General features: G+C 59.1%; 797 protein-coding genes, 5 tRNA genes, 1 other RNA gene, 12 pseudogenes, 4 riboswitches and 1 other annotated feature. Of the genes and pseudogenes, 424 read left to right on the top strand and 391 right to left on the bottom strand.

Features of this window, described 5'->3' with window-relative positions; all coding sequences use genetic code 11:
• Positions 1–814: 814 nt before the first annotated feature.
• Together ACJ8IL_RS04075 and ACJ8IL_RS04070 are read right to left on the bottom strand one after the other, a co-directional pair.
• Positions 815–3,058 carry an MBL fold metallo-hydrolase gene (locus ACJ8IL_RS04075; RefSeq protein WP_435967701.1) on the bottom strand — a complete coding sequence of 748 codons (2,244 nt, stop codon included), beginning with the start codon at positions 3,056–3,058 and terminating at the stop codon, positions 815–817.
• 419 nt (positions 3,059–3,477) lie between these two features.
• Positions 3,478–6,102, bottom strand: coding sequence for an AAA family ATPase (locus ACJ8IL_RS04070; RefSeq protein ID WP_435967700.1), 2,625 nt, complete (start codon positions 6,100–6,102; stop codon positions 3,478–3,480).
• A 776-nt stretch (positions 6,103–6,878) separates the two neighbouring features.
• On the opposite strand from ACJ8IL_RS04070, the pseudogene ACJ8IL_RS04065 reads away from it, so the two are divergent.
• A pseudogene (locus ACJ8IL_RS04065) lies at positions 6,879–7,119 on the top strand (ArdC-like ssDNA-binding domain-containing protein); the annotation flags it as partial.
• Positions 7,120–7,341: 222 nt separating this feature from the next.
• Here the strand turns inward: ACJ8IL_RS04065 and ACJ8IL_RS04060 are convergent.
• Positions 7,342–7,417 (bottom strand) — tRNA-Asn (locus ACJ8IL_RS04060).
• A 62-nt stretch (positions 7,418–7,479) separates the two neighbouring features.
• On the opposite strand from ACJ8IL_RS04060, the gene ACJ8IL_RS04055 reads away from it, so the two are divergent.
• Both ACJ8IL_RS04055 and nac read left to right on the top strand, forming a co-directional pair.
• Positions 7,480–7,704, top strand: coding sequence for a hypothetical protein (locus tag ACJ8IL_RS04055; RefSeq protein ID WP_311271741.1), 225 nt, complete (start codon positions 7,480–7,482; stop codon positions 7,702–7,704).
• A 51-nt stretch (positions 7,705–7,755) separates the two neighbouring features.
• Positions 7,756–8,679, top strand: coding sequence for a nitrogen assimilation transcriptional regulator NAC (gene nac / locus ACJ8IL_RS04050; protein ID WP_043139985.1), 924 nt, complete (start codon positions 7,756–7,758; stop codon positions 8,677–8,679).
• A gap of 36 nt (positions 8,680–8,715) precedes the next feature.
• Here the strand turns inward: nac and ACJ8IL_RS04045 are convergent, their stop codons facing one another.
• Together ACJ8IL_RS04045 and opgB are read right to left on the bottom strand one after the other, a co-directional pair.
• The gene (locus ACJ8IL_RS04045) at positions 8,716–10,179 is read right to left on the bottom strand and encodes an AMP nucleosidase (RefSeq protein ID WP_060433496.1); all 1,464 of its coding nucleotides are present in this window, start codon (positions 10,177–10,179) and stop codon (positions 8,716–8,718) included.
• A gap of 139 nt (positions 10,180–10,318) precedes the next feature.
• Complete coding sequence (gene opgB, locus ACJ8IL_RS04040) at positions 10,319–12,622, bottom strand: phosphatidylglycerol--membrane-oligosaccharide glycerophosphotransferase (protein ID WP_049205537.1); 2,304 nt, start codon at positions 12,620–12,622, stop codon at positions 10,319–10,321.
• A 285-nt stretch (positions 12,623–12,907) separates the two neighbouring features.
• Here opgB and ACJ8IL_RS04035 point away from each other — a divergent pair, with 285 nt between their 5' ends.
• Entirely contained in the window at positions 12,908–13,648 is a 741-nt protein-coding gene (locus ACJ8IL_RS04035) for a transporter substrate-binding domain-containing protein (protein ID WP_435967691.1), read from the top strand.
• Here the strand turns inward: ACJ8IL_RS04035 and ACJ8IL_RS04030 are convergent, their stop codons facing one another.
• From ACJ8IL_RS04030 to ACJ8IL_RS04015, 4 genes are read right to left on the bottom strand one after another with little or no spacing between them, the layout of a single operon-like run.
• A complete protein-coding gene (locus ACJ8IL_RS04030) occupies positions 13,649–14,584 on the bottom strand; it encodes an ABC transporter substrate-binding protein (RefSeq protein WP_060433493.1) in 936 nt (311 codons plus the stop codon). It abuts the gene before it with no gap.
• Positions 14,585–14,619: 35 nt separating this feature from the next.
• The gene (locus tag ACJ8IL_RS04025) at positions 14,620–15,387 is read right to left on the bottom strand and encodes an ABC transporter permease (protein WP_043140003.1); all 768 of its coding nucleotides are present in this window, start codon (positions 15,385–15,387) and stop codon (positions 14,620–14,622) included.
• The gene (locus ACJ8IL_RS04020; RefSeq protein WP_025303401.1) at positions 15,384–16,124 is read right to left on the bottom strand and encodes an ABC transporter ATP-binding protein; all 741 of its coding nucleotides are present in this window, start codon (positions 16,122–16,124) and stop codon (positions 15,384–15,386) included. Before ACJ8IL_RS04020 ends, ACJ8IL_RS04025 begins: the two co-directional genes overlap by 4 nt.
• On the bottom strand, positions 16,121–16,804 hold the full coding sequence (locus tag ACJ8IL_RS04015; protein WP_043140011.1) for a TenA family protein: 684 nt from the start codon (positions 16,802–16,804) through the stop codon (positions 16,121–16,123). The genes ACJ8IL_RS04020 and ACJ8IL_RS04015 overlap by 4 nt, the downstream gene beginning before the upstream one ends.
• Before the next feature lie 62 nt (positions 16,805–16,866).
• Positions 16,867–16,969: riboswitch (TPP riboswitch) on the bottom strand.
• Positions 16,970–17,118: 149 nt separating this feature from the next.
• Between ACJ8IL_RS04015 and ACJ8IL_RS04010 the strand changes: the two genes are divergently transcribed.
• The 4 genes from ACJ8IL_RS04010 to gap all read left to right on the top strand — a co-directional run bounded on the left by ACJ8IL_RS04010 (position 17,119) and on the right by gap (position 21,078).
• A complete protein-coding gene (locus tag ACJ8IL_RS04010; protein WP_025303399.1) occupies positions 17,119–18,141 on the top strand; it encodes an LLM class flavin-dependent oxidoreductase in 1,023 nt (340 codons plus the stop codon).
• A 13-nt stretch (positions 18,142–18,154) separates the two neighbouring features.
• Complete coding sequence (locus tag ACJ8IL_RS04005) at positions 18,155–18,889, top strand: SDR family NAD(P)-dependent oxidoreductase (RefSeq protein ID WP_043140014.1); 735 nt, start codon at positions 18,155–18,157, stop codon at positions 18,887–18,889.
• Positions 18,890–19,015: 126 nt separating this feature from the next.
• Positions 19,016–19,990, top strand: a complete 975-nt coding sequence (locus tag ACJ8IL_RS04000) for a GlxA family transcriptional regulator (protein ID WP_060433489.1) — start codon at positions 19,016–19,018, stop codon at positions 19,988–19,990.
• 77 nt (positions 19,991–20,067) lie between these two features.
• On the top strand, positions 20,068–21,078 hold the full coding sequence (gap, locus tag ACJ8IL_RS03995) for a type I glyceraldehyde-3-phosphate dehydrogenase (protein WP_025303396.1): 1,011 nt from the start codon (positions 20,068–20,070) through the stop codon (positions 21,076–21,078).
• Positions 21,079–21,132: 54 nt separating this feature from the next.
• Here the strand turns inward: gap and ACJ8IL_RS03990 are convergent.
• A tRNA-Asn gene (locus tag ACJ8IL_RS03990) sits at positions 21,133–21,208 on the bottom strand.
• A 99-nt stretch (positions 21,209–21,307) separates the two neighbouring features.
• A complete protein-coding gene (gene mtfA / locus ACJ8IL_RS03985) occupies positions 21,308–22,108 on the bottom strand; it encodes a DgsA anti-repressor MtfA (protein WP_025303395.1) in 801 nt (266 codons plus the stop codon).
• Positions 22,109–22,200: 92 nt separating this feature from the next.
• Here mtfA and ACJ8IL_RS03980 point away from each other — a divergent pair.
• Positions 22,201–22,290: transfer RNA gene (locus ACJ8IL_RS03980), tRNA-Ser, on the top strand.
• Between the two features lie 128 nt (positions 22,291–22,418).
• Here ACJ8IL_RS03980 and ACJ8IL_RS03975 read toward each other — a convergent pair.
• From ACJ8IL_RS03975 to ACJ8IL_RS03960, 4 genes and pseudogenes are all read right to left on the bottom strand, one after another.
• A pseudogene (locus ACJ8IL_RS03975) lies at positions 22,419–22,658 on the bottom strand (DUF4942 domain-containing protein); the annotation flags it as partial.
• Between the two features lie 697 nt (positions 22,659–23,355).
• Positions 23,356–24,615 (bottom strand): annotated as a pseudogene (locus ACJ8IL_RS03970) (salicylate synthase); the annotation flags it as partial.
• 75 nt (positions 24,616–24,690) lie between these two features.
• A pseudogene (locus ACJ8IL_RS03965) lies at positions 24,691–26,211 on the bottom strand ((2,3-dihydroxybenzoyl)adenylate synthase); the annotation flags it as partial.
• Positions 26,212–26,348: 137 nt separating this feature from the next.
• Entirely contained in the window at positions 26,349–28,559 is a 2,211-nt protein-coding gene (locus ACJ8IL_RS03960) for a TonB-dependent siderophore receptor (protein WP_197781617.1), read from the bottom strand.
• A gap of 156 nt (positions 28,560–28,715) precedes the next feature.
• Between ACJ8IL_RS03960 and ACJ8IL_RS03955 the strand changes: the two genes are divergently transcribed.
• Genes ACJ8IL_RS03955 through ACJ8IL_RS03940 form a run of 4 tightly spaced genes read left to right on the top strand, consistent with a single transcriptional unit; the run spans position 28,716 to position 34,363 of the window.
• The gene (locus ACJ8IL_RS03955; RefSeq protein ID WP_173890021.1) at positions 28,716–30,260 is read left to right on the top strand and encodes an ABC transporter substrate-binding protein; all 1,545 of its coding nucleotides are present in this window, start codon (positions 28,716–28,718) and stop codon (positions 30,258–30,260) included.
• Entirely contained in the window at positions 30,257–31,228 is a 972-nt protein-coding gene (locus tag ACJ8IL_RS03950; RefSeq protein WP_173890019.1) for an ABC transporter permease, read from the top strand. The genes ACJ8IL_RS03955 and ACJ8IL_RS03950 overlap by 4 nt, the downstream gene beginning before the upstream one ends.
• Positions 31,221–33,617: an ABC transporter ATP-binding protein/permease gene (locus ACJ8IL_RS03945; protein ID WP_173890016.1), complete on the top strand. Its 2,397-nt coding sequence runs from the start codon at positions 31,221–31,223 to the stop codon at positions 33,615–33,617. The genes ACJ8IL_RS03950 and ACJ8IL_RS03945 overlap by 8 nt, the downstream gene beginning before the upstream one ends.
• Entirely contained in the window at positions 33,614–34,363 is a 750-nt protein-coding gene (locus ACJ8IL_RS03940) for a thioesterase II family protein (protein WP_173890014.1), read from the top strand. The genes ACJ8IL_RS03945 and ACJ8IL_RS03940 overlap by 4 nt, the downstream gene beginning before the upstream one ends.
• Here ACJ8IL_RS03940 and ACJ8IL_RS03935 read toward each other — a convergent pair.
• Complete coding sequence (locus ACJ8IL_RS03935; RefSeq protein WP_173890012.1) at positions 34,348–35,880, bottom strand: MFS transporter; 1,533 nt, start codon at positions 35,878–35,880, stop codon at positions 34,348–34,350. The genes ACJ8IL_RS03940 and ACJ8IL_RS03935 overlap by 16 nt on opposite strands.
• Positions 35,881–36,069: 189 nt before the next feature.
• On the opposite strand from ACJ8IL_RS03935, the gene ACJ8IL_RS03930 reads away from it, so the two are divergent.
• From ACJ8IL_RS03930 to ACJ8IL_RS03890, 9 genes are all read left to right on the top strand, one after another.
• Positions 36,070–43,518 carry an amino acid adenylation domain-containing protein gene (locus ACJ8IL_RS03930; RefSeq protein ID WP_442516350.1) on the top strand — a complete coding sequence of 2,483 codons (7,449 nt, stop codon included), beginning with the start codon at positions 36,070–36,072 and terminating at the stop codon, positions 43,516–43,518.
• Positions 43,515–44,555, top strand: coding sequence for a saccharopine dehydrogenase (locus tag ACJ8IL_RS03925; protein ID WP_173890008.1), 1,041 nt, complete (start codon positions 43,515–43,517; stop codon positions 44,553–44,555). Before ACJ8IL_RS03930 ends, ACJ8IL_RS03925 begins: the two co-directional genes overlap by 4 nt.
• Positions 44,552–46,771, top strand: a complete 2,220-nt coding sequence (locus tag ACJ8IL_RS03920; RefSeq protein ID WP_197835047.1) for a Gfo/Idh/MocA family oxidoreductase — start codon at positions 44,552–44,554, stop codon at positions 46,769–46,771. Before ACJ8IL_RS03925 ends, ACJ8IL_RS03920 begins: the two co-directional genes overlap by 4 nt.
• Entirely contained in the window at positions 46,764–47,474 is a 711-nt protein-coding gene (locus ACJ8IL_RS03915) for a VOC family protein (RefSeq protein WP_173890003.1), read from the top strand. The genes ACJ8IL_RS03920 and ACJ8IL_RS03915 overlap by 8 nt, the downstream gene beginning before the upstream one ends.
• Positions 47,474–48,874 (top strand): FAD-binding oxidoreductase, encoded by a 1,401-nt coding sequence (locus ACJ8IL_RS03910; protein ID WP_173890001.1) that lies wholly within the window; start codon positions 47,474–47,476, stop codon positions 48,872–48,874. The genes ACJ8IL_RS03915 and ACJ8IL_RS03910 overlap by 1 nt, the downstream gene beginning before the upstream one ends.
• Positions 48,871–54,282 (top strand): non-ribosomal peptide synthetase, encoded by a 5,412-nt coding sequence (locus tag ACJ8IL_RS03905; protein WP_197835046.1) that lies wholly within the window; start codon positions 48,871–48,873, stop codon positions 54,280–54,282. Before ACJ8IL_RS03910 ends, ACJ8IL_RS03905 begins: the two co-directional genes overlap by 4 nt.
• Positions 54,279–56,045 (top strand): ABC transporter ATP-binding protein, encoded by a 1,767-nt coding sequence (locus ACJ8IL_RS03900; protein ID WP_173889997.1) that lies wholly within the window; start codon positions 54,279–54,281, stop codon positions 56,043–56,045. Before ACJ8IL_RS03905 ends, ACJ8IL_RS03900 begins: the two co-directional genes overlap by 4 nt.
• Positions 56,042–57,775, top strand: coding sequence for an ABC transporter ATP-binding protein (locus ACJ8IL_RS03895; protein ID WP_173889995.1), 1,734 nt, complete (start codon positions 56,042–56,044; stop codon positions 57,773–57,775). Before ACJ8IL_RS03900 ends, ACJ8IL_RS03895 begins: the two co-directional genes overlap by 4 nt.
• A 156-nt stretch (positions 57,776–57,931) precedes the next feature.
• Positions 57,932–60,088, top strand: a complete 2,157-nt coding sequence (locus tag ACJ8IL_RS03890; protein WP_173889993.1) for a TonB-dependent siderophore receptor — start codon at positions 57,932–57,934, stop codon at positions 60,086–60,088.
• A 335-nt stretch (positions 60,089–60,423) separates the two neighbouring features.
• On the opposite strand, the gene ACJ8IL_RS03885 is transcribed toward ACJ8IL_RS03890, so the two are convergent.
• Entirely contained in the window at positions 60,424–61,173 is a 750-nt protein-coding gene (locus ACJ8IL_RS03885; protein ID WP_173889991.1) for an AraC family transcriptional regulator, read from the bottom strand.
• 219 nt (positions 61,174–61,392) lie between these two features.
• On the opposite strand from ACJ8IL_RS03885, the gene ACJ8IL_RS03880 reads away from it, so the two are divergent.
• The 5 genes from ACJ8IL_RS03880 (at position 61,393) to ACJ8IL_RS03860 (ending at position 68,765) form a co-directional block, all read left to right on the top strand.
• The gene (locus ACJ8IL_RS03880) at positions 61,393–63,483 is read left to right on the top strand and encodes a TonB-dependent siderophore receptor (protein ID WP_442516352.1); all 2,091 of its coding nucleotides are present in this window, start codon (positions 61,393–61,395) and stop codon (positions 63,481–63,483) included.
• 3 nt (positions 63,484–63,486) lie between these two features.
• Positions 63,487–64,344 carry an iron-siderophore ABC transporter substrate-binding protein gene (locus tag ACJ8IL_RS03875; RefSeq protein ID WP_173889987.1) on the top strand — a complete coding sequence of 286 codons (858 nt, stop codon included), beginning with the start codon at positions 63,487–63,489 and terminating at the stop codon, positions 64,342–64,344.
• The gene (gene fhuB / locus ACJ8IL_RS03870) at positions 64,337–66,322 is read left to right on the top strand and encodes a Fe(3+)-hydroxamate ABC transporter permease FhuB (RefSeq protein ID WP_197781614.1); all 1,986 of its coding nucleotides are present in this window, start codon (positions 64,337–64,339) and stop codon (positions 66,320–66,322) included. Before ACJ8IL_RS03875 ends, fhuB begins: the two co-directional genes overlap by 8 nt.
• Positions 66,323–66,333: 11 nt before the next feature.
• Positions 66,334–67,968, top strand: coding sequence for a cyclic peptide export ABC transporter (locus tag ACJ8IL_RS03865; protein WP_254599104.1), 1,635 nt, complete (start codon positions 66,334–66,336; stop codon positions 67,966–67,968).
• 164 nt (positions 67,969–68,132) lie between these two features.
• A complete protein-coding gene (locus tag ACJ8IL_RS03860; RefSeq protein ID WP_025303392.1) occupies positions 68,133–68,765 on the top strand; it encodes a helix-turn-helix domain-containing protein in 633 nt (210 codons plus the stop codon).
• 57 nt (positions 68,766–68,822) lie between these two features.
• On the opposite strand, the gene ACJ8IL_RS03855 is transcribed toward ACJ8IL_RS03860, so the two are convergent.
• Positions 68,823–69,257, bottom strand: a complete 435-nt coding sequence (locus tag ACJ8IL_RS03855; protein WP_025303391.1) for a DoxX family protein — start codon at positions 69,255–69,257, stop codon at positions 68,823–68,825.
• A gap of 217 nt (positions 69,258–69,474) precedes the next feature.
• On the opposite strand from ACJ8IL_RS03855, the gene ACJ8IL_RS03850 reads away from it, so the two are divergent.
• The 3 genes from ACJ8IL_RS03850 (at position 69,475) to ACJ8IL_RS03840 (ending at position 71,697) form a co-directional block, all read left to right on the top strand.
• Positions 69,475–69,675 (top strand): hypothetical protein, encoded by a 201-nt coding sequence (locus ACJ8IL_RS03850; protein ID WP_016927170.1) that lies wholly within the window; start codon positions 69,475–69,477, stop codon positions 69,673–69,675.
• 76 nt (positions 69,676–69,751) lie between these two features.
• Positions 69,752–70,150, top strand: coding sequence for a type II secretion system pilot lipoprotein GspS (gspS, locus tag ACJ8IL_RS03845; protein WP_049209458.1), 399 nt, complete (start codon positions 69,752–69,754; stop codon positions 70,148–70,150).
• Positions 70,151–70,263: 113 nt separating this feature from the next.
• Positions 70,264–71,697, top strand: a complete 1,434-nt coding sequence (locus ACJ8IL_RS03840) for an EmmdR/YeeO family multidrug/toxin efflux MATE transporter (RefSeq protein ID WP_025303388.1) — start codon at positions 70,264–70,266, stop codon at positions 71,695–71,697.
• Positions 71,698–71,727: 30 nt separating this feature from the next.
• Here ACJ8IL_RS03840 and ACJ8IL_RS03835 read toward each other — a convergent pair whose 3' ends face one another.
• The 3 genes from ACJ8IL_RS03835 to pqqU all read right to left on the bottom strand — a co-directional run bounded on the left by ACJ8IL_RS03835 (position 71,728) and on the right by pqqU (position 76,975).
• Positions 71,728–71,907: a hypothetical protein gene (locus ACJ8IL_RS03835; protein ID WP_019453466.1), complete on the bottom strand. Its 180-nt coding sequence runs from the start codon at positions 71,905–71,907 to the stop codon at positions 71,728–71,730.
• Between the two features lie 409 nt (positions 71,908–72,316).
• Complete coding sequence (locus tag ACJ8IL_RS03830) at positions 72,317–74,689, bottom strand: glucose/quinate/shikimate family membrane-bound PQQ-dependent dehydrogenase (protein WP_025303386.1); 2,373 nt, start codon at positions 74,687–74,689, stop codon at positions 72,317–72,319.
• Positions 74,690–74,836: 147 nt separating this feature from the next.
• On the bottom strand, positions 74,837–76,975 hold the full coding sequence (gene pqqU, locus ACJ8IL_RS03825; RefSeq protein ID WP_025303385.1) for a TonB-dependent receptor PqqU: 2,139 nt from the start codon (positions 76,973–76,975) through the stop codon (positions 74,837–74,839).
• Between the two features lie 305 nt (positions 76,976–77,280).
• Between pqqU and ACJ8IL_RS03820 the strand changes: the two genes are divergently transcribed.
• Positions 77,281–78,270: an aldo/keto reductase gene (locus ACJ8IL_RS03820; protein ID WP_169540988.1), complete on the top strand. Its 990-nt coding sequence runs from the start codon at positions 77,281–77,283 to the stop codon at positions 78,268–78,270.
• Here ACJ8IL_RS03820 and ACJ8IL_RS03815 read toward each other — a convergent pair.
• On the bottom strand, positions 78,267–79,160 hold the full coding sequence (locus ACJ8IL_RS03815; protein ID WP_043140030.1) for a LysR family transcriptional regulator: 894 nt from the start codon (positions 79,158–79,160) through the stop codon (positions 78,267–78,269). The genes ACJ8IL_RS03820 and ACJ8IL_RS03815 overlap by 4 nt on opposite strands.
• 173 nt (positions 79,161–79,333) lie before the next feature.
• Between ACJ8IL_RS03815 and ACJ8IL_RS03810 the strand changes: the two genes are divergently transcribed.
• Positions 79,334–79,729 (top strand): (R)-mandelonitrile lyase, encoded by a 396-nt coding sequence (locus ACJ8IL_RS03810; protein ID WP_033643630.1) that lies wholly within the window; start codon positions 79,334–79,336, stop codon positions 79,727–79,729.
• Positions 79,730–79,735: 6 nt separating this feature from the next.
• Here the strand turns inward: ACJ8IL_RS03810 and ACJ8IL_RS03805 are convergent, their stop codons facing one another.
• The 3 genes from ACJ8IL_RS03805 to gabD all read right to left on the bottom strand — a co-directional run bounded on the left by ACJ8IL_RS03805 (position 79,736) and on the right by gabD (position 82,115).
• Complete coding sequence (locus ACJ8IL_RS03805; RefSeq protein WP_164063126.1) at positions 79,736–80,104, bottom strand: glyoxalase superfamily protein; 369 nt, start codon at positions 80,102–80,104, stop codon at positions 79,736–79,738.
• A 22-nt stretch (positions 80,105–80,126) separates the two neighbouring features.
• Positions 80,127–80,540 carry a GyrI-like domain-containing protein gene (locus ACJ8IL_RS03800; RefSeq protein WP_025303380.1) on the bottom strand — a complete coding sequence of 138 codons (414 nt, stop codon included), beginning with the start codon at positions 80,538–80,540 and terminating at the stop codon, positions 80,127–80,129.
• Between the two features lie 99 nt (positions 80,541–80,639).
• Entirely contained in the window at positions 80,640–82,115 is a 1,476-nt protein-coding gene (gene gabD, locus ACJ8IL_RS03795) for an NADP-dependent succinate-semialdehyde dehydrogenase (RefSeq protein WP_025303379.1), read from the bottom strand.
• Between the two features lie 214 nt (positions 82,116–82,329).
• On the opposite strand from gabD, the gene ACJ8IL_RS03790 reads away from it, so the two are divergent.
• Positions 82,330–82,545, top strand: coding sequence for a glycogen synthase (locus ACJ8IL_RS03790; protein ID WP_004935234.1), 216 nt, complete (start codon positions 82,330–82,332; stop codon positions 82,543–82,545).
• 37 nt (positions 82,546–82,582) lie between these two features.
• On the opposite strand, the gene ACJ8IL_RS03785 is transcribed toward ACJ8IL_RS03790, so the two are convergent.
• The gene (locus ACJ8IL_RS03785) at positions 82,583–83,497 is read right to left on the bottom strand and encodes a pyridoxamine 5'-phosphate oxidase family protein (RefSeq protein ID WP_197769093.1); all 915 of its coding nucleotides are present in this window, start codon (positions 83,495–83,497) and stop codon (positions 82,583–82,585) included.
• Between the two features lie 4 nt (positions 83,498–83,501).
• Complete coding sequence (locus ACJ8IL_RS03780; RefSeq protein ID WP_197781611.1) at positions 83,502–84,119, bottom strand: glutathione S-transferase family protein; 618 nt, start codon at positions 84,117–84,119, stop codon at positions 83,502–83,504.
• A 98-nt stretch (positions 84,120–84,217) separates the two neighbouring features.
• On the opposite strand from ACJ8IL_RS03780, the gene ACJ8IL_RS03775 reads away from it, so the two are divergent.
• The 5 genes from ACJ8IL_RS03775 (at position 84,218) to ACJ8IL_RS03755 (ending at position 89,111) form a co-directional block, all read left to right on the top strand.
• Positions 84,218–85,129, top strand: coding sequence for a LysR family transcriptional regulator (locus ACJ8IL_RS03775; protein WP_197781610.1), 912 nt, complete (start codon positions 84,218–84,220; stop codon positions 85,127–85,129).
• 147 nt (positions 85,130–85,276) lie between these two features.
• Positions 85,277–86,074, top strand: coding sequence for an alpha/beta hydrolase fold domain-containing protein (locus ACJ8IL_RS03770; protein ID WP_197810557.1), 798 nt, complete (start codon positions 85,277–85,279; stop codon positions 86,072–86,074).
• Position 86,075: 1 nt separating this feature from the next.
• Positions 86,076–86,447 (top strand): RidA family protein, encoded by a 372-nt coding sequence (locus ACJ8IL_RS03765; protein WP_049203975.1) that lies wholly within the window; start codon positions 86,076–86,078, stop codon positions 86,445–86,447.
• A gap of 58 nt (positions 86,448–86,505) precedes the next feature.
• Positions 86,506–87,693, top strand: coding sequence for an amino acid aminotransferase (locus ACJ8IL_RS03760; RefSeq protein WP_060433470.1), 1,188 nt, complete (start codon positions 86,506–86,508; stop codon positions 87,691–87,693).
• Positions 87,694–87,713: 20 nt separating this feature from the next.
• A complete protein-coding gene (locus ACJ8IL_RS03755) occupies positions 87,714–89,111 on the top strand; it encodes an amino acid permease (RefSeq protein ID WP_049203973.1) in 1,398 nt (465 codons plus the stop codon).
• A 37-nt stretch (positions 89,112–89,148) separates the two neighbouring features.
• Here ACJ8IL_RS03755 and paaY read toward each other — a convergent pair whose 3' ends face one another.
• From paaY to paaA, 13 genes are all read right to left on the bottom strand, one after another.
• Positions 89,149–89,745, bottom strand: a complete 597-nt coding sequence (gene paaY, locus ACJ8IL_RS03750; protein ID WP_021505794.1) for a phenylacetic acid degradation protein PaaY — start codon at positions 89,743–89,745, stop codon at positions 89,149–89,151.
• A 12-nt stretch (positions 89,746–89,757) separates the two neighbouring features.
• The gene (paaX, locus tag ACJ8IL_RS03745) at positions 89,758–90,696 is read right to left on the bottom strand and encodes a phenylacetic acid degradation operon negative regulatory protein PaaX (protein WP_043140497.1); all 939 of its coding nucleotides are present in this window, start codon (positions 90,694–90,696) and stop codon (positions 89,758–89,760) included.
• 79 nt (positions 90,697–90,775) lie between these two features.
• Entirely contained in the window at positions 90,776–92,083 is a 1,308-nt protein-coding gene (gene paaK, locus ACJ8IL_RS03740) for a phenylacetate--CoA ligase PaaK (protein ID WP_016927188.1), read from the bottom strand.
• A 15-nt stretch (positions 92,084–92,098) separates the two neighbouring features.
• Complete coding sequence (gene pcaF / locus ACJ8IL_RS03735; RefSeq protein ID WP_173889973.1) at positions 92,099–93,304, bottom strand: 3-oxoadipyl-CoA thiolase; 1,206 nt, start codon at positions 93,302–93,304, stop codon at positions 92,099–92,101.
• Positions 93,301–93,741, bottom strand: a complete 441-nt coding sequence (gene paaI / locus ACJ8IL_RS03730; RefSeq protein WP_016927190.1) for a hydroxyphenylacetyl-CoA thioesterase PaaI — start codon at positions 93,739–93,741, stop codon at positions 93,301–93,303. The genes pcaF and paaI overlap by 4 nt, the downstream gene beginning before the upstream one ends.
• Positions 93,738–95,270, bottom strand: coding sequence for a 3-hydroxyacyl-CoA dehydrogenase (locus tag ACJ8IL_RS03725; protein ID WP_060433468.1), 1,533 nt, complete (start codon positions 95,268–95,270; stop codon positions 93,738–93,740). Before ACJ8IL_RS03725 ends, paaI begins: the two co-directional genes overlap by 4 nt.
• A gap of 2 nt (positions 95,271–95,272) precedes the next feature.
• A complete protein-coding gene (gene paaG, locus ACJ8IL_RS03720; RefSeq protein WP_060433466.1) occupies positions 95,273–96,064 on the bottom strand; it encodes a 2-(1,2-epoxy-1,2-dihydrophenyl)acetyl-CoA isomerase PaaG in 792 nt (263 codons plus the stop codon).
• Between the two features lie 3 nt (positions 96,065–96,067).
• Positions 96,068–96,841: a 2,3-dehydroadipyl-CoA hydratase PaaF gene (paaF, locus tag ACJ8IL_RS03715; RefSeq protein WP_060433464.1), complete on the bottom strand. Its 774-nt coding sequence runs from the start codon at positions 96,839–96,841 to the stop codon at positions 96,068–96,070.
• An 8-nt stretch (positions 96,842–96,849) separates the two neighbouring features.
• Positions 96,850–97,908, bottom strand: coding sequence for a 1,2-phenylacetyl-CoA epoxidase subunit PaaE (gene paaE / locus ACJ8IL_RS03710; RefSeq protein ID WP_442516349.1), 1,059 nt, complete (start codon positions 97,906–97,908; stop codon positions 96,850–96,852).
• Positions 97,909–97,921: 13 nt separating this feature from the next.
• The gene (gene paaD, locus ACJ8IL_RS03705) at positions 97,922–98,419 is read right to left on the bottom strand and encodes a 1,2-phenylacetyl-CoA epoxidase subunit PaaD (RefSeq protein ID WP_025303365.1); all 498 of its coding nucleotides are present in this window, start codon (positions 98,417–98,419) and stop codon (positions 97,922–97,924) included.
• Between the two features lie 9 nt (positions 98,420–98,428).
• Complete coding sequence (paaC, locus tag ACJ8IL_RS03700; RefSeq protein WP_025303364.1) at positions 98,429–99,187, bottom strand: 1,2-phenylacetyl-CoA epoxidase subunit PaaC; 759 nt, start codon at positions 99,185–99,187, stop codon at positions 98,429–98,431.
• An 8-nt stretch (positions 99,188–99,195) separates the two neighbouring features.
• Complete coding sequence (paaB, locus tag ACJ8IL_RS03695) at positions 99,196–99,483, bottom strand: 1,2-phenylacetyl-CoA epoxidase subunit PaaB (protein ID WP_004935173.1); 288 nt, start codon at positions 99,481–99,483, stop codon at positions 99,196–99,198.
• 21 nt (positions 99,484–99,504) lie between these two features.
• Positions 99,505–100,443 carry a 1,2-phenylacetyl-CoA epoxidase subunit PaaA gene (gene paaA, locus ACJ8IL_RS03690; protein ID WP_439089995.1) on the bottom strand — a complete coding sequence of 313 codons (939 nt, stop codon included), beginning with the start codon at positions 100,441–100,443 and terminating at the stop codon, positions 99,505–99,507.
• Between the two features lie 317 nt (positions 100,444–100,760).
• Here paaA and paaZ point away from each other — a divergent pair, with 317 nt between their 5' ends.
• Positions 100,761–102,827 (top strand): phenylacetic acid degradation bifunctional protein PaaZ, encoded by a 2,067-nt coding sequence (paaZ, locus tag ACJ8IL_RS03685; protein WP_308370045.1) that lies wholly within the window; start codon positions 100,761–100,763, stop codon positions 102,825–102,827.
• Positions 102,828–102,870: 43 nt separating this feature from the next.
• Here the strand turns inward: paaZ and ACJ8IL_RS03680 are convergent, their stop codons facing one another.
• On the bottom strand, positions 102,871–103,764 hold the full coding sequence (locus ACJ8IL_RS03680) for a Kdo hydroxylase family protein (protein ID WP_025303361.1): 894 nt from the start codon (positions 103,762–103,764) through the stop codon (positions 102,871–102,873).
• A gap of 479 nt (positions 103,765–104,243) precedes the next feature.
• Complete coding sequence (locus ACJ8IL_RS03675) at positions 104,244–105,797, bottom strand: sensor domain-containing diguanylate cyclase (protein ID WP_025303360.1); 1,554 nt, start codon at positions 105,795–105,797, stop codon at positions 104,244–104,246.
• A 160-nt stretch (positions 105,798–105,957) separates the two neighbouring features.
• Here ACJ8IL_RS03675 and ACJ8IL_RS03670 point away from each other — a divergent pair, with 160 nt between their 5' ends.
• Positions 105,958–106,152: a hypothetical protein gene (locus tag ACJ8IL_RS03670; RefSeq protein ID WP_043140533.1), complete on the top strand. Its 195-nt coding sequence runs from the start codon at positions 105,958–105,960 to the stop codon at positions 106,150–106,152.
• 15 nt (positions 106,153–106,167) lie between these two features.
• Here ACJ8IL_RS03670 and yjdN read toward each other — a convergent pair whose 3' ends face one another.
• Positions 106,168–106,587 carry a VOC family metalloprotein YjdN gene (gene yjdN / locus ACJ8IL_RS03665; protein ID WP_060433454.1) on the bottom strand — a complete coding sequence of 140 codons (420 nt, stop codon included), beginning with the start codon at positions 106,585–106,587 and terminating at the stop codon, positions 106,168–106,170.
• Positions 106,588–106,763: 176 nt separating this feature from the next.
• Positions 106,764–107,684 carry a Kdo(2)-lipid IV(A) acyltransferase gene (locus ACJ8IL_RS03660; protein ID WP_442516348.1) on the bottom strand — a complete coding sequence of 307 codons (921 nt, stop codon included), beginning with the start codon at positions 107,682–107,684 and terminating at the stop codon, positions 106,764–106,766.
• A 628-nt stretch (positions 107,685–108,312) separates the two neighbouring features.
• Here ACJ8IL_RS03660 and ACJ8IL_RS03655 point away from each other — a divergent pair.
• From ACJ8IL_RS03655 to ACJ8IL_RS03645, 3 genes are all read left to right on the top strand, one after another.
• Positions 108,313–108,510 carry a glycine zipper domain-containing protein gene (locus ACJ8IL_RS03655; RefSeq protein ID WP_025303357.1) on the top strand — a complete coding sequence of 66 codons (198 nt, stop codon included), beginning with the start codon at positions 108,313–108,315 and terminating at the stop codon, positions 108,508–108,510.
• Between the two features lie 14 nt (positions 108,511–108,524).
• Entirely contained in the window at positions 108,525–108,773 is a 249-nt protein-coding gene (locus ACJ8IL_RS03650; RefSeq protein ID WP_004935146.1) for a GlsB/YeaQ/YmgE family stress response membrane protein, read from the top strand.
• Positions 108,774–108,868: 95 nt separating this feature from the next.
• A complete protein-coding gene (locus tag ACJ8IL_RS03645) occupies positions 108,869–109,258 on the top strand; it encodes a YidB family protein (protein ID WP_025303356.1) in 390 nt (129 codons plus the stop codon).
• 3 nt (positions 109,259–109,261) lie between these two features.
• Here the strand turns inward: ACJ8IL_RS03645 and ACJ8IL_RS03640 are convergent, their stop codons facing one another.
• Positions 109,262–110,194 carry a LysR family transcriptional regulator gene (locus ACJ8IL_RS03640; RefSeq protein WP_043140541.1) on the bottom strand — a complete coding sequence of 311 codons (933 nt, stop codon included), beginning with the start codon at positions 110,192–110,194 and terminating at the stop codon, positions 109,262–109,264.
• A 110-nt stretch (positions 110,195–110,304) separates the two neighbouring features.
• On the opposite strand from ACJ8IL_RS03640, the gene ACJ8IL_RS03635 reads away from it, so the two are divergent.
• Positions 110,305–111,357 carry an SDR family oxidoreductase gene (locus ACJ8IL_RS03635; RefSeq protein WP_060433450.1) on the top strand — a complete coding sequence of 351 codons (1,053 nt, stop codon included), beginning with the start codon at positions 110,305–110,307 and terminating at the stop codon, positions 111,355–111,357.
• Between the two features lie 44 nt (positions 111,358–111,401).
• Here ACJ8IL_RS03635 and ACJ8IL_RS03630 read toward each other — a convergent pair whose 3' ends face one another.
• The 3 genes from ACJ8IL_RS03630 to ACJ8IL_RS03620 form a co-directional block, all read right to left on the bottom strand.
• Complete coding sequence (locus ACJ8IL_RS03630) at positions 111,402–112,409, bottom strand: NAD(P)H-quinone oxidoreductase (protein WP_043140545.1); 1,008 nt, start codon at positions 112,407–112,409, stop codon at positions 111,402–111,404.
• 153 nt (positions 112,410–112,562) lie between these two features.
• A complete protein-coding gene (locus tag ACJ8IL_RS03625; RefSeq protein ID WP_004935132.1) occupies positions 112,563–112,772 on the bottom strand; it encodes a hypothetical protein in 210 nt (69 codons plus the stop codon).
• Positions 112,773–113,282: 510 nt separating this feature from the next.
• Entirely contained in the window at positions 113,283–113,660 is a 378-nt protein-coding gene (locus ACJ8IL_RS03620; RefSeq protein ID WP_442516347.1) for a hypothetical protein, read from the bottom strand.
• A 375-nt stretch (positions 113,661–114,035) separates the two neighbouring features.
• Here ACJ8IL_RS03620 and cspE (ACJ8IL_RS03615) point away from each other — a divergent pair, with 375 nt between their 5' ends.
• Complete coding sequence (cspE, locus tag ACJ8IL_RS03615; protein ID WP_004935122.1) at positions 114,036–114,248, top strand: transcription antiterminator/RNA stability regulator CspE; 213 nt, start codon at positions 114,036–114,038, stop codon at positions 114,246–114,248.
• A 316-nt stretch (positions 114,249–114,564) separates the two neighbouring features.
• Positions 114,565–114,765 carry a protein DsrB gene (dsrB, locus tag ACJ8IL_RS03610; protein ID WP_004935117.1) on the top strand — a complete coding sequence of 67 codons (201 nt, stop codon included), beginning with the start codon at positions 114,565–114,567 and terminating at the stop codon, positions 114,763–114,765.
• A gap of 217 nt (positions 114,766–114,982) precedes the next feature.
• Here dsrB and rcsA read toward each other — a convergent pair whose 3' ends face one another.
• Positions 114,983–115,612 carry a transcriptional regulator RcsA gene (rcsA, locus tag ACJ8IL_RS03605; RefSeq protein WP_033635078.1) on the bottom strand — a complete coding sequence of 210 codons (630 nt, stop codon included), beginning with the start codon at positions 115,610–115,612 and terminating at the stop codon, positions 114,983–114,985.
• 795 nt (positions 115,613–116,407) lie between these two features.
• On the opposite strand from rcsA, the gene ACJ8IL_RS03600 reads away from it, so the two are divergent.
• Positions 116,408–117,049 carry a GNAT family N-acetyltransferase gene (locus tag ACJ8IL_RS03600; RefSeq protein ID WP_080352506.1) on the top strand — a complete coding sequence of 214 codons (642 nt, stop codon included), beginning with the start codon at positions 116,408–116,410 and terminating at the stop codon, positions 117,047–117,049.
• 12 nt (positions 117,050–117,061) lie between these two features.
• Here ACJ8IL_RS03600 and ACJ8IL_RS03595 read toward each other — a convergent pair whose 3' ends face one another.
• Complete coding sequence (locus ACJ8IL_RS03595) at positions 117,062–118,477, bottom strand: pyridoxal phosphate-dependent decarboxylase family protein (protein ID WP_049296076.1); 1,416 nt, start codon at positions 118,475–118,477, stop codon at positions 117,062–117,064.
• 101 nt (positions 118,478–118,578) lie between these two features.
• Here ACJ8IL_RS03595 and ACJ8IL_RS03590 point away from each other — a divergent pair, with 101 nt between their 5' ends.
• The gene (locus ACJ8IL_RS03590) at positions 118,579–119,454 is read left to right on the top strand and encodes a LysR substrate-binding domain-containing protein (protein ID WP_164099744.1); all 876 of its coding nucleotides are present in this window, start codon (positions 118,579–118,581) and stop codon (positions 119,452–119,454) included.
• Here ACJ8IL_RS03590 and ACJ8IL_RS03585 read toward each other — a convergent pair.
• Both ACJ8IL_RS03585 and ACJ8IL_RS03580 read right to left on the bottom strand, forming a co-directional pair.
• Positions 119,451–120,836 carry a CoA transferase gene (locus ACJ8IL_RS03585; protein ID WP_442516346.1) on the bottom strand — a complete coding sequence of 462 codons (1,386 nt, stop codon included), beginning with the start codon at positions 120,834–120,836 and terminating at the stop codon, positions 119,451–119,453. The two genes, ACJ8IL_RS03590 and ACJ8IL_RS03585, sit on opposite strands and share 4 nt — an antisense overlap.
• Before the next feature lie 33 nt (positions 120,837–120,869).
• Positions 120,870–121,127: a glycoside hydrolase gene (locus ACJ8IL_RS03580; RefSeq protein ID WP_261427173.1), complete on the bottom strand. Its 258-nt coding sequence runs from the start codon at positions 121,125–121,127 to the stop codon at positions 120,870–120,872.
• 433 nt (positions 121,128–121,560) lie between these two features.
• Here ACJ8IL_RS03580 and ACJ8IL_RS03575 point away from each other — a divergent pair, with 433 nt between their 5' ends.
• Positions 121,561–122,259 carry an MgtC family protein gene (locus ACJ8IL_RS03575; protein ID WP_025303346.1) on the top strand — a complete coding sequence of 233 codons (699 nt, stop codon included), beginning with the start codon at positions 121,561–121,563 and terminating at the stop codon, positions 122,257–122,259.
• Positions 122,260–122,500: 241 nt separating this feature from the next.
• Complete coding sequence (gene mgtA / locus ACJ8IL_RS03570; RefSeq protein WP_197769103.1) at positions 122,501–125,200, top strand: magnesium-translocating P-type ATPase; 2,700 nt, start codon at positions 122,501–122,503, stop codon at positions 125,198–125,200.
• Between the two features lie 48 nt (positions 125,201–125,248).
• Here mgtA and ACJ8IL_RS03565 read toward each other — a convergent pair whose 3' ends face one another.
• The 7 genes from ACJ8IL_RS03565 to fdhD form a co-directional block, all read right to left on the bottom strand.
• Positions 125,249–126,022 carry a DUF3307 domain-containing protein gene (locus ACJ8IL_RS03565; protein ID WP_025303344.1) on the bottom strand — a complete coding sequence of 258 codons (774 nt, stop codon included), beginning with the start codon at positions 126,020–126,022 and terminating at the stop codon, positions 125,249–125,251.
• Positions 126,023–126,024: 2 nt separating this feature from the next.
• Complete coding sequence (locus ACJ8IL_RS03560; RefSeq protein WP_025303343.1) at positions 126,025–126,621, bottom strand: hypothetical protein; 597 nt, start codon at positions 126,619–126,621, stop codon at positions 126,025–126,027.
• 212 nt (positions 126,622–126,833) lie between these two features.
• Entirely contained in the window at positions 126,834–127,013 is a 180-nt protein-coding gene (locus tag ACJ8IL_RS03555) for a hypothetical protein (RefSeq protein WP_019453520.1), read from the bottom strand.
• A gap of 95 nt (positions 127,014–127,108) precedes the next feature.
• Positions 127,109–128,218 carry a YbdK family carboxylate-amine ligase gene (locus ACJ8IL_RS03550; RefSeq protein ID WP_193402914.1) on the bottom strand — a complete coding sequence of 370 codons (1,110 nt, stop codon included), beginning with the start codon at positions 128,216–128,218 and terminating at the stop codon, positions 127,109–127,111.
• 72 nt (positions 128,219–128,290) lie between these two features.
• Entirely contained in the window at positions 128,291–129,253 is a 963-nt protein-coding gene (locus ACJ8IL_RS03545; protein ID WP_025303338.1) for a Dyp-type peroxidase, read from the bottom strand.
• A gap of 34 nt (positions 129,254–129,287) precedes the next feature.
• The gene (locus ACJ8IL_RS03540) at positions 129,288–130,205 is read right to left on the bottom strand and encodes a bestrophin family protein (RefSeq protein WP_025303337.1); all 918 of its coding nucleotides are present in this window, start codon (positions 130,203–130,205) and stop codon (positions 129,288–129,290) included.
• Between the two features lie 58 nt (positions 130,206–130,263).
• Positions 130,264–131,106, bottom strand: coding sequence for a formate dehydrogenase accessory sulfurtransferase FdhD (fdhD, locus tag ACJ8IL_RS03535; protein WP_197835026.1), 843 nt, complete (start codon positions 131,104–131,106; stop codon positions 130,264–130,266).
• A 294-nt stretch (positions 131,107–131,400) separates the two neighbouring features.
• Between fdhD and ACJ8IL_RS03530 the strand changes: the two are divergent.
• The 11 genes and pseudogenes from ACJ8IL_RS03530 to umuC all read left to right on the top strand — a co-directional run.
• A pseudogene (locus tag ACJ8IL_RS03530) lies at positions 131,401–131,592 on the top strand (DNA polymerase V); the annotation flags it as partial.
• Positions 131,593–131,606: 14 nt separating this feature from the next.
• Entirely contained in the window at positions 131,607–131,852 is a 246-nt protein-coding gene (locus ACJ8IL_RS03525) for a hypothetical protein (RefSeq protein WP_025303333.1), read from the top strand.
• A gap of 84 nt (positions 131,853–131,936) precedes the next feature.
• Positions 131,937–132,392: pseudogene (locus ACJ8IL_RS03520) on the top strand (recombinase family protein); the annotation flags it as partial.
• Positions 132,393–132,467: 75 nt separating this feature from the next.
• Positions 132,468–132,839 carry a hypothetical protein gene (locus tag ACJ8IL_RS03515; protein WP_126502249.1) on the top strand — a complete coding sequence of 124 codons (372 nt, stop codon included), beginning with the start codon at positions 132,468–132,470 and terminating at the stop codon, positions 132,837–132,839.
• Between the two features lie 313 nt (positions 132,840–133,152).
• Positions 133,153–133,332: pseudogene (locus tag ACJ8IL_RS03510) on the top strand (SOS response-associated peptidase family protein); the annotation flags it as partial.
• A 194-nt stretch (positions 133,333–133,526) separates the two neighbouring features.
• On the top strand, positions 133,527–133,955 hold the full coding sequence (gene umuD / locus ACJ8IL_RS03505; RefSeq protein ID WP_049209475.1) for a translesion error-prone DNA polymerase V autoproteolytic subunit: 429 nt from the start codon (positions 133,527–133,529) through the stop codon (positions 133,953–133,955).
• Between the two features lie 96 nt (positions 133,956–134,051).
• On the top strand, positions 134,052–136,589 hold the full coding sequence (locus ACJ8IL_RS03500; RefSeq protein ID WP_060433437.1) for a TonB-dependent receptor: 2,538 nt from the start codon (positions 134,052–134,054) through the stop codon (positions 136,587–136,589).
• 168 nt (positions 136,590–136,757) lie between these two features.
• On the top strand, positions 136,758–137,270 hold the full coding sequence (locus tag ACJ8IL_RS03495) for a sigma-70 family RNA polymerase sigma factor (RefSeq protein WP_025303329.1): 513 nt from the start codon (positions 136,758–136,760) through the stop codon (positions 137,268–137,270).
• Positions 137,271–137,287: 17 nt separating this feature from the next.
• On the top strand, positions 137,288–138,205 hold the full coding sequence (locus ACJ8IL_RS03490) for a FecR domain-containing protein (RefSeq protein ID WP_038629539.1): 918 nt from the start codon (positions 137,288–137,290) through the stop codon (positions 138,203–138,205).
• Between the two features lie 163 nt (positions 138,206–138,368).
• Positions 138,369–139,187, top strand: coding sequence for an energy transducer TonB (locus tag ACJ8IL_RS03485; protein WP_065424053.1), 819 nt, complete (start codon positions 138,369–138,371; stop codon positions 139,185–139,187).
• Positions 139,188–139,392: 205 nt separating this feature from the next.
• Positions 139,393–140,709, top strand: coding sequence for a translesion error-prone DNA polymerase V subunit UmuC (umuC, locus tag ACJ8IL_RS03480; RefSeq protein WP_049204968.1), 1,317 nt, complete (start codon positions 139,393–139,395; stop codon positions 140,707–140,709).
• A gap of 27 nt (positions 140,710–140,736) precedes the next feature.
• Here the strand turns inward: umuC and aceE are convergent, their stop codons facing one another.
• On the bottom strand, positions 140,737–143,412 hold the full coding sequence (gene aceE, locus ACJ8IL_RS03475; RefSeq protein WP_442516345.1) for a pyruvate dehydrogenase (acetyl-transferring), homodimeric type: 2,676 nt from the start codon (positions 143,410–143,412) through the stop codon (positions 140,737–140,739).
• A 154-nt stretch (positions 143,413–143,566) separates the two neighbouring features.
• Here aceE and ACJ8IL_RS03470 point away from each other — a divergent pair, with 154 nt between their 5' ends.
• Positions 143,567–144,004: a MarR family winged helix-turn-helix transcriptional regulator gene (locus tag ACJ8IL_RS03470; RefSeq protein ID WP_025303324.1), complete on the top strand. Its 438-nt coding sequence runs from the start codon at positions 143,567–143,569 to the stop codon at positions 144,002–144,004.
• On the opposite strand, the gene ACJ8IL_RS03465 is transcribed toward ACJ8IL_RS03470, so the two are convergent.
• Positions 144,005–145,084: a transketolase-like TK C-terminal-containing protein gene (locus tag ACJ8IL_RS03465; RefSeq protein WP_038876720.1), complete on the bottom strand. Its 1,080-nt coding sequence runs from the start codon at positions 145,082–145,084 to the stop codon at positions 144,005–144,007. It abuts the gene before it with no gap.
• A gap of 491 nt (positions 145,085–145,575) precedes the next feature.
• Between ACJ8IL_RS03465 and ACJ8IL_RS03460 the strand changes: the two genes are divergently transcribed.
• The 7 genes from ACJ8IL_RS03460 to ACJ8IL_RS03430 all read left to right on the top strand — a co-directional run bounded on the left by ACJ8IL_RS03460 (position 145,576) and on the right by ACJ8IL_RS03430 (position 174,286).
• Complete coding sequence (locus ACJ8IL_RS03460; protein ID WP_225735639.1) at positions 145,576–146,739, top strand: colicin-like pore-forming protein; 1,164 nt, start codon at positions 145,576–145,578, stop codon at positions 146,737–146,739.
• A 305-nt stretch (positions 146,740–147,044) separates the two neighbouring features.
• A complete protein-coding gene (locus ACJ8IL_RS03455) occupies positions 147,045–148,226 on the top strand; it encodes an MFS transporter (RefSeq protein ID WP_049209473.1) in 1,182 nt (393 codons plus the stop codon).
• A 98-nt stretch (positions 148,227–148,324) separates the two neighbouring features.
• On the top strand, positions 148,325–149,281 hold the full coding sequence (locus tag ACJ8IL_RS03450; protein WP_025303320.1) for a diiron oxygenase: 957 nt from the start codon (positions 148,325–148,327) through the stop codon (positions 149,279–149,281).
• A gap of 14 nt (positions 149,282–149,295) precedes the next feature.
• Positions 149,296–150,207, top strand: a complete 912-nt coding sequence (locus ACJ8IL_RS03445; protein WP_025303319.1) for a class I SAM-dependent methyltransferase — start codon at positions 149,296–149,298, stop codon at positions 150,205–150,207.
• 21 nt (positions 150,208–150,228) lie between these two features.
• Complete coding sequence (locus tag ACJ8IL_RS03440) at positions 150,229–157,359, top strand: amino acid adenylation domain-containing protein (protein WP_442516344.1); 7,131 nt, start codon at positions 150,229–150,231, stop codon at positions 157,357–157,359.
• Positions 157,359–173,405: an amino acid adenylation domain-containing protein gene (locus ACJ8IL_RS03435; protein ID WP_442516343.1), complete on the top strand. Its 16,047-nt coding sequence runs from the start codon at positions 157,359–157,361 to the stop codon at positions 173,403–173,405. The genes ACJ8IL_RS03440 and ACJ8IL_RS03435 overlap by 1 nt, the downstream gene beginning before the upstream one ends.
• A 146-nt stretch (positions 173,406–173,551) precedes the next feature.
• Positions 173,552–174,286: a thioesterase II family protein gene (locus tag ACJ8IL_RS03430; RefSeq protein ID WP_075201387.1), complete on the top strand. Its 735-nt coding sequence runs from the start codon at positions 173,552–173,554 to the stop codon at positions 174,284–174,286.
• Between the two features lie 50 nt (positions 174,287–174,336).
• Here ACJ8IL_RS03430 and ACJ8IL_RS03425 read toward each other — a convergent pair whose 3' ends face one another.
• The 4 genes from ACJ8IL_RS03425 to ACJ8IL_RS03410 all read right to left on the bottom strand — a co-directional run bounded on the left by ACJ8IL_RS03425 (position 174,337) and on the right by ACJ8IL_RS03410 (position 178,128).
• Positions 174,337–174,753, bottom strand: a complete 417-nt coding sequence (locus ACJ8IL_RS03425; RefSeq protein ID WP_148123539.1) for an RbsD/FucU family protein — start codon at positions 174,751–174,753, stop codon at positions 174,337–174,339.
• 48 nt (positions 174,754–174,801) lie between these two features.
• Positions 174,802–175,566: an SDR family NAD(P)-dependent oxidoreductase gene (locus ACJ8IL_RS03420; RefSeq protein ID WP_025303314.1), complete on the bottom strand. Its 765-nt coding sequence runs from the start codon at positions 175,564–175,566 to the stop codon at positions 174,802–174,804.
• Positions 175,567–175,587: 21 nt separating this feature from the next.
• Positions 175,588–176,823: an MFS transporter gene (locus tag ACJ8IL_RS03415; RefSeq protein WP_016927236.1), complete on the bottom strand. Its 1,236-nt coding sequence runs from the start codon at positions 176,821–176,823 to the stop codon at positions 175,588–175,590.
• Positions 176,824–177,093: 270 nt separating this feature from the next.
• A complete protein-coding gene (locus tag ACJ8IL_RS03410) occupies positions 177,094–178,128 on the bottom strand; it encodes a LacI family DNA-binding transcriptional regulator (RefSeq protein WP_342095528.1) in 1,035 nt (344 codons plus the stop codon).
• Positions 178,129–178,425: 297 nt separating this feature from the next.
• On the opposite strand from ACJ8IL_RS03410, the gene kynA reads away from it, so the two are divergent.
• Entirely contained in the window at positions 178,426–179,268 is an 843-nt protein-coding gene (gene kynA / locus ACJ8IL_RS03405; RefSeq protein ID WP_025303311.1) for a tryptophan 2,3-dioxygenase, read from the top strand.
• A 23-nt stretch (positions 179,269–179,291) separates the two neighbouring features.
• The gene (gene sbmC / locus ACJ8IL_RS03400) at positions 179,292–179,759 is read left to right on the top strand and encodes a DNA gyrase inhibitor SbmC (RefSeq protein WP_049204947.1); all 468 of its coding nucleotides are present in this window, start codon (positions 179,292–179,294) and stop codon (positions 179,757–179,759) included.
• 97 nt (positions 179,760–179,856) lie between these two features.
• On the opposite strand, the gene ACJ8IL_RS03395 is transcribed toward sbmC, so the two are convergent.
• The 40 genes from ACJ8IL_RS03395 to ACJ8IL_RS03200 all read right to left on the bottom strand — a co-directional run bounded on the left by ACJ8IL_RS03395 (position 179,857) and on the right by ACJ8IL_RS03200 (position 227,085).
• A complete protein-coding gene (locus ACJ8IL_RS03395; protein ID WP_147823937.1) occupies positions 179,857–180,555 on the bottom strand; it encodes a hypothetical protein in 699 nt (232 codons plus the stop codon).
• Between the two features lie 53 nt (positions 180,556–180,608).
• Positions 180,609–180,986, bottom strand: coding sequence for a hypothetical protein (locus ACJ8IL_RS03390; protein ID WP_442516342.1), 378 nt, complete (start codon positions 180,984–180,986; stop codon positions 180,609–180,611).
• A 179-nt stretch (positions 180,987–181,165) separates the two neighbouring features.
• A complete protein-coding gene (locus ACJ8IL_RS03385; protein ID WP_071826121.1) occupies positions 181,166–181,654 on the bottom strand; it encodes a hypothetical protein in 489 nt (162 codons plus the stop codon).
• Position 181,655: 1 nt separating this feature from the next.
• Positions 181,656–186,077: an RHS repeat-associated core domain-containing protein gene (locus ACJ8IL_RS03380; RefSeq protein WP_442516341.1), complete on the bottom strand. Its 4,422-nt coding sequence runs from the start codon at positions 186,075–186,077 to the stop codon at positions 181,656–181,658.
• Between the two features lie 2 nt (positions 186,078–186,079).
• Positions 186,080–186,520, bottom strand: a complete 441-nt coding sequence (locus ACJ8IL_RS03375; RefSeq protein WP_025303306.1) for a DcrB-related protein — start codon at positions 186,518–186,520, stop codon at positions 186,080–186,082.
• Positions 186,521–186,574: 54 nt separating this feature from the next.
• A complete protein-coding gene (locus ACJ8IL_RS03370; protein WP_025303305.1) occupies positions 186,575–188,503 on the bottom strand; it encodes a type VI secretion system Vgr family protein in 1,929 nt (642 codons plus the stop codon).
• Positions 188,504–188,645: 142 nt separating this feature from the next.
• Positions 188,646–190,091: a serine/threonine protein kinase gene (locus ACJ8IL_RS03365; protein ID WP_173890294.1), complete on the bottom strand. Its 1,446-nt coding sequence runs from the start codon at positions 190,089–190,091 to the stop codon at positions 188,646–188,648.
• Between the two features lie 49 nt (positions 190,092–190,140).
• Positions 190,141–192,795, bottom strand: coding sequence for a type VI secretion system ATPase TssH (gene tssH, locus ACJ8IL_RS03360; RefSeq protein WP_442516340.1), 2,655 nt, complete (start codon positions 192,793–192,795; stop codon positions 190,141–190,143).
• Positions 192,796–192,851: 56 nt separating this feature from the next.
• Complete coding sequence (tssG, locus tag ACJ8IL_RS03355; RefSeq protein WP_049206010.1) at positions 192,852–193,922, bottom strand: type VI secretion system baseplate subunit TssG; 1,071 nt, start codon at positions 193,920–193,922, stop codon at positions 192,852–192,854.
• Positions 193,919–195,805, bottom strand: a complete 1,887-nt coding sequence (gene tssF / locus ACJ8IL_RS03350; RefSeq protein WP_442516339.1) for a type VI secretion system baseplate subunit TssF — start codon at positions 195,803–195,805, stop codon at positions 193,919–193,921. The genes tssG and tssF overlap by 4 nt, the downstream gene beginning before the upstream one ends.
• A 4-nt stretch (positions 195,806–195,809) precedes the next feature.
• On the bottom strand, positions 195,810–196,385 hold the full coding sequence (locus ACJ8IL_RS03345; protein WP_043138711.1) for a type VI secretion system baseplate subunit TssE: 576 nt from the start codon (positions 196,383–196,385) through the stop codon (positions 195,810–195,812).
• A gap of 2 nt (positions 196,386–196,387) precedes the next feature.
• The gene (locus ACJ8IL_RS03340) at positions 196,388–197,209 is read right to left on the bottom strand and encodes a type VI secretion system accessory protein TagJ (protein ID WP_442516338.1); all 822 of its coding nucleotides are present in this window, start codon (positions 197,207–197,209) and stop codon (positions 196,388–196,390) included.
• A 15-nt stretch (positions 197,210–197,224) separates the two neighbouring features.
• Complete coding sequence (locus tag ACJ8IL_RS03335; protein ID WP_442516337.1) at positions 197,225–198,211, bottom strand: type VI secretion system-associated protein; 987 nt, start codon at positions 198,209–198,211, stop codon at positions 197,225–197,227.
• Between the two features lie 28 nt (positions 198,212–198,239).
• Entirely contained in the window at positions 198,240–199,013 is a 774-nt protein-coding gene (locus ACJ8IL_RS03330; protein WP_025303297.1) for a PP2C family protein-serine/threonine phosphatase, read from the bottom strand.
• On the bottom strand, positions 199,013–200,749 hold the full coding sequence (tagH, locus tag ACJ8IL_RS03325) for a type VI secretion system-associated FHA domain protein TagH (protein WP_442516336.1): 1,737 nt from the start codon (positions 200,747–200,749) through the stop codon (positions 199,013–199,015). Before tagH ends, ACJ8IL_RS03330 begins: the two co-directional genes overlap by 1 nt.
• Positions 200,750–201,279: 530 nt before the next feature.
• On the bottom strand, positions 201,280–202,041 hold the full coding sequence (locus ACJ8IL_RS03320) for a DUF4225 domain-containing protein (protein ID WP_387441501.1): 762 nt from the start codon (positions 202,039–202,041) through the stop codon (positions 201,280–201,282).
• A gap of 61 nt (positions 202,042–202,102) precedes the next feature.
• On the bottom strand, positions 202,103–202,477 hold the full coding sequence (locus ACJ8IL_RS03315; protein WP_197780466.1) for a T6SS amidase immunity protein Tai4 family protein: 375 nt from the start codon (positions 202,475–202,477) through the stop codon (positions 202,103–202,105).
• A complete protein-coding gene (locus ACJ8IL_RS03310; RefSeq protein ID WP_442516335.1) occupies positions 202,455–203,279 on the bottom strand; it encodes a lysozyme inhibitor LprI family protein in 825 nt (274 codons plus the stop codon). Before ACJ8IL_RS03310 ends, ACJ8IL_RS03315 begins: the two co-directional genes overlap by 23 nt.
• A 132-nt stretch (positions 203,280–203,411) precedes the next feature.
• Positions 203,412–203,876: a T6SS amidase immunity protein Tai4 family protein gene (locus ACJ8IL_RS03305; RefSeq protein ID WP_442516334.1), complete on the bottom strand. Its 465-nt coding sequence runs from the start codon at positions 203,874–203,876 to the stop codon at positions 203,412–203,414.
• Positions 203,877–204,033: 157 nt separating this feature from the next.
• Complete coding sequence (locus ACJ8IL_RS03300) at positions 204,034–204,396, bottom strand: T6SS amidase immunity protein Tai4 family protein (protein WP_060433395.1); 363 nt, start codon at positions 204,394–204,396, stop codon at positions 204,034–204,036.
• Positions 204,393–204,878 carry a type VI secretion system amidase effector protein Tae4 gene (locus tag ACJ8IL_RS03295; RefSeq protein WP_071796739.1) on the bottom strand — a complete coding sequence of 162 codons (486 nt, stop codon included), beginning with the start codon at positions 204,876–204,878 and terminating at the stop codon, positions 204,393–204,395. The genes ACJ8IL_RS03300 and ACJ8IL_RS03295 overlap by 4 nt, the downstream gene beginning before the upstream one ends.
• A gap of 58 nt (positions 204,879–204,936) precedes the next feature.
• Positions 204,937–205,419, bottom strand: coding sequence for an Hcp family type VI secretion system effector (locus ACJ8IL_RS03290; RefSeq protein WP_038876771.1), 483 nt, complete (start codon positions 205,417–205,419; stop codon positions 204,937–204,939).
• 251 nt (positions 205,420–205,670) lie between these two features.
• The gene (locus tag ACJ8IL_RS03285; protein ID WP_025303292.1) at positions 205,671–206,054 is read right to left on the bottom strand and encodes a Rap1a/Tai family immunity protein; all 384 of its coding nucleotides are present in this window, start codon (positions 206,052–206,054) and stop codon (positions 205,671–205,673) included.
• A gap of 67 nt (positions 206,055–206,121) precedes the next feature.
• On the bottom strand, positions 206,122–207,627 hold the full coding sequence (gene tssC, locus ACJ8IL_RS03280; protein WP_016927259.1) for a type VI secretion system contractile sheath large subunit: 1,506 nt from the start codon (positions 207,625–207,627) through the stop codon (positions 206,122–206,124).
• A 3-nt stretch (positions 207,628–207,630) separates the two neighbouring features.
• On the bottom strand, positions 207,631–208,167 hold the full coding sequence (gene tssB, locus ACJ8IL_RS03275) for a type VI secretion system contractile sheath small subunit (RefSeq protein ID WP_016927260.1): 537 nt from the start codon (positions 208,165–208,167) through the stop codon (positions 207,631–207,633).
• A gap of 120 nt (positions 208,168–208,287) precedes the next feature.
• Positions 208,288–209,319, bottom strand: coding sequence for a type VI secretion system protein TssA (tssA, locus tag ACJ8IL_RS03270; RefSeq protein WP_049206021.1), 1,032 nt, complete (start codon positions 209,317–209,319; stop codon positions 208,288–208,290).
• Positions 209,320–209,342: 23 nt separating this feature from the next.
• Entirely contained in the window at positions 209,343–210,062 is a 720-nt protein-coding gene (gene tagF / locus ACJ8IL_RS03265) for a type VI secretion system-associated protein TagF (RefSeq protein WP_049295867.1), read from the bottom strand.
• 18 nt (positions 210,063–210,080) lie between these two features.
• Positions 210,081–213,716, bottom strand: coding sequence for a type VI secretion system membrane subunit TssM (tssM, locus tag ACJ8IL_RS03260; RefSeq protein WP_442516333.1), 3,636 nt, complete (start codon positions 213,714–213,716; stop codon positions 210,081–210,083).
• Complete coding sequence (locus ACJ8IL_RS03255) at positions 213,716–214,918, bottom strand: DotU family type VI secretion system protein (protein WP_049272050.1); 1,203 nt, start codon at positions 214,916–214,918, stop codon at positions 213,716–213,718. The genes tssM and ACJ8IL_RS03255 overlap by 1 nt, the downstream gene beginning before the upstream one ends.
• 21 nt (positions 214,919–214,939) lie before the next feature.
• Positions 214,940–216,286, bottom strand: coding sequence for a type VI secretion system baseplate subunit TssK (gene tssK, locus ACJ8IL_RS03250; RefSeq protein WP_025303287.1), 1,347 nt, complete (start codon positions 216,284–216,286; stop codon positions 214,940–214,942).
• Positions 216,287–216,326: 40 nt separating this feature from the next.
• Entirely contained in the window at positions 216,327–216,857 is a 531-nt protein-coding gene (gene tssJ / locus ACJ8IL_RS03245; RefSeq protein WP_442516332.1) for a type VI secretion system lipoprotein TssJ, read from the bottom strand.
• A 29-nt stretch (positions 216,858–216,886) separates the two neighbouring features.
• The gene (gene tagV / locus ACJ8IL_RS03240) at positions 216,887–217,387 is read right to left on the bottom strand and encodes a type VI secretion system accessory protein TagV (protein ID WP_025303285.1); all 501 of its coding nucleotides are present in this window, start codon (positions 217,385–217,387) and stop codon (positions 216,887–216,889) included.
• A gap of 48 nt (positions 217,388–217,435) precedes the next feature.
• A complete protein-coding gene (locus tag ACJ8IL_RS03235) occupies positions 217,436–217,828 on the bottom strand; it encodes a DUF4150 domain-containing protein (RefSeq protein ID WP_004934933.1) in 393 nt (130 codons plus the stop codon).
• Between the two features lie 16 nt (positions 217,829–217,844).
• Positions 217,845–218,480, bottom strand: coding sequence for a DUF3540 domain-containing protein (locus ACJ8IL_RS03230; protein WP_025303284.1), 636 nt, complete (start codon positions 218,478–218,480; stop codon positions 217,845–217,847).
• Positions 218,481–218,510: 30 nt separating this feature from the next.
• Entirely contained in the window at positions 218,511–219,578 is a 1,068-nt protein-coding gene (locus ACJ8IL_RS03225) for a pentapeptide repeat-containing protein (RefSeq protein ID WP_043138675.1), read from the bottom strand.
• The gene (locus ACJ8IL_RS03220; RefSeq protein ID WP_060433391.1) at positions 219,575–222,127 is read right to left on the bottom strand and encodes a DUF2169 family type VI secretion system accessory protein; all 2,553 of its coding nucleotides are present in this window, start codon (positions 222,125–222,127) and stop codon (positions 219,575–219,577) included. Before ACJ8IL_RS03220 ends, ACJ8IL_RS03225 begins: the two co-directional genes overlap by 4 nt.
• A gap of 171 nt (positions 222,128–222,298) precedes the next feature.
• Entirely contained in the window at positions 222,299–222,799 is a 501-nt protein-coding gene (locus ACJ8IL_RS03215) for a hypothetical protein (RefSeq protein ID WP_147823932.1), read from the bottom strand.
• 101 nt (positions 222,800–222,900) lie between these two features.
• A complete protein-coding gene (locus ACJ8IL_RS03210; protein ID WP_025303280.1) occupies positions 222,901–223,290 on the bottom strand; it encodes a DUF3592 domain-containing protein in 390 nt (129 codons plus the stop codon).
• Positions 223,291–223,300: 10 nt separating this feature from the next.
• Positions 223,301–225,640: a type VI secretion system Vgr family protein gene (locus tag ACJ8IL_RS03205; protein WP_442516331.1), complete on the bottom strand. Its 2,340-nt coding sequence runs from the start codon at positions 225,638–225,640 to the stop codon at positions 223,301–223,303.
• Positions 225,641–226,152: 512 nt separating this feature from the next.
• On the bottom strand, positions 226,153–227,085 hold the full coding sequence (locus ACJ8IL_RS03200; protein WP_025303278.1) for a LysR family transcriptional regulator: 933 nt from the start codon (positions 227,083–227,085) through the stop codon (positions 226,153–226,155).
• A gap of 97 nt (positions 227,086–227,182) precedes the next feature.
• On the opposite strand from ACJ8IL_RS03200, the gene pcp reads away from it, so the two are divergent.
• Positions 227,183–227,830 carry a pyroglutamyl-peptidase I gene (gene pcp / locus ACJ8IL_RS03195; RefSeq protein WP_049296072.1) on the top strand — a complete coding sequence of 216 codons (648 nt, stop codon included), beginning with the start codon at positions 227,183–227,185 and terminating at the stop codon, positions 227,828–227,830.
• A 34-nt stretch (positions 227,831–227,864) separates the two neighbouring features.
• Here the strand turns inward: pcp and ACJ8IL_RS03190 are convergent, their stop codons facing one another.
• From ACJ8IL_RS03190 to ydgT, 3 genes are all read right to left on the bottom strand, one after another.
• On the bottom strand, positions 227,865–228,896 hold the full coding sequence (locus tag ACJ8IL_RS03190; protein ID WP_261126076.1) for an NADP-dependent oxidoreductase: 1,032 nt from the start codon (positions 228,894–228,896) through the stop codon (positions 227,865–227,867).
• Between the two features lie 85 nt (positions 228,897–228,981).
• The gene (uspC, locus tag ACJ8IL_RS03185) at positions 228,982–229,401 is read right to left on the bottom strand and encodes a universal stress protein UspC (RefSeq protein WP_025303275.1); all 420 of its coding nucleotides are present in this window, start codon (positions 229,399–229,401) and stop codon (positions 228,982–228,984) included.
• Between the two features lie 197 nt (positions 229,402–229,598).
• Positions 229,599–229,814, bottom strand: coding sequence for a transcription modulator YdgT (gene ydgT, locus ACJ8IL_RS03180; RefSeq protein ID WP_025303274.1), 216 nt, complete (start codon positions 229,812–229,814; stop codon positions 229,599–229,601).
• A gap of 1,337 nt (positions 229,815–231,151) precedes the next feature.
• Between ydgT and flhD the strand changes: the two genes are divergently transcribed.
• From flhD to ACJ8IL_RS03095, 17 genes and pseudogenes are all read left to right on the top strand, one after another.
• Complete coding sequence (gene flhD, locus ACJ8IL_RS03175; RefSeq protein WP_004934891.1) at positions 231,152–231,502, top strand: flagellar transcriptional regulator FlhD; 351 nt, start codon at positions 231,152–231,154, stop codon at positions 231,500–231,502.
• Positions 231,502–232,086, top strand: coding sequence for a flagellar transcriptional regulator FlhC (gene flhC, locus ACJ8IL_RS03170; RefSeq protein ID WP_016927281.1), 585 nt, complete (start codon positions 231,502–231,504; stop codon positions 232,084–232,086). The genes flhD and flhC overlap by 1 nt, the downstream gene beginning before the upstream one ends.
• Before the next feature lie 145 nt (positions 232,087–232,231).
• On the top strand, positions 232,232–233,122 hold the full coding sequence (gene motA, locus ACJ8IL_RS03165; protein ID WP_015378266.1) for a flagellar motor stator protein MotA: 891 nt from the start codon (positions 232,232–232,234) through the stop codon (positions 233,120–233,122).
• Positions 233,119–234,195 (top strand): flagellar motor protein MotB, encoded by a 1,077-nt coding sequence (gene motB / locus ACJ8IL_RS03160; protein ID WP_043138656.1) that lies wholly within the window; start codon positions 233,119–233,121, stop codon positions 234,193–234,195. Before motA ends, motB begins: the two co-directional genes overlap by 4 nt.
• Entirely contained in the window at positions 234,192–236,213 is a 2,022-nt protein-coding gene (gene cheA, locus ACJ8IL_RS03155; RefSeq protein WP_049206033.1) for a chemotaxis protein CheA, read from the top strand. Before motB ends, cheA begins: the two co-directional genes overlap by 4 nt.
• Before the next feature lie 32 nt (positions 236,214–236,245).
• A complete protein-coding gene (gene cheW / locus ACJ8IL_RS03150) occupies positions 236,246–236,746 on the top strand; it encodes a chemotaxis protein CheW (RefSeq protein ID WP_025303271.1) in 501 nt (166 codons plus the stop codon).
• A 196-nt stretch (positions 236,747–236,942) separates the two neighbouring features.
• Entirely contained in the window at positions 236,943–238,613 is a 1,671-nt protein-coding gene (gene tsr, locus ACJ8IL_RS03145; protein ID WP_049209060.1) for a methyl-accepting chemotaxis protein, read from the top strand.
• Between the two features lie 76 nt (positions 238,614–238,689).
• Positions 238,690–240,306 (top strand): methyl-accepting chemotaxis protein, encoded by a 1,617-nt coding sequence (locus tag ACJ8IL_RS03140; RefSeq protein ID WP_038629515.1) that lies wholly within the window; start codon positions 238,690–238,692, stop codon positions 240,304–240,306.
• 37 nt (positions 240,307–240,343) lie between these two features.
• Positions 240,344–241,216, top strand: a complete 873-nt coding sequence (gene cheR, locus ACJ8IL_RS03135; RefSeq protein ID WP_025159837.1) for a protein-glutamate O-methyltransferase CheR — start codon at positions 240,344–240,346, stop codon at positions 241,214–241,216.
• Positions 241,216–242,265 carry a protein-glutamate methylesterase/protein-glutamine glutaminase gene (locus tag ACJ8IL_RS03130; protein WP_025303269.1) on the top strand — a complete coding sequence of 350 codons (1,050 nt, stop codon included), beginning with the start codon at positions 241,216–241,218 and terminating at the stop codon, positions 242,263–242,265. The genes cheR and ACJ8IL_RS03130 overlap by 1 nt, the downstream gene beginning before the upstream one ends.
• Before the next feature lie 102 nt (positions 242,266–242,367).
• On the top strand, positions 242,368–242,757 hold the full coding sequence (cheY, locus tag ACJ8IL_RS03125) for a chemotaxis response regulator CheY (RefSeq protein ID WP_004934862.1): 390 nt from the start codon (positions 242,368–242,370) through the stop codon (positions 242,755–242,757).
• A 10-nt stretch (positions 242,758–242,767) separates the two neighbouring features.
• Positions 242,768–243,412 carry a protein phosphatase CheZ gene (gene cheZ / locus ACJ8IL_RS03120; RefSeq protein WP_004934858.1) on the top strand — a complete coding sequence of 215 codons (645 nt, stop codon included), beginning with the start codon at positions 242,768–242,770 and terminating at the stop codon, positions 243,410–243,412.
• Between the two features lie 125 nt (positions 243,413–243,537).
• Entirely contained in the window at positions 243,538–243,771 is a 234-nt protein-coding gene (gene vapB / locus ACJ8IL_RS03115; protein ID WP_089195989.1) for a type II toxin-antitoxin system VapB family antitoxin, read from the top strand.
• A pseudogene (gene vapC / locus ACJ8IL_RS03110) lies at positions 243,771–244,168 on the top strand (type II toxin-antitoxin system tRNA(fMet)-specific endonuclease VapC). Before vapB ends, vapC begins: the two are co-directional and overlap by 1 nt.
• A gap of 126 nt (positions 244,169–244,294) precedes the next feature.
• Positions 244,295–245,446: a flagellar biosynthesis protein FlhB gene (gene flhB, locus ACJ8IL_RS03105; RefSeq protein ID WP_043138644.1), complete on the top strand. Its 1,152-nt coding sequence runs from the start codon at positions 244,295–244,297 to the stop codon at positions 245,444–245,446.
• Entirely contained in the window at positions 245,439–247,517 is a 2,079-nt protein-coding gene (gene flhA, locus ACJ8IL_RS03100; RefSeq protein WP_025303268.1) for a flagellar biosynthesis protein FlhA, read from the top strand. Before flhB ends, flhA begins: the two co-directional genes overlap by 8 nt.
• Complete coding sequence (locus ACJ8IL_RS03095) at positions 247,517–247,921, top strand: flagellar protein FlhE (RefSeq protein ID WP_038876830.1); 405 nt, start codon at positions 247,517–247,519, stop codon at positions 247,919–247,921. The genes flhA and ACJ8IL_RS03095 overlap by 1 nt, the downstream gene beginning before the upstream one ends.
• Positions 247,922–247,923: 2 nt before the next feature.
• Here ACJ8IL_RS03095 and ACJ8IL_RS03090 read toward each other — a convergent pair whose 3' ends face one another.
• The 5 genes from ACJ8IL_RS03090 to flgA form a co-directional block, all read right to left on the bottom strand.
• The gene (locus ACJ8IL_RS03090; protein WP_015378258.1) at positions 247,924–248,226 is read right to left on the bottom strand and encodes a helix-turn-helix domain-containing protein; all 303 of its coding nucleotides are present in this window, start codon (positions 248,224–248,226) and stop codon (positions 247,924–247,926) included.
• Positions 248,219–248,593 (bottom strand): type II toxin-antitoxin system RelE/ParE family toxin, encoded by a 375-nt coding sequence (locus ACJ8IL_RS03085; protein ID WP_025303266.1) that lies wholly within the window; start codon positions 248,591–248,593, stop codon positions 248,219–248,221. The genes ACJ8IL_RS03090 and ACJ8IL_RS03085 overlap by 8 nt, the downstream gene beginning before the upstream one ends.
• Positions 248,594–248,823: 230 nt before the next feature.
• Positions 248,824–249,258: a flagella synthesis protein FlgN gene (locus ACJ8IL_RS03080; RefSeq protein WP_025303265.1), complete on the bottom strand. Its 435-nt coding sequence runs from the start codon at positions 249,256–249,258 to the stop codon at positions 248,824–248,826.
• A gap of 40 nt (positions 249,259–249,298) precedes the next feature.
• Positions 249,299–249,610 carry a flagellar biosynthesis anti-sigma factor FlgM gene (flgM, locus tag ACJ8IL_RS03075; RefSeq protein ID WP_004934832.1) on the bottom strand — a complete coding sequence of 104 codons (312 nt, stop codon included), beginning with the start codon at positions 249,608–249,610 and terminating at the stop codon, positions 249,299–249,301.
• Positions 249,611–249,739: 129 nt separating this feature from the next.
• Complete coding sequence (gene flgA, locus ACJ8IL_RS03070; RefSeq protein ID WP_025303264.1) at positions 249,740–250,393, bottom strand: flagellar basal body P-ring formation chaperone FlgA; 654 nt, start codon at positions 250,391–250,393, stop codon at positions 249,740–249,742.
• Positions 250,394–250,553: 160 nt separating this feature from the next.
• On the opposite strand from flgA, the gene flgB reads away from it, so the two are divergent.
• From flgB to flgL, 11 genes are all read left to right on the top strand, one after another.
• On the top strand, positions 250,554–250,967 hold the full coding sequence (gene flgB / locus ACJ8IL_RS03065) for a flagellar basal body rod protein FlgB (protein ID WP_025303263.1): 414 nt from the start codon (positions 250,554–250,556) through the stop codon (positions 250,965–250,967).
• Between the two features lie 5 nt (positions 250,968–250,972).
• Positions 250,973–251,377, top strand: a complete 405-nt coding sequence (flgC, locus tag ACJ8IL_RS03060; RefSeq protein WP_004934826.1) for a flagellar basal body rod protein FlgC — start codon at positions 250,973–250,975, stop codon at positions 251,375–251,377.
• 12 nt (positions 251,378–251,389) lie between these two features.
• A complete protein-coding gene (flgD, locus tag ACJ8IL_RS03055; RefSeq protein WP_016927297.1) occupies positions 251,390–252,067 on the top strand; it encodes a flagellar hook assembly protein FlgD in 678 nt (225 codons plus the stop codon).
• Positions 252,068–252,121: 54 nt separating this feature from the next.
• The gene (flgE, locus tag ACJ8IL_RS03050) at positions 252,122–253,345 is read left to right on the top strand and encodes a flagellar hook protein FlgE (RefSeq protein WP_099817138.1); all 1,224 of its coding nucleotides are present in this window, start codon (positions 252,122–252,124) and stop codon (positions 253,343–253,345) included.
• Between the two features lie 12 nt (positions 253,346–253,357).
• Entirely contained in the window at positions 253,358–254,113 is a 756-nt protein-coding gene (locus ACJ8IL_RS03045; RefSeq protein WP_025303261.1) for a flagellar basal body rod protein FlgF, read from the top strand.
• An 18-nt stretch (positions 254,114–254,131) separates the two neighbouring features.
• Positions 254,132–254,914, top strand: coding sequence for a flagellar basal-body rod protein FlgG (gene flgG, locus ACJ8IL_RS03040; protein ID WP_004934819.1), 783 nt, complete (start codon positions 254,132–254,134; stop codon positions 254,912–254,914).
• An 83-nt stretch (positions 254,915–254,997) separates the two neighbouring features.
• Positions 254,998–255,699 carry a flagellar basal body L-ring protein FlgH gene (gene flgH, locus ACJ8IL_RS03035; RefSeq protein ID WP_004934817.1) on the top strand — a complete coding sequence of 234 codons (702 nt, stop codon included), beginning with the start codon at positions 254,998–255,000 and terminating at the stop codon, positions 255,697–255,699.
• 10 nt (positions 255,700–255,709) lie between these two features.
• The gene (locus ACJ8IL_RS03030; protein WP_004934816.1) at positions 255,710–256,810 is read left to right on the top strand and encodes a flagellar basal body P-ring protein FlgI; all 1,101 of its coding nucleotides are present in this window, start codon (positions 255,710–255,712) and stop codon (positions 256,808–256,810) included.
• A complete protein-coding gene (flgJ, locus tag ACJ8IL_RS03025) occupies positions 256,810–257,754 on the top strand; it encodes a flagellar assembly peptidoglycan hydrolase FlgJ (RefSeq protein WP_049200258.1) in 945 nt (314 codons plus the stop codon). Before ACJ8IL_RS03030 ends, flgJ begins: the two co-directional genes overlap by 1 nt.
• A 285-nt stretch (positions 257,755–258,039) precedes the next feature.
• Positions 258,040–259,689: a flagellar hook-associated protein FlgK gene (gene flgK, locus ACJ8IL_RS03020; RefSeq protein WP_004934814.1), complete on the top strand. Its 1,650-nt coding sequence runs from the start codon at positions 258,040–258,042 to the stop codon at positions 259,687–259,689.
• 59 nt (positions 259,690–259,748) lie between these two features.
• The gene (gene flgL / locus ACJ8IL_RS03015) at positions 259,749–260,708 is read left to right on the top strand and encodes a flagellar hook-associated protein FlgL (protein ID WP_016927302.1); all 960 of its coding nucleotides are present in this window, start codon (positions 259,749–259,751) and stop codon (positions 260,706–260,708) included.
• 272 nt (positions 260,709–260,980) lie between these two features.
• Here flgL and sra read toward each other — a convergent pair whose 3' ends face one another.
• The 14 genes from sra to fliF all read right to left on the bottom strand — a co-directional run bounded on the left by sra (position 260,981) and on the right by fliF (position 272,221).
• Positions 260,981–261,115 carry a stationary-phase-induced ribosome-associated protein gene (gene sra / locus ACJ8IL_RS03010; RefSeq protein WP_087763075.1) on the bottom strand — a complete coding sequence of 45 codons (135 nt, stop codon included), beginning with the start codon at positions 261,113–261,115 and terminating at the stop codon, positions 260,981–260,983.
• 356 nt (positions 261,116–261,471) lie between these two features.
• Complete coding sequence (gene fliR, locus ACJ8IL_RS03005; RefSeq protein WP_043138626.1) at positions 261,472–262,254, bottom strand: flagellar biosynthetic protein FliR; 783 nt, start codon at positions 262,252–262,254, stop codon at positions 261,472–261,474.
• Positions 262,255–262,256: 2 nt separating this feature from the next.
• The gene (gene fliQ / locus ACJ8IL_RS03000; RefSeq protein ID WP_004934803.1) at positions 262,257–262,526 is read right to left on the bottom strand and encodes a flagellar biosynthesis protein FliQ; all 270 of its coding nucleotides are present in this window, start codon (positions 262,524–262,526) and stop codon (positions 262,257–262,259) included.
• A gap of 21 nt (positions 262,527–262,547) precedes the next feature.
• Complete coding sequence (fliP, locus tag ACJ8IL_RS02995; RefSeq protein ID WP_252189093.1) at positions 262,548–263,309, bottom strand: flagellar type III secretion system pore protein FliP; 762 nt, start codon at positions 263,307–263,309, stop codon at positions 262,548–262,550.
• A complete protein-coding gene (fliO, locus tag ACJ8IL_RS02990) occupies positions 263,306–263,710 on the bottom strand; it encodes a flagellar biosynthetic protein FliO (protein ID WP_025303256.1) in 405 nt (134 codons plus the stop codon). The genes fliP and fliO overlap by 4 nt, the downstream gene beginning before the upstream one ends.
• Positions 263,710–264,126: a flagellar motor switch protein FliN gene (gene fliN / locus ACJ8IL_RS02985; RefSeq protein WP_038876868.1), complete on the bottom strand. Its 417-nt coding sequence runs from the start codon at positions 264,124–264,126 to the stop codon at positions 263,710–263,712. Before fliN ends, fliO begins: the two co-directional genes overlap by 1 nt.
• Complete coding sequence (gene fliM, locus ACJ8IL_RS02980; RefSeq protein WP_025303254.1) at positions 264,119–265,123, bottom strand: flagellar motor switch protein FliM; 1,005 nt, start codon at positions 265,121–265,123, stop codon at positions 264,119–264,121. The genes fliN and fliM overlap by 8 nt, the downstream gene beginning before the upstream one ends.
• Before the next feature lie 5 nt (positions 265,124–265,128).
• Positions 265,129–265,614, bottom strand: a complete 486-nt coding sequence (gene fliL / locus ACJ8IL_RS02975; protein WP_025303253.1) for a flagellar basal body-associated protein FliL — start codon at positions 265,612–265,614, stop codon at positions 265,129–265,131.
• Positions 265,615–265,779: 165 nt separating this feature from the next.
• The gene (locus ACJ8IL_RS02970) at positions 265,780–267,009 is read right to left on the bottom strand and encodes a flagellar hook-length control protein FliK (protein ID WP_197810636.1); all 1,230 of its coding nucleotides are present in this window, start codon (positions 267,007–267,009) and stop codon (positions 265,780–265,782) included.
• Positions 267,006–267,452 (bottom strand): flagellar export protein FliJ, encoded by a 447-nt coding sequence (fliJ, locus tag ACJ8IL_RS02965; RefSeq protein WP_043138615.1) that lies wholly within the window; start codon positions 267,450–267,452, stop codon positions 267,006–267,008. Before fliJ ends, ACJ8IL_RS02970 begins: the two co-directional genes overlap by 4 nt.
• A gap of 21 nt (positions 267,453–267,473) precedes the next feature.
• Entirely contained in the window at positions 267,474–268,835 is a 1,362-nt protein-coding gene (gene fliI, locus ACJ8IL_RS02960) for a flagellar protein export ATPase FliI (RefSeq protein ID WP_004934781.1), read from the bottom strand.
• Positions 268,835–269,539: a flagellar assembly protein FliH gene (fliH, locus tag ACJ8IL_RS02955; RefSeq protein WP_025303250.1), complete on the bottom strand. Its 705-nt coding sequence runs from the start codon at positions 269,537–269,539 to the stop codon at positions 268,835–268,837. The genes fliI and fliH overlap by 1 nt, the downstream gene beginning before the upstream one ends.
• Positions 269,532–270,524, bottom strand: a complete 993-nt coding sequence (fliG, locus tag ACJ8IL_RS02950; RefSeq protein WP_025303249.1) for a flagellar motor switch protein FliG — start codon at positions 270,522–270,524, stop codon at positions 269,532–269,534. Before fliG ends, fliH begins: the two co-directional genes overlap by 8 nt.
• Complete coding sequence (gene fliF, locus ACJ8IL_RS02945) at positions 270,521–272,221, bottom strand: flagellar basal-body MS-ring/collar protein FliF (RefSeq protein WP_442516330.1); 1,701 nt, start codon at positions 272,219–272,221, stop codon at positions 270,521–270,523. Before fliF ends, fliG begins: the two co-directional genes overlap by 4 nt.
• 315 nt (positions 272,222–272,536) lie before the next feature.
• Between fliF and fliE the strand changes: the two genes are divergently transcribed.
• The gene (gene fliE, locus ACJ8IL_RS02940) at positions 272,537–272,851 is read left to right on the top strand and encodes a flagellar hook-basal body complex protein FliE (protein ID WP_025159836.1); all 315 of its coding nucleotides are present in this window, start codon (positions 272,537–272,539) and stop codon (positions 272,849–272,851) included.
• A 77-nt stretch (positions 272,852–272,928) separates the two neighbouring features.
• Positions 272,929–273,132: a hypothetical protein gene (locus ACJ8IL_RS02935; protein ID WP_141998313.1), complete on the top strand. Its 204-nt coding sequence runs from the start codon at positions 272,929–272,931 to the stop codon at positions 273,130–273,132.
• A 174-nt stretch (positions 273,133–273,306) separates the two neighbouring features.
• Here ACJ8IL_RS02935 and ACJ8IL_RS02930 read toward each other — a convergent pair whose 3' ends face one another.
• The gene (locus ACJ8IL_RS02930; RefSeq protein WP_025303246.1) at positions 273,307–273,906 is read right to left on the bottom strand and encodes an FMN-dependent NADH-azoreductase; all 600 of its coding nucleotides are present in this window, start codon (positions 273,904–273,906) and stop codon (positions 273,307–273,309) included.
• 128 nt (positions 273,907–274,034) lie between these two features.
• Between ACJ8IL_RS02930 and ACJ8IL_RS02925 the strand changes: the two genes are divergently transcribed.
• Positions 274,035–274,964, top strand: coding sequence for a LysR family transcriptional regulator (locus tag ACJ8IL_RS02925; protein ID WP_025303245.1), 930 nt, complete (start codon positions 274,035–274,037; stop codon positions 274,962–274,964).
• A gap of 479 nt (positions 274,965–275,443) precedes the next feature.
• Here the strand turns inward: ACJ8IL_RS02925 and ACJ8IL_RS02920 are convergent, their stop codons facing one another.
• From ACJ8IL_RS02920 to fliD, 4 genes are all read right to left on the bottom strand, one after another.
• On the bottom strand, positions 275,444–276,304 hold the full coding sequence (locus ACJ8IL_RS02920) for a helix-turn-helix transcriptional regulator (protein WP_025303244.1): 861 nt from the start codon (positions 276,302–276,304) through the stop codon (positions 275,444–275,446).
• A 308-nt stretch (positions 276,305–276,612) separates the two neighbouring features.
• Positions 276,613–276,981: a flagella biosynthesis regulatory protein FliT gene (gene fliT, locus ACJ8IL_RS02915; protein WP_004934765.1), complete on the bottom strand. Its 369-nt coding sequence runs from the start codon at positions 276,979–276,981 to the stop codon at positions 276,613–276,615.
• Positions 276,981–277,391 (bottom strand): flagellar export chaperone FliS, encoded by a 411-nt coding sequence (fliS, locus tag ACJ8IL_RS02910; RefSeq protein WP_025303243.1) that lies wholly within the window; start codon positions 277,389–277,391, stop codon positions 276,981–276,983. The genes fliT and fliS overlap by 1 nt, the downstream gene beginning before the upstream one ends.
• Before the next feature lie 26 nt (positions 277,392–277,417).
• Complete coding sequence (gene fliD, locus ACJ8IL_RS02905; RefSeq protein WP_197835012.1) at positions 277,418–278,824, bottom strand: flagellar filament capping protein FliD; 1,407 nt, start codon at positions 278,822–278,824, stop codon at positions 277,418–277,420.
• A 281-nt stretch (positions 278,825–279,105) separates the two neighbouring features.
• On the opposite strand from fliD, the gene ACJ8IL_RS02900 reads away from it, so the two are divergent.
• The 7 genes from ACJ8IL_RS02900 (at position 279,106) to tcyN (ending at position 285,083) form a co-directional block, all read left to right on the top strand.
• Complete coding sequence (locus ACJ8IL_RS02900) at positions 279,106–280,161, top strand: FliC/FljB family flagellin (RefSeq protein ID WP_442516329.1); 1,056 nt, start codon at positions 279,106–279,108, stop codon at positions 280,159–280,161.
• Positions 280,162–280,343: 182 nt separating this feature from the next.
• Positions 280,344–281,066 carry an RNA polymerase sigma factor FliA gene (locus ACJ8IL_RS02895; protein WP_004934752.1) on the top strand — a complete coding sequence of 241 codons (723 nt, stop codon included), beginning with the start codon at positions 280,344–280,346 and terminating at the stop codon, positions 281,064–281,066.
• 55 nt (positions 281,067–281,121) lie between these two features.
• Positions 281,122–281,631: a flagella biosynthesis regulatory protein FliZ gene (gene fliZ / locus ACJ8IL_RS02890; RefSeq protein WP_025303240.1), complete on the top strand. Its 510-nt coding sequence runs from the start codon at positions 281,122–281,124 to the stop codon at positions 281,629–281,631.
• A gap of 125 nt (positions 281,632–281,756) precedes the next feature.
• The gene (locus ACJ8IL_RS02885; RefSeq protein WP_442516328.1) at positions 281,757–282,749 is read left to right on the top strand and encodes a D-cysteine desulfhydrase; all 993 of its coding nucleotides are present in this window, start codon (positions 281,757–281,759) and stop codon (positions 282,747–282,749) included.
• Between the two features lie 115 nt (positions 282,750–282,864).
• On the top strand, positions 282,865–283,665 hold the full coding sequence (gene tcyJ / locus ACJ8IL_RS02880; protein WP_025303238.1) for a cystine ABC transporter substrate-binding protein: 801 nt from the start codon (positions 282,865–282,867) through the stop codon (positions 283,663–283,665).
• On the top strand, positions 283,665–284,327 hold the full coding sequence (gene tcyL, locus ACJ8IL_RS02875; protein ID WP_025303237.1) for a cystine ABC transporter permease: 663 nt from the start codon (positions 283,665–283,667) through the stop codon (positions 284,325–284,327). The genes tcyJ and tcyL overlap by 1 nt, the downstream gene beginning before the upstream one ends.
• A 3-nt stretch (positions 284,328–284,330) precedes the next feature.
• Positions 284,331–285,083: an L-cystine ABC transporter ATP-binding protein TcyN gene (tcyN, locus tag ACJ8IL_RS02870; protein ID WP_406903615.1), complete on the top strand. Its 753-nt coding sequence runs from the start codon at positions 284,331–284,333 to the stop codon at positions 285,081–285,083.
• Between the two features lie 29 nt (positions 285,084–285,112).
• Here the strand turns inward: tcyN and ACJ8IL_RS02865 are convergent.
• Positions 285,113–285,205 (bottom strand): annotated as a pseudogene (locus ACJ8IL_RS02865) (type II toxin-antitoxin system HicB family antitoxin); the annotation flags it as partial.
• Positions 285,206–285,405: 200 nt separating this feature from the next.
• Complete coding sequence (gene putA, locus ACJ8IL_RS02860; RefSeq protein WP_025303235.1) at positions 285,406–289,377, bottom strand: trifunctional transcriptional regulator/proline dehydrogenase/L-glutamate gamma-semialdehyde dehydrogenase; 3,972 nt, start codon at positions 289,375–289,377, stop codon at positions 285,406–285,408.
• Positions 289,378–289,948: 571 nt separating this feature from the next.
• Here putA and putP point away from each other — a divergent pair.
• The 6 genes from putP (at position 289,949) to lpxO (ending at position 297,633) form a co-directional block, all read left to right on the top strand.
• Positions 289,949–291,433 (top strand): sodium/proline symporter PutP, encoded by a 1,485-nt coding sequence (gene putP, locus ACJ8IL_RS02855; RefSeq protein WP_033634960.1) that lies wholly within the window; start codon positions 289,949–289,951, stop codon positions 291,431–291,433.
• 245 nt (positions 291,434–291,678) lie between these two features.
• Positions 291,679–292,524, top strand: a complete 846-nt coding sequence (gene efeU / locus ACJ8IL_RS02850) for an iron uptake transporter permease EfeU (protein ID WP_060433347.1) — start codon at positions 291,679–291,681, stop codon at positions 292,522–292,524.
• Between the two features lie 20 nt (positions 292,525–292,544).
• Positions 292,545–293,681 carry an iron uptake system protein EfeO gene (gene efeO / locus ACJ8IL_RS02845; RefSeq protein ID WP_060433344.1) on the top strand — a complete coding sequence of 379 codons (1,137 nt, stop codon included), beginning with the start codon at positions 292,545–292,547 and terminating at the stop codon, positions 293,679–293,681.
• Positions 293,682–293,692: 11 nt separating this feature from the next.
• Positions 293,693–294,991 (top strand): iron uptake transporter deferrochelatase/peroxidase subunit, encoded by a 1,299-nt coding sequence (efeB, locus tag ACJ8IL_RS02840; RefSeq protein ID WP_435967684.1) that lies wholly within the window; start codon positions 293,693–293,695, stop codon positions 294,989–294,991.
• Positions 294,992–295,707: 716 nt separating this feature from the next.
• Positions 295,708–296,496, top strand: coding sequence for a phosphate starvation-inducible protein PhoH (gene phoH / locus ACJ8IL_RS02835; RefSeq protein WP_015378226.1), 789 nt, complete (start codon positions 295,708–295,710; stop codon positions 296,494–296,496).
• A gap of 234 nt (positions 296,497–296,730) precedes the next feature.
• Positions 296,731–297,633 (top strand): lipid A hydroxylase LpxO, encoded by a 903-nt coding sequence (lpxO, locus tag ACJ8IL_RS02830; RefSeq protein ID WP_025303230.1) that lies wholly within the window; start codon positions 296,731–296,733, stop codon positions 297,631–297,633.
• A gap of 36 nt (positions 297,634–297,669) precedes the next feature.
• On the opposite strand, the gene chaA is transcribed toward lpxO, so the two are convergent.
• Entirely contained in the window at positions 297,670–298,773 is a 1,104-nt protein-coding gene (gene chaA / locus ACJ8IL_RS02825) for a sodium-potassium/proton antiporter ChaA (protein ID WP_025303229.1), read from the bottom strand.
• A gap of 294 nt (positions 298,774–299,067) precedes the next feature.
• Entirely contained in the window at positions 299,068–299,886 is an 819-nt protein-coding gene (locus ACJ8IL_RS02820) for a siderophore-interacting protein (RefSeq protein ID WP_025303228.1), read from the bottom strand.
• 130 nt (positions 299,887–300,016) lie between these two features.
• Between ACJ8IL_RS02820 and chaB the strand changes: the two genes are divergently transcribed.
• The 10 genes from chaB to ACJ8IL_RS02770 all read left to right on the top strand — a co-directional run bounded on the left by chaB (position 300,017) and on the right by ACJ8IL_RS02770 (position 311,159).
• Positions 300,017–300,244, top strand: a complete 228-nt coding sequence (chaB, locus tag ACJ8IL_RS02815) for a putative cation transport regulator ChaB (protein ID WP_025303227.1) — start codon at positions 300,017–300,019, stop codon at positions 300,242–300,244.
• A 251-nt stretch (positions 300,245–300,495) separates the two neighbouring features.
• A complete protein-coding gene (locus ACJ8IL_RS02810) occupies positions 300,496–301,191 on the top strand; it encodes a gamma-glutamylcyclotransferase (RefSeq protein WP_043138579.1) in 696 nt (231 codons plus the stop codon).
• Between the two features lie 300 nt (positions 301,192–301,491).
• Positions 301,492–302,445 carry an HTH-type transcriptional regulator Cbl gene (gene cbl, locus ACJ8IL_RS02805; protein ID WP_025303225.1) on the top strand — a complete coding sequence of 318 codons (954 nt, stop codon included), beginning with the start codon at positions 301,492–301,494 and terminating at the stop codon, positions 302,443–302,445.
• A 175-nt stretch (positions 302,446–302,620) separates the two neighbouring features.
• Positions 302,621–304,189: an ABC transporter substrate-binding protein gene (locus ACJ8IL_RS02800; protein ID WP_261427354.1), complete on the top strand. Its 1,569-nt coding sequence runs from the start codon at positions 302,621–302,623 to the stop codon at positions 304,187–304,189.
• Positions 304,189–305,244: an ABC transporter permease gene (locus tag ACJ8IL_RS02795; RefSeq protein WP_049204111.1), complete on the top strand. Its 1,056-nt coding sequence runs from the start codon at positions 304,189–304,191 to the stop codon at positions 305,242–305,244. Before ACJ8IL_RS02800 ends, ACJ8IL_RS02795 begins: the two co-directional genes overlap by 1 nt.
• Positions 305,241–306,110, top strand: coding sequence for an ABC transporter permease (locus ACJ8IL_RS02790; RefSeq protein ID WP_016927339.1), 870 nt, complete (start codon positions 305,241–305,243; stop codon positions 306,108–306,110). The genes ACJ8IL_RS02795 and ACJ8IL_RS02790 overlap by 4 nt, the downstream gene beginning before the upstream one ends.
• A complete protein-coding gene (locus ACJ8IL_RS02785) occupies positions 306,100–306,942 on the top strand; it encodes an ABC transporter ATP-binding protein (RefSeq protein WP_025303222.1) in 843 nt (280 codons plus the stop codon). The genes ACJ8IL_RS02790 and ACJ8IL_RS02785 overlap by 11 nt, the downstream gene beginning before the upstream one ends.
• Positions 306,939–307,610: an ABC transporter ATP-binding protein gene (locus ACJ8IL_RS02780; protein ID WP_043138574.1), complete on the top strand. Its 672-nt coding sequence runs from the start codon at positions 306,939–306,941 to the stop codon at positions 307,608–307,610. Before ACJ8IL_RS02785 ends, ACJ8IL_RS02780 begins: the two co-directional genes overlap by 4 nt.
• A gap of 132 nt (positions 307,611–307,742) precedes the next feature.
• On the top strand, positions 307,743–309,317 hold the full coding sequence (locus ACJ8IL_RS02775; RefSeq protein ID WP_435967683.1) for an ABC transporter substrate-binding protein: 1,575 nt from the start codon (positions 307,743–307,745) through the stop codon (positions 309,315–309,317).
• Between the two features lie 231 nt (positions 309,318–309,548).
• On the top strand, positions 309,549–311,159 hold the full coding sequence (locus tag ACJ8IL_RS02770; protein WP_435967682.1) for a hypothetical protein: 1,611 nt from the start codon (positions 309,549–309,551) through the stop codon (positions 311,157–311,159).
• On the opposite strand, the gene ACJ8IL_RS02765 is transcribed toward ACJ8IL_RS02770, so the two are convergent.
• Positions 311,156–311,824: a prepilin peptidase gene (locus tag ACJ8IL_RS02765; RefSeq protein ID WP_147823912.1), complete on the bottom strand. Its 669-nt coding sequence runs from the start codon at positions 311,822–311,824 to the stop codon at positions 311,156–311,158. The genes ACJ8IL_RS02770 and ACJ8IL_RS02765 overlap by 4 nt on opposite strands.
• Before the next feature lie 430 nt (positions 311,825–312,254).
• Between ACJ8IL_RS02765 and ACJ8IL_RS02760 the strand changes: the two genes are divergently transcribed.
• Positions 312,255–313,766 carry a YchO/YchP family invasin gene (locus ACJ8IL_RS02760; protein ID WP_089180477.1) on the top strand — a complete coding sequence of 504 codons (1,512 nt, stop codon included), beginning with the start codon at positions 312,255–312,257 and terminating at the stop codon, positions 313,764–313,766.
• Here the strand turns inward: ACJ8IL_RS02760 and narL are convergent.
• Positions 313,763–314,413: a two-component system response regulator NarL gene (gene narL / locus ACJ8IL_RS02755; protein ID WP_025303216.1), complete on the bottom strand. Its 651-nt coding sequence runs from the start codon at positions 314,411–314,413 to the stop codon at positions 313,763–313,765. The two genes, ACJ8IL_RS02760 and narL, sit on opposite strands and share 4 nt — an antisense overlap.
• A 10-nt stretch (positions 314,414–314,423) precedes the next feature.
• On the bottom strand, positions 314,424–316,208 hold the full coding sequence (gene narX, locus ACJ8IL_RS02750; RefSeq protein WP_049204108.1) for a nitrate/nitrite two-component system sensor histidine kinase NarX: 1,785 nt from the start codon (positions 316,206–316,208) through the stop codon (positions 314,424–314,426).
• A 350-nt stretch (positions 316,209–316,558) separates the two neighbouring features.
• Here narX and ACJ8IL_RS02745 point away from each other — a divergent pair, with 350 nt between their 5' ends.
• The 27 genes from ACJ8IL_RS02745 to ACJ8IL_RS02615 all read left to right on the top strand — a co-directional run bounded on the left by ACJ8IL_RS02745 (position 316,559) and on the right by ACJ8IL_RS02615 (position 349,128).
• The gene (locus ACJ8IL_RS02745; protein ID WP_435967681.1) at positions 316,559–317,953 is read left to right on the top strand and encodes a NarK family nitrate/nitrite MFS transporter; all 1,395 of its coding nucleotides are present in this window, start codon (positions 316,559–316,561) and stop codon (positions 317,951–317,953) included.
• A gap of 772 nt (positions 317,954–318,725) precedes the next feature.
• Positions 318,726–319,625: a winged helix-turn-helix domain-containing protein gene (locus tag ACJ8IL_RS02740; RefSeq protein ID WP_060433321.1), complete on the top strand. Its 900-nt coding sequence runs from the start codon at positions 318,726–318,728 to the stop codon at positions 319,623–319,625.
• A 180-nt stretch (positions 319,626–319,805) separates the two neighbouring features.
• Entirely contained in the window at positions 319,806–320,768 is a 963-nt protein-coding gene (locus ACJ8IL_RS02735) for an NAD-dependent epimerase/dehydratase family protein (protein WP_025303213.1), read from the top strand.
• A 173-nt stretch (positions 320,769–320,941) separates the two neighbouring features.
• Positions 320,942–321,991, top strand: a complete 1,050-nt coding sequence (gene wecA, locus ACJ8IL_RS02730) for a UDP-N-acetylglucosamine--undecaprenyl-phosphate N-acetylglucosaminephosphotransferase (RefSeq protein ID WP_025303212.1) — start codon at positions 320,942–320,944, stop codon at positions 321,989–321,991.
• 45 nt (positions 321,992–322,036) lie between these two features.
• Positions 322,037–323,170 (top strand): polysaccharide export protein, encoded by a 1,134-nt coding sequence (locus ACJ8IL_RS02725; protein ID WP_025303211.1) that lies wholly within the window; start codon positions 322,037–322,039, stop codon positions 323,168–323,170.
• Positions 323,171–323,197: 27 nt separating this feature from the next.
• The gene (locus ACJ8IL_RS02720; RefSeq protein ID WP_060433316.1) at positions 323,198–325,381 is read left to right on the top strand and encodes a polysaccharide biosynthesis tyrosine autokinase; all 2,184 of its coding nucleotides are present in this window, start codon (positions 323,198–323,200) and stop codon (positions 325,379–325,381) included.
• Between the two features lie 4 nt (positions 325,382–325,385).
• Positions 325,386–326,684 (top strand): flippase, encoded by a 1,299-nt coding sequence (locus ACJ8IL_RS02715; protein ID WP_049204106.1) that lies wholly within the window; start codon positions 325,386–325,388, stop codon positions 326,682–326,684.
• On the top strand, positions 326,665–327,513 hold the full coding sequence (locus ACJ8IL_RS02710; protein WP_025303208.1) for an ATP-grasp fold amidoligase family protein: 849 nt from the start codon (positions 326,665–326,667) through the stop codon (positions 327,511–327,513). Before ACJ8IL_RS02715 ends, ACJ8IL_RS02710 begins: the two co-directional genes overlap by 20 nt.
• Before the next feature lie 6 nt (positions 327,514–327,519).
• On the top strand, positions 327,520–328,674 hold the full coding sequence (locus ACJ8IL_RS02705) for a hypothetical protein (RefSeq protein WP_060433311.1): 1,155 nt from the start codon (positions 327,520–327,522) through the stop codon (positions 328,672–328,674).
• Positions 328,675–328,677: 3 nt separating this feature from the next.
• Entirely contained in the window at positions 328,678–329,583 is a 906-nt protein-coding gene (locus tag ACJ8IL_RS02700) for a glycosyltransferase family 2 protein (protein WP_025303206.1), read from the top strand.
• Between the two features lies 1 nt (position 329,584).
• Positions 329,585–330,640 (top strand): glycosyltransferase family 4 protein, encoded by a 1,056-nt coding sequence (locus ACJ8IL_RS02695; RefSeq protein WP_025303205.1) that lies wholly within the window; start codon positions 329,585–329,587, stop codon positions 330,638–330,640.
• A 7-nt stretch (positions 330,641–330,647) separates the two neighbouring features.
• Positions 330,648–331,391, top strand: a complete 744-nt coding sequence (locus tag ACJ8IL_RS02690; RefSeq protein ID WP_038876984.1) for a glycosyltransferase family 2 protein — start codon at positions 330,648–330,650, stop codon at positions 331,389–331,391.
• A gap of 11 nt (positions 331,392–331,402) precedes the next feature.
• Complete coding sequence (locus tag ACJ8IL_RS02685) at positions 331,403–333,262, top strand: carbohydrate-binding protein CenC (protein ID WP_392396805.1); 1,860 nt, start codon at positions 331,403–331,405, stop codon at positions 333,260–333,262.
• Between the two features lie 293 nt (positions 333,263–333,555).
• Complete coding sequence (locus ACJ8IL_RS02680) at positions 333,556–337,317, top strand: nitrate reductase subunit alpha (RefSeq protein ID WP_141998292.1); 3,762 nt, start codon at positions 333,556–333,558, stop codon at positions 337,315–337,317.
• Entirely contained in the window at positions 337,314–338,858 is a 1,545-nt protein-coding gene (gene narH / locus ACJ8IL_RS02675; protein WP_197827585.1) for a nitrate reductase subunit beta, read from the top strand. Before ACJ8IL_RS02680 ends, narH begins: the two co-directional genes overlap by 4 nt.
• Positions 338,855–339,577, top strand: a complete 723-nt coding sequence (gene narJ / locus ACJ8IL_RS02670; RefSeq protein WP_025303200.1) for a nitrate reductase molybdenum cofactor assembly chaperone — start codon at positions 338,855–338,857, stop codon at positions 339,575–339,577. The genes narH and narJ overlap by 4 nt, the downstream gene beginning before the upstream one ends.
• Positions 339,578–339,579: 2 nt before the next feature.
• The gene (narI, locus tag ACJ8IL_RS02665; protein WP_197815066.1) at positions 339,580–340,257 is read left to right on the top strand and encodes a respiratory nitrate reductase subunit gamma; all 678 of its coding nucleotides are present in this window, start codon (positions 339,580–339,582) and stop codon (positions 340,255–340,257) included.
• Between the two features lie 273 nt (positions 340,258–340,530).
• Complete coding sequence (locus tag ACJ8IL_RS02660) at positions 340,531–341,538, top strand: 3-oxoacyl-[acyl-carrier-protein] synthase III C-terminal domain-containing protein (RefSeq protein WP_197815065.1); 1,008 nt, start codon at positions 340,531–340,533, stop codon at positions 341,536–341,538.
• Positions 341,535–342,551: an SDR family NAD(P)-dependent oxidoreductase gene (locus ACJ8IL_RS02655; protein WP_197769148.1), complete on the top strand. Its 1,017-nt coding sequence runs from the start codon at positions 341,535–341,537 to the stop codon at positions 342,549–342,551. Before ACJ8IL_RS02660 ends, ACJ8IL_RS02655 begins: the two co-directional genes overlap by 4 nt.
• The gene (locus ACJ8IL_RS02650; RefSeq protein WP_442516327.1) at positions 342,544–343,350 is read left to right on the top strand and encodes an MBL fold metallo-hydrolase; all 807 of its coding nucleotides are present in this window, start codon (positions 342,544–342,546) and stop codon (positions 343,348–343,350) included. Before ACJ8IL_RS02655 ends, ACJ8IL_RS02650 begins: the two co-directional genes overlap by 8 nt.
• Complete coding sequence (locus ACJ8IL_RS02645; protein WP_164067328.1) at positions 343,347–344,633, top strand: F390 synthetase-related protein; 1,287 nt, start codon at positions 343,347–343,349, stop codon at positions 344,631–344,633. Before ACJ8IL_RS02650 ends, ACJ8IL_RS02645 begins: the two co-directional genes overlap by 4 nt.
• Complete coding sequence (locus ACJ8IL_RS02640; protein ID WP_197810665.1) at positions 344,630–345,247, top strand: phosphatase PAP2 family protein; 618 nt, start codon at positions 344,630–344,632, stop codon at positions 345,245–345,247. Before ACJ8IL_RS02645 ends, ACJ8IL_RS02640 begins: the two co-directional genes overlap by 4 nt.
• Positions 345,244–346,377 carry a sterol desaturase family protein gene (locus ACJ8IL_RS02635; protein ID WP_025303193.1) on the top strand — a complete coding sequence of 378 codons (1,134 nt, stop codon included), beginning with the start codon at positions 345,244–345,246 and terminating at the stop codon, positions 346,375–346,377. The genes ACJ8IL_RS02640 and ACJ8IL_RS02635 overlap by 4 nt, the downstream gene beginning before the upstream one ends.
• Complete coding sequence (locus tag ACJ8IL_RS02630; protein ID WP_025303192.1) at positions 346,370–347,452, top strand: fatty acid desaturase family protein; 1,083 nt, start codon at positions 346,370–346,372, stop codon at positions 347,450–347,452. Before ACJ8IL_RS02635 ends, ACJ8IL_RS02630 begins: the two co-directional genes overlap by 8 nt.
• Positions 347,449–348,534 carry an acyl-CoA desaturase gene (locus tag ACJ8IL_RS02625; protein WP_043138502.1) on the top strand — a complete coding sequence of 362 codons (1,086 nt, stop codon included), beginning with the start codon at positions 347,449–347,451 and terminating at the stop codon, positions 348,532–348,534. The genes ACJ8IL_RS02630 and ACJ8IL_RS02625 overlap by 4 nt, the downstream gene beginning before the upstream one ends.
• A 106-nt stretch (positions 348,535–348,640) precedes the next feature.
• Positions 348,641–348,865, top strand: coding sequence for a hypothetical protein (locus ACJ8IL_RS02620; RefSeq protein WP_025303190.1), 225 nt, complete (start codon positions 348,641–348,643; stop codon positions 348,863–348,865).
• Positions 348,862–349,128: a hypothetical protein gene (locus ACJ8IL_RS02615; RefSeq protein WP_033643416.1), complete on the top strand. Its 267-nt coding sequence runs from the start codon at positions 348,862–348,864 to the stop codon at positions 349,126–349,128. Before ACJ8IL_RS02620 ends, ACJ8IL_RS02615 begins: the two co-directional genes overlap by 4 nt.
• 9 nt (positions 349,129–349,137) lie before the next feature.
• Here the strand turns inward: ACJ8IL_RS02615 and ACJ8IL_RS02610 are convergent, their stop codons facing one another.
• Genes ACJ8IL_RS02610 through ACJ8IL_RS02600 form a run of 3 tightly spaced genes read right to left on the bottom strand, consistent with a single transcriptional unit; the run spans position 349,138 to position 351,715 of the window.
• The gene (locus tag ACJ8IL_RS02610; RefSeq protein WP_071605360.1) at positions 349,138–349,290 is read right to left on the bottom strand and encodes a DUF2474 domain-containing protein; all 153 of its coding nucleotides are present in this window, start codon (positions 349,288–349,290) and stop codon (positions 349,138–349,140) included.
• A 14-nt stretch (positions 349,291–349,304) separates the two neighbouring features.
• Positions 349,305–350,312 carry a cytochrome d ubiquinol oxidase subunit II gene (gene cydB, locus ACJ8IL_RS02605; RefSeq protein ID WP_025303188.1) on the bottom strand — a complete coding sequence of 336 codons (1,008 nt, stop codon included), beginning with the start codon at positions 350,310–350,312 and terminating at the stop codon, positions 349,305–349,307.
• A gap of 2 nt (positions 350,313–350,314) precedes the next feature.
• The gene (locus tag ACJ8IL_RS02600; RefSeq protein ID WP_016927376.1) at positions 350,315–351,715 is read right to left on the bottom strand and encodes a cytochrome ubiquinol oxidase subunit I; all 1,401 of its coding nucleotides are present in this window, start codon (positions 351,713–351,715) and stop codon (positions 350,315–350,317) included.
• Between the two features lie 144 nt (positions 351,716–351,859).
• Between ACJ8IL_RS02600 and ACJ8IL_RS02595 the strand changes: the two genes are divergently transcribed.
• The 6 genes from ACJ8IL_RS02595 (at position 351,860) to ACJ8IL_RS02570 (ending at position 359,022) form a co-directional block, all read left to right on the top strand.
• On the top strand, positions 351,860–353,278 hold the full coding sequence (locus ACJ8IL_RS02595; protein WP_141968265.1) for an aminotransferase-like domain-containing protein: 1,419 nt from the start codon (positions 351,860–351,862) through the stop codon (positions 353,276–353,278).
• A 187-nt stretch (positions 353,279–353,465) separates the two neighbouring features.
• Positions 353,466–355,121 (top strand): ABC transporter substrate-binding protein, encoded by a 1,656-nt coding sequence (locus tag ACJ8IL_RS02590; protein ID WP_405050669.1) that lies wholly within the window; start codon positions 353,466–353,468, stop codon positions 355,119–355,121.
• Positions 355,122–355,169: 48 nt separating this feature from the next.
• Entirely contained in the window at positions 355,170–356,126 is a 957-nt protein-coding gene (locus ACJ8IL_RS02585) for an ABC transporter permease (RefSeq protein WP_004934604.1), read from the top strand.
• A gap of 4 nt (positions 356,127–356,130) precedes the next feature.
• The gene (gene opp4C, locus ACJ8IL_RS02580; protein WP_060433287.1) at positions 356,131–357,081 is read left to right on the top strand and encodes an oligopeptide ABC transporter permease; all 951 of its coding nucleotides are present in this window, start codon (positions 356,131–356,133) and stop codon (positions 357,079–357,081) included.
• Positions 357,078–358,064, top strand: coding sequence for an ABC transporter ATP-binding protein (locus ACJ8IL_RS02575; protein ID WP_141998280.1), 987 nt, complete (start codon positions 357,078–357,080; stop codon positions 358,062–358,064). The genes opp4C and ACJ8IL_RS02575 overlap by 4 nt, the downstream gene beginning before the upstream one ends.
• Positions 358,054–359,022, top strand: coding sequence for an ABC transporter ATP-binding protein (locus ACJ8IL_RS02570; RefSeq protein ID WP_025303182.1), 969 nt, complete (start codon positions 358,054–358,056; stop codon positions 359,020–359,022). The genes ACJ8IL_RS02575 and ACJ8IL_RS02570 overlap by 11 nt, the downstream gene beginning before the upstream one ends.
• 2 nt (positions 359,023–359,024) lie before the next feature.
• Here ACJ8IL_RS02570 and ACJ8IL_RS02565 read toward each other — a convergent pair whose 3' ends face one another.
• Entirely contained in the window at positions 359,025–359,999 is a 975-nt protein-coding gene (locus ACJ8IL_RS02565; RefSeq protein WP_442516326.1) for an alpha/beta hydrolase, read from the bottom strand.
• Positions 360,000–360,675: 676 nt separating this feature from the next.
• Between ACJ8IL_RS02565 and ACJ8IL_RS02560 the strand changes: the two genes are divergently transcribed.
• The 6 genes from ACJ8IL_RS02560 to ACJ8IL_RS02535 all read left to right on the top strand — a co-directional run bounded on the left by ACJ8IL_RS02560 (position 360,676) and on the right by ACJ8IL_RS02535 (position 368,486).
• Positions 360,676–361,890, top strand: coding sequence for an aspartate aminotransferase family protein (locus ACJ8IL_RS02560; RefSeq protein ID WP_025303180.1), 1,215 nt, complete (start codon positions 360,676–360,678; stop codon positions 361,888–361,890).
• A gap of 52 nt (positions 361,891–361,942) precedes the next feature.
• Positions 361,943–362,977 carry an arginine N-succinyltransferase gene (gene astA, locus ACJ8IL_RS02555; RefSeq protein WP_025303179.1) on the top strand — a complete coding sequence of 345 codons (1,035 nt, stop codon included), beginning with the start codon at positions 361,943–361,945 and terminating at the stop codon, positions 362,975–362,977.
• Positions 362,977–364,449, top strand: a complete 1,473-nt coding sequence (gene astD, locus ACJ8IL_RS02550) for a succinylglutamate-semialdehyde dehydrogenase (RefSeq protein WP_049209079.1) — start codon at positions 362,977–362,979, stop codon at positions 364,447–364,449. Before astA ends, astD begins: the two co-directional genes overlap by 1 nt.
• A 52-nt stretch (positions 364,450–364,501) precedes the next feature.
• Positions 364,502–365,842 (top strand): N-succinylarginine dihydrolase, encoded by a 1,341-nt coding sequence (astB, locus tag ACJ8IL_RS02545; protein WP_442516325.1) that lies wholly within the window; start codon positions 364,502–364,504, stop codon positions 365,840–365,842.
• A 10-nt stretch (positions 365,843–365,852) separates the two neighbouring features.
• Positions 365,853–366,836, top strand: coding sequence for a succinylglutamate desuccinylase (astE, locus tag ACJ8IL_RS02540; protein WP_043143868.1), 984 nt, complete (start codon positions 365,853–365,855; stop codon positions 366,834–366,836).
• Between the two features lie 567 nt (positions 366,837–367,403).
• Complete coding sequence (locus ACJ8IL_RS02535) at positions 367,404–368,486, top strand: porin (RefSeq protein ID WP_025303175.1); 1,083 nt, start codon at positions 367,404–367,406, stop codon at positions 368,484–368,486.
• A 242-nt stretch (positions 368,487–368,728) separates the two neighbouring features.
• On the opposite strand, the gene ACJ8IL_RS02530 is transcribed toward ACJ8IL_RS02535, so the two are convergent.
• Together ACJ8IL_RS02530 and ACJ8IL_RS02525 are read right to left on the bottom strand one after the other, a co-directional pair.
• Positions 368,729–368,953, bottom strand: coding sequence for a biofilm development regulator YmgB/AriR family protein (locus ACJ8IL_RS02530; protein WP_442516324.1), 225 nt, complete (start codon positions 368,951–368,953; stop codon positions 368,729–368,731).
• Positions 368,954–369,076: 123 nt separating this feature from the next.
• A complete protein-coding gene (locus tag ACJ8IL_RS02525; RefSeq protein WP_004934567.1) occupies positions 369,077–369,268 on the bottom strand; it encodes a YebW family protein in 192 nt (63 codons plus the stop codon).
• 228 nt (positions 369,269–369,496) lie between these two features.
• Here ACJ8IL_RS02525 and lysM point away from each other — a divergent pair, with 228 nt between their 5' ends.
• From lysM to ACJ8IL_RS02500, 5 genes are all read left to right on the top strand, one after another.
• The gene (gene lysM / locus ACJ8IL_RS02520) at positions 369,497–369,943 is read left to right on the top strand and encodes a peptidoglycan-binding protein LysM (RefSeq protein WP_025303174.1); all 447 of its coding nucleotides are present in this window, start codon (positions 369,497–369,499) and stop codon (positions 369,941–369,943) included.
• 265 nt (positions 369,944–370,208) lie between these two features.
• Positions 370,209–370,364: a hypothetical protein gene (locus tag ACJ8IL_RS02515; RefSeq protein ID WP_016927390.1), complete on the top strand. Its 156-nt coding sequence runs from the start codon at positions 370,209–370,211 to the stop codon at positions 370,362–370,364.
• A gap of 23 nt (positions 370,365–370,387) precedes the next feature.
• Positions 370,388–370,552 carry a hypothetical protein gene (locus ACJ8IL_RS02510; RefSeq protein ID WP_162837923.1) on the top strand — a complete coding sequence of 55 codons (165 nt, stop codon included), beginning with the start codon at positions 370,388–370,390 and terminating at the stop codon, positions 370,550–370,552.
• Positions 370,553–370,652: 100 nt separating this feature from the next.
• On the top strand, positions 370,653–371,594 hold the full coding sequence (locus tag ACJ8IL_RS02505) for a pirin family protein (RefSeq protein WP_442516323.1): 942 nt from the start codon (positions 370,653–370,655) through the stop codon (positions 371,592–371,594).
• A 427-nt stretch (positions 371,595–372,021) separates the two neighbouring features.
• Positions 372,022–372,375, top strand: coding sequence for a DUF1304 domain-containing protein (locus ACJ8IL_RS02500; RefSeq protein ID WP_147823899.1), 354 nt, complete (start codon positions 372,022–372,024; stop codon positions 372,373–372,375).
• Between the two features lie 21 nt (positions 372,376–372,396).
• Here the strand turns inward: ACJ8IL_RS02500 and ACJ8IL_RS02495 are convergent, their stop codons facing one another.
• Positions 372,397–372,783, bottom strand: coding sequence for a helix-turn-helix domain-containing protein (locus ACJ8IL_RS02495; protein ID WP_004927697.1), 387 nt, complete (start codon positions 372,781–372,783; stop codon positions 372,397–372,399).
• Between the two features lie 447 nt (positions 372,784–373,230).
• On the bottom strand, positions 373,231–373,443 hold the full coding sequence (locus ACJ8IL_RS02490; RefSeq protein ID WP_004927694.1) for a YccJ family protein: 213 nt from the start codon (positions 373,441–373,443) through the stop codon (positions 373,231–373,233).
• A gap of 183 nt (positions 373,444–373,626) precedes the next feature.
• Here ACJ8IL_RS02490 and ACJ8IL_RS02485 point away from each other — a divergent pair, with 183 nt between their 5' ends.
• Positions 373,627–373,866 carry a DUF2766 family protein gene (locus tag ACJ8IL_RS02485; RefSeq protein WP_442516322.1) on the top strand — a complete coding sequence of 80 codons (240 nt, stop codon included), beginning with the start codon at positions 373,627–373,629 and terminating at the stop codon, positions 373,864–373,866.
• 40 nt (positions 373,867–373,906) lie between these two features.
• Here the strand turns inward: ACJ8IL_RS02485 and ACJ8IL_RS02480 are convergent, their stop codons facing one another.
• Positions 373,907–374,140, bottom strand: coding sequence for a YobH family protein (locus ACJ8IL_RS02480; RefSeq protein ID WP_004927690.1), 234 nt, complete (start codon positions 374,138–374,140; stop codon positions 373,907–373,909).
• Between the two features lie 161 nt (positions 374,141–374,301).
• Here ACJ8IL_RS02480 and ACJ8IL_RS02475 point away from each other — a divergent pair, with 161 nt between their 5' ends.
• Complete coding sequence (locus ACJ8IL_RS02475; protein ID WP_004927688.1) at positions 374,302–374,460, top strand: PhoP/PhoQ regulator MgrB; 159 nt, start codon at positions 374,302–374,304, stop codon at positions 374,458–374,460.
• A gap of 81 nt (positions 374,461–374,541) precedes the next feature.
• Complete coding sequence (locus tag ACJ8IL_RS02470) at positions 374,542–374,820, top strand: YebO family protein (protein WP_025303169.1); 279 nt, start codon at positions 374,542–374,544, stop codon at positions 374,818–374,820.
• Positions 374,821–374,859: 39 nt separating this feature from the next.
• Here ACJ8IL_RS02470 and fos read toward each other — a convergent pair whose 3' ends face one another.
• Positions 374,860–375,267, bottom strand: coding sequence for a fosfomycin resistance glutathione transferase (gene fos, locus ACJ8IL_RS02465; protein WP_025303168.1), 408 nt, complete (start codon positions 375,265–375,267; stop codon positions 374,860–374,862).
• Positions 375,268–375,436: 169 nt separating this feature from the next.
• On the opposite strand from fos, the gene ACJ8IL_RS02460 reads away from it, so the two are divergent.
• The 3 genes from ACJ8IL_RS02460 to ACJ8IL_RS02450 all read left to right on the top strand — a co-directional run bounded on the left by ACJ8IL_RS02460 (position 375,437) and on the right by ACJ8IL_RS02450 (position 377,587).
• On the top strand, positions 375,437–375,739 hold the full coding sequence (locus ACJ8IL_RS02460) for a phage protein NinX family protein (RefSeq protein ID WP_004927682.1): 303 nt from the start codon (positions 375,437–375,439) through the stop codon (positions 375,737–375,739).
• Positions 375,740–375,813: 74 nt separating this feature from the next.
• Positions 375,814–376,050: a DUF4060 family protein gene (locus ACJ8IL_RS02455; protein WP_025303167.1), complete on the top strand. Its 237-nt coding sequence runs from the start codon at positions 375,814–375,816 to the stop codon at positions 376,048–376,050.
• 175 nt (positions 376,051–376,225) lie between these two features.
• A complete protein-coding gene (locus ACJ8IL_RS02450; RefSeq protein ID WP_049203952.1) occupies positions 376,226–377,587 on the top strand; it encodes an amino acid permease in 1,362 nt (453 codons plus the stop codon).
• Between the two features lie 46 nt (positions 377,588–377,633).
• On the opposite strand, the gene ACJ8IL_RS02445 is transcribed toward ACJ8IL_RS02450, so the two are convergent.
• Positions 377,634–377,924 (bottom strand): hypothetical protein, encoded by a 291-nt coding sequence (locus ACJ8IL_RS02445; protein ID WP_043143566.1) that lies wholly within the window; start codon positions 377,922–377,924, stop codon positions 377,634–377,636.
• 220 nt (positions 377,925–378,144) lie between these two features.
• Here ACJ8IL_RS02445 and ACJ8IL_RS02440 point away from each other — a divergent pair, with 220 nt between their 5' ends.
• The 3 genes from ACJ8IL_RS02440 (at position 378,145) to cspE (ACJ8IL_RS02430) (ending at position 380,227) form a co-directional block, all read left to right on the top strand.
• Positions 378,145–379,179 (top strand): MBL fold metallo-hydrolase, encoded by a 1,035-nt coding sequence (locus ACJ8IL_RS02440; RefSeq protein WP_025303164.1) that lies wholly within the window; start codon positions 378,145–378,147, stop codon positions 379,177–379,179.
• 680 nt (positions 379,180–379,859) lie between these two features.
• Entirely contained in the window at positions 379,860–379,976 is a 117-nt protein-coding gene (locus ACJ8IL_RS02435; protein WP_002211058.1) for a DUF2627 domain-containing protein, read from the top strand.
• 41 nt (positions 379,977–380,017) lie between these two features.
• Entirely contained in the window at positions 380,018–380,227 is a 210-nt protein-coding gene (cspE, locus tag ACJ8IL_RS02430) for a transcription antiterminator/RNA stability regulator CspE (RefSeq protein ID WP_002221949.1), read from the top strand.
• A gap of 52 nt (positions 380,228–380,279) precedes the next feature.
• Here cspE (ACJ8IL_RS02430) and pgeF read toward each other — a convergent pair whose 3' ends face one another.
• Positions 380,280–380,996 carry a peptidoglycan editing factor PgeF gene (gene pgeF / locus ACJ8IL_RS02425; RefSeq protein WP_043143569.1) on the bottom strand — a complete coding sequence of 239 codons (717 nt, stop codon included), beginning with the start codon at positions 380,994–380,996 and terminating at the stop codon, positions 380,280–380,282.
• Between the two features lie 161 nt (positions 380,997–381,157).
• On the opposite strand from pgeF, the gene rlmA reads away from it, so the two are divergent.
• Positions 381,158–381,976, top strand: coding sequence for a 23S rRNA (guanine(745)-N(1))-methyltransferase (gene rlmA, locus ACJ8IL_RS02420; RefSeq protein ID WP_025303162.1), 819 nt, complete (start codon positions 381,158–381,160; stop codon positions 381,974–381,976).
• 61 nt (positions 381,977–382,037) lie between these two features.
• Here rlmA and mntP read toward each other — a convergent pair whose 3' ends face one another.
• From mntP to manX, 5 genes are all read right to left on the bottom strand, one after another.
• Complete coding sequence (gene mntP, locus ACJ8IL_RS02415; protein WP_025303161.1) at positions 382,038–382,607, bottom strand: manganese efflux pump MntP; 570 nt, start codon at positions 382,605–382,607, stop codon at positions 382,038–382,040.
• An 11-nt stretch (positions 382,608–382,618) separates the two neighbouring features.
• Positions 382,619–382,802: riboswitch (yybP-ykoY riboswitch) on the bottom strand.
• 218 nt (positions 382,803–383,020) lie between these two features.
• Complete coding sequence (locus ACJ8IL_RS02410; protein ID WP_442516321.1) at positions 383,021–383,479, bottom strand: DUF986 family protein; 459 nt, start codon at positions 383,477–383,479, stop codon at positions 383,021–383,023.
• A 50-nt stretch (positions 383,480–383,529) separates the two neighbouring features.
• Entirely contained in the window at positions 383,530–384,372 is an 843-nt protein-coding gene (locus ACJ8IL_RS02405; protein WP_015378157.1) for a PTS mannose transporter subunit IID, read from the bottom strand.
• Positions 384,373–384,387: 15 nt separating this feature from the next.
• A complete protein-coding gene (locus tag ACJ8IL_RS02400; protein WP_015378156.1) occupies positions 384,388–385,188 on the bottom strand; it encodes a PTS mannose/fructose/sorbose transporter subunit IIC in 801 nt (266 codons plus the stop codon).
• Positions 385,189–385,244: 56 nt separating this feature from the next.
• Positions 385,245–386,204: a PTS mannose transporter subunit IIAB gene (manX, locus tag ACJ8IL_RS02395; RefSeq protein WP_025303159.1), complete on the bottom strand. Its 960-nt coding sequence runs from the start codon at positions 386,202–386,204 to the stop codon at positions 385,245–385,247.
• A gap of 562 nt (positions 386,205–386,766) precedes the next feature.
• On the opposite strand from manX, the gene ACJ8IL_RS02390 reads away from it, so the two are divergent.
• Positions 386,767–388,311: a TerC family protein gene (locus ACJ8IL_RS02390; RefSeq protein WP_442516320.1), complete on the top strand. Its 1,545-nt coding sequence runs from the start codon at positions 386,767–386,769 to the stop codon at positions 388,309–388,311.
• A gap of 16 nt (positions 388,312–388,327) precedes the next feature.
• Here ACJ8IL_RS02390 and ACJ8IL_RS02385 read toward each other — a convergent pair whose 3' ends face one another.
• The 4 genes from ACJ8IL_RS02385 to pabB all read right to left on the bottom strand — a co-directional run bounded on the left by ACJ8IL_RS02385 (position 388,328) and on the right by pabB (position 393,942).
• On the bottom strand, positions 388,328–389,914 hold the full coding sequence (locus tag ACJ8IL_RS02385) for an EAL domain-containing protein (protein WP_442516319.1): 1,587 nt from the start codon (positions 389,912–389,914) through the stop codon (positions 388,328–388,330).
• Between the two features lie 268 nt (positions 389,915–390,182).
• Positions 390,183–391,547, bottom strand: coding sequence for an L-serine ammonia-lyase (gene sdaA / locus ACJ8IL_RS02380; protein ID WP_197815063.1), 1,365 nt, complete (start codon positions 391,545–391,547; stop codon positions 390,183–390,185).
• Positions 391,548–391,993: 446 nt separating this feature from the next.
• Positions 391,994–392,572 carry a CoA pyrophosphatase gene (locus ACJ8IL_RS02375; protein WP_442516318.1) on the bottom strand — a complete coding sequence of 193 codons (579 nt, stop codon included), beginning with the start codon at positions 392,570–392,572 and terminating at the stop codon, positions 391,994–391,996.
• Entirely contained in the window at positions 392,569–393,942 is a 1,374-nt protein-coding gene (gene pabB / locus ACJ8IL_RS02370; RefSeq protein ID WP_060447825.1) for an aminodeoxychorismate synthase component 1, read from the bottom strand. The genes ACJ8IL_RS02375 and pabB overlap by 4 nt, the downstream gene beginning before the upstream one ends.
• Positions 393,943–394,467: 525 nt before the next feature.
• Here pabB and ACJ8IL_RS02365 point away from each other — a divergent pair.
• Together ACJ8IL_RS02365 and ACJ8IL_RS02360 are read left to right on the top strand one after the other, a co-directional pair.
• Complete coding sequence (locus ACJ8IL_RS02365) at positions 394,468–395,469, top strand: glycosyltransferase (protein ID WP_049209167.1); 1,002 nt, start codon at positions 394,468–394,470, stop codon at positions 395,467–395,469.
• A 70-nt stretch (positions 395,470–395,539) separates the two neighbouring features.
• Positions 395,540–395,779, top strand: coding sequence for a YoaH family protein (locus tag ACJ8IL_RS02360; RefSeq protein WP_025303152.1), 240 nt, complete (start codon positions 395,540–395,542; stop codon positions 395,777–395,779).
• Positions 395,780–395,813: 34 nt separating this feature from the next.
• Here the strand turns inward: ACJ8IL_RS02360 and purT are convergent, their stop codons facing one another.
• The gene (purT, locus tag ACJ8IL_RS02355) at positions 395,814–396,992 is read right to left on the bottom strand and encodes a formate-dependent phosphoribosylglycinamide formyltransferase (protein ID WP_442516317.1); all 1,179 of its coding nucleotides are present in this window, start codon (positions 396,990–396,992) and stop codon (positions 395,814–395,816) included.
• Positions 396,993–397,238: 246 nt separating this feature from the next.
• On the opposite strand from purT, the gene cspE (ACJ8IL_RS02350) reads away from it, so the two are divergent.
• The 5 genes from cspE (ACJ8IL_RS02350) to yebF all read left to right on the top strand — a co-directional run bounded on the left by cspE (ACJ8IL_RS02350) (position 397,239) and on the right by yebF (position 400,168).
• A complete protein-coding gene (gene cspE, locus ACJ8IL_RS02350; protein WP_004927572.1) occupies positions 397,239–397,448 on the top strand; it encodes a transcription antiterminator/RNA stability regulator CspE in 210 nt (69 codons plus the stop codon).
• 147 nt (positions 397,449–397,595) lie between these two features.
• Entirely contained in the window at positions 397,596–398,978 is a 1,383-nt protein-coding gene (dbpA, locus tag ACJ8IL_RS02345; protein WP_043143580.1) for an ATP-dependent RNA helicase DbpA, read from the top strand.
• 88 nt (positions 398,979–399,066) lie between these two features.
• Positions 399,067–399,390, top strand: a complete 324-nt coding sequence (locus ACJ8IL_RS02340; RefSeq protein WP_025303149.1) for a YebG family protein — start codon at positions 399,067–399,069, stop codon at positions 399,388–399,390.
• Positions 399,391–399,429: 39 nt separating this feature from the next.
• Entirely contained in the window at positions 399,430–399,738 is a 309-nt protein-coding gene (yqfB, locus tag ACJ8IL_RS02335; RefSeq protein ID WP_004927562.1) for a N(4)-acetylcytidine aminohydrolase, read from the top strand.
• Between the two features lie 70 nt (positions 399,739–399,808).
• Positions 399,809–400,168, top strand: coding sequence for a protein YebF (gene yebF / locus ACJ8IL_RS02330; protein ID WP_060433258.1), 360 nt, complete (start codon positions 399,809–399,811; stop codon positions 400,166–400,168).
• Between the two features lie 56 nt (positions 400,169–400,224).
• Here yebF and ACJ8IL_RS02325 read toward each other — a convergent pair whose 3' ends face one another.
• The 5 genes from ACJ8IL_RS02325 to mdtH form a co-directional block, all read right to left on the bottom strand.
• A complete protein-coding gene (locus ACJ8IL_RS02325; RefSeq protein WP_025303147.1) occupies positions 400,225–400,788 on the bottom strand; it encodes a lipoprotein in 564 nt (187 codons plus the stop codon).
• Positions 400,789–400,940: 152 nt separating this feature from the next.
• Positions 400,941–402,581 (bottom strand): ABC1 kinase family protein, encoded by a 1,641-nt coding sequence (locus tag ACJ8IL_RS02320; RefSeq protein ID WP_141998269.1) that lies wholly within the window; start codon positions 402,579–402,581, stop codon positions 400,941–400,943.
• A 34-nt stretch (positions 402,582–402,615) separates the two neighbouring features.
• The gene (grxB, locus tag ACJ8IL_RS02315; protein WP_049295784.1) at positions 402,616–403,263 is read right to left on the bottom strand and encodes a glutaredoxin 2; all 648 of its coding nucleotides are present in this window, start codon (positions 403,261–403,263) and stop codon (positions 402,616–402,618) included.
• Positions 403,264–403,390: 127 nt separating this feature from the next.
• Positions 403,391–403,639, bottom strand: coding sequence for a hypothetical protein (locus tag ACJ8IL_RS02310; protein WP_043143592.1), 249 nt, complete (start codon positions 403,637–403,639; stop codon positions 403,391–403,393).
• A gap of 73 nt (positions 403,640–403,712) precedes the next feature.
• Entirely contained in the window at positions 403,713–404,918 is a 1,206-nt protein-coding gene (gene mdtH, locus ACJ8IL_RS02305) for a multidrug efflux MFS transporter MdtH (protein WP_043143594.1), read from the bottom strand.
• Between the two features lie 345 nt (positions 404,919–405,263).
• Here mdtH and rimJ point away from each other — a divergent pair, with 345 nt between their 5' ends.
• The 4 genes from rimJ to murJ all read left to right on the top strand — a co-directional run bounded on the left by rimJ (position 405,264) and on the right by murJ (position 409,060).
• Positions 405,264–405,848 carry a ribosomal protein S5-alanine N-acetyltransferase gene (gene rimJ, locus ACJ8IL_RS02300; RefSeq protein ID WP_025303142.1) on the top strand — a complete coding sequence of 195 codons (585 nt, stop codon included), beginning with the start codon at positions 405,264–405,266 and terminating at the stop codon, positions 405,846–405,848.
• Positions 405,849–405,857: 9 nt separating this feature from the next.
• Positions 405,858–406,505: a YceH family protein gene (locus ACJ8IL_RS02295; RefSeq protein WP_025303141.1), complete on the top strand. Its 648-nt coding sequence runs from the start codon at positions 405,858–405,860 to the stop codon at positions 406,503–406,505.
• Positions 406,498–407,418, top strand: coding sequence for a Gfo/Idh/MocA family protein (locus ACJ8IL_RS02290; protein WP_442516316.1), 921 nt, complete (start codon positions 406,498–406,500; stop codon positions 407,416–407,418). Before ACJ8IL_RS02295 ends, ACJ8IL_RS02290 begins: the two co-directional genes overlap by 8 nt.
• A 106-nt stretch (positions 407,419–407,524) precedes the next feature.
• Positions 407,525–409,060, top strand: coding sequence for a murein biosynthesis integral membrane protein MurJ (gene murJ, locus ACJ8IL_RS02285; protein WP_043143599.1), 1,536 nt, complete (start codon positions 407,525–407,527; stop codon positions 409,058–409,060).
• Positions 409,061–409,121: 61 nt separating this feature from the next.
• On the opposite strand, the gene argS is transcribed toward murJ, so the two are convergent.
• Positions 409,122–410,852 carry an arginine--tRNA ligase gene (gene argS / locus ACJ8IL_RS02280; RefSeq protein WP_025303138.1) on the bottom strand — a complete coding sequence of 577 codons (1,731 nt, stop codon included), beginning with the start codon at positions 410,850–410,852 and terminating at the stop codon, positions 409,122–409,124.
• Positions 410,853–411,682: 830 nt separating this feature from the next.
• Here argS and ACJ8IL_RS02275 point away from each other — a divergent pair.
• Positions 411,683–412,249, top strand: a complete 567-nt coding sequence (locus ACJ8IL_RS02275; RefSeq protein WP_025303137.1) for a VOC family protein — start codon at positions 411,683–411,685, stop codon at positions 412,247–412,249.
• Here ACJ8IL_RS02275 and ACJ8IL_RS02270 read toward each other — a convergent pair.
• On the bottom strand, positions 412,246–413,394 hold the full coding sequence (locus ACJ8IL_RS02270; protein WP_025303136.1) for a MalY/PatB family protein: 1,149 nt from the start codon (positions 413,392–413,394) through the stop codon (positions 412,246–412,248). The two genes, ACJ8IL_RS02275 and ACJ8IL_RS02270, sit on opposite strands and share 4 nt — an antisense overlap.
• A 101-nt stretch (positions 413,395–413,495) precedes the next feature.
• On the opposite strand from ACJ8IL_RS02270, the gene cutC reads away from it, so the two are divergent.
• Complete coding sequence (gene cutC, locus ACJ8IL_RS02265) at positions 413,496–414,254, top strand: copper homeostasis protein CutC (RefSeq protein WP_043143046.1); 759 nt, start codon at positions 413,496–413,498, stop codon at positions 414,252–414,254.
• A gap of 131 nt (positions 414,255–414,385) precedes the next feature.
• On the opposite strand, the gene ACJ8IL_RS02260 is transcribed toward cutC, so the two are convergent.
• Positions 414,386–416,206: an exopolysaccharide biosynthesis protein gene (locus ACJ8IL_RS02260; protein WP_414104431.1), complete on the bottom strand. Its 1,821-nt coding sequence runs from the start codon at positions 416,204–416,206 to the stop codon at positions 414,386–414,388.
• A gap of 437 nt (positions 416,207–416,643) precedes the next feature.
• Between ACJ8IL_RS02260 and ACJ8IL_RS02255 the strand changes: the two genes are divergently transcribed.
• Positions 416,644–417,048 carry a hypothetical protein gene (locus ACJ8IL_RS02255; RefSeq protein WP_025303133.1) on the top strand — a complete coding sequence of 135 codons (405 nt, stop codon included), beginning with the start codon at positions 416,644–416,646 and terminating at the stop codon, positions 417,046–417,048.
• The gene (locus ACJ8IL_RS02250) at positions 417,045–419,135 is read left to right on the top strand and encodes an FKBP-type peptidyl-prolyl cis-trans isomerase N-terminal domain-containing protein (protein ID WP_065424704.1); all 2,091 of its coding nucleotides are present in this window, start codon (positions 417,045–417,047) and stop codon (positions 419,133–419,135) included. The genes ACJ8IL_RS02255 and ACJ8IL_RS02250 overlap by 4 nt, the downstream gene beginning before the upstream one ends.
• 36 nt (positions 419,136–419,171) lie before the next feature.
• On the opposite strand, the gene cmoB is transcribed toward ACJ8IL_RS02250, so the two are convergent.
• The 5 genes from cmoB to ACJ8IL_RS02225 all read right to left on the bottom strand — a co-directional run bounded on the left by cmoB (position 419,172) and on the right by ACJ8IL_RS02225 (position 422,931).
• Entirely contained in the window at positions 419,172–420,143 is a 972-nt protein-coding gene (cmoB, locus tag ACJ8IL_RS02245; protein ID WP_025303131.1) for a tRNA 5-methoxyuridine(34)/uridine 5-oxyacetic acid(34) synthase CmoB, read from the bottom strand.
• Complete coding sequence (cmoA, locus tag ACJ8IL_RS02240; RefSeq protein ID WP_049209177.1) at positions 420,140–420,883, bottom strand: carboxy-S-adenosyl-L-methionine synthase CmoA; 744 nt, start codon at positions 420,881–420,883, stop codon at positions 420,140–420,142. The genes cmoB and cmoA overlap by 4 nt, the downstream gene beginning before the upstream one ends.
• Positions 420,884–420,985: 102 nt before the next feature.
• Entirely contained in the window at positions 420,986–421,381 is a 396-nt protein-coding gene (locus ACJ8IL_RS02235) for an MAPEG family protein (RefSeq protein ID WP_004932387.1), read from the bottom strand.
• A 102-nt stretch (positions 421,382–421,483) separates the two neighbouring features.
• Positions 421,484–422,299 (bottom strand): DUF72 domain-containing protein, encoded by an 816-nt coding sequence (locus ACJ8IL_RS02230; protein WP_089180536.1) that lies wholly within the window; start codon positions 422,297–422,299, stop codon positions 421,484–421,486.
• A 53-nt stretch (positions 422,300–422,352) separates the two neighbouring features.
• Positions 422,353–422,931, bottom strand: coding sequence for a hydrolase (locus ACJ8IL_RS02225; RefSeq protein WP_043143030.1), 579 nt, complete (start codon positions 422,929–422,931; stop codon positions 422,353–422,355).
• 215 nt (positions 422,932–423,146) lie between these two features.
• On the opposite strand from ACJ8IL_RS02225, the gene ACJ8IL_RS02220 reads away from it, so the two are divergent.
• The 7 genes from ACJ8IL_RS02220 (at position 423,147) to ruvB (ending at position 428,775) form a co-directional block, all read left to right on the top strand.
• Entirely contained in the window at positions 423,147–423,377 is a 231-nt protein-coding gene (locus tag ACJ8IL_RS02220) for an FmdB family zinc ribbon protein (protein WP_320204121.1), read from the top strand.
• 74 nt (positions 423,378–423,451) lie between these two features.
• Complete coding sequence (gene aspS, locus ACJ8IL_RS02215; RefSeq protein WP_025303127.1) at positions 423,452–425,236, top strand: aspartate--tRNA ligase; 1,785 nt, start codon at positions 423,452–423,454, stop codon at positions 425,234–425,236.
• The gene (nudB, locus tag ACJ8IL_RS02210; RefSeq protein WP_004932373.1) at positions 425,236–425,682 is read left to right on the top strand and encodes a dihydroneopterin triphosphate diphosphatase; all 447 of its coding nucleotides are present in this window, start codon (positions 425,236–425,238) and stop codon (positions 425,680–425,682) included. Before aspS ends, nudB begins: the two co-directional genes overlap by 1 nt.
• Positions 425,683–425,701: 19 nt before the next feature.
• On the top strand, positions 425,702–426,445 hold the full coding sequence (locus ACJ8IL_RS02205) for a YebC/PmpR family DNA-binding transcriptional regulator (protein ID WP_004932370.1): 744 nt from the start codon (positions 425,702–425,704) through the stop codon (positions 426,443–426,445).
• 57 nt (positions 426,446–426,502) lie between these two features.
• The gene (ruvC, locus tag ACJ8IL_RS02200) at positions 426,503–427,024 is read left to right on the top strand and encodes a crossover junction endodeoxyribonuclease RuvC (RefSeq protein WP_004932367.1); all 522 of its coding nucleotides are present in this window, start codon (positions 426,503–426,505) and stop codon (positions 427,022–427,024) included.
• Between the two features lie 112 nt (positions 427,025–427,136).
• Complete coding sequence (gene ruvA, locus ACJ8IL_RS02195) at positions 427,137–427,751, top strand: Holliday junction branch migration protein RuvA (protein ID WP_164064172.1); 615 nt, start codon at positions 427,137–427,139, stop codon at positions 427,749–427,751.
• 19 nt (positions 427,752–427,770) lie between these two features.
• A complete protein-coding gene (ruvB, locus tag ACJ8IL_RS02190) occupies positions 427,771–428,775 on the top strand; it encodes a Holliday junction branch migration DNA helicase RuvB (protein ID WP_025303125.1) in 1,005 nt (334 codons plus the stop codon).
• A gap of 67 nt (positions 428,776–428,842) precedes the next feature.
• On the opposite strand, the gene znuB is transcribed toward ruvB, so the two are convergent.
• On the bottom strand, positions 428,843–429,628 hold the full coding sequence (gene znuB / locus ACJ8IL_RS02185; RefSeq protein ID WP_025303124.1) for a zinc ABC transporter permease subunit ZnuB: 786 nt from the start codon (positions 429,626–429,628) through the stop codon (positions 428,843–428,845).
• The gene (gene znuC / locus ACJ8IL_RS02180) at positions 429,625–430,383 is read right to left on the bottom strand and encodes a zinc ABC transporter ATP-binding protein ZnuC (protein ID WP_004932357.1); all 759 of its coding nucleotides are present in this window, start codon (positions 430,381–430,383) and stop codon (positions 429,625–429,627) included. Before znuC ends, znuB begins: the two co-directional genes overlap by 4 nt.
• A 78-nt stretch (positions 430,384–430,461) precedes the next feature.
• Between znuC and znuA the strand changes: the two genes are divergently transcribed.
• The 3 genes from znuA (at position 430,462) to lpxM (ending at position 433,870) form a co-directional block, all read left to right on the top strand.
• A complete protein-coding gene (gene znuA, locus ACJ8IL_RS02175; RefSeq protein ID WP_025303123.1) occupies positions 430,462–431,406 on the top strand; it encodes a zinc ABC transporter substrate-binding protein ZnuA in 945 nt (314 codons plus the stop codon).
• Between the two features lie 21 nt (positions 431,407–431,427).
• A complete protein-coding gene (gene mepM, locus ACJ8IL_RS02170) occupies positions 431,428–432,750 on the top strand; it encodes a murein DD-endopeptidase MepM (protein WP_004932347.1) in 1,323 nt (440 codons plus the stop codon).
• A 151-nt stretch (positions 432,751–432,901) separates the two neighbouring features.
• Entirely contained in the window at positions 432,902–433,870 is a 969-nt protein-coding gene (gene lpxM, locus ACJ8IL_RS02165; protein ID WP_015378127.1) for a lauroyl-Kdo(2)-lipid IV(A) myristoyltransferase, read from the top strand.
• A gap of 49 nt (positions 433,871–433,919) precedes the next feature.
• On the opposite strand, the gene ACJ8IL_RS02160 is transcribed toward lpxM, so the two are convergent.
• From ACJ8IL_RS02160 to ACJ8IL_RS02150, 3 genes are all read right to left on the bottom strand, one after another.
• Positions 433,920–434,801, bottom strand: coding sequence for a leucine-rich repeat domain-containing protein (locus ACJ8IL_RS02160; protein ID WP_049209180.1), 882 nt, complete (start codon positions 434,799–434,801; stop codon positions 433,920–433,922).
• Positions 434,802–434,886: 85 nt separating this feature from the next.
• A complete protein-coding gene (gene pyk, locus ACJ8IL_RS02155; RefSeq protein WP_004932339.1) occupies positions 434,887–436,329 on the bottom strand; it encodes a pyruvate kinase in 1,443 nt (480 codons plus the stop codon).
• A gap of 190 nt (positions 436,330–436,519) precedes the next feature.
• A complete protein-coding gene (locus tag ACJ8IL_RS02150; RefSeq protein WP_025303120.1) occupies positions 436,520–437,392 on the bottom strand; it encodes a MurR/RpiR family transcriptional regulator in 873 nt (290 codons plus the stop codon).
• Positions 437,393–437,840: 448 nt separating this feature from the next.
• Here ACJ8IL_RS02150 and zwf point away from each other — a divergent pair, with 448 nt between their 5' ends.
• The 4 genes from zwf to mdtI all read left to right on the top strand — a co-directional run bounded on the left by zwf (position 437,841) and on the right by mdtI (position 441,349).
• A complete protein-coding gene (gene zwf / locus ACJ8IL_RS02145) occupies positions 437,841–439,316 on the top strand; it encodes a glucose-6-phosphate dehydrogenase (RefSeq protein WP_033643346.1) in 1,476 nt (491 codons plus the stop codon).
• 154 nt (positions 439,317–439,470) lie between these two features.
• Positions 439,471–440,112: a bifunctional 4-hydroxy-2-oxoglutarate aldolase/2-dehydro-3-deoxy-phosphogluconate aldolase gene (locus ACJ8IL_RS02140; protein ID WP_025303119.1), complete on the top strand. Its 642-nt coding sequence runs from the start codon at positions 439,471–439,473 to the stop codon at positions 440,110–440,112.
• Between the two features lie 552 nt (positions 440,113–440,664).
• Entirely contained in the window at positions 440,665–441,033 is a 369-nt protein-coding gene (mdtJ, locus tag ACJ8IL_RS02135) for a multidrug/spermidine efflux SMR transporter subunit MdtJ (RefSeq protein ID WP_025303118.1), read from the top strand.
• Entirely contained in the window at positions 441,020–441,349 is a 330-nt protein-coding gene (mdtI, locus tag ACJ8IL_RS02130; RefSeq protein ID WP_016927446.1) for a multidrug/spermidine efflux SMR transporter subunit MdtI, read from the top strand. The genes mdtJ and mdtI overlap by 14 nt, the downstream gene beginning before the upstream one ends.
• A gap of 63 nt (positions 441,350–441,412) precedes the next feature.
• Here mdtI and ACJ8IL_RS02125 read toward each other — a convergent pair whose 3' ends face one another.
• Positions 441,413–441,757: a RidA family protein gene (locus tag ACJ8IL_RS02125; protein WP_025303117.1), complete on the bottom strand. Its 345-nt coding sequence runs from the start codon at positions 441,755–441,757 to the stop codon at positions 441,413–441,415.
• 133 nt (positions 441,758–441,890) lie between these two features.
• On the opposite strand from ACJ8IL_RS02125, the gene ACJ8IL_RS02120 reads away from it, so the two are divergent.
• The 5 genes from ACJ8IL_RS02120 (at position 441,891) to rnd (ending at position 448,380) form a co-directional block, all read left to right on the top strand.
• On the top strand, positions 441,891–443,807 hold the full coding sequence (locus ACJ8IL_RS02120; RefSeq protein ID WP_004932318.1) for an ATP-dependent DNA helicase: 1,917 nt from the start codon (positions 441,891–441,893) through the stop codon (positions 443,805–443,807).
• Between the two features lie 79 nt (positions 443,808–443,886).
• On the top strand, positions 443,887–444,588 hold the full coding sequence (tsaB, locus tag ACJ8IL_RS02115) for a tRNA (adenosine(37)-N6)-threonylcarbamoyltransferase complex dimerization subunit type 1 TsaB (protein ID WP_025303116.1): 702 nt from the start codon (positions 443,887–443,889) through the stop codon (positions 444,586–444,588).
• A 100-nt stretch (positions 444,589–444,688) separates the two neighbouring features.
• Positions 444,689–445,279, top strand: a complete 591-nt coding sequence (locus ACJ8IL_RS02110; RefSeq protein WP_021503867.1) for a Slp family lipoprotein — start codon at positions 444,689–444,691, stop codon at positions 445,277–445,279.
• 209 nt (positions 445,280–445,488) lie between these two features.
• On the top strand, positions 445,489–447,177 hold the full coding sequence (gene fadD, locus ACJ8IL_RS02105) for a long-chain-fatty-acid--CoA ligase FadD (RefSeq protein WP_025303115.1): 1,689 nt from the start codon (positions 445,489–445,491) through the stop codon (positions 447,175–447,177).
• An 81-nt stretch (positions 447,178–447,258) separates the two neighbouring features.
• On the top strand, positions 447,259–448,380 hold the full coding sequence (rnd, locus tag ACJ8IL_RS02100) for a ribonuclease D (RefSeq protein WP_025303114.1): 1,122 nt from the start codon (positions 447,259–447,261) through the stop codon (positions 448,378–448,380).
• 237 nt (positions 448,381–448,617) lie between these two features.
• Here the strand turns inward: rnd and minE are convergent, their stop codons facing one another.
• From minE to minC, 3 genes are read right to left on the bottom strand one after another with little or no spacing between them, the layout of a single operon-like run.
• Positions 448,618–448,887: a cell division topological specificity factor MinE gene (gene minE / locus ACJ8IL_RS02095; protein ID WP_004932303.1), complete on the bottom strand. Its 270-nt coding sequence runs from the start codon at positions 448,885–448,887 to the stop codon at positions 448,618–448,620.
• A 3-nt stretch (positions 448,888–448,890) separates the two neighbouring features.
• Positions 448,891–449,703 (bottom strand): septum site-determining protein MinD, encoded by an 813-nt coding sequence (gene minD / locus ACJ8IL_RS02090; protein ID WP_016927452.1) that lies wholly within the window; start codon positions 449,701–449,703, stop codon positions 448,891–448,893.
• Positions 449,704–449,728: 25 nt separating this feature from the next.
• Positions 449,729–450,424 carry a septum site-determining protein MinC gene (gene minC / locus ACJ8IL_RS02085; RefSeq protein WP_025303113.1) on the bottom strand — a complete coding sequence of 232 codons (696 nt, stop codon included), beginning with the start codon at positions 450,422–450,424 and terminating at the stop codon, positions 449,729–449,731.
• Positions 450,425–450,560: 136 nt separating this feature from the next.
• On the opposite strand from minC, the gene ACJ8IL_RS02080 reads away from it, so the two are divergent.
• From ACJ8IL_RS02080 to ACJ8IL_RS02065, 4 genes are all read left to right on the top strand, one after another.
• Positions 450,561–450,833, top strand: a complete 273-nt coding sequence (locus ACJ8IL_RS02080; RefSeq protein ID WP_261125895.1) for a YcgL domain-containing protein — start codon at positions 450,561–450,563, stop codon at positions 450,831–450,833.
• An 88-nt stretch (positions 450,834–450,921) separates the two neighbouring features.
• Positions 450,922–451,884, top strand: coding sequence for a lytic murein transglycosylase (locus ACJ8IL_RS02075; RefSeq protein WP_225735592.1), 963 nt, complete (start codon positions 450,922–450,924; stop codon positions 451,882–451,884).
• 58 nt (positions 451,885–451,942) lie between these two features.
• Positions 451,943–452,599, top strand: coding sequence for a fumarylacetoacetate hydrolase family protein (locus ACJ8IL_RS02070; RefSeq protein WP_004932286.1), 657 nt, complete (start codon positions 451,943–451,945; stop codon positions 452,597–452,599).
• 122 nt (positions 452,600–452,721) lie between these two features.
• A complete protein-coding gene (locus ACJ8IL_RS02065; RefSeq protein WP_025303110.1) occupies positions 452,722–453,168 on the top strand; it encodes a YcgN family cysteine cluster protein in 447 nt (148 codons plus the stop codon).
• A 120-nt stretch (positions 453,169–453,288) separates the two neighbouring features.
• Here ACJ8IL_RS02065 and ACJ8IL_RS02060 read toward each other — a convergent pair whose 3' ends face one another.
• From ACJ8IL_RS02060 to nhaB, 3 genes are all read right to left on the bottom strand, one after another.
• Positions 453,289–454,050, bottom strand: coding sequence for an aspartyl/asparaginyl beta-hydroxylase domain-containing protein (locus tag ACJ8IL_RS02060; RefSeq protein WP_043143013.1), 762 nt, complete (start codon positions 454,048–454,050; stop codon positions 453,289–453,291).
• A gap of 692 nt (positions 454,051–454,742) precedes the next feature.
• Positions 454,743–455,273: a disulfide bond formation protein DsbB gene (gene dsbB / locus ACJ8IL_RS02055; RefSeq protein WP_004932277.1), complete on the bottom strand. Its 531-nt coding sequence runs from the start codon at positions 455,271–455,273 to the stop codon at positions 454,743–454,745.
• Between the two features lie 119 nt (positions 455,274–455,392).
• Positions 455,393–456,958 (bottom strand): sodium/proton antiporter NhaB, encoded by a 1,566-nt coding sequence (nhaB, locus tag ACJ8IL_RS02050; RefSeq protein ID WP_025303108.1) that lies wholly within the window; start codon positions 456,956–456,958, stop codon positions 455,393–455,395.
• A 242-nt stretch (positions 456,959–457,200) separates the two neighbouring features.
• Between nhaB and fadR the strand changes: the two genes are divergently transcribed.
• Positions 457,201–457,920: a fatty acid metabolism transcriptional regulator FadR gene (gene fadR, locus ACJ8IL_RS02045; protein WP_025303107.1), complete on the top strand. Its 720-nt coding sequence runs from the start codon at positions 457,201–457,203 to the stop codon at positions 457,918–457,920.
• A 59-nt stretch (positions 457,921–457,979) separates the two neighbouring features.
• Here fadR and ACJ8IL_RS02040 read toward each other — a convergent pair whose 3' ends face one another.
• Entirely contained in the window at positions 457,980–459,515 is a 1,536-nt protein-coding gene (locus ACJ8IL_RS02040) for a SpoVR family protein (RefSeq protein WP_025303106.1), read from the bottom strand.
• Between the two features lie 296 nt (positions 459,516–459,811).
• Between ACJ8IL_RS02040 and zinT the strand changes: the two genes are divergently transcribed.
• A complete protein-coding gene (gene zinT, locus ACJ8IL_RS02035; protein ID WP_025303105.1) occupies positions 459,812–460,462 on the top strand; it encodes a metal-binding protein ZinT in 651 nt (216 codons plus the stop codon).
• A 46-nt stretch (positions 460,463–460,508) separates the two neighbouring features.
• Here zinT and ACJ8IL_RS02030 read toward each other — a convergent pair whose 3' ends face one another.
• Positions 460,509–460,826, bottom strand: coding sequence for an antibiotic biosynthesis monooxygenase family protein (locus ACJ8IL_RS02030; RefSeq protein ID WP_025303104.1), 318 nt, complete (start codon positions 460,824–460,826; stop codon positions 460,509–460,511).
• Positions 460,827–461,365: 539 nt separating this feature from the next.
• Between ACJ8IL_RS02030 and ACJ8IL_RS02025 the strand changes: the two genes are divergently transcribed.
• Together ACJ8IL_RS02025 and dadX are read left to right on the top strand one after the other, a co-directional pair.
• Positions 461,366–462,670 carry a D-amino acid dehydrogenase gene (locus ACJ8IL_RS02025; RefSeq protein ID WP_049295776.1) on the top strand — a complete coding sequence of 435 codons (1,305 nt, stop codon included), beginning with the start codon at positions 461,366–461,368 and terminating at the stop codon, positions 462,668–462,670.
• Between the two features lie 76 nt (positions 462,671–462,746).
• Positions 462,747–463,820 carry a catabolic alanine racemase DadX gene (gene dadX, locus ACJ8IL_RS02020; RefSeq protein ID WP_197769170.1) on the top strand — a complete coding sequence of 358 codons (1,074 nt, stop codon included), beginning with the start codon at positions 462,747–462,749 and terminating at the stop codon, positions 463,818–463,820.
• Positions 463,821–463,828: 8 nt separating this feature from the next.
• Here the strand turns inward: dadX and ACJ8IL_RS02015 are convergent, their stop codons facing one another.
• The 4 genes from ACJ8IL_RS02015 to ACJ8IL_RS02000 all read right to left on the bottom strand — a co-directional run bounded on the left by ACJ8IL_RS02015 (position 463,829) and on the right by ACJ8IL_RS02000 (position 467,412).
• Complete coding sequence (locus ACJ8IL_RS02015; protein WP_025303101.1) at positions 463,829–465,022, bottom strand: multidrug effflux MFS transporter; 1,194 nt, start codon at positions 465,020–465,022, stop codon at positions 463,829–463,831.
• Positions 465,023–465,105: 83 nt separating this feature from the next.
• Positions 465,106–465,660: a 3'-5' exonuclease gene (locus ACJ8IL_RS02010; protein WP_038629407.1), complete on the bottom strand. Its 555-nt coding sequence runs from the start codon at positions 465,658–465,660 to the stop codon at positions 465,106–465,108.
• 307 nt (positions 465,661–465,967) lie between these two features.
• Positions 465,968–466,450, bottom strand: coding sequence for a hypothetical protein (locus ACJ8IL_RS02005; protein WP_025303100.1), 483 nt, complete (start codon positions 466,448–466,450; stop codon positions 465,968–465,970).
• 785 nt (positions 466,451–467,235) lie between these two features.
• Positions 467,236–467,412, bottom strand: coding sequence for a GhoT/OrtT family toxin (locus tag ACJ8IL_RS02000; protein WP_025303098.1), 177 nt, complete (start codon positions 467,410–467,412; stop codon positions 467,236–467,238).
• Positions 467,413–468,232: 820 nt separating this feature from the next.
• Between ACJ8IL_RS02000 and ACJ8IL_RS01995 the strand changes: the two genes are divergently transcribed.
• Positions 468,233–468,922 carry an alpha/beta hydrolase gene (locus ACJ8IL_RS01995; RefSeq protein WP_238969423.1) on the top strand — a complete coding sequence of 230 codons (690 nt, stop codon included), beginning with the start codon at positions 468,233–468,235 and terminating at the stop codon, positions 468,920–468,922.
• A 200-nt stretch (positions 468,923–469,122) separates the two neighbouring features.
• Here ACJ8IL_RS01995 and ACJ8IL_RS01990 read toward each other — a convergent pair whose 3' ends face one another.
• The 3 genes from ACJ8IL_RS01990 to yeaG form a co-directional block, all read right to left on the bottom strand.
• The gene (locus ACJ8IL_RS01990) at positions 469,123–469,353 is read right to left on the bottom strand and encodes a hypothetical protein (RefSeq protein ID WP_004932237.1); all 231 of its coding nucleotides are present in this window, start codon (positions 469,351–469,353) and stop codon (positions 469,123–469,125) included.
• Positions 469,354–469,688: 335 nt separating this feature from the next.
• Complete coding sequence (locus tag ACJ8IL_RS01985) at positions 469,689–470,957, bottom strand: YeaH/YhbH family protein (RefSeq protein ID WP_004932234.1); 1,269 nt, start codon at positions 470,955–470,957, stop codon at positions 469,689–469,691.
• Between the two features lie 132 nt (positions 470,958–471,089).
• Positions 471,090–473,024 carry a protein kinase YeaG gene (gene yeaG / locus ACJ8IL_RS01980; RefSeq protein WP_025303096.1) on the bottom strand — a complete coding sequence of 645 codons (1,935 nt, stop codon included), beginning with the start codon at positions 473,022–473,024 and terminating at the stop codon, positions 471,090–471,092.
• A gap of 42 nt (positions 473,025–473,066) precedes the next feature.
• On the opposite strand from yeaG, the gene ACJ8IL_RS01975 reads away from it, so the two are divergent.
• Both ACJ8IL_RS01975 and ACJ8IL_RS01970 read left to right on the top strand, forming a co-directional pair.
• The gene (locus tag ACJ8IL_RS01975) at positions 473,067–473,342 is read left to right on the top strand and encodes a hypothetical protein (protein WP_173889450.1); all 276 of its coding nucleotides are present in this window, start codon (positions 473,067–473,069) and stop codon (positions 473,340–473,342) included.
• A gap of 108 nt (positions 473,343–473,450) precedes the next feature.
• Positions 473,451–474,215: a MipA/OmpV family protein gene (locus ACJ8IL_RS01970; RefSeq protein WP_025303095.1), complete on the top strand. Its 765-nt coding sequence runs from the start codon at positions 473,451–473,453 to the stop codon at positions 474,213–474,215.
• A 94-nt stretch (positions 474,216–474,309) separates the two neighbouring features.
• Here ACJ8IL_RS01970 and ACJ8IL_RS01965 read toward each other — a convergent pair whose 3' ends face one another.
• Together ACJ8IL_RS01965 and gapA are read right to left on the bottom strand one after the other, a co-directional pair.
• Positions 474,310–475,185, bottom strand: coding sequence for a D-hexose-6-phosphate mutarotase (locus ACJ8IL_RS01965; protein ID WP_442516315.1), 876 nt, complete (start codon positions 475,183–475,185; stop codon positions 474,310–474,312).
• Positions 475,186–475,268: 83 nt separating this feature from the next.
• Entirely contained in the window at positions 475,269–476,264 is a 996-nt protein-coding gene (gapA, locus tag ACJ8IL_RS01960; RefSeq protein ID WP_004932222.1) for a glyceraldehyde-3-phosphate dehydrogenase, read from the bottom strand.
• Between the two features lie 348 nt (positions 476,265–476,612).
• On the opposite strand from gapA, the gene msrB reads away from it, so the two are divergent.
• Both msrB and ACJ8IL_RS01950 read left to right on the top strand, forming a co-directional pair.
• Entirely contained in the window at positions 476,613–477,026 is a 414-nt protein-coding gene (gene msrB, locus ACJ8IL_RS01955; RefSeq protein ID WP_442516314.1) for a peptide-methionine (R)-S-oxide reductase MsrB, read from the top strand.
• A 63-nt stretch (positions 477,027–477,089) separates the two neighbouring features.
• Positions 477,090–477,362, top strand: coding sequence for a YeaC family protein (locus ACJ8IL_RS01950; RefSeq protein WP_025303093.1), 273 nt, complete (start codon positions 477,090–477,092; stop codon positions 477,360–477,362).
• A gap of 42 nt (positions 477,363–477,404) precedes the next feature.
• Here the strand turns inward: ACJ8IL_RS01950 and ACJ8IL_RS01945 are convergent, their stop codons facing one another.
• The 4 genes from ACJ8IL_RS01945 to sppA all read right to left on the bottom strand — a co-directional run bounded on the left by ACJ8IL_RS01945 (position 477,405) and on the right by sppA (position 482,537).
• Positions 477,405–478,682: a glycoside hydrolase family 18 protein gene (locus ACJ8IL_RS01945; RefSeq protein WP_025303092.1), complete on the bottom strand. Its 1,278-nt coding sequence runs from the start codon at positions 478,680–478,682 to the stop codon at positions 477,405–477,407.
• 233 nt (positions 478,683–478,915) lie between these two features.
• Positions 478,916–479,548 (bottom strand): bifunctional nicotinamidase/pyrazinamidase, encoded by a 633-nt coding sequence (pncA, locus tag ACJ8IL_RS01940; protein WP_049203352.1) that lies wholly within the window; start codon positions 479,546–479,548, stop codon positions 478,916–478,918.
• A 22-nt stretch (positions 479,549–479,570) separates the two neighbouring features.
• A complete protein-coding gene (gene ansA / locus ACJ8IL_RS01935; protein WP_025303090.1) occupies positions 479,571–480,587 on the bottom strand; it encodes an asparaginase in 1,017 nt (338 codons plus the stop codon).
• 93 nt (positions 480,588–480,680) lie between these two features.
• On the bottom strand, positions 480,681–482,537 hold the full coding sequence (sppA, locus tag ACJ8IL_RS01930) for a signal peptide peptidase SppA (protein WP_025303089.1): 1,857 nt from the start codon (positions 482,535–482,537) through the stop codon (positions 480,681–480,683).
• 160 nt (positions 482,538–482,697) lie between these two features.
• On the opposite strand from sppA, the gene ACJ8IL_RS01925 reads away from it, so the two are divergent.
• The 5 genes from ACJ8IL_RS01925 to ACJ8IL_RS01905 all read left to right on the top strand — a co-directional run bounded on the left by ACJ8IL_RS01925 (position 482,698) and on the right by ACJ8IL_RS01905 (position 487,786).
• The gene (locus ACJ8IL_RS01925; RefSeq protein ID WP_004932204.1) at positions 482,698–483,249 is read left to right on the top strand and encodes an NAD(P)H nitroreductase; all 552 of its coding nucleotides are present in this window, start codon (positions 482,698–482,700) and stop codon (positions 483,247–483,249) included.
• 157 nt (positions 483,250–483,406) lie between these two features.
• A complete protein-coding gene (gene selD, locus ACJ8IL_RS01920; RefSeq protein WP_060433208.1) occupies positions 483,407–484,450 on the top strand; it encodes a selenide, water dikinase SelD in 1,044 nt (347 codons plus the stop codon).
• 8 nt (positions 484,451–484,458) lie between these two features.
• Positions 484,459–485,568 carry a tRNA 2-selenouridine(34) synthase MnmH gene (mnmH, locus tag ACJ8IL_RS01915; protein WP_346411586.1) on the top strand — a complete coding sequence of 370 codons (1,110 nt, stop codon included), beginning with the start codon at positions 484,459–484,461 and terminating at the stop codon, positions 485,566–485,568.
• Positions 485,568–487,493, top strand: a complete 1,926-nt coding sequence (locus tag ACJ8IL_RS01910) for a DNA topoisomerase III (RefSeq protein WP_043142985.1) — start codon at positions 485,568–485,570, stop codon at positions 487,491–487,493. The genes mnmH and ACJ8IL_RS01910 overlap by 1 nt, the downstream gene beginning before the upstream one ends.
• Positions 487,490–487,786 carry a YnjH family protein gene (locus tag ACJ8IL_RS01905; RefSeq protein WP_025303085.1) on the top strand — a complete coding sequence of 99 codons (297 nt, stop codon included), beginning with the start codon at positions 487,490–487,492 and terminating at the stop codon, positions 487,784–487,786. Before ACJ8IL_RS01910 ends, ACJ8IL_RS01905 begins: the two co-directional genes overlap by 4 nt.
• Positions 487,787–487,807: 21 nt before the next feature.
• Here ACJ8IL_RS01905 and ACJ8IL_RS01900 read toward each other — a convergent pair whose 3' ends face one another.
• From ACJ8IL_RS01900 to ACJ8IL_RS01865, 8 genes are all read right to left on the bottom strand, one after another.
• Positions 487,808–488,209 (bottom strand): pyrimidine (deoxy)nucleoside triphosphate diphosphatase, encoded by a 402-nt coding sequence (locus tag ACJ8IL_RS01900; RefSeq protein WP_173889484.1) that lies wholly within the window; start codon positions 488,207–488,209, stop codon positions 487,808–487,810.
• A 44-nt stretch (positions 488,210–488,253) separates the two neighbouring features.
• Positions 488,254–489,060 (bottom strand): exodeoxyribonuclease III, encoded by an 807-nt coding sequence (gene xthA, locus ACJ8IL_RS01895; protein ID WP_025303083.1) that lies wholly within the window; start codon positions 489,058–489,060, stop codon positions 488,254–488,256.
• Positions 489,061–489,161: 101 nt separating this feature from the next.
• A complete protein-coding gene (locus ACJ8IL_RS01890) occupies positions 489,162–489,734 on the bottom strand; it encodes a TIGR00730 family Rossman fold protein (protein ID WP_004932190.1) in 573 nt (190 codons plus the stop codon).
• A gap of 192 nt (positions 489,735–489,926) precedes the next feature.
• A non-coding RNA gene (locus tag ACJ8IL_RS01885) (RtT sRNA) lies at positions 489,927–490,054 on the bottom strand.
• Between the two features lie 47 nt (positions 490,055–490,101).
• A tRNA-Tyr gene (locus ACJ8IL_RS01880) sits at positions 490,102–490,186 on the bottom strand.
• Between the two features lie 189 nt (positions 490,187–490,375).
• Positions 490,376–490,460, bottom strand: a tRNA-Tyr gene (locus ACJ8IL_RS01875).
• 175 nt (positions 490,461–490,635) lie between these two features.
• A complete protein-coding gene (gene purU, locus ACJ8IL_RS01870) occupies positions 490,636–491,484 on the bottom strand; it encodes a formyltetrahydrofolate deformylase (RefSeq protein WP_004932187.1) in 849 nt (282 codons plus the stop codon).
• A gap of 68 nt (positions 491,485–491,552) precedes the next feature.
• Complete coding sequence (locus tag ACJ8IL_RS01865; protein WP_025303082.1) at positions 491,553–492,017, bottom strand: YchJ family protein; 465 nt, start codon at positions 492,015–492,017, stop codon at positions 491,553–491,555.
• A 118-nt stretch (positions 492,018–492,135) separates the two neighbouring features.
• Between ACJ8IL_RS01865 and rssA the strand changes: the two genes are divergently transcribed.
• The 5 genes from rssA to ACJ8IL_RS01840 all read left to right on the top strand — a co-directional run bounded on the left by rssA (position 492,136) and on the right by ACJ8IL_RS01840 (position 497,689).
• Positions 492,136–493,038 (top strand): patatin-like phospholipase RssA, encoded by a 903-nt coding sequence (gene rssA / locus ACJ8IL_RS01860; protein WP_043142971.1) that lies wholly within the window; start codon positions 492,136–492,138, stop codon positions 493,036–493,038.
• A gap of 103 nt (positions 493,039–493,141) precedes the next feature.
• Positions 493,142–494,155, top strand: coding sequence for a two-component system response regulator RssB (gene rssB, locus ACJ8IL_RS01855; RefSeq protein WP_025303080.1), 1,014 nt, complete (start codon positions 493,142–493,144; stop codon positions 494,153–494,155).
• Positions 494,156–494,367: 212 nt separating this feature from the next.
• Positions 494,368–495,285, top strand: coding sequence for a UTP--glucose-1-phosphate uridylyltransferase GalU (galU, locus tag ACJ8IL_RS01850; RefSeq protein WP_025303079.1), 918 nt, complete (start codon positions 494,368–494,370; stop codon positions 495,283–495,285).
• A 40-nt stretch (positions 495,286–495,325) separates the two neighbouring features.
• Positions 495,326–496,669 (top strand): UDP-glucose dehydrogenase family protein, encoded by a 1,344-nt coding sequence (locus ACJ8IL_RS01845; RefSeq protein WP_025303078.1) that lies wholly within the window; start codon positions 495,326–495,328, stop codon positions 496,667–496,669.
• A gap of 9 nt (positions 496,670–496,678) precedes the next feature.
• Positions 496,679–497,689, top strand: a complete 1,011-nt coding sequence (locus ACJ8IL_RS01840; RefSeq protein WP_442516313.1) for an NAD-dependent epimerase — start codon at positions 496,679–496,681, stop codon at positions 497,687–497,689.
• Between the two features lie 186 nt (positions 497,690–497,875).
• Here ACJ8IL_RS01840 and hns read toward each other — a convergent pair whose 3' ends face one another.
• On the bottom strand, positions 497,876–498,283 hold the full coding sequence (hns, locus tag ACJ8IL_RS01835; RefSeq protein WP_004932170.1) for a histone-like nucleoid-structuring protein H-NS: 408 nt from the start codon (positions 498,281–498,283) through the stop codon (positions 497,876–497,878).
• Positions 498,284–498,983: 700 nt separating this feature from the next.
• Between hns and ACJ8IL_RS01830 the strand changes: the two genes are divergently transcribed.
• The gene (locus ACJ8IL_RS01830; RefSeq protein WP_015378091.1) at positions 498,984–499,568 is read left to right on the top strand and encodes a thymidine kinase; all 585 of its coding nucleotides are present in this window, start codon (positions 498,984–498,986) and stop codon (positions 499,566–499,568) included.
• Between the two features lie 119 nt (positions 499,569–499,687).
• On the opposite strand, the gene adhE is transcribed toward ACJ8IL_RS01830, so the two are convergent.
• Positions 499,688–502,360, bottom strand: coding sequence for a bifunctional acetaldehyde-CoA/alcohol dehydrogenase (gene adhE, locus ACJ8IL_RS01825; protein ID WP_025303076.1), 2,673 nt, complete (start codon positions 502,358–502,360; stop codon positions 499,688–499,690).
• 531 nt (positions 502,361–502,891) lie between these two features.
• Here adhE and ACJ8IL_RS01820 point away from each other — a divergent pair.
• The 7 genes from ACJ8IL_RS01820 (at position 502,892) to oppF (ending at position 511,610) form a co-directional block, all read left to right on the top strand.
• A complete protein-coding gene (locus tag ACJ8IL_RS01820) occupies positions 502,892–503,536 on the top strand; it encodes a YchE family NAAT transporter (RefSeq protein ID WP_015378089.1) in 645 nt (214 codons plus the stop codon).
• Between the two features lie 696 nt (positions 503,537–504,232).
• Complete coding sequence (locus ACJ8IL_RS01815; RefSeq protein WP_049205525.1) at positions 504,233–505,870, top strand: ABC transporter substrate-binding protein; 1,638 nt, start codon at positions 504,233–504,235, stop codon at positions 505,868–505,870.
• Positions 505,871–506,019: 149 nt separating this feature from the next.
• Positions 506,020–507,657: an oligopeptide ABC transporter substrate-binding protein OppA gene (gene oppA / locus ACJ8IL_RS01810; RefSeq protein ID WP_025303074.1), complete on the top strand. Its 1,638-nt coding sequence runs from the start codon at positions 506,020–506,022 to the stop codon at positions 507,655–507,657.
• Positions 507,658–507,740: 83 nt separating this feature from the next.
• Positions 507,741–508,661, top strand: a complete 921-nt coding sequence (oppB, locus tag ACJ8IL_RS01805) for an oligopeptide ABC transporter permease OppB (RefSeq protein ID WP_004932150.1) — start codon at positions 507,741–507,743, stop codon at positions 508,659–508,661.
• Between the two features lie 14 nt (positions 508,662–508,675).
• A complete protein-coding gene (oppC, locus tag ACJ8IL_RS01800; protein ID WP_025303073.1) occupies positions 508,676–509,584 on the top strand; it encodes an oligopeptide ABC transporter permease OppC in 909 nt (302 codons plus the stop codon).
• A gap of 11 nt (positions 509,585–509,595) precedes the next feature.
• Positions 509,596–510,612, top strand: coding sequence for an ABC transporter ATP-binding protein (locus ACJ8IL_RS01795; RefSeq protein WP_043142468.1), 1,017 nt, complete (start codon positions 509,596–509,598; stop codon positions 510,610–510,612).
• Complete coding sequence (gene oppF / locus ACJ8IL_RS01790) at positions 510,609–511,610, top strand: murein tripeptide/oligopeptide ABC transporter ATP binding protein OppF (protein WP_442516312.1); 1,002 nt, start codon at positions 510,609–510,611, stop codon at positions 511,608–511,610. The genes ACJ8IL_RS01795 and oppF overlap by 4 nt, the downstream gene beginning before the upstream one ends.
• Positions 511,611–511,682: 72 nt before the next feature.
• On the opposite strand, the gene ACJ8IL_RS01785 is transcribed toward oppF, so the two are convergent.
• The gene (locus tag ACJ8IL_RS01785; RefSeq protein WP_004932139.1) at positions 511,683–512,006 is read right to left on the bottom strand and encodes an HI1450 family dsDNA-mimic protein; all 324 of its coding nucleotides are present in this window, start codon (positions 512,004–512,006) and stop codon (positions 511,683–511,685) included.
• Between the two features lie 56 nt (positions 512,007–512,062).
• Positions 512,063–513,523, bottom strand: coding sequence for a cardiolipin synthase (gene cls / locus ACJ8IL_RS01780; RefSeq protein WP_025303070.1), 1,461 nt, complete (start codon positions 513,521–513,523; stop codon positions 512,063–512,065).
• A gap of 242 nt (positions 513,524–513,765) precedes the next feature.
• Here cls and ACJ8IL_RS01775 point away from each other — a divergent pair, with 242 nt between their 5' ends.
• On the top strand, positions 513,766–513,942 hold the full coding sequence (locus ACJ8IL_RS01775) for a YciY family protein (RefSeq protein ID WP_025159792.1): 177 nt from the start codon (positions 513,766–513,768) through the stop codon (positions 513,940–513,942).
• Between the two features lie 45 nt (positions 513,943–513,987).
• On the opposite strand, the gene ACJ8IL_RS01770 is transcribed toward ACJ8IL_RS01775, so the two are convergent.
• Together ACJ8IL_RS01770 and smfY are read right to left on the bottom strand one after the other, a co-directional pair.
• Positions 513,988–514,479, bottom strand: a complete 492-nt coding sequence (locus tag ACJ8IL_RS01770; protein WP_004932132.1) for a Dps family protein — start codon at positions 514,477–514,479, stop codon at positions 513,988–513,990.
• Positions 514,480–514,679: 200 nt separating this feature from the next.
• Complete coding sequence (gene smfY, locus ACJ8IL_RS01765) at positions 514,680–516,152, bottom strand: multidrug efflux MFS transporter SmfY (protein WP_025303068.1); 1,473 nt, start codon at positions 516,150–516,152, stop codon at positions 514,680–514,682.
• Positions 516,153–516,279: 127 nt separating this feature from the next.
• Between smfY and ACJ8IL_RS01760 the strand changes: the two genes are divergently transcribed.
• Positions 516,280–516,843 carry a TetR/AcrR family transcriptional regulator gene (locus ACJ8IL_RS01760; protein ID WP_025303067.1) on the top strand — a complete coding sequence of 188 codons (564 nt, stop codon included), beginning with the start codon at positions 516,280–516,282 and terminating at the stop codon, positions 516,841–516,843.
• Between the two features lie 143 nt (positions 516,844–516,986).
• Here the strand turns inward: ACJ8IL_RS01760 and ACJ8IL_RS01755 are convergent, their stop codons facing one another.
• The 5 genes from ACJ8IL_RS01755 to ACJ8IL_RS01735 form a co-directional block, all read right to left on the bottom strand.
• Complete coding sequence (locus ACJ8IL_RS01755; RefSeq protein ID WP_025303066.1) at positions 516,987–517,994, bottom strand: substrate-binding domain-containing protein; 1,008 nt, start codon at positions 517,992–517,994, stop codon at positions 516,987–516,989.
• A 33-nt stretch (positions 517,995–518,027) separates the two neighbouring features.
• The gene (locus ACJ8IL_RS01750) at positions 518,028–519,005 is read right to left on the bottom strand and encodes an ABC transporter permease (RefSeq protein ID WP_016927501.1); all 978 of its coding nucleotides are present in this window, start codon (positions 519,003–519,005) and stop codon (positions 518,028–518,030) included.
• Positions 519,006–519,081: 76 nt separating this feature from the next.
• On the bottom strand, positions 519,082–520,587 hold the full coding sequence (locus ACJ8IL_RS01745) for a sugar ABC transporter ATP-binding protein (protein WP_060447755.1): 1,506 nt from the start codon (positions 520,585–520,587) through the stop codon (positions 519,082–519,084).
• Positions 520,584–522,101: a xylulokinase gene (xylB, locus tag ACJ8IL_RS01740; protein ID WP_043142477.1), complete on the bottom strand. Its 1,518-nt coding sequence runs from the start codon at positions 522,099–522,101 to the stop codon at positions 520,584–520,586. Before xylB ends, ACJ8IL_RS01745 begins: the two co-directional genes overlap by 4 nt.
• A 4-nt stretch (positions 522,102–522,105) precedes the next feature.
• The gene (locus ACJ8IL_RS01735; protein WP_004932112.1) at positions 522,106–523,140 is read right to left on the bottom strand and encodes an NAD(P)-dependent alcohol dehydrogenase; all 1,035 of its coding nucleotides are present in this window, start codon (positions 523,138–523,140) and stop codon (positions 522,106–522,108) included.
• A 228-nt stretch (positions 523,141–523,368) separates the two neighbouring features.
• Between ACJ8IL_RS01735 and ACJ8IL_RS01730 the strand changes: the two genes are divergently transcribed.
• From ACJ8IL_RS01730 to ACJ8IL_RS01720, 3 genes are all read left to right on the top strand, one after another.
• Positions 523,369–523,923, top strand: a complete 555-nt coding sequence (locus ACJ8IL_RS01730) for a D-lyxose/D-mannose family sugar isomerase (protein ID WP_442516311.1) — start codon at positions 523,369–523,371, stop codon at positions 523,921–523,923.
• Between the two features lie 70 nt (positions 523,924–523,993).
• Complete coding sequence (locus ACJ8IL_RS01725; protein ID WP_025303060.1) at positions 523,994–524,995, top strand: LacI family DNA-binding transcriptional regulator; 1,002 nt, start codon at positions 523,994–523,996, stop codon at positions 524,993–524,995.
• 172 nt (positions 524,996–525,167) lie between these two features.
• Positions 525,168–527,054: a hypothetical protein gene (locus ACJ8IL_RS01720; protein ID WP_080433021.1), complete on the top strand. Its 1,887-nt coding sequence runs from the start codon at positions 525,168–525,170 to the stop codon at positions 527,052–527,054.
• A 209-nt stretch (positions 527,055–527,263) separates the two neighbouring features.
• On the opposite strand, the gene ACJ8IL_RS01715 is transcribed toward ACJ8IL_RS01720, so the two are convergent.
• Positions 527,264–528,214 (bottom strand): amidohydrolase family protein, encoded by a 951-nt coding sequence (locus ACJ8IL_RS01715; protein WP_060433189.1) that lies wholly within the window; start codon positions 528,212–528,214, stop codon positions 527,264–527,266.
• Positions 528,215–528,380: 166 nt separating this feature from the next.
• Positions 528,381–528,677: a YciI family protein gene (locus ACJ8IL_RS01710; protein ID WP_060433188.1), complete on the bottom strand. Its 297-nt coding sequence runs from the start codon at positions 528,675–528,677 to the stop codon at positions 528,381–528,383.
• Positions 528,678–528,852: 175 nt separating this feature from the next.
• Between ACJ8IL_RS01710 and ACJ8IL_RS01705 the strand changes: the two genes are divergently transcribed.
• From ACJ8IL_RS01705 to bioB, 3 genes are all read left to right on the top strand, one after another.
• The gene (locus tag ACJ8IL_RS01705; protein ID WP_025303057.1) at positions 528,853–529,506 is read left to right on the top strand and encodes an epoxyqueuosine reductase QueH; all 654 of its coding nucleotides are present in this window, start codon (positions 528,853–528,855) and stop codon (positions 529,504–529,506) included.
• 236 nt (positions 529,507–529,742) lie between these two features.
• On the top strand, positions 529,743–530,486 hold the full coding sequence (gene tonB, locus ACJ8IL_RS01700) for a TonB system transport protein TonB (RefSeq protein WP_147823874.1): 744 nt from the start codon (positions 529,743–529,745) through the stop codon (positions 530,484–530,486).
• Between the two features lie 581 nt (positions 530,487–531,067).
• Positions 531,068–532,090 (top strand): biotin synthase BioB, encoded by a 1,023-nt coding sequence (gene bioB / locus ACJ8IL_RS01695; RefSeq protein WP_117286753.1) that lies wholly within the window; start codon positions 531,068–531,070, stop codon positions 532,088–532,090.
• A 69-nt stretch (positions 532,091–532,159) separates the two neighbouring features.
• On the opposite strand, the gene yciA is transcribed toward bioB, so the two are convergent.
• Both yciA and ACJ8IL_RS01685 read right to left on the bottom strand, forming a co-directional pair.
• Entirely contained in the window at positions 532,160–532,588 is a 429-nt protein-coding gene (gene yciA, locus ACJ8IL_RS01690; protein WP_004932085.1) for an acyl-CoA thioester hydrolase YciA, read from the bottom strand.
• A gap of 76 nt (positions 532,589–532,664) precedes the next feature.
• Positions 532,665–533,204 (bottom strand): septation protein A, encoded by a 540-nt coding sequence (locus ACJ8IL_RS01685; protein WP_016927511.1) that lies wholly within the window; start codon positions 533,202–533,204, stop codon positions 532,665–532,667.
• A gap of 222 nt (positions 533,205–533,426) precedes the next feature.
• Between ACJ8IL_RS01685 and ACJ8IL_RS01680 the strand changes: the two genes are divergently transcribed.
• Positions 533,427–535,130 (top strand): SulP family inorganic anion transporter, encoded by a 1,704-nt coding sequence (locus ACJ8IL_RS01680; RefSeq protein ID WP_025303055.1) that lies wholly within the window; start codon positions 533,427–533,429, stop codon positions 535,128–535,130.
• 53 nt (positions 535,131–535,183) lie between these two features.
• Here ACJ8IL_RS01680 and ACJ8IL_RS01675 read toward each other — a convergent pair whose 3' ends face one another.
• A complete protein-coding gene (locus ACJ8IL_RS01675; RefSeq protein WP_016927513.1) occupies positions 535,184–535,936 on the bottom strand; it encodes a YciC family protein in 753 nt (250 codons plus the stop codon).
• A gap of 34 nt (positions 535,937–535,970) precedes the next feature.
• A complete protein-coding gene (locus tag ACJ8IL_RS01670) occupies positions 535,971–536,411 on the bottom strand; it encodes a YkgJ family cysteine cluster protein (RefSeq protein ID WP_060423779.1) in 441 nt (146 codons plus the stop codon).
• A 286-nt stretch (positions 536,412–536,697) separates the two neighbouring features.
• On the opposite strand from ACJ8IL_RS01670, the gene ompW reads away from it, so the two are divergent.
• The gene (gene ompW, locus ACJ8IL_RS01665; RefSeq protein WP_016927514.1) at positions 536,698–537,330 is read left to right on the top strand and encodes an outer membrane protein OmpW; all 633 of its coding nucleotides are present in this window, start codon (positions 536,698–536,700) and stop codon (positions 537,328–537,330) included.
• A gap of 44 nt (positions 537,331–537,374) precedes the next feature.
• On the opposite strand, the gene ACJ8IL_RS01660 is transcribed toward ompW, so the two are convergent.
• The 6 genes and pseudogenes from ACJ8IL_RS01660 to ACJ8IL_RS01635 form a co-directional block, all read right to left on the bottom strand.
• Positions 537,375–537,689: a BON domain-containing protein gene (locus ACJ8IL_RS01660; protein ID WP_025303053.1), complete on the bottom strand. Its 315-nt coding sequence runs from the start codon at positions 537,687–537,689 to the stop codon at positions 537,375–537,377.
• 217 nt (positions 537,690–537,906) lie between these two features.
• Positions 537,907–538,713, bottom strand: coding sequence for a tryptophan synthase subunit alpha (trpA, locus tag ACJ8IL_RS01655; RefSeq protein WP_025303052.1), 807 nt, complete (start codon positions 538,711–538,713; stop codon positions 537,907–537,909).
• Positions 538,713–539,903 carry a tryptophan synthase subunit beta gene (trpB, locus tag ACJ8IL_RS01650; RefSeq protein ID WP_060433180.1) on the bottom strand — a complete coding sequence of 397 codons (1,191 nt, stop codon included), beginning with the start codon at positions 539,901–539,903 and terminating at the stop codon, positions 538,713–538,715. Before trpB ends, trpA begins: the two co-directional genes overlap by 1 nt.
• A gap of 41 nt (positions 539,904–539,944) precedes the next feature.
• The gene (gene trpCF / locus ACJ8IL_RS01645) at positions 539,945–541,306 is read right to left on the bottom strand and encodes a bifunctional indole-3-glycerol-phosphate synthase TrpC/phosphoribosylanthranilate isomerase TrpF (RefSeq protein WP_192839714.1); all 1,362 of its coding nucleotides are present in this window, start codon (positions 541,304–541,306) and stop codon (positions 539,945–539,947) included.
• 3 nt (positions 541,307–541,309) lie between these two features.
• Positions 541,310–542,906 (bottom strand): annotated as a pseudogene (gene trpD / locus ACJ8IL_RS01640) (bifunctional anthranilate synthase glutamate amidotransferase component TrpG/anthranilate phosphoribosyltransferase TrpD).
• On the bottom strand, positions 542,906–544,468 hold the full coding sequence (locus ACJ8IL_RS01635) for an anthranilate synthase component 1 (RefSeq protein WP_025303047.1): 1,563 nt from the start codon (positions 544,466–544,468) through the stop codon (positions 542,906–542,908). Before ACJ8IL_RS01635 ends, trpD begins: the two are co-directional and overlap by 1 nt.
• A 24-nt stretch (positions 544,469–544,492) precedes the next feature.
• Positions 544,493–544,596 (bottom strand) — a sequence feature (Trp leader region).
• 252 nt (positions 544,597–544,848) lie between these two features.
• Between ACJ8IL_RS01635 and rnm the strand changes: the two genes are divergently transcribed.
• From rnm to rluB, 5 genes are all read left to right on the top strand, one after another.
• Positions 544,849–545,730, top strand: coding sequence for an RNase RNM (gene rnm / locus ACJ8IL_RS01630; protein WP_049205503.1), 882 nt, complete (start codon positions 544,849–544,851; stop codon positions 545,728–545,730).
• A gap of 47 nt (positions 545,731–545,777) precedes the next feature.
• Complete coding sequence (locus tag ACJ8IL_RS01625) at positions 545,778–546,398, top strand: L-threonylcarbamoyladenylate synthase (protein WP_025303045.1); 621 nt, start codon at positions 545,778–545,780, stop codon at positions 546,396–546,398.
• A gap of 115 nt (positions 546,399–546,513) precedes the next feature.
• Entirely contained in the window at positions 546,514–546,873 is a 360-nt protein-coding gene (locus ACJ8IL_RS01620; protein ID WP_025303044.1) for a Rap1a/Tai family immunity protein, read from the top strand.
• 149 nt (positions 546,874–547,022) lie between these two features.
• A complete protein-coding gene (locus ACJ8IL_RS01615; protein ID WP_049205501.1) occupies positions 547,023–547,820 on the top strand; it encodes an alpha/beta fold hydrolase in 798 nt (265 codons plus the stop codon).
• A 162-nt stretch (positions 547,821–547,982) separates the two neighbouring features.
• A complete protein-coding gene (gene rluB, locus ACJ8IL_RS01610) occupies positions 547,983–548,888 on the top strand; it encodes a 23S rRNA pseudouridine(2605) synthase RluB (RefSeq protein ID WP_025303042.1) in 906 nt (301 codons plus the stop codon).
• 38 nt (positions 548,889–548,926) lie between these two features.
• Here rluB and cobO read toward each other — a convergent pair whose 3' ends face one another.
• Entirely contained in the window at positions 548,927–549,517 is a 591-nt protein-coding gene (cobO, locus tag ACJ8IL_RS01605) for a cob(I)yrinic acid a,c-diamide adenosyltransferase (protein ID WP_025303041.1), read from the bottom strand.
• Between the two features lie 13 nt (positions 549,518–549,530).
• Entirely contained in the window at positions 549,531–550,292 is a 762-nt protein-coding gene (locus ACJ8IL_RS01600) for a YciK family oxidoreductase (protein ID WP_197822943.1), read from the bottom strand.
• 359 nt (positions 550,293–550,651) lie between these two features.
• Here ACJ8IL_RS01600 and sohB point away from each other — a divergent pair, with 359 nt between their 5' ends.
• The gene (gene sohB / locus ACJ8IL_RS01595) at positions 550,652–551,698 is read left to right on the top strand and encodes a protease SohB (RefSeq protein ID WP_442516310.1); all 1,047 of its coding nucleotides are present in this window, start codon (positions 550,652–550,654) and stop codon (positions 551,696–551,698) included.
• 51 nt (positions 551,699–551,749) lie between these two features.
• Here the strand turns inward: sohB and ACJ8IL_RS01590 are convergent, their stop codons facing one another.
• A complete protein-coding gene (locus ACJ8IL_RS01590) occupies positions 551,750–552,001 on the bottom strand; it encodes a YciN family protein (RefSeq protein ID WP_025303039.1) in 252 nt (83 codons plus the stop codon).
• A 427-nt stretch (positions 552,002–552,428) separates the two neighbouring features.
• Here ACJ8IL_RS01590 and topA point away from each other — a divergent pair, with 427 nt between their 5' ends.
• The 5 genes from topA (at position 552,429) to acnA (ending at position 562,308) form a co-directional block, all read left to right on the top strand.
• The gene (gene topA / locus ACJ8IL_RS01585; protein ID WP_004930691.1) at positions 552,429–555,026 is read left to right on the top strand and encodes a type I DNA topoisomerase; all 2,598 of its coding nucleotides are present in this window, start codon (positions 552,429–552,431) and stop codon (positions 555,024–555,026) included.
• Between the two features lie 360 nt (positions 555,027–555,386).
• Positions 555,387–556,361, top strand: coding sequence for an HTH-type transcriptional regulator CysB (gene cysB, locus ACJ8IL_RS01580; RefSeq protein ID WP_004930690.1), 975 nt, complete (start codon positions 555,387–555,389; stop codon positions 556,359–556,361).
• Positions 556,362–556,694: 333 nt separating this feature from the next.
• Positions 556,695–559,004 carry a type VI secretion system Vgr family protein gene (locus ACJ8IL_RS01575; RefSeq protein ID WP_142590323.1) on the top strand — a complete coding sequence of 770 codons (2,310 nt, stop codon included), beginning with the start codon at positions 556,695–556,697 and terminating at the stop codon, positions 559,002–559,004.
• A 17-nt stretch (positions 559,005–559,021) separates the two neighbouring features.
• Positions 559,022–559,417 (top strand): hypothetical protein, encoded by a 396-nt coding sequence (locus ACJ8IL_RS01570; RefSeq protein WP_043142513.1) that lies wholly within the window; start codon positions 559,022–559,024, stop codon positions 559,415–559,417.
• A gap of 218 nt (positions 559,418–559,635) precedes the next feature.
• Positions 559,636–562,308 (top strand): aconitate hydratase AcnA, encoded by a 2,673-nt coding sequence (gene acnA / locus ACJ8IL_RS01565; RefSeq protein ID WP_414104447.1) that lies wholly within the window; start codon positions 559,636–559,638, stop codon positions 562,306–562,308.
• Between the two features lie 56 nt (positions 562,309–562,364).
• Here acnA and ribA read toward each other — a convergent pair whose 3' ends face one another.
• Positions 562,365–562,958, bottom strand: a complete 594-nt coding sequence (gene ribA / locus ACJ8IL_RS01560) for a GTP cyclohydrolase II (protein WP_141968504.1) — start codon at positions 562,956–562,958, stop codon at positions 562,365–562,367.
• Positions 562,959–563,237: 279 nt separating this feature from the next.
• On the opposite strand from ribA, the gene pgpB reads away from it, so the two are divergent.
• Positions 563,238–563,999 carry a phosphatidylglycerophosphatase B gene (pgpB, locus tag ACJ8IL_RS01555; protein ID WP_442516309.1) on the top strand — a complete coding sequence of 254 codons (762 nt, stop codon included), beginning with the start codon at positions 563,238–563,240 and terminating at the stop codon, positions 563,997–563,999.
• Positions 564,000–564,021: 22 nt separating this feature from the next.
• On the opposite strand, the gene ACJ8IL_RS01550 is transcribed toward pgpB, so the two are convergent.
• Positions 564,022–564,816 (bottom strand): DeoR/GlpR family DNA-binding transcription regulator, encoded by a 795-nt coding sequence (locus tag ACJ8IL_RS01550; RefSeq protein ID WP_025303034.1) that lies wholly within the window; start codon positions 564,814–564,816, stop codon positions 564,022–564,024.
• A gap of 388 nt (positions 564,817–565,204) precedes the next feature.
• On the opposite strand from ACJ8IL_RS01550, the gene ACJ8IL_RS01545 reads away from it, so the two are divergent.
• From ACJ8IL_RS01545 to lapB, 11 genes are all read left to right on the top strand, one after another.
• A complete protein-coding gene (locus ACJ8IL_RS01545) occupies positions 565,205–566,008 on the top strand; it encodes a transketolase (RefSeq protein WP_043142526.1) in 804 nt (267 codons plus the stop codon).
• Between the two features lie 2 nt (positions 566,009–566,010).
• Positions 566,011–566,916, top strand: coding sequence for a transketolase family protein (locus ACJ8IL_RS01540; RefSeq protein WP_368906648.1), 906 nt, complete (start codon positions 566,011–566,013; stop codon positions 566,914–566,916).
• A 9-nt stretch (positions 566,917–566,925) separates the two neighbouring features.
• Positions 566,926–567,726, top strand: a complete 801-nt coding sequence (locus ACJ8IL_RS01535) for a GolD/DthD family dehydrogenase (RefSeq protein ID WP_025303031.1) — start codon at positions 566,926–566,928, stop codon at positions 567,724–567,726.
• A 63-nt stretch (positions 567,727–567,789) separates the two neighbouring features.
• Positions 567,790–568,722 (top strand): D-ribose ABC transporter substrate-binding protein, encoded by a 933-nt coding sequence (locus ACJ8IL_RS01530; RefSeq protein ID WP_025303030.1) that lies wholly within the window; start codon positions 567,790–567,792, stop codon positions 568,720–568,722.
• A 64-nt stretch (positions 568,723–568,786) separates the two neighbouring features.
• On the top strand, positions 568,787–569,404 hold the full coding sequence (locus ACJ8IL_RS01525; RefSeq protein WP_060447745.1) for a DUF2291 family protein: 618 nt from the start codon (positions 568,787–568,789) through the stop codon (positions 569,402–569,404).
• 9 nt (positions 569,405–569,413) lie between these two features.
• The gene (locus ACJ8IL_RS01520) at positions 569,414–570,913 is read left to right on the top strand and encodes a sugar ABC transporter ATP-binding protein (RefSeq protein WP_060433170.1); all 1,500 of its coding nucleotides are present in this window, start codon (positions 569,414–569,416) and stop codon (positions 570,911–570,913) included.
• Between the two features lie 10 nt (positions 570,914–570,923).
• On the top strand, positions 570,924–571,988 hold the full coding sequence (locus ACJ8IL_RS01515) for an ABC transporter permease (protein WP_442516308.1): 1,065 nt from the start codon (positions 570,924–570,926) through the stop codon (positions 571,986–571,988).
• The gene (locus ACJ8IL_RS01510; protein WP_442516307.1) at positions 571,981–573,504 is read left to right on the top strand and encodes an FGGY family carbohydrate kinase; all 1,524 of its coding nucleotides are present in this window, start codon (positions 571,981–571,983) and stop codon (positions 573,502–573,504) included. The genes ACJ8IL_RS01515 and ACJ8IL_RS01510 overlap by 8 nt, the downstream gene beginning before the upstream one ends.
• On the top strand, positions 573,501–574,298 hold the full coding sequence (locus ACJ8IL_RS01505; RefSeq protein ID WP_060433167.1) for an SDR family oxidoreductase: 798 nt from the start codon (positions 573,501–573,503) through the stop codon (positions 574,296–574,298). Before ACJ8IL_RS01510 ends, ACJ8IL_RS01505 begins: the two co-directional genes overlap by 4 nt.
• 292 nt (positions 574,299–574,590) lie before the next feature.
• Positions 574,591–574,893, top strand: coding sequence for a LapA family protein (locus ACJ8IL_RS01500; RefSeq protein ID WP_025303024.1), 303 nt, complete (start codon positions 574,591–574,593; stop codon positions 574,891–574,893).
• 6 nt (positions 574,894–574,899) lie between these two features.
• The gene (lapB, locus tag ACJ8IL_RS01495; protein WP_025303023.1) at positions 574,900–576,072 is read left to right on the top strand and encodes a lipopolysaccharide assembly protein LapB; all 1,173 of its coding nucleotides are present in this window, start codon (positions 574,900–574,902) and stop codon (positions 576,070–576,072) included.
• A gap of 61 nt (positions 576,073–576,133) precedes the next feature.
• Here lapB and ACJ8IL_RS01490 read toward each other — a convergent pair whose 3' ends face one another.
• A complete protein-coding gene (locus ACJ8IL_RS01490) occupies positions 576,134–576,433 on the bottom strand; it encodes an Arc family DNA-binding protein (RefSeq protein ID WP_025303022.1) in 300 nt (99 codons plus the stop codon).
• 172 nt (positions 576,434–576,605) lie between these two features.
• On the bottom strand, positions 576,606–576,866 hold the full coding sequence (gene bhsA / locus ACJ8IL_RS01485; RefSeq protein ID WP_025303021.1) for a multiple stress resistance protein BhsA: 261 nt from the start codon (positions 576,864–576,866) through the stop codon (positions 576,606–576,608).
• A 329-nt stretch (positions 576,867–577,195) separates the two neighbouring features.
• Between bhsA and pyrF the strand changes: the two genes are divergently transcribed.
• Both pyrF and yciH read left to right on the top strand, forming a co-directional pair.
• Positions 577,196–577,924: an orotidine-5'-phosphate decarboxylase gene (gene pyrF, locus ACJ8IL_RS01480; protein WP_060447988.1), complete on the top strand. Its 729-nt coding sequence runs from the start codon at positions 577,196–577,198 to the stop codon at positions 577,922–577,924.
• Positions 577,925–577,934: 10 nt separating this feature from the next.
• The gene (yciH, locus tag ACJ8IL_RS01475; RefSeq protein ID WP_025303019.1) at positions 577,935–578,261 is read left to right on the top strand and encodes a stress response translation initiation inhibitor YciH; all 327 of its coding nucleotides are present in this window, start codon (positions 577,935–577,937) and stop codon (positions 578,259–578,261) included.
• A 190-nt stretch (positions 578,262–578,451) separates the two neighbouring features.
• On the opposite strand, the gene osmB (ACJ8IL_RS01470) is transcribed toward yciH, so the two are convergent.
• From osmB (ACJ8IL_RS01470) to ACJ8IL_RS01455, 4 genes are all read right to left on the bottom strand, one after another.
• Positions 578,452–578,670: an osmotically-inducible lipoprotein OsmB gene (osmB, locus tag ACJ8IL_RS01470; protein WP_004945176.1), complete on the bottom strand. Its 219-nt coding sequence runs from the start codon at positions 578,668–578,670 to the stop codon at positions 578,452–578,454.
• 280 nt (positions 578,671–578,950) lie between these two features.
• Positions 578,951–579,697, bottom strand: coding sequence for a DeoR/GlpR family DNA-binding transcription regulator (locus tag ACJ8IL_RS01465; protein ID WP_004930631.1), 747 nt, complete (start codon positions 579,695–579,697; stop codon positions 578,951–578,953).
• Positions 579,698–579,747: 50 nt separating this feature from the next.
• Positions 579,748–582,180 carry a formate C-acetyltransferase/glycerol dehydratase family glycyl radical enzyme gene (locus ACJ8IL_RS01460; RefSeq protein ID WP_049205491.1) on the bottom strand — a complete coding sequence of 811 codons (2,433 nt, stop codon included), beginning with the start codon at positions 582,178–582,180 and terminating at the stop codon, positions 579,748–579,750.
• Positions 582,181–582,184: 4 nt separating this feature from the next.
• Positions 582,185–583,084: a glycyl-radical enzyme activating protein gene (locus ACJ8IL_RS01455; RefSeq protein WP_049205489.1), complete on the bottom strand. Its 900-nt coding sequence runs from the start codon at positions 583,082–583,084 to the stop codon at positions 582,185–582,187.
• A 149-nt stretch (positions 583,085–583,233) separates the two neighbouring features.
• Here ACJ8IL_RS01455 and fsa point away from each other — a divergent pair, with 149 nt between their 5' ends.
• Positions 583,234–583,899 carry a fructose-6-phosphate aldolase gene (fsa, locus tag ACJ8IL_RS01450; RefSeq protein WP_049205488.1) on the top strand — a complete coding sequence of 222 codons (666 nt, stop codon included), beginning with the start codon at positions 583,234–583,236 and terminating at the stop codon, positions 583,897–583,899.
• A 48-nt stretch (positions 583,900–583,947) separates the two neighbouring features.
• Here fsa and ACJ8IL_RS01445 read toward each other — a convergent pair whose 3' ends face one another.
• Positions 583,948–586,014: a carbon starvation CstA family protein gene (locus ACJ8IL_RS01445; protein ID WP_025303016.1), complete on the bottom strand. Its 2,067-nt coding sequence runs from the start codon at positions 586,012–586,014 to the stop codon at positions 583,948–583,950.
• Between the two features lie 385 nt (positions 586,015–586,399).
• On the opposite strand from ACJ8IL_RS01445, the gene ACJ8IL_RS01440 reads away from it, so the two are divergent.
• Positions 586,400–587,563, top strand: a complete 1,164-nt coding sequence (locus ACJ8IL_RS01440) for a M20 aminoacylase family protein (protein ID WP_261464167.1) — start codon at positions 586,400–586,402, stop codon at positions 587,561–587,563.
• A gap of 30 nt (positions 587,564–587,593) precedes the next feature.
• Positions 587,594–588,904, top strand: a complete 1,311-nt coding sequence (locus ACJ8IL_RS01435; RefSeq protein ID WP_049205486.1) for an MFS transporter — start codon at positions 587,594–587,596, stop codon at positions 588,902–588,904.
• A 75-nt stretch (positions 588,905–588,979) separates the two neighbouring features.
• Here ACJ8IL_RS01435 and ACJ8IL_RS01430 read toward each other — a convergent pair whose 3' ends face one another.
• On the bottom strand, positions 588,980–590,914 hold the full coding sequence (locus ACJ8IL_RS01430) for an exoribonuclease II (RefSeq protein WP_025303013.1): 1,935 nt from the start codon (positions 590,912–590,914) through the stop codon (positions 588,980–588,982).
• 187 nt (positions 590,915–591,101) lie between these two features.
• A complete protein-coding gene (gene gloA, locus ACJ8IL_RS01425; protein WP_025303012.1) occupies positions 591,102–591,629 on the bottom strand; it encodes a lactoylglutathione lyase in 528 nt (175 codons plus the stop codon).
• Between the two features lie 99 nt (positions 591,630–591,728).
• On the opposite strand from gloA, the gene ACJ8IL_RS01420 reads away from it, so the two are divergent.
• Positions 591,729–592,583 carry a LysR family transcriptional regulator gene (locus tag ACJ8IL_RS01420; protein ID WP_049205484.1) on the top strand — a complete coding sequence of 285 codons (855 nt, stop codon included), beginning with the start codon at positions 591,729–591,731 and terminating at the stop codon, positions 592,581–592,583.
• A 15-nt stretch (positions 592,584–592,598) separates the two neighbouring features.
• Here ACJ8IL_RS01420 and ACJ8IL_RS01415 read toward each other — a convergent pair whose 3' ends face one another.
• The gene (locus tag ACJ8IL_RS01415; RefSeq protein WP_025303010.1) at positions 592,599–594,905 is read right to left on the bottom strand and encodes an FdhF/YdeP family oxidoreductase; all 2,307 of its coding nucleotides are present in this window, start codon (positions 594,903–594,905) and stop codon (positions 592,599–592,601) included.
• Between the two features lie 282 nt (positions 594,906–595,187).
• Here ACJ8IL_RS01415 and dacD point away from each other — a divergent pair, with 282 nt between their 5' ends.
• Complete coding sequence (gene dacD, locus ACJ8IL_RS01410) at positions 595,188–596,357, top strand: serine-type D-Ala-D-Ala carboxypeptidase DacD (protein WP_342094473.1); 1,170 nt, start codon at positions 595,188–595,190, stop codon at positions 596,355–596,357.
• Positions 596,358–596,421: 64 nt separating this feature from the next.
• The gene (locus ACJ8IL_RS01405; RefSeq protein WP_025303008.1) at positions 596,422–597,327 is read left to right on the top strand and encodes a LysR family transcriptional regulator; all 906 of its coding nucleotides are present in this window, start codon (positions 596,422–596,424) and stop codon (positions 597,325–597,327) included.
• Between the two features lie 43 nt (positions 597,328–597,370).
• Here the strand turns inward: ACJ8IL_RS01405 and ACJ8IL_RS01400 are convergent, their stop codons facing one another.
• The 6 genes from ACJ8IL_RS01400 to sapA all read right to left on the bottom strand — a co-directional run bounded on the left by ACJ8IL_RS01400 (position 597,371) and on the right by sapA (position 604,274).
• Positions 597,371–598,555 carry a CMD domain-containing protein gene (locus tag ACJ8IL_RS01400; RefSeq protein WP_442516306.1) on the bottom strand — a complete coding sequence of 395 codons (1,185 nt, stop codon included), beginning with the start codon at positions 598,553–598,555 and terminating at the stop codon, positions 597,371–597,373.
• A gap of 424 nt (positions 598,556–598,979) precedes the next feature.
• The gene (sapF, locus tag ACJ8IL_RS01395) at positions 598,980–599,792 is read right to left on the bottom strand and encodes a putrescine export ABC transporter ATP-binding protein SapF (protein ID WP_004930589.1); all 813 of its coding nucleotides are present in this window, start codon (positions 599,790–599,792) and stop codon (positions 598,980–598,982) included.
• A 1-nt stretch (position 599,793) separates the two neighbouring features.
• Complete coding sequence (sapD, locus tag ACJ8IL_RS01390) at positions 599,794–600,786, bottom strand: putrescine export ABC transporter ATP-binding protein SapD (protein WP_019452674.1); 993 nt, start codon at positions 600,784–600,786, stop codon at positions 599,794–599,796.
• Complete coding sequence (gene sapC, locus ACJ8IL_RS01385) at positions 600,786–601,676, bottom strand: putrescine export ABC transporter permease SapC (protein WP_004930580.1); 891 nt, start codon at positions 601,674–601,676, stop codon at positions 600,786–600,788. Before sapC ends, sapD begins: the two co-directional genes overlap by 1 nt.
• Positions 601,663–602,628 carry a putrescine export ABC transporter permease SapB gene (gene sapB / locus ACJ8IL_RS01380; protein ID WP_004930575.1) on the bottom strand — a complete coding sequence of 322 codons (966 nt, stop codon included), beginning with the start codon at positions 602,626–602,628 and terminating at the stop codon, positions 601,663–601,665. The genes sapC and sapB overlap by 14 nt, the downstream gene beginning before the upstream one ends.
• Complete coding sequence (gene sapA / locus ACJ8IL_RS01375; protein WP_197810805.1) at positions 602,625–604,274, bottom strand: ABC transporter substrate-binding protein SapA; 1,650 nt, start codon at positions 604,272–604,274, stop codon at positions 602,625–602,627. The genes sapB and sapA overlap by 4 nt, the downstream gene beginning before the upstream one ends.
• A 204-nt stretch (positions 604,275–604,478) precedes the next feature.
• Here sapA and folE2 point away from each other — a divergent pair, with 204 nt between their 5' ends.
• Genes folE2 through zigA form a run of 3 tightly spaced genes read left to right on the top strand, consistent with a single transcriptional unit; the run spans position 604,479 to position 607,153 of the window.
• A complete protein-coding gene (gene folE2, locus ACJ8IL_RS01370; protein WP_197810807.1) occupies positions 604,479–605,405 on the top strand; it encodes a GTP cyclohydrolase FolE2 in 927 nt (308 codons plus the stop codon).
• Positions 605,395–605,955 carry a carbonate dehydratase gene (locus ACJ8IL_RS01365; RefSeq protein WP_025303003.1) on the top strand — a complete coding sequence of 187 codons (561 nt, stop codon included), beginning with the start codon at positions 605,395–605,397 and terminating at the stop codon, positions 605,953–605,955. Before folE2 ends, ACJ8IL_RS01365 begins: the two co-directional genes overlap by 11 nt.
• A gap of 10 nt (positions 605,956–605,965) precedes the next feature.
• On the top strand, positions 605,966–607,153 hold the full coding sequence (gene zigA, locus ACJ8IL_RS01360) for a zinc metallochaperone GTPase ZigA (protein ID WP_025303002.1): 1,188 nt from the start codon (positions 605,966–605,968) through the stop codon (positions 607,151–607,153).
• Between the two features lie 194 nt (positions 607,154–607,347).
• Here zigA and pspF read toward each other — a convergent pair whose 3' ends face one another.
• Entirely contained in the window at positions 607,348–608,355 is a 1,008-nt protein-coding gene (gene pspF, locus ACJ8IL_RS01355; protein ID WP_049277123.1) for a phage shock protein operon transcriptional activator, read from the bottom strand.
• A gap of 184 nt (positions 608,356–608,539) precedes the next feature.
• Between pspF and pspA the strand changes: the two genes are divergently transcribed.
• From pspA to tyrR, 7 genes are all read left to right on the top strand, one after another.
• Entirely contained in the window at positions 608,540–609,205 is a 666-nt protein-coding gene (gene pspA / locus ACJ8IL_RS01350) for a phage shock protein PspA (protein ID WP_025303000.1), read from the top strand.
• A 63-nt stretch (positions 609,206–609,268) separates the two neighbouring features.
• Positions 609,269–609,496 (top strand): envelope stress response membrane protein PspB, encoded by a 228-nt coding sequence (pspB, locus tag ACJ8IL_RS01345; RefSeq protein ID WP_004930553.1) that lies wholly within the window; start codon positions 609,269–609,271, stop codon positions 609,494–609,496.
• Positions 609,496–609,855, top strand: a complete 360-nt coding sequence (pspC, locus tag ACJ8IL_RS01340; RefSeq protein WP_004930552.1) for an envelope stress response membrane protein PspC — start codon at positions 609,496–609,498, stop codon at positions 609,853–609,855. Before pspB ends, pspC begins: the two co-directional genes overlap by 1 nt.
• A 96-nt stretch (positions 609,856–609,951) precedes the next feature.
• The gene (gene pspD, locus ACJ8IL_RS01335) at positions 609,952–610,218 is read left to right on the top strand and encodes a phage shock protein PspD (RefSeq protein WP_025302999.1); all 267 of its coding nucleotides are present in this window, start codon (positions 609,952–609,954) and stop codon (positions 610,216–610,218) included.
• The gene (locus ACJ8IL_RS01330; RefSeq protein WP_127145967.1) at positions 610,199–611,596 is read left to right on the top strand and encodes a YcjX family protein; all 1,398 of its coding nucleotides are present in this window, start codon (positions 610,199–610,201) and stop codon (positions 611,594–611,596) included. Before pspD ends, ACJ8IL_RS01330 begins: the two co-directional genes overlap by 20 nt.
• Entirely contained in the window at positions 611,593–612,654 is a 1,062-nt protein-coding gene (locus ACJ8IL_RS01325) for a YcjF family protein (protein WP_004930545.1), read from the top strand. Before ACJ8IL_RS01330 ends, ACJ8IL_RS01325 begins: the two co-directional genes overlap by 4 nt.
• Positions 612,655–612,967: 313 nt before the next feature.
• Positions 612,968–614,539, top strand: a complete 1,572-nt coding sequence (gene tyrR / locus ACJ8IL_RS01320; RefSeq protein ID WP_197834418.1) for a transcriptional regulator TyrR — start codon at positions 612,968–612,970, stop codon at positions 614,537–614,539.
• Positions 614,540–614,596: 57 nt separating this feature from the next.
• Here tyrR and tpx read toward each other — a convergent pair whose 3' ends face one another.
• Positions 614,597–615,100: a thiol peroxidase gene (gene tpx, locus ACJ8IL_RS01315; protein WP_004930536.1), complete on the bottom strand. Its 504-nt coding sequence runs from the start codon at positions 615,098–615,100 to the stop codon at positions 614,597–614,599.
• 225 nt (positions 615,101–615,325) lie between these two features.
• Here tpx and ycjG point away from each other — a divergent pair, with 225 nt between their 5' ends.
• The gene (gene ycjG, locus ACJ8IL_RS01310) at positions 615,326–616,300 is read left to right on the top strand and encodes an L-Ala-D/L-Glu epimerase (protein WP_043143636.1); all 975 of its coding nucleotides are present in this window, start codon (positions 615,326–615,328) and stop codon (positions 616,298–616,300) included.
• Positions 616,301–616,303: 3 nt separating this feature from the next.
• On the opposite strand, the gene mpaA is transcribed toward ycjG, so the two are convergent.
• Entirely contained in the window at positions 616,304–617,011 is a 708-nt protein-coding gene (mpaA, locus tag ACJ8IL_RS01305) for a murein tripeptide amidase MpaA (protein WP_043143634.1), read from the bottom strand.
• A gap of 206 nt (positions 617,012–617,217) precedes the next feature.
• On the opposite strand from mpaA, the gene ACJ8IL_RS01300 reads away from it, so the two are divergent.
• Together ACJ8IL_RS01300 and ACJ8IL_RS01295 are read left to right on the top strand one after the other, a co-directional pair.
• Positions 617,218–617,568 carry a hypothetical protein gene (locus tag ACJ8IL_RS01300; protein WP_025302994.1) on the top strand — a complete coding sequence of 117 codons (351 nt, stop codon included), beginning with the start codon at positions 617,218–617,220 and terminating at the stop codon, positions 617,566–617,568.
• A gap of 158 nt (positions 617,569–617,726) precedes the next feature.
• On the top strand, positions 617,727–619,361 hold the full coding sequence (locus tag ACJ8IL_RS01295; RefSeq protein WP_049205471.1) for a peptide ABC transporter substrate-binding protein: 1,635 nt from the start codon (positions 617,727–617,729) through the stop codon (positions 619,359–619,361).
• A 158-nt stretch (positions 619,362–619,519) separates the two neighbouring features.
• Here the strand turns inward: ACJ8IL_RS01295 and ACJ8IL_RS01290 are convergent, their stop codons facing one another.
• Positions 619,520–619,768, bottom strand: a complete 249-nt coding sequence (locus tag ACJ8IL_RS01290) for a hypothetical protein (protein WP_004930507.1) — start codon at positions 619,766–619,768, stop codon at positions 619,520–619,522.
• A 194-nt stretch (positions 619,769–619,962) separates the two neighbouring features.
• Positions 619,963–621,048: a hypothetical protein gene (locus ACJ8IL_RS01285; protein WP_442516305.1), complete on the bottom strand. Its 1,086-nt coding sequence runs from the start codon at positions 621,046–621,048 to the stop codon at positions 619,963–619,965.
• Positions 621,049–621,201: 153 nt separating this feature from the next.
• Here ACJ8IL_RS01285 and zntB point away from each other — a divergent pair, with 153 nt between their 5' ends.
• Positions 621,202–622,185, top strand: coding sequence for a zinc transporter ZntB (gene zntB, locus ACJ8IL_RS01280; protein ID WP_025302990.1), 984 nt, complete (start codon positions 621,202–621,204; stop codon positions 622,183–622,185).
• Between the two features lie 218 nt (positions 622,186–622,403).
• Here zntB and ACJ8IL_RS01275 read toward each other — a convergent pair whose 3' ends face one another.
• The 4 genes and pseudogenes from ACJ8IL_RS01275 to nifJ form a co-directional block, all read right to left on the bottom strand.
• Positions 622,404–622,802 carry a VOC family protein gene (locus ACJ8IL_RS01275; protein ID WP_025302989.1) on the bottom strand — a complete coding sequence of 133 codons (399 nt, stop codon included), beginning with the start codon at positions 622,800–622,802 and terminating at the stop codon, positions 622,404–622,406.
• 146 nt (positions 622,803–622,948) lie between these two features.
• Positions 622,949–623,887: a tRNA 2-thiocytidine(32) synthetase TtcA gene (gene ttcA / locus ACJ8IL_RS01270; RefSeq protein ID WP_025302988.1), complete on the bottom strand. Its 939-nt coding sequence runs from the start codon at positions 623,885–623,887 to the stop codon at positions 622,949–622,951.
• Between the two features lie 204 nt (positions 623,888–624,091).
• Positions 624,092–624,589, bottom strand: coding sequence for a GNAT family N-acetyltransferase (locus tag ACJ8IL_RS01265; protein ID WP_147823855.1), 498 nt, complete (start codon positions 624,587–624,589; stop codon positions 624,092–624,094).
• 91 nt (positions 624,590–624,680) lie between these two features.
• Positions 624,681–628,215 (bottom strand): annotated as a pseudogene (gene nifJ / locus ACJ8IL_RS01260) (pyruvate:ferredoxin (flavodoxin) oxidoreductase).
• Between the two features lie 238 nt (positions 628,216–628,453).
• Between nifJ and ssmE the strand changes: the two are divergent.
• Positions 628,454–628,786: a multidrug efflux SMR transporter SsmE gene (gene ssmE, locus ACJ8IL_RS01255; protein ID WP_025302985.1), complete on the top strand. Its 333-nt coding sequence runs from the start codon at positions 628,454–628,456 to the stop codon at positions 628,784–628,786.
• 499 nt (positions 628,787–629,285) lie between these two features.
• Positions 629,286–629,540, top strand: a complete 255-nt coding sequence (locus tag ACJ8IL_RS01250; RefSeq protein ID WP_015377999.1) for a DUF333 domain-containing protein — start codon at positions 629,286–629,288, stop codon at positions 629,538–629,540.
• A gap of 21 nt (positions 629,541–629,561) precedes the next feature.
• On the opposite strand, the gene hslJ is transcribed toward ACJ8IL_RS01250, so the two are convergent.
• The 3 genes from hslJ to ACJ8IL_RS01235 all read right to left on the bottom strand — a co-directional run bounded on the left by hslJ (position 629,562) and on the right by ACJ8IL_RS01235 (position 631,466).
• Positions 629,562–629,990 carry a heat shock protein HslJ gene (hslJ, locus tag ACJ8IL_RS01245; protein WP_043143628.1) on the bottom strand — a complete coding sequence of 143 codons (429 nt, stop codon included), beginning with the start codon at positions 629,988–629,990 and terminating at the stop codon, positions 629,562–629,564.
• A 50-nt stretch (positions 629,991–630,040) separates the two neighbouring features.
• Positions 630,041–631,033, bottom strand: a complete 993-nt coding sequence (locus ACJ8IL_RS01240) for a 2-hydroxyacid dehydrogenase (RefSeq protein WP_025302983.1) — start codon at positions 631,031–631,033, stop codon at positions 630,041–630,043.
• Between the two features lie 142 nt (positions 631,034–631,175).
• On the bottom strand, positions 631,176–631,466 hold the full coding sequence (locus ACJ8IL_RS01235) for a putative quinol monooxygenase (protein ID WP_025302982.1): 291 nt from the start codon (positions 631,464–631,466) through the stop codon (positions 631,176–631,178).
• A 139-nt stretch (positions 631,467–631,605) separates the two neighbouring features.
• On the opposite strand from ACJ8IL_RS01235, the gene ACJ8IL_RS01230 reads away from it, so the two are divergent.
• From ACJ8IL_RS01230 to ACJ8IL_RS01210, 5 genes are all read left to right on the top strand, one after another.
• Positions 631,606–632,430, top strand: a complete 825-nt coding sequence (locus ACJ8IL_RS01230) for a LysR family transcriptional regulator (RefSeq protein ID WP_080287156.1) — start codon at positions 631,606–631,608, stop codon at positions 632,428–632,430.
• Between the two features lie 324 nt (positions 632,431–632,754).
• Complete coding sequence (locus tag ACJ8IL_RS01225) at positions 632,755–635,367, top strand: YdbH family protein (protein WP_147823854.1); 2,613 nt, start codon at positions 632,755–632,757, stop codon at positions 635,365–635,367.
• A complete protein-coding gene (locus tag ACJ8IL_RS01220) occupies positions 635,364–635,561 on the top strand; it encodes a YnbE family lipoprotein (protein ID WP_025302979.1) in 198 nt (65 codons plus the stop codon). The genes ACJ8IL_RS01225 and ACJ8IL_RS01220 overlap by 4 nt, the downstream gene beginning before the upstream one ends.
• Before the next feature lie 8 nt (positions 635,562–635,569).
• Complete coding sequence (locus ACJ8IL_RS01215; RefSeq protein ID WP_025302978.1) at positions 635,570–635,893, top strand: YdbL family protein; 324 nt, start codon at positions 635,570–635,572, stop codon at positions 635,891–635,893.
• Complete coding sequence (locus ACJ8IL_RS01210; protein ID WP_127145959.1) at positions 635,878–636,015, top strand: hypothetical protein; 138 nt, start codon at positions 635,878–635,880, stop codon at positions 636,013–636,015. Before ACJ8IL_RS01215 ends, ACJ8IL_RS01210 begins: the two co-directional genes overlap by 16 nt.
• On the opposite strand, the gene azoR is transcribed toward ACJ8IL_RS01210, so the two are convergent.
• Positions 636,012–636,617, bottom strand: a complete 606-nt coding sequence (azoR, locus tag ACJ8IL_RS01205; protein WP_015377994.1) for an FMN-dependent NADH-azoreductase — start codon at positions 636,615–636,617, stop codon at positions 636,012–636,014. The two genes, ACJ8IL_RS01210 and azoR, sit on opposite strands and share 4 nt — an antisense overlap.
• A gap of 269 nt (positions 636,618–636,886) precedes the next feature.
• Between azoR and hrpA the strand changes: the two genes are divergently transcribed.
• Positions 636,887–640,774, top strand: a complete 3,888-nt coding sequence (gene hrpA / locus ACJ8IL_RS01200; protein WP_442516304.1) for an ATP-dependent RNA helicase HrpA — start codon at positions 636,887–636,889, stop codon at positions 640,772–640,774.
• Positions 640,775–640,872: 98 nt separating this feature from the next.
• On the opposite strand, the gene ACJ8IL_RS01195 is transcribed toward hrpA, so the two are convergent.
• Positions 640,873–641,685, bottom strand: a complete 813-nt coding sequence (locus ACJ8IL_RS01195) for a trypsin-like serine peptidase (protein ID WP_313243769.1) — start codon at positions 641,683–641,685, stop codon at positions 640,873–640,875.
• Positions 641,686–641,979: 294 nt separating this feature from the next.
• A complete protein-coding gene (gene asr, locus ACJ8IL_RS01190) occupies positions 641,980–642,255 on the bottom strand; it encodes an acid resistance repetitive basic protein Asr (RefSeq protein ID WP_025302975.1) in 276 nt (91 codons plus the stop codon).
• Positions 642,256–642,440: 185 nt separating this feature from the next.
• Here asr and ACJ8IL_RS01185 point away from each other — a divergent pair, with 185 nt between their 5' ends.
• Positions 642,441–643,346, top strand: coding sequence for an alpha/beta fold hydrolase (locus tag ACJ8IL_RS01185; RefSeq protein WP_442516303.1), 906 nt, complete (start codon positions 642,441–642,443; stop codon positions 643,344–643,346).
• 166 nt (positions 643,347–643,512) lie between these two features.
• Here ACJ8IL_RS01185 and ACJ8IL_RS01180 read toward each other — a convergent pair whose 3' ends face one another.
• The 4 genes from ACJ8IL_RS01180 to folM all read right to left on the bottom strand — a co-directional run bounded on the left by ACJ8IL_RS01180 (position 643,513) and on the right by folM (position 647,872).
• On the bottom strand, positions 643,513–645,012 hold the full coding sequence (locus ACJ8IL_RS01180) for a carboxypeptidase M32 (protein ID WP_025302973.1): 1,500 nt from the start codon (positions 645,010–645,012) through the stop codon (positions 643,513–643,515).
• Between the two features lie 35 nt (positions 645,013–645,047).
• The gene (gene rstB, locus ACJ8IL_RS01175; RefSeq protein ID WP_043143616.1) at positions 645,048–646,352 is read right to left on the bottom strand and encodes a two-component system sensor histidine kinase RstB; all 1,305 of its coding nucleotides are present in this window, start codon (positions 646,350–646,352) and stop codon (positions 645,048–645,050) included.
• Complete coding sequence (gene rstA / locus ACJ8IL_RS01170; protein WP_004938307.1) at positions 646,349–647,074, bottom strand: two-component system response regulator RstA; 726 nt, start codon at positions 647,072–647,074, stop codon at positions 646,349–646,351. The genes rstB and rstA overlap by 4 nt, the downstream gene beginning before the upstream one ends.
• 75 nt (positions 647,075–647,149) lie before the next feature.
• The gene (gene folM, locus ACJ8IL_RS01165; RefSeq protein ID WP_025302971.1) at positions 647,150–647,872 is read right to left on the bottom strand and encodes a dihydromonapterin reductase; all 723 of its coding nucleotides are present in this window, start codon (positions 647,870–647,872) and stop codon (positions 647,150–647,152) included.
• A 184-nt stretch (positions 647,873–648,056) separates the two neighbouring features.
• On the opposite strand from folM, the gene ACJ8IL_RS01160 reads away from it, so the two are divergent.
• Positions 648,057–648,467, top strand: a complete 411-nt coding sequence (locus tag ACJ8IL_RS01160; RefSeq protein ID WP_049295707.1) for a hypothetical protein — start codon at positions 648,057–648,059, stop codon at positions 648,465–648,467.
• Positions 648,468–648,566: 99 nt separating this feature from the next.
• On the opposite strand, the gene ACJ8IL_RS01155 is transcribed toward ACJ8IL_RS01160, so the two are convergent.
• From ACJ8IL_RS01155 to ydgH, 4 genes are all read right to left on the bottom strand, one after another.
• Positions 648,567–648,962 (bottom strand): pyridoxamine 5'-phosphate oxidase family protein, encoded by a 396-nt coding sequence (locus ACJ8IL_RS01155; RefSeq protein ID WP_025302969.1) that lies wholly within the window; start codon positions 648,960–648,962, stop codon positions 648,567–648,569.
• Positions 648,963–648,995: 33 nt separating this feature from the next.
• Positions 648,996–649,481, bottom strand: a complete 486-nt coding sequence (locus ACJ8IL_RS01150; protein WP_060433148.1) for a hypothetical protein — start codon at positions 649,479–649,481, stop codon at positions 648,996–648,998.
• 218 nt (positions 649,482–649,699) lie between these two features.
• Positions 649,700–651,091 carry an amino acid permease gene (locus tag ACJ8IL_RS01145; RefSeq protein ID WP_049207475.1) on the bottom strand — a complete coding sequence of 464 codons (1,392 nt, stop codon included), beginning with the start codon at positions 651,089–651,091 and terminating at the stop codon, positions 649,700–649,702.
• Positions 651,092–651,335: 244 nt separating this feature from the next.
• Complete coding sequence (ydgH, locus tag ACJ8IL_RS01140; protein ID WP_004938291.1) at positions 651,336–652,286, bottom strand: DUF1471 family protein YdgH; 951 nt, start codon at positions 652,284–652,286, stop codon at positions 651,336–651,338.
• A 537-nt stretch (positions 652,287–652,823) separates the two neighbouring features.
• On the opposite strand from ydgH, the gene pntA reads away from it, so the two are divergent.
• Both pntA and pntB read left to right on the top strand, forming a co-directional pair.
• Entirely contained in the window at positions 652,824–654,353 is a 1,530-nt protein-coding gene (gene pntA / locus ACJ8IL_RS01135; protein ID WP_049207477.1) for a Re/Si-specific NAD(P)(+) transhydrogenase subunit alpha, read from the top strand.
• Positions 654,354–654,363: 10 nt separating this feature from the next.
• Positions 654,364–655,758, top strand: coding sequence for a Re/Si-specific NAD(P)(+) transhydrogenase subunit beta (pntB, locus tag ACJ8IL_RS01130; protein WP_089180957.1), 1,395 nt, complete (start codon positions 654,364–654,366; stop codon positions 655,756–655,758).
• 57 nt (positions 655,759–655,815) lie between these two features.
• Here pntB and uspE read toward each other — a convergent pair whose 3' ends face one another.
• The 13 genes from uspE to ACJ8IL_RS01065 form a co-directional block, all read right to left on the bottom strand.
• Complete coding sequence (uspE, locus tag ACJ8IL_RS01125) at positions 655,816–656,778, bottom strand: universal stress protein UspE (protein ID WP_004938281.1); 963 nt, start codon at positions 656,776–656,778, stop codon at positions 655,816–655,818.
• Between the two features lie 126 nt (positions 656,779–656,904).
• Entirely contained in the window at positions 656,905–657,669 is a 765-nt protein-coding gene (locus tag ACJ8IL_RS01120) for an FNR family transcription factor (RefSeq protein ID WP_004938278.1), read from the bottom strand.
• 271 nt (positions 657,670–657,940) lie between these two features.
• Positions 657,941–658,465 (bottom strand): methylated-DNA--[protein]-cysteine S-methyltransferase, encoded by a 525-nt coding sequence (ogt, locus tag ACJ8IL_RS01115; protein WP_025302963.1) that lies wholly within the window; start codon positions 658,463–658,465, stop codon positions 657,941–657,943.
• A gap of 219 nt (positions 658,466–658,684) precedes the next feature.
• Entirely contained in the window at positions 658,685–658,996 is a 312-nt protein-coding gene (locus tag ACJ8IL_RS01110) for a hypothetical protein (RefSeq protein ID WP_173890650.1), read from the bottom strand.
• 306 nt (positions 658,997–659,302) lie between these two features.
• Positions 659,303–660,157, bottom strand: coding sequence for a tagatose bisphosphate family class II aldolase (locus tag ACJ8IL_RS01105; protein ID WP_025302961.1), 855 nt, complete (start codon positions 660,155–660,157; stop codon positions 659,303–659,305).
• A 9-nt stretch (positions 660,158–660,166) separates the two neighbouring features.
• Positions 660,167–661,333, bottom strand: a complete 1,167-nt coding sequence (locus ACJ8IL_RS01100; RefSeq protein WP_442516302.1) for an SIS domain-containing protein — start codon at positions 661,331–661,333, stop codon at positions 660,167–660,169.
• 26 nt (positions 661,334–661,359) lie between these two features.
• Positions 661,360–662,130, bottom strand: coding sequence for a transcriptional repressor AgaR (gene agaR / locus ACJ8IL_RS01095; RefSeq protein WP_025302959.1), 771 nt, complete (start codon positions 662,128–662,130; stop codon positions 661,360–661,362).
• Positions 662,131–662,462: 332 nt separating this feature from the next.
• Complete coding sequence (locus ACJ8IL_RS01090) at positions 662,463–663,368, bottom strand: ROK family protein (protein WP_049275861.1); 906 nt, start codon at positions 663,366–663,368, stop codon at positions 662,463–662,465.
• An 18-nt stretch (positions 663,369–663,386) separates the two neighbouring features.
• Positions 663,387–664,670, bottom strand: coding sequence for a Gfo/Idh/MocA family protein (locus ACJ8IL_RS01085; protein WP_442516301.1), 1,284 nt, complete (start codon positions 664,668–664,670; stop codon positions 663,387–663,389).
• A 19-nt stretch (positions 664,671–664,689) separates the two neighbouring features.
• The gene (locus ACJ8IL_RS01080) at positions 664,690–665,802 is read right to left on the bottom strand and encodes an ABC transporter ATP-binding protein (protein WP_025302956.1); all 1,113 of its coding nucleotides are present in this window, start codon (positions 665,800–665,802) and stop codon (positions 664,690–664,692) included.
• 21 nt (positions 665,803–665,823) lie between these two features.
• Complete coding sequence (locus ACJ8IL_RS01075; RefSeq protein WP_261424649.1) at positions 665,824–666,642, bottom strand: carbohydrate ABC transporter permease; 819 nt, start codon at positions 666,640–666,642, stop codon at positions 665,824–665,826.
• Positions 666,643–666,652: 10 nt separating this feature from the next.
• Positions 666,653–667,594 (bottom strand): carbohydrate ABC transporter permease, encoded by a 942-nt coding sequence (locus ACJ8IL_RS01070; RefSeq protein WP_442516300.1) that lies wholly within the window; start codon positions 667,592–667,594, stop codon positions 666,653–666,655.
• Between the two features lie 78 nt (positions 667,595–667,672).
• Positions 667,673–668,926 (bottom strand): ABC transporter substrate-binding protein, encoded by a 1,254-nt coding sequence (locus ACJ8IL_RS01065; protein WP_025302954.1) that lies wholly within the window; start codon positions 668,924–668,926, stop codon positions 667,673–667,675.
• 465 nt (positions 668,927–669,391) lie between these two features.
• On the opposite strand from ACJ8IL_RS01065, the gene ACJ8IL_RS01060 reads away from it, so the two are divergent.
• The 4 genes from ACJ8IL_RS01060 (at position 669,392) to ACJ8IL_RS01045 (ending at position 674,613) form a co-directional block, all read left to right on the top strand.
• Positions 669,392–671,062 carry a DUF4091 domain-containing protein gene (locus ACJ8IL_RS01060; RefSeq protein ID WP_261424642.1) on the top strand — a complete coding sequence of 557 codons (1,671 nt, stop codon included), beginning with the start codon at positions 669,392–669,394 and terminating at the stop codon, positions 671,060–671,062.
• A gap of 155 nt (positions 671,063–671,217) precedes the next feature.
• Complete coding sequence (olsF, locus tag ACJ8IL_RS01055) at positions 671,218–672,939, top strand: ornithine lipid synthase OlsF (protein WP_025302952.1); 1,722 nt, start codon at positions 671,218–671,220, stop codon at positions 672,937–672,939.
• 101 nt (positions 672,940–673,040) lie between these two features.
• Positions 673,041–673,823 carry an N-formylglutamate amidohydrolase gene (locus tag ACJ8IL_RS01050; RefSeq protein WP_442516299.1) on the top strand — a complete coding sequence of 261 codons (783 nt, stop codon included), beginning with the start codon at positions 673,041–673,043 and terminating at the stop codon, positions 673,821–673,823.
• 76 nt (positions 673,824–673,899) lie between these two features.
• Entirely contained in the window at positions 673,900–674,613 is a 714-nt protein-coding gene (locus ACJ8IL_RS01045) for a flagellar brake protein (protein ID WP_025302950.1), read from the top strand.
• Between the two features lie 43 nt (positions 674,614–674,656).
• On the opposite strand, the gene pdxY is transcribed toward ACJ8IL_RS01045, so the two are convergent.
• From pdxY to ACJ8IL_RS01030, 3 genes are read right to left on the bottom strand one after another with little or no spacing between them, the layout of a single operon-like run.
• The gene (gene pdxY / locus ACJ8IL_RS01040; protein WP_261424636.1) at positions 674,657–675,499 is read right to left on the bottom strand and encodes a pyridoxal kinase; all 843 of its coding nucleotides are present in this window, start codon (positions 675,497–675,499) and stop codon (positions 674,657–674,659) included.
• A gap of 3 nt (positions 675,500–675,502) precedes the next feature.
• Positions 675,503–676,219: a glutamine amidotransferase gene (locus tag ACJ8IL_RS01035; protein ID WP_043143441.1), complete on the bottom strand. Its 717-nt coding sequence runs from the start codon at positions 676,217–676,219 to the stop codon at positions 675,503–675,505.
• Complete coding sequence (locus ACJ8IL_RS01030; protein ID WP_025302947.1) at positions 676,216–676,470, bottom strand: hypothetical protein; 255 nt, start codon at positions 676,468–676,470, stop codon at positions 676,216–676,218. Before ACJ8IL_RS01030 ends, ACJ8IL_RS01035 begins: the two co-directional genes overlap by 4 nt.
• Before the next feature lie 66 nt (positions 676,471–676,536).
• Here ACJ8IL_RS01030 and ACJ8IL_RS01025 point away from each other — a divergent pair, with 66 nt between their 5' ends.
• Positions 676,537–677,841 (top strand): aminotransferase class I/II-fold pyridoxal phosphate-dependent enzyme, encoded by a 1,305-nt coding sequence (locus ACJ8IL_RS01025; RefSeq protein ID WP_049205632.1) that lies wholly within the window; start codon positions 676,537–676,539, stop codon positions 677,839–677,841.
• On the opposite strand, the gene ACJ8IL_RS01020 is transcribed toward ACJ8IL_RS01025, so the two are convergent.
• The 5 genes from ACJ8IL_RS01020 to ACJ8IL_RS01000 all read right to left on the bottom strand — a co-directional run bounded on the left by ACJ8IL_RS01020 (position 677,838) and on the right by ACJ8IL_RS01000 (position 682,990).
• On the bottom strand, positions 677,838–678,824 hold the full coding sequence (locus ACJ8IL_RS01020) for an MsnO8 family LLM class oxidoreductase (RefSeq protein ID WP_197769553.1): 987 nt from the start codon (positions 678,822–678,824) through the stop codon (positions 677,838–677,840). The two genes, ACJ8IL_RS01025 and ACJ8IL_RS01020, sit on opposite strands and share 4 nt — an antisense overlap.
• A 138-nt stretch (positions 678,825–678,962) precedes the next feature.
• Positions 678,963–679,799 carry a D-alanyl-D-alanine endopeptidase gene (gene pbpG, locus ACJ8IL_RS01015; protein WP_043143447.1) on the bottom strand — a complete coding sequence of 279 codons (837 nt, stop codon included), beginning with the start codon at positions 679,797–679,799 and terminating at the stop codon, positions 678,963–678,965.
• A 93-nt stretch (positions 679,800–679,892) separates the two neighbouring features.
• Positions 679,893–680,318, bottom strand: coding sequence for a nucleoside triphosphatase NudI (gene nudI / locus ACJ8IL_RS01010; protein ID WP_442516298.1), 426 nt, complete (start codon positions 680,316–680,318; stop codon positions 679,893–679,895).
• Positions 680,319–680,438: 120 nt separating this feature from the next.
• A complete protein-coding gene (gene ppk2, locus ACJ8IL_RS01005) occupies positions 680,439–681,353 on the bottom strand; it encodes a polyphosphate kinase 2 (RefSeq protein ID WP_060433133.1) in 915 nt (304 codons plus the stop codon).
• Between the two features lie 26 nt (positions 681,354–681,379).
• Positions 681,380–682,990 carry an inorganic phosphate transporter gene (locus ACJ8IL_RS01000; RefSeq protein ID WP_060433132.1) on the bottom strand — a complete coding sequence of 537 codons (1,611 nt, stop codon included), beginning with the start codon at positions 682,988–682,990 and terminating at the stop codon, positions 681,380–681,382.
• Positions 682,991–683,176: 186 nt separating this feature from the next.
• On the opposite strand from ACJ8IL_RS01000, the gene ACJ8IL_RS00995 reads away from it, so the two are divergent.
• Positions 683,177–684,205, top strand: a complete 1,029-nt coding sequence (locus ACJ8IL_RS00995; RefSeq protein WP_043143451.1) for a transporter — start codon at positions 683,177–683,179, stop codon at positions 684,203–684,205.
• On the opposite strand, the gene ACJ8IL_RS00990 is transcribed toward ACJ8IL_RS00995, so the two are convergent.
• The 9 genes from ACJ8IL_RS00990 to ACJ8IL_RS00950 all read right to left on the bottom strand — a co-directional run bounded on the left by ACJ8IL_RS00990 (position 684,206) and on the right by ACJ8IL_RS00950 (position 691,639).
• The gene (locus tag ACJ8IL_RS00990) at positions 684,206–684,739 is read right to left on the bottom strand and encodes an SRPBCC family protein (protein WP_025302939.1); all 534 of its coding nucleotides are present in this window, start codon (positions 684,737–684,739) and stop codon (positions 684,206–684,208) included. It lies immediately after the preceding gene.
• Positions 684,740–684,742: 3 nt separating this feature from the next.
• A complete protein-coding gene (locus ACJ8IL_RS00985) occupies positions 684,743–685,090 on the bottom strand; it encodes an ArsR/SmtB family transcription factor (protein ID WP_004938187.1) in 348 nt (115 codons plus the stop codon).
• An 83-nt stretch (positions 685,091–685,173) separates the two neighbouring features.
• Positions 685,174–686,400, bottom strand: coding sequence for a Zn-dependent hydrolase (locus ACJ8IL_RS00980; protein ID WP_442516297.1), 1,227 nt, complete (start codon positions 686,398–686,400; stop codon positions 685,174–685,176).
• Positions 686,397–686,888, bottom strand: a complete 492-nt coding sequence (locus ACJ8IL_RS00975; protein WP_025302937.1) for an L-2-amino-thiazoline-4-carboxylic acid hydrolase — start codon at positions 686,886–686,888, stop codon at positions 686,397–686,399. The genes ACJ8IL_RS00980 and ACJ8IL_RS00975 overlap by 4 nt, the downstream gene beginning before the upstream one ends.
• Positions 686,889–686,906: 18 nt before the next feature.
• Positions 686,907–688,016, bottom strand: coding sequence for a branched-chain amino acid ABC transporter substrate-binding protein (locus ACJ8IL_RS00970; protein WP_373276033.1), 1,110 nt, complete (start codon positions 688,014–688,016; stop codon positions 686,907–686,909).
• Positions 688,017–688,092: 76 nt separating this feature from the next.
• Complete coding sequence (locus ACJ8IL_RS00965; protein WP_043143459.1) at positions 688,093–688,806, bottom strand: ABC transporter ATP-binding protein; 714 nt, start codon at positions 688,804–688,806, stop codon at positions 688,093–688,095.
• Positions 688,799–689,569 (bottom strand): ABC transporter ATP-binding protein, encoded by a 771-nt coding sequence (locus ACJ8IL_RS00960; RefSeq protein WP_025302934.1) that lies wholly within the window; start codon positions 689,567–689,569, stop codon positions 688,799–688,801. The genes ACJ8IL_RS00965 and ACJ8IL_RS00960 overlap by 8 nt, the downstream gene beginning before the upstream one ends.
• The gene (locus tag ACJ8IL_RS00955; RefSeq protein WP_025302933.1) at positions 689,566–690,678 is read right to left on the bottom strand and encodes an ABC transporter permease subunit; all 1,113 of its coding nucleotides are present in this window, start codon (positions 690,676–690,678) and stop codon (positions 689,566–689,568) included. Before ACJ8IL_RS00955 ends, ACJ8IL_RS00960 begins: the two co-directional genes overlap by 4 nt.
• Before the next feature lie 10 nt (positions 690,679–690,688).
• On the bottom strand, positions 690,689–691,639 hold the full coding sequence (locus ACJ8IL_RS00950) for a branched-chain amino acid ABC transporter permease (protein WP_043143464.1): 951 nt from the start codon (positions 691,637–691,639) through the stop codon (positions 690,689–690,691).
• 170 nt (positions 691,640–691,809) lie between these two features.
• Between ACJ8IL_RS00950 and ACJ8IL_RS00945 the strand changes: the two genes are divergently transcribed.
• Both ACJ8IL_RS00945 and ACJ8IL_RS00940 read left to right on the top strand, forming a co-directional pair.
• A complete protein-coding gene (locus ACJ8IL_RS00945) occupies positions 691,810–692,742 on the top strand; it encodes a LysR substrate-binding domain-containing protein (RefSeq protein WP_049207516.1) in 933 nt (310 codons plus the stop codon).
• Between the two features lie 77 nt (positions 692,743–692,819).
• Positions 692,820–693,122, top strand: coding sequence for a cupin domain-containing protein (locus ACJ8IL_RS00940; protein ID WP_043143548.1), 303 nt, complete (start codon positions 692,820–692,822; stop codon positions 693,120–693,122).
• On the opposite strand, the gene ACJ8IL_RS00935 is transcribed toward ACJ8IL_RS00940, so the two are convergent.
• Positions 693,119–693,709, bottom strand: coding sequence for a TetR/AcrR family transcriptional regulator (locus ACJ8IL_RS00935; RefSeq protein ID WP_025302929.1), 591 nt, complete (start codon positions 693,707–693,709; stop codon positions 693,119–693,121). The two genes, ACJ8IL_RS00940 and ACJ8IL_RS00935, sit on opposite strands and share 4 nt — an antisense overlap.
• 140 nt (positions 693,710–693,849) lie before the next feature.
• On the opposite strand from ACJ8IL_RS00935, the gene ACJ8IL_RS00930 reads away from it, so the two are divergent.
• The 3 genes from ACJ8IL_RS00930 to ACJ8IL_RS00920 are packed head-to-tail and all read left to right on the top strand — an operon-like array spanning position 693,850 to position 696,716.
• Positions 693,850–694,905 (top strand): sugar phosphate isomerase/epimerase family protein, encoded by a 1,056-nt coding sequence (locus ACJ8IL_RS00930; protein WP_173890185.1) that lies wholly within the window; start codon positions 693,850–693,852, stop codon positions 694,903–694,905.
• 25 nt (positions 694,906–694,930) lie between these two features.
• Complete coding sequence (locus ACJ8IL_RS00925; protein ID WP_261424624.1) at positions 694,931–695,824, top strand: alpha/beta fold hydrolase; 894 nt, start codon at positions 694,931–694,933, stop codon at positions 695,822–695,824.
• Positions 695,814–696,716 carry an alpha/beta hydrolase gene (locus tag ACJ8IL_RS00920; RefSeq protein ID WP_147823839.1) on the top strand — a complete coding sequence of 301 codons (903 nt, stop codon included), beginning with the start codon at positions 695,814–695,816 and terminating at the stop codon, positions 696,714–696,716. The genes ACJ8IL_RS00925 and ACJ8IL_RS00920 overlap by 11 nt, the downstream gene beginning before the upstream one ends.
• Before the next feature lie 48 nt (positions 696,717–696,764).
• Here ACJ8IL_RS00920 and ACJ8IL_RS00915 read toward each other — a convergent pair whose 3' ends face one another.
• Positions 696,765–698,198: an NAD-dependent succinate-semialdehyde dehydrogenase gene (locus ACJ8IL_RS00915; RefSeq protein ID WP_261424623.1), complete on the bottom strand. Its 1,434-nt coding sequence runs from the start codon at positions 698,196–698,198 to the stop codon at positions 696,765–696,767.
• Between the two features lie 196 nt (positions 698,199–698,394).
• Between ACJ8IL_RS00915 and ACJ8IL_RS00910 the strand changes: the two genes are divergently transcribed.
• Both ACJ8IL_RS00910 and ACJ8IL_RS00905 read left to right on the top strand, forming a co-directional pair.
• Positions 698,395–699,222, top strand: coding sequence for an AraC family transcriptional regulator (locus ACJ8IL_RS00910; RefSeq protein WP_197769560.1), 828 nt, complete (start codon positions 698,395–698,397; stop codon positions 699,220–699,222).
• Between the two features lie 98 nt (positions 699,223–699,320).
• A complete protein-coding gene (locus tag ACJ8IL_RS00905) occupies positions 699,321–700,289 on the top strand; it encodes a DMT family transporter (RefSeq protein WP_147823836.1) in 969 nt (322 codons plus the stop codon).
• Between the two features lie 27 nt (positions 700,290–700,316).
• Here ACJ8IL_RS00905 and fusA read toward each other — a convergent pair whose 3' ends face one another.
• Together fusA and ACJ8IL_RS00895 are read right to left on the bottom strand one after the other, a co-directional pair.
• On the bottom strand, positions 700,317–702,422 hold the full coding sequence (gene fusA, locus ACJ8IL_RS00900; RefSeq protein WP_025302922.1) for an elongation factor G: 2,106 nt from the start codon (positions 702,420–702,422) through the stop codon (positions 700,317–700,319).
• Between the two features lie 249 nt (positions 702,423–702,671).
• Positions 702,672–702,920, bottom strand: a complete 249-nt coding sequence (locus tag ACJ8IL_RS00895; RefSeq protein ID WP_016927634.1) for a CsbD family protein — start codon at positions 702,918–702,920, stop codon at positions 702,672–702,674.
• A gap of 229 nt (positions 702,921–703,149) precedes the next feature.
• On the opposite strand from ACJ8IL_RS00895, the gene ACJ8IL_RS00890 reads away from it, so the two are divergent.
• The 6 genes from ACJ8IL_RS00890 to ACJ8IL_RS00865 all read left to right on the top strand — a co-directional run bounded on the left by ACJ8IL_RS00890 (position 703,150) and on the right by ACJ8IL_RS00865 (position 709,776).
• Positions 703,150–704,646: an alpha/beta hydrolase gene (locus ACJ8IL_RS00890; protein ID WP_025302921.1), complete on the top strand. Its 1,497-nt coding sequence runs from the start codon at positions 703,150–703,152 to the stop codon at positions 704,644–704,646.
• Between the two features lie 181 nt (positions 704,647–704,827).
• Positions 704,828–706,447, top strand: coding sequence for an ABC transporter substrate-binding protein (locus ACJ8IL_RS00885; RefSeq protein ID WP_043143549.1), 1,620 nt, complete (start codon positions 704,828–704,830; stop codon positions 706,445–706,447).
• A 142-nt stretch (positions 706,448–706,589) separates the two neighbouring features.
• Positions 706,590–706,763: riboswitch (M-box (ykoK) riboswitch) on the top strand.
• Between the two features lie 75 nt (positions 706,764–706,838).
• Positions 706,839–707,861: a magnesium transporter gene (locus tag ACJ8IL_RS00880; RefSeq protein ID WP_025302916.1), complete on the top strand. Its 1,023-nt coding sequence runs from the start codon at positions 706,839–706,841 to the stop codon at positions 707,859–707,861.
• Positions 707,862–707,993: 132 nt separating this feature from the next.
• Positions 707,994–708,086 carry a protein MgtS gene (gene mgtS, locus ACJ8IL_RS00875; protein ID WP_004938109.1) on the top strand — a complete coding sequence of 31 codons (93 nt, stop codon included), beginning with the start codon at positions 707,994–707,996 and terminating at the stop codon, positions 708,084–708,086.
• Positions 708,087–708,193: 107 nt separating this feature from the next.
• Positions 708,194–708,373, top strand: coding sequence for a hypothetical protein (locus ACJ8IL_RS00870; RefSeq protein WP_025302915.1), 180 nt, complete (start codon positions 708,194–708,196; stop codon positions 708,371–708,373).
• A 26-nt stretch (positions 708,374–708,399) separates the two neighbouring features.
• The gene (locus ACJ8IL_RS00865; protein WP_060433122.1) at positions 708,400–709,776 is read left to right on the top strand and encodes a cation diffusion facilitator family transporter; all 1,377 of its coding nucleotides are present in this window, start codon (positions 708,400–708,402) and stop codon (positions 709,774–709,776) included.
• On the opposite strand, the gene ACJ8IL_RS00860 is transcribed toward ACJ8IL_RS00865, so the two are convergent.
• The 3 genes from ACJ8IL_RS00860 to ACJ8IL_RS00850 all read right to left on the bottom strand — a co-directional run bounded on the left by ACJ8IL_RS00860 (position 709,719) and on the right by ACJ8IL_RS00850 (position 712,849).
• The gene (locus ACJ8IL_RS00860) at positions 709,719–710,564 is read right to left on the bottom strand and encodes an inositol monophosphatase family protein (protein ID WP_261424612.1); all 846 of its coding nucleotides are present in this window, start codon (positions 710,562–710,564) and stop codon (positions 709,719–709,721) included. The genes ACJ8IL_RS00865 and ACJ8IL_RS00860 overlap by 58 nt on opposite strands.
• Before the next feature lie 66 nt (positions 710,565–710,630).
• Positions 710,631–711,071 carry a GNAT family N-acetyltransferase gene (locus ACJ8IL_RS00855; protein ID WP_308369708.1) on the bottom strand — a complete coding sequence of 147 codons (441 nt, stop codon included), beginning with the start codon at positions 711,069–711,071 and terminating at the stop codon, positions 710,631–710,633.
• Between the two features lie 47 nt (positions 711,072–711,118).
• Positions 711,119–712,849, bottom strand: a complete 1,731-nt coding sequence (locus ACJ8IL_RS00850; protein ID WP_442516296.1) for an ABC-F family ATP-binding cassette domain-containing protein — start codon at positions 712,847–712,849, stop codon at positions 711,119–711,121.
• A gap of 450 nt (positions 712,850–713,299) precedes the next feature.
• Between ACJ8IL_RS00850 and ACJ8IL_RS00845 the strand changes: the two genes are divergently transcribed.
• Entirely contained in the window at positions 713,300–715,729 is a 2,430-nt protein-coding gene (locus tag ACJ8IL_RS00845) for a DUF3772 domain-containing protein (protein ID WP_065424061.1), read from the top strand.
• A gap of 48 nt (positions 715,730–715,777) precedes the next feature.
• Here the strand turns inward: ACJ8IL_RS00845 and ACJ8IL_RS00840 are convergent, their stop codons facing one another.
• Positions 715,778–715,945, bottom strand: coding sequence for a hypothetical protein (locus tag ACJ8IL_RS00840; protein WP_164550866.1), 168 nt, complete (start codon positions 715,943–715,945; stop codon positions 715,778–715,780).
• A gap of 375 nt (positions 715,946–716,320) precedes the next feature.
• Here ACJ8IL_RS00840 and ACJ8IL_RS00835 point away from each other — a divergent pair, with 375 nt between their 5' ends.
• The 6 genes from ACJ8IL_RS00835 to ACJ8IL_RS00810 all read left to right on the top strand — a co-directional run bounded on the left by ACJ8IL_RS00835 (position 716,321) and on the right by ACJ8IL_RS00810 (position 721,614).
• A complete protein-coding gene (locus ACJ8IL_RS00835) occupies positions 716,321–716,782 on the top strand; it encodes a GNAT family N-acetyltransferase (RefSeq protein ID WP_147823830.1) in 462 nt (153 codons plus the stop codon).
• 306 nt (positions 716,783–717,088) lie between these two features.
• Entirely contained in the window at positions 717,089–718,543 is a 1,455-nt protein-coding gene (locus tag ACJ8IL_RS00830; protein WP_060433117.1) for a GGDEF domain-containing protein, read from the top strand.
• A gap of 71 nt (positions 718,544–718,614) precedes the next feature.
• On the top strand, positions 718,615–718,965 hold the full coding sequence (locus tag ACJ8IL_RS00825) for a DUF1428 domain-containing protein (protein ID WP_060433116.1): 351 nt from the start codon (positions 718,615–718,617) through the stop codon (positions 718,963–718,965).
• An 11-nt stretch (positions 718,966–718,976) separates the two neighbouring features.
• Positions 718,977–719,450, top strand: a complete 474-nt coding sequence (locus tag ACJ8IL_RS00820) for a VOC family protein (protein WP_025302904.1) — start codon at positions 718,977–718,979, stop codon at positions 719,448–719,450.
• 27 nt (positions 719,451–719,477) lie between these two features.
• A complete protein-coding gene (locus ACJ8IL_RS00815) occupies positions 719,478–720,167 on the top strand; it encodes a VIT1/CCC1 transporter family protein (protein WP_060433114.1) in 690 nt (229 codons plus the stop codon).
• Positions 720,168–720,276: 109 nt separating this feature from the next.
• Positions 720,277–721,614: a D-serine ammonia-lyase gene (locus tag ACJ8IL_RS00810; protein ID WP_173888761.1), complete on the top strand. Its 1,338-nt coding sequence runs from the start codon at positions 720,277–720,279 to the stop codon at positions 721,612–721,614.
• A 48-nt stretch (positions 721,615–721,662) separates the two neighbouring features.
• Here ACJ8IL_RS00810 and ACJ8IL_RS00805 read toward each other — a convergent pair whose 3' ends face one another.
• The 4 genes from ACJ8IL_RS00805 to tet all read right to left on the bottom strand — a co-directional run bounded on the left by ACJ8IL_RS00805 (position 721,663) and on the right by tet (position 726,697).
• Complete coding sequence (locus ACJ8IL_RS00805) at positions 721,663–723,099, bottom strand: 6-phospho-beta-glucosidase (protein ID WP_173888763.1); 1,437 nt, start codon at positions 723,097–723,099, stop codon at positions 721,663–721,665.
• Between the two features lie 130 nt (positions 723,100–723,229).
• The gene (locus ACJ8IL_RS00800) at positions 723,230–723,964 is read right to left on the bottom strand and encodes a MurR/RpiR family transcriptional regulator (RefSeq protein ID WP_173888764.1); all 735 of its coding nucleotides are present in this window, start codon (positions 723,962–723,964) and stop codon (positions 723,230–723,232) included.
• Positions 723,965–724,222: 258 nt separating this feature from the next.
• Positions 724,223–725,179 carry a sulfonate ABC transporter substrate-binding protein gene (locus ACJ8IL_RS00795; protein WP_173888855.1) on the bottom strand — a complete coding sequence of 319 codons (957 nt, stop codon included), beginning with the start codon at positions 725,177–725,179 and terminating at the stop codon, positions 724,223–724,225.
• Positions 725,180–725,377: 198 nt separating this feature from the next.
• Positions 725,378–726,697 carry a Tet(A)/Tet(B)/Tet(C) family tetracycline efflux MFS transporter gene (gene tet / locus ACJ8IL_RS00790; protein WP_127145938.1) on the bottom strand — a complete coding sequence of 440 codons (1,320 nt, stop codon included), beginning with the start codon at positions 726,695–726,697 and terminating at the stop codon, positions 725,378–725,380.
• On the opposite strand from tet, the gene tetR reads away from it, so the two are divergent.
• The 5 genes from tetR (at position 726,621) to ACJ8IL_RS00765 (ending at position 732,168) form a co-directional block, all read left to right on the top strand.
• On the top strand, positions 726,621–727,262 hold the full coding sequence (tetR, locus tag ACJ8IL_RS00785) for a tetracycline resistance transcriptional repressor TetR (RefSeq protein ID WP_043143511.1): 642 nt from the start codon (positions 726,621–726,623) through the stop codon (positions 727,260–727,262). The genes tet and tetR overlap by 77 nt on opposite strands.
• A gap of 175 nt (positions 727,263–727,437) precedes the next feature.
• A complete protein-coding gene (locus tag ACJ8IL_RS00780; protein WP_025302897.1) occupies positions 727,438–727,911 on the top strand; it encodes a (2Fe-2S)-binding protein in 474 nt (157 codons plus the stop codon).
• Positions 727,908–730,166 (top strand): molybdopterin cofactor-binding domain-containing protein, encoded by a 2,259-nt coding sequence (locus tag ACJ8IL_RS00775; protein WP_442516295.1) that lies wholly within the window; start codon positions 727,908–727,910, stop codon positions 730,164–730,166. Before ACJ8IL_RS00780 ends, ACJ8IL_RS00775 begins: the two co-directional genes overlap by 4 nt.
• Positions 730,167–730,194: 28 nt before the next feature.
• A complete protein-coding gene (locus ACJ8IL_RS00770) occupies positions 730,195–731,493 on the top strand; it encodes a c-type cytochrome (protein WP_442516294.1) in 1,299 nt (432 codons plus the stop codon).
• Between the two features lie 69 nt (positions 731,494–731,562).
• The gene (locus ACJ8IL_RS00765; protein WP_025302894.1) at positions 731,563–732,168 is read left to right on the top strand and encodes a nitroreductase family protein; all 606 of its coding nucleotides are present in this window, start codon (positions 731,563–731,565) and stop codon (positions 732,166–732,168) included.
• A gap of 209 nt (positions 732,169–732,377) precedes the next feature.
• Here ACJ8IL_RS00765 and ACJ8IL_RS00760 read toward each other — a convergent pair whose 3' ends face one another.
• Positions 732,378–733,274, bottom strand: a complete 897-nt coding sequence (locus tag ACJ8IL_RS00760; RefSeq protein WP_060433110.1) for a DMT family transporter — start codon at positions 733,272–733,274, stop codon at positions 732,378–732,380.
• Positions 733,275–733,403: 129 nt separating this feature from the next.
• Here ACJ8IL_RS00760 and ACJ8IL_RS00755 point away from each other — a divergent pair, with 129 nt between their 5' ends.
• Positions 733,404–733,973 carry a helix-turn-helix domain-containing protein gene (locus tag ACJ8IL_RS00755; protein WP_043143518.1) on the top strand — a complete coding sequence of 190 codons (570 nt, stop codon included), beginning with the start codon at positions 733,404–733,406 and terminating at the stop codon, positions 733,971–733,973.
• Between the two features lie 123 nt (positions 733,974–734,096).
• On the top strand, positions 734,097–736,022 hold the full coding sequence (locus ACJ8IL_RS00750; protein WP_147823824.1) for a DUF3857 domain-containing protein: 1,926 nt from the start codon (positions 734,097–734,099) through the stop codon (positions 736,020–736,022).
• A gap of 38 nt (positions 736,023–736,060) precedes the next feature.
• On the opposite strand, the gene ACJ8IL_RS00745 is transcribed toward ACJ8IL_RS00750, so the two are convergent.
• The 3 genes from ACJ8IL_RS00745 to ACJ8IL_RS00735 all read right to left on the bottom strand — a co-directional run bounded on the left by ACJ8IL_RS00745 (position 736,061) and on the right by ACJ8IL_RS00735 (position 739,202).
• Positions 736,061–736,417, bottom strand: a complete 357-nt coding sequence (locus ACJ8IL_RS00745) for a DUF1937 family protein (protein WP_049205691.1) — start codon at positions 736,415–736,417, stop codon at positions 736,061–736,063.
• Between the two features lie 99 nt (positions 736,418–736,516).
• Positions 736,517–737,749, bottom strand: a complete 1,233-nt coding sequence (gene eutH, locus ACJ8IL_RS00740) for an ethanolamine utilization protein EutH (RefSeq protein WP_033643135.1) — start codon at positions 737,747–737,749, stop codon at positions 736,517–736,519.
• Positions 737,742–739,202, bottom strand: a complete 1,461-nt coding sequence (locus ACJ8IL_RS00735; protein ID WP_261424568.1) for an FGGY-family carbohydrate kinase — start codon at positions 739,200–739,202, stop codon at positions 737,742–737,744. Before ACJ8IL_RS00735 ends, eutH begins: the two co-directional genes overlap by 8 nt.
• A gap of 257 nt (positions 739,203–739,459) precedes the next feature.
• Between ACJ8IL_RS00735 and ACJ8IL_RS00730 the strand changes: the two genes are divergently transcribed.
• From ACJ8IL_RS00730 to ACJ8IL_RS00720, 3 genes are all read left to right on the top strand, one after another.
• Entirely contained in the window at positions 739,460–740,863 is a 1,404-nt protein-coding gene (locus ACJ8IL_RS00730; RefSeq protein ID WP_442516293.1) for an NAD(P)/FAD-dependent oxidoreductase, read from the top strand.
• The gene (locus ACJ8IL_RS00725) at positions 740,853–742,076 is read left to right on the top strand and encodes an NAD(P)/FAD-dependent oxidoreductase (RefSeq protein WP_261424566.1); all 1,224 of its coding nucleotides are present in this window, start codon (positions 740,853–740,855) and stop codon (positions 742,074–742,076) included. Before ACJ8IL_RS00730 ends, ACJ8IL_RS00725 begins: the two co-directional genes overlap by 11 nt.
• A 113-nt stretch (positions 742,077–742,189) precedes the next feature.
• Complete coding sequence (locus ACJ8IL_RS00720; RefSeq protein ID WP_060447144.1) at positions 742,190–742,960, top strand: DeoR/GlpR family DNA-binding transcription regulator; 771 nt, start codon at positions 742,190–742,192, stop codon at positions 742,958–742,960.
• Between the two features lie 48 nt (positions 742,961–743,008).
• Here ACJ8IL_RS00720 and ACJ8IL_RS00715 read toward each other — a convergent pair whose 3' ends face one another.
• The 3 genes from ACJ8IL_RS00715 to ACJ8IL_RS00705 form a co-directional block, all read right to left on the bottom strand.
• Positions 743,009–745,303, bottom strand: coding sequence for an FdhF/YdeP family oxidoreductase (locus ACJ8IL_RS00715; protein WP_442516292.1), 2,295 nt, complete (start codon positions 745,301–745,303; stop codon positions 743,009–743,011).
• Positions 745,304–745,509: 206 nt separating this feature from the next.
• Positions 745,510–747,183, bottom strand: a complete 1,674-nt coding sequence (gene ggt / locus ACJ8IL_RS00710) for a gamma-glutamyltransferase (protein ID WP_043143523.1) — start codon at positions 747,181–747,183, stop codon at positions 745,510–745,512.
• Between the two features lie 161 nt (positions 747,184–747,344).
• On the bottom strand, positions 747,345–748,208 hold the full coding sequence (locus ACJ8IL_RS00705) for a LysR substrate-binding domain-containing protein (protein WP_442516291.1): 864 nt from the start codon (positions 748,206–748,208) through the stop codon (positions 747,345–747,347).
• Between the two features lie 143 nt (positions 748,209–748,351).
• Between ACJ8IL_RS00705 and ACJ8IL_RS00700 the strand changes: the two genes are divergently transcribed.
• From ACJ8IL_RS00700 to ACJ8IL_RS00670, 7 genes are all read left to right on the top strand, one after another.
• The gene (locus tag ACJ8IL_RS00700) at positions 748,352–749,491 is read left to right on the top strand and encodes an agmatine deiminase family protein (RefSeq protein ID WP_442516290.1); all 1,140 of its coding nucleotides are present in this window, start codon (positions 748,352–748,354) and stop codon (positions 749,489–749,491) included.
• Positions 749,492–749,567: 76 nt separating this feature from the next.
• On the top strand, positions 749,568–750,248 hold the full coding sequence (locus ACJ8IL_RS00695; protein WP_060433105.1) for a class I SAM-dependent methyltransferase: 681 nt from the start codon (positions 749,568–749,570) through the stop codon (positions 750,246–750,248).
• 56 nt (positions 750,249–750,304) lie between these two features.
• Positions 750,305–750,955 carry a hypothetical protein gene (locus ACJ8IL_RS00690; protein WP_049207561.1) on the top strand — a complete coding sequence of 217 codons (651 nt, stop codon included), beginning with the start codon at positions 750,305–750,307 and terminating at the stop codon, positions 750,953–750,955.
• Between the two features lie 124 nt (positions 750,956–751,079).
• Entirely contained in the window at positions 751,080–752,222 is a 1,143-nt protein-coding gene (locus ACJ8IL_RS00685) for an efflux RND transporter periplasmic adaptor subunit (RefSeq protein ID WP_442516289.1), read from the top strand.
• A 1-nt stretch (position 752,223) separates the two neighbouring features.
• Positions 752,224–755,361: an efflux RND transporter permease subunit gene (locus tag ACJ8IL_RS00680; RefSeq protein ID WP_060433103.1), complete on the top strand. Its 3,138-nt coding sequence runs from the start codon at positions 752,224–752,226 to the stop codon at positions 755,359–755,361.
• A 1-nt stretch (position 755,362) separates the two neighbouring features.
• Positions 755,363–756,805, top strand: coding sequence for an efflux transporter outer membrane subunit (locus tag ACJ8IL_RS00675; RefSeq protein WP_282980701.1), 1,443 nt, complete (start codon positions 755,363–755,365; stop codon positions 756,803–756,805).
• 157 nt (positions 756,806–756,962) lie between these two features.
• On the top strand, positions 756,963–757,316 hold the full coding sequence (locus ACJ8IL_RS00670) for a DUF1493 family protein (RefSeq protein ID WP_060433101.1): 354 nt from the start codon (positions 756,963–756,965) through the stop codon (positions 757,314–757,316).
• A gap of 7 nt (positions 757,317–757,323) precedes the next feature.
• Here the strand turns inward: ACJ8IL_RS00670 and ACJ8IL_RS00665 are convergent, their stop codons facing one another.
• Positions 757,324–757,893: a DJ-1/PfpI family protein gene (locus ACJ8IL_RS00665; protein ID WP_004937978.1), complete on the bottom strand. Its 570-nt coding sequence runs from the start codon at positions 757,891–757,893 to the stop codon at positions 757,324–757,326.
• 135 nt (positions 757,894–758,028) lie between these two features.
• Between ACJ8IL_RS00665 and ACJ8IL_RS00660 the strand changes: the two genes are divergently transcribed.
• Entirely contained in the window at positions 758,029–759,567 is a 1,539-nt protein-coding gene (locus ACJ8IL_RS00660; RefSeq protein ID WP_060433099.1) for a long-chain-fatty-acid--CoA ligase, read from the top strand.
• A gap of 39 nt (positions 759,568–759,606) precedes the next feature.
• Here ACJ8IL_RS00660 and ACJ8IL_RS00655 read toward each other — a convergent pair whose 3' ends face one another.
• A complete protein-coding gene (locus ACJ8IL_RS00655; RefSeq protein WP_025302877.1) occupies positions 759,607–760,881 on the bottom strand; it encodes a Glu/Leu/Phe/Val family dehydrogenase in 1,275 nt (424 codons plus the stop codon).
• Positions 760,882–761,488: 607 nt separating this feature from the next.
• Here ACJ8IL_RS00655 and ACJ8IL_RS00650 point away from each other — a divergent pair.
• On the top strand, positions 761,489–762,946 hold the full coding sequence (locus tag ACJ8IL_RS00650) for an amino acid permease (RefSeq protein WP_060433098.1): 1,458 nt from the start codon (positions 761,489–761,491) through the stop codon (positions 762,944–762,946).
• A gap of 110 nt (positions 762,947–763,056) precedes the next feature.
• The gene (locus ACJ8IL_RS00645) at positions 763,057–763,677 is read left to right on the top strand and encodes a helix-turn-helix transcriptional regulator (RefSeq protein WP_060433097.1); all 621 of its coding nucleotides are present in this window, start codon (positions 763,057–763,059) and stop codon (positions 763,675–763,677) included.
• Positions 763,678–763,744: 67 nt separating this feature from the next.
• Here ACJ8IL_RS00645 and ACJ8IL_RS00640 read toward each other — a convergent pair whose 3' ends face one another.
• Complete coding sequence (locus ACJ8IL_RS00640) at positions 763,745–764,659, bottom strand: LysR substrate-binding domain-containing protein (protein ID WP_043137436.1); 915 nt, start codon at positions 764,657–764,659, stop codon at positions 763,745–763,747.
• A gap of 176 nt (positions 764,660–764,835) precedes the next feature.
• On the opposite strand from ACJ8IL_RS00640, the gene ACJ8IL_RS00635 reads away from it, so the two are divergent.
• Positions 764,836–765,612, top strand: a complete 777-nt coding sequence (locus ACJ8IL_RS00635) for an SDR family NAD(P)-dependent oxidoreductase (RefSeq protein ID WP_049204054.1) — start codon at positions 764,836–764,838, stop codon at positions 765,610–765,612.
• 176 nt (positions 765,613–765,788) lie between these two features.
• Here ACJ8IL_RS00635 and ACJ8IL_RS00630 read toward each other — a convergent pair whose 3' ends face one another.
• Positions 765,789–767,978: a TonB-dependent siderophore receptor gene (locus ACJ8IL_RS00630; RefSeq protein WP_442516288.1), complete on the bottom strand. Its 2,190-nt coding sequence runs from the start codon at positions 767,976–767,978 to the stop codon at positions 765,789–765,791.
• 201 nt (positions 767,979–768,179) lie between these two features.
• Here ACJ8IL_RS00630 and fes point away from each other — a divergent pair, with 201 nt between their 5' ends.
• Genes fes through entS form a run of 4 tightly spaced genes read left to right on the top strand, consistent with a single transcriptional unit; the run spans position 768,180 to position 779,647 of the window.
• Positions 768,180–769,487, top strand: a complete 1,308-nt coding sequence (gene fes, locus ACJ8IL_RS00625) for an enterochelin esterase (RefSeq protein ID WP_238476118.1) — start codon at positions 768,180–768,182, stop codon at positions 769,485–769,487.
• A gap of 29 nt (positions 769,488–769,516) precedes the next feature.
• Positions 769,517–769,741 (top strand): MbtH family protein, encoded by a 225-nt coding sequence (locus ACJ8IL_RS00620; RefSeq protein WP_442516287.1) that lies wholly within the window; start codon positions 769,517–769,519, stop codon positions 769,739–769,741.
• 51 nt (positions 769,742–769,792) lie between these two features.
• Entirely contained in the window at positions 769,793–778,303 is an 8,511-nt protein-coding gene (locus ACJ8IL_RS00615) for an amino acid adenylation domain-containing protein (RefSeq protein ID WP_442516286.1), read from the top strand.
• Between the two features lie 60 nt (positions 778,304–778,363).
• Positions 778,364–779,647 carry an enterobactin transporter EntS gene (gene entS / locus ACJ8IL_RS00610; protein WP_265536062.1) on the top strand — a complete coding sequence of 428 codons (1,284 nt, stop codon included), beginning with the start codon at positions 778,364–778,366 and terminating at the stop codon, positions 779,645–779,647.
• A 4-nt stretch (positions 779,648–779,651) separates the two neighbouring features.
• On the opposite strand, the gene ACJ8IL_RS00605 is transcribed toward entS, so the two are convergent.
• The gene (locus tag ACJ8IL_RS00605; protein WP_049299265.1) at positions 779,652–780,011 is read right to left on the bottom strand and encodes a winged helix-turn-helix transcriptional regulator; all 360 of its coding nucleotides are present in this window, start codon (positions 780,009–780,011) and stop codon (positions 779,652–779,654) included.
• A gap of 102 nt (positions 780,012–780,113) precedes the next feature.
• Between ACJ8IL_RS00605 and ACJ8IL_RS00600 the strand changes: the two genes are divergently transcribed.
• On the top strand, positions 780,114–780,668 hold the full coding sequence (locus ACJ8IL_RS00600) for an NAD(P)H-dependent oxidoreductase (protein WP_442516285.1): 555 nt from the start codon (positions 780,114–780,116) through the stop codon (positions 780,666–780,668).
• 37 nt (positions 780,669–780,705) lie between these two features.
• On the opposite strand, the gene ACJ8IL_RS00595 is transcribed toward ACJ8IL_RS00600, so the two are convergent.
• Positions 780,706–781,482 (bottom strand): NAD(P)H-dependent oxidoreductase, encoded by a 777-nt coding sequence (locus ACJ8IL_RS00595; protein ID WP_265536064.1) that lies wholly within the window; start codon positions 781,480–781,482, stop codon positions 780,706–780,708.
• Positions 781,483–781,566: 84 nt separating this feature from the next.
• On the opposite strand from ACJ8IL_RS00595, the gene ACJ8IL_RS00590 reads away from it, so the two are divergent.
• Positions 781,567–782,460, top strand: a complete 894-nt coding sequence (locus ACJ8IL_RS00590; protein WP_164067130.1) for a LysR family transcriptional regulator — start codon at positions 781,567–781,569, stop codon at positions 782,458–782,460.
• 22 nt (positions 782,461–782,482) lie between these two features.
• Here ACJ8IL_RS00590 and ACJ8IL_RS00585 read toward each other — a convergent pair whose 3' ends face one another.
• The 3 genes from ACJ8IL_RS00585 to ACJ8IL_RS00575 form a co-directional block, all read right to left on the bottom strand.
• Positions 782,483–782,644, bottom strand: coding sequence for a hypothetical protein (locus ACJ8IL_RS00585; protein ID WP_162837924.1), 162 nt, complete (start codon positions 782,642–782,644; stop codon positions 782,483–782,485).
• 141 nt (positions 782,645–782,785) lie between these two features.
• A complete protein-coding gene (locus tag ACJ8IL_RS00580; protein WP_442516284.1) occupies positions 782,786–784,852 on the bottom strand; it encodes a TonB-dependent copper receptor in 2,067 nt (688 codons plus the stop codon).
• A 225-nt stretch (positions 784,853–785,077) separates the two neighbouring features.
• Positions 785,078–785,464 (bottom strand): DUF2946 domain-containing protein, encoded by a 387-nt coding sequence (locus ACJ8IL_RS00575; RefSeq protein ID WP_230489822.1) that lies wholly within the window; start codon positions 785,462–785,464, stop codon positions 785,078–785,080.
• Positions 785,465–785,707: 243 nt separating this feature from the next.
• Between ACJ8IL_RS00575 and ACJ8IL_RS00570 the strand changes: the two genes are divergently transcribed.
• Positions 785,708–786,316 carry a class I SAM-dependent DNA methyltransferase gene (locus ACJ8IL_RS00570; protein ID WP_442516283.1) on the top strand — a complete coding sequence of 203 codons (609 nt, stop codon included), beginning with the start codon at positions 785,708–785,710 and terminating at the stop codon, positions 786,314–786,316.
• Between the two features lie 40 nt (positions 786,317–786,356).
• On the opposite strand, the gene ACJ8IL_RS00565 is transcribed toward ACJ8IL_RS00570, so the two are convergent.
• Positions 786,357–787,658, bottom strand: coding sequence for a PQQ-dependent sugar dehydrogenase (locus tag ACJ8IL_RS00565; RefSeq protein ID WP_060433084.1), 1,302 nt, complete (start codon positions 787,656–787,658; stop codon positions 786,357–786,359).
• Positions 787,659–787,668: 10 nt separating this feature from the next.
• Positions 787,669–788,094 carry a DUF2231 domain-containing protein gene (locus ACJ8IL_RS00560; RefSeq protein WP_442516282.1) on the bottom strand — a complete coding sequence of 142 codons (426 nt, stop codon included), beginning with the start codon at positions 788,092–788,094 and terminating at the stop codon, positions 787,669–787,671.
• Positions 788,095–788,262: 168 nt separating this feature from the next.
• Here ACJ8IL_RS00560 and ACJ8IL_RS00555 point away from each other — a divergent pair, with 168 nt between their 5' ends.
• Entirely contained in the window at positions 788,263–788,721 is a 459-nt protein-coding gene (locus ACJ8IL_RS00555) for a YbaK/EbsC family protein (protein WP_442516281.1), read from the top strand.
• Between the two features lie 85 nt (positions 788,722–788,806).
• Here the strand turns inward: ACJ8IL_RS00555 and ACJ8IL_RS00550 are convergent, their stop codons facing one another.
• Complete coding sequence (locus tag ACJ8IL_RS00550; RefSeq protein WP_442516280.1) at positions 788,807–789,184, bottom strand: VOC family protein; 378 nt, start codon at positions 789,182–789,184, stop codon at positions 788,807–788,809.
• A 270-nt stretch (positions 789,185–789,454) separates the two neighbouring features.
• Here ACJ8IL_RS00550 and ACJ8IL_RS00545 point away from each other — a divergent pair, with 270 nt between their 5' ends.
• The gene (locus tag ACJ8IL_RS00545) at positions 789,455–789,985 is read left to right on the top strand and encodes a GrpB family protein (protein WP_060433080.1); all 531 of its coding nucleotides are present in this window, start codon (positions 789,455–789,457) and stop codon (positions 789,983–789,985) included.
• A 182-nt stretch (positions 789,986–790,167) separates the two neighbouring features.
• On the opposite strand, the gene ACJ8IL_RS00540 is transcribed toward ACJ8IL_RS00545, so the two are convergent.
• The 3 genes from ACJ8IL_RS00540 to ACJ8IL_RS00530 form a co-directional block, all read right to left on the bottom strand.
• Complete coding sequence (locus ACJ8IL_RS00540; RefSeq protein WP_043137323.1) at positions 790,168–790,548, bottom strand: nuclear transport factor 2 family protein; 381 nt, start codon at positions 790,546–790,548, stop codon at positions 790,168–790,170.
• A gap of 86 nt (positions 790,549–790,634) precedes the next feature.
• On the bottom strand, positions 790,635–791,147 hold the full coding sequence (locus tag ACJ8IL_RS00535) for a hypothetical protein (RefSeq protein WP_442516279.1): 513 nt from the start codon (positions 791,145–791,147) through the stop codon (positions 790,635–790,637).
• A gap of 39 nt (positions 791,148–791,186) precedes the next feature.
• Positions 791,187–792,197, bottom strand: coding sequence for a LacI family DNA-binding transcriptional regulator (locus ACJ8IL_RS00530; RefSeq protein WP_049204044.1), 1,011 nt, complete (start codon positions 792,195–792,197; stop codon positions 791,187–791,189).
• 317 nt (positions 792,198–792,514) lie between these two features.
• Here ACJ8IL_RS00530 and ACJ8IL_RS00525 point away from each other — a divergent pair, with 317 nt between their 5' ends.
• The 3 genes from ACJ8IL_RS00525 to ACJ8IL_RS00515 all read left to right on the top strand — a co-directional run bounded on the left by ACJ8IL_RS00525 (position 792,515) and on the right by ACJ8IL_RS00515 (position 795,633).
• Entirely contained in the window at positions 792,515–793,438 is a 924-nt protein-coding gene (locus ACJ8IL_RS00525) for a substrate-binding domain-containing protein (protein ID WP_173888800.1), read from the top strand.
• A gap of 67 nt (positions 793,439–793,505) precedes the next feature.
• The gene (locus tag ACJ8IL_RS00520) at positions 793,506–794,681 is read left to right on the top strand and encodes a Gfo/Idh/MocA family protein (protein ID WP_043137340.1); all 1,176 of its coding nucleotides are present in this window, start codon (positions 793,506–793,508) and stop codon (positions 794,679–794,681) included.
• Between the two features lie 10 nt (positions 794,682–794,691).
• Positions 794,692–795,633 (top strand): sugar phosphate isomerase/epimerase family protein, encoded by a 942-nt coding sequence (locus ACJ8IL_RS00515; RefSeq protein ID WP_442516278.1) that lies wholly within the window; start codon positions 794,692–794,694, stop codon positions 795,631–795,633.
• 52 nt (positions 795,634–795,685) lie between these two features.
• Here the strand turns inward: ACJ8IL_RS00515 and ACJ8IL_RS00510 are convergent, their stop codons facing one another.
• From ACJ8IL_RS00510 to ACJ8IL_RS00470, 9 genes are all read right to left on the bottom strand, one after another.
• Positions 795,686–796,783 (bottom strand): hypothetical protein, encoded by a 1,098-nt coding sequence (locus ACJ8IL_RS00510; protein ID WP_442516277.1) that lies wholly within the window; start codon positions 796,781–796,783, stop codon positions 795,686–795,688.
• A gap of 57 nt (positions 796,784–796,840) precedes the next feature.
• On the bottom strand, positions 796,841–797,878 hold the full coding sequence (locus ACJ8IL_RS00505) for a Glu/Leu/Phe/Val dehydrogenase (protein ID WP_197769607.1): 1,038 nt from the start codon (positions 797,876–797,878) through the stop codon (positions 796,841–796,843).
• A gap of 16 nt (positions 797,879–797,894) precedes the next feature.
• On the bottom strand, positions 797,895–800,774 hold the full coding sequence (locus ACJ8IL_RS00500) for a type I polyketide synthase (protein WP_442516276.1): 2,880 nt from the start codon (positions 800,772–800,774) through the stop codon (positions 797,895–797,897).
• Positions 800,775–800,787: 13 nt separating this feature from the next.
• Positions 800,788–801,963: an NAD(P)/FAD-dependent oxidoreductase gene (locus ACJ8IL_RS00495; protein ID WP_197769609.1), complete on the bottom strand. Its 1,176-nt coding sequence runs from the start codon at positions 801,961–801,963 to the stop codon at positions 800,788–800,790.
• A 40-nt stretch (positions 801,964–802,003) separates the two neighbouring features.
• Positions 802,004–802,561, bottom strand: a complete 558-nt coding sequence (locus ACJ8IL_RS00490) for an allene oxide cyclase barrel-like domain-containing protein (RefSeq protein WP_060433072.1) — start codon at positions 802,559–802,561, stop codon at positions 802,004–802,006.
• Positions 802,562–802,583: 22 nt separating this feature from the next.
• Entirely contained in the window at positions 802,584–803,612 is a 1,029-nt protein-coding gene (locus ACJ8IL_RS00485; RefSeq protein ID WP_060433071.1) for a PLP-dependent cysteine synthase family protein, read from the bottom strand.
• 42 nt (positions 803,613–803,654) lie between these two features.
• Positions 803,655–804,383 (bottom strand): thioesterase II family protein, encoded by a 729-nt coding sequence (locus tag ACJ8IL_RS00480; RefSeq protein WP_060433070.1) that lies wholly within the window; start codon positions 804,381–804,383, stop codon positions 803,655–803,657.
• Positions 804,380–805,984 carry an AMP-binding protein gene (locus tag ACJ8IL_RS00475; RefSeq protein WP_060433069.1) on the bottom strand — a complete coding sequence of 535 codons (1,605 nt, stop codon included), beginning with the start codon at positions 805,982–805,984 and terminating at the stop codon, positions 804,380–804,382. The genes ACJ8IL_RS00480 and ACJ8IL_RS00475 overlap by 4 nt, the downstream gene beginning before the upstream one ends.
• A gap of 300 nt (positions 805,985–806,284) precedes the next feature.
• Positions 806,285–806,509, bottom strand: a complete 225-nt coding sequence (locus ACJ8IL_RS00470; RefSeq protein WP_060433068.1) for a hypothetical protein — start codon at positions 806,507–806,509, stop codon at positions 806,285–806,287.
• 136 nt (positions 806,510–806,645) lie between these two features.
• Here ACJ8IL_RS00470 and ACJ8IL_RS00465 point away from each other — a divergent pair, with 136 nt between their 5' ends.
• Together ACJ8IL_RS00465 and ACJ8IL_RS00460 are read left to right on the top strand one after the other, a co-directional pair.
• Positions 806,646–808,787: a TonB-dependent siderophore receptor gene (locus ACJ8IL_RS00465; protein ID WP_173888810.1), complete on the top strand. Its 2,142-nt coding sequence runs from the start codon at positions 806,646–806,648 to the stop codon at positions 808,785–808,787.
• Positions 808,787–809,926: an ABC transporter substrate-binding protein gene (locus ACJ8IL_RS00460; RefSeq protein ID WP_072269830.1), complete on the top strand. Its 1,140-nt coding sequence runs from the start codon at positions 808,787–808,789 to the stop codon at positions 809,924–809,926. The genes ACJ8IL_RS00465 and ACJ8IL_RS00460 overlap by 1 nt, the downstream gene beginning before the upstream one ends.
• Positions 809,927–809,930: 4 nt before the next feature.
• On the opposite strand, the gene ACJ8IL_RS00455 is transcribed toward ACJ8IL_RS00460, so the two are convergent.
• Positions 809,931–810,590, bottom strand: coding sequence for a TetR/AcrR family transcriptional regulator (locus ACJ8IL_RS00455; protein WP_230201386.1), 660 nt, complete (start codon positions 810,588–810,590; stop codon positions 809,931–809,933).
• 117 nt (positions 810,591–810,707) lie between these two features.
• Between ACJ8IL_RS00455 and ACJ8IL_RS00450 the strand changes: the two genes are divergently transcribed.
• The gene (locus ACJ8IL_RS00450) at positions 810,708–812,258 is read left to right on the top strand and encodes an MFS transporter (protein ID WP_442516275.1); all 1,551 of its coding nucleotides are present in this window, start codon (positions 810,708–810,710) and stop codon (positions 812,256–812,258) included.
• 2 nt (positions 812,259–812,260) lie between these two features.
• Positions 812,261–813,646 (top strand): MmgE/PrpD family protein, encoded by a 1,386-nt coding sequence (locus tag ACJ8IL_RS00445; protein WP_060433064.1) that lies wholly within the window; start codon positions 812,261–812,263, stop codon positions 813,644–813,646.
• A 136-nt stretch (positions 813,647–813,782) separates the two neighbouring features.
• Here ACJ8IL_RS00445 and ACJ8IL_RS00440 read toward each other — a convergent pair whose 3' ends face one another.
• The 5 genes from ACJ8IL_RS00440 to ACJ8IL_RS00420 form a co-directional block, all read right to left on the bottom strand.
• Positions 813,783–815,318 carry a phospholipase D family protein gene (locus ACJ8IL_RS00440; protein ID WP_261424482.1) on the bottom strand — a complete coding sequence of 512 codons (1,536 nt, stop codon included), beginning with the start codon at positions 815,316–815,318 and terminating at the stop codon, positions 813,783–813,785.
• Between the two features lie 86 nt (positions 815,319–815,404).
• On the bottom strand, positions 815,405–816,196 hold the full coding sequence (locus tag ACJ8IL_RS00435) for an AraC family transcriptional regulator (RefSeq protein ID WP_049207608.1): 792 nt from the start codon (positions 816,194–816,196) through the stop codon (positions 815,405–815,407).
• Positions 816,197–816,553: 357 nt separating this feature from the next.
• Positions 816,554–816,871: a cupin domain-containing protein gene (locus ACJ8IL_RS00430; protein ID WP_173888814.1), complete on the bottom strand. Its 318-nt coding sequence runs from the start codon at positions 816,869–816,871 to the stop codon at positions 816,554–816,556.
• A gap of 314 nt (positions 816,872–817,185) precedes the next feature.
• Entirely contained in the window at positions 817,186–818,232 is a 1,047-nt protein-coding gene (locus ACJ8IL_RS00425) for an NAD(P)/FAD-dependent oxidoreductase (RefSeq protein ID WP_197769616.1), read from the bottom strand.
• A gap of 17 nt (positions 818,233–818,249) precedes the next feature.
• A complete protein-coding gene (locus tag ACJ8IL_RS00420; RefSeq protein ID WP_238476117.1) occupies positions 818,250–819,422 on the bottom strand; it encodes an MFS transporter in 1,173 nt (390 codons plus the stop codon).
• Between the two features lie 181 nt (positions 819,423–819,603).
• On the opposite strand from ACJ8IL_RS00420, the gene ACJ8IL_RS00415 reads away from it, so the two are divergent.
• Positions 819,604–820,473, top strand: coding sequence for a LysR substrate-binding domain-containing protein (locus ACJ8IL_RS00415; RefSeq protein ID WP_025302838.1), 870 nt, complete (start codon positions 819,604–819,606; stop codon positions 820,471–820,473).
• An 82-nt stretch (positions 820,474–820,555) separates the two neighbouring features.
• On the opposite strand, the gene ACJ8IL_RS00410 is transcribed toward ACJ8IL_RS00415, so the two are convergent.
• The 3 genes from ACJ8IL_RS00410 to ACJ8IL_RS00400 form a co-directional block, all read right to left on the bottom strand.
• A complete protein-coding gene (locus ACJ8IL_RS00410; protein WP_025302837.1) occupies positions 820,556–820,963 on the bottom strand; it encodes a DUF2000 family protein in 408 nt (135 codons plus the stop codon).
• 58 nt (positions 820,964–821,021) lie between these two features.
• Positions 821,022–821,870, bottom strand: a complete 849-nt coding sequence (locus ACJ8IL_RS00405; RefSeq protein WP_442516274.1) for an AraC family ligand binding domain-containing protein — start codon at positions 821,868–821,870, stop codon at positions 821,022–821,024.
• A 71-nt stretch (positions 821,871–821,941) separates the two neighbouring features.
• The gene (locus tag ACJ8IL_RS00400) at positions 821,942–823,822 is read right to left on the bottom strand and encodes a diguanylate cyclase domain-containing protein (protein ID WP_060447173.1); all 1,881 of its coding nucleotides are present in this window, start codon (positions 823,820–823,822) and stop codon (positions 821,942–821,944) included.
• Positions 823,823–824,002: 180 nt separating this feature from the next.
• Positions 824,003–824,078: riboswitch (Fluoride riboswitch) on the top strand.
• Between the two features lie 40 nt (positions 824,079–824,118).
• On the opposite strand from ACJ8IL_RS00400, the gene ACJ8IL_RS00395 reads away from it, so the two are divergent.
• The 3 genes from ACJ8IL_RS00395 to eno are packed head-to-tail and all read left to right on the top strand — an operon-like array spanning position 824,119 to position 826,816.
• Positions 824,119–825,084 carry a DHH family phosphoesterase gene (locus ACJ8IL_RS00395; RefSeq protein ID WP_141998069.1) on the top strand — a complete coding sequence of 322 codons (966 nt, stop codon included), beginning with the start codon at positions 824,119–824,121 and terminating at the stop codon, positions 825,082–825,084.
• A gap of 3 nt (positions 825,085–825,087) precedes the next feature.
• Positions 825,088–825,516, top strand: a complete 429-nt coding sequence (locus tag ACJ8IL_RS00390; RefSeq protein ID WP_025302833.1) for a universal stress protein — start codon at positions 825,088–825,090, stop codon at positions 825,514–825,516.
• Positions 825,517–825,532: 16 nt separating this feature from the next.
• Positions 825,533–826,816, top strand: coding sequence for a phosphopyruvate hydratase (gene eno, locus ACJ8IL_RS00385; protein ID WP_049204031.1), 1,284 nt, complete (start codon positions 825,533–825,535; stop codon positions 826,814–826,816).
• On the opposite strand, the gene ACJ8IL_RS00380 is transcribed toward eno, so the two are convergent.
• Positions 826,813–827,220, bottom strand: a complete 408-nt coding sequence (locus tag ACJ8IL_RS00380) for a MerR family transcriptional regulator (protein ID WP_025302831.1) — start codon at positions 827,218–827,220, stop codon at positions 826,813–826,815. The genes eno and ACJ8IL_RS00380 overlap by 4 nt on opposite strands.
• Before the next feature lie 70 nt (positions 827,221–827,290).
• Between ACJ8IL_RS00380 and ACJ8IL_RS00375 the strand changes: the two genes are divergently transcribed.
• The 3 genes from ACJ8IL_RS00375 (at position 827,291) to ACJ8IL_RS00365 (ending at position 831,888) form a co-directional block, all read left to right on the top strand.
• Positions 827,291–828,511 carry an NADH:flavin oxidoreductase/NADH oxidase family protein gene (locus ACJ8IL_RS00375; protein WP_197769621.1) on the top strand — a complete coding sequence of 407 codons (1,221 nt, stop codon included), beginning with the start codon at positions 827,291–827,293 and terminating at the stop codon, positions 828,509–828,511.
• 506 nt (positions 828,512–829,017) lie between these two features.
• Positions 829,018–830,400 carry a diaminobutyrate--2-oxoglutarate transaminase gene (locus ACJ8IL_RS00370; RefSeq protein ID WP_071826114.1) on the top strand — a complete coding sequence of 461 codons (1,383 nt, stop codon included), beginning with the start codon at positions 829,018–829,020 and terminating at the stop codon, positions 830,398–830,400.
• Positions 830,401–830,418: 18 nt separating this feature from the next.
• Entirely contained in the window at positions 830,419–831,888 is a 1,470-nt protein-coding gene (locus ACJ8IL_RS00365) for a pyridoxal phosphate-dependent decarboxylase family protein (protein ID WP_043137457.1), read from the top strand.
• A 76-nt stretch (positions 831,889–831,964) separates the two neighbouring features.
• Here ACJ8IL_RS00365 and ACJ8IL_RS00360 read toward each other — a convergent pair whose 3' ends face one another.
• On the bottom strand, positions 831,965–832,492 hold the full coding sequence (locus ACJ8IL_RS00360) for a carboxymuconolactone decarboxylase family protein (protein ID WP_025302827.1): 528 nt from the start codon (positions 832,490–832,492) through the stop codon (positions 831,965–831,967).
• Between the two features lie 3 nt (positions 832,493–832,495).
• The gene (locus ACJ8IL_RS00355; protein WP_025302826.1) at positions 832,496–833,284 is read right to left on the bottom strand and encodes a cyclase family protein; all 789 of its coding nucleotides are present in this window, start codon (positions 833,282–833,284) and stop codon (positions 832,496–832,498) included.
• Positions 833,285–833,411: 127 nt separating this feature from the next.
• Between ACJ8IL_RS00355 and ACJ8IL_RS00350 the strand changes: the two genes are divergently transcribed.
• Together ACJ8IL_RS00350 and ACJ8IL_RS00345 are read left to right on the top strand one after the other, a co-directional pair.
• A complete protein-coding gene (locus ACJ8IL_RS00350; RefSeq protein WP_226905806.1) occupies positions 833,412–834,218 on the top strand; it encodes a helix-turn-helix domain-containing protein in 807 nt (268 codons plus the stop codon).
• A 69-nt stretch (positions 834,219–834,287) separates the two neighbouring features.
• Positions 834,288–835,193, top strand: a complete 906-nt coding sequence (locus ACJ8IL_RS00345) for a LysR family transcriptional regulator (protein WP_442516273.1) — start codon at positions 834,288–834,290, stop codon at positions 835,191–835,193.
• Between the two features lie 37 nt (positions 835,194–835,230).
• Here ACJ8IL_RS00345 and ACJ8IL_RS00340 read toward each other — a convergent pair whose 3' ends face one another.
• Complete coding sequence (locus ACJ8IL_RS00340) at positions 835,231–835,872, bottom strand: TetR family transcriptional regulator (protein ID WP_197769624.1); 642 nt, start codon at positions 835,870–835,872, stop codon at positions 835,231–835,233.
• A 93-nt stretch (positions 835,873–835,965) separates the two neighbouring features.
• On the opposite strand from ACJ8IL_RS00340, the gene ACJ8IL_RS00335 reads away from it, so the two are divergent.
• From ACJ8IL_RS00335 to pqqF, 8 genes are all read left to right on the top strand, one after another.
• Positions 835,966–836,628, top strand: a complete 663-nt coding sequence (locus ACJ8IL_RS00335) for an O-methyltransferase (protein WP_346419017.1) — start codon at positions 835,966–835,968, stop codon at positions 836,626–836,628.
• Positions 836,629–836,709: 81 nt separating this feature from the next.
• Positions 836,710–837,759: a dipeptidase gene (locus tag ACJ8IL_RS00330; RefSeq protein ID WP_049207640.1), complete on the top strand. Its 1,050-nt coding sequence runs from the start codon at positions 836,710–836,712 to the stop codon at positions 837,757–837,759.
• Between the two features lie 117 nt (positions 837,760–837,876).
• On the top strand, positions 837,877–837,954 hold the full coding sequence (gene pqqA, locus ACJ8IL_RS00325; RefSeq protein WP_004937827.1) for a pyrroloquinoline quinone precursor peptide PqqA: 78 nt from the start codon (positions 837,877–837,879) through the stop codon (positions 837,952–837,954).
• Positions 837,955–838,012: 58 nt separating this feature from the next.
• Positions 838,013–838,924, top strand: coding sequence for a pyrroloquinoline quinone biosynthesis protein PqqB (pqqB, locus tag ACJ8IL_RS00320; RefSeq protein WP_442516272.1), 912 nt, complete (start codon positions 838,013–838,015; stop codon positions 838,922–838,924).
• Positions 838,925–838,933: 9 nt separating this feature from the next.
• The gene (pqqC, locus tag ACJ8IL_RS00315; RefSeq protein ID WP_025302820.1) at positions 838,934–839,689 is read left to right on the top strand and encodes a pyrroloquinoline-quinone synthase PqqC; all 756 of its coding nucleotides are present in this window, start codon (positions 838,934–838,936) and stop codon (positions 839,687–839,689) included.
• Positions 839,689–839,967 carry a pyrroloquinoline quinone biosynthesis peptide chaperone PqqD gene (gene pqqD / locus ACJ8IL_RS00310; protein WP_016927749.1) on the top strand — a complete coding sequence of 93 codons (279 nt, stop codon included), beginning with the start codon at positions 839,689–839,691 and terminating at the stop codon, positions 839,965–839,967. Before pqqC ends, pqqD begins: the two co-directional genes overlap by 1 nt.
• Positions 839,960–841,096, top strand: coding sequence for a pyrroloquinoline quinone biosynthesis protein PqqE (pqqE, locus tag ACJ8IL_RS00305; RefSeq protein WP_442516271.1), 1,137 nt, complete (start codon positions 839,960–839,962; stop codon positions 841,094–841,096). The genes pqqD and pqqE overlap by 8 nt, the downstream gene beginning before the upstream one ends.
• Before the next feature lie 2 nt (positions 841,097–841,098).
• Positions 841,099–843,420: a pyrroloquinoline quinone biosynthesis protein PqqF gene (gene pqqF / locus ACJ8IL_RS00300; RefSeq protein ID WP_442516270.1), complete on the top strand. Its 2,322-nt coding sequence runs from the start codon at positions 841,099–841,101 to the stop codon at positions 843,418–843,420.
• On the opposite strand, the gene ACJ8IL_RS00295 is transcribed toward pqqF, so the two are convergent.
• From ACJ8IL_RS00295 to ACJ8IL_RS00270, 6 genes are all read right to left on the bottom strand, one after another.
• Entirely contained in the window at positions 843,417–844,802 is a 1,386-nt protein-coding gene (locus ACJ8IL_RS00295) for a purine-cytosine permease family protein (protein ID WP_173888826.1), read from the bottom strand. The genes pqqF and ACJ8IL_RS00295 overlap by 4 nt on opposite strands.
• Before the next feature lie 161 nt (positions 844,803–844,963).
• Positions 844,964–846,430: an aldehyde dehydrogenase gene (locus ACJ8IL_RS00290; protein ID WP_043137398.1), complete on the bottom strand. Its 1,467-nt coding sequence runs from the start codon at positions 846,428–846,430 to the stop codon at positions 844,964–844,966.
• Positions 846,431–846,441: 11 nt separating this feature from the next.
• Positions 846,442–847,479, bottom strand: coding sequence for an LLM class flavin-dependent oxidoreductase (locus tag ACJ8IL_RS00285; protein WP_060433046.1), 1,038 nt, complete (start codon positions 847,477–847,479; stop codon positions 846,442–846,444).
• Positions 847,480–847,498: 19 nt separating this feature from the next.
• Positions 847,499–848,428: a flavin reductase family protein gene (locus ACJ8IL_RS00280; protein WP_164067083.1), complete on the bottom strand. Its 930-nt coding sequence runs from the start codon at positions 848,426–848,428 to the stop codon at positions 847,499–847,501.
• Positions 848,415–849,242, bottom strand: coding sequence for an alpha/beta fold hydrolase (locus tag ACJ8IL_RS00275; RefSeq protein ID WP_043137407.1), 828 nt, complete (start codon positions 849,240–849,242; stop codon positions 848,415–848,417). The genes ACJ8IL_RS00280 and ACJ8IL_RS00275 overlap by 14 nt, the downstream gene beginning before the upstream one ends.
• On the bottom strand, positions 849,214–849,816 hold the full coding sequence (locus ACJ8IL_RS00270) for an amino acid synthesis family protein (RefSeq protein WP_043137410.1): 603 nt from the start codon (positions 849,814–849,816) through the stop codon (positions 849,214–849,216). The genes ACJ8IL_RS00275 and ACJ8IL_RS00270 overlap by 29 nt, the downstream gene beginning before the upstream one ends.
• A gap of 338 nt (positions 849,817–850,154) precedes the next feature.
• Here ACJ8IL_RS00270 and ACJ8IL_RS00265 point away from each other — a divergent pair, with 338 nt between their 5' ends.
• Complete coding sequence (locus ACJ8IL_RS00265; RefSeq protein WP_225735574.1) at positions 850,155–850,949, top strand: GntR family transcriptional regulator; 795 nt, start codon at positions 850,155–850,157, stop codon at positions 850,947–850,949.
• A 1-nt stretch (position 850,950) separates the two neighbouring features.
• A complete protein-coding gene (locus tag ACJ8IL_RS00260) occupies positions 850,951–851,247 on the top strand; it encodes a DUF1330 domain-containing protein (protein WP_049204019.1) in 297 nt (98 codons plus the stop codon).
• Positions 851,248–851,301: 54 nt separating this feature from the next.
• Here the strand turns inward: ACJ8IL_RS00260 and ACJ8IL_RS00255 are convergent, their stop codons facing one another.
• On the bottom strand, positions 851,302–854,337 hold the full coding sequence (locus tag ACJ8IL_RS00255) for an autotransporter domain-containing protein (protein ID WP_442516269.1): 3,036 nt from the start codon (positions 854,335–854,337) through the stop codon (positions 851,302–851,304).
• 907 nt (positions 854,338–855,244) lie between these two features.
• Between ACJ8IL_RS00255 and ACJ8IL_RS00250 the strand changes: the two genes are divergently transcribed.
• Positions 855,245–857,338 carry a putative bifunctional diguanylate cyclase/phosphodiesterase gene (locus tag ACJ8IL_RS00250; protein ID WP_442516268.1) on the top strand — a complete coding sequence of 698 codons (2,094 nt, stop codon included), beginning with the start codon at positions 855,245–855,247 and terminating at the stop codon, positions 857,336–857,338.
• Here the strand turns inward: ACJ8IL_RS00250 and ACJ8IL_RS00245 are convergent.
• Entirely contained in the window at positions 857,335–858,531 is a 1,197-nt protein-coding gene (locus ACJ8IL_RS00245) for an MFS transporter (RefSeq protein WP_342095701.1), read from the bottom strand. The two genes, ACJ8IL_RS00250 and ACJ8IL_RS00245, sit on opposite strands and share 4 nt — an antisense overlap.
• Positions 858,532–858,680: 149 nt before the next feature.
• On the opposite strand from ACJ8IL_RS00245, the gene ACJ8IL_RS00240 reads away from it, so the two are divergent.
• Positions 858,681–859,598 carry an ABC transporter substrate-binding protein gene (locus ACJ8IL_RS00240; protein WP_442516267.1) on the top strand — a complete coding sequence of 306 codons (918 nt, stop codon included), beginning with the start codon at positions 858,681–858,683 and terminating at the stop codon, positions 859,596–859,598.
• A gap of 55 nt (positions 859,599–859,653) precedes the next feature.
• Here the strand turns inward: ACJ8IL_RS00240 and ACJ8IL_RS00235 are convergent, their stop codons facing one another.
• Positions 859,654–861,432: a sigma-54-dependent Fis family transcriptional regulator gene (locus ACJ8IL_RS00235; protein ID WP_060433040.1), complete on the bottom strand. Its 1,779-nt coding sequence runs from the start codon at positions 861,430–861,432 to the stop codon at positions 859,654–859,656.
• Between the two features lie 276 nt (positions 861,433–861,708).
• Here ACJ8IL_RS00235 and exaC point away from each other — a divergent pair, with 276 nt between their 5' ends.
• Entirely contained in the window at positions 861,709–863,229 is a 1,521-nt protein-coding gene (gene exaC / locus ACJ8IL_RS00230; protein WP_060447184.1) for an acetaldehyde dehydrogenase ExaC, read from the top strand.
• A gap of 52 nt (positions 863,230–863,281) precedes the next feature.
• Here exaC and adhP read toward each other — a convergent pair whose 3' ends face one another.
• Positions 863,282–864,298, bottom strand: a complete 1,017-nt coding sequence (gene adhP, locus ACJ8IL_RS00225) for an alcohol dehydrogenase AdhP (protein WP_004928541.1) — start codon at positions 864,296–864,298, stop codon at positions 863,282–863,284.
• A gap of 556 nt (positions 864,299–864,854) precedes the next feature.
• Here adhP and ACJ8IL_RS00220 point away from each other — a divergent pair.
• From ACJ8IL_RS00220 to ACJ8IL_RS00205, 4 genes are all read left to right on the top strand, one after another.
• A complete protein-coding gene (locus ACJ8IL_RS00220) occupies positions 864,855–865,064 on the top strand; it encodes a hypothetical protein (protein WP_049207659.1) in 210 nt (69 codons plus the stop codon).
• 355 nt (positions 865,065–865,419) lie between these two features.
• Entirely contained in the window at positions 865,420–873,366 is a 7,947-nt protein-coding gene (locus ACJ8IL_RS00215) for an RHS repeat domain-containing protein (RefSeq protein WP_442516266.1), read from the top strand.
• A 58-nt stretch (positions 873,367–873,424) separates the two neighbouring features.
• On the top strand, positions 873,425–874,909 hold the full coding sequence (locus ACJ8IL_RS00210) for a Ca2+-dependent phosphoinositide-specific phospholipase C (protein WP_197810945.1): 1,485 nt from the start codon (positions 873,425–873,427) through the stop codon (positions 874,907–874,909).
• Between the two features lie 66 nt (positions 874,910–874,975).
• On the top strand, positions 874,976–875,269 hold the full coding sequence (locus ACJ8IL_RS00205) for a SelT/SelW/SelH family protein (protein ID WP_004928553.1): 294 nt from the start codon (positions 874,976–874,978) through the stop codon (positions 875,267–875,269).
• Positions 875,270–875,275: 6 nt separating this feature from the next.
• On the opposite strand, the gene ACJ8IL_RS00200 is transcribed toward ACJ8IL_RS00205, so the two are convergent.
• Positions 875,276–876,217, bottom strand: coding sequence for a LysR family transcriptional regulator (locus ACJ8IL_RS00200; protein WP_025302807.1), 942 nt, complete (start codon positions 876,215–876,217; stop codon positions 875,276–875,278).
• 97 nt (positions 876,218–876,314) lie between these two features.
• Between ACJ8IL_RS00200 and ACJ8IL_RS00195 the strand changes: the two genes are divergently transcribed.
• From ACJ8IL_RS00195 to ACJ8IL_RS00165, 7 genes are all read left to right on the top strand, one after another.
• A complete protein-coding gene (locus ACJ8IL_RS00195) occupies positions 876,315–877,514 on the top strand; it encodes an MFS transporter (protein WP_025302806.1) in 1,200 nt (399 codons plus the stop codon).
• A 105-nt stretch (positions 877,515–877,619) separates the two neighbouring features.
• Positions 877,620–878,114 carry a TIGR00645 family protein gene (locus ACJ8IL_RS00190; RefSeq protein ID WP_025302805.1) on the top strand — a complete coding sequence of 165 codons (495 nt, stop codon included), beginning with the start codon at positions 877,620–877,622 and terminating at the stop codon, positions 878,112–878,114.
• 189 nt (positions 878,115–878,303) lie between these two features.
• Entirely contained in the window at positions 878,304–878,759 is a 456-nt protein-coding gene (fabZ, locus tag ACJ8IL_RS00185; RefSeq protein WP_025302804.1) for a 3-hydroxyacyl-ACP dehydratase FabZ, read from the top strand.
• A gap of 30 nt (positions 878,760–878,789) precedes the next feature.
• A complete protein-coding gene (locus ACJ8IL_RS00180; RefSeq protein WP_049204011.1) occupies positions 878,790–879,578 on the top strand; it encodes a spermidine synthase in 789 nt (262 codons plus the stop codon).
• Between the two features lie 80 nt (positions 879,579–879,658).
• A complete protein-coding gene (locus ACJ8IL_RS00175; protein WP_004928567.1) occupies positions 879,659–879,853 on the top strand; it encodes a ribbon-helix-helix protein, CopG family in 195 nt (64 codons plus the stop codon).
• A gap of 141 nt (positions 879,854–879,994) precedes the next feature.
• The gene (locus tag ACJ8IL_RS00170) at positions 879,995–880,396 is read left to right on the top strand and encodes a VOC family protein (protein WP_025302802.1); all 402 of its coding nucleotides are present in this window, start codon (positions 879,995–879,997) and stop codon (positions 880,394–880,396) included.
• On the top strand, positions 880,396–880,935 hold the full coding sequence (locus tag ACJ8IL_RS00165; protein ID WP_188016062.1) for a dihydrofolate reductase family protein: 540 nt from the start codon (positions 880,396–880,398) through the stop codon (positions 880,933–880,935). The genes ACJ8IL_RS00170 and ACJ8IL_RS00165 overlap by 1 nt, the downstream gene beginning before the upstream one ends.
• Here the strand turns inward: ACJ8IL_RS00165 and ACJ8IL_RS00160 are convergent.
• From ACJ8IL_RS00160 to ACJ8IL_RS00150, 3 genes are all read right to left on the bottom strand, one after another.
• On the bottom strand, positions 880,920–882,317 hold the full coding sequence (locus ACJ8IL_RS00160; protein WP_442516265.1) for an MFS transporter: 1,398 nt from the start codon (positions 882,315–882,317) through the stop codon (positions 880,920–880,922). The two genes, ACJ8IL_RS00165 and ACJ8IL_RS00160, sit on opposite strands and share 16 nt — an antisense overlap.
• 113 nt (positions 882,318–882,430) lie before the next feature.
• On the bottom strand, positions 882,431–883,498 hold the full coding sequence (locus tag ACJ8IL_RS00155) for an oxidoreductase (RefSeq protein ID WP_025302799.1): 1,068 nt from the start codon (positions 883,496–883,498) through the stop codon (positions 882,431–882,433).
• A gap of 12 nt (positions 883,499–883,510) precedes the next feature.
• Positions 883,511–884,260, bottom strand: a complete 750-nt coding sequence (locus ACJ8IL_RS00150) for a DeoR/GlpR family DNA-binding transcription regulator (RefSeq protein ID WP_060433034.1) — start codon at positions 884,258–884,260, stop codon at positions 883,511–883,513.
• Positions 884,261–884,412: 152 nt separating this feature from the next.
• Here ACJ8IL_RS00150 and ACJ8IL_RS00145 point away from each other — a divergent pair, with 152 nt between their 5' ends.
• On the top strand, positions 884,413–885,288 hold the full coding sequence (locus tag ACJ8IL_RS00145; protein WP_049204058.1) for an alpha/beta hydrolase: 876 nt from the start codon (positions 884,413–884,415) through the stop codon (positions 885,286–885,288).
• Here ACJ8IL_RS00145 and ACJ8IL_RS00140 read toward each other — a convergent pair.
• The gene (locus ACJ8IL_RS00140) at positions 885,215–886,432 is read right to left on the bottom strand and encodes an MFS transporter (protein ID WP_025302796.1); all 1,218 of its coding nucleotides are present in this window, start codon (positions 886,430–886,432) and stop codon (positions 885,215–885,217) included. The two genes, ACJ8IL_RS00145 and ACJ8IL_RS00140, sit on opposite strands and share 74 nt — an antisense overlap.
• Positions 886,432–887,589 carry a serine hydrolase domain-containing protein gene (locus tag ACJ8IL_RS00135; protein ID WP_173888847.1) on the bottom strand — a complete coding sequence of 386 codons (1,158 nt, stop codon included), beginning with the start codon at positions 887,587–887,589 and terminating at the stop codon, positions 886,432–886,434. Before ACJ8IL_RS00135 ends, ACJ8IL_RS00140 begins: the two co-directional genes overlap by 1 nt.
• 121 nt (positions 887,590–887,710) lie before the next feature.
• Between ACJ8IL_RS00135 and ACJ8IL_RS00130 the strand changes: the two genes are divergently transcribed.
• The 6 genes from ACJ8IL_RS00130 (at position 887,711) to ACJ8IL_RS00105 (ending at position 894,077) form a co-directional block, all read left to right on the top strand.
• Positions 887,711–888,598, top strand: coding sequence for a LysR family transcriptional regulator (locus ACJ8IL_RS00130; protein ID WP_060433031.1), 888 nt, complete (start codon positions 887,711–887,713; stop codon positions 888,596–888,598).
• Between the two features lie 225 nt (positions 888,599–888,823).
• The gene (locus ACJ8IL_RS00125; RefSeq protein ID WP_089180890.1) at positions 888,824–890,128 is read left to right on the top strand and encodes an MmgE/PrpD family protein; all 1,305 of its coding nucleotides are present in this window, start codon (positions 888,824–888,826) and stop codon (positions 890,126–890,128) included.
• Between the two features lie 19 nt (positions 890,129–890,147).
• Positions 890,148–891,485 (top strand): LLM class flavin-dependent oxidoreductase, encoded by a 1,338-nt coding sequence (locus ACJ8IL_RS00120; protein ID WP_049204006.1) that lies wholly within the window; start codon positions 890,148–890,150, stop codon positions 891,483–891,485.
• Between the two features lie 17 nt (positions 891,486–891,502).
• On the top strand, positions 891,503–892,417 hold the full coding sequence (locus tag ACJ8IL_RS00115) for an ABC transporter substrate-binding protein (RefSeq protein WP_049204005.1): 915 nt from the start codon (positions 891,503–891,505) through the stop codon (positions 892,415–892,417).
• Positions 892,414–893,319: an amino acid ABC transporter permease gene (locus ACJ8IL_RS00110; protein ID WP_025302790.1), complete on the top strand. Its 906-nt coding sequence runs from the start codon at positions 892,414–892,416 to the stop codon at positions 893,317–893,319. The genes ACJ8IL_RS00115 and ACJ8IL_RS00110 overlap by 4 nt, the downstream gene beginning before the upstream one ends.
• Positions 893,316–894,077: an amino acid ABC transporter ATP-binding protein gene (locus ACJ8IL_RS00105; RefSeq protein ID WP_025302789.1), complete on the top strand. Its 762-nt coding sequence runs from the start codon at positions 893,316–893,318 to the stop codon at positions 894,075–894,077. The genes ACJ8IL_RS00110 and ACJ8IL_RS00105 overlap by 4 nt, the downstream gene beginning before the upstream one ends.
• 39 nt (positions 894,078–894,116) lie before the next feature.
• On the opposite strand, the gene ACJ8IL_RS00100 is transcribed toward ACJ8IL_RS00105, so the two are convergent.
• From ACJ8IL_RS00100 to ACJ8IL_RS00090, 3 genes are all read right to left on the bottom strand, one after another.
• Positions 894,117–894,254, bottom strand: coding sequence for an AcrZ family multidrug efflux pump-associated protein (locus tag ACJ8IL_RS00100; RefSeq protein ID WP_016927779.1), 138 nt, complete (start codon positions 894,252–894,254; stop codon positions 894,117–894,119).
• Between the two features lie 193 nt (positions 894,255–894,447).
• Positions 894,448–894,918, bottom strand: a complete 471-nt coding sequence (locus tag ACJ8IL_RS00095; protein WP_025302788.1) for an Rrf2 family transcriptional regulator — start codon at positions 894,916–894,918, stop codon at positions 894,448–894,450.
• Between the two features lie 130 nt (positions 894,919–895,048).
• Positions 895,049–895,444: a DUF427 domain-containing protein gene (locus ACJ8IL_RS00090; protein WP_025302787.1), complete on the bottom strand. Its 396-nt coding sequence runs from the start codon at positions 895,442–895,444 to the stop codon at positions 895,049–895,051.
• 231 nt (positions 895,445–895,675) lie between these two features.
• Here ACJ8IL_RS00090 and osmB (ACJ8IL_RS00085) point away from each other — a divergent pair, with 231 nt between their 5' ends.
• Positions 895,676–895,888: an osmotically-inducible lipoprotein OsmB gene (osmB, locus tag ACJ8IL_RS00085; protein ID WP_004940700.1), complete on the top strand. Its 213-nt coding sequence runs from the start codon at positions 895,676–895,678 to the stop codon at positions 895,886–895,888.
• A 154-nt stretch (positions 895,889–896,042) separates the two neighbouring features.
• Here osmB (ACJ8IL_RS00085) and ACJ8IL_RS00080 read toward each other — a convergent pair whose 3' ends face one another.
• On the bottom strand, positions 896,043–897,590 hold the full coding sequence (locus ACJ8IL_RS00080; RefSeq protein WP_442516351.1) for a methyl-accepting chemotaxis protein: 1,548 nt from the start codon (positions 897,588–897,590) through the stop codon (positions 896,043–896,045).
• A gap of 414 nt (positions 897,591–898,004) precedes the next feature.
• Here ACJ8IL_RS00080 and ACJ8IL_RS00075 point away from each other — a divergent pair, with 414 nt between their 5' ends.
• The gene (locus ACJ8IL_RS00075) at positions 898,005–899,243 is read left to right on the top strand and encodes a hypothetical protein (RefSeq protein WP_089195870.1); all 1,239 of its coding nucleotides are present in this window, start codon (positions 898,005–898,007) and stop codon (positions 899,241–899,243) included.
• Positions 899,244–899,292: 49 nt separating this feature from the next.
• Positions 899,293–899,688, top strand: coding sequence for an SRPBCC family protein (locus ACJ8IL_RS00070; protein WP_442516264.1), 396 nt, complete (start codon positions 899,293–899,295; stop codon positions 899,686–899,688).
• Between the two features lie 6 nt (positions 899,689–899,694).
• Here the strand turns inward: ACJ8IL_RS00070 and ACJ8IL_RS00065 are convergent, their stop codons facing one another.
• Positions 899,695–901,413 carry a penicillin-binding transpeptidase domain-containing protein gene (locus ACJ8IL_RS00065; RefSeq protein WP_043142739.1) on the bottom strand — a complete coding sequence of 573 codons (1,719 nt, stop codon included), beginning with the start codon at positions 901,411–901,413 and terminating at the stop codon, positions 899,695–899,697.
• Between the two features lie 107 nt (positions 901,414–901,520).
• The gene (gene mrdA, locus ACJ8IL_RS00060) at positions 901,521–903,446 is read right to left on the bottom strand and encodes a penicillin-binding protein 2 (RefSeq protein WP_197810966.1); all 1,926 of its coding nucleotides are present in this window, start codon (positions 903,444–903,446) and stop codon (positions 901,521–901,523) included.
• A 294-nt stretch (positions 903,447–903,740) separates the two neighbouring features.
• Between mrdA and ACJ8IL_RS00055 the strand changes: the two genes are divergently transcribed.
• Positions 903,741–904,022 carry a YjcB family protein gene (locus ACJ8IL_RS00055; protein ID WP_033634498.1) on the top strand — a complete coding sequence of 94 codons (282 nt, stop codon included), beginning with the start codon at positions 903,741–903,743 and terminating at the stop codon, positions 904,020–904,022.
• A 36-nt stretch (positions 904,023–904,058) separates the two neighbouring features.
• On the opposite strand, the gene ACJ8IL_RS00050 is transcribed toward ACJ8IL_RS00055, so the two are convergent.
• On the bottom strand, positions 904,059–904,505 hold the full coding sequence (locus ACJ8IL_RS00050; RefSeq protein WP_038629307.1) for a MarR family winged helix-turn-helix transcriptional regulator: 447 nt from the start codon (positions 904,503–904,505) through the stop codon (positions 904,059–904,061).
• A 251-nt stretch (positions 904,506–904,756) separates the two neighbouring features.
• Here ACJ8IL_RS00050 and ACJ8IL_RS00045 point away from each other — a divergent pair, with 251 nt between their 5' ends.
• A complete protein-coding gene (locus ACJ8IL_RS00045; protein WP_004940721.1) occupies positions 904,757–905,956 on the top strand; it encodes a multidrug efflux MFS transporter in 1,200 nt (399 codons plus the stop codon).
• Positions 905,957–906,127: 171 nt separating this feature from the next.
• Here ACJ8IL_RS00045 and ACJ8IL_RS00040 read toward each other — a convergent pair whose 3' ends face one another.
• From ACJ8IL_RS00040 to ACJ8IL_RS00025, 4 genes are all read right to left on the bottom strand, one after another.
• Positions 906,128–906,619: a nuclear transport factor 2 family protein gene (locus ACJ8IL_RS00040; RefSeq protein ID WP_025302780.1), complete on the bottom strand. Its 492-nt coding sequence runs from the start codon at positions 906,617–906,619 to the stop codon at positions 906,128–906,130.
• Positions 906,620–906,628: 9 nt separating this feature from the next.
• Positions 906,629–907,081 carry a MoaF-related domain-containing protein gene (locus ACJ8IL_RS00035; protein WP_442516263.1) on the bottom strand — a complete coding sequence of 151 codons (453 nt, stop codon included), beginning with the start codon at positions 907,079–907,081 and terminating at the stop codon, positions 906,629–906,631.
• 310 nt (positions 907,082–907,391) lie between these two features.
• Positions 907,392–907,826, bottom strand: a complete 435-nt coding sequence (locus ACJ8IL_RS00030; protein WP_261464080.1) for a glyoxalase — start codon at positions 907,824–907,826, stop codon at positions 907,392–907,394.
• A gap of 17 nt (positions 907,827–907,843) precedes the next feature.
• Positions 907,844–908,713, bottom strand: a complete 870-nt coding sequence (locus ACJ8IL_RS00025; protein ID WP_060433021.1) for a helix-turn-helix domain-containing protein — start codon at positions 908,711–908,713, stop codon at positions 907,844–907,846.
• Positions 908,714–908,894: 181 nt separating this feature from the next.
• Here ACJ8IL_RS00025 and ACJ8IL_RS00020 point away from each other — a divergent pair, with 181 nt between their 5' ends.
• Positions 908,895–909,812, top strand: coding sequence for a DMT family transporter (locus ACJ8IL_RS00020; protein WP_442516262.1), 918 nt, complete (start codon positions 908,895–908,897; stop codon positions 909,810–909,812).
• 54 nt (positions 909,813–909,866) lie between these two features.
• Complete coding sequence (locus ACJ8IL_RS00015; RefSeq protein ID WP_442516261.1) at positions 909,867–910,763, top strand: PhzF family phenazine biosynthesis protein; 897 nt, start codon at positions 909,867–909,869, stop codon at positions 910,761–910,763.
• 47 nt (positions 910,764–910,810) lie between these two features.
• Here ACJ8IL_RS00015 and ACJ8IL_RS00010 read toward each other — a convergent pair whose 3' ends face one another.
• Positions 910,811–911,341, bottom strand: a complete 531-nt coding sequence (locus tag ACJ8IL_RS00010) for a hypothetical protein (protein ID WP_147823773.1) — start codon at positions 911,339–911,341, stop codon at positions 910,811–910,813.
• Between the two features lie 11 nt (positions 911,342–911,352).
• Positions 911,353–911,617 (bottom strand): annotated as a pseudogene (locus ACJ8IL_RS00005) (macro domain-containing protein); the annotation flags it as partial.

Below are 911,617 nucleotides of genomic sequence, written 5' to 3'. Positions count from 1 at the left end.
ACTATTGTCATCTGTCTTAATCAACGGGGAATAGGTCAATTGAAATGCATGAAATGTAATGGTGCAACTGAACCCGATCAAGAGTGCCAGCTTTATGTTTATGAGTAATTATGGAGTATTTTAATGGGGCAGCGCATCTTCTCTAATGGCCAGTCTTCTGAAACAAGAGCGGGTGGCTTGGTTCAAGGCTCTTCAATCAATGTATCCTGAAACCAATGCTCTTACAAGTTTGCATCTTCGGTGACAATCAGTTGGAAACTAGGCACATCACTCCTTAGTGAACTTCAGTAACAGCTCGAACAGCCTACGGACAGCATTGAGGTCTGCGTCAGCTTTAGTTCTTTGCACTGAACCGTCAGCATCTTTGTAATTTTGTTCTGTGATTTTACCCCCAATAGTGGACACGCTCTTATGCGAATAAAATCGCTAACAAGGTGAACCATGGCGCAAGCAAAATCTGTGAAGAAAGTGTAAGAACACCTGTTTTCAGGGAAGAGATCACTCTAGCTAAAGCTAAATACATGAGCGAGTGCTGTTAGGGTAAAGATTTCACTTAATTATCAAAGTGAAATATACTGGTAACAAACCTCTTCTATCAACATCTACGCTCAATTTGGCGGGCTTGGTGTCTGTGAGACTGTATACTATACCGATGATGAGAGTTGGAAATCTTGGTAGATCGGCCCGGAAGATATTTTTGATGAAAAGGGGGTATTATTGCCAACAGCAAAAAGTAACTTGTGTATAGCATTTAATACTCTATAGTATGAATTGTAATTTGCATCACAGATTTTCATGTTCATATTAACATAACCTAGAGTTCAAACCACGCAAGGTGCTGCTCATCAGGCATAAAATTGAGTTGTTCATCGAGCTCTCCATCTTCTTTTATTGTTGTATTTTTCTGATAAAAATCCTTTAAGTTATTCGTACGTAAACAAAAGGAATTTTTATCATACCCGAAGCTTATTGGTGGGATTACTGACTGGGATGTATCATCAAAAAGACGAACCATCTTAGCTGGGTCAAGAGTAATTATTTCGTTTTCATAATGGTTTATGGAAAACTGTTTAATCCCCCATTCACTTGGCAGGAAGTTTGGTAATGGTAAACTATCCTTTTTATAAAGGTGCAAAATTAAATGAGGTTCCTTATAACGGCCATAGCTCCATTTCACTGCTCTGAAATCATACAGACTGATCAAATCATGAAATAATTTTGATTTAAGATACATTGCAAAATCCCCATCGGGGATGCCAGCCCAACGTGCAGACAATGTTAGTAATGCTTCAGTATTAACACTCTTCAAAAAATCGTATTTATCGCGTAAATGCAAAGTTCGATCATCAATTTTTTCATCGGCAATAAAAATTAGATGCTCAAATTTCGAGATGCGCTTTAGCGCCGCTTGGTACTCTTTTTCTGTCAATGGTGCAACAATTTTAACGCTTTTATCGAACTGTCGGTGAGGTGTTTCTGCCCATAGCAGCCCATGGGATTGTGCATAAAGCACTACAGGGCCAGGATCATTAATAAGTTCAAAACGTTCATGGCCGTTAAATATTCCTATAATTTCATCAAGACTATACTTTTCGAAACAACTATTTGCACGTTCAGCAAGTGAAAGCTTTTTCAATTGCTCTGCTCTTCTTCGATTAAGCTGTTTGTTCAACCACTGCGCATGCTTTCTTACTTCAGTTTGAGTCCATCGAATGAATGATTCATCTGGTTCTATTAGCTTTTGCTGCATCACCACGATCGGTGCCGGGCTACGGTGTCCGTTGCCGCTCAGGCAGGCTGCAGCGTTCAGTGATTCACAGCGCGTCGAAAGACTAATCCGCTGAACAGGATGTTGATCTGTGGTGTTGCAATCAAAATGCTGTGCACAAGAGGTTTTGCCCTCAGGTTGTATGTCTGAAAAAAACAATTCTTTATTGCGCTTGTTAGGGCAAACAAGTGTGGCACCAATCATACGCACCGATTCGCGAAAACGGCAGTGCGGAAGTGAGTGCTTGCCATTGGCGCTGACTGTGACAATACGTGGACGAGTCCATAGCCAAAATTGCTCTACATCGCTTATTTCGTCACTTTTGTCTGACAGATATACCCGTCCTCCGTGGTGCGGAGCCTTCATCACGTCTGCAGCCAATCCCATCGGATGTTCTGAAGCGATCCACACCCAATTCTCTTGATCACCAGTAAGAACGATACGCCGACGATGGTGCTCTTCAAGCAATATATCTATCACCAGAACAAGAGAAGTATTATTAACAAGATGCTGACCGAAGAAATCGGGTTCATCCATTGATTTTTTATATTTGTTCAATACGCTGAGTGCGGCTTGATCGCTCTTAACCTCATGGCCATTAAACTGTAATTGCTTGGGCAATAGTGCATTTTGGCTGTCGAAAAGCTTTACATCTTGATGATTAGTAATTTCTTCATCGGGCTGTATTTGGGAGCGGATTAACCACTCCAGAGGCAAAGTTGTGTGGGTGAGTAGTGGCTGAAGCTCTGATAGAGGGGCGCTATAGAGTTTTTTCATCAGCTTTCTCGCAGGAGATATGACACTTACGGAACCGCTTTCTGTACGGTGAATATGATCTTGGAGAGGATAGATAACAGGTATATCGCGTGCGATGGCCAGATTTTCAATCTCTTCAGCTAATGTCACTGCACTTTGTACATGCGGTGCAAAAAGCCACTTTAATCGCCGAAAGGCAGGCAGGCAAGGTAACCATACTTCTCCAATAGAAATACTACGGTTTTTGAGCAGCTCATTTATCCCTCTCCTATGGTCTGCGTCAACATGGCTCAACACGACAATATCCAGATCGTTTTTGCCATCAGCACGCTTATTTTTTAGGTGAGAAACAAGGGCTGAAGACATAGCTAATCCTCCATCGTATAGAAGACGGAAAGTGAGCGTATCCCGCAGCCAGAACTCTATAAGCTGACAATCTCCGTGGCCGACACCAAAGGTTAGGATATCAACTCGATCTGCACTAGTTAAGGTATGCGGTGTATTTTTTTTTGAGGTTCTCGTTTTCTTGGGCATGACTTTTGTCCTTACAAGTATCTCTGTCAGCTAATAAATTGAAAAAATATCTTTATTATTCTATATTCATTTTAGATTGATATTTTTAATATTCGTCCTAGAGTACGGGTATTAGTGATAATTATGCAATGTGTTTAAACGAAGCTGGTTACTAGAATAAAACCACTTGTAAAACACAGCAATGACCCTCGAAAAATGTTGGTATTCTATGGTACCACATACCATTTTACATATCCAAGCTGGTTATATCCTAGGAAATTGAGTGCAGGTTTCTTCTCAGTGGCAGGGAAGGATGCTAACGGATCGGTCCCAGCCTTCGTTTCTAAACGACTTTTGTTGTATGTAATGTAAAGAGATGTGAACGGCTGTTAGAGAGCAAATGCAGGAAAGATTGAACAGCCAGCGCACCGGGTATATCTTTACACTGCAGTAACAGTTGGTCCCATTTTACGCTTCTTGGCTGTATCTTCTGAGCGTTTGTGTATTTGGGTACGCCAATTCTCTAGAGCGAGAATATCAGCAAGAAGTTCCTCTGGATCAGGAACTGCAACGCCGCCCGCCATGGCTTTGTCATGGGCGTAATTGGAGCATCTACTCATCCCCGCATGGACTTGTGCATAGTCATTATCGTCTACAATAACACCAATGAGCCTTTGTGTTTCTATGCCCTTGCGGAAGCGAAGGATAACCTCGCGCAGGAGAACTTCTTCTACTGCTCGTTCCCATGCCATGCGTAAGCGAAAATACGCGTCAACTGTCTGCCGTTGGTGCTCCTGCTCATTGCCTTCTTTATATAGTTTGGCGATTAACTGTTGCTGCGCTTTCAATGCTCCAACGCGTTTACTTGTATTTTTTCCCTCAAATGGCAACTCAGGATCTGCAATACCAAAGCCTTCTGCGCGGCGAGTAAGGCTTTGTGTAAACACCGTAGCACCGGCTTGCTTTGCTTCTTCGGTCAACAAACAGAGGAAGTAGATGTCATGGGTGAAAATAATAACTTGTCGCTGCAACGCTTCAGTTGCGAGGCGTTTGGCAACGCGTTCACGTCGGCGATGGTCTAGGGAAGATACAGGATCGTCGAAGACTACCCCCCCTTTGCTGCCGCTTAACCCTACTTCAGCTAGAAATGATCCGAGTGCAATGGCTCGTTGTTCACCTTCGCTCAATATTTCTCCTGGAGAGCGACTTTGCGGCAAATGAAGTTTAAGCTTGTGCAGTGCTTTCCCCCGATCTGTGCGGCTTTGCAGGGAAACACTCAAACTACCAACCCCCAATATTCTAAATTCCCGGTTCAATGCGTCGGCTAGTTCTTTGGATACGACTTTTTCCGCTAGTTCGGATGCTTTATTCGATATAGCATTTGTTCTGACCGCGCTAAGACAGCTTTTGAGCTTTGCTAAGTGTCCAAGTTTCGTCACTGCAGCAAGTACGGGTTCCCTGACTTGGCTGAGTCTTAGTCGTGCATCCAACTCTCCAAATTGTTTCACCAAAGCAGCGCGAGCTTCTTCATTCGAAGCTTTTTCCAAGGATTCCGCTTCGGTATTCAATTTGCTTGCTAACTCTTTTAACTCACTTACCGGAGAGTCTAATACTGTATTTAGTCCAGTCCAGTTATGCGAAACAATAGCCGTTTTGATTGCTTCGTGCCGAACTGCCAATGCGGATTCGAAAGACTTAATATCGACTACTAATGATGGGGAAATTTCGGCTATCTCCGCCTGTGTTATTTCATCAAAATTCAACGTGATAACTGCGGCAATGAATGGGCGATATTCATCAGCGAGTGCCTTGCGGCATGTCTGAGCATTTTTTTCAGCCTCTGCTTGAATAAAAGAATCAAATCGAAGCAATCTTTCCGCACCTTCAGCCAGTGGTTGTTGGCACAACGGGCACGCATCTTCATGTCCAAGATTAGGGAACGGCTTATTTGGATGGGCTTCTAAAGCAAATTTTCGTGCTGCATCGAATAGTTCTCGCCATGCTTCACCACCCGTCCCTGGTAAAAGGTTTTCCCCCTCCTTAAAGTTTTTTGCGGCTAGAGCGGCGGCTGCTTGGGCTGTACGGAATTTATCAGCAAGGGCTTTAAACTTTGTAATAGCTTCTGGGCCTACGATAAGCCCTTTTTCGATTGCATTTGTGGCAAGTGCTGTAACGCGACGTGCGCGTAAGCGCAATAAACCAGCTTTTTCTTTTGGGTTGTTCTCTTTGAGGCTTTTCTCTAATGTATTTAGTAATGTAAGTTCTTCTGGTTTGAGAGTTGCGAGGGCTTCAATTTGTACAATGTTGGATTTCGCAGAGAGCGCGGAAATCAACTTGCCCACAGCAGTTTCACCATGTAGGTGAGCAAATGCGGTGAGATCTACTGCTGATTGTTTTTGCTCTGCCTCAATAGCGGTTCTTAGTTGTTGACATACTTTTGCAAGAGCTTCGAATACACCCAAACCGTATGGCACATAGGAAAAGTCATCCTCATTATCTAAATAGGCACGAGCGCAACGCGTATCAAAGATAGCTAAAGAAGAAAGTTCAGGTGGCGCTTCTTTTCCTTGATACCAAGTTACCTCCTTGTCAGTACCATCAATAGTGATGTTGAATGATGCTTGAGCATTGCCAGCTTTTATTTCTGGTAAATTGGCATTTGGATGAACAGGTTCTGACTGATCGCGAGCACGGCAGGCTTGTTTCAGAACTCGTGAGTATCCCGATTTGCCTGATCCATTATCGCCATAAATAACAGTCATGCCTGTTGGGCTTATCACCAACTGCTGATTTTCTGCAATAGCATTAACATTGTGAAGATTTTTGATGGTGGATAATTTGATATCTGTGTCTTTCTTAGCTTGTACTGGAATTTGATCGACAGTTAGCGGCTTAGCTTGTCGATTTTTTGGGTCAGGAATTCCAAAATTAAGTTTGAGTAACGCATACAAATCCTCATGATCCTGTGGTGTAAGCGCCTGTTTTACTAATAAGCGAGAAACTGCATCGCTTTGCCACGCAGGAAGTCCCTGCGTCCAAGTAAAGATTTCCTGCAATATTGTCATAGTTCCACCTGTAACTATAATTTTTGAATGTAAAATCAACTAACATTCATAACGTTAGGAAAGCATAACTACAATACTCTGCCAGCGTTCCGGCGACAATTCGTTAGTTGTGACAACGGCTAAGTTTTTGGCATACATGACCCGGATCCCGAATATGATCCACCCATAATCAGGAATAACCGGCTTCTAACCCTGATTAAACCCACTATTCGCTACATTGTCAGCCACGGGGGAAGCCTACGGAATGCAGCGGTGAGGGGATGGGGATTGCCTTTCTGTCAACATGGCTGGCCGGAGACGAAATCGCTAAAAGGGAACTGAAGATGATATCCGTCACGACCGTGAGTATGATGCCCCGACTACGGCGTTGTGGCCTGCTTCAAGAAATCTCTCACCCCGGATCCGGTTGTGATTGATGCCGGATCGAGACAGTTTAAGAACTAACCGCCCCAGTTAACAGGGCCGTCTCGTCTAGCAGAAAAGCATGCTAACACCTATAAGAAGTTCCTGTCAGAGCCAGTCTCCGGCTCATTATCACCAATCTACTTTTCACCGCGGCAGAGCAAGGGGCGCTACGTCCGGATAAGTAGGAGTTGTTTTTTCTCCCGTGTGCTTTTCATTCCCGCATTCGCTTCCGGTTAATCGTTTCCCGTTGCAACCCGTCCCGCAAGAGTGAGGTGCACGCATGCTGCGCCCTTGCAGGACAGAACGACGCCGGGAAAACGAACCGTCAGGCGATACGAAGACGAAAATCACACCACTGACGGAGAAAAAACATGTCCATTTCCCTGCATAACCAGACTACCACCCCTAACCCCGCAGCAGCGACCAGCGTATCCCCGCTGGATCCGTCAGACTCCTCAAAATGAAATTTTCCAGAACCAAAACCGATATTTATCAGACCGTCACCGACAGCATCACTACATGCTTGAAGCTTTTGTAAACCCGTGGTCTTTCCCGTGGCAACGAGTGTCGGGTATATCTGGCTTGCCTTGCAACTTCGCAACCGGTATCGCGGAATGAATATCATGTCGTGGTGACGCGGTACGTCAGAGCTGATTCACACTGTATGACCTACAAATAGGCGCAAGTAAAGATGGGCAGGTGCAGCAAAGGGAAAGCACAATAGCGGTTTTCAATATCCACGCTACGGTGGAAATGGGCACTGGTGAAACTTACTTTTAAAAACCCCAAAACAAAAAGCCCGCTTAAGTTTCCTTAAGCGGGCTTCTCTAAATATGGCTCCTCTGACTGGACTCGAACCAGTGACATACGGATTAACAGTCCGCCGTTCTACCGACTGAACTACAGAGGAATCGTTTGAACGGGGCGAATAATAGCGGGGCGGTTGCGGCTTGTAAAGCGTGAAGACGTCCGATGCGTTCGTTTGCTGCAAGATTGCCCAACCTGCTGCTTTTTCTCGCTTTTGTCGCTTATCCCGCGCGCAGCGTCGCCGGGTTTCCCGTTGTTTGGCGCATTTGCCTGCCGATGGTGCAACGGTTGCCCTGCGCGGTGGCGCGCGCCGCCCGGCGAACGGCCATTTACCGCCTTGTACCCCGCTTCCACGGCCGTTTACCGACTCTGGCCTGGATCTTGCTGTGATTGCATGACCGGATTTCGGCATTCTCAATTTAGCGGCTCGCTGGAGGCACTATGAATTTCAGACGTCTGAAGTACTTCGTGAAAATCGTCGATATCGGCAGCCTGACTCAGGCGGCGGAGGTGTTGCACATCGCCCAGCCGGCGCTCAGCCAGCAGCTGGCGACGCTGGAAGGAGAGCTGAAGCAACAGCTGCTGATCCGCACCAAGCGCGGGGTGCAGCCGACCGAGGCCGGCAACATTCTGTATGCCCACGCGCAGACCATTCTGCGCCAGTGCGAGCAGGCGCAGAGCGCGGTTAACAGCGCCGGACAGGCGATGAGCGGCCAGGTGTCGCTCGGGCTGGCGTCAGGCAGCACCGCGGCGCAGCTGGCGCTGCCGTTGCTGCAGACTCTGCGCGATCAGCAGCCGGGTATCCTGCTCAGCCTGCATGAAAACGGCGGCACGACGCTCACCGGACAGGTGGCTAACCAGACGCTGGACATGGCGATGGTCTACGGCGCCAAAATGCCCGCTGGGCTGCACGCCATCGCGTTGATGCGGGAAGATCTCTATCTGGTGGCGACGCGCGCGGTGCCGCATCCCGGCAACAGCGTCGAGCTGCTGGACGTGGCGCGACTGAACCTGTTCCTGCCGCGCGAGGGCGATGCGGTGCGCAACCAGCTGGAGGAGGCGATGGCGCTGCGCAAGCTGGCTGCCAACGTGGTGGGGGAGATCGAATCCTCGGGTGCGTTGAGCGCCGCGATCGCCAGCGGGCTGGGGGCGACCGTGCTGCCGGAATCGGTGGCGCGCGCGATGATCGGCCCGGCCAAGGCCTGGATGGCACGCATCAATGCGCCGACGATGTCGGTGCCGCTGGCGCTGTGCATGTCGGGCCAACAGGCACTGTCCGCCCCGGCGCTGCTGGTCAAAGATCTGCTGCTGTCGATCGCCGGCGGCCGCAGCCAGGAAAAACGCGCACTGGCGCTGGTGCGTTGAGGAAAAAACGGCCCGCCGCAGCGGGCCTGAGCACCGTTACCGGAACGGCGGTTCGTTGAAGGTGCGCAGCTTGCGCGAGTGCAGACGATCGCCCTCAGCGCGCAGCAGATCGATGGCGCAGATGCCAATCTGCAGGTGCTCGGAGATCGCCCCTTCGTAGAAGCGGTTGGCCTGGCCCGGCAGTTTTATTTCACCGTGCAGTGGTTTGTCGGAGACGCACAGCAGCGTGCCGTACGGCACCCGGAAGCGGTAACCCTGAGCGGCGATGGTGGAGCTCTCCATGTCGACCGCCACCGCGCGGCTGAGGTTGAAGCGCCGCGCCGAAGCGGAGTAACGCAGCTCCCAGTTGCGATCGTCGGTGGTGACCACCGTGCCGGTGCGCAAACGCTGTTTGACCTCTTCACCGGGCATGCCGCTGACCATCTTGGTGGCGTCGTACAGGGCGCGCTGCACCTCGGCGATGCTCGGGATCGGGATATCCGGCGGCAGCACCGCATCCAGTACGTGATCGTCGCGCAGATAGGCGTGGGCCAGCACGTAATCGCCGATCTTCTGGCTTTCGCGCAGGCCGCCGCAGTGGCCGATCATCAGCCAGGCGCTCGGGCGCAGCACCGCCAGATGATCGCAAATGGTTTTGGCGTTGGACGGGCCGACGCCGATGTTGATCAGCGTGATGCCCTGGCCGGTGCGCGAGATCAGGTGATAGGCCGGCATCTGGTGGTTTTTCCACGCCAGATCGGACACCGCCTGTTCGGGCGCGCTGGTTTCCGGCGTGATGTAGGTGCCGCCGGCGCTGGAGAGCGCGATGTACGGGCTGGCCGGATCGGCGATCTGCGCGCAGGCCCAGCGCACGAACTCGTCCACATAGCGGGTGTAGTTGGTGAACAGCACGAACGGCTGGAAATGCTCCACCGGGGTGCCGGTGTAGTGCCGCAGACGCGCCAGCGAGAAATCCGCGCGCAGCGCATCGAAATGCGACAGCGGGAAATGGTTGTCGGTGGTGTGATACAGACCGTCGGCGGTCTCGTCACCGATCTGCGCCAGCTCGGTGGTGGGGAAATGCTGCGCGATACCGGCGCTCATTGAGCGATCGAGCGCCAGGCTGGACCCGTCGATCACATAAGGGAACGGGATCTCCTGCTGCGACGGCGCCACTTCAATATGGGCGGCGTAGTCGTGTTCCAGCATCGCCAGCTGTTCGGCCAGATAGTGGCGGAACAGCTGCGGCCGGGTCACGGTGGTGCTGTAGCTGCCGGGATGGGTAAAGCGGCCGAAGGCGCGGGTTTTGTTCGGGCCGGACTGCTGCCCGTCCCAGCTGACGCGCAGCTCGGGATACACGAACAGCCCGGCGGTGCGCGCCTGCGGGTCCGGCAGGGTGCCGTGGCTGATAAAGTCACTGACCGCCTGCCGCAGCGCGTCTACCGCGGCGTCATACAGGGCTTCCAGTTGATCGAGTGCCTGATCGGCGCTGAGGCCGCTGCGAGGTGGGGCATAGCTCATACTTTCTCCTTCGATGTCCCGGCTCTGGGGCGGGATTGGCGGCATTTCACCGTCACAGGTTAGCCGAAGCAGGGCGTAAAAGCTTGGTCGAAATGACGGGCACGGCAAAGAAATTACCGCGCCCGTGAAGGCGGGGGGATCAGGAGGCGGGAGCGGCCGCTTCGACCTTCAGCGATACCAGGCCGATGCCCAGCTTCTTCGGCGTGAAGCCGCCGCTGGCGCTCTCTTTCGGCTCGGTCGGTGCCGGCGGGGTAATGCTGATCTTCTGCGCGCCGCGCGGGTTGTCGAAGCGCAGGGTGACGGTGCTGTCCTGCTCGCCGAGCGACACGAAGCGCTCTTCGTCGCCGACGCGCACCGAAATTGGTTCGCCGACGTTGTTGCCGTAGGCGCGGGCGCGCAGCACCAGATCAAAGGTCTTCGGCAGCGGGTCGACGTAATCGATGTCGACCGCCGGCGCCAGGTTGGCGTCGGACCAGCGGCCCCACTCCTCGACGGCGGAAACGCCGGTAATGGCCTTCACCTGCTCCGGCAGGCCGGGCAGCATGAACTCGATGGCGTCCGCCCGGTATTTCACCGCCGCATCGTCCACCTGCAGGCGAGCGACGGCGTTTTGGTAATCGGCGACGCTGTCCGTCGCCGGGCCGGTGAAGTTCACCTTGCCGTTGAAGCGTTCGCCGCTGGCCTGCGCGATCTGCGGCGGCGAGGCCAGGGTGCCGGAGGCCACGCAGATGTCGGTGCTCAGCGCCAGCTGCGGCGCCCAGACCCGGCCGATCTCGTAGCATTTATCGACCCAGACGAATTTCTCCCCCGCGCCCAGCCCGGCCAGCTGTTTGCGCAGCGGGGTGGAGAGGTAGACGTTGAACATCGGTTCGATGCGGTTGTCGCCCACCCGCAGGATGAACGGCACCTTGTAAGTGACGCCGGAGAAGCTGAAGCTGCGTTGGCGCGTGTCCACGCTGTAGTCGCTGATGCGGTTCGGCAGGCCCCACTGGTTGATCACCGCCGGTTTCCAGCCGTTAATTTTCTCTTCGATATTCAGGAACACCGTAGACAGCGACGGCGCCGACAGGCTGCTGCGGCCGAGGCCGATGTAGTTGTCGCCGCCCATCACGTCCAGCACCGTGGCGCCGTTGTCCAGCGTGCTGCGCTTCTCGTTGCGCTGCTCCGCCTGCGGCCGGGTGCCGTCGATGATGAAGAACAGGTTGCGGCGCTTCTGTTTGGTCAGGATGTCGTAGGCGGTGTTGTTCATCGCCAGATGATCGGAGGAGACCACGATCACGGTGTTGCTGAAATAGGGCGAGCGTTTGATTTTGTCGATCAGCGCGGCGATGTGTTGCTGGCTGCAGGCCACCGCGCTCAGCGAGCGGTTTTCCTTGTTCTGCCAGGCGTAGCTTTTCTTGCTGCAGCCGGCGGAGATAAAGCCGTCCGGGTGATGGGTATCGACGGTCAGGGTAAACAGCGAGAACGGTTGGCGCTGTTTGGACAGCTCGACGAACTTGCCGTACACCACGTCCAGCACGCTGTCGTCGTACCAGCCCCAGTCGTTTTTGTAGCTCGGATCGGCGACCTGTTCGCGCAGCTCTTTGAAGCCGTAAACGTGGTCGAAGCCGTGGGATTTCAGGAAGGTGTCTTTACCGGCGAACGCCAGCTCGGCGCCCTGATAGAAATAGTTGCTGTAGCCGGCGGCCTTCAGCACGTCGCCCAGGCAGACGTTCTCCGGGTAGAAGGTGGAGACCGCGCTGGAGGCGTTGCCGTCGAAGGGCGCGAACAGCGGAATGCCGCACTGTGAGGCGACCATGCCGGCGATGGTGTAACCGGTGCCCGGCAGCTGTTGGGTGTTGCTGAAATCGATGCTGTCCGCGCGCAGGGCGTTCAGCTCGTCGGCCAGGCCGGGAAACAGCTCGGTATCGAAGTAGGTGCGCTCCAGGCTCTCGGCATAGATGTACACCAGGTTCGGCCGCTTGCCCTGCACGGTCTTTTTCGGCGCCTTGTAGTAGGTGGTGAAATCGGCGGTATCGCCGACGATCTGGCTCTTGACCAGCAGCGAGATGTCCTGAAATGCCGGGGTGGTGCCGACCGAAAACAGCGCCAGCAGCACGGCGACGAGGCTGTAGGCCACGCTGCTGCCTTTGGCTTTGCGGCGCAGCAGGCTGCGGGCCAGCACCGCGAAGATAAGCCCCAACGCCGCCAGCAGGCCGATGAACGGCAGCACGTATTTGCTGATGCCCGCGCCTTTGAGGCTGCTGGTGACGGTGTAAATCACCGCGTCGGTGATGCCGTCGCCGGTAAAGTAGTTGCTGGCGATCAGAATAACGTTCAGCACCAGATAGCTGCCGAGCAGCGTCAGCAAAATGGCGAACCACCAGCGGTTGGCGGCGGCCCGGGTGCGATAAATCAAAATCGACGCCAAGAAGAGAACAAACGAAACGACTGCTAAAACCATCCGCCAAACCCTGTCTGATTGAAAAAACGTTGCTGCCCTGGTCTGCGCCGCCGACCGTGCCGCGGCGCGAAAAGTGAAGGGTATAGCCTATTGCCGGCGGCGGAACAACGCGCGATCTCCCGCTACGGCCGACGAACGGCGGCTATTGTACATTTTTATGACAATAGTGTGACGTTAATCACGCCGACGGCGGCCTCGGCGGCGAAAGCTTGCTGGTCGGAGGTTTCGCTCTACGCTTAATGAGCGCCACGACGGTGCGCCCATCAGCCTTTCACAGGAGGAAGTATGCAGACGATTCCCGCCGCGGTACTCGACGATCTGGCCCCGCAAGGCGTGTTGCACGCGGCGATCAACTACGGCAATCCGGTGCTGGCACAGGCCGGGGCCGGCGGTAAACCGCAAGGCGCTTCGGTGGAGCTGGCCGCCGCGCTGGCCCAGGAACTGGGCGTGGCGCTCGAACTGGTCACCTATGACGCGGCGGGCAAGGTGTTTGCCGACCTTGACAGCGGCGCCTGGAACCTGGCGTTTATGGCTATCGAGCCGGTGCGTGCGGCGCAAATCGCCTTCAGCGAACCCTATGTGATCATCGAGGGGACTTACCTGGTGGCGAACGACGCGCCTTACTTTGAGGTGGCGCAGCTCGACAGGCCGGAGGTGCGCATCGCGGTCGGTCATGGGGCGGCGTACGATCTGTTTTTATCGCGCACGCTGCAGCAGGCGCAGCTGGTGCGGGCGGCAACGTCCGCCGAGGCGATCGCGCTGTTTTTCGAACGGGGGCTGGAGGCGGCGGCCGGCGTGCGTCAACCGCTGCTGGCCGCCGCGGCCGCCCATCCCGGCTACCGGGTGCTGGACGGGCATTTCACCGCCATCCACCAGGCGATGGCGGTGCCGCGGCAAAAAACGCAGGGCGCCGCCTACGTGAACGCGTTTATCGAACGCTGCAAGGCCAACGGGTTGGTGAAGGCGGCCTTGCAGCGCAGCGGCCAGGGCGAGGTGACGGTGGCGCCGCCGGCCGCCTCGGCGTGATCAGTCGAGCTCCACCGCGTACTGTTCCACCGGGGTGATTTTCTTGATCAGCTTGTTGTCGAACAGGAACTGTTCGTAAGCCTGGTAGCGCGCGCGATCCAACTTGGCCGGATCGCGGGCGAACAGCGGCAGGCTGGCTTGCCACGCCTGTTTGTTCAGCTCGGTATTCAGCTCCGGGTGCGCCTTGGCGAACGCCAGCCAGGTGTCCTGCGGGTGTGCATGCAGGTAGTCGCTGCCTTGCTTCAGTGCGGCGAGGAATTTGCGGATTTTCGGCTCGTTCACCGCATCGCGGTTGGCGACGATGATCAGCTCGTCGTAGGCCGGCACGCCGTAGTCTTCGACGTTAAACACCACCGGCTTTTTGCCCTGCAGCTTCAGCTCCAGCGCTTCGATATTGCGGTAGCCGCCGATCACCGCATCGACCTGGCCCGCCAGCAGGGCGCTGGTCAGCTGGAAGTTGACGTTGATGAGCTTGATGTCCTGCGGCTTGAGGTGCTCGTGTTCGACCATGGTGGCCAGCGTCGCCTGTTCGATGCCGCTGACCGAGTAGCCCACCGTTTTGCCCTTGAGATCCGCCGGCGACGTGATGTTTTTGTCCAGCGCGATCACCGTATTCAACGGCGTGTTGATCAGCGTGCCGACGCGCATCAGCGGCAGGCCCTGATCGGCGAAGAAATGCAGCTGCGGCTGATAGGTAATGGCGAGGTCGGCCTGTTTGGCGGCCACCAGCCGCGGCGGCAGCGCCGGATCGGACGGCGGCACGATCTTGACGTCCAACCCTGCGGCCTTGAAGGCGCCGATCTGCTCGGCCACCATAATTGGCGCGTGATCGGGGTTGATGTACCAGTCGAGCACCAGCGTCAGCTTGTCGGCCGCGCCGGCCTGGCCGGTGAGGGCGGCGCCGAGCAGCAGCCCGCAAACGGTTTGTTTGATCATGGTCGTTCCTTTATCCCTGGTTATGGTTGCAATCATCAGTCGTTTTCCGGCGCCCAGGCGATCAGGCGCCGCAGCAGCGCATCCACCGCGGCCCACAGCAGCACGGTCATCAGCACCAAAATAAACAGCGCGGCGAAGCAGACGTCGGTCTGCATGCGCGCGTTGGCGTTCAGCATCACATAGCCCAGCCCTTCGGCCGAGCCGACCCATTCGCCGATGATGGCGCCGATCGGCGCGACGGCGGCGGCCATGCGCAGGCCGGAGCCGAAGGCCGGCAGCGCCGCCATCAGCCGCACGTGCCGCAGCTGCGCCCAGCGCGAAGCGCGCATCGTGCGCGCCAGATCGAGATAGTCGTTGTTGACCCGGCGCAGCCCGTCGAAAAAGGCCGACACCACCGGGAAGAAAATCACCAGCACCGCCATCGCCACCTTGGCGCTCATGCCGAAGCCGAACCACAGCACCAGCAGTGGCGCCAGGGCGAACACCGGTATCGCCTGGCTGGTGAGCACCAGTGGCATCAGCCAGCGCTGCAGCCGCGGCGAGAAGATCATGCACAGCGCCAGCGCCGCGCCGAGCAGCACGCCCAGCACCAGCCCGCTGACGATCTCCGAAGCCGTGACCAGCGTGTGCCAGGCGAGATAGCCGCGCCCGTCCCACAGCGCCTGCGCCACCGCGCCCGGCGTGGGCAGCAGAAAGGCCGGAATGCCGCTTTGCGCCGCCAGCCACCACAGCAGCAGCAGGCCAGCAAACACCGTCAGCCCACGCCGCAGGCGGGTGAGGCCACGCTCTTCGGCAATCTTCATTGCGCGGCCCTCACCAGCTGTTGCAGCAGCTCGGCCTGGCTTTTCAGCAGGTCGGCGTCATCCGGCGCGCGCGGCGGTTGCCCGCTGATACGGTGGGTATCGTCGAGGCCCAGCGGCCAGGGCGACAGTACCAGCAGCCGGTGGCTCAGGCGGCAGGCCTCCATCGGATCGTGGGTGATCAGCAGTACGGTATTTTGCGCCAGCAGCTCGGCGGCCAGGCTTTGGATCTCGGCGCGGGTAATGGCGTCCAATGCGGAGAAGGGTTCGTCCATCAGCACGATCGGCTGGCGTTCGTAGAGCGTGCGGGCGATGGCGGCGCGCTGGCGCATGCCGCCGGACAGCGCGGCGGGCAGGCTGCGGCCATGCGCGGCCAGGCCTACGCGTTCGAGCAGATGCGCCACCCACGCCCGATCCGCCACTTCGCCGCGCAGCCGCGAGCCGAGGGCGACGTTCTCTTCGACGGTCAGCCACGGGTAGAGCAGGTCTTTTTGCCCCATGTAGGCGATGCGCCCGGCGATCGGCAAACCGTCGCTGCCGGTCACCGTACCCGAACTGGCCTGCGCCAGGCCGGCGATGATCTTCAGCAGGCTGGTTTTGCCGGCGCCGCTGGCGCCGAGCAGGGCGACGAAGCTGCCGCCGGCGATGTCGAAGCTCAGCCGGTCGAAGACGATTTGCTGACCGAAACGCAGGCTGAGATCCCGCACCTGGATGCCGGGCGGGAGAAGCGGGGAGGTCATGAGGCGTTCAGCCCCATCTGCCAAAATGCCGATTCCAGCTGGGTGGCGGTGGTGAAAATCTGCGCCAGCTCGGTGAAGCGGCCTTGTGCGCCGCGCTGGTGGCCGACGGTTTCCAGCAGTTCGATGGCGGCACGCACGCCGGCCAGATAGCCCTCGTCGCCGTAGTTGCGGATCCAGGAGGCGTAAGGATTGCCCTCCATCTGAGTGGCGGGATCGTGCAGCAGCCGCAGGCCGATTTCGGCATAGCCGGCCACGCAGGGCAGCAGGCCGGCCAGCAGATCGAGGGCGTCGCCGGCATGGCCGATATCCAGCACGTAGCGGGTGTAGTTCATGGTTTCCGCCGCTTCCGGCTGGGCGGCGATCTGCGCTTCGCTCAGCCCCCATTCGGCGCAGTAGGCCACGTGCAACGGCAGTTCGGCGACGATGCCGTTGAGCGAGGCGGTGGCGGCGCGCATCTCCGGCAGGGTGCGCAGCTTGCTGACCAGCAGCGCGTAGGCGCGGGCGAAGTGCAGCAGAAACAGATAGTCCTGGGTCAGGTAGCGGCGAAAAGCGCGTTCAGGCAAGGTGCCGGCGGCCAGCTGCTGCAGAAATGGATGATCGACGTAATCTTGCCAGTGGCTGCCGGCATGGTGGCGCAGCCGGCCGTAAAGACCGCTTTCGAACAGGGTAGTGATGGACATGGGACCTCCTTGAGTCAGTGGAGATCCGGGCACGCTGGGGTATGAACAGGCAACGGGTGAGAGCGTTGTTGCCTAACCGTCCCTTCGCTGGCATGACCCAGATCAGGTTCAAAGGGTTCGGCTTGCGCCATCTCAGCCCGTAACAGGACACCCCTCGGAGCTGCTTGTTATACGACATTTGTTTTTTGATTACAATCGCCGGGCGGTGCGGCGGCAATCGGTTCGTTTAGTGCGATCGAGGGTGATTTTGCTGGCGCAAGGCGCGCGGTTTTTGTCACTGTAGGCCCATGTTTTGCCTCTGAGGATGATGCCCGATGAAAAAGATTGGTTTTCTCTCGTTTGGCCACTGGTCGCCTTCCGCCCAGTCCGGCACCCGTTCCGCGGCGGATGCGCTGCTGCAGTCCATCGATCTGGCGGTCGCCGCCGAAGATCTGGGGGCGGACGGCGCCTATTTTCGCGTGCACCACTTCGCGCGCCAGCTGGGATCGCCGTTCCCGCTGTTGGCCGCCATCGGCGCCAAAACCCAACGCATCGAGATCGGCACCGGCGTGATCGACATGCGCTATGAAAATCCGCTGTACATGGTGGAGGACGCTGGCGCGGCGGATCTGATCGCCGGCGGGCGGCTGCAGCTCGGCATCAGCCGCGGCTCGCCGGAGCAGGTGATCGACGGCTGGCGCTATTTCGGCTATGCCCCGGCCGACGGCGAAACCGATGCGGACATGGCCCGCCGCCATACCGAAGTGTTCCTGGAAGCGCTGCGCGGCGAAGGGTTCGCCGAGCCCAATCCGCAGCCGATGTTCCCGAATCCGCCCGGGCTGCTGCGGCCGGAACCGTTTTCCGCCGGGCTGCGCGACCGCATCTGGTGGGGCGCCGGCTCCAATGCCACCGCCGTCTGGGCGGCGAAGCTCGGCATGCACCTGCAAAGCTCGACGCTCAAGAACGACGAGACCGGCGAACCCTTCCACATCCAGCAAGCCAAGCAGATCCGCGCCTACCGCGCCGCCTGGCAAGAGGCCGGCCACACGCATGAGCCGCGGGTTTCCGTGAGCCGTAGCATCTTCGCGCTGGTGGATCAGCGGGATCGCAACTACTTCGGCGGCAGCGGTAAGGAAGGCGACCAACTGGGGTATATCGATGCGCAAACCCGGGCGATCTTTGGCCGCAGTTACGCCGCAGAACCTGACGCGTTGATCGAACAGCTGGCGCAGGACGAGGCCATCGCCGAAGCGGATACCTTGCTGCTGACCGTGCCTAACCAACTGGGCGTGGATTACAACGCCCACGTTATCGAATCGATTTTAACCCATGTCGCGCCGGCGCTCGGCTGGCGCTAAACGGAGGAGCTGCATGTCACGCATTTTCATTACCGGCTCGGTGGACGGGCTGGGCCGCGCCGCCGCGCAAACGCTGTTGGACGAAGGGCATCAGGTGATTCTGCATGCGCGTGAGCCCGGCCGTCTGGACGCGGTGCGCGATCTGCTGGATCGCGGTGCACAGGCGACGATCGGCGATTTGTCCGATGTGCAGCAGATCCGGCAGCTCGCCGAGCAGGTCAATCGCCTCGGTCGCCCGGACGCGGTGATCCATAATGCCGGCATGTTCACCGGGCCGCAGGTGATGCCGGTGAACGTGATAGCGCCCTACCTGCTGACGGCCCTGATCGAACGCCCCAAGCGTATCGTCTACCTGAGCAGCAGTATGCACTTTGACGGCGTGGCGGAACTGAACGGCGTGGATTGGCTTGGCGGCGCCGCCGGTTCTTATTCGGACAGCAAACTGTTCGTCACCGCGCTGGCCGCCGCCGTGGCGCGCCTGTGGCCTGACGTGATCAGCAGCGCGGTCGATCCCGGCTGGGTGCCGACCAAAATGGGCGGCGCGGACGCGCCCGACGATCTGGCGCTGGGGCATGTGACGCAGGCGTGGCTGGTGAGCAGCGATGAACCGCAGGCCCTGGCGTCCGGCGGCTATTGGCACCATCAGCAGCGCCTCGAACCCCATGCAGCGGTACACGACGAGGCGTTTCAAACGGCGCTGCTGGCGCAATTGGCGCGCGCCGGCGGGGTGAGCTTGCCGCAGGTTTGAATGGCTATTCCTTCCAGGCCCGTCGAGGTTATCGGCGGGCTTTTTTATGCCCGCAGGGTGAACCCGCGGCGCTTTTCTTATACAGTGGTTGTCTGGCCTGTTTTGCTCTTTCTTGTAATTATCGCCATGCATACATTCCTGATTATCGTCCCTGAAGGGGGCATGCTGTTCGAAGCGGCGGGCATCGCCGATATCCTGATGCAGGCTAATCGCCTGAGTTCCGCCGAGACGCCGCTGTATCAGATCGCGGTCGCCACTACGCAATCTCACCGGGTGGTGCACGGCCTGTCCGGGCTGAGCCTGTTGGCTGACCATCGCCTGGCGGATCTCGATCCGGCCCTGCCGCGCGATACCGTCATTGTTGCCGGCAAGGGGGCAACCGAAGAAGAGGGCGCCCTGGTGGCGGATTGGCTGCGCCGCGCGGCGCCGCAGACGCGCCGTATCGCTTCGGTTTGCGGCGGGGCTCTGCTGCTGGCCGAGGCCGGGTTGCTGGACGGGCGGCGGGCGACCACTCACTGGCGGCTGGCGGAAACGCTGCAGGCGCGCTTCCCGCGGGTGCAGGTTGAAAACGGCCCGATCTACGTGCAGGACGGGCCGATTTGGACCTCCGGCGGCGTCAGTTCCGGCTTCGATCTGACGCTGGCGCTGGTGGAGGATGATTACGGCTTCGTGCAGGCGCGCGAAGTGGCGCAGGATCTGGTGATGTTTCTGCGCCGCCCCGGCGGGCAGGCGCAGTTCAGCCGCTACCCGCTCAACCAGGCCAAATCGCCGGGCCCGATCCGCGACCTGCAGTCCTGGATCCTGGAAAACCTCGCCGACGATCTCAGCGTCGATCGGTTGGCCGAACGCGTGGCGATGAGCCCGCGCAACTTTACCCGCGTATTCACCCGCGAGACGGGCATTTCTCCCGCCAAATTCGTCGAAGAAGGCCGGTTGCATACCGCCAGGCAGCGCCTGGAGCAGAGTGCGCAAGGCATCGAGCAGATCGCCCTGGCCACCGGCTTTGGCAACGGCCTTAACCTGCGGCGGGTGTTTGAGCGCAAACTGCAGCTGACCCCGAGCGAATACCGCGAACGCTTTCATGCGCGCAATTTGGCGTAAATTGATCGGTAAACGTCATTTACGCCGCCTCGGGGCAGGGCTAGAGTTGAGGCAAAGCCCAAAACGAGGAGTGCATCATGGTGAGAGTAGGCATTAATGGATTTGGCAGGATCGGACGCAACGTGCTGCGCGCGGCGCTGGGGCGCAGCGATTTTGAAGTGGTGGCGATCAACGATCTGACGGACAGCAAAACGCTGGCGCACCTGCTGAAATACGACACGCTTTCCGGCACGCTGGCGGCCAGGGTGGAAGCCGGCGACAACCAGCTGCTGCTGGACGGCCGGCCGATTCAGGTGTTTTCGCAGCGCGATCCCGCCGAGATCCCCTGGAGCAGCGTGGGCGTTGACGTGGTGATCGAAGCGACGGGCTTCTTTACCGACAAGGCCAAGGCGGAAGTGCACATCACGCACGGCGGCGCCAAGCGGGTGATTATCTCGGCGCCGGCCAAGAACGACGACATCACCATCGTCATGGGGGTTAACGACCAGCTTTACGATCCGGCGCTGCATAAAGTGGTCAGCAACGGCAGCTGCACCACTAACGGGCTGGCGCCCGCCGCGCAGGTGCTGCATCAGGCGTTCGGCATCGAATACGGGCTGATGAACACTACTCACGCCTATACCAATAGCCAGGCGCTGCACGATCAGCCGGAAAAAGATCTGCGCGGCGCGCGGGCGGCGGCGGAATCGATCGTGCCTTATTCCAGCGGCGCGGCCAAGGCGCTCGGCAAGGTGATCCCGGATCTCGACGGCAGGTTGACCGGTTACTCGCTGCGGGTGCCGGTGCCGGTCGTCTCGATCGTCGATCTGACGGTGACGCTGAAACGCCCGGCGACGGTGGAAGAGATTAACGCCGCTTTCCGCGCGGCGGCGGCATCCGGCCCGCTGAAAGGGATCCTGGGCTACAGCGATGAACCGCTGGTGTCGAGCGACTACCGGGGTGATGCGCGTTCGTCGATCATCGACGGGCTGTCCACGCTGGTGATCGGCGGCAATCTGGTGAAAGTGCTCGCCTGGTATGACAACGAATGGGGCTTCTCCAATCGGTTGGTCGATCTGGCGCTGCTGATGGAAAAACGCGGGCTGTAAACGCCCCATAGCAAAAAGCCCGCTTAAGTTTCCTTAAGCGGGCTTCTCTAAATATGGCTCCTCTGACTGGACTCGAACCAGTGACATACGGATTAACAGTCCGCCGTTCTACCGACTGAACTACAGAGGAATCGTGTGAACGGGGCGCATGATATCCAGCGGCCCCGGGTGTGTCAACGCTAAATTGCCCCAGGCGGTGCGACTGCTCGGTATCTGAGCAATAAGCCCGTCAATCAGCCCATTGCGCGTCGTTTTCCACCTGGCCGCGCAACAGGCGCGCCAGCGGATCCTGGCGGTAGAAGCGGCAAAAGTGCTGATACAGCGCCGGGAAGCGTTCGGCCAGCAGCTCGGGAGCGCTGAAGAAATACTCCGACAGCACGGCGAAGCACTCGGCCGCATCGGTGGCGGCATAGGCATCCATGCTGGCGGCCTCTTCACCGACCATGTCGATCTCGTCCTGCAGGCTTTCCATCGCGGCGTGCAGATCATGTTCCCAGGCGGCCACCTCGCGCAGCGGGATCGGCGGCACGCCGGTGGCGACGCCGCCGTTGCGCATATCCAGCTTGTGCACCGCTTCGTGGATCACCAGATTGAAACCAGAGAGATCGAAAGAGTCCTGCACGTCTTGCCAGTTGAGCACGATCGGCCCCTGTTCCCAGCTTTGGCCAGACTGCACCACTGGCCCCGAGTGCACCAGGCCGATCTCGTCCTGCCATTCGTCTTCCACCACGAACGGGGTGGGGTAGAGCAGAATTTCGTTGAAGCCGTCGAGGCACTCCGCGCCGAGTTCCAGCACCGGCAAGGCGAACAGCAGGGCGATGCGCGCCTGCATTTGCGAGGTGAGCTGCAGCCCCTGCAGCGGCACGATGCGCTTTTGCTGCAAGATCTGCCCGGCAACGGCCACCAGCCGCTGCTGCTCCTGCTCATTCAGCGGCGAGAGCAGCGGGATCGCCAGCGCGTCCTGCCACTGGGCCTGAGTGTCTGCCTGGGGTTGAGAGGGTTGAGTCGCTTTCCACGGCCATTTAATCATCAGGTTGCTCGTAAAGTCGTCACTTGAACGTTCAGCGGTGTGCTAATGCTGTAAAAATGCCGTAAAAGCGGGCATGATAGCAAGCGTTGTTAGGAGAGATGCCGGAGCGGCTGAACGGACCAGTCTCGAAAACTGGAGTAGGGGCAACTCTACCGGGGGTTCAAATCCCCCTCTCTCCGCCACTAAATTTGATTATCACATTGAGTTAAATGATTTTTTATCATTTAACCATCTTCCAGTATGCCATTCATGACTAGCTTGCTTTGATTCCTTCTGGACTCTATTAGACAACTTTCTGCAGAACACAGTATCACTTAGCCAGCATATTCGGGTAGTGCTTTGCGACTATTGTGAACCAAGCCGTGGCGTTTGAAAATGATGTGCGCCGTTCCTTTCTGAAGGTACCTGATTGCGAACATATCATCCTCATAGTAGGTACTGCTCCTTTTGAATGGATATGATCGCCAAGACGGCGAGTAGCATCTTCGCGATTGTCCGGGATCGGTTTGCTATCAAGCAATATCAGCATGCGTTCAAGCGGAGCTCGTCGCCAGGTAGGACGCGTATCCGGGGACTGACGACCGTCGGCCGCCGCAGTGCGTGCGCCAGCAGAGCCCCGACTCTGGTTCCATGCTTGGCGTATTAAGTCACCTGTTTCAGGTTGAGGTGAGAATATCACCTTTAATTAGGTGGCCAAATTTACTGTGCCACTACAATTCCTCGGCCTCTTTGGCCAAACGGCACGCTATCATCACCGGTACAAAGTCTTTTCTGACTTTGTTCAGTGCTGTGCGATAGCGATACACAACCGCTTTTGTCCGGGTGAAGAGTTGGAGCAATCATACATGGCGATCATCAAAAGTTATGAGCGTGAGGATGTCGAGCGTCTGGTGCCTAGTACGAATAGCATTGACCGCTGAACCTTGTGACTTTTGTCCACTCCTTCCTGCATAAGCTCTCTTAAGGTTCTTAGACCCCATGTTAAGCAGACAGGATTGTCTCATGATAGAACAGATGCGCATTAATGGCGCGCACATTCTAGATATTGCGCACAGGGCGGTGAAGCCTTAGCACGCCTGCAGAGTTGACTGCACCCGTGCGGTGGCACATGAAACAGCTTTTATCTTTCATGCCTCACGTCGACCAGCGATTGAATGAACACGTCTGGAGGCCGAAATCATCTTCCGCGAAATCGCTCTTTAGTTTTTTGATGAAGAGCCGCATAGGCCCTTCATCACGAGCAAACCTTACTGAGGAATAATAAAACGGCTAACCGACTGTAATTTTTCGATGGTCTCTTCCAGTTCCCTGTCAGGCAATGATTGGTCAATAATCCCCGCACCAGCCTGTAAGGCCACTCCACGATCATGCTGATAAAGCGAGCGCAGCACCAGCGCCGCATCTTTTTCACCCTGGCTATTGACCATGAACACGCTGCCGCTATAGGCACCGCGTGAGACCGGTTCCAGCCGCTGAATCGCTTCTATCGCCGGGCGCTTAGGTATCCCCGAAGCGGTTACTGCGGGAAACAGTGCGCCAAAGGCATCCCAGGCATCGAACTCTTTGCGAAGTTGTCCTTTTACCCGAGAGGCCAGATGCTGCACACTGCCGCGCAGTGAGACATGCATAAAATCACTGACGTGGGTTGAATGGCGCTCACATAGGGGGATCAGTTCTTCAATGGCGAGCTTGACGGACACCGCATGCTCAGCAATTTCTTTCGTATCGTTACTGAGCACTTCGCGCAATCGCCGATTTTCGGCCTCGTCAGCGGTAAGTGCTCGCGTGCCGGCCAGTGGTTGAGTGCTGACCGCGCCAGAGCCGGAGACTTCAACCACCGTCTCAGGGCTAAACCCAATGAAGTGATCGTCGTTCAATCGGGCAACAAACGAACGCGCCGGGGTATTGAATCGGCGGCCAACGTGATAGCTGGCCAATAAATCGACTGGATCGGCAAGGGTTATTCGACGAGAAAGGATAATTTTCTGATATTCACCGCGCTGAATTTCTTCCACGGCCAGGGCAACGCGCTGGCAATAGTCGTGCGCATCCTGTTCGTGAATCTGTTTGGCGATTGAAGCTTGCCATTGAACATCAGGTTCTGGAAACACTGCAACACGATCCGCCGCCTGAACACGCTTCATCAGTTGCGATAAATCCTGATCAGAAGACGAGATCAGTTGTGCTTCCCCCGGCTTTAATTTGATTTGCACGCGCGGGATAAAGAGGGTCAACAGGGGAGTTGCCTCAGGCAAGTGTTTTGGCCGCACATCGTGTATCAGGTGTGAAAACTCGAAATGGCTCACACCATAAGCCTGCCAGTCGCTAAAGGGTATCGCATCCAGCGCCTGTTGCAGATTTGTCTGCCAGCTGCCACCTTGCCAGCTTTTTTCCACGGCGTTGGGCAGGGTAAGTTCAGCACGTTCAACATACAGTGAGATTTTTACCTGACTGCCTATTCCAATATCCCAGCATCCGTCGCGCTCATAGGCAATGTGACAATCAGATTCGTTCTTCAGCAAGTGGTAAATGACATCGAGCGGGTCAGTCTGCAGGATGAGGGTATGCCTGGACTCGCTGCTGTCCAGGGCAAGCGCGGCAATATTCGCCAACTGACGCTTATCGATCTTGCCAACGGCGGTTAATGGCCAACGCTTAACGGGCAATAACTGGTCAGGCAGTTTATTATTGCTGACGCCTTGTTGCTGCAGGTAGCCACGTAAACCAGCCAGCGTCAGGTGGGTATCACCCGGTAAACAGACACAGATACGTTCACCCAGACGTGCATCCTCAACACCAATTACGACGCAGCTTGCCACATCAGGGTGATTAGCGATAAATGACTCAATCTCTGCGCAACCCATCTTCTCACCGGCACGATTAATTTGCTCTTTGAGCCGACCTTCCACGACGAAGTTGCCCCCATCGGTCAGGCGCACCAGGTCACCAGAACGGTAAAAATGATCCGGTGTGAACGCCTGCAGATTTTGCGCTTCAGCGCGATAATAGCCGCCGATAGTATAGGGGCCGCGGGTAAGCAGTTCGCCGGAGGCCTCGGTTCCTACGGGCAATCCATCCTGATCCACCACTCTTATTTGGTCCGCATCTGAAATCGGCCGACCCTGAGTGTGTAAAATCACGTCATCGCTATCATCAAGCCGCGTGCAACAAATCAGTCCCTCAGCCATACCGAAAACTTGCTGGAGCTGACAGTCAAAGGCGGGTTTGACTTTTGTTGCCAGTTGACTATCCAACCGCGCTCCCCCTACCTGAATGAACTGCAAGCTGGAGAGGTCGCTTTCGTCCCATGCCCGACACTCCAGCCACAGGGTGACAAGCGGTGGCACCAGTGCAGTGAAAGTGACTTTCTCCTGCTCAATGAGAGGGAACACTTCATCGCAGCCTGATGTTTGCGCCAGCACCACTTTGCCGCCTGAGAATAGCGTGCCCAGCACTCCCGGGCAGGAGAGGGTGAAGTTGTGTGCCACAGCCAACGTCGCCAGATACACACTTTGGCTGGAAAGCTGGCAGATCTCCGCCATGCGACGTGCGTTGTAAAAGTAATCGGCGTGCGTGCGTGGTATCAATTTGGGCGTACCGGTGCTGCCACCAGAAAGGAGGAGGAGAGCAATATCTTCAGCATGCGGTGCAGGTAAAGGCCGGGGCTCGGACTGGAACGCTGTCATCAGTGAGTCCGCATCGTCATGGATATTCACCTGCCAGCGCTGCATACCGGGATGTTTAACCGCCATATCCGATGCCAATATTTGATAGTCATGCCCAAGGTAGCGCTGAGGATAAAACCAGGCTTTGGGTTCTGCCAGTTGGCTCAAGGCATCAATGTCTGCCGCTTTCTGGCCGGGCATGGCTAGAATTGGGCGTGCGCCGAGACGGAACAGAGCGAACAGCGTGGCTACGAGGCCAATACAGTTTGGCAACTGCAGCAACACATTATCTTGTGAGCGAATCCCACGCGCGGCTAATCCCGCAGCAAGTCTATCGGCCAGATTATCCAGCCCGGCGTAACTCAGACGTTGCTTTCCTGCCACCAGCGCGATGCTGGTGGGTTGCCGAATTGCCCATTGGCGTAACTGTTCGCCCAGTGGTTGATCGACCCAATAGCCATTTTGTCGATAGTGTTCACGCTCATTGTCACTCCAGGCGCTATAACGTTGACGTTCGTTCATGATCGTTCTCCTTGCCGAAAAAGGATTGCCAGCCGCACTGGCCGGCAATGACATCAAAAGTCCCAGCTAAATTTGGCAATTACCTGACGGCCTGCTCCCCAGAAACAGCCCGTGTCGATGGAATAGCAGCCCGCGACAACTTTGCGGTCCAGCAGGTTTTGTGCTGTCAGTTGCACTTTGCCACCGCGTAACGAAGGAGCGAGTTTGCCGAGCTCATAACGAATTGAAGCATCCATCAGGCCATAACCCCCGGTGTTAAACTGATTGTCCATGGTGCCGCCTTTGGTGCCGCCGCTGAAACGCCCCCCCACAGCGACGCCTAAACCCTCAACCTCTGTGCCTGCTGGAGCCTGCCAGTCCAGCCACAGCGCACCAAATGTACGTGGCACGCGCAACGGGGTTTTGCCTTCGCGGCCTTGTGTGTCCTGGGTGTATTTCACCTGTTGCAGGGTGTAGCTGCCGATCACGCTAAATTGATCGGTTAGGGCGCCTTTGGCTTCCAGTTCCAGCCCGCGTGCACGAATTTTTCCGCCCTGAGTCTGGAAAGCGGAATTCGCCGGGTCAGTGCTCAGGCTCTTGTCCTGTGTCAGGTTGTACACAGCGGCAGAAAGCAGGGTCGTGGTGCCCGGTGGCTGATACTTCACGCCAAACTCATAGAGTTCGCCGCGACTGGGTTTAAAGGGTTGTTGATCGCGAGAAAGACCGGCAATCGGCTGGAAAGATTGCGCCCAGGTGAAATAAGGCGAGATGCCATTGTTAAACAGATAATTCAGGCCGACGCGTCCCGTGGTGGCCTGATCGTGCTGCTCGTAATTCTGGCCGTAGAGAAAATCTTTGTTGATGATTTTGCTCCAGTCGTGGCGGATACCCAGCGTGGTACGCCACTGCTGCCAGGCAATTTGATCCTGCAGATAGACGCCTGTTTGTGTGGATGAGACGCGACTATCTTGCCACAGTGCGGTTGGGCCAAATTCGGCGACACCATAGTCAGGATGATAAATATCCAGAGATGACACGCTGCCGCTACCGTAGTTAGCATGGCCGCGCATATGGTCAACGCTCACACCCGTCAGTAACTCATGACTCAAGGCGCCGGTATCGAAAAAGCCATGGATCTGATTATCAAAATTGAGCGTGTTGTAATGCTCGTCAGAGACAGCGGTGTTGCGGCTAATGGTGCGCATATCGTCGTTCAGACCTGACATGATCACCGCATCATAGTTGGACGTTTCGCCGAAATAGCGACCTTTCAAGACCGTGGACCAGTCTTCGCTGAAACTATGGGTGTAGCTGTAGCCCACCGTTGATTGCTTACGACTAAAGGTGTTGTGGTTTGGCTCACCAGGGTAAGTATCCAGCGGCAGTTTGCCATTTGGATTGGTGAACACCGTGCCATAGGCAGGCAGAGAAGTGATCACCCCTAAATCCGGATCGTACTGAAAGCGTGAGTAAAGCGTCAGACTGTTGTCATCGTCAGGATTAAAGGTGATGGAGGGGGCCAGCGCATAGCCTTTGAGTTTCGTGCCTTGCTGCATGCCGTCGGCGAGATGGCCGGTAGCGACGAAGCGGTAGAGTACGCTTCCGCTGTCATTCACTGCCCCACCAAAGTCCAGGCCGACCCGTCCGTAATTCTGCGTGCCACCTTCAACTTCCACATGACGAATCGTTTCATGCGTCGGCAATTTGCTGGTGAGCGCAATAACACCGCCGGGATTTGACAATCCATACAGCACGGAAGCGGGGCCGCGTAAGACATCGATCTGTTCCAGAAGGAAAGGGTCGGCCTGCTGCACGCCAAAGAGCAGGCCATTGGTATTACGTAAACCATCCTGAAACACATCGGAATAGCCAGTGTCGCTGTAATTAAACCCGCGAATAGTGAACTGATCAAATGCGGTTACGCCGCCCCATTGCTCGGCCGCTACGCCTGGGGTGTAGCGCAGTGCTTCGTTCAGGCTGCGTGAGTTTTGGTCATTCATCTGCTGACGGGTGATCACTGACACCGATTGCGGCGTTTCCACCAGCGGTGTCGTGGTTTTAGTTGCGCTGCTGCTTTCTTTTGCCGAAAGCCGGCTGCCATGTGATTCCTCACCTTGTGCGATGACCGTTATTGTTGAACTGTTCTGCTGCGGCTGCGGCTGCGGCTGCGGCTGCGGCTGCGCCCAGGCACTTTGCAGCGCGAGGGTGAGTAAAGAAAGTGAAAGGCCCGTTACTGTGCGTTGTGTGATTTTTTTTCCTGCCAAATACGAAGCGGTGCGTTCCATAACAATCCTCTGCCTGATAAAAATCAAAAGGTTTTCTTAATGCTTTTTTTTGAGAATGATTATCAATAGCGTTGATTACTATGTAATGATATAACATATGATATGATCATTAATGAAGCGGAAATTTAATGATTTCGTTAAGGGAGATGCGGGGATATGAACCAGGGTTTAACCAGACGAACGCTGATAAAAACAATGGGTATTGGCGCGGGCATCGCGCTCAGTAATGGATTTTTACCGCTGGCATGGGCGGATGAACCCAAGCCGCAGCGAGGGGGAACACTGCGTGCTGCGTTCGCAGGTTCCAGCAGTGATTCTACCGATGTGTTGCGATCCACCAACAGTAATATCGACTATGTACGTGCACGCTTAGTGTGGGATTCATTAGCGGAAGTAGACAACCAACGTATCGTATGGCGCCTAATGGAATCTGCAGATCCTAATCACGATGCGACACGCTGGACCGTAAAACTTCGGCAGGGCGTCACATTCAGTGATGGTCGTCAACTCACCAGCAAAGATGTGATGTTCAGCCTGCGTACCTGGATGAACCAGCCGGGTAGCCAAAGTGGCTGGCTGAAGCCGCTCGACCTGACGGCATCACGTCTTGAGGACGATTACACACTGACATTGCAGTTGCACAAACCGGTGGGTTCATTTGATTTATTACTGGCGCAGTCAATCTTTATTTTTCCAGAAAATACGCAGGACTTTACTGTGGCAGTGGGGAGTGGGCCTTACACACTCAAATCCTGGTCACAGGATAAAAGTGTGCTGCAGGCGCGTTCAGACTATTGGGATGCGGCAAACGGTGGTCCCTGGCTGGATGAGATTCAGCTCTACAGCGTCGGTGACACCACTGCGCGTCTCAACGGTTTGAAAACGGGGCAGTTTGATTATGTGGGGGGGATGGCGCTACTCACCGCGCGATCAGAGCAAGCTAATCCGGCTGTGAAACTGTGGCACTCCCCGAAATCGGAGATGAGCAATCTGGCATTCAGTATGAATCTCGGTAAGGCGCCCTTTAATCACGCCGCGGTTGTCGAAGCGCTGAAATATGCGATTGACCGGGAAACGATGGTGCGCGCAGTGACCATGGGATTAGGCGAAGTCGCGAATGATGCCCTGGGCGCGGGGCAACCGTGGTTCAATGGGGAACTGCCGACCCGCCATTACGATCCTGAACGTGCCCGTGCGCTGCTGCAGAAGGCAGGTATACCCTCTGTTGCCGCAAAGATACGCACCAGCGACTACGAATACGGTACGGCCGAAAGCGCTACATTACTGTTACGCCAGGTAAAAGGGACGGGATTTGATCTGCAACTGGACCGCGTTCCCGCTGCCGATTACTACAGCGATTTTAACCTGCTGCTGAATACGCCATTACAAACCAATCTTTATCGCCCGATGCCGCTGCCCGTTGCGTTGCCATTCTATTATGGCCATGCGGCTCCATGGTCATTCACCGGCCCGGCTACGCCGCAACTTGACGCTCTGATGAATGCGATGCAGGCGGCACGCGGTGATGCGTTACGCCTGCGTGTTGCTGATGTCCAGCACTACCTGTGGCAGCAGGGCGGTGACGCGATCTTTGCAAGAATTCCGTCTATTGCCGCTTCTGCACCCGGTGTGTTTGGCGTCAAAGCGGCTGGCTTCTTTGACTATCCGCTGCTGCGTGATGCTTGGCTGCGTTCAGCATGAAGTGTCAGGTTTTAATTAAACGCCTGCTATGGCGTGCATCGCAGGCGGTTTTCACCTTGTGGCTTCTTTCGGTGATGATCTTTTGTGCCATGTCGCTGGTTAAAGGTGATGCTGCCAGCCAGCGTCTGGCGGGGACGGGGAGCCGCGAGCAGGTGACGGCGTTACGCGCGCAGCTGGGTCTTGATCAGCCTTTAGCTGCACGCTATCTGCAGTGGGCCAAGGGTGTCATGCACGGTGACTGGGGGAGCAGCTACTTAAACGGGCGATCCGTAAGTACGCTCATTCGCGAGCGCGGGGGGGGCTCACTGGCGTTAGGGGCCAGCGCCAGCGTGTTGCTGGTGGTGATCGCCCTGGGCTTAGGCGTCTATTGTGGGCTGCATCCAGGCAGTGTCATCGACAGGGGCATCAGTCTGCTTTCCCTGGGATTCGTGGCGTTACCGGAATTTGTGACAGGCACGCTGTTGGTGATGGTGTTTTCGTTAACGCTTCACTGGCTGCCTGCGCTTTCGCTTCTCTCCCCGGGCCAATCGTTGTGGTCACAGTGGCCACTGTTTATTTTGCCAATAATGACACTGCTCAGTGTCGCGTTAGCGCAGAACATCAAATTGGTCCGCCTTGGCGTTATGCGTGCTTCTCAGTCTCCAGCCTGTGAATGCGCCCGGTTGAATGGAATTGCGGAATACCGCGTGGTATTGCACTGGATCCTGCCCGAAGCATTAGGCCACTGTTTACCGATCCTGGCACGTTACATCACCTATCTGTTTGCTGGCGCACTGGTTGCAGAAACACTGTTTGGCTGGCCAGGCCTGGCAGCGTCGCTCCTCAATGCCACGCTATCGCGTGATACGCCGGTGGTGATGGGCATCTCGATGGTGTTGTGTACACTGACGGTGTTACTGAATCTCCTCGCGGATAGCTTGACCGCGCTGCTTAACCCCGCAGCTTTCCGGGGAGGGCGCGATGCGTAAACGGCCGTATGCAGGATTCGTTTTCTTCAGCCTGATGGCATTCATCAGTCTTATCGGCCCCTGGCTGGCACCTTATGCGATCGATGAGATACGTGATATGCCCTTTGCTGCGCCAAATTCAACGGCGTGGATGGGGACAGATTATCTCGGCGCAGACGTTTTCAGCCGCCTGCTCAGCGGCGGTCAACAACTCTTATTGCTGGCCTGCCTGAGCGTATTACTGGCCTGGCTGATTGGCGGACTGGTGGGGATGCTTGCGGCGCTGAAAGGACGCTGGATTGAACGGATGTTGTTGGTGCTGGCTGACATCCTGCTCAGTATTCCGGGGCTGCTGTTACTGACACTGGTGGTCACCGTTAGCGGGCGCGGTTATACGGCCGCAGTGGTTGCGGCGATATTGGTGATGGTGCCCGATATCTTCCGTCTGGTTCGTGCCGCGACGTTGCAACAATTACAGCAAGATTACGTCGACATGGCGCGCTGTCGGGGGGAGTCACTGGCAGCGATTCTCTGTCGGGAGATCATGCCTAACCTGTTACCCCTGCTCAGTGCAGATATTGGCCTTCGCCTGCTGGCAGCCATTTTTATTTTGGCCACCGCCAGTTTCCTTGGGCTAGCTGCGCAACAACCCCTGGCTGACTGGGGGCTGATGATCATGGAGAACCGTCAGGGGCTATCGTTTCAACCTTGGGCAACCCTTGCGCCGATCTTTGCCATCCTGCTGCTGCTTATTCCTCTGAACCTGAGTCTGGATGGGTTGTTTGTTTCTTCGCGCAGAAGAAACGCGCCCCAGGCGGCCTCGTTTTCGCACGCACAAAGCATTGCTGATAGCAGGTTGAATATTCAACAGCTTAGCGTGAAACTTCCTGAGCAGACGTTGATCAACACCGTTTCGCTGCAGATAAAAAGTGGTGAAATTGTGGCGCTGGTCGGTACTTCAGGCAGTGGTAAAAGCACTTTGCTGCGTGCGGCACTGGGCCACTTTCCCGACACCACAACTGCCATTCGCGGTGAGGTATGGCTGGCGGGGCAGCCGCTCTTTTCAATCAATGCCCGAGCATTGCGAAAGCTGCGTGCCCGGCACGTTGGCTTTGTACCGCAAGATCCCCGTCTGAGCATGGTTCCTTCGCAAACCCTGGGCGCGTTTTTACGACGGATGGCCGCGCGTTGCGGACTCACAGATGCTCAACGCGATCGGCAAGTGACGTCTCATTTCCGTCAACTGGGGCTGCCCGATGATGCGGCTTTTTTGCGGCGCTATCCCCATCAAATCTCTGGCGGACAACGGCAACGCGTGATGGCAGTGGCCGCCATGCTTGGCTATCCTGGTTTGCTACTGATGGATGAGCCGACCAGCGCTCTGGATGGATTGAGTACCCAGGCGGTGATGCACTGGATCGCCTCCACTGCGCGCGCACATCAGATGAGCGTACTGTTTGTCGCACACGATTTACCGCAGGCGAGTCAGATAGCCGACCGGATTCTGGTGATGTCAGCGGGGGAGGTGGTTGAACAGCAATCCACTCAGGCATTTTTGCGTACGCCAGGCACCCAGGCCGGCCAGAGCCTGCTTAATGCCTGGTTGCCTTGCGCCCTCCCTGAGCAACAAGCCTCCTCCGCTCAGGTCGTCCTGAGTGCTGAGGCCGTCGGGGCGGCTTATGGCGGACGCACGACGCTGACTTCATTACAGTTTTCCCTGAGACGCGGTGAGACGCTGACCGTTGCGGGCCGATCCGGCGGCGGTAAAACCACTCTTATGCGTATCCTGGCAGGTTTACAACCTGATGCCGGCGGCACCTTAAGCCTGCATAACATGCCGCTGTCTCTCAGCATTCATCAACGCAGCCCGTCGCAAAAATGGCAGTTGCAATATGTCGCACAGAATCCTGCCAGCTCCCTGAATGCGTTCTATAGCGTGCGTGCGCTGCTGCGCCGTCCTCTGCGTCTCAGCGATCCCACATTAAGTGCTGAACAGTGTGAACAGAGGGTCATCAGCGTGATGGCGCAGGTCGGGCTTGAACCCCATTTGCTTGCTCGCAAACCGTCGCAACTCTCCGGCGGTCAGCAGCAGCGTGTGGCATTGGCAAGAGCGTTAATTACCCGCCCTGACGTGTTGTTGTGTGATGAAGTGACCAGCGCCGTAGATGGGCCGACGCGTATGGAGCTGGTCCTGCTTTTGCAACAATTGCAACAGCAGCAGGGGATCGCTCTGTTAATGGTCACTCATGACTTGACCCTTCCTGTACAGTTGGGCGGTTCACTCATGGTGATCGAGCACGGGCGGGTTGTCGAACAGGGGCGCGTTTCCGAATTGCTTGCACGTCCCACGCATTCAGTGACGTCCCAGCTCATTTCAGCAGCGCAACTCACAGAGGAGACAACGCGTTGACTTCCCCTTGGATACGAACATTAAGCGGATACATTAAGCCTGAGTTGCAACTGTTTTGTCTGCCGCATGCGGGAGGTAACGCTGGGCTCTATCGCAGCTGGCGTGAACATCTTCCGCCGGAAATTGAATTGAATGTGATCTGCTATCCCGGTCGTCTGGAGCGTTGGCAGCAACCCATTCCCCCGACGATGCCGGAGCTGGTGGGTGAAGTCTCGCGGGCTATTGCCCCGCATCTTGGCGAAAACTGGGCTATTTTCGGCCACAGTATGGGGGCCGTTGTCGCGCATGAAACGGTTCTGGCATTGAAATGCGATGATTTAGCTCCACCGCAGCTGTTGGCGGTGTCTGCCCGTGAGGCGCCACAGTTTCACCAGCCCGGCTCTTTGCATCAACAGGATGATGAAGCACTGTGCCATGAGTTACTGCGTTTGGACGGTACCGATCCCGTGTTGTTGACCCTACCCGAGATGCGCGAACTCATTTTGCCTACGATGCGGGCGGATTATGCATTGATTGAGCAGTGGCAGCTGAGTTCCAAACAGCTGCTGTCATGTCCCATCGCCGCCTTCATGGGCAGCGAAGATCCGGAACTTGATCAGCAGCAGGCGGAAGGATGGGCGAGCTGGACAACCGCCAGTTTCACTCTGGACTGTTTTTGCGGTGGTCATTTTTACTTCAGGGAACACCCACAGCCGCTTCTTTCACGATTACTGACACGCTTACGGGAGGTTCAGGCACTGTCCTGAGTCTGTTCCGGCTGTGGTTGTACCGGACGAATCAACCACAGTGCCGCCAGACCGGCGAGGACGCTTGCAACGGCGGCAACGCGGAATAAGAGGTTTAACCCATCTACCCATGCCTGTAAGGCCCGTTGCTGCAGTTCGGGCACTGCATTCAGCACATCAAACTGCGCGCTGCTGATGGCCTGAAGGACTGATGCAGGCTGACTGATACCTGAGGCACTTAGCAGGGAAAGCGGCAAAGCTTGCTGGATCACATGATTGAGTAACAGTCCAAACAACGCGATACCCACGGCGGTACCGAGCGGGAAGAACGTATTTGCAGTGCCCGATGCAGCACCGGCCTGACGTGCAGGAACAACACTAACAGCGAGGTCCATCAGATGCGGCATGGTCAAGCCAGCACCGATACCCAGCATCAACAGCAGCGGAAGGATCACCATCCAGTCGCTGTGGATTTGCACATGGCTACTGAGGGTCAGACCGAGAGCCACAATGAACATGCCAATCGCCAGCACTACGCGGACTGGAATCAGTCTTGAAAGCGGGCCACTTAATCCGGCGGCGACCACCATCGCCAGTGACTGGCTCAAAAGAATCAAACCGGTGTGCCACGCCGAATAGTGCAACAGGCCGCTCAGCCAAAGCGTAATAAACGGCAGTAAGCCAAAACTGAAAATGCGGCCTGCAAAGCTGAGCAGGATTGCCCCCAGGAACGTAGGGATGCGAAACAAACGTAAGTGCAGCAGGGCGCGATCGCCTCGCTGAGCCTCAATCCATAAAAACAATAAAGCCGAAGTGATGCCGATGAGCAGTGCGTGGTGGACAAAGGGGGCGGCATCAGATGAAAAGTTGAGTGCGGCGTAGTTCAGGCTAAACAGGCTGAGAGTGACGAAAACCGCGCCAGCGACATCGACAGGATAACGCGGTGCGAGTGCGGGTTTTTCATCAACATGGCGCAGGGTGAGGAAAATGATCAGTAATCCGACGGGGATGTTGATGGCAAATAGCCATGGCCAGCCGGCCCATTGGATCAGTATGCCGCCAATCAGGGGGCCAGTTGCTGCAGACACGGCTCCCCCTGCGGCAAATAATCCCACCGCGCTGGTGCGAACCTTGGGCGATTCCCCCTCACAGGCACTGGCAATCAGCGCCAGCGCAGTCCCCAGTACCATGGCACCGCCAGCGCCCTGGAGTACACGGGCAACGATCAGCGCATTGATGGTAGGTGCCAGGGCGCAGCCCAGTGAGGCCAAAACAAATAATCCGTTACCACACAAAAAGATCGGGCGCCGTCCCAGCCGGTCGGAGATGGCGCCAGCCAGCAGCAACAAGGCGGCAAAGCTCAGGGTATATCCATTAATTACCCACTGCAATTGTGCGAGATTAGTAAGGAATCCTTCACTTATTTTGGGTAGTGCGATGTTCACGACCGTGATGTCCAGCGTCATGATAGCAGCACTCAATGCCGCCACCAGCGTAGTCCATCTACGGTTTTTTACCTGTTTCTCATTCACTAACATGCCATTTCCCTTATTCCCATCCCATTAGTTACAAATTGTATAAAAAAACAATTCTGATAATGATTATCATTTATGCTTGAAGTTAGTAACGTTATAACATACAAATCTTTGCAGCAATATCTTAAGCCAGCGCTGCGATATTAATTTTTTTAATGACTTCATGATTTAATTGAGGGAAGGACTAGGACTATGACAAGTACCCTTCAGCACAAAATCTGCACTGATATGGCACCTTTTCTTCCCGGTATGTTGCCGGATCGACTCGCTAATGAGTGCGATCTGATCGGCCTCGGGCTCGATTCACTAGCGATGATGAAACTGGCCGCTATGTGGCGTCGTCAAGGTTACGATGTGTCGTTTGCCCGCTTGATTGAACAGCCACGTCTGGATGCCTGGCTGGCTTTGATGACGCAACAAACGCTGGCCGCGGAGCAGGAAGAAAAGGCCGTGTTGCCTGGCACACATGAAAACGAATCTTTCCCACTGGCGCTCATGCAGCATGCCTATTGGGTGGGGCGAGACAGTGCTCAGCATCTGGGGGGCGTTGCTGCGCATTTCTACCATGAGTTCGATCTACCGCAACTGGATGTTGCGCGCCTGGAAAATGCGGTACATCAGCTGCTTGCCCGCCACGGTATGCTTAGGGTGGCCATTCTGGAAGAAGGGCAGCAGCAAGTTCTTGAACACGCGCAGTGGTCCGGGCTTAGGGAATATGATTTACGCCAGGAGACAGCAGATACCGCCACCCTGCGAATGGAAGCGATTCGCGCCGCGCTGTCACATCGCCAGCTAGATATTGCGCAAGGCGAGGTGTTTGACGTGCGTGTGACGCATAAGCCCGCCGCCCTAGGTGGCGGCTGCCGCCTGCATTTTAATCTCGATATGATTGCGGCGGATGCCATGAGCCTGCGCGTTCTGTTGAACGATCTGGCGACGCTCTATCTGGAGCCGCAACAGCCGCTGCCTGTGCTGGATCTTTCCTATCGCCAGTATCAGCAACTGCGCCACGCCTGGCTGCAGCAACCGCAGCAGCAGGCACGTTACGCGCAAGACAAACAGTGGTGGCTGGAACGTTTAGCCGATTTGCCTGGCGCACCGATGTTACCCAGCGTTGGGTTAAACCCGGGCAGTGCGCAGCAGACGGTGGTCCGTCGCCATCGTTGGTTTGATGCCAGGGCCCGTCAACAGCTGGAGGCCAGTGCGCGCGAACATCAACTGACCTTGCCGATGATGATTGCCGCTGCGTTTGCCGAAGTGCTGACCCAGTTCAGTGACGACGAAGATTTCATTCTTAACCTGCCGTTGTTTAATCGTGAACCGTTGCACACCAGCGTACCCGCGCTGGTGGGGGATTTCACTTCGTCAGTGCTGCTGGCGTGGCAGGGCAGCAACCCTGGCAGTTTCCTGGAGCGCGCGCAGCGCCTGCAACAGCAGTTCCGTCAGGATGCGGCACATGCCTGTTTTTCCGGCGTAGAAGTGCTGCGCGAAGCGGCACGCGTGCGCGGGCAGCAGCAGTATGCTCCCGTGGTATTCACCAGCGCTTTGGGGCTGGGAGAATTGTTCAGCGAACGCGTACAGCAGGCCTTTGGGCAGCCCGGCTGGATTGTCTCACAGGGGCCACAGGTGTGGTTGGATGCGCAGATTACCGAGTTAAATGAAGGCATTCTGGTGAACTGGGACGCGCGTGAGTCTTGTTTTCCGGCGGGCATGCTTGATTTGATGTTCGATCAATTTACGGGGCTGCTTGAGGCGCTCATCGCCAGTGAGCAGGCGTGGCAACAGCCGGTGCAGAGTGCGTTACCCTCTGCGCAACGGGCCGTGCGCCAGCGGGCGAACGACACCGATGCCCCTTTGCCTGAGAGCGATTTGCACAGTGCCTTCTTTCGTCTGGCACAGCTGCAGCCGGAAGCTCCCGCGTTGTTTGGCACACATCAGACACTCAGTTATGGCGAGGTGGCTGACCGTGCACGCCGCCTGGCGACGCATCTGCTCAATCAGGGCGTGCAGCCAGGAGAACCGGTGGCGATCGCTTTGCCCAAAGGACCGGAGCAGATCATTGCGGTGTTGGGGGTACTTGCCAGCGGTGCTGCGTGGCTACCGCTCAACCACCTGCAACCGGAACAGCGTATTAACGCCATCCTGCAAAATGCCGGGGTGAAACAGGTTGTGGACCATCTGCCGGATGAAGATTCGCGGCTCCCTCTGGCGGAGGTCACTCGCAGCGATCCGCAGCATCTGGCTTACGTTATCTACACCTCTGGATCAACCGGCACGCCGAAAGGGGTGGAGATCAGCCATCTGGCAGCGAAAAACACCATCGACGATCTTAACCGCCGCTATCCGCTGGGCGATTGCATGCGCACTCTGGCGGTGTCGGCGCTGAGTTTTGACCTGGCGGTATACGACATTTTCGCGCCGCTGTCAGTGGGTGGGGCGGTGGTGTGCATTGAGGATGAGAGCTGGCGCGACGCGCAGCGTTGGGTGGCGTTGATCCGGCAGCATCAGGTCAGCGTACTGAACTGCGTGCCTGCCATTGCGGAGATGACGTTCACCAGTGCCGCTGCGGACAACCTGACGCTACCACTCAGGATTGTGCTGCTGGGTGGCGACTGGGTTCCGCTTGATCTGCCGAAAAAGTTACGCGCAGTCGCTGAGCAGTGTCGCTGCATTGCGCTGGGCGGCACGACCGAAACGGCAATTCACTCGACGATTCAGGAGATCACCACCGTGCCGGCTGAATGGCGCTCGGTGCCTTATGGATATCCGCTCAACAACGTTCGTTGCCGTGTTGTGGACAACCTGGGCCGGGATCGCTGTGACTGGGTCAGCGGCGAGCTGTGGATTGGCGGCTCAGGCGTTGCGCTCGGCTATCGCCACGATCCCGAGCGCACCGCCGATCGTTTTGTCGTAGAGAACGGTGAACGCTGGTATCGCACCGGCGATTTAGCGCGCTATCATCCCAATGGCTCACTGGAGTTTCTGGGGCGACGCGATCATCAGGTGAAAGTGCGGGGCTACCGTATTGAGCTGGGCGAAATTGAATCCGCGCTGGTTGCCCACCCTGCCGTGACACGCGGTATTGTTCTGCTCGATGATGAACAACATCTGGTCGCGGCCTATACCTGCCAGCAGCCGGTAGAGAGCACGGCGCTGCGCCAGCATCTGCAACGTTACCTGCCGCAGGAAATGGTGCCGGAACGGCTGGTGGCGCTGCCTGAACTTCCGCTCAGCCACAACGGTAAAATTGATCGCAATTTACTGCGGCAGTTACTGGCCGACCATGCACCGGAAACGGCCCACACCTACGAGGCCGCCTTGCCCGGCGTAGAACAACAGGTGGCTGCGATCTGGCATAAAACACTCGGTATATTACCGGGCCGTCAGGATAATTTCTTCACGGCAGGCGGTGATTCACTGCTGGCCACCCGTGCCGTGGCAGAACTTCGTCGCCAGGGATTTAGCGCTGTTACCCTGTCAAAACTCTTCGCTCAGCCGGTATTGGCAGATTTCTGTCAGACATTGCGCTGCAACCAACCGACAACCGCCACGCCTGCCATCGTTCATGATGCTAACGGACGTTACGATGCCTTCCCGCTGACGGACGTGCAGCAGGCTTACCTGTTTGGCCGAGAAAGTGAGTTTGCGCTGGGCGGCATTGGCTGTACGTTCTATCGTGAATTTGAGGTTAATCATCTGGATCTCGCGCAACTGGAACGCGCGGTGAACCAGTTGATTGCGCGCCATGACATGCTGCGGGCGGTATTCAGTAACGGCCAGCAGCAGGTTCAAAAACAGGTGCCGCATTATCAGATCCCGCTGTTCAACCAGACGGGTGAAGATAACGTTGGTCTGCAACGCGCAGCATATGCCTCACACAGCTTCGATCCGCAGCGCTGGCCGCTGTTTAGCGTCAGCGTGGCGCAGCGGGGTGAAACGCACCGAGTGGCGATCGCTATCGACAACCTGATCCTCGATGCGCTCAGTATCCTGTTGTTCTATCAGGAACTGGACGCGCTCTATCATCAGCGTTCGTTGCCGGCAGCCCCCGCTGTTCAGTTCCGTGATGCGCTACTAGCACGCCTGCCACAGCAGGCGCAACGTGAGGCTGCTTGGGACTGGTGGCGGCCACGTCTCGACCACCTGCCGCTGGCCCCGCAGTTGCCGCTGGCCCGGCAACCTGAAGCGATGTCGGTACCGCAGTTTACCCGCCGTGAGTACTGGCTGGACTCGGATCGCTGGCAGCAACTGACGCGAAAAGCCCGCCAACAGGGTGTAACACCTTCAGCGGTGATGCTGAACGCATTTGCGACCGTACTGCGGCGCTGGAGCCATCAGCCGGACTTTACCCTCAATTTGACCCTGTTCGATCGTCCTGAAGGGCACGATGATATGACCCGGGTGATGGGTGATTTCACTTCGCTCGTGTTGGTGCCGTGTCGTCATGCCGACGGCGGCTGGCTGGATGAAGTTTGCCAGGTACAACGCGATATGTGGGGCGCGCTGGATCACCGTTCGCTCTCAGCCGTTGAGGTCCTCCGCGAACTGGCTCGTCTGCATCAGGCGCCTGAACTGGTGATGCCGGTGGTGTTTACCAGCGCTTTGGGAATAAGCGCAGAACCGGAACAGGGCATCTTCAGCCAACCCGTTTATGGCCTGTCACAAACGCCGCAGGTCTGGTTGGATCACCAGTTAACCGAGCTGGCAGGAGGCGTCTCGCTGGTCTGGGATGCGGTAGAGGCTCTGTTCCCGGCGGGTATGCTGGATGCGATGTTTACCGCCTATCAGCAGCTCATCCATCACTTATGTGACCAGAACTGGCAGCAGTCGCTTCCAGATCTCTTGCCTGTGCCTCAGCGCCTGGTGCGAGAGGCAACCACTGTCGCTGCACATCACCCCTATGTTGCGGAAACATTGCATCACGCCTTTTTCCAGCAGGCCAGTCGGACACCGCAGCAGGCGGCGCTGATTTGGTTGCAGGAGCAGCAAACCTGTCAGCTTTCTTATGCTGAGCTGGCGCAGCAGGCGCTGAAACTGGCGCACTGGCTGCAACAGCAGGGAACGCTGGCGGGCGATAGGGTGGCGATTTCACTGCCGAAAGGCCCGCAGCAGGCGATCGCGGTGCTGGGAGTATTGGCTGCGGGGGCCAGTTGGGTACCAATCGGTATCGATCAGCCACAGGCACGCAAACAGGCGATTTTGCAACGGGCCGACGTACGGCTGGTGCTCGATCAGGACACGCCCTTGACCGGCGATCAGGCCGTGCAGACGGACGTCGCGGCGTTGGCTCATCCGGTAGCAATCTCCCCCCAGCAGCTGGCGTATGTCATCTTCACATCGGGCTCGACCGGAGAACCCAAAGGCGTTGAGATGTGCCACGCCGCCAGCCATAACACGGTGCACGATTTGCGCCAGCGACTGGCGATGCAACCGCAAGACCGCATTCTGGCGCTCTCGGCACTCGATTTTGATCTTTCGGTATTTGATCTGTTTGCGCCGTTAGGCTGCGGGGCTGCGCTGGTGATGGTGGATGAGGAGTACCGTCGCGATGCGGCTCACTGGATACACTTAATGCAAACCCATGGGGTCACCCTGTGGAATTCGGTGCCAGCGCTGCTGGAGATGCTGCTGACAGCTGCGCAGAACGTCACGTTGCCTGCGCTGCGGGCGTCGTTGATTTCCGGTGACTGGATCCCGCTGTCGCTGCCAGAGAGATTACAAATGAGCGCCCCGGGCTGCCGTTTACTGGCTCTGGGGGGCGCCACCGAAGCCGCTATCTGGTCAAACATTTTCCCGGTGACCAGGATCAAACCTGACTGGCGTTCGATCCCTTATGGTTACCCGCTACATAATCAGCGCTGGCGTGTGCTTAATGCGGTCAATACCGATTGTCCTGACTGGGTGGAAGGCGAGCTGCTCATCGGCGGCGCGGGTCTGGCTCGCGGCTATCTCGGCGATCCAACGTTGACGGAGGCCCGTTTCCCTGTGCTTGACGGCGAGCGCTGGTATCGTACCGGCGACCGTGGCCGCTACTGGCCAGACGGTACGTTGGAGTTCCTGGGGCGACTGGATACGCAGATGAAGCTGCGCGGCCATCGCATTGAGGCCGGTGAGGTTGAACAGGCATTGCAGGCGCTTAACGGCATCGACCAGGCGGTGGTCTCATTGTGGCACGATGGCATCACGCAGCGACTTGTAGCCGCCGTCGCCCCCCACACCCCTACCCGTGTCGAGCAGGATGAGGTATTCCATCCTGACAGTACTCAACGTGGTCTGCTGCAGTATGAATCGGCGGTGGCCGAACACATTCTGACGGAGCTCCTGCAACTGCCGGCGGAAGCCGGTGCCGTCTGGCAAGTGCACGCGCTTCAGCCCGATGAAAAGGGCGAGCAGGTGCTGCAACTGTGGTTGAAATGGCTGGTGTCGCGTGGTGTGGTGCAGCCACAGGATGCACACTACATTGCCACCGGAACCGCTGCCGCGATCGCCAGGCCTGCAACGGCGCAGATCGTTGCGGCGCGCACCCGCTATGCCAGCTGGCGCGCCATGTTGCGAGGTGAACAAGACCATGCCGCACTGCTGACCGACAGCGTATTCAGCCCTGCCAGTCTGTCGGCAGCGGATGATGAGACGCGGCAATGGTTGTCACAGCTGGCGCTGCATGTTCACGGCCTGTTCCACCAGCGAGGTCAACCGATCAACATCGTGGAGATCAACGGTGCCGGCGGGCAGCACAGCGCTGTGCTGTTGGCGCGCCTGCCGCAGGGCAGCGTGCATTACACCCTGCTGGAATCCTCCCCATTGGCGCTGGAGCAAGCGCGGACTCAACTGGCAAACGGCGGTCATCAGATCGATTTCCTGTTGCTGAATGAACTGTATGTGCCGGAAGAACTGCAAAACTCGGCTGACATCGTGCTGGCGGCGAATGCGCTGCACCGCTACGCCCAACCATTACATGGGCTGAAGGCAGCCTCTCAGTTGCTGAGGCCTACAGGCGAGCTGTGGATGATGGAGCGCCAGTGTCTGACACCGGTTGCCATGATCAGCGCCGGGCTGCTGGCGGGAGGGTATGGCAATAGCAGAAAAGATCCGCTGCGTACTGGCGCGGTGTGGCAGCAACGCGCTCAGTCCAGTGGTTTTACATCCGGTGAGTGCAACCTCAGCGGTCTCGTCGCCACCTTAACTCTACGCCCTTCACATCATCACGGGCTGCCCGCTAACTGGTCGAGTCAGCTGGCGCAGAAACTTCCCAAAGCCATGGTGCCGGAGCGGTTGGTTATGCTGACACATCTGCCACTGACTGCAAACGGTAAGGTTGATCGTAAGCGCCTGCAATCACTGTATGACAATCTGCCCAGGCCGCAACAACAGCAGGAAACACTCAGTGAAACCGAAGCAAAACTCGCTCAGCTATGGGGAACATTGCTTGGCATTACGCCGCACATCGGCCGCCAGCAGGGCTTTTTTGAATTAGGGGGGGATAGCTTGCTGGCCACCCGCCTGATTAACCTGATCCGTGATGAATTTGCCGTCGACATCGCGCTGCGAAAAATCTTTAGCGCACCTGGCCTGAAGGCAATGGCTGCCGAGATTGAGGCACAACAGGCTCAAGTTGCCACCATGGAAGGGGGGGTTCTGTGATTGGTATTTTGGGAGGATTTGGTGCCGTGGGCAGCGGGGTCGCGCGTATTCTGCATCAGTGGGGAGAAACGTCGCTGCGCGTGGGGGGGCGTCACCCGCAACCCGTCGCCTGGGCACAGAGCTGCTATGTGGATGTGAGTGACGAAGAAAGCCTCATGATGTTCGCCACCGGCTGTCGGTTGATCGTGAACTGTGCTGCGCCTTCGGCACGGCTGTCACAACAGGTGGCTAACCGACTGCACGCGGCGGGTATTCCGCTGGTTGACGCCGGCGGGATTGACTGTCCGGCAGCGTTACAACCTCCGGTTGGGGGATGTCCATGCAGCGCGCTGTTCGCAGCAGGTGCATTGCCTGGCTTGTCTGGCATTTTGCCTACGTGGTTAGCGCGTACGCTGGACCGAGCCGATGCATTGCACTGTTGGTTTGGCGTGTTTGATCGTTTCACCCCTGGCGGAGCAGAAGATTATCTTGAGGGTGTGCTGCGCGCGTCAGGCCCTAAGCATACCCTGCCGCGACGACAGTCCAACGTCAGCCTGCCTTTCTTTCCTCGCCCGGTGCAACTGCAGCCTTATGAAGATGAGGAATCGCGCCGAGTCACCAATCAATTGGGGGTGCGCCACAGTCGCTGGTATCTCGCGCTTGATGGTGAACACCTGGTTCGCGCATTAGAAACAGCGCGTGTATTGCCGCAAGAGGCAGCAATACACGCGGTGGTGGAGGGCGCGGCACTGGATGTAGCGGGTCGACATGCATGGGTTAACTTTTTGATCCAGGTTGATGGAGTGCGTCAGGGCACTAACACCACGTTAACCTTATTGCTGAAAGCTCCGGGCATTGCTCAGTTAACCGCCGCATGCGCGGCGGCATGCGCTAAATGGCTGCTAAAGTCACCTCAGCCGGTCGTGGGGATGGCAGCCGAGTGCATTGATATCGAAGCGTTTATGCTGCTGTTCTGCCGTGAGCAAACCGGTATTGATATTGAGCTGTTTGACAGCGGGATTGAGCACTTAAACGAAATGAGTGGAGGTGCGCTATGAACGCGGTTCCGTTAAAGGTGCTGGTGTGTGGCTCCACCTTTGGCCAGTTCTGGTTGGCGGCACTGCAGCGTTATCCGCTGCACTTTAACGTGGTGGGGCTACTGGCGAGCGGCAGCGCACGTAGCCGTGATTGCGCGCAACGCTATGACATTCCGCTCTATACCGATATCGCCGCATTGCCTGAAGACATTGACCTGGCCTGCGTGGTGTTGCGTGCCACCGTGATGGGCGGTGCAGGCAGCGTTCTGGCACAGCAACTGATGGCCAGGCGCATTCATGTCATTCAGGAGCAGCCCGTTCATCATGATGAGGTGGTGGCGAACCTGCGCTCAGCGCGTGAATTCGGTGTGCAGTATCGGGTCGGCAACCTCTATCCGCATCTGCCGGCGGTGGAGCAGTTCATTCAGTCTGCCCACCGCTTACTGCGGCGGCAAAAGCTTCAGTTTATTGATGCCGCGTGCGCCAGCCAGGTGGCGTTCCCACTGATCGCGATGCTGGTGGAAGCCCTTGGCGCACCTCGCCCGTGGCAGTTTCAGGCGCAGGCGCAGTTACCAGAGGCACCTTTCCAGGTGGTGCAGGGACAGTTGGCCGGAATCCCCTTAACGTTGAGTGTGCATAACGAAGTCGATCCGCAGGACCCTGACAACCATTTCCAGCTGTTGCAACAGATCACGCTGGGCTTGCCCGCTGGACGGTTATCGTTGATCGATACACATGGGCCGGTGATGTGGTTCCCGCGTTTGCATATCCCTGAGGCGGTAAAACGCGACCGCGATTTTAGCAGCCCACAATCAGCACATCTGATGGAAGAGACCAGCGCCATTATCGGCGAGGTTCAGCGCGCCAGCTGGCGCACCACACTGGCGGAACACTGGCCAGAAGCCATTGCCCAAGACTTACTGGCGCTGGCGGAGAGCATCCGGTCTCCTGATGCACCCCGCTGGAGCCCGCAATCCCTGCTAACTCAGTGTCAGATGTGGCAAGCGCTGACCAAAACACTCGGCTATCCGCGTCTCAATCCAGACCAGCGGTTTGAACCCCTGGCGCGTACCTTGCTGCCTGTCACCACCGGGCTGGAACGCAAAGCCACCCCACAGTGGGATTTTACCCAGCGGGCAGAGCTGCTGGTGAGTGGCATTACGGCGCAGCAGGTGACGGATTTTGTCGCGCGGATGGATGAAGCTTGCCTGAGCGCCATGCTGTTTAGCCTGCAACAGGGAGGCGCGCTGACGCATCCCGATCAGGGCCACGATCTGCCAGGGATTTTGCAACAACTCCAGGTGGCCGAAGCGCATCACGCCCTGATTGGACGCTGGCTGATGCTGCTGGCCGATGCCGGTCTGGTGGTGCAACGAGGCGCGCACTACTATAGCCGACGAACGATCGGCTATACCGAGCTGCATCACAGCTGGCAGGCGGTGCACAGGGCGTGGGACAACCGCCTGGGCTCTGCCACTTTTATCGATTATCTGTGGCATAACGCGGAAAAGCTGGGTGAGCTGATGCGCGGCGAGCAGCAGGCGGCGCTGCTGCTGTTCCCGGAAGGCCGTAACGATATCGCCGATGCGGTCTATCGCCACACCATCACCGCCCGTTATCTCAACACCCTGATTGCCGACTGGGTCCTGAAGCAGCTCAGCCAGCGAACGGCGCCGCTAAAAGTACTGGAGATTGGCGCAGGCACCGGTGCCACCACCGAACGGGTACGGGAACGGCTGCACGAGGCGTATGGGGAAACACCGCCGCTCAACTGGCTGTTTAGCGATGTCTCGCGCTTTTTCCTGGTGAATGCGCAACAGCGCTATAGCCATCTCTCCTGGCTCTCGACCGCACTGATCGATATTGACCGCCCCCTCACCGAGCAAAACGTCGCCGCAGATTCCCAGGATGTGCTGGTGATGGCGGGGGTGCTGAACAATGCACACAACAGCGAACAAACCATTCGTTGGCTGGCCGAGGTGTTACAACCGGGCGGTGTCATGTTAATCACCGAACCGACGCGTGAACATCTGGAAATTCTCACCTCACAGGCCTTTATGATGCCACCGCCACAGGACGACCGGCAGCGCAGTGAACAGCGCTTCCTCTCACCAGAGCAGTGGCGGGATCTGCTGCAGCGCGCCGGGTTGATTTGCGAGGCTTGCCTGCCCGACGAGGGTCATGTGCTCGCTCCGCTCGGGCAGCGCCTGTTTATCGCACGGAGGCCCAATGCTTAAGTGCAGCCATATTCTCTGCAAAGTCGATAACATTCGTGACTGCGTAGCCCAGCTTGAACAGGCTGGGTTCAGTGTGCAGTGGGGGGGCGATCCGGCGCGGGCGCACAATGCGTTGGTGTGGTTTGAAGAGGGGCCGTTTCTGGAATTCTTTGAACTGCCGCGCTGGTTTCGCTGGCTGAGCTATCCCTTTGGCTGGCGCTTCGGTTCCAGCGCCGGTCGGCGTCTTAGAGGTTGGGCGCAGGCTGGCGAGGGCTGGTGTGATGTGGCGTTGGAACCTGAACAGTATCAGCCTGAAGCACCACTTAGCCTGGATAACGTCAGTCAGCATTTGCGTCAGCAGGCGCTGGCCGGTTCGCGCGTCGTAAGAGGCAACCGTAAATCGGTACAGGGTGAAAGGGTGCACTACCACTTTATGATGCCGCGCGGTAACGATCTGCCGTTTATCGTCTCTCATTACCACCCGCTGCAGCGACCGGCCTGTGTCCGGCATGCCAATGGCGCACGCGCCGTGACCCGGGTGGACTTCCATATCCCGCGACTCAGTTACAGCCAGTTGCAACGCCTGTTGCCTGCTGACCGCTGGCTCAATAGTCAGCAGGGTGAGCGGCGCTATGTCAGAAGCGTGGTTTTACAGGGGTGGCAGGCACTGCCGCAGACATCCGATTTCATCCAGTCGTTATTTAACCCGTCGCAGGAGGCGTAATGCGCGAGCTATTTTCTGCCTTACAACAGGTGTTGGAAGGGGATTTACTGTTGCCGCAGCATGCGGAATACGAAGTTGCACGCCGGGTACGCAACGCCCGTATTGACTACCGGCCCACTGCGATTGTGCGCTGCGTCAGCGTGCAGGATATTCAACAGTCACTGCAACTGGCGGAGATTCAGCAACTGTCGGTTGCGCTGCGCGGCGGTGGCGCTCACGTGGCCGGTTACGGCACCTGCCAGGATGGGCTGGTGCTTGATCTGTCCCGCATGAAGCAGATCGCTATTGACCCGGATAAACGCCTGGCGCACGTCGCCCCAGGGGTCACCTGGGGCGAGCTGGATGCGGCAACTCAGGCGTACGGTCTGGCGGTACCCGGCCCGCGCAATCCCACTATCGGTATCGCCGGGCACACCCTGGGCGGCGGCGTTGGCGACCTGTCGCGCCAGTTTGGCTTGACCAGCGATAACCTGGTGAGCTGTGAGCTGGTTACGTTGTCCGGTGAAGTGCTGGAAGTGAACCCACAGCACGATGCCGAACTGTTCTGGGGTTTGCGCGGCGCGGGCGCCAATTTTGGCGTGGTATCGCGTTTCACGTTTCAATTGCATCCCGTTGAGGGCGTCGTGGCCGGCGTGCTCGCGTGGCCCGCACGGGACATTCCCGCTGTGCTGCGTCGGGCACGTAGCTGGCTGACGCAGGCACCGGATCAGGCCTCGTTGATTGCCCTTGTCTGGACGGCACCGCCGCTGCCATTTTTGCCAGAATCACTGCATTTTGAGCGCAGTATCATGCTTATTCCCACCTGGTTTGGTGCGCCAGAACAGGCGGAACAAGTGCTTGCGCCCCTTAAGGTGGGCGCGCTGTGCGACACGCTGCAACCGATGCGCTACGTCGATTATCAGCGCCTTCTGCCCTCGGCGCCCAACTATCTACAGCAGCATGTTTACAACCGTGGCGAACTGCTGCGTGAGCTGGACAATGACACGCTCGAGCGACTGCTGGCGCTGTTTCAGCGTGCCGGCCCGAACTTCTCGCTGGTGTTTGGCGCACTTGGCGGTGCCATTGCCCGCGCCCCGGCGGGCGCAACCGCGTTTGCCCACCGGGATGCCAACTGGTTTGTTGAAGTCTGCGCCCAGTGGTACGGCGAGCCCGATAACCCAGCGATGCTGGCACCCGCCATTGAGGCTTGGCAACAGCTGCAAGCGGTGAGCTGCGGCCCTTACGCCAACCTGCTGCCTGACCATGAGCCGCGTTGGGCGCAGGCCACGTATGGCAGCGGATGGGCACGCCTGGCGGCACTCAAACAGCGCTTCGACCCGACTAATCGCCTGCGTTTTAACGTCAATATTCCGCCCCGGTCGTCCCGCGCGACGGCTCCGGGCGAGGAGGATTTAGCATGACTGACCATTCCATCGCCCTTGAACTGCTTCAACGCCTGCGCAACCGTGGCGTACAGCTGTGGGAGGAGCAGGGCAAGCTAAACTACCGTGCGCCGCAGGGCGTGATTTCAGCGGACGATTTACACACGCTGAAAGCCCATAAAGCCGATGTGTTAGCTATTCTCGCCGGAGAACAGCAGCAGACTACACTGATAGCCGATGAGACTGCGCGCTTCGCACCGTTTCCCCTAAGCCAGGTGCAGGCGGCGTATCTGGTCGGGCGTAATGATGCCTTTGGCTATGGCGGCGTGGCCTGCCATGTTTATCTGGAGGTGAATTATCCACCGCTGCAGCATGCCAGAGTCAGTGCTATCTGGAATGAGCTGGTCGCGCGACACGACATGCTGCGTGCGGTGTTTGATCGCAGTGGCAGCCAGCGCGTTTTACCCGATGTGCCGGAACTGCTCATTGACTGCGCGAGTAGCGGAGCAGAGCAGGGCGAAGCGCTGCTGGACAGCGTGAAGCAGCAGATGGGGCATCGACTCTACCAGCCCGAGCAGTGGCCGCTGTTCAGCCTGAGTCTGTCGCAGTTGCCGGCACGCAGCGTGCTGCATTTGTCGATGGACTTCCTGATTGCCGACTGGGCCAGTATCTGGCTATTGCTGGGCGAGTTTGAAGCGCGTTACCAGCATCCTGACCAGCCGCTGCCTCCGCTAAAGATTCAGTTCCGCGATTATCTGCTGGCGGAGCGCGGCAGGGATGAGTCACCGGCGGCCCAACGCGATCGTGCCTGGTGGCAGCAGCGTATTCCTCAGCTGCCCGCCTCGCCGCAGCTCCCGTTGCTTGATACACAGGAACGACAGCCCGCACGCTTTACACGACGTTTTTTGCAACTGCCGGAGGAACGCTGGGCGGCACTCAAACAGCAGGCGGCACAGTGCGGTATTACCCCTACAGCGGCGGTGTTAACCGCCTATGCCAGCGTGCTGCAGCGTTGGTCTGCCAGCGAACACTTCTGCCTGAATCTGACGGTACTTAACCGCCAGCCGCTGCATGAGCAGGTGGATCGTCTGGTGGGCGATTTCACCTCGGTCAGCCTGCTGGAGGTCGATCAGCGCCATCCAATGAGCTGGGCGCAGCGCGCCAACGCCATTAGCCGGCAATTGTATGATGACCTGGATCATCGCCTTTGTTCCGGCGTCGAGGTGATCCGTGAACTGGCGCGCGCCAAAGGGCGCGATTACGCTTTGATGCCTTATGTTTTTACCAGTGCCATCGGCCTGGTGCCTGCCGATGCAGAAAACGCGTTGCAGGGCAAACTGGATGGACGTGGCATTACCCAGACGCCGCAGGTGTTTATCGACTGTCAGGCGATGGACAGTGCTGCCGGTTTACAGGTCAACTGGGATGTGCGCGACGGGGTATTCCCGTCGGGGATGATCGACGATCTGTTTGCGAGCTTTGAATCACTGCTGAATGCCATGGCGCAAGAAGATGCGATTTGGCAGCAGACCGCGCAGGTTGCACTCCCCGAATGGCAACGTGAACAACGGTTGCAGGTCAATGATACCCACGCACCGCTACCCGAAGGCGGGCTGCACCAGCCATTCTTCGCACAGGCTCACCTGACCCCGGATGCGCTGGCGGTGATCGATCCCCTGCAGCAGATGACTTACCGTCAACTGGCGGACGCAGCCTTGCGTATTGCCGGCCATCTGCAGCGGCACGGAGTTGTCATCGGCGAACCGGTCGCGATCACGCTGGAAAAAGGTGTAATGCAGGCCGCTGCGGTGCTGGGTGCCATGGCGGCGGGGGCGGTCTGGGTGCCGGTCGATGTCTCGCAGCCGGCGGAACGTCGCCGGCAAATTCTGGCAAACGCGGGTATCCGACGGGTGCTGACCCAGCAACAGATCGTGGAGTGCGGCGTTAGTGGCGAGTGGCGTATTGATGTTGATGCACTGAACGGCAGCGAGCCGCTGCAGGAACCACACACTTCGCGCAGCAGCGATGCGGCCTATATTATCTACACCTCTGGCTCCACCGGCCAGCCCAAAGGGGTGGTGATGGGGCATCAGGCGGCACGGAATACGGTTGAAGACATCAACCAACGTTTCGCCGTGCAGGCCACCGACCGCGTGCTGGCGCTGGCGCAACTCGGCTTTGATTTGGCGATTTATGATCTGTTCGGGCCGCTAAGCGTGGGCGGCGCGGTAATCTATCCTGAACCGGCACGCGCCACCGATCCTTCGCACTGGATTGAACGCATCGAATCACAACAGGTGACCCTCTGGAACAGCGTGCCTGCGCTGATGCAGATGCTGGAGAGCGCGCTTCAGCACCAGCAACTGACGAGTTTGCGGCTGGCATTACTCTCAGGTGACTGGATCCCTTTAACGCTGCTGGATTCACTGGCGACGCGTCTGCCACGGCTTCAACTGGTAGCGCTCGGTGGTGCGACTGAAGCCGCCATCTGGTCTAACTATCACCGCTGGCAGGGCCGTGATGCCACGTGGCGCAGTGTCCCTTACGGTCTGCCGCTCAGCAATCAGGGCTTTCGCGTGCTGGATGACAACATGGCGGACTGCCCTGTGTGGTTGCCTGGCCATCTTTACATCAGCGGCGCGGGACTGGCGCAAGGCTATCTTAATGACGCGGAGAAAACTGCACGCCACTTCATCCATCATCCGCATGACCAACAGCGATTGTATTGGACCGGCGATCGCGCCCGCTATCTGCCGAACGGTGAACTGGAGTTTCTTGGTCGCGCGGACAATCAGCTCAAAATCAAAGGGCACCGCATCGAACCCGGGGAAATCGAAGCGGCGCTTAGTGCTTTACCGGGCGTGGAGAGTGCGTGCGTGGTGCCCCATGGCGAAGGTAACCAGCGGCAACTCCTGGCATTAGTCAGCGCGCAGCGTCAACCAGAGAACCGCGCAGATTACGCCCGCCTGACAGATGGTATTGATACCGCAACCGCAGATCTGGTGCAGGACATCACCGCCACGCAGTTACAACAGGCGATGACAGCCCTGGACGCTGTGGTGTTACAACAGATGCGTGACACGCTGGAAGCTTATGGTCTTAATGCTGAATTCAGTGAAGCTCAGCTACGAGAAACACCCGTGAATGCTCGCTTCTTCTGGCTGGTGCGCCGCTGGCAAGCGATGCTCGCGCAGGCGGGCGCTTTGCCTGATTACAGCTGGCAGCAGGTTGACGCACTGTGGCAGCCGTTGCTCGATGGCCCGGCATTTCTGGCTTACATCCGCAGCAACCTGGATAATCTCGCCGGGCTGCTCGAAGGGCGTGTTGACGCTCAGAAACTGCTGTTCCCGCAGGGGCAACTGACCAACGTGCAGGCGCTGTATCGTGAAAACCTGATGGCGAAGTACCTGAATCAGGCTGTCAGTGCACTGACGAGCCTGATTGCACAGCAGTGCGCCCAGCGGCCTTTACGTATCCTCGAAGTTGGCGCAGGCACTGGCGGCACGACGGCGGATGTGCTGGCAGCGTTGAGCGAGCAGGCGATTGAATACCACTTTACTGATGTGGCGGCCTTCTTTCTGCCTGAAGCGCGTGCCCGCTACGGTGAACGAGCGGGCATGCATTTTGGCCTGCTGAATATTGACGATGATATTCGCGCGCAGGGCTATTACCCGGAGAGCTTCGATATTGTGCTGGCCGCCGGGGTACTGGAAAACGCCCGTGACCAACGCCGGGCGCTGGAAAATATCCAGTTACTGACCGCGCCGCAAGGCTGGGTGATCCTGACGGAGCCGACGCGCGAATGTCCGTGGATCATGGCTTCTCAGGCATTCATGATGACGCCACCGGAAGACAGCGAACGTCAGCAGGAGAGCTATCTTGATCAGCATGGTTGGCAGGCGCTGATGCAATCGGTCAGCGGCGATCCGGTGCTGTGCCTGCCGCAGTCAGGTCACGTGCTGTATCAGCAGGGTTTCCATTTGCTGGCACAACAAATCAAAGGCGATCGTCTGCCGCTGTATCCGCAAGTGCTGCTCGACGCGCTGCAACAGAAATTACCGCGCTATATGATCCCGGCGCAGATTCAGTCGGTTGCAGCTCTGCCGCTAACGGCAAACGGAAAAGTGGACCGTAATACCGCCGTCAGTTGGTGGGTAGAGGAGACTGCAGAGCATGGCACGCCGCTGGGCCTGCAACCGCAGGGGGATGCGCTTGAGCAGATGCTGTGCCAGCACTGGGCTGAAGCGCTGGGAATTAAACAGATCGCGCTCGACCAGGATGTGTATAACCTGGGGGCTGACTCGCTGATCATGGCACGCATGGCAGGCAAGCTGCGGCAGTTGCTGGCCGCTGACCCCTGGCAGATGGGAGAGATACCCTTTGATACTTTGCTGCGTCATATGCTGAATGGCCCAACGGTGCGCGCGCTGGCGCAGGCTATCCGTTCGCAGCATGCGCCTGAAGCGGCTGCCGCAGCGCCTCAAGCCGGAGATAAACTGCAGCCAGAAATCGAGGGCCGGGCTGAGGGCAGCAACGGTATTCTGCTGCCGATGGGGGGCGGGCGTGAAGGCCCGCTGCGGGTGGTGTTCCATGCCGGCCTGGGCACCATGGATTGCTTCCGCCCGATGCTGGCGGAGCTGGAGAAAGATCCGCGCGGGCCGGTCATCGGCATTGTGATTGCCGATACCGCACAATATTGCGCCTTGTCCCCACAACAGGCGGTTGAGCGCATGGCAGATGATTACGCACAACGCCTGCTGGCCACCGGACATAGCCGCTTCCAGCTGATTGGCTACTGTCTGGGCGGGTTGTTTGCGGTAGAAGTGGCGCGTCGCCTCAGCGAACAGGGCGCAGAAATCGCTGACCTGGTGCTGATCAGCAGCCATCCGGTGTTGTTCGAGGTGCAGGATGATCTGATGATCGAATCGCTGTTTATCCCCAATTTGCACATTACGCTGGCGCAGGCCGGTTTCGGTGAGGTGGATGGCGATGCATTAGTGAAGGGCTTTATGCAGGTGATTGAGCAACATCATGGTCGCATTCCGCAGGGTGCGCTGGCGCAGTTACCCGGCGCGGCGGGCTTGTTTTTCCAACAGATGCAGGCATTGCCGATTGAAGAGCGTTTTGCGCGTTATGTCGCGGGTGTGGAACAGTTTACCGGTCAGCAGATGCCTGCCGAAATGGCACTGGGCCTGTTCCGCGTATTCCGCCAGAGTTTCCATGCCGCACACTTCACCCCCAGCACTTATGTCGGCGATATCCGCTTCCTGTTGCCCAATCAGGGCTCTGGGTTCGCACCGGGTATGGATGACAATACGCTGAACTTCTGGCGTAACGTCTGCCTGGGCGATCTGCAGGTCACTTCGATTGCGGGTAATCACTTCAGTTGCATCGATACGCCCAACGCACAAGCCGTGGCGCAGCGGGTGAATGAGGGGCTGAAATGAAGTTACTGGGCCAACCCGGCAGGTTAGTGGCAAGCGTGCCGAAGGTGGCGCGCTCACTTAACCTGGCACTTCTTTTTGGCAGCGTGGCGGGCTTGCTCAACGTCAGCGGCATAGCGCTGCTGGCATGGGCGGTGACGCCATTACTGTCTGTCCCGATGTTACCACCGCCGTCATTTATCGCCCTCACCGGCAGTGTGCTGCTGTTGGTGCTGGCATTCTGGTTGCGCTTACAGGCAGAAGCACGGGCCCACGAAGCCAGCTATCAATTAGAGGAAGCGCTGCGCGAGCGTCTGGTGGAGTACCTCAGTTGTTTGCCGCTTGGAGTGGTACAGCAATGGGGCAGTGGGCGGTTACGTAAAATCCTCCAGGAGGATGTCAAAGCGCTGCACATTGCGGTGGCGGATGCGGTGCCGTTTATCGGTGCCAGCCTGAGTCAACCGCTGGCCGCACTGCTGGTGCTGGCGCTGGTGCAGTGGCGACTGGCACTGGTGGCGTTGCTGTTTTTGCCGATTAGCCTCGTGTGTATGGCAATGATGGCGCGTGAAAATCCGCAGCAGCGCAGCCGATACAATGAGGCCAGTGAGTCAGTCAATGCCGGGGTGATTGAACTGGTGCAGGGTATGGCGGTCATGCGTACCTTTGATAATGGCGCCGCGGGTTGGCGGCGCTTTAACGCGCGGCTGCAACAGTTTACGTCGGCGGTGGAAACCTGGATGGCAGGCAGCAAAGTGCCCTGGAAAATCAATCGTCTGGCAGGTGCCGCGTTACCGACGGCTGCGGTGCTGATGATAGCAGGTTTTGTGCTGTATCAAGCCGGGCAGGTTACCCTGGCGCAGTGGCTGCTGGCGTTGATGTTGGGTACGTTACCCATCAAAGCGCTCGAACCGTTAGTGCACCTGGCTAACTATCTGAATGACGCTGGCGCGGCCTCAGGCCGCATTGAAGAGGTGCTGCGGCAGGACGTGCTGCCAGAGCCACTACATCCGCAGCAACCGCAAGGACACGTACTCAGCCTGAACAAGGTCAGTTTTCACTACCCGGATCGGCCGCAGCCTGCACTCAGCGACGTGTCATTAACGCTCGCAGCGGGAACACGCTGTGCCATTGTCGGGGCTTCCGGTTCGGGAAAATCGACGCTGGCGCGCCTGATCCCGCGTTTTTATGACGTGACAGAGGGTAGCATTACGCTGGGGGGGTGCGATATCCGCCAGATGCGCAGTGATGTGTTGTTGAAGCAGATGGCGCTGGTATTACAGGAGCCGTTTCTTATCAGTGGCACGCTGGAGGAAAATTTACGACTGGCTGCGCCCGAAGCCAGTGATGCAGCGTTGCAGCACGTTATGGTCGCGACGGGGGTGAGCGAGATCGTTTCGGCACTGCCACAAGGATTAAACACGCAGATCGGTGAGCGAGGGAGCTCGTTATCGGGCGGCCAGCGTCAGCGTGTGACCCTGGCCCGCGCACTGCTGAGCAATGCGCCCGTGCTGGTGATGGATGAAGCAACTTCTTATCTCGATGCACACAACGAAAGGCATATTCAGCAGGCACTGGCGCAACTCGCGCCGGATCGCATTGTGATCACTATTGCTCATCGTTTGCAGACGGTCATTGACGCGGATGTGATTGTGGTGATGCACGAAGGCAGAGTGGCTGAGCAAGGCCGTCATGCTGACTTGCTGAATCAGGGCGGTTATTACGCGCGTCTGTGGCAGCACTATCAGCTTGCCAGTCAGTGGACGTTAAAGCGCGAGGGAGAAGTATGATGCGCATTTATCACAACATGATTGCGGTGGCAGGGGAGTTCGCTGCGCCATTTCGCCGAACGTTAGCGTGTGCGGTGGTAGCGGCGATGTTGCAAGCCGCGGGCTGGATTATCACACTGCCGCTGTTTTCGCTCGTATTAACACCGGGCGCACTGCCCGTGCGTGACATCCTGAGCTGGCTAGTGGTGCTCATTGTTTTGCTGCTGCTTGAAGGCATGGTGCGCTGGCGTGAAATGGCTTTTGTCTATGACTACTGGCATCGCGTGACGGAGGCCATGCGTCAGCGGCTGGCACATCGCTTGCGTGCCATGCCGCTGGAGCAGCTGGCACGGCGAAAAAGCGGCGATCTGGCAACGATTCTTGGCAATAACGTCACCTTTGCGGCAACGGCGCTCTCTTCACTGGCTACGCTGGCGATTCAACTGGCGGTGGTACCTGCGGTGGTGCTGGTGTTGATCTTCACGCTGGACTGGCGTCTGGGGGCGCTGCTGCTGGCGGGAACAGGGCTCATCGTGCCGCTGATACGGCGGGCACAACGTGATGCCAATCAGGATTTTCTGCGCATTGATGAAGTGGATGCGGCAGCCAGCGCAGCCATTGTTGAGTATGTGCAGGCTCAGGCGATGTTACGTGCCAGCGGCCGATCTGGCCTGAACGCGCCTTGTTTACGCGGGGTTTTTGCTCACCAGCATCAGGTGCAGCATCAAAGCGGCAATACTGCACGGCTGATTGCCAAAGCACAACTGATCATCCAGCTCACTCTGGTGGCTACCGTCGCGTTGGGGATGGGGTTATGCGCAACGCAACAGTTGCCGCTGGCATCACTGCTCTGCCTGACGGTGCTGGTAGCGCAAATGGTAGAGCCTCTGACATTGGGACTTTCCATGGTGCGCCTGTTTGAACTAGCGGACGCGGCGTTGCAGCGGGTGAATGCGGTGCTCAATGAAGCGGATCTGGTCACTGAACTGCCACTCCATCAACCACAGCACTTTGCGATTACGCTCAACAATGTCAGTTTTCACTATCAGCAGCAGGAAAAACCTGCACTCCAGGATGTGACGCTACACATTGCGGAAAAATCCCTGACGGCGTTGGTCGGTCCTTCGGGCGGGGGGAAAACCACGCTAACCCGATTGATGAGTCGCTTTGCCGATCCACAGCAGGGCACTATCACGTTGGGAGGCGCGGAATTAAAGCATATCCCCCCCGATCAGCTTTTAGCACAGGTTTCGGTGGTGTTTCAGGATGTGTGGCTGATGGACGATACGCTGGCGAATAACATCGCGTTAGGTAAACCGCACGCCACGCAGGAGGAGATCATCAACGCTGCACGTAAAGCGCATATTCACCACGTCATTGAAAGTCTGCCGCAGGGTTATGAGACACGGGCGGGTGAAGCGGGGAGTGCGTTGTCGGGGGGAGAACGCCAGCGGGTGGCGATTGCGCGCGCTATTCTTAAAGATGCTCCGGTTGTGTTACTGGACGAGCCTACGTCATCGCTGGACAGCGAATCGGAATATCATGTGCAGCAAGCGATAGACGCACTGGTGGCGGATAAAACGGTGGTGATTGTGGCGCATCGTTTATCCACCATTCGCGCAGCCGACCAAATTGCCTTTATTGAGCAAGGCCGTTGCGTTGAGTGTGGCGACCACGCCAGCTTAATGGCCATAAAGGAGGGGCGTTATCGGGCATTAATTGAGGCTCAGCATCACGCCCTCGACAGGTAATCCTTTCTCTTCAGGCACTCACAGCAAAATCGAGTGCCATTCATTCTTCCCCTGGTACTGACAACAAAAAAAGCAGAATAGATGATTGCGCTTTGATTGTTATGTTATAACATTGCAAATAATTATCATTTCACCTTTTAGGGAGTTTGGGGCCTTATGCAAAACAGGGCACAGAAATGGCCATCGCTGAAACCACTCAGCTTGGCCTTGATGGCAATCATGGTGGCATCGCAGGCCAGTGCAGAAGAGACGATAAATGTCGTCGCCGAATCTGCCGACAGCAGTGGATTGGTCGCAACACACAGTCAGAGCGCAACCAAAAGTGATACGCCATTACTGGAAACGCCGCAGTCGATCTCAGTGATTACTCGTCAACAGATGGATATGCAGAACGTTCGCTCTTTAAATGAAGCGCTGCGTTACACACCGGGCGTGGCGGCGGAGCAATGGGGTGGGGTGAGTGCGTTTGACCAGTTCTCAATTCGCGGATTCAATTACGGCTCCACCGGATTTAACGATCAGTTTCTCGACGGATTGCGCATGAACAACGGGATTGTTTATGGCTATCAACAGGTTGATCCCTTCCTGCTGGAGGATATTACCGTGGTGCGTGGCCCGGCTTCTGTGCTGTATGGCCTGGCCAGTCCGGGTGGAATTATCGCGATGCAGAGTAAACTGCCCACTGCGAAGACCATTCGCCATGTTGAGCTGGAAGGGGGAAATCATCAGTATCAGCGCGGCTCTTTCGATTTTGGCGGAAAAGTCAATGATGACGGCACGGTACTTTACCGCGTGGTCGGGACGGCAACGACCAAAGAAGGTCAGGAGCGGGGCACCGAAATGCGGCGCTGGGCGTTAGCGCCTTCCATTACTTTTCAGCCTGACTACTATAACAAGCTCACGATTTATGCGCGTGCGCAAAATGATCCTAAAATGGCAGCCCAGACTTCCCTGCCTGTTGCCGGTACGGCCAAATACAATCCTAACGGTAAATTACCGACAAACGCTTATCCAGGCGAGCCGGATCACAATACCTTTTCGCGTAAGCAGGCCTCTGTTGGCTATAGCGCAGAACACTACTTTAATGATGACTGGGATGTCACCCTGAATGGTCGCTACAGTCAGATGACATCAAAATATAACGCGGTGATTTTTGCCGGATTGCAGGACGATATGCGTACCATCAACCGATCAATCGCCGCATCTGACGAGCATTTCAATACCATCAATCTCGACAATCAGCTGCACGGACATTTCACTACGGCGGATATTGATCATCAACTTCTGGTTGGCATGAGCTGGGATCGCTTTACCGGGCACGGCAATTACGCCGCTTCTTATGATGTCCCCACGCTGGATATCTACAACCCGGTTTATGGCCAGGCCACCTACGGCACGCCTGAGAACTATCAGGATACGCGGCTGATGAATACACAGACCGGTTTGTATGCTCAGGATCAGCTGAGCTATGAAAAATGGCGCGCCACGGTGGGGGTGCGTCATGACTGGTCAAGCGTGCGTACCACTGACTTAATGGGTTACAGCGCGGATACCAAACAGCGTGATGAAGCCACAACCTGGCGTGCCGGCGTCAATTATCTGTTTGATAACGGTATTGCTCCGTATTTCACATACGCTCAATCATTCCAGCCGATCAACTCTGTGGACAGCAGCGGGAACGCGTTTGATCCCTCGCACGGCGAGTTGTATGAGGCAGGTATTAAGTATCAGCCCAAATCTTTGCCAGCGTTATTCTCTATCGCCGCCTTTAATCTTACCCAGGACAAAGTCCTGACCACTGATCCCAACAACATCAACTACTCGGTACAGGGCGGGAAGATTCGTTCCCGCGGCATTGAGTTAGAAGCGCGTGGCCAACTGACTGACCAGTTCAGCATCATCGGATCCATGACCTGGCAGAATGTGGAATACACCCAGGACAGCAATCGCGATGTCGTTGGGCGCACCCCACTGCGTATACCTACCCGTTTCGGTTCGTTGTGGGTCAACTGGGAAGCGCCGGAGTCCAGCTTTGCTTCCGGGTTTGGTGCAGGTGTGGGGGGACGTTTCAGCAATGGTACCAAAGGCGGCACCATGGAGAACCAGTTCAGCACCGCTGGCTATGGCGTGATGGATGCCGAAGTGCATTTCGATCTGGGACATCTGGCTTCCAACCTAAAAGGTGGAAAGGTGCAGGTCACCGCGCAAAACCTTACCGATCGTAAGTACATCACCAGCTGCTTTACCGAATCTCAGGGCTGTTTCTATGGGGCTGAGCGTGCCGTGATAGCGAAGCTGAGCTGGGATTTTTAAATAGTGCTTACTGTATAAATTACACAATTTATTACGAGATAAAATATGAATATTGTCATTCGCTGGTGCCGCTGGTTTTCCGGAAAAAGCAGGTCAAGACAGTACTGGAAAAGGGTTCACTTCTTAATCGTGATGGTCAAGCAAAGTAAATCTTACAAATCACTGCCTTTGATATCTCACCACTCACGGCATCAGCGATCCGCGTTTAAATGTTGCCTGCGGAGATATCAGTAACCCGGAACAATTGGCTACTCTGATTAACGAGAGGACAGACAGAGTGTTTCATCTGGCGGCTCTTGTTTATGGCATTCTTTCATTTGAAACTCGCCCGACTTTCACGCTTCCAGCGCGCTTTGAATATAGCGTTGCGGCGATACGCCCAGTTTTTTGCGAAACATGGCGATGAACGCGCTAGGGCTGGCATAACCCAGTTCGTGGGCCAGTTGACCCACGGCCACGCCGCGCGCCAGATTGCACACCGCCTCCAGCAGGCGAATTTGCTGGCGCCATTCCGAAAAGCTCAGCTGCGTCTCTTCGCGGAACAGCCGGGCCAGGGTGCGTTCGCTGGCGCCGACCTTTTTTCCCCACCAGGCGAGCGTTTCGCCATGGCCCAATTCGCGGCACAAAGCATCACATACCTGGCGCAGGCGCCGGTCGTTCGGCAGGGTCACGTGGCACAGTTGGCCGCTTTGCATGCGTTGAAACTCATCGCTCAGCAGATTTTGAATGAGCGTAAGCCGTTCGGCGGAAATGGCGTTTTCAAGCCCGGCGGCAATCAGGGGATGCAACAGAGGAGTGGCGCTCAGCCCCTGCGGCCGTGCACCATAGCGGCGAGAAAAGGGCGGCGTAAAGTAGATGTTGTGCGTCACGACGTCATTGATGGCTTCCAAACCGTGCGGTGTGCCGCTGGGGAGCCAAATGGCGCGGCCCGGCGAGAGCAGCCAGATATGCTGCGCGGTGGCGATTTTCGCCACGCCGCGCAGCGGCAAAATCAGCTGCCCCTGCTCATGCTGATGGACGGGCTCTTGGCTGCCGGGGCTGTAGCGCAGCTGGCGCAGGCCTTCAATAGCGTGATGGGATGTCATGTTTACCTGCCTCTGTCCGGTTCTCACCATTTGTGCCTATTGCTGCGATAACGGACAACGTTTGTCCGTCTGGCGACATCCTGACTGTCGGTAGCGCTATTCTGCCATGAACGGGCTTCTCTTTTAAAGTTGAATAATTATCATTTCCATCAAATTCTACTAACAGTCGGAAAGGCGATGAGACAGATGGGCAAATTTTTCAGGGAAAAACCGTTGAAAGTGCTGGTATATACGATAATCGCAGGCTATAGCGGGCAAGCGTTTACCGCGGATAGCGGGCAGAATACCACAAAAGAAGAGACTCTGGTGGTGAGCGCGGCGGCGTCTCAGGATCAGGATGACGAGAGCTCGCTGGTGGCGCACGGCGCCGCCTCCGCGACGAAGTCAAACCAGCCGATTAGCCGCACTTCACAAAGCATCTCGGTGGTGACGCAAGCGGAGATTGATGCGCAGGCGGCGAAAAACGTCCCGCAGGCGCTGCGCTATGTTTCCGGCGTCAACTCGGAGAGCGCCGGGCCGGATACCCGTTTCGATACCATCATCGTGCGCGGTTTTGAAGCCGACGAATACCTTGATGGTCTGCGGCTGCCGCGCGAAGCGTGGTGGAGCCGTCCGGCGTGGGATCCGTTCCTGCTGTCGCGTATCGAAGTGGTCAAAGGCCCTTCCTCGGTACTGTATGGCCAGGCGAATCCCGGCGGGATCGTCAACCTGGTCAGCAAAACGCCGCAGGCGACCCCGTCCGGTGAGGTGTATGTCAGCGCGGGCAACGAAAACCAGTTTGGCACCGGCGTCGATGCCACCGGGCCACTGAACGATAACGGCACGCTGTTGGGGCGCGTGGCGGGGACCTTTTTTGATACCGAAACCCAGGTCGACCACACCCGCTATCAGCATTATGACATCGCGCCGTCGCTGACGTGGCAGCCGGATGCGCACACCAGCCTGACGATTATTTCGCAGCTGCGCAAAGATCCGGACAGCGGATTCTACAACCAGATGCCGCTTTCCGGCACCTTGACGCCTAACCCGTACGGCCACATCTCGACCCGTTTTTACGGCGGCCAGCCGGGCTTCGACAAGTACGAACGCAAGCAGGGCAGCATCGGTTACCAGTTCCGGCACGATTTCAACGATACGGTGACTTTCCGCCAGAATCTGCGTTACCTCAGCAGCACCGGCGACTATCTGATGGTCTATCCATGGGGTGTGCATGCGGATGCGCCGCTCATCGATCGCTATTCGATGAACCTGAAGGAGAGCATGACCAACTTCGCGGTGGATAACCAGGCTGAATTCCACTTTGATACCGGTCGGGTGAAACATACGTTGCTGACCGGGATTGATCGCATGCATACCTCGGTGCGCAGCCAGTCGGGCTACGGCGACGCCAGCCCGATTAATTTCCTCAACCCGGACTATAGCGTGCCGGTGGTCACACCGCCGTTCGACAGCAGTACGCACAATACGCTCGATCAAACCGGGCTCTATCTCCAGGATCAACTCGAACTGGGAGGCTGGATCCTGAACCTTGCCGGCCGTTACGACGCGGCGAAAACCAAAAGTATCGACCTGCTGAACGACGCTCGCACTGAGCGCAGCGACTACGCGACGACCGGGCGCGCCGGGCTGTTGTACCACTTCGATAACGGATTGGCGCCTTACATCAGCTATTCCACGTCGTTTGTGCCGAGCAGCAGCAATGACTTTTACGGCCACGCCTTTAAACCGACCGAAGGCAAGCAGACGGAAGTGGGGTTGAAATACGATCCGGTCGGGCTGGATGCCTTGTTTACCCTGGCGTTGTACGACCTGCGGGAAAACAACGTGGCGACCGCCGATCCCGATCACCCGAACTTCAGCGTGCAGACCGGCGAAGTGCGCTCGCGCGGGGTTGAGCTTGATGGCCGCATCAACATCACGCCGGCGTGGTCGGTGTTGGCGTCGTACAACCTGACCGATCCGAAAGTGCTGAGCGCCAACGACGATACGCAGGGCAAGCGTCCGGTGGGCATTGCGCGCAATACCGCCAAGCTCTGGAGTCAGTACGCCTTCGACGGCGCGCTTGACGGCGTGACGCTGGGCGGCGGCGTGCGCTATGTCGGTACCAGCTACGCCACCTCGGACAACGGCCTGAAGGTGCCGGCGGCCACGGTCTACGATGCGCGCGTCGGCTATCAGTGGCGCCAATGGCAGCTGGCGCTCAATGCCGCCAATCTCGGCAACAAAACCTACCTGGCTTCCTGCTCAGACAACGGCTGCGAGTATGCGCTGAAACGCCAGTACATCGCGACCCTCAGCTATAAGTGGTGACTGATGCTGTCGCGACGCAGGTTGTTGACCGCTATCCTGTTGGCCCCGCTTTACGCGCGGGCCGACGCCGGCCGGCCACCGCAAAAGCTGGCCGTGTTGGATTGGGGGCTGACGGAAATTCTGTTGGCGCTGGGGGTGACTCCGGCGGGCGTTTCGGCGCCGGATTGGTATCGCAAGCTGATCCCGACGCCTGCGCTGCCTGCGTCGGTGTTGGATCTCGGCCTGCTGTTTCAGCCCAATCTGGAGACGCTGTACGCGCTGCGGCCGGACGCGATTGTCATCACGCCGCAGCATGCGTTGCTGAAGCCGGCGCTGGAACGCATCGCGCCGACGATCGCGCTGCCGACTCATGGGCTGGCGGGATTCATCAGCGCCGCCCGGCAATTGGGCGAACGGCTTCAGCGGCAGCCTCAGGCCGCGCAGATATTGGCCAGCCTGAACGACAAGCTGAGCCGCGCCTCGCTGCTGGCGCGGCAGGTTGAACGTCCGGTGCTGTTCGCCGCCCCGGTAGATGCGCTGCACCTGCGGGTATACACCGCAGGCAGCCTTCCCGGCGACGTATTGGTCGCCTGCGGTCTGCGCAACGGATGGCAGGGCGGCGCGGGAGCCGAAGGCAGCGTGCTGGTGGAACTGACCCGCATCGCCGATCTGAATGCGCGGCTGATGCTGTTGACGCCTGACGATCAGCGGGAGTCGGTGTCTCAATGGCGCCAAAGCCCGCTGTGGCAACGTCTGCCGCTGACCTCTGCGCGCAACCTGAACCTGATAGAAGAAAACATCAGCGATGCCGGCGCCCTGATTACCGCTGGGCGCTTTGCCGATATTTTTACCGGGATGATGATGAGGTGGCGTGATGCATGAATCTTTTTCCCGCCGTCTTTCCTGGGGGGTAATCGCCGCGTTGTGGCTGACGTCGTTGCCGTTGGCGCTGGCCGATATTCATCGGCAGGGCGGCATTGTCGCGTTGTTCTCCGATCATAACCTCGATCCTGCGGCCATTATCCTGCATAGCATGTGGTTGCCGCGTCAGGGTATGGCGATGGTGGGGGGCGCGACGCTGGGGCTGTGCGGCTGGTTAATGCAGCGTGCGCTGCGCAATCCGTTGGCGGAGCCGATGACGCTCGGCATGACCGCCGGGGCGACGTTGGCGATGGGGCTGGCGTCGTTGTGGTTGCCGTCGCTGCTGGTCGGCGCGCGCACCGCCGTGGTGATTGCCGGTGAGATTGCGGCGCTGGCGTGCGTGCTGGCGCTCAGCTGGCGTCAGCGTATGTCACCGCTGGCGATGGTGCAGGCGGGCATCATGATCAATTTGTGGTGCGGGGCGCTGACCTTGCTGATCGCCATTATCAACGATCGCTTTTTACTTCAGGTGCTGATGTGGGGAGGCGGTTCGCTGGCGGTGGAAGACGGGCAAATTCTGCTGCGGATGTTGCCGTGGCTCGCCGTCTGCGTAGTGGGCCTGTTGTTCTTGCTACGCCCGCTTGAACTGCTGCAACTGCCGGAAACCGTGGTCAGCAGCCTCGGCGCCTCGCCGGTGCGCATCCGCGCCGCCGCGGTGCTGCTGGCGCTGACCATGAGCGCCCTCATCATTAACGCCGTCGGCGTCATCGGTTTTTTGGGGCTCGCAGCGCCTCATCTGGCGCGCTTTGGCGGCGCGCGAACATCCCGGCAAATGGTGTTGCATACGGCGCTCATCGGTGCGGGCCTCCTGTGGCTGACCGATCTTTGCGTCTCTCGCGTGTCGCTGGAAAGCGGCCAGCTGCTGCCCGTCGGCATGCTGACCGCCCTTACCGGCGGCCCGTTGCTGATGCTGCTGGCGCGTTTTGCACGGCAGCAAAGCATCGATCTTGCGCCGCCGTTGCCGGTGTCGCAGACCTCGCATCAACAACGGTTCATCTGGTTGTCGGCCGGCATTCTGTCTGCGGGGATCGTGGTCTCTTTATGTTTCGGCCATGGATTGCAGCATTGGCACTGGGCGGAAAGAGGGGAGCTGGCGAACCTGCTGCCATTGCGGTTGCCACGACTGCTGGCGGCGATGAGCGCCGGTGCGCTGCTGGCGGGGGCCGGCGTGTTGATGCAGCGGGTGAGCGGGAACCCGCTCGCCAGCCCGGAAGTGCTGGGTATCGGCGGTGGCGCGGCCATGGGCGTTACGGCCTTTGTGTTTTTGCTTCCCGCTGGCGGCAGTGGCTGGCTGTTGGCGAGTAGCCTGGGGGGCGCGTTGATAAGCCTGTTGCTGACGTTGTGGAACAGCCGTCGAAGCGACTTTAATCCGCAGCGGGTATTGCTCAATGGTTTGGCGCTGAATGCGCTATGCCAGGCCGCGGTCAGCATCGTGATGCTCAACAATCTTGCCGCAAGTGCGGTGTTGTTGCCGCTGATGACGGGCAGTACCTATTACGTCGGCGCGTCGTTGGCCGAAGGCGTGTTTGTCATCACGCTGGTTCTCCTGGCGCTGATGCCGCTGTTCCGCCGCTGGCTGGTGCTGTTGCCGATGGGCAACGTCGCCGGCGCGCTCGGTGTGCCCTTGCCGCGCGCACGTTTCAGCGTGCTGGCTATGGCGGCCGTCATGACCGGGCTGGCGACGTTGCTGGTCGGCCCGGTGTCTTTCATCGGCCTGCTGGGGCCGCATCTGGCGCGCAAGATGGGCGCGAAAGGGCCGCTGATGCAGCTCTACACCGCCGCGCTGTTGTCATCCGCCATCATGACCGTTGCCGACTGGCTGGGGCGCAATGCGCTCTACCCGCGCCAGCTGCCGGTCGGTTTGGTGGCGTCGCTGATCGGTGTCCCTCTGCTGGTATGGCCGTTAATTCGTAATAAGACATCTCGGTCAAAACCATAAAAAGTGTGAGTATGAGCAAGGAATTCGGCATGTCGGTATTAATGATGTTGTTTCGTATGGTGCGCGGTTGGCTACTGCTCGCCGTGGTCGCCGGTGTCGTCAGCGGGCTGTGCAATGCCTCTTTGCTGGCGATGATCAATCATGGTCTGACGCAATCCAATGAGGCGTCATGGCTGAGTCCGGGAGGCGATTTTGCGTCACTGACGCTGTTGATGCTGGCGACGCGCGTGGTTTCTCAAACCACGTTTATGGCGCTGGGACAAAAGGTGAAGGCGCGCTTGCGCAGCGAGCTGGTGCAAGACGTCAGCGAAACGCGCTGGCTGCTGTTGGAGAAAGCGGGGATGGCAAGAACGCTGTCCGTGCTGACACAGGATCTCGATACACTGGTGGTGTTTTTCGTCAACCTGCCCAATCTGCTGATTTTCGGCGCCGTTATCGTTGGCTGCCTGATTTACCTTGGCAGCCTGTCATTGAGCGTACTGGCGCTGGCATTGGCGGTGATTGTCTGCGGCAGCCTGGGCTACCGCGCCGCGCACGGCCCCGCGATGCGTTTGTTGCGCCGATCGCGTCAGCGGGAAGATACGCTGATTCAGCAATGCAAAAAATTGTTTGACGGTGCGAGGGAGTTTCGGCTTAACACGGTGCGCCGCCGTCAATTCGTCAGCGGTGAACTGGCGCAAAATATTGACGCGGTTCGCCGGGAGAGAACCCGCGGTTACGTGTTGTACGGTTTGGCGAGCAGCTGGGGAAGCGCGCTGTTTTTCGCTTTCATCGGCCTGGTGTTGTTCAGCTTGCGCGACGGACTGGCTTTGGACGAACGGGCGCTTACCGGCTATATCATGGTGTTTCTGTATATGATTGTGCCGGTCGAAGGGCTGTTATCCGCGCTGCCCACCCTGGCCGGCGCGCGGGTGGCCATGCAGCGGGTACAGTCGCTGCGCGCGCAACTCAGGCCCGAAGTTCCACAGCGCCATTTTACGCCTCCCCCTTTTGCTTCGTTGGCGTTGGATAATGTCCGTTACCAATATCAGAACGAAGAAGGGGAGCATTTCACCCTTGGCCCGCTGAATATGTACATTGCGCCCGGTGAACTCATTTTTATCGTCGGTGGCAACGGCAGCGGCAAGACGACGTTGGCGAATCTACTGGTGGGAATTTACCCGCCTGATAACGGCGCGATTTTGCTTAACGGCGAGCCGGTCAGCGACGATCTTCTGGAAATATACCGTCGGCATTTTTCGGTGGTGTTCAACGACTTCTTTCTTTTTGACGATGTGGCGTTCGTCACTGAGCGCACGCAAAAGCAGGTCGAACATCTGCTGCGCCTGCTGAAGTTGAGCCATAAAGTCAGTTTTGCCCACGGCCGTTTTTCAACAATCGCGCTCTCTCAGGGGCAGCGAAAACGGCTGGCTTTACTGCAGGCGTGGTTGGAAGAGCGCCCGGTTTATCTGTTTGATGAGTGGGCCGCCGATCAGGATCCGGAGTTTAAGGCGGTGTTTTACCTTGAACTCTTGCCGATGCTGAAGGCCGAAGGCAAAACGGTCATCGCGATTACTCACGACGATCGCTATTTCTACCTGGCGGATCGCATCATCAAGCTGGAATCGGGGCAGGTGGTCCCATCGACGCGTGGCGTGCCGTCATGATGCGCATTGCTTTCACCCAGCACGACATTTGGTTTTTTTTCCCCTCATGCTTGATGATTCGCCCCGGCTTTCCTCTGCGAAGTGAACGCGGTGATAGTGTACTGTTGCCCGCAGGTAAGGTAATTTGCTGATGGCAATGACGACTGACGCGGGGGCTAATGGGCATGAACGAAAGAATCGACTATCACATCGAGAAATACCATTTCGCGCCGCTGGATGAGGCTCCGCGGCTCGCGCACCAGTGGAGCGAGGTGTTGAACGAGTGCCGCGAGACGCAGGCCGGGGCGGAAGAGCGTCTGCGCATTGCGCTGCTCAACGTGGACTACGTGACCAGTTTCGAATTGCCGTTTCGCTTATTGCTGGTGCGGGCGCCGCAGCTGATTGCCGGCCTGCGCGATGAGTTGTCGATCAGTCAAAAAAATGTGGTGTTCAACGGCAAGCGCTTTGGCTGTGTCTACAGCCTGAAAAGCGATTTGAGCGGCGTGCCGGAGGCTTTCCAATACGGCCTGTCGACCCGTATTCACCGAACATCTGCGTCGGGCGTGGATGCGCTGCCTTATCGGGAAATTGCCAAAGCGCTCAAGGCGCCGCGTGAGCGGCTTAAGCTGGCGCTGGAGCAAGGGTTGCCGGTGACGGCGCTGGATGGCTTGTTTTGGTTCGGCATCCAGCGCATTGCTGCCGAGGTGCGCAGGCTAAGAAAAACTGGCATGGCGATCGTGACGGCGGAAACGGAGATCTTCGACACCCTGACCGGCACGACGCGCAAGGTCCCTGTGTACCGCCTGGCCGAGAGTTAAACGCCGTTTCCGTACCGAGGAGGTTCAAACCAAAAACCTCCTTATGGAATGCGCGGCTTACCGATAGGCTTCATTACGCGCGATCGTGTATTTGCCGCTGCCCAGCAGCAGAATGGCGAGCCCGCCCATAAAGAACACCAGTTCGTTTTCAATGCCCCAGGCGCCGACGTCAGTGACGCTGAACACCTTGCCGGTGCCCACCATCAAAAATGCCACCACCAGCGTAAAGGCGTAAACCAGCGCGGCGGGGCGGGTGAACAGTCCCAAAATGATCAGTATCGGCGCCAGGATCTCCCCTACATACACGCCGTAGGCGATGAAGGCGGGCAGCCCCTGTTCCTGCAACGCACCGGCAATCCAGCCGACGCCGTGCTGAATTTTCGCCACGCCGTGAAACAGCATCAGTCCGCCAAAGGTCAGTCTGAGTGCCAGCTTGCCGGCGTCCGGACGATCAAAAAGGCGCGTGAACACTGCATTCAATGACTTAACCATGGCCCTTCCTCCTGAATAGGAATGATTTTCAATCAATATATCAATAAGGTGAATGCGAAAGATGTTCTGGATCAGTAAAACGGCGGACTTTACGCCGAATCACCGGGTGAGATTTAGCGGGCGCTTCACACGGCAACGCAGGCTGTCCCCGCGACCCAAATCGCGGTAAAATGCAGCAGTTCACCTTATCGCACGTCATCAGGCCGTCGTACTCGCTATGAAAATGCGCAAACCCCGTCGTCCGCCCGGGCGGTGGATTTATTACATCCTGCATGAAGACATGCTGTGGCCCTGCCCGGTCAAATGGGAGTGGGAGAGCGGCTATAACGCCTGGCTGCCGTTTTATTATTCCCCTACGCTGGAATTTGTCGCCGGCAACCCCGCTCGCGCCACCAAGGTCAGCAGCGGCCGGCGCTAAGCGCGCTGCCCGCCTTGCCGCCCGGCATCCGCTCACCTAAGATCATTGCATCACCCACAGGTTTCCGGGAGCGCCCATGTCTACTCTGTTTCGCACGTCTCTTTGCGGCGCGGTGGCGTTGCTGCTGCTTGCGGGTTGTCAGCAGACGGCGCATCGACCGGCGCCGCCGCTGCAGGCGCAATTGGATCACATCGCTCTGATGCTGGCCGGCGGGCATTTCCTGCGCGTGGACTGCGGGCGCAGCGACGTGCCGGACGACGTGAAATTGCAACGCACCGCGATGCGTGCGGCGCAGCATCGCGGCTGGGATACGCATGCGGTAGGGTATCGACAGTTGCCGACGCTCACCCAGGCGCGTTACCTGACTCTGCAGCAGGACAATCAGCTGCTGACGGACAAATGCGCCACGCTCAGCCGCAGTACCGCGCGTTTTATCGCGGCGGCGCAGGCCGATCAGGAAGACTACATGGAGTAGCGTTGGGTAAGCCTGTCGGGCGCTCGTTACGGGCGCCTAAAAATTCTTTGCAGGATAACGATTTATCGATCATCATTTGAAATGATGTTTCACTTTTATCCATCGAGCCCACCTTGAATCTGTATGCCGCACTGCGTCAGCGCGTGGAAAATACGCCCTGGTACGCCAAACGGAAAAGCTACCGCGTGCTGTTCTGGCGCGAGATCACGCCGCTGGCGGTGCCGATCTTTCTGGAGAATGCCTGCGTTTTGCTGATGGGGGTGCTGAGCACCTTTCTGGTGAGCTGGCTCGGCAAAGAGGCGATGGCCGGGGTGGGGCTGGCGGACAGCTTCAACATGGTGATCATTGCCTTTTTTGCCGCGGTGGATCTCGGCACCACCGTGGTGGTGGCCTTCAGCCTCGGCAAGCGCGATCGCCGGCGTGCGCGGGCGGCGGCGCGTCAGTCGCTGGTCTTGATGACCGGCGTGGCGGTGCTGTTGGCGGCGGGCATTCACCTGGCGGGCGAATCGATCATCGATGTGATCGCCGGCGCGGCGTCGCCGGAGGTGAAAGCGCTGGCGCTCTCTTACCTGCAGACCACGGTGTGGAGCTACCCGGCGGCGGCGATTGCGCTGATCGGCAGCGGCGCGTTGCGCGGCGCGGGTAATACCAAGATCCCGCTGCTGATCAATGGTGGCATGAATATCCTCAATATCATCATCAGCAGCATCCTGATTTACGGCATGCTCGGCTGGCACGGGCTGGGCTTTGTCGGCGCCGGGCTGGGGCTGACGATTTCCCGCTATATCGGCGCCATCGCCATCCTCTATGTGCTGGCGATCGGCTTTAATCCGGCGCTGCACATTACGCTGAAAAGTTATTTCACGCCGCTCAAGATGAGCATCCTGTGGGAAGTGTTGGGGATCGGCATTCCCGCCAGCGTCGAATCGGTGCTGTTCAACGGCGGCAAGCTGTTGACGCAGATGTTCGTCGCCGGCATGGGCACCAACGTTATCGCCGGCAACTTCATCGCCTTCTCCATCGCTTCGTTGATTAACTTGCCGGGCAACGCATTGGGATCGGCCTCGACCATCATCGTCGGTCGGCGGCTCGGCAAGGGCGAGATCGGTCAGGCGGAGCGGCAACTGCGCCATATTTTCTGGCTATCGACCCTTGGGCTGACCGCCATCGCCTGGGGCACGGCACCGCTGGCCGGGGTATTCGCCGCGTTTTATACCTCGCAGGATGATGTGAAAACGGTGGTGAAAACCCTGATTTGGCTCAACGCCGCCTTTATGCCGATCTGGGCCGCTTCATGGGTGTTGCCTGCCGGGCTGAAAGGCGCGCGCGACGCCCGCTTTGCCATGTGGGTGACGATGCTCGGCATGTGGGGCTGCCGCGTGGTGGCTGGCTATGTGCTGGGTATCGAACTGGGCATGGGCGTGGTGGGCGTCTGGTTGGGGATGTTCTTCGATTGGGCGGTGCGCGGCGCCTTGTTCTACTGGCGCATGATCAGCGGGCGCTGGCTGTGGAAATATCCGCGGGCCAAACGCCGGGAGGCCGAGTAACGTCGGCCGCGGGGCACCGGCGAGATGGCCTCAGTATAAAAGCGTCATCGCGCTGAAGAACAACAGCGTCAACGCGATAATGATGACGTTTTGCGTGGCTTTGCGCACCAGTCTGCTGGCGCTCAGTCGGCTGTCGATGACGTAGAGCAGCGGCACCATCAGCAGCACGTAGGCGAACATCAGCATGGCGGTAAAGGGTTGCAGGTTCATTTATGCTTCTCCTGTACGTCATCATGGCCGACTAGGTGCACCAGCACCGCCTCCGTCTGATGGGCCAAGCCAATAAAGGGCGGGGCGACAGGGGGATCCGCTGCGAACGGCAGGCCGGCGCGCCGCGTGTTCACCGCCGCTTGCAGAATTTTCTTTCTATGCTTCCGAGTATGGTCGACCATGCGCCTCCGAATAAGGCCGCCCGCAGGCGGCTGATCGTAGTATTACCATTAAGCTGGAGTAGGATTGCAGGCCGCTGCCGGGGCCATGCATTCATAATATTGCGAATGATAACTATTATCAATAATGAAAGTGAAAAAATTAAGGGTATTGCGAGAGGGGTGTCAGCGGGGAGGGAAAAGAAAAAGCACGCCTTGCGGCGTGCTTTGCGAGGTACTAACGGCGGTGGTTACTTCTGATCGGGCAGGGCGTAAGCGATCACATAGTCGCCCAGCTTGGTGCCGAAGGAACCGTGGCCACCGGCGTAGATCAGCACGTACTGCTTGCCATTGACCTCATAGGTCATCGGCGTCGCCTGGCCGCCGGCCGGCAAGCGTGCTTCCCACAGTTTTTCACCGTTGGTCACGCTGAAAGCGCGCAGGTAGTTGTCAGCGGTGGCGCCGATGAAGAACACGTTACCGGCGGTGGTTACCGGGCCGCCCAGCATCGGCATGCCCATTTTGAACGGCAGTGGCAGCGGTGAGCTGTCGCGCACGGTGCCGATGCGTTTTTTCCACACGATGTCGTTGGTTTTCAGATCCACGGCGGAAATGTAACCCCAGGCCGGCTGTTTGCACGGCAGGCCGAACGGTGACAGGAACGGGTTCAGGGTAACGCCGAACGGCACGCCATACTGCGGCTGTACGCCGGACTCGGTGCCGCTGCCGCCTTTGTCGCCTTCCGGCGGCTCAATCGGGTTGCCTGGGCCGCGCGGGATCAGTTTGGACACGAACGGCAGCGCGATCGGGTTGGCGATGGCGATTTCGCGATCGGTATCGACGGCCAGGCCGCCCCACTCGAACATGCCCAGGTTACCCGGGAACACCAGCGTGCCCTGCTCGGAAGGCGGGGTGAAGGTGCCTTCATAGCGCAGGCTGTGGAACATCACGCGGCAGACCAACTGGTCATAGATGGTCGCGCCCCACATGTCGGCGCCGGTCAGCTTCTTCTCAGGACGGAAGGTCAGCTCGGAGAACGGCTGGGTCGGTGACAGGCGGTCGCCTTTGGCCGGGCCCTGAGGTACAGGTTTCTCCGGCGCCGGCACCACCAGCTCGCCGTTGGTGCGGTTCAGCACGAAGATGTTGCCGGTTTTGGTCGGCACATAGATCACCGGCACTTTTTTACCGCTCTTGTCGGTAATGTCCGCCAGGGTCGGCTGCGCCGGCACGTCCATATCCCACAGGTCGTGGTGGACCGTCTGATAGAACCAGGCCAGTTTGCCGGTGGAGGCGTTCAGCGCCAGCAGGCCGCTGGCGTAGCGCTCCATTTCCGGGGTGCGGTTGCCGCCCCAGATGTCCGGCGTGGCGACGCCCATCGGCAGATAGACGATATCCAGCTTGGCGTCATAGGCGGCCGGCGCCCAAGAGTTCGGCGAGTTCGGCACGAAATGGTGCTCGTCCGCCGGGATGGCGTTCGGATCTTTCGCGCCCGGATCGAAGGCCCACAGCAGCTTGCCGCTGTTGATGTCGAAGCCGCGGATCACGCCGGAAGGCTCACGGTTGGAGTAGTTGTCGGTCACGGCACCGGCAACGACGATCACGTTATCGGTGATCACCGGCGGCGAGGTCGGCTCGTAGTGGCCCGGCGTCGCATACGGCATGTTGCTCTGCAGGTTCAGCTCGCCGTTGTTGGCGAAGTCCGGGCACGGTTTGCCGGTTTCGGCGTCCAGCGCGAACAGGCGGCCGTCGTTGACCGGCAGAATGATGCGGCGTGCGCACATCGCCGGTGCGGCATCGCCGGCGGCGCCCGCGGCTGCAGCGGTTTCGTGGTAAGACACGCCGCGGCAGGTGATGTGCTGGAAGGTCGGGTTGTACTTCAGCTGCGGATCAAATTTCCACTTTTCTTTACCGGTGGCGGCATCCAGCGCGAACAGCTTCTGGTGCGGCGTACACATGTAAAGGGTATCGCGGATCTTGATCGGCGTGACTTCGTTGGTGATCTCACCCGGATCGTTGGCGGTCTTCAGATCGCCGGTCTGGAAACGCCAGGCTTCTTGCAGCTGGCCAACGTTTTTGTCGTTGATCTGGCTCAGCGGCGAGTAACGGGTGCCTTCCTGGGTGCGACCATAGGCCGGCCAGTCGGCGCCGGTGGCGTCTTTCGGCTGGACCTGCGCGGCGTCAAGGGTGCCGTTGATCTCTTGCGGATCGTTGAATACGGCATAGGCCAGTGCGATGACGGTGATCGCCAGCGCCGCGCTCAGCGCACCGTAGGCGAATTTGCCGTTGGCGACCAGCTTACGGTAGATAAACGGCAGCACCAGCCACAGGCCGAAGAAGAAGGTGACGTCCAGGCGCGGCGTCAGCGCCCAGAAGTCCGGGCCGACTTCCCACAGGGCCCAAATAGTGGTGCCCAGCAGGAACACCGCGTACAGCAGCAGCGCGGTGGCGCGGCGGCGGAACAGCAGCCAGGAGGTCGCCAGCAGCACCAGCCCGGCGATGATGTAATACAGCGAACCGCCCAACTTGGCCAGCCAGATGCCGCCGCCGAGCAGATAAAGCCCGCTCAGCGCGGCAAACAGCGCCGTTATGACGATAAGCGGCGATAGTGACGCTTTATTTTGCATAGCAATACCCTTACCAAAAATGAAAGTCCCCGATTTAGAGATTAAGCCAAATCGGAAAAAACACGCGGTTTCTCCCTATTATTTCAGCGGGAAGCCGCTAGGGTGACGTAAAACCCATCCCGTCTTTTAACCTTAAGGTGCTTTGCCTTATTCAAAGCGGTAAGACAAGGTGGCGCCGCCACCCCAGTTGCGACCCGGCGCCGGCTCGAAATAGCGGCCATTGCCTTCGTTGACGATCACCGAACCGACGTAACGGCGGTCGAAAATATTGTCCACCCGGCTGAACACGTCCAGCGCCCAGCGGTTCCAGGTAAAGCGATAACCGGCGTTTACGCCGGCCACGGTGTAAGAGGGGGCCTGCGCGCTGTTGGCGTCGTTGGCCTGAATGTCGCTCATGTAGCGCAGTTCCGCGCCGGCGTGCCAGCCTTCCGGCGGTGCAAAGGCCAGCGAGGCGTAGCCCATGTTGCGGGCGATGCCTGGCAGGTGATTGCCGGCGGGGGTACAGCCGGATTTACCGCACATTTCGCTGCGGTAGGTGGCGTCCAGCAGCGTCCAGGCCATATGCAGGCGCCAGTCCAGCGCGAACTCTTGATCCAGCGCCAGCTCCAGGCCGCGCCGCCGGGTTTTGCCGGCGTTGGCGTAGCTGGTGCGTCCGCCGCTGCTTTCCGCCACCACCAGCTCGTTGTCGGTATCGGTCTGGAACAGCGCAGCGCTCACCAGGCCGTTGCCGAGGCGCAGCTTGCTGCCCAGTTCGACGGTATCGCTGGTGGACGGCTGCAGGCCGATATTGAGGCCTGTCTGGCCGTCGGGGCGGTAGGAGAGCTCGTTGATGGTCGGGGTTTCAAAGCCGCGGCCGGCGGAGAGATAGACGTTCCACGCCGGGTTGATCTTGTAGTTGAGCGAGCCCATCGGCAGCCACTGGTGGTAGCGTTTGCTGCCGCTGTCGTCGCCGTTGCGCGGCGTGATGTAATAGTCGGTCGAGTCGAAGCTGACGGTGCTGTAGCGCAGGCCGGCGTCCAGCGTCCAGCGCGGCGTCAGTTGCCAGGAGGTTTGCAGGTAAGGATCCAGGTTCCAGATACGGTTCTTCTCGTTGCGCCGCTGGTCGCCTTTCTCGCCGTAGTCCACAGTGCCGTCTCGCAGAATAAAGTTTTCGAACCCCTGGCGGCGTTCGGTCATGGTTTCATAATCCAGACCGCCGATCAGTGTTACCGGTAACGATGCGAGAGTATCCTCATGCTTCCAGCGAGTGTCAATGCCCTGATATTTTCTTTCCAGCACGATCACCCCGCCGGCGTGGGTGGGGTTGAGCTGTGGCCCCATCGGGATGGACTGGTACTGCGTGGTGTGGCGCTCGCCGTGGTAGGCAGTCAGCGTCAGTTCGTCGCGCTCGCTCATCTGGCGCTGATAGCGCAGGCCGGCCTGGGTCTGATCGAGCGACTTGCGGGTGTTAAATTGATCCGCGCGCGGCGCCTGGCGCGGGTTTTCCTTCCACTCTGCCTCGGTCAGGCCGCCCGGATCGCCGGCATCGATTGAGACGCTGTTGAACATCAGCGTCAGGGTGCTGACGTCGTCCAGCCGCACACCGAGCTTGCCGTTGCCGAGGTTTTTCCGCGCGGCGCTGTGATCGCGGTAGCCCTGAGTGGTGAAGCGGGTGCCCGAGATGGCGTAGTTGACGTCGCCGGCCTGGGTACCGTCGCCGGTGGCGCCGGTCGCTTTCACCCCATAGCGCCAGGTATTGTCGCTGCCGAAATAGCCGCCGGCCTCCAGCGTTGGCGGCTGGGTGCCGGTCTGGGTGTCAACGTTTATCACCCCGCCCGAAGCGTTGCCGTACAGCGCGGAATAGGGGCCGCGCAGCACCTCGATGCGCTCGACGGAGTTGATGTCGATGTTGGAGGTTTGTCCCTGGCCGTCGGGCATGGTGGCGGGAATGCCGTCGACGTACATGCGCACCCCGCGCACGCCGAACATCGATCGGCTGCCGAATCCGCGTATCGACAGCTGCAGATCCTGCGCATAGTTTTGCCGGTTTTGGAGCTGCAGGCCCGGCACGCTGCCGAGGTTTTCCGACAGGTTAATCTGCGGTGCGGCGTTGCGCAGGTCCTGGCCGTCGATCACGCTGACGGACACCGGCGATCCCAGCTCGGTCAATCCGGTGGGTTGCGCCATCACCACCAGGGTGTCGCTTTTCTCTTCATTATTTTCTGCCGCCAGCGCCTGACTGGCAAACATGGGATGTAGCAATAGCATTGCAGCCGGGGTAAGCACGGCGCTTTTCTTATTGGTCATGGAATAAATCTGCCACTGGTATTGAAAGGGAATTGCAAGTCGATTCAGAGTTAGCCATCTGTCGCTCCATCTACATGACGCTAAACGAAAAGGGTAAGGCATCCTGATATCAGTATAGAGTATCTCGGGCAGGAACGTTCCCGCAAAAACTCCGGTCCCAGCGACGGTTAACGGATTCATGAGCCTGGCTCATAAGCTCAAGCGTATTTCGCCCCATAGTCATGGCGGCAGTCGCGTTTTACAGTCACCACACCGGAATGGCTCCGCGTCACGCGGGGCCGGTATCAATCAGTGGGAGAGTGAAGATGCAAACACGCAAATTGGGGCGCGAAGGGCTGGAAGTCTCGGCGTTGGGGTTGGGCTGTATGGGACTGAGCTTTGGCTACGGCCCGGCCACCGACAAACGGCAGGCGGTCGATCTGATCCGTGCCGCGGTTGACGAGGGCGTGACGTTCTTCGATACCGCCGAGATTTATGGTCCGTTCACCAACGAGGAATTGTTGGGCGAAGCGCTGGCGCCGGTGCGCGATCGGGTCGTCATCGCCACCAAGTTCGGTTTCGATCTGCCGCAGCCGGCGGGGCAGCAGGTGTTGAACAGCCGTCCGGAGCATATTCGCCAGGCGGTGGAAGGCTCGTTGAAGCGCCTGCGGATAGAGACGATCGATTTGCTGTATCAGCACCGTGTCGATCCTGAGGTGCCTATCGAAGAGGTGGCCGGTACGGTGCAGCAACTGATTCGCGAAGGGAAAGTGAAGTATTTCGGCCTGTCGGAAGCCGGTGCGCAAACCATTCGGCGAGCTCACGCGGTGCAGCCGGTCACGGCGCTGCAAAGCGAATATTCGCTGTGGTGGCGCGAGCCGGAGCGTGAAATCTTGCCGACGCTGGCAGAGCTGGGCATCGGTCTGGTGCCGTTCAGCCCGCTCGGCAAGGGCTTTCTCACCGGTGCCATTACCGAGGACACCACCTTTGACAGCGGCGATTTTCGCAACCTGGTGCCGCGCTTCAGCGCCGAAGCGCGCCGGGCCAATCAGGCGCTGGTGAGCGTGCTGGGGCAGATAGCGCAGCGCAAAGGCGTGACGCCGGCGCAGATCGCCCTGGCCTGGCTGCTGGCCCAGCAGCCGTGGATCGTGCCGATCCCGGGAACCACCAAGCGTCACCGGCTGGAAGAAAACTTTGCGGCGGCGTCGGTGGTGTTGGCGGCGGACGAACTGGGCGCGATCGAGCGTGCGCTCTCCGCTATCGACGTGATCGGCGATCGTTACCCGGCGCATCTGCAGAAGAACGTCGGGCGTTAAGCCCCGCGTCGCAGCGCCTCAATCAGCAGCGCAAAGGCGGTAGTGTGTTGCCTGCGGCTTGGATAATAGAGGTAATAACCGGGAAACGGCGGGCACCAGTCGTCCAGCGCCATCAGCAACCGACCGTCGGCCAGCGGCTCGGCGACGGTATCTTCCGGCACAAAGGCGATGCCGAGGCCGAGCTGCGCGGCGTCGATTCGCTGGCGCAGGCTGTTGAAGGTCAGTTGCCCCTCCACCCGCACTTTAATCTCCCGGCCATCGCGGGCAAATTCCCAGGCGTACAGCCCGCCGAGGGTGGGCAGGCGCATGTTGATGCAGCGATGGTTTTGCAGCGCTTGCGGCGTAGCGGGGAGGCCGTAACGGGCGAAATAGTCAGGGGAGGCGACGGGCACCATGCGCATGTCCGGCCCGATGCGCACCGCGACCATGTCCTTCGCCACCTGTTCCCCCAGCCGGATTCCGGCGTCGAATCGCCCGGCGACGATGTCGGTCAGGCTGTTGTCGACGGTGATTTCCACGTTGATATCCGGGTAATCGACGAGAAAAGTGCGCAGCACCGGCCACAGTACTGCATCCACCGCGTGTTCGCCGGCGGTGATGCGGATGTTGCCGGCGGGCCGATCGCGCATTTCACCCAGCGCGTTCAGCTCGCTTTCAATCTCCGCCAAGCGCGGGCCAATGCTGTTGAGCAGCCGCTCACCGGCCTCGGTGGGGGCGACGCTGCGAGTGGTGCGCGTGAGCAAACGCAGCGCCAGGCGTTCTTCCAGGCCGCGAATAGCGTGGCTGAGTGCCGATTGGGAAACCCCAAGCTGCGCCGCCGCTTTGGTGAAGCTGCGCTCCCTGGCCACCATCAGGAAAGCGATCAGATCGTTAAAGTTTTCTTTCAACATACCGGCACCGGAGAGCAAGGTTGGGGCGCTGTCGCGCGTAGATTTATGAATTGAGCTCATAGCTCCTTGCGCATTTTACCCGCTAGTCGCCGGAAAAGCATGGCGCTATCTTGGCATCACTCACTCATGATTATCAGCGCCGGCTGTGAGAGCCGGCGCGGAGGACACGGCAGATGAAAATACAACGCAGCGGTTCTATCCCATCACAGCGCGGTTCGGCGGATTACTTTACCGGGCAGGTACGCATCGACGCGCCGTTCGCCGGTGACGCGCCGGCCAGGGTGGGCGGCGCGACCGTCACCTTCGAACCCGGCGCCCGCACGGCATGGCATACGCATCCGCTCGGCCAGACGCTGATCGTCACTCAGGGGCGCGGGTGGATCCAGATGTGGGGCGAGAAGACGCAGGAGATGCATCCCGGCGATATCGTTTGGATACCGGCTGACGTCAAACACTGGCACGGTGCGACACCGGACACTGCCATGACCCATATCGCCATCGCCGAAGCGGTGGACGGCAGCCCGGTGACCTGGCTGGAGCCGGTCAGCGAGGCGGACTACCGGCCATAACGCCGATCAGGCCGGGGGGCTCTGTTCGCAAAACCGCAGGCGGTTGCCGAACGGATCGGTGAGGTTCAGCTCTTTGCCCCAATCGACAATCTCCAGGCCCGGCCGGGCATAGCGATAGTTTTTGGCCGTGAGCTCCCGGTGCAGCGCGTCGATATCGTGCACCGGGATGAAAATGGCGGCGCCGGGCGTGCTGTCGCCGTAGTGTTCGCTCAGGTGCAGCGTCAGCCCGGTGCGGGTCACCTGCATGTACAGCGGTAGGTCTTCGCTGAAGCGGTGCTCCCACGCCAGCGTGAAACCGAGAAAATCCAGATAAAACTCTTTGGCCTTGTCGACGGAAAAGATACGCAGGATCGGAATGGCGGGGGAGAGCGTCATCATTGTTGACCTCACTGTCGCGTTAGCGGCAGCCGATATGGATATCGACCGCGTCGGGGCCGGTATAGGCTTCGAAGTCGGTCAGGAAGCGACGTTCGATTTCCGGGTGTTGCTCGAAGTAGGCCCAGATGGCTTGCCAGCCTTCGATGACCGCCGCCGGCATGGCGCCTCGGGCCTGGAACACCAGATAGCGGCCAGGTTGGATGTGCAAACCGCTCTGTGCCTCACTGCCGGCGGTGACATCAAACGGCCCGCTGGCGTCGGAGGCGTAGTTGGAGTAGACCCCGTAAACCGGCATGGCGGGCGAGGTGGCGAAAAAGTCTGACCACAGCGCGGGGATTTTAGCCGTCTCGGGCTGGGTTTCGTCCTGATTGGTGGTTCTGATTGTCTGGCCGGCGACGTAAAAATCGGGCAGATGTACCGAGAGGGGCTGCATAGAGGCAATTCCTTTTAACCGCTGAAAAGATGCCTAAAGGTAGCAAAGGCTCCCCAAAACCGCCAGACAGGGCCCCCGCAGGCGCGGGGGGCCCTCACATCAGGCGCCCAAACCGCCGAGGCACAGGTATTTGATTTCGAGATAGTCCTCGATGCCGTATTTTGAGCCTTCGCGGCCCAAACCGGAGTGCTTCATGCCGCCGAACGGCGCCACCTCGGTGGAGATCAGCCCTTCGTTGATGCCGACAATGCCGTACTCCAGCGCTTCGGCCACGCGCATCACCCGGCCGATGTCGCGGCTGTAGAAGTAAGCGGCCAGGCCGAACGGCGTGTCGTTGGCCAGTTCGACGGCGTCGGCTTCCTGGCTGAAGCGGATCAAGGGCGCCACCGGGCCGAACGTCTCCTCACGGAAGATTTTCGCCGTGCGCGGCACGTCGGTCAGGATAGTCGGGGTGAAGAAATTGCCGCCCAGCGCGTCAGGCTTGCCGCCCAACAGCACCGAGGCGCCGTGCTCGACGGCGTCGGCGATATGCTCGCGCACTTTCTCCACCGCGTCCGAGTTAATCAACGGGCCGATGGTGACGCCATCATCCAGGCCGTTGCCGACTTTCAGCTTGGCGACGGCGGCTTTCAGCTTGGCGGCGAACGCATCATATACGCCGTCCTGCACCAGAAAACGGTTGGTACAGACGCAGGTCTGGCCGGCGTTGCGGTATTTTGAGGCGACCGCGCCGGCCACGGCGGCGTCCAGATCGGCGTCATCAAACACGATAAACGGCGCGTTGCCGCCCAGCTCCATACTGGTTTTCTTGATGGTGGGCGCACACTGGGCCAGCAGCTGCGCGCCGACCTCGGTGCTGCCGGTGAAGGAGAGTTTGCGCACGTCCGGGTTGGCGGTGAGTTCGCCGCCGATGCCTTTGCTGGGGCCTGTTATCACGTTGCATACCCCGGCTGGCAGCCCGGCGCGCTCCGCCAGCACGGCGATCGCCAGCGCCGAGAACGGGGTCTGGCTGGCGGGGCGGATCACCCCGGTGCAGCCGGCGGCCCAGCCGGGGCCGGCTTTGCGGGTGATCATCGCCGCCGGGAAGTTCCACGGGGTGATGGCCGCGAACACGCCGATCGGCTCTTTTTGCACGATGATGCGGCGACCGGCCTGCGGCTGCGGAATGGTGTCGCCGTAGACCCGTTTGCCTTCTTCGGCGAACCATTCGATAAAGGAGGCGGCATAGGCGATTTCACCGCGGCTTTCGGCCAGCGGTTTGCCCTGTTCCGCCGTCATGATGCGCGCCAGATCTTCCTGATTTTCCATCATCAATTCAAACAGCCGCCGCAGCTTGCCGGCGCGCTCTTTGGCGGTCAGCGCGCGCCAGGCGGGCAGCGCTTTTCTGGCGGCGGCGATGGCGCGAGCGGTTTCTTCGGCGCCGAAGGCCGGTACGTGGCCGACCCGTTCTCCGTTGGCGGGGTTATGAATGGCGATCGAACGGCCTTCCTGGGCCGGCAACCATTGCCCGTCGATGTAGTTGGCCTCGCGGAACAGCGTGGGATCCTTGAGGGTAGCGCAGATGCTGGTGCTCATGAGTCTCTTCCTTCTTTCCTGAGTTCAACAGAGTGGTCTATCCCATACGGCTACCCTTTACCCTAGCAAATTTTGCCGCCGCCGTTTGCCCGCGCGGCAACAAGATGGTCGTTTTCTTTATGCGCACCTTCTGTACAAAAAATATCCTCCGTCGGGCCGATACTGAAAGAGCAGGCATATGACCCTTTTCGATGTAATTAAAAGGAGTGTGCGAATGATGAAATCAGTGGACAGACATCTCGCGGCCTACGGCAGCGAAATGGATTTTTTGGCGTCGAGCATCGCTCTGATGGAATGGCAAGGGCGGCAGATTGACGCCGGGCAGGTGGCCGGCAATATGTCGGAGCAGCAAAGCCGCCTGTTCTTTGCGCGGTTGAATTATTTTCGTCAGCTTTATCAGGCCGCATCGGCGGCCGAACACAGCCTGTAATTTCCGATCCAGCCCCGCCGCAGCGGGGCTTTTCATTTCAGCGGTGCCACACCCCGGTCGCCAGCGTTGCCGGCGAATACTCCAGATTTCGTCCCCGCCACGGCAGCGCTGCCGCAAAACGCCAGGCGCGGCGCACGTCAAACCGCCAATAGCGTTCTGCGCCTTCAACGGCGGGATGCCCCTCCGTTTGCCAGAGGATCTGCGTTTCCCCCTGCAGATGCAGCACGTCGCCGCGTTTAAAATCGATGAACAGCAGCGCCGCCCGCGGTTCGGCCAGCAGATTGCCCAGCGTGTTCATGTAGCGGTTGCCGCGAAAATCCGGCATCCACAGCGTGTCGCCTTCCAGATGGATAAAGCCGGGGCGGCCGCCGCGATGGGAAATATCCACGCCGCCCTGCGCCAGTGCCAGGTGCGCGCCGCTGGCGACGAAGCAGGTGTCCGCGGCGCGGATCAGCGCCTGCGCCGCCGCATCCAGCGAGGCTAAATGCTCAACCGGCTGCGGCCGGCTGTCCACCGGGTAGAGTTCGCGGCGCTGAATGTACTGCGGGCAGTTGCCGAAGCTTTGCTGAACGAGGATTTCCACCCGGTTTTTGTCGGTGCGGCTGACGGCGCCGTTGGCGCGGTTGCGCCGCCGGTTGCTGAAATCCAGCCCCAGCGCGCCGACCGGCTTGCCGGGCAGCAACAGTGCCTGGGCGGGATCGTCGCTGCGGCGCGGCGCGCTGATGCGTAAATGCGTGTCGTCCGGCGTGCGTAAAAATCCGGGCGGGCCGGTAAACAGGGTGGCGATGGGCCAGCCTTGTTCATCCAGCGTGGCGACGAACAGGTAGGGCAGCGCGGCGAAAAACGCGCGGTGCTGATCCGGCATCGCGGGGTAGATGCCGCCGCCTACGCCGCCAAACCCGGCCAGCGTCTGTGCGCGCAGCTCATCCGGATGGAACAGTTGCGGGATCATGGCGTCAGCTCGCCGCCGGTTCCGGCAGGGCCGGCATGGCAAAGAAGCCGGGCAGTGCAACGATGCGCGCCGCCCAGCGCCGTATCGCAGGGTAAGGCGCCAACGAAATGCCGCCTTCGGCCGCGACCGCTACGTAGCTGTGGCAGGCCAGATCGGCGATGGTGGGCTGTTCGGTGGCCAGGTAGTCCCGCTCGCTCAGATGCAGTTCCATCTGCGGCAGAAAACGATCGCTGACCGCCCGCGCCGCCTGATAATCCTCCGGCACCGCGAATTGGGCGATCAGTCGGCAAGAGGCCGGGCCGTAGCGAACTTCACCGGCGGCTTTGGAAAGCCAGGCCTGCACCCGCGCGGCCGCCGCCGGCTGTTCCGGCAGCCAGTGACTGTCCGGCGCATAGCGCTTCACCAGATAGACCAGAATGGCGTTGCTATCGGCCAGCGTCAGATCGCCATCCTGTAAGACCGGGATCTGGCCGAACGGATTGAGCCGGCGGAAGGCTGCGCTCTGCCGTACGTCCGCCGAGGCTTCGACCCATGCATAGGGCAGCGCCAGCATACGCAGTAGCAACGCCACGCGATGAACGTGGCCGGAAAGCGGGGTGCCGTAGAGTGTGATGGTGGACATGGCGTTTCTCCTCAGTGCTTTTTGTCAGCATACTCTTGCGTTGAACGAGCGAAATCCGGCAATGTGGAAATTGATAATTTCACTTTTCGGAAGAATCTATGGATCGGTTAGACGAGTTGGCGATCTTCGTGGCGGTGGTGCAGCAAGGCAGCCTGGCGGCGGCCGGGCGCAAACTGCGGCGTTCGGCGCCGGCGATCACCCGGGCGATCGCCGCGCTGGAACAGCGTTTCGGCACCCGATTGGTGGAGCGAACGACCCGGCGGCTGGCGCCCACCGAAGCGGGTATGCGGCTGCTGGAGCGCGCGCAACAGCTGCTGCAGGATTATCAGGCGGTGGTGCAGGATACCGCCGAAGCGCAGCTGAGCGGCTTGCTGCGCGTCACTTCGCCGGTGCAGTTCGGTCGCCGCTACGTGGCGCCGGTGGTGATGGCGTTTCTCGATGACTACCCGCAGATGCAGATCGAAATGGTGTTGAACGATCGCAATCTCGATCTGATTGACGAAGGACTGGATATCGCGGTGCGCATCGGTCATCTGCAGGACTCTTCGCGCGTGGCGCGGCGGTTGGGGCAGGTCAGCCGGGTGACGGTCGCCAGCCCGGATTATCTGGCGCGTTGGGGGGAACCGCGCTCACCGGCGCAGCTGGCGGAGCATGCCACCATCGTTGGCACCCAGCGGCCGTCGCTGCGCGAATGGCGCTTCGGCCCGCAGGAAAACGGCGAGCGGGTGCGATTGGCCCCCCGGCTGTTGCTCAACGACGTGGAAGCGCAACTGCTGGCGGTGCGCGCCGGCAAAGGCATCGCTCGCCTGCTCTCGTATCAGGTGGCGGACGATTTGGCCGCCGGTACGCTGGTGCGGCTGCTGGCGGATCATGAGCCGTTGCCGATGCCGGTACAGCTGGTGGCGCAGCAGGCGCAGCGCATGCCGCTGAAGGTGCGCGCCTTCTGGGATTATGCATTTGAACGGCTCAGCGCCTTGCCGCAAATTCAGCCGAACGAGCGGGGGAAATAAGCGCAAAAAGTTTCATGGGCTAAACTTTTTCGCCGCCGGCGTTATTTTATTTTACCGGGCGCGCATTGCTGATGCGCCCGTCTTGACAATAATGTTGCCGGTGCTAATAGTTAATTTATATCTTAAATAATAAACGAAGTTTAATATATGAAACAACTTGCGGGGAGTTATGATAATGGCGCTGCGGTGGATAATGAAGATGCTATTTTGGCTTCATTCCAAACCCGCAGTGCGGCTATTTATCATCAGGCAAAACATGAAAAGAATATTGCGTATGGCGAAAGTGAACGCGAAACATTGGATTGGCTCTATTCTGCAAAGCAGCACCAGGGGACGTTAATTTTTATTCACGGCGGCTATTGGCAATTTTGCGATAAGGCGGATTTCGCCTTTATCGCCGCCGGGCCGTTGGCGTTGGGTTTTGACGTGGTGCTGGTGGAATATGCGCTGGCACCGGCGGTTAATCTTGACGCTATTTGCCGCCAGGTGGGGGTGGCGCTTGATGCCATTCAGCGCCGTCTGCCGCTGCACTATGCCTATCCGGTGCATCTGTGTGGCCATTCCGCCGGCGGCCATCTGGCGGCGTTTTGGCAGCAGCATGCGCTGGTGGATGCGGTCTTTCCCATCAGCGGCCTGTTCGAACTGGCGCCGCTGCAAGAAAGCTATATCAATCGGGCGCTGCAGCTGACCGCGCGGCAGATTGAAACGCTCAGCCCGGCGCGCCGGCTCCCGGTGCGCGGCAAGCCGCTCACGCTGTATTACGGCGCATTGGAGCTGCCGGAGCTGATCGGCCAGTCGCAACACTATCACGCGGCGCTCCGCCAACGCGGGTTGTCTGCAGAACTGGTCGCGGTGCCCGGCGCCAATCATTTCACCATTCTGGATGCGTTGTTCGCCGCCGACGGCGCGCTGCTTCGCCAACTTGACCACCACGGAAACCACTGACATGCGCGAGATCGTAGAGACCGGGCTGCCGGAGATCGGCCAGCCTTTTTCCTGGGCCACCCGGGGCGGCGGTATGCTGTTTACCGCCCACGGCCCGGTGCGGGCGGACGGCAGCATCGAGACCGGCGCGCCGGAGCGACAGATTGCGTTAACCTTCGATAACCTGGCGCAGACGTTGAAGGCGGCGGGCAGCCACAGCGATAAGGTGCTGCAGGTGATCGTGTATCTTACCGACGTCAACGACGTTAAATGTCTCGATGAGATTTACCGGAAATACTTTAATTATCCTTATCCCAACCGCTCCACGGTTATTGTCGAAAAATTGGTGGTGCCGGGAATGAAAATAGAAATTACCGTCAGCGCCATCGCCTGATTTAATTTCTTCTTAAGTTCGTCTTTATATTAATTCAATAACGAGTTAAGGATGCGTCATGTTTAAACAGATTGCACCTTCCGCGGCCGATCCTATTATGTCGCTGATGGAAGCTTATTTGCAGGACCCCAATCCGCAGAAAGTGAATTTAGGTATCGGTCTGTATTACGACCGGCAGGGAAATATTCCGCTGATGCAGGCGGTCGAGGCCGCCGAGCAGCGGTTGCTGGCGCTGCGCCGCCCGCACGGCTACCCGCCGATCGAAGGTTCGCCGCAGTTCGCTCGCCAGGTGCAGGCGCTGCTGTTCGGCGAGCAACAGGCGGCCGAGATCGCCACGGTGCAGACCGTCGGCGGCTCCGGCGCGTTGAAGCTGGCGGCGGATTTTTTGCGCCACTTTCTGGCGCGCGGTGAAATTTGGGTGTCCGATCCCACCTGGGCCAATCACTGGGCGATTTTCGAAGGCGCCGGGCTGCGGGTGAATACCTATCCCTACTTTGATGAAGCGGCGGGCGGCCTGCGTTTCGCCGCCATGCTCGACGCGTTGGACAGCCTGCCGCCCGGCAGCGTGGTCCTGTTGCATCCTTGTTGCCATAACCCGACCGGCACCGATCTGACGGCGGAGCAGTGGCGCGCTACGCTCGCCGTGCTGCAGCGACGCAGCCTGCTGCCGCTGTTCGACATCGCCTATCAGGGCTTCGGCGACGGGCTGGAGGAGGACTGCTTTGCGTTGCGCGAAGCGCTGAAAACCGATCTGCCGTTTTTGGTCTGCAATTCGTTTTCCAAAAACGTCGCGCTGTACGGCCAGCGTCTGGGCGCGCTGTCGGTGCGCTGCGCCGACGCGGAAAATGCCGCCAACGTCAAAGGGGCGTTAAAAACGCTGATCCGCCGCAGCTACTCCTGCCCGCCGACGCACGGCAGCCAGATCGTGGAAACCCTGCTCGGCGACGCCGAACTTGGCGAGCTTTGGCGCAATGAGCTGGCAGAAATGCGCTCTCGCATCAAGCAAATGCGTGAACAGCTGGCCGCCGGGCTGGCGCAGGGTGGCTCTTCGCTGGATCACCGGCGTATTCGCGATCAGCGCGGCATGTTCAGCTATACCGGCCTGAACGAAGCGCAGCTGCAGACCCTGCGGCAGCGCTATGCCATCTATCTGGTCTCGCCCGGCCGCATGTGCCTGCCGGGGCTCAATCCCGGCAACATTGACTACGTGACCGCCGCCATTCTCGACGTCACCCGTACCGCCTAACTCCGCTCGGGAACCCAGCCATGCCACAGATGAATGATTTTGAGCATATCGCCCGCCGTCAGGGCGGGTTGAACAAGCATCTTACCGCCGGGCAGATGTCGATGCTGGCGATCGGCGGCGCCATCGGCACCGGGCTGTTTCTCGGCAGCGCCTACGCCATTCAGATGGCGGGGCCGTCGGTATTGTTGAGCTACCTGATCGGCGGCGTCATTGCGCTGCTGCTGATGGGCAGCCTGGCGGAGATGACCTCCGAACACCCGACGCCCGGCTCGTTCGGCGACTACGCCGAATTCTATCTCGGCCCGCTGTTCGGTTTTCTGGTGCGTTATTCTTACTGGTCCTGTGTGGTGCTGGCGGTGGGTACCGAAGTCACCGCCATCGGCATGTACATGCAGTTCTGGTTCCCGGCGACGCCGACCTGGCCGTGGGTGCTGCTGTTCTCGGCGGCGGTGATCGTCGTCAACGTGATCGGGGTGAAGTCGTTCGGCCAGGTGGAATACGCGCTGTCCACCGTCAAAGTGACGGCGATCGTGGCGTTTATTCTGATCGGCATCGGCATTCTGGCATTCTCGGGCAACCCGGCCTACGGCCTGCGCAACCTGACCGCCGGCGGCTTCATGCCGTTTGGCGTCAAGGGCATGTGGTTCGCGGTGATCGTGTCCATCTTCAGCTACCTGAGCATTGAAATGATTGCGGTGGCCGCCGGCGAGGCGAAAAATCCGGTGATTGCGGTGAAGGCGGCGTTCAAGGGCACCATCGTGCGGCTGTTCATCTTCTACATGCTGTCGATCGCCCTGATGCTGGCCATCGTGCCCTGGCGCCAGTCCGGCACCGGCGAAAGCCCGTTCCTGATGGCGATGAACGTGATCCATCTGCCCGCCGCCGCCGGTATTTTCAACTTTATCGTGCTGGTGGCAGCGCTGTCGGCAATGAACAGCCAGCTGTACATCACCACCCGCATGATGTTCTCGCTGTCGCGTGCCGGGCAGGCGCCGGCGGCATTGGGGCGCGTCAGCCGGCGCGGCATTCCGGTCAATGCGTTGGCGATGTCGTGCATCGGTATCGTGGTGTCCATCGTGCTGAGCCTGGTGGCGCCGGAAACCTCGTTCGCCGCCATGATGTCTATCTCGGTGTATGGCGCCTGCTTTACCTGGCTGATGATTTTCGTCACCCACCTGTTCTTCCGCCGCCGGCATCGGCAGACCCACCTGAAGTTCCGCATGTGGGGCTTTCCTTATACCACCTTGCTCGGCGCCGGGCTGATGGCGGCGCTGATGATCTCGACGGCGTTTACCGAATTCTTCCGCATGACGCTGTGGTTCGGTATTCCGTTCACCTTGCTGCTGGTGGTGGCTTATCACTTCCAGAGCCGCCACGCGGCTACACCGTCGCCGTTCAAGGCGCCGGAGGTGGAGTAATAAGGGGAGGGGCTGAGGCGCATCTCAGCCCCGGGGATTAAAGCTGGCTTTTCGGGATCAGGTGGTCGCCGAAGCTCAGGCGTTGGCGGCCCGGTTCGATTTCGGTCAGCGGCGCCACTTCGTGCAGCGAGGATTTGCAGCGCTGTACCAGATCCTGATACTCGCGGGTGCCGGCGATCTTCCAGGCCAGCTCCTGTTCGGTCAGATCGCGCAGCACGCGCGCCGGGCTGCCGACCACCAGCTTGTTGGCTTCGATCACCGCCGCGGCTTTGACGAACGCCATCGCGCCGACGATGGTGTTCTCGCCGATCTCCGCACCGTCCATCACCACCGCGTTCATGCCCACCATCGCGTTGCGGCGAATGCGGCAGCCGTGCAGGATGGCGCCGTGGCCGATATGGCCGTCTTCTTCCACCACCGTGTCCTGCTGCGGGAAGCCGTGCATCACGCAGTTGTCCTGAATGTTGGCGCCGTCGCAGATTACCAGGCGGCCAAAATCGCCGCGCAGGCTGGCGTTCGGGCCGATATACACGTGTTTGCCGACGATCACGTCGCCGATCAGCACCGCCGTCGGGTGCACGTAACTGCTTGGGTCAACGACCGGCGTCAGGCCGTCAATCTGATACACAGGCATAGCGTGAGTTCCTTAAAATGTAGGGTCGCGCGGCAGGCCGCCGAAGCGCCGATAGTAGCCGGCGGCCGGTGCGGGCAGGGCGCCGATGGTGGTCTCCGCCAGCGCGCTGACGTACTCCGTCGCGGCGCGATCGACCTGCTGATAAAGATTGATGCACAGGTTGCGGGCGATCTGGCCCTCCCACTGCGCGGGCAGCAGCGCGTCCGGCAGCAGCGGATCTTTCAACACCACGCGACGGAAGAAGTGAATCAATAATAGCTTAATCTGGAAACCGCGCAGCGGCGTCAGCGCCGCCGGGTCAACTTCGCGCAGCAGCGCCATCAGCGGCCGGAAGGAGACGATAAACTCGTGATAGCCGGCCGCCACATCGCTGAGCGACCAGCAGTCGGCCACCAATTTTTGCAGGGTTTGCTCGGAGCGATTGTAGGGGTAATCGGCGCGAAAGTAGATCACCTGCTCGCTGGCGTTCAGTTCGCCGAGCAGCGCCGTCACGTCGGTCTGCGCATGGGTGGGGGCGGCCATCAGGTTGTTGGCGATCTGCCCGAACCCGAGCCAGCCCAGCTCTTTTTTCAGCCGTGCGCGCGCGTTTTTTTCGGCGCATTCCAGCAGCAACAGCTCCCACTTGCCGTCCCAGGCGGGCTGCTCGCGCAGATAGATTTTCGATTCGGCGTGGCGGAACTGGCGCATTCCCTGCTCGGTCACGCGGTAGAAGCTGCGGCGGCCGATTTTCTCCACCGCCAGCCAACCCTCTTTCTGCAGGCGGAACACCGAGGTGCGCACGAAGCGATCGCCGAAACCGAAGGCCTCCAGCAGCGCGCTCAGGCTGCCGAGCCACACTTCGCCACCGCGGTGGCTGAGCGCGTCGCCGTACAGCGAAATGATCAGCGAGGTGCCGCTGATCGGCTGCGCGTCGACGGCATGGCGAATGAACTCATCCAGTTTATGTTCCATATTTTTCCATGGGTTAGCCTTCGATGAGCCATAACATTACGCCTAATTTGGGGCGGCGTCATCCGTGACGCCGTGCGCCTCAGCGCGGCCGCAGATCGACCACGCGCTGCGCCTTGCCTTCCGAGCGCGGAATATCGCCGCAGTTGGCGATGCTGACGTCGGTGCTGACGCCCACGATCGATTTGATGTGGTGGCGCAACTGGTGGCAGATATCGCAACGCTGCTGGTGGCTGAGGCTGAGCGCCGATTCTTTCAGCTCGACGCGCACCGCCAGCGTGTCCAGATGCCCGCTGCGGCTGACCTGCAGCTGGTAGTGCGGCGACAACTGCTCGAACTGCATGATCTGCTCTTCCACCTGCGACGGGAAGACGTTGACACCGCGAATGATCAGCATGTCGTCGGAGCGGCCGGTGATCTTGCCCATGCGGCGCATCTGGCGCGCGTCGCCCGGCAGCAGCCGAGTAAGATCGCGGGTGCGGTAGCGGATCACCGGCAGCGCCTCTTTGGTCAGGGTGGTGAACACCAGTTCGCCGTGTTCGCCGTCCGGCAGGGCAATGCCGGTTTCCGGGCAAATGATCTCCGGCAGGAAGTGGTCTTCCCAAATGGTCGGGCCACCGCCGCTCTCCAGACACTCCATCGCTACGCCCGGCCCCATCACTTCCGACAGGCCGTAAATATCCAGCGCCTTGATGCCCATGCGGGTTTCGATCTCGTGGCGCAGGGCTTCGGTCCAGGGTTCGGCGCCGAACACGCCGAGCCGCAGCGAGCAGCCGCGCGCATCGCCGCCCATTTTGCGCTCCAGTTCGTCGATCAGCGTCAGGCAATAGGACGGCGTCACCATGATGATGTCGGGCTTGAAGTCGAGGATCAGCTGCGCCTGGCGCTCCGTCTGGCCGCCGGACATCGGGATCACCGTCGCGCCGAGCCGCTCTGCGCCGTAGTGCGCGCCGAGGCCGCCGGTGAACAGGCCGTAGCCGTAGGCGACGTGCACCTTGTCTTTGGCGGTGGCGCCGCCGGCGCGCAGGCAGCGGGCGACGATATCGGCCCAATTATCGATGTCGCGCTGGGTGTAACCGACCACCGTCGGGCGGCCGGTGGTGCCCGAGGAGGCGTGGATGCGCACCACCTGTTCCATCGGCACCGCGAAGGTGTCGAACGGGTAGTTGTCGCGCAGATCCTGCTTGGTGGTGTAGGGGAAGCGCGCCAGATCGCTCAGCTGTTTGAGATCGTCGGGGTGTACGCCGGCCTGGTCGAATTTGCGTTTGTACATCGGCACATTGTCGTAGGCGTGGTGCAGCGTCCACTTCAGACGCGCCAACTGCAACGCTTCAATCTCATCGCGCGAGGCGAATTCGATCGTTTCGAGGGGCTGTGGATTTATTGTCATGGTTAGCCTCAGGGGTCAGACACGCTCAATGATCATGGCGATGCCTTGGCCTACGCCGATGCACATGGTGCACAGGGCGTAGCGGCCGGCTCGCCGTTCCAGTTCAAACAGGGCGGCTAGCGCCAGGCGCGTGCCGCTCATGCCCAACGGATGCCCCAGAGCGATCGCGCCGCCGTTGGGGTTAACCTGTGGGGCATCGTCCGGCAGGCCAAGCTGGCGCATCACCGCCAACGCCTGGGCGGCGAACGCTTCGTTCAATTCGATGACGTCCATCTGCGCCAGGCTCAGCCCGGCGATCTCCAGCACCTTGCGGGTGGCCGGCAGCGGGCCGATGCCCATCAGCCGCGGCTCTACGCCGCAGGTGGCGGTGGCGACGATGCGCGCCCGCGGCGTCAGCCCCTGGCGCGCCGCCATCGCTTCAGAGGCGACGATCAGCGCCGCCGCGCCGTCGTTCAGGCCCGAGGCGTTGCCGGCGGTGACGCTGCCGGGCTGACGGAACGGGGTTTTCAGCGCCTGCAACTGCTCGAAGGTGGTGTCGGCGCGCGGGTGTTCATCCTGGCTGAACAGGGTGACCGCGCCTTTTTTACCGGTGAGGCTGACCGGCGCTATCTCCTGCGCCAGGTGACCCAGCGCCTGCGCCCGGGCGGCGCGCTGCTGGCTGCGCAGCGCAAAGGCGTCCTGATCGGCGCGGCTGATGTTGAACTGCGCCGCGACGTTTTCGGCGGTCTCCGGCATCGAATCGGTGCCGAACTCGGCCTGCATCCGCGGATTGACGAAGCGCCAGCCGAGGGTAGTGTCGTACAGCTGCGCCTGGCGGCTGAAGGCGCTGTCGGCCTTGCCCATCACCAGCGGCGCACGGGTCATCGATTCCGCGCCGCCCGCCAGCAGCAACCCGGCGTCGCCGGCCTTGATGCTGCGCGCCGCCATCGCCAGCGCATCCAGGCCCGAACCGCACAGGCGGTTCACCGTGGTGCCGGAAACGCCGATCGGCACTCCGGCCAGCAGCAGCGCCATGCGTGCCAGGTTGCGGTTGTCTTCCCCGGCCTGGTTGGCGCAGCCGAGGATCACGTCGTCCAACTGCGCCCAATCCACCTGCGGATGGCGTTCCAGCAGCACGCGCAGCGGCAGGGCGGCGAGATCGTCAGCGCGCACCTGGGCCAGCGCGCCGCCATAGCGACCGATCGGGGTGCGCACGCCGTCGCAGATAAATGCCTGATTCATGCCTGATCTCCTAAAATACTGTGGCCGAGGCGGTGCGCGCGGCCGCGGAACCAGGCGACGGTTTTGCCCAGTTGGTTGACGATCTCGACGTCGTACAGCCCGGTGGCTTTGCCTTGGTGGCGCACCGCCGCGCTGGCGGTGAGGCGATCGCCGGCCAGTGCCGGGCGGACGAAATCGATGCTGCAGCCGGAGGCCACCGCCGCCAATCCCTGGCTGTTGCAGGCGTAGGCGAAGGCGGTATCCGCCAGGCTGAACAGCTGGCCGCCGTGGCAGGTCTGGTGGCCATTGAGCATCTGCGGGCCGACGGTCATGCTGACCTGTGCGTACCCTGCATCGACGGCGTCGATATGCATCCCCATCGCCTGAGCGCAGGTATCTTGCTGGAACATCTGTTCGGCGCAGCGCTGAGCCAGCGCGCGCGGCGTATTGGCGTTCATCGTTCGGCTCCTGAGAAAGAGGCGGGGGAAGCGTAGCGGCGCAGCAGTGGCATCGGGCGATAGCGCGCTTCGCCGTAATAGCGTTGCAGGTTTTCCAGCGTCGTCAGAATGTGGCGCCAGCCGAGTGCGGCGCCCCAGGCCAGCGGGCCGCGCGGATAGTTGACGCCGCGCAGCATCGCCAGATCGGTATCTTCGGCGCCGGCGACGCCTTTGTTCACCACGTCGAGCGCTTCGTTGGCCAGCATGGCCAGAGTGCGCATCGTCAGCAGGCCGGGATAATCCGGCAGTTGAATGACCTGCTTGCCGAGGGACTGCAGCAGGCGAATCGCGTTGGCATTGTGTTGCGCGCCGTTTTGCGCAGCGCAGCTGATGGCGATGGCGGAGGCATGCGCATAGTCGGCACAGAGATCGAACAGCACCACGGGCGTTCCACGTTCGTCGGCCAGTTGGCCGGCGGTTTTACCATTGGTTAACATCATTGTAACGTCGTCGATCGTGAGGTACGGGCTGGTCTGGCCAGGTTGTTTGATCGCCCCCGCATTTTCGATCAACAGTTCCGCCAAATCGGCCAGCGAAGACCAGTCGCCGTGCAGCGTGACGCGTTGCGGCGGCGCGGCCTGCGCCGGCGGCGCAAAGGCGATCATCTCTGCGGCGGGCCGTTGCGCGTCGTAGCGGTAGAAGCCGCGGCCGGATTTGCGGCCGAGGCGCCCGGCGGCCACCAGCTCCTGCTGCACCAGTGAGGGGGTGAAACGCGGATCCTGATAAAAGGCCTGATATACCGATTCGGTCACGGCGTAATTGACGTCCTGGCCGATCAGATCGGTCAACTGCAGCGGGCCCATGGCGAAACCGCCGGCGTCGCGCAATACCGCGTCCAGCGTGGCGGCGTCGGCTACCCGTTCCTCCAGCGCGCGCAGGGTTTCGGCATAGAACGGCCGCGCCACGCGGTTGACGATAAATCCCGGCGTCGAGCGGCACACGACGCTCTGCTTACCCCAGCGCTGCGCCAGGGCCTGCAGCGCGGCGAGGGTCTCGGCGCCGGTCTCCAGACCGCTGACGATCTCCACCAGCTTCATCAGCGGCGCCGGGTTGAAGAAGTGCAGCCCGGCCATGCGTTCCGGGTGTTGCAGTGCCCCGGCGATGGCGGTGATCGACAGCGAAGAGGTATTGCTGGCGAACAGCGTCGTGGGCGAGCAGAGCGCCTCCAGATCGCGGAACAGGCCCTGTTTGATGGCCAGATTTTCCGCCACCGCTTCAATCACCAGCGCGCAGTCGGCCAGCTGCTCGAGGGAGTCGGCGCGTTCGAGGCGCGCCAGCAGCGCTTCGGTGGTCGCGGCGTCGGCCTTGCCGCCGTCTACCCGCTGGCGCAGGCGGCGAGCGAGATCGTCGATCGCGCGCTGGGCGGCGGCGGGCGCGATGTCGAACAGTCGCACCGGATGGCCGGCGGCAGCGGCCACCTGGGCGATGCCGATGCCCATGGTGCCGGCGCCGATCACCGCCACCTGGCCGTTAAGAAGGGGCGCGTTCATGGCTATTTCCCGCTGAAGTTTGGCGTGCGTTTGGCAAAGAACGCGCTGACGCCTTCGCGGTAGTCGTCGCTGCGGCCGCCCAATCGCTGCAGATCGCGCTCCAGATCGAGCTGCTGATCGAGGCTGTTGGTGGCCGAGCTGTAGAGGGCTTTCTTGATCAGTCCCAGGCCGTAGGTCGGCTGGGTGGCCAGATGGCGCGCCAGCGTTTGCGTGCGGTCGACCAGCTCGTCCGCCGGCACCACCTGCCAGATCATGCCCCATTCCAGCGCCTGCTGGGCGCTGATTTTGTCACCCAGCAAGGCCATACCCATCGCGCGGGCGTGGCCGGCCAGCCGCGGCAGGAACCAGCTGCCGCCGGAGTCAGGCACCAACCCCAGACGGCAGAACGACTGAATAAAGCTGGCGTTGTCGGCGGCGATGACGATATCGCACGCCAGAGCCAGCGCGGCGCCGGCACCGGCCGCCACGCCGTTGACCGCGCACACCACCGGCTTCGGCAGGGCGGTCAGGCGACGGATCAGGGGATTGTAGAAACGTTCGACCGACAGGCCGAGATCCGGCGCCTGTTGGTCGGCGCTGACGTTGCGATCGTTGAGATCCTGCCCGGCGCAGAAACCGCGCCCGGCGCCGGCGATCAGCAGGCTGCGCACGCTGTCGTCGCGCTCGGCTTGCGTCAATGCTTCGCTCAGTTGGCGATGCATCTCGTCGTTAAAGCTGTTGAGCCGATCCGGCCGGTTGAGGGTCAGCGTCAACACGCCGGCGTCGAGATGGCTGAGAACCAATGCGTTATCCATAAATCAGCGCCCCTGATAGTTTGGCGTACGTTTTTCGAAAAAGGCGGCGATGCCTTCGCGGCGATCGTCGGTGGCGGCCAGGGTGACAAATTGCTGACGCTCCATCGCCAGCCCCTGGCTAAGGCCGATCTCCTCGGCCTGTTTCAGCGCCTGTTTGGCGGCGCGCAGCGCCAGCGGCGCCTGACGGCTGATGCGATCGGCAATCTGCTGCGTGCGTTCCAGCGTCAGGGCATCGACGCACACTTCGCTGATAAGGCCGGCCTGCAGCGCGGTGCGGGCGTCGATGGGCTCGCCGGTCAGCACCATCTGGCTGGCGCGCGCCTTGCCGACGCAGCGGATCAGGCGCTGGGTGCCCCCGGCGCCCGGCATCAGGCCGAGGGTGATCTCCGGCAGGCCGAAGCGGGCGCTTTCGCCGCCGATGACGATGTCGCAGGCCAGCGCCAGCTCGCAGCCGGCGCCCAGGGCATAACCGTTCACCGCCGCCAGCAGCGGCTTGCTGAACTGGGCCAGACGCTGCCACAGCTGCGGACGGCGATCCGCCAGCGCGGCCGGCAGATCCTGCTGTTGCAGTTCACGCAGATCGGCGCCGGCGGCGAAGAAGCGCGCCGCGCCGGCGATCACTACGGCGCCTACGCCGCTGTCGGCGTCGGCCTGCTCCAGGCGGGCAACCAGCTGTTCCAGGCACGGCGTGCTCAGGGCATTACGCGCCTCCGGGCGGTGCAGCGTCAGCGTGACCACGCGGTGCTGCTGCTGATGCAAAATAAAGGGGGTGTCCATCGCGGCTCCTAGACGTCGAAGTCCAATACCACGCCGTCGCCTTTCGGCCACGACTGGCAGCTCAATACGTAGCCCGCCGCCAGCTGATCCGGCTCCAGGCTGTAGTTGACGCCCATCTCCACCTGGCCGGCCTTCAGACGGCATTTGCAGGTGGCGCAGACGCCGCCTTTGCAGGCGTAGGGCAGGTCGGCGCCCTGGCGCAGCGCGGCGTCGAGAATGCTGTCGTCCTGTTCGCCGACCTCGATATCCAACCGGCGCCCGTCGAGCAGGAGCGCCACCCGGGTAGCGTTGCGATCGCCGCTGTGGCGCGGGCGGGTGACCAGGCCGCTGGTGTTGAAGCGTTCGCTGTGGATGTGGTTGGCCGGGACGCCGGCCTGTTCCAGCACGGTTTGCGCGTCGTCCATCATCGATTCCGGCCCGCAGATGAAGGCGTGGTCATAGTCGCGGAAATCCAGCAGCGCGCCGCCGATCGCCGCCAGGCGTTCACGGTCGATGCGGCCGCTGAGCAGCGGGCTGTCGAGGCTCTCCTGGCTGAACAGGTACAGCGGCTGAAAACGCTGCGGGTAGCGGTTTTTCAGATCCGACAGCGCCTCTTTGAACATCATTGAACGGCTGTTGCGGTTGCCGTAGATCAGGGTGAAGCTGCTGCCCGGTTCGAGCAGCAGCGTCGCCTTGATGATCGACAGCATTGGCGTGATGCCGGAGCCGGCGGCGATCGCCAGGTAGTTGCCGTGGCGCTCTGCCTGCGGCTGGTAGCCGAAGCGCCCCTGCGGCACCATCACCTCCAGTGCGTCGCCGACTTTCAGCATGCGGTTGACGAAGCCGGAGAAACGGCCCTGATCAATCGCTTTTACGCCGATCTGCAGCAGGCCTTCCTGCGGCGAACTGCAGATGGAGTAGCAACGCCGCAGTTCTTCGCCGTTGACTAGCGCCTTGAGCGTCAGGTGCTGGCCGGGGGTATAGCGGTATTGGTTTTGCAGCTCTTCAGGCACCCGCAGGGTGATGGCTACGGCGTCAGGCGTTTCGCGCTCGATGGCGACGACGCTCAGGCGATGAAAGACCGTCATGGTGTCAGCGCTCCTATATGCATTTGAAATAGTCGAACGGTTCCCGGCAGTCGCAGCAGCGGTACAGCGCTTTACAGGCGGTGGATCCGAACTCGCTGATCTTCTCGCTGTGGGTGCTGCCGCAGCGCGGGCAAGCGACCGGGCCGTGGGCATGCGGCCGATCGCAGGTGTGGCCCTGCGGGGGCGCTACGCCGTATTGCCGCAGCCGCTCGCGGGCGTCGGCGTTCATCCAGTCGGTGGTCCAGGCCGGGCTGAGGCGAATGTCCACCTGCACCGGGCTGAAACCGGCGGCCGCCAGCCGCTGCTCGATAGCGTTGAGCAAAAATTCGGTGGCCGGGCAGCCGGAATAGGTTGGGGTGAAGGTCACGCGCCAGCCGCTGCCGTCGCGTACCACGTCGCGCACCATGCCCAAATCGGTGATCGACAGCACCGGCAGCTCGGGATCGCTGATCTGCTGCAGGCAGTGCCAAATCTGCGGGATTTCGGCGGGTTGCAAACGAGTGACGTTCATCGCGGCCTCCTACCACTGACTGTTTGGGTAGGCGCGCTGCAGGAACTGCATCTCCGCCAGCAACGGGCCGAGGTGTTCGCTGTGCTGACCTTGCTTGCCGCCGTGACGGAACGCCTGCTCGGCGGGCAGCGCCAGCGTCGCCTGCCGCAGCGTCTCTTCCACCTGCGCTAGCCAGGGGGCCTGCAGCGTGCGCGGATCGACGGCGATGCCTTGTTCCGCCAACGCCAGTTCCAACGCGTCGGCGTGGAACAGCTCGGCGGTAAAGCGCCACAGGTTATCCAGCGACTGTTGGATCTTGCGGTGGCTGATGTCGTTGCCGTCACCGAGGCGGATCATCCAGCCGTGGCTGAAGCGCAGGTGATAATCGGCCTCCTTCAACGATTTGGCGGCGATGGCGGCGATCTGCGCATCGCGGCTGCGGCTCAGCGCCTGGTGCAGCTGCACGTGGTAGGCGTCGAGCAGGAACTGACGCACCAGCGTGTCGTTGAAACCGCCGTTCGGCTGTTCCGCCAGCAACAGGTTATGAAACTGGCGTTCGTCGCGGCCGAAGGCCAGGCTGTCTTCGCTGCAGGGCGGGCCGGCCAGTTCGGCGGCGTAGCCCAGGAAGTGGCGCGCCTGGCCGAGCAGATCGAGACCGATGTTGGCCAACGCCAGATCGATTTCCAGTTCGGGCGCGTGGCCGCACCAGGCGCACAGACGCTGGGCGAGGATCAGAGGCGTGTCGCCCTGGCGGAGCAAATAGCTGATGCGCGGATCGTTAACCGTCATGGTCGCCTCTACATGTTCTTGATGCCGTCGGGGATGGTGTAAAACGTCGGATGACGGTAGATCTTGTCTTCGGACGGATCGAAGAACGCGCCGCGATCTTCCGGCTGCGAGGCGATCAGATGGCGCGATTGCACCACCCAGATCGAACAGCCTTCGTTGCGGCGCGTGTAGGCGTCGCGGGCGTTTTCCAGCGCCATTTGGTCGTCGGCGGCGTGCAGGCTGCCGACGTGGCGATGCGCCAACCCTTGTTTGCTGCGGATAAACACTTCATACAGCGGCCATTCAACGTGGCTCATGATCTCGGTTCCTTATGTTGGCTATGCGGCGGAAGCGGCGTTTTTCGCGGCGTGGGCCATGGCGCCGTCGCGCACCCAGGCGCCGTCTTCCCAGGCGCGGCGTTTGGCCTGCAGGCGTTCGTGGTTGCATTGGCCGCGTCCTTTGATCACTTCATGCAGTTCGCTCCAGTCGATCTCGCCGAAGCGATAGTGGCCGGCGGCCTCGTCCCAGGTAAGACTCGGGTCTGGCGCCGTCATGCCCAGCGCCTCAAGCTGCGGCACGGTGTTGTCGACGAATTTCTGCCGCAGCTCATCGTTGCTGTGGCGTTTGATTTTCCACGCCATGCTCTGGGCGCTGTGAGGGGAGTCGGCGTCGCTCGGGCCGAACATCATCAGCACCGGCCACCAGAAGCGATCGATGGCGTCTTGCAACATCGCGCGCTGCGTGTCGCTGCCGTGGGCCATCGCCATCACCGCCTCGTAGCCCTGGCGCTGGTGGAAGCTTTCTTCTTTGCAGATTTTCACCATCGCCCGCGCATAGGGGCCGTAGGAGGCGCGGCACAGCGCTACCTGGTTGACGATGGCGGCGCCGTCGACCAGCCAGCCGATCACGCCGATATCCGCCCAGTTGAGCGTGGGGTAATTGAAGATGGAGGAATACTTCATCTTGCCGTCGAGCATCTTTTGGTAGATGTCCTGGCGCGAACAGCCGAGGGTCTCTGCGGCGCTGTAGAGGTACAGACCGTGGCCGGCCTCATCTTGCACTTTGGCCAGCAGCACCGCCTTGCGGCGCAGCGTGGGGGCGCGCGTCAGCCAGTTGGCTTCCGGCAGCATGCCGATGACTTCCGAGTGGGCGTGTTGGCCGATCTGCCGAATCAGGTTCTGACGGTAGGCGTCCGGCATCCAGTCTTTGGCCTCAATGGCGATATCCGCCGCGATCTTGTCGTCGAAATGCTGCTGATATTGTGCGTCAGTTGTCATGCTCGCCTCTTGGTGATTCGTATTTTTCACATTAAACATAAAAATGTGAATCACTTTAACTGACCATAAGGCTACAAACTGATAACAAAAAGATCAAACGAGATTCATGTGGTTTTGCGAGCTCACTCACAAGGTTTTTTGTTATTTTATTGATTTAATTTGATAAATAAAACCATCAATTCCGTATTAATGACAGGGTAAGCGGCTTGAAAACGGGTTTTGTTCTGTTTTTGTTAAAATTTGATTTGGCGCTGACTGGCATTTATGTGATACGTAATTAAGCTGTATGGTGAAAATTTATGAATTTTGGAGGGCACATGCAGCAGTTACACAGTTATCTATCTGGCGCCTGGGTGTATGGGCAGGGAGAGGGCCGCGAGATCCGTCACGCCGTGACCGGCGAAGCGCTGTACCAGGTCTGCTCCGACGGCCTGCCGTTAGCGGCGAGCCTGAGCTATGCCCGCAGCCACGGCGGCCCGGCGCTGGCGAACATGACATTCCAGCAGCGCGCCCAGATGCTGAAAGCGGTGGCGAAACACCTGCTGGCGCATAAAGAGGCGCTGTATCAGATTTCCTATCAAACCGGTGCGACGCGCAGCGACGGCTGGGTCGATATCGAAGGCGGCATCGCCACGCTGTTCGCCTATGCCGGCATGGCCGGTCGCGATCTGCCGGATGATACGCTGTGGCCGGAAGACGAGTTGATCCCGCTGTCGAAACAGGCGCAGTTCGCCGCCCGCCACGTGCTCACTTCGCGCCCTGGCGTGGCGCTGCACATCAACGCCTTCAACTTCCCGTGCTGGGGCATGCTGGAAAAACTGGCGCCGACCTGGCTGGCGGGCATGCCGGCCATCATCAAGCCGGCCACCGCTACTGCGCAGCTGACGCAGGCGATGGTCAGGCTGATCGTCGACAGTGGGCTGGTGCCGGAAGGGGCGCTGCAGTTGGTTTGCGGCGGCGTCGGCGACATGTTTGCGCACCTGGATTATCAGGATGCGGTGACTTTCACCGGCTCGGCGCAGACCGGGCAGCGGCTGCGTGCGCATCCGCGCCTGCTGGAAAAATCGATCGCGTTCACCATGGAGGCGGATTCGCTCAACTGCTGCGTGTTGGCGGAGGACGTGACGCCGGAGATGCCGGAGTTTGCGCTGTTCATCAAAGAAGTGTGCCGTGAAATGACCGCCAAGGCGGGGCAGAAATGTACTGCGATCCGCCGCATCATCGTGCCGGCGGCGCAGGTGACGGCGGTGCGTCAGGCCTTGTTGCAGCGCCTGGCGGGGGTGACGGTGGGCGACCCGCAGCTGGAGCCGGTGCGCATGGGGGCGTTGGTCAGCCACGAGCAGCGTGAGGATGTGCAAAGCAAGGTAGAGTTCCTGCTGCGCAATGGTTGCGAACCGCTCTGTGGCGCGGCGCTGGATAAGCTGGAGATCCTGGGCGACGGCGCGCGCGGTGGGGCGTTTTATCCACCGACCCTGCTGTATTGCGCCGATCCGTTCACCCATCAGGCGGTGCACGGCACCGAGGCCTTTGGGCCGGTGGCAACGCTGATGCCGTATGCTGATACCGAGCAGGCGATCGCATTGGCGTTGCTGGGGCAGGGCAGCCTGGCGGGATCGCTGGTGACCGCCGATCCGGCGTTGGCCAAGCGCTTCATTCGCGCGGCGGCCTGCGCCCACGGCCGAATACTGATTTTGGATGAACAGGCGGCGGCGGAGTCCACCGGCCACGGTTCGCCACTGCCGATGCTGGTACACGGCGGCCCGGGGCGCGCCGGTGGCGGGGAAGAGCTGGGCGGACTGCGTGCGGTGAAGCACTATATGCAGCGCACGGCGATCCAGGGCAGCCCGGCGATGCTGGCGGCCATCGGCGGTGAATGGGTGCGCGGCGCGCCGGTCGCCGAGCATCCGGTACATCCGTTCCGTAAATACTTCGAGCAGCTGCAGCTGGGCGACAGCCTGTTGACCGCGCGCCGCACCGTGACCGAAGCGGATATCGTTAACTTCGCCTGCCTGAGCGGCGATCATTTCTACGCGCACATGGACAAGATCGGCGCCGCCGATTCCCTGTTCGGCGAGCGAGTGGCGCACGGTTACTTTGTGGTGTCCGCCGCGGCCGGGCTGTTTGTCGATGCCGCCGTCGGGCCGGTGATCGCCAACTACGGCATGGAGAATCTGCGCTTTATCGAACCGGTGAAGATCGGCGACACCATTCAGGTGCGGCTGACCTGCAAGAAGAAAATCCGCAAGCCGCAAAAAACCGCCGAGGAGCGGCCGCACGGCGTGGTGGTGTGGGATGTGCAGGTGTTGAATCAGGAACAGCAGCCGGTGGCGCTGTACAGCATCCTGACGCTGGTGGCGCGCCAGCAGGGGGACTTCGAGGCGTAATACGCGTTTGCCGCCGCCGGCAGCCCCGGCGGCGGCAATCTATTCAGATCAGCGGCTGACCGCGCAGCTGTTCCAGCACTTTCAGCGGCGAGCGCTGCGGATCCTGCATCTTGTTCACCGGCAACAGGAAGGTCTGTTCCAGCATAAACTGGCCGCCCATCGCGGCGTGCGGCGTTTGATCCGAGAAACAAATCCAGCTGCTGCCCGGCGGAAACGCCAGCGCCAGCTGCGGCCCCTGCTGCTGATAATCGCCGTCGGCCTTCATGGCGTCGTGCAACTGCAGCATCAGGTGGTCATAATGGCTGCGGCGGGTCTTGGTGATGCGCACCTGATGCTGCAGCCAGCTGCTGAGGGCGGAGTAGCGTGCGAGGCGCGGCATAAAGCGTGCCGCCAGCTCAGGGAACGGTTCACCGACACGCCATTGGCGGTGCTCGCCGTGCGGGTTGATGTTGGTAAAAATGCGCAGAATGCGTTCGCCGTAGTTCGGGCGCGACGGGAAAGCGTCAACGTGCAGGCGGCTGTCGTCTTTGCGCCAGGAACTGGTCGCCCGCCAGGCGGAAACCGGGTGCAAACGCAGGCTGCCGGTCGGATGGTGCAGCGCCTCCTGATACTCGGGCAACAGCCCGGCGATCAGCTGGCGGCACGACTGGTAATAGCGCTCCAGCAGTTGCTGAACCTGCTGCCGGCGTTCCGCGACGGCGACGCCGGTCAGCTTGCCGGACAGCGGCTGATAGCTGATGTTTTTGCGCTTCGGATCGACCAACGTCGGATCCAGCAGTGGCATTTCCTGTTCAGACAGGGTGAAGGCCAGCTCGGGCAGAAACAGTACCTTGCCCTGTTCCAGTTCGCTGACCGCGCTGGATGCTTCCGCTGCCGCCCATTGTCGCAACGGCAGCGTCAGGACGGCCTGTTCACGCATAATATCGCCAGTAGGCATGAGATCTCCTCGCAAATCTATATCGCTTTATTCCCGTCTTTCAGGTTGCCGCGTGATTGGCTGCACTGGCTTGCGCAGTGGCTGGCTGGAGCGGCGTCAGCAGGCCGCTCAATTGCAACGTGAAATTTGTGGGTTCTATTATGGATGTATCAGCAGGGCGCAGTGCGCCGAAGCGTGCGATGGCTTCCTGATAGAGAGAATATTCCCAATAAGGATATCACCGGCAATACCAATGAAAAGTAAACGAGGGCTAAACGGGGCTGCGCGTAGGCACGAATAATCAAAAATGGCACGAATTGTCTGCGGAATGGTGTATTTTTTATCTTATTGAATTGTAATGGAAATAAATATGCTGCTTATTTATTGGCGTTATTTCATTCAAATAGCAGGGCAAACCGGGGAAATAATGTTGCGGAGTGGAATTATTTCATCTTGTCGGGAATAAATCGGGCCGCCAAATTTGGAGACCCGATTATTGATTAAGCACCGTAAATGCAGTTTTTGCCTTTTTTCTTGGCCTGATACAGCGCGCTGTCCGCCTCATTGATAAAGCTGATCGGCGTATCGTTATACATATGTGGCACTTTGGCGCAGATGCCGATGCTGATGGTGACGATGCCGTGCGGGTTGCCCTGATGCGGGATCTTCAGATCGCGTACCGCCTGGATGACGCGTTCGGCGAAAATCAGTGCGCCCTGAATGTCGGTATCCGGCAGGATAATCCCCATCTCTTCGCCGCCGTAGCGCGCTAAAACGTCGTTGCTGCGGCACGCCAACCCTTTGAGCGTTTGGCCGATCTGCTGCAGGCACTGGTCCCCGGCGACGTGGCCATAGCTGTCGTTGTACTGTTTGAAATAGTCGATATCCAGCATCAGCAGCGCCACGCTGCGGTAGTTGCGCGAAGCCCGCGCCAGCTCGTTCTTCAGCGCGATATCAAACTGGCGGCGGTTGGCCAGCCCGGTCAGGCCGTCCAGCAGCGCCAGTTCTTCGAGCATCTGGTTGATGCTGGTCAGCTGATCGCGGGTGCGCATCAGCTCGGCTTCGGTTTGCATGCTGTGCTTGATTTGCCGCAGCAGCACCATGCCCATCGCCAACAGGATCATCAGCAGCGAGAGGCCACCGGCGGCGAACAGCCCGGCGTCGGTGCGCCAGTCCGCCAGCGCGTCGCGTTTCGATAGCCCGGCGGCGATCACCAGCGGAAAGCGGTTGACCCGCGAATAGCCGTAGATGCGCTCCACTTTGTCGTACAGCGAGGTGATGGTGGCGTTGCCGAATTCCGAATGCGGCAAAATTTCGCTGAACAGCACGCCCTTGGCGATGTTTTTACCGATCGACGCCGCCGAGTAGGGGCGGCGGTAAAGGATGGTGCCGTCCGCCAGCAGCAGGTTCAGCGAGGCGTCAGTGTTGAGGGCGAAGCTGTCGTAAAACTGGCGGAAATAATCGACGTACAGCGTCGCCAGCACCACGCCGCCAAAGCTGCCATCCGGGTGGTTGAAGCGCCGCGAAACGGGAATGATCAGATCGCCGGTGGTGCGGCTGCGGATCACCTTGCCGATGTACAGGCCGCCGCCGTCGCGGTTTTGATGGTATTTGAAGTAATCGCGATCGGCGTTGTTGGCGTTCTTGATGAATTTGCCCGAGGAGGTCGCCAGCCAGCGGCCGCGCGCATCGTAGAGAAACAGCCCATGCAGCTGCGGCAGGTTGCCGACCTGCGTCTGCATGACGCGCTGCAGCCGCGTCAGCTGCGATGGACCCAGCCCGTCGTTCTGGAGACGTTCGGTCAGATCGAGCAGATTGCCGTCCACCTGCATGAAAGTATCGTCGGCATGCTGCGCCAGCGAACGGGCGAGGTTGGCGGATTCATGCTCGGCGCTGCGCAGATCGCGCTGGTGCGCGTTCCAGATTTGCCAGCTGTTAAAGAGGATCAGCGTGGCGGCAACGATGATGACAAACACGCCGGCCTGAAATAATAATGGGGAGCTTTTAACGCTGCGCGGCGGCACGGCATCCTGTATGGGTTGCTGCTGAGTCATGTCACCCTTGTTGTTTGATTACTATTTAGTTCGAGTTAAGAGCAATCTTATATTTTATGCATAAACGCGCCAGACCTCTAGCCCTTAACGAGGCGATAAGGCGAAAGGGCGATCGCAACCCGCATTTGCGGCGGCGTGAACGCGAAGGAGTAAAAGGGCCATGTCGGATTACATCATTATCGCTTTACTGACGCTGGCGGTGTATTACCCCCTCACGCTGGGGGGGCTGGCGGTGATGATGTTCTTCGCCTGGCGGCGGCGCCGGTCGCCCTATTGGCGGTTGGGATTGGCGCTGTTGGCGCTGCTGTTCGTGCTGTTCGCCAAGGTGGCGTATGACTGGCACCGCTACAGCTAGCGGCGCCATGACGGGTTATTCGACGTTGATCATCCAGTTGACGCCGAATTTGTCGGTCAGCATACCAAAGCCTTTGGCCCAGAAGGTGGCTTGGTAAGGCATCGTCACCTGGCCGCCCTGCGCCAGATTGTCGAACAGTTTGCGTCCTTGCTCCGCATCGCTGGGGTTCAGCGACAGCGAGAAGCCTTTGTGAGAAGCGACGCCGCTGTCATCTTGTGGGCAGCCATCGGAGGCCATCAGTACACCGTCGCCGATCAGCAGACGCGCATGCATGATCGCTTCAGGATTGGCGTCCTGCGGCCCGCCTTGGCGGGCTTCTTCGGGCATGTCTTTGAAGCGCATGACCATTTCAATTTTGGCATTCAACTGCTGTACATAGAAGTTAATCGCTTGCTCACAGTTACCGCTGAAAAACAAATAGGGTTGTACCAGCATGACATTGACCTCGGTTGTGGCCCGACAGGCAACGACCGGCCCTCGGGCAGGAAGAAATGGTTGCTGGCGGCAATAATTGCCGTCGGTGACTTATTAGTGTAGTTCCCCTGACGCAGAATGCTCGTGCGAGGTGAGCGCCTTCGCCGCCGGCAGGGCGGGCGAAGGCGCGAAGGCGGTTAATACAGCGAAGGTTCGCCGGGTGGGCGGGTTTTAAAGCGGCGGTGCAACCACATGTATTGATCGGGTGCCAGCAGCACCTGTTCTTCCACCACGCGGTTCATCATGGCCGCCGCGCGCGTTTCATCGTCCAGCGGGAAGTCGGTCAGCGGTGGCTGTACGATCAGCTCATAACCCTGCGCATGCGGCAGGCGGCGCGGCACGAATGGCACGATCGACGGCCGCCCCATGCGCGCCAGGATATAGGTGCCGGTCGTCGTGGCGGCGTTTTCCACGGCGAAGAATGGTACGAACACGCTGCTTTGCGGGCCATAATCGTGGTCCGGCGCATACCACAGGATTTCACCCTGTTTCAGGTTGCGGATCATGCCTTTGATATCTTTACGATCGATCATGAATTTATTCGAGCGCAGCCGGCCGCGGGTCTGCACCCATTCCATCAGTTTGTTATTGTGCGGGCGATGCACGCCGATGCCGGGGTTTTGCATGCCGAAGATGCGCGCACCCAGCTCCAGAGTGAGGAAATGCAGGCCGATCAGCAGCACGCCTTTGCCGTTCTGGCGTGCCAGCCGCATGTTTTCCATGCCGCTCACCTTAAACCAACGGGCGATGCGCCAGTCAGGCCAGAACCAGGCCATGCCGACTTCGAACAGGCCCATGCCGACGGACTCAAAATTTTTGACAATCAGCGCCTCGCGCTCGGCGGCGAGCATCTCAGGGAAGCAGAGTTCTACATTGCGGCGTGCTATTTGTACCCGGCGTTTCATCAGGCGCATGGCTATTCTGCCAAGGCCGTGTCCGAGTCGATAAATGAGCGGGTAGGGCAGTAACACCAAGAGATAGAGTATTCCCAGCCCTATCCACAGCAACCAATAACGAGGGCGCAAGAATTTGCGCTCAAAGCGTTGGTTAGAAAGCATTTTTTCTATGATTCCTTTTCTTTCCCAATGGGACCTTAACCCAAATTTTTATAAGGCGAATAGTAGAACATTTCGTGCTAAATAGGATTTTCCATTAATGCTTTTTTTTCACTTTATTTAAGCGCAGGCGAAAAATGGAGTGAGATAGGATTTTTACCGAGGGAAGGGAAGATATTTTCCGCTATTTCAACCGGCTGGTGCAATTGAAAAATAAAGACACAATTAAGCGCATCGCAAAAGTGACAACTGCTATGTAACCTTAATGAAACAGTAACGCGACGGAACCGTCCCAAACGGCGGCCAGTGCGTACAGTAGCGCGAGAATCAGGACAAAGGGGGCATTGAACATGGATGTTTCCTCCATGAGGATTTGTTTAAAGTTTAGCCTCTCGAGATGACGGTAGGATGAAGTTAGATCGTTTTTTGTACGGTGAAATTCAGACGGACGGAAATGGGTAAACCGCTGATTTTTTACTATAGTCATAGTGTGAAGTTGTGCGTTTGTCGGCGTACGCCTCTGCATTGAGCGGCAGCGGGCAGGTTGCCCAGAGCAAGATCGCGGAGCGGACGGCGCCTGGCGCGAAACATGTGACGAGATTCTCAGAGGGTTGGTCTGTAAGGATTTGACATGTCATATGAAAATGACGAACTAAACGGTGTTGAGCAACCGAGCGACTACGTGAAAGCCACCGCCTGCGAAGTGCGCAGCGGTGTAAAAGCGGCGCTCGAGCAATCATGTGCCTGCCTTAAGGATAACCCTTGGGCGGGGATAGGCGCCGGCGCCGTCGTGGGCCTGGTAATAGGATTTCTGTTAGGCAAAAGGTAATAGGGAGAGTAAAGATGGGCATCATTTCCTGGATCATTTTTGGTTTAATCGCCGGTATCCTGGCCAAGTGGATTATGCCGGGCAAAGACGGCGGCGGCTTTATTGTGACCGTTATATTGGGGATCGTGGGCGCCGTCGTCGGCGGCTATATCAGCACCTTCTTCGGTATGGGCCGCGTTGACGGTTTTAACCTGGGCAGCTTTGTGGTGGCGGTAATCGGTGCCCTGGTGGTGCTTTTTGTCTACAGGAAGATCAAAGGCTAAGCAGCCGTTGCTCAACAGGGTCGCCGCGGCGGCCCTTTTTCGTGAAATCAATCCGGCGGTGCGGCGCGGGCCGTACCGGCTGAAAGGGGAATATCATGGGGCTGTTCGATAGCGTATTGGGTAACATTCTGGGCGGCGGCGCCAACGGTAAAGGCATCGACTACATCGCCATTATGCAGTGGGTTGAGCAACAAGGCGGCCTACAGGCCATTTTGGACAAATTCCGTCAGGGGCAGTTCGGCGATATCGTCGGTTCCTGGCTCGGCAATGGCGAAAATCAGCAGATTACCGGCGATCATGTGCAGCAGGCGTTGGGTAGCGATGCGATCAACCAACTGGCTGAAAAGCTGGGTATCGATCCTGCACAAGCCTCCAGCACCATTGCACAGTTCTTGCCAACGGTCGCGGATGCCGCCTCGCCAAATGGTGAAGTGCAGCAAGACAGCAACGAACTGGGCGACATGGTCGGCAAACTGTTCAAATAATGATTAGGCTCCCGGCATCTGGCCGGGAGCATTCACTCCGCTAATTCCCTCGATCGCCGTCAACGCTTGCTGCAGATGCGCCACCCAGGCGCGCACTTTCTCCGGAATAAATCGTAAGGCGGGATAGACCGCGTGCAGCGCCATGGGCGGGTAGCGGTATTCCGGCAAAACGGGCACCAGCGCCCCCGTCGCCAGCTGCTCGGCGATTAAAGGCCGTTGGGCGCCGCCGATACCCACTCCAGCCTCGATGGCGGCCAGCAGCGATAGCGTATTGTTGGCGCGGAACGTGGGCCGCAGAGCAACCATCTCGGGGCCGTGCGGCCCGAACAGAGTGAGCGTATCGCCGTCGTTCAAACCGCTATAACGAATGTGCGCATGTTTCGCCAACTCCGCCGGCGAACGGGGCGTGCCATGCTTGTCCAGATAGGCCGGCGATGCCACCAGCAGGCGTTGCAGCTCGCCCAAACGTTTCGCCACCATGCCGGGCGCATGGAGTTCACCGAAGCGCAGCGCCACGTCGATGCCTTCGCCGATCACGTCGGCGCGACGATCGTCCAGCAGCAGTTCGATGGCGAGGTTCGGATGACGTTGCTGGAAAGCGATGGCCAGCGGTGTGACGTGCAACTGCCCGAATCCGGTAGGGGCGTGGATGCGCAGATTGCCCTGCAACTGGTGGTGCTGGTCGTGCAGTGCGTCTTCCGCTTCGTCGACCGCCGCCAGAATCGGTTTGAGGCGCTGATAATAACCGCTGCCGGCATCGGTCAGCGTGACCGCCCGGGTGCTGCGAAACAGCAGCTGGGCCCCCAGTTGCTGCTCCAGGCCGGCGATTTGCTGACTGACCGCCGGCTGCGTCAAACGCAGATCGCGAGCGGCGGCCGACAGGCTGCCCAGTTCGGCCACTCGCATAAAGGTTTTCATTGCGTTCAGCTTATCCATGTCGATCTTGCCTATAGATTTTTCTTATAAGTGTTAGTGAAAATCCTCTTCTACCGCAAGTATTACTAATCAATAACACTCAGGGTATCGATAACCTGAGGAGTGGCAAGATGAATGCAAAGCGACAGGCATTGGTGATCGGCGCCAATGGCGTGATTGGGCGCCGATTGATTGAGGAGCTGATTGATCAAGGTTGGCAAGTGGTGGGCGTCTCGCGCCGGGGGGGCGAACCGGCATCTGGGGTGCGCCACCTTCAGGTTGATCTGCTGGATGCGGCGGCGACGCGGGACGCGCTGCGGCCGCTGAGCGCGATTAGCCACGTTTTCTATGCCGCCTATCAGGATGCGCCGGACTGGGCGGGGCTGGTGGCGCCCAATCTGCAGATGTTGCAACACGTCGTCGAGGGGCTGGAGCCGGTCGCGCCGGCGTTGGAGCATATCAGCCTGATGCAGGGCTATAAGGTGTACGGCGCGCATTTGGGGCCGTTTAAAACGCCGGCGCGCGAAAGCGACGCCGGGCATATGCCGCCGGAGTTTAACGTGGCGCAGCAGCAGTATCTGGCGCTGTGCCAGGCAGGCAAGCGATGGCGTTGGAGCGCCATTCGTCCGAGCGTGGTGGGGGGCTTCTCTCTTGGCAATCCGATGAACCTGGCGTTGAGCATCGCGGTTTATGCCTCAATCAGTAAAGCGCTCGGGTTGCCGCTGCGCTTTCCCGGTAAGCCAGGCGCTTACCACAGTCTGCTGGAAATGACCGACGCCGGGCTGTTGGCGCGCGCCACGCTTTGGGCGGCGACCGAGCCGGCGGCGGCCAATCAGGCGTTTAATATCAACAACGGCGATCTCTTTCGCTGGAGCGAGATGTGGCCGAAAATCGCCGCTTACTTCGGGCTGGAATGCGCGCCGCCGCTGCCGATGCCGCTGGAGAGCACGATGGCGGACAAAGCGCCGCTGTGGCGAGAGCTGGTGCAACGGCACCAATTGACCGAACCGGACTATCGCGCGGTGGCCGGCTGGCGTTTCGCCGACTTCGTCTTTTCCTGGGACTATGACATGTTCGCGGATGGCAGCAAGGCGCGGCGTTTCGGTTTCCATCAGTTTGTCGAAACCGAAGCCATGTTTTTCTCGCTGTTCGAGGAGTTCCGCCGCCGCCGCATCATTCCCTGAGCGTGGCATCGGTTTCCCCGCAGCACAGGCTGCGGGGAATGGCCTCAGAACGTCAGCATGATCTTGCCGATGTGCTCGCTGGACTCCATCAGCGTATGCGCGGCGGCGGCCTGCTCAAGCGGGAAGGTTTTAAAAATTTGCGGTTTCAGCACGCCGCGCTCCAGCAGCGGCCAAACCTTCTCGCGCAGCTCGGCGGCAATCAGTGCTTTGTCCGCCACGCTGCGCGAGCGCAGCGTCGACCCGGTATGGGTCAGGCGTTTCAACAGCAGCGGCATCAGATTGAGCTCTTTTACCACGCCGTTTTGCGTGCCGATTTGCACGATGCGGCCTTCCATCGCCGCAGCCTGATAGTTTTTGGCGACATAATCGCCGGCGATCAGGTCGACGATGACGTCGGCGCCTTTGCCGTTGGTGGCGTCTTTGGTGCGTGCGACAAAGTCTTCGCTGCGGTAATTAATCGCCACGTCGGCGCCCAGCGCCAGGCTGGCCTGACGTTTCTCTTCGGATCCGACGGTGGTGATCACCTGGGCGCAGAAGGCCTTCGCCAACATGGTGGCGACCGTGCCGATACCGGAGGTGCCACCATGGATCAACACGGTTTCGCCGGCTTTGAGATGACCGCGCTGGAACACGTTGACCCAGACGGTAAAGAAGGTTTCCGGCAGTGCGGCGGCCTCGGTCAGGCTCAGACCCGCCGGTACCGGTAGCGCATTGCTTTCATGCACGGTGCAGTATTCCGCATAGCCCCCCCCGGCGATAAGGGCGCAAACCCGATCGCCGAGCGCGAAGTGGGTCACGCCTTCACCGATGGCCACCACTTCGCCGGCAATTTCCAGGCCGGGGATATCCGAGGCGCCGGGCGGTGGCGCATAGTTCCCCTGGCGCTGCAGCACGTCGGGGCGGTTAACGCCAGCGGCGGCGATTTTCACCAGCAGTTCGCCCGCCTGTGGCTCGGGTACCGGGCGTTCGGTGACAACCAGAACCTCGGGGGCGCCCGGTTGGCTAATCTCAATCGCTTTCATCGTGCCGGGCTGCGCTGCATTTGTTGACATGGTCACTCTCCTCATCGTGGCGGACGTGGTTATCAGGCTGAACGCCCGCAATAAAGTCTGCTGTTAGCTTAGCGAAATCGAAGGAGGTGCGCGTGGTCGAATAGAGCGGTTTTGCGAGGAGGAGAGGACGCCGCCGCGATGGGCGGCTGGATATCAATCGTTAGGGGGGATGCGGAAGCCTTTCAACGAGACGATAAAATGTTCTTTCCCTTTGGAGATCTTGGCGCCTTTATCGCACCACAGGCTGGCAAGCTGGAAGAAGTCATCGCTGCCGATATCGTAGGCCAGTTCGATTTTCTTGGCTGTGCCGGCGCGGATGAGCTTTTCTGCTTCCTGATGGTTTGCAGCTTTAATTATGGTCATGGGCGAAATCCTTGGTGTTAAGCCAGAGCGGATAATCGCGAATCATCATATGGCCATAGTGTGACAATTTTGTGATGAAAACATGACGGTCCACGAAGGTGCGGCGTGCGGCGTGCCGCGCCTTCGCGGTGAAAATGCGTTATCGATTACCGATCGTGCGGGCGAACGAATGTGCTTTTTTTCTGAGATTTGAAATGCTTATAGAGCGAATAGCCCGCAATGCTGGCTAAGACAGCCAAGAGGGCAAGGGATCCTGTGGCCATGAACATCACCTCCGAATAAGAATGGCAAGGAGGCGTATTTGTGACATTCATCACTTTACGGGGCAATGAGAGCAATCTGTAATCGGGAAACTGGCATGAGGGAGGAGCAAAAAAAAAGCGCCTATAGGGAGGCGCATAAAGATTTGCAACACAGCTTGTTGTGTTCAACACCAGGAGGAGTGGTGAACTGGCGCTATTCTATGCAGCAGCGAGGGCGGCTGATATAGGTATTACTCCGAAAGCGGCGCTACCACTCATAGCCCAACTGGATGTTGTAATCGGGATCCTGGTTGGTGGAGTAAGGATCGGATTGGCGGCGGCGATCGGTTTTCTTCACCGGGCCTTCATACGCGGGATAAGGTTTGGTGCGCGGTTTGCTGCAGCCCGGATGATCGCATTCGATATCGACGCGAAAGCCGTTCTTGTCGCGTGCCTCTGCCCAGGTAATCGGCAGTTTCGCCGCCTTAGGGGCTGGCCCTGACGGTGCTGTCGGCTTGGGAGCGGGAGTCACGCTGGGTTCTGGAGCTTGATAATTCAGCTCCAGTGCACTCTGCGGAGCGCTGTAAGCGGCAAAGGCCAGCAGGGCGGCGGCACTGGCAGTTGGTAAGGTAAGCCATCTCGGCATGATGAATCTCCCTGAATGATTTCTGTAGGCAACTATAAAACAGCAGAACGAGAATTACTATCATTTACCTTGGCTGTTACGGGGGGCCAGGCGGTGATTCTATCGACCGACAGGGTCAAATCCTGTGCGTTTAGCCGAGATTCACGCCCCATCACGGCGAAAAAGGTTGCTATTGCCGCTCGCTCATGAGTTAATGATGTCGGCCTGTGGTACAGACCTATTTATGCACGACATTTTGAGTAAAGTAGTTCAAATTTAAAGCGTTATCCCGGATAGCCCTTCTCTGACGAATTTCCTTTCCAGTGCCTCCATAAGTAACTGATGACCGGCTATCTCGCCCATGGCGGCTAACATTATTATTGAAGGAAATTAGACATGTCCAACATGATCAAAGGTCAAGTGAAGTGGTTCAACGAAGCTAAAGGTTTTGGTTTCATCACCCCAGCAGACGGCAGCAAAGACGTATTCGTACACTTCTCTGCTATCCAGGATCAAGGCTTCAAGACCCTGGCTGAAGGCCAGAACGTACAGTTCTCTATCGAGAACGGTGCGAAAGGTCCATCTGCGGCTAACGTTACCGCTATCTAATTGGCGTCTACCGCTGATTGAAAAGAACCCGCTGCGGCGGGTTTTTTTATGCCTGCAATTTGGCAGCGCGTAAAAAAAGCCCGCAAGTCTGCGGGCAAAAGTTCCTTGTTACTTCATTTGCGAGCGCTTCTCTGGGGGGGAAACGCCTGAAGACAGGCTACGCGAGACCGGCTTAAGATTCTGCGGCCAAACCGTTAAGAAAGTGAAAATCCAGGCGGCTGCTACGCTGATAGCAGAGGCCGGCAGGGCTGGAGTGGTGTCCATCGCCCTCGCTTTTGTAATACACTGACGGCAATCGCAAATAATGGGGAAGGGTATGCAGGTTAACGATCGAGTGACGGTAAAAACAGACGGAGGCCCGCGGCGTGAAGGCGTGATTTTGGCCGTAGAGGTGTTCAACGAAGGCACCATGTATCTGGTTTCTCTTGACGACTACCCGGCGGGCGTATGGTTTTTTAATGAAATCGACAGCCGTGACGGCACGTTTGTGGAGCCCTGCCGCGAGCACGGGCAGTAACTTAGGTTAATCTCATTAATTTGCTAATGAAATTGTCCATTTTGAGATTATTTCATTGCGGTAAGATTTTTTTTATCGGCGGCAAAAAAATACCCGTTGCGCTAGCGGGGGATAACGCAGCAGGTATTTTTTTGTGGTTCCAGCGGCTGCTATCCAGATGACATTATCACCGGGTATTTAACGGCTGGTAAAACAGAGCGGGGGCGTTCTCTGTGGTTCAGCGGCTATTGACGAATATTCCACTGGTCAATGTATCGGTCAAACGAACAACGTGATAAATGATCTGCTTGTTGTGCGTTTTTATTTTCCGCTTGATGTTTCCCTTGTGGGAAGAGACCGTTTTGGCCTTTATTTGCATCTGGTCTGATATCTGGATGGTGCCTTGACCGGACATCCACATGCGTAACATGTTCGATTCGGTCTGGCTCAGCGTTACCGGCGTTTGGTCCAGAGAGGATTTCTCCGCCCGTAGGGACGTTCTCTCGAGATAGTGACTAAGTAGCTGATTCATAGTCTCTGGTTTGATGGATTTTGACGATATGATGACGTTCTTGCGAACATATAAATAATCGTCGAAATGTACGTTGGTAATAGCCATGAAGATGAAGAATAACGTATCCGGGTGCAGTGAAATCACCCGTTTTATTCGCTCAGTGGCGTTTGCTTCGTGGATGAAGCAGTCCTCGTTAATAAACACCAGGCTCGGATTCAACTTGCTGCATTTTTCATGCAGGCTGTCAATATCCTCGATGGCATTAATATGGCGTTTTTTCACGCCATGCGAAGTCAGATAGTCGGTTAATCCCAATCTGGTATAGCTACATGAATCCATGATGATCGTTGGCATATCGCACCCCCACTTAAATCCGTTTTACTGCGGTAATATGAGAAAAAGCCTAAAAAGCCGAAAGGCAAAAATGGAGCAATAATTCAGTGTAGCGAGTGTTCTATCAATAAACACGACGGCACTCAATGATATTTTCATACTAAACTTATTAATCACATGAATCTATAAGTTTGGCTTAAGTCAGAGAGATTTGCTGCTCGCTCGGAGTCGACGCGAGCTACCTGATTTGCGCTTGGCACCCGTGCTTGCTGGCATTGCTTGCCGAGATTCTGTTCATCATGTCACGAAACAAAATTTTAGTTTGCTAGGAAAAGTCTTAAAAAAAATTCATGTGTTGGTTTTTTGAAGTTTTCCAGTGCGATTCTTGAGCGCTCAAAAAGTGTTCTCTTGATTGTTTTGTCTTTTTAATCATAAAAATCATTATGTTGAATCTTTTGCCCCCTAGACTGCTAATGATAATCACTTCTTTTTTTATCATAACAACCAACAAAAGTTAACGTCATAGCTGAAATGTGTAGCTTAATTGTTGCTATAAATCACCGTTTTACAATGGGTTATCTGGATATTTATTTCGCTTGAAATAATTTTGGTGAATATTTACCGGTGATTGAGTTGTTTTTCTAAACTATCATCCTGTTGCTCGCGCCAGCGGGGTGGGGGGCAGGTCGGAGTTGTCTCTGGCCCGCGTTGGTTTTAACTTGCCTCTCCACCTTTCAAAAACAGGATGTCGCGGTGAGACAGAATCAGTATGGGCAGCCGATAGGTGAGGCCCTTCCTCATTGGCAGCCGGCAGGCATACCCGGGCACACGCCGCTGCAAGGGCGGTTTTGCCGCCTCGAACCGCTTAACCTCGCGCGCTGGGGGGATGCGCTTTATCAGGCTTACCAAACCGCTGAGGACGATCGTGACTGGACCTATCTGTTTTGGGAACGGCCGCAGTCGCACGCAGATTTCCAGCGTTATCTTCAGGCGCAGGTGTCCAGCGCAGACAGAAACACGATGGTGGTGATCGATCAGACGAACGGGCACGCCGTGGGAACCTGCGCTTTTTTACGCATCGATCCTGGCAACGGCGTGGCCGAACTGGGCACCATCAACTGGTCGCCGCTGATGAAGCGCAGTGCGCTGGGCAGCGAGGCGATTTTCTTGATGCTGCGGCATCTTTTCGACGATCTTGGCTACCGGCGCTGCGAATGGAAATGCGATAGCCTCAATCTGCCTTCACGCCAGGCCGCCGAGCGCTTGGGTTTCCGCTATGAAGGCACGTTCCGCCAGGCCGTCGTTGTTAAAGGACGCTCGCGCGACACCGACTGGCTGTCGATCGTTGATGGAGAATGGCCGGCACGATACGCGGCGTTTGCCGCCTGGCTGTCGCCGGATAACATCAGCGAAGACGGGCGGCAAGAACGTCGTTTGCAGGCCTTCCAACGCGGGTAATCGCCGCGCGTGTTAGGCCGTTTCCGCCAGGCAATGGCGCAGCGAGTCCAACGTCAAGCGGATGTCCTGTTCCTCTGTCATCCAGTTGACCAGCGCGGCGCGGATCCCCGGCTGGCCGTTGTAACGCGTAGGGGTGCAACGCACCACGCCATGCCGGCTAAGGCGTTCGAGAAAGCGATCGCGCGCCGCTTCGCTCTCACCCTGTGGATGACTGAGGGCGAAGCACACCACGTTCAAATTCACCGGCGCCAGCAGATGGAAACCGTCATCGGCCGCTAACGCCGCCCCCAGCGCCTGCGCCAGTTCGACGTTGCGCTCGACGATATCTCGTATACCGCTGCGGCCATAGGCTTTCAGCGTCAGCCAAAGCGGCAAGGCGCGGAAGCGGCGCGAATTTTCTGGCGTCAGATGCAGATAGTTGTCTGGCCGCAGCGTCGGTGCTTCCAGGTAAGCCGAATGGTTCTGAAATACCTGCATTTGCAGATCCAAATGGCGGGTAAATTGGATCGCGCTGTCATAAGGCACATTCAGCCATTTATGCGCATCGACGGTGATGGAATCGGCATGCTGCCAGCCCTCGAGCTTTGAGGCGTATAGCGGTGAGCAGGCCGCCACGCCGCCGAATGCCGCATCGACATGCAGCCAAAATGGATAACGCTCCCGCAGCGCCAGCAGCTGCGGCAGATCGTCGAAAGCGACAGTGTTGACCGTACCGGCGCTGGCCAGTACCAACGTTGGCTGGCCAGCCCCGGCGGCGAGCTGCCGCGCCAGCGCTTCCATATCCATGGCTTCAGACTCCGGCAGGCTGGCGACGATCGTCAACGCCTCGCGGCCGATGCCGAGCATGCTGAGCGCCTTCACGCTGCTGGAATGCGGATTGGCCGCCAATACCCGGATGGGGCCCAGCGCCGCCAGGCCTTGTTGGGCGATATCCACGCCTTGCTGTTGTCCCAACCACTGCCGGCCAATGGCCAACCCGGTGAAATTGGCCATGGTCGCGCCGCTGACCAGGCTGCCGCTGAACGTTTCCGGCAGGCCCAGCAGGGATTTCAACTGCGTCACGGCCGCCAGCTCGATCGTGGCTGCAATGGTATCATGGCTGAGCAGGCTATTTTGGTCTGTCACGCTAACCAGCCAGTCCGCTGCGACCGCCGCCGGGGTGCCGCCACCGGTGACGAAGCCGAAATAACGCGGGCCGGCGCTGGCGGAAATGCCGGCCTGATAACGTTGCCAAAAGCGCTCCAGCGCTGCCAGGGCGCCTTCGCCGTTTTCCTCCAACCGATCGTCGCCCGGTTGCAGCTGCTGATGCTCGAGCGGTGGGCAGACCGAGCGTTGCTGCAGCCCGGCCAGGAAATCCTCCGCCAACTGGCGGGTGTGGTCGAGGATCTGCGGAAACTGCGCGAGGTCCTGTTGTAAACGTGGGTGCATGGTGGCTCCGAAAGCGTCAGGGATGATGGGGTAAACATAGAACATTTGCCTGCCGCTCAAAATCGATGAAAAATAACCTTTTTGGATAGCCTGGTTAACCAATGATGAATGAACGCATTCCCTTGCATGTCTTGCCGACCTTTGCGATCGCCGCCAGGTTGGAAAATTTGCGCGCTGCGGCGCAACAGGTGCATTTGACGCACGGCGCGGTCAGCCAGCAAATTCAGTTGCTGGAGCAGGCGGTCGGCTATCCGCTGTTTGAACGGCGCGGGCGCGGTGTACGCCTGAATGCCGCCGGGCGAGAGTTGTTGGCGGCGGTAGAGCCGGCGCTGCAGGCACTGCTGCAGGGCGTCGCCCGCGCCCGGCGTGCGGCGACAAGCCAGACGCTGCGTATCAGCGTGTTGCCGTCTTTTGCCCATTATTGGCTGTTGCCGCGTCTGCCTGCTTTTCATGAGGCCTGCGCCGATATTGCGCTGGATATTGATGCGTCGCTGGCGCTGCAGGATCTGTCGCAGCGAGGGTTCGATGCGGCGATCCGTATCGGCAGCGGTCAATGGACGGGGCTGCAGGCGCAGCGCATCGCGTCGGGTGACGTGCTGCCGGTCGCTTCGCCGGATATGGCGCGAGAATGGAGGGCGGCGTTCGAGAACGGTGGCGATATTCCGTTGCTCGAGCACGACGTCAGTCCTTGGCGCGACTGGTTCAACGCGCAGGGGCGGCCGTTATGCGGGCGACAACAGGCGTTATTCAACGATGCCGGATTGTTGATTCGCGCGGCGGAGCAAGGGTTTGGCATCGCGTTGGCGAAAAAGCTGCTGGTGCAGGATGCGCTTGACGCGGGGAGACTGGTGGCGTTGGCCGCGCCCCGTCGTCTGAGCGATGACGACGTTTACCTGGTGTGGCCGCAGACCGCCGGGTTGACGCCGGCGGTTACCCGCTTGCTGCAGTGGCTTCAGCGACAGTTGGCGGCGATTTAGCGGCGTAGCCATTCCGGTTGCGAGGTGCCGAGCGTAGTCGCCGGCAGCGCCCATTGCAGCGCCGTACCCTGCAGGCTTAACGGGGCGCGCAGGCGTTGCGCGGCCCCCCAGTAAGTCAGTTCTGTTTCCGGGTTCTCGTCGGCGGGGCCGGCCGGTGCCAGCGGTTCCGGTCGATAATCTGCCGAACAGGGGTGCGCTAGCAGCAGTTGCGCCGTGCGCGCCAGCGACAGCCGCGCGTGGTAGCCGGTACCGCGGCTCAGGCGCTGTGTCATACCGGTCAGCACCGCTGCCGCCATCAAATAGCCGGTGGCGTGATCCAGAGCCTGTACCGGCAGCGGCACCGGCAAACTGGCGCTGCGCCAAACCATACCCGCCTCCGCCAACCCGCAGCTCATCTGTACCAGGCTGTCGAAACCGCGCCGGGTCCGCCACGGCCCGCTCCAGCCGTAGGCATTCAGGCAGACGTCGATCAGGCCCGGCGCCAGCGCGCGTCTTTCCTCCGCGCCATAGCCCAATTTCTCCAACGCACCGGCACGGTAGCCGTGCACGAGCACGTCGGTGTTTTTCAGCAGATGTTCAAACGTATGGCGATCGCGCGCATTGGTCAGGTTGAGGCGTGCGCTGCGCTTGCCCAGCATCACCTCGTGCTCGACGCCGGGTTCATCCCAGCCGTAGGGATCGATGCGCAGCACGTCGGCGCCCAAACCGGCAAGAAAACGGGTGGCGATCGGCCCGGCGAGAATGCGCGTCAGATCCAGCACCCGCACGCCGTGCAGCGGCCGGGCGACGGGTAGCGCCCAGCCCGGCGGTGGCGCTTCCGGCTGCAGCGAGGCGTGGATAAGCGGTTCGAGCGCTACGCTTTTGCCTTGAATATGTTGTCGCCACGCGGCCGCCGAGCGCATTTGGGCCGCGCAGCCGCCGGCCTCGATCACGGCTTCCTCCAGCTCGCTTTTTTTCCAGTCCAGCACACGTTCCGCCAGCGTGCCTTTATCCGATGCCGAACCCAGCACCTGTTCCACCGCTCGCCGATGGTGCGGCGCATTGGTATGCAGACGTATCCAGCCATCCGCCGTCGCGTAGTCGCCGGCCAGTGCGTCCCAGGTCGCAGGCAGCGTCCATCCCAGCGGCCGCAGCGTCCAGCCAAACCAGAGCGAGGCCAGGCGTTGATCTATCCAGACCTGCGGCGCGTCGGCGGCCTCGCAGCGAAGCAACTCGGCGCAGGCCAAACCGGCGGCGCTCCAGGCGGCGGTCGCCAATTCTGTGACGGGAAAAGCCGAAGGCAATGCGCCGACGCCGCTAACGGTTAACCGGTCGGTAGGGGCGGGACGCTGTCCCAGGCTTTGCCAAATCTCGTCGAGCAGAGTGTGGATCAGAGGCGTCATCGGCCACTCCTTACGGGTTGTCGGAAATATAGCCTAGCGTAGCCCACCGCCGGCGACCTTGCTAAGGCGTAACGTCGAATGTGCGGCCGTCGGCCAGTTTGGCGCGCAGGCTGTGGGCCGCGATGACAGTGAAAGGCTGCGCGTAAAGTTGGCGGCCAGCGTCGAACCGTCGCTGAAGGTCGTCTGCTGCACCCAGCCGTCCCGATCGAGCCAGCGGAAGTCCAACAACGCTTTGTCCCACAGAGCCTGATGCAGCGGCCGGAAGGCGGCGTTGGTGCCCAATGTTGGCACCTTCTATTTGTGACATCGAAATATAATCGCCGTATTCCAGTTTATTTTTCGTTTAATAAATTAGCCTTTACTTCATTATCCGACGTCACTATACTCAGCCAAAATTTCGGTGGAGAAACCCAATTGGACAGTTGTAGTTGTAATAAAACAAATAAGGCAAGCTGACCAATTCTCTTCTGATTTGTTGCTTGCCGTTATCGGCGGGCAGCACCCCTCTCCAGTTATTTCTGAGCTGTGCATACCCGAGTAATAAACGTTTCCTGATGCCTGACGGTTTCAGGTGAATCGAGTTGGACGTTATTATGGTATTTTGCAGCCACAGCCTTTTCCCTCCAGGCACGACACGCTGATTCGCTGATTTATTTTCAGCGCGCTTTCGCGTGTGCTAAACAGCACATGATTTTATCTCCTGCGGTTAATTAAGGGGACAGTCATGGCTATGACTCCTTTCGTTTTAAATTTATTGCTGGCGATGTGCCTGGGTGCGGTCATTGGCGCCGAGCGCCAGTGGCGCCAACGCATGGCCGGCCTGCGCACCAATGCGCTGGTGGCGACCGGTGCGGCGGTCTTTATTCTCAGCTCCATGTCCACCGATCCGGCCAGCGCCGGCCGGGTGGCTGCGCAGATCGTATCCGGTATCGGTTTCCTCGGCGCCGGCGTTATCATGCGTGAAGGGCTGAACATTCGCGGCCTTAACACCGCCGCTACGCTGTGGTGTTCGGCGGGGATCGGCGTCCTGTGCGGCCTGGGCCAGCATTGGGATGCGGTGGTTGCTACGCTGGTGATCCTGTGCGCCAATATCCTGCTGCGCGAAGCCGCGCAGCGTATCAATCTGCAGCCGCACCAGCAGGCAACCGATCTGGAACTGTGCTATCGCATTCAGGTGACCTGCGGCGAGCAGGACGAAATTCTGGTGCGCACCCTGATTCTGCAGGCGCTGAACGGCGTGGCCTTGCGGCTGCAATCCTTGCGCAGCGCCGATATCTCCAGCCCGGGGCAATTGGAAGTGTGCGCGGAAATTACCGCCACGCCGGCCGCGCAAAAAGAAATTGAGGGTATTGTCTGCCGCGTCAGCCTGGAGAAAAGCGTGAGTGCCGTTCGCTGGCGCGTCGCGTCCGAATTACCGGTCTGATTAATTATATAAATATTTATTAACTTGATTATATGCTCAGGTTATTCGGGCTCGCCTGAATAACGCGGAGCATTAAGGAGGCGTTATGGACGATGACCCCGGAAGGAAAATGATTCCAGCGTGGCTGACAGGATAATTCCGCCATTTAGTCACGCTAATAAAAAATTCCAAGCTGCGCAGAGTCACCTGTTTATCGGGCGGGATATCCCTGTGCGCAGAACGAAAATAAGAGAATAGCGTTATGACTCAGATTAATGAAAGAACGCGTCGCCGTGATAAAGACGCGGTGACCTACGCCATTGCGCAAGAGGCGACCAACAGCATCGCCCAAACGCTGGCGAACCTGAAGTGCAACCGCAACGGGTTGACCCAGGACGACGCCGATGAGCGGCTGGAACAGTTCGGCGCCAACCAGGTCGCCCACGACAAGGCGCCGCATGCCTTGATTCAGCTGATCAAGGCTTTCAACAACCCGTTTATCTTTGTGCTGATGGTGCTGGCTGCGATCAGTTTCTTTACCGATTATTGGCTGCCGCGCCAGAGCGGTGAAGAAACTGAACTCACCGGCGTTATTATCATCCTGACCATGGTCACGCTGAGCGGGCTGCTGCGTTTTTGGCAAGAATATCGCACCAACAAAGCGGCGGAAGCGCTGAAGTCGATGGTGCGCACCACCGCCACGGTGCTGCGCCGCAGCAGCTACAGCGCGCATCCGCTGACGCTGGAAGTGCCGATCCGCGAACTGGTGCCGGGGGATATCATCCAGCTCTCCGCCGGTGACATGGTGCCGGCCGACGTGCGTCTTATCGTCTCGCGCGATCTGTTCATCAGCCAGGCGATTTTGACCGGCGAAGCGATCCCTATCGAGAAATACGATGCCATGGGCAACGTGGCGCAGAAGTCGAGCGAAGGGGAAGTGTCCAGCGAGAACGCGCTGCTTGAGCTCTCCAACATCTGCCTGATGGGCACCAACGTCGCCAGCGGCACCGCTACGGCGGTGGTGGTGGCGACCGGCGGGCGCACCTACTTCGGCTCGTTGGCCAAGTCAATCGTTGGTTCGCGGGCGCAAACCGCGTTCGATCGCGGGGTGAACAGCGTCAGCTGGCTGTTGATTCGCTTCATGCTGGTGATGGTGCCGGTGGTGTTGCTGATCAACGGTTTCACCAAAGGTGACTGGAGCGAGGCGGCGCTGTTCGCGCTGGCGGTGGCGGTCGGCCTGACGCCGGAAATGCTGCCGATGATCGTCAGCTCCAATCTGGCGAAAGGGGCGATCGCCATGTCGCGTCGCAAGGTGGTGGTGAAGCGTCTGAACGCCATTCAGAACTTCGGTGCTATGGACGTGCTCTGCACCGACAAGACCGGCACGCTGACCCAGGACCGCATCATTCTCGAGCACCACATCGACGTCACTGGCGCCAGGGATAACGAAGTGTTGCACCTGGCCTGGCTGAACAGCTTCCATCAGAGCGGCATGAAGAACCTGATGGATCAGGCGGTGATCCGTTTCGGGCGCGGCAAACCGGGGATTGAAGCCCTGGGGCGTTTCAGCAAGGTGGATGAGTTGCCGTTCGATTTCGTGCGCCGCCGTCTGTCGATCGTGGTGGCGGATGAGAATGGCAAGCAGCAGCTGATCTGTAAGGGCGCGGTGGAGGAGATGCTGGAGATCGCCACCCACGTGCGTGAAGGCGACAAGATGCTGGAGCTGGACGACGCGCGCCGTGCGGCGTTGCAGGCGCTGGCCCGCGAGTACAACGAAGACGGTTTCCGCGTGCTGGTGCTGGCGACGCGTGAGTTGGATGCGCAGCGCCCGGCCGAACCGCTAAGCGTGGCCGACGAGCGCGACATGGTGGTGCAAGGGCTGCTGACCTTCCTCGACCCGCCGAAGGAGAGCGCGCAGCAGGCGATCGCCGCGCTGCAGGAAAACGGCGTGACGGTGAAGGTGCTGACCGGCGACAACCCGGTGATCACCTGTAAGATTTGCCGCGATGTCGGCCTGGAGCCGGGCGAGCCGCTCTCCGGGCTGCAGATTGAACAGATGGATGACGAAGAACTGGCGCGCGAAGTTGAACAGCGCACGGTCTTCACCAAGCTGACGCCGCTGCAGAAATCGCGGGTGCTGAAAATGTTGCAGAGCAACGGCCATACCGTCGGTTTCCTCGGCGACGGCATCAACGATGCGCCGGCGCTGCGCGATGCTGACGTCGGCATTTCAGTCGACACCGGCACCGACATCGCCAAGGAATCGGCGGATATCATCCTGTTGGAAAAGAACCTGATGGTGCTGGAAGAGGGGGTGATCAAAGGGCGCGAGACCTTCGGCAATATCATCAAGTACCTGAACATGACCGCCAGTTCCAACTTCGGCAACGTGTTCTCGGTACTGGTGGCCAGCGCCTTCATCCCGTTCCTGCCGATGCTGGCGATCCACCTGTTGATTCAAAACCTGATGTACGACATTTCTCAGCTGTCGCTGCCGTGGGACAAGATGGACAAAGAGTTCCTGCGCAAGCCGCGCAAGTGGGACTCCAAAAACATCGGGCGCTTTATGCTGTGGATTGGGCCGACCTCGTCAATCTTCGATATCACGACGTATGCGCTGATGTGGTACGTATTTGCCGCCAACAGCGTGGAACACCAGGCGCTGTTCCAGTCCGGCTGGTTCATTGAGGGGCTGCTGTCGCAAACGCTGGTGGTGCATATGCTGCGCACCCAGAAGATCCCGTTCATTCAGAGCACCGCGGCGCTGCCGGTGTTGCTGACCACCGGGTTGGTGATGGCGCTCGGCATCTACATTCCGTTCTCGCCGCTCGGCGCCCTGGTTGGCCTGCAGCCGCTGCCGTGGGAATACTTCCCGTGGTTGGCCGCTACGCTGGTCAGCTACTGCGTGGTCGCGCAGTTGATGAAGCGTTTCTACATCCGCCGCTTCGGCGAGTGGCTGTAAGCCGCCTCGGCGTTCACTTCGGGGGCGAAATTCTTCGCCCCTGCACTACTACAGCAGTTTGTTGACCAGCAGGCCGAGCATGATGGTCAGCGTGAAGGAAAACAGCGTGCCGAGCAGCACATACTCGGTGCGCATCTTATCGTCGCTCTGGCGCAGATCGCCGAAACGAAAGATAGATTTGGCCGCCAGCAAAAAACCGATCGCCGGAATTTGCCCCAGCAGCACGAAGGTCAGGATCAGCGTTCTCTCCAGATAGCCAATCTGTTTGCCCGCGCGCAGCAGCGAATCGTTGTCGGCCTTGGCCGAAGGCGGCATTTGCGGCGTCCAGTGCGCCAGTAGTTGCCCGATCAGCAGGCTCATCGGCAGATAAATCAGGCTGTAGGCCACCAGCACCAGGCCAATTTGCCAACGCCCCAACTGCTGCCCCAGCGCGGCGAGCAGTTCACCGGCATTCGGCGTCAGCCCCAGCCACAGCAAGGTGATCACCGCCAGATGCAACCCCTGATCGAGCAGGAAACTGCGGGCCGGGCTCAGGCGGGTCATGACGGTGACTTTCAGCAAATCGATCAGGTAATGGCTGACGGCGATGACCAGCAGGCTGACCAGCACCTGAAGTGAAGAAAGCCCGCCGTGCAGCAGGCCGAACCCGGCCACCACCCAGGCGGCCAGCACCCCGTGCAGCAACGCGTGCAATACCAGAAAACGCGAACGCGCGCGATGTTGGATTTTATCTTCCACCCAACTCAGCGGCTGCAGCGGAAAATCCGCCAGCAGATGGACGAGCAACAGCCAGGCCAGCAAAGGCGCATAGGTCAGATCCATAGTCAGACGATCCTGTTAATGGCGTGAATAAACCGCATGATTTCCTCGTAGGCCGCGCGTTTCAGTGCGGCGGAGACCGTGGAGGCGGCTTTTTGCAGCTGGTCCGCCACGGCGGCGCCGCTGTCGGCGAACATTCTCATCTGGACGATGCGCGCTTCGGTCTGCGACAGGCGGCCAATCACATGATCTAACATCGGCAGCAGATCGCTGACAATGGCGTTTGTCCGATCGTTGTCGGTTTTCAGAGCCAGGCGGCAATTTTTCGCCATGGCGTCCAGCGCGCTGCCGGAGTTGATAAAGGCACTGCCGTAACCCGCGGCGTCGGGCCGTTGGCTGCCCAGCCCGACGGCGACGCGCGCATCCCAGTGCGCGGCGCCCATCGCCCGCAGCGCGAGGCGAATATATACCGCCAGCAGCAGCCCGTCCTCCGGGGCGGCCTGCGCCTGGAAGGCGTCGCCGCGAAAGATTTCCACCTGATGAAGCTGCCCGTCGCGCTGCAGCCGATCGAGCAGGCTGTGCAGCTCGTTGAGGTAGTTGACGGTATCTGATCGGCGAGAATCGACCAGATCGCCGCTGATTACGCTGATTGGTGTCGACATAGCGTGTTCCGTTGCTTACCGAGGGATGACTATAAATTCGCACCTGGATACGAATATGTCAATAATTCGTCTTTGGATACGAATTTGTAGGGAATTCGCCTGTGAGAACGAAATGCGGTGGCGTGAGGAAAGGGGACGAACGGCCGGGAATGCGCGGGCCTGTCAGGCTCGCCACCGGCGGCGTAGAGGGAAAATGGCCGGCAACCGGCCGTTCAGAAACTTTTAACCAGCACTTCACGCGGCATTTCGCTGCCGTGCTTCAGCAGGTGCTCAAACGATCGTTCGCTGCTTTTCAGCTGTTGCAAAAACTCCTGCGGCGACAGATCGTGTTTTTTGCCGCTCATGTAAGCCAGCGCCAGTTCTTTTGCCTGATAGCGGGAGAAGTTGTACATGGTGTCCTCGATACGGTGAATGTCAGTGCTCACGATTGTAGCGAAAGAGCACATAATGAACAGTGGCTTTGGCGTATGGAATCGATAGCCGAAACTTAACTTGCCGGTTGCAACAGCTCATCGCACAGGCGTTTGATCACCTGAGCCTGCGGCAGGCCGTTGTGCAACATCTGACGGATATGCTCCGAATCGCTGATGCCCTGGCGGACATGGCGCTCGACGGCCTGTAACACGGCCCGATCCTCCCGCCGCTCGGCGAAATCGCTCAGCGCCTCGAGGGTGTGCAGGATGTGGGCGGTCAGGCTGCGGCGGCGCAGCGTCGTGGGATCGACGTATTCGGCGGCGAAACCGCTGCGATAGGCGTTGATCTTGTTGTAGTGGGTGAAGGCATCGTATTCCGGCGCGATCGGCGTCCGGCGTTGCAACAGAAAATCGGCCAGCAGACGGCAGTAACCGACCAGCAGCACGGCGTGCGCGAGGCGCAGCGGCGTATCGCAGATGCGGATCTCCACCGTGCCCAGCTCCGGTTTCGGCCGTGCATCCCAGTAAATATCCTTGACGCTTTCAATCACGCCGGCGGCGTTCAACCGTTCGTAGTAAGCGTTGAATTCGCGCCAGCTGTAGATGTGTTCCAGGCACCCGTAGTTGGGAAAAGAATTCTGGGCGCTGAAGCGGGAACTGGCAAAGCGCGTGTCGACCCCCTGATACAGCGGCGACGAGGCGCTGAGCGCGATCAACTGCGGAAAATAGGGCGTCAGCGCATGGCACAGGTACATCGCCTCGTCCCCGTCGTTGACGCCGAGGTGAATGTGTTGGCCGAATACGCAGGCCAGCTTGGAGAGATAGCCAAAACGGCTGGCCAGCTGCCTGTAGCGCGCGCTGTCGCTGATGACCTGCTTGCGCCAGTCGTTGCTCAGGTGCCGGCCACCGCCGCAGACGTCACAGCCCAGGCGCTGCGCGCTGCGCCGGACGGTATGGGTCAGGGCGCGCAGCTCGGCGTGCAGCTCATCGAGATCGCGGTGCACCGAGCTGTTCAGCTCCACCATCGATTGGGTGAGCTCATGCTTGACGCGCCGGCGGTCGCCGACCGCGCTGACCACCCGGTCGGCCCGATCCGCCAGATCGTAGTGCTCGGCATCGACCAGCTGTAACTCTATTTCGGTGCCGATGGAGAGCCTTTCCGAACGTTTGAATGTGAGCGACATGGTGCCTCCCCCTCAATACGCAACGTTAATTCAGTATACGTCGCGGGGGGAGGCTTTGCCGCCGAAGGGACGTTAGTGCAGTTCGGCGCCGCTGCGGTCGGCCAGCGCTTCCAGCAGCGGGGCGGAAGGCACGAAGAACAGGGTGCCGGTCACCGCGTGGCTGAAATCGAGCAGCCGATCGTAGTTGCCGGCCGGGCGGCCGATGAACATGTTTTCCAGCATCTGCTCGATCGGCTGCGGGGAGCGTGCATAGCCGATAAAGTAGGTGCCGAATTCGCGCAGGCCGGGGCGGCCGAACGGCATGTTGTCACGCAGAATTTTCACCTCGTTGCCTTGCTCGTCGGTGATGGTGGTCAGCGAACTGTGCGACGACGACGGTTTGACCGCTTCATCCAGCTCGATGTTGGACTGCTTATGGCGGCCGATGATCTTCTCCTGCGTTTCCACGCTGAGCGAGTTCCAGCCCTGCATGTCGTGCAGGTATTTTTGCACCAGCACATAGCTGCCGCCGCTGAACGCCGCGTCTTCGTCGCCGATCACCGTGTAGTCGAAGGCTTCGTGCCCCTCCGGGTTCTCCGTGCCGTCGACGAAGCCGATCATGGCGCGCTGATCGAAATAACGGAAGCCGTGCACCTCTTCGATCACCGTCACGGCGTCGCCGAGCTTGGCGGTCAACTGAGAGGCCAGTTCAAAACACAGATCCATTTCATCGGCGCGGATGTGCAGCAGGATGTCGCCGGGCGTGGCGACGGCGACGCGCTCCCCGCTGCCGATCGGGCTGAACGGATGCAGCTGGCGAGGGCGCGGCGCGCCGAACAGCGTATCCCAGGCTTCGGAGCCGAAGCCGCAGACGCAGGTGAGATTGCCTGCCGGCGCGCGTTTGCCGACCGAACGCACCACGGCGGCAATGTCGCCGCACCAGGCGCGCACCGCCGCCAGATGGGCGGGAACGGGCGACAGGGTAGCGACGATGAAGATGGCATGGCGCGTCACCGGTGTGAATACGGCTTGCGGCAGAGGGTTATTTGCATTCATTGCATTCGGCTCCAGTGTGTTCGGGTGAAATAGGTCAGATCAAATTAAAGTGCTCGTCGGGTTTCATCGGCGGTGGCAGCGGGCTTTGGTCGTTCATTTCCAGCAGGTTGCGCTCGATGGTGTTGCAGATGGCGTTTAACGGCAGATGGTTAGCCGACACGCCAAACGGATCCTCCAGCTCTTCGGCCAGTGAGTCCCAGGATAAGAAGGTATAGGAAATGAACACTGAAACAAACGGTGTCATGTAATGCAGGTCGGTCACCAGGGCAAAAGGCAACAGGCTGCAGAACAGGTAAACGGTGCGCTGCAGGATCAGGGTATAGGCGAACGGCACCGGCGTGCTGGCGAGCCGTTCGCAGCCGCCGAGGGCGTGGGACAGTTCGCTCAGCTTGTTGTCGAGCAGCTCGAAAGTGATGTCGCTCAGCAGCCCCTGGCGGCGCAGCTTGCCGATCTCCTGGCCCAGCATCAGCAGGATGCGGTTGGTCGGCATCGGGCTGGCGATCACCTCGGCCAGCTCTTGGCTGCTGAGATTGTGGTACAGATCGGCGGTCGGGTCGGTGCCGCGCAGCTGATGCTTCAGGCTCCAGCTGAAGGCGATCAGCAGCTTGGCAACCTTTTGCTGCACCGCCGATTCGTCCGGCAGCAGGCTTTTGATCTGGCGCAGCAGGGAGCGCTCGGTAATCAGCAGCGAGCCCCACAGGTTGCGCGCTTCGACAAAGCGGCTGTAGCCGGCGTTATTGCGAAAGCCGAGAAAAATGGCGATGGCGATGCCCAGCAGGCTGAACGGTGCGATGGTTAAATGCACGCCGAGCTGTTCGTACCATTGGTAGCTGATCACCGCCACTATCGACATCAGCACGTTCAGCGATAGGCGAAAGGTGATCTTTGATAGCACGGAACCGTGCCAGGCGAACAGGCGAAAAAACCAGTTCTGATTCGGGCGAATTATCATGACGTGGGTGCTTCCTGGTGTCCTGCTATTGAGAATAGTCGATTCTTATCCGGCGGCGTTAGGCCGCCGTTGTCGATTGCCAGAGCCGCTGCGGATGCGTATAGACGGTGGCGCGCCCCGGTTTGCTGAAGCCCACCAGCGTCAGGTTGCTGCGTTCGGCCACTTCCACCGCCAGGCGGGTGGCGGCGGAAACGGCGAACAGGATCTCGACGCCGCACATGGCGGATTTTTGCACCATTTCATAGCTGGCGCGGCTCGACACCAGCGCCGCACCCTGCAGCCACGCCTGTTGGCTGCGGTAGCCCAGCAGCTTGTCGAGCGCCACGTGGCGGCCGACGTCTTCACATCCGCCGCTGAGCGCGCCGTCCGGCTGGATCCAGGCCGCCGCATGGGTGCAGCCGGTCAGTTTTCCTACCGTTTGCACCTCCTGCAGCTGCGCTAACGCCCGGTCGAGCAGCGCCAAATCGAAACGTTGCGTGAAAGGCAGCGGCGCGATGGGCTGAGCAACCTCCTGCAGCTGTTCCACCCCGCAGACACCGCAGCCGGTGCGGCCGGCCAGGCTGCGGCGCTTCTCTTTCAGCTGCATAAAGCGGCGGCTCGAGAGTTCCACATGCACTTCAATGCCGTTGCAGGCCGGTTGCTGGCGGATGTCGTAGATGTCGTCGGAGGAGGCGATAATGCCTTCGGACAGCGAAAAACCGATGGCGAAGGCCGCCAGATCTTTCGGCGTCGCCATCATCACCACGTGGGAAATGCCGTTGTACACCAGGGCGACCGGTACTTCTTCCGCCAGCCAATCCTGTTGCGCCTGAGCCAGATCGTTGCGCTGCCAGACCGCGTGGCGCGACAGGCATTCCTGTTTGATATCGTCGGTTTCTGCGAGGAGTAGGTGCTTGTTCATAACGTTCTCGTGACTGTCGGTGACGAGGCGCCGACGGGGATGAATTCTTATTAGCAGGTGTGGGGATTATACAGGATTCTGATCCCGCTCGCGTAGGGAATCACGCCCTGCAGGTTATCCACAGTTTTGGTGGATAACGTGTGTGCAAGGGGCAGTAAAACACTTAGCAGGCGTAAAAAAAAATCGCTCAGAAAATTATTATATTACGCGGCAAAGCGCGATCCGCAGGGGGATAGGGGGGGGCACGCGTTCGCGTTTTGTTTATGCCTTACTGTATAAATATACAGCTTGGTTATGATTATGCTGAGTACTTTAAGGTTGTATGCTTTTTCACCAGTTGAGCCCCTGACGTTACCGCTGTTTGCCGATCGCGTGGCCTGCGGTTTTCCCTCCCCGGCGCAGGACTATGTCGAGAGCCGGCTGGATATCGGCAAACTGCTGGTGCGGCATCCTAACGCCACTTATTTCGTGCGCGCCAGCGGTGAGATGGAGCGAGCAGGATGGATCAGGCACTGAATTTTTCACTCAGCTATGCGCAGCTGACCCGGGAAGCAGAAGATGCGATTAAAAAATGCAATCTGAACCAGGGCGGGATGGGTTACACCCTAGAGTTGGGTAAGGCTTCTGTCATTCTGAGTTTCTGGTACGGTCTGGCGCTGCAGGGCTATCCGGGCACAATAATGGATGAACGTGTTGATGCCGACCGGCTGCGCCTGCATGTCCTCATCTATAAGAGAGAGGGGTGACATCGTGGCAACGGTTAACGTCCGCCGGCCGTCGCCGCTGCAGCGACGGATGCTGATTGTGCTGGCCGCCCCCAAACGGTAACTGATATTTTGCTGGTTGAGCAGATAGACCGCCTGACCCGTCTCAGCAACAGTGACTGGATGACGTTGAAAAAGCAGATTGAGCAGCATGAGTTACGGATTGTCAGCCTGGATGTCCCTACCTCATGGCAGGCGCTGTTAGAGAAAGATCCTCCACAGGCGGGCCCGATCACCCGTGCAGTAATAACCGCCATCAATAACATGCTAATCGACCTGATGGCCGCGATGTCACATAAGGACTGGTTGAGTCGCCGCCAACGGCAAAAGCAGGGAATTGAACGGGCGCATACGTTGGGTAGATACCGGGGAAAGCAGGCAGATCAGGAACGACATCAGAAAGTCCTGTACTACCGACAGATTAAGAAACTGAGCATCCGAGAAACAGCAGACGCGACAGGCTACAGTACTTCCCAAGTTTGTCGCATTCAGGCCTTCTATAAAGAAGTTGAGACTGATTAAAAAGCAGCCTTAATGTACAATAATTTTCGATATCCAAACTGACCCCATGAACAATCAATGAGTTAGAGGTGAAAGATGATTTCATACAAAAAAATCATACCTGCTCTTGTCATATTCGCTTTATCTAATGCTGTGGCATATGCGAATGATTTCGACAAATCAAATGAAGCGATGGCAATTTCAGCAATAGGTTTTTCTGGCTCAAATGCTCGTGTTGCACATGATGTTTGTGGGGCAACCAATGAGAAAATTGATAAATATAAAAAACAAATAAAAGACTCATTAACTAGAACATTAAAGTATGAACAGTCAGGATTCGATACGCATTGGGATAATGGTTGGAAAAATGCTGATTTTTTGGTTAAGTCATTAAGTAATGATGAAGCCTATAAAAAAGAATATTGCCGAGAGGTTTTAGATGGAATTAATAATCCTGAAATGAATTAAGGATTATTCCTTATTCGGGGTTCTACGCCGGAACCCCAGATTTTTCCGTCCGCTAAAATTATCCCCGGTTGAGCAGCTTTATACCGTCAGCTCGCAGTGGATCATCAGGGGAAATGTGGCGGTACAGCGTTTGTCGGGTTATCCCAAGCTCCTGGCATAACGTACTGACTTTCGTCTCTGGCCGTCCCATTGATGCCATTGCCAGTCGCAATTTTATTGGCGTCATTTTGTAAGGCCGTCCGCCGTTCCTCCCGTGGGCTCTTGCTGAGGCAAGGCCTGCCGCTGTTCTTTGCGGCGCTGTACGCAGCAGAGACCGACGGCCGCGCGCGACTGGCTCGACACCCGCTTAGTCCCGCCCTCTGGTCAAATGCAGGCTGACGTGTACAGCCTGCAGGCAGAGGATTTCGTCTGGCAACCGGTATCGCCCGCCGTCGGCGCCGTTTGCAATGACAATCCCTCACTCATCCTGCCCATCGATACGCCAACGGTCTGAGTGCCGCATTATCCACAGTTTTGGTGGATAACGTGTGTGCAAGGGGCAGTAAAACACTTAGCAGGCGTAAAAAAAAATCGCTCAGAAAATTATTATATTACGCGGCAAAGCGCGATCCGCAGGGGGATAGGGGGTTGCACGCGTTCGCGTTTTGTTTATGCTTTACTGTATAAATATACAGTTTGGTTGTGATTATGCTGAGTAATTCAAGGTTGTATGCTTTTTCACCAGGTGAACCCCTAACGTTACCGCTGTTTGCCGATCGCGTGGCCTGCGGTTTTCCTTCCCCGGCGCAAGACTATGTCGAAGGTCGGCTGGACATCGGCAAGCTGCTGGTGCGGCACCCCAACGCCACCTATTTCGTGCGCGCCAGCGGCGAATCGATGATCGACGGCAATATCCGGGATGGCGATCTGCTGATTGTCGACAGCGCCCTGACGCCGGAGCACGGCAATATCGTGATCGCCGCGGTGGACGGCGAATTCACCGTCAAAAAACTGCAGCGTCACCCCGATGTGCGGCTGTTGCCGATGAACCCCGCCTACGCGCCGATCGTGTTCGACGACGAAGCGCAACTGGAGATCTTCGGCGTGGTGACCTTTATCGTCTACGCGGCCCGGTGACTTCGGCCCTTTTTTTCATTTTTTTTCTGCCCGATCTTTTCGTTGGCGTGACCTCTCTACTGAGTTTCCAGTTCATTACACTCAGGGGAATCCTTCATGGCCATAAAAAACAAGAACGGCGCAGGGCGTACGTTCACATCAGCCAAACGTACCGCCGGGAAGCGGGTCGCTATCGGGGTAGGGTGCGCATTATCGGGCATGCTCACCTCCGCGATGGCGGCGTCCGGTGCGTCGGTGCCACCGGCGGCGGTCGAGCAGTCCGCTATCCTGTCCTTCGCCATTCCCGCCGGTGACCTGGCGCCCGCCTTGCAGACGGCGGCCGCTAAGGCCGGCGTGATAGTGATTTTCACGCCCGAACAGACGCGTGGAAAAAACACCGCGGGCCTGCAGGGGCATTATCGCCTCACCGACGCGTTCAATACGCTGTTGGCGGGCAGCGGATTGCGCGCTCAGCAAACCGCACAGGGATATCGGTTGGTCGACGCCGGGCCGGTTCAGCCGTTGACGATACCGGAACTGTCGGTGGTCGGCGGTTTGTCCGACAGCGTCGCCGCCGGCCGTTCGGTGTTGGATAAAGAAGACATCGAACGCGTGCAGGCAGACAATATCGCCAGTTTGCTTGATCGCTTGCCTGGCGTAGGGATGGCGGGCTCGCCGCGCCCGGGCGGCCAAAGCCTGAATATCTGGGGCATGGGGGACATGGAAGATGTGAAGGTCGTGCTGGACGGGGCGCCGAAGGGATTTGAGAAATATCGGCAGGGCTCGGTATTCATCGAACCCGAACTGCTGAAAAAGGTTGAGGTCGATAAGGGGCCGCACAATCTGTTGAACGGCAATGGCGGCTTTGGCGGGACCATTACGCTGGAGACCAAAGATGCTGGGGACATGCTGCTGCCGGGCGAAGATTTTGGCGGCTTGCTGAAGTACAGCTACCACACCAACGATCGTCAGGGCATTTACAGCGGTGCCTTGTACGGTCGTACGCCGGAAGGATCCGCCGACGGTTTGCTCTACATGAGCAAGCGTGACGGCGGCAACCTGAAGCGGCCGGACGGCACGCGTTTTGCCTATTCTGCCAACGATCAGGCTTCCTACCTGTTAAAAACCAATATTTATCTGAGCGAGGCGCAAACGCTGACGCTGTCGGCGATGCGATCCGATTCCGATGGCTGGCAGCCTTTTGCCGCCAAGCGGGACGATATCGCCGCGCCCAGCCAGGCGGATATCGATAAATATGGCCGGGAAGAAGCGTGGCGCCGCATTCTGGTGTATCGCGACCAGACAGACACCAATTACTCGGTGAAATGGAATCTGGCGCCGGAAGCGCAGCCGTTGCTGAATCTGACGCTGTCTTACGCCTATTCGAAGACCGAGCAGCATGACAAGCGGCCGGATTCCGCTTCAAAGTTCAGCTATCTCGGTACGCTGGGCAATGAAAGTTGGGTGAACTATACCGATCGGCAGTTTGACGTCAGCAATGAAAGCCGTTTCGCCAGCGGTCCGCTGGAGCACAAGCTGTTGCTCGGTGCGCGTTGGCATAAACATCAGCGCGATACCCTGATGTATTACCCTTCGCAGGTGAAAAACGCCAGTTACAACTACGGCTATTTCCAGCCGTACTACATGCCGGCGGGCGAACAGGAAACCCGCAGCGTTTATCTGCAGGATGCGGTCAGCTTCGGCAGCCTGACCGTGACGCCGGGCGTGCGTTACGATCATGTGACCAATACCGGGCAACCGAACCGGGCGCCGCGCTATAACGACAGCGATCCGCTCGTGGGCCATGATTACAGCAGCGTGACCTATACCGGCTGGTCGCCGCATTTGGGCGTGATGTGGAAAGCGACGTCGAATCTGTCCCTGTTTGCCGACGTTAGCCGCACCTGGCGCGCCCCGGTGATCGACGAACAGTACGAAGTGCAATACGCCGCTTCCAGCGTGCCCGGTACCAGCCGCGGCCTGCAGGTGGAACGCATGACGGGCGTTCGTCTCGGCGCGGTGCTGGACTTCAACGATGTGTTGATGGCGCGGGACAGCCTGCAGATCCGCACTACGCTGTTCCGCAATCGCGGCAAGGACGAGATTTTCTATCGTCGCGGCGTAGTGTGTGACGCCGCACGGCACGGGGGCCAATGTGGGCAACCGTTGTCGAACTATCGCAACTTGCCGGGCTATACCATTGAGGGCGTGGAGCTCGAATCGTTTTATGACAGCGAAAGCCTGTTCGGCAGCCTGTCGTTCTCCTCGATCCGCGGCAAACGCGACGCTTCACCGCGCGATCCGTGGGGCAACGAAACCTGGATTGCCGAAATTCCACCCGTTACGGCACACGCGATGCTGGGCATGAAAGTGCCGCAGTGGGACATGGCCTTCGGCTGGACCGGCGATTTCGTACGTAAACAGGATCGTTCACCGGCCGACGGCGATCCGATGGCCGTTGTCTGGGCCCTGCCGAAAACCTCGGGTTATGCATTGCACGGCCTGTTCGCCTCGTGGCAGCCCAGCGGTTTGCACGGCTTCGAAGCCCGCGTGGCGGTGGACAACCTGTTCAACCGCGATTATTACCCTTACCTGGGCGAATCGGTGTCCGGCGTAGGGCGCAACATCAAGTTCAGCGTCAGTCAGCGTTTTTGACGATCCTGTCTGCAGGGGGCCATTTAGGCCCCTTTTCACGTTTCCTCCCCCGTATTTCCCTACTTTTTCGCCGTTTATAAATCATCAGCAATCGCTTGACACAGAAGTTACAATTTTAAAATAATAATAATTATCATTTTCAATCTCATTATCAATTGGTGTCACCGAATGGCAAGGAAAGAGGCCGCGGCAGCCAACGGGTTTGCTCAACAGCTTTACCTTGAGCATCACAGTTGGCTATGCCATTGGCTGCGACAGAAGGTTGGGTGTGCGCATCACGCCGAAGACCTGGCGCAGGATACTTTCATCAGTATTTTACTGAGCCCGCAGTTGCTCGCCATTCGGCAACCACGCCCCTTTCTGGCGACCGTAGCGCGCCGGCTGGTGGCGAATTATTACCGGCGTAAAACAATCGAAGAGAGCTATCTGCAGGCCTTGAGCGAGTTGCCTGCGATCGAGGCGCCCTCGCCGGAAGTTCGTCAACAAACCCTCGAAATGCTCGAACAGTTGGATCAGGCGTTGGACGGATTGCCGGCGCACGTCCGCGAGGCTTTCCTGTTGGCGCACCTGCAGGGCATGCGTTATTGCGACATCGCTGAACGTTTACGGGTGTCGACCAGCTCGGTGAAACAATATCTGCAGCGCGCTAATTTGCACTGTTTCTTTGCATTGGCGGCGTAACGGCAGGTGCGGAACCCATGATGGAATCGGATATCGATCGGCAGAGCGCGCGAGAGGCCGCCGCGTGGTTAACGCAGCTGATGTCGGAAGAGGCAAGCGACGCGGATAGGGAAAACTGGCGACGTTGGTATCAGGCGAAACCGGAAAATGAACGCGCCTGGCGGCATATCGCCGCGTTTTCATCCCGTTTTTCTCTGCTTAACGGGGCGGCGGCGCAGCGTAGTCTGTCGCAGTTGCCGAACCCGCAACGTCGCCGGTTATTGAGAAGCCTGGCGGCCATCGGCGTGGTGGGGACGGTTGGTGTCGGTTCGGGCGCGCTGCCATGGCGCCCCTGGCTGGCGGATTACCGTACGGCGGTGGGGGAACAGCAAACCGTCGCGTTGGCGGATGGCGCGCAGTTGATGCTGAACACGCAAACGGCGGTCAACGTCAGCCGTCAGCAGGCCACATTGCTGGAAGGCGAAATGATGGTGAATCTGCCGCCGGAAAGCGGTGCGTTGACGGTGAGATTGCCGCAGGGCGAGCTCATGGTGCAGGCTGCTCGCTTCAGCATTCGCCTGTGGGAAACTTACAGTGATATCGCCGTTTATCTTGGCCGGGTCACGATCCTTTCACCGGCGCATCGGAACGCGGTGCTCAACGCCGGTCAGGGCGGCAGATTAAGCCGGCAAGGCATTGGCGAACCGTATCGCGTGACGCAAGAGCCCGGTTGGCGGCAAGGCATGCTGCTGGCCGACAACATGCGGCTGGACGACTTCCTGATGGAACTGGGGCGTTATCGTCAGGGCGTTATTCGCTGCCGGCCGGAGGTCGCCGGCCTGAGGCTCTCCGGTGCGTTCCCGCTGGCTGACCCCGAGCGCGTCATCGCGGCACTGCCCGGCGCGTTGCCGGTTAGGGTAAATATGCTGTCAAAATACTTCATCACCGTATCCTAAAGTTTTTTACTCTGCCATTAGGGCATTTCCTTTTCTATTGACCTGTTCTTTTTCTTTACCTGCCCGGTGCCGCGTGCCTAAACGACCTTTCTGACATACCCCGACTGCCGTTGACCGCTGCGTACGTTGGTCTGTTTTACGCTTAACCTGAGTACCGCTCCCTATGTTCAATCACAACGTATTATCTGGCGATTTCTCTTTACCCCCTACAGGCGGGCGATGGCGCTGGGCTACCGCCAATGTGTTGGCGTTGGGTCTGCATGGTGCGTTGTGGTTTGGGCTCGGTTATCACCTGATGCCACCGTTGCTGCCTGCGGCACAACCGATGGTGTTGATGATGGTTGCCGAGCCGGCTGAATCGACACCCAACACGGAGCCGATGCCAACCGGCGTGCGCCAGGTGCAGGCGGTGGCGCAACGGCAGGCCAATCGGGAACCGGAGGCGGCGATGCCTCCGCTGATTCATGCACCGCGTGCAACGGAGCGGCAGAGCAAGGCCAAAGGGCAACGGAACGACCCCATCAAACCGAAGACGGAACCGCCGCGCCCAAGGCAAGAAGAACAGGAAAAAATGGCGTCTGCAAACTCAAGAGCATCAAGTACCAGCGCGCCGCCGTCTCTGGATGGAAAGCGTGTTGCCGCGCCGCAAACCAGCGTGGCGTCGCAGCCGAGTCAGGATGCCTCGGTCTGGAGCGGCCTGCTGTTGGCGCATTTGAGCCGTTTCAAACGCTATCCCGCCCTGGCGGTACGCCAGCAGCGCCAGGGTATTGTTCAGGTTGCCGTGACGTTGGATCGACAGGGAAACGTGCTGGGCGTGAAGCTATTGCGATCGAGCGGCGTTGCTTCGCTCGATCGGGAGGCGCTTCAGTTACCGCAGCGCGCTTCTCCACTGCCCGCACCCGGCAACGAGATCGCAGCGGGGCAGGCGGAATTCAGCGTGACCATTCCGATTCGTTTCGATCTGCGTGAAGTTCGCCGTTAATGAAAAACTCGGCTCCAGGTAAACGGAGGGCTGAGTTAAAAGCCAAAGTGCATCAAACGGATAGCAGCGATGAGGTGGTTTCTACTTGATCGTCGCCAGAAAAATACAAATACTGTATGCATGAACAGTTATTTGGTGCCGCTATGAATAATAACCCACTGATGATAACGCCGGTCTGGCCTCTGGCGATGAAGGGGCAGTAGCCATGTTCGCCCTGGTAGACGTCAACAGTTTCTATGCTTCCTGCGAGACCATCTTTCGGCCCGATCTGCGCGGGCGGCCGGTGATCGTGCTGTCCAACAACGACGGTTGCGTGATCGCCCGTAGCGCCGAGGCGAAGGCATTGGGCGTGCCGATGGGGGCGCCTTATTTCAAAATCAAAGAGGAAATGCGCCGCCGCAACGTTGCGGTGTTCTCCTCCAACTACGCGCTGTACGCCGACATGTCCCGCCGGGTGATGGACACGCTGGAAGAGATGGCGCCGGCGGTGGAGATTTATTCGCTGGACGAAGCCTTTCTGCGGCTGGACGGTGTGGCGCACTGCGAGGCGCTGGAGCCATTCGGCCAGCGGGTGCGCGATCGCATCCGGCGCGAGCTGCATTTGACGGTCGGGGTCGGCATTGCGCCGAGCAAAACGCTGGCCAAGCTGGCCAACTTCGCCGCCAAGAAATGGCGCGGCACCGGCGGCGTGGTGGATTTATCCGATCCGGCGCGCCAGCGCAAACTGCTGGCGTTGCTTCCGGTGGAAGAGGTGTGGGGCGTGGGGCGCCGCCTGACTCGCCAACTGCAGGCGATGGGTATTCACACCGCGCTGCAGCTGGCGGACTGCGATACCCGGCTGGCGCGTAAAACCTTCAGCGTGGTGCTGGAGCGCACGATACGCGAGCTGCGCGGCGAATCGTGCCTGCAGTGGGAAGATGAGGCGGCCGCCAAAGAGCAGATCATCTGTTCCCGCTCGTTCGGCCAGCGGCTGACGCACTACCCACACATGCGCGAGGCGATCTGCAGCTACGCCGAACGCGCCGCCGAAAAGCTGCGGCAGGAAAAGCGCTATTGCCGCAACGTGTCGGTATTTATCAAAACCAGCCCGCATTCGGCGGGCGAAGGGTATTACAGCAATATGGGCACCGCCCGGCTGCAAACCCCGAGCAATGACAGCCGCGACATCATCGCCATGGCGGTACGTGCGCTGGAAAGCATCTGGCAGGAGGGGCGACGTTACCTGAAGGGCGGCGTGGTGCTGGGAGATTTCAGCGCCGCCGCCATGGCGCAGATCGATCTGTTCGACGACTGCCCGCCGCGCCGCAACAGCGAGCGGCTGATGGCGACCCTCGATCGCCTGAATCAGGAAGGGCGCGGGCGCGTGTGGTTCGCCGGGCAGGGGATCGTCAAGCCGTGGCAAATGAAGCGCGACATGCTGTCGCCGGCCTACACCACCCGGCTGGCGGACATTCCGGTGGTGCGGCTGGGGGAGCGGGCGCCGTGCTCCGCCGAATCGAAGGAAGAAAAACGCCGCGGGTGACAACCGGCGGCGTGGGTAGGCTGAGTGTTACTTCACCGCCGCCGGATCCGGCTTATCGGGGGCGATGCCATACAGCGCCATGGCGCGGTTGACCTCGCTGCGGGCGATACGGCCTTCGTCAGCCAGCAGTTTCAACGCGGCGAGCGCGATGAAATGGCGGTTGACCTCGAAGAACTCACGCAGCGCCTCGCGGGTGTCCGAGCGACCAAAGCCGTCGGTGCCCAAGGCGATAAAGGTGCGGTCGGGCAAGAACGGTTTGATCTGATCGCCGACGATCTTCATATAGTCCGTCACCACCACCACCGGGCCGGGATGCGCCGCCAGCAGGCTCTGAATATAAGGAACTTTCGGCGGATCTTCCGGATGCAGCAGGTTCCAGCGTTCGGCCGCCATGCCGTTGCGGCGCAGCTCGCTCAGGCTGGTGGCGCTCCAGATATCGCTGGCGACGCCAAAGTCCGCCGCCAACAGCTCCGCCGCCGCCAGCGCCTCGCGCATGATGGCACCGCTGGCGACCAGCTGAGCGCGCGGGCTCTCTTGGTTTGTCGTTTCGCTCTGTTTGAGCAAATAGGCGCCCTGGATAATCCCGTCCTCCACGCCCGCCGGCATCGGCGGCTGCGGGTAGCCCTCGTTGAGCAAGGTGATGTAGTAGTAAATATCCTCTTGTTCAACGAACATCCTGCGCATGCCGCTCTGGACGATCACCGCGAGTTCATAGGCATAGGTCGGATCGTAGGAGACGCAGCTGGGGATCACCGAAGACAGCACGTGGCTGTGGCCGTCGTCATGCTGCAAGCCTTCGCCCATCAGGGTGGTTCTGCCGGAGGTGGCGCCGAGCAGGAAACCCTTGGTGCGTGCGTCGGCCGCCGCCCAGGCGAGATCGCCCACCCGTTGCAGCCCGAACATGGAGTAGAAGATATAGAACGGGATCGTCGCGACATCGTGGTTGCTGTAGGCGGTGCCGGCGGCGATCCAGGTCGATATCGCACCGGATTCGTTGATGCCTTCCTGCAAAATCTGGCCGTCTTTGGCCTCTTTATAGTAGCTGAGCTGCCCGGCGTCTTGCGGGGTATACAGCTGGCCGAGCCAGGAATGGATGCCAATCTGGCGGAACAGGCCTTCCATGCCGAACGTGCGCGACTCGTCCGGCACGATGGGCACGATCAGTTTGCCGATGTTGACGTCTTTGAGCAGCGTGCCGAGGATATTAACGAAAGCCATGGTGGTCGACATGTTGCGTTCGCCGCTGCCCTTCAGGAGGCCGTAGAAGCGCGATAGTTCCGGTATCGCCAGCGGAGCGGATTGGCCGAAGCGGGCAGGGATGTAGCCGCCCAGCGCGGTGCGCGTCGCGGTGATGTACTTCGCCGCCGCGCTGTCGGGTTCGGGCTTCAGGTAAGGGATCTCTGCCAGTTGGGCGTCGGAGATGGTCAGCCCTAAACGGTCGCGGAAGGCTTTCACCGCATCCTGGCTCATTTTTTTCAGCTGGTGGTTGATGTTCTGTCCTTCACCGGCTTCCCCCATGCCAAACCCTTTGACGGTTTTGGCCAGCACCACCGTCGGCCTGCCCGGGGTATGCACCGCCTGATGGTAGGCGGCGTACACCTTTTGCGGATCGTGGCCGCCGCGGTGCAGCGCCCAGATCTCATCGTCGCTCAGGTCGGCGACCAGCTCGAGCAATTCCGGATACTTGCCGAAGAAGTGCTCCCGCACATAGGCGCCGCTTTGCGACTTGAAGGTTTGGTAATCGCCGTCGACGCACTCCATCATGCGTTGCATCAGCAGCCCGGAGCGGTCTTTTTGCAGCAGTTTGTCCCAGCCGCTGCCCCAGATCACCTTGATCACCTGCCAGCCGGCGGCTTTGAAGGTGCCTTCCAGCTCCTGAATAATCTTGCCGTTGCCGCGCACGGGGCCATCCAGCCGTTGCAGGTTGCAGTTCACGACGAAGATCAGGTTATCGAGTTTTTCTCGCCCGCCCAGCGCAATCGCCGCCAGCGATTCCGGCTGATCCATCTCGCCGTCGCCGAGAAACGCCCACACCTTTCTCCCCTGGTGCGGTTTCAACTCGCGGTATTCCAGATAGCGCATGTAGCGCGCCTGGTAGGCGGCGGTCAGCGGCCCCAGCCCCATCGAAACGGTGGGATATTGCCAGAAATCCGGCATCAGCCGCGGGTGCGGGTAGGAGGAGAGGCCGCGGCGCGCGGATTCGCGGCGAAAGTTGTCGAGCAGCTCCTCGTCGATGCGGCCTTCGAGATAGGCGCGGCCATAAATGCCGGGGGCGGAATGGCCCTGGATATACACCATGTCGCCGGCGAAATCATCGGTGCGCCCACGGAAGAAGTGCGTGAACCCCACATCGTAAAGCACCGCGGCCGATTGGTAGGTGGCGATATGCCCGCCGACGTTGGAATGTTTGCCGGCGCGCAGCACCATCGCCATGGCGTTCCAGCGAATAAACGCATTGATGCGCGCTTCAGCGGCCAGATCGCCGGGATACGTCGGTTGCTTATAGGCCGGGATCGTATTCACGTAGGGCGTGGTGACCATGCTGAAGAAATCACCGTGTTTTCGCTGATCGGCTTCGGCCATTCTTTCCAACAAAAAATGCGCGCGTTCACGGCCGTCGATGTCAGTGACACCTTCAAATGCCTCAAGCCATTCAGCCGTCTCTTGTGGGTCGAGATCTGCTTTTACCGCAGGTTGGTTCATAAAAGCTCCAAATGTACTTACCTGATAAGGCGCTGAGCGATACAGGGATTCAGTGAATTGCAAGTGCAAGAGTTGCAAATGCAACAATGGCGAAAGCCACTCTATCCCTTTACAATTGCAATTGCAACTCACCGGTTTTGACGAGAAAAATGACATGACAGATAAACAACCCGACCTGTGGTTCTCCTTTGTGCGCGCGCATCGGGCGATGATCAGAAAGATAGAGGCGAAGTTGTCGGAAGCGGGGCTGCCGGTTTACGCCTGGTATGACGTGTTATGGGGATTGGAAAGCGGGGAAAACGGCACACGCCGCATGCATGAGCTGGCGGACGTGTTGGTGATTGAGCGTTACAACCTGACCCGCCTGATGGATCGCCTGGAAAAAGAGCGGCTGGTCACGCGTTTTCGATCGGATGACGATCGCCGGGCCTCCTTCGCGACTATCACCGAGGAAGGCAAGGCCCTGCGGAAAAAGATGTGGGAGATCTACCGTTCGGTGGTCAACACCCACTTTCTCAACCAGTTCAGCGAAGAAGAGGTCGCACGCTTCTCCGACGCGTTGAACAATGCGATGCAACTGGCCAGAGAGTGATCAGGCATCGGGCGTGATGTGCAGAACGCGCAGCGCATCGGCGATCAGCGCCGAAGGGATTTTCTGCTCGTCGGCCAGCAGTTTAAGGGCGCAGAGCGCAATCCATTCCGCCTGCGGGTAGTGGATTTCGCCGCGCACCCGTGAATCTGAGCCCACCGCGGCAAAGCGCGCGGGAATGAATCGCCTGAGCTGATTGGCAATCAGGTGCGAGTAGTCGGTAACGGCGACGACGGGGGCATTCCCGGTACCCAGGCACGTTTTCAGATGGCATTCGCCGCCGCTGTCCTGGCGCTGCATGTCGGCGAGTTCGGCGTCCTGCGCCAACCGCGTGTAGCTGGGGCAACTCCAGATTTCAGACGCAATCCCCCAGTTTTTCAACACTTTGGCCGCCTGCTGAACGCGGGCGAGCGCTCGGCCGGCGCCACACAGACGAACCTGCAACGGCGAGTCTGCCGCGGCGGCGACACGATACATTCCCTTGAACGCCTGTTCTGCGACAAACGGTTCCCCTGAAGAGAGGGGGCCATTGTCTGCGTTGGTCGCGAGATACACCATCTTCCTCGTTCCCTCCAGATAGAGCGCGTGGAGGGCGTGATGGAGTATCGCGCCGGTTTCTCGGGCATTGGCCGGATCGAAAGGCAACCAGCCCGGCATGGCCGTGAGCTGAAGCGGGAACCAGGCCTGAACGCCTTTGGGCAAATCGGCACTGCCAGTATCCGCATCGCTGATGAAAATCCCTTTACGATTGGTTTCCGGCTCAAGCCCGCGAAGCATGTCCACCGAGGGCGTGTTGACGAAGTAAAACAGCGGCTTCTCATAACGCTCTGATTGATGGCCAAACCAGAGCGGCCAGGCGGTGGCGTAGTGGGAACTCGGTGGCTCGGTGCGCCTTCTGCCGTCGATAAGCCAGATGTCGCCGCTGGCGTTAAGTTCGTCCAGCGTTTGCGCCGTCCAGGCGCTGGAAGAAGGGCGCGAGGCGCCGGCTTTTTGACTGACGGAGGTCATCTTGCGGATACAGGCTTCGGCCAGGGTTTGGGTTCTGGCCGAAGCGGCGGGCAGTGTTATACGTTGAGGCGACATGCGGAGTACCCTTTTTTAGTTGCAAGTGCGATGATTGTAATTGCAATTCATGGCGTATGCCAATGACTTCTGAACAGGCCGCCGCCGTCCAGGCGTGACCTGCGCCGGTATATTCAGGTTCTGCGGAAGGGAGCCTATTTGTTTCACCGACCAGACAGCCGTCATCCGTTGTCCTTATTTCTGCGGTTTTTTATAAATGGCGGGCAGCTAAAAACGGTTTGCCGATATTACTCAGGCACGCGTTAGTGAACGCTAAACGAGGATATCGGCATCTTAAAAATAAAACGAAATAAGGATGAAAGCATATGCCTGGATTTAATTATGGTGGTAAAGGGGATGGAACTAATTGGAGTTCTGAACGCGGTACGGGCCCAGAGCCGGGGGGCGGCGATAAAGGCCATTCCGGCGATCGCGATCGCGGCGGCGCCGGCGTTGGCAGCAGCCCGGAACAGCAACAGATAGCGGCGATCCAAAACGATCCGGCGCTGCGCATGAAGCTGGCGGCGGTGATTAAGGCGGCGCGCAGAATTAACCCGGATGCGAAATTGCATATTGAAAGCGTCAGCCCATCCGGCACGCTGAGCCTTTCCGCCACCGGTTTGACGGCCGATCAGGCGAAGCACATTGGCCTGGGGGGACTGGTGATGGGGGTCAACGCCAAGGGGGTGACAGTGGCGATCGGGGATATCGAAACCGGCCATGCGCGCAAGCCCTCAACCCCTGGCAAAGGCGGCAACAATGGCCTGAATGCCGGGCAGATCGGCGCCTCTTCGTTAGGCAGTTTCGTGACAGACTCGCATCGCGATCGGCCCGTCAGCGGCTGGCATGGCAACGGCAAAACCGGCGAATTCTCGACGACTCGCACGACCGGGAGTTACTACGGTTTTCATCATTTGAAGGTGGAAAAGCAAGACGGAGTGGCGACCTACAGCCTCTACTATAAGGCCAATAAGAACCGGCCCGCGTTTATCGCCGTGGTGAGAGGGGATAACCTGAATGCCATGGAGGTGAAATATGCCAACGGCAAGCCGGTAAAATCGCCCGGCTCGGTAAAAACGATCGTTAAGGACTTCGTCGAATATCAAAATGCGGAATTAAAAGCCATCAAGGATGGCGTCAGCCTGGCCGCAGGTATCAATAAAGATATCGCGGAAAAGATCGGCGCGAAATACGCCAAACTCGCCAAGGATTTGGAGGCGGGAATTCAAGGAAAATATATCCGCAACGTGCAAGATGCGGAGAAAACCTACGAGCAATTGACGAAGGGCCTGAACAAAAAGCTCAAGGCGCAGGACAAAGCGGCGATTGTCGCCTGGCTGAAAATGATCGATGCGGAACAGTATGCCCGCAATGCGCGGGTATTGGGCAAGGTCTTCACCGGGGTGGACTGGGCGATCAAGGGCGCGGATCTGGTAAACGCCGCGATTGAAGGTTTCTCTACCGGCAATTGGAAAGCGTTCCGCAACCAGCTCGAAGCGCTCGGGTTGTCGATCGGCGCAGGGTATACGCTCTCCGTTATCGCCGCGTTTTTCGCGCCGACGCTGGTGTCGTCGACGGTGGGCATTTTCGCCTTCGCTTACCTGTTTGGCTGGGCCACCAGCTATATCGATGCGGCCCTTGCAGGAGAACTGGAAAAATTCATCCTCGAGATGTAACAAGCTCATGACAGAAGAGGGGGGCATGCCCCCTCTTTTATGGGGTATGAACGCGCCCTGAACAATGCATTAGCATGTCTCATGTAGTTCTTAAGTTGATGATTTTTATCTGTGTAGTTAGTCTTATGTAGCCATCTCCCCGTCATCGGATAATTTCATTATTTTTCTTCCTGTTATGTGATTCTCTTCACGTAAAACACTATTTATCATCCTTTATTCATTAGTGATATTTACATATAACAATTGTTCTCCTAGTTTGTTCATGGTTATTAACATTCGGATTAATGTTCTGTTGGAGTATGGATATGTTGACAGGAAAGTGGGTGCCTCTGCCCTTTATCCTTGTGGTTTCCTTATTGGCTGGGTGTATTGAAGTGGATATGTCCGTTCCCAGCTTTCCGGATATGGCTGCCAGTTTCGGTGTTTCTGAAGGGCATATTCAGCGTACGATCACCTATAACTTCTTGGGATTTGTGTTTGGCGCGTTGATTTATGGCCCACTGTCAGAGTCGATTGGTCGACGCAAAACCATGTTGATCGGTGGGGCTATCATGCTGTTAGGTGCTCTGGGATGTACCTACGCCACTTCAATCGATCTTTTGATGTTGTCCCGCTTTATTCAGGGGTTGGGGGCTTGCACGCCGGTGGTAGTGGCTTACGCGATCATCGCAGACCGTTATCAAGGGGCGGCCATGTACAGCATGATCGGTCTGGTTAATGCCTGTATCTCGATTTTCATGTCGCTAGCGCCGATCGCCGGTGGTTGGATTAATGAGCATTGGGGGTGGAGAGGAAACTATGCGGTTGTCGCGGTGATCACCGCAGCGGCGGTACTGCTGGAATTGTTGTTCCTGCCGGAAACGAAGAAAGAAAAAACGCCATTCGATCTCAAAGCCATTGTGGGAAGCTATGCCCGGCTGACGGCGAGTTTCCAATTCATGCGATTATCGTTGATTCCTTCACTTTTCTTTGCTGCTTATATGGTATTCATCGCCTCCAGCGCTTTTCTTTACCGTGAAACCTTTGCGTTCTCGCTGTCGGCATTTGTCGTTCACTTTTTTATTATCGTGGCGTCATTTTCAATCCCCAGTCTCTTTTCCGCCCGTATTATCGCCGCGTTTGGTGGCGATCGGCGCGCTGAGAAAATCGGTATGGCGTTAGCCATCGTCAGCATTCTCGCTCTACTGACGGCGACAACGCCTTGGGCTATTACCCTGCTGATGAGCCTGTTCTGCTTCGGTTTTTCTATCTGCTATCCGACGCTGTTCGCACGTTCCATGAGTGTCTACCCGGAAATTTATGGTGTGGCGGCCTCCTATATCATGAGCATGCGCTCGCTGCTGGTTGTGGCTATCACGGGGATGGCCAGCTACGTCTTTATCGGGCGGCCGGAGGAAATGAGCTATGTGATGGCGAGTGTGATAGGCGTTGTCGTGTTGTTGTCTATGTTGAGTATCGTGGCATCCCCAAGCAAAGCTGAAGAATAAATAATCGTTTTCGCGTGACCCCCGGCTAAATATTTATATTTGGCCGGGATCGGCATGACTTTTTTAAATACATGTATTCCTTCATCTGGAGAATATCAATGGAAAATGAAACCATGGTTTCGAAGGGCGGTTTGTCTGCCGCCTATACTGATAAATGGGAACAGCGCGCATCAATAAGAACTCGCCCCGGTAAATTTATCGACTTTACTATTCCTGGCGCATTTTTCCCCGAGGAGAATCAGCCGATATTTTTGGCTGACATGATGAGCGGCATGGACAATGAGAGGAAGTCAAAAATACTTACTCAGTCATTGTTTAAATACCTCAATGATATCGTTAATCTTGAGATCAAACTCATTAACTCAGCATGCAATAAAATTATCTACGGCGATCTCGCTGTCAAATTTGACGAACAGATTAAATTGAATGCCTATACCGTCATCATCGATGAGTATTACCATGTTTATATCGCCAGACATATGATCAATCAACTTAGAGAGCATGATGCCGATCTCGGTGCGCTGAGTTACCCGGATTCTGACGCCTATGTGGCCGTTACAGAGGTGATGAAACGGTTACCTGAGCGCTGCCATGACATTTTCGAGATCATTGCGGTGTGCATTTTCGAAACGACCCTGGTGAGAGAGCTGGTGGAGTTCTTTAATAGTGACGGCGTTCATCCATCGATTAAATACTATGTTAATGACCATATGAACGATGAGTCCAGACACTATATTTTCTTTCTCGAATTACTTGGCTATATCTGGACGAGGTTGGATGAAAACGATCAGGCGATGATCGGCGGGCAGATCGCTGATTTCGTAAAAATGTATTTGAATGTTGAATCAGAGAAACAGTTTAACATTGAGCTGTTATCGAAGATAACTCATGATTGCGAAGCCAGCCGGGAGTCAATCAATAAGGTTTATCGCGGTTTTGAAGTGACGCCTGATGTCCCCATTGTTAAAAACGTGCTAATGGCTTTGAAACGAACCGGCATTCTGAATTCGCCGATAGTGCGCCAGGGATTCGAAAATATTGGTTGGATAATTTAATCATGGAGATGGGTATGGATAGTTTCGCCTCGCATAAAACACATTCTAAACTGGCCTATTTGACTGAAACAAAGATGTTGGCCGATGAAATAAAAGCGCGTTTACGGAATAGCAATTCGCTTATTCTTCCATTAGAGAGAAATCTTGAACTGGTCGATCAATTGACGGAGTTTGAGCTTGGTCGTTTCCTCCTGCATAACCGCGGCCTCAATGGCTACTGGACGTCTTACATTTTCCAGCATCCCGCCGGAAAACCCGCCGAACATGTTTTGGAAGACTGGCTTCTGAATCGCTCGTTGCTGTGCCGGGCGCGCGAGCGTTACTACCGTTATCAGACCTTGCTGGCTGAGTTGATTACGCAGGCGGAGACGCTAGCTTCAATCCCGTGCGGTGTGATGGATGATTTATTGGATTTGGATTACAGCGGCCATGGCGCGGTGCAATTGACCGGCATTGATCTTGACCCGGAGTCACTTTATCACGCCAACGAAAAGGCCAAGCGCGTTGGCATGGCGAACCGTTGCCGATTCTCGCAGCAGAATGCCTGGGAGTTAAAAGAAAAAAACGCTTTCGATGTGATTACCAGTAACGGCCTGAATATGTATGAGTCTGACCCGGACAGGCTGGTGGCTTTGTATCGTCGGTTCTTCGAGGCATTAAAACCAGGGGGAACCTTGTTGCTCAGTTTCCTCACGCCACCGCCGGAAAAGAACGCGCCCACCGGTGAGTGGGATAAATATGAAACGCCAATGGCGGACCTTTTGCAGGAGTTCGCGATCTTTGGCGACATTATTCAGGCTACCTACCTTAATTTCACTTCAGAAGCAGAGATCAGGCAACAGATAACCCAGGCAGGGTTCACGGTTAAAGATATCAACTACAGCTCACGCGGCGTGTTGCCGATCCTCGTGGCGGTAAAACCCTGATAACCCAAAAGAGTAATATCCATGAAGATTCTGAACATTCTTGTCAACCACACCGTAGAACCGTTGCGCAGCCATATTGTCCGTTACTTGCTGGATGCCGGCCACTTTGTCTACTTAATCGGTCTGAGCGACGCTGAGCGAACGCGCTGGACAGGTTCGCAGCACAACCTCTTTTGCTATTCCGACGTTGGCGATCAGCGTATCGACTATGAGCTCTGTCTCGAAGAAAGCGCCTCGGTGAGAGGCCCCATCATCCGGTTAGCCGTTTTCGCCGATCGACAAAATGTGTTGTTCCAGATTCATGCTGAAGAAGACGGGAATATCAGGGCGTTAGCTGAGCGTGAGCTGCCGTGGCGGGAAGCCCGCCGAGCGTTGTCGCAGACGGTGTTGGGCGAGTTGTTCATCGATGGCGTGGTCATGCTCAGCCGTGAGGCGAAAGATCTGGATATTGCTCTGCCTGAAGGGCCAAACCGAGTTACGGATTGGCTGGTTGCCCAGCAGAGGGTACAGCAAGAGCAGCGAGCGCTGGAAAACGATGAACCGCGTTATGGCTGCTTCAACCTGACGGATGAAGTGTCTGCCGTTAACGATGCTGCAGTGGTTCAACGGACCATCGATGGCGTTGCGCAGCCGCAACAGGCTTTGCTGTTGGCTTTCCAGTTGCAGTTTCTGCTCAACGCACGGCGGCCTGGGCTTTATGCTCTGCAATTGCAAGATAGGCAACGCAGCAGCAAAGTATTACGGTTACTCAACGGAACGGAAACATACGCCGAGCTCTCTCCTTGGTTAGTGCGGGTACTGCAGGGGGACCCGGCGAACCCATTCTACGAATCCCATCATGACGGCCGTTTTTTATCTGTGGTTGGCGTAGATGTCATCATGGATGAGGGGGATGTCGACGCGGCAGCGGCCCCGATCAGGATCGTATGGAACAGCACGCGCTGTACGCTCAGTTTGCAATTTTACGGCGAAAACCCCTTTTTCGACGTTGTAGCCGCAAATATCGATGAGTTTATGGCGGCGCTCGCCACATTCATGCGTAATGAAGGGGATATAGATGCGTTGACCGGGGTGTCTGAAAATAGCTACCAACGTTATTATGCGAAAATTAATGCCACGCAATGTGAATATCCGAGACAGACTATCGTCGGGATGTTTGAACAACAGGCACGGGCACTTAACGATCACCCTGCAGTGATAACGAAAAATGAAACGCTCAGTTATCGAATGCTGCAGCAACAGGCCAGTCGCCTGGCCGACTATCTGCAACGGCAATATGGGGTAGCGGCAGGCGACAAAATTGCCTTGATGATGCCGCGTGAGGCGGAGTTGGCAGTATGCCTGATGGCCGTGCTTAAGCTGGGATGCGCCTATATTCCGATCGACAAAAATGCGCCCGTAGTGAGGACCTATTCTATTTTGGCCGATGCCCAGCCGGCGTTAATCATCGGTGCGCATGCTCAGTCAGCTGGCAGCCTGCCGCAAGGGCTGAGTTATTTGGATTGGCGTGAATATGCCGCTTCTCCTTTCGCTGGGGCCGACGGTTGCAACGAATTCCCCTCCCAGGCTGAGGCTTCAGCATTGGCCTATATTATTTACACCTCGGGAACGACAGGTAAGCCTAAAGGGGTTGCCGTAGAACATCGCAGCTTTGTGAATATCGCCAGCGATATTTCTCGACGCATGTCTGTGACGCATCAGGATCGTTTTCTGGCGATCACGACGTTGGCATTTGATATTTCAACTCTGGAAATATTTATGCCGCTCATGTTTGGCGCCACGGTTGTATTAACCGACCAGAAGACGTTGTTGGCGAATAATGACTTGCCGCACTTTATCGCGAGTCATTCCGTGAGCCTGATGCAGGGGACGCCTTCTTTTTGGCATCAGGTCGCGCAGCAATATGCCGATACAACGCTACCCGTTCGGGCATTGTGCGGTGGGGAAGCGGTGCCGCATGCGGTGGCGCGTTGGTTGTCAGAAAACACCGAGCGTGCGTGGAATGTGTATGGGCCAACCGAAACGACGGTTTGGTCTACCGCGGATGAACTGTTGCCTGGGGTTGATAGCGTCACCATTGGGCGCCCGCTGGCGAATACCCAGTGCTTTATCTTGGACGAACGGCGGCGTTTACTTCCTCCCGGCGTGATCGGGGAAATGTATATTTCGGGGTTGGGCGTTGCGCGCGGTTACTACGGCAATGCGTGTCAGACGCAAGCAAGCTTTTTGCCGAACATATGTTCCAGCACGCCGTCAGCCTGGTTCGGTCGCATCATGTACAAAACGGGCGATCGCGTGCGTTGTTTGCCCGACGGCAGATTTGAATACCTCAGCCGATGGGATAACCAGATAAAATTGCGGGGACATCGGATCGAACTGGGTGAAATAGAGTCGGTTTTGCGAACCTACCCCGGGATGCAGCAGGTTGTTGTAAATTTACAGCCGGCCAAGGAAGAACAACAGGCGTTCCTGGTTGCCTATTATCAGGCCAAATCGCCGGTGGCACGCCAGCAACTGCAGGATTATCTGGTGACGCTGCTTCCGGACTACATGCTCCCCAGCGCTTATATGTACCTGCCTGAGATCCCCTTGAATATGAATGGCAAAGTGGATCGTAAGGCCTTGCCGCAGGTACAAGCGCAAGATAAAGCGCATTACGTAGCGCCGGGAAACGAGTTCCAGCGATGCCTGTGCCAGCTATTCCAGGATGTATTGGGGAGCGAAAGCGGACGAATCGGCATTACCGACGACTTTTTTGCTTTGGGAGGCAACAGCCTGTCGGCCATTCGCTTGGTAAATCGCATAAACGGTACGCTTCAGTGCGATCTGAAAGTTAAAGATATTTTCGAAAGAAAAAATGTGGCCAGGTTAACGCCATTGGTGGCCGCCGGGCGCGGCAGTTTTCTTTACCAAGACTACCAGATTGCACAATGTGATGAGACCCATCTGTACCATCCTTTCCCGCTGAATAATGTTCAGCAATCTTATTATCTGGGACGAATGAAAAGTTTCGATCTCAGCGAGGTCTCTACCCATATTTATAATGAATTTGTTTTCGACCATATTGATCACGAAAAATTGGAGCGTGCCTATAATCAACTTATTGCACGCCATCCTGCGTTGCGCACCGTATTTGAAGAGGGAGAACAGCGATTTTTAAGTGCGGCAGCGCATTACAAAATAGGCTACCACCCCCTGAGAAATGAAGACGAGCTATTGGCTTTGCGCGCCGAGTACTCGCACAAGGTTTACAAACCGGATTGTTATCCGCTGTTCGATATTTTCCTGAGCGAGTATCAAGGGAAATACCTTCTGCATGTCAGCTTTGATGCCATTATCATTGACATGACCAGTTTTGAAATATTATTCGGCGAGTGGATTGCGTTATATCACGACGAAAATCTGGCGCTGCCGCCGCTGGATATCAGCTACCGCGATTATCAGCTGCAGTACGAGCGCCTGCGCGGCAGCGCATTATTTGAGCGGGCGCAGCAATATTGGCTGCAGAAAATCGATGATTATACGCTGGAGGTCGGATTGCCGCTGGCCGCGCATCCCGCCAGGATCGATAAGCCGAGCTTCCGGCGTTTATCTGCGACGATACCCATGTCGAGTTGGCAAAAGATCGTCGACAAATGCCAGCGCTTCAATATTAGTCCGACCGCTCTGATCCTTGAGCTCTACAGCAGAACGTTATGTTATTGGTCTGGTCAAGAGAGCCTTTGCCTTAATTTAACGCTGTTCAACCGTTTGCCGTTACATTCTCAGGTCGAGCAAATTATTGGCGATTTTACCGTTTTAAGCCTGTTCAATTACCAACGTCAAAATGGCGTTGCGATGAGCGAACAGCTATCGGCTATCCACCGCACCTTGCTTAATGACGTCGATAATAATTTATTTGACGGCATTGACGTACAGCGTTTGTTGAAACAGCGGCGGAATCTGCCCGCCAATACGGTTATCGCGCCGGTGGTGCTGACCAGCGTGCTTGGCATGAACAATAAAGCGAGCATGTTTGAATTGCCGCTTAATGAAGGATATCGCGGCGTTCAATACGCAATCTCCCAAACGTCTCAGGTGTGGCTCGACCATAAAGCCTACGAAAACGATGAAGGGTTCGTTGCCGAGTGGGATTATGTCGAACAATTATTTGATGAGAAAACCATCAAGGCCATGCACGAAGGCTATTGTTCTCTGATTCGATGGGTGGCAGAACACGATTGGGAAACCATGTCATTCCCGCAGCCTGAACTGCCGGCGGAACATGCGGAAGCGGTCATGCGCTGGAATGCCACGCAAAGTACGGTGTCGGAGCAAACGCTGCACGGGTTGTTCCTTTCCAGTCTGGAAACGCCGCAAACGGCCGAGCGCATTGCGGTGATCGAAACCGAAGGCGAACGCCACTTTACCTACGCCAGGCTGGAACAGGACAGCAACACGCTGGGGCGTGCGCTATTGCGGCATACCAAGGGCGAAAAGGGACGTATTACCGCTATTCTGCTGGAGAAAGGGTATGCGCAGGCCGTCTCAACCCTTGGGATCATGAGAAGCGGCGGCGCTTATCTGCCGTTGCACATCGAATGGCCATGGGAGCGCATACGCGACATTCTGCAGCAAGCCCGGTGCGATATCTTGCTGCTCTCTGCTCAGCAGCGTCATGACCTGGCACATGAGCTGTCGGCGTTGCCTTCGGATATCACGATTTTGGTGTTCGACGAGATAGTGGCGCCGGCGCAGGAACGTGCGTCGACGGAGGTTGCCTGGCCGATCGTCAGGGCTGACGATCTGGCCTACATTATTTTTACCTCTGGCTCTACCGGTAAACCGAAAGGGGTAGCGATCGATCACCAGGGGGCGGTCAATACCATCCTGGCTGTTAACCAACGTTGGTCGGTCGGTCGGGAAGACCGGATACTGGCGCTGTCCGAGTTGAGCTTTGATCTGTCCGTTTACGATCTGTTTGGCTTGTTGGCCGTGGGGGGCGGTGTGGTGATCCCTTCCCAGCGTGAGACCAAAGCGCCGCAAGCTTGGGTGGCCGCGCTGCGCCGACATAACGTGACCCTCTGGAACTCGGTGCCGCAATTAGCGGGCCTGCTGGTTGACGAAGTCGAACCTGCGACGCAGGCGCTAACCCGGTTACGGCTGTTCCTGTTGAGCGGCGATTGGTTGCCGCTCAATTTGCCTCATCGCCTGAAAACCCAATCGCCAGACAGCAAGATGGTGAGCCTGGGGGGCGCGACGGAGGGCAGCATCTGGTCCATTTGGCATGAAATCGATCGGGTAGACGCGAGGTGGAAAAGCATTCCTTATGGCGTCGCCATGCCGAATCAACAGATGTGGGTGCTGGATGAGTGGGGGAGTGCTTGTCCTTTCGGCGTAACCGGAGAAATACATATCGGTGGGCTCGGCGTTGCTCAGGGATATTGGCAGGCTGAAACGCTGACTCGAGAACGCTTCATTTATCATCCAACCTATGGACGCCTGTACAAAACCGGCGATCTGGGCCGCTGGTCGGCGGAAGGCTATATCGAGTTCCTCGGCCGAAGAGATGCTCAGGTCAAGCTTAACGGTTATCGCGTGGAGCTGGAGGATATCGAGAATAACTTGAGCCAATTACCTGGGATCCGGCAGACGATCGTGCGGCTCAGCGAGGGTGACCTCATGGCTTACGTTGTTCCCGAGGCGCAACAGCCGGTGCCGCTCTATTTTGCTAACCGCGACGCATTCGTGCTTTCGCTGCCGGCGTTACGTCAAGATCTGCAACCTTCGCGAGCGATACCCTATCCGCTGGATGAAGCGGTTTACCGTGCCCGCAAGAGCACTCGCCAGTTTACCGCGGAGGCGTTATCCGCCGAAACCATCAGCAGTCTGTACGAAGCGCTGCCGGGGTGGTTGACGCAACAGATGGCGCAAGAGGGAAGCGCGCTGCCGCCTGCGTCTTTGGCCGGGCTGTTGGCCGTATGCGCCGCTTTCCGTTCGCCGCAGCGCGCGTTGCCAAAATATCGCTATCCTTCGGCCAGCAGCCTCTATGCGGTGCAAGTGTATCTCGGGCTCCCGGCGGCGATGGGAGAATATGCCGCGGGTTATTACTACTACCATCCGCTGGAACAGCATTTGTACCAGGCAGAAGCGTCGGGAGAACACACCGGGCCTTATCTGGACTTGGTGGTTCGGTGGGAAACCATCACCGCGTTATATGCCGAGCGCGCATTCGCTTTGGCGCAGATAGAAGTCGGCCACATGTTGGCCTTGCTGACTGAGCATCTCCAGTCTTTGGGCGTCGCTTATTACGTCAAGCCCGCTGACGCCGTTTCACCTGACGAGGGGGCATTAGCGTGTCGGATCCACCTCGGCGTTTGCGCCGTCACTTCACCACCGCAAGTCAGCGTCGATTTCAGCGTGATGGAAAACGAGGGGGGAACCTATGTCGCTCGCGCGTCAGGGCGACACTATTGCCTCGGTGAGACCTCCGTGCTGGCCGAATCATCAGACGTGTACGGGGTGTTGCAGTCGTCTCAGGTGTTGTTGCAGGCCCATGGCGCTAAGAACGCGTGCCATTATCAGGCCAGTGGCTGGATGATGCAGCGATTTGGCGCGCTCGCCGCCCAGCGGCGAATTGGCGGCTGCATTCTTGGCGTCACGCCGGCCGAGGACACGTTGTGCAGCATGGCGATAGGGTATGCGCGGGCCGAGGATGAACCGGTCTTTGACGTTCCTGCGCTCACTGTCTCGATGACCCAGGCGATCAGACGGCATTTGGCGCGTCGTTTGCCGGACTATATGTTGCCGCAGCACGTTACTTTGATCCCGGAAATCCCCTTGTCTAACAACGGTAAGGTCGATACATCACGCTTGCCGAAAGTCGTCAAGCACAGCGAATGTCTGGCTCCGCGCAGCGATGATGAGATACGGATGCGCCGACTTTGGGCGGAGCTTCTGGACAAGCGTGAAGAGCGAATCGGTTGTGACCAAAGCTTCTTCACTCAAGGGGGGAATTCGCTTCTGGCTATGCGACTGGTACGCAAGATCAACCTCGCGACGGGAACCGAGATGCGTCTGGAAGACCTCTACAACAACAATACGATTCAGGAAATGGCGGCGTGGGTCGCCGGGCAACCTTGTGGCAACGGCAGAGAAGAAGGGGCGCTGTAATGATGTTGACGGATTTATTGAACAACCTGAAAAAAAATAACATTTTATTGTGGGCTAAAGCGGACGATCGGTTGGGTTTTTCTGTCGACAAGGATATCGGCTTTGATGCCGATCTGAAGGCTGAAGTGACGGCACGCAAAGACGAATTGTTGGCGCTGTTACAGGACAATGGCGTGACCAGCGAACAACTCGCGAAGGAAACGTCTTTTCTGAGGCTGCCGCCAAGTAGCTGGCCACTTGCGCTGGACTCAATTCAGCAAGGCATGTATCTGCAAAGCGACATCGACGGCTTGCCGTATACCTATACGGTACCTTTGTTCATTGGATTGCCGCAGGTGGATATCGCGCGGTTGCGAAACGCGCTGCAAACCTTTTTACGGCATCAGCCCCTGTTGCGTCAGTCGATTGATAGCGATATGAAGCGCGTTTTTCTGGCGCCTGAGCAGTTTGCACTGGAAGTAGAAAGGATTTCCTGGTCCGAGCTGGAAAGTAAGAAACGGGCGTTGGCACAACAAACCTTCCCTATGCCGGAAGGGCAGTTTGCGCGCTTTGTGCTGCTGGTGCGGGCTGAGACGCAAGAGGCCGTTTTGGCGTGCGTTCACCATCATATGCTGTCTGATGCCCCTTCCGTCCAGCATTTTGCTCATCAACTGTTGAGTGCGTACGCCACACCGTCTGTATCGGCGCAGCCTGAAGCGGGGTACCTGGATTACTCCGCATATCAACAGTGGCGGGTGCGGCAAGATGATGTTCAGGCGTTCAGAACATCGTTGGCCGCCCGTTTGAATCAGGCGGAACCGCCGGCATTGCGACAGCGCCATCTCTCTGGCGTGGAGAATCGTGCCTTTGCCGTGCAGGCAGGATTGACGTCGGAGGTTGTCGAGCGTTTGACGCAGGCATGCGGCGAACGGGGACTGACGCTCTATTCTCTGTTGTTTACGACGTTCGCCCATGTATTACGGACCTTTAGCGGCCAGGACAGCGATTTCCCTATTGGACTGACAGTGATGAATCGCCCCGAGGCGTTCAGCCGAGCCATTGGGCCGTTTATCAGCACCCTGCCGGTTATCGCCGCATTGCGCGCAGACCAAAGCGTGTTGAGCAATGTCAAAAGCATTCAGCACGATATTTTGCAGTTGCAGGAACATCCGTGGGTGAACATTGGGCACTTGGCGCCGGAGATCGACGGTGGCGCGGTGCGCATCAATGAACTGGTTCAGCTGCTATTTACCTTCCATAACTTTGAAAACGGCGATATCGCCGTCCCCGGCGTGGAATATCGTCTGGAGCCTTATCCCGATCTGGCGGAAAAGTTTGGCATGTCCTTATTTGCCGCTCAACGAGACGGTCAAATCGATTTCACGTTAACCGCGGCGGAGAATCGTTACGAAGAGGACTACGTTCGCAATATTCTCGAGGCGTTAGTTTATGCGCTGGGCCAGTTTGATCGGCAATCCTGGGAGACGCCGCTTGAACAAATCGATTTAATCACGCCAGCCCAGCGTCGGCAGGTGCTGTCTGAATGGAATGACACGCGCTGCGATTATTCAGAAGATGAGCATATCGCGTCTTTATTGGAAGCGCAGGTAGCGCTGACGCCGGACAATATCGCCTGTGCGGATCGGCATCGGCAATTGACGTATCGCCAGTTGAATCTACAAGCCAATCAGTTGGCGGCCGCCTTATCGTCACGTGGGGTGGGGCATGGCGCCTGCGTTGCGCTGTGTCTGGATCGCAGCGTCGAGCTGTTGGTCGGTATTTGGGCGATCCTGAAATTGGGGGCCGCCTATTTGCCTGTCGACCCGGCATTCCCCGACGATCGTCTCGATTACATTCTACAGGATAGCCGGGCCGACGTAATTATCTGCCATCAGGCCTACCGACACCGGGTGGCGGCGCCAGGGCGGCGGCTGGTGGTGTTGGATGATGAATCGCTGCGCCACGAGCTTGAGTTGTTGAGCGATGAAAACATGGCGCGTCAGATATCACCGAACGATCTGGCCTATGTCATCTATACCTCCGGGACCACAGGGCAGCCCAAGGGCGTGATGTGCACGCACCGCGGTTTGATCAACCGTATCCAATGGATGAATAAATCCTATCCGCTGACGGCAGCCGATCGGGTGTTACAAAAAACGCCGTACATTTTTGACGTCTCCGTATGGGAACTGATTTGGGCCTCTCTTTACGGCGCCAACATCGTTTTTGCCGATCCGGATGGCCACAAGGACGCGGATTATCTGATTGAGCTGATCGAGCGCGAAACCATCACCGTACTGCATTTTGTGCCATCCATGCTGGCGGCTTTTACCGAGACATTACAGGGCATTCAACGCGATCGAAACGTCAGCTTGCCGAGCTTGCGCTACGTGTTCTGCAGCGGTGAAGAGCTCAAACTGACCCAGGTCAAAGGGATTAAGCAGTGTTTGCCTCATATCGCCCTGCACAATCTTTATGGGCCAACCGAAGCCTCCATCGATGTGCTGTATTTCGACTGTAATGATCCGGATATAGATAATGTCCTGATCGGGCGGCCGATTGATAACATGAAAGTGTTGGTCCTGGACAAAGGGCAGCGGCTTTTGCCGCCCGGTGCGGTGGGTGAACTCTACCTTTCCGGCGTCGGACTGGCGCGCGGCTATCTGAATAAAGCGGCGCTGACGGCGGAGAAATTCATCGTCAATCCGTATTGCACCGAATGGGATGAGCGGGCGGATGACTATGCCTGTTTGTATAAAACCGGTGATTTGGTGTATCAGCGGAATGATGGGCAAATCGTTTATGTTGGCCGCAATGATTTTCAGGTGAAAATACGCGGATATCGCATTGAGTTGGGTGAAATCGCCCAGCGTCTCGAAGCGTTTGACTTGGTGCGCCAGGCGGTAGCGCTGGTTTATCAACAGCCCCATCCCCGCCTCGTGGCCTATTACACGGCGCAGGCACCGTTGCCGGAGGCGACGCTACAACACTTTCTTGCCGCCGCCTTGCCCGAGTACATGGTGCCGGAGACCTTTATCTGGTTGAAAGAATGGCCCGTCACGGTGAATGGCAAACTGGATCGGCGTGCGCTTCCTGAACCGTCTCTGCCGGTCGTACAGGAACGTGTCGCACCGCAGTCGGAGAGGGAAGCGCAGATCGCCGCCATTGTTGCGGAAATGATGGGGATCGATGAAGCGCATTTCAGCTGTGAGGCTAACCTGTATCAGTTGGGGCTGGACAGCATCATGGCGATCAAGCTGGTGAGCAAATTGCGCCAGGCGATGGGCGTATCGATCCGGGTGAAAGACGTGTTCGCCAGCAAAACCGTGCATGCACTCCATTTACGTCTCGCTCAGCATCAGCAGCAGGTGATGATTGAAGGCAAACGGGAGCAGGGCGTATTGGTTGGCGAGTTGCCGCTGCTGCCTGTCCAACGCTGGTTCTTTGACTGCGCATTCCCTTATCCGAGTTATTGGAACCAGGCGTTTCTGCTGGATGTGCCGGCGCTGGACGTCGAACGCCTGCGCGAAGCGCTGCACGCATTGATTCAACATCACGATGCGCTACGCCTGACGTTTACGTCTGAGGATTCGTCGCATTGGCGCCAAGGCTATCAACCGATGACGGACGCCATCGAACTGCGGTGTCATCATGTCGAACGCTCGGCACCGCAATGGCAAGAGGCCCTGTCCGCCGTGCTGACCGAATGGCAAAGCGATATCGATCTGGCCGACGGGCCGCTTTATCGTTTTGGTTATGTCACGGGGTTCGACGAGGGGCGAGCCCGTATTTTCTGCGCTTGCCACCATTTGGTGCTCGATAGCGTCAGCTGGGGCATTCTGGCCCGCGATCTGGCGAACGCCTACCACGGTGAAAGCCTTGGAGATAAGGGAACGAGTTATCGTCAGTGGACTGAGCACTTCGAGCAATATTGTGCCAATCACGCGGAAGAGGCGTCTTACTGGCGGGCCAGGATGGCGGACTACCGCCCCGTTGCGTTGCCGGCTGCGCGCGGCGCTACGATGGCATGCAGCCGCCTCGCGTTATCAATAAAAGTGACGCAGGCGCTGCAAACCGAGGGTTTACGTGCCTTCAATGCGAAAGTCGACGAATGTTTGCTGGCGTGTGCAGACGGCATGCTCGCTCACTGGTTTAACGGAGAGCTGACCCATGTCACCGTTGAAGGGCACGGACGCGAAGAGATTGATGCCACTCTGGACGTTCATCGTTGCGTCGGGTGGTTCACGTCACTTTATCCCTGTGCGCTCTCATCCTCTCCCGATCCGGCAATGCGTTTGCAGGCGGCCAAAGCGCAACTGCGCGGCGTGCCTCATCAGGGCGTAGGATTTGGCGCGTTTGCCCGTGAGCTAGGGTTGCCGCTGCCCAATGTTTGTTTCAACTACCTGGGACAGCTGACTTCGCCGGATGAAAAGGATTGGGCGCTGGTCATGTCGCCGGTCGGTGAGACGCGCCATCCTGACAACGGCTTGCCTTTCGGTATTACGCTCTTTAGCTACATAGAGCAAGGTCGGTTGCAGCTCGAAGTCGTCAGCGGTCTGTCCGGTGAGCAAAATCAACAGTTGCTGGAGGCCTGGGAGGCGGCTATAGACACGCTGATAGCGTGCTGTGAACGGCAGGGAAGAACCCAATACGGCCTTGGCGATTTCATCAATGTTGCGGATGAACGCGACTTACAGCATTTACCTCTGCAGGGCGGTGCCGAAAACGGCGACTGCTTTGCCATGACCGAGATTCAGAAAGCCTATCTGGTTGGGCGCTTTGAAAACTATGAGATCGGCAACGTCGCCAACCACATCTACAACGAGTTCGTGTATCCGCGCCTTGATGACGAACGTCTGGAGCTGGCGATTAACCGATTGATCGCCCTCTGTCCGGTGCTGCGCACCGTGTATGACGCGGAAAGCATGACTCAGCGCTTCATTTCGGTGTCGCAGGCCGGCCATTATGCCTTGGCGGTGAATGACCTGCGCCTCGACGATGAGGCTACCGCGCTGGCGCGCGTGCGCAAGCGTCTGTCCCATCAGGTCTATCAGGTCGACCGTTTCCCGTTGTTCACTTTTGAAATCAGCCGGCTGCGCGATCGCGACGTGCTGCATATCAGTCTCGATCTGATTTTGCTGGATGTGCAAAGCCGTCTGGCGCTGTATCAACTGCTTAATGCGCTGTATCGGGGAAATGTCTTGCCGCCGCTGGCAACCGTGAACTTCAAAGACTACCAGGAGCATCTGGCCCATCTGAAGGCCTCCCGTTGGTATCAACGAGATTGCGCTTATTGGCAGGACAAGCTGGCCGATATGCCGCTGCGGCCAAACTTACCGCTCAAGGTGCCGTCGGCCACGGTTGAACACCCGCGCTTTGCAGAGCATACGCTATATATAGACAAACAAATTTGGCAGGATTTCAAACGGCAAGCGCAGCATTATCAGGTCTCATACTCGTCGGTATTGCTGAGCCTCTATGGCTACCTCATCGCGCGATATTCCGGCAACAGCGAGTTTCTCATTACCATGACGCTGTTCAACCGCTACGCGGTTTGCGAGGACGTAAACGACATTTTGGGTGATTTTACCTCGACCAACCTGTTCCACTTTCGCGATGCCGGCGAGGATCTGTTCACCACCATCGAGACGACGCATAAGCGCATGTGGGACGACATTCAGCATGCGTTGTACAGTGGGTTGGATGTGCAGCGCGATCTGGTGAAACTGCACGGCCTGGATCGCCATTCGGCGGTGTCGCCGTTGGTCTTCACTGGCGTCGTAGGGCAACAAACCGGCGATTGGGATAAACAGGCGTATCTGGAAGACAGCGAGGCGCGCGAGCAGCGATATTGGTGTGCGCAAACCTCTCAGGCTTGGATCGACCTGCAGGCTATTGAAGTCGATGGCCGCTTTATGAGCAAGTGGCTTTATGTCGAACAGCTGTTTGATGAAGAAACCATTGCGCATCTGAATCGCGCCTATTGCCGTCTGATCTCGCTATTAGCGCAGCAGCCTTGGGAAACGCCGGTGGGATGCGAAAACTATTTGCCTGAAGCGCAAAGAGAAATGATGCAGCGGGCAAATGCCGTCACTCAGCCTCTCAGTGAAGAAACCCTGTTCAGCGCGTTCGATCTGTTGGCGACGCAAGCACGGCATCGAGAAACGATCGCGGTGTATGACGGGGAAGCGGCGATCGGCATGACCTATGGCCAATTGAAACAAGACAGCGATGCGTTGGCGCAGCAGGGGATGGGCTCATCTGCGCCGCTGATTGCCGTATTGGCGGAAAAAAGCTACGCCCAGGTCTGTGCCTGTCTGGCGATCATGAAGGCCGGCAAGGGCTATCTACCGTTGCATGTGGAGTGGCCGGCGGGGCGCATCGCCGATATTTTACAACAGGCCGGTGTAGAACAACTTTGGCTGACCCGGGCACAGTCGGCGCGTGTGGATATCCGGACACTGAGCGAAGCGGGTTATCAACTGCTGGTCATCGAGGATATGCTGGATGAGGCGACCGCTTTGCCACCGTGTTTCGGCTTGCCGCACGTCAGCGCCGCCGATGTGGCCTATGTCATTTTCACTTCCGGCTCCACCGGGCGGCCAAAAGGGGTCACCATCGATCACCGTGGCGCAGTGAATACGCTGCAAGCGGTAAATCGACGCCTCTCGCTGACTGCTGAAGATGCCCTGTTCGCGCTGTCTGAATTGAGCTTCGATCTCTCCGTCTATGACATCTTCGGCGCGCTTAGCGTCGGTGCGGAGATCGTCTTACCGGCTCAAGAGAGCGTAAAAGATCCGGAGCGGTGGTTGCCGCTGCTTGCTGAGCGTGAAGTCACCGTCTGGAACAGCGTTCCACAGCTTGCCGGGCTGCTGGCCGATGCCGTGGCACGGCAGGGATGCTCATTGCCAAGGCTGCGCGCATTTTTAATGAGCGGTGATTGGATCCCGCTGAATCTGCCGGAGACGTTGCGCACGCTTTGGCCGCACGCTGACTGCATCAGTCTGGGCGGGGCGACTGAGGGCAGCATTTGGTCCGTTTGGTACCCGATAGAGGCGATCGATCCGGCCTGGCGCTCCATCCCTTATGGCACTGCGATGCCTCATCAGACGCTTTATGTTTTGGATCCGCAGGGACAGATGTGTCCGGTTGGCGTGACCGGTGAGCTCTATCTTGGTGGGATGGGGGTGGCATTAAATTATTGGCGAAATCCACAGCTCACGGCGGAGCGTTTCATTTCGCACCCTCGTCACGGACGCCTCTACAAGACGGGCGATTTAGGGCGCTGGCATGCGGCAGGTTATGTCGAATTCCTGGGGCGCAACGACTTCCAGGTCAAGCTGCGCGGGCATCGCATTGAGCTCGGGGAGATTGAAAGCCGGCTTCTGCAATGCGGCGGGATCCACCAGGCCGTGGCACTGGTGATGGCGCAGCCGGCACCGATGCTGGTGGCTTATTACGTCGGCGAAGCGAACGCTGACGAGAAAATGCTCCGTTCGCGACTGGCTGAACAATTGCCGGAGTATATGGTACCGGCGTATCTTATCGCTTTGGATGCCTTGCCGCTGACGGCGAATGGCAAACTGGATCGCAACGCCTTGCCGCTACCCGCAGCCGAAGAACAGGCGACTTACTGCCCGCCGCGTGACGACCGTGAACATCAACTGTGTCGGCTGTGGGGCGAGATCCTGCACGTGCCGGCGGATGAACTCAGTACCCAGGCGGATTTGTTCCAGTTGGGCATCGACAGTATCGCCAGTATCCAAATGGCGGGGCGGTTAAGGCGCGAATTGCAGCTGGATGTCACGCTGAAAGAGTTGCTGACGTATCGCACCATCGCATCGTTCTACGACACTCTGCTCGGCCGTCAAACCGTTGGCGGCATCCAGACCGTGCAGCGCGAAACAGGGGCCTTGAGCGGCGCAGTTCCGCTGCTGCCCATCCAGCAATGGTTCCTGGCACATGATCTGCAGCATCCGCAGCAGTGGAACCAGTACGGGCTGTTGGTGGCGCCTGGCATGACAATGGCCCGTCTGCAATGCCTGTTGCCGCGCCTCGTGGCGCAGCACGACGCGTTCAATCTGCGCTTCGAAAAAGATACCCAGGGAGAATGGCGTCAATGCTACCAGCCGCAGGCTGCGCTGCCGCCATGCCACGCTTTGGACATTCGCGCATTGTCGCTGCCGGAAGACCACCCGGATTTTGACGCCGCGCTGTTGCAGCGTTTTGCCGACTGGCAGCAGGCGTTCGATCTGCAGAGCGGGCCTTTGGCCGCGTTCGCCGTTCTTGAAGGGTACGCGGACGGCAAGGCCAGGGTGTTCGTCGCTTGCCATCACCTGATTGTCGATGCGGTCAGTCTGCAGGTGATCGTCGACGATTTACGACGCCTGAGCCAAGAGGAAACGCTGCCGGAGAAGGCCAGCAGCTATCGCCAATGGGTGAACCATCTGCGGCAACGTGCGCAAATTACCTCTCATGAACGTGAAGAGTGGCTGGGGCAATTGCCGGGCAGCGAAGTTCATGCGTTGCAAGCGCTGGGCGGAACCGCGACGACGCGTCATGCCCTTGCGTGGGGGGAAGGGCCATCCTGTCGCTTGATGCAGCACCTCGCCATGTTCGGCATGCAGCCGCAGGACATGGTGGCCTGGGCGGTTGGCCGCGTTTTGCATGATTTGACCGGACAAACCGCCTTTAGCCTATGGTTTGAGGGGCACGGTCGGCAAGCGGATGAGCGAACGCTGGATATCTCCAGGACGATGGGCTGGTTCACCAGTCGTTATCCCGTGCGTTTTAGCTATCAACGCGATGCCAGGGAGCATTTGCTCGCGGTGAAAAATAATCTGAGACGTTGGTCGCAGCGGGCGGAAAACTTCGGTGTCCTGTGTGGTTTGCCCGTGGTGAGAGAGGACGGCATCAGCATCAACTACCTGGGCAAGATGGAGGCGGCGGGAGACTGGGCGCTGGATCACCACTTTGTGGGGCTGCATCGCCATGCCTCCCAGGAAGGGACGCATCTGATCGATATCGTCGTGTTGAACGTTGGCGATCGTCTTGAATTGCGGGTCGAAAGCCGGCTGCGGGAGCATGACGCGGCCTGGTTGACGCAGCGGCTTATTCGAGAGTTGGAAGATGGCCTGGTATCAATGAATTGGCCATCCTGGCGTTGGTTAACCGAATCGGATGTCGATTTCGCCCTCCCGCAACCCCATCTGGATCGGCTGCAACATGCGCAGGCGGTTGATGCGGTCTTCATGGCCAATAGTCTGCAGCAAGGGATGTTGCACCATTCGCTGGCCTTTGGCGACGCCGATCGGGTGTATCGCGTGGCTACGCGCTGGGATTATCACTGTGCGATCGAGCCCGAGACGTTCAAGCGGGCGTGGCAATGGGTGCAACAGCAGTTCTCCTGCCTGCGGTTGCGGTTCGATTGGCGCGGTGAAATCGTGCAGGTCGTGGATCATGAAGGGCGCTTCCCTTGGCACGTCCATGACATCAGCCATCTGTCGCCTGAAGAGCGGGAACACGCCTTGCACAGGCTGCAGGAAAGTGAGCAGCAGGCCAGCTTCGATCTCCAACAAAGCGGACTGTACCGTGTCTGCCTGGTCAAACTGGCGGATGATCACTTCGCTTGCCTGTTCTGTGTACATCACGCCATCCTCGATGGTTGGAGCAGTCCGCTGCTGGTGGGGGCGCTGCATGACGCTTACCTGGCGTTTTCTCACGGACGTGAGCCGGCGGACAGACCGGATCTCTTTGCTTCAGTGCAGCGCTACATTCAACGGCATCGCGATAGGGACACGGATTTCTGGCGCGACTACCTGAGCTCGGTCGACACCTCGCCGGATCTGAGCGGATGGCGCCGTCCGGATGCGGAGTCATCGGCGTTAGCAGCCATTAAGAGCGTCTCTGCTGCAGGGATTTGTCGCTGTGAACTGAGCGCCGAAGAGCGCCGGTGCGCGCTCGAAGCTGCCCAGCGCCAAGGCATGACCCTGAACGCCTTGCTGCAATACGCCTGGCACAAGGTGCTCGCACTCTACTCCGGTGCTGCCGTGACCGTGGTGGGCACCGTGGTGGCGGGAAGGATGCTGCCGTTGAATGGTATCGAAAACACGCTGGGCATGTTCCTCAATACGCTACCGTTGAAGGTGGAGCATCAAAGCGATGTGCCTCTGATTCAGCAGGCACATCGGTTGCAGCAAGATATTAATGAAGCCAATACCCGATGCCTGGTCGATCTGGCTCATCTGCAGCCTGCGGGCCAGCGCCTGTTTGACTCGTTGTTCATTTATGAAAATTACCCGCAGCCTGATGAAGACCGCCACCGCGAACTGCGTCATCAATTCGTCGGTCGCAATGAGCAGAGGGATTATCCATTGGTCGTCAGCGTGGAGGAGGAGCCGGACGTTCTGCTGATTAAGCTGGAATATGCGGCGGAGTACTTTGATGCGGCGATGATGCGGCAAGCGATGGCACTGTTAAAGGACATCGTCGGCCACATGGCGAAAGACGCGAGTACGGAGACGGTGGCGATAGCTCCGGTTTATTGTGAGCCGGAGCAACCCTTGTTGCTTCCTGCGCCGGGGAATGCCGCCACCTTATCGCAGGTGTTGGCGCACTACGCATGCAGCCGGTCAGACGCTCCGGCGCTGAGTGACGGCGAGCGCAGCTGGAGCTACGCCCAGCTTGACGCAGAAGTGACGCAACTCGCCAATCTCATCGCCGGCCGCCTTGAGAAGACGCCGCACGCGCCTATTGCCTTGCGACTGCACAGCAAAGTCTTGACGGTCATGGCCTTGTTGGCGATAGGACGACTGGGCGCAGCTTATGTGCCGCTGGACAAAGACTATCCGCAGGAGCGTATCGATTTCATTCTGCGTGACAGCCAGGCTATCGCCGTATTGACGATGTCTGGGGATGAAGGGGCCGAGTACGGTATTCCGTCTATTCCCTTGTTCGGCACCGCGGGAGAAGCGCTGTGGCGCAAACAGGCCACGATGCCGACGTTCACACCTGCGGCGGAGAAGACCGCCTACATACTTTACACGTCCGGCACGACGGGTAAACCCAAAGGGGTTAGCGTGGGGCATGGGGCGCTGCTCGCCACATTGCGAGGTTTCTGGCAGCAGTACTTCCAGGGCAGGGAAGCGCTGAAAACGTACAGCATGACCAACCCCGTTTTCGACATTTTCGGTCTTGAATACGGTTTGCCGTTATTGAGCGGCGGCTGCGTTACCTTGGGAACTCACCATGTCACTGGGCTGGATTGCCGTAAGTTCGATTTCATCCAGTCAACGCCCAGCATGCTGGAAATTGTCCTACCGGTATTGCAGGGGGACGAGGAATGTTTACTTCTGGTCGGCGGTGAAAAGCTTGAGCCGCATTTGGCGCAGAAGGCCCTGGCTGTTTTCACGGGGCTCGTCAATGTCTACGGTCCGACGGAAACCTGCATTTGGTCAACCGGTAAACATTATCGGCGTGCCGCGACGGATCGCGTTTTAACGATAGGCCGCCCTTTGCCGGGAGAACGTTGTCTGGTGTTGGACCCGGCCGGCAGACCTTTGCCTGTCGGGGCCATCGGCGAGCTCTATATCGGGGGCAGCGGCGTGGCCGAGGGTTATCACAACCAGCCTGAGCTGACCGCCTCACGCTTTGTCTCACTGTCGTTTGCTGAGGGGATATGGTATCGCAGCGGCGATCGCGCACGCATTTTGCCAAATCGTGAAATAGCATTCCTTGGGCGGCAGGATCAGCAAGTCAAGTTGCACGGCCATCGTATTGAGAAGGGCGAGATTGAGCAGGTTATATTGCAGCACGAGTCGATCTTGCAGGTTACCGTGCAAATATGCCAAGTGGCGGGGGATGGGAACGTCGGTCAGGCGTTGGTTGCCTATTATGTGGCGCAGGGCGAAATTAACGCCGGGCAGTTGAATGAACACGTCGGTCGACAACTGCCGGATTATATGGTGCCTGCCTATTGGATTGCGTTGTCTGCCTTGCCGCTGAACGCTAACGGCAAACTGGATGTGCGTGCGTTGCCGTCGGTTGACGCCGGTGAGGCATCTCCAGCGGCGCAGAGCGAAATCGCTACGCCGCTGGTGAAGCAGTTGCAGGTTATCTGGCAAGAATTGCTCGGTTGCGAGGCGGTGGGCGTCAATACCTCGTTCTTTGAACTGGGTGGGAACTCCATCATGTTGACCCGGCTCTATGGCATGTTACCCGACCAGGTTCAGCAAAAAATCGGTCTGATAGATCTCTTCCGTCTGCCGACCATAGCCCGCATTGCCGCGCATATCGAAGGTCGCCAACATGAAGCGGCGCCGGCACCGACGACTGGACCGATCAATGCCCGGGACGATATCGCCATTGTGGGGATGGCGGGCCGTTTCCCAGGCGCGCAAACGCTGGCGGCATTCTGGCAACGGTTATGCGATGGCGAGGCGTTTATTACGCATTACTCGCGCGATGCGCTGGCGGCATCAGTTGACTCCGCACTGCTGGATCATCCGCATTATGTTCGCGCCCAGGGGATGCTCGACGATATCGATCGCTTTGACGCCGATTTCTTCGGCTGTACGGCTCAGGAAGCGCGTCTGATGGATCCGCAGCAGCGAATTTTCCTGGAATGCGCCTGGCATGCTTTGGAAGATGCGAACTGCGATCCGCAGCGCTTTGCCGGTGATATCGGCGTCTATGCGGCCATCGGCAACAGCAACTACGAAAGAGACGTTGTTCTACCGAACATGCCTCAGGCTGATTTGATCGATCATTACCAGTTGATGATTCATAACCAATCCCACTTCCTGGCGACAAAAACGGCGTACAAGTTGAATTTGACCGGGCCGGCGATGACGATCCAAACGGCTTGTTCATCCTCGCTGGTCGCTGTTCATCAGGCTTGTCGCGCCTTGCAGGCGGGCGACTGTCAGGTCGCATTGGCAGGCGGCATCTCCATTGGTCAATTAGCGCGCGGTGGTTACCTGTACCAGCCAGGGATGATCTTCTCACCTGATGGTCACTGCCGTCCGTTTGATGCGCAAGCGGCGGGAACCATTGAAGGACAGGGGGTAGGTATTGTCGTGCTGAAACCTTTGGCGCAAGCGCTGGCGGACGGTGATGCTGTGTATGCCGTTGTGAAAGGGTCGGCCGTAAATAATGACGGGCGGGATAAAATGGGATTCACTGCGCCAAGCGAGAGCCGTCAACAGGCGGTGATTGCCAAGGCATTGGCCGATGCCGATGTCACGCCGGCGGACATTTCCTATGTCGAAGCGCACGGCACCGGCACGCCATTGGGCGACCCTATTGAAATTGCCGGGTTGAAAGCGGCCTTCGCCGGACAACAGGCGGAACACGCCTGCGCAATCGGCTCGGTGAAAAGTAACCTGGGGCATTTGGATGTCGCGGCAGGCATCGCCGGCTTGATTAAAACGGCGTTGTGCCTGCAGCATCGCACGTTAGTTCCCACGCTACATATGCAGCGTGAGAATCCGGCATTAAAACTGGCTGAAGGGCCGTTTTATGTGAATGTTGAAACCCGCAACTGGGAAAGCGCCACAGGGCTCCGCACCGCCGGCGTCAGCGCTTTCGGCATTGGCGGCACCAACGCGCACGTTATCCTTCAGCAGGCGCCGAACACGCCGACAACCGCACCTCGGTCCGCTCAGCGCAATATGCTGTGCGTTTCTGCGGCGGATGACGCAGCTCTCGAACGGATGAGTGAAGCTTTGGCCGATCATTTGGCAATGCATCCTGAGCATTCGATGGAGGCGGTTGGCTATGCCCTGATGGCGCAGCGACACCGCTATGCATGCCAACGGTGGGTATCCGGAGATTCACGGGAAGCGGTCGTCGCGCGGTTGCGCGAGAAGGGCGAAACGATGGCCCGACCTGCGTTCGAGGCGCAGGTGGCCTTTATGTTCCCGGGCCAGGGCGCACAATTCGTCGGCATGACACAGGCGTTATATGACGCCGAACCGCAATTCCGAGTGGAGGTCGATCGTTGCCTCGCATTGCTCGAGCCGATGATGGGCGGTGAAATAACGCGGGAAGACGTATTGGCGAACGGGGAGAGCGTACACCACACCGCAATCACTCAAGTGGCGCTGTTTGTGTATGAATATGCGTTGGCGCAGTGGTATCGCTTCCTCGGTGTTGAGCCGACGGTGATGATTGGTCATAGCCTGGGCGAATATGTTGCCGCATGTATCGCCGGCGTATTTTCACTGGAGGATGCGCTCAAGTTGATGCTCAAACGCGGTGCGCTATTGGCGCACACCGCACCGGGGGCGATGCTGGCTATCAAACAGTCGGCGGAGGGCGTAAGCGAACAGGCTGCCGCGTTGGGCGTCGATATCGCCGTCGTTAATGATTCGGGAAGCTGTGTCATTTCCGGCGCGGCGTCGGCAATCGCCTCTTTGCAGGCGAGCTTGATCGCCCAAGGGGTATCTTGCCATCCGGTTAAGGTTTCGCACGCGTTCCATTCGCGTTTATTGGAGCCTGTGTTGGCAGAGTTTAAGGCCGCACTGCAAGAAATTGCCTTCAACGAGCCGCAGTTACCGTTTATCTCCAATTTGACCGGCCAGTGGGCAACGGCGGAACAGGTTTGTCAGCCCGAATATTGGGTGCAGCACCTGCGGCATACGGTGCAATATGACGCCGGCCTGCGTACCTTGCTTGAACGCCGTGCCGATGACAACTGGGTATTGCTGGAAGTAGGGCCGCGTCAAATTCTGAGTACGTTGGCGTCGCGCCATCCGGCATTGGGGAATGCGGCCGTTGTCGTTTCTTCACCGCGCAACGCTACGGATGAGCGGCAGGCTGCGCAGATGCTGTGGCGTTCCGTTGGCGTGCTGCATATGTCAGGTGTGGAAATCAACCAGGAGCGTTTCTGGCGGTGTACGGGGCAAGCGTCTTTGCGTCTACCGGCATATCCTTTCGCGCCTCAGCGGCATTGGTTCGGTGTGATGAATTCACCCGCTCATTCGCGGCCGGCCCCGGTTCCGGCGGAGGCAGCCGTGCACCAAGGAGATATGCAACAACGGGTGGCAATGTTGTTCAACGAGGTTCTGGGGTGTGAGTCGGTCGATCCACAGCGCGGGTTCTTCGAACTGGGCGGCGACTCGCTGAGCGCATTGCAACTGATTGGCCGCCTGCAAAAAATGACCGGTATACGTCTTGAGCTTATGGCCATGGAACAGCCGAGCGTCGTGCAAATAGCGCAATCGCTAGAGGCTCATGCGACAGCGAAGCCTCAGGGCGAAAGCGGTTTGGTGAAGCTGCGCGACGGTGAGGATGAGGGGATGATGCCACTTGTGTTGATCCACCCCATCGGCGGCGACATCTATTTCTACCGGGAGTTGGCTCAATGCTTGGGAAGCAGCAGAACGATTTATGCCATACGTTCACCTCTGCTGAATGGCTCGGGCGCCTTCGAGAGCATCGAACAATTGGCGGGAGAGTATCTGGCTTTGCTGAAGCCGCATCTTGAGCGAGGCGAATGTTGCCTGGCCGGTTCTTCGTTCGGCGGTATTATCGCGTTTGAAATGGCGCGGCAGTACCAAGAGGGAAAACATGTGTCTCTGCCGGTAGTGATGATTGATTCCCCAGGACAGGGAAATCTGCCTGCGGCCATGACGGATGAACAGATTTTGGACTACCTGCTTTCATTTGGCCTGGTGTCACTGGACATTGATTGGGATGCCTGGAAGGCGATGACCCAAATGGCGGATAAAATCCATTATTTATCTGAGATCACCAAAGGAACTGCGGCCGAAACGCTCTTTTCCTCGGCGTTCTTACCTCGTTACTTGAGCACCTGGCAACGGCATAACGTGATGATGCAGCGTTACCACCCGCATGCGTTGATGAGTGATGTGCTGTTTTTCTCTCACCGTGAGGTGATTGCAGATTTTCCTGAAAATCAAAGCAAGTTCTGGCATCCCTGGGTGTTGGGCCGCTTCGAGGTGCAGGTAATTCCGGGGAACCACCTGACGATGAACGCGGGAGAAGGCGCGGCAATGATGGCGGAAAAAATGACTTCGTGGTTAGGGTATTGGACGCTGGCTTGATGGCGCAGCGTGTTCGCTATACCTGAGGGGAAATCAGCGGGATAAACTATCCCGCTGATCCCGCTACGGTATTGATTTTGATTACGCCGCTCCCGTTCTCCGCGGTGGCGGATAGCGTCATATTCTTGCAAAGCAGAGGAAGCCGTATGTGGTTTGAGCAAATAAAAAGGGGTACCGGTGGGGATGATGAGCATATTTTATTTTGTTTCCCTTATGCCGCCGGAAATGCCGAGGTATTCGTGCCATTCTCTCACTACGTCAATAGCAATACGTCCGTGTACGCCATGCAACTGCCCGGCAATGGGCGCCGCTTTTCAGAGGCGTTGTGCAATGATGTCTACAAAATTTTGGATGAGGTGGAACGAGAAGCCACGAGCCTGATGTCGGGAAAACCGTACTCATTTCTTGGTCACAGCAATGGCGGATTATTCGCCTTTGAATTGGCGAGTCGTTTTATCGCTCAGGATAAACCGCCGGCGCGAATTTTTATCGCCGCAGAAGCACCGCCGCACATTACGGATTTTAAGCATGATCCGATGCATTCAGATGATGATGAAATGGCCGAAGTATTGCGTCGTTATGGCGGAACTCAACCTGATATTTTGGATGACGTTGATTTCAGAAGCTTATTTTTTCCTATTATACGCAACGAGCTGTCGATTAATTTTCATATGAAACGGGCGTTGAAGGAGAAGACAATCAATTATCCTTTGGTGTTGATTCACGGCAGCCGCGACAGCACTGTTTCCAAGACGGACATGGCGGCTTGGGCGCGCTATACAAGCGCGCATATCGGTCTGCACACCGTTTCGTCGGATCATTTCTTCATCAATCATCAGCCGAAAGAAGTGGCGGATATCGTGAATCAGCAGCTGGCGTAAAGCGCAGGTATGGCGGTTGGGGCACAACCGCCATTAACGCAATGGCGTCATCACACCACCGGCGCCACCGTCAGCAGCAGGTTGGCGAAGCGGCGCTGTTCGCCGGAGGCGATCACCAGCAACGTCCGATCCGATTTGACCGCGGCGTAAAACGCCTCGCGCGGCAGGTATTCGATCGGGCAATGTTCAGGCAGCAGCTGCCGGTATTCGGCTTCGATAGCGTTGGTGAAGTCCGGCGGGCAGGCCATCAGCGCCGCGCTTTCCACGTTGATGCAGGCCAGCAGTTTTTCCAGGATTGGCGGAGCGGCGAGCGTGCCGGGCGCCAGGTTCAGATAGACCACGGTGGCGTCTTTCGGCGCGTGGGTCACGCAGGCGTAGTTGCCGTCGGCGATCAGCACCTGGGTTTTATGCCCGCATTGCGCCAGCGCGGCGAGCAGCGGTGGGTGGATGATGGCGGATTTAATCATAAGGCGATACCTGAATAGGGGGCGGCAGCCGTGCCGCCCGCAGCTGAATTACATGCGGTAGATGCCGCCGTTGATATCAAGAGTGGCGCCGGAGATGAAGCCGTCGTATTCCGCCGCCAGAAAGGTGATGGCGCGCGCCACGTCGTCCGGCGTGCCTGCGCGGCCCAGCGGGATGGCGCGAACGGTTTCCTCCGCCGATTCTTGGGTGGTGTGGCGATTATGGAAGCGGGTGCCGAGGATCAGGCCGGGCGCCACCGCGTTTACCCGGATGCCGTGCTCGCCCAGCTCCGCCGCCAGCGAGCGCGTCCAGGTGAGCACCGCGCCCTTGGTGGCGGAATAGACCAGCGAGCCGGAGTGGCCGCCGGCGCGGCCGGCCTGCGAGGCCAGGTTGACGATGCTGGCGCCGTTTGCCGCCGCCTTCAGGAACGGTAGCGCGCTCTGCGTCACGTTCAGCATGGTGGTCATGTTCACGTCGATCACGGTTTGCCAGAAGGCGCGGTCGATCTCGCCCAGCCATTTGCGCCCGACGATGCCGCCGACGTTATTGACCAGAATATCGATGCCGCCGAGAAACTCGGCGCCGGCCGCGACGCAGCGCAGCGTTTCGTCGGTATCGATGAGATCGGCGTAGCCGTAAGCGGCTTTTTGCCCCAGAGAATGGGCCAACGCCACCAGCGCCTTGGGGCCGCTTTCGTCGCTGTGATAGTGAAAATAGATGTCGCAACCGGCCTTGATCAGCCGCTCCGCAGTGGCGCGGCCAATGCCCTGTTCCGCTCCGGTGATAAAGACCTTTTTGCCCGCAAGATCGCCCATGATTGACTCCTTATTGGTTCGTTAAGAATTGATGACGCCTTCACGCTGTTTGGCGCAGTAGAAAATGCAGATCAGCCCGGTGGCCAGCAGGCACGAGGCCAGGAAAAACAGCCCCGGCGCGCTGCTGCCGGTCAGATCGTTCAGCACGCCCACCGCATAGGGGGCGACAAAACCGCCGATATTGCCGATGCAGCTGACCACCGCCAGCCCGGCGGCCGCAGCCGCGCCGGTGGAGATATTGGCGGGCATGGATAAAAACGGCGGCACGGCGGTGTAGATACCGATGGCGGCGATGCACAGGAACGACAGCGCGACGAGCGGGTCGTATTTAAAAAACGTCACCGCCCCCATCAGGCCGATGGCGGCAACCACCATGCTGAGGCCGGCAAATACGCCGAGCTTTTTGGTTTTGCTGGCCCACAGGCTCCACGGATAGACCAGCAGCGCGGCCAGGCCGTAGGGAATGAGCGCCAGTAGGCTGACGCGGAAGATATCGCCGCCGGAGAGGGCGCTGATGATCGACGGCAGCCAGGTGCCGAAGCCATAAATGCCGCACACCATGCCGAAGTTGAGCAGCGCGTAGAGCAGGTATTTCTTGTTTTTAATCCCCTTCAGGAAGTCAGCCAGCGTGATTTTAGAGCCGGATTTGGAGCGGCCGGCGTTGCTCATCAGCCAGGCTTTTTCCTCCACGTTCAGATAGCCGACGTCTTTGGGGGAGTTCTTGATCAGGAACGGGATCAGCAGGCCGATGACGATCGGCGGCAGCCCTTCGAGGATAAACAGCAGCTGCCAGGGGGCGAACCCGAACCAGTCATGCTGAATATTGAGAATAAAGCCGGAAATCGGCGAGCCGACCGCGTTGGACAGCGGCTGGACGATGATAAACATGCCGAGAATTTTGGTGCGGTATTTCTCCGGAAAGAAAACCGTGAAGTAATACACCACCGAGGGAAAGAAACCGGCTTCGCACACGCCCAGCATAAAACGGCAAATATACAGCTCCAGCGGCGTGCGCACAAAACCGAGCAGGGTCGCGAAGATGCCCCAGGAAATTAATATTCTGGCGAACCAGATACGCGGGCCAAATTTAATGGTGCCGGCGTTGCTGGGTATTTCAAACAGGAAATAGCCGATAAAGAAAATCCCGGAGGCGAAGCCGAAAGCCGAGGCGGTCAATCCCAGATTATCTTCCAGCGCTTTGGCGGCGTAGGCCATATTGTTGCGGTCGAGAAAGGCCAGGAAATACAATAAGATCATGAGGGGGACAATATGCAGCGTCAATTTCCTGATGGCGCTGCGTTCAATATCCGTTGGCATTGTTTTTTTCATCATGGTTTTTCCCATGTGGTTAATCGGAATAATAGCGGCCCAGCCCAAAGTCATGAGCGGCGTGCTGAATAACGACGTTGCGTGCATAAAAGCGTCGCGCCGTTTATTTATTGCGACGATTCTATTTTTTCTGCTTTTAGCTGCGACGATCCGGACGATGCCGGCTGCGCATCGTCTGGGAAAGTCGTTTTTACCGTATTAACCGGCGGTTTTGACCGAGCGCCGGCTGATGACCGACGGCGGGAAGAGAAACTCGCCGGGGGGTTGCAAATCATTGTTGATACGGCCGATCAGGCGTTCGACCATCAGCTGCGCCATCTCCGCCAGCGGTGGGCCAATCGACGTCAACCCCGGTTCGGCCAGGCCGGCCAGCGCGATATTATCGATGCCAATCACCGAGATGTCTGCGGGCACCTGGATGCCGGCGGCGCGCAGGCCCACCATCAGCCCGATGCCCAGCGCATCGTTAATCGCCACGATGCCGTCCGGGCGCGGTGCCAACGCGAGAACGCGCGGCGCCAGCGTCAGCCCCAAGTCGAACATTTCCGTGTCGCCGTAGGCGCTGTTGGCTTTGCCTTCGATCACCCGTTGGCGTTCGCTCAGGCTGTGCCCCAGCGCGCTCAGAAAACCGTCGATCTTGTGGCTGCGCCCGACGGTCAGCGTCGCTTCGGTGGCGAACACGATGTGTCGGCAGCCGCGCTCGAGCAGGTGCTGCGCGGCCAGGCGCCCGGCGGCGATATTGTCCATCGACACGCTGTCGAACAGTCGGGTATCGGTGGCCATCGGCTCGGCGAACGGGCTGTCGTAGCTGACAATCTTCATGCCACGCTCGGCGGCCCGAACAAAATGAGTCTGGCGAATGTCGCTCGCCGCTACGATGATGCCGCGCACGCCGTGCAGGAACATATCGTCGATAAACGCGGCTTCTTCCTGTTCCTGGCGGTAGGCGTTGCCGAGCAAAACGCGGTAACGGTGAACCCGCGCCGCGCCGTCGACCGCATGCGCCAGCGCCGAAAAGCTCGGGTTGACGATCGACGGCAGCAGCAGGCCGATGATCTTCGCCTGCGGCGCGGGCACCGCCGCTCGGGCCGGCCGGTATCCCAGGGCTTCCATCGCCCGTTCGATGCGCTCACGGGTCTGCGCGCTCATCTGGTGGCTGCGATTGTTCAGCAGGTTCGACACGCTGCTGATGGACACGCCGGCCAACCGCGCCACATCACGAATATTTGCCATTTGCCGATACCTTGCTGCCTGCCGTTAGCCTGCAATCTATAAGGGAAGCCGGCCGCAGGCAAGCCGGAACCGGGGCGCTGCGCGCATGGGATTGCGCATTTGTGAGAATCGTCAGGCGGCAGCCGTGTTGTTTACTAAACAACACAGGGGGAGAGGGGCAATGTGTTAACGCAGATGAGTGAGATCTGCGAAGCACCTCTCGTTTATCGCCCTTCGGGGCGGCGGGTTCTGTACTATTGTTTTCTCTTTGCGGCTCGTTCCAGGCCGATGGGGCGCTGGGCGCAACGGAGAGAACAGATGAACAAACGGGAATTAGAAAGCGCGATTGTCACCGATTTTTCCAAACGCATGAGCTATGGCGACTACCTGTGCCTGGACTCGCTGCTGGACTGCCAGCACCCACTCTCCAACCCGCCGCATCATGACGAAATGCTGTTCGTGATACAGCACCAAACCTCCGAGCTGTGGATGAAGCTGATGCTGCACGAGCTGCAGGCGGCGGTGCGGCTGGTGCAGCAGGACAAACTCAGCCACTGTTTCAAAATCCTCGCGCGCGTCAAACAGATCCAGCGGCTGCTGTTCGAACAGTGGGCGGTGCTGGAAACGCTAACGCCGTCGGAGTACGTCGAGTTTCGCGACGTGCTGGGCAGCTCGTCGGGCTTCCAGTCGCATCAGTACCGGTCGATCGAGTTCCTGCTCGGCAACAAGAATGCGGCGATGCTGGCGGTGTTTAGCAGCGATGCGGAAAAGCACGCCGCGCTGAAGGCGATCCTCGAAGCGCCGAGCCTGTACGACGAATACTTGCTGTACCTGGCACGCCACGGCCTGCCGATCCCGCAGGAGTGCCTCGAGCGTGACTGGACGCAGCCCTACCAGCGCAACCCGGATCTGCTGCCGGCGTTCAAAGTGATCTACGACAACCCGCAGACCTACTGGGAAGCCTATGAAATGGCGGAGAAGCTGGTGGATATCGAGGAGAGTTTCCATCTGTGGCGTTTCCGCCATATGAAAACGGTGGAGCGGATCATTGGCTTTAAGTCAGGTACCGGCGGTTCCAGCGGCGTCAGCTTCCTGAAAAAGGCGTTGGATCTGACCTTTTTCCCCGAGCTGCTGGACGTGCGCACCGAAATCGGCGCCTGAAATAACGTGGGAGGATAAGGGCGATGAGCGTGAGGATTATCGATAAAGCGGCGGAGAAGGTGGTGGGAGTGAGAGTCGTGGGGCCGTATCCGCAGACCATCCCGCAGGGCTCGCAGCAACTGCTGGCATGGCGGAAACGCCACGGCGTGCCGTTTGGCAAATGGCTGGTGCTGTATTGGGACGATCCGGCGGAAGTGGCGCCGGAAAAGCTGCGTGCCGACGTAGTGATAAGCGTGGCGGACGATTTCGCGCTGCCGGCGGGCAGCGAGGGCGTGACCGTGCAGACGCTGCCCGCCGGGCAGTATGCGGTCTACCACGTGCGCATCAGCGATGGCGATTTCGAGCGGGTGTGGGGCGAGTTCTATCAGAAGCTGCTGCCGGCCAGCGGCTACCAGCCGGTTGAGGGGGTGAGCTATGAACACTATCTCAACGACTGCGAGGCCGACGGCTATTTCGACCTCGAGATTTACCAGACGGTGAAGAAGTGGTGAGGGGGCTAACGGCGCGGTAGCATATCAAAAGGCTCTTTGGGAGCCTTTTGATGGGATATTTAAAGATTCATTTAAAAGAGGAACAGTCATAAGATAATTATTCCATGTCTATATCATAGAATGTATATTTAAGGTTTTTTATAAAATCTATTGTTTGCAGTAAGCGAACGTCTATCTTTTGATATGCCAAACAATCCTTCTCTAACTGGTTTATTATGGATAAACATCTTTCATCTTGCTCGTCCATGGCATCATAAAAATATTGGTTGCACAAATCTAGCATTCTTAAGAATAACGAATCGGAAATTGTCTCATCTGATGGTGGTGTTTCCCCTGGGATATGATGGGTCGCACTGAGCAATAAAAACCCATGATGCGAAAAATCACAGCCCGACAAGAAATAAAGACCCTCTTTGATTGGTGTCTTATAAACGATGGCCGATGTATCCGATGCGACAATTAAAATGTTCTCTTTGGATTGGAAAACTGCTTCGTCTTGAATAGTGACGTGAGATACGAAGCTATCGATACATTCTGATAATTTTATTTCTCGTAATGAGTCAACATCAAGGGCATGACGCTCGCTTGATGCTTTAAAAAAAGAAGGAACGCTCAACAACAAAAAAGAAAACTCGTTTGTTTTCTTGTTGATTAAAAACCAGTCAAGGGAGTCCATTTCACTAAAATTACTGCTTCCAAAGAAATTACTGATATCATTTTCTAACTCATAGATATCACTGTACTGGCTTTTCATTGATATATTAAAGTTGGCGATATCCCAGGAAATATTCATCATCTGTTACCTCAGAGTGTTATAAAGATTTCAGTGGGGTCGCCTCTAAGAGAGCGCTAGTGAAAAATGAAACCCAGCAACTTTATCTTATATCTTGCTGGTTGTGACTCACCCGTCGCCGTGATTATTGTTATTCTGTTTTTGTGCATTTCCGACTCTACATTCTGAATGTAGATATCCAGATTTTCATTTTTATATGAAGGTATTGGGTCATATGGGTACTCTATGACTTTTATCCCGCTTATTTTTTCTGCGATCGCCTTCCTGATGTTTTCATCTATATCCCATATGGGTATCGCAGAGCTGTTATCATAAAGTACTTTTTCGTTAGAGTTAGGGATGGATACTTTTTTTTTAAATAAACGAAACTGCTCTTCGTTACCATCAAATAGTTGCCTGTTTGATGGGGTAATGACAATTTTCTCTTTGTTCATAATATTTAAATAGATCTAGTGAATAAATGATTCATGCCTTTATTGATTGTTAGTGTGCGAAGTGAAGATGTAGTTATTCGCGATATTCGAGGGGGGGGGGTTGAAAAATCACACACACTCTGCATTATGGAATGAGTGTGTGAATTTTTATATAATAATGTGGATGAGTTTCCTCTTTTTTAATAAATTATGTTATTCCTTTTGCAATATTTTCGCCATTCATCCTCAGTATGAAATGCACTGCGATAGTTGCACACTATTGTTCCCGTTAAATTATGTGGGTCATAAGCAGCGTCAATATGCCCCCATGAACCACTAACTGGAAGTTGTATATGAGTTTTTTCATAAAACCATGTTCGAAGATTTTTGGTAATAGCACCTTCTACTTTTTTTTGTATTCCCATCATGAGTTTTTCAGGCGCAAAACGCCAACTGCAAAGCACTGCATCTGTAATGAAGGCCCCGGAGAAGTCGGCAATTATATATATATCGCCGGCTTTTTCTTTTTTTGTACTGATTATTGTTCTGTATGATGTAGTCCTACCATCTGACTTTTCTGGCCAACCCTCCCACAATCTGGAGCCTTTTATTAGCATTTCTCGGGTTGTCGCTGTACCTAGCGTTATTCCCGCGAGTTCTAGTGTTCCGTCATAAGTATCTAGTTGCATTTTACAATCCAATTTCAAAAGGCTTATCAATTGGCTCAAGAACAGTTTTATAGTTAGAAAGGAAAAATTGAGTTCCTCCGCCTTCGCCGAATCTCGTTGGGTCTTGAGATATCGCTTTACCTGTTCCTGCAATCGTTTCTCTTTTTACTCTATATGCTTGTATTTTAGATCTATAACCAAATTTTTCATGTGGAAGCACCTGCAAACTTTCCCATAGCTTGGCTCTACTGCCACCTGCAGCATCTAGCGTCGCCTTGTTGAAGTAAAAACCAGATTGCCCTGGAGCGCCGCCATAAACAATGTCACCTTCTTTCAACATGATATTTGACCAAGAGTCTCGTCCTTTGTAGATACCTCGACCTTGCCATTGTCGACCAAAAGCTGCCTGATTATGATCGTTGGCTTTGGTTGCTGCGCATCGTGGCTTCCATCCCCAAGGATCCACCCAACCCAGCGGATTCGGCGCGTATTGGTACAGGTTGATCCCGCCGGCCAAACCTATCGGATCGTGCTGGGTAAATCTGCCGATATCCGGATCGTAATAGCGGAACAAATTGTAGTGCAATCCCGTTTCCCGATCCAGGTATTGCCCCTGTAGGCGCAGGTTTTGGGAGTAATCCAGATCTTGCTGATTTTCCTCATACTTTATGCGGCCCCAGGCGCTGCTGTGGCTCTGCCAGCGCAGCGTTCCGTCGCTGTCGGTCAGGCTTTCCGGTTCGCCGTTCGACGCCGTGTGGAAGTAAAATACTTGGGCCGGCGCGTGGCCGTCGATGCGCGCCAAAGGTTCATAGCTGCCCTGATCGGCATAGACATAGGTGAGGGGCATGCCGTCGCGAGTTTCCTGCAGCAGCCGGAAACCTTCCCACAAAAACGTGGTGGTTTGGCATTTGCCGGCCGGTTGGCGCAGATCCTGACTTTGCTGCCACACCCGCTTTTGCGTGCGCCGCCCGAGCGGATCATAGTGGAACTGCACATGCTGCTGGGCTTCGCTGCGATGCTGGCTGTAGCGCACCACCTCGCAGAGGCGATGATCGGCGTCGTAGAGATATTGCCAACGGTAGTGGCCTTTGCGTTTTTCCACCGTGCGGCCAAAGACATCGTACCGGTAATCAATTCCCTGATAATGCAGTACGCGGTTGTGCCGCTGGCGGAATTGCCCCTCATCCAGCAGGTTGGATGCCGGATCGTACCGGTAGCGCTCGGTATCCGGCAGCGTGCCGTCCCGGTTCAGTAATCGACCGGTGGCATCGTACTGATAACGCTGGTAGGAGAACGGGTTGGCGTTGTGTTCTTCGCGCGTCAGGTTGTTTTGATAGTCGTAGGACCACTGGCGCGAGCTGCTGGCCGGCGCCGGGCGCTGGCGGTTGTCATTGAAGATCTCCCGCCGGTCTTTGCGCCCCAGCCGATCATAATGCACTCGGCTGGTCAGGCGACCCTGCGTACGGCTCAGCTCGCGGTGCAGATTGTCACGCTCGAACTCGCTGAGGGTGATATCGTCCAGCACCAGCTGCAGCAGGTGGCCGCTGCCATAGTACAGCGCGCGCAGCGCGCGTCCGTCGGGCAAGGTGGTTTGCGTGCGGTTACCCATCGGATCGTAATCATAGCGCAGCGTACCGTTGGCACCTTGTTCACGGGTTACCCGCCCCAGCAAGTCATAGTCAAAACTGACCTCGCTCTGAGCCGTTGTCGGCTCGTCATGCCATGCGTTGCCGCGGTCACTGGCGGCATGCAGCAGTTGGCCGATCGGGCTGTAGCGGTAGCGGGTTTCTCCATCGGGCGTTTGTTTGCTCACCAGTTGGCCGGCGGCGTCATGGCTGAAATAGTGCGAGAAGGCGGCGGAGGTATTGGCGGCGAAGCGGCGCTCGACGACCCGGCGGCATTCGTCGTAACGATAGCGGGTGCTGACGCCGTCCAACCCGATTTCTTCCTGCAACAGATTGCAGGCCGTCCAATGGAACAGGTAACTTTCGGCATTCTCGTTGCGCAGCGCCGTTAATCTGCCGCGGGCGTCGTAGTGGCGCACCACCTCGCCATCGAGCGGATTGCGCGTGGCCAGCAGGCGGCCGGCTGCGTCATAGCGATAATGCGTCAGGCGCCCATCGGCCCCCTGATAGCGATCCAGCTGGCCCTGCGCGTTCCAGCTCAGCGTCTCTTGCCAGCCCTCGGCGCGCTGCAGCTGTGTCAGGCGGCCGGCGGCATCGTAGCGGTAATGGACGCGTTCGCCGGCGGCGTCGGTCACCTCGCTGAGCCAGCCTTGAGCCGTATATTTGTAGAGGGTTTGTTTGCCGGAGCAATCGCGGGCGCGCAATAATTGCCCGTGCTCATCATAAGCGAAATGGCTGATGCCGCCGTTGGCGTCGACGGCTTGCACCACCTGGCCATAGCCATCGCGCAGGTAGCGCTGGGTATGGCCGAGCGCATCGATCTCGGCAATCAAGGCATGGCGCTCGTCGTAGTAGAAATGCTGTGTGGCGCCGTTGGGCTCCTTGACGCTGATCGGCAGTGCGCGCTGCGGTAGCCAACCGGTGAGGCGGATATGGCCGAGCGGATCCTCTTCCTCGACCAGATTACCGGCTTCATCGTAGCGGAAATGCCAGCCGTGGCCGAGCGGATCGCGTGTGGCGATCAGCATGTCTTCGTCATTCCATTGGTAATGCCAGACCTCACCACGCTCGTCGGTATATTCGACGATCAGCCGTTGGGCGTTCCAGCGGTGCTGGTGCCGCAAGCCGTCATTCTCGGTGACCGTCGTTAACCCGGCGGCCAAATCGTAGTCGATTGTACAGCCGCCGCCGGCGCTGTCGCGGTGTTCCACCACGCGCCAGTCGTCGAACATCGCCCAGTGATACTCGAAGCTGGGCCCACCGGCCTGTTGGTGGCGGGTCAGCAGGTGTTGGGCGTTATAGTGAAATTCGCGTGTGACCAGGCCGCCGGCGTCGATCACCTGATGCAGATCGCCGCCGTCGTCATAACGGTAGCGCACGCGTGGTTCGTCGTTATGCCGCAAGGCGGTGACGCGATCATCGAAGCGCGGATCGCCGTATTCCAGCCGCAATGTCATGGTGCCGGCGCTGTCGACGATGTGGCTCAGGCGCTGTCGTTCGTCGTAGTTCAGCAGCAGCGCATTATCGTACTCATCGCTCAACGACACCAGCCTCAGGCGGGAAGGGGTCTGCGGCAGCGGCACGAACAGCCGCCAGACGCTGCCGTCGGTGTCGGCGATCAGCAGCTGTCCCTCTTCACCGCGGCGGAACATCAGCCCTTCACCGGCGCTGAAGCTCGGCTGGTTCACCTCAGGCAGCGGGAAGCGTAGCTCACGACCGGTTTCATCATGCAGGCAACACTCAATGACGCCGTCCCGGTCGTTAAGATCGACCCAAATTTCAAAAGGCGTGCGCCAGCCGTGGCCAAACAGTCCCTGATAGCCATTGCGGCTGTTGTAATTGCGCTGCCAGATCAGCGGAAAGCGCGCCGGCAGCAACAGGTCCAGATCTTCTTCGTCGTTCAATACCTTGGCGCCGGTGGCGGCATGCACCGGGTTAAAGGCGGCGTGGATCGCTTCGCCGAGGGCGTTAACGCCCGCCGCCGCCAGACCGCCGCCGATCATGCAAGGCAGGTTCTTAACCAGCTTGGCCGGATTACCGAGCAGCAGCGGCAGCACGGTCAGCGCCAAACCGATACCCGGCAGCTTGCCGCTCTTGATGTCGCGTACCACCACCGTGCCGCCGCCGATCTGCACATTTTTGGAGACGTCGGTCGAGACTTTCGCCTCGCAGGTTGAACGGTCATTGCTGCGTACAGCCGGTTGGCCGTTGATAAATACTTTACTGGAGCCTTCCGCCAGGTATTGCGGAAGCGGGTGTTTGTCGCAGCTGATTTTATCTTCTTCCAGCGGTTGGCTGGGCTGGCTGGGGCCGGCGACGCCGGGCTGCCATAGCTGCGAGAGGATATTACCGCCGGCGGCCAGCAGCTCGGCGCCATAATCCCAGAAGCTTTGCGGCGGCTGTGGCGCCGGTAACGCTTTGATCTCTGCGGGCGTGAGTAAACGACCTGCGGCGCGTGCCGCCGGTTTGGCGTTGGTGAAGACGTTGGGGGAGCCCGTGAGAATGACGCCGGAGACGGAAGGCGGGAAGAGCCAGTTGGCCACGGCGTCGCAACCGTTGCTGATATGTTCTCCGACGCCGGTCAGGCTGGTGGCAAAACCGACGATCAGCCCGGCGCCGACGCAGCCGGAGGCCGCCGTCGCCGCTGCGCCGAGCACCGCCACCCCTGCCAATGCCGGCGCTGCGGCGGCGGCTGCTGCGGACACGGCGGCGGTCGCCACCGCATACACCGCGACTTCGGCGACGGCGCTGGCGATGTCCGCCAACGCGCTGGTGTGGATCAGTTCATCATCCTTTCTTGCTGCCCAGATCTCAGCCATGGCTATTGTTCACTGTGTTCGGTCAAGACCAGCGACGCTTTCACCTGCTGCCAGTGAGCGTCATCCTCGGGGGTGAAGGGGCGCATGGCGGCATAGGTGACGATCAGTAACGTCTGGCTCTCGTCCGGCTGCACCGCCAACTGATGCTGATGATGGTGGTGTCCGGCGCGGATAAAGCGACTGGTGACTTCAATCGCCTTGAGATGGCCCTGCGGCCCGGCGCTGATGCGCCGGCGCGGCGACTGTTGCAAATCGCTGATCTGTGGCAGCAGTGCTTGCCACTGCTTCTCGAATTCGTCCTCCAGCGTGGCACCTTGCGGAATGATGCCGCGGGTGATGACCAGCGAGGCGCCGGTTTGCGGGTTTTTGAGAATATTGACCGTGCAGTCCTGCCAGGCGATGGCGGGGAGGGTGAAATGGCCTTCCTGGAAAAGGTAATCCATGGATGTCCTTGCAAGTAATCAGGGGAAAGGACGCGGCGCAGGGCCGCGTCGGCATCAGGATTTCGGGAACAGCTGATCGACGGCGCTCTGGATTGCCGCCTGATGGCCACCGCCCGGTGCGGCGGTGCGCGCGGCGCCGCCAGGCTGGTTGAGATCCAGCTGGCCGCCGGTATTGATCTCTCCGTCCTCTTTCACCGTGATATTGAAGCTGGTGCCGGTGATGTTGATTTGGCCGTTCGCCAGCAGCTCGATCACGCTTTCGCCGCACTCGAGCCGCAGCGATTCGCCGGAGCCGAGGGTAAAGGCGTTAACCACGGCGTCGCTGCGCGTTTTGCCGGTCAGCGCGGAGGATTCGCCTTTGACGCCGGTTGCCTGATTGAGCACCACCCGTTTGATCTGGTTGCCGCCCACCAGATGCGTGTGGTCGTTAGCGATGGTGTGGCTTTCATCGTTTTTCACCTGGGTGTCCATGTTGCGCTCCGCCTGGATCCACACCTGTTCGGCGCCGGCCTTGTCTTCGAAACGCAGGGCGTTGGCGTTGTCGGCGGTGCCGTCCTTGGTGCGGCTCATAAAGCCCATCTGGGTGGCGGCGGCCGGCAGCGCCCAAGGCGGCATGCTGGCTTCGTTATAGACACGTCCGGTGACGATCGGCCGATCCGGATCGCCGTTGATAAAGTCCACCACCACTTCGTCGTTCACGCGCGGGATCTGCACGCCGCCGTAGCCTTGGCCGGCCCAGGCGCTGGAGACGCGCACCCAGCAGGAGCTGCCGTCGTCTTTCGGCCCGAAGCGATCCCAGTGGAACTTCACCTTGATACGGCCGTATTTGTCGGTCCAAATCGATTCGCCGGCCGGGCCGACCACCCGGGCGGTCTGCGGCCCGTGGGTTTTCGGCCAGGTGGCCTGCTGCGGCGGGTGCCAGGGCACGTCCGCCGGCAGCACGATGAAGTCGATACGGTGTTCGCTGCTCTGATCGTCGCCGCTGGCATAGCGGTTCTCTTTCAGATGGTAGTTGGCCTGCAGCGTCAGGTACTCGCGGTTGTCGTCGGCGTGCGGGGCGTTATACAGCGTAAAGGTGCTGCCGGGAGCAATGCCCAGCGCGGTGGCGGTACCGCGGATCTGCTGATGTTCGGCCTGCCAGGCCTCCTGGCGCACGCGGGCGTAGAACTCCCCCTGCTGATGCTCGGTGTAGCGGCCCGGCCAGTCGTAAACGTCGATCTGCCCCGGCGTCGGCGAGACCGGGTTTTGCCGTGCCTGGAACAGCCAGGCGTTCGGCTTGCGGAAATCGTAGTCGTCCAGGCTGTAGATACCCGGCGTGACGCGATCGGACAACGTCCACTGGCTGATGCCTTCCTCGCTGGTGCTGCCGCCGGACGGCGTCAGGTGGTAGGGGATCATCTCATAGCCGGGATAGGGCTGGTGGTGGTGGGGGGCGTCCCCGAGCACCAGCGTGTGTTTGCCCATCTCGTGTTTGAAATAGTAATAGATGCCCTCCAGCTCCATCAGGCGGCTGATGAAGTTGAAACTGCTTTCGTTGTACTGCACGCAGTAGCCCCACAGGCGATAGTCGCCGGTCAGCTGATCTTCCAGCTGCACGTTGTGCTCCGCCAGCAGGGTCTTGACGATCTGCGGCACCGTCTGTTCCTGGAAGATGCGGAAGTTGCGGTCCTTGGTCATCGGCCAGAGATCCGGCTGCACGTGCAGGTTATACACCGCGTAGCGCGTGCCGCCGATCTCTTCGCTGCTGACGGCGATGGCGGTGATCTTGCCGTTCAGGTAGCGCGGGGCGCTGAGGAAGCCCTGGGTTGGGATCTCCAGCGTCAGCGGTTGGCCGAGCAGCGCTTTGCGATCGAGCCGCGCGTCGGTGCTCAGCAATTCAATAGAGAAGTCAAAAGGGGTGGAAAGCGCTTCGATACCGTCCAGTGAGCGGAACAACAGTTGCTCCTGGCCCAGCGGCGTGTGCGCAATAATGCGGTCCAACATGAGAACGTCCTCTGTGATTGACGTCATGCCCTGCATACTCCGGCGTTGCAGCGGCCTTGCCGCGCGGCCAATGAGGATGGGCAGTGGTGCGTCAGTCTCATGAAATAGGGAAACCCCGCCGAGGCGGAGTTTCAGAACGGGATTAACCGGCGGTGGCCGGATTGACCAGCCAGGTGCCGGCGGTGTCGATGCTGAGTTGCTGCCGGCGGAGTCGATCGTCGTGGCGGATTTCCAGCTGATAGCGGCCTGGCGCCAGGTTCAGGCTGGCGAAGCCGTTTGCGCCCGGCGTCACCTGCTGCGGCTTGCCGTCGAGGCTGACCTGTTCGCCCGGTTGCAGTTTGAAGTACACCAACGCCACCGGCTGCGGTGGCGGTGCCACCTTTTCAGGTTCCGCGGCTGTAGGCTGCGCGGTTTGTGGCGCGCTCGGCTGCTCCGTCAGGGTTTTCTGCGCCGGCGACGCCTCAGTGTTTTGGGCCACGGCCTGGGTATCGTCCTCGCCGCCGCTCAGCCAGGCGACGGCACCGATCACCAGCAGCGCCGCGACGCCGGCGCCGGCCATCATCGGCCGCGAGAATTGGGTGCTGCGCGCGGTAACGGCGCCGGCGGCGGCTGCAGCGGCAGCCGGGTTGGCGGCGACCAGCAGGTTCTCCGGCGCAGCCGCAGGGGTGCTGATGATTTCGTTCTCATCGGCGATTGGCAGATGCAGCAGCTCGGCCATTTCATCGATGGTCTGCGGGCGGTCTTCCGGCTTCAGCGCCAGCGCGCGATCGACGGTGCGCAGCAGCTCCGGCGAGTAACCGGCGGGGCGGCGCTCGGCCAGCGGCTGGTAGCTGTCTTCGATGCTGCGCACCACGCTGACCGGCGGCGGCGAACCGACGATCAGCGTGTGCAGCACGGCGCCCAGCGCGTAGATATCGGTCCAGGGCCCCTGTTCGCCGTCGCTGTTCTCGGTGTACTGCTCGATCGGCGCGAAGCCCGGTTTGAGCATGATCTCCGTTTCGTCTGACAGGTTGCCGATCTCTTTACGCGCCGATCCGAAGTCCAGCAGCACCGGCAGCTGGCTTTCCTGGATCTGGATGTTATCCAGCGAAATGTCGCGGTGCAGATAGCCTTCCTGGTGGATGGTGTTGATGGCGCTGAACAGCGGCGGCAGCAGCCGCCGGATCCACGCCTCGTCGATCTTCTCCGGTTGCTGTGCCTGCAGGTTCTTCAGCGTGGTGCCGCTGTAAAACTGGGTGCCCATGTAGGCGGTGCCGTTCTCTTCCCAGAAGCGCAACACGTGCAGCAGACCGGGGTGCGAGAAGCGCGCCAGCAGACGCGCCTCCTGAATAAAGCTGTTCAGCCCGGCCTGGAAGGTTTTGCTGAAGCGTTCACCGCGCAGCCCGATGCTGAGATCGTCGTTGCGTTTCGCCAGCGAGGTTGGCATGTACTCCTTGATGGCGATGGTGCGTTCCAGTTGGTGATCGTAGGCGCGGTAGACGATGCCGAAGCCGCCTTCGCCGATCGCTTCCTGGATCTCGAATTCATTGAATCGATAGCCGCTCGGCAGGCTGTTCGAATTCGGTTTGGTTATCCCGGTTCCCGACATAGTGATGACTCTCTGTGTTCAAAGGGCCGCCGTCTCGGCGGCCGCGGCGTTATGCCTGAAATTGACAAATGAATTCGTGGTTCTGCAGCGCGATATGCAGCTGGCGATAGCGCTGGTCGTTGGCGCTGCCGGTCAGCAGGGTGTGGCTGATCTGTGGCAGCAGGGTGTTGGTCAGGATGGCGTCGACCATGCGGCCGCCGGACTCCACCTCGGTGCAGCGGCTGACGATCTGCTCGATGACCGCGTCGTCGAAGGTGCAGACGATGTCGTGATTCTCCGCCAGGCGACGCTGGATGCGGCCCAGCTGCAGGCGCACGATGTTGCCCAGCGTGGCGTCGGTCAGCGGGTAATACGGCACCACCAGCAGGCGGCCGAGCAAGGCGGCCGGGAACACCGACAGTAGCGGTTGGCGCAGCGCGCCGCTCAGCGCTTCCGGCTCCGGCAGCAGCTCCGGATCGCTGCACAGCCCGGCGATCAGATCGGTGCCGACGTTGGAGGTCAGGATGATAATGGTGTTGCGGAAATCGATATGGCGGCCTTCGCCGTCCTCCATCCAGCCCTTGTCGAACACCTGGAAGAAGATCTCATGCACGTCCGGGTGCGCCTTCTCGATTTCGTCCAACAGCACCACGCTGTAAGGGCGGCGGCGCACCGCCTCGGTCAGCACGCCGCCTTCGCCGTAGCCGACATAGCCGGGGGGCGCGCCTTTGAGCGTCGAAACGGTGTGCGACTCCTGGAATTCGCTCATGTTGATGGTGATGACGTTCTGCTCGCCGCCGTACAGGGTTTCCGCCAGCGCCAGCGCGGTTTCGGTCTTGCCGACGCCGGACGGCCCGGCCAGCAGGAACACCCCGACCGGCTTGTTCGGATCGTCCAGCCGCGCCCGCGAAGTGCGCACCCGGCGGGCGATCAGATCCAGCGCATGGCGTTGGCCAATCACACGCTGGTTCAGGGTGTCGGAGAGCTGCAGCACCGCCTCAATCTCGTTTTTCACCATGCGGCCCAGCGGGATGCCGGTCCAGTCGGCCACTACCGCCGCCACGATGTTGGCGTCGACGGCGGCGAAGATCAGCGGCGCTTCGCCCTGCAGCGCGCTCAGCTGCTGCTGAAGTTCGCCCAGCTGGGCGCGCAGCGCGTCGGCGTCAGGGGCCGCCTCTGTTTCTTCGCCGGTAGGCTCCGCTTCCTGCTGGTGCAACTGGGCGCGTAGCGTGATGATCTCTTGGATCAGCGCCAGCTCCTGCTGCCAGCGGTCGGTCAGCTGTTCCAGCGCCTGGCGCAGCGCGGTCAGCTGGGTTTCAATTTCCTGCGGGCGCAGGGGATCGCCAATGCCGACTTTGGCCTCGCGGCGGGCGATATCCAACTCTATCTGCAGCGCATCGATGCGGTGGCGGCAGTCTTCGACCTGGGCAGGCTCGGCGTGTTGGCTGACCGCCACGCGCGCGCAGGCGGTATCCAACAGCGCCACCGCTTTGTCCGGCAGCTGGCGGGCAGGAATATAGCGATGCGACAGCCGCACCGCGGCGTCCACCGCTTCATCCAGCAGCAGCACGCGGTGGTGTTGTTCCAGCGGACTGACGGTGCTGCGCAGCATCAGCAGCGCCTTGTCTTCGCTTGGCTCGTGCACCTGCACCACCTGGAAACGGCGGGTGAGCGCCGGGTCTTTCTCGATGTATTTCTTGTATTCCGACCAGGTGGTGGCGCCGACAGTGCGCAGTTGGCCACGCGCCAGCGCCGGTTTCAGCAGGTTGGCGGCGTCGCCGGTGCCCTGGGTGCCGCCGGCGCCGATCAGGGTGTGAATTTCGTCGATAAACAGGATGATCGGCGTCGGGCTGGACTGCACTTCGTCGATCACCGCCTGCAGCCGTTTTTCAAACTCGCCTTTGACGCCGGCGCCGGCCTGCAGCATGCCGATGTCCAACAGGTACAGTTTCACGTCGCGCAGCTGCGGCGGTACGTCGCCGGCCACGATGCGCAGCGCCAGGCCTTCCACCACCGCGGTTTTGCCGACGCCGGCCTCGCCGGTCAGCAGCGGGTTGTTCTGGCGGCGGCGCATCAGGATATCGATGATTTGCCGGATTTCCTCATCGCGGCCGGCCACCGGGTCGATCTCGCCGTTGCGCGCTCTGGCGGTCAGATCCTGGGCATACTGCGCCAGCACGCTTTCACCGCTGCGCGGCGCGCCGGATACGTTCTCGGCGCCGCTTTCCGCCGGCGCATCCTGGGCGTTTTCCGCCGAGTGAGCGGTGATGGCGGCGAACTGCTCCATCAACAGATCGGCGTTGATGCGCTCGAACTGCGGGGAAATGGCCTTCAGCAGATGGCGCAGGCTGTAGGTTTTCAGGATACCGAGCAGCAGGTGGCCGCCGCGGATGCGCGCCGCGCCGAATTTCAATGAGCCATAGACCCAGGCGCGTTCTACTGCGCTGTCGATGTGCTCGGACAGATCGGAAATGGCGCTGGCGCCGCGCGGCAGGCGATCGAGCGCCTCGACGATGTCGCGCGCCAATTGCGCCTCGTCCAGCGCGAAGTGGCGAACGATTTGCTGCAGATCGCCGTCCGGCGATTGCATCAGCTGATGCAGCCAGTGCGCCAGTTCGACGTAGGGGTTACCGCGCAGCTTGCAAAACGCCGTCGCACTTTCCAGAGAGGTGAATAACAGGCTATCCAGTTTGCCAAATAATACCGAGCGGCTGATTTCAGACATGGTTTTCCTCAGGTCTCAGAGTGGCCTGGCGCCGCAGGGCGCCGGCCGAAATAGGGTCAGAACGGGTTTTCCAGCGGTTCAGGGCTGAAGATCAGATCGTCGAGATCGCGCTGTCGCCGATGGTCGGCCAGCCAACTGCTCAGGCCCAACCGCTGCGCGCCGCCGAGCTGGATGCCGTGCGCCTGTTCCTTCGCCAGGATCAGGCGCACTTCCCAGACGAACTCGATGCCCAGGTATTGGCGCACCCAGTCGCGCAGTTGCCGGCACAGATCGGCGCCGGGCAGGAAGCGGTCATAGTCCCGCTGCGGCATCGGCCCCAGCTCGATGCGGAACTTGTGCTGGATATCCCGCACCGCGATGCCGAGAAAAGCCGACTCGCCTAGCCGTGGCGCGCCGCGTCCGGCCTTGAGCCGCGCCTGCTCGCGCGGCTCCACCCGCAGCCAGTGCGGCACGTTCTCGACGATGCGCACCGGCACCTTGAAATACTGCTGCAAAATCTTGCTCAGGCCTTCCGGATCGCGGCTGTGGCGAATCAGATGACCGGCCATAAAATGTTTGGCGTGGGCGTTGATGCTGTCGCGTTCCTGCTGCGCCGGCTGGCCGAGGCCGATCAGGCTCGACAGGTACTCGTCGAAGCGCCGGTTGTCCGGGCGATCCAGCGATACCGTCGGTTGCGCGTCGGCCCAGGCGCGGTAAAACAGCAGCGTCAGCCGGTGATGGAACAGATTGGTGAACGCCAGCAGGGTGGTGTCCTGATGGTGATACACCCGTTCGCGCACGTATTCGGTCAGGTGCAGCGGCAGCGGCCCGTTGGGGCCGAACAGACCGAAACTGAAGATCGAAACGTCGTGCAGCGGGCTGTTGGCGCGCGGCGTCACCTGCGCCAGCGTGGAGGGTGCGAACGACAGCGAAGGTTCCTGCCCCAGCCGCAGCATCTCGTGACGCGGCAGCGGTGCGCGTCCCAGCAGGTAGGGCTGGCCGCCCTGGGCGTCGATGCGGCGCAGCAGCTGAAACAGATCGTGCTTGTAAGGCGCGCTGCGCAGCCGCGGCCAAAAGTCGTCCGGCAGGCGATACAGCGCGTTGATCTGCGGCGGCGCCAGTTCGGTGGCGATCATCTCCGCGTTCATATCAGCGTCCTTTTGCCCATGCGCGCCTGCCAGTGGGCGATTTCGCCGCGTTGCTGGCTGGAGAGCGTCATCTCGGTGAAGGTGTTCATCGCCACCAGGCGCGAGAACAGGCGCTCCAGCACGCTGCCGAGCAGGTAAGGGCTGTTGCCCGAGAACGCCTGCTCATCGACCGTCAGATCGATGGCGATGCCGCGCGCGAACACGATGGGGCCGGGTTCAGGCACTCGCCGATAGACCGGCCGCAGGTTACAGTGGCGCACGCCCTGAATTTGTTTGGCGATCGCCGGTTCGCTCAGGTTGCCGTACAGCCCCAGCAGCTGGCGCAGGCTAGCGGCACCCTGTTCCGGATCGCCGTCCATCATGCTGAGGTAGTTCAGCTGCAGCTGGCTGATCAGCCGCCAGGTGATCATCCCTTCGGCCAGCGCCGGGCGCGGCGGGGTGGGGCCTTTGCGCAGCGAGACCTGCTTGATCGGGATCGAGTCGGGCATCACGAAGTTGCCCTGATCTTGCTGCAGCAACATCAACGGCAGGTCGCGGCTGGTGCACAATACGTCGGCGGTGAGGTATTTCAGATCGCTGTGCCACGGCGATTGCCGTTCGTCCACCAGCGATACGAACACTTCCGATCCGGCATAGCCGGTGCGGGTGCCATAGCGGCGGGCGTGCTCCGAGAGCGTGCGCTGTTCGCGCCGCAGCGAGAAGTAGGCGCCATAGTTGCCGTCGTCCGCGCTCAGGGTGCTGTAAAACGGCCGAAACTCTTGCTCGTAGCGTTTTTCGCTGGCGCTGCCGCCGAGCCGCTGCACCGAGAACACTTCGTAATCCAGCGGCCGGATATTGTCGACCACCAGATGGTATTCGTGGTTTTTTTCGTTGAGCGCGATGCGTTCGGCGATCTTCGGAAACAGGTTGATCACCGGCGTACAGTGCAGCGCCAAATGGGCAACGTCGACCACCCGTTCCAGCGCGGCGTCGTGCCGATCCAGCAGCACCACGATCTCGAACTGGCGCAGCGCTTTTTTCCCTTCGCGCACGCTCTGCAGCAGCGGACGCAGGCCGTTGACGCTGAAAAACTGGAAGCGCGCCGGGAAGGCGAAATACTCCTGCAGCAGCCGGTAGCCTTCAAAGTTGCGCAGGTCGTTGGGCAGCAGCGCCTGCTCGGCGGCGAAGCCCTCCTGCCGCAGCTCGTCCAGCGCCAGCGCCCGCCGCTGCGGTTGCGCCTCCACCGTTTGGCAGACAAGCCCGACGCTGTGCTGCATCAGCAACTCCAGCAGCTGCTGCGCCTGCATGTCCGGCCCGGCCAGGTAAAACATCAATTGGTCCAACTGCAGGTTGTTGAGCGTTACGCTTTCGTAGCACTCGAGCCGAATGCGCAGCGCGCTGACGCAGCCGCTGTGCTGCAGCCCCAGCGAGGCCAGCGGGATATCGGCCGGAATGCCACCCAGCTCGACGCCGGCGATGCGCACCGGCTGCAGCGTGACGTCATGGGCGGTGGTGTAGCTGCAGGTGATGCCGCTTTTCTTCAGCGTCTGGCTGTCCATCATGGTGCCGCGCGGCACCACGAAACCGTTGCTGATGTCGCCTTTGCTGCTGTCCGGCTGCAGCTCGGCGATCGCCATCGACGGCGTCGGCGACAGGTAATTGGGGTAGATGATCTCCAGCAAGCGCTGAGAAAAGCGCGGGAACTCGGCGTCCATTTTCAGCTGCACGCGCGAGGTGAGGAAGGCGAAGCCTTCCATCAGGCGCTCGATATAAGGGTCCGCCACGTCGATGCCGCGCATGCCGAGACGGCCCGCGACCTTCGGGTACTGTTCGGCGAACTCGGCGCCCATCTCACGCAGATAGGCCAGCTCGCGGTTGTAATAATCTAACAGTTTACTGTCCATCGCCTTACCCTATGTCTTTCAGATCGAAGTGGCCGTTTTCCAGATCCACGTCGGTACGGAACAGAAACTCCAGCGGATAGGGCACGCACCACAGGCGGCCCTTGATTTCGATCGACAGCACGTTGTGAAGTTCCAGCGAGCCGGTGTCCGAGATGCAGCGCACCTGCAGCCCTTCGGGCAGAATGCGCGGTTCGAAATGGAGGATGGAATCGGTCAGCGCGCGCTGAATGTCGAGCCATTCGATGTCCGACATGCGCTTGCCCGCCAGCGAGGCGATGCCGTAATTCAGCGTGGAGCGCCGCACCTGCGGAAAATCGCCGAGATCCAGATTGGATTCGCTGTTGACGCAGTTGAACAGCCACTGCAAATCGCGCAGCACCCGACGGCGCAACTCGCTGTGCGACACCAGGTTGCGCACCTGCGCCTCCTGTTTTTTCTGCGGTTCGTCGTCGGTCAGCATGTCGAGCAGCACCGGCTGCATTTTGTCGCGCGACGTCAGGCGCTCGCTGTCCTGACGATTGCGATAGCCCTGGCGGCGCAGATCGCCGCCGTCGTAGTGGGGTGGGCGTTTATCGTTCATGTTCAGGCGCTCGCGTCGAAGCTCAGCTGCCGCAGGCTGTGCAGCGGGAATTCGTCGCTTTCGCTGAGCCAGGTCTTCAGGCCTAGCCCCGCATAGTGGGTGCCGTCGCCCAGCGGTTGCCATTCGGTGCGTTTGCCCAGCAGCAGCGCGTCGTCGCTGCCTTCGGCCAGCGGGTAACGGGCGGGCAGTTGGCATACCTGTTCGCGGCCGTCGGTCAGACGCACCAGTGCATGGCTCCACACCAGATCGATGGCGCTCTGCGGCGTCTGGAACTGGATCGCGGCGATATCGGCGAACGGCAGCCAGCAGTAAACGCCGTTCAGCGCCAGCTCGCATACCGGCCCGAGGCGGCCGTCACCGTCGGTCAGCCAGTCGAAACTCAGCTGCCGCTCTTGGTTCCCTTCAGCCAGCGTTAACTGCCCGGCGCCGGCCGGTGCGGCCTCCAGCGCTTCGTCACGCAGCGTCTGGGCCTGTTCGGCCGCCCCTTGCGCATCCTGATGCAGCGCCTGCACCAGCAGTTGCAGCCAGGGCTGATCCTGCCGCAGCAGCGCCGGCGCGGCCGCGCCGGCAAACACCGCCTGGCGTTGCAGCTCGGCGTTGACCGACTGCATCAGCAGCAGCGTGGTCGGTTGAGCGATCGGTTTCAGCGCCTGCCAGGATTTCAGCTGCGCGTTGGCGCGCGTCCAGTTGCCGCTCAGGCACAGCAGTTGCACCAGCGCAGCGCGCAGGTCGGCATCCGCCGGTTTCGCCTTGATATCGTTTTCGACGGCGGTGATGGCCGCGGCGATCGACTGGCCTTGCAGCATGCTTGCTAATGATTTCACAGGCTTTCCTTATAATCAGTGAGTGGCGCCGTTAACCGACAGGTAGCTGCCGCTGGCGGGATCGACGCGGTCTGCGGCCAGCTTTTCCACCAGCTTGAAGGTCAGCGGGGCGGGGGCGCTTAGCAGCGGCTGCCAGGCGGTTTGCGCCTGCTGTACGCGCTGTTTGACCTTGTTCTCGTCGGCGGCATCGACGCGCGGCATTTCAACGATCGCTTCACCGTTGAACGCCCAGGCGTGCAGCTTCGGTTCGAAGCTCAGCAGCAGGAAGCTGCCCGGCGCCTGCGGGTTGCCGCCCAAAACCAGCCGTTGGGCGTTGGCGCTGACGACGGTCAGCGCGCGATCGCCGCCGTTCACCTTCGCCAGCGGGTAACCTTGCAGGAACCACAGCGTCGGCGAGAGGGTTTGGCCGCCCTGTTGCAGCGTGACCGCGCCGCTGCCCTGCAGCCAGCCGTCCTCGCCGCAGCGCAGCGCCTCACCAGCGGGAATGAATAGCGCGCCGCCGTTGGCTTCGTCACCCCAGAAGGTGCGGAAGTGGCAGCCCTGCGGCAGGCTGAAACGCTGAGGCGGCGCGGTGTCCGCCTGCGGAGATGTGACGGCCACCACCGCAGGAATGGTCGGCGGCGGCGGGGTTTGCGCCTGCTCGACGGCCTCCTGTTTGACCACCGGTTTCCAGCCGCGCACTTTGGCGGCTTCGCCGCTGGCCAGCTTCTCACCGCGCTTGTCGGTCAGCGTCCAGGGCAGGTGGCCGGCTTTCGGGCACTGCTTTTCCAACAGATTGCCGACGCGCGGCAGGAAGTCGTTCAGCACCGCCGGATCCTGGCTTTGCGCCGAGACGATGCGCAGCGGGATGCTCTTGCCGCACCAGCTTGCCGGATTGCTGTTTTTGACGTCATCGATAAACACTTCCAGCTTCTGGCTGGGGGAGTAAACCAGGCGATAGTTCATCGCCTGCGCGGTCGGCACCGCCATCAGGGCGACGAGCCCCGGCATCCAATATTTCATAGTGAACCTTGCTGTGAATGTGCGCTGCTCAGTCGCGGCTCAGAAACCGCTCCGCATCCGCCAGCGAATGCAGCAGGGTGGTTTCCTGCGGTGAGCCAATCCAGACGGCGATAGCGCTGTAGTTATCGCTGTTATTGTTTTTCTTCCATGCCTGCTGCATCAGGGCGATCCACTCGCTGGGGGAGTTGACCATATGCAGCGACTGTTCCAGTTCGGCCTGGCTGAAGCTGTGCCAGAAGCCGTCGGTGCACAGCAGGAAAACGTCGCCGTCTTCCAGCTGCAGCACGTCGCTGTAGGTGGCGTCGCGCTCTTCGTTGAGCCCCAGCGCGAAATACAGCAGGTTGCTGTTGATGCCGTTGGTCTGGTAGCCGGCGTCCTGCATCTGTTGGATCAGGCTGTGGTCGGTGGTGACGGTATGCAGGTAGCCGCGGCGGAACAGGTACAGGCGGCTGTCGCCGGCGTGCGCCCAGTAGGCCAGCTGGTAATCGCGATCGATAAACAGACTGACCAGCGTGGTGCCCATCTTGCTGTATTCGTCCGACTGCCGCTGCTGCTGGTGGATGGCGGCGTTGGCGCTGGTGATGTGCTGACGAATGCTCTGGGCGTTCAGGTGCTTTTCGCCGTCGAAGTTTTGCAAAATGGTGTCGCGTGCCAGTTTGGCGGCGATATCGCCGCCCGGAAAACCGGCGATGCCGTCGCACACCACGAAGCAGGCGGCGCGGTTGCCGAGCACCTCGCCGGTCTGATCCTGGTTGGAGGCGCGGCCGCCCTGGTTGGAGGTAGAGGCTATGGTGATATTCATTACGCGTCCGGTTTGGTCTGTGAGTCTTTGTATTGATTCACTTCAACGTCATAGGCGTGCAGGAAGGCTTCGCCGAACAGGGTGTGGAAATCGTCCTCGATCTCGCCGGAGGTTTGCTGATAGTTCTTCACGAAGTAGTCCCACAGCGCAGCTTTGCGGTTGGCGGGCAGCGACAGACGCGGCGCCACGCCTTCCTTGCGCGCTTCTTCTTCGAGACGCTCCGGGTTAAACGACTGCAGCATGGCGGCGATGATGGCGCGAATACCGGCGATCATCCCCAGCTGGTGCGCCTGCAGGTCGATCAGCGCGTCACGCACCGCCTGTTCCGGCGGCATAAAGCCCGGCATCTGGCTACCGAACATCTGCATCAGCACCGTTTTTCCCGAAGGCAGCAGCTTGAACGGGTTGTTGGCTTCGTCGAGGATCATGGTCATCTCGGCCTTCACGCCGCGCTTGAGGATCGAGCGGGATGAGAGCAGGGCGACGGTGCCTTGCGAGAACAGGCTCAGCAGGCGACCGGCCTGGCGGATCTGTTGTTCGTCAAAGTGCGGCTGCGGTTGCAGATCGTCGAGACCGATGCCTTGCAGCAGCGCCGCCAGCAACGGCCCTTCCAATGCGTCGCCACTTGGCGCGGCGGCATGCTGCCGCTGAGCGGATTGGTAGGCGACCGGATCGATGCCCAGGCGGTTGCCCTGGCGCGGGCGCGGCGGCTGTGCAGGCGGTTCCTGCTGGCTGAACTGCGGCGCAGGTTGGGGCTGTGGATCAGGCGTCTGCACGGGCGGCGGCGTCGGCTCTGGGCGTGGTGCTTGCGGTTGTGCGGCGATCGGCGGCGGAGACGGTGGTGCGGGCGGCTGTACCGGCTCCTCCGGCTGAGCCAGCGGCACGGCGCCGCCCATCAGCAGCCCCAGCGGATCGTTGCTGTTTAGCGTCTCGGGCGAAGCGGGCGCGGATGAACCGCCGAACAGCGCCAGCGGATCCAGCTCCTGCTCCGGTTGCTGCGCATTCTGAGCCGGAGTTGCCGGCCGCGCTGGCGCAGCTTGCTCCGCCAGCAGCGCGCTGGGGGTGGTGTCGGCCAGAATGTGTTCGCGCTCAAAGGTGGTGTCGGTGTTGAACAGCGCCGCCGGATCGGTTTGCTGCTGCTGCAGCTGGCGCAGATCGACCTCGCCTGCCAGCTGCGCCAGCGGATCGGCCGGGTTCAGCTCGCGAGCAGGGGTATCCAGCAGCGGGTGGCTGCCTGGATTGGCGACCGGCGGCGGGGTGACGGCGGCCGGCGCATTCGGGGTAAATTCTTCCACCAGGCTGTCCCAGATTTCGTTGGGGATGGGCGCGGCGGATTTTTCTTTGGCGGCGGCTGCAGGGGCCGCAGCAGCGGCAACGGCGGCGGCCTTGGCCACCGGTTGAGCCTGTGGCGCGGCGTGCTGCTGCAGCGCGCTGACTTCAATCTGGTAATCGTCGATGCCGAGCACGTCGCCGTCCTGCAGTTCAACCTGGCGGCCGCGTTCCAGCGGAATGTCATTCAGCAGCACACGGGTAACGTTGCCGCGGTTGGTGATGCGGCATTCGCCGTCAGCGGAAATATGCACAATCGCCTGCAGGCGAGAAATGGCGCGCTCTTCGTCCGGCAGCACCAGGTTGTTGTCCACGCTGCGGCCGATAGTGCCGCCCGGCGGCAGAAAATCGCAACTGCTCTGCGGCGGAACCTGGCCGCTTTTATTTTTTACAATGGAAAATCGCATAAGGCATTCCTGCTGATAAGATCTTATGGCTAGACAGTGGAACTCAATAACGGGATGAATTCGACTTTATTTCTTTCCTAAGAGAGATCTTTGAACGTGAGTGACTAAATTTTTTTGGTTAACGCATTATATGGTCGAAAACTTCAATGTAATAACGTGAGGCTGTATGTGTCAGGTGATGCCTTTGCTATTGCTCTCATTATTCTTACCCTTTCTCTTGTAATAGAGATTAGTCGGTAGTTGAGACAAGTAAATTAGGGCGAAGATAATACTGGTGTACCATACCTCGTCATAATCTTGGAATTTTATATTGAGCATTGAATCCAGTATCTCAGAGCCATAGTTAAATATTAAACCTTGGGTGATGCTTGCAAATAAATTTACTATGGTAACTACTACAAAAAGAGAGTAAGACTTTTTATTGTTAACTTTTTGTTTTAGGTGATACAGCCCGATAAAAACTATGACTGACAGTAAAAAGTATAAAAATACAAATGAGTAAGAGTAGGTGGAAAGCGTGACGTCATCGCTCACTGTTTTGTTTCCTCATCGATTAATTTGTAAATTCCATAGCCGGTTATGGCATTGGAAAAAACCTCTGTGCCTAATGGAACCGTGCCAAGATTTTTCCATCCAATAATATAATCGCTATTTATGTGTTTAAACAACCGCCACGAGTCTGGTCTTAATGACTTGCTAAATATACCGTACCCAGATAGTGAGATGTCAACGGAACTATAAACGATGTCAGCTTCATTTTTATTATAGCCTAGATGGTTAGCCGTGTAGTGGTATGCCTCTCTTATACTGCCAACCTTATCTTTTCTGAAAAGTAAATAATAGCCACTTTCGTAAACATTATTTGCTCCTTGGGCCATTAACGGTACGCCAACGCCCCCGCAGGCCATGCCTGCAGAAAGTGCACAGGTTCCGATTCCGGCAAATATCTGAGAGCCGCCACTGACAAAACCAACTTGTTTCATCACCAGATTTGAAAATCTTTCTCTTTTTTCTTTTTTTATTGCGATAAAGAGCTTGGCTTTACCTGTATTAATGTTGAATTCTTGTTGTTTGAGGTTGTTGATTTCCTCTTCAATTATACTGATTGCCCCAGAGTAGGATGTGCAGTATATACTGATATCCCTTTTTGCAAACTGAATAAGTTGGTCTATTTCCAGTGAGAAATTAGCTCTTGATTCGTTGGTGTATAGATACTGTCGTGAAAACGTTCTTGATAGTTTTTTGAGTTCATCGATAGATCTATCCAGATCTGCTTTTGTTTTGTATTGCATAAGGATTCCTTTCCTATTCTTTATACCAATATTTACTCTGTGAAGGGATACGGATTTACTCTCAACTGTCGTCTTTCCCTTGGTATTTCTTGATGATGGCTTGCAGCTCTTGGCTATGTACAAGATCGATGCACTTGGCCATCGTCATCGGCTCCCCAGACATACTGTCATAGGGCTTTGCCAGAAATTCTTTTGCCAGCGTCCTGACAGCGGTATGCGCTTCCAGAGAATAATCGCCGAACTCCATGTAACCCCGAGCGGCGGCGGCGGCATCGTTTTTGACTTCTTTTGCTGAGTACCCCTCGGCGATACAAACGCTAAGCGCGTAGTTTTTGAGGTACTCGGCAGAGGAGTACTTTCCGTTGGCGGAAACTTCAGTATTCAATACCGCCAACGTGAGTAGGAATACAGTTTTAATCGTATGATGTGAGTTCATCGATTCGTTTTTGCATGGTATCGGCCAGGCAGTCTTTGTCATCACGGCATTTATCCCTTTGCAGTAACCAAGATTTTTGCGTGCTGTTTAAAGTGGCTGCCAGCTTTTTATCTCCTGCATCGGTCGCCTGCTTTTTTGCCAACAGCCAAGCTTGGGAAACGCTTTTGTCATAGGCGGATAAATTGAAATCTGAGCAGATAGTTTTTTCAACAATACTTTTAGATTTAGCGCAGTCGAAAGACGCTGCAGGTTTAGGAGCTTTCGGTAACCGTTCTAATTGCAGTAGCGAGCCATCGTACCAATTAACCAGCATTTTTTGTGGATTGAGAGCAGCAAAACTGGAGCCTACACCATTATCGGATGGGCCGAATGATCCGGAGTGACACGCGATCTTGAAAAGAGAGACTTCTGCTTGGCCGTTTTCTTTCAATGAATAGTTTTTAGCCGAGATGCTTTTATCTCCGCCCATCGACTTGCCGATGAATTGATTTAGCGTGCTTCTCTCAATACTTAAGGTTGGCGCTGTGCAGACGTCTTTTTCCGGCAGATTGTTTTCTATTGATTTAGTGGAAATAGTGATTACCCTTCCTAGTAATCGAGGGTCGTTGAGTTGATAGTTAAGTGTGCGGGTAGTCTCATTGTCTATGTTGACCTGAGTTACTTGCCATAAGCCATCAATAGTTGATGATGTTGGGACATTAACGTTTTTTTCTGCTGCACATACTGTGAGTGGTAACAATACGCTACTGATTAAAAATGCAGATAATTTCATCATGGCGAAACCCTTAGCGATAGTTTCCATTTAAATAGAGCTTGGCTTGATAATTTCTTCTTTATTAGCTGCCATTTTTTTTGCCTGAAGCATTGGTGAGCTTTAGTGATATTTAAATTTTATCAGTACGCAATATTATGTCGACTATATGTAGCGTTTCTCTTACTTTTTATCGCCCAAAGGGGCATCATTGACTCTGTCAGGATTGTCTTTCACCCAATTATCATTAGGGCACTGTATATAGTCTTTCGCGAGTTTGTCAAGATTTTCACTATGGTACATATCCATGCACTTCATTAAGTCTAAGCGGCTTTTTCCGTCCTTAGCATTGTAATTCTTTTGCAAGTACTGCTTTGTCAGTGCAATGATAGGGGACTCTTCATCACGAATTGCATAGTATGACCAAGCATCGATTCCATTCGATGAGGCAATTGCATCTTTGCTGGCTTCTGGTGATGTCTTATAAGCGACGGAAATGCAGTAGGTTAGAGCAATATCCTTGTAGTTTTGCAAATAGCTTCTGTATGCCGCTTGCGGCGGCCAATTTTCAATCGACTCTTTTTGATTTTTCTGCGCTATAGCACAAGTGGCATATAGACAAAAAAAGGAGATAAGGATTTTTTTCATCTCAACACTCCAAAATCCGTATGGTTTGTGCAGAGTAATACATAACCAGCGCATGAGTATCACAATGCTTGATGGCTAATACCCAGTGAAAATAATTAATAGAACTCTAATTTGCTTGAGCTGATGGTTTTTATAAAATTGCAATCTACAATGTTAATTATTGCTTTGAGTAACGTTCGAAGATGGCTTTAGCCTCACTGGAACTCTGCAGCGAAAGGCAATCTAAAGTATGATAACTTCCTTTAACTGAGCCTTGACTATTTTTATTTGCGTACTGTTCAGCCAGTTTTTCGCCTTGTTCGAATGCATCCATGGGGAGTTTACTGAATTCTAAATAGGCGGAAGCGGAACGGAAGGCATCTTGCTTGGTTTTTTCTGAGTCAGTAGACTTCCCAATACAGCGGCTAATCAGCCAATTTTCATAAATTTCGCTTTGAGGTAAGTTTTCTATTTTTATATCTTCCGCCAGCAACATAGGAGAAACGAGAAGAAGAGCAAGGGCGATGTGGGTAGTCTTCATTTTAATATCCAAAGTGATGCGACTTCAGGAACAAAAGATCCATTCTCAGGATCCCCCATGAAATGACAAGAGTCAGAGCAAATGTCACCGTTCCATAATGTGACATGCCCTCTGGCATTTCGCCAGCCATTTCCTTGTATAACCATTATCCCTTTTTTACCTGAAAATTTAGCTGGGGTAGGGGATTTCACCGTGATATCAGGCTTGCCGAAGTTCTTTTCTAAAAAGAGAATCATATCGTTAACACGATAAAGATACCATTTTTTATCTTTACCAGACACAGTCGCATAACCGGAGTTAGAGGGAATTGGTATGCCTGTATAGTTGAGTACATAACTCATTCGTATAGGACAAGCATTTTCAAAAATACCGTTTTCAATATTGCTTTCTACTTTTCCACCAATCAATGCACCCACTTTTTTTACATTGATATTGACTTCAGAAAAACGAATCCATGCGGGCCCAAATAGAGGTTTTTTCATCCTGACTCTCCATTGTATCCATGTTATGAACCCCCGGCCGTAGCCGGGGGCAGACAAATTAAGCTTCGCGGTTTTCCTTGATGTTCCAACCTGCGCTGCTTTCGGCGCCTTTGCCGCCTTTGTCGCTCTGCTCCCAGTATTGCTGTTTCACTTTCGCCGCCTGGAAGGAGTAGGTGACGCCCACGGTATCTTCGCCGCCTGCACCGGTGTACTGCACGGCGGTGACCAGCACGTCTTCCAGGGTGATTTTTGCGTATTCAACCTGGCTACCACCCGCCTTACAAACCGACAGCTCAATCTTGGTCAGGTGTTTGCCGCTTGAGCAGTGTTTCAGCAAGGCCGGGGTTGACTTGTCGATCAGCGCGTTGACGTGCAGATCGTTGAAGCACACTTTGCCGGCGCCACCGCCGCCGCCAACGCCCATATTGCCCGGTTGAGAAGCGCCCCAGGAGAAAGAAGTAATGTCGGTCCAGCCTTTGTGATTCGAATCTTTGGATTCGCCGCTGGCACCTTCAACTTTCAGGAACATATCAATAGCCATAGTTTCTTCACTCTTTATTAAGGGTTAACAGTAGTATTAACGTTACGTTGAAAAACTCAGGTAATAGCAGCAGGAATTGCAAGTGTGGTAATGCATTACCAATTTATATCCTTGTGCCATGCACCTTCTTAAATACCGAAAACTATCGGTACGGGTTACCGAGCCACTATTAAGTGCTAATGGCTCAATGCTTAATTATTTCGCGTTGTCTTGGTCCATGTGCGTTCTGGGTTGCTGACGATATAAAGGTTTCATGCTTTGCCTCCTTTGCAGGGGAAGCGAGTCGCCAGAGCCTCTTCAATCAGGGGGGCAGCCCTTTCGTGCAGGCGCGCAGCGGGAAGTTTATTAAAGAATTCGAACACAAACTCCTGCAGAGTGACGGTTTGTAGCTGGCTGTATTGGCACCAGCTTTTTCCTTCCGTCGCGTCCAGCACGCCCAGCAAATAAATCCGCGCTTTCTCTTTTTCCTGTTTATCTGCACTGCGATAGAAACGGAAAAAGTCGCTGCCTGGCAGATTGACATCATCGGACGTCAAATGCGCTATCGATGTCTGCTCTGCGAAAGCTGGCGGCGCGGCGGAGAGCGAGCAGACGACTGCCAACAGCGATGCCAGATAAAACCGTTTTGTCTTCATCTTTCTTTCCCTGTGATGAGGTTAATGTATCAGCCAGGCCGCACTACCGCGGCCTGACTTCAGTCCATCAGGACGCGTCGTTTTGCTTCAGCGAAGGCAGCTTCGACACCAGGCGCAGGGAGACGGTCAGGCCTTCCAGCTGGTAGTGCGGGCGCAGGAAGAACTTGGCGCTGTAATAGCCCGGGTTGTCTTCGATCTCTTCCACCTGCACTTCCGCCGCGGCCAGCGGTTTGCGCGACTTGGTTTCCTGCGAGGAGTTGGCCGGATCGCCGTCCACGTAGTTCATGATCCAGTCGTTCAGCCAGCGCTCCATGTCATCGCGCTCGCGGAAGGAACCAATTTTGTCGCGCACGATGCACTTCAGGTAATGCGCGAAGCGACAGCAGGCGAACAGGTACGGCAGGCGCGCGGAAAGCTGGGCGTTGGCGGAGGCGTCGGCGTCGTAGTATTCCGCCGGCTTCTGCAGCGACTGCGCGCCGATAAAGGCGGCAAAGTCGGAGTTTTTGCGGTGCACCAGCGGCATAAAGCCGTTTTTGGCCAGCTCGGCTTCACGGCGGTCGCTGATGGCGATCTCGGTCGGGCACTTCATGTCCACGCCGCCGTCGTCGCTCGGGAAGGTGTGGCACGGCAGGTTTTCCACCGCACCGCCGGATTCCACCCCGCGAATGGCGGTGCACCAGCCGAACTCTTTGAACGAACGGTTGATGTTGGCGGCCATGGCGTAGGCGGCGTTGGTCCAGGTGTAATTGCCGTGGGTCGCGCCGTCGGTGTCTTCTTCGAAGTCAAACTCGTCTACCGGGTTGGTGCGGATGCCATACGGCAGGCGCGCCAGGAAGCGCGGCATCACCAGCCCCAGGTAGCGCGCGTCTTCCGATTCGCGCAGGCTGCGCCAGGCGGCGTACTCGGTGTTCTGGAAAATCTTGGTCAGATCGCGCGGGTTGGAGAGCTCCTGCCAGGACTCCATCTGCATCACGCTCGGCGCGGTGCCGGCGATGAACGGGCAGTGCGAGGCGGCGCCGATCTTGGCCATTTCGCCCAGCAGCTCCACGTCCTGCGGGCTGTGATCGAAGTAGTAGTCGCCCACCAGGCAGCCGAACGGTTCGCCGCCGAACTGGCCATACTCTTCTTCGTAGACTTTCTTGAAGATCGGGCTCTGGTCCCAACCCACGCCTTTATAGCGCTTCAGCGTGCGGCCCAGCTCCTGCTTGGAAATGCTCATGAAGCGGATCTTCAGCATCTCGTCGGTTTCGGAGTTGTTGACCAGATAATGCAGGCCGTGCCAGGCGCCTTCCAGCTTCTGGAAGTCGTCGTGGTGAATGATCTGGTTGATCTGCTGCGACAGCTTTTCGTCGATTTCCGCGATCAGCGCCTGGATGGTGCGATAGGCGTCGGAAGAAACGGTGACGGTGTTTTCCAGCGCCTGCTGCGCCAGGGTTTTCACCGCGTTCTCGACCGCTTCTTTGGCCTGATCGGTCTTCGGCCGGAACTCTTTGTTCAGCAGCGCGCTGAACTCATCGCTGGAAAAAGTCTCGGTGGTTTGCAACGCATTCTGTTGCTGAGGCGAGTTGCTCATCGATTAATCCTCACGCTCGTTGTTGTCGTCGTTAACCGCCGGCTTCGGCGCGTCGGTCAGGGATTGCAGCAGCGCCGGGTTTTGCAGGATCTTGGAGATCAGCTCTTCGGCGCCGTTCTTGCCGTCCATGTAGGACAGCAGGTTGGAAAGCTGGGTGCGGGCGTCCAGCAGATTGTCCAGCGCATCGACCTTGCGGGCGATAGCGGCGGGGGAGAAGTCTTCCATGCTTTCGAAGGTCAGATCGATGTTCAGCTTGCCTTCGCCGGTCAGGGTGTTGTCGACCTGGTAAGCGACGCGCGGCTTCAGCGATTTCATACGCTCGTCGAAGTTGTCGACGTCGATTTCCATGAATTTGCGCTCTTCCACGCTGGCTTGCGGATCGACCGCTTTCCCCACCAGATCCGCCATCACGCCCATCACGAACGGCAGCTGGATTTTGCGCTCTGCGCCATAAATTTCGACATCGTATTCAATCTGTACGCGCGGCGCGCGGTTGCGGGCGATGAATTTCTGCCCGCTGCGGGATTTCGAGTTTGACATGATTTACTCCATCTAATGGCGATTGGGAACGCGCCTCGTCCGGCTGGGAGAGTCAGGTTCTGATTCGGGTCTGCGCAGGGCAGACGGTATCGGATGCGTCAAGAGAACAAAGGTCGGCGGCTAGCTGTTCTCCTCGTTGTCGGGGCGACCGAGAATGGTCTCCAGTTGGTTAAGCCCATCGGGCGCCAAATCGCGGACGATTTGCATAAAGTCCAGCGTAATCAGTCGCTGGACTCGATCGATCATCAGTGGCGCCGGGTGGCTCGGTTCATGAAGACGAAAATAGTTTTTCACCTTGTCCAGCATTAACTGGGCGTCGTCGCGCGACTGGATCTGCGCGCTGCGCCAGTTGAGTGGAGCGGTGGCGCTCTGTACGGCGGCCGGTTGCTGCATGGCAGCCGCTTCAGGCGTCGCGTCTGGTTCGTCGGCGGCCGGGGCATCGCTCTGGCCGGCGAGCGCCACCAGAGAAAACACCTTGGTCAGCGCGCTCATTTCCGGCAGCGCGCTTTCCCCCAGATGGCGGGTCACTTCGCTGCGAATGGCGCTCAGGGTGTTGGCGATGCGCGTCACCAGGGCGCCTTCGGGGCGATCCTGCTGCGCCAGTTCATCCTGCAGCCGCGCACGGCCGCCGGGAAAGTTGGGGCACTCCTGTTTGCTGCCGTCGAGCAGGGCACCGGCATCGCGCAGCGAGATTTCTCCGGCGGCGCTTTTCAGCAGCGGCGCGGCGCGTACGCTGGCGGCCAGCGCCGCTTTGTCGCCAAGGTCGGCCAGCGCGTTGATGCGAAACAGCGGATCGGCTTCTCCATCGAACTCCAGCGGCGGCTGCAGGGTGTTCCAGTAACGGGTCATCGACTGGTGGACCAGCGTCAGCCCGTCGGCGTAGCCCGGCAACCCGCGCAGCTGGGTCCAGGCGCGGGTGAGATACAGCATGACGCGCAGGTCTTTGGTGCGCGTTAGCAGCGAGGTCGCGAGGCGCTCGACCTGCACCCAATCCGGCGCTTCTTCCGGAATGATGGTGCTGCCGAACTGTTGTTCGGCCTTGCCGGTGGCGGCTTGTTCCATCGCCAGAAAGTCGGCGTCGTATTCCAGGTTGTCGCCGCAGGGATTGTCCGCGTCAACCGGGGCCAGCAGGGTATCGGTATCGATAGCCATAGAATTTCCTTCAACGAACGATGTTAATCAAACATTTGCGGGTACTGGCCGCCGCGGCCGGGGCGCGCCCAGCCGTTGGGTTCGAACAGCAGTGAAAACAGCTGCACGGTGAGGTTGCCGCTGTGCACGTGGGTGTAGAGCGGATGTCCGTCGGCCTGATTGGTCCACCAGAAGCTGGTGTACTGCGCCGGATCGAAGCAGTCGGCGGCCTGTTGCCAGCCGAGGCCCGGTACGTCCGGATGCTGGAAACCGATAATCGACAATATCTCGGAATCCGCTTCCGCGGGTGGGCTGGGCAGCGCCGGGATCGCCTGCAACGTGCGGTCGATCTGCTCGACGGAGAAACCGTTGCGCACGCCGTTCAGCAGGGTATGGCCGAGCTGTTGATACCAGCTCGCCGCCATGTTCAGCTGTTGCGGGCGCCATTCTTGCAGGCTGAACAGGCGCAGTGCGCAGATGGGGTAGCGCCGCCCGACGCGATCGCGCGCCGGCAACAGGCAACCCATCTGCACGTACGGGCTGCCGAGCGTGGCGGGGATCACGAAGTTCCACACCGGTGCGTTGCTGAACGGGTGGCCGTTCGGCCCCTGTGCATCGCGCTGTAAATTCACCAGCCCGTTATGGAACCAGTGGGCCCAGTTGTTGACCACCGGGTCAGGCAAACGGCGTTGCAGGAAGTCACCGGCGGAAGGAAGTTTGCCGTACCAGCCGATGCTCGTCGGGGCGCTTGAATCAGTGCTCATGGTCATGTCCTTTCGGGGCTACGGGCACGAGAAGGCCGGCAGTTGGAACGGATTGCGGATGCTGTTGGGCGTGAACTCCAGCGTGACGCGGTGGCCGTCGAGATTGAACGTCGCCTGGCGGCCGAGGCCGCCGGTGCCCGACGATTGCGCCATGTCGACCAGGCGATTCAGCGCCCATGGTCCGCTGGTCACCAGGCTGGCGGTGGTGCCGTTGGCCAGCGCCAGCTGCAGATGCACCTGGTTGGTATTGCGGGTGCCCGGCCAACTGACCACCAGCGGTACCTGTGGGCCGTGGCTGTATTTGAACAGCTGCCCGTCGATATCCAGCGTCAGGTTGAGGATGTCGTTATCCATCCGCACCGGCCGCACGGTCACGCGGTAGGAGGGCGTCGCCGTGCCGTTGGCGAAAAAGGCGTCGCGGATGCGCTGCGCCTGCTGGAACGACCGCAGGATGCCTTCGCCGCCGGGCAGCGTCTTGCCGTCCACGCCGGGCGTGAAACGCCAGTTGGCGCGGGTGGTATCGACCTTGCCCTGCAGATTGTCGCGGAAGAAGCTGTCCATCAGCCCGCTGTTCGGCGCGAACATGCGCGCCAGATCGTCCGGCGTCACTTCCTGCCGCGCCCGGGCCACCAGCGGATAACGGCCGGCGATCGCCTGGCGGCAGAAGCTACCGACCTCGAAGCTGATGCGCTTTTTCACGTTCTCCATCTCTTTGCGCTGGGTATCGCTGCTGGCGCCGATCGCCAGCGACAGCAGCATCTGTTTGAACGGCACCGGCAAGCGGCCGGATTCGGCCTGCAGACGCGGGATAATGTCGCTCGGCGGCGCCGACATGCCGCTGTTGGCCGCGCCCTGCACCGCCGTCAGGTAACTGTACAGTTCATCGACCTGTTTCAGCACGCTGTCAAAAGGGATCGCCTTATTGCCTTCGCCCTGGCTTTGCGCCAGCTCAAGCAGCGGCGCGAAGTGCGCCATCACCAGCTGTTCCGGCTGGGCCGACACGTCGCCGTCGGCGTTGGCCGGCCGGTTGGTGAACAGCGCCTCCAGCGTGCGGTTGGCGTTTTGATTCAGTTTGTCTTCGGTTTTGGCCAGCAGCGAGCGGGAATCGGCGTCGCTTTTCTCGTCGCGCAGGGTGACGTTTTTGCTGACGTTGACCAGCAGATTGCGCATTGGCGACGGGTTGCCGGACAGCAGGCGCGCGCTGCTGATGCGCTGGGTCAGGTTGCCGATGTTGGCCAGTTGGATATCCCCCAGCAGCTCATCCCAGGCGCTGATGAAATCTTGCATGTACAGCTGGCGGATGGTCTTGGTCAGATCGGCGCTTTTCTGCTCCGGCGTCTGGCTGTTCAACACCCAGACGTCTTCCTTGCGCAAGGTGTCGGTCACCGGGTCGATGTTGTCGTTGAACGCTTTCCAGTACCCTTGTGAGGTGAACAGGCCCGGTACGCCGTCGGTGACCGGTTTGCCGCTTTTGCGGCTGAACGCCAGTTCGGTCTGCGGGCCGGCCAAATCGACCAGGCTGACCGGCTTGATGTCGGTCTGTTTCAGCAGCAGGCGCTTGAGGCGGCCATAGACGCGCTGCGACAGCGGCGCCCGATTGAGTGCGGCCTGCGCCTGCGCCACCAGCTGTTCGTCTTTGGCGTAAGGCGAGGCCTGGATCTGCGCATCCAGCAGTTGGCTGAGGTGCCATTCGATCTGCTGCAGCTGTTTCTGCGTGCTGCCCTGCGGCAGGTTGCGTTGCAGGTTGAGCATCACCCAGGCGCGCAGGAATTTACCGTCGTACTGCTTTGGCAGATACAGCATCTGATAGGCCTTCAGCGCTTCGTAGCTGAAGTCCGCGTCGCCGTGGTTGTCGTTGCGCAGCGTGGTGGCGATCTGTTGCGCCACCTGCGGCAGCAGCAGCTCTTTCAGCGCTTTTTGGTACAACGCATTGCCGGCGTCGCCCACCTGATCGCCGCGGAACAGCCCCATGCGGTAGGTGAACGGCGGATCGTCCAGCGAAAAGTTCTGGCTGTCCGGCAGATGCAGCAGGCTGTTGAGGAACGGCAGCAGCGAGAACATGTCGCCGTTGCCCAACTGGGTCAGGCTTTGCCCCTGTCGCTCGACGCCGGGCACCTTGGCGGCCACTTCCGCCAGATAGGCCTTGTTGTTGCCGTAGCTGGTGAACCACAACATCGCCAGCACCGCCAGGATCACCGCCAGCGCGATGTACCCTGCCCAGTGCAGGGCGCGGTTGCGGTATTCCCACCAGCGGTTGCTGCCCGCCAGCCCGGACTCCTGGAAGACCACCGATTCCAGCGTCTCTTTCAGGAAGAAGCTCTGGCCTTTGGCTGCCGGGATCGGCGTTTCCTGCCCCACGCTGTCCCAGGCCGCGTTGGCCTGCACCCCTGAGTTGGCCGTCGGCAGCTGCAGGTAGCGGTTCAGTTCGCCCATCACCCGGTCAAACGGCAGACCTTCCTGCGTGCCGCTGGTGAAATAGATGCCGCGCGGGGTAAAGCGGGTTTCAAAACTGGAGGTGGCGAACACCTGTTCCAGATATTGGCCGAGCAGCGGGCGCAGCGCGGCGAACTCCTGCGGGAACAGGTAGCTTTCGGCGCGTTGGCGCGCGTCGTGCTCCATCAGCAGCGTATCCGGCAGCGCCGCATCCAGCCGTTGTTGCAGCAGGGCGTATTGTTGTTCGAAGGCGGCGTTCAGGTTGAAGTCCGGCTGCCGTGAGCGCTCGTAAGGGAAGGTGAATCCCCAGATCTGGTCGCGCTGCGCTTTATCGAAGCTGCCGAAGTAGGCCATAAAGCCGTTGAGCAGGTCGGTTTTGGTCACCAGCACATAGACCGGGAAGTGAATGCCCAACTGTTCGTGCAGTTCAATCAGGCGTTTGCGCAGTGCGCTGGCCTGGGCGGCGCGTGCTTCGGCGCTGTCGCTCAGCAGATCGGCGACGCTGATGGTCACCATCACGCCGTTGATCGGCTGGCGGGTGCGGTATTTTTTCAGCAGCGCGACGAAGCTTTGCCATTCACCGGCGTCTTCTTCGCGCTGGCTTTCCTGGGTGGTGTAGCGGCCGGCGGTGTCGAGCAGCACGGCGTCGTTGGTAAACCACCAGTCGCAGTTGCGGGTGCCGCCCACGCCGCGCAGCGCGGCTTTGCCGAAGCGATCCGCCAGCGGGAAGTGCAGGCCGGAGTTGACCAGCGCGGTGGTTTTGCCGGCGCCGGGTGCGCCGATGATCACATACCACGGCAACTGGTACAGATATTGACGGCTGAAGCGGGTCATCCAGCGATGTTTACCGTCGCCCTGGCCCGGTGCGAAGCGCGCCTTTTTCAGCAGTTGCGCCGCTTCGTCGAAACGCTGCGCCAACTGATCGTCTTGTTTGACCTCGGGCTTGCCGTCTTCCGCCGGCACCGCTTCGGCGGCGCGCAGATTGCTCAGCAGGCGGCTGTTGAACCAGGCACTGTAGAGGCGCGGGATCAGGCGGCACAGGAACCAGATCAGGTAAATCACGCCGATGGCGATCTGGCGGTTGAGTTCCGGCTCCAGCGGGCGATAGTCGCCGATGGCCACCAGCGGGCCGATCGTCCAGATGATGAACGCCAGCGCGGTGATGCCGACAAAGCCCCACAGCAGGCGGCTGGTGATGATGGAGAATAACGTACTGAGCATTACTTTCCGGTTCCTTGCGGCAAGCCGTTGATTTCCGCCTGGGTATTTTCAGGGGCGACCAACAGCGTAATTTCTACCCGGCGGTTCAACGCGCGGTTCACTTTGTTATCGTTCGGCGCGACGGGGTTGCTCTCGCCGCGGCCCTCGGCCTTGACCCGCTGCGGGTTGGCGAGGTGTTTTTGCAAGCGGGCGCTGACCGCTTCGGCGCGCGCCAGCGACAGCTCCCAGTTGGAGGCGAAACGGGCGCTGCGGATCGGCACGTTGTCGCTGTAACCGGTGACCAGGATCTTGCCGCTGACGCCGTTCATGGCGGCGGCGATGCGGTCGATGACCGGAATATAGTTGGCGCGTACCGTGGTGGCGGCAGAGTCGAACAGCCCGTCGCCTTTGAGGATCACCACGCTTTGCTGCGCTTCGTCGCGCACCACCACCAACCCCTCGGCGATCTCTTTGCGCAGGAAACTTTTCAGGCTCAGCGTCGGCGGCGCAGCCGGCGCCGGGTTACCGATCGCCACCTGCGGCAGATTGGTTTGGTAAATCGCCGCCAGCACCGGGCTGGTGTTGTCGCCCAGTCGCCAGTTGAGGGCGATGAACAGCAGCGAAGCCAGGAAGCCGGTCAGCGCCACGCAGGCCCACAGCGGCACCAGCGGCCGCCACAGCTTCTGCTGTACCGGCAGATCCAGCGCATGAGGCGACAGCGGCGGGGCATAGCCGCCACGAACCGACCGGATCAGTTGCAGCAGGCGCTGCTTCATGGTTTCCAGCTGTGAGCGGCCGTTTTCCATCACCCGGTAGCGGCCTTCAAAGCCCAACAGCAGGCAATAATTGATCAGCTCCAGCAGGTTGATGTGCTCGCGCGGGCTTTGCGACAGCTTGGCCAGCAGCTGGAAAAACTTCTCGCCGCCCCAGGTTTCGTTATGGAAAGTCACCAGCAGCCCGCTGCCGGACCACACGCTGTTGCTGCCCCACGGGGTCAGCGCCGCCGCTTCATCCAGCGCGGTGCACAGACAATAACGCGCGCCGATGATCACCTCGTAAGGCAGGTTGGCGCGTTGGCCGCGGATCTCGAAGCGGCGCATTTCGTCAATCAGCTGTTGGCGCAGCTGCGCCGGGTTGGCGTGCGTGGCCGATTGGCGGATCTGCGAAATGGCGTTCAGCAGCGGGTTGGCGGCGTCTACCAGCGGGTTGGCCGCCGGCGCCATGCTATTTTCCTGAGTCATAGGTTACCGGTCCGTATGGCTGCGAATCGCCCAAAATTCCATGTCCAGCCCCGGGAATTCGCCGGCCAGGTGCAGGGCGAAGGCGCTGGATTTTTCCATCTGTTTCCACAGGTCGCCGCCTTTTTCCAGCTCGAAGTAGGTGTAGCCGGCGTGATAGGGGATCTGGCGCGGCGCAGCGGGCATGGTGCGCAGACCGATGCCCGGCAGCTGCAGCTGCACCAGATCGCGGATGCGCGTGACCGGGGCGATCTTCATCTGCGCCGGGAAATGGGTCAGCAACACCTCGGCGGCCACGTCGGCGCGCACTGCCAGCACGAAGCCAAAATCGCGCATCATTTTGGCGTCCTGCACGGTGGCGACGTTCAGCCCGTGGGAGCGTTCGACCAGCGTCAGCTGAATGGCGTTGTCTTCCAGCACCACCGACAGCCCCTGACGCAGCAGCAGCATCAGCTTGCCGAAGCACAGCGCCAGGTTGTCGTGGTCATACACCGGCAGGCGGCCTTCCGGGGTGCGCTGCGCCGAGAAGCTGGCGAGCTCGGTGGCGAACTGCAGCCAATCGGCGAACAGGCGCTCCGGGTGCAGATGATCGAGGTGGTAGGCGTGGCTCACCTGGCCGAGATGGCGGTTGATCAGCTGCAGCAGCATGAAATCGACCATTTCGGAACTGCCGCCGCGGCCCGGCTGCAGCAGGCGCTGGCTCATCTGCTGGCTGCGCTGTTGCAGCAGGCCCTGCAGATCGTTGATGAAGGTTTTCAGTACCGGGTTGCCCTGGCAGTTCAGCATCGGCGGGATCTGCGTGGTATCGAGACGCAGGCTGTTGTCGCCGCGCTTTTCCAGCACGCGGGTCACGCCGAGCGCCGTCCATTCGGCGTTGAGCTCACTCTCCAGCATCAGCCGCAGGCGCAGGCGACCGAACTGCAAGGCCGCGCTGCCCACCGAGACGGCGTTGAGATCGTCGACTTCGTTCTCATAAGCCAGATAGCGCGCCAGCGCCTCCGGGCTTTCCTGAAAGATCACGTCTTCACGCCCCGCGCGGTAGGTCGGCAGAGCCAGCACCACGTTTTCACCGGTCTTGTTTTCAGCGATGGTCAGCGGCGCGGGCGCCTGCTGGGCGCCGGAGAAGCGAAACGGCGTGCCGTCCGGCATGATGCCGCTGGCGGCGTTGAGCGCAATCTTGCCCTGGCGCAGCAGCGTTTGGTCCAGATCCAGGGTGAGGAACCCCCAGAAACAGCCGCTGTGGGCCTGGCCCCAGTTGCGCATATAGCCTTCGAGATAGTTTTCCGCCTGCTGGAAATGGTGAGGGCGCAAAAACATCCCCTCAGTCCAGACAACCTTATGAGCATCTTTCATCATCACACCTATAGTTACTTCGCTTCAGCGCAGCGGTAGGTCAGCCGACCTTTTTTACGGGGCGCAGGCCACTCACGCCCGCGACGATATGCGCTTCCAGCTCATCCGGCGAGAATTGCCATACCTTGTAGAAATTGGTTTCGGTAGGTTCCGGCAGCGGCAGTGAAATGCGCCAGGTCTTGCCGTCCAGATTTTGATATTCGGCGATCACGCCGATGTAACGTGCGTCCAACGCGCTTTGCCCACCGAGCTTCTTGCCGGTCTGGCCCGGCGTCAGGAAGAACTGATCGCTGTCCAGCAGGCTGTTGCCGAGCACGCTTTTGGCGTCGTTTTGCAGACTGAAGAAGTCGGCATCCATGAATTCCGCATCCGAACGCAGCAGCAGCACGCGAATTTTGATCGGCGCCGGTTGCGCGCCGGCGGCGGCGTTGACCTGGCGGTCAGCGTCAAACACCAGACTGTAACGCGACGGCACGCTTTTGGCGGAAGACATGCAGCCGCCGAGCGCCAGCGCGCCCAGCAGCAGAAACAGCATCCCGCACCAGCGGGAAGCGATAGGGGTCGTCATCATAGGAATCTCGTCGCCCGCAGGCGTGCTGACTACTGGAGGATCCAGGTGGCTGAGCCGGCGTTTTTACACGCCTTGCTGTCGCCGCCGACTTTGACGCAGTCCTGTTTGGCGGCGCGCGCGCGACGCGGCAGATCTTTGCGCAGCGTTGATTTGTAGCGCGCTTCCGGCACGCCGGCGTTGGCCTGGATATACCCCATCAGATCGCCCCCGCGGATGGCGGAGATCGCCAGCCAGTTGTTTTCCACTTCGCCCAGCGCGTAGAACGCGGCGGCGTTGTCCAGGCTGCCGACGGCGGTGCCGGTATAATTCGGGCTACTCATGATGCTGGCGGCATACAGGCTGCGGTACTCCTCACCGATCGGCTTGAACTGTTTCGGCGCGCTTACCGCGGCGCGGTGCTGCAGGGTGACGCCGTTGACTTCACTGCTGATGAGGGCGTCGTTATTGAGCGCCGGCGGCGGTGGCGGCGGGGTGGAACAACCGGCAAGCGTCAGGGCGGTCAGCAGCGTCAGGGTAATCCGTGTTTTCACAATGTCCTCTTTTTCTTGATTGAATGGCTGTGTAATAAGGCGCCGTCATCAGGGCGCAAGCAGCAACACTTTTAATTGGCTCGGCACGATGCGCATGCCGAGCGCGTTGGTGGAATTCTGCAGGCTGAGGCTGGTCAGCCGGGTGGCCGGAGTGCCTTTGAGCAACACGGTAAAGGCGCCGGTCAGGTGGCGGGATGGCCCCATCACCGTCCCGGAAGCGACACCGGTGGCTACGCCGGGGTTGTCGCCGTTGGTCAGGGGCGTTACCGTCGCCATGTTGTGCGCCGGGGTACCGACGAACAGAATGTTGAACGCGTTCGGGATGGCGGTCGGCGCGAGGGCGATATCCGGGTAGGGCACGGGCACCGGCGCCGGGCTTGGCGTCAGACAGACGTCGGGAAACGCCAGGTCCACGCCGATCATTTGGCTGTTGGCAAACATAAAAGGCCTCCGCAGGTTATCCGACGTGGATTTGTTCCGAATCCAGCTTGGTGATGTCTTTTGAGGTAATGAGCGTGTTGCGGGCATGAATGCGGGCGTAATCTTCCGCCTGATAATCCAGCTGCCCGGCGCGTACGTGCTCGGTTTGGCGCACTTTGCGGAACAGCGAATGGCTGATCTGGCTGACCGAATGCCACAGCGACTCGCAGCGTTTACCGACCAAACGGCTGATGCTGACGAAGGCCGACAGCTCTTCGCCGCTGTATTTCATCTTGTCGACGTGGCAGTCGCCGCTGTTCGCCTGCAGCGTCATGGCGTCGCCGCTCAGTTTCAGCGCCTGCGCGCTGTGCAACGACAGCGAGCCGTTCGGCGTTTCAATCTGCAGATCGCCTGCGACGCAGAGCCGCGCCGTGCTTTGCGGCTCTGCCCGCTCGAGGACGGCGATCGCCCACAGCTGGTGGCCGCAGCCGGCGACCAGCACGTTATCGCCGAGGGCCGGCGTCAGCAGGCAGCTCGCCGCCCGGCGACAATGCCAGCCACGACCTTCACATTCCACCACCAGACTGCCGTCCGGCAACAGGTTGACGACCTGGCCAGCGGCCTGTTGGGGCGGTGCGATGTTGACGGCGCGAGTTGTGTTGGCAACGCTCATGGTGATCCCCTCGTGAAGTGGTCAATGCATTCAGATTCGGCTCTGGCGCTGTGCGCTCCAGGTTTCGGCGGCGTACAGCTCTTCGTCGCTCTCGAGGATCCCGCTGCGATCGCTCCAGCGCGTTTGCTGCTGGTGGGCGCGATGCATACGGGTGCGCATAAAGCGCGCGCGCCGGAAATCGGCGGCGCCAATGTCGGCATAACAGAAGTCGGCGTAGGTCAGGTCGCTGTCGCTGAAATCACAGCGCGCCGATCGGCTGTGCTGAAATACGCATTGATACAGGCGCGCCTGGCTGAAGTTGGCGGCATCCAACGTCGCTTCGCTGAAGATCGCCTGATCGAACTGCCCGCCGCGACACTGCGCCTGAGTCAGATTGGCCTCCAGCCACAGCGACTGCTGCGCCTGTACGCTGGTCAGGTTGGCGCGCCGCAGCGAAGCGCCCTTGAAATTGCTCTGGCGCAGCGTCGCCTGGCTGAAGTCGACGTCGTCCAATTGGTTATCGGTAAACTGGCAGGCGATCAGGCTCTGCCCGGCGTAACTTTTGCCGCGGTGGTCACATTCGAAAAACGTGACGCGGTCGAAGTTCACGCCTTCAAACTGCGTTTTACAGAGATTTAATCGAAAGAACGTGACAAGGCATAAGCGCGCCTGATTCAACATGGCGCCGTCGAGCGGACTTTCGTAAAAGGTAGTGCGATCGTGCTGAGTGGCGGAAAAATTCGCGCCGGCCAATTGGCACGACATCCAGTGACTTTGGTTGAGCGACAGCCGGCTGAAGTCGCTCTGTTCAAGCCGACAATCGTTGAACATCGTCAGTTCGATATGGCTCTCGCTGAAGCGGCTGGCCGACATGGCGCACTGATTGAAGGCCGTTTGCTTCAGATCCGCCCGCGTAAATTGTGCGTGTTCGAGCTGGCAATCGCTGAAAACGCTGTCGCGCAGATCGCAGTCAGAGAAGTTCACGCCGTTCAGGTTCAGTTCGTTGAACATGCCGCCGGCCAAATCCAGACCGGCGAATGACAGGCCGTGCAAGTCCTCTCCGGCGATCGGCTCGCCGCGTTTTACGCGCTGGCGTATCTGCTCTGGTTTTGAGGTCATACTTCCTTCCCGTTGTGGCGAGGTAATGTTTTCACCCTGGCGGTATAGGCTCTCTCTAGCCGGGTTGCCTGATCCACTTGCGACTGCGACAGGTCAGCCCGGAACAGATTGGCGCCCTGCAGGTCGGCGCCTGACAGCACGCATTTTTGCAGGATAGCCGCAATGAAATTGGCATCGCGCAGGCTGGCGCGAGACAAATCGCTGCGGATGAACAGGCTGCCACTGCCGTTGGCCTGGCGGAAATCGGCCTCGTTCAATCGGGTTTCCGACAGATCGCAATTATTGAGACGCGCCCGGCTAAAATTGGCCCGCTGCAACGGCATCTGGCGTAAATTGCACTGGTTTAGCGTCGCGTCGCTGAAATCCGCCTGCGGCAACAGTGTCTTCGCTGCAAAGGCGCAGGCCGTGAGACGTGCGGCGTGGAAGCTGAGGCTTTGCGTCTCGGTGTCAACCCAGGCGCAACTTTCCAGCCGCGCCTGACTGAAGTTCACCGCCAGCAACCGGCATTTGACGAAGCTGACTTTGTCGAGCCGGGCGTGGCTGAATGTCAGCTGCTCCAGCTGCAGTTCCATCAGGGTAATGTTGGCCAGCGTGGCGCGGCTGAAATCACATTGTCCGAGCAAGGTTTCGTATCCCAGCAAATCGCGTAATGACGCCATCGTGAAATCGCAGCGTTGAAACAACGTTTGCTGAATATTGGTCTCATGCAGCTGCGCGCCGCCGAAATCTGTCGCTTCGCATTTCGCCAGGGCCAAAGAGGCGTGGCTCAGATCGGCCTGCTGCAAGACGGCGCCGCTGAGATCGGCGCGCGCCAACATCGCCTCGCGAAGATCGCAGCCCACCAGTCGGGTTTGGCGTAGATTGGCGTTTTCCAATAAAGCGCCGCGTAAGTTAGCCTGGCAGAGATCCATGCCGGACAGATCGGCGCCGGTGAGATCAAGGCCGCTGAGATCTTTATCGCGCAGCATGGCGGCGGCGACGCGTTGGCGAATGATTTGCGCCAGATCGCCACTTAAGCGCAGTGCAGGGCTTTGCGCCTGCGCTGACATTAAATACATTTGGTGCAGCGCGCGCTCGCTTTCCCCCAGCTGCTTCTCGCTGAACGCGTCGGGATGCTGGCGCGCCTCCTGGAACAGCAGATCGCGCTGCTGCTGGTAGCTTTCTGCACCGGAGGGCGACACGTGATCCCCTCCGGGGTTAAGCGGATCGATACCCTCGGCGTGCGCCAGCTTGAGCATGTCCTGATACTGCACCTCGGCCTGGCTTTCCAGACGCTCGACGAATTCGGCGAGTTGGTCCAGCTTCGGCGGCGCTTCTTGCGACGGTAGCGGGAACAGTTCATCGATGTCCTGGCCTTCACGCAGCAGGCGCTGGCGATGCTCTTCGCGCTGCTGGTGCTCGTAGGCGGCGATATTTTCCGCCATTGGGCTTTGCTGCGTCGGCGTTTCCGTATCCAGCCAGGCACCGATGCACGCCTCCGGCAGCAATTCTTGTTCGCGAAAAGCGTGCAAAGCACCCTGTTCTTTATCCAGCCGCTGGGCCAACACCTGCCGATAATGCGCGGTGGAACGGGGCTCCCCTTCGGTTTCCAGGGCCGGCATCAGTTGCATCACGTCGGCGGCATCGTCCTCATTGATGCGCGCGCTACCCTGATAGATCAACAGCATCTGTTCCCGATGCGGGAAGAACCAGACGGTGGTATGGCGCATCGCGATCTCTTCGAAATGCGTTTCACCGCCGCGCAGTCGGTTGATGAAGCAGCGCGCGCGCCACGGCGGTAAATGCCCTTGCTGCACCGGTTCTGAAGGGTGCATATTCCAAATCCGATAGGCAGCCCGCGGCGGCAAGCTATCACGTTGAGGAAACTGCTGATCGCTTTCTGCCATGTTGAACAGGCGCCAGTCGATATCGTTGGCGAAGCCGGGAAAGCCGTGCTTCAACCAGTCGGCGTCGTAGTTTTTACCGATGCGGGAGAAGCGACGCGGCCAGGTGATATCCAGCGCGTCAAAGCTTGCCGGCTGGGCGCTTTGCCGAGGAGACGCAAGGCGTCCCTGCAGCGGTTCAACATTGGGTAGGCGATGGATGCGGCCCTGCGGAAATGTTTCGGGAGTGGCGCCGATGCCGTGCGGATTATCGGCGAACTGAGTACCGCCGTAAGCCCGGCGCCAGTCCAGACGCATTTCTGCAAAGGGTAGAGGCGTGGAGGGACGATCGTTGATCCAATGGCGATCGCCGAAAACCACCAGCGTTTTCTCCAGCGAATCAAACTGGATCTTCACGGCGCAGGCGGTTTTGTCTTGTTGATGGTGGGTGTAGGCGTTGCCAGTGGCGAGAAACTCCGCACAGGCTTTTGGGATAGCCAGATCGAGCACGCCGCCACTTAACGTAAGTTCGTCGGCGGCCAACTGCCACAGTTCCGGTTCGGGGCGCAGACGCGGGGAGGCCCCCATGTCGGCCAAGGCCAAAACGGAAACGCCCAGATGATTTTGCCCTTGCCAAGAGAAGGGGCGATGAAGCGCGCTGAGGCGCAGAGGTTTTACGACTTTCATTGTGTGTGTAAAGCTTCCTGTGGATATCAGCTGGCAGCCAGGCTGCTTGCTCAAAAACAATCCGTTTTTCGGTTTAATAGATATCAGGCTATGTCACAACAGATGAAGAAAACGATGCGGCGTTCAGCGCCGATCGCTAATGCGGGGAGAGTCCCACTTCGAAATGGATGATCAAGAGGACAGTGCGTTGTCCTTCCCGTTTATTCCGCGAGCCAGCAGCACGGCGGCGACGGACAATGACGCGGCGATCGCCTTGGCGGTAAATTGGCCGGTGCTCTCCAGGTGATAGGGCGCAAAAAATCCGACGCCAGCGGTGCTCAGAACCAGCAGCGCGACGAGCGCCGCAAAACAGGGCAACTCTATCGCCAGCGTCAGTCTGCCGGGTGTCGCCGCACCGAGGTAACGCATCAAAAAACCGGGCAAAATCAGGAACCCGATCAGCTCTGCGGGAGCATTCACCGCAGACATCACCTGCTGATTGTATTTCAGGAGCGCTAGCATCAGCGCGACAAAGATCAGCAACCGCATGGGTAAGGCGGCCGCTCGGCTTGCCGACAAAAAGGTTTTGCCGATCGCAGCGAGCAATACGCAGCCGATCAGGATGCCAAAGACGGTAAACAGGATCTGTCCCCAGAGGCTGTCCTGCGTCGAAAAGGCAATGAACGCGCCCATCGTGACACTTCCTTATGCAAGGTGATTTAGCGAACTGATGAACGATAAGCCGTTTGCAGAACGTTGAAATCGGATCGCGTAATTGAAGGGATCCTTCTCGCTCAAAGCCGGGAAAGCTCTTCGATCACCGCTTTTTTGGGGTTCTTCGGATCGTACTTTATCGCGGTGAAATGGCCCGGCTGATAACGCGGCAGATCCACGACGCTGATCGGGCCTTTCGCCACGGCCGTATGGTTTTTTCCGTCTTGGGCGATGTACTTGACTTCGACTTCGCAGACCGGCCGATTTCCGTCCCACAGGTTGGTCTGGCGAATGCTGACGATTTGCCCGGAAGCGGAAATACCGTTCTCCATCACGCTGAGGGAAGAACCGATATGTTTGAAATAACCCCAGATATCGACCGTGATGAATTTGAAAAAACCCACCAGACTGAGGATGGGAGCCAATAAAATCAACCCGATAACGGTGAAAACATTTTTGGCCTTCGACATGGGAGTCCCTTTACAAGAAGATCGCCAGCGCCTTGGTGTTCAATCGTAAGGCACCGTTGGTGACCAGCGCGCCAAGCTGAGTGAACGTCATGGGATCATTACTGAGCTTGAAATTGGTTTTGCTGATCGACAGCGGGTTATGCGAGATATCCAGCATCGTGTGTTTAAGGCTGGTCGCCGTCAACGAAAGATTGGAGCCGTAGAAGGCAAAATTGGCCCCGGTCGCCACCCATTTCCAGCCGTGGCAGTTATCTTTCCAGTTCGGCGTTTGTACCGAGACGCCGTCCGCACTGGTGATATCAATGGTTTTCGCCTTGATGGTCAGCGTGCCGGTGATCGTCGTGTTCTGGTTATTATTATAGGTTTCGGTGACATCCCCGGTCACGGTAGCGGTCTGGCCGCCCGCTTCAATCGTCAGGACTTGCCCGCCGGCAGTAATGGTGGTGTGCTGACCGCCGGCGGTGATGTTGACGGTCTGCCCCTGCTTGATGGTGCTGGTCTGTTGCCCTTCGGTAATGTCGAGGGTCTGGTTGCCTTTCACCGTGACATGCTGGGTTTGCGTAATGTTTTGCGTCTGCGCGCCGTCAAGCTTGAAAGACTGATTGCCGGTGATGTCGATTTTATCGCCGCCGTCGATAATCGTCAGGTCGCGGCCGCCTTTGATGTTCACCGTCTGGTGAGCGTTCAGGTTGGCGGTGTCCAGCCCATTGACGGTCGTCGTGCGTTTCGCTTTGTACAGGAACGTGGCGTCGCCGGTGACGGTGTCGTCCTGCTGGCGCCCGATGGTGGTGGTGCGACTGCCGTCAATATTGACGTTCTTGTCGTTTTCCACCGTCATGTTCATGTTGCGTTCGGCATGCATGTCGAACGATTCGTTGCCGGGCGAGTCTTCCAGGAACAGGAAGCTGGCGTTGTCGGCGCCGCCGCCTTTACTGCGGCTCATAAAGCCCATTTTAGTGGCGTCGCCGGGCAGATCCCACGGCGGCATGCTGTCTTCGTTGTAAACGCGGCCGGTGATGATAGGGCGATCCGGATCGCCGTTGATAAAGTCGACCACCACTTCCTCACCCACGCGCGGGATCTGGATCCCACCGTATTTCCAGCCGGCCCAGGCGCTCGAGACGCGCACCCAACAGGAACTGGTTTCATTGCCGCTGCCGTGGCGATCCCAACGGAATTTGAGTTTCACCCGGCCATATTTATCGGTCCAGATGCTTTCGCCTTCCGGGCCCACTACTTCGGCAGTTTGCGGGCCGTGGGTTTTCGGCCAAGGCGTGGTGCGCGCCGGGCGCCAATTGATGTCCGCCGGAACGACCTGAAATTCGGTTCGCTGCTCGCCAACATCATTATCGTTGCTGGCGTAGCTGTTTTCCTGCATGAAGTACTGCGCGCTGACCACCAGGTAGGCGCGGTTGTCTTCCATACGCGGCGCCTGGGTCAGTTGAAAACGGTAGCCGGGCGCAATGCCCTGCGAATTGCCTTCGCCGCTCATCTGCTCGTGCTGCGCTTCGAACTCCTGTTGGCGAACCTTGACGTAAAACTGGCCGTGGGCGTGATCGGTATAGCGACCGGGCCAGTCGAACACCTCGGCTTTGTCCTGCGCGAACGAGGCGGGATTCTGCCGGGCCTCCAGCAACCGCGCGCGCGGCTTACGAAAATCGTAGTCATCCAGGCTATAGAGGCTGGGCGTGATGGCGTCAGAAACGCTCCAGCTATTGATGCTGTCCTTGTTTTCCACCAGGCCACCTTCCGCGAGCTGGTAGGGAATGCTGGCGTAGCCGGCGAGTTCCTGATGGGCCGCCGGCGCGTCAGCCAGCACCAGCGTATGGCCGTCTTGCTGGTGCGTGAAATAATAATAGATGCCTTCGTGTTCCATCAGACGGCTGATGAAATCGAAATCGCTCTCCTGATACTGCACGCAGTATCCCCAGATGCGGTAGTCGTAACTCAGGCGGTTATCGATTTTCACCTGATACTGCCCCAGCACCTGAGTCAGGATGTCGGGAACGGTTTTTTCCTGGTGGATGCGAAAATCGCGGTTTTGCGTCAGATACCACAGCGTGGGGCGCAGCACGGCGCGGTAGATATAGTAACGGTTGCCGCCAGCTTCTCGGCCGGAGAGGGTCATGCGCGTGATATTGCCGTTGAGATAACGCGGTGCCAACGGATTGCCCCGCAGCTCCAGCGTGATTTTTTGTCCCAGCAGCGCTTTCAGATCGAGCCGATTGTCGGGGCTGAGCAACTCGACGTCGAACTCGAACAATCCGGCCAGTTTTTCCTCGCCGAAAAGGCTTCTGAACAACAGCTGATGGGAGGGCAAGGGCGTGTGCGCAATGATAAGACGATCCATACTATTCCCCGCTTTAGGCATAGCTACCGCACGAGAATTGACGCGCGATCCCGATGGCGTATCTGTCACGAATAGAGACAGGAACTGACGAAAGATTTAACAAAGTTTACACAAAGGCACGATTTGTGCAGTCTACAATAGAGCTCTGCATTTGCAAAATAGCCTTGTGGATCAATGCTCAATTCGTTAACTTGCTCACGATCTTGTTTTTTATTATCTAAAACATATAGATGCGAGCAGATCATTTTTTATCTCAAATTATTGGGAAATTGGTAATACCAAAGAATAAATGTGTAACACATAAGCCAACGTGCTTATAAAACAACTCTTTTTTTACGTAAAAAAAGTCGCTGACTGTTTTTTATCCTTACCATTTGCCAGTTAAAGATGATCAAATATATAAATTTGGCGAATGTTAATTCGGATGATTCCTATTTGGTGGGCGTCCCAGGGCCCACCGACGGGCCTGGGAACATGCGTTTGAACGGTTGAAAATGCAGCGAATACCGTCGTTAACGTGGAGAGGAGTCGAAGGAGAGTTGACCTACCAGCTCGCAGAGCCAGATTAACGCCGGGTCGCGTTGCGCCTGCCGGCCGGCGATCAGCTCAATGGGGAAAGGCGCGATGGCCAACTCGTCAGGCAGCGGGAGAATGCGTACGCGTTGCGGATCGGAAAAATGCCGGGCCGCGCTGGCGGCCAGCGTGGCGATCAGATCGCTGTCGGCGACCACGGCCGGCAGAGCGGCAATATGTGAAAAGGTCACGGCGACGCGCCGCTGACCGCCGATTTCCGCCAGACGCCGGTCGACCAGCCCTCTGGCAGAGCCATCGTCTGCCGGTGCGTACAGCCCATGCGGCAGGCTGAGGTAGCGTGCCAGATCCCAGCGGCCATCCGCCAGCTGTGGGTGTGAACGGCTGGCGATACACACCAGATGCTCTTCAAACAACGTGCGCACATAGTGGCTCTCCGCACCGGAAAGGTGCCCTCCCAGCGCGATATCCACCTCGCCGCGATCCAGTTGCCGATAAATATTGTGGCGATCCAGACGCGAAACGCGAATATCGATGCCGGGGGCGGTCTGACGCAACCGGCTGATGAGGGTGGGCAGCAGCAAGATATCGGCATAGTCGCCGGCCGCCAGCGTAAAACGCCGCTGCCCGGCGGTAGCCGGATCGAAACGGGCAGGGGGGGCCAACGCCAGATGGATCTGTTCAAGCACCTGCTGTATTTGCGGCATCAATTGGTGGGCGCGCGGCGTGGGTGACATGCCGCCGCCGCTGCGCACAAACAGGGGATCGTTGAGAAGAATGCGCAGCCGCGCCAATGCATTGCTGACGGAGGGCTGAGCGCGGTTAAGACGCCGGCCTGCGGCGGTGACGTTGCGCGTCTGATACAACGCCTCAAACACCACCAGCAAGTTGAGATCGACGCTGGCTAAATTCATTTTATGAATACTCTATATACAGATAATCCATTTCCAGAATCATACTGTGTTCTTTAGGCTGAAAGCACACAAATTTAGCCTTCAATCAGGGGAAATGATGAACAAAGTCTTGGTCACCGGCATTGAGCCGTTCGATGGTGATGCGGTGAATCCTTCCTGGCAAATTGCGCAGGCGCTGGCCGGTGAACATATTGCCGGCGCGGAGATCGCGGTGCTCGAGCTGCCCTGCGTATTGGGCGTGGCCAATCAGCAATTGATCGCGGCGATTGAGGCGCTGCAGCCGCTGGCGGTGATTTGTCTGGGCCTGGCCGGCGGCCGGGCCGAGATTTCGCTGGAACGGGTGGCCATCAATCTGATCGATGCCCGCATTCCCGACAATGCCGGTAAACAGCCGATCGACGTACCGGTGGTGGCGGGCGGGCCGGTAGGGTATTTTAGCACGTTGCCGGTGAAGGCCGCAGTGCAGCAGCTGCGCCGACAGGGGATCCCGGCGGCGGTCTCTTATACGGCAGGTACCTATAACTGCAACCATATTTTTTACGGTCTGCGGCACTATCTGGAGACGCAGCACGTGAGTGTCAGGGGTGGATTCATACATATTCCGTACAGTCATGAACTGGCGGCGTCCCATCCGGGCAAGCCGAGCATGGCGCTGGCGACGATGGTGGAAGCGGTGCGCACGGTCGTACAGGTGACGCTGACGGTAGAGGAAGATGTGCGATTCGGCGACGGCGCCGTACATTAAAAGCAGGGCGTGGTGTACCACGCCCTGCTACGGGTTATTCGTCGGCGACGCGGATCACCAGTTTGCCGAAGTTTTTGCCCTGCAGCAGGCCGATAAACGCCTGCGGCGCCTGCTCCAGCCCATCAACGATGTCCTCGCGGAACTTGATTTTCCCCTGTTCGACCCAACTGCTCATTTGTTGCAAGAATTCGTCAAAGCGTGAGCCGTAGTCGTCGAAGATGATAAAGCCCTGCATGCGGATGCGTTTGCGCAGGATCAGCCCTTCCAGCAGGGGCAAGCGGTCCGGCCCCGCAGGTAATCCGGTGGCATTGTAATGGGCGATGATGCCGCACACCGGAATGCGTGCTTTGGTGTTCAACAGCGGCAGCACGGCGTCGAACACCGCCCCACCGACGTTTTCGTAATAGATGTCGATGCCTTTTGGGCAGGCGGCCGCCAGCTGTTCGGCAAAGTCAGGGGCGCGGTGATCGAGACAGGCGTCGAAACCCAACTCTTCCACCACATAGCGGCATTTTTCCGCACCGCCGGCGACGCCGACGACGCGGCAGCCTTTCAGCTTCCCGATTTGGCCGACCACCGAACCGACCGCACCGCTGGCGGCGGCGACCACCAGCGTTTCACCTGCCTGCGGTTGGCCGATGTCGAGCAACCCCATGTAAGCGGTAAATCCCGGCATGCCCAGCACGCCCAGCAGGCGGGAAGGATGCGGCAGGTGCGGGCCTAGGTTGCGCAGGCCGCTGCCGTCAGACAGGGCGTAATCCTGCCAGCCGTCATAACCCAACACCCAATCGCCGACGTTGAAATCGGGATGCTGTGAAGCCGCCACGCGCGATACCGTACCGCCCACCATGACCTGACCGATCTCCACCGGCGGCGCGTAGGAGGGGGCATCGCTCATGCGCCCGCGCATATAAGGATCCAGCGACAGATAAACAGTGCGCAGCACCAGCTGCCCGGCGGCGGGCTGCGGTGTGGGGACGGTATCGAGACGGAAGTTGGCCGCCGTCGGTTCGCCGTGCGGACGCGAAGCCAGCAGGAAGCGGCGGTTCTGTTGAGAAGGGGACATCGAAAGCTCCTTTGCGTTGCGACAAACAAGATTCGTTAAGCCTAGTCCAGGGGCGGCAAGGCAACGTTACCGAATGTGCTTAGCCTTAGAGCGGAACGATCAGCACGTCGATATGGCTGATATTGATAAAGCGGGCGGCGGAACAGGAGACCTTATTCATCATGCCGTCGCGATGGTTGCCGCAGAGCAGCAGGTCGAACGGCTGACGGCGGCTGGCGTATTCCAGGCTATCACCCAGCTCGCCGTGCACGATCAACGTATCGGCGATCGGGTAACCGGCGCGTTGACGCAGTTCCTCCATAAACAGCCGGGTTTCCTCCTCCATCAACGTGCGTAAATCGCCCAGCATTGGCCCGGCGAAATTATTGTACATTTCCGGGTTGGCGAGCGTGCTCAGCAAGGTGATGCTGCCGCTGTAAGGGCGGACGATGGAGACGGCCTTTTCCACCAGACGGTGGCTGTCAGGGGCAACGGCAACGGTGACCAGAACGTTTTGATACCCCATATCCTACTCCTTGTTGTATCCATCGTGTTTCAGGCTGCCGCATCGGTGGCCTTGGTGGAAGTCTTGCGTCGGATAAAGGGTAGAACCTGGCGGGTGGAATAAATGTGTTTCGCATCACGCGCGGCAATAAAAGCTGAATTTGCACCGGTTATATAGCAATAAAAGATAAAACCGTTGCCGCACGTAATTTCACTGAATTAAAGCACCTGCGTCCACAGCGTTTTCGGCACCTTGCCCAGATCGAACAGTTTACCGGCAACCAGCTCAGCGCGACGGTGGTCGGCAGCGCGGTACATGTTGCTCATTTCTGTATCATTTTCAATGGAGTAGTTCAGTTTGTCGTACACCTTCTCCAGGCTGTCCAAAGAGGAGCATTTACGGAATGTCAGCAGATATTCGAGCGTATCGGTCATGATTAAAATATAGCCTGTTAATAGTTAAAGCCGGGTGAATAACACATCGGCGGCTCACGGCGACGCCGTCGAGGTAGCGATGTACGACCTGACAAAAATCATTTCAAGTAGATAAATTGCACTGGGTAATGATGTAACGCCGCCCGTAGCGGCGCTTTGATAAATCATAATATGCCCGTGCGCCGTCAGCAATCTCATCCTGCTGATAAATGGAGAAATAGGGAAAGTCTCAGGGCGGCTGACGGCAGACGCGTCGTCGTCGCTGCTGTGCACAAGCACGCGCCGCCGTGCCAGGCCTCATTCTGCAGTGATTTTTTCACCCGGCCGCGGCATTGGGCGGAGTTTTTCGCCGCCGCTGACGTTAAAACGCCGTTTTTCTCGATGGAGAAATATGAAGAGTAAAACAAAACTGCGTTTTATTTTATGACCATAAGGGAATGAAATCGTAAGCCATGTAAATAATCATCTGGGGATGAGGGGAAATTATCACGACGACAAAAAAGAAATAAAAAGCATTAAAGTTTTATGGCGAGCTGCCGATATATCGTTTTGGCGGAATTTAACGCAAAAAAAGTATTCTTGCATCGTGCTAATACGGAAACATATCGTTACGTCTGTGAGCTTGTTCACTACGCCCGCGAATCATTGATAAGCCATAATCACCTGATGTTGAAAATTAAAACAGCCTCAGGCTGGGGGCTTAAGTCAAATCCGATAGCTAATAACCTTATAGTTTACACTGGTTATTTTTCAGCTTGGATATTTTTTAGTAACTCAAATGGTTATTTATACTGAGTTTGTTGCCTATATGCAGATTTTTGTTCTGTTATTTTGGTTTGGTGATGCTTTTGTTCGAATTGATCTAAAAAAGATAATTTTTTGGCGGATAAACATTGTTTTTAAGACGTTTTTTTACCTATGGTTGTTTTGTGAACAAAATGGCGGTCAATAAGTGAGCGTATTTGGGGGTATTTGGCTTAATTATTTTTTATTTTTGTGATCTATGTCACATTGTATTTAAAATTGCCTCTCACTTACATTGTGTGTGCTAATGGTTCGGGGGTAGAGTTGCGCTGCTTTAGGAATAATCTTATTAAATTTGTAAAAATAGTTTCATGGTGACTAAACACTATCGAAGCAGAATGCTGTACATCCATACACGTAGGTTTACGCTCGTAGCAAATACTGAACAGTGGTCGAATTTAGCGATTGTAGAAAATTATAGCAGTCGTTTTTGAGAGATTAATTTGCCAACTTTGGGAAACAACCCAAGTCACGGGCGATAAAATTTATCACCCAGCGTATGTTTTTAAACATAGTCTGTCGGGATGGGGAATATGGGTACGTCTGAATTACTTAAGCATATTTATGACATCAATTTGTCATATTTACTTTTAGCACAGCGTTTGATCAACGATGAAAAAGCGTCCGCGATGTTCCGCCTGGGTATTGATGAAACCATGGCCGATGCGCTGGCGCAGCTGACTTTGCCGCAAATGGTCAAACTGGCCGAGACCAACCAGCTGGTTTGCCACTTCCGCTTTAACGAAAGCCAGACCATCGAACGCCTGACCAAAGAGTCGCGCGTCGACGATCTGCAACAAATCCATACCGGCATTTTGCTATCAAGCCATTTACTGCAAGAGCTATCGAGTAAAGACGCTAGCCCGACGAAGAAAAGAGCCTGATGATGGTTGAGAAAAGTATCGTTCAAGAAGCCAAGGACATTCAGCTCGCTATGGAGCTGATTTCGCTGGGAGCCCGACTGCAGATGCTGGAGAGTGAAACTCAGCTCAGCCGTGGGCGCTTGATTAAACTTTACAAGGAGTTACGCGGCAGCCCGCCGCCAAAAGGAATGTTACCGTTCTCAACCGACTGGTTTATGACCTGGGAACAAAATATTCACTCGTCGATGTTTTACAACGCCTACCTGTTTCTGATGAAAAGCGGGCAGTGCAGCGGAGTGGAGGCGGTGATCAAAGCCTATCGCCTCTACCTGGAACAGTGCCCGCAGCAGGCCGGCGAGGCGCCGTTGCTGGCGCTGACCCGCGCCTGGACGCTGGTGCGCTTCGTCGATAGCGGCATGTTGCAGCTCTCCGCCTGCAGCTGCTGCGGCGGCGCATTTATCACTCATGCGCATCAGCCGCTGAATGGTTTCATCTGCAGTTTATGCCAACCCCCATCCCGCGCCGTAAAAAGACGTAAACTTTCGCCGCAACTGGCCGATATTATTCCTCAACTGCTGGACGAGCAGGTCAAACGCGCCATTTGAGCCGCCACGTTGCCGGCTCTCGGCAATGAATACCGACGTGTGATACGCAGGGGCGGCATGCCGCCCCCAGACACGCAGCCTGGTCTGTCGCGCCAGGGCGCGTTTGCCCCACCTTCCATCCACATTGTTAATTTAAGGAATGCGTGTGCTAGTTATTTTGGGTTATCTCGTGGTATTGGGTGCGGTGTTTGGCGGCTACCTGATCGTGGGCGGTCATCTCGGTGCGTTATACCAACCGGCGGAGTTTCTGATTATCGGCGGGGCGGGTGTCGGCGCTTTCATCGTCGGCAACAACGGCAAGGCGATCAAGGCCACGCTGCGTGCGCTGCCGCGGCTGATGCGCCGTTCCAAATACAACAAAGATCTGTACATGGATCTGATGGCGCTGTTGTTCCGCCTGCTGGCCAAATCGCGTCAGCAAGGCATGCTGTCGCTCGAGTTCGATATCGATAATCCGCAAGAAAGTGAAATTTTCTCTAATTATCCGCGCATCCTTGCCGATAACACCCTGGTGGAGTTCATTACCGACTATTTACGGCTGATGGTGAGCGGCAATATGAATGCGTTCGAGATCGAAGCGCTGATGGACGAAGAGATCGAAACCTACGAGCAGGAAAGCGAAGTGCCCGCCGGCAGTTTGGCGATGGTGGGTGACTCCTTGCCTGCGTTCGGTATCGTCGCGGCGGTGATGGGGGTGGTACACGCCCTGGCTTCGGCCGATCGGCCGGCCGCGGAACTGGGCGCGCTCATCGCTAACGCCATGGTCGGCACTTTCCTCGGTATTCTGTTGGCCTACGGCTTCATCTCGCCGCTGGCCACGTTGCTGCGCCAGAAGAGCGCCGAAAACGTCAAGATGATGCAGTGCATCAAGGTCACGCTGCTGTCGAGCCTGAACGGATACGCACCGCAGATCGCGGTCGAGTTTGGCCGCAAAACGCTGTATACCACCGAACGTCCTTCTTTCGTTGAGCTGGAAGAACACGTGCGCCGCGTGAAAGCGCCGGCGCAGCAGGCGACGGAAGAAGAAGAAGCATGAAACAGAATCATCCGGTCGTTCTGGTCAGAAAGCGCAAGTCGCATCATGCCGCCCATCACGGCGGCTCCTGGAAGATCGCTTATGCCGACTTTATGACGGCGATGATGGCGTTCTTCCTGGTGATGTGGCTGCTGGCGATCGCCAGCCCGCAGGAGCTGACGCAAATCGCCGAATATTTCCGCACGCCGCTCAAGGTTGCCCTGACCAGCGGCGACAAGAGCAGTTCCGAAAGCAGCCCAATCCCGGGCGGCGGCGACGATCCTACGCAACAGCATGGCCTGGTGAGAAAGCAGGTCGACTCGCCGGACTCGCGCGCCGAAGAGCTGCGCCTGAACAAGCTGCGCGAAAAGCTGGATGAGTTGATTGAGTCCGATCCGCGCCTGAAGGCGCTGCGTCCGCATCTGTTGATCAACATGATGGATGAGGGGCTGCGCATTCAGATTATCGATAGCCAGAACCGGCCGATGTTCAAAACCGGCAGCGCGCAGGTCGAGAGTTATATGCGCGATATTCTGCGGGCGATAGCGCCGATCCTCAACGACCTGCCGAACAAGATCAGCCTGTCCGGCCACACCGATGATATCCCTTACGCCACCGGCGAGCGCGGCTACAGCAACTGGGAACTGTCGGCCGATCGCGCCAACGCCTCCCGACGCGAGCTGATTGCCGGCGGCCTGGCGGAAGGCAAGGTGCTGCGGGTGGTGGGCATGGCGGCCACCATGAGCCTGAAACAGCACGGCGCCGATGATGCGATCAACCGTCGTATCACCGTGCTGGTGCTGAACAAGCAAACGCAAGAGGGCATCGAACACGAAAATGCCGAAAGCAACGCGATGGATATCGCCCAGCCGGATAGCCTGAAGCAGCTGGCGCCGTCGGCGACTGCGCCGGCCAGCCAAACGCCGGAACCCCAGGCGGTAACGCCGACCGATCAAGCGACGCCGCCGGCGATGGACCCTGCCGCCCAATCGCAGACATCCCCGGCGATAGCCCCGGCCGGCCAAACGCCGGAACAATCGGCGGCTGCGCCCGCACCGACTAACCGCGACTCACAGCCAGAGGTGACCCCGTGAGCATGGACATTAGCGATTTTTATCAGACCTTCTTTGATGAGGCGGACGAGTTGCTGGCCGACATGGAGCAACACCTGCTGGAGCTGGATCCGCTGGCCCCCGATATCGAGCCGTTGAACGCCATCTTCCGCGCGGCACACTCGATCAAGGGCGGTGCGGCGACCTTTGGCTTTTCGGTGCTGCAGGAAACTACCCACCTGCTGGAGAACCTGCTGGACGGTGCAAGACGCCAGGAAATGAGCCTGAGCACCGAGATTATCAACCTGTTTCTGGAAACCAAAGACATTATGCAGGAGCAACTGGACGCCTATAAAACCTCGCAACAGCCTGACGCCGAAAGCTTTGAATACATTTGCCAGGCGCTGCGCCAGCTGGCGTTGGAAGCGCAACAGCAGCAGGAGGCGCCCGCGGTTCAACCGGCCGTTCAGCAGCCCGTTGTTCAGCACGCAGCCGCGCCGGCGGCGATCGAAGGCGGCATGCGCATCAGCCTGAACGGGCTAAAAGCCAGTGAAATCCCCTTGATGTTGGAAGAGCTGGGCAACCTCGGCGAGGTTAAAGATCCGCATCAGACGGAACACAGTCTGGACGTGACGTTGCTCACCTCCGCCAGCGAAGACGACATCAGCGCCGTGCTGTGCTTCGTGTTGGAACCGGAACAAATCAGCTTCTCGACGCCGACGCAAAGCGAACCGGCCGCCGTGGAAGCGAGCTTACCGGAAGCGGTCGCCGTGCCGGAACCTGCGCCAGCGCCGGTCGCCAGCGCCGTGCCGCCCGCCACTAAACCGGCCGCCGCAGCGGCGGAAGCGCCAAAAGCGCGCGCCAAGGCGAGCGAATCCACCAGCATTCGCGTGGCGGTGGAAAAAGTGGATCAGCTGATCAACCTGGTGGGCGAACTGGTGATCACCCAGTCGATGCTGGCGCAACGCTCCGGCACGCTGGATCCGGTGAACCACGGCGATCTGCTGAACAGCATGAGCCAGCTGGAGCGTAACGCGCGCGATCTTCAAGAGTCGGTCATGTCGATCCGCATGATGCCGATGGAATATGTCTTCAGCCGCTACCCGCGCCTGGTGCGCGATTTGGCCGGCAAGCTGAACAAACAGGTGGAACTGACGCTGCAGGGCAGCTCCACCGAACTGGACAAGAGCCTGATCGAACGGATTATCGATCCGTTGACGCACCTGGTGCGCAACAGCCTCGATCACGGTATCGAAGAACCGGCCACCCGCATCGCCGCCGGTAAATCGGCGGTGGGCAATCTGGTGCTGTCGGCCGAACATCAGGGTGGCAACATCTGTATTGAGGTCATCGACGATGGCGCCGGCCTGAACCGCGAAAAAATTCTCGCCAAGGCCGCGTCGCAAGGGCTGGCGGTGAGCGACAGCATGAGCGACGAAGAGGTCGGCATGCTGATCTTTGCTCCGGGCTTCTCTACCGCCGAGCAGGTGACCGACGTTTCCGGCCGTGGCGTCGGCATGGACGTGGTGAAACGGAATATTCAGGAGATGGGCGGCCACGTCGAGATCCGTTCACAGGCCGGTAAGGGCACCACCATCCGCATCCTGCTGCCGTTGACGCTGGCGATCCTTGACGGCATGTCGGTCAAAGTGAACGACGAAGTCTTTATCCTGCCGCTGAACGCGGTGATGGAATCGCTGCAGCCTCAGGCGGAAGACTTGCACCCGCTGGCCGGCGGCGAACGCGTGCTGCAGGTGCGCGGCGAATACCTGCCGCTGGTGGAGCTGTATCGGGTATTTGAAGTGGAAGGCGCCAAAACCGACGCTACGCAGGGCATCGTCGTCATCCTGCAAAGTGCCGGCCGCCGCTATGCGTTGCTGGTGGATCAGCTGATCGGCCAGCATCAGGTGGTGGTGAAGAATCTGGAAAGCAACTACCGCAAAGTGCCGGGCATCTCCGCCGCGACCATTTTGGGCGACGGCAGCGTGGCCTTGATCGTCGATGTCTCGGCGTTGCAAACCTTGAACCGTGAAAAGCGTCTGACGGACGCCGCCGCATAATAATGAGTTTATTGATTTAAAAGGTGAATGATATGGCAGGATTGGCAGCCGTCAGCAAATTGGCTGGCGAAACGGTAGGGCAAGAGTTTCTGATTTTCACCCTGGGCAACGAGGAGTACGGCATCGATATCCTCAAGGTGCAGGAAATTCGCGGCTACGATCAGGTGACCCGCATCGCCAACACCCCGGCGTTCATCAAGGGGGTCACTAACCTGCGCGGCGTGATCGTCCCGATCATCGATCTGCGGGTGAAATTCTCCCAGCAAAGCGTGTCTTACGATGAGAACACCGTGGTGATCGTGCTGAACTTTGGCCAGCGCGTGGTGGGCATCGTGGTCGACGGCGTTTCCGACGTGCTGTCATTGACCGCCGAGCAGATCCGCCCGGCGCCGGAGTTTGCGGTGACCCTCGCGACCGAGTACCTCACCGGGCTCGGTTCGCTGGGCGAGCGCATGCTGATCCTGGTGGATATCGAAAAGCTGCTGAGCAGCGAAGAGATGTCGCTGGTCGACAGCGTGGCGAAAAGCGTCTGATTCAAGACTCCAGGGGGGCAGGGCGCTGCCCCCTTGACCCATCACTCTTCCTGACCTGTCGCGATGCCGTCAGCCGCGCCCGGAACCCTTACTAAAAATAGTTACTTTCCCGCATAAAGTTTTGCCGCGCGGCGCCGATAACTCTCTCATTCAACGTCATCAGAGCCTGTCTGCGCGGGCTTCAACAAGGGAAATCATGTTAAATCGTATGAAGGTGGTCACCAGCCTGTTGCTGGTGTTGGTGCTGTTTGGCGCCTTGCAGTTGATTTCGGGCGGACTCTTTTTCTCCTCGCTGAAAAGCGATAAGGAAAACTTTACCGTCCTGCAAACTATCCGCCAGCAGCAGCTGCAGCTGAGTGAAAGCCGCGTTGACCTGCTGCAGGCGCGCAACTCCCTGAACCGTGCCGGTATTCGCTACATGATGGATACCAACAAGATCGGCAGCGGCGCCACCATTGATGAACTGCTGGCCAAGGCGAAAGAAGAGCTGGGCGAAGCGGAAAGACACTACGCCGCGTACGAGAAAATCCCTCAGGATCCGCGCCAGGATCCTCAGGCGGCGGAGCGCCTCAAGCATCAGTACGATGTGCTGTACGGCGCGCTCTCCGAGCTGATCCAACTGTTGGGCGAAGGCAAAATCAACGCGTTCTTCGATCAGCCTACGCAGAGCTACCAGGACAACTTTGAGCAGAGCTACAACGTTTACCTGGAGCAAAATGGCAAGCTGTACCAGATCGCAGTCGACGGCAGCAACAGCTCCTATAACTCGGCCATCTGGACGCTGATCGTGATCCTGGTGGTGGTGCTGGCGGTGATCGTGCTGGTCTGGACCGGTATCCATCACATCCTGGTGCGCCCGCTGAACCGCATGATCGATCACATCAAACAGATCGCCGCCGGCGACCTGACTCAGCAGATCGTCGTCAACAGCCGCAACGAAATGGGCGTGCTGGCGGCCAGCCTGAAACACATGCAAGGCGAACTGATTGAAACCGTCAGCGGCGTACGTCAGGGCGCGGATGCCATCTACAGCGGCGCGTCAGAAATCGCTGCGGGCAACAACGATCTCTCCTCCCGCACCGAGCAGCAGGCCGCGTCGCTGGAAGAGACCGCCGCCAGCATGGAACAGCTGACCGCGACGGTGAAACAGAACGCCGAAAACGCCCGTCAGGCTTCACAGCTGGCGTTGAGCGCCTCCGAAACCGCACAGAAAGGCGGCAAGGTTGTGGCCAACGTGGTGCAGACCATGCATGACATCGCCGGCAGCTCGCAGAAAATTGCCGATATCACCGGCGTGATCGACGGTATCGCCTTCCAGACCAACATCCTGGCGTTGAACGCCGCGGTGGAAGCGGCGCGTGCCGGCGAGCAGGGCCGCGGCTTCGCGGTGGTGGCCGGCGAAGTGCGTAACCTGGCGCAGCGCAGCGCGCAGGCGGCGAAAGAGATCAAAGGCCTGATCGAAGATTCGGTCAGCCGCGTCGATATGGGCTCTGTGCTGGTCGAAAGCGCCGGTGAAACCATGGGCGACATCGTCAATGCCGTCACCCGCGTGACCGACATCATGGGCGAAATCGCCTCGGCGTCGGACGAGCAGAGCCGCGGTATCGATCAGGTTGGACAGGCGGTAGCGGAAATGGACCGCGTCACCCAGCAGAACGCCTCGTTGGTGGAAGAATCCGCCTCGGCGGCGGCGGCGCTGGAAGAACAGGCCAGCATGCTGACCCAGTCGGTGGCGGTATTCCGCCTGAGGTCGGAAGGCCAGGAAGAGTTTAAAGCGCCTGTCACCAGCAAGGCGACGGTAACACCGGTAATCAATCATAAGAAAATGAACGCCAGCGATCTGCAGGATAACTGGGAAACGTTCTGACCGGTATCGGGCCTCTCTCGCAGGGGCCCTTTTCCCTACGTAGGCCGGTCGCCGGCCGGCTGCAAGGAGGTTCACAGTGTTTAACCGAATCCGTATCTCTACCAGCTTATTCCTGTTGTTGATGACCTTCTGCGTTCTGCAGTTGGCCAGCAGCGGCCTGTCGTATTCCGCGTTTCGCTCCGATAACCACAACCTCGACATCATCACCCTCGGCAGCCAGCAGCGCGATTCGCTCAGCCTGAGTTGGGTGTCGCTGTTGCAGGCGCGCAATACGCTGAACCGCGCAGGCACCCGCGCGGCGCTGAAGCTGCCGCAGGAGCAGGTGAACGAACTGATGAGCAGCGCCCGCAGTTCGCTGCAGAAGGCCGATCTCTATTTCAATCAGTTCATGGCGGTTGAACGCAGCAGTGAACAGCAAAGCCAGCAGACGGCCACCACCAAGGCCAGCTACGAGCGGCTGCGCGGCGCGCTGCGTGAACTGATCGGTTTCCTGGAAAAGGGCGAGCTGCAGGCGTTTATGGATCAGCCGACGCAGAAAACCCAGGACCTGTTCGAGGCCGACTTCGTGCAGTACCTGCAGTTGGTCAACGGCGACATCAGCGAAGCCAGGGACGCCAACCAGTTCTCCTTCACGCTGGCGGGTCTGATGCTGGCGGGGGCGGTCTTGATGCTGATCGTGGTGACCGGCAGCGCCATGTGGTGGTTGCGCACCATGTTGGTACAGCCGTTGAACCAAATCCGCAGCCACTTTGAACGCATCGCCGCCGGCGATTTGGCGACGCCGATTCAGGTGTACGGCCGCAATGAAATCAGCATGCTGTTCGCCAGCCTGCAACGCACGCAGCAGTCGCTGATCGGCACCGTCGGCGCGGTGCGCGACGGGGCGGAGTCGATTCTGATCGGCCTGCAGGAAATCTCCGAAGGCAATAACGATCTGTCTTCCCGCACCGAGCAGCAGGCCGCTTCGCTGGAAGAGACCGCCGCCAGCATGGAACAGCTGACCGCGACGGTGAAGCAGAACGCCGACAATGCGCGGCAGGCCTCTCAGCTGGCACGTGACGCCTCGGCCACCGCGGCCAAGGGCGGCGAGCTGGCCGGCGATGTGGTCACCACCATGCACGATATCGCCAACAGTTCGCAGAAAATCGGCGCCATCACCAGCGTGATTGACGGCATCGCCTTCCAGACCAACATTCTGGCGCTCAATGCGGCGGTGGAAGCGGCGCGCGCCGGTGAACAAGGGCGCGGTTTCGCCGTGGTCGCCGGCGAAGTGCGCAACCTGGCGAGCCGCAGCGCGCAGGCGGCGAAAGAGATCAAGGGGCTGATCGACGAATCGGTCAGCCGCGTCAAGCACGGCTCGGTGCTGGTGGAAAACTCCGGCGCCACCATGCAGGACATTGTGCGTTCGGTGACCCGCGTGACCGACATCATGGGCGAGATCGCATCGGCGTCGGATGAACAGAGCCGCGGCATCGAGCAGGTGACGCAGGCGGTGACCCAGATGGATCAGGTCACCCAGCAGAACGCCGCGTTGGTGGAAGAGTCCGCTTCTGCCGCCACCGCGCTGGAAGAGCAGGCCATTACCCTGGCCGACGCGGTCGCGGTATTCCGTCTGGCGGACGATAACTTCGTCGCGCCAGGTAACAGCAGCAACGCAGTTTCACCCGTGGTAAAGGAAGCCCAAGATTGTTAAACCGCATAAGCAGCACGTTTTTCTCCGGTGAGGCGGCATGAAACAGGCGCCGTCAACTTCTAACCGGGATACAGCGTCGATGTTGACGCAAATGGTGCAGCGTCTGCCGCTGTCGGACGTGCATTTTCGCCGTATCAGCCAGTTGATTTATCAACGCGCCGGCATCGTGCTGGCGGAGCATAAGCGCGAGATGGTTTACAACCGCCTGGTGCGCCGGCTGCGGCTGTTGGGATTGCACGATTTCGGCGACTACTTGGCGCTGCTGGAAAGCGATCCGAACAGCGCGGAGTGGCAGGCGTTCATCAACGCGTTGACCACCAACCTGACGGCCTTTTTCCGCGAGGCGCATCACTTCCCGATCCTGGCGGAGCATGCGCGCTCGCGGCCGAACGGCTACAGCGTCTGGAGCACCGCGGCCTCGACCGGTGAAGAGCCGTATTCGATCGCCATCACGCTGAGCGATGCATTGGGCCAGCGGGCCGGCAGTTGCCAGGTCTGGGCCAGCGACATCGACACGCAGGTGCTGGAAAAAGCGGAAGCGGGCGTTTACCGCCAGGAAGATCTGCGCACCCTGACGCCGACCCAAATGCAGCGCTATTTCCTGCGGGGCACCGGGCCGCATCAGGGGCTGGTGCGCGTGCGGCCGGAACTGGCGGCGCGGGTGAACTTCCAGCCGTTGAACCTGCTGGCGCCAGAGTGGGCGCTGCCGGGGCAATTCGACGCCATTTTTTGCCGCAACGTCATGATCTATTTCGATAAGGCGACGCAGGAGCGCATTCTGCGCCGCTTCGTTCCCTTGCTTAAGCCGGGGGGGCTGATGTTCGCTGGCCACTCCGAGAACTTCAGCCAGATCAGCCGGGATTTCTACTTGCGTGGGCAGACCGTGTATGGGCTGACCAAGGAGAGGTAATGAGTAAAATCAGAGTGTTATGCGTAGACGATTCGGCACTGATGCGTCAGCTGATGACGGAAATCGTGAACGGCCATCCCGACATGGAAATGGTGGCGACCGCGCCGGATCCGCTGGTGGCGCGCGATCTGATCAAAAAATTTAATCCCCAGGTGCTGACGCTGGACGTCGAGATGCCGCGCATGGACGGGCTGGATTTCCTCGAGAAGCTGATGCGCCTGCGGCCGATGCCGGTGGTGATGGTCTCTTCGCTGACCGGCAAAGGGTCTGAGATCACGCTGCGCGCGCTGGAGCTGGGCGCGGTGGATTTCGTCACCAAACCGCAGCTCGGTATCCGTGAGGGCATGTTGGCCTACAGCGAACTGATTGCCGAGAAGATCCGCACCGCCGCCAGAGCGCGCCTGCCGCAGCGTTCCAACAGCCCGGCGCCGGCGATCCTCAGCCACGCGCCGCTGCTGAGCAGTGAAAAATTGATCGCCATCGGCGCTTCCACCGGCGGTACCGAAGCGATCCGCCAGGTACTGCAGCCGCTGCCGGCCACCAGCCCGGCGCTGCTGATCACCCAGCACATGCCGCCCGGTTTCACCCGTTCGTTCGCCGAACGGCTGAACAAACTGTGCCAGATCACGGTGAAAGAAGCGGAGGACGGCGAGCGCGTGCTGCCGGGCCATGCCTACATCGCACCGGGGGACCGCCACCTGGAGCTGGCGCGCAGCGGCGCCAACTATCAGGTGAAGCTGCATGACGGCCCGGCGGTCAACCGCCATCGTCCGTCTGTCGACGTGCTGTTCCGTTCGGTGGCGCAATATGCCGGCCGCAATGCGGTGGGGGTGATCCTCACCGGCATGGGGAACGACGGTGCGGCGGGGATGCTGGAGATGCACCGCGCCGGGGCCTATACCCTGGCGCAGAACGAGGCGAGCTGCGTGGTGTTCGGCATGCCGCGCGAGGCGATCGCCAGCGGCGGCGTCAGCGAAGTGGTCGAGTTGGACAGGATGAGCCAGCGCATGTTGGCGCAGATTTCCGGCGGCCAGGCATTGCGCATTTGATTTTAGTCCGCAGGGTTTACCCGGCGGCGATATGACCCTGGTTCGCCGCGCGGCGGCCTGCGGTTTTGCATCATTAAACGGTTAACTATTTCAGGAGTAACAATGGCAGACAAGAACCTCAGATTTCTGGTTGTGGACGACTTTTCCACCATGCGCCGCATCGTCAGAAATTTGCTCAAAGAGCTGGGCTTCAACAACGTCGAAGAAGCTGAAGATGGCGCGGATGCGCTGAACAAGCTACGCGCCGGCGGTTTCGACTTCGTGGTGTCCGATTGGAACATGCCGAACATGGACGGACTCGAACTGTTACAGACCATTCGCGCCGATAGCGCGCTGGCCGCGATGCCGGTACTGATGGTGACGGCGGAAGCCAAGAAAGAAAATATCATCGCGGCGGCGCAGGCCGGCGCCAGCGGTTATGTAGTGAAACCATTTACGGCGGCGACGCTGGAAGAAAAGCTCAACAAGATTTTTGAAAAATTGGGCATGTAAGGAGAGGGCGATGAGAGACATTCCAATGCCTGCCAGCGATGCAGCGACCGCGGGAGAGATCATCTCCCGCATCGGCCAACTGACCCGAATGCTGCGCGACAGCATGCGCGAACTGGGGCTCGATCAGGCGATCGCCCAGGCGGCAGAGGCGATCCCGGATGCGCGCGACCGTCTTGACTATGTCGTAACCATGACGGCGCAGGCGGCGGAACGGGCGTTGAACTGCGTGGAGGCGGCGCAACCGCGCCAGGCGGAGCTGGAATCCGGCGCCAACGCGTTGAAAGGGCGCTGGGACGAGTGGTTCGCCAATCCCATCGAATTGGACGATGCGCGTTCTCTGGTCAACGACACGCGCCAGTATCTGGATCAGGTGCCGGGCCATACGGCCTTCACCAATGCCCAGCTGCTGGAAATCATGATGGCGCAGGACTTCCAGGATCTGACCGGTCAGGTGATCAAGCGCATGATGGACGTGGTGCAGGAGATCGAAAAGCAGCTGCTGATGGTGCTGATGGAAAACATGCCGGAGCAGCCGGTGAAGGAAAAACGGCCGAACGACAGCCTGCTGAACGGCCCGCAGCTCGACCAGAACGGCGTCGGCGTCATCGCCAACCAGGCGCAGGTCGACGATCTGCTCGACAGCCTCGGTTTCTGAGGCTTTTCGGGGCGCGCGACGGCGCGCCCCGAAAGTTGCGCGGTGTCCCGCAAAGATTAATGTATATAGCATTACTATATACATCATGGCGGTTATAATTTGTACTCCAATTTAAGGAGGTCGCCATGACGTTAGGTTCTGTCTTTACCAATAATCGGACACAGGCTGTACGCTTGCCCGCAGAGGTGCGTTTCCCTGATACCGTTTCTAAAGTGACCGTTCGCGTAGTGGGCAAAGAGCGCATTCTTGCCCCCCTGGAGAATACTTGGGACAGTTTCTTCTGTGCGGCAAATGAGGTGAGCGATGATTTCCTCAATGAACGTGCAGGACAGCACCAGGGTGAGCGGGAAGATTTTTGATGTTCAGTCATATGCTGGACACCAACATTGTTATCTATGTCATCAAGCGCCGGCCGCTGGAAGTGCTGGAGGCATTCAATCGCTATGCAGGTAAAATGGTCATTTCGTCGATCACCTATGGCGAATTGGTTCACGGGTGGAGAAAAGCGCTCGTCCAGCGGTGAACGCCAGAGTCGTTGAAGATTTTGTCTCCCGATTGGACATTCTCGATTACAGCGCCAAAGCGGCATCGCACTATGGCAATATCCGGGCTGCGCTGGAACGCCAGGGAACGCCTATTGGCGTAAACGATCTACATATCGCCGGGCATGCGCGCAGCGAAGGATTGATCCTGGTGACCAATAATCGACGCGAACTTGAGTGCGTTGAGGGGTTGCGGCTGGAAAATTGGTTGTAACGTCTCCCTGATGGTCTCATCCCCTAAATAACCCGCCTTTTTCCCCGTTGTTCCGCCAATGACATCGCCAATTTTTTGGCATGCTGACCGCCATTCTTTACCCTCCCGACACAGGAACGGCGTTTCGTGGCTGAAGACAGCGATCTGGAAAAAAGCGAGGCCCCCACGCCCCACCGGCTGGAGAAGGCGCGTGAAGACGGCCAGATCCCGCGCTCCCGCGAGCTGACCTCGGTACTGATGCTGCTCTCGGGCCTCGCGATCATCCTGATGTCCGGCAGCAACATGGCGCAACAGCTGGCGGCGATGCTCACGCAGGGGTTGAACTTCGACCACGGCATGGTCAGCAACGATAAACAGATGGTGCGCCAACTCGGCATGCTGCTGCGCCAGGCGGTGCTGGCGCTGTTGCCGATCATGGCGGGGCTGGTACTGGTGGCGCTCGCCGCGCCGATGCTGCTGGGGGGCATTCTGTTCAGCGGCAAGTCGATTAAATTCGACTTGAAGCGGTTGAACCCGTTGTCCGGGTTGAAGCGCATCTTTTCCACCCAGGTGCTGGCCGAGCTGCTGAAAGGGATCCTGAAAGCGACGCTGGTCGGCTGGGTGACCGGTCTTTATCTGTGGCACAACTGGGCGGCAATGCTGCATCTGATGACCCAGCAGCCGCTCGATGCGCTGGGCAATGCGCTGCAGATGATCCTGTTCTGCGGTTTTCTGGTGGTGTTGGGATTGACGCCGATGGTGGCGTTCGACGTGTTCTACCAGCTGTGGAGCCACTTCAAGAAGCTGAAGATGACCAAGCAGGATATTCGCGACGAATTCAAAGACCAGGAAGGGGACCCGCACGTTAAGGGGCGTATTCGCCAGCAGCAGCGGGCGATCGCCCGGCGCCGCATGATGGCCGACGTGCCTAAGGCGGACGTGATCGTCACCAACCCGACGCACTACGCCGTCGCGTTGCAGTACAACGACAAAAAAATGAGTGCGCCGAAAGTGCTGGCCAAAGGGGCCGGCGAAATCGCCTTGCGCATTCGTGAGCTCGGTGCGGAGCACCGCATTCCGATGCTGGAGGCGCCGCCGCTGGCGCGTGCGCTGTATCGGCACAGCGAGATTGGACAACATATTCCGGCCACCCTGTATGCCGCCGTCGCCGAAGTGCTGGCCTGGGTGTACCAGCTGCGCCGCTGGCGGCGCGAGGGCGGCCTGATCCCGAAAAAACCTGAACGTTTACCGGTGCCGGAAGCACTGGATTTTGCAAGAGAGAGTGACTCTGATGGCTAATTTGGCCTCCCTGCTTCGTTTGCCGGGCAATTTTAAAGATACGCAGTGGCAGGTGTTGGCCGGCCCGGTGCTGATCCTGTTGATCCTGTCGATGATGGTGCTGCCGCTGCCGGCGTTTATCCTCGATCTGCTGTTTACCTTCAACATCGCGCTGTCAATCATGGTGCTGCTGGTGGCGATGTTCACCCAGCGCACGCTCGAATTCGCCGCCTTCCCGACCATTCTGCTGTTCTCCACATTGCTGCGTTTGTCGCTCAACGTCGCGTCGACGCGCATCATCTTGCTGGAGGGCCACACCGGTTCCGCCGCCGCCGGGCGCGTGGTGGAAGCCTTTGGCCACTTCCTGGTGGGGGGCAACTTCGCCATCGGCATCGTGGTGTTCATCATCCTGGTGCTGATCAACTTTATGGTAATTACCAAAGGTGCAGGGCGTATCGCCGAAGTGGGCGCGCGCTTCGTGCTGGACGGCATGCCGGGTAAACAGATGGCGATCGACGCCGACCTGAACGCCGGGCTGATCGGTGAAGACGAAGCGAAGAAACGCCGCGCTGAAGTGACCCAGGAGGCCGATTTCTACGGCTCGATGGACGGTGCCAGTAAATTCGTACGTGGCGATGCCATTGCCGGCCTGATGATCATGGTGCTGAACGTCGTCGGCGGCCTGTTGGTCGGTGTCGTGCAGCATGGCATGGAGCTGGGGGCGGCGGCGGAAAGCTATACGCTGCTGACCATCGGTGACGGCCTGGTGGCCCAGATCCCAGCGCTGGTGATCTCCACCGCCGCCGGCGTCATCGTCACCCGCGTCGCGACCGATCAGGACGTCGGCGAGCAGATGGTGGGCCAGCTGTTCAACAATCCGCGCGTGATGTTGCTGAGCGCCGGGGTACTGGGGCTGTTGGGCCTGGTGCCGGGCATGCCGAACCTGGTGTTCCTGCTGTTTACCGCCGCTTTGCTGGGCCTGGCCTGGTGGCTGCGTGGCCGTGAACAACAGGCACCGAAAACGGTGGAAGAACCGGCGATGCCGGAGAATCCGCAGGCCGCCGAGGCCAGCTGGGCCGACGTTCAGTTGGAAGATCCGCTGGGGATGGAAGTGGGCTACCGGCTGATTCCGATGGTCGATTTTCAACAGAACGGCGAGCTGCTGGGGCGTATCCGCGGGATCCGCAAGAAATTCGCGCAGGACATGGGCTATTTGCCGCCGGTGGTACACATCCGCGACAATCTGGAACTGCCGCCAGCCAGCTACCGCATCCTGATGAAAGGCGTTGAGATCGGCAGCGGTGAAGCGCAGCCGGGCCGTTGGCTGGCGATCAACCCCGGCAATGCCGTGGGCGAGCTGGCGGGAGACAAAACCGTCGATCCCGCCTTTGGGCTCGAGGCGGTATGGATCGACAGCGCCTTGCGCGAGCAGGCGCAGATCCAGGGCTTTACCGTGGTGGAAGCCAGTACCGTAGTGGCGACGCACCTTAATCACCTGATCGGCCAGTTTGCCAGCGAGCTGTTTGGCCGCCAGGAAACTCAGCAGCTGCTGGACCGTGTTTCACAAGAGATGCCGAAGCTGACCGAAGACTTCGTGCCGGGCGTGGTGTCGCTGACGACGCTGCACAAAGTGCTGCAAAACCTGTTGGCCGAACGCGTTTCTATCCGCGATATGCGCACCATCGTCGAAACGCTGGCGGAACATGCCCCGGCGCAAAGCGATCCTTATGAGCTGACGACCGTGGTGCGGGTGGCGCTGGGCCGGGCGATCACGCAGCAGTGGTTCCCGGGCAACGGCGAAATTCAGGTTATCGGCTTGGATACCCAGCTGGAGCGCCTGTTGCTGCAGGCGTTGCAGGGCGGCGGCGGTCTGGAGCCGGGGCTGGCCGACCGCCTGCTGGAACAGGCGCGTCAAGCGCTGCAACGGCAAGAGATGCTCAGCGCGCCGCCGGTGCTGTTGGTTAACCATGCGCTGCGTCCTTTACTGGCGCGCTTCCTGCGCCGCAGCCTGCCGCAGCTCGTGGTGCTGTCCAACCTGGAGATTAACGACGATCGCCAGATTCGCATGACGTCGACCATTGGAGCCGCCTGATGAAACGCTGTCTGTTCGTGTTGTGTTTGCTGGCGCCGTTAACCGCCGGTGCGGTGTCCGGCTCCTGGGTGGCCGAAGGGGCGGGCGTGACGTTGGAACAGGGCGGTATGCGCGATGAGTCCGCCGGTTTGCGGCCGCCGAACGCGTTGCCGGATGCCAATGCGCGCATCACCCGCGTCAGCTGGCGCTACCGTTTGCTGGGGCCTGAACCATTGGGGCTGCAGGCGCAGCTTTGCACGGTCAACCGCTGCATTCCGCTGGGCGGCGGCAGCGGCAGCAGCAACGGTCTGCAGGGCGAGCCGGCCAATGCGGAATTGCGTTTCGTCTATTACGTGCAGTCACAAGGCGGGTTGAACCCGCCGCTGCGGGTGATTGGCAATCAGGTGATTGTCAATTATCAGTAAGATCAGGCCAGAATTTGCAGGCCGTTGCGTTCCACCAGCGTCAGCAGCTTCATCGCGGCGGAGTTCGGTTGCGCTTCGCCGCGCTCCCATTTCTGTACCGCCTTTTTGCTGACGTTGAGATACAGCGCAAACACCGGCTGACTGACGTTTTCCCGTTCGCGCAGCGCGCGGATCTCGGCCGGCCCGAACTGCTTCACCGGCCGCAGGCACAGCATGTCGAAGGTACGCATGGTCACGTCGTCGACGAAACCGGCGCGGTGCAGGCCCTGAACTTCCTGGTGGATCTCGGCAAGAATTTTACTCATCGCTTAGCCTCCGTAACTCCCTGTTGTTGACCAGCTGGTAGAGTCTGAATGGCGAATAATCCAGATACAGCGCAGCCAGATGTTTCAATCCCTGTAACTCATCCGCACTGATGTTTTCTCTCTCGCTTTTGGCAAAGCCGCGCATAAAAAACAGGCGGTCTTCATCGCGAAAAACGATCAGCACCCGATAGCCGCCACGTTTGCCCGCACCAGCCCGAGCGATGCGCTTTTTGTATACGCAACCGCCAAGATTGGCGTCGTACCGCTGATGCTGCATTTCTCGCGCCGCTTTCACTATCGTGGCGTCGCTAATGCGCTCGCGTGCGGCAAAACCCTGAAAGGTTTTGGTGAGATAGATATCAGCCATTCGCTCTCCCTGCGAATCTATACCCGTTAAGGGTATATTTCAAGTGATTTAAAAATCACCACAGGGTGACAAGTGGCCAAAGGGAAAGAAACAGCCAAATTCACGTTCTGCGCAGCCTGACGCATAACGTTAAGGGAACTCAGGAGGTGATGAGGTGAAAATGCGAGGGGATGCGCAAAAGTCGGCTAACGCGTGCCCGGTGATAGGCTCACCGGGCGAAATGAGTCAGGTCAGACGCCGATTTTTCTGCCGAGCAGGCTGCCGGCGTGCGACTGGCCGTCCGGGCCATACAGCGATTTGTTGTTCTTACTGAGGATAGCCAGCGCCTGAGCGTTGTGGTCGATCTGCTGATTGAGCAGCAGGCCGTTGTGCTGGTTCTTCTCACGCAGCGTTTGGCTCAGCAACTGAACGCGTTGCCAGCGATCGGCCAGAGGCGCATGGCTGGCATAGGGCGCGCGTTGCCCGCAGGTTTTTTCCTGCCCCAGGCGCTGTTGCTCGAGGTAAGCGACCGTCGCCAGCAGTTGGCTTTTGGCATCGGTGACGCGCTGCAAGGCCACGCCGGGCAACTGGCCGGAACACAGCAAGTCGTGCTCTTCCTCCAGCACGCCATTGAGCGCCTGCAGTGTTTCCAACAGTTTGTCCAGCAGTTGTACCAGCTTTTCCATAGTGATGACTTATCCTTTATCGCTACCCGCCGCCGCGTTGTCAGTCGCGTCCGGCGATCCATTGAACATCGCTCTGCGCGTCTTGCAGCAGTGCGTCGGCGATTTTGCCGGCGTCCATCTTCAGTTCACCGTTGCGGATCGCCTGTTTGATGGCCTCGACCCGGCCCATATCGATATCCTGGGTGCCCGGTTGCATCAGGCGCGCCTGCGCCTCGCTCAGTTTGACCTGCGTGCCGCTGACGGCGGTTTCGGCCACGGCGGCCTTGCGCGGTTGGAGCGGGTTGTCGGCCGGGGTTTCACGCGGTTGCACAGTGGAAACCGGCTGTAACCGCTGGGTGCGATCGATACTCATGGTCCATCTCCGTTTACGCCGTGGCCGCTCGGGGGCGACGACGCTGCAATGAAAGTTTTGCGGCCCTGGTGGCCAATAAAATGCTGCTTGATTTGTCTTATCGGCAAGGTTTGCGGAACCTTTACTTTTTTATAACGTAATGCGGATCGCGCCGTCGTCCCCGACCACGCCGCTGACGATCTGCCCGGACGCCATGCGCACCCGCACGCTGTCTTCGGCGGCGGCGTTGTTCATCGCCTTACCCGCACCGCTGATGCTGAATCCTTCGCCCTGTGCATTGACCTGTACCGATTGCCCGGCCTTGATAATCCAGGCGCGGCGCAGCATGGCGAGGGTCAGCGGCTGACCGGGGCTAATGTTGCGCAGGCTGACGGCACCTAACGCTTTGCTCGCTTCGGTCAGCGCACGCGGCGGCAGGGTATCGAGCCGACCTGCTTTCAACGTCAGATCCGCCGCCGTCAACCGGCTGCCGGCGCTGATGCCGCGCGCCGAAACGAGATAGCGGCCAAACACCTGCACCTGCGTCTGGATAAAACGCCGCTCCTGGCCACAGCGCGCCGAAATGCTGACGTTGCCGCCGATCCGCGCGTTGGGCGGCAGCGATAGCTGCGGCAGTTCGCAAGCGGGCCATTGGTTCGGCGGCGTGCGCACCCGCACTTTTACCTGTACCGGTTCGCCGCTGAACTTGCCTTGGATGAAGCTTTCGATTTGCGTCGCCAGATCGTCGGCGCGCGCGTTCAGACTGCACAGCAGGCCGATAAGCAGCAGCATTTTACCTTTCATCGTCATCTTCTCAAGCTTCATCGGGATACGCGTAAGTGTACCCGCAGCGCGCGCAGGCTAAGCAGATAAATAGCGCCCCATTTTGCGTTTATTCCCGCGATAGGGTAGCGCGGGGGGCGTTTATGCTGTCGACTCCAAATTCTAACCTCGCGGAGGGAGCATGCTCGACAAACTGGACGCGGCTCTGCGCTTTGGCCAAGAGGCGCTGAACTTGCGCGCCCAGCGGCAGGAAATTCTGGCCGCCAACATCGCCAACGCAGACACACCGGGTTATCAGGCGCGGGATATCGATTTCGCCAGCCAATTGAACAAAGTGATGGAGCAGGGGCGCGTCAGCGGCAACGGCATGTCGCTGAACCTGACGGCGGCGCGCCACATCCCGGCGCAGACCCTGCAGCCGCCGCAGCTCGATCTGCTGTTCCGGGTGCCTGATCAGCCGTCGATGGACGGCAACACGGTGGACATGGATCGCGAACGCACCAACTTTGCCGATAACAGCCTGAAATATCAGACCGACCTGACGCTGCTCAACGGTCAGATCAAAGGGATGATGTCCGTGCTGCAACAAGGATAAGGCGCATGTCTTTACTGAATATTTTTGATATCTCCGGCTCGGCGTTATCGGCGCAATCCCAGCGCATGAACGTCAGCGCCAGCAACATGGCCAACGCCGACAGCGTGACCGGTCCGGACGGCGAGCCTTACCGCGCCAAGCAGGTGGTGTTCCAGGTCGCGGCGGCCCCCGGGCAGCCGACCGGCGGCGTACGCGTCGCTCAGGTGGTGGACGATCCGGCGCCCGAGCGTCTGGTCTATCAACCGGGCAACCCGCTGGCGGACGCCAAGGGCTACGTGCGCATGCCGAACGTCGACGTGGTGGGTGAAATGGTCAACACCATCTCCGCTTCCCGCAGCTACCAGGCCAATGTCGAGGTGCTCAACACCACCAAGTCGATGATGATGAAAACCCTGACGTTGGGTCAGTAACCGGAGGTTCCCATGGCTATCGCCGCAACCACGAACGAGTCGTTGGACAACACCGTCATCGGTAACAACAGCAAAAATACCAACAGCCAGGATCTGCACAACAGTTTCCTGACGCTGCTGGTGGCGCAGTTGAAAAACCAGGATCCGACCAATCCGATGCAGAACAACGAACTGACCTCGCAGCTAGCGCAGATCAACACCGTGCAGGGCATCGAAAAACTCAACACCACGCTGGGGTCGATCTCCGGCCAGATCAACAGCAACCAGTCGCTGCAAGCCACTGCGCTGATCGGCCACGGCGTGATGGTGCCGGGCAATAACATTCTGGTCGGCAGCAAGGACGGCAAGGTCAGCACGACGCCGTTCGGCGTGGAACTGGAGCGCGCTGCCGATCAGGTGACCGCTACCATCACCAACGCCAGTGGGCAGGTGGTGCGCACCATCGAAATCGGCGGCCTGACCGCCGGTGTGCATGCCTTCACCTGGGACGGTTCGCTGGATGACGGCTCTACCGCACCCGACGGCGCCTACAAAGTGGCGATTAACGCCAAAGGCAATGGCGAGCAACTGGTGGCGCGCAGCCTGCACTTCGGCCTGGTGAACGGCGTGATCCGCGACGGCAACGGCGCCAAGCTGGATCTCGGTCTGGCGGGCAACGCCACCCTGGAAGACGTGCGACAGATCTTATAACCCTAAGCATCAGGCTCAATCGGACGATAGCCTGACCACTATTCGGAGAATAACATGGCCTTTTCTCAGGCAGTCAGCGGCTTAAACGCGGCAGCAACCAACCTGGACGTGATCGGTAACAACATCGCCAACTCCGCGACTGCGGGCTTCAAATCCGGCAGCGTCTCCTTTGCCGACATGTTCGCTGGCTCGCAAGTCGGTCTGGGCGTCAAAGTGTCCGGCATCACCCAGAACTTCAAGGGTGGCACCACCACCGGTACCAGCCGTGCGCTGGATGTGGCCATCAACGGCAACGGTTTTTTCCGCATGCAGGATAAAGACGGCGGCATCTTCTATACCCGCAACGGTCAGTTCAAGCTGGATGAGAACCGCAACCTGACCAACATGCAGGGGCTGCAGCTGACCGGCTACCCGGCGGCCGGTTCTCCGCCGACCATCCAACAGGGTGCCAACCCGGTGCCGTTGAGCATTCCTGAAGGTATGATGAACGCCAAGGCATCCACCTCCGGCGAGATGGTGGCCAACCTGAAGTCCACCCATAAAGTGCCGGAGAACAAGACCTTCGATCCGACCAAACAGGACAGCTACAACTACGTCAACACCATCACCGCTTACGACTCGCTGGGTAACGCGCACAACATCAACGCCTACTTCGTGAAGACGGAAGACAATAAATGGCAGGTCTACACCCAGGACGGCAGCGCCGCGCCAGTGAACGCCGGCACCATGGAGTTCAGCACCAGCGGCAACCTGGTGAAAACCACCAGCACCAACGGCGCGCCGGGCGAGTTCAGCATGGTGATCCCGATGACCGCCAAAGACGGCGCACCGGCGCAAAACTTCACCCTGAGCTTCGCCGGCAGCATGCAGCAGAACGTGGGCAGCGACTCGGTGAGCAAGGTATCGCAAGACGGCTATGCCGCCGGTGAATACACCAACTTCCAGATCAACAACGACGGCACAGTGGTGGGCATCTACTCCAACCAGCAGACTCAGGTGCTGGGCCAGATCGTCATGGCCAACTTCTCCAACCCGGAAGGGCTGGCGTCGCAGGGCGATAACGTGTGGCAGGAAACCGGTGCGTCCGGTCAGCCGCGCGTTGGTCTGTCGGGCGGCGGCGGCTTCGGTAAGCTGACCAGCGGCGCGCTGGAGTCTTCCAACGTCGATCTGAGCCAGGAGCTGGTGAACATGATCGTCGCACAGCGTAACTACCAGTCCAACGCCCAGACCATCAAGACGCAGGACTCCATCCTGCAGACGTTGGTTAGCCTGCGCTAATAAGGCCGAGTTATGGATCACGCGATTTATACCGCGATGGGCGCGGCGCGCCAAACGCTGGAACAGCAGTCCATTACCGCCAACAACCTGGCCAATGCGTCGACGCCGGGCTTTCGCGCCCAGCTCGCCGCATTGCGCGCGGTGCCGGTTGATGGGCCTAGCCTGGCGACGCGCACCTTGGTGACCGCGTCGACGCCGGGCGCCGATATGAGCCAGGGGGCGCTGAACTACACGGCGCGTCCGCTGGACGTGGCGCTGCAGCAGGACGGTTTCCTGGCGGTGAGCCTGCCGGGTGGGGGGGAAGCCTATACCCGTAACGGCAACATTCAGATCTCCTCCACCGGGCAGTTGACGGTGCAGGGATTGCCGGTGATGGGTGACGGCGGCCCGATCGAGGTGCCGCCGTCGGCGGAGATCACCATCGCGGCCGACGGTACCATTTCGGCGCTGAACGCCGGCGATCCGCCGAACACCATCGCGCAGATCGGCCGTCTGAAGCTGGTGAAAGCCGATGCGCGCGAAGTGATGCGCGGTGACGACGGGCTGTTCCGCCTGACGCCGGAAACTCAACAGCAGCGCGGCAATCAGTTGCAAAACGATCCGCAGGTGCGGGTGATGCCGGGCGTGCTGGAGGGCAGCAACGTCAAGCCGATGGAGACCATGGTCGACATGATCGCCAACGCCCGCCGTTTTGAAATGCAAATGAAAGTCATCCACAGCGTGGATGAAAACGAACAGCGTGCCAACTCACTGCTCTCAATGAGTTAAGCAGCAAGGAAATAACCGATGATTCCATCCTTATGGATTGCCAAAACCGGTCTGGACGCGCAGCAGACCAACATGGACGTGATCGCCAACAACCTGGCGAACGTCAGCACCAACGGCTTCAAACGCCAGCGTGCGGTATTTGAAGATCTGCTGTACCAGACCATGCGTCAGCCGGGGGCACAGTCCTCCGAGCAGACCACGCTGCCTTCCGGTCTGCAGATCGGCACCGGCGTGCGTCCGGTGGCGACCGAGCGTCTGCACAGCCAGGGCAACCTGTCGCAGACCAACAACAGTAAAGACGTCGCCATCAAGGGGCAGGGTTTCTTCCAGGTGATGCTGCCGGACGGCACACAGGCCTACACGCGCGACGGCTCGTTCCAGATCGATCAGAACGGCCAGCTGGTCACATCCAGCGGTTTCCAGGTGCAGCCGGCGATCACCATTCCGGCGAACGCGCTGTCCATCACCGTCGGCCGCGACGGCATCGTCAGCGTCACCCAGCAGGGGCAAACCGCCGCCCAGCAGGTGGGTCAACTGACGCTGACGACCTTTGTCAACGACAGCGGTCTGGAGAGCGTGGGCGAGAACCTGTATCAGGAAACCGAAAGCTCGGGCGCGCCGAACGAGAGCACGCCGGGGCTGAACGGCGCCGGTCTGCTGTATCAGGGCTACGTGGAGACCTCCAACGTTAACGTGGCGGAAGAGCTGGTCAACATGATCCAGACTCAGCGCGCTTACGAGATCAACAGCAAAGCGGTTTCGACTTCCGATCAGATGCTGCAAAAGCTGACGCAACTGTAATCTGTCATTGACGGGCCCGGCTTGCCGCGCCCGTCATTCTCTTTCGTGAAACAAAGGCGATACCCGTGGTAACCACATATTCGATGGCAATCCTGCCGCGGCAGGGACAACGCTGGCTGGCGGGAATGGTGATGCTGACGCTGAGCGGCTGCGCTTATATTCCGCATAAACCGCTGGTGGACGGTGCGACCACGGCGCAGCCCGCGCCGGCCAGCGCGCCGATGCCGAACGGCTCGATCTTCCAGACGGTGCAGCCGATGAACTACGGCTATCAGCCGCTGTTCGAAGACCGCCGTCCGCGCAACGTCGGTGACACCCTGACCATCGTGCTGCAGGAAAACGTCAGCGCCAGCAAGAGCTCCTCCGCCAACGCCAGCCGCAACGGCGCCAGCAAGTTCGGCGTCGCCACCTCGCCGCGTTACCTCGACGGCCTGTTGGGCAATGCGCGCGCCGATATGGACATTTCCGGCGACAGCACCTTCGGCGGTAAGGGCGGCGCCAACGCCAACAACACCTTCAACGGCACCATTACGGTGACGGTCAACCAGGTGCTGGCCAACGGCAACCTGCACGTGGTGGGGGAAAAGCAGATCGCCATCAACCAGGGCACCGAATTCATCCGCTTCTCCGGCGTCGTCAACCCGCGCACCATCAGCGGCAACAACTCGGTCACCTCGACGCAGGTAGCGGACGCACGTATCGAATACGTCGGCAATGGCTATATCAACGAAGCGCAGACCATGGGCTGGCTGCAGCGCTTCTTCTTAAATGTTTCACCGTTCTAAGGATTGACTGATGCTGAAAAAATGGTTTATCGCGCTGTGCGTCGGGCTGGTGTGCTTGCCGGCGGCGGCGGAGCGCATCCGCGATCTGGTGACGGTGCAGGGCGTGCGAGACAACGCCCTGATCGGCTACGGCCTGGTGGTGGGGCTGGACGGCTCCGGCGACCAGACCATGCAGACGCCGTTTACCACCCAAAGCCTGAGCAACATGCTGTCGCAGCTGGGCATCACCGTGCCGCCGGGCACCAACATGCAGCTGAAAAACGTGGCGGCGGTGATGGTGACCGCCAAACTGCCGCCGTTCTCGCGCGCCGGGCAGAACATCGACGTGGTGGTTTCTTCGATGGGTAATGCCAAGAGCCTGCGTGGCGGCACCCTGCTGATGACGCCGCTCAAAGGCGTGGATAACCAGGTCTATGCGCTGGCGCAGGGCAACGTGCTGGTCGGCGGCGCGGGCGCGGCGGCCGGCGGCAGCAGCGTGCAGGTCAACCAGCTGGCGGGCGGGCGCATCAGCAACGGCGCCACCATCGAGCGCGAACTGCCGACCACCTTCGGCAGCGGCGGCGTTCTCAACCTGCAGCTGAACGACGAAGATTTCACGCTGGCACAGCAGATCAGCGACGCCATCAACCGCCAACGCGGCGGCGGCACCGCGACGCCGCTCGACGCCCGCACGATCCAGGTGCTGGTGCCGCAGGGCAACAGCTCTCAGGTGCGTTTCCTGGCGGAGATTCAAAACATCACCGTCAACGTCGGCGCGATGGACGCCAAAGTGATCATCAACTCGCGCACCGGGTCGGTGGTGATGAACCGCGATGTGATCCTCGACTCTTGCGCCGTCGCCCAGGGCAACCTGTCGGTGGTGGTCGATCGGCAGAACACCGTCAGCCAACCGACGACGCCGTTCGGCGGCGGCCAGACGGTGGTGACGCCAAACACCCAGATCTCGGTGCAACAGCAGGGCGGGTCGCTGCAGAAGGTGAACGCCAGCGCCAACCTGAACAACGTCATTCGCGCGCTGAACGCGCTGGGCGCCACGCCGATCGATCTGATGTCGATTCTGCAGGCGATGCAGAGCGCCGGCTGCCTGCGCGCCAAGCTGGAAATCATCTGATGGCCGGCGATCTGATGGCGATGTCGGGCGCGGCCTATGACGCCCAGGCGCTGAACGGCCTGAAGCGCGATGCGGCGGCCGACCCGCAGGGCAACCTCAAGCAGGTGGCGCAGCAGGTGGAAGGCATGTTCGTGCAGATGATGCTGAAAAGCATGCGATCTGCCTTGCCGCAGGATGGGGTATTGAGCAGCGATCAAACGCGGCTCTATACCTCGATGTACGACCAGCAAATCGCCCAGCAGATGTCGCAAAAAGGGCTGGGGCTGGCCGACATGATGGTCAAGCAGATGAGCAACGCCAACACGGTGCCAAGTGAAACGGCGGGCCTGTCGCCGATGGCGCTCGACAACGAGGTGCTGCAAACGCTGCCGAACCAGGCGCTGGAGCAGATGGTGCGCCGCGCGATGCCGAAAGCCCCGCCGGCCGCCGCGCCGCTGTCACTCAACAACGGCAACTTCGTCGCTCGCCTGTCGATCCCGGCGAAGGTCGCCAGCCAGCAGAGCGGCATTCCGCATCAGCTGATCGTCGCGCAGGCGGCGTTGGAGTCCGGCTGGGGGCAGCGCGAGATCCCGACCTCAGACGGCACGCCGAGCTACAACCTGTTCGGCATCAAGGCCGGCGGCAGCTGGAACGGGCCGGTGACGGAGATCACCACCACCGAGTTCGAACAGGGCGCGGCGAAAAAGGTGAAGGCGAAGTTCCGCGTCTACGGTTCGTACGTTGAAGCGATCGCCGACTACGTCAAACTGCTGACCAACAACCCGCGTTACGCCGACGTGGCCGCCGCACGCAGCCCGGAGCAGGCGGCGCATGCGCTGCAACGCGCCGGCTACGCCACCGACCCGCAGTACGCCAGCAAACTGGTCAGCGTGATTCAGCAGATGAAGAACGCGGGGGAACAGGCGGTCAAAGCTTACACCCACGATCTGAAAGATTTGTTCTAAATCCCCGTCATTCTTGACGCCGCAGCGGCGTTGACTGCACAAGCTCGTCCCCGGTCACTTGGCTTAACCAAGCGCCCGGGGACGCCCTTGCTTGTCGCCTTGCTGCGACGCCAATTATTTAGGGGATAGGCGGTAACGAAGGCTGGCTGGATGCTGACCGCGTTGCCGCTTTTTTTCCTCAAGTTCTTCTCATTTTGGCCGATAACCGAAACAGGCTGAGCGAACAGGCTCAGCAGCTCAATTAGAACCCTGTGGGCCACCGGCGCCGCAGCATAAGGAATTCCGATGTCCAATAGCTTAATCAATACCGCGATGAGCGGGCTGAATGCGGCTCAGGTGGCGCTCAGTACCGTCAGCAACAACATCTCCAACTACAACGTGGCGGGCTACAACCGCCAGACCGCGATCCTGGCGCAGAACGGCGGCATGGCCACCATGAGCGGCTTTATCGGCAACGGCGTGACCGTCACCAGCGTCAACCGCGAGTACAACCAATTCATCACCAACCAGCTGCGTGGCGCGCAAAGCGCGTTCGGGGCGCAAAACGCCTATTACGAGAAGATTTCGCAGATAGACAACCTGTTGGCGAGCAAAACCAATCCGCTGTCGACCAACATGCAGGATTTCTTCACCAACCTGCAGAACCTGGTGAGCAACGCCGGTGACGATGCCGCGCGCCAAACGGTGCTGGGCAAGGCCAACGGCCTGGTGAACCAGTTCAACAACACCGATAAATTCCTGCGCGACATGGACAACGGCGTTAATCAGCAGATCAGCGATACGGCGCAGCAGATCAACAGCTACGGCCAGCAGATCGCCAAGCTGAACGACGAGATCACCCGTTTGCGCGGCAGCGCCGCCGGCGAGCCGAATGCGTTGCTGGATCAGCGCGATCAGCTGGTTACCGAGCTGAACCAGCTGGTGGGCGTACAGGTCACGCAACAGGACGGCGACGCCTATACCGTCTCCTTCGCCAACGGCTTGACCCTGGTGCAAGGCAGCAATACGTATCAGGTGGAAGCCGTGCCTTCCAGCAGCGATCCTTCCCGTCTGACCATCGGCTATAACCGCGGCAACGGCGCCAGCGAAGTGCCGGAAGGTCAGATCACCAGCGGCACGCTGAGCGGCGTGCTGAAATTCCGCAGCGAAACGCTGGACGGCGTGCGCAATCAGCTGGGCCAGTTGGCGCTGGCGATGGCGGACAGCTTCAATCAGCAGCATCGCGCCGGTTTCGACCTGAACGGCGACGCAGGCGGCGACTTCTTCAGCTTCAGCGGCGGCCGGGTGGTGGATAACACCCGCAACACCGGCGACGCGTCGCTGTCGGTCTCTTACACCGATACCGGCAAGGTGAAAGCCAACGATTATCGCGTCGAGTTCGACGGCAGCAACTGGCAGGTCAGCCGCCTGCCGGACAACGTGAAAGTCAACGCCACGCCGGGTACCAGCGCGGACGGCAAACCGACGCTGAACTTCGACGGGCTGGAAGTGAGCATCGACGGCAATGCGCAGGCTAAAGACAGCTTCACCGTGAAGCCGGTCAGCGACGTGGCGGGCAACCTGAAAGTGGCCATCACCGATTCGTCCAAGATCGCCGCCGCCGGTAAAGACGACAGCGGCCGCGGTGATAACGAAAATGCCAAGAAACTGCTGGATCTGCAGACCAAAAACCTGGTGGACGGTAAGGCGACCCTGAGCGGCGCTTACGCCGGCATTGTCAGCGGCGTCGGCAACCAGACCGCTGCCGCCAAGGCCATCGCCACGTCGCAGGCCAAGATCGTGACGCAGCTGGGTGCGCAACAGCAGTCGATGTCCGGCGTCAACCTTGACGAAGAGTATGGCGAGCTGCTGCGTTTCCAGCAGTACTACATGGCCAACGCGCAGGTGATTCAGACCGCCAGCTCGCTGTTCGATGCGTTGCTGAATATTCGTTGATTTCATTGTTAATCGGCGCCGATAACGGCGCCGATCGATCAGAGTAAGGAACCCACAGCATGCGCATGAGCACCAGCATGATGTACCAACAGAACATGAACGGCATCACGGGCAACCAGTCGCTGTTCATGAAGGCGGCCGAGCAGCTTTCCTCGGGCAAGCGGGTGATCAACCCGTCCGACGATCCGCTGGCGGCGTCGCGCGCGGTGATGTTGTCGCAGTCGCAGGCGGAAAACAGCCAGTACACCCTGGCGCGCACCTTCGCTCGTCAGAACGTGTCGATGGAAGAAACGGTATTGGCCGGCGCGACGTCCACCATCGCGGATATGAAGGCGCTGATCGTCAACGCCGGCGGCACCGAAAGCGATAACGATCGCCAGTCGCTGGCCACCCAACTGCAGGGGCTGAAAGATCAGCTGCTGAACCAGGCCAACAGCACCGACGGCAACGGCCGCTATATGTTCGGCGGATACGTGAACGACAAGGCGCCGTTCGTCGATAACGGCGGCACCGTCAGTTATCAGGGCGGGGACAAGACGGTTCAGCAGAAAGTGGACGCCAACCGCACCATGACCATCGGCCATACCGGCAACGCGGTGTTCATGTCGTTGACCAGCAATCCGAAGCCCGAGCCGGACGGCAGCGCGCCGGTCAGCAACGTATTCGAGAGCATCGATATTGCGCTGAACGCGTTGAAAACCCCGCTGCAGGGCGCCGACGAGGCCACCAAGCAGCAGGTGAACGATGCCTTGGCGAAAGCCAACCGCGGTCTGGACAACTCCTACAACAACGTGTTGAGCGTGCGCGCCGAGCTGGGCAGTCAGCTGCAGGAAATGGATCAGCTGGACAGCATCGGTAAAGAGCGCGACATGACCAACCAGATCCAGATGAGCGCGTTGACGGATGCCGATCTGGCCGAGTCTATCTCGTCTTATTTCATGCAGCAGGCAGCGCTGCAGGCGTCGTATAAAACCTTCAGCGATATGCAGGGCATGTCGCTGTTCCAGATGAATCGTTAAGAGCAATACCCCGTTGCCTGACCGCGACGGGTTTCCCTTTAGTGCGCTTAGAAAATGCCTTCTCCGCCTCGCGGGGAGGGAGGCTTCTTGAAACCGGGTGCACTCGTTTGGCGCGTCGCTCGTTCTCCCACTACTGACTGAGTGACGCGCCTTTTTTTCATCAGGAAAGAAATAATACGATTGTCACCCCTGTTTAATGCGCAATGGCATTATTGAAATCAGCGGTGGAAGAATCGCGATGGATATTATTTCCCTGACGATAAATAGCGCTGCTATTTCTTTTTCTTCTCCACTTTCCATTTTCCGCCGTCGGCCGTCTCGGTAAACGAAACTCTAAACTTGTTGCTTTTCCAGTGGGTCAGACCGAATAACCGGCGTGCTTTGCGGTTGCTTTTCGCTTTAATCATTTTCTCGCTCCTGTGGTTAGCAAAGGTCGATGCTGCGCCCTGCAGCCGGTAGGCGCCGGACGCATTTATTCAGGGTGTAAGTTATCTGTCGCGCATTTTACCCTGCGTGACTGCGTTATTTTTTATTTCCAATTGGGAGTCAGCGTTTTTATCGCCGCTGATGGCTAGCGTGGTACAAGCGATATTTCTGTTGCCGGGTCTATTCTAGGTCGGGGTTTTATTTATTCAAGCCGCCGGAGACATTTGAACCTTAATCCGGATAAAAGGCGTTTCTCAGGCTTTTGTCCCAAGAAAGCGTTTTTATTGCCATTTTGTCTCAGGCAGATAAGGGGGAAAGGGAGGGGCGTTGCAGGGGCTTAGAAGGTCATGCCGCCGATTACCGCCGCCAGTCGATCGAAGATTTCACCGAACAGATGTTCACAGAACGGCGCCAGCATCGGCATCATCATACCCAGCGTCATGATGCCGAAGGTCATGGTGACCGGGAAACCGATCACGAAGACCGACAGCTGCGGGGTCATGCGATTGAGCAGGCCGAGCGCCATGTTCAGCGTCAACAGCAGGCAGATCAGCGGCAGCGCCAGCATCATGCCGTTGATGAAAATCAGCGAGCCAACCTGGGTCAACACCAGGAAGCCGTTGCCGTTCAGCGGCTGCGTTTGGATAGGCAGGGTATGGAAGCTGTCCGCCAGCAGTGAAATCAGCCACAGATGGCCGTCGAAGCTGAGGAACAGCAGCATCGCCAGCAGGTTAAGCAGGCGCGCCAGCACCGGCATGTTCGGGCCGCCGCTGGGATCGAAGAAGGTGGCGAACGACAGGCCCATCTGCATGCCGATCACTTCGCCCGCCAGGCGCACCGCCGCGAAGGCGAACTGCATGGTCAATCCCAGCGCCACGCCGATCAGAATCTGTTGAACCGCCAGCCACAGGCCGGCGGCGGAGAAGATCGGGATATTGCTGGCGGGCAGCGTCGGCGCGATCAGGATGACGATCAGCCCGCCAAGGCCGATTTTGACCTTTTTGCTGATTTGTTTTTCGCTGAATATCGGCGCGGTGCTGATCAGCGCCAGAATGCGCAGCAGCGGCCAAAAATAGTGGCTGAGCCAGACGGTGAGCTGGGCGCTGTCGAAGGTGAGCACGGTCAGCCGATCAGGGTGGGCAGGTTGCTGAACAGAGTGCGCATGTAGTCCAGCAACAGATTCAACATCCAGGGACCGGCGATGATGATGGTGGCCACCACCGCCAGAATTTTAGGGATGAACGACAGTGTCATTTCGTTGATCTGGGTGGCGGCCTGCAGCAGGCTGACGACCAGGCCGCTGATCAGCGCCGCCAGCAGCAGCGGGGCGGCCAGCGCCAGCGCGACTTTCATCGCTTCGGTGCCGAGCGCCATAACCGATTCAGGTGTCATCTCGCGTTCTCCGGTCAGGGGTTACGAATAGAAGCTCTGCGCCAGCGAGCCGAGCAGCAGCTGCCAGCCATCGACCAGCACGAACAGCATCAGCTTGAACGGCAGCGAGATGGTGGCGGGCGGCACCATCATCATCCCCAGCGCCATCAGCACGCTGGCGACCACCAGGTCGATAATCAGGAACGGAATGAACACCGTAAAGCCGATCTGGAAGGCGGTTTTCAGTTCGCTGGTGACGTAGGCGGGCAGCAGGATGCGCATCGGCACCGCCTCAGGGCCGGCCAGCGGCGGCTGATTGGCCAGTCTGGCGTACAGCGCGAGATCGGTTTCGCGCGTTTGGCGCAGCATGAATTCGCGCAGCGGCTGCGCGCCTTTATCCAGCGCGACTTCCAGCCCGATTTTGTCCTGGCTGAACGGCAGGTAGGCGTCCTGATAAACCTTGTCGAACACCGGCGACATGATGAAGAAGGTCAGGAACAACGCCAGCCCCAGCATCACCTGGTTCGGCGGCGCCGAAGGCGTGCCCAGCGCGTTGCGCAGCAGGCCGAGCACGATGATGATGCGGGTGAAGCTGGTCATCATCAGCAGCATGGCCGGCAGGAAGGTCAGCGAGGTCAACAGAACCAGCGTCTGCACCGGCAGCGACCAGCTTTGGCCGCCATTGGCCAGCGGCTGACTGATCAGCCCCGGCAGTTGTGCCAAAGCCGCCGGGCTGATGAACAGCAGGGTGGCAGGGAGCCAAACCGCCGGACGGCGGACGAGGGTATGAAGAGTCGAGGTCATGCCGATTTTTCCGGGCGTTTCAGAACTTTTTGCATCAGTTGGCGGAAGTCCGCCGGCGTCGCCACGTCGGCCGCGCCCTCGTCTTTCGGCGGGGCGGGCAGGGTGTGCAGCGGGGTGATCTGCTGGGCGGTGACGCCCAGTACCAGCAAGGTGTCATCGACTTCCACCACCACCACGCGCTCGCGCTGCCCGACCTGGCAACTGGCGCGCAGGTTGAGCAGTTTGTTGTTGCGCGCCTGCGGGGCGAAACCCAGCCGACGGAACAGCCAACCGGCCAGCAGGATCAGCAGCAGAATGCCGCCGAGCGCGCTGCTGACCTGCATCAACACCGAACCGGCCGGCAGGGCCGGCGCGGCGGGGGATTGGCTGCTTTGAACGGTTACGGGCGCCGCAACGGTCATCAGCGGCTCAGTCGACGCATGCGTTCGGACGGGGTGATAATGTCGGTGATGCGCACACCGAACTTGTCGGCCACCACCACCACTTCACCTTGTGCGATCAGGTAACCGTTGATCAGGATGTCCAGCGGCTCGCCGGCCAGGCCGTCCAGCGCCACCACCGAGCCTTGCGACAGGCGCAGCAGCTCTTTGATGGTCATCTTGGTGCGCCCCAGTTCCACGGTCAGCTTGACCGGAATATCCAGGATCAGGTCGATATCCTGCAGGCTGCCGAGCGCATCCTGAGCTTCCAGCGACTTGAACACCCCTTCGGTGCTCGCGCCGGATTTCTCTGTCGACTGCTGCTCGTTAAACGCATCAGCCCACAGATCGTCTACGGATTCCTTTCCTTCGCCAGACGGTTGCTTAGGATCACTCATTGGGCTGTTCCTCACTCAGAGCATTCAAAATAGGGTTAATCAAATGTTCAACACGCAGGGCATATTGCCCGTTTAACGTGCCGTATTGGCTGGTCAGAACCGGTACGCCGTCCACATGGGCGATCAGGCGTTCCGGCTTGTCTATCGGTAATACATCGCCCGGTTGCAGCTTCAGGACTTTCGACAGCCGCATCGGGATATCGACGAAGTTGGCGATCAGCTCCAGTTCGGAGTGCTGCACCTGCTTCACCAGCGTTTCGCGCCAGTGGCTGTCTTCCTGCCGCGAATTTTCCAGCGGCGGGTTGGTCAACAGCTCGCGCAGCGGTTCGATCATCGCGAACGGAATGCAGATGTTGAACTCGCCGGTCAGCGCGCCGATCTCTACCTGGAACGGCGTGGTGACCACGATGTCGTTCGGCGAGGTGGTGATGTTGGTGAACTTCACCTGCATTTCGGCACGCACGTACTCCACGTCGATCTTGTAGATGGCGCTCCAGGCGTCGCCATAGGCGTCCAGCGCCAGGCGCAGCATGCGTTTGATCACCCGCTGTTCGGTCGGGGTGAATTCGCGGCCTTCGACTTTGGTCGGGAAGCGGCCGTCGCCGCCGAACAGGTTGTCGACGGCGATGAACACCAGACTCGGCGCGAACACGAACAGGGCAGTGCCGCGCAGCGGATTCAAATGCACCAGGTTCAGGTTGGTCGGCACCGGCAGGTTGCGGGCGAACTCGTGATACGGCTGGATTTTGATCGGGCCGACGGTAATGTCCGGGCTGCGGCGCAGCAGGTTGAACAACCCCATGCGGAACTGCCGGGCAAAACGTTCGTTGATGATTTCCAGCGCGTGCAGGCGCTCGCGCACCACGCGGCGCTGGGTGTTCGGATCGTAAGGCTTAACCTCGCTCTCTTTGCCGACTATCGCTTCGGGTTCATCACCCGCGCTGTCGCCGTTGAGCAAGGCGTCGATCTCTGCCTGTGAAAGAATGCTATCGCCCATAGTGATTACCGCAGTATGAAGGCGGTGAACAGCACGTCGCTGACCACCTGCTTCGGTTGTCCCTTAACCAGCGGCGGGCTGAGCACGTCCTTAATCTGCGCCACCAGCTGTTGCTTCCCTTGTTCATTGGCCAGCTGGCCCGCTTCCTGACGGGAGAGCAGCATCAGCAAGCGGCTGCGCACTTCCGGCAGAAAATCGTTCAGCTGACGGCGGGTACTTTCGTCCGGCAGACGCAGCGTGAGGCCGATATACAGCACGCGATCCGGGTTGTTGTCCGGCGTCACCAGGTTGACGGTAAAGGTGTCGAGCGGCATGAACACCGGCGCGGCCGGCGGTTGCTGTTTGACGGCGGCCGGTTCGGCGCCGTTTTTATGCTGTTGCAGCAGCCACCAGCTGTAGCCCGCGGCGCCACAGGCGACGACGCTGATCAATACCAGCAGGATGACCAGAAGGGAGCGTTTCGGTGCTGCCGGAAGGGTGTTCTGAGACATAGCCAAATCTAATTCCTGTTGTTCCACCCGCAGCCTGCGAGGCGGCGGGCATGGCGCGCGGCAAAGCCGCACGCATGACATGTAAAGGTATTATCGCGTCTATCACGGCGTGCAATAGCCTGAATAGACGCGCAAATGGGTGCCAGCTTGGGCGTTTGCGGCGGCTCAGGCGAAAATATCGACGCCGTTGACCGCACTGGCCATGCGCTGCAGCGCCACCGGCGCGCTGACGCCGTCGGCGGCCGCAGCCTCACCGCCAGCATGTTCAGCATAGCTGGAACGCCCCTGGCCGTTGGACGCCTGCTGCTGCCCCTGTTGCCATTGCGGGGTGGACTCGCCGCCCACGCTGCTTTGCCCCAGGTTGATGCCGCTCTCCGCCAGCGCGTGACGCAGCTGCGGCATCGCTGCTTCCACCGCCGCGCGCACCTGACCGTGGGCGGAGGCAATGTGCAATTGCGCCTGCTGATCGTCCAGTTTCAGCGTGATCTGCAAGGCGCCCAGCTCCTGCGGGTGCAGGCGCAGCTCGGCACTTTGCTGGCCGTTGCGGTGGAACATCAGCACCTGTTGGTTCAACGCCTGCTGCCATTCCGGGCTGCCCAGCTGCGCGTTGAGCTGCGGCGTAGGCGGTGCGGTCACCAGTGCGCTGGCCGGTGCGGCCGTTTGCGTTGGGCTGGCGGCGGCCAGGGCGACGGCATGGTTGAGCGTCGGTTGCTGCTGCGCATCGCTCGCCGGCAGCGGCTGTGCGGTACTTGCGCGCTCACCGCTGGTCGGTTGCGGGAGCGCCGCCTTGGCATTATCGTCGCCGGTGGCCGGCGTTTTCGCCCCTGTCAGCGACGAAGCAGGGGATGCCGATGAACGCGCGGCGGTTTTATCACCGGCCGCCGCAATGTTCAGCAGGCCATTGCCGGGCAGCAGTGCAGTCGCCTCGTCAGCGTTTTCCACCGGCAGCGAACGTTGGCCTTCGGTCGGTTGCGCCTGGGCGACGAGCGCGGCCGGCAGCATGGCGTACAGCGCCTGCAGCGTTGCGGCATCCAGCTCTTTGGCGGCGGCGATCGGTGGTTGCGCCGGTTTGTCGCCGGCGGTGGGTGCCTCGGCTTCGGCGCCTTCAGGTGAAAGCGCATCGGCTGGGGTGGCCGGGTTCTGCAGCAGGCCGCCGCGCTCGCCGAAGGTGGCTAGCAGTTGATTGAGCTGGTTGCGGCTCAGGGCCGGGGCGCGTTCCTCGTCCGCGCTCAGCGCGACCGGCGGCTGTTTGCCATCGGCGGCGGGCGCGAAACGTGCGCCGAGCAGCTGGGCGAAGGCCGACGACAACTGGCTCTCATCCAGCGCCGACGTCAGTTCGGCCAGGCCGCCGGCGTCGCCGGGTAAGGCCAGGCCGGGCAGGGCGTTCAGATTCATGGGTTGATATTCCTTTGTGCACTGCGTTGAGCGAACTCATCCATCAGTTTTTGATCCCGTTTGTTCTCCTGCTGCTGCTCCGCATTTAAGGCGCGGGTATGCAGGGTCTCGAAAGCGTTCAGCCGCTGTTGTTTGTCTTGCCATTGCTTCACCGCATGATCCACTTTCTGCCCCCACTGCAGCAGCTGCTGGCGGTGCTGGTCGATGGCCTGTTCCAGCGTGCCGATAAACTGCTGGTAGTTTTGCCAGCTAGAGCTGTCCATGCCGTCGCAAAGTGTATGATTCAGCTTCTGGCGGTATTCGTCCTGATAGTTGAGCAGCATCGACAGCTGTTGCTCTGCCGCCTGCTGCGCCTGCCGTACCTGGCCCAGCTGTTGCGCGGCCTGTTCCACCGCATCCTGCGCCAGATCTCGCAGGGTAATCAGGGGAGATTGTGATTTCATCGCTGTGCGCCTCTGGTGACGTTAAACAATCAACTGCTGCAGCTGTTGACAGGCTTCATCGTAGCCGCTGCGTTCAAAGATGCCCTGTTGCAGGTACGCTTCCATCTGCGGGTACAGCGTCATCGCTTTGTCCAGCAACGGATCGCTGCCGGCCGCGTAGGCGCCGACGCTGATCAGATCGCGGTTGCGCTGATAGCTGGCCAGCATCTGCTTGAAGGTGCGTACCCGGCGATAATGCTCTTCGTCGATCAGCGACGTCATGGCGCGGCTGATTGACGCTTCGATGTCGATAGCCGGGTAATGGCCGGCTTCCGCCAGGCGCCGGGACAGCACCACGTGGCCGTCGAGGATGGCGCGCGCCGAGTCGGCGATCGGGTCTTGCTGATCGTCCCCTTCGGTCAATACGGTGTAGAAGGCGGTAATGGAACCGCCGCCGCTGATGCCGTTACCCGCGCGTTCCACCAGCGCAGGCAGTTTGGCGAAGACCGAAGGCGGATAGCCTTTGGTCGCCGGCGGTTCGCCGATGGCCAGGGCGATCTCACGCTGCGCCATGGCGTAGCGGGTAAGGGAGTCCATGATCAGCAACACGTGCTGCCCGCGATCGCGGAAATCTTCGGCGATGCGGGTGGCGTAGGCCGCCCCCTGCATGCGCAGCAGCGGCGATACGTCCGCCGGCGCAGCGATCACCACCGAGCGCGCCCGGCCTTCGGCACCGAGAATGTTCTCGATAAAGTCTTTGACCTCGCGGCCGCGCTCGCCGATCAGGCCAACGACGATCACATCCGCCTGGGTATAACGGGCCATCATGCCGAGCAACACGCTCTTGCCGACGCCGGAGCCGGCGAACAGGCCCATGCGCTGGCCGCGACCGACGGTCAGCAGACCGTTGATGGTGCGCACCCCCACGTCCAGCACCTGCTCGATCGGCGTGCGCTGCAAGGGGTTGAACGGCGCGGTGATCAGCGGCGCGCGGTAACCGGTTTCCGGTGAAGGCAGGCCGTCGAGCGGTTTGGCGCTGCCGTCCAGCACCCGTCCCAACAGGGCTGGGCCGAGCGGCAGCTGTTTGCCGGCGCTTTGGCCTTCCGGCGCGATGCGGGCGTAAACCCGCGCGCCCGGCACGATACCTTCCACTTCTTCCAGCGGCATCAGGAACAGCCGCTGGCCGTTGAAGCCGACCACTTCGCTTTCCACTTCCTGCACTTCACCGGCGTCGTGCCGTTCGATGAGGCAGGTCGCGCCGAGCGGCAGCTGCAGGCCGGTAGCCTCCAGCACCAGCCCGGTGGCGCGGGTCAGGCGGCCGTAGCGGCGCACCGTCGGCGCGCGGGCGATGCGTTTTTCCAGCGTATCCAGAGAACTCAGCCAGCGGCCGAGACGCGCGGTCATCAGACTTCTCCCGGTGCCGCCAGGCGGCACAGTTCATGCCAGCGCGTCGCCAGGCTGGCGTCGAGATCGCCTTCCTCGGCGCTGACCTTGCAGCCGCCCGGATGCAGTTCGCCGTCCGCCAACAGGCGCCAGCCGTGCAGGCTGAGGGTAACCCCCAACTGTTGCTCGACGCGGGGGTAGTCGTCCGGGTGGACCCGCAGCTGCGGCTTGCCGTTGAACATCGGCTCCTGCTGGATCAGCTGTTGGATCTGCGCGAGCAGGGCGGTGCCGTCGCACACCGGCGGCTGGCCCAGCACCTGTTTGGCGGCGGTCAACGCCAGCTGCATCAACCGTGAAGCGATCACGCTGTCGAGCGCGTCCAGCGTGTGCTGGAATTCGGTAACCAACTGCTGCCAGTGGGCGGTCAGCGGCTGTTGCTGCTGCTGCGCTTCCAGCAGCCCTTGCTGACGGCCTTCTTCCAGACCGGACTGAAAACCGGCTTCATAGCCTTTTTGCTGGCCGTCGGCATAGCCCAACTGCTGGCCCTGTTGCTCAGCCTGCAGCCGCAGCGTCGCCAGCTGCTGTTGCAATTCGGCCTGCGCGTCCGGCGACGGATCGCTTTGTTCGAGATCCGGCAGCGGCGGCAGGTCGAACGCCGGTTTCTGTTCACCCAAATCGTTGAGCGACCAGGGCTGCCAGGGCAGGGTGTTAATGCGATCAGACATAGGTGTCCTCGCCGCCGCCAATGATCATTTCGCCGGTTTCCGCCAGGCGTCTTACTACCAACAGGATGGCTTTCTGCTCGTTCTCCACCTGCGACATGCGCACCGGCCCACGGTTGGCCAGATCGTCGCGCAGGATGTCGGCGGCGCGTTGCGACATGTTCTTGAGGAACTTCTCGCGCAGCGGCTGTTCGGCGCCTTTCAATGCGATCAGCAGCGACTCGCCTTCCACTTCCTGCAGCAGACGCTGGATGCTGCGATCGTCGACTTCCACCAGGTTTTCGAACAGGAACATCTCGTCGATGATCTTCTGTGCCAGCTCGCCGTCGTATTCGCGCATCGCGTCGATGACCGCTTCTTCCTGCTGGGTTTTCATCAGGTTGATGATCTCGGCGGCGGTGCGCACCCCGCCCATTTTGCTGCGCTTGAGGTTCTGGCCGTCGAGCAGGTTGTTCAGCACTTCGGTCAGCTCCGCCAACGCCGCCGGCTGCACGCCGCCGAAGGTGGCGATACGCAGCATCACGTCGTTGCGCAGACGTTCGTCGAACAGGGCCAGGATATCCGCCGCCTGGCCGCGTTTGAGGTGCACCAGAATAGTGGCGATGATCTGCGGGTGTTCGTCGCGGATCAGATCGGCAGCGCTCTGCGGCTCCATAAAGTTGAGCGTTTCCATGCCGGTGGTGGTCTCGCGCGATTCGAGAATGTCTTCCAGCAGGCTGGCGGCGCGCTCTTCGCCCAGGGCCTTGACCAGCACTGAGCGCAGATAGTCGCTGGCGTTGACGCTCAGCGCCGCGTATTGCTCGGCGTCGTCTTCAAACTCGGTCAGTACTTCGCCGAGCTGTTTGTGCGAAACCTGGCTCATGCCGGCCATGGTGCCGCTCAGCAGCTGTACTTCGCGCGAGGAGAGGTGCTTGAACACCTCCGCCGCGCGATCTTCACCCAGCGTCATCAGCAAGATGGCGCTTTTGTCGGTTCCGGTCAGGCTCATATCTCGTTACTCATCCATTGGCGGATTACCAGAGCGACCACGCGTGGGTCTTTATCAGCCAGATCGCGGATCCGCTGGCTCTGGACTTCTGCGCTGACGCGCTGCTGCGATTTACGACGCTGCGCCAGCTCCTCGTTGCTCGGTTTGCCGCTGTCGGCCGGTTTGGCGGCAGGGGCATTGGCGGCGGCGATGGCGGCCTGTTGCGCCGCCTGGCGCTGTTGCAGCTGTGGCCGCACCAGTTTGCGCCACAGCAGCCAGGCCACCAGCAGCACCAGCAGATAGCGGCCTGCGTCGATCAGGCGATCGATAAACGACTGGCTTTGCCAGAACGGCAGTTCGCCACCGGTCACCTGACTGTCGGTAAACGGCGTGTTGACCACGTTCAGGGTATCGCCACGGCTGCTGGAGTAGCCCATCGCTTCACGCACCAGCGCTTCGATCTGCGCCAACTGCTCTTTGCTCATCGGCTGCGGTTTGCCGTCTTTATCTACGCCGAGGTAGTTGACTACCACGGCGACCGACAGACGCTGCACGGCGCCGGCTTTTTGCTGGGTGTGGCGAATGGTGCGGTCGAGTTCGTAGTTGGTAGTCGCGTCGCGACGGGTATTTTGCGGTACGCCGTTGGCCGCCGCGCTGCGGGTGGTTGCGGCGTTTTGCGCGGTGGCATTGGCATTGTTGCCTGCGGCGTTGGCCGGCTTGGCGGTCTCAATCGGCGCGGTGGCCGGTGCGCTTGGCTGATTGGACAGCGCGCCTGGCACGCCGCCCACCTGTGGCCCGCCGATCTGCTCGCTCAGGCTGGTTTGCTGAGAGCGAATAGCGGCTTTGTCAGGCTGTTGGTTAGGTTGGTACTGTTCATCGGTTTGTTCGCGCGTGGCGAAGTCGATCTGCGCCGTGACCTGCGCGCGCACGTTGGCGCTGCCGACCACCGGGGCGAGGATCGCCTCGATGCGGCGCTGGAAGCCATTTTCCACTTCGTTGGCGTATTTCAGCTGCGAGGCGTTGAGATCGCGCCCGGTGCCGTCGGACTGCGTCAGCAGGCGGCCAGCCTGGTCGACCACGGTCACGTTGCCCGGCGGCAGGCCGGCGACGCTGCTCGAAACCATATAAACGATGGCGTTGATCTGGCCGTCGTCCAGCGCACGGCCGGGTTGCAGGGTCAGCGTCACCGACGCGGAAGGAGATTTCTGTTCGCGTACGAACAGCGAGGGTTTCGGCAACGCCAGGTGAACGCGGGCGTTTTGCACCGGCCCCAGCGACTCGATGGTGCGCGACAGCTCGCCTTCAAGGGCGCGCTGATAGTTGATCTGCTCGCTGAACTGGCTGATGCCGAATTTTTCCTGATCCAGCAGTTCGAAACCGACGGCGCCGCCTTTCGGCAGCCCTTGCTGCGCGAGGCGCAGACGGGTTTCATGCACTTTTTCCGCCGGGATCAGCAGCGCTGCGCCATTTTCGGCAAAGCGATAAGGGATATTCATCTGCGTCAGCTGGGTGACGATGGCGCCGCCGTCGCGGTCGTTCAGATTGCTGTACAGCACGCGGTAGTCGGGGCTTTTCACCCACAACAGCAGCGCGACGACGATCGCGATCGCGGCGGAAGCGGCGACCAGCAACGGAATTTTCGGGTTGGCGCGCAGACGATTCCAGATGGCTTGCAGGCCGTTGTCGCGGCTTTCGCCGGCGGTTATCGAAGCACTCATTTTAGGTCTCGTCCTTCAATGGCGCTCACGATCCCGTATGGGCGGCTGAGCAGCTCCCTGCCAGGCTGATGAACGGTATGGTTAGCGTTGTGTGACAAAACAGACTCCCTGATACACATATCTTCTAAATAGCGGCGCTCCCATTTCTGGGCAGGCCATTATTCGCCTTATCAGACGATTCCGATTGCCCGATAAGCCGGGTTTTTTGCAGTTAATTAACCGCTTTAGGTCTGAAAACGCTGTGCTAGGGTGTGCATCATTGGAGAAGTGCAGGGTGAAAACGTTACCCGGCGAGACGAGATGATTGAGGATCAGATGGCGATTCAGGGCATTGAAGGGGTACTGCAGCAGATGCAGACCATGGCGGTTCAGGCCGGCAAGATGGGGCAGAATGCGGCGCCGCAGGGCGTCAGCTTCGCCAGCGAACTGACCGCGGCGCTCGGCAAGATCAGCGAGACCCAGCAAACGGCGCGCAAACAGGCGCAGGATTTCGAACTGGGCGTGCCGGGCATCAGCCTGAACGATGTGATGGTCGATCTGCAGAAATCGTCGGTGTCTTTACAGCTGGGCGTACAGGTGCGCAACAAGCTGGTGGCGGCCTACCAGGATATTATGAATATGCCGGTGTGATGAACGTGCCGATCATTTTTCAGTGAAATTTGGGTCGGCGCTGTTACCCTATAGCGACGGTCATTTATCGGGATAGGATGATGTACAAATCGCTGTATCTTGCTCTGGGTATCATGGCGTTGTCTGGATGCGCCGGGCAAAACGATGACTATTCATCGGCACAAAAAAACGCGGCTCATCAGGACGCCGGCAAAGAATGGAAAGCGTTTGTCGCGCCACTGTCGGTGAAAACGCAGTCGCCCGGCGAGCGAGAAATGAAACGCGCTGCCCGGCAATACTGAAGTCACGACTTCAGCCAATAGGCAAAAAAAAACCAGCTATCGAAATAGCTGGCTGAAGGTGCGATAAAACATTTATGTATGTGATATAGGAGCGTCGACGCCCGCTCGAAGTGGTGCCGACGCGGTTATCATATTTGTTATGTTATAACAAATCAATGCTGCTGTGCGTTTGCTTCAGCCTGCCAATTCTGCGATCCGCTCGCGGGCGTTCGCCAACCCCTGAGCGAGGCCGTGCGGTTTCATATCCAGCCCTTCGGCATAGATAAACTGCACGTCGCCGATCCCCATCAGCCCCATCACCGAGCGCAGGTACGGCGTCACGGCGTCAGTCGGCTGGCCGGCGTGTATGCCGCCGCGTGAACTGAATACCAGCGCATTGACGCCTTCTACCAGCCCCACTGGGTAAGTGGCGGTATAGTTGAACGTCACCCGGGCGCGGGCCACCAGATCGAACCAGTTTTTCAGCTGGGTTGGAACGTTGAGGTTATACATCGGCGCGCCGATCAGCAGCAGATCGCTCCCTTTCAGTTCGGCAATCAGCCGGTCGGAGAGCGCTACCGTCGCTTTGGCGCGTGGACTGATGTTTTCTGCGCCTCGCAGCGCATCGAACAGCTCGCCGTCCAATACCGGCAGATCCAAGGCCGTCAAATCGTGTTCGACGATCTGATCTTCATATCCTTTGGCCCGACGCGCCGCCAGATAGTGGTCAATCAGGTTATTGGTCTGCGAGTCGTTTCCCATAATGCTGGATTTGAGTACCAGTATTTTTTTCATGCTGTTGTCCTCTGACGGTAATCTGTGGTTTTCACCGGGACTCCGGAATAACTGCAGGTTACCATTGCCTGATTCTCACCAGTGGTGATAGATTTTCACTTGATTGATTCCAATTTGGAAGCATTAAGATGAAAAGCGATCTCAGCGCACTGCCGGCGTTTGTTGCCGTAGCGGAAGGCGGCAGTTTTGCCGCCGCCGCAGAAAAACTGCATCTGACACGTTCTGCGGTCAGCAAAATCGTGTCGCGTCTGGAGGCGCGGCTGGGCGTGATGTTGTTTATGCGCACGACGCGCAGCCTGAGCCTGACGGATGAAGGGGCGTTGTACTACGAGCACTGCCGGCAGGCGTTGGCGAACGTTCAGGCGGCGGAAAACCAGTTGGACAGTGGCAAGATGCAGGTCCGAGGCCGGCTCAGGATCTCGATGCCGGTGTTGTTCGGCCATCTGTGCATTGCACCCTTGATGACGGCACTGGCGAATGAGCATCCCTTACTGACGCTGGAAATTTCGTTCAACGACCGCAGGATCGATCTGATCGATGAGGGGTTCGATCTGGCGGTTCGCATCGGCGAACTGGCGGACAGCGGCAGTTTGGTTGCCCGGCGCTTGGGCGAACACGGCATGCTGCTGTGCGCCTCGCCCGACTACCTGCGGCGCAGTGGTGAACCGAGCACGCTGGACGCGTTAAGCCAACACCAGGCGGTGGGGTATCTGCACGCCGGCGCCGTGTTGCCCTGGCAACTTCGCGGCGAAAACGGTGAGCTGCAGTCGTTCAGGCCACCGGCCAAGATGATGATGGATGACATGCAGGGGATCGTCGATGCCGTTTCCGCCGGAGCCGGTATTGCCTGGCTGCCGGAGTGGCTGGTACGCGAGCGGCTGATGGCAGGGACGCTGGTGGAAATCATGCGCGGTGGATCCAGCCTCAGTTTTCCGGTGAATGCCGTGTGGCCCTATATGCCTTACCAGCCGCTCAAGGTGCGGCTGGCGGTGGAAAAACTGGTGGCGGAGCTACCGGGGAAATTGGCGCTTGTGGCACCACCGGTATTGCCGTGCTAATGGCCGGTGTCGCAACCGACAAGGAATGGGCGCTAATCTACCGAATAGAGGGGCGAAAACGGTGCTGTCAGGCTTATTGAATACGCAGGTGACCGTTTATTATAGCCTGATTAGTAGGGTTATTATTCGAGGCAGGTCAATGAGCACGAAAAGCGAATCCAGATGGCGTCTGATCAGTATTTTAATGCTGACGGTACTTGCCGTATTAATTGGCGTTCTGGTTAAACTGGACTGAAGTCTGACCAGGCGATAAAAAGCCTGGCCGTTTTATTGTGCGGCAAGTAAACGCATCATGTCTTCTTCATACAACAATACCAACAGCCACAGCCCCAACAACGTGATTGCTAGAGAAAATAATCGCTTTTCATTACGCATCATTTATTTCGCTCTTCGGCGGATGAACGTTGCGTAGCGTATCTCGGCGGTGTGACAATCGTTAGGGATCTGTGTCAAATAAAGCCATTTTGTTACGCGTCTATTTAGGTTTCTCCGGCGACCAGCGACTCAATGCCTTGAGAGCCGGGTTCCATAATCCTTTGATGACCGCGAATAGCGGTAGGGGCGAAACCGAAACGTTTGCGAAAACGTTCGGCGAAACGTGATGCGCTTTCATAGCCGACATGTTGCGCAATGGCGGAGATCGGCCAGTCGGTCGACTGCAGCAGGGCCAGCGCGCTACTCATGCGCACGTCGATCATCAGATTACGCAATGCGGTATTTTCCATCGACAGTTTGCGGCGCAGCATCACTTCACTCATCGACAGGCTCTCCGCCACTTTGGCCGCCGTCCAAATGCTGTGCGGATCGGTTGCCAGGCAGCGACGCACGCGTTGGGTGAGGTCTTTGGCTTCGTTGTGGATGAAGCGAATGCCGAACTGGGCCAGCCACAGCAGAATTTCCAGCATTTTGTGCCGCACGATGATGGTGGGAAACCGCTGCCGGAGCGCCAGCGCCAGGCTGGTCGTCTCAAAACTGTGCTTCAGGGCGCAAGGCAGGTTGCGCAGCGCCAGGACGGCATCGAACGGCATTGGCGTCGGCGCTTCCTCAGCCGGAGGCTGAATCGTGAGCAGCCGTGGATCGCAGGTCAGCAACTGGCAGCTGAAAACACCTTCTGCGGATGGGCCATTAATAATATCCACCGTTTGCCCCCCGTCGATAATCAACAGCTCGCCGGCATGAGCCACCACCTCGTGTTGTTGCCAGCGTACGCGCTTATGGCCTTGTTGTATCAGATACAGATGTGGTTGCTCAAAATAGACTGAAGGGAATAATAATTCAGTATGCTGAATGATGTGCGCTGAGGCGCCAATTCCTGGACAGAGATTAATTGTACGTTCCATCGATATTCATTTCGCAGCCATTATCTGAGAATATCTTTACGCTTTGATCCGCGTTGGAGCAACATTTTTCCATGGGCCGTGAAACACAGCGGCGTGTTTTATCTATCAAAAATCAATTTCCTGCTGAACAGAAAACGTCCGTGTCGGGATAATGTTTATCCATTAAAGTGAGAGCCAGGCTCGAAGCGCGCATTTTACCAATTACCCATAAACTGAATAATTCAAATGCCATAGATTAATATCCTAACGTAACCCGAGAGTAATAGCGCATAGTGCTATTTAATCCATTTTCGTCAGTATTGTCGATCTTATCGGACCTGTGGTTCCCCCAGCAACAGCGCACGATCATGAAACTGGCCGTAGGTATTGTTGACCACGTTCTGGCGCGTGGACTGTTCGATCAGCATCTTCAGCTCATCCATCCGCTGCTGTAACAGACGTTTGAGCTCGGTTTCGTTGTCGAGGATCTGTTGCAGCTTATTGCGCAGCATTTCCTGCAGCGCCATTGACGGGCCGGCTTGCCCGGTGAAGGCGGCGGTTTTTTCCACCGCCGTCACGTAAGCGAATTCGAGCTCGACGAGCTCCTCCCAGCGCCCGGTTTGCGCCAGCGCGATCATCTGGCTGCTCAGGCTATAAATTTGTTGATAAGCGGCTAACAGCTGCTGTTGACGTTCCATTACATGGCGTCCTGCGAAGGTTGGTAGTTAGGGCCAATCTGGCGCCAGGCGTCGGCGATGTTTTCCAGCAGTTTGACCACTTCGGCGATCGCCGCTTCGTCGTTGTGCAGGTTGGCCTGCATCAGCCGACGCTTCATATAGTCGTACAACGCCGCCAGGTTTTCGGCGATCTCGCCGCCCTGCTGAGGATCGAGGCCGCTTTTCAGACCGTTGTCGATGATGTTGATGGCTTTGGACAGCGCCATACCTTTGCCGGCGATATCGCCCTGGTTCATCAGGATGCGTGCGCGAAGCAGGGCGCTGAGCGCCCCGTCGAACAACATCACGATTAACTGGTGCGGGCTGGCGCTCATGGCGCCGCTTTCCAGACTGACCTGCGCATAGGCCTGAGTGCCGCTACGGTTATACATGCTGTTTTCTTTACCTTGTTAAAGGGTTACTTTGCGGAGAATTGCTGTTTTAAATAGTCACTCGTGCCACTCAATTTGGACATCATGGTGTCCAGTTGAACGAACTGCTGTTTATAGCGGTCGATGGTGCTTTGAATGCTGGCGGTGACCGTGGTGATCTGGCTGTTCAGGCGATCGAGGTTGGTGTTGATGCTCTTGGTCGAATTCTCGATGATGCCGCCGGATTTGATGTAGCTCTGGATCTCGTTGTGGATCTCGGTGGCCATACCGGTGTCTTTGCCGTTACCGGCGAAGAAGTTGCTGACCTGATCCGGCTTCTCATCCATCGCTTTCTTCAGCTTGGCGCTGTCGATTTCCAACTTGCCGGTTTTGGTGTTGGTGGTGATGCCCAGGTTGCCGATACCTTTCAGGTCCGGGTTATCCTGCGCGGCACTGAGGGCGCTTTTGATCGACGACTGAACGCCGCGCAGGGTGTTGTCGCCCAGCAGCGGGCCGTTGCTGGGGTTTGGCGCTTCGCCGGTTTTCACCGGGGTGAACTTGGACAACGCGTTGAAGGTGTCCAGCAACGCGTTATAGCCGTCGACCCACTCTTTGATCTTGTCGGTGGTGCCGGCGGTGTTGGTGCTGATCACCAGGTTTTGTGGCTCGGTGTCTTTGGTTTTGGTTTTCAGATCGATGGTGACGCCCTGCAGAGCATCGCTGATCGAGTTGGTGCTGCGTTTGATCTCCGTGCCGTTTACCACCAGCTCTGCATCCTGCGGCGCGACCGTCTGCTTCATGGCGGTGCTGGTGCCGCGGGTGGCGTTGTAGTTCAAAATATCGCCCAGTTGCTTGTCGTTATCGACCTGGAGGGAAATCTTGTTGTTTTCGCCGGTGGTGGAGGAGCTGATCGCCAGCTGATAGTCGTTGTCGCCGACGCGCATGATGCTGGCGGTGACGCCGGCCTTGGCGCCGTTGATGGCGTCGCGCAGCTCCAGCAGTGAGGTTTGATCGTCGCTGAGCGGGATCTTGGTTTCTTTCGGCGGGTTACCGGCGGTGATGGTCAGCGAGCGGTCGGTGGCACCTTCGGTGCCTAATTTAGCGCCCTGATCGCTGACTTTCGCCTGAGTGGTCAGGGTTTGTGCCTGTGCCAGTTTTTTCACTTCCACCACGTAGTTACCCGGCACCGCTTTGGCGTTGGTGGTGATCTTGAAGGCGTCGTGTTCGGTGGCGGTAGTGGCCTTGAAGAAATCCTCTTTCGCCATCTCTTTGCTGAGGTTGTCGAACTTTTCCAATGCGCCTTTCAACGTGCCGTAACCGGTCAGCTGGGCGTTATAGCTGGATTGCTTGGTGGTGTAGGGGGTCAGGCGCTGTTGTTCCGCTTTGGTCAGCTTATCCAGCAGGCCGTTGAGGTCGAGTCCTGAGCCGAGACCTAATGAACTGATCGTTGCCATGAGTAATTCTCCTTGATGATGACTTTATTCGCTTTACGCGTTATCGGCCCAGTGATGAAAAAGTTTACCGAAAAAAACAAAAAACCGATGGCGCAATAGAGGAGGGAAAAACCACGTTATTTCCGCCATTGCCGGCGGTGCAAAAAAAATTAAAAAAATTCTAAAGGTTGTTAGGGGAGAGCCGATACCTGAGGGGACGGTGGTTGACGCCGTGGGCAAATAAGCCCGAACCTTTTAACTGTGTTGCGAAGAACGCAACTGACTCGTAAGGAAAGCAAACAATGGCACAAGTAATTAACACTAACAGCCTGTCGCTGATGGCGCAGAACAACCTGAACAAATCTCAGTCTTCTCTGGGCACTGCGATTGAGCGTCTGTCTTCCGGTCTGCGTATCAACAGCGCGAAAGACGATGCTGCGGGTCAGGCGATCTCCAACCGTTTCACCGCGAACATCAAAGGCCTGACTCAGGCTTCCCGTAACGCCAACGACGGTATCTCCCTGGCGCAGACCACCGAAGGCGCACTGAACGAAGTTAACGACAACCTGCAGAACATCCGTCGTCTGACCGTACAGGCGCAGAACGGTTCTAACTCCAGCAGCGACCTGAAATCCATCCAGGACGAAATCACCGAGCGTATGTCGGAAATCAACCGTATCTCCGCGCAGACTGACTTCAACGGCGTGAAAGTGCTGAGCAGCGATCAGAAACTGACCATCCAGGTTGGCGCTAACGACGGTGAAACCATCGATATCGAACTGAAGAAAATTAATGCCGAAGAACTGGGCTTGAAAGACTTCAGCGTTGCTAAGGGTACTCCAGCATTCACTGACGTTGCAGACAAGACTGTAGTTGGTAAAAAAACCGATGGCGCTACCGATAAAGCTGTAGACATTGCTGGCTCTGCCGCTCTGAATAAAGACAATGTTCTGGTTACCGATGGTAAAGATGGTTACTTCGTACAGACCACTGCAGCTGATGGTACTAAAACATACGCTAAAGCAGAGATTGCTGATGATGGTAAAGTCACCAAAGGCGATGCAGCTAAATTTGATATGGCAACCGCAGATCCGTTAAAAACCCTGGACAAAGCGCTGGCACAGGTTGACGGCCTGCGTTCTTCCCTGGGTGCGGTACAGAACCGTTTCGATTCTGTTATCAACAACCTGAACAGCACCGTGAACAACCTGGCCGCTTCTCAGTCCCGTATCCAGGATGCTGACTACGCGACCGAAGTGTCCAACATGAGCCGTGCCAACATCCTGCAACAGGCTGGCACATCTGTTCTGGCACAGGCTAACCAGTCGACTCAGAACGTGCTGTCCCTGCTGCGTTAATCGTCTCTCCCGATTAACTGTCGCAAAGAAACCCCGCTTCGGCGGGGTTTTTTTATGCTCGCGCACCGCGCGGTTATTACATGGCGCAAATAAAGCCCGTTTTGTGCGACTGTTCAGCCGATTGGCATTTCGCCCCCTACGCATAATAGCGCTGACTCTCTTATCCGCAGGTTTAAGACATAGTGAGCGATCTGTATACCGCCGAAGGCGTGATGGACAAAAATTCTCTCTGGCTGCGCTACGTGCCGTTAGTGCGCCACGAGGCGTTGCGCCTGCAGGTCAGGCTGCCCGCCAGCGTGGAGCTTGACGACCTGCTGCAGGCCGGGGGAATCGGGCTATTGAACGCCGTTGAGCGTTATGACGCCCTACAGGGAACCGCCTTTACCACCTATGCGGTGCAGCGCATTCGCGGCGCGATGCTCGATGAGCTGCGCAGCCGCGACTGGGTGCCGCGCAGCGTGCGGCGCCATGCGCGCGAGGTCGCGCAGGTGATGCGGCAACTGGAACAGCGTTACGGCCGCCCGGCGAGCGAGACGGAAGTGGCGCAGACGCTGAATATCTCGCTGGATGAGTACCGTCAAATTCTGTTGGACACCAATAACAGCCAGCTTTTCTCCTACGACGAATGGCGCGAGGAGCATGGCGAGAACGCGGAACCGATGCTGGAAGGGCATGAAGAGGCCAACCCGCTGCATCACCTGTTGGAAGGCAGCCTGCGCCAACGAGTGATTGACGCCATCGAGGCGTTGCCGGAGCGCGAAAAAATGGTGCTGACGCTGTATTACCAGGAAGAGTTGAATCTCAAAGAGATCGGCGCCGTGCTGGACGTCGGGGAGTCCCGCGTCAGCCAACTGCACAGTCAGGCGATCAAACGGCTGCGTGCGCGGCTGGCGAACGATACCTGACGGCGACCCGCCGCCCCTCAACTCGATGACTCATGCGACAATCGGACTGCCCTTTATGCCAGGAATACTGTTGAAGAAACGGCCGCTTAGCCGTTACCTGAAAGACTACAAGCACAGCCAGACCCATTGCTCCCAGTGCGGCAAACTGTTGGACCGCATGGCGCTGGTGTTTCGCGGCAAGATTATCAATAAAGAAGCCATCGCGCGCATGGATCAGCCGATCGACGATGCGGTCTGGCAAAACGTGCAGCACGAGCTGACCGCGCTGTGCCGCTTTTGCAGCGAGATCTCCTGCAACAGCCACCCGAGCTATTTCGACATCATGGCGTTCAAGCAGTATCTGTTCGAACAGACCGAGATGAGCCACAGCACCATCCGTGAGTATGTAGTGCGGCTGCGCCGGCTGGACGAAATGCTGGTGGCGCGCAACTATCCGGCGGATAAATTCGCCAGCAGCGCCAGCCATCAGCGCATCATCGACGATCTGCCTACCGCGGCGCACAATAACTACCGCATTGCGCTGCGCAAATACGATCAGTATCTCGCCTGGCAGCGCAGCTACTGAGACTTTTCCCCGGCCGTTGGGCCGGGGCCTGCTGTTTCCCCCGTGATAAAGGATGATTATTCAGTTCACATCTGCTAAATCTATCGGTTATCAGATGTTGATATTCGATTCCCTGGGGGGAAGTAGTGAACCTGCAACAACAACTGGCGCAATTTCCGCGTCTGGATCTGGTTGGCACCGCCACACCGCTCGAAAAGCTGTCCCGTCTCTCCGATTACCTCGGCCGCGAAATCTACCTCAAACGTGACGATGTCACTCCAATGGCCATGGGTGGCAACAAGCTGAGAAAGCTCGAGTTTCTGGCCGCCGACGCGCTGCGACAAGGCGCCGATACGCTGGTCACCGCCGGCGCCATTCAATCCAACCACGTGCGCCAGACGGCGGCGGTGGCGGCGAAACTCGGCCTGCACTGCGTCGCGCTGCTGGAAAACCCTATCGACACCCGCGCGGAAAACTACCTGACCAACGGCAACCGCCTGTTGCTCGGCCTGTTCAACGCCGAGGTGGTGATGTGCGAAGCGCTGCACGATCCGCAGCAACAGCTGGCAGAACTGGCGACGCGCCTTGAGGCGCAGGGGTTCCGGCCTTACGTGGTGCCGGTGGGCGGTTCCAATGCCCTGGGCGCGCTGGGATATGTGCAGTGCGCATTGGAAATTGCCGAACAGAGCCAACGCAGCAACGTGGCGTTCAGTTCTGTGGTGGTGGCGTCCGGCAGCGCCGGCACTCACGCCGGGCTGGCGGTGGGGTTGCAACAGCTGCTGCCGGAAACCGAGTTGATCGGCGTGACGGTCTCGCGCACCGTGATCGATCAACTGCCGAAGGTGGAGCAGATCCAGAAAGCCCTGGCTTGTTCGCTGAATATCGACGAGCTGGCGCCGATCGCGCTGTGGGACGATTATTTCGCGCCGCAGTACGGCATGCCGAACGAAGAGGGCATGGCGGCGGTTCAGCTGCTGGCGCAGCAAGAGGGCGTGTTGCTGGATCCGGTATACACCGGCAAAGCGATGGCCGGTTTGATCGACGGCATTGCCCAGCGGCGCTTCCGCGATGAGGGCCCTATTCTGTTCGTTCACACCGGCGGTGCGCCGGCGCTGTTCGCCTACCATCCGGAGGTGTAAAAACCGCTTGTTATTCCATTTTGAACTATATTTATAAAGTTATATTCCTTTATGCGGGCGGTCGCACTGTTAAAGTGCTGATATCAAAAAAGATAAATAACACACAGGGGTGTTTATGATGTTTGCGAAAGTTCGTCGTCAATGGTTGTTGGGCGTGGTGGGTATTGCGTTGGCCGCCGGTGTGACGACTCAAACCTACGCCGCTGATAACCTGCTGCAGCAGGTGAAACAGCGCGGCACGCTGATCGTCGGGCTGGAAGGCACCTATCCGCCGTTCAGCTTCCAGGGTGAAGACGGCAAGTTGACCGGTTTTGAAGTGGATTTCGCCAACGCGCTGGCGGAACATCTGGGCGTGAAAGCCAAGCTGAACCCGACCAAGTGGGACGGCATGCTGGCGTCGTTGGACTCGAAACGTATCGACGTGGTCATCAACCAGGTGACGCTCTCCGATGAGCGCAAGAAGAAATATGACTTCTCCACTCCGTATACCGTTTCCGGTATTCAGGCGCTGGTGAAAAAGGGCAACGAAGGCACCATCACCAAGCCGGAAGACCTGAAGGGCAAGAAGGTCGGCGTTGGCCTGGGCACCAACTATGAGCAATGGCTGCGCGAGAACGTGCAGGGCGTAGACGTGCGCACCTACGACGACGATCCGACCAAGTATCAGGATCTGCGCGTTGGCCGCATCAACGCCATTCTGGTGGATCGCCTGGCGGCGCTGGATCTGGTGAAGAAAACCGGCGATACGCTGGCGGTAGCCGGCCCGGCGTTCTCTCGCCAGGAATCCGGCGTGGCGCTGCGCAAGAACAACCCAGAGCTGCTGGCCGCGATTGACCAGGCGATCGCCGAGATGCAAAAAGACGGCACGCTGGCGAAGATCTCCGAGAAATGGTTTGGCGCGGACGTAACTAAATAATGCACGAAAGTATTCAACTGGCGCTGGATTCAGCGCCATTTTTATTGAAGGGCGCAATACTGACGCTTCAGCTCAGCCTGGGCGGTATGGCGCTAGGCTTGTTACTCGGTTTTCTGCTGGCGCTGATGCGCCTTTCGCCGTTGTGGCCGCTGTCGTGGCTGTCGCGTATTTACGTGTCGCTGTTCCGCGGTACGCCGTTGATCGCCCAACTGTTTATGATCTATTACGGTCTGCCGCAGTTCGGCATCGAGTTCGATCCCTTCCCGGCGGCGCTGATTGGCCTGTCGCTCAATACCGCCGCTTACACCTCGGAAACGCTGCGTGCGGCGATTTCGTCGATCGACAAAGGGCAGTGGGAAGCCGCCGCCAGCATCGGCATGACCCGTTGGCAAACCCTGCGTCGGGTGATCTTGCCGCAGGCGGCGCGCACCGCCTTGCCGCCGCTGGGCAACAGCTTTATCGGCCTGGTGAAAGACACCTCGCTGGCCGCCACCATACAGGTGCCGGAACTGTTCCGCCAGGCGCAGCTGATCACCTCGCGCACGCTGGAAGTGTTCACCATGTACCTGGCGGCATCGCTGATTTATTGGGTGATGGCAACCCTGCTTTCCGCGCTGCAAAACCGTCTGGAAGCCCACGTTAATCGCCAGGATCAGGAGTAGCGCATGAGTGCCATTGAAGTTAAGCAATTGACCAAGCAGTTCAAGGGTCAGACGGTGCTGCATGGGATCGATCTGGCGGTGGACGCCGGCGAAGTGGTGGCGATCATCGGGCCGAGCGGTTCGGGGAAAACCACCTTGTTGCGCTGCATCAACCTGCTGGAGGAGCCGGATTCCGGCACCATTCGCGTCGGCGATATCCTGATCGACGGCAGCAAGCCGCTGAGCAAACAGAAAAATCAGGTGCGGGCGCTGCGTCAGCAGGTCGGTTTCGTGTTCCAGAACTTCAACCTGTTCCCGCACCGTTCGGTGCTGGAAAACATCATCGAAGGGCCGGTTATCGTTAAAGGCGAGGCGAAAGCCAGCGCGGAACAGCGCGCCCGCGCGTTGCTGGCCAAGGTGGGCCTGAGCGGCAAAGAGCAGGCTTATCCACGTCGACTGTCCGGCGGGCAGCAGCAGCGGGTGGCTATCGCGCGCGCGCTGGCGATGCAGCCGGAGGTGATTTTGTTCGATGAGCCGACGTCGGCGCTCGATCCCGAGCTGGTGGGGGAAGTGCTCAATACCATGCGCTCACTGGCGGAAGAGAAACGCACTATGGTGATCGTCACGCATGAGATGAGCTTCGCCCGCGACGTGGCCGACCGGGTTATCTTTATGGATCACGGCCGCATCGTCGAACAGGGCCCGGCCAAAGCGCTGTTCGCCAATCCGCAGCATCAGCGCACCCAGCAATTCCTCGACAAGTTCCGGAGTCAATAAGGCGTCGGGGGCGTTTCCCCCGACCGCATTCACTCCGCTTTCAACCATTCGTTTCGCGCGGCGGCGAGAAATCCGCTGCGGCTGCCGTATCCCGGATATTGCCGAACCCGAGAGTCAATGCGTCTCGTAGCGCTCTGACGCGGCTTTCAAACAGAATAATCCGTCTATGTTGTTATCGTCCAAGAGCGACGCCCCACCCTGTAAGGATAATAAGGCGCTAACGGCTGATCGGCCTGCGGACAATAAAAAACCCTGCACGAGTGCAGGGTTTGCGTAGCGGTGAGCCAATCAGGCGGCCATGCATGGCCGCCTTGGCGATGCGTTAACCGATGGTCATCAGGCTGGCGTTACCGCCGGCGGCGGCGGTGTTGACGCTCAGCGAACGTTCGATCAGCAGGCGTTCCAACAGGATGTTGGTTTCACCGTGGGCGAAGCCCTGCACCGAAACGATGGCGCCGCCGCGCTGCGCGATCTGCTCGCACAGGGTGCGCAGCTGGTCGGCATCGCCGTGGTAGATGGCGGCGTCGAACTCGACCTTATCCTGCTGCCAGTCTTTGCTGAAGGCGATGCGCGCCTGCACATCGTTCGGCAAGCGGCGGAACAGATTGCGCTGCAGTTCCGCTTCCGGCCACAGCACGCAGCTGCCAACCGCCAGCACGGCGGCCAGCTGGGTCAGCGCGTCGGTTTCGTTATCCGCCAGGCACAGCACGCGTTCACGCGGCAACAGGGCATAGGTATTGCGCTCGCCGGTTGGGCCCGGCAGCGGGCGTACGGTGCCGCCCTGGCCCAGTTCCGCATAGCGCTGCGCCAATGCCGCCAGTTCGCCGTGTTGGCTGGTGACCGCCCATTTCTCCAGCGATTGCAGCGCACCCAGCAGCTGCGGCCGTGCGGTGGCTTCCATCGGGCGCTCTTCGTCCTGACGGTGCAGCGTACGTTGCAGCGCGTCGTCCGGGCGGTTGGCCAGCAGACGGTACAGGTACAGCGGACCGCCGGCTTTCGGGCCGGTGCCTGACAGGCCTTCGCCGCCGAACGGCTGCACGCCGACCACTGCGCCGACCATGTTGCGGTTGACGTACAGGTTGCCGACCTTGGCACGTTCGGTCACCCGGGCGATGGTTTCATCGATACGGGTGTGAATGCCCAGCGTCAGGCCATAACCGGCGGCGTTGATCTGATCGACCAGCGCGTCCAGATTGTTGCGCTGGAAGCGCACCACGTGCAACACCGGGCCGAAGATCTCTTTCTGCAGCTCGTCGAAGCTGTCGAGCTCGATCAGCGTCGGCTTGATGAAGGTGCCGCGCGCCCACTCTTTCTCATCCTGCGCGCTGCCTTTGGCGGCCTGGTAGACCTTGCGGCCTTTGGCACGCATCGCTTGGATGTGGCGTTCGATGCCGGTTTTGGCTTCGGCGTCGATCACCGGGCCCACGTCGGTCGACAGGCGCTCCGGATTGCCCATGCGGCATTCGGCCATCGCGCCGCGCAGCATTTGCAGCGTGTGCTCGGCCACGTCTTCTTGAATGCACAGGATACGCAGCGCGGAGCAGCGTTGGCCGGCGCTGTCGAAGGCGGAGGCCACTACGTCAGTCACCACCTGCTCGGTCAGGGCGGAGGAGTCGACGATCATGGCGTTCAGGCCGCCGGTTTCGGCGATCAGCGGCGTCGGACGGCCTTGAGGATCCAGACGGCCGGCGATGCTGCGCTGCAGAATGCCGGCGACGTCGGTGGAGCCGGTAAACATCACGCCGCGGACGCGGGCGTCGTTAACCAGCGTCGAGCCGACGGTTTCACCCTGGCCCGGCAGCAGCTGCAGCACGCCTTGCGGAATGCCGGCTTCCAGCAGGATACGCACCGCCTGCGCGGCCACCAGCGGCGTTTGCTCGGCCGGTTTGGCCAGCACGCTGTTGCCCGCCGCCAGCGCGGCGGCGATTTGGCCGGTGAAGATCGCCAGCGGGAAGTTCCACGGGCTGATGCAGACCACCGGGCCCAGCGGGCGGTGGCTGTCGTTGGCGAAGTCGTCGCGCACCTGGCCGGCGTAGTAGTGCAGGAAGTCGACCGCTTCGCGCACTTCGGCGATGGCGTTGTTGAAGGTTTTACCCGCTTCGCGCACCAGAATGCCCAGCAGGCTTTGCAGCTGGCTTTCCATCAGTTCGGCGGCGCGTTCGAGGATCGCGGCGCGCTCCGTCGGCGGCGTAGCGAACCAGATTGGGCCGGCGGCCGCGGCGGCGTCGAGCGCACGGCTGACTTCGCCTTCGGTGGCTTCACGTACGTAGCCGACCACATCGCCTGGCTCTGCCGGGTTGATCACCGGCTGCTCGACGCCCTGATCCAACTCGGCATCGATGATAGGTTCCGCGCGCCATGGATGGCTGGCGCTGGTGAGCAGGGCACTGGAGAGTGAGGCCAGACGCTGTTCGTTGGACAGATCCAGGCCGCTGGAGTTGGTACGTTTCTCGCCATACAGCTCGCGCGGCAGCGGAATGCGCGGATGCGGTAGACCAATCTGGCCTTCGCTGGCCGCCAGCGCTTCCACGGCGCTGACCGGATCGGCCACCAGCTCGTCGAGCGGCAGGGTGGCGTCGGCGATGCGGTTGACGAACGAGGTGTTGGCGCCGTTTTCCAGCAGGCGGCGCACCAGGTAAGCCAGCAGCGTTTCATGGGTGCCGACCGGTGCATAGATGCGGCAAGGGCGGTTCAGTTTGCCGTCGGCCACTTTGCCCACTACCTGTTCGTACAACGGTTCACCCATGCCGTGCAGGCATTGGAACTCATACTGGCCAGGGTAGTAGTTATTGCCGGCCAGGTGATAGATGGCGCTCAGCGTATGGGCGTTGTGGGTCGCGAACTGCGGATAAATCAGGTTCGGCACCGACAGCAGCTTGCGGGCGCAGGCCAGGTAGGAAACGTCGGTGTACACCTTGCGGGTGTAAACCGGATAACCTTCCAGGCCATCCATTTGGGCGCGTTTGATTTCGCTGTCCCAGTAAGCGCCTTTCACCAGACGGATCATCAGGCGACGGCGGCTGCGTTGCGCCATGTCGATCACCGCGTCGATGGCGAACGGGCAACGTTTTTGGTAGGCCTGGATCACGAAGCCGATGCCGTTCCAGCCGGCCAACTGCGGCTCGAAGCACAGTTTCTCCAGCAGATCGAGCGAGATTTCCAGTCGGTCGGCCTCTTCGGCGTCGATGTTGATGCCGATATCATACTGGCGTGCCTGCAGGGTCAGCGACAGCAGGCGCGGGTAAAGCTCTTCCATCACGCGTTCGTACTGCGCGCGGCTGTAGCGCGGGTGCAGGGCGGACAATTTGATGGAGATGCCGGGGCCTTCATAGATGCCGCGGCCGTTGGAGGCTTTGCCGATGGCGTGGATCGCCTGCTGGTAGGAAACCAGGTAGGCCTGGGCGTCGGCCTCGGTCAGGGCGGCTTCGCCCAGCATGTCGTAGGAGTAGCGGAAACCTTTTTCTTCCAGCTTGCGCGCGTTGGCCAGCGCCTCGGCGATGGTTTCGCCGGTCACGAACTGTTCGCCCATCAGGCGCATCGCCATGTCCACGCCTTTGCGGATCAGCGGCTCGCCGCTCTTGCCGATAATGCGGTTCAGCGAGCGGGACAGATTGGCTTCGTTATGGGTCGACACCAGCTTGCCGGTGAACAGCAGGCCCCAGGTGGCGGCGTTGACGAACAGCGACGGGCTGCGCCCGAGGTGCGAATGCCAGTTGCCGTTGCTGATCTTGTCGCGGATCAGGGCATCGCGGGTCGGTTTGTCCGGAATGCGCAGCAGCGCTTCCGCCAGGCACATCAGCGCTACGCCTTCCTGCGAGGAGAGGGAGAACTCTTGCAGCAGGCCTTGCACCATGCCGGCGCGGCCGTTTGCACTTTTTTGGTTACGCAACTTCTCGGCGATGCCGTAGGCCATTTTGTGAGTAGCCTGAGCAAGATCGGCAGGTAATCGCGCCTGTTCGAGCAACATCGGCACCGCTTCGGTCTCCGGGCGACGATAGGCGGCGGTGATGGCGGCGCGGGTCACCGATTGCGGCAGAATTTGTTCGGCGAAATCGAGGAATGGCTGGTGTGACTCTTCCTGCGCTTGCGGCATAATGTCGTCCGCTTCAGGCTGGCCCGCAGCGGCCAGCGCTGGAATTTCAGGAATATCGGTACCGCTCTCGAGACGCTCGAGGTAATTAAAGATGGCCTGCTTGATGAGCCAGTGCGGCGTGCGATCGATGCGCTGCGCGGCGCTCTTGATCCGGTCGCGTGTTGCCTCGTCGAGTTTCACGCCCATTGTGGTAGTGCCCATGCCTATCCAACTCCTGTGTTTAGAACCTATCCCATCAGGCTAGACAAACAGCAGGCTGGAAAGCCTGTTGGGATAGGTTCGTGTGATGTGTGGTGTCAAGAATGCAGACAATATCCTGCATGTTGCAACTTTGTGCAACCTTGTTAAATCAGGCGGATGAACGAAGTGTGAGTTTCATCGATTTTTTAACACAGGCAGTTGGCACGAATGTTGCGTTATTGAGCGAACGCGGCGGGGTTTATTACGCCGCAGGCGCTTTACCTTGCGGTATATGAGGGTAATAGCAGGGTGCAACTCATTTTGTTTGTCGTGAGTGCAACCTTTGAGCCCGGTAAATGTGACGCAGGGTAAACTTTGTGTAACTTTGTTGTTAAATATCTTGTTGGTTGATGAAAGGCTCATCTAGGATAACCGACGGTCAACAATTACGGGCAGAAACTATTTTACCTGCACTTGCTCGCAGGCTGCGCCACGTTCCGGCGCGGCGGCCAGTGAAATGCATTGCGCGTGGGTTTACCGGCGCCGGCTTGGCCGGAGCGAAACGCGAATAATAATGAAAGTGGAGAATTAAATGACAATGAGCACACCTATGCTGGTGACCTTCCTGGTGTACATTTTCGGGATGGTGCTGATCGGCCTGCTTGCCTACCGGGCAACCAACAACTTTGATGACTATATTCTCGGCGGTCGCAGTTTGGGCAGCGTGGTGACCGCGCTGTCCGCCGGCGCTTCCGACATGAGCGGCTGGTTGCTGATGGGCCTGCCGGGCGCCATCTTCCTCTCCGGCATCTCCGAAAGCTGGATCGCCATCGGCCTGACCATTGGCGCTTACCTGAACTGGAAGCTGGTGGCAGGAAGGCTGCGCGTACATACCGAAGCCAACAACAACGCCCTGACGCTGCCGGACTATTTCACCAGCCGCTTTGAAGACAACAGCAAGTTGCTGCGGGTGATCTCGGCCATCGTCATCCTGGTGTTCTTCACCATTTACTGCGCCTCCGGCATCGTGGCCGGCGCGCGCCTGTTCGAAAGCACCTTCGGCATGAGCTACGAAACCGCCCTGTGGGCCGGCGCCGCAGCGACCATCCTCTACACCTTTATCGGCGGTTTCCTGGCGGTGAGCTGGACCGACACCGTGCAGGCCAGCCTGATGATTTTCGCGCTGATCCTGACGCCGGTGATCGTGATCTTCGCCGTCGGCGGCATCGATACCTCGATGCTGGTGATCCAGGCGCAAAACCCGGCCAACCTCGACATGCTGAAGGGGCTGAACTTCGTCGCCATCCTGTCGCTGCTGGGGTGGGGCCTGGGCTACTTCGGCCAGCCGCACATCCTCGCGCGTTTCATGGCAGCGGATTCTCACCGCACCATCCGCAGCGCGCGTCGCATCAGCATGACCTGGATGATCCTGTGCCTGGCCGGCACCATCGCCGTCGGTTTCTTCGGCATTGCTTACTTCGCCAACAACCCGGATCAAGCCGGTAACGTGTCGCAGAACGGCGAACGCGTGTTCATCGAACTGGCGATGCTGCTGTTTAACCCATGGGTAGCGGGCGTGCTGCTGTCGGCGATTCTGGCGGCGGTCATGAGTACCCTGAGCTGCCAGCTGCTGGTGTGCTCCAGCGCGATCACCGAAGACCTGTACAAGGCGTTCCTGCGTAAAGGTGCCAGCCAGCGCGAGCTGGTGTGGGTCGGCCGCGTGATGGTGCTGGTGGTGGCGTTGATCGCCATCGCGCTGGCGGCCAACCCGGAGAACCGCGTGCTGGGGCTGGTGAGCTACGCCTGGGCCGGTTTTGGCGCCGCCTTCGGCCCGGTTGTGCTGATTTCGGTGATGTGGTCGCGCATGACCCGCAACGGCGCGCTGGCCGGCATGCTGGTCGGTGCAGTGACGGTGATCGTCTGGAAACAATACGAATGGCTGGGCCTGTATGAAATCATCCCGGGCTTCATCCTGGGCTGCCTCGCCATCGTGGTGGTGAGCCTGATGGGCCGCCAGCCTTCCGCCACCATGACCGAGCGTTTCGATCAGGCGGAAGCCGAGTACAAAACGGTGTAACGCCGTTCGATGTCAGTCGGTAAGGGGCGCGCAGAGCGTCCCTTTTTTTTGCCTGTTCGCCACTGTCACTCAGCTGTAACACCTGGCGACATTTGATTAGAAAAAATCACGCTTGCGCCTCTTGTATTTCTTCTTGGCAGAATGATAATCACTCTCGTTGGTTTTTACGTTTCTTTACAGAGTTGCCGCCGCTCATTTCGAGTCAGTTTTCTCTGCCGCTGCGGTCTTTTCAGGGGTGATTATTTATGTTCGTTCCCTTTCTTATCATGTTCCGCGAGGGGCTGGAGGCTGCGCTGATCGTCAGCCTGATCGCCAGCTACCTGAAACGCACGCAGCGCAGCCAATGGCTGGGCGCGGTGTGGATCGGCGTGATTGTCGCCGCGGCGCTGTGTCTGGCGCTCGGCATCTTCATCAATGAAACCACCGGCGAGTTCCCGCAGAAACAGCAGGAGCTGTTCGAGGGCATCGTGGCGGTGGTGGCGGTGCTGATCCTCACCTATATGGTGTTCTGGATGCGTAAGGTGTCCAAGTCGGTCAAGGTGCATCTGGAAGGGGCGATCGATCAGGCGCTCAACGCCGGTAAAGGGCAGGGGTGGGCGCTGGTGGCGATGGTGTTCTTCGCCGTGGCGCGCGAAGGGCTGGAGTCGGTGTTCTTCCTGCTGGCGGCGTTCCAGCAAGACGTGGGCGCCGCAGCGCCGATCGGCGCGGTGCTCGGCCTGGTGGCCGCCATCGTGCTGGGCATGATGATTTATTGGGGTGGGGTGAAGCTGCACCTGGCCAAGTTTTTCAAATGGACCAGCCTGTTCATTCTGTTCGTCGCCGCCGGCCTGGCCGCCGGAGCGATCCGCGCCTTCCACGAAGCCGGCCTGTGGAACCACTTCCAGGCTATCGCCTTCGATTTCAGCAGCACCCTGTCGACCCATTCGCTGTTCGGCACCCTGCTGGAAGGCATCCTCGGGTACCAGGAAGCGCCGACGGTCAGCGAAGTGGCGGTCTACTTCTTGTATCTGATCCCGGCGCTGATTTTCTTTTTCCTGCCGCAGCGCGCGGAGCCGGTAGCGGCCCCGGCGCAACGTAAAATCAATCATTAATGTTTAATAGGGAATCTCGTATGTCTACTCCGTTATTTCGCCGCAAGGCGTTGCACGCAGCATTACTGGCTATCCCGGCGTTTGCGCTGAGCATCGACGCGTTGGCGGCGGACGTGCCGCAGGTCAAGGTTACGGTTAACGACAAGCAGTGCGAACCGATGCAGCTGACGGTGCCGGCAGGCAAAACGCAGTTTGTGGTGCATAACACCAGCCAGAAAAACGTCGAATGGGAAATCCTGAAAGGGGTGATGGTGGTGGAAGAGCGCGAGAACATCGCGCCGGGCTTCACCCAGAAAATGACCGCCACGCTGGAAGCGGGCGAATACGACATGACCTGTGGGCTGCTCAGCAACCCGAAAGGCAAACTGACCGTCACCGCGGCAAGCAATGGCGCCACCGACGGTAAACCGAACGCGCTGGACTTGGTTGGCCCGATCGCCGAATACAAAGTTTACGTCACCAAAGAAGTCGATGGGCTGGTGAAACAGACCAAGCTGTTCACCGACGCGGTGAAGGCCGGTAACGTGGAGCAAGCGCGCAAGCTGTACGCGCCGACCCGCCAGCACTATGAGCGCATCGAGCCGATCGCCGAGCTGTTCTCCGATCTGGACGGCAGCATCGACGCCCGCGAAGACGACTACGAGAAGAAATCGGCGGACCCTAACTTCACCGGTTTCCACCGTCTGGAGAAGGCGCTGTTTGCCGACAACTCAACCCAAGACATGGGCGCCTACGCCGATCGCCTGTACCACGACACCGTCGAGCTGCAAAAGCGCGTGAGTGAACTGACCTTCCCGCCGAGCAAGGTGGTGGGCGGCGCAGCCGGGCTGATCGAAGAGGTGGCGGCCAGCAAGATCAGCGGTGAAGAAGACCGCTACAGCCGCACCGACCTGTGGGACTTCCAGGCCAACGTCGACGGCGCACAGAAGATAGTCAACCTGCTGCGTCCTTTGCTGGTCAAGGCCAATAAGCCGCTGCTGGACAAGATCGACGCCAACTTCAAAACCGTGGACACCATCTTGGCGAAGTACCAAACCAAAGACGGCTATGAGTCCTATGAGAAGCTGACCGATGCCGATCGCAATGCGTTGAAAGGGCCGATCACCACGCTGGCGGAAGATCTTTCCCAACTGCGCGGCGTGTTGGGTCTGGACTGAGGCATAAGGTTATGAGCAACAAGGCAGGCCCGAATAACGGGCCTCATCCGCACTCTCAGGGGGCGGCATCGCCTTCGCGGCGCCGTTTGCTGCAAGGGCTGGGGCTGGGCGCACTGGCACTGGGCGGCACCCGTCTGGTGCAGGCGGCGGACAACGTGGCGGAGCCGTTGGCGACGCCGCAGGATGAGCGCTGGCAGAAGCAGCCGTTTTATGGCCGCCATCAGGCCGGGGTGCTGACGCCGCAACAGGCGGCGATGATGCTGGTGGCGTTCGATGTGCTGGCGACCGACAAAGCGGGGCTGGAGCGCCTGTTCCGGCTACTGACCGATCGCATCGCCTTCCTGACTCACGGCGGTAAGGCGCCGGAGGTGGACGCCAAGCTGCCGCCGCTCGATTCCGGCATCATGGGGCCGGAGATTTACCCGGACAACCTGACCATCACTGTCTCGGTCGGCGCATCGCTGTTCGACGAACGCTTTGGTCTGCAGGCGCACAAACCGCTGAAATTGCAGAAAATGACCCGCTTCCCCAACGATGCGTTGGACGCCGGGCTTTGCCACGGCGACCTGCTGCTGCAGATCTGCGCCAACACCAACGAAACCGCTCTCCACGCGCTGCGTGATATCATCAAGCACTCGCCGGATCTGCTCAGCGTGCGCTGGAAGCGGGAAGGGTTCATCTCCGCGCACGCGGCGCGCAGCAAAGGCAAAGAGACGCCGATTAACCTGTTGGGGTTCAAAGACGGCACCGCCAACCCGAAAACCAACGACAAACCGCTGATGGATAAGGTGGTGTGGGTCGGCGACAGCGTCGGCGAACCGGCGTGGACGGCGGGCGGCAGCTATCAGGCGGCGCGTATTATTCGTTTCCGCGTCGAGTTTTGGGATCGCACGCCGCTGCAGGAGCAGGAAACCATTTTCGGCCGCGAGAAGCACAGCGGTGCGCCGCTCGGCATGAAGCATGAACATGACGAGCCGAATTACGCGAACGATCCCGACGGTAAGGTGATCCCGATGGACGCGCACATTCGCTTGGCTAACCCACGCACGCCGGAAAGCCAAAGCAACCTGATGCTGCGGCGCGGCTACAGCTATTCCCTTGGCGTCTCCAATGCCGGGCAGTTGGAAATGGGGCTGCTGTTCGTCTGTTATCAGGCCGATCTGGAGAAAGGCTTCCTGACGGTGCAAAAAAGGCTGAACGGCGAAGCGTTGGAGGAATACATCAAGCCGATTGGCGGCGGGTATTTCTTCGTGCTGCCGGGCGTGAAAGAGAACGGTGACTATCTGGCCAGCGGCCTGCTCAAGGCCTGAACCCGAAATGACGAGGCGGGATCGCCTGCCTCGTTTTACTTTGTTTTGCCTGCCGTAAGGAAGATTGAGCGTCGAAAGTCAATTCGACACCTGGCCTATGGATTAAAAAGCACGCACCGCGTGGGCTTTTTGGTTGTGCAAAATTTAATCAGGAAACCAAAGTGTCATTCGCACTGTTTAATTATAATTTATTGATATTTATAGATTATAAATTCTTGTGGAATGACGTGTCGTGCGTGATATAGTGTTTTAGCGATAACTAAAAACAAAAAATATAAATTTTTTTACATTTTAGTAACGCGACAGGATTGAATGTCATTATACTGTAATCATCTGGCGGTAGTTTTCACACGGTGCACAGCTTGAAGCTGTAAATATCACTGCGGGGATCGCTAATGGTAAAGTCCTTGGTTGGGCTGGAAAGAAAAAATAACACATCTCCCCTGATTTCTCGTTGTAACGAGGGTTCTCTCTCCGACTCTCTTTTACCGGCAACTCCGCACTCTTATCGCTACCGAATCTCACCACTTTTTACTCCACGTTTATTGATGCAGTCCGCGTTGTCCCGTGAAAAAACGGCGCTTAAGCGTTGCCGTCAATTCACATTGTCCCTTGGCTCTTATTGGCTCGGAGGAGGCCAAAACCTAATACGTGTGTGAAACATAATCGCACGGCCTGGCCGTTGCGGTAGGTGAAACAAACTGTAAGGTGCCACTATGGGTAGACAGAAAGCAGTGATCAAAGCACGTCGTGAAGCGAAACGCGTTATTCGTCGTGACGCTCGTAGTCATCGCCAGCTGGAAGAAGAGTCTGTGACCTCGCTGGTGCAAATGGGGGGAGTCGAGTCTATCGGCATGGCGCGAGACAAGCGCGATAGCTCACCCATCGAGGCTAGAACCGAAGCTCAGGGTCATTACTTATCAGCCATAGAGAATAAGCAGCTGATCTTCGCCACCGGCGAAGCGGGCTGTGGCAAAACATTTATCAGCGCCGCCAAGGCGGCGGAGGCGCTGATCCATAAAGAGGTGGATCGGATTATCGTTACCCGTCCTGTTTTGCAGGCGGATGAAGACCTCGGCTTCTTGCCGGGGGATATCTCCGAGAAGTTCGCCCCTTATTTCCGCCCGGTGTATGACATTCTGGTACGTCGTTTAGGATCTTCCTTTATGCAGTACTGCCTGCGCCCGGAAATCGGTAAGGTAGAGATTGCGCCGTTCGCTTATATGCGCGGACGCACCTTCGAAAATGCGGTCGTTATCCTGGATGAAGCCCAGAACGTGACCGCCAGCCAGATGAAAATGTTCCTGACCCGCCTGGGGGAAAACGTGACGGTTATCGTTAACGGCGACGTGACCCAGTGCGACCTGCCGCGCGGCGTGAAATCCGGCCTCAGCGATGCCCTGGAACGCTTCGAAGAGGACGAGATGATCGGCGTTATCCGCTTTGAAAAACAGGACTGCGTACGCTCCGCTTTGTGCCAGCGCACGCTCAACGCTTACAGTTAACCTATCCGCTAATGGAAAGGCCGCTTCGGCGGCCTTTTTTATCTCCGCAATTTCCTCTCTCGTTTAACCTTTGTGTAAATTATTGTGGTTTTCTGTATAGATTTTCGTTGAGTTAGCGTTAATGATTAATGGGTTCCAGATTGGCGCGCAATTTGCCTGTGCCGCCAAAAGGACATTATCTGGGGTGTGCGCCGCGCGGCGCATAGCGTGTGGGTTCCTTGATGCGATTCAAACATGAAATACATCATTCTGATTTTGCTTATTTTATGCGTCGTCTATGTGCATTACCGCGGACGGGTGCGCTACAACGTGTGGCGACAGCTGTCTGACCATTCTACCTTTACTGCACCGTTGAACGTTTTCATGTATCTGTTTTCCCGTGTGCCGACTACGCCGTACCTGAAGCCGGAGCAGTTCCCTGAGTTGGCGGTACTGCGGGAGAACTGGGAAACCATCCGCGACGAAGGACAGAAGCTGATGGAGATCCAGCAGATCAAGGCGTCCGATCAATTCAACGACGCCGGTTTCAACTCATTCTTCAAGACTGGTTGGAAACGCTTTTATCTTAAATGGTATGAAGACAGCCATCCTTCCGCCATGACCCTGTGCCCGCAGACCACGGAACTGCTGCGCAGCCTGCCTTCGGTCAAGGCGGCGATGTTCGCCGAACTGCCGGACGGCAGCCGGTTGCCGCGCCACCGCGATCCTTACGCCGGTTCGCTGCGTTATCACCTGGGGCTGATTACCCCCAACGATGACCGCTGCTTCATTGAGGTGGACGGCGAACGCTACAGCTGGCGCGACGGTGAAGGCGTGATGTTCGATGAAACCTATCTGCACTACGCGGAAAATCAGAGCGGGCAGAATCGTCTGATCCTGTTCTGCGACATCGAACGGCCGATGCGCTACCGCTGGGCACAGGCGGTGAACCACTGGCTGGGGCGCAATCTGATGAGCGCCGCCACCGCGCCGAACGAAGAGGGCGATCGCACCGGCGGCGTCAACAAGATGTTCAAATACATCTATGCGATACGCCGGGTGGGGAAACGCTTGAAGGCCTGGAACCGCACCGGTTATTACATCATCAAGTGGATTTTGTTCGGGGGGATCGCCGCGGCGATATTCTTCTCGGTATAACGAAGGCAGGGGCGCACAGAGTGCGCCCCTTTTTGATCAGGCGAAGATAGTCATCATGTAGGCGGCGAACAGCGCCAGGTGGGCGGTGCCGTTCAGCACGTTGGTGCGTCCGGTCGAGAACGACAGCTGGCACAGCAGCAGCACCGTCAGCATCACCACGATATGCGGCGTTTGCAGGCCGAAGATCAGCGTCTGCCCGGTCAGGGTGGCGATGATGGTCACCGCCGGCACGGTCAGGGAGATGGTCGCCAGCACCGAACCGAAGAACAGGTTCATGGCGCGTTGCACCTGATTGTTCAACACGGCGCGCAGCGCGCCCAGACCTTCCGGCGACAGGATCAACAGCGCCACCAGGAAACCGGTGAACTGCGCCGGTGCATTCATCTTGGTCAGCAGGCCTTCCAGCGGATTGGCGTTGAACTTGGTGACGGCGATCACTGCGATTAGGTGCACGATGAGCCAGGCGGCGTGCCAGGCGCTGCTGTGCGAAGAGGGCTTGCCGTGATGCGGATCGCCATCGTCGTCTTCATGCTCGTACACGAACAGGCTCTGATGGGTTTTGGTCTGGATCACCAGGAACACGCCATACATGGCGGCGGAGATCAACGCCACCAGCAGCGCTTGCCCGGTGCTGAAGTTGCCGCCAGGCAGCGCGCTCGGGAACACCAGCACGATCACCGCCAACGGGAAAATCGCCATCAGATACTGTTTGATGCCGCCGAGGTTGACGTACTGGGTGGCGAACTTGCGCCCGCCGAGCAGCAGCGCGAAACCGACCAGGCCGGCGGAAACGATCATAATGATGGAATACAGCGTGTCGCGCATCAGCGCCGGTGCGGCGTCGCCGGTGGCCATCAGCGCGGAAATCAGGCTGACCTCGAGGATCACCACCGACAAACTGAGGATCAGCGAGCCGTAGGGTTCGCCCAATCGGTGGGCCAGCACGTCGGCGTGGCGCACCACGCTGAAGGCGCTGCTGAGGATCCCCACCAGCGCGAGAATATTGATGCCGACGATTAGCGGAAAGTTATCGGTGCTACCCCATAGATTTAGCACTACCAACGCGGCGATAGGGAAGATCAGAGAGTATTCGGTGTGGCGAGATTTGGTGGATCGGCCAGGATCGTGTTGCGACTTCATGAGGGTGGCACTCCTTCTCAAACAGCGTAGCCCGTCAGCGCCGGTTGCCGTGATACGGCAACTCTGCGTTTCCAGTAGGTATTTTATATTAGGATACACCCACGGCGCCGGTGTGATGTTGTTTTTATCTGAGAAAGCAATTGCTTGCTTTATGTGATCAGGGTAGCAAAAAAACCGCACGGGGTGCGGTTTTATTTACTTACTTTTACGCAATAACGCCAAGTTTTAACGTTAGATTTGAGAAAAGTGATGTTTACTTGTTTAGTACTCGGTTAATCAAGGATGATGAGACGATCAGTCGTCAATATTATCCATGATTTCATGCCGTTTATTGTGGTAACCCTCTTCATTTAGCCCCTCACGCCAGTAAGGCACAGCATAAAGACGATTACGATCGCATTGACGTTCACGGCGTAGGTAGCGGCGCAGCTCTACCACCAGGCGATCTTCACCGGCGAGCCAGAAGTGGGTATCGCTCTGCGGCACGGATTGCGCGCGGAACCGAGCGACCAATTCGTCGGTTTTCTCTGTGCCGCCGACAACCCAATTCACCTCAACGCCGGCAGGCTTTTTCAGGTCAATGACGTCAGCGTTGCTGTCGACGCGGACGAAAGCGCGTCCGGCGCTGTGCGGCGGCAGGTTTTCCAACAGCGCGGCCAGCGCAGGCAGTGAGGAGGGATCGCCCGCCAGGGAGTAGAAATCGGCGGCCGGCAGCATCGGTTTGGGGCCGCCCGGGTTGCTGATGCCGATTTTATCGCCGGCTTTCGCCTGGCGCGCAAAGTCGACCGCCGGGCCCTGATGGTCATGAATGGCGAACTCGATGTCCACTTCCGCCAGTTCCGGGCGCACGGCGCGGATGGAATAGGTGCGCACGATCGGGCGTACGGCATCTGCGGCCCAACGCGGGCCGTTTTCGGTCAGCGTCGGCAGGTCCGGCTGCGTCTGGCCGGCGAGCGGCAAAAAGACTTTGATGTGTGCAGCGGCGGCATTGGCCGGGTAGTAACGCAGATCGGGGGCGGTAAAGGTAATGCGGCGCAGGTGCGGCGTAATGTCCTGTACGCGGCTGACGGCGATCAGGTAGGGGGCGCGTGAGCGAGGGGCTTCGGTAGTCACGGGGATCTCCTTATAGTTCGTTTGGCGGTGAGTATAACATGTCGTTTGATAATGAGAATTGTTTGCTAATTGAGACGAAACCGCATGTGGGCTAGGCTTAAGGTTCACTCATCCTGAAAGGGGAGGCCATATGCCCTACCACAGCACGAACGACTTGCCGGACAATGTGAAGCATGTGCTGCCGGAACATGCGCAGGCGATCTATAAAGAAGCGTTCAACAGCGCCTGGCAACAATACCGCGATCCCGATGACCGGCGCGGTGACGACAGCCGGGAAGAGACGGCGCATAAGGTGGCTTGGGCGGCGGTCAAGCAAAGCTATCGTAAGGGCGATGACGAACGTTGGCATAAAAAGTAACGAATTATCACGCAGTAAAAATCGCGCAGACATTATGTGGAGCCCGGCAATTAATATTATTGCTGCTCAGTACAAATACTTTTTCACTTTAACGCCGCTTTGTAACTTGATTGCACGTCAGGAAAAGAATAAGGTCATTCTTATAAGGCGCGGTGATTGAATTAATAAAAATCCGCAGCCGAAAATAAAACATCAAAGGTTCAGCAGTGGCGAGGGAAGGCGAGAAATCGTATTCCCGGGAGGTAATATCAGTGTTAACGCGAGATTTTCTGCAAAAAGCGGATTGCAAAACTGCATTCGGCGCTATTGAGGAGTCGTTGTTGCTGACGCCTGAACAGCGTGCAGCCTCGTTGGATTGCACCTTATCGCGCCGGCCGGGTCACAGCCCCGTATGGATATTCGGTTACGGTTCGCTGATGTGGAACCCGGTTTTCGAATCGGAAGAAGTGCGGCCGGCCAAGCTGCAGGGTTGGCACCGGGCGTTCTGTATGCGCTTGACCGCCGGGCGCGGCACGCTGCATCAGCCGGGGCGCATGCTGGCGTTGAAGGCCGGCGGCCACACTACGGGCCTGGCCTTTCGCTTGCCGGAAAGCAAACTGCGTGAAGAGTTGGAGCTGCTTTGGAAGCGCGAAATGGTGACCGATTGCTACGTGCCGACCTGGTGCGAGCTGCAGTTGGATGGCGGCGAGAAGGTTACTGCGTTGGTATTCGTGATGAACCCGCAGCATCCGCTGTTTGAAGAAGACACCAGCTACCAGGTGATCGCGCCATTGATCGCCAGCGCCAGCGGCCCGCTGGGCACCAACGCGCAATATCTGTTTGCGCTGGATAACGAGTTGAAGCACCACGGCATGCAGGATGATTGCATCGGCGATCTGGTGCGCTGCGTGCAGCAATGGCTGCAGCAGAACCGCACCGGCGGCATCGGCAGTGAGGCCACCGCCTGAGGCTGCTGCGGGAATGCGCACGGTGAGGGGCTCAGCATGCTGAGCCCTTTTTTATATCTAATGCCTATATTTAATAACTTTAATTTGCACAGTGATTGAAGGCATGTTTTTATTGTGGTTATCTATCCCTTTATTTTTAAAGTCATTCGCTGTTTTTTGTCAGTTTCCCATCCCCAATGCGAAGCAGAATGATCGACTTAGTATTAAATTGCATAAGTAAAGGTTATTTCTTATTTGTTCAGCCCCGCGGGACTCCGTATCAATATGGCTAACGCTACTGGAAGAAACAGGGAGACGGGGATGAACTTTCAACAATTAAAAATTATTCGTGAATCGGCGCGCTGCAACTACAACCTGACCGAGGTCGCCAATACGTTATTTACCTCGCAGTCCGGCGTCAGTCGGCATATTCGCGAGCTGGAAGAAGAGCTGGGCATCGAAATATTCATTCGCCGGGGCAAACGGCTGCTGGGCATGACCGAGCCCGGCAAAGAGCTGCTGGTGGTGGCGGAGCGCATTCTCAACGACGCCAATAACATCCGTCGCCTGGCGGATGTCTTCAGCAGTAACGACTCGGGCCAGCTGCATATCGCGACGACGCACACCCAGGCGCGCTATAGCCTGCCGGGGGTGATCAAAGAGTTTCGCGCGCTTTATCCGCGGGTGCGGGTGGTGCTCAATCAGGGCAGCCCTGAAGAGATCGTCTCGATGTTGGCCGCCGGCGAAGCCGATATCGGCATTGCCAGCGAACGGCTGATGAGCGACGAATCGCTGGCGTCGTTCCCATATTACCGCTGGCATCACACCATTCTGGTGCCGGAAGGGCACGAGTTGACGCGTCAGCCGCAGGTGACGCTGGAGATGCTCAGCACTTTGCCGCTGATCACTTACCGGCAGGGCATTACCGGGCGCGCGAAGCTGGATGCGGCGTTCAAAGCGGCGGGCCTGACCCCGGACATCGCGCTCAGCGCACAAGACTCCGACGTGATTAAAACCTATGTCGAACTGGGATTGGGCGTGGGCGTGCTGGCGGACATGTCGTATGAAAAAGAGCGCGATCGCGGGTTGGTCAGCCTCAACGCCGAGCATTTGTTTGAACCCAATACGGTATGGCTGGGCCTGAAACGCAGCCAGCTGCAGCGCAACTATGCCTGGCGCTTTATCCAACTGTGCAACCCGACGCTGTCGCTGACCGAAATCAAAGACAAGGTCTTCTCGTCGCAGCTGGACGCGGTGATTGATTACCAGATTTAACCGATAAGCGGCAGGCAATTCCTGCCGCGCATTCTGCATTGCCCGCCTAATAATCAAAAACCCATCTATATACATAAAAAGAATATCTATAGTGATTTAAGTACCTTCAGCTGCCGATCGCGCTCGCATACACTCGAAAAATTATTATAAATTCCATCCGCTTGGAGAGTTTCAGATGAAAGCGCTCGTTCCTTCTTTGCTGTTTTTGGCCGTGGCGGCCAGCGTTAACGCACAGGCGGCGACGCCGGCCAACACGTTGGTGATCGCACAGTCTATCGATGACGTGGTCAGCTTTGACCCGGCCCAGGGATTTGAGTTAACCACGGTGCAGTCGTTCAACAGCCTGTATCAACGTTTGATCCAGTCCGATCCGCACAACCCCATCGATCTCAAGCCGACTCTGGCCAGCAGTTGGCAGGCCGGCGCCGATAACCGCAGCCTGACTTTCAGCCTGCGCACGGACGCTAAATTCGCCAGCGGTAACCCGCTGCGGCCGGAGGACGTGATCTTTTCGCTTTCACGGGTGGTGAAATTGAATCTGGAGCCGTCGTTTATCCTAACGCAGCTGGGCTGGAACGCGAAGAACGTGGATCAACACCTGACCAAGGTGGATGACCATACGGTAAAAATCAGCTGGGATGAAAACGTCAGCCCGGCCTTCGTGCTCAGCCTGCTGTCGGCGCCGGTATCCTCGATTGTCGACGCCAAAGAGGCGCTGGCGCACCAGCAGGGCGACGATCTGGGGCACCAATGGTTGAACAGCCACTCCGCCGGCAGCGGCCCTTACAAAATTCGCACCTATGTGCCGCACGAAGTGGTGGTGCTGGACGCGAACCCCGGCTCGCCGGAAGGGGCGCCGACGTTGAAAACCATCCTGATCAAAAACGTGCCCGATCCGGCCGCGCGCCGTTTGCTGATTGAGCAGGGCGATGCCGATATCGCCCGCAACCTGGGGGCGGACCAAATGGCGGCCCTGAAGGGCAAGCCGGGCGTCAAACCGTTGGCCATTCCTTACGCCTCGCTTTATTACCTGCAGTTCAACGCCAAGGCGTCGCCGGCGCTCGGCAACCCGGCATTTTGGGAGGCGGCGCGCTGGCTGTTCGATTACCAAGGCATCGCCGACGATCTGCTGAAAGGGCAGTTCCAGAGCCATCAGGCATTCCTGCCGGACGGTTATCTGGGCGCGCTCAAGGATCAGCCGTACAGCTTCAATCCACAGAAAGCCAAAGAAATACTGGCCAAAGCGGGGCTGAGCAACGTCAGTTTCCGTCTGGACGTCAACAACCAGCCGCCGTATCTGGATATCGCTCAGGCGCTGCAGGCCAGTTTTGCTCAGGGCGGCGTGAAGGTCGAACTGGTGCCGGGCATCAGCTCGCAGGTCTCCACTAAGGTGAAAACGCTTAACTACGATGCGACGCTGACCTCCTGGGGACCGGATTACTTCGATCCTAACACCAACGCGGCCGCCTTTGCCTACAACCCGGAGGACGGCAGCAAGACGCTGGCCTGGCGAGCCAACTGGCAGATCCCGGCGCTGAGCAAGTTGACGCTGGCCGCCACTGCAGAAAACGACACCGCCAAACGGGTGGCCGACTACCAGCAACTGCAGAAAGAGGTGCAGCAAAGCTCGCCGTTTGTCATCGGCCTGCAGGCGCGCAGCCTGATCGCAGTGCGTGACAACCTTAAGGGCTATGTGCAGGGCATCAACCCTGACATGGTGTTCTACAGCAAGGTCAGCAAGTAATGGCTGCTGACCTGTCCGCCAGCGCCGGGGCGGCCCGGCGGTATTGGCGCAGGGGCGGGCGGCTGCTCGGCGGCGCGCTGTCGCTGGCGTTAACGCTGCTCGGTCTGCTGCTGTTCACCTTCATGCTGTCGCACCTGGCGCCGATCGATCCGGCGCTGCAGGTGGCGGGCGATCACGCCAGCGAAGCCACCTATGCGCAGGTGCGGCACGAGCTGGGGCTGGATCAGCCTCTGCCGGTGCAATTTTGGCGCTATCTGGTGCACCTGGCGCATGGCGATCTGGGCATTTCGCGCATCACCGCCCAGCCGGTGTTGAGCGATCTGCTGCGTACCTTCCCGGCGACGGTGGAACTGGCCACCTGCGCCATTATCCTCGGCGCTCTCGGCGGCATTACGCTGGCGTTTCTGGCGGTGCTCAAACCGGGCAGTTGGCTGGATAACGCGGCGCGCTTGCTGTCGCTGATCGGTTATTCGGTGCCGATTTTCTGGTTGAGCCTGCTCGGGCTACTGCTGTTCTACGCCACGCTGCACTGGTCGGCGGGGCCGGGGCGGCTGGATGACATTTACTTGTACAGCATGGAGCCGCGTACGGGTTTCGTGTTGATTGACAGCTGGCTGTCCGGCGATCGCGAAATGTTCTACAACGCCATCAGCCACCTGTGGCTGCCGGTGGTGGCGCTGGCGCTGCTGTCGATGGCGGGTATCACCCGGCTGCTGCGCGCGGCGATGCTGGAAGAATGCAACAAGGAATACGTGACGCTGGCGCGCTCCAAGGGCGCCGGCCGCCTGCGCATTCTGCTGCGCCATGTGTTCCCCAACGTGCTGGGCACGCTGATCACCGTACTGTCTCTCTCCTACGCCAGCCTGCTCGAGGGCGCGGTATTGACCGAAACGGTGTTCGCCTGGCCCGGCGTCGGGCGTTACCTGACCTCGGCGCTGTTTGCCGCCGACACGCCGGCGATCCTCGGCGCCACGCTGCTGATCGGCACCTGTTTCGTGCTGTTGAATGCGCTGGCTGACGCCTTGACCTATTTAGTGGATCCGCGAACCCGATGAGCCAATATCTCTCTGAACACGAACCGCAAAGCGAGCCGGCCGTCGGTTACCGCCGCGGTCGGCGCCTGACCACGCTGACGCTGGGCGCGGCGCTGGTGGCGATCCTGATCGTCACCGCGCTGCTGGCTCCGTGGCTGGCGCCTTTCGATCCCAATCTGCAGCATATCGAGCTGCGGTTACTGCCGCCTTCCGCCGCACATTGGCTGGGCACCGACGGCTTCGGCCGCGACTTGCTCTCCCGCGTGATTTACGGCGCACGGCCGACGTTGATCCTGGTGTCGTTGATTCTGGTGTTGACCATTCCCATTGGTCTGCTGGTCGGCATTTGCGCCGGTTATCTCGGCGGCTGGGTAGAGCGTATTTTGATGCGTCTGACCGACATTTTCCTGTCGTTGCCGAGCCTGGTGATCGCGCTGGCGTTCGTGGCGGTCATGGGGCCGGGGCTGATGAACGGCGCGCTGGCGTTGGCATTGACCAGCTGGCCGGCCTTTGCCCGCCAAGCGCGGGCCGAAACCCTGGCGCTGCGCCGCAGCGACTACCTGGCGGCAGCGCGTATGCAGGGCATCAACGGGCTGCGGCTGATGGTCGGCCACATTTTGCCTTTATGCCTGCCGAGCGCGGTGGTGCGCGCGGCGTTGAGTCTGGGCGGCATCATCTTGTCCGCCGCCGGTCTGGGGTTCCTCGGCATGGGCGTCGCGCCGCCGACCGCCGAATGGGGATCGATGGTGGCCGAAGGCAGTAAAGTGATTTTCGACCAATGGTGGGTCGCCGCCGCACCGGGCGGGGCGATCCTGTTCGCCAGCCTGGCGTTTAACCTGCTGGGCGATGGCCTGCGCGACAAAATGGATCCTCGTCATGGGCACTGATAACACCTTATTGACCGTTGAACGTTTGGCGATCGGCGTGCCGGGGCCGCAGCCGGTGGCGCTGGTGAAGAATATTTCGTTCAGCATGGGGCGGGAGCGACTGGCGCTGGTCGGTGAGTCCGGCTCCGGCAAATCGTTGACCGCGCGTGCGCTGATGGGGCTATTGCCGCCGCCGTTGCAGCTGCAGGCGCAGCGCCTGACGTTGGGCGATGAAGACTTGACGCGCCTGAGCGAACGCCAGTGGAGCCGCCTGCGCGGCGACCGGGTGGCGATGGTGATGCAAGATCCCAAACATGCGCTGAATCCCAATCAGCCGATCGGCCGTCAGGTGGAGGAACCGCTGGTGCTGCATGCCAAGCTAAGCCGCGCCGAGCGGCGTGAAAAAGTGCTGGATATGTTGGCGGCGGTGGGGTTGCCCGATCCGGCGGCGCTGTGTGGCCGTTATCCGCATCAGCTCTCCGGCGGGATGGGGCAGCGGGTGATGCTGGCCATTGCGTTGATCAACGATCCGCAGCTGTTGATTGCCGATGAACCCACGTCGGCGCTGGATCACCAGATGCGCGATCAGGTGCTGCAACTGATAGACAATCTGGTGGCGCAACGCAACATGGGGCTGATCCTGATCAGCCACGATTTGCAGCAGGTGGCGCACCACTGCGAGCGGGTGCTGGTGATGTACAAAGGCGAGCTGTTGGATCAACTGCCGGCAGCAGAGCTGGCGCAGGCCACGCACCCTTATACTCGCACGCTGTGGGCGTGTCGGCCGAGCCGCGAGACGCGCGGCAAACCGCTGCCGGTACTGGACCGCGCGCTGTTGGAGACGTTGAAATGAGCGTAATTGCACTGGAGAACCTCAGCGTCAGTCACCGTCAGGGCTATGAACAGCGCACCGTGGTGCACGACGTTAACCTGCGCATCGAACCGGGCGAGTGTTTCGGCCTGGTGGGGCCTTCCGGCTGCGGCAAGTCCTCGTTGCTGTGGGTGCTGGCCGGGCTGAACGACAGCTGGCGCGGCGGTTTTGAACTGCTCGGGCGGCAGCTACAACCGGGGCAGGCATTTACCGGCGAACTGCGGCGCGAGGTGCAGATGGTGTTTCAAGATCCCTATGCTTCGCTACACCCTAAACACCGGCTGTTGCGTACGCTGTCGGAACCGCTAAAACTGCTGCAGGAAAGCGACATCGAACGCAAAATCGGCGCGGGCTTTCGCCAGGTGGGGTTGGATCCGCGCCTGCTGGATCGCTATCCGCATCAGCTGTCGGGCGGCCAGCGGCAGCGCGTGGCGATCGTGCGCGCATTGCTGCTGCGGCCGAAGCTGTTGCTGCTGGATGAGCCGACCTCGGCGCTGGACATGTCAGTGCAGGCGGAAATCCTTAACCTGCTTAACGAGCTGAAACAGGCGGGCGATCTGACTATGGTGCTGGTCAGCCACGATGCGGACGTGATTGACCACATGTGCGATCGTTCGGTGGCAATGGCGCACGGCCGCATCATCGTTTGACCCTATGCCCGCCAACGTGGCGGGCATATCCATCTTGGTAATAAATAAAGCAATTTATCGTCGTTCTTCTGTTAATTCTTACCCTCTACACTCGTCAAACAGCGCAACCGCGTGATTGTGGAGAGTGTATCGATGAAACGGTTAATCCCAACCTTGTTGTATGGCGCGCTGGCGGCCGCTTTCGGTGCGCAGGCCGCCACCCCGCAGGATACCTTGGTGGTGGTCAGTTCGCTGGAGGGCATTATCAGCCTCGATCCGGCGGAGAGCTTTGAAACCGTCAGCTCGGCCAATCTGGTCAACCTCTATCAGCGCCTGGTGGCGCCGGATCGCGCCGCGCCGCAAAAGCTGGCGCCGGACGCCGCAGGCAGTTGGCAGGCGGGCGCCGATGGCCACAGCCTGACCTTTACCCTGAAACCGCAGCAACGTTTTGCTTCCGGCAATCCGCTGCGGCCTGAAGACGTGATTTTCTCGCTGGTGCGTGCGGTAAAGCTGAACAAGGCGCCGTCGTTTATTCTCGGTGAGTTTGGCTGGACGCCGGATAACGTTGAGCAGCAGCTGAAGAAGGTGGGGGATAACCAGGTGCAACTCACTTGGCCCGCCAACATCGGCAGCGAGCTGGCGCTGCGGCTGCTGACGGCGAACGTGGCTTCGATCGTGGATGAGAAGCTGCTGAACGAGCACGCGCAGCAGGGGGACTACGGTAACGCCTGGCTGCGCAGCCATTCCGCCGGCGGCGGCCCGTATCGGGTAAATAACTATGTGCCGCATGAGGCGCTGCTGTTTGGCCGCAACGATTACGCGCCGTCGCCGGCAAGGTTGAAAACGGTGTTGTTCAAGAACGTCAGCGACGCCGGCACCCGCCGTTTGTTGCTGCTGAAAGGGGATGCCGACGTGGCCTACGATCTGGGGGCCGATCAGTTCGACTCGCTGCGCAATGCGCCGGGCGTGCGCATCGAGCAGGCCGATGCGCCCCGGGTCTATTACCTCGGCTTCAACACCGGCAGCAAAGACAACCCGGCGCTGGGCAATCCGGCACTGTGGCAGGCAGCGCGCTGGCTGGTGGATTATCAGAGCATCGCCGAGCAGCTGCTGAAAGGGCAATATCGCGTGCATCAGGCCTTCTTGCCGCAGGGGTTGGACGGGGCGCTCGACGATCGGCCGTTTAGGCTCGACGTGGACAAAGCCAGACAGATCCTGCGCGAGGCCGGCATCGCCGAAGGCACGCGCATCAGTCTGATCGTCATCAATCAGCCGCCGTATACCGACATCGCGCAGGCGCTGCAGGCCAGCTTTGCGCAGGCCGGGCTGCGGTTGGATATCCATCCGGTGGTGGAAAGCGATCTGTGGGGCAAGATGCGCGGCCGCGATTTTCAGGCGATCTTCACCTACTGGGGCGCCGACTACCTGGATCCGAACACCAACGCCAGTGCCTTTGCTTACAACGTGTCAGGCGGGCCGAAAACCTTGGCCTGGCGCACCCAGTGGGGCATTCCCGCCATCAGCGCGGAAACGCGTGCCGCGGCTGCGGAAGGGAATAGCGCCGCGCGCAGCGCACGCTACGTCACGTTGCAACGGGAATTACAGGCCAGTTCGCCCTATGTGGTGGCGCTGCAGGGGCAAACGCTGGTGGCATTGCGGGACAATGTCGAAGGTGCCCGGCTGGATATCGCCAACAGCATGTTGTATCTGGATCGGGTCAGTAAGTGACGGCAACGCCGTGCGCCTGGCCGAGCTTTCTGTCGCGCCATAGGCCGACAGCGCGTGAAATCGCTTGCTGTTGCCACCACGAATCGTGAAATGTTGTGTCAGGGTGAAATAAAATGAAATTTCATAACGTGCTCATATGACGGTGATAGATTGGCTTCGAAAGGCGGCGTTGTTTACGCCTTTCACCGCGGTCGTCCGCAATGATGCGGACACATCACGTCAGGAGAGATTATGGACAATAACGAAAAGGCTTCAGCAGCGCGCGCAGCAACCTTGCTTGCCACCGGTGAGGTGGTTACGCCGGAACAGTTTTATCAGGACAGCGACGGAAGCAACTGGGGGCCGGCGATCAACAAAGCGGCGGCGGCGGCGCTGCAAGCCGGCGGTACGTTGTCCCTGGGGAAGCGGGTGTATACGGTCGCCGGACACGTACTCATTCAGACGACAACGGACATCTACGGCGGCATCGGTTTACGGGTGGTCGGATTGGGGCGGGCGACCAAAATTGTCAAGACGGTAGACAGCAGTTACACCAACGAACAGGGCGAAACGAAGAAAGCGGTGATCGTGGTGAAAGGCTTCGCCAATCTGACGCTGCACGGCTTGACGTTGCGGGATGATACCGGCGTAGACGACACCCACGGCGTGTGGTTCAGCGACCGCAATATGACGAAGTTTGATATTCGCGACATTTACACCAAGGTCGGCGGTTATTCGCTGTTTGTCTCGGGCGACATGTTCATCAACTGGCTGGTGAACGTGCAGATGGAGGCAAACGCCAATCGCCCGGGCGATGGGGTGCTGTGGATGGACAAGTCTGGCACCACCAATTTTATAGACGGCCTCTACGCCGCTCGCGCCAAGGGTACGGCGTTCAGAATTTCAGGGTTTTACTCTACTATCGGCTCGTTGGCTGCGGATGACTGCATCGGCGATATCTACTCTTTCAAAGATTTTAACGGCACGATCAATTCGTTGGGTTGCGAGAACCGCAACACGCGGCGCGCCGCCAATGTCAGCGTGCTGTCCACCAACTTTGCTCAAGGCACGATAGGCAATATCAATATCCAGGACGCGCAGAATGTGGAGAGCGGGGGCGTGTTGTGCCGATTCATCAACGAATCTCGTTGGGATATCGGTCAGTTGACTCTTTACAGCGGTTCTAAGACGCCTTTCCCGGTGGCGATCGCTGCCTGCAGCAACAATACCGAGGTAACCTTCAGTAACGTATACAACGGCGGCGTCCCGGTGGCCGGCAAAAGCACCGTCGATGTGACGTCGTTTTTAAGCGGGGTTGAAGCGATGTACAGCCTGGGCGAGCGGGGAATTGCCCCTTCCGCCACCAGCAATCATTTGCCGCGCAATATCTCGAAACAGCCATCGTGGACTTTTTTAGGCACCCTGACCGCGCCGGATCGGCAGCCTACAACGCGCATTACGCTTCAACAGGGCGTAAGCACCAAGGTGCTGGCGTGCGATTTATACATCACGTTCGATCTGTCTTCGCAGGCGACCGCTTTTGTCGTCAATAAAGGCAGCTATAGTGCGAAAGGCGCCTTTATGTTGCGGCGCTCCGGGCCGTTGAGCTGCGAAATATATTACCGCGTCGAGAAAGATTTCGGCTTTGGCAGTTATCAGGTGCAGACTACGCGCGGCAGCTACTGGCGGCCGGACGGCGTTTCGTTGAGCGCGCCTCCCTCCGATGCGTTGGAAATCCGCAGCGATGAGGTGTTATCCACGACCAGATTCGCGGTGATCCAACCACTGGCCAATCCGACAACGGCCAGCACGGCAGAAGTGGCCGGATTGCTCAATAGGCTGATCGAGACCCTGAAGAACTAACCGAACAACGCCGGCGCGTTCTGACCGGCGCCCATCAAGAGCAGCAGCCAGCCGGCGGCCACCAAGGCGATGCCGAAAGGTTGCGGCGTTCGCCAGGCGCGACGGTTGCGTCGGCCGCGCGCCAATGCCATGCCTAATCCGAACATTGCCGCCAGGCAGACCAGCAGCGGCAACATCGTCCAACCGAGCCAGGCGCCCAGTGCCGCCAGCAGTTTGAAATCGCCCTGGCCAATGCCGTTGCGCCGCCGCACCTGTCGATAAAGCGCGTTGAGCAGCCACAATGCCCCGTAACCGGCCACGGCGCCGAGAACCGCGTCGTCAAGCGTTGCCCAGCGAGCGTCAAGATTGCACAGCAGCCCGCCCCACAGCAGCGGCTGGGTTAGCCGGTCCGGCAGCCACCGGTGACGTCCGTCTAGCCAGGCCAGGGCGATCAGCAGTGCCGCGGCCGGCGGTAACCACAGCCGGTGTGCTGCCGGCAGGTCGAAGGGCAACGCCGTCAACGCCAAACCCAGGGCCGTTAGCAGCAGGCTGCGGCGGCGCAATCTCGGCGGGCTGGCGCGCACGGCCGCCGTTCGCTCCAAGCGGGTGATGAGCGCGAAGGCGACCAGACCCGCCGACAGCAGCGCGGTGAAAAACAGCGCGTGCCACAGTGAGGAAATAAACATCAAGGCTCCGCCAGTCGTGAAACAGATGTTTAAAATAACGGCAAAATGCATATTTCATCGGGGTGAAATGCGGTGGATTGTGAGGAATGCGCAGTCGTACGCATCGCCACTTTACGTATTGCAGAGTGATACAATGCCTTGCGCGGTGGCGCTCAGCAGTGGTGTGCTGTGCTTTTTATCGGCAAAATCGACGCTAAAATGCGGTGAATTCATTTGGCGGCGGGAATGGATCGGTAAATGGTGCAAGTGACGCTGTCACTGAAGCGCGATTGGGGTTTATCCTATTGTTTCTGCTCGTCAAGCCGTTAGGCTTTAAGAGAGAGGCGTCCCCGCCAGGCCGGGACGTAATGTTTTTCAGATCTGCCGTGGGAAAGGCGGCAGCAAAGCAGTGGGTTGGCATGCTCCAGGAGGGAGGGAGGCCAACGGTGTCATGAAAGACGTGATTCAGGCAATACTTATCAAGACCAAAAAACGATTCTGGCGCCGACGCCAGACGGCGTGGCTGGCCGGGCCACTGGTGTGGCTGGCCGGCGCAGCGGCCGCGTGCGCCGAATCCCCGCCGGCGCCGGACAGCGTCATCTCTTCTGAACAGGCCGCCGCGGACCCGGCCGCGAATTTGCCGGAGTTGGGCGGTGCGCCCGACGATGCCGCGCGCGAGAAGCAGTGGGCCGAGATGGCCAAGCAACTCGGCGAAAAAGAGTTGAACAACGTTTCACGTCAACAGATGCGCAGCCGCGCCGAAGATTATTTGCTGGGCCAGGCGACCGGTGCGCTGCAGCAACAGGCGCAGGAGCTGTTGTCGCCGTTGGGTACCGCCAGGCTATCGCTGAAGATGAGCGGCGAGGGGGACTTTACCGGCAGCAACGGGCAGTTATTCAGCCCGCTGTACGACGTCGACGGATTGTTGACCTACAGCCAGATCGGCTGGCTGCAGCAAAGCGCCGGGGCGCTTGGCAATTTCGCGCTGGGGCAACGCTGGATCGCCGGCGACTGGCTGCTGGGGTACAACACGGCGCTCGACAGCGATTTTGCTCGGCAGCGCAATAGAGGCAGCGTCGGTGCGGAAGCCTGGGGGGATTATCTGCGTTTCTCCACCAACTATTACTACCCGTTGTCGGCGTTGTCGCAACAGCCCGGCGATGGGGTATTTTTCAGCCGTCCGGCGCGCGGTTACGACATCACGACGCAAGGTTATCTGCCGTTTTATCGCCAGATCGGCGGTTCGCTCAGTTATGAGCAGTATCTGGGCGATAATGTCGATCTGTTCGGCAGCGGCAAAAAACAAAACGATCCGCGCGCGATGCAGCTGGGGCTCAATTACACTCCGGTGCCGCTGGTGACGATGAAGGCACTGCATAAGATTGGCGCGGGCGGGCAGAGCCAGGATCAGGTCGAACTGGCGCTGAGCTATCGGCTCGGGGTACCGCTGGTGAAGCAGATTTCGCCGGAGTATGTGGCGCAGGCCAAGTCGCTGCGCGGCAGCCGCTACGATCCTATCGAACGCAAGAACGTGCCGGTGCTGGAGTTCCGTCAGCGCAAGTCGCTGCAGGTGTTCCTGGCTACGCCGCCGTGGAGCCTGCAGGCGGGGGAAACCGTGCCGCTGGTGCTGGAAATCAAGGCGCTGAACGGCATCACTCACGTCAGTTGGCAGGGGGATACGCAGGCGCTGAGCCTGACGCCGCCGCACAACGCCAACGATCCGCAGGGCTGGACAGCGATCGTGCCGCCGTGGGACGACGCGCCGGACGCCGCCAACAGCTACCGGCTATCGGTCACGCTGGAGGATGATAAACAGCAGCGCGTGACGTCCAACTGGATAGAGCTGAAAGTGGCGCCGCCGCTGACGGCAACCGCCGGCGATGACGCGGGCCTGCCGCCGATCAAAACCCTGACGCCACCGCCGATCCCGGCGCAAACCGGGCCGCTGTACGGCGGCGATTAACCGTTTTTGCCCTGCAGCACCCATACGGCGGCCTCGACGCGGGATTTTAGCTTCATCTTTTTCAGCAGGTGTTTGACGTGTACCTTGACGGTGCTTTCAGTGATGGTCAGGCGACGGGCGATCAGCTTGTTTGGCAGCCCTTGGGCGATCAGCTTCAGGATATCTCGTTCCCGCGGCGTCAGTTGCTGAATATCACGATCGGCGCTGGGGCGGTTTTCCCGCAGGCTGGCGGCGAGGATCGGCGTCAGCGCTTCGCTCAGTACCATCTGCCCGGCTGCCGCCTGATGCAGCGCCTTCAGCAGATCCTCCGGCTCCATGTCTTTCAACAGATAGCCGTCGGCGCCGCGTTTGAGCGCGCTGACGACGTCATCTTCATGGTTGGACACGCTGAACACCACGATGCGCCCTGACAGGTCGGTTTGGCGCAGACGATCCAGCGTTTCCAGCCCGTTGATGCCGGGCATGTTCAGGTCGAGCAGGATCAGATCCGGATCGTGCTGCTCCGCCAGCGTGACCCCTTGTTCACCGTTGCTGGCTTCGGCAATGACCTGCAGACGAGCATCCATGCCAATCAGCTGTTTTACGCCGTTGCGCAGCATCGGGTGGTCGTCGATCAGTAAGATGGTGGCGGCGGTTTCTGTCGTCATGGTGTCTCCGTTAGTCGATGGCGTGGTTATCTGGCGTGAAGCTGACCCGCACCTCAGTGCCGCCGCCGCTGCGCGGTAAAATGTCGCAGCGGCCGTGCAGGCTCTTGGCGCGATCGCGCATGATGATCAAGCCGTAATGGTCGGGGCGAGACGTCTCGGCCGGCAGGCCGCGTCCGTTGTCGCAGACGCTTAGGGTCACTTCGCCCCGTTTATTGATGACCTGAATGCTCACCTCACTGGCGGCGGCATGCTTAAGGATGTTGCTGAGCGCCTCGCGGGCGATCTGCAGCAGGTGAATGGCCTGATAGGCCGGAACCGTGCGTGGCCCCAGTTGGTAATCGAGGCTGATGGTCAGGCCCAGCTTGGGATTGAACTCCGCCACCGTCGATTGCAGCGCCGCCAGCAGGCCCGGTTCGGTCAGCTGCAGGCGGAAGGTGGTCAACAACTCGCGCAGCTGGCGATAGGCGCCGTTCAGCTCTTCACGCATCTGTTGCACCAGCGCCTGGCTGGCCGAAGAGAGCGTTTCGCCCTGCATCTGCAGACAGGCGATCTGCATTTTCAGGCAGGAGAGCGATTGGGCGATGGAGTCGTGCAGCTCGCGGGCGATCGCCGCCCGCTCCTCCATCAGCATCAGCTGCTGTTGGTGGTCGACCTGACGCTCGATGGCCAGCACGCTGGTCAGCTGTTCCACCAGGGTATTGATCAGTTGGCGATGTTCATCGTTCAGCGGTTGCTGCGGCGCATGCTGTGCCACGATCACGCCGTAGTCGCCGAGCTTGTCGCTCAGGCTCCAGCTCAGCGACGGATTGTCGGGATGCTGGCGGTGGCTGTCGTTCAGGCAGGCGCTGCACACCGGGTTATGGCAATGCTCCGGCCTTAGCGGTTGGTTGCCGCTCAGCTGCAGCAGCGGTTCCCGGCTGTCGTTTTCATACAGCCGCACCTGAATGGCGCGCAACGGCGTCAGGGTTTGCAGTTGGTTGAGCAGCGGCGTCAGGCGGCTGCACAACGGCTCGCTGGCGTGCAGCTGGCGGCTGGCGCGGTAGAGGAAGCTCAGCACCTGATTTTTCTGCTGCAGGTCGGCGGTCTTCTCGGCCACGCGCTGCTCCAGCCCACTGTAGGTCGCCGACAGCTCGTCGGACATGGTGTTCAATGCGCCGCCAAGCGACGCCATTTCATCCTGGTGGCCGCGTTGTGCATAGCGGCGGCTAAAATCGCCGCGGCCTACCGCCAAGGCCATCTCCACCAGTTGCCGCCACGGATGCAGCAACCGGCGCCGCAGGTAGCAGGTGGTGCCGATCAACAGCAGCAGGGTCAGCGCGATGAAGCCGGCCTGCACCAGCGTCACCATCAGCAGGCGGCGCTCGGTTTGCCTGTCGATATCCGAGACCAGCTTGTCCAGCAGCTGCACGAAGTGCGCCACCTGCGGGGCGGCATCGGCCGGGCGCTGCGCGCTGCGCAGGCGAGGTTGCAGAGTCTGTTGCCAGTAATCACGCAAGGCGTCGAACGGTTGCGTCAACCCTTCCTGCTCCACCGAACGCTGCAGATCGGGGCTGTTTTCGTCGCGCTCCAGTTCGCGGATCAACGTTTCATGCCGTTCATCCAGCGGCACCTGCGCCAGCAGTCGGTAGCTTTGCATACGCAGCGAGCCGGCTTTGTTGATGGCATGCGCGTTGCCCTGAATGCTTTGCGACATCCAGGCGGAAATCCCCATGCCGGCCACGCCCAGAATGCCCGACAGCAACATCAGCAGGGCGACCTGATTCACGATCGAAAGCGGGGCCAACAGGCGTTTCATAAGCGCGGGTTCCTGGCATTTGGCGCCGCTGAAGCTCAGGGGCGAAGGCGGCGACGAGGTAAATAAGTAACGATTCAGCCGTATTTTTGATTATCCCTGAGCATAACCCCATACCTCGAATGAAGTACCCATTAGTTTCCAGCAGGACGGTGAAGCGGTAAAAATGACGGAGTGATGCTTTCTAATGCATTGATTAAAAGTGATTTAATTTTTATTCGAGGTGTACCCCTAAGGGGATGAAGGCGCTATTTGTGCCGCCAACTACTTGCATTCGGGTTGATATACATCAACTTTGCCGCCGGGGCCGCCCCCTAGGGTGTGCGGAATGATCCCCCGTGTCTGAGGTTTTTATGTCGCAACTTGCAACGCCTTCATCAAAGAAAACCGGTGCGCTGATTCAGGACTGGCGTCCTGAAGACAGCGCCTTTTGGCAGCAGCGTGGCCATCGCATCGCCACCCGCAACCTGTGGATTTCCATTCCCTGCCTGCTGCTGGCCTTCTGCGTCTGGATGCTGTTCAGCGCCGTTGCGGTCAACCTGAACAAGGTCGGTTTCAACTTCACCACCGACCAACTGTTCCTGTTGACCGCGCTGCCGTCGGTCTCGGGCGCTATTTTACGCGTGCCGTATTCCTTCGTGATCCCGCTGTTTGGTGGCCGTCGCTGGACCGCCATCAGCACCTGCTTCCTGCTGGTGCCGTGCCTGTGGCTGGGGTTCGCGGTGCAGGACAGCAGCACGCCGTACAGCGTGTTCGTCATTATTTCCCTGCTGTGCGGTTTCGCCGGGGCGAACTTTGCCTCCAGCATGGCCAATATCAGCTTCTTCTTCCCGAAAGCGCGTCAGGGCGGTGCGTTGGGGCTCAACGGCGGTCTGGGAAATCTGGGCGTCAGCGTCATGCAACTGGTCGCGCCGCTGGCGATTTCTTTCAGCCTGTTTGGCCTGTTTGGCGGCACGGCGCAAAATCAGGCAGAGGGGGGGCAGCTGTGGCTGGAAAACGCCGCCTGGATCTGGGTACCGTTCCTGCTGGTTGCCACCCTGGCGGCCTGGTTCGGCATGAACGATCTGGCCGCGGCCAAGGCATCGCTGCGCCAGCAACTGCCGGTGCTCAAGCGTGGGCATTTATGGATGCTGAGTTTGCTGTACCTCGCGACCTTTGGTTCTTTCATCGGTTTCTCCGCCGGTTTCGCCATGCTGTCGAAGACGCAATTTCCGGACGTAGTGATCCTGCATTACGCCTTCTTTGGGCCATTCCTCGGTGCGCTGGCACGGCCAGTCGGCGGCGCGCTGTCTGACCGTTTCGGCGGCGTGCGGGTGACGTTGATCAACTTTGTAGGGATGGCCGTGTTCGCCGCGCTGTTGTTCCTGACCTTGCCGATGGCGGGTGAGGGCGGTTCGTTCATCGCCTTCTACGGTATCTTTATGGTGCTGTTTCTCACGGCGGGGCTGGGCAGCGGGTCGACTTTCCAAATGATCGCCGTCATTTTCCGTAAAATCACTGTCGATCGCGTGAAAGCGGCCGGCGGCAGCGACGAGAGCGCGCAGCGTGAAGCGGTGACGGACTCCGCCGCCGCATTGGGTTTTATCTCGGCGATCGGTGCCGCAGGCGGCTTCTTCATTCCCCAGGCATTCGGCACTTCGCTGGCGCTGACCGGTTCCCCGGCGGGGGCAATGAAAGTATTCCTGGTGTTCTATATCTTGTGTGTGGTCATCACTTGGGTGGTGTATGGCCGCAAGAAAAAGGCCTGAGTATCAAACGATTTTCTCAATCCCTCCCGGCAGGGGAGGGATATTTCGCTCATTCCGAGTCATCTCTCCTCGCTCTCTCAGTGAAATTTTCTGCCTTTAGGTAAAATTCTCATCTCCGCTTGCCGTTTTTTTCTTTTTTTATAGTTATATCTCTCAATATGGGAATGTCTTCTCCCAAGCGTATTATATTATTTGCACGGTTTTTTCGTTTTGTTGAGAGTATTCTTACATTAAAAGATTAATGTCTTTCCCGCAGGTTAAATGAAATTTCTGGGAGGGTAAGGCATAATTAGTGCGATTGTTATAAAATCAGCAATAGGGTTTTGTCTTAGATGCTGCACGCGCCGTGTGGAATGTGTGACAAGGTTAAATCAGATAACTCTCATTCTGTTTTTTCCGGCTTTTTGTAGTCTATCTGACAATCCGATTAGGTGGAAAAACACAATGAACTCACGGAGAAGAATGAAATTTCACAATTTCATTCGGTTAACAACTGAACAGGGTTGTTATTTTTTTCTTTTTAAATCAATGAGGTGATCATTTGAACTTTACGGTAGTTATGAAGGAAATCCATGTTGCCAACAGGGAAAAAGAGTCATTTGGATAAACGGAACATCCTTAATAAGGCCTAATGTAAAAAATGAAATCAGAAAATTTTTATAAAGGCCAATATCCGATGAATGCAACCTGTTGAGTTTACATTTAATTTCTTGAACATTTTTTGATATTTCTATACAAAGTGTGCAGGACAGGCACGCTAAGGAAATTAAAAGTGAATCTTGATAGAAGAATAAAGATTAGGAATCTCGATGTTCTGACTCCTGCCGGGGAGAAATTTCGTCTGCGTTGGAAGGAGTATCAAATTCTTTCGCTGCTTGTCGCCAGATCACCAGAACTGGTAACCCGAACGGAAATTATAGAAAATATCTGGAAAGGAACTTACTGCTCAGATTCAACGATAAATCAAACAATTAAATCTATTCGCCAAAAAATCAGCGACTCGGAACATACGCTTATCAGAACCATTCCTCGGCTGGGTTACAAGGTGGAAAATCAAGCGGCTTTTCACTTTATATCCGAGGATGAAGACTACGCTGATGATGATATATTAAATAGTGGTGAGGATATTGGTGTTAATATTCAAGCGGAACTTTCTGAAAGTGAAAGTGAGTCCCCTGAGGCACACGATGAAAAAATAGATAAGCCGCGTAAAACGACGCTTGTTGCAGCGCCTGTTGCAACGGTAGAACCCTCCCAGGAACCCACTCGTGATAAAAAGTCGGCGACGGTGCGCCGATTTTTCAGCATGCCCGCCAGTCGTGTAGTGAAATACCTGACGGCATTTGCTTCTTTGCTGGTTATTTCACATTTTTCATATGTGCTCGGCAACCAAACTCGCCCGCCGGTGATCAATGATATTCAGAACAATACGCGCGTCGTGTTGACGCTGACGTTGAATAACCCCCATACCAACAGCCCACAAACCCTGTTCTGCCTGTACCAGGGGGAGAGCATGGAGCAGGCGACCATCGAATGTGTCGACCCTAAGCAGGGGCAGCTTAAATTACCGGTAAAATATGAGACCTCTTCTACGCCGGGTAAAGGTCGGATTAATCTCATATTGCCGAATAAAACCTTGCAATATCAAGTTGCTTACGATGTTAAAAATTAGTGCTAAATGAGGTTTTATCTTTAGCGATAATTTTACATTTGATGAAATATTTTATTTCATTATTTGTTATTTGAAAGCCGGGTTCGATTTGTCCAGTCTGGAACTCATTACCTAACGCATATTAGCGTCCTGTTTCCATCGAGGTGACAGGAATAATGAGAACCTGCTGAGTGACAAATTATGGATAAGCGTAAAGTAGCTATTATCGGGGGTTCCGGTTTTATCGGAACACGCCTGGCGAAACGTCTCAGTGTGCGCGATGATCTGACGTTGGTCATCGTTGATAAACAACCTAGCGCACATTTTCCGGCGCTCTATCAGTATGGCGACGTGACGCAACCCGAGACCCTGCAAGAGCCGCTGGCGGGCTGCGACGCCATCATTAATCTGGCGGCGGAACATCAGGACAACGTCGATCCCATTTCGCTCTATTATCAGGTCAATGTAGAAGGTGCACGGCATGTCTGCATGACCGCCTCCGCGTTGAATATCCACCAAGTCATTTTCACTTCCTCGGTTGCCGTTTATGGGTTCGTCGAGCAGGAAACCGATGAAGGAGGGCGTTTCGATCCTTTCAATCATTACGGCAAATCCAAGCTCGAAGCGGAATACGTTTATGAAGCGTGGCGCAAGGCGGATAGCGCCAACAAATTGACCATCATTCGCCCGACGGTGGTATTCGGTGAAGGCAACCGCGGCAATGTGTATAACCTGTTCCGCCAGATCGCCAGCGGCCGATTCGTGATGATTGGCAGTGGCAATAATATGAAGTCGATGGCTTACGTTGAAAATATTGCCGCGCGGCTGGAGCATGCGTTGGACCAGCAGTCAAGTTATCAGGTCAGCAACTACGTCGATAAACCGGACTTTACGATGAATCAATTGGTCGACGTTATTTCCTCCTCGCTGGGCAGAGAAAATAAGACGATTCGCATTCCTTATGTGGTGGGAATATGCGGGGCGACCGCATTGGATGTCGTGAGTAAAATAAGTCGTAAAAAATTCCCAATCAGTCGCGTCAGAGTGCAGAAATTCTGCGCCAGAACGCAATTTAAAAGTAATGTGCAAAATAATTTCGTGGCGCCGGTTGAACTTGATTCGGCAATCGAAAGAACCATTAAACATGAGTTTTCTGATAGATAACTAACCGCACGCTGACGTTATTTACTTATTTCCGCCGACAAGCGGATAAATCTGTATTTTTCAGGATTAATTCATGCTGACTTATATCCTGGCAGGATCAATTTTGTTTTTGTTAATAGCGCATTGGGAGCTGTAACTCAAGGGCGGTAGCGTGCTTATTCGCTGGAGGAACGATGTTATATCAACTGAGCGTGATATTTGTGCTGGCGGTAGCGTGGGTCCTTATTGCCCGCCGGGCCGCCTTAACGGTGGGATTAGTGGATAAGCCCAATGCGCGTAAGCAACATCTGGGACACATTCCGCTGGTCGGCGGTATCGCCGTGTACCTGACGCTGATGCTGATGACGCTGTGGCAACCCGCCTGGCTGCCTGACAGCACCGTCTATCTGCTGTGCATTACGGCGCTGGTGGTGTTGGGCGTGCTGGATGACCGCTTTGATCTGCCCGTGGCGCCACGCGTCATGGTGCAGGGAGGGATCGCGCTGGCGATGATGCTGGCGGCAGGGATGCAGCTTTCCTCATTGGGCTATGTTTGGGGGCATCAGGAAGTGATGCTCGGTTATGGCGCGTTGCTGCTTACGCCGCTGGCGGTATGGGGAGCGATCAACGCCTACAACATGGTGGATGGCATCGATGGGCAACTGGGCGCCTTGTCCTGCGTGACCTTCGTCGCGTTGGCTATCGTGTTCGGATTGGGCGGCAGGGAAGATCTGGCGCTGTGGTGCCTGGGCCTGATCGTCGCGCTGGCGGCCTATCTGTTGTTCAACCTGAGCCTGTTCGGCGCGCGCAACAAGATCTTTATGGGGGACGCCGGCAGCATGGTGATCGGCTTCAGCGTGCTGTGGCTGGTGTTGCTGGCGACGCAGGGGCCACAGGCGGTAATGCGTCCGGTCACCGCGCTGTGGCTGATCGCCATTCCTCTGATGGACATGGTGACTGTGATGGTGCGTCGCCTGTTGCGTCGCCAAAGCCCCTTCAAAGCGGGCCGCGATCATTTGCACCATATTCTGATGCGTCGTGGGCTCAATGCGCGTCAGGCGCTGGCGATGAGCACCATGCTGGCGGTGACGTTGGCCTGCATTGGCATTTGCAGTGAAGTGTTGCAGCTGCAGGAAAGCCAAATGTTGGTGGCGTTTCTGTTCTGTTTTTGCGGTTATTTCGTCATGTTGCGCGAACCGCGTCAGGCGACGGTGTTCAGCGATAATCCGACCGTCGGCCGTTAATCCCCTCACGGGCTGCGGCAGCAGCCCGTTTATCACGGTACTTCCATGAATTTTCATTTGCCTCTTTTGATGCCATTGGCCTTCACCTCCGCGCTGTTGAGTGGATGTACGGTGGTTCCCGGTTCACATTTACCGACCAGCGGAAAAGCCATCGTCGTGCAACAGGACGACGATTTCGATTTGAATGACCAGGTACAGGTTTATCGCATGTCGCCGATGCTGCTGCAGAAAATGCGGCGCGTAGAACCGGTCGCCCGGCCGAACCCGGCGCTGGATCAGCGATTGCAGAGCTATCAATACCGCATCGGCGTCGGCGACGTGTTGAACGTCACCGTCTGGGATCACCCCGAGTTGACCACGCCGGCCGGGCAATACCGCAGCGCCAGCGACACCGGCAACTGGGTGCATGCGGATGGCACGATTTTTTATCCCTATATCGGGCGAGTGGCGGTGGTGGGCAAGACCGTCACCGAAGTGCGCAGCCTGATCGCCGGCCGTTTGGCGCAGTATGTGGAAAGCCCTCAGGTAGACGTCAGTATTGCCGCTTTCCGTTCGCAGAAGGCTTACGTGACCGGCGAAGTGAAAACCTCCGGCCAACAGGCGATCACCAACGTGCCGTTGACCATTCTGGATGCGATTAACGCCGCCGGCGGCCTGACGGACAACGCCGATTGGCGCAACGTGGTGCTGACTCATCAGGGCAAAGAGCGGGCTATCTCGCTGCAGGCGCTGATGCAGCGCGGCGACATCAGCCAGAACGCGCTGCTGCAGCCGGGCGACATCCTCTACATCCCGCGCAATGACGAATTGAAAGTGTTCGTGATGGGCGAGGTGGGCAAGCAAGCGACGCTGAAGATGGATCGCAGCGGCATGACCCTGACCGAGGCCCTCGGATCTTCCGAAGGGATCAGCCAGACGGTGGCGGATGCGACCGGGGTGTTCGTGATCCGGCCGAGCGGCGGTAAAACACCGCAGCGACTGGCGACGCTGTATCAGTTCGATCTCTCCGACGCCAGCGCGCTGGCGATGGGCGCTGAATTTCAGCTGCAACCTTACGACGTCGTGTACGTCACTGCGGCGCCGGTCGCGCGCTGGAACCGTTTGATCAGCCAGCTGGTGCCGACCATCAGCAGCTTTAACGATCTCAGCGAGGCGACCTTGCGCGTGCGCAACTGGTAACTCCGCAGGGTGAATAAGGAACAGAAGATGAAAAATAATGCGCTGTCCGTGATGGTGGCCGAACAAGACGAAAAGCTGGAGTGGGAACGCCTGATTGGGCCGCTGTGGGATAACCGCTGGCGGATCGCCGTTGTGACCGGCGTGGCAGGCATGTTGGGCGTCGCCTACGCCCTGTTGGCCACCCCGGTGTACCAGGCTACGGCGGTGGTGCAGGTGGAGAAGCAGCTGTCCGGCGATTCGCTGCTGCGTGAAACGTTGGACAGTTCAATGATGGGGCAAAATTCAGCGACACAGGATGAGGTGACGCTGGCTAAGTCGCGCTACGTGCTGGGAAAAACGGTGGACACCCTCGGTCTGACGGTGCGCGTCAGCCCGGACTATTTTCCGGTGTTCGGCAAAGGCTTTGCCCGCTTGAGCGGTGAAAAGCCGCCGGTGCTGAGCATTGCCACGCTGACGACGCCGGCGGACATGGAGGGCGAAGCGCTGACGCTGACGGTGCGCGATGGGCAGCATTACGAGCTGAGTTATGACGGCAGCAAACTGTTCAGCGGCGTGGTCGGGCAGCCGGTGGCGCAAGGCGGTTGGAACATGACCGTCTCGGCGCTGGACGCTTCGCCGGGCGCCAGCTTTACCGTGGTCAAAGTCGCGCGTCAAGAAGCGGTGGACGATCTGCGTAAATACCTGGACGTGGTGCCGGGTGGCAAGGATAGCGGCATCATGACCTTTACGCTGCCGAGCGAAGATCCGCAGAGCGCCGAGGCAATGCTGAAGAACATCACCGACAACTACCTGCAGCAGAACGTGGACCGCAAAACGGAAGAAGCTCAGCGAATGCTGGCGTTCCTACAAGAGCAGCTGCCGCAAACGCAAACCTCGTTGAACAACGCCGAAACCCAACTTAATCAGTTCCGCCAGCAAAATGACTCGGTGGATCTGTCGCTTGAAGCCAAATCGGTGCTGGATACTCAAGTGCAGCTCGAGGCCCAGCTCAACGAGCTGACCTTCAAGGAAGCGGAAATCTCCAAACTCTACACCCGCGCGCACCCGGCTTACCGGGCGCTGCTGGAGAAGCGCGCCACGCTGGAGGCGGAAAAGGCACGGCTGGGTAAACAGGTGCAGACGTTGCCGAAAATGCAGCAGGAGATCCTGCGTCTTACCCGCGACGTGCAGGTGGATCAGCAGGTTTACATGCAGCTGATGAACAAGCAGCAGGAACTGAGCATCAGCAAGGCCGGCACGGTGGGCAATGTGCGCATCATCGACGAAGCGGAAACCGCGCTGCGGCCGATTAAGCCGCAAAAGATGCTGATCGTATTGTTGGCGCTGCTGCTTGGCGCCGGGGGCGGCGCCATCGTAGTGCTGCTGCGTGCGGCCTTCCATCGCGGCATCAATGACATCGATACCCTGGAGAAGCGGGGCATCAACGTCTACGCCACCGTGCCGCTGTCGCCGTGGCAGGTGAAGCGCAACCGCGAGCAACGTCAGCTGCTGCCAAGGTCCGGGGGGCGGCGCTTGCCGATCCTGGCGGTGGCCGAACCGACGGACCTGTCGGTGGAAGCGATCCGCAGCCTGCGCACCAGCCTGCATTTCGCCATGATGGAGGCCAAGAACAACATTCTGATGGTCTCCGGCGCCAGCCCGGAAAGCGGCAAGAGCTTTACCAGCACCAACCTGGCGGTGGTGGTGGCGCAGGCCGGGCAGCGGGTGCTGTTGATCGACGCCGATATGCGCAAAGGCTTCCTGCACCGCTGGCTGGCGGATGATGGGCATCAGGGGCTGTCCGACATGCTGGTGGGCAACGTGATGGCGGAACAGGCGGTGCGGAAAACCGCCATCGCCAATCTGGACTTCGTGCCGCGCGGGCAGGTGCCGCCGAACCCGTCCGAACTGCTGATGCACCGCCGCTTCGCCGACTTCCTGCGCTGGGCCGGGCAGAACTACGATCTGGTGCTGATCGACACGCCGCCGATTCTGGCGGTGACGGACGCGGCGATCGTCGGCAATCACGCGGGTACCTCACTGCTGGTGGTGCGCTTTGAGGTGAATACCGTCAAGCAGATCGAAACCAGCATGCGTCGTTTCGAACAGAATGGCGTGGCGATCAAGGGCGTGATCCTCAACGGGATGGTGAAGAAGGCGGCAACCGACATGAGCTATTACAACTTCGCCTACCCAAGCCATCGGGAAGATCACCCGCAGGCAGGGGAATAAGCGGGTGAAGGCCATTATCACCAATGCCCTGTGGCTGATGCTTGAACGCGTTTCGCTCAGCCTGTCCGGCATCTTCGTCTCCATTTACGTTGCGCGCTATCTGGGGCCCGCGCAGTTTGGCACCCTCAACTATCTGTTGGCGACGATCGCCATCGTAGTGCCACTGGTGCAGTTGGGCGCCGACAGCATCATTTTCAACCGCGTCGCCCGCCGACAGCCGAGCGGCATTCGCCTGATGCTGGCGTCAATACGCCTGCGTCGTTGGCTGTTCCTGGTGGTGGCGCTGCCGATGCTGATATGGAGCTATTTCAGCCAATCGCCCGCCAGCCAACTGATGACGCTGTTGCTGCTTATCAGCGCCTATTTCTCGATTCAGGACGTGTACAAAATTTATTACGATGCCCGCCTGCAGTCGAAACGCAATACGCTGATCAACAACCTGGCGCTGCTGCTGTCGATCGGGCTGCGGCTGGCGCTGGTGAGCGCGGCGCTGCCGCTGGTGTGGTTCGCGGTACCCTACATCCTCAGCAGCGCCGTACCTTACCTGGCGCGCCTCTGGTTATTCCGTGCGGAAGCGGCGGCCTCGCCGCGGGTTACGCCGCGCCAGGCCAGGCGCTATGGCCGTTATTTGCTAAAGGTGGGCCTGCCGTTGGCCATCTCCAGCCTGTCGATAGTGATCTATACCCGCATCGATCAAATCATGCTGGGCAATCTGGTCGGCGAGCAGGCGGTAGGCTGGTTCAGTGCCGCCACCACCCTCAGCCAAGGCTGGGTTTTCGTGCCGATGGCGCTGATCACTTCGTTGATGCCGGGCATTGCCAGCTGTCGCGATCCGTTGGAGCAGGAGTACCGTATTCGGGTGCTTTATCTGGTGGTCTTGGGCCTGTCGTTGCCGGTGTTGCTGGGCCTATGGTGGTTCGCCCACCCAGCGATTGCGCTGCTGTACGGCGCCGCTTTCCAACCGGCCGCCAATATCCTGGCTATTTGCACGCTGACCTCGCTGTTCTCAGTAATGGGGACGGTTTCGTACCGCAGCATCGTGCTGTTCGCCGGCTATCGTTTTATCGCCATCAAGATGCCGTTGGTGGCGGTGGCGAACGTGGTGATGAATCTGCTGCTGATCCCGCGCTACGGCCTGATCGGTGCGGCGGTATCTACGCTGTTGGCGGAGTTCATTTCGTTCTTCGTGCTGAACAGTTTATTCCGTGGCGGAAAAATTACCCGACTGCAGCTGACCTGTTTTTACTGCCTGCCGCGTCTTGTCAGCAAATTAAGGAGAGAGCATGTTAAACATCCTGGTTAAAAATATTTCCAAGCGCCTGCCCGATGCCTGGCACCATCAGGTTAAATACGCGCTCTATTTCAAGAAGCTGCCGCACCTGTCAAAACCGACCGGCTTCAGCGAAAAGATCATGCGCCGCAAAATTTATCCGCGCAGCATCTACACCACTTTGTCGGACAAGTTCAAGGTGCGTGAATTTATCGCCGGCCTGTGGGGCGAGGAGTATCTGGTGGAGCTGTATGCGCATGGCACTGAACTTAGCTACGACATGTTCAGGCAATTGCCTAACGCCTTTGTGCTGAAGGCCAACCACGGCAGCGGCTATAACCGCTTGGTGTTCGACAAGCAGCAGATTAGCTACGCGGAGTTGTACGATCTCAGCAACGCGTGGATGCGCAGCAACTTTTATGAGCAGAGCCGCGAAAAGCATTATCTGGATATCGAACCCTGCATCATGGTGGAGCGCCTGTTGCTGGATGGCGAACAGGTGCCGAACGATATCAAGTTTCATTGTTTCAACGACAATCATGAAATTCGTATGTTCATCCAGGTGGATTACCAGCGTTTCGGCACCCATCGGCGCGATATTTTTGATATCGACTGGAACCGCACCGAAATTCGTATCAACTTGCCGAATGCAGACGAACCGATGCCGCGTCCTACACGGCTGGAGGAAATGATACGTTTGGCTCGCCAGACCGCGCAGCAGTTCTCTTATGTCCGTGTGGATTTCTACCAGGTCGGTGAGAAGGTGTATTTCGGTGAGTTGACGTTTACGCCTGGCGCGGGGTTAAGCAAGCTGATGCCGAAAAACATTGAGCAGGAATGGGGCAGTTATTTTACTGAGTAAACGCTTATGCAAAGAGTCGCCTCCAATTTTCAAATGCATGCCAATGCGGGTTATAATCAGTCGCGAGATTTAGTCAATCAATCAATTGTATTGACCTTCCTGCTGATGTTTTTCGTGAAAACGTTCCTGACCTCGGGATCGTTCAATAGCGAGCTGATTAATAAAGCGGTCATGGGGCTTAATGGCTTGATGTTGCTCTATGTTGGCTATGCATTTTTTATCGCTACGCTGGCGGAAAAGGCGGTTGCGGGTTTTTTGGTTCTGCTGTTTCTTGTTAATATTGCCACCGGTCATGGTGATTATCTGTTTGGTGCGGTATTCAGCACGGCGGTGATCATTTTATTTCGCCGCATAGACATGGGGCGTGGCGCTGAAATGTTTGCCATCACCTTTGTGGTGGCAGGGTTACTGGTGGTTATTCCCTATATCTTTTACACCGATGGGTTTGTTTACCTTGATGAGCGTTACGGCAATCGATTAACGCTGGGGTTCGATAATCCGAATACCCTGGCGTATTATTCTTTTGCCTTGTTCGCCACACTGCTGTGCCTGATCGACCATGCGAAATTAACGCGAGGAATGAAAAATATCGCTTCGCTGGCGGTATCGGCGTTAATTCTCCCGGTGCTGATGTATTCCTATTCTCGCACCTGTTTTATGTTGGCGCTGTTGATGTTGTTGCTGTTTTGGCTGGCGCCGCTGCTGCGTGTCGCGCCGAACAGAAAAGTCTGCATCGCGCTGACGTTGGCCATTGTAGGCTTTCAATTCGCCAGCGTTATACGCTGGGGGAGTAATCCGGCCTTGGACGTCCTCTTGAACCAGGCGTTGACCGGGCGAATCTGGTTCTCCTGGCAGATGTTTCAGGCGGTGGGGCTACCCAATCCGCTGTTCGGCATGAATATAGAGCCTTATAAGCCCGTCGATTTCTTCTTCATCGCCATGTTTTATTCGGCCGGTGGCATCGCTTCTGTCGTCATGCTTTTTTGTTATTTTCACCTGTTGGGCAATATGCGCAGGCTGAGTCGGTTCATGCGCTGGGTGGTGGTTGTTTTCCTGCTGACAACCTTTACGGAAACCTATTTTTTGGTCCCGGTATTTAACGTGTCGTTATTGTTGCTTTGCCGTGGAAAAGAAATGATAAATTCTAAGTTGGAGGGTTAAGAAATGGATTTCTCGATCGTTATCCCTATTTATAATAGTGCACGCTATCTGCCGAAAACGCTGAAGCGGATTTTCAACGCTTGCCAAGGATTCGACTATCAGGTGATTTTGGTTGATGATTGCTCTGACGAGGATGATATCAAGTATATTCGTCAGATAGCGGCGACGAATAGCAATGTGATGCTGCATGAGAAAAAACAGAAGAGCAATGCGGCGGTGTCGCGCAACTTAGGTACCAAGTTAGCGCAATCGGAGATCGTGTTTTTCCTCGACTCTGATGATTACTTCACGACCAACTATATTATTCGTCGTATGAATAAACATGAGGATCGCCATATTGATATTATCTTCGGCAACTATGCGGAGGTGAGCGGCGATTCGGTGCGTGATTTCAACTTCCATTATAAATCCGGTTCCTCCGGCGAGGATTTTCTTTTTCTGGAAATGGGCGATATTCGTTCATCCACCATCAGCATCCGTAAAAAAAGCGATCGCCGCTTTTTATTTCCCGAGTTCCTCAATAAGCATCAGGACTGGGGTTTTTTGGTCAATGCCACCAATTTGGGCGCGCATGTGGCGCACGACGCCGGCGGAGGGGTGTTTCTCGACGTAGGGCGCTATGGGCGCATGACGGCGAAGCTCAATCTGGAGGCCAGCGACCGCTTTATCAATACCTTCCTCAGCCCCAGCGATCGCCATATCAGCGGATTCGCCTGCAAGCATCTGCTGGCCTCGCTGTATTCGGAAAACGCCCAGGCGTTCAATTATTACTCGTCGCGCATCGTGCGGCACAGCCTGAGCGGCAAGTTCAAGGTGATCAAATGGTATGGCGATTGTCTGGCGCGGTTGGGATTGTTCTCGGTTGGCGGCCGGCTGCTGCGCAATGTGCGCCAGGGATTCAGGAGATGATATGCAAGCACGCAAGGTAATCATCGTTATCGAAAATATCGCGGGCAAGGGCGGTACTGAACGGGTCGCTAGCGGTTTGGCCAACGCGCTGGCGCGTCTGCCGGGTTATGAGGTGGCGGTGTTTTCGCTGTTTGGCGAGCGGAGCTTCTTTCCGCTGGCGAGTGACGTCCGGTTGCGCTGCGGCGGTGGCGATTCGCTGTTCTGGCCATGGCGGCTGGCATTGGCGCTGCGGCGTGAACGCGCGGACGTGATCATTACCGTTTCTATGGGAAAACTGTCGGTGGTGATGACGCCTTTTCTGCGTTTGTTCTGTGCCCGCAGCCGGTTGCTATTAAGTGAGCACGTCAGCTTTCACCAGTATCCGCGCGTATTTAAGTGGCTGAAGTTGCTGGTTTACCGGCTGAGCGATCGCGTGATTTTCCTGACGCGGCAAGATAGCGACGCCATCGCTCGCTGGGTGGGGGCCGGAAAATGTCGGGTGATCGAGAACGTTTCGCCATTCGGCGCACAGGCGCCGACGCCGGCGCTGCAAAAAAAGGTGGCGCTGGCGGTGGGGCGATTGAGCAATCAGAAAGGCTTCGATCGACTGATCGCACTGTGGCGAGGGGTGGTGGCACAGGCGCCGGATTGGCGTCTGCTGATTATTGGCGACGGTCCGGAGCGCGACGCTTTGAGGCGACAGATTGAAGACGCCGGGCTGGAGCAGCAGGTGAGTCTGCTGCCGGCCACCGCTAACGTGGCGGACTATTATCGCCAGGCCAGCCTGTATTTGATGACCTCTCGCTATGAGGGATTGCCGATGGTGCTGATCGAAGCCATGAGTTTCGGCCTGCCGCTGGTGGCCTACGACTGCAAGACCGGCCCGGCCGAGTTGATAGACGATGGCGTCAACGGCTATCTGGTGCCCGATGACGACGCCGCCGCCTTCAGCGAAGGGGTGATCAAACTGATGCTCGATCCGGGTTTGCGCGAGCACTTCTCTATCGCCGCGTTAGAGAAGTCTCGTCGTTTTTCTCCCGAACGTATTTATCCCCAGTGGCAACAGCTCACCGAGTGAGGACAGAATGGAAAAGATATCCGTGATAATGCCGGCCTACAATGCTGCGAACTCTATTAAAGAGTCGATTCTAGGCGTGCTGAATCAGCGATTTACCGATTATCACCTGTATGTGATCGATGATGCGTCTACCGACGATACTGCCGAGGTGGTACGGCCGTTCATCCACGATCGCCTCACCTATATCCGTAATGAGCATAACCAGGGCGTGGCGGAAACGCGCAACATCGGCATTGAGGCGGCGAAAGGCGACTATATCGCCTTCTGCGACAGTGATGACGTATGGCTGCCCAACAAGCTGTCGCGCCAGGCGAGCATTTTGCAAACCCGCCGCTACGACGTGGTGTGCTCCCATTATTACACCTTCGAAGACGACCTGAAATTAATCAAAAACACCCGTGGTGCGGATGAGCTTATTGGCTATCAGGATATGTTGAAAAGCAACTGGATTGGCAATCTCACCGGCATCTACAACCAGAAGCGCATCGGTAAGGTGTATCAGCAAAAAGTGGGCCATGAGGACTATTTGATGTGGCTGGCGGTGCTGCAGAAGGCGCGTAACGGCCTGGCCTACTGCATTCCCGAACCGCTGGCCTGTTACCGATTGTCTACCCATTCGCTGTCGGGCAACAAAATCCGCGCCGCGGACTGGCAATGGCGGATTTACCGTCAGCATTTGGGGCTGTCTTACCAGAAATCCTGCTATCTGTTCGCCACCTATCTGTTCAATGCCGTGGTGAAAAGGAAGTGACCATGAGGGGAATGTATCAGAGGGTGGCTCTGGGCTGTTGCGCCTTGTGGAGCGCTTCGGCTCTGGCGCAGAGCTGCCAACCCAATCTGTTGGCCAATCCCGGCTTTGAGCAGGGGCTCAGCGGCTGGCGCGCGCAGGGCGCACAGGGCGACGGCGATACGCACAGCGGCCGTGGCAGTTTGCGTTATGACAATGCAGATGCAGCGCAGTACCGTACCTTCAATCAGGCGCTGCAGGTTGTACCCGGGCAGACGATCGATTTCGGCGTCTGGCTCAAGACCCGCAGCGTACGCGGGCAAAGCCGCGACGGCGGCGCCGGGGTTTATCTGCAAAGCTTTGATGCGCAGGGGCGCTTTCTGGAAGGCAGCTATCCGGCTGGCGTGACCGGCGACAGCGGTTGGCGGCAGGTGAACGCCAGCTATACCGTGCCGCCGCAGGCGGCGCGAATCACTTTTGGCGTTTACCTGCGTAAGGGGAGCACCGGTACCGTCTGGTTTGACGACGCCTATGCGTGTACTCGAGCGCCTAAGCCGGCATTGTATCAGCTCGGCGCGTCGGCGCAGGGAAAGGTCGACACGCTGATAGTCACTGCGCAGCCGCAGCATTTGCAGGTCGATAGCGAATTGCTTAATGCCGAGGGGCAGGTTGTTCACCGTAGTCGCGACCGTTATCAGGTTGAAGGGCAGCGCCGTATCGAATACCCACTGCCGACCGGCCTGGCCCAGGGAGAGTACCGCCTGCGTCAGCAGGTCACCGGTCAGCAATCCCAGCCGGCACAGGGCAGCGAGCTGTCTTTTCGCGTTGGCCAGCCTGCGGCCAAAGTGGCGATCGACAGCAAAGGCTTTACCCTGCGCGATGGTCAACGGCTTTTCCCGTTGGGCATTTACGCCAACGTGGCTACCGATGAACATTTGGCGCGCATCGCCTCGGCGGGATTCAACACGGTGCTGAACTATGATTATGGGGAAAAGAAAGATCCTTACGCCTTTTTCCGCAACGCACGCAAGCGCGGGCTGCTGGTCATTTACTCCGTCAAAGATCAGTACCGCGGCAGCCGTTTCGCGCCGGCCGTGCGTGGTGGCGGCTACGCGGCGATGACGGCCTGGTACGTGCAGCGCTTGCGCTCTCAGCCCAACCTGCTCGCCTGGTACATCAACGATGAACTGGGGCCGGAATATCTCGATAAGATCGAGGAAAAAAACCTGCAAATAAAGCGGCTTGACGGCGATCACCCCACCTTCCAGGTGTTGAACAAAACCGGGGAGTTGGACGCCTACTTTAACAGCAGCGACATTTTGGCGACCGACCCTTACCCGGTGGGGAACGATCGCGATCTGACGCGCACTACGCGTTATACCGAACTGACGGTGCAGGCCGCCCGCCAGGCACGCGGGGCCTGGGTGGTGATGCAAATCATGGATCACGCCGCTTATGACGCCCGCCGCAAGCCACATCCGCCGTCAGAGGCGGAAATCCGCAACCAGGCCTGGCAGGCGCTGATCGGCGGCGCTAAGGGGCTGTTGTTTTATTCTTATACCGATCTGTTTTACAAGCGTAAAACCGGCCGCTTCGACCAACGGGAGTTTGACGCCACCTGGCGTGGCGTGGCTGCCGTGTCGCAGCAAATTGCCGCTTTCACCCCTTATCTGCTGACGGGAAAATCGACGCCGCTGGCGGGAAGCGACCCGCAAATGCCGGCGCGGATGTTTATTCTGGGCGATCGCGCCTTGCTGCTGGTAGCCAACCCCTACTATCGAGAGGGAAGCACCCGCTTGCGCCTTCCGGCGGGCTGGCGGCAGCAGGGAGAGGGCACGGAGGTCAAGCTGGCGTTGCCCGCAGTGGGCACCGCGACGCTGTGGCTTCAACGCTGAAAGCGACGAGTTAGCATCACGCGGGAGGTTTCTCCCGCGTCCTACCCCCAAATACCCCACCTTGCCCCCCCGCCCGTCAGTCTCTGTCATGAATTCCTGATTTATTCATTCAAATTCAATTAATTAAAGTTAATTCTCGCACCTATACTTTGGTGGTATTTCATCCCCGACGCGCGCGTCGCCTCCCGCTTTCTCTTGATCGCAATCAATTTGCCGCCGGTTGGCCGTCAGTAGGCTGGCGGCAGATTGAGCATGTCTTCTTATAACGACAAGAGCCTTCAGGAGCATTCCGGATGAGCAAATTTTTAGACCGTTTCCGCTATTTCAAGCAGTTGGCGGAGCCTTTTTCTGGCGATCACGGCCAGACCTTGAACACCAACCGCGACTGGGAAGACGGCTACCGCAGCCGTTGGCAACACGACAAAGTGGTGCGTTCCACCCACGGCGTGAACTGCACCGGTTCCTGCAGTTGGAAGATCTATGTGAAGAATGGTCTGGTGACCTGGGAAACCCAGCAAACCGATTATCCACGCACCCGTCCCGATCTGCCTAACCATGAACCGCGCGGCTGCCCGCGCGGCGCCAGCTACTCCTGGTACCTGTACAGCGCCAACCGGCTGAAATACCCGCTGATGCGCAAGCGTCTGCTCAAACTGTGGCGCGAAGCGAAAGCGCAGCACAGCGATCCGGTCGCGGCCTGGGGCTCTATCGTCGGCGATGCGGAAAAAGCCAAAAGCTACAAGGTGGCGCGCGGCCGCGGCGGTTTCGTCCGCTCCAGCTGGCAAGAGGTCAATGAACTGATCGCCGCCGCCAACGTCTATACCGCCAAAACCTTCGGCCCGGACCGCATTATCGGCTTCTCGCCGATCCCGGCGATGTCGATGGTGTCCTACGCCGCCGGCGCCCGCTACCTGTCGCTGATCGGCGGCGCCTGCCTGAGCTTCTACGATTGGTACTGCGATCTGCCGCCGGCCTCGCCGATGACCTGGGGCGAGCAGACCGACGTGCCGGAATCCGCCGACTGGTACAACTCCTCCTACATTATCGCCTGGGGCTCCAACGTGCCGCAGACGCGTACCCCGGACGCCCACTTCTTTACCGAAGTGCGTTACAAGGGCACCAAAACCGTGGCGGTGACGCCGGACTATGCCGAAGTCGCCAAGCTGTGCGACCACTGGCTGAATCCGAAGCAGGGGACCGACAGCGCGATGGCGCTGGCGATGGGCCACGTAATGCTGAAAGAGTTCCATCTCGACCGCGAAGTTGGCTACTTCCGCGACTATGTGCGCCGCTATACCGACATGCCGATGCTGGTGCTGCTGGAGCCGCGTGAAGGCGGCCACTACGCCGCCGGCCGCCTGCTGCGCGCCGCCGATCTGGTGGACGGATTGGGCCAGGAAAACAACCCCGAGTGGAAAACCGTCGCCATCGACAGCCACAGCGGCGATCTGGTGGCGCCGCAGGGTTCCATCGGTTTCCGCTGGGGCGAGAAGGGCAAGTGGAACCTGGAACAGCGCGAGGGCAAATCGCAACAGGAAGTCGAGCTGCAGCTCAGCCTGTTGGGCATGCATGACGACGTCGCCGAGGTGGGCTTCCCGTACTTCGGCGGAGCCGACAGCGAGCATTTCAACAGCGTGGCACTGGACGAGATCCTGCTGCACAAGCTGCCGGTGAAACGCCTGCGGCTGGCGGACGGCAGCGAAGCGCTGGTGACCAGCGTGTATGACCTGACGCTGGCCAATTACGGCCTGGAACGCGGGCTGGACGACGCCAACTGCGCCGCCGACTATGACGAGGTCAAGGCCTACAGCCCGGCCTGGGCCGAACAGATCACCGGCGTGTCGCGTCACAACATCATCCGCATTGCCCGCGAGTTCGCGGAAAACGCCGAGAAGACCCACGGCCGTTCGATGATCATCGTCGGCGCCGGCGTCAACCACTGGTATCACATGGACATGACCTACCGCGGCCTGATCAATATGCTGATCTTCTGCGGTTGCGTCGGCCAGAGCGGCGGCGGCTGGGCGCACTACGTCGGCCAGGAAAAACTGCGGCCGCAAACCGGCTGGCTGCCGCTGGCGTTTGGCCTCGACTGGCAGCGCCCGCCGCGCCACATGAACAGCACCTCGTTCTTCTACAACCATTCCAGCCAATGGCGCTATGAAACTGTCGGCACCGACGAGTTGCTGTCGCCGCTGGCGGACAAGTCGCGCTTCGGCGGCAGCCTGATCGACTTCAACGTGCGCGCCGAGCGCATGGGCTGGCTGCCGTCGGCGCCGCAGTTGGGCACCAACCCGCTGCGCCTGGCGGAGCAGGCCCGCGCCGCCGGCCAGTCACCGGTCGAGTTCACCGTCGACGGCCTGAAAAACGGCACGCTAGGCTTCGCCGCCGAGCAGCCGGACAATCCGCAGAACTTCCCGCGCAACCTGTTCGTCTGGCGCTCCAACCTGCTGGGGTCTTCCGGCAAGGGCCATGAGTACATGCTCAAATACCTGTTGGGCACCGAAAACGGCATCCAGGGGAAAGATCTCGGCCAGCAGGGCGGCGTGAAGCCACAGGAAGTGGAATGGCGCGAGCAGGGCGGCGAAGGCAAGCTGGATCTGGTGGTGACGCTCGATTTCCGCATGTCGAGCACCTGCCTGTACTCCGATGTGGTGCTGCCGACCGCCACCTGGTACGAAAAAGACGATATGAACACCTCCGACATGCACCCGTTCATCCATCCGCTGTCGGCGGCGGTCGATCCGGCCTGGGATTCGAAGAGCGACTGGGAGATTTACAAGGGCATCGCCAAGGCCTTCTCCGAAGTGTGCGTCGGCCATCTGGGCCAGGAAACCGACGTGGTGACCTTGCCTATCCAGCACGACTCCGCCGCCGAACTGGCACAGCCTTACGGCGTGCAGGACTGGAAGAAAGGCGAATGCGATCTGATCCCCGGCAAAACCGCGCCGCACATCATCGCGGTGGAACGCGATTACCCGGCCACCTACGAGCGCTTCACCTCGCTGGGGCCGCTGCTGGACAAACTGGGCAACGGCGGCAAGGGCATCAGTTGGAACACCCAAACCGAGGTCGACTTCCTCAAGCAGCTTAACTACGTCAAGGCCGACGGCCCGGCGGCGGGGCGGCCGAAGATCGAGAGCGCGATTGACGCGGCGGAAGTGATCCTGTCGCTGGCGCCGGAAACCAACGGCCAGGTGGCGGTAAAAGCCTGGGAGGCCCTGAGCAACGTCACCGGCCGCGATCACCGGCATCTGGCGCTGAACAAGGAAGACGAGAAAATTCGCTTCCGCGACATTCAGGCGCAGCCGCGCAAAATCATCTCCAGCCCGACCTGGTCCGGTCTGGAAGACGAACACGTTTCCTACAACGCCTGCTACACCAACGTGCACGAGTTGATCCCGTGGCGCACCCTCAGCGGCCGTCAACAGCTGTATCAGGACCATGAGTGGATGCGCGCCTTCGGTGAAAGCCTGCTGGTATACCGGCCACCGATCGACACCCGTGCCGCGCAGCCGCTGCTGAACAGCAAGCCGAACGGCAACAAGGAGAAGGCGCTGAACTTCCTGACGCCGCACCAGAAGTGGGGCATTCACTCCACCTACAGCGACAACCTGTTGATGCTGACGCTGTCGCGCGGCGGCCCGATCGTCTGGCTGAGCGAAGACGACGCCAAAGATCTGGGCATCGCGGACAACGACTGGATCGAGGCCTTCAACGCCAACGGCGCGCTGACGGCGCGCGCGGTGGTCAGCCAGCGTATCCCGGCCGGCATGACCATGATGTACCACGCGCAGGAGCGCATCGTGAACCTGCCGGGCTCGGAGATCACCAGCCAACGCGGCGGCATCCACAACTCGGTGACCCGCGCCTGTCCGAAGCCGACCCACATGATCGGCGGCTATGCGCAGTTGGCCTACGGCTTCAACTACTACGGCACCGTCGGCTCCAACCGCGACGAGTTCGTGGTGGTGCGCAAGATGAACCGCATTGATTGGTTGGACGACGAAGGCAACGACTACGCGCAGGGCAGTCAGCAGGAGAACAGCAAATGAAAATTCGTTCGCAAGTCGGCATGGTGCTGAATCTGGACAAGTGCATCGGTTGCCACACCTGTTCGGTCACCTGCAAAAACGTCTGGACCAGCCGTGAAGGTATGGAATACGCCTGGTTCAACAACGTGGAAAGCAAGCCTGGCGTCGGGTATCCGCACGCCTGGGAAGATCAGGAAAAATGGAAGGGCGGCTGGATCCGCAAAATCAACGGCAAGCTGGAGCCGCGAATGGGCAGCCGCGTCGGCGTGTTGGCGAAAATCTTCGCCAACCCGGACGTGCCGGCGCTGGACGACTACTACGAGCCGTTCGATTACGACTACCAGCATCTGCACACCGCCAAACAGGGCAAGCACCAGCCGGTGGCCCGCCCGCGCTCGCTGATTACCGGCCAGCGCATGAACAAGATCGAAAGCGGCCCGAACTGGGAGGAGATCCTCGGCGGGGAATTCGAAAAACGCTCGCAGGACAAGAACTTCGATAACCTGCAGAAGGCGATGTACGGCCAGTTCGAAAACACCTTCATGATGTACCTGCCGCGCCTGTGCGAGCACTGCCTCAACCCGGCCTGCGTCGCCACCTGCCCGAGCGGGGCGATCTACAAACGCGGCGAAGACGGCATCGTGCTGATCGACCAGGACAAGTGCCGCGGCTGGCGCATGTGCCTGACCGGCTGCCCGTACAAGAAAATCTATTTCAACTGGAAAAGCGGCAAGTCCGAGAAGTGCATCTTCTGTTACCCGCGTATCGAAGCCGGGCAGCCGACGGTCTGTTCGGAGACCTGCGTGGGCCGCATCCGCTATCTCGGCGTGCTGCTGTACGACGCCGATCGCATCGAGCAGGCGGCGGCGGTGGAGAACGACAAAGATCTGTATCAGAGCCAGCTCGATATCTTCCTCGATCCGCATGATCCTAAGGTGATTGCTCAGGCGCTGGCGGACGGCGTGCCGCAGAGCGTCATTGAAGCCGCCCAGCAGTCGCCGGTGTACAAAATGGCGATGGACTGGAAGCTGGCGCTGCCGCTGCACCCGGAATACCGCACGCTACCGATGGTGTGGTACGTGCCGCCGTTGTCGCCGATTCAGTCCGCCGCCGACGCCGGCGAGCTGGCGCACAACGGCGTATTGCCGGACGTCGAGAGCCTGCGCATTCCGGTGCAGTATCTGGCGAATCTGCTGACCGCCGGCGATACCGAACCGGTACTGCTGGCGCTGAAGCGCATGCTGGCGATGCGCCACTACAAACGGGCGGAAACCGTCGACGGCGTGGTGGACACCAGCGCGCTGGAGCAGGTTGGCCTGAGCGAAGCGCAGGCGCAGGAGATGTATCGCTACCTGGCGATCGCCAACTATGAAGATCGCTTTGTGGTGCCGTCGAGCCACCGCGAACTGGCGCGCGAAGCCTTCCCGGAAAGCAAGGGGTGCGGCTTCAGCTTCGGCGACGGCTGCCACGGCAGCGATGGCAAGTTCAATCTGTTCAACAGCCGCCGTATCGACGCCATCGACGTGACCGCGAAAACCGCGCGGCCGGAGGATGCCTCATGATCAGCCTGAAAGTGATCGCCCGCCTGCTGGATTATCCGGAGCAGGTGCTGTTTGACCATCAGCAGGCGCTGATCGAAGCGCTGGAGCCGGCCAGCGAGCTGGATCTGCACCACAGCGCGCAGCTGATTCTGTTTATCCGCCGCCTGTGCGCGCGCCCGTTGCTGGATGCTCAGGCTGACTATTGCGAGCTGTTCGATCGCGGCCGCGCCACCTCGCTGCTGCTGTTTGAGCACGTGCACGGTGAGTCGCGCGATCGCGGCCAGGCGATGGTTGACCTGATGGCGCAGTACCGCACCGCCGGGCTGGAGATCGACAGCCGCGAGCTGCCGGACTTCCTGCCGCTGTACCTGGAGTATTTGGCCAGCCGCAGCGCGGCGCAGGCGCGGGAAGGGCTGCAGGACATCGCGCCGATCCTGGCGCTGCTGGGCGCGCGCTTGCAACAGCGCGAAAGCCCCTACGCGGTGCTGTTCGATCTGCTGCTGGCGCTGTCCGGCAGCGAGGTGCAGGCCCAGGCGCTGGAGACCCAGGTGGCGCAAGAGGCGCGCGACGATACGCCGCAGGCGCTGGATGCGGTGTGGGAAGAGGAGCAGGTCAAGTTTCTCGGCGAACAGGGCTGCGCCTCCGCCCAGCAGACGGCGCACCAGCGGCGCTTCGCCGGCGCGGTGGCGCCACAGTATCTGGATCTGACGGATGCGTTAACCGGAACCAAAGGACGCTAATCATGCAATTTTTGAATCAGTTCTTCTTCGATATCTACCCTTATCTGGCCGGCGCGGTATTCCTGATCGGCAGCTGGTTGCGTTACGACTACGGGCAGTACAGCTGGCGCGCCGGCTCCAGCCAGATGCTGGATAAAAAGGGCATGCGGCTGGCGTCCAACCTGTTCCACATCGGGATTATCGGCATCTTCGCGGGCCACTTCCTCGGCATGCTGACGCCGCACTGGATGTATGAGGCCTTCCTGCCGATCGACGTGAAGCAGAAGCTGGCGATGATCGCCGGCGGCGCCTGCGGCCTGATGACGCTGATCGGCGGCGCGCTGTTGCTGAAGCGCCGGTTGACCAACCCACGGGTGCGCGCCACCAGCAGCTTCGCCGACATCATGATCCTGACGCTGCTGGTGGTGCAGGTGTGTCTGGGGCTGCTGACCATTCCGTTCTCCGCCCAGCATATGGACGGCAGCGAAATGATGAAGCTGGTGGCCTGGGCGCAGGCGGTAGTGACCTTCCACGCCGGCGCCTCTGCGCACCTGGAAGGGGTGACGATTATCTTCAAACTGCACATGGTGCTGGGCATGACGCTGTTCGTGCTGTTCCCGTTCTGCCGCCTGGTGCACATCTGGAGTGCGCCGGTAGAGTACCTGACCCGCCGTTATCAGCTGGTGCGCAACCGCCGCTGAGCCTGACCCCGCCGCCGCCGATCGCCAGCGGCGGCGCTATTCCGATAATTCCCCCGCCGTCTGCCCATTCTCGCCGCCTTGTCGTAAACTAATTATCTCAGTCATGTTACGCTTATGCTTCCGCCGACGGACGTCGGCCCGTGGTAGCCGATAACAAGAGATACCGCCTTGATGAAAGGCATTTTGGGACATAAAAACCGGGGATGATCCGCGTGGCCTTCGTGCCGTGCGGGAGAATCGCTTTATGGATAGTCAGGTTAATCAATAACAATAATGACCACACAATGTCGCTCACCCGAGCTGTTGCCTCTGAAAATCATTGCCACCGGGGCCGCGTTGCCGCCCAACTGCGTGGCGTCTTCTACGCTCGACGCTCGCCTGGGGAAACCGGCCGGCTACGTTGAAAAACGCTCGGGTATCGTTTGCCGCTATCACGCCGCCGACGATGCCAGCCAGGCCGAACTCGCTGCCGCTGCGCTGCAAGATGCGCTGGCTCGCCACGCCATCCCGGCAGCTTCCATTGACCTGCTGATCTCCGCCTCGGCGATATCGGTGCAGGCGCTGCCATGCACCGCCGCGCACATTCTCAAGGTGGCGGGGCTGGCGGCGGGCACGCCGGGCTTCGACATCAACAGCAGCTGCGTCAGCTTTATCTCTGCGCTGCAGGTGGCGGCGGGGCTGTTGAACGCCGGGACGTATCGGCGTATCGCCATCGTTTCGGCGGATCTCGCTTCACGCGGCATCGACTGGCAGCACGAAGAGTCGTCGCTGATTTTCGGCGATGGCGCCGCCTGTGCCATTGTGGAGCGCGGCGACGGCGCTAGCGGCATCCTCGCCAGCCTGGTGGAAACCTATCCCGCTGGGAGCGAACTGTGCGAGATCCGCGCCGGCGGTACGCGTCGTAACCCGCGCGCCGGCATGTGTGAGCAAGACTTCCTGTTTCATATGCAGGGCAAGCCGCTGTTCCGTCAGGCGTCGGCGCTGATTGAGGGCTACCTCGACCGGCTGCTGAACGCCAGCGGCCTGACCCTGGCCCAGATCGCCACCGTGGTGCCGCATCAGGCCAGCCATCTGTCGCTCGAACATATGCGCAAGCGGCTGCACGTCTCCAGCGAGGCGCTGGTCGACATCTACCGCCATCATGGCAATCAGGTGGCGGCGTCCATCCCGACGGCGCTGCATGCCGCTGCGACCACCGGGCGCTTCAATCCCGGTCAGCCGGTGATGCTGATCGGCACCGCCGCCGGGCTGGCGCTGGCCGGCATGGTGTTGCTGCCATGAGGGTGCTGGTCACCGGGGCGACCAGCGGGCTGGGACGCAACGCGGCGCAGTGGTTGCTGGAGGCCGGACATCAGGTGCGCGCCACCGGCCGCGATGAACGGGCCGGCGCAACGCTGCGTCAGCTGGGCGCCGAGTTTTGTGCGCTCGATCTGGCGCAGGCCACGCCGCAGCAATGTCGGGAGCTGGTGACCGACTGCGAGTGGGTGTGGCACTGTGCGGCCAAGTCTTCGCCCTGGGGCAGCAAGGCGGAATTTCACCGCATCAACGCCGCGGCGACGGAGAAGCTGGCGGAGGCGGCGGGGCGCTGTGGCGTGCGGCGCTTCGTGCATATCTCCACGCCGGCAATCTACTTCGATTTTCAGCCGCATTACGATCTTGACGAGGGTTACCGTGCCCGGCGCTTCGCCAATCACTATGCCGCCAGCAAGTATGCGGCCGAACAGCGCCTGTTGGCGCAGGCGAAGATCTATCCGCAAACCACCTACATTATGCTGCGGCCGCGCGGCCTGTTTGGCCCGCACGATCGGGTGATCGTGCCGCGGCTGTTGCAGCAGCTCGAACGCGATCGCGGCGTATTGCGATTGCCCGGCGGCGGGCAGGCGTTGCTGGATCTGACCTTCGCTCCCAACGTGGTGCACGCCATGGAGCTGGCCAGCCGGCAGCGCGGATTGCCGTCCGGCGCCGTGTACAACATCACCAATCACCAACCGCAGCGGCTGGCGGAGATGCTGGATGCGCTGCTGCGTCAGGCGCTGGGGCTGAGTTACCGGCTGCAGGCCGTGCCCTATCCGCTGCTGCATTCGCTGGCCGGCGGCATGGAGCTGTGGGCAAGCCTGAGCGGCAAGGAACCGATGCTGACGCGCTACAGCGTGGCGGCGGTGCATTTCGACATGACCCTGAGCCAGACCCGCGCGATCGAAGAGCTGGGCTATCGGCCGCGTTACTCGATGGAAGAGGGGATCCGCCTGACCGGCGAGTGGCTGCGGCAGCAAGGAGGCGGACAACATGGCTAAAGTCACCGTTTTTGAAGTGGGCTATTGCACGCATATCGGCTGCATGGCGCTGCGCGGTGCCGGGTTCCGGGTGTGCAAATTCCCGGCGCGCGCCTATCTGCTGGAGGTGGGGGAGCGCCGCTGGCTGTGGGATACCGGCTACGCGCATTATTTTCAGCAGCACACGCAGTCGGGGCTGTTCAGCCTTTACCGCCGTATGACGCCGGTCTATTTCGATCCCGCCGAGTCGCTGGCGCATCAGCTGCGCGCTGCTGGTTACGGTGAAGGCGACATCCAGGCGCTGATCGTCTCGCATTTTCACGCGGACCACATCGCCGGGCTGCAGGATTTCAGCCAACTCGATTTTATTTGCTCCGGCGAAGGCTGGCAGCAAACCCGTGGGCTGCGCGGTTTCGCGGCGCTGAAGCGCGCCTTTATTCCCGGCCTGATCCCGGCGGACTTCGAGAGCCGCCTGCAGTTTATGGAGGCTTTTCCCTCAGTGGCGTTGCCCGCGCTGCTGGCGCCGTTCGATCGCGGTTATGCGCTGCCGGGCAGCGAAGGGCAGATCGTGCTGGTGCCGTTGCCGGGGCATGCGGCCGGCCATATCGGCGCCTTTATCCTCACCGATGCCGGTTGGACGCTGCTGGCCAGCGACGCCGCCTGGTCGCCGCAGAGCTACCAGACGCTGCGTGGGCCCTCGCGCCTGGCCAATCTGGTGATGGACGACGCGGCGGCGTACACCCGCACGCTGGAGCGGCTCAACCAGCTGTGGGCGGGCGGCCAGATCAACATTTTGCTGTGTCATGAGGGGGACCTGTGATCCCCTTCATGACCCTTTGGCACTATTTCCGCGCCCGACGCCTGCGCTTTGGCGATCGTGCGGCGCTGGAGGCGTATCAGGCCCGGCAGCTCACGGGCTTTGCCCGCCGGGTGCTGAGCAAGAGCCCCTATTTTCAGCGTTTCAGCCGCCGGCCGTTCGCCGAATGGCCGCAGATGGACAAGGCGCTGATGATGGCGCAGTTCGACCGGATGAATACCGCCGGGCTGCAGCGCGATGCGGTGCTGGCCTGCGCGCAGCGCAGCGAGGCGGATCGCGATTTCACGCCGAAGATCGGGCGCTACAGCGTCGGATTGTCGTCCGGCACCTCCGGGCAGCGCGGCGTGTTTGTCGTCAGCCCGCGCGAACAGCAGGTGTGGGCCGGCGGCATGCTGGCGAAAATGCTGCCGGACGGGCTGTTGGCCGGCGAGCGCGTTGCGCTGTTTCTGCGGGCGGACAATAACCTCTATCACAGCGTGAACAACCGTTGGCTGAGCCTGGCGTTTTACGATCTGCTCGCGCCGTTCAATGCGCATCTGCCCGCCTTGGAACGGCAGGCGCCCAGCATCATCGTGGCGCCGGCGCAGGTGCTGCGCGCCCTGGCGCTGGCGGTGCTGGCCGGGCAGGTGACGCTGCCGGTCAAAAAAGCGATCTCGGTCGCCGAGGTGTTGGAAGAGCAGGATCGCCGCCTGCTGCTGCAGGTGTTTCCGGCGGTTGGCGAAGTGTATCAGGCCACCGAGGGGTTCCTGGCCGCCACCTGCGCGCACGGCACGCTACATCTGAACGAAGAGTTTTTGCATATCGAACCGCAGTGGATCGACGAACTGCGCTTCACGCCGCTGATCACCGACTTTACCCGCAGTACGCAGCCGATCGTGCGCTATCGGCTGGATGATGTATTGGTGCTGCGCCAGGAACCCTGCCCATGCGGGCAACCGACGCGGGCGATTGCGCGTATCGAAGGGCGGCGCGACGATCAGCTGATGTTACCCGATGCGCAGCGGCAACCGCAGGCGGTGTTCGCCGATGCCTGCAGCCGGACGATCGCCAATGCGTTGCCGCTGACCAGCGATTACCGCCTGATCCAGCGCGGCGAGCAGCGGCTGGAGCTGATTGCCGATTGCAGCCAAGCGGAATTGGCGCACTGCCAGGCGCAGCTGATCGCACTGTTCGCCCGTCAGGGCATCGCCACCGAGCGGCTCGAATGGCGGCTGACGACGCAGGCGGTGCTGCCGCAGTTCGATCGCAAGCGGCGGCGCATCGTGCGCCAGGCGGAGGAAGCATGAAAAATACGCTGTTCAGGCTAGGGCACATGTTGCTCGGCTGGGGGACGGTCGGGGTGGTGTATAGCCTGACCGATCGCCTGCAGGGGGCGGGAACCCTGTTGCCGCCGTCGGCGCTTGACCGGGCGATCCCGTTTAACCCGGCGGCCATTTGGCTCTATCTGTCGTTTTTTCTCATCGTCCCGGCAGGCTATTTGCTGGCGCCGCTGCGGCGAATCAAATGGCTGACGCTGGCGATGCAGCTGACGGCGCTGGGCGCCGGAGCGGTTTACCTGCTGTGGCCGACCACCATGGCCTATCCGCAGAACGAGGGCGTTGGGCTCAGCGCGCAGCTGCTGGCGGTGTTAACGCAGGTGGATTCGGCGCAGAACTGCCTGCCTTCGTTGCACATGGCGCTGACGGTGCTGGCGGTGTGGGCGCTGAGCGACGGCGAGCGCAAAATGCGGACGGCGCTGTGGATGCTGTGGGGCGTGGCGATCGCGTTCTCCATTCTGCAGCTGCGCCGTCACTTGTTTGTCGATTTGGCAGGTGGCGCCTTGCTGGCGCTATGCGCCGGTGGGCTGGCGCTGCGTATAAAGGCCCTGCGCAGGCGCGTGGTTAAAGGAGAAATGGGATGAGCGATCTGGCGTTGCCGATAGTGTTCATGCTGTTCATCGTGGTGGCCGAGGCGGTGGCGCTGCAGTGGGGGCGCCGTGAGCCGGTCAACTGGCACGATCTGGTGTTCAACCTGAACTCCGGCCATATCATGCTGTGGCTGTTCCGCGGGCTGGAGATCACCTGCTACGGCTACGTGGCCGCGCATTTCAGCCTGGGGCTGCTGGACGCCTGGCCGCCGCTGCTGATGTGGCTGTTCGCCCTGCTGGCGTGGGACTTCGGTTTCTACTGGCTGCATCGCCTGCACCACCGCTTCCGCGTGCTGTGGGCGGTACACGTGGTGCACCACCAGGGGGAGCACTTCAACCTGTCGCTGGGGGTGCGCAACTCCTGGTATTCGTCGCTGACGTCGATCCCGTTCTTTTTGCTGCTGGCGCTGGCGGGCGTGCCGCTGTCGGTGTTCGTCGCGGTGTCGATTTTTCACTACAGCATTCAGCTGTTTAACCACAATGCGCTGACGCCGAAGCTGGGCGTGCTGGAAAAAATCCTGGTCACGCCAGCGCACCACCGGGTGCACCACGTCAAGGACATGGCGTATTCCAATAAGAACTTCGGCGGCAGCTTTATCTTTTGGGACAAGCTGTTCGGCACCTTCTGCCCGGCGTTGCCGACCACGCCGTTCAGCTATGGCGTCAGCGGTGACAGGCCGTCTGCCAACCCGTTCTGGGCGAGTAATCTGCCGTTCCTGCGCTATTTGCGTCTGACATGGCGCCCGGCGCCGGGCCGACCACGCGACCGCCGTTCGGCACTCAGCGTATTCAGCGGCGCCATGCTGTTGTTCACGCTGGTGGTCGGCTACGTCTACCAATACGGCTATGGTTACGGCGACATCAGCTGGCCGCAAATGGCGCTGCTGGTGCTGCTGGCGTTGGGATCGGTAGCGCTGGGCGGCATGACGGAAGGGCGGCCGTGGGCGAGCGCCGTCTGGCTGCTGATCGCGCTGGGCATGCCGCTGCTGTTTATCGGCTATCTTGGCTGGCCGCAGCGCTATTGGCATATCGCCATGGCCGCCGTGGCGCTGCATGCCCTGTGCATCGCGCTGGGCTGGGGGCGAGTGGCCGCATCGGCCGCCGTGGAGGAACCGCATGGCTGAGTCATTGCCGCCGCTGCGTTTTCCCGCCGATGGCGAGCAGGCGTTTCATCGCGATCTCAAGCGCGCGGCGCACGCCTGCCTGGCGGGCGATCATCGCTATGCCGATGCCGCGCGGCTGGTCAAGGCCGCGCTGTTGTTGGTGTTGTGCGCCGGGTTTTACGCGCTCAGCCTGATGCAGCATCAGCCATGGGCGTTTTTCCTTTGCTATTTCCTGTTCGTGACCATGGGTATGCTGCTCAACGTCAACGTCAACCACGATGCTTCGCATAACGCCTTCCTGCGTGCGCCCTGGGCCAATCGCCTGGTGGGGCGGGTGGTGACGCTGCCGCTGGGCGTCGATCCGGACTATTGGCGTACGCGGCACGTGGATTACCACCACGTTTACGCCAACGTGGAGCATTACGATCTGGACACCGAAGAGAACGGCTTTTTCCGCCAGACGCCTTTCCAGCGCTGGCGGCCCCATATGCGCTATCAGCATCTGTACTGGCCGCTGATCGCCGCGCTCTCCTTGCCCTATATCGCCTGGATTTTCGATTGGTCCGATCGGCTCGATAAAACGCCGCTGCGGGAAAAACGCGTGCTGGCGGGGCGCGGCGGTTGGACGCTGTTCGTGCTGTGCAAGCTCGCGCATCTGGCGCTGGTGCTGGTGGTGCCGCTGATCGTGGGCCACTTGCACGGCATCGGCTGGGGCTGGGTGTTGCTGGCTTACGCGCTCAGCCAGATGTGCGCCTCGCTGCTGGTGGTGTTCTTGCTGCTGGGCACCCATTGGGCGCAGGCCGAGTTTTACCCGGCGCCGACGGGCGACAGCATGCCGCAAGGCTGGTATCGGCACAATTTCGCCACCGCCTGCGACTGGCAGCCCGAACCGCGCTGGCTGGAGCATCTGACCGGCGGGCTGAACTATCACCTGACCCATCACCTGTTTCCCGGTTGGAATCACCGCCACTATCCGGCGCTGGCCGCCGCGGTGGCGGAAGTGGCACAGCGGCACGGCATGGCGTACCGCTGCATCGGCTATCGCGAACTGCTGGCGCAGCAACAGCGCTTCTTGCGGCGGATGGGGCAGCCATGAAACCGCTGCGTCCGTTAGCCTATCGGCGCGACGACAACGGGTTGCACCGCGCGCTGATGCAGGCCGCCCAGCATTATCTGGCGGCCAACGGCGATCACCGTTTCGCCGACGGCGGCATGCTGGCGAAGGTCGCGCTGCTGCTGGCGCTGTGCGGCCTGTGTTACGGGTTGAGCCTGCAGCAGCAAAACGGCTGGGCGTTTTTCGCCTGCTATTTCGGTTTTATCTTTATCGGCATGTTCCTGACGGTGAACGTGGTGCACGACGCCTCGCACAACGCGTTTTTCCGTCGGCCCTGGGCCAACCGTTGGCTGAACGCCCTGGTGAGTGTGCCGCTGGGGCTGGATCCCGACTGCTGGCGCGTGCGGCACGTGCTGTTCCACCATGCCCATAACAATATCGAACATTACGATCCCGACATCGACGCCAACGGCGTGCTGCGGCAAACGCCGTTCCAGCGCTGGCGCCCCTTTATGCGCGCGCAGCGTTACTATTGGCCGCTGGTGGCGGCGCTGACGTTCCCGTACTACATCTGGTTGTTCGATTGGCTGGACAGGGCGGGCCGCACCCGCGTGGCGGCGCGCATGGCGCAGCAGGGCGTGCGTGGCTGGTGCGGGTTTCTGGCGGGTAAGGCTGCACACCTGCTGCTGGCGCTGGCGATCCCATGCTGGCTGTTGCCGCCGGCTATCGGCATCGGGCAAATTCTGCTGGTCTATTTGCTGAGCCAGATGCTTTCTTCCTTGCTGTTCGTGATGTTGATCATCGGCACCCACTGGGCCAAGGCCAACTTTTATCAGGCGCCGGCGCAGGGCACGATGCCGCACGGCTGGTATCACCACGTGTTCGCCACCACCTTCGACTGGCTGACCCGGCCGCGTTGGCTGGGGTACTGGCTCGGCGGGGCGAACCTGCATTTGACGCATCATCTGTTCCCGCACTGGAGCCACCGCCATTACCCGGCGCTGAGCCGCATCATCGGCGAGGTGGCGCCGCGTTTCGGCATCGACTACCGCCTGCTGGAACTGGAGGAGCTGTTGCGTCTGCAGCAACGCTTCCTCAGCGCGATGGGCCGCAAGCCGCACTAGCGTTGCATGCGGATTGTGCGAGGCGTTACGCAGTTCACTAATTGAACGATATTTGCCCTTCCAGTAGACTTTCCCTCTGTGAATCAACGGCCACAGGAGGTGGACTATGCGCAGCTTGCCGATTCGGTTATCGAACAAAATTGATGATGATCTGAACGATATCGCCCGGCGTCACGGGATGGAAAAAACCGAGGTAATCAAAATGGCGTTTGCACTGATTACCCTTGCCGATAAGTACTGGATGAAACAGGATGGTACTTCTCTTGGCATTGTTCGGGAGAAGGGTGAACAGCTTGAAGCGGTGGGGCGGGTCGTGGAGATCTTCCCATGAACATCGAAAGCCGTAATCTGCGCGATGAGGCCAGCCAGGTTTATCTGGAGCAGGTCTTGGTCTTCGACGAAATGGAGCGGCTGCGCCTGGCACGCCAGGTGCTGTGCGGGATATTCGCCGTCAGCGTGGGCGTATTCGCCGCCCACGCGTATTGGGAGAAAAACGAAGCGCTGAATCAGGTGTTTGAGCTGGTGAAGATCGGCGCCTTGCCGCTGGTCACGCTGGTGGTCTCTTTTTACTTTCCCAACAGCGCGTCCAGATAAGGCGCCGCGTCAATGCGACTTCATGCCCGCCGCGGTCATCAGCAGGCGGAACAGTGAGGCAACCACGAATAACCCCAGCACGCTGGCGCTCCAGATGATCACCAGCCAACCGATGCGTTTCCACCAGGGCGCCGGAGCGGCGGTTGCCGTTTTATCTTGCATAGCGTCCTCCCTTCTCAATGATAGCCGTGTTCATGGCTGATCTTGCCGCGGAACACGTAGTAGCTCCAGAAGGTGTAGACCAGAATGATTGGGATGATGAACAGCGCGCCCACCAGCATAAAGCCGAGGCTCTGCGGTGGTGCTGCGGCGTCCCACAGGCTGATGGCCGGCGGGATCAGGTGCGGCCAGATGCTGATGCCAAGTCCGCTCAGGCCGAGGAACACCAGCAGCAGCGTCAGCATAAACGGCGAGTAGTGCGCGCCGCGTTTCACTCCGCGTTGAATTCCCCAGGCGCTGAGCAGCACCAGCAGCGGTACCGGCAGCAGCCAGAACAGGTTAGGCAGCGTAAACCAGCGGGCGGCGATTTCCGGATGGGCGATCGGCGTCCAGACACTGACCGCAGCCAGCACCAGCAACAGGATGGCCAGCAGCGGCGTCGCCAGGTGATACATGCGTGCCTGCAGTTCACCGGCGGTTTTCATCACCAGCCAGGTACAGCCGAGCAGGGCATAGGTCACCACCAGCCCCAGCCCGCAGAACAGCGCGAACGGCGTTAGCCAGTCCAGCGCGCCGCCGGCGTAGGTGCGGCCTTCTACCGGGAAGCCGTTGATCACGGCGCCCACCACCACACCCTGGCTGAAGGTGGCGAACAGTGAGCCCCAAATAAACGCCTTGTCCCAGATATGGCGCTTCTCCGGCGTCGCCTTGAAGCGAAACTCGAAGGCCACGCCGCGGAAAATCAGCCCGATCAGCATCAGCGTCAGCGGGATCGCCAGCGCGTCGAGGATGACCGAATAGGCTAGCGGGAAGGCGCCGAACAGTGCGGCGCCGCCCAGCACCAGCCAGGTCTCATTGCCGTCCCACACCGGGGCGACGGTGTTCATCATCAGATCGCGGTCGCCGCTCTCTTTCACCCACGGAAACAGGATGCCGATGCCCAGGTCGAAACCGTCCATCACCACGTACATCATGGTGCTGAACACGATGATGACAAACCAAATCAGCGGAAGATCGATACCCATGTTCAGCTCCTGTCGTCCAGAGTGTCGTTGACCGCGGACAGCGGACGCGCCGGCCGGCCCTCGGTATTGTCTTCTTGGTGTTCATGCGGCTGCGGCCCTTTGCGGATCAGGCGCATCATGTAGGAATACCCCACGCCGAACACCGAACAGTAGACGATGATGAACGCCAGCAGGCTGATGCTCATGTGCAGGTCGCCGTGCGCGGAGACTGCATCCTTGGTGCGCAGCAGGCCGTACACCACCCACGGTTGGCGGCCGATCTCGGTGGTGAACCAGCCCGCCAGCAGCGCCAGCAGCCCGGAAGGGCCCATCCACAAAATGAAGTACAGGAACGGACGCGACTGATACAGCCCGCCGCGCCAGCGCAGCCACAGGCTCCACACCCCGGCCAGAATCATCAGCATGCCCAGCCCGACCATGATGCGGAACGACCAGAACACCACGGTGGAGTTGGGGCGATCTTCCGGCGGGAAGGATTTGAGCGCCGGTACCTGTTCGGTCAGGCTGTGCGTCAGGATCAGGCTGCCGAGGTAAGGCACCTCCAGCTTGAAGCGGGTTTCTTCGCGCTGCATGTCCGGCCAACCGACCAGGATCAGCGGCGTGGCTTCGCCCGGCGGATTTTCCCAGTGGCCTTCGATGGCGGCGATCTTCGCCGGCTGGTGTTTCAGCGTATTCAGGCCGTGCGCATCGCCGATCATCGCCTGCACCGGCGCGACGATCAGCGCCATCCACATCGCCATCGACAGCATTTTGCGCATCGCCGGGGTATCACGGCCGCGCAGCAGATGCCAGGCGGCGGAGGCGCCGACGAAGAACGCCGAGGAGAGGAAGGCGGCGGTGGACATGTGCAGCAGGCGGTACGGGAAGGACGGGTTGAAGATCACCTTCAGCCAGTCGACCGGGACCACCTGGCCGTTGATGATTTCATGCCCCTGCGGGGTCTGCATCCAGCTGTTGGAAGCCAGGATCCAGAAGGTGGAGATCAGCGTGCCGAGCGCCACCATGCAGGTGGCGAAGAAGTGCAGGCCGGGGCCGACGCGGTTCCAGCCGAACAACATCACGCCGAGGAAACCGGCTTCGAGGAAGAAGGCGGTCAGCACTTCATAAGTCAGCAGCGGCCCGGTAATGCTGCCGGCGAACTCGGAGAAGAAGCTCCAGTTGGTGCCGAACTGATAGGCCATCACCAGCCCGGACACGACGCCCATGCCGAAGTTAACGGCGAAAATCTTTGACCAGAAATGGTAAAGCTCACGGTAGGCTTCATTGTGCGTTTTCAACCATAACCCTTCCAGCACCGCCAGATAACTGGCTAAACCGATGGTGATGGCGGGGAAGATGATATGGAAAGACACGGTGAAGGCGAACTGTATTCTGGCGAGTTCCAGTGCATCAAGACCCAGCATGGCGCCTCCTAGGGTTGAACATAAATTAACCTCTTGAGTATAGCTGTCATTTTTATGTGAAAAGCTTGGCGTTAAGTTAATCACGAAGTACAGTGACTATAATAGTGACAGTTATTTTACTTTTTCATATAACAGTTAATGGTTATGACCCGATACGAGCAGCTTGCGCAGCAGATTAGAGAACAGATCCAGAACCGGGTGTGGCGGGCGGGCGACAAGCTGCCTTCGCTGCGCGAGAGCGGCAAACGCGCCGGATTAAGCCTGATGACGGTGGTGCAGTCTTACCAACTGCTGGAGAGCCAGGGGTGGATCGTCGCCCGCCCGCAGTCGGGCTACTATGTGGCGGCGCGTCCGCAGCCGCTGCCTCAGCCTTCGCGCGGCGAGAAACTGTTGCTGAGCGAGCAGGTGGACATCAACGCCTTTATTTTTGACGTGCTGCAGGCCTGCAAGGATCCGGACATCGTGCCTTTCGGTTCGGCCTTTCCCGACGCCACGCTGTTCGCCCAGCCGAAGCTGGCGCGGGCGCTGAGCAGCGTAGCGCGCAAGTTCACGCCGCACAGTTCGCTGGCCAACCTGCCGCCGGGCAACGACGCGCTGCGGCGGCACATTGCCCAACGCTATGCGCTGAGCGGCATGCAGGTTGCCCCGGACGAAATCGTCATCACCGCCGGGGCGATGGAGTCGCTCAGCCTCAGCCTGCAGGCGGTGACCCAGCCGGGCGACTATGTGGCGATCGAATCGCCGGCGTTTTACGGCGCGCTGCAGGCGCTGGAACGGCTGCGGTTAAAGGCGGTGGCGATCGCCACGCATCCGCAGGACGGTATCGATCTGGACGCGTTGCAGCAGGCGGTGGAACAGTATCCGATCAAGGCCTGCTGGCTAATGACCCACTTCCAAAATCCGCAGGGCGCCACCCTGCCGGAGGCCAACAAGCAGCGTCTGGTGGCGCTGCTGCGCGAACGGCAGATTTCGCTGATTGAAGATGACGTTTATGGTGAGCTGTACTTCAGCGCCGAACGGCCGCTGCCGGCCAAGGCGCTCGACAGCGGCGGCCAGATCTTGCACTGCTCGTCGTTTTCCAAATGCCTGGCGCCGGGCTTTCGCGTCGGCTGGGTGGCGGCGGGGCGTTATGCGCAGCAGATCCAGCGTTTGCAGCTGATGAGCACCGTTTCCACCAGCGTGCCGACCCAGATGGCGCTGGCGGATTATTTGCTGCACGGCGGCTACGATACCCATCTGCGGCGGCTGCGGCGCCTGCTGGCTCAACGCCAAAGCGCGATGCGTCAGGCGATCGCCCACCATTTCCCGCCGACGGTGAAGGTCAGCCAGCCCGACGGCGGTTATTTCCTGTGGCTGGAGCTGGATCCGGCGCTGTCGTCGATGGAACTGTACCGGCGGGCCCTTTCCCGGGGCATCAGCATCGCGCCGGGGCGCATGTTCACGACCGGCGACCATTTCAACCACTGCTTCCGCCTCAACGCCTCTTTTGAATGGAATGACCGCTTTGAAGAGGCGATCAAAACCTTAGCCAAACTTATCCGGGGGCTGGCTGCGACCGGTTGAACCGCGATTTGCAGCGGGCTTTGCCCCAGAAAAATTCATAATGCTTTTTTCGGCAATGGAATGCCGGTTTCGTTGTTAGACAGCCCTCCAGCCGCCCATTACTCTGCGATAAATTTTGTCACATTTTTATCAACGGGAAGACGAGGGGCTGTGGGTGAGAAGAATAAAAAATAAGCTAAACAAACTGTTGCGATATCGCCTGACACCGCTGGCGTTGGTCTGCGCGCTGGGGCTGAGCGGCGTCGTTCAGGCGGAAACGCTGGCCGAAGGTATCACGCCGGCCAGCGACACCGCTCGGGTGCCGGCCGCCGCCAAACTGCGTAAAGACACCGTGGTGGCGGGCATCTCGGAACCGCAGGGGATTTTCAACCCGTATCTGTTCACCAACGGCTGGGACGAGAACGTAACCGACGTGATCTTCAGCCGCCTGATCGGCCTGGACAGCCAGGGCAAGCCAGAAGGGCGATTGGCGGAGTCCTGGCAGGTCAGCCCCGATAATCTGACCTATACCATCAAGCTGCGGCCGAATCTGGTCTACAGCGACGGCTCGCCGCTGAAAGCCGACGATATCGCCTTTACCCTGACGCTGCTGCACGATCCGGCCTATGACGGCGACACCGATATCACGCCGGCGCACATCCAGGGCGGCGCCGAGTATAAAAACGGTACCGCCGCCGGCATCAGCGGGCTGAAGGTGATCGACGATCGCACCATTCAGATCGTCACCACCCAGCCGGGCGCGACCACGTTGCAACTGATTGGCGGGCCGGTATTGTCGCGGGCTTACTACGGCAAAGACTATCAGCGCGGCAAGCTCGACAGCGTGCGCGCCTTGAACGGCAAGCCGCTCGGCAACGGCCCCTATATTTACGACAAGTACGTGCCGGGGCAGGAGATCCGCTTCCACGCCAACCCGAACTTTTACCTCGGCCCGCCGCCGATGGCGCGCTTTATCTACCGCGTCACCAACCCGGCCACCAACTTCCAGCTGTTCCAGACCGGTGAGACCGACTACGACGCCTTTACCGCCAAACCGGACGATATCGAACAGCTCAAGCTGCTCGGCTTCGCCAATATCAACCTTTACAGCTCAAGCGATTACAGCCGCGTTGATTTCAACCTCAGACGCCCGGCGCTGCAGGATAAACGGGTGCGCCAGGCGCTGATCTACGGCCTCGATCGGCAAAAGCTGATCGCCGTGGTGTACCAGGGGTACGGCAAGGTCGCCAACCAGCCGATTTCGCCGATCTCCTGGGCCTATGACGCGAACGGCATCAATCCCTACGCTTACGATCTCGATAAGGCTGAGAAGCTGTTGGACGAGGCCGGTTGGCGAGTGGGCGCGGACGGCATTCGGCAAAAAGACGGTAAAAAGCTGGAGCTGACGCTGCTGGTAACCAAAAAGCTGATCAACGACGCGCTGGTGCCGATCGCCAAGGATAACTACCGCCGGCTCGGCGTGGTGCTGAAACCGCAGGTATTGGACTTCAACGCGCTGTTGGCGCAGCGCAAGGCGGGCAATTACGACCTGGCGTCCCTCAGCACCAGTACGCTGAACGATCCGCACGACGGCGTACGCGATTTCATCAGCAGCGAGAGCGAGACCGGTTATCACAACCCGCAGGTAGACGCGCTGATCGCCAGGGCCAATGCCACGCTGGATATCGCCCAGCGCAAGCCGCTGTATCACCAGCTGTATCAAGCGTTGGCGGACGATCCGCCGGTGATCCTGCTCGGCAACCGCGAGATTTTGAGCGCCAGCAGCGCGCGCGTCACCGGCTTTAAACCGGATATCTACAACGGATTGGTCGGCAGCCTGCCGAACGTCAAACCGGCGCCGTAACGCCCTGACGCCGCCGCGCCATTCCGGGCGGCGGCGATGGAACCCGCGATGAGAAACTTTATCCTGCGCCGTCTGTTGCAGACTATCCCGATGCTGTTGTTGGCTTCCTTGCTGATTTTTTGCATTTTCGCCCTGGCGCCCGGCGATTTTATCGACGGCAACATCAATTTGACCGCGCAACGCGCCGCCGAGCTGCGGGCGCTGTATGGGTTGGATCAGCCGTTGTTCAGCCGCTACCTGCACTGGCTCGGCCGCTTGCTGCAGGGCGATCTCGGTTTTTCGCTGCAGTATCAGATCCCGGTCAGCACGTTGCTGAATCAATACATCTGGAACTCGTTCCTGCTGGCGGCGGTGGCGATGGTGCTGTATTGGGGCATCGCGTTGGCGGTGGGGGTGATCTCGGCGATGAAACCCTATTCGCTGTTCGATCATTTGATCACCGTGGCGGTGTTCGCCGCTATGTCGTTTCCGACGTTCTTCCTGTGTCTGCTGCTGATCAAATGGTTCGCCGTCGACCTGCACTGGCTACCGGCGGGCGGCATGTTGCGTACCGGCAGCGAAGCGAGCGGACTGGCCTGGGCGCTGGAGGTGGCGGCGCACCTGCTGTTGCCGGTGCTGGCGCTGGTGATGCTGCAGGCCGGCAGCCTGACGCGCTATTTTCGCGCCAGCATGCTGGAGGTGATCCGCATGGACTATATCCGCACCGCGCGCGCCAAGGGGCTCAGGGAGAAAACGGTGATCCTCAAACACGCGCTGCGCAATGCGCTGTTGCCGATCATCACCCTGCTGGGGTTCGAGCTGCCGGGATTGTTCTCCGGCGCGCTGATCACCGAAAAAATCTTCAACTGGCCGGGCGCCGGACATATCCATATCGATTCGTTGGCGGCGCGTGATTACCCGGTATTGATGGGGTTCACGCTGTTTCTGGCCGCCTTGACCATTCTCGGCAATCTGCTGGCGGATATTCTGTACGCCTACGCCGACCCGCGCATTCGCTTGAGGTAACACGATGTTGGTTACGCTGTTTTTCGGCCGCCGTCGCCGCTGGCGCCAGGCGCAACTGCCTGCGCTGGCGCAACTGTCGCCACCGCCCGCCGCTCAGGCCTGGCGACGTTTGCGCCGCCACCGACCGGCGATGATTTCGCTGGCGTTGCTGGTGCTGTTGGCGCTGCTGTGCCTGATTGGGCCGTCGCTGTCGCCGTGGCACGACGATGCCGGCGACGTGCTGAATATCAACCAGGCGCCGAGCGGCGCGCACTGGCTGGGCACCGACTTTCTCGGCCGCGATATCTGCACCCGGCTGCTGCTGGCGGGGCGGATATCGCTGACCATCGGCCTGGTGTCGATGCTGCTGTCGGTAACGCTGGGCTACGTGCTGGGGGCGCTCGCCGGTTATCTGGGGGGCGTGGCGGACAGGCTGATCATGCGCTTCGCCGATCTGCTGATGACCATTCCCGGCCTGCCGCTGCTGATCATCATGGGGGCGATGCTGACCGAACTCGACGTGTCGCCGGATTACCGTATCTACATGGTGATGATCATGCTGAGCCTGCTGGGCTGGCCGTCGCTGGCGCGGCTGGTGCGCGGCCAGATCCTGTCGCTGCGCGAGCGGGATTTCATGTTGGCTACCGAGGTGCTGGGGCTCTCTACCCGGCGGCGTCTCTTCGGCCATCTGCTGCCCAACACCGTGCCGATTTTGGTGGTGGTTGCCACCATGGCGGTGGCCAACGCCATCCTCAGCGAGTCGGCGTTGAGCTACCTTGGGCTGGGCGTGGTGCCGCCGACGCCGTCGTGGGGCAACATGATGGACGCCGCCAATAGCCTGATCGACTTTCAGCGCCGCCCCTGGCTGTGGATGCCGCCCGGGCTGGCGATCTTCGTCACCGTGGTGGCGATCAATATTTTGGGCGACGGCCTGCGGGACGCGCTCGATCCGAAAATGAACGGGGTAACACGATGAGCCAACCGCTGGTGGCGTTCGAGCGACTGTCGGTGTCGTTTCAGGGGGAACAAGGGCCGGTGCGGGCGGTGCAGCAGGTCAGCCTTGAGCTGCAGGCCGGGCAAACGCTGGGGATCGTCGGTGAGTCGGGCTGCGGCAAAAGCGTGACCGCCATGGCGCTGATGGGGCTGTTGCCGCAGCCGCTGGCGCAGGTAGACGGCGGTGAAATTCGCTTTGAAGGGCAAAACCTGCTGTCGCTGCGGGCCTCCAAGATGGCCGATCTGCGCGGCAACCGACTGGCGATGATCTTTCAGGAACCGATGAGCGCGCTCAATCCGGTGTTGACCCTCGGCGAACAGCTGGTGGAGCCGCTGATTCGCCACCTGACCCTGTCGCCGAAAGCGGCCTGGCGTCAGGCGATTCAACTCTTGACTGAAGTGGGGTTGGCGCGCGCCGAGGCACTGATGCGCTGCTATCCGCATCAGCTTTCCGGCGGCATGCTGCAGCGCGTGATGATCGCTATGGCGATCGGGTGCCGTCCGGCGCTGCTGATTGCCGACGAACCGACCACGGCGCTCGACGTTACGGTGCAAGCGCAGATCCTGGCGTTGCTGCGTGAGCAGAACCGGCGACACAACATGGCGATGATCTTGATCACCCACGATCTTGGGGTGATCGCCCAGATGGCGGATCGGCTGGCGGTGATGTACGCCGGGCGCGTCGTCGAGCAGGGCACGACGCGGGAAGTGCTCGCCGAACCGCGGCACCCTTATACTCAGGGGCTGATCGCCTCGCGGCCGGTGCCGGGGCAGCGGCGTCGCCGTCTGTATTCCATTCCCGGCCAGGTGCCGGATCTGGCGCGCTTGCCTGATCACTGTGCGTTTGCCGAGCGCTGTGCGCAGGCTTCCGCTCGCTGCCGCGATGGCATTCCGCCGCTGTACGGCACGCCGCAGCGCCAGTCCGCCTGTTTCCTCAACGCCGGAGGGCGCCCGCATGTCGACTGAACCTTTGGTGGAAGTGAAAGGATTAAAGAAATATTTTCCGCTGCGCGACGGACTGTTCGGGCGCACCACCGGTCAACTGAAGGCGGTGGACGACGTCAGCTTCAGCATTCGCAAGGGGCGCATTTTCGGGCTGGTGGGCGAGTCAGGCAGCGGAAAAACCACCGTCGGCCGCACGCTGCTCGGCCTGCACGACAAAACCGCCGGTGAGGTAATGTTCAAAGGGTTGGCACTGGATAGCCTGAGTAAAGATGCGCTGCGCGCCCTGCGGCCGAAAATGCAGTTAGTGTTTCAAGATCCGTACAGTTCGCTGAACCCGCGCCTGCGCGTGGGCGACGCCATCGGCGAAGCGCTGTTGCAACACGGCCTGGCGAGCAAGGCGGAACTGCGCGAACGGGTGCTCGATACCCTGGCGATCTGCGGGCTGTCGCCGCAGCATTATGGGCGGTTTCCGCATGAGTTTTCCGGCGGCCAGCGCCAGCGCATCGGCATCGCGCGCGCGCTGATCCTGCAGCCGGAGTTTATCGTCGCAGACGAACCGATATCGGCGCTCGACGTGTCGATTCAGGCGCAGATCATCAATCTGTTCTCCGATTTGCAGGAACGGCAGGGGGTGACGCTACTGTTTATTTCGCACGATCTCGGCGTGGTGGAGCATCTGTGCCAGGATGTGGCAGTGATGTATCTGGGGCAGATCGTTGAGAGCGCCGATCGCGACGCGCTGTTTCGCCAACCGCTGCATCCCTACACGCAGGCCTTGTTGGCAGCGGTGCCGACGCTGGATGCGCAACGCGCGCCGGCGTGGGTGGCCGGCGGCGAGCCACCGAACCCCGCCAACCCGCCGCGCGGCTGCCGTTTCCATCCCCGCTGCCCGCTGGCCACGGCGCAGTGCCGCGAACAGGCGCCGCAGCTGCGCAGCGTGGCGCCCGGTCATCAGGTGGCTTGCCACCTGGTCGGCTAGCGTCAGGACAGGTAATGCTTCAACGCGCGCCCGGCCTGGTGGATCGCCGAATGCACCGCCGGGACGTGGGCGAGCGGATTCAACAGGCCGTAGTCGTGGATCAGCCCGTTGTAGCGGGTGGCGGTGACCTCGACGCCGGCGGCATCGAGCAGACGCGCGTAAGCTTCGCCTTCATCGCGCAGCACATCCAGCTCGGCGGTCTGCACCAGCGCCGGCGGCAAGCCCCGCAGCTGTTCCGGCGTGGCGTTGAGCGGCGAAGCGTAGATATCTTTGCGCTGCGCCTTATCGGGCGCGTAGCTGTCCCAAAACCACTTCATCATGTTGCGGGTCAGGAAATGGCCTTCGGCGAACTGATGATAGGAGTCGGTATCAAACTGGGCACGGGTGACGGGCCACAGCAGGATCTGGCAACGCAGCGCCGGTATGCCTTTCTCTTTGGCCATCAGGCTGACCACCGCCGCCATATTGCCGCCGGCGCTGTTGCCGACCACCGCCAGCCGTGAACCGTCGACGTTGATCTTCTCGCCGTACTCGGCCACCCATTCGGTGGCGGCGTAAGCCAGGTTGATCGCCTCGGGGTAGCGCACCTCCGGTGAGCGGGGATAGTTGACGAACACCGCCGCCGCGCCGGAGCTGTAAACCAGATCGCGCACCAGGCGCTCGTGGGTGGGGAAATCGCCCAGCACCCAGCCGCCGCCGTGAAAGAACATGAATACCGGCGGCGCCTCGTTGACCCTGGCCGGCCGCACCAGCTGCAGCAGAATATCCTGACCTTCTACGTGAATCGTTTTTTCGCTGATCTCGACCTCGCGCAGCGGCACCTCGACGCTGCGTTGCGCGTCCTCCAAGACCCTGCGTGCCTCTTTAGGCTTCATCTGTTCCATGGGTTTACCGCCGGCGGCATTCAGCGCGTCGAGAAATACGCGGATGTCGTGCTGGGCGTGTGGCTGGCTGATATCGACGGTTTTCTTGGGCATGGTGACTCCTTGGGCGCAGAAGAGAAGGGGCGGTCAGGATCACAGTGTAGCCGCTGGCAAACAAAGCGGGAGTGGAGGCTGACGGCGGTCAGCGCGGCCCGTGTTTTGGGGATGTTGCAGGTGGGATCTCCGCGTCACTGCCGTCTTGCACAATCCTGACGCACCGCTGCACCCAATTGGGGCAAAAAGTGTGAGGGCGAGCAAATTGGGTGAAATTATTTTTGCGAGCCCGATCAGAAATTCTAAAGTTTTTCGTAATTGAATAGGATTTCGCGCGCAATGATGATTTTAGGCCTTATTTTTTAATTTATGCATTACCAATGCATAGAAAATGAATAAATATTCAATATAAGCCGTTGTTTTAACGTAAAAAATAGCAAAATCCGGCAAAAATCCCGTTTTGGCACGATAGCTGCTCTACACTCTTTATCAAACGACATGTATTTTAACTGCTCGTTAACATTTACTCCCCGCTCAGGGACCGGATATACGCCATAAATAGTGAAAAATCGATTTTATGTAACAGATTTGTTTCTAAATCAGCGGTAAGGGACAGTATTTTCTCCGCCGCGAAAGTCGGTTTTGAACAACGGTTTTTTTGCATTGTGGCGGCCTAACCGGGCTTGAGCGACCCTTACAGTCAAAATTCAGCCTTTGCTGAGATTATGAGGTCACTATGGAACAGCCAATCGCAGTTACCCGCCAGTCTTTCGATGACTGGATGGTCCCGGTTTATGCCCCTGCCGATTTTATTCTGGTGCGGGGCGAAGGATCGCAGGTGTGGGATCAGCAGGGTAAGTCTTATATCGATTTCGCCGGTGGCATCGCGGTTAACGCGTTGGGGCATGCGCACCCGGCGGTCAAGGCGGCGCTGGTGGAGCAGGCAGGCAAGCTGTGGCATCTGGGCAATGGCTATACCAACGAACCGGTGCTGCGCCTGGCCAAAAAACTGATCGACGCCACCTTCGCCGACAAGGTGTTCTTCTGTAACTCGGGCGCCGAAGCTAACGAAGCGGCGCTGAAACTGGCACGCAAACATGCGCACGATCAGCACGGCGCCGGTAAAGATCAGATTGTGGCGTTCAACAACGCGTTCCACGGCCGCACGCTGTTTACCGTGTCCGCCGGCGGCCAGCCAAAATATTCGCAGGACTTTGCGCCGCTGCCGGGCGGTATCACTCATACGCCGTATAACGATCTGGCCGCAGCGGCCGAGCTTATCAACGATCGCACCTGCGCGGTGATCGTCGAGCCGATCCAGGGCGAAGGCGGCGTGCTGCCGGCGGAAGCCAGTTTCCTGCAGGGGCTGCGTGAACTGTGCGATCGTCATAACGCGCTGCTGATCTTCGACGAAGTACAGACCGGCGTCGGCCGCACCGGCCACCTGTATGCCTATATGCAGTACGGCGTGGTGCCGGACGTGTTGACCACCGCGAAAGCGCTGGGCGGCGGCTTCCCGATCGGCGCCATGCTGACCACCGATGCGCTGGCGAAAACGCTGGGCGTCGGCACCCACGGCACCACCTACGGCGGCAACCCGCTGGCGACGGCGGTGGCGGGGGAAGTGTTCTCCATCATCAACACGCCGGAAGTGCTGGAAGGCGTCAAACAGCGTCACCAGTGGTTCATCGACGGGTTGAACGACATCAATCGCCAGTACCCGATCTTCGCCGACATTCGCGGCGGCGGTTTGCTGATCGGCTGCCAATTGACGAAGGACTATGCCGGCAAAGCGAAGCAGATCACCCAACTGGCCAACGAAGAAGGCGTCATCGCGCTGATCGCCGGTCCGGACGTGGTGCGTTTCACGCCGTCGCTGATCATCCCTGAGCAGGATGTGAAAGAGGGGCTGGCGCGATTCGCGCGCGCCGTGGCGCGCATTTGCAGCTAATCAGCGGGCTGCGCCTTCACCGGCGCAGCCTGATTCAGAAGAGGTTCGCATTATGATGATTATTCGCCCTATAGAGCGTCGCGATCTGGCGGATTTGTTGACGCTTGCCGGTAAATCTGGCATCGGTCTCACTTCACTGCCGCAAAATGAAGATACCCTGTCGGCACGCATTGAGCGGGCGTTAAAAACCTGGCAAGGCGAACTTCCGCAAAGTGACCAGTGTTATCTGTTCGTGTTGGAGGACAGCGAGCGCCGGAAAGCGGTGGGGGTCTGCGCGATCGAAGTGGCCGTCGGCCTGGCAGAACCCTGGTACAGCTTCCGCGTCGGCACGCAGGTACATGCCTCCAAACAGCTGAACGTCTATAAATCGGTACCGACCCTGTTCCTCAGCAACGATCATACCGGCCATTCGGAGCTGTGCACGCTGTTCCTCGATCCGGACTATCGCCACGGTGAGAACGGCAAACTGCTGTCGAAGGTGCGTTTCCTGTTTATTGCCGCATTCCGCGAGCGTTTCTCCCGCCGTCTGATCGCCGAGATGCGCGGCTTCTCAGATGAAAACGGCCGTTCGCCGTTCTGGGAGAGCGTCGGCCACCGTTTCTTCTCCATCGAGTTCGCCAAGGCGGACTACCTGAGCGGCACCGGACAAAAGGCGTTTATCGCTGAACTGATGCCGAAACATCCGCTGTATGTCGATTTCCTGGCCGAAGACGCGCAGAAAGTGATCGGCGAAGTGCATCCGCAAACCCTGCCGGCACGCCGGTTGCTGGAGGCGGAAGGCCTGAGCTATCAGGGCTACGTCGATATCTTCGACGGCGGCCCGACGCTGGAAGCCGAGATCGACCATATCCGCGCGGTGAAGCAGAGCCGCCTGGTGAAAGTGGTGCTGGATGACACGCCGATGCGCGCCGATGCGCCGGTGCATCTGGTGGCCAACGACAACTATCAGAACTACCGCGCACTGTTGGTCAATGCCGAACTGTATGACGACCGCCTGCATATCAACGCCGCCACCGCTGCGGCGCTGGGCGTCGAGCAGGGCAGCCCGGTGCGGGTGCTCCCCCTTATTGCACAGGAGAAAGCATGATGTCCCATCCTGCTCTGTTGATTAACGGCGTCTGGCGGCAGGGCCGCGGCGCCGAGTTCGGCAAAGCCGATCCGGTCGGCAACCAGCCGCTGTGGCGCGCTAACGCCGCCGATACTGACGACGTCGCCGCCGCCTGCGAGGCCGCGCGTGCCGCGTTTCCCGCCTGGGCGCGTACGCCGTTTGAACAGCGCGAACAGCTGGTGAAACGCTTCGCCGCCTTGCTGGAAGAGCACAAACAGTCGCTGGCGGAAACCATCAGCCGTGAGACCGGTAAACCGCGTTGGGAAACGTTGACCGAAATTCAGGCGATGATCGGTAAAGTAGGCATTTCGCTGCAGGCCTACCAATCGCGCACCGGTTTTAGCCAGACGGCGATGGCCGACGGCGCTTCGGTGCTGCGTCATCGCCCGCACGGCGTGCTGGCGGTGTTCGGGCCTTACAACTTCCCCGGCCATCTGCCGAACGGCCATATCGTGCCGGCGCTGCTGGCCGGAAACTGCGTGGTGTTCAAACCGAGCGAGCTGACGCCGCTGACCGCCGAGGAAACCCTGAAGCTGTGGCAGCAGGCCGGCCTGCCGGACGGGGTGATCAATCTGGTGCAAGGCGGCCGGGAAACCGGCGAAGCGCTGGCGGCCAGTGCGGATATCGACGGCCTGCTGTTCACCGGCAGCGCCGGCACCGGCTATCACCTGCATCGCCAATTGGCGGGGCAGCCGGAGAAGATCCTGGCACTGGAGATGGGCGGTAACAACGCGCTGATCGTCGATGGCTTCGAGGATCGCGACGCGGCGGTCAACCTGGCTATCCAATCGGCGTTTATCTCCGCCGGCCAACGCTGCACCTGTTCACGCCGCATTTTGGTGAAGCAGGGGGCGGAAGGCGACGCCTTTATCGCGCGTTTGGTTCAGGTCGCGGGCGAACTGCGCGTTGGCCGTTGGGATGCCGAACCGCAGCCGTTCATGGGCGGGGTGGTGTCGGCAGCCGCGGCGGAGAACATGCTGAAAGCGCAGCAAAACTTGCTGGCGCTGGGCGGCAAATCGCTGCTGACCATGCGCCTGCTGGAGCCGGGCAGTTCGCTGCTCAGCCCGGGCATCATCGAGCTGACCGGCGTGGCCGGCGTACCGGACGAAGAGTACTTCGGGCCGTTGACCACGATTGTGCGTTACCGCGATTTCGACGAGGCGCTGCAGCTGGCCAACCGGACGCGCTACGGCCTGTCGGTGGGGCTGGTATCGCCGCAGCGTGAGCTGTTCGAGCGGTTGCTACTGGAAGCGCGTGCCGGCATCGTCAACTGGAACAAGCCGCTGACCGGAGCGTCCAGCGCGGCGCCGTTCGGTGGCGTGGGAGCCTCCGGCAACCATCGCCCAAGCGCCTTCTATGCGGCGGACTATTGCGCCTGGCCGATGGCGTCGCTGGAAAGCGAAAGCCTGTCGCTGCCGGCGACGCTCTCGCCGGGCTTGTCGTTCCGTTAATCGTCTGCGGCGGCGCGATGGCGCTGCCGCAGGCCATCCCCAGGGGATAGCCATGTCAGGATATGAAGTCAATTTCGACGGTTTGGTGGGGCCGACGCACCACTATGCCGGGCTGTCGTTCGGTAACGAGGCCTCTACGCAGCATCAAAACAGCGTATCGAACCCGAAGCTGGCGGCGAAGCAAGGTCTGCTGAAAATGAAGGCGCTGGCCGATCTCGGTTTCCAGCAAGGGGTATTGCCGCCGCAGGAGCGGCCGCATTTGCCGATGCTGCGTCGCCTGGGCTTCAGCGGCAGCGATGAGACGGTGCTGGCGCAGGTGATGCGTCAATCACCGCGTTTGCTGTCGGCGCTCAGCTCGGCGTCTTGCATGTGGACCGCCAATGCGGCCACCGTGTCGCCCTCGGCGGACAGCGCCGACGGCAAGGTGCACTTCACTGCCGCCAACCTGAACAATAAATTCCACCGCGCCATCGAGGCGGAAACCACCACCGTCGTATTGCGGGCGATGTTCAGCGACGATCGGCATTTTGCCCACCACGAGGCGCTGCCGCAGGTGGCGTTATTCGGCGACGAAGGGGCGGCCAACCATAACCGTCTGGGCGGCGACTACGCCAAGCGCAGCGTGCAGATGTTCGTCTACGGTCGTCAGGAGTTCGGTGGCGAAACGGCGCCGACGCGTTATCCGGCGCGCCAAACGCGCGAAGCCGGCGAGGCAATCGCTCGCCTGCACCAACTGGACGAGCAGCATACGGTCTTCGTACAGCAAAACCCGGCGGTGATCGATCAGGGCGTATTCCATAACGACGTGATAGCGGTCAGTAACCAGAACGTGCTGTTCCACCATCAGCAGGCGTTTTACCGCCAGCAACAGGCGTTGGATGACGTGCGCCGCAAGATGGCGACGCTGGACAGCGAGCTGGTGGCAATCGAGGTGCCGACAGAGCGCGTCTCGGTGGCGGACGCGGTAGCGACCTATCTGTTCAACAGCCAAATTCTCACCAAGCCGAACGGCAAGATGATGATCGTGGTGCCAGAAGAGTCGCGCCAACATGCCGGCGTGTGGCGTTATCTGAACGACATGGTCGGCAGCGGCGGCCCGATCGATGAAATTCGCGTGTTTGACCTGCGCGAAAGCATGCGCAACGGCGGCGGCCCGGCCTGCCTGCGGTTGCGGGTGGCGCTCAACGAGCAGGAGCTGCGGGCGGTGAATCCACGCGTGATGATGAACGAGCGGCTGTTCGCGACGCTGAACGAGTGGGTGGATCGCCATTACCGCGATCGCCTGACGCAGGATGACCTGGCCGATCCGCTGCTGCTGCGCGAAGGGCGTGAGGCGCTGGATTCGCTGACGTCGATCCTCGGTCTCGGCGCCATTTATCCGTTCCAACGCTAAGGGAGGCGGCATGATCGATCTACTGCCCCTGACGCTGGAAGGGAACGAACCCGTCGAATGGCAAGGTGAAACGCCGCAGCTGCGCTGGCGTTGGCAGGGGGAAGGCGTGCTGGAGCTTATGCCGCGGCAGCCTTACCGCCAGGCGATGGTCATGTCGGCGGGCGTGCACGGCAACGAAACCGCGCCGATTGAACTGCTCAATCAGCTGGTTGGCGATCTGCTGATCGGCCGGTTGCCGCTGACGGTGCGGCTGTTGGTGGTGCTGGGCAACCCGGCAGCGATGCGGGCCGGCAAGCGTTATCTGCACAGCGACATGAACCGCATGTTCGGCGGCCGCTACCGCAACTTCGCCGCCAGCGGCGAGACCGTGCGTGCGCAGCAGTTGGAGCGTGCGCTCGCCGCCTTTTTCGATGGGGAACTGGCGGCGCGTTTCCATTACGATCTGCACACCGCCATCCGTGAATCGCGGTTGCCACGTTTCGGCATTCTGCCTTTCCAGAAACGCCCGTACAGTGAGCCGATGTTGAAGCTGCTGGATGCCGCCGATTTGGATGCGCTGGTGGTGCACAGCGCACCAGGCGGGACGTTTAGCCACTATTCCAGCGAGCATCTCAATGCGGCGAGCTGTACGCTCGAGCTGGGCAAGGCGCGACCGTTTGGCAGCAACGATCTACAGCAGTTTGCTGCCATCGATCGCGCTTTGCGGGCGGCGGTCAGCGAGGGGCCGTTGCCGGAGCGCGAGGGCGAGGCGATCCGGGTATTCCGTGTGATGCATTCGTTGATCAAACACAGCGAGGATTTCAAGCTGCACCTGGATGATGACACGGCCAACTTCACCGAGTTGAAACCGGGGATGTTGCTGTGCGAGCAGCCGCAGGAAGACTATCGCGTTGGCCAAGAGGGCGCGTGGATACTGTTCCCTAACCCCACTGTGGCGCTGGGCCTGCGCGCTGGCATGCTGTTGAGCGAAGTTTCCCGTTCTACGCTCTATTGATTTATCCTCGGCGGCGCCGTCAGCGCGCCGCCGTTATTCCGTTCATTATTTTGCTCTGCTATTTCCCGCTATTTTAATTGCCCTAAGGCGAATTTTATTCGTTCCTAATACCTCCTTTTATACGCGTGAATAAAAGGAGGTATTAGGTCGTTATCTGAAAGCCTTAATTGCCTGGTGAGATTGTTAAGATAAAAATGTGAAATAAGTAACGTTTTTAATAACCATGCTAATTTTGTTGTTACTTTTGAATCGCGCAGAAAGCACGCAAAACGAAACCAAAATGCACCAAAAGAGTGCGATGCACCATTTTGGTTATAAGTTATGTGATAAAAAATTCTTATATTCAATAGGTTATATGCTTTCTTGTTGGAAATATTTAGTTACAAATAAACATGCTTTCTCCTCGTTGTTTCATGAACTTTTTGATTTTAAGTTTTGATTCATGATGCTAATGTCACATCACCCCACATTAGGGGGGCTCATAAAATACCAAAAGATAAAATCACAGCCCAAACTATAAATTGGGCGTGACGGGCAGGGTTCTAATTATAATATCTAGGAAAATAAATGATGAAACGCAGTGTATTAGCCTTAGCTGTCGCCCTCGGGGCGATCACCTCCTTCGCCAACGCGGCTGAAATCTACAATAAGGATGGTAATAAACTCGACCTGTACGGCCGCGTTAACGCCAAGCATTATTTCAGCGACAGTAAGTCCAATGACGGCGATATGACCTATGTTCGCCTGGGCTTCAAAGGCGAAACGCAAATCAATGACCAGTTGACCGGTTACGGTCAGTGGGAATACAACGTCCAGGCCAATCACGACGAAGCGCAGGGCACCGCCGGCACCAAAACGCGTCTGGGCTTCGCGGGGCTGAAATTCGGCAACTACGGTTCTTTCGACTACGGCCGTAACTACGGTGTGGTGTATGACGCCGAGGCTTACACCGACATGCTGCCAGAATTCGGCGGCGACTCCTACAGCTATACCGATAACTTTATGACCGCCCGTTCCAACGGTTTGGCTACCTACCGTAACCGTGATTTCTTCGGTTTGGTGGAAGGCCTGAATCTGGCGGTGCAGTATCAGGGTAAAAACGACGGCGACGGTCGCAGCGTGACCAAGCAAAACGGCGACGGTTACGGCCTGTCCCTGGACTACCAGGACATCGGCGGTTCCGGCATCGGCGTAGCGGCGGCGTTCTCTGATTCTAACCGCACCAGCAAGCAAAAAGAGCTGCAGTATGGTAAGGGCGACAGCGCCACTGCATGGACCACCGCAGTGAAATACGACGCCAACCAGGTTTACCTGGCCGCGATGTATGCCGAAACCCGTAACATGACGCCGATCAGCGTCAATGGCACCTCCGGCTTCGCCAATAAAACGCAAAACTTCGAAGTGGTGGCCCAGTATCAGTTCGAAAACGGCCTGCGTCCTTCCTTGGGCTACGTGCAGTCCAAAGGCAAGGATATCGAAGGGATCGGTGATGCCGACCTGGTGAAATATGTGGAAGTGGGGGCGACTTACTACTTCAACAAAAATATGTACACCTACGTTGATTATCAAATCAACCAGCTGAGCGACAATAACAAACTGAAACTGGCCAACGATGATATCGTTGCCGTCAGCTTGACGTATCGCTTCTAAGCGGCAATTTCATTACCTTCATCCTGTGTCGGGAGTGGTAATCAGGCAGGGCGTAAGCCCTGCCTTAGCTTGCTGACAAAGGAGGAAAAAGCGTGGTTTTTCCTCCTTTGTGGTGAGCAGTCGAAAATCAATGAATTGATTTTCCTTATTTTAAAGGTTGTCTTCGGTAAACCTGGTAATGTCATCAGGTTTGTCATTAACCTCAGGCAGGGCGCAAGCCCTGCCTTTGTTTTATCGGGAACTCAGCCTTTGGATGCCAACCCGACCAGCTCAATGGCGGAACGCAGCGCGGCGAAACGTTGCTGATCCTGCTCCCGCTCTATTTCGGTCACCAGCTGTGAAAGAATATTGCCGCCGGATACTTTTTTATGGTTTTTGATTAACTGCAACACTGCGTCGCCTAACGCCAGGCTGACGTCGCGCAGCAGAGTTTCATATTGCTCGTTGGAATGAGCTGATGCTGGCATGACCTTTCTCTGTCTCTCTCTTCTTCGGGAGCCGCAATTTAGCAAAACAGCGGCCTTATGCCTCGGAGGAAGGCGAAGTTTCTGATGAAATCAGAAATTCCTCAGCATCGCGCGGGGAGGGAATTAAAAATCCGAATATTCGCTGGCTGGCAACCAGAAGCCGTCAATGAACTCTTCCATGGGATAACAACCGGCGTGTCGCAAGTTCTGTTCCTTCATCGCGACCAGGCATTGTGGCTCGTCGCGCAATATGTCGACCACCATTTCACTGCAGCCACCATCCAGATAACAGACAAACATCACCAATGCGTACATCGTTGCACGCCTCCTTCGTCGAGTTGCCTTGTCTGCAACAGTGTAGGTAAAAAAGCACGATTTTTCAGCATCATTGCGCAATTAATCACCGTTGAAACGCCGCTGACGACACTTTCGGAATACTCTACCCGTTTCTGGCGCCGTGAGCGGATGGCATATCCTTTTGACGATGCTAAGCTTAACAAGCCTTACATAAACGCATTAATGCAACCATCAAAAGGAGTGAATATGGGCTTGTTTAACTTCGTCAAAGAAGCGGGAGAAAAACTGTGGGACACAGTCACCGGCAATGCCTCCGCCGAAGATCAAGGCGCCAAACTCAAGGAGCATCTCGATAAGAGCGGCTTGCCGGGCACCGACAAAGTCGATGTGCAGGTGGTCGATGGTAAAGCCGTAGTGACCGGCGATGCCGTCAGCCAGGAGTTAAAAGAGAAGATCCTGGTGGCTATCGGCAACGTGGCGGGTATCAGCGGGGTGGAAGACAAGGTGGCGGTGACGCAACCCGACGCCGAGAGCCGCTTCTATACCGTGAAGAAGGGCGATACGCTGAGCGCGATCTCTAAAGAGATGTACGGCAACGCCAATCTGTACAACAAGATTTTTGAAGCCAACAAGCCGATGCTGTCGAGCCCGGACAAGATTTATCCGGGGCAGGTATTGCGTATCCCGCAATAACGCGTAGGTCTGCCATAGCCCGGTTGCGTACCGGGCTTTTTTTTGCCCTCTGCAATAGGCGTCTCTTATTTCCCTGCGATCTCCATGCCAGTTACATCTCCCCTGTGTCCCTGCTCGCTCGCCGGCAGGGGCGGTGTTGACCCTGATGGGGAAAATTGATAGCGTCATCTCCCGGTTGAGGCCGGAACGACCAAGGCGCCAACGTGCGTGCCTTATTCTGAGGGGATATTTTGCCCCGTCAAACAGCAATGCAGCAGTTGAACGAGTGAAAACCGATTTAGTGAAACAACAGCGTAACGCCTCAACGGATAAAAATTATCGAGAAACCTTGGGTGATGCGCAATTTGCGATCGTCGTGTTGGCGGTGGCGTCCTGCTCACTGATTATCTTTACGCTGGCGGTCACGCTGTGGGTGACCTGACGCGATTAACTAGGGGAGATAAAATGGAGCCTAATCTCCATGATGAAACCAAACTGCTGGCGATCATCGGCCTGTTGGTGTCCGTGCTGCTGGTGGTATCAATTCTCTTTGGCGTGACCTATTTCTCCGATCTCAGGCACGCGCATGACGATATAGACATCAAGAGCTGCTATATCAAAGCGTCCTGAATCGCGCGAACGCGCTGAGCGTCGCCGCTCTGTGGGGGCTACCCTGTGTTAAGATTGGGGGTACCCTTGGCGAATCGGCGCCATTCAGGAGGTCTTTGCGATGAGTCAGTCACGTCCTACGCTCTCTTCATCTTCACGCGAATGCCCTGTCGTTGACGGCGTGCGCCAGATACAACGTATTGCCGTGCGTAATGCTGAAGTGGGAGGTATCCCGATCAATCGTGCGTTGCCAACTCGGGAGCGGCGCACCGTCGGCGCCTGGTGTTTTCTCGATCACGCTGGACCGACGGTATTCAACGGCACCTCGCCCGGCATGGATGTGGGGCCGCATCCGCACATCGGGCTGCAAACGTTCACCTGGATGATAAAGGGTGAAGTGCTGCACCGTGACAGCCTCGGCAGTGAGCAAGTGATTCGCCCAGGGCAGGTTAATCTGATGACCGCAGGGCGTGGCATTGCGCATACGGAACAGTCGGTGGGCGAGCAGCGGCGATTGCATGCCGCACAATTATGGATCGCGCTGCCGGCCGAACATGCCGACATGGCGCCACGTTTCGATCACTATCCTGACTTGCCACAATGGCAGAATAACGGCGTAAATCACCGTTTGTTGGTCGGGGAGTTTGGCGCTTATCGTTCACCGGTGTTTGCTTTCTCGCCACTAATTGCCATTGATATGGAGTGGCAGGAAGCGGCGAGGATAGAATTGCCGCTGCGCGATGATTATGAAATCGGCTTTTTGCCCCTTATTGGTGCATTTGAACTTAATGGTGAAACTTTTTCACCTGATGAGTTTGCCTATTTGGGCATGAAGAATAACTCTATTGGGTTAAATGCACGGAAGGGCAGCCGGGGATTATTAATCGGTGGAGTGCCACTAAACGAAGAGATCCTTATCTGGTGGAATTTCGTTGGCCATACCAAAGCTGAAATTACTCAGGCTCAGCATGATTGGGAGCAAGAGGCGCCGCGTTTCCCGGCGGTTGACGGTTATTCTGGTGAGCGCATGACCGCGCCACGCCTGCCCTGGAGCGATGTTTGATAGCGTTAGGATATAATCGCCGCGGTTATTCGGCTTATTTCGCTCTAATAAGACGTAATTAATGTGATCGCGGCTCCAGCTTTAGGACAATATAAGGTTTCTCGGCGGAAAAGTGATCTGGCGCATATAATGACAACGAGAAGAAGTTTAGGATAATCCTCAGGAAGTCAGGTTGTCTCCCGTTAGTCAGATGTCAGTGAGGTCATTATGAGCCAGGTACTCTATCGTGCAAGACTGTCCCATGTCGTGGTTGCCACGGCGTTGTTTTGGGTCTCTGTCGCGGCATTGTTGGTCGCCGTATTAAACTAACCTCAAAAAATGACTCCTGCATAAACCCGCTTCGGCGGGTTTTTTTATCTCTATCGATGGGGAGGTGAGAGGCGGCGTTTATAATTGACGACATCTTCAATAAACGACAGGGATCATCATGAAGCTCTTTGCCGATATTTTGTTGCTGCTCATCGCAGCGCTCCATCTTTATATCCTGGTGTTGGAAATGTTCCTGTGGCGTACGCCACTCGGCAGACACGCATTTGGCACGACGGCGGAGTTCGCTGCAGCCACGCGGGTGTTGGCCGCCAATCAGGGGTTGTACAACGGCTTTCTGGCGTTGGGGTTGGCATGGAGCTACTGGCGTGAGGATATGGCGCTGCAGCTGTTTTTTCTCGGGTGTGTGCTGGCGGCCGGCGTATTCGGCGGCCTGAGCGCCAGCCGTAAAATTCTCTGGGTGCAGGCTCTGCCGGCCGCGATCGCGATACTGGCGGTCTGGGGAACGCGTTAACCCGCCGGTTTACGGCGGGCTTCAGGCGGATTTTTGATGAATGACGTGCAGCGGCGGATCGATGTGCAGATCGACGCTCAAATCCTGGCGAAAATCATAGGGCGTGATATTAAAACGCTTTCTGAACATGTAGGTGAAGTGGGACTGTGAACCGAAGCCAAAGTCCAGGGCGATATCGAAGATCGACGCTTCACTGCTGCGCAGTTGATAGACCGCGCCGGCCAGACGGCGTTCGCGAATGTATTTGCCGAGCGAAATCCCTGTCGCTTCTTTGAACAGCTTCTGCATGTGCCACAGCGAGTAGCCGGAGTACTCGGCCAACTCTTCGAGATGGATCACTCGTCCGAGGTGAGTTTCGACCCATTTGCTGAGGGCGCAGACCAATGAGAGGTGGTGTTCTTGTATCATCAGTGCGTCAGTGTGAGACCTACATAGCGGTGAAGTATACACAACTTGCCGCCGTGGACAAAAACGCCACCGATGACCGGGGGGGATTATTCGGAAAAACCGTTGAACCGCCGCTTGTCAGCAGAAAGGAAAAACGGCTAATCTGAGACTGTCGCCGCCGCGGTGGGGGACGGAAAGAAGGCCACAGCAAGTAACCGCCAAAACAGAGTCAGCCGTAACAACTCAACGTTGATGGGGTGATCGCATGTTAATGACAGTGATTATTACTCTGGTTGTAATCGTGGGCGTCGGCGCTTTTATGGCGATGCCGGTGATGAGCATGAAAAATGCGGAAAGTGTGGGAGGTGAAGAGCCGTGAGAGCAAGAGACATTGCACGCCGCTGAGCGGGGCGTTCGCTAATCGGGAAAGCCTGGGTCAGAAACCCGGGCTTTTTGTTGCGCGGGCGCTCAAACGTTTTTCCGCTCGACGGTTTCCTCTCCCCAATAAAGCTGGTCGGCGGTGGTTTTGGCAAAGGCCTTCTCCAGTGCTTCATCGCTGCCTTCTTCCCAGATTTTCTGCGCCAACACTTCGTCGTTCCCTGCCAGCTCAAAAATGGCTTCGGCGATTTCCACCGAAGTTTCACGCACTGTCGCCCAGGATTTCACATTGTGATTCGCCATAACTTTCTCCTGTTGGTTGTGGCTTATGGGTGGTTTTTGCCACCGTCATGCTGCAAGTATAGGCTAATCCGACGCGGGCTTTTGCCCGGCGGTGCGCAGAAGGGGAAAAAAACGGGGAGAGCGGGCAATGGCGCGGACGCCGTGCTATTCTGTGCGGCGTTTGAATCAAGAGGGAAAGTTATTATGTCTGACATGCTGAGCAACGAGCAGGAACTGGCTTCCGATCTGGTCGCTTGCCAACTGGTCATCAAACAGATTTTGGACGTTATCGACGTGATTGCGCCGACCGAAGTGCGCGACAAGATGGCGAGTCAGCTAAAAAGCATCGATTTCTCCACGCACCCGGCAGGTGCCGATCCGGTGACACGCCGAGCGATTGACAAGGCGATTGCGCTGATCGAGATGAAATTCACCCGCAGCTGAGGCGGGGCCGCCGCAAAGCGACGGCGTCGGGCGGTGGCGGTTAATCCACCACCGTTTCGATTTTCTTGAACAACGGGCAGTCGGCTACGCCGATGAAACCGTTGTCGCCATTCACGTACTGGGCGATCGCCACGTTGCGCGCCGTCAGGTATTTGCACTGCAATCCCAACCCGCCAACGTTTTTGTTGCTGCCGATCAGCACGCCGTAACCCGAGATCAAAAAACCGCCGTAAATGACCGCTAGCACCAGTACCCACTTAATCAATTTGCTCATTGCGCTTCCTCATTATCCCTGAGGGTTCATCTAGCCATGACTGCCGCGCGACGACAAGGGTAACAGTCTGAAAACCGGGCAATAGCCAGAAATCTAAACGGAAAGTTAAACTTCGTTTAACTTCGCTGTGATAACATGCGCGATAGATTACCCAGATAACAATGAGGCTGCTAAATTTGTTGCGAAAAAAAATCCTCGTGATAATGACGGCCGTCGCTGCCTGCCTGTTTTTCTACCTGCTGGCGCTGGATAGCTATTGCGACGACGGTGGAAATTTTGCGTTGGGCATCTGTTCGGTGACCCGCTTCGTGCCCTGGTAAGCAATTTTCGGTAGGGATGTTCGCACGGCCGCCGCGAGTGCTAAGATGGCGGCCTGAATTTCGCAGTAGATAGGGTTGTCCATGTACGATTTAGGTTTTGGCCAGAACGGCCTGTTGTCGCTGGCGCTCGCCGTTGTGGCATTGTTGGCCGGGCTGTGGGTTTGGTTCCTGGTGAACCGCGCCAGTGTGCGCGCCAACGAGCAGATTCGCCTGCTGCAGGAAATTGCCGAGCAACAACGCCAGCAAACGGCGCTGTTGAAGCGTTTGGCGCACAGCGCAGGCGCTGACGGCGCCGCTGCGGCTGACGACGACGATCTCAGCCCCGCGCTGGATTTCAAAGGTTTTATCCCCGAACGTTGAACATGATGCTCCGGCCGGCGGCAGCGTCGCCGGGGCGTTTCAGTAAAACACCATGCCCTGATACGGTTTTTCCCGGCATGCCGCCAGGCGGCTGGCCAGATCGCCGGCATGGATCTCCAACTGATGCCCATCGGGATCGAGAAAGTAGAGCGATTCGCCTTCGCTGCGATTGCTTTTCCACTCTTCGACGCCGGCCTGGCGCAGCCGCTCGCTGACCCGTTCAATGTGTTCCGGCGCGACGCTGAAGGCGTAATGGGTGTAATCACGCTCCCGTGGTTGCATGCGGGCCTCATCCAATGACAGACACAGCCACAACGCCCCCAACGACAGATAGGCGCCGCCTTGCCAGCGGGCGTGAGGAGTAAACCCCAACAGATGACGATAAAAATCGAAGCTGCGATCGAGATCGCTGACGGCGAGCGTCAGGTGGTTGAGGCCGGTCAACATGCGTGCGTTTCCTGGGCGCTAAACAGAGGAAAAGTGTACGCAGAAGGGGAGAAAAGTTAAAGGGAGCAAAACATTAGTTCAGATAATGTGAAAACCGGCGGCACTGTCATAAAACTGTCTTACAGACATCGTAATGTAGCGCGAACCTTACGAAAGATGGATGAAGCCGATGATTAAATGGTACGAAGAAAGCGATGCCGAAGTGAACCGCAGCATCGCGCTGCTGACCGGAGAGAACCCGGACAAGTGGTATCCCTACGGTGGCGTGAAAGGTAAAGATTACTGCAAGAATCCCTCCGATGCCTGGCCGATTATTTGCGCCAACAAAATCAGTCTGAACCCCGACAACCAAAGCGACAGCCCGCAGTGGCAGGCGCGCATGAGCACCCAGGGCGGTGAATGGCAGGCGGACAGCGCCAGCCCGCTGCGCGCGGCGATGATCTGCTTCCTGATGAGCCGGCAGGCTAACTGAGTCGAACAATACCGGTGATTGGTAAGAGTTTCTCCTTTTTCTAATAACAGAGCTGTCGTTGGCGGAGGCTGTTTATGAAGCGCATTATCAAAGGTGATAAAAACTTGTCTCATCTGGTGATTGCCCATGCGGCGATCGATCGTCATGCCGAAAGCTTTGGCCAGCGTCGTCAGGGTTGGCCCTCGACCTACCTGATAAAATATCAAAACGATCGCGTGGCGGTGGAAGTGGTCACGCGTCGCCAATCTTATGTCGCCACGCTGATGATAGGCGCGCGCAACCTGACCAAACTGTGCGGCATGCCTGGCTGAACGCCGCCATTTCACGCTTTCTCACGGTTAAAAAATCGCGCTCCGCTACGCCGTCTCGGGGCGCTTCTCCTTGATGCTCACGGGGTTAAGTGTTAAAAAGCCGCCCGCAGATACATTTATTGATTGGTGAAATCTTGGCCGATAACGGCAAGGGTGTACGCCATATGAGGATAAGATGGGCGGTCAGCATCAGGATACTCCGCTAAAACGCGGCTTAAAAAACAGACATATACAGCTTATTGCCCTCGGGGGCGCCATCGGTACCGGTTTATTTCTCGGCATTGCGCAAACCATCAAGATGGCCGGCCCCGCCGTGCTGTTGGGCTACGCCATCGGCGGTTTTATCGCGTTTTTGATCATGCGCCAGCTGGGAGAAATGGTGGTGGAGGAGCCGGTCGCCGGATCTTTCAGCCACTTTGCCTATAAGTATTGGGGCGACTTCGCCGGCTTTCTTTCCGGCTGGAATTATTGGGCGATGTTCATTCTGGTCGGCATGGCGGAATTGACCGCCGTCGGCATCTACATTCAGTACTGGTGGCCGGAGATCCCCACCTGGGCCTCCGCCGCGCTGTTTTTCGTGCTGATCAACCTGATTAACCTGGTAAATGTGCGCCTGTATGGCGAAACCGAGTTCTGGTTCGCCATCATCAAGGTGGTGGCGATTGTCGGCATGATCGTGTTCGGCGCCTGGCTGTTGGCGAGCGGCAACGGCGGGCCACAGGCCAGCATCACCAACCTGTGGCAGCAGGGTGGCTTTATGCCGCACGGCTTCTCGGGGCTGGTGATGGCGATGGCGGTGATCATGTTCTCGTTCGGCGGCCTGGAAATGGTCGGCATCACCGCGGCGGAGGCCGCCGATCCGCGTCGCAGCATTCCTAAAGCCACCAATCAGGTGGTGTACCGCATTCTGATCTTCTATATCGGCTCGCTGACTGTGCTGCTGTCGCTCTATCCGTGGGGGCAAGTGGTGGAGGGCGGTAGCCCGTTCGTGTTGATCTTCCATGCGCTGAACAGCAATCTGGTGGCAACCGTGCTCAACGTGGTGGTATTGACCGCCGCGCTGTCGGTTTACAACAGCGGTGTCTACGCCAACAGCCGCATGCTGTTTGGGCTGGCCAGCCAAGGCAATGCACCGAAGGCGCTGACGCGCGTTAACAAGCGCGGCGTGCCGGTGCTGTCCATCGCGCTGTCGGCGTTGATTACTTCGATCGGCGTGCTGATTAACTACCTGATGCCCGGTAAGGCGTTCGAGTTACTGATGGCGCTGGTGGTTTCAACGTTGGTCATCAACTGGGTGATGATCTGCCTGGCACACCTGAAATTCCGCGCTGCCAAGACCCGCCAGGGCGTCATTCCCAGCTTTAAGGCGCTGTGGTATCCGTTCGGCAACTACCTGTGTCTGGCGTTCCTCGGCCTGATTCTGGTGATTATGTATTTCAGCGAAGGGATCCGTATTTCGGTGCTTTTGATGCCTCTGTGGGTTGCGGTGCTGTGGTGCGGGTTTATGCTGACGCGCCGCAAAGACGCCAAGCGTTAATCTGTGTGCTGCGGAGGCGTATGACGCGCCTCCGTTTCTCTTCTCGTTAGCCGCGCGGCATAAAGGCGCGCCCCTCTCCGTGCCCCCGCCCCAGCAGTTTCCGGCACAGCAACAGCAGAGTACTGATCACGTCGATGGCCACCACGCTGAGCATCAGCAGGGTCAACATGAAGAATCCGAGCAGCGAACCGCCCAGCAGCACCAGCGGTGCAGGTACGCGCACGCGGCGCAGCTTCATGGCGAAATACATTTTCCAGTATTGTTTCTGCGCCAGCAGCGCGCTGCGAATACGGCGCCCCAGGCTTGAGCCTGATTTGCGGGATGTAGAACGACTCATAACTTCTCCTTTTCTGTATGCCCTACAAGTCAATCACAAAGATCTTAAGAGAGTCTTAACGGGCTCTTGGCGGCCCTGGCTGTCTCACCGGAGTGAGACAACAGCATACGGCAAAAGGTCCCGAGATGCAGCGCACGGCTGACAAAGTGCGAGCTTCATCGGGTTTGTTACACTGAAAGTCATGCCCGTGCAGGGCGCAGTGGTCGGGAGAAAAGGCTGGATGAAAAGAATCAACCGTTATTACGACGCGGCCAAGGCGCATCATACGCCGGAGGGATTTCGCAACCTGGAACCTTCGCGGCGTCAGGAGGGGGACCTTCAACGTTGGCAAGATGAACGCAAGCGCCAGGGATTGCCCAAGCCGCCGCAGCAGGGCTACGCACAATTTACCGAACGCTGGTGGCAGCCTGCCGATCTCAGCGGCAACGACGACAGCGTCTGGTGGTTGGGGCATGCCTCGATGCTGCTGCGGTTGAGCGGGCGTTATATCCTGATCGATCCGGTGTTGTCCGAACGTGCATCGCCACTGAGCTTTTACGGCCCGAAGCGCAGAACGCCGCCGCCGCTGACGGTGGAGCAACTGCCGGCGGTGGATGCGGTACTGATCTCCCATAACCATTATGACCACCTTGACAGGCGCACGGTGCGGCAATTGGCGCGGCGTTTCCCTCAGGCCGAGTTCATCGTGCCGCTCGGCTTGAAGCGCTGGTTCCGCCGTTATCGGCTGAAGGTGCATGAGCTGGACTGGTGGCAGAGTCTGCCGTTGGGCGAGCTGACGGTCTACGCCACGCCGGCGCGGCACTGGAGCATGCGCACGCTGTGGGATCGCAATCGCTCACTGTGGTGCGGATGGGTGATCCACCATCCGGCGCTGCGGTTTTATTTTTCCGGCGACAGCGGTTATTCGGAACGGCTGGCGGAGATTGGTCAACGGCTGGGGCCGTTCGACGTGGCGGCGCTGCCCATCGGCGCCTACGCACCGCGCTGGTTTATGCAGGAGCAGCATATGGATCCGCAGCAGTCGGTGACGCTGTACCGTCAACTCAATCAGCCGCGCGCCATTCCCATCCATTGGGGGGTATTCGAATTGGCGGATGAGTCGCTGGACGAACCGCCGCAGCAGTTGAATCTGGCGCTGAGTGAGGCGGGGCTTGAACAGCATCAATTCCACCCGCTGAAGATTGGCGAGCGCATCGCGTTGCAGGATTCTCAGCAAGCGTGGTCTCTTCGCCCTGCGGTACAGAGGAAAGAATAAGAGCAACGGTTTGAAAGCGCGGCAGTAATTAGCAAAATTGATAAGTGCGGGTGGTGATTCAAATAACCACCCGATCTTCAGGATTTAATTCAACGCCACACTTTTGCTATTCATAAGATTATTCCGGTTATTCGGACTGATGGTTTTCGGATTATTTAGGATGAAGCCACTGGCCAGCGGGAGAGGCGTCTGGACGTTGCATGCTTATGCAACCGTTGTGCAGGACGGTAACATCATCGCCCGCCTGTGTGCTGCTCCTGCTCGCGCGGTGTGGCGGCAGGGCTGAAGGCTGATGATGATGCGTTTTCGACGGTAAAGGGGCGGAGCAGCGATGAATAAATTGGCCCCCGTTCATCGATATTCAAATGTTGCATATCAAATTCCATAAAGATTCAAATTTTTTAACGCTATAAGCGGCAAAAAAGCGAAAATGACGAGACGGACATGCGACAAAACGATGAAAGTTTTGTTAAAACTCCACCAGAATGCGGGGTCTGGTGCGGTGGTTTTAGCAAGCAGAAAATAGCCGATGCTTCAACATCTTTTGGCCTATTTAAGCAAATGTGGCTCTCGACCGTTTCAAATATGTGCGACATGTCGTTCAGTGATTAAAAATGGCTTGCCATCGCATACAGAGTATGTGATAACGCATCTGGGTAAAACGAGGTACAGTTCTGTATATGTGTGGCATTTTCAGTAAAGAAGTTCTGAGTAAAGACGTTAGCGTTGAATACCGCTTCTCTGCCGATCCTTATCTTAGTGCCTCAAGCAGTAACGACTCTAGTTTGTCTATGTAACGCCCACGGGCGGTTTAAACAATCCAAAGGAAATACTCAAGATGGCAAAGATCAAAGGTCAAGTTAAGTGGTTCAACGAGTCTAAAGGTTTCGGTTTCATCACCCCGGCTGACGGCAGCAAAGACGTGTTCGTACACTTCTCTGCAATCCAGGGTAACGGCTTCAAAACCCTGGCTGAAGGCCAGAACGTTGAGTTCGAAATCCAAGATGGCCAGAAAGGCCCATCTGCAGTAAACGTTACTGCTATCTAATCAGCGTCAGCTGTACAAAAAGCCCGCCTTCGCGCGGGCTTTTTCGTTTCCGTCATCCGGCGGCGATGACGATGCCTGCGTACTGGTTGCGGCCTTTGATCCCCGGATGCGTCGGATCCTGCGCGCGCCGATGGCTGTTGCGGCGATAGCTGGTGTATTTGAAGCGCTGCGGCCGCTGCGGGTCGACGTCCGGCGTGCAGATGGTGCAACTGCCGGCGCGGTCAACGGCGGCGAAACCGAGCTCCGTCAGCTTGTATTCGGCAATTGCGGCCAGATCCAGATGCCGGTAATGCGGGCTGATCAGCGTGGCGGGCAGCGGCAGGCGCTGTTTAAAATTCTCCACCAGCGCTTCATCGACTTCGTAGCAGCATGGGCCGGCGGCGGGGCCGATAGACACCACCCAATCGGCGGTGTCGCCATCTTGGCGAATGCGGGACGCCATCTGCTCCAGAATGCCGTCCAGTAACCCGCGCCAGCCGGCGTGTACCGCCGCGATAGCGCCACCGTCGCGGCGGCTGAACAGCACCGGCAGACAGTCCGCCGTCAGTACGCTGATCAGAATGCCGGGCTGGCGAGTGTAGAAACCATCGGCCTCGCCGCACGCCTGCGCCGGTTGCAGCACGTCGACGATGCGGGTGCCGTGTACCTGCTTTTTTTCCGGCAGCGTGGCGCTGTAGGGCAGCAGATGCCCTGGCAGCAGCGCGAGTTTGCTGCCGAAGCCGTGCTGAATGTGGGGCACCGCATCGAGCAGCGCGGAACGATCGCTCATAAGTTATGTTCACCTGCGTGAGAAAACAGACTCTCAGTGTAGCCAGCTTTTTCCCCGCTTGGCCAGGTGTTGTTGGCGGCGAAAGCGAGTGGGGATGCGCCTTGCATCAAACCGGCGCCTTCTTTAGACTAGCCGCGCCCTGTCTCTCTGGAAGCCCATTCATGTCTTATCAATGTCCCCTGTGTCATCAATCGCTGCATTTTTCATCACAACACTGGCGTTGTGACGGCAATCATCAGTTCGATCAAGCTAAAGAGGGCTACGTCAATCTGCTGCCGGTACAGCACAAGCGATCGAAGCAGCCGGGAGACAGCGCGGAAATGATGCAGGCGCGGCGAGCGTTTCTCGACGGTGGATATTATCAGCCGTTGCAAGAGCAGGTGGCCGAGTGGCTGGATTTGGCGCTGGCGGCCGATGCTGGCGCGTTGTTGGACATAGGCTGTGGGGAAGGGTATTACACTGCCGCGGTGGCCGCCAGGCTGGCCCAGGAGCGCAATATGGCGGTCAATGGGCTGGATGTCGCCAAGGTGGCGATCCGCTACGCCGCTAAACGTTATCCGGCGGTCTCGTTCTGCGTCGCTTCCAGTCACCGTTTGCCGTTCGCCGATGGGGCGTTGGATGCGGTCTTGCGCATTTATGCACCTTGCAAGGCGGAGGAGCTGGCACGGGTAGTGAAGCCGGGCGGCGTAGTGCTGACGGTGTCGCCGGGCCCGCGTCATCTGTACCAGCTGAAAGAGCAGGTGTACCAGCAGGTGCAGCTGCATGCCGAACAGGATGAACAGTTCGCCGGATTCGACTGCGAGCGCAAAGAGGCGCTGGCCTATACGATGACCCTACCGGGCACGCAGGCCGCCAATCTGCTGCAGATGACGCCGTTCGCCTGGCGCGCCACGCCGGAGGTGCAACAGCGGTTGGCCGAGAGCGGCGAGTTTGTGTGCGAGACGGACTTCGTGCTGGCGTTGTACCGACGTCGCGCTTAAGGGGCCTTGAACTCAAAAACAAAAAAACCTGCCGCGGCAGGTTTTTTTCAAAGCGAGCGCTTCAGGCCAGGTAGCCGAGGTGCTCCAGCAGAATGTTGACGCCGATACCGATCAGCACCACGCCGCCGAGGATTTCGGCGCGCTTGCCCAGCAGTGGGCCGATAAAGCGGCCGATCATCATGCCTAGCGTCGCCATGATCATGGTGGCGCAGCCGATGGCCATCGCGGTATGCACGATGTTCACCTGCAGGAAAGCCAGACCGACGCCGATGGCCATCGCGTCGAGGCTGGTGGCGATGGCGGTGGCGACCAGCAACCAGAAACCATGACGTTTGACCTTCTCTTCTTCATCGGGCTTGTTACGTACCCCTTCGACGATCATGCGCATGCCGAGAATGAACAGCAGCGAGAAGGCGACCCAGTGGTCCCATTCCATGATGTATTGACTGGCGAACAGGCCGATGGCCCAACCGATGAGCGGGGTGATCGCTTCGACCACGCCGAAGATCAGGCCGGTGCGGATCGCTTCGCGGAAACGGGGTTGATGCAAGCTGGCACCTTTGCCGATCGACGCGGCGAAAGCATCCATGGACATGCCAAAAGCGAGAATAAGCGTTGCTGAAAGGTTCATGTGAAATAGCCTCGGCCGGGTGGCTCCATATACACGTAACCCACCCCCAACCAAACGACGGAGTTACGTGTCTATGGTCTCGCCAACCTTACCTGGCTGCCCGCACCACGTTTCTTACGGCGAAACGAGTATGTTGATACGGGCGTTTCTGGCTTTTTATTCTCCAGAAACCGGCTACTCCCCAATGACGGCGCAACCATATCATATTATTTCCGCCACGGACAACCTTATTCTATGGCAATGTTTGTTCTTAATTGAGACTCGTTTTCATTAATCTAATTTCATGCGGGAATATAATGTAGCCAGGGGTAACAATGTTGCAGGAATAATAGTCAGAAAGGAGATTGCGCTGCCGATTAATTACCCACAAGCAGCGCAAGGTTTGAGCTAAAATAACGTTAATTTTTCTTTATTTATTGATTATCAACAAAAAAGTGGTAAATCTTCTCCAGGTCGTCCAGGTGGGTCACCTGAACCAACAGCCGGCGCTGTTCCAGGTCGACGGCCAGAATGCCGTCCTCCGATAAATTCATGGCTTTAATGCGGTTATATTCGACAAACACATTGGCGAAGAAAAAACCGTGCGCTTTAAACACCATCTTGGGAGCGCGAATATAAGAAATATAGATGGCGAGCAACGCCAAAGAAATAAGCAGATAGGTGGTTAATGCCGCACCGTTGTCGGTGACATTGCGGTAAATCAGAATGGCGATCAGGCCGACGAAAATCAGGCTGTCGAGGCGGTGGCGGCGTTTAAGCGGTACTTTGAGCCGCGTTTTACCTTTCAGCAGATCCATGCCGAATTCGTCGTACAGCGAATACAGCAACAGCAGGGCGATAAACAGCATCAGTACGGCGTCGGTCAGTGACATCTCTTGCTCCATAAAAAAGCCGGGGGTTGCCCCCCGGCCGTTTCGAACGATTACAGGCCCAGCAGGCCAATCCAATAGCCAAAGATACCGATGACGAAGAAGCCGATGATGATCCACAGCGCGTTGACTTTCTTGCGCAGCAGCCACATACAGGCGAAGGTCAGCAGCAACGGCACCAGGCCCGGCATCAGCTGGTCGAGGATGGTCTGCACCGTGGTGACGTTGGTATGCCCGGTCTGGTCGGTTATCTTGGACACCACCAGCGGGATATTCACGTGCGTCCACTTGTTGACCAGCGCCCCCATGACAAACAGGCCGAGAATGGACGCTCCTTCCGTCAGTTTCTGCAGGAAGCCGCCGCCCATGTCGTTGACGATATCGACCCCTTTACGGTAACCGTAGGCCACGCCGTAGTAGCGGGTCAGCAGGCGCACCAGGTTGAACAGCACGAAGAACAGGATCGGTCCAAGCAGGCTGCCGCTCATGGCGATGCCCGCCCCAAGCGCGGCGAACACCGGTCGCACGGTGCCCCAGAAGATCGGGTCACCGACGCCCGCTAAAGGCCCCATCAAACCGACCTTGATGCCGTTGATTGCGGCGTCATCGATCGGCGCGCCGTTGGCGCGTTGCTCTTCCATCGCCATGGTCACACCGAGCACCGGCGCCGCCACGTAAGGGTGGGTGTTGAAGAACTCCAGGTGACGCTTGATCGCCTGTTTGCGATCGTCATTGTTTTCCGGATACAGGCGGCGGATCACCGGCACCATCGAGAAGCAAAAACCCAGCGCCTGCATGCGTTCGAAGTTCCATGAACCCTGGAACAGGTTCGAACGCAGGAATACGCCGCGAATATCGGCCGGCGTGAGTTTCTTTTGAGCAGTTGTATCAACCATTTCTCTCACCTATTCCTAGTCGAGTTCGTTATCGAGATCGTTCGCGTTAGCCGGGCCGGCCTGTACAACTTGAGACTTGTTGTATTTCGGGCTGAGCTGGATATACAGCACAGCCATCACCACGCCAATGACGCCGAGCGCCACCAGGTTGAAGTTGGTGAAGGCAGCGGTAACGAAACCGAGATAGAAGAACGGCATCAGGTAGCCGGCGCGCATCATGTTAATCACCATTGCGTAACCGACCACGACGATCATGCCGCCGGCGATGTTCAGGCCGCTGGTGACCACTTCCGGGATCGAGTTGAGCAGGGCGTGTACCCCGGCGGTGCCGACCGAGATGGCGACAATGACCGCCGGGATGGCGATACGCATCGCCTGCAGCAGCAGAGCGCCGACATGGATCCAGCTAATGGCGCGCAGGCTGCCGCGCTCCGCCGCGCTGTCTGCTGCGTGCTGGAACGCCACGGTGAGGGTGCGCACGATGATGGTCAACACCTGGCCGGCCGCCGCCAGCGGAATGGCCAGGGCGATACCGGCGCCGACGCTTTGCCCGCCGGCAATGACCAGAATGGTCGAGATGATGGACGCCAGGGCAGCATCCGGCGCGACGGCCGCACCGATGTTCATCCAGCCCAGGGCGATCATTTCCAGCGTACCGCCGATGATGATGCCGGTTTTCATATCGCCGAGAATGAAGCCGATCAGGGTACAGGCGACCAGCGGACGGTGGAACTGGAACTCGTCGAGGACGGAACCCATCCCGGCGATACAGGCAACGATAAATATCAGCACAATCTGAAGAGTGGTGATCTCCATTGCACTTCTCCTATGACCAAAAAAGCTCTGAGTAAAATAATTAGCGGCTGGCGCCACTAATTGAGTTTGTTAATCAGGTCCATCATTTTTAGCCGGCTGTCGGACGAGACCTTACGCACCTCCAGCTCGATACCGCGATCGTTCAGTTTCTTAAACGCTTCGATATCTTTTTCATCGACGGAAACGGCGTTGTTCACCTGGGTTTTCCCCTGGCGGAACGCCATGCCGCCGATATTGACGGATGTAATCTCCACGCCGCCTTCCACCAAACGCCAGACGTCAGTCGGGTTGGTGAATAACAGCATCACGCGATCGTTGGCGTATTTCGGGTTGTTCCAGACGCGGATGGCCTTCGCCACGTCCACCACGTGGGCGGTGACGCCCGGCGGGGCAACCTGGGTCAGCAGGGTCTTGCGCACATGGTCGGCGGCGACTTCATCGCTGACGACGATAATGCGGCTGACGTTGGTCTCTTTGGTCCAGCGGGTAGCAACCTGGCCGTGGATTAAGCGATCATCGATGCGCGCCAGGCCGATTTTCATGTGGTCGTTCGGCCCCAGCGGCGCCTGAGGGGCAGCGGCTTTGGCGACGGGTGCTGCGGGTTTTGCGGGTTCTTCCTGCGGTTTTTTCAGCGCTTTCACGCCTTCACGGCCGGTTTCCAACGCCAGCGCCACCAGTTCATCGAAAGCGGGGTTGTCGTCCCGCGCCATGAAGGTTTCCACCAGCATCGGGATGTTGACCCCGGTGACGACCTCATAGTTTTCTTTGTCGACCGCAATGCGGCTGGCGGCGTTGAACGGGCTGCCGCCCCAGGTATCCACCAGGAACAGCACGCCGCCGCTGGTATCCAACCCACTGATTTTTTCGTTGTACTTGACGATTAACGTTTCGGCATTCTCACCGGGAACGAAGTCTATAAAGGCGACGTTGTCCTGCTCGCCCAATAGCATCTCCGCCGTTTTCAGCAGTTGTTCCGCTGCAGCCCCGTGTGTGCCGATGATAATAGCTATTGCCACTCGCTACCTCCTCGTTGAACTCCAGACGCGGTGTGTGTCGTTTCTCCGCGCCGTCTTGGCAGTCACTTCCGCGGTTCAGATACATTATGGTAGAAAAAAAGAAACGCACGCCTAACATTTCTCACGCAGTTTCAAATGCCTGTGCGTGATACTTCACGAACGCGAGATTTATTTTAGTGAGTGAAAAAATATTTTTTGTGACGCTGCTCCGCTATTGAATGCTCGGAGAAATCTTAGCTGTCGCAGACGATATGGTGTGGCGCCACCCTAAACCACCGTTGAAAAAGCCGCTTTGTCCCCCAGAAAAATCCTGATACAGTAATTTCTTCTTTCATCACTAAGGAGTGAAGGGCCTCAGCCCTCCCTATGGACTGTCACCGAAGTTACTGTTTTTCCAGGTTTCACCCGCCACCTGCTGGCGTTGTATATGCTGTTCGGCCCTTCGGCCATCTCCCGGTAACCCCATCCCGTCACCTTGCTATTGTCGACTGCGCCCATGCAGCGGCGGCATCGTCACGTCTGAGCGGCGAGCGCTCATTCCCACTTTTTTCTGGAGTCTGATATGGAATTTTTAATGGACCCCTCTATTTGGGCGGGGTTGCTTACGCTGGTGGTGCTGGAAATCGTGCTGGGCATCGACAACCTGGTGTTCATCGCCATTTTGGCCGACAAATTGCCGCCGAAGCAGCGCGATAAGGCGCGCGTTATCGGCCTGTCGCTGGCGTTGCTGATGCGTTTGGGCCTGCTGTCGGTGATCTCCTGGATGGTAACCCTGACCACACCGCTGTTCAGCGTTGGCGATTTCAGCTTCTCTGGCCGCGATCTTATCCTGCTGTTCGGCGGGGTATTCCTGCTGTTCAAGGCCACCATGGAGCTGCATGAGCGGTTGGAAGGGCAGACGCACCAGGATGGCGCCAACCGCGGTTATGCCAAGTTCTGGGCGGTGGTGGTGCAAATCGTGATCCTGGACGCGGTGTTTTCGCTTGATGCGGTGATTACCGCCGTAGGCATGGTGAACGATCTGCCGGTAATGATGGCGGCGGTGGTGATCGCGATGGCGGTGATGCTGTTGGCATCCAAGCCATTGACCAACTTCGTCAATGCGCACCCGACCATCGTGGTGCTGTGCCTGAGCTTCCTGTTGATGATCGGCCTGAGCCTGATCGCCGAAGGCTTCGGTTTGCATATTCCGAAAGGCTATCTGTACGCCGCGATCGGCTTCTCGATCCTGATTGAATTGTTCAACCAGATCGCGCGTCGCAACTTCATCAAGCATCAAGCGCGTCGCCCGATGCGCGAGCGCACCGCGGAAGCGATCATGCGCCTGATGGGGCAGCAGCGTACGCAGCAGACGGACGATGCGGTCGCCTTGCCGAGGGATGAAACCTTTGCGGCGGAAGAGCGTTATATGATCAGCGGCGTGTTGACGCTCGCCTCGCGTTCATTGCGCAGCGTGATGACGCCGCGCACCGACATTTCCTGGGTCGATTGCGAGCGCTCCCGCGAAGAGGTACGCGCACAGCTGCTGGATACGCCACACAGTCTGTTCCCGGTGTGTCGTGATTCGGTGGATGAGATCGTCGGCGTGGTACGCGCCAAGGATCTGCTGGTGGCGCTGGAGCAGGGTGAAGATATTGCCGAGTTCGCCGCCCGCACGCCGCCGATCGTGGTGCCGGAAACCATGGACGTCATCAAACTGCTGGCGGTGCTGCGCCGCGCCAAAGGGCGTCTGGTGGTGGTCACCAATGAATTTGGCGTCGTGCAGGGGCTGGTGACGCCGCTGGACGTGCTGGAAGCGATTGCCGGTGAATTCCCGGACGAGGACGAAACGCCGGACATCGTGGCGGAAGGCGACGGCTGGCTGGTGAAGGGCGGAACCGATCTGCACTCGCTGGAACAGGCGCTGGCCTGCGATGACCTGGTTAGCCCCACCGCCGACTACGCCACCCTGGCGGGGCTGCTGTTGGCCCACTACGGACAGATGCCGGTGGTGGGAGATACCATAGAACTGAACCACCTGCGTTTCGATATCGTTGAGGTGTCCGAATACCGTATCGAACTGGTGCGCGTTACCCGCGTCGCCCTGGACGAGACGGCGCACGCGTAACCCTCCCGCCGGGGGCTCAGGCCTCCGGCGGATCCTCTTCCGCTTTCCTGACGCGCGATTCGTACTGTTGCAACCACAGCGGGAAAACATGAATCGGCATCGGCTTGGCGAAATAATACCCCTGCAGGGCATTGACCTCGCGTGAGCGCAGATAGTCGGCCTGTTCCTCCGTTTCCACCCCCTCTGCCACCAGTTTCAGCTTCAGGCGCTGCGCCAGCGTAATGATGGTGTCGGTCACCGTGGCGTTGACCGCGTCGGTGCCGATGGCGGCAGTAAACCCGCGATCGATCTTCAAGACGTCCGGGCTGAGGTTCTTCAGGTAGCTCAGCGAGCTGTGGCCGGTGCCGAAATCGTCGATGGCCAGCATGATCCCCATGTCTTTCAGCGTGCGAATCTGGTCATACTGGATGGCCGACAGCGCCGTGCGTTCAGTCAGCTCCAGCATCAATGAGGGCATCGGATGCGCCGGCAGCCAAATCTGGCGGATATCGTCGATGATGTTGAGCGTTTTAAAATGCTCGGCAGCGACGTTAATGCTGATATAGAAGGACGGTCGTGGCGGGAACAGCTGCAGATTTTCCGTCACGGTGTTCATCAGATAGCGAGTGAGCGGAATGATGAGGTCATGCTGCTCGGCCAACGGAATAAACACGTCGGGCGAGATCCATCCTTGTCGCTTCTTTTTCCAACGCAGCAACATCTCGACGCCGGCACAGCGCCCGGTGTCACTGTGAATGATAGGCTGACAGTAGACGCGGAACTCCCGATGAGTGATGGCATGGCCTATGTGGTAAGACAGACTCATGCGGTTAGCGGTGAGCAGGTAGACCACATAGGCCGCCAGCAGGCTGATCAACAGCGCCAGCGGGATATGGCGCGGCAATGCGGAAAGCGCCAACATGCCGATCTGTGGGCCGAACAGTGAAATCGAGAACGGGTACAGCGCAGAGCCGGCGGTGTAGCGCAGATCGTTGGTCAGGGTGTCGCGGCGCAGGATTTCGCGGCGCCCGTATTCCAGGCTACTGTCGGCTACGTTCAGCACCATGCGCTGAACATAAGGCTCCTGCGGTTCGAGTAAAAAGTTCGATAACAGCTCGATATTGAAGACGTGCAGCACGCCGCTGGTTCTATCGCCGGGGGAGGGTGTCCACATCACCAACGTGGGCAGTCCTTTGCTCACCGCCAACGAAGGGCGCAGCGCCAGCCTGACGTTGCTGTTGACGAAAATCGGCAGCACGGCGGCCAACTGATAATGTCGGGCGCCAAACAGACTGGAGCAGTAGATGATGCCATTTTTTACCAGCAGCATGGCGCGCAGCGCCTGATTTTGCGCGGCGCGAAAGCGCAGGGTCGATGAGACGTTCTCGCAGGGTTGTTCCAGCATGTCCATACTGCGTTCCGCCTGCAGCTGCGCGGGGGACAACAGCTGGTCAATTTTGCCGACGGTGCGGGTGGCCAACGTTTGCTGGCTCTGCTCGATGCTTTTGACCTCTTGATAGTAACGGGTATACAGCGATACCAACAGAATAGCCACGCCCACCGCTCCGGCCAGCAGCCAACGGTAGTAACGATATTGGGACGCGGCGAGGTGGGTCATCAACATCCGGTAAATCCTTGTTCGGTAATCCAGCTCCGAGTCACAGTCAGGCCACAGTTCCTTAAGTTGCGCTCGGCTAATTCTAGCCTGAGGTTATACAAGATTGATGGTAACTCAGTAAATTATTTCGATTTGGCAAAACAGAAGGTCAATTTGCAGGCTAACCGCTGGATCGATGAGAAAAACGCAGGATATTTTCTGGTGACATTGTCACTAAAAGCGGTCAATGAATTGATTGACCATAAAAAACCCCGCCGGGCGGCGGGGTTGTCTGTCAGTCGCATTGCACCTTGATTGCCAGGCCACCGCGTGACGTTTCTCGGTACTTGGCGTTCATGTCTTTGCCGGTTTCGTACATGGTCTCGATCACCTTATCCAGCGAAACGCGCGGTTCGCTGGTGCGGCGCAGAGCCATGCGGGCGGCGTTGATCGCCTTGACCGAGGCGATGGCGTTGCGCTCGATGCACGGCACCTGCACCTGGCCGGCGACCGGGTCGCAGGTCAGCCCCAGGTTGTGTTCCATGCCGATCTCCGCCGCCACGCATACCTGCTCAGGGCTGCCGCCCAGCAGTTCGGCCAGGCCGGCTGCTGCCATGGAGCAGGCCACGCCCACTTCGCCCTGACAGCCGACTTCGGCGCCGGAAATGGAAGCGTTCATCTTGTACAACGCGCCGATGGCGCCCGCCGCCATAAAGTAACGGATGTAGATATCCGGGCTGACGGACTCGATAAAGTGATCGTAGTAAGCCAGCACCGCAGGCACGATGCCGCAGGCACCGTTGGTCGGCGCGGTGACGACGCGGCCGCCGGCGGCGTTTTCTTCGTTAACCGCCAGTGCGAACATGTTGACCCAGTCGATCACGTTCATCGGATCGTTGGACAGTTTGTCCGACGCCACCAGCATGCGGCGCAACGCGGAAGCACGGCGCGGCACGCGCAGCGGGCCCGGCAGCACGCCTTCGGTGTTCAGACCGCGATCGATGCAGGCGCGCATGGTTTGCCAGACGTTACCGAAGTAGGTGTCGATCTCTTGCTTGCTGTGCAGCGCCAGTTCGTTCTGCATCACCATGCCGGACAGTGACAGCCCGGTCTCGCGGCAGTGGTCGAGCATTTCGCGCGCGGAGTTGAATGGATAAGGCATTTGCAGCTCTTGCTCGGCGTCCTTACCGAAGTTCTCCTCGTCGACGATGAAACCGCCGCCGATGGAGTAATAGGTCTTGCTGTACACTTCTTTATCGCCGGCGAAGGCGTGGATTTGCATGCCGTTCTCGTGCAGCGGCAGGTTGTCGCTGCGGAAGACCATGCCGCCGTCGCGTGGGAAATCGACTTCATGCAGGCCGTTGGCCAGCATCAGGCGTTGACGTTGTTCTACATCGCGAATAAAGCCAGGAATGCTATCGATATCGACGGTGTCCGGCATGTTGCCGGCCAGGCCGAGAATGATGGCGATATCGGTATGGTGACCTTTACCGGTCAATGAGAGTGAGCCGTAAACGTCTACGGCAACACGCGTGATAGAAGGCATCAGGCCTTTATTTACCAGATCGTCGACAAACTGTTTGCCGGCTTTCATCGGTCCAACCGTATGAGAGCTGGACGGGCCGATGCCGATCTTAAACATGTCGAAAACGCTAATCACGCTAAAACTCCTTAAAGAGACGTATTGTTATGGCTGCAGCGGTTAAAAACCGCGCAGGGAACAGCGATATTGTAAAAGGGCCGTGCGGGTTCGGCTGCCTTTTTCGCATGAAATTAAATAATCCGTGGTGTCGCTTTTTTTACTGATTACCCGGGGCGAACCCTTATGCGAGGTATCCGCTTTCGCCCAAGCTCCATTAGCGGTAATCGCGCCAGCTTTCCGTGCTGAACGCCGCCGGCTTAATCCCTGTTTCTACAGTGGTTTATCTCGGACGGTGGTATTTTACAGGTATTTCGTAAGGTTTAAGAGAGGGTTTACAGTTTTTTTAAAACCATTCAATCGGAACGGTAGTTGAAAAAGCGTTCAAATGAAGTGATTTCGATCGCTTTACCGGCAGCGGAGGCCGTCGGCCATGCCAGATTGCGAGTCAGATCACGTAATATGGGCTAAATACTGACCTGCTGCGCCAGACGCCGAATGATGGCTGCGGTCAGCCCCCAGATAAACTGGCTGTGATACCAGGAGAGGTAAATGCGGTGCATATGGCCGGCGCGATGAATATCCAGCGGATAGTAACGCGACAGGGTCAGCGCTTCCCTCAAGGGCATCTCGAACACGTCCGCCACTTCACCCTCATTGGCGTGGAACTGCACATCCGGCGAGACCAGGCCGACGATGGGCGTGACCTGAAATCCGGTGCTGCTGTCGAGCGGCGCCATTTGGCCGAGGACGGTCACCGCCTGCGGCGGTATCGCCACTTCTTCCTGCGCTTCTCGCAGCGCCGTGACGATCGCCGACCCGTCTTCAGCGTCGGTTTTACCGCCGGGGAAGGCCACCTGGCCGGCATGTTTGCGCAGCGAGTCGGCGCGGCGGGTCAACAGCAGCGTCGGCTCTGCGCGGCAGACGATCGGGATCAGCACCGCCGCCGGGCGCACATTGTGCGAGATCTGCGCCGCCTGGGGCAGCTGCAGTTGAAAACGGCTGATAAAGGCGTGCAGTGAGGCTGGTGTGTTCGATGGGATCACGACAGGGCACACTCCCCAAGCTGCGGCAGAATACGGCCAACCTTGTCGAAAGTCTCCTGGTATTCCGCCTGCTCCTGGCTGTCCGCCACGATGCCGCCACCGGCGGAGCAGTGGATGCGGCCGTTTTCGGTGACGAGCGTGCGGATGGTGATATTGGTGTCCATGGTGCCGCAGGCGCTTAAGTAACCGATACTGCCGCAATAGGCATTGCGGCGCTGCGGCTCCAGCTCTTCGATGATTTCCATCGCCCGCACCTTGGGCGCGCCGGTGATCGAACCGCCGGGGAAGCAGGCGCGCAGCAGTTCGGCCGCCGAGGTCTGTTCCGGCAGGGTTGCGGTGATAGTGCTCACCAGGTGATGCACGGCGGGAAACGGCTCCACGGCAAACAGTTCCGGCACCCGTACGCTGCCAGGCTGGGCGACGCGGCCGATATCGTTGCGCAGCAGATCGACGATCATCAGATTTTCAGCGCGATCCTTGGGGGAATCGGCCAAACGGCGAGCCTGAGCGGCGTCCTGTTCCGCGTCCGCCAGCCGCGGCAGCGTGCCCTTGATCGGGCGGGTTTGGATGCGCTGCTGCTCCAGCCACAGGAAGCGCTCGGGAGAGACGCTCAGTACGCTGTTGTGCGGCAGGCGCAGGAAGGCCGAGAACGGCGCGCGGTTGCAGGCGCTCAATCGACAGAAAGCCTGCCACTCATCTCCCTGATAGTCGGCGGAGAACCGTTGCGCCAGATTAATTTGGTAACAGTCACCGCTGCGCAGGTAGCGCTGAATACGTTGGAATTTCTCGCCGTATTGCCGCCGGCTCATATTGGCGCGCCAGTCGCTCAGCAGCGTGAAAGGGCGTTCTGTCGGCGCGGTTTGGCTATTGAGCCAGCACCAGCGCTGTTCCACGTCGCCATAGCTGAGCAGCGTCAGGGTTTGCAGCCGGTGATCGGCGATCAATGCCCAGTCATAAATGCCCACCGCCATGTCCGGCAAGGCGAGGTCGGCTGCGGCCAACTGCGGCAAGCTTTCCACCCGCCGCCCGAGATCGTAGCCGAACAGCCCCAGTGCGCCGCCCTGAAATGGCAGATCCGGGTTAAACGCCGGTTGCCAACCTTGCGCCACCAGGTGTTGCTGCAGCAGGGAGAATGGATCTTCCTTTGACTGGATAGTGACGCTGTCACTTTCTATTTTCGTGCTGGCGCCCTGGGTGGTGAGCGTAACGCACGGCTGCGCGACCAGGATGTCGAAGCGGTTATGCGAATGGTCGGCGAAGCCCGAATGCAGCAGCATCGCCCACGGGTGGGTTGAAATCGGGGCGAAAAGCGTCATCAGGGCACTGCGGCTGTAGGGCAAAGATTTTATGTTTGGGGCGGTTACGCTCATGAACGTCAATAAACCTGGCTGTGAGGACGGCGATATCTGGCGGCTAGTGTGCCATAGACGGTCACGTCATGCATGTTTTGCCACGCGCGACATGGAGCACAGTTCACATAAACGGCAGTTCAATAAACCTGAGATAAGGCATTTTTTGCGCCATTGATTATACTTCGATATGTTAAAAATTTAACGTCAAATGCACTGGACGTTTATTCATCGAGGGCGCAAGACCCGAGAAATATAAAAAAGGTTCGTTAATTTCATACTTTTATTGTTGCTTGCTGTTATTAAGCTGGCGATACGAAACGGTTTTGCCTGTGTTTTTTCATGGTGGCCGTCTTGTGAAAGTTATCCCTTGTTGTGGAACGCTTTTCTTGTCGAAAGCATGAAAAGACAAACAAGATTAATCTTATTTAGCCTGCGGCGGAAATGTGAAGGTTCGCGTTTTATTTCGCTCGTGCGCTGAAGCGGTTTCTATTTTTTAAAAAAATAAAATTATCATTTTGTTACATTATTAGTGAAGAGCTACCTATGTCGTTAATGCTGAGCGTCATCGTCCCGATGCACAATGCGGGGGAGTTATTGGAGCCGTTCCTGGTCTCGCTGCTGGCCCAGCGCGAGCAACGGTTGGAGGTGATCATCGTCAACGATGGTTCCACCGACGGTTCGGGAGAGATCGCGCACCGTTACGCGGCGGTGCATCCGCATATTCGCGTGATCGATCAAGCCAATGCCGGCGTTTCTAATGCACGTAATGCCGGGCTCGCCGTTGCCCGAGGTAAATATGTGGCGTTTCCGGACGCCGACGATTTATTGGCGCCCGAGATGTATTCCACGCTGTTGGAACAGGCAGAACGACACCAATTAGACGTGATGCAATGTAATGGTGAACGCTATTTTACCAGCCAAGACGAATTACAGCCGATTTTTCCCGAGGCGCGTTTACGCACTACCGACGTTATCACTGGCGTTCAGTGGTTCGAACGTGCATTGAAGTCGCGAAAGTTTATTCATGTTGTATGGCTGGCAATATATCGCCTCGATTTTATTCGCCAGCATCGGCTTTATTTTGAGCCGGGGTTGCATCACCAGGATATTCCCTGGACGACGGAGGTCATGTTTAATGCCAAACGGGTCAAATATTTAAGCACGCCGCTGTACCGGCAACGGGTGCACGACAAGTCGATCAGTAACCGTCGTCGCACCGGCAAAGCGAACGTAGAGTATCAGCGTCACTATATGAAAATCGTCGAAATGCTGGAGCGGCTCAACCGGCGCTATGCGGGCACTGTCGCCATTCGTCCCGCTTTCCATTGGCAAATCACCCGTGAGGCGTTGGGCATTTGTCACAGTATCCGTCGTGAGCCGGATCCGGCCGCCCAGAGTCAGATTACCGAAGAGTTCTATCAGCGCGGCATCGACAGAGCGATGTTCGCCAATACGCGCGGCCTGAAGCAGGGGTGGCATGTCATGCTGTGGCGGCATCGCCTGAAGCAGTGGCGCAGCGATAACGGCTGTTCGCAACCGGCCTGAGCCACAAGACGTTGGGATCCGCCGCGTTAGCGCGTATACTCGCTCTCCCTTTTGCCGGAGAGAACGACACATGCATGCAGGTATGCCATTACTGAGCCACGCGGAGCAGCAGGAAGCGGCGGATCGCATCCATCAGCTGATGGAACAGGGCATGAGCAGCGGTGAGGCCATTGCTCGCGTTGCGCAGGAAATTCGTGAGCAGCATCAGGGCGCTCAGGTTGCGGTGCTGTTCGATGACGAAGACGAGCAGCAGGATGCCGCACCGGAGGCGTCGCGGGATGACGATGCTGAAGAAGACGAAGACTATTGATGTTATCGGGGCCGCGCAAGCGGCCCCGTGAGTGTCAACCGTTGGCCTCCACTGCGGTGGCGGCCTGTTTCGCTTGTTCCACCGCCTGTTCCGTGGTGTCCGCCGTCGCCAGCGCTACACCCAGGCGGCGTTGGCCGGCGATTTCCGGCTTGCCGAACAGACGCAGCTGGTTGTGCCCGCGCAGCGCGTTTTCCAATCCGCTGAAGCGCACATCGGTGCTGGTGAGCTGTGGCAGGATCACCGCCGAAGCGGAAGGGCCGAACTGGCGGATAGCGCCGATCGGCAAACCGAGAAACGCGCGCACGTGCAGGGCGAACTCAGACAGATCCTGTGAAATCATTGTGACCATGCCGGTATCGTGCGGGCGTGGCGACACTTCGCTGAAGATCACGTCGTCGCCGCAGACGAACAGCTCCACGCCGAACAGGCCGAAGCCACCCAGGGCTTTCACCACCTTCTCCGCGATAGCCTGAGCACGGCTCAGCGCCGTAGCCGACATACGCTGAGGCTGCCAGGATTCGCGATAATCTCCGTCTTCCTGACGGTGCCCGATCGGCTCGCAGAAATGCACGCCGTCCACGGCGCTGATGGTCAGCAGCGTAATTTCAAAATCAAATCTTACCAGCCCTTCGACGATCACCCGGCCACCACCGGCACGACCACCCTGTTGGGCGTAATCCCAGGCGCTTTGCAGCTGTTCGGGCGTGCGGATCAGGCTTTGGCCTTTGCCGGAGGAGCTCATCACCGGTTTGACGATGCACGGGTAGCCGATGTGTTCGACCGCCTGCCGGAAGGCGATTTCACTGTCGGCAAAGCGGTAGCTTGAGGTGGGCAGAGCGAGCTCTTCCGCCGCCAGACGGCGGATGCCTTCACGGTTCATCGTCAGGCGGGTGGCTTCGGCACAGGGCACCACGCGGTGGCCCTGGCGTTCAAGCTCGACCAGCATGGCAGTGGCGATCGCTTCGATTTCGGGAACGATATAGTCAGGCCGCTCTTGTTCGATAACGGCTTTCAGCGCGTCACCATCTAGCATATTGATGACGTGGCTGCGGTGCGCCACATGCATGGCGGGGGCGTCGGGATAGCGATCGACGGCGATCACTTCCAGACCGAGGCGCTGGCATTCAATGGCGACTTCTTTACCCAGCTCCCCGGAGCCGAGCAACATAACGCGGGTGGCGGAAGGGCGCAGGGCGGTTCCAATCGTTAACATAGTGTCGTACCTGGATCGGTGAAAGTAAGCGGATTGATTATCGGCGGGCAGTATATACGAAAACGATTGCGTTCACAGCCGCTGCGCCAGGTTTGTTGCTAACTGACTGTTTTTATAACAAACAGAAATATTTGCCCTGCATGAGCGATTATGCGTTAATAACCGACGGCGAAAGAAGGCCTACATATAACAGGGTTTTCGCGTCTCGTGCCGTTAAGGCAGGTTTATCAAGTAAAGGAAACACAAATGAGCAAGATCACTGGTCACGTTAAATGGTTCAACGAAAGCAAAGGTTTCGGCTTCATCACGCCTGCCGACGGCTCTAAAGACGTTTTCGTTCATTTTTCCGCTATCGTTAGCGATGGGTTCAAAACCCTGGCTGAAGGCCAGCAGGTTGAATTCTCCATCCAGGACAGCCAACGTGGCCCTGCTGCAGCCAACGTCGTTGCGATTTAACGACTGCGTTGCCAAGAAACCCGCCGCCGGCGGGTTTTTTTATGCCCGCACCCCGTAACGCCGCCCATCTCTGTTATCATTTACCCCTGATTCGGCGCCAACCTGCGGGCGCGCCGCCATTCCATTCGTCATATAAGAGTTATCGCCGTGAGCACAGTTTCTTTTTCTTCCCTGCCGCTGCCAGCCGAACAGTTGGCCAACCTCAACGAACTGGGGTACGCCGAAATGACGCCGGTACAGGCCGCCGCATTGCCCGCCATCCTGCAAGGGCGGGACGTGCGCGCCAAGGCGAAAACCGGCAGCGGTAAAACGGCGGCCTTCGGCATTGGTCTGCTGAACAGTATCGTCGTCGGTCAGGTCGCCACGCAGGCGCTGGTGCTCTGTCCCACCCGCGAGCTGGCCGATCAGGTGAGCAAAGAGCTGCGCCGCCTGGCGCGTTTCACGCAAAACATCAAGATCCTGACGCTGTGCGGCGGTCAGCCGATGGGGCCGCAGCTCGATTCGCTAGTGCATGCGCCGCACATCGTGGTGGGGACGCCGGGCCGTATCCAGGAACACCTGCGCAAGAAAACGCTGCAGCTGGACGAGCTGAAGGTGCTGGTGCTGGATGAGGCCGATCGCATGCTGGACATGGGGTTCGCCGACGACATCGACGATGTGATCAGCTATACGCCGCCGCAACGTCAGACGCTGCTGTTTTCCGCCACGTACCCGGCAGGCATCGAGCGCATCAGCGCGCGCGTTCAACGCCAGCCGCTGAGCGTCGAGGTGGACGATGGAGAAGCGCAGGCCTCCATCGAACAACGCTTTTATGAGACCACGCGCGATCAGCGCCCGGCGCTCCTGGTGTCGGCTATTCGCTATCATCAACCCGCGTCCTGCGTGGTGTTCTGCAATACCAAACGCGATTGTCAGACGGTGCTTGAGGCCCTGGAGGCCCGCGGCATCAGCGCGCTGGCGCTGCATGGCGATCTGGAACAGCGCGACCGCGACCAGGTGTTGGTGCGTTTCGCCAACCGCAGTTGCCGAGTATTGGTGGCGACCGACGTTGCCGCACGCGGGCTGGATATTAAAGAGCTGGAGCTGGTGGTCAACTACGAACTGGCGTTCGATCCCGAAGTGCATGTGCACCGTATTGGCCGTACCGGCCGCGCCGGCATGAGCGGGTTGGCGATCAGCCTGTGCACGCCGCAGGAAATGGCGCGTGCGCACGCGATTGAAGACTATCTGCAGATGAGCGTCGACTGGTCGCCGGTGTCCGAGCTGAGCGGGGCGGCCAACGGCTCGCTGGAGGCGGAGATGGTGACGCTGTGCATCGACGGCGGCCGCAAGGCGAAGATCCGTCCCGGCGATATTCTCGGGGCGCTGACCGGTGATGCCGGGCTGACGGCGGCGGAAGTGGGCAAGATTGACATGTTCCCAGTGCATGCCTATGTCGCAATCCGCAAAGCCAGCGCGCGCAAGGCGCTGCAACAGTTGCAGCAGGGCAAAATCAAAGGCAAAAGCTGCAAGGTGCGGCTGCTGAAATAAGCCGAAGGCGGGCGGCGGTTTGCCTTCCCGCCACGATCTATTTATACTGTACATAATTACAGTAATTTGAGTTTTTGAGGACGCACGCATGGCGGTTGAAGTTAAATATGTGGTGGTGAGAAACGGTGAGGAAAAAATGACTTTCGCGAGCAAGAAAGAAGCCGACGCCTACGACAAAATGCTGGATCTGGCGGACAACCTCGGGGAGTGGCTGCAGCAGGCACCGCTGACTCTGGATGACGAACAGCGCGAAGGCTTGAGCTTCTTCCTGGCGGAGAATAAGGACGCGCTGGGTCTGATTTTGCGTGGCGCTTCGCCGGCGGAAACCCTCAAAAAACCGGCGGAAAGCAAAGCGAAAAAAGCGACATCTAACCCAAAAGAGGGATCTGCGTCAGAAAAGCAAGCAGCATAATGACTTATGTTGCGGTGTTGTGATGAAAAAGGATCTAAAATGAGCCGTGAAATAACTTTCTTCAGCCGCTTTGAGCAAGACATTCTGGCCGGGCGTAAAACCATCACCATTCGGGATGCCAGTGAGTCGCACTTCGAACCGGGCGAGGTATTGCGCGTAAGCCGCAATGAAGACGGCGTCTTTTTCTGTTTTATCGAAGTGCTGTCGGTAACGCCGGTGCGCCTGGATGCGCTGACCGAACGCCACGCACAGCAGGAAAACATGTCGCTCGGCGAACTGAAGCAGGTGATCAAGGAAATCTATCCGGGCCTGGATGCGCTGTTTGTCATCGAGTTCGTCAAACGGTAACTCTTTGCCGAAACCCTGTTGTGAGCCAGGGATGGGCGCCCGGATAGCGCTAATCACAACGGGAGGACATATGAAAAAAATGGGTTTGGCTATCGCCTTGTTGGCCATGATGGGAGCATCAACCGCGGTGTGGGCGCAGGATCACGAGCAACGCACCGCCAAGGTGGGGCAGTGTGCAGGCCTGCAGCCGGCGGATATCGCCGCCCAGGTCAAGCGCGACTTCTTGCAGAACCGCATCACGCGTTGGGAGGCGGACAAAAAACTGCTGGGCACCGCAACCCCGATCGCCTGGGTGAGCCCGGATGCCATCACCGGCAAGGATCAGGTGTGGCAGGTACCGTTGACGGTGCGTGGCACCAAGGCAGATAAAACCTACAACGTGACGCTCAACTGCAACACCGGCGAAATCGCCTACAGCGCGCCGCAGTAATACTGTTTTGCAATAAAAAGCCCGCCTGGTGGCGGGCTTGATGCATCAAGACGAGGTCAGTCGCTGAACGGGATCACCAACTCACCCGGCTTCACTTCCAACCCCTTCGCCAGTTTTTTCGCCAGCGCTTCGGTTTTGCTGTTGTCAGGATTTAGCACATAAGCCGGCTTTTGGTCGAAGTAAGACTTCAGTGACTGGTTCAGATACGGCGTCAGCGCTTTCATTACCGTCTGCATTTTTTCCGGCTGCACGCTGTAATCAGTCAGCTCCATGTCCTTCAGGAAAATGGCGCCCTGCGCCCGGTCGTAAACCGGCTGCGCCTTCAGCGTCAGCTTCAGATCCGCGGTCTGCGGGCCGAGAATCGACGTGATATTGACCTTGGCGTCGCCGGAAAGGGTAACTTTACCCGGTTCGCTGCGGCCGATTTGGCTTTGCAGCTGAGTCAGCACGATATTGGCGTCCACCAAGCCGGGCACGCCGATCTGCTTCTGATAGTCGTTGTGTTTCTGCAGGTAATCATTCACTTCCTGCTCGCTCAGGGTGTACTGGGTCAGTTGATTGCAACCGGCCAATACGCCGGCGAACAGCAGGGCGGCTGCGCCCATCAGGATCTTCTTCATTAATGCCTCATTGCGACTGCTGGCGAAAAGTGCTGCAGATAATTGATTAATCATTATAAACGTTCCGCCTGCGCGTGAAAACGACAGGCGGCGATGTGCAAAGGATAGTGCGCGCAAAAGCGGGTGAGACCTATCGGATAACGCCGAAAGCATCAGCGCCGCAATCGTAGCGCCAAGAGAATTACGCCGGCCACGCAGGCCGCGCTCCCCAACAGCGGGAACAGCGGGATGCCCCACAGCCGCAGCGAAGAATGCATCAGATAAGGCGCCAGCCCCAGAGCAAAAGCGGCGGTGACGATGGCGATAGCCAGCGTGACGGCGGCGCGTTCCAGCGCTTTGCTCAATTGGCCGAGGTTCTTGACGTTGATCTCGGCATTGAGCTGCCCCCGCTTCAGGCGACGTACCAACAACCGCAGGGTTTGCGGCAGCTCCTCTCCGGCGTCGAGCGCTTCCCCGCCCAGGGCCAACAACCGCTGGCGCACGGCGTCGGGGGCATAGCGCTGCAGCACCGTTTGTTGCAACATCGGCTTGAGCGTGGCGACGATGTCGAAGGCCGGATCCAACCGATGCAGCACGCCGTCGGCGGTGATTAATGCCTTGAACAGCAGCACCAGGTCGGGCGGCAACGCCAGCTGGTGTTCACGCGCCATCACCAGCAGGTCGGTCAAGGCTTTACCCAGCGTCAGGGTGGCGGCGGCCTGTTTGTCGAGAAAGTTTTGCGCTGCCAACTCCAGATCCATCAGGTCCAATGGCTCGCTGTCCGACCAAGCGATCAGCGTGTTGACGATGCCTTCTGATTGACGATCGGCGATGGCTTGCAGCAGCAAAAGTAACTGGTTGCGCCGCCGCTCGGACAGCTGGCCCACCATGCCGAAGTCGATAAAGCCGACGCGGTCGCCGCTCAGCGCCATGACGTTGCCGGGGTGGGGATCGGCGTGATACAGCCGATGCTCCAGCACCATGCTCATAAAGGCGCGGGCGCCGCGTTGTGCCAGCAGCGGGCCGTCAAAGCCTGCCGCCGCCAATTGCTGAGGGTTCTCCGGCGCGGTACCGGGCAAGTATTCCTGCACTAACAGACGCGGAGACGACCATTGCCAATAGATTTTCGGCACGACCACGTCGGGTTCTCGTGCAAACATCTTGGCGACGCGATCGCAGTTATGCCCTTCGTGAGTCAAATCCAGCTCGTGATTGAGCGCCGTCGCCAGCGCTCGGACCATCTGCCGCGGCCGATAGCGTGCCAGCGTGGGGCTCTGCTGCTCCACGGTTTCCGCCAGCGAGGCCAGCAGCCGCAGATCGGCGTGGATGGTTTTCGCCAGGCCGGGCCGCAGCACTTTCACCACCACCTGTTCGCCACTGTGCAAGCGGGCGCGGTAAATTTGCGCCATCGACGCTGCCGCCAGCGGCGTGCGATCGAACTCGGCAAACAGGTGCTCGGGCTCGCCCCCCAGATCGGCAACGAGCTGCGGCGCCAGTGTCTCCCATGGCAATACCGCCGCTTGGCTGTGCAGGCGATCCAGTTCGTCGGTCCAGGCCGGATCCAGGAGGTCAGAACGCGTGGCCAGGATCTGACCGAATTTGACGAAGGTGGGGCCCAGCGCCTCGAGCGCCTCCCGCAGCCGTTCAGGCAGGGTCTGTGCGTCCTGCAGGGCGGGCTCGCCGCGGACACCGCGCAGCAATGCCCCCAGGCCCAGCAAGCGCAGAACGTCTTGCAGACCATAACGAATCAGAACGGAGGTAATTTCCTTCAGCCGCGCCCGATCGCGAGCGGTGGCGAGCACCATTTTCAACATCAGTACGCCATGTCCTTTTTGTGACTCTCGAACGTTATTGTTCCATATCCAGTAGCAACGGCACCTCGCTGCGCTGCGCCATGCGGTTGCGGTAGGCTTCCACGTTATCCGGCAGCGCAACCCCGGCGACGATCGACAACGAGCGTAGCAGCGGGAACAGGTGAATGTCGTCCTCGGACAGCTCGCCGTTCACCGCGTCAGCGGAGACGATCAGCGGTGACAGGGTTTGCAGATCGGCCTCCAACTGGGCGATCAGATCGGCGCTGTTGGCGAGATGTTCGGCGAAATCTCCGATTGACGCCTGTTTTTTATCGATAAAGTACTGGCGGGCACTGGCGGTGGCAAACTCTTCGAAATCGGCATGCGCAATACGCGGCAGCAGCAATTTTGCGCTGTAACCGCCGACCCGCTGCAGCCATTCGGCGATAGCCGGGTTGGTGCGGCCGGTCAGGACCGGCTTGCCGTCCAACCCATCGACATAGCGTACGATATCCAGGCTTTCCGGCATCGCTTCACCGTTGTCTTTAATCAGAATCGGCACCATTTTTTTGCCGATCAGGTTGAACGGGGTCGTCTCATCGTCGTTGAGCAACGTGACCAGGCGAATCGGCAAACGTTTCAGGCCGAAAATCATGCGGGCTTTAACGCAGAATGGGCAATGATCGTAAATGAACAGTTTCATGCTTGCTCCGGGTTGTCAGGTTTTAACAGCAATAGTTACCACAGCTTATCGAGGCTGTCTTGACGTGCGTGTGTTGGATGGTGCGTTATTGCGATATTGCCCGCGCACCGGCACGGGCTAGAGGGCGTTATTTCTTGGCCGGTACCGAGTTGAGCACATCGATCAGGTGAATGCGAGCTTCTTCGAGGTCGATTCTGTCACGTTCGTTGGCGGCGGTGACGACCTGCAGCTGCTTGATAATATCGTCCTTCAGGCCGGCGTCACTGGCGAGGATGTGGGCCAGTGCTTTTTCCACCAGGGTGGAACGCGCATAAATCATGCGCAAGTTCAGTATCATATGTTCGAGTAGTTGCGGTAATTTTGCTTCTTCGCTCATGCCGACGGGCTCCTGTGGGTGTTTTTACTAACAGGATAGCAGCTGTTGCCGATTCGGCCGGATTTCTATGGCGTTAACCGCCGCGCAGCATCATCGGGGCGCTGCGTCGTGGGCTGAACTGCCAGTACAGCGCCAGCAGCGTAGCGAAGCCTACTGCCCCAAGCAGCAACCAGGGCAGCTCCGGCATGTTCATCGTGCGTCCGGTATCGTACATCCAGCCGCCGCCGGTGTAACCCAACGCGCCACCCAGCGCCAGGCCAAGGCGACTGAAGCCCATATAGCTGCCGCGTGCACGCGGATCCGCCAGCGAAGCGCTTAGCGTTTCGCGCGCCGGCTCGGCGATAATCGATCCCAGATAGAAGCAGCAGATCAGTGTGAACACCCCCTGCAGGGTGGTGGCGAGGCCAATCGGCAGCAGGCTGAGCGTCATTAGCAACAGGCCCGCCATCAGGCGCTGCTCAAGCCGGAAGTGTTTTTCTCCCCAACGCGCCAACGGATAGAGCAGCGACAATGACAGCGCCGCTTCAATCGCATACATCCATTTTACTGCCGCCGGTGAACCGGCGATTTCGTTGACCACGATCGGCAGCATCAGCATCACCTGTACCGCCAGCATATAGTAACCGGTCAGCGTCAGGACATAGGTGAGGAAGCGGCGATCGCGCAGTACCCGCAACATGCCTTCCTTCATCGGTATACGCACGGTAGAGATGCGGTAAGCCGGCAGTAGCCATGCGTTCCAGCCAGCGGCGAGCACGAAGATCGCCGCCCCAACCCAGCAGACAAAGTGGAAATCGTACTGCAGCAGCCAACTGCCGATCAGCGCGCCGACCACCGCCCCCGCGCTGTCCTGCATCATCAGCAGCGAGAAAAAACGGCCGCGTTCATGCGGGCGGGTCAACTTGATTACCAAAGCGGTGCGCGGCGGATCGAATAACGTGCCGCCGAGGGCGGACAGCGCGCAGGAGAACCACAGGATCCAAGGCTCATCCGCCATCGCCATGGTAGCGAAACCGGCGGCGCGCAGCAGCATGCCGGTGACGATCATCGGCTTGGCGCCGAAGCGATCGGCGATGGCGCCGCCAAAGATGCCGAGCCCTTGTTGCAGCAGCTGACGCAAACCCAGCGCGATGCCGACGATCAGCGCCGCCCACCCTAATTGATCGACAAAGCGGATCGAAATAAGCGGGAACACGACAAAGAAGCCTAAAACCACCAGCAGGTTGTCGAGCAACAGAAAATATTTACCCAAGCTGCGCGCTTGCGACACCAGAGACATGCATCACCATGAGCAATTAAGAGAGAGGGGAAGGCAACCCCACCATTCTCTACCCAATTGCCGGACGGCGACAGGGGCGGAGTAGATAATATTTTTTTATCGTCAAGGTGTTACCTGCGCTGCAAAATAGGCGGAAAAACGCCGTAAAACGCGTATTCGGCGATTTACTGAGCGACTGGGATTTTACCTCGGGGGCGGGCTACGGTTATATTGAATGCAGGGAAGTGCGGTTCTGAGGCGCTATTGGCTAAATAAAGTCATGGCATTAGATCGGCGCCGGATAATTCACCATGCGACTTCCCAATAAATACTTCTTATCGAACCGTTTTGACTGCGGGGGAAATGATGTTCGGCTACCGCTCTGCATCGCCAAAAGTACGTCTTACTACCGACCGGATGGTGGTCCGTTTAGTGCATGAACGGGACGCCTATCGTCTGGCGGACTATTATGCCGAGAACCGGACCTTTCTCAAACCCTGGGAGCCGGTGCGCGATGAAAGCCACTGTTATCCGTCCGGCTGGCAGGCGCGCCTGGGGATGATCGCTGAAATGCAAAAGCAGGGCAGCGCCTACTATTTTATCCTGCTCGATCCGGAAGAGCAGGAAGTCCGCGGTGTGGCGAACTTCAGTAACGTGTTGCGCGGTTCGTTTCACGCCTGTTTCCTCGGCTATTCGCTGGGGGAGAAATGGCAGGGGCAAGGGCTGATGTTCGAAGCCTTGCAGTCCGCCATCCGCTATATGCTGCGCCAACAGCGCATGCACCGCATCATGGCCAACTATATGCCGCACAACCAGCGCAGCGGCGCATTGCTGACGCGTCTGGGATTTGAACGCGAAGGTTACGCCAAGGATTACCTGCTGATCGATGGCCAGTGGCAAGACCACGTTTTGACGGCATACACCAATAAAGAGTGGCTCCCCCCACGTTGAGGCCAAACGATGAAATATGAATTGAACGCCAAAGAGGCCCGGGTCATCGGCTGCCTGTTGGAAAAACAGGTGACGACGCCGGACCAATACCCGCTTTCGCTTAACGCCATTACCCTGGCCTGTAACCAAAAGACCAACCGCGAGCCGGTGATGGATCTGAGCGAGAGTGAGGTGCAGCAACTGCTGGATCTGTTGCTGCGCAAACATTTCCTGCGCACCCTCAGCGGATTCGGCAATCGGGTAGTGAAATACGAGCAGCGGTTTTGCAATTCCGAGTTTGGCCAGCTGAAACTTTCACCCGCCGAACTGGCGGTGATCGCCACTTTGTTGCTGCGCGGTGCGCAAACACCGGGCGAGCTACGCACCCGCACCAATCGGATGCACGAGTTCAGCGATGTCAGCGAGGTCGAGCAGGTGCTGCAACAGCTGGCCACGCGGGAAGATGGCCCGTTCGTGGTGCGCCTGGCTCGTGAGCCGGGCAAGCGCGAAAGCCGGTTCATGCATCTGTTCAGCGGCCAGATTGATGAAGCGCCGCCGGCGGCGTTCGAATCCGAGGAAGACAGCGAACTGAGCGCCAGGGTCAGCGCATTGGAAAACGAAGTGGCGGAGCTGAAACGGCAGCTGCAACACCTGTTGGCGAGGGATGCGAATGACTAAATTACGAGTAGGCGTGGTGGGATTGGGCAGTATCGCGCAGAAGGCTTACCTGCCAATCCTCGGCCAAGCGGCGGATTGGACGCTGGTGGGCGGTTTTTCGCCCAATCAGCAAAAAGCGCAGCCGCTGTGCGACAGCTACCGCATGGCCTGTTTCTCCCGGCTGGACAGCCTGGCCGAACAGTGCGACGCCGTATTTGTCCACAGCAGCACCGCCAGCCATTTTTCGGTCATTGGCGAGCTGCTAAACCGCGGCGTGCACGTTTACGTCGATAAGCCGCTGGCGGAAACGCTGGAGCAGGGCGAGCAACTGCTCGAGTTGGCCGAACGGCGAGGCAAAACGCTGATGGTGGGGTTCAACCGCCGTTTCGCGCCACTTTACCGGCAGCTCAAGCTGGAAATGAACCAGCCGGCCTCTATCCGTATGGATAAACATCGGGCGGACAGCCTCGGTCCGCACGATCTGCGTTTTACCCTATTGGATGATTACCTGCACGTGGTAGACACTGCGCTGTGGCTGGCGGGCGGACGCGAGCAACTGTTGAGCGGTAGCTTACGGGCCAGCGCCGCAGGCGAAATGCTGTACGCCGAGCACCACTTCGCCTGCGGCGACACGCAGGTGACGACCAGTATGCATCGCCGCGGTGGCAGCCAGCGCGAAAGCGTGCAGGCGGTGACCGACGGCGCGCTGTATCAGTTGACCGATATGCGCCACTGGCTGCGTGAAGATGTACAGGGTGAGTTGGAACAGCCGGTGCCGGGTTGGCAAAGCACGCTGGTGCAACGCGGCTTCGACGGGGCGGTACGGCATTTCCTTGATGCCGTCGCCAACCAGAGCGCGCCGGAAACCGGCGGCGAACAGGCGCTGGTCGCCCAGCGGGTGGTCGAGCGTTTGCTGCGGGATAACTCTATGTAACATATGGCGGTAGCTATTCTTTTCCGGATGCGTAAACTGAGCCGATTGTTTCACTGACGCCTGCTGTTGCAGGCGTTGATATTTACGGTACCTATCAGACAACCACATGAACCTACTCAAATCCTTGGCTGCCGTCAGCTCGATGACGATGTTTTCGCGGGTGTTGGGCTTTGCCCGCGATGCGATCGTCGCGCGCGTGTTCGGGGCCGGCATGGCAACGGACGCCTTCTTCGTGGCGTTCAAACTCCCTAATCTGCTGCGCCGTATCTTTGCCGAAGGCGCGTTTTCGCAGGCCTTCGTGCCGATCCTGGCCGAATACAAGAGCCAGCAGGGTGAAGAAGCGACGCGCACCTTTATCGCCTATGTCTCCGGGCTGTTGACGTTGGTACTGGCGGTGGTGACGGTGTTGGGGATGCTGGCCGCGCCCTGGGTGATCTACATTACTGCGCCGGGCTTTACCGACACGCCCGACAAATTTGCGTTGACCTCGGCGCTGCTGCGCATCACGTTCCCCTACATTTTGTTGATCTCACTGGCGTCGCTGGTGGGGGCTATTCTCAATACCTGGAACCGCTTCTCGATCCCGGCCTTTGCCCCCACGTTGCTTAACGTCAGCATGATCGGCTTCGCGCTGTTCGCCGCCCCGTATTTCCACCCGCCGGTGCTGGCGCTGGCGTGGGCGGTGGTGGTCGGCGGCGTGCTGCAACTGGGCTATCAGTTGCCGCACCTGCGTAAGATCGGCATGCTGGTATTGCCGCGCCTCAAACTGGGTGATGCCGGGGTCTGGCGCGTGATGCGCCAGATGGGGCCGGCGATCCTCGGGGTGTCGGTCAGCCAAATCTCGCTGATCATCAACACCATTTTCGCTTCGTTCCTGGTGTCCGGCTCGGTGTCCTGGATGTACTACGCTGACCGCCTGATGGAGTTTCCGTCCGGCGTGTTGGGCGTGGCGTTGGGCACCATCCTGCTGCCGTCGTTGGCCAAAAGCTTCTCAAGCGGCAACCACGACGAGTATTCGCGCCTGATGGATTGGGGGCTGCGCCTGTGCTTCCTGCTGGCGTTGCCGAGCGCCATCGCGCTGGGTATTTTGGCCAAGCCGTTGACCGTCTCGTTATTCCAGTACGGCAAGTTCAGCGCCTTTGACGCAGCGATGACGCAACGCGCGTTGGTGGCGTACTCGGTAGGGCTGATGGGGCTGATCGTGGTTAAAGTGTTGGCGCCAGGCTTCTATTCGCGGCAGGACATTAAAACGCCGGTCAAGATCGCCATCATCACGCTCATCATGACACAGGTGATGAACCTGGCGTTTATTGGTCCGCTTAAGCATGCCGGTCTGGCGCTGTCGATCGGTTTGGCGGCCTGCCTGAACGCCACGTTGTTGTATTGGCAGCTGCGCAAGCAGAAGATCTTCCAGCCACAGCCGGGTTGGGCACTGTTCCTCACCAAGCTGGTGATCGCCGTGCTGGTGATGTCGGCGGTGCTGATTGGTGTGATGTGGCTGATGCCGGCCTGGGATCAGGGCAATATGCTGGAGCGTTTGCTGCGCTTGGCGGCGGTGGTCGTGGCCGGCGTGGTGGCCTACTTCGGCGTGCTGGCCGGGTTGGGTTTCCGCCCGCGTGATTTTGCGCGCCGCGTCGCCTGAGCCGAATGCAAGAATAAAAAAGGTCGCCTTGGCGACCTTTTTGCTTTCCGCGCAGTGCGGTTTACATACGTTCGACGGTTTCGATGCCGAGCGTATCCAGACCCGTTTTCAGCGTTTTAGAGGTCAGCAGCGCCAGCTTCAGGCGGCTCTGACGCGCTTCTTCGCTGTCGGCGTTGAGGATCTGGCAGTGCTCGTAGAAACCGGAGAACAAGCCCGCCAGATCGTACAGGTAGCTGCACATGACGTGCGGCGTGCCTTCACGTGCAACGGTAGTGAGCACCTCTTCGAACTGCAGCAGGCGAGTGGCCAGTGCAATTTCACGCTCTTCGGTCAGTGTCAGCGGCAGCGTCAGGCTGCTTTCGTCGATCCCGGCGCGTTTGAATACCGATGCCACGCGGGTATAGGCATATTGCATATAAGGCGCGGTATTGCCTTCGAAGGCCAGCATGTTATCCCAGTCGAAAACATAGTCGGTGGTGCGGCTTTTCGACAGATCGGCGTATTTCACCGCGCCGATGCCGACCACGCGGGCCACGGTCTTCATTTCCTCTTCCGGCATGTCCGGGTTTTTGCCGGCGATCAGCTGTTCGGCGCGTTCGATGGCTTCATCCAGCAGATCGGAGAGCTTCACGGTGCCGCCTGAGCGGGTTTTGAACGGCTTGCCGTCTTTGCCCAGCATCATGCCGAACATGTGGTGTTCCAGCGAGACGGACTCCGGCACGTAACCGGCTTTGCGCACGATGGTCCAGGCCTGCATCAGGTGCTGATGCTGGCGGGAGTCGATGTAATACAGCACGCGGTTGGCGCCCAGGGTCTCGTAGCGATATTTGGCGCAGGCGATATCGGTGGTGGTGTAGAGGTAGCCGCCATCCTTTTTCTGGATGATGACGCCCATCGGGTCGCCGTCCTTGTTCTTGTATTCGTCGAGGAACACCACGGTGGCGCCTTCGCTTTCCACCGCCAGCCCTTTGGCTTTCAGATCGGCGACGATGCCCGGCAGCATCGCGTTATACAGACTTTCGCCCATCACGTCGTCTTCGGTCAGCGTGACGTTCAGGCGGTTATAGGTCAGCTGGTTTTGCGCCATGGTGATGTCGACCAGCTTGCGCCACATTTTCAGGCAGTACTGATCGCCGCCCTGTAGCTTCACGACGTAAGCGCGCGCGCGCTCGGCGAACTCGGCGTCTTCGTCGTAATGTTTCTTGGCTTCGCGATAAAACTGCTCGAGATCGGACAGGCCCATATCGCTGGCGTTTTCATTCTGCATTTTTTCCAGGTAGGCAATCAGCATGCCGAACTGGGTGCCCCAGTCGCCGACGTGGTTGGCGCGGATCACTTTGTGGCCCAGAAACTCCTGGGTACGTGCCGCGGCGTCGCCGATGATGGTGGAGCGCAGATGGCCGACGTGCATCTCTTTCGCCACGTTCGGCGCAGAGTAGTCGATAACGATGGTTTGCGGTTCAACCGGGGCAATGCCCAGCTTCGGTGCATTCAGCACCTGGTCGGCCTGGCGGGCGACCCAGTCGCTGTTCAGGAAAATGTTGATAAAGCCGGGACCGGCGATTTCCACTTTACTGGCGACATCGCCGAGATCCAGCAGTTGCACCACTTTTTCCGCCAGCTGACGGGGCGGCATGCCCAGCTTTTTGGCGACTGACATCACGCCGTTGGCCTGGTAATCACCAAACTGCGCCTTGGCGGAAGGGCGGACCTGCGCTTCGCAATCGGCTGGCGCACCAGCGGCGATCAGCGCCTGGCTGACTTTATCTGAAAGAAGAACCTGAATATTCACCGGGTTACCTTAATGACGAACGAGGAGCTGAAGCCAGCCCCTGCGGGATTCAACGGTGGCGGGCGCGACGGGCGACCTCCACAAAACAGCCTGCAATTGTAACCGATCTGACGGAGCCCGTCAGCAGTTGGCGCGGCCGCTGCGATGAAACAGTTGTCGGGTGCGGCGCGTAGAATGCCTGAAGGTGAAAAGCAGAATGACCTGACCAGAATGTACGGAGGGGGAAGTTATGAGGCTAACGCTTTTTATTGTGACGCCTGGCATCCAGCGTGTTGGTACTGCGTGATTTAAAATGACGGTAGATGGCGTATACGGCGATAATTATCAACACCAAGGATATCGTCAGCAATAACATAATGTTTATCTCGAATTTAAATTTTCTCCAAAGTAGCTGAGTTGCGTTGGTGAATCAATTGCCTAGATTAAAATTAAGATAATCCTTAGTTTTTTATTAATTATTCTAATTTTATTGTCTTTGTTTACAATGGGTTGATTGTTGTTTTTTTGTGAATTTGATAAGTGGCTAAAGTGTGATTAAATGAAGCAATTCAATCGGTTTAACCCGCGAATCACGAATGGTTTTGTGAAAAATAACTTAAATCATAACGTCATGATGAAGGGTTATAATGGCTTGCGAAAATTCTTAATTTTTATTTTTCTGTTGACTTAATAAGCTGCCTTCTTAATAAAAAGTTGGTTTTTTGCTCTCTCTGCACGCAACCGAAAATCATTCTGAATGACTGCTGAAAACCCTCTCAACGCTGGCGAGCGCTGTCGCCACCGTGTAAATTACGGCGTTTAACTTTGTGCTCCGTTGTTTTGAGGTTCCTATGACCACTCCCTTGCAGGCCATTGCCGAGCTTGACGATCTGAAGCTCGACCTGCCGCGTTTCGAGCAGGCGTTGCAACAATTTGCCGCCAGATTGCGGCTTGATCTGTCTGCCTTTATCGCCGATCACATCTCCCTGCGTTGTCACCAGAACGCTACCGCCGAACGCTGGCGCCAGGGATTGATGCAGTGTGGGACACTGCTGTCCGAATCGATGATCAACGGGCGGCCTATCTGTTTGTTTGATTTACAGCAGCCGCTGGCCGTGGGGCCGTGGCGCATAGATTGCGTCGAGCTGCCGTACCCCGGGGAGAAACGCTATCCGCATGAAGGGTGGGAACATGTTGAATTGGTGCTCAGCGGCGATCCGCAGACGCTGCATGCACGGGCTTTGAGTCACCTTGCTGATGAAGCGTTGTTGGCGCCGGGGATCAAGCTGAAGCAAAGTTCGCCAAAAGGCGAAGGCGAACGGCTGCCGAACCCGACGCTGGCCATCACCGATGGAACGGTTACGATCAAGTTTCATCCTTATTCCATTAGAGACATCGTCGCCAGCGAACAAGGCTAGCCAGCCAGTGCCGCACAGGCTTGCGCCATGCGATCGAGCGCTTCATCGAGCAGGGCCCGCCGGCAACCGAAGTTCAGCCGTACAAAGCGCCGATCGCCGAAATCCAAACCGGCGCTTAACCCAACGCCTGCGCGCTCGAAGAACTGATGCGGGTTATCCACCGGCAAAGCGCTGCAGTCGATCCAGGCCAAATAGGTGGCTTCGATCGGTAACAACGTCAATCCCGGCATAGCGTTGATGCGCTCTGTCAACCGATCGCGATTGGCGCGCAGATAAATTAACTGCTCATCCAGCCAGGGTTGCCCGTATTGATAGGCCGCCTGGGCGGCGACCAGCGCCAGCAGATTAACCTCCGGGACAATGCCGCTGCGTGCGCGTTTCAGCTTTTGTCTCAACGCTTCGTTGGGGACGATCGCCATCGAGGCGCCGAGCCCGGCGAGATTGAATGTCTTAGACGGTGACATCAGCGTCACGCTGCGTTGGGCCGCATCTTCATTCAGGGTGGCGAAAGGGATGTGTCGCACGCCGGGTTCAAGTAGCAGCTCGCAGTGGATTTCATCGGAGCAGACGATTAAATCGTGCTCGCGAGCGAACTGATGGTGCTGCAACAGTTCATCCCGGCGATAAACGGTGCCTCCGGGATTTTGCGGGTTGCACAGCAGCAGGAGCTTCTCATTGCCGCTGAGCCGATCATGCATCGCGGAAAAATCCAGCACCCAACGTTGGCCTGCCGCCGTTAGCGGCACCGAGAGGTGTTTACGCCCGGCGAATTTGGCCGCTTTGCGAAACGGCGGATAAATGGGGGAGGGAGCCAGCGTGCTCTGATGTTCTTCGGTGCAGGCGCGCACGCACAGGTTCAGGCCACACACCAACCCAGGCAAGAAAATGATCCATTCAGGCTTGATGTGCCAACCGTAGCGCTCTACCATGCGGCGGATAAAAACCTCAAGAAGATCAGGGGATGGGTGGGTGTAGCCGAATACGCCGTGCGCTACGCGCCGCTGCAAGGCTTCTATCACCGCCGGCGGCGAGGCGAAATCGCTGTCGGCGACCCAAAGCGGGAGGATGTCGCGGCCGCGATATTTATCCCACTTAACGCTGTCACTGTGACTGCGGTCTACCCATTGATCAAAATTGAATGCCATAGTTACAACCCTGAACCGGTTTATGCCTATGCATGAGCCTACGTGAGAAATGAAGAAATGAACAATTGCCGCCGTATGTTGGCCGTTATCTGGGGGTGACAATGATAAAACTGGAAGTTTGTTGCTTTAGCGTCGACTGTGCGCTGACGGCCGAACGGGCGGGCGCCGATCGCATCGAGTTGTGCGCCAGCCAGAGCGAAGGGGGATTGACGCCGAGCTATGGCACGCTGCGTCTGGCGCGCGAGCGGGTTGCGATCCCGGTGCATCCGATCGTTCGCCCTCGCGGTGGCGATTTTTGCTACGGCGCGGTGGATTTCGAGGTGATCAAGCAAGATATCCGCCACATCCGCGAGATGGGATTCCCCGGCGTAGTGGTAGGCATGTTGGACGAAGAAGGGCACATCGATCTGCCGCGCATGCGCGAAGTGATGAGGCTGTGCGAGGGGATGGCGGTGACGTTCCACCGCGCGTTCGACATGTGCCAGAATCCGATGGTGGCGCTGGAGCAACTGACTGAGCTGGGCGTGGCGCGCATTCTGACCTCCGGCCAACAGCAGAGCGCCGAACTTGGCCTGCCGTTGCTGCGTGATTTGCGTCAGGCCAGCCAGGGCCCGGTGATCATGGCGGGTGCCGGTGTGCGCCTCAGCAATCTGCACAAGTTCGTCGATATCGGCCTGCATGAACTGCACAGCTCTTCCGGCCATCTAGCGCCGTCGACCATGCGTTATCGCAAGGCGGGTGTCACCATGTGCTCCGATAACGAGTTTGACGAATTTAGCCATTATTGCGTGGATGGCGAAATGGTGGAGGCGATGAAAAACGCGCTGGCCTTGGTTGATCCCCTGGCGCAAAGCGCATAAACACGCAGCTAACCGTGTTTGATAACCGGTTTCCGGGCCGTAAGACCCCTTTGCGTGTCACCGAGCCCTCGGCGATCACGCAAGTACCAGGCCCCGGCGTTTTGCCGGGGCTTTTTTTATTTTGCGGATGATTAGTGCTTTGCATCGGGCGAGAAGTTGAAGACTTCGCCCGGAGTAATGCCGCAGTTTAAAACGCGCACCGCATTATTGCCACTTCCGGGATTGACCAGGATATCGTGGATAGTGCGATTGTTGTTCATGACAAAACGCGCGTAGTAGAGGTTGCCGATGCGTATCCAGGGAATAGCTTCATTGCTCTCGACAGTGTCGGTATAATTATCGTTGTACGAGCGGGCCCAAATGCCAGTCGAAGCTTGCGCGGTAGATTGATCGCCGATAGAGGATGCGATGGCCCAGAATGTTCTCAATCCCATGCTCCGATGAATACGTTGACCCAAACCTTTATAAGCCGGGTTGTCTCCATTGGCGGTCAGGATATTGCTATCCGCCGTCAGATTCCCGTCAATAAACCAGCCAACAGGCTGTTTGTCAGCACCGATGGCGATCATATTGCTGTTCGTCAAACAATTTAGCGGAGCCGCATGTAGCTGATAGCTGCGTTGCGCAATGCTCAGTGTGCCTCTAAGAATGTTGTAACCCGCTTCATTGTTCAGACTGCCGTTCGTCCACATTGGCATGACGGTGTTGCTGAATGAAAGTTGATACCCGCCGTTCGCTTCGAAGCGAATGGCCTGAGGGGAGAGTGAACCCTTCGGTCCATTAGCGGTAGCGAAGTTAACATTGCTGATTTGCACTGGGGTGATATTTGATTGGCCAGTAGACTTTCTTAATACCAGGAACCCTCCAACGGTATCACCATAGTCATTAATATAAGAACCGTTGGCGATTTGAATATTGGCGGAGGAATCCGAGTCGATATCAATTCCGGTACCATTTCTGTCTGCCATGAAATTGCTCAGGCTAAGGCCGCCTAAATAGGAAGTTCCTTGTGTTGTAGTTTTGATAAAGATCTTTTTGCCATAAGAGAACACATTCACCATAAACGTATTGTCGTGGCGATCGAGATTGAAAGCACAAGAACCGGCTACGGCGATAGAGGCAGTCACCGCGTTTTCTGTCGGGCGCACGACGTTGGCATTGACGTGAACATTGGTAAATCTGTTGATGTCCCTGCTTTCATAAACCCTGTAGTCGCAGCGTACTGCCCAACCGTAGATATTCTCAAAGCTGTTGGCTTCTCCACGAGCTTCAACAAAATCATAGGCGCCTACATAACGGCAGTTGGCGACTGACAGAGCGCCGGTTGCGGTAATGGTGGCTCCGTATGGAACAAACGCCTCCGGCTGGGTGGCAGTATATTTCTGATCTGGATAGAGGAACGACCAACCATCAAAGACAACGTTCTTATCGCAGGCGAAACAAACCGTACCTGCCGGCTTTTTGATGATGAAAGCACTATCGTCAGCAAGGCCTGCCCGATTAGGGCCATTGTTTGTAAGACTTGCAGGGCCTTGAGCAATACCGCGGCGGGATCCTCTGACTGTGACGCCATTTGCGACGTTGATAGGTTGAGTGCTGGTCAGCAGATATTGAGCATTTTCCGAAGCATAGACCACTTTGTTTTTTAAACTCGCGGCATAGTTTAATGTCGCGCTGATTGCTGCGTCAGAGGCGGAAGTGCCACTAGGATCGGCACCGAAGTGATCGAAAGTCAGTTTCTGATCCAGTCGTTTCCAGCGCGCTCCTCCCGTTGTAACCACCACGGTACCGTTATTGTCCGCACTGGTTGTATCCGTTTTCGCATAATAGAATTCGCCGCCTCCGGTGAAGTGTCCAGCGGTGTGAGAAACTAAAAAGACAATCTGGTCATCTGTAACTGGCGTCAGATTACGCAATTCACTGATGTTATTAACACTAATCATATTGTTCATGAAATTTCTCCTGTTGGTTGGCAACACTATTCTCAATCAGGCTGGACGTTTCAAAAAGTCGATGAGGTTTGCTGGGTGCTGATACAGCGTGAAATTCAGGCCGCGGAAAGTGGAGCATGGATTGGCCTGGTACCTTGTAAAGACGCAGCACCGTTTCAACGCTGTTATTCGGTCGGCGGCCCCATCTCTTCTTGCGCTCGCTATGCCCTACTGATAAATTTGTGAGTTAAAATCCTTTAAATATCATGATATTAAATGATTTTTTGGTATTTATTTGCGTGGTGAATGATTTGCGCTCTGCCGCTCATTATCGCGTCTGCATTTTATACCTGCTCACCGCCGGTTTTATGGCCGGAACATCACAGCATCAATTGAGGAGAGCCGTCGGCGCAGCCACAGAGCACGCCGACGGCGGACTTTACAAGGAGATAACGATAATGACCCGAACGGCACACTGTTTGACCGCTGCGCTTTTGCTGACGTTGGCCCTGACCGGCTGCCAGACCGCCAAGCGGCCTGTTTCTACATTAAGTAAGCCGCCCAGCGCGGAAGAAGTTGCCGAGCAAGACAAACGGCAGCGTGAAGCTGAGCGCATGCAGCAGTGCCAGCGCGAGCTGGATGCCATGCGCGGTATGGATAACGAAAAATACCAAAAATTCAAACGCGAGTTCGATACTTTGATGGGCGGCGCGGCGCAGTATGCCGGGGTACGCCAGCGGGTCAACACGGGCACGCAGGAAACCGTTGACGCCCTGTATCGTTATCGCACCAGCCGTCTGTGCGCAGACATCAGTTCTGCCATGATGACCGGCCTGGCTGAGCGCGGAGAACGCGCCCAATGACTCTCCGTGCGAGAAAGGCGCTACTGAGCCTGATGATAGCGTTGGCGTTTGCGCCGGCGGTGGTCGCTGCGGATGACGACGTGCCGGCGTTATTGCAGTTTGCCGAGCGCTATCAGCGGCAAGATGCACCGGCAGCGGATACCGCAGTCACTCAATCCCAGGCCCCACAAAAGTCAGCATCCCGGCCGGTTCAAACGCGTGAGACGGCGGCGCATAAGAAGCAGCTGGCGCAGTGGCAAAAGGCGCTGCGCGAGAAAGAGGCCCGATTGGAGCAACAGCAGGCGGTAATTCAATCACTGCAGCAGGAGCTGACCGCGTTGCGCGTCGCGTCCACCCTGACGGCTGCCGACAAACCGTCACCGGCACCCGATCTGAGCGCGTTGAGCAACTTCGCCAGCGGCGTGCGGCAGGCGCTGAACCTGACGCCGCAGGAGCGTAAGGCTCAGGCGCAGATCGCCGAAACGCAAGCGGCGTTAGCGCGGCAAAAGCAACAAACCGCGGAGCGCGATCGGCGTATTGCCTTGCTGGAACAACGGCTGGCGGTGCTGCCTGGCCAGGCGGATAACGCCTGGCAGGAGAAATTGGCCGCGGTGCAGACCGCCCACGATAAAGCGCGCCAACGTTATGAGCAGGATAAAAAAGCGGCCGCCGCTGAGCTGGAACAGCAGAAGGCCGAGGCTGCCAGGCTGACGGGCGAACTGCAGCAGCAGCTGGCGAAACTGCAAAAAGAGCAGGTGGATCAACGGCAGCAGGGGGGGCAGCAAGAGCAAAGCCTGAAGACGGCGCTGGCGCAGCAAAAGGCCGAAACCGCCAAGGCTGCGGGTGAACTTCAGCAGCAGCTGGCGCAGGTGCAAAAAGAGAGGGATATCGTACGCCAACAGGCCGAGCGGCAAGAAAAAAGCCTGAAGACGGCGCTGGCGCAACAAAAGGCGGAAGCCGCTAAGGCTGCGGGTGAACTTCAACAGCAGCTGGCGCAGGTGCAAAAAGAGAGGGATATCGTACGCCAACAGGCCGAGCAGCAAGAAAAAAGCCTGAAGACGGCGCTGGCGCAGCAAAAGGTCGAAGCCGCCAAGGCTGCGGCTGAACTTCAGCAGCAGCTGACTCAGCTGCAGAAAGAGCGTGATGGTCAACGCCAACAGGCTGAGCAACAAGAGCAAAACCTGAAGATGGCGCTGGCACAGCAAAAGGCCGAGGCCGCCAAAGCGACGGGTGAACTTCAGCAGCAGTTGGCAACGCTGCAGGGAAAAAACAAAACGCAAACCGAGCAGGCTAAGGCGCTGGAACAGCGTCTGGCGGCGCTGACGACGGAAAACGCGCAGACAGTGCAGCTACGGAATAAAGCGGCACAACAGGCGGATAAAACGGCGACGGAGCTGGCGGCCGCGCAACAGGCACAGCAAGCCTTGCGCGAGGAACTGGATGGGCTGAGATCGCGGGCTAAATGGCTGCCGGAGAGTCAGACGCTCAAGAAAAAGCCGGAGCAACAGAGCTACGCCGCCGGTGTCGCTTTGGGGCGCGATATTCAAACGATGCTGGCGGAACGTAAAAATTGGGGTATCACGCCCGACAAAACCGTGCTGCTGGCGGGCGTGATCGATACCTTCAGCGGCCATTACCAGTTGAGCGATGCGCAGTTGACCAGCGCACTGGCGGAGTCGGAAAAAGCGGTAAATGACGCCAGAAACCAGGCGGCGAAGACGCAGACCAGCAAGGGTGAGGCGTTCGTCGCCGAGTTTAAAAAGAAGAAGGGTACGCAGAAGTCGCCTGCCGGTTTCTGGTATCGCATCGATTATGCGGGTGATGAGGCCATTAAGGAAAACGCGCGGGTGGACATCGTGGTGAAAGAAAGTTTAACCGACGGTCGCGTGATTCAGGATATGGATCGCAGTGGGAAGGTGATGTCCCAGCCGCTCTCCGCCTATCCGCCGTTGTTCCGCGAGGCGATCGGCCACCTGAAAAATCACGGCTCGCTGACGATGGTGGTGCCGCCGGCGTTGGCGTACGGTGAAACCGGCTATGCGCCGCAGATCCCGCCGAACGCGACGATGGTCTATGAGCTGCGAATTGTCGATGTCAGTAACGGGTGAATTCGGGCCGGCGCAGGCCGGCCCGAGTAGCGAGTACTAGGGTTTTTTGGCGGTCAGTACGGCGCGCAGGGGCGCCGGATAGCCTTCGACCGTTTTGCTGCGATCGTTCGGATCGAGGAATTCGGCCAGCGACTCGCTGGTCATCCAGTCGGTGCGGCGCTGCTCCTCGAGGCTAGTGACGCACATATCGGCGATCTTCACGTCGACGAAGCCACACTTCTCTAGCCAGCACTTCAGCGCTTCGGCGGAAGGGATGAAATACACGTTGCGCATCTGCGCATAACGATCGCCCGGCACCAGCACCTGGTGGCGATCGCCTTCCACCACCAGCGTTTCCAGCACCAGTTCACCTTCAGCCACCAGCTGATTTTTCAGCTGATACAGATGATCAAGCGGCGAGCGGCGATGATACAGCACCCCCATCGAGAACACGGTGTCGAACGCCGCCAAATCTGGCAACTGCTCGATGCCGAGCGGCAGCAGGTGGGCGCGCTGATCGCCGCCCAACAGCTTGCGCACCGCTTCGAACTGGCATAGGAACAGCTGCATGGGATCGATGCCTACGGCGAAGTGGGCACCGGCGCCGATCATGCGCCACAGGTGATAACCACTGCCGCAGCCAACGTCGAGAATGGTGCGGCCGGCCAGCGGAGAAATGTGCGGCAGCACGCGATCCCACTTCCAGTCGGAATGCCATTCGGTATCGATATCGATGCCATACAGCGAGAACGGCCCTTTACGCCACGGCATCAGGGTGCGCAGCATTTTCTCGATGCCTTCGAGCTGGCCCGGCGACAGGCCGGGCTCCATTTCGGCGCGCACGCCGTGCAGCAGATCGAGGCGGGTTGGGGTCAGCGTCGGCAAATGTTCTACCGAGTTGAACCACTGTTTGAATTTGCCGTGCAGCGATTCGCGTTGCCAGGCGCTGAGCTGCGCGGGCAGGGTATCCAACCAATGGCTGAGGGGACTCTTGGCAATATGCTGATAGAAATCACCGAACTCGATCATTGCGCCTCTCCCGCTTTCAGGGCGATCAGCGAACCGAAGTTGAAGCACTGGAACCACACTTCGGCATGCTCGAACCCGGCCTGTTGCAGTCGCGCTTTGTGCGCTTCTACCGAGTCGGTGAGCATCACATTTTCCAGCATGCTGCGTTTTTGGCTGATCTCCAGCTCGCTGTACCCGTTAGCGCGTTTGAAATCGTGATGCATGTTGAACAGCAGTTCGCCGACTTCGGCGTCTTCAAAGCTGAATTTCTCCGACAGCACCAGTGCGCCGCCTGGGCGCAGGCCGCGATAGATTTTCTCCAGCAGACGCAGGCGATCGGCCGGCTCGAGGAACTGCAGCGTAAAGTTCAGCACCACCATCGAGGCGTTTTCGATGTCGATGTCGCGAATGTCGGCTTCGATGATGTCGACCGGCGTGTCGGCGCGGAAGGCGTCGATATGGCGGCGGCAACGTTCCACCATCGCCGGCGAATTGTCGACGGCGATGATAGTGCAGCCAGGCACCTTGATATTCCGCCGCATCGACAGCGTCGCCGCGCCCAGCGAGCAGCCCAAGTCATACACCCGGCTGTCGGGTTGCACAAAGCGTTCGGCTAGCATACCGATCATCGAGATGATGTTGGAATAGCCGGGAACGGAGCGTTGGATCATGTCGGGAAACACTTCGGCGACGCGTTCGTCGAAGGTCCAGTCGCCCAGTTTGGCGATGGGGGCGGAGAAAAGGGTATCGCGGTTTGGCATAGCGGCAAATCAGTTCAGAATTCGAAGCTGCGTAGTCTAACAGAAAAGCGTAAAAAAGCGGAGCGGAAGCAGGCGGCGCGGCCGCCTGATGATAAAACGGGATCAATGCAGGCTGAAAATTAGATCCCAGGGCAGATAGAAGATATTTGCCAGAACCATCAACAACAAAGAGATATAGGTCGCGGCCATGCCTGAACGACGCCAGCGAACCTCGCGGTTGCGCAAACCGTAGTAATGCACCAGTCGCCCGGCCATCAGCATCAGGCCGCAAAGGTGAATCATCCAGATTTCCGCGCCGTTCATCTCCATGATCACCAGCAATACGGCAGCGATAGGAATGTATTCAACGGCGTTGCCATGCACGCGGATGGCGGTCTGCAATTCGTAAAAACCGCCGTCGCCGTAGGCTACGCGGTACTGCATCCTTAATCTGACTACGTCATAAGAGAGTTTGATCAACAACAATGCGCCGAGCACTACATAAAGCGCGCTTACCATTTTTAACTCCGTTCCCTAACCAAAACTGGCAGCCAGCATCATAGCCGTCATTGTATTCACTGTCGCGGGGAAATATTTGATGTTATTGGTCAGATTAATAGGTCAAAACAGTGCATCTTGCTCTGGCCAGTCCGGCGGCGCAGGCAAATCGGGGATCGCCCGGCGCAGCTGCTGCCAAATTTTTTGCGCTTGCTGGGGTGAATCGCCGTTGTCCGGCGTATGAATAAACAGATACGGTTGATGTTGTTGCTGCCACAGCGGCAGTTTTTGCTGCCAGGCTTCGAACCAGCGCAGGTTGTCGGCCAATTGGTCGCCGCCGATAAAGCGCACCAGCGGTTGGTCGGCGGTGACCAGAGCGTGCACCGGCAGCTTCGGTTTTTTCTGCTGGGCATCGCGCACGGCGGCGGTATGGGGGGCGGCGTGATGCACCGGGCGGCTGTCGAGGATCACCCGATTGATGCCGCGCTGATGCAGCCCCTGATTCAACGCGCGCTCTTCCTCGCCTTTGGCGAAAAATGCCGGATGACGCACTTCGACGCCGTAGGTGAATTCCTGCGGCAGGCTTTCGAAGAACTGCCACATGCGCGGCAGCTCGTCGGGGCCGAAGGCGGCGGGCAACTGCAGCCACAATTGCCCGATGCGTTGATGCACCGGGCTCAGGCAGTGGTAAAACGCCTGCAGCTCGGCGGCGCAGTTGCGCAGGGCGGCCTTGTGGCTGATGTCCGACGGGAATTTGAAGCAGAAGCGAAAATCGTCGCCGGTCATGTCGCGCCAGCGCTGCACGATGTCCAGCTTCGGCAGCGCGTAGAAGGTGGTGTTGCCTTCCACGCAGTTGAAGTAGCGGCTGTAATCCGCCAAGTCACGCAGCCCGATACGATTCCAGGCTGAATGTTGCCACTGGGGCAGTCCGATGTAGATCACGGCGTCGTCTTCCTTTACTTATCCTTGGCTTATCAGGCTACAACTTAACGTTACCGGTCGAGCGCGGCAAGAATTTCGCCGGTGTCGCGCACTCGCGCCAAACGCGGGAAGATGTGTTCGAACGCGAAACGGTGCATTTCCGCGTTCTGCGCGCTGCAGACGTCTTCGGCGATCACCAGCTCATAGCCGTGTTCCCAGGCGGCGCGGGCGGTGGATTCCACGCCGATATTGGTGGAAATACCGCCCAGCACCACAGACTTGATGCCGCGGCGGCGCAGCTGCAAGTCCAGATCGGTGCCGTAGAAGGCGCCCCATTGGCGCTTGGTGATCAGAATATCGCTGTCGCAGACCGCCAGCGGCGCGGGGAACTCCCACCAGCTGGCCGGCAAACCGCCGGCGGGCGCGGGAGCCGGTTTATCCACCGGTTGTTTCAGCGCTTCGGCGAAGGAGTCTGACCAACCGACGCGCACCAACAGCACCGGCGCGCCTAGCAGACGAAAACGCGCGGCCAGCAGGGCGGCGTTCGCCACCACCTGCTCGGCGCCGTGCGGGCCGCCGGCGTAGGGCAGAATGCCATTTTGCAAATCGATCAGCACCAGAGCGGTGGTTTGGGCGTCAAGTTTCAGCATGGATTTCATCTCGTTGCGAAGTGGATAAAAACTGTTCGGCGCGTCGGGCGAGCTGCGTTCGGCGCAAAACCGGGGGAGAATCAGGCTACGTGAAAAAACTGTCGCAGGTTAATGGGAAATTTGTTAACCGATGTGTTGATTCGAGCAAAAACGCGCCATTTAGTGCAGTAACAATGCTGTGTTCGCACTTATCGGGCGGATGAATTTCCTTTATAATGACTCCCTTTTTTCAACACTCTTTAATCCAACGACCTATGCCGATTTATGAATATGCATGTGGTGCTTGCAACCATCGGTTAGAGAAATTGCAAAAATTTTCCGATGCGCCGCTGGCAGACTGCCCGGCGTGTGGGCAGCCCGCGTTGACCAAGTTGATTTCATCCTCCGGCTTCCAGCTTAAGGGCACCGGGTGGTATGCGACGGATTTTAAACCGGGTAACAAGTAGAATTTATCAGATAACAGCCGCGCGACAGGGGCGCAGTAGCCCGGCGCGGCATCGGCTGTGTAAAAGGATAGCGTATGCGTACTGAATATTGCGGACAGTTGAATCTGTCCCACGTGGGCCAGGAAGTCACTCTGTGTGGTTGGGTCAATCGTCGTCGCGATCTCGGCGGCCTGATCTTTATTGATATGCGCGACCGCGAAGGCATCGTGCAGGTGTTCTTCGATCCGGACGAGAAAGTGGCGTTCGACAAGGCCTACGACCTGCGCAATGAGTTCTGCATCCAGATCGTCGGCACCGTGCGTGCGCGTCCGGACAGTCAGATCAATAAAGATATGGCCACCGGCGAAGTGGAAGTGTTTGCCCACGCGCTGGAGATCATCAACCGCTCCGAGCCGCTGCCGCTGGACTCCAACCAGGTCAACAGTGAAGAAGCGCGCCTGAAATACCGCTACCTGGATCTGCGCCGCCCGGAAATGGCTGAGCGTCTGAAGACCCGCGCCAAAATCACCAGCTTCGTACGCCGCTTCATGGACAGCCATGGCTTCCTCGATATCGAAACGCCGATGCTGACCAAGGCGACGCCGGAAGGCGCCCGCGATTACCTGGTGCCAAGCCGCGTGCACAAGGGCAAATTCTACGCGCTGCCGCAGTCTCCGCAGCTGTTCAAACAGCTGCTGATGATGTCCGGCTTCGATCGTTACTATCAGATCGTCAAATGCTTCCGTGACGAAGACCTGCGTGCGGACCGTCAGCCTGAATTCACCCAGATCGACGTCGAAACCTCCTTCATGACCGCCGATCAGGTGCGTGAAGTGATGGAGAAACTGGCGCGCGAGCTGTGGCTGGATGTGAAGGGCGTGGATCTGGGCGATTTCCCGGTCATGACCTTCGCCGAAGCGATGCGTCGCTTTGGCTCCGACAAGCCGGACCTGCGTAACCCGCTGGAGCTGGTGGACGTGGCCGACCTGGTCAAAGACGTCGAGTTTAAAGTGTTCTCCGGCCCGGCTAACGACGCCAAAGGCCGCGTGGCGGCAATCCGCGTACCGGGCGGCGCACAGCTGACCCGCAAGCAGATCGACGAGTACGGCGCTTTCGTCAACATCTACGGCGCGAAAGGCCTGGCCTGGCTGAAGGTCAACGACCGCGCCGCCGGCATGGAAGGCGTGCAGAGCCCGATCGCCAAATTCCTCAGCGCGGAAGTGCTGGAAGCTGTCCTGGCGCGCACCAACGCGCAGACCGGCGACATCCTGTTCTTCGGCGCAGACAGTTTCAAGATTGTCACCGACGCGATGGGCGCGCTGCGCCTGAAGCTGGGTCGCGATCTGGGGCTGACCCAACTCGACAGCTGGGCGCCGCTGTGGGTGGTCGACTTCCCGATGTTTGAAGAAGACGAAGAGGGCGGCCTGGCGGCGATGCACCACCCGTTCACCTCGCCGCGCGACATGAGCCCGGAAGAGCTGGCGGCAGCGCCGGTCAACGCTATCGCCAACGCCTATGACATGGTGATCAACGGTTACGAAGTGGGCGGCGGTTCGGTGCGTATTCACCGCAGCGAAATGCAGCAGACGGTATTCAGCATTCTGGGCATTAACGAACATGAACAGCGCGAGAAGTTCGGCTTCCTGCTGGACGCGCTGAAGTACGGTACGCCGCCGCACGCCGGCCTGGCCTTCGGCCTGGATCGTCTGGTGATGCTGCTGACCGGCACCGACAACATCCGCGACGTGATCGCCTTCCCGAAAACCACCGCGGCGGCCTGTCTGATGACTGACGCACCGAGCTTCGCCAACCCGGCGTCGCTGCAGGAGCTGGCGATCAGCGTGGTAAAGAAAGCCGGTGCGGAACAAGAGAGCGAGTGATGAGTTATAAGCGCCCTGAATCTATCCTGGTAGTGATTTACGCGAAATCCAGTGGTCGGGTGCTGATGTTACAGCGGCGCGACGATACCGAGTTCTGGCAGTCGGTCACCGGCAGCCTGGAACAGGATGAGTCACCGCCGCATGCCGCGCGGCGTGAAGTCATGGAAGAAGTCGGCATCGATATCGAAGCAGAGCACCTGCCGTTGTTCGATTGCCAACGCTGCGTGGAGTTTGAACTCTTTGTCCATTTGCGACATCGCTATGCGCCGGGAACCACGCGCAATAAAGAGCACTGGTTCTGTCTGGCGTTGCCCGAGGAGCGCGATCCGGTGATTACCGAGCACCACGCTTACCAATGGCTTGAGGCGGCCGAAGCCGTGAAGTTGACCAAGTCATGGAGCAATCAGCAGGCGATTGAAGAGTTCGTGATCAATTCAGTCCAGTAGTTTTTTTCGGAGATTTTTTATGGCAGGTCATAGTAAGTGGGCCAACACAAAGCACCGTAAAGCGGCGCAGGACGCCAAGCGCGGTAAAATTTTCACCAAGATTATTCGTGAGCTGGTCACTGCCGCGAAGCTGGGCGGCGGCGATCCGGATTCCAACCCGCGTCTGCGCGCGGCGATGGACAAGGCGCTGTCGAACAACATGACGCGCGACACCATGAACCGTGCGATCGCGCGCGGCGTGGGCGGCGATGATGATACCAATATGGAAACCATCATCTATGAAGGTTACGGCCCTGGCGGCACCGCCGTCATGATCGAATGCCTGAGTGACAACCGCAACCGCACCGTGGCGGAAGTGCGTCACGCTTTCACCAAGTGTGGCGGCAACCTCGGTACCGACGGTTCCGTAGCTTATCTGTTCACCAAGAAGGGCGTGATCACTTACGCACCGGGCCTGGATGAAGACAGCGTGATGGAAGCGGCGCTGGAAGCCGGTGCGGAAGACATCGTGACCTATGACGATGGCGCCATCGACGTGTTCACCGCCTGGGAAAGCCTGGGCGCGGTGAAAGACGCGCTGACCGCGGCGGGCTTCGAGGCCGAAGCGGCGGAAGTGTCGATGATCCCATCGACCAAGGCCGACATGGACGCGGAAACCGCGCCTAAGCTGTTGCGTCTGATCGATATGCTGGAAGACTGCGACGACGTGCAGGAAGTTTACCATAACGGTGAAATCTCCGACGAAGTGGCGGCGACGCTGTAATCCGGTAAAACGGGCGCCGCCGTTCGGCGGCGCCGTGCATGCAAGGTGGATGTAGATATGGCGATCATACTCGGTATCGATCCCGGTTCACGCGTCACCGGCTATGGCCTTATCCGCCAGCAGGGGCGTCAGTTGAGCTATATCGCCAGCGGCTGCATCCGCACGGTGGTGGACGACATGCCGACGCGGCTGAAGCTGATTTACGCCGGCGTCAGTGAGATCATCACCCAGTTTCAGCCCGACTTCTTCGCCATCGAACAGGTGTTTATGGCTAAGAATCCGGATTCGGCGCTCAAGCTTGGCCAGGCACGCGGCGTCGCGATCGTGGCGGCGGTGAATCAGAATCTGGAAGTGTTCGAGTATGCGGCGCGGCAGGTCAAACAGACCGTGGTCGGCACCGGTGCGGCCGAAAAGGCGCAGGTACAGCACATGGTGCGCTCGCTGCTCAAACTCTCGGCCAACCCGCAGGCGGACGCCGCCGATGCTCTGGCTATCGCCATCACCCACTGCCACCTCAGCCAGAACGTGCTGCGGATGAGCGAAGGGCGGTTGAACCTGGCGCGCGGGCGTTTGCGCTGACGCAAAGCGATGATTGCTCAGGCTGGATATTCATCCAGCCTTTTTTATGTTATAAGCTTTACCAGCAACGGCATGGCAGGGCGCCATGCCCGGTCATTCTGCAGGAGGGTAAATGATAGGTCGTCTCAGAGGAAATATTCTGGAAAAGCAGCCGCCGCTGGTGTTGCTGGAGGCGAACGGCGTGGGCTACGAGGTACACATGCCGATGACCTGCTTTTACGAGCTGCCTGAACTGGGGCAAGAGGCCATCGTGTTTACCCACTTCGTGGTGCGTGAAGACGCGCAGCTGCTGTACGGTTTCAACGACAAGCAGGAGCGTGCGCTGTTCCGCGAGCTGATCAAGGTCAACGGCGTCGGGCCGAAGCTGGCGCTGGCGATCCTGTCAGGCATGTCCGCGCAGCAGTTCGTCAGCGCGGTGGAGCGTGAAGAGATCACCGCACTGGTCAAGCTGCCGGGCGTGGGCAAAAAAACCGCCGAGCGCCTGGTGGTAGAGATGAAAGACCGCTTCAAAGGGCTTAACGGCGACCTGTTCAACAACAGCAGCGAGATCAGCCTGCCGTCCGCCGCCGACAACGCGCCGGAAGCGGACGCGGAAGCCGAAGCCGTTTCGGCGCTGGTGGCGCTGGGCTATAAGCCGCAGGAAGCCAGCCGCATGGTCAGCAAAATTGCCAAACCGGGCGCCGACTGCGAGACGCTGATCCGCGACGCGTTGCGCGCTGCTTTGTAAGGCCGCTAAGAGGTAGATAATGATTGAAGCCGATCGCCTGATCTCCGCCGAACCGATCAACGAGGAAGAAGTCCTCGATCGCGCCATTCGTCCCAAGCTGTTGACCGAATACGTGGGTCAGCCGCACGTACGCGAGCAGATGGAGATCTTCATCCAGGCGGCCAAGCAGCGCGGTGACGCGCTCGACCACCTGCTGATCTTCGGCCCGCCGGGGCTGGGGAAAACCACCCTGGCCAACATCGTGGCCAACGAAATGGGCGTGAATCTGCGCACCACTTCCGGCCCGGTGCTGGAGAAGGCGGGCGATTTGGCGGCGATGCTGACCAACCTCGAACCGCACGACGTGTTATTCATCGACGAAATCCACCGTTTGTCACCGGTGGTAGAAGAAGTGCTGTATCCGGCGATGGAAGACTACCAGCTGGATATCATGATCGGCGAAGGGCCGGCGGCGCGTTCGATTAAGCTTGATCTGCCGCCGTTCACGTTGGTGGGCGCGACCACCCGCGCCGGTTCGCTGACCTCGCCGCTGCGCGATCGTTTCGGCATAGTCCAGCGGCTGGAGTTTTATCAGGTGGCGGATCTGCAGCATATCGTCTCACGCAGCGCCGGGTGCCTTGGGTTGGAGCTGTCCGACGAGGGCGCCCATGAGGTGGCCCGCCGCGCGCGCGGTACGCCGCGTATCGCCAACCGCCTGCTGCGCCGGGTGCGTGACTTCGCCGAAGTGCGCGCCAACGGCGTGATCAGCGGCGCAGTGGCGGCGCAGGCACTCGATATGCTCAACGTCGATGCCGAAGGCTTCGACTATATGGATCGCAAGCTGCTGCTGGCGATCATCGACAAGTTTACCGGCGGCCCGGTCGGGTTGGACAACCTGGCGGCGGCGATCGGCGAAGAGCGTGAAACCATCGAAGACGTGATTGAACCGTTCCTGATCCAGCAGGGCTTTATCCAGCGCACGCCGCGCGGCCGCCTGGCGACGCAGCATGCCTACCGGCATTTCGGTCTCGAACGCGAAGCATAAGTTTTCCACCCATCATAAAAAAAGGGCCGCATTCGCGGCCCTTGTCATATTCTGCTGCTGGCTTTAATCAAGCCTGCTGTTTTTTGAACAGGCTCAGCGTGAACAGCACGGCGGCGCTCAGCACCACCGAAGGGCCGGCCGGCGTATCGTAAAATGCCGAGAAGGTCAGGCCGCCGGTGACGGCCACCATGCCGAGCAGCACTGCGACGCCCGCCATCTGCTCCGGCGTGCGTGCGAAGCGCCGAGCGGTGGCTGCCGGAATGATCAGCAGTGAGGTGATGATCAGCGCGCCGACGAATTTCATCGCCAGACCGATGGTCAAGGCGGTGACCAGCATCAACACGGTGCGTGCGCGCACCAGATTAACGCCGTCGACGTGCGCCAGCTCTGGGCTGATGGTCATCGACAGCAGATCGCGCCACTGCCACCACAGCACCAACAGCACCACGGCGACGCCGCCGGCAATCATCACGATATCGCTCAGCGTAACCGACAGCAGATCGCCGAACAGGTAGGCCATCAGATCGACCCGCACGTTAGACATCAATGCCACCACCACCAGTCCCAGCGACAGGGCGCTGTGGGCCAGAATGCCGAGCAGGGTATCCACTGAAAGCTGCGGGCGACGTTCCAGCCAAACCAGGGCCAGAGCCAGCAGCAGCGTAATGGCGATCACCGCATAGAAGGGGTTGATGTCGAGCAGCAGACCAAAGGCGACGCCGAGCAGCGAGGCGTGCGCCAGGGTATCACCAAAGTAGGACATGCGGCGCCAGACCACGAAGGAACCCAGCGGCCCGGCGGCGCTAGCCAGCAACACGCCGGCCAGCCAGCCGGGAAGTAACAGTTCAATCATGCTTCGCGGCTCCCGGTTTTCTTCAAGACAATTCTTCCCTGCAGATCGTGGCGGTGGTTGTGATGGTGGCGATACACCGCCAGCTGCTCTGCGCCGCGGTTGCCGAACATGGCGATGAATTCGGGATGCATCGAGACCACCTCCGGCGCGCCGGAGCAGCAGATGTGCTGATTGAGGCACAACACCTCGTCGGTTTTCGCCATCACCAGATGCAGATCGTGCGAGACCATCAGCACGGCGCACCCCAGCTCCTTGCGCAGCTGATCGATCAGATCGTACAGCGCCAGCTGGCCGTTGACGTCTACCCCTTGCGTGGGTTCGTCCAGCACCAGCAGCTGCGGTTTATTCAGCAGCGCTCGCGCCAGCAGCACGCGCTGGTTTTCACCGCCGGAGAGCTTTTGCATCGGCTGGTCGAGCAGGTGGGCGGCGTGCACGCGTTTGAGCGCCGGCAGAATGTCGGCTTTCTTTACGCCAGGTTTAAGACGCATAAAGCGGCTGACGGTCAGTGGCAGGGTGGCGTCGAGGTGCAGCTTTTGTGGCACATAGCCGATGCGCAGATCGGGCTCACGCTCCAGCGTGCCGGCGGTCGGTTTGACCAATCCCAGCACCACGCGCACCAGCGTGGATTTGCCCGCGCCGTTCGGGCCAAGCAGCGTGAGAATACGGCCGGGTTGCAGGCTGAGGGAAATGTTCGACAGCACCTTGCGGCTGCCGAAGGCGACGGAGATATTTTTTAGCGTTATCAGTGTAGACATCTCGAGATTACAGGTTGCAGAACGAAGCGAATGTTATAATATCACGCCTTGTTGATGAAAACGATGGGATTACTGATGATGGCAAAGAAAAATAAATGGCTGCAGCGTACGCTGTTGGCCAGCGCATTGTTGATGGCCGGCCCGCTGAGCAGCGCTTCCGCGGCGGTGGTGACCACGATTCGTCCGCTGGGCTTTATCGCTTCGGCGATCGCCGACGGCGTGACGCCGACCGAGGTGTTGCTGCCGGACGGCGCTTCACCGCACGATTTTGCGCTGCGTCCTTCCGATATCCAGCGTTTGCGCTCTGCGGACCTGGTGCTATGGGTTGGGCCGGACATGGAAGCGTTCCTGAACAAGGCGCTGGTGCCTATCTCGGCAACCCGAAAGCTGGCTGTCAGCGAACTGCCGGCGGTGAAGCCGTTGCTGATGAAAGGCGAAGATGACGACGATCATGATCATGCAGGCGAAGCGCATAACCATGCCGATGACGATCATGGGCATCATCACGGCGAGTACAATATGCACGTTTGGCTGTCGCCGGAGATAGCAAAAGTGACCGCGATCGCGATTCACGACAGATTGTTGGAACTTATGCCGCAAAATAAGGACAAATTAGACGCAAACCTGCGCCAGTTCGAGAATCTGCTGACGCAAACTGACAAAAATGTTGGTAACATGCTTACGCCTGTGCAAGGTAAGGGTTATTTTGTTTTTCATGATGCTTACGGCTACTTTGAGAAACACTACGGTTTGAGTCCGCTGGGCCATTTCACCGTCAATCCCGAAATTCAGCCTGGAGCACAGCGCCTACACCAAATTCGAACACAGTTGGTTGAGCAGAAAGCGGTATGCGTTTTTGCTGAGCCACAATTCAGGCCGGCCGTAATCAATGCCGTCGCCAAGGGTACCAAAGTGCGTTCCGGAACGCTGGACCCGCTGGGCATCGGCATCGCGCTGGGGAAGGACAGCTACGGGAAATTCCTGACTCAGCTGTCAAACCAGTACGTGAGCTGCCTGAAGTAAAGCTTATGAGGATAATATCGAGTGCAGCAGATAGTCCGAACTATCGCTCTGGCGTATAACAACCTGCCACGGCCCCATCGCGTCATGCTGGGGTCGCTGACAGTCGTCACATTGGCCGTCGCTGTTTGGCGGCCTTTTGTTTACCACCCAGAACACAACCCCATCGCCAAGAGCGTCGAGTTAGAATCCAGCCAGATGCGGTCATTGCTCCCCGAAGCCAGTGAACCGATAGATGTCGACCAACCCACCCCCGATGACGAAATCCCGCAGGATGAGCTGGATCAAAAAGATGCCGGCGATGATGGCGTGCATGAATATGTGGTTTCCACCGGCGATACCCTCGGCAGCATTCTGACGCAGTACGGCATCGATATGTCGGATGTCACGCTGCTGGCTTCGCAAAATCGCGATCTGCGCAACCTTAAGATCGGCCAACAGCTGTCGTGGACCGTGAACGATGCGGGCGATTTGCAGCAGTTGACCTGGGAAGTTTCCCGCCGCGAAACCCGCACCTACGATCGCGTCGGCAACAGCTTCAAAGAGTCGAAAGAGGCGCAGCAGGGCGAATGGCGCAACAACGTGATCAGCGGCCGGGTTAACGGCAGCTTCGTCAGCAGCGCCGGCGACGCCGGGCTGAGCCGTAACGAAATCAACTCGGTGATCAAGGCGCTGCAATGGCAGCTCGATTTCCGCAAGCTGCGCAAAGGCGACCAGTTCTCCGTGCTGATGTCGCGCGAGCATTTCGACGGTAAGAAATCGCAAAGCCAGCTGTTGGGCGTGCGTCTGCGCACCGGCGGCAAAGATTACTATGCGATCCGCGCCGAAGACGGCAAATTCTACGATCGCCAAGGCTCTGGCCTGGCGCGCGGCTTCATGCGTTTCCCGACCATGAAACAGTTCCGCATCTCCTCCAACTTCAACCCGCGCCGCGTGAACCCGGTGACTGGCCGCGTGGCGCCGCACAAGGGCGTCGATTTCGCCATGCCGGTCGGCACGCCGGTGCTGGCGGTCGGCGACGGTGAGGTGGTGATCGCCAAACGCAGCGGCGCAGCGGGCAACTATGTGGCGATCCGCCACGGTCGTCAGTACACCACGCGCTATATGCACCTGAAAAAACTGCTGGTGAAACCAGGCCAGAAGGTGAAACGCGGCGATCGCATTGCGCTCTCCGGCAACACCGGCCGTTCCACCGGGCCACACCTGCACTTTGAACTGTGGACCGGCCAACAGGCGGTGAACCCGCTGACGGCCAAACTGCCGCGTTCCGAAGGGCTGGGCGGCAAAGACCGCAGCGATTATCTGGCACAGGTGAAGGAAGTGGTTCCTCAACTGCAGTTGGATTAACGTCCCCCTTTTTTCCGGCGCTCCGGCGCCGTTAATTTCATCGGCCTGATTGCGGGCCGATGCTGTTTTATCTGGGTGGTTCGCGGTTGTTAATTGCAAAATCGGTGATGGCAATTATGATTAGCCGAATCGCTAAGCGAAGAGCACGTGCATGCAAAACGAGAAGAAATCGAACGTAGAGTTCATCCCGCAGTTTCAAAAAGCCTTTTTATATCCGCGCTACTGGGGCGTGTGGTTGGGAACCGGTCTGATGGCCGGCATTTCGCTGGTGCCTGCGCGCCTGCGCGATCCGGTGCTGGGTGCGGTCGGCAAACTGGCCGGCAAGCTGGCGAAGGGCGCGCGCCGTCGTGCCCGCATCAACCTGCTGTATTGCTTGCCTGAGCTGCCTGAAAGCGAACGCGAGCACATTATCGACCAGATGTTCGCCTGCGCGCCGCAGTCGATGGTGCTGATGGCGGAACTGGCCTGCACCAAGCCCGAAAAAGTGCTAAAGCGCGTGCGTTGGCACGGTGAAGAGGTGCTGGACAAGATCCGGGCGGAAGGGCGTAACGTGATTTTCCTGGTGCCTCACGGCTGGGCGGTGGATGTGCCAGCGATGCTGATGGCTGCGCGCGGCCAACCGATGGCGGCGATGTTCCACAACCAGCGCAATCAGCTGATCGACTACCTGTGGAATGCCGTGCGTCGTAAATTCGGCGGCCGCATGCACGCGCGCAACGACGGCATCAAACCGTTTATCAGTTCGGTACGGCAGGGGTACTGGGGCTACTACCTGCCCGATCAGGATCACGGCGCCGAGCACAGTGAGTTCGTCGATTTCTTCGCGACCTATAAGGCGACGCTGCCGGCGGTAGGCCGGTTGATGAAGGTTTGCCGTGCGGCGATCGTGCCTTTGTTCCCGGTGTACGATGGCAAAACCAGCATGCTGGATATTTATATTCGCGAGCCCATGGACGATCTGGCCGAAGCCGATGACCCACGGATTGCGCGCCGCATGAATGAAGAAGTGGAAAACCTGGTGGGCCCGAACCCTGAGCAGTACACCTGGATCCTAAAACTGTTGAAGACGCGCAAGGAAGGGGAGATTGAGCCTTACTCGCGCGACGATCTGTATCGCTAATCCTTCCTAACGTTAACGCCGGTCGGGCTATAACCCGGCCGGTATCACTTCAGATGTGCACCATACAGCCGCGCGCCCGCAGGATGTCGATGACTTTAGGCGTGCGGGTGAAATCATTCCAGCGCAGATCCAGCTTGCGCAGCCGGCTCAGTTCGCCGAGGCTTTCCGGCAGCTCGCTCAGGCGGTTGGCGCGCAGATCCAGACTTCTCAGCGCCGTCAGCTCACCGATATTTTCCGGCAGGCGCGTCAGTTGATTGAAACGCAGGTTCAGCTCGCTCAATCGCGGCAGGTGGCAGAAGGCTGCCGGCAGTTCGGTGATAGCATTGTTGGCCGCATCGAGTATCTCCAACTCACCGAGCAGAGCCATTTCCGCCGGCAGCGTGGTCAGGGCATTTTTCATGATATGCAGTTCGCGCAGCGCGCGCAGCTGCCCGATTTCGGCGGGCAGGCTGCGGATGCGATTGTTGTATAAACGCAGCTCCTGCAACGCCGCCAGCCTCGGTATTGCCTGCGGCAAGGCGGTCAGTTGGTTATCGGTCGCGTTGAGATAGATGAGCTGCTGCAGCTGTGCCAGCGAATGGGGGAGGTCGCTAAAACCGTTATCGCTCAGATAGAGGTATTTCAGCCGGTGCAGTTGCCCCAACGCTTCAGGCAGTTCGCTCGCGCGATTGTGGCCAAAGTCGAACATCTCGAGCTGTTGCAACTGACCAATCTCCGGCGGCAGACGGTCGAGCTGATTGCAGGAGATATTCAGCACCTGCAGATTCTGGTGCCGGAAGATTGGGGTGGGGAAGGCCGTCAGCTGATTGTCGTACAGGCTGACCTTGCGCAGCGCGCGGCCGGCAAGCTGCGATTCGTCGAGCTGCGTCAGGCTACGGCCGTCGAGATCGAGCTCATCAGCGCTCGCTGCGGGGTTGTGTTGGTGGAGCATGGCGTTCTCCGTCGTTTATGGCGATGTCAGCGCAAAAAAAATGCCGGCCAACGTGAGCCGGCCGGCATTTCGTCTGCGGCGTGAATTACTCGACGCGCAAGATACGGCTGGTATTGGTGGTACCGACGGTTTCCATCACGTCGCCCTGGGTGACGATCACCAGATCGCCGGAGACCAGGAAGCCTTTGTCACGCAGGCGATTGACGGCTTCATTGGCGGCGATCACGCCGTCTTTGTGGCTGTCGAAATATACCGGCGTCACGCCGCGATACAGCGCAGTCAGGTTCAGCGTGTGCTCATGACGCGACATGGCGAAGATCGGCAGGCCGGAGCTGATGCGTGACATCATCAGCGCGGTGCGGCCGGACTCAGTCATGGCGATCAGCGCGGTGACGCCTTTCAGGTGGTTGGCCGCATACATCGAAGACATGGCGATTGCCTCTTCGATATTGTCGAACTGCACGTCCAGACGGTGTTTGGAAACGTTGATGCTCGGGATCTTCTCGGCGCCCAGACAAACGCGCGCCATCGCCGCTACGGTTTCCGCCGGGTATTGGCCAGCAGCGGTTTCCGCCGACAGCATGACGGCGTCGGTGCCGTCCAGCACGGCGTTGGCCACGTCCATGACTTCGGCGCGGGTCGGCATCGGGTTGGTGATCATCGACTCCATCATCTGAGTCGCGGTGATCACCGCGCGGTTCAGGGTGCGTGCGCGGCGGATCAGTTTCTTCTGAATGCCGACCAGTTCCGGATCGCCGATTTCGACGCCGAGGTCGCCACGGGCAACCATCACCACGTCGGAGGCCAGAATAATGTCGTCCATCGCTTCGTCGGTGCAAACCGCTTCGGCGCGCTCAACCTTGGACACGATCTTGGCGTTGCAGCCCGCATCGCGCGCCAGGCGGCGGGCATAGTTCAGGTCTTCACCGGTACGCGGGAAGGAGACCGCCAGATAGTCGACGCCAATCTTGGCGGCGGTCACGATGTCCGCCTTGTCTTTTTCGGTCAGCGCCTCGGCTGACAGGCCACCGCCTAGCTTGTTGATGCCCTTGTTGTTGGACAACGGGCCGCCGACGGTCACTTCGGTAAACACTTTCATGCCCTGAACTTCGAGCACTTTTAACTGAACGCGGCCGTCGTCAAGCAGCAGGACATCGCCCGGCACGACGTCGGCAGGCAGGCCTTTATAGTCGATACCGACTTTTTCTTTATCGCCTTCGCCTTTTGACAGGTTGGCGTCCAGCAGGAATTTATCACCCACGTTGAGGAAGATTTTGCCTTCCTTGAAGGTGGATACGCGGATTTTCGGCCCTTGCAGATCGCCGAGGATAGCGACGTGACGTCCCAGTTTGGCAGCGATTTCGCGCACTTTGTCTGCGCGAGCCTGGTGATCTTCCGGGCTGCCGTGGGAGAAGTTAAGCCGAACTACGTTGGCACCGGCGGCAATGATCTTTTCCAGATTATTGTCGCGGTCTGTAGCCGGACCCAGGGTGGTAACGATTTTGGTTCTTCTGAGCCGTCTGGACATGTATTACTCCGTTGACTGGTGAAGCAAATATTGGTGTTGCGATAACGTCGGATAACGAAACCAGGCGTGAAATGTAATTTTACAACACTGATATTTCACCCGGGTTACCCGCATGAGCATGTTAACAGGGTACCGCCTCTGATGCCGTCATTCAAATGTCTGTTGAACGGCGATTTTTTTCTTCGTCGGGTCACGAATCAAAACTGTTGGGAATGACCACGCCTTTATCAAAGCGCGATTCTTTGAGCGCTTCTTTGACCCGCTTCAAGTTATCTCTGAATTTAGCCCCTCGGCGCAAGGTAAATCCGGTGGCAAGCACGTCAATGAGCGTTAATTGCGCGATCCGCGACACCATCGGCATGTAAACGTCGGTGTCTTCAGGCACATCGAGCAGCAACGCGAGGGTCGCCGCTTGGGCGAGCGGGGTGTCGCGCGAGGTGATAGCCAGTACCGTGGCGTCGTTCTCCCGCGCCAGGTGAGCCATCTCCACCAGATTTTTGGTGCGGCCGGTGTGTGAGATCAGCACCACCACGTCGCCCTCGCCGGAGTTCATGCAGCTCATGCGTTGCATGACGATGTCATCGAAGTAGACCACCGGAATGTTGAAGCGGAAAAATTTGTTCATCGCGTCGTGCGCCACCGCCGCGGAGGCACCCAGGCCGAAGAAAGAGATCTTTTTTGCCTGGGTGAGCAGGTCAACCGCACGATTGATTGCGGCAATATCCAAATTTGCCTTTACTGTATCCAGGCTGGCCATGACCGATTCGAAGATCTTGCTGGTATAGGAATCGACGCTGTCGTCTTCCTCAACGTTACGGTTTACGTAGGGCGTGCCGTTAGCCAGGCTTTGGGCGAGGTGCAGTTTGAAATCGGGAAAGCCTTTGGTATCAAGGCGGCGGCAAAAACGGTTGACGGTAGGTTCGCTGACGTCGGCCATGCGCGCCAGCGTGGCAATGCTGGAGTGAATGGCGGTCTGTGGGGAGGCCAGGATCACCTCGGCGACTTTCCTTTCAGATTTGCTCAGGCGTTCCAGATGGTTCTGGATTTTGTCCAGCGTATTCATATAACGAGAGTCACTCATGGTTTTATCCCTGTGGCTTTCAAGCAACAGCGCCGAATTTCGCCCGTGTTCGCCGTGCACGCAGACGCCAAACGAGCGGCTGTAACCTGGAATCGATAGGGTATGTCGATTTCAAACAAAGGAGAAATCAATGCCGGTTTAGTGAAAATATACTACGTGCTGGTAACCGTTGGCAGTCTCGACAGGGCGTATGCAGGCTTTTTTCACCAGAATATGACCTGTGTCTAACTTTCATAATGGTAACAGAGCGTCAAAAAAGACGAAAAATTACAGTTTTGCCCGCCTGTGCGGGCTCTGGCGCGCATTGGCGCTATCACTGGAATCTTGAGGTCTTTTTTCCTGCTTCTGCACCGGGTTTGCTGGCCGTAGTCAAACAGAGTACATTAGTAATGTAAGAAAATTACAAATATCCTGCAACGAGGAGATGAACATGGCGGTAACCTCTACAGCCCAGGCGTGTGACCTGGTTATTTTCGGCGCGAAAGGTGATTTGGCGCGCCGTAAGCTGCTGCCTTCCCTGTACCAGTTAGAGAAAGCCGGACACATCCACCCGGATACGCGGATTATCGGCGTCGGCCGCGCGGAGTGGGATAAAAAAGCGTATACCGAAGTGGTCAAGGAAGCGCTTGGCACCTTCATGAAAGAAAAATTGGATGACGAACTCTGGGCCACGCTGAGCGCACGCCTGGACTTCTGCAACCTGGACGTCAACGACAGCAAGAACTTTACCAAACTGGGTAAAATGCTGGATCAGAAACACCGCACCACCATCAACTACTTCGCCATGCCGCCAAGCACCTTTGGCGCCATCTGCAAAGGGTTGGGCGAAGCCAAGCTGAACCATGAGCCGGCGCGCGTGGTGATGGAGAAACCGTTGGGCACCGATCTGGCGTCCTCCCGCGTGATCAACGATCAGGTGGCGGAGTTCTTCAACGAGTCCCAGGTCTACCGCATCGACCACTATCTCGGCAAAGAGACGGTGCTGAACCTGTTGGCGCTGCGTTTCGCCAACTCGCTGTTCGCATCCAACTGGGATAACCGCACCATCGATTCGGTGCAGATCACCGTGGCGGAAGAGGTGGGCATCGAAGGGCGCTGGGGTTACTTCGACCAGGCCGGCCAGATGCGCGACATGATCCAGAACCACCTGCTCCAGATCCTGACCATGATCGCCATGTCGCCGCCGGCGGACCTGACGACCGACCGTATCCGCGACGAGAAGGTGAAGGTACTGCGCTCGCTGCGCCGCATCGATCAGACCAATGTACGGGAAACCACCGTGCGCGGGCAGTACACCGCCGGTTTCGTCCAGGGCAAGAAAGTGCCGGGTTATCTGGAAGAGGAAGGCGCGAACAAAAGCAGCAGCACCGAAACCTTCGTCTCCATCCGCGTGGATATCGACAACTGGCAGTGGGCCGGGGTGCCGTTCTACCTGCGTACCGGTAAACGCCTGCCGACCAAATGTTCGGAAGTGGTGGTGTACTTCAAAAACCCGCCGCTTAACCTGTTCAGCGATTCGTACCAGCAGCTGCCGCAGAACAAGCTGACCATCCGTCTGCAACCGGACGAAGGCATCGAAATTCAGGTACTGAACAAGGTGCCGGGGCTGGATCACAAGCACCGTCTGCAGACCACCAAGCTGGACCTGAGCTTCTCGGAAACCTTCAACCAGGAGCACGTGGCGGACGCCTACGAGCGCCTGCTGCTGGAGACCATGCGAGGCATTCAGGCGCTGTTCGTGCGCCGCGATGAAGTGGAAGAGGCCTGGAAGTGGGTCGACTCCATCATGGATGCATGGAAAGCCGACAACGAGGCGCCTAAGCCTTATCAGGCGGGCACCTGGGGGCCGGTGGCCTCGGTGGCAATGATCACCCGCGACGGCCGTTCCTGGAACGAGTTCGAATAATGCGCAATGCCGGCAGCCTGTCTGCCGGCTTTTTTTTGCCTGCGATCTGCGCGTGGGCCACATCACTTACGGTACGGCCGGACGTTCGCGCGCTTGCGCGGAGCCCTGTGGCAGGGGCGTGCCATTGTTAACCGCGAGTCATGGAGAAATAACGATGAAAAACTGGAAAACCAGCGCCGAGCAGATCCTGACGGCAGGGCCGGTGGTGCCTGTTATCGTGATCAACAAGTTGGAGCAGGCGGTGCCGCTGGCGAAAGCGTTGGTTGCCGGCGGCGTGCGGGTATTGGAGGTGACGCTGCGCACCGCCTGCGGGCTGGAGGCTATCCGCGCTATCGCCAAAGAGGTGCCGGAGGCGATCATCGGCGCCGGTACTGTGATCAATCCGCAGCAGCTGCGGGAGGTGACCGAGGCGGGGGCGCAGTTCGCCATCAGCCCGGGGCTGACCGACGCTTTGCTGCAGGCGGCGACGGCGGGGTCAATCCCGCTGATCCCGGGCATCAGCACCGTATCTGAACTGATGCTGGGCATGGATTACGGCCTGCGCGAATTCAAATTCTTCCCGGCGGAAGCCAACGGCGGCGTGAAGGCGCTGCAGGCGATCGGCGGCCCGTTCCCGCAGGTGCGTTTTTGCCCGACCGGCGGCATTACGCCGAACAATTACCGCGATTATCTGGCGCTAAAAAGCGTATTGTGCATCGGCGGCTCCTGGTTGGTGCCGGCCGATGCGCTCGAAAGCGGCGACTATGCGCGCATCACTGAACTGGCGCGCAGCGCGGTCAGCGGCGCCGCGTTGTAACCCGCGCCAGGCCTGGAGTTGGCGCTTATTTGCTCACCCGCGGATATCGCAAGGCTCAACGCTCCGTTGGGCCTTTTTTAATTTTTATCGCAATTAACTTTCTTATTTTTAACCCGTTTTTTTCTGCTTTTTTATGAAAACGGCAGTTTGCTTTCTAATTTTGGCTGTGGTAAAAATATCTCAGTTGAAAATTTTACTTTTATGAGGATATTGGGCAAATCGCACGGTGTGCGGCTGATAATAGAGAACTATTATGATGACTATTAACGGAACTACCCTCAGAACTTCTACGTGCCAACTCTTCCTGTCTGCGATCCTTGCCAGTGAGCATCACTGGTGCAGCGAGCTATAGCGTCTTTCTCCCTTAACCGGTGCTGGTAGCGGGCTTAGGCCTTCGCATTACCGTTCAGCCGGGCAAACATTCTTTTTGCGTTTGGGTCAGTTTATCCCCAGGGATCTCTGCGTCTTGCGCGCCGCATTGCGGCCGTCCGACGAGATAAATCGGGATAAATATGCCTTGGCGCGCGTTATTCGCCGTTTGGGAGAAAAATTATGATTTATTGGATCTTTTTAGGTTTGGCCATCATGACCGAAATCATCGGCACCTTGTCGATGAAATACGCTAGCGTCAATGGCGGCATGATCGGGCACATCGTGATGTACGTGATGATTACCGCGTCTTATGTATTGTTGTCGGTAGCGATAAAACGCGTGGCGCTGGGTGTGGCCTATGCGCTATGGGAAGGCATCGGCATTCTGTTCATCACCCTGTTCAGCGTGCTGTGGTTCGACGAACCGATCTCGGCGCTGAAGGTGTTGGGCTTGGCTACGCTGATCGCCGGCATCATGCTGGTGAAATCCGGTACCCGCAAAGAGCGAAAACAGGTCAGCCCGCGAGGTGACAACCATGCAACAGTTTGAGTTGTACCACATTGGGTTCCTGGGGCTGGCCATCGTACTGGAAATTATCGCCAACATCTTCCTGAAGATGTCGGACGGCTTCCGTAAAATTTGGCTGGGATTGCTGTCGCTGCTGTCGGTGCTCGGTGCGTTCAGCGCCCTGGCGCAGGCGGTTAAGGGTATCGATCTGTCGATCGCCTATGCGCTGTGGGGCGGTTTCGGTATCGCCGCCACCATCGCCGCAGGCTGGATCATGTTCGGCCAGCGGTTGAACGCCAAAGGCTGGATTGGCCTGGCGCTGTTGCTGACGGGGATGGTGATCCTTAAACTGTCTTGATAGCGGGCAATAAAAAACCGCAGGCGTCGCCGTCTGCGGTTTTTTTTTCGTCTGCGCTCAGGCTTACAGCGCGGCGATGATTTTGATTTCCACCTTGTACTTCGGATTCATCAGCTGCGCCTGCACCGTGCAGCGCACCGGCGCGCTGCCGGCGACCACCCAGGCGTCCCAGGCGGCGTTCATCGCGGCGAAGTCGGCGCTGTTGGCCAGGAAAATGGTGGCATCCAGAATACGGCTTTTGTCCGACCCTACGCGTTCCAGCAGCACGTCGATGGCGGCGAGGGCGTTGGCGGTCTGCGCGGTCGCGTCGTCGTCCAGGTTCTCCGGCACGCTGGTGTAGTAAACGGTCTCGTTGTGCACTACGGCTTCGGACCAGCGCTGATCGGGATCAATTCTTTCGATATTCATTTGCTTATCTCCATATCATAGTCGCGCTAAGGGTAGCACAGCCGGTGATAAAAAAGCGCGGCGATAAAGTGGGTGGTAGCCGGGCGGCAGGCTTGGCATAATCACCGTTGAATGACACCGGCAGAGAGACAGCGTGACAGACGATTTTGCAACAGACGGCGCATTGGCGCAGGCTATCAAGGGATTCAAACCGCGTGAGCCGCAGCGGCAGATGGCGCAAGCCGTTACCGAAGCGATCAATTTCAAGCAGGAACTGGTGGTGGAAGCCGGCACCGGCACCGGCAAAACCTTCGCTTATCTGGCGCCGGCGCTGCGTGCCGATCGCAAAGTGATCATCTCCACCGGTTCGAAAGCGCTGCAGGATCAGCTGTATGCGCGCGATCTGCCCACCGTCGCCAAGGCGTTGAAGTACAAAGGCAAGCTGGCGCTGCTGAAGGGGCGCTCCAACTACCTGTGTCTGGAGCGTCTTGAGCAACAGTCGATGGCCGGCGGGGAGCTGGCGGGGCAGACGCTGATCGATCTGGTGCAGCTGCGCAAGTGGTCGTCGCAGACCAAAGAGGGTGATATCAGCACCTGTAGCGAAGTGGCGGAGGACAGCTTCGTCTGGCCATTGGTGACCAGCACCAATGACAACTGTCTGGGCAGCGACTGCCCGTTGTATCAGGATTGCTTCGTGGTCAAGGCGCGCCGCCGCGCGATGGATGCAGATGTGGTGGTGGTAAACCATCACCTGTTCCTGGCGGATATGGTGGTGAAAGAGGGCGGTTTCGCCGAGCTGATCCCAGAAGCCGAGGTGATGATTTTCGACGAGGCGCACCAAATCCCCGACATCGCCAGCCAGTATTTCGGCCAGCAGCTCACCAGCCGCCAGCTGCTGGATCTGGCGAAGGACATCACCATCGCCTACCGCACCGAGGTGCGCGATGCGGCTCAGCTGCAAAAGAGCGCCGATCGTCTCAGCCTGAGCACGCAAGATTTCCGTCTGAATCTGGGAGAACCGGGGTTCCGCGGTAATCTGCGTGACGTGCTCGGCGAACCCAACGTGCAGCGTGCTCTGTTGCTGCTCGATGACGCGCTGGAGCTATGTTATGACGTGATGAAGCTGTCGCTGGGGCGTTCGGCGCTGCTGGACGCCGCCTTTGAGCGCGCCACGCTGTACCGCGCGCGTCTCAAACGCCTCAAGGCGGTAACGGAACCGGGCTACAGCTATTGGTATGAGTGCAATTCGCGCCACTTCGTGCTGGCGCTGACGCCGCTGACGGTAGCCGATCGTTTCCGCGAAATGCTGGACGAGAAGCCGGGCAGCTGGATCTTTACCTCGGCCACGCTGTCGGTCAACGATCAGTTGGGCCACTTCACCGAACGGCTGGGGCTGACCAAGGCCAAAACGCTGCTGTTGCCGAGCCCGTTCGACTATGCCAAACAGGCGTTGCTGTGCGTGCCGCGCTTTTTGCCTTCGCCGAATCAGCCCGGTGGGGCGCGCCAGCTGGCGCGCATGCTGCGCCCATTAATCGAAGCCAACAACGGCCGCTGCTTCTTCTTGTGCACATCGCACCAGATGATGCGCGAGCTGGCGGAAGAGTTCCGCGCCACGATGACGCTGCCGGTCTTATTGCAAGGGGAAACCAGCAAAGGGCAGCTGCTGGCGCAGTTCGTCGCCGCCGGTAACGCGCTGTTGGTGGCGACCAGCAGCTTCTGGGAAGGGGTGGACGTGCGTGGCGATGCGCTGTCGTGTGTCATCATCGATAAGCTGCCGTTTACTTCACCGGACGATCCGCTGCTGAAGGCGCGCATTGAAGATTGCCGCCTGCGCGGCGGCGATCCGTTCAATGACGTACAGTTACCGGATGCGGTCATCACCCTGAAACAGGGGGTGGGCCGTTTGATCCGCGATACCGACGACCGTGGCGTGCTGGTGATTTGCGATAACCGTCTGGTGATGCGCCCTTATGGCGAGGTGTTCCTCAATAGCCTGCCGCCTACGCCGCGTACCCGCGATCTGAAACAGGCCATCGCCTTCCTGCAGGCCGCCGATACGTCGGCCACGTGAAAGATGAAGGGCTTACGGGGCTGTGCTACAATGCGCGCCCTGTATGAAAAACCCAGTTTTATTCCCGCCAGAGGTTGGCATGTCCACGCGAATTTTAGCGATCGATACCGCGACGGAAGCCTGTTCCGTCGCCGTCTGGAATCAAGGCGAAATCCACGCCCTGTTTGAGCTGTGCCCACGCGAGCATACGCAACGAATTTTACCTATGGTGCAGCAGGTGCTGGCGGAATCCGGTCTGGCGCTCAACCAGCTCGATGCGCTGGCCTTCGGCCGCGGCCCCGGCAGTTTTACCGGGGTGCGCATCGGCATCGGCATCGCTCAGGGCCTGGCGCTGGGCGCCGATTTGCCGATGATTGGCATTTCCACGCTGCAAACCATGGCGCAGGGCGCCTGGCGCGTCAGCGGCGCGGCGCGCGTGCTGGCAGCGATCGATGCGCGCATGGGGGAAGTCTACTGGGGGCAGTTCGAACGCCAAGTGGACGGCAGCTGGTTGGAAAGCGAAGGCGAGGCGGTGCTGTCGCCGGCGCAGGCGCTCGAGCGTGCACAGCGTCTGCAGGGCGAATGGGCCCACGTCGGCACCGGCTGGCAAACCTATCCCGACCTGGTCAACGGTTCTACGCTGAGCGTGCGTGACGGCCAAATGCTGCTGCCGCAGGCGCAAGACATGCTGCCGCTGGCGCTGCACGCCTGGCAACAGGGGTTGGCGGTGGCGGTGGAAAACGCCGAGCCGACCTATCTTCGCAATGAAGTCACCTGGAAAAAACTGCCGGGCCGCGAGTAATCGCGGCGTATTGTGCTGTTGTTGATGCCGGGCGATGAAGGCCTGCAACTTGAACGACGAAACGCGGTCAAAGTTACAGGCATTTCAGGAGATTGCGACCATGTTAATCCGCACTGCAAGTAAAAAGCTGTCGCTGCTGGCCGTCGCCTGCGGCGCGCTGGTTCTGACCGGGTGCGTCACCGTACCGGATGCGATCAAAGGCTCCAGCCCTTCGCCGGTGACTCAGCTTTCCTCGGTACAAAATGCACCGAACCTGTTTACTGGCGCGGAAGCCCGCTTCGGCGGCACTGTGGTGAACGTCGCCAACGAACAAGGGCGTACGCTGCTGGAGATCGCGGCGGTGCCGCTCGACAGCGGTGCGCGGCCGATACTGGGTGAACCGTCGAACGGCCGCTTGCTGGCCACGGTGAACGGCTTCCTCGAACCGGTCGATTTCAAAGGCCAACTGGTGACCGTCGTCGGCCCTATCACCGGCCTGAAAGAGGGGCGGATCGGCATGACGCCATATCGTTTCGTAACGATGAACGTGACCGGTTTCAAGCGCTGGCATCTGGTGCAGCAGGTGGTGATGCCGCCTGCGCCGATGGGCCCTTGGGGCTGGCGCGGTGGTCCGTGGGGGCCCGGCTGGGGCGCAGGCTATGGCTGGTACAACCCCGGTCCGGCACAGGTGCAAACCATCGTAACCGAGTAGCATACGCTTGATGTGAACATATTTGACAGGGCGGCTCAGGCCGCCCTTTTGCTTTTTGGGATAGGGAATATCCGACAATTAGTGACGTACATCGCAACCTGAATAATGTTTAAAACCCGAACTGGTCTGCTGAGTTAAAATATTGTTATGGTTAGGCTGCGAGTTTGAGGGCTGCGATGATAATTAGTAATGATTTCAGGAGTAATACCTTGGATAAGGTCTGGTTAAAACGGTATCCGGCAGATGTGCCCGCAGAGATTGATGCCGATCGCTATTCGTCGTTGATCGAAATGTTTGAGCATGCCGTGCAGCGTTATGCCGATCAGCCCGCCTTTATCAACATGGGCGAGGTGATGACCTTCCGCAAACTGGAAGAACGCAGCCGGGCTTTCGCGGCTTACCTGCAAAATGAACTGGGCCTGAAGAAGGGCGACCGTGTCGCGCTGATGATGCCTAACCTGTTGCAATACCCCATCGCTCTGTTCGGCATTCTGCGTGCCGGCATGGTGGTGGTCAACGTCAACCCGTTGTATACCCCGCGCGAGCTGGAGCACCAGTTGAACGATAGCGGGGCCAGCGCCATCGTTATCGTTTCCAACTTTGCCCATACGCTGGAAAAAGTGGTGTTCAACACCCAGGTCAAACACGTGATCCTGACGCGCATGGGCGACCAGCTTTCGGCCGCCAAAGGCACGCTGGTCAACTTCGTGGTCAAATACGTCAAGCGCCTGGTGCCCAAATACAACCTGCCGGACGCCATTTCATTCCGCAGCGCGCTGCAACGCGGCCGCCGTCTGCAATATGTAAAACCGGACATCATTAATAGCGATTTGGCTTTCCTGCAATACACCGGCGGTACCACCGGCGTGGCGAAGGGCGCGATGCTGACGCACCGTAACATGCAGGCCAACCTTGAGCAGGCCAAGGCCGCTTATTCGCCGCTGTTCCGTGAAGGGCAGGAACTGGTGGTGACGGCGTTGCCGCTATACCACATTTTCGCGCTGACGGTGAACTGCCTGCTGTTTATCGATCTGGGCGGGCGCAATTTGCTGATCACCAACCCGCGCGATATTCCGGGGCTGGTGAAGGAGCTGGGTAAATATCCGTTCACCGCCATGAGCGGGGTGAATACGCTGTTCAACGCGTTGCTGAACAACGAAGAGTTCCACAAACTCGATTTCTCTACGCTGCGTTTCTCGGTCGGCGGCGGTATGTCGGTGCAAAAAGCGGTGGCCGAGAAGTGGGAGAAAACCACCGGTAAACACCTGCTGGAAGGCTATGGTCTGACCGAGTGCGCGCCGTTGGTGGCCGGTAACCCTTACGATCTGAAACACTACAGCGGCAGCATCGGCCTGCCGGTGCCGTCGACGGACATTCGGTTGGTGGACGACAACGGCCATGACGTGCCGCCGGGCGAACCGGGCGAACTGTGGGTCAAAGGGCCGCAAGTTATGTTAGGCTATTGGCAGCGCCCGGAAGCCACCGATGAAGTGCTTAAAGATGGCTGGCTGGCGACCGGCGATGTGGTGACCGTGGACGATCAGGGATTTGTGCGCATCGTCGACCGCAAGAAAGACATGATCCTGGTCTCGGGTTTCAACGTGTATCCGAACGAGATTGAAGATGTGGTCAGCCAGCACCCGAAAGTGCTGGAATGTGCGGCAATCGGCGTGCCCAGCGAGGCCTCCGGTGAAACGGTGAAGATCTGCGTGGTGAAGAAAGACGCCTCGCTGACCAAGGAAGAGCTGTTGACCCATTGCCGTCGCCACCTGACCGGGTATAAAGTGCCTAAAATTGTTGAGTTCCGCGATGAACTGCCGAAGTCGAACGTCGGCAAGATTTTGCGGCGAGAACTGCGCGATGAGCTAAAAACGCCGAAGCCGGCCGATGCCGCCTAGGTGTCGCTTTCGCGTCTGACTATCAACAACGCCGGTGAATGCCGGCGTTGTTGTGTTTGAATCCTACAAGAGAATGATGTTTTGAATTATCAGTTGATCACTACCGATGCCGGATTGCAGCAGGTCTGCGAGCAGGCGAGAAAGCATGCCCAGATTGCGCTGGACACCGAGTTTGTCAGAACGCGCACCTACTATCCTCAGCTGGGCCTGATCCAGCTCTACGACGGTGAACAACTCTCCCTCATCGATCCTCTGCCGATCAAGCAATGGCAGCCGTTTGTCGACCTGCTGGCCGACACCGCCGTGGTGAAGTTCCTGCATGCCGGCAGTGAAGATCTTGAAGTGTTTCTCAACGCCTTTAAAACGCTGCCGACGCCGATGATCGACACCCAGATCCTGGCGGCCTTTACCGGTCGGCCGCTCTCCTGCGGTTTTGCGACGCTGGTGGCGGAGTACATGAAGGTTGAACTGGACAAGAGCGAGTCGCGCACCGACTGGCTGGCGCGCCCGCTGACCGAAAGACAGTGCGTGTATGCGGCCGCCGACGTGTTCTACCTGCTGCCGATGGCCAAACAGCTGGTGCAGGAGACCGAAGAGGCCGGCTGGACTGCTGCGGCCCATAACGAGTGCCTGCTGCTGTGCCAACGCCGTAGCGAGACGCTGGCGCCGGAAGTGGCCTATCGCGAAATCAGCAATGCCTGGCAGCTGCGCCCGCGTCAGCTCGGCTGTTTGCAGAAGTTGGCAGAATGGCGGTTGCGCCAGGCGCGCGAGCGCGATCTGGCGGTGAACTTCGTGGTGCGTGAGGAGAACCTATGGCAGGTGGCGCGCTATATGCCGTCTTCGCTCGGAGAACTGGATTCTCTGGGGCTGAGCGGGCCGGAGATCCGTTATCACGGCAAAACGCTGCTGGCGCTGGTGGCCGAAGCCGAAGCGCTGGAGGAGTCCGAGTTGCCCGCGCCATTGGCTAACCTTATCGATCAGCCGGGCTACAAGAAGGTGTTTAAGGACATCAAGGCCGCTATCGCTACCGTCAGCGAGCAAAGCGGGTTGAGCAGCGAGCTGCTCGCATCCCGTCGCCAAATTAACCAATTGTTGAACTGGCATTGGAAACTGAAGGACGGCGAGAGTCGCCCTGAATTAATCAGCGGCTGGCGCGGCGATTTATTAATGGCGCCGTTGCAGGACATCCTGAAAGATTATTAATCGCTGGTTATCACCAGGGCAGGGTAGGGAAACTCTGCTCGGGTGAATATAGGCAGGAAATAATGCGTTGAAGGTAAATCTGGCCAGAATTTACTTTAAACGAGGTGGCGGCAAAGTTAATTGGGAATTGTCCCAAAGGGAAAAATCAATTTTTTGCTGCCGATAATGCTTAATAACTGGATACACATACAGTTACCCCCTGCATAAAATATACAGGGGGTAATTAATGCGTCGCAATCATTTAGCTGCTTCTTCCGATTCCGGTAATGTCACGTTAAGTTCAAGTACCGAAATATCGTCCCCTTTCTGCTCGAACTGCACATGCAGCATTTCAGGATCGATCTGAATGTATTTGCAAATAACCGCCAGAATATCGCGTTTCAGATCAGGCAGATACGGGGGCTCACTGTCCCCGCGACGACGCTCTGCGACGATAATCTGCAGCCGTTCCTTGGCTATATTGGCTGTCTGTTTTTTGCGGGACAGAAAGAAGTCTAATAAGGCCATGGTTTATCCCCCAAAAAGGCGTTTCAGGAAACCCTTCTTCTCTTCTTCAATGAAGCGGAATGGGCGTTCTTCCCCCAACAAGCGGCAAACGGTATCGTCGTACGCCTTACCGGCGTCTGACTCGGCATCCAGAATGACAGGCTCACCCTGGTTGGAAGCGCGCAGCACGGACTGGTCTTCCGGGATCACACCCACCAGCGGAATGCGCAGAATTTCAAGCACGTCTTCCATGCTCAGCATGTCGCCACGGCTGACGCGGCCCGGGTTGTAACGGGTCAGCAGCAGGTGTTCCTTGATTGGCGATTCGCCTTTCTCGGCGCGGCGTGACTTGGAAGAGAGGATACCCAGGATACGGTCAGAGTCGCGTACCGAAGACACTTCCGGGTTGGTGGTGATGATAGCTTCGTCGGCGAAGTACAGCGCCATCAGCGCACCGGTTTCGATACCGGCCGGTGAATCGCACACCACGAAGTCAAAATCCATCTCGCCGAGATCGTTGAGGATTTTTTCAACGCCTTCGCGGGTCAACGCGTCTTTGTCGCGCGTCTGCGAAGCCGGCAGGATATAGAGGTTTTCAGTGCGTTTGTCTTTGATCAACGCCTGATTCAGCGTGGCATCGCCCTGAATCACGTTCACGAAATCATACACTACCCGACGTTCGCAGCCCATAATCAGGTCAAGATTACGCAGGCCGATATCGAAATCGATCACGACGGTTTTCTTGCCTTTCTGGGCCAGGCCGGTAGCGATGGCCGCGCTCGAAGTGGTCTTGCCAACGCCCCCTTTACCCGATGTAACAACAATAATGCGTGCCATGAAATGGATTCCTTGTCAAAAGGGCTTAATTTAAAGGTTGTATGGTTAAAGCGTTATCCAACAGGCTGAGTCGTACGGCCTGCCCGACGTAATCGGACGGGATTTGGTCGCTCAACCAGTACTGCCCTGCGATAGAGACTAGCTCAGCCGCCAGGTGGGTGCAAAAAATCTGACATTGCGTGTCGCCTGACGCGCCTGCCAGTGCGCGACCGCGCATCATGCCGTAGACATGAATATTGCCATCGGCAATCAATTCGGCGCCGGCGCTGACGCTGCTGGTCACGATAAGATCGCAGTTGCGGGCGTAAATCTGTTGGCCGGAACGGACAGGCGTACTGATGATGCGCGTTTTGGCGGGGGCGTTATCCGCCACCACGGGCGCAGGTGCAGGCTCCGGCGCAGCCATCTTCTGGCCTTTGCCTTCGCTCAGCAGCGGCAGCCCGGCACGGGCTATCGCGCGCTTTTGACGCTCATCTCTGCAACCGCTGATACCCACAACGCGCAGGCCTGCTGCCGCGACAGCCTGTTGAAGTTCTTTCCAGTTCGCATCGCCTTCCAGCGTTGCGACGTTGATAACAACAGGGGCGTTTTTCAGAAAAGCGGGCGCTTGCTCAACTTTTTCCTGTAACGCCTGACGTATTACCTCGGGCTGTGAATTATGCAAATGAACAACCGATAGGGTAAAACTGCTGCCTTTTAGCTCAATTGGCGATTGTGACATCTATCCTGACTCAGTCTCAGCAACTTTAAATCCCCGGAATACCACTCGGGGTGCGATATTCCGATGTACTATAAGCATGTTATAGTCAGAGTTATATCCAGGCAAGACGCTCCCTCAATTAAATAGAGTTAAAAAAATGCTTTGTGTGATCTATAGAAGCCCGAAACGCGATCAAACTTATCTTTATGTCGAAAAAAAAGACGATTTCTCTCGTGTGCCGGAAGCGCTGATGAAAAGTTTCGGCGTACCGCAATTCGCCATGATGCTGTCGCTCGATGAGCGCAAGAAATTGGCCTCGGCGGATATCGAAAAGGTGAAGCAGGCGTTGAAAGACGAAGGCTATTACCTGCAGTTCCCGCCGCCGGTAGAAAACCTGCTCAACCAGCATCTGGCGGGCGACAAGGTCTGAGACAGTTGCCACGGCCAGGGGAGGCGCGATGACACCTTCGGCAAGAAGAATTGTATTGGCCGCCTGGCTGACGTTGGGCGGGGTGCTGATGCCGGGCGCAGCGCAGGCGGCGCAGGAGACGACGCTGGCGACGAGCGGCCGGGATCCGGCGCAGTTCCCGGCGTATGTCGAACAGCTCAAGCGCCGGGCGCGGGAGCAGGGCATCAGTCAGGCCACCCTCGACCGCGCCTTTGCGCAAATCCATTTCGTCGATCGGGTGATCAAGGCCGATCGCAATCAGCCGGAGCAGAAGGTAACCCTGGATGACTATCTGCGGCGGGTGATGACGCCCGTTAAAGTGCGCCAGGGGCGCGAACTGTACCGGCAGCGCCACGCGCAATGGACGCGCGCCGGCGAGCGCTATCGGGTGCCGGGGCGCTATATCATCGCGCTGTGGGGCATGGAGAGCGCCTACGGCAAGATTCAGGGGCGGGAAGATGTGGTGTCCGCGCTGGCGACGCTGGCGTTTGAAGGGCGCCGCGAAGCCTTTTTCAGCCAGGAGCTGATGGCGGCACTGCAGATAGTCGAGCAGGGGCACGTCGGCGATACACCGCTGAAAGGTTCCTGGGCCGGCGCGATGGGGCAATGCCAGTTTATGCCGAGCTCTTTCCTGCGCTATGCGGCGGACGGTGACGGTGACGGGCGCATCGATATCTGGAACAACATTGATGATGTCTTCGCGTCTACGGCCAGTTATTTGTCCAAAGAGGGCTGGCAGCCCGGCATCGGCTGGGGGCGTGAGGTCAAACTGCCCGCCGGTTTCAATCGGGCCGAGCTGGGGTTGAAAGACGCGCAGGCGCGCAGCGTCAACGCCTGGCAACAACGCGGGGTACGTCGTGCGGATGGCAGTGCGTTGCCGCATGCCGTTCAGCGCGGTTGGATCATTGCGCCGGATGATCTGCAGGGCCGGACGTTCCTGGTCTATGATAATTTCCGCACCCTCATGCACTGGAATCGCTCTTACTATTTCGCTATCGCCGTGGGTATGATGGCGGACGCGATCGGACATTGATCCGGCACACCAATAATCGGCTTGGCGCGCCAAGCCTCTACAGTTTGGGAGAAGCGGTATGTATCAACATAGAGACTGGCAGGGTTCGCTGCTCGATTTCCCGGTGAACAAGGTGGTTTGCGTCGGCAGTAACTATGCCGATCACATCAAGGAAATGGGCAGCGCGGTTTCCGTCGAGCCGGTGGTGTTTATCAAACCGGAAACGGCGCTGTGTGATATCCGCCAGCCGGTGGCCATCCCTAAAGAATTTGGTGCGGTGCACCATGAGGTAGAGCTGGCGGTGCTGATCGGTACGCCGTTGAAACAGGCCAACGAAGACCGCGTTGCGCGGGCGATCGCCGGCTACGGTGTGGCGCTCGATCTGACGTTGCGCGATTTGCAGGCGGGCTTTAAAAAAGCCGGCCAGCCGTGGGAAAAGGCCAAGGCCTTCGACGGTTCCTGCCCGATGTCGGGGTTTATTCCGGTGGCGGAATTCGGCGATCCGCAAAACGCCGAGCTGTCGTTGACCGTCAACGATCAACTGCGCCAGCAGGGCAATACGCGCGACATGATCACGCCGATCCTGCCGCTAATCAGCTATATGAGCCGTTTCTTCACGCTGCGCGCCGGCGACATCATCCTGACCGGCACGCCGCAGGGCGTGGGCCCGATGGCTTCCGGAGACATGCTGAAAATCAGCCTGAACGGCAAAACGCTCAGCACCCGGGTGATCTGATTTTTCCTTGCCGCCGGCGGTGTCGGCGGCAAAGCTTGCATCTTGTGGCTAAAATGTCTATATAGTCCCCCCTCGAACCTGTGCGCAGGTGACTTATCCATTTACCGAAACCGGACGCTAACATGTCACAACTCGCTTTTTGGCAACAGAAAACGCTGGCGGAAATGTCAGAACAAGAGTGGGAATCGCTGTGCGACGGGTGCGGGCAATGCTGTTTGAATAAGCTGATCGACGAAGATACCGACGAGATTTATTTTACCAACGTAGCCTGCAACCAGCTCAACATCAAATCCTGCCAATGCCGTAACTATGAGCGGCGCTTCGAGCTGGAAGAAGACTGCATCAAATTGACGCGCGAGAATCTCACCACCTTCGAGTGGTTGCCGCCGACCTGCGCCTATCGCCTGATCGGTGAAGGCAAGCCGCTGTTCCCCTGGCATCCGCTGCTGAGCGGTTCCAAGGCGGCAATGCACGGCGAGCGCATTACGGTGCGGCATATCGCGGTGCGTGAAAGCGAGGTGGTGGACTGGCAGGACCATATCCTCAACAAGCCGGACTGGGCTAGGTAAAGGCGGGCGCCTGCAGAGCAATACGCGTTTTCATGCAAGAGGGCGGCGTGTTCAGACATGCCGCCCTCTGCGTTATTGAGCTAACCAACGGGTGTGGGGCTCATGGCATAAGCCGCCATTTCACGCTTTTTTGTCGCGGCGATGCCAGTTAGCCAGATTTTTCAGCGGCTGCTTCACATATGGGCTGGCTTTGATCAGGCTGAACAGCAGTTTATTCACCGCCGTCCCCACTTTATCCATCGGCCGGTCGATATCGAGAAACAGCACAGCGCGCAGTTCGTCGGTATCATTGCGAACCTCGTGTTCGTAGGAATCATCAAACAAAATCACCTTGCCTTCATCCCAGTGCAGAATTTGGTCGTCAACGCGGATCCAGAGCTTTTCCCGATCCTTTGGCACGATTAATCCCAAATGCGCGCGCACCACGGCACGAGTCGGGCCTTTGTGGGGGACGATGTGATAGTGCGGCTTAAGGATCGAAAACATGGCGGTGCGCATGCCGGGGATCTCGCTGACCGCCTGTGCGGTCTGCGGGCAAATGGCGCAGTTCTCATCAACCCGCTGCCCGTAGACAAACAGCCCGAAGGTTTTCCAATTATCCCCTTTGGAGATGCGTTGCTGATCCGGTGATATTTGGTGGAACGCGGGGATATCCTCCGGGTGCTCCAGCAACCGATCCAACTCCTCGCGAATGGCAGGCCAACGGGCTTCCAGCGCCGTGACCCAATTAAATTCATGATTACCGATCCGCGGCGTGGTGGAGATCAGCGAATGGCGAGTCTGAAAATCGCCGTTCCAGCGCAGGAATTTTTTCCCTGCTTTGAGCAGCATGCGCCGCAGGAATGGGCGCTGAGACGAAGGGGGCAATGTGGTATCCGGCATAGTATCGTGTCCTTGATGTCATATGATGTGCAGTAGTCAGCCAAAGCCTGGCTCACAGGAAGAAAGGGTGAAAGTCAACACGTCATTCAGCATAGGGAAAGCATCGCGAACGATTTTAATCTTTAATGCGCGAATGGCGTTGATGCTTGGTGCCGGATAGAGGGAAATTCCAACAATTTATTTAAGGCGGGTAAGGGGTTGCGTGATGGGGGATAGGGGGAAAAAAGCCCCTGCAAAGATGAGGGGCAAGACACACAACAACACCAGGGAAATCGGTAGTACTCACGTTGCCGATACTATAAGGATTTTATGGGTAAACTTCACCAAAATATTGTGCTCTGAATGTGACAAAGGCGCAGTCGTTCATAAGTAACGGTAATTTATTGATGCTCGAAGGTTGAAAGGAAGGGCCGGTTTTAGCCCCAGGTATTGCAGAAGTTTAATGTTATGTAAATTACGTGCTGAACTGAGCCGGGATGCTTCTTTTTAAACGATAAGTTGGGTAATTTGGCCGCTCTCCCGCAAGTTCGAGAGCATAACAATGAAAATGGTCCGTCTGTTTGCCGTAGCTGGAGCGCTAATCGTGCTCGTTTACTTCCTTACACATACCTGAAATGGGGTTATCTCTGAATTTGACAGTAATACCCTAAAAAAACGGCGCCTGGTGGCGCCGTTTTTTGTTTGTCTGCCGTTCAGCGGCCGAACAGATCGCGGCGGCGTGGGCGGACAAACTGTGCGATCAGTACAATCAGCGCCACCAGCAGATAGGCGCCGAAGATACCAACCAGCCATTGTGGCATTTCCAGCGTCAGGAACTGCCATTGACGCACGGAACAGTCACCGGAAGCGTGGAACACCGCCGGCAACCATTTGTCCAGCGGCAGCCAGGACGGGAAGCTGACGAAGAAATCGCAGGTATTGAATGGCGAAGGATGCAACTGGATCATGGTGTGCTTCCACGCCAGCTGTACGCCTTCCCAGGCGCTGTAGATCCACAGCAAGATCGCCGCGTAGCGCAGCGGGGTTTTCGGCGCGATAGCGCCTACCAACGAGGCGCCGAGGATGCCGAATAGCGCGCAACGCTCGTAAATGCACATCACGCACGGCTGCAGCAGCATAACGTGCTGGAAATAGAGCGCGACCAGTTCCAACACCAACGCTGTCAGGGCCATCAGCAGCCAGGCGCCGCGTCCTTGTGAACAGCGGTTAAAGAATTGCAACATATCTAGATTCTTCCATGCAGTAAGCAATTGAACCGGCAGTGTAAACCAATTCCCCCTCGCTGCCAGCCACTTGGGCCGGTTTCAGCGTAAAAATATCGGTTCACCCTGCCGGCGCCGTCTCAGTGGCTGACGGTGTCGATGGGCGGCAGCGTCAGCCAATGCCACTGCGTCAACAGCTCGGTCGCCGGCTCCAAAGTGAATTGGACGCACAGCAGGCCAACTACCGTCAACACCACCGTATAAGGCAGGGCCATCCAGACCATGCGGCCATACGACAGACGCACCAGCGGCGCCAATGCCGACGTCAGCAGGAACAGAAACGCCGCCTGCCCATTAGGGGTGGCGACCGAGGGCAGGTTGGTGCCGGTATTGATGGCGACCGCCAGCAGCTCGAACTGCTTCAGCCCGATCGCGCCGGTTTCCAGCGCGGTGCGCGCCTCGTTGATGTAAACGGTGCCGACGAACACGTTGTCGGAAACCGACGACAGCAGGCCGTTGAACAGGTAGAACAGCGAAAGCTGAGAGGAGGGCTCGGCGCGCAGCACAAACTGGATCACCGGGCTGAACAGGTGCTGTTCGATGATCACTGCGACCACGGTGAAGAACACCGTCAGCAGAGCGGTGAATGGCAGCGCTTCCTGGAACGCTTTGCCGATGGCGTGCTCGTCGTTCACGCCGCACAGGGAGGTGGCGAGAACGATGACCGACAGGCCGATCAGCCCAACTTCTGCCAGATGGAAGGCCAACGCCAGCACCAGCCAAACGCCGATCAGCGCCTGCATCACCAATTTAAGCCGTTCTTGTTTGCTACGGCCTGCGCTGGCCTTGCGGTCATACTCTTTCAGCACGTCGCGCACCGCTCCCGGCAATTGCGCGCCGTAGCCAAACAGGCGAAAACGTTCTACCAGCCAACACACCAGCAGGCCGCACACCAACACCGGCAGCGTGACCGGCGCCATACGCAGGAAGAAATCGATAAAACCCCAGCCCGCGTTTTTGGCGATAATCAGGTTTTGCGGCTCGCCCACCATGGTCATGACCCCGCCGAGCGCGGTGCCGACGCCGGCGTGCATCAGCAGGCTGCGCAGAAAGGCGCGGAATTGCTCCAGCGTCTGTTTGCGCTCTTCGCCGGTAAAATCACTGTCATCGCCAATGTCGCCGTCAGGGCGGTTTGACGTCACGTTGTGATAGATGGAATAGAAACCGGTGGCCACGCTGATCACTACCGCCACGACCGTCAGCGCGTCGAGGAAGGCAGAAAGGAAGGCGGCGGCCAGGCAAAACGCCAGCGACAGCAGCGTTTTCGAACGGATGTTGAGCAGCAGCTTGGTGAACACGAACAGCAGCAGCTGCTTCATAAAGTAGATGCCTGCCACCATAAAGATCAGCAGCAGCAACACTTCCAGATTATGTTCGATTTCCTGCGAAACCTGCGCCGGGCTGGTCATGCCGATGGCCACGGCCTCTAGCGCCAGCAGGCCGCCCGGCAGCAACGGGTAGCATTTCAGCGCCATCGCCAGGGTAAAGATGAACTCGACCACCAGCAGCCAACCCGCAATAAACGGGCTGGCGAAAAAGAACACCAGGGGGTTGATCGCCAGAAAAATGAGAATGGTCAGTTTGTACCAGTCGGGAGATTGCCCCAGAAAATTTTTGAGCAGGGCGCTGCGCAGGGTTGTTTCCATTGTCCTCTATGCATCCTTAATCAGTCGTAGCACGTACCCTAACAATGCGGTGGGGGCGTGTGCAACCGGAGCTTGTTTTACGGCGGCAAATTTCCTTCGGCCGGTGTTTTTGCGCGTTTTTTGCCACTTTATGCACACTTTCGTTTATTGTTTTTCGCTCACGCTATGTCATGTCAGCACGATCTGGTATGATGAGCTGATTACTTTTACTGATTTTATCGTCGCAACGGAACGTCAAACACATGGTCATAAAGGCGCAGAGTCCTGCCGGTTTCGCGGAAGAGTACATTATTGAGAGTATTTGGAATAATCGCTTCCCCCCTGGCTCTATTTTGCCCGCGGAGCGTGAGCTTTCGGAGTTGATTGGCGTCACGCGCACTACGTTACGTGAAGTGTTGCAACGTCTGGCCCGCGATGGTTGGTTGACCATTCAGCATGGCAAACCGACCAAAGTGAACAATTTCTGGGAAACGTCCGGCCTCAATATCCTTGAGACCGTAGCCCGTCTCGATCACAAAAGCGTCCCGCAGCTGATCGATAACCTGCTGTCCGTGCGCACCAATATCGCGTCGATCTTTATTCGCGCCGCGGTGCGCAATCATCCGGAACAGGCCCAGGAAGTGCTGGCGAAAGCCGCCGAGGTAGAAGATCAGGCAGACGCGTTCAATCTGCTCGATTACGAGATCTTCCGTGGTTTGGCGTTCGCTTCTGGCAACCCGATCTACGGCTTGATTTTCAACGGCCTGAAAGGGCTGTACACCCGCGTGGGCCGTTACTACTTCTCCAACCCGGAAGCGCGTAAGCTGGCGCTGACCTTCTACAGCAAGCTGTCCACGCTGTGCCATGAGAAGCTGTACGACCAGGTGATGGACACCGTGCGCAACTACGGTAAAGACAGCGGGGCGATTTGGCAGAGCATGCAGGGCACCATGCCGAGCGATCTGACCGAAGCGCGTCGCTGATTGCGTATAATGAAATTAAGAAAGGGCGCCATTTTGGCGCCCTTTGTCGTTATGGCGGATTACAGCGGCGTTGGTCGCGGCGGGCACCGATCGAGCAGCTCCACGCTGCCGTCTTCGTTTTGCTGTTCTAGGATCACGTCGAAGCCCCACAGGCGGTGCAGGTGCTTCAACACGTCGCGACGGCTTTTATCCAACGGCGCACGCTCCTGTGGGATATAACGCAATGTTAGCGAGCGGTCGCCGCGCAGGTCCACGTTCCAGATCTGAATGTTCGGCTCGTGATTGCTCAGGTTGTATTGTGCAGACAGCTCCTGACGGATCGCCCGGTAGCCGGCCTCGTTGTGGATCGCGGCAATTTCCAGATAGTTGTTGCGATCGTCGTCCAGCACGGTGAACAAGCGGAAGTCGCGCATCACTTTGGGCGACAGGAACTGGCTGATAAAGCTCTCGTCCTTGAAGTCGCGCATGGCGAAGTGCAGTGTCTCCAACCAGTCTTTTCCGGCGATGTCCGGGAACCAGTAGCGGTCTTCCTCGGTCGGTGATTGGCAGATGCGCTTGATGTCCTGGAACATGGCGAAGCCCAGTGCATAAGGGTTGATGCCGTTATAGTACGGGCTGTTGTAAGGCGGCTGATACACCACGTTGGTGTGGCTGTGTAAAAACTCCAGCATAAACCGCTCGGTCACACGGCCCTCGTCGTACAAATGGTTGAGGATGGTGTAGTGCCAGAAGGTGGCCCAGCCCTCGTTCATCACCTGAGTCTGTTTTTGCGGGTAGAAATACTGGCTGACTTTGCGCACGATGCGTAACACCTCACGCTGCCAAGGTTCCAGTAGCGGTGCGTTCTTCTCGATAAAATAGAGGATATTTTCCTGCGGTTCGCTTGGATAGCGACGAGCCTGCTCCGGCGACTCTTCGCGCTCGACGCGTGGCAGGGTCTTCCACAGCGTGTTCACCTGGCTTTGCAGATATTCTTCGCGGCTTTTCTGGCGCGCTTTCTCTTCCACCAAGGAGATTTTCTGCGGGCGTTTGTACCTGTCGACGCCGTAGCTCATCAGTGCGTGGCAGGAGTCCAGCAACCGTTCCACTTCTTCTACGCCGTAGCGTTCTTCGCACTGGCTGATGTAGTGACGGGCGAACAACAGATAATCGACGATGGAACTGGCGTCGGTCCAGCTGCGGAACAGATAGTTATTCTTGAAGAACGAGTTGTGGCCATAGCAGGCGTGTGCCATCACCAGCGCCTGCATGGTGATGGTGTTCTCCTCCATCAGGTAGGCGATGCAGGGATTGGAGTTGATGACGATTTCATACGCCAGCCCTTGCTGGCCCTGTTTGTAGCGCTGTTCGGTTTCGATGAACTTCTTGCCGAAGGACCAATGGGTATAGTTGATCGGCATGCCGACGCTCGAATAGGCGTCCATCATCTGCTCGGAGGTGATCACCTCGATCTGATGGGGGTAGGTGTCGAGCCGGTAATGCTTGGCGACGCGGTCGATCTGCTCCAAATACACCTGCAGCAGTTCGAACGTCCAGTCCGGTCCATCGCTCAGACGTTTATCATCCTTAACCTTTTCATGTGTTGAAGTAGTCATCAGCGCACCCTCATTATTCACGGGTCTTGCTCAAACGGCAGACCCTGTAACAAGCATAGTTCAAGTCATAATTAATCATTGCAAATCAGTGAAATAAAAATGCCGGTACGCAAAGGCGCGAACGGCGCTCAATTCGACGCCCGTCCTGGCAGAAGGCGGCACAGCACCGCGCGTCTTCTCCGAGTATAGCCCTGCGGCAAGGGCGTGCAACACATGCCTGTTGTACGACAGGGATTGAAAGTTGTTATGTTATATTGTAACTTTTCATTTTCTCAATAACGGACAAGGAGCGCATTTTGGCGAGGCATTTTGGCAAAGTGGCGGTGGCGCTGGCAGCGCTGTTTATCAGCGGGCAGGCGTTTGCCCACGGGCATCATTCACATGGCAAGCCGCTGACGGAAGTGGAAAAAAAGGCCGAGGCGGGCGTGTTCGACGATAAGGACGTCAAAGATCGCGACCTGGCGGATTGGGAGGGTGTGTGGCAATCCGTGTACCCTTACCTGCTCAATGGGGATCTCGATCCGGTGTTCAAGAAGAAAGCGGCGCAGGATAAGAGCAAGACCTTCGCAGAAGTGAAGGCGTATTACCGTAAAGGGTACGCCACCGATGTGGATACCATCGGTATTGAAAACGGCGTCATGGAGTTTCACCGCGGCGACCAAGCCAGCGCTTGTCAGTATAAGTACGCCGGGCATAAGATCCTGACCTATGTCTCTGGTAAAAAGGGCGTGCGTTATCTGTTCGAATGCCAGGAAGCCGGCAGCCTGGCGCCGAAATTCGTGCAGTTCAGCGATCACATTATCGGCCCGCGCAAATCGGCGCATTTCCATATCTTTATGGGCAACACCTCGCAGGAAGCGTTGCTGAAAGAAATGGATAACTGGCCGACTTACTACCCATTCCAACTGCAGACCAAAGAAGTCGTGGACGAGATGCTGCATCATTGATGCCCCCCGCTCCCGCGACCCCAAGCCCGCTTAGGTGGGCTTGTCCTCAGTCAAACGGTCTGACTTGCAGATAATCGTCCGTCACTTCCATTTCAAACAGCGTTTTATCCGCCAGCAAGGTCGCACGCATTCGTTCCCGGGCTTGCCGGTAGCGTTCATCCAACTGAATATCACCGGCGCTTTCCCATGCGACTCGGCTTGGCCATTGTGCATAGCCGATAAACTGCCCGCTCACATCCTGATGCAGGCGCGAGCCTAGGCTGCCGCGCTGCAGATAGATACCTTGGGTCAATTCAAGCCAGGCCTGGCGAAAGGCGTGTTCGTGCCCGGTTTTGACTGAAAATTGGTAGATGGCGATGAACATAAGGCGTTCTCCACGATAGCGACAGTGTGAACTTTAGGCGTTGCTTCTGGCGTTAACGTTCATATCGTGCTGCAGCGTTCAATGTAAACGGGCGGGCTAAGGGCTCGGGTGTTTTATTCCAGCACTGAAAGCAAGGTTAACGGTAGCTGTAATTTTACGCGATTTTTCTGCTGCGGAGGGAGGGGGCTCTCTTTGTTTGTTATGTTGGAATTTTTTATTTTATTGGTTTTTTGTTCTGCTTATGTACTGGCTGGTATTTTTATATTCTGTTAAATCAATGTTGCTTATTACGCCTTTTTTGATTGCTATCATTGATAGCATTGCTATCTATTCAGCGGCGGTTTGACGCCATAGGCCCCTCTAAACCGCATCTTATCGCTATTTTCAGGTGGCTATTGCAAATGCATGACCCATCGACGATAAATTAATTGTGAATATTGTCACGTTTGATGACGAAGTTGTTGGACGGATTTTTTCACTGAGTTAATTTCCTGTTAGCAGAAGATTATGCTTTGTGAAGCCTTAGGCTGGAGTCAGCGATGCGAGTGGTAATTTTAGGTAGTGGAGTGGTGGGCGTAGCCAGTGCCTGGTATTTGGCGAAGGCGGGGCATGAGGTGACGGTGATCGATCGTCAGCCAGGCCCCGCACTGGAAACCAGCGCTGCGAACGCTGGGCAGATCTCACCGGGCTATGCCGCACCCTGGGCGGCGCCGGGTGTGCCGCTTAAGGCCATCAAGTGGATGTTCCAGCGCCATGCGCCGCTGGCCATCCGTCTCGATGGCAGCAGCTTCCAGCTGAACTGGATGTGGCAGATGCTGAAAAACTGCAACACCGAACACTACATGACCAACAAAGGCCGCATGGTACGTCTGGCGGAATACAGCCGCGATTGTATCAAGGCGCTGCGTCAGGAAACCGGTATCCAGTACGAAGGTCGCCAGGGCGGCACGCTGCAGCTGTTCCGCACTCAACAACAGTTCGAAAACGCCGCGAAAGACATTGCGGTATTGGAAGATGCCGGCGTGCCTTACCGATTGCTGGAAGCCGGCCAACTCGGTAGCGTCGAGCCGGCGTTGGCGCAGGTGGCGCACAAGCTGACCGGCGGCCTGCAGTTGCCGAACGACGAGACCGGCGATTGCCAGCTGTTTACGCAACAGTTGGCGAAGATGGCAGAGCAGGCGGGCGTAACCTTCCTGTTCAACCGCGGCGTCGATCGTCTGCTGGTTGAAGGCGACAAGATCGCCGGCGTCCAGTGCGGCGAGGAAGTGTTTAAGGCCGACAGCTATGTGGTGGCGTTCGGCTCGTACTCCACGGCGCTGCTGCGCGGCCTGGTGTCCATTCCGGTTTACCCGCTGAAGGGCTATTCGTTGACCATTCCTATCACCGACGAAGCGGCGGCGCCGTTCTCTACGGTATTGGATGAGACGTATAAAATCGCCATCACGCGTTTTGACCAGCGCATTCGCGTCGGCGGCATGGCGGAGATCGTCGGTTTCAATACCCAGTTGGAGCAAAAACGGCGCGAAACGCTGGAGATGGTGGTGCGCGATCTCTACCCGAACGGCGGCAGAGTGGAAGAGGCGACGTTCTGGACCGGCCTGCGGCCGATGACGCCGGACGGCACGCCAATTGTCGGCCGCACTTCGCTGAAGAACCTGTATCTCAATACCGGGCATGGCACGTTGGGCTGGACGATGGCCTGCGGCTCCGGGCAGTTGTTGTCCGATCTGATGTCCGGCATTACGCCGGCGATCCCTTCCGATGACCTGGCGGTGGCGCGTTACAGCGCCGGGTTTCGCCAGCAACACGCGGTTCCGCTGAACGACGTGCATCCCGCACGTTAATCGTCGACGTTGTCATAGACTTTTCCGGCCACGCGCAGGCGCGCGTGGCCGCTGTACGCTGCCCCAAGGAGAACCGATGCCCCGTCCGATAACCGCCACGATGCATCTCGGCGCGATTGAAAATAACCTGCAGGTGGTGCGCCGTTTCGCTCCCGGCGCCAAAGTTTGGGCGGTGGTCAAGGCCAACGCCTATGGCCACGGCATCAAACACGTTTGGCGCAGCATGGCGCAAACCGACGGCTTCGCCATGCTGGATCTGGCCGAAGCGGTGCTGCTGCGCGAGTCGGGTTGGCAAGGGCCGATTCTTCTGCTGGAGGGATTCTTCCAGCCGCAGGATCTGGCGTTGCTCGACCGTTATCGCCTGACGACGGCGGTGCACAGCGACTGGCAGCTGTCGGCGATCGCCGACGCCACGCTGAACGCGCCGCTCAATGTCTATCTGAAAGTGAACAGCGGCATGAATCGGTTGGGGTTCGCACCCGATCGGCTGCATGAGGTGTGGCGCAGGGCGCAGGCGGTTGCCAATATCGGCGAGCTTACGCTGATGAGCCATTTCGCCACCGCCGACGGCCCGGAAGGCGTGGCCCAGCAGATGGCCACTATCGAGGCAGCGGCAGTCGATATACCGTTGCCGCGCTGCCTGGCCAACTCGGCCGCCACGCTGTGGCACCCTTCGACCCACGGCAGTTGGGTCCGCCCTGGGATTGTTCTCTATGGCGCTTCGCCGAGCGGTTGCTGGAATGATGTTGCGGGGACGGGGCTGCAGCCGGCGATGACGCTGAGCAGCGAGATCATCGGCATTCAGCAACTGAAGTCTGGCGATCGCGTGGGGTACGGCGGCCGTTACAGCGCCGCCGGCACGCAGCGTATCGGCGTGGTGGCCTGCGGTTACGCCGACGGCTATCCGCGTCATGCGCCGACCGGTACGCCGGTGTGGGTTGACGGCGTGCTGACGCGCACCCTGGGAACGGTGTCGATGGATATGCTGGCGGTGGATCTGACGCCCTGTCCACAGGTCGAATTGGGCGCCGACGTGGAGCTGTGGGGGAAACACCTGCCGGTGGACGAGGTGGCCACGGCGGCAGGAACGTTGGGTTATGAGCTGCTGTCGGCGTTAGCGGCGCGGGTGCCGGTCGTCACCGAAGCCTGAGCCGCGGCTCAGGCGACTTTTTTTATCTGCCCTTTAATCTGCTTGCTGAGCCGCCGTGCGTGCAGCGCCAGCAGGCAGCCCGCCAGCATGACCAATGCCAGCGACAACTTCGGCTGCAACGGCAACGCCATCGCCACCAGCCCCAGTGCGGCACCGCCGGCCATCTGTACGAAACCGACCAGCGCGGACGCGACGCCTGCCTCATTGGAGTACGGCTCCAACGCGTAGCTGGTGGCCGGACCCATCACGAACGCCAACCCGGCGCAGGCGCTGGCGACCGGCAGCATATACGCCAGCCAGTGCGCTTGCGCCGCCGCGGGCAGCAGCATGACGCCCAGCAGCAACCCCAGACAGCCCAGCCCCATCAAAATGCCGCCGGTCGCCAGGCAAACCGGACGGCCTACCTTGTGGATGATGCGGTTGGCGAAGAAGCTGACCAGCATGATCCAGAAACCGTTGGCGCCGAACACCAGCGAAAATTGCAGCGGGGTCAGGCCGGCGGTGCCCATCAGCACGTTCGGTGCCAGGGAAACGTAGGTCAGCGCCATGCCCATCGCCCCGGAGTTCACTACCGCAAAGGAAAGGAAACGCCGTTCGCTGAGGATGCGCGCATATTGGCGTACCGGCAGCCCCTTGACCGGGACGGTGTCGGCAGGGCGGGTTTCCGGCAGGCGCAGCGCGATGAGCACCAACACCAGCAGCGCATAACCGACCAGGAACCAGAAAGGGGCTCGCCAGCCGAAGGCTTCGGCGAGCAGGCCGCCGAGCAGCGGTGCCAGCGCGGGGATGATGTTCAGCGTGCCATTGAGAAAGCCGAAGGCGCGGGCAGCGTCGTCACCATTCAGGCGGTCGCGCACGCCGCTGAAGGCGACGACGGCGGTGCAGCAAACCGCCACCCCTTGCAGCAGACGCGAAGCGATGAAAAGCGTCGGGCTGGTAGCCAGCGCCGCCATCGCGGCGCCGATCATGTAGAGGATAATGCCGGCCAGCGCCACCGGCTTGCGGCCATAGTTATCCACCAGCGGGCCGGCGATGACCTGGCCGAGGCCGAGCACCAGAATAAACAGTGAAATGGTGGATTGGATCAGCGCTTCGCTGCTGCCCAGGCCGACGGCAATGGCGGGAATGGTCGGCAGGTAAAGATCGATGCCTAATGGGCCGAGCAGCACCAGGCTGAGAAGCATAAACAGAAACTTTTGCATAACAGGAAAGGCACGTCCGAGTGACAAAGAGGGCTAGAGTAGAGACTCCGGCGACAAATGAAAAGGGGCAAAGCGGGTCAGCGCTACGCCCCCTGGCGGTAATAGAGCGCCGAGACGGCATCGGCCACGTAACGGGCCTGGTGGCGAGCATCATCCAACGCACGGTGCGGCATGCCTTCGAACGGGCGTGTCTTTTTGGGGTTAAAGCCGTGAAGTTCTGCCAACGTGATCACCGTGCGCACGTCCTGAGTATCCCAGAATTTCCACGGGCAGGGCATTTCCAGCTGCTGGAAGGCGTGTTCGAGGATCGCACAGTCGAACTCTTTGCCGTTGCCCCAGACTTTCACCGTATCGGTGCTGTTCATATGGATAAAGCGGCTGAGGCTGCTCAACACGCGTTTCAGGCTCTCGGTGCCGCCGAAGGCCTGTTTGCGCGCTTCGTCGGACTGTTTCGCCCACCAGGCAACCGTATCCAGGCTGATGGTGCGGCCCGGTTGCTCTTTCTGGCAACTGACGGCGGCTTCGAATTCGGCGCCCAGTTCCCCGGTTCGGGGATCGAAAAACACCGCCGCAACCACCAGAATGACGGCGCTGGGTTTTGTGTCCAGGGTTTCAATGTCTAACATCAGATGGTGCATCGGCGTTTCCGGTGGTAGGCGTGGTGGCTTAATATTACTACAGAACGTGCGCCGATGCGGGCCGATGCGCACATGAAATCCTTTTAAAGCGCCGCGTTCAGGTTATGATGCTCGGGATACTCTTATCAGGTTGGTCGTTATCGGTGAGAACGCTTATCTTTATTCTGTGCATGGTCGGCTACTTGCTGTTGCTGGGCTACCTTAGCATGTTCGTCACGGACAAGATCTGTGAGAAGGCGGGCAACTTCACTAAAATATGCCGCGTCGTAGACATTTCCGAACCTCATATCCCCAAGTAGCAGTCTGTTTACCCCAGATAGTCGGTGGTAATCAACGGGGTCAGGATGGCCGCCAGCGCCATGAGCGCTCCCCATTGCCGCCAGCCCAGGCGCGCCAGCCAGTCATGTCGCTGCGGCGGCGTGGCCAACTGCCCGACGGCCACGCCGCCGGTCAGCAGCAGCGTCAGAATCAGCAGCACCAGGCCGCGGCTCACCAGCGTGAACTCGACATGCAGCACATTGGCGTAATAGAGGCGCATCAGAATAAAATAGCTCAGCAAGATCCAGGCGAAAACGACGTTCTTCCTGAGTACCTGCTGCAGCATCAACGCGATGAACAGGCTGTGAAAAAGCGACAGTAGCGGGGCTTCGATCGGATGCCGAACGCAGACGTTGTAGACCGCCATGTAAATGTTGAAAACCAGCAGGATATAGATCACGTAAATATACCAGCCGTAGATGACTTTGAGCTTTTTCGGGTTCGGCGGCAGGGAGAGTGCGTCCGGTTTCATTAATGCCTCCTGATGATGCCATGCAAACGCTGCGGTTGAAGACGACGCGGCGACATCGTAATTTTAAATCCACTGGGTATATATCACCCGTGCGCTAAATGACAATTAAACGCATGAACGGCTTTATTTCCGCGTTGACCTGGAACTCTTTGGCGCTTGCGGGGTCGATTAGCGTGCGAATGTCTGGCGGTTTTCCCGCCACAATGGAAGACGTAATACATTGATATGAGAGATTATAAAAACACTTCTGGCACAAAAATCCTGCTGCTGTTCAGCCTGACATTTTACACACTGTTGCCACCGTTGTTGACGACGGCCGTGTTCAACCGTTTCAATCTTAATCCGTTCGCGATCGTCAAATTTTTTCACTTTAACCCGTTTTTGGCCGATCGGGGCATACCCAGCTATCAGACTTTCTTCTATTTGCTGATGCTATGGTTGGGGTTCAATGTTTTGCTCTGGCTGCTGGTGTGGGGGGGAGGGCGACTGTATCAGCGCTGGCGAGCGCCGCGCGGCTGATAGTTTTCCAAAGGGAAAAAGTTGCGTGGGGAAATGACTTTACATTCAATAATGAGACGTATTATCATTTGTTTCGCCGGTGAGGGGAAAAGGGTTGTCTCCTTCTGTGCCCCCCGATCCGGCACGACATTGCTCACATTGCTTCCAGTTTTCATGCCAGCCTTGCGCTGGCGTTTTTTTATCCCTCGCCCAAAACCACGACGTCGGTGGTCAGCCTCATTTCATTAACACGATTGCTTAAAAGCAACCGCGCGGCATGGGGGGCGTTAGAACAGCGAAAACAGCAACACGACCGGCAGGCTCAACGGCCAGGTTAACCCGATGGTCACTGCGCTGATACAGCGAATTTTGACGGTGTCCCGGCTAACCAGGTAGGTGAAAACCATAGAAACTAAAAGACCAATAAAATAACAGTATTGCGTTGCAACCCACAGCGGCGACATGAAACCCGATCCCAATTGTATTTTTACGCGCGAATTCTAGGAGCTTGGCGGGGGATAATCAATGACCAAAGGCCGTTTATTCAAACCTTTATTCATAAGGACGCATAATTCATTTCTATAAAGAACGTGGGGTTATTAACGGCTTTACGTTTATTACCAAAAGAAATCAACAGCATAGTTACCGGTAACATTCTGCGTCAGGCAAGCCATCGTTTTGGAGGAACTCCGCTGAGCAGTAAAAGGGCCTGTGAGGGGGGGAAACGCGATGAGTCTATAATTCATAAAGATTAATGATGTATTTGCGGCAAAAGGCTGAGGTGAAGTGCCGTTGTCCGTTCGCGAGCCCTTTAAGCGTCGGTTTTAGCGCATCGTAACGATGCGCCGCTGACGAGTCGGGAAGAGGGATTGTTGTCGTTGTAGGTTTAATGAATGTTAAGACCGTAGACGAACAGCCACGAAAACAGCAGCGCCAGCAGGCATGCCATAAAAACGATGGAGATCATTTCCTTCACAACTTCATTCCTTTTCCCGTGAGTCAAATTTACTTCTCTTTGTTTTTGCGCGAAATTTTAGATCGCCATGGGTAAAAATCCTAGTTTTAATCCCGTTTTTTTCTCTGGCATTGCGGCGTAAGCCGCGTCGATAGGCCGTGGCGACGCCGGAAAAGCAGGGGGCGTTAACTCGTCGTAGCTATTGCTGAACGCTGTGGGGCTGACTATATAAAATAGGGACTGTGTGACGTCGAAGGCAGCCAGGCGTGTCTCTTAAGGGGGGCCGTTCATCTGTCTACGGCGCTTTCCTATGAGATGAGGAGTCGGCAATGAGCACAAAACCCACTATCGTGCTGGTACATGGATTCTGGGGCGGCGCCGCGCACTGGAGTAAGGTTATCATCGAGTTGTCGCGCAGGGGCTATTCGGCGATTCATGCGGTAGAAATGCCGTTGACCTCGTTGGCTGAGGATGCGGAACGTACGCGTAAGATGGTCGCGCAGCAAGCGGGACCGGTAGTGTTGGTAGGGCACTCTTACGGTGGTGCCGTGATCACGGAAATGGGCAACCAGCCTAACGTGGTTGGCCTGGTCTACATCGCCGCGTTTGCGCCGGATGCCGGTGAAAGTGCCGGCGATATTACGCAAGCGCATCCTCCTGCGGCAGTCGAGAATTTGACCCCGGACAGCGACGGTTATCTGTGGATCAAAACCGACAAGTTTCACGAAAGCTTTTGCCAGGATCTGACCGCCGACGAGGCGCTGGTGATGGCGGTGACGCAGAAGGCTCCGCTGGCTGATACCTTTGGTAACACCCTCGGTGAACCTGCCTGGAAACATAAACCGTCATGGTATCAACTCTCCAGCGACGATCGCATGATAGCCCCGGAGAATCAGCGACGTATGGCGCAGCGGCTGCAGCCTAAGAAAGTGATGGTACTCAATGCCAGCCACGCCTCGCTGGTCTCTCACGCCGAGGAGGTGGCGAGTTTGATTGACGAAGCGGCCGGTTCGCAATAAAGCAAGAGCCGAAAGGTTCTTCGGAATAAAAGGTGACAGACTATTCCTCCGCTGCCTATTACGCCGGGCTAAAGAGCCGGCGTAATAGGGGCCCATTAAGGATAAACGCTGATATCGCTATCGATATTAATGATTAACAGCATCATCAGCACGACGGCGGTGGCAATAATGGCGTAGATGTCTGCCTTACGCATATCGCCTTAACGCCCGTTAACCCCGATCATTTCTATTGCCGCACGATGCAGCCTCTGAAAATAATCATCGGGCTGTTTTTCTATCTCCTGGATAAGGCTGGCGAGCAGGTTCTGTTTGGTTATCGGCTTGTTGGCGGTCAGCACCAGAAGCACGTTTTTGCCGAGCAGGCAGCATATTTGCTTATGGTATTCATCAACGTCGTGTTTGTTGAGGCCATAGAGGGTGTAGTCGATCATGATGTTTAACCTGCTGACAGGTAGATGCCCGCCGCAGCGGGCTGAGAAGCCATAGAAAAATAAAATGAGGCAAATTTCGCTTAGGAAAGGTCTTAAGCGATGGGATAACGATAACTGAATGGGAATATTCCTATCAAGCCGTGTGGACGTGGAGGCGAATGTTTAGGAATAACCTCAGAAGAACAAATAATAGAGAGGGTCGTTCTGGGGAACGCGACTTATTATTGACATTGTTATTGTGTAAAAAACAAACACGGATGATGTAAATATAATGCGGAAAAGAAACAGCCGGAAAACGGCGTTTTCCGGCTGTGGTGACATTCACGCGATGTTATTCACACGGTCTGCTTGCGAAACAGTTCGCGGAATACCGGATAGATATCGTCCGGTTCGCGGATATGCTGCATGGCGAAGTTGTCGAACTTCGCCTGCAGATCCTCATATTCACGCCACAGCGTTTGGTGAGCGCGGCGAGTGATCTCTATGTAGCTATAATAACGCACCATCGGCAGGATCTTCTTCGCCAACAGTTCATGGCACAGCGGTGAATCGTCGGCCCAGTTGTCGCCGTCCGAGGCTTGCGCGGCGTAGATATTCCATTGCGCCGGGTCATAACGTTCTTCGACGACGTCGTTCATCAACTTCAGCGCACTGGAGACGATGGTGCCGCCGGTTTCCTGTGAATAGAAGAACTCCTGTTCATCCACCTCTTTTGCCTGGGTGTGATGGCGAATATAGACCACCTCAACGTTTTTGTAGGTTCGGCTCAGGAACAGATAAAGCAGAATGTAAAAACGCTTGGCCATGTCTTTGGTCGCCTGATCCATCGAACCGGACACGTCCATCAGGCAGAACATCACCGCCTGGCTCGAGGGCTCCGGCCGGCGCTCATAGTTTTTGTAGCGCAGGTCGAAGGTATCGATAAACGGCACGCTTTCGATTTTCTTGCGCAGTTCGGCAATTTCTTTGCGCAGCCGCTCCTCTTCCAGCAATTGCACGGGTTCGGTGTTTTCCAACTGGGTCAGCGCGTCTTCCAACTCGTGCAACGCGCGTCTTTTACCGGCGGTCATGGCGGTACGCCGCGCCAGCGAGTTCTGCAGCGAACGCACGACGCTGATGTTGGCCGGCACGCCGTTGGCGGTATAGCCGGCGCGATGGGTTTTGAACTCGGTCAATTGCTTGTACTGATTCTTCTTCAAGTTGGGCAGGGCGAGATCCTCGAACAAAAGATCGAGATACTCATCTTTGGATATCTGGAAGACGAATTCATCCTGGCCCTCACCGTCCTGACTGGCGTTCCCTTGGCCGCCGCCACCGCCTGCGCCGCCCTGAGGCCGCTCAACGCGATCGTTCTGCACGAAGTGGTCATTGCCCGGGTGAACGCGATGGCGAGTGCCGCCGCGCCCCTGATGAAACATCGGTTCGTTGATATCGTCAGTGGGGATGGAGACCGACTCCCCGCTGTCTACGTCGGTGACCGAACGCTTGTTGATGGCTTCGGCAATCGACTGTTTGATTTGCGACTTGTAACGGCGCAAGAAGCGCTGGCGGTTCACCATGCTCTTGTTTTTGCCGTTCAGCCGTCGGTCAATGAAATAGGCCATACTTCCCCCAAACGACGTTGCCAACTTTTCATGTCCCGGTCGCGGCAGCGCAATGTGCCAGCCCCTCCGTGGGCTGCGCTGCAACGTCCATGACTGTGGACATGGCCCTGATAATGCCGCTTACCTGAGGCATTATGAGGATTTTCTGACCCGCAGATACCATTCACACAGCAGGCGCACCTGCTTGCGGGTATAGCCTTTCTCCATCATGCGGTCGACGAAGTCGTCGTGTTTTTTCTGCTCGTCCGTCGACGTTTTGGCGTTGAACGAAATCACCGGCAACAGCTCTTCTGTATTGGAGAACATTTTTTTCTCGATCACGGTGCGCAGCTTCTCGTAGCTGGTCCAGTTCGGATTGCGGCCGTTGTTGTTGGCACGAGCGCGCAGCACGAAGTTCACGATTTCGTTACGGAAATCTTTCGGGTTGCTGATACCGGCCGGTTTTTCAATTTTTTCCAGTTCGGCGTTCAAAGACTCACGATCGAACAGCTGGCCGGTATCGGGATCGCGATACTCCTGATCCTGGATCCAGAAGTCCGCGTAGGTCACATAACGGTCAAAAATGTTCTGTCCGTATTCCGAGTAGGATTCCAGATAGGCGGTCTGGATCTCTTTGCCGATAAACTCGGCGTATTTCGGGATCAGATAGCCTTTCAGGTGTTCCAGGTATTTCTCGGCCAAATCCTGCGGGAACTGTTCGCGTTCGATCTGCTGCTCCAGCACATAGAACAGGTGTACCGGGTTGGCCGCCACCTCGGCGTGATCGAAGTTGAATACCCGCGAGAGGATTTTAAAGGCGAAACGGGTGGAGAGGCCGTTCATGCCTTCGTCAACCCCAGCGTAGTCGCGGTACTCCTGATAGGACTTGGCTTTCGGATCGGTATCCTTGAGACTTTCGCCGTCATACACGCGCATTTTCGAGTAAATGCTCGAGTTTTCCGGCTCTTTCAACCGCGACAGCACGCTGAACCGCGCCAATGTTTCGAGGGTGCCCGGTGCGCAGGGCGCGTGGGTCAGCTCACTGTGATCCAGCAGCTTGTCGTAAATTTTGATCTCTTCAGACACGCGCAGGCAGTAAGGTACTTTGACGATGTACACGCGGTCGAGGAACGCTTCGTTGTTCTTGTTGTTGCGGAAGGTCACCCACTCGGATTCGTTGGAGTGCGCCAGAATAATGCCGCTGAACGGCAGGGCGGAGATGCCTTCAGTGCCGTTGTAGTTGCCTTCCTGGGTCGCGGTCAGCAGCGGATGCAGCACCTTGATCGGCGCTTTGAACATCTCAACGAACTCCATAATCCCCTGGTTGGCGCGGCACAGGGCGCCGGAGTAACCGTAGGCGTCCGGATCGTTCTGCGCGTGGTTCTCCAGTTTACGGATATCCACTTTACCGACCAGCGCCGAGATGTCCTGGTTGTTTTCATCGCCCGGTTCGGTTTTGGCGATGGCGATCTGTTCCAGAATGGAAGGGCGCACCTTCACGACTTTAAATTTGGTGATGTCGCCGCCGAACTCATGCAGGCGTTTCGCCGCCCACGGCGACATGATAGTGCCGAGGTAGCGACTCGGGATGTTGAACTCTTTCTCCAGGATCGAGGCATCTTCCTGCGGGTTGAACAGGCACAGCGGATGATCGTTGACCGGGCTGCGCTCGCCATTGGCGCTGAGGGTGTAGATGGGCACGCGCTGCATCAACGCCTTAAGACGTTCTGCCAGCGAGGACTTACCGCCGCCCACCGGGCCCAGCAGGTAAAGGATCTGTTTCTTCTCTTCCAGGCCCTGCGCGGCGTGTTTCAGGTAAGAGACGATCTGTTCGATGGCCTCTTCCATGCCATAGAATTCCTCGAAGGCCGGATAGCGTGCGATCACGCGATTGGAGAACAGGCGCGACAGGCGTGATTCTAGCGCAGTGTCGACCATCACAGGTTCACCGATAGCCATCAGCAGACGTTCGGCCGCGTTGGCATAGGCACTGCGATCTTGCCGGCAAATGGTAAGAAATTCCTGCAGTGTGAACTCTTCGTCCTTGGCAGCTTCGTAGCGCTGGCGATAGTGGTCAAATATGTTCATGATGCCCGTCCTTTCGTTATTAGCACAGGTTAAAGAGAGCGTGTGATAGTGTTCTGGCCCCCGGAAGATGAGAATACGCCTGAGTACAGCAACCCGTATGCCAACTTGGTGCGCTTATTATCGCGAGTTGCGCTGTATGCCACTGGGCCCAGGATAAATTCGCCTTCTGATTTAAGCTTAGTTTGCTTGCCGGAAAATTTCCTGCCGCAGAAAAAGCTTTTTTTAAGTCATATCAATGACTCAGTTATTACCGTGTTAGCCAAATGCCTTGTCTGGCGCGGCCTGCGGGATAAAACGTCATCGATCCGCCATGATTAATTCATAATTCCGCTATAAGTTATTCGATCTTGGTCGTTTTCTATTGTAAAGATTAGGCGCGCAACTAAATTTTCACATAAACTATTGCGGCTATTAACCCTGTAATTTATGGAAAAAGAACCAGTGAAGATTTCAAAACTCAAAACGCTAGCAATTATCGCTTCCGCAATGGTTTGTGCGCAAAGTGCTCAGGCGGGGACCTGGTCACTTGGCGCTGCCGCGCTGGTTAGCCCGGACGCGTATCGCGGTTATCAGGACCGCGTTTATCCGGTGCCCGTCATCGACTATGAAGGTGATGACTTCTACTTCCGTACTCTGACCGCCGGTTACTACCTGTGGAAAGATCAAGAAAACCAGCTGAGCATCATGGGTTACTACACGCCATGGGGCTACCGCCCGGGCGACAGCGACGACGATCGCATGAAGCGCCTCGACAAGCGTCGCGGCACGCTGATGGCCGGCCTGGCCTATTCGCACAACGCGGAGTGGGGCACTATCCGTACTACTTTCACCGGCGACACGCTGAACAACAGCAACGGGCTGGTGGGCGATGTGGCTTACCTGTACAAGTTTGATCTGGACGCATTGACGCTGGTCCCGGGCGTGGGCGTAATGTGGAACAGCAAGAACCAGAACAAATATTACTACGGCGTCAGCGCCAATGAATCCCGCCGCAGCGGCCTGGATAGCTACACCCCAGGCGATAGCTGGGCACCGTATCTCGAGCTGAGCGCCAATTACCAGATCAACAAGAGCTGGAACGCTTTCTTCGTCGGCCGCTATGTGAAGCTGTCGGATGAAGTAAAAGACAGTCCGATGGTGGATAAATCCTACACCGGTTTGTTGATGACGGGTGTGAGCTACACCTTCTAATCACGCATTGCACGATTATCGTGCATGGCGTGCATTAAAAAGGGGCGCAGGCGCCCCTTTTGCACATCTGCAGTGCGCTGCCGCGCACGATCCCTCAGGCTTTTTTACGGCTGCGGAAGGTGACTCCCAAACGGGCGGGTTGCTCGCCGGCGGCGATCAGCGGTTTGCTGACGCGCCCGGTCTCGATACAAACCATGGTCTTGTAACCGTCGTTCGGCATATCCCCCATGCTGCAGGAGAGTTCTGCGCCGGGGTTCCAGGCGATGACGTCGCTCATATGATGGTGGTGAATCTCGATGGTGCGTGCGAGCGCCGGATCGCGGATCTGGCTGAAGGCCTCCGGGCGAGTATAGACACGGTCGGTTTGGCCGACGAAGGTCACTTCACCTGCCTGACGTGCCTCTGCACCGCCCGCCACCTTGTCGATATAAGGCTCGCCCAGACCCGCCACGCTGACCCGTTCGATGTCGCCGACCTGGAAGTAGCTATGTAGCGCCGCCGTGGCCTGATAATCGCCGTGCGATTCCAGTTCGATCTCGCACTCTGCACCCAGTTTGAAGCGGGCAATCAGCGTGAAGGCGTGCGGCCACAGTTTTCGGGTCTGCTCATTGTCTTTCAGCGTGAAGGTCAGAATGACGCCGTTGTCATCTTCATCGTGCGCCGTCAGGCTCCAGGGCTGGTTACGGGCAAAGCCGTGGGAGGGTTGCGCCACTGGACCGAACCACGGCCAGCAGATCGGTACCCCACCGCGGATGGCCTTGCCTTTGGCAAACGGGGTATTGTTGCTGAGCCAAATTACCGGCTGCTCACCGCTGGGCTGCCAGGCCAGCAAATGGGCGCCCTGCAGCGCGACGGCCGCGCGCACTTTCGGGTGCGAGACCACCACCACGCCCAGCTCATCGAGCTGACGTTGGCTGATGTAAGGTGAAATCTGTTCGGAAACGGGCAGGGTGAAAATTTTCTCGTTCATTTCATGACCTATTGTTTGCCGGAGAGACAAATAAAAAAGGGCGACAAAAATGTCGCCCTCATTATCAGCTTAACATCATGCCATTACTTGGAGATGTGAGCGATCAGATCCAAAACCTTGTTGGAATAACCGGTTTCGTTGTCGTACCAGGAAACCAGCTTCACGAAGTTGTCGTTCAGTGCGATACCGGCTTTGGCATCGAACACGGAAGTCAGCACTTCGCCGTTGAAATCGGTGGAAACCACGTCGTCTTCAACGTAGCCCAGAACGCCTTTCATAGAACCTTCAGCGGCGTCTTTGATGGCTTTCTTGATTTCTTCGTAGGTAGCCGCTTTTTCCAGACGTACGGTCAGGTCAACAACGGATACGTTAGGCGTCGGTACGCGGAACGCCATACCGGTCAGTTTGCCTTTCAGCTCTGGCAGAACCACGCCAACCGCTTTCGCTGCGCCGGTAGAAGAAGGGATGATGTTCTGGGATGCGCCGCGGCCGCCGCGCCAGTCTTTGTGGGACGGGCCATCAACGGTTTTCTGAGTAGCGGTGGTCGCGTGAACGGTGGTCATCAGGCCTTCAACGATACCGAAGTTGTCGTTGATGACTTTAGCCAGTGGCGCCAGGCAGTTGGTGGTGCAAGAGGCGTTGGACACGATGTCCTGGCCGGCATATTTGTCAAAGTTAGCGCCGCGCACGAACATTGGGGTCGCATCTTTGGATGGGCCAGTCAGAACCACTTTTTTAGCGCCGGCGGTGATGTGTTTACGCGCGGTTTCGTCGGTCAGGAAGATACCGGTCGCTTCAGCAACCACGTCAACGCCTACTTCGTTCCACTTCAGGTTAGCCGGGTCTTTCTCTGCGGTAACACGGATGGTTTTGCCGTTAACAACCAGGTGGCCGTCTTTAACTTCTACCGTACCGTTGAAACGGCCGTGAGTAGAGTCATACTTCAGCATGTAAGCCATGTACTCTGCGTCCAACAGGTCGTTGATTGCAACGATCTCGATGTCAGAACGCTCTTGAGCAGCACGGAAAACAATGCGACCGATACGGCCAAAACCGTTGATACCTACTTTGATAGTCATATATTCCACCAGCTATTTGTTAGTGAATAAAAGGTTGGTTGTAAAATTACAAAAACCTTACCCAGCGTCAAGCGGAATCGTGTCAATTCTTGCGGCAAGTCAAACCAGAAGGGTGGTTTTGCACGCTTATTGCACAGTCCATTTGCGCTTGGCCTCATCCGTTATATGGGGACAAGCCGCCAAGTATAAAGTCAGCATACGCAAGATGTGTGATCGCTATCACATATCATCGTGACGTAGCCTTTATGGGCTACAGTTTAGGCCAAAAACTCCTGCAGCGGTGTTAATTTTTTGTTATTATTAATCATTGTTTTCGTTGACATTATCCACATTCAGAGATAAGCACAAATGGCTAAAGAGACAACCCCCGGTCATCCGGTCACGGAACTGAATGAAATCCAACGTTATGTGACGCAACAGCATGGTACCGAAGCGCCGTTCAGCGGCAAATTGCTGCACAACAAGCGCGAGGGCGTGTACCATTGCCTGTGCTGCAACCAGCCGCTGTTCTATTCCGAAACCAAATACGATTCCGGCTGCGGTTGGCCGAGTTTTTATGAGCCGGTTTCCGCCGATGCAATCCGCTATCTTGATGATAATTCGCATAATATGCATCGTGTTGAAATCCGCTGCGGCCACTGCGACGCGCACCTGGGGCACGTTTTCCCCGATGGCCCGCAGCCGACAGGCGACCGCTACTGCGTCAACTCCGCCTCGCTGAGTTTCACCGATGGCGAAAATGGCGACCAAACGGCCGGTTAAGTGGTAATTTAACTAACAAAATCGATTCAGCTAATTATTCATCCGTAAGCGAGAAGGGCTCTGATGGACGTGAAAGATCTGATTGCGGCGATGACGCCCGAGATATACCAGCGCCTGGTACTGGCGGTTGAGCTGGGTAAATGGCCGGACGGCGTGGCGCTGACGCCGGAGCAGAAAGAAAATAGCCTGCAGGCGGTGATGCTGTGGCAGTCGATGCACAACGTCGATCCGCAGCACATGAGCATCGGCACCGACGGGCAGATTGTGATGAAGAGCAAGCAAGAGCTGAAACAGCAGTTCGTTGCCGAGCCGCTGGCTAAACTCAAACCGCAATAACGCGACCCTAAAGCGGGGCGATGTCGCCATCGCCCCGTCGACTCACCGTTTTTCGCCCTTAATCCCCAACGATTCCGCCAGCTGCTGTGCCAGCCGGTTGTTGTCGTCCGCGCCGTATTCCCAGAACATCGCACCGCCTAATCCCTGGCTTTTGATGTATTCGGCCTTGATGGCCACCGAACGCGGGTTCTCGTAGGAGATGGCAAACAGCGGCTTGCCTTCGGCGGATTGCAGCGTCAAGTATGGCACTTTGGCGTCGTCATCCCAGTGTTCGCGAAAACGATGCTGCGGATCGTTGAGCAATTTGCTGACGATATCGTGGTATTTAAAGTAAGTGTCTTTGCTGAGATCCAGCCCCAGCGCGTTGAACAGGGCGGTTTCGCGCGCGCTGAAGTCAGGCTGCGTCACCGGATGCTTGGCGGCGTCCGGTTTGTCCCAGTCGATGCCCGCCTCGGTCGCCCGTTTCGGCACCCGGCCGTAGAAACCGATGCCCAGGTTCATCTGTGCCGGTTTCAGTCCGGCAGCCAGATAATGCTTTACCACGAAATCGGCGCTGTAGCGGTCGGCGGCCGCCACGGTTGGCCAACGCGTTGAATCGTACAGGTTGGCATTGAAGTACTGTGTGCCGTAAGCCATGTCGTAAGTCATCAGATTGATGTAGTCGAGGTAAGGGGCAATGCTTTTCACATCGACCCATTCCTGTGGGCTTTTGACGTTGGCCCCGACGGCGATGGTTAACAGCTTGCCTTGCCCCAGCGCTTGGTGAAGCTCTTTCAGCAGCAGGGTGAAGTTATCGCGATCCGCCGGTTGGCTTTCCACCAGCCCCCAGGCGCCGTTCACCGGGTATTCCCAGTCCAGATCGATCCCATCCAGCCGGTACTGTGCGATCACCTGCAGCGCGGAGCGAATGAATATCGCCCGGTTTTCCGCGGTAGCGGCGGCGGCGGAGAAACCGCGTGCGCCCCAGCCACCGACCGACAGCAGCACTTTCAGCTCGGGGTTCTGTTTGCGCAGCACCGGCAGCCGTTGCAGATCGGCCGTGACTTTCGGCGACAGGTAGATCTGGTGGCGGCGAGCGGGGTCTTTCAGCGCCGCATTGGTTTCGTCTTTCTCGCCGTTGTAGATCAGGCCGAACGAATAGTTGAGGTGGGTGATTTGCGTGACGTCCAGCTTATCGATATCGCCACCGGGGCCGGCGGTGACGTCGCCGCCGCCGTTGAAGTAGCCGACGGAGAGATAGGCCGCCTGGGCCGTGCTTGCGCCAGCCATAGCCAATTGCACCGCCGCCAGCAAAGGCAGCAGTTTTCGGGTTATTTTCATGTCAGTCTCCTTGTGGTCGGCAAGGCCGACCGTACCGCCAGGGGCGGGCACAATAAAGCCGGGCTCAGTGGGCCCCGGATGCGTATAACCGATTGACGCCAAAAGCGTCGCAGTCATAACAGCAAAAGCGCCTGCCGGTCACAAGCCGTTGGGGAAGAAGAAAGGCGGTATTGTGAGCAGCGTCGATAATTTCGCCGCCGCGCAGAGAGGGCGCCGGTGGCGCCCGAGCGGATTTAGTTGGCGAGAAACTGTGACAGGGTAACTAGCTGCGCGCCGGCGCGCGCCATGTCCTGCAGCGCTCGCTCACTGTCGTCCGGCTGCAGATTCACGCCGCGGCAGCCGTCGACGATCACTTGCGTCGGATAGCCGGCAGCCAGCGCATCCAGCACGCTGAACTTCACGCAGTAGTCGGTCGCCAGGCCCATGACAGCCAACCGCCGGACGCCCTGCGATTGCAGCCAGCCGTGGAGTTCGGTTTGCGCACGGTGGCCGTTATCGAAGAACGCGCTGTAGCTGTCGATGTTCGTATCTTGCCCTTTGCGAAAGACGGCATTGATGTGTTGCCGCTGTAACTGGGGATGAAAATCGGCGCCGTGGCTCCCTTGCACGCAGTGCACCGGCCACCACACCTGCGGCAGGCCTTCCAGCTCACCGAGAGTGCCGACCTGCGCATCGGAGTTCACCGCAAAGCTGCGGTGATTGGCGGGGTGCCAGTCCTGGCTGGCCACCACCGGCTCTCCCCGCGCCAGGCAGGCGGCGATCGCCTGATTGGCGACCGGGATGACGGCGTCGCCCGCCGTGACCGCCAGCGCGCCGCCGGGGCAGAAGTCGTTTTGCAGATCGATCAACAACAGGGCCGTTTTCATCGCCGCTCCAGAGTTCAGTCGATTAACCGTTGATGCTCAGCTCGCCGCGCAGATCTTGCTGCATCAGGGCGCGGATTTGTTCCGGCGTCAGCGGCTGGCTCAACAGATAGTGCAGCTTGGTCAGGGCGGCTTCCACCGTCATGTCGAAACCGCTGATAACCCCGGCGTGCGCCAGCGCGTTGCCGGTGGCGTAGCCTTCCATATTGACGCGCCCGGAGATGCACTGCGTCAGGTTGACCACCACGATGCCGCGTTCGGAGGCCGCACGCAACTCGTCGATCAGCTCGGCCTTCTGCGGCGCGTTGCCGACGCCGTAGGAACGCAGGATCAGCGCCTTGACCGGCTGCAGCAGGAAGTTACGCACCACCGCGCCGGAAATGCCCGGATAGATAGTGACCACGCCGATCGGCTGCGGCGTGATGTCGTGCACTCGTAACCCGCCGTTGCAAGTCGGGCTGTCGATGCCGTGCTGGCGACGAATGTGGATACCGGCTTCCAGCAGCGGCGGCAGGTTGGGTGAAGCGAAAGCGTCGAAGCCGTCGGCGTGCGCCTTGGTGGTGCGGTTGCCGCGGAACAGCTTGTTGTTGAAGAACAGGCTGACTTCGTTCACCGGATGGTTGGCTGCCAGGTACAATGCATTCAGCAGATTGGTTTGGCCATCGGAGCGCAGCTCCGCCAGCGGAATCTGCGAGCCGGTGACGATCACCGGCTTAGCCAGGTTCTCCAGCATGAAGGAAAGCGCCGAGGCGGTGAACGCCATGGTGTCGGTGCCGTGCAGGATCACGAAGCCGTCGTAGCGATCGTAGTTCTGCTTGATGTCGTCGGCGATGTGCTGCCAGTCTTCCGGCGTCATGTCCGAAGAGTCAATCAATGGCGCGTATTCATGAATGGTGAAATCCGGCATTTCCGGCCGATGGAATTCCGGCATCAGCGCCAGTTGGCGCTGCAGGTGGCCGGAAACCGGGATATAGCCGTGATCGGAGCGCTGCATGCCGATGGTGCCGCCGGTGTAGGCGACGTAAATGGATTTCTTTTGCATGGTCATGATTTTAACAAAGATAAGATGGGCTGAATTATAGGGGCATGGCGGCAGAAAAAAAGCCCGGCGATGGCCGGGCTGCAGAATTATTTGTTAGCGGACTTCTCCGCAGGTCAGACAGATCGCGTAACGGTTCTGCGGATCGTTCAAGTTATTGAACAAACCCGGCTGCTCCTTCACCGCATTGGCGACCGAGGCCAGCGGGGCAGGCAGCATGGCCTGAATCGCCGCCGGCAGCATGGCGTGAATGGAAACGCCGAACTGGCTGAGCACCATATCGCTCAGGCTCGGGGTATCGACGAACCAGTCGAGCTGCCACTGTTGCAGTTTCGCCAGCTCAGCGGCTTTCTTCACCGCGTCGTCGAAATCGCCCAACTGATCGACCAGGCCGTTGGCCTTGGCGTCGCTGCCGAGCCAGACGTGGCCTTGGGCGATTTGATCGACCTGCTGCGGGGTCATCTTGCGCGATTTGGCAACCAAATCGAGGAAGTTCTTATACCCGTTTTCGATGTTCAGCTGCATCATCTGCGAGAACTCCTGCGGCAACGCCTTGGTGACCGCGATGTCGGCCAGCGGCGAGGTCGCCACGCCGTCGGTGTGCACGCCCAGCGTATCCAGGGTTTTCTCGTAGGTATTGATGATGCCGAAAATGCCGATGGAGCCAGTCAGCGTACTCGGGCTGGCGATGATGTAGTCGGCCGGCGTCGAGACCCAGTAACCGCCCGACGCGGCCATGCCGCCCATCGACACCACCACCGGTTTGCCGGCGGCGCGCACGGCGGCCAGCTCGGAGCGGATCACTTCGGACGCGCTGACGCTGCCGCCAGGGCTGTTGACACGGAACACCACGGCTTTGATGGCCGGATCCAGACGTGCCTGACGCAGCTCGGCGGCGGTGGTGTCGCCCCCGACGTTACCCGGCGTCTGCGGGCCGTCCATGATGGCGCCGTTGGCGAAGACGACGGCGATCTTGCCGCCCTGGTTCGCGTCCGGTTTCGGCTGATAGTCGTAGATGCTGATGGCGTTGAAATCGTTTACCTGTTTGTCCCAGCCGAAGGTCTTGACCAGCTGATTTTCGATCGCGGTGCGCGACGCCAACTCGTCCACCAGCTTGTTGTCCAGCGCATAGCGAGCGGTGTCGCCACCGGCCGCCTGCAGGCCGCTCAGCACGCCGGCGGCGCCGGGGAACAGCTGCTGCGGCGTCAGTTGGCGGTTGGCCGCGACGGTCTCCAGATAGTTCTGCCACAGGCCGCCAATCCAGCGGCTGTCTGCTTCGCGCGCCGCCGGAGACATATCGTCGCGGATCAGCGGTTCGACCGCCGATTTATAGGTGCCGACGCGGAAGATATTGGTGGTGACCTTGAGCATGTCCAGCAACGACTTGTAATACAGGTTGTTGGTGGCGAAACCGTGCAGATCGACCGCGCCCTGCGGCGACAGGTAGACCTTGTTGGCGTAGCTGGCCAGATAGTATTGCGTCTGGTTGTAGCTGTCGCCGATAGCGAAGATCGGTTTGCCGCTGTCGCGGAACTCGCGCAGCGCTTTGCCGATATAGCGCAGCGACGGCTGATCGGCGCCGACGAAATCATTCAGCTGCAACACCATGCCGGTAATGTTTTTGTCGTCTTTGGCCTTGCGGATGCTGTCGACTACGTCGAACAGCGAGTTTTCCTGCAGGCGGCTGCTGGAGGCGCCCAACAGTTCGCGGCCCCACTGCCGCACTCGGTTGTTTACCGAAGGCTGATCGACCACCACGCCGCTTAAATCGACCAGCAGCGCGCCGCGCGCCGGGGCCGTCGAGGTGGAGGAACTTTGGAAGGACAGATAGATGCCGACCCCAACCAGGATCAGCAAGACCAGGAACAGGTTAAGGATCAGTTCCCTGATAAAATTCAGCAGACGCCATGTCCACCGGAAAATGCCGGCAATAATTTGCCACAATGTGCGCATGTGCTCTCCAACAAGAGTCGAGAATGTTCCGCTATCCTAATGAGCGGCCGGGTAAATGTCAGCTTTAAATCGTGGCACACAGACGCTATCGCCGAGGCTGTAACTCCTCGTTTAGCTATGTTAACGTGGCCGGAATGAAAATTGTTATCAGGAGTTTACGATGGATGCTCTGGATCTTTTATTGAATCGTCGCTCGGCTTCGCGCCTGGCGGAACCGGCGCCGGCGGGGGAAGTGCGCCAAAATATCATCAACGCGGGCCTGCGTGCACCCGATCACGGCGCGCTGCAGCCGTGGCGTTTCGTGATGATCGAGAATCAGGGCCTGGAACGCTTCAGTCAGCTGCTGCAGGCGGCGGCGAAGCAGGATCAGCTGGACGAGGCGGCGATCGAAAAAGCCACCAAGGCGCCGTTCCGCGCACCGCTGATCATCACCGTCATCGCGCACTGCACGGAAGAGACCAAAGTGCCGCGCTGGGAGCAGGTGGTTTCCGCCGGTTGCGCCGTGCAGGCGATGCAGATGGCGGCGCTGGCGCAGGGCTTTAACGGCATCTGGCGCACCGGCGCCTGGACCGAGCATGCGCTGGTGCGTGAAGCCTTCGGTTGCCGCGAGCAGGACGAGATCGTCGGCTTCCTCTATCTGGGGACGCCGCAGCTGAAGGCTGCCACCAAGGTGACGCCGCCGGACAGCACGCCTTTCGTCAGCTATTTCTGAGTTTTTTCCAACGGGGCGCGGTGAAAATGCGCCAAACCCCGCAAAATTGCATGGTTTCTGAGCAGGCCGTTCGCTTATCGGCGGCCCGCTCTTATCAATCCCCTCGGCAAGCGCTACCCTATGTTATCTTGAGTGCCGTTACCGAAGGGAGTGGACTATGACATCGCCAGCGATCCGTTTAACCCAGTACAGCCATGGCGCTGGCTGCGGCTGCAAAATCTCACCGAAAGTTCTCGAAACCATCCTGCATAGCGAGCGGGAAAAGTTTGTCGATCCGCGCCTGCTGGTCGGCAATGAAACCCGCGACGATGCGGCGGTGTACGACATTGGCAACGGCGTCGGCATCATCAGCACCACCGACTTCTTCATGCCGATCGTCGACGATCCATTCGATTTCGGCCGCATTGCGGCTGCCAACGCCATCAGCGACGTGTACGCCATGGGCGGCAAACCGATCATGGCGATCGCCATTCTCGGCTGGCCGATCGCCAAGCTGCCGCCGGAGGTGGCGCAGCAGGTGATCGACGGCGGCCGTTTCGCCTGCCAGCAGGCGGGGATCGCGCTGGCCGGTGGCCATTCTATCGATGCACCGGAACCTATTTTCGGCCTGGCGGTGACCGGCGTGGTCAATACCGAGCGGGTGAAGAAAAACAGCGCGGCACAGGCCGGATCAAAACTTTATCTGACCAAGCCGTTGGGCATCGGTGTGCTGACGACCGCCGAGAAGCAAAGCAAGCTGCGCCCTGAGCATCAGGGCCTGGCGACTGAAGTGATGTGTCGCCTGAATAAACCGGGTGCTGATTTTGCCGAGGTGGCGGGCGTCACAGCGATGACCGACATCACCGGCTTTGGCCTGCTGGGTCACCTGAGCGAGGTATGCCAGGGCTCCGGTCTGCAGGCGACGGTCTGGTTTGATCGGGTGCCGAAACTGCCGGACGTCGAGGAGTATATCGCCGAGGGCTGTGTGCCGGGCGGCACCGGGCGCAACTTCGACAGCTATGGCCATCTGGTGGGCGAGATGAGCGATTTGCAGCGCCAGCTGCTGTGCGATCCGCAAACCTCCGGCGGCTTGCTGTTGGCGGTATTGCCGGAGGCGGAAGCGCAGGTGCTGGCGATTGCCGAACAGCACGGTATCACGCTCAACGCTATCGGTGAATTGCATGTGGCATCGGCCGATAAGCCGCTGATCGAGGTCGCGTAGTGTCCAACATGCAAGGAAGGGCGGACAGCGACGATTACCCACGCATTTTCCTGCAGGACGTGCCGCTGATTGACGTGCGCGCACCGATCGAGTTTCAGCAGGGCGCCTTCGCTCAGGCACTGAATCTGCCGCTGATGATCGACAGCGAACGCCAGGCGGTCGGCACCTGCTATAAGCAGCATGGGCAACAAGCGGCGATCGCGCTCGGCCACAGCCTGGTGAACGGCAAACTGCGCGAACAGCGCACCGCCGCCTGGCTGGCGGCCTGCGCAGAGCGGCCCGAAGGCTATATTTACTGCTTCCGCGGCGGGCTGCGCTCGCAGCTGGTGCAGCAATGGCTGCATGAGGCCGGCGTCGAGTACCCGCGTATCATTGGCGGTTATAAGGCGCTGCGCAATTATTTGCTCGGCGTGCTGGCGCAAAGCGCGGCATTGCCGATGGCCCTGGTGGGCGGCAATACCGGCAGCGGCAAGACGTTGCTGGTCAACGAACTGGCCGACGGCGTCGATCTGGAAGGCGTGGCGCGCCATCGCGGTTCATCTTTTGGTCGAACGCTGGCGGGCCAGAGCTCGCAGATCGATTTTGAGAATCGTCTGGCTGTGTTATTGCTGAAAAAACAGCATGGTGGCAGCCGCCGTTGGGTGCTGGAAGACGAAGGGCGGATCATCGGCAGCAACAATCTGCCGCTGCCGCTGTTCAATGGGATGCAGCAGGCGCCGGTGGCGGTGATCGACGATCCGTTCGACATTCGTCTGGCGCGTCTGCAGGCGGAATATATCGACGGCATGCGCGAACAGTTCGAACAGGCCTATGGTGTGGAAGACGGCTGGCGACAGTACGACGACTATCTGCACCACGGACTGTTCGCCATACGCCGCCGCCTGGGGCTGGAACGCTTCCAGCAGCTGACGCAACGACTGGAAGCGGCGCTGCGGACACAGCGGCTCAGCGGCCAGGGCGAGGCGCACCGCGAGTGGCTGGCGCCCCTGTTGCAGCAGTACTACGATCCGATGTATTGCTATCAGTTGGAAAAGAAAGCCCAGCGGATTGTCTTCCGTGGGAACTATGCAGAAGTAAGAGAATTCTTGATGACGTTCAGCCAGAAAAACGGTGAATAATGCGACTGTTCATAGCCGAGAAACCGAGTTTGGCGCGCGCCATTGCCGACGTCTTGCCCAAGCCGCATCGCCGCGGCGACGGGTATATCGCCTGTGGCAACAACGACGTGGTGACCTGGTGCGTCGGCCACCTGTTGGAGCAGGCTCAGCCTGACGCTTATGACAGCCGCTATGCGCGCTGGTCGTTGGCGGATCTGCCGATCATTCCCGAAAAATGGCGGTTGCAGCCGCGGCCTTCGGTCAGTAAACAGCTCAACGCCATTAAAAAGTTGCTGCTTGAAGCCGATGAAGTGGTTCACGCCGGCGACCCGGATCGCGAAGGGCAACTGCTGGTGGATGAGGTGCTGGACTACCTGGATTTGACGGCGGAGAAGCGCCAGAACGTGCGCCGCTGTCTGATCAACGATCTCAACCCGCAGGCGGTGGAGCGCGCGGTCGAGCGGCTGCGCGACAACCGAGACTTTATCCCGCTGTGCGTGTCTGCGCTGGCACGTTCGCGCGCAGACTGGCTGTACGGCATCAATATGACCCGCGCTTATACGCTGCTGGGCCGCAACGCCGGTTACGACGGTGTGCTGTCGGTGGGCAGGGTGCAGACGCCGGTGCTGGGATTGGTGGTGCGGCGCGATGAAGAGATCGAAAACTTCGTGCCGAAAGATTTCTTTGAGGTCAAAGCGCACATCGTTACGCCGAAAGAAGAACGCTTTGTGGCGCTGTGGCAACCCAGCGACTCCTGCGAGCCTTATCAGGACGAAGAGGGGCGTTTGCTGCACCGGCCGTTGGCGGAGCACGTGGTCAAGCGCATCGAAGGCCAGCCGGCCCTGGTCACGTCTTATAACGATAAACGGGAATCAGATACCGCGCCGCTGCCGTTTTCGCTCTCCACGCTGCAAATCGAAGCGGCCCGGCGTTATAACCTCAGCGCGCAACAGGTGCTGGACGTTTGCCAGCGGCTGTACGAAACCCACAAATTGATCACCTATCCGCGTTCCGACTGTCGCTATCTGCCGGAAGAGCATTTCGCCGGCCGCCACGCGGTGCTGAACGCCATCAGCGTGCACCAGCCTGAACTGTACCCGCAGCCGGTGATCGACAGCGATCGCCGCAACCGCTGCTGGGACGATAAAAAGGTCGATGCGCACCATGCCATCATTCCCACCGCCCGCGCCGGCAAGATTAATCTGACGCAGGATGAACGGAACGTGTATGGACTGGTGGCGCGCCAGTACCTGATGCAGTTTTGTCCGGATGCGGTGTTCCGCAAATGCGTGATCGAGCTGGATATCGCCGGCGGCAAATTCATCGCCAAGGCGCGTTTCCTGGCGGAGGCCGGTTGGCGTACGCTGCTGGGCAGCAAGGAACGCGACGAGGAAAATGAGGGCGCACCGTTGCCGGTGGTGGCTAAAGATGATGAGCTGCTGTGTGAGCGCGGTGAAGTGGTGGAGCGCCAGACGCAGCCCCCGCGGCCGTTTACCGACGCCAGCCTGTTGTCGGCCATGACCGGCATCGCGCGGTTCGTACAAGATAAAGCGCTAAAGAAAATCCTGCGAGCGACCGATGGTTTAGGTACGGAAGCGACGCGAGCGGGGATCATCGAATTGCTGTTCAAACGGGCGTTTCTGTACAAGAAGGGACGCTATATTCACTCCAGCGAAACCGGGCGCGCGTTGATTCACTCGCTGCCGGATCTTGCTGCGCGTCCTGATATGACGGCAAACTGGGAAGCCACGCTGACGCAAATCAGCGAGAAATCCTGCCGTTATCAGGACTTTATGCAGCCGTTGGTCGGCACGTTGCAAGAGCTGATTTATCAGGCCAAGCAGAGCCGGGCGAGCATGGCGTTTCGTGGATTGCCGCCGCCGCCCTCCAGCGGGGGCAAAAAACGCAGGAAAAGCGCCGGCAAGGCGCAGGAGAAAAGTGAATGAAGCGTGGACTCAATGGAGTGCTGGCTGCCGCTGCCCTGGCGTACTGCGGCCTGGCGGCCGCCAACCGGGGCGATGTGGACGTGGTGTTGCCGGTTTCGCCGGAGATTTGGGGCACGGCCAAAAGCGGCGTCAACCCGCCGCCGGCGCAGCCCTGCAACCGCTGTTGCGTCTACCAGAACCAGAACTATTCCGAGGGCGCGGTGCTTAAAGTGGAAGGGGAAGTGCTGCAGTGCGTGCGTGAGCCTAACACCATCGGCACCAACCCCTTAATTTGGGTGCGATTGAAGAAGTGACGATGTAACCTATCGCCGCGCTCAGCGTACATCGCCTTGCGCGGCGATATAGCCCGCCAGCAGTGGAACGTCAGCGGGTGCCAGAGCGTATTCCTGCGCCTGTTGCGGCGTGACCCAGACCAGCGCCGAGTGGCAGCGCTGTTGCAGTTCACCGGAGAACTCCGCGACTTGCCAGGCGTGCAGCCGGATGAGGCGTTCGCCTTGCTGCCACTGATTGCTGCCCACATAGTTGCCGATACGGGCGCAAATTCCCAATTCTTCATCCAGCTCGCGCGCCAGCGCCTCTGGCTGGCTTTCGCCGGCTTCAACCTTGCCGCCGGGGAATTCCCACAGACCGGCCTGGTCGCTGCCTGCGCCGCGCTGGGCCAGCAAAATGCGGCCATTTTGTTCCAGAATGGCGGCTACCACGTCGATAATTTTCATTGGCTTCACAGAGTAAAACCCCGGCGAGCGCCGGGGTGATGGGGTTACAGCGTAAATTCCGCCCAGACCGGTGCATGGTCGGAAGGTTTCTCCATGCCGCGGGTTTGGTAATCGATACCGGTGGCGATGCAGCGCGAAGCCAGCGGGGTGCTGGCGAGCAGCAGATCGATACGCAGGCCGCGGTTGTCGTCGAACCCTTTGGAGCGGTAGTCGAACCACGAGAATTCGTCGCTGCGCCCCGGGTTGGCGTGGCGGTAGGTATCCACCAGGCCCCAGTTCAGCAGGCGGTCCATCCATTCACGTTCTTCCGGCAGGAAGGAGCATTTACCGGTGCGCAGCCAGCGTTTGCGGTTGTCTTCGCCGATGCCGATATCGTAATCGCTGGGGCTGATATTCATGTCGCCCATGATCAGCACCGGGGATTCTGCCGACAGCTGTTGCTCCAGGTAATTTTGCAGGTCCTGATAAAACCGCGTTTTAGCCGGGAATTTGATCGGATGGTCGCGGCTTTCACCTTGCGGGAAGTAGCCGTTGATCACCGTCAGCGTGCCCTGTGGCGTAGCCAGATCGGCCATGATGATGCGACGCTGCGCATCTTCTTCATCGGTCGGGAAACCGCGGCGCACGGCCAGAGGCTCCGCTTTGGTCAGCAGCGCCACGCCGTAATGGCCTTTTTGCCCGTGATAGAATACGTGGTAGCCGTGTTGGCTGACGTCTTCCAATGGGAACATGTCATCGTGAACTTTGGTTTCCTGCAGACCGATCACGTCGGGCTGGTGCTGTTCGATAATTGCCGCCAGCTGATGCGGACGCGCGCGCAGTCCATTGATATTAAAAGAGACAAACTTCATGAGCGGTGCCGTTTTCACGAGAAAAATGTGCTGTGATAGTAGCAGAGTTTGGCGGGAAATGTAACGCAGACAGCGGCGGGACCGCTGACTGCGCAGCGGGTTTATTTCGCCCAGCGGTCGTAATTTTTAGGTTGATAGTCGTCAAACTGTTGCAGCAGCGTTTGTGCCGATTCACTGATGTGCAGGGTACCGAGATAGTCGTGGCGCATGAAACCCTGATCGGCGACGTGCTCGAGGAACTGGCTCAGCGGGCGGTAGAATCCGTTGACGTTCAGCAGGCCGACCGGTTTGTTGTGATAGCCGATTTGCCCCCAAGTCCAGATTTCAAACAGCTCTTCCAGCGTGCCGATGCCGCCGGGCAGGGCGATAAAACTGTCCGCCAGCGCCGCCATACGGGCTTTGCGCGTATGCATATCGGGTACCACTTCCAGTTCGGTCAGGCCGCGATGCGCCGTTTCCGCTTCCACCAGGCGCTCGGGGATAATGCCGACAGCTTCACCGCCCGCTGCCAACACCGCGTCCGCCACGATCCCCATCAATCCTTTTTTGCCGCCGCCGTAGATTAAACGGCGCCCCTGAGCGGCCAGCAGCTGCCCCAGTTGACGAGCCTGCTCGGCATAAGCGGGATTGACGCCCTCACTGGCGCCACAAAAAACGCAAATATTGTTTCGCATCCACCTGTTCCTTACTGCACTAAAGAAGCCAGTGGTATAGCGAATTGTCGGCCGGAGTTCAAGTTACGGGCGGAGGAGAGAAATAAAACGTCTGGATGGAAGCGGTTAATAAGGGGAGATAACTTGATTTATTGATACGAAAACATTGGATGCAACGAGTTTTAAGTAGGGTTTGGATTTTTCTGCAGGAGATGGTGGTGGGGGAAGGATGATTCGTCGCTGTGCGACTCACCCTGCGGGCCGCGCTGAAGCGCGTTGTCTCACTGCGTGAGACTCGAACCTTGGTCGAAGCTTCTCATCCTTCCCCAATACGGAACATTATGGAGGCGATGTGTTTTTAATTTGGTTTGGGGATTTTTGCAAGAGATGGTGGTGGGGGAAGGATTCGAACCTTCGAAGTCTGTGACGGCAGATTTACAGTCTGCTCCCTTTGGCCGCTCGGGAACCCCACCATGGTATTCATGGATTTGCTGATTTTTTAAAGAATTGGCTAAATTCCTGTTGTGTGCTTCTAAGGATTACCGCGCTAAAGCGCGTTGTCTCGCTGCGCTCGGCTCGAACCTTGTCGAAGCTTCTCATCCTCCCCCTCGGCGTTTAATGATATTTCGGCTTTCGCTTCAAGTTCATCAACAGAGAAAAGATGGTGGTGGGGGAAGGATTCGAACCTTCGAAGTCAGTGACGGCAGATTTACAGTCTGCTCCCTTTGGCCGCTCGGGAACCCCACCATATGCATGGCTATTTAACTGGCCTTGCTTGCGAGAGCGCTGTCTCGGTAAGCGGGGCGCATCATATCAAATGAAGCGGATGTGTAAAGCATTGAAATGCAGAAAATGAATCGTTTGCCGTTTTTTTATTCTTGGCGGTGCATCCCTGAACGAAATGCACCGATTTATTGAGCGATTACAGAATAACGGTGCGGTTGCCGTAAACGAAGACACGCTGCGCCAGCACCTGATACAGCGCGCGGCTAAGCACATTTTTCTCTACGTCGCGCCCGGCGCGCATCATATCCTCGGCGGAATAGGTGTGATCGACGTGGATCACGTCCTGCATGATGATCGGGCCTTCGTCGAGATTGTCGTTAACGTAGTGGGCGGTGGCGCCGATGATTTTTACCCCGCGTTCATAGGCCTGGTGATAAGGGCGCGCGCCGATAAATGCCGGCAGGAACGAATGGTGAATGTTGATCACCTGATTCGGATAATGCTGCACGAAGGCCGGGGTCAGCACGCGCATATATTTGGCCAGCACCACGTAATCCGGCTGGTATTGATCGATCTTGGCCGTCATTTCGCGGTCGTGTTGCTCACGCGTCAAGCCTTCGTGGCTCACCAAATGGAAAGGAATATCGAAACGTTCCACCAGCGTTTGCAGCGTGTCGTGGTTGCCGATCACGGCGGCGATTTCAACGTCGAGGCCGCCATAGGCGCTTTTCATCAACAAGTCGCCCAGGCAGTGAGCCTCTTTGGTGACCAGTACCACGATGCGACGGCGCCCGGTGCTGTGCAGCTCGCGCAGCGAACCTTCCGGCAGCGCGCTGTCCAGATCGGCCAGCAGCGTGTTGTCGTTGAAAATGCCTTCCAGCTCGGTGCGCATAAAGAAACGCCCGGTGCGGTGATCGACGAACTCATTATTCTGGACGATATTGAGTTCGTGCTTGTAACAGATGTTGGTGATCTTGGCGATCAGCCCTTTGGCGTCCGGGCAGATGGTGCGTAACACTTTTCGTTGTACATTTTGGTGTGGCATGGGTTTGAGGATCCTGTCTGATACTGAACGGCCTGTCTGCGCAGGCGTAAACGTGAAGCGCCGGCCGGCTAGCGCCCGCAGCACTTCTTATATTTTTTCCCTGAGCCACAGGGACACATCGCATTTCTGCCGGGCTGGGGTTTGGTGCCGTCGATATAATACCAACGTTGATCGCGACGAAGGAAGCGTGAGCGCTCATGCATCGCTTGCGGTTCGCCGCTTTCGCCATCGGTAAAACGGGCGATGAATTCGACGAAGCCTTCATCCGGCTCATGACCGGCTTTCTCTTCCACGACAGTCAGGCCCAGCCATTCGGTATTCTTAAAACTGTCGACGATTGCATTGCGCCACGCTTCGGCACCGCAGTCGGGGTGCCAGGTGGCGATCAGATAGTCGACGTTATGACTCACGTAGGCGGTGAAGCGTGAACGCATCAGCTGGCCGGGCGTCGGCGCTGGCTGATTGCCGCTGATAAAAGGGGCGCAGCACGCGTTATACGCCAGTCCGCTGCCGCATGGGCATAATTCGGGCAAAATAACTCCTGAGAACACGAGGCAGAAAATGAATTTAGCGCATATGTTACCTAACAATATTCGTCAGTGACAATCTACCCTGAAAGCAGAGAACACCTTTCACCCTGAGGATGGCGCGATGCGGCAAATCAAGATCGGACTGGCGCTGGGAGCGGGCTCGGCCAAAGGCTGGGCGCACATCGGCGTGATCAATGCGATAAAGAAACTGGGGATTGAGGTTGACGTCGTTGCTGGCTGTTCTGTCGGCGCGTTGGTGGGCGCGGCGTTCGCCAGCCATCGTCTGCCGGCGATGGAGCAGTGGGTGCGATCGTTCAGCTATTGGGACGTCATTCGCCTGATGGATTTTTCCTGGCAGCGCGGCGGCCTGTTGCGCGGCGAGCGGGTGTTTAACGCCGTCGGACAGCTGCTGAAGGTCAATGATATCGCCGATTGCGCGTTGAAGTTCGGTGCCGTGACCACCAATCTCAGCACCGGGCGCGAGCTGTGGCTGACCGAAGGCGATATTCATCAGGCGATACGCGCCTCCTGCAGCATGCCTGGCCTGTTGGCGCCAGTATGGGCCGACGGCTATTGGCTGGTGGATGGCGCGGTGGTCAATCCTGTGCCGGTGTCGCTTTGCCGCGCCATGGGCGCCGATATCGTCATCGCGGTCGATCTGCAGCATGATGCGCATCTGATGCAGCAGGATCTGTTCTCGATACGTATCGAGGAAGAAAGCCCGGGCGATGCGCCTGCGGCGACCTGGCGCGGGCGTCTGCGGGAACGCATCGGCAAAATGCGACAGCGCAAACCGGCGACGGCGCCGACGGCGATGGAGATCATGAGCACCTCGATTCAAATGCTGGAAAATCGTTTGAAGCGTAATCGGATGGCGAGCGATCCGCCGGATGTGTTGATTCAACCTTTTTGTCCGCAAATCTCGACGCTGGATTTCCACCGCGCCGATGAAGCGATCGCAGCGGGGTTGCTGGCGGTGGAAAAACAACTGGATCGGTTGTTGCCGTTGATAAAAAATAGATAATTCTCGGTTCTCGGTTGGCAATGCGCGGTCAGTCTGTTTCAGACGAGCATAAGTGACCTTTTTGAGCCACTATTACACTATGGAAAGGGACGAGGCTCGGCTGATGGCATTACCACTTACTCACAAGCGCATCTTGATCGTTGAGGACGAACAGGTTTTTCGTTCAGTGCTGGTCGGTTATTTGGCCTCACTGGGTGCTGAAACCGGCGAGGCGACCAACGGTATACAGGCGCTGGGTGCCGTCGATGACTTCAAGCCGGATCTGATCCTGTGCGATCTCGCGATGCCGGAAATGGGGGGGATCGAATTCGTTGAGCACCTGCGTTTGCAGGGGCTGCAAATCCCGGTGCTGGTGATCTCGGCCACCGACAAGATGGCTGACATCGCCAAGGTGCTGAGGTTGGGCGTGCAGGATGTGCTGCTCAAGCCGCTGACCGATCTCAATCGCCTGCGTGAAGCGGTGTTGGCATGCTTATACCCCAATATGTTCACTTCCCAGGCGATTGAGGAGGTTGAACTGTTTCAGGACTGGGATGCGTTGAGCAAAAATCCCTCCGAAGCCGTCAAACTGCTTAAACAATTGCAACCGCCGGTACAGCAGACTATTGCGCATTGCCGGATCAACTATCGGCAGTTAACCACCGGCGAAAATCCTGGCCTGGTGCTGGATATCGCCGCTTTGTCAGAAAAGGATCTGGCATTCTATTGCCTGGACGTCACGCGCGCCGGCGATAATGGCGTATTGGCGGCATTGCTGTTGCGTGCATTATTTAATGGGCTGCTGCAAGACCATCTGGCTAATCAACAGCATCGTCTGCCGCAAATGTCGGCATTGTTAAAGCAGGTTAATCAATTATTGCGGCAGGGGAAATTAGACGGTCAATTCCCGCTGTTGCTGGGATATTATCACGCCGAAAATAAAAACCTGATTCTGGTTTCTGCCGGGCTGCATGCCAACGTCAATACCGGTGACAATCAAATCCAGCTGAGCAATGGCGTGCCACTGGGGACGCTGGGGGCCACCTACATGAATCAGATCAGCCAGCGCTGCACTGCCTGGCAGTGTCAGGTATGGGGAAGCGGTGGTCGGTTGCGACTGATGCTCAGCGCTGAATAACAGGCAACGAACGGCGAGATCTTAAGCTATTCACTTATCGGTAATTAAACCGTTTATTTATTCTCCCGATTATCCGAACGGGTAATAGTCCTAAATGTTTTCTATTTGTGTTCTGGTTAATGCCAGGCGCGCATAAGCTGGTATACTCCGAAGGTTTTTTATATTGAGCCCAAGCTCATAAAATGAGCGCTTTAGCTTCAAGAGAGGAAATAATGCCTGCTGTAAATCGCAAAGTCAGAAAAGCCGTGATCCCGGTTGCAGGCTTGGGTACGCGGATGTTGCCGGCCACCAAAGCCATTCCGAAAGAAATGCTGCCGCTGGTTGATAAACCGCTGATCCAATACGTCGTTAATGAGTGCATTGCGGCGGGGATTAACGAGATTGTGCTGGTCACCCACTCCTCCAAGAACTCGATCGAAAACCATTTTGATACCAGTTTCGAACTTGAAGCGATGCTGGAAAAACGCGTCAAGCGCCAATTGCTGGATGAAGTGCAGTCGATCTGCCCGAAAGGCGTTACCGTGATGCAGGTTCGTCAGGGCAATGCCAAAGGCCTGGGGCACGCGATTATGTGTGCCTACCCGATGGTGGGCGATGAACCGGTGGCGGTGGTGTTGCCGGACGTGATCCTCGACGAATACAGCGCCGATCCGAAAAAAGACAACCTCCGCGAAATGCTGCAGCGCTTCGAAACTACCGGCGTCAGCCAGATCATGGTTGAACCCGTGCCGCATAAAGATGTCGGAAACTACGGCGTAGCCGACTGTAAGGGCGTTGCTTTGCAACCGGGCGAAAGTGCGCCGATGGTGAGTGTGGTTGAGAAACCTTCGCCGGATAAAGCCCCTTCCAACCTGGCGATTGTCGGTCGTTACGTGTTATCCGCCGATATTTGGCCGCTGTTGGCTAAAACGCCCCCTGGCGCCGGCGACGAAATTCAGCTGACTGACAGTATCGAAATGTTGATGCAGCAGGAAACGGTGGAAGCGTATCACCTGAAGGGCGTAAGCCATGACTGCGGTAACAAGTTGGGGTACATGCAGGCTTTTGTAGAGTACGGCATGCGTCATGCCAGCCTGGGCAAAGAATTTTCTCAGTGGCTGCAACAGGTTGTTGCCGCTGACAAGAAGTAATTTGATCTTTCGTATTAATTTGAAAAACTAGGATTTTCACATGAAAGTAACAGTTTTTGGTATTGGTTATGTGGGGCTGGTACAGGCCGCCGTACTGGCTGAAGTTGGCCATGACGTTATGTGCATTGATGTTGATGAGCGAAAAGTCGAAAACCTGAAAAAAGGGAATATCCCGATTTTTGAACCGGGCCTGACGCCGCTGGTACAGCAAAACTATGAGGCTGGGCGCCTGCATTTCACCACCGATGCCAAAGCGGGCGTGGCACACGGGAATATCCAGTTTATTGCCGTCGGCACGCCGCCGGATGAGGACGGCTCCGCCGATCTGAAATATGTCACCGCGGTTGCACGTACCATCGCCGAACACATGACCGATCGCAAAGTGGTGATCGATAAATCCACCGTGCCGGTCGGTACGGCGGACAAGGTGCGTCAGGTGATGGCGGAAACGCTGGCTAAACGCGGCAGCAACGTGGCGTTCGACGTGGTATCCAACCCTGAATTCCTGAAGGAAGGCGCTGCGGTAGCTGACTGCATGCGCCCTGAACGCATCGTGATCGGTACCGATAATAAAGAGGTAATCGAACCGATTCGCGAACTGTACGAGCCGTTTAACCGCAATCACGATCGTATGATCATGATGGATATCCGCAGCGCAGAGCTGACCAAATACGCCGCCAACTGCATGCTGGCGACCAAAATCAGCTTTATGAACGAAATGTCCAATCTGGCGGAAATGCTGGGTGCGGACATCGAGAAAGTGCGTCAGGGCATCGGTTCCGACTCACGCATCGGTTATCACTTCATCTACCCTGGCTGCGGCTACGGTGGTTCTTGCTTCCCGAAAGATGTCCAGGCGTTGATCCGCACGGCGGAGCAGATCGGTTACCAACCGAAGCTGCTGCAGGCGGTAGAGCAGGTCAACTACCAACAGAAAGATAAGTTGAACAGCTTTATCAAAGATTACTTCGGCAGCGATCTGAAGGGGAAAACCTTTGCGCTGTGGGGCCTGGCGTTCAAGCCGAATACCGATGACATGCGTGAAGCATCCAGTCGCGTGCTGATGGAGCAATTGTGGGCTGCCGGCGCCACCGTTCAAGCCTACGATCCTGAAGCGATGAACGAAGTTCAGCGCATCTATGGCCAGCGCGACGACTTGAAGCTGATGGGGACCAAAGAGGCTGCATTGCACGGCGCCGATGCTCTGGTGATCTGCACCGAATGGCAGAATTTCCGCGCACCGGACTTCGATGTGATCAAGAGTGCGTTGAAGCAGCCGGTGATCTTCGATGGACGTAACCTGTACGATCCGGAGCGTTTGGAGAATCGCGGCTTTACCTATTACGCGATTGGCCGCGGCGCCTCGATTAAACCGGTTATTTAAGGAGTGGGCATGAAATTCCTGGTTACAGGCGCCGCAGGGTTTATTGGTTATCACGTTGCAGAGCGTTTGTTGACCGCCGGGCATCAGGTTGTCGGCATCGATAACCTGAATGACTATTATGACGTGGGCCTGAAAATGGCCCGTCTGGACAGACTGGCGGATAAGCCGGGATTCCGCTTTATCAAGCTGGATTTGGCCGATCGTGAAGGGATGGCGGCATTGTTCGCCGAGCATCAGTTCCAACGAGTCATTCATTTGGGGGCACAAGCCGGCGTGCGTTATTCGTTGGTTAACCCGTTGGCTTATGCGGACGCCAACCTGATCGGCCATTTGAACGTTCTGGAAGGCTGCCGCCATAATAAGGTCGAGCATTTACTTTATGCTTCCTCCAGCTCTGTTTATGGCCTCAATCGCAAGCTGCCGTTTGCTACCGAAGATTCTGTCGATCACCCTGTGTCACTGTATGCGGCCACCAAAAAAGCCAATGAGCTGATGTCACACAGCTACTCTCATTTATACGGTCTCCCGACGACGGGGTTACGCTTCTTTACCGTATATGGTCCCTGGGGGCGTCCGGATATGGCGCTGTTCAAGTTTACCAAGGCCATATTGGCGGGGGAGAGCATCGATGTATATAACCACGGTGAAATGCACCGTGACTTTACCTACATCGATGATATCACCGAGGCGATTGTGCGGCTGCAGGCGGTTATTCCGCAGGCAGATCTGTCATGGAGCGTTGAACAGGGATCGCCAGCGACCAGTTCCGCACCGTATCATGTTTATAATATCGGCAATAACACCCCCGTTAAACTGATGGAATATATCACGGCGCTGGAGCAGGCTTTGGGGGTAACTGCCCGCAAGAATATGCTGCCGATGCAACCTGGCGACGTGATGGATACCAGTGCGGACACCGCAGAGCTTTATCGTGACATTGGTTTTAAACCGGAAACCAGCGTTGAAGAGGGTGTAAAGCGCTTTGTTGATTGGTATAAGGCATTCTACCAGGTTCAATAATTGAACGAGGGTAAATGCGATAAAGGGGCCTTAGGGCCCCTTTTTTTCATTGGGGCTCCATGCAGGGAAGAAAATGCGAATTAGGATATTTACTAAAAGGAGAGGGGTGAGGTGGGATCACGTCGATAAGCTTTAAAATGAAAAGGCCCCCCGGAGGGAGCCTTTCAGATACGGACTGAATCGCTATTACAGCAGGAAATCGTCCAGAGATTTACCTTGCTCTTCGATAGCTTTCTTAATCACCGCAGGCGTACGGCCTTGGCCGGTCCAGGTTTTCAGTTCGCCGTTTTCATCTTTATATTGGTATTTAGCAGGACGTGCTGCACGCTTTGCTTTGCCGGCAGCCTTGTTGGCAGCCATGGTTTGCAGCAGCTCATTTGGATCGATACCATCAGCAATCAGCATTTCGCGGTATTGCTGCAGTTTACGAGTGCGTTCTTCGATTTCTGCTTGAGCCTGGCTGTCTTCTTCGCGACGTTCGTTCACAACAACTTCCAGTTTCTCGAGCATTTCTTCCAGCGTTTCCAGTGTGCATTCTCTTGCCTGGGCGCGCAGAGTGCGGATGTTGTTCAAAATCTTTAATGCTTCGCTCATTGTCCTAGTCTCAAATTATATTGGTGGGGGGCGTCTCGATAATAATAGAGTGCTATTTTCTTTTCTGCAATAGCCAAATTGACTTGAATACTCAAATTTACCTTTTAAAAAACCGTTAATCGGATCTGTCCGACTAATATAGGAAGGGCTGTTAACTATTATCCTCACCGCACTTAAGTCAAAATTTCAGCAGGCATGCTTTAAAAGGCGCGTGTCGCAAGGCTTTCATCGATAAGTTATCGTCGTAATTTATATCAATATTACAATGAGTTCTGTGGGCTTAATCACGCCATGGTAAGGCAGACATTGTAAACAATAGGGGTATATAGGTAAAGGTTGCGTCAGGAAACGTCGGGGGGATAGCGAAGGTGATTAAATGCCCTGTATTGGCCTCACGTATAATAGACAAGCACTCTCCCGCGGCTGCGGTGCCTGCCGCAGTGAAAGAGGATTATGCATTAATGGGCAAATGTTCGGGGTTAACCATTAGCAAGAATTAATAGTGATGACAGGCATACATTATCCTGTAAATAGCTGTAAAAAGAACGGGCCGACAGAACGATATGTTTCGCTTGAAAGCGCATTATTACGGCGAACGCAATATTCGTTCGCTTTGGGCTGAGCCGGGGGGCGGCTTATGGTACACTTACCGTCCTAATCAACATTTGAATATTTCTTATACCATCGGAGTTGCGGGGCCATGGCTCAACTTTATTTTTATTACTCTGCGATGAATGCCGGCAAGTCCACCGCGCTGCTACAGTCTTCATATAACTATCAAGAACGTGGTATGCGCACGCTGGTGTTCACCGCGGAGATCGATCACCGCTTTGGCGTCGGTAAAGTCAGCTCGCGCATCGGTTTATCCTCGCAGGCCCAGCTCTATAACAACGACTCGATGCTGTACGCCATGATTCAGCAAGAGCATCAACAGCAGCCGGTGCATTGTGTGCTGCTGGATGAAAGCCAGTTCCTGACCAAGGCGCAGGTTGAGCAATTGTGCGATGTGGTGGACCAACTGGACATTCCCGTATTGTGCTACGGCCTGCGTACCGATTTTCTCGGTGAACTGTTTACCGGCAGCCAATATTTGCTGGCCTGGGCCGATAAGCTGGTGGAATTGAAAACCATCTGTCACTGTGGGCGCAAAGCCAACATGGTGTTGCGGTTGGATGAAAACGGCCAGGCGATGCACGCTGGTGAACAGGTGGTGATTGGCGGTAACGAGAGCTATGTCTCCGTCTGTCGCAAGCATTATAAAGAGGCGATTCACTCCTTGGAGTAGGGGCGAAAATGCCGCCAGCGCCCGCTGAGGCGTTTTGGCGGCGGGATAAGAAAAACCGCGCGCCAGGCGCAATAAAAAACCCGCCGTTTGGCGGGTTTTTTTATCGGTTCACGGAACCGTTATTTCTTGGGCTTCTTTACCGCGGTTTTGGCTGCAGCCGGAGCCGCCGCTTCCTCGTCGACCGCTTCGCTGAATTCGCGGCCGTAGAAGGTATCCAGCATGATTTGCTTCAGTTCGGCAATCAGCGGGTAGCGCGGGTTGGCGCCGGTGCATTGGTCGTCGAATGCGTCTTCCGACAGCTTGTCGACTTTCGCCAGGAAGTCCGCCTCCTGCACACCCGCCTCACGGATGGAGGTTGGGATGCCCAACTCGGTTTTCAGCTCGTCCAGCCAGGCCAGCAGTTTCTCAATCTTCTGCGCGGTGCGGTCGCCCGGTGCGCTCAGGCCGAGGTGGTCGGCGATTTCAGCGTAGCGGCGGCGCGCCTGAGGGCGGTCGTACTGGCTGAAGGCCGTTTGCTTGGTCGGGTTGTCGTTCGCGTTGTAGCGAATGACGTTGGAAATCAGCATCGCGTTGGCCAGGCCGTGCGGAATGTGGAACTCCGAACCCAGCTTGTGCGCCATGGAGTGACAAACCCCGAGGAAGGCGTTGGCGAAAGCGATACCGGCGATGGTGGCGGCGTTGTGCACGCGTTCACGGGCAACCGGGTTTTTCGCGCCTTCTTTATAGCTGGCCGGCAGATACTCTTTCAACAGTTTCAGCGCCTGCAGCGCCTGGCCGTCGGAGTATTCGTTCGCCAGCACCGACACGTAGGCTTCCAGCGCGTGGGTTACCGCATCCAGACCGCCGAAGGCGCACAGGGATTTTGGCATGTTCATCACCAGGTTGGCGTCGACAATCGCCATGTCCGGGGTCAGCGCATAGTCGGCCAGCGGGTATTTCTGTCCGGTGGTGTCGTCGGTCACGACGGCGAATGGCGTGACTTCCGAACCGGTGCCTGAGGTGGTGGTGATGGCGATCATCTTCGCTTTCACGCCCATTTTCGGGAACTTGTAGATACGCTTGCGGATGTCCATGAAGCGCAGCGCCAGATCCTCGAAGTGGGTTTCAGGATGTTCGTACAGCACCCACATGATTTTCGCGGCGTCCATCGGCGAACCGCCGCCCAGCGCGATGATGACGTCCGGTTTGAAGGAGTTCATCTGCTCGGCGCCTTTGCGCACGATGCTCAGCGTCGGATCGGCTTCCACTTCAAAGAACACTTCAGTTTCGATACCGTGAGACTTCAGAACCTTGGTGATCTGGTCGGCATAGCCGTTGTTGAACAGGAAACGGTCGGTCACGATGAAGGCGCGTTTCGCCCCGTCGGTCGCCACTTCTTCCAGCGCGATAGGCAGTGAGCCACGGCGGAAGTAGATCGATTTCGGAAGTTTATGCCACAACATGTTTTCTGCTCGCTTCGCTACAGTTTTCTTGTTGATCAGGTGTTTAGGTCCGACGTTTTCAGAGATGGAGTTACCACCCCAGGAACCGCAACCCAGCGTCAGCGAAGGCGCAAGTTTGAAGTTGTACAGGTCGCCGATACCGCCCTGAGAAGCCGGGGTGTTGATCAGAATGCGAGCCGTTTTCATTTTATCGCCGAAGTAGGCGATGCGAGCCGTTTGGTTATCCTGGTCGGTGTACAGGCAGGACGTGTGGCCGATACCGCCCATTGCGACCAGTTTTTCGGCTTTGGCGACGGCGTCTTCGAAGTCTTTGGCACGGTACATCGCCAGGGTAGGCGACAGTTTTTCATGTGCGAAAGGTTCAGACTCGTCGACCAGCTTCACTTCACCGATCAGCACTTTGGTGTTGGCCGGCACTTTGATGCCTGCCATTTCGGCGATTTTCGGTGCGGATTGCCCGACGATGGCCGCGTTCAGGCCGCCGTTTTTCAGGATGATGTCCTGCACCGCTTTCAGTTCTTTACCCTGCAGCAGATAGCCGCCGTGGGAAGCGAAGCGCTCGCGTACCGCATCATAGATAGCGTCAACGACGATGACCGACTGTTCGGAAGCGCAGATAACGCCGCTGTCGAAGGTTTTGGACATCAGGATAGAGGCGACCACGCGTTTGATATCTGCGGTTTCGTCTACCACGACCGGCGTATTGCCGGCGCCGACGCCGATTGCCGGTTTGCCGGAACTGTAGGCGGCTTTCACCATGCCCGGGCCACCGGTGGCGAGGATCAGGTTGATGTCAGGGTGGTGCATCAGCTGGTTGGACAGCTCGACGGTAGGTTGGTCGATCCAACCGATAATGTCTTTCGGCGCACCGGCGGCGATAGCGGCTTGCAGCACGATATCGGCGGCTTTGTTGGTGGCATTCTTCGCACGCGGGTGCGGCGAGAAGATGATGCCATTGCGGGTTTTCAGGCTGATCAGCGCTTTGAAGATCGCGGTAGAAGTTGGGTTGGTGGTAGGCACGATACCGCAAATCAGGCCGATAGGTTCGGCGATGGTGATGGTACCGAAAGTGTCATCTTCAGACAGGATGCCACAGGTTTTTTCATCTTTATAGGCGTTGTAGATGTACTCGGAAGCGAAGTGGTTTTTGATCACTTTGTCTTCGACGATACCCATTCCGGATTCTTCCACGGCCATTTTGGCCAATGGGATACGGGCATCAGCAGCGGCGAGGGCGGCAGCGCGGAAGATTTTATCCACTTGCTCTTGAGTGAAGTTGGCATATTCGCGCTGGGCTTTTTTGACACGTGCGACAAGCTCGTTCAGTTCAGCGACATTCGTTACAGCCATAATGCTCTCCTGATAATGTTAAACTCTTTCAGTAAATAAGCCGTGCGAGCCACTAGTATAGTCGTAACGGGGATAAGCGGTGATGAGAATACCGGGGTCTTCCCGCGTTATTTCTTCGCATGCTGCTGATTTGCTTAAAGAGCTTCACCCTACGCCAACCGGAGGGGCAGGCAGTGAGGAGAACGGAACCGGCGATGCTGCTGCCGACTTTGTTCTACTCCCTGACTACGACTAAGAGCTTACCCACTGTTGGGTAGTTGATTTGTGATCTAAATCATGAAAACTGCAAGCTGACACCTTTCAGCTTGCTGGTGTTGGGAATTATTCTCGATAACTGTGAGCGGTGACTCTTTTTTCAACATAAAAAATCAAAAGGCCATACATCACTTTAACAAAGGGCATTTGTTTTGTTGCATAACCTGCTGGTAGTCAAAAATGCTGCTCTGGCCGGATGGATTACCCGCGGCAATTCCATTACATTAGCGCGCATAGGCAGCACACCTTTTTATAGTACTTAATGCGGAGCCATCTGTGGGCCAATCTCTGTTGGATCTTTCCGGCTTTATCAAGTTCTTTGTCGGTCTGTTTGCGCTGGTCAACCCGGTGGGCATCTTGCCGGTGTTTATCAGTATGACCAGTTATCAGGCGGAAGCGGGGCGCAACAAAACCAACCTGACCGCCAACCTGTCGGTCGCCATCATTCTGTGGACCTCGCTGTTCCTGGGCGAAGGGATCCTGCGGATGTTCGGCATCTCTATCGATTCGTTCCGCATCGCCGGCGGTATTCTGGTGGTGACCATCGCCATGTCGATGATCAGCGGCAAGCTGGGGGAAGACAAACAGAACAAACAAGAGAAGTCGGAGAGCGCGATCCGCGAAAGTATCGGCGTGGTGCCGTTAGCGCTGCCGCTGATGGCGGGGCCAGGGGCGATCAGTTCTACCATCGTCTGGAGTTCACGTTATCACAACTGGCAAAGCCTGCTCGGTTTTACGGTGGCGATCGCCTTGTTCGCCTTTTGCTGCTGGCTGTTGTTCCGCGCCGCGCCGCTGTTGGTGCGTTTGCTTGGGCAGACCGGCATCAACGTGATCACCCGAATCATGGGCCTGTTGCTGATGGCGCTCGGGATCGAGTTTATCGTTACCGGCATTAAGGCGATATTCCCCGGCCTGTTGTAATACCCTTTGTTTAGCCGCGCACCTTTCGCGTTGGCGCGGCTAAAATTAATTTTAAAATTTAAATTATTTATTGGTTCGCATTATTATAGTGCAGAGGATGAATAAAATTTATTCGGTTGCACCCTTATGTTGCATAAATCTCATCTTGCTGTGCAAAAAAAACGCTAAGCGTTATTTCAGACACTTTTCTTCCCCCATTTCCGCGCGTTTTGTCCCCGTTCAACGGTAAAGCTGTTGTTAAATTAATCACATCATTCTGTGGGGCTTGTCTCACTTTCATCCAGGTGTTATTAGTGATTAACCGACCATAGGCAGGTGTTTGTTCTTTGAATGGCTGGATTGTTAAATGAATGTTTCTTTGTGCGACGGTGAGATGACGTCGACGGTTTCAAACGAAATGATTTTGGTTTTTTTATCTTTAAAATCAAAATGATGATTTTGTTTTTTCGTTGCCCCGCTATCGGGGAGCGGATCGGGCTTCGTGCGATAAAAGAGAATTGCTTAACATTTTCGTAAAATTTATTGGCTATGGAATTTGGCTTCTGCTAATTTCCGAGCAACTTTCCCGTGGTCAATTAACTGAAATGCGCCATAAAAACGGGAATGATTTTTGCTGGTATCCGTTTATTTAGAATTCTTATAAACACTTCACAAACTTCGATAAGCGATGCTTGTCGGTGAAAAGGAGCCTCGATTATGCAGCAAACCCTGAAGCGTACTTCTTTGACCTTGTTGATTAGCGGCGCGCTGAGCGTCGGCGCCATAAATAACAGTTTGGCGGCGGAAGTGCCGGCCGGCGTTCAGTTGGCGCAGCAACAGAATATTGTGATCAACAACGGCAGCGAAGTGGCTTCATTGGATCCGCATAAGGTCGAGGGGGTACCGGAAAGCAATATCATTCTTAACCTACTTGAAGGGCTGGTGAGCACCGACGCCAACGGGCATGTGGTGCCGGCGGCGGCGGCGAGCTGGGAAAACCAGAATTATCAGCAATGGACCTTCCACCTGCGCCCCGGCGCGGTGTGGAGCGACGGCACTCCGGTGACCGCGCAGGACTTCGTCTACAGCTGGCAGCGCCTGGCCGATCCGAAAATCGCCTCGCCTTACGCCAGCTATCTGCAATACACCAAAGTCGACAATATCGACGACATCCTGACCGGCAAGAAGCCTCCGCAGACCCTCGGCGTCAAGGCGTTGGATGACCAGACGCTGCAGGTGACGCTCAGCGAACCGGTGCCGTATTTCATCAGCATGCTGAGCCACACGTCGCTCAAACCGGTCAAACGGGCGGTGGTGGAGAAATTCGGCGATAAATGGACGCTACCCGCCAACTACGTCGGCAACGGCGCTTACCGCCTGAAAGAGTGGGTGGTGAACGAGCGCATCGTGCTGGAGCGCAGCCCGAGCTACTGGAACAACAAGCAGACGGTGATCAATCAGGCAACCTTCCTGCCAATTACCTCGGAAGTCAGCGACGTCAACCGCTTCCGCAGCGGCGAGATCGACATCACCAACAGCGCGATCCCGCCGTACCTGTACGTCAAGATGAAGCGCGAAATGCCCGAACAGCTGCACGTTAACCCTTATCTGTGCACCTTCTATTACGAGCTCAATAACAAGCGGGCGCCGTTTACCGATCCACGCGTGCGTACGGCGGTGAAGATGACGCTGGATCGCGACATCATCGCCAACAAGATCATGGGCCAGGGACAGATCCCGGCCTACAGTTTCACGCCGACCTTTACGGAGGGCGCGAACTTTACGCAGCCCGCATGGGCCGGTTGGAGCCAGGAACAGCGCAACGCCGAAGCCAGGAAGCTGCTGGCGGAGGCGGGTTACAGCGATGCCAAACCGCTGAAGTTCTCGTTGCTCTACAACACCTCCGATCAAAACAAACAGCAGGCGATCGCCGCCGCATCGATGTGGAAGAAGAACCTCGGTGCCGAGGTCACGCTGCGTAATCAGGAGTGGAAGACTTCGCTGGAGAGCCGCCATCAGGGGCAATACGACGTGGCGCGCGCCACGTGGTGCGGGGATTACAACGAACCCAGCGCGTTCCTGAATCTGGTGCTGTCCAACAGCAGTATCAATACCGTGTTCTATAAGAGCCCGGCGTTCGACGCCATCATGGCCGCCACGCTGAAGGCGCCGGATGAGGCCGCGCGCGCCGCGCTCTATCAGCAGGCGGAAGCTCAGCTGGACAAAGACTCCGCGTTGATCCCGGTGTATTACCGCGTCAGCGCACGGTTGATCAAGCCGACGGTAGGCGGGTTCACCGGCAAAGACCCGCTGGACTATACCGACGTTAAAAATCTGTACATTATCAAGCAGTAAAAGGGGTATTCCTTGCGCTAACTCGCGGAGGAATATAGGGAAGGCCGGCCGCCGCATTCGTTCCGCGGCGGCGGGAAAACAGAGTCCGCTTACGGGCAACGCAGGTTCCACGAAGAGCCTGTGATAATAAAAAACTGGAGTCGATAAGTATGACCAACATCACGAAGAAAACGCTCATTGCCGCCGGCGTCATCGCCGCGCTGGGCATCACAGCAACCACCTCCGCCTTTGCCGCCGACGTTCCTGCCGGCGTGCAACTGGCCGACAAGCAAGAAATTGTCAAAAATAACGGTTCCGAAGTGCAGTCGCTTGACCCGCATAAAATCGAGGGCGTGCCGGAAAACAACGTCACCCGCGATCTGATGGAAGGCTTGGCGAACAACAGCCCGGACGGTTCCATCGTGCCGGGCGTCGCGGAAAGCTGGGATAACAAAGATTTCAAAGTCTGGACCTTCCACCTGCGTAAAGACGCCAAATGGTCCAACGGCAAGCCGGTGACGGCGCAAGATTTCGTCTACAGCTGGCAGCGCGTAGTGGATCCGAAAACTGCATCGCCTTACGCCAGCTACCTGCAGTACGCCCATGTGGAAAACGTCGATGACATCATCGCCGGTAAAAAAGACAAGTCGACACTGGGCGTGAAGGCCATCGACGACCACACCTTCCAGGTGACCCTGAGCGAGCCGGTGCCTTATCTGGTTGAAATGACCCCACACTACGCCATGAAGCCGGTTTACAAAGACGCGGTGGAGAAGTTTGGCGAGAAGTGGACGCTGCCAGCCAACTACGTCAGCAACGGCGCTTACAAACTGAAAGACTGGATTGTCAACGAACGCATCGTACTGGAACGCAACCCGGAATATTGGGATAACGCCAAAACCATCATCAATAAAGTGACGTTCCTGCCTATTTCATCGGAAGTGACCGACGTTAACCGCTACCGCACCGGCGAAATCGACATGACCTACAACAACATGCCGATCGAACTGTTCCAGAAGCTGAAGAAAGAGATCCCGAAAGAGGTGCATGTCGATCCTTACCTGTGCACCTACTACTACGAAATCAACAACCAGAAGGCGCCGTTCACCGATGCGCGCGTGCGTGAAGCGCTGAAGCTGGGCATGGACCGCGACATCATCGTCAACAAGGTGAAAAACCAGGGCGATCTGCCGGCCTACAGCTTTACGCCGCCATACACCGACGGCGCCAAGCTGACTCCGCCGGAGTGGTTCGGCTGGACGCAGGAAAAACGCAACGAAGTGGCGAAGAAACTGCTGGCGGAAGCCGGCTACGGCCCGGGCAAACCGCTGACCTTCTCCCTGCTGTACAACACCTCCGATCTGCACAAGAAGCTGGCGATCGCCGCCGCGTCCATCTGGAAGAAAAACCTGGGCGTGGACGTGAAGCTGGTGAACCAGGAGTGGAAAACCTTCCTGGATACCCGTCATCAGGGGACCTATGACGTGGCGCGCGCCGGCTGGTGCGCCGACTATAACGAGCCGAGTTCGTTCCTGAACATGATGCTGTCCGACAGCAGCAGTAACACCCCGCACTATAAGAGCGCCGAGTTCGACAAGCTGATGGCCAACGTGTTGACCGCGAAGAGCAAAGACGAGCGCGCCGATCTGTATCAGAAAGCGGAAGTTCAGCTGGATAAAGATTCCGCCATCGTTCCGCTGTATTACTACGTGAACGCCCGTTTGGTGAAACCTTACGTCGGTGGCTACACCGGCAAAGACCCGCTTGATAACGTGTACGACAAAAACCTGTACATCATCAAGCATTGATACGGTAAGAGCCGGCGGCGCAGGCCGCCGGCCCATGTTGAGAATAATAAGCCGTCATCAGGCTGTCGCACAGGGTTAGGGCAATGCTTAAATTTATACTTCGTCGCTTATTGGAAGCGATCCCGACACTATTTATCCTTATCACCATCTCATTCTTCATGATGCGCCTGGCGCCCGGCAGTCCATTTACCGGGGAACGCGCATTGCCGCCGGAAGTTATGGCGAATATCGAAGCCAAATACCATTTGAACGACCCGATCTGGAAACAGTACGGTCATTATCTGGCGCAGCTTGCGCAGGGAGACTTCGGCCCGTCCTTTAAATACAAGGACTATTCGGTCAACGATCTGGTCGCCAGCTCTTTCCCGGTTTCCGCCAAACTCGGCCTGGCCGCGTTTCTGCTGGCGGTGGTGCTGGGCGTGAGCGCCGGCGTGATCGCCGCGTTGAATCAGAACACCAAATGGGACTACACGGTGATGGGGTTCGCCATGACCGGGGTGGTGATACCCAGTTTCGTGGTGGCGCCGCTGTTGGTGCTGATCTTCGCCATCACGTTGAAATGGCTGCCGGGCGGCGGCTGGAACGGCGGCGCGCCTAAGTTCATCATCTTGCCGATGGTAGCGCTGTCTCTGGCCTATATCGCCAGCATCGCCCGTATCACGCGCGGCTCGATGATTGAAGTGCTGCACTCCAACTTCATTCGCACCGCGCGCGCTAAAGGCTTGCCGATGCGCCGTATCATTTTCCGCCACGCGCTGAAGCCGGCGCTGTTGCCGGTGCTGTCCTATATGGGCCCGGCGTTCGTCGGGATCATCACCGGTTCGATGGTGATCGAAACCATCTACGGCCTGCCGGGGATCGGCCAGCTGTTCGTTAACGGCGCGCTGAACCGCGACTACTCCCTGGTGTTGAGCCTGACCATTCTGGTGGGCGCTCTGACCATTCTGTTCAACGCGATCGTCGATGTGCTGTATGCGGTCATCGATCCGAAAATCCGTTATTAATCTGGAGCACGCGAATGATGTTGACTAAAAAGAACAGCGAAGCTCTGGAACACTTCAGCGAGAAGCTGGAAGTGGAAGGACGCAGCCTGTGGCAAGACGCGCGCCGGCGCTTTATGCATAACCGTGCGGCGGTCAGCAGCCTGTTCATCCTGGTGTTGATCACGCTGTTTGTGGTGCTGGCGCCGATGCTGTCGCAATTTGCCTACGACGATACCGATTGGGCGATGATGTCCGCCGCGCCAAGCCTGGAATCGGGGCACTATTTCGGCACCGATTCCTCCGGGCGCGACCTACTGGTGCGCGTGGCGATTGGCGGGCGTATCTCGCTGATGGTCGGCGTGGCGGCGGCGCTGGTGGCGGTGATCGTCGGCACCCTGTACGGCGCGATGTCCGGTTATCTGGGCGGCAAGATCGACTCGGTGATGATGCGTCTGCTGGAGATCCTCAACTCCTTCCCGTTCATGTTCTTCGTGATCCTGCTGGTGACCTTCTTCGGCCAGAATATCCTGTTGATCTTCGTGGCGATCGGTATGGTGTCGTGGCTGGATATGGCGCGTATCGTGCGCGGCCAAACGCTCGGTCTCAAGCGTAAGGAGTTCATCGAAGCGGCGCTGGTGTGCGGCGTCTCCACGCGCAACATCGTGCTGCGGCATATCGTGCCTAACGTGCTCGGCGTGGTAGTGGTGTACGCGTCGCTGCTGGTGCCGAGCATGATCCTGTTCGAATCCTTCCTCAGCTTCCTGGGGCTGGGCACGCAGGAGCCGCTGAGCAGCTGGGGCGCATTGCTCAGCGACGGCGCCAACTCAATGGAAGTTTCACCGTGGTTGCTGCTGTTCCCGGCGGGTTTCCTGGTAGTCACTCTGTTCTGTTTCAACTTTATCGGCGATGGCCTGCGTGACGCCCTCGACCCGAAAGATCGTTAAGGAGTGCAACCATGAGCACCATTGAACATCCTCAACTGCAAACCGGCGCCGGCGTCAAAACGTCGCCGCTGCTGGACGTAAAAGACCTGCGCGTCACGTTTTCCACGCCGGACGGCGACGTGACGGCGGTAAACGATCTGAACTTCGATCTGCGCGCCGGCGAAACGCTGGGCATCGTCGGTGAATCTGGCTCAGGCAAATCGCAGACCGCGTTCGCCCTGATGGGGCTACTGGCGAGCAATGGCCGCATCGGCGGCTCGGCCAAATTCAACGGCCGCGAGATCCTCAACCTGCCGGAAAATCAGCTTAACAAGCTGCGGGCCGAGGAGATCTCGATGATCTTCCAGGACCCGATGACCTCGCTCAACCCTTATATGCGCGTTGGCGAACAGCTGATGGAAGTGCTGATGCTGCATAAGAAACTGAGCAAAAGCGAAGCCTTCGAAGAGTCGGTCCGCATGCTCGACGCGGTGAAAATGCCGGAGGCGCGCAAGCGCATGCGCATGTACCCGCACGAGTTTTCCGGCGGTATGCGCCAGCGCGTGATGATCGCCATGGCGTTGCTGTGCCGGCCGAAGCTGCTGATCGCCGACGAGCCGACCACCGCGCTGGACGTGACCGTCCAGGCGCAGATCATGACGCTGCTCAACGAGCTGAAGCGCGAGTTCAACACCGCCATCATCATGATCACCCACGACCTGGGCGTGGTGGCCGGCATCTGCAACAAGGTGCTGGTGATGTACGCCGGCCGCACCATGGAATACGGCAGCGCGCGCGAGGTGTTCTACCAGCCGAGCCATCCGTACTCCATTGGTCTGTTGAATGCGGTGCCGCGTCTCGACGCCGAAGGCGAAGCGTTGTTGACCATTCCCGGCAACCCGCCGAACCTACTGCGGTTGCCGAAAGGCTGCCCGTTCCAGCCGCGCTGCCCGTACGCCATGGAACAGTGCGCGAGCGCTCCGCCGTTGGAGCAATTTGGGGAAGGGCGCCTGCGCGCCTGCTTTAAACCGGTGGAGGCGTTAGTATGACAGCGGTAACTGACAAGAAAGTGCTGCTCGAAGTCGCCGATCTGAAAGTGCACTTCGACATTCATGACGACAAACAGTGGTTCTGGCAGCCGCCGAAAACCCTGAAGGCGGTCGATGGCGTTACGCTGCGGCTGTTCGAGGGGGAAACCCTGGGCGTGGTCGGCGAATCCGGCTGCGGCAAATCCACCTTCGCGCGCGCCATCATCGGCCTGGTGAAGGCCACCAGCGGGCGCGTCGCCTGGCTGGGCAAAGATCTGCTGGGCATGAGCGACGCCGACTGGCGTAAAACCCGCAGCGATATCCAGATGATCTTCCAGGATCCGCTGGCTTCGCTCAACCCGCGCATGACCATCGGCGAGATCATCGCCGAGCCGCTGCGCACCTACTACCCGAAAATGCCGCGTCAGGAAGTGAAGGACAAGGTCAAGGCGATGATGCTGAAGGTCGGCCTGTTGCCTAACCTGATCAACCGCTACCCGCACGAGTTCTCCGGCGGTCAGTGCCAGCGTATCGGCATCGCGCGCGCGCTGATCCTCGAACCGAAGCTGGTGATCTGCGACGAGCCGGTCTCCGCGTTGGACGTGTCGATTCAGGCGCAGGTGGTGAACCTGTTGCAGCAGCTGCAGCGCGAGATGGGGCTGTCATTGGTCTTTATCGCCCACGATTTGGCGGTGGTGAAGCACATTTCCGATCGCGTGCTGGTGATGTACCTGGGCCATGCGGTGGAGCTGGGCACCTATGACGAGGTGTATCACAACCCACAGCATCCTTACACCAAAGCGCTGATGTCGGCGGTGCCGATCCCGGATCCGGACAAGGAGAAGGAAAAACAGATCCAGCTGTTGGAAGGGGAGCTGCCTTCGCCGATCAACCCGCCGACCGGCTGCGTGTTCCGCACCCGCTGCCCGATCGCCGGGCCGGAGTGCGCCAAGACGCGTCCGCTGCTGGAGGGCAGCTTCCGCCACGCGGTATCCTGCCTGAAGGTCGATCCGCTGTAATGCGACGCTAGCCGGCAACAAAAAGCCCCGCTGAATAAGCGGGGCTTTTTTATCCGATGCGCTGGCGGCGAATCACTCTTTCCACAGAATGTGGCACAGCTTGTGGTCTTTCTCGCGGCAGATCAGCACGCGGGCGAACACGTCGTTGATTGGCTCGCCGTCGCTGTCCGCCAGACCGATCACCACTTCGGCGAAGAAGTCTGGGTTCAGATCGTAGTCCACGTGCTCGCTCCAGTCTTCGGAGGGATCGTACAGTTCTGCGCCGCCGCGCTCTTCAAACTGCAGATTGAACAGCAGAATATCCGCCGGATCCAGATTGTCGCCGGCCAATTCGAGAAAGATGTCGTAGGCCTGTTCCAGCGTTTCGTCTTCGGTAAGGCGGTTATTCAAATCCATAAAAAAATCCTGATAACAAATGATTTGGCGCTATTAAAGCACGCTCGTTGCGGCTTTTACAGCAGCGGGCTGAAAAAGTAGAACAGGCGCTCAACCAGGCGATGCCAGAACGGCCGCTTCAGCCACTCTTTGGCGTTCAGCAACTGGGAACGGGCGATGTAATCTTCCTGCACGCAGGCCAGATCGCTGCCGAAGCCGTCGTCGTCGATCACCAGGGTGATTTCGAAATTCAGCCACAGGCTGCGCATATCCAGATTGACGGTGCCGACCAGGCTAAGCTGGCCGTCAACCAGCACACTCTTGGTGTGCAGCAGACCGCCTTCGAACTGATAAATTTTCACTCCGGCTTCCAGCAGCTCGGAGAAGAACGCGCGGCTGGCCCAGCGCACCATCATCGAATCGTTGTCGCGCGGCACGATGATGCTGACCTCGACGCCGCGCAGAGCGGCGGTGCAGATGGCGTGCAGCAGATCGTCGCTCGGCACGAAGTACGGCGTGGTCATGATCAGCTGCTCGCGCGCGGAATAAACCGCGGTTAGCAGCGCCTGGTGGATCATTTCCTCGGGGAAGCCGGGGCCGGAGGCGATCACCTGAATGGTGTGGCCGCTTTCCTGCTCGAACGGCATGATGTTGACGTCCGGCGGCGGCGGCAGAATGCGCTTGCCGGTTTCAATTTCCCAGTCGCAGGCATAGACGATGCCCATGGTGGTGGCCACCGGGCCTTCCATGCGCGCCATCAGATCGATCCATTGGCCGACGCCCGCATCCTGTTTGAAGTAGCGCGGATCGACCATGTTCATGCTGCCGGTATAGGCGATATAGTTGTCGATCAGCACTACTTTGCGGTGCTGACGCAGATCCATGCGGCGCAGGAACACGCGCAAGAGGTTGACCTTCAACGCTTCGACCACTTCGATGCCGGCGTTGCGCATCATCGCCGGGTAGGGGCTGCGGAAAAATTGCAGGCTGCCGGCGGAGTCCAGCATCAGGCGGCAGTGTACGCCGCGCCGGGCGGCGGCCATCAGCGATTCGGCCACCTGATCGACCAGGCCGCCGGGCTGCCAGATATAGAACACCATTTCGATGTTGTGGCGCGCCAGCTCGATGTCGCGGATCAGCGCTTTCAGCGTGTCGTCGGTGGTGGTGAGCAGCTGCAGCTGGTTGCCCTTGACGCCGTCGATGCCCTGGCGGCGGTTGCACAGCTGGAACAGCGGTTCGGCGACTTTACTGTATTCGGTGGCGAAGATGCGACGGCTCTCTTTCAGTTCCTTCAGCCAGCGCGCGGTCGACGGCCACATGGCCTTGGCGCGCTCGGCCCGGCGCTTGCCCAGATGCAGCTCGCCGAACGATAAATAGGCCACGATGCCGAACAGCGGCAGAATATAGATAACCAGCAGCCAGGCCATGGCAGAGGGAACCGCACGGCGTTTCATCAAAATGCGCATCGTCACGCCGGCGATCAGCAGCCAGTAGCCGAACACCATGAGCCAACTGATTACGGTATAAAATGTTGTCATAAAGGCGAAAAATCCCGTTCGCAAACCACCAATGATGAGTGTACGCACAGATCGGGCAAGGCGAAACCTTTTATCGGCGCTTATGTTACATAAATATGATGAAGTTAAGGCACTTGCCGAAATTGAAAGGGGGGCTTTTGCCGGTGCGACGTCCGGTATGTTGCCGATAACGGCGGCTTGGATCACGGGCGGAAAGGGCTATAATGCCCGCGGTTGGCATTAGACGAACGAGTGACGGAATTATGAGACGCAGTAGAAATGAAGTGGGCCGTTGGCGCATGTTGCGACAGAGCCAACGTCGCCGGCATCGCTGGCTGGAACGCCAGTCGTGCAGCAATCGCCATATTATCCGGGTGCGGCGCCGCCTGGACGATCAGCATCGGCGTGCGCTGCTGTTTGCGGTATCCTGCGAGTGGTAAAACGAAAACAGTCCCGAGAGGGACTGTTTTGTTATGGCGTCAGGGTTATTTTCCGAGGTAGGCGTTGAGCATCCAGACCTGTTTTTCCTGCTCTTTGATATAATCGCTCATCAATGACGCGGTGCCTTCGTCGCCGGCGTCTGCCGCTACCGTCAGCAGTTCACGCTGCTGCTGCAGCAAGATTGAATACCCTTCCAACAGGCCGCGCAGCGTGCCCTTATCATCGGTCACGTTGGTGTGTTCCTTGATGTCGGCGGTTTTCAGATAGTCGCTGAAAGCGTGACGCGGCTGCGAGCCCAGCGTCAGGATACGTTCCGCCAGCTCATCCACCTTGGTCAGCAGATCGTTGTAAGTTTCTTCGAATTTCGCGTGCAGCTCAAAGAACTGCGGGCCGGTAATATTCCAGTGATAGCCGCGCACGTTCATATACAGCACCTGATAATTCGCCAACAGCGCATTCAGCGCTTCGGCGAGTTTTGCCGATTGTTTACTGTCGAGGCCGATATGGGTTTTCGCTGCTTTCTTCGCCGTTGCCATAATAATCTTCTCCTGATTATTCGTTCCAAGGGTAGACAGAATCAATTTCCATAGCTGTTACAGTAACCGGATTTATCGCAGGGTTAAACACGATAACAGGCATCATTACCATCGCTTAAACCGATGACGATAAATCCGTCGAGCAAATTGCCGAATCAGTTTACGCAGGATCCGCCGGCGAAAAAAGCCGCTTTTATCGGTTACTTGCGCAGCGCCAGTTTTACCACGCCGGCGCCCAGCGCCATTAACAGCGCGGCGGCGATCAGCACCGTAATAAAGGCGCGATCGAAGGCCAAACGCGCCAGCTGCGTCAGCTGCTGCGCGCGATCGGCCGCCATTCCGGCGGCCAGCCGCAGGGCTTCGTCGATACTGTCGTAGGCCAGATCGCTGACCGGCAGCGCCGCCGGCAGCGCCAGGCTGTGACTGTAGACCGCCGTCATCAACCCACCGAGCAGCGTCACGCCCAGCACGCCACCCAGCTCGTAGGAGACGTCTTCGATAGAGGCCGCCATGCCGGATTTCTCCTCCGGCGCGTTCAGCATGATGGCGGTGGACGCGGCGGTGATCACGCCGCCGAGGCCAAAGCCCACCAACGCCAGGCTCACCAGCTGCGGTGCCATGCTGCTTTGATACCACAGGGCAAGGCCGGCGATGCCGAAGGCGGTCAGGACGAAACCGCCGAGGATGATGCTGCGCTCACCGTAGCGCGGCAACAGTAAACCGGCCATTGGCCCCGCCAGCGCCGAGGCCAGCGGGATCGGCAAGATGAACAGCGCTGCCTGCAGCGGGCTGAGGCCGAGCACCAGCTGCAAGCGTTGGCTGAGCACCAGCTCGACGCCGATCAGGGCCACCATCGACAGCAACGCCACGCCGATGCCGCCGGCGAACAGCCGGTTGCGGAACAGGGAGAAATCGATCATCGGGTGAGCGCTGCGCTGCTGACGACGCACAAACAGCACCAAGAACAGGATGCCGATCAGGGCCGCTGCGAGCAACGCGCTGAGGTCAGGCGCCGGCTTGCTCAGTTCCTTCAGCGCATAGATAGCGCCGACCAGACCGATCATGATCTGCACCGAGCCGACGATATCGGCGGGGCGCGGGTTATCACCGCCGCAGCGCGGGATCAGTTTCCACGCCAGCGGCCAGACCAGCAACACCACCGGTACGTTGATCAGGAACACCGATCCCCACCAGAAATACTCCAGCAGCAGGCCGCCGACCACCGGGCCGATGGCCGCGCCGCCGGAGGCCACCGAGGCCCAGATGCCGATCGCCAGCGCGCGTTCGCGTTCGTCGGTAAAGACGTGACGCACGATGGACAGCGTGGCGGGCATCATCATTGCCGCGCCAACGGCGAGGAATACCCGCGCGGCGATCAGCCACTCGGCGGTGGGCGAGAAAGCGGCGCACAGCGACGCGACGGCAAACACCGGCAGCCCGGCGAGAAACAGCCGCTTATGGCCGATGCGATCGCTCAGCATGCCGGCGCCGGGCAGTAGCCCGGCGACCACCAGCGGGTAGGCGTTGACGATCCAGAGTTTTTGCGAGGCGCTGGCGTCCAGCGCCTGGGTTAAGCGTGGCAGAGCGGTATAGAGCACCGTCATGTCGATAACAATCAGGAACAGGGCGCTGGCGACCATTGTCAGGATTAACCAGCGGTTCTTGGCGTACATAAGTCATAATCCAGTTAACGTGGGCGGCGCGAAGGCGCCGCCATTGTGGTAACCCTCCGGCGATGCCGGGTGGTATACTGGCGATAATATATATCCATACGTTCGTATTGAAAAGAAGGGTTTCTTAATGGGACGTCAACGCAGCATCGATCGCGACAAAGTTTTGGACACCGCCGAAGAGATCGTCGCCACCCAGGGCGCCGCCGGCTTGACCATTGACGCCGTCGCCAAAGCGATGGGGATCTCCAAGGGCGGGGTGCAGTACTGTTTCGGCAGCAAAGACGCCCTGATTGATGCCATGTTCGATCGCTGGGGCAGTGCCTACGAGACGCTGTTCGCCGCTATCGCCGGTGACGATCCTTCGCCGCAGACCGGCGTGCGGGCGCATATGTTGGCGACGCAAAGCTCGGATCAGACCGCCAGCGCCAAGGCCGCCGGGCTAATGGCGACGCTGATTCAAACGCCGGAGCATCTGGCGAGCACGCGTGAATGGTATCGCAGCCGCATCGCCGGTTTGGATTTGACGACGGAAGAAGGCAAGCGCGCGCGCCTGGCGTTTCTCGCCACCGAAGGCGCCTTTATGCTGCGTTACTTTGGTTTAATGGATATCGACCAGGCGGAATGGGAAACGATGTTCACCGATATGCAGGCGTTGATTTTAACTGAGGGTGCCTATCGCACTGATAGCTAGTAAAGCCCGCAGTGAAAGGCGTATGTTTATCGCACAAGATATTCCCTCGAAGAACTTTTTAGCCAGCCACTCCGTGCTGGCTTTTTTTTTGCCTGCGGCAAGCTTCGGAGCAAAGGCCCCCTGCGTGCAGGGGGCTCCGGACATTACTTGCGCGCGTCCAACAGTTGCTGGGCATTCTCTGTGGTAACGACGGTCCACGGAATGTAGTAATGCTTCTGCGTGCCACCCTCCCATTTCAGATCCTTGGCGTACTGTTTCCAGATATCCGACTGTGGTTGATAGCTTTCACCTTTCACGGCGCGCAGCGCGACGTCGATGGAACCCTGCATCTGGCCTTTGGCATCTTGCAGAATAGAGACCATTTCACCGGCCTGCACCGCATGAATCGCGTCGGAGACGCCGTCAACGCCGGCAATCGCGAAGTCCTTCACATTCAGGCCAGCGCCTTTGATCGCTTCGATAGCGCCCAGCGCCATCTCGTCGTTTTGGCCAATCACGCCGTTGATTTTACCCCGGTGCTTCTGCAGCCAGTTTTCCATCAGCGGCTGCGCTTCCGCGCGTGACCAGTTGGCCGTTTTGCGCTCAAGTACCGTGACCTGGCCGGCGCCGCACTCGGCAATCGCTTTATCGTTACCCTTGCCGCGCTGGATCTCGCCGCTGCCGCCTTTCGGGCCTTCGATAATCACCACATTCACCTTCTGATTCTTGCAGTCGAGTTTGTCCAGGACGGCTTTGGCTTCCAGATACCCCCCCAACTCGTCATTAGACACCACTTCAGACGTCATCGCGTCCGTGTTCAGGCGCGCGTTGGTGACCACCACCGGGATTTTGGCTTCGTTGGCATTAGTGACGATATCGATATTGGCCTCAAAATCCATCGGGTTGACGATAATGGCATCGGCGCGCGTTTGGATAGCGGTGGCGGCCTGATCGTTTTGCACCGATGCATCATAACGCCCATCGTAGAAGGTCAGCACGGCTTCGCCGCTTTTCACCGCCGGGTGCTCCTTCCCGAACCTTTCCATCAATTGCACGAACTCGGCTTTGTTGCCGTACATCAATACCGCGATTTTTACCGGGGCGGCCTGAGCTGCCGACAGGCTACCGAGCATCATGGCAGAGGCAAACAACGCTATCTTGGTCTTATTCATGGTTTTCTCCTGGTAGAGTTGGGTCTGATGTTATTAATCGCGCTGTTGCTTACGCGATGGGTCGAGCAATACGGCAAGAACGATCAATGCGCCTTTGATAATTTGTTGGTAATACGATTGCACGCCGAGCAGATCGAGGCCGTTATTCATCACCCCGATAATCAGCACGCCGAAGAAGGTGCCGACCAGCGTACCGACACCGCCGGCCATGCTGGTGCCACCGATCACCACCGCCGCGATGGCGTCCAGCTCATACCCTGCGCCGGCGTTGGTCTGCGCCGAACCGGTGCGTGCGGTGAGGATCAGGCCGGCGATGCCGGCCAGTGCGCCGCACAGCGTATACACCAGTATTTTGATGCGGGTGACGTTAATCCCCGAGGTGCGCGCGCTTTTCGGGTTGCCGCCGACGGCGTAGATGTAACGCCCGAAGAGGGTTTTATTCAGCACCAGCCAGGCGAGGGCGAACAGCACGATGAAGATGATGACGGGCACCGGAACGCCGCCGACATAGCCATTGCCTAACCAGCGGAAATCGCTGTTCAATTGCGATACTGGATTGCCGTTGGTGGTCAACATGGTTAACCCGCGCGCCGCGGAGAGCATGCCCATGGTGACGATAAACGGCTGCAGCCGATAACGGGCTAACACGGTGCCGTTCACCAGGCCGCAAACGATGCCGATGCCCAGCGCCACAATCAGCGGCGCCATGACGGCGGTCGCGGTGTCGCCGATAGCTAATCCGCTGTTGTTGGTGGCGAAGCGAGCGGCGACGATCCCGCTTAACGCCAGCACCGAGCCCACGGAGAGATCGACGCCGGCCGTAATAATGACAAAGGTCATGCCGATCGCCAGAATGCCGTTGATCGAGACCTGGCGCAGGACGATCAGGGTGTTTTCATTGCTGAGAAAATAATTGCTGCTCCAGGCGCCCTGAGCGACCTGATATTCGCCAATCAGCGCCACGATCAGGCACAGGGCGAAAAAGGCGATGATAATGCCGTACTTGTGCATACGGCGCTTATTGCGGGTGAAAAATGAAATTCCTGGTGATAAGGAGTGGGCGCTGCTCATTTTTTTTCTCTCTCTGTTAAACCGCAAGTTTCATCAGTGCTGCCTGAGTCGCATCGGCCGCCGAAAGCTCGCCGGCCAACTGCCCGTCGCGAAACACCAATATGCGATCGCTCATGCCGATAATTTCCGAAAGCTCGGAGGAAACCATGATGATCCCTTTGTTTTGCAAGGCGAACTCCGACATAAATCGGTAGATCTCTTTCTTGGCGCCGACGTCGATGCCGCGCGTCGGCTCGTCGAGCAGCAAAACCTCCGGATCCAGCAGCGCCCAACGGCCCAGCACCACTTTTTGCTGGTTGCCGCCGCTCAGGTTACCCACGGGTTGTTCGCCATCGTGGGTTTTAACGTTGAAGCGCTGGATCATGTCGCGGGTTCGCGCCTGCTCCCGTTTCTCGCTGACAAACCCCATCCGGCTGATGCCGGCAAAAGAGGCGATATTGATGTTTTCACTGACGGAACGGCACAGCACTAGGCCGGTTTCCTTGCGATCTTCCGTCACGTAGGCAATACCGCTGTCGATGGCCTTGCGCGGAGAATGGCGGTTCAGCGTCTTGTCACCCAAGCGGATCGTGCCGCTGTCGGCATGCTGAATGCCGAAGATAAGATCGAGAAACTCGCTGCGGCCCGAGCCCACCAGGCCGTAGATGCCCAGGATCTCACCGTGCTTCAGTTGCAGGCTGATATCTTTTATCTTGCTGCGCCAACACAGGCCGTTGACCTCCAGCAAGACCTCTTCACCGGGCTGATTGAATTTGGCGAACTCGCTGTCGTACTCGCCGCCAATAATGTGTTCGATCAGCTGCTCACGGGTAATGTCAGCGATATAGCCTTCATGGATATAGGCGCCGTCGCGGAAAATGGTGTAGCTGTCCGCGATTTGGAATATCTCTGACAAACGGTGGGAGACGTAGATAATGCCTTTACCTTTCGCCGCCAGTTGCTGAAGCGTCTGAAAGATTTTTTGCGCATCCTCCTCGCCAATCGCCGAGGTGGGTTCATCCATGATGATGATGTCGGCATTGGCATGCGACAGCGCTTTGGCGATCTCGACCAACTGCTGCTCGGCGACGCTCAGGTTGCGCATTTTCTCTCGGGCGTCGATCTTGAAATCGAGTTCCTTGAGCAAGCTGGTGGTGCGTTGATTGAGCGTAGCGAAATCGACGAACCCCAGGCGCCTCGGCTCGCGGCCCAGCCAAATGTTTTCGGCCACCGTCAGATCCGGGATCGCGCTCAGCTCCTGCTGCACGATGGCGATGCCGGCGTTGAGGGCTTCCCGGGGATGATGAAATTCACAGCGTTGGCCATTGATAAAAATGTCGCCGCCATCGGGTTGAATAAAGCCCATCAGAATGCTGAGAAAGGTGGATTTACCCGCGCCGTTGCCACCGCACAGGGCATGGATGGATCCACGCCGCAGGCAAAACTCCGCATTCTTGAGGGCCACGACCGGGCCAAAAGCTTTCCTGACGCCGCTGACCTCCAGCAGGTAGGCGGGCGCTTGCGTCTGGGGATCTCGCGTCACAGTTGCACCTCCGGATAGGTCTGCTGCAAGCGTTGCAGGTACCGTTGATAAAGCGTCTCGTATTGCGCTTGTCTGCCAGCATGTGGCCGTGTGCGCGTGGCCTCATCCAGCGCAACGAAACGCTGGCACAGTTCGGCCAGCAACGCGCCGGCGTTCCGCTGCGGATCGTCGGCCAACGTCGTCGCCCACATCGCCTGAATGGCGCCGCCCAGCGCGGCGGTCTCTTTGGCTTTCAGACAGACTACCGGGCACCCCATCACGTCCGCGACGATTTGTCGCCAGGCGGCGCTGCGGGCGCCGCCGCCGGTGAGGCGGATCTCGCGCGCTTCGATGCCCTGACGGCGAAACAGCTCGATGCCATAGCGCAACCCATACGTAGCGCTTTCGACTACCGCCAGGCAGAGATTGGCACGGGTAAAATTGTCGCTATCGAGGTTATGCAGACTGGCGCGCGCGTGGGGCAACGGCGGAACACGTTCGCCATTGAAGAACGGCAGCATCTCGACACCGCCTGCACCGGGCGCGGCCTGCGTCAACAAAGCGTTAAAGCCGGCAAGGTCTTCGTCCAGCAGCGTTTGTACCGCAGTGGTGGCCGAGGTGACATTCATGGTGCAAATCAATGGCAGCCACCCATTGGTGCTGGAGCAGAAGCCGGCAATCATGTCCGATTCCGCCGTGACGGGGGCGGCAGACCAGGCGAATAGCGTACCGGAGGTGCCCAGACTCAGGGTAAGGGTGCCGGCCTCGATGTTGCCGGAACCGATGGCCGCCATCATGTTGTCGCCGCCGCCGGTCGATACCCGAACTGCCGGGCCGAGGCCGAGTTTTTCCGCGGCGGCGGGGCGCACCGTGCCGATGCAGCACTCCGCGCTTTTGAGCGGCGGCAGAGCCTGCCACAGGCGGCCGCTGTCGTCGATGAGATCGACCGCGGTTTTGCTCCAGCGACGGGTACGTACATCGAACAACCCGGTGCCGGAAGCGTCGCCATATTCCGCTACGCGCTCCCCGGTCAGCCAGAAGTTCAAATAATCATGAGGCAACAACACGGTGTGCAGTTTTGCCCAGAGCGCCGGATGGTGTGTTTTGAACCAAAGGATTTTTGACGCGGTATAACCGGTGGCGATCCGCAGGCCGAGTGTTTCCAGCGAGCCGTTGGCTCCGCCGAGCTGTTGCAGGAGCCGTTCGTTTTCCTCTGCGGTTTCGGTATCGCACCACAGCTTGACGCTGTGCAGCACGTTGCCGTCTGCGTCCAGTGGCACAAACCCATGTTGTTGGCCCGAGACCCCCAGAGCATGAATCTCCCGTGCATCAACGCCGGCGTTAGTCACGGCTTGGCGAAAAGCGATGACTAACGCCTCAATCCACCAGTCGGCCTCTTGTTCGCGCCGGCCATTGGCTTGGCTGATGAGACGGTGAGGGGCGTTGCCCTCACCGAGGATCACGCCCTGTGTGCTGTCGACAATCACGACTTTCGTGCCTTGCGTACCGCAGTCTATGCCAGCATAGAGCGCCATAGGATCACTCCATTTCCAGCATGATTTTGATGTCCGAGGCATGTCCTGCCGCCGCGCGCTCGAAAGCGGCTACGCTGTCGGAAAACTTGTAGGTTTGGCTTATCAACGGCTGGACGCGCAATTTGCCGCTGCTCAACAGCCGCAGCGTGCGCGGGTACATGTTGGCGTAGCGGAAAATGGTCTTGAAGGTGATTTCCTTGGCCTGCGCGGCGACGATATCCATCGGCGCGGCATCGATCGGCATGCCGACCAGCACGGCGGTCGCCCCGGGCGCCGCATGCTCGGCCAGCGTAGCGATAGCCGGTTTGGCGCCGCTGCATTCAAACACGACATCGGCGCCATTGCCGCTGGTGAGCGCGGCCACTTTCCCCGCCAGGTCGCCGGTTTTGATATTGACGGCGTGCAGCCCCTCATAACTGGCCGCCACGGCGAGTTTTTCGTCAAACAGGTCGCAGATAATGACGTCCGAACAGCCGCCCGCCAGCGCCGCGAGGGCGGTGACCACGCCGATCGGCCCGGCGCCGATCACCAGTGCGATATCGCCGGGTTTGATCCCGGCTTTGGTGGCCGCTTGCATGCCGATGGCTAAGGGTTCCACCATGGCGCCCTCAGCGAAACTGACGTTGTCCGGCAATTTGAACGTGAAGGCGGCGGGGTGGATGACGGTTTCGCGCAGGCAGCCGTGCACCGGTGGCGTCGCCCAGAAGCGAACGGCGGGATCCAGATTGTAAATCCCGGCGCGCGTCTGCGCCGAGTTGAGATCGGGAATGCCGGGCTCCATGCAAACGCGATCGCCGATGCTGAGGTGAGTGACGTTTTTACCGGTCGCGAGCACCACGCCGGAGGCTTCATGGCCGAGCACCATCGGGGCGTTAACCACGAACGGGCCAATGCGGCCATGTTGGTAATAGTGCACATCGCTGCCGCAGATGCCCACGGAATGAATTTTTATCTGCACATCATCGGGCCCCAGCGTTTCGGCAAGCTGGACGTCCTCGATAGCGATTTCCCCCGCTTTGGCCAACACTAATGCTTTCATATTGCCTCCTGGTGAATCATTTTTATGGTAACGATATCATTTCAATGCGGCGATAGTGGGCTAAAGCGGGGGGTTAAACTGTGATCGATGTTGGAATTACTCGACGGGAGTTAATTTTGCTGGTGGGTTGTTATTCAATATAGGGATGAAGATCACAAAATCGGCGATGCAATGACGGTTTTAATATCAGCATGCTGATATCGATACCGTTACTTTGCAGGGGAAATGATGAACAAACAACAACGTGCCATAGCCGCTACGCTGGAATACTTGCGTGAGGCGGACATTGTTTTGACTGAGGAAGAACAGCAACGTATTGAAATTGCGACGTTTGGCTTGGCTGACTATCCCGTCTCAGGGCTGCAACTGCTGACCTATGTCAACTCACCTCGGTATTGTGCGAAAGAGTTGGTGCTGTTTCCTGGTCAGACTTGCCCGGAACATTTGCATCCTCTCTTTGCCGGCACGCCCGGCAAACAAGAGACGTTCCGCTGCCGTTGGGGCGAGGTGTTTCTGTTTGTCGATGACGAAAACCTGACGCTTAATGATGCCGGCGGCGAACCGGTATGTCGGGTGCCAGAGGGCGCAGAGCCTTGGTATACCTGCAATCGCTATATTCTCTTGCGGCCTGGCGAACAATACACCATCGCACCCAATACTCGGCACTGGTTTCAGGCGGGGAAGCGGGGTGCGGTGGTGTCCGAGTTTTCTTCCGAGAGCCGTGACGAGCTGGATATCTTTACCGATCCCCGGATTAACCGCCTGGCAGGCGTAAACCATTAGCGCCACAATGAAAGTTCTGTCATGATGTTGCCAATGGTACAAAATGATACTTTAAGCTAAGGAGCTGCATTTGGCAGTGGGTCGAGGACGGAAAGCGACGCTGGCTAGCGTGGCCGCACAGGCAAACGTCAGTAAAATCACCGCGTCGCGGGCATTTTCACAGCCGGACAAGGTTCATCCGGAAACGCTGCGCCGCATTCGGGAGACGGCTGCCGAACTCGGTTATGTGGTCAATGCCGCGGCGCGCAACCTGCGGGCGAAAAGCAGCAGAACCATTGGCATCGTCAACCCGGATATGGCCAACCCGTTCTTTGGCGGCCTGACACGCCTGATGACGCTTGAAGCGCAAAAAATGGGGTACGACACCCTGGTGTTCGACTCCTATGAGTCTCAGGAAAGCGAAGACAGAATCATCGACAAACTGATTGGCTACAACGTCGATGCGATCATTCTCTCGGTCATTTCCAACGATCATCTGTACCAGCCTTCCTACCTAAAACGGTTGGAAACATTGAATATTCCGGTGGTGCTGATCGACCGGGAACTGGACAATCGCCACTGCAGCGGCGTGTATATCGATAACCTGGACTGCGGCCTCCAGGCGGGGCGCTGGCTTTTGGAACAGAAAGCGCAGCGGGTGGTAGTGGTGTCCGGACCGGAAAACTCCAACGTGGCACGGGACAGGGTCACAGGGCTGCAGGCGGCGTTGCAAGGGAAAGTGGCGTCGTTTGAAGTGCTGTATGCCGATTTCTTTATGGACGTCGCCTGGCAAGAGACGAGCCGTTGGCTGGCCAATCACCGCGCGCCGGACTTTTTCGTTGGCTGCAATAACCAGATCTCCCTGGGTATTATCAAGGCCTGTATCGAACATCGGCTGCCGTTGATGCAGGACGTGTCGCTGTTCAGCATCGATGAGGTTTCGCATGCCGAGATCTACGGTTTCCATTTCCCTTGCGTGTCGCATGATTTGCAAGAGATCGCCTGGCAAGCCTTGAATCTGGCGATCCGTCGTATTGCCGACCCCGAGATCAAGCCGGGCAAAGTGGTGGTGCGAGGAAAACTCGTCGCGTAACGTCATGTCTCTGCTTTTGTATGGGAGATAAAAGGAGCAGAAGGAGGCGTTACATCCAATAGACCGGTATGTTCGGTGGGCAACAGAACAACACTCCCGCTATTGATGCACGGTTCATTCGTTCATAGAGTTATATGGCTGTATATAAATACAGTGACTCTGTGAGGATAATATGATGAATACCTGCCCTGATATCGCTACGTTACGAAACACTCTTCCTGGCGCAGTCGGCGAATTGATCGCCGTGACCGCATACTACGGCGATTGGAATGCCGGCAATCGTCAACCCATCGGCGGCGGTATCTTCGTCGCCAAAGCACAATCGACACCGATGGATGATGGCGGGATGTTCATCCGCCCCAACGCCGCTTGGTTGTGGGTGCGCGTCCTGGACGTTGCCGGCACGGTGTCGCCTTATATGTTCGGCGCGAAAGGTGACGGTATTTCAGAGGATGCCGCTGCCATTCAAGCCGCTCACGATTATGCCAGTTCGCAGGCTGTATCCAGCGGTTCACGCGTATTGAAAAACGGGAATCTGCAGTTCGGGAGCGGGCAATTTAAATGTACGGAAACGCTGAAGCTGGATTTGAAAACCGTCGATTACGATTTCTCCGGCGCCTTGCTGGATTTTAGCGCCATGACACAGGGCAACGCCACCGACCGTAAAGTCGCGATTCAATGGCAAAACAACGCCGGTTATACCCAGGGCAATCTCAGCGTGAAAAATTTGCGTATGATTGGCCCTGGCGCCAATTCATTTGTCGATGGCATGACGTTTTCTACTTCGCTCTCGGCAAGCTATGGCCGCAATTCGCTGACCTTTATCGGCGGTGGGATCGAAGGTTTTGCCTATGGCATAACCGGCACTACCGATTTCTACTTCCTGCGTATGTATGGCTTTAGTTTCAATCACTGCGACATTTGCTATTACTTCCCCGACAATACTTCCAATTCCGGTGAAGAGATGAATTTCCACAGCTGCATTTTCGCTCAGAGCAATTGCGGTGTGAAATTACAGGGGGGCTACAGCTATTTCTTAAACTGTTCCTTTGATTACATTTACGGTAAGAACGGGCCGCAAACCTCCTCCAGCCATGTCGGAAAGTATATGCATATCGAGGGTGGGCAGCATATTTTCCGCGATTGTCACGTTGAAGGCTATGGCCCACAAAATTACATCCTGAACATTCCTGATGCTAAACGTTGCAAGGTCAACATTATCGGCGGTCTGTTTACCTTCAAAGCCGGCGGTAGCCCAACGGCCTATCCGACAACCTCTAACCCATTCTATGTGGGTGATTTGGCGCGAGTGGTATTTGATAAAGTCAATATCGGTCAGATGCAACAAGGTGGTGACACCAACGTCAGTGGTTGGATTGATGGCACGGGTTCTGTCTCTTTGCGTAATACGCAATTGCCTATCGCCTGGCCTTATCTGTTAACTCAGGTGCGAACCGATACCGCCGTACAGGACAATTGGCTGGATGGCACGACGTATAGCAACGGTAGCGACAAATGGACTGAGGAAGTTTGGGTTCTGCCGCCGGGAGGCGTTAATACGGTACGCAAATCTCGCTACGGGTGGGGGACGACTAACAGCACCAATTTCAGCCTTATCCGCCAGGCCGATTTCGTTTCATTGGGTCGCAACGCGGCCGCTGGTAATGGCCTGTTCCAGGCGGTGCTGGGAACCCTCAGCCTGAAAGGCTACGGCAGCGTTATTCACCATGTTCGCGCCAACACTTACGCGGGTGATGGGCAACGCTGCCAGGTCAAAATCCTATGGGCGAAACTGCGCGAATATGGTCCGCAACAAGACGTTGAACCCCAAATTCTCAAGCAGCAAACCGGTCACGTTTACACCTATCAATTTAGCGGCAATGAATCTGATCTGAAGAGCGTTATCATCCCAGGCCAAATGCAGGGCTATCCGACACAGCCTCCCGCCTTCGAGCGAGCGCCGGACTGGGCTACGCACGCTTTCTTGCTTATTGACGTCACCGAAATGAAAAGCAACTTTGACCTGCGTATTACGGACGTTTACCTGCGACAGGTCTGACGCAGTTTCCCAACATTGACCGGTTCACGACATGTCGCACATCCCGTTATTACGAGGGGTGTGCGACATTGAGGACGCAGCGTTTTGCGCGGCTGTCGCTGGCCTGCGTGAAGCACAACGTGAAAGAACCGCATAAAACCCACTTGGGCTAACCGAAATCCGGGGGCCGGAATGGAGTCTCTTGCCCGTTACTGAATGAGGACGGATCTTCAGTCCGCACCCAGCCCAAACAGCGCAGCCGCATTGCGATCCAAAATGGCGTTCACGTCTTCCTCCGGCAATCCCGCGCGCCGGATGTAGTCCACCGTGGTTTGAAACAGTTCGCCCGGCTGAAACGGGAAATCGGTGCCGAACAACAGCTGCTCTGCGCCGAACGTCGCTGCTGCCGCTTGCAGTGCGGGCACCTGATCGTGGCCTACCGTGTCGTACCACATGCGCAGGGCGGCGCGGCTTGGCGGTTCCGGCGTGTTCGGCGCCTCCCACGCGACGGTTTGATCGAGACGTTCCAGCGTCATCGGCAGCAGGCCGCCCAGGTGCGGCACAATGATTTTCATCTCAGGAAAGCGTTGGGGGATGCCGTTGAGGATAAAGTGCATGGCGGCGACCGTGTCTTCGATCGGCGCGCCGATCGACCATGTCAAGGCGTAATCGGCGATGAGCGGCGAGTGCGCGCCGCGGCCGGCGGGATGAATGGCCAGCACGCTGCGGCGGCGATTGAGTTCCTGATAGAGCGGCTCGAACAGCGGATTGGCGATAGACAGCCCGAGCACTGAGGTGGTAATGCAGGCGCCCAGCATATCGAGCTGGGTAAAGGCCCTTTCAAGCTCGCGTAACGCAGCGTCGATATGCGGCAGCGGCAAAGAAGCGATAGCCCGGAAGCGAGTGGGATAACGCGCTACCAGCTCCGCATATTCATCATTGATCCGGCGCGCGGCCTCTACGGCGGCCTGTTCGTCTTCCAGATGCGGCGACAGCGGCGTCGCAGACAGGATTTGCATGTCGATGCCGGCGTTGTCCAGCAGGGCGAAACGCGCGTCGAGTTCGCGTTCGGTGCGGCCGGCGCCCAGGTGCCGATAGGCGGCAACGTCGTGTACGCCATGCGCTTGCAAAAGATCCAGATACTCCGTGCTCCACAGGTGAGCGTGTACGTCGAGTCGCATCGGTCGATCTCCAGAGTTCGCGGCGATGCCGCTGGTTCAGGAGAGTATAGGCAGGCGGCGTTATGTCCCCTGGCGAGAGAGCATTTTTTCTACCGACGGGTTAGGGTGAGAGCACGCATTGATCCGGGAACGGTGCTCCGTTCCCGATCAGGCAGCGCGCAGCAGGTCAGAACACCTGTTTGAACGGCTTCACCGTCACGTCGGCATAGACGCCGGCGGCGATATAGGGATCCTGCTGCGCCCAGGCCTGAGCTTGCGCCAGCGAGGCGAATTCGGCGATCACCGTTGAACCGGTAAAGCCGGCGGCGCCGGGATCGTTGCTGTCGATGGCCGGGTTAGGGCCGGCGACCACCAGGCGGCCGGCGTCGCGCAGCGCCTGCAGGCGCGCCAGGTGTGCCGGGCGCACCGCCAGACGGTTTTCCAGCGAGTTGGGGACGTCTTGCGCGTAGATCAGATAAAGCATGTTTCACCTTTAAAATCATGGCTATAAAACGGTGCTACCAAGGTAGCGCAAAAGGCGCGGCAGGGGAACGGTACGCGGCGAATTTCCCCGCGGATTGGCGCTTATGCCTTGAAGCCGCTACTTTTTATTCGTATAGTGCGGCGCGCTTAAACTGATATGCCATTGAGGTGAGGACATGACGGAACTGGTAAGGGAAAAACTCGATTTGCCGGCGGGCAAAAGTAAATTGCTGCTGCACTCTTGCTGCGCGCCCTGTTCCGGCGAAGTGATGGAAGCGATCCAGGCGTCCGGGATCGAGTACGCCATTTTCTTCTATAACCCCAACATTCACCCGCAAAAAGAGTATCTGCTGCGCAAGGAAGAGAACATCCGTTTCGCTGAGCAGCACGGGGTGCCGATCATTGATGCCGATTACGACACCGACAACTGGTTCGCCCGCGCCAAGGGGATGGAGAATGAGCCGGAGCGCGGTATCCGCTGCACCATGTGTTTCGACATGCGTTTCGAGCGCACGGCGCTGTATGCGCATGAGCATGGTTATGACACTATCTCCAGTTCGCTGGGTATCTCGCGCTGGAAGAATATGCAGCAGATCACCGACTGCGGCATCCGGGCGGCGGAAAAGTATCCCGATCTGGTGTACTGGGATTACAACTGGCGCAAGAAGGGCGGTTCGTCGCGCATGATAGAGATCAGCAAGCGCGAACGCTTCTATCAGCAGGAATACTGCGGCTGCGTCTATTCGCTGCGCGACACCAACCTGCACCGTAAGGCGCAAGGGCGACCGCTGATCAAACTGGGCGTGCTTTACTATGGTGATGAAGAATAGCGCTGACTCACCGCAATTAACCCGCTCCGGCGGGTTTTTTACTTTTTGACGCCTGGCCAAACGTTAATGAAGCGTGTCGCCCCGGCGGTAAAAAAGCAACGGCAAGGTTAATATCCTTATGAGTTTGCTGGTTTTAGCCGCGCATACTGACGATTAAAGCGATAGTTTGCCTTTCGTTATTGAATATGATTGCTATTTGCATTTAAACTTGGCGAACCAGAGGAAACAGAATCATTATGCCGCTAAAAAAGATGTTCCTTAATCGCCGTATATCCGTGCCTTTCGTCTTGTCCGTAGGCCTGCACAGCGCCCTGGTGGCGGGATTGCTTTACGCTTCGGTAAACGAAGTGGTGGAGCTGCCGAAGCCAGAGGACGCGCCGATCAGCGTCATGATGGTCAATACCGCCACGATGGCCGAACCGCCTCCGCCGGCGCCGGCCGAGCCGGAGCCGCCGCAGGTCGAACCTGAGCCGGAGCCAGAACCGGAACCTATTGTGGAGCCGCCGCCGAAGGCGATCGTGAAGCCGGAGCCGGTCAAGCCGAAACCAAAACCTAAGCCGAAGCCAAAGGTCGAAAAACAGGTCAAACCGGAGCCGAAAAAAGTCGAGCCGCGCGAACCGTCACCGTTCAACAACGATTCGCCGGCCAAGCCGATCGACAAAGCGCCGGTGAAACAGGCGCCTGCCGCGCCGGTGCAGGGGAACTCGCGCGAGGTCGTGCCGAAGGCGTTGGTGCAGTCCAAACCGATGTATCCGCCGCGCGCGCTGGCCTTACAGATTGAAGGCAGTGTTAGGGTCCAGTTTGATGTCGACAGCGATGGTCGCTTGAGTAACGTGCGTATCTTGTCGGCCGAACCGCGCAATATGTTCGAGCGCGAAGTGAAGCAGGCGCTACGCAAATGGCGCTATGAAGCCAAAGAAGCGAAAGATCTCATCGTCAACATTCGCTTCAAGCTGGATGGCTCGACCGAATTGAACTGAGGTAGATCTGGCGACAGATATCAAGCGTGTTGATCGTTTGTCGCTTCATCTGACTACCCCCCTTGACTTCCTCGCCCGATGCCTGGGCGAGGAAGCTATCCAGACCTGATAATTCACGTTGATTGTTTTACGTGAACGTCCTCTTTTTCCTACCGCAATGCCAAATTTATCCTCATAAATATTCGCAATCTGCCGGCAAACTTCACCGTTCTCATAGCAATACTTTTACATGCCTGTTGAAAAACATTCATTTTCATCAGGTTATGAGTTTTTTTGACATGGATACGCAGGTTTTAAATTTATTCCTGTCGTGATTATGCGTCAAATTGGTTTGAAAAATAACCAATGGTAAACATGCGATCTGTAATTCAAGTTTACAAGTGAGGGGTGATTTGCTTGAATGCGGAGCGAGATTTGTCACTACGCCCGCTAAGCCGACGACCACTGCATTGTTCGTCGGTGAGCGAGGGAAGGTGCGGTCTCAAACAGCCACTCAGGTCAGTGAAGTCTCCGTTAACCTGTGTGACAGAACGGGGGCTGTCTGACGAGGCTGTCACTGCGAATAACATCAGGATGAAAATATGAGCTGGACGATTGATAAAGTGAAAGTGCTGTTTAATAAGCCTTTGTTGGATTTGCTCTATGATGCGCAAAAGGTGCATCGTCAACATTTTGATCCGCTGGAAATACAAATGAGCACTTTGCTGTCTGTTAAAACAGGAGGGTGCCCAGAGGACTGCAAATATTGTTCGCAAAGCGCAAGGTATAAAACAGGATTGCGGGCAGAAAAGTTGTTGCAGGTAGAAAAAGTCTTACAGTCAGCCCGTACAGCGAAAGAGGCTGGCTCCTCGAGATTTTGCATGGGAGCGGCCTGGAGTAATCCTCACGAACGCGATATGCCTTATTTGGAGGAGATGGTCAGAGGGGTTAAGGCGTTGGGGTTGGAAACCTGCATGACGCTGGGAAAACTGACTGATTCTCAGGTCGAGCGATTGGCTAACGTTGGCTTAGACTACTATAGCCACAATCTGGATACCTCTCCCGAATATTATGGCAGCATCATCACAACCCGCACTTATCAGGATAGATTAACGACGATCGATAAAGTCAGGGCGGCCGGCATCAAGGTCTGCTCCGGTGGAATATTGGGACTAGGTGAAAGTAACCTAGACCGGATAGGTCTGCTTTTGCAATTGGCCAACCTGTCTAAAGCGCCGGAAAGTGTGCCCATTAACATGCTGGTCAAGGTGGCGGGCACCCCCCTGGAAGACAGTGAGCCGGTGGATGCCTTTGACTATATCCGCGTCATTGCCGTTGCCAGAATCATGATGCCTACCTCCTACGTGCGCATCGCGGCAGGGCGCGAGAAAATGAATGAGCAAATGCAGGCCATGTGTTTTATGGCGGGGGCCAATTCAATTTTCTATGGATGCAAATTGTTAACGGCAACGAATCCCGATGAGGATCAGGATATGAAATTGATACGGAAGTTGGGTCTGAAAACACAAAAAGTGCGCCAATCACTGACAGACGAGGAAGAGGGCGCTTCATTGCTGAAAGACGTAATGACTATGGATGATGAGAACTATTATCAGGTTATTTGATGCGGCATTTAAATATGCCCACGGATAAAGCGGCAAGCCAACAGCAGTATGCTGTTGGCTTCAATCATCTTATTCTTCGAAACCGACGCGGAAATTCATTTTGCCCTCAGGCAGCGCGCGCGAGTTGCCTTCCGCATCGACCGCCACATAGGTGAACACCGCTTCGGTCGCCCGGTAACGCTGGCCGATCGGGGCGGAAGAAACTTTCTTTACCCACACTTCGATATTAATGGTGATCGAGCTGCGCCCGGTGCGGATACAGTGCGCATAGCAGCAAACCACGTCGCCTACCGCCACCGGTTTCAGGAAGGTCATGCCGTCTACGCGTACCGTCACCACGCGCCCTTCGGCGATCTCTTTGGCCTGGATGGCGCCGCCGATATCCATTTGCGACATCAGCCAGCCGCCGAAGATATCACCGTTAGCATTGGTATCAGCCGGCATCGCCAGCGTGCGCAGCACCAGCTCGCCGCTGGGTAAAGGTCGTTGTTGTGTCATAGCAGTCTGCTTTTAAAAGGAGGGAATAACATCATACTGCCCGCGGCAAGCGCCGCAGGCATTAACAATTTTGTAACTATTTTTTCTGTTCTTCCGGCATGTGCCGGTAAATATAGATACCGCTGAGGAGGGTGAAGACCAGCGTCAGTACCGTCAGGCCAAAGACTTTGAAATTGACCCAGACGCTTTGCGGTAGCCAGAAGGCGACATAGATGTTCGCCAGGCCGCAGGCCAGGAAGAAGATCGCCCAGGCTAGGTTAAGGTTGCTCCACACTTTGTCCGGCAGCGTCAGCTCTTTACCCAGCATGCGCTGAACCAGCGGTTTTTTGAGCACCCATTGGCTGATCAGCAGCGCCAGCGCGAACAGCGCGTAAATCACCGTGACCTTCCATTTGATGAACAAATCGTTGTGGAACACCAGCGTCAGGGTGCCGAATACCAGCACCATCAGGAAGGTGATCAACGTCATCTTCTCGACCTTGCGGTATTTCACCCAGGTGAACACCAGCGCCAGCGCGGTGGCGACAATTAACGCGCCGGAAGCAACGTAAATGTCGTACAGCTTGTAAAACGCGAAAAAGACAATTAACGGGAGGAAATCAAGAAACTGCTTCATAAATCAATCCATCATCTGTTCATCGGCCGACTATACCGGATTCGGCGAGCTCTGTGTACCGCCGGGCGTTGCCGATTATCGGCGTTTGGCCGGCGGATTTCTGCCGCGAAAGCAGGAATTTGCATAAACTTACGCAAGAAAGTGCCGGTACATTGCCAGCGCGGGCCGCAGGCCGCATAGTAAGTGTCATAATAACCAGATAATTTACCGCGGAAAACAAGCATGCAGTGGAAATCTCTCCAGGCCCTGACGCCTGGTTTGACGCATTTATTGGGCTATCAACGCAGTTGGCTCAAGCCGGATATTCGCGCCGGCCTTTCCGTCGCCGCCGTCGCCCTCCCGGTGGCCATCGCCTACGCCGAACTGGCCGGGGTCAGCCCGGTGGTGGGGCTCTACTCCTGTATCTTGCCGATGATGGCCTACGCGCTGTTCGGCTCGTCGCGCCAGCTGATCGTCGGGCCCGACGCTGCCACCTGCGCGGTGATCGCCGCAGTGGTGACGCCGCTGGCAGCGGGCAATATGGAACGCCATTGGCAACTGACCATTATGATGACCGCCATGATGGGCGGCTGGTGCCTGCTGGCCAGCCGGTTCAAGCTGGGGGCGCTGGCGGATTTGCTGTCGCGGCCGATCCTCAGTGGGCTGCTGAACGGGGTGGCGATCACCATTATTGTCGATCAGATCGGCAAGGTGTTGGGGTTTACGATGCGCCCGGCACAGCTGATCGAGCGCATCTACGCGCTGCCCGGTAACCTGCTGCACAGCGACTGGCTGACGATGGCGGTGTCGTTGCTGACGCTGGTGACGCTGCTCGGATTTAAAAAATGGCGGCCTAACTGGCCGGCGCCGCTGTTCGCTATCGTGCTGGCGGCGTTCGTGACCTGGGCGGGCGGCCTGCAGCAGCATGGCGTGGTGACGGTGGGCGGTTTCAGCGGCGTGCTGCCGATCGTCCAGTGGCCGGACTTCCAGCCCGGTTTGCTGCGCGACATGGTGATCCCGGCGCTTAACCTGGCGGTGGTGAGTTTTGTCAGCATGATGCTCACCGCCCGCAGCTTCGCCGCCAAAAACGGTTATGAGGTGAACGCCGACGCCGAGTTTCGCGCGCTGGGGCTGGTGAATATCGTCTCTGCGCTGTCGCAAGGTTTCGCCATCAGCGGCGCGGATTCGCGCACCGCGGTGAATGATGCCAACGGCGGCAAGAGCCAACTGGTGTCGATCATCGCCGCCGCGGTCATTGCCTTTGTCTTGCTGTTCCTGATGGCGCCGCTGCAGTTTATTCCGGTGGCCGGGTTGGGCGTGGTGCTGATGTATGCGGCCTGGTCGCTGCTGGACATCCGCGGCATCTGGATCTTGCGCCGTCGCAACGCGCAGGCGTTCCGCCTGGCGCTGTTTACCTTCCTCAGCGTGCTGCTGGTGGGGGTGATCAGCGGCATTGGGCTGGCGGTGTTGCTGGGGCTGATGCAGTTTCTGCGCACCGTCTTCCGGCCGACGGAACAGCTGCTGGGCGTCAACGACGAAGGCATGATCCATTCCATGGGCAATAACAATGGGGTGAAGGCGGTGCCTGGCGTCATGATGTATCGCTTCAATTCGCCGCTGACCTATTTCAACGTGGCGTATTTCAAACGCCGTATTCTCAATTTGGTCGACGGCACGCCGTTCCAGCCACGTTGGGTGGTGGTGGATGCGGTGGCCAGTTTCACCCACGCCGATATCAGCGTGCTGGCGGCCATCGACGAACTGAAACGCGACCTGTTACAGCGTAACGTAAGGCTAGTGCTGGCGGGGCGCCGCACCGAGCTGACGCGTTGGTTCCGCATCAACCGCTTAGGGCGCGACAAAGAGCTGATTTTGGTGCCGGACCTGTATCTGGCCCTGAAACTGATTCAGAGTAAGGAGCAGGCGGAAGCCGCCGTGGTGGGGTAAACAAAAAAAGGGGCGCGCCGAAGCGTGCCCCTTGGGTTTTGGTCGCGTCGACGTTAGCCGCGCAGCAGCATGTACAGACGGAACAGGTAGATCAGCAGCAGAGCAGACACCAGGTTGCTCAACGCGGTCAGTACCACGCTGGCGACGTTCGGCGTCAGTACCGACAGATGGCTCACCAAAAACAGTACCAGCAGCTTGGCCGCCAGCCACAGCATCATCGCCGGCACCAGCACGCGCGCATTGGCGAAGGCTAATTTGCTGCTCAGCTTGAGCGAAGCGAAGACGCCTTTTTTGTCGACGGAGGCGATCACCGGCGCCAGTGCGAAGGCGATAGCCATCAGCACGCCCGGCACCACAAACAGCGTCAGGCCAAGTTGGATCAGCAGGGTGCAGATAAACAGCAGCAACAACAGGCGCGGCAGATCGGGCGCCGAAGCGCCGAGCGCGCGCAGGGCGCTGGTGCGTTGCCCTTGCGACACCAGACGGATCAGCGTCAGCATCCCGCCGACCAGCAGCACGTTGCCGACCAGCGCGGAGAAGGTGGCGGCCGCCGACACTTTCAGCAACACCATCTGCTGTTCCGGCGTCATCTGCTGGATCACTTCCTGAATGCCCATGCCGGTAGAGGAAGCGAAATCGCTGGTGGTGGCAGCGAGCGTCGCCAACTGTTCGGCATCGGGGCTGAAGGCCTGATTCAGCAGCACGGAGATAAACGCCGTCAACAGCGCCAGCATCAGGATGCTGGCCAGTTGATTGCGTAAAAAGTTAAAACTGTCACGGTACAAAGCGTTGGCCGTGATAGGCATGCAGACTCCTTGGCGTCGGGAAAACAGAGATAAATCAGTGGGTGATTGTACCCTGTTCCACGCCGCTGTGGCACCCCGCGAATTGCACTACGCCTATTTCTTCAACGATCGTCGTCTCAGGCAGCGATAGCGGCAAGGGCACCGGCAAGGGGGGCAGGCCGTAGCGTTCCCGGGCGCGATCGCAGGCTTCGTTACGCAGGCCGTTTTCACCGGACTGATCGAACTCTCTGCACGGGCTGGGCCGATTGAGGTAGATCGAGCAGGACACGGCTTTGCCGATCTCGCCGTCCAGCGCGTTACAGCGCGGGGACTTGCTGTTGGTCCCCTGCATACAGCGCAGGAACGGGCTCAAAGGCTCCGTCAGGGAAAGGGGGACGGTGCCGCCGCCGTCTTCGGCTTCGGCCCAATAGAATGACACTCGAAAATAACCGCAGCATGCGCCGCAGCTGACACAGGGATTAAGGATTTCGCTCATCTTGATTGCCCGCCGACTCCTCACGGCACCAACCAAAACCAACACGGAAAATGAAATTACCTCAGCCGCATTTTTCTCCGCAACTGAAATTTGAACATGTAGATAATTTGCAACAAAATCGTTTTTTTGATGCAGATCAATCCTCGATTTATTAGACGGTTAGGTAACCTTGTTTTTAGTGGGATTTTAAATTTTTACACATAAGATGTGATCTCGATGGGATCACAAATACCCGAAAGTAGGTATATTCCCCCTCGAGCGATTAACCACACAAATGGAATGGATAATGAAAAAGACAACTCTGATGGTATTGGCGACGATGATGGCGCCTATGTTGGCAAGTGCGCATCAGGCCGGTGATTTCCTGTTCCGCGCGGGAACCGCGACCGTGCGTCCAAATGCGGGTTCAGACAACGTACTGGGGTTGGGCTCGCTGGATGCGAAAAACAACACCCAGCTCGGTCTGACCTTCGGTTACATGGTGACGGACAACATCGGCGTTGAGTTGTTGGCCGCAACGCCATTCCGCCACAAGGTGACGCTGGGCGGTACCGATCTGGCGACCGTTCACCAACTGCCGCCTACGCTGATGGCGCAATACTACTTCGGCGACAAGCAGGACAAACTGCGTCCTTACCTGGGCGTTGGCGTTAACTACACCACCTTCTTCGACGAGAAGTTCAACGACTACGGCAAAAGCGCCGGGTTGAGCGACCTCGATCTGAAAGATTCCTGGGGCGTGGCGGCGCAGGCCGGCCTGGATTACAACCTGGATGAGCACTGGATGCTGAACATGTCGGTGTGGTGGATGAACATCGAAACCAAAACTCGCTTCAACGATGCGAATGGTGGGCACCATAGCTTCGATACGCGTCTGGATCCGTGGGTGTTCATGTTCGGGGCGGGTTACCGCTTCTGATGAAGGCTTCAAGCAGGGAGGCGTTGCGCCTCCCTGTGTCGGTATTATTTAATCTGCATCACGTTTTCAACAGATTTCACGCCGGCTACACCGCGTGTGACCTGCACCGCACGGTTGGCGTCATCGCTGGACGTCACGAAGCCGCTCAGCTGTACGCGCCCTTTAAAGGTTTCCACGCTAATCTCGCGTGACTTGATGTTTTTATCCGCCAGCAACGCCGATTTCACTTTGGTGGTGACCACAGTGTCATCGATATAACCGCCTGTTCCCTCTGATTTTGCCGTCGGCGCGCAAGCGCTCACCGCGACCGCCACAACGGCTGCCATGCACAAGGCCGAAAGGGTTTTAAACAGCTTCATAAATTACTCTCCATGCAATGTTATGGTTGAAATTCGCTACGGTTTTTCGCCGCAGCGAGCGCATTCCCCAAATCAAACGAAGAAATGCATAGCGAACAAAGTTCATTGTGAGACAAGACTGGGTTTTGTTCAAATTTTTGCTGTAAATAAATGGAACAAACTTTGAAGGGAAACAAGCTGTTAAAGCGAGCGCCGGCAGGGCGCTCGCTAAAGAGGATCACGCCCGGGTGGCGCGCTTCATATTGCTGACAAAGGCCGCCAGCTTAGTCAGCATCTCCGCCGGGTTGGCATGGTGCTGTTCGATGATTTTGACGATTGCCGAGCCGGAGATCGCGCCGGCGGCCCCGGCCTGCAGCGCCGCCTTCACCTGCTCGGGTTCGGAGATGCCGAAGCCCTGCAGCGGCGGCGCGGCGTGATACTCGCGCAGCTTGTTCACCAGGTGATGCAACGGCAGCTGCGCTCGGCTTTCGGTGCCGGTGACGCCGGCGCGCGACAGCAGGTAGGTGTAGCCGCGGCCGTGCGACGCGATTTCACGCAGCAGATCGTCATCGGCGTTCGGCGGGCAGATGAAGATCGGTGCGATACCGTGGCGAATGGCCGCGGCGCGGAACGGCGCAGACTCTTCAAACGGCACGTCGGCGACCAGCACCGAATCCACGCCCACTTCGGCGCAGCGTTGGTAAAACGCATCGATGCCTTTATGGAACACCAGATTGGCGTACATCAGCAGCCCAATGGGAATGGTCGGGTGCTTCTGGCGGATGGCCGCCAGCATCTCGAAGCACTGGGTCGGCGTGACGCCGGCGGCGAAAGCGCGCAGCGTCGCGCTCTGGATAGTGGGGCCATCCGCCAGCGGATCGGAGAAGGGGATGCCCAACTCCAGCGCGTCCGCACCGGCTTCGATCAGGGTGTCGATAATCTGCAGCGATAGCGTCGGATTGGGATCGCCTAACGTCACGAACGGGACGAAGGCGCCTTCCTTGCTGCTTTCCAAACGCGTGAACAGTTGCTGATAACGTTCCATCAGATTTCTCCCCGTGCTTTCAAAATGTCGTGAACGGTAAATATGTCTTTGTCGCCGCGGCCGGACAGGTTGACCACCAAGATTTGCTCTTTTTGCGGCGTTTCACGGATCATTTTCAGCGCGTGCGCCAGGGCGTGTGAGGATTCCAGCGCCGGGATGATGCCTTCATGGCGCGACAGCGCCTTGAACGCTTCCAGCGCTTCGTCGTCGGTGATCGACACGTATTCGGCGCGGCCGGTGCTGTTCAGGAAGGCGTGCTGCGGCCCGACGGACGGGAAGTCCAGCCCGGCGGAGATCGAATAGGATTCTTCAATCTGGCCTTCGGCGGTCTGCATCATCGGCGCCTTCATGCCGAAGTAGATGCCGACGTGGCCATGCTTGAGCGGCGCGCCGTGCTGACCGGTTTCGATGCCCAGGCCGGCAGGTTCCACCCCGATCAGCCCAACGTCGGCGTCATCGATAAAATCGGCGAACATGCCGATGGCGTTGGAGCCGCCGCCGACGCAGGCGATGACCGCATCCGGCAGGCGGCCTTCGCGCTCCAGCACCTGCGCTTTGGTTTCTTCGCCGATCATGCGCTGGAATTCACGCACGATGGTGGGGTACGGGTGCGGGCCGGCGGCGGTGCCGAGCATATAGTGCGCGGTTTCATAGCTGCCGGACCAGTCGCGCAACGCTTCGTTGCAGGCGTCTTTCAGGGTGGCGGAGCCGCTGTGCACCGGGATCACTTCCGCGCCCATCAGCCGCATGCGGAACACGTTTGGCGACTGGCGCTCGACGTCTTTGGCGCCCATATAGATGCGGCATTTCAGGCCGAGCAGCGCGCAGGCCAGCGCCGACGCGACGCCGTGTTGGCCTGCGCCGGTTTCCGCGATGATCTCGGTTTTGCCCATGCGCTTGGCCAGCAACGCCTGGCCCAGCACCTGGTTGGTCTTGTGTGCGCCGCCGTGCAGCAGGTCTTCACGCTTCAGATAAAGCTTGGTGTTGCTGCCGGCGGTGAGGTTTTTGCACAGCGTCAGCGCCGTCGGGCGGCCTGCGTAGTTCTTTAGCAGATCGATGAATTCCGCCTGAAACGCCGGATCGCGCTGAGCGCTGACAAAGGCTTCTTCCAGTTGTTTCAGGGCCGGCATCAGAATTTGCGGCACATACTGGCCACCAAATTCGCCGAAGTAGGGGTTAAGCAGCGTCATGAGAGTTCCCGTTATTATCCGTTATTAATGTTGAGCCGTATTCAGTAGGCGCGCAGGGTCTGGAAGACCGAGGCCAGGCGCGCGGGATCTTTGATGCCCGGTTCGCTTTCCACGCCGGAGTTGAAGTCCAGCCCGGCGCAGCCGAGCTTGGCCGCTTCGACGCAGTTGTCGGCGCGCAGGCCGCCCGCCAGCATCACGTTAGTCAGATCTTCGTCTTGCAATACCGACCAGTCGAAGCGTTGGCCGGTGCCACCGGCACCGTTGTCGAGCAGGTAGCGATCGACATACTGCAAATCGCGCGCCGGCACCCGATCTTTCACGCTCAGCGCTTTCCAGATGCGGCAATCGGCCGGCAAGCGGGCGCGCAGGGCGCTGATATAAGCCTGGTCTTCCGCGCCGTGTAATTGCACCGCGTGCAGACCGAGGCGCTCAACGGTCAACGCCACGGTCTCGACCTGGGCGTCGCAGAATACGCCGACGTACTTCAGCGGCGCGCCGGAAATCACTTCGCGGGCGCGGGTGATATCCACGTAGCGCGGGGAGCGGCCGACGAAAATCAGCCCGCCGTAGATGGCGCCCGCCTGATACGCGGCGGCGGCGTCCTGTGGGCGGGTCAGGCCGCACACTTTGTTGTCGCCCAGGATCACGCGGCGCACGGCGGCGCGCAGATCGGGTTCAGACATCAGCGCGCTGCCGATCAGGAAGCCGTTGGCGTAATGGCTCAGCTCGCGGATCTGCCCATAGTTGTTGATGCCCGACTCGCTGATCACCGTCACGCCATGCGGCACGCGCGGCGCCAGTTGACGAGTACGGTCCAGATCGATGCTCAGATCGCGCAGATCGCGATTATTGATGCCGACCACGCGCGCTTCCAGCGCGATCGCCCGCTGCAGCTCTTCTTCACTGATCACTTCGGTCAGCACGCCCATATTGAGGCTGTGGGCCACCGCGGCCAGCTGGCGGTACTGCTCGTCGGTTAACACCGACAGCATCAGCAGAATGGCGTCGGCCTGATAGTAGCGCGCCAGGTAAATCTGATACGGGTCGACGATAAAGTCTTTGCACAATACCGGCTGGCTGACGGTCTTACTGACCAGCGGCAGGAAATCGAAGCTGCCCTGGAAGTATTTCTCGTCGGTCAGCACCGAGATCGCCGAGGCGAAATCTTTATAGACCGTGGCGATCTCCACCGGATCAAAGCTCTCGCGAATCAGCCCCTTGGAAGGCGAGGCCTTCTTGCATTCGAGAATGAAAGCCGTACGGGTGCCCTGCAGCGCGTGGTAGAAGCTGCGTTCGCTCGGTACGATGTCATTCTGAAAGCCGGCCAGGGGCTGTTGCTGTTGTCGCGCCGCGATCCATTGCGCTTTGTCGCGGACAATCTTGTGTAGCACGGTTTCCTGCATCATTTATCCTCTTGCCGCCAGTGCGATGACACGCTCATAGGCCTGCCCGCTGTTGATCATATCCAGTGCCTGCCGCGCATTTTGGCGCAGGTCTTCATGTCCGAATAACTTCAGAAGCAACGCGACGTTGGCCGCGACCGCCGCGGCGTGCGCCGGCTCGCCTTTACCTTGTAACAGCCGCGCCAAAATGTCACGGTTTTCTTCCGGCGTGCCGCCCAGCAAGGCTTCCAGCGGATAGGTTTCCAATCCGAAGGACTGCGGCGTGAGCTGGTAGCTGCTGATTTCGCCGTTGTTCAATTCCGCTACGTGCGTCGGGGCGTGGATCGCCACCTCGTCCATGCCGCCGCCGTGAACCACCGCCGCACGTTGATAACCCAGCACGCGCAGGGTTTCGGCAATCGGCAGCACCAGTTCCGGGCTGTATACGCCGATCAGCGCCAGCGGCGGACGCGCCGGGTTAATCAGCGGGCCCAGCACGTTGAACAGCGTGCGGGTCTTCAGCTGCTGGCGCACCGGCATGGCGTGGCGAAAACCGGTGTGGTACTGCGGCGCGAACAGGAAGCACACGCCGAGGTCGTCCAGCGCCTTGCGCGCTTCTTCCGCCGGCAGATCCAGACGGATGCCGAACGCCGCCAGCAGATCCGAAGAGCCGGAACGGCTGGAGACGCTGCGGTTGCCGTGTTTGGCGATTTTCGCGCCGCACGCCGCCGCCACAAAGGCGCTGGCGGTGGAAATATTGATGCTGTTGGTGCCGTCGCCGCCGGTGCCGACGATATCGGCGAACGGGTAGTCAGGGCGCGGAAACGGCTGAGCGTCGTCCAGCAGCGCTTTGGCGGCGCCGGCGATCTCTTCCGGGCGCTCGCCGCGGACTTTCATGCTGATCAACGCCGCCGCCAGTTGGCTAGGTTCCAGTTCGCCGCGCACGATGGCGCTGAACAGCTGTTGGCTTTCCTGCTGGCTCATCGACTCGGCGCGGTACAGTTTCTCAAGAATAGGTTGCATCGTCGTGTTCCTTATATTACTTCGCCAGCGCCCAGGCGAGGGTCTGCTCAAGCAGGCGCGCGCCATGGGTGGTCAGAATCGATTCCGGGTGGAACTGGAAGCCGCACACGCGGCGACGGTCGTCGCGCACCGCCATCACCATCTCGCCGAAATGGGCGTTGACGGTGAGATCGGCCGGGATGTTGCTGCCGACCAGCGAGTGGTAGCGCGCCACCGGCAGCGGGTTGGCCATGCCGGCGAACATGCCTTCGCCATCGTGAGCGATCGCCGAGGCTTTGCCGTGCAGGATCTCACCCGCCTGGCCGACCTGGCCGCCGTAGGCTTCGACGATCGCCTGGTGGCCGAGGCAGATGCCGATAATCGGCAGCCGGCCGCGCAGGCGCTGCAGCAGTTCCGGCATGCAGCCCGCTTCGGACGGCGTGCCGGGGCCGGGCGACAGCATCAGCACCGGCTGAGTCATGTGCTCCAGGCGTTCGATGATCACCTCGGCGGCGATCTGGTTACGGTAAATCACCACCTGGTGGCCGCTGGCGCGCAGCTGATCGACCAGGTTGTAGGTAAAGGAGTCGACGTTGTCGAGCAGCAGGATATCGGCCATCAGAACACCTCCTTGGCATGGTGCGCAGTGGCGATGGCGCGCAGCACGGCACGGGCTTTGTTGCGGGTTTCGTCGGCTTCCGCCTGCGGGATGGAATCCAGTACCACACCGGCGCCGGCCTGCACGGTGGCGATGCCGTCTTCAACGTAGGCAGAGCGAATGACGATGCAGGTATCCAGATCGCCGGTGGCGGTGAAGTAGCCCACCGCGCCGCCGTAGCTGCCGCGGCGCGTGCCTTCTGAGGCGGCGATCAGCTGCATCGCCCGCACTTTCGGCGCGCCGCTGAGGGTGCCCATGTTCATGCAGGCCTGATAGGCGTGCAGCACGTCGAGATCGGCGCGCAGGGTGCCTACCACGCGGGAAACCAGGTGCATGACGAACGAATAGCGATCCACCTTGGTCAGGTCGGCCACGTAGCGGCTGCCGGCCTGGCAGATGCGTGCCAGATCGTTGCGCGCCAGATCGACCAGCATCAGGTGCTCGGCCAGCTCTTTGTGGTCGGTGCGCATTTCCAGCTCAATGCGGCTGTCGAGATCCAGATCCAGCGAACCATCGGCACGGCGTCCGCGCGGGCGGGTGCCGGCGATCGGGTAGATTTCGATCTGGCGATTGCCCGCGTCGTATTTCAGCGCGCTCTCCGGCGAAGCGCCGAACAGGGTGAAGTCATCATCCTGCATGAAGAACATGTACGGGCTGGGGTTGTTGTCTTTCAACGTCTGGTAGGCCGCCAGCGGCGCCGGGCACGGCAGGGTGAAGCGGCGCGACGGCACCACCTGGAAAATCTCGCCCTGGCGGATCGCTTCCTGCAGCTCGCTGACCACCGCGCCGTACTCTTCGTCGCTCTGGTTACAGCTCAGCTGCATGTTTTCCAGCGTTTGGTGCGGGATCGGCTGCGGGGTTTGTTGCAACTCGGCCTGAAGTTGTTCCAGACGTTGCTGCAAACGCTGCGCTTCACTCGCTTGTTCACTGAAGACGCTGGCCTGCAGACGGGCCGTACCGCGTTGGTGATCCAGCACCAGCAGGGTTTCTGCCAGATAGAAGCAGAAGTCCGGGCAGCGCTGATCCTGGCGCAGTGCCGGCAGGTCTTCGAAACCGGCGACCAAATCGTAGGCGAACAGGCCGCCCAGCATCACGGCTTCGCGCTCGTCCGCCGGTGAGTCCACCAGGGTCAGCAGCGTACGCAGCGCGTCGAACACCGACAGTGAGCGCAGGCGGGCATCTTCGTCCTGCACCGCGTCGATCGCCGGGAAGGTCAGCTCGCGGCCGTTGGGGCGTGCCTGGTTGCGTACCTCAGGCGGCAGCGCTTCGTCCAGCAGCGGCAGCAGCGCCGCGCCGTTGGCGGTCAGTGCCTGCACGCTGACGGTGTGGCCCAGTGCGGTAATGCGCAGCGCGCTGTCGATCACCAGCAGGCTCTGCAGATTCTGTTTGCTGTTGATTTCCGCCGATTCCAGCAGCAGGGTGGCCGGACGGGCGCCGCACAGCTGGTGGAAAAGGGTGGTGGGGTCGCCCCGGTAGCTGGCTTGCGCCTTCAGCAATGTCAGTTGTGGTTTGGTGTTCATCATCGGTGGTTCCAGTGAATTCTGTCCATAAAAAAGCCCGCATCAAGTGCGGGCTCAGGAAATCTGCATTGTCAGATGACAGCTATGCGCGATTACACCGCCCGCAAGAGGGAGGTACGCCACCAACCGTGAAGAGAAATATAGTTGTTCATTTGCCGACTCTCTCTGTTAACGCTCATCTGACACGGCCGTTGCCGTGAACTTGTGTACTAGTTAACTGGTTCGTGGCGGCAAAGTCAACCCTCTTTTTGCACAATGTTTTAGCGGCCAGGGTGAATTCTATTCATCATCCGCCTGGCGCCTGCGGCCAGGGCAGAATAGATTTCCGTCCGGCCGTCGATCGCGGGTATGATAGAAAACCAAGCCATTGCCGGATAGCCGTTTTGACAGACAGTAACCCCCCATCCACCGCTTTTACTCTGTACGATCTCCACAGCCACACGACCGCCTCCGACGGTTACCTGACGCCGACGCAGCTGGTACTGCGGGCGGTCGAGATGCGTGTAGGCGTGCTGGCGATCACCGATCACGATACCACCGCCGGATTGGCCGAGGCCGCCGCGGCCATTGCGGAGCAGGCGTTGCCGTTGCGGTTGGTCAACGGGGTTGAAATCTCGACGCTGTGGGAAAATCATGAAATTCATATCGTTGGGTTGGGCATGGACGTCACGCATCCGGCGCTGGTGGCACTGTTGGCGGAACAAACCGAACGCCGCAACTGGCGGGCGCAGGAGATTGGCGTGCGCCTGGGTAAAGCGCGGATCCCTGACGCCTATGCCGGCGCGCAACGGCTGGCGGGCGCCGGCGCGGTCACCCGCGGCCATTTCGCCCGTTACCTGGTGGAGCTTGGCGTGGCGAACAACATGGCGCAGGTGTTCAAGAAATACTTGGCCAAGGGCAAAACCGGCTACGTGCCGCCGCAGTGGTGTACAATAGAACAAGCCATTGATGCGATTCATCAATCGGGCGGTCAGGCGGTGATGGCGCATCCCGGCCGTTACGATCTGACCGCGAAGTGGTTGAAACGTTTACTGGCGCATTTCGCCGAACACGGCGGCGACGCCATGGAAGTGGCGCAGTGTCAGCAGGCGCCGCATGAGCGCGCGCAGCTGGCGAAATACGCGCAGGACTACCACCTGTTGGCCTCGCAAGGCTCTGATTTCCATCAACCTTGTTCGTGGATCGAACTGGGGCGCAAGCTGTGGCTGCCGGGCGGTGTCGAGCCAGTGTGGCGCGATTGGCCGCAACCGGGCCAGGCGGTCTGATTTTACGCGCGTGGCAACGCGCGCGGGCATCATTTTAGGAGCAAGTCATGAGTCAGCTTTTTTATATTCATCCGGACAACCCGCAGCCGCGTTTGATTAACCAGGCGGTCGACGTGCTACGCAAGGGCGGAGTGATCGTTTATCCCACCGATTCCGGCTATGCGTTGGGTTGCATGCTGGAAGAGAAGGCGGCGATGGAGCGCATTTGCCGTATCCGTCAACTGGACGGCAACCACAACTTTACCCTGATGTGCCGCGATCTGTCCGAATTATCGACCTATGCGCACGTCGATAACACGGCCTTCCGCCTGATCAAAAACAATACGCCGGGCCACTACACGTTCATTCTGAAGGCGACCAAAGAAGTGCCGCGCCGCCTGATGAATGAAAAGCGTAAAACTATCGGCCTGCGCGTGCCCTCAAACCCGATCGCGCTGGCGCTATTGGAGGCGTTGAACGAACCGATGATGTCCACCACCCTGATGCTGCCGGGCAATGATTTTGCCGAGTCCGATCCGGAAGAGATCAGCGATCATTTGGGCAAGGTGGTCGATCTGGTGATCCACGGCGGCTTCCTCGGCCAACAGCCGACAACGGTTATCGATCTGACCGAATCCACGCCAGAAGTGGTGCGCGAAGGGGCGGGCGACGCGGCGCCTTTCCGCTGATGTAAAAGGTTGCCACCTTGCCCATTGTCTGAAAATCGGCTGAAGCGAGGCTATTTCGCGTGAAAGCCGCTATTCTTGATTACTTCAGAATTGATAATGGGCAGGATGCGCAGCAATGATTAAACAGGTTTCTTTTTTAGCGGCCTTATTATTTTCCTCAATGGCAAATGCGGGTTTTTATTCAGGCAGCGGTTTGCTGGCGGAATCCGGCGGTTACGTAAAAAATAAAAGCGGTGAAGCCACCGTGGCCGAAGCGCTGAATGGTGGCATGTTTATGGGATACGTCGCCGGCGTATTCGATACCTATTCTATGCAGGGCAATCGCAATATCTGTCCGGCTGCCGGGATGAGCATCGGTGTCGCCGCCGACGCGGTGATGAAGTATTTGAACGAGCACCCAGAGCAACTGCATTATTCCGCTCCGTCGGTGATCATGCTGGCATTAAGCGCTGCCTATCCCTGCGTGCGCCATTAAGTTCCCGTTCCAATTAGTGCGCATTTTTTCATAAGATGCGCTCGGGGCGCATTCCGCACGAACTTCAATAGATCAATGCCTGCTGCGCTGTCACCTTATTCCCGTCGGTATTTCCCGAACGGGTCGGGGAGAGACGCGCAGGAGGTAATATGACCGCATTTCACAGTGCCAACATGATGCTCGACTATCAGGATATCGGCTCAGGGCCGCTCACGCTGGTGCTGTTGCCCGGCTGGTGCGAACCGAAAACCGTGTTCGAGCCGTTCATTGCTTTGGCGGCCGAACGTTATCGGGTGATCAACATCGACTGGCGGGGCCATGGCCTGTCGTCGAAAGCCGCGGAGATGTCGCTGACGGCGGACGATTTGCTGGAGGATGTGCGCCAACTGCTGACGGCGCTGCGTTTGGATAACGTGGTCACCCTGTCGGTGGCGCACGCCAGCTGGCTGGCGGTAGCGTTGGCTGAAGCGTTGCCGCAGAGGGTGCAGGGCATGGTGTTTCTCGACTGGATCATGACGCAGCCGGAACCGGCGTTCTTTACGGCGGTGAGCCGCATGCAGGAGCCGCAGCAGTGGCTGGCGGCGCGCGACGCCTTGTTCGACTTCTGGCAGGGCGGCATCCGCCACGATCGGGTCAAACGCCATCTGGAGGTTGAGATGGCGCAGGAAGATTACCGGCTCTGGCGTGCCGCCGGCGTGGCCATCGAACAGGCCTATCGGCAATTCGGCTCACCGCTGCAACGCCTGGCGGGAATGAGCGCACCGCCGCCGTGCCGGCACATCTACTCGTTGGATCGCCGTGACGACTATCTGCGGCAACAGCAGGCCTTTGCCGCCGAGCAGCCGTTTTTCTCCGTGGTGCGTCTCGGGGAGGCCCGCACTCACCTCGGCATTCTGGAACGGCCTGACTCGGTGCTGTGGGCTGTGGAGGATTTTTTGGCGCCGTGAACGCCGTCTGAAGGAGGGCACTGCCGATAAAGTGGGTTTCAACACCTTAGAAAGCCTGTATAATACGCGGTTCGATCCTGATAAACGTATTATGACCGTTGTGGCTGTTGGCCACGACGGTATCCCCCCGACGCCTGTGAAGGCGACATTAGAGGTTGCTCAATGAGCGAAAAGTTACAGAAAGTATTAGCGCGCGCCGGGCATGGCTCGCGTCGTGAAATCGAAACCATGATTGAAGCCGGGCGCGTCAGCGTCGACGGCAAGGTCGCCAAGCTGGGCGACCGCGTTGAAGTGACCCCGGCGATGAAAATTCGTCTGGATGGCCATGTCCTGTCGATCAAAGAATCCGAAGAGGTGGTTTGCCGGGTGCTGGCTTACTACAAACCGGAAGGCGAGCTGTGTACCCGCAGCGATCCTGAAGGCCGCCCGACGGTGTTCGATCGCTTGCCGAAGCTGCGCGGTTCACGCTGGGTGGCGGTAGGGCGACTGGACGTCAACACCTCCGGTCTGCTGCTGTTCACCACCGACGGTGAACTGGCCAACCGTCTGATGCACCCAAGCCGTGAAGTGGAACGTGAGTACGCGGTACGCGTGTTCGGCCAGGTTGACGATGCGAAAGTGAAGCAGCTGAGCAAGGGTGTGCAATTGGAAGACGGCCCGGCCGCCTTCCGCACTATCAGCTTCCAGGGCGGTGAAGGCCTCAACCAGTGGTACAACGTGACCCTGACCGAAGGCCGCAACCGTGAAGTGCGTCGCCTGTGGGAAGCGGTGGGCGTGCAGGTGAGCCGCCTGATCCGCGTGCGTTACGGCGACATCGATCTGCCGAAAGGCCTGCCGCGCGGCGGCTGGGCCGAACTGGACCTGCCGGCGATCAACTACCTGCGCGAGCTGGTGGAACTGAAGCCGGAAACGGTCAGCAAAATGCCGGTGGAGCGTGAGCGCCGCCGCGTGAAGGCTAACCAGATCCGCCGTGCGGTCAAGCGCCACTCCCAGGTAGCCGGCAGCGGCCGCCGCAGCGCGCCTGGCAGCAAACCGGGTAAACCGGGCAAGCCAAGCAAACGCAGCTAATCCCTCATTCTGGCCCCGTTCGGGGCCAGAACTTTTTGTTACCAATCGATCCCTTGTTGCGCCTTCACGCCTGCGTCGAACGCGTGTTTCACCGGTCGCATCTCCGTGACCGTATCAGCCAGTTCCAATAGATCGCGATGGCAACCGCGCCCGGTCAGGATCACCGTTTGGTGCACAGGGCGCCGCAGGAGCGCTTCCTTCAACTCGTCCAGCTCCAGATAGCCGTAGGTCAGCATGTAGGTCACTTCGTCCAGCAGCACCAGGTCCAGGCTGCTGTCGGCCAGCATGCGTTTACCGTGCTGCCACACCGCCTGGCAGGCGGCGGTGTCGCCGGCCTTGTTCTGCGTCTCCCAGGTGAAACCGGTGGCCATTACCTGAAATTCAACGCCGTGTTGCTGTAGCAGATTCTTTTCGCCATTGGGCCATTCGCCCTTGATGAACTGGATCACCCCGGCGCGCATGCCGTGGCCAACCGCCCGGGTGACGGTGCCGAAGGCGGCGGTGGTTTTACCCTTGCCGTTACCGGTAAACACCAGCAGCAGGCCGCGGGTATCCTGCGCCGCGGCGATGCGCGCATCAACCTGTTCTTTCAGGCGCTGCTGGCGCTGTTGATGACGATCTTCCGCCATGAAACGCTCCTTATTATTCAGCCGCGCCGGGTTTACGGTTCGGCTGCGCGTCGAAGCTCATGCCAGTTTTGCGGCGGCTGTCCTCGCCCATCAGATACAGGTACAACGGCATAATATCGGCGGGGGTCTTCAGTTTGTTCTTGTCTTCGTGTGGGAAGGCGGATGCGCGCATTTTGGTGCGGGTGCCACCCGGATTGATGCAGTTCACCCGCAAATTGCGAGTTTTGTACTCGTCGGCCAATACCTGCATCATGCCCTCGGTGGCGAACTTCGACACCGCATAGGCCCCCCAGTCTGCGCGGCCGGTACGCCCGACGCTGGAGCTGGTGAACACCAGCGAACCGGCGTGGGATTTCAGCAGCAGTGGCAACAGTGCCTGGGTCAGCATAAAGGTGGCGTTGACGTTAACCTGCATCACCTCTTGCCACATGGTTATCGACAGCTCGGCCATCGGCGCGATGTCGCCGAGCAGGCCGGCGTTGTGCAGCACGCCGTCAAGGCGGGGGATCTGGCTAGCCAGATCGTCGGCTATCTGCCGGCATTGCTCCTGAGTGGCGTGCAGCAAGTCCAGCGTCACCACCAAGGCCGGGGCGCCGCCCTGGGCCGCAATTTCTTGTTGTACCGCCAGCAGTTTGCTCTCGGTACGGCCCAGCAGCACCAGTTGGGCACCGAAGCGCGCGTAGGTCAGCGCCGCTTCACGGCCGATGCCGTCACCGGCGCCGGTAACTAAAATGATACGTTGTTCGAGCAGGTCTTGTTTGGGTTGGTAATGCACGATACATCCTCGCCTGGGTGGCTGTTCTCCCGCGAATATCGGGGAGCAAGGGTGAAACGCGCGGCCGGGGCGGGAGCAAAGGCTCGACCGTCTGCGGGCCGCGCAGCGAATCCGTCTCATCGTATTGATGAATAATGGGTGTTATATGCCTTAATCCGCGGGCATTTTCAATGCGTAGCAGGCTGAAATGGCATTCTTTTGTAACAAAAGCGCGGCAGCGGCGGCTTGGTTCGACCGTAAATCGTCCCCATAGTGATGCTCCGTGCGCAATGAATTTTCATTTAGCCGCGACAGCAGCCGCTGCGGTTGGCTAGAATGGAAAGAAGTATACTAACAACCTGTAAATAAAGGCGGAATCTGTGGAGTTTATATCTGTTTATGGCCTGTTTCTGGCCAAGGTCGCCACGGTGGTGCTCGCCATCGCCGCGTTGGCCATATTGGCGGTCAGCCTGGGGCAACGCAAGAGCCGCCAAAAAGGGGAGTTGCAGCTGACCGACCTCGGCGAACAGTATCGCGAGATGCAGCGCGATATGCGCCTGGCGCGCATGGATGCCGCCGAGCAGAAGGTCTGGCTGAAACAGTTCAAGAAGCAGACCAAATCTGATAACAAATTGAAGAAGCAGCGCGCCAAGTCCGGCGCGGTGGAAGTGGCCAAGCCGTGCCTGTATGTGCTGGATTTCAAAGGCAGCATGGACGCGCACGAGGTGACGTCGTTGCGTGAAGAGATCTCGGCGGTGCTGGCGGTGGCGTCGGCGCAGGATGAAGTCCTGCTGCGCCTGGAAAGCCCTGGCGGGGTGGTGCATGGCTATGGCCTGGCGGCCTCGCAGTTGGAGCGCCTGCGCAAGGGCGGCATTCGCCTGACGGTAGCGGTGGATAAAGTGGCGGCCAGCGGCGGCTACATGATGGCCTGCGTCGCGGATCGCATCGTGGCGGCACCGTTCGCCATCATCGGTTCCATCGGCGTGGTGGCGCAGATCCCGAACTTCCACCGCCTGCTGAAAAAGAATGACATCGACGTGGAGCTGCACACCGCCGGGCAGTTCAAACGCACGCTGACGCTGTTCGGTGAAAACACCGAGCAAGGGCGCGAGAAGTTTCGTGAAGATCTGAACGAAACCCACGAGCTGTTCAAGCGCTTCGTGCATGAGCAGCGCCCGTCGCTGGATATCGATAGCGTCGCCACCGGTGAGCACTGGTTCGGTTCTCAGGCCAAAGAAAAGGGGCTGATCGACGCCATCGGCACCAGCGACGATTTGCTGATCGCCGAGTTGGATAACCACGAAGTGATCGCCGTGCGCTACGCGCGCCGCAAACGCCTGATGGATCGCTTCACCGGCAGCGCGGCGGAAAGCGTCGATCGTTTACTGTTGCGCTGGTGGCAGCGTGGGAAAAAGCCGCTGCTGTAACGGCGGTGATAGCGTGAATCAACGGGGGCCAGGTGCCCCCGTTTTCTTTACTCAATCGACCAGGTGGTATTTTTCCGAAAGCAGATGGGCCAAGTGTTTAAACATATTAAATACCGCGGTGGTTTTGGCGGTGGGCAATCCGTCGGCATCCAAAAAGTATTCGCCGCGAAAAACTAAAACGCCGCTTTTTTGTTCAACGTCGGTGGCGAGCATGCCGTGCAGATAATCTTCGTGTTGGCGGATGATGTTATTTGCTTCCGCCAGTAGGGCCTCGCGGCCGATAGGTGCAGTATTCTTGTGCATTTATTAGACTCCAAACAAAAAACGCTGCGCATATTCTAACGCCGGTTCGCTTTTATCCGCAAACCGACTAAGGTTTATTTGCCGTCTGGATGGCCATGGGCGGCCGCCGGTTGGCGAAATCTGCCTTTCCGTGCTAATTAGGTTGCGTGACGCTTTTTATCAGGTACAGTGTGGGATTTTGCGGCGTCGGGTGGAAGGTTTTGTTTACGCCATGAATAAAACTCACACAGCCATACTTCTGGGGCATGGGTGAATAGCAGGCAGGATCAACAACTTGCGTTCAGGTTGAGCAGTTGGGCAACCAAAAGAAAAAAATCTGTTGATCTCTTGCCAGACTGCCGCAATATAAAAAAAGAGACACGAATTGCCGCGGCACGGCGAGATAAAAGACTTCTTTTTAGAAGAAATAAATTAGGTAAAGGTAAATATGGGTAAAGCTCTCGTAATAGTTGAGTCCCCGGCAAAAGCCAAAACTATTAATAAATATTTAGGAAGTGACTACGTGGTGAAGTCCAGCGTCGGTCATATCCGTGATTTGCCGACCAGTGGCTCAGCCAGCAAAAAGAGCGCTGACTCAACCGAAGACAAAGCCAAGAAAAAAGTTAAAAAAGATGAGAAGGCGGCGCTGGTAAATCGCATGGGCGTCGACCCTTACCACGGGTGGAAAGCACATTATGAAATCCTGCCGGGTAAAGAAAAAGTGGTCGCCGAGTTAAAATCGTTGGCGGAAAACGCCGACCACATTTATCTCGCAACCGACCTTGACCGCGAAGGGGAAGCCATCGCCTGGCACCTGCGGGAAGTGATCGGTGGGGATGACAAACGCTTTAGCCGCGTGGTGTTTAACGAAATCACCAAAAACGCAATCCAACAGGCGTTCAAACAGCCGGGCGAGCTGAACATTGATCGCGTTAACGCGCAGCAGGCTCGCCGGTTTATGGACCGCGTGGTGGGCTATATGGTCTCGCCGCTGCTGTGGAAAAAAATTGCCCGCGGCCTGTCCGCCGGCCGCGTACAGTCGGTGGCGGTGCGCCTGGTGGTTGAGCGCGAACGCGACATCAAGGCGTTCGTGCCGGAAGAGTATTGGGAGCTGCATGCCGATCTGCTGGCGAAGGGTGAAACCGCGCTGCAGATGGAAGTGACTCACGCGCACGACAAACCGTTCAAGCCGGTCAACCGCGAGCAGACTCACGCCGCGGTCAAGCTGTTGGAAAAAGCCCGCTACACGGTGCTGGATCGCGAAGATAAACCGACCAGCAGCAAGCCGGGCGCGCCTTTCATTACCTCCACGCTGCAACAGGCCGCCAGCACCCGCCTGAGCTTCGGCGTGAAGAAAACCATGATGATGGCGCAACGGCTGTATGAAGCCGGCCACATCACCTATATGCGTACCGACTCCACCAACCTGAGCCAGGATGCGCTCAACATGGTGCGTGGCTACATCGGTGACAACTTCGGCGACAAATACCTGCCGAAGGCGCCGAATCAGTACAGCAGCAAAGAGAATTCGCAGGAAGCGCACGAAGCGATCCGTCCTTCGGACGTGAACGTGCTCGCCGAGCAGTTGAAAGACATGGAGGCGGACGCGCAGAAGCTGTATCAGCTGATCTGGCGCCAGTTCGTTGCCTGCCAGATGACACCGGCGCAATACGATTCCACCACGCTGACGGTGAAAGCCGGCGATTATCAACTGCGCGCCAAGGGCCGTACGCTGCGCTTTGACGGCTGGACCAAGGTGATGCCGGCGCTGCGCAAGGGCGATGAAGATCGCACTCTGCCATACGTCGAAATCGGCAGCGAACTTGATCTGCAGAAACTGATCCCAAGCCAGCACTTTACCAAGCCGCCGGCGCGCTACAGCGAAGCCTCACTGGTGAAAGAGCTGGAAAAACGCGGTATCGGCCGTCCGTCCACCTACGCCTCCATCATTTCGACCATTCAGGATCGCGGTTATGTGCGGGTGGAAAGCCGCCGCTTCTATGCCGAGAAAATGGGCGAGATCGTCACCGATCGCCTGGAAGAGAACTTCCGCGAGCTGATGAACTATGACTTCACCGCGCGTATGGAAGACGGCCTTGATGAGGTCGCCAACAACCAGGCCGAGTGGAAAGCGGTGTTGGACGAATTCTTCGTCGACTTCAGCGAGCAGCTGGAAACGGCGGAGAAGGATCCGGAAGAAGGTGGCATGCGGCCTAACCAGATGGTGATGACCAGCATTGACTGCCCGACCTGCGGCCGCAAGATGGGCATCCGTACCGCCAGCACCGGTGTGTTCCTCGGCTGTTCCGGCTACGCGCTGCCGCCGAAGGAGCGTTGCAAAACCACCATCAACCTGGTGCCTGAAGCGGAAGTGCTCAACATCCTCGAAGGTGACGACGCGGAAACCAACGCGCTGCGCGCACGCCGCCGCTGCCAGAAATGCGGTACGGCGATGGACAGCTATCTGATCGACAACCAGCGTAAGCTGCACGTCTGCGGTAACAACCCGGCGTGTGACGGTTATGAGATCGAAGAGGGCGAGTTCCGTCTGAAAGGCTATGACGGCCCGGTGGTGGAGTGCGACAAATGCGGCTCGGAAATGCACCTGAAAATGGGGCGCTTCGGCAAGTACATGGGCTGCACCAACGAGAACTGCAAAAACACCCGTAAGATCCTGCGTAACGGCGATGTCGCGCCGCCGAAGGAAGATCCGGTACCATTGCCAGAGCTGCCGTGCGAGAAGTCCGACGCCTATTTCGTGCTGCGTGACGGCGCTGCCGGCGTGTTCCTGGCGGCCAATACCTTCCCTAAATCGCGCGAAACCCGTGCGCCGCTGGTGGAAGAGCTGGCTCGCTTCAAGGATCGTCTGCCGGAGAAACTGCGTTATCTGGCCGATGCGCCGGTCGCGGATGCCGAAGGCAATAAAACGCTGGTGCGTTTCAGCCGTAAAACCAAGCAGCAGTACGTCTCCTCTGAAAAAGACGGCAAGGCGACCGGTTGGTCTGCGTTCTACGTGGACGGCAAGTGGGTTGAAGGCAAGAAGTAAGGCTGATGTCCTGCCTGCAAGATGAAAAACCAGCCCTGGCGGCTGGTTTTTTATTGGTGAAAAGGGGCAAACGGATCTATCCTTTGCTGTTTTTATCCCTCTGACACCGCCGTTTCACGTTGATACCAATGCAAAATAATCGTTATCATAGTGTGACGCGGATCTATACTTGAAGCTGCAACGTGGTATAGTGGTTATATAAAAAGTTTTTTTATTATTAAAGCTTATTAACAACGGCGCTTTCTTCACCATCAGGGTAGAACACGGTGTTTATGGCTTGTGAGTTTCAGCATACCGGGGCGACACCGATATACCTGGCTGCGGGTAAGCCGCAGTGTTTAACCTAGGATGGTATAAGATATGAAATTGCAGCAGCTTCGTTACATTGTGGAAGTGGTTAACCACAACCTGAATGTCTCCTCGACGGCAGAAGGGCTCTATACCTCGCAACCCGGCATCAGTAAACAGGTGCGCATGCTCGAAGATGAGCTGGGCATCCAGATTTTCGCCCGTAGCGGCAAGCACCTGACCCAGGTCACCCCCGCCGGCCAGGAAATCATTCGCATCGCGCGTGAAGTATTGTCCAAAGTGGACGCCATCAAAGCCGTTGCCGGTGAACACACTTACCCGGACAAAGGCTCGCTGTACGTCGCCACCACGCATACGCAGGCTCGCTATGCCTTGCCCAACGTGATCAAGGGCTTTATCGAGCGTTACCCGCGCGTCTCGCTGCACATGCACCAGGGGTCGCCGACGCAGATCGCCGAAGCGGTCTCCAAGGGCACCGCCGATTTCGCCATCGCCACCGAAGCGCTGCACCTGTACGACGATCTCATCATGCTGCCGTGCTACCACTGGAACCGTGCGGTGGTGGTGAAGCCCGATCATCCTTTGGCGGGCAAAAGCAGCATCAGCATTGAAGAACTGGCGGCTTACCCGATCGTCACTTACACCTTCGGCTTTACCGGCCGCTCGGAGCTGGACACCGCCTTCAACCGCGCCGGCCTGACGCCGCGCATCGTCTTTACCGCCACCGACGCCGACGTGATCAAAACCTATGTGCGTCTGGGACTGGGGGTGGGGGTGATCGCCAGCATGGCGGTGGATCCAGTGCAGGATCCGGATCTGGTGACGGTGGATGCGCGCGATATCTTCACCTACAGCACCACCAAGATCGGCTTCCGCCGCAGCACCTTCCTGCGCAGCTACATGTACGACTTTATTCAGCGCTTCGCGCCGCACCTGACGCGCGACGTGGTCGACAGCGCGGTGGCGTTGCGTTCCAACGAAGAGATTGAAGCGATGTTCAAGGACATCAAGCTGCCGATTAAATAGCCGCCAGCGTTGACGACATCAAACAACACCCGGACAGGACTGCGCCTCTCCGGGTTTTTTATGCGTAAAACCCTGCGCCATAACACACCCCATTCGCAAGCTGCGCTAATCCAATCTTGGTTGGGGGAACGCGTTATGGCGCTTTAACGTCAGACCGACTCCCTCTGTCATTTCCACTAAGTTTCTGAATAATGCCCATTCTGGCTTAAGACAGCTTATGTCTTCCTTGTTAGGAATCATCTGAAAACAAAGTGTTTTTGTTCTGGCAAAGAGTTTTTTTTCTCTCGGAAGTTAAAGTAATGCTAACCAATTGCCAGCGGAGCCGCTTATCTCATGACCAGCCGTATCTCTGTTCAATTGCCCGTTGAGGGCCTGCTTTTTTGGAAGCTGGCGGGCCGTGAGGCCTTGTCCGAGCCGTTTGCGCTTACGCTGACCTTGCTGGGACGGGATGCCCGCATTAATCGCAGCGAGCTGTTGGGGCAACCGGTCACGGTGAATCTACCGACGGGACTGCTGTCAGCGGATCGCCATATCAATGGCAAAGTGACCCGCGTTGCCGTCAGTGCCGTCGAATTAAGTGGCACGCGTTATGCTGTGTATACGCTGACGGTGGAATCGGATCTATGGCCGATGAAGCGGGATCGCAATCTGCGCATCTTCCAGGGCCAGACGGTGCCGCAAACGGTGCATGCTTTGCTCAGCGAATATCAGGTTAACGTAGAGGATAAACTCACCGGTCGCTATCGGGTGTGGGATTACTGTGTTCAGTATCAGGAGAGCAGTCTCGATTTTATCAGCCGCCTCATGGAGCTGGAGGGTATTGTTTACCATTTTCGCCATGAGGCGGGCCGCCACACGCTGGTGCTGACGGATGCGGCAGGGCAGTATCAGCCGTTTAGCGGCTACGAGACGATTCCTTACCATCAGACTCCGTCTGGCGGCAGCACCCTCGAGCAGGGCATCGGCCAATGGGCACCGGAAGACAGCGTAACGCCGGGCATTTACGGTTTGGACGACTATGACTTTCGCAAACCGAACGCCTGGCTGTTCCAGGCTCGCCAAAACCCGGCCTCGCCGATGCCGGGCAGCATCGACGTCTACGATTGGCCGGGCCGCTATGTCGAGCACGCCGATGGAGAATTCTACGCACGCGTGCGCCAGGAACGCTGGCAGGTGGAACATCAGCAGGTACATGGCACAGCAACGGCGATCGGAATCGCGCCGGGCTATACCTTTACCCTGATCAACGCCCCGTTTTTCAGCGATAACGGCGAATACCTGACGACGGCCGCCGATTACACGTTCTCCGAGAACCGCTACGCCAGCGGCGAAGAAGGAGAGACGATTCATCGCATCGACTTTACGGTTATCCCGGCTGCTACCGTCTTTCGTCCGATGACGGTGACGCCGTGGCCGCGCACCTATGGCCCGCAAACGGCCAAGGTGGTGGGGCCCGTCGGCGAGAATATCTGGACGGACAAATACGGCCGGATAAAAGTGAAGTTTCACTGGGATCGCCGCGCCAAAGGGGATGATACCAGTTCGTGCTGGGTGAGGGTCTCGAGTGCCTGGGCGGGGCAAGGGTTCGGTTCGGTACAGATACCGCGCGTCGGTGATGAAGTGGTGGTGGACTTTATCAATGGCGATCCGGATCGGCCGATTGTCACCGGGCGCGTCTACAATGAAGCGAGCATGCCGCCGTGGGTGTTGCCGGCGGCGGCTACGCAAATGGGTTTTATGACTCGCAGTAAGGACGGAAGCCGGGACAACGCCAGCTATCTTTTTTTCGAAGATAAGGTGGGCAGCGAGGCCGTGGAACTGCACTCCGAAAAGGATATGAAGGTTTCGGTGGAAAATGACCAGCAGGTCAATATTGATGGTAACCGGTCGACAACTATCCTCAAGCAACAGCAAGACGAAGTGACGGGCAATGCCACCTTCCATTACAAGAGCCAGCGCACCACCACGGTGGATAAAAAAGAAACCGGCTATTTTAATGGCGGTGTCGCTACGGAGATCAAGGCAGGGCGGACGTTCGACATTAAGGACGGCGGTGACAAGGTAACGATCAAAGGCGACCGTACCAGCGATATCGACGGGAATGAAAGCCACCATGTCTCCGGCAAACTGACTGAGACCCTGGATAAAGGGCGGGACGTTACGATCGGCGCTGGCGGCCATAAAGAGAACATCACGGGGGGCGTTACCAGCGAGATCAAGGGCGGCGTCAACGAAACGATCAAAGACGGCGTTACCACCAATATCAATAGCGGCGACTGGACGCAAAACGTCAACGCGGGAACCATTACGATTTACAGCCCGCATCAGATCAAAATTGTCAGCGGCGAAAAGATCAGCCTCGAAGCGCCGGAGTCCGTGTTCAATCCCAAGCTGCACAGCCTGACCGTGACAGCCTTCAGTGAAAGCATTACCGGTAATAGCGTATCGGCATCGGCGATAGCCAGCAGCATCGTTGGCGTGTCCAACGGCCTGACGGGGCTATCCAATTCTTATAAGCTGAAAGAGTTTTCAAAGACGGCGTTCAAAACGGAAACGAACGGGGTGGTGGTGAATGTCGAGGTGACCAATATCAGCAACAGAACGCTGAATGTAACGAATAACTCGTTGTTTATAATTACATAAAATGGAGCAGCACGCTTATGTCTCTGGCTGATATGTCGAAGTACTTCCTGTATGCGGGGATCGCCACCCCTGTCGTGATGGGCATTTTCTTTTACTGTATTTTTAAAAACAACGGCGGTAACTCGACCGAGATGTCTGCAGTTAAAAACTATCTCAACAAGGACAGCTGGCAAGGTGAAATTATCGCCTCACACCTCGAATCCTGTCGGCAAACCAACACTCGATATGGCAATGACTTTTTCTTTGACGTTGATTTTTATCTCCCGGGCGACACCCGACTCCACACTGCCAAGGCCCTGGTTCAACCAGGCCAGATGCATCTACTGCGCAAAGGGATGGACATCAAGGTAAAGAAGGGGCGTAAGAATCAGCTGGCGGTTGTGGAGATGGATTTCCCCGCTGAGCTGTTGTAGCTAACCTTTCCCTGCCAAAGCGCCGCATCGTTGCGGCGTTTTTGTTGGCGTATTGCCTAACCCCTTGGCTGGGCTCGCACTTCCTTCCCGCTGATTGTTCCCACCTATCGTTGTGATCAAATCGTGTTGTTATCAAAACGTTAACTTATCTTTGTGGTATCTTTAAACAAGACCTCACTGATTACCCTGTTTTAGTCACAATAAGAAATGGAGGAGCTATGTCGTCCGATCTTCGTGAAACAAGTCTGGATAAGCTGGTTGCGCTGAATAGCGAATATTACTACTACAGTCTGCCGCTGGCGGCGAAGCAGCTGGGTGATATCGACCGGTTGCCGAAATCAATGAAAGTGCTGTTGGAAAACCTGCTGCGCCATGTGGATGGTGACACCGTGCAGGTTGACGACCTCAAGGCCATCGTCGCCTGGCTGCAAACCGGCCATGCTGACCGTGAGATCGCCTATCGTCCGGCGCGCGTGCTGATGCAGGATTTTACCGGCGTTCCGGCGGTGGTGGATCTGGCCGCGATGCGCGAAGCGGTGCGGCGACTGGGCGGCAACGTCGACCAGGTGAATCCGCTGTCGCCGGTGGACCTGGTGATTGACCACTCGGTCACCGTCGATGAATTTGGCGACGATAACGCCTTCGAAGACAACGTGCGTATCGAAATGCAGCGCAACCACGAGCGCTACACCTTCCTGCGCTGGGGGCAGAAAGCCTTCAACCGCTTCCGCGTGGTGCCACCGGGCACCGGCATCTGCCACCAGGTCAACCTCGAATACCTCGGCCAAACGGTCTGGCACAGCGACGAAAGCGGCCGCCGCGTGGCTTATCCGGATACGCTGGTGGGCACCGATTCCCACACCACCATGATCAACGGCCTGGGTATCCTCGGCTGGGGCGTCGGCGGCATCGAAGCGGAAGCGGCGATGCTGGGCCAGCCGGTGTCGATGCTGATCCCGGACGTGGTCGGCTTCAAGCTGACCGGCAAGCTCCGCGAGGGCATTACCGCCACTGACCTGGTGCTGACGGTGACTCAAATGCTGCGCAAGCACGGCGTGGTCGGCAAGTTCGTCGAGTTTTACGGCGATGGGCTGGACGATCTGCCGCTGGCGGACCGGGCAACCATCGCCAACATGTCGCCGGAGTTCGGCGCCACCTGCGGTTTCTTCCCGGTGGATGACGTTACGCTCGGCTATATGAAGCTCAGCGGCCGCAGCGCCGAACAAATCGCGCTGGTGGAAGCCTACGTCAAAGCGCAGGGCATGTGGCGCAATCCGGGGGATGAGCCGGTCTTCACCAGCTCGCTGGCGCTGGATATGTCGACGGTGGAAGCCAGCCTCGCCGGGCCGAAACGCCCGCAGGATCGCGTCGCGCTGCCGAATGTGCCGCAGGCGTTCACGGCCGCGACCGAGCTGGATATCGGCGGCCACAAGGCCAAGACAGACAGCAAAACCTTTACGCTGGACGGGCAGCAGCACGAACTGCGCGACGGCGCGGTAGTGATCGCGGCGATCACCTCCTGCACCAACACCTCCAACCCGAGCGTCATGATGGCGGCCGGCCTGCTGGCGAAAAACGCCGTCAAGAAAGGGCTACGCAGCAAACCCTGGGTAAAAACCTCGCTGGCGCCGGGTTCCAAAGTGGTGACCGACTACTTTGACAGTGCCAAACTCACCGCCTATCTGGAAGAGCTGGGGTTCAACCTGGTGGGATATGGCTGTACCACCTGTATCGGCAACTCCGGGCCGCTGCCGGATCCCATCGAGCAGGCGATCAAAGAGGGCGATCTGACCGTGGGCGCGGTGCTGTCGGGCAACCGTAACTTCGAAGGGCGCATCCACCCGCTGGTGAAAACCAACTGGCTGGCCTCGCCGCCGCTGGTAGTGGCTTATGCGCTGGCGGGCAGCATGAAGATCGATCTGACCAAAGAGCCGCTGGGCGAGGGTAATGACGGTCAGCCGGTCTATTTGAAGGACATCTGGCCGAGCAGCCAGGACATCGCTCAGGCGGTGGAAGAAGTGCGCACCGAGATGTTCCACAAGGAATACGGCGAAGTGTTCGACGGCGACGCCAACTGGCAGGCGATCCAGGTGACCGGTTCGGCGACCTATCAATGGCAGGAGGATTCTACCTATATCCGCCATCCTCCGTTCTTCAGCACCATGAAGGTGAAGCCGGATCCGGTGCAGGACATCAAGGACGCGCGCATTCTGGCGATTCTGGCCGACTCGGTGACCACCGACCACATCTCGCCGGCGGGTAACATCAAGCGCGACAGCCCGGCGGGGCGCTACTTGAGCGAGCACGGCGTGGCGCCGCAGGATTTTAACTCCTACGGTTCACGCCGCGGCAACCACGAAGTGATGATGCGCGGCACCTTCGCCAACATCCGCATTCGCAACGAAATGGTACCGGGCGTCGAAGGCGGCTATACCCGCCATATTCCGTCGCAGCAGCAGCTGTCTATCTACGACGCCGCCATGCAGTACCAGCAGGAGAAAGTGCCGCTGGCGGTGATCGCCGGTAAAGAGTACGGTTCCGGCTCCAGCCGCGACTGGGCGGCGAAGGGGCCGCGCCTGCTGGGCGTGCGGGTGGTGATAGCCGAATCCTTCGAGCGCATTCACCGCTCCAACCTGATTGGCATGGGGATTTTGCCGCTGGAGTTCCCGCAAGGGGTGACGCGCAAAACCCTGGGGCTGACCGGGGATGAGCAGATTAGCGTCGGCGGCCTGCAGCAGCTGCAGCCGGGCCAGACGGTGCCGGTGCATATCACCTATGCCGACGGGCGCAAGGACGTGATCGACACCCGTTGCCGCATCGATACCGGCAATGAGCTGACCTACTACGAAAACGACGGCATCCTGCACTATGTGATCAGGAAAATGCTGTAATTAGGCAATAAAAAGGGCGCCGCAAGGCGCCCTGATTGTTTCCGCCGCGGCGGCGATCACTTCTGATCGAGCAAATGGCCCATTTTGGCGGCCTTGGTCGCCAGATAGTGTTCGTTCTTCGGGTTGCGGCCGACGATCAGCGGCACGCGCTCGCTGATGTTGATGCCGGCTTCGGTCAGGATCTCGACCTTTTTCGGGTTGTTGGTCAGCAAACGCACCGCGTCGACGCCCAGCAGTTTGAACATGTCGGCGCACAGGGTGAAGTCGCGCTCGTCGGCGGCAAAGCCGAGCTGGTGGTTGGCTTCCACGGTGTCTGCGCCCTTATCCTGCAGGGCATAGGCGCGGATCTTGTTCAACAGGCCGATATTGCGGCCCTCCTGGCGATGATAAAGCAGGATGCCACGGCCTTCTTCGGCAATCTGCTCCAGCGCGGCTTCCAGTTGAAAACCGCAGTCGCAGCGCAGGCTGAACAGGGCATCGCCGGTCAGACATTCGGAATGCACGCGTGCGAGCACCGGCGTTTCGCCGGAAATATCACCGAATACCAGCGCCAGATGGTCATGCCCGGTCGCCAGTTCTTCGAATCCTACCATCAGGAAATCGCCCCAAGGTGTCGGCAGTTTAGCCTCTGCCACCCGTTTAAGCTGCATGTCATTCTCCACAAAAAACTACGATTCAATCATTGTCGCGCATCCTAAGTCCGGTTCGGTAAATTGACCAAGACTAAAACGTGCTACGCCGATCTCTATTTCGTTAATTATCGGCTATTTTGCCACAACTTCTTGCCGGGCGGTGCTCAGCAAACCAGCAGATGGCGTTTTCTGGCCACCTATTACTGCGATAGGTTGCCTATCTGTTTAATTTTTCGCGTGTTATCAATATTGCACTCTTGTTACACTGCTGCCTGATTCACGCAGAGGAAGAATAGAATGTATGAGATAGCAAAACGCACGGCGGGCGGCGCGCTGCTGCTGCTGTTGATGCCGCTGGTAGTATGGGCATCCGGCTGGCACTGGCAGCCCGGCGGCAACGAGCCGCTGCTCAAAGCGCTGTACTGGGTGACCGAAACCGTGACCTCGCCGTGGGGCATTCTGACCAGCGCTATCCTTTGCGGCTGGTTTTTGTGGTGCCTGCGCTTTCGGTTGAAGGCGGCCATCGGTCTGGCAATCCTGCTTTCCGCCGCGTTGGTGATTGGGCAGGGGGTCAAATCGTTGATCAAGGATCGGGTGCAAGAACCGCGACCGTTTGTGGTATGGCTGGAGCAAACCCACGGCGTGGACGGTAAATACTTCTATTCGCTGCATCGCAAAGAGCGCAGCGCGCTGGTGCGCGAGCAATTGCAGGATCAGACGGTGGTGCCGAACTGGCTGCGCAAGCACTGGCAGTTTGAAACCGGTTTCGCTTTCCCGTCGGGGCACACGATGTTCGCCGCTACCTGGGCGCTGTTGGGCGTAGGGCTGCTGTGGCCACGCCGCCATTATAAAACCGTCGCGCTGCTGATGGTGTGGGCGACCGGCGTGATGGGCAGCCGCCTGCTGTTGGGCATGCACTGGCCGCGCGATCTGGCGATGGCTACGCTGATCAGCTGGCTGCTGGTGGTGGTCACCTGCTGGTTGGCGCAGCGCTGGTTCGGCCCGCTGACGCCGCCGCCGCAAGAGCAGCAGGAAATCGCGGCGCGCAAGCCGGAATAATCACTTCTTTCACAGGCGCCGTTCAGGCGCCTGCCACCAAGACCTTAACGCCTACCTTTTCAAATGCCTGCAGTGCGGAATCGCCAATTCCGTTGTCGGTAATCAAATAGTCGATATGCTGCCAGTCACAAGGCAGCGCAAACATTGAAACCTTATCGATCTTGCTTGAGTCGGCCACCACATACACCGTGTTGGCTGCATTGATCATCGCCATTTTCAGTTTGATGTCGGTTTCGCTTGGGAAACTGAGCCCGTGGCGGGGCGAGATGCAGGCCGTCGCGAGGAACAGCTTTTGCGCCAGCACGTTTTCGAAGAAGCTGGCGGCTTTGTCCCCGGAGGTGGAGAGCGTGGGGAATTTGAATGAGCCCCCGGTCAGCAAAATATTCACACCCGGTTCGCCGCCCAGCTGCAGTGCAATATTGACGCCGGTGGTGATAACGGACAGTTTCTTTATGTGATTCAGGTGATTGGCGATAGCCGTGGTGGTGGTGCCTGAATCAAGAATGATGGTGTCGCCGGGCTCGATAAAACCGGCGGCGAGCTTGCCGATGCGATCTTTGGCGGTCAGGTTAACCTGGCGTTCCAGCAGCATGGCATGAGTATTTTGCTTGCCATCAACCAGAGTTGCACCACCGTGGAAGCGCTGCACATAGCCTTGCTGCTGCAGGACGCGCAGATCGGTACGAATGGTCGCCTCGGTCAGCTTGAAGGTATCGGTAAGCATTTTGACCGTCGCCGAGCCGTCTTCGCGGATCATGTCGAGGATCTTTTCGCGCCGTTGCTGCATTTCCGCCAGCTGTTCGCTTTTGCTTTTCAATCGAAAGACTCCTGCACCTGTCAGTTCCCGCCGCGCGGTTTGCCACGGCCACTCCTTATTGATGCGCTGAATTTTAGCTCGCGATTATTGATAAAGCCACGGATAAACCCGGCTAAGCAGTATTGATTTTTATTCGAAAATCATTGGCATCCGATCAAATCAACGGTAAAAACTAAATCAAAGCAGCCGGGTGATTTTTATCGTGTTGTTATTTATTGGTTTTTATCGGCATGGGTGTTGTCTGATAAGCGCTTTTGCTTGAAATTTGATCTTGCCCACATTAATTATCGTTTTTGCTGCATATGATTTCCATTCGAAAATCAATGGCGAGTTAACGGATCAATTTCGATGCGATAACGATAATCAGGGCGCTTATGCAGAGGTGACGATGGACTTTCAGGCGATTAAAAACACGGCACGCCAGGCGCGCCGATATGTGGTGACCATGAACCATAAGGCAGGCAAGGGCCATACCGGCGCCGATCTGTCGGAGATCGACATCATCTGCACCTTGTATATGGCGGTGATGGATCGCAGCAATGCCCGGCCTGATCAGGATCGGTTCATTTTGTCTAAAGGGCATGGCGCCGGCGGTTTCTACTGCAGTTGCGCGGCGATGGGCTTGCTGGATCCTGCGGTGCTCGATCAGTTCATGGGCGACGACACCTTGTTGGCCGGGCATCCGGTGCGGCAGAAGCTGCCGGAGCTGGTGGAGATCAACTCTGGCGGTTTGGGGCATGGGCTGCCGATCGGCGTGGGGCTGGCGCTGGGCAACAAGCTGGCGGGGCGTGCGCATCGCCGCGCTTTCGTGTTGCTGGGCGACGGCGAACTGGCAGAGGGTTCCAATTGGGAGGCGGCGATGGCGGCCAGCAAATTTAAGCTGGATAACCTGATTGCCATCGTCGATCGCAACCGGCTGCAGCTGGCGGGAAAGACAGAGGCCATCATGCCGCTGGAACCGTTGGCGGAAAAATGGCGCGCTTTCGGCTTTGAAACTCTGGAATGTGACGGCCACGATCCGGCGGCGCTGGTGGCGGCGATCCAACGCCCGAGCCAGGACAAGCCGCGAGTGATTTTGGCCAATACCGAAAAGGGGCACGGCGTGTCGTTTATGGCTAACGTTGCCGCCTGGCATCACGCGGTACCGGACGAACAACAGCTGGCGCAGGCGCTGGCGGAACTGGAGGGGTAAACATGCAGGATTTACGCGATGCGGTGGTAACGGCGTTGATCGAACAGCAACGGGCGGGTGCGGATCTGAGCGTGATGGTGGCGGATTCCACGTCCACGTCGAAAATCGCGCCCTTTGAGCAGGCTTATCCGGAGCGGGTGGTGAACGTCGGTATCGCCGAGCAGAACATGGTAGGCATGGCCGCCGGCATGGCGCTCAGCGGCCGCACGGTCTTTACCGCCAACGCGGCACCTTTCCTGTTCGCTCGTTCAAACGAACAGATGAAAAACGATGTTTGCTACACGGAGACCAACGTGAAAATGCTTGGCCTGAATGCCGGATTTGGTTACGGGCCACTGGGCGCGACGCACCACTGCATGAACGATATCGCCATCGCCCGTACGTTGGGCAATCTCAGCGTCTATGCGCCGGCGGATGCAAGGCAAGCGGCAGAGATTGTCCGTCATGTCATCGCGCAACCCGGTCCGGCCTATATCCGTATGGACAGTGACAAGCTGCCGGTGTTGAACGCGGATTACCAATTCCGTCCGGGAGAGCCGGAGGTGTTGCACCAGGGGGAAGATAACCTGGTGTTCTGTTTGGGCACGGTGGCTCATGAGGCGATGAAGGTGCTGGCATTGGGCGATAACCCGACCATTGTCTCTCTCCCTTCGCTCTGGCCGCTCAATGAGGAGGCGGTGGTGGCGTTGATGCGCTCGCACCGCCAGGTGCTGACTATGGAGGAGCATGCGCTCAGCGGTGGTTTAGGCACCATCATCGGTGAATTGTTGCTGCGGCATCAGCTGCCGCGGCCGTTTACCGCGCTGGGCATGCCGGCTTACGAATTTACCCACAGCAGCAGCCGGGCGGCGCTGCGGCGGCAATACGCCATCGATGCGGCAGGATTGCATGCACAGTTAACTCAATAGGGGGATGCGATGGAGCGGAACGAATATGACGTTAATTTACGCTACGGTGTCGATAGCCGGATGTCGCTGGCAGGGAAGGTTGCGGTAATCACCGGCGGTTTGGGCGGCATCGCGATGGCAGCCAATCGCCTGCTGTTGGAAAAGGGCGCGCGCCTGGTGTTGATGTATCCGGCCTTTGAACAAGACAAGGCCGCGGCAGCGCTGCGAGAGTTGGGCGATGAACAGGTGTTCTGTCAGGTGTGCGACGTGACCGAACCCGACTCGGTGGCTGCCGCCTTCAACGCGGCTGAGCGGCGCTTTGGCCGGCTCGATATCCTGGTCAACTGCGCCGGCTACGTTAATTTGCAGCCGGCGACAGAAGTCACGCTCGAGGAGTGGCAGCGCCATCTGGCGGTCAATCTCACCGGGCCTTTCCTGTGCTCACAAGAACTGGCGCGCCGCGCGATAACCGCCGGCCACGGCGGGAAAATCATCAACATCGCGTCGCAGGCGGCTTCCATCGCCATTGACGATCACTGTGCTTACACCTCCGCCAAGGCGGGGCTGCTAGGCATGACCAAGGTGATGGCCAAAGAGTGGGCGCCGCACGGCATCACCGTCAATACGTTATCGCCCACCGTGGTGCTGACGCCTATGGGAGAGAAAGCCTGGCGAGGCGAAAAGGGCGAGGCGATGAAAAAGCTGATCCCACTGGGGCGTTTTGCTTATACCGATGAAATCGCGGCGGCGATCCTGTTTTTTGCCAGCAACGGCAGCGACATGATTACCGGCGCGGACCTGATGATCGACGGCGGTTTTACCATTTGGTAAGCGGCAACCGCAGCGATCGCCAACACCAGACGATGTTCAACACAACGATAAGAGAACACCATCATGAGAAAAATAGCCACTTACCTCACCCTGCTCACCGGTTTTGCCTTCACCTCTGCCATGGCGGCGGAAAAGGGCACGATCGCCATCCTCGTCAACTCATTGGACAACCCTTATTACTCCGCGGAAGCCAAGGGGGCCGAGGCCAAAGCCAAGTCTCTCGGCTATCAGACGCTGGTGCTGTCGCACGGCGAAGACGTTAAGCGCCAGGGAGAGCTCATCAGCCTGGTTATCGGCCGTAAGGTTCAGGGCATCATTTTGGATAACGCCGATTCCCAGGCCAGCGTCGCCGCCGTACAGCAGGCGAAAAACGCCGGCATTCCAGTGGTGCTGATCAACCGCGAGATCCCGGTCGATGGCGTGGCGTTGGCGCAGATCACCCATAACAACTTCCAGGCCGGCTCGGACGTCGCCAACCAGTTTGTGGAAAAAATGGGGGAAACCGGCAAATACGCCGAGCTGACCTGCAACCTGGCGGACAATAACTGCGTTACGCGTTCGCAGTCGTTCCACAACGTGATCGACCAATATCCTGAGATGGTCAGCGTGGCGCGTCAGGATGCCAAGGGTAATCTGCTGGAGGGGAAACGCATCATGGACAGCATTTTGCAGGCGCATCCGGACATCAAAGGTGTGATCTGCGGCAACGGACCGGTGGCGCTGGGCGCAGTGGCGGCGCTGAAAGCCGCTGGCCGGCAGGATGTCACCGTGGTGGGCATCGACGGCAGCAACGATGAACGTGACGCCATTCTCAACGGCAACCTCTACGCCAGCGTGATGTTGCAGGCGCAGGCTATCGCTGCGCAGGGCGTTGAAATCCTCGACGGCTATTTCCAATCCGGCAGCTATACCGGCAAGGAACGCGTGATGTTCCGTGGCATCCTGATCGGCAAAGACAATGCGCAACGGGTCAGTGACTTCAACTTCAAACCGTAACCCGCGCTGAGCGGCGTCTTTCACCACCCCGTCCTGGCGGCGGGGTGCGATCGGAGGTGTTGTTATGTCGATGCGCATTGCGTTGACCCTCATCGTCGTCCTGGCGTTGAGCGGTTGCCGTATCGTCTCGGAGAAAAAGCTGGCGGAGCTTCGCTCCCCGGTGAATCCACATGTGGCGCAGGCAGCGGAGATTTACCGCAGCAAAATCGCCCCGCAAGTGGTCAAAACGGCGCAGCCGCTGGGCGAGCTGATCGCCCGGATCGCCCAGGCCAAGGATTTTGACAGCGCTTGCGGCCTGCTGGGGTACCGTGCTCAACCGGAGTTTCCTTGTTACTTCAACGTTAAGGTCAGCGGTGAAGTTGCGGCGGTCAACACCCGCTCGCGCAGCGGAAAATTAACGCTCGCACTGACCGATGCGCCGCTCAGCAGCGTGGAGGTGCAGATCGGGCCGGTCTACCGCGGTACGGCGTTACGCGACAGCTATCGCGGCCTGAGCTACAGCGATTTCAATGACCAAGCGCTGTTCGGCGATTTTGCCAGGGCGATTAACCAGGCTTCGATCGACGAACTGGCCGGATCCCAGCCCAAGGTGGGTGACCACATTACCGTGTATGGCGTATTCAGCAGCTGGCAGGCACCTGCCGAGCCGCTGTTGATCACGCCGGTGCGCATTCAACCTTAAGGGGGCGTGATGAGCGATCCGATCATTATTCAAACGCGCAACGTTTCGCGTCTCTATCCGGGCGTCACCGCGTTGGATAGTGTGAGTTATCAAGTGTTTCGCAACCAGGTCAACGTGCTGATCGGCGAGAATGGCGCCGGCAAGTCGACCATGATGAAGCTGCTGGCGGGGGTGGAAACCCCGTCCTCCGGCACTATCGAGCTGGAGGGGAAAGCGGTGACGTTAACCTCCACGCAGCAGGCGGAGCGGCTCGGGATCAGCATTATTTTTCAGGAGCTGAACCTGTTCCCCAACATGTCGGTCATGGACAACATTTTTATGGCCAACGAGTTCTTCCAGCGCGGCCGTATCAATGTGGACTATCAGTATCAGCTGGCCAAATCCTTGCTGCAGCGGCTGGAGTTGGATATCGATCCGCATACGCCGTTGGGCAGCCTCGGTATCGGTCATCAGCAGCTGGTTGAAATTGCCCGTGCCCTGGCGAAGGACACCCGGGTGCTGATCATGGATGAGCCGACGTCGGCGCTGAGTCAGGCCGAAGTGCGCACGCTGTTTCGGGTGATCGCCGATCTGAAAAAACGCGGCGTCACCATCATCTACATTTCTCACCGACTGGAAGAGCTGATGGAAATTGGCGATCGCATCACGGTATTTCGCGATGGGCGTTTTGTTGCCGCCGAACCGGTCAGTAACGTCAGCATTCCGTGGATCATCGAAAAGATGGTGGGGGAAAAGAGCAAGCACTTTGATTATTGCGCGGCAGAACAAGGGGATGAAGTGCTGAAGGTCGAACAGCTGACGCTGCCGCGTGAAAACGGCGGCTATTGCCTTAACGACGTCAGTTTTTCACTGCGCAAAGGGGAAGTGATCGGCATTTATGGCCTGTTGGGGGCCGGCCGTACCGAACTGTTCAAAGTGCTCAACGGCGTGATGCGTCAGACGGCAGGTCGCATTTTGCTCAATGGCAAAAGCGTGGAGCGGCTGGGATTCCGTCAACGCATGGCGTTGGGCATGGCGCTGGTGCCGGAAGACAGGCAGGCGGAGGGGTTGGTGCAGATGATGTCGATCAAGGCCAACATGACCCTGGCCAGCCTGGGACGTAATGCGCTACGGCCGTTGGCGTCGGCCGGGGAGTGTGCGTTGGTCGATGGCATGATCGAAAAACTGGCGATCAAGGTCAGTGACCGGGAGCTGCCAATTACTAGCCTGAGCGGCGGCAATCAGCAGAAAGTGGTGTTGGGCAAGGCGCTGCTGACCGGGCCGCAGGTGGTGTTTCTTGATGAGCCGACGCGCGGAATTGACGTCGGTGCCAAAACGGACGTTTACCACCTGATTGGTGCGATGGCGCGCCAGGGGCTGGCGGTGATGTTCTCTTCGTCGGAGCTGGATGAGGTGGTCTCACTGGCCGACCGGGTGATGGTGATGGCGGACGGGCAGCTGACGGCCGATCTGCCGCGTGAACGGGCCGATCGCGAAACGCTGATCCGCGCCTCAACCCCTCATGCATAAGGATAAGGCAATGCAAACCAAGTATCGGTTGTATATGTATTTGCTGCAGGCGCGCACCTTCATCGCCCTGTTGCTGGTGGTGCTGTTCTTCAGCAGCATGGTGCCGAATTTTCTGACCGTCTCCAATCTGCTGATCATGACGCAGCACGTGGCGATTACCGGGTTGCTGGCGGTTGGCATGACGCTGGTGATCCTCACCGGCGGCATCGACTTGTCGGTCGGCGCGGTGGCGGGCTTGTGTGGGATGATTGCCGGTGCGCTATTGACCGTCGGTATCCCGCTGTGGGAGGGCAATCGGCTGTTTCTCAACATTTTTGAAGTGATCGGCGCGGTGGCGCTGTTGGGCGTGTTGTTGGGTTTGATCAACGGCACGCTGATCACGCGGTTCGGCGTTGCGCCATTCATCTGCACCCTGGGGGCGATGTACGTGGCGCGTGGGGCGGCGTTGCTGACGGCGGACGGCAAAACCTATCCCAATCTGGTGGGCATGGAAGCGCTGGGCAACACCGGTTTCGCTGCCCTGGGGTCTGGTACCTTCCTGGGAATTTACAACCCGATTTGGCTGATGTTGGCCATCGTGTTGTTGGGGATCTATCTCACTAAGAAAACGCCGCTGGGCCGTTATATCTATGCCATTGGCGGCAATGAGCCGGCGGCGCGGCTGTCGGGGGTGCCGATCGTCAAAGTGAAAATGTTCGTCTATGCGTTTTCCGGGCTGTGCGCGGCGCTGGTGGGGCTGGTCATCGCTTCACAATTGCAAACCGCGCACCCGATGACCGGCAATATGTTCGAGATGGACGCCATCGGCGCGACGGTGCTGGGCGGTACGGCGCTCAGCGGTGGCCGCGGCAGGGTATTCGGTTCGATCATCGGCGCCTTTGTGATCGTTTTTCTGGCGGACGGCTTGGTGATGATGGGCGTCAGCGAATTCTGGCAAATGGTGATTAAAGGGCTGGTGATCGTCACCGCCGTGGTGATTGACCAGTTCCAGCAGCGTTTGCAGAGCAAGGTCATTTTGATGCAGCGCCAGGAAAAAAAAGCGGTGCAGCCGCTGGCTGAGGTGAGCCATGGCTAAAGCGGATTGCATTGTCGCGTTGGACGAGGGCACCAGCAACGCCAAGGCCGTGGTGGTGGATGCGCAGGGTACGATCGTCGCCAGAGCCAGCAGGCCACTGACGTTGCAGACGCCGCAGCCCGGTTGGGTGGAGCAACGGGGTGAGACCTTGCTGGCGGCCTCTTTGGCGGTGTTGCGGGAGGCTATTGCGTTGGCCGGATCATCCCGCATTGCCGGTATCGCCATCAGCAACCAGCGTGAAACCGCCATCGGCTGGCGGCGTTCCAACGGCCAGCCTATTGGGCCAGCCTTAACTTGGCAATGCGCGCGTTCCGCCGATTTCTGCGAACGGCTGCGGTGCGATCGGCAGGAGGAAGCAGTGCGTCGCGCCACCGGTTTGCCGCTTTCACCGTTGTTCTCGGCGTCGAAAATGCGCTGGTTGCTCGATCACTGCGAAGAGGGACAACGGCTGGCGGAGAACGGCGAGCTGTGCCTGGGCACCATCGATGCCTGGCTGTTGTGGCAGTTGAGCGGGGGGCGGGCATTCGGCTGTGATGTCTCCAATGCCGCCCGAACTCAACTGCTTAATCTCGCTTCCGGGGAGTGGGACGAGCAGATGCTGGCGCTGTTCAATATTCCCCGTCAGGCGCTGCCGACTATCCATCCCTCCAGCCATCTGTTCGGTACGACGTTGGGATTGGACGGCATTGCTGACGGCATTCCAATTGCTGCGATGGTAGGGGATTCGCATGCGGCGCTTTATGGCCATGCGCTGGGTCAGGCTGGGCAGGTCAAAGCCACCTATGGCACCGGATCATCGGTGATGGCGCCAATCGCCGACGCGCAATGCGATACGAGCGCTCTGGCAACGACCATCGCTTGGCATGACGGTGGACGCATGCAGTACGCACTGGAGGGCAATATTCCCCACACCGGCGACGCTATCGCCTGGATGCTGGATATCGCCGCCATGCCGTCGGAGGACGAAGCGCCGTTGAGTGAACTGCCTGTTCGCGTGCCCGATAGCGGTGGTGTCTATTTTGTACCGGCGCTGACCGGTGCCGGCGCACCCTGGTGGGATGAGCAGGCGCGCGGCGTGATTTGCGGGCTCAGCCGCGGCACGCGGCGAGAACATTTGGTGCGGGCCGCTTTTGAATCGGTGGCTTATCAAATCGCCGATGTGATCGGCGTACTGCGGCAACAACCGGGTTTTGCGCTGCAGGGGTTGATGGCCGATGGCGGCCCCAGCCGCAATGACTGGCTGATGCAGTTTCAGGCCGATCTGCTGGGTTGCCCGGTGTGGCGCAGCAACACGGCGGAACTGTCGGCCCTGGGGGCGGCGTTGATGGCGATGCGCAGCCTGTGGGGAGCTACCGATCGGCAACTGGCGGCACTGTTGCCTCAACATGATGAGTTTAAACCCGATATGCAGCGCCACCACCAGCTGCAGGAAAACTACAGCGCGTGGCGGCAGGCGGTACAGCGCACCTTGTGGCGGCCGCAGACGGCCTCATTGATAACAGGAGAACAATCATGAATCGTGACTTCACGGGGAAAACCGTGGTGATTACCGGCGCATGCCGCGGCATTGGCGCCGGTATCGCCGAGCATTTCGCCAGTTTGGGTGCCAATCTGGCGATCGCATCGAATGCGGAGCGCATTCTGACCGCGGCGGAAACGCTGCGCCAGCGTTATCGGGTGGCGGTGCTGCCGGTCATCCTCGACGTTACCGATGAAGCACAGGTAGTTGATTTTTATCGTCAGGTCTGGGAGCGATTTGGCGCGATCGACGTTTCTATTCAGAACGCCGGGGTGATCACTATCGATCGTTTTGACCAGATGCCCAAAAGCGATTTTGAGAAAGTGTTGGCGGTAAATACTACGGCGGTCTGGCTCTGTTGCCGGGAGGCGGCTAAATATATGGTCGGCCAGCGCAAGGGGCGCCTGATCAACACCTCTTCCGGCCAGGGGCGTAACGGATTTATTTATACGCCGCATTACGCCGCCAGCAAAATGGGGGTGATCGGCATTACGCAGAGTTTAGCGCTTGAGCTGGCGCCACATGGCATCACCGTCAATGCATTCTGCCCCGGCATCATTGAAAGCGAGATGTGGGAATATAACGACCGCGTTTGGGGAGAAATTCTCAGCGGCCCGGAAAAAACTTACGGCAAAGGGGAGTTGATGGCCGAGTGGGTGGCGGGTATTCCGCTCAAGCGTGCCGGGCAACCCGAAGATGTGGCGGGTCTCGTGGCCTTCCTTGCCTCAGATGATGCCGATTATATCACCGGCCAAACCATCAATGTGGATGGCGGGTTAATCATGTCTTAACGTGACGATGTCACAAAAAGCGCGGCGTCGGATCGGCGCCGCATCAATCGCTTACATTTTCCCGCCATTGCAATCCACACGGTTGCCCCCATATCCTTATAAATTCGACGTTTTGAGAAGCTTTCTCATCAATTTGTTCGCTAAAGCCGTTTACTGCCGAATATGCCAGCAGATATGTGGTTTTATCGTGCCGCAGGGTTTCCCTGCCGCAGCGGGAAATGCTAACTTAAGGGTTAGGGACGCCACGTTTTGGCATCGTTCATCCGATTCACTCGGCATCGCGGGAAAGAATGTGAAATATTTGCTGATTTTTTTGTTGGTTCTGGTGATCTTCGTGATTTCCGTCACTTTGGGTGCGCATAACGATCAGGTGGTCAATTTTAACTATCTGGTTGCGCAGGGCGATTATCGCGTATCGACCCTGTTGGCCACGCTGTTTGGCGCCGGCTTCGTTCTCGGTTGGATCATTTGCGGCCTGTTCTACCTGCGCACGCGCATTGCGCTGGGCCGCGCCGAGCGCAAGATCAAAAGGCTGGAGCTGCAGCTTGAGCAGCCCGCTGAACCGGCGGCTCAGGCCGTTGTCAGCAAGGAATAACCCTCTATGTTAGAACTGCTGTTTCTGTTGCTGCCCGTGGCTGCCGCGTACGGTTGGTACATGGGGCGCAGAAGCGCTCAGCAGGATAAACAGCAAGAAGCCAACCGCCTGTCGCGCGAATACGTGGCAGGGGTGAACTTTCTGCTTTCCAACCAGCAGGACAAGGCGGTCGATCTGTTCCTCGACATGTTGAAAGAGGACAGCAACACCGTTGAAGCCCACCTGACGCTGGGTAACCTGTTCCGTTCGCGCGGTGAAGTCGACCGCGCCATCCGCATCCATCAGGCTTTGATGGAAAGCGCTTCCCTGACCTTCGAACAGCGCCTGCTGGCGGTACAGCAGCTGGGCCGCGACTATATGGCGGCCGGGCTGTACGATCGCGCGGAAGACATGTTCAGCCAGTTGACTGACGAAGCGGATTTCCGCGTATCGGCGCTGCAGCAGTTGCTGGTGATCCATCAGGCCACCAGCGATTGGCAGAAAGCCATCGACGTGGCGGAAAAGCTGGTCAAGCTGGGCAAAGAGAAACAGCGCGTCGAGATTGCGCATTTCTACTGTGAGCTGGCATTGCAGGCGATGGGCAGTGACGATCTCGATCGGGCGATGAGCTTACTTAAGCGTGCGGACGCGGCCGATAAACAGTGTGCACGAGTATCCATCATGTTCGGGCGCATCTACATGGCGCAAAACGACTACGCCAAAGCGGCAGAGTCGCTGCAGCGCGTACTGAGCCAGGACAAAGAATTGGTCAGCGAAACGCTGCCGATGCTGCAGGAATGCTACACGCATCTGCCGGAACAACAGCACAACTGGGCTGAATTCCTTAAGCGCTGCGTAGAAGAAAACACCGGCGCTACCGCCGATCTGATGTTGGCCGAGATCATCGAGCAGCACGAAGGGCGCGACGTGGTGCAGGTCTATATCAACCGTCAGCTACAGCGTCATCCTACTATGCGGGTGTTTTATCGGTTGATGGATTATCACCTGGCGGACGCCGAAGACGGCCGTGCGAAAGAGAGTCTGCTGTTGTTGCGCGATATGGTCGGCGAGCAAATTCGCACCAAGCCGCGTTACCGCTGCCACAAGTGCGGATTTACCGCACACTCGCTCTATTGGCATTGTCCGTCGTGCCGCGCCTGGTCATCGGTCAAACCGATCCGCGGTCTGGACGGACAATAACGCGGCGGCGCGACAAAATAAAACGGGGCGATTCATCGCCCCGTTTTTTTACGTTCATCGTTTACTTTTTCTTGCCGCCTTTGGCGCCGGTTTTCAACAGCTGACGCAGTTTCTTCAGCTCTTTCTGGCTCAGCGGCTGTTCAATCTCTTCTTCAGTGCTTTGATTGTCGATCTCGCCGTGGTGCAGCTCATCCGCCTTTTTGGTCGGTTTTTCTGCCTTGGCGGCGGGGGCGCTGAAGCTGCTTTCCAGGCGCTGGCACACTTCCACGCTCAATGAAAACTCGTTTTCAGCGGCGGCGGCGCGGATTTTTTCCTTCAGTGCCAGAGGAATTTTAATGGTAAGTGTCGATATCTCGCTCATTTTGAAAGCCTTTCTGCAGGAAGATGCCTTCAAGCTAAGCCACTGGCGATCGGGTGTCTAGTGTGTAATAAAAATTTAATATTTTTGTAACAGTGTAAGGCGAGCAAGATGCGGTTTTTTCAGGCGGGAAACAGAGGCAGGGCCCGAGCGAGCGGGCCCTGTACCGGAAACATTATTTGTAGATGACCGCGGTGCCGCTCAGCATGTTGTTACCCCCGGCGGAGATGATGCGGTAGCTGCTGGCGCCCTGGGCATCCGCTTTAGCGGCCAGTTTTTTCTCCAGGCTGCTGAGGGTGGTCGCATGACCTGCGGAAACGACGCCGGTGGCGGTCAGGCTATCGGCCTGCTGGCTGCTGATCGGCTCAGCGGCGAAAGTGGCGAAAGAGGTCAGTGCGATAGCGGCAGCGGCTGCAAAATATTTGATGGTTTTCATAGGTGACTCCAGTCTGTTTATTTAGGAAGGAAGCCATTCGCTTCCGATGTGGTGAATAATAAAGCATCTTGGCCGATTGAAAATCTGATAATGCTGAGTAATTTATTCAAAATATTTGATTGATAATTTACGCATCTTTACGGTGTTTTACGCTGCGTGGTTTATCGCTGGCGCGCTTTCGTTGACGCGTCATGACAAAGGTGAGAGGTAACATGACAGAGCGCCGGTGCGCGCTGCGGCTGGGATTTCTGGCCCCCGGCATGTAGAATGCGGCGGTCAGTTTCGCGGGTGAGTCCCTGATTATGTCTATTTTACAGAAGGTAGAAGAAATGAAGTCTGAAAATAACGCTAATAACAATGACTTAAAATCATCTCCAATCGTTGTGGCGTTAGATTACGCCGATAAGAATGCCGCGCTGGCGTTCGCCGACCGTATCGATCCGCAAGACTGCCGGCTGAAAGTGGGCAAAGAAATGTTCACGCTGTTCGGGCCGCAGCTGGTGCGCGATCTGCACGGGCGTGGCTTCGACGTATTTCTTGACCTGAAATTCCACGATATTCCCAATACCACCGCGCATGCGGTCGCGGCGGCGGCCGAGCTGGGCGTTTGGATGGTCAACGTCCACGCCAGCGGCGGCGCGCGCATGATGACCGCCGCTAAAGAAGCGCTGACGTCATTCGGGGCGGATGCGCCGCTGCTGATCGCCGTGACGGTGCTCACCAGTATGGAAGCGGAAGACCTGCGCGGCATTGGTATCGAAGCCAGCCCGGCGGAACACGCCGAGCGCCTGGCGCGCCTGACCCACGACTGCGGGCTGGACGGCGTGGTGTGTTCGGCTCATGAAGCGCAGCGCCTGAAGGCCGCCTGCGGGCAGGCTTTCCAGCTGGTGACGCCGGGGATCCGCCCTGAAGGCAGCGCGGCGGGCGATCAGCGCCGCATTATGACGCCGGTGCAGGCGCAGGCCGCTGGCGTGGACTACATGGTGATTGGGCGTCCGATCACCCAATCTGCGGATCCGGCCGCGACGCTGCGCGCGATCCGCGCCTCTTTGGCCTGAGGAACCGCCGATGAATGACGATAACAGCCGCCTGGTGTATTCCACGGACACCGGCCGCATCAAGCAGGAAGACGTTAAACCGCAACGCGCCAAGGGCGACGGCATCGTGCGCATCCAGCGTCAGACTAGCGGCCGCAAGGGGAAGGGCGTGTGCCTGATTACCGGCGTCGATCTGGATGACGCTGCGCTCGACAAACTGGCGGCCGAACTGAAAAAGAAATGCGGCTGCGGCGGTTCGGTGAAAGACGGGATCATCGAGATCCAGGGCGATAAACGCGATCTGCTCAAACAGCTACTGGAAGCCAAAGGCATGAAGGTCAAACTGGCGGGCGGTTGAGGCGAATCGCCATGCCGCAGTGCAATGCTGCGGCATGGCTTGAGGCTGTTGCTGCCGGGAGTTAGCCCGTTAACGGCGAAAGAACCATAGACTTAAAGTAAAGCAGACCTGAAATCATCGTTATTCTGGTTAATACGTCAAAGCGCCTCGGCGCTTTTGCCCGCCTGTCGGCAGAGGAACATCGGAAAGGTTATTTGCCAACCTGGTGACCGATGATGCCCCCTACCGCAGCCCCACCCAGCGTGCCCAACGCGCTGCCGTCTGTCAGCACTGCGCCGCCGACTGCACCGGCGCCGGCGCCGATAGCGGTGTTGCGATCGCGTTTGGACATGTTGGAACAGGCGCTCAGTGAAAATGCCAGAGTCAGAGCCAGAGCGGCGGTGGCGAAACGTTTATTGATAATCATCATAATGACTTCTCCTTAGCATTGGCTATATGGAAGTGCCCTCTAAGTATAGGCGCTAACCATAAATCAGGCCTGCTGTTGATTCCCGTACAGTATCGATATAAAAAATGGCACTTTTTGTTAACGGCCGAATAATTAGCAGGTTACGGCCCAAAAGTGACCGAAACTGAGTATAGGTTTCTCTGAAAGGATAAACAGGTAAATAGTCTTAAAATCCCGTTGCACAAGGGAAACGGCGCGCGGCGTGGCCCGCGCGACGCGAGAGGTGCGGTGGCGGCCCGCGTTATTCGTTGACCAGCTCCACCTGTACGCCCTGGCGTTTCAGCTGATGCTGATACTCCAGCGCCAGGCGTGAATCGGTGATCACTCGGCTGATTTGCCCCGGCTGCGCCAGCGGGTTGGGTTGGATCTGGCCGAATTTGCTGGAGTCCGTCAGCACGATATTCTCCACGCCCTTGGCCAGCACCGCGCTGACCACGTCGGCGCGCATCATGTCGCGGCCGGTAAAGCCGGTTTCGGCCTGAAAGCCGTCAATGCCGATAAACGCCTTGTTGAAATGCACCTGCTGAATGCACAGCCGTGTGAGCGGGCCGACCACGGTCTCGCTTTTCTTCTGATACATGCCGCCGAGGACAATCACGTCGCAGTCGGTTTCTTTCAGCAGGTTGGCGATATAGTGGCTGACGGTGATCAGCGTAATACGCTTGCGTTCGGCGATGTAGCGCGCCAGCAGGGCGTTGGCGCTGCCGCTCTCGATGAAGATCGTCTCACCGTCGTTGACCTGCGCCGCGGCGTACTGTGCCAATCGTTGTTTGAGGGTGAAATTGGACATCATGCGAGCGTCGACGTCGTCGCTTTCCAACGCCACGGCGGAACCGTGTACTCGCTTCAAATAACTGCGTTTTTCCAGCAGGTTGAGATCCTGCCGGATGGTGACTTCCGATACGCCCGAGGCCCGCGCCAGCTCATTGACGCTGATCCGCCGGCGATCGTTAACCAACTGCAATATGGTCTGTTGTCGTAAATTCATATCGGCCTGATGATGCGGCCGCCAAGGCGCGGCCGCTAAGAGTCAAAGGTTTAAAGAGTATGTTCTGTGCGCGCAATAATATCATCCTGCGCCTCAGGGGATAATGCGGTAAAGAAAGCGGAATAGCCAGCTACGCGAACCACTAAATCACGATATTGGTCAGGGTGTTGCTTCGCCGCCAGCAGCGTTTCGCGCGACACGATGTTGTACTGCACATGCCAACCGCGATAGCTCTCGAAGAAGGTGCGCAACATCAGCATCAGCTTTTCCCGATCGCGCGGGTTGTCCAGCGTCGCCGGATTCAGCTTCTGATTGAGCAGCACGCCGCCAAGGATCGCCTCGGTTGGCAACTTGGCGAGCGAATTGAACACCGCCGTTGGCCCCAGGTGGTCGGTGCCGGACGCCGGGCTGGCGCCTTCCGCCAGAGGCTGGTGCGCCTTGCGCCCATCCGGCGTGGCCAGGGTGGCGGCGCCGAAGGGCACGTTGGCCGAAATCGACGAGGTGCCGGCGTAGTAGCCGCCGCCGATCGGCCCGCGGCCGAAGCGGGTGTTGCGGTACTGTTTCAGTTCTTCGATGTAGGTTTGGTAGGCGCGCACCAGCAGCCGATCGACCTCGTCCACATCGTTGCCGTATTTGGGCGCGGCGTTGAGCAGCCGCTGACGCAGTTGTTCGCCATCCAGTCCGGCGAAGTCTTCGGCCAGCGCGGCCGCCAGCTGCTGCTGGCCGATCGCCCCTTGGTCGAACACCAGTTTGCGCACCGCCGCCAGGCTGTTGCCCAGGTTGGCGATGCCGACCTGCAGGCCGGAAACCCAGTCGTATTTGGCGCCGCCTTGCTTGATGCTTTTGCCGCGTTCAATGCAGTCATCCACCAGCGCGGAGCAGAGGATATCGTGGGCGTTCTCCTCCAGCACGCTGTCCACCACGCACTCGATCTCGATCGACTTGCGCGTGTAGTAGCGAATTTGCCGATCCCAGGCGGTTAAGACCTGTTCGAAATCGGCGAAGTTTCCTTTGGACAGCGCCTGTTCCTGCGGCAGGAAGATCTGCCCGGAGGTGGCGTCGCGGCCTTGTTCCAGCGCCGCCAGCAGCACGCGGGCGAAGTTGATGAAGCTCATGCCGGTGCAGCGATAACCCCATTTGCCGCCGACGGCGGTCTCGATACAGCCGATGGCGGCGTAGTCGTAAGCGTCCTGCGGCTCGACCCCCAGCTTGATGAACTCGGGAATGACGATTTCGTCGTTATTGAATGCCGGCATGCCGAAGCCGCAGCGGATCACCTGTACGCAGGCGTCGAGGAAATCGGCGCTCATCCCGGCGTGGTAACGCACGCTGAGGTTGGGCTGGGTGGAACGCAGGCGGCCGCAGGATTCGAGAATGGCGTAGGACAGCGGATTGACCGCGTCACACGGCCGCCCATCGACCCGTTTTTGCCCGCCGATGGTGACGTTTTGGTACAGCGGGCTGCCGGCGGAGGCCTTGGAGTGCGAGCCGGAGCGGATCTTGTTGATCTCCAGCAGCTTCAGCCAGCAGCTGTGCAGCAGCTCGATGGCGTCTTCCCGCGCCAGGTTTTGCTCCAGCTCCACGTCGCGCCGATACCAGGGATAGAGATATTGGTCGAGGCGACCGAAGGAAACCGAATGGCCGTTGGATTCGATCTGCAACGTCAGCTGGATGAAATAGCACAGTTGCAGCGCCTGCCAGAAGGTTTGCGGCGGGCGATGGGCGATCAGGTCGCAGTTGTCTGCGATAGCCAGCAGCTCGGTGCGACGCCAGTCGCGGGTTTCGCGTTGCGCCATATCGCGCGCCAGGCGTGCGAAGCGTAGGATGTGCTCACTCAGCGCCGTCAGCACGATATCGATAGCGTTGAGAAACTGCGCTTTGTGCAGATCTTCCCACTCGGTCAGGCGCAGGCGGCTGCGGCGCGCGTTCACTTTTTCGCGCAGGCCGTCGAGGCCTTGTTCCAGTAGCAGCGGGAAGTTGACCGCCAGATGGGCGTCGCCAGAGGTCATGTTGCCCTCGGCCTTGATGATGCCCGTGGCGAGCAGCGCCTTCTGTTCGTCGGTAAACATGCCGTAGCAGCGATCCTGCACCGTTTGGCCGCGCCACCAGGGGCAAAGACGGTGCAAAATCGCCTTATTCTCTTCGCTGACCGAGAAGCCGGCACCCGGCCGGTCTGCCAACTGGTCTATCTCGTTTTCTATCCAGCCGACGGTGTATTCGGGGAAGATCGGCGCGGCGCGCAGCTCGCTGGCCTGGTTGCCGACGATCAGCTCGTCGTTGGCGATCCAGATGCTGCGCTTCGCCAGGTGGTTGGCCAGCGCCAGCGCACGGCGCACCGGCAGCGGCCGATCCTGATGCTGCTGATAGGCCTCGGTATAGTGCTGCGCGCGTTCGGTGCACACCGGCGGTTTGACGATGTGGATCAGCGCGTTCTTATGCGCCTGAATACGGGCGCTGAGGGTGGTCAAATCCAATGTGGTCATGGCGTTATCCTCGCAAAATGGCGGTCAGGCCTTTGGCGCCGGCGTACGTTTCGGCGAAGGCCAGCAGATCGGGCGCGTCCAGCGGTGTGCGGGCGGCGCGGTAGGGTTCGCCGAGCAGGTGATACTTGTTGATGCCCAGCGTGTGGTACGGCAGAAAGTGGATCTCCGATACGCCGATCTCGTCGGCGGCGAAGTCGACAATCGCGCGGACAGAGTGGCGATCGGCATTGAAATCGGGGATCAGCGGTACGCGCACGGTCATTGGCACGCCGTGCGCCGCCAGCCGGCGAAAATTGTTCATCACCCGGCGGGCCGAGCCGCCGGTCCAGGTTTTGAAACGCGCTTCATCGGTGTGTTTGAGATCGGCCAACAGCAGATCCAGCCAGGGCAACGAAGGGGCGATGTAATGCCACGGCACGTGCAGACAGGATTCGACGGCGGTGTGGATGCCGGCTTCGCGACCGCGCCGCAGCAGCTCCGCCGCGACCTCCGGCTGCATAAAGGGTTCGCCGCCGGACAGCGTTAAACCGCCGCCGCTGCGCAGGTAGAAAGGCTTATCCCGCATCACCTCGGCCATGATATCGTCGGGGTTGACCACGCTGCCGCACAGGCTGAGCGCGCCGGTTGGGCAGGCGGCGGCCAGCGCCGCGTAGTCGTCTGCGCTGATGACGTCGCGCCGCAGCGTCAGTGCGCCCTCGTCACGTAGCAGGCCTTGTGGGCAGCGCTCGGTGCACAGCGTACAGCCGCTCAGACACAGGCGCTCGTCAAACAGCAGATCCGCGTGGCGCGAGCGGCTTTCCGGGTTCTGACACCAGCGGCAGCTCAGCGGGCACCCTTTTAAAAAGACCACGCTGCGGATGCCGGGGCCATCATGGGTCGAGTAGCGCTGCAGATTGAAGAACATGAATCACCCGTTTGGCGTTGCTGAATCTTTCGCCATTAAAGATCTTTCGAATGAAAGTTGAATTGATTTTGATCAAAAGTTGACAGGGTTTTTGCCCTATGATGATCAGAGTTTGAATCCGCCCACAGAACATGACACAGGAGTCCGTGATGGAGCTTTATCTCGATACCGCCGATGTGACCGCGGTAAAACGCCTGGCGCGCATTCTGCCGCTGCACGGCGTCACCACCAACCCGAGCATCGTGGCGAAGGAAGGCAAGCCGATCTGGGAAGTGCTGCCTGCGCTGCGCGACGCCCTTGGCGGCACCGGCAAGCTATTCGCGCAGGTGATGGCGGCCGATGCGGAGCGCATGGTGGCGGAGGCGTCGCTGCTCAGCCAGCGGGTACCGGGGCTGGTGGTGAAGATCCCGGCAACCGCGGAGGGATTGGCGGCGATCAAGAAGCTTAAAACGATGTCCATCCCGACGCTGGGCACCGCGGTGTACGGTGCCGGGCAGGGGCTGTTGGCCGCCTTGGCCGGGGCGGAATATGTGGCGCCTTACGTCAATCGGGTTGACGCGCAGGGCGGCGACGGTATTGAAATGGTGCACGAGCTGCAGCAGCTGCTGAGCCTGCACGCGCCGTCGGCGCAGGTGCTGGCCGCCAGCTTCAAAACACCGCGCCAGGCGCTGGAATGCCTGCTGGCGGGCTGCCAGGCCATCACGCTGCCGGTGGATGTGGCGGAGCAGTTCCTCAGTGCGCCGGCGGTGCAGGCCGCGGTCGAGAAATTCGAGCAGGATTGGCAGGGGGCGTTCGGCTCAACGCTGTTAGGCTAAAGCCAGTAAAAAGGGCGCCGCGGCGCCCTTGCTTGATGCTCGGTTCGTTTAGCCGCGGCCGGTCTCCTCTCGCAGCGCGGCGCCGACCTCGTGCGTCGTCGGCTGTTCGGAACGTAGCGCCCGGCGGATCGCGAAGAAGGCGGCAATCAGCATGGTTACCGCCACCAGCATAAAGAACCCGCACAGCGCGGCGTTGATCTGGTTGCTGAACACGATGGTTTCCATGTCTTTCAAAGACTTGGCCGGCGCAATGATCGTGCCTTGCTCGATGCCGGTGGAGAACTTCTTCGCCTGCGCCAGGAAGCCGATGCTCGGTTTTTCGTGGAAGATCTTCTGCCAGCCGGCGGTCATGGAGGTCACGAACAGCCAGGCGGTCGGTAAAATGGTGACCCAAGCGTAGCGCTGTTTTTTCATCTTGAACAGCACCACGGTGCCGAGGATTAGCGCCATCGACGCCAGCATCTGGTTGCCGATACCGAACAGCGGCCACAGGGTATTGATGCCGCCGAGCGGATCGACCACGCCCTGATACACGAAGAAACCCCAACCGGCCACCGCCACCGTGGTGCCCGCCAGGTTGCCGAACCAGGAGCGGTTGTTGGCCAACTGCGGTACCGCCACGCCCACCAAATCCTGCACCATAAAGCGACAGGCGCGGGTACCGGCGTCGACGGCGGTCAGGATGAACAGCGCTTCGAACAGAATGGCGAAGTGGTACCAGAAGGCCATCATCGCCCGGCTGTTGAACACCTCGCTGATGATGTGCGCCATGCCCACGGCGAAGGTCGGGGCGCCGCCGGCGCGCGACAGGATGGAGTTCTCGCCCACCTCTTTGGCGATCAGCGCCAGCGTTTCCGGCGTGACGATAAAGCCCCAGCTGTTGATCACCTGCGAAGCATTTTCCACCGTGGTGCCGATCAGTGCCGCCGGCGAGTTCATGGCGAAGTAAACGCCCGGATCCAGCACCGAGGCACAGATCAGCGCCATGATGGCGACGAAAGACTCCATCAGCATGGCACCGTAGCCAATAAAGCGAATGTGGCTTTCGCGTTCCACCAGCTTGGGCGTGGTGCCGCTGGAGACCAGCGCGTGGAAGCCGGAAATGGCGCCGCAGGCGATGGTGATGAACAGGAACGGGAACAGGGCGCCGGCGAACACCGGGCCGCTGCCGTCGATGAAGCGCGAGACCGCCGGCATTTTCATCTCCGGCATGGCGAAGACGATGCCGATAGCCAGGCCGATGATGACGCCGATTTTCATAAAGGTGGAAAGGTAATCGCGCGGCGCCAGCAGCAGCCACACCGGCAGCACCGAGGCGACGAAGCCGTAGATCACCAGCACCCAGGTCAGGGTGGTACCGTGCAGCGTGAAGAACGGCCCCCAATAGGGATCTTGCGCCACGTTGCCGCCGTAAACGATCGCCAGCAGCATCAGCACGAAGCCAATCACCGAAATTTCAGCGATTTTGCCCGGCCGGATAAAGCGCATGTAGATGCCCATGAACAGGGCGATCGGGATGGTGGCGGCGATGGTGAACAGCCCCCACGGGCTGTCGGCCAACGCTTTTACCACCACCAGCGCCAGCGCCGACAGGATGATGATCATCACCCCCAGTGCGCCGAGCATGGTGATCACCCCGGCGAATGCGCCCAGCTCTTGCTTGGCCATTTCCCCCAGCGAACGGCCGTCGCGGCGTGTGGAGATGAACAGCACCAGGAAATCCTGCACCGCGCCGGCCAGCATGACGCCGACCAGGATCCAGATGGTTCCCGGCAGGAAGCCCATCTGCGCGGCCAGGATCGGCCCCACCAGCGGCCCGGCACCGGCGATGGCGGCGAAGTGGTGGCCGAACAGCACCCATTTGTTGGTGGGCACGTAGTCCAGGCCGTCGTTGTGACGTTCTGCCGGGGTCAGACGACGGTCATCCAGTTCAAAGACCTTGTCGGCAATGAACCGGCTGTAGAAGCGGTAGGCGATGCTGTAGCAGGCGACGGCGGCGACCACCAGCCAGACGGCGTTGACGTGCTCGCCACGGCTGAGCGCCAGCATGGCGAAAGCGAAGGCGCCGACCAACGCCACCAGCAGCCAGATAAATCCGGACCTGATGTTTTTCATGAAACAACTCCTTGGCGTGCAGAGGTAAAAATCAACGTTGTTATTAGGAATGACATTTTAACAGTAGAAGTTTTGCCGCCGAACCGCGGCAGGTCGGATGAGAAATGTGAAGCAGGTGGGGTTTTAGTGTAAAAACAACGTGATGAAACCGCGTTGGCGCAGGCTGTCGCCCACACCATCCTGAGCAGTTATTCATTCTGCATTTTCACGGCGCGCACAGCGAATTATCGTCGTTTTTTATCTGGGCACGGTGTCTGGCGGATTATTATTTTATCTGTCGAGGCGTGCCGAAATAAAATTATTCATGCCGTGTTATACCTTTATTTTCACCCGCAGGCTTAATCATTCATCAAATAAATAATAAAGCTACGAAAGGAATTTAATTATGATAAATAAAATCATCGAAGGGTATTTACCGCAGCTCACGGCCATTCGGCACGATATTCATCAGCACCCTGAATTGGGTTTCGAAGAGTTTCGCACCAGCGATCTGGTGGCGGATTATCTGAGTTCGTGGGGCTATGAGGTGCACCGCGGATTGGCGGGCACCGGCGTGGTGGGTACGTTGCGGGTGGGCGACGGCGTTAAACGCCTCGGATTGCGTGCCGATATGGACGCTCTGCCGATCGAAGAGAACAACGGCAAGCCCTGGAGCAGCAGCGTGGCCAACCGCATGCACGCCTGCGGCCATGATGGGCACACCACTATGTTGCTCGGTGCCGCCCGCTATCTGGCGCAAACGCGCAACTTCAACGGCACGCTGCACCTGATTTTCCAACCGGCGGAAGAGATGCTGAACGGCGGCGCGCGCATGGTCGAACAGGGGCTGTTCGAGCGCTTCCCTTGCGACGCCATCTTCGCCATGCACAACATGCCGGGGATGCCGCTCGGCGAGTTCTTCTTCCAGCACGGCCCGTTTATGGCCTCGATGGATCAGTTCAACGTGCGGGTGCAGGGGCGTGGCGGCCACGGTGCCATCCCGCAGCTGACGGTCGATCCGGTGCTGGTGGCTTCGCATATCACCGTCGCGCTGCAGAGCATCGTTTCGCGCAATATCGATCCGCTGGAGGCGGCGGTGATCACCGTCGGCAGCATCAAGGCCGGTGAAGCGGCCAACGTGATCCCGGACAGCGCGGAGATGAAGCTCAGCGTGCGCTCGCTGGATCGCCAGGCGCGCGCCACCTTGCTGGCACGTATTCCGGCGCTGATCGAGGCGCAGGCGGCAAGCTTCGGCGCGCATGCGGTGGTGGAACACGTTAACGGCACGCCGGTGTTGGTCAACGACGAAGCGATGACCCGCTTTGCCCACCGTGTGGCGGAGCAGCAGTTCGGCGCCGCCCGCGCGCACTACGGTGCCCGGCCGCTGATGGGCAGCGAAGATTTCGCCTTCATGCTCGATGCACATCCGCAGGGCTGCTACCTGATCGTTGGCAACGGCGATGGCGAAGGCAGCTGCATGGTGCATAACCCGGGATATGACTTCAATGACGGCTGTCTGGCGGCCGGCAGCCAGTATTGGGGAGCGTTGGCGGAAGCGTATTTAAAATAAACGCGAAAAATAATAACAGGGAAGATAATGATGAGTGAAAATACGGCTGAAACCCAAACGGAAATAATATCGGCCCCGAAGGTCGGTGGCAAAAAGGTCATATTCGCCGCCTCCTTCGGTAATGCGCTGGAGTTTTTCGATTTCGGTATTTATAACTTCTTCGTTATTTATATCAGCGTATTGTTTTTTCCCCCGTCTAGCGATCCGCATCTGGCGTTGCTGTTGGCGTTTGCCACGTTCGGCGTCAGCTTTTTCATGCGGCCGCTGGGCGGCATTCTGATTGGCGCCTATGCCGATCGCTGTGGCCGCAAGCCGGCGATGATCCTGACGATTTCCTTGATGAGCCTGGGCACGGCGATGATCGGCTTTGCGCCGACCTACGCCAGCGCCGGCTATTGGGGAACCGCCACGCTGGTGGCCGCGCGTCTGATCCAGGGCGTAGCGGCGGGCGGCGAGGTGGGGGCGTCGATGTCGTTGCTGGTGGAGTCGGCGCCGCCCAATCGGCGCGGTTTCTATTCCAGCTGGTCACTGGCGACGCAGGGCATCGCCACCGTGGTTGGCGGCGTCACCGCGCTGGCGCTCAGTGCGACCTTGCCGGTGCTTTCCGGCGAACCGAACGCCATGGCCGAGTGGGGATGGCGCATTCCATTCTTTATCGGCGTGGCGCTGGCGCCGCTCGGTTGCTGGCTGCGTCTCGGGCTGGAAAGCGATCGGCCGTCGGTGGCGCGGGCTCACGAGCCGCCTGCTCAGCTGCGCCAGCACTCGCGGGCGGTAGTGCTCGGTGTGATGCTGACCATCGGCGCCACCGTCGCCACTTACATCTCGATGTATTATCTCGGCACCTACGCGGTGAAATACCTGGGAATGGCGCAGGCCTACGGTTATGCCGCGATGCTATTGGCGGGGCTCATCACCTTCGGCGGCAGTCTGCTGGTCGGGCACTGGTGCGATCGTTACGGCCGTCTGCCGCTGATCCGCGGGTCGCGGATCGCGATTCTGATCGTGGCCCTGCCGGCGTTTTGGTGGCTGAGCGCGGTGCCGCATCCTGCGGTGCTGCTGCTGATCGTCGCGGTGCTGGTCGGGTTGACCACGCTCGGTTCGGTGCCGACCATGTTGATGATTTCGGAGCTGTTCCCGCAGCGCATTCGTGCGCTGGGGTTTGCGTTGGTCTACAGCCTCGGGGTGGCGATCTTCGGCGGCTTCGCCCAGTACATCGCTTCGCAGTCGATCGCGCTGAGCGGTTCGCTGCTGGCGCCCGCCGTCTATCTGATGGTGGCTACGCTGGCTTCGCTGGCGGTGCTGCCATTGCTGCGTGAAACCGGCGGCGAGCCGCTGCGCTAGCGAGCGCCCGCCGAAAAAAAACGCCGGCGGTTTTCACCGTCGGCGCTTTGCGTTGCGACCGTTTCAGGCTGGCGTTCAGGCCGCCGGGCGGGCGATCACGCTGCGGGTTTCCATGCGCACTTCGGCGATGGTGACCTGCAAGGTATCGCTCTGGCGGTAAACCACTTCGCCTTTAATCTGCACGGTGCCGGTTTCCTGGCTGCACTGCATCTCGTCACGCACCGCGTGAATGAACGGTGCCGGGATGAAGGCAACCGCGCCGTTGTCCAGCAGGCGTACACGCAAGCCGCCACGGGTCACGTCGATGATCTCGGCGTTGAAGCGGGTATCGGTACCGGCCTTGTCCTGCAGGAAGCGGGCGTACAGCCAGTCGCCGACGTCGCGCTCCGCCATGCGGTTCAGGCGGCGGCGCTCCGCCAGCTGCACCGTGACGTCATCCTGTGGCTTTTCCGCCGGTTGCTGGTTGATGATCGCCTTCAGCAGACGATGGTTGACCATATCGCCGTATTTACGGATCGGCGATGTCCAGGTGGCGTAAGCCTCCAGACCCAGACCGAAGTGTGGCCCCGGCGTAGTGCTGATCTCGGCGAAGGTCTGGAAGCGACGGATGCGGCTGTCGAGGAATTGGGTCGGCTGCGCATCCAGGTGGCGGCGCAGTTCGCAGAAACCGTCGAGGGTCAGCAGCTTCTCGGCTTCGGCTTCCACGCCGTTGGCCTGCAGCACGGTGACCGCTTGTTCAACCAGCGCAGGATCGAAACCGGTGTGCACGTTGTACACGCCGAAGCCCAGGCGATCGCGCAGCACGATGGCGGCGCAGACGTTGGCGGCGATCATGCACTCTTCAACGATGCGGTTGGCGCTGCGGCGCTGCTCGGTAACGATCTCCAGCACGTCGCCTTTTTCACCCAGCACGAAGCGGTAGTCCGGACGATCTTTGAACACCAGCGCATGCTGGTGGCGCCAGGCATTGCGCGCATCGCAAACGCGCTTCAGCAGGGTGATTTGTTGCGCGATGGCGTCGCTCGGCGGTTGCCAGCCGGCAATGCCGTCCAGCCAGTCGGAGACTTCGTCGTACACCAGTTTGGCTTTGGATTCGATCTCGGCGGCGAAGAACTGAATATCGTCGCCTAGCGCGCCGTCGGCGGCGATGGTCACGCGGCAAGCCAGCACCTGGCGGCGCTCGTTAGGGCGCAGCGAGCACAGGTTGTCCGACAGATCGCGCGGCAGCATCGGGATGTTGAAGCCCGGCAGGTAATTGGTGAAGGCGCGCACGCGGGCGATATCGTCCAGCTTGCTGCCTTGTTCGACGTAGGCAGTCGGATCGGCGATGGCGATGGTCAACTGCAGCGAACCGTCACCGTTGTCGGTCACGTACAGCGCATCGTCCATGTCCTCGGTGCTGGCACTGTCGATGGTGACGAATTCGAGCGCGGTCAGATCTTCACGCACCAGCGCAGCGTCCGGCTCGCTGAGGGCCTGCATCTCCGGCGCCTCTTTTTCCAGGTTGTGACGCGCCAGCGTCACCCACCACGGGGCGAAATGGTCTTCGCCTTCGGTGATAAAGTGGGTCAGGTCGGCGTTGAAGCCGCGATCGCCTTTCAGCGGATGGCGGCGCATTTCCGCCACCGCCCAGTCGCCGGCCTGGAAATTGTGGGTCAGTTCACGCACCGGGCGGCACGGAATCGCATCTTTCAGCAACGGATGATCGGGCACGATGGACAGGCGATCGTCGCGCTTTTGCACGCGGCCGACAAAGCGCGACAGGAACGGCTCGACCAGGGTTTCCGGCTCGGCGATTTCGCGCTCTTTCTCGGTGTGCAGGGTGGCGATAATGCGATCCCCGTGCATGACTTTCTTCATGTACGGCGGTGGAATGAAGTAGCTTTTTTGACCGTCTACTTCAAGAAAGCCAAAGCCTTTCTCGGTCCCTTTCACGACGCCTTCAACGCGCGGGGTCTGAGAGTGAAGTTGCTGTTTAAGCTGCGCCAGCAGCGGGTTATCTTGAAACATATCGTCCAGTGAATGGGTTGTGAGTGGCAAGATTTGCGGCTGACAGTTTTACGCGAATCACCCGCTGCGAGCAAGCCTAACGTCACGGAACCCCGCGTTGCCGCGCGATTTTGCGCAAGAATGGTCAATCGAAGGGCGAACGATGAAAAACCCCGGCGCGCAGGCCGGGGTGAAGGGCGTGGGACAATCAGTCCCGCAGCGGCGTCGGCTGCAGGATTTCAATCCAGTAATCGTCTGGATCGCGAATGAACGCCACGTAGTTCATGCGGCCTTCATGCAGGCGTTTCTGGAAGGTGACGCCCAGGCGCTCAAACCGCTCGCAGGCGGCGCGCACGTCCGGCACCGTGACGCACAGGTGGCCAAAGCCGCGCGGTTCGCTGTTGCCGTTGTGGTAGTGGAAATCCGCCTGATTTTCGGTGCCGTGGTTATGGGTCAGCTCGAGAATACCCGGCTGGCTCAGCGCCCAGCGTTTGCGTTCGTCGTCATCCTGCGGGATCTGCTCGCGCGGGCTGCGCGTCAGGTAGCAGATGGTGAAAGCGGCTTCTTTGAACTCTTCCAGATAGACCGGGGTAAAGCCCAGCACGCGCGTATAGAAATCCAGCGCTTTGGCCAGATCCTTCACGCGGATCATGGTGTGGTTGAACACGTAACCGTCGGTAACCGCGTCCGGTTGGGCCGCCACGCCGGGCAGCGTCAGTAAATCATTCAGTGGCATCAGTGATCCTCCTCAGGGTGTCGGCAGACTGTAGGTGAAATCGATGCTAATCTAAAGTAATTGTTTTTAACTAAAACACTAACTAAAAGTGAATGATAGATGAAGCTGAGCCAGCTGAAGTTTTTCTGCACCGTGGTGGAACACAAAACCATCGCCGCCGCCGCCCGCGAGCTGCACTGCGTGCCTTCCAACGTCACGCTGCGGCTGCGTGAACTAGAGGAGTCGCTGGGCGGCGAGCTGTTTTTCCGCGACAAGAACCGGCTGTACGTCAATCCCAAAGGGCGGCTGTTCTATCAGCAGGCGCGCGACATCGTGGCGCAGGCGGAGCGCAGCAAGCAGCTGTTCGCCGGCGAGCATCAGCATGGGCTGCTGAACCTCGGGGCGCTGGATTTCTCGCTGGTCAGCCATTTACCGGCGCGTATTGCCAGGCTGCGCCGTTTACAGCCTCATCTGCACATCAACGTACTGAGCCGCGACTCGCTGGTGCTGGAACGCATGCTGATCGACAGCGATCTCGACCTGGCGATCACCGACGGCCCGATTGAGCATCCGTTACTGGCCAGCCAAAAGGCATTCGATGAACGGCTGGTATTGCTGATGCCGGCCGATGTCGGGGAACCCGACGCCGCCACGCTGGTGCCGCTGGAGTTTTACACGTTCAGCCGCGAATGTTCGTTTCGCCTGAAGGTGGATCACTGGCTGGCCTCGCGCGGGCTGAAACCGCGCATGACGCTGGAAATGGAGTCTTATGCCGCGATGGCGGCCTGCGTGCAGGCCGGTTGCGGCGTGGCCTGCGTGCCCGGTTCGTTGCTGCCGCTGATCTTGCCGGCACCAGGGTTGAAGGTGGTGGAAATGGGTGAGGAGGGCGTGAGCGATCTGTACTTCGTCTGGCGACGGCATCAGCTGTCCGACGAGTTGCAGACTATCCTGGAAATATTGGCGCGCCCGGCGTGAACCGGGCGCGCATGTTCAGGCAATACGCAGCGAGGGTTGCTGCTCGCTGCGGCGAATCACCACCGGGATCGACTTCGAGGTCGGGGTGCCGGTACCGTCGCCGAAGCTGGCCAGCGGCACCAGCGGGTTGGTTTCCGGGTAGTAGGCCGCCAGGTTGCCACGCGGAATGTCGTAACTCACTAGCTTGAACCCGTCCACTTTACGCACCACGCCATCGTTCCACAGGGTTTCTATCTCTACCCGTTCGCCATCCTGTAGGCCCAGTGCCGCCAGATCCTCCGGATGGATGAACAACACTTCGCGCTGGCCGTAAACGCCGCGATAGCGGTCATCCAGACCATAGATGGTGGTGTTGTACTGATCGTGCGAGCGCAGCGTCTGCAGGGTAAACGGCGCTTGCTCGTCGCCCAGCTGCGGGAACAGGGTGGTCGGCAGCGCGGCGGCGCTGAATTCCGCCTTGCCGCTCGGCGTGGCGAAGCGCAGTTCGGCGGCAGCATTGCCCAGGTAGAAACCGCCGGGCTGGTCGCAGCGCCGGTTGAAATCTTCGAAGCCGGGAATGGTGGCGGCGATATGATCGCGGATCAGCGAATAGTCGTCGGCCAGTTCCAGCCAGTCCAGCTGTTGCGTACCTAGCACGGCGTCGGCGATGCCGCAGACGATCGCCGTCTCTGAACGTTGAGTATCCGCCAGCGGTTTGCCGATGCCTTCCGAAGCGTGAACCATGCTGAATGAATCCTCGACCGTGATGTACTGCGAGCCGCTGGCCTGCATGTCCAGTTCGGTGCGGCCGAGCGTCGGCAGGATCAGCGCGTCTTTGCCGGTCACCAGGTGGCTGCGGTTAAGCTTGGTGCTGATATGCACCGTCAAATCGCAGTTGCGCAGGGCGCGGGCGGTGCGTTCGGTGTCCGGCGCTGCGGCGGCCAGGTTGCCGCCCAGCGCGATCAGCACTTTCACTTCGCCGCGCAGCATCGCTTCGATCGCTTCCACCGTGTTGTGCCCCACCGCGCGATTGGCGGTGAAGTTAAAGTGGCGTTCCAGGCTGTCGAGCAGCGCCTTCGGCGACTTCTCATCAATCCCCATGGTGCGGTTACCCTGGACGTTGCTGTGGCCGCGCACCGGGCACAGACCGGCGCCCGGTTTGCCCAGTTGCCCGAACAGCAGCTGCAGGTTGGTGATTTCACGCACCGTCGCAATAGAGTGTTTATGCTGAGTCACGCCCATCGCCCAGGTGCAGATCACCCGTTCGGCACCCTGGTAGGTGGCCGCCGCCTGGCGCAATTGCGCTTCGCTCAGGCCCGATTGCGCGGTAATGGTCTGCCACTCGGTCGCGTCCACCTGCGCCAGGTAAGCCTCCACGCCGACGCTGTGCTGTTCGATAAATGCCAGGTCGAACAGGGCGGGTTCACCAGCGGCCATACGCTGGCGGTGAGTTTCCAGCAGCGCTTTCACCATGCCGCGCACCGCTGCCATATCGCCGCCCAGATTTGGCTGGTAATAGGAAGAGCTGATCGGCGAGGATTTTGGCGTCAGCATCTGTACCGGATCCTGCGGATCGGCGAACCTTTCCAGCCCACGTTCGCGCAGGGTGTTGAAACTGACGATACGCGCGCCGCGTCGGGCGGCGTTTTTCAGGCTGTGCAACATGCGCGGGTGGTTGGTGCCGGGGTTTTGACCGAACACGAAGATGGCGTCGGCCTTTTCGAAGTCATCGATGCGGATGGTGCCTTTGCCAACGCCGATGCTCTGCTTCAGCCCGACGCCGCTCGCTTCGTGACACATGTTGGAGCAGTCGGGGAAATTGCTGGTGCCGAGCATGCGGCCGAACAGCTGATAAAGGTACGACGCTTCGTTGCTGGCGCGGCCCGAGGTATACAGCTCGATCTGGTTCGGGTTGTCCATACCGTTGATGTGCTTGGCGATCAGCGCCAGCGCGTCCGGCCAATGGATAGGCTCATAGTGGTCGGTTTCGGCGTTGTAGCGCATCGGATGGGTGAGGCGACCCTGGTATTCGAGGAAATAGTCGCTCTGCTGCTGCAGGGTGCTGACGCTGTGGGCGGCGAAGAACTCAGGCTCCACGGCGCTGCGCGTCGCTTCCCAACTGACCGCTTTGGCGCCGTTTTCGCAGAAGCTGAAGGTGCTGTGGTTGTCGTCGCCCCAGGCGCAACCGGGGCAGTCGAAGCCGCGTGCCTTGTTGACGCGCATCAGGTTGCGCATGTTTTTTAGCGTTTGTTTACTGTCGAGGACAAAGCGGGTGGTGGCTTCAAGCGAACCCCAGCCGCCCGCTGGGCCGGTATAAGGCTTGATTGACGGTTTGAATTTCATGGTGACACTTCGCAGGTGGTTGTAGCTAAAAAGTAAACGCTTTTTTATGCGTCTTGCGTATTTATGTCACAAGTTTAGGGGCGTGGCAGGCAGGCGTCTAATCGAATGGGGCAATGGCGGCATAGAGCGTATCTATCGCAGGCGGACGCTGACCTAAACAAATGGTTGCATAAAGACACCCGCTGCAAAAGAGTAATGGTTTCGTCTGAAAGTGAATTCATGCAGTCTATCTCGCGGATTATATTGGCATTTTATTCAGCCTGCGGGCCAGAGGAACACAGCGTGAAGCGTTCAGTATCAGTGGTGATCGGCGGTATATTACTGCCTTTAGCGGCGCAGGCGGCGGAAACGACGCCCCATTTTCCCACCATGACCCCACCGGCGATAGACGCCGCCTCTTACGTTTTGATGGATTACACCACCGGCCAGGTACTGGCGGCCGGCAATGCCGACGAACGGCGCAACCCGGCCAGCTTGACCAAACTCATGACCGGGTTGGTGATCGACCACGCGCTCGATCAGCACAAGATTGGCCTCGACGATGTCGTCACCGTGGGGAAAGACGCCTGGGCGCAGGGCAACCCGGTGTTCAAAGGTTCTTCGTTGATGTTCCTGAAGCCTGGTGACAGGGTCACGGTTCGCGATCTCAGCCGCGGTATCATCATCGATTCCGGCAACGACGCCTGCGTGGCGATGGCGGACTATGTGGCGGGCAGCCAGGCCAACTTCGTCAAGCTGATGAACGAGAAGAGCGCGCAGCTGGGCCTGCAGAACACCCATTTCGAAACGGTACACGGGCTGGATGCGCCGGGGCAATTCACCACCGCCGGCGATCTGGCGGTGATTGCGCGCGCCATCATCATGAGTGAGCCGGCGGAATACCACATGTACAGCGAGAAATCGCTGACCTGGAACGGTATCACGCAGCAGAACCGCAACGGCCTGCTGTGGGATAAGACGCTGCACGTCGATGGGTTGAAAACTGGGCACACCGCCTCTGCCGGCTTCAACATCATCGCCTCCGCCACCGAAGGGGATCGCCGCCTGATTGCCGTGGTGATGGGCGGCAAAAGTTCCAAAGGCCGCGAGGAACAGGCGCGCAAGCTGCTGAGCTGGGGGATGCGTGACTTTACCACGGTACACCTGTTCAGCGCCGGCCAGAGCCTGGGGGAAGAGCCAGTCTGGTACGGCGAGAATCACCGGTTACCGGTCGGCAGCGTGCAAGAGCAGTCGCTCAGCCTGCCAAAAAACGAAGCGGACAAGCTGAAGGCGCAGTACGTGATCAATACCGCGCGGCTGGAAGCGCCGATTGGTAAAGGGCAAACCGTCGGCGAGATCCGCATCAGCGACAATGGCCAGGTAGTGAAAACCCTACCGCTGGTGGCGCTGCAGGCGGTACCGCAGGGCGGCGTGTTCTCGCGCCTGGTGGATTACGTGAAGCTGAGGCTCTGACTCGTCGGGCGGGCGGCGGCCCCCGGTGGTATACTGGTGCGAATGCCGATCATTGAGCTGCGCTATGGATATTAAACAACTGATTTATTTGTGCAATCTGGAACGAGAGCGCCACTTCGGCCGGGCGGCGGAGGCCAGCTTCGTCAGCCAGCCGACGCTATCCATGCGATTGAAAAATTTGGAAAAAGAGCTGGGCGTTTCGCTGATTAACCGCGGCAACCATTTCGGCGGTTTTACCGCCGAAGGCGAGCGGGTGTTGGCGTGGGCGCGTGAGATCGTCTCGGTTTATCAGGGGCTGAAGCTGGAAGTGGAGTCGCTCAAGCACGGTTTGCACGGCACGCTGCGCCTCGGCGTGGTGCCGCAGTGCAGTATCTCGGTATCGGAAATGCTCAAGGCGGTCAGCGAACGTTACCCGCATCTCGATTACCGGCTGGCGGTGCTGAGCGCTGATCAGCTGTTGGAGGCGCTGACGGCGCACACCGTCGACATCGGCATCGGCTTTTTCGAGCTGTCGACCTTGAAGGAGCTGCATTTCCAATCGCAACCGCTGGTGGAAACCGGCGTCGAGCTGGTATTTCATCCGCAACATTTCCCGAAGCTGGTGGGCGATACGCCGTTGCCGCTGGAGGCGGTGGCCGCCTTGCCGTTGTGTCTCGCCGAGCCGACGCGTTATTTCCGCCGCTATCTCGATCAACACTTTCGCGACGCCGGGTTGACGCTGCACACGCGGCTTGAGACCGCGTCGATCTTCCAACTGCTCGAAGGTATTTTCGTCGGTTTGGGCTGCGGACTGTTCCCGCGCGGCCAGCTGCAATCGCCGTTGATGCCGGCGTTGCAGCGGCGTCCGGTGGCCATCGGCGCCATGCCGCGTCATGCGGCGGTGGTCGTCGATATGGCGGAGCGCGCTACGCCGTTGGCGCAAAAGTTCTTCGATGCCGCCAGCGAGTGGCTGCGTCAGCAGAATGTCTAAAACGCGCCGTATTGCGGCCGGTAATAAGGCCGCATAGCGGTATTCAGTCGGTGGTGATGGAAGATGTTGCATCGCCCAACGTTTGGCGCAGGCGATTTTCCCAGGCGTAGAGTGCGGCGGTGAGGATCACTTCCAGCGCCTGCGCCTGATTCAGACCGCTGTTGAACAACGGCTGCACGCTCTGCGGGGTAAATTTCTCCGGTGCGCGCGTCAGCTCGGCGGCGGTGTGGATCACCGCGCGTTTGACCGTATCCTCGGTAGAGGCCAATCCCTGAGACAGCCCGGTGAACAGCGCCTGTACCAATCCGTCATCCTGCATTTCATGCGCCACCGTGGCCGCGCAGTAACGGCTGCCGTTGATGCGCGAGACCACCAGCGTCGCCAGCGCCTTCAGGCGGCTCGATAACCCATACCCTTCGGCATTGATGCCATTGAACACGCCGTTGCGTTCGCGCAGTGCGGCGGCATCGTGCGCTAACAGCAGATAATAAGATTCGGCGCGCGCCTGCGGGTGGCTCTGATCCAACACGTCAAGCTGTTCGGCGGCGGCGGTTTCCGTGTCGATCGGCGGCAGCCGCGCAGTCCAGCTCAGTTCTTCGGTACTGAAAGCGACGCCATCGGCGTCTTCGACATTCGGGAAGCCGGGCACCACTACCGCCGGTCGGCCGGCTAACGCCGCGATGCCAGCTACCACACGCGCCTGATAGCTGACAAAACCGATGATTTGCGAAAAGGTGACGATATCCGCAGGGCTCAGCCCGACGTCGACAAGCTGTTGCATCGCCTTGCGGCAAATCAGCGTGGGTTGGCTGGCAAGCTGGCGGGCATATTGGGTGATCTGGGCGAGCCGGATATTGCTTTCCCGGGAGGCGTCCGGGCTGTGCAGCGGGGCGAGGCGGGCGGCATAGTGGCTACAGAGGGACTGCACGCCGGTCACCTGCGCGACGGTCAGTGCGGTGCTGAGGCGATCGTAGGGTGACAATGTCACGTATCGTGATAGCGACACCTGGTCGGGAAACAGGGCGTGGTAACCGGCCAGTGAGGCGTTGAATACCCCGGCGCGGGCGCCGAGCGCGCTGTTTAACGCTTCATCGGCGAAGGCACCCAGCCCCAGCAGAAAACGATCGCGCAGGGTAGCCGCCTGCGGCTCCAACGGCGTATCGCCCCGCACGCTGCTTTGGGTTTCGTGATACCACTGGGCATTATGTTGTCGACGGAGTCGTTCCATAGGGTCAATCCTTAATCATGATCAACAGCCACCGCTGCGTACGGCAGCGGTGGCTGGACAAAGAGGCAACATGCCCGCAGGCGGGGCGAAAGGCGGATTTAGCGCAGCTCATCGCAGTACAGCGCGTGGCCGTAAACAGAGAAACCGGTGGCCAGCGTGAGCAGAAACTGCGCGAGGCGGCGATGGCGAAGGCTGTTCATCAGTGCGATATCCTGTCGTATGAGAGGCTCAACGTAGGGGATATCCTCACCGATCGCCCTGGCGAGATAAAATAATGTTACGGACTAATCAATAACTGAAAGGAATAAAATATAAGGATATATAACAAGAATGTAATTTGTATGTGCATTTTCTCGCTAAGCGACCGAGGCGCGCAGCAATAAAAAACCCGCCGCAGCGGGTTTGTTGCAGGCCAGGACGGGGCTCAGAAACGGCCGCCGTCGCGTCGCCAGGCGTCGGCGGTCAGCGCCTCGCCGAAGTGGCTGGCGATAAGCCGCTTGGTCAATTCGTGCAGCGGCGCCGCCAACACCTCGGCGGTGCTGCCGCGTTCGACGATTTCCCCTTCGTGCATCACCAGCACCTGGTCGCTGATATGCTTCATCATGCCGAGGTGCTGGGTGACGTAGATATAGGAAATGCCGTGTTTTTCCTGCAGTTCCAGCATCAGGTTGATGATTTGCGAGCGCATCGACATGTCCAGCGAGGCCAGCGCCTCATCGGCGACGATCACCTTCGGCTGCAGGATCAGCGCACGGGCCAGCGCGACGCGCTGTTTTTGCCCGGAAGCCAGCATGTGCGGATAGTAGTAAGCGTGATCCGGCAGCATGCCGACCTGGCGCAGCGTTTGGTTGATACGCTGCTCGCGCTCGGCGGGTTCCAGATCGGTGTTCAACCGCAGCGGCGCATCCAGCAGCTGGCCGATGCGCTGACGCGGGTTGAGCGAGGTGCTCGGATCCTGAAAAATCATGCGAATGCGCTGGCTGCGGTAGCGATAATCACCGAACTCCAGCGGATGATCGTCGATCAGCAGTTCGCCGGCGGTCGGTTCCACCATGCCGGAGAGCATCTTCGCCAACGTGGATTTGCCAGAGCCGTTCTCACCGATCACCGCCAGCGTCTGGCCTTCGCGCAGGGTAAAGCTGACGGATTTCACCGCCTCGACGTGCTGACGGCGGAACAGCCCGGTGCGGTAGCGGTAGGTTTTGCTCAGGTTGCGCACTTCCAACAGCGTTTCCATGTTATTGCTCCTCCATGTTCAGCGGGAAGTGGCAGGCGAAGAAGTGGTTTTTGACCGGGCGCAGGCGCGGCGTTTCGATGCACTTCTTCTGCGCGTAAGGGCAGCGTGGCCCCAGGCGGCAGCCGATCGGCAGGTGTTCCAGTGAAGGAATGGCGCCCGGTAGCGTGTTCAACCGGCTTTTGTGCGGCAGCGAGCGGCCGAAGTCCGGCATGGCGCGGATCAGCGCCTGGGTATAAGGGTGGTGCGGCGCCGCCAGCAACTCTTCGCACTGGGCGCTTTCCACCGTTTGCCCGCAGTACAAGACGTTCACCCGGTCGGCCCACTTGCTCATCATCTGCAGGTCGTGGCTGATCAGCAGAATGGTGGTGTTGTTGTTCTGGTTGAGGCGCGCCAACAGGCGGAAAATCTGCGCCTGGGTGGTCGGCTCCATGGCATTGGTCGGCTCATCGGCGATCAGCAGGCGCGGCTGGTTGGCCAGCGCGATGGCGATCATCACTTTCTGGCACTCGCCCTCGGTCAGCTCGTACGGGAAGCTGCCCATGATGTCGTCGTGATCCTTGATGCCGACGCGGTGCAGCAGTTCGATGGCGCGGCGTTTGCGCCAGTTGAAGCGTTGCCACCAGCGGCCCTTGTAGGTCCAGCCTGGGATGGCCTGCGCCAGCTGGCGGCCGATGCTTTCGGAAGGATCGAGACAGGACTGCGGCTCCTGGAAGATCATCGAGACGTTGTGGCCCACCAGCCTGCGCCGCTCGCGCGGGCTTAGCTGCAGCAGGTCGATGTCGTCGAAGCGAAAGCGATCGGCGGTGACGCGCCAGTTGTCTTTGGTCACGCCGCAGATGGCCTTGGCGATCAGGCTCTTGCCGGAGCCCGATTCACCCACCAGGCCGCGCACTTCGCCCTCGGTCAGCGTCATGCTGACGCGATCGACCGCCTTGACCGGCCCTTCGGCGGTCATAAATTCAATCGTCAGATTGCGGATATCGAGTAACGGCATTATTCCACCCCGGCATTGATTGCGCGGCGCATACCGTCGCCTAACAGGTTAACCAGCAGCACGCTGACGAGGATGGCCGCGCCGGGCAGCATCACCGTCCAGGGCGCAACGTACACCAGCTCGAGCGAATCGCCGAGCATCGCTCCCCATTCCGGCGAAGGCAGCTGCGCGCCGAGATCGAGGAAGCCGAGTGCGGCGATATCCAAAATGGCCATCGACAGCGCGCGGGTGAATTCGGTCACCAACACCGCCGCGATGTTCGGCATGACCGCGTACCACAAGATCTGCAGCGTGGAAGCGCCGTCAAGCCGGGCCGCCACCACGTACTCTTTCTCCAGTTCGTCGTGCACCGCGCTGTAGATGGTGCGCACCATGCGCGGCAACAAGGCGAGCCACACCGCCAGCATGGCGTGTTCAAGTTTGGGGCCGATAAACGCCACCACCACGATCGCCAGCAGCAGCGAGGGAATCGACAGCAGGGTATCGAGGATGTGGTTGAGCACCGCCGAGCGCAGCCCGTGGGTGACGCCGGCGAACACGCCGAGGATCACCCCGCAGAACGCCGCGGCCAGCGTCACCGCCAGCGCGGAGCCGAAGGTGGCGGCGGTGCCGGTCAACAGGCGGCTGAGGATGTCGCGCCCGAGATCGTCGGTGCCGAGGAAAAACGACACGTTGCCATAGCGCGACCACGACGGCGGCAGCAGCTGATAACCAAGGAACTGCTGATCCAGCGCGTAGGGCGCCAGCAGGCTGCCGAACAGCGACAGTAGCAGCAGGGCGATCACCCCGTAAAAACCGATCATCGCCAGCGCGTCGCCATAGAAAATCCGCCAGGTGTAGCGCAGCGGGCTCGGCATCTTTTTCTCGCGGTATACGTTATCGAAGGGCATACCATTCCTTATGTTTCAGCGGGTTGGTTGCCGCACCCAGAATGTCGGCCAGAACGTTAATGGTGATCACCAGCGTGCCGACCACCATGACGCCGGCGGAAATTGCCGCATAGTCCTGCTGGCGAATGGCGTTGATCAGCCACCGGCCGAGGCCCGGCCAACTGAACACCACTTCGGTGATCATTGCCAGCGTGAGCATGGTGGAGAACTGCAGCCCCAGCTTGGGCACAATTGGCGGCAGCGCATTGTGCAACACGTGGCGGCGAATGATGGTGAAGCGCGACAGGCCGCGGGTAGCGGCGGCCTTGATGTAGTTTTGGCTCAGCACATCGTCGGTGCTGATGCGCATCAGGCGCACCACTTCGGTGGTGGGCGCCACCGCCAGCGCGGCGATCGGCAGGATCATGTGACGCAGTGCGCTGCCGATCATCTCGGCGCGGTACGGCGAGTCCGACAGCCAGGCGTCGATCAGCGCGAAACCGGTGATAGGCTTCACCTGATACAGCAGATCGAAACGGCCGGAAACCGGCAGCCAGCCGAGATGCAGCGAGAAGAACAGCATCAGCAGCAGCGCCAGCCAGAACACCGGCATTGAAAAGCCCAGCAGCGCGAAGGTGCTGATGGCGGTGTCCTGCCACTTGCCGCGCAGCACGCCGGCGATGATGCCCAGCGGAATGCCGATAAACAGCGCCAGGGCGAACGCCAGCAGGCACAGTTCCATGGTAGCCGGGAATACTTCGCGCAGCTGTTCGCTGATCGCCTGGCCGTTGATGCTGGAGACGCCGAAGTCCCAATGGAGCAGGCTGACGAAGTAGAACTGATAGGCGTCCAGCAGGGCGGCGCCGTTCAGCGGTGCGCGCGGCGTGAAATAGCTCAGGCTGAAGCTGACCAGCGTCAGGAAGAACAGCGTGATCAGCAGCAGCAGAATGCGGCGCAGGGTAAAGATAATCACTTGTTCACCTCCGGCGCGGATTCACGGTACACCCCGGCGAACGAGGCGTTGCCGAACGGGCTCAGCACCAATCCCTTGATGTCGTAGCGGTAGGCCTGCAGACGCAAAGAAGAGGCCAGCGGCAGCACCGGCAGTTGCTGCTCGAGGATTTTCTGCGCCTTGCGGTAGTTGTCGATGCGCTGAGACAGCTGCTGCGACAACAGCGCGTTCTGCAGCACCTCGTCGAAGCCTGGGTCACACCAGTGAGCATAGTTGGTTTGCGAACGGATTGCCGCGCAGCTCAGCAGCGGCCGGAAGAAGCTGTCCGGGTCGTTGCTGTCGGTGGCCCAGCCGGTCAGGGTCAGATCGTGGTTCATTTCCATCAGGCGCGCCTCTTGGAAACGGCCTTCTACCGGCACGATGGTGACGTTGATGCCCACCTGGCCGAGATCGGCCTGGATCAGCTCGGCGGTTTTCAGCGGGCTCGGGTTGTAAGACTGCGAGGCGGTCGGCACCCACAGCTTCAGGTTCAGCTGGCCGACGCCGGCCTGCCGCAGCATCTCGCGCGATTTGGCCGGATCGTACTCGGTGACGTGCGCGTCGTTGTCATAGGCCCAGGAGGCGCGCGGCAAGATTGAGGCGGCGGTTTCCGCCGTGCCGTAATAGATCGACTGCATCAATCGTTGGTTGTTGATCGCCAGCGAGATCGCCTGGCGCACATTGAGGTTGTCGAGCGGCGGTTTGCGGGTGTTGAACGCCAGATAGGCGATGTTCATCCCCGGGCGCAGCGTCAGGCGCAGGCGCGGATCGTCGCGCAGGATAGACAGCTGGCTGGCCGCCGGATAAGCCAGTACGTCGCACTCGCCGGTCAGCAGCTTGGAGAGGCGGCCGGTGCCGCCGGCGCCCAGATCGATCACCACCTGCGGCATGCGCGGCAGGCCTTTCCAGTAGGCGGCGTTGCGCGCCAGGCGAATATATTGCCCCGAGCGGTATTCGTTGAGCAGGAACGGGCCGCTGCCGACCGGCTCGCGGTCGATCAGCTCCTGATGGCCTTGGCGCGTCAGCGTGTCGGCGTATTCGGCGGACAGCACCGGCGCGTAGTGGGTCGCCAGGTGCCACAGGAACGAGGCGTCCGGTGACTGCAGGCGAATCTCCACCGTGTAGTCGTCGAGCTTTCTCACGCTCTGCACCGAATCGCCGAACTGCAGGCTGTCGAAATAGGGGTATTCGCCACCGTTGACGTCGTGATACGGGTGTTTTTGGTCAAATACGCGCGCGAAGCTGAACACCACGTCGTCGGCGTTCATCTTGCGGGTGGGCGTAAACCAGGCGGTGGTCTGGAACGGCACGTCCTTGCGCAGATGGAAGCGGTAGGTGGCGCCGTTGTCCAGCACCTCCCAGCTTTGCGCCAGTTCGGGGATCAGCCGGTAGGTGTACGGGTCGACGTCCAGCAGGCGATCGTACAGCTGGGCGGCCAGGGTATCCACCGTCAGGCCGCTGCTGGCCATCTGCGGGTTAAAGGTATTGAGTATGCCGCTGACGCAATAGACAAAGCCGCTCTGGCGAATGTCCGGCAGCGGCGCCGCGGTGGGTGCGGGCGGTGTTGTCGCGGCCAGGGCAGAGCCCGTCAGGCACAACGACAGTATCCAAAAGGGTAAACCACGCATAGAGGCTCATGGGTTAATCAGCAATAGCGTTAGTGTATCGCACTCTGACCAGCAGCCCAATCCATTGAGCAAAATCGCTGAGTTTTCTGCGACTTGATTAATCAGGCCGCTCAACGGCGTGAAAAAAATCTTATTTGATATGTTATAACATAACAAAATCATGTTACCGTTCCCCGGCAAAGTCACAATAACGCAAGGGGATGTATGAACGAAGTTGCACTTCCACCACGCCGTTCGCTGCCGGATGCTCAGGCATGGCGCGGCGAAATGAGTGATGTCGGGCTCGATTGGGTCGGGATGCAAGGGATCGCACTGCCGCTGGAACTGGCCGGCAAGCCACTGATGGCCAAAGTCGACGCCGGCATCAACCTGCGCGCCGAAGCGGCGGGCGAACGCGGTATTCACATGTCGCGCCTGTATCTGGCGCTGGACGAATTGACGCAGGGCGAGCTGACGCCGCAGCGCATCGGCCGAACGCTGCAAGCCTTTCTGGATTCACAACCGGAACACAGCGATCGCGCCAGCCTGACGCTCAGCGGCGAGCTGCTGTTGTCGCGCGCGGCGTTGCTGTCGCCGCAGCGCGGCTGGAAGGCTTACCCGCTGCGCATCGAGGCCACCCTGACGGACACGCTGACGCTGGCGCTGACCGTCGGCGTACCTTATTCCTCTACCTGCCCGAGTTCTGCGGCGCTCAGCCGCCAACTGGCGCAACAACAGTTCCAGTTTGATTTCGAACAGGCGGCGGAGCGGGTCAGCCAACGGCAGGTGAGCGAGTGGCTGCTGGAGCAAGGTATGCCGGCCACGCCCCACAGCCAACGCAGCTGGGCCTGGATCACCGTGACGCCCGAGAATGAACGGGCGTTCGAACCGGTGAAACTGATTGACCGCATCGAACACGCGCTGGGCACGCCGGTACAAACGCTGGTGAAACGCCGCGACGAACAGGCTTTCGCATTGGCCAACGGTCAGAACCTGATGTTTTGTGAGGACGCGGCGCGCCGTCTGTATGGCATGCTGCGCAGCCAGTGCGACTACCGCGCTTTTTCGCTGCGCGTCGAGCATCAGGAGAGCCTGCATGCCCACAATGCGGTGGCGGAGCTGAGCTGGCGGGGAGAACACCATGCTGCGTAAAAATCCCAGCGGCCATCTGCCGCAGGTCTCGCCGCTGGCCTACATCGATCCCACCGCCATTATTTGCGGCCGGGTGATCGTCGAAGATTTCGTCTACGTCGGGCCGTATGCGGTGATCCGTGCCGACGAGTTGAACGCCGCCGGCGACATGGAGCCGATCGTCATCGGCTCGCACTCCAATATTCAGGACGGCGTGGTGATCCATTCCAAGAGCGGGGCGGCGGTCACCATTGGCCGTTACAGCTCGATCGCCCACCGCGCCATCGTCCACGGCCCGTGTCGCATCGACGATCGGGTGTTTATCGGTTTCAACAGCGTGCTGTTCAACTGCCACATCCAGTCCGGCTGCGTGGTGCGTTACAACGCGGTGGTGGACGGCGTAACGCTGCCGGAAAACCGCTATATCCCCTCGACCGAGCGCGTGGGGCCGGACAGCGACCTGTCGCGCTATCGCCAGGTCGATCGCGGCGCGCTGCAGTTTTCGGAAGAAGTGGCCGCCACCAACGTCGAGCTGGTGCGTGGTTACCAGGCATTGCGCAATGAATTTTAGTGAGGCTCTCATGAAACAACTTCCCGTGACCGTGCTTTCCGGCTTTCTCGGCGCCGGCAAGACCACGGTGCTGAACCACATCCTGAACAACCGGCAGGGCATGCGCGTGGCGGTGATCGTCAACGACATGAGCGAGGTGAATATCGACGCCGCGCTGGTGGAGAATGAAGTGCACCTCGATCGCCAGCAGGAAAAGCTGGTGGAGATGAGCAACGGCTGCATCTGCTGTACGCTGCGCGAAGACCTGCTGGTGTCGGTGCGCGAGCTGGCGCAGGACGGGCGCTTCGATTATCTGCTGATCGAATCGAGCGGCATCTCCGAACCGCTGCCGGTGGCGGAAACCTTTACTTTCGAGGATGAAGAAGGGGAAAGTCTGTCGCAGTTCGCCCGGCTGGATACCCTGGTGACGGTGGTCGACGGGGTGAATTTCATCCAGCAATATCAGCAGGCGCAAAGCCTTCAGGAGGCCGGTCAAAGCCTGGGCGAGGACGATCTGCGCAGCGTGGCGGACCTGTTGATTGAGCAGATCGAATTCTGCGACGTGATCCTGGTCAGCAAAACCGATCTATTGACGCCAACCCAGCAGGGCGAAGTGATGGCGCTGCTGGCCAGCCTGAACCCCGACGCCCGCATTGTGCCGATCGCGCCGGGCAAACTGCCGCTGGAGGTAGTGCTGAATACTGGCAGCTTCAGCTTTGAAAAGGCTCAGCAGGCACCCGGCTGGCTGAAAGAGCTGCGTGGCGAACACGTGCCGGAAACGGAAAGCTACGGCATCAGTAGCTTTGTCTATCAGGCGCGGCGGCCGTTTGCGCCAGACAAGTTCTACCGCGTGATCAACGGCGACTGGGGAGGCGGCAAGCTGCTGCGGTCGAAGGGCTTCTTCTGGCTGGCGACGCGGCCGCGGCAGGCCGGGCAGTGGAGCCAGGCGGGCGGCATCGCCCATTATGGCCTCGCGGGCACCTTTTGGCGCGCCATCCCGCAAGACAACTGGCCACAGGATCCCGAAACGCGGGCGCATATTCAGGAGAAATGGGTGGAACCGTTCGGCGACATGCGCCAGGAGCTGGTGTTTATCGGCCAGCATTTGCAGCAGGCGACGATCGTGCGTCTGCTGGACGACTGCCTGTTGAGCGACGATGAAATGGCCGCCGGCGTGGACTATTGGCTGGACATGGCAGACCCGTTCCCTGAGTGGTAATTGCGCAATCTTCGTGTGGAAATGAGAAAAATTCTCAACAAAGTGCTTTACAGACGATACTGATAACTATTATCATCGCCTGGCAGTTCACGGAAGGCCACAGTTTGCGGCTCTGATGTGGAAGGCACGACATTGCTCACATTGCTTCCAGTGTTTTTTAAGCCAGCTCGGGTGCTGGCTTTTTTTTTTGCCTGTTATTCCTCGTCCGCTTCGCCGTTTTGCAGCAGCGCATGCTTTTTCAGCATACCGCGCAGCTGATGATAGGTGAGCCCCAGCAGCTGCGCCGCCTTGCGCTGATTGAACCGCCCGTGCTGCAGCGCCGCTTCGATCAATGCCTTCTCCTGCTCCAGCTGCCAGAGTTTCAAATCCAACGGCAGCGGCGGTAACGCGCCGGCGTCTTCAGGAATGGGCGCGACCGGCGTGGCCTCGCGTGGCGCAAACGGGTTGATGACGATCTCATCCAGTGGGCTGTCGCTGTCGCCGTGGCGATAGACCGAACGCTCCACCACGTTTTTCAGTTCGCGCACGTTGCCCGGCCAGCCATACTCGAGCAACGTTCGCCTGGCATGCTCGGTAAAGCCGGGAAACAGCGGCAGCCCCAGCTCGCGGCACATTTGAATGGCGAAATGCTCGGCCAACAGCATGATATCGGGCCGCCGTTGGCGCAGTGGCGGCAGTTGCACCACGTCGAACGCCAGCCGATCTAGCAGATCGGCGCGGAATTTGCCCGCCGCCGCCAGCGCCGGCAGATCGTCGTTGGTGGCGCACACCAGGCGCACATCCACCCGCAGCGGCTGGCTGCCGCCCACGCGTTCCAGCTGGCCGTATTCGATCACCCGCAGCAATTTCTCCTGCACCAGCATCGGTGCGGTCGCCAGCTCATCGAGGAACAGCGTGCCGCCGTCGGCGCGCTCGAAGCGCCCCAGATGGCGTTTCTGCGCACCGGTAAACGCGCCGGCCTCGTGGCCAAACAGCTCGGAGTCCAGCAGGTTTTCATTCAGCGCCGCGCAGTTAAGCGAGATGAACGGCCCTTGCCAGCGGTTGGAGAGGTAGTGCAGGCGGTGGGCGATCAGCTCCTTGCCGGTGCCGCGTTCGCCGATCACCAGCACCGGCTTGTTCAGCTTTGCCACCTGGGAGACTTGCTCCAAGACTTCGACAAAGGCGTTTGCCTCGCCCAACAAATTCTCTGGCTGTTCGTTCATGATGAAATTCGCCAATGTTTGGTGAAAATAATCACTCTACAGCAAGCGCGCAGAGAGTCAAAAATAAAGAGTTGTTTTTTTTCAATGAAATAAAAGTTGGCACGGGTTTTGATTATCTCTTTGGGCAAGCTGTACGACTTAACGCGGCGCTTCAGACGCCATCAGAACCAAGAGGAAGTGAATTATGGGTATTTTTTCTCGTTTTGCCGACATCGTGAACGCCAACATCAACACCCTGCTGGACAAGGCGGAAGATCCGCAAAAGCTGGTGCGGTTGATGATCCAAGAGATGGAAGACACGCTGGTTGAAGTTCGCTCTACGTCGGCGCGTGCGCTGGCGGAGAAAAAGCAGCTGCTGCGTCGCATCGAGCAGGGTGAAAACCAGGTCAGTGACTGGCAGGAAAAAGCCGAACTGGCGCTGCGCAAAGATAAAGAAGACTTGGCCCGTGCGGCGCTGATCGAAAAACAAAAGGTGGCCGATCTGATCGCTACGCTGACGCAGGAAGTGGCGACCGTAGAAGAAACGCTGGCGCGCATGAAGAGCGAAATCGGCGAGCTGGAAAACAAGCTGACCGAAACCCGCGCGCGGCAGCAGGCGCTGGCGCTTCGCCATCAGGCCGCGTCTTCTTCTCGTGACGTGCGCCGCCAGCTCGACAGCGGCAAGCTGGATGAGGCGATGGCGCGTTTCGAACAGTTCGAGCGCCGCATCGACCACATGGAAGCCGAAGCGGAAAGCATCAGCATCGGTAAAAAGAAGTCGCTGGACCAAGAGTTTGCCGAGCTGAAAGCCGACGACGCCATCAGTGAGCAACTGGCGGCGCTGAAAGCCAAAATGAACCGCTCAGAGTAAGGCGAACCGCGGCCACACGCCGGAGGTGGCCGCCTATCCAGGACCCGATAAGAAGGAATAACAATGAGTGCTTTATTACTTGCCATTCCGCTGACAATTTTCGTGCTGTTTGTCGCGCCGATTTGGCTTTGGCTGCATTACAGCAATCGGCAGCAGACCGGCATCCAGCTGAGTCAGCAAGAAATGCAGCGCCTGGCGCAGCTGGCGGAAGACGCCAAACGCATGCGTGAACGCATTCAGGCGCTGGAAGAGATCCTCGATGCGGAACACCCGAACTGGAGACAGTCCTGATGAGCACGACGCTGGGCAGTAAAAAGCTTTATCGCGTTCCCGAAGAAGGCATGGTGAAAGGCGTCTGCGCCGGTTTGGCGCACTATTTCGACGTACCGGTGCGACTGATCCGCGTGATGGTGGTGCTGTCGCTGTTCTTCGGGCTGTTCTTCTTCACGCTGGTGGCCTATATCGCGCTGGTGTTCGTGTTGGATGAAGCGCCGGCCAGCCGTTTCGAAGGCGAGCATCAGAAGACGCCGCGCCAGCTGCTCGATCAGCTGGAGTATGAGTTGGGCAGCGGCGAGCAGCAGCTGCGTCAGGTCGAGCGCTACGTGACGTCCGATACCTTCGGCGTACAGAGCCGTTTCCGCAAGCTGTAACCCTTCTTGCGATACCCGGCCTGCGCAGGCCGGGCATCTTCGCCGCCGTTATCCCGTTGAATGTAACCTTAATCTCTTGTGCCGGAGGGCATTGTCATGAATAAAATCGATGTTGCAAACACCGCCAGAACGGGTGGATTTAAACGAGGAGCGGCGGCAATGTTGAAGACATTGGCTAAAGTCATCATCATAGCGTTATTGAACTATGGCCCGGCGGGCGCCGCCGGCTGGTTGCTGAAGACCGTCGGCCGCAAACCGGTGCGCGTCGTGCTGGCGCTGGTGCTGGAACCACTGTTCCGTAAAGGCCTGAACAAGGCATTCGGGCGTTACGTCAAGGAGAGCAATGAAACGACTGCAAAATGAGTTAACCTCGCTGGTCAACCGCGGAATGGATCGCCATCTGCGCCTGGCGGTGACCGGCCTGAGCCGCAGCGGCAAAACCGCTTTTATCACCGCCTTTGTCAATCAACTGCTGCATGTGCACAGCGGCGCGCGCATGCCGCTGTTTTCACCGGTGCGCGAAGAGCGCCTGCTGGGCGTCAAACGCATCCCACAGCGCGATCTCGGCATCCAGCGTTTCACCTATGACGAAGGGCTGGCGCAGTTGTACGGCACGCCGCCGACCTGGCCGACGCCGACGCGCGGCGTCAGCGAAATCCGGCTGGCGCTGCGTTACCGCTCCAACGACTCGCTGCTGCGGCACTTCAAAGACACTTCCACGCTGTACCTGGAGATCGTCGATTATCCGGGTGAATGGCTGCTGGATCTGCCGATGCTCGAACAGGATTACCTGGCCTGGTCGCGCCAGATGACCGGGCTGCTGCAGGGCGAACGCGCCGAATGGGCCAAGCCCTGGCTTGAGCTGTGCAAGGCGTGCGATCCGCTGGCACCGGCCGACGAAAACCGGCTGGCGGCGATCGCCCAGGCCTACACCGATTATCTGTTGCGCTGCAAAAGCGAAGGGCTGCACTTCATTCAGCCGGGGCGTTTCGTGCTGCCGGGCGACATGGCCGGCGCGCCGGCGCTGCAGTTTTTCCCGTGGCCCGACGTGGCCGCGATCGGCGAATCGAAGCTGGCGCAGGCCGACAAACACACCAACATCGGCATGTTGCGCGCTCGCTTCAACTACTACTGCCAGTCGATCGTCAAAAACTTCTACAAAGAGCATTTTGTCCGTTTCGATCGGCAAATCGTGCTGGTCGACTGCCTGCAGCCGCTCAACAGCGGCCCGCAGGCGTTCAACGACATGCGTCTGGCGCTGACCCAACTGATGCAGAGCTTCCATTACGGCAAACGCACGCTGTTTCGCCGCTTGTTCTCGCCGACCATCGACAAACTGATGTTCGCCGCCACCAAGGCGGACCATATCACCGCCGATCAGCACGCCAATCTGGTGTCATTGCTGCAGCAGCTGGTGCAAGAGGCGTGGCAGAACGCGGCGTTCGAGGGCATCAGCATGGATTGCGTTGGCCTGGCCTCGGTGCAGGCGACCGAGAGCGGCATCGTCGATCACCAGGGGCAACGCATTCCGGCATTGAAGGGCAACCGCCTGAGCGACGGCGCGCCGCTGACGGTGTTCCCCGGCGAAGTGCCCGCCCGCCTGCCGGGGCCGGCGTTCTGGCAGAACCAGGGGTTCCACTTCGATGAGTTTCGTCCGCGCGCCATGAGCGTGGACAGCCCGTTGCCGCACATCCGCCTGGATGCAGTGATGGAGTTTTTATTGGGAGACAAATTGCGATGAGCGAGCCGATCAAACCGCGTATCGATTTTGACGAGCCGCTGCAGCCGCCGCAGGAGCCGGCGTTGCGCGCCGGCGTCGCTTTCGATGCCGAACAGGCAGAAAGCTTCTTTCCGGCGGCGCCGGAGCTGCAGCAGGAAGAGGAAGAAGGGCGCGCCGAAGGCATCATTAATGCCGCGCTGAAACCTAAACGCAGCCTGTGGCGCAAAATGGTCACCGCCGGGCTGGCGCTGTTCGGCGTCAGCGTGGTGGCGCAGGGTGTGCAGTGGGTGCATACCGCCTGGGTGCAGCAGGACTGGATCGCCATGGGCGGCGGCGTGGCCGGCGGCCTGATCGTGTTCGCCGGCGTCGGTTCGGTGGTCACCGAATGGCGGCGTTTGTATCGGCTGCGCCAGCGCGCGGAAGAGCGCGACGTGGCGCGCGAGCTGTTGCACAGCCACGGGCTGGGGCAAGGGCGCGAATTCTGCGAGAAGCTGGCGCGTCAGGCCGGGCTGGATCAGGGGCATCCGGCGTTGCAGCGCTGGCAGGCCTCGTTGCATGAAACCCAAAATGACCGTGAAGTGGTGGAGCTGTACGCCAAGCTGGTACAGCCAGTGCTCGACAACCAGGCGCGGCGCGAAATCAGCCGCTCCGCCGCCGAATCGACGCTGATGATTGCCGTCAGCCCGTTGGCGCTGGTGGATATGGCGTTTATCGCCTGGCGCAACATCCGTTTGATTAACCGCATCGCGGCGCTGTACGGCATCGAACTGGGTTACTTCAGCCGCATTCGTCTGTTCCGCCTGGTGCTGCTCAACATCGCCTTCGCCGGCGCCTCTGAACTGGTGCGTGAAGTGGGCATGGACTGGATGTCGCAGGATTTGGCGGCGCGGCTGTCGGCGCGTGCGGCGCAGGGTATCGGCGCCGGGTTATTGACCGCGCGGCTGGGCATCAAGGCGATGGAGCTGTGCCGCCCGCTGCCGTGGCTGGAGGGGGAAAAGCCGAAGCTTGGCGATTTCCGCAGCCAGCTGATCGGCCAGTTGAAAGACACGCTGAAAAAGAGCGACGGCAAGGCCAAATAACCCCGCGATGGCGCTCCCAGGAGCGCCGTTTTCTCAACGGCACCGACGCCGGACGTAATCGAGACTTGACGACAGTCGATCCCCCTGTGATTGCGTGATAAATCTCTGCAAAATTAATTCTGATTGTGATAACTCTCTGTTTGTAGGCTAAAATGACGCCGATGCTGTTATCCGCTTGCGTTTAAAATCAGCAACCACGGCAATAAATCAGAGTTCTGTCAACTTTTGCTGACAGATCGCTTCTACCGCCCGGTGCGAGGGAGTATCATCATCGTCAACGATCCCCGCACCTGCAGAGATAAGGCCAACACTGATGCGTTTGGAAGTATTTTGCGAAGACCGCCTCGGTCTCACTCGAGAATTACTCGATCTTTTGGTATCGCGCAGCATTGACTTACGTGGCATCGAAATCGATCCCATCGGCCGCATTTACCTCAATTTCTCCCAGCTGGATTTCGATACTTTCCGCGCCCTGATGGCGGAGATCCGCCGCATCGCCGGCGTGACAGACGTGCGCACCGTCAGCTTTATGCCTTCCGAACGCGAACATCGCGCGCTGCGTGCGCTGCTGGAATCAATGCCGGAACCGGTGTTCTCTATCGACATGAAGGGCAAGGTCGAGCTGGCCAACCCGGCGGCGCAGGCGCTGTTCAGCCTGAACGAAGACAAGATCCGCAACCAGACCGCCGGGGCGCTGATCGGCGGCTATAACTTCAGCCGCTGGCTGGAGAGCGAGCATACGGCGCCGCACTCCGAGCGGGTGGTGATCCGCAGCCAGGACTTCCTGATGGACATCACGCCCATCTATCTGGAAGACGAACAGCAGCAGGCGGCCGCGGTCGGCGCGGTGGTGATGCTGAAGTCCACCGCGCGCATGGGCCGCCAGCTGCAAAATCTATCGGTGAATGACGATACCGAATTCGACCACATCGTGGCGGTGAGCGCCAAGATGCGTCACGTGCTGGAGCAGGCGCGCAAGCTGGCGATGCTCGATGCGCCGCTGCTGATCGTCGGCGATACCGGTACCGGCAAGGATATTCTGGCCCGCGCCTGCCATTTGCGCAGCCCGCGCGGCAAACAGCCGTTCCTGGCGCTGAACTGCGCCGCACTGCCGGATGACGTGGTGGAGAGCGAACTGTTCGGCCATGCGCCGGGCGCTTATCCCAACGCGCTGGAAGGCAAGAAGGGCTTCTTCGAGCAGGCCAACGGCGGTTCGGTGCTGCTGGATGAGATCGGCGAAATGTCGCCGCGCATGCAGACCAAACTGCTGCGTTTCCTCAACGACGGCACGTTCCGCCGCGTTGGCGAAGAGCATGAGGTGCACGTCGACGTGCGCGTGATCTGCGCCACCCAGAAAAACCTTACCGAGCTGGTGCAGCGCGGCGAATTCCGCGAAGATCTCTATTATCGCCTCAACGTACTGACCATCTCCATCCCGCCGCTGCGCGAACGTCCGCAGGACATCATGCCGCTGACCGAACTGTTCGTGGCGCGCTTCGCCGATGAGCAAGGCGTGGCGCGGCCCAAGCTGGCGAGCGATCTGGGCAGTTTCCTCAGCAAATACGGCTGGCCGGGCAACGTGCGCCAGCTGAAAAACGCCATCTACCGCGCGCTGACGCAAACTGAAGGCTACGAACTGCGGCCACAGGATATCGTGTTGCCGGAGTTCGAGGTGGAGATGTCGCTGGGCGACGAGGTGCTGGACGGCTCGCTGGACGACATCAGCAAGCGTTTCGAGCGCTCGGTGCTGACGCGCCTGTATCGCACCTATCCCAGCACCCGCAAGCTGGCGAAGCGGCTGGGCGTTTCCCATACTGCCATCGCCAACAAGCTGCGCGAGTATGGCCTGAGCAGCCGCAAAGGCGGCGTTGAGGGCGAGGAATAAAAAAGGCGCCTTGCGGCGCCTTTAACGGGTTTCCAAAGCCGGCGTTCGCCGGCTTTGTTATTTCAGCGCAGCTAGCGCCGCGTCGTAGTCAGGCTCGGTGGTGATTTCGTTCACCAGCTCGCTGTACAGCACGTTGTCCTGGCCATCCAGCACCACGACCGCACGCGCGGTCAGGCCTGCCAACGGGCCTTCGGCGATTTCGACGCCGTACGCCTGCTTGAACTCGGCGCCGCGCAGGGTAGACAGGGTAACCACGTTGCTCAGGCCTTCCGCGCCGCAGAAGCGAGACTGCGCGAACGGCAGATCGGCGGAGATGCACAGCACCACGGTGTTATCCAGGCCGCTGGCCAGCTGGTTGAATTTACGCACCGACGTCGCGCAGACGCCGGTATCGATGCTTGGGAAGATGTTCAGGACTTTGCGTTTACCCGCGAAGCTGCTCAGCGCCACGTCTGACAGGTCTTTGGCAACCAGCGAGAAGGCCTTGGCCTGTTCGCCCTGCTGTGGCAGTTTGCCTGCTACGCTGACCGGATTGCCTTGAAAATGTACTGTCTGAGTCATTGCTAGATTCCTTTTACAGGTGTTTATACAAAGGGTATGAACCTGATGAAACGGCGCGCCGGCAACGGCATTTAACATCAGGTTCACACCCTGGCGCCAGTTTATGACAACCGGGGCGGATTGGATATCAAAGTTTGCTAAATAGTTGTATATATTAGGCTGTTCTATAAAACATCACCGGCGCATCAGCCTGGCTGAATGCGCAGTTTTCGCTCAGGAGCCGTTATGAGAGACATGCGTTTTTACCCGGAAGCCTGGCCGCTGCATACTGCCTTCGTGATTGCGCGCGGCAGCCGCACCGAAGCCCGGGTGGTGGTGGTCGAAATCGAACAGCAGGGCGTGCGCGGCACCGGTGAATGTACGCCGTACCCGCGTTACGGCGAGAGCGAGGAATCGGTGATGGCACAGCTGGCAGAGATGGCGCCGGCGATCGCACAAGGCATGACCCGCGAACAGCTGCTGGTGCAGATGCCGGCGGGCGCCGCCCGCAACGCGCTGGATTCGGCGCTGTGGGATCTGGAGTGCCGCCTGCACGGGCAGAGCCTGTGGCAGCGCAGCGGCGTGACGGCCCCGGCGCATATCCGTATGGCGCAGACCGTCAGCATTGGCACGCCGGAAGCGATGGCCTTCGCCGCGCGTGAACTGGAGCAGCAGGGCGCCACGCTGTTGAAGATCAAACTCGACGATCACTATATCAGCGAACGATTGGTAGCGATCCGCGCCGCGGTACCGCAGGCGACGCTGATCGTCGACGCCAATGAGTCCTGGCAGGCGGAAGGGCTGGCGGCGCGCTGCCAGCTGCTGGCCGATCTCGGCGTGGCGATGCTGGAGCAGCCGCTGCCGGCCGGTGATGACGCCGCGCTGGAACACTTTATTCATCCGCTGCCGATCTGCGCCGATGAGAGCTGCCACACCCGCGCCGATCTGCCGCGGCTGGCGCAACGCTATCAGATGGTCAACATCAAACTGGACAAAACCGGCGGCTTGACCGAGGCGCTGGCGCTGGCGCAGGCCGCGCGCGAACAAGGGTTCGCCATCATGCTCGGCTGCATGTTGTGCACGTCACGGGCGATATCCGCCGCCTTGCCGCTGGCGCCGGCGGCGCGCTTCGTCGATCTGGACGGCCCGACCTGGCTGGCGCGGGACGTCGAACCGGGTCTGGCGTTCGAATGCGGGGCGATCGTCGATATCGCCCCGTAGGGATTAATTCGGGTAGGTCAGCAGCTCGATCATCGCGTCGATGTAGCGCTCGCTGGCGGCATCGGCGGAGATCGGCGGGAATTCGGCGGTGATGCACGGTAGCGACAGATCTGCGCACCAGCTGCCGAACGAACCGGGCGTTTCATAGCCGACGCTGGTCACCAGCGGCAGTTCGAACTTGTGCGACAGCCAAACGCCGAGCCGCGAGCTGGCGGGATCTTCGATGCAGGCCAGCGGTTCGTGGAACGACACCACCCAGTGCGGCTTCAGACGATGGATCAGATGACACAGCGCCTGGGTTTCCGGTTCGGAACCGGGGCGCCCACCGGTGGAGAGCTTGACGTCGCGCACCGGCGCCGCGCTGTTCCAGCGGTAGACGGTATCGCCGGAGCGCCAGTTGGCGGCCGGGAAGTTGCGATTCAGATCGACGCCGTTGGCATTGGCGCGCAGCCCCAGCTGACAGCCGTCGGGGTTGACCGCCAGCACCACGTGGTGACGCAGTCGTTCGGGGGCGATGCTGCGCAGCGCGCAAGACAGGGTCACGATGGCGGCGCTCTCATCGCCGTGGGTGCCGGCGATGATAAGCCCGGTCTCCGGGCCGCTGATCGCCGCCGGGAAATAGAGCAGCGGCGCGCCCAGCAGCGAGCTGCCGTAGTTCTCTCCTGCGATGGCCAACTGGCCACGTTCACTGCGTGGTCGATGTTCGGTCATGGTGTTGTCCCTGGATTAAAGGTCGAGAGTCATTGTCATTTTATTCAGTGTATTACGCTTTGAGGCATCTTTCCCATCGCAATTGTGCGACGTTTGCGCAATCTGTGACGCCGCGGCGGTGAAAACGCCAATTAAACCGCACCTGGCCTGACGCTGTTGTTATACTAACGGCAGAGCTAAGCCAATCACCCGCAAGAGGATTTAACATGCCAGTAGCCAGAATCATCGCCAGCTATAGCGAAAATGAAAATGACACCATCACGCTGCTGTGCGGCGTGGATGCTGAAAACCAGATCCGTCAGGGGGAATGGTTCGGCGTGGTGAAAAATGACGACGGGCGCGGGGACGAATCGAACTATCCGTTCACCCTGCATATCGATTACCAAAAAGATGTCTTCTACCTCGACTACGGCTACGACGACGCCGACGCGCGCCAGCTGCAAAAAACCGATATCTCGGCCCGTCCGCTGGCCGAGAAAGGCTTTTTCACCGTGTTCGATGAAGAAGAGGGTGAAGAGTTCAGCTACCGCATCAACAGCATCCACCTGTACGACTGACGGTCGCCGCTGCAAACACCGCCCGTGCCGCCCTGCGCCGCACGGGTTTTTTATTGCCTGAATCGCACTTTTTGCAACTTCTCGGCCGTGAGCGCTAGGCCGGACGGATCTTGTGCTATATGATAAAAAATTCAGAGGGTTAACGGGGGTAAATCATAATGACGGGAAGAAAAATGCAACGGGGTTTTCGTTTGGCGCTTTGCGCGGCGGCGATCGGCGCCTGTATGAGCAGCGCTATGGCGGCGCAGGTTCCCCCGGGCACCGCGTTGGCGGCCAAACAGGAAATCGTGCGCCACATTAAAGACGAACCGGCCTCGCTCGATCCGATTAAAGCGGTAGGCCTGCCGGAGGCCCAGCTGGCGCGCGACCTGTTCGAAGGGCTGGTCAATCAGGACGCCAATGGGAAAGTGATCCCCGGCGTCGCCACGCGCTGGCAGACCAGCGATAACCAGACTTATATTTTCCATCTGCGCAAAGATGCGCGGTGGTCAAACGGTGACCCTGTCACGGCGAAGGATTTCGTCTACAGCTGGCAGCGGCTGGTCGAACCGAAAAACCTGTCGCCGTTTGCCTGGTTCGCGCAGTTAGCGGGGATCCAGAACGCCGAGCAGATCATCAGCGGCAAACTGCCGGCCGATCGCTTGGGCGTGTCGGCGCCGGACGACTATACGCTTAAAGTACAGCTGGACAAGCCGGTGCCGTACTTCGTCAGCCTGACGGCTAACTTCAGCCTGTTCCCGGTGAATAAGGCGGTGGTGGAAAAATACGGCAACGACTGGACCAAGGTCGGCAATCTGGTGGGCAACGGCGCGTTCAAACTGCAAGAGCGGGTGGTGAACGAGAAGCTGGTGCTGACGCCTAACGATCATTACTGGGATCATGCGCAAACCGTGCTGACCAAAGTGACCTTCGTGCCGATCAATCAGGAATCCAACGCCACCAAGCGTTACCTGGCGGGCGATATCGACATCACCGAATCCTTCCCGAAAAACATGTATCAGAAGCTGCTGAAAGATATTCCGGGGCAGGTGTACACGCCGGATCAGCTCGGCACCTATTACTACGCGTTCAACACCCAGCGCGCGCCGACCAACGACGTGCGGGTGCGCCAGGCCTTGTCCTACGCCATCGATCGCAAGATTATCGCGGAAAAAGTGCTGGGCACCGGCGAAAAGCCTGCCTATCACTTCACGCCGGACGTGACTGCCGGGTTCAAACCGGAGGCGAGTTTGCTGCAACAGCAATCGCAGGCGGAGCTGGATGCGCAGGCCAAGGCGTTGTTGCAGGCGGCCGGTTACGGCCCGAACAACCCGCTGAAGCTGACGCTGTTGTATAACACCTCGGAAAGCCACCAGAAGATCGCCATCGCCGTGGCCTCAATGTGGAAGAAAAAGCTCGGCATTGACGTCAAGCTGCAAAACCAGGAGTGGAAAACCTATATCGACAGCCGTAATACCGGTAATTTCGACGTGATCCGCGCCTCCTGGGTAGGTGACTATAACGAGGCGTCGACCTTCCTGTCGCTGTTGACCTCTACCCACAGCGGCAACATTGCCAAGTTCAAGAACGCGGACTACGACAAGCTGCTGGCGCAGGCGGGGCGGGAAACCAACCCGGCGGCGGTGACCGCCGATTACAACAAGATGGAGCAAATCATTGCCGATCAGGCACCGATCGCGCCGATCTACCAGTACACCAACGGCCGCCTGATCAAACCGTGGGTAAAAGGCTACCCGATCACCAATCCGGAAGACGTGGCCTATAGCCAAACGATGTATATTATCAAACACTGATTGGGCTTATTTTCACCCCCGCGTAACGCGGGGGATTTATTTTTATTGACGGTTAAATGAAGAAGGTAATTAATTTATCCACGCGATAAACCCCGTTTAATAATAAACAGGGTTGCCATCATCACATTATTTTTTGCTATTTCAGAGAGCGGTTACGCTTATAGACAGTCCCGCATGGCATCCACCACCACACGGCCGCTCATGTCGGTTTGGGTGATGCGATAGCTGGTGGGATAAGAGCGGCGAGTGCTGAAACGATCGTGGACGGAGACCTTGCCAATCTGCAGGCCGGCGGCGTTTTTTACCACGAATTCACTGATCTCTTCCTGCCCCTGGTTTTGCAAATGGATATTGCTGATTTTTTCCAGCGTATCGCTGGCGTTTATTTTTAAATGGTCGCGTAACATAACTACCTCCTCGTAGTGAGAAAAGTATATGCCCCTAAAATTTGCGCTGAAACAGCTTTATGTTGATTTATTATTATCATTTTGAATTAAAAGTGATAGCAATATGTTAAGTCATAATAATAACGGCATTACCAGTGCTTTATCGGCGATATTGTCCGATTTATCGGCAATGGTTTATTTCATTACCGTTATTATTAGTCTGCATTAATCGGGAAAAGCGCCTGCCTGGCCGCCGGGGCGGGAAAGACGCAGGCGACGTTGTGCCCGCAGCCGGGAACGATCGTTAACCGATGCGGCTTATCCGGCGCCAGGTAACGCCGGTCATAGTCGGCATAGGCCAGGGCGCGCTGCAACCGGTAGGGGCCCTGCAGCTGGGCGGCGCAGGATTTGTCGAGTATCCGATAGTAGGCGCCCGGCGCGGTGCCGGTATCCTCGGCGGCAGCCAGATAGGTGATATCGGCTGCGGCGTAGCGCCGGCGCGCCGTGTCTGCGGGGCGCTGTAGATGAACGGGAAGCGCTTCCAGGCCGTATTTCCACTGGTTGGCCCGTGGACACTGGCCGGCGTTCAGCGTTTGCCAACGGAAGCGGCAGGTTGTTTCACTGCCGCAGCTTCCCCAGCTTGTGGGCTGAGGACGCAGATTCTCAAAGTAGAGCCAGCTGCCGGGATCGGCCACCACATAGCGCAGACGCACCCCGTTTGGCGGATGGGCAAAGCCGACATAGTGCTGCACGAACTGGGCGCCGGCGGAAAAACCGGCCACGGTTATCGACTGCAGCGATGGCCAGCGCCGTTTCAGATCGGCCAGCAGGTTATCCAGGGCGTTGAACGAACCGGTTTTCCCGCTATTATCCAAATCGCCTGCGATCCAGGAGCCGCAGCGCCACAGGGCATCGCCGTCTTGCGGTGACGGGAGCCCGGCGGAATGGCAATGAACGGCAAGTTTCTCCGGCACCTGGAACAGCGGGGCGACCAATAAGCCATTGTCTCCCGCTTCCTGCGCGGCATCGATCGCCGCTTGCAACGTCTTGGCGACATCGCGTGGGTGGCCGTGCATCACCACCAGTGCGGTACGCGGCTGGGCGCTGTGCTCATGGGCGACAAAGTAAGTCACATCGCCCGCCGCCGTCGCGACGCGAAACGGGGTGGCGACGTGCTCCAGCATCGGCTCCGCGTGCAGCGGTTGGCTGGTGAACAGCATTGCCGCGACTGCGCTGCAGAGCAGGCGACGCAGAGTCACCCGGTTAGCTGAACAATGTTTTGCGTTTGCACTTTCCATCATCGTTGCTCTTCACGTGTCCTCAGGTGTTCCTTCGCCTGAAGTATAGAGCAGGCTTTTAGCCCCTGGTGAAAACTGCCGTTACAGCTTGGCCTTTGATCTCCAAGGTGTTAACGCTAGACTCTGCAACATAAGCAAGACTGAGGGGATAAATGAATGGATGTGATTGAGGGGAGCGAGCTGCAGATCGCCGATGCGGTTTACGCCTACCAGCTGGACGGCAAGGGCGGCGTCACGCCGATCGAGCAAGATGACAAGATCACCTGCGACGCGCCGTGCTGGCTGCATCTTGATTACGCGCACCCGGCCAGCGCCGAATGGCTGAGCACCACGCCGCTGCTGCCGGACTCGGTGCGCGAAGCGCTCTCCGGCGAAAGCTCTCGGCCACGCGTCAGCCGCCAGGGCGAAGGCACCATGATCACCCTGCGCAGCATCAACTTCAACGCCAACTCACGGCCGGACCAGTTGGTCACCATCCGTGTGTACATCACCGATAAACTGATTATCTCCACGCGGCACCGCAAGGTGTATTCCATCGATCAGGTGGTGAACGATTTGCAAAGCGGCGCCGGGCCGACCAACAGCGGCAACTGGCTGGTGGAGATTTCCGATGCGTTGACCGATCACACCAGCGAATTCATTGAGGATCTGCACGACAAGATTATCGATCTGGAGGACGCCTTGCTGGAACAGCAGGTGCCGGAGCGTGGTCAGCTGGCGTTGATCCGTAAACAGCTTATCGTGCTGCGCCGTTACATGGCGCCGCAGCGTGACGTTTTCGCACGGCTGGCCAGCGACCGCCTGCCGTGGATGAGCGACGACGATCGCCGCCGCATGCAGGACATCGCCGATCGCCTGGGGCGCGGGTTGGACGATCTGGACGGCAGCATCGCGCGCACCGCTATCTTGTCCGACGAAATCACCACGGTGATGGCCGACGCGATGAACCGCCGCACTTACACCATGTCATTGTTAGCGATGGTCTTTTTACCTACCACCTTCCTGACCGGGCTGTTTGGCGTCAACCTTGGCGGCATACCGGGCGGCGGCAACCCCTTCGGTTTCGCGGCATTTTGCCTGATGTTGGTCGGGTTGGTGCTTGGCGTCGCCTGGTGGCTGAAGCGCAGCCGCTGGCTGTAGGTGAAAATGACGAAAACCCGGTTAACATTGAGCAAAATCAACATTTAGCCGGGGGAAATGGGGCATGATCTCTCTCGCAGGTGAATGCAACGTCAAGCGATGGGCGTTGCGCTCCATAATTGTCTTACTTTCTTATTTTTGAATTACTGCATAGCACATTTGATTCGTACAATGCCGGTTTAATCACCGGCATTTTTTTATTCGGCTTCCCTTCTTCTTCAGGCCGCGCTTTCATCCCAGAAGCTGGCTTCAATCTTGTGCCCATCCAAATCCCGGACAAAGCAGCCGTAGTAAGCCTCACCGTAATGCGGCCGCGAACCGGGCGCGCCTTCATCGACGGCACCGGCCAGCAGCGCCTGGCGATGGAATTCATCCACCTGTTGCTTACTGGTGGCGAAAAAACCGACGTGCGTACCGTTGCCGGGTGAGGCCGGGCGGCCGTCGATCGGCACCTGCAGCCAAAACTCCGGGTAGTCGCGGCCGTAACCGATGGCGCCGGGATGCTCCAGCACCCGTCGGCATCCCAAGGCGGCCAGCGCACGATCGTAAAAGGCGGCGGCGGCCTCGAAATCGTTGGAGCCCAGCGAGATGTGGGACAGGCAGGGGGTAATATTCATTGCGCGATCTCCATATAACTGTATAAATAAACAGTATAGGGTAAAAACGGCACTGCCGAGTAAATTTTGCGCAAACTGTGAACAGGATCGAGATCGTCGAGAAAGGGAAATGTCGCCGCTCGCAGGATGGCAAGCGGCGAGGGGGCTTATTTGATTTCCAGCACGTTCAAACGTTCTGGCGCAGGTATCGCGTCGTCCGAGTCTTCCGGCTGCCAGCCGACCGGCTGCATCGGGATGTCTTCGCGATCGAAGGCCAAATCGCCGCCGTCTACCACGGCGCTCCCGTGGTGAATGCCCTTGAAATCGAACAGATTGATATCGCTCAGGTGCGAAGGCACCACGTTTTGCATGGCGCTGAACATGGTTTCCAGCCGGCCAGGATAGCGTTTGTCCCAGTCACGCAGCATATCGCCGATCACCTGGCGCTGCAGGTTAGGCTGCGAGCCGCACAGGTTGCATGGAATGATCGGGAACGCTTTGGCGATCGAGAAACGCTCGATGTCTTTCTCGCGGCAATAGGCCAGCGGGCGAATGACCACGTGCTTGCCGTCGTCGCTCATCAGTTTGGGCGGCATGCCTTTCATCTTGCCGCCGTAGAACATGTTGAGGAACAACGTCTGCAGAATGTCGTCACGGTGATGGCCCAGCGCGATCTTGGTGGCACCCAGTTCGGTGGCGGTGCGGTACAGAATGCCGCGGCGCAGGCGCGAGCACAGTGAACAGGTGGTTTTGCCTTCCGGGATCTTGTCTTTGACGATGCTGTAGGTGTTCTCTTCGACGATCTTGTATTCCACCCCCAGGCTTTCCAGGTAGGCAGGCAAAATATGCTCAGGGAAGCCGGGCTGTTTCTGATCGAGATTCACCGCGATCAGCGAGAAGTTGATCGGCGCGCTCTGCTGCAGGTTGCGCAGGATCTCCAGCATGGTGTAGCTGTCTTTACCGCCGGACAGGCAGACCATGATGCGGTCGCCTTCTTCAATCATATTGAAATCGGCGATCGCTTCGCCCACGTTGCGGCGCAGGCGCTTTTGCAATTTGTTCAGGTTGTACTGCTCTTTTTGGCTAACGGATTGCTTTTCTGACATTTAAATCGTGCTCATTCTCAATAGGGGGCACTAGGGGCATGGCGTTGTAGACCGCGAGTTTACCATTCAACCGGCCGATTTTGATCATTATTCATCATCCAGCCGCCACGCACCCGACGCGAGGTCTGTATGGTACGGATTGTAGCGATGAATACCAGCAGGTTTTATTGAGTGATCCCAACGATCGTCTTTGCAGCAGAGGGTCTACGTGAATGTCTCACCATAGGATCGAGCGAAAGCGCGCAATGCGTCGTTTTCCAGACGGAAGTACTGTTTGGCGGCGATTTCGTCGGCGCCCAGCTGGCGATAGAAAAGCCCGGCGTTGGGGTTGGACTTTTCAGCTGTCCAGTCCAGGCGGCTACAGCCATGTTCGAGCGCAATGGTTGCGATAAAACTCATCATTGCCTTGCCTACGCCCAACCCTCTGGCAGTGCGGCTGACGAACAGCTCTTTCATAAACATTTGACCGCTGAGCTTAGGGGCGGGGTGCATGATGCAAAAGGTACAAAATCCGCAGACCTTACCTTGTGACCAAGCACTGGCGACAGTAATGCCTGAGTAGGGGCCAAACATGGCGTTATTGAGGTAAGGGAGCACCTCTTGGCGTTTTATCACGTCGGGGCCGAAATAATATTCTTCCATTTCGATGATGATATCGACCAATGCTTCCGAATGGCTGCGATCTGAGATGATGATTTCCATGCGTTCTTTGGCTTCCTTTGGTTTCTGCGCAATGGCAATGAGAATAGAAGGAAAAGCATCAGGGCGCGAATCGCTCGCGCCCTGAGGGAGGTTACTCAGCAGCGGACTTTTCCGCCTTACCGGCCAGCAGGCTGAGGAAATCGTATTTCTCCTTCAGCTCTTTCTCGGCGGCCTGATACAGCGCGCTGGCCACCTCCGGCTGCTGCGCGTTCAGGCGGCGGAAACGCTGTTCTTTCAGCAGCGTTTCCGACAGGTTGCTGTTTGGCGGCCGCGAATCCAACGCTAACGCGGCCTTGCCCTCGGCGCTGCGGCGCGGATCGAAGCGGTACAGCGGCCAGAAGCCGGTGGCGGTCAGCTGTTTCATCTGATCGTGGCTGAGCGCCAGATCGTAGCCGTGTTCTTCGCACGGGCTGTAGGCGATGATCAGCGACGGGCCCGGATAGGCCTCGGCCTCCTGAATCTGCTTTCACCGTTTGGTTAAGCTGCGCCCCCAGCGAGATCTGCGCGACGTAGACATGGCCGTACATCATCATGCTGACGCCCAGATCCTTGCGCGCCTTGCGCTTGCCGTGCTCGCCGAACTTGGTCACCGCGCCGAGCGGCGTGGCTTTCGACTGCTGGCCGCCGGTGTTGGAGTAGCATTGGGTGTCGAGCACCAGCACGTTGACGTTCTCCGTCAGGCTGAGGACGTGATCCAACCCGCCGAAGCCGATGTCGTAGGCCCAGCCGTCCCCGCCGATCAGCCAGATGGATTTATCGACCAGGTAATCGGCGTCGGCCGCCAGCTGGCGTGCGTCTTCACCTTCAATACTCGCCAGCAGCGTGCGCAATTCGGCGATTTGCTTACGGCGCGGCTCCGGCGCCACATCTTCCATCTGCAGGGCATTGACCAACTGCTCCGGCAGCTGCGGCGCCAGCGAATTCAGCAGGCGCAGCACCCGTGCGCGATGTTGATCGACCGTCAGACGGAAGCCCAGGCCGAATTCGGCGTTGTCTTCGAACAGCGAGTTGGCCCACGCCGGCCCGCGCCCTTCGGCGTTGGTGGTGTACGGCGTGGTCGGCAGGTTGCCGCCGTAGATCGACGAACAGCCGGTGGCGTTGGCGATCAGCAAACGGTCGCCATAGAGCTGGGTCAGCAGCTTGATGTACGGCGTTTCGCCGCAGCCGGAGCAGGCGCCGGAGTATTCGAACAGCGGCGTGATCAGCTGCGAGGTGCGAATGTCGATGCGCTCCAGCTGCGCTGGATCGATTTCCGGCAGCTGCAGGAAGAAGTCGTAGTTGTCTTTTTCCGCCGTCAGATTATCGAGGCGCGAAGCCATGTTGATGGCCTTGATCTCTGGGTTCTGGCGATCTTTCGCCGGGCAGACCTCGACGCACAGGTTACAGCCGGTGCAATCTTCCGGCGCCACTTGCAGTATGTATTTCTGGCCGCGCATATCGCGTGATTTGACATCCAGAGACTGCAGGGAAGCGGGGGCGTGTTCCATCTCCGACGGCTGAACCACTTTGGCGCGAATGGCGGAGTGCGGGCAGGCGGCGACGCAGTGGTTGCACTGGGTGCACAGATCGGGCTGCCAGACCGGGATCTCTTCGGCGATGTTGCGCTTTTCCCACTGGGTGGTGCCCACCGGCCAGGTGCCGTCCGGCGGGAAGGCGGAAACCGGCAGCGCATCGCCCAGCCCGGCCAGCATCGCGGCGGTAACGGTTTTGACGAAGTCCGGCGCGGCGTCCGAGACCACCGGTGGGCGCATCGGGCTGCTGTCGTCGACCGGCTGCAGTGGAATTTCAATCAGTGCGCCACGGGTGGCGCCCAGCGCCTGCCAGTTGCGCTCGACGATCTCCTGGCCCTTGTTGCTGTAGCTGCGCGCGATGGCATCCTGCAGCTGTTGCAGCGCCACGTCGCTCGGCAGGATCTGCGTCAGGTGGAAGAACGCCATCTGCATTACGGTGTTGATGCGCGCGCCGAGCCGGCATTCGCGCGCCAGCTTGGCGGCGTTGATGATATAGAAACGCGCCTGGCGTTGATGCAGCAGCGCCTGTACCTCCTGCGGCAAGCGTGACCAGACCTCGTCGGCGCCGTAAGGGGTATTGAGCAGGAAGGTACCACCGGGTTTGAGACGTTCAACCATCTGATACTTATCGATAAACTGCAGCTGGTGGCAGCCGACGAAATCCGCCTGGCTGACCAGATAGGCCGAATTGATCGGCTGCTCGCTGACGCGCAGATGCGACACCGTCAGGCCGCCGGCCTTTTTGGAGTCGTAGACGAAATAGCCCTGCGCATACAGCGGCGTGGCGTTGCCGATGATTTTGATGTTGTTCTTGGTGGCCGAGACCGAACCGTCGCTGCCCAAACCGTAGAACAGCGCTTCCAGCGAGGCGCGCTGCGGCAGGATTTCGTCGCTCAGCGGCAGTGAAAGCCCGGTGACATCATCGAAGATGCCGACGGTAAAGCGCGGGCGCGGCTGCGGCTGGGCCAGCTCGCGAAACACCGCCAGCGCACAGTCCGGGCCGAACTCTTTCGACGACAGGCCGTAACGGCCGCCGATCACCCGCGGCAGCGTGGCGCGCTCACCCCGGCTGTAGGCCTCCGCCAGCGCGGTCATCACGTCCAGATACAGCGGTTCGGCCAGCGCGCCCGGTTCTTTGGTGCGATCGAGCACCGCGACGTTGCGCACGCTGTCCGGCAGCGCGCCGAGCAGGTATTTGGCGGAGAACGGCCGGAACAACCGGACTTTCAGCACGCCGACTTTCTCGCCGCGGGCCAGCAGGGTGTCAATCACCTCTTCGCAGGTGCCGGCGGCGGATCCCATCACCACCACCACGCGCTCGGCCTGCGGGTGGCCGTAATAGTCGAACGGCCGATAGTGGCGGCCGGTGAGGGCGGCGAAGGCCGCCATGGCGTCGATCACGTGTTGGCCGGTGGCGTCATACCACGGGTTGGTGGCTTCGCGCGACTGGAAATAGGTGTCCGGGTTGGCGGAAGTGCCGCGCACCACCGGATGATCGGGCGACAGCGCCCGGCTGCGGTGAGCGTCGATCGCCGCCTGCGGCAGCATTTGGCGCAGCGTATCGTCGCTGAGCGGCACGATCTTGTTGATTTCGTGCGAGGTGCGGAACCCGTCGAAGAAGTGGATAAACGGCACGCGCGCGTTGAGAGTGGCGGTCTGTGAGATCAGCGCGAAGTCCTGCGCCTCCTGCACGTTGCTGGCGCACAGCATGGCGCAGCCGGTTTGGCGCACCGCCATCACGTCCGAATGGTCGCCGAAGATCGACAGCGCGTGTGTGGCTACGGTGCGGGCGGCGACGTGCAGCACGAACGGCGTCAGCTCTCCGGCCAGTTTGTACAGCGTCGGGATCATCAGCAGCAGACCCTGCGATGAAGTGAACGAAGTCGACAGTGCGCCGGTTTGCAAGGCGCCGTGCACGGTGGCGATCGCGCCGCCCTCAGACTGCATTTCCACCACCCGCGGAGTATCGCCCCAGATGTTTTGCCGGCCATCGCCGGACCAAGCGTCTGCTTGCTCCGCCATGGTGGAACTTGGCGTGATAGGGTAGATGGCAATCACTTCGTTGGTGCGATAGGCCACGGAAGCGACTGCGTTATTACCATCTGTAGTTATCATCGACATTACCTTTTCATTGCTCACAAAGCCGCGAAAGCACACTTTCGCAGTAATGGGAAAAAGTCTAACAGAGGGTTTGAACGTGGCTTTATCGCGTTTGTGTGGCGGGTGATAAATCGTCAATGGCGTATTTCCTCGCCGAATGAGATGCAGTGGCAATAAATTGTTTTGACCGTTTAAAGACAATTTATTTCCGGCGCGTCATAATTGCGCATCGGCAAACTGACAGAAGAAAATCATGAGCGCATTTATGTATTTGACGATGGCGATAGTCGCGGAAGTGATCGCCACCACCATGTTGAAAGCCTCCGAGGGCTTTACCCGCCTGTGGCCGTCGCTGCTGGTGGTGCTGGGTTACGGCGTGGCCTTTTGGGGGCTGTCGATGGTGGTCAAGAGCATGCCGCTGGGCATCGTGTATGCGATTTGGTCGGGTATGGGCATCGTGCTGGTGTCGATCGCCGCGGTATTCGTTTACCAGCAAAAATTGGATTGGCCAGCGATTGTCGGCATGGGATTAATTATTGCCGGCGTGCTGGTGATTAATTTACTGTCTAAAGCCTCGGTGCACTGAGTGTTATTTTAATGTGAAAAAAGGCCGGCGTGACAGCAAGTCGCGCCGGTTGAAGAATTCAGCCATCATTCACTGAAAATAGTGGAATGCTAATTACTTAGCGCCGCCAGCATAGACGCAAATATCGTCCTCTCCGGTAGCAAAAAATGCGTCGTCTCACTGAAAGCACGTGAAGATAATGAATACCGATATCGCGGGACAAATCTCTTCGTCAGCAGCGGTGACGTTATCACTTTCTTCGTGCAGCCGGGGCCAGGCACAGGGTGGCGCTGTCACGTTTGGCGTATCGCGCCGGGGCGGAAATATTCTGCAAACAAAATAAATGTCCGGCCGGTGCAAAAAAATGACAAATAATGGCTGGAATATATTTTCATTATTTATATATCGAGCTAGATTAAACAAGTTTGCATCAAAGATAGCGAAACGTGTCCGCTAAGTGACGCGCGTTATCAGCAATGGCGATTTTACACAGCGCAGTTCCGGGTTCAGGAGTGGGATAATGACGACATCAAAATGGTTGCTTGCCAGCGCCGTGCTGCTTTTAGCCGCCTGCAGCAGCAATAACGAAGAGCCAGTACAGCAGGGCAACAGTGCCAGAATCAATACGTTGCAGACCAGCGCCGGTTGCGCGGCGGTCGGTGGCGTTACTACCATCGCGCATAACCTGAACGGTGAAGCGCTGCGCATGTGCCAAATGCCGAATGGCAAGCAGTGCGAAGAACGCACGCTGGGCCTGGGCAGCTGCGCCGGGTAAGCCCGCAGCGACAGGCCCGGATCAATACACCCAGTCGCGCAGGGTATAAACCAGCGTGTGGCCGCTGCCGTTGAGCGTCAGTTGCTGCGCGTTCAGCATCACGTCGGCGCCGTTTTCGAGCACGGTGCCGATCACCTGATCCCAGCGGTTGCGCTGCTCATCAGGGCACAGCTTGCGCGTCGAGGCCAACGGTTTTACCGTCAGCACGCCGTCGCGTAACTGCCCCTGGCCGAAGAAGCGGTTGCACATCGCGCCGGAGACATGCAGGTTCTCGCCAAATTCCAAATTGAGCAGGCCGCCATCCGTTCGTGATTGTGCCGCTTCACCATCTACGCTCTGCAACACGAAGTTGTGATGCAACAGATCGCCGGGTGTGACGGTAGACTGTGGTTTCATGCTGCATCCCCCTAGGACCAGCGTCGTAAGGGCGGCCACCGTGGTTTTTCTCATTGCGTTCTCTCAAATAAACAGGGCGCCGCAAGGGCGCCCCGAAGTTACGCTCAGGCGTTCAGCTGGTTCGGGCAGGCTTCGCCGCGATCCAACAGGCTGATGTTCTGCAGCGTGGTTTGCGAAATGCTGGTCAGCGCCTCTTCGGTCAGGAAAGCCTGATGGCCGGTGAACAGCACGTTGTGGCAGGCCGACAGGCGGCGGAACACGTCATCCTGAATCACGTCGTTAGACTTGTCTTCAAAGAACAGATCGCGTTCGTTCTCGTAGACGTCCATCCCGAGCGCGCCGATTTTTTGCTGCTTCAACGCGTCGATGGCGGCGGTAGAGTCGATCAGCGCGCCGCGGCTGGTGTTGATCACCATTACGCCGTTTTTCATCATCGCGAAGGCGTCGGCATTCAGCAGATGGTGGTTTTCCGGCGTCAACGGGCAGTGCAGGGTAATCACGTCGGATTGCGCGTACAGCGTTTTCAGGTCGACATACTCCGCGCCCAGCGCCAGCGCCTGTTCGCTCGGGAACGGATCGTAGGCCAGCAGCTTCATGCCGAAGCCTTTCAAAATGCGCATCGTCGCCACGCCGATTTTACCGGTGCCGATCACGCCGGCGGTGCGGTTGTGCATGTTAAAACCGATCAGCCCTTCCAGCGAGAAGTTGGCGTCGCGAGTGCGTTGATAAGCGCGGTGAATACGGCGGTTCAGGCACATCATCATGCCTACCGCGTGTTCTGCCACGGCCTCCGGCGAGTAGGCCGGCACGCGCACCACCTTGATGCCCAGTTCTTTGGCGGCGTCCAGATCGACGTTATTAAAACCGGCGCAGCGCAGGGCGAGGATCTCGACGCCCAGTGCCGCCAGTTCTTCGAGCACTTCACGGCTGCCGTCGTCGTTGACGAAGATACACACCGCCTTGCAACCGGCGGCCGTTTTGGCGGTTTTTTTGCTGAGTAAAAAGTCGAAGAATTCCAGCTCATAGCCAAACTGCTGATTCACCAGTTCGAGATATTTACGGTCATACTGTTTGGTACTGTATATCGCCAATTTCATCGTGGTTTCTCCACCGTGATTTTGTGATCAATTTAACAGATTTTAGTAAATTCGACAATTGGTTAGCGGTTTGGCCAGCGTGGGGTTTGTTCGGTCAACCAGGAGGATGAAACCGGCCCGCATTGGGCCGGTTCACGCGATGTTAGCGAGCGATTTCCGTGTAATGATGCTCATCGTAGTCATGGGTCAAGTACCCGTTGACGGCATCGTTAAAGGCGACCCAATGCGGGGTTTTCTGGTGTGCCGAAAGCGCCGCCTTATCGTCCCAGTTTTCGATCAGCGCGTAGCTGTTTTCATCGTTCTGGCATTGCCAAAGCTGGTAAAAAGAGCAGCCGGTTTCTTTATTGGATTCCTGCACCATGGTGTTGAGCAGGCTGAGAAACGCGGGGCGCTTGGCCGGATTGACCTGAAAAAAGACATTGAGCGTGATCATGGTTTATTTCCTCAGTCGATAATGAAACTGGAATTTCCAGGCGGCAGCAATGTGCTGACTGCGAGGATTCTACGGACTTGATGGTTGACTAAAAGTGAAATAAAGTTCCGTTGCTATTCATTTTTGGTGAAGGCTTGTGATGTTGAAACGTGCTCAGTTGGTGACCTTTTGCATGGTGGTTGAGTCAGAGAGTCTCACGGCAGCGGCTGAGAGGCTGTTTTGCGTGCCCTCTAACGTGACCAAGAAATTAAAAGAGTTGGAAATGGCGTGTGGCGTTACGCTATTTGATCGTGAGCGCAATCGACTGTCGCTCACACCGGAAGGTCGGGCGCTTTACCATAAAGCCAAGCGCTTTTTGGCTATCGAAGAGCGGGCGCGAGCGCAGCTTGAACAGGATCCGGTGCAGGGTGAACTGAAGCTTGGCGCGCTGGATATCGCCTTGAGTCATCATCTGCCGCAAAAGTTGGCACATTACCGTGCGCAGAACCGCCGCGTTCAGTTGAGTGTGGTGCAGGGCTATTCGCTGGATCTGGAGTTTCAATTGCAAAAAGGAACTCTGGACGTGGTGTTTTCAGATGGGCCGATAGAACATCCGCAGCTGCAGAGCCGGCGTGCTTTTCAGGAGCGTTTGGTCTTCATTGGCGGGGCGTATCAGCCAGCGTTGTTGGCAAAAAGCGATCTCTATGTTTATTCGCGTCAATGCCACTATCGCCATCTGGTGGACGCCTGGCTGCAAAAGCAGCAAGTGATCCCCGCCGCGCTGCTGGAGGTGGAATGCTATGACGTGATATTCGCCTGCGTAAGCGCGGGGTTGGGGTATGCGTTTGTCCCTGAGAGCCTGGCGCGACAGCGGGAGGTTGCGTATACCGAGTGCGGGAATGAAATGCGCAGCGATATTTATGCTATCTGGCGTAAAGCGAGCGACAGCCGCATAGTACAGGCTTTTATTGAGGCCGTGATTTGAAATTAGCGGCAAAAAAATCCCCACGGGGGTGTGGGGAATGGCTTCTCTAGTACACAGTTAGCTAGCAGCTAAACTTTTATTAGAATGGTTGCAAGACTATTAATCATCAACGGTAACGACAATAACAAAAGTCTGAAAACCGTCCTATTTATGTGATGTATATGTAACGAAAATCTACAACTTCGCACACGTTTGCGCTAAAAAGGTGCAAATCACCTTTGCGACCCCGCTCAGCTTCACCCTATGTCAAATTCGTGCCATCATTATTGTCAATTCAGGCATAGACTTAACCAATGCCTAACTCAGGAACGAAGCAATCATTTAATGACCAGGCGATTGAAAGTATTCATAGGGACCGTGGCGGGCTGTGCAATTCTGGTGCTGGCGTTATGGCAAACTTTGCCGCGCTGGCTGCCGGGGGTGTTATCGCATTGGTTGCCGGCGGGAAGCCGACTTGAGTTACAGGGCAAGTTGCATTGGCGCCAAGGCGGCCTGGCGCTGCCGGGGGCACGTTTCACCGCGCAAGATTGCCTGCTGGCCAACGTCGGTCCGACGCGGCTGGCTTACCGCCAAGGCCGCTGGCAGCTGTCGAGCGATAAGGTCAGCGTCGATAGCGCCTGTTTGTCAAAACTGCCGGGCGGCGACGCCAACAGCGCGCCGCTCGCGCTCGATCAATTGCAGCGGCAACTGCCGGCGCTGGATCTCACCATTAATGATCTGACGCTTATTCCCTGGCAGCGCTATGCCGGCAAGCTACAGATTTCCTCCGGCCCCGACGGGCAACGTCTGCATTATCGGGGACCGAATCTCAGCGCCGAGGCGCGGCTGGATGAAAAACAGCAGCTGACGTTGCAGAGTCTGACCGTCGTCCCGCCCAACAGCGCGCAACCGCTGCACCTAGCCGGTAAGATAACTCTCCCGCTGGATCTGGCCAGCCTGCCGAAGCAGGGCGCGTTGCAGGGTGAAATGCAGACGGCCTATCTGGAAAAACCGGTTTTGCTGGATATGCGCTGGCAACAGCAGCAGGGCGTGTTGACGGTGAGCGAGAAAGGCGACGATCGGCCGCTGGCGGTGCTGCCGTGGGAAGTGACCCCGCAGCGGGTCAGCATCAAGCAGGGCGAGTGGCGTTGGCCCTACAGCGGACAGCCGTTGAACGGCGGCCTCAGCATCGCGCTGCACGACTGGAGCAAGGGATTGGATGAAACGGAGATCAGCGCGCGGCTGAACGTGATCACCGCCGGCCACAACGGCAAGGGTAATGCGGTGCTCACCCTCGGGCCGGGCAAGGTGGGGTTGACCGACAGCGATCTGCGCTTCCAACTGACCGGGCAGGCCAATCTGGCCGATTTCTCCACCACCGCGTCGATCCCGGGCGTGATCGGCGGCAGCATTCTTAACCCGACGCTGGTTCTGCAGCCAGGTTCGCTGCTGCGTCTGTGGGGCAAAGTGACGCCGGAAATGACGCTGGAAGAGGCGCGTCTACCGCTGGCCGGCGTGAAGGTGACCGCCGCCGGCATCACCGGCCGCCTGCAGGCGATTTTGAGCGCCAGCGACAGTTATTGGGGGCGTTTCAAGCTCCACCTGGACGGCCAGGCGCAGGATTTCTGGCCGGACAAGGGCGACTGGCAGTGGCGTTACTGGGGCAACGGCCGGTTGCCGCCGCTGCAGGCCGCCTGGGACGTCGCCGGCAGCGGTCGTTGGCAGGACAGCGAGCTGGTGCTCGACAAGCTCTCCACCGGTTTCGACAAATTGAAGTACGGTCTGGTGACGGTCGCCGCGCCGCGCTTGAGCCTCAACCAGCCGCTGCGCTGGCAGCGTGATGAACAAAGCCCGCAGTTCAACGGCGAATTCCAGCTGGCGGCGGATAAGGTCAGCTTCAGCGACGGTGGCTATCTGCCGGCGCCGGTGCTGGCGCTGCAGGTGAACGGCCGTTCGCCGGACAGTTTCCAGATGCAGGGCAAGCTGCAGGCGCAACAGATCGGGCCGATCGCGCTGCGCGGCCGTTGGGACGGCGAACGTCTGCGCGGCGAAGGCTGGTGGCCGAAACAGTCGCTGAAGGTCTTCCAACCGCTGTTGGCACCGGATCTCAATCTCACGCTGCGCGACGGCGAGTTTTACGCGCAGTCGGCGTTTTCCGCCGCCCGTGAACAAGGGTTCGAGGCCGGTGGCCACTGGGTGGTGAAAAACGGCGGCATGTGGCTGAAAGACGGCGAAATGAGCGGCCTGGATTTCATCCTGTCGTACCGTTTCAAGCAGCATCACTGGCAATTGGGAGCTAAACAGCCGGTATCGCTGCGCATCAAGTCTTTCACCAACCTGTTCGAGATGCAGAACATTTCCGCCGATCTGCAGGGCACCTATCCTTATAGCGAAGGGCAGCCGCTGACGTTGAGCAACGTCGGCGTGGACATGCTCAACGGGCATATCAGCCTGTCGGCGCTGCGGTTGCCGCAGCATGACGCCGCGGTGCTGAAGCTGGATAAGGTCGATCTCAGCGCGCTGTTTACCGCCCTGAAACCGAAGCAGTTCGCCATGTCCGGCCGGGTCGACGGCGAGCTGCCGCTGTTCCTGAACCATCCGAAGTGGTTGGTGCAAAACGGCTGGATCGCCAACGCCGGCACGTTGACGCTGCGCCTGGACAAAGACATGGCCGACGCCATCGGCAGCAATAACCTGGCGACCGGCGCGGCGATCGACTGGCTGCGCTACATGGAAATCAACCGTTCGCATGCCCGGGTCGATCTCGACAACCTGGGCGAGTTGACGCTGAGCGCGCGCATCGACGGCATCAACCCGCAGAAAAGCGCCAAGCGCGAGGTGATCCTGAACTATCGCCATCAGGAAAACGTGTTTCAGCTGTGGCGCAGTTTGCGCTTCGGCGACAATTTACAGGAGTGGCTGGAGCAGGCCCTCTCACAACCTGGGGAGCAACAATGAAAATCATGAGTGTGTCGACGCTGGCAGCGGTGCTGTGCGTTTCGCTGCTGAGCGGCTGCGTGCCGCGCATCGAGGTGGCGACGCCGAAGGATCCGATCACCATCAATATGAACGTCAAGATCGAGCATGAAATTCATATCAAGGTGGATAAGGACGTCGAAAACCTGCTGAAAACCCAAAGCGGTCTGTTCTAGGAGCCGACATGAAAAAACGTTATTTGTGGCTGGCCGGCGCCGCCTGGTTGTTCAGTGGCATGGCGATGGCGTTGACGCTGGATGAGGCGAAGCAGCAAGGGCGGGTAGGTGAAACCCTGAGCGGCTACATCGCGCCGGTGAAGCAGGACGCGGAAACCCTGGCGCTGGTGAAACGCATCAACGCCGGCCGCGCCGAGAAGTATCAGGAAGTGGCGAACGGCAACCATATCGCCGTCGACGAAGTGGCGCGCATGGCCGGGCAGAAGCTGGTGACGCGGGCGCAGAGCGGCGAGTATGTGCGCGGCATCAACGGGCAGTGGCTGAAGAAATAAAAAAAGCGCGCCGTCTGGCGCGCCAAAAGATACGGATAGATGATTATTATGAGGGTAGTGCAGGTTTGACAGGACTTGCCTCTTGTCCGGCAGGGGCTCGGCGCCCCTGCGCAGGGTCTTAGGCAGCAACCACCTGAGACAGGGCCGCCTTGGCGTCTTCCTGTGCTTTGGTCGCCACTTCCGGGCCATAGGCGATGCCTTCCGCGAAGACGAACTCCACGTCGGTGATGCCGATGAAGCCCAGGAACAGACGCAGGTAAGGTTCTACCAGGTCGGTCGGGGTGCCTTTATGGATGCCGCCGCGGCTGGTCAGGATCACGGCGCGTTTGTTTTTCACCAGGCCTTCCGGACCGTTTTCGGTGTAACGGAAGGTCACGCCGGCGCGGGCAACCAGGTCGAAATAGTTTTTCAGCTGGGTCGGAATGTTGAAGTTGTACATCGGTGCGGCAATCACGATGACGTCATTGGCCTGCAGCTCGGCGATCAGCTCGTCCGACAGGGCCAGCGCTTCTTGTTGACGTGGAGTCAACGGAGCATCGGAAGGACGCAGCGCGCCGACCAGTTCACCGTCCAGCACCGGGATTGGCTGTGCGGCCAGATCGCGCACGGTGATGGTGTCGCCGCTGTGGGCGTTGCTCCATTGCTCTACGAAGAAATCGGCCAGTTGGTTAGACTGAGAGTAGGTCGCCAGGATGCTTGATTTCAGAACCAATACGTTGCTCATCGATAATTCCTTACGTTGTGACAGTGACATCAGGACTCAGCGTCCCTTGCATGAAGTACATGCTATTCACATTCCCCCAACAGTGATAGCGCAATATTTCGAGATCTCCGTTCAATTTTATTGAATGACATGGCGACGCTTTACTCGCGGAAGTAGGGGGAGAAAGCCGTTTGTGATAGGCTGTGCGGCTAAAGCAAAAAAATCGCTAAAAAAACATTAAACCGTTGCCAAGCCTGGCCTTGGCGGCGAAGAAACAAGGAACACCGAACGTGAAATCTCCGCTCGAGGCACTGCCGGCCCAACTGGGCGAGCTGATGCTCCGCGATCAACAACGCCTGCGTCGTCGCCTGCAGGGCGCACGAAAAATCAAAAATCCCGATGCCCAGCTGGCGGTCGCCGCCGACGTGGAAAGCGACATCGCGACGGCGCGGCAAAAAGTGCAGGCGCGCGCCGCGTCTTGCCCGCGCATTACCTATCCGGAAAGCCTGCCGGTCAGCCAGAAAAAGCAGGACATCTTAAATGCTGTCCGCGACAACCAGGTGGTGATCGTCGCCGGGGAGACCGGCTCGGGAAAAACCACCCAGTTGCCGAAGATCTGTCTGGAGCTGGGGCGTGGGGTGAAAGGGCTGATCGGCCATACCCAGCCGCGCCGCCTGGCGGCGCGCACCGTCGCCAACCGCATCGCCGACGAGCTGGAAACCCCGCTCGGCGGCAGCGTCGGCTACAAGGTGCGCTTCAACGATCAGGTGGGGGAAAACACCCTGGTCAAGCTGATGACTGACGGTATCTTGCTGGCGGAGATTCAGCAGGATCGCCTGCTGATGCAGTACGACACGTTGATCATCGATGAAGCGCACGAGCGCAGCCTGAATATCGACTTTATTCTCGGCTACCTGCGCGAACTGCTGCCGAAGCGCCCGGATCTCAAGGTGATCATCACCTCGGCGACCATCGATCCGCAGCGTTTCTCGCGCCACTTCAACAATGCGCCGATCATCGAGGTTTCCGGCCGCACCTACCCGGTGGAGGTGCGTTACCGCCCGGTGGTGGACGACGGCGATGATACCGACCGCGACCAGCTGCAGGCGATTTTCGATGCGGTGGACGAGCTTGGGCGCGAAGGGCCGGGTGACATTCTGATCTTCATGAGCGGCGAGCGCGAGATCCGCGATACCGCCGACGCTTTGAACCGCCTCAATTTGCCGCACACCGAGGTGCTGCCGCTGTATGCGCGCCTGTCGAACAGCGAGCAGAACCGGGTTTTCCAGTCGCACCACGGCCGCCGCATCGTGCTGGCCACCAACGTGGCGGAAACCTCGCTGACGGTGCCGGGCATCAAATACGTCATCGATCCGGGCACCGCGCGCATCAGCCGCTACAGCTTCCGCACCAAGGTGCAGCGCCTGCCGATCGAGCCGGTGTCGCAGGCCTCCGCCAACCAGCGTAAAGGGCGCTGTGGCCGCGTGTCGGAGGGCGTGTGCATCCGTCTGTACTCTGAACAGGATTTCCTCTCGCGGCCGGCGTTTACCGATCCGGAAATTCTGCGCACCAACCTGGCGTCGGTCATTCTGCAGATGACCTCGCTGGGGCTGGGCGACATCGCCGCGTTTCCGTTTGTCGAGGCGCCGGACAAGCGCAACATTCAGGATGGCGTGCGCCTGCTGGAAGAGCTGGGGGCGATCACCACCGCCGATAACGGCCACTATCAGCTGACGCCGCAGGGCCGGCAGCTGGCGCAGTTGCCGATCGACCCGCGTCTGGCGCGCATGGTGTTGGAAGCGCAGAAGAGCGGCAGCGTGCGCGAGGTGATGATCATTACCGCCGCGCTGTCGATTCAGGATCCGCGCGAGCGCCCAATGGATAAGCAGCAGGCCTCGGATGAAAAACACCGCCGTTTTGCCGACAAAGACTCGGACTTCCTGGCGTTCGTCAACCTGTGGGATTATCTGCAGGAGCAGCAAAAGGCGAACTCTTCCAGTCAGTTCCGCCGGCTGTGCCGCAACGATTTTCTCAACTACCTGCGGGTGCGCGAGTGGCAGGATATCTATACCCAACTGCGCCAGGTGGTGAAAGAACTGGGGCTGCCGATCAACAGCACGCCTTCCGATTATCGCAGCGTCCACACCGCGCTGCTGACCGGCCTGCTGTCGCACATCGGCCAGAAGGATACGGACAAGCAGGAATTTACCGGCGCGCGCAACGCCCGCTTCTCGATCTTCCCCGGCTCCGGCCTGTTCAAGAAGCCACCGAAGTGGACCATGGTGGCCGAACTGGTGGAAACCAGCCGCCTGTGGGGACGCATCGCCGCGCGCATCGAACCGGAATGGATCGAGCCGCTGGCTCAGCACCTGGTGAAACACAGCTACAGCGAACCGCACTGGTCGAAGTCGCAGGGGGCGGTGATGGCCAGCGAAAAGGTCACGCTGTTTGGTCTGCCGATCGTTGCGGCGCGCCAGGTCAACTACGGCGCCATCGATCCGCTGCTGTGCCGTGAGCTGTTTATCCGCCATGCGCTGGTAGAGGGAGACTGGCAGACGCGCCACGCCTTCTTCCGCGAAAACCAAAAGCTGCGCGCCGAGGTGGAAGAACTGGAGCATAAATCGCGCCGCCGCGACATTCTGGTGGATGACGAAATGCTGTTCGGCTTCTACGATCGCCGCATCCCCAACGACGTGGTGTCCGGCCGTCATTTCGACAGCTGGTGGAAGAACGCGGCCAAACAGCAGCCGGATTTGCTGAACTTCGAAAAAGAGATGCTGATCAAGGACGGCGCCAACAAGATCAGCGCGCTCGACTACCCGAACTTCTGGCATCAGGGCAACCTCAAGCTGCGGCTGAGCTACCAGTTCGAACCGGGCACCGACGCCGACGGGGTGACGGTGCACATTCCGCTGCCAATCCTCAATCAGGTGGAGGAGCAGGGCTTTGAATGGCAGATCCCCGGCATCCGCCGTGAACTGGTGATTGCGCTGATCAAGTCGCTGCCGAAACCGGTGCGTCGCAACTTCGTGCCGGCACCGAACTACGCCGAGGCGTTCCTTGGCCGCGTAACGGCGCTGGAATTGCCGCTGCTGGACGCGCTGGAGCGCGAGCTGCGGCGCATGACTGGCGTGACCGTGTCACGTGATGACTGGCAGTGGGATCAGGTGCCCGATCATCTGAAGATGACCTTCCGCGTGGTGGGCGAGAAAAACCAGACGCTGCGCGAAGGCAAAGATCTGGCCGCCTTGCGCCTGCAGTTGAAAGAGAAGGTGCAGGAGACGCTGTCGGCGGTGGCCGATGACGGACTGGAGCAGAGTAACCTGCATGTCTGGAGCTTTGGCCAATTGCCGGCGTTTTACGAGCAGAAGCGCGGCGGCTATTCGATGAAGGCATACCCGGCGCTGGTGGATGAAAAGGACAGCGTGGCGATCCGCCTGTTCGACAGCGAAAGCGAGCAGCAACAGGCGATGTGGCAGGGCACGCGTCGTCTGCTGTTGTTGAATATTCCTTCACCGATCAAATACCTGCATGAGAAATTGCCGAACAAAGCCAAGCTGGGGCTCTATTTCAACCCGTACGGCAAGGTGCTGGAGCTGATCGACGACTGCATATCGTGCGGCATCGACAAGCTGATCGCCGAACACGGCGGCCCGGTCTGGCAAGAAGCAGACTTTGCACGGCTGCAGGAGCAGATCCGCGCCGAGCTGAACGACACGGTCGTCGAGGTGGCCAAGCAGGTTGAACAGATCCTGACGGCGGTCTTCAACATCAACAAACGGCTGAAAGGCCGGGTGGACATGTCGTTGGCGCTGGCGCTGTCGGACATCAAGACCCAGCTCGGCGGGCTGGTTTACCGCGGCTTCGTGACTGGCAACGGATGGAAGCGCCTGCCGGATACGCTGCGCTACCTGCAGGCGATCGAGCGGCGGTTGGAAAAACTGGCTATTGATCCGCACCGCGATCGCGCGCAGATGTTGCGGGTGGAGCAGGTGCAGCAGGCCTGGCAGCAGTGGCTGAACAAGCTGCCGCCGAAGCGACAGCAGGGGGAAGAAGTAAAAGCGGTGCGCTGGATGATAGAAGAGCTGCGCGTCAGCCTGTTCGCGCAACAGTTAGGCACGCCTTACCCGATCTCCGATAAGCGCATTCTGCAAACTATCGAGCAGCTTTCGAGCTAAGCTCAGCCGCACCGGCCGGCAAGCGGCCGGCGCGGCGCAAGTTGAAATTCGCAGAGCAGAGAAACAGCAACGGCGCATAATGCGCCGTTGAGAGAGGATTATTTGCCTGTCGCCAGCGCGTCCAGCGCTTCGCGGATACCGGGCACCGCCAGGGCACGGTTATCGGCGCGATAGCGATCTTTCGCCGCCGGTGCCGAGCTTTGGATGGCGATCAGTTGCCAGCCGTCGGCGGTTTTCAACAGCAGCGGCGAACCGCTGTCGCCGGGCAGAGTATCGCACTGGTGCGACAGTACGCTTTGCTGGGCCCAGCCGGTGACCTTGCAGTTTTGGTGGCTGTAGAGGTCATCCAGATGATCCTCCGGGTAGCCCGCTTGAGTTATCAGCCGTTTGGCCTGTTTCAGGGCCTGAGTCAGCGCCTTGCTGTCGCCTTGCCACAGCGGCAAGGGTGCGATCGGCAGCGGTTTTTTGTCTTTCAGACGGATCAGCGCAAAGTCATAAGCGGCCGCGGCGGGCGGGACGATCCAGCCATCACCGTCCGGCTTCAGCTTTTTGCCCAGTTTGCTGTCGACCAGGGTCTCGATATTGTCGGTTTGATACTGCCACGACTTATCACCCGCCACGAAGCGCAGAGCGATGGCTTTATCCAATTGCCCCGGCGGTGCCAGCACGCAGTGGCCGGCGGTCAACGCCAGGTGTGGGGAGATCAGCGTGGCGGTACACAGATTGCCGCTGGCGGTTTCGACCTGGCCGATGGCCTGCCACGGCTTGGCGGCGGTATCCGTGACCTTGATTCGTTCATCTTTGCCGAAAAACAGACGCGTTTGCTCGGCCTTGGACGGGCCGTCTGCGCGTGCCGCCTGAGAAGCGATGAGCGGGAGTGAACACAGCAACAGTAAAACGGATATGCGCATAGATCTCTTGCCTGACAAATACGGATCATCCATAAACACACTGAATGCTAACTATAGACTGATTTAGCAGCCATGTGGATGGGCAATAATTGATTTTTCAATAATTTCCCGCCGGCGATGCGGCAGGCTACAGGTAAAAAAAGACGGCGATCAGTCCGCAAAGGATCAGGGCGGTCAGAACAATCTCGAACAGGTAGCGGCGCAGCATCAATGAGAACCCCCCGATGAAAAAACACCCGGTGAACCGGGTGTCGTACACGTCAAGCCTGAAACGGTGAGGGGACCCTCACGACATTACGCTTTTTTGTGGCTGGCTTTCTTGTGGTGCTTTTTAGCCGCCTGGGCTTTTTGCGCCGGGGCTTTCTTGCCGGCTTTTTTGTGATGCTTTTTGGCCGCCTGAGCTTTCTGAACCGGGGCTTTCTTGCCGTGGTGTTTCACCTGAGCTTTAGCCGGCGCAGCGGTGGCGGTGGTTGCGGTAGCCGCAGGTGCGGTGGTGGCAGCCTCGGCAGCGAAAGCCACGGAAGACAGACCCATTGCAGCGGCAACAACCAGAGCTAATACTTTTTTCATCGCAGAATCCTCAACATGACTTTTGGGTACCAACCCCACTGCGGGGCCGTTGAGATGATAGTAGGCAAACGGCGTCCGGCTTTCCGTGAGTGATTGGTTTCGGCATGTAACCTAATGTACAGGGCGGCGGTGGCGAGGGGGATTGCTGCTATAATGACCGCCAGACAAGGAAAAAGGGATTTAAAATGAACGAGATAACGATTCGTTGTGGCGTGACTGAACAGGGCGAGGTGCCGCTGGCCTATGAGGACTGGGGCGATGAGACGCACCCGCCGTTGTTGCTCATCATGGGCATCGGCGCGCAGCTCCTGTTGTGGCCTGACGACTTCTGCCGCGCCCTGGTGTCCATGGGGTTTCGGGTGATCCGTTATGACAACCGCGACGTCGGCCTTTCAGGAAAAACGCAGGCACAACGCTCACAGCCATTGTGGCTGCTGATGTTGCGCGCCCAGCTTGGCTGGCAAACGCCGGTGCCTTATACCCTGGCGGACATGGCAACGGACGCGGCGCATCTGCTCGATCATTTACGCATTCCGCAGGCTCACGTACTGGGCGCTTCGATGGGGGGGATGATCGCCCAGGTGCTGGCCGCCGAATACCCGCAGCGCGTCGCCTCGTTATGCATCTTGTTTTCCAGCACCAATCAGCCGCTGTTGCCGCCGCCGGCGCCTTCGCTGCTGTGGTTGCTGGTGCGCCGGCCTGCCGCCGATATGACGCTGCAGCAGCGCCAGGAAGGGATGAAGGCCTTTCTGCGCGCGCTTGGCACCGCGACTTATCCACCGGAGGAGGCGGAGCTGGATGCCCTGGTGACGCGGTTGCTGAAGCGGGGTGTGGATCCGGCAGGCATGCAGCGGCAACTTTCCGCGTTGCTCGGCAGCGGCGATCTGCGGCGTTACAGCCGGCGCATCGACGCGCCGACGCTGGTGATTCACGGCGATCGCGATCGGCTGGTGCGCAAGGCCGGCGGGGTGGCGATCGCTCGGGCCGTCGCCAACGCCAGATTGCAGATTATGCCGGGCATGGGGCATGACCTGCCCGCCGCGTTGAGGCCGCAGCTGGCGGCGATGATCGCCCGCCATGCATTGGGATGAGAGGCCGGTTGGTTCGGTATTTTTGCTTTTTTAGTTACAACATACTAATGGCGGGTGGCCACCCGCCACTCTGTAGCCAAGGCGTTACCCGCAGGAAAGTGCACTATGGAACAGTGTCAGGTCAACCAGAGGAAAAAAGGGCGCGGCAGGGCCGCGCCAGGAGAGATCACAGGTAGCGGTTTTCCAAATGCTGACGGAAGTAGCGTGGGTTGAGCGCTTCGCCGGTCGCGTTGGCGATCAGCGTCTCGGTCGGGAAGCGGCTACCGTGGCGCCAGATGTTGTGCTGCAGCCAGTGGAACAGCGGCTGCAGATTGCCGGCGGCGATATCCTCGCTCAGCGAAGGTAGGGCCTGGCGCACGCTGTGGAACAGCTGCGCGGCGTACATCGCGCCGAGGGTGTAAGTCGGGAAGTAGCCGAACGCGCCGTCTGTCCAGTGGATATCCTGCATGCAGCCGTTGCGATAGTTGCCGATGGTGTCGAGGCCGAGGTAAGCGTGCATCTTTTCATTCCACAATGCCGGAATGTCTTCCACTTCGACCTCGCCTTCGATCAGCGCTTTTTCAATTTCGTAGCGCAGGATGACGTGGGCAGGATAGCTCACCTCGTCGGCGTCGACGCGGATCAGGCCCGGTTTAACGCGCTGGTTGAGGCGAATGAAGTTGGCTTCTTCCAGCGCCGGCTGTTCGCCAAATTGCGCGGTGACCAGCGGACGCAAGATTTTCAGGAATTCATTGCCGCGCGCCAGCTGCATTTCGAACAGCAGGCTCTGCGATTCGTGGATGGCGGTAGAGCGGGCCAGGGCGACCGGCTGGCCGAGCAGATCGCGCGGCAGGTTCTGTTCGTAACGGGCGTGGCCGGTTTCGTGCACGATACCGAGCAGCGCGGTCAAGAACTCTTTTTCGTTGTAGCGCGTGGTGATGCGTACATCTTCCGGCACGCCGCCGCAGAACGGGTGGGCGCTGACGTCGACACGGCCGTTGTCGAAGTTGAAACCGAGCAGTTTCATGACGCTCAGGCTCAGCTGGCGCTGGGTGTCCACATTGAACGGACCTTGTGGCGCCTGGCAGGGCTCATTAGCCTGTTTGGCCACCACGCGCTGCAGCAGATCCGGCAGCCAGGTTTTCAGATCGCCGAAGATGCGGTCGAGATCGCTGCTGCGCATGCCCGGTTCATACAGATTGAGCAGGGCATCGTAACGGCTGGTGCCGGCCGCCTGCGCACGGATCTGCGCCTCTTCCCGGCTGAGTTTGACCACTTCGCGCAGGTTCTCGGCGAAGCCGTCCCAGTCGTTGGCCGGGCGCTGGGCGCGCCAGGCGTGTTCGCAGCGCGCGCCGGCGAGCGATTTGGCTTCGACCAGCGACGCCGGTAGCAGCACCGCGTCTTCATACTGGCGGCGCATTTCGCGCAGGTTGGCGCGGTCGATCTCGTCCAGCGTCTCTTGCTGCGCGCGATCCAACAGCGCGCCGGTGCTTTCCGCTGTTAAAAGCTGGTGCTGCAGCACGCTCAGCTCGGCCAGCGCTTCGGAGCGCGCCTTGCTGCCGCCCGGCGGCATCATGGTTTGCATGTCCCAACCGGCGATGGCGGACAGGTGGCCGAAACGCGACAGACGGCTAAAAAGCGCGCGCAGGTGATCGTAAGCAGATGTGTTGGAATGTGCAGATGTCATTATTATTCGACTCCAATGAGAAGGGTCCGGCGGTATTACGCCAGATCGGCTTTTAAACTGAATGTCGGCTTCACCGGCCAACAGAAACGGAAACTGGCGCCGCCGAGCGAACTGCTCTCGACGAACACCTGTCCCTGGTAGGCGACGGCGATGGAATGGACGATGGCCAGCCCCAGTCCGCAGCCGCCGGTGGCGCGATCGCGGCTGGGATCGAGGCGAACGAAAGGCTCGAATACCCGCTCGCGCTCTTCCGGCGGGATACCCGGCCCGTCATCTTCGACCTGCAAACAGGCGAGGTCGCCGTCGAACCACAGACCCACGCGCAGACGCTGCTCGGAATAGCGCAGCGCGTTATTGACCAGGTTATCGAGCACGCGTTCCATCAGGCGCAGATCGACGCCGCCAAAGTCGCCGACGTGCGGGATATCGAGCTGGATGTCGCGTTCCTGATGAATAAGACGGATATCGTCGACCTTGTCCTCCAGCCACTTTGGCAGATCGATGGGTTCAATGTTTAGCGCAACCTGCGGCCGGTCCAGGCGGGCATAGGTCAGCAGCTCGTCGATCAGCGACTCCAACTGGCCGATATCGCGGTTCAGCGCCTGCTGTTCGCCTTCGGACAGGTTATCGCTCATCTCGAGCCGATAGCGCAGGCGCACCAGCGGCGTGCGCAGCTCGTGCGCGATGCCGTCGATCAGCTGTTTCTTGCTGGCGATCAGGGTGTTGACGTTGTCGGCCATCTGGTTGAACGCCACGCCGAGCCGGCTCAGGCTGGAAGTGGGATCGAAGTGGGTGCGTTCATCCAGATGCCCGGCGCCGAGCCGCTGGGCGGCGTTTTCCAGTTTGAGCAGGTCTTGCCAGTGCGGCCGCATCCACAGAAACACCGGCAGCGCCAGCGACATGCCGATAAACACCAGCAACACCAGATCCAGCAGGCGCATCTGGTGCAGATAGAACAGATAAGGGATGGGGCCGACCACCAATACATAGTGGCTGCGCGGAATGCGCTGCATAAAGGTGTACTGATCGTCGAGGGCGATGATTTCACCCAGCCGCAGCCGCTTTTTCAGATCCTCGCTCAGTTCCTGTTTGCCGAGCGGTTCGATATGCAGCTTGAACGACAGATTGAGATCCAGCGTGGCGATAGTCTTGTTCCAGTCCTTCAGCGGGATTTCGCGCAGCTCGCTGCGCATCAGGTACAGCGAGCTTTTCATCAAATCGTCCATCGACTGGCGGCCTGCGCGCTCGGCGGTCACCTTGTACACCAGGCCGACCAGCATCGCCATCACCAGAAAACAGACGAACAGCAGCAGGAAGAACTGGACGAAAAGTTTTCTCATTGTTGCACCGAAGCCCAGGCGTTAGGGGCGAACAGATAGCCCTTGTTGCGCACCGTCTTGATACGGAAAGGCTCCAGCGCATTGTCGTACAGCTTACGACGCAGGCGGGAGATCGCCACGTCGATGCTGCGATCCATACCGTCGTAGCTCACGCCGCGCAGGTTTTGCAACAACGCCTCGCGATCCATGATCTGCCCGGCATGGGTCGCCAGCTCCCACAGCAGATCGAAATCCGAGGTGGACAGGGTGATGGTTTCTTCGCCCAGCGTAACCTGACGGTTGACCGGATCGATGCACAGCAGCCCGAAATGCAGCGCGTTATGCTGGGTGAGCGGCTGAACCGACTCTTCTTTCGGCTGTTGGCTGTGTTGGCGCAGGTGCAAACGCAGGCGCGCCAGCAACACCGCCGGTGGCGTGGTTTTCAGGATATAGTCGTTGGCGCCCATCTCCAGCGACAGGATATGGTTCATGTCACTGTCGAGCGAAGTGAGCAGCACGATCGGGCCGGGGAAGGTAGGGCGCAGATCGCGGCACAGCGTCATGCCGTCTTTGCCGGGCAGCATGATGTCCAGCAGCACCAAATCGGGTTGCTCGCGCTCGATGCGCGCCTGCGCGCTGTCGCCACGCGGTTCGATCAGCACCTCGATGTCATGTTTGCCCAGATAGGCGGCGATCAGTTTGCCGACTTCAGGATCGTCTTCCACAAAAACAATTTTATGCATATGCCCGTGTTTTAATATAAAAAGCGGATTTGAGCATAGCGCGGCCCGCGACGTTGCGCCATGCGGATCTTGGCGTCAGCGCAGCGGCCGGCCGCCGTCGACGCCGTGGGTGCGGCCGGTGACGTAGCGGCTTTCCAGCAGGTAGTTCACCAGATTGACCACTTCACTTTCGCCGGGCGCGACCTTCATCAGCGATTTCGCCAGCGCCTGCTGGCGATAGGCTTCGTCGTCGCCCGGATTGAAGATGATCAGCGCCGGCGCGATGGCGTTGACCTTGACCTCCGGCGCCAGCTTGCGGGCAAACGAACGAGTCATATTGTCCAGCGCAGCCTTGCTGGCGGCGTAGGCGATATGCTTGTCGCTGCCTTTTTCCACCACGTAGTCGGTGAGATGGATAATGTCGGCGCCAGCCTGGCCCTGGCCGGTCAGACAGGATTCGAGCAGCTGGTTGAGCAAATAGGGCGTGTAAACGTGAATTTGCAGCATTGCTGCCATTACCTGTTCCGGCGGCACCTCTGGTGACTCGGCCTGCCAGGCGCTGGCGTTGTGGATCATCGCGCGCAGCTTGGGCGCCACTTGCCGCACCTGGTCGGCGAAACGGTAGATACCTTCATGTGTGGCAAAGTCGCCCTGAATGCAGCGGGCGCCCAAGGCCTGCAACTCGGCCATCGCCGGATATTCGCTGCGATAGGCGATAATGACCGGAACGCCGCGCTGGAGAAACGCTCTGGCGAGCGCCAGCCCTATGCGCCGCGCGCCGCCGGTAATCAGCACCGGGGCAGAGTTGGGGTGTTCCATTGATTAAAGCTCCTGGACAGACTGGCAAACAATAGGGGAATTATGCCATCATACGGCGGAAAGTCGTTAAAGCTTCGCATGATTATCCATTTCTGGATGTAAGATCCCCAATGCATTTCAGGTTGCCGTCCGGCGGCGGCTTGAAAGACCACGGGTTAACACTGGCCATGAGAGGAATGAGGGGATGAACAGCAATCACCTTGCATCCATCGCGCGCAGTGAGAAAATCTGTTTTGACTACATGGATTTTCTGTCCGCATCGTGCAGGAAGCACTGGCGCTTTGTTGATGCTATTTATGGTGTGATGCCGATCTTCGGCATGGTGTTGAAATCGCGCGTGACCACGTCACAAACGCGCAAAGAGCAGTTGAAAGAGCTGGCGCTGCAGGTGGTGTCAACGCAGGTTAGCGATGAAACCAATATCGTGCGCCTGATTGACCTGGCGCAGCAGCAGGGCCTGACGGTATTTGATATTCAGCTGCCCTATGCGCTGGAGGCGCAACAGCTGGCGGCCATTCAAAAAGAGTGCGCGGAAGGCATTGCGATCACCCTGGTGGGTGAGCGAATGACCGTCACCATTCCCCCTAAAAGCTGACCGGGAATCAACCCGGCCGCCCGTTCATGGTTAGGCAATTGACCTGCTGCGATCGCCTAACCATGAACGTGAAATTTCACGCCGCGTGACGCGTGCTGTCTAAAGTCGGGTCCCGGCATTGGGACCGGAACGCAGGGTGTAAATACTGTCTATATGTATTAACACCGCGTATTTCGGCGGATTCATCCCGTTTTTTTCTGCAAATGCCAGCGCCTCGTCAAACGGTTTGCCCGTCAGAAACAGTTCGGGTGTACCAACGAAGCGGTAGCCGTCCAGTGCCTCGCGGTCGATGACCACAACGGCCATTTTCGAGCCTTCCTTGATGTTTTGCAGCGTTTGGCCACCGGTATTTTCGTTGTAAATCAGTGTACGGTCATCATAGAGGCGCAGAGAACGCTTGGGGCCGATATCGGGCACGCCGCTCGGGCTGCTGGTTGCCTGCACTGGCAGCTGTTTAGCCAGCATCTTCTTCATCTCGTCATTCAATTCATTCATGGGCAGATTACCCCTCAGGTTGATGTGTCACTGTTAATGCACGGTGGCGGAATGGTGGGTAGCGGGCGCGCAGATGCTGGTTTCCGGCAGACGGTGCTCGCGCAGTAAGTGCAGGGTTTCAATCCTGAAGCGCAGCAGGTGCCGCTCAGCGATCTGCTGCATCTGTTCGCACAGCGACGAATCGGCCAAGAGTTGCTCGATAGCGACTCGGGCCCGATGAACATGCAGCTCGACGCCGCGCAGAGGCTTCTGCCGCAGGCGCAGATGGGTGATGTTGTTGAACGTGACGATCAGCGCGGCAAGGGCAGACTCGAAAATATTCAGCGCTTCAAATCTGGCGGTATAGTCCGCATTCAGCCAAGGCTTCTCGGCGATGATCGCCTGAGCCCCCTCCAGCGCCTGTTGATAGCTGGTCATCGCCTGGCGATCGTGCCGCTGATTAAACGCCGTGTTGCCCTCGGCGATCAGCGCCTCCCAGGCGGCAAACAAAGGTAATGCGTGCAGCAGTTTCTCAGCCATGAAATGCCTTCCATTTTAGCCTGTCTTCATCCGCCGCCTGACGCCTCTCGCCAGGGGCACTCGCGTCTTACCATTAATCAATAAATGATAATGATAATTAATTGCATTTGAGATCGCAAGCGTGGCGCATGGCTGACTGTGCAAAGGGGGGGAGCGTGGTAGCAGGGAAAAAGAGGAAGCAAAATGCGGCTGACGGGCAGCCGCATTGACGGGGCACTTTAGTGCAGCATAAACCAGCCGGCGGGCAGCGTGGCCACCAACAGCAGTAAGATACTGCCTTTTTCCAGGCGATTCAGCAGATTGATATCCTGATGGCCGCGGCGGGCGTACATGAACACCAACAGGCCCGGCGCATACAGCAGCACCGACATCAGCAGGTGCATCAGGCCGGAAGCGTACAGCAGCCATAAACCATAGACGCAGGCGCCGGTGGCGGCGAAGATCAGGCGTTTGTCGCGGCGGCGGTAAGCCACCTTGAACAGAAATGCGCCGACCAGGAAGTAAGGCACCAGGATCATTTCCGACGCGATGGTCAACAGCGAGTTGTAGTTGCTACCGGTCAGCCAGATCAGCACCAGCGCCAGCTGCACCGCGATGTTGGTCAGCCACAGCGAAGACGCTGGGGCGTGATGGCGGTTCTGCTTGCCGAACACGCGCGGAAACGCGCCGTGCTGTGCGGCCAGCAGCGGCACTTCCGCCGCCATGATGGTCCAGCTGAGGTAGGCGCCGCACACGGAGATGATAAGACCGGCGGCGATGATCACGTCTCCCCACGGGCCAATCAGTTCCACCATCAGCACCGCCATCGACGGATTGCGCATGTCGGCCAGTTCGCTGCGTGGCACCACGCCCAGCGACAGCAAGGTGACCATCAGGTACACCGCCAGCGCCGACAGCACTGCCAGCATGGTGGCGCGGCCCACGTCTTTCTTATTGCGGGCGCGAGCAGAAACCACCACGGCGCCTTCCACGCCGATAAACACCCACAGGGTGATCAGCATGGTGTCCTTGACCTGTTCCCACACCGGCTTGCCGAGGGCGACACCTTTGAAATCCAGCGTGAACACGTCCATTTTGAAGGCGATCGCCGCCAAAACGGCGAACATCCCCAATGGCAGCAGCTTGGCGAGGGTGGCCGCCAAGTTAATGCTGGCGGCAGTTTGCACGCCGCGCAGTACCAACGCGTGCACGATCCACAGCAGGGCGGATTCGGCGATCAGCGCCTGCCAGGTATTGCCGTCACCGAGAATCACGTTGCCGCCGCGATCGGTGAAAATACTCAGCGCCGCGAACACGATCACCAGATACGAAACGTTGGCGATAACGGCGCACAGCCAGTAACCCCAGGCGGAGCAGAACCCCATCAGTTCGCCGAATCCCTCTTTGGCGTAGGTGAAGATGCCGCCGTCCAAATCCGGGCGCAGGCGCGTAAGCAGCAGCATGGCGAAGGCCAAAAACAGAATGCCGACGCCGGTGATCCCCCAACCCAGCAGCAACGCGGCGGGGCTGGCGACCTGCGCCATGTTTTGCGGCAGACTGAACACGCCGGCGCCCAGCATCGAGCTGAGCACCAAAGCGGTTAGCGCGGTAAGACCGAGTTTTTTTTCCAATGACGGATCCTGAACGCAGAATAAACAACTGGAAGGGAGCTGCTTGGCGGCAACAATGTATTAACAACCACTGCGCGAATAGACAATAGCCCTAAAAATTGGCGCAAATTTTACGGAGGGATGATTAGAGATGCAATGATTGAATATGCGGAATTTACAAAAAACTATTCAACGTGCGATGAAAAAAGCGGCAATAAAAACGGGCAGCTCAAGGGCTGCCCGATGGTAAACCGAAAAGCGGGTTTTATTTGAACAGATCGGCGCTGACGGTCAGGTTGCCGCCGCTCTTGTTCTGCCACTGACGGGTAACGTGGTAGTACTTGGCGCCTTTCTCGGCCGCGCGTTTCGCCACTTCGGTGGAGACATCGGTCATGCTGTTGAAGTGGCCGGTGAAGGTGACGGAATCGAACGGCACCATCTGCGCGGCGGTCACGTTGTTCACTTCCTGGATCTTGGTGCCGTTAGGCAGCGTGACGGTATAGCGCTGGCCGGTAGAGGACTGCGTTTCGAAGAAACGGCCCACTTCGCGGCTTGGCGAACCGGAAGACGCGACGCCAGGGATTTCGACTTTCGCGGCTGCGGCACCACCGGCGGCCAGTGCGGCGCGGCCGGCGTCAGAATCAGCCGGGATAGCGTCCGGGCTCTGCACGCGGCGTTTCGGCGCATCGGCCTTATAGATGTACGCGGTGACGAACTGGTTGCCGCCGGAGTTGGCGTCAACCTGGCGCACGATGAAGAAGGATGCAGCGCCTTTTTTCTTCGCTTCTTTGGAGATGGCGTCGTTGATGTCCGGCTGGCTGCGGTAGAAACCGCTGACGCTCACGGTATCGTAAGGCTCCAGCAGATAGGCTTCCTCTTTAGGCAGTTCGTTCACGCCGTTAAATACGCGGTATTTTGGTGTTTTGCTCACTTCTGGCGCATCTTTATGATAAAGGTCTGCGGTGACGCGCCAGTTGCCGCCGTTGTTGCTGTTGTTGCTGTCCTGGATATAGAAGGAATCGGCACCCAGTTTGTCTGCACGGCGGGATACGGCGTCGACGGCTTCATTGATGGCATTGAAGCGGCCGGTAATCGTGATGCGATCAAACGGCTTCAGCGCCGCTGCTTTCTCAGGAGTTAACTCTTGCGCCGCATGAGCAGACAGCGCGGTGAGTGATAACAAGGCTGACGCGATGATCGTGGTCTTCAGCTTCATAAAAAATCCTTTCGCCTAGCGCATTAACGTTTATAACGTACTGAACTATTTAAGTGTAATTCAGCCGTCGATTATTACATGTAATTCTGAAAACTGTCTCAGCATTTTATGTTATCCCGTGCGACAAATCGCTTACGGTGACGCGGGCCGCACGGATGGCGCCATCATCATAAGTTTCCATAATAAAGGCTTTGGTGTCATTAATGTTAATTATTCACAAAATGATAACTTTTATGCTTTTTCACCGCACGTGGCCATCAATCGTTACGCCGGGCGTAAACCTCTTGTCACGCAGAATGTGCTGTTCTGTATGGATTTTTTCACAGTAAATTGCGATTTGTCATATCACGCGCGGCATTTTTATGTAAAAACAGAGCTGAATGCGTAAGCAATTATGGATCATCGACCTTATTTTCAGTAGGTTATAGTTGGCGTCTGAAATCAGTGCGGGCAAGTTAACGCCTTGCTCGCCGGTGGCGTCGTGCTATGGGCAGGAAAATAATAAACATCATCCAAGACAGGTGAGAAGGGAACATTATGCGTATTGGTGTACCAAGAGAGCGGTTGGCCAATGAAGCCCGGGTCGCAGCCACGCCGAAAACGGTGGAACAACTGCTGAAGCTGGGTTTTACCGTCGCGATTGAACGCGGGGCGGGCAAACTGGCCAGTTTTGACGACGTCGCCTACGAAGCCGCCGGTGCGGCGCTGGTCGACGAAAACGAAGTGTGGCAGTCGGATCTGATCCTGAAAGTCAACGCGCCGCAAGACGACGAGATCGCCTTGATGCGCGAAGGCAGCACGCTGGTCAGCTTTATCTGGCCGGCGCAAAACCCCGAGCTGATGGCCAAGCTGGCGGCGCGCAACGTCACCGCGCTGGCGATGGATTCGGTGCCACGCATCTCGCGCGCCCAGTCGATGGATGCGCTGAGCTCGATGGCCAACATCGCCGGCTACCGCGCGATCGTCGAAGCGGCGCATGAGTTCGGCCGCTTCTTCACCGGCCAGATCACCGCCGCCGGCAAAGTGCCGCCGGCTAAGGTGATGATCATCGGCGCCGGCGTGGCCGGCCTGGCGGCGATCGGCGCTGCGGGCAGCCTCGGCGCCATCGTGCGCGCCTTCGACACCCGCCCGGAAGTGAAAGAGCAGGTGCAGAGCATGGGCGCGGAATTTCTCGAGCTGGATTTTGAAGAGGAAGCGGGCAGCGGCGACGGTTACGCCAAAGTGATGTCCGAAGCCTTTATCAAGGCCGAGATGGCGCTGTTTGCCGCACAGGCGGCGGAGGTTGATATCATCGTCACCACCGCGCTGATCCCAGGCAAACCGGCGCCGAAGCTCATCACCAAAGAGATGGTGGCGTCGATGAAGCCGGGCAGCGTGATCGTCGATCTGGCGGCGCAAACCGGCGGCAACTGCGAACTGACCGTGGCCGACACCATTACCGTGACCGACAACGGCGTGAAAATCATCGGCTATACCGACCTGCCGAGCCGCTTGCCGACCCAATCTTCGCAGCTGTACGGCACCAACCTGGTCAACCTGTTGAAGCTGCTATCGAAAGAGAAAAATGGCGAGATCGACATCGATTTCGACGATACGGTGATCCGCGGCGTTACCGTGGTGCGCAGCGGTGAAGTCACCTGGCCGGCGCCGCCAATCCAGGTCTCCGCCCAGCCGAAAGCGGCACCTGCCGCTGCACCGGTCGCCAAACCCGAAGCCAAACCGACCTCGCCGTGGCTGAAGTACGGCCTGATGGCCCTGGCGATCCTGCTGTTCGGCTGGCTGGCGGACGCGGCGCCGAAAGAGTTCTTGTCGCACTTTACCGTGTTCGCGCTGGCCTGCGTGGTCGGTTACTACGTGGTCTGGAACGTCAGCCATGCGCTGCATACTCCGTTGATGTCGGTCACCAACGCGATATCAGGGATTATCGTGGTCGGTGCGCTGCTGCAAATTGGCCACGGCGGCTGGGTGAGTTTCCTCTCCTTTATCGCCGTGCTGATCGCCAGCATCAACATTTTTGGTGGATTCACCGTCACTCAGCGCATGCTGAAGATGTTCCGCAAGAACTAAGGGGTAACAAATGTCTGGAGGATTGGTTACAGCTGCATACATTGTTGCCGCTATTTTGTTTATTTTCAGCCTGGCGGGCCTGTCGCGTCATGAAACGTCGAAGCAGGGCAACCTGTTCGGCGTCGCCGGTATGGCGATCGCGCTGCTCGCCACCATTCTGGGGCCGGATTCCGGCAACGTCGGCTGGATCATCATCGCCATGATCATCGGCGGTTCGATCGGCGTCTATCTGGCGAAGAAGGTCGAGATGACCGAAATGCCGGAACTGGTGGCGGTGCTGCACAGCTTCGTTGGCCTGGCCGCGGTGCTGGTCGGTTTCAATAGCTACCTGGATCACGGCGCGCCGATGGAACCGGTGATGGCGAATATCCATCTGACCGAAGTGTTCCTCGGCATCTTTATCGGTGCGGTGACCTTCACCGGGTCGATCGTCGCCTTCGGTAAGCTGCGCGGCATCATCTCTTCCAAGCCGCTGATGCTGCCGAATCGCCACAAGCTGAACCTGGCGGCGCTGGTGATCTCGTTCTTGCTGCTGGTGGCATTCGTGCGCGCCGACAGCGTGGGCTGGCAGGTGGTGACGCTGCTGCTGATGACGGCGATCGCGCTGGCGTTCGGCTGGCATCTGGTTGCCTCGATCGGCGGCGCCGACATGCCGGTGGTGGTGTCGATGCTCAACTCTTACTCAGGGTGGGCCGCGGCCGCGGCGGGCTTCATGCTGAGCAACGATCTGCTGATCGTCACCGGCGCGCTGGTGGGCTCTTCGGGGGCTATCCTGTCTTACATCATGTGTAAGGCGATGAACCGTTCGTTTATCAGCGTGATCGCCGGCGGTTTCGGCAGTGACGGTTCATCCACCGGCGATGCCGAAGAGATGGGCGAATACCGTGAAACCACGGCGGAAGAGGTGGCCGAGCAGTTGAAGAACTCCACCTCGGTGATCATCACCCCGGGTTACGGCATGGCGGTGGCACAGGCGCAATATCCGGTGGCGGAAATCACCGAGAAACTGCGGGCGCGCGGCGTGAAGGTCCGTTTCGGTATTCACCCGGTCGCCGGGCGCTTGCCGGGCCACATGAACGTGCTGCTGGCGGAGGCGAAGGTGCCGTACGATGTGGTGCTGGAGATGGATGAAATCAACGAAGATTTCCCGGATACCGACACCGTGCTGGTGATCGGCGCCAACGACACGGTGAACCCGGCGGCGCTGGAAGATCCGCGCAGCCCGATCGCTGGCATGCCGGTACTGGAAGTGTGGAAAGCGCAGAACGTGATCGCGTTCAAACGGTCGATGAACACCGGCTACGCCGGCGTGCAAAACCCGCTGTTCTTCAAGGAGAACACTCAGATGCTGTTTGGCGACGCCAAAGACAGCGTGGAAGCGATTCTGCGGGCGTTGCAGAAGTAAAATTGGGCAACCAAAGAAAAACGGGCCGCTTAGCGGCCCGTTTTTTATGCGCGAAGCTTAATCTTCGTCGTCGTGTTCGTCGTCTTCATCCGCCTCGATCGGGCAGTTGAAGTTTTCCGGTTTAATCACCAGCAGGTCGCATTTCAGATGATCGATCACATGTTCCGCGGTGTTGCCGATAAAGGCGGCTGAAATGCCTGTGCGGCCCAAGGTGCCCAGCACCACCACGCCGGCCTGCAGGTGTTCGGCCAGATCGGGGATCACCTCTTCCGGCAGGCCTTTTTCTACGTGGGTGAACTCTTCCTTAATGCAGAATTTCTGCCGCAGCGCTTTCATGGCGATCAGGTGCTGGCCGCGAATGGCGTCGTTGTAGACGCTCGGGTCGAAGTCGGGCAGTTCGATGGCGATGTTGATCGGCGTGACGGGATAGGCGCCGACCAGGTGAACCTCGGTCTGGTTGACGTTTTGCGCCAGTTCGACGGTTTCTTGCACCAGTTTGATATTGAGCGGGTCGTGATAGGGTTCTTCGCTGGCCAGGTTGACCGCCACCAGCGCTTTGCCGCCTTCCGGCCAGGGCTGGTCTTTCACCATCCACACCGGGCAAGGGCATTTGCGCAGCAGGTGCCAGTCGGTGGGGGTAAAGATCACCGACTCCAACCGGTCGTGCTGGTGCGCCATTTTCAGCAGCAGGTCATGTTGGCCAGAAAGCACTTCCTGAATGATGGCTTCGAAGGGGCGGTTATGCCAGACCACTTTGATTTCGATCGGCACGCCGTCGTTGAGATAGAAACGACACTGCTCGTTGATCCAGGCGGCGCGTTGGCTGATCACACCTTGCCGCATCGCCGTTCTTTCGTCCGGGGAGAGCAGGGTCGTCATTTCGTAAGAGAAGTCGTAAATGGGTAGGAAGGCTTTGATGCGCCCGCCGTTCCGTTTTACCAGGTACACGGCGCGGCGCAATGCCGGCTGATCGTCCTGATTGGGGTCAATAGCCACCAGAAGATTCTGATACTTCGCCATAGGGCCTCCTTACAGCTGAAATCAACAGTCTGTTAATTTACAGAGTAACCCAACATTGAAAAACAGAACAACAACAGAAGCGTGCCGGATCAACAATTTCGGTGAAATGTTGATCCGGCAGGGGAATTAGGCGTTGACGGTCACGTTGATACGTGGCGTTCCGGCCAGCACCGACAGGGCGTCGGCATTTTCGATGGTGATGTATTTGCCTTTCACGCTGAGGATTTCGCTTTTCTGGAAGCGGCCCAGCAGGCGGCTGATGGTTTCCACCGTCAGGCCGAGGTAGTTGCCGATGTCGCCGCGGGTCATGGTCAACCGGAACTCGCGTGGTGAGAAACCGCGCTCCGCGAAGCGGCGCGACAGGTTGTAAACGAACGCCGCCAGGCGCTCTTCGGCGTTTTTCTTCGACAGTAGCAGGATCATGTCCTGATCGCCTTTGATCTCGCCGCTCATCAGCCGCATGATCTGCTGACGCAGGTTGGGCATTTTGCCGGACAGATCGTCGAGGGTCTCGAACGGGATCTCGCACACCATCGAGGTTTCCAGCGCCTGGGCGAAGCTCGGGTGCTTCAGGCCGCCGATGGCATCGAAGCCCACCAGGTCACCCGCCAGGTGGAAACCGGTGATTTGCTCGTCGCCTTGCTCGGTGATGGTGTAGCTTTTGATGGTCCCGGAACGGATCGCGTACAGCGATTTCAGCTCGTCGCCGGCCTTGAACAGGGTCTGGCCTTTCTGGATGGGCTTTTTCCTCTCGATAATGTTGTCGAGCTGGTCCAGCTCGTGAGCATTAAGGGTGAAAGGAATGCACAGCTGGCTGATGCTGCAGTCCTGGCAATGGATCGCACAACCACCAGACTGGATACGACGAATCACGCGTTTTTCCGGGATCATAGATTACGCTCATTCAATAATTGATATGAGTCAATTTTAACATCTTTTGCTGCAGCTGATAAGGGTGGCATTAGCATGAATAGGGGTATTGTGTGCGAATTTTGCGCACACATGCCGCCGATTATTCTGTATGGGACTGAAGTTATGAGTATTATTTGTGACTTATGCGTTTTATTCACACAAGCTATTAATAGTACCCAAGTGGTCACGCGCGCGGCGTAGAGCAATGTGTTTTATTAAGCAGCGCCAAACAATGGCGCTGGATAGGTGGCTACAGCAAATTTTTCGGCAGGTAGCCTTCGTGCTGCAGCAGCCACTGCTTGCGTTGTACGCCGCCGGCATAGCCGGTCAGCGCGCCCTGCGAACCGATCACTCGGTGGCAGGGCACCACGATGCTGATCGGATTTGAACCGTTGGCCATGCCGACCGCGCGCGAGGCGGTCGGACGGCCGATGCGTTGCGCCAGTTGGCCGTAGGTCAGGATCTCGCCGCAGGGGATTTGGCGCAGCTGTTGCCACACGGTGCGTTGGAACTCGGTGCCGGCAGTCATCACCGGCAACCGATCGATAATGCTCAGTTCACCGGCGAAATAGCGCTGCATGGCGTCGGTCAGCCCGCTGGGATCGCGCTGTTCGCGCAGGGTGAAGCGATCGGCGCGGTAGTGGGTATTTAGCAGCTTCATGAGGCGCGCTTCGTGATCGGTCCAGTCAATCGCCCGCAGGCGCCCCTGTTCATCGGCAATCAGCACCAGTTCACCCACCGGCGTAGCGGTACGATCAATCAAAAAAGTCTGCATCTGGATCACTCCTCGGTTTAGTGTGGGGATTATCGCATGAAACGGAGGGAGACGATGGCGGATTTCGGACATGTTGATGGGCAACCGCAGGGTTACCCAAATAGGCGGCTCAGGGGAAGCCAGGGAGTCATTGTTCGACGAATTTATAAAATAAATTTATAAGTTATCAAGACAAGTTGTTTCTTGTTTATTATTTCATCAAGCATTGACACATTGGGGTTACTTATAGCTGATGGTCACACGCTTTAAATAGGGATTGTTATTCACCATTTCACTGGTGACGGCAGAGACTAATTCTTTTGGCATCTCTTTTAACGAAGAAGAAATATACCCGTTCTGATATTCCGTCACTTTGCCGAAACAGTTGGAGATAAGCTGTTCATCCTGATGTGTGATGGCGCAGGTTGGCGTAGTAATGGCGCCGGTGAAGCGCACGACGCCGGAGGCGACCTGGCTTCCGGAAAGCGGTTTTGCTTGCAGAGCGAAGGGCAGAATGACCAATGCGCTTAATACGGCTAAGTAATGGTTCATACGCTGTTCCTCTTAGAGTAAAGAATGCTGCCAATTAAAAACAAGCATGCTTGTTTTCATTAAATAAGCTATTTCGTGTGGCGAAATAAAAACGAATGGGCAAAATTCCTACTGCCTTCATCCAATGGATTTGATAATAGGGAGGTAGGGTGAGCAAAACCATGATTTGGATCATAGTGAAGACCGGTTAATGGTTTCCGGTGCGGGCAGGGTAAAAGGCTGTGATCGTTCTCTCAGGAAAGCGGGGAATGGCGGGATGTTTTCGCCCCCGTGGTGTAACGGCAGGAACCGGGGGCGAGCGCGGGCTTACAGCATGCCACTGCTGCCGCAGATGCGGATCTTTTCCGCCACCACTTCTTTCATCGCCAGCTTGCCGGGGACGATGTATTTGCGCGGATCGTTAGCATCCGGGTGCTGCGAAAAGTAGCTTTTTACCGCATCGGCGAAGGCGATTTTCAGTTCGGTAGCGACATTGACTTTGCAGACGCCGAGCGAAATCGCGCGCTTGACCATCGCTTCCGGAATGCCGGAGGCGCCGTGCAGCACCAGGGGCACGTCCACCTGTTCGCGGATCAGCGCCAGGCGCTCGAAGTCCAGCTTCGGCTCACCGTGATACAGGCCGTGGGCGGAACCGATCGCCACCGCCAGCGAATCGATGCCGGTGGCGGCGACAAACTCGCGTGCCGCCATCGGGTCGGTATAGAAGCTGTCCGCGGTATCGACGATCAGATCGTCTTCCTGCCCGCCCAGGCGGCCCAGCTCCGCCTCCACGCTGGCGCCATAGCGGTGGCACAGGGCCACTGCGGCGGCCACCTTGGCGATGTTCTGCTCGAACGGCAGATGGGAACCGTCGATCATCACCGAGCGGATACCACTTTTCACCTTGTGCTCGATGTCGTCCAGCTCTTCGTGATGATCCAGATGCAGCGCCAGCGGCAAATCGTAGCGGTGCGCGGCCGATTGGCAAATGCCGATCAGGTAGTCGGTGCCGGCGTAGCTGAAGGTGCCGGGCGTGCCGGCCATGATCACCGGTGAGCGCAGCTCGGCGGCGGTCTCCGCCACCACCTGCACGGTTTCCAGATTGTGGACGTTAAACGCCGGAACGGCGTAACCCTGGCGCTGTGCCTTGAGCAGCATTTCTCGATTGGCTATCAGATACATGGGATCTCCTTACAACTCAGGGGAGGGAAAACGGTAAATCGTCACGCCTTTCACCACCCGGTTGACCTCGCCGGTCGGGCAAGGGTTGTCCGGGGTCAGCCCCAGCGCCAGCGAACTCTCGAAGGCCAGCATCTGGGTGAACAGCAGATACGGGAACAGCAGCCAGATATCGTCAGCCGCGTCGTGCATATTCAGCAGAGCGTCGGACAGGGGTTGGCGTTCGCTGGTCAATCCGACCAACTGCATCGCCAGCCCGTCGCGCTGCAGCTCATTCCACAGATCGCGGTCATACTGGCGGGCGTAGTCGTCGTGGGAGAACATCAGCACCACCAACGTCTGGCCGTCGACCATGAATTTCGGGCCGTGGCGCAGGCCGAGCGGCGAGTCGTAGCGTGTAACGATGCGGCCGGCGGTCAGCTCCAGCATCTTAAGTGAGGCCTCTTCGGCGAGGCCGGTAAAGCAGCTGCCGCCGAGGGTGATGTAGCGGCGGAAGCCGCTGGCGGCCAGCGCTTTCACCTGCGCCTGCAGCGTTTCACGCAGTTCTCGGCAGCGCTGCACCATGGCACTCAGCGGTGCTTGGGCGGCCTCGAGCGACGTTGGGCCGAGCAGCAGCGCGGCGCTCAGCATCATGCAGCTGAAGCTGGAGGTCATGGCGAAGCTCTGATCGTTGGAACCTTGCGGCATCACCAACGAACAGACGTTGTCACGCCGATGCGCGTACTGCGCCAGCCGGCTGTCCAGGTTGCACACCAGCATCAGGTGATAGCTTTCCGGCAGCAGCTGGTCGGCCAGCTCCACCGTCGCCACGCTTTCGGGGCTGTTGCCCGAGCGGGCGAAAGAGACCAGCAGCGTCGGCCGATCAGGGTCGAGATACTGCAGCGGGTTGGCGACGATATCGGTGGTGCCGTAGGCTACCACGTCGCGGCCGGTGCGTTCGCGCAGCCAGGGCGCCAGGGCACGGCCGGCAAATGCCGAACTGCCGGCGCCGCACAGGACGATCTGCAGGCGCGGATTGGCCAGCAGCGGCGCCAGGAACGGCTGCCACTGCGCCTGTTGATCCTGCAGCTGCCGGTGCAGCGCTGCCCACAGATCCGGCTGTTGCCAAATTTCTGCGGCGGTGTGCCAGGCGTTGCGCTGCTTCAGCCAATCCGCCTCGTAAGAGAAATACGCGTTCATGATGACAGCTCCTTAAAAAGCCTCGGTTAACGGTCGGCGATAATCACGTCGATCCCTAAATGGTGCAGCGCCTGCAGGTAGTGCGCCGGAATGCGGCTGTCGGTGACCAGACGGTGGATCTGACCGATTTCGCGGATCATGCAAAAACTGGTGCGGCCGAATTTGCTGGCGTCGGCGATGGCGATCACTTCACGCGCCACCTCGCACATCACGCGGTTCAGCTGCGCTTCGCCCGGATCCGGCGTGGTGATGCCGCTCGTGAGATCGAAACCGTCGACGCCGAGAAACAGCTTGTCGAACCGGTATTGGCGCAGCTGCTGTTCGGCGGCAGGGCCGTAAAGCGACCAGGCTTTGCGGCGCACGCTGCCCCCGACCACCATCAGATCGATCTGCTCGTTGCTGGCTAATTCGAAGGCGATGTTGAGCGCGTTGGTCATCACCACCAGATCCTTTTTCCCCGCCAACTGCGGCGCCATCTGGCTGGTGGTGGAGCCGGAGTCGAGGATGACGGCATCGCCGTCTTCAATCAGCGCCGCGGCCGCGCAGGCGATGACGTGTTTTACGTCGCGATTGAGGCGGCCCTTGTCCTGCAATGGGCGGTCGAAGGCGAACTGTTTGTTCAACATAGCGCCGCCGTAGGCGCGCACCGCGCAGCCGTGTTTTTCCAGCTGGCGCAGATCGCTGCGGATGGTGACGCTGGACACCGAAAACTGCTGGCTGAGCTGCTCCACGCGCACCGTGCCCTCGCGGCACAGCTGGTCGATAATTAATTCCCGGCGTTTTGCGGTATTGATCATTAACGCAGACTCCTGATTTACCTGTAGCCGTGCCCGACCGCGGCTTAATAAGCCGCAGCGATACCGACCGGAGCGCTTTCAGTTGTTCGTGGCGAATTACAGCAAACGAAACACTGAAATGCAATCGATTAATTTTAAAATATCTATATCTATCAGATGGTTATATTTAATTTCGCTTTCAGTTTAATGCCAACCGAAAGCGGTGTTAACGCAAAGTGAAAACGGCAAATTCGTTATTTTTCAGTCGCCAATTCCCGGCATTTAATTATTCAGCCCGTCGAGGCCGAAAGCCGCAACGATCGCTCGACAACCGCCAGGCTTTCACTGTTTTTTTATGCCGGCGCGCGTAAAAGCGCCGCGCCGCGTACGCCGCTGCTGTCACCGTGCACCGGCGGGAACACCGCCGCCGGTTCCACGCCCGGCAGCAGCCAGCGCCGCATCACCGGCGGCAACAGCCGGTAAAGCTCGCCGACGTTGGACAATCCACCGCCCAGCACGAAGGCATCAACATCCAGCAGCAGCTGTAAGCCGGCCAGCGCGCTGGCCAGAATGTCGACGTAAATCGTCATCAGCCGATGCGCGAGCGCATCACCGGCACGATAGCTGGCGACCAGCGCTGGCACGTCGGCGGCCGGATGGGCGAAATGGCGGCTCAGCGCCAGCAGTCCGCTGCCGGAGACGTAGCGCTCAAAGCAGCCGGTCAGCCCGCAGTTGCAGCCGAACAGCGGCAGATCGTAACGCTGCGCCAACTGGGCCGAGATCGGCATATGGCCCCATTCACCCGCCACGCCGCTGCGTCCCTTATGCAGTTGCCGGTTCACCACCAGGCCACCGCCGGCGCCGGTGCCGATGATGGCGCCGAACACCAGCGGCAGGTGTGCGGTTTGCGGCGTACTGGCTTCCGACAGCGCGAAACAGCGGCAATCGTTCTCGATGGCGATCGGCCGCGCCAGCGCCCGCGTTAAATCATCCGCCAGGCAATGCCCGGTCAGGCAGGGCACGTTGACCGCCAGCTGGCGGCGGCTGACGGGATCGGTGATCCCCGGTAAACCGATGCCGATGCTGCCGCGCGTATGCAGTTCGCGATCCGCCTGCTCGACCAGCCCGGCGATGCAGGCCACGAATTCGCCGTAATCTCTGGTAGGGGTGCGCACCCGCTGGATCAACACCTGATTGAGCCGGCGATCGTAAGCGGCCATTTCAATCTTGGTGCCGCCGATGTCGAAGCCGTAACGCATCTCTGTCGTGGCCATGCTTCAGGCTCCGTTCAGGGCGATCACCGCCGCTTCACGGCGTGCGCGTTCGGCGGCGAACACCATCAGGTGGCTCTCCAGCGCTTCGGCCGGGCCGGCCAGCACCTGGCTCGGATCGTTGGCGCGAATGGCCGCGATAAAGTGCTGCATCAGGTAGTAGTCGCCGCCGCCGTGGCCACCCATCGCGTGCAGATCCTGGCCGGCGTCGGTGTCGTAATGCGTTTCGCCGTCGTCGAGGAACGAGGTGATGCGGATATGGCGGCCGTCGCCTTCCAGGCAGCCGCGGCTGCCGAAGATGCGGGTGTGGCGATCTTCGTGGCGAGTGAAGGCCGTCATGGTGAACGACGCAGTGCGGCCGCCGGCGAACTGCATGTTGACCACCTGATGGTCGACCACGTTATTGTCGCAGCGGTAGACGCAGCGGCCGTAGGGCCCGTCGCGCAGCGCCGCCCGCAGCGTCGTCTGGTCGGGTTCCGGCGTCAGCACCCGCAGAAAACCGGGCGTGGCCTTGTGGTCGTCGCCCAGATAGATGCGTTTGGCGGAATAGGGACAGGCTGCCTCCACCGCACAATCCAGGCAGTTGTCCGCCGCGCCGGTCGGTTGGTTTTCCCGGCGGAAGTGGCGCAAGTTGCCGAAGGAGCTGACCTGCTCGCAGGGCTGCTCCATCACGTAGCGGATCCAATCGATGTCGTGGCAGGATTTCTGCAGCAGCATAAACGCGGCCTGCCTATCGTTGCGCCAGTTGCCGCGTACGAAGGAGTGCGCCTGATGCCAGTAGCCGACCGGCTCCAGGTGTTGCAGGCTGACGATGTCGCCGATCGCGCCGTCGCGCAGCAGCTGTTTGAGCTTTTGGGTATAGCGGGTATAGCGCAGCACGTGGCCGACTGAGAAGATCAGCTTTTGGCGCACGACCTCGGCGACGATGGCCCGGCACTCGTCGGCGTCCGGCGACAGCGGTTTTTCCAGCAGCATGGCGTAGCCCTGACGGGCGAAGGCCAGCGCCGGCTCTAGGTGCATCTGATCCTGAGTGCAGATCAGCACCGCGTCGGCCAGCTTGCCGGCGTCGGCGGCCTGGCGCCAGTCGGTGAAGACGTTTTCCGGCGCGATGGCGTGCTGCACCACGAACGGCTCGCGGTAGGCATCGCGCGGTTCCGCCACCGCCACCACCTGCATCAAATCGGGGTGCGCCAGCGCATAGCGCGAGTAGATTTCACCGCGCGCACCGGCGCCGACGACCAGCACCCGCACCGGGCGCAGGGCAACGTTGTTGGGTTGTGTTGACGACATTGCTGATACTCCGCTGTTGTTATTTGAGGTTTTGGCCGCTGAGCTCGTCGAACAAATGCGCGCGCGTCAGATCGAATGCCAGATGAATGCTTTCGCCGAGGCGCGGCTCCCAGTCCGGCAGCGACGCCATGCGCAGCACGAAGCGCAGGTCAGCCAGTTCGCAGTGCAGCAACTCTTCGTTGCCCATGCGCTCGATGGTGACGATCTGCGCCGGGAAACAGTTGGCGCTGCCGGGCGCACACAGCCGCAGGGACTCCGGCCGGATGCCGAGACACACCCGCGCATGCGGGTAGTCGGCCAACTGCCGTTGCAGCGCCGGCGGCAGATCGAGCTGGTGCTGCAGGCCGATACGCAGCCGCACCGTTTGGCCGTCGCGCACGATCGCCAGATCGTGCAAATTCATCGACGGGCTGCCGATAAACTCGGCGACGAAACGGTTGGCGGGGTGGTGGTACAGATTGATCGGTTTATCCACCTGCATGATGGCGCCGCGATTCATCACGCAAATGCGATCGCCCATGGTCATCGCTTCGACCTGATCGTGGGTGACGTACACCATGGTGGCGGCGGCGCCTTCCTGCTTCAGCTGGTTGTGCAGTTCGATCAGCTGTACGCGCATCGACACCCGCAGCTTGGCGTCGAGGTTGGACAGCGGCTCATCGAACAGGAACACCTTGGGTTTGCGCACGATGGCGCGGCCGACCGCCACCCGCTGGCACTGGCCGCCGGAGAGCTGACCCGGCTTGCGCTGCAGCAGGTTGGTGATCTCCAGTTTTTCCGCCGCGTCGCGCACCCGGCGGTCGATCTCGGCCTTGCTCTCTTTGCCGATCAGGCCGAACGCCATGTTCTTGTACACCGTCATGTGCGGGTACAGCGCATAGTTCTGGAACACCATGGCGATGCCGCGATCCTTCGGCATGCTGTCGTTGACGCAGCGATCGTGGATCAGGATCTGCCCCTCGCTGACGCTCTCCAGCCCGGCGATCATCCGCAGCAGGGTAGACTTAGCGCAGCCGGACGGGCCGACGAACACCATAAATTCCCCGTCTTCAATTTCCAGATCGACGCCGTGCAGCGCGTGGAAACCGTTGGGGTAGACTTTTTTAACGCTGTTTAACTGAATTCCGGCCATGTCGTTTACCTTGTCTGCGCGTTAGCCTTTCACCCCGGCGCTGGCGATGCCCTGGATGAAATAGCGTTGGAAAATAATGAACAGCATCAACATCGGGATCACCGCCATCAGCGCCCCGGCCATCAGCAACGGGTATTCCACCCCGGCGCGGCTGGAGAGCGAGGCGAGGCCAACCGGCAGCGTCAGCTTCTCGGTGGTGGTATTGACGATCAGCGGCCACATCAGGTTGTTCCAGCTCCACAGGCCATTGATGATGACGCAGGCGATAATGCCTGGCCGGATCAGCGGCAGCATGATGCGCCAGAAGATGGCGAAGTAGTTGTAGCCGTCGATCAAAGCCGCTTCTTCCATTTCCTTCGGTACCGCCAGGAAGAACTGGCGCAGCAGGAAGGTGGCGTAAACGCTGAAAATGCCCGGCAGCACCAACCCGGTGATGCTGTTGACCAGCCCCAGCTTCTGTACCACCAGGAATTGCGGGATCAGAAATGCCTGACCGGGCACCATCAGGATCGACACGCATACCAGAAACACCGCGTCACGGCCGCGAAAATGCAGGCGCGAGAAGCCATAGGCGGCAAGGGTAGCGATCGCCATCTGCAGGGTGACGGTGAAGAAAGTCGCCAGCAGCGAGTTGAGGTAAAAGCCGGCGAACGGGATTTCGTGCATCACCCGACCGTAGGCCTGCAGGCTAGGGTGCGCTGGCAGCAGCGTCAGCGGGATCTGAATGCTCTCGGCCTGGGTTTTCAGCGAGGTCACCAGCATCCAGATAAAGGGCACCACCGAGGCCAGCGCCGCCAGCCCCATAAACAGGTACACCAGCGTTTTCTTGCTTGCGTTCATGTGCAGCTCCTCAGCGGACTTTCAGGCGCTTGCCGATCGCCATTTGAATCAGGGTGATCACCAGCGTGACGGCGAACAGCACCACGGTGATGGCGGAAGCGTAGCCTTTTTCCTGCAGGTAAAACGCGTACTTGTAGAACAGGTTGGTGACGGTCATCACGTCGTTTTCCACCAGCGCGCGGTCGAACATCAGGAACACCACGTCGAAGATTTGCAGGATCTCGATAAAGCTCATCACCGACACGAAAAACAGCGTCGGCACCATCATCGGCAACGTGATACAGAAGAAGCGGCGCAGGGTGCCGATGCCGTCGATATCCGCCGCCTCGTACAGCTGGCGCGGAATGCTCTGCAGCCCGGCCAGCAAAATGATGATCTTCAGCGCCAGCGACGACCAGATGATGATGATGGACACGCTGATGCGCACCACGTCCGGATCGGACAGCCAGGCGACCGGCGCAATGTGCAGCAGGCCCAGCGCCTGGTTGATCAGGCCGAAATCCTTGTTGAACAGCCATTGCCACACCATGGCCACCGCCGCAGGCATGGTGACCGCCGGCAGGAACAGCAGGGTGCGCAGCAGGCCTTTGCCACGGATGTTCTGATTGAGGCCGATCGCCAGCAGCAGCGACAGGCTCAGGCTGATCGGTACGCACACCACCACGTAGAACAAGGTGTTGGCGGCGGCGGTGTAGAAGTCGTCGTCTTCGAACAGGTTGAGATAGTTATCGACGCTGATGCTGCTCCAGCGCATGAACTGGTTCAGATCGGTAAAGCTGTAAAAAATGTTTTGCAAAAAGGGGATCAGGTAAAACACCGTCACCCCCAACAACAGCGGCAGGATCATCACCCAGCCCCAGAAGCGTTCGGCGCGTTCGAGCCGATTGAGCGCGGGGCGGGCGGTGCGCCGGGATGGTTTCAGGGTGACCGTAGCCGTTTCTGCCAGCGACATGTTGCCATTCCTCACCTATGACGTTCAGCGTGGGTCCACCGCGGCGCGCGCTCGGGGCAGCGCCCCGCGGCGGGGCGATTACTGCTCCATGACGCGCGCGATCTTCTTGACCGATTTGTCCATTTCCTGCTTAGCGTCCGCGCCCATAAAGATCTTCTTCAGGCTGGCTATCCACATGTTCTGCCACTTCGGCGTATTGGTGCCGGCGGTGGGGTAAGCCTGGGTCACTTCAAGGGTCTGGATATAAGGTGAAACGTCGACTTTCTGAATCTGCTGCGCCCAGACCTTGGCCGCCGTCTTGTTGGCCGGGATCACCACCTTGGCCAGCTCAGCCTGTGAGGCTTCGCTGCTCATGAAGGCAATATATTTCCAGGCGGCCTGCTTATGGGCGCTTTTGGCCGACATGGCGAAGGCCAGGCTGTGCGCCACGCCGGACTGGCGTTCAATTTTGGGCATCATCACCACGCCGATGTGGTCGTTGATCAGCGGGTTATTGGCGAACGGTGCCGCCAGCCAGGAACCGGCATAGACCATCGCCGCGCGGTTGGACTGGAAGATGTTCTCGGTTTTGACTTCGCTCATCTGCTGGGCGCTTGGCATCAGGCCGTCTTTCATCATGCCCTGCAGCTGCTGGTAGACCCAGAGGGATTTGTCGTTGGCGATGTCGGTGGGCTGGCCGTCTTTCGGCACGATGTGATTGCCGTTTTGGAACAGCAGGTTCATGTAACTGTCCTGGCCGTCGATGCTGAGATCCATCACCAGCGGGAAGGCCGTGCCTTTCAGCCCGTTTTTCAGCGCGGTAGCCTTGCTTTTCAGATCGTCCCAGCTCCAGTCGCTGGTGGGGTAGCTGACGCCGGCCTGATCGAACAGTTTTTTGTTGTACCACACGGCGATGGAATCGACGTCGCGCGGGATGGCCATCTGCTGGCCGTCGTACTGGTAGGCTTTCACCGAGCTGGCGACCACGTCGTCCAGCTTAAGGCCGCTGTCTTTAATATAGGGTGCCAGCGGCTCCATAATGCCGTTTTTGGCGTACTGCACAAAATAAGGCATATTGATCCAGAATATATCCGGCGCCACGCCGCCGGCGGCTGCGGAATCTAATTTAACGAAATATTGTGCCGAGGGGGTTAATTCTATTTCTATTTTTATATCCGGGTTGGCCTGCTCAAATCGCTTAGCAATCTCCTGTTCGGATGATAATTGATTTCTGTCCCAAACGGCATAGCGCAATGTTATTTTATCTGCGGCGTGGAGCAGCGTGGGTAATAATAATGCGCTGGCAAGAATAGAATGCGCCAGCAGGCGGCCGGTATTTTTTATCGGTGACATTGCTTTCCCCTCGGTGAGCGACGAATAGCGTTTTTCGCAACGTAAATTCTTTCTATCCCTTAACTTTCAATGTGTCAATACACCCCCAAACGCCCAAAAATGGGGCGTTAATGTTTCATTGTTGTTAAAATCGAAAGGCTTTGACGGCCAAGTGAAAGGTGTGTTTATTCACAATTTGTTAACCTTTTGACGGGTTTTTTCCCCGGTGGCGCGGCATTTAGCGGCCTTCGCAGGCATAGGAATAACTGATAACCCTTGCACCATAATGGGGATTAAAAACATTTTTATTGTGCAAGCTTCTGCTTCTTTCATTTTTGTGATGCAAATAAACAAAAAAATCTTGCTGTGGCTGTCAGAGGAGGGTGCAGGAACGTTTTTTATTGCCGGCTATTGTCTGTGGCGATAAAAGACGTTAGCCTGGATTTCACAATATTGATTTATCCAAAATAAAGAGGGCCGATTATCATGCGCCTGTCTCTGGTATTTACGCATTGCCTGGAGAAAGTATTTCATCGCCAAAATATGCCGCCCGTTGCCGTAGAAAATCGGCTGAGCGGGTTAAATAACGAGGTGCTTTCCTGGCAGGCGGTGTACTGTTTGCAAACCCCGGGCAACGAGACTCGCCATGAGCTCAGTTATCAACTTGACGGACCGCTGGCGGCGTATATCAGCGTGCGCCAGGTGCAATCGGTACCGAGCGGTTTTCCCTGTTATCGCGAGATCGATGAGAATTACCTGACGACCGAGCCGGGCTTATTTCCCGATCCGCTGATGCCGCTGCCGCAACGGCGTTTTTTTGCCGCCTGCCGCTATTATGGCAGCCTGTGGCTGACCCTGACGCCGCCGGCCGCAGCGAAACTGGCGGGCGACTTTCCGTTGACCCTGCGGCTGCTGGATGCGCAAACCGGAGAAGCGCTGGCCGAGGCCACGCTGACGCTGCATCTGGTGCCGGCGGCGTTGCCGCCGCAAACGCTGTTGCATACCGAGTGGCTGCATACCGACTGCCTGGCGGATTACTATCGCCTGGCGGTGTTCAGCCCGGATTACTGGCGCGCGGTGCGCAACTTTGTGCGCTGTGCGGTGCAGGCCGGCGTCAATATGCTGCTAACGCCGCTGTTTACGCCACCGCTGGATACCGCCGTCGGCGGCGAACGCACCACGGTGCAGCTGGTGAGGGTGATGCGTTCGGCGCAGGGGTATGGCTTCGATTTCAGCCGCCTGGCGCAGTGGGTGGCGTTGGCGCAGGAAGAGGGCATCGAGCACTTCGAAATCGCGCCGCTGTTTACCCAATGGGGCGCGGCGCATGCGCCGAAGATCGTGGTGGAGGAGCAGGGCGAGGCGCGACCGCTTTTCGGCTGGCACACCGATGCGCAGGGCGAAGCGTACCAGCGTTTTCTGCAGGCGCTGCTGCCGGCGTTGACCGCCTGGTTCCGCGAACGGGGGCTGGAACGGCAGGTGTGGTTCCATGTTTCCGATGAGCCGACGCTGGACAACCTGGCGGCCTACCAGCGCGCCAGCGCCGCGCTACGCCCATTGCTGGATGGCTTTCGCACCTTCGATGCGCTGTCGGATTTCGCTTTCTATCAGCGAGGCCTGGTGGAAATCCCGGTCGCTGCCACCGATCATATCGAACCCTTTATCGAACACCGGGTGCCTGGCCTGTGGGCCTATTATTGCTGCGTACAGAAGACCGAGGTCGCCAACCGGTTCTTCGCCCAGCCTTCGGCGCGCAACCGCATATTGGGCGTGCAGCTCTATCTGTACCGCATCGCCGGCTTCCTGCATTGGGGATTCAACTTCTATAACAGCGCCCATTCGCGCGAGCGCATCAACCCTTACGCCGTGACCGACAGCGGCCATGCGTTTCCCTCCGGCGATCCGTTCGTGGTCTATCCGGGTGAGGATCTGCAGCCGGTGGAGTCGCTGCGCCTGCGGGTGCTGCATCAGGGGCTGCAGGACATGCGCGCGCTGCAGCTGCTGGAGAGTCTGACCGACCGGGCGACGGTGGAGGGGCTGATCGAACGCGAACTGGGCATGCGCATTACCTTCAAACGTTATCCGCACCAGGCCGGGCCGCTGCTGCGCTTGCGCGAAGCGGTGAACCGCCGCATCGAAGCGCTGCTGGCGCCGATGTGAGGGCAAGTGGGGGCGAAAATGCGTCTTTCGCTCCCAATTCGTCATTACTTTGCTATACCTGATAGTCGATGGATTCATTTTATTGTCATGTAACTGACACGTCAGAGTCACGGCTCTGGCTTAAGTTTGCAGCGACTACGTCAGGAGATAACGCGATGTTCAGCCTGGATTCTCTGTTGCAAGATGCATTTCCACACCGCAATACCCCTGCCTGGCAGCGCAGCCTGCTAAGAACCCTTCTCTTCGAAAAAGAATTCAAACAGTTCGCTGCCGACTATCCCCACCTGAAAGGGCTCGATCTGATCGAGCAGGTGGTGGACTACTTCAACCTCAGCTGCGAGCTGGTGGACGGCGATCTGGAAAACATCCCGAGCCAGGGGCCGGTGGTGCTCGTCGCCAATCACCCGATCGGCTCACTCGACGGCCTGGTGCTGCTGCGCGCCGTCGCGGCGGTGCGCCCGGATGTGAAAGTGGTGGCCAGCCAGCTGCTGACCTATATCGAACCGCTGCGCAACCTGTTCGTGCCGGTGGATAACGTCGCTTATAAAACCAGCCGCAAACAGATTGAAGGGATGCAGCAGCAACTGGACAATCAGGGCGCGCTGATCCTGTTCCCGGCTGGCGAAGTGTCGCGCATGAGCCCGAAAGGCATCCGCGATGGCCACTGGCATACCGGCTTTCTGCGCCTGGCCGCCAAGGCGCGCGCGCCGATCGTGCCAATCCACATCAGCGCGCGCAACAGCAACCTGTTCTACTTTACCTCGCTGGTTTATCGGCCGCTGTCGACGCTGCTGCTGGTGCGTGAAATGTTCCAGCAGCGGGGCGGGCGCATCAAGATCCGCGTCGGCGGCCGTGTGCCGTTCGCCAGCTGGCACGACGGCCACACCAGCGCCAAGGATCTGGCGGAGCGCTTTCGCCGCCACGTCTATCGCCTGGGCCAGGGCAAACCGGGGCTGTTCGCCAGCGAGTCGCCGATCGCGCTGCCGGAAGAGCGTCTGGAGCTGAAAAAGGCGTTGGCGAACTGCGAACGGTTGGGGGTAACGCCGGACGGTAAAACCATCTACCTCTATCGCCGCCGTGACGAAGCGCGTACGCCAATCCTGCGCGAGCTGGGGCGCCTGCGCGAGATCGCCTTCCGCGCGGTGGGGGAAGGATCCGGCCGCCGCCGCGATCTGGATAGCTACGACGACGATTACTACCACCTGGTGCTGTGGGATGAGGAAGAGCTGGAGATCGTCGGCGCCTATCGTTTTATTCCCACCGCCGAACAAATCGAACGCAAAGGGCTGGAAAGCATCTATAGCAACAGCCTGTTCCATTACGACCGCGATATGGAACCGATCCTGGCGCAGGGCATCGAACTGGGGCGCAGCTTCATTCAGCCGGCCTATTGGGGCAAGCGCGGGCTGGACTATTTGTGGCTGGGCATCGGCGCCTATCTGTCGAAATACCCGCAATATCGCTATCTGTTCGGCCCGGTGTCGATCTCCGGCGGCATGCCGCTGGCGGCGCGCGATTTGCTGATCGCCTTCTACCGGCTCTATTTCTCGCCGGATCACGCCTTCGCGCAGTCGCGCCGGCCTTATCCGGCGTCGCTGCCGCAGGTGTTGGCGCAGTTTGCCGGAGACAACTACCAGGAAGATCTGGTACGGCTGAAGAGCCTGCTCAGCAACATCGGCTGCTCGATCCCGACGCTGTACAAGCAATACACCGAGCTGTGCGAACCGGGTGGGGTGCAGTTCATCGACTTCGGCACCGATCCGGCGTTCAACAACTGTATCGACGGACTGGTGCTGGTGGATACCACGCGGCTCAAGCCGTCGCGCTATCAGCGTTATATCGCGGTGCACCAGCCACAGCCAGCCGAGACGGCATGACTACAGTCTGACTCATGCCTTTTTGATCTAAGCACGACCTTGGGGCCGGCGACGGGATAGCGCTACGATAAACGTTTTGCTTTCCACCGCCGGAGCCCGTCATGCCCCATTCGTTTATCCCGCCGTTATTGTCCGCCGATGAACCGCCCGCAGCTGCCGTTGAAATCCCGCGCGGCAAAGCGCCTTTTTTGCTGCTGTGCGATCACGCCGGCAAGGCGATACCGCAGTCCCTTGGCGACCTCGGTTTGCCGCCGGGGGAGATTGAACGCCACATCGGCTGGGATATCGGCGCGCTGAGCGTGTCGCGCCATCTGAGCCGCCAACTGGACGCCACGCTGATCCATCAGCGTTACTCACGGCTGGTGATCGACTGCAATCGGGCGCCCGGCATCGCCAGCTCGATCCCGCCTTTGTCCGAACTGACGCCCATCCCCGGCAATATCGGTATCGACGCCGAGCACGCGCTGGCGCGCGAACGCGAGGTGTTTTTGCCGTATCACCACGCCATCGACGATCATCTGGGGCAACGCCAACTGCGCGAACTGCCGACGGCGGTGATCGCCATGCACAGCTTCACGCCGGTGTTCAAGGGCGAATCGCGCCCCTGGCAGGTGGGCCTGCTGTTTAACCGCTACCCGGAATTTGCGCTGCTGCTGGCCGAACTGCTGCGCGAAGAGGGGGATTTGCAGGTGGGGATCAACGAACCCTATGCGATGACCGACGCCACCGACTACACGTTGCCGGTGCATGCGGAACGTCGCGGTTTGCCTTATGTCGGCATCGAAATCCGCCAGGATCTGATTGCCGATGAACGCGGGCAGCAGGCGTGGGCGAAACGTTTCGCACGCCTGCTGCCGCAGGCCTGGCAGCGTTGGCAAATTTGACTTTAGGAATATTCCCAGAGATGATAACCGTAAGGAATACGTAATACGTCATTAGAAAAAAAGTCAGGAGAGACGTGTGGAGCACAGCGATAACGGACTGTTTATCAAACGGGAGCGTTTTGAAGTTCTGGCGATTCTGCGTGAAATTTGCAAACAACGCACGCCGCTGCGCGTAGAAAATCAGCAGCACCGGTTTCAAAGTCTGTTATTGAGCGTCGGGCCGGACAATATCGTGTTTAGCGGTGAGGAAGCGGAAAATGCCATCGACGGCGCCTGCACCATCGTGATTGAAAGCAACGACGCTAAAATCGAGTTTTCCGTCGGCCAGGCGGAACTGACCGAACATCAAGGCGTCCAGGCCTGCTCGACCCGGCTGCCGCAGGAGTTGGTCTACATCCAGCGCCGCCGTCAGTTCCGCATCACCACGCCACACTGGCGCCAATTCTTCTGTACCGGCGAATACCCGGACGGCACGCCTTATGAGCTGCGGATCCACGATCTGTCTGCCGGCGGCGTCGGTTTGCGCTTCGACGGGCCGCTACCGGATTTCTTCCAGCCGGGCCTGCAGTTCAAGAAAGCGGAGTTGGATCTGGGCAGCTACGGCAGCTTCAAGGTCAACATGGAGCTGGTGGTGGTCAACGACGATCAGGAAACCGACGATAACGATCAGGTGGTGCACTTCTCGCGCCTGTCATGCCGTTTCCTCAAGCTGGGGTTGGCGATGGAGCGCAAAATTCAGAGCGCCGTGTTCGCCTTCGAGCTGGATTTCAACAAAAAGAAAAAACGCTGATAGTGATCAGGGGCGGCACGCTGCCCCTGACTCTCCACCGGCCTTACGGCTTTAACGCCCGCAGGCTGCCGATTTCCTCCCAACCGAAATGTGCCGCTTCGGCCAGCACGTCGCACACTTCACCCCCGGCGGCGACCACGGCCGCGTCGAGCGCAGCGCCGTGCAGCAGATGGCTGACCAGCAATGCGGCGAACAGATCGCCGGTGCCTTTGACCGCCGATTTAACCTTCGGATGGGTAAAGCACTGTGTTTCCTGCCGGGTGACCAGCATTAAGCCGACTTCGTCTTCGTGCTGTGCGACGCCCGGCGCGCTGGTGACCAGCACCCATTCGGTGGTGTTGTTCAACAGCGCCTGCGCGGCGTGCTGCGTCTGCTCCCGGCTGCTCAGTTGTCGGCCGCACAGCTGTTCCAGTTCAAAGCCGTTCGGCGTCAGGCCGTTGGCCAGCCGCAGGAACGGCGATCGATAGCAGTTGACGATGCGCTCATCCACGTAGATCCCTTCACCGTAATCGCCCATCACCGGATCGATATAGATTTTTATCTGAGGATTGAGCGAGCGCACCCGCTGCAGCCAGTTGGCCAGAATATGGCACTGCATCACATCGCCCAGGTAGCCGACAATCACCGCCCGGGTGCGCTTCATCACGCCGCGGGCAATCAGATCGTCGAGAAAGCCGCCGAACCACTCGCCGGAAATGACGCCGCCGTGCGGCTTGCCGTAATAGGGCGGGCAGCCGAACAGCACGCTCGGCACCTGCAGCGCTTCCAGCCCCTTTTTCAGCAGTGCGCGGTAGGCGATGCCGTTGCCGACGCTGCCGTAGACCACCTGAGATTGAATGCTGATCACGTCGATGGACGGTGACCGCAAGGGTGAAGACTGTTGCATGAGTTACATCCTTGGTTCGTTATTATCCAGCCAGCGTGCGAACACCTGCCGCGCGCGTTGTTCCAGCTGTGCGCCGTGGCACGCCGCCTGTTCGCGCAGGCTCTGTGGCGCAACGCCGGCCAGTTCCAGCTCGCAGGCATGGCCAATCAGCCAGCGTTCGATATCGCGATGATCCGCCTCCAGATGGAACTGCAGGCCGAGCGCGAACCCCTGATAGTCGAAAGCCTGATGTGGGCAAATCGCCGTGCCGGCCAGGCAGCGGGCACCGTCCGGGATCATGAACATATCGCCGTGCCAATGCAGCACCGGCGTATCGGCCAGCGGGGCCAGCACCGAGTCGTCTTCCGCCGCGAGCGTGCTCAGCGGGGCGAAGCCGATCTCTTTGACGCCGAGCGAGATCACGTCGGCGCCCAGTGCCTGGGCGATCACCTGCGCGCCGAGACAAACCCCGAGGGTCGGTCGCCGCTGCGCCAGGCGCTGTTTGACCAGCGCTAATTCATGGTCGAGAAAATCATAGCGCTGCTCACCGGAAAAGTGTTGGGCGGCGCTGATCGGCCCGCCGAGCACTACCAACAGATCGGTCTCTTCATTATTGATAGCACGAATATCATCGCGGCCGGCATCGTAATAGTCGATCTGATAGCCGCGCAGCGAGAGCAGAGAACCGAGGATACCCAGGTTTTCAAAATTGACGTGTCGAATGGCGACGGCTTTTTTCATTGTTCAACCTCGCTAGCGTGAGTGAAAGGGGTCAGCGCCAGCGACTCGCCCAGCACAGTGATGCCTTGCGCACCGCTCTGGTAGACGATGCGACGTTCGCTGACCTGGCTGAGCTGCACCTGATAACCCTGAGCGGCCGGGAACAGCGCGCACGCCTGTTCCAGCTGATCGGCTGCCCAGGGAGTGAACATCTGCAGGCGGGCAAAGGCTTTTCCTGCATACTGAATGTCGAGCACGTAATGTTTATCCATGGAACCCCTTACTTTTGGCCGCGGAAACGGGTAATCTATTTTGAACTAGTACAAAAGGATTTATGTATGAATTCATTGTATGCAAAAGGCGGCGGCGCTGTCCAGATTGCCGAGCAGATTGCCGCACGCATCAAAGACGGCGCGCTGCGGCCAGGTGAGCTGTTGCCGCCGGTACGCCAACTGGCGGCGGAGCTGGAGGTCAATCCGAATACCGTCGCCAGCGCTTACGCCCGATTGCGTGACGCCGGTCTGGTGGCGACGCGCGGGCGGGCCGGAACGGTGGTGCTGGAGCCGCCGCTGGCGGCGGTGAGTGCGGCCTATGTGCCGCGTCAGGTGCCTGCAGGGATGTGCGATCTGGCCAGCGGTAACCTGGATGCCGCATTGTTGCCGGTGCTGGCGCTTGGCACGGCGGAGGTGTTCCCGCAGCAAAACGGCTATGACATCAGCGGTGATCTGCCGATATTGACCGGTCTGGGTCGCGAGTGGCTCGGCCGCCAGGGCGTCGCGCTGGGGGAGCCGGCGGTGTTCTCCGGCGCGCTGGATGCGATGGAAAAGGCGCTGCGCTGCCATGTGCAGCCGGGCGCGGCGGTGTGGGTGGAAGATCCCTGCTGGCCGCCGCTATTGACGCTGTTGCGCCACCTGCGCCTGCGGCCGCTGCCGCTGGCGGTAGATGAACAGGGCTGTCGGTTGCCGGAAAGCGGGGCGGCCGCTGCGGTGATCCTGACGCCGCGCGCCCACAATCCGACCGGCGCCTCGCTCTCTGCGCAACGCGCGCAGCAGTGGCGGCGTTTTCTGCACGACAACCCGCAGTGTCTGGCGATCGTCGACGATTTCTGGGGGCCGCTGTCGCAGCAGCCGCTGCATCTGCCGTTCGACGGCGATCGCGGCCTGTACGTGCTGTCGCTGAGCAAGTTTCTCAGCCCGGATCTGCGTATCGCGCTGGCCTGCGGCGACCCGACGTTGCTGCAGGCGATGCGCGCCGATCAGTACATCAGCGAACGCTGGGTCAGCCATATCTTGCAGCAGATCGCCGCCAGACTGTGGGGACAGGCGTTGCAGGAAGGGCAACTGCAGCGGGCTCAACAGGCGTATCAGGCCAGAAGGGATGAACTGGTACAGCGGCTCAATACGTTGAATCACACGGCGCTGGCGGCGGGTGAAGGGCTGCATCTGTGGTTGCCGGTGAGATCAGAAACTGCCGCCGCGCAGCTGATGGCGCAGCGGGGGTGGTTGGTGCAGGGCGGTGAACCTTTCCGCCTGAAGGGCGGCCCGGCGCTCCGCGTCAGCCTGGCTAACGTCACGCCGGCGCAGTTGGCGCCGCTGGCGCAGGATCTGACCGACGCCATGCGGGCCAGCGCGGCGATCAACTAGGCCGGCGTCAGGCTCTCCTCCGCCAGCAGCTGTAGCGAAGTGAGCCGGGCGCTCGGTTCGCCGATCGGCGTGTCGATGATGAACTCGTCCACGTCGTACCGCTGCTGCAGCTGCGCCAGTTGCTGATGTACCTGCGGCGCGGTACCAAGCAGGATATGGCTTTCCCGCGGCTCGATGCGGTAGTCGGTGGCGCCGGCCTGCTGCACGAAACTCTCTGCCTGCGCCAGGCTACCGACGGTCACGCTCTGCTCACCGGCGACGTGCACGCGGTATTGCTGAATATCCGCCGCCAGCGTCGCGGCCTGCTCTGGGCTCTGCGCCACGATCGCCGCCACCGCCAGCAGCGCCTTGCGGCCGCCGCTCAGTGCGGTGTAGTGCGCCAGCGCCTCGCGGATATCTTGCGGATTGCCGTTCAGATGCGCGGCAAACACGAAGGCCCAGCCGGATTCGGCCGCCAGCGTCGCGCTCTCTTTACTGGCGCCGAGCAGAAAGCGCTGGGCGGCGTGCGGCGGCAGCGGTGTGGCGCTCAGGCCCGGTTCGGCGTCGTCGTTCAGGTAGGCGGTCAGCTGCGACAGCTGCTGCGGGAATGCCGGTTTGTTTTGTCGGTCATGGACGGCCTGCAGCGCCTGGGTGGCGAGCGGCAGCCCGCCGGGCGCTTTGCCTACCCCGAGATCGACGCGCCCCGGCGCCAGCGCCGCCAGCAGGTTAAAGTTTTCGGCTACCTTGTAGGCGCTGTAGTGTTGCAGCATCACGCCGCCAGAGCCGATGCGAATGCGCGACGTCTGGCCGAGCAGGTAGCCGATCAGTATTTCCGGCGACGGGCAGGCGAGCTGCGGCGTGTTGTGGTGTTCCGCCAGCCAGAAACGCCGATAGCCCCAGCGTTCCGCCTGTTGCGCCAGATGCAGCGTGCGCGCCAACGCCTGCGCGGCGCTTTCCCCGTCGGCGATCGGACTTTTTTCCAATATGCTCAAGGCATAAGCCATTTTCCCGCTCCTTTGATCATCAGATATGCCTGACAAATACCATGCGGGCGGCGTGAGGCTTAATACTGATTGGCGATAGGATATTCCATTGATCCAAAACGGATTTGGATATGCGTGGGACGGTAAAGCGCCACGGTGTTACCCCTCGAGCCAGGCCTTCAGGCGAATGGCGTCACGGTAGTGGCCGTAGCGCGGCTGCGCGCCGAGCAGGATCATCACCACCGGTTGGCCTTTGATGGTGGTGCGCATCACCAGGCAGTGACCGGCCTCGTCGGTAAAGCCGGTTTTCTGCAGCTGGATCTTCCAGGCCGGGTTATTGATTAAGCCATTGGAGCTGCGGTAGACCAGTTGGCCGCGGCCGGGGCGTACGATCTGCTGCTTGTCGGTGCTGAAGCGGCGGATCGACTGATAGCGATAGGCGTGATTGACCATCTTCAGCAGATCGTTGGCGCTCGCCACGTTGCGCGGCGTCAGCCCGGTCGGATCGTAGAAGCGGGCGCGTTTCATGCCGATGGCGCGCGCTTTCTGATTCATTTTCGCCACGAAGGCCTTGCGCCCGCCGGGATAGCTGCGGCTCAGCGCCGCGGCAGCGCGGTTCTCCGAAGACATCAGGGCGATGTGCAGCATGTCGCGGCGGCTGAGCACCGAGCCGATGGTCAGCCGCGAATGGGTTTTCTTCAGCAGATCGCGATCGGCGGCGGTGACTTTGAGCTTGCCGCCCATCGGACGTTTGCTGTCCAGGGCGACCATGGCGGTCATCAGCTTGGTGAGCGAGGCGATCGGCAGTACGCGGTTCGGCTGCTTCTGATAGAGGGTCTTTCCGGTGCGTTGATTGACGACCAGCACCGATTTGGCATTCAGCACCAGCGGTGGCGCAGCGGCATACACGGGCGCCAAAACGAACAGCAGGCTGAACAGAAGGGCGGCGCCGAAGCGCCGGACAGGCAGACGGAGAAAAGCGTGAGATAAAAGCATAACGGCGGAAATAGTGACCCTAAGTGATTAAAAAATATCAAAAGAGTCTGCCCGGCAAATGTGAAGGAAATAGGGCGATAATCGCTCAAACTGTTACAACAATCCCTTTTGCTGCAGCGTGAAGCGGGTAGCCTCGTTCAAATCGTAGTCCCCCAGGCGCTCGCGCGGCACCCAGGCGTAGTCGTCGAACTCGTCGTTGATCGTTACGTCGCGGTTGGCGGCATGGCAGTCGAAAATCAGGTAAATCATGTAGATTTGCTCCTGGCGGCCGTCGGCGTAGGTTTTCATGCGCACGTCGTCGCGGAAGGTCCAGGGCGTGATGTTGTCGAGGATCAGCGCGGCGCCCAGCTCTTCGCGTACTTCGCGCCGCAGCGCTTGCTCTATCTGTTCACCCGGCTCGACGCCGCCGCCGGACAGCGCACACTGGCCGGGAAACACGCCTTTGTGCGCCGCCATTTTGCACAGCAGTAAGGCGTTATCGTTTTCAATCAGTGGGCAAACAATGATGCGTTGGCGCATGGAAGACTCCTGTCAAAATGGAAAACAACCACTTTAACATGGGGTTTGGCACAGTAGCGTGAGAGAAATCAAAGCGTTGTCCTCGTACAGAGAAGCGGCAACCGCTTCTCTGCGCTAAGGTCAGTAGATTTCCGGCACCACCATGTTGTCCGGCACCGGACTACGGTGGTATTCCGGGCTGCGTTTGCGCTGCGGCAGCGTGATGACGTTGCCTTCGGCCTCCTCATAAGGCACCTGCTGCAGCAGGTGAGTGATGCAGTTCAAGCGGGCCTTTTTCTTGTCGACGCCCTGAACTACCCACCAGGGTGCCTCGGCAATGTTAGTGCGCGCTAACATGACCTCTTTGGCTTCGGTGTAGTCTTCCCAGCGGCGGCGGCTTTCCAGATCCATTGGGCTGAGCTTCCACTGTTTGAGCGGATCGTGAATGCGGCTGAGGAACCGCAGCTCCTGCTCGTCATCGGTGATCGAAAACCAATATTTGACGATTTGGATGCCGCTGCGCGTCAGCATTTTTTCGAATTCCGGCACGCTGCGGAAAAACTCCTCATACTCTTCGTCGTTGCAAAAGCCCATCACGCGTTCCACGCCGGCGCGGTTATACCAGCTGCGGTCGAACAGCACCATTTCGCCGGCGGCGGGCAGATGCGCGATGTAACGCTGAAAATACCACTGGGTGCGTTCGCGATCGTTTGGCGCCGGCAGCGCCGCCACGCGGCAAGTGCGCGGGTTGAGGCGCTGGGTGATGCGTTTGATCACGCCACCCTTGCCGGCGGCGTCGCGGCCTTCGAAGATGATCACCAGCCGGTGGCCGGTGCGCATCACCCAATCCTGCAGCTTCACCAGTTCGCCCTGCAGGCGCAGCAGTTCGCGGAAGTATTGTTTGCGCCAGGCTTTTTTCGCGTCGCTGTCGACTTCTGCCGTGTCGAAGCGCAGGTCGTCCAGCTCCATTTCCAGCTCTTCATCGTAGCTGTCGTAAAATTCTTGCAGCAGGCGCTGGTTGAAACCGTCATCGCGGTTGAATTCATGCATGGTCATCAGATTTTCTCCGTATCAGCCCGGTGTTAGAAATGGTTGAAGATCCAGTACAGCACCGCCGACAGCAGCACCGAGGCCGGCAGCGTCAGCACCCAGGCCATCAGTAGATTACGCAGGGTGGCCATCTGCAGGCCGGAGCGGTTGGCGGCCATGGTGCCGGCGATGCCGGACGAGAGTACGTGAGTGGTCGAAACCGGCAAACCGAAGGCGTCGGCCGCGCCGATGGTGGTCATCGCCACCAGTTCGGCGCTGGCGCCCTGGGCGTAGGTCAGGTGCGATTTACCGATCTTTTCGCCCACCGTCACCACGATACGGCGCCAGCCGACCATGGTGCCGAGCCCCAGTGCAATCGCCACCACCACTTTCACCCAGAAGGGAATGAAGCGGGTGGCGTTATCGAGTTCACCCTTCAGCGCGTCGAGGTTGCGCTGCGCATCGGGATTGATCTGCAGCTGACGCTCTGCTTTGAGGTGCTTGATGGTCTCGGACGCCAGGTACATGTCGTTGCGGGTGTTCGACACCGCCTGCGCCGGGATCTTGTCGACCGAGCCGTACTGACGGATTTGATCGCCGATCGCGCCGGCCAGCTGCGCCAGCGCCGGTACGACTTCCGGCGTCAGTTCGCTGGTGCGCACATAGCCGGTCAACACCTCACGCGGCGGGGTTTGGCCGCCGGCCGGGAACTGGCGCAGCAGCTCGTTTTTGGTCACCTCCGCCAGCGCCGCCACCCGGGGGATCTGCTCCGGCGGCATCGAACGGTTCAGGGCGTAGGCGATCGGCATGGTGCCCACCAGGATCAGCATGATAAGGCCCATGCCTTTCTGCCCGTCGTTGGATCCGTGGGCAAAGGAAACGCCGGTGCAGGTGAGGATCAGCAGCCCGCGGATCCACAGCGGCGGCGGGGTATTGCCTTTAGGCGCGCTGTACAACTGGCGGTTCTTGACGAACAGCTTTAGCACCAGCAGCAGCAGGCCGGCGAACACGAAGCCGATCACCGGCGACAGCAGCAGCGCATAGCCCACCTTGATCGCCTGGCCCCAGTCCACGCCGCTGGTGCCGGTGCGCCCGTGGATCAGGGCATTGGCCACGCCGACGCCGATAATCGAGCCGATGAGCGTATGCGACGACGAGGCGGGCAGCCCGAGCCACCAGGTGCCGAGGTTCCAGATGATGGCGGAGAACAGCAGGGCGTACACCATGGCGAAACCGTTGCCGGTGCCGGCTTGCAGGATCAGCTCGACCGGCAGCAGTGAAATGATGCCGAAGGCCACCACGCCGCTGGAGAGCAACACGCCGAGAAAGTTGAAGAAACCGGACCACACCACGGCGACCATCGGCGACAGCGAGTGGGTGTAAATCACCGTCGCGACCGCATTGGCGGTATCGTGGAAGCCGTTGACGAATTCAAAGCCCAGCGCGATCAGCAGCGCCAGCCCCAATAATAAAAACGGAATGTAACTGGTATAGACGGCGCCGGCATCGCTGACGTCGTTAAATAAGTTCACCCCGGCAAACGCGATCCCCAGAATTAATAAGAAAACAAAAAAAAGAACAGTGAGTCGACTGTTCTTTTGATGCAGTTTGGGCAGGCTGGATGCGGCCGGCACACCCGTTTGAACGGCGCTGTTATCGCTCATAATGACCTTCCTGAAAGGATTGAATGCGGTAGCTGTCGCCTGAAAAGTATTCTGAATGAATGTGGCCTTTTTATGACGAAAATATTAATCATCGGGAACGGCGAAAATCATTAACGCCGATAAATAAAGATTGTTATAACAGCGGGGAAGGTCTTGGGTTAACGGCAACAGGCAGGATATGGCGTTATGGTGCAACGGTTAGCGGAAAAGATGCACAAGCTGGATTTTGATGATGAGGTGACCGGGCTGATCTACGGCCATGTGTTCCGCTCCGGTGAGGTGCCGGCGCGCCTGAACTCGCAGCAGGTTTGTCAGGCCTACCAAGCGTTGCCGCCCGGCGACGGTTTTGTCTGGCTGCACCTCAATCTCAACCACGCGGCGGCGGAGAAGTGGTTGAAAAACCATTTCGCCATTTCCGATTTTTTCTTTCACGAGATCCGCCACGGCTCCCACACCACGCGCATCGAGCGCCAGGGCGACGATCTGTTCGCCGTACTCAACGACGTGATTTTCCACCCCGAGGACAGTAACCCGGAAACGGCGACGCTGTGGCTCTATTGCTGCCGTGGGCTGGTGGTCACCGTGCGTCACAAACCGGTGCGACTGATTGAACGGCTGCTCGGCCGCCTGACGGCGCTGCAGCTGGCGTCGTCTACCGAGCTGCTGGCGCACCTGCTGGAAGAGCAGGAAGACGTACTGGAACAGGTGGTGCGGCAGGCCAACCAGTATGTCGATACCATCGAGGATCGTCTGTTGACTCGACGCGTTAAACGCAACCGCGCCGAGCTGGGGCGCATGCGCCGCATGTTATTGCGCTTTCAACGTCTGCTGGCGCCGGAACCGGCCGCGCTGTTTCGCCTGTTGAACCGGCCGCCGACCTGGCTGAGCCGTGAGGTGGTGCAGGATCTGCGGCAGTTTACCGAAGAGTTCACCGTGGTGTTGAACGATCTGGCCAGTTTGACCGAACGCATTCGGCTGCTGCAGGAGGAGCTGAGCGCCAAGCTGATGGAGCAGAATAACCGCACGCTTTATACGCTGACGGTGATCACCGTGCTGGCATTGCCGATCAATATCGTCGCCGGTTTCTTCGGCATGAACGTGGGGGGGATCCCGCTGGCCAGCAATCACCACGGTTTTATCCTGCTGGTGTTGCTGGTCGGCAGTTTTACGCTGATCGCCGGTTATTTGGCGTTCAGGCGCAGGGACGAGACGTAATTACAGGCGGGCGCGGTACTCTTCTTCCAGCCGGGCATGGGTGCTCCAGAACGGCTGCGGCGCCCGGTCGTGCAGGCGATCCAGCAGGATATCCAGATGAGTGTGCCAGCCGCCGGCGACGCTGAGCATCTCGTCGCGGTTGGCCAAGCGCCGGTGGGTGACCGTCAGCAGCACCGCGTTTCCCTGCTCCGTCAGTTCGAAGGTCACTTCGGAAGGGCGCCCCTGATCCTGTTCGGCCCAGGTAAAGCTCAGCAGGCGCGGCGGGAACAGGCAGGTGATGTGGCCGCGGTTGCTGACACAGCCGCCGTGCTGTTTGTACTTGGCCGGCGGTTGCTCGTGCTCGCCTGCCAGATCGGAGTTGCGAAACTCCAGCTCCAGCGGCGCGCCGTTTTCCAACTTCATGGCGCCGGACGCCAGCCAGGTGGCGCGCTTGTCGGATTCGGTCAGGTAAGCCCACACCCGCTCGATGGGCCCAGGCAGCAAGCGCTGGATGCGCAGCGTGCCGGGTTCGATAATCATGCCGTAATCATTCATGGTTCACTCCTTGGGAGGAAGCTGTTCGGGCTGCAGCAGCGCCTGTTCGAGCGCATCCAGCCGTTCAGTCCAAAAATGTTCATAGGTTTGCAGCCAGTGCATGGCCTGCGCCATAGGCTCGGGTTCGAGCCGGCAGATATGGTTTCTTCCTTGCACGGTGCGTTGCACCAGGCCCGCATGTTCCAGTGCTTTCACGTGCTTGGAGGCGCCGGCGAACGACATCTGCAACGGCGCGGCCAGTTCGCCGATGCTGCGCTCACCGCCGGCCAGCGCGCGTAACATCGAACGGCGGGTCGGGTCGGCCAGCGCATGAAAAATGGCGTCCAGCTGTGAGGAAGATAATTCAACCATATGGTTGAATATAGAACAGGTGGGCTAATATTCAACCGTTTTGTTGAATATTTTTTTGCCCCGGCGAGAAACCGGGGCGAGGATCAGGCGCAGGTGTGCGCCAGCAGGGCGTTGAGCAACACGTCGGCGCCTGCGGCGGCCCAGGCGGGGGTGATATCTTCCCGCTCGTTGTGGCTGATGCCGTCCACGCAGGGAATGAAAATCATGGCGGTCGGGGCGACGCGGTTAAGGTAACAGGCATCGTGGCCGGCGCCGGAAATCATGTCGCGATGGCGATAGCCCAATGCTTGCGCGGCGTGGCGTACGCTGTCGATGCAGCCCCGATCAAAAGCGATAGGGGGATACTGGAAGATGCGGTCGGCGCGGGCGGTCAGACCGTCGCCGTTGACGTGGTTTACCGCCGTCAGCAGACGCTGCTCCATCTGCTCCAGGGTAGACTCTTGCGGATGGCGGAATTCGACGCTGAAAAAGACGCGTCCCGGCACCACGTTGCGTGAATTGGGGGTAATTTGCGCCATGCCTACCGTGGCGCGCGCATCGGGCGCAAAATCCCAACCGATGCGGTTGACCGCCGTGACCAGCTCTGTAAAGCCCAGCAGGGCATCGCGGCGCCGATCCATTGGCGTGGTGCCGGCATGGGCGCTGAAGCCGACGACCTCCAGCTCATACCAGCGCTGCCCTTGTGCGGCGGTCACCACGCCGATGTCGAGATGTTCCGCTTCCAGAATCGGCCCCTGTTCGATGTGCAGTTCGAAGGCGGCGTGGATCGGCGTGCCGCCCACCGGGTGCTCGCCGGCGTAACCAATGCGTTCCAGTGCGTCGCCAAGGCTGACGCCGTGCTCGTCGCGGCGCGTCAGGCCGTATTCCAGGTCGAATACCCCGGCGAACACCCCGGAGGCGATCATCGCCGGCGCAAAGCGTGCGCCTTCTTCGTTAGTCCAGTTGATCACTTCAATCGGGCGTTCGGTGACGATCTGCCGATCGTTAAGGGTACGAATAACCTCTAATCCGGCCAGCACGCCGTAGATGCCGTCGAAACGGCCGCCGCGGGGCTGCGAGTCGCCGTGCGAGCCGGTGACGACCGGCGCCAGCTCGGGGCGAGCGCCTTCACGGCGCAGGAACATGTTGCCCATCCGATCGACGCGCACGTTACAACCTGCCTCCAGCGCCCAGGCGCGCAGCTGCTCGCGCGCTTGGCGATCTTCTTCACTCAGCGCCAGCCGGGTGACGCCGTTATCGGCGATGGCGCCGAACTGCGCCATCGCGTGCAGGCTTTGCCACAGGCGCTCGCCGTTGACCCGATACGTCATTGTTCTTCTCCCGACGTTTTGGCGGTGTAGCGAAAATCGCAGCAGGGAGCGCCGGACATGATGGTTTGGCTGCGCTGCAGGTCAACCTCTGGGGCATAGCCGACGATGAACTGGCTGTCGCGGGCGCAGGAGAGCAGGTGGCCGATCTCCCCCAGCCCCATCTCGTGATACATCTCGGCGTAGCGGCAGCGGGTGACGTTATAGTCGAAGTGCTGCGCGTCCTGATTGATCACCTCGACGCGCAGCGCATCGTCTTTTTCCCACAGGTACTGCAAGGCGGCGAAGCTGCGCAGATCCGCGCCGTTCGGTTCCTGGGCGGCGAACTGTTTGCCCGCCTCGATGGCGGCATTCTCGATGGCTTCGCCGATCACCGCCTGGGCGCGCGCCTTGCCGATTTCACGCACCAGGATCTGGTAGATCGGTTTGATGATTTCCGCCTCAATCTTTCTGCGGGCCAAAATGCCCAATTCGTTTTTTGCACAGCTCATCGCCTTGCTCCTCTTGATTTATTGTGACTTGGCGCCGCCCAACACGGTTTGCGGCTGCCATTTGCCGTCAACCACCCGGTACAGGGTGAAGCTCGGCTGTTGCAGGTTGCCTTGCGCATCGAAGGCAATGGCGCCGGTCACGCCCTGGTAATGTATGGCGCGCAGTTTCGGCAGATAATCGGCCGGATTGGCCGAATCGGCTTGCTCAATGGCGGCGATCAGCACCCGGGTGGCGTCGTAGGCGAAGGGCGCATGCAGTTCGATGTGGGTGTGATAACGATCGCGGTAGGCTTGTTCAAACGCCTTGCCGCCCGGCATCTGCTCCAGCGGCAGCCCCGGCTCCAGCGCGACGACGCCTTCGCCTTCCCGCTGCGCCAGCGTCAGGAAGGTTTGGCTGACGAAGCCGCCGGCGCCCATCAGCTGCGCGTTCATGCCCAGCTGTTTCAGCTTGCGTGCCAACGGCGCCGCTTGAGAATCCACGCCGCCGAAGAAAATCAGATCGGCGTTTTTACTGCGCACGGTGGTCAGCACGGCGCTGAAATCGACGGTCTTGTCATCCACATACTCGCGGGTGACCGGCTGCACGCCCTGGGCCTGCAGCGATTTGATAAACTCGTCCGCCAGCCCCTGGCCGAAAGCGGTGCGATCGTCGATTACCGCGATACGCTTGGCTTTCAGCGTTTTCACCGCATATTGCCCGGCGTAGTTGCCGCCGTCGTCGTCGTGGCCCATCACGCGGAAGCTGGTGTCAAAGCCTTGCTGCGTGTAGCCGTGACCGGTCGCCACCGGCGCCACCTGAGCGATGCCGGCGTCGTGGTAGATGCGCGCCGCCGGGATGCTGGTGCCGGTGTTCCAGTGGCCGACCACGCCGGCGACGCCTTCGTCGACCAAGCGCTGCGCCACGGCCACGGCGGTGCGCGGGTCGGACTGATCGTCCTCGGACAGTAATTTGAAGGTGACCGGTTTGCCGTTCAGCGTCGGTTTCTGTGCGTTAGCGTCGGCGATCGCCAGCCGTGCGCCGTTTTCGAGATCTTTGCCGATGCGCGCGGAAGGGCCGGTCAGCGGCCCGGCCAGGCCGATCAGCACGGTGTCGTCCGCCAGCGCCGGGAGGCTCAGGATCATTGTCATGGCGGCCAGCGCCAACGGCTTGATGCGAATGTTCTGCTGCATGTCATACTCCTGGTGCGGTTAAAGGTAACAACGGTTATTCACCCAAATAGATCTGTTTGATTTTTTCATCGTCCAGCATGTCGGCGGAGCGGCCGCTGTGGCTCAGGCTGCCGCTGTCCAATACGTAGGCGCGATCGGTGGACGCCAGCGCCAGGCGGGCGTTCTGCTCGACCAACAGCAGCGTGACGCCGTCACGGGCTAACTGCTTGATGACCGAGAAAATGGCCTCCACCACAATCGGCGCCAGCCCCATCGACGGTTCGTCCAATATCAGCAGCCGCGGGCGGCTGAGCAGCGCGCGGCCCATCGCCACCATCTGTTGTTCACCGCCGGAAAGCAGCCCGGCCGGTTGATGCAGGCGCTCGCTCAGCCGTGGGAAGGTGGCGCACACGCGTTCGAAATCTTGCCGCACCGCCGATGCGTCACGCCGCGCATAGGCACCCAGCTGCAGGTTTTCTCGCACCGTCAGGCGGGTGAAAATGCCGCGTCCCTCCGGCACCATCACCAGCCCCTGTTGCAGCAAGCGGTGCGGCGGCATGCCGCGAATCGAACGGCCGTCGAACAGGATGTCACCCTCAAACGGCTGCAGGCCGGTCAGCGCCCGCAGGCTCGAGGTTTTTCCCGCGCCATTGGCGCCGATCAGCGTCACCTGTTCGCCGGCGTTCACCGTGAAATCGATGCCTTTGACCGCATGAATACCGCCATAAGACACTTTGAGTCGTTTAACGCTCAGCAGGGCTTCAGACATGCGCGCCGCCTCCCAGATAGGCTTGAATGACCGCCGGTTCGCGTCGCACCTGCGCCGGTTCGCCTTCGGCGATCGCTTTGCCGTAATCCAGCACCGTCAGCCGATCGCACAGGCCCATCACCAGCTTGACGTCGTGTTCGATCAACAGCAGCGTTTTGCCGCTGTCGCGGATGCGCAGCAGCAGTTCGCGCAGCGCCACTTTTTCTCCGGCGTTCATGCCGGCCGCCGGTTCGTCCAGCGCCAGCAACCGGGGCTCGGTCGCCAGCGCGCGGGCGATCTCCAGCCGCCGCTGATGGCCGTAGGCGAGATCGCCGGCGCGGTAATGAGCGAATTGGCTGATGCCGACGTACTCCAGCAGCGCATGAGATTTATCGCGCACCGCCTGTTCCTCCTCCCTGGCGCGACGGTGCCGGGCGATCGCCGCCCACAGGCCGTTGCGGGTGCGCACGTGGCAGCCGACCATCACGTTTTCCAGCACGCTCATTTCATTGAACAACCGCAGGTTTTGGAAGGTGCGGGCAATGCCGGCCTGCGCCACTTTGTCGATCGCCTGGGGTTTATAGCGCTGGCCCGCCAGGCGGAACTCGCCCGCGTCGGCGCGATACAGGCCGGTGATCAGGTTGAAGCAGGTGGTCTTACCGGCGCCGTTCGGCCCGATCAGGCCGTAGATTTCCCCCTGGCGGATGCTCATGCTGACGTCATCCACCGCCGTCAGGCCGCCGAAACGTTTGCTGACGTGATTTAAAGCGAGCAGTGGCGTCATGCGGCGGTCCTCCCAGCATGGCGAGCCGGCCACAGGCCCGCCGGGCGATACAGCATCACCAGGATCAACGCCAGGCCGTAAAACAGTTGGCGAATGATTTCCGGGTCGATCAGCACCTGGCCGAACAGCGCCTGCTGCAGCGGCCCCATGCTGCTGCGCAGCAGCTCCGGCAGGGCGGCCAGCAGCAGCGCGCCCAGGATCACGCCGGGGATATGCCCCATGCCGCCGAGCACCACCATCGCCAGTACGGCGATCGATTCCTGCAGAGTGAACGATTCCGGCGACACGAAGCCCTGAAACGCGGCAAACAACGCGCCGGCCACACCGCCAAAGGTGGCGCCGATGGCGAAGGCCAGCAGCTTGAAGTTGCGGGTATTGATGCCCATCGCCCGCGCGGCGTCTTCGTCTTCGCGGATCGCTGTCCATGCGCGGCCAATGCGCGAGTTTTGCAGCCGCAGGCTGATAAACAGGATCGCCAGCAGCAGCGCGGCGAACAGGTAGTAATAGAGATACAGCCCGGAGAAACGCACGCCGAACCACTCATGCATGCCGGAGAACTTCAGGCCGAACAGGCTGACCGGGTCGATGCCGGAAATGCCTTTAGGGCCGTTGGTGAGGTTGACCGGGCGATCGAGGTTACGCATCAGAATGCGCACGATCTCGCCGAAACCGAGCGTGACGATCGCCAGATAGTCGCCGCGCAGCCGCAGCGTCGGCGCGCCAAGCAGGATGCCGCACGCCGCCGCCAGCAGCGCCGCCAGCGGGATCAGCCACAGCATCGACAGGTGCAGCCCGTCGGGGAACCACTGCAGCAGCAGCGGGAATTGCTGCGTCAGATGCGGTGATGACAGCAGCGCGGCCAAATAGGCGCCGACGGCGTAAAAGGCGATAAAGCCCATGTCCAGCAACCCGGTCATGCCCACTACGATGTTCAGCCCGAGCGCCAGCATCAGGTACAGCAGGGCGAAGTCGACGACCCGCACCCAGTAGTTGCCGCCGGCGGCGCCCGCCACCCAGGGCGCCAGCAGCAGCGCGAGAATGAACAGCGTCAGCCCCAGCCTGGCGCGACGCGGCGTGGCCAGAGGAACGGGGGGAGTCAAAACGGTCATGGTGATGTCCTTATGCGCGCGTGGCGATGCGTTCGCCCAAGAGCCCGGAGGGGCGGAAGACCAGCACGGCGATCAGCACCAGAAACGCGAACACGTCCTGGTAGTTGCTGCCGAACACGCCGCCGGTCAGCTCGCCGAGATAGCCGGTGCCCAGCGATTCGAACAGGCCCAGCAGCAATCCGCCGAGCATCGCGCCGCGCAGGTTGCCGATGCCGCCGAGCACGGCGGCGGTAAACGCCTTGATGCCCGGCAGAAAGCCCATCGAGAAACCGGCGTTGCCGTAGTTGCTGGCCATCATGATGCCGGCCACCGCCGCCAGCGCGCCGCCGAGCGCAAAGGTCAGAACGATGATGCGGTCAGGACTGATGCCCATCAGGCCGGCGACCTGCGGGTTTTCCGCCGTGGCGCGCATGGCGCGGCCGAAACGGCTGTGTTCGACCAGCAGCCAGAGGCCGGCCATGACCGCCACGGCCACCGCCAGCGTGACGATCGCCGTGCCGGTGATCACCGCCGGCGCATGCCCGCCGCTGCCTGCGGTCAGGGCGATGGGGGTCATTGGCAGCAGCTGCGGAAACATCAGGGGATTACGTGACCAGATCAGCATCGCCAGGGTTTGCAGCAGCAGCGAGACGCCGATGCCGCTGATCAGCGGAGCCAGGCGCGGCGCAGTGCGCAACCGGCGGTAGGCGAGACGCTCGATCGCCATCGAGGTAATGGCGCAGACCGCCATGGCGAACAGGGCCGCCAGCAGCAGCGTGGCGTACGGTGATAACGCGGGAAAGTGGTGTTGCAACACGCCGATCGCCGACAACGCGCTCAGCGCACCGACCATCAGCACGTCGCCGTGCGCGAAATTGATGATGCGCAGGATGCCGTACACCATGGTGTAACCGAGCGCGATCAGCGCATAGATGCTGCCGAGCATCAAACCGTTGACGGTTTGCTGTACCAGCGTATCCATAAGGAGAGTCCGGAGATAATGAGTCAGGAGGCTCACAGTAGAGAATTTAAAAAAATTGTAAAATACGGAAAAATACTTTCTTATACAAAAAACGAGTGATTTTAATACGTTGATTTTTATGTATATTAAACCCATCCCTTCAGTGTCGATTTCCCAAAAATAGTCAATATATGAAAAAAACAGAACAGTACGATGAGCCATTGCCGATGCTGCCGAACGATCCGCCGCTGCGCGCCGTGCGGGCGTTCGAAGCCATCGCGCGCCTGGGGGGCATCAGCGCGGCGGCTAACGAGCTGATGATTTCGCCTTCGGCGGTCAGTCATCAACTCAAAACGCTGGAGGCATTTTTGCAGATGCCGTTGACCGAACGGCAGGGGCGTAACCTGGTGCTGCGCAGCGAGGGGCGGGAGTATTACCGTTCGATTCGCTCGGCGTTCAACGTGCTGCGCCAGGCGACCGAACACGTGCGCGAGCAGTCCGCATCGCGGCAGGTCACCATCAGCCTGATCCCGCTGTTCGGCATGGGCTGGTTCATTCCGCGGCTGCGTGGCTTTTTGCGCGAAAATCCGGATATCGACATCAATGTGGTTTACGCCAACCACCGCAATTACCTGAGCGACGCCGCCGATCTGTCGATTCGCTTCGGGGTTGGGCAGTGGACCGGCTATCGCAGCGAAAAGCTGATGTCTGGCCAAATGGTGCCGGTGTGCAGCCGGGCATTCAGTAAACTGCACGGTTTGCTGGATACGCCGGATCAGCTGGCGACGCTGCCGCTGCTGCACGACGAGGAGCGCAATACCTGGATGCAATGGTTTCAGCAGGCCGGCGTTAAACGCCCGCTGCGCAGCATCGGGCCGATGTTTGAAGACGGATTGTTGACACTGGCGGCGGTGCAGGCGGGGCTAGGGTGCGCGTTGATGCGTGAACCGTTAATCGCCCAGTACCTTGAGAGCGGTGAGTTGATCAAAATGTTCGATCTGCCGATCGACGACGGCCGCGATTATTACCTGTGCGCTCGACTGGATAGCGAGCTGTCGCAGGAAGGCGAAAATCTGCGGCAATGGCTGCGGCGTGAGGCGGCGGCTCAGAACGTCGGGGCATAATCTACAACCAACGCGTCTTTCAGCACCTGGCGGCTTGCAGTAGAGTGCGGGTTCCTGTGTCGCGATAAGGTATGACGATGCTGTTCGATTTAAACCAGCAGGCGGCCGAACTGCCCGAGGCCTGGCGTTCTGCCGTGCTGGGCCGCGTCGGTGCGGCCAATATCAAAGTGCTGCGCATGGACGCGCGCAGCATTGCGGATGAAGTGCATGATTACAGCGAAGGATTGCTGGTGATCAGCGGCCACCTGCGGCTGCAGGTGGCGGGGGAAGTGGTGGTGGTGCGCGCCGGCCAGCTGTATCAGGCCGCGGCCGGCGTGCCGCATCGCGTGTTGCCGGGCAGCGAAGGCACGCTGGTGATTGTCGATCTGCCGGAGGATTAAGCGGCGCCCAGGACCGCCAGCGCCACCTTTACCGCTGCCAATAGCCGCTCTTCAGTGACGCCGTCACGTGCCTGAATCGACAGGCCGTGCAGGAAGACGGCGAAATAGTCACCCAGGCTGTCGGCGTCGGTATCGGCCGGCAATTCGCCGGTTTGCACCGCCTGCCGCAGCCGTTCGATGATCTGCTGCGTACGCTGCAACCGATGCTCTGCCAGCCAGGTTTTGAGCCCATCGTTTTCCGCACTGACGCTGGCGGCGGCGGAGACCACCATGCAGCCCTGCGGCAGATCTGGCCGGCTGTAGAGACGCACGGCATCTTCCAGCATACGTTGGATCGCCGGGCGAATGCCGCTTTCCTGCGCGAAGGCGCGATCGGCGAAGCCGCCTTCCTCGGTTTCGTAACTGGCGATTGCCTCGCGGAACAGCTGCTCTTTGGAGCCGAACGCCTTGTAGATGCGCGCGGAAGCAATGCCCAATTCCGCCACCAGATCCGACATCGAGGTGCCTTCGTAACCTTGCCGCCAAAATAAGTTTCGCGCCTTCAAGAGCGCCTGTTCGCGGTCGAACTCACGCGGTCTGCCAGCCATTCTCTGCTCCAATTTACCTGCCATTCAGCGACATAGGATCGCTTAAATCGGCGGGAATACCAATGTCTTTATAAATTTCGCTTGCGGTCATCGCTCCTTGCCTCTATTGTTTGTCAATCGACAACTAATAGGAGTTTACGATGAAAACCCTCAAAGGTCCAAGCCTGCATCTCGCGCAGTTCAGCGATGAGACAGCGCCGTTCAACAGCCTGCCGGCCATCGCCGAGTGGGCGGCGCAAACCGGTTTTACCGCCTTGCAGATCCCGGCCTGGGATCGGCGTTTATTCGACGTGGCCACCGCCGCGGAAAGCCAAACATACTGCGACGATCTGACCGGGATGTTGGCGGAGCAGGGGTTGGTGGTCAGTGAATTGACCAGCCATATCTTCGGCCAGCTGATGGCGGTACACCCGGCTTACGATGCGCTGTTTGACAGCTTCGCGCCGCCGGCGCTGCAGGGCAATCCGCAGGCGCGCGGCGAGTGGGCGCGGCAGCAAATGCTGCTGGCGGTGAAGGCGTCGGCGCGGCTCGGGCTCAGCGAGCTGGGCACCTTTTCCGGTTCGCTGGCCTGGCCCTATCTGTTCCCGTTCCCACAGCGCCCGGAAGGATTGATCGACACCGCGTTCGACGAACTCGCCAAACGCTGGCTGCCGGTGCTCGACGCCTGCGAAGAACAGGGCATCAACCTGTGTTATGAAATTCACCCGAGTGAGGATCTGCACGACGGCGTGACGTTCGAGAGGTTTCTTGAGCGCGTCGGTAACCACCCGCGTTGTCGGGTGCTGTTCGATCCGAGCCATATGGTGCTGCAGCAGCTTAACTATCTGGAGTTTATCGATATCTATAAGGACGTTATCGGCATGTTCCACGTCAAGGACGCCGAGTTCAATCCGACCGGTCGCCAGGGCATTTACGGCGGCTATCAATCCTGGATCGATCGCGCCGGCCGCTTCCGCTCGCTGGGCGACGGCCAGGTTGATTTCAACGGCATCTTTTCGCGCCTGACGCAGTACGGCTATTCGGGCTGGGCGGCATTGGAGTGGGAATGTTGCCTGAAAAACCCGCAGGACGGCGCGCGCGAAGGCGCAGCCTTCATTCGCGATCGCATTATCCGCGTCACCGACAAAGTGTTCGATGACTTCGCCGGTGCGCCGGTCAGCCCGCAGCAGATCAACGCCTTGCTCGGCATTCGCTGAGCCCAATCCTTAAGGGAGTCACCCCATGCAATATCGACAGAACGAGGTCCCGTTGGCGGATCTCGCGGCGGAACACGTCTATCTCCAGGTCAACGGCCGGCGCCTTCACTGCGTGGTGGCCGGTGAAGGGCGGCCGGTGCTGCTGATCCCCGGCTGGCCGCAAACCTGGTACACCTGGCGCCATGTGATGCAAGCGCTGGCGGCGGCCGGTTTTCAGGCGATCGCCGTCGATCCGCCGGGCATCGGCGATTCTGACAAGCCCGCTGGCGGCTACGACACCGGCAGCGTCGGTGCGGCGCTGCACACAATGATGGCGCAACTGGGCCATGAACGTTACCAACTGGTTGGCCACGACATCGGCATGTGGATCGGTTACGCCATGGCGAGCGATTTCCCGCAGGCGGTGGAGCGTCTGGTGCTGACGGAGGCCGTGATCCCCGGGCTGGCGCCGCCGCCGCCGATTTTCGTTGCGCCGGAGGAGAACATCTTCCTGTGGCATTTCATGTTCAACCAGCTGGCGGATTTGCCGGAGACCCTGACCCAGGGGCGCGAACGGGAGTATCTTGGCTATATCTTCAACCGCTGGTCCTATCGGCGCGATCGGGTGGCGGCGGAGGTGTATATCGCCGCCTATTCGGCACCGGGCGGCCTGCGCGCCGGATTCGACTATTACCGGGCGATCCCGGAGACCGTGCGGCAGAACCGGCTGCGCACCGCTACGCCCTTGACGATGCCGGTGTTGACGGTGGGAGCGGAGCACGCCACCGGCGACGCGCCGCTGACGACGCTACAGGGCAATGCGCACGATCTGCGGGGCGAAACCGTCGCCGGCTGCGGCCATTTCATCACCGAGGAGTGTCATGAGGAATTTATTGCACTGATTACGTCATTCCTGGCGGGAGAGCCGTATGCCGCTTGATGAACGCATCGCCGCCTTTTTGACGGCATCGGCCGACGTGCCACCGCCCGCTTCGCTGGCGGCAATGCGCGCGGCCACGGAAACCGGTTTACGCCAGCTGCAGGGCGAGGCGGAACCGAGCGGCGGCGTCAGGGACCATACGGTGGTCGCCGCCGATGGACACCGGATTGCACTGCGCGCCTATCTACCGGCGGGGGAAAACGGCACGACCGCGCAGCCGGCGATGCTGTTCGCCCACGGCGGCGGCTGGTGCCTCGGCTCACTGGCGTTGTACGATCGGCCCTGTCAGGCGTTGGCTAACGCCACCGGCCGGGTGATCCTGTCGGTTGACTATCGTCTGGCGCCGGAATACCCGTTTCCACAGCCGCTGGAAGATGTCTATCAGGCGCTCTGCTGGGTGGCGCAACGGGCGCCGCAGTTGGGGATTGACGCGCAGCGCCTGGCAGTGGGCGGTGATAGCGCAGGGGGCAATCTGGCGGCGGCGGTCGCACTGTTGGCGCGGGATCGCAGCGGCCCGTACATCGAACGTCAGCTGCTGCTGTACCCGGCGCTCAGCCGCGAGATGACGACGACGAGCTATCACGAGTTTGCCGAGGGGCACTTTCTGACGCGCGACGCGATGGGGTTTTGTTGGCAGCAGTATCTGGGCCAGCGGCGCGATCCCGGCGCGGAACCGTTGTATGCCGCCACGCTGCGCGGGTTACCGCCGGCCACCATCCTGAGCTGCGAATACGATCCGCTGCGCGATGAGGCCGAACAGTATGCGCAGCGGCTGCGTGAGGCGGGCGTGTCGGTGCGCTGCGAACGGTTGCCGGGCATGGTGCATGCCTGTATTCACATGCTGGGGCTGACCCCGGCGGCGCGGCAGCTGTTCGAACTGGCCGGTGAGTAAAAAAAAGCCCCGCATTGCGGGGCTTCTGGCTATTCATCTGCCGGGCGATTATCGGCCGGCGACGGTGACAAAGCGCGTTTCCAGATAGGATTCGATCGCTTCGCTGCCGCCTTCGGTGCCGTGACCGGAGTCTTTCACGCCGCCAAACGGTGTTTCCGGCAGGCCGAAACCGATGTGGTTGATGCTCAGCATGCCGCTCTCCACGTCGCGCCCTAGCGCATTGACCGTGGCGATGTTGCGGCTGTAAGCGTAGGCGGCCAGGCCGTACGGCAGGCGGTTGGCTTCGGCGATCGCCTCGTCATAGGTGGCGAATGGGCGCAGCAGGGCGACCGGGCCAAACGGCTCTTCCGACATGGCGCGCGCGGTCAGCGGCACGTCGCGCAGCACCGTCGGCTCGAAGAAGTTGCCTTTGCCCGCCACGCGTTTGCCGCCGGTGCTGGCCTTCGCCCCGTGGGCGACGGCATCCTGCACCAGCGCCTCGATATTGTCGACGCTGCGGCCCAACACCATCGGCCCCATCGTCACGCCGTCTTCCAGCCCGTTGCCGAGCTTGAGCTCACGCACCGCGGCGGTGAATTTCTCCACGAAGGCCTCATAAACGCCTTGTTGGATCAGGAAGCGGGTCGGGGCGATACAGACCTGGCCGGCGTTGCGGAACTTGGACTGCGCCAGCTCTTTGGCCGCCGCGTCGAGATCGGCATCGTCGAAGATCAGCACCGGCGCGTGGCCGCCCAGCTCCATGGTGGCCTTTTTCATATGCTGGCCGGCCAGCGCCGCCAAATGCTTGCCCACGCGAGTGGAGCCGGTGAAGGAGATCTTGCGAATGGTCGGATGGGGGATCAGGTATTCCGAAATGTCCGCCGGGGTGCCATACACCAGCGCGATCACCCCGGCCGGAATACCGGCGTCGGCGAAGGCTTTGATCAGTTCAGCCGGTGAGGCCGGCGTTTCTTCCGGACCTTTGACGATGATGGAACAGCCCGCCGCCAGCGCGGCGGACAGCTTGCGCACGATCTGGTTGATCGGGAAGTTCCACGGCGTGAAGGCGGCCACCGGGCCAACCGGCAGCTTGAGGGTTTGCTGCTGTACATCGCGGGCGCGGGACGGAATGATCTGCCCGTAGGTGCGGGTGGCTTCGCCGGCGAACCAGTCGATAACGTCGGCGGCGTTGAGAATTTCGACTTTGGCCTGCGCCACCGGTTTGCCCTGTTCCTGCGTCATGACGGCGGCGATGGCGTTGGCGCGTTCGCGCAGCAACGCCGCGGCTTTGCGCATCAGATTGGCGCGCTGGTGCGCGGCGGTGTCGCGCCAGACGTTAAATCCGCGCTCGGTGGCGGCCAGCGCCAGATCGAGATCCTCTGTGGCGGCGTGCGCCACTTGACCGATTATCTCGTCGGTGGCGGGGTTGGTGACCGGCAGGGTTTTCCCGGCCAGTGCGTTGCGCCAGTGTCCATCGATATACAGTTGAGTATCCGGATACATTGTTGCCTCTTGTTTGCGGAGTGTCAGGGGCCGATGAGCTTCGCGATGCGGCGCGCCTGAAAGGGACAGGGACCTTAACCCTACGCCGAATGGCGGCGATCGTCCAGGCGAGGGGCACGAAAGCGCCAGGGCGGCTACTCAACCGGCGATGTTTTGGCTATGCTGAGCAGATTGTCAGCACGGACGAGGAGGTCGGGTGCAAGGGGTACCACAACAGTTTCCGTTCGAGAAGGATTGCGCACAGTTCCGGCATTTGTCACATCTGCCGGGCGTCGAACTCTATCAGGCGCACATCGAGCGCTATGCCTTCGAGCCGCATACCCACGACGCCTTCGCCATCGGCACCGTAGACACCGGGGCGGAGCGTTTCCGCTATCGCGGCGCGCAGCATCTGGCGGCGCCGGGCGCGCTGGTGCTGATGAACCCGGACGAACTGCATACCGGCGAAGCCGAAACGCCGGGCGGCTGGTGTTACCGCATGCTCTATCTGGCGCCCGAGGCGCTGGAGCAGCTGTCCGGCGATCGGAGCCAGTGGTTTACCGATGCAGTGCGCCACGATCCGCGGGCGGCGCAGCGCCTGTCCGCCATTCTCGCCACGCTGTGGCAAACCGACGATCCGCTCACGCTCGACGGCCTGCTGCTTGAGGCGGTCGAGCTGTTGCACCCGCACATCCGCACCGGGCAGCGGGAAAAAGCCGAAGCGGCGCATCGTTTCGAGGTGGTGAAAAGCTACCTGCACGATAACTTCGCTGAGGCGGTGACCCTCAGCCAACTGGCCGAGCTGGTATCGCTCAGCCCGTACCATTTCCTGCGCAAGTTCAAGGCCGAATATCACGTTTCGCCGCAGCAGATGCTGATGGCGATCCGGCTGTCGCAGGCCAAACGCATGCTGGAGCGCGGCATGCCCGCCGCACAGGTGGCGGCGGCGGCGGGGCTGACCGATCAGGCGCACCTGACGCGCGCCTTCGCCAATCGTTACGGCGTCACGCCAGTGCGTTTCCAGAAACAGGTGAAATTGGGCTAAAACAGCAACCTGCTACAATAATTCCTCCCCGCGTTTTCGTTATTCTGCCGCTGTCTTGTCGGGCGGGTTGGCCGCGCCGGCCGTTTGTCGGAGTCGTTATGTTCATTGGCGTTGTGTTTGCCCTGGCCGCCGGGCTGATGTGGGGACTGATTTTCGTCGGCCCGCTGCTGGTGCCGGATTATCCCGCCGCGCTGCAGTCCACCGGGCGCTATCTGGCCTTCGGGCTGATCACCTTGCCGCTGGCGTGGTTCGATCGCCGCCGCCTGCGCAAGCTGCGGCGCCAGGATTGGCTGGAAGCGCTCAAGCTGACGGCCATCGGCAATCTGCTGTACTACCTGTGCCTTGCCAGCGCCATTCAGCGTACCGGCGCACCGGTATCGACCATGATCATCGGCACCTTGCCGGTGGTGATCGCCATCTGCGCCAATCTGTTTTACGGCCGGCACGACGGGCGCCTGGCCTGGAGCAAGCTGGCGCCGGCGCTGCTGCTGATCGTCTGCGGGTTAGCGTGCGTAAACATCGCCGAACTGCGCGGCAACGCGCTGCCGATCGACGGCTGGCGCTATCTCAGCGGCCTTGGGCTGGCCGCGTTGGCGGTGGCGTGCTGGACCTGGTTCCCGCTGCGCAATTCGCGTTGGCTGCGGGAGAACCCGACGCAGCGGCCGGCCACCTGGGCCACGGCGCAGGGGCTGGTGACGCTGCCGCTGGCGCTGCTGGGCTATCTGGCGGTCTGCGGCCAATTGGCGCTGAGCGAACCGGCGTTTGCCTTGCCGTTCGGCCCGCGCCCCGAGGTATTTATCCCCCTGATGCTGGTTATCGGCGTGTTCTGCTCCTGGCTGGGGGCGCTGTGCTGGAACGAAGCCAGCCAGCGGCTGCCGACGGTGTTGGTGGGGCCGCTTATCGTGTTCGAAATTCTGGCGGGGTTGGCCTATACCTTTCTGCTGCGCCAGGCCTGGCCGCCGCTGCTGACATTGGCCGGCATCGTCTGCCTGATCGCCGGCGTGGTGTATGCCATGCGTATCAAGCCGCAGCCGGTGGTGGTGGCGTTGGAGGACAAGCTGGGGTGACGCCCGCCGCGAAGGCGGGCATGGGGGTTAACGCTTGCTGTGGTGAATGATCTCTTCGGCCACGTTGCGCGGCGCTTCGGCGTAGTGGCTGAACTCCATGGTGTAGGTGGCGCGGCCCTGCGACATCGATCGCAGGGTCGTCGAGTAGCCGAACATCTCGGACAGCGGCACCTTGGCGCGAATTTCCTTGCCGCCGCCGCCCGGGATCTCTTCCATGCCTTGCACCAGACCGCGGCGTGAGGAGAGGTCGCCCATCACGTTGCCGGCGTAATCTTCCGGCGTTTCCACTTCTACCGACATGATCGGCTCAAGGATCACCGGATCCGCCAGGCGGCAGGCCTCCTTGAAGCCGAAGATCGCCGCCATGCGGAACGCCTGTTCCGACGAGTCGACGTCATGGTAAGAACCGAAGGTCAGGTGTACCTTGACGTCCACCACCTGATAACCGGCCAGCACGCCGTTATTGAGCGCCTCGAGCACGCCTTTTTTCACCGCCGGGATAAATTCGCCCGGAATGACGCCGCCCTTGATCTCATCGAAGAATTCGAAGCCTTTGCCGGGGTCGTTGGGTTCGACGGTCAGCACCACGTGGCCGTATTGCCCTTTACCGCCGGACTGGCGCACGAACTTGCCTTCCACGTCGGTTACCCGTTTGCGGATGGTTTCGCGGTACGACACCTGCGGCTTGCCGGTGGTAGTCTCCACCCCGAACTCGCGGCGCATGCGATCGACGATGATCTCCAGGTGCAGCTCGCCCATGCCGTAGATAATGGTCTGGCCGGATTCTTCATCGGTGCGCACGCGGAACGACGGATCTTCCGAAGAGAGCCGCTGCAGCGCAATGCCCATTTTCTCCTGGTCGCCCTTGGTCTTCGGCTCGATCGCTTGGGCTATCACCGGCTCGGGGAAGGTCATGCGCTCCAGCGTGATGATGGCGCCAGGGTCGCACAGCGTATCGCCGGTGGTGACGTCCTTCAGGCCGACGCAGGCGGCGATGTCGCCGGCGTGCAGTTCGTCGATGTCCTTACGATCGTTGGCGTGCATCTGCACGATGCGGCCGATGCGCTCCTTTTTGCCCTTGATTGGGTTGTAAACGCTGCTGCCTTTGGCCAGCACCCCGGAGTAGACGCGCACGAAGGTGAGTTGGCCGACGAACGGATCGGTCATCAGTTTGAACGCCAGCGCCGAGAATTTTTCGTTGTCGTCGGCTTTGCGAGTGATGATTTCATCATGTTCACCGTGGCCTTCCATCGGCGGCACGTCGAGCGGCGAGGGCATCAGTTCAATTACCGCGTCCAGCATGCGCTGCACCCCTTTGTTGCGGAACGCCGACCCGCACAGCATCGGCTGGATTTCGCCGGCGACGGTGCGCACCCGCAGCCCGTGAACGATCTCCTCTTCGCTCAGCGGCACCTGGTTGAGGTATTTCTCCATCAGTTCTTCCGACGCTTCGGCGGCGGCCTCAATCATGTTTTCACGCCACTCCTGTGCCGAGTCGCGCAGCTCTGCCGGGATCTCTTCGAAGCTGAAGTTCATGCCCTGCGAGGCCTCGTCCCACAGAATGGCTTTCATCCGCACCAGATCCACCACGCCGCTGAAGTGATCTTCGGCGCCGATAGGGATAACGATAGGCACCGGGTTGGCTTTCAGGCGCTCGATCATCATTTTGCGCACGCGGAAAAAATCCGCGCCGATGCGGTCCATCTTGTTGACGAACGCCAGCCGCGGCACTTTGTACTTGTTGGCCTGGCGCCAGACGGTTTCCGACTGCGGCTGCACGCCGCCCACCGAGTCATAGACCATCACGGCGCCGTCCAGCACGCGCATCGAACGCTCCACTTCAATGGTGAAATCGACGTGCCCGGGGGTGTCGATGATATTGATGCGATGCTGCGGATAATTATGCTGCATGCCGTTCCAGAAGCAGGTGGTGGCCGCCGAGGTGATGGTGATGCCACGCTCTTGTTCCTGCGCCATCCAGTCCATGGTCGCCGCGCCGTCATGCACTTCACCCAGCTTGTGGCTGACCCCGGTGTAAAACAGAATCCGCTCGGTGGTGGTGGTCTTGCCGGCATCGATATGCGCGGAGATGCCGATATTGCGGTAACGTTCGATAGGGGTGGTGCGAGCCATAATTAACCTTTCTTAGCCGCATGAAGGAGAGCGGCTTAAACAGCATGGATAATGATGATAATCCTCATAGGGTTATCCGCCGGATTGCAGAGCCTCGCTCTGGTCACAAACTAATCGTAGTTGAAGGCGTTAGTTTTTTTAAGCGATGGCTGTGATAGATGAAAGTTTGCGCGCATAACGGCGCCGGTGCAGAAAAGGGCGAAAAAAAAGGCCCGTAACGGGCCTGTTGTCGTAGGGCGCATTCGCCGCTTATTTGCGGCCCAGCAGGAAGCCGAAAACGATGCCGACCGCTGCCGCAACGGCTACGCCGGCCAGCGGGTTGGCTTCCACCTGCGTTCTTACGCTGTCCGCTGCGTCACGGGCGGCATAGCTGGCCTGGGAGGCGTATTTGCGCGCCGCGCCGCGCACCTGATGCTCCGGCGAATCAACGGCTTTGCCGAACGCTTCTTGTACCGCGCCTGCGGCTTCATTGGCTTTGTCTTCCGCTTTACCAAACATGCTGCTCTCCTGTTCCTTGTGGGTTAACGAACACTAAGCCTAGCAGGTGAATGGCATTTTTTGCAGCATTCTGTGCGTTATAAGATCAATCTGAGCAAAGAAAAGTCTTTCCATACGCACGGCGTCGGCTTCACCCGCGCGTTTTTTTATGTTCTATTGGCTAGCGGTTTAACCGAGTATCTTTACCCTTTTACCCTTTGACCGATTCGTTGAGTTGAAAGGACTCCCCATGTCAGTACTGCGTATTCTGGCGCTGTTCGCCGCGACCGCCGCCGCGTTGCCCGCCCTGGCCAAGCCGGCGGCTCACGGCATGGCGGTCGAGAACGGCATTCGTTGGCAATCTTGTCTCAACAGCGGTTTTCAGCGCTGGTTCGATGAGGCGCCACCGCCGGGGCTGCGCTGCGGTTACCTCGAGGTGCCGTTAGCCTACGCCACGCCGCCCGCCCATGCGGCGCAGGCGGGCGAACAGACCGTGCGTCTGGCACTGACCCTGCAGCCCGCCACCGGGCCGAAAAAGGGCAGCGTAGTAATGATCAGCGGGGGCCCAGGCCTGCCGGGCATCAACCCCTATCTGGGCAACGACGCCCACGTCGCCAAGCTGCGAAAATCCTACGACATCATCGGTTACGATCCGCGCGGCGTCGGTCAGTCGACGCCGAAAATCTCCTGCCAGCTGGCCGAAGGCGACGAAACCCCGACGCCGGACGATAACGACGTGGCCGGCGCGGAGAATCAGACGCGCACCCTGATTGCCGCCTGCATCAAACAGACCGGCGCGGACGTGTTGCAACACATCGGCACCGACGAGGCGGTCAACGATCTGAACGCAATCCGCCACGCGCTGGGCGAACCGGGGCTGACGGCGGTGGCATACTCTTACGGCACCAAGGTGGCGGCGCTGTATGCCGAACGTTTTCCGAAGAAGACGCGCGCGCTGGTGCTGGACGGGGTGGTGGATCTGGCGGAGGACGATTTCACCCAGCGCATGAACCAGGAGCGGGGCTTCCAGCAAAGCTTCCTGCGCTTCGCCGCCTACTGCGGCAAAACCGACAGCTGCCAGCTGGGCGGCGGCGCTAATCAGGCGCTGCAGCGCTATCATGCCTTACTGCGCAAGCTGCACGATCAACCGTTCGTTACCGCCGCGGGCTATGAAATCTCCGCCGACGATGTGCTGACGGTCACGCGTTCGCTGCTGCTGTGGCCGGAGCGCTGGCATGAGCTGGCGACCGTGCTGCGTCAACTCGATGCCGGCATCGCCGGGCAGCAGGTTTCCGATCTGATTGACGAAAGCTATTCGCCGGATGCCGATGATGCCCTGAACGTCATCACTTGCGCCGACGTCGCCAACCCGACGGCCGATCCGCAGCAGTTGCGCAGGCAGCGGCAGGAGATCAATACCGCCGCTTTGTACGCTCACTACCTGCCGCTACACGAGTATCCGCTGGAAATGTGCGATCTATGGCCGTACCGCGGCAAAGATCGGCCGCACACCCCGGTGGCGTCCGCCGCGCTGCCGCCGCTGCTGTTCGTCGCCCAGCGCTACGATCCGACCACGCCGTACCGCAACGCCCAGGTGATGGCCGCCGCCTTTAAAAGCCCGCTGATCACCCGCGAACGCGACGGACATACGCTGGCGCTGAACGGCATCGACAGCTGCGTTGACGAAAGCGTGGTGGAGTATCTGCTGGCGCCGAAAAAGCCGCGCCGCGACAAGGTTTGCCGCTGAGGAGGCCGGGGGCAGCCCGGCCTCTTTTCTTGTTTACCTCCGTTCTTTCGCCACTATTTCGTTGATAATGAAAGAAATTCAACACCGCTTTTGGTTATGACTCATAGCGATTAATGATTTAATTTATTCCACTGCCTCATTGCATATTGAACGCGATAAAACACTCATCAGGGATATCGACGTGAAATATTCATTCAATGGCAAGAAATTGGCTGGTTTAATCATCCTGGCTTTTAACGCGACGGTCGCACAGGCGGCCGAGGTGCCGGCGGGCGCTAAACTGGCGGCGGCGCAAGAACTGGTGCGCGCCAACGGGTATGAACCGGCGACGCTGGATCCAAACCTGGCCGAGAGCAATGTGGAGTTCTACATCTTCAACGATCTGTTCGAAGGCTTGCTGCGCGTCGGAAAAGACGGCGAAGTGATCCCGGCGCTGGCACAGAAGTGGGAGCACCAGGGCAACGTCTGGACTTTCCATCTGCGGCCGCAGGCCAAGTGGTCGAACGGCGATCCGGTCACCGCCGACGATTTCGTCTACAGTTGGCAGCGTCTCACCGATCCGAAAACCGCGTCGCCGTACGGCAGCTATCTGGCTTCGGCCTACGTGCTGAACGCGGCGGCGATCAACGCCGGCAGCAAGCCACCGAGCGAGCTGGGCGTCAAGGCGCTGGATGCGCACACCCTGCAGGTGACGCTGTCGGAGCCCAACTCCTATCTGCTCAAACAACTGGTGCATTTTCCGGTCTTGCCGGTTAACCGCAAGGTGGTGGAGCAGTACGGCAAAAACTGGACTCAACCGGCGCATTTTGTCGGCAACGGCGCGTTCCGCCTCAGCCAGTGGGTGGTGAACGAAAAGGTGGTGGTGGAACGCAATCCGCAGTATTGGGACAACGCCAACACCGTGCTCAACAAGGTGACGTTCTTGCCGATACAGGGATTCCCGGAAGTGGCGCGTTTTCGCGCCGGCGAGGTGGAATTGGGGTATACCACGCCGCCGGAGCTGTATCAGCAGCTGAAAAAAACGCTCGGTGAGCAACAGCTGGTGACCTATCCGCTGCTCTCCACCAGCTATTTCGCCTTCAACAACCGCCAGGCGCCGTTCAACGACGTGCGGGTGCGTCAGGCGCTGAATCTGGCGCTGGATAAAGAGATCATCGCCGGCAAGGTGCTGGGATATGGCCAGCAGCCGGCCTGGACCTTTACCCCAACGGGGGCGGGCGGCTATCGCCTGCAGCCCGGCGCCGCGGCCGGCTGGACGCCGGAACAACGGCACGCCCAGGCGAAGCAACTGCTGGCGCAGGCCGGTTTCAACGCCGAGCATCCGCTGCGCTTTACCGTGCTGTACAGTAACGACGCCACCATCAAGAAGATCGTCATTGCCGCCGCCGCCATGTGGAAAAAGAACCTCGGGGTAGAGGCCACCTTGCAAAGCCAGGAGCGTAAAGTGACGCTGGATAATATCAACCGCGGGCAGTACGGCGTGGCCTTTACTCGATGGCTGGCGGATTACAACGATCCGTCTACTTTCCTGAACGTGTTCCGTTCCGACAGCAGCGAAAACAGCCCCAAATACCGCAATCCGGAGTACGACCGCATTCTGCATCAGGCGACGGCGGCGCCGACACCGCAGCAGGTGCAGCAGTATTTCCAGCAGGCCGAGGCGGTGCTGGCCGTCGATACGCCGGTCGCGCCGGTGTACTACGAAGCCAACGCCACGCTGGTCAAACCTTACGTGAAGGGGATCGACTTTACCCGTCAGGGCGCGCTATACGATAAAAACGTCTACATTCTCGCGCACTGAGAAATAAAAAAACGGCTGATTTATATCAGCCGTTTTTATAGATTCACATTTAATAAAATTATCCTAAATACTCCATAAACGACGGGCAATCTTTTCTTCCCGCCGGATAAAACAACGCCTATACTGCGCCGGTAGTTTATATGCAGTATCTCGTTTGGCGAGGCTCCTATACAAACACAGGTTACTGATCTGACGACATCGAGAGATGCCCAAGGTTAAGACAGGCTTTATCGGATTAAGGTTCAGCCCAAAGTAACTTCCGAGCAACAATTCGGATACGTTGTATAGTGCTAAAACCTGGACGCGGAGATAGGCAGTCTGCACTCCCTCTGTGGTTACGCCCCTATGCGATTCGCTGTTGAAGTTCACAACAGAAATAGGGACTGACAAAATGATCAAGTCACATCAATACTCTTCTTCTCCGGCGCTGCGCGCGACTGAAACTCTCGATGAAACTTCAGTTGCCGGTTATATGAACGCCGATTTTATTACCGTTCCCGCGACGATGACGGTCACGCATGCCCGGGAATATTTACTTTCGCAGCTAAAAACGGACGAAATTCCCACCCGGGTCTTTATTACCGCGGACGACTATCATTTGCGCGGCACGCTGTCGGTGAAAAAACTGCTGCAGTGCGACGATGAGGATAAAGCGGTCGGCGTAATGATGGATTACAGCTATTTCCAGGTTTCACCCGACGACGATCGCAATGACGTGGCGCATCTGCTGGGCAAAGGCGGTTTGGACGTGGTGCCGGTCGTGGCGAACAACACGCTGGTCGGCGTGCTGGGCGAGCGCGAGATCGCTCGGCTGGTCGAAGATGAAAACACCGAAGACGCGCAGCGTCAGGGCGCGAGCCTGCCGCTGGACAAGCCTTATCTGGAGACCAGCCCGTGGGCGCTGTGGCGCAAACGCTCGGTGTGGCTGCTGATGTTGTTCGTGGCCGAAGCTTACACCGGCAACGTGCTGAAAGCGTTTGAAGATCAGCTCGAAGCGGCGATTGCGCTGGCGTTCTTCATCCCGTTGCTGATCGGCACCGGCGGCAACAGCGGCACCCAGATCACCTCGACGCTGGTGCGTGCTATGGCGCTGGGCGAGGTCAGCCTGCGCAATCTGGGCGCGGTGATCCGCAAAGAGGTCACGACCTCGCTGCTGATCGCCGTCACCATCGGTCTGGCGGCCTGGGTGCGCGCCTGGATCATGGGCGTCGGCATGGAGGTGACGCTGGTGGTCAGCCTGTCGCTGGTGGCGATCACCGTGTGGAGCGCCATTGTTTCGTCGATCATTCCGATGCTGCTGAAACGGCTCGGTATCGATCCGGCGGTGGTGTCGGCGCCGTTTATCGCCACCTTTATCGACGGCACCGGCCTGATTATTTATTTCAAAATCGCCCAGCACGTCCTGGGAATTTAAACGGGTCCCGCGCTTGAAAGCGCGGGAATGTTGCCAAAAAGAGGAGGACGTTAAAAAACCATGGATACCGACCAACCCCGATATTTAACGCAAGGGGCTTTTATCGATAACATTTAACCTGAGGACAAAATAATGGGAAACATGACTATTTTTATGGGATTCCTGGCAATGATCAGCTCGCTGGGCCTGTTGGCGGCCTATATGAGCACCAAATGGGATGATTGATGAACGCTAAAGATCCGCCTAGATGCATCCTCCCCGTAACCGCTATTTATTATGGGGAGGATTTAGTGGCGCGCTGAACGCGCGGCCTGATACGGGAGTTGATAATAATGACGATTCTTATTTTGGGATTGCTCTACGCCATTTTAATGATCTCGGTGGGCGTTAATGAGATTTATTTTTATTCCACCGGAAAATCCAATTTTCTTACTAGCCTCATGCTGACATTCTCTGGCAGTATGCTGCTGATCGCCTTTGTCTGGCAATTATCCGCTAAAGTAAAAAAATAAATCACCGTCTGAATGTGAGCAGCATCATGCAGAATGAAAAACAGGCCGTGGCCAGAAACTCGATGATTGCCAGCGGGGTGCTGGCCACGGGCAAATTCGTCGCCGGCATTTTTACCGGCAGTATTGGCCTGATATCCGAAGGGATCCACTCTTTCACCGATTTTATCGCCACCAGCATCACTTGGCTGGCGGTGCGCATCAGCGATAAACCCGCCGATGACGATCACCACTTCGGCCACGGCAAAGTGGAAAACCTGGCGGCGCTGTTCGAAGTGCTGTTGTTGCTGGGCGCCGCCGGTTGGATTGTCTATGAGGCGGGCAGCAGCCTGCTCGGGCAACCGCATGAGATCGTCGCGGCGCCGGTGGTGATCGCGGTGTTGCTGATCTCCATCTGCGTCGATTTCTTCCGCGTGCGGGCGCTCAACCGCGTCGCCAAAGCCACCGACAGCGCGGCGCTGGAGGCGGATGCGCTGCATTTCTTCTCCGACATGCTTTCATCCGGCGTGGTGCTGCTGGGCATGGTGTTTGTGCTGCTAGGCTTTGGCCGTGCGGACGCCATCGCCGCGCTGATCGTCGCCGGTTTTATCTTTGTCGCCGCAATCAAGCTCGGTAAACGCTCCTTCGACTCGTTGATGGATACTGCGCCCGCCGGAGCCACCGAAGCGATTCGCGCCACGCTGGACAGCTTTCCGGCGGTGCTGGCCTGCGACAGCGTGCGCATTCGCAACGCCGGCGCCGTAATGTTTGTCGAGATCACGGTGGCGGTGTGCCGCACCTTGCCGCTGGAGCGCATCGATACGTTGAAGCGAGAAATCATCGAACGGCTGCGGGAGCAGTACGCCAGGGCGGAATTCACTGTCATCGCGGTGCCGCAGACCCGCAGCGACGAAGACATGGCGACGCGCATTCGGGCGATTGCCGCCAACCACGGCGCGCAGGTGCAGAATGTGACCTTGCAGCAGTTGCCGACGCGTATGGCGATCGGCATGGATTTGGCGGTGCCGGCCCACGTCAGCGTGGCGCAGGCGCATGACATCGCCACGGAGATAGAAGGGATCCTGCGCCAGGCGATCGGCGAAGACACTGAAATAGAGACGCACCTGGAGCCGCAGACGCCGCACTGGCTGACCAGCGAGGATGTCGATGCGGTGGAGCTGGCCGCTATTCGCCGTATCCTGCAATCGGCGCTGGAGCAGGGGGAGAATGTGCAAGACGTACACAACATCCGTGCGCGCAAGACCGACGGCGGCATCATCGTCAACTTCCACTGCCGCGTGTCGCCGGTGGTCACCATCGCCGCCGCGCACGATGCGGTCGATCGGGTCGAGCGGCGGCTGCGCGCGCTTTATCCGGCCATCACGCGCGCGATAGGGCACGTCGAGCCGATCAAGCCCGGCATTTGAATCAGCGCGGCCAACTGCGGATAGAGCACCGCGTTGGCCAGCAGCAGCGGGTTGCCGCGCCGCAGCCCGTTGTTGTGCATAAAGTCATTCGCCACGCCGCCGGCTTCGCGCGTCAGCACCAGTCCAGGCAGACTGTCCCAGGCATTCATGTGCGGTTCGTAATAGCCCAGCAGCCGTCCGGCGGCCACCTGGGCGGTCATCAACGCGCCGGAGCCGCTGCGCACAAACATTCCTCCCGCCTGCAGCAGGCGACAGAGAAAGCCGCTGAATTCCGCCGCCGAGGCGCGCGATGATATCCCGACGCCCATCACGCCATCCGCAACGCTGCGCCCGGCATGCACGCCTATCGGTTCCCCGTTGAGGAAGGCGCCGCCGCCGCGGCAGGCGCGGAACATCTCGCGGTGGTTGGGATCGTAGACCACACCGATCGTCGGCTCGCCGTCGATCACCACGCCTATCGCGATACACCAGGTATGCAATCCGTTCAGGAAGCAGGCGGTGCCATCGATAGGATCGACGACCCAAACGCAGGCGGCGTGCTCGCCGCTGCTGCCGCTCTCTTCGCCGAGAAAGCCATCCTGGGGAAACCGGCGATTGATCATGCGGCGGATCAGCGCTTCGACGCGGCGGTCGGCTTCGCTGACCACGTCCTGCAGCCCCTGTTTAAACTCGACCGCCAGGCTTTGCCGCCGTTGATAAAAACTGAAAGCGAGATCGGCGGCGGCGCGGGCGATCTCACGCGCGAAGCGGTAGCGCGTTTCGATATCCTGTGGGGAAAGTAACGGCATGGCAGGCTCGATAACAAAGAATGAATCGACTTACTCTGCCATAAAAGAATGAACGTAATGTGTCGTTCAACGCGGCGGATAATAAAAACGTAGCAGTATCAGGGCGTCGTGGGCTGAAAGCGGTTCGGTCTTGGCCTCGGCCGGTATTACCGAGCGCCAAAACGCCAGCCCGCGCGGATTATCCTGGCTGACCGACAGCGACCAACCGCCGGGATGCTGCGCGAACAAGGAATGAGCGGCCCGTTGTCCCAGCCCGTTGCGTCGCCATTCGGGTTTGATGTAGAACTCCGCCATTTCGACGGTGGCGCTATCCAGACGCCTGACCAACGCGAAACCGGCGGTTTGCCGATCGCTCAACATCAAATAAGGGTAGCGGCCGACCTCGCGCCAGTAGAGCGGCAGATAGGGGTAATCTCCATCGGCGCCCAACTCGCGAAGGCAATCGGACAGCATGGCCGCCAGCAGTGGCCGCTGCGAGAGTGAGGCTTGCTCAAGGGAAAATGCCATGTCGCACTCCATCAAAAAACAGGCCGCCGGATGGCGGCCTGTCAAGGTTAGCCCAGATGCAACCGGGCGGTGATGTCGGCAATCTCGCGGCGCCAGCGCGCCTGAAGCTCCGGTTTCTGGTGCTTCGGCTTGCGCGCCTGGTCGGCCTCCAATTTGCTTTCGAGGGCAAACAGGGCGGTCAACAGCGCTTCTTCGCCTTCCAATCGATCGTCCGGCGTCGGGCCATCAGCATTAGCCCTGTCCGCCGTCGGCAGTGCCGGCGCTTCGCCCGCCAGGCGCTGATACACCGGCGCCAGATCGTGCCACTCCTCCAGTTTTTGCTGGTCGATCAGCCAAAAGCGGTTGCAGCTCTGTTCGATCAGCATCCTGTCGTGGGTAACCAGCATGACGGCGCCGGGGAACTGGCGCAGTGTTTCCGCCAGCTCCTCTTTGCCCGCCATGTCCAGGTGGTTGGTGGGCTCGTCCAGCAGCAGCAGCGAATGGTTGGCCAGCGTCAGACCGACGAACAGCAGCCGCGAACGCTCGCCACCGCTCAGCGAACGGATCTGCTGATGGTGGCGCAGGTAAGGAAAACCGGCGCCGATCAGCGCCAGTTTCCGCTGTTCCTCGGTCAGCGGTGCAAACTGCGCCAACGCGTCGCTCAACGTGTCTTCATCGCGCAGCTGTTGCAGGCTCTGATCGTAATAGCCGATGCGCACGCGCGGATGGAACAGCGCCGGGCGCTCCGTTTGTTGCTGATACTCACGCCACAACAGGCGCAGCAGCGACGATTTACCGCAGCCGTTGCGCCCGACGATGGCGATGCGATCGCCGCTTTTCACGCGCAGATGTTCGAGGCTGAACAGCACCGGCGCATCCGGCGCCGGGCGCACCGCCCAGTGCGGCAGCGCCAGCAGGCGATCGGCGTCCAGCGCTTCTCCCTGCAGCCGCAGCCGCCACGGGCTGCCGGCGGTCAGGGTGGTCTGTTCTTCCTTCAACCGATCGACGCGCTTCTCCATTTGCTTGGCCTTGCGCGCCAGATCTTCGTTGTCGTAGACCTTGCCCCAGGTCGCCAGGCGTTTGGCGCTTTTTTCCACCCGGTCTATCTCTTTCTGCTCGGCGTAGCGCCGCTGTTCGTCCGCGGCGTCCTGTTCCGCCAGCGCGGTGCGCGCCGCAGAGCAGGGCAAACGGAAGAACTGCACCGTTTTGTCGCGCAGGATCCAGGTGCAGTTAGTCACCTGATCGAGCAGGTAGCGATCGTGCGACACCAGCACGAAGCTGCCGGCCCAGCTGCGCAAGAACTGTTCCAGCCACAGCAGCGTGGGCAGGTCCAGGTGGTTGCTGGGTTCGTCGAGCAACAGCAGATCGGGTTGGCGGATCAACGCGCGCGCCAACAGCAGCCGCGTATGCTGGCCGCCGCTGAGGGTGCCGGCGGTCAACGTCCAGCTCGCCGGTTCAAACCCCAGCTCGGCCAGTAACGCTTCACAGCGCCAGCGTTCACTGAGGTGTTGGCCCGCAGGCAGCCGCGCCAGCACCGCATCCAGCAGGGTGCTGGCGTGCAGCTCCGGCGGCAGGTGCTGCTCGATGCGCGCCATCAGACATTGGTGTGACAATGTCACCGTTCCGGTGTGCGCAGGTAGGTCGCCGCTGAGAATTTGCAGCAGGGTGCTTTTGCCGCAGCCGTTATCGCCGATCAAACCGATGCGGTCGCCTTTTTTCAGGCTGAAGGAAATCTCGCTCAGCAGGACGCCGAACGCGTTGTCGTAACCGACAGATTGTGCAGACAGTAATGTGCTCATTGCTTACTCAAGAGTTACAGGCATGACAATGCCTATCGTCAAACATCGCTGACGATAACCCGGTAAGCCGGAGGGAAGATCCTGGATTTTAGTAAGCTTCGCTCAAGCTGGGTTATCGCAGCGCGATACCGGTAATGCTTGAGCGGCGACGATTACCAAAGAAGTGTGAGTGAAAAACCAATTCACACGTCAGCATAGTAAGTCTCCTTTTATTGGTTGCAGGTTAATCGGTGGCTGGAGTATAGAGCGCTTTATGCCGTATCGCCAGTGTAAAAGCGCCTGAATAATCAGCAGGCTAAGGCGAGCACGGGCGCGTGGCACACAATGGGAATAATTACTGTATTTCGGCCGACATTAAGCAGCTATTATAATTAGCGTTTATGGTTAAGCGACGGTTCATCCGCCGCCTTTTCGTCTGTCTATCAGATAATGATGCTGAGCACTGAATTTATGTTAAAGCCCCGTTCGTTCCTGCTGTTGTTGTTATTGCTGTTGGGTTTGCAGCTGACGCCGCTCGGCGCCGTCGCCGCCCCCCAGGATGATCCCACCGCCGAAAGCGCGCCCGATCCCGCTACGCAGCTGAAAGCCGCGCAAAAGCAGTTGGACAGCATGAAGCAGCTGGTTTCAAAGGCTACCACCGACACCCAGCTCAGCAAGCTGCGGCTGGCGACCGACGATCTGGTCGCCAGCATGGATAAATTGTCTGCCGATCTGCAGCCGCTGCAGGAAAAACTGCAGGCACAGCTGGACGTGCTGGGGCCGGCCCCGGCGGCCGGCGCGCTGCCGGAAACCCCGGCTGTCGCCCAGCAGCGTAATGCGCTGAACAGCAGCAAGAAGCAGCTGGACGATGCGGTAAAACGCGCGCAGGCCATCAAGACCAGCGCTTTCGACCTGGGGCAGCAGATCAGCGATCTGCGCCGGGTAGCGTTTAAAACCCAACTGGCGCTGAACACCGGCAGCATTTTGGGCGTCAAATTCTGGACGCCGGTGGTGCAGCCGTCAGCGGATGACGTGCAGCGGCTGGACCAGTTCAACGCCGAGATGAAAGCGGCCTGGGACGCCAGTTGGCAGGACGAATGGCGTTACGGCACGCTGGCGTTGCTGGCGCTGGCGGTGATCGTCTGGTCCTGGGGGCGCTATTTGTCCGAGCGTTTCCTCGCCTGGGTCAGCATTCGCTTCCTGCCGGACGGGCGCCTGCGCCGCAGCTTTATGGCGATCATCACCGTGGCCGTGACGGTGTTCACTACCTCGATCGCGCTGAATTTGCTGTATTACGTTTTTATCCGCGTGCAGCCGCTGCCGGTGATGCTGGAAGACTTCGCCGAAGGCTTTAACCGTCTGGGGATTTTCTGCGCGCTGATCGCCGGGCTGGGGCGTGCGGCGCTGTCGCTGAATCGTCCGTCGTGGCGTTTGGCTTCGCTGGACAATGAAGTGGCCGCCGGGCTGCGTTACTTCTCGCCGCTGCTGGCCGGTCTGGCGCTGGCGTTCGGCACCGTTGAGCTGATCAACAACGTCGTCAGCGCCTCATTGGCCACCACCATCTTCGGCAACGGCCTGGTAGCGGGATTGATCGGCATGGTGCTGCTGGCGGCGCCGCTGCGCGGCCAGCGCATTCGTCGCCGTCTGGAGCAGCAGGGCGCGCACCTGGAAAAACGCACGCTGGTCGGCGGGCTGGTGCATATCGTCACCCTGGTGTGTTCGGTGGTGATCCTGCTTTCCTTGCTTGTGGGTTACATCGCCTTCGCCCGCTTCCTGACCTACCAGCTGATCTGGGTGGTGCTGGTGCTGATGGCGTTCTACTTCATGGTGTTGTTCGCCACTGACCTGTGCGCCGCGCTGTTTTCGCCGCAGACCGTCAGCGGCAAGATGCTGAAGAAAACGCTCAGCTTCAAGGATCGCCATCTGGAGCAGGTGGCGATCATCACCACCGCGCTGGCCAAATGTTCGCTGTTGCTGTTGATGATCGTCGCGTTGTTCAACGGCTCGTTCGGCAGCACCACGCCAGGCTCGCTGATGGAGAAAATCGTCTCGATCCTGACCGGCGAAGGCTTGCAGCGTTTCAACATCGTGCCCGGCAACCTGCTCAACGCCGTGATCTGTCTGGCGATCGGTATCTACATTCTGCGCGCGGTGCGGCGCTGGCTGGGCTCTGAGCTGCTGCCGAAAACCATTTCGGACGTCGGCATCCGGGCCTCGCTGGTGACGCTGTTCAGCAATATCGGTTATGTGCTGGTGATTCTGATCACCCTGGCGGCGCTCGGCATCCAGTGGAGCAACCTGGCGTGGATCGTCAGCGCCTTGTCGGTCGGTATCGGTTTCGGTTTACAGGAGATCGTGAAGAACTTTATTTCCGGCCTGATCCTGCTAACCGAGCGCCCGGTGAAGGTCGGGGATATGATCGGCATCGGCGGCGTGGAAGGCGACGTGCGGCGCATCAACGTGCGCGCCACCGAAATCCAGCTCAGCGACCGTTCCACCATGATCGTACCGAACTCGCAGCTGATCTCGCAGAACGTGCGCAACGCCACCATGGGCAACGCGCAAGGGGTAGTGACCATCGCGCTGACGTTCCCGACCTCGATCGATCCGGAGCAGGTGCGCAATATCTTGCTCAGCGCCTATAACGAGTACGAAACCATTCTGGAGACGCCGGCACCTTATGTGCGCTTTAGCCAGCTGGGGCCGGACGGTATTATCCTGAGCGTGACTGGCTACGTGCCGAGCCCGCGCATGGTCGGCGCCACCAAGAGCGAATTGCTGTTCAATATCCTCAAGCTGCTGCGCGCGCAGGAAGTGAGCCTGTCCAGCCCGCAAGAAGTGGTGTTTATGAAACAGCAGGCGACGCGGTATCAGGCCAACGAAGAGGAACATTCCTCCTAATCCAGCCCTGAGGCGGCGGGCCGTTAAGTGACGGCCCGCCGAACGTGGCTAGTACATCGACGGTTCCACCGATTGCGAGCAGTCGCTGTTGGCGCTGGATTTGGTGCAGGTGTAAGGTTCATTCGGCGATGCCGAAGGCGCATTCGATGGGCCGCCGCCTCCGCCGATACAACCGCTCAGCATCAGCATCAAAAACACGAGAATTATCTTCTTCATCTCACCGTCCTCCATTGCGATTCCTCCCTTAAGTATATGTCGGGAAAGCGAACGGCACCGCTCACCGGTGCAATCTATACTCCTTTGATAACGTTTCGGCGCACAACGGCGGCGAACGAGGAGGGAAAGATGCAAACCGACGACGATTTGACCCACTTTGCCGCGCAGGGCATGCCGCCTACCTGAGCGACAGCATCCCCGGCGCCCGTCTGGTTACGCTGCCGGGCGTCAGCCACTTCGTGCCGCTGCAGTGGCCGGTGTTGTTCAACCGCGCGCGGCTGGATTTTCTCGCCGGTGTGATGCCGCCGCCTGCACGCTGACGTTCGCTGTTCTATGCTGGAGGCGGGGCATTTTGACATCATCGAAGAGGACATCATGAGCGAAAGCATCGTGGTCAGGTCGCTGGAAGCGCGGGATTACACCGCCTGGCTGGCGCTGTGGCAAGGGTATAACGCATTTTACGGCCGTGAGGGGGGAACGGCGCTGCCGGACGACGTGACGCAGGCCACCTGGCGACGCTTTCTCGACGCCTACGAACCGATGTTTGCGCTGGTCGCGGAACATCAGGGCCAGGTGGTGGGGTTGACGCACTATATCCTCCACCGCAGCACCTCTCAACTTCAGCCAAATTGCTATCTGCAGGATCTGTTTACCGCGGAGGCGATGCGCGGCAAAGGGGTGGCGAGGGCGCTGATCGCGGCGGTCTATGAGCGTGCGCAGCAGTTGGGGTTGCCGCGAGTTTACTGGAATACCCACGAAACCAACCAGACCGCCATGCGGCTGTATGATCGGGTGGCAGAGCGCCCCGGTTTTGTGATGTACCGCAAGGCGCTTTGACGTGGGGTGAATTGCCCAATCTTATTTTGCTTTTTAGGGAAAAGGCGGCGTTTATTGCGGGTAACGGGCCACCCGGAGCTCGGGATGTTAAAAGTGAGGCGCCCAATTCAGCAGTTTCTGCGTTAGAAGGGTGGTGTCGTCAATATATTGATACACAAATATATTTTTCCTAGATGAATAAACAGGTGTCTGGGCCGGCAAAACTGGCAATAATAGGCGGATCGGCCGTTTATACTCTCCTCACCGTCGATGGTTGTGACACGAAAAGACGGTCACTTTATGCTGGCGCAAGTCTCTGGATCCAAGATGCAAACCACTTCGTTGTCCGATACCCGTAAAATCTGGCCCGCACTCACCGTTTTTTTGTTGGTGTTCGCGGTTTGCTTGTTGGGCATCGTGAGCCGTCCCGTCGGATTTTTGGCGGTATTCTGGCCGGCAAACGCCGTACTGCTGGCCGTTCTGGTGCGCCGCCCGCAGTGGGCCACGCGCGCCGGTTGGAGCATGGCGGTGTTGGGGTATCTGGCGGCGGATCTGCTGACTGGCAGCTTGCTGGAAAAGGCGCTGTTGCTGAACGCCGCCAATCTGATCGGCGTAGTGGTAGGGTATCTGTTGTTCATGCGCCTGCCGCCGCCGGCGCGTACGCTGCAGCGTGGCGCTTCCAGCATGTATTTGTTCGGTATCTGCCTGGCCGCTGCTGCCGCTACCGGCGTTGTGGGCGCGGGGGCCTCGCAGTGGCTGTTCGGCCGGCCCTATTTGACCTCGCTGGTGCTGTGGTTCTCTTCTGAATTTACCAACTACGTCACGCTGATGCCGTTCATTCTGGCGTTTCCCGCCGATTGGCGGCATAGGCTGCGCGCGTCCTGCAACATGGTGACGCAGCGCAGCCAGTGGCCGATTGCGGGGCAAAAACTGGTGGTGTTAGCGCTGCTGGTGCTGGCGGCGGTTTGCAGCGTGCTGATCGGCGGCCCCGGCGCGGTGATTTTTCCAATGCCGGTGCTGCTGTGGCTGGCGATGTCCTTTTCGCTCTTCAGCACTATGATCGCGGTGCTGGCCTATGTGCTGTGGTGCCATCTGGCGATCGATTTCGGGTTGCTTAGCACCACGCTCGACATGAAGGTGCCGCAGAACGCGGTATCGATGCGCTTGGGCATCGCGTTGCTGGCGCTGGGGCCCATCGCGGTGGCCAGCATGAACTATGCGCGCAACGCGCTGCTGCGCACGTTGGAGCACGTGGCGAATCACGATGCGCTGACCCACGTGTTGACGCGCAATGCGTTTATGCAGCGCGGCGAGCGGGTGATCGACCAGAAAGGCGAGCTGGTGTGCGTCATGATGCTCGACATCGACTATTTCAAATCGATTAATGATCGTTTCGGCCACGACGGTGGCGATCAGGCGCTGATGGCGTTTACCCGCGCCATCGCCACCGATCTGAACGTCAACGATCTGTTCGGCCGCATGGGCGGCGAAGAGTTCGCCATCGTCTCGACGCTCGGCCAGCCGCAGCAAGGATGGCAATTGGCCGAACGCCTGCGGCAACGCATCGAAACGGAGTCTATCCTCATGCCGGCCGGGCATCCGCTGCAGATCACCGTCAGCATCGGCATGGTGACCTGCCCAGGCGGTTCCGGCCATAGCCTGGCTGACCTGCTCAAACTGGCGGACCTGGCGGTATACAAAGCGAAAAATGCCGGCCGTAACCGGGTTGCCACGCCGGAATCTTATCCGCCCAACGATCCGAGCCACACGCCCGCCGTCTAAACTGGTAGGAGGCACGGGCAACGTCGCCCGTGCTGAACCGACGGTCCTTAATCAGACAAGAGGATGCCAGAATGAAATACGTAGACGGGTTTGTGGTGGCGGTACCGGCCGCCAATAAGGAGGCCTATCACCGGTTGGCGGCCGCAGCGGCGCCGCTGTTCAAAGAGTTTGGCGCCACGCGCATCGTGGAATGTTGGGGCGATGACGTGCCCGACGGCAAACTTACCGACTTTCGCGGCGCGGTGAAAGCCCAGGAAGACGAAGTGGTGGTGTTCAGTTGGATAGAGTACCCCTCCAAGACGGTACGCGACGCCGCCAACGAAAAAATGATGAACGACCCGCGCATGAAAGCGCTGGGCGAGATGCCGTTCGACGGCAAACGCATGATCTTCGGCGGTTTCGCTCCGATCCTCGATGCGTAAAGGAGGCACAGATGGCCAGAATTACGCAACATCTGTGGTTTGAAAAAGACATGGAAGCGGCGCTGAATTGCTATGTCGCGTTGATCCCCGGTTCGTCCGTGAACTGGTTTTCCGAGCTGCCGGCGGATACGCCGAGCGGCCCGGCCGGCAGCGTGAAGCTGGCTTCCTTCACGTTGGGCGACCAGCGCTATGCGGCGATCGAAGCCGGGCCGTTGGATCCGTTCAATCACAGCTTCTCCGTGATGGTGGAATGTGACGATCAGGCGGAGGTCGACAGGCTGTGGGGCGCGTTGAGCGAGGGCGGCGAGGCGGAGCAGTGCGGCTGGCTGCGCGATCGCTGGGGGCTGTGCTGGCAAATTGTGCCGCGGCGCCTGACGGAGTTGATGAACGATCCCGACGCCGCCCGCGTGCGGCGTGTCACGGAAGCGATGCTGTTGATGGGCAAAATCGACATCGCCGGGTTGGAAGCGGCGGCGCGCGAGTAGTGCAACGCTCACTGAGGGAGAGAACGGATGCACCGAGAACGGCACAGTATTGAACGCATCGGCTGGCTGCGGGCGGCGGTGCTCGGCGCCAACGACGGCATCGTTTCAACGGCCAGCCTGCTGCTGGGCGTCGCGGCGGCCAGCGCCTCGCATTCCGCGCTGATGATCGCCGGTGTCGCCGGGTGGGTGGCCGGCGCAATGTCGATGGCCACCGGCGAGTATGTGTCGGTCTCATCGCAGGCGGATACCGAAAAGGCCGCGCTGGCGGAGGAACAGGCGGAACTGCTTGAAGACTACCCGGGGGAGTTTCGCGAACTGACGTCAATCTACGTGCATCGCGGTCTGGATCCGGCGTTGGCCCGGCAGGTGGCGGAAAAGCTGATGGCGCATGATGCGCTGGAGGCCCACGCGCGCGACGAGCTGGGCATTTCCTCTGCCACCCGCGCCCGGCCGCTGCAGGCCGCGTTGGCGTCGGCCCTCAGTTTCTCTCTCGGCGCGCTGTTGCCTCTGCTGGTGGCGCTGCGGGTACCGGTCGCCTGGACGCGGCCGGCGCTGGTGGCGTCGGCGCTGATTTCCCTCGGCATTCTCGGCGGCATCGCCGCGAAAACCGGCGGGGCGCCGATCTTGCCGGGCGTGGCGCGCATCCTCATCTGGAGCGCACTGGCGATGGCGGTTTCTTCCGGCGTCGGCCTGCTGTTTGGCGTGACGGCCGGCTAACGTCGCACTTGCATCAATCTATTGCACCTCAAGCTCAGAATTTATCATTTGTCAGCCGCCGGCGTTCGCGGCAAGGTGACGGCAACGCCAACCTCAGTCAGGGACACTTATGCAGAAATCACAGATCCTATCGTGGGTCGCCCAGCATCCGCTGTTGCAACGCATGGTCGCGCTAGAGCCGATCACCTGGTTCAATCCACGCGCGACAACGCTGGCCGCAGGCTTGCCCCACGTCGGGTTGACCGCCGCCGACGTCGCCGACGCGGAGCAGCGCCTGGCGCGCTTCGCGCCTTATCTCGCCGCGGCCTTCCCGGAAACCCAACCCACAAAGGGGATCATCGAATCCGAGCTGGTGGCGATCCCTGCCATGCAGCTCGCGTTGGATCGGCGCTATGGGCAGACGTTGGGCGGACGCCTGCTGTTGAAAAAGGACAGCCATCTGCCGATTTCCGGTTCAATCAAGGCGCGCGGCGGCATCTATGAGGTGCTGAAGCACGCGGAAAAGCTGGCGCTGGAGGCGGGGCTGCTGCACACCGGCGACGACTACGCCCGGCTGTTTTCCGACGAGTTCCGTCAATTCTTCAGCCAGTACCGCATCGCCGTCGGATCGACCGGCAATCTGGGATTATCCATCGGCATCATCAGCGCCCGGTTGGGGTTTGACGTCAGCGTGCACATGTCGGCGGATGCGCGAGAGTGGAAAAAACAGAAGCTGCGCGAAAATGGCGTGACGGTGGTGGAGTACGCCGACGATTACGGCGTGGCGGTCGAACAAGGGCGCAAACAGGCGGCGGACGATCCGAGTTGCTTCTTTATCGATGATGAAAACTCGCAAACCCTGTTCCTCGGCTACGCGGTGGCCGGCGGTCGCCTGAAGCGGCAATTTGCCGAACAGGGCATTGTGGTGGACGCGCAGCATCCGCTGTTCGTGTATCTGCCGTGCGGCGTTGGCGGCGGGCCGGGCGGTGTGGCCTTTGGCCTCAAGCTGGCGTTCGGCGATCACGTTCACTGCATTTTTGCCGAACCGACCCATTCGCCCTGCATGCTGCTCGGCGTCTACAGCGGGTTGCATGACGGCATTGCGGTGCAAGATCTCGGCATCGACAACCGCACGGCGGCGGACGGGCTGGCGGTGGGGCGCGCCTCCGGCTTTGTCGGCCGGGCGATGGAACGTCTGCTGAACGCGTTTTACACTCTCAGCGATGAAGAGATGTTTGCGCTGCTCGGGTTGTTGGACCGGTACGAGCATATCCAACTGGAGCCGTCCGCGTTGGCGGGCATGGCCGGACCGTGGCGCGTTGCCGCCCATGCGAAGGCGCTCAGCGAGCAAGGCATCAGCGCCGAGCACCTGGCGCAGGCGACGCATCTGGTGTGGGCGACCGGCGGCGGCATGGTGCCGTCGGCGGAAATGGCGACGTACCTCGCCGCCGGGCAGGCGGCGGAGTAAGGCACAGTAAAAAGGGGCGAAAATCGCCCCTGATTGTCTGTCGTGCGGTTACAGCTGTTCGCCGTTGCTGGCGATCACCTGGCGATACCAGTCGAAGCTTTTCTTGCGCGAACGTTCGAGCGTGCCGGTACCGTCGTCGTGTTTGTCGACGTAGATGAACCCGTAGCGTTTGCTGTACTCACCGGTGGTGAACGACACGCAGTCGATGCAGCCCCACGGCGTGTAGCCGATCAGATCTACACCGTCTTCAATCACCGCTTTCTTCATCTCTTCGATATGGGCGCGCAGATAGTCGATGCGATAGTCATCGTTGATCTGGCCGTCCGCCTCCACCTTGTCGAAGGCGCCGAAGCCGTTTTCCACGATAAACAGCGGCTTCTGGTAACGTTCATACAGCACGTTCAGCGAATAGCGCAGCCCGACCGGATCGATCTGCCAGCCCCAGTCGGAGGCCTTGACGTGCGGGTTCGGCACGTTGCCCGGGAAGCCGAACATGCCGCCGCTGCCGTCCACCGCGTTGGCCTGCAGCGCGTTGCTCATGTAATAGCTGAAACCGATGTAGTCAGTACAGCCCTCGCGCAGGATCTGCGCGTCCTGCGGCTGCATCTCGATCTTCAGCCCTTTGCGTTCCCAATCGCGCAGCAGGTAGCTTGGGTAGTAGCCGCGCATCTGCACGTCGGTATACAGATAGCGCTGGTGCATCGCTTCCACGGCGTACATCACGTCGTCCGGTTTACAGGAATAAGGATAGAACGGCACGCAGGCCAGCATGCAGCCGATTTTGAATTCCGGGTTGATCTGATGGCCGAGTTTGACCACCTGCGCGCTGGCGACGAACTGGTGGTGCAACACCTGGTACAGCGCCTGTTCCGGGTTGTCTTCCTGGGTGTAATCCACGCCGGAACAGCAGTAGCCGAACAGCGGGTAGCGGTAGTTGCTCTGGTTGTTGATCTCGTTGAAGGTCATCCAGTACTTCACTTTTTCGCGGTAGCGACGCATCACCACCTCGCTAAAGCGCACGAAGAACTCCACCACCCGGCGATTTTTCCAGCCGCCGTAAGCTTTCACCAAATGGTAAGGCATTTCGAAGTGGGACAGGGTGATCACCGGCTGAATACCGTATTTCAGCAGTTCGTCGAACAGGTCGTCGTAAAACTGCAGGCCGGCCTCGTTCGGCGTCGCTTCGTCGCCGTTCGGGAAAATGCGCGTCCAGGCGATCGAGGTGCGAAAACACTTGAAGCCCATCTCGGCGAACAGTGCCACGTCCTGCTTGTAGCGGCCGTAGAAGTCCACCGCTTCGTGGTTGGGGTAACGATAGCCGTCGAGCACGCCGTCGGTCATCACGCGATCCACGCCGTGCGAGCCGCCGGACAGCACGTCGGCGATGCTTGGCCCTTTGCCGCCCCGATCCCAACCGCCTTCAACCTGGTGCGCGGCGACCGCGCCCCCCCACAGAAAATCCTTCGGCAACTGTTTCATCGTCAATGTCTCATCGGTTTATTTAATGAAGGGTAATAACGCTGCGTTGAGAACAGAGTAGCAAGACCGAAAGAAATGTCACGATATAACAAATCACCGTGAAAAGTGATTTGTCACAATAAAAAAACAGCCTGTTTTATTTTTCCGAATTAATATGCCCGAGCCGTTTGCCGATGGTTTCAATAATGTAAAGTACGGGGATCTGCGTGGTAATATTGTGATGCCCGCCGATCAAATGCTGCGGAACGTGGTAGGAGAGGTTGAAGTCCGCCAGCCGCGCCAGCGAAGAGGTTTCGTTGTTGGTGATGCTGATGATCTTGCAGTGGTGCAGGCTGAACTGGCTGGCCAAACGCAGGATCTCTTCGGTCTCACCAGAAACCGACAGCATGATCGCCACCGCGTTTTTATACATATCGCTGTTGACGGGATAATAAGGATCGTCGATATGGGTGCTGAATTTCCCGACGTTGGAAAAGAAACGCGCGCCATATTTCCCCAATGCGCCCGACGTACTGATGCCGACGAAAATAATTCGCTCGGCGGCGGCGATATGTTGCACCGCCTGATCGATCAGCTGATTAAATTCTTCGTTGCTGATGCTTTTAAAAAAGCTGAGGATTTCGCCGATGCCAGAATCGACCGGTGGCGCATCGGTTTGTTCCAGATACAGCTTGAAACGAATGCGAAATTCCGAATAGCCGTCACAGCCCATTTTCTTGCAAAACCGCAGCACGGTGGTGGTGGAGACGCCGGCGGCCTCGGCCAGCTCGCGGATGGTCATGTACATCACTTGATTCTTGTGTTTGCTGACGTAGGTATAAACCATCAGCTCCAGGGCGTTGAGCTCGGCGATTGCTTTATGGGTAAACATGAGTCGGTCCGGCGGCTGAAAACGGGAAGCTTATCTGCGGGTTAACATAGCAAAATTCACCGCCGCTGGCACTGCCGGGCAAAAAGAAAAGCCGCACCAGTCAGGCGCGGCCCAGGGTTCACGACGAACAAATTAAAGCAAAACGTTCCGGAAGACATGCCATGAAAACGCGTTTCATCACACAGGGTTAGCATAGGTCAGCTTATTCCGGTGGCAAAATGCCGGTTTCTGCTTTCTAAAGCCAAAGCGCGGCAAAGGCTATGGCGTCTCGGGTTTATCTTCGGACCAGCGGGCGGCGTTGACGTCCACCTTAACCGGCAGCAGCCCGATGGCGGTGAATTTATCCGCCAACTGCTGTTGCTGCCTGAACACCTCCGGCGACATGCGCTGGCTGCCGAACGGCATGCGGGCGATGGCTCTGGCCCAAATGGCCTGATCCAGGCCGGTGCTCTGAGCGAGGATCGCCGCCGCTTCCTGCGGATGGCCGTTGGCCCAGTCGCTCAGCACGCCGAGCTGTTGAATCACCTGCTTGGCGCTGTCCGGGTAGGTTTCGGCAAAGCGGCGGCTGGCGAGATAGAAGGTGTAGTGCGGCACGAGGCCTTCCGCGTCTTTCAGCCGACGGGCGTTGGCATGGGTTTCCACCTCGGCGTAGTAGGGATCCCAAATCACCCAGGCGTCGACGCTGCCGCGCTGGAAGGCGGCGCGGGCATCGCTCGGCGGCAGATAGACCGGCGTGATGTCCTTGTAGCTCAAGCCGGCCTGTTCCAGCGCGCTCACCAGCAGGTAATTGACGTCAGACCCTTTGTTCAACGCCACGCGTTTCCGTTTCAGATCGGCCACGGAGCGGATCGCCGAATCCTGCGGCACCACGATGGCTTCGGTTTTCGGGCTGGGCGGCGAATGCGCCAAATAAACCAGATCGGCCTTGGCGGCTTGCGCGAAGGCCGGCGGAGCGTCGCCGGTCGCCGCCAGATCGATGCTGCCGACGTTCAACCCTTCCAACATCTGTGGGCCGGCGGGGAATTCTATCCAGCGAACCTTGATACCCTGCGGCTCCAGGGTTTTTTCCAGCGTACCGCGGTATTTCAGCAGCGCAAAAATGTTGGCTTTTTGGTAACCGATGGTGATTTGCTGCAGTTTCTCCTGCGCGCCGGCCGGCAGGCTAAACAGCCCGAGCAGCAGGGCGGCGATCAGCGGCGTTGTGAGTTTTCTCATCATGATCTTCCGATAGGCGAAGTGAACGGTAGCGATGACGCGCTGGGCGTAACGCCATGAAACGGCATTTAAATTTTCCTGCGGCGGGATAAGGGCGATGATAATGAGCGGCGCAGTGGCGTGTAAAGCGCCCGCTTATGCTGAATAATGCCTTGCTTAGCCATAAATCAGCTTAATCGGGAGAGGGTGAGCTCGACGCTACGCCGCGTCACGCTCACGCGAACGCGCCAGCAACAGCGGAACCAACAGATACAGGGCGGCGGCCAACGCCCAGACCAGGCCGGGCCAGACATCGCGCGTGGCGGCGTACAGCGCCGTCGCGACCAGCGGCCCCGCGACGCCGATCAGGCTGCCCATGCTGGCCAGCGTCCCTTGCAGCTCGCCCTGATGATCGTCGTCCACCTTGTGCGCCATCAACGCCTGCAGCGCCGGCAGCGCCATACCGCCCGCGGCGAAGAACGGCAGCAGCGCAAAGGGCGCCCAGCCGCGGGTGGCGATCGATAACAGCACCAGACCCAGCGCGTCGGCCGCCAGGCCGATCAGCAGTGCCTTGCGCTCGCCGAGCCGTGCGACCAGCGGGCCGATGGCGAAGGCCTGCGACAGCGCGTGGCAGGCGCCGTAACCGGCCAGCGACAGGCCCGCCACCATCATGCTCCAGCCGAAACGATCCTGACCGTATAAAATCCACAGCGTGGCCGGCGCCTGTGAAACCAGCGCCATGATCAGGTAAATACCGGCCAGCGGCAGCAGGCCCGGTTTGCCGTGCAGCCGACGCAATGACGAAAACGGATTAAGGCGGATTTTCTCGGCGGCGCGGGCGCGGGGTTTACGCGATTCCGGCAGCAGGAAAAACGCCATGATCAGGTTGAGGGCATTCATCGCCGCCGCCGCCAGGAAGGGGGCATGCAGATGCCATTCGCCCAGCGATCCACCGAGCAGCGGACCGACGATAAAACCGACGCCGAACACCGCGCCCACCAGGCCAAAACGCCGCGCGCGCTGGCCGGCGGGGGTAATATCGGTGACGTAAGCGGTGGCGACCGCCATGTTGGCGCCGGTGATGCCCGCCAGCAACCGGCCCAGATAGAGCCAGGCCAGCGTCGGCGCGAACGCCATCAGCAGATAGTCGGCCGCCGCGCCGGCGAGCGAAATCAACAGCACCGGACGCCGGCCGAAACGATCGCTCAGTGCGCCGAGGATCGGTGAAAACAGGAATTGCATCAACGCATACGCCGCCAGCAGCGCGCCGTAATGCACGCTGCCGGCGTCGAGGCCGCCCAGTGAGCGCAACAGCGCCGGCAGGATAGGCATGATCAGGCCGATGCCTACCGCATCCAGCAATACCGTCAACAAAATAACCAGCATAGGTTTTTTCAAAATTGCGACTCTAACAGTGATAGAGTATTGAGTATTCCATAGTAACCCTATCAGTGATAGAGAGATGAGCGAAAAAAATACCGCGACGCGTTTAACGCGAGAGACCGTCCTGCGCGGGGCGCTGGCGTTGTTGAATGACATCGGCATCGATGCCCTGAGCACCCGTCGCCTGGCACAACATTTGGGGGTGCAATCTCCCACGCTCTATTGGCATTTCAAGAACAAGGCCGAACTGCTGAAGGCGATGGCGGAAACCATCATGTTGGATCACCGTGAAGAGGTGCCCGCCGACATGCCCTGGCAGGATTGGGTCGTTACCAATGCGAGCCATTTCCGTCGGGCGCTGCTGGCTTACCGCGACGGCGCGCGTCTGCATGCCGGCACCCGGCCGCAGGAACCGCAATTCGCCATCATTGAGGCCAAGGTGGCGCTGCTGTGTCGGGCGGGGTTGACGCCGGAACGCGCCGTTAATCTGCTGTTCGCCGTCGGACGTTTCGTGGTGGGCTGGGTGCTGGAAGAGCAACAAATGCAGTCGGACGATGCGCTGAATGACGCCGATCGCCGGCGTTACCCGCTGCTGTGCGAAGGCTGGGAAACATTGCAGGATAAGGGCGCAGACGCGCTGTTCGAAGCCAGCGTGCGGCTGTTGGTTGACGGCGCCGAGGCCGAATTGACGATCGACAATAATCACGGCCAGCAATCATAAAACCGAGCTTATCTATAGGAAATTTATAGGAAATACCCACTTTTCGTTAAAGCCATGGCGGCTACATTCCCTTAACATCATCATGTCTTTTGATGATAATTATTAGCACGCTGCTCAATTGTTCTTCGCAGTGATGTTACGGATTAAATCCGTTTGTTTAAGGGATAGTTTCACCATGGAAATCAATGTTAATGGCCGGGTGGTTCCACTCGGCAATCTCGCGCCCGACACGCCGCTGCTGTACGTTTTACGCAACGATCTGCAATTGAATGGCCCCAAATACGGCTGCGGCCTGGGGGAATGCGGCGCCTGCACGGTGCTGATCGACGGCGTCGCCGCGCGCTCTTGTTCAATGCCGCTGTCCGCCGTAGGAAGCAAATCCGTCACTACCCTGGAAGGCTTGGGCACACCGGACGCGCTGCATCCAGTGCAGCAGGGGTTTGTCGATGAGCAGGCGGCGCAGTGCGGTTACTGCACCAACGGCATGATCATGACGCTGGTCGCGTTGTTCGAACGCGAGCCGGAGGCGGACGAGCAAACGATCAAGAAAGCGCTGGCCTACAACCTGTGCCGCTGCGGCACTCACCTTGAGATCTTGCACGCCGCCGAGCGCGCCCGCGATCTGTTGGCAGCACGGAGGCAAGCATGAGCCGCCTCGAACTGACTCGCCGCCAGTTGTTGCAGGCCGGCGGGGTGGTGATGGTCAGCAGCCTGCTGCCCGCGCCGTTTAACGCCTTCGCCGCCGAGGCGGTTGTAGCGCCTGCCGATCTGCCGCTGGATCGGGTGGACAGCTTTATCAGCCTCACCGCCGACGGCCGGGTAACGGCCTTCAATGGTCACGTCGATCTGGGTACCGGCATTCGCACCGCGCTGGCGCAGATCGTCGCCGAAGAAATTTGCGTGCCGTTCGAGCACGTCACGATGATCCTTGGCGATACGCAGCGCACGCCGGATCAGGGGCCGACCATCGCCAGCGCCACCATTCAGGTCACGTCGGTGCCGCTGCGACAGGCGGCGGCGCAGGTGCGGCACATGCTGACGGCGTTGGCGGCCAAAGCCTTCGAACTGCCGGCCGACCAGCTGACGGCGGCGGCGGGGCAGGTATTTGTGACCAAAAACCCGGGGCGCTCACTGAGCTATGCACAGCTGGCGAGTGGGCAGAATCTGCACGTGATGCTGGATAAAAACGTTCAGTTGAACAGCGAACACCAGAATCGCTACGTCGGCCGCGCCGTTGCCCGGGTCGACATTCCGGCCAAAGTGAGCGGTGGGCTGACCTACGTGCACGACCTGCGCTTGCCCGGCATGCTGCATGGCCGGGTGGTGCGCCCGCCTTACGTAGGCGCCGACAGCAGCGCCCCGCTGGGCGGCGGCCTGCTGTCGGTGGATGAAAATTCGATCGCGCACCTGCCGGGCATCGTGAAACTGGTGGTGATCAACGATTTCATCGGCATCGTGGCCGAGCGCGAGGAGCAGGCGATCGCCGCCATGCGCCAGCTGAAAACCAAATGGCAACCCTGGGCCGGGTTGCCGGATCTGTCGCCGGAAGCGCTGCCCGCCGCGCTGGAAGCCAACCCGAAAACCGACCGCGTCCTGCGCGACGATGCGGGAACGGACGCCGCGCTGGCGGCGCTGCATACCGAAGTGCAGGCCGACTATGTCTGGCCCTACCATCAGCACGCCTCGATCGGCCCTTCCTGCGCGGTGGCGGAGGTTAAAGACGGGCGGGCGCAGGTGTGGTCCGGCACGCAAAACCCGCACGATCTGCGCAAAGACATCGCCACGCTGCTGGAATTGCCGCCTGAGCAGGTGCACATCACCCGCATGGAGGCCTCCGGCTGCTATGGCCGCAACTGCGCCGACGACGTCTCGGCGGACGCGGCGCTGTTGGCTCGGGCCACCGGCCGCCCGGTGCGGGTGCAGCTGATGCGCGAACAGGAATCTGGCTGGGAGCCGAAGGGCACCGGCCAGCTGATCCGGGTACGCGGCGGCCTCGACGCGCAAAACCGGGTGGCGGCCTACGAATTGAAAACCAGCTATCCCTCCAACAATGCGGTGACCTTGCCGCTGGTGTTGACCGGCAAGGTGGCCAACCGGGCCGACGTGCAACAGATGGGCGATCGCACCGCCATTCCGCAATACGCGTATCCGCACATGCGGGTGATCTGTCAGGACGCCGCGCCGATCGTGCGGGCGTCGTGGATGCGCGGCGTTTCGGCGCTGCCCAACGTGTTCGCCCATGAATCCTGGATCGACGAACTGGCCTGGCACGCCGGCGAGGACCCGATCGCGTTTCGCCTGCGTTACCTGAGCGATCCGCGCGCGGTGGCCTTGATTGAGGCCCTGAAGCGGCAAGCCAACTGGCAAGACGGCCCGGCGTACCGGTCGCACGCCGCCGGCGCCGAAGTGGTGAGCGGCCGCGGCTTCGCCTATGCCCGCTACTTCCACAGCAAATTCCCCGGCTTTGGCGCCGCCTGGGCGGCCTGGGTGTGCGATCTCAGCGTCAACCGCCTTTCCGGGCAGATCACGCTCGATAAAATCTTCGTGGCGCATGACTGCGGGCGCATGATCAACCCGGCCGGGGTGCGCCATCAGGTGCACGGCAACATTATCCAATCCGCCAGCCGGGTACTGAAAGAGTTTGTGACCTTTAACGAGACGGGGGTGACGTCATTGGACTGGGGTGGCTATCCGATCCTGCGCTTCGACGAATTGCCGCAGATCGATATCCAGCTGATTGACCGCCCGGACGAAGCGCCGATGGGTGCCGGCGAGTCCGCCTCGGTACCGAGTGCGGCGGCGATCGGCAACGCGCTGTTTGACGCGCTCGGCGTGCGTCTGCGCGAGGTGCCGTTTACGCCGGCGCGGGTGCTCGCCGCGCTGCGCGCCCAGGCCGGCCATTAATCCCCCGTAACGAACAAGGACAGCAAAGATGAGTAAGATGAAAAAAATCGTCGGGTGGGGCGGCGTCACGGCGATCGCCGTTGTGGTGGCCGGCGTGGTCGCCAGTAGGCAGCCGGAAATCGCGCCGCTCGCCGCCGATGCGACCCACCGTTTCAGCGAGGCGCAGATCGCGCGCGGCAAAACGCTGGCCGACCTCGGCGACTGCGCCGTGTGCCACACCCGTGCGGGTGGTGAGCGCAACACCGGCGGGCTGGCGATGGAGATCCCCTTCGGCACCATTTACACCACCAACATCACGCCGGACGTGGAAACCGGCATCGGCAGCTGGAGTTACGCGGCGTTCGAACGCGCCATGCGCCACGGCGTCGATCGCCAGGGCCGCTATCTCTATCCGGCGTTTCCCTATACCGCCTTTACCCGCACTCGCGACGAGGATCTGCAGGCGCTGTATGCCTATCTGATGTCGCAGCCGCCGGTCAAGTACCGGCCGCCGGCCACCGATTTGCACTTTCCGTTCAATATTCGCCAGGGCATCTTTGCCTGGAACCTGCTGTTCCTGACGCCGGGCGCGATGCTGGAACAGGCGGCCCAAAGCGCCGACTGGAACCGCGGCGCGTACCTGGTCGAAGGGCTGGGGCACTGCAGCGCCTGCCATTCGCCGCGCAACGTGCTGTTCGGCGAGAAAACCGGTGACGAGCACCTGGCCGGCGGCGTGGCGGAAGGCTGGACGGCGCCAGCGTTGACCGGCCGCTCACCCGCGCCGCTCGCCTGGACGCAGCAGGATCTGGTCGATTTCATGCGCACCGGCTACTCGGCCAACCACGGCGTCGCCGCCGGCCCGATGGCGCCGGTGATCGAAGAAGGGCTGTCGCGCTTGCCGCAGGCCGATCTGCAGGCGATCGCCGTCTATCTGCGCAGCTATCATCCTGAAACGGCGGCGGGCGCTACGGCGGCAACGTTAAACGCTCAGGCGGAACGGCAGGTGGAGCCTCTGAGTTCGGAAGGGGCACGGCTGTTTTCCGGCGCCTGCATGGCTTGCCATGCGCAGGAAAAAGGCGCGCAGATGGCGGGGGTGCGGCCGTCTCTGGCGCTGAACACCAACCTGTTCGCCGATGCGCCGGACAACGCCATTCGTGTGGTGCTGGACGGCATACAGCGGCCGGCGAACGCCGAGCTGGGCTATATGCCGGGTTTTCGCCATAACCTGAATGACGCGCAGATCGCCATTCTGCTCAACTACCTGCGGCAACATTACGCCGGTCAGGCGCCGTGGCCGGACTTGGCGGCGCAGGTCAGCCGTTTGCGCGCCGAAACCGCGCAGAAATAGCCGCCTGGGGCTGGACAGCCGCGCCGCGGTGACGACAATAGACCTTTTCACATGGACAGAGGCAGTAAAATGAATACGTTAGACGCGATCCGCCAACGCCGCGCCACCAAGCAGTTCGATACGCAGTACGTGATGACGCTCGAAGAGAAAAAAGCGCTGTTGAACATTGCGCTGCAGGGCGCACCCAGCGCGTTTAACCTGCAGCACTGGCGCCCGCTGCTGATCGAAGATCGCGCGCAGCGCGAGAAAATTCGCGAAGCGGCGTGGGGGCAGGCGCAGGTGACCGACGCATCGATGCTGGTCGTGCTGTGCGGCGATCTGTCGAGCTGGGAGTCACAGGTTAAAAACGTCTGGGCCGAGGCGGCGGAGCCGGTACAGCAGTTCATGATCCCGGCCGTCGATCAGTATTATCGCGGTAAGCCGCAGGTGCAGCGCGACGAAGTGATGCGCAGCAGCGGCATCTTCGCCCAGACGCTGATGCTGGCGGCCAAGGCGCAGGGCTACGACTCTTGCCCGATGGACGGATTTGATTTCGACGCGGTGGGTGAGATTATCAATAAGCCGGCGCACTATCAGATCGCGCTGATGGTCGCCATCGGCAAGGCGGCGGGGCAACCTTATCCGCGCATCGGCAAACTGCCGTTCGACGACGTGGTGAAAACCGACCGTTTCTGATCTGAGCGGTGAATGACAAAAGGGAAGGCTTGCGCCTTCCCTTATTTTTTGGTGACGCACAGTTCGTTCCAGTAGCTGAAACGGATGCGCCGTTGCAGGCGGTGATGCCACATAGAAAACTCCTTCTACCCTACACGGTTTAAATAAATAGCACCGCGCCGGACACAAGGCGAATGCCTTATTGTGCATAGCTTGCCCGTCGGGCGGGATTAACCGATTTTACCGGCCCGGTGCGCGGCGAGCGTCCATCGCCAGCCGAAGTTCATGCCCGCTGCCGCGCCGAGAATGGCCAGCGTGCCCAGCAGCTGCAGCAGGCTGAGACGGTGCCCGAACACTGCCCAGTCCACCACGATCGCCACCGCCGGGTAGATGAACGACAGGGCGCCGACCAGGGCCGTGGGGATCTTCTGAATGGCGCCATAGAGCAACGTGGACATCAAACCGGTATGCACCAGGCCGAGGGTTGCCAGCAGCAGCCAGTCGATGGGGGCCGCAGGCGGCGTGGCCAGGCCGGCGAACGGTGCCAGTGCCAACGTGCCAACGGTCAGTTGAATCAACACGATGAGCTGCGGCGGCAACGCGGCCAGCCGTTTGACGATCGCCGCCGCAATGGCGTACATCAGGGCCGCACCGAGCGCCAGTACCACGCCGAGCAGGTAGTCATCGCCGCTGCCGCCGCTTTGCCGGCCGGCGACGATCAACACCATCCCCGCGAACGCCAGCAGAAGCCAGCCCAGCCGGTTAGCCGTTAGTTTTTCGCCGAACAGCAGCGCCCCTAGCGCCACCAACATAAACGGCTGAACATGGTAGGTCACGGTGGCGACAGCGATCGAAGCATGCTGGTAGGCAGCAAACAATAGCGTCCAGTTGAGCACCAGCGCGATACCCCCGAGGATGGCGACAGCCAGCTGCCGCCGGTTGATCGCGCCGAGCTTCAACTGACCGAGTGCGGCGCAGGTCGCCAGCATCGCCAGCGCGCCGAACGCGCAGCGCCAAAACACCACCGTTGTGGGCGGCTGCCCTAAAACGAGTACCGGCCAACCGACGGTGCCTGAGATGGTCATGGCGAGGATCATTTGCACTGCGCCGCGCGTCTTTGTTTTCATGTTGTTGCCCTCGCTGCCTGACCATGCTTGTGGTGAAGCCGCTTAATCATTAAAATGAACAATTGGACATTATGATGAATACACATGCAGCTGTTCGTCAAGTCGAACAAACGGATGATATAACGAACGATGAGCAATAACCTGATGCAGAACATCACGCCGATCGGCCTCTTGTCGGCGGCGATCCGCCGCGAGCGTGAGCGATTGAACCTGTCGGTGACCGAGCTGGCGAAGCGCGCGGGCATCGCCAAGTCCACGCTGTCGCAGCTCGAAGCCGGCAGCGGTAATCCCAGCCTGGAAACGCTGTGGGCGTTGGCGATGGCGCTGGACGTGCCGGTCAGCCGACTGATTTCGCAACCCAGCAGGCCGGTGCAAGTGATCCGCGCCCATGAGGGAACGCCGGCGCTGTCGGAGCAGGGCAACTACGCCGCCACGCTGCTGGCCACCTGCCCGCCGGGCGCGCAGCGCGACATTTACCGGCTGCGGGTGCAACCCGGAGAGGCGAAACTTTCCCGGCCACATCCCCCCGGCACCGTCGAGCATGTGATCATCAGCAGCGGGCGAGCGCGCCTCGGGCCGGCGGAGCAGCCGCTGGAGCTGAGCGCCGGCGATTACATCAGCTACTCCGCCGATCGCGAGCACGTTTTCGAAGCGCTGGAGCCGGAGACCACCGCCGTGATGTTGATAGAACAGGGTTAGCCCGGGCGTTGAAGGTCCGTTTATTGAAAATGATTCTCAATTATATTAGTGTGCCCGCCTGTTTTGACGCCGGGACGGGCGCGTAGCCCGGCGTCGCCGTTTATTGCCCTTCAAGGACCGAAGATGAAAATCGCTATTCCTTCCCTGCTGTTATTCGCCGGTTTGACGGCAACGCACCCGGCCACCGTGTTGGCCGCTACACCGCCCGTCGCGGCGGATCAGGGCCAGAACGACACGGCCAACAACGATTTCAGCTTCGTGCGCTATCGCGCGGATTACCGCGTCAACGCCAACGCCACCAACGTGAAGACGGAAAGCTACGAAGTGCTGCTGAAGACCAAGGCGGCGGTCGAAAAATTCAGCCAGATCCGCCTGAGCTACAGCGAAAAAATGGAAACGCTGGAGGTGGTCGCCGCCTACACGCTGACTGCCGACGGCCAGCGGCACGACGTGGCGCCCGATCGCATCTATACCCAGGAGAGTTATTCCAGCGCCACGGCCCCGCTGTATGCCGACCGCAAAGTGCGCGTCATCGTGTTCTCCAACCTGGCGCCGGGCTCGCGGGTGGTGTATGAGCTGCGCCGCACGCAAAACACCCCGTATTTCCCCGACTACTTCGGCCTGTGGGAGACGTTCAGCGTTTTCGATCAGTTCGACGACGCCGAAGTGACCCTGCAGGCACCGGCCAAGCTGCCGATGCATATCTTCACGCGTGGCGTGGAAGGCGGGGACAAGCCGCAGATCCGCAACGGCCAAGCGCACTGGCGCTGGCATTATTCGCGCAGCGCGCCGATGAAATCACAAAACTGGGCAGCGGACAGCTGGACCTTCAGCCCGACCATCATGGCGAGCACCTACCGCGAGTGGCCGCAGTTGGCCAAGGCCTATCAGCTGAAGGCCGGTGCGGCGGCGAAGGTGACGCCGGGCATCCAGGCACTGGCAGACAACATCACCGCCGGCATCAGCGATCGGCGCGAGCAGGCGGAGGCCCTCTATCGCTGGGTGGCGCAAAACATTCGCTACGTGGCGGTGTATCTTGGCAACGGTGGGCTGGAGCCGAATTCGGCGCAGAGCATTCTCGACAACCACTACGGCGACTGTAAGGACCACGTGGTGATCCTGGAGGCGCTGCTCGCTGCCAAGGGTATTGAAAGCTCACCGGTGCTGATCGGTATGGATGAAGGCCCGTTACTGCCTAAAGTGCCGCTGCTCAGCCGCTTTAATCACGCCATCACCTATGTGCCGGAGTTCAAACTGTACCTGGACTCCACCAACCCCTGGGCGCGGTTCGGGCAACTGCCGCAAGGCGATCTGGGGGCGCCGGTGCTGCTGACGCGCGACGCCAAGCTGGCGCGCACGCCGGGCAGCGATGAGCAGCCGGTCAAGAGCGCGCTGAGCGTCGATTTCGTGTTTGACAAAGCGGGCAATCTGCACGGACAAACCGAGCGTCGGCTGAGCGAAGTGGAAGAAATTGACCTGCGGGGCTATTTCTCGCAGATCAACCGGCAGAACCGGGCGCAGGCCGAAGCGTCGATCATGTCCGCCTCCGGTATCGACGGCAGCGGCGAAGTGGCGATGAACAGCGATCCGCTGGATCTCAAAAAACAGTTCGGTTACCGCTTCCGCTTCAAGGCGGACGACTACGTCGATTTCGGCGTGGTGGGCGGCATGACGCTGCCTAATCCGCCCGGTGGCAAATCGTTCCGCACGCTGTATACCACCACGACGGCACCGGACAACGAAACGCCGTTCTACTGCAGCGCACAGCGCTACGACGAAACCTACCGTCTGCAGCTGCCGGCCAACGTGCCGATCATCGCCATTCCGCAAGACAGACAGTTCCGCAATGCGGCGGGCGACTATCGCGTGGCGTGGCGGCGCGACGGGCAGCAGGTGACCGTCAATCACCGCCTGCAGGTGAACGCCATTCGCGGCAAGGAAGCGCTGTGCCAGGCGCAGGATTACCCGGCGTTCCGCGAGCTGTTCCAGCAGGTGCGGCGCGGTTTCCGCGGCCAGGTGGTGTACGGCGAATTGGCCAACGGCAAATAAGCCGCTGCCCCGTCGCGCTTAGCGGCGGGGCGCACGCCTCAGTTGAACTCGCCCGCGACCTCAGACCACAGGCTGACGCGGCAGCCGCGTGCGGCGAAAGCGTCCATCTCGCGCTTGATGCCGCCGCTCTCTTGCCAACCCGGCAAATCGAGCACGATCAACTCATCCATCGCCGCCATGAACAGGGCGTCGATCGGCGCCCACAGCTTGCCGATGGCGGTTTTGTCGAGCTCTTGCAAACACAGGTTGATCGGATGTGACATGCTGACCTGGCTAAAAACGGCGCTGCCGGCGCGTACGATAGCGGCGGCGACGTCGTTGCACGCGATAAAGCGTTGCTGCACGACGTTGGCGTCGGCGTGGCTGTAGGGGCAGGCTAAAAATATTTTTCTCATTAGCATTTGTTCTCTCAATCATTGATGTCCGGGGCGAAAAAAGGGCGCAGCTTCCCCGTGAGGCGGCGCCCCGTTTATTTTTATGGCTTAGGGATAAATTTAGCGAGCGGCGGCGGCGATGGCCGTCGACTGCCTTTGCGTCTGTTCTTTTTCCAGCAATTCGGCTTCCGGCACCGAGATCTTGATGGCGATCAGGACAGCAATCATGCCGCCGAGGAATTTACCCATCATGATCGGCAGCACCAGCGAAGGTTGGAAGTTGGCGGTAAATGCCAGGTGATCGCCCAGCGTGGCTTGCGCGCAGATGCCGAAGGCCACGCACAGCACCTTATCGCGGGCGCGCATGCCTTTGAACAGGTGATAAACGGCGATGATATTGGCCAATACCATAATAAAGCCCAGCGCGCCTGTATCCGATAAACCGAGCTTTTTACCGATGAAATGCATCGGCTTGCGGCAATAGCGCTGGAATAAATAACAAATGGGGAATGTGCCCGCCAACATAATGCCGATATAACCGGCGATCTCGATAGCGCGGAATAATTCGTCTTTGTCGGCAAATAACGGATCGAATACCCAGCCGCCGAACACCTTTTTAAACACACCGGTGAAATGCTCGATGATGCACAGCGCCAACACCAGCTTGATAAAGGCATCCGCCGCCTTGCCGAAGATCAGGAACCCTTTCACCATCGCCGCCGGCCGCAGCTTCAGCCCCAACGCCAACAGGAAGCACAGGGCGAACAGCGGGGACAGCAGCCGCAGCGCCTGCAGCAAGTCCAACTGCAGATAGTGCGCGGCAGGTGACGTGGTGGAGATAATCTCCCTGACCGGCAGGTTGTTGAAGGTGATGGTCACCAGGGCGATCAGCACGGCGAACGGAATGCTGATCAGGCCCGCCATGGCGCCCAGCGCCAGATATTTATGGTCGTCGCGGTTCAGCATGATAAGCCCGACCGGGATCAGGTACACGATGCTGGCGCCGGAGGTGTAGCCCACCAACATGGCGACGATCCACATGTCGCGGTTGGCGGCGATGGCGTCAGCCAACTGATAGCCGCCCATGTCCACGGCGATCACCGCCAGCGCCGCGATCGAGGCGTCGGAGCCGAGCGCCGAGAAGAAGGGGCCGATGCTGTACATGATCAGGTAAGAGATGATTGGGATCGCCGCCATGATGCCCGCCTGGGCGAGAAACACCGGGCCGATGGCGTGAATGCCGTTGACGAACTCACGTCCCAGTTCGCCTTCCGGTTTGACGATCGACGCCAACGCCCCGATCAGAGTGCCGGCCATGATGATATAGATGATGAAATTACCGAACTCAGCCATGGTGTTCCTCCTGCGATGAACGTAAGCCGCGCGAACGCGCGATGATTTCCTGATAGCGGGCAAACCAGACCGCCATATCGACCTCGGTGGGCTCCGTCACTTCATAGCGGTTGAGCACCTTGAGCGGCTGTTCCACGCCCAGCCCTTTACGCGCCAACAGAGCCACGCCCTGAGCGGTGATCTCTTTATTGGCGGGCGTAACGATGCGCTTTTGGATCAGGTTGGCGAGGAACTGCGTGAAATAGCGGTTGGCGGACAGACCACCGTCCACCGAAATGCTGTCGCCGATCGGTTTCAACTTATCCATGGCGTTGATCACCTCGGCGGAACGCATGGCGATGCCTTCGAGTATTGACTGCAGCAGATCCTTGCGTTCGGTTTCCAGCGACAGCCCGGCCCACATCCCGGCGGCGGAGCGATCCCAGTACGGGCAGGCCAGCCCGGAGAGCGCCGGTACAAAGGCCAGGCCGCGCGCGATGGCCGGATGGGCCGGGAAATCGCCGAATTCATCGAAATCGTTGAACAGGCCTATCTTTCTCGCCCAGTTAATGGCGGAGGCCGCGTTATAAACGCCGCCGTCCAGGCCATACACCGGCTCGCTGCCGGGCAGCTTCCAGCACAGCGTGGGCAACAGGCCGGACTCGCCGGCATCGATCGGACGCGGCCCGGTGATCGCCTGTAAAAAAGCGCCGGTACCGAAGGTGATCTTCATCTGCCCAGGTTGATGGCAGCCGTGGCCGTATGTACCGGCAAACTGGTCGACGATGCAGGCCGTCAGCGGCACCGGTTTGCCGTTGAGCACGACGTCGCCGAAGTGGCCGATGTTGTCTCTGACCTCGGGCAGGCTGTCGATCGGCACGCCGAACAAACGGCACAGCTCCTCGTCCCACTGCAGGGTATGAATGTTGAACAACGAGGTGCGCGAGGCCGAGTTATAGTCGGTGAGATGCCTGCCGCACAGGTGGAACAGGAAGAAGGCGTCCATGGTGCCGAGCCGCAGGCGGCCGCGTTGCGCCAGCTGCCTGGCCCCCGGCGCGTTGTTCATCAGCCAGCCCATCTTGCTGGCGGAGAAGTAGGTATCGAGCGGCAGGCCGGTTTTCGCCATCACCAGCGGTTCGACGCCTTCGCGTTTCAGGCGCTGGATCTCCGGCTCGGTGCGCTGATCTTGCCAAACGATGGCGTTGTACAGCGGCAGGCCGCTGTCGGCGTCCCAGGCCAGCAGACTTTCGCCCTGATGCCCTAAACCGATGGCGTCCACCATGTCGCACTGGCTGAGACAGCGGCGGATATTCGCCAGAATCTCCAGGGCGTCGTGTTCCACCCAGCCCGGATTGGGGGTGATCTGCTTGTGCGGCATGCTGGCCGGCGAATGGTGCCTGCCGTCTTCGCCGAACACCACGACCCGGGTGCCGGTGGTCCCCTGATCAATCGCGGCATAACGTTGATTCATCATTGCTTCGCTCTCTTATAGGTTTTGTTTTTTATTGTGCCTGGTGTTGTTTGTGTGACTGTTTTAATAATCTATCTTCAATTTCACACATTAAAGCAACATAAATCACAAGATAAAATAACCCCGCGTGATCGACCTCATACTTTTTGCTTATCACCGCGTTCTGCGGCTTTTTTTTGGGAGTTGTGTTGTTTTTACCATTTCAAATGCGGTTATTGTGTGGTTTTATTGTGGTTATCACATCAAAACGGGACATCAGCATGATGGAAGAACAAACGGATTGGGACATTGTCGTGATTGGCGGCGGTGTGGTCGGGTGTGCGGTATTCCGCCAATTCTGCCTGATGGGCGCCCGAACGCTGCTGTTGGAAAAGGGAGGCGATATCCTGTCTGGCGCCAGCAAAGCCAACAGCGCGCTGCTGCACACCGGCTTCGATGCGCCCAGCGGCAGCCTGGAACTGCATTGCATGCAGGCCGGGTACCGGGAATTTATCGCCATCCGCGAACGGATGAATTTGCCGCTGTTACCCACCGGCGCCTTGGTTGTGGCCTGGGATGAGCAGCAGTTGGCGGCGCTGCCCGCGATCGTGCAGCAGGCGCACGACAATGGCGTGCTGGACGTGGCACAGATCGACGCCGCCGAGCTGTATCGCCGTGAGCCACAGCTGGCGCCCGGCGCGTTGGCGGCGGTCGAGGTGCCGGGAGAGAGCGTGATCGATCCCTGGAGCACACCGCTGGCGTACCTGACGCAGGGCGTCAAACACGGCGGCAACTATCGCTTCAATACCGAGGTGACCGGCGCCGAACGCTTGCCGACCGGCTGGCGGCTAACCAGCAACCGGGGCGAGTTTCACGGCAAAATCGTCATCAACTGCGCCGGCAATCAGGGCGACCGGGTAGAAAGTTTCTGCCATCAGCCCGAGTTTGAAATTCGCCCGCGCAAAGGGCAGTTTCTGGTGTTCGACAAGGCCGCCGCCGGGCAGGTCAACGCCATTATCTTGCCGGTGCCGACGGCCATCACCAAAGGGGTGCTGCTGTCGAAAACCATCTTCGGCAATCTGCTGCTGGGGCCGACCGCCGAAGAACAGCAGGATCGAGAAACGGCAACGGTAGACGAAACCAAAATGCGCGAACTGATCGAACAGGGCACCCGGCTGCTGCCCTCGCTGGCGAATTACAGCGTGACCGCTAGCTATGCCGGATTACGCCCGGCGACCGAACAGAAACACTACCGCATTCAGCACTATCCCGAGCGGCAGTGGATCTGCGTGGCGGGCATTCGCTCCACCGGCCTGACGGCGGCGCTCGGCATCGCGCAATACGTGGAGCAGCTTTACCGCGACCATTTTACGCCGTGCTTCACGCCGACGGCGCCGCAAACCGTGCATTGGCCGCAGATGCCGATGCTCGCCGACTACGCGCTGCGCGATTACGCGCGCCCGGATAACGGCGGCATCGTTTGCCATTGTGAGCTGGTGACTCAGCGGGAGATTGAGGAGACGTTCGATTCCGCCGTGCCACCGGAGTGCATCGGCGGGCTGCGGCGCCGCACGCGCGTGATGATGGGGCGCTGCAACGGGTTTTATTGCAGCAGCCGGGTGGCGGAAATGGTAGGCGATCGTTTTGGCCAGACGCTGGCCGTAGGGAGCATTGATGAAAACTGAGTATCAGGTGGCGATTGTCGGCGCCGGGCCGGCCGGGATCGCGGTGGCGACCGCGTTGCGGCAGGCGGGGATCGAGGATGTGGTGATCCTGGAACGGGAGCAGCAAGCGGGCGGCGTGCCCAGGCACTGTCGGCACCCCACCTTCGGGCTGCAAACGTTTTACCGGCCGATGTTGGGCTCCACCTATGTCGATAAGATACTGGCGCGCACCGGGCAGGTGGAAATCCATACCGGCGTGACGGTGCTCGCCATCAAGCCGGACGGCGAGCTGACCATCACGGATCGCCGCGGCGTCAGCACCTTGAAAGCGCAGCGGGTGATCCTGGCGACCGGCGTGCGCGAGACGCCGCGCCATCCGCGACTGGTGAGCGGCCTGCGGCCGCAGGGCGTACTCACCGCCGGTGCGCTGCAGCAGTTCGTCTATCTGCGCGGGCTGCAGCCGGGCAAGGCGCCGGTGGTGATCGGCACCGAGCTGGTCAGTTTCTCCGCGCTATGGACGCTGCGTAACGCTGGCGTGCGCGCCGTCGCCATGATTGAAAGCGGCGGCAGACCCGTCGCCTGGCGTCTGAGCGCGCTCTATGCGCGTCTGATGGGGGTGCCGATCCACTACTATTCGCGCGTGACCGATATTGCCGGCCGCGATCGGGTTGAGTCCATCGAGGTGGAAAACCGTCAGGGGGAGAAGCAGCGCATCGCCTGCGACAGCCTGATCTTCACCGGCCGCTTCACCGGGGAGTATACGCTGATCCGCCAGAGCCACCTGGCGCAGCGGCCGGAGAGCGGCTGCCCGTTGACAGACCAGTTCGGCCGCTGTTCCGACGCCGCCTATTTCGCCGTCGGCAACATGCTGCATCCGGCGGACATGGGCGACCAGTGTTATCAGGAAGGGCTGCGCGTCGGCGAGGCCGTTGCCCATTCGCTGCAGTGCACGCTGCCGCCGGCGCAGCAAATCCTGCCGGTGCGGCACGACGAACGGATACGCCTGACTGCGCCCGCCCGTGTGGCGCTGATCGGCAAGCCCGCCACGGTCACGATCAATATGCGCGTGGAACAGGCGGTGTCCGGTTCGGTGGTGGTGCGGCTGGGGGAGAAAGTGCTGTACCGCAAAACGCACCGCTGCCTGCCGGAACGGCGGATCCTGCTGCGCAATATCGTCTTGCCGGCCGAGGCTGAGCGTGATGCACTGCACATCAGCATCGAATCCGCAGGATGAACGACGGCAACGGCTTGCGTCTAACGCCCTGAAACCCGTAGTATTCCGTCAGTTAACGCCGCAAGTCTCGGCGGAGGCAGTCACTCTTACTAAAGGCAGCGAGTGTAATGTGAATGGATATCTCTAATTCCGTGGAAAGGCGCAATGAAATACTGGCGCTGATCCAGGCCAACGGCCGGGTTTACGTGAATGAGCTGGCGGATAAATTCCAGGTTTCGCAGGAAACCATTCGGCGCGACCTGAACAAGCTGGAAGACTATCGGCTGATCAAGAAGATCCACGGCGGCGCGGTGAGCAGCCAGTTTAAATTCGAGCATGAATTCAACGAGCGGGCCAAAATCGCCGAGGCCGAGAAGCGCGCCATCGCAGAGAAAGCGGTGACGCTGATCCAACCGGGCGATACGGTGTTCGTGGATTTCGGCTCCACCACGCTGGAGTTTGCCCGGCAGTTGGCGACGGTCGATCAGTTAACGGTCATCACCAACTCGCCGTTGATTGCCAACGTCTGTCTGGAGAATGACTCCATTGACGTGGTGCTGATCGGCGGGCAGTTCATCGACTCCAAAATGGCGTGCCTGGGTGCAATCGCGTTGAATAACATTGAGGCGTTTTTCGCCGATTACGCCATTATCGGTGCCGGCGCGGTCAATGTGCAGACCGGCGTAATGGATCAGAACGTCAATGAAGCGGCCATCGCGCGCAAAATGATGGCGCAGAGCCGCAAGTGCATCGTGCTGGCCGACGAAAACAAGCTGCGCGGGCATGCGATGACGCTGGTGGCCAAATGGCCCGAGGTCGATTATCTGGTGACCTCCGACAGCGGTAACGCATTAGAAGGCTTGGTTTTCCCCGCCAACGTTAATGTGTTGGTGGCGCAGGTCTAAAGGGGGAGAAGCCTTTCTCCATGCGGAGAAAGGCTCAAACCGCTTCCGTCAGGCGATATCGACCGCGCGCACCTCTTTGGATCTCAACTTCACGCGGATCGGCACCGATTTGTACGACGGCGTGCCGCTCTCCTCATCGATGTAATGCAGCGGCACCAGCACGTTGGCCTCCGGGTAGTAGGCGCCGACCGAACCGGCTGAGATGTTGTAGGCGATCACCGTGATGCCTTCCAGGCGCTGGGTGCTGCCGGGCAGCGCCGTTTCCAGATCGACCACGTCGCCATGTTCCAGCCCCAAACGTTGCAGATCGCTGTCATTCATGAACAGCACGTCGCGCCGGCCGAAGACCCCGCGGTAGCGATCGTCCAGAGCATAGATGGTGGTGTTGTACTGATCGTGGCTGCGCAGCGTTATGAGCCGCAACGTGTCTTTGTCTGTCGTTATCTCGTCCTCATGCAGCCCGCTGAACACGGAAAACATCGCCTTGCCCGTCGCCGTCGGCCACTGGCGTTCGGTCGGCGGCAGCGGCATGCGGAAGCCGCCGGGTTGGCGAATACGCGCGTTGTAATCGTCGAAGCCGGGAATGGTTTTTTCGATCAAATCGCGGATCACGTCGTAATCTTCGATCAGCTCATCCCAGGGCACCTTGCTGGCGGGCATCACCGCTTTGGCCATGCCGGCCACAATGGCGGGTTCCGAACGCAGCAGTTCCGACGCCGGTTTTAATTTGCCGGATGACGCATGCACCATCGACATTGAATCCTCCACCGTCACCGATTGCCGCCCGCCGGCCTGCATGTCCAGTTCAGTGCGGCCCAGGCAGGGCAGAATGAGGGTTTCTTTTGCCACCAACAGATGGCTGCGGTTGAGTTTGGTGCCGATATGCACGCTTAACTCCAGGGCTTTCATCGCCGGGAAGCTCTGCTCGGGGTCCGGCAATGCTACGGCGAAGTTGCCGCCCAGGCAGATCAACGCCTTCGAGGCACCATCGATCATCGCCTGCATGCATTTCACGGCATCGTGACCATGGGCTTTGGGCGGCGTGAAGCCAAACACCGTTTCCAGCTTTGCCAAAAAATCGGCCGACGGTTTTTCGGTGATGCCGACGGTGCGGTTGCCCTGCACATTGGAGTGGCCGCGCAGCGGGCAGATGCCGGCGCCCGGTTTGCCGATGTTGCCGCGTAGCAGCAGCAGATCGGCGATCAGGCGCACATTGGCCGTCCCTTTATTGTGCTGCGTAATGCCCATGCCGTAGGTCACGATGGTGGCGTTGGATTTCGCGTAAGCGGCGGCGACCTGTTGCAGATCACTGCGCGCCAGGCCGCTCTCCGCCTCAATCGCATCCCAATCGGTGGCCTTCAGATCGGCGGCGAAATCCGCAAAACCTTCCGTGTGCTCGGCAATAAAGGCGTGGTCCAGCGCATTGCCATGTTCGTCATCCAACTGCAGCAGCGCTTTGGCGATGCCTTTGAGCGCTGCGGCGTCGCCGCCGGCCTTGACCTGATAGTAGGTGGAGGCGATAGGGGTCGAACTGTAGGTCGCCATTTCGATGACGTTTTGCGGATCGGTGAAACGCTCGAGCGCCCGCTCGCGCAGCGGGTTAAACACGATAATCGGCACCTTTTTACGCGCCAGTTCATGCAGCGTGCCCATCATGCGCGGGTGATTGGTGCCCGGATTGTGCCCGATGGAGATAATCAGCTCCGCGCTGTCAAAGTCGTCCAGCGACACGGTGCCTTTACCGATGCCGATCGACTGGGGCAGGCCAACGCTGGTCGGCTCATGGCACATGTTGGAACAGTCGGGGAAGTTATTGCTGCCGAACTCCCGCGCAAACAGCTGGAACAGGTAGGCCGCCTCATTGGACGCCCGGCCGGAGGTATAAAACTCCACCTGCTCCGGCGGCAGCGTTTGCAAAACGGCGGCGATGCGTTGAAACGCCTCATCCCAGGCCAGCGGGCGCAAGGTGTCCGTCCCGGCGTCATAGCACAGAGGGGTTGTCAGGCGGCCATAGTCTTCCAACTGGTAATCGGTTTTCTGCAGCAGCGACGTTACGGTGTTCTGCGCCAGAAATTCGGGCGTCACGCGCTTGCTGGTCGCTTCCCAGGTCACGGCTTTGGCGCCGTTTTCACAGAACTGGAAGGTAGATCGATGTTCTTTATCCGGCCATGCGCACCCCGGACAATCAAAACCGTCGGGTTGATTGGTGCGCATCAGCGTCACCGGCGCTTCTAAGGTGTCCATCTGCGTGCGCACGGCGATGGCCGTCGCTTTTAGTGCGCCCCAACCGCCGGCGGGCCCATCGTAGGGATGCACCCCGGGTACTGCTCGTCTTTTCGCCATTGTTGATTGCCTCCGACATCGCTTACGATAAATGCAGGTGATTGATTTACTGAAAATATTATTTTTATCGTCCAAGATGGAACGCAAGCGCCGTCGCCGTTAAACGCGAGCCTGTCGATTCAGTATAGATGAGTGAAAAAGGGAGCAACGTCAGTCTGTGCGGGGAGAACGGCGGCCCGGCGTGGCTGAAGCGGGCCGCCGGCGCGTTACTTTTTCACCACCAGTCCGACGCCGCGGCCGCGCGGATCTGATGCGGTTTCCGGCGTGCGGCCATCGATGCGGATAGCCTGAATATCCCCCATGTTCCAGCCCTGGTCTTCGAGGGTGTAACCCATGGCCTTCAGCTCGTCTGCCGGTTTGCCGGTCAGCGGCGCAAAGCTGTCATAGTAGACGGTGTCCTTCGGCAACAGCTGATGGTGCACGCGCTGGGCGGCCACCGCCTGCGCCAGCGGCAGATGGTAATCGTAGAGATTGTTGATCACCTGAAAGATCGAGGTAAAGATGCGCGATCCGCCCGGCGTGCCTATCACCAGGGTGACGTCGCCGTCGCGGGTGATGATGGTCGGGCTCATCGAGGAGAGCATGCGCTTGCCCGGCTCGATGGCGTTGGCGTCGCTGCCCACCACGCCGAAGGCGTTGGCGACGCCGGGTTTGGCGCTGAAGTCGTCCATCTCGTCGTTAAGCAGGAAGCCGGCGCCTTTGACCACCACGCCGCTGCCGAAGTCCCAGTTGAGCGTATAGGTGTTGCTGACCGCGTTGCCGGCGGCATCGACGATCGAGAAGTGGGTGGTTTGGTGGGTTTCCAGCCCCGGCCGCACCTTTTCGGTCGGCGAGATCGCCGTCGGGTTGATCTCGGCGGCGCGTTTTTTCAGGTAGTCGGGGGCGATCAGCTGCGCTTCCGGCACCTGGGTGAAGTCCGGATCGCCGAGGTAGTCGGCGCGATCGGCGAACACGCGCTTTTCGATTTCCGCCAGCAGGTGGATGTAGCGCGCCGAGTTCAGCGGCACGCCCTTGAAGTCGGCGGCGCGATCTTCTTTGATCCCCAGCAGCTGCGCCAGCGCGATGCCGCCGGAGCTGGGTAGCGGGGCGGTATACACGGTGTTGCCGCGCCAGCTGATGCGCATCGGTTCACGCCATTTCACCCGATAGTCGGCCAAATCCGCCGCGCCGATCAGCCCGTTGTCGCGCTGCATTTGCGCCACCAGCAGGCGAGCGGTTTCGCCGTGATAAAAATCGTCGGCGCCCGATTTGGCGATGCGCTCAAGGGTGGCGGCCAGCTCCGGCTGCTTGAACACCGTGCCGGGCTTCATGGCGCCGAAATAGTCGCCGAAGTTGGTTTTACCGGCGAACAGCTTGTTGGCATCTTCGCGGTACTGATACTGCTGATCCGCCACGGTGAAACCTTGCCGGGCGTAACCGATCGCCGGCGTCAGCAGCTCGGCCCAGGGCAACTTGCCGAAGCGTTTATGCGCTTCCCACAATCCCAGCACGGTGCCCGGCACGCCGGCGGCGCGGCTGCCCACCAGGCTGAGATTCTCGATCACTTCGCCTTTCTCGTTCAGGTACATAGTTTTGCCGGCGGCCTTGGGCGCCACTTCGCGGTAGTCGAGGAAATAGGGTTTGCCGTCGACGTACAGCGTCATAAAGCCGCCGCCGCCGATATTGCCGGCTTCAGGGTAGGTAACGGCCAGGGTAAAGGCGGTGGCGACCGCCGCATCGACCGCATTGCCGCCGGCCTGCAGAATGTGCGCGGCGACCTTGGCGCCATACTGATCCGGGGCGGCGACCGCGCCGGCGGTCAGTTCGGCGGCAAAGGCAGCGGGAACGGTGCAGGCAAGGGCCACGCTCAGAGCTATCGTTTTCAATAAACCGGCAGACATAGAAGATCCTTTTAGCGATGTTCAGTTATCAGGTGAATTCAACTAATTATTTTGAAACAGCAGGTTAGCGCGTTTTCTTCGGGCTGTTGCGACGCTTTATTGAAAGTAGCAGCGGTCAGGCGGGGCCGCCTGACCAGAGTAGCAAATCGTGACGTGGCGCGTTATGCGCCGGCGGGCAGCGCCGACTGCAGCCATTGGCAGAAGTGCCGGGCGAGCGGATTGTGTTCGCTGTCGCGGTGCAGCAGCCACGCCCAGTTGGCGCCGCGCACGCGTTGCTCGGTTAACGGTTGCAGCAGCCCGGCGTCGCGCGCGTGTTGCGCCAGCAGTTGGCTGACCAACGCGATGCCGAGGCCGTTGCAGGCGGCGTCCAGCAGCAGACCAGGATCGGAGAAGTTCAGCCCGCTGTCTCGCTGGCCGACGTGCGCGCCGCCCGCCACCGCCCAGTGGCTCCAATCCATCTCGCGTTCGCCGTGCAAGGTCACGCGCTGCTCCGGCGTCAACGCCAGCAGGCTGGGGTGGCAGGCGGGGTAGAGTCGGTCGGTACAGAGAACGTTAAAGGTGCAGTCCGCCTGCGCGCTGAGATCGTCACGGATCGCCAGATCGATGCTGTCCGTCGCCATATCCGGCGGTTCAAAGCTGGTGAACAGCCACAGATCGATCTGCGGATGCTGCCGATTGAAGTCGCCCAGCCGCGGCGTTAGCCAGTGGCGGGCAAAGGCCGGGGTGGTGTTAACGATCAGTTGGTTGGGTTTGCGGTACTGATCCAAACGGCGAATGCCGACGGCCAGCTGTTGCAGCATCACCTGTGCGGTGCTGAACAGATCGTGGCCGGCGTCGGTCAGCACTACGCTGCGGCCGGTGCGGAAGAACAGCGGCTGTTCCAGAAACGCTTCGAGGCTGCGGATCTGCTGGCTGATGGCCGACTGGGTGAGGTGCAGCTCTTCGGCAGCCTGATGAAAACTGCCCAGGCGCGCCGCCGCTTCAAATCCGCGCAGGGCGCTCAAGAGGGGCCAGTATTTTAACATTATCGATAAGCCTGTCTAATCAGATATCCGCTAAATATATCGTTTGTCGCAGCGGCAGGGGAAGACTAGCATGAGATTCAAGCGCCGGAGCGCAAGAAATCCGGCTAACAGTTTGAATTTAAATCAATTTAAAGAGGCTATTTATGTCAACGCGTCGCACCTTTATCAAGCAGCTTTCGGCGGTGGCCGGTGTGAGCTTGACGGCATCATTGGGCATCCCGTTACGCGGTCACGCGAAAGCTGCGCTTAATCCGACCTGGCGGATGCCCGACGAAGGGGAACCGCAACAGCGGGCGTTTCTCGCTTTCGGCGCGCAGCGTGCGATTTGGGGCGGGTTCACCGCGGACGTGCAGGCAGCGCAGGGGCGCATCGCCCGCGCCATCGCCGAATTTCAGCCGTTGACGGTTTTTTGCCGCGGCAATGAACGGCAATTGGCTGAGGCCACCTGCGGCAGTCACAACGTCAGCTATGTTGTCACTGAGCTGGATGATATCTGGATGCGCGACATCGGCGCCAATTTCGTCGTCAATGACGCCGGCGAACTGGGCGCGGTGGATTTCAACTTCAACGGCTGGGGCGATAAGCAGCAACATGCCAGGGATGCGCGTCTGGCAGGGTTTGTCGCCAGGCGATACGGCGTCGCTCAACCGCGCTGCAGCGCGCTGGTAGGCGAAGGCGGCGGCATCGAGGTGGATGGGCACGGCACCGGCATCATGACCGAGAGCAGTTGGGTGAATGCGAACCGCAACCCGGGCTGGAGCCGAGACCGGGTTGAGCAAGAGCTGAAGGCGATGCTCGGCCTGCGCAAAATTATCTGGCTGCCGGGCATTAAAGGCCGAGACATCACCGATGCCCACGTCGATTTTTATGCCCGTTTCGTGCGGCCTGGCGTGGTGGTGGCCAACCTGGATACCGATCCGGCCTCTTATGATCATGCGGTTACCCAAGCGCATCTGGCGATCCTCAGAGCAGCGACCGACGCCGACGGCCGCACGCTGCAGGTACATACGCTTTCGCCGCCGCGGGCACCGCGCGAAAGCCGATTCAGTCGCCGCAACCCCGATTTCGCGGCGGGCTACATCAACTATTTCGTCATCAACGGCGCGGTGATCGCCCCTGAATTTGGCGATCCGCAGGCGGATAAGGCGGCGTTTGCGCTGCTGTCGGCGCTCTATCCGCAGCGCAAGGTGGTGCAGCTGGAGATCGACGCCATCGCCGGCGGCGGCGGCGGCATTCACTGCGTGACCAGCCAATTGCCGGTGCATGGCAAGCCAGACCAGTGAATGTTCAAAAAATGCGCACGCGGTTGTTTGTCGCCATAGGGTGTGATTGGCTGAGTGGAAACATAAGGAGGCCATAATGAACGACTCACCCTTGAGCATTCCCACCTGGTATCGCGATCCGCACGCAGAACAGGCCATGGCCGAAGGCCATGCGCCCATCTGGCGGCATCTGCTGAGCCTGGTGCCGGAACACGAATTGTCCGGCGTCAGGGTGCTGGACTTCGGCTGCAATCAGGGCGGTTTTCTGCGTCTGTTGCACCAAATCCGGCCATTTCGTGAAGGGCTCGGCGTTGATATCGCCCGCCAATCCGTCGAACACGCCAACCGCCTGAAAGGAAACCTGCCGATCGGTTATCAGACCGACACGCGGTTGACGGGTTATGAGAACCACTTCGATATCGCCTTCAGTCATGAAGTCATCTACCTGATTGAAGATATCGCGCAGCATGCCGCCGATATGCTGCGGGTGCTGAAGCCGGGCGGCGTTTATTATGCGGTGACCGGTTGCCACACCGACAACCCGCTGTGGCCGCAATGGCGCGAAAGGGTGGCTGAACAGACGCATACCGTGGTGCAGGATCGCGCTCTGGACGACTATGCGCGCATTTTCTCCGCCGCGGGATTCCAGGTCTCTGCCCGCCGGCTGGGCTTTTCCGGCTTCGTGCCCTATGAGCCGGACGGCTGGATGCCGAATATCGCGGCGGCGATCGACTACTATTGGCACACCAAAACGGTGTTTAGACTGGTTAAACCCTAAAAATCCCCACGCGGCGCTCGGTACGCCGCCGCTGACGAGATAAGATGGCGAGATTTATGATGGATGAGGATGCGAAAACAATGGACTTTCGTTTGAACACCCGGTTATCCCTGCTTATGGTCTCGCTCTTGGCGCCCGTTGTTGGGGCCAGTGCCGCTACGCTTACGCTCGATAATCAGGATCCGGCGGCGGTGTATCTCATTCCGGACGCGAAGCTGATTCAAGAACGCGAGGGGGTGAAAATCGCCGGGCAGTCATACCGTTATTTCGTACTTCAGCTCGCCGACAATCTCCAGTATGAAGGCTATATCACCCGATGCGCCGACGACGATGCCGATAAATTGAATGAACAAGCGCGGCGACAATTGAACCGTTGTACCGAACAGGTCATCGACGACCTGGATCGGTTGATGGAAAAGACCGCCAACTTGACATTCGACTACGGCGGTACGCAAAACGTTTATCGGGGCGAAGAACATTCAACGCCTTATTATTACTATTCATTCGCCCGCGTGGCCCACTATTATCAGACCGAAGACGGACGTCATCCCCTGTATGGTCTGGTTTATCGTTGCAAACAGCCGGCGAGCGATGCTCATCGGGAGCAAGAGCCTGATGCGACTGAAACGACGCAGCCGCCGGCTGAAGTGGAACGCTTTATTGCATTGGCAAAAAATCGCTGCGCCAATGTGCTGAAACCACGCTGAACGATATTGCTCCACCGTTTCCCGCTTCGACAAGATTTTACGCTATCCTTACGCAACCCTTTCAGAAGCGAATGTCTGCATTCGATATATTGAGAATAGTCATTCTCAATGGGATCGTATTGCAATGCAGAGAAAAACGCTTTGGGTGCTTGGGCTGTCGCTGTTGCTGGCTGCCTGCGATGGGCAAAACGCCGGTGCGCCGACGGGCGCAGGCGGTGAGCAGGAGGTCGGCGTCGTCACGCTGCGCGGCCAGTCAGTGACCCTGAGCAGCGAGTTGACCGGCCGGGTCAACGCCACCATGACTTCCGACGTGCGGCCGCAGGTCGACGGCATCATCAAGCAGCGGCTGTTCACCGAAGGGGCCGAGGTGAAAGCCGGGCAGGTATTGTACCAAATTGACCCCGCCAGCTATCAGGCCAACTACGATCAGGCCGCCGCCCAGCTGAAAAACGCCCAGGCCACGGTGCAATCCACCCGGCTCAAATCACAGCGCTATGCGGCGCTGGTGAAAGAGAACGGCGTTTCTCAGCAGGATGCGGACGATGCCAAAGCCGCCTATTTGGCGGCCGTGGCGTCGGTGTCCCAGTATCAGGCAGCGCTGGAGACGGCGCGCATCAACCTCGCCTATACCCAGGTGCGGGCACCGATCGACGGTCGCATCGGCATCTCATCGGTGACGCCGGGCGCGCTGGTCACCGCCAGCCAGACCGATGCGTTGGCCACCATCCGCGCGTTGGATCCGATCTATGTCGATCTGACCCAGTCCAGCGCCCAGTTGCTTAAACTGCGCCGTCAGCAGGCCGCTTTGCAGCGCGGTGCGGTCACGCCGGTCGCCATCAAGCTGGAGGACGGCACGCCTTATGCCCACGCCGGCAAGCTGGAGTTGACCGAGGTGGCGGTGGATGAGGCCACCGGTTCGGTCACGCTGCGTGCGGTGTTCCCCAACCCCGAGCATGAGCTGCTGCCCGGCATGTACGTCCACGCCACGGTGGATAACGGCGTCGATCCCAAAGCCATTCTGGCGCCGCAGCAGGGCATCACCCGCAACGCCAAAGGGGAAGCCACCGCGTTGGTGGTGGACGAGCAAAACAACGTGGCGCAGCGCACCGTCAGCGCCGAACGGGTGGTGGGCAGCAACTGGCTGACCGGCAGCGGGCTGAACGAAGGCGATCGTCTGATCGTCGAAGGCACCGGCAAGGTCACGATCGGCGCCGCGGTGAAGCCGGTTGAGGTTTCAGTCGACAAAACCCAACGCGGGGAGCAGTGATATGGCGCAGTTCTTTATCCGGCGGCCGGTATTCGCCTGGGTGATTGCCATCATCATCATGCTGTGCGGCCTGATGTCGATCAATTCATTGCCCGTCTCGCAGTACCCGGATGTCTCACCGCCGCAGATTTCCATCTCCGCCACTTACCCGGGCGCGGACGCGGAAACGCTGGAAAACAGCGTCACGCAGGTGATTGAGCAGCAGCTCACCGGCCTGGACGGCCTGCTGTATTTCTCTTCGACCAGCAGCTCCAGCGGCTCGGTCAGCATCAACGTCACCTTTGATCAGGGCACCGATCCGGATATCGCTCAGGTGCAGGTGCAAAACAAGGTGCAGCAGGCGGAAAGCCGTTTGCCGAGCGCGGTCACTGCGCAGGGCGTGACGGTCAAGAAATCCCAGAGCAGCTTCCTGCTGATCGTCGGGCTGTATGACGAAAGCGACAAGGCGACAATGGCCGATATCTCCGACTATCTGGTCAGCAACCTGCAGGATCCGCTGTCGCGCATCGAGGGCGTGGGGGACGTGCAGGTGTTCGGCTCGGAATATGCGATGCGTATCTGGCTGGATCCGACCAAGCTGGCGAGCTATGCGCTGATGCCTTCCGACGTGCAGACGGCGATCGAAGCGCAAAACACCCAGGTGTCTGCCGGCAAGGTAGGCGATCTACCGGCCGCGGCCGATCAGCAGCTGACCGCCACGGTAAAGGCGCAGTCGCGGCTGCAAACGCCGGAACAGTTTCGCAATATCATCCTGAAAAGCGACAGCAGCGGCGCGCTGGTGCGGCTGGGTGACGTGGCACGGGTTGAGCTGGGCAACGAAGACTACTCCGCCAGCGCGCACCTCAATGGCCACCCGGCGGCGGGGATTGCGGTCAAGCTGGCGGCGGGCGCCAACGCCCTGAGCACCGCCAAACTGGTTAAGGCCAAGGTGGCGGAATACCAAAGCGCGATGCCGCAGGGCTACAAGGTGGCCTACCCGAAAGACAGCACCGACTTCATCAACATCTCGATCGAGGAGGTGGTGAAAACGCTGTTTGAAGCGGTGGTGTTAGTGGTGGTGGTGATGTTCGTGTTCCTGCAAAACCTGCGCACCACGCTGATCCCGACCATCACCGTGCCGGTGGTGTTGCTGGGCACCTTCGGCGTGCTGGCGGCGTTCGGCTATTCGATCAATACCCTGACGCTGTTCGGCATGGTGCTTGCGATCGGGCTGTTGGTGGACGACGCCATCGTGGTGGTGGAAAACGTCGAACGCGTGATGCGTGAAGATAAACTGCCGCCGCGCGAGGCGACGGAGAAATCGATGCGCGAGATCACCGGCGCGCTGGTCGGCATCGCGCTGGTGCTGTCGGCGGTGTTTCTGCCGATGGCGTTCTTCGGTGGTTCCACCGGGGTGATCTACCGTCAGTTTTCAATCACCGTCGTTTCCTCGATGGTGCTGTCGGTGGTGCTGGCGTTGACGCTGGCGCCGGCGCTGTGCGCCACATTGCTGAAATCGACGCATGAAGAACAGACCGACAAAGGGCTGCTGGGTAGATTCAACCGCGGTTATAACCGGCTGCAGGAGAAGTACGCCGACAAGGTCGGCGCAGTGATCCACCGGCCAACGCGCTATCTGCTGCTGTACGGTCTGCTGTTGATCGCCGCGGCCGTGATGTACCTGCGTTTGCCGACCGGTTTCCTGCCCAATGAGGATCAGGGTTCGGTGATGGTGCAGTACACCTTGCCGGCCGGCGCCACCAACGCGCGCACCTCGGCGGTGAGCGAGGCGGTGACCGCCTATTTCCTCGATCAGGAAAAGGCCAACGTCAGCACCATTTTCACCATCAACGGTTTCGGTTTCAGCGGCAGCGGGCAAAACGCCGGCATGGCGTTCGTCAGCCTCAAAGACTGGAGCCAGCGCAGCGGCAGCGAGAACACCGCCGACGCCATCGCCAAACGCGCCATGGCGCACTTCGCTTCGCTGCGCGACGCCCAGGTGTTCTCCATGAGCCCACCGGCGATCGACGGTTTCGGTCAGTCCGACGGCTTCACCTTCGAACTGCAGGCCAAAGGGGCGACCACCCGCGCCGAGCTGCAGGCGATGCGCGACCAGATCGTCGCCGCCGCCGGCAACAATCCGGCATTGCTGGCAGTGCGCGCCAACACCTTGCCGGACACCCCGCAGCTGCAGGTGGAGATCGACAACGGCAAGCTGCAGGCGCTCGGCCTGAGCGCCGGTGACGTCAACAGCACCCTCAGCAGCGCGTTCGGCAGCACCTACATCAACGACTTTATCGACCGCAACCGGGTGAAAAAAGTCTATATGCAGGGCGACGTGCAGTACCGCGCCAAGCCGGAAGACCTCGACCGCTGGTTTGTGCGCGGCACCAATGCGTCGGGCGCCAGCAGCATGACGCCGTTCTCCGCCTTTGCGTCTTCGCACTGGATCTACGGGCCGGAGAACCTGTCGCGCTATAACGGGCTGTCGTCGTTCGAGATCACCGGGCAGGGCGCCGCCGGCGTCAGCTCCGGTACGGCGATGAGCGAGATGGAGAAACTGGCGGCGAAATACTCCGCCGGCAGCAGCTATTCCTGGAGCGGGCTCTCCTATCAGGAACGGCTGACCAGCGGCCAGGCGTCGTCGCTGTACGCCATTTCGCTCATCGTGGTGTTCCTGTGCCTGGCGGCGCTGTATGAGAGCTGGTCGATTCCATTCGCGGTGATGTTGGTGGTGCCGATGGGTGTGGTGGGCTCGCTGCTGGCGATCACGCTGCGCGGGCTGGAAAACGACATCTACTTCCAAGTGGCGCTGCTCACCATCATCGGCCTGTCGGCGAAGAACGCCATTTTGATCGTCGAGTTCGCCGAGGAGATGCACCAGCGGGGGGAAACGCTGATTGGCGCGGCGGTCCACGCGGCACGCATGCGCCTGCGGCCGATCCTGATGACCTCGCTGGCGTTCACCGCCGGGGTGCTGCCGCTGGCGGTATCCAGCGGCGCTGGCGCCAACAGCCGAATCGCCATCGGCACCGGCATTATCGGCGGTACGGTCACCGCCACCGCATTGGCCATCTTTTTCGTCCCGCTGTTTTATGTGTTGGTGCGCCGCATGTTTACCCGCCGGCCCGCCAACCCGCCGTCACAGGCAGGAGAATAACGTGTTGCAACGAGTCATGATGTTAACTTTACCGCTGCTGCTGACCGGCTGTCTGTCGCTGGATCCACACTACCAGCGCCCAGCGGCGCCGGTGCCCGCCAACCTGCCGCAGGGCGAAGCCGCCGGCAAGCAGGCGTTGAGCTACCCGGACGTCGCCTGGCGCGACTATGTGCAGGACGCCAGGCTGCGGCAGGTGGTGGCGCTGGGGCTGGACAGCAGCCGCGATCTGCGCGAGGCGATCGCCAATATCGCCTCGGCGCGCGCCCTGTACGGTGAGCAGCGCTCGGCGCTGTTCCCGACGATCAACGCCACCGCCGACGGCAGCCGCGGGCGTTCGCTGACCGGTAGCGGCAATGCCACCGCCATCAGTCAGAGTTATGAAGCGCAGGCCGGCGTCAGCGCGTTCGAGCTGGATCTGTTCGGCAAAAACGCCAGCCTGTCGCGCGCGGCGTTCGAAACTTACCTGGCCAATTCGGAGGCGGCGAAAAGTACTCGCCTGACGCTGATCGCCGATATCGTCACCGACTGGGTGGCGGTGGCGGCCGAGCGCAGCAATCTGGCGGTGGCGCAGCAGACGATGGAAAGCGCCAAACGTTCGCTGGACGTGACGCGTAAGAACCAGCAGCACGGCATTGCGTCGCTGGTTGACGTGGCGTCGGCGGAGACCGTTTATCAACAGGCGCGATCGGACGCCGCCAGCTATGCGACCAGCGCCGCGCAGGCGAAAAACGCGCTGGATTTGGCGGTGGGGCAAAGCGTGCCGGAAAATCTGCTGCCGAGCGGTATCGATGGGCTCGGCGAAATCATGCGCAATCTGCCGGCTGGGGTGTCTTCGCAGGTGCTGCTGACGCGGCCGGACGTGCTGCAGGCTGAGCATAACCTGAAATCCGCCAACGCCAACATCGGCTCGGCGCGGGCGGCGTTTTTCCCGTCGATCAGCCTGACCGCCAGTGGCGGCGTGGGCAGCGGTGAACTCTCCTCGTTGTTCAGCCACGGCGCCGGCGTCTGGTCGTTCGCACCGAGCATCAGCCTGCCAATCTTCAGCGGCGGCTATAACACGGCTCAGCTCAACTACACCCAGGCGCAGAAAGACCTGTATGTCGCCACCTATGAGAAAGCGGTGCAGACGGCATTTCAGGAAACCGCCGACGCGCTGGCGCGCAAAGCCACGCTGCAGGAACAGCTGGCGGCGCAAACCGGCTATGTGGCGGCGGCGCAGCAATATTATCGCCTGGCCGAGCTGCGTTACCGCCAGGGCGTGGACAGTTATCTGACCTTGCTGGACGCGCAGCGCACGCTGTACACGGCGCAGCAGTCGCTGATCGCCGCGCAGCAGACCGCGTACGACAATCAGGCCACCCTGTATAAAGTGTTGGGCGGCGGCGTTACCGCCGAGCGGCAGGGGGACGGCGTCATCGCCGATAAGGCGACGCTCAGCCGCTAACCCTGGACCGCGCGCGCCAGGTGTTTGGCTGCGCGCGGTTTTTTTATGGAAAGTGTAAAGAAACAGAAAACCCGGCCGGCGGGCAGAACTCGCTGCGGTGAGCAGAGTCAGACAGAGAACCGCATTCATCTTTTATTCATATCGGCTCGAGGTCGTCATGGCAGAAGATATTCAGCAACAGGTCATCGCGCTTATCGCCGCATTCAACACGCCAGGGCGGTTGAAGAAGGGCGTGGCCATCACCCCGGAAACCGAGATCAACACCGCGCTTCACCTGTCGTTCAGCGATTCCAATACGCTGATGCGCCGCTACTTCGATACCTTCGGCGTCGACAGCGGCAACTATAACCACGAGCTGTATTTCCAGCCGCCGGCCAACACCGGGCGCTGGTTTTCTCCCTCCGCCTGCAAAGAGCACCCCCGGCCGCTGTGCGTGTCGATGCTGGTGCGCTCCGCGCGCGCCAAACGCTGGCTGTACGACATCCACTTCCTGATCGAGCAGCTCCGCTAGCGCCGCATTACTGCTCCAATACCTCGGCGAACTTCGCCAGCCACTGCGGGTGCGCCGGCCAGGCCGGGGCGGTGACCAGATTGCCGTCGACGTGCGCCTGATCGATGCCGATCTCCGCATAATGGCCGCCGCCGAGCCGTACCTCCGGCGCGCAGGCCGGGTAGGCGCTGCAGGTGCGGCCCTTCAACACCCCGGCCGCCGCCAGCAGCTGCGGGCCGTGGCAAACGGCGGCGATCGGTTTTTTGGCGGCGTCGAACGCCTGCACCAGCGCGATCACGTCGGGATTCAGGCGCAGGTATTCGGGCGCCCGACCGCCGGGGATCAACAGCGCGTCATAGTGTTCTTCTTTGGCGGCGGCAAAGTCGGCGTTCAGGGTGAAACGATGACCGGGTTTCTCGCTGTAGGTCTGCGCGCCGTCAAAGTCGTGGATCGCGGTCTGGATGTAGTCGCCGACGGCTTTGCCGGGGCACACGGCGTCCACCCAATGGCCGATCATCTGCAATGCCTGAAACGGCACCATAGTTTCGTAATCTTCGGCGTAGTCGCCGACCAGCATCAGGATTTTTTTCTTGCTCATGATCACAACTCCTGCAGGAGGGGGAATGCCTAAGGTATAGCCCAGCCCCCCTGGGAATGCGAACCGCAAAGCGCCTATCTATACTCGTGATACTGCGGCGCTTTTCTCGCCGCTCATTCCCAGGGAGGATCCCCGATGCTGAATCTGGCTACCTTGCTTGAAGAGAGTGCGCGCACCTGGCCGGAACGGCCGGCGGTGATACAGGACGATATCCCACTCAGCTATCGGGCGCTGAACGAAATGGCCAACCGGGTGGCGAATTTGCTGGTCGCGCGCGGCGTGCAGCCCGGCGAACGGGTGGCGCTGGCCTGCCCAAATCGACCGGAGTTTCCGGCTATCTATTACGGCATTCTCAAAAGCGGCGCGGTGGTGGTGCCGCTCAATATTCTGCTTAAAAGCGCAGAGTTCGACTACTACCTGGCGGATTCAGCGGCGGTGGCGCTGTTCTGTTTCGAGGGCAGCAGCGGCTTGCCATTGGGGGAAGAGGCGCTGCGGGCGGCGGCGAAGGCGGAGCAATGCCGCGAGGTGTTTATCATCGGCGATCGGCTACCGCTCGAGGGGGAACGTTTCAGCGCGGCGATAGCCGAGCAGGCTACCGAATTCGCTTCGGCCGCGACGCTCGAAAACGACACGGCGGTGGTGCTCTACACCAGCGGCACCACCGGCCGGGCCAAAGGCGCGGAATTGACCCACGCCAACCTGGTGCTCAACGCGCTGGGATCGGTACGGCTGTTCGACGGCTCAGAGACGGAGCCCGATCGCCATTTGGTGACCCTGCCGCTGTTCCATACGTTCGGCTCGACGGTGCAGATGAATGCCGGGTTTTCCGCCGCCGCTACCCTGGTGCTGGTCGAGCGCTTCGACGCCGCACAGGCCATCGCGCTGATGCAGCGGCACGGCATCACCTTCTTCGCCGGGGTGCCGACCATGTATTGGGCGCTGTTGAATGCGCTGGATGAGCACACGGATATCGAGCGCTTGCGCAGCACGCTGCGTATGGCGGTCTCCGGCGGCGCCAGTTTGCCGGTGCAGATCCTGGAGGATTTTTCACGTCGCTTCGGCGTCAACATTCTCGAAGGATATGGGCTGTCGGAGACCAGCCCGGTCGCCACCTTTAACCATCCGCACCGCGTGACCAAACCTGGTTCCATCGGCCAACCGATCTGGGGCGTGGAGGTTCGCTTGCTCGACGTTACCGGGCAGCCGATCGACGGAGTCGATCAGGTGGGGGAGATCGCGGTACGCGGTTACAACATCATGAAAGGCTATCTGAACCGCCCCGAGGCGACGGCGGACGTGCTGGAAAACGGCTGGTTTCGCACCGGGGACCTGGCGCGCCGCGACGCCGACGGCTTCTATTTCATCGTCGATCGGGCCAAGGATATGATCATCCGCGGCGGGTTCAACGTCTATCCGCGTGAGATTGAAGAGGCGCTGATTCGCCATCCGGCGGTGTCGTTGGTGGCGGTGATCGGCGTCGAGCATCCGTCGCTGGGCGAAGAGATCAAAGCGGTGGTGGTATTGAAAGAAACGGAGGAGCCCATCGAGGAGGAAACGCTGATCGCCTGGAGCCGGGAGCGGCTGGCGGCGTTCAAATATCCGCGTATCGTCGAGTTTGTCGAACGCTTGCCGATGACCAGCACCGGTAAGGTGTTGAAACGCTGTTTGCGCTGAGGAGAATCCGGCCTGCCGGGGCAGGCCGGGATACGGGCATCAACCTGGGTAGATGCCGCGCTCTTTACGTGCGGTCAGGATGCGCTCACAGGCCACGATATAAGCGGCGGTGCGCAGGCTGCACTCTTTCTCGGCCGCCTTGTTCCAGACGTGGACCATCGCGTCGGTCATGATCTTGTCCATACGCTCGTTGATCTCGGACTCGCTCCAGAAGTAGCTCGCCATATCCTGAACCCACTCGAAGTAACTGACCGTTACGCCGCCGGCGTTACAGATAACGTCCGGAACCACGGTGATGTTACGGGAGCGCAGAATGTCGTCCGCTTCTGGGAAGGTTGGGCCGTTAGCCCCTTCCAGCACCAGCTTGGCGCTGAGGATTTCGGCGCGTTGACGGGTGATCTGGCCTTCCAGCGCCGCTGGGATCAGAATGTCCATGTCAACCGACCAGAACGCTTCGCTCTCGATCTCGCTGGCACCCGGGAAGCCGGCGATCTGCTTGTGCTTGGCCTGGTATTCGGTCAGCGCCACCAGGTCAATGCCGTCGGCGTTGAACAGGGTAGCGGAGTGGTCCTGGATGGTGACGACGCGCGCGCCGACGCCGACGAACAGACGGGCCGCTTCGCTACCCACGTTACCGAAGCCTTGTACCGCCACTTTGGCGCCTTCGATCTGCACGCCCAGACGCTTGGCCACTTCGCTGCCGGTCACGAACACGCCGCGGCCGGTCGCTTTCTCACGGCCCAGGGAGCCGCCGAGGTGGATGGGTTTGCCGGTGACCACGCCGGTGATGGTGGTGCCGTGGTTCATGGAGTAGGTGTCCATCATCCAGGCCATCACTTTGGCGTTGGTGCCGACGTCCGGCGCAGGGATGTCTTTCTGTGGCCCGATGATGAAGCCGATTTCGCTGGTGTAGCGGCGGGTCAGTCGCTCCAGTTCACCTTCAGACAGTTTGAACGGATCGACGCGGATGCCGCCTTTGGCGCCGCCGTACGGCAGGTTGACCGCGGCACACTTGATGGTCATCCAGGCGGACAGGGCCATCACTTCGTTCAGATCGACGTCAGGGTGGAAGCGGATACCGCCTTTGCCCGGCCCACGCGACAGGTTGTGCTGTACGCGGAAACCTTCGAAGTGACGGATGGTGCCATCGTCCATCTGCAGCGGGATATCAACAATCAAAGCGCGTTTAGGGTGACGCAGCGTATCAACCCAGCGTGAGAGGTCGCCGAGGTAAGGGGCGACGCGATCGATTTGTTGCAGATATGTAGCCCAAGCGGTGGTGCTGCTGTCTGAAGCGTAGGATAGCTTTTCCATAACCAACCTTTATATTTTAGAGGTATTTATTTCGTTTAACCGTGGATTAGCAAGCGCATAACACTTTGCGACGCTAAATTTACCACTAATTATGCCGGTTGTTAGCCCCCCTCTCATCGGGCCAGCGGACGGTTTTTCGCCGCCTGCAGGGCGGCAAATGAATAGTTAATTACTTTTTGTCGACGGTGAGCGAGTTCATGCATATTTTATGCATATAAAGCGCATAAAACCCCTTTTTATCTATTTTTCAGAAGCTTGAATGTGATCAAAAAGTTTCATTTTATTTAACTGCCATGTTGACAATGGCATTTCCCCTCGCCAGAGTTAAATTAATGTTAAAACGACTCCGGCGTCGTTTTTTTGTTGCACAAGGGAAAGCATAACTATTTGATATTGTAGTATTTACCCACCACGCTCAGGCTATGTTCGCCAAACGTGGGCGATACGACGGCTCACGAGAGCATTTTCTCGGTACCCATTATTATTACCTCCCTGTTACAACGGGGCGGGCACACTTTTTTGCCGGTTAGAACGCTCACGGGCGTTTCACTCCTGCTGCAGCCGCATATCGGTTGCTTAATCGCCTTAATGACGGACAGGTAACACCATGACAAAAAATCACTGCGATCGGCTGAACCCAGGTTCAGCCGAGGGGCCAAACTGTGCCCAAACCTTGCAGCGCGGGCTGAGCGCGCGCCACATTCAACTGATTTCGATCGGCGGCGCCATCGGCACCGGGCTGTTTATGGGCGCCGGGAAAACCCTCGCGCTGTCGGGCACCTCCATCGTACTGACTTACGCCATCGTCGGCTTTTTCATGTTCATGGTCATGAGGGCGATGGGGGAGCTGCTGCTCACGCGGCTCGATTACCGTTCGTTCGCCGATTTCGTCTCCGAATACCTGGGGCCGCGCGCCAGCTTTTTTCTCGGCTGGTCCTACTGGCTGAGCTGGGTCGTGACCTGCATTGCCGACGTGGTGGTGTGCGGCGGTTATGTGCAGTATTGGCTGCCTAACGTCTCGCCCTGGCTGCCGGCGCTGCTGACGCTGGGGTTTCTGTGTCTGTTCAACATGCTGTCGGTCAAGATGTTCGGCGAAGCCGAATTCTGGTTTGCGATGATCAAGGTGGTGGCGATCGTCGCGTTGATCGCCACCGGTGCCTGGATGGTGTTCAGCGGATGGACCTCGCCGGACGGCGTGACCGCTTCGCTGCATAACGTCACCGATCCCGCCATTTTCATGCCGCACGGCATCTTCGGCTTTTTCGCCGGGTTCCAGATCGCCATTTTCTCCTGTACCGGCATCGAGCTGCTGGGCACGATGTCGGCGGAGACCAAAAACCCGCAGAAGGTGCTGCCGAAGGCGATCAACGCGATCCCGGCGCGCATCATCGTCTTCTACGTGTGCTCGATGCTGACCATTATCGCCGTCACCTCGTGGAGCCACATCTCGCCGGACAGCAGCCCGTTCGTGATGCTGTTCGATCGGGCGGGGCTGCCGGCTGCCGCCGCGGTGATCAACTTCGTGGTGCTGACTTCGGCGATGTCCTCGGCCAACAGCGGGGTGTATTCCAGCACCCGCATGCTGTACAGCCTGTCGATGGAAAAGCACGCCCACGGTCAGTTCCGCATTCTGTCTCGCACCACGGCCATTCCGATCCGCAGCCTGCTGTTTTCCTGCTTCTGCATGGTGGCCGGCACCTTGCTGCTGATACTGGTGCCGAACGTCATGACGCTGTTCACCATCGTCTCTACCGTGGCGGCGATCCTGGTGGTTTACAGCTGGGGCATGATTTTGGTCGCCTACCTGGTGTATCGCCAGAAGCGACCGGATCTGCACGCCGATTCCAATTTCAAAATGCCGGGCGGGGTCGCGATGGCCTGGCTGACGCTGGCATTTTTCGCCTTTACGCTGGTACTGATGGTGTTCGATAGCGATACGCTGATCGCGCTGTGCAGCATGCCGCTGTGGTTTACCACGCTCGGGCTGATCTGGCGCTATCGGGTCCGCGACAGCGTGGCGCACGAGAGCTACGTGTTTTATCGGCGTGGCGCCGAGGCGGAATAACCGGCGAAGGATACGCCGCTTGCCGCCGCTCCACTCGGCAAGCGGCGGCAACTGCGGTATGCTAAGCGGCTGAACAGCAAACCAAACCGGGCCATACGGAGACCCCCAGCGTGCCGAACTCTTCTTCTCAACTCGAACTTTTGCGCTCGGTCGCTGACGGCATCGCGGCGCTGTTTTTCCCGAATGCGGAAGTGGTGATCCACGATCTGGCCACCAACAAGATTGCCTATCTGGCGAACAACCTGTCGAAGCGCAAACCGGGCGACGACGCAGGGCTGGAAGACTTCGAGCTCGATGGCGGCGCCGGCGTGACCGGCCCCTATGAGAAGCTGAACTGGGACGGCAAAAAGATGCGTTCGGTGAGCATTGCCGCACGCGACGAACAGGGCAAGCCCAGCTATCTGCTGTGCATCAACCTGAGCACCGCGATGTTTGAGGACGCCCGCAACGCGCTGGACATGTTCCTGACGGTCACGCGATTGCAACCTCAGCCACAAGAGCTGTTCAAAGACGACTGGCAGGAGAAGATCAACACTTTCCTGCACGATTGGCTGCGGCGCGAAAACGCCGCGCTCGGCGCGCTGAGCCGCGAACAAAAACGGCGACTGGTCAGCGATCTCTACCATCAGGGCGCGTTCAAGGCCAAAAGCGCCGCGGACTACATCGCCAACGTGCTGTCGATGGGGCGCGCCACGGTGTACAAGCACTTGCGGGAATTGAAGCAGGAGTAAAGGCGGCGGGAAAGGGCACGACGCCCCAGGGCGAATGCCGAGGTAGCGCAATAGCTGCGATGATCGTTTATGAACGGTCTGAGACGACGTCCTGAAGAAGCCAGTCGTGGAAAATTTTCACTTCATCACGCATGACATGTTGCTGCGGGGTGACCAGATAGTAGGACCATCTAAGTGGCCAGCGATGGTCGGGATGGAGATGAACCAACTGCCCGGTCTCGATAAGCTGCTTTACCAGAGCGTTTCGAACGATGGCCACGCCCCTGCCGCTCAGCGCCGACAGGATCACTGCTGAAGTAGAATTGATATGCAGCCCGCTTTCCCGCGTTTCGGGCGCACCGACCGCTCTCAGTACATCACCCCATGATGGAAAATCCGCACCAGGATGCGGCGTGTCATCGTGAATGAGTTTTTGCGTGGCGAGCCATTCACTGCAGGCCATTTTCTCGGGGGGAGCCAGGCGTGGACTGCAGACCAGCACGGCTTCCTCATCCATTAGCCAGGTTTTACTCACGCCGGGCCACTCTCCCTGTCCACAGCGAATGCCGATATCTGCCTCGCCATACGACACGTCCATCAGCTTTTCCGTGACGTTAAGCCGCAGATCGATATTCTCATGCGTTTCCGCAAACCGGTTCAGGCGGTCCATCAGCCAGTTCATCATCAGTACCTGGGACGCCGTCACCACGACCACCGAGCGTGACCGGCGACCACGAAGCTTACTTAAACCGGTTTCCAGTTTATCGAGACCTTGAGTGATATCTTGTAGGGCCTCCTGCGCTTCGTCTACCAGCGTCAGTCGCTCCTTGCCGGAGCGGGTGCGGTGAAGAAGCGGGTGTCCGACCCAGTCTTCCAGCGAACGGACCAACTGACCTACGGCGGCGGGTGTGACACCCAGCTCCTGTGCCGCGCCGGTAAAACTGCCATGCCTGGCGGTGGCTTCAAAAGCGTGCAGCCATTTAAGTCGGTTTAACGATCGCATTGTGATCATCCTGATTCATTCTTTTCCTCAGTATACGCCGGCGAGAAAGATTTTCTTTCCTGTGTCGCAATTTCTTCTCAGTCGTCAATCGGTTTTCAGGGTGGCAATCTGGTTTCACACGATGAGAAGCCAGGCTTCTTATTAATGACAACCAGATGAATGTAAAGAGGTTAGCGATGAATACATCTTTTGCTGGCAAAAAACTGTTAGTGGTCGGCGGTACAAGCGGTATGGGCTTCGAAACGGCGAAGCGGGTCCTGAAAAGCGGCGGCAGCGTGGTGCTTGTTGGCCATCGTCAGGACAAAGCCGAGCAGGCCCGTCAGGCGCTGGCTGCAGACGGCCAGGTTTCCGTCATCGTTGCAGACCTGATGAAAGAAGAAGGTCTGCAGCATGTAGTGAACATCATTAACGCCGAACACAAAGATATCAGCCTGCTGGTCAATGCGGCTGGCGTGTTCTTCCCGAAACCGTTTACAGAACATGAAGCGTCAGACTATGACATGTACATGAGCATTAACCGCGCCACGTTTTTTATCACCCGCGACGTAGTGCGCAATATGGTCGAGGCCGATATCAAAGGCGCTATCGTCAATATTGGCTCTATGTGGGCACGACAGGCCATCGGTGCCACACCGTCTTCAGCCTACTCAATGGCCAAAGCCGGTCTGCACGCGCTGACCAAAAACCTGGCTATTGAACTGGGTGAAAAAGGGATCCGTGTGAATGCGGTTTCTCCAGCTGTCGTTCACACGCCGATTTATGAGGGCTTCATTCCGAAAGACGACGTCAAGGATGTGATGAACAGCTTCGACAGCTTTCATCCGATCGGACGCGTGGGTTCACCGGTCGACATCGCGGAAACCATCACTTTCCTGCTTTCTGACAAGACTGGCTGGGTGACCGGCGCTATCTGGGATATCGATGGCGGCGTGATGGCGGGGCGTAACGCCTGATGACCATGCCGCACGAGTTAACCCGCGTGCGGCATGGGGATTGGACAAAGGCGTGGGTTGCAAGGGGCAGCATCTTACGGCCCCTTGCTCATTTTCATTTATCGCCCGAAAACGTCATCAATACCTTCAGAAAAACGCTAACTGACAAACATTACGATGTTGGCCACCCCTTTTTGTTACCAGCGGTAGTTGACCGAAGCGATGATGCTGCGGCCGCTGCCGTAGAAGCAGGCGTACTCGCCGCTGCAGGATGAGACGTATTTCTTGTCCGTCAGGTTCTGCACGTTGAGCTGGAGCGCCGCACCGCGCAGCGCCGACGAAGCCTGGCCGAGGTCATATTTCACCATGGCATCGTACAGCGTGTAGTGCGGCACGTCGTACTGGCCGGTGGCGTCGGCTGGCGCATCGCCGATGTAACGCACGCCGCTGCCGACGGTCAGGCCGTTCAGCGCACCGCTCAGGACGCTGTAGCTGCCCCAGGCGGAGGCCGCGTGGCGCGGGATGCCCGCCGGGCTGTGGCCAATTTCATCCGCCGAGTTGGAGTCTTTGGTCACTACGTCGGTGTAGGTATAAGCGGCGGTCAGCGTGATCTCCGGCGTAGGCTGAGCGTGCACTTCCGCCTCAATCCCTTTGGATTTCACCTCACCGATCTGCTCGTAGGCGGAGGTGAGACGGTTGTAAGACGCCACATTGCGCTGGGTAATGTCGAACCAGGAGAGGGTCAGCAGGGTGTTGCCGCCCGGGATCTGGTACTTCACGCCCACCTCGGTTTGTTTGCCGGTGGTCGGCTTGAGCGGATCGGCGCCCGCGGCACTTGGGTACAGGTTAGGATCGAACGAGGTACTGTAGCTGACATACGGTGAAATGCCGTTGTCGAAGGCGTAGAGCAGGCCCGCGCGGCCGGTGAACTGGGCATCGTTATAGGTCTGCTCTTTGCCGCCGCTGGTGCGATCGCGGGTGTTGACCTGCGACCAGTCCTGACGGCCGGACAGCAGCAGGTTCCAGTTATTCCACTCCAGCTGGTCCTGCAGATACACCCCGACCTGATTCAGCGTCTTCAAATTGCTGGAAGCCAGCGCCAACGTGCTGCCATCGATGCTGGGGCGAACCGGATTGGCCCAGTCGATCGGGTAATCGTTACCGCGATCGCGATACATCTTCGAATCGATATGGCTGTAGCGGTAATCCAACCCGCCCAGCACCGTGTGCTTCACCTCGCCGGTGTCGAACAAACCCTTCAGCTGGTTATCCACGCCAAACTCGTTGGTCATCTGCGTTTCATGCTGTGCCATGCGGGTGACGGTGTGGTCGTTGACCGTCGAGTTTACGTTATAAACCAGATATTTATAGTCTTCATCACGGTGGGTGAAGCGCAGGTTCTGGGTAAACGACAGCGCATCGCTGAAGTTATGCTCGAGGCTGTAGCCGATCGACGCCTGTTCGCGCCGCGACTTGTTGAAGCTGGGCTCGCTGATGTTGAAGTCATAGGGTACATAGCCCGCGCTGGTCGGGAACAGCGTGCCGGCGCGCGGCAGGAAGTTGCGCGATCCGGCTTTCGGATCGTTCTGGTAGCTGGTCAACAGCGTAAAGCTGGTGTCTTCGTTCGGTAGCCAGGTGAAGGCCGGGGCGATGGCCACCCGTTGCTGCTTGCTGTCTTTGACAAACTCATGTTCGGTTCTGGCGATACCGTTCAGGCGGTAGAACAGGGTGTTGTCGTCGTTAAGCTTGCCGCCAAAATCAAACGCCGTTTCCGCCAGATGGCGGTTGCCGGTGCTGAATTTGACTTCGTGAATGCTCTGGGCGGTAGGGCGCTTGCTGGTCATCACCACCACGCCGCCGGGGCTGACCTGGCCGTACAGCACGCCGGCCGGGCCGTGCACCATCTCCACGCGCTCCAACAGCCAGGGATCGATCTGCCCGGCGCCGCCATTTTGGCTCGAGAGGCCAAAGTGCAGGCCGTCGAGCAGCTTGGGCGCATAACGGAAGCCGCGGCTGATCACTTCGTCATTGCGGTTGGAGTTGCCGCGGTAGGTGGTGATCACCCCGCTGGTGTAGTTCAATGCGTCGGCGACCGACGCCGGCTCCTGGTCGTTCATCTGCTCGCGCGTGACCACCGAGATGGCCTGCGGCGTCTTACGCAGAGCGGTGGCGGTCTTGGTGCCAGCGGCGCTCTCTTTAGCGACGATCCCTTTGGCCGGTGCGGTCACGCTGTTTTGTGCGTCGGCGGTCACCAGAATCGTCTCGTCCGCTGCGGCGGACGCGTGTGGCGCGAAGGGCAGTAAGGCCAGCGCCGATCCCAGCAACAGACGCTTGGCGGACATCGCCTCCGCACTTCCGTTTGCTATCCCTTTGTTTTTAATCTTCATTATCTCTCCTGAATACCTGCTTTTGTGTGTCATGCCACCCTGATAAACCCCGAAATGCCGGCAAGCGGTCTTCACCCGTCGACGCGGAGACGTCGTGTTTGCACGACGGTAAAAATCCGACAAATAGTATTGAAAATGATAATGAGTATCAATACGATTGTCAGGTTTTGTAAAAGACACTCATGTTATGTAAGGGGCGCTATGGAGTTTTTGCCGGAAAAGAGGCCAGAAAACGGTCGTGAGGGATTGGCGGCGCAGTGGCTGCGTGAAGAGGCGGCAGGGCAATCCGCGTGGTGGCAGAAGGTTGCCGCTCACGGCACACCCGTGGTCGAACCGCACGATGACAGCCACGTCAAAATGACCTGGCTGTGGCGCGATCCCGACGGCGATGAACGGCACTCGCCGATATGCCGCGTTTACGCCGATATCAACGGCATTACCGATCACCACAGCACGTCCCCCAGCAGCCTGACCCGGCTCCCCGGCACCGACGTTTGGTACGGCGCGGCCGTTATCGATCGCCGCTGGCGCGGCAGCTACAGCCTGATCCCCATTACCGACCGGGATCTTCCCCCCGTCTTTAGCGACGACGAAACGTTGCGCGATCGCCAACAGCGCGCCTGGTGGGTATCGCTGTTCCCGTTGGCCATCGCCGATCCGCTGAATCGCGTATCGCTGGGGCCGTCTCATCGCCCGCGGCCCGTCTCTCTGGCGCAAGGGCCGGATGCCGACGATCAAAGCGCCTGGCAGGCCGCCGATCGGCCGCTGGAGGAGGCGCGGCTGCAGCTTTTCCAGTGGCAGAGCGAACGGCTCGGCACGCAGCGGCGCGTCTGGCTGTATGCCAGCGGCGACGCGGGGGTGAAAGCGAATCGCCCGCTGGTGCTGCTGCTCGATGGCCAAAACTGGGTCGAAAGGCACGCGCTGTTGCCGGTGATCGAGCACGAAACCGCAAAAGGGCACCTGCCGCCTGCATGTTGGCTGCTGATCGATGCGATCGACGGCGAACACCGGGAAAACGAGCTGCCTTGCAATGCCGCATTCTGGCAGGCGGTGATCGATGAGCTGCTGCCGCAGGCGCAGAAGCGCGAACCGTTCAGCGAGGCAGGGGCGCGCACCGTCGTCGCCGGCCAGAGCTACGGCGGGCTGGCGGCGTTATATGCCGGTTTGCACTGGCCAGAGCGCTTCGGCCACGTGCTGAGCCAGTCCGGCTCCTTCTGGTGGCCTACGGTGCAATTCGTTACCCAATTCGAAAAACGCCACGAGCTGGAAGAAGGCTGGCTGATACGCCAGGTTCGGCAACGCAGCCCGGCGGCGCCCAAGCTCACCGTGATTCAGCAAGCCGGCGATCGAGAGGCGGACATCGAATTCGTTAATCGCCAGATGCATCAGGCGCTGGCGGCGGCAGGGCACCGCGCCGAATACCGCGTGTTTTCCGGCGGACATGATGCGCTCTGCTGGCGCGGTGGCCTGGTGGACGGCGTGCGCCAGCTGCTTTCCGCAATGAAGTAATCCCACATTTTGACAGACAGGTAAGGCAAATGACTCAGGAACAACAAAACCCGTTCGATGACGAAAATCTCCGTTTCTCCGTGCTGATCAACGCGCAACAGCAGTACTCGCTGTGGCCGCAGTTTGCCGAGACGCCGCAGGGGTGGCGCGTGCTGATGGGGCCGGCGTCGCGCGGCGAATGCATCGACTACATCGAAACGCACTGGCAGGACATGCGGCCGGCGGCGCTGAAAGCGGCGGATGCGGCGCGTTAAGCGCCAGGCAGCCACATCGATACATTCCGTTTGAGGGAAAGGACAGACACCATGTCAGAAACGCTTTCTTTGCCGGATACTCAGGTCGAGTATCGGGATTATCCGCTGGTTGCGGCGCAACCGGGGATCTGGATCGCCGACCAAATCGCGCTGCGGCGCAACAGCTTCGCGGTGGCGCACTATACCGAACTGCACGGCGCTATCGATCGTTCGGCGCTGGAGCGCGCGATCCGTCAGGGGCTGGCCGAAGCGGATACGGTTCAGGCGCGGTTCTTTGAGGCGCAGGACGGCCAGCCGGTGCAGCGTCTCCCGTTGATAGCCGACCCTGCGCGCGTACAGGCGCCGGAGTGGTTCGATTTCAGCGCGCAGCCGGACGCCGAACAGGCGGCGCTGGCGCTGATGAACGACGATCTGGCGCAGGATTTGCCTGCGGACGGCGAACGGTCGCTTTATCGCCATGCGATAATCCGCGTCAGCGCCGATCGTTGGTTTTGGTACCAGCGCTTTCATCATCTGACCCTGGACGGCTTCAGTTTCGAAGCCATCACCCGCCGGATCGCCGATATCTATCGCGCGCTGCGTCACGGGCTGTCGCCCGCGGCTTCGCCGTTTACCCCGTTCGGTAAGGTAGTGGAAGAGTTTCAGCAATGGCAAACGTCGCCGGCGCGCCAACGGGCGGCCGAGTTCTGGCGCCAGCATCTGCGCGAACTGCCGTCGCCGCTGTCATTATCGACGGAAAGCCGGGAGGTTGAACCGGGCGCCCGACCGCTCAAACAGGTGCTGGTGCTGCCGGAGTCACTGTTTGACGAAGCGCTGCGCGACGACGCGTTGCAGGCGCTGCAACCGGCCGACATCGTCACGGCGGCGCTGGCGATGTATCTGGCGCGCATGAGCGGCGAAACCCGCTTCTCAGTCGGTTTTCCTTTCATGCGGCGGATGGGGTCGCAGGCGCTGGCGGCGGTCGGCCCGGTGGTCAACGTGCTGCCGCTGCTGCTGAACGTGACGCCGGAGCTGTCGCTGGCGGACGTCTGCCAGGCGACCGTAGCGCAGATCAAACAGGCGCGCCGCCATCAACGCTATGAGGCGGAGCAGATCAAGCGCGATCTCGGCCTGGTCGGTGGCCATCAGGAACTGTACGGGCCGGTGATCAACGTCAAGGTCTACCACAGCGCCTTGTCGTTCGACGGCCAAGCGGCCGTTACCCATACGCTGGCGATGGGGCCGGTCGATGACCTGGAGTTTGAGATCGGCTTTCGCAACGGCGTGCTGACGCTGTCTTTGGTGGCCAACCCGGCCAAATACTCGCCGCGCACCTTGCATCATCACGCGGAGCGCATCGGCCATTGGCTGCAGCAGTTGGCGCGACAGCCGCACCAGCCGAACGCTCAACTGGCGCTGATCGGCGAAGGGGAGCTAAGGCAACTCGCGGCCTGGGGGCGCGGCGCCGATCTGACGCCGCCGACGGGCATGGTGTCAATCATGGATGCGTTCCAGCGCCAGGTTGAACGCCAGCCTGAGGCATTGGCGGTGGCCTGCGGCGACGAGCGCCTCAGCTACCGGCAGCTCTCCGAACGGGTGATGCAGTTGGGGCGAGTGCTAATCGAAAGCGGCATCGGCGCCGAAGACGTGGTGGCCATCGGCATTCCGCGCTCGGTGGACACGCTGGTCGCGCTGTTCGGCGTTCTGGCCAGCGGCGCGGCCTATATGCCGCTCGATCTGGACTATCCGCGTGAACGTTTGGCGCTGATGTGCGACGACGCGCGGCCGGTAATGTTGCTGACCCACCGCGCCACGCTGACCAACATGCCGGACCTGCCACAGGTATTGTGCCTGGACGACGCAGCGTGCCTGGCGCGCTGCGCGGCTGCCGAGGCCACGCCGATAACGGACGACGAGCGGCGCATGCCGCTGAGCGAGGCGCATCTCGCCTACATGATTTACACCTCCGGCTCGACCGGCAAACCCAAGGGCGTCATGTCCACGCATCGCGGGCTGCTGAACCTGTTCCTGTCGCACCAGGCCTCTCTGTTCGGCCCGGCGATCGAAAAATTCCAGGCTCGCCACGCGCGCCGCTTGCGCGCCGGCCATACCGCCTCGTTTTCTTTCGACTCCTCCTGGGAACCGCTGTTCTGCATGATGATGGGCAGCGAACTGGTTATCTTCGACGAGGAGCTGCGCCGCGACCCCTGGGCGCTTCTGGAACAAACCCAACAGACGCCGATCGATCTGCTGGACATCACGCCGTCGTTCTTCTCACAACTGGTGGACTGCGGCCTGCTGAAGGGGCAGTTCCCGCTGCCGGCGTTCGTGATGATCGGCGGTGAGGCGGCAACGCCGACGCTGTGGAACCTGATGCAGCAGCATCCGGAGGTGGAGATCCACAACTATTACGGCCCGTCAGAATATACCGTCGATACCCTCGGCGCGCCGGTCACGGCCGCCGATCAGCCGGTGATCGGGCGTCCCCTCGCCAATACCGCCGTCTGGCTGCTCGACAGCCGGCTGCAGCCGGTGCCGATCGGCGCGGCGGGCGAGCTGTACATTTCCGGCAAAGGCATCGCGCGCGGTTACCTGCGGCGCCCGGATCTGACGGCGGCGCGCTTTGTCGCCAACCCGTTCGCCGAAGGCGAGGTGATGTACCGCAGCGGCGATCTGATGCGCTGGAGCGCGGAGGGTCAGCTGGTATTCATTGGCCGTACCGATCACCAAATCAAGGTGCGCGGCTTCCGCGTCGAGCTGGGTGAGGTGGAAAGCGCCTTGGCCGCCTTGCCGGACGTGGGGCGGGCGGTGGTGATCGCCGAGCCGATCGGCGCCACCTATCGTTTGATCGGTTACTGCTCGGTGCAGGATGACGCGCGGCGCGCCTCACCCACGCTGCAAAGCGAACTGCTGGGGCAACTGGCGCAACGTCTGCCGGATTATATGGTGCCGGCGATCCTGGTGGTGATGCCGGAGCTGCCGCTTAACGTGAATGGCAAGATTGACCGCCAGGCGCTGCCAAAACCGCAGGAGACGCTGGCGCAAAGCATTCGCGAGCCGGCCACCGAGCAGGAAAGGCTGATTTGCGGCGCCATGGCGCAGCTGCTGGGGATGGATCGCGTCGGTGCCGACGACGATTTCTTCGCGCTCGGCGGCGACAGCATCTCGGCGATGGGGTTGGGCACCGCCCTGCGGCGCAAAGGCTATCTGCTGCGGCCGCGCGAGATCTTCGCGCTGCACACCCCCGCACGCATGGCGCAGGCGATGCAGCCGCTGGTCGTAGACTCTCAGGCTGCACGCAGCGTGCAGCAAGGCCCGATCGACGGGCTGCCGATCCTGCACTGGTTTGCCGAGACGGGCGATATGCATCGCCGCTTCGCGCACGGCGTTTTCCTGCGTGTACCTGCCGAGCTGCAGCCGCAACAGCTGCGTTATGCGTTGGAACAGCTGCACACGGCACACCCGGCGCTGGGCGCGCGGATCCGCGACGGTCAGTTGGTGGTTGAAACCGCCGCCGCCGGTGAGCTGATGCAGGTTAATACCGTGTCCGGTGAGCTGGAATCAGCGGCAGAACAGGCGTTTGATGCCGCGCTTGACCATCTCGATCCGGCGGCCGGCGCCATGATGCAAGCCATCCTGTTGCAGCGCGACGAGCAGAGCCTGGGGCTGGTGCTGGCGATCCACCATCTGGTGGTCGACGGCGTTTCCTGGCGCATCTTGCTCGACGAACTGCGGCAAGTGGCCGACAGCGCCATGCAGGGGCAGCCGATCATGCTGCCGCCGGAAGAAACCTCGCTCTATGAGTGGTCTGCACGCCTACGAGCCGACGTCGAACGCCGCGAAGCCGAGCTGCCGTTCTGGCGGCAGATGCTGGCGGACGAGGTGCCGCGTTTGGGGCGACGCGCGCTGGATCCGCAGACCGATCGCCTCGCCTCGGTGAGCGAACGGCGCACGCTGATCGACAGCCGGCTGACCGCCGCGCTGCTCGGCACCTTGCCGCAGGGATACCGCGCGCAGGTTGAAGAGATCATGCTGTGCGCGCTGGCTCAGGCCTGTCGCCAGCGTTTCCAGGCCGCTTCGCTGCGTTTCTCTCTGGAGTCGCACGGCCGCGCCGAACTGGACGACGGCCTCGATCTGGCCCGCACCGTCGGCTGGCTGACGGCGGAGTATCCGCTGCGCATCGAACTGCATGACGCCGAACACAATGAGGCCGTGCGTGCGGTGAAACGGGCGACGCGTGCGGTGACCGATCGCGGCGTCGGTTACGGCCAGCTGCGTTATCTGCACCCGCAGCGTGACGAACTGGCGGCGCTGGCGCAGCGCAATGCGCCGGAGATCTTGTTCAACTACCTCGGGCGCTTCAGCCAGGACGAGGGGAACTGGGCGCCGCAACGCAGCCAAACCCGCTTCCGCGACGCCTTCGCCGTGGCGCAGGATGCACAGCAGGCGCTGTCGTATGGCCTGGAGGTGAATATCTTTGTCGAAGAGCGGCGCGACGGCGCGTGCCTGGCGATCAACTGGAGCTGGCTGGAGGGGATTTTCAGCGAGAGCGACATTACGCAGCTGCACAGCGGCATCGAGCAAGCAGTGCGTGCACTGTGCGAATTTGCCGAACGGCATCCCGATCGCGCGGCGGCGACGTTGGTAGCGGCCGAGATCGCCCAGCCGAACGTTGACGATGAGACGGTGCGCGCCTGGGAGCGGGAGTGCGGGCCGTTAGCCGCGGCGCTGCCGCTGTTGCCGTTGCAACACGGCCTGCTGTTCCATGCGCAGACCGCGCAGCAGGGCGGCAGCTATAACTCGCTGACGCGCCTGAGCCTTTGCGGCGAACTGGACGCACATCGCCTTCAGCAGGCGCTGGATGCGGTGATCCGCCGCCATCCGCAGCTGGCCGCCCGATTCAACCGCGAGGGCGAACCGCTGCAGCTGATACCGCAGGAAAGCCATTGGCCGCTGGACAGCCACAGGCTGCCGCCGCTGTCCGCCGAACAAGAAGCGCAGGCGCTGAATCAATTGGAGCAGCAGGAACTGCAGCGCGATCTGTTCAACCAGCCGGGCGCAATGCTGCATGCGCTGCGGGTCAAACACGGCGATAGCGAACGCTACACGCTGTTCCTTAACGCGCACCACCTGATCGTCGACGGCTGGTCGACGCCGGTGGTGCTCAACGATCTGATGCTGGCCTTGCGTGAAGGCGAGCAGGCGCTGCCGACGCTGCGTTCGAACTACGCCGATATCGTGCGCCGCCTGACCGCGCGGGATGCTGAAGCTTCGCGCCGCATCTGGCGTGAGACGCTGCAGGATGTGCGCCCAACGTTGCTGTTCGGTGAAGTGCAGGACGATCGCGTGCATGAGCTGGAAATGACGCTGCCGCCGGCCGAGGAAAGACGCTTGCTGACCCTGTGCCGCGAACGCGGGTTGACGCTCAATACCGTGATGCAGGGCATTTGGGCGCTGCAGCTGGCCAGCTATTGCGGCCATCAGGACGTGGTGTTCGGCTCGCCGGTTTCCGGCCGCTTTGGCCAGATAGAAGGGGTCGAGGAACACGTTGGCCTATTCAGCAACACGCTGCCGGTGCGGGTTCGTCTGCAGCATGACCGTTCGTTGACGGAACAGCTGACCGAACTGCAGCACCGGCAGATTGAACTGCTGGAGCACGACGATTTGGGGTTGGGGGAGATCCAGCACCTGGCCGGGGCGGGCACGCTGTTCGATACGTTGTTGGTGGTAGAAAACTACCCGGACAACGACGCTCTGCTGGGCGGCGCAGGGGCGCTGCGCTGCGACGCCATCCGCAACAAAGGCTATACCCACTATCCGCTGACGCTGCTGGTGCTGCCGGGCGAACGTCTGCGTCTGCTGATGGAGTACCGCGCCTCGGTGCCGCAGCCTGAGCGCTTCGCGGCGCGGCTGATGGCGCTGCTCCAACAGTGGATCGCCCAGCCGGATCTGCCGCTGCCGCGCTGGCAGTTGCAAATCCCGCAGGAGCAGGCGCTGATCGCGGCGGTCAACCGCACCGGACAGGCGGTGGCGGACACCACCTTGCATCAGGCGATCGCGGATCAAGCGCGCCGCACGCCGGAACGCATCGCGCTGCAGGATGCCGGGCACAGCCTCAGCTACCGTGACATGCAGCGCCAGGCCGCGCTGTTGGCCGAGCGGCTGACGGCGGCCGGCATTCAGCCGGGCGATATCGTTGCGGTGGCGTTGCCACGCTCCGTGCGCCTCAGCCTGGCGCTGACGGCGATTGTGCAGACCGGCGCCGCCTGGTTGCCGCTGGACACCGGCTACCCGGACGAGCGGCTGGGCTACATGGTGGAGGACGCCAAACCGCGGCTGATTATCACCGAAAGCGCGTTGGACGCCCGCTTCGCCGCGCTGGCGCCGACGCTGCGGTTCGATGTGCTGGACGACAGCGGGCGCGAACCGGCGCCGCGCCCACCGGCGGGGAACGGCGATTATCCCGCCTATGTGCTGTATACCTCAGGCTCTACCGGGCGGCCGAAAGGCGTGGTGGTGAACCACCGGGCGATCGTCAACCGCCTGTTCTGGATGCAGCACGAGTATGCGCTCGATGCGCAGGACGTGGTCTTGCAGAAAACGCCGTGCAGCTTCGACGTTTCCGTCTGGGAGTTCTTCTGGCCGCTGATGGTCGGCGCGCGCCTGGTGATGGCGCCGCCGGAGGCGCACCGCGATCCGCAGGCGCTGACGACGTTGATTGACGACTATGGCGTGACCACGCTGCATTTCGTTCCATCCATGTTGGCTATCTGGGTGGAGGCCTTGAACGAGCGGGCGCCACAGCGCGCCGCCGCCAGCCTGAAACGCGTGTTCTGCAGCGGCGAAGCGCTGTCGTGTGAACTGGCCTCCCGCTATCAGGCGTTGGTTACCGCGCCGCTGCACAACCTGTATGGCCCGACGGAGGCGGCGGTCGATGTCACCTATCAACCGGCGTCCGGCGCGGCATTGGCGGCGGTGAACGGCGCCGGCGTGCCGATCGGCAAACCGGTCTGGAACACCCAACTGAGCATTCTCGACGCCATGCTGCGGCCGGTACCCGTCGGCTGCGCCGGCGATCTCTACCTGCGCGGCATTCAGTTGGCCGATGGTTATCTGCATCGGCCGGGATTGACGGCGCAGCGGTTTGTCGCCGATCCCGCCGGCAACGGCGCGCGCATGTATCGCACCGGCGATATCGCCCGCTGGCAGGAAGACGGCAGCGTCGAGTATTTGGGTCGCAGCGACGATCAGCTGAAGATCCGTGGCCAGCGTATCGAGTTGGGCGAAATCGAACAGGCGCTGCTGGCACAGCCGGGAGTAGCGCAAGCGGCGGTGCACGCCATCGAACTGGGCGAGGGCGCGACGGGGCTGGGCGGCGCCGATATGCGGCAGCTGGTCGCCTGGCTGATCGCCCAACCGGGCGTGACGCTGGATACCGCCGTGCTGCATCAGGCGCTGGAGGCACGTTTGCCGGCGCACATGATGCCGGTCAGCTATGTCATGACCGACAGCTTCCCGCTCAGCGCCAGCGGCAAGCTGGATCGCAAGGCGTTGCCACGGCCGCAGCTGGCCCTGCAAGCCGGGCGTGCGCCGCAGAGCGACAGCGAGCGCCTGCTGGCGGCGCTGTTCGGGGAACTGCTGGGGCGTGAGACGGTGTATGCCGACGACGACTTCTTCGCGCTGGGCGGCCATTCGCTGCTAGCGATGCGTCTGGCGGCGGAGCTGCGTCGGCGCGTCCCGCGGCCGTTGAGCGTCGGGCAGATCATGTTTGCCCGCAGCCTGGAGAAGATGGCGCACCTGCTCGATGACGCGCAGGCCGCCAACTCGGCCGAGAGCCGTGGCGTCGGCGAATGCCTGCAGCTGCGAGCCGGTCAAGGCCCGGCGCTGTTCTGCCTGCATCCGGCTTCCGGTTTCGCCTGGCAGTACTCGGGGCTGAGCCGTTATCTGCCGGGGAACTACCCGATCATCGGTCTGCAGTCGCCAAGACCGGATGGCGCTATCGCCACCTGCGAGGATATCGAGCAGATGGTCGATCGTCATCTCGCCCATCTGCGCCGCCTGCAGCCGCAGGGGCCTTACTACCTGCTCGGCTATTCGCTCGGCGGCACGCTGGCGCACTCGATGGCCGCGCGCCTGCAGCAGCAGGGCGAAGAGGTGGCGTTCCTCGGCATGCTGGATACCTATCCGCCGGAAGGCCAGGATTGGACCGGCCCCAGCGAGGAAGACGCGCAGAAAGAGGTGGCGCAGGAACAGGCCGAGTTTATGGCGGAAGATCATGGCGATCCGGCGCTGATGGCGGAGAAGGCGGCGATGTTCGACAGCATCGTCGCCAACTACCGCGATGCGGTGCGCATTCTGTCCCAGGCGCGCAGCCGGCGTTTCCACGGCACGGCGACGCTGTTTGTCGCCGACCAGACGCTGCCGCCGGAGATGGACATCAATGCCGTGTGGGCGCCGTATCTGGATGGGTTGATCTGCCATCATCAGCGCTGCGAACACGCGGACATTCTGTCTCCGGCCTCGCTGGAGACGCTTGGGCCGCTGTTGCATTCGCTGCTGACGCGGCAATACGGCTTGGTATAACGCAACCGGGCCGGGGGGCGTGCGTCCCGGCCCGCACTAAAACATGACATGCAGGACACTATGGCCAGACCTTCTTTTTTTCTTGATTTCAGTTTGCTGAGAAGCAATGCACATTTCCGCGCGATTTTCTGCGCCCGCATGCTGTCGGTGTTTTCCCTCGGCATGTTGGCGGTGGGGGTGCCGATTCAGATCCAGGCGATGACCGGATCCACGTTGCAGGTGGGCGTGGCGGTGGCGCTGGACGGCGTAGGTATGTTTATCGGCCTGATGCTGGGCGGGGTGCTTGCCGATCGCTACGATCGCCGCAAGCTGATCCTGTTTGCGCGCGGCACCTGCGGGCTGGGCTTTGTCGCCCTGAGCCTGAACGCCTTCGCCCCGGCACCGTCGCTGTGGGCGCTCTACCTGCTGGCGGCCTGGGACGGCTTCTTCGGCGCGCTGGGTATGACGGCGCTGATGGCGGTGATCCCGCTGCTGGTCGGGCGTGAAAACCTGGCGGCGGCAGGGGCCTTGAGCATGGTGACGGTGCGCATCGGCGCGATCCTCGCACCGGCGCTGGGCGGGATTATCATCGTGTTCGGGGGTGTCGGTCTCGCCTTCGCCGTCGCGGCGGCAGGGACGCTGGGCACCCTGGTCCCGCTGGTGCGCTTGCCGACGCTGCTGCCGCAGCAGCAGGAGCCGGAACACCCGCTGCGTGCGCTCGCCAGCGGCTTCCAGTTTGTCTGGCGCAATAAGGTGGTCGGCTCGGTGGTGCTGCTGGGGATGCTAATGAGCATCGTCGGCGCCGTCAGGGTGCTGTTCCCGGCGCTGGCGCAGGACGCTTACCACGTTGGCGCGTCCTCTATCGGCCTGATGTACTCCGCGGTGCCGCTCGGTGCGATGCTGGGCGCGCTGACCAGCGGCTGGGTGGGGCGATACGCTCGCCCTGGCGTGCTGATCCTGGTCGCCGCTATCGTCGCGTTCACCGCCATCGCGTCACTGGGGCTGTTCAGCCACCTGGCGCCGGCGCTGCTGGCGCTGGTGTGCTACGGCTACGCCAACGCTATCGCCTCACTTCTGCAGTTCATGCTGATCCAGAGCAACACGCCGGATCATTTGCTTGGGCGGGTGAACAGCCTCGGCACCGCGCAGGACGTGACCGGCGACTCGATCGGTGCGCTGGGGCTCGGCGTACTGGGCAGGGTGTTCACCCCGTTGATGAGCGTGCTGTCGTTTGGTGCATTCGCCGCCTTGTTGGGCGTGCTGGTGGCCTTCAGCGTACGCACGCTGCGCCAGTGCCGGCCGGCGGACGCGTTGGTCGAGCACGATGAACCCGCTCCGGCAACCTCAGCGGCGGCGGACAACTAACCCCTCACGGCACCGGCTGTTCCGGCCGGTGCTGCTCCCCCCAGTTACACATCATGTCGATCACCGGGATCAGCGAACGCCCGCGTTCGGACAGGCTGTACTCCACCTTGGGTGGGATCTGCGGATACTCCTTTCTCACCACCAGGCGGTCTTTTTCCAGCTCTTTCAGCGTCGAACTCAGCGTTTTGTACGAAATGGTGCCGATGCAACGCTGCAGTTCGTTGAACCGCAATACCGGCTTATACAGCGCCAGCCAGTAGAGAATAATCATTTTATATTTGCCGTTGATCACCGACAGGGTGTAGCCATATCCGGTGTCTTCGAGGCTGATGCCCGTTGGGCTGCAGCGGGATTCGGCGGTCATTTTATACTTTCTCCGGGGTAAGTATGTGTCGTGAGTGTGCGTATTTTACATTCTTCCAGCATACCCTAAGATGCGTCGAAACACCTGACTGGAGAAATCAGTATGAAAACCTTGGTGGTCGTGGCCCATCCCGATATGGCGAACTCGGTGGTCAACAAACGTTGGCTGGAGGAACTGCGGCGCTATCCGGAGCGGTATACGGTGCATGAATTGCATCAGGCCTATCCGGACTGGCAGATCGACGTCGCGAGGGAACAACAGCTGATTGAAGCGCATGACAACATCGTGCTGCAATTCCCGATTTTCTGGTTCAGCAGCCCGCCGCTGCTGAAAAAATGGCTGGATGACGTGCTCACCTACGGCTGGGCCTACGGTTCCCGCAGCGGCTACAAGATGCAAAACAAGAAGCTGGCGCTGGCGGTGACGGCGGGGGTGCGTGCAGAAGACTATGCGCGCGACGGGCGCTATCGCTACTCGCTGGAGGAAATCTTCCGGCCGTTTGAAGTCACCGCCGGTTACGTGCGGGCCGACTATGCCTCGTTCTTCGCCTTTTATGGCAAGGAGGCCGCTTCGGACGGGGTGGCAGAGCAGGTTCAGCAGCATGAGCTGGACAGCAGCGCACAGGGCTACCAGACATTTCTCGCCGCCCTAAATTAACGCCACGCCCCGGATGCGCCAGGGCGTGCGCCTCCGGCTACTCGATGTGAACGCCGAAACCGTCCTGACCCGGCGCGAGATGCGCTTTCAGCGTCAGCTGCGGGATCAGGTAGTCACCGGCGTTCTGTCGCCGAAACGGAATGGGCTCGGTGTGCCACAGATTATCGAGCCGCTGCCCGAGCTGCTCGCACAGGGTGGCGAAGCGCGTCTCGTCGGTCTTTCCGGCGCGGTAGGTGACAAACGGCGGCAGCACCTCGAAGCCTGGGTAATGCAGCATGCCGTGCTGGATCGGAAACAGGATATCGTCGATCGGCCCGTTGATGCCGCGCGGGGCGTAATGGGACTCCCAGCCGCCGGCGCTGACGATCAGCATCGCCCGTTTGCCCGCCAGCGTCCCCTCGCCGTAACGGTCGCCCCAATGGGTGTCGGAATGCTCACCGACGCCGTAGGCAAAACCATAGGCATAGACACGCTCGAACCAGCCTTTCAGAATCGCCGGCATCGAGAACCACCACAGCGGAAACTGCAGCAGCACCACGTCCGCCCAACGCAATTTTTGCTGCTCCCGTTCGATATCGGCGCTCTGCACGCCGTTGGCAAACGCGCGCTGGGAATCCAACGAAGGATCGAAACGGGGCCCTGATGCACCTTCCAGGCTGTCGTTGGCGTCAAGTGCCGCTTTCCACTTCATGGCGTACAGATCGGACACCTGTACCTGATGACCGGCCTGCGTCAGGCGCTCAACGGCGAAGTTTTTCAGTGAGCCGGTCAGCGACTGCGGCTCCGGGTGGGCGTAAACAATCAGCACATTCATAGCAACTCTCCTTGGTGTGAGAGCTGCAGGTTAGGGCGTCACAAGGTATATTAGAAATGAATTACCGTTATCCCAGGTATAACCATGAATAATTTAAGGCGGCTGGATCTCAATCTGCTGGTGACGCTCGACGCGCTGCTGGCGGAGCACAACGTTACGCGCGCGGCGCAGCGGCTCAATTTCTCTCAGCCGGCGGTCAGCGTGCATCTCGCCAAACTGCGGGCGATCTTTGACGATCCGCTGCTGTTGCCCGGCCCGCGCGGCATGCGCCCGACCGCCAGAGCGGAGCAACTGCGGGAACCCCTGCGTCAGGCGCTGGCGGCGCTTGAGTTGGCGGTAACGCCGGCGACGCCGTTCGATCCCGCCGTGGCGACCGATACCTGGCGTGTGGCCGCCTTCGACTACGGCGAATCCACCATCGTCCTGCCGGCGCTGAACGGTTTGCGCACGGCGGCGCCCGGCACCCGGCTGGCGGTGCTGGAAACCGCGCCGTCACGCATCGCCAAACTGGCGGAACAGGGAGAGATCGATCTGGCGTTTCACACCCGTGAAGGGGCGCCGCCCGGTTTGCGTCAGCGCACGCTGTTCAGTGAACGCTATGTGCTGGTGGGCAGAGTCGGCCATCCTAAACTGCATGAAAACCTGACGCTAACGCAATTTTGCCAATTGGAGCAGGTGATGGTCTCACCGGACGGCGGCGGTTTCTACGGCATCACCGACCAAGCGCTGGCGGACGTGGGGCTGACGCGGCGCGTGGTGCTTTCCGTGCCGCATTTTCTCTTCGTGATCTCGGTGCTGACGCAGTCCGATTTGGTGGCGATGCTGCCGGAGCGGCTGGTGCGCAACCAGCCTTTATTGCAACAACTCGAGCCGCCGCTGGCGGTGCCGGGGTTTGAAATGACCATGCTGTGGCACGAAAGATCGCATCGGGATCCCGCGCACCGGTGGCTGCGCGAACATATCGTGCGGTCAGTGTAAGCGGGTTAAACAGCGCGGGAAATTACATGAACAGGAAGCGGTCGGCCAGCGGAACGCCGCGTTCGAGGCGCGGTGGCAACGCGTCGTCGCGATCGTCTGGCTGAGTAGCCTGTGGCGCGACATCGTCGGCTTTTTCGATCATCAGCTCGCCGAGCAGGGCCAGAAAACGAGTGAGCTTTTGCATATTCCCTCCGGATCGTTGATTACGTTGAGGGTGATAGTAATCGCCGCTAAACCGAATGGGAAAAACTTAAAACTCATATCCTAAGAACCGGATCGCATATCGCATGACCGGGCGACGGTTGCCCATCGCCCGGTGGATGGCTTAGAAGGTGACGTTAACCTTGGCCCACAGGGTGCGGCCCGGTTCATTCACCGCGCTGTTGGCCGAATAGCCGAAGGCGCTGTTGCCCGCCAGGTTAAGGTGCTCGCTGTAGGTCTTGTTCAGGATATTATCCAGACCGGCGCTCAGCTTGACGTTTTTATTCACCTTGTAGGCGGCGTTGGCGGAGAGCACGCCGAAGCCGGCGCTTTCGGCAAAGTCTTTGCCCACCACGTTGCCTTCGTTGATCGCCACGCGGTTTTGGCTGCTGACCAAACGCCACAGCCCGGTGCCGCTCCAGTCGCCGTACTCATAGGTCAGCCCCAAGCGTGCCTCCAGCGGCGGGATCTGCGGCAGCGGGCGACCGTCGCTGGTGTTTTTCCCCCAGGAGTAGGCCAGGCTGGCGTCGGTTTTCCAGTGCTCGCTCAGTTGGTAACCCATGCCCATTTCGCCCCCCATGATGTTGGCGTTGACGTTATCGGCCTGGCTGAGACGCGCATTGTGCGGATCGTATTTGAACAGGATGAAATCATCGACGCGGCCCACGTAAGCGGAGACCCAGCCGTTGAAGCGCTTGCCGTTGTACTGCGCGCCGATGTCGAGCTGCGTGGTTTTCTCGCTCTTGACGCTGGAGAACGGATCCTTGCTGCCGTTCGGGCCCAGCTTCGGCGAGAACAACTCCCAGTAATCCGGGAAGCGCTCGGTATAACCGACGCCGGCATACAGCATCAGCGGCAGGTCGGCCAGCGTATGCTCAAGACGCATAAAGCCGCTCGGCAGGGTGTCTGAACGCTCCCCATCGCTGCCGCTGCGGAAATTCTCCACCAGGGTGCGATCGAGACGCGCGCCGCCGATCAGTTTATCCTGCTCGCTGGTGGACCAGGTCAGTTCACTGAAGGCGCCGTAGCTGTTGAACTGGGCGTCTTTTTCCCAACTGCCGCGGCTCATGCTGCGGTGGGTGTTGGTTTGGGTGTCCAGACCGCTTTCAAGCTTCACGTCCTGCCACTGCCAGGTGCCCATCACGCGGCCGCCGACGGTGCGGCGATCGAGCTGCATCGTCATGCCGGAAGACATCATGTGCCCGCCATGCCCACCCATGCTCATACCGCCATGGCCGCCGTGCCCCCCCATGCCGCCGCTGCCCGGTGAGCGCAGGGTCACGTTGTCCATTACGTGGTTGGCGTAGTTGTAGTAGACCTGCGCTTCCAGCTTATCCAGCACCTCGCCGATGTTGGATTTTTCCACCCGCATGCCCAGACTTTCGCGCTTGAATTGCGAACCGTCCATGCTGCGGCCGGCATAGCGCGCTTCGCCGTTGCCGCGGCCCATGGTCACTTCCAGCAGCGTGTCGGCGTCCGGCGTCCAGCCGAGCGCCAGATCGCCGTTCCACTTGTCCCAGCGCGATGGCACGCGCGTATTCGTTCCGTCCTGATAATCGTTGGAGCGGGATTTGTTGGCCATCACCCGCAGGTAGCCTTGTTCGGCGCCGAGGCTGGCGTCGATATTCTCGTCCCAGCGGCCGTTGGAGCCGGTCAGCACGCTGGCATTGCCCTTGATGCCCGGCTTGTCGAAGCGCGGCCGTTCACGTTCGAAACGCACGGTGCCTGCCGACGATCCCGGCCCCCACAGCACCGTCTGCGGCCCTTTGGTGATGGTCAACAGATCGAAGCTTTCCGGCGAGATGTAAGAGGTCGGCGCATCCATCCGCGCTGGGCAGGCGCCCAGCATTTCCGAACCGTCGGTGAGGATCTTCAACCGCGAGCCGAACATGCCGCGAAACACCGGATCGCCGTTGGTGCCGCCGTTGCGGATCTGCGAAAAGCCGGGGATGGTTTTCAGGTAGTCCGAGCCATCGCTGGCCGGCACCGGCTGGCGTGGGGTTTTTGGTGAGGTGACGATGGTCAGCGGAGAGTAGAGCGGTGCGGTAACGGTGATCACGTCGCCATCATTAACCTGTGCGTCGGTAGGGTGCTGATGCGCCTGCGCCGCGTGGCCGGCCAGCAGGAACAGCGGCATGGCGGTGGTGATGGCGCGGGTAACGGCGTTCTTTTTATAAGTCGGTTTAAACATCATCTTTCCTTAAGCTAACTCTTTTCCGTTCTTGGCCGAGGGATTATTCAGGCGTGGGGCGGCCTGGCGAAAATCACCATCGAAAAATACGGGGGTTAATTCCATCAGCGTGGAAATAACCGGATTAATAATGTCGTCTCGGTGATTAATCGTTGGGCGAATTAATTCCGCCGGGTTGAAGCGATCAACGGCAATACAGAGAACGGCAATGGGCTTATTGTTAAATCAGAGGAAAGAGACGGGGGGCGCGCGCGGCTGTAATTCGGTGTGAACAACGTGGGCAAACAGGGGAACGAGGTAGTGGATCGGCGGCGGGCGTGAAGCCAGCGACTGGGACCAGAACAGTGGGGCGTGGCTCACGTCCAGCAGCGGCGCGTGCAGCAACAGCACGCAGTAGCCGCAGGCGCTGTCGTCCATCATCATCGCCATGTTGTGGTGGCCGCCGCCGTGCTGCATCAGCGGCTGTGAGGCTTTTTCAGGCTCAGGCGGCGGCGAGTGCATCCCATGATGCATCGGCATCGCCATGCCGCAATCCGCCATGGCGGTCGTTCCAGCACTTCCGGCGCGTACATGCTCCAGGGATCGCGAGACCACCGGTGCAATGAACAACATCAGAATGGCAAACATCCCTAACCAGGCGGCAGCCCGATGTCGCGATGCAGAGCGCTGAATTAACGACACAATCAACCTAAAAAAAGGGTTAACACAGGGTAGGGAATTGTACTGGTTTATGTCGAAATGTTAAAACCTTTTATTTCTGGTCAACGGTCTGTTGATGAATATATTATCGGATAAGCGCTTTAATTCTGACCAAGGGCTATTTTTTTGCGCCAATACGTGACGGGGACAATATTAATGACGGAAAAACTGGCGAGCACCATTATCCCGCTTTATGACGAATATGCCGCCACCTGGGAACGTCTCAGACCCACCACGCTGTTTGAACGGCCGTGGCTCGACCGCTTTTTGCGGCTCACCCCGGCCAATGCGCGGCTGCTGGATCTTGGCTGCGGCAATGGCGTGCCGATTGCCGCCTATTTTATCGAACAGGGGCATCGGGTGACCGGCATCGACGGTGCGCAGGCGATGATCGCGCGCTGCCGGCAGCGTTTTCCGCAGCAGGAATGGCGGCAAATGGATATGCGCCAGCTGGATTTAGCGGCGAAGTTCGACGGCCTGCTGGCCTGGGACAGCTTCTTCCATCTGGCGCGCGACGATCAACGCCGCATGTTTCCGCTGTTCAGACGTCATGCCGGGCAGCATGCCGCACTGATGTTCACCAGCGGCCCTGCAGACGGCGTGGCGATTGGCAGCTTCGAAGGCCAGCCGCTGTTTCACGCCAGCCTGGCACCGGAGGAGTATCGGCATTTATTGCAGGAGAACGGCTTCCGCGTGGTGGACCATGTAGTGGAAGATCCCACCTGTGGGGGAAGGACGGTCTGGCTGGCGCAGGTTATTGAGTGACAATGTCACGGGCAGGTTCGTCGGAACCTGCCCGTTAACCTTATTTAGCGCTGACGCGCCAAACGGTATTGCCCACGTCATCCGCAATCAGCAGGGCGCCGGACTTGTCAATTGCTAACCCTACCGGTGCGCCATAGAGTTCCTTCTCATCATCGGAGACAAAGCCGGTGACGACCGCTTTGAGTTTGCCGACCGGCTTGCCTTGTTCAAACGCCACGTAGCTGACCCGGTAGCCGTTCAGCGGCGAGCGATCCCAGCTGCCGTGCTCGCTGACAAAGGCGCCGCCGCGATACTCGGCCGGCAGATCACTCGCGGTGTAGAACAGCAGCCCCAGCGGCGCGACGTGCGAGCTGAGGGCGTAGTCCGGCTTGATGGCTTTCGCCACCAGATCCGGCCGCGCCGGCTGCACCCGACGATCGACGTGCTGGCCGAAATAGCTGTAAGGCCAGCCGTAGAAGCCGCCGTCCTGCACGGAGGTCAGATAGTCCGGCACCAGATCGGCGCCGATCTCGTCACGCTCGTTGACGATGGCCCACAGCTTGCCGCTGTGCGGTTCCCACTGCAGCCCGGTTGGGTTGCGCAGGCCGCTGGCGAAGATGCGGCTGGCGCCAGAGGCGGTGTCCACTTCCAGTACCGCGGCGCGCCGGTACTCTACGGCCAGGCCATTTTCGGTGATGTTGCTGTTGGAGCCGACGCCGACATACAGCTTTTTACCGTCCGGGCTGGCCAGCAGGGCCTTGGTCCAGTGGTGGTTGATGGTGTTCGGCAAATCAGCCAGCTCTTTACCCGGATCGCTGATGCGCGTTTCGCCCGGCTGATAGGCGTACTGCATGATATTGCCGGTGTTGGCCACGTACAGGGTGTTGCCAATCAGCTGGACGCCGAACGGAGAATCGAGCCCCTCGAGGAAGATATGCTTTTCCCAGCCGCCGTCGGCAGTTGGGCGCAGCAGGGTGATGCGGTTGCCGCCTTTGCCGCCTTTACCGGATTGGCCTTTCACCAGCCCGGCGATCAGCTGCTTGGTCGTGCTGACCGCTTCGGTGCCCGGGCCGTTGGCTTCCACCACCAACACATCGCCGTTGGGCAGGGTAAGCAGCTGGCGCGGATGCAGCAAACCGTCCGCCACCTTGTCGATTTTCAATCCTTCGGCCACTTTCGGCATCTGGTTCTGTTGCCAACCCACGCCCTTAGGCACCTGCATCGGCGGGATCAGAAAGTTTTGCGCCGGCGGTAATGTCGGATCCGGGCCCATTTGTTGTTCCGGCGAAATGACGGCGCTGTTATCGCAGCCGGCCACCGCCAAAACGGCAGCAAGAGTGAGCGCCAGGGATGATAGCTTCATGAAAACCTCCTTATTTTGCACGGGTGGCAAGGGCCAGCAGAACATTAGCCACGCTCAGCAGCGCGACCACGATGGCAGATAGCACCAGGCCTTCCGGCACCACGGCGTACGCATCCCGGCTATGCACGAAAGCGTTGATGATGGCGAAAACGATGGCGATCAGATTCAACCAGAAATGGAGTTTGACCGATGAACCCAGCAGCCGGCCGCTGCCGAACCACACCTGCACCAGGTTAATCAGCCGGGGAATAATGGCAAAAACCAGGCCAATGGCGATCAGCCAGCCTGCACCATTGACCCACTGAATGTTCGCCGTGCAGGCATAGATGATGTCGAAGATCAGCGCCGCGGTGAAAAATCCATAGGGTATCGGGTTGAGCCATTCATAGACGGCCACTGCGGCCGCCGAGGGCCTTGCTGTCGTTTGCGTGGTCATGCAGGTATCTCCATGAAAAATGATAGGTAAAAAGGGCATTGGCCCCTTAAAGCTTTGTTCAGATTTACCGATTTGAACAATTTTGATTCTCATTTTTAGCATGCGGTGTTAAAACCGAAGCCATCACTGCGGCATTATCAATGGCTTAGCAACATCAGGAGGAAGGGCATGAGTATAGAGCGCGTTCAGCGATTTCTGGCCGAGCACGCACCGGAAACGGCGGTGACGGTGCTGGCAAAGAATACCGCTACGGTGGCGCTGGCGGCGGAAGCCTTTAGGGTGGAGAGCGGGCAGATCGCCAAGACGCTGTCGTTTCGCGTGAACGACGGCGTGGTGCTGTTGGTGATGGCGGGAACCGCCAGAATCGACAACAAGAAGTACAAACAATTCTTCGGCGTAAAGGCGCGTATGCTGCCGGCAGAGGAGGTGGAGGCGCTGACCGGCTATCCGCCCGGCGGCGTTTGCCCCTTTGCCGCACCGGAAACGGTGAGAATTTACTGCGACCGCAGCCTGTGCAGCTACGGTGAAGTGCTTCCGGCAGGCGGCAGCGATAACTCAGGCGTGAGAATTGCGCCACTGCGGCTGGCCAGCATCACCGGAGCGGAGTGGATTGACGTGACAGGGTAACTAAAGGTGACCGCGTCACAATTACGTTATGTTAAATAGATCGTATCAATTCTTAATTAATAGACTGTTTTAACAGGGAAAATCACTAATCCATCGGGTGATGGCAAACCGCCTCGATATTGTGGCCATCCGGGGCGATCACAAATGCCGCATAGTAATGGGCATGGTAATTGGGCCGCAAGCCGGGCGTGCCATTGTCTTTGCCGCCGGCGTTTAACGCGGCGTGATAGAACGCATCGACCTGTTCACGGCTGCTTGCGGCAAATGCCAGGTGCAGATGCGCTGGTTTTTCATCGGTCTGAAACAGGCATAATGACACGTTACCCCGATCGGGGCACAGCTCAACGCCATAGTCGGGTTCACCTTCGGCAACGATCTTTACGCCCAGCGGCGCCAGCGCATTGAGGAAAAACGCTTTGCTGAGGGCAAAGTCGCTGACGCCAAATTTCACATGGTCAAACATGGGGAGGCTCCAGGAGCGTGGAAGAATATTCCCATTCAGTATAGCCAACGCCGTGGTGGGCGCCGAAAGCGATGCAAACGCACGCCGATGCGCATTTGGCATACAAATAGTGCCCGTTTAAGTGACGCGTTTGGGAGAAATCTGCAGTATCCGTAGCCGCCAGGTTTTATCAGATTTCACGTAGCGCGATCAAAAAAGCAGGGGATTTCTGGCCAATATCGGCAGGTCGCCATTGGAAACCATGCCTGGTCATCATTATTGGAGTGGAAAATGTCAGCACGCATTATCACGATCGAAGCTTATGATCCGCAGTGGGTGGAACGTTATAAAGATGAAGCGCTGAAACTACGCGAGATATTGGCTGGCGTTTTAACGGCCATTCATCATATCGGCAGCACAGCAGTACCGGAACTGGCAGCCAAACCAACGATTGATATCTTGCTGGAGGTTGAAAGTCTGGCGGCGTTGGATGGCTTGAATGACGGGATGCGTAACATGGGATATACGCCGCGTGGCGAGAACGGCATTGCTGGCAGACGTTACTACATCAAGGGAAACGGCGATCGCACGCATCACGTACATGCATTTACTACAGGAAGTGAACAGGCGATCAGACATTTGGCGTTCAGAGATTATCTGCGCAAGCATCAGGGTGTTGCTCAGCAATATGCGGCAATCAAACGCCAGGCAGCAGAAGACAGCCGGCAAAACCCGGCGGCTTATGGCCGGTTGAAAAACGAATTTGTTCAGCGGCATGAGCAGCTGGCGCTGGCATGGCTGGCCGCAGGAGAAAGCCCATGATCAGGCCTGGACGGCAGAATCCACATATCACCACACAGGTGCACATAATGTATATTATGTTAAATGTAATTACTGGGTACGCACCGGGGTTATCCTGCCCGTCCTTTCTCACCTCACCTTCAAGGCTTATCAGGCTGACATCCTTTTTTATGTTTTAAGCCCATCTGTCAACCCATCTCAGTTTAGCCCTTAGTCGGCGTACCTTGATGAAAGCGCATCTGCCAACCCGCCTTTTCCGTCAGGAGCCAAATCGATGAGCGTTCGGTGCAACGAACGACGCGGCCCTGCGCGTCACGCTGAAAACTTTTATACGTCAGCAACACGGCGCCTTCACTGATTTTCGCCAGCTTAAACCCTTCGGCGAAAATCGGCGGATAATCCGTTTCCATCTCCAGCGCCGCAACGGTTTGGCATTTGTCATAACGTAGGCCTGAACGACCAATCTCTTCAAAGTCTTCATGCAACAATGCCGCGACATGTTTCGGATCGCAGCGCGTTGTTGGCTGGTGCAGTTCAACCTCAAGCGCCTGAATTTGGCTAAGCCACTGTGCAAAATGGGTCAAAATGCCCTCCTTTTTTGATCGCGCTACGTGAAATCTGGCAAACTTCGGCAGTCAATCTACACCAGAATGACACTCGTGAAACCTGACTATTCCCAGGATTCCTTCTCATAGGGTTTTTGCCAGTTCTTTTCCGTGACGGGTACGAGTTCCCCGTTGAACGTATAGGTACAACAGCGGCATCTCACCGGCACATCTTCTGCGGTGAATGCCGGGTTCACTTTCTGCAGTATCCCGTGATCATCTATGCATAGTCCGCTGTAATAGCTCGACTCACCACAGCGGACATAGCTCTGCCAGTTTTTACGGTGCAGCGCCACCAGGTAAAAAATAGGCGCTTCTTTATCCAACCGACTTACCGCTTCGCTATGTACTTCATTCCAGGGTTGGCCCACTTTACTGAGCAGAAATTGAAATAGCGGCGTGTAATCCATGCCATGTTGTATCTGCCCATGCATACTTTCACGCAGCGGCAACTGCTCATCGTCCACCTGTTTGCCATGGCGTTCCCAGCGGTACTTACCACCGCTGGCGATGGGCCCTCTGGATGTAACGCTTTCTCTTCTATAGAGTTTCTTCTTTACATCTCGATGTGCTCTCATCAAGCCTCAATAGTGACATTGTCACACAAAAAGAAATCCTTACGCCGGTTTCCCAGCCAAATGCGACCGCCGAACTCGCAACTCTCCATGCCGCCAGGCGCCGTCTGCCGTGGTGCGATTGTCGATCAGGCGATTCAAGGCCTCCTCGACTAACCGGTCAATGCGTTGGCTGTAGCTGGTCAGCGCCCAATTGGCTGAGCCGGCTTCGTCGATATCGTCGAAACCTACCACGGCCATGGCTGACGACGGTGCTACTTGCCTGAGCGCTTCGAGCGCCCCCAGTGCCAGCACGTCGTTCTCGCAGAACAGCGCTTCAACCCGCTCACTTTCCGGCGTTGCCTGCAGGTATTCACTCATCAGTTGGAAACCGCGCTGGCGATCGTAGTGGCCAGCGGTGAGCACCCGATCCAGCTGAAAACCGGCGGCCATCAGTTTGTCGCGGTAGCCTTCCATACGCAGCAAATGGCTGCTTTGCGTGTCTGGCCCCTTCATGTAGCCAAAGCGCCGATGCCCTTGTTCTATCAGCAACCCAGCGATCTCTTCGCCGGCGCGGTAGCCGTCGATGTTCACCACATCAATGTGTTCACTTTCCGTATTGCGGCACACCTGCACCAGCGGGATCTGATGCAGATCTTGCGCGATCGCCGCCCACTCTTGGGTTAACACCGTCGCCAGGAACAAAATGCCATCGACCTGCAGCTGATCGGCCATCGCCATCACCGCCCGGTAGTTTTCCCCCGCGGTGATGTTCAGCAGCAGCGCCATATAGCCGCGGGTTTGCAGCTGTTTGGTGACCATATCGAGCATCATCATCGAATGCGGGTTCTTCATTTCGTCGATGGCCACGCCGATGATGTGCGTGCGTTTTTGCGACAGGCTGCGCGCCAGCAGATTGGGTCGATAGCCCAGCTCGGCCGCCGCCGCCAGTACGCTTTCACGCGCGTTGTCTGAGATCGACGCGCCGGGCGTAAAGGCGCGCGATACCGTCCATTTAGAGACGCCGGCCTTTTCGGCGACATCGCTGGCGGTGGCTTTGTGGTGTTTCGTCATGGTTGCGTCGATCTCTGCTTCGGTGAAGTCACACTATACCCTGTTCGCTCAGATCCCCTAAGCGCCTGCCGGCATGCCTGCTGCAATTATGTCCCGTTTTTGCACCCGATTGCAATTTGTTATGCAACCGGGTGCAAAACGTAAAGAGTTTGTGATCGTCCGCGCTGTTTTCACCTTTTCCCTGTTGACCAAATTTTATCCATGGCCGACATTCACGGTGGCATTCAGAGACTCATCGCGGTTTTGTCTCCTGCCTTGCACCCGGTTGCAAAAGAACTGTTTTTACATAACACCTCTCTTCTCAACAGGATACCGTAATGAAAAAAACCAGACTGCTGTTGATGTTAGCCTGCTCGCTGTTTGTCGTGACCGCCCAGGCCAAGACCTACCAGGTCGGCGTGGCGCTGGCCAACTTCGATCTCAACTTCGTCTCCATCCTGCGCAGCCAAATGGCACGAGAACTGGCTGCGCAGCAACTGCAAGGCCAGTTCGTCGATGCCAAGGGCGATGTTGCCCTGCAGGTGCAGCAGGTAGACGATCTGATTAATCAGGGCGTGGATGCCATTATCCTCAACCCGGTCGATACGCAAGGCGTCCAGCCGATGATAACGGCTGCCCAACGCGCCGCGATCCCCCTTATCTTCGTCAACCGCAAGCCCGAAGTGCCGCTTAGCGGCGCGACGGCCTACGTCGGCTCCGATTCGGCGCTCAGCGGCCGCCTGCAGATGGAGGCCCTGGCGAAAAAAATGAATTACCGCGGCAACGTGGCGATCCTGATGGGTGCCCTATCCAACGAAGAAACCCGCGAACGTACCCGTGCGGTAGAAGCGGTGATCGCCAAACACAAAGACCTGAAAGTGGTAGAGAAACAGACCGCCAAATGGCAGCGCAACGAAGCGGTCGACGTGGTTTCCGGCTGGTTGTTGAACGGCACGCCGATCGATGCGATCGCCGCCAACAACGATGAGATGGCCATCGGCGCGATCATGGCGCTGAAGCAGGCCAAAAAGAATGGCGTGCTGGTTGCCGGTATCGATGGCACGCCCGACGGCCTGCAATTTATCAAAAACGGCGACCTGGCGGTGACCATTTTCCAGGATGCCAAAGCCCAGGCGATCGGCGCGGTGCAGGTGACCCGAGCGATGTTGGATCACGCCAAAACCGAGCCCTATAACTGGATACCCTACGCCACCGTGGCGCGAGAAAACTACCCGCAATTCGCGCAGATGAACCAGAAATAAGCCGTTGCCACTCTCTTTTTCAACCCATTTTGCACCCGGGTGCAAAGCCACAGTATCAGGAGTCAGCATGTTAAATGGTGAAAGAAGCATCCCTCGCCCGCTGCGTTGGGCGATGATCGGCGGCGGCCGCCTCAGCCAGGTGGGCTACAAGCACCGTTCCGGCGCACTGCGCGACAACACCGCCTATCGGTTGGTTGCCGGCGCCTTTGATATCGACGCGGCGCGCGGACGTGAGTTTGGCGTCAATCTCGGCGTGCCCGCCGAACGCTGCTATGACAACTATCAACAGCTGCTGGAGCAAGAAGCTAACCGCGAAGATGGCGTTGAGGTGGTAACCATCGCCACTCCCAACGGCACCCACTATGAAATCACGCGCGCCGCGCTGAATGCCGGCCTGCATGTCATCTGCGAAAAGCCGCTGTTCTTCACCACGGCGGAGGCGAGAGAAATCAAGGCGCTGGCGGCGGAGAAAGGCCTTATCGTCGGCGTAACCTACGGCTTCTCCGGCCATCCGCTGCTGATGCAGATGCGCGCCATGATCGCGAACGGCGACATCGGCGAAATACGCATGGTCGAATTGCAGTACACCCACGGCTTCAATGCCAACGAAAGCGCGGACACGTTCGAGGCACAAAAGTGGCGCGTCGATCCGAAAATCGCCGGCCCCTCTTTTGTGCTGGGCGACATCTCCACCCACACCTTCTACATCTCGCAGCTGGTGATGCCCGATATGAAGATTGCCTCCCTGCTGTGCGATCGCCAAAGCTTTATCTCTTCCCGCGCTCCGTTGGAAGACAACGCCATGGTGCTCATGCACTACGAAAACGGCGCCGTCGGGCGCATGTGGGCCTCCGCCATCAACGCGGGCGCGATGGACAGCCAAAGCATCCGCGTGGTGGGCTCACGCGCCAGCCTGCAATGGAGCGATTCCACGCCCGGCGAATTGCGCTATGAGATCCAGGGGCGGCCCAACCAAACGCTGCACCACGGCATGCCCTATCTGGACGACAGCGCCCTGGCAGAAGAGCGGCTTGGCGCGCTGCATACCGAAGGGTTGGCCGAATCCTGGGCCAATATCTACCTCAAGTTCGCCATCGCGATCAGCGCCAGTCAGCGCGGCGATCGGCAGACGCTGGCCGCGCTGATCTATCCGGATATCGATGCCGGATTGGAAGGCGTGCGCTGGATTGAAAACTGCGTTCGTTCCGCCGACAACGGCGCCACCTGGGTCAATTACCAATAAGGAAAGCACCATGAAACTTTCGTTCTGTACCGACAGCCTTGGCCATTTACCCTTCGAGCCGATGCTGGATCGGCTGCTGGAGCTGGGGGTGCGCGGCGTGGAAATGACCACCGGCGGTTGGTCCCCGGCGCCCCATCTGGATGCCGACGATCTGCTGGCCAACCCCGCCAAACGCCGGCAGCTGCAGCAGGCGCTGGCCAGCCGCGGCATGGAGATCGCCGCGCTCAATGTCTCCGGCAATCCGCTCGATCCGGGCGAGCTGGGGCAACGCCATCTGCGCCAAACCGACAATACGCTGGAGCTGGCCGGCCTGTTGGGGGTGAAGAAGATCGTCATGATGAGCGGCCTGCCGCCGGCCAGCCCGCATGACACCATCCCCAACTGGATCACCTATACCGTCAGCTGGCCGCCGACGGTGAAAAACTGTCTGGATTATCAATGGAATGAGGTGGCGATCCCCTATTGGCAGGCACTGGTCGCCCGAGCCAAAGCGTGCGGCGTTGAGCGCTTTGCGCTGGAAAACTTCAGCGCCATGCTGGTGTGGAACCCGGAAACGCTGTTCCGGCTGCGCGAGGCCGTTGGCCCGATGGTGGGCCTGAACCTCGATCCCAGCCATTTGATCTGGATGGGCGCGGATCCCATCGCGGTCGCTCGCGCCCTTGGCCCCGCCATTCACCATGTACACGGCAAAGACGTTCGCCTGGAACGCGGTGTCGTCGAAGTTAACGGACTGCTGGAAACCAAACCGATCGACAAGGTGGCCGGCCGCGCCTGGAACTATGTCGCCGTCGGCTGCGGCCGGGATCTGCAGTGGTGGAAGGAATTCTTCTCGGTGGTGCGCATGATGGGCTACAACGACTGGGTGTCGCTGGAAATGGAAGACTTAACCATGTCGGTCGATGCCGGCATCGTCTCTTCCGTTCAGGCGCTACAGCAGACGATCAGCCAATAACCCCCTGCGCGGCGGCCACGGCCGCTGCGCAGGCCAGTGCATCGCCAACAGCTTACAAACACCATACCGGCCGGGCGCCGACCGTAGCACTAGCGTGCCCCGCACCATGGCTCAGGCACAGCGTCCTCAGTCCGGCGGCGGCGCCGGAATACCAGGCACCGCCGCGCATCAGAATGCGTTCACCGTAATTACGCAGATAAACCTGATCGCCGTCCGCACACCGGTGATGAGGGACAATGCCAAGAATTTTCAACACATCCGGTAACGGTGCCCCGCTTGCCATGCGAATACGATCGAACGCATCGTCCATCAATCCAGGCGGATATCCGTTATCCTGCGGATCGCCGTTAAAATGCTGAATAGAGTCGGTAATAAGCGGCGCGCCGGCATTGCCTGTACGAATGGGTGCGACTGCATCGAATTTAGCCGTCCCTCCACTGCCGGGCAGCACCCATGCCCCTGTCGCCAGGTCGACCGCGCGCCAGCGTTCGTCTTCATCTTCGGTCATTGGCATCGCGGCGTCATTATCCGGCAAGAGCAGAATTTCCCCCGCGACCAATTTCAGCCCGTGCTGCCATTCCCACAAATTACCGCACAGATCGCCGATGCCGTACGGCGTACCGTCGTGATACCAGGCTCCCGGGCCGGATGCGGTAAAGGTTGTCGGATCGCCCTGTCCATCGCCCACGGCACCGCCGTCGCATCGTTTACCATACTGACGGCGATCGTGATGCGACCGGCCACTCTCGGTATTGCCCAACTCCGGCCATCCTTGATGGCGGCACCAGAACATCAGCGCGGCCCATTCCGCATTGGTGCCAATATGCCATCCGGCGCCGTTGCGCGCCACCGCCCGACGAAATGTGGCCAGATCGTGCCAGCTCGCCGGAGCCGTATCGGGTTGGCTGACCAGTTCTCCATCGACCAGAGTTCCCGGATAACAGCCATAAAAAAAGGCGTCTTTAAGTTGGCCGTTGACGATAAAGGCAGGATGAATCGCCTCTCCTAACCCTGATGTGACCTCTTGCAGCGTAAAGCGAGAGATCACATGCATATAACTGGGTTGACCACTTGCTGTATACAGCACGGTGCGGTGCCCCTGTGACTCGGTTTCCACTTTGTTCCGCAAAGCGTCTTTTACGATGATCATGAATTTATGCCCGTTAAACAGCTAAGGCCGGGAAAGCGCAGGCTTCCCGGCCCATTGTTACGCCACCATGGCGGCGGATTTGATCGGTTGCAACAATTGCCCGACATCGCAATTGAGCAGTTGAGCACGCTGCAGCAACTCCTCGGTCTTGGCGCCAATCACGGAATGCACATAGGCATTGACCTGTTCCTGATTCATTTGGTTATACCGGTCGGTGAACGCCATTTCGATGCTGTCGCAGATCACCGCGCCGGCATTACTGACATAGTCCGGCAGATAGTGGATGCCGCGCGCCAGCAGCCGCTGTTCTGCCTGCGGCGTACTGAACGGCGAATTGGCGCTGCTAATCACCCAACGCGTATTCAGTTGTTCAACGTTCTGCGCATTTAATATGTTGGACAAGGACGCGATGCAAAGCACCTCGCTGGATTGCGCCCAGAGTTCGTCTTCACTGACGCGGCGGACCCCAGGCGGGAACTGCGCCGCAGGATTGATGTCATACGCCGCCACTTCGCAACCGAACAGCAGGCTTTGTTTCGCCACTTCCGCCCCGACTTTACCCATGCCGTGAATAGCAATGCGGGCCCGCGGCAAATGATTGAGCCGCAGCGTCAACACCTTTTTCATCGAGCTCCAGACGCCGTAGCCCGTCGCCACCGACGTGTCGACTTGCGGGCTGTCCATGGCATTCAGGATCCATGGCGTAAACTGCCGCAAATAGTCCATCTCTCGATTGCCAGTATTGATATCGCATCCCGTAAACATGGTGCCGCCATAGCGATTGAGCAGGTCGCCGATCGCTTCAAGCACCGCCGGTTGTTCTTGGGGAGAACGCTTGCTGTTCACCACGATTTTGCCACCGCTGAAACCGGTATTGTACAATCCATGCTTCAGCGACATGCGCTGCGCCAGCATGATCGCCTCTTCTTCCTGCTGCTGGCGGGACGCATAGTTGCGCCAGCGGATCCCGCCATTGGCCGGCAGCAGCTTGATCTGCGACGAGTAAGCCAGAGTGAATGACGTGTCGTCATCGATTACGATCGTTTCTACCTGATATTGGTTGTGCGTATTCAGCAATTCATTGTTAACTGACATAATTTGCCATCCTGTTTTAATGGGATTCTTGCTCGAATGCTCCAGCCTGGTCTAACTGTTGTTTTATGCCCCACGGCGTTGGCCGCTTAAGGAAATCGGCCATGCCTACCGACCGGCCAAACTCTTGTTCCAACAAGGCCATCAGCCGCAATGCCATCAGCGATTGCCCGCCGGCGTCAAAAAAGTCGCAGTGGTTGGAGTCAGGGTTCACGCCGGTCACGTCGCCCCAAATGCGCCAGATGCGCGCCATCTGCGGATCGGGTTTATCCGCCGTCGTCGATGTTCGCCCTGCTTCCGGCCCCTGCATATCTCGCTCGCCCAACCACCATTGCGCCGGATCGAAGGGATACATTGGCAATGCAATGCGGGAAGGAGGCTGTTGCCACAGGCGGCGCCAGTTAACGTTGACGCTGGCACGCCAGATTTTTTGCAGCGCCTGGATCCACACGGCGGTTTCGCTCTGGGCTTCGTCGCGGCGCGGCAAGGTGCGCACCGCCGTTACGGTGCCGGCGGATTTTAGCTGCGCGACCAGCGCCGTGAGTGTCGATCCCGGCCCTACTTCGATGAAAAGCGTTTTTCCGCGCCGCGGTAGGTGTTGCAAGGCGCGGTGATAATCCACCGGTTCACGGGCATGGCGTGACCAATAGCGGGCATCGAGCGCCGCGGGAGCGACTTCGGTCGCCAGCAATGCGGAGACGTAGCGGACCTTTGACGTCGACTCACGCGGCGGCGGCGCAATGCTGGCCAGTTCATCAAGAATGGGATCCATCAACGCCGAGTGGAACGCGTGCGAAACGCTCAGCACCTTGCAACGTACTCCTCTGTCCCGCATCTGTCCTTCGCAGGCGCGAATCGCCGCCACCGGGCCAGAAAGCACGCAGCCGTTCTCACTGTTTTCCGCCGCCAGAGACAGCCGATCGCCAAGCCAGGGTTGGGCTTGCTGAGCGCTCAGTTCTACCGCCAGCATCGCACCAGGCTGCAGCCCGGCCATCAGATGCCCGCGCCGGGCGGCGAACACCAACGCGTCTTGCGCCGAGAACACACCGGCGGCCCAGGCGGCGGCAATCTCACCCAAACTGTGCCCCACGACCCAATCCGGCTCGACGCCGTAATGTATCAACAGTTCGGCCACGGCGATCTCGACGGCGATCAGGGCCGGCTGCGTCAAGGCCGTGTTGTTAATTGTTTCGGGGGCCGCCTGGCCGGTAAACAACGGGGAGAGATCCAGTGCAGCCTGTGTTTGCAATATCTGCAGCTTGTCATTCATCAGCGTTTTGAATGTCGCATCCTGCGCCATCAGTTCGCTGGCCATACCGATAAACTGGCTTCCCTGCCCGGGAAATTGGAAAACCACCGACAAACGCCCTTTTCCCGTATCCACCATGCTTTCTTTCATGCTCAACACGCCCTGCTCGCCGATATGCAGAGTGCCGCGATAACGCAGCGACTTTCTTCCACTTTGTGCGCTCCAGGCCAGGCGTTCGTCGTTCTCGCCGCATGGCCGCTGTTGATAACGTTTGACCAAGCGATGCCAGGCCTGCTCCGATTGCGCACTGATCGGCACGACAGTCGCCAACGGCGCTATCGCCGCCCGCATTTGAGGCGTTTTCGGCGGCCTTACCAGCACGACATGCGCATTGGTACCGCCGATGCCGAAGGCGCTAACGCCGATGGCGTTGCGTGGATCGTCGCGATCCCAACGTTGAGCGGAACAGAGAAACTCAAACGGGCTATCCGCCAACGCCATTTCCGGGTTCGGCGAGTCAAAGTTGATCTGCGGCGTGAGCCAACCGTGTTTGATTTGCAGCGCGGCCTTGATCAGTCCCGCCATGCCGGCGCAGGTTTCCAGGTGCCCGACGTTAGCCTTGACTGCACCGATGGCGCAGAAAGCCCGGTGCGTCGTCCGCTCGCGGAAAACGCCGTTCAGCGCCTCAAATTCGATGGGATCCCCGGCCAACGTTCCCGTGCCGTGCGCTTCGACGGCGCGAAAATCTTCCGGTGCCAGGCGGGCATCGTCCATAGCTTGGCGCAGCAGGCGTTGCTGGCCGTGCAAACTGGTGGTGGTAAAACTGACTTTGCGCGCGCCGTCATTGTTCATCGCTACGCCTTTGATCACCGCAATGATGTCGTCACCGGCCGCCTGTGCGTCAGACAGCCGTTTCAGCACGACAATGCCGACGCCGCTGCCGAACACCGTGCCGCTGGCATCTGCAGAAAACGGCCGACAGTGCCCATCGGTGGAAAACACCATGCCTTGCTGCGCGAAATATCCTTCATGTTGCGGGAGCCTGAGGGTACAAGCGCCGGCCATAGCCATATTGCAACGGCCACTGCGCAACGCGTGAACCGCTTCGTAAACCGCCACCAGCGAAGTGGCACAAGCAGCCTGTACATTACACACCGGCCCCCCGATGCCTAGGTGCCAGGCCACTCGGCTGGTGAGGTAATCTTTATCGCTCGCGATTTGCCGCTCGAACGGCGAAGGGTTGAGTTTGTCGAGCAACGCAGAGCCCTGTGCCTGACGTAAATAATCGGAACTGCTACAGCCGGCAAACAAGCCCGTATCGTCAAGCTCACCCGGCGTTACTCCGGCGTTTTCCAGAGCGTGCCAGGCGCACTCTAAAAAGAGCCGATGCTGGGGATCCATCAGCAGCGCTTCGCGCGCACTCAGGCCGAAGAATCCCGCGTCGAAGCGGGATATGTCGCCGGCTACCGGTGCGGCGACGGGAATATAGCCCGCGTCGGCCGAGTCAAGTTGCTCGTTGTCGACGCGAACCAGCGATTCGACGCCGTTGATCAAGTTATGCCACCAGCTTTCCACGTCCTCGGCGCCCGGGAAGCGGCAGGCCATGCCCACCAAGGCGATATCCCGGTCATTGCTGTTCACCTGCTGCATAGAGGTTCTCCGATTAGAAGCGCAATGCGCTGATGTCCCACCGAGGTTCTCGTTCCGCCAGCAGATCGGCGCAAATTTGCCCCATCAGAGGGGTAAACTTGAATGCCCATCCGCCTGCCGACACCACCAGATGCTCGCCGCCGTGGCAGCGGCCCTTGGCGCTGTCGAGATAGAATTGACGCGCCGGATCGGTAGGCAACACCGCCAGGCAGCTCGCGGCGGAATGTTGTTTGTCCGGCTCGAGGAACGGCATATGCCGCCGGGCAAACTCCAGCGCTCGCTCAACGTGTTGCGGGTTGGCCCGATAGCTCGGCGCATTGGCTTCGGTGATCGGATCCACTTCAAAATCGGTCCCCAGTCGGTCAAATCCATTGACTGACCACGGATTGGGCGGGAAACCGTAAAACAGGTTACTGTCGCTCTCCACCGGCGGTTGGAAAGCAAACCAGAAGGGATCGTTGGCCCCCAGACGCTGACTGCGCAGCATGCTGATGCAAGCCATCTCATAGGTGGAAAGCGCAAGATCGATATCCAGCTGGCGCAGCAGCTTCTTGCTGCCCGGCCCGCCAGCGACCAGCACCTTACGGGCGCGATAGCGATGCTGCGCCGTCAGCACCGTTGCCCCCCGCGCATCCGGCTCCACGGCCTTCACGCATTGTTGGAACTGGAATTCCACGCCGGCCTCGCTAGCCAGAGTGTAAAGCGACGTCAGGGTACCTTTAACATCGATTACCCCGCCGTCTTGCTGCAAGAACCCTTCATAGTTGCTGTCCAGACCGGTAAAACCGTAGCGCCGTTCGATTTCGCGCATCGTCAGACGTTCATAGGGCAATCTCATCTCATCCATCGACAGCATGGTTTGACGGATCTGCCCCTCATTGGTCCAGACATCCGCATCGCCGAACCACAGGCTGCCAATGCGGTGGATCAGTTTTCTGTCCGCCTGTTGTTCCAACTGCCGCCATAATTTGTCGGCTTCCAGGGTAAGGCGGAATATTTCCAATTCCGAATATTGCAAACGCCAATGGCGTTCCTCCCCGCTGGTACCCGCTAATTGCGTAAATAGCGCATATTGCTCCAGCACCAAAATTTTATGATCCTGATGTTCACGCGCATAATTCCACGCGGCGGCCAGCCCTATGGGGCCAGCACCGATAATAATGACATCCCAGTGTACTGACGTGTGCATACCTATCCCTCGCAATGGATATTGTGTGTGTTTGGTAGAATTATTTTTTAATTAAGCTTTTAATCTGATCCAACGGCAACAGAACGATCAGCGTCAGATATTTTTCTCGCGGAATATCCTGATAAAGCTGACGAACGCCGATTTTCCCCATGACATCCCCGCTAACGCCGGCAGCGAACAGCGATTGCCATTGTCCTGCCCAAATGGCGCTGGAGTTCCAAATGCCGGCGGTTTCGATCCGTCCCAGCGGCGTTTCAGCGGTTTCGTGATACCAGGAAATCACGCTGTCGTCAGGCAGTGACGCGATTTTCCACCCCTGGCCCTTCATCGTGCCGATATCACGCCCTTGCTGATCCACCAGCAGGTCAGTGTGTGAATTGGCATCACCCACGTTAGGCGCATTGTTCGTTTTCGCTTTGAAGGTAATATTGGCCATTTCTATAACGGAAAGGATCGTGACATTTTTATAGCCGTCTTTCGATGCCAGAACACGTTCAATTTCCGCAGTGCTTTTGCCGGAACCGATTAATTCCCGAACATAATCGCCAAGCGTAATTAACTCAGACAATACATTATTATTGCCCTGTATAATTTCCATAAAATATTCCTTTGAGGTGTTGTTAAACCGATAAGGCTTCAGATTGTTTGAACCACTCACGCCCTTTTTCTCGGTCGATATCGGAACCCGCGTCGGCAAAAAGCGTGACAATGCGTTGATCTGCACTCAACGTTTCAGCCAGCTTACAGGCCGTTTTCCAGTTGGCGGCGGAGGAGGCACCGATTTTGACGCCGGTCAGTTGATGGAACTCATGCATCGCACTGAGTGCTTCCCGATAAGAAACCGGATTGAAAGGCGGTTCTTGCTGCATCAGCTTACTGATGAAAGGCTGGCGAAAACCAAATCCCAACCCGCCGGCACCGGCGAACTTCGGTTCTCCGTTCGGGGCGGACAACGTACCGTAAGGCAGTTCGCGCGGCGTGCTGCCCCACACGATCAGCTGTGGGTTATCCTGACGTAGCGCCGCCGCAACGCCAGACAGTGTGCCTCCAGTCCCTACCGCGGACACCCAACCATCGACACGCTCGCCGTTCAACTGCCGACGGATCTCCGCGCCAGTCGCATGCTGATGTACGGCGGTATTAACCAGGTTGAGATGCTGGGATAACAGCGTCCAACTCCCATCTTCATGCGCAATCTGCTGGCTGCGTGCAATGACGCCGAGCAGGAACTGATTGCGATCGACCAGGGTAACGACAGCGTTGTCCCCCTTCAGCGTGTCGATCAACGGTTGCGGGGATGAATCCGGGATCACCACCTGCACCGCTATCCCGCACATGTTGCCGAGCTTAGCCAGCGCTTTCGCCATATTGCCCCCCGAGGAATCGAGCAATTTCAATTCGCCGGCGGCGAAATCGTGTTGATTGATGGCATCGCAAAACAGGCCGAATGCGGTGCGATCCTTCACCGAGCCAAACGGATTTTCAAACTCAAACTTGGCGTAAATCGACGCCTTCCCCTTTGGCGAGGGCACTTCAACCAGCGGGGTGTTACCTAACGCCGCATAGAATTTTTTCAACTGGGGGAACAGAGTAAAGGCTTTCTCCGTATCCGGTGCGCAATCCTGTGGGTTAAACAGCTCAAAATTCATCAGAGGTTCCTTTAAAGCCATAGGTTGACAAATAAGCCAGCGTTACTGAAGCAGCCGGCGGAGAAATGCAGCGGTATCCTGCATGAAATAAAAGTGATCGCCCGTAAGGAGTTGAACCTGGCTGCCAGGGAGTTCTTTTTTCCACTGCGACAGCGCGGAGCGGCTAACCAACGGGTCGTCGTCGCCGCCCCAAATGCGCGGCTGCAGGCCGGGCAACGGTTCTGCGCTGAGTTCGCCCAGCAGCCGTAGGTCTTGCTGTATCAATCGGGTGACAAGCGGGCGAGTGAGCGCATCCAGCGTCAACGCGCCGCTGCTTTCACTGAATGCCAGGATGTGGTCCAACACTTTTTGTCGCTGGCTTTCCTGCTGGAGTAATTTCAGTTCTGACGGCGCGCGCTGGGCCGACAAAACGGTGTCGATGCGAAAGCGCGACGTTTGCAGCGCCGCGGCAACCTGCAGGGCAAGCAGCGTGCCCATGCTGTGACCGAAAATCACCGCCGGTGCGATGCCCAGCGAGGCATGCAGCGCATCGACGCAGCGCGCAATGGCGTACTGAGCCGTTTCCCAGGCCGGCGCGCTTTGCGCTTCTTCCCGGCCGGGATATTGCATGATGAACAGATCCACCTCGTCCGGCAGCAGCTCTCGCCAGTGCTGGTAGAACGCAACGCCGCCGCCGGCATGCGGAAAGACCACCAATTGTTTGGTGACCGGCGAACTGCGCGGGCGGCTGAGTCTCACCGCGCAGCCGAGAGAAGTGCGCAATTGCGTCATGAGTTCAACCCCGCCGTGTTTCTGACGGACTGCTCCTGGCGCAGCATATCGCGCAGCGTCAGGCGATCTATCTTGCCGATGCCTTTCATGGGGATGGCGTCGATGACGATCAATTTTTCCGGTGCCTTGAACGCCGCCAGCCCTTCTTTCTCAAAGAAACGGCGCAATGCGCTGAGGGTTAGCGTGTCATCCGTACTGGTGACAAACAGACACGGCACCTCACCGTACAGATCGTCCGCCATGCCCACGCAAGCGGCTCGCACCACGGCAGGATGTTGTTCTGCCAGTTCTTCTATCTCGTTCGGACTGAATTTTTCTCCCCCGCGGTTAATCGAATCGTTGACGCGCCCATCGATGAAAATATTGCCTGCGGCATCGACATGCGCCAGATCGCCGGTGCGGTAAAAACCGTCAGCGGTAAATGCGGCAAGATTCGCCTGGGGATTTTGGTAGTATTCGGTGAGCGTATAAGGGCCGCGGGTGATCAGTTCACCTGATTTACCCACGGGCAAAGAACAGCCATTTTCATCGACGATCAGCACTTCATCATAGGGACTCAAAGGCCGACCCTGAGAGCTGAACCGCACCGCATCGTCATCGTCAACCGCGTTAAAACACAGTAGCCCTTCGCTCATGCCATAACATTGCTGCAGGGTAATGCCGAGACTGCGGGACGAGGAGGCCGCCAGCTCTGGCGTCACTCTGGCCCCTCCCACCTGGACATGCCACAACGTTGCCAGGTTGCGCGGCGTTTTTTGCTGCAGTTCGCTCCATTGCGACAGCAGCGCAGGCACCAGCGTGGTATGCGTCACGCCGCATCGCTCGATCGCGTCCAACGCCGTTTCCGCCGAGGGCGCATCGGCGAGCGCCACAGCGCCGCCGCGAGAAAGCGTACCCAGTATGCCGGGGCAATTGATGACGAATCCATGTGAAACCGGCATCGCAGCGAAATAGACCGACTGGCTGTCCAGAGCAAACACGTCACAGCCGCATTCGATCATATAACTGTAACCGCCATTCTTGCGGGCGATCGCCTTGGGCAAACCGGTGGTGCCGCTCGAAAGCAACATGACGGCGGTATCCGACGGCGTCATGGTGACGGCGTGAAGTGGCGGCGAAGGCACCAGGGGTGAACAGAACTGTTGTAAGTTCAGGTAGCGAGTATCGTGCCCGGCGTCGTCGTAATCTTCGACCAGTATCACATCGATATTGAGACCTTCCGTCAACAGCGTCTGCAGAGCGGCAAGTGGGTTATAGCGACGGGAACCGCGCTGCAAGGCAAATACTTTCGGCGCGGTCAGATGCAGAATGTGCCTTAGCTCTTTTTCACGATAAGAAGGTAATATCGGCACCGGGATCGCACCGAGCATCAACGAAGAGAGCATGACGACAACCGCTTCACGGGTATTGCGCAATTGATACGCGATCCGATCGCCTTTTTGCACGCCTAATTGGCGCAACTTCAAGGCGGCTGAAGCGACCGCACCGTTCAGCCAGTCGTAACTGTAAATCTCCCCGCGTTCAAAAAGCGCCGGGCGCTGTCCATGTTGTTGAAGGGCCTTTAATAAACGTTGATTGATTGAATCCCCAACACTAACCATAGCGACTCCATAATGAGTTAACTCACTGTTTGACTGTTATCTTTCTCAATCACAATTCGTTAAACAAACAGCTTTCGGCACCTCTGTCAGGCGGCGCCGTTACTTCTGTATTGGCTCACAATGAAAAGCAAAATGGACTCAAAAACACTTCATTTTCTGGTCGCCATCAAACACTACGACCGACCGTCAGTCAATTACTTTGGGGTTAATTATTTGTATACCTTATGTTTCATGCGGGCCATTTTGCCGTAAATTTGTTTTTAAACATAAGGTTATAAACAATGTTTTTTTCATAGTTGCTTATAACATTTCAGAAATAAGCTGATCTAATGAATAGTCTTGTCCTCCCCACAGCGAGGGCGCATCGACGCGGCGGGCCTTCAACAGAGCCTGCAACGCCACGGTTTCCGCCGAACTGAGCGCTAAATCCTGGCGCAGTTGCCAGCTGCCATCCGCCGCTTGCAGTACGTCTTCAGGTACGCCCACCTCCGCTAACAGCGCCAATAAATCATCCAGAGTCTTCATAATGTTATCCAATCGTTAAATGGTATTGATAATTATTCATATTGACCGTCAGTCGGTCAATGGGTATTTTAACGCTTGCCTGAGATGGCCAGGCTCCCGCCCCACAGCGAGACTCTTACTTGAAGAGGGATTATTTTTGAATAAATTCAACGAATTTCATTTGCGGCACGCTTATCTTTGCCCGTTTTTTTTGGGCATGGTGCCTTGCCTGACTCTGGCGGCAGGCGAAGAGTCGATATGGGTGGTAGCTGACGGTTCGTCCTCGGGCAACGTTCCACAGGGCTACGCGGCCCAACAAGCGGAGGTGGCAACCAAAACCCGTTCGCCGCTTGTCGACGTGCCGCAATTCGTCTCGGTGGTTAATCGACAGCAAATGGACGTGCAATCAGCCGATACGGTCAGTCAGGCGCTGCGCTACAGCGCCGGCGTTGCCGTAGAACGCTTCGGTGCATTTTCCAGCGGCGTGGACTTCGCCAGAATGCGCGGCTTTGAGGCGGACTACTATCTGGATGGTTTACGCGTCATCGGCAATACCGGCATTTGGGGGCCACAGATTGAAACCTGGGGGTTGCAAAGCGTCGAAGTCTTGCATGGCCCCTCCTCCTCGTTATACGGCCAGGGCGGTGCCGGAGGCGTAATCAATATGATTTCCCGGCGGCCTTCCGCTACCGAGTCGAATCAGCTTAAATTGGATGTCGGCAACGACCGTACGCGTTCCCTCAGTCTCGATGCCACCGGCGCACTGACCGATGACGAACAGTGGTTGTATCGTTTCGATGGCCTGGCAGCCACGCGCGGCTCGCAGATAGAAGATACCCGGCAGAAGCGTCTCTATCTGGCCCCCGCCATCACCTGGCAGCCCAACGAACGCACGCGCTGGACCGTGCTGACTCACTATTTGCGTGAACCCGAGTCGGGCTATTACAACACCTTGCCCGCCCAGGTTCTGGGGCTGTTGCCCAACGCGCGCGGCAAGATAGATACCGATAAAAATTACAGCGATCCGGCGCACGAGAACTCAAGCCGCACGCAATATGATGTGACCTCACTGTTTGAAGTGCAGTTGAACGATCGCTGGCGATTAAAGCAAAACCTACGCTATTCCCATGTAGACTCTGCGGTGCAACGCGATTTTACCCGCGCCATCACGCCGGACAACCGCCTTTTGACGGCGGTCTACCAAGATTCCCCGAGTCAGGCGGACAGCATCGTGATGGATAACCAGGCCGAGGTGAAATTCGCTACCGGCGCCATCGCCCACCAAGGGTTGGTCGGCATCGACTACCAGACCGGTAAACTGGATAAAGACTGGTGGGGATCGCAAACCGTGACGTTCGATCCTTGGTCCGGTCAATACCGCCCTTCATTCGATCCTGTTCCGGTTTCACGCACGTCGACAACGCAACGTTTTCACCGCACCGGTTTATACGGGCAGGACGAAGCCAGCTGGCGCGGATGGCATTTGCTGTTGGGCGGCCGTCATGACTGGTCGCGTATGCGTACCAGTGACAATCTGGTCCATACCCAAACGCAAACCAATGACGCCGCCTGGAGCTATCGTGCCGGATTGAGCCACCCGTTCGACAGCGGCCTGGCGCCATGGGCCAGCGTCTCTACCGCCTTCGATCCGCTGACCGGCACCGACGCTCAGGGCTCACCGTTCAAACCCACCCATTCCACTCAGTATGAGATGGGATTGAAACTGCAGCCGCCCGGCAGCGCAATGATGACCAGCCTGGCGGTCTACCAACTAACGCAGCGCGATGTGAACACCATCGATCCCCTCAATCCCAGCTATTACACCCAGACTGGTGAAGTACGTTCTCGCGGCGTGGAGCTGGAATCGCGTGCGGCGCTGACCGATAGCCTTAACCTGATGCTGTCCTATGCCTGGGTCAACAACGTCGTGACTCAAGCCAACGATAACACCCTGGGGCGACATCCGGTCGGTGTTCCGGCGCAAACCGGCTCAATGTGGCTGGACTATCGCTTTACTAAAGGGCCGCTGCAGGGGCTGCTGATCGGCGGCGGCGCTCGCTACCTGGGGGCCAGCTGGGGAGATGGCGCCAACACCTTTAAAGTGCCTGCCGTTTGGCTCGGCGATATGACCGTTCGCTATACGCCGGGTGCCTGGGACCCGCGCCTGTATAACCTCGAATTGGGGTTGACCATCAACAACCTGACCAACAAATCTTATGTCGCCAGTTGCACCAGTGCGCCTTACTGCAGCATCGGCATCGAACGCAGCGTCACCGGTTCGATAAGTTGGTATTTCTGATGCGCAGACGGCGTTTTCTGCAGGTCGCCACTTTGCTGACGCTTTCCTCGCCGTTGCGATCTCTGCGCGCGCAGGCCGATACGCAGACCGTGACCGATATCGTCGGGCGAACGGTGACCTTACGTTATCCCCTGCGGCGTATTTTCCTGGCGGAAGGCAATCTGTTTTATACCGTTGCGGCGCTTAATCCCCGCGCGCCGATGGAAAGACTGGTGGGCTGGCGAGACAATTTTCGCACCGCCGACCTGGATAGCTATCGGCTGTATCTGCGTCATTTTCCAGAGTTGGCGCAGTTGCCGACATTCGCCGGGGTGCAGCAGATGCAATTCGATCTGGAAAGGTTGATCGCCTTGCGGCCCGAAGTCATGTTGCTCAATGCGAATACTCGCTCGGCGCTGGAAGCGAGCGGTTTGATGGCTAAGCTCACGGCGGCCAATATCCCCGTGGTATTTGTCGATATGAGCATCGGCCTGATGAACAACAGCGCCAGAAGCATCGCCATCATGGGACAGCTGTTTGATAATCCGCAAAGCGCAGACAGCTTGGTTCGCTTCCGTCAGCGACATCTCGATACGATCCTCGATACGCTGGCAAAACGGTCTCCGCCGCGCCCACGCGTAATGATGGAGCGCGCCGCCGGGTTGTACGACGATTGTTGTCTGTCTTGGGGAAATGGCAACTACGGTGAAATGGTGAATATCGCAGGCGGATTCAACTTGGCCCAGAGGCATATCCACGGCGTTTACGGTTCACTGAGCCAGGAAACGGTGATCGCTTCCCGGCCCGATAAAATCGTTGTGACCGGCAGCAACTGGAGTCATTATTCACCTAGCGGTGACTGGGTCAACCTTGGCCCCGGCGCAGATTTGGCGCTGGCAAAAACGCGCCTGGAAAAATTGATGCGACGCCCGGCTTATCGCACCCTGGCCGCGGCAAAGAGCGGAAAAGCGTATGCCATCTGGCACCCGTTTTACGATCATCCCTTTAATTTCGTCGCTATCGAGCGGCTGGCCACCTGGTTTCATCCGTCGCTGTTCGCCGGCGTCGATCCCGAAGCGACATTTGCGGAGCTTTTCGCGCGTTTTCTTCCCATTCCGTATCAGCCCGGTTACTGGGTATCGCTCGATGCGGAGCCGTGAACGATCAGCGACACCCCAGCAAACGCATGAACTCCTGCGCCAGCGCCGCCCCCAGTCCTTGACGATCGGCGTTGGGATTGACCATGACGTCATCCACGGCGCCGTGCATGCCGTGATACATCAGGATGGCGGTCAAGTGCGGATTATCCAGACTCCAGGCGCCCGCCGCGGCGCCATCGTTTAAAATCGTCAGGATCTGTTCCAGCACGGCATCACGATCCTGATTGCCCCGGGTATGATAATGATGATCGTGATACAGCGCATCGTGCAATTCCATACCTTCAAAATAGGTCGCCACGCCGGCATCACACCAGGCTCTTAGGCGCGCCAACCAGTCATCTTGTGCACATTCATCGATAGCCAGCTGAATTTTCTCGATAAAGTGATTAGTGAACCGTATACGTAAAGCGGACAACATTTCGTTTTTGGACGGAAAATAGTGGTAGAACGTCCCTTTGGCGACGTTGGCGTCACGGACAATATCGCTGATGGTGGTCGCTTCAAATCCTTTTTCGATAAACAGCTTCTGTGCCGCATCCATCAATTCATCCAGGCGCACTTCTGCCGGTTTGGTTCGAGGCTGTGTTTCTTTCATCTTTTCTTTTGTCTTCATATCAACGTCCAGTGTGGATCCAGCGGCCATCGTAACCAATGTTGTTGCCATTGACCAGCCGATCTAGCGCAGTGAAATCAATATTCACACTCCATTGACCGACGGTCGGTCATAATATAATGTGAGAATAGTTTTCACTATCACCCTCTCTCAATAAGGAGCCCCTCTATGTCCGGTATGCGCAGGATTTCGCTCGTTGCCGCCATCTGTCTGGGTACATTTATGGCGTCGCTCGATATCAGCATCGTCAATGTGGCACTGCCCACGATGCTGGAATCACTGCAAACCGACATGTCGGGCTTGCAGTGGGTCGTTGACGCTTATGCCCTATGTCTCTCCGCGTTAATCCTTTCGTCCGGCCCGCTGGGCGACAGGTTTGGCCGTAAACGCATTTGGCTCTTCGGCGTCGCCCTGTTTACCGTTGGTTCGATCGTTTGCGCATTCGCGACCAGCCTCGGCATGCTGCTGACCGGTCGAGTGATCCAGGGTATCGCCGGTGCAGCCGTCATCCCGGGTGCGCTGTCCCTGCTGACACACGCGTTTCCGGAAGAACAGCTGCGGACCCGCGCGATCGGCATTTGGTCCTCGGTTAATGCGCTTTCGTTGGTGATCGGCCCGGTTTTGGGCGGCCTGCTGGTACACACCACTGGTTGGCCGGGCATTTTCTGGATCAACATTCCGGTCGGGATCGTCGCGCTGGTATTGGGCAGTTGGGGATTGAGAGAGAGCTCGCATCCGGAACACGCTGCGCTCGATCCGCTAGGGCAAGGGCTGAGCATCTTGTGGCTCGGCGCGCTGACCTATGGGCTGATTGCCGCCGGTGAGTTCGGCTGGCACAGCTTGCAGTCGCGCCTTCCGCTGTACGCCGCCCTGGTGCTGTTTGCGCTGTTTCTCTGGGTGGAAACCCGGGTCAAACGCCCCTTGCTGCAACTGAGTCTATTTCGTCACGCCGACTTTACCGGCTACAACTTCGCCTCTTTCGTGCTTGGATTCTCCGCTTACAGCAGCGTCTTCTTCGTCTCGTTATTTCTGCAACAGGCTCAGGGTTGGAGCCCCGCGGACACCGGTTGGCGCATGGCACCGGAGTTTCTCGCCATGGCGCTGGCCGCTTCGGGTTTTGGCCGCCTGTCCGCCAAACTGAGTGTGAACTCGCTGATGATCGCCGGCTATGGTCTGATGGGCATTGCCCTGCTGTTGCTGACGCAGCTGCACGCCGACTCGTCTTACCCCCTGGTGGCGCTGTATTTGGCGCTACTCGGCTTCGGCATGGGGTTGTCGATGCCGGCGACCAGCGCGCTGGTGATGCGCACCGTCGCGCCGCAACGATCTGGGATGGCATCGGCAACGATGAACGCGCTGCGACAAACCGGCATGACGCTGGGCATCGCGCTGCTGGGCACATTGATGAGCATGCAAGCGGTCACGACTTTAACAGCGGCGTTGCACACTCAGGGGGTGGAACAGGCTGCCGAAATCGCCCGGGTAGCGGTGATAGAGCAACAGCAGACGGCCGTGGACGCGGTGGGCGCGAATCGCCTGCAAGATCTGACGCACAGCGCCTTCGCCGACGGTTTCGGGATCGCTATGTTTTGGGCCGGATTGCTCAGCATCGCGATGACCGTATGGCTGCTGATCATGCTGCATCCGCGTTTCCGTCTGCATTCACAGGCTGAAAACGCCCTGCTGAGCAAGTCCGCTGAACGACTGAACGAGGAATAAACATGACAAAATTATCGGTCGACCCGATCGAGGAATTGATCGCTTTCGCCTCACAGATAGATGCGTGCATGGTTCCCCCCGCTGTCCTGGCATTCCAATGCAAACGACTGATGGATAATCTTGGCTGTCTCGCCGCAGGTTATGACCAAAGCGGCGTCGACGCGGCGCTCTCGCTGGCCAGACGCTGGAGCGGCAACGCCGAGGCCAGCATTATCGGCAGTGAAGAACGCCTCGCCGCGCCGCAGGCGGCGTTCGTCAACGCCGTGCGAGCCCGCGCGCTCGACTATTGCGACGTTCTCTCCCCCGGCTGGCATCCCAGCTCTTCGGATATTCCAGTCGCGCTGGCTGCGGCGGAACTGTCGGGCGCTTCCGGATTGGATATGTTGGCGGCATTGGCCGTCGGCCAGGACTTCGCACAACGCATCAACCTTGCTGCGCAGGCGAACGGCTTTTTCTACCGCGGATTCGACTCAAATATCCTTGGCCTGTTTTCAGGCGCAGCGATCGCCGCCCGCTTGCTGCGCCTGGATCAACAAGCTTTCGCCGACGCCATAGGTCTGGCGTTCGATTTCGGCATCGGCACCTTCCAACACTATCAGGACAAGACGCTGGCGGTGCGCATCAGCCAGGGATTGGTGGCGCGCCATGCGCTGGAAGCCGTTTTGATGGCTCAGGCGGGGATAAGCGGCCCCAAACGCGTCCTGAGCGGCGAGAACGGTTTTTTCAATCTCTATGCGCCGGGCGAACCCGATCTGGGGATGCTGACCCACCAATTGGGCATTGCCTTTCTGGGGGAAGAAGCGACCTGCTTCAAGCTATACCCACATTGCAGCATTCTGCTGGCGTTGACAGAAACGCTCTTGAACGACGGGCCACACCGGCAATTGCCCGATCCCGAACGAGCGAAGATCACGCTGCATGCATCACCGACCATGCGCATGGTGTGCGGTGCGCCATACGAGCCGCAGAAAACGGCCGAAATCGATGCGCAATTCAGCGCGCGTTACATCATCGCTAACGCGCTGCTGCGCGGCCAAGCCAGCGCTCTCGAATTCAGTGCGGCCTTCGCGACAGAACCTACGGTCGTTGCGCTAGCGCAGCGTATCGAGGTTCATGAACAACACGCCTTTGAACGGTTTGACCGCTTCGAACTTCATATCACGCCGGAACAAGGTGATACGCTGCGGCTCGAAGCCGAATTCGGCCGCGGCTGGCCGGAGAACCCGGCGGATATGCAGGATATTCGGGATAAATTTCTTCGCTGTTGTGAGCAGTCGCCGAATCATGGATTGAGGAATAACGCGCGACGGCTGATGGCCTGTATCGAGAATCTGATCGAAGCGCCCTCGTTACAAGCCTTGTTAGCCGCAACTCGGGAGGGGCGCTAGTCAGGCTTAGCCACCGCATATCGCCGGAGTTAACGTGGCGGGGTCCGTCCTGTCACTTCGGCGTGTAAATCTCTCGGAGTGTGGCGATCACTTTCGCCACGTTTGGGTTATCGAGTGGCGGCGGCATTCGCCGGCGTTACAGCATCCACTCGATAGGCAGCCAGCCGGCCACGGTGAGAACGATGCGTTTTACCCAGCCGGCGCCGGGTTCCTGCTGGTGCACCTCGGTGTGACCGTCTTCGAAGGCTTCGTTCCATACCATGTTGCCTTCGGGTGTCAGTACCGGCCGATAGGCGGCGTATTCGAGCGGGCCATCAAACAGTTGGCGGGTGTCGGCCGCCAGCGCCGGGCTGTCGATCAAGAATCCCATTTCGCAGTTCAGGTGCGCCGAGCGCGGATCGAAATTGAACGATCCGATAAACACCCGCTTATCGTCGATGGCGAAGGTTTTGGCATGCAGCGCCGCGCCGGACAGCCCCAGCGGCTTGAGCTCCTTGCGCCCGGACGGTTGACCGGCGCGCAGCTTCAGCTCGAACAGTTCGACGCCCGCCTGCAGCAGCTCACGTCGGTATTTGGCGTAGCCCGCATGCACCACCAGCACGTCGGTGGTGTTCATCGCGTTGGTCAGCACGCGAATGGATTTCCCCTGTTTGGCAAGCGATTCAAAGAAAGTCGCCCCTTCTCGCCCCGGCACGAAATAGGCGGAGACCAGATCCAATTGCTGGCTGACGCCGCCGATGATCTTACCCAGTTGCGTCACCATCAAACGATCGCGCGAAGCCTTGCCCAACCCTTTCGCCGGATCGTCGGCCACCAGCTCTACCTGGGTGAATTCCGGCTGTACGGCGCCATCGCGAAAGCGCACCGCGCTGGTTTCCAGCTGCACCGCCAGTTTACGGGCGCGCTCGCTGGTTTCGATGGCGGCGGCCTGCGTCAGGAAGGCGGAAAGATCGCCTTTTCCCCGAATAATCTGCTCAACACCGAACACCGAGGCGCTGTTCCAGTAGCGATCGAAGACCTCGGCGGTCTCCGCCACCACGTTGCCGACGCTCAACACGTCGAGATCGAGGAAATAGTTTTCGTCACCGACCTGAAAATACTCGTCGCCGATGTTGCGGCCGCCGATGATCGCCACGGCGCCGTCGACGATGTAGGACTTGTTATGCATGCGCCGGTTCATGCGCATAAAGTCGAAGGCGTAACCGGCCAGCTTCGGCGTACGTACGGTGGACGGATTGAACAGACGGATCTCGACGTTTTCCTGGGCGTTCAGCGCCGCCAGCGTCTCATCCATGGCGACGCCGTTATCGTCCAGCAGCAGCCGCACGCGCACCCCACGTTGGGCCGCGTCATACAGGGTTTTCAGCAGGATCTGCCCGGAGGTGTCGTTATGCCAGATGTAGTACTGAGCGTCGATAGACCTTTCCGCCATCCGCGCCAGCGCCAGGCGGCTGGCGAACGCATCGTGGCCGCTGACCAGCGGCACCACGCCGCTCAGGCCGGAATGTGCCGCCATCTGTTCGGCGGCCCGCGCCGGCAATAGCGCGGTAGGATCCGCCGGCAATGCCGCCTGCGGCAGACGCTGCGAAATATCCGGCAAACGAAAGATGACTCTTGCCGCAATAATGGCGATCGTCACGGCGATAATCAGATACACGACAATTTTTATCACGGGAGGCGGCCTCGGAGGTTGACTGCTTTGCTTTATACGTCATTAGGTTGCTTCAATCTATAGGAGAAGCGCGCTATGCCATAAGGCTATAGCGTAAAGCGCGAAGGCGAAACGCCAAACAGTTTTTTGAATGCCACCGAATAGGCGCTGTGGCTCTCATAACCGCTTTCGAAGGCGGCGTGGATGATCGAGTTGCCCGCCAGCAGCAGCGGGATGGACGACAACAGCCGTAGACGCTGTTTCCACTGACCAAAGGTGATGCCGGTTTGTTGAGTGAAGTGACGCTGGAAGGTTTTCGCGCTGATCGACAATGAATCCGCCCAGATCTCAATGCCGCGATCGTCGGCCGGCGTGATGACCAACTGCCGGCAAATGTCAGCCATTCTCGCTTCCATCGGCCAAGGGAGATGCAGCGCCAGCTGCGGCTGCAGGCTCAGTTCCTCGAGGAACAATGATCTGAGCAACGCGTGGCGTTTGGTCTCCTCGCCCTCGGGCGCCAGCGTCGCCAATTGGGCGATCAGCTCGCGCAGCAGCGGCGACACCTGCAAGACGCCGTCGCGCAACGGCAACCGCGCGGCGGTGAATTCATCAACAAAAATCCCGTAAACGCAAATGTTGCTCTGCATGACCAGCTGATGTTCTACCCCCGGCCGCAGCCAGACTGCGGTGGTAGGCGGTACGATCCAGCGTCCGCAGCTCGCCTCGACCGCCATAACACCCTGTTGCGAATAGAGCAAATGGCAGCGTTTATGCGAGTGGTAAGGAATGACAAAGCCCGCCGGGTAGTGTTTCACCAGCCCCGTCACCTCGAACGCAGAGTTTTCGTGGCTGCTGAGGTCGATGCGTTTCGTTTCGGCGTTGTCGACGTCGAATCCCATGGTCGTTTGTCCCTTTTGATAACGCGAATGTCTTTTATTTGATAGAGAGGCCGCATGATCCTCCATATAGTGACGTTCTCGCAAGCCACACCAGGGGCCTTATGCGAAGAAACTCACTATTTACACCAAAATTTCATCGTTCTGCTTAAAACGAAGGCGATGACGTTGCGCATGCGCTGCGCAATGGCGGCTCGTTGCGGGGGCGACGCGGCCGAAAGTGATGGAAAGGGAAAGCGCGGTGGCTTAAATCAGGAGGTATGCGCATCAATCAGCAGGTAGCTCAGCCTGGGGGGCGGCTTAATGCTAAAGGGATAGGGAGAGCGCCTAGGCTCTCCTCCATCCAGAATGGTTATCTCGTCAACGGGCCAACTCGGCGCCGTCCAGCTCGGAAATCGCCAGACAAATCACTTCCGTGATGGCCTGTACCGTATAGACGGTCTTGGCAGGAATGATTAACATCTCATGGGGTTGCAACGTCTGATCGTCAACCTTCAGTTCACCGCTCAGCACCATCAGTTTCACCCAGCCCGGATGAAAACGCGCCGGTTGTTGGCTGCCCGCATCGAGCTTCAGCAACGCCGTATGGCCAGGCGTCTCCCGTTTCAAAATGTGAAAGTGTACCCCATCGTAAGGCATGTTTTCGTAATGCAGTGACGCCAGTGTTCTCTTATGCATGGTAAGTGTCCTCGTGACCTGTGAGTAGCTGCTCCGCCTTCGGTCGCCGTAAAAACGATTGGCGGCTGTCCCTACCGAAAGCACCGGCTCGCAGCCTCTTGGCGAACGGATTAACTGTCGTACTTGCAGCGGCCAGATCGACCGCCGTTTCATGCCTAACCTGCCTCAGGCATGCTACTAAATATATAAGAGCCTCGCCGACGGCGCAAAAAACCGCTGCAGGGTTGAGCGTATTACGGTGCTGATCCGTAGTCGGAAAACCTGAACGGCGAGACCAAGGCGCCGTCTGCCGGAGATCGCGATGGTCTCCCCCTTCACACCCCATCATTAATAAATCGCGCCGGGCGATAAGCGTGCGGAATGGCGGAATTGACGCCATGCAGCAGCTCGTCTCCGATCAGCCGGCCAAGCGTCGGTGCGCACATCACGGCCGGATGCATCACCGCCACATAGAGACAGGTGGCGCCCAGCGGCCCAACGATGGGATAACCGTCGCGCGGCCGGGGGCGCATCCCCACCGAACACGCCTGCAGTTGCAAGGGTGCCGTGCCTGGCAGGCGCCCTTCAATCGCCGATTGCGCTTCGCCCTCCACGCGATTTTCATCGCCGTACGCAGGATAATCTTCCGCCGCCAGCAGATCGCCATTTTGTGCATGACGCACTTCGATGTCGTCGCCCGCAATCAGCGTGTTCACCACCTGCGCCGCCGCGTGATAGCGTAACAAAATGGCCGGCGACGCCTCGATCGGCAGCGAGAATCCGCTACCGTCCAACAGCGCCGAGATCCCCGTGCCGCAGGCGAGCACCACCCGATCGGCGGTAATCGCGCCTTCCTCGGTAACGATGCCGATTATCTGCCCGTCTTCACGCAAAAATCCGCTGACGGTTCGCCCCAGGAACAACTCCCCGCCCCACGCGCGAACGCATTCGAGCAACCGCTGCGTCACTTCTTGCGGATCGACGGCGCCGTCACGCGCCGCAAAATAGGCTTGGCTATCGGGCTGCCTGAGCCCCGGTTCCAGCGCGGTCACCTCGGCGGAGGGCAAAAGCCGATTATCGGGGTTTTGCGTCGCCGGCGCCTGGCCATAGCTGAGCGCGCCGGACCAATTCACCCAGAGATCCGGGATCTCCTGCGCCAGGCGTATCCAGTCAGCGACGATCTCGCGCCGCAGAAACGCGTCGGGCGCGCCCTCAGGCACGCCTTCGCTGATCCAGCCGAACGAGCGGCCTGTGGCTCCCGCCGCGGGATGCGCCTGCTCAACCACGATAACGTGCTGCCCTTGGCGCGCGAGATGATAGGCGATCGATGCGCCGACAATCCCGGCGCCCACGATAACCATGCGTGATGATGTTCCATTCATTTAATGATGTCCGAACCTCATTTCAAGTGTTGTCGCCAAAGCAATCCTGCCGCCAGGCAGGCTACCCCGCCGCCGCAGGCCAACACGGCATAAGACGTGCCCCAGCTCTGGGTGGTATCCATCACGATGCCAAAGGATAACGGGGCGAACGACCCGATGCCGAACCCCAGCAACGATCGCCAGCCCATCACGCTGCCGAGCTGTTGCGGCGGCACGTTGTCCGCCATCGCCGCCGACAGCACGCCGGAGTCGCCAAGAATAAAGAAACTGCCGATGCTGACGAACAGCAGCGTCCAGCCCGGCCCCCAGTTCGCCGACCACCCCATCAGCAGCGATCCCAACGCACCGGCGGCGCCCACAAACGTCAGCACCGAGGCACGATTGAAATAGTCGGAAACGGTGCCGACAATCAGCGTGGCGATCATGCCGGCCAGGTGGATCACCGCCGCGGCGATCAATCCGGCGCTGAGCGGATCCAGAGAGAAACCGCTCAACGCCTCGCTGACCAGGCTGGGTGCCCAGGCCCAGTTACCGAGCAGTTCCCAGCTGTGAGCGATATACCCGATCAGCAACAGCAGGGTCGCATAGGTGATAGCATAGCTTTCTCGTTTCGTCTTCCTCCCCAGCGTGCGCGGTTGCGGTTCCTGATAACCGACCAGGGCCAACGAACCCGCCAGCGCCCCCAGTAGCGCACCGGCGGCGCACAGGGCAAACGCCACGCCGGCGCCCCAGCGCATGGCGCTCCAACCGGCGATGAAAACCGACAGAAAATACCCCAACGAACTGGTCGCCAGGATCATACCGATGGCGTAACCGCGTCGGGCCGGGCCGTTCATCCCCATCGCTAACAGCAGCGCCGGCGTATAGGCGCCGCCCTGCGTCAGGCCGACGAAGGCCATCAACACCAGTGCGCCGATATACGAATGGGCAAACACGGCGAACAGCATCAGCGCACCGGCACCCAGCCAGGAAAACAGCAGATACACCCGACGCGCGCCCAGCGAATCACACCACCAGGAAGCCACCAGCAACGCCAGGGCGTTGGTCAGGCTGAACACCGTCTGCACTGTACCGGCGGAGGCGGCGCCGAGCTGCCACTCGCTTCTGATGGTCGGCAGCGCGCCGGCGAACATCATGGTGCCCAGGCAGAGGCCGGCCCGGCTCACGCAAAGCAAAAAGAAAGCTCGCATCTCAGGGGCGCCTCCCTGTCAACCGCAGGGTGAGGATAACGCCATTAACACGCATGACCGATAGCCAAAAGATCCGCATCATAAACTCAGCAATCAGAAGGAGATGCCTCATCATAGTGAGCAAAATCAACGGCTGACAAACGATCTTTCCTCCCTCACTTGGTTGAGCTAGACTCAACCTATGAAAAAAATTCACTCCCTGCCGCACCTGTCCGCTTTCGAAGCCGCCGCCCGTCTCGGCAGCTTCAGCGCCGCTGCGGATGAGCTGTTTCTCACCACCGGCGCGGTCAGTCGCCACATCCGCAGCCTGGAAGAACAGCTGGAGCTCAAACTGTTTTATCGCGGACACAAGTCCGTGCGGCTGACGCAGGCCGGCGAGAATTTTTCCCGCACTGCGTCCCGAGTGATAAGCGAATTGTTTTCGGCGGAAAGCGCACTGAAAGCGAGCGCCGGCCGGCAGCGGCTGGTGGTACACAGCCTGCCGACGTTCACCATGCACTGGCTGATGCCGAAATTGGCAGCGTTCAACGAGATTCATCCGGAGGTCGCGATTGATATCACCACCGCCACTGGGGCCGTCGATCGCAATATGCCGTTTGACCTGGCGATCCGGCGCGATCCCGCGCACTTCTCCGGACTGAAAGCGATCCCTTTTTTGCAGGAAGACAGCCTGCTGGTCTGCAGCCAGAGCTATTTGCGCACCATGCCGATCAGCGCGCCAGACAATCTGGCCGAGCATACCGCCATTCGCATCCGCGCCCGTGAGGATTTATGGCACAGTTGGTTGAATACCTATCCGACGGCGCTGGACGCCTCGCCGCCGCCGCTGACGCTCGACCATACCTTCGCCGCCATTCAGGCGGCCGAAGACGGCCTGGGACTGGCCGTCGTGCCTTACCTGTTCTGCGCCAAACATCTGTCGTCTGGCCGGCTGGTGTCGCCTTTCCCAGCGTTGACTATCCGAACCGGCGTTTATTCCCTGCTGCTGCGCGATCGGGACGATGAGGTCGTGAGCCAATTCGCCGCCTGGCTGCAAACGTTCCAGGCGTAAGCGCCGTATCGGAAACGCGTCACCCTCCTGGACATGCGCGAGCGTTTCGCGCGTCCACTCGGTAAACCAGGCAAAGACATTCTCAGGCGTGGAGCGTCAGGCCTTTTATCGCCTTATCCACCGCTTTCTTCGGCCCGCGCAGCGCCAGGCCGACCAAATCCAGATTGTCCGCGTCTTCAGCGAGAAAAACCTGCCGGTTGGCTGCATCGTGCCCGGTCGCAAACATGGCGTGCACATAGGGAACCAACGTCAATTCCCGCTCCAGCCCTTTGCGATGCACATTTTGCAGGCCCGGCAGATCCGCGGCAAAAATCAGCATCGGCTGCCCGGAAATGCCGCCGTAGCGTCTGCCTTGCGCATCCACATAACACTCGCCGATGATTTCCGGGGCGGCGGCGGCGATGCCCGTCGCCAGAAAGGCCACCACATTCAGCCGCTGCCAGGTCTGCAGATCGTCGCGTACGATAAACGCTATCTTGGTATCAAACATGTTTCGCTCTACTCCGTTGTGCTCTTAAAATAAAAGCGCATCATCGGCGATGGGCGAATCAGCGGTATAGAACGTTTGTGCACTGACGTTGATAGGCCGCCGGCGATAAACGGTAGGCGCGCTGGAACCAGCGGCCCAAGTGGCTCTGATCGGCAAAGCCCACCTGCATCGCGACCTGCGCCGGTTCTTCCCCCTGCGCCAACAACAAGCGTGCAGCCCGCAGCCTCAGCCGGACCAGGTAAGCATGCGGCGACTGGCCGAAGGCCCGGGTGAACTGGCGAGTCAGGCGGAAGCGGTCCAGGCCGCACTGAAGCGCAAGTTCATCCAGGCTGGGGTTACCCGCCATGTGCTCGTGCAGGTAGTCTCGTAAGCGATTCATCACAATCAAAGCATCATCGCTTTGGGAAGTCGGCCTGACGCGAATATGCCGCGCCAAAAGCGTCAGCAGTTGATCCAGGCTTTGATCGCGCGCCAGCCGGCCTTCCCCCTGATGCAACGCAAAAAAAGCCTGTTGTATCGCGGTCGCCAGCATCGGATCGTCGGTCAACGTGTTGTGGAAGGCGCCTTCCAGCACAGAAACGTCCCCTAATCCGCGGCGGTTCATCGCATCGGAAACCCAATGCTGCGGCAGATAAAGCATGGCATAGGTAAACCCTTCGGCCTGCGGCGCATGACCATCGTGCACCGCGCCCGGCTCGATCAGCATGGCACGTCCCGGCCGGCTGGTATGCAAGGAACGATGACAGTTGAAACGTTGTAAACCTTGCTGCGTCACGCCCACCAGCATTTCGTCATGATCGTGGGGATCGTAGGCATGCCCCTGAAAGTGGGCATTGACGCTTTCGATGCCGGTTTCGTCATCGCGCCGCAGTTCCAGCCAGTCTTTGTGTTGATGATTAGACGCCATGCAGTCAGTCCGGAGTTCTGCCCATAGGAAAGAAGAAAACAGCTTACCCTGAGACGGTCACCGTTTCACGCTCATAACTCGCAGATGGCATAAGTGCCCTTACCGGCCGATTTCGCCTGATACATCGCGCCGTCGGCGCGGGTCAACAGCATCTCCTCCGTCACGTCAGTGTGTGAGGAAATCGCCGCCCCCAGGCTGGCGGACAGGCTCACCGTCTGCTGCCCGATCTGCGAAATATCAGCCAGCCGCGCCAACACGTTTTCGCAAAATTCGCTGACCTCGCGCTGCGGTTCCGCCAACGGCCACAGGATGACCGTGAATTCGTCACCGGCCAGGCGCGAAACGCTATGGCGCTCGCCGGCGCAGGCGCTGAGCAACCTGGCGAACGTCTTGAGGATCAGATCGCCGAAGTCATGGCCATAGCTGTCATTGAGGGCTTTGAAACCATCGAGATCGATGAACACCAGCGCCATTTGCCGCTGTTCGCAACAGGCCTGCACCGTGCTGGACAACCGACGCAGAAAAGCGCGGCGGTTGGTCAATCCGGTCAGCATGTCGTGCGTAGCATCGTACTCCAGCCGTTGCTGCAGGCGCTTCAACTCGGTAATGTCCATGGACAGAATGTAAAACCCCTGAGCCTCGCACGGCACCAGCGTAGTGTGGATCATCAGCAACCCCTTCTGGGTCTGGAGCTCATTTTCGAAGCTCACCATTTCCCCCGCTAGGGCCCTGTCTATCATCGGTTTCGCTATCTGATAAACGTTCTCCCCCATAAAATCGCGCACCGTCATTCCTCTAAGGCGGCTTTCTTCCAGGCCAAACCAGGTTTTATAGGCGCTGTTAGCGAACAGGTAGCGTTCATTACCGTCGATTTGGCTGATCAACGCCGGCATGTTGTCAGTAATGGCCCGCAGGCGTTCCTTCTCCGTGCTGAGCTGATATTCGGCGAGTACCCGGGTTTCAATCTCTTCGTTGAGTTTCTTGACGACCACGTTCAGCTCCCGCGTGCGGATTTCGACGCGTTGTTCCAGCTCGTGTTGCAGAGCGAACAGATCGGCCTCCGCCGCCTTGCGCTCGCTGATATCGACGATAACCGAGATGAAATGATCCGGTTTGCCGTTAGGCAGCCGGTTTAACGCCACCGTCAGCTGCACCCAGACGATCGAGCCATCGGCACGGAAATAGCGTTTCTCCAGCGAGTAAGTACTGATCTCGTTTCTCAGCAGTTGCTGCAGTTTTTCTAGATCGGTGTTGAGATCGAGCGGATAGGTAATGTCCTGAAAGGTGCGATCCATCAGCTCGCGCTCGGAATAGTGCAACATTTCGCAGATGCGCGGATTGACCCGCAGCCAATACCCCTGCAGCGACACCAGCGCCATCCCTACCGCCGCCTGGGCGAAGGTCTGTTCGAACAAGGCTTCCGAGCGTTGCAGGTTGGACTTCAGGTTTTCGGTATAGACATGGCGTTCAATGCTCTGCAGGTACTCTTCCACCACGGCGGCGAAGTCGTGCAGGTCGGCCACCTGTTCCGGAGAAAACGGCTGCGGCTGGCTGTCGATAATGCACAGGGTGCCGAGCGGCAAACCGTCGAGCGACAGCAGCGGTTGCCCAACGTAGAAACCGATTCGCGGCCCGCCGATCACCAGCGGATTGTCGAAAAAACGCGGGTCGTTGGCGGTATCGGGCACCACCAGCGCTTCACGTTGCAAGATCGCATGGCCACAAAATGAGATGTTACGCGGCGTTTCCCGGACATCCAGACCGTAGCGCGATAGAAACCATTGGCGATCCCGGTCGATCAATGACACCAGCGCAATGGTGACGCCGAAGTATTTCGCCGCCAGCCGTGTAATACGATCCAGTTTTTCCACCGAGTTCGAATCCAGCACGTTCAGCGAGTTCAGTACCGACAGACGTTCGGCTTCGTTTTCGGGGAAGCAGGGTTCAAGCATGTTGTCTCCCATTGTGTCACCCACGGATCCGGCGCAGCCAGCCTGCGTGATTCCGTTCAGCCTATCCGTCGGTTAGCGGCAAATATCCTTGTCCATCATAGACTCACTCAGTATCAATCCGATTGCGCATTCTCGCCAGCTTTGCCGGGCGTTGCGTTTGCCACCGCGCTGCGCTACAGTCGTTCACAAGGTGATGGTGTTCCACCTTTCCCAACCGCCGCGTTCGCTCGAACCGGATGATGACGCCTGATATACAACTTCGCTTTATTTTTTAGGCAGGTATGTCAGGAGTCGCTATGAATGAAATCTCACGTCTTACCCCTTTTCCGTCCCAGCCTGATCTCGCCGTGCGGGAAATGCCGCTGTACGTTTTCGGCCATAAAAATCCCGACAGCGACAGCATCTGCAGCGCGCTGGTGGTCGCGGACTGGCTCAATCACCTCGGCAAACCGGCCGTCGCTTTCCGCCTTGGCGAATTGACGCCGGAAACCCGCTACATACTGGCCGCCGCCGGCGTACAAGCGCCTGCGCTGCTGAAAGGCGATCTCCGTGACCGCAAAGTCTGGCTGGTGGATTTTACCGACGTCGAACAAGGGCCGGCCTCATTGCCCGACAGCGATGTGGTCGGCGTTATCGATCATCACCGGCTGGGCACCTTGATCACCCGCAACCCGCCCGATGTCTGGATCCGCGCCGTTGGCTGTTGCGCCACCGTGATCCTGTCCATACTGACGTCAGATACGCCGATGCCGCTTTCTTCCGCCCAGGCCACGCTGCTGCTGGGCGCGATTTTGAGCGATACCGTTGCGCTGAGCGCACCGACCACCACCGAACAGGATCGGGTGGCGGTCGCGCGGTTATGCGCAATCTCTCACGTTGACTATGACGCCTTCACCGCCGGATTGCTTGCCGCCAAAACCGATCTTTCGGGGCAATCCGCCCCGCAGTTGCTGCACCGTGACGCCAAGAATTACCGCATCCATAGCGTCTCGCTGCTGCTGTCGCAGATAGAAGTGCGGGCTATGAGCGATATCGATCCACTGTTGCCCGCGCTGCAACAGGCGCTCGAGCAGGCTAAGCAGGAGGCCGGGCTGGAGATGGCCGCGCTGCTGGTTACCGATATCACCCGCCACCGCTCTACCCTGTATTTCTCGTCGAACCGGGTGCTCGCCATTCGGCAGGTGTCGCTGCCCGGCATGACGAGCCGGAAAAAAGAGGTTTTACCGTGGTTAACCCTACAGATTGCTAACGCAGGGAGATAAGTCATGTCGCTCTATCAACATGCTTTACTGCTGGTGCAGGATGAACGCGACGGCCGGCTGCTGTTGCGCCATGCCGAACGCCTCAATCAGCAGATGAATACGCGCATTACCGTGGCGCACATTAGCGCCGACTATGCCGAGCTGGACTACCTCAGCGATGCACAAACCAAAGATCGCCAGTCCAGCGAGGTGATCGCTGCCAAAGCCATGCTCAGCCGGCTGGTGGAAGACTGCACAATCCCCCTGGAGGTGCGCGCAATTGTCAGTATTCACCGCTTCAAAGACATCGAGGCCCTGATTGCCCGTGAAGGCGTCGATCTGTTGCTGCTCGGCCATCAGAACCGTCCGTTCGGCGTCTTTGCCTCCTTCGGCTTCGAGTTCATTAACCATTTGTCGATCGACGTGCTGATAAAGCACGTGCCCACTCCCTAGAATGAGGTGATCATCCATGAGCTATGAAATTGAAAACGTAACCGCCAGAGAGATCCTGGATTCGCGCGGCAACCCCACCGTCGAAGTTGAAATGACTGCGGCGGGCGTCGTGGCACGGGCTTCGGTTCCCTCCGGCGCCAGCACCGGTTCACGCGAGGCGGTGGAACACCGCGACGGCGATCCGCACCGTTACGGCGGTAAAGGCGTTCAGGAAGCGGTGCAAAGCGTCAAAACGGCGATCAATGAAGCGCTGCGCGGGGTGGATGTACGCCAACAAGGGGAGATTGACCGCCGGTTGATCGCACTGGACGGCAGCGAGAACAAGAGCCGATTGGGGGCCAACGCCCTGCTCGGCGTTTCTCTGGCCGCCGCCCGCCTCGCGGCGCAATTGTCGCAGCTGCCGCTGTATCGTTATCTGGGCGGTCTCGGCGCCAACCTGCTGCCGGTGCCCTGCATGAATATCATCAACGGCGGCGTGCATGCCCGCTGGCAAGGTGCGGACTTTCAGGAATTTATGATAGCGCCGCTGGGCGCGCCGTCGCTGCGCGAGGCCGTGCGCTGGGGCAGTGAAGTTTATCAGGCGCTGCGCCAAATTCTGTTGGAGAAAGGCCTGTCGGTCGGCGTTGGCGACGAAGGCGGTTTTGCGCCGGCGGTTGCCTCGAACCGGCAACCGCTGGAGCTGATCGTGCAGGCGATAGAGAAAGCCGGTTATCAACCGGGAGACGATATCGCCATTTGCATGGACCCGGCCTCGAGTGAATTCTATGCCAACGGCAAATACCGCCTGCGCAGCGAAAACGCTGAACTGGATGCCGAACAGATGACGGCCTATTACCAGCGGCTGGTGCAAGATTTTCCCATCGTGCTGATTGAAGACGGTTTGGCCGAGGACGACTGGGCGGGCTGGCGCATTCTCAGCGACGCCCTGGGCGATCAGGTGGAACTGGTCGGTGACGATCTGTTCGTCACCAACGTGAAATACATCCAGCGCGGGATTGATGAACGGTTGGCCAATGCGGCGCTGATCAAGCTGAACCAGATTGGCACGCTGAGCGAAACTTTCGCCGCCGTGCAGCTTTGCCAGGCAAATGGCTGGGGCGCCTTTATCTCACACCGCAGCGGCGAAACCGTCGACAGCTTTATCGCCGATATGACGGTTGCGATGCGAGCTGGCCATGTGAAAACCGGCGCGCCGTGCCGCGGCGAGCGGATCGAAAAATACAATCAGCTGATGCGCATCGAAGACCAATTGGGCATCGCGGCGGTATATGCCGGGCGCGCCGCCTTTAAACACCGTTAATCTTTGCAGGCCGGCCACGCACCGGCCTGTTTTTCATTCTTTGCGCGGCATAATCCCGCCACGCCGGATTCCAACAGAATACGCCGCGTCGCCATCAACGTCTCACGCTGCTCGTTCAGCGTCGCCATCATCCGTTCGATTTCCGCCAGCCGGCTGTCGACGCCCTGTATCAACCCATCCTGATAGGCGCTGCCCTGCAGCGCCAATACCCCGCGGATCGCCTGCAGCGAAAACCCCAGATTCTGGCCGATTTGGATCAGGTGCAGCCGCTCCAGCGCGCTTTCGCTATACACCCGATATCCGTTAACGCCGCGCACCGCTTTGGGCAGCAGACCCTGCTGTTCGTAGTAACGTATCGCCGAGGCGGCCATGCCGGCGCGCTCCGCCAACTCTCCGATTTTCATGCCCTATTGACCTTAAAGTTAACTTTAACCCTAGTATAGCGCCATTCCCCCTGCGACAGGAACGTACCCGATGTTTACCCCACTGATTCTGCCCAACGGCAGCCGCCTGACCAACCGTCTGGCCAAGGCGGCGATGGAAGAAAATCTGGCCGCCCCGGGCCAACTGCCCGGCCCGGCGCTGTGGCGCTTATACCGCTATTGGGCCGAAGGCGGCGCCGGCTTGATCATCACCGGCAACGTGATGATTGACGGCCGCGCCATGACCGGCCCCGGCGGCGTGGTGCTGGAACAAGACACGCCGCTCGCCCCGTTCGAAACCTGGGCCAAGGCCGCGCGCCAGGGCGGCGCGCAGGTGTGGATGCAGCTTAACCACCCGGGCCGGCAGGTGATGGCGAACATGGGCGGCAACGCGTGGGCGCCCTCCGCCATCCCGCTGGCCATGGGCAAGCACAGCAAACTGTTCGCCCAGCCGCAGGCGATGGATGAAGCGCAGATCGCCGAGGTGATCGCCCGCTTCGCCGCCAGCGCGCACGCTGCTGAACAGGCCGGTTTTACCGGCGTGGAGATCCACGCGGCGCACGGCTACCTCATTTCCCAGTTTCTCTCGCCGCTGACCAACCAGCGCAGCGATCGTTGGGGTGGCGAGTTGGCGAACCGCGCCCGCCTGCTGCTGGAGGTGGTGCGTGCGGTGCGCGAGCGCGTCTCGCCGGGCTTTTGCGTGGCGGTCAAACTGAACTCTGCCGACTTTCAGCGCGGCGGTTTTTCATCAGACGATGCCCACCAGGTAGTGCTGATGCTGAACGATCTGCCGGTCGACCTGATTGAACTGTCCGGCGGCAGTTACGAAAGCCCGGCGATGCAAGGCGAAACGGCGGACGGCCGCACCCTGGCGCGCGAAGCGTATTTTTTGACCTTTGCCCGCGATCTTGCCGCGGTGGCCCGCATGCCGGTGATGACCACCGGCGGCATCGCCCGCCCGTCGGTGGCGCAGCGAGTGCTGGACAGCGGCGTCGCGGTGGCCGGCATCGCCACCGCCATGGCGGAGGTGCCCGATCTGCCGCACCGCTGGCAAACCGGCGAAGCCCCTCATGCGCTGCCCGTGCCGGTCACCTGGCGCAGCAAAGCGATGGCGTCGCTCGCCCGCATGGCGTTGGTCAAGCGCCGAATGCGCGCGCTGAGCGACAGTCGACCGCGCAGCGTGCGCTACTCCCCCCTATTCACGCTGATCGTCGATCGGTGGCGCACCCGCCGCATCCTGCAGCGCTACCACGCCTGGTTACGGCAACGTTAACGGCAACAGCGCCGGCGAACCCGGCCGGCGCTGCGTAAAAATCGCGCTTTTTTGATCGCGCTACGTGAAATCTGAGAGAAATCACCGATCTGGATGCTGCGCTTTTAACGGTTGGCCATTTATATTCATCACAAATTTTGTGTATATAAACGCTATAGGACTTAAGGTGGTGAATAGATAAAAATAAGCCGTTAATTCCTATTTATGTTATTAAACGGAAATTCACCTTATTAATAAGCGTATTAAAGCCGCCTGCAGGTTGGCGACGGAAAGGATTTTTGTGCCATGTTAACGATATGTTGTTTTTTACCGGCAAAACCAACGGTCAATAAATCAACAACATATTGATGAGCCTAAGAAAAAACTAAACAATTCAAAACAAAATCGGCTATTGAGTCCCAGGCGAAAAAGCCATATATTGGTCGCGCTTTTCACAAGGCAGTTACTTTTCTAATTCATTAATTCAATCGGAGCGTGTTGAGACCTTCGGTTGTAGGAGAGATATGATGACGGATAAAGTCCGTATTGATACTTTAGTTGCAAACTCATTAAACGGAAACAATGAAACCTATTTGGCGCGCCAAGCCGAATTTGAGTCGAATGTTAGGAGTTATCCGCGCAAATTGCCGTTGGCAATTGCGAAAGCCCAGGGCGTTTGGATCACTGATGTTGAGAATAATCAATATCTTGATTGCCTGGCCGGGGCAGGAACGTTGGCTCTTGGACATAATCACCCCGACGTCCTGCAAAGCATCCAAAATGTCATTACCAGCGGCTTGCCGTTACATACTCTCGATCTCACGACCCCGTTAAAAGATCGTTTCTCCGATTACCTGCTCTCTCTGTTGCCTGGCGAAGGCAAAGGGTATTGCCTGCAGTTCTGCGGCCCATCCGGTGCCGATGCGGTGGAAGCCGCGCTGAAGCTGGCGAAAAAGCACACCGGCCGTTCCGGCGTGATCAGCTTCTCCGGCGGTTATCACGGCATGACCCACGGCGCGCTGTCGGTCACCGGCAACCTGTCGCCGAAGGCGGCGATCAACGGCATGATGCCGGAAGTGCAGTTCATGCCTTATCCGCATGAATACCGCTGCCCGCTGGGCATCGGCGGCGAAGCCGGCGTCAAGGCGCTGACCTACTACTTCGACAACCTGATCAACGACGTGGAAAGCGGCGTGCGCAAACCGGCGGCGGTGATCCTGGAAGCCGTTCAGGGCGAAGGCGGGGTTAACCCGGCACCGGCCGAGTGGCTGCAGCGCATCCGCAAAGTGACGCAGGAGCATGGCATTCTGCTGATCATCGACGAAGTTCAGGCCGGTTTCGCCCGTACGGGCAAGCTGTTCGCCTTCGAACACGCGGGCATCGAGCCGGACATCATCGTGATGTCGAAAGCGGTCGGCGGCGGCTTGCCGCTCGCGGTGCTGGGCATCAAAAAAGAGTTCGATGCCTGGGAACCGGGCCACCACACCGGCACCTTCCGCGGCAACCAGCTGGCGATGGCCACCGGCCTGACCACCCTGCAGTACCTGAAAGAGCATAAGGTCGCCGATAAAGTGGCCGCTCAGGGCGAATGGCTCAAAGGCAAGCTGACCGAGCTGCAGAAACGTTATCCGGTGATCGGTCACGTCCGCGGTCTGGGCCTGATGATCGGCATCGAGATCGTCAAGCCGAACGAAGCGCAGGATCACATGGGCTGTTACCCGGCCGATGGCGAGCTGTCCGCGCTGCTGCAGAAAAAATGCTTCGAATCCGGCTTGATCCTGGAGCGCGGCGGGCGCAACGGCTGTGTGCTGCGCCTGTTGCCTTCCCTGCTGATCACCAATGATGAGCTGGGTATTTTCCTGGATAAATTTGAGCAGGCGCTGTTGGCCGCCGGCGTCAAGCCAGTCTGATTGGAGCGAATGACCGCGATGTCCAAGTTAAACCCGATTCTGGCTTCCTCGGCGCACAGCGCCGAGGCTTACCGCCAGGCGATCGCACAGAGCAGTGAAGCCGTCGTGCAGTGGCTGCAACAGCCCGAGATGTATCAGGGCAAAAGCGTTGCCGAACTGCGCGAGCGCATCCAGCTAGACTTTACCCCGCAAGGCCTGGGCAACCAGGCGGCGATCGAGCGCGCCATCGAGTACTTTTTGAAAGACAGCCTGTCGGTGCACCACCCGCAGTGCGTGGCGCACCTGCACTGCCCGAGCCTGGTGATTAGCCAGGCTGCCGAAGTGCTGATCAACGCCACCAACCAGAGCATGGACTCCTGGGATCAGAGCCCGTCGGCCACGCTGATCGAAATGAAATTGATCGAGTGGCTGCGCGCCCAGGTCGGTTACCCGTCCGGCGACGCCGGGGTGTTCACCAGCGGCGGCACCCAGAGCAACCTGATGGGGCTGATGCTGGCGCGCGACGCGTTCTTCGCGCGTCAGGGCCACTCCGTGCAGCAGGACGGTCTGGTGGGCGATCTGCGCAAGCTGAAGGTGTTCTGTTCTGAAAACGCCCACTTCTCGGTGCAGAAGAACATGGCGCTGATGGGCCTCGGCTATCAGTCCGTCACCCTGGTGAAAACCGATCGCTTCGCCCGCATGGACGTGAACGATCTGGCGGAAAAACTGGCGCAGGCCAAGGCCAACGGCGAGCAGGTGATGGCGATTGTCGCCACCGCCGGCACCACCGACGCCGGTGCCATTGACCCGCTGCGCGACATCGCGCGGCTGGCGGCGGAGCAGCAGATTTGGGTGCACGTGGATGCGGCCTGGGGCGGCGCGCTGCTGCTTTCCGAGCAGTACCGCGACTACCTGGACGGCCTGGAGCTGGTGGACTCCATCACCCTGGACTTCCATAAACAGTTCTTCCAGACCATCAGCTGCGGCGCCTTCCTGCTGAAAGACGAGCGCCACTACGAGCTGATGCGCTATCAGGCGGCCTACCTGAACTCCGAGTTCGACGAAGCGCAAGGCGTGCCGAACCTGGTGTCCAAGTCGCTGCAGACCACCCGCCGCTTCGATGCGTTGAAGCTGTGGATGGGGCTGGAAGCGCTCGGGCAGAAGCAATACGCCGAGATCATCGATCATGGCGTGACGCTGGCGCAACAGGTGGCGCGCTACATCGCCGATCAAGAAGCACTGGAACTGGTGATGCAGCCGCAGCTGGCCAGCGTGCTGTTCCGCTACCGTCCGGCGCAGCTGGCGGCGAACGGCGATGCGGCCGTCGCGCTGTTCAACCAGCGTATCGGTGACGCCCTGTTGGAATCGGGCCGCGCCAACGTCGGCGTGACCGAGTTCGATGGCGTGACCTGCCTGAAGATGACGCTGCTGAACCCGATCGTGACGCTGGAAGACATCAAGCTGTTGCTGGCGCTGGTCGAGAAAACCGCCCAGCAGCTGCCCGCGTAACCCTCTGCCACTGCGCATTAAAAGCCGATAACCCCAGGTTATCGGCTTTTTTATCGCGCTCACGCCGTGCGCGTATTCAATCCGTTGACATGTTTTCCCAGGATGTCGCTTGTAGGTCCAGATCGATTTCCAGCGTTTCCAAAAAGCGCGCCGTCATCATGTAGTGCCCAATCATTAATGCCAGTTCAGCCAGTTGAACCTCGTCATAATAGCGCCTGACCGCGTTAAATGTGTCGGCAGAGACCTTCACCTGCTTCACGCATTCATCGACAAAATGCAAGATGGCCGTCCCTCTGGCGTCGATGCCCACACCCTGCTCTATTTTCTCGATGTCGTCATCGCGCCACCCCGCAAGGATCGCCAGCGGATAGTGTTGCATACGCTCATAAGCGCTGTGGCTTAACGCGCCAACCCTTAATATGATCATTTCCCGATCTTTATCACACAGTCGCCCGGCCGGAAAAGAAGCGCCCAGGGACAGATATCCCTGCGCCGAACGGCTGGTTTTCAACAGACCCAGCGTAAGATTGGCGGGAAAACGGGCATATTGCTGCTGCTGCTCAGCCGTTAATTCACTCACTACCGGCAGTTTTATTCTGGCCATCGCTTATTCTCCCGCTTGAGCTTCGATAATTGCAACCGGCCGAGCCCAGCCGGCGGATGCCTTATAAACCTTCACCGGCAGACTGATCACGTTAAATCCACAGGGCGGCAGCAATTCAAGATTGCACAGTTTTTCAATCTGGCAATAAGGATATTGACTGCCGGCATAGTGCCCTTCCCAAATAAGCGAAATATCGCCGCTTTGTTCAAATTTGGTGCGCGTATGGCTGAATGGCGCGTCCCAGCTCCAGGCATCGGTGCCCACCACCCTGACGCCGCGTTCAGTAAGATACAGCGTCGCTTCACGGCCCATGCCGCAACCGCGATGAATAAAATCTTCGCTGCCGTAACGCCCGCCGGCCGCCGTGTTGACCAAGACAATATCGCCGGCGGCGATAGGATGGCCGATCCTCGCTAATTCACGCTCAATATCATGCGCAGTGGCCACATAACCGTCGGGAAAATGCCGGAAATCCAATTTGACGCCAGGGCCGATACACCATTCCAGCGGTATTTCATCAATGGTTTTTGACGCCGATCCGTCATCCATATGCGAATGGTAGTGATAAGGGGCGTCCATATGCGTTCCCGCATGGGTGCTCATGCGGACAAATTCCACCGCCCAGCCCTCCTGACGCGGCAGCGCTAAGGGATCCAGGCCGGGAAATGATTCCGCCAGCTGCAACGCTCCGCGCTTGTTGTCAACATACTCGATTTCCGGCAGAAACCGCTCCGGATCGGAAGCGATCCCGCTCATCAGCGGCACCGAAAGATCAATGATTTTACCGTACATATTGTTACCTTTATCCAGGGGAATGACCTGCCCAGAGTAAGCTTTCCCCATAGAATAGAAATGCCGATTATCAGACAACTTATTGTTATAATAGGAAGACGCAGCCATGAACGGACAGGAAGGCATCATGAAACCGTCAGAATTGACCGGGGAAATCCCAATATCGATTTGGTTCAGAAATAAATCCTGGCCGGCAGGAACGCAATTCCCTTTACAGGCGTTGCCATGGGGCAAACTGATGTATTCCATGAAAGGGTTGGCGGAAATAAATATTGAGAACAATATTTATTTATCCACACCAGAATATGCCATTTGGCTCCCCGTTAATACCGAACATGAATCCGTAGCAAAGAGTGCAATTGACTATGTCATTCTTCATGTCAGCCCCTCGCTATGCCAATCCTTACCGAGCAGACCGCAAACCCTGCGGCTGAATAAGATCGTCAAAGCGGTGCTGGCCGATTTTTCAGAAAGGCTTATTGGCTATCCGCACACGCCTCAGGACCAGACGCTGGTTACCGCGTTGCTTGAGCAGCTGGCGCTGTCGGAGCGTTTTGACAGCTACCTGCCGCTCGGCAGCGATGACGTTGTCAAGATCATGACCGAAAAGATGAGCGCCGCGCCGCACGATCTCAACACCCTGACACAATGGTCGGGCATGCTGGGCTTGAGTGAGCGTACGCTGTCGCGGCGATTTCTCGCCGCTACCGGCATCTCTTTCAATGAATGGAAGCTGAGAAGCAAAACCCTCATGGCGATGACGCTGTTACAGGAAGGGAAAGCCGTCAAATATGTCGCCTCTACCCTGGGATATAACGATCCGTCCGCGTTTATCGCCATGTTCAGACGGCAAACGGGCCAGTCCCCCTCCGGTTTTTTAGCGGTAAGTCATGGCACAGCGAAAACAGGCTCAGGCATAATGCATGGCGACTGATGCAGCATTCGCACGCACAAACTGCATCGAACGCCTTCCCCCCTATTCAGCACGACAGGATGCGCACGCATGACCGACCCTGATTTCAACCTGCTGATCGCACTCGACGCGCTGCTGACGGCGGGCAGCGTTGCCGGTGCGGCGAGGCGTCTCGGTTTAAGCGCCTCGGCGATGAGCCGCACCCTCAGCCGGCTGCGCACGGCCACCGGTGATCCTCTGTTGGTGCGCGCCGGCCGTCATATGGTGCTGACGCCTTATGCCGAAACGCTGCGCGAACGGGCGCGAAACGCGGCATTCGAAGCCCGCGCTGTGTTGCGTCCGGCGCAGGGAGCATTGGATCCCGCCGCGCTGGATCGTACCTTCACGCTGCGCGCCAATGACGGCTTCGTCGAGGCCTTCGGCCCGGCGCTGATCGCCGCCGCCGCCGAACAGGCGCCGCGGGTGCGGTTGCGCTTTGCGCCCAAGCCGGAGAAAAGCGACCGCCCCCTGCGTGAAGGTCTGGTCGATCTGGAGATCGGCGTGTTGGGTGACATGGGCCCGGAAATCCGCCTGCAGGCGCTGTTCCGCGATCGCTTCGTTGGCGTGATGAGAACCGCACATCCGCTGGCGCAACAGCCAGAGATTGGCGTCGCCGACTACGCCGCCTGCGGCCACGTGGTGGCCTCGCGCAGCGGGCGCATTCTCGGGCCGGTAGATGCCGCGCTGGCGGAGCTGGGGCTGGCACGCCATATCGCCGCCGTGGTGCCAAGCTTTCCCGCCGCGCTGGCGGTGGCGCAAGCCTCGAACCTGTTGGCGTTGCTGCCCACCTCTTTCCTGCAGGCTCAACCTGCCGATGGCCCGCTGCGCGTCTTCGAGCTGCCGGTGAAAACGCCGCCCATTACCGTCTCGCAAATGTGGCACCCGCGCCTGGACGCCGAGGCGGATCACCGCTGGCTACGGCAGCTGGTGCTGGCCGTTTGTCGCCAACGGGTATAGGCACTGCGCGCAGTGGGTGACAATGTCACAAAAAACCTTACGGCGCCACACGCCCGTTTAAATCGGCTAAATAAGCGCAGAACATGTCCGCCATCGCATCGGCATAAGACGCGATCTCGGTATCGGTTCGCGGCGTTTCGGAGAATTGCTTGCCCGCCGCCCCCAACGTGCCGACGATCAGATCGCCCGCCAACCGGCGAGTGACCTGCGGAACACCAGGCAACGCTTCGCACATGAAAACCTGCACGATATCCTTGCCGGCTGCCTTTACCGCCTGTGCCTCCGGCGCATCGCGGTAAAGCGGCGCCGCATCATTCAACGCTACGCGCATCTGCGCCTCTTCACATTCCGAACGGATAAACGCCTGCACCAACAACCGCAAGCGCGCGAACGGCGTTTTCTCGCGATCGGCCAAAATACGGCTCAGCATATCCGTGGTCTGCCGCCATTCGTCGCTCTGCAAACGAAACAGGATCGCCGCCTTATTGGGGAAATACTGATAAAGCGACCCGACGCTGACGCCGGCACGCTCGGCCACCCTGGCGGTGGTGAAACGCGCCGCCCCCTCCTGCGCCAAAACCTGAATAGCGGCGGTCAGAATAGCGGACACCAGTTCGGCGGAGCGCGCCTGTTGCGGTTGTTTTCTCGAAGAAATTTGCTTACTGCGGCGTTCAGTCATAGCGGGCGGTCAATGCGAATAGAGGAATGCGAATAGTTCGTCATATTATAACGGCATGCGCTAACGCGCTCCATTTACGACAGGAAATTTGCCATGAGTACCCTGACCACTGCCCCCTTAGCGCCGCTGCTAACCCGTCTGTTCCAACAGGCATCCCGCCGGTCCCCGGCGCTTGCCGCCCTGTTCCGCGACGTGCCGGACGCAGAGCAAAGCCGGCTGATGCAGAGCAAAACCGAGTACCGCGAACTCTACCACCGCCTGAAGGATTTCCCGCTGGCCGTGTCGCCGGAAACCGGCGCATTGCTGTATATGCTGGCGCGCGGTTGCCGGGCGCAAAACATTGTCGAATTCGGTACGTCGTTCGGCATTTCTACCCTGCACTTAGCCGCCGCGCTGCGCGATAACGGCGGAGGCCGGTTGATCACCTGCGAGTTTGAACCGGGCAAAGCGGCGCAGGCGCGCAACAACCTGACCGAAGGCGGCGTCATCGACCTGGTGGAGATCCGGGTGGGCGACGCCCTGGAAACGCTGCGCGACGATCTGCCGGCCACGGTTGATCTGCTGCTGCTCGACGGCGCCAAGGGACTTTACCCTGATATTCTCGACTTGCTTGAGAGCCGTCTGCGGCCCGGCGCGCTGATCGTCGCCGACAACGCCGATGACAGCCCGGATTACCTGGCGCGGGTGCGTGCCCCGGCGGCAGGCTATCTCTCCACGCCGTTCGCAGATGACGTCGAGCTGTCGATTCGGCTTTAAAATCCCCATCGAGCGAGGGTTGTTCCCCCTCGCTCGATGGGAGAACATAGCGTTCACGATGCCTGACTCAGTGAAACGCCCATGACGCTTCCCCCTCTCTGGCCGGTCTTCGACGGCCATAACGACCTGCTGCTCAATCTGTGGCTGCAGCATGACGACGATCCGGTCGCCGCCTTTTATTCCCGCGTCACGCCGGGCCACCTCGATTTCTCCCGCATGCGGCGCGGCGGATTTTTCGGCGGGCTGTTCGCGGTATTTATTCCTCCGGTCAGCTATATCGCCCAGATGCGTAATCAAACGCAGGACGAGGCGCAGGCCGCCTTCGATCCGCTGGCGATCGCCGAACGGCAGATCGCCATCCTGCAGCAGCTGGAGCAGGCTTCTCAGGGGCAGTTGCGCATCTGTCGCACCGCCACCGAAATAGAACAGTGCCGCCTCAACCGGCAAATCGCCGCGGTGCTGCATATCGAAGGCGCCGGCATGATCGATGCAGAACTGACGCAGTTGGAGGCCTTCTACCGGCTGGGCGTGCGCAGCATCGGGCCATTCTGGAATCTGCCAAACGCCTTTGGTACCGGCGTCAGCGGGTCGTTCCCCGGCTCACCCGATACCGGCCCCGGCCTGACGCCGGCCGGCGAGGCGCTGATCCGTGCCTGCAATCAGCGCCGCATCATGATAGACGTCTCGCACATGAACGAGAAAGCCTTCTGGCAAACCGCCGCGTTGAGCACCGCACCGCTGGTCGCTACCCACTCCAATGCCCATGCCCTCTGCCCGCAGCCACGCAACCTGACCGACGCGCAGCTGGACGCTATCGCCCAGAGCGGCGGGATGGTCGGCGTCAATTTCGGCACCGCCTTCCTGCGGGCGGACGGTAAACGTGACAGTGCAACGACCGGCTTAACAGAAATTGTTAAACACGTTGAGTATTTGATCGCTAAACTTGGTGAAGATCGCGTGGGGTTTGGCTCTGATTTTGACGGGGTCAACGTACCGCAACCGTTGGAGGACGCCGCAGGCCTGCCGCGCCTGACGCAAGCGCTGGCGCAGGCCGGGTTCGATAACCGGCTGCTGGAGAAGCTGACCTGGCGCAACTGGCTGAACGTGCTCGCCGCCACCTGGGGTGAATAACCCGGTTACGCTTTAAAGGTTGCGATCTCCGTCACATTTCGCCAACATTGTGCCGGCCGAATGCGAACGTTTCTCATTGGGTTCGACATATTACGATGCATGCTAAGGAGCACCGCTATGACTACCTGGACTAAACCTGAGTTTGTTGACCTGCGTCTGGGGCTGGAAGTAACGCTGTACATTTCCAACCGTTAATCGCCCGTCTGCCCGCCCTTCGCGCGGGCATTTCTTTCCCTCTCTTTCTGGTTTAGACATGCAGATAAAAGTTCTCGGCTCGGCGGCGGGCGGCGGCTTTCCCCAGTGGAATTGCAACTGCGACAACTGTCGGGGCGTTCGCGACCACAGCATCAGCGCCACGCGCCGCACGCAGTCTTCCATCGCTATCAGCGACGACGGTAAAAACTGGGTGCTGTGCAACGTTTCCCCGGACATTTGCCATCAACTGTTGGCCTCGCCCGCATTGAATAACCCCGACGTGCTGCGTGGCACCGGCATCGGCGCGATCGTGCTGACCGACAGCCAGATCGATCACAGCGCGGGCTTACTCAATTTGCGTGAGGGCTGTCCGCATCACGTCTGGTGCACGCCTGAAGTACATGACGATCTCAGCACCGGCTTCCCGGTGTTTCCCATGCTCTCCCACTGGAACGGCGGGCTGATTCACCACCCGGTGACGCCCGGTGAGCCGTTCCACACGGCGGTCTGCCCGACCGTGCGCTTTACCGCCATTCCGCTGCTCAGCAACGCGCCGCCCTATTCGCCGTATCGCGATCGTCCGTTGCCGGGCCACAACGTGGCGCTGTTTATCGAAGATACCGCACGCGGGGTCGGGCTGCTGTACGCGCCGGGCCTGGGTGAGCCGGACGAGGCGCTGATGCCGTGGCTGCGCCGCGCGGACTGCCTGCTGATCGACGGCACGCTGTGGCGCGACAACGAGCTGGCCAATGCCGGCGTGGGCCGCAATACCGGCAAGGACATGGGGCATCTGGCGCTGGCGGAAGAACACGGGCTGGCGGCTCTGCTCGCCACCTTGCCCGCCAGGCGCAAAATCCTGATCCACATTAACAATACCAACCCTATCCTCAATGAAGACTCGGTAGAGCGGCAAAGCCTGACCGCCGCCGGCATTGAAGTGAGCTGGGACGGCATGAATATCGAACTGTAGGGAACCGCCATGACGCAACCACTCCCCCTTGACCCACAGGCGTTTGAAGCGGCGCTGCGCGCCAAAGGCGCTTATTACCATATCCACCACCCGTACCACATCGCGATGCACAACGGCGAAGCGACCCGCGAGCAGATCCAGGGCTGGGTGGCCAACCGGTTCTACTACCAGACCAGCATTCCGATCAAAGACGCGGCGATCATGGCTAACTGCCCACAGCCGGAAACCCGCCGCAAATGGGTGCAGCGTATCCTGGATCACGACGGCTACGGCGGCAGCGAAGGCGGCATCGAAGCCTGGCTGCGCCTGGGCGAAGCCGTTGGGCTGCAGCGCGACACTTTGCTCTCTGAAGAGCGGGTACTGCCGGGCGTGCGCTTCGCGGTGGACGCCTACGTCAACTTCGCGCGCCGCGCCTGCTGGCAGGAAGCGGCCTGCAGCTCGCTGACCGAACTGTTCGCGCCGCAAATTCACCAATCGCGCCTCGACAGCTGGCCGCAGCACTACCCGTGGATCGACGCCGCCGGCTACGACTATTTCCGCAGCCGCCTCGGCCAGGCCAACCGCGATGTGGAACACGGCCTGGCGCTGGCGCTGGACTATTGCGACACCGTTGAAAAGCAGCAGCGCATGCTGGAGATCCTGCAGTTCAAGCTGGACATTCTGTGGAGCATGCTGGACGCCATGAGCATGGCCTACACCCTGAACCGCCCACCTTACCACAGCGTGACCGCCGCGCGGGTATGGCACAACCAGAGGCTGGTGTAATGACGCTGAACCCTGAACACACCCCCGTCTTCCGCCGCGGTTACCGCCTGCAATGGGAGCAGGTGCAAAACAGCCATGTGATCCTCTACCCGGAAGGCATGGCCAAGCTGAACGACAGCGCCGCCGCCATTTTGCAACTGGTCGACGGCCACACTACGCTGAACGGCATCATCGCCCAGTTGAACGCCCGCTTCCCCGGCGCCGAAGGGTTGGCAGATGACGTGCTGGAATTTTTCCAGCGCGCCTACGAACAAAAATGGGTGACCTTCCGTGACTGAAGCACGCGCGCCGGCGGTGAACCCGCCGCTCTGGCTGCTGGCGGAGCTGACCTACCGCTGCCCGCTGCAGTGCCCCTATTGCTCTAACCCGCTCGATTTTGCCGCGCAGGAAAAAGAGCTGACCACCGCGCAGTGGATCGAGGTGTTTCGCCAAGCGCGGGCGATGGGCAGCGTGCAGCTCGGCTTCTCCGGCGGCGAGCCGCTGGTGCGTAAAGACCTGCCCGAGCTGATCGCCGCCGCCCGCGATCTCGGGTTTTACACCAACCTGATCACCTCCGGCATCGGCCTGACCGAGAAAAAGCTGCAGACCTTCGCCGACGCCGGGCTGGATCACATTCAGATCAGTTTTCAGGCCAGCGATGAAACGTTGAACGCCGCGCTGGCGGGCTCCGCCAAAGCATTTCAGCAGAAGTTGACCATGGCCAAGGCGGTCAAGGCGCTCGGCTATCCGATGGTGCTCAACTTCGTGCTGCATCGCCATAATATCGGCCAGATCGACCGCATTATCGAACTGGCGATCCAGCTGGACGCCGACGACGTCGAGCTGGCGACCTGCCAGTTCTACGGCTGGGCGCACCTGAACCGTGAAGGCCTGCTGCCGACCCGCGAACAGATCGCCGATGCGGAAACCGTGGTGAAACGCTACCGCGAACGCATGGCCGCCGACGGCAAGCTGGCCAACCTGCTGTTCGTCACGCCGGACTACTACGAGGAGCGCCCCAAAGGCTGCATGGGCGGCTGGGGCGCCATCTTCATGAGCGTGACGCCGGAAGGCATGGCGTTACCCTGTCACAGCGCCCGTCAGTTACCGATCGCCTTCCCGTCGGTGCTGGAGCACGATCTGCAGCATATCTGGTACCACTCGTTCGGTTTTAACCGCTATCGCGGCTATGACTGGATGCCGGAGCCCTGCCGTTCCTGCTCGGAGAAAGAGCAAGACTACGGCGGCTGCCGCTGTCAGGCGTTCATGCTAACCGGCAACGCCGACAACGCCGACCCGGTGTGCGGCAAATCGCCGCACCACGGCACCATTCTGGCGGCGCGGGAAGCGGCGAACCGTTCGCAGATCGGTATCGATCAGCTGCGTTTTCGCAATCAGACCAACTCCCGACTGATCTTCAAGGGTTGACGATGGCACTCGCCGGCGCCTCTTGGCAGCTCGATAACGGTTTGGCCGTCAAGGCGATAAGCGACCCTGCTGTCGGCTGCGCCGCCGCGCTGGTGCGCATTGAGGCGGGCAGTTTTCAGGCGCCCGTCGCCTGGCCGGGCCTGGCGCACCTGCTGGAGCATATGTTGTTTCGCGGCAGCGCGAACTTCAGCGCGCAAGAGGGCCTGATGAGCTGGGTACCGTCGGTCACTGGCCGACTGAACGCCACCACCCAGGCTACGCAAACCGCGTTTTTCTTCGAGGTGGGCACCGAACATTTGGCGCAGGGGTTGGCGCGGCTAAGCGATATGCTCGCCGCCCCACAGCTGGCGACCGAGGCGATTGAGCAGGAGATCGAGGTCATCGACGCCGAATACCGCCTGCTGCGCGCCGAGGTAGAAACCCGCTGCGAAGCGGCGCAGCGGCAGATGTTCGGCGGCCCTGGTGCAATGCATCGCTTTCATATCGGCAGCCGCGCCGCCTTCGGCAGCGATATTTCCGCGTTGCAGCTGGCGCTGCGGCAGTTTCACCAGTGCTATTTTCGCGCGCCAAACATGACGCTGTGGCTGCAAGGCCCGCAATCGCTGGCGCAGCTGCATGCGCTGGCACAGCGCTACGGCAGCCGCTTGCCATCGGGCAGCGCCATACCGCACGAAGCCTCACCGCCGCTAACCGCCGCGAAAGATTACACCCTGTCTCTTCCCGGCACGCCGCAGCTGAGGCTGGTGTTTGCCCTGTCGCGTTCCCATTCACGCGGTTGGCTGCGGCGGCTGGAGCGCCTGCTGTTGGACGAAGCCCCCGGCGGGCTGCTGGCGCAGCTGCGCGCTCAGGCGTGGTGTGACGCCGTTCGGCTGGATTATTCGCGCTGCAGTGAGAACAACGCCCTGCTGAGTTTTATCTTTACCGTTAATCACGGTTCAGCCGCTGAAGCTGCCCACATCGAAAGCGCCCTGCTGGCGTGGCTACAGGCGCTGCAGGTGCTGACACCGGCTCAGCTTGCGCATTACGAGCGGCTGGCAAATCGCGATTTCCACCGTTTGGCGCCGCTCGATCAGCTGCGGGCCAGAGCGCTTGGGCTACCGCCGGTGGAGCCGAACGACGATTGGCCGCGGCATATTGCGGCGCTGATTAGCGCGCCGCGCCGTCGCCTGGCCGTGCGGCCTGATGGCCACGGCGAAACCCGTGAAATTCAAGGGCTGCCGCTGGCGCTTGGCCCCTTCGCCGGCGCCGCGCTGACGTCTGCCGCGGAACCTTTCCGCTTTTTCGCCACCTCGGCGGCGCTGCTTAGTCCGACCTTGCCTTCCGGCCTGGCGCCGCTGCGGCATCTGCTCCCCGGCGAAGCGCAGCCTGTGCTGCTGCTGCGACCGGCGCCGTCGAGCCGCTTCAGCGATGGACAGGCCTACGGCTTACAGGCGGCGCTGCGCACCGGAGCGGCAGAACTGGCGCATCGGGAGGGACATTTGAGCTTCGAGCGCCATCAGGGCGTGTGGCTGCTGCAACTGGCGGGCAGCCACGCGCTGATCTGCCACGGGCTGAGTGAGGTGAACCGAGCGCTGGCGGTGTTGCCGCCGACCGTTCTCAGCGAAGCGACGAGAAACCTGCGCCATACGCAGCTGAAAGAACAAAGCGATATCGCCATTCGCCGCCTGTTAGCTCAATTGCCGGCGGCGCTCAGTGCGCCAACCGAAGCAGCACAATGGCATGCCACCTTGATCGGCGGCGATGACGAGTTAAAACGGCAGCTGTCGCACCTGCTGTACGACTTCCCCTATTTCGTGGCCGCGGAGCCGCCGCTGCCGACACATCAACATCATTGCCCCATCACGCTGACGGAAAGCGGCGCCGAAAGTGCCTTACTGCAGTTTTACCCGCTGCAAAACGATGAAGCCGAAGGCCGTTGGGCGCTGCGGGTGCTGGCCCAGCTTTACGCGCCGCGCTATTTTCAGCGGCTGCGCGTGGAACGCAACGTGGGTTACGTGGTGCAATGCGCCTTCCACCGCTGCGCCGATGCCGAAGGCCTGCTGTTCGCGCTGCAATCCCCGACGTTCACCGTTGAACAGCTGAGGCAGTTAACCGACGAATTCTTATTGCAGATGCGTCATGAGTTGCCGCACGTTAGCTCGGGTGAACTGGCGCAAATACAACAGGCGACGCAACAAAACTTGCAGCGCCTCAGCATCGAATCGTTGCAGCGCGCCCGAGAAATTGCGTTGGAAAATCGCGTGGCCATGGCTGACGCGGCGCCAGTCACGCTGACCCAACTGTTGCACTGGCAGCAGCGGCTTTTCCAGGGCGATGACATTTAAAGCTGCACTGCCCAGTTAGCCCGTCGTGAACAACACAATGGGTATGCGATACCGGTCAGCACCATGCTGATCACCCAGGAAATGTCTGCGCCCGGGATCAGATTGGCGTAAGGGCCGGAGAAGAACGCGTTCTCAACAAAAGGCACCTGCACCGCAATACCGCCGAAATAAACGCCGAGCGCGCGGGTGTTAAGCAGGCCATAGCGCCCGCCGTCGGCGCTGAAAATGGCCGAAATGTCATAGCGTTGGCGGTTAAGCAGGTAAAAATCGATCAGGTTGATCATGCACCACGGGATCAGCACCGAGATCAAGGCAAAGATCAGGTTCAGGAACAGATGTACAAAGTTGGCCGAGGCGACCAACGCCACCCATACCGATCCCAGCAGAATCAATGTCGAGAACAGCGTACGTATACGCGCATTCGGCATCCACTGCGGCAAGAAGGTTTGTACGGCGGTAATCAACGAGAGCACCGCACCGTACAAATTCATCGAGTTATGGCAGATGATGTTGATCAGAAACAGCACCATCAGCACCGGCCCCAACCCTCCCGTCGCCTGACGCACCGCCTCCATGACATCATCGCTGCCGGCGACCAGATTGACCGCCACCATGCCGAACACAAAGGCCAAAATGGTGCCGCTGCAGGCGCCGAAATAGGTATACAGGAACGGTTTGGCAATGCCGACTTCCGCCGGCAGGTAGCGCGAATAGTCTGACGTGTAGGGCGAGAAGCTGATTTGCCAGACGGCGCCGATGCAGAACGTGGCGAACCAACCGGCAATGCTGAACGATCCCCGCAGCCAAAAATCCGCCGGCAGCGGTTGAGAAAACATCAATACCAGCCCGAGGATCAACGCGCTGCCCATCACCCAGGCGCCGATTTTGTTGATCTTATGGATGAAACGGTAGCCCACCACCCCGATCAGCGTCGCCAGCACCGCGCCAATCACCGTCGCCGCGTCCATGTTCAATGACGGGATGACGTTATGGATGACCTTGCCCGAGAGCGTGATGTTAGAAATGAAGAATCCCAGATAGATCACCGTGGCGAACACGATCACCAACAGCGACCCATAGCGGCCGAACTGCGCCCGACTCTGCACCATTTGCGGTATCCCGACCTGCGGCCCCTGGGCCGAGGTCAGCGCCAGAAAAATGCCGCCGAACAGGTGGCCGGCGATAATCGCGCTCAGCGCCGAGAGAATATCGAGATGAAACGTCTGCGTGGAGATGGCCCCGGTCACGACCGCCAGCGGCGCAATGTTGGTGCAAAACCACAGGGTGAACAGGCTGCGGGCATGGCCATGACGCTCCCCGGCGGGAACAAAATCGATCGACTTGTCTTCAATAAACGCGGTCTGCTCTGGCTGAGAATTCATATATCCCCCGGTTAACCTGGATTATTATTTTTTACAGCGTGTAGGGTGCCAATACGTCGAAAAAAGCGTGCGTTTGCCCCGGCGACATTGCGGTCGCCGGTTTCAACGCGATGAAAACTGGGTTGCCGGCGCGATCCGAGATCGCGCCTGATTGCGCTGGCTCAGCGCATGACGAAGGGATCGTCTATCGGATCGTCACTGGTGCGCAGCCATACCGTCTTGCTGGTGGTGTATTCCAGCGCGGCGTCAATCCCGCCCTCGCGGCCAAACCCCGACTTGCCGTAACCGCCGAACGGCGCCAGCGGCGATACCGCTCGATAGGTATTGAGCCACACCACGCCCACCCGCAGGCGACGGGTCACCCGGTGCGCGCGCGTCAGATTCTGCGTGAAAATACCGGCCGCCAGGCCATAGGCAGAATCATTGGCGAGCTGAATGGCTTCCGCTTCGTCCCTGAAGGTCAACACCGACAGCACCGGGCCGAACAGCTCTTGCTTCACGCACTCGGCGTCGGGTTGCGCGCTGCAATCGACGATCGTCGGCGGGTAGTAAAAGCCTGGTGAAGCGATCGCCGCATGGCCAATCACCAGTTTCGCCCCCTGCTCCAGCGAGCGGCTGACGATGGCGGCGATCCGCTCTTGCTGCTGCCGGGTGCAAAGCGGCCCGAACTGAGTGTCTGGGCGATCCGGCGGCCCGATGCGAATGCTGCGTATCTTCTCCGTCAGCCGGGCCAAAAACGCGTCTTTGATGCTTTCCGCCACCAGCAGCCGCGAACCGGCCACGCAGCTCTGGCCCGACGCAGCGAAAATGGCCGCCACCTGCGCATTCGCCGCGCTGGTCAGATCCGCGTCGTCGAAGACGATAAACGGCGATTTCCCACCCAGCTCCAGCGAGGTACTGGCGAGATTTTCCGCACTGCCGCGAACGATGTGCTTCGCGGTTTCCGCGCCGCCGGTAAAAGCGATGTGGTCTACCTGCGGATGCGCCGTCAGCACCGCGCCGCAGTCGGCGGCAAATCCGGTGATCACATTGCACACGCCGCGTGGAAAGCCGGCCTCGTCTATCAGTTTGGCGAACGCCAGCAGTGGCACAGGCGCAGTTTCCGCCGCCTTGACCACCAGCGTGCAGCCGGCGGCGATCGCCGGGCCGATTTTCACCGCCGCGAGAAACAGCTGGCTGTTCCAGGGCACGATCGCCGCCACCACCCCAATAGGTTCGCGTCGAACCCAGGTTTCCATGTCGGGTTTGTCGATCGCCAGCACGCTGCCTTCCATCTTGTCGGCCAGGCCGGCGTAGTACCGGTAGTACTCCGCCACATAGGCGATCTGCGCCCGGGTTTCCCGGATGATCTTGCCGGTATCCAGCGTCTCCAGCCGCGCCAGCTCGGGGGCGTGCTGCTCAAGCAAGTCGGCCAGCCGCAATAACAGCTTGCCGCGCGCGCCGGCGGTCATGTCGCGCCATTCGGCCCCCTGAAATGCCCGGTGCGCCGCCGCAACGGCGCGATCCACATCCTGGGTGCGCGCTTCCGCCACCTGCGCCCAGGGTTCACCGGTCGCCGGATTGAGCGAGGCGAAGGTCGCCGATCCGCCATCAAATCGGCCATCAATGTAAAGTTCGAACGACTCCATTAGCGCCTCCGTCAGTGAAATTCCGGCATCACGCAGCGAATGAACCGCTCCAGAGAGGCCTTTTTACGCGCAAAGCTCATGCCGCTGTCAATCCACAACGCAAACTCGTCATAACCCAGCGCCTCATATTTTTTCAGTCGCGTAATGACCTCATTGGCGGTGCCGATAGCCAGGTTGCTACGCATCATGTCGGCGGAGTAATAGGTATTGGCGGCAATCTCCTCGTCGCTGAGCGGCTGAATCAACCCTTTTTGAACCGGACGTTGATTCTTGAACCAGGCGCCGAAGTAGTGGTAGAAACGGTTGAGTTCTTCCGCCGCCAGACGGGCGTCCGTCTCGTCTTCCGCCACGTAGCCATGCTGCAACAGCATGATCTTCAGCGGCTGCTCGGCGGCGAAACGCGCGCGAGCCTCGTTGAAACAGGTTACCAGCCTTACGATCTCCTCTTCCCCCTGATGCAGCGGCGTAACCTGAACGTTGCAGCCGTTTTGCACCGCAAATTCGTGACTGTTGGGATCGCGCGCCGCTACCCAAATCGGCGGATGCGGCTGCTGTTTCGGCAGCGGCGAAGAGGTGGTCGCCGGGAACGACCAGTATTCCCCCTGATGGGCATAGTCGCCCTGCCACAGTTTTTTCACCGCCGGGATCAGCTCGCGCATGCGCTGCCCGGCATCCCAGGCGGTTAAACCGGGCATCAGCCGTTCGTATTCATAGGAATAGGCGCCGCGCGCAATGCCCAGCTCCAGCCTGCCGCCGGTGATGATATCGGTCATCGCCGCCTCGCCCGCCAGACGGATCGGGTGATTGAATGGCGCAATGATGGTGCCGGTGCCGAGCCGCACCCTGGACGTGCGCCGGGCGATATCCGCCAGATTGATGAACGGATTCGGCGCAATGGTGAAATTCATGCCGTGGTGCTCACCGGTCCAGATGGCGTGCATGCCACCACGATCGGCGATTTCACACAGTTCGATCATCTCCTGGTATAGCTTTTCCTGGGATTCTTCGGGTAACGTTCGTTCCATATGCACGAATAAAGACAGTTTCATCACACTCTCCCGCTTAGCTTCAACCGGCGAATTGCTTGATGGCACCGCTGTGCTCATCGCCATAATAGATACCGTAATTCCCCACGGCGTTTTCTTTGACGAACCGGCCCATCATCGACCGCAGCGCCGGATCCTTGATCGGCAACCGTGCCAGCGTCGGCATGTCGAACCATTCCGCCGTGCTCAGCTGCGGCGTCAGGCTGCCGGCGTCGGTCGGCAGCGCGCACAGAAAAACGATGTGTTGCTGGTTCTTCTGCCGGTCGTCGTAGACGGAATAGACGAAACCCGGATGGGCATTGATGCCCAACTGCTGCAGTAAATCCCCCAACGTTTCGCTGACGCTGCGTTTCTCCACCGGGCTGGACGGCAGCTGATAGCCGCCGTCGTTTTGCCGCACCATCACGGCGTGCCCCTCAAACTCGATCAGCGCGCTCACCACCACCTGCGGCCCGCCAATCAGCGACTGCGCGTTTTGATAAGGCGTGAAGTATGCACCGCGGTAATACCCCAGACCGGCGGTCGCGTTGGACTCGAACCCCTCTACTTTGCCGATCAGAATGGCATGGTCGCCGGCGTCCACCACCTGATGCAGCGCGCAGTCGAACCACGCCGAACTGTTATCGATAAGCGGCACCCGTGACGCGCTCCAGCGCCAATCGATCAGCGCAAAGCGGTCTTCGTTCTTTTGCGCAAAAATGGTTGAAGCCTCTTTTTGCCGTTCCGCCAGAATATTGATGGCGAAATGGCTGCACTGGGTAAAGTGCTCCAAGTTCGCCGAACGCTTATCGATGCTCACCAACAGCAGCGCCGGATCCAGCGAGACCGACGAAAACGAATTGGCGGTGAAGCCAATCGGCCGCCCTTGTTTGTCCACCGAAGTCACAATGGTGACGCCGGTCATAAAGGCGCCGAAAGCGTCGCGCAACTGCCTGCGTTTATCCGCGTCCATTAGCCGCTCCTAAAGTCAAAGGTTGCTCTGCGGTCAGAAAATCGAGCATCAGCGCGTTGACGCGTTGCGCATCGGTCAGGCTGACCATGTGTTTGGCGTTCTCAATGATCACTGCGCGCCCGTTTGGGGCGGCCTGCGCCATTTGCCGCGCCATCTCAGGGCTGGAGTTGGCGTCGTGCTCGCCGGTCAGCACCAATACCGGGCAGCGGATAAGGTGCCAACGCTGGGCATACACCCGATCGCCGGTTGCAAATGCCTGATACGCGCGGGCATAGCCCGCAACGTCCACCTGTTGCAACCAGCCGCCCACCTGCCGGCGCAGATGCTGTTCGACAGGATCGGCGCCGAACCACCGGCTCAGCGGCGAGTCGAGCTGTGTCTGGCCGTTGGCCAACGCGCTGGCGCGTTGCGCGACCGCGGCGCTGGCTTGGGCCGTACGCTGGAACACGCCGCTCATCACCACGGCACGATTAACCCGCTCCGGATAATCGATCGCCAAACCGGCCGTGATCAAGGCTCCCATCGAGTGCCCCGCCACCGCAACGCTCGGCGCATCCAGGGTGTTTAAGAAAGCCGCCATCCAGCGCACGTAATCCTCCAGCGTCGCGGCGTGGGAGAAGCCTTCGCTTTCGCCGTGGCCCGGCATATCGACGGCGATAACCCGAAAGCGCGCGCTGAGCGCATCGAGCTGGGGATACCAGACCTCCGCATTCATGCCTACGCCGTGGATCAACACCAGCGGCTCACCACGCCCGGCCTCCAGATACCCCACCCGCAGAGCGGGCTCAGACAGCTGCCGGATTGTTCTGATCATGGCCCAACTCTTTCAGATCCAAATAACGGTTGCCGATACGGTGATGCGGCCGCCCCCCCAGCGCCGCGCCCAGTGCAATGACGATTTCGTCGTCGAAAGGCGCGTCGTTGATGTTGAACTGGAATGTCAGGTAGTGCTCACGGCTGCCTTCGTCGTTTTTCCCCATCATCGGGATCAGAATCGGCGCGTTGGCCGGTCCACGGGTATTGTTGAACGCCAGATAGCTTTTGCCGTTGACCGCCGAGCGGTAGTGGTTGCCAAAATGCAGCGTGTGGATCAGCGCCGAGGCGTGTTCCAACTCGCCGCCCAGCCCCACCACCGCGCTTTTGCCGAAGGCTTCCACCCGCTCGCCGGAACCGGCCTCCTTGAGGATCAAACCGGTCAGCAGCTCACCCAGCACCGGCGCCATTTCTCGAATCTTTGGCGCCAGATCCTCGACAAAGCCTTGTCTGGCCCAGGGGTTTTTGATGACCGCCGCAGCGGCGATCATCACCAGCGGTTTGCCCGCCGATTTGCCGCCGTCGGTGTAGATCGTTTCGGTAGAGACCAGGGTCTTGCGAATGTCTTGATGCATAAGGGACCTCGAAAAGTAAATCGAATGTTAACCATGTGTCACGATTCGAGGGTATAGCATCGGGCAGATTGGCATGTCAAAATTTGGTATACCATAATACGGTATTCTTATTTTACGATGAGACGGCAAAAATAAATTGAAAATAACACTTATTAATCAATGCATTAATAAACTCGATTGGGCTTTGACTGGGGGCAAAACGCCGGCCATGACCGCCCCCACTCGGCAACCTGTGCCGATGCCGAACCCGTTGAGCCAGCGGGTATCGGCAACGAAAAGCGTTTTTTTTAGGCTATCTTTCGATTTTGTGAGCTGCTGCAACATTCACCGTTTTGGCGATGCGGCGCGAAATCGGCCGCCGTTGCTTTGCGGGTTGGAAAGATGTTAATAGTACCGGGCAAACGGGAATTCGCGTCGTTATCCGGATTAATGATGATCCACAAAAAATAGAGACAATTATGGTTCAGGCATCATTGAAGATTGAGAATGCACCGGTCACCTTGCGCGAATTGGCATTGGCGAAAATTAGGCAGGCGATTATCTCAGGGTATTTTCAGGCCGGCGATCGTTTGGTGGAACGCAGCCTGTGCGAGGAGCTGGGCGTCAGCCGCAGCGTAGTGCGTGAGGTGATCCGTTATCTCGAAGCGGAGGGACTCATTGAGACGCTCGGTAAGAAAGGGCCGATTGTCGCTATTTTAACCTGGGACATTGCCGAGCAGATTTATACTATTCGTCTGCTGCTTGAACAGGATGCCGCTCACGACTGCGCCTTGAACGCTGGGCCGGAAGATAAAAAGAAACTGCATGAAAAATTAATTGCAATTAATCAGGCTTCGGCCGGGCAGGACGATATTCAGCGCGTTGAAGCGTCGCAGGCTTTTTATGAAACCATTTTCCAGGTGGCCCATCACGCCATCGCCTGGGAAATCGTTCAACGCCTGAATAGCCGCATCAGTCGCCTGCGTGCCCTGACCCTGAAAACCCCGGAGCGTCAGCTGGCCGGTTTCGAGCGCATGACGCGGATCTATCACGCCATCGAGCAAAACAACCCGACGCAGGCCAGGCAAGAGGTCATCGAACATCTGACCGAGGCTGCCGCACTGGCCAAGCGCATTCTGCAGCAGGAGTCCTGAAATGCCCGCGTATTGGATTGCCCATGTCACCGTAAGAGACCCGCAGCAATATCAGCATTATATGGATTTGGCGCCCCAGGCGTTTCGCCAGTTCAACGCCCGTTTTCTCGCCCGCGGCGAACAGGCGCAAACGCTGGAAGGCCCGGCGTTCATAAAGCATGTGCTGATCGAATTCGACGACTACGCTACCGCGTTGGCCTGCTACCATTCACCGGCCTATCAATTGGCAAAACAACAGCGGCGCCACGTGGCGGAAGCCATGATTACCATCGTCGACGGCTTGCCGCCCGCACAATAAAAAACCCCCATCGTCACGATGAGGGCTGAATAAAGCGAAGCACGCTAACCGCGATCAGAAGCGCCAGGTCAGACCGGCGTTGACGCTGTTATCCTGGTGGTTGGACGACAGCTGCCCGCCGTAGCCAAGGGACAGGACGGCGTTTTTGTTAATCGACACATCGACGCCCGCTTTCAGAATCGCCCCATCGCGGGAAACCGGCACGCTGTTTACGTCGAACGCCGCATCGGTACGTTTGAACATCAGCTGCGTTTTGCGCTCCAGCTTGCCGTATTGATGCTGCCAACCCAGCTCGCCGCGCAGCGCGATCGCCACACTGTCGGTTTGCCACTCGGTGTCGGCGCGGAGACCCAGCGTCGAGGCGGTGGCGGACTGACTTTGTTTGTCGCCGCGCAGTGCCGCTGCCCCGCCTTGCTCGTTGATCTCCTCGTTACGGTAATGGGTATACGCCAGGTTGGCGAACGGCTCAAGGTTGACCGCATCGCTCGACCAATCGTAGCCGCTTTCGATGAACAGCTGACCGGTACGCGCGTTATACTTGGCCTTCTCGCGATCCGACTGCGCGCCGTAGTTCACCGAGCGCGAGGTGTCGATGCGATGCCAGGTATAGGTGCCGCCTGCTCGCAGGGCCAACGCGCCGAAGCGTTTGTCGCCGTACAGCCCCAGATGGTAGTTGTCGCTGTGGGCATCTGACTGATAACCGCCATCCAGCGAAGTGCGGGTATACCCGGTCATCACCCCAAGCCGGCCGTCGTCAAACAGTTCGCTGTCCAGACCTAACAGTACGCCATAGGTAGAGGTCTGGTAGCCGGTGGCGTTGTCGTTGCCGGAAGCATGCCCCCAGTTGCCCAGCAGTTTCGCCCAGGCCCCATTATCATCCGCCTTGATATCGGAAGCGATACGGCGGCCTTCCGCCTGGCGCAAGCGCTCGGTGGCGGCATCGCGCAGGTAACGGCTTTCGTTAAGCTGGGCGGAAGCCATATCCGCGTGGATCTGGCCGGACAGTTGACGGGTCGCCTGTTGCAGCTCTCTGGCCGACGTGAAGCCGAGGAAGCTTTCATACACCGGATGGCCGGTTACGACGCCCGCATCTTCGGTAGCGGCTTGCGCTTTGCCTTCATCACCTTGCAGTGCGCTTAGCGCCTCAGCGGTAGGGGCAGCCACGCTGCGCTTCACCGTTTCCGTGACTGGTTCCGTCGCGTTGAGCGTCTCCACCGCACGAGCTACCGCTTTCTCGTTCTCAGTGCTGGCCAGGCTGTCAAAGCTGGCGTCGGTGCGCGTGATGCCAAGGCCGACGTCATTGCCCTGATAATCCAGCGCGACTTTAACAAACGGATACGATGGGTTGGCGTTTTCGAACCGGCCGTTGACGCCGTCCGTCGTGGTCAGGATGGTGTACTTGTTGCCCAGCAGACTCTGCGCCTCATTCTGCGACAGCAGGTTTTGGCTGCGCTCCAGGCTGACATTCACACTGCCGCCGTTGAGAAACGCGCGCCGCGCGGCGATCTTATCGCTGCGGCCATTGTCCGCCACTTCCACGTTATACTGCGAACCGCGATCAAAAATGGCGTCGTGCAACACATGCAGCGTGCCGATGCCGTTACCCGGCGCGACGCTGCCGCCCCGAACCGCTCTGAAGGCGCCTACGGTACCCTCACCGGACAACGTGCCGCTATTTTCGATATAGACGTTGGAGGCCACCGAACCGTTGATCGCCAACACGCCCTGTTTCACCCAGGTATCACCGCGATAGGTGTTATTACCCAACAACGCCAGCGTACCGGCGCCCGTTTTGGTCAAGCCGCCGTGCCCGCTGATGTCGTTACTCCACGAATCGAAGTCGCATTCGCTCGACGTGCAGCGCCGCTCAACAGAGGTACCGGGTTCGACGATATTTCCCAGGCCGGGGATATTCACCACGAACTGTTTTTCACTGTAGGAGCCCGGTACATAATATTCCTGCGGGATATCCTCTTGGGTAATAAACATTTTCGGACCGTTGATCGCATCGCGTAAATTGACACGTCCCCAGCCGAACAGATTATCAATACCGGCAACACCCAAATCGGTGGCGGTGGTTTTAATTACCGCGGATATTTGATCGGCGCTCATATAAGGGAAACGTTGCATCAATACGGCGGCAACGCCGGTAACGTGCGGCGCCGCCATTGAGGTGCCGGATTTATTGCCGTAGCCGGGATTAACCGACAGCTCGCCCTTATTATAAGCTTCGCGATTCACGGCACCGCCGGTATTGGATTCCAGCCGGCCAACGGTGCTATAAATATCAGAACCCGGCGCGGAAACGCAGTAGCTGGCCGTTTGTCCGCAGCTGGTCGAGGAAACGCTTAACTGATTTTCGTCACTCAGGTTGGTCACAATCAGGTAATTATTCAGTACGTCCGGGAAAGCGTAAGGCAGTGACTTTTGCGCTTCCGGGATATTGTAGTTGTTGTAATTTCCTGCCGAGAAGACGATCAGCTTGCCGTGCCTGGCCGCCCGCAGCAGCGTCGACATGGCGCTGTGCCCGCCGGTGGGCACCGGTTGTTCGCTGCCCCATTCCACGCTGGATTTGCTGCGCATCATCTCGGCGATCACTTCGCTTTTTACAAATGCCACGTAGTCCGGCCTGCCGTTCGGCAACCAGATGATATCGCCTTTGGCGTCTCGCCGTATATCTGGCGCGATCCCCCAGCTGTTATTGATGACGCGGGCTGCGCTCTGAATCAGCTCTTCACGGCCGTTGCGATTACCGTAATCATTCAATTTGGTGCCGATAATATCCGCGTCGAAAGCAACGCCGTGCATACCTGCGCCATCTCTTTTAGCCGCCGCGATACCGGCTACGTGCGTGCCGTGATCGCCGAAAGACATATTATCTTGTTTATCATACGAGAAGTTATAACTGCCGTTATCCAGGCGCGTCAGTTTACCGGCGAATTCAGAATGGGAAAGAATGGCGTTATCGATAATGCCGATGGTTATACCTTTACCGGTATAGCCTCTGGCATAGGCGAATTCGGCGGAAATAGCCTTAAGCCCCCATTGGCGATTAAACTCCGCGGTTTTCCAACTGTCAGGCACGCCCAATCGACCGGGATCCTGATAAGCGGCAAGAGAAGAATGAATGGATAAGCCATAACAACCCAGAAAAACGCAATACGCTAACTTCAATCTTTTATTAAGTATCATTTTACGCTCCATGTTTATTTATACCCAGAAGAAAACTTACGTTTTAACCGCGCTGAAACCTCCTATGATCGTGAAACGACGGATAACACATGCGGGCCCGACGCGGGCCGCGCGAACAGACAGGCTGAGAGATGAAAATGGGCGCAGACAGACAAAGAGATGCCATCGCGCCGGGCGCCTATGGCGCAGACGTTTGGAGAGGAGGCGAATGTACGCTTGCCGGCGCCGTTGCGCCGAAATGCCCCGACCATCGGGTGCGGGCGTAAGGATCAGGCTGTGGGTGCATTTCGCCTCACCATCCAGTTTTTCTAATGATTATCATTCGCGAGGCTATCTTATACGTAAGTAAAGTGTCAACAGATGAAACAAAACATTTCTTGATTTGCATCATAACTTTTCTCTAAACGCCGGGCGACGGTGCTGCGACAACCGCTGAAGAGTGCATAAAATGGCGGTTATTGCCGCCATAAGTGAGATTTTCGTCAGTGAAGACGCATAGCGCCGGCAGAGCAGCCGGTGGAAGAGCATAAAAACACCTGAACATTTCATCAAATAGAAACATCAGATTGATTAACTTTTATGGCAAAAACCCATCGTGGTCCGATCACTTATTTTTCGTTGCAATATAAGGGGGGCTTATAAATAACAGGAGTATTCCTAATGCGTTCACGCTGGATGTATTCCATGCTAGCGGGCTGATTTTTAGCCGCGCCCGCTGGCTATTCCCAATTTCATTGGCAAGACTATATTGAAAGAGGCTCTGCTAGAGAGCGAGAATATGGGTAATTTTCCGAGGAAATGCCGCATGACCCTGTTGCCCAAGCAGACCAATAACAAAAATCCGATTGATCTCTATAGCGAAATCGTAGACGACTTGCCCGGTCTGATTTGCTTCGGCAACCGCCTTGGCGGCTACTTCAATAAACAGTGGCGCGACTATACCGGCGCAATCGCCGGTGAACACGGCGCCGCTGATTGGCTCGATACCCTGCACCCCGACGATCGCGATCGGCTGGCCACACAATGGCGCCAGGCGATCGTTGCCCTCTCCTCATTCGCCGGCGAGGCACGCCTGCGCGATCGCAGCGGCGCCTACCGTTGGTTTATGCTGGCGTTTAACGCCTGTCAGGACGGCATGGCACTGGAGCCCAGCTGGTACCTCACCGCTACCGACATCCACCTGCAAATGCTGCAACGTCAGCAAAACGTTCAGGCGCTCTCTATCCAGCAAGACATGCTGGACGCCAGCGTCGACTGCATCAAAGTGATCAATCGCGACGGCACGCTGCGGCACATGAACCGCTCCGGCAGCCTGGCGCTCGGCCTGGATCCGGCGCAAAAAGAGTTTGGCATGCCCTGGCTGGGGCTGTTGTCGCCCGAAGTCCGCCGCCGTGGCAGCAAGGCGCTGCACAGCGTCAGAGCCGGTAAAAATGCGCGCTTCGCGGGATTAAGCGTGACGCCGCAAGGAAAAAAACAGCATTGGGACAACATTCTCACGCCGGTCAGCGATGAACGCGGTACCGTGGCCGAGATCTTGTGCGTCTCGCGCGACGTGACGTCGCAACGCGTGATGGAACAGCGTCTGTTGCTCGCCAGCGAATATGACGAATTGACCGGCCTGCCCAACCGGCGCTTATTCAAGAAAAAGCTGAAGCAAGAGATGAAGCGCGCCCTGCATGGCAACAAGTCCCTCGGGCTGATGCTGCTGGATCTTGACCACTTCAAGCTGGTGAACGACACGCTGGGCCACGCGGCGGGCGACCATCTGCTGCGGGTTCTGGGTAAAAGGCTCAGCGCCTGCATGAATACGCATTCGTTCGTCTCCCGCCTCGGGGGGGACGAATTCGCGGTGGTAATCAGCGACGTTGAAAACGAGCAGGATATTTTCCGCATCGCCAACAAGTTTCTGCTGCAGCTGGAGACGCCGATCACCCACGGTGGCAAGACGCTGCATTGCGGCATGAGCATCGGCGGCGCCATCTACCCCAAAGATGCCCGCGACGCTTCGGAACTGATGAAATGCGCCGATACCGCGCTGTATGAGCTGAAAGACGGCGGCCGCGGCGGCGTCTATATGTTCGATCGCAAGATGATGGACAAGGCCCGCGCGCGCGCCAGCCAGCTCAACTACGCGCGCCAGATCGTGCGCGACAACTGCATCCGTCCCAGCTACCAGCCGAAGGTCAGCCTCTCCGACGGCAGCATCGTCGGCTTCGAAGCGTTGCTGCGCTGGCATTGCCCGCAAAACGGCATACAGCTGCCGGCGACGGTCAGCGAAGCCTTCAACGACTACGAGCTGGCGACCAAGATCAGCGAAGCCATGCAGCTGAAGGTCTTCGCCGATATCGCCCGCTGGCGCGCGGCCGGCGTGGCGGTACGCCCTATCTCGCTGAACGTGTCGCCGATCGAATTTTTACGCGACAACTACGCCGAAACCTTCCTGCAGCGCCTGCTGAAATTCCATATTCCCCACCACCTGATCGAACTGGAAGTGACCGAGCACGCGTTCAACAAACATGGCTCCAAGTACGTGCTGCGCGCGCTGCAAATGCTCAAAGAGATGGGCATCCGCATCGCACTGGACGACTTCGGCACCGGCCATTCCTCATTCAGCCATATCATGGATTACCCGCTGGACTGCATTAAGCTGGACTGCGATTTCGTTCAACGCATGAACACCGAACCGGCGATCCTGGCGATCGTGGAAAGCATCGGTATCCTCGGTCAGAAGCTGTCGATCGATATCATCGCCGAGGGCGTGGAAACCGAGCAGCAGCGGCAAACGCTGTGCGAAGCCGGTTTCCATATTGGCCAGGGTTTTCTGTTCAGCCGGGCGGTGGAATCCCAGCGGGTGCCCGAGCTGCTGCAAGCGGTGCCGCAATCTGTCGAGGGCCGTTAAGCCCCCTGCCGTGCGCCAAACGGCGCCAGCTGCATACCGATAAGCGTCACTATGCAGATGAGTGCCCCGGCGTAGAAGGTGGAGGCGGAACCGAACAGCTCCCACAAGGTTCCAGCCCCAAGACTCGCCAGCAGCAGCGCCACGCCGCTGATCAGATTGAACATGCCAAACGCGGTGCCGCGCAGATGAGCCGGCGCTGTATGCGCCACCATCGCCGCCAATAGCCCCTGGGTCATGCCCATGTGCACCCCCCACAGCGCTACGCCAAACAGCACCCCGCTCCAATGATCGCTCAGCGCCAATACCAGGTCGGCGGCGATCAGCACCAGCAACCCGGCTTTCAGCAATCCTTCATGGCTCATGCGGTCAGACAGTTTTCCGAACGGATAGGCCGAGCAGGCGTAGACCAGATTCATGGCGACCATCACCAGTGGGATCAGCGCCAGCGGCGTGCCGCCCTGCTGCGCCTTCAACACCAGGAACGCTTCGCTGAAGCGCGCCAGCGTAAAGATCGCGCCGATGCTCACCACCCACCAATAGCTGCGCCCCAGCAGCCGCAGGTTGGCGCGGGTGATCGGGTTGGTGCGCTTGTGGGTTATCGCGGCGGTCGGCTCTTTCAGGCCGAAAAACAGCAGCGCAATCGCCAGCGCCGCCGGGACCGTCGCCACCCAAAAGATGGCGCGAAAATCGTTGTGCCACAGCAGCATCAGGCCGACGGCCAGCAGCGGCCCTAAAAAGGCGCCGACGGTATCCAGCGACTGCCGCAGCCCGAAGGCCGCGCCGCGAATTTCCGGCGGCGTCACGTCGGCCACCAGGGCATCGCGCGGCGCCCCGCGGATGCCTTTGCCCACGCGATCCAGCAGGCGCGCGCTCATCACCATGCCGGACGACGATGCGATAGCGAAAAATGGCTTGCTGATGGCGCCCAGCCCGTAGCCCAGCAGCGCCAGCCCTTTGCGTTTACCGAGGTAATCGCTGAGCACGCCGGAGAACACCTTGACGATCAATGCCGTCGCCTCCGCGAGCCCTTCGATCAGCCCGATGACGATCACGCTGGCACCGAGCGTCGTCGCCATAAACAGCGGCAGCAGGCTATGGATCATTTCCGAGGAAACGTCCATCAGCAGGCTCACGCCACCCAATACCCACACGCCGCGCGGTATGCGGCCCAACGTAGCGAAACGCGACGACATGCTTCATCCTCGATCGATTCAGCGCCGCCAGAGGCGCATCATGATTTTTCCAAGATTGGTTAGTTGATTTTGTTCGTTCACAGATCTGCAGCCTTTAGAGATAGTGCAACGACCCTGTGACACCCATAATAATGAAGGTAATTAACATAATGATATATAGCAAAAAGATGATAGTGATTGCGGCGTTGCTGAGTTTTTCCGCCGCCGCCGCACCGGGCGTGGATCTCGTCGCTAACGAAACGCCGATCCACACGATGAAGAGCGCCGAAGCCGTGGCCAAAATCCCCGCCGGCTTCCGGTTCGTGGAACCCGGCACGCTGACGGTGGCCATTTCCCTGCTGGGCAGCGGCCCGCCGTTCGGCCTGTACGCCCGCGACAATAAAACGGTGATCGGCAGCGAGGCGGACATCGCGCGCCTGGTGGCCGACGGTTTGGGGTTGAAACTCAAACTGGTGCCCACGTCGTGGGAAGACTGGCCGCTGGGGGTGGCCTCCGGCAAATATGACGCCGCGGTTTACAACATCACCGTGACCAACGAACGCAAGACCAAATTCGATTTCGCCACCTATCGCCAGGATACGCTGGGCTTCTACGTCAAATCCGACAGCAAGATCACCCAGATCAACACCGCGCCGGATATCGCCGGTAAAAAGATCATCGTCGATTCCGGCACCAACCAGGAAGCGGTGCTGCTGGCCTGGGACAAGGAGAACCGCGCCAAGGGGCTGGCGCCGCTGCAGCCTGTGTACGTCACCGACAAGGCCGCCTCCACGCTGGCCATTCAGTCCGGCCGCGCCGACGCCACCTTCGGGCCCAACGTCTCCGGCGCTTACCAGGCGCGGCTGACCGGCAAAACCCGGCTGGTAGGCATCGTGCCCGGCGGTTGGCCGAAAACCGCCAACATCGCCGTCACGCTGAAGAAAGGCAACGGCCTGGTGGACGCGGTGCAGGCATCGCTCAACAGCGCCATCGCCAACGGCAGCTATCTGCAGGTGCTGGATCGCTGGGCGGAGAGCGACGAGAAGATTGCCCATTCGGAGATTAATCCGCCGGGACTGGGGGACTAGAGCATGAACCGGCCCCGCATCGAGGGGCCGGTTATTGATGAGCAATCATGACGTTTCATTCCGCCACCGCTTTCTGCCTCCCCAACTTGCGGTACAGCGTGCTGCGCGAAACGCCCAGCGCCTTCGCCGCCCGGCTGAGATTGCCGCCCGCCCTGTCGATCGCCGTCTGCAGATCCGCCTGGCCGGTATCGGCGTTCTCCTGACGCGGCGCCAGCACCGCGATGGACTGAGGCAGATCGTCCAGGGTGAGCACCGCATGATCGTCCGCCAATGCCAGCAGCACCTTGAGCGTACTCAACAGCTGCCGCACGTTGCCGGGCCATGGATAGCGCGCCAGCATCGCCAGCGCCTCCGGCAACAGGCGAATGTCGCGCCGCTCGCCGCCCAGCTCTCGCCACAACTGCAAAATGAAGGTCTCCAGCTGCGCCCGCTCTCTGAGCGGCGGGATGCACAGGCTGTATTCCTGTATGCGGTACAGCAAATCCTCACGAAACGCCCCCGCCTCTACCTGCCGATGCAGATCGTGGTGCGTGGCGCAGACCAGCGCGAAATCGACCGGATAAGCGCTGCGGCTACCGAGCGGCGTGACCGTTTTTTCCTGTAACACCCGCAGCAGGCGCGTTTGCAGGCCCGCCGGCATGTCGCCGATTTCATCGAGGAACAGCACGCCGCCGTCCGCCTCGCGGATCTTGCCGATATACCCTTTCGGGTTGGCGCCGGTAAACGCCCCCGGCGCATAGCCGAACAGTTCGGATTCGATCAGCGGCTCAGGCAGCGCCGCGCAGTTGATCGCCACGAAGTTGCCGTTGCGCCAGCGGCTCTGTTGAAACAAGCGTCGGCTGAAATGCTCTTTACCGCAGCCGGTTTCGCCGGTCACGCACAGCGAAAGGCCGGCGTTGAGAATGCGTAGCGCCTTCTGATGCTGTTCGTCATGCCTTTCCGCCGGCGGCGGAACCGAACGCAGGGCGCTAACGCGGCGCTGCGGCGCCTCGAGCAGCGAATAATAATGCCGTTGATTGCCGGCCAGCGTCTGGTGCGGTGCGCCGGAGGGCTGTCGCAGCAGGTCGGGAAACAGCTGGGCAAACTCAACCGAGCCTAATGCGGCCGGTGAAAGCCGGAACTCCAGCATCGCCAGCCGATTGGCGGCGACCAGCACTTCGTCGTGAAACACCAGCAGCAGCTCCTGCGCGCTGCCCAGGCTCCCGGCGTTGGCGTGCAGGCGCAGCGTCCAGTGACGGTCGGCGATCGCGCTTCTGACCCAGCGGTGTTCGATATGCCGCACCGCCTGCATGATCAGGCGCTGTGCATCACGGTACGGGCGCTGCGCGGGGGCGGAGAGATCCAGTATGCCGGCAATGCGGCCATCCGGCCGATAGATCGGTGCGGCAGTGCAGTTCAAACCGGCATTTTGGTTGAGGAAATGCTGGTCGCCGCGGACCTCGCAGAACGCGCCGAGTGCCAGCGCGGTGCCGATGGCATTGGTACCCCGATCCGCTTCGCCCCACTGGTTGCCCGGCGCCAGCGCAAAGCGCGACGCCTTGTGCAGAAAGTCGGTATTGCCGCGGGTTTCCAGCACCAGTCCGTCGGCGTCGGCGATCACCACGATGGCGGGCTGGCGCGTAATTTGCGCGCCCAGCTGCTCGATCAGCGGCTGTACCCGTTGCGGCACCCAGTCATTGCGGCTGCGTAGCTCTTCGAGTAATCCGGCTTTGATAAAAGGGATATGTTGATCGGCGCGCGTCAGGCCGTAGCCCCGGCTGCGCTGCCAGGATTCCGCCAGCGGGCGGGTCAACAAACTGGCGCCCTCGGTGGGCAAGCGGTCATCAGGCAACATGCGTTTCTCCCCCCGTTTACGAGTGTTGCAAATATGTATCACAGATGTGTATCAGGCGTTGCGACACGGAACACAAAAACCCATCGCCAGCGGCGGTACCGCATGATTCGTCACGTCATATCAACTTTTAACGCGTTAATAAATAAGATCTTTTAACGATCATCTTCGCCATTCATCAATCTGGCACGGGCCGTGCTTCTCCGTGCTGCGGCGACATGCCGCACTCACAGGCGCAGCCCAATAGCGCCGGTTATCATCTGCAGAGAGGTGCTTCACATGAAATATGTCCACCCCGGTTTGCCTGGCTCGCTGGTTTCGTTCCGCAAACGCTATGGCAACTACATTGGCGGTAAATTCGTCGAACCGGTATCCGGCAACTACTTCACCAACACCTCGCCGGTGACCGGCCAGCCGATCGCCGAATTCCCACGTTCCGACGCCAAAGACATCGAACTGGCGCTCGACGCGGCGCATGCGGCGGCGGACGCCTGGGGCAAAACCAGCGTGCAAGAACGCGCCAACGTGCTGCTGGCGATCGCCGATCGCATCGAGTCGCGGCTGGAGATGCTGGCGCTGACCGAAACCTGGGACAACGGCAAACCGATCCGCGAAACCCTGAATGCCGATTTGCCGCTGGCGGTCGACCATTTCCGCTACTTCGCCGGCTGCCTGCGCGCGCAGGAAGGCACTGCGGCGGAGATCGACCAAAATACCGTGGCCTACCATATCTATGAACCGCTGGGCGTAGTCGGTCAGATCATACCGTGGAACTTCCCGCTGCTGATGGCCGCCTGGAAACTGGCGCCGGCGCTGGCGGGCGGTAACTGCGTGGTGCTGAAACCGGCGGAACAGACGCCGCTCGGCATCAGCGTGCTGATGGAAGAGATCGGCGATCTGCTGCCGCCGGGGGTGCTCAACGTGGTGCAAGGCTTCGGCGCCGAGGCCGGCGAAGCGCTGGCGCGCAGCAAACGCATCGAAAAAATCGCCTTCACCGGCTCCACGCCGGTCGGCCGCCACATCCTCGCCTGTGCGGCGGAGAACATCATCCCCAGCACCGTCGAGTTGGGCGGCAAATCGCCGAACATTTATTTTGAAGACATCATGCAGGCGGAGCCGGAGTTTATCGACAAGGCGGTTGAGGGGCTGGTGCTGGGCTTCTTCAATCAGGGGGAGGTGTGCACCTGCCCTTCACGCGCGTTGATCCAGGAATCCATCTACCCGCAGTTTATGGAGAAAGTGCTGGCACGCATCGCCACCATCCGCCAGGGCGATCCCTTCGACACCGAGACCATGATCGGTGCCCAGGCGTCAAAACAGCAGTATGACAAGATCCTGTCGTACATCGACATCGCTAAAAACGAGGGAGGCAAAATCGTTGCGGGCGGCGAACCCGCTCAGCGCGGCGACGAAGTGCAAAACGGTTTCTACCTGCAGCCGACGCTGATTACCGGCAACAACAGTATGCGTTTCTTCCGCGAGGAAATCTTCGGGCCGGTGATTGGCGTCACCACCTTCAAGGATGAGGCCGAAGCTCTAGCGTTGGCCAACGACACCGAGTTCGGACTGGGCGCCGGGCTCTGGACCCGCGACATCAACCGCGCCTACCGCATGGGCCGCGCGATCAAGGCCGGGCGCGTGTGGACCAACTGCTACCACCTGTACCCGGCGCACGCCGCGTTCGGCGGCTACAAGAACTCCGGTATCGGGCGCGAAACCCACAAGGCGGCGCTGTCGCACTATCAACAGGTGAAAAACCTGCTGGTCAGCTACGACGCCAAACCGCTGGGCCTGTTCTAAACCGGGCATAACGACAAGAAGGCCACCCGCGGGTGGCCTTTTTTAGCGATGCTTATTTCGCCATGCCGAGATCGATCACCATGCGACCGCGAATGGTGCCCGCCTTCATCTCGTCGAAGATGGCGTTGATATCGCCCAATGGCCGTTTGGTCACTTTCGGCGTCACTTTGCCTTCGGCAGCGAACTGGAACGCCTCTTTCAGATCTTCGCGTGTGCCGACCAGCGACCCCACCACCTGAATGCCGTCCAGCACCAGGCGCGGAATGCTCAGATCCATGCTCTCCGGCGGCAGCCCCACGGCCACCACTTTACCGCCGGCGCGCACCGCATTGACCGCCGAGTTGAAGGCGGCTTTCGCCACCGCCGTCACCACCGCCGCGTGAGCGCCGCCGGTTTGCTGCTGAATGATCTCCTCCGCATTTTGCGTTTTGGAGTTGATGGTCAGATCGGCGCCAATCTGTTTGGCGAACTCCAACTGGCCGTCGTTGACGTCGATGGCAATCACTTTGGCGTTAAACACGTTTTTGGCGTACTGCAACGCCAGGTTGCCCAGCCCGCCCAGGCCATAGATGGCGATCCACTGCCCCGGCTTGATATCGGAAATTTTCACCGCCTTGTAGGTGGTGACCCCGGCGCAGGTGATACTGCTGGCGGCGAAAGAATCGAGCCCGTCCGGCACTTTCACCGCGTAGTCCGCCACCACGATGCACTCTTCCGCCATGCCGCCGTCAACGCTGTAGCCGGCATTTTTCACCGAGCGGCACAGGGTTTCGTTGCCGCTGACGCAATATTCGCAATGGCCGCAACCCTGGTAAAACCAGGCGACGCTAGCGCGGTCACCCACTTTTAACGAGGTAACGCCCTCACCGACGGCGGAGACCACGCCGATACCCTCATGTCCCAACGTAATGCCCGGCACCTCGCCGAAATCGCCGTTTTTCACGTGCAAGTCGGTGTGGCACACCCCGCAACACTCCATTTTTAACGCCGCCTCGCCGTGCTTCAGCGGGCGCAGCACTTTATCCTGAATGTCTACGGTATGGTTTTTCGTCACTACGGCAGCTTTCATGCTGTATTCCTCCAGCCGGATTATAAAAACGGTCTTGATCACGGTCGTTACTGTCACCCAGGGCGACAATTCACATTCTCTTTTTCCGCTAAACGGTTAGCTTTAAAATATAGCAGAGAAATTTTTTTTATTGAATTAATTGCACGGCATCGCAGAAGCATGAGTGCCATTCACTTAACACAATAAAAACAACGCTCTCTAATTAATGTAACATCACCTGTCACAGAAATACCCTTAGTTCAATAACGACTGAATAAGATTATAATTAACACGCTTAATATCATTGATAAAAAAGTTATTTTATTTATCATCATGATTTTGAAATGGTTTAATTTTATTTATACTTGCATTGACAGAATCAATTACCTCCCCTAGTTTTAACTATGCTGTTTATCTCTGATAAGACTTTTCTTCACCTTCTATTTTTCATCGCCGCTATTTTTAGCGGCGCTACCCACAGCTGTCTAAAAATTCGAGGTTATATATGTCGACGACACAATTTAAAGTTATTAGCGTCAGTTCCGGCTCCACTCAAAGTTTGGATTTTGGTTCACGGGTGATTAATGCTTCCGTCGCCGTTCAGGGGTTTAACGTTTCTTACGGCAACACCGACCACCACCTGAAAACAATCGACGTCTCCAGCGCGATCGCCGGCCTCAGCGGCAGCAGTGTCACGGTGTCCGCCACCTGCTTTATGGAGGACAAATCCAACAATAAAACCTCAGGTACGGTAAGAGTGCTGGTGATCGCCGAATGCGAATCCTGAGACGTTGAGCGGCCGCTGGCCCGCCGTTTGGGCGCAGAGGCGCATCGCCTGGCTTTCAATCGCCCCTGGCGATTGAAAGCCATTTTGTTTCCCTGCGCTTTATCGATGAGGGTATTTAAAAATGAGTGACAAAACCAACGGTCAGATCCCGCCAGTACGGCCAAGCCAATTCGAAAGCAATGAAAAAAACATATTCGAAGACAGCGTCAATCTGTTTCGCGGCGATGTGAATTTATCGCTTGATTTGGTTGCGTTAACCGGAAGGAATCAACTCGACGTCAAAGTCACTGCATTTTATGGCAGCAACATCAAAAATGAAATTTATCAATCAAATGTTAGCGCACCAACCGGAATTATGGGATTAGGCTGGCAATTGCCTTTCGAACGCATTGAAGCCGATCACCGGGATAATGCAACACCCGGTGACAACCTTTATCGAATTTATACCAACAACGCCTCATCAGAATTAATTCGCGCGCCCAACGATTGGCTGAGAGCGAAATTACCAATCGCCGCCACCACCGCGCTCAATAGCGGCAAAGTGGACACCGAAATCCAATCCGCTTTCATCGCCGCCGGCCTGCAGTTGGGTTGCCATGCTCAGGTCGTCACGCGGTTCGACGATCGACAATGGGAAATTATCGACCCAGTCTATCAGCGCACCTTCAACGTGCTGCGCCAGGACGCCGAACTCGCCGTCTTCTCCGGCGGTGAAGCGTTTGAGTGCTTCCACTATGATTTCAGCAAGGTCCTGTATTATCCGCAGTTCGAACGCTGGGAGCTGGTCAAGGACAACGGGGTCAGCTACTTCTACGGCGGCAACGCGCAGGATGATCAGAGCATTCAATGGAAAGTGCGCTGGGGCAACTGGTCGGGACAATCCGCTTTGACCCACTCGCCCCAGGGCGATGCCTTGCAGTCTCGCTTTGCGGCAATCTGGAATCTGGCGCAGGTGGAAAGCCTGTGGGGCGATCGGATCGCCTTCCATTACGAGGCCGTTGAACAGCCGGTTGGCGAACGAGGCTTAAGTTTTACCAAAGCCTGCTACCTGACGCGCATCACCGACATGTTCGATCGCACCGTCGATTTTGGCTATCAGGAGAAGCGGTACGACACGCAGTCGCCCGCAGGCCCACGGGAATACCTGTCTCCGCATTGGGATACCCCCTACAGCAAGGCCCCCGGCAACGCCGCTTCAGCCTATCAGGATCGCTACGAAACGCGCTATCTGGACAACATCGTCGTCAAAAACTCGCAGGGCACATTGCTCTATGCGGTGCAGCTGAGCTATGACACGCAGAGTAATTTCAGCGGTTACCCGCAAAGCGATCCGCTTTACGGTGATACCGTCAAACGCACGCTCACCGGCGTCCAGCGGCGCTATGCGGAAAATTGTGCGCTGCCGCAGATGCAGTTCAGCTACTGGCCGGCGGGTACGGTCAATGCCGGCGCGCTCAGTGGCGCCGTCACGCCGGACGGTGCGAAAATCGCCTACCGGTATAAGCAACAAACGCTGCCGCTGTGCGATCGCCAGCGGCAGATCGTCAGTCCCTGGCCGCGCAGCGCCAAACCGCGCGTATGGTTCGGCGGCGATTACGCGGTCTGCCTGTGGCTTAACGAGTCGAGCGACCAAATCCACGTCACATTTTACACCTGGCTTGGGCGCTGGCAATGCTGGGCTCCCGAGCAGCAAACGATCAAGGCCGCTTTCGACATCAACAGTGTCAACGTCGTCACTGCCGGTGATTTCGCCTGCCTGACCTATGCCACCCCGCAGAGCGGCAAATCCTATGCGCATGTCTATCACAAGGATAACCGCAAATGGGGCGAGTGGTTCGACAGCGCGCCAATCGCCGCCAACACCACCCAACTGCAGCTGGCCGCCGGCGACAACTTTTTTGTGGTCTGCGACAAGGATCAACGGACGCTGCTGCGCTACACCTGGGATAACTTCACCAAACGGTGGGCGATCGCCGATAGGTCTGGCGATCTCAACGCCACCGCCCGCCCCTACATCGCGGCGGCCAACGGCTATTACGCCGTCCTGGATTATGCCCCCCTCACCGGCGGCGAACACCGTAATCGGCTGGCGCTTTATTATCAGGATAGCCAAGAGCAATGGCGAAACGGCGCCTCACTCCCGCTGGTGTTCACCCTCGGCGGCGATGCGTCGGCCACCCGTTTCGGTTTTGCCGCCGGCGCCTCGTTTATCGCGCTGACCTACATCACGCAGGAGGTTTCGCTCAGCGTTGATTACACCGTCAAGGTCATCGGATGGGACGCGGCATTCGGCGCCATGACCAGCACTGACTTTCCCTGCCGCCTGCCGAAAAGCGCGCCGTCGCAAACCCTCACCATTCCGTTCCTGGCAAAATTCGTCAACAACGCCATGATTGCGTCCGGCCCCTATCTGCTGCGCTATAACGGCGCAGACTGGCTGCGTAACGACAGCCTGCTGTTACGCAGTACCTGCAGCGATCAGGACATCAACTGGTTCGCCTACGGCGCCGATTACGCAATCGCCGTCAGCAACCGCGAATTCGCGGCTCAGGCGCGCATGGTAGCCTACGATCCCAACCGACAAATCACCGCCTGGAACGATGCGGCGCGCGATCTCTATACCCGTGACGATCCGACTTCGGAAAGAAAAAGACACTACTTCCCGACGGCAGGCGCGGATATCGCCACCATGGGCAACCGCGTCTATCACCGCGGTTCCTGGTGTAATTGGTTGGACGCGGCAGCCGGATATGCCGAAGTGCCCTACGCGATAGACAGCACCACCATGATCAATCAGGGACCGCGCTTTATCTCTTATCTGAACCTGGACGGCACGGCAGCCAAAAACACCACCGTGAAAACCTTCCGCAATCAGGCCTTCGCCGGCGATGACACGCTCACGCAACGTTATTTCACGCAGATTGGCGTCTCCGGCATGGTCAAACCCAATATCAACGGCCAATATCCCGCCGGCCTGTCCGCGTTCGTTACCTATCTACCGCTGAACAAAGACTTCGATAATGCGGAAAGCCTGACGCTGAATCGCTACCTCGACAACACGCTGCAAGGCGCACTGGTGGATTACTGCGTCGACACGGTCAGCATCGATGACGGCTACGCCGTCAGCACCACCTGCTACGTGTTCGACATTGCGACAGCGACCTGCGACCCTACCGGCGCGGTCTTCAAGTACTACAAGAGTGCCAGCTATCCCGGCAGCGAGAGCATGTCCGCGCCGCGCTTCGGCTATCGCGAGAACTATTACTTCAATGGCCTGACGCGCCAGGATCCGCAGGTCGGCGAGCGAGTTCGCGCTGCAGATCAAGCGTCATCCGGGCTGTTGGACGGCCAATTGATCGAGCAAAAGGTGTTTGACGCCGACGGCAATCTGTTGGTTCACGAACAAAAAAACCTGATGGCCTTCACCTCCGTAGCGATCGACGGCGTCGAGCGACCGCTGTTCGGCGGTTATACGCGCTGCATCGCCGACAACAGCCTTAATGATGGCCTAGCGATACGTACCGATTATCGCTATGACTCACGCTTCGGCAAATTGATCCGCGAGCGCTTTGACAATGTGACCGCCACCGGAGAAACGCAGGGCGTTGCCAAACTCTACGGCTATGCGTTCGAAGCCTATCCCTGGTTCTTACTGAAAAATGCGATCGACGCGCCCTTCAGCCAATTCGACGCAGCGGGGAGCGCGGCGCTGGGAGAGGCGCTGCCAATCTACGCCGGCAGTCTGCAACGCTACGGCGCTCTGCAACGGCAACAGCCGCTTGCCGATGAAGCTGCGCCGACAGTGTGGGCCGCCACGCAAGCCTATGTGCTGCAAGCCGCGATTGGCGCCCAGCCCCCCAGCCCGCCGGCGCTGGCAAGCGATCCGGGTGACGCGTGGTTGCCGGTAGGCACAATACTGGCCAGAACATTCTATGGTGCGATCCTCTCCCAGAAAAACAGCGAAAGCCAGGTCGAAAGCACGCTGTGGGACAACAACCAGATCCTGCCGGTGGCGGCGTTCGTCAGCGGCGCGGCGGATGAGTGCGATTTCATCGGTTTCGAACCCTATCAACACAGCACCGATCCCTGGCGGCTCGACGGCGATACGGCGATCGTCGACGACGACGCCTATGTCGGCAGCCGCAGCCTCAAACTCGGCGTCGGTGCGACCCTGACCCGAACGGCGCCGCTGCGGCAAACGCAGCCGGTCGTTGTCTCCGCCTGGCTCAAAACCTCGCCCGGTTTCAACGCGGCGCCCGGTGCGGCAAACTTGATCAGCCGTAGTGGCAACGCCGCGCCGCACACCACGCCGATCGTCCCCACGGCAGAAGGCGCTTGGGTTTACTGGCAAAGCGTCATCCCCTATAGCGGCGATCCGGAGCGTCCGCTCGCGCTCGCCTTCGACAACCAAAAAACGGTCGGCTATGTGCTGTTCAACACCGTCAGCGTCACGCCGTTGGCCAGCAAGATGGAGGCCCGCTGCTACGATCCGCTGTATCTGGATGAGATCGCCGTTATGGGTAACAACGCCGATGTCCTGCGCTGCGGCTACGATCCGCTGCGGCAAAAGTTCGTTGAGACCGGGCCACAAGGCGAAAGCAAGAAAGGCGTGGTGAACTATGCGCCACGCAGTTGGCACGACACGCTGCCATTCAGCTACCCGCAGCACGATCCCGCCAGCAGCTGCGAAATTCTGGCCGCCGACGGCGGGCAATACGAAACCTTCACGCAGGGCGAACAAACCTGGACGCGCTGGCGGCGCGACGACGACAGCGCCTGGCGTCTCAGCCAGGGCCGGCTACTGCATTGCGGTACGACGCTCAACCGCCTGCGTTGGTTGGCCACCGCCGGCCGCTACGCGGTGGGCTTCACCCTTTCGTCGCCGGCGACGCAGAACCTCGCCTTCGGCCTGACGATCGGCGACAGTCTAAGCGCCCAGTGGGACGCCGTCGCGGGATGGCGGCTGACGCTGGCGGGCAACACCTACACCGACGACGCGACCAACGGCTGCCTGCCCACCTCGGTGCTGCTGGTGCCGGGCGACGATGCCATTCTGTTGTATGCCGACGGTCGTCAGGTCTTCGCCCTTCAGACCGATGCGAGGATCGACGGTGAATTCAGCCTGCAGGCACAGGGGGAAATCTATTTTGCCAATGCGGTTACCTTCCGCTCGCCACAGCTGGCCATCACGTATAAAAACGCCAACCGGCAGGAAACGCAGCATCAGGTGCTGAACGAAGGACGATGCCTGGTGCGTGAAACGCTGTACGACGCGCTGGGCAATACGGTTGCCGAAACCAAGATCGCCGCCTTTGAACGCACGTTGTTCGGCTACCGGGCGGCCTTTGTCCGCACACTGGACGCCGCAAACGGCGTGATGACCGGTGAAGTGAGTGATTATTACCCGCAGGACGAAGGTTACCCCTATAGCGGCACCCGTTATGAGGCTTCCTCGCTGAAACGCCCGGTGGCCAAAGGCATGCCAGGCAAAACCTTCGCCATTACCGGCGACAACCCGCATATTACACGATTCATTTACGCCGTCAGCGATCACACGCAGGTGGCAGGTATCGCCTGTCGCCCTGGAGAATTGCGGGTGAGCGCCCTGTACGATGCCGATGGCACCGGCGTGCTGTCACTCAACGATCGCCGTGGCCAGACGCTGAGCAAGCAGACCGAGGCCGGCGGCGTTGTTCGCGACGCTGTCCAACAGATCTTCGACGCGGCGGGCAATATCGTGCAGGTTCGCCACCCGTCGTCTTCCCCGGCGGATGACGCCTTCATCAGCCACAATCGCTACAACTTCCTGTGTCAGCTCGCTGCACGCGTCACGCCGGATGCCGGAGAAACGACGTATATCTACGATCCTGCCGGACGTCTGCGTTTCAGCTCAACGCCGCTGAGCCGCGCGAAAGACCGCGTGTTGTATAAAAAATATGACGTTCTGGGGCGCCTGAGCGAGGATGGCGAAGTGGCGCAAGCCTGGGGTGACGGTTCGGCGCTGCAGGCGATCGCCGATAACGATCCGCACTACCCGCACCATGATGACTGGCAAACGCAAAACGTCTATGACGGCGAAGGCGACGAGCCGACTCTGCGCGGCCGCCTGTGGAAAATGTACCGTCGCGCCGCTGACGGACTCTGCGTCGAAAACTGCTATGGCTACGATACGGGAGGCAATGCGACCCTGTCGCAACTGCGTCTGCCGGACGCTGGCGATTACATCACGGGCTATGCCTACGACAACCTCGGCAACGTCATCCGCATCGATTATCCCGCCGGCGCGCCGCTCGCCAGCGTGGCCTATCGCTATAACGACATGGGACAAACCGCCGCCATCGGCACGCCGGACGATCCGGAGAAGTTCGTTCGCTACCGTTACCATGCCGACGGCAGCCTGGCTGAAGAGCAGTTGAATTCACAGGGGGGGCGGGCGCTGCGACGCACCATGAGTTATAACTCTCCCGGCTGGTTGAATGAAATCAACAACCACTATGCCGACGGCGCACCGCTGTTGAAACATCGCTTCAGCTACACCGACGGCGGCTACGAGGGCGCCGGTTACTTCAACGGCAATATCGCCGGCGTAGTGCACGACAATGCGGTCAGGCCCGAAAACAGCTTCGCTTATCGCTATCGCTACGATCCGCGCGGCCAATTGACGGTCGCCGAGCACAGCGTCAATTCCGCCTACAGCCTCGGCGTCGGCGCGCCGCTGACCTTCGACGCCGGCGGCAACATCCTCCGGCTGCAACAGGGAGACACCCTCTTCAGCTACGAGTATCAGCCGAACAGCGGCAAAGTCGCCGCCGTGCTCGCCAATGACGCGGTCGCGCAGCGTTACGAGTATGACGTCGTCGGTAACGTCACGCTCTCCGCCAGTCGCGGTATTCAGCGTATCGATTACAACCCACTGAATAATCTTCCGTTAACGATCGCACTGGATGACGGCCGCCAGCTTGCGCTGTGCTACAACGGCATCAATCAGCGGGTGCAAAAGCGGTTCGCCGACGGCAGCAAACTCGCTTACGTACACGGCCTGAGCGACGCGCCGCTGATGGAGTTCGGCGCTCGTACGACGCAATATCTCTATGGCGTCGGCGGATTGCTGCTGCTCATCGACGGTGGTGAGGCCCAGTACGTGCTGAAGGATCAGCAAGGTTCGATCCGTGCCGTAGTGGCGGAAAACGGTCAGGTCAACGCATTGCTCGACTACATGCCCTTCGGCCAATCGTTGCCGACTGGCGTCGGCACGTCCTCGTTACTGCGCTATCGCTACACCGGCCAGGAGTTGGACGAAGATTTGGGACTCTATAACTATCGGGCGCGCTTCTACGATCCGCAATTGGGGCGCTTTTACTCCTGCGATCCTAGATTCCAGTATGGCGGCCCTTACGTCTACTGCGGCAACAACCCGGTTAATCAGACCGACCCTTCCGGTGAGATCGCCCCAATCATTATCATCTTGCTGATCGGGGCCGCCGTCGGCGCCGTGCTGGGCGGCGGGGTCGCCCTGTACAGCGGCTATCAGTCCGGATTGCGCGGCGGCGCGCTAGCCGGTTATGTATTCGCCGGCGCAGGGATAGGAGCCCTCGCCGGGGCTCTGTCCGCCGCCGGCGGAGTCGGCGCCTTTGCCGCAGGGTCGGCAGCGGCGGCGGCAGCTTCCACCACCGCCGGCGGCATTGCGGCGGGCCTGGCGGCCGGCGCAGGGGTCGGAGCCACCGTAGGCGCGGCAGTAGGTGCGGCGCAGGGAGTGAGCCAATTCTTCATCAACGACGCCTTTGGCGTCGCCAACAGCGGCAGTTGGCAACAGTCGCTGCTGAAAGGCGCCGTTACCGGTGCCGTCGGCGGCGCGATCAGTGGCGGCGCCGCAGGGGTTGGCGGTGCGGCCGCCTTCCAGCAGGCTGCGCGTTTCGCCGAGCTGACCGGCGGCAACGGCTGGGCCTTCAGCCCGACCTCGCTCACCCAGGTCAGCAACGCCTACAACGCTTTCGGTAGCCTGGGCATCGTGCCGTTGCCAGCCTTCGTCAGCCGCATCCCCAACTACAACCTGCCACTGGTCGGGGGAATGCAAAGTTTCGTCCTGGGGAAATTCAGCCTGCCAACTTTCAGCAGTCTCGGCGGTGCGGTGGCCAAGCAGGCCGTCTCGCCGCTGCTGCCGAGCGGCGGTGGCACGGCGACAGGAACCCCGCCGACGGCCTTCTATGGACAACAGGCCTACAGCCCGGCGATGACCGGCAGCATCGGGCTGCAAACGGCGCTGGTATTGGATCCCGCCGGCTGGAGCAACGGCAAAGCATAACCCACGCAGGGTGCGGGACTGCGCGTCCCGTCCCTGCGTCTTGATGAGAGGCAACGTCATGAATGATGCAACGATTCGCTACCATCAGGTGCGGCAAAAGAGCACCCACAACTCGTATCAACGCACGGAAAGCTACCCGGCTCAGGCGCTGTACTGGCGCATCCGTTCCCTTGAGATCGATATCCACAACAGTAATAACGCCGCCGGTTGGCCGCAGTTAAACGGCAACTGGTACGTTTATCATCTGGCGGTCATCGATCAGGTCAGCTCAGTCAACACCTTGGCGGATGCACTGGACGCGCTGTTGGCGTTTCATCGCGCGGTGCCGCAGCACGAAGTCGTCACCCTGTGGCTGGATTTGAAAGACGACTTCAACGCCGCCCGAGATCAAACACCCGAATCGCTCGATCGTTTGTTGGCCGAGCGCCTGGGGCGCGAACACATTTGGGGACCACCCGATCTGATCGGCGACTGCACCGATCTGCAAGCAGCGATCGCCGCCTATGGGTGGCCGTCGCTCGACACCCTGCGCGGCAAGTTCATTGTTGGCTGCACCACCGGCGATCTCGCCTCGCCGAATTCGGTGCTCAATCAGTATGTGCAAAACGGCGCCACCGCCAATCAACGGCTGGCGTTCGTCACGCCGGAAATCACCCAGGCGCAACAAATCGACCAACACGCCTGCGCCGTGATGTTCAACCTCTCGGCCGCCCACACCGCCCTGGCGAACGCGGTGTTTACCGCCGGCTTTGTCGGCCGCGCCTACGGCCTGAACGACGCAAACAGTTGGGCTACCGGCTGGAACAGTCGCGCGCACCATCTGGCCACCAACAAGGTTAACGCCGATTGGGACGGGTGGGCGCGCACCGATCTGCCGATGACCGGCTATCCGTTTACCGGCATCGACGTCACGCTACCGCCGGATCTGACCGAATCCGGTGCACTCTGCGCCATCAAGGTCGACTCCGGCGATATCTGGAATAAACGCGACAGCGGCTATTTTCGTTTCGATCGTGCCACTATCGGTGCCGAACGCACGCTCAGCGCCTTCGTCGCCAACCCGCAGTCACATACCGACGGCTTTATCAAAGGCGGAGTGATGGCGCGGGCCACGACCGCCGATGACGCCGCCTATATCGCAATATTTCAAACCGCTGCTCGCGAAATCCGCATGCAGTACCGGCGGGATAACGGCGCCGGTACGGAAAAAATCGATGCCCGTCTGCCAAATGGCGTCAACGGCAAGCCCGTCGTCAGCAGCAATACGCCGATATGGCTGAAGCTGACGGTTCGGGCCGATGGCCACCAGGCACAAGGCAGTTATTCAATCGACGGCCTGATCTGGCACGCCGTAGGGGAGATCGGCGTCAGCCAAACGCTGCCGCTGCAAGGCTGGGCGGCCTCTTCACACGGCGCCGGCTCCGTAAAATGGCTGTTCGGCGGCGCAAAGGCGCCGACAGAGAGCACCGTCTTCGGCAACTCGGCCACCGGCGAATTCATCGCCGACAGCGCCCCTGCCGCGAGCCTCGGCCCCTACCGTTAGGAAAATTGACAACGGCGGTGCGGCAGCTGATGATGCAAGCACCGCTTCCTACTCGATCCGCCAACGATGAAAAATGCCCCCGCAGTGACGATCCACTACTGTTCGCAATGCAACTGGCTGCTGCGCGCCGGCTGGATGGCGCAAGAGCTGCTAAACACCTTTGGTGACGATCTCGCCTCCGTCACCCTGATGCCGGGCACCGGCGGGGTCTATCAAATCAGCGTCGATGGCGTGATGATTTGGGATCGCAAGATTGACGGCGGCTTCCCCGATGCGGCGCAGTTAAAGCAGCGGCTGCGCGATCACAGCTTCCCCGATCGCTCTCTCGGCCACAGCGACGGTAAAAAAGCCAGGCACTGAAGGCCGTCAGCGCCCCGTCGGCGGCTGCGCGCCGATAATGCGCGGCATCGTTTCTTTCATCATTTCCATGAATTTGCGTAAACGCGCGGGATAATAGCTGGCGTAGGGATACAGCAGGTAGATAGGCAGTGGCTCGGCTCGCCACAGGGGCAACAGCGTCTGCAGAGATCCTTGCGCCAACTCTTCTTTCACCACCCAAGACGACACGATCGCTACGCCCAGCCCTTCCAGCGCCGCTTTACGCGCCGCATAAAGGCTGTCGGTGCTCAACCTGGGTGCGATGCCGAAACGCCGCTGCTCGCCGCTGGTCGCGTGGGTCAGGACGACCTCATTGCGATAAAAACTGTTTACCGCCAGCCACGGCAATGATGCCAAATCGTCGAGATCGACGATCGCCGGTCGTTCAGTCAACAGTGCGGGTGACGCCACCGTGCTGCGCGGCACTTCCGCCAACAGCACCGCCACCACCGAAGGATCGGTCACCGCGCCAACGTGAATGGCGCAGTCTACGCCTTCGGAAATGAAATCGGGAGAGTGGTCGTTCAGCGTCCACTCCACGCTGGTTTGGGGATAGCGCCGCAAATACTCCCCGAGCGGCCCGATCAGCTGATCCTGCCCAAAGGCGTGCGGAGCGCGCACGCGCAGTGCGCCAACCGGTTCGTCGCGCGCGCCGCGCAGCGCATCTTCCAGGCTTTGCCATTGCGCGAGCAAGCCGCGCGCTTGCTGATAGCAGCGTTCGCCGTCATCGGTAAGATGGAGCGCATGCGTCGTCCGTTGGATCAACCTGGTGCCCAACAGCTGTTCCAACGCCCGCAGACGTCGGCTGATGGTCGGCTGCGAGGTGCCCAGCTGCTGCGCCGCCGCCGACAGGCTCCCGCTCTCGACAATACGCACCAGGGTTTGCAGCAGGATTATACGGTCGCCGTTGGGTAAATTAATTTTATTCATACGCATTACGTATAACAGTTCTACCCATATCGGGTCTACCCGCCGATAACATTCAAGACAAAAATAGCCGCACATCCACCTTGTCAGGAATTATCGAATGAGCCTCTCACCCACCGGCGGTGCGCTTTCCGCCAAAACCGTTTTCCTGTTGGCCACCGGCGCCGGCCTTAGCGTCGCCTCTATTTACTACAGTCAGCCGATGTTGAGCGTCATGGGTGCCGACTTCCATGTCGGCGTTGGCGATACCGGATTCGTGCCGACCCTGACCCAATTGGGGTATGCCTTGGGTATTCTGTTACTGGCGCCGCTGGGCGATCGCCACGATCGCCGCGGGATCATTCTGGTGAAGGGCGTGCTGCTGGCCATGATGCTGCTGTTGTGCAGCCTGGTTTCCTCTTTTTCGCTGCTGTTGCTCAGCAGCCTGACGCTCGGCCTGGCCGCCACCGTCGCGCAGGACATCATCCCCGCCGCCGCGGCTCTGGCTCCTGATGCCCGACGCGGTAAAATCGTCGGCACCGTGATGACCGGGTTGCTGGCCGGTATTTTGCTGTCGCGCGTGTTCAGCGGGCTGGTCGCCGATTATTTCGGCTGGCGCAGCGTTTATGCGTTAGCCGCGCTGGCCGTTTTACCGATCACGCTGGTGATAGGGCGAGCTTTGCCGCGCTTTCAGCCACACAGCACGCTGAGTTATCCCGCCTTGCTGCGTTCGATGAGCCGGCTTTGGGCCACCTACCCTGAATTGCGGCGCGCGGCGTTGTCTCAGGCCTTTTTGTCCGTCGCCTTCAGCGCCTTCTGGTCCACGCTCGCGGTGATGCTGGCCGATCGCTATCAGCTGGGCAGCGCAGTCGCCGGCGCGTTCGGCCTGGCCGGCGCAGCGGGTGCACTGGCGGCACCGTTGGCGGGCAGTCTGGCTGACCGATACGGCCCAGACGCCGTCACTAAAATCGGCGCTGCGTTGGTAACGGTTTCTTTCGCCCTGATGTTTTTACTGCCGTTGCTACCGCAATCGGCGCAATGGGGGCTGATTGCGCTGAGCGCCATCGGGTTTGATCTCGGCATTCAGGCCACGCTGATCGCGCACCAGACCATTATTTACGGCCTCGATCCGGCTGCCCGCAGCCGCCTTAACGCCATTCTGTTCACGCTGGTATTCATCGGCATGGCCACCGGCGCCGCACTGGGCAGCCGCGTACTGGAACACCTGGGATGGCCGGGCGTAGTGGCGCTGACGACGGCCGCGGCGGGTGTTGCTTTGCTGATCCGCATGACGCGCCACTCTTTGCGTGCAACAGCCTGATCCGCGCCGTGATAGGCGTTCGGATAACGCAACCGGTTGATTTCGCCCGGGCCACCTGCGCTATACTGAGCGCCCTTTTTGCCACGCATTTAAAACAATTTTATGATGGAACGCTTGCTAGAAAACGCGATGTACGCCTCCCGCTGGTTGCTCGCACCGGTTTATTTCGGCCTTTCACTGGCCCTGGTCGCCCTGTCGATCAAATTTTTTCAGGAGATCCTGCACGTCCTGCCCAACATTTTTTCTGTCGCGGAAGCCGATCTGATCCTGACCCTGCTGTCGCTGGTCGATATGGCGCTGGTGGGCGGGTTGTTGGTGATGGTGATGTTCTCCGGGTATGAAAACTTCGTCTCGCAGCTGGATATCACCGAAGGGAAAGAAAAACTGAGCTGGCTGGGCAAAATGGACGCCACCTCGCTGAAAAACAAAGTCGCCGCGTCTATCGTCGCCATTTCCTCCATTCACCTGCTGCGGGTGTTTATGGACGCCAAGAACGTGCCGGACAACAAGCTGATGTGGTATGTGATCATCCACCTTACCTTTGTGCTGTCCGCCTTCGTGATGGGCTACCTGGATAAAGTGACCCGCTCCAAGCACTAAAACGTACTGCCACACCCGGTCGTCAGGATCGGGTGCCTCCCTCACGCGCCCTTCTTCGCCTGTTTCCCCGCCGTCGTTTTTTTCATCTGGCACATCTGATGATAATTTTATTATAATGTTATTACACTCATCATGGACTGAACGCCGGCCCTTGCACCGGTTTCGCCGCAGACAGGATCACGCTCTCTCATGCCATTGACTGGTCACCCCCTGCAATTCAACGATATTCAGGCGATTTTGCCTCATCGTTATCCCTGCCTGTTGGTCGATCGCGTGCTGCCCGCCGGCACCTGCATTGCCGAAGGGAGGCTGAGCGCCATCAAGAACATCACCGCCAATGAGCCGACGTTCTGGAACGGCCACGCGCACTTCGCCGGTTTTCCCGGCGTGCTGTTGGTGGAAGCGCTGGCGCAAAGCACCGGTCTGCTGGCGCATTACTATCTCGGGGCGCTAAACGAGGGGGAGCATTACTATTTTGCGGCCATTCAGCGTGCGCGGTTTTATCGCGCCGCCCGCCCCGGCGATCAGGTGCTGATGGAGGTGGCCTTTGTGCGCCGCCGCGGGGCGATCGCCCGCTTTACCGGCCGCGCCAGCATCGATGGCCAGCGCATTTGCACCGCCGATTTCATGTGCGCCCGTAAATAGGCCGCTTGCCGAAGGAGCCCTGCGAATACCATGTCTCTGGTTGACAGCTTACTCAAAACCCTTGATTTCTCTCCGCGCGGCCAGGTGATCGCTCGCGAAACCGACGCCTGGGGCGAAATCATCGTTTCCGACCACAAGGACTACCGCACGCTGCGGTTTGACGGCATCTGCGAACAGAGCAAGATGAGCCTCAGCAACCCCGCGCAGCCGATCCACAACTACATCAAAGCGATGCTGATGGCGGTGGCCTGGCAGCCGCCGGCCTCGGCGTTGATTTTGGGGTTGGGCGGCGGCAGCTTGCTGCGTGCGCTGCACGCGCTCGATCCGGCGATGCGCCTCGACGTCGTCGAGCTGCGCGCTGCGGTGATCGCCGTCGCACGCCGCTATTTTACGCTGCCGGCCACCGACACCATCAGCCTGCGCACCGCCGACGCCATGGACTTTGTGCGCCCGCCCGCCGAGACGCGTTACGATCTGATCTTCTCCGATCTCTATTCGGCGTTCGCCATGGATCCGCAGCAAGGCACCCAGACATTCCTGGAAAACTGCGCCGCGCGGCTGAACGACGGGGGCTGGCTGGTGCTGAATTACCACGATCTGCCCGACGAAAACAGCCTGCTGTACCACAGCCTGCACCGGATATTCGGCACCGTATTGTTTTGCGTCGCCCCCAGCGGCAACGTGATCATTTACGCCACGCCGGCCCAGGTGACGTTGCCGCTGAGCGCGCTGCGCAACCTGGCCGCCGGCAGCGGCGAGCTGTTCAACTGCGAACTCGGCTACCTGTCACGCAAAATAGAGCGGCTGCATTTCCGCTAAAGACGAGCGGCGACGCGGTCTGGCTGGCCGCTTCGCCCACGTGGTATTATCATTCAGTTATCATTCTCTGGAGGATCCTGATGGAAAAGAAAACGGCGCGGCTAACGGTGCTGATTGACCCGGACAAGAAGAAAGCTCTGGAAGAACTGTGCCTACAGCAGGACGTCACTCCTTCCCAGGTGGTACGCCAGCTGATCCGCGATTATCTGCACAAGCATCAGGTTGACTATCCCAGCCAGCCGACTCACGCCAATCCACGCGTCGAAAGCAATTGAGCGGCTGCCTGTTCCGCCTACTGTGAAGCGCGCGTTGCTCCTGCGCGCGTCCCTAATCCGAATCCTCCGTTACGGTCTGTCCATTCTGCAATATCGCTGCTACTGTTTGCGTTCATACTCTCTCTTCGGAAAGGAAGCGCCATGTTCAGCCATATTACCGTCGGCGTCAGCGATCTGGACGCCGCCGCCGCCTTCTACGACGCCATTCTGTTGCCGCTGGGATTACAGCGGCGGGAAGTGACGCCGGACGGCGGTCCCGCTGCCCGCTGCTGGGTGAAGCCGGGCCAAACGCTGCCGCGTTTCTATGCTTACCAACCCTTCGACAGGCAGCCAGCCAGCGCTGGCAACGGCAGCATGCTGGCCTTTCTCGCCGCCGATGAGCTGGAGGTTAAACGCGCCTACGCTGCTGGCCTGCTGGCGGGCGGCAGCAGTGAAGGCGAGCCCGGCGAACGCGCGCATTACGGCAAGGGCTATTACGGCGCTTACCTGCGCGACCCCGACGGCAACAAGGTCCATGTGGTGTACCGGGGAGATCTCGCCTGATGAAATGTTCGGTTTATATCGCCACCAGCGTAGACGGATTCATCGCCGGCGCGGACGGCGACATCGACTGGCTGCTGCGCCCCGAGTACGCGGTTTCGTTGCTAAACGGCCTGAGTTATGAGGCATTTATCGCCGACATCGACGCACTGGTAATGGGGCGCCATACCTATGAAAAAGTCCGCGCCTTTCCCGAATGGCCCTATGGTGACCTGCCGGTGGTGGTGCTGTCGACGCAGCCGCCCTCGCCGCACGAGACAGGCCACGTTCGCTGGATGAATGGCGAACCGGCGGCCATCGTGGCGCAGTTGGCCGAGCAAGGCTGCGGTCACCTGTATATCGACGGCGGCCAGACCGTACAGCGTTTCTTGCAGGCCGGATTGATCGACGAACTGACGATGACCCGCGTGCCGCTGCTGCTGGGTGGCGGCATTCCCTTGTTCGGCGCCGATGGCCCGGAGCAACGCCTGCGCCTGCTCGCCGTCACCCAGTCGGACAATGGTTTCGTGCAAGAACGCTACGCGGTTCAGCGCGCATCGTAACGCAGCATCCGTCGGCGGCCGCCGAAGGCGATGAGCAACGCAGCCAGCGCCAACAGCGCCGCCACGCCGTAAGTCACCCGCATGCCGTCAACCGCGGCCGCCGCCGCAGTACCCGCCACCTGCTGCGAAGCCAGATAAAACAGCGCCCCCATCGCCGAAGCGCCGGTGATCGCCCCGAGATTGCGCGCCAGGTTCACCATGCCGGCGATCAGCCCGCGCCGTTCAGGAAACAGATCCTTCATCAGCATGGTGTTGTTGGCCACCTGAAACAGCGCATAACCGGCGGTCAGCAGCGCGATGGGGGCGATATAGCCGAGCACGCCGGCGCGGCTGAGCAGCGACAGCAATGCCGCCCCGGCTGCCACCGCCGCCAGCCCAAATTGGGCGATGCGCTGCGAGCCAAAACGATCCACCAGATAGCCGGCCGGAATGCCGGTCAGGATAGCCACCGCCGGCCCCGCCGACATCACCAGCCCAACCTGCGCGGCGCTTAACCCCAGCGCGCGTGACAGATAGAACGGCCCGACCACCAGCGTGGCGGTCATCACCGTCATCACCAGCGCGCTGGCCGCCAGCCCCGCCGTCAGGGCCGGATGGCGGAACAGCGTCGGCGCCAACAGCGGCGATACGGCGCGGCGTTCCACACCGATGAACAGCGCCCCCGCCAACAGCGCCCCCAGCATCAACGCCAGGTTGAGCGCGCCAAAATTGCCGCGCCCAAGGGTCATCGCCAGTGAATAGCAGAGCAATGCGCCGCCCAGCAGCAGCGTACCGGCGCGATCGAACGGTTCCGGGGGCGCTGCCGCGCGCGGCCCATTCGGCAAGTATCGCCAGGCGAGCCACAGCGCCAGCAGCCCCAGCGGCAGGTTGATCAGGAACATCGCCCGCCAGCCGAAACCGACGATCAGCGCGCCGCCCAACGACGGCCCCAGCGCGGTGCCCACGGCCGACATAGTGCCGAGCAGCCCCATCGCGCGGCCGATTTTTTCCGTGCCCAGCGCCTCGCCCGCCAGCGCCATGGCGATTGACATCATGACTGCGCCCCCCAGCCCCTGCGCCAGGCGCGCCGCCAGCAGCAGCCAAAGCTGCGGAGCCAACGCACAAGCCAACGAAGCGGCGGTAAACAGCGCGATGCCCGCCAGCAGCAGGCGGCGGCGATTGAGGCTGTCGCCCAAGCGGCCGATGCCGATGATGCAGGTGGTGACGGCCAGCAAATAACAGAGCAATACCCACTGCACCGCTTGGAACGAGGCATGGAACGCGGTGGCGAGCGCCGGCAGCCCGACATTGGCGATGCTGATGCCGAGCGATGACAGCAGCATGCTCAAAGACAGTGCGGCCAGTATGCCGCGGACGCCCTGCGGCGAAGGATGGGATAACATGATAAGCACTCCTGACATAGACTGAGGATTAGCCTATGTCAGGGGGTAGGATGGCGGAAGACGCACGGCGTGCACTGTATCCATGCGCCTGACGCCTTATCTGATGCGAGCCGTTACCAGGCGGCGATTTCCGCCTCGGTGAGCGGCAACGGCTGAGTCACACCGGTTTCCGCCGCCAGGGTGGCCGCCTCCAGCACCGCCATTACCGCCAGCGCCTGCGGTGCGGTAACCGGATTGCTGCCGGCGCCGCGCAGCGCGTCGCGCACCTGGACGTAATATTGACGCTGGTCGCCATCCGGCGTCGGCAGCGTACGCACCGGCTCCGTGCCGATAAACAGGCTCATCGCATCGTCGTCTTTGCCCCACTCCGCCGAGCCCGGCGTCACGCCAGCCAGCAGTTGGCTCTCCTGCCCGTCGGCGCGCGCTTTGACCACGCTGCCTTTCTCGCCGTGCACGGTAAAGCGTGAGACGCCGCCCGCCACCAGCATGCTGCCGTGCAGGATCACACGGTGCGTCGGGTAGTTGAGCACCACGTGGGCCCAGTCGTTAATCTGCGCGTTGGGGCGCAGCGTAGCGATGTTGGCCTGCACGCTGTGCGGTAAACCGAACAGCTGCAGCGCCTGATCGACCATGTGCGGCCCCAGATCAAACCACAGCCCGCTGCCCGGCAGGTTCTGCTCGCGCCAGCGCACCCGCACTTCTGGGCGGTAACGATCGATGTGCGACTCAAAGTGCGTCACCTTGCCGATCAGCCCCTGTTCGATCACTTGCTTCACGCCCAGGAAATCGCTGTCCCAGCGGCGGTTCTGGAATACCGACAGCAGGCGATCGTGTTTTTCCGCCGCCGCAATCAGCGTACGCGCCTGCGCCAAATCCAGCGTAAACGGCTTATCCACCACCACGTGCTTGCCCGCCTCCAGTGCGGCCAGCGCCAGCGGCGCATGGGTGTCGTTCGGCGATGCGATCACCACCAAATCCACCTCCGGCCGGCGGATGGCCTCCAGCGGATCGGCGATCACCTGCACGTGCGGCAGATCGGCATGCACCTTGGCGGCATCGCGCGAAGCCACCACGCTCAGTTCCAGCCCCGGCACCGCGTTAATCAGCGGCGCGTGAAACGCCTTGCCGACAAAGCCGTAGCCAATCAGCGCCACCTGCAACGGTCGAGCAGTATCGTTCATCAGTGTTCTCCTCTAGCGGTCGTCGGCGACGACACAAAGTTCAATCAATGATTGTTCGTCCAGGTTGTCCCACGGGCGATCGGTAAACAGACGTTGGATCTGCGCCAGATCCGCAACGTGATGCGGCTCGCAGCGGTCCAGTTTCATATGGTCGGCCACCAGCCAGCGCTCGCCGCTGTTGGCCAACATGGCGCGTTTGACCTCTGCATCGGCCTCTTCGCCGGCGCTCAGTCCCAGCTGGGGATGCACCGCACAGGCGCCCAGCAAGGCGATGTCCGCGCGGTAGCGCGCCAGCAACGCCAGCGTGGCGCTGCCGGCGAATAGCCGCTGACGCACATCCCACTGGCCGCCAAGCAGGATCAGGTTAATCTCCGGCCTGTCGCTCAGGCACTGCGCGATATCCAGCGAAGCGGTGATCACCGTCGCCGGGCCGCGCAACGCCTGCGCCACCGCCAACAGCGTACTGCCCGCATCCAGCATCAGGGTGCTGCCGGGCGGGATCTGCGCAGCCACCGCGCGGCCGAGCCGCTGCTTGATCTGCGGCAACAGCGCCGCGCGCGCCTGACGTGGCATGCCGGACGGTTCGAGCGCGATCGCCCCGCCGTGATTTTTCTGCGCCAACCCTTGCCGCTCGAGATCGACCAGATCGCGGCGCACGGTATCGACCGAAACGCCGATGGCGCCGGCCAATTCCGCCACCGCCGCCTGCCCGCGTTCGCTGAGCAAATCCAGTAAATGGCGCTGTCGTGCCGCTTTGTGCATGGGCTTATTCCGCCGTAAAAAGCATAAAACAGCAATATACAGCAGATAACAGCAATGGAGAAGCCGCAATTGTGCGCACCGGCGATCAAACATCTTTTCGCCTGTGGGACGATGATGATGAAGACATAACGCATAACAATCCGGAGAAACGCATGAACATCGATCTGACGTTTGAACACCTGAACGCACGCGCCGTGCAATACAATGCCCGCGCTTCGGTGGAGGATTTTGACGCCTGCATGGCGGAATACGCCGCGCTGGCCCAGCGCGCCAAGGCCCAGACGCCGGGCATTTACGATCTGCGCTACGGCATGAGCGCCGCCGAGCGCCTCGACCTGTTCCCGGCCAGCGCACAACCCGCCCCGCTGCTGATCTTTATTCATGGCGGCTATTGGCATTCACAGCGCAAAGAGGAAGCCTGTTCGATGGCCGCCGCGTTTGCTCGCCGCGGCGTGGCGGTCGCCACGCTGGAATACACGCTGGCGCCGGAAGCGACGCTCGCGGAGATCGTACATGAGGTGCGCAGCGCCGTCGCCTGGCTCTATCATCACGGGGCACCCTTCGGCATCGATCCGGCGCGCATTTTCGTCAGCGGCAGTTCGGCCGGCGGTCACCTGTGCGGCATGCTGATCGCCGACGGTTGGCAGCAACGCTATCGCCTGCCGCCCGACGCGATCAAAGGCGCGCTGGCGCTGAGCGGCCTCTACGATCTGCGCCCGCTGTGCGATATCTACATCAACGACTGGTTGCACCTGACGCCCGAGCAGGCGCAAACCCTCAGCCCGCTGTTTTTACTGCCGGCGAAAGACCATGCGCCGCAGATCCTGCTCGACGTCGGCCAACGGGAAACGCAAGGTTTCAAAAACCAGACGCAGGCCTATTATGACGCTTGCCTGGCGCATGGCCTCGACGTCCAGCTGCTGGCCGACCGTCACTGCAATCACTTTACGCTGGTCAACGAGCTGGCGGATGCGGAAAGCGCGATGTTCCGGCAGGTGATGGCGATGATCGACGCAACGCAACGGTAGCCTGCCGCTGCAACCGCAGCCTGGCGGCGATCGTAATCACCGCCAGCGCGGCGAACAAGGCTCCGCACAGCAGGCTGCCCTGTAGCCCCCACGCGGTAATAAACCCGCCGCCCGCCAGCGAGCCCAGCGCCACGCCCAGATTGATAAAGGCGATATACAGCCCGGTGGCGAACGCCGGCGCTTGCGGGGCTTCGGAGGTCAGCCAAATCTGCGTGACAATCAAACCGCTGGTGTGCGCCGCTCCCCAATACAGGCAAAGCGCCGTCATCGAGCCAATATTCACGCTGCCATAGCGATACAGCAGCGCATAAGCCGCAATCAAGGCTATCGGATGCAGCAGCACCGTCACCGCACGATGGCGGCTCAGCCATCTGCCGGCCAACAGGTTGCCCACGACACCGCCCACACCGAACGCCACCAGAAGAAAGCCGATGACGCCGCCGCTGAGACCGATTTCGCGGCTGAGGTACTCGGCCGCGTAAGCATAGACGGCAAACATGGCGGCAAAGATCAGCACACAGGTAGTGATATTCAGCCACAGCGTACCGCTGCGCAGTATCGCCAACTGTTTGCCATAGCTGAGGCGCTGTACGGCCGCATCAGGCAAACGCCACAGCAATCCCAGCGCCGCCAGAAGGTTCACCCAGGCACAGAACCTGAACGACGCTTCATAGCTGAACTGTCCGGCGATCCATTGCGTCAGCGGTATCCCCAGCACCATGCCCATGCTGGTGCCGATGAACGCATAAGCGGTTGCTTTGGTAGCTTGATGCGGCGGATAAAGCGCCGCGGCCGCCACCATGGCCAGTGAAAAATAGATCGGATGAAACAACGCCGGCACAATGCGCAGCAGCATGAGCATGGAGAAGCTGTCCACCTGGGCGGACAGCGCGCTGGCCGCCGCAAACACGGTCAACGCGATCAACAACATGCGTTTGCGATTGAATTGCGACGCCAACAGCACCAACAGCGGCCCGAGCAGCGCAATGGTCAGGGCGAAGATCCCGACCAGCCAGCCTGCCTGCGCCGTGGAGATGCCATACCGTGCAATGATCAGCGGCAAAATGCCCACCACGCCGAACTCGATGCAGTAAACGCCGAACAGCCCCAGCGCGAGGAAGAAAATCGGTGGCATCAGACCCATCACCTCGCTCCCGTCGCGGCATAAACCGCCTGACAAATCTCGCCGACAAAGGCGCCGGACATCCCCTCCAGCGCCGTGTTGGTAAACGCCACCACGCTGAGCTGTCGGGCAGGATCGACGAACCACGAGTGGCCATAGGTGCCCCCCATCCGCCAGCTGCCTACGGACTCCGGCGTTTGTGCGGCGACGGGATCTTTCAGCACGGTGATGCCCAGGCCAAACCCGCGCCCTGGCCAAAACGGCATCGTTAAATCGCCGATTTGGTTGGTGGTCAGCGCCGTCACCCACTCGGTTGGCAGTACCGGCTTTCCTCCCTGGCGCAACGCTTCCAGCAAGCGCAGGAAATCCTCGGCCGATCCGACCATACCGGCGCCGGCTGAAGCATAAGCCTGCGGATCCAAGGCTCGCGCCGGCGACAGAAGAAAACCGGCGCTGCCATCGATGAACGGTAAACGATCCGGTTGGCGCAGGCGGCGTGGCCCACCGGGATGGTCGGCGTAAGCGGCCGCCAGGCGCGCGGCGTCCACCGCCAGGAAGTCGGTATCCGTCATCGCCAGCGGCCCGGTCACCCATTTTTTTACTGCCTGCGCCAGCGGCAGGCCGCTCGCCTGTTCAATAACCGCGCCCAACACATCGGTGGCGATAGAATAGCGCCACGCCGCGCCGGGCGGAGCCAGCAAAGGGGCGCAGGCAATACGCCGCACGTTTTCCTGCAGGCTGACGGACGCGTCATCCATACCGTCGGAGACCGCCGACTGAGCGTAGAATCCCCCTTCCGGCTGGAAAAATCGGTAGCTTAATCCGGCGGTGTGGGTCATCAAATGCCATAACGTCATCAACGGTTGGGTGCCATCCGCCAGTCGCGGACGAAAATTCGGTAGCCAACGCGTGATCGGATCGTCTAACCGCACGGCGCCTTGCGCCATCAACGCCAGCGCCGCCGTGGACACGATCGGTTTGGACACCGAGGCCAGACGAAACAGCGTATTGAGCGCCATCGGCCGGCCGGCTTCGCGATCCGCCATGCCCGCCGCGCGTCGATAAACGATTTCACCGCCCTGCGCCACCAAAACGACCACACCAACCAATCGTTTTTCGCGTAAGGCTTTCTCTATCGCGCCGTCAATCGCGTTGGCGGTGGATCCGTATTCATTCATCTTTATTACCCCAGGTAGTCAGCCCATGCTGTCGCCACCGAGCATAGGGCGTGGCGATTAACGAAAAAACAGGCTAGATTTCCTTTCATAGCGGACACTCACGTCCGTAATGGGGCAAGCAATGGATAATCTGTCTGGGGTGAGCGTCTTTGTGCAGACCGCGGAGACGCTGAGTTTCGTTGAGGCCGGGCGCGTGCTCGGCATTTCCGCTTCCGCGGTGGGGAAAAGCATCGCCCGCCTGGAAAACCGTCTGGGCACGCGCCTGTTTCACCGCAGCACGCGCAGCATGACCCTGACCGCCGAAGGCCGGCTGTTTCTGCACCGTTGCCAGCGCATTCTGGAGGAATTGGCGGCGGCGGAACGGGAAATCAGCGATACGCACAGCGCGCCGCGCGGCAAGCTGCGTGTCAGTTTGCCGCTGGTGGGCGGCCTGCTGAATCCGGTGCTGGCGGAATTTGTTCGGCGTTACCCGGAGATTGAGCTGGAAACCGATTTTTCCGACCGTCGAGTCGCGGTGATTGAAGAAGGGTTCGATGCGGTGATCCGCGTGGGCGATACCGAGGACTCTCGCTTAATGAGCCGCCAACTGGGCACGTTTCACCTACAGCTGGTGGCGGCGCCGGACTATCTGCGCCGGGCGGGAATACCCCGCCAGCCGGCAGAACTGCGCGATCACGCCTGCCTGTTATACAGATTCCCCACCACCGGCAAAGTCGAGACCTGGCCGGTGGCGGGCGGAGATAAACTGCTCGACGAAGGCCTGGGCAAGCGCACGGTATGCAACACCGTCGATACGCTGATTTACCTGGCGGAACAGGGCCTGGGCATCGCCTGCCTGCCCGATTTCGCGGTGCGGGAGGCGCTGGAGCAGCAGCGGCTCCAACCCGTGCTTGGCGACCAATGCCGACACAGTGGCAGTCTCAAAATCCTCTGGCCTTCAAGCAAACATCTTACACCGCGTCTCAGGGCATTTATCGACATCATGAGCGTTCGCCTTTTCTCGGCCTAAGTCCTCTACCGTGTTAGAACAAATTCAGCTTTGTTTTGCACAAAAATAGCTAAAGCGCAGCCTGCCGCGCCTGCCAGCAGCCCTGACGGCGGCGCAGTGCCGTCGTGATATTCCATTCAGCGATATAGAAGCGCCGTTCGTTCTTTCGGGACAAAGAAAACCGCCACACAATACCTTTTACCCCGCACTCGTGCATAACCATCTATAAATTCAGGTGTTAACGCCTTGTCATTATCGATAACCGCCCAATTCGCTCATCTGATATTGAACAGCCAGCCGGATCAAACCGCCCTGTCAGCCGCTCGCCGCGGCGTGAAAGATTACTTCGCCTGCGCATTGCCGATTGCCCGCGGGGCGTTGAGCGATGCCGGTCTGGCAGCGATCGGCACGACGTTTCCGCCGACCAGCAGTGAGAACCGTGCACTGCGCTATGGCTATGTCAGCCACTCGTTGGACTTCGATGATTACCATCCTGCGCTGCGTGGCCATCCTAGCACCGTAGTGCTCTCCGCCCTGCTGGCGCTGAACGGTGAGAGTGACAATGTCACTGAGCTGTTAACCGCCTATGTCATCGGTGTAGAGGCCGCTGGCCGTCTGGGATTGGCCGCTGGCACGCAACATTACGTGCAGGGTTTTCACAGCACCGCCACCCTGGGCGCGGTCGCCGCCTGCGCCGCCGTGGCGCGTTATCTGCAGCTTGACCAGCGGCAAACGCAGATTGCTCTCGGCCTGGCGGCCACCCAGGCGGCGGGCCTGCGCAGTCAGTTCGGTTCGGCGGCCAAACCGCTGCACGCAGGGCTGGCGGCACGCAACGCGGTCAATGCCGCCCTGCTGGCTCAGGCCGGTTTCATCGGCCAACCGGAGGGCGTGCTGGACAGCCTGCTGACTTCCCACGGCGACGGCCGGCAAAAACCGGAATGCCTGACCGCCGACTGGGGCACGCCCTGGCGCATCCTGCAGCCGGGGCTGGAGTTCAAGCGGTATCCGACCTGCGGTGGCACTCACAGCGCGGCCGAGGCGGCGCTCGCCCTGCGCGCGCGGCTGCTGGAACAAGGCGACGCCCTTGCGGAGATCGCACTGGTTGAGGTCAGTTTTCCGCCCGGCGCAGATACCGCACCCTATATTCGCCAGCCGGCCACCGGTGTGGAAGCGCGCTTTAGCCTCGAATACGTCATAGCCGATGCGCTATACCACGGCGAGGTCCCGCTGACGCATTACGGCGAACAGCCGGTCGATGCGGCTATCGCCGCCCTGGCGGCAAAAGTTGAGCGCCATGTCGATCCCGCAGCCCCGCCGGACGCGCTCGATCCGGAGATGCGCTTCCATCGCCTGACCCTGACGCTGCAGGACGGAAGGCAAATAAGTGACATGGTCACAAGAAAGCAAACCGCCGCCCGGCCGACAGACCTCGACGCCAAGCTGCACGCCATTCTGCAGCTGCTTCCGGGCCTCGAAGGCGAAAGCGTTATCCGCGACTGCGCCCTCATGTCCCCTGGCGCGCTGCCGCGACTGATTGCATTGTTAAATTAATAATAAAACAGGAATAATTATGAGTACTTCACCTTCAACACCATCGCGCCAACTCCGTCTCGGCCTGTTCGTTCAGGCGCTGGGACACCACATCGGAGGATGGCGCGCACAAGGCGCCAGCGGTTCACCGACCGATATCGACTGGTTCACCTGGATCGCAAAAAAAGCCGAAGAAGGCACCTTCGATATGTTCTTCGTCGGCGACGCGTTGGCCACCAGCGTGCACCGCCTGCCCTCGACGATGTCACGCCTGGAGCCGCTGACGCTGCTGGCGGCGCTGGCGGTTAACACCCGCCATATCGGGCTGGCGGCGACCGCCTCCACCACTTTCGATCAACCTTTCCACCTGGCACGCGCCATGGCCTCCATCGACCATATCAGCCACGGCCGCGCCGCCTGGAACGTGGTGACCTCTTTCTCCAGCGATGCGGCGCGCAATTTCAGTCGTGAAGACCTGCCGTCGCACGCCGAACGCTATGAAGTGGCGCGGGAATTCCTCGAGGCCAGCTACAAACTGTGGGACGGCTGGGAAAAAGACGCCATCGTGCGCGATAAGCAAAATGGCGTATACGCTATCGACGAGAAAATCCACGCCGCCAACCATAAGGGCAAGCATTTCTCGGTGCAGGGCCCGCTGAATATTTCCCGCTCGCCGCAGGGGCGGCCAGTGATCATTGAGGCCGGCTCTTCCCCGGCCGGCCAACAGTTGGCGGCGGAAACCGCCGAAGTGGTGTTCACCGCCGCCGCCAGCCTGGAAGAAGGACAAGCTTTCTACCGCAGCCAGAAAAAATACGTGGCCGACGCCGGCCGCAACCCGGACCACCTGCTGATCCTGCCAGGTGTGATGCCGATTGTCGGCCGTACCAAAGAAGAAGCGCAGGAAACCTGGTATCAGCTGAATCAACTGGTGGATATCGATAACGGCATTGAGCAGCTGTCGGCGCGCTTTGGCTTCGATTTGAGCGATTACCCGCTGGACGGCCCGGTGCCGAACGTGGGCGCCACCGAAGGCGGCCAAAGCCGCGTGAAACTGCTGACCGATCTGGCCGCGCGGGAAAACCTGACGCTGCGCGAGCTGGCGGCCGTCGCGGCCGGTTCGCGTGGCCACCGCGTGGTGGTAGGCACCGCCGCAGAGATCGCCGACGACTTCCAGCTGTGGCTGGAACAGCAAGGCGCAGACGGCTTCAACATCATGCCGGCGGTGTTGCCCAACCAACTGGAACTGTTCGTCGAGCTGGTGATCCCGGAGCTGCGCCGCCGTGGCCTGTTCCGTGAAGAGTATCAGCATGCAACCCTGCGTGAAAACCTGGGCCTGCCGGAACCGGCAATCAACTTCGCTAACGTAAAATCGGCTTAATCCGCAGGGAAATCATGATGAAAAACACATTCAAACGCACCGTACTGTCCCTGCTGTTGGCTTCCTCCACGCTGGCGCCGTTGGCCGCCGGTCATGCCGCTGAAGGCGATGTTCCCTTCAAGGCGGCGGTGAAAGCTGCCGCCGATCCGGCGCTGCACGACAGCCTGCCTGACGCTATCAAAAAGGCCGGCTATATCGTTGCCGGCACCAACCCGAACACCCCGCCGACCACCTTTTACCAGGCGGACAACAAAACGCTGGCTGGGCGTGAAATCGACGTGATGAGCGCAATTGCCGATCGCCTGGGCGTGGCGATCCACTGGAAGGACACCGGCGGTTTCGACAACATCATCCCCGGCCTGAAGTCCGGCCGTTATGACGTCGCGCTGGCCAACATTGACGCCAACAAAAAGCGCTTCCAGCAGGTGGACTTCGTCGGCTATTACAACGCTTCCAAACTGGCCTTGATCGCCCGCAAAGACGCTGCGCTTGGCCCTTACACCGAGCTGGCCCAATTGTGCGGCCAGACCGTCGGCGCCGGTGCAGGCACCTCACAGATAACCCGCCTGCAGCAGGCCAGCGATCAATGCGTCGCCGCCGGCAAGCCGGCCATCACCATGCCGATCTTCCCGGATCGCCCGGCCGGGGTGCAGGCGGTGATCAGCGGCCGCGTGCCGATGTTTTTCGGCCCGTATGAAGGGCTGCGCTACCAGGCCACCCACGTCAAACCGCTGACGCTGGCCGGTGATATCAACATCGACGGTACCACGGTGGCCATCGCCCTGCCGAAAGGCTCCGAACTGGTGAAACCGGTGCAGGCGGCACTAAATTCGCTGATCGCCGACGGTAGCTACCAGAAAATCCTCGACGGCTGGGATATCGGTTTTGGTGCCGTGAAAACCGCCGGCATCAATGAAGAGATCGCAAAATGAGTGGGCAATACCCTGTCGACGACGCGGAACTGAGCATCGTTGGCCACCGGCATTACGGGCGCTGGCTCAGCGCCCTGGTTGTACTGCTGATCGTCGGCGTTATCGTCAATTCCATGCTGCACAACCCGCGCTTTGAATGGTCGGTGGTGGCGGAAAATCTTACCGAGGCGTCCATCCTCAACGGCGTGCTCATGACGCTGAAGCTGACGGTAATTTCGGTGGTGTTCGGCTTCGCCGGCGGCGTGCTGCTGGCGCTGATGCGCCTGTCGGCCAATCCGGTATTGGTGGCGGTAAGCTGGTTCTACACCTGGTTCTTCCGTGCAGTGCCGATGCTGGTACAGCTGTTCCTGTGGTACAACATCGCCGCGCTTTATCCCCGCATCAGCTTGTGGATCCCGTTTCTGGGCGAAGTCGCCAGCGCACCGACCAATACCCTTATCAGCACCTTCAGCGCCGCGGTGATTGCGCTGGTGATGCATCAGTCGGCCTATGCGGCGGAGATCGTGCGTGCAGGCATCCAAAGCGTCGGCAGCGGCCAGTTGGAAGCCGCCAAAGCGCTGGGCTACCGTCGTGGGCAAATCCTGTGGCGCGTGGTATTGCCGCAGGCGATGCGCACCATCCTGCCGCCGGCGGGCAATGAGGTGATCGGGCAGTTGAAAACCACCGCGGTGGTGTCGGTGATTGCCCTGCAGGACGTGCTGTATTCGGCGCAGATCATTTACCAACGCACCTACGAGGTCATCCCGCTGCTGCTGGTCGCCACCCTGTGGTATCTGGCCATGACTTCGATTCTGTCGATTGGTCAATACTACGTGGAGCGCTATTTTGGCCGCGGCACGCAGGCAACGCGCAGCGGCCGGTTCTTCCTCAACCGCAAAGCCCCTCAGGGAGGTGAACAATGAGCGCATCTATCCACATCAACCGGGTGCGGAAATCCTTTTCCGGCACCGACGTGTTGAAAAATATCAGCCTGACCATTCCGGCAGGTTCGGTAACGGTGATCCTCGGCCCTTCCGGCTCCGGCAAATCCACCCTGTTGCGCTGCATCAACCACCTGGAAAAGCTGGACGGCGGCACCATTCGTGTTGGCGAACAGCTGATCGGCTATCGCCAAAAAGGCCGGCATCTGTACGAGCTGAAAGAAGCCGAGGTGGCCGAACAGCGTAAAAGCATTGGCATGGTATTTCAGCAGTTCAACTTGTTTGCACACCGCACCGTGTTGCAAAACGTCAGCGACGCGCCGCTGCGGGTGAAAAAGGAAAAAAAAGCCGAGGTGCAGGAACGGGCGAAACAGCTGCTGACCCGCGTCGGGCTGGAACATCGCATCAACGCCTGGCCGCGTGAACTGTCCGGCGGCCAGCAGCAGCGCGTCGCCATCGCCCGCGCGCTGGCAATGAACCCACAGGTGTTGCTGTTTGATGAACCGACCTCCGCCCTCGATCCTGAATTGGTTGGCGAAGTGCTGCAGGTGATGAAAGACTTGGCGCATTCGGGCATGACCATGGTGGTGGTCACGCACGAAATCGGCTTCGCACGCGAAGTGGCCGACCAGATTGTCTTTATGGATCAGGGAAAGGTGGTTGAAACGGGCAGCGTGCAGCAGGTTCTGGATGCGCCGGGACATGAGAGGACGCGCAACTTCCTGGCGACGGTATTGTAACCCTCCGTCAGGGGGCGTTGCGTCCCCTGACGTTCAAATTCAGCCGTTATTTTTTCTGCCGATAGCGGAAAAGACGTTGAACACTTCACCCAGGCCGTAAATCGCGCCGAGCAAGACGGCCACCATTACCGGCACCAGGACCACCACGGTGGCCAAGCTTTCAATCATTTCTAACATCGTTCTCTCCTGGTTTATAAGCACAGCGAACCTACGCCGGAAGAAAAGGTTTCCGGCCAATCGATCGATTATCGTGGGGAGGCAGTCTAAAACGTGAGCTACATCACACTTGATGCGAGCTAATGTAACTTACACAATTACATTAACGCAATGCAAAAAATGCTCTGCGCGTAGCGGGAATTTGCGTGGTTTTTTATTGCGTATCCGCTTGATATTGCGGTGAACAAGGGACAAAAGGATAGCCTGCGCACCGTTCGACCTGCCCGGCCATTTCGGCGATGCTGGTTTGCGCCAGGCTGGCTTCCAGCGCGTGACCGACGCGTGCAAATTCTTGCTCCAGCACCGGGGTAATGGCGTGGCCGATATAGCACGCATCGTTAGGCCGGGTACGGTGCAGCATGAAATACGGTTGATCCTCTACCGCGCGATACACGTCCAGCAGCGAGATCGTTTCCGCCGGCCGCGCCAGCAGCGCCCCACCGCCTTGTCCCATCTGTGAATAGGTCAGCCCGGCCTCTGCCAGCGCGCCGAGGATGCGCCGTACTACCGTCGGATTCGTGTTGACGCTGCGCGCGATGTCTTCGGAACGCACCGTCTGGCCACGACACAGCGTGATATTGGTCAGAATATGGATGGCAACGGCAAATCGCGTAGAGGTAGACACCTTGGCACCTGCTCAGAGTTTCGTTTATGTCGGATTAAAACATAAGGAAAGCGTATCAATTTACGGTAATACACATAATGAGTAGGGATAATGAGAATGTCAACCTGCCCCGCCCGATGGCGGCGGCGGCTCACGCTTCTGTGCGGATCTCCGTCACTTTATCGGGATAAAATGCCAGATGATCCTTGATCGCTACCACGGCGTTGTAGGGCATTTCATAACTCCAGGCCACATTGGCCTCCTGCTCGCCGTTAAGCACAAGGGAGAAATAACTGCAGTCGCCCTTATAAGGGCAGTAGCTGACGTGCTCGTTTTTCTGCAACAGCGCCCGATTCACATCCTCACGCGGAAAGTAAAACACCGGCGGATAGGTGGCTTCCTGCAGGATGAGCACGTTGCGGCTGTCGGCCAGGGTCTGACCGGCTGCACGCACGACAACCCGCGCCGGATGGCGGGTCAAGGTGATTGGGTGGTCCGGGCCGGGGATTTTCACCGGTTTGCCGGATGCGGAAACGAGATCGGACATGGCGGCCTCCAGCGTGTGCGCCCCGCACCCCGCGAGGCGTCTTTCCAGTATAGACCCACGATTTTACCGGCGGCCGCACATTCGGCGAGCAATCGCTTTTCACCGCCGCAAAATTAAGAATTTTTACCTGTTCGATTTTCTTACGGCGGAATACATTCATCCCAACTTCTACCGGCAGGTTAATCGGATTATTTTTAATCCATTAATCAGTCAATTTACCAGGAACTCATTATGAATATTAAACGTGCCGCAGGTGTGTTGGTGGTGGTGATGGCAACGCTTTCCGTTACCGCATGTGGGCATATGTCCAATCGCGATCGCAACACGGCGATCGGCGCGGGCGTCGGTGCAGTCGGCGGTGCGGTGCTGACCGACGGCAGCACGCTGGGTACCCTCGGCGGCGCGGCGCTGGGTGGCATTATCGGCCACCAGACCAGCCGTTAATCATCGCGTTAAAATAATCTCTGCAGGCCGGCACTTTTTTAATCCATAAGCGCCGGTCTGTTTTTTATTTATCGAAATAACGTCCCTCAGCGGTGGAAAATAATAAATAACGTTTAGCGCAGCTTTATTATTCATTAACCTGCGTCAGGGTTATTTATTGCACAGGCAGCCTGAAACGCGCCATCGCTTTTTCCAACCGTTCCGATTCGCCCTGCAGCGACTGAGAAGCGTCGCTCACCGCGTTCACCACGGCGCCGGTTTGTTGCACCACCTGATTCAGCGCCGCAATGCGCGCCGTCACGTCCTGAATGCTCTCCCCCTGATTGAAAGACGCCTGCGAGATTTCCCCCATCAGGGCACTGCATTTGTTCACCAGATCGATAATCTGGCGCAGGTTGCCGGTCAGCAGATCCACCGCCTGCGAACCTTGATCGATTTGCTGCAGTGAACGGTTGATCAACTGCTGAATATCGCGCGTCGAATGGCTGCTCTTTTGCGCCAACAGACCCACCTCTTTGGCTACGATGGCAAAGCCGCGGCCGTGAACGCCGGCATGCGCGGCCTCGATCGCCGCATTCAGCGCCAGAATATGGGTCTGGAACGCCACGCTGTCGATCAGCGCGACGATGCCACGCATCTCGGCCGATTGGTTGACGATCCCTTGGATTGAAACATTGACGGTTGCCATCATCTGCTCACCGGCGCCGGCGTACTGCCGGGCTTGTTCGGTTCGTTGGCTGGCCTGCTGGGCGTATTGGCCGTTTTCTTCCACCCGCGCCGCCAGCTGCTGCACGTGCTCGGTCGCCAACTGCAGTTCGCCGTCCTGCTTCGCCGACTGCGCCGTCAACTGGCGATTGCCGTCCGCCAGCCGCCCAACGCCGCTCAGGATCCCGCTCGCCGCATCGCGCACCTCGCTCACCAGCCGCTGCAGGCCGTTTTGCATATGGCCAATGCTGGTCTGCAGCTGACGCATCTCTCGGTTCAACGCCCGCTCAGGCGGCAGCGGCCGCGAAAGATCGCCGGCGGCCAGCACGTTGAGGTGCGCGATTGCCCGCTGCAACGGTGCGATAACCCAGCGAGAGACGCCGACCCAGACCCCCACGGCAATCAGCACCAGCGCCGCCAGCGCGCCAAACGCAAAGATCTTGGCCTGCTCCAGCACCGCCAATTGCCGCACGTTGACGTCATCGCCACGCCGCTCGTTCAGCGTCTGGTAGGCAAGATACTTCTCGTTGAAATCCGCCTGAAACGCCTGGATCGGCACGGCGAAAAACGCATCGACGCTGGCGCTGCTTTGCAACCCTTGCGCCTGTTCCTTCAGGCCGTCATAGAACAGACGATAGCTGTCTTTCAGGGCGCCCGTCGCTTCGGGCGCAGCCGCGCTCAAGCGCTCGAACCGGGCAAAGGCCTGCTTTGAAGCCGCCAACGCCGCCAACGATTCATCCAGCAGGCTATGCCAACTGCCCTCGGAGCCGGTGGCTTTATCCTGCAGATAATAGATGCCCGCACGGTTCAGGGTATCGCTGGCCGTCAGCAGCGACAGTCTGGCGCGATCCATTGTCGCCTGCTGGCGATGCAGCGCATCACCCGTCACCAGATTAACCTTGGCGTCGCGCAAAATATTGGAAATAAATAGGGTGGAAAACAATTGCAGCAGAGAAAATAGCGCGATAACGCAAATTACCCCGCTTAATAAGCCCATGCTCTTGCCGAAGCCAAACGCACGCGGTAGCGCTGCCGCAGGTTTTACCCTGCGGCCCAGTGTCAGTTTTATGTTCATGATTTTTAGTCAGTCATACCAGGATGCCGCGAGTCTAACGGGCATTGATGACACGACTATTTCAGCCTGCTCTGCGTCGCCCCCGCCGGCCAAGATCCCCCAATAATCGGTATTACCCGTCAACTCTCATTTTTATTTCTTGACTTGTTTAATACCGGATTTATAGTTTTTCCATTAAAAAAGAAACAAAGTTTCATATATTAACCGGCGCGGAATTTAATATATGAAACGCTCAATAAAATCGTCTCAAATATAAAACCGATGAGCGTAAATGCCCTGTTCACAGGTGAAACTCGCTCGCCTTAATAAACAGTCTATTTTCTTCAGGGGCCTGCTATGCGCAAGATCACGCTTTGTTTTTTCCTTGTTTCACCAGTGAGTTATGCAACCGTCGCCGCATTGCCCAACGATGTTGCCACCACCGCGGCGCCGGTAAAAAAAAGCCGCCCGGCATTTCCGCATATTCATTGGCAAAGCGAGGATAATAAAAAGAATATTGATATCGGCGGTGCACTGCGCGCCAATTATCGCTATGAAGACTGGCACAGCAGCAATTATCGGAATCCTCCGCATTTACGCTTTGACGCTTTTCGCATCGATGCCGTCGGCCAGGTAAACGATGCATTTTTCGATGGCGGATTCTGGTTTCAGGATCGGCGCAAATACGCCATCGACCGCGCCTATGTCGGCTATCACCTGTCTGAACGTTCCGCCGTGCAACTGGGCGCGCCGTTCAAACCGTTCGGCCTGATGCCCTACCCGCAGTTCGGCTGGTCGTACGGCATTCCGTTTTACCTCGGCTTTGGCGTCAACACCGGGCTGGGCGCCAAATACCAATATCAGCATGACGATTGGGCCTTCGACGCCGCCTATTACCCGCGCATGATGCCGACCGGCGTGCGTTACGCCCCCGACGTCGCCAGCTACGACGATTTGAAAAACACCAACTATGCGTCACAGCACCTGCAGCGCAACGAAAAACGCGATCAGATAAACCTGCGGCTGACGCGCGCTTTCCACCAGGGCGGCTGGGACAATGAGCTCGGCGGTTCGCTGGCGGCCTCGCGGCTCTACAACCAGGCGACCGGCGATAACGGCAGCTTCTGGGCGGCGGGCCTGCATACGCTGGTGAATAACGATCCCTGGCATCTGTCCGGCCAGGTGATCCGCTACGGTTACGATGCCAAAGGCCCGGCCGGGGCCAACAATTCGGTGATCCTGATGGGCGGCAACGGCCTGACGCCGGCCTATCTGATCCCGTCGCAGGCCACCACCGCCGCCATCAACCTGGCGCGCGACGTCGACGTACCTTGGGGGCCGGTGAAAAAGCTGCGGTTCTACAACGATTACAGCGTGCTCTGGAAGGATAAGCACGGCGGTTCCGACTCCAAAATGAATACGCTGGGGGTGCAGGTGTTCGCCATGCCGGTGATGCTGTGGGTGGACCTGACCTGGGCGCAGAATGCCAACCCGTGGGGCGGCGTGGAAAACGCCACCGGTTGGACCGGCACGCAATCCTCCGGCAGCAATAAATGGTATTTTCGCACTAACGTGAACATCGGTTACTACTTCTGAGCACGGCGAGATCTACACTGAAGTATCACCGCCAACCGGAGAAGCCACGATGCTGAGCGCGCAAACGCTGCATATTGCCATCAACCGCCCCTGTGACGAGGTGTACGCCTTTCTCAGCCAGCCGGAAAATTTCCCCTTGTGGGCCAAAGGGTTGGCCAACAGTTTACGGCAGGAAGATGAAGAATGGGTGGCAGACACCCCACAGGGAAACCTTCGTATTCGCTTCAGCGCGCCGAATGCCTTCGGCGTGCTGGATCATTGGGTGACGCTGCCGAACGGCGGCGTGGTCTACGTGCCGCTGCGCGCGCTCGCCAACCGGCACGGCACCGAGGTGATCGTCACCCTGTTCCGCCAGCCGGACATGGACGACGCGCTGTTCGCCCGCGACGCCGGGCTGGTGAACGCCGATCTGCAGGCGCTAAAGCGCCTGCTGGAATCGCGCTAATCCCCATCAGCTCTTGACCGACGACACCACGTTAAGCGGTTGGGCATCCGGCAGGATATTCATGTGCTCCAGCACCTGGGCCATGATCTTGCCGAACACCGGCCCCGCCACCGAACCGCCGAAGTGCTTGCCGGCTTTCGGGTTGTTGACCATCACCACCAGCGCCACCTGCGGATCGCTGGCCGGCGCCACGCCGGCGGTGTAGTTGATGTAGCCGCCGTCGTATTTGCCGCTGGGGCCCATTTTCTCGGCGGTACCGGTTTTGATCGCCAGCCTATAGCCCGGTACCGCGGCGCTCACCCCGCTGCCGCCAGGCAAGGCGTCGCTCTCCATCATATGCACCACGGACCGTACCGTATCCGCCGGCAGAATACGTTGCCCCATCACCGGCGGCGTCACCTTGGTGATCGACAGCGGCCGATAAATGCCGAAGGAACCGATAGCAGCATATTCGCGTGCCATCTGCAGCGGCGTCACGCGCAGCCCATAGCCGAAGGAGAAGGTAGCGCGTTCGATATCGGCCCAGCGTTCACGGTGCTGCGGCAGATAGCCGCTGCTCTCGTTGCCGATGCCAAGCTCGGTTGGCCGCCCCAGGCCAAAGCTACGGTAGACCGCCGGCAGCACGGTGGCCGGCAGCGCCAGCGCAATGTGCGATACCGCGATGTCGCTCGATTTTTGCAGCACGCCGGTGATGGTCAGTTTCGACCAGTGGCCGACGTCTTTGATCAGGTGACCGTTCACCCGATACGGCGTGGTGTCCAACACGGTATCCGGCCGGATCAGCTTATGTTCCAACCCCACCATCACCACCACCGGTTTCACCGTCGAACCCGGTTCGAAGCTGTCGCTGCTGCACACGTTGCGGATATCTTTCGCCGGCGTGCTGCCATAGTTGTTCGGGTTGAACGACGGATAGCTGGCCATACCGAGGATTTCGCCGGTGTCGATCTTGACCAGTACCGCACAGCCGGAGTCGGCCTGGTTAGCCACCACGCCGTCGCGGATCTGCGCATAGAGCACGTACTGGATAAATTTGTCGATGCTGAGCGTCACGTTCGGCGGTGGCACCGGATCCACGCTTTTGAGCACGCCGATCACCGCGCCGCTGCCATCCTTCTGATAGACCCGCAGGCCGTTTTTTCCCTGCAACAGCGGGTTGAAGCCCAGCTCGATGCCCTCCAGCCCCTGATTGTCCTGGCCGACGATACCGATCAGCCCGGCGGCATCCTGGCCCATCGGATAAAAGCGGCTGAAATCCTGCTCGGCGCTGACGCCGGTCAGGTGCAGTTTGCTGATGTAGGCGGCGTTGTCGTCCTCCACCTTGCGCGCCAGGTAGACAAAACGTTTGTGCGCGTTGCTCTGGATCAGATGCTGGATGTCCGCCAGCGGGATCTTCAGCACGTTGGCCATACTCTGCCAGCGTTCGTTACCGGTATCGGTCTGGGTATCGAGAATATGCTTCGGGTCCAGCACGATGTCTTTGGACGACACGCTGACCGCCAGCGCCTCATCGTTGCGATCGGTGATCATAGCGCGGTTGGTCGGCACCACCTGGGTGCGGATCGAACGCTGGTCGGCCTGATCCGCCAACTGCTGGTGTTCCAGCAGCTGCAGGTAGCCGACCCTGAACGCCAACAGAAAAAAACAGACCAGCATGCCGGCGCAAATCCAGCCGAAACGAACTGTGGAATAGGTTTTACCGCTCTTTTTGGTCGATGGCGCCACTGTTGTGTTAACCCTACGTTTTTATTCGGTTTATGGTGTTATTTCAGTCTACCTTGCCGGAAATGGTCAGGAGATTGCAGTTTGTAAGAAAGTAAAAACAAACCGCATCACCGTTGCACATCTGCACTGTCGTTTAACTGCGGTTTACTTTGCGGCATATCACCGGGCTGTGGCGCGTTGGCCGGGTCAAAAATATGGTCGAGGATCGCGCGTGCGGTCGGCCCCGCCACCACGCCGTCGCCACCGCCGTTTTCCAGGATCAGCGCCATCGCCACCCGGGGGTTTTTGTAAGGCGCGAACAGCGTATAGAAGATGTGATCGCGTAGCCGCACCGGGATCATTTTGGCGTTGTAGGTCTGGTTTTGCTTCAGGCTGAACACCTGCGAGGTGCCGGATTTGGCGGCGATCTGGTACGGCGCGGTATGGAACAGCTTGTAACCGGTGCCGTTCGGCAAGTTGGCCATGCCGTACATGCCGTTGCGCACGATGCCCCAGTAAGGCGAGTGGGGATCACCGATCTGCGCCGCTTGCGCCGGCGGCTGGTAGCGCGTCACCCGGTTGCCCTGTTGCAGCGAATACAGCAGGTGCGGCGTTTTCACCTGGCCGTTGTTGATCAGCGTGGTCAGCGCTTTTACCATCTGGATTGGCGTCGCCACCCAATACCCCTGGCCGATGCCCACCGAAACCGTATCCCCCTGATACCAGCCTTTTTTGTGCACCTTCAGCTTCCAGTCGCGGCTCGGCAGCACGCCGCGGTACTCTTCGTTCAGATCGATGCCGGTGGACTGGCCGTAGCCGAACTGGCTCAGCCAGTGGTGAATACGATCGATGCCCATCTCATATGCCACCTGATAAAAGAAGGTGTCGGCGGACTCCTCGATCGCTTTGGTGACGTTGAGCATGCCGTGGCCGGTTTTCAGCCAGTCGCGGTAGCGGCGCTCAGTGCCGGGCAGCGTCCAGGTCGGCGCGCCGAAAAAGGTGGTGCTGGGCGTGATCACCCCGGCGAACAGCGCCGAAACGGCCATGTAGGGCTTCACCGTCGACGCTGGCGGGTACAGCCCCTGGGTGACGCGGTTGATCAGCGGCAGATCCGGGTTGGTCAGCAGCGCCTTATAGGCCTGATAGCCGATGCCTTTGACGAAAGGATTGGGATCGTAACTGGGGCTGGAGACCATCGCCAGAATGCCGCCGTCGCGCGGATCTTCCACCACCACCGCGGCGCGTTGCCCCTTCAGCACCGATTCAATGTACTGCTGCAGCGGCAGATCCAGCGTCAGGTAGATGTTTTTGCCGGCCTTCGGCGGCTGCTCCTTCAGCAGGCGGATCACGCGCCCATGGTTATCCACCTCCACCTCCTGATAGCCGGTGGTGCCGTGCAGCTCGGACTCGTAATAGGCTTCGATGCCCTGTTTGCCGATGTTGCGGTCGGCGGCGTAGTTTTCGCTCAGGCCGGCCTTGTCCAGGCGCTTGAGATCGCTGTCGTTGATCTTCGACACATAGCCCAGAACGTGCGCCAGCTGAGCGCCGTAAGGATATTCACGCTGTTGATAGGTATCGATTGTTACCCCGTCGAAACGGTATTGATTGACGGCAAAACGCGCCACCTCGGTGTCACTCAGCCCGGTTTTTAGCGTCACCGGCTTGTAACGGCTGTTGTGGTGCATGTCATCGCGAAACGCGCTGATGTCCTCCGGCGTCAGGTCGACGATCGGCGTCAGCGCCTGCAGCAGCGCCGCCATGTCGGTGATTTTGCTGGGCGTGATCTCGATACGATACAGTGTCACGTTTCGCACCAGCGGAGTGCCGTTACGATCAAAGATCAGCCCGCGGCTGGGAGCTAGCGGCAGCATCTTGATGTCGTTCTGGTTGGAGCGCGTCTGGTAAAAGCCGTGCTGGCGGATTTGCAGCCGGTAGAGGTTGACGATCAATACGCCGAAGCACACCACTACCAGCGCCAGCGCCACGCCTGCCCGGCGGATAAACAGTCTTTCTTCCGCAGAGTGGTCGCGAATTGTTTCTTTTAACAGGGCCATGCAGTGCCGGTACCTTTTGCGTCACATTTCCCCGCAAAATCAGGGGGCTGAAAAGCCGGCAAGCATAGCGTTATCGGGCGCGACGCCCCATGAAAAGGTTGCTAATGAAATGGCATAACTGTTTCAGCATATTGGAATGTTACCGGCGGCGATTTTTTCACCGCGATCCCCATTGAGCCCCCGTTCGCCCCAATGCTACAATGTGATCTTAATCACACTATTACCGATATTCCCCCGCATTTCCCTGTCGGCGCCCTGCCGGATGCGGCTTTTTGTTACATAGGATCGAGTTCGATGAGTACCATTGCCACCGGTTTAGTCATGATGCGCTGGGAGTTGCTGAGCGCCGTGATGATGTTCTTCGCCAGCCAGTTAAACGTCGTTTGCCGTAAAACCAGCCGCAACGGCATGGCGTTCATGTTCAGCAGCCTGGGCCTGTTTACCGCCTGCTGGTTCGTGATGGGCCTGATGGGCATCCACCTTACCCTGGAAGCCTTCACCCAGTTCTGGTCATCGGCCTGGGATCGCTACGTGGACGTGGTCAGCACCATGCCGGTCGATTGGCCGATGCCGTAACCTCGCTGCACGGGCGGCGCACCGGCCGCCCAGCGATTATTCCTCGTCCGTTGGCGCCGCCGCCAGCCGCGCCATCAACGCCCCCGCCTCAACCAACAGCGCCTGTTCTTGCTCCGTTAAACAACTTTCCATCGCCGCCAGCAGCCACGCCTCGCGTCGGCTGCGGCTTTGCTGCAGCAGGCCTAGCCCGGCGGGCGTCAGGCGTACCCGCACCCGGCGTTTATCTTCGGCATCCGGCGTGCGCACCAGCAGCCCGTCGGCCTCCAGCTCACGCAACGCGGCCGCCAGATTAGAGGAACGCATGCGCTCCGATTCCGCCAGCAGCGACGGCGTCGCCTCGCCGCCGTGGCGATCGATAGCCCCCAACAGCATCAGCTGGGCCCAGGATTTTTCGTCGCTACGCGACTCGCGCCGCAAACGGCGCACCAGCGACATTAACTGCGTGCGCAGCAGCGTCACGTCTTCAGGGTGATCTTTTTTCATTGGCATCAATCTAGCGTTCAGTTTATCCCTGCTTTCACACCGCCGGATCGCGCAGTGCCCTGCCTGGCTACCGCGCCGCTCTGGCTTAACCTAGTTACCTATGATAATATAGCTATTAATATATAGCAAAAAAGACACTGCATCGGCAGGGTTACGTTTGCTCACGCATTTGCCCCTCGCCGATTAATTTGCAGTGTTATTATTATTTTGCTTAATAAATCCCTCCTTATTCAACGTGGTACGGTAAGCCGATGGAAGCGTGGAAAGTCAATCTGATCTCGGTCTGGCTCGGGTGTTTCTTCACCGGGCTGGCGATGAGCCAAATCCTCCCTTTTCTGCCGCTGTACGTCGAACAGCTCGGCGTCAGCGATCACCAATCCCTCAGCCTGTGGTCCGGGCTGGTGTTCAGCGGCACCTTTTTGGTCTCGGCGGTGGTCTCGCCGCTGTGGGGCAGCCTGGCCGACCGCAAAGGCCGCAAGCTGATGCTGCTGCGCGCCTCGCTGGGCATGGCGATCGTCATCGCGCTGCAGGGGCTGGCCACTAACGTGTGGCAGCTGTTCGCGCTGCGCGCCCTGATGGGGCTGACGTCCGGCTATATTCCCAACGCCATGGCGCTGGTCGCCTCGCAGGCGCCGCGTGATAAAAGCGGCTGGGCGCTGGGCACGCTCTCTACCGGGCAGATCTCCGGCGTGATCGCCGGGCCGCTGTTGGGCGGGCTGATGGCCGACCATCTGGGGCTGCGGGTGGTATTTTTCGTCACCGCCGGGCTGATGTTCGTCAGCTTCCTGGTGACGCTGTTCCTGATTAAAGAGCGGCGCATCACGGTGAAAAAAGCGGATCAGCTGAGCGGCAAGGCGGTATTCCGTTCGCTGCCCTATCCGACGCTGATCGTCACCCTGTTCGTTTGTACCCTGATGATCCAGCTGGCTAACTCGTCCATCAGCCCGATCCTGACGCTGTTCATTCGCGAGCTATCGGGCGACGTCAGCAATATCGCCTTTGTCAGCGGCATGATCGCCGCCGTGCCCGGCATTGCGGCGCTGATCTCGGCGCCGCGCCTCGGGCGGCTCGGCGATCGCATCGGCACCGCGCGCATCCTGATCGCCGCGCTGCTGTTCACCACCGGCCTGTTCGCCGTGATGGCCTGGGTCAATACGCCGCTGCAGCTGGGCATTCTGCGCTTCCTGCTGGGTTTTGCCGACGGCGCGCTGATGCCGGCGGTGCAGGCGCTGCTGCTGAAGTATTCCTCCGATCAGGTGACCGGGCGCATCTTCGGCTATAACCAATCCTTTATGTACCTGGGCAATGTGGTTGGCCCACTGCTGGGATCGGGCATTTCGGCGATGATGGGGTTCCGTTGGGTGTTCGCCGTCACGGCAGTCTTGGTGCTTTGCAATGCGCTGCAGCTGCGTCATCAGTTCAAAAAAGTGGAAAATCAACGTGCGGGATAACGGGGAATGTGGGGAAACGCCTCAAGCAGTGGCGGGACAATGACGCCCATCAACCGTACCACCACTGCCAAAGGCGGCCGTAGCCTACTCGACGCGGCGGTCATTTAATATTTATGTAAGTAAATAAAGTGTTGCAGGCGCGTAGAGGGCCGCCGCAGCGGCCCTTGTGGCTCAGAACATGGTATTGTCGTTAGCCGATTTTTCCGGCACATCCTGATTGACGTCCCAATGCTCGGTGATTTTCCCCTGATCGTTCACCCGATAAATATCCACGCTGGCGGTGCCGCGATCCTGCGGGTTATTTTGGTATTTGACGTGAACGTAGACCAGATCGCCGTTGACCGCGCTGCGGTATATTTTGGCGCTGTATTGCGGATTGTCTTTGAAGGTCTGGCTGAAGAAATCGAGGAACGGCTTGATGCCGTCGCCGACGAACGGGTTATGCTGCTTGTAGTTTTCCACAATCAGCCTCTGCGCCACGCCGATGTCGTGGCGGTTGAAGAAGCCCGCGTACAGATCTTCCACCACCTTCAGCTTTTGCTGGGCATGATGATAGCCGCCCTTGCCGGCCGACTTTTGCGACGCCGCCTGATCCGTTGACAACGCCGGGTAACTCGCCAGCAAGCCGCCGACGATCGCACAGGCGATCAATGCCTTTTTCATAACTGCTCCTTAGTTTCCTGAGTGACCTACGATTTTCAGCTGCCCTTTCAGATGGGTGAAGCTGCCGTCCTTGGCGGCGATGTTGGTGTACACCTCGCCGCGCTCAAAGTCCTCGATATGCGTCACGTTGTCGCCGGACTGCGGTTCGTGCCAATAAACCATGTAAACCTTCGGCCGAATCTCCACTGCGGTGTACTGCACCGTATCGGTGATGCCCTGCGACGCCTCGCCGATACCGGTGAAGGTCATGGTCTTGTCATCGGTAAAATCCAGCTTGAAGGCGAAATCGCCGAAGGTCACCTGCACCACTTTAGCGACCGCAATAAACTGCCCGTGTTTTTCCGTCATCGTCGCCGCCTTACTGTTTGTCAGGGAGGGTTGCGCCGCCATAGCGGCAGGCAATGCCAGGGGGAAAGTCAGGGCTATCGCCAGCGCGATGCCCGTTCGTTTCACTGTTTTCATCGTTCCTTCTCCTTTCCGTGGTTGAAAACGAGAATCATTATTATTTCTTAAGCATTGATGGAAATATAAGAATAATCTCTATTCCCATCAGGCACCTGGCGACAAAAAAAGACGAGGGAAAATCGCCGTAAAATGGCATGGCAATAGCGCGTTCTGGCCCTTGGTTTTTACGCAATGAACGGGATTACTGCTTTCAGGGAAGGAAACAACTCGGGGATTCGATAGGTCTATAGCGCAGATCGCTTTAAGCTAATGCGTATTTGTTCTTAGGCCGCCCGCCGCTGCGAAACGGCGGCGAACAGCACGGCGTTTAACGCAACCAGGGCGTGTAGGTGACGCCAACCAGCAGTCCTTCCGGGCTGAGCAACCGAGTAACGCTTTGCCCCCACGGCTCTTCGCGGTTGGCGACCAACAGCCGATAACCGCGATCGACCAGCCTCTGGGTGGCTACCGCCATGTCGGCTACGTCAAACTCGATCCACGCCTGCGGCACCGCGAGATCCGCCGGCCAGCAATCGTCGCCAAAGCAGGACTGCGCCGCTTGCGCCAGCGGCCACAGGGCAAAATGCTTAACCCCGTCCAGCGCGCCTTGCTCCGACAGCAGATAGGTTTCGTTGCCCAGCATCGGCTTGAGCGGCAGCCCCAGCGCCTCGACATAAAACGCCTTGCTCTCGTCGCTCTCACGCGTGATGGGCCCGAATCCGGCGACAAACAACACGCCCAGCCCGGCAAATTGTTGATCCATGCTGCACTCCCTTTCGGTTAGCGCCCCTGCCGCACCTGCAGCGGAGCAAATCCATAGGCCGCCTTGAAGCGGTTGCTGAAATGGCTGGCGGAACTGAAGCCGCACGCCAGCGCGATCTCGGTGATCGGCTGTTGGCTATGCCGCAACAGCTGTTCCGCCCGCTGCAGCCGGGCGCGCATCACGAACTGGTGCGGCGCCAGGCCGGTGGCGTGCTTGAACATGCGGGCGAAATGGTATTCGCTCAACCCGGCCTGCGCCGCCAGATCCGCCAACAGCAAAGGCCGATCGAGGTGGTTTTCGATATATTCCCGCACCCGCCGGGCTACCGCAGGCGCCAGGCCGCCGCGCACCGGCGGCAGCTTCCACTGCAGCTGGCTGTAACGCTGGATCAGGTGTGACATCAGCAGGTTCGACGCGCTGCTGAGCGCCAGCAGATTGGCGCTGTCTTGCCAATCGCAGTTGAGCAAAAACTGGCGGTACAGCAGCGTGATCTGCGGATCTTCGCCGAAGCTGCGCGGCTCCACGTTGATCGCCGCCGGGCTGCGATCCCAGGTTTGCTCCGCCAGCTGCCGCAGATGCCCATCGGTGCAATACAGGTGCACGAACGACAGATCGCTGCGCACATCCCAGGTGGAGGCGTATTGGCGCGGCATGATGCAGAACCGATCCGGCCCGCCGCCGTTGCGCCAGCCGCCCGGCACCTGCTGGTAGCACTCATAGCCGTCGGCGACGTACAGGCTCAGGGTATGGTGGTCGGCGCTTTCCTGCGTGACGCGATCGTTGCAGTTGGACCAGGCCGCCAGCTCCACGCCGGTGCCCAGCAGCACGCTGCCGTGCAGCCGCGCCTTGTGCTCACGCAGTGTTTCAAACGCCTGATAGTTGGACATCGCCGGCCCCGTTGTTCGACATGCCGACAGTGTAAAGAGTGACGCCGCGGCATGCCAGCCGCCGCGGCGCGCTTTTGGCAAAAAAAGCGCAAGAATATGCAACTGGGCGCAAAGCGCTGCAAGCGCCGCCGCGCGCCAAAGCGGATACTGCGCCATCGGTTTTTTCGGAGTAACAAATAGAATGAATGCGCTGTTGTACCTCGCCGTGGTGCTGATTTGGGGCACCACCTGGATTGCGATCACCCTGCAACAGGAAGGCCCGGTGGCCATTCCCGTCTCAATCGCTTACCGCTTCGCCATTGCCGCCGCGGTGATGTTCGCCGTGCTGTTGTTAACGCGCCGCCTGCGCCGTCTCGCCCCGCGCGATCATCTGTTCTGCGTGCTGCAGGGCTGCTGCGTGTTCGGCTTCAACTTCTTCTGCTTTTACCACGCGGCGGCTTACATCAGCAGCGGGCTGGAATCGGTGATCTTCTCGATGGCGGTGCTGTTCAACGCCCTCAACAGCCTGCTGTTCTTCCGCCAGCGCCCCAGCCCCAACCTGCTGCCGGCGGCGCTGCTGGGGTTGACCGGCATCGTGGCGCTGTTCTGGCAAGATCTGGCCGCCACCCGCATGGCGCCGGAGCTGCTTAAAGGCATCGGCCTGAGCGCGCTCGGCACCTACGGCTTCTCGCTGGGCAATATGATCAGCGCGCGCCATCAGCGCCGCGGGCTGGATATCTTTTCCACTAACACCTACGCCATGACCTACGGCGCGATGCTGATGGCGCTGATCGCCCTGGCACAGGGCGCGTCGTTCCAGATGGAATACAGCAGCCGCTATATCGGCTCCCTGCTGTACCTGGCGATCTTCGGATCGGTGATCGCCTTCGCCGCCTACTTCAGCCTGCTCGGCCGCATCGGCGCCGGCGCGGCGGCCTACAGCACCCTGCTGTTCCCGCTGGTGGCACTGACCATCTCAACGATCTACGAAGGCTATCAGTGGCACTTCAACGCCGTGCTGGGCCTGTGCCTGATCCTGCTGGGCAACCTGGTGATGTTCGCCAAGCCGGGGCTGAAGTGGCGACGGGCAGATATCTCAAAACAAAACTCAACCCTTTGAAGCCATTGGCGAATATCGTTATCATCAGGTTTTGTTGATAACGGATGATGGCCAATGCTCAGAAGTGATGATGTGGCACCCCGCGCCTACAAACAGGTGGACGTTTTCACCGCCACGCCGCTGCTCGGCAATCCTGTGGCGGTGGTGCTGGAAGCCGAAGGGCTGAACGACGCGCAGATGCTGGCATTGGCCCGTTGGACCAACCTTTCGGAAACCACCTTCGTGCTTAAACCGACGCACCCGGCGGCGGATTATAAGATGCGCATCTTCACTACCGAAAAGGAGCTGCCCTTCGCCGGCCACCCGACGCTGGGCACCGCACACGCCCTGCTGGAAGCCGGATTGGCGCCTAAACGCCCCGGAACGGTGATGCAGGAATGCGGCGTCGGCCTGGTGGCGGTCAATATCCTGCCGGACGGCACATTGGCGTTCGCCGCGCCCGAAGTTGAGTTCCGCCCAATGGCGGCCGAGGAAACCGAACGGTTGACGGCCGCTTTACGGCCTGCAGTGATTGCAGCAGGCACCCCGCCGGTGATTGCCGAGATGGGCATTCGCTGGCTGATGGTGCGCCTGCCGGACGCGCAGTCTTGCCTGGCGGTAACGCCGGATCAGGCCACGATTAAACAGCTGCAAACCGCGTGTGATGTGGATGGCGTGGTGATCTATGGCGCCTGCTCCGCAACCGAACCGGCCGATTACGAAATGCGCGCGTTTATGGTGGAATGCGGTGTTTTGATTGAAGATCCGGTGACCGGCAGCGCCAACGCCTGCCTGGCGCGCTTGCTGCAAACCAGCCGCTTCCCCGACGGCGGCCAGACCGCACAGGGCTACCAGGTGCGCCAGGGCACCCAACTGAATCGAGATGGCCGCGTGAACGTGCGCTTTATTGACGGCGAACCCTGGATCGGCGGGCACTGCCGCACCCTGATTGATGGCACATTGGGTATTTAGTTTGGGGGAGGAATAAGAGGATGGTGAGCATCTTTTGGGAACGTCAATTAGCAACTCTCAAAGTCTATGTTTAGCTGTTCTTCATTACATAGGTCAACAAACTGCTGAGAGACAATTATCCTTTCACAATAGATGCTATCCCTAGCAATAAAGAACTCCCTGTCACACTTGTAAGCAGGCACATCAATGAGCTTGCTTCCATCCCCAAGCTCTCTGAACGTCGAGGCTTCCTCATCAATAATTGAAAAATAATTATTCACTTTACACAGAAGCATCGTTTCAGTTACGTTTTCTACCGCACATTCATAGAATAACATTTCAGACGAAACCTTGCGTTCAAATACAGCCTTAGCTTTTTTTGAAAAAATTGGAATTCCGAGACTGGCAGGAAAATAGTCATGCAAATTAAAAATGTCGCTACTCAAAGCGCTTGGCACTTTCCCTTTTGGCAGTGAGTAGGATAGGAACTTACCATCACCTTCATTCCAAATAAAAAAGCTGGACAATCTTGATTTCGGATCGGGAAAACAAATCAAGTTATCGCCAAATGTAAAGCTACTGAAAGTATAGAAGTTCATGTCACTCTCACTCAACCTAATTTAACGATGTTGCATTTTATTCTCTTTCTTGCCAAGCACTCTTTAATTAGAGAAAAAATAGCATCCCAATCACCACCTCCCAATCCTGCACCAATCATAGGAAATTGTATACTAAGCCTTTCTTTTAATGCATAATCAGAAACCAGACTCAGGCATTCTTTCAGTGCTTCATATGAAACATACTGAGCATTATCATCTTTACTTTTCTTTAGTCCATCCTGAGCCAACATATTTGCAACATATATCCGCTCGTTT

Origin of the sequence: Serratia sp. CY47444 (assembly GCF_052168635.1) — a bacterium.
Classification (GTDB): Bacteria; Pseudomonadota; Gammaproteobacteria; order Enterobacterales; family Enterobacteriaceae; genus Serratia; species Serratia bockelmannii.
Note: the sequence above shows the minus strand (reverse complement) of the source record. Positions and strands in the feature narration are given on the sequence as shown.

What these genes read in the sequence shown, in the direction of transcription:
- ACJ8IL_RS04075 (WP_435967701.1), bottom strand. Translation starts at nt 3,058, where the DNA reads ATGCCCAAGAAAACGAGAACCTCAAAAAAAAATACACCGCATACCTTA.
- ACJ8IL_RS04070 (WP_435967700.1), bottom strand. Translation starts at nt 6,102, where the DNA reads ATGACAATATTGCAGGAAATCTTTACTTGGACGCAGGGACTTCCTGCG.
- ACJ8IL_RS04055 (WP_311271741.1), top strand. Translation starts at nt 7,480, where the DNA reads ATGCGTTCGTTTGCTGCAAGATTGCCCAACCTGCTGCTTTTTCTCGCT.
- nac (WP_043139985.1), top strand. Translation starts at nt 7,756, where the DNA reads ATGAATTTCAGACGTCTGAAGTACTTCGTGAAAATCGTCGATATCGGC.
- ACJ8IL_RS04045 (WP_060433496.1), bottom strand. Translation starts at nt 10,179, where the DNA reads ATGAGCTATGCCCCACCTCGCAGCGGCCTCAGCGCCGATCAGGCACTC.
- opgB (WP_049205537.1), bottom strand. Translation starts at nt 12,622, where the DNA reads ATGGTTTTAGCAGTCGTTTCGTTTGTTCTCTTCTTGGCGTCGATTTTG.
- ACJ8IL_RS04035 (WP_435967691.1), top strand. Translation starts at nt 12,908, where the DNA reads ATGCAGACGATTCCCGCCGCGGTACTCGACGATCTGGCCCCGCAAGGC.
- ACJ8IL_RS04030 (WP_060433493.1), bottom strand. Translation starts at nt 14,584, where the DNA reads ATGATCAAACAAACCGTTTGCGGGCTGCTGCTCGGCGCCGCCCTCACC.
- ACJ8IL_RS04025 (WP_043140003.1), bottom strand. Translation starts at nt 15,387, where the DNA reads ATGAAGATTGCCGAAGAGCGTGGCCTCACCCGCCTGCGGCGTGGGCTG.
- ACJ8IL_RS04020 (WP_025303401.1), bottom strand. Translation starts at nt 16,124, where the DNA reads ATGACCTCCCCGCTTCTCCCGCCCGGCATCCAGGTGCGGGATCTCAGC.
- ACJ8IL_RS04015 (WP_043140011.1), bottom strand. Translation starts at nt 16,804, where the DNA reads ATGTCCATCACTACCCTGTTCGAAAGCGGTCTTTACGGCCGGCTGCGC.
- ACJ8IL_RS04010 (WP_025303399.1), top strand. Translation starts at nt 17,119, where the DNA reads ATGAAAAAGATTGGTTTTCTCTCGTTTGGCCACTGGTCGCCTTCCGCC.
- ACJ8IL_RS04005 (WP_043140014.1), top strand. Translation starts at nt 18,155, where the DNA reads ATGTCACGCATTTTCATTACCGGCTCGGTGGACGGGCTGGGCCGCGCC.
- ACJ8IL_RS04000 (WP_060433489.1), top strand. Translation starts at nt 19,016, where the DNA reads ATGCATACATTCCTGATTATCGTCCCTGAAGGGGGCATGCTGTTCGAA.
- gap (WP_025303396.1), top strand. Translation starts at nt 20,068, where the DNA reads ATGGTGAGAGTAGGCATTAATGGATTTGGCAGGATCGGACGCAACGTG.
- mtfA (WP_025303395.1), bottom strand. Translation starts at nt 22,108, where the DNA reads ATGATTAAATGGCCGTGGAAAGCGACTCAACCCTCTCAACCCCAGGCA.
- ACJ8IL_RS03960 (WP_197781617.1), bottom strand. Translation starts at nt 28,559, where the DNA reads ATGGAACGCACCGCTTCGTATTTGGCAGGAAAAAAAATCACACAACGC.
- ACJ8IL_RS03955 (WP_173890021.1), top strand. Translation starts at nt 28,716, where the DNA reads ATGAACCAGGGTTTAACCAGACGAACGCTGATAAAAACAATGGGTATT.
- ACJ8IL_RS03950 (WP_173890019.1), top strand. Translation starts at nt 30,257, where the DNA reads ATGAAGTGTCAGGTTTTAATTAAACGCCTGCTATGGCGTGCATCGCAG.
- ACJ8IL_RS03945 (WP_173890016.1), top strand. Translation starts at nt 31,221, where the DNA reads ATGCGTAAACGGCCGTATGCAGGATTCGTTTTCTTCAGCCTGATGGCA.
- ACJ8IL_RS03935 (WP_173890012.1), bottom strand. Translation starts at nt 35,880, where the DNA reads ATGTTAGTGAATGAGAAACAGGTAAAAAACCGTAGATGGACTACGCTG.
- ACJ8IL_RS03930 (WP_442516350.1), top strand. Translation starts at nt 36,070, where the DNA reads ATGACAAGTACCCTTCAGCACAAAATCTGCACTGATATGGCACCTTTT.
- ACJ8IL_RS03920 (WP_197835047.1), top strand. Translation starts at nt 44,552, where the DNA reads ATGAACGCGGTTCCGTTAAAGGTGCTGGTGTGTGGCTCCACCTTTGGC.
- ACJ8IL_RS03915 (WP_173890003.1), top strand. Translation starts at nt 46,764, where the DNA reads ATGCTTAAGTGCAGCCATATTCTCTGCAAAGTCGATAACATTCGTGAC.
- ACJ8IL_RS03910 (WP_173890001.1), top strand. Translation starts at nt 47,474, where the DNA reads ATGCGCGAGCTATTTTCTGCCTTACAACAGGTGTTGGAAGGGGATTTA.
- ACJ8IL_RS03905 (WP_197835046.1), top strand. Translation starts at nt 48,871, where the DNA reads ATGACTGACCATTCCATCGCCCTTGAACTGCTTCAACGCCTGCGCAAC.
- ACJ8IL_RS03900 (WP_173889997.1), top strand. Translation starts at nt 54,279, where the DNA reads ATGAAGTTACTGGGCCAACCCGGCAGGTTAGTGGCAAGCGTGCCGAAG.
- ACJ8IL_RS03895 (WP_173889995.1), top strand. Translation starts at nt 56,042, where the DNA reads ATGATGCGCATTTATCACAACATGATTGCGGTGGCAGGGGAGTTCGCT.
- ACJ8IL_RS03890 (WP_173889993.1), top strand. Translation starts at nt 57,932, where the DNA reads ATGCAAAACAGGGCACAGAAATGGCCATCGCTGAAACCACTCAGCTTG.
- ACJ8IL_RS03885 (WP_173889991.1), bottom strand. Translation starts at nt 61,173, where the DNA reads ATGACATCCCATCACGCTATTGAAGGCCTGCGCCAGCTGCGCTACAGC.
- ACJ8IL_RS03875 (WP_173889987.1), top strand. Translation starts at nt 63,487, where the DNA reads ATGCTGTCGCGACGCAGGTTGTTGACCGCTATCCTGTTGGCCCCGCTT.
- fhuB (WP_197781614.1), top strand. Translation starts at nt 64,337, where the DNA reads ATGCATGAATCTTTTTCCCGCCGTCTTTCCTGGGGGGTAATCGCCGCG.
- ACJ8IL_RS03865 (WP_254599104.1), top strand. Translation starts at nt 66,334, where the DNA reads ATGAGCAAGGAATTCGGCATGTCGGTATTAATGATGTTGTTTCGTATG.
- ACJ8IL_RS03860 (WP_025303392.1), top strand. Translation starts at nt 68,133, where the DNA reads ATGAACGAAAGAATCGACTATCACATCGAGAAATACCATTTCGCGCCG.
- ACJ8IL_RS03855 (WP_025303391.1), bottom strand. Translation starts at nt 69,257, where the DNA reads ATGGTTAAGTCATTGAATGCAGTGTTCACGCGCCTTTTTGATCGTCCG.
- ACJ8IL_RS03850 (WP_016927170.1), top strand. Translation starts at nt 69,475, where the DNA reads ATGAAAATGCGCAAACCCCGTCGTCCGCCCGGGCGGTGGATTTATTAC.
- gspS (WP_049209458.1), top strand. Translation starts at nt 69,752, where the DNA reads ATGTCTACTCTGTTTCGCACGTCTCTTTGCGGCGCGGTGGCGTTGCTG.
- ACJ8IL_RS03835 (WP_019453466.1), bottom strand. Translation starts at nt 71,907, where the DNA reads ATGAACCTGCAACCCTTTACCGCCATGCTGATGTTCGCCTACGTGCTG.
- ACJ8IL_RS03830 (WP_025303386.1), bottom strand. Translation starts at nt 74,689, where the DNA reads ATGCAAAATAAAGCGTCACTATCGCCGCTTATCGTCATAACGGCGCTG.
- pqqU (WP_025303385.1), bottom strand. Translation starts at nt 76,975, where the DNA reads ATGACCAATAAGAAAAGCGCCGTGCTTACCCCGGCTGCAATGCTATTG.
- ACJ8IL_RS03820 (WP_169540988.1), top strand. Translation starts at nt 77,281, where the DNA reads ATGCAAACACGCAAATTGGGGCGCGAAGGGCTGGAAGTCTCGGCGTTG.
- ACJ8IL_RS03815 (WP_043140030.1), bottom strand. Translation starts at nt 79,160, where the DNA reads ATGTTGAAAGAAAACTTTAACGATCTGATCGCTTTCCTGATGGTGGCC.
- ACJ8IL_RS03810 (WP_033643630.1), top strand. Translation starts at nt 79,334, where the DNA reads ATGAAAATACAACGCAGCGGTTCTATCCCATCACAGCGCGGTTCGGCG.
- ACJ8IL_RS03805 (WP_164063126.1), bottom strand. Translation starts at nt 80,104, where the DNA reads ATGACGCTCTCCCCCGCCATTCCGATCCTGCGTATCTTTTCCGTCGAC.
- ACJ8IL_RS03800 (WP_025303380.1), bottom strand. Translation starts at nt 80,540, where the DNA reads ATGCAGCCCCTCTCGGTACATCTGCCCGATTTTTACGTCGCCGGCCAG.
- gabD (WP_025303379.1), bottom strand. Translation starts at nt 82,115, where the DNA reads ATGAGCACCAGCATCTGCGCTACCCTCAAGGATCCCACGCTGTTCCGC.
- ACJ8IL_RS03790 (WP_004935234.1), top strand. Translation starts at nt 82,330, where the DNA reads ATGATGAAATCAGTGGACAGACATCTCGCGGCCTACGGCAGCGAAATG.
- ACJ8IL_RS03785 (WP_197769093.1), bottom strand. Translation starts at nt 83,497, where the DNA reads ATGATCCCGCAACTGTTCCATCCGGATGAGCTGCGCGCACAGACGCTG.
- ACJ8IL_RS03780 (WP_197781611.1), bottom strand. Translation starts at nt 84,119, where the DNA reads ATGTCCACCATCACACTCTACGGCACCCCGCTTTCCGGCCACGTTCAT.
- ACJ8IL_RS03775 (WP_197781610.1), top strand. Translation starts at nt 84,218, where the DNA reads ATGGATCGGTTAGACGAGTTGGCGATCTTCGTGGCGGTGGTGCAGCAA.
- ACJ8IL_RS03770 (WP_197810557.1), top strand. Translation starts at nt 85,277, where the DNA reads ATGAAACAACTTGCGGGGAGTTATGATAATGGCGCTGCGGTGGATAAT.
- ACJ8IL_RS03765 (WP_049203975.1), top strand. Translation starts at nt 86,076, where the DNA reads ATGCGCGAGATCGTAGAGACCGGGCTGCCGGAGATCGGCCAGCCTTTT.
- ACJ8IL_RS03760 (WP_060433470.1), top strand. Translation starts at nt 86,506, where the DNA reads ATGTTTAAACAGATTGCACCTTCCGCGGCCGATCCTATTATGTCGCTG.
- ACJ8IL_RS03755 (WP_049203973.1), top strand. Translation starts at nt 87,714, where the DNA reads ATGCCACAGATGAATGATTTTGAGCATATCGCCCGCCGTCAGGGCGGG.
- paaY (WP_021505794.1), bottom strand. Translation starts at nt 89,745, where the DNA reads ATGCCTGTGTATCAGATTGACGGCCTGACGCCGGTCGTTGACCCAAGC.
- paaX (WP_043140497.1), bottom strand. Translation starts at nt 90,696, where the DNA reads ATGGAACATAAACTGGATGAGTTCATTCGCCATGCCGTCGACGCGCAG.
- paaK (WP_016927188.1), bottom strand. Translation starts at nt 92,083, where the DNA reads ATGACAATAAATCCACAGCCCCTCGAAACGATCGAATTCGCCTCGCGC.
- pcaF (WP_173889973.1), bottom strand. Translation starts at nt 93,304, where the DNA reads ATGAATCAGGCATTTATCTGCGACGGCGTGCGCACCCCGATCGGTCGC.
- paaI (WP_016927190.1), bottom strand. Translation starts at nt 93,741, where the DNA reads ATGAACGCCAATACGCCGCGCGCGCTGGCTCAGCGCTGCGCCGAACAG.
- ACJ8IL_RS03725 (WP_060433468.1), bottom strand. Translation starts at nt 95,270, where the DNA reads ATGAACGCGCCCCTTCTTAACGGCCAGGTGGCGGTGATCGGCGCCGGC.
- paaG (WP_060433466.1), bottom strand. Translation starts at nt 96,064, where the DNA reads ATGGATAACGCATTGGTTCTCAGCCATCTCGACGCCGGCGTGTTGACG.
- paaF (WP_060433464.1), bottom strand. Translation starts at nt 96,841, where the DNA reads ATGGACACCCCCTTTATTTTGCATCAGCAGCAGCACCGCGTGGTCACG.
- paaE (WP_442516349.1), bottom strand. Translation starts at nt 97,908, where the DNA reads ATGACGGTCTTTCATCGCCTGAGCGTCGTCGCCATCGAGCGCGAAACG.
- paaD (WP_025303365.1), bottom strand. Translation starts at nt 98,419, where the DNA reads ATGAACGTCACTCGTTTGCAACCCGCCGAAATCCCGCAGATTTGGCAC.
- paaC (WP_025303364.1), bottom strand. Translation starts at nt 99,187, where the DNA reads ATGACGGTTAACGATCCGCGCATCAGCTATTTGCTCCGCCAGGGCGAC.
- paaB (WP_004935173.1), bottom strand. Translation starts at nt 99,483, where the DNA reads ATGAGCCACGTTGAATGGCCGCTGTATGAAGTGTTTATCCGCAGCAAA.
- paaA (WP_439089995.1), bottom strand. Translation starts at nt 100,443, where the DNA reads ATGACAACTGACGCACAATATCAGCAGCATTTCGACGACAAGATCGCG.
- paaZ (WP_308370045.1), top strand. Translation starts at nt 100,761, where the DNA reads ATGCAGCAGTTACACAGTTATCTATCTGGCGCCTGGGTGTATGGGCAG.
- ACJ8IL_RS03680 (WP_025303361.1), bottom strand. Translation starts at nt 103,764, where the DNA reads ATGCCTACTGGCGATATTATGCGTGAACAGGCCGTCCTGACGCTGCCG.
- ACJ8IL_RS03675 (WP_025303360.1), bottom strand. Translation starts at nt 105,797, where the DNA reads ATGACTCAGCAGCAACCCATACAGGATGCCGTGCCGCCGCGCAGCGTT.
- ACJ8IL_RS03670 (WP_043140533.1), top strand. Translation starts at nt 105,958, where the DNA reads ATGTCGGATTACATCATTATCGCTTTACTGACGCTGGCGGTGTATTAC.
- yjdN (WP_060433454.1), bottom strand. Translation starts at nt 106,587, where the DNA reads ATGCTGGTACAACCCTATTTGTTTTTCAGCGGTAACTGTGAGCAAGCG.
- ACJ8IL_RS03660 (WP_442516348.1), bottom strand. Translation starts at nt 107,684, where the DNA reads ATGCTTTCTAACCAACGCTTTGAGCGCAAATTCTTGCGCCCTCGTTAT.
- ACJ8IL_RS03655 (WP_025303357.1), top strand. Translation starts at nt 108,313, where the DNA reads ATGTCATATGAAAATGACGAACTAAACGGTGTTGAGCAACCGAGCGAC.
- ACJ8IL_RS03650 (WP_004935146.1), top strand. Translation starts at nt 108,525, where the DNA reads ATGGGCATCATTTCCTGGATCATTTTTGGTTTAATCGCCGGTATCCTG.
- ACJ8IL_RS03645 (WP_025303356.1), top strand. Translation starts at nt 108,869, where the DNA reads ATGGGGCTGTTCGATAGCGTATTGGGTAACATTCTGGGCGGCGGCGCC.
- ACJ8IL_RS03640 (WP_043140541.1), bottom strand. Translation starts at nt 110,194, where the DNA reads ATGGATAAGCTGAACGCAATGAAAACCTTTATGCGAGTGGCCGAACTG.
- ACJ8IL_RS03635 (WP_060433450.1), top strand. Translation starts at nt 110,305, where the DNA reads ATGAATGCAAAGCGACAGGCATTGGTGATCGGCGCCAATGGCGTGATT.
- ACJ8IL_RS03630 (WP_043140545.1), bottom strand. Translation starts at nt 112,409, where the DNA reads ATGTCAACAAATGCAGCGCAGCCCGGCACGATGAAAGCGATTGAGATT.
- ACJ8IL_RS03625 (WP_004935132.1), bottom strand. Translation starts at nt 112,772, where the DNA reads ATGACCATAATTAAAGCTGCAAACCATCAGGAAGCAGAAAAGCTCATC.
- ACJ8IL_RS03620 (WP_442516347.1), bottom strand. Translation starts at nt 113,660, where the DNA reads ATGCCGAGATGGCTTACCTTACCAACTGCCAGTGCCGCCGCCCTGCTG.
- cspE (WP_004935122.1), top strand. Translation starts at nt 114,036, where the DNA reads ATGTCCAACATGATCAAAGGTCAAGTGAAGTGGTTCAACGAAGCTAAA.
- dsrB (WP_004935117.1), top strand. Translation starts at nt 114,565, where the DNA reads ATGCAGGTTAACGATCGAGTGACGGTAAAAACAGACGGAGGCCCGCGG.
- rcsA (WP_033635078.1), bottom strand. Translation starts at nt 115,612, where the DNA reads ATGCCAACGATCATCATGGATTCATGTAGCTATACCAGATTGGGATTA.
- ACJ8IL_RS03595 (WP_049296076.1), bottom strand. Translation starts at nt 118,477, where the DNA reads ATGCACCCACGTTTACAACAGGACCTCGCGCAGTTTCCGCAGATCCTC.
- ACJ8IL_RS03590 (WP_164099744.1), top strand. Translation starts at nt 118,579, where the DNA reads ATGATGAATGAACGCATTCCCTTGCATGTCTTGCCGACCTTTGCGATC.
- ACJ8IL_RS03585 (WP_442516346.1), bottom strand. Translation starts at nt 120,836, where the DNA reads ATGACGCCTCTGATCCACACTCTGCTCGACGAGATTTGGCAAAGCCTG.
- ACJ8IL_RS03575 (WP_025303346.1), top strand. Translation starts at nt 121,561, where the DNA reads ATGGCTATGACTCCTTTCGTTTTAAATTTATTGCTGGCGATGTGCCTG.
- mgtA (WP_197769103.1), top strand. Translation starts at nt 122,501, where the DNA reads ATGACTCAGATTAATGAAAGAACGCGTCGCCGTGATAAAGACGCGGTG.
- ACJ8IL_RS03565 (WP_025303344.1), bottom strand. Translation starts at nt 126,022, where the DNA reads ATGGATCTGACCTATGCGCCTTTGCTGGCCTGGCTGTTGCTCGTCCAT.
- ACJ8IL_RS03560 (WP_025303343.1), bottom strand. Translation starts at nt 126,621, where the DNA reads ATGTCGACACCAATCAGCGTAATCAGCGGCGATCTGGTCGATTCTCGC.
- ACJ8IL_RS03555 (WP_019453520.1), bottom strand. Translation starts at nt 127,013, where the DNA reads ATGTACAACTTCTCCCGCTATCAGGCAAAAGAACTGGCGCTGGCTTAC.
- ACJ8IL_RS03550 (WP_193402914.1), bottom strand. Translation starts at nt 128,218, where the DNA reads ATGTCGCTCACATTCAAACGTTCGGAAAGGCTCTCCATCGGCACCGAA.
- ACJ8IL_RS03545 (WP_025303338.1), bottom strand. Translation starts at nt 129,253, where the DNA reads ATGAATGCAAATAACCCTCTGCCGCAAGCCGTATTCACACCGGTGACG.
- ACJ8IL_RS03540 (WP_025303337.1), bottom strand. Translation starts at nt 130,205, where the DNA reads ATGATAATTCGCCCGAATCAGAACTGGTTTTTTCGCCTGTTCGCCTGG.
- fdhD (WP_197835026.1), bottom strand. Translation starts at nt 131,106, where the DNA reads ATGAACAAGCACCTACTCCTCGCAGAAACCGACGATATCAAACAGGAA.
- ACJ8IL_RS03525 (WP_025303333.1), top strand. Translation starts at nt 131,607, where the DNA reads ATGGATCAGGCACTGAATTTTTCACTCAGCTATGCGCAGCTGACCCGG.
- ACJ8IL_RS03515 (WP_126502249.1), top strand. Translation starts at nt 132,468, where the DNA reads ATGATTTCATACAAAAAAATCATACCTGCTCTTGTCATATTCGCTTTA.
- umuD (WP_049209475.1), top strand. Translation starts at nt 133,527, where the DNA reads ATGCTGAGTAATTCAAGGTTGTATGCTTTTTCACCAGGTGAACCCCTA.
- ACJ8IL_RS03500 (WP_060433437.1), top strand. Translation starts at nt 134,052, where the DNA reads ATGGCCATAAAAAACAAGAACGGCGCAGGGCGTACGTTCACATCAGCC.
- ACJ8IL_RS03495 (WP_025303329.1), top strand. Translation starts at nt 136,758, where the DNA reads ATGGCAAGGAAAGAGGCCGCGGCAGCCAACGGGTTTGCTCAACAGCTT.
- ACJ8IL_RS03490 (WP_038629539.1), top strand. Translation starts at nt 137,288, where the DNA reads ATGATGGAATCGGATATCGATCGGCAGAGCGCGCGAGAGGCCGCCGCG.
- ACJ8IL_RS03485 (WP_065424053.1), top strand. Translation starts at nt 138,369, where the DNA reads ATGTTCAATCACAACGTATTATCTGGCGATTTCTCTTTACCCCCTACA.
- umuC (WP_049204968.1), top strand. Translation starts at nt 139,393, where the DNA reads ATGTTCGCCCTGGTAGACGTCAACAGTTTCTATGCTTCCTGCGAGACC.
- aceE (WP_442516345.1), bottom strand. Translation starts at nt 143,412, where the DNA reads ATGAACCAACCTGCGGTAAAAGCAGATCTCGACCCACAAGAGACGGCT.
- ACJ8IL_RS03470 (WP_025303324.1), top strand. Translation starts at nt 143,567, where the DNA reads ATGACAGATAAACAACCCGACCTGTGGTTCTCCTTTGTGCGCGCGCAT.
- ACJ8IL_RS03465 (WP_038876720.1), bottom strand. Translation starts at nt 145,084, where the DNA reads ATGTCGCCTCAACGTATAACACTGCCCGCCGCTTCGGCCAGAACCCAA.
- ACJ8IL_RS03460 (WP_225735639.1), top strand. Translation starts at nt 145,576, where the DNA reads ATGAAGCTGGCGGCGGTGATTAAGGCGGCGCGCAGAATTAACCCGGAT.
- ACJ8IL_RS03455 (WP_049209473.1), top strand. Translation starts at nt 147,045, where the DNA reads ATGTTGACAGGAAAGTGGGTGCCTCTGCCCTTTATCCTTGTGGTTTCC.
- ACJ8IL_RS03450 (WP_025303320.1), top strand. Translation starts at nt 148,325, where the DNA reads ATGGAAAATGAAACCATGGTTTCGAAGGGCGGTTTGTCTGCCGCCTAT.
- ACJ8IL_RS03445 (WP_025303319.1), top strand. Translation starts at nt 149,296, where the DNA reads ATGGATAGTTTCGCCTCGCATAAAACACATTCTAAACTGGCCTATTTG.
- ACJ8IL_RS03440 (WP_442516344.1), top strand. Translation starts at nt 150,229, where the DNA reads ATGAAGATTCTGAACATTCTTGTCAACCACACCGTAGAACCGTTGCGC.
- ACJ8IL_RS03435 (WP_442516343.1), top strand. Translation starts at nt 157,359, where the DNA reads ATGATGTTGACGGATTTATTGAACAACCTGAAAAAAAATAACATTTTA.
- ACJ8IL_RS03430 (WP_075201387.1), top strand. Translation starts at nt 173,552, where the DNA reads ATGTGGTTTGAGCAAATAAAAAGGGGTACCGGTGGGGATGATGAGCAT.
- ACJ8IL_RS03425 (WP_148123539.1), bottom strand. Translation starts at nt 174,753, where the DNA reads ATGATTAAATCCGCCATCATCCACCCACCGCTGCTCGCCGCGCTGGCG.
- ACJ8IL_RS03420 (WP_025303314.1), bottom strand. Translation starts at nt 175,566, where the DNA reads ATGGGCGATCTTGCGGGCAAAAAGGTCTTTATCACCGGAGCGGAACAG.
- ACJ8IL_RS03415 (WP_016927236.1), bottom strand. Translation starts at nt 176,823, where the DNA reads ATGATCTTATTGTATTTCCTGGCCTTTCTCGACCGCAACAATATGGCC.
- ACJ8IL_RS03410 (WP_342095528.1), bottom strand. Translation starts at nt 178,128, where the DNA reads ATGGCAAATATTCGTGATGTGGCGCGGTTGGCCGGCGTGTCCATCAGC.
- kynA (WP_025303311.1), top strand. Translation starts at nt 178,426, where the DNA reads ATGAACAAACGGGAATTAGAAAGCGCGATTGTCACCGATTTTTCCAAA.
- sbmC (WP_049204947.1), top strand. Translation starts at nt 179,292, where the DNA reads ATGAGCGTGAGGATTATCGATAAAGCGGCGGAGAAGGTGGTGGGAGTG.
- ACJ8IL_RS03395 (WP_147823937.1), bottom strand. Translation starts at nt 180,555, where the DNA reads ATGATGAATATTTCCTGGGATATCGCCAACTTTAATATATCAATGAAA.
- ACJ8IL_RS03390 (WP_442516342.1), bottom strand. Translation starts at nt 180,986, where the DNA reads ATGAACAAAGAGAAAATTGTCATTACCCCATCAAACAGGCAACTATTT.
- ACJ8IL_RS03385 (WP_071826121.1), bottom strand. Translation starts at nt 181,654, where the DNA reads ATGCAACTAGATACTTATGACGGAACACTAGAACTCGCGGGAATAACG.
- ACJ8IL_RS03380 (WP_442516341.1), bottom strand. Translation starts at nt 186,077, where the DNA reads ATGGCTGAGATCTGGGCAGCAAGAAAGGATGATGAACTGATCCACACC.
- ACJ8IL_RS03375 (WP_025303306.1), bottom strand. Translation starts at nt 186,520, where the DNA reads ATGGATTACCTTTTCCAGGAAGGCCATTTCACCCTCCCCGCCATCGCC.
- ACJ8IL_RS03370 (WP_025303305.1), bottom strand. Translation starts at nt 188,503, where the DNA reads ATGTTGGACCGCATTATTGCGCACACGCCGCTGGGCCAGGAGCAACTG.
- ACJ8IL_RS03365 (WP_173890294.1), bottom strand. Translation starts at nt 190,091, where the DNA reads ATGTCGGGAACCGGGATAACCAAACCGAATTCGAACAGCCTGCCGAGC.
- tssH (WP_442516340.1), bottom strand. Translation starts at nt 192,795, where the DNA reads ATGTCTGAAATCAGCCGCTCGGTATTATTTGGCAAACTGGATAGCCTG.
- tssG (WP_049206010.1), bottom strand. Translation starts at nt 193,922, where the DNA reads ATGAACGCGGAGATGATCGCCACCGAACTGGCGCCGCCGCAGATCAAC.
- tssF (WP_442516339.1), bottom strand. Translation starts at nt 195,805, where the DNA reads ATGGACAGTAAACTGTTAGATTATTACAACCGCGAGCTGGCCTATCTG.
- ACJ8IL_RS03345 (WP_043138711.1), bottom strand. Translation starts at nt 196,385, where the DNA reads ATGAACGATAAACGCCCACCCCACTACGACGGCGGCGATCTGCGCCGC.
- ACJ8IL_RS03335 (WP_442516337.1), bottom strand. Translation starts at nt 198,211, where the DNA reads ATGAAATATTGGATGCCGGGGCTCGTCGCCCTGATGGCGGTGCCGACC.
- ACJ8IL_RS03330 (WP_025303297.1), bottom strand. Translation starts at nt 199,013, where the DNA reads ATGAATATCACCATAGCCTCTACCTCCAACCAGGGCGGCCGCGCCTCC.
- tagH (WP_442516336.1), bottom strand. Translation starts at nt 200,749, where the DNA reads ATGCGATTTTCCATTGTAAAAAATAAAAGCGGCCAGGTTCCGCCGCAG.
- ACJ8IL_RS03320 (WP_387441501.1), bottom strand. Translation starts at nt 202,041, where the DNA reads ATGCAATACAAAACAAAAGCAGATCTGGATAGATCTATCGATGAACTC.
- ACJ8IL_RS03315 (WP_197780466.1), bottom strand. Translation starts at nt 202,477, where the DNA reads ATGAACTCACATCATACGATTAAAACTGTATTCCTACTCACGTTGGCG.
- ACJ8IL_RS03310 (WP_442516335.1), bottom strand. Translation starts at nt 203,279, where the DNA reads ATGGAAACTATCGCTAAGGGTTTCGCCATGATGAAATTATCTGCATTT.
- ACJ8IL_RS03305 (WP_442516334.1), bottom strand. Translation starts at nt 203,876, where the DNA reads ATGAAAAAAATCCTTATCTCCTTTTTTTGTCTATATGCCACTTGTGCT.
- ACJ8IL_RS03300 (WP_060433395.1), bottom strand. Translation starts at nt 204,396, where the DNA reads ATGAAGACTACCCACATCGCCCTTGCTCTTCTTCTCGTTTCTCCTATG.
- ACJ8IL_RS03295 (WP_071796739.1), bottom strand. Translation starts at nt 204,878, where the DNA reads ATGAAAAAACCTCTATTTGGGCCCGCATGGATTCGTTTTTCTGAAGTC.
- ACJ8IL_RS03290 (WP_038876771.1), bottom strand. Translation starts at nt 205,419, where the DNA reads ATGGCTATTGATATGTTCCTGAAAGTTGAAGGTGCCAGCGGCGAATCC.
- ACJ8IL_RS03285 (WP_025303292.1), bottom strand. Translation starts at nt 206,054, where the DNA reads ATGAAGACAAAACGGTTTTATCTGGCATCGCTGTTGGCAGTCGTCTGC.
- tssC (WP_016927259.1), bottom strand. Translation starts at nt 207,627, where the DNA reads ATGAGCAACTCGCCTCAGCAACAGAATGCGTTGCAAACCACCGAGACT.
- tssB (WP_016927260.1), bottom strand. Translation starts at nt 208,167, where the DNA reads ATGTCAAACTCGAAATCCCGCAGCGGGCAGAAATTCATCGCCCGCAAC.
- tssA (WP_049206021.1), bottom strand. Translation starts at nt 209,319, where the DNA reads ATGGCTATCGATACCGATACCCTGCTGGCCCCGGTTGACGCGGACAAT.
- tagF (WP_049295867.1), bottom strand. Translation starts at nt 210,062, where the DNA reads ATGAGCACTGATTCAAGCGCCCCGACGAGCATCGGCTGGTACGGCAAA.
- tssM (WP_442516333.1), bottom strand. Translation starts at nt 213,716, where the DNA reads ATGCTCAGTACGTTATTCTCCATCATCACCAGCCGCCTGCTGTGGGGC.
- ACJ8IL_RS03255 (WP_049272050.1), bottom strand. Translation starts at nt 214,918, where the DNA reads ATGGCGCCGGCGGCCAACCCGCTGGTAGACGCCGCCAACCCGCTGCTG.
- tssK (WP_025303287.1), bottom strand. Translation starts at nt 216,286, where the DNA reads ATGAAAGATGCTCATAAGGTTGTCTGGACTGAGGGGATGTTTTTGCGC.
- tssJ (WP_442516332.1), bottom strand. Translation starts at nt 216,857, where the DNA reads ATGATGACGACCCCTATCGCTTCCCGCTGGTGCGGGATGCTGTTTCTG.
- ACJ8IL_RS03235 (WP_004934933.1), bottom strand. Translation starts at nt 217,828, where the DNA reads ATGTTTGCCAACAGCCAAATGATCGGCGTGGACCTGGCGTTTCCCGAC.
- ACJ8IL_RS03230 (WP_025303284.1), bottom strand. Translation starts at nt 218,480, where the DNA reads ATGAGCGTTGCCAACACAACTCGCGCCGTCAACATCGCACCGCCCCAA.
- ACJ8IL_RS03225 (WP_043138675.1), bottom strand. Translation starts at nt 219,578, where the DNA reads ATGACCTCAAAACCAGAGCAGATACGCCAGCGCGTAAAACGCGGCGAG.
- ACJ8IL_RS03220 (WP_060433391.1), bottom strand. Translation starts at nt 222,127, where the DNA reads ATGAAAGTCGTAAAACCTCTGCGCCTCAGCGCGCTTCATCGCCCCTTC.
- ACJ8IL_RS03215 (WP_147823932.1), bottom strand. Translation starts at nt 222,799, where the DNA reads ATGGGCGCGTTCATTGCCTTTTCGACGCAGGACAGCCTCTGGGGACAG.
- ACJ8IL_RS03210 (WP_025303280.1), bottom strand. Translation starts at nt 223,290, where the DNA reads ATGTCGAAGGCCAAAAATGTTTTCACCGTTATCGGGTTGATTTTATTG.
- ACJ8IL_RS03205 (WP_442516331.1), bottom strand. Translation starts at nt 225,640, where the DNA reads ATGGATCGTCTTATCATTGCGCACACGCCCTTGCCCTCCCATCAGCTG.
- ACJ8IL_RS03200 (WP_025303278.1), bottom strand. Translation starts at nt 227,085, where the DNA reads ATGAATTTAGCCAGCGTCGATCTCAACTTGCTGGTGGTGTTTGAGGCG.
- pcp (WP_049296072.1), top strand. Translation starts at nt 227,183, where the DNA reads ATGAACAAAGTCTTGGTCACCGGCATTGAGCCGTTCGATGGTGATGCG.
- ACJ8IL_RS03190 (WP_261126076.1), bottom strand. Translation starts at nt 228,896, where the DNA reads ATGTCCCCTTCTCAACAGAACCGCCGCTTCCTGCTGGCTTCGCGTCCG.
- uspC (WP_025303275.1), bottom strand. Translation starts at nt 229,401, where the DNA reads ATGGGGTATCAAAACGTTCTGGTCACCGTTGCCGTTGCCCCTGACAGC.
- ydgT (WP_025303274.1), bottom strand. Translation starts at nt 229,814, where the DNA reads ATGACCGATACGCTCGAATATCTGCTGACATTCCGTAAATGCTCCTCT.
- flhD (WP_004934891.1), top strand. Translation starts at nt 231,152, where the DNA reads ATGGGTACGTCTGAATTACTTAAGCATATTTATGACATCAATTTGTCA.
- flhC (WP_016927281.1), top strand. Translation starts at nt 231,502, where the DNA reads ATGATGGTTGAGAAAAGTATCGTTCAAGAAGCCAAGGACATTCAGCTC.
- motB (WP_043138656.1), top strand. Translation starts at nt 233,119, where the DNA reads ATGAAACAGAATCATCCGGTCGTTCTGGTCAGAAAGCGCAAGTCGCAT.
- cheW (WP_025303271.1), top strand. Translation starts at nt 236,246, where the DNA reads ATGGCAGGATTGGCAGCCGTCAGCAAATTGGCTGGCGAAACGGTAGGG.
- tsr (WP_049209060.1), top strand. Translation starts at nt 236,943, where the DNA reads ATGTTAAATCGTATGAAGGTGGTCACCAGCCTGTTGCTGGTGTTGGTG.
- cheR (WP_025159837.1), top strand. Translation starts at nt 240,344, where the DNA reads ATGAAACAGGCGCCGTCAACTTCTAACCGGGATACAGCGTCGATGTTG.
- ACJ8IL_RS03130 (WP_025303269.1), top strand. Translation starts at nt 241,216, where the DNA reads ATGAGTAAAATCAGAGTGTTATGCGTAGACGATTCGGCACTGATGCGT.
- cheY (WP_004934862.1), top strand. Translation starts at nt 242,368, where the DNA reads ATGGCAGACAAGAACCTCAGATTTCTGGTTGTGGACGACTTTTCCACC.
- cheZ (WP_004934858.1), top strand. Translation starts at nt 242,768, where the DNA reads ATGAGAGACATTCCAATGCCTGCCAGCGATGCAGCGACCGCGGGAGAG.
- vapB (WP_089195989.1), top strand. Translation starts at nt 243,538, where the DNA reads ATGACGTTAGGTTCTGTCTTTACCAATAATCGGACACAGGCTGTACGC.
- flhA (WP_025303268.1), top strand. Translation starts at nt 245,439, where the DNA reads ATGGCTAATTTGGCCTCCCTGCTTCGTTTGCCGGGCAATTTTAAAGAT.
- ACJ8IL_RS03095 (WP_038876830.1), top strand. Translation starts at nt 247,517, where the DNA reads ATGAAACGCTGTCTGTTCGTGTTGTGTTTGCTGGCGCCGTTAACCGCC.
- ACJ8IL_RS03090 (WP_015378258.1), bottom strand. Translation starts at nt 248,226, where the DNA reads ATGAGTAAAATTCTTGCCGAGATCCACCAGGAAGTTCAGGGCCTGCAC.
- ACJ8IL_RS03085 (WP_025303266.1), bottom strand. Translation starts at nt 248,593, where the DNA reads ATGGCTGATATCTATCTCACCAAAACCTTTCAGGGTTTTGCCGCACGC.
- ACJ8IL_RS03080 (WP_025303265.1), bottom strand. Translation starts at nt 249,258, where the DNA reads ATGGAAAAGCTGGTACAACTGCTGGACAAACTGTTGGAAACACTGCAG.
- flgM (WP_004934832.1), bottom strand. Translation starts at nt 249,610, where the DNA reads ATGAGTATCGATCGCACCCAGCGGTTACAGCCGGTTTCCACTGTGCAA.
- flgA (WP_025303264.1), bottom strand. Translation starts at nt 250,393, where the DNA reads ATGAAAGGTAAAATGCTGCTGCTTATCGGCCTGCTGTGCAGTCTGAAC.
- flgB (WP_025303263.1), top strand. Translation starts at nt 250,554, where the DNA reads ATGCTCGACAAACTGGACGCGGCTCTGCGCTTTGGCCAAGAGGCGCTG.
- flgC (WP_004934826.1), top strand. Translation starts at nt 250,973, where the DNA reads ATGTCTTTACTGAATATTTTTGATATCTCCGGCTCGGCGTTATCGGCG.
- flgD (WP_016927297.1), top strand. Translation starts at nt 251,390, where the DNA reads ATGGCTATCGCCGCAACCACGAACGAGTCGTTGGACAACACCGTCATC.
- flgE (WP_099817138.1), top strand. Translation starts at nt 252,122, where the DNA reads ATGGCCTTTTCTCAGGCAGTCAGCGGCTTAAACGCGGCAGCAACCAAC.
- ACJ8IL_RS03045 (WP_025303261.1), top strand. Translation starts at nt 253,358, where the DNA reads ATGGATCACGCGATTTATACCGCGATGGGCGCGGCGCGCCAAACGCTG.
- flgG (WP_004934819.1), top strand. Translation starts at nt 254,132, where the DNA reads ATGATTCCATCCTTATGGATTGCCAAAACCGGTCTGGACGCGCAGCAG.
- flgH (WP_004934817.1), top strand. Translation starts at nt 254,998, where the DNA reads ATGGCAATCCTGCCGCGGCAGGGACAACGCTGGCTGGCGGGAATGGTG.
- ACJ8IL_RS03030 (WP_004934816.1), top strand. Translation starts at nt 255,710, where the DNA reads ATGCTGAAAAAATGGTTTATCGCGCTGTGCGTCGGGCTGGTGTGCTTG.
- flgJ (WP_049200258.1), top strand. Translation starts at nt 256,810, where the DNA reads ATGGCCGGCGATCTGATGGCGATGTCGGGCGCGGCCTATGACGCCCAG.
- flgK (WP_004934814.1), top strand. Translation starts at nt 258,040, where the DNA reads ATGTCCAATAGCTTAATCAATACCGCGATGAGCGGGCTGAATGCGGCT.
- flgL (WP_016927302.1), top strand. Translation starts at nt 259,749, where the DNA reads ATGCGCATGAGCACCAGCATGATGTACCAACAGAACATGAACGGCATC.
- sra (WP_087763075.1), bottom strand. Translation starts at nt 261,115, where the DNA reads ATGATTAAAGCGAAAAGCAACCGCAAAGCACGCCGGTTATTCGGTCTG.
- fliQ (WP_004934803.1), bottom strand. Translation starts at nt 262,526, where the DNA reads ATGACACCTGAATCGGTTATGGCGCTCGGCACCGAAGCGATGAAAGTC.
- fliP (WP_252189093.1), bottom strand. Translation starts at nt 263,309, where the DNA reads ATGACCTCGACTCTTCATACCCTCGTCCGCCGTCCGGCGGTTTGGCTC.
- fliO (WP_025303256.1), bottom strand. Translation starts at nt 263,710, where the DNA reads ATGACCGTTGCGGCGCCCGTAACCGTTCAAAGCAGCCAATCCCCCGCC.
- fliN (WP_038876868.1), bottom strand. Translation starts at nt 264,126, where the DNA reads ATGAGTGATCCTAAGCAACCGTCTGGCGAAGGAAAGGAATCCGTAGAC.
- fliM (WP_025303254.1), bottom strand. Translation starts at nt 265,123, where the DNA reads ATGGGCGATAGCATTCTTTCACAGGCAGAGATCGACGCCTTGCTCAAC.
- fliL (WP_025303253.1), bottom strand. Translation starts at nt 265,614, where the DNA reads ATGTCTCAGAACACCCTTCCGGCAGCACCGAAACGCTCCCTTCTGGTC.
- ACJ8IL_RS02970 (WP_197810636.1), bottom strand. Translation starts at nt 267,009, where the DNA reads ATGAATCTGAACGCCCTGCCCGGCCTGGCCTTACCCGGCGACGCCGGC.
- fliJ (WP_043138615.1), bottom strand. Translation starts at nt 267,452, where the DNA reads ATGAAATCACAATCTCCCCTGATTACCCTGCGAGATCTGGCGCAGGAT.
- fliI (WP_004934781.1), bottom strand. Translation starts at nt 268,835, where the DNA reads ATGACCGCGCGTCTCGGCCGCTGGCTGAGTTCTCTGGATACGCTGGAA.
- fliH (WP_025303250.1), bottom strand. Translation starts at nt 269,539, where the DNA reads ATGTCTGATCGCATTAACACCCTGCCCTGGCAGCCCTGGTCGCTCAAC.
- fliG (WP_025303249.1), bottom strand. Translation starts at nt 270,524, where the DNA reads ATGAGCCTGACCGGAACCGACAAAAGCGCCATCTTGCTGATGACGCTG.
- fliF (WP_442516330.1), bottom strand. Translation starts at nt 272,221, where the DNA reads ATGAGTGCTTCGATAACCGCCGGCGAAAGCCGCGACAACGGCCTGCAA.
- fliE (WP_025159836.1), top strand. Translation starts at nt 272,537, where the DNA reads ATGGCGATTCAGGGCATTGAAGGGGTACTGCAGCAGATGCAGACCATG.
- ACJ8IL_RS02935 (WP_141998313.1), top strand. Translation starts at nt 272,929, where the DNA reads ATGATGTACAAATCGCTGTATCTTGCTCTGGGTATCATGGCGTTGTCT.
- ACJ8IL_RS02930 (WP_025303246.1), bottom strand. Translation starts at nt 273,906, where the DNA reads ATGAAAAAAATACTGGTACTCAAATCCAGCATTATGGGAAACGACTCG.
- ACJ8IL_RS02925 (WP_025303245.1), top strand. Translation starts at nt 274,035, where the DNA reads ATGAAAAGCGATCTCAGCGCACTGCCGGCGTTTGTTGCCGTAGCGGAA.
- ACJ8IL_RS02920 (WP_025303244.1), bottom strand. Translation starts at nt 276,304, where the DNA reads ATGGAACGTACAATTAATCTCTGTCCAGGAATTGGCGCCTCAGCGCAC.
- fliT (WP_004934765.1), bottom strand. Translation starts at nt 276,981, where the DNA reads ATGGAACGTCAACAGCAGCTGTTAGCCGCTTATCAACAAATTTATAGC.
- fliS (WP_025303243.1), bottom strand. Translation starts at nt 277,391, where the DNA reads ATGTATAACCGTAGCGGCACTCAGGCCTATGCGCAGGTCAGTCTGGAA.
- fliD (WP_197835012.1), bottom strand. Translation starts at nt 278,824, where the DNA reads ATGGCAACGATCAGTTCATTAGGTCTCGGCTCAGGACTCGACCTCAAC.
- ACJ8IL_RS02900 (WP_442516329.1), top strand. Translation starts at nt 279,106, where the DNA reads ATGGCACAAGTAATTAACACTAACAGCCTGTCGCTGATGGCGCAGAAC.
- fliZ (WP_025303240.1), top strand. Translation starts at nt 281,122, where the DNA reads ATGCCAGGAATACTGTTGAAGAAACGGCCGCTTAGCCGTTACCTGAAA.
- tcyJ (WP_025303238.1), top strand. Translation starts at nt 282,865, where the DNA reads ATGATGTTTGCGAAAGTTCGTCGTCAATGGTTGTTGGGCGTGGTGGGT.
- tcyL (WP_025303237.1), top strand. Translation starts at nt 283,665, where the DNA reads ATGCACGAAAGTATTCAACTGGCGCTGGATTCAGCGCCATTTTTATTG.
- tcyN (WP_406903615.1), top strand. Translation starts at nt 284,331, where the DNA reads ATGAGTGCCATTGAAGTTAAGCAATTGACCAAGCAGTTCAAGGGTCAG.
- putA (WP_025303235.1), bottom strand. Translation starts at nt 289,377, where the DNA reads ATGGGCACTACCACAATGGGCGTGAAACTCGACGAGGCAACACGCGAC.
- putP (WP_033634960.1), top strand. Translation starts at nt 289,949, where the DNA reads ATGACAATGAGCACACCTATGCTGGTGACCTTCCTGGTGTACATTTTC.
- efeU (WP_060433347.1), top strand. Translation starts at nt 291,679, where the DNA reads ATGTTCGTTCCCTTTCTTATCATGTTCCGCGAGGGGCTGGAGGCTGCG.
- efeO (WP_060433344.1), top strand. Translation starts at nt 292,545, where the DNA reads ATGTCTACTCCGTTATTTCGCCGCAAGGCGTTGCACGCAGCATTACTG.
- efeB (WP_435967684.1), top strand. Translation starts at nt 293,693, where the DNA reads ATGAGCAACAAGGCAGGCCCGAATAACGGGCCTCATCCGCACTCTCAG.
- phoH (WP_015378226.1), top strand. Translation starts at nt 295,708, where the DNA reads ATGGGTAGACAGAAAGCAGTGATCAAAGCACGTCGTGAAGCGAAACGC.
- lpxO (WP_025303230.1), top strand. Translation starts at nt 296,731, where the DNA reads ATGAAATACATCATTCTGATTTTGCTTATTTTATGCGTCGTCTATGTG.
- chaA (WP_025303229.1), bottom strand. Translation starts at nt 298,773, where the DNA reads ATGAAGTCGCAACACGATCCTGGCCGATCCACCAAATCTCGCCACACC.
- chaB (WP_025303227.1), top strand. Translation starts at nt 300,017, where the DNA reads ATGCCCTACCACAGCACGAACGACTTGCCGGACAATGTGAAGCATGTG.
- cbl (WP_025303225.1), top strand. Translation starts at nt 301,492, where the DNA reads ATGAACTTTCAACAATTAAAAATTATTCGTGAATCGGCGCGCTGCAAC.
- ACJ8IL_RS02800 (WP_261427354.1), top strand. Translation starts at nt 302,621, where the DNA reads ATGAAAGCGCTCGTTCCTTCTTTGCTGTTTTTGGCCGTGGCGGCCAGC.
- ACJ8IL_RS02795 (WP_049204111.1), top strand. Translation starts at nt 304,189, where the DNA reads ATGGCTGCTGACCTGTCCGCCAGCGCCGGGGCGGCCCGGCGGTATTGG.
- ACJ8IL_RS02790 (WP_016927339.1), top strand. Translation starts at nt 305,241, where the DNA reads ATGAGCCAATATCTCTCTGAACACGAACCGCAAAGCGAGCCGGCCGTC.
- ACJ8IL_RS02785 (WP_025303222.1), top strand. Translation starts at nt 306,100, where the DNA reads ATGGGCACTGATAACACCTTATTGACCGTTGAACGTTTGGCGATCGGC.
- ACJ8IL_RS02780 (WP_043138574.1), top strand. Translation starts at nt 306,939, where the DNA reads ATGAGCGTAATTGCACTGGAGAACCTCAGCGTCAGTCACCGTCAGGGC.
- ACJ8IL_RS02775 (WP_435967683.1), top strand. Translation starts at nt 307,743, where the DNA reads ATGAAACGGTTAATCCCAACCTTGTTGTATGGCGCGCTGGCGGCCGCT.
- ACJ8IL_RS02770 (WP_435967682.1), top strand. Translation starts at nt 309,549, where the DNA reads ATGGACAATAACGAAAAGGCTTCAGCAGCGCGCGCAGCAACCTTGCTT.
- ACJ8IL_RS02765 (WP_147823912.1), bottom strand. Translation starts at nt 311,824, where the DNA reads ATGTTTATTTCCTCACTGTGGCACGCGCTGTTTTTCACCGCGCTGCTG.
- ACJ8IL_RS02760 (WP_089180477.1), top strand. Translation starts at nt 312,255, where the DNA reads ATGAAAGACGTGATTCAGGCAATACTTATCAAGACCAAAAAACGATTC.
- narL (WP_025303216.1), bottom strand. Translation starts at nt 314,413, where the DNA reads ATGACGACAGAAACCGCCGCCACCATCTTACTGATCGACGACCACCCG.
- narX (WP_049204108.1), bottom strand. Translation starts at nt 316,208, where the DNA reads ATGAAACGCCTGTTGGCCCCGCTTTCGATCGTGAATCAGGTCGCCCTG.
- ACJ8IL_RS02745 (WP_435967681.1), top strand. Translation starts at nt 316,559, where the DNA reads ATGTCGCAACTTGCAACGCCTTCATCAAAGAAAACCGGTGCGCTGATT.
- ACJ8IL_RS02735 (WP_025303213.1), top strand. Translation starts at nt 319,806, where the DNA reads ATGGATAAGCGTAAAGTAGCTATTATCGGGGGTTCCGGTTTTATCGGA.
- wecA (WP_025303212.1), top strand. Translation starts at nt 320,942, where the DNA reads ATGTTATATCAACTGAGCGTGATATTTGTGCTGGCGGTAGCGTGGGTC.
- ACJ8IL_RS02725 (WP_025303211.1), top strand. Translation starts at nt 322,037, where the DNA reads ATGAATTTTCATTTGCCTCTTTTGATGCCATTGGCCTTCACCTCCGCG.
- ACJ8IL_RS02720 (WP_060433316.1), top strand. Translation starts at nt 323,198, where the DNA reads ATGAAAAATAATGCGCTGTCCGTGATGGTGGCCGAACAAGACGAAAAG.
- ACJ8IL_RS02710 (WP_025303208.1), top strand. Translation starts at nt 326,665, where the DNA reads ATGTTAAACATCCTGGTTAAAAATATTTCCAAGCGCCTGCCCGATGCC.
- ACJ8IL_RS02705 (WP_060433311.1), top strand. Translation starts at nt 327,520, where the DNA reads ATGCAAAGAGTCGCCTCCAATTTTCAAATGCATGCCAATGCGGGTTAT.
- ACJ8IL_RS02700 (WP_025303206.1), top strand. Translation starts at nt 328,678, where the DNA reads ATGGATTTCTCGATCGTTATCCCTATTTATAATAGTGCACGCTATCTG.
- ACJ8IL_RS02695 (WP_025303205.1), top strand. Translation starts at nt 329,585, where the DNA reads ATGCAAGCACGCAAGGTAATCATCGTTATCGAAAATATCGCGGGCAAG.
- ACJ8IL_RS02690 (WP_038876984.1), top strand. Translation starts at nt 330,648, where the DNA reads ATGGAAAAGATATCCGTGATAATGCCGGCCTACAATGCTGCGAACTCT.
- ACJ8IL_RS02685 (WP_392396805.1), top strand. Translation starts at nt 331,403, where the DNA reads ATGTATCAGAGGGTGGCTCTGGGCTGTTGCGCCTTGTGGAGCGCTTCG.
- ACJ8IL_RS02680 (WP_141998292.1), top strand. Translation starts at nt 333,556, where the DNA reads ATGAGCAAATTTTTAGACCGTTTCCGCTATTTCAAGCAGTTGGCGGAG.
- narH (WP_197827585.1), top strand. Translation starts at nt 337,314, where the DNA reads ATGAAAATTCGTTCGCAAGTCGGCATGGTGCTGAATCTGGACAAGTGC.
- narJ (WP_025303200.1), top strand. Translation starts at nt 338,855, where the DNA reads ATGATCAGCCTGAAAGTGATCGCCCGCCTGCTGGATTATCCGGAGCAG.
- narI (WP_197815066.1), top strand. Translation starts at nt 339,580, where the DNA reads ATGCAATTTTTGAATCAGTTCTTCTTCGATATCTACCCTTATCTGGCC.
- ACJ8IL_RS02660 (WP_197815065.1), top strand. Translation starts at nt 340,531, where the DNA reads ATGACCACACAATGTCGCTCACCCGAGCTGTTGCCTCTGAAAATCATT.
- ACJ8IL_RS02655 (WP_197769148.1), top strand. Translation starts at nt 341,535, where the DNA reads ATGAGGGTGCTGGTCACCGGGGCGACCAGCGGGCTGGGACGCAACGCG.
- ACJ8IL_RS02650 (WP_442516327.1), top strand. Translation starts at nt 342,544, where the DNA reads ATGGCTAAAGTCACCGTTTTTGAAGTGGGCTATTGCACGCATATCGGC.
- ACJ8IL_RS02640 (WP_197810665.1), top strand. Translation starts at nt 344,630, where the DNA reads ATGAAAAATACGCTGTTCAGGCTAGGGCACATGTTGCTCGGCTGGGGG.
- ACJ8IL_RS02635 (WP_025303193.1), top strand. Translation starts at nt 345,244, where the DNA reads ATGAGCGATCTGGCGTTGCCGATAGTGTTCATGCTGTTCATCGTGGTG.
- ACJ8IL_RS02630 (WP_025303192.1), top strand. Translation starts at nt 346,370, where the DNA reads ATGGCTGAGTCATTGCCGCCGCTGCGTTTTCCCGCCGATGGCGAGCAG.
- ACJ8IL_RS02625 (WP_043138502.1), top strand. Translation starts at nt 347,449, where the DNA reads ATGAAACCGCTGCGTCCGTTAGCCTATCGGCGCGACGACAACGGGTTG.
- ACJ8IL_RS02620 (WP_025303190.1), top strand. Translation starts at nt 348,641, where the DNA reads ATGCGCAGCTTGCCGATTCGGTTATCGAACAAAATTGATGATGATCTG.
- ACJ8IL_RS02615 (WP_033643416.1), top strand. Translation starts at nt 348,862, where the DNA reads ATGAACATCGAAAGCCGTAATCTGCGCGATGAGGCCAGCCAGGTTTAT.
- ACJ8IL_RS02610 (WP_071605360.1), bottom strand. Translation starts at nt 349,290, where the DNA reads ATGCAAGATAAAACGGCAACCGCCGCTCCGGCGCCCTGGTGGAAACGC.
- cydB (WP_025303188.1), bottom strand. Translation starts at nt 350,312, where the DNA reads ATGGGTATCGATCTTCCGCTGATTTGGTTTGTCATCATCGTGTTCAGC.
- ACJ8IL_RS02600 (WP_016927376.1), bottom strand. Translation starts at nt 351,715, where the DNA reads ATGCTGGGTCTTGATGCACTGGAACTCGCCAGAATACAGTTCGCCTTC.
- ACJ8IL_RS02595 (WP_141968265.1), top strand. Translation starts at nt 351,860, where the DNA reads ATGACCCGATACGAGCAGCTTGCGCAGCAGATTAGAGAACAGATCCAG.
- ACJ8IL_RS02585 (WP_004934604.1), top strand. Translation starts at nt 355,170, where the DNA reads ATGAGAAACTTTATCCTGCGCCGTCTGTTGCAGACTATCCCGATGCTG.
- opp4C (WP_060433287.1), top strand. Translation starts at nt 356,131, where the DNA reads ATGTTGGTTACGCTGTTTTTCGGCCGCCGTCGCCGCTGGCGCCAGGCG.
- ACJ8IL_RS02575 (WP_141998280.1), top strand. Translation starts at nt 357,078, where the DNA reads ATGAGCCAACCGCTGGTGGCGTTCGAGCGACTGTCGGTGTCGTTTCAG.
- ACJ8IL_RS02570 (WP_025303182.1), top strand. Translation starts at nt 358,054, where the DNA reads ATGTCGACTGAACCTTTGGTGGAAGTGAAAGGATTAAAGAAATATTTT.
- ACJ8IL_RS02565 (WP_442516326.1), bottom strand. Translation starts at nt 359,999, where the DNA reads ATGCCCAAGAAAACCGTCGATATCAGCCAGCCACACGCCCAGCACGAC.
- ACJ8IL_RS02560 (WP_025303180.1), top strand. Translation starts at nt 360,676, where the DNA reads ATGGAACAGCCAATCGCAGTTACCCGCCAGTCTTTCGATGACTGGATG.
- astA (WP_025303179.1), top strand. Translation starts at nt 361,943, where the DNA reads ATGATGATTATTCGCCCTATAGAGCGTCGCGATCTGGCGGATTTGTTG.
- astD (WP_049209079.1), top strand. Translation starts at nt 362,977, where the DNA reads ATGTCCCATCCTGCTCTGTTGATTAACGGCGTCTGGCGGCAGGGCCGC.
- astB (WP_442516325.1), top strand. Translation starts at nt 364,502, where the DNA reads ATGTCAGGATATGAAGTCAATTTCGACGGTTTGGTGGGGCCGACGCAC.
- astE (WP_043143868.1), top strand. Translation starts at nt 365,853, where the DNA reads ATGATCGATCTACTGCCCCTGACGCTGGAAGGGAACGAACCCGTCGAA.
- ACJ8IL_RS02535 (WP_025303175.1), top strand. Translation starts at nt 367,404, where the DNA reads ATGATGAAACGCAGTGTATTAGCCTTAGCTGTCGCCCTCGGGGCGATC.
- ACJ8IL_RS02530 (WP_442516324.1), bottom strand. Translation starts at nt 368,953, where the DNA reads ATGCCAGCATCAGCTCATTCCAACGAGCAATATGAAACTCTGCTGCGC.
- ACJ8IL_RS02525 (WP_004934567.1), bottom strand. Translation starts at nt 369,268, where the DNA reads ATGTACGCATTGGTGATGTTTGTCTGTTATCTGGATGGTGGCTGCAGT.
- lysM (WP_025303174.1), top strand. Translation starts at nt 369,497, where the DNA reads ATGGGCTTGTTTAACTTCGTCAAAGAAGCGGGAGAAAAACTGTGGGAC.
- ACJ8IL_RS02510 (WP_162837923.1), top strand. Translation starts at nt 370,388, where the DNA reads ATGGAGCCTAATCTCCATGATGAAACCAAACTGCTGGCGATCATCGGC.
- ACJ8IL_RS02505 (WP_442516323.1), top strand. Translation starts at nt 370,653, where the DNA reads ATGAGTCAGTCACGTCCTACGCTCTCTTCATCTTCACGCGAATGCCCT.
- ACJ8IL_RS02500 (WP_147823899.1), top strand. Translation starts at nt 372,022, where the DNA reads ATGAAGCTCTTTGCCGATATTTTGTTGCTGCTCATCGCAGCGCTCCAT.
- ACJ8IL_RS02495 (WP_004927697.1), bottom strand. Translation starts at nt 372,783, where the DNA reads ATGATACAAGAACACCACCTCTCATTGGTCTGCGCCCTCAGCAAATGG.
- ACJ8IL_RS02490 (WP_004927694.1), bottom strand. Translation starts at nt 373,443, where the DNA reads ATGGCGAATCACAATGTGAAATCCTGGGCGACAGTGCGTGAAACTTCG.
- ACJ8IL_RS02485 (WP_442516322.1), top strand. Translation starts at nt 373,627, where the DNA reads ATGTCTGACATGCTGAGCAACGAGCAGGAACTGGCTTCCGATCTGGTC.
- ACJ8IL_RS02480 (WP_004927690.1), bottom strand. Translation starts at nt 374,140, where the DNA reads ATGAGCAAATTGATTAAGTGGGTACTGGTGCTAGCGGTCATTTACGGC.
- ACJ8IL_RS02475 (WP_004927688.1), top strand. Translation starts at nt 374,302, where the DNA reads ATGAGGCTGCTAAATTTGTTGCGAAAAAAAATCCTCGTGATAATGACG.
- ACJ8IL_RS02470 (WP_025303169.1), top strand. Translation starts at nt 374,542, where the DNA reads ATGTACGATTTAGGTTTTGGCCAGAACGGCCTGTTGTCGCTGGCGCTC.
- fos (WP_025303168.1), bottom strand. Translation starts at nt 375,267, where the DNA reads ATGTTGACCGGCCTCAACCACCTGACGCTCGCCGTCAGCGATCTCGAT.
- ACJ8IL_RS02460 (WP_004927682.1), top strand. Translation starts at nt 375,437, where the DNA reads ATGATTAAATGGTACGAAGAAAGCGATGCCGAAGTGAACCGCAGCATC.
- ACJ8IL_RS02455 (WP_025303167.1), top strand. Translation starts at nt 375,814, where the DNA reads ATGAAGCGCATTATCAAAGGTGATAAAAACTTGTCTCATCTGGTGATT.
- ACJ8IL_RS02450 (WP_049203952.1), top strand. Translation starts at nt 376,226, where the DNA reads ATGGGCGGTCAGCATCAGGATACTCCGCTAAAACGCGGCTTAAAAAAC.
- ACJ8IL_RS02445 (WP_043143566.1), bottom strand. Translation starts at nt 377,924, where the DNA reads ATGAGTCGTTCTACATCCCGCAAATCAGGCTCAAGCCTGGGGCGCCGT.
- ACJ8IL_RS02440 (WP_025303164.1), top strand. Translation starts at nt 378,145, where the DNA reads ATGAAAAGAATCAACCGTTATTACGACGCGGCCAAGGCGCATCATACG.
- ACJ8IL_RS02435 (WP_002211058.1), top strand. Translation starts at nt 379,860, where the DNA reads ATGTGTGGCATTTTCAGTAAAGAAGTTCTGAGTAAAGACGTTAGCGTT.
- cspE (WP_002221949.1), top strand. Translation starts at nt 380,018, where the DNA reads ATGGCAAAGATCAAAGGTCAAGTTAAGTGGTTCAACGAGTCTAAAGGT.
- pgeF (WP_043143569.1), bottom strand. Translation starts at nt 380,996, where the DNA reads ATGAGCGATCGTTCCGCGCTGCTCGATGCGGTGCCCCACATTCAGCAC.
- rlmA (WP_025303162.1), top strand. Translation starts at nt 381,158, where the DNA reads ATGTCTTATCAATGTCCCCTGTGTCATCAATCGCTGCATTTTTCATCA.
- mntP (WP_025303161.1), bottom strand. Translation starts at nt 382,607, where the DNA reads ATGAACCTTTCAGCAACGCTTATTCTCGCTTTTGGCATGTCCATGGAT.
- ACJ8IL_RS02410 (WP_442516321.1), bottom strand. Translation starts at nt 383,479, where the DNA reads ATGTCACTGACCGACGCCGTACTGATGCTGTTTATCGCCCTGCTGTTG.
- ACJ8IL_RS02405 (WP_015378157.1), bottom strand. Translation starts at nt 384,372, where the DNA reads ATGGTTGATACAACTGCTCAAAAGAAACTCACGCCGGCCGATATTCGC.
- ACJ8IL_RS02400 (WP_015378156.1), bottom strand. Translation starts at nt 385,188, where the DNA reads ATGGAGATCACCACTCTTCAGATTGTGCTGATATTTATCGTTGCCTGT.
- ACJ8IL_RS02390 (WP_442516320.1), top strand. Translation starts at nt 386,767, where the DNA reads ATGGAATTTTTAATGGACCCCTCTATTTGGGCGGGGTTGCTTACGCTG.
- ACJ8IL_RS02385 (WP_442516319.1), bottom strand. Translation starts at nt 389,914, where the DNA reads ATGTTGATGACCCACCTCGCCGCGTCCCAATATCGTTACTACCGTTGG.
- pabB (WP_060447825.1), bottom strand. Translation starts at nt 393,942, where the DNA reads ATGAGCGTAACCGCCCCAAACATAAAATCTTTGCCCTACAGCCGCAGT.
- ACJ8IL_RS02365 (WP_049209167.1), top strand. Translation starts at nt 394,468, where the DNA reads ATGTCGTTAATGCTGAGCGTCATCGTCCCGATGCACAATGCGGGGGAG.
- ACJ8IL_RS02360 (WP_025303152.1), top strand. Translation starts at nt 395,540, where the DNA reads ATGCATGCAGGTATGCCATTACTGAGCCACGCGGAGCAGCAGGAAGCG.
- purT (WP_442516317.1), bottom strand. Translation starts at nt 396,992, where the DNA reads ATGTTAACGATTGGAACCGCCCTGCGCCCTTCCGCCACCCGCGTTATG.
- cspE (WP_004927572.1), top strand. Translation starts at nt 397,239, where the DNA reads ATGAGCAAGATCACTGGTCACGTTAAATGGTTCAACGAAAGCAAAGGT.
- ACJ8IL_RS02340 (WP_025303149.1), top strand. Translation starts at nt 399,067, where the DNA reads ATGGCGGTTGAAGTTAAATATGTGGTGGTGAGAAACGGTGAGGAAAAA.
- yqfB (WP_004927562.1), top strand. Translation starts at nt 399,430, where the DNA reads ATGAGCCGTGAAATAACTTTCTTCAGCCGCTTTGAGCAAGACATTCTG.
- yebF (WP_060433258.1), top strand. Translation starts at nt 399,809, where the DNA reads ATGAAAAAAATGGGTTTGGCTATCGCCTTGTTGGCCATGATGGGAGCA.
- ACJ8IL_RS02325 (WP_025303147.1), bottom strand. Translation starts at nt 400,788, where the DNA reads ATGAAGAAGATCCTGATGGGCGCAGCCGCCCTGCTGTTCGCCGGCGTA.
- ACJ8IL_RS02320 (WP_141998269.1), bottom strand. Translation starts at nt 402,581, where the DNA reads ATGTTGAAAATGGTGCTCGCCACCGCTCGCGATCGGGCGCGGCTGAAG.
- grxB (WP_049295784.1), bottom strand. Translation starts at nt 403,263, where the DNA reads ATGAAACTGTTCATTTACGATCATTGCCCATTCTGCGTTAAAGCCCGC.
- ACJ8IL_RS02310 (WP_043143592.1), bottom strand. Translation starts at nt 403,639, where the DNA reads ATGAGCGAAGAAGCAAAATTACCGCAACTACTCGAACATATGATACTG.
- mdtH (WP_043143594.1), bottom strand. Translation starts at nt 404,918, where the DNA reads ATGTCTCTGGTGTCGCAAGCGCGCAGCTTGGGTAAATATTTTCTGTTG.
- rimJ (WP_025303142.1), top strand. Translation starts at nt 405,264, where the DNA reads ATGTTCGGCTACCGCTCTGCATCGCCAAAAGTACGTCTTACTACCGAC.
- ACJ8IL_RS02295 (WP_025303141.1), top strand. Translation starts at nt 405,858, where the DNA reads ATGAAATATGAATTGAACGCCAAAGAGGCCCGGGTCATCGGCTGCCTG.
- ACJ8IL_RS02290 (WP_442516316.1), top strand. Translation starts at nt 406,498, where the DNA reads ATGACTAAATTACGAGTAGGCGTGGTGGGATTGGGCAGTATCGCGCAG.
- murJ (WP_043143599.1), top strand. Translation starts at nt 407,525, where the DNA reads ATGAACCTACTCAAATCCTTGGCTGCCGTCAGCTCGATGACGATGTTT.
- ACJ8IL_RS02275 (WP_025303137.1), top strand. Translation starts at nt 411,683, where the DNA reads ATGACCACTCCCTTGCAGGCCATTGCCGAGCTTGACGATCTGAAGCTC.
- ACJ8IL_RS02270 (WP_025303136.1), bottom strand. Translation starts at nt 413,394, where the DNA reads ATGGCATTCAATTTTGATCAATGGGTAGACCGCAGTCACAGTGACAGC.
- cutC (WP_043143046.1), top strand. Translation starts at nt 413,496, where the DNA reads ATGATAAAACTGGAAGTTTGTTGCTTTAGCGTCGACTGTGCGCTGACG.
- ACJ8IL_RS02260 (WP_414104431.1), bottom strand. Translation starts at nt 416,206, where the DNA reads ATGAACAATATGATTAGTGTTAATAACATCAGTGAATTGCGTAATCTG.
- ACJ8IL_RS02255 (WP_025303133.1), top strand. Translation starts at nt 416,644, where the DNA reads ATGACCCGAACGGCACACTGTTTGACCGCTGCGCTTTTGCTGACGTTG.
- ACJ8IL_RS02250 (WP_065424704.1), top strand. Translation starts at nt 417,045, where the DNA reads ATGACTCTCCGTGCGAGAAAGGCGCTACTGAGCCTGATGATAGCGTTG.
- cmoB (WP_025303131.1), bottom strand. Translation starts at nt 420,143, where the DNA reads ATGATCGAGTTCGGTGATTTCTATCAGCATATTGCCAAGAGTCCCCTC.
- cmoA (WP_049209177.1), bottom strand. Translation starts at nt 420,883, where the DNA reads ATGCCAAACCGCGATACCCTTTTCTCCGCCCCCATCGCCAAACTGGGC.
- ACJ8IL_RS02235 (WP_004932387.1), bottom strand. Translation starts at nt 421,381, where the DNA reads ATGGTAAGCGCGCTTTATGTAGTGCTCGGCGCATTGTTGTTGATCAAA.
- ACJ8IL_RS02225 (WP_043143030.1), bottom strand. Translation starts at nt 422,931, where the DNA reads ATGCTGAAACTTGACGCCCAAACCACCGCTCTGGTGCTGATCGATTTG.
- ACJ8IL_RS02220 (WP_320204121.1), top strand. Translation starts at nt 423,147, where the DNA reads ATGACTCCCTTTTTTCAACACTCTTTAATCCAACGACCTATGCCGATT.
- aspS (WP_025303127.1), top strand. Translation starts at nt 423,452, where the DNA reads ATGCGTACTGAATATTGCGGACAGTTGAATCTGTCCCACGTGGGCCAG.
- nudB (WP_004932373.1), top strand. Translation starts at nt 425,236, where the DNA reads ATGAGTTATAAGCGCCCTGAATCTATCCTGGTAGTGATTTACGCGAAA.
- ACJ8IL_RS02205 (WP_004932370.1), top strand. Translation starts at nt 425,702, where the DNA reads ATGGCAGGTCATAGTAAGTGGGCCAACACAAAGCACCGTAAAGCGGCG.
- ruvC (WP_004932367.1), top strand. Translation starts at nt 426,503, where the DNA reads ATGGCGATCATACTCGGTATCGATCCCGGTTCACGCGTCACCGGCTAT.
- ruvA (WP_164064172.1), top strand. Translation starts at nt 427,137, where the DNA reads ATGATAGGTCGTCTCAGAGGAAATATTCTGGAAAAGCAGCCGCCGCTG.
- ruvB (WP_025303125.1), top strand. Translation starts at nt 427,771, where the DNA reads ATGATTGAAGCCGATCGCCTGATCTCCGCCGAACCGATCAACGAGGAA.
- znuB (WP_025303124.1), bottom strand. Translation starts at nt 429,628, where the DNA reads ATGATTGAACTGTTACTTCCCGGCTGGCTGGCCGGCGTGTTGCTGGCT.
- znuC (WP_004932357.1), bottom strand. Translation starts at nt 430,383, where the DNA reads ATGTCTACACTGATAACGCTAAAAAATATCTCCGTCGCCTTCGGCAGC.
- znuA (WP_025303123.1), top strand. Translation starts at nt 430,462, where the DNA reads ATGGCAAAGAAAAATAAATGGCTGCAGCGTACGCTGTTGGCCAGCGCA.
- lpxM (WP_015378127.1), top strand. Translation starts at nt 432,902, where the DNA reads ATGCAAAACGAGAAGAAATCGAACGTAGAGTTCATCCCGCAGTTTCAA.
- ACJ8IL_RS02160 (WP_049209180.1), bottom strand. Translation starts at nt 434,801, where the DNA reads ATGCTCCACCAACACAACCCCGCAGCGAGCGCTGATGAGCTCGATCTC.
- pyk (WP_004932339.1), bottom strand. Translation starts at nt 436,329, where the DNA reads ATGTCCAGACGGCTCAGAAGAACCAAAATCGTTACCACCCTGGGTCCG.
- ACJ8IL_RS02150 (WP_025303120.1), bottom strand. Translation starts at nt 437,392, where the DNA reads ATGAATACGCTGGACAAAATCCAGAACCATCTGGAACGCCTGAGCAAA.
- zwf (WP_033643346.1), top strand. Translation starts at nt 437,841, where the DNA reads ATGGCGGTAACCTCTACAGCCCAGGCGTGTGACCTGGTTATTTTCGGC.
- ACJ8IL_RS02140 (WP_025303119.1), top strand. Translation starts at nt 439,471, where the DNA reads ATGAAAAACTGGAAAACCAGCGCCGAGCAGATCCTGACGGCAGGGCCG.
- mdtJ (WP_025303118.1), top strand. Translation starts at nt 440,665, where the DNA reads ATGATTTATTGGATCTTTTTAGGTTTGGCCATCATGACCGAAATCATC.
- mdtI (WP_016927446.1), top strand. Translation starts at nt 441,020, where the DNA reads ATGCAACAGTTTGAGTTGTACCACATTGGGTTCCTGGGGCTGGCCATC.
- ACJ8IL_RS02125 (WP_025303117.1), bottom strand. Translation starts at nt 441,757, where the DNA reads ATGAATATCGAAAGAATTGATCCCGATCAGCGCTGGTCCGAAGCCGTA.
- tsaB (WP_025303116.1), top strand. Translation starts at nt 443,887, where the DNA reads ATGTCCACGCGAATTTTAGCGATCGATACCGCGACGGAAGCCTGTTCC.
- ACJ8IL_RS02110 (WP_021503867.1), top strand. Translation starts at nt 444,689, where the DNA reads ATGTTAATCCGCACTGCAAGTAAAAAGCTGTCGCTGCTGGCCGTCGCC.
- minE (WP_004932303.1), bottom strand. Translation starts at nt 448,887, where the DNA reads ATGGCCTTATTAGACTTCTTTCTGTCCCGCAAAAAACAGACAGCCAAT.
- minD (WP_016927452.1), bottom strand. Translation starts at nt 449,703, where the DNA reads ATGGCACGCATTATTGTTGTTACATCGGGTAAAGGGGGCGTTGGCAAG.
- minC (WP_025303113.1), bottom strand. Translation starts at nt 450,424, where the DNA reads ATGTCACAATCGCCAATTGAGCTAAAAGGCAGCAGTTTTACCCTATCG.
- ACJ8IL_RS02080 (WP_261125895.1), top strand. Translation starts at nt 450,561, where the DNA reads ATGCTTTGTGTGATCTATAGAAGCCCGAAACGCGATCAAACTTATCTT.
- ACJ8IL_RS02075 (WP_225735592.1), top strand. Translation starts at nt 450,922, where the DNA reads ATGCCGGGCGCAGCGCAGGCGGCGCAGGAGACGACGCTGGCGACGAGC.
- ACJ8IL_RS02070 (WP_004932286.1), top strand. Translation starts at nt 451,943, where the DNA reads ATGTATCAACATAGAGACTGGCAGGGTTCGCTGCTCGATTTCCCGGTG.
- ACJ8IL_RS02065 (WP_025303110.1), top strand. Translation starts at nt 452,722, where the DNA reads ATGTCACAACTCGCTTTTTGGCAACAGAAAACGCTGGCGGAAATGTCA.
- ACJ8IL_RS02060 (WP_043143013.1), bottom strand. Translation starts at nt 454,050, where the DNA reads ATGCCGGATACCACATTGCCCCCTTCGTCTCAGCGCCCATTCCTGCGG.
- dsbB (WP_004932277.1), bottom strand. Translation starts at nt 455,273, where the DNA reads ATGTTGCAATTCTTTAACCGCTGTTCACAAGGACGCGGCGCCTGGCTG.
- nhaB (WP_025303108.1), bottom strand. Translation starts at nt 456,958, where the DNA reads ATGGAAACAACCCTGCGCAGCGCCCTGCTCAAAAATTTTCTGGGGCAA.
- fadR (WP_025303107.1), top strand. Translation starts at nt 457,201, where the DNA reads ATGGTCATAAAGGCGCAGAGTCCTGCCGGTTTCGCGGAAGAGTACATT.
- ACJ8IL_RS02040 (WP_025303106.1), bottom strand. Translation starts at nt 459,515, where the DNA reads ATGACTACTTCAACACATGAAAAGGTTAAGGATGATAAACGTCTGAGC.
- ACJ8IL_RS02030 (WP_025303104.1), bottom strand. Translation starts at nt 460,826, where the DNA reads ATGTTCATCGCCATCTACCAATTTTCAGTCAAAACCGGGCACGAACAC.
- ACJ8IL_RS02025 (WP_049295776.1), top strand. Translation starts at nt 461,366, where the DNA reads ATGCGAGTGGTAATTTTAGGTAGTGGAGTGGTGGGCGTAGCCAGTGCC.
- dadX (WP_197769170.1), top strand. Translation starts at nt 462,747, where the DNA reads ATGCCCCGTCCGATAACCGCCACGATGCATCTCGGCGCGATTGAAAAT.
- ACJ8IL_RS02015 (WP_025303101.1), bottom strand. Translation starts at nt 465,022, where the DNA reads ATGCAAAAGTTTCTGTTTATGCTTCTCAGCCTGGTGCTGCTCGGCCCA.
- ACJ8IL_RS02010 (WP_038629407.1), bottom strand. Translation starts at nt 465,660, where the DNA reads ATGCACCATCTGATGTTAGACATTGAAACCCTGGACACAAAACCCAGC.
- ACJ8IL_RS02005 (WP_025303100.1), bottom strand. Translation starts at nt 466,450, where the DNA reads ATGAAACCGGACGCACTCTCCCTGCCGCCGAACCCGAAAAAGCTCAAA.
- ACJ8IL_RS02000 (WP_025303098.1), bottom strand. Translation starts at nt 467,412, where the DNA reads ATGTCGCCGCTGTGGGTTGCAACGCAATACTGTTATTTTATTGGTCTT.
- ACJ8IL_RS01995 (WP_238969423.1), top strand. Translation starts at nt 468,233, where the DNA reads ATGAGCACAAAACCCACTATCGTGCTGGTACATGGATTCTGGGGCGGC.
- ACJ8IL_RS01990 (WP_004932237.1), bottom strand. Translation starts at nt 469,353, where the DNA reads ATGATCGACTACACCCTCTATGGCCTCAACAAACACGACGTTGATGAA.
- ACJ8IL_RS01985 (WP_004932234.1), bottom strand. Translation starts at nt 470,957, where the DNA reads ATGGCCTATTTCATTGACCGACGGCTGAACGGCAAAAACAAGAGCATG.
- yeaG (WP_025303096.1), bottom strand. Translation starts at nt 473,024, where the DNA reads ATGAACATATTTGACCACTATCGCCAGCGCTACGAAGCTGCCAAGGAC.
- ACJ8IL_RS01970 (WP_025303095.1), top strand. Translation starts at nt 473,451, where the DNA reads ATGGAAAAAGAACCAGTGAAGATTTCAAAACTCAAAACGCTAGCAATT.
- ACJ8IL_RS01965 (WP_442516315.1), bottom strand. Translation starts at nt 475,185, where the DNA reads ATGAACGAGAAAATTTTCACCCTGCCCGTTTCCGAACAGATTTCACCT.
- gapA (WP_004932222.1), bottom strand. Translation starts at nt 476,264, where the DNA reads ATGACTATCAAAGTAGGTATCAACGGTTTTGGCCGTATCGGTCGCATT.
- msrB (WP_442516314.1), top strand. Translation starts at nt 476,613, where the DNA reads ATGGCTAAAGAGACAACCCCCGGTCATCCGGTCACGGAACTGAATGAA.
- ACJ8IL_RS01950 (WP_025303093.1), top strand. Translation starts at nt 477,090, where the DNA reads ATGGACGTGAAAGATCTGATTGCGGCGATGACGCCCGAGATATACCAG.
- ACJ8IL_RS01945 (WP_025303092.1), bottom strand. Translation starts at nt 478,682, where the DNA reads ATGAAAATAACCCGAAAACTGCTGCCTTTGCTGGCGGCGGTGCAATTG.
- pncA (WP_049203352.1), bottom strand. Translation starts at nt 479,548, where the DNA reads ATGAAAACGGCCCTGTTGTTGATCGATCTGCAAAACGACTTCTGCCCC.
- ansA (WP_025303090.1), bottom strand. Translation starts at nt 480,587, where the DNA reads ATGCAAAAGAAATCCATTTACGTCGCCTACACCGGCGGCACCATCGGC.
- sppA (WP_025303089.1), bottom strand. Translation starts at nt 482,537, where the DNA reads ATGCGCACATTGTGGCAAATTATTGCCGGCATTTTCCGGTGGACATGG.
- ACJ8IL_RS01925 (WP_004932204.1), top strand. Translation starts at nt 482,698, where the DNA reads ATGGATGCTCTGGATCTTTTATTGAATCGTCGCTCGGCTTCGCGCCTG.
- selD (WP_060433208.1), top strand. Translation starts at nt 483,407, where the DNA reads ATGACATCGCCAGCGATCCGTTTAACCCAGTACAGCCATGGCGCTGGC.
- mnmH (WP_346411586.1), top strand. Translation starts at nt 484,459, where the DNA reads ATGCAAGGAAGGGCGGACAGCGACGATTACCCACGCATTTTCCTGCAG.
- ACJ8IL_RS01910 (WP_043142985.1), top strand. Translation starts at nt 485,568, where the DNA reads ATGCGACTGTTCATAGCCGAGAAACCGAGTTTGGCGCGCGCCATTGCC.
- ACJ8IL_RS01905 (WP_025303085.1), top strand. Translation starts at nt 487,490, where the DNA reads ATGAAGCGTGGACTCAATGGAGTGCTGGCTGCCGCTGCCCTGGCGTAC.
- ACJ8IL_RS01900 (WP_173889484.1), bottom strand. Translation starts at nt 488,209, where the DNA reads ATGAAAATTATCGACGTGGTAGCCGCCATTCTGGAACAAAATGGCCGC.
- xthA (WP_025303083.1), bottom strand. Translation starts at nt 489,060, where the DNA reads ATGAAGTTTGTCTCTTTTAATATCAATGGACTGCGCGCGCGTCCGCAT.
- ACJ8IL_RS01890 (WP_004932190.1), bottom strand. Translation starts at nt 489,734, where the DNA reads ATGCGAAACAATATTTGCGTTTTTTGTGGCGCCAGTGAGGGCGTCAAT.
- purU (WP_004932187.1), bottom strand. Translation starts at nt 491,484, where the DNA reads ATGCCACACCAAAATGTACAACGAAAAGTGTTACGCACCATCTGCCCG.
- rssA (WP_043142971.1), top strand. Translation starts at nt 492,136, where the DNA reads ATGCGGCAAATCAAGATCGGACTGGCGCTGGGAGCGGGCTCGGCCAAA.
- rssB (WP_025303080.1), top strand. Translation starts at nt 493,142, where the DNA reads ATGGCATTACCACTTACTCACAAGCGCATCTTGATCGTTGAGGACGAA.
- galU (WP_025303079.1), top strand. Translation starts at nt 494,368, where the DNA reads ATGCCTGCTGTAAATCGCAAAGTCAGAAAAGCCGTGATCCCGGTTGCA.
- ACJ8IL_RS01845 (WP_025303078.1), top strand. Translation starts at nt 495,326, where the DNA reads ATGAAAGTAACAGTTTTTGGTATTGGTTATGTGGGGCTGGTACAGGCC.
- ACJ8IL_RS01840 (WP_442516313.1), top strand. Translation starts at nt 496,679, where the DNA reads ATGAAATTCCTGGTTACAGGCGCCGCAGGGTTTATTGGTTATCACGTT.
- hns (WP_004932170.1), bottom strand. Translation starts at nt 498,283, where the DNA reads ATGAGCGAAGCATTAAAGATTTTGAACAACATCCGCACTCTGCGCGCC.
- ACJ8IL_RS01830 (WP_015378091.1), top strand. Translation starts at nt 498,984, where the DNA reads ATGGCTCAACTTTATTTTTATTACTCTGCGATGAATGCCGGCAAGTCC.
- adhE (WP_025303076.1), bottom strand. Translation starts at nt 502,360, where the DNA reads ATGGCTGTAACGAATGTCGCTGAACTGAACGAGCTTGTCGCACGTGTC.
- ACJ8IL_RS01815 (WP_049205525.1), top strand. Translation starts at nt 504,233, where the DNA reads ATGCAGCAAACCCTGAAGCGTACTTCTTTGACCTTGTTGATTAGCGGC.
- oppA (WP_025303074.1), top strand. Translation starts at nt 506,020, where the DNA reads ATGACCAACATCACGAAGAAAACGCTCATTGCCGCCGGCGTCATCGCC.
- oppB (WP_004932150.1), top strand. Translation starts at nt 507,741, where the DNA reads ATGCTTAAATTTATACTTCGTCGCTTATTGGAAGCGATCCCGACACTA.
- oppC (WP_025303073.1), top strand. Translation starts at nt 508,676, where the DNA reads ATGATGTTGACTAAAAAGAACAGCGAAGCTCTGGAACACTTCAGCGAG.
- ACJ8IL_RS01795 (WP_043142468.1), top strand. Translation starts at nt 509,596, where the DNA reads ATGAGCACCATTGAACATCCTCAACTGCAAACCGGCGCCGGCGTCAAA.
- oppF (WP_442516312.1), top strand. Translation starts at nt 510,609, where the DNA reads ATGACAGCGGTAACTGACAAGAAAGTGCTGCTCGAAGTCGCCGATCTG.
- ACJ8IL_RS01785 (WP_004932139.1), bottom strand. Translation starts at nt 512,006, where the DNA reads ATGGATTTGAATAACCGCCTTACCGAAGACGAAACGCTGGAACAGGCC.
- cls (WP_025303070.1), bottom strand. Translation starts at nt 513,523, where the DNA reads ATGACAACATTTTATACCGTAATCAGTTGGCTCATGGTGTTCGGCTAC.
- ACJ8IL_RS01775 (WP_025159792.1), top strand. Translation starts at nt 513,766, where the DNA reads ATGAGACGCAGTAGAAATGAAGTGGGCCGTTGGCGCATGTTGCGACAG.
- ACJ8IL_RS01770 (WP_004932132.1), bottom strand. Translation starts at nt 514,479, where the DNA reads ATGGCAACGGCGAAGAAAGCAGCGAAAACCCATATCGGCCTCGACAGT.
- smfY (WP_025303068.1), bottom strand. Translation starts at nt 516,152, where the DNA reads ATGTACGCCAAGAACCGCTGGTTAATCCTGACAATGGTCGCCAGCGCC.
- ACJ8IL_RS01760 (WP_025303067.1), top strand. Translation starts at nt 516,280, where the DNA reads ATGGGACGTCAACGCAGCATCGATCGCGACAAAGTTTTGGACACCGCC.
- ACJ8IL_RS01755 (WP_025303066.1), bottom strand. Translation starts at nt 517,994, where the DNA reads ATGAATAAGACCAAGATAGCGTTGTTTGCCTCTGCCATGATGCTCGGT.
- ACJ8IL_RS01750 (WP_016927501.1), bottom strand. Translation starts at nt 519,005, where the DNA reads ATGCACAAGTACGGCATTATCATCGCCTTTTTCGCCCTGTGCCTGATC.
- xylB (WP_043142477.1), bottom strand. Translation starts at nt 522,101, where the DNA reads ATGGCGCTCTATGCTGGCATAGACTGCGGTACGCAAGGCACGAAAGTC.
- ACJ8IL_RS01735 (WP_004932112.1), bottom strand. Translation starts at nt 523,140, where the DNA reads ATGAAAGCATTAGTGTTGGCCAAAGCGGGGGAAATCGCTATCGAGGAC.
- ACJ8IL_RS01730 (WP_442516311.1), top strand. Translation starts at nt 523,369, where the DNA reads ATGAACAAACAACAACGTGCCATAGCCGCTACGCTGGAATACTTGCGT.
- ACJ8IL_RS01720 (WP_080433021.1), top strand. Translation starts at nt 525,168, where the DNA reads ATGATGAATACCTGCCCTGATATCGCTACGTTACGAAACACTCTTCCT.
- ACJ8IL_RS01715 (WP_060433189.1), bottom strand. Translation starts at nt 528,214, where the DNA reads ATGCGACTCGACGTACACGCTCACCTGTGGAGCACGGAGTATCTGGAT.
- ACJ8IL_RS01710 (WP_060433188.1), bottom strand. Translation starts at nt 528,677, where the DNA reads ATGCTTTATCTGATCTACGCGCAAGACGTCCCCAACTCGCTGGAAAAC.
- ACJ8IL_RS01705 (WP_025303057.1), top strand. Translation starts at nt 528,853, where the DNA reads ATGACGGAACTGGTAAGGGAAAAACTCGATTTGCCGGCGGGCAAAAGT.
- tonB (WP_147823874.1), top strand. Translation starts at nt 529,743, where the DNA reads ATGCCGCTAAAAAAGATGTTCCTTAATCGCCGTATATCCGTGCCTTTC.
- bioB (WP_117286753.1), top strand. Translation starts at nt 531,068, where the DNA reads ATGAGCTGGACGATTGATAAAGTGAAAGTGCTGTTTAATAAGCCTTTG.
- yciA (WP_004932085.1), bottom strand. Translation starts at nt 532,588, where the DNA reads ATGACACAACAACGACCTTTACCCAGCGGCGAGCTGGTGCTGCGCACG.
- ACJ8IL_RS01685 (WP_016927511.1), bottom strand. Translation starts at nt 533,204, where the DNA reads ATGAAGCAGTTTCTTGATTTCCTCCCGTTAATTGTCTTTTTCGCGTTT.
- ACJ8IL_RS01680 (WP_025303055.1), top strand. Translation starts at nt 533,427, where the DNA reads ATGCAGTGGAAATCTCTCCAGGCCCTGACGCCTGGTTTGACGCATTTA.
- ACJ8IL_RS01675 (WP_016927513.1), bottom strand. Translation starts at nt 535,936, where the DNA reads ATGCCTATCACGGCCAACGCTTTGTACCGTGACAGTTTTAACTTTTTA.
- ACJ8IL_RS01670 (WP_060423779.1), bottom strand. Translation starts at nt 536,411, where the DNA reads ATGAGCGAAATCCTTAATCCCTGTGTCAGCTGCGGCGCATGCTGCGGT.
- ompW (WP_016927514.1), top strand. Translation starts at nt 536,698, where the DNA reads ATGAAAAAGACAACTCTGATGGTATTGGCGACGATGATGGCGCCTATG.
- ACJ8IL_RS01660 (WP_025303053.1), bottom strand. Translation starts at nt 537,689, where the DNA reads ATGAAGCTGTTTAAAACCCTTTCGGCCTTGTGCATGGCAGCCGTTGTG.
- trpA (WP_025303052.1), bottom strand. Translation starts at nt 538,713, where the DNA reads ATGGAACGTTATCAGCAACTGTTCACGCGTTTGGAAAGCAGCAAGGAA.
- trpB (WP_060433180.1), bottom strand. Translation starts at nt 539,903, where the DNA reads ATGACGCTGCTTAACCCCTACTTCGGCGAATTTGGTGGCCAGTATGTG.
- trpCF (WP_192839714.1), bottom strand. Translation starts at nt 541,306, where the DNA reads ATGCAGGAAACCGTGCTACACAAGATTGTCCGCGACAAAGCGCAATGG.
- ACJ8IL_RS01635 (WP_025303047.1), bottom strand. Translation starts at nt 544,468, where the DNA reads ATGATGAACACCAAACCACAACTGACATTGCTGAAGGCGCAAGCCAGC.
- ACJ8IL_RS01625 (WP_025303045.1), top strand. Translation starts at nt 545,778, where the DNA reads ATGAGTCAGCTTTTTTATATTCATCCGGACAACCCGCAGCCGCGTTTG.
- ACJ8IL_RS01620 (WP_025303044.1), top strand. Translation starts at nt 546,514, where the DNA reads ATGATTAAACAGGTTTCTTTTTTAGCGGCCTTATTATTTTCCTCAATG.
- ACJ8IL_RS01615 (WP_049205501.1), top strand. Translation starts at nt 547,023, where the DNA reads ATGACCGCATTTCACAGTGCCAACATGATGCTCGACTATCAGGATATC.
- rluB (WP_025303042.1), top strand. Translation starts at nt 547,983, where the DNA reads ATGAGCGAAAAGTTACAGAAAGTATTAGCGCGCGCCGGGCATGGCTCG.
- cobO (WP_025303041.1), bottom strand. Translation starts at nt 549,517, where the DNA reads ATGGCGGAAGATCGTCATCAACAGCGCCAGCAGCGCCTGAAAGAACAG.
- ACJ8IL_RS01590 (WP_025303039.1), bottom strand. Translation starts at nt 552,001, where the DNA reads ATGCACAAGAATACTGCACCTATCGGCCGCGAGGCCCTACTGGCGGAA.
- topA (WP_004930691.1), top strand. Translation starts at nt 552,429, where the DNA reads ATGGGTAAAGCTCTCGTAATAGTTGAGTCCCCGGCAAAAGCCAAAACT.
- cysB (WP_004930690.1), top strand. Translation starts at nt 555,387, where the DNA reads ATGAAATTGCAGCAGCTTCGTTACATTGTGGAAGTGGTTAACCACAAC.
- ACJ8IL_RS01575 (WP_142590323.1), top strand. Translation starts at nt 556,695, where the DNA reads ATGACCAGCCGTATCTCTGTTCAATTGCCCGTTGAGGGCCTGCTTTTT.
- ACJ8IL_RS01570 (WP_043142513.1), top strand. Translation starts at nt 559,022, where the DNA reads ATGTCTCTGGCTGATATGTCGAAGTACTTCCTGTATGCGGGGATCGCC.
- acnA (WP_414104447.1), top strand. Translation starts at nt 559,636, where the DNA reads ATGTCGTCCGATCTTCGTGAAACAAGTCTGGATAAGCTGGTTGCGCTG.
- ribA (WP_141968504.1), bottom strand. Translation starts at nt 562,958, where the DNA reads ATGCAGCTTAAACGGGTGGCAGAGGCTAAACTGCCGACACCTTGGGGC.
- pgpB (WP_442516309.1), top strand. Translation starts at nt 563,238, where the DNA reads ATGTATGAGATAGCAAAACGCACGGCGGGCGGCGCGCTGCTGCTGCTG.
- ACJ8IL_RS01545 (WP_043142526.1), top strand. Translation starts at nt 565,205, where the DNA reads ATGGACTTTCAGGCGATTAAAAACACGGCACGCCAGGCGCGCCGATAT.
- ACJ8IL_RS01540 (WP_368906648.1), top strand. Translation starts at nt 566,011, where the DNA reads ATGCAGGATTTACGCGATGCGGTGGTAACGGCGTTGATCGAACAGCAA.
- ACJ8IL_RS01535 (WP_025303031.1), top strand. Translation starts at nt 566,926, where the DNA reads ATGGAGCGGAACGAATATGACGTTAATTTACGCTACGGTGTCGATAGC.
- ACJ8IL_RS01530 (WP_025303030.1), top strand. Translation starts at nt 567,790, where the DNA reads ATGAGAAAAATAGCCACTTACCTCACCCTGCTCACCGGTTTTGCCTTC.
- ACJ8IL_RS01525 (WP_060447745.1), top strand. Translation starts at nt 568,787, where the DNA reads ATGTCGATGCGCATTGCGTTGACCCTCATCGTCGTCCTGGCGTTGAGC.
- ACJ8IL_RS01520 (WP_060433170.1), top strand. Translation starts at nt 569,414, where the DNA reads ATGAGCGATCCGATCATTATTCAAACGCGCAACGTTTCGCGTCTCTAT.
- ACJ8IL_RS01515 (WP_442516308.1), top strand. Translation starts at nt 570,924, where the DNA reads ATGCAAACCAAGTATCGGTTGTATATGTATTTGCTGCAGGCGCGCACC.
- ACJ8IL_RS01510 (WP_442516307.1), top strand. Translation starts at nt 571,981, where the DNA reads ATGGCTAAAGCGGATTGCATTGTCGCGTTGGACGAGGGCACCAGCAAC.
- ACJ8IL_RS01505 (WP_060433167.1), top strand. Translation starts at nt 573,501, where the DNA reads ATGAATCGTGACTTCACGGGGAAAACCGTGGTGATTACCGGCGCATGC.
- lapB (WP_025303023.1), top strand. Translation starts at nt 574,900, where the DNA reads ATGTTAGAACTGCTGTTTCTGTTGCTGCCCGTGGCTGCCGCGTACGGT.
- ACJ8IL_RS01490 (WP_025303022.1), bottom strand. Translation starts at nt 576,433, where the DNA reads ATGAGCGAGATATCGACACTTACCATTAAAATTCCTCTGGCACTGAAG.
- bhsA (WP_025303021.1), bottom strand. Translation starts at nt 576,866, where the DNA reads ATGAAAACCATCAAATATTTTGCAGCCGCTGCCGCTATCGCACTGACC.
- pyrF (WP_060447988.1), top strand. Translation starts at nt 577,196, where the DNA reads ATGAAGTCTGAAAATAACGCTAATAACAATGACTTAAAATCATCTCCA.
- yciH (WP_025303019.1), top strand. Translation starts at nt 577,935, where the DNA reads ATGAATGACGATAACAGCCGCCTGGTGTATTCCACGGACACCGGCCGC.
- osmB (WP_004945176.1), bottom strand. Translation starts at nt 578,670, where the DNA reads ATGATGATTATCAATAAACGTTTCGCCACCGCCGCTCTGGCTCTGACT.
- ACJ8IL_RS01465 (WP_004930631.1), bottom strand. Translation starts at nt 579,697, where the DNA reads ATGAATTTACGACAACAGACCATATTGCAGTTGGTTAACGATCGCCGG.
- ACJ8IL_RS01460 (WP_049205491.1), bottom strand. Translation starts at nt 582,180, where the DNA reads ATGACCACATTGGATTTGACCACCCTCAGCGCCCGTATTCAGGCGCAT.
- ACJ8IL_RS01455 (WP_049205489.1), bottom strand. Translation starts at nt 583,084, where the DNA reads ATGTTCTTCAATCTGCAGCGCTACTCGACCCATGATGGCCCCGGCATC.
- fsa (WP_049205488.1), top strand. Translation starts at nt 583,234, where the DNA reads ATGGAGCTTTATCTCGATACCGCCGATGTGACCGCGGTAAAACGCCTG.
- ACJ8IL_RS01445 (WP_025303016.1), bottom strand. Translation starts at nt 586,014, where the DNA reads ATGAAAAACATCAGGTCCGGATTTATCTGGCTGCTGGTGGCGTTGGTC.
- ACJ8IL_RS01440 (WP_261464167.1), top strand. Translation starts at nt 586,400, where the DNA reads ATGATAAATAAAATCATCGAAGGGTATTTACCGCAGCTCACGGCCATT.
- ACJ8IL_RS01435 (WP_049205486.1), top strand. Translation starts at nt 587,594, where the DNA reads ATGAGTGAAAATACGGCTGAAACCCAAACGGAAATAATATCGGCCCCG.
- ACJ8IL_RS01430 (WP_025303013.1), bottom strand. Translation starts at nt 590,914, where the DNA reads ATGTTTCAAGATAACCCGCTGCTGGCGCAGCTTAAACAGCAACTTCAC.
- gloA (WP_025303012.1), bottom strand. Translation starts at nt 591,629, where the DNA reads ATGCCACTGAATGATTTACTGACGCTGCCCGGCGTGGCGGCCCAACCG.
- ACJ8IL_RS01420 (WP_049205484.1), top strand. Translation starts at nt 591,729, where the DNA reads ATGAAGCTGAGCCAGCTGAAGTTTTTCTGCACCGTGGTGGAACACAAA.
- ACJ8IL_RS01415 (WP_025303010.1), bottom strand. Translation starts at nt 594,905, where the DNA reads ATGAAATTCAAACCGTCAATCAAGCCTTATACCGGCCCAGCGGGCGGC.
- ACJ8IL_RS01405 (WP_025303008.1), top strand. Translation starts at nt 596,422, where the DNA reads ATGGATATTAAACAACTGATTTATTTGTGCAATCTGGAACGAGAGCGC.
- ACJ8IL_RS01400 (WP_442516306.1), bottom strand. Translation starts at nt 598,555, where the DNA reads ATGGAACGACTCCGTCGACAACATAATGCCCAGTGGTATCACGAAACC.
- sapF (WP_004930589.1), bottom strand. Translation starts at nt 599,792, where the DNA reads ATGGAAACGCTGTTGGAAGTGCGCAACCTGAGCAAAACCTACCGCTAC.
- sapD (WP_019452674.1), bottom strand. Translation starts at nt 600,786, where the DNA reads ATGCCGTTACTCGATATCCGCAATCTGACGATTGAATTTATGACCGCC.
- sapC (WP_004930580.1), bottom strand. Translation starts at nt 601,676, where the DNA reads ATGCCCTTCGATAACGTATACCGCGAGAAAAAGATGCCGAGCCCGCTG.
- sapA (WP_197810805.1), bottom strand. Translation starts at nt 604,274, where the DNA reads ATGCGTGGTTTACCCTTTTGGATACTGTCGTTGTGCCTGACGGGCTCT.
- folE2 (WP_197810807.1), top strand. Translation starts at nt 604,479, where the DNA reads ATGAACGAAGTTGCACTTCCACCACGCCGTTCGCTGCCGGATGCTCAG.
- ACJ8IL_RS01365 (WP_025303003.1), top strand. Translation starts at nt 605,395, where the DNA reads ATGCTGCGTAAAAATCCCAGCGGCCATCTGCCGCAGGTCTCGCCGCTG.
- zigA (WP_025303002.1), top strand. Translation starts at nt 605,966, where the DNA reads ATGAAACAACTTCCCGTGACCGTGCTTTCCGGCTTTCTCGGCGCCGGC.
- pspF (WP_049277123.1), bottom strand. Translation starts at nt 608,355, where the DNA reads ATGAACGAACAGCCAGAGAATTTGTTGGGCGAGGCAAACGCCTTTGTC.
- pspA (WP_025303000.1), top strand. Translation starts at nt 608,540, where the DNA reads ATGGGTATTTTTTCTCGTTTTGCCGACATCGTGAACGCCAACATCAAC.
- pspB (WP_004930553.1), top strand. Translation starts at nt 609,269, where the DNA reads ATGAGTGCTTTATTACTTGCCATTCCGCTGACAATTTTCGTGCTGTTT.
- pspC (WP_004930552.1), top strand. Translation starts at nt 609,496, where the DNA reads ATGAGCACGACGCTGGGCAGTAAAAAGCTTTATCGCGTTCCCGAAGAA.
- pspD (WP_025302999.1), top strand. Translation starts at nt 609,952, where the DNA reads ATGAATAAAATCGATGTTGCAAACACCGCCAGAACGGGTGGATTTAAA.
- ACJ8IL_RS01330 (WP_127145967.1), top strand. Translation starts at nt 610,199, where the DNA reads ATGAAACGACTGCAAAATGAGTTAACCTCGCTGGTCAACCGCGGAATG.
- ACJ8IL_RS01325 (WP_004930545.1), top strand. Translation starts at nt 611,593, where the DNA reads ATGAGCGAGCCGATCAAACCGCGTATCGATTTTGACGAGCCGCTGCAG.
- tyrR (WP_197834418.1), top strand. Translation starts at nt 612,968, where the DNA reads ATGCGTTTGGAAGTATTTTGCGAAGACCGCCTCGGTCTCACTCGAGAA.
- tpx (WP_004930536.1), bottom strand. Translation starts at nt 615,100, where the DNA reads ATGACTCAGACAGTACATTTTCAAGGCAATCCGGTCAGCGTAGCAGGC.
- ycjG (WP_043143636.1), top strand. Translation starts at nt 615,326, where the DNA reads ATGAGAGACATGCGTTTTTACCCGGAAGCCTGGCCGCTGCATACTGCC.
- mpaA (WP_043143634.1), bottom strand. Translation starts at nt 617,011, where the DNA reads ATGACCGAACATCGACCACGCAGTGAACGTGGCCAGTTGGCCATCGCA.
- ACJ8IL_RS01300 (WP_025302994.1), top strand. Translation starts at nt 617,218, where the DNA reads ATGCCAGTAGCCAGAATCATCGCCAGCTATAGCGAAAATGAAAATGAC.
- ACJ8IL_RS01295 (WP_049205471.1), top strand. Translation starts at nt 617,727, where the DNA reads ATGACGGGAAGAAAAATGCAACGGGGTTTTCGTTTGGCGCTTTGCGCG.
- ACJ8IL_RS01290 (WP_004930507.1), bottom strand. Translation starts at nt 619,768, where the DNA reads ATGTTACGCGACCATTTAAAAATAAACGCCAGCGATACGCTGGAAAAA.
- ACJ8IL_RS01285 (WP_442516305.1), bottom strand. Translation starts at nt 621,048, where the DNA reads ATGATGGAAAGTGCAAACGCAAAACATTGTTCAGCTAACCGGGTGACT.
- zntB (WP_025302990.1), top strand. Translation starts at nt 621,202, where the DNA reads ATGGATGTGATTGAGGGGAGCGAGCTGCAGATCGCCGATGCGGTTTAC.
- ACJ8IL_RS01275 (WP_025302989.1), bottom strand. Translation starts at nt 622,802, where the DNA reads ATGAATATTACCCCCTGCCTGTCCCACATCTCGCTGGGCTCCAACGAT.
- ttcA (WP_025302988.1), bottom strand. Translation starts at nt 623,887, where the DNA reads ATGTCAGAAAAGCAATCCGTTAGCCAAAAAGAGCAGTACAACCTGAAC.
- ACJ8IL_RS01265 (WP_147823855.1), bottom strand. Translation starts at nt 624,589, where the DNA reads ATGGAAATCATCATCTCAGATCGCAGCCATTCGGAAGCATTGGTCGAT.
- ssmE (WP_025302985.1), top strand. Translation starts at nt 628,454, where the DNA reads ATGAGCGCATTTATGTATTTGACGATGGCGATAGTCGCGGAAGTGATC.
- ACJ8IL_RS01250 (WP_015377999.1), top strand. Translation starts at nt 629,286, where the DNA reads ATGACGACATCAAAATGGTTGCTTGCCAGCGCCGTGCTGCTTTTAGCC.
- hslJ (WP_043143628.1), bottom strand. Translation starts at nt 629,990, where the DNA reads ATGAGAAAAACCACGGTGGCCGCCCTTACGACGCTGGTCCTAGGGGGA.
- ACJ8IL_RS01240 (WP_025302983.1), bottom strand. Translation starts at nt 631,033, where the DNA reads ATGAAATTGGCGATATACAGTACCAAACAGTATGACCGTAAATATCTC.
- ACJ8IL_RS01235 (WP_025302982.1), bottom strand. Translation starts at nt 631,466, where the DNA reads ATGATCACGCTCAATGTCTTTTTTCAGGTCAATCCGGCCAAGCGCCCC.
- ACJ8IL_RS01230 (WP_080287156.1), top strand. Translation starts at nt 631,606, where the DNA reads ATGTTGAAACGTGCTCAGTTGGTGACCTTTTGCATGGTGGTTGAGTCA.
- ACJ8IL_RS01225 (WP_147823854.1), top strand. Translation starts at nt 632,755, where the DNA reads ATGACCAGGCGATTGAAAGTATTCATAGGGACCGTGGCGGGCTGTGCA.
- ACJ8IL_RS01220 (WP_025302979.1), top strand. Translation starts at nt 635,364, where the DNA reads ATGAAAATCATGAGTGTGTCGACGCTGGCAGCGGTGCTGTGCGTTTCG.
- ACJ8IL_RS01215 (WP_025302978.1), top strand. Translation starts at nt 635,570, where the DNA reads ATGAAAAAACGTTATTTGTGGCTGGCCGGCGCCGCCTGGTTGTTCAGT.
- azoR (WP_015377994.1), bottom strand. Translation starts at nt 636,617, where the DNA reads ATGAGCAACGTATTGGTTCTGAAATCAAGCATCCTGGCGACCTACTCT.
- ACJ8IL_RS01195 (WP_313243769.1), bottom strand. Translation starts at nt 641,685, where the DNA reads ATGCGCATATCCGTTTTACTGTTGCTGTGTTCACTCCCGCTCATCGCT.
- asr (WP_025302975.1), bottom strand. Translation starts at nt 642,255, where the DNA reads ATGAAAAAAGTATTAGCTCTGGTTGTTGCCGCTGCAATGGGTCTGTCT.
- ACJ8IL_RS01185 (WP_442516303.1), top strand. Translation starts at nt 642,441, where the DNA reads ATGAACGAGATAACGATTCGTTGTGGCGTGACTGAACAGGGCGAGGTG.
- ACJ8IL_RS01180 (WP_025302973.1), bottom strand. Translation starts at nt 645,012, where the DNA reads ATGACATCTGCACATTCCAACACATCTGCTTACGATCACCTGCGCGCG.
- rstB (WP_043143616.1), bottom strand. Translation starts at nt 646,352, where the DNA reads ATGAGAAAACTTTTCGTCCAGTTCTTCCTGCTGCTGTTCGTCTGTTTT.
- rstA (WP_004938307.1), bottom strand. Translation starts at nt 647,074, where the DNA reads ATGCATAAAATTGTTTTTGTGGAAGACGATCCTGAAGTCGGCAAACTG.
- folM (WP_025302971.1), bottom strand. Translation starts at nt 647,872, where the DNA reads ATGGAACACCCCAACTCTGCCCCGGTGCTGATTACCGGCGGCGCGCGG.
- ACJ8IL_RS01160 (WP_049295707.1), top strand. Translation starts at nt 648,057, where the DNA reads ATGAACAGCAATCACCTTGCATCCATCGCGCGCAGTGAGAAAATCTGT.
- ACJ8IL_RS01155 (WP_025302969.1), bottom strand. Translation starts at nt 648,962, where the DNA reads ATGAATGAATTGAATGACGAGATGAAGAAGATGCTGGCTAAACAGCTG.
- ACJ8IL_RS01150 (WP_060433148.1), bottom strand. Translation starts at nt 649,481, where the DNA reads ATGGCTGAGAAACTGCTGCACGCATTACCTTTGTTTGCCGCCTGGGAG.
- ydgH (WP_004938291.1), bottom strand. Translation starts at nt 652,286, where the DNA reads ATGAAGCTGAAGACCACGATCATCGCGTCAGCCTTGTTATCACTCACC.
- pntA (WP_049207477.1), top strand. Translation starts at nt 652,824, where the DNA reads ATGCGTATTGGTGTACCAAGAGAGCGGTTGGCCAATGAAGCCCGGGTC.
- pntB (WP_089180957.1), top strand. Translation starts at nt 654,364, where the DNA reads ATGTCTGGAGGATTGGTTACAGCTGCATACATTGTTGCCGCTATTTTG.
- uspE (WP_004938281.1), bottom strand. Translation starts at nt 656,778, where the DNA reads ATGGCGAAGTATCAGAATCTTCTGGTGGCTATTGACCCCAATCAGGAC.
- ACJ8IL_RS01120 (WP_004938278.1), bottom strand. Translation starts at nt 657,669, where the DNA reads ATGATCCCGGAAAAACGCGTGATTCGTCGTATCCAGTCTGGTGGTTGT.
- ogt (WP_025302963.1), bottom strand. Translation starts at nt 658,465, where the DNA reads ATGCAGACTTTTTTGATTGATCGTACCGCTACGCCGGTGGGTGAACTG.
- ACJ8IL_RS01110 (WP_173890650.1), bottom strand. Translation starts at nt 658,996, where the DNA reads ATGAACCATTACTTAGCCGTATTAAGCGCATTGGTCATTCTGCCCTTC.
- ACJ8IL_RS01105 (WP_025302961.1), bottom strand. Translation starts at nt 660,157, where the DNA reads ATGTATCTGATAGCCAATCGAGAAATGCTGCTCAAGGCACAGCGCCAG.
- ACJ8IL_RS01100 (WP_442516302.1), bottom strand. Translation starts at nt 661,333, where the DNA reads ATGAACGCGTATTTCTCTTACGAGGCGGATTGGCTGAAGCAGCGCAAC.
- agaR (WP_025302959.1), bottom strand. Translation starts at nt 662,130, where the DNA reads ATGATCAATACCGCAAAACGCCGGGAATTAATTATCGACCAGCTGTGC.
- ACJ8IL_RS01090 (WP_049275861.1), bottom strand. Translation starts at nt 663,368, where the DNA reads ATGCGTTACGGCTTCGACATCGGCGGCACCAAGATTGAAATGGCCGCT.
- ACJ8IL_RS01085 (WP_442516301.1), bottom strand. Translation starts at nt 664,670, where the DNA reads ATGTCGTCAACACAACCCAACAACGTTGCCCTGCGCCCGGTGCGGGTG.
- ACJ8IL_RS01080 (WP_025302956.1), bottom strand. Translation starts at nt 665,802, where the DNA reads ATGGCCGGAATTCAGTTAAACAGCGTTAAAAAAGTCTACCCCAACGGT.
- ACJ8IL_RS01075 (WP_261424649.1), bottom strand. Translation starts at nt 666,642, where the DNA reads ATGAACGCAAGCAAGAAAACGCTGGTGTACCTGTTTATGGGGCTGGCG.
- ACJ8IL_RS01070 (WP_442516300.1), bottom strand. Translation starts at nt 667,594, where the DNA reads ATGTCGCTGGCAGAAACGGCTACGGTCACCCTGAAACCATCCCGGCGC.
- ACJ8IL_RS01065 (WP_025302954.1), bottom strand. Translation starts at nt 668,926, where the DNA reads ATGTCACCGATAAAAAATACCGGCCGCCTGCTGGCGCATTCTATTCTT.
- ACJ8IL_RS01060 (WP_261424642.1), top strand. Translation starts at nt 669,392, where the DNA reads ATGCGCCTGTCTCTGGTATTTACGCATTGCCTGGAGAAAGTATTTCAT.
- olsF (WP_025302952.1), top strand. Translation starts at nt 671,218, where the DNA reads ATGTTCAGCCTGGATTCTCTGTTGCAAGATGCATTTCCACACCGCAAT.
- ACJ8IL_RS01050 (WP_442516299.1), top strand. Translation starts at nt 673,041, where the DNA reads ATGCCCCATTCGTTTATCCCGCCGTTATTGTCCGCCGATGAACCGCCC.
- pdxY (WP_261424636.1), bottom strand. Translation starts at nt 675,499, where the DNA reads ATGCAACAGTCTTCACCCTTGCGGTCACCGTCCATCGACGTGATCAGC.
- ACJ8IL_RS01035 (WP_043143441.1), bottom strand. Translation starts at nt 676,219, where the DNA reads ATGAAAAAAGCCGTCGCCATTCGACACGTCAATTTTGAAAACCTGGGT.
- ACJ8IL_RS01030 (WP_025302947.1), bottom strand. Translation starts at nt 676,470, where the DNA reads ATGGATAAACATTACGTGCTCGACATTCAGTATGCAGGAAAAGCCTTT.
- ACJ8IL_RS01025 (WP_049205632.1), top strand. Translation starts at nt 676,537, where the DNA reads ATGAATTCATTGTATGCAAAAGGCGGCGGCGCTGTCCAGATTGCCGAG.
- ACJ8IL_RS01020 (WP_197769553.1), bottom strand. Translation starts at nt 678,824, where the DNA reads ATGGCTTATGCCTTGAGCATATTGGAAAAAAGTCCGATCGCCGACGGG.
- pbpG (WP_043143447.1), bottom strand. Translation starts at nt 679,799, where the DNA reads ATGCTTTTATCTCACGCTTTTCTCCGTCTGCCTGTCCGGCGCTTCGGC.
- nudI (WP_442516298.1), bottom strand. Translation starts at nt 680,318, where the DNA reads ATGCGCCAACGCATCATTGTTTGCCCACTGATTGAAAACGATAACGCC.
- ppk2 (WP_060433133.1), bottom strand. Translation starts at nt 681,353, where the DNA reads ATGACCATGCATGAATTCAACCGCGATGACGGTTTCAACCAGCGCCTG.
- ACJ8IL_RS01000 (WP_060433132.1), bottom strand. Translation starts at nt 682,990, where the DNA reads ATGAGCGATAACAGCGCCGTTCAAACGGGTGTGCCGGCCGCATCCAGC.
- ACJ8IL_RS00995 (WP_043143451.1), top strand. Translation starts at nt 683,177, where the DNA reads ATGGTGCAACGGTTAGCGGAAAAGATGCACAAGCTGGATTTTGATGAT.
- ACJ8IL_RS00990 (WP_025302939.1), bottom strand. Translation starts at nt 684,739, where the DNA reads ATGAATGATTACGGCATGATTATCGAACCCGGCACGCTGCGCATCCAG.
- ACJ8IL_RS00985 (WP_004938187.1), bottom strand. Translation starts at nt 685,090, where the DNA reads ATGGTTGAATTATCTTCCTCACAGCTGGACGCCATTTTTCATGCGCTG.
- ACJ8IL_RS00980 (WP_442516297.1), bottom strand. Translation starts at nt 686,400, where the DNA reads ATGACGTATCGGGTCAACGGCGAGCGCCTGTGGCAAAGCCTGCACGCG.
- ACJ8IL_RS00975 (WP_025302937.1), bottom strand. Translation starts at nt 686,888, where the DNA reads ATGAGCTGTGCAAAAAACGAATTGGGCATTTTGGCCCGCAGAAAGATT.
- ACJ8IL_RS00970 (WP_373276033.1), bottom strand. Translation starts at nt 688,016, where the DNA reads ATGACAATGATCCTGAGCCTCCCGGCGCTGGCGGACGACACCGTGCTG.
- ACJ8IL_RS00965 (WP_043143459.1), bottom strand. Translation starts at nt 688,806, where the DNA reads ATGTCTGAAGCCCTGCTGAGCGTTAAACGACTCAAAGTGTCTTATGGC.
- ACJ8IL_RS00960 (WP_025302934.1), bottom strand. Translation starts at nt 689,569, where the DNA reads ATGACGCCACTGCTCGCTTTAAATCACGTCAGCAAACGTTTCGGCGGC.
- ACJ8IL_RS00955 (WP_025302933.1), bottom strand. Translation starts at nt 690,678, where the DNA reads ATGACCGTTTTGACTCCCCCCGTTCCTCTGGCCACGCCGCGTCGCGCC.
- ACJ8IL_RS00950 (WP_043143464.1), bottom strand. Translation starts at nt 691,639, where the DNA reads ATGGATACGCTGGTACAGCAAACCGTCAACGGTTTGATGCTCGGCAGC.
- ACJ8IL_RS00945 (WP_049207516.1), top strand. Translation starts at nt 691,810, where the DNA reads ATGAAAAAAACAGAACAGTACGATGAGCCATTGCCGATGCTGCCGAAC.
- ACJ8IL_RS00940 (WP_043143548.1), top strand. Translation starts at nt 692,820, where the DNA reads ATGCTGTTCGATTTAAACCAGCAGGCGGCCGAACTGCCCGAGGCCTGG.
- ACJ8IL_RS00935 (WP_025302929.1), bottom strand. Translation starts at nt 693,709, where the DNA reads ATGGCTGGCAGACCGCGTGAGTTCGACCGCGAACAGGCGCTCTTGAAG.
- ACJ8IL_RS00930 (WP_173890185.1), top strand. Translation starts at nt 693,850, where the DNA reads ATGAAAACCCTCAAAGGTCCAAGCCTGCATCTCGCGCAGTTCAGCGAT.
- ACJ8IL_RS00925 (WP_261424624.1), top strand. Translation starts at nt 694,931, where the DNA reads ATGCAATATCGACAGAACGAGGTCCCGTTGGCGGATCTCGCGGCGGAA.
- ACJ8IL_RS00920 (WP_147823839.1), top strand. Translation starts at nt 695,814, where the DNA reads ATGCCGCTTGATGAACGCATCGCCGCCTTTTTGACGGCATCGGCCGAC.
- ACJ8IL_RS00915 (WP_261424623.1), bottom strand. Translation starts at nt 698,198, where the DNA reads ATGTATCCGGATACTCAACTGTATATCGATGGACACTGGCGCAACGCA.
- ACJ8IL_RS00905 (WP_147823836.1), top strand. Translation starts at nt 699,321, where the DNA reads ATGTTCATTGGCGTTGTGTTTGCCCTGGCCGCCGGGCTGATGTGGGGA.
- fusA (WP_025302922.1), bottom strand. Translation starts at nt 702,422, where the DNA reads ATGGCTCGCACCACCCCTATCGAACGTTACCGCAATATCGGCATCTCC.
- ACJ8IL_RS00895 (WP_016927634.1), bottom strand. Translation starts at nt 702,920, where the DNA reads ATGTTTGGTAAAGCGGAAGACAAAGCCAATGAAGCCGCAGGCGCGGTA.
- ACJ8IL_RS00890 (WP_025302921.1), top strand. Translation starts at nt 703,150, where the DNA reads ATGTCAGTACTGCGTATTCTGGCGCTGTTCGCCGCGACCGCCGCCGCG.
- ACJ8IL_RS00880 (WP_025302916.1), top strand. Translation starts at nt 706,839, where the DNA reads ATGATCAAGTCACATCAATACTCTTCTTCTCCGGCGCTGCGCGCGACT.
- mgtS (WP_004938109.1), top strand. Translation starts at nt 707,994, where the DNA reads ATGGGAAACATGACTATTTTTATGGGATTCCTGGCAATGATCAGCTCG.
- ACJ8IL_RS00870 (WP_025302915.1), top strand. Translation starts at nt 708,194, where the DNA reads ATGACGATTCTTATTTTGGGATTGCTCTACGCCATTTTAATGATCTCG.
- ACJ8IL_RS00865 (WP_060433122.1), top strand. Translation starts at nt 708,400, where the DNA reads ATGCAGAATGAAAAACAGGCCGTGGCCAGAAACTCGATGATTGCCAGC.
- ACJ8IL_RS00860 (WP_261424612.1), bottom strand. Translation starts at nt 710,564, where the DNA reads ATGCCGTTACTTTCCCCACAGGATATCGAAACGCGCTACCGCTTCGCG.
- ACJ8IL_RS00855 (WP_308369708.1), bottom strand. Translation starts at nt 711,071, where the DNA reads ATGGCATTTTCCCTTGAGCAAGCCTCACTCTCGCAGCGGCCACTGCTG.
- ACJ8IL_RS00850 (WP_442516296.1), bottom strand. Translation starts at nt 712,849, where the DNA reads ATGAGCACATTACTGTCTGCACAATCTGTCGGTTACGACAACGCGTTC.
- ACJ8IL_RS00845 (WP_065424061.1), top strand. Translation starts at nt 713,300, where the DNA reads ATGTTAAAGCCCCGTTCGTTCCTGCTGTTGTTGTTATTGCTGTTGGGT.
- ACJ8IL_RS00840 (WP_164550866.1), bottom strand. Translation starts at nt 715,945, where the DNA reads ATGAAGAAGATAATTCTCGTGTTTTTGATGCTGATGCTGAGCGGTTGT.
- ACJ8IL_RS00835 (WP_147823830.1), top strand. Translation starts at nt 716,321, where the DNA reads ATGAGCGAAAGCATCGTGGTCAGGTCGCTGGAAGCGCGGGATTACACC.
- ACJ8IL_RS00830 (WP_060433117.1), top strand. Translation starts at nt 717,089, where the DNA reads ATGCAAACCACTTCGTTGTCCGATACCCGTAAAATCTGGCCCGCACTC.
- ACJ8IL_RS00825 (WP_060433116.1), top strand. Translation starts at nt 718,615, where the DNA reads ATGAAATACGTAGACGGGTTTGTGGTGGCGGTACCGGCCGCCAATAAG.
- ACJ8IL_RS00820 (WP_025302904.1), top strand. Translation starts at nt 718,977, where the DNA reads ATGGCCAGAATTACGCAACATCTGTGGTTTGAAAAAGACATGGAAGCG.
- ACJ8IL_RS00815 (WP_060433114.1), top strand. Translation starts at nt 719,478, where the DNA reads ATGCACCGAGAACGGCACAGTATTGAACGCATCGGCTGGCTGCGGGCG.
- ACJ8IL_RS00810 (WP_173888761.1), top strand. Translation starts at nt 720,277, where the DNA reads ATGCAGAAATCACAGATCCTATCGTGGGTCGCCCAGCATCCGCTGTTG.
- ACJ8IL_RS00800 (WP_173888764.1), bottom strand. Translation starts at nt 723,964, where the DNA reads ATGTTTACCCATAAAGCAATCGCCGAGCTCAACGCCCTGGAGCTGATG.
- ACJ8IL_RS00795 (WP_173888855.1), bottom strand. Translation starts at nt 725,179, where the DNA reads ATGAGAAAACTCACAACGCCGCTGATCGCCGCCCTGCTGCTCGGGCTG.
- tetR (WP_043143511.1), top strand. Translation starts at nt 726,621, where the DNA reads ATGAGCGAAAAAAATACCGCGACGCGTTTAACGCGAGAGACCGTCCTG.
- tet (WP_127145938.1), bottom strand. Translation starts at nt 726,697, where the DNA reads ATGTCATTCAACAACGCCAGCGCCCCGCGCAGGACGGTCTCTCGCGTT.
- ACJ8IL_RS00780 (WP_025302897.1), top strand. Translation starts at nt 727,438, where the DNA reads ATGGAAATCAATGTTAATGGCCGGGTGGTTCCACTCGGCAATCTCGCG.
- ACJ8IL_RS00775 (WP_442516295.1), top strand. Translation starts at nt 727,908, where the DNA reads ATGAGCCGCCTCGAACTGACTCGCCGCCAGTTGTTGCAGGCCGGCGGG.
- ACJ8IL_RS00770 (WP_442516294.1), top strand. Translation starts at nt 730,195, where the DNA reads ATGAGTAAGATGAAAAAAATCGTCGGGTGGGGCGGCGTCACGGCGATC.
- ACJ8IL_RS00765 (WP_025302894.1), top strand. Translation starts at nt 731,563, where the DNA reads ATGAATACGTTAGACGCGATCCGCCAACGCCGCGCCACCAAGCAGTTC.
- ACJ8IL_RS00760 (WP_060433110.1), bottom strand. Translation starts at nt 733,274, where the DNA reads ATGAAAACAAAGACGCGCGGCGCAGTGCAAATGATCCTCGCCATGACC.
- ACJ8IL_RS00755 (WP_043143518.1), top strand. Translation starts at nt 733,404, where the DNA reads ATGAGCAATAACCTGATGCAGAACATCACGCCGATCGGCCTCTTGTCG.
- ACJ8IL_RS00750 (WP_147823824.1), top strand. Translation starts at nt 734,097, where the DNA reads ATGAAAATCGCTATTCCTTCCCTGCTGTTATTCGCCGGTTTGACGGCA.
- ACJ8IL_RS00745 (WP_049205691.1), bottom strand. Translation starts at nt 736,417, where the DNA reads ATGAGAAAAATATTTTTAGCCTGCCCCTACAGCCACGCCGACGCCAAC.
- eutH (WP_033643135.1), bottom strand. Translation starts at nt 737,749, where the DNA reads ATGGCTGAGTTCGGTAATTTCATCATCTATATCATCATGGCCGGCACT.
- ACJ8IL_RS00735 (WP_261424568.1), bottom strand. Translation starts at nt 739,202, where the DNA reads ATGATGAATCAACGTTATGCCGCGATTGATCAGGGGACCACCGGCACC.
- ACJ8IL_RS00730 (WP_442516293.1), top strand. Translation starts at nt 739,460, where the DNA reads ATGATGGAAGAACAAACGGATTGGGACATTGTCGTGATTGGCGGCGGT.
- ACJ8IL_RS00725 (WP_261424566.1), top strand. Translation starts at nt 740,853, where the DNA reads ATGAAAACTGAGTATCAGGTGGCGATTGTCGGCGCCGGGCCGGCCGGG.
- ACJ8IL_RS00720 (WP_060447144.1), top strand. Translation starts at nt 742,190, where the DNA reads ATGGATATCTCTAATTCCGTGGAAAGGCGCAATGAAATACTGGCGCTG.
- ACJ8IL_RS00715 (WP_442516292.1), bottom strand. Translation starts at nt 745,303, where the DNA reads ATGGCGAAAAGACGAGCAGTACCCGGGGTGCATCCCTACGATGGGCCC.
- ggt (WP_043143523.1), bottom strand. Translation starts at nt 747,183, where the DNA reads ATGTCTGCCGGTTTATTGAAAACGATAGCTCTGAGCGTGGCCCTTGCC.
- ACJ8IL_RS00705 (WP_442516291.1), bottom strand. Translation starts at nt 748,208, where the DNA reads ATGTTAAAATACTGGCCCCTCTTGAGCGCCCTGCGCGGATTTGAAGCG.
- ACJ8IL_RS00700 (WP_442516290.1), top strand. Translation starts at nt 748,352, where the DNA reads ATGTCAACGCGTCGCACCTTTATCAAGCAGCTTTCGGCGGTGGCCGGT.
- ACJ8IL_RS00695 (WP_060433105.1), top strand. Translation starts at nt 749,568, where the DNA reads ATGAACGACTCACCCTTGAGCATTCCCACCTGGTATCGCGATCCGCAC.
- ACJ8IL_RS00690 (WP_049207561.1), top strand. Translation starts at nt 750,305, where the DNA reads ATGATGGATGAGGATGCGAAAACAATGGACTTTCGTTTGAACACCCGG.
- ACJ8IL_RS00685 (WP_442516289.1), top strand. Translation starts at nt 751,080, where the DNA reads ATGCAGAGAAAAACGCTTTGGGTGCTTGGGCTGTCGCTGTTGCTGGCT.
- ACJ8IL_RS00680 (WP_060433103.1), top strand. Translation starts at nt 752,224, where the DNA reads ATGGCGCAGTTCTTTATCCGGCGGCCGGTATTCGCCTGGGTGATTGCC.
- ACJ8IL_RS00670 (WP_060433101.1), top strand. Translation starts at nt 756,963, where the DNA reads ATGGCAGAAGATATTCAGCAACAGGTCATCGCGCTTATCGCCGCATTC.
- ACJ8IL_RS00665 (WP_004937978.1), bottom strand. Translation starts at nt 757,893, where the DNA reads ATGAGCAAGAAAAAAATCCTGATGCTGGTCGGCGACTACGCCGAAGAT.
- ACJ8IL_RS00660 (WP_060433099.1), top strand. Translation starts at nt 758,029, where the DNA reads ATGCTGAATCTGGCTACCTTGCTTGAAGAGAGTGCGCGCACCTGGCCG.
- ACJ8IL_RS00655 (WP_025302877.1), bottom strand. Translation starts at nt 760,881, where the DNA reads ATGGAAAAGCTATCCTACGCTTCAGACAGCAGCACCACCGCTTGGGCT.
- ACJ8IL_RS00650 (WP_060433098.1), top strand. Translation starts at nt 761,489, where the DNA reads ATGACAAAAAATCACTGCGATCGGCTGAACCCAGGTTCAGCCGAGGGG.
- ACJ8IL_RS00640 (WP_043137436.1), bottom strand. Translation starts at nt 764,659, where the DNA reads ATGCGATCGTTAAACCGACTTAAATGGCTGCACGCTTTTGAAGCCACC.
- ACJ8IL_RS00635 (WP_049204054.1), top strand. Translation starts at nt 764,836, where the DNA reads ATGAATACATCTTTTGCTGGCAAAAAACTGTTAGTGGTCGGCGGTACA.
- ACJ8IL_RS00630 (WP_442516288.1), bottom strand. Translation starts at nt 767,978, where the DNA reads ATGAAGATTAAAAACAAAGGGATAGCAAACGGAAGTGCGGAGGCGATG.
- fes (WP_238476118.1), top strand. Translation starts at nt 768,180, where the DNA reads ATGGAGTTTTTGCCGGAAAAGAGGCCAGAAAACGGTCGTGAGGGATTG.
- ACJ8IL_RS00620 (WP_442516287.1), top strand. Translation starts at nt 769,517, where the DNA reads ATGACTCAGGAACAACAAAACCCGTTCGATGACGAAAATCTCCGTTTC.
- ACJ8IL_RS00615 (WP_442516286.1), top strand. Translation starts at nt 769,793, where the DNA reads ATGTCAGAAACGCTTTCTTTGCCGGATACTCAGGTCGAGTATCGGGAT.
- entS (WP_265536062.1), top strand. Translation starts at nt 778,364, where the DNA reads ATGGCCAGACCTTCTTTTTTTCTTGATTTCAGTTTGCTGAGAAGCAAT.
- ACJ8IL_RS00605 (WP_049299265.1), bottom strand. Translation starts at nt 780,011, where the DNA reads ATGACCGCCGAATCCCGCTGCAGCCCAACGGGCATCAGCCTCGAAGAC.
- ACJ8IL_RS00600 (WP_442516285.1), top strand. Translation starts at nt 780,114, where the DNA reads ATGAAAACCTTGGTGGTCGTGGCCCATCCCGATATGGCGAACTCGGTG.
- ACJ8IL_RS00595 (WP_265536064.1), bottom strand. Translation starts at nt 781,482, where the DNA reads ATGAATGTGCTGATTGTTTACGCCCACCCGGAGCCGCAGTCGCTGACC.
- ACJ8IL_RS00590 (WP_164067130.1), top strand. Translation starts at nt 781,567, where the DNA reads ATGAATAATTTAAGGCGGCTGGATCTCAATCTGCTGGTGACGCTCGAC.
- ACJ8IL_RS00585 (WP_162837924.1), bottom strand. Translation starts at nt 782,644, where the DNA reads ATGCAAAAGCTCACTCGTTTTCTGGCCCTGCTCGGCGAGCTGATGATC.
- ACJ8IL_RS00580 (WP_442516284.1), bottom strand. Translation starts at nt 784,852, where the DNA reads ATGTTTAAACCGACTTATAAAAAGAACGCCGTTACCCGCGCCATCACC.
- ACJ8IL_RS00575 (WP_230489822.1), bottom strand. Translation starts at nt 785,464, where the DNA reads ATGTTGTTCATTGCACCGGTGGTCTCGCGATCCCTGGAGCATGTACGC.
- ACJ8IL_RS00570 (WP_442516283.1), top strand. Translation starts at nt 785,708, where the DNA reads ATGACGGAAAAACTGGCGAGCACCATTATCCCGCTTTATGACGAATAT.
- ACJ8IL_RS00565 (WP_060433084.1), bottom strand. Translation starts at nt 787,658, where the DNA reads ATGAAGCTATCATCCCTGGCGCTCACTCTTGCTGCCGTTTTGGCGGTG.
- ACJ8IL_RS00560 (WP_442516282.1), bottom strand. Translation starts at nt 788,094, where the DNA reads ATGACCACGCAAACGACAGCAAGGCCCTCGGCGGCCGCAGTGGCCGTC.
- ACJ8IL_RS00555 (WP_442516281.1), top strand. Translation starts at nt 788,263, where the DNA reads ATGAGTATAGAGCGCGTTCAGCGATTTCTGGCCGAGCACGCACCGGAA.
- ACJ8IL_RS00550 (WP_442516280.1), bottom strand. Translation starts at nt 789,184, where the DNA reads ATGTTTGACCATGTGAAATTTGGCGTCAGCGACTTTGCCCTCAGCAAA.
- ACJ8IL_RS00545 (WP_060433080.1), top strand. Translation starts at nt 789,455, where the DNA reads ATGTCAGCACGCATTATCACGATCGAAGCTTATGATCCGCAGTGGGTG.
- ACJ8IL_RS00535 (WP_442516279.1), bottom strand. Translation starts at nt 791,147, where the DNA reads ATGAGAGCACATCGAGATGTAAAGAAGAAACTCTATAGAAGAGAAAGC.
- ACJ8IL_RS00530 (WP_049204044.1), bottom strand. Translation starts at nt 792,197, where the DNA reads ATGACGAAACACCACAAAGCCACCGCCAGCGATGTCGCCGAAAAGGCC.
- ACJ8IL_RS00525 (WP_173888800.1), top strand. Translation starts at nt 792,515, where the DNA reads ATGAAAAAAACCAGACTGCTGTTGATGTTAGCCTGCTCGCTGTTTGTC.
- ACJ8IL_RS00520 (WP_043137340.1), top strand. Translation starts at nt 793,506, where the DNA reads ATGTTAAATGGTGAAAGAAGCATCCCTCGCCCGCTGCGTTGGGCGATG.
- ACJ8IL_RS00515 (WP_442516278.1), top strand. Translation starts at nt 794,692, where the DNA reads ATGAAACTTTCGTTCTGTACCGACAGCCTTGGCCATTTACCCTTCGAG.
- ACJ8IL_RS00510 (WP_442516277.1), bottom strand. Translation starts at nt 796,783, where the DNA reads ATGATCATCGTAAAAGACGCTTTGCGGAACAAAGTGGAAACCGAGTCA.
- ACJ8IL_RS00505 (WP_197769607.1), bottom strand. Translation starts at nt 797,878, where the DNA reads ATGTCAGTTAACAATGAATTGCTGAATACGCACAACCAATATCAGGTA.
- ACJ8IL_RS00500 (WP_442516276.1), bottom strand. Translation starts at nt 800,774, where the DNA reads ATGCAGCAGGTGAACAGCAATGACCGGGATATCGCCTTGGTGGGCATG.
- ACJ8IL_RS00495 (WP_197769609.1), bottom strand. Translation starts at nt 801,963, where the DNA reads ATGCACACGTCAGTACACTGGGATGTCATTATTATCGGTGCTGGCCCC.
- ACJ8IL_RS00490 (WP_060433072.1), bottom strand. Translation starts at nt 802,561, where the DNA reads ATGGAAATTATACAGGGCAATAATAATGTATTGTCTGAGTTAATTACG.
- ACJ8IL_RS00485 (WP_060433071.1), bottom strand. Translation starts at nt 803,612, where the DNA reads ATGAATTTTGAGCTGTTTAACCCACAGGATTGCGCACCGGATACGGAG.
- ACJ8IL_RS00480 (WP_060433070.1), bottom strand. Translation starts at nt 804,383, where the DNA reads ATGACGCAATTGCGCACTTCTCTCGGCTGCGCGGTGAGACTCAGCCGC.
- ACJ8IL_RS00475 (WP_060433069.1), bottom strand. Translation starts at nt 805,984, where the DNA reads ATGGTTAGTGTTGGGGATTCAATCAATCAACGTTTATTAAAGGCCCTT.
- ACJ8IL_RS00470 (WP_060433068.1), bottom strand. Translation starts at nt 806,509, where the DNA reads ATGAAGACTCTGGATGATTTATTGGCGCTGTTAGCGGAGGTGGGCGTA.
- ACJ8IL_RS00460 (WP_072269830.1), top strand. Translation starts at nt 808,787, where the DNA reads ATGCGCAGACGGCGTTTTCTGCAGGTCGCCACTTTGCTGACGCTTTCC.
- ACJ8IL_RS00455 (WP_230201386.1), bottom strand. Translation starts at nt 810,590, where the DNA reads ATGGCAACAACATTGGTTACGATGGCCGCTGGATCCACACTGGACGTT.
- ACJ8IL_RS00450 (WP_442516275.1), top strand. Translation starts at nt 810,708, where the DNA reads ATGTCCGGTATGCGCAGGATTTCGCTCGTTGCCGCCATCTGTCTGGGT.
- ACJ8IL_RS00445 (WP_060433064.1), top strand. Translation starts at nt 812,261, where the DNA reads ATGACAAAATTATCGGTCGACCCGATCGAGGAATTGATCGCTTTCGCC.
- ACJ8IL_RS00435 (WP_049207608.1), bottom strand. Translation starts at nt 816,196, where the DNA reads ATGGGATTCGACGTCGACAACGCCGAAACGAAACGCATCGACCTCAGC.
- ACJ8IL_RS00430 (WP_173888814.1), bottom strand. Translation starts at nt 816,871, where the DNA reads ATGCATAAGAGAACACTGGCGTCACTGCATTACGAAAACATGCCTTAC.
- ACJ8IL_RS00425 (WP_197769616.1), bottom strand. Translation starts at nt 818,232, where the DNA reads ATGAATGGAACATCATCACGCATGGTTATCGTGGGCGCCGGGATTGTC.
- ACJ8IL_RS00420 (WP_238476117.1), bottom strand. Translation starts at nt 819,422, where the DNA reads ATGCGAGCTTTCTTTTTGCTTTGCGTGAGCCGGGCCGGCCTCTGCCTG.
- ACJ8IL_RS00415 (WP_025302838.1), top strand. Translation starts at nt 819,604, where the DNA reads ATGAAAAAAATTCACTCCCTGCCGCACCTGTCCGCTTTCGAAGCCGCC.
- ACJ8IL_RS00410 (WP_025302837.1), bottom strand. Translation starts at nt 820,963, where the DNA reads ATGTTTGATACCAAGATAGCGTTTATCGTACGCGACGATCTGCAGACC.
- ACJ8IL_RS00405 (WP_442516274.1), bottom strand. Translation starts at nt 821,870, where the DNA reads ATGGCGTCTAATCATCAACACAAAGACTGGCTGGAACTGCGGCGCGAT.
- ACJ8IL_RS00400 (WP_060447173.1), bottom strand. Translation starts at nt 823,822, where the DNA reads ATGCTTGAACCCTGCTTCCCCGAAAACGAAGCCGAACGTCTGTCGGTA.
- ACJ8IL_RS00395 (WP_141998069.1), top strand. Translation starts at nt 824,119, where the DNA reads ATGAATGAAATCTCACGTCTTACCCCTTTTCCGTCCCAGCCTGATCTC.
- ACJ8IL_RS00390 (WP_025302833.1), top strand. Translation starts at nt 825,088, where the DNA reads ATGTCGCTCTATCAACATGCTTTACTGCTGGTGCAGGATGAACGCGAC.
- eno (WP_049204031.1), top strand. Translation starts at nt 825,533, where the DNA reads ATGAGCTATGAAATTGAAAACGTAACCGCCAGAGAGATCCTGGATTCG.
- ACJ8IL_RS00380 (WP_025302831.1), bottom strand. Translation starts at nt 827,220, where the DNA reads ATGAAAATCGGAGAGTTGGCGGAGCGCGCCGGCATGGCCGCCTCGGCG.
- ACJ8IL_RS00375 (WP_197769621.1), top strand. Translation starts at nt 827,291, where the DNA reads ATGTTTACCCCACTGATTCTGCCCAACGGCAGCCGCCTGACCAACCGT.
- ACJ8IL_RS00370 (WP_071826114.1), top strand. Translation starts at nt 829,018, where the DNA reads ATGACGGATAAAGTCCGTATTGATACTTTAGTTGCAAACTCATTAAAC.
- ACJ8IL_RS00365 (WP_043137457.1), top strand. Translation starts at nt 830,419, where the DNA reads ATGTCCAAGTTAAACCCGATTCTGGCTTCCTCGGCGCACAGCGCCGAG.
- ACJ8IL_RS00360 (WP_025302827.1), bottom strand. Translation starts at nt 832,492, where the DNA reads ATGGCCAGAATAAAACTGCCGGTAGTGAGTGAATTAACGGCTGAGCAG.
- ACJ8IL_RS00355 (WP_025302826.1), bottom strand. Translation starts at nt 833,284, where the DNA reads ATGTACGGTAAAATCATTGATCTTTCGGTGCCGCTGATGAGCGGGATC.
- ACJ8IL_RS00350 (WP_226905806.1), top strand. Translation starts at nt 833,412, where the DNA reads ATGAAACCGTCAGAATTGACCGGGGAAATCCCAATATCGATTTGGTTC.
- ACJ8IL_RS00345 (WP_442516273.1), top strand. Translation starts at nt 834,288, where the DNA reads ATGACCGACCCTGATTTCAACCTGCTGATCGCACTCGACGCGCTGCTG.
- ACJ8IL_RS00340 (WP_197769624.1), bottom strand. Translation starts at nt 835,872, where the DNA reads ATGACTGAACGCCGCAGTAAGCAAATTTCTTCGAGAAAACAACCGCAA.
- ACJ8IL_RS00335 (WP_346419017.1), top strand. Translation starts at nt 835,966, where the DNA reads ATGAGTACCCTGACCACTGCCCCCTTAGCGCCGCTGCTAACCCGTCTG.
- ACJ8IL_RS00330 (WP_049207640.1), top strand. Translation starts at nt 836,710, where the DNA reads ATGACGCTTCCCCCTCTCTGGCCGGTCTTCGACGGCCATAACGACCTG.
- pqqA (WP_004937827.1), top strand. Translation starts at nt 837,877, where the DNA reads ATGACTACCTGGACTAAACCTGAGTTTGTTGACCTGCGTCTGGGGCTG.
- pqqB (WP_442516272.1), top strand. Translation starts at nt 838,013, where the DNA reads ATGCAGATAAAAGTTCTCGGCTCGGCGGCGGGCGGCGGCTTTCCCCAG.
- pqqC (WP_025302820.1), top strand. Translation starts at nt 838,934, where the DNA reads ATGACGCAACCACTCCCCCTTGACCCACAGGCGTTTGAAGCGGCGCTG.
- pqqD (WP_016927749.1), top strand. Translation starts at nt 839,689, where the DNA reads ATGACGCTGAACCCTGAACACACCCCCGTCTTCCGCCGCGGTTACCGC.
- pqqF (WP_442516270.1), top strand. Translation starts at nt 841,099, where the DNA reads ATGGCACTCGCCGGCGCCTCTTGGCAGCTCGATAACGGTTTGGCCGTC.
- ACJ8IL_RS00295 (WP_173888826.1), bottom strand. Translation starts at nt 844,802, where the DNA reads ATGAATTCTCAGCCAGAGCAGACCGCGTTTATTGAAGACAAGTCGATC.
- ACJ8IL_RS00290 (WP_043137398.1), bottom strand. Translation starts at nt 846,430, where the DNA reads ATGGAGTCGTTCGAACTTTACATTGATGGCCGATTTGATGGCGGATCG.
- ACJ8IL_RS00285 (WP_060433046.1), bottom strand. Translation starts at nt 847,479, where the DNA reads ATGAAACTGTCTTTATTCGTGCATATGGAACGAACGTTACCCGAAGAA.
- ACJ8IL_RS00280 (WP_164067083.1), bottom strand. Translation starts at nt 848,428, where the DNA reads ATGGACGCGGATAAACGCAGGCAGTTGCGCGACGCTTTCGGCGCCTTT.
- ACJ8IL_RS00275 (WP_043137407.1), bottom strand. Translation starts at nt 849,242, where the DNA reads ATGATCAGAACAATCCGGCAGCTGTCTGAGCCCGCTCTGCGGGTGGGG.
- ACJ8IL_RS00270 (WP_043137410.1), bottom strand. Translation starts at nt 849,816, where the DNA reads ATGCATCAAGACATTCGCAAGACCCTGGTCTCTACCGAAACGATCTAC.
- ACJ8IL_RS00265 (WP_225735574.1), top strand. Translation starts at nt 850,155, where the DNA reads ATGCGGCGCGAAATCGGCCGCCGTTGCTTTGCGGGTTGGAAAGATGTT.
- ACJ8IL_RS00260 (WP_049204019.1), top strand. Translation starts at nt 850,951, where the DNA reads ATGCCCGCGTATTGGATTGCCCATGTCACCGTAAGAGACCCGCAGCAA.
- ACJ8IL_RS00250 (WP_442516268.1), top strand. Translation starts at nt 855,245, where the DNA reads ATGACCCTGTTGCCCAAGCAGACCAATAACAAAAATCCGATTGATCTC.
- ACJ8IL_RS00245 (WP_342095701.1), bottom strand. Translation starts at nt 858,531, where the DNA reads ATGTCGTCGCGTTTCGCTACGTTGGGCCGCATACCGCGCGGCGTGTGG.
- ACJ8IL_RS00240 (WP_442516267.1), top strand. Translation starts at nt 858,681, where the DNA reads ATGATATATAGCAAAAAGATGATAGTGATTGCGGCGTTGCTGAGTTTT.
- ACJ8IL_RS00235 (WP_060433040.1), bottom strand. Translation starts at nt 861,432, where the DNA reads ATGTTGCCTGATGACCGCTTGCCCACCGAGGGCGCCAGTTTGTTGACC.
- exaC (WP_060447184.1), top strand. Translation starts at nt 861,709, where the DNA reads ATGAAATATGTCCACCCCGGTTTGCCTGGCTCGCTGGTTTCGTTCCGC.
- adhP (WP_004928541.1), bottom strand. Translation starts at nt 864,298, where the DNA reads ATGAAAGCTGCCGTAGTGACGAAAAACCATACCGTAGACATTCAGGAT.
- ACJ8IL_RS00215 (WP_442516266.1), top strand. Translation starts at nt 865,420, where the DNA reads ATGGGATTAGGCTGGCAATTGCCTTTCGAACGCATTGAAGCCGATCAC.
- ACJ8IL_RS00210 (WP_197810945.1), top strand. Translation starts at nt 873,425, where the DNA reads ATGAATGATGCAACGATTCGCTACCATCAGGTGCGGCAAAAGAGCACC.
- ACJ8IL_RS00205 (WP_004928553.1), top strand. Translation starts at nt 874,976, where the DNA reads ATGAAAAATGCCCCCGCAGTGACGATCCACTACTGTTCGCAATGCAAC.
- ACJ8IL_RS00200 (WP_025302807.1), bottom strand. Translation starts at nt 876,217, where the DNA reads ATGAATAAAATTAATTTACCCAACGGCGACCGTATAATCCTGCTGCAA.
- ACJ8IL_RS00195 (WP_025302806.1), top strand. Translation starts at nt 876,315, where the DNA reads ATGAGCCTCTCACCCACCGGCGGTGCGCTTTCCGCCAAAACCGTTTTC.
- ACJ8IL_RS00190 (WP_025302805.1), top strand. Translation starts at nt 877,620, where the DNA reads ATGGAACGCTTGCTAGAAAACGCGATGTACGCCTCCCGCTGGTTGCTC.
- fabZ (WP_025302804.1), top strand. Translation starts at nt 878,304, where the DNA reads ATGCCATTGACTGGTCACCCCCTGCAATTCAACGATATTCAGGCGATT.
- ACJ8IL_RS00180 (WP_049204011.1), top strand. Translation starts at nt 878,790, where the DNA reads ATGTCTCTGGTTGACAGCTTACTCAAAACCCTTGATTTCTCTCCGCGC.
- ACJ8IL_RS00175 (WP_004928567.1), top strand. Translation starts at nt 879,659, where the DNA reads ATGGAAAAGAAAACGGCGCGGCTAACGGTGCTGATTGACCCGGACAAG.
- ACJ8IL_RS00170 (WP_025302802.1), top strand. Translation starts at nt 879,995, where the DNA reads ATGTTCAGCCATATTACCGTCGGCGTCAGCGATCTGGACGCCGCCGCC.
- ACJ8IL_RS00165 (WP_188016062.1), top strand. Translation starts at nt 880,396, where the DNA reads ATGAAATGTTCGGTTTATATCGCCACCAGCGTAGACGGATTCATCGCC.
- ACJ8IL_RS00160 (WP_442516265.1), bottom strand. Translation starts at nt 882,317, where the DNA reads ATGTTATCCCATCCTTCGCCGCAGGGCGTCCGCGGCATACTGGCCGCA.
- ACJ8IL_RS00155 (WP_025302799.1), bottom strand. Translation starts at nt 883,498, where the DNA reads ATGAACGATACTGCTCGACCGTTGCAGGTGGCGCTGATTGGCTACGGC.
- ACJ8IL_RS00150 (WP_060433034.1), bottom strand. Translation starts at nt 884,260, where the DNA reads ATGCACAAAGCGGCACGACAGCGCCATTTACTGGATTTGCTCAGCGAA.
- ACJ8IL_RS00145 (WP_049204058.1), top strand. Translation starts at nt 884,413, where the DNA reads ATGAACATCGATCTGACGTTTGAACACCTGAACGCACGCGCCGTGCAA.
- ACJ8IL_RS00140 (WP_025302796.1), bottom strand. Translation starts at nt 886,432, where the DNA reads ATGGGTCTGATGCCACCGATTTTCTTCCTCGCGCTGGGGCTGTTCGGC.
- ACJ8IL_RS00135 (WP_173888847.1), bottom strand. Translation starts at nt 887,589, where the DNA reads ATGAATGAATACGGATCCACCGCCAACGCGATTGACGGCGCGATAGAG.
- ACJ8IL_RS00130 (WP_060433031.1), top strand. Translation starts at nt 887,711, where the DNA reads ATGGATAATCTGTCTGGGGTGAGCGTCTTTGTGCAGACCGCGGAGACG.
- ACJ8IL_RS00120 (WP_049204006.1), top strand. Translation starts at nt 890,148, where the DNA reads ATGAGTACTTCACCTTCAACACCATCGCGCCAACTCCGTCTCGGCCTG.
- ACJ8IL_RS00115 (WP_049204005.1), top strand. Translation starts at nt 891,503, where the DNA reads ATGAAAAACACATTCAAACGCACCGTACTGTCCCTGCTGTTGGCTTCC.
- ACJ8IL_RS00110 (WP_025302790.1), top strand. Translation starts at nt 892,414, where the DNA reads ATGAGTGGGCAATACCCTGTCGACGACGCGGAACTGAGCATCGTTGGC.
- ACJ8IL_RS00105 (WP_025302789.1), top strand. Translation starts at nt 893,316, where the DNA reads ATGAGCGCATCTATCCACATCAACCGGGTGCGGAAATCCTTTTCCGGC.
- ACJ8IL_RS00100 (WP_016927779.1), bottom strand. Translation starts at nt 894,254, where the DNA reads ATGTTAGAAATGATTGAAAGCTTGGCCACCGTGGTGGTCCTGGTGCCG.
- ACJ8IL_RS00090 (WP_025302787.1), bottom strand. Translation starts at nt 895,444, where the DNA reads ATGTCCGATCTCGTTTCCGCATCCGGCAAACCGGTGAAAATCCCCGGC.
- osmB (WP_004940700.1), top strand. Translation starts at nt 895,676, where the DNA reads ATGAATATTAAACGTGCCGCAGGTGTGTTGGTGGTGGTGATGGCAACG.
- ACJ8IL_RS00080 (WP_442516351.1), bottom strand. Translation starts at nt 897,590, where the DNA reads ATGGGCTTATTAAGCGGGGTAATTTGCGTTATCGCGCTATTTTCTCTG.
- ACJ8IL_RS00075 (WP_089195870.1), top strand. Translation starts at nt 898,005, where the DNA reads ATGCGCAAGATCACGCTTTGTTTTTTCCTTGTTTCACCAGTGAGTTAT.
- ACJ8IL_RS00070 (WP_442516264.1), top strand. Translation starts at nt 899,293, where the DNA reads ATGCTGAGCGCGCAAACGCTGCATATTGCCATCAACCGCCCCTGTGAC.
- mrdA (WP_197810966.1), bottom strand. Translation starts at nt 903,446, where the DNA reads ATGGCCCTGTTAAAAGAAACAATTCGCGACCACTCTGCGGAAGAAAGA.
- ACJ8IL_RS00055 (WP_033634498.1), top strand. Translation starts at nt 903,741, where the DNA reads ATGAGTACCATTGCCACCGGTTTAGTCATGATGCGCTGGGAGTTGCTG.
- ACJ8IL_RS00050 (WP_038629307.1), bottom strand. Translation starts at nt 904,505, where the DNA reads ATGAAAAAAGATCACCCTGAAGACGTGACGCTGCTGCGCACGCAGTTA.
- ACJ8IL_RS00045 (WP_004940721.1), top strand. Translation starts at nt 904,757, where the DNA reads ATGGAAGCGTGGAAAGTCAATCTGATCTCGGTCTGGCTCGGGTGTTTC.
- ACJ8IL_RS00040 (WP_025302780.1), bottom strand. Translation starts at nt 906,619, where the DNA reads ATGAAAAAGGCATTGATCGCCTGTGCGATCGTCGGCGGCTTGCTGGCG.
- ACJ8IL_RS00035 (WP_442516263.1), bottom strand. Translation starts at nt 907,081, where the DNA reads ATGAAAACAGTGAAACGAACGGGCATCGCGCTGGCGATAGCCCTGACT.
- ACJ8IL_RS00030 (WP_261464080.1), bottom strand. Translation starts at nt 907,826, where the DNA reads ATGGATCAACAATTTGCCGGGCTGGGCGTGTTGTTTGTCGCCGGATTC.
- ACJ8IL_RS00025 (WP_060433021.1), bottom strand. Translation starts at nt 908,713, where the DNA reads ATGTCCAACTATCAGGCGTTTGAAACACTGCGTGAGCACAAGGCGCGG.
- ACJ8IL_RS00020 (WP_442516262.1), top strand. Translation starts at nt 908,895, where the DNA reads ATGAATGCGCTGTTGTACCTCGCCGTGGTGCTGATTTGGGGCACCACC.
- ACJ8IL_RS00015 (WP_442516261.1), top strand. Translation starts at nt 909,867, where the DNA reads ATGCTCAGAAGTGATGATGTGGCACCCCGCGCCTACAAACAGGTGGAC.
- ACJ8IL_RS00010 (WP_147823773.1), bottom strand. Translation starts at nt 911,341, where the DNA reads ATGAACTTCTATACTTTCAGTAGCTTTACATTTGGCGATAACTTGATT.